Origin of the sequence: Achromobacter xylosoxidans (assembly GCF_001457475.1) — a bacterium.
In the GTDB taxonomy this organism is placed as follows: Bacteria; Pseudomonadota; Gammaproteobacteria; order Burkholderiales; family Burkholderiaceae_B; genus Achromobacter; species Achromobacter xylosoxidans.
This window is the reverse complement of sequence record NZ_LN831029.1, coordinates 167,580-1,080,554: the sequence shown is the minus strand read 5'-3', so window position 1 is coordinate 1,080,554 and position 912,975 is coordinate 167,580. Positions and strand designations below refer to the sequence as shown.

General features: G+C 67.7%; 833 protein-coding genes, 10 tRNA genes, 3 rRNA genes, 2 other RNA genes, 3 pseudogenes and 1 riboswitch (2 of these 852 running past the window's edge). Of the genes and pseudogenes, 394 read left to right on the top strand and 457 right to left on the bottom strand.

The window, feature by feature from the left end:
* The 3 genes from minC to minE all read left to right on the top strand — a co-directional run.
* A protein-coding gene (minC, locus tag AT699_RS04940; RefSeq protein WP_024067857.1) for a septum site-determining protein MinC crosses the window boundary here: on the top strand, positions 1–478 show its 3' portion. The gene continues 440 nt to the left of window position 1, outside the view; only the last 478 of its 918 coding nucleotides appear in the window; its start codon lies beyond the left edge, outside the window; it ends in the stop codon at positions 476–478.
* A 188-nt stretch (positions 479–666) separates the two neighbouring features.
* Complete coding sequence (gene minD, locus AT699_RS04935; protein WP_006388978.1) at positions 667–1,482, top strand: septum site-determining protein MinD; 816 nt, start codon at positions 667–669, stop codon at positions 1,480–1,482.
* Between the two features lie 3 nt (positions 1,483–1,485).
* Positions 1,486–1,743, top strand: a complete 258-nt coding sequence (gene minE, locus AT699_RS04930) for a cell division topological specificity factor MinE (protein ID WP_006388977.1) — start codon at positions 1,486–1,488, stop codon at positions 1,741–1,743.
* A 129-nt stretch (positions 1,744–1,872) separates the two neighbouring features.
* Here minE and AT699_RS04925 read toward each other — a convergent pair whose 3' ends face one another.
* The 5 genes from AT699_RS04925 to ettA all read right to left on the bottom strand — a co-directional run bounded on the left by AT699_RS04925 (position 1,873) and on the right by ettA (position 5,260).
* Positions 1,873–2,097: a glycine zipper 2TM domain-containing protein gene (locus AT699_RS04925; RefSeq protein WP_006388976.1), complete on the bottom strand. Its 225-nt coding sequence runs from the start codon at positions 2,095–2,097 to the stop codon at positions 1,873–1,875.
* A gap of 190 nt (positions 2,098–2,287) precedes the next feature.
* Positions 2,288–2,821, bottom strand: coding sequence for an isochorismatase family protein (locus AT699_RS04920; RefSeq protein WP_024067855.1), 534 nt, complete (start codon positions 2,819–2,821; stop codon positions 2,288–2,290).
* Positions 2,822–2,888: 67 nt separating this feature from the next.
* Positions 2,889–3,266, bottom strand: a complete 378-nt coding sequence (locus tag AT699_RS04915) for a type II toxin-antitoxin system VapC family toxin (RefSeq protein WP_058207222.1) — start codon at positions 3,264–3,266, stop codon at positions 2,889–2,891.
* The gene (locus tag AT699_RS30790) at positions 3,253–3,528 is read right to left on the bottom strand and encodes a type II toxin-antitoxin system VapB family antitoxin (RefSeq protein WP_006388973.1); all 276 of its coding nucleotides are present in this window, start codon (positions 3,526–3,528) and stop codon (positions 3,253–3,255) included. Before AT699_RS30790 ends, AT699_RS04915 begins: the two co-directional genes overlap by 14 nt.
* Before the next feature lie 58 nt (positions 3,529–3,586).
* Positions 3,587–5,260, bottom strand: a complete 1,674-nt coding sequence (gene ettA / locus AT699_RS04910) for an energy-dependent translational throttle protein EttA (RefSeq protein WP_024067854.1) — start codon at positions 5,258–5,260, stop codon at positions 3,587–3,589.
* Between the two features lie 151 nt (positions 5,261–5,411).
* On the opposite strand from ettA, the gene AT699_RS04905 reads away from it, so the two are divergent.
* Positions 5,412–6,230: an AAC(3) family N-acetyltransferase gene (locus AT699_RS04905; protein ID WP_058207221.1), complete on the top strand. Its 819-nt coding sequence runs from the start codon at positions 5,412–5,414 to the stop codon at positions 6,228–6,230.
* 12 nt (positions 6,231–6,242) lie between these two features.
* Here the strand turns inward: AT699_RS04905 and AT699_RS04900 are convergent, their stop codons facing one another.
* Complete coding sequence (locus AT699_RS04900) at positions 6,243–7,169, bottom strand: DMT family transporter (RefSeq protein WP_020924995.1); 927 nt, start codon at positions 7,167–7,169, stop codon at positions 6,243–6,245.
* Positions 7,170–7,267: 98 nt separating this feature from the next.
* On the opposite strand from AT699_RS04900, the gene AT699_RS04895 reads away from it, so the two are divergent.
* On the top strand, positions 7,268–8,056 hold the full coding sequence (locus AT699_RS04895) for an AraC family transcriptional regulator (protein WP_024067852.1): 789 nt from the start codon (positions 7,268–7,270) through the stop codon (positions 8,054–8,056).
* 110 nt (positions 8,057–8,166) lie between these two features.
* Positions 8,167–8,688 carry a hypothetical protein gene (locus tag AT699_RS04890; RefSeq protein WP_024067851.1) on the top strand — a complete coding sequence of 174 codons (522 nt, stop codon included), beginning with the start codon at positions 8,167–8,169 and terminating at the stop codon, positions 8,686–8,688.
* Positions 8,689–9,178: 490 nt separating this feature from the next.
* Here the strand turns inward: AT699_RS04890 and AT699_RS04885 are convergent, their stop codons facing one another.
* The 6 genes from AT699_RS04885 to AT699_RS04860 form a co-directional block, all read right to left on the bottom strand.
* Positions 9,179–10,174 carry an ABC transporter ATP-binding protein gene (locus tag AT699_RS04885; RefSeq protein ID WP_024067850.1) on the bottom strand — a complete coding sequence of 332 codons (996 nt, stop codon included), beginning with the start codon at positions 10,172–10,174 and terminating at the stop codon, positions 9,179–9,181.
* The gene (locus AT699_RS04880) at positions 10,171–11,151 is read right to left on the bottom strand and encodes an ABC transporter ATP-binding protein (protein ID WP_024067849.1); all 981 of its coding nucleotides are present in this window, start codon (positions 11,149–11,151) and stop codon (positions 10,171–10,173) included. Before AT699_RS04880 ends, AT699_RS04885 begins: the two co-directional genes overlap by 4 nt.
* 10 nt (positions 11,152–11,161) lie before the next feature.
* Complete coding sequence (locus AT699_RS04875; protein ID WP_006388964.1) at positions 11,162–12,076, bottom strand: ABC transporter permease; 915 nt, start codon at positions 12,074–12,076, stop codon at positions 11,162–11,164.
* A complete protein-coding gene (locus tag AT699_RS04870; RefSeq protein WP_006388963.1) occupies positions 12,076–13,065 on the bottom strand; it encodes an ABC transporter permease in 990 nt (329 codons plus the stop codon). The genes AT699_RS04875 and AT699_RS04870 overlap by 1 nt, the downstream gene beginning before the upstream one ends.
* A gap of 63 nt (positions 13,066–13,128) precedes the next feature.
* Positions 13,129–14,700 carry an ABC transporter substrate-binding protein gene (locus tag AT699_RS04865; protein ID WP_006388962.1) on the bottom strand — a complete coding sequence of 524 codons (1,572 nt, stop codon included), beginning with the start codon at positions 14,698–14,700 and terminating at the stop codon, positions 13,129–13,131.
* A 225-nt stretch (positions 14,701–14,925) separates the two neighbouring features.
* Positions 14,926–15,417 (bottom strand): MarR family winged helix-turn-helix transcriptional regulator, encoded by a 492-nt coding sequence (locus AT699_RS04860; RefSeq protein ID WP_035183977.1) that lies wholly within the window; start codon positions 15,415–15,417, stop codon positions 14,926–14,928.
* A 371-nt stretch (positions 15,418–15,788) separates the two neighbouring features.
* Between AT699_RS04860 and AT699_RS04855 the strand changes: the two genes are divergently transcribed.
* From AT699_RS04855 to AT699_RS04790, 14 genes are all read left to right on the top strand, one after another.
* A complete protein-coding gene (locus AT699_RS04855; protein WP_006388960.1) occupies positions 15,789–18,014 on the top strand; it encodes an indolepyruvate ferredoxin oxidoreductase subunit alpha in 2,226 nt (741 codons plus the stop codon).
* An 11-nt stretch (positions 18,015–18,025) separates the two neighbouring features.
* Positions 18,026–19,570 carry an indolepyruvate oxidoreductase subunit beta family protein gene (locus AT699_RS04850; RefSeq protein ID WP_024067847.1) on the top strand — a complete coding sequence of 515 codons (1,545 nt, stop codon included), beginning with the start codon at positions 18,026–18,028 and terminating at the stop codon, positions 19,568–19,570.
* 22 nt (positions 19,571–19,592) lie between these two features.
* Complete coding sequence (locus AT699_RS04845) at positions 19,593–20,570, top strand: PDR/VanB family oxidoreductase (protein ID WP_024067846.1); 978 nt, start codon at positions 19,593–19,595, stop codon at positions 20,568–20,570.
* Positions 20,571–20,596: 26 nt separating this feature from the next.
* On the top strand, positions 20,597–21,910 hold the full coding sequence (locus tag AT699_RS04840; protein WP_024067845.1) for an aromatic ring-hydroxylating dioxygenase subunit alpha: 1,314 nt from the start codon (positions 20,597–20,599) through the stop codon (positions 21,908–21,910).
* Positions 21,907–22,398 (top strand): aromatic-ring-hydroxylating dioxygenase subunit beta, encoded by a 492-nt coding sequence (locus AT699_RS04835; RefSeq protein WP_006388956.1) that lies wholly within the window; start codon positions 21,907–21,909, stop codon positions 22,396–22,398. The genes AT699_RS04840 and AT699_RS04835 overlap by 4 nt, the downstream gene beginning before the upstream one ends.
* A gap of 9 nt (positions 22,399–22,407) precedes the next feature.
* Entirely contained in the window at positions 22,408–24,039 is a 1,632-nt protein-coding gene (locus tag AT699_RS04830; RefSeq protein ID WP_024067844.1) for an AMP-binding protein, read from the top strand.
* A complete protein-coding gene (locus AT699_RS04825) occupies positions 24,036–25,211 on the top strand; it encodes a thiolase family protein (protein ID WP_024067843.1) in 1,176 nt (391 codons plus the stop codon). Before AT699_RS04830 ends, AT699_RS04825 begins: the two co-directional genes overlap by 4 nt.
* A complete protein-coding gene (locus tag AT699_RS04820) occupies positions 25,208–26,449 on the top strand; it encodes an SDR family NAD(P)-dependent oxidoreductase (protein ID WP_024067842.1) in 1,242 nt (413 codons plus the stop codon). Before AT699_RS04825 ends, AT699_RS04820 begins: the two co-directional genes overlap by 4 nt.
* A 31-nt stretch (positions 26,450–26,480) precedes the next feature.
* Positions 26,481–27,266, top strand: a complete 786-nt coding sequence (locus AT699_RS04815; RefSeq protein ID WP_006388952.1) for a cyclase family protein — start codon at positions 26,481–26,483, stop codon at positions 27,264–27,266.
* A 38-nt stretch (positions 27,267–27,304) separates the two neighbouring features.
* Positions 27,305–28,033 (top strand): SDR family NAD(P)-dependent oxidoreductase, encoded by a 729-nt coding sequence (locus AT699_RS04810; RefSeq protein WP_006388951.1) that lies wholly within the window; start codon positions 27,305–27,307, stop codon positions 28,031–28,033.
* Positions 28,034–28,196: 163 nt separating this feature from the next.
* Positions 28,197–29,345, top strand: a complete 1,149-nt coding sequence (locus AT699_RS04805; protein ID WP_024067841.1) for an ABC transporter substrate-binding protein — start codon at positions 28,197–28,199, stop codon at positions 29,343–29,345.
* A 151-nt stretch (positions 29,346–29,496) separates the two neighbouring features.
* Positions 29,497–30,537 (top strand): branched-chain amino acid ABC transporter permease, encoded by a 1,041-nt coding sequence (locus AT699_RS04800; RefSeq protein WP_024067840.1) that lies wholly within the window; start codon positions 29,497–29,499, stop codon positions 30,535–30,537.
* The gene (locus AT699_RS04795; protein ID WP_024067839.1) at positions 30,534–32,327 is read left to right on the top strand and encodes a branched-chain amino acid ABC transporter ATP-binding protein/permease; all 1,794 of its coding nucleotides are present in this window, start codon (positions 30,534–30,536) and stop codon (positions 32,325–32,327) included. Before AT699_RS04800 ends, AT699_RS04795 begins: the two co-directional genes overlap by 4 nt.
* Positions 32,327–33,070 (top strand): ABC transporter ATP-binding protein, encoded by a 744-nt coding sequence (locus tag AT699_RS04790; RefSeq protein ID WP_035183829.1) that lies wholly within the window; start codon positions 32,327–32,329, stop codon positions 33,068–33,070. The genes AT699_RS04795 and AT699_RS04790 overlap by 1 nt, the downstream gene beginning before the upstream one ends.
* A 54-nt stretch (positions 33,071–33,124) precedes the next feature.
* Here the strand turns inward: AT699_RS04790 and AT699_RS04785 are convergent, their stop codons facing one another.
* Positions 33,125–34,060, bottom strand: a complete 936-nt coding sequence (locus tag AT699_RS04785; protein WP_006388945.1) for a glycosyltransferase family 2 protein — start codon at positions 34,058–34,060, stop codon at positions 33,125–33,127.
* 228 nt (positions 34,061–34,288) lie between these two features.
* Between AT699_RS04785 and AT699_RS04780 the strand changes: the two genes are divergently transcribed.
* Both AT699_RS04780 and AT699_RS32360 read left to right on the top strand, forming a co-directional pair.
* Positions 34,289–35,248, top strand: a complete 960-nt coding sequence (locus AT699_RS04780) for a LysR family transcriptional regulator (protein WP_024067838.1) — start codon at positions 34,289–34,291, stop codon at positions 35,246–35,248.
* Between the two features lie 502 nt (positions 35,249–35,750).
* Positions 35,751–35,879: a hypothetical protein gene (locus tag AT699_RS32360; protein ID WP_006226408.1), complete on the top strand. Its 129-nt coding sequence runs from the start codon at positions 35,751–35,753 to the stop codon at positions 35,877–35,879.
* A gap of 127 nt (positions 35,880–36,006) precedes the next feature.
* Here the strand turns inward: AT699_RS32360 and AT699_RS04775 are convergent, their stop codons facing one another.
* The 3 genes from AT699_RS04775 to AT699_RS04765 are packed head-to-tail and all read right to left on the bottom strand — an operon-like array spanning position 36,007 to position 38,383.
* Entirely contained in the window at positions 36,007–36,930 is a 924-nt protein-coding gene (locus AT699_RS04775) for a sugar kinase (RefSeq protein WP_024067837.1), read from the bottom strand.
* Positions 36,923–37,567, bottom strand: a complete 645-nt coding sequence (locus tag AT699_RS04770) for a bifunctional 4-hydroxy-2-oxoglutarate aldolase/2-dehydro-3-deoxy-phosphogluconate aldolase (protein WP_024067836.1) — start codon at positions 37,565–37,567, stop codon at positions 36,923–36,925. The genes AT699_RS04775 and AT699_RS04770 overlap by 8 nt, the downstream gene beginning before the upstream one ends.
* A 24-nt stretch (positions 37,568–37,591) precedes the next feature.
* Positions 37,592–38,383: an IclR family transcriptional regulator gene (locus AT699_RS04765; RefSeq protein ID WP_053498301.1), complete on the bottom strand. Its 792-nt coding sequence runs from the start codon at positions 38,381–38,383 to the stop codon at positions 37,592–37,594.
* 238 nt (positions 38,384–38,621) lie between these two features.
* Between AT699_RS04765 and uvrA the strand changes: the two genes are divergently transcribed.
* From uvrA to AT699_RS04750, 3 genes are all read left to right on the top strand, one after another.
* Positions 38,622–44,381, top strand: a complete 5,760-nt coding sequence (uvrA, locus tag AT699_RS04760) for an excinuclease ABC subunit UvrA (protein WP_020925020.1) — start codon at positions 38,622–38,624, stop codon at positions 44,379–44,381.
* Positions 44,382–44,389: 8 nt separating this feature from the next.
* Positions 44,390–45,526: an aminodeoxychorismate synthase component I gene (locus AT699_RS04755; protein WP_024067833.1), complete on the top strand. Its 1,137-nt coding sequence runs from the start codon at positions 44,390–44,392 to the stop codon at positions 45,524–45,526.
* A 76-nt stretch (positions 45,527–45,602) separates the two neighbouring features.
* The gene (locus AT699_RS04750) at positions 45,603–46,235 is read left to right on the top strand and encodes an aminotransferase class IV family protein (RefSeq protein ID WP_024067832.1); all 633 of its coding nucleotides are present in this window, start codon (positions 45,603–45,605) and stop codon (positions 46,233–46,235) included.
* 34 nt (positions 46,236–46,269) lie between these two features.
* On the opposite strand, the gene AT699_RS04745 is transcribed toward AT699_RS04750, so the two are convergent.
* Positions 46,270–47,172, bottom strand: coding sequence for a LysR family transcriptional regulator (locus AT699_RS04745; protein ID WP_006388935.1), 903 nt, complete (start codon positions 47,170–47,172; stop codon positions 46,270–46,272).
* Here AT699_RS04745 and AT699_RS31435 point away from each other — a divergent pair.
* From AT699_RS31435 to AT699_RS04730, 4 genes are all read left to right on the top strand, one after another.
* Entirely contained in the window at positions 47,171–47,338 is a 168-nt protein-coding gene (locus AT699_RS31435) for a hypothetical protein (RefSeq protein WP_153228280.1), read from the top strand. The two genes, AT699_RS04745 and AT699_RS31435, sit on opposite strands and share 2 nt — an antisense overlap.
* A 126-nt stretch (positions 47,339–47,464) precedes the next feature.
* Positions 47,465–48,700, top strand: coding sequence for an aromatic ring-hydroxylating dioxygenase subunit alpha (locus tag AT699_RS04740; RefSeq protein ID WP_053498310.1), 1,236 nt, complete (start codon positions 47,465–47,467; stop codon positions 48,698–48,700).
* Between the two features lie 2 nt (positions 48,701–48,702).
* Positions 48,703–49,176, top strand: a complete 474-nt coding sequence (locus tag AT699_RS04735) for an aromatic-ring-hydroxylating dioxygenase subunit beta (RefSeq protein WP_049053759.1) — start codon at positions 48,703–48,705, stop codon at positions 49,174–49,176.
* Positions 49,177–49,191: 15 nt separating this feature from the next.
* The gene (locus tag AT699_RS04730; protein WP_024067829.1) at positions 49,192–49,503 is read left to right on the top strand and encodes a non-heme iron oxygenase ferredoxin subunit; all 312 of its coding nucleotides are present in this window, start codon (positions 49,192–49,194) and stop codon (positions 49,501–49,503) included.
* A gap of 43 nt (positions 49,504–49,546) precedes the next feature.
* Here AT699_RS04730 and AT699_RS04725 read toward each other — a convergent pair whose 3' ends face one another.
* From AT699_RS04725 to AT699_RS31415, 11 genes are all read right to left on the bottom strand, one after another.
* A complete protein-coding gene (locus tag AT699_RS04725; protein WP_024067828.1) occupies positions 49,547–50,383 on the bottom strand; it encodes a tRNA threonylcarbamoyladenosine dehydratase in 837 nt (278 codons plus the stop codon).
* 48 nt (positions 50,384–50,431) lie between these two features.
* A complete protein-coding gene (locus AT699_RS04720) occupies positions 50,432–51,706 on the bottom strand; it encodes an efflux RND transporter periplasmic adaptor subunit (RefSeq protein ID WP_058207220.1) in 1,275 nt (424 codons plus the stop codon).
* Positions 51,699–53,162: a TolC family protein gene (locus tag AT699_RS04715; protein ID WP_024067826.1), complete on the bottom strand. Its 1,464-nt coding sequence runs from the start codon at positions 53,160–53,162 to the stop codon at positions 51,699–51,701. Before AT699_RS04715 ends, AT699_RS04720 begins: the two co-directional genes overlap by 8 nt.
* A gap of 10 nt (positions 53,163–53,172) precedes the next feature.
* Entirely contained in the window at positions 53,173–54,363 is a 1,191-nt protein-coding gene (locus AT699_RS04710; protein WP_054499625.1) for an ABC transporter permease, read from the bottom strand.
* 18 nt (positions 54,364–54,381) lie between these two features.
* Positions 54,382–55,086: an ABC transporter ATP-binding protein gene (locus tag AT699_RS04705; RefSeq protein WP_024067824.1), complete on the bottom strand. Its 705-nt coding sequence runs from the start codon at positions 55,084–55,086 to the stop codon at positions 54,382–54,384.
* 100 nt (positions 55,087–55,186) lie between these two features.
* On the bottom strand, positions 55,187–55,597 hold the full coding sequence (locus AT699_RS31430; protein WP_127913771.1) for a hypothetical protein: 411 nt from the start codon (positions 55,595–55,597) through the stop codon (positions 55,187–55,189).
* Between the two features lie 334 nt (positions 55,598–55,931).
* Entirely contained in the window at positions 55,932–56,771 is an 840-nt protein-coding gene (locus AT699_RS31425) for a hypothetical protein (RefSeq protein WP_131728260.1), read from the bottom strand.
* A gap of 660 nt (positions 56,772–57,431) precedes the next feature.
* Positions 57,432–58,142 (bottom strand): hypothetical protein, encoded by a 711-nt coding sequence (locus AT699_RS31420; protein ID WP_145964672.1) that lies wholly within the window; start codon positions 58,140–58,142, stop codon positions 57,432–57,434.
* A 1,169-nt stretch (positions 58,143–59,311) separates the two neighbouring features.
* The gene (locus AT699_RS04700; protein WP_058207218.1) at positions 59,312–60,163 is read right to left on the bottom strand and encodes a hypothetical protein; all 852 of its coding nucleotides are present in this window, start codon (positions 60,161–60,163) and stop codon (positions 59,312–59,314) included.
* Positions 60,164–60,242: 79 nt separating this feature from the next.
* A complete protein-coding gene (locus tag AT699_RS32420) occupies positions 60,243–60,401 on the bottom strand; it encodes a hypothetical protein (protein WP_269467443.1) in 159 nt (52 codons plus the stop codon).
* A 217-nt stretch (positions 60,402–60,618) separates the two neighbouring features.
* Positions 60,619–61,029, bottom strand: coding sequence for a hypothetical protein (locus AT699_RS31415; protein ID WP_131728521.1), 411 nt, complete (start codon positions 61,027–61,029; stop codon positions 60,619–60,621).
* On the opposite strand from AT699_RS31415, the gene AT699_RS31410 reads away from it, so the two are divergent.
* Entirely contained in the window at positions 61,009–61,329 is a 321-nt protein-coding gene (locus tag AT699_RS31410; protein ID WP_131726806.1) for a hypothetical protein, read from the top strand. The two genes, AT699_RS31415 and AT699_RS31410, sit on opposite strands and share 21 nt — an antisense overlap.
* 9 nt (positions 61,330–61,338) lie before the next feature.
* Here AT699_RS31410 and AT699_RS31405 read toward each other — a convergent pair whose 3' ends face one another.
* The 5 genes from AT699_RS31405 to AT699_RS04680 all read right to left on the bottom strand — a co-directional run bounded on the left by AT699_RS31405 (position 61,339) and on the right by AT699_RS04680 (position 68,220).
* On the bottom strand, positions 61,339–62,199 hold the full coding sequence (locus tag AT699_RS31405; RefSeq protein ID WP_145964671.1) for a hypothetical protein: 861 nt from the start codon (positions 62,197–62,199) through the stop codon (positions 61,339–61,341).
* Between the two features lie 192 nt (positions 62,200–62,391).
* On the bottom strand, positions 62,392–63,300 hold the full coding sequence (locus tag AT699_RS04695) for a LysR family transcriptional regulator (RefSeq protein WP_024067823.1): 909 nt from the start codon (positions 63,298–63,300) through the stop codon (positions 62,392–62,394).
* Positions 63,301–63,642: 342 nt separating this feature from the next.
* Complete coding sequence (locus tag AT699_RS04690) at positions 63,643–65,070, bottom strand: efflux transporter outer membrane subunit (protein ID WP_024067822.1); 1,428 nt, start codon at positions 65,068–65,070, stop codon at positions 63,643–63,645.
* Between the two features lie 5 nt (positions 65,071–65,075).
* A complete protein-coding gene (locus AT699_RS04685) occupies positions 65,076–67,034 on the bottom strand; it encodes a MacB family efflux pump subunit (RefSeq protein ID WP_024067821.1) in 1,959 nt (652 codons plus the stop codon).
* 1 nt (position 67,035) lies between these two features.
* A complete protein-coding gene (locus tag AT699_RS04680) occupies positions 67,036–68,220 on the bottom strand; it encodes an efflux RND transporter periplasmic adaptor subunit (protein WP_006388928.1) in 1,185 nt (394 codons plus the stop codon).
* Positions 68,221–68,635: 415 nt separating this feature from the next.
* Between AT699_RS04680 and AT699_RS04675 the strand changes: the two genes are divergently transcribed.
* The 6 genes from AT699_RS04675 to purU all read left to right on the top strand — a co-directional run bounded on the left by AT699_RS04675 (position 68,636) and on the right by purU (position 73,796).
* On the top strand, positions 68,636–69,844 hold the full coding sequence (locus tag AT699_RS04675; protein WP_102949893.1) for an MFS transporter: 1,209 nt from the start codon (positions 68,636–68,638) through the stop codon (positions 69,842–69,844).
* A 2-nt stretch (positions 69,845–69,846) separates the two neighbouring features.
* Positions 69,847–70,500 carry a gamma-glutamylcyclotransferase gene (locus AT699_RS04670; RefSeq protein WP_006388926.1) on the top strand — a complete coding sequence of 218 codons (654 nt, stop codon included), beginning with the start codon at positions 69,847–69,849 and terminating at the stop codon, positions 70,498–70,500.
* A 106-nt stretch (positions 70,501–70,606) separates the two neighbouring features.
* On the top strand, positions 70,607–71,236 hold the full coding sequence (gene pdxH, locus AT699_RS04665; protein WP_006388925.1) for a pyridoxamine 5'-phosphate oxidase: 630 nt from the start codon (positions 70,607–70,609) through the stop codon (positions 71,234–71,236).
* Positions 71,237–71,283: 47 nt separating this feature from the next.
* Positions 71,284–71,808 carry a flavin reductase family protein gene (locus AT699_RS04660; protein ID WP_006388924.1) on the top strand — a complete coding sequence of 175 codons (525 nt, stop codon included), beginning with the start codon at positions 71,284–71,286 and terminating at the stop codon, positions 71,806–71,808.
* On the top strand, positions 71,805–72,938 hold the full coding sequence (locus AT699_RS04655) for an NAD(P)/FAD-dependent oxidoreductase (protein ID WP_024067818.1): 1,134 nt from the start codon (positions 71,805–71,807) through the stop codon (positions 72,936–72,938). The genes AT699_RS04660 and AT699_RS04655 overlap by 4 nt, the downstream gene beginning before the upstream one ends.
* Before the next feature lie 3 nt (positions 72,939–72,941).
* Positions 72,942–73,796, top strand: coding sequence for a formyltetrahydrofolate deformylase (gene purU, locus AT699_RS04650; RefSeq protein WP_006388922.1), 855 nt, complete (start codon positions 72,942–72,944; stop codon positions 73,794–73,796).
* A 28-nt stretch (positions 73,797–73,824) separates the two neighbouring features.
* Here the strand turns inward: purU and AT699_RS04645 are convergent, their stop codons facing one another.
* Positions 73,825–74,730: a LysR family transcriptional regulator gene (locus AT699_RS04645; protein WP_026384403.1), complete on the bottom strand. Its 906-nt coding sequence runs from the start codon at positions 74,728–74,730 to the stop codon at positions 73,825–73,827.
* 86 nt (positions 74,731–74,816) lie between these two features.
* Here AT699_RS04645 and AT699_RS04640 point away from each other — a divergent pair, with 86 nt between their 5' ends.
* Genes AT699_RS04640 through AT699_RS04615 form a run of 6 tightly spaced genes read left to right on the top strand, consistent with a single transcriptional unit; the run spans position 74,817 to position 80,313 of the window.
* On the top strand, positions 74,817–76,001 hold the full coding sequence (locus tag AT699_RS04640; protein ID WP_058207217.1) for an iron-containing alcohol dehydrogenase family protein: 1,185 nt from the start codon (positions 74,817–74,819) through the stop codon (positions 75,999–76,001).
* Between the two features lie 57 nt (positions 76,002–76,058).
* Positions 76,059–76,934 carry a TauD/TfdA dioxygenase family protein gene (locus AT699_RS04635; protein ID WP_024067815.1) on the top strand — a complete coding sequence of 292 codons (876 nt, stop codon included), beginning with the start codon at positions 76,059–76,061 and terminating at the stop codon, positions 76,932–76,934.
* A 23-nt stretch (positions 76,935–76,957) separates the two neighbouring features.
* Positions 76,958–77,938 carry a Bug family tripartite tricarboxylate transporter substrate binding protein gene (locus tag AT699_RS04630; protein ID WP_006388918.1) on the top strand — a complete coding sequence of 327 codons (981 nt, stop codon included), beginning with the start codon at positions 76,958–76,960 and terminating at the stop codon, positions 77,936–77,938.
* 22 nt (positions 77,939–77,960) lie between these two features.
* Positions 77,961–79,118 carry an alpha-hydroxy acid oxidase gene (locus tag AT699_RS04625; RefSeq protein WP_024067814.1) on the top strand — a complete coding sequence of 386 codons (1,158 nt, stop codon included), beginning with the start codon at positions 77,961–77,963 and terminating at the stop codon, positions 79,116–79,118.
* Positions 79,115–79,537: a nuclear transport factor 2 family protein gene (locus AT699_RS04620; protein WP_024067813.1), complete on the top strand. Its 423-nt coding sequence runs from the start codon at positions 79,115–79,117 to the stop codon at positions 79,535–79,537. The genes AT699_RS04625 and AT699_RS04620 overlap by 4 nt, the downstream gene beginning before the upstream one ends.
* An 11-nt stretch (positions 79,538–79,548) precedes the next feature.
* Positions 79,549–80,313, top strand: coding sequence for a fumarylacetoacetate hydrolase family protein (locus AT699_RS04615; RefSeq protein WP_006388912.1), 765 nt, complete (start codon positions 79,549–79,551; stop codon positions 80,311–80,313).
* Between the two features lie 41 nt (positions 80,314–80,354).
* On the opposite strand, the gene AT699_RS04610 is transcribed toward AT699_RS04615, so the two are convergent.
* A complete protein-coding gene (locus AT699_RS04610; RefSeq protein WP_006388910.1) occupies positions 80,355–81,245 on the bottom strand; it encodes a LysR family transcriptional regulator in 891 nt (296 codons plus the stop codon).
* A gap of 142 nt (positions 81,246–81,387) precedes the next feature.
* On the opposite strand from AT699_RS04610, the gene AT699_RS04605 reads away from it, so the two are divergent.
* The 4 genes from AT699_RS04605 (at position 81,388) to AT699_RS04590 (ending at position 86,989) form a co-directional block, all read left to right on the top strand.
* Positions 81,388–83,088, top strand: a complete 1,701-nt coding sequence (locus AT699_RS04605) for an acyl-CoA dehydrogenase family protein (protein ID WP_024067812.1) — start codon at positions 81,388–81,390, stop codon at positions 83,086–83,088.
* 56 nt (positions 83,089–83,144) lie between these two features.
* Complete coding sequence (locus AT699_RS04600; protein ID WP_024067811.1) at positions 83,145–84,131, top strand: Bug family tripartite tricarboxylate transporter substrate binding protein; 987 nt, start codon at positions 83,145–83,147, stop codon at positions 84,129–84,131.
* Positions 84,132–84,144: 13 nt separating this feature from the next.
* Positions 84,145–85,266, top strand: coding sequence for a CaiB/BaiF CoA transferase family protein (locus AT699_RS04595; RefSeq protein ID WP_006388905.1), 1,122 nt, complete (start codon positions 84,145–84,147; stop codon positions 85,264–85,266).
* 319 nt (positions 85,267–85,585) lie between these two features.
* Positions 85,586–86,989, top strand: coding sequence for an APC family permease (locus tag AT699_RS04590; RefSeq protein ID WP_024067809.1), 1,404 nt, complete (start codon positions 85,586–85,588; stop codon positions 86,987–86,989).
* An 80-nt stretch (positions 86,990–87,069) separates the two neighbouring features.
* Here the strand turns inward: AT699_RS04590 and ggt are convergent, their stop codons facing one another.
* On the bottom strand, positions 87,070–88,827 hold the full coding sequence (gene ggt, locus AT699_RS04585) for a gamma-glutamyltransferase (protein WP_024067808.1): 1,758 nt from the start codon (positions 88,825–88,827) through the stop codon (positions 87,070–87,072).
* Between the two features lie 126 nt (positions 88,828–88,953).
* Between ggt and AT699_RS04580 the strand changes: the two genes are divergently transcribed.
* A complete protein-coding gene (locus AT699_RS04580; protein ID WP_020925051.1) occupies positions 88,954–89,844 on the top strand; it encodes a LysR family transcriptional regulator in 891 nt (296 codons plus the stop codon).
* Positions 89,845–89,946: 102 nt separating this feature from the next.
* On the opposite strand, the gene AT699_RS04575 is transcribed toward AT699_RS04580, so the two are convergent.
* On the bottom strand, positions 89,947–90,930 hold the full coding sequence (locus AT699_RS04575; RefSeq protein ID WP_006388900.1) for a tripartite tricarboxylate transporter substrate binding protein BugE: 984 nt from the start codon (positions 90,928–90,930) through the stop codon (positions 89,947–89,949).
* Positions 90,931–91,174: 244 nt separating this feature from the next.
* Between AT699_RS04575 and AT699_RS04570 the strand changes: the two genes are divergently transcribed.
* Positions 91,175–92,074 carry an AEC family transporter gene (locus tag AT699_RS04570; RefSeq protein WP_006388899.1) on the top strand — a complete coding sequence of 300 codons (900 nt, stop codon included), beginning with the start codon at positions 91,175–91,177 and terminating at the stop codon, positions 92,072–92,074.
* Between the two features lie 81 nt (positions 92,075–92,155).
* Here the strand turns inward: AT699_RS04570 and fumC are convergent, their stop codons facing one another.
* Positions 92,156–93,547: a class II fumarate hydratase gene (gene fumC, locus AT699_RS04565; protein WP_006388898.1), complete on the bottom strand. Its 1,392-nt coding sequence runs from the start codon at positions 93,545–93,547 to the stop codon at positions 92,156–92,158.
* Positions 93,548–93,716: 169 nt separating this feature from the next.
* On the opposite strand from fumC, the gene tsaE reads away from it, so the two are divergent.
* The 3 genes from tsaE to AT699_RS04555 all read left to right on the top strand — a co-directional run bounded on the left by tsaE (position 93,717) and on the right by AT699_RS04555 (position 98,314).
* A complete protein-coding gene (gene tsaE, locus AT699_RS30780) occupies positions 93,717–94,256 on the top strand; it encodes a tRNA (adenosine(37)-N6)-threonylcarbamoyltransferase complex ATPase subunit type 1 TsaE (protein WP_026384412.1) in 540 nt (179 codons plus the stop codon).
* Positions 94,184–95,563 (top strand): N-acetylmuramoyl-L-alanine amidase, encoded by a 1,380-nt coding sequence (locus AT699_RS04560; protein WP_020925054.1) that lies wholly within the window; start codon positions 94,184–94,186, stop codon positions 95,561–95,563. Before tsaE ends, AT699_RS04560 begins: the two co-directional genes overlap by 73 nt.
* A gap of 315 nt (positions 95,564–95,878) precedes the next feature.
* Positions 95,879–98,314 carry a TonB-dependent receptor domain-containing protein gene (locus tag AT699_RS04555; protein WP_232254240.1) on the top strand — a complete coding sequence of 812 codons (2,436 nt, stop codon included), beginning with the start codon at positions 95,879–95,881 and terminating at the stop codon, positions 98,312–98,314.
* 48 nt (positions 98,315–98,362) lie between these two features.
* Here the strand turns inward: AT699_RS04555 and AT699_RS04550 are convergent, their stop codons facing one another.
* Positions 98,363–99,001 carry a VTT domain-containing protein gene (locus AT699_RS04550; RefSeq protein WP_020925056.1) on the bottom strand — a complete coding sequence of 213 codons (639 nt, stop codon included), beginning with the start codon at positions 98,999–99,001 and terminating at the stop codon, positions 98,363–98,365.
* 97 nt (positions 99,002–99,098) lie between these two features.
* On the opposite strand from AT699_RS04550, the gene mutL reads away from it, so the two are divergent.
* From mutL to AT699_RS04535, 3 genes are all read left to right on the top strand, one after another.
* Positions 99,099–101,045, top strand: a complete 1,947-nt coding sequence (mutL, locus tag AT699_RS04545) for a DNA mismatch repair endonuclease MutL (RefSeq protein ID WP_024067805.1) — start codon at positions 99,099–99,101, stop codon at positions 101,043–101,045.
* Between the two features lie 3 nt (positions 101,046–101,048).
* The gene (gene miaA / locus AT699_RS04540) at positions 101,049–102,005 is read left to right on the top strand and encodes a tRNA (adenosine(37)-N6)-dimethylallyltransferase MiaA (protein WP_024067804.1); all 957 of its coding nucleotides are present in this window, start codon (positions 101,049–101,051) and stop codon (positions 102,003–102,005) included.
* A gap of 84 nt (positions 102,006–102,089) precedes the next feature.
* Complete coding sequence (locus tag AT699_RS04535) at positions 102,090–102,584, top strand: hypothetical protein (RefSeq protein ID WP_006388891.1); 495 nt, start codon at positions 102,090–102,092, stop codon at positions 102,582–102,584.
* A 60-nt stretch (positions 102,585–102,644) separates the two neighbouring features.
* Here AT699_RS04535 and purM read toward each other — a convergent pair whose 3' ends face one another.
* Positions 102,645–103,694, bottom strand: a complete 1,050-nt coding sequence (purM, locus tag AT699_RS04530; RefSeq protein WP_020925060.1) for a phosphoribosylformylglycinamidine cyclo-ligase — start codon at positions 103,692–103,694, stop codon at positions 102,645–102,647.
* A 316-nt stretch (positions 103,695–104,010) separates the two neighbouring features.
* On the opposite strand from purM, the gene hda reads away from it, so the two are divergent.
* Genes hda through AT699_RS04510 form a run of 4 tightly spaced genes read left to right on the top strand, consistent with a single transcriptional unit; the run spans position 104,011 to position 107,280 of the window.
* A complete protein-coding gene (gene hda / locus AT699_RS04525; RefSeq protein ID WP_006388889.1) occupies positions 104,011–104,712 on the top strand; it encodes a DnaA regulatory inactivator Hda in 702 nt (233 codons plus the stop codon).
* Positions 104,709–105,407, top strand: coding sequence for an HAD family hydrolase (locus AT699_RS04520; protein WP_024067803.1), 699 nt, complete (start codon positions 104,709–104,711; stop codon positions 105,405–105,407). Before hda ends, AT699_RS04520 begins: the two co-directional genes overlap by 4 nt.
* Positions 105,408–106,793, top strand: coding sequence for a polynucleotide adenylyltransferase PcnB (gene pcnB, locus AT699_RS04515; RefSeq protein WP_020925062.1), 1,386 nt, complete (start codon positions 105,408–105,410; stop codon positions 106,791–106,793).
* A 4-nt stretch (positions 106,794–106,797) separates the two neighbouring features.
* The gene (locus tag AT699_RS04510) at positions 106,798–107,280 is read left to right on the top strand and encodes a 2-amino-4-hydroxy-6-hydroxymethyldihydropteridine diphosphokinase (RefSeq protein ID WP_020925063.1); all 483 of its coding nucleotides are present in this window, start codon (positions 106,798–106,800) and stop codon (positions 107,278–107,280) included.
* Between the two features lie 66 nt (positions 107,281–107,346).
* On the opposite strand, the gene AT699_RS04505 is transcribed toward AT699_RS04510, so the two are convergent.
* The 4 genes from AT699_RS04505 to AT699_RS04490 are packed head-to-tail and all read right to left on the bottom strand — an operon-like array spanning position 107,347 to position 111,149.
* Positions 107,347–108,243 carry a sugar kinase gene (locus AT699_RS04505; protein WP_006388885.1) on the bottom strand — a complete coding sequence of 299 codons (897 nt, stop codon included), beginning with the start codon at positions 108,241–108,243 and terminating at the stop codon, positions 107,347–107,349.
* A gap of 55 nt (positions 108,244–108,298) precedes the next feature.
* Positions 108,299–109,132, bottom strand: a complete 834-nt coding sequence (locus tag AT699_RS04500) for an HpcH/HpaI aldolase/citrate lyase family protein (protein ID WP_035183801.1) — start codon at positions 109,130–109,132, stop codon at positions 108,299–108,301.
* The gene (locus AT699_RS04495) at positions 109,129–110,322 is read right to left on the bottom strand and encodes a CaiB/BaiF CoA transferase family protein (protein WP_006388883.1); all 1,194 of its coding nucleotides are present in this window, start codon (positions 110,320–110,322) and stop codon (positions 109,129–109,131) included. Before AT699_RS04495 ends, AT699_RS04500 begins: the two co-directional genes overlap by 4 nt.
* Positions 110,319–111,149 carry an HTD2 family dehydratase gene (locus AT699_RS04490; protein ID WP_006388882.1) on the bottom strand — a complete coding sequence of 277 codons (831 nt, stop codon included), beginning with the start codon at positions 111,147–111,149 and terminating at the stop codon, positions 110,319–110,321. Before AT699_RS04490 ends, AT699_RS04495 begins: the two co-directional genes overlap by 4 nt.
* Positions 111,150–111,285: 136 nt before the next feature.
* Between AT699_RS04490 and AT699_RS04485 the strand changes: the two genes are divergently transcribed.
* Positions 111,286–112,179 carry a LysR substrate-binding domain-containing protein gene (locus AT699_RS04485; protein ID WP_006388881.1) on the top strand — a complete coding sequence of 298 codons (894 nt, stop codon included), beginning with the start codon at positions 111,286–111,288 and terminating at the stop codon, positions 112,177–112,179.
* Positions 112,180–112,274: 95 nt separating this feature from the next.
* Here the strand turns inward: AT699_RS04485 and paaG are convergent, their stop codons facing one another.
* The 3 genes from paaG to AT699_RS04470 are packed head-to-tail and all read right to left on the bottom strand — an operon-like array spanning position 112,275 to position 115,406.
* Entirely contained in the window at positions 112,275–113,075 is an 801-nt protein-coding gene (gene paaG, locus AT699_RS04480) for a 2-(1,2-epoxy-1,2-dihydrophenyl)acetyl-CoA isomerase PaaG (protein WP_024067802.1), read from the bottom strand.
* Complete coding sequence (locus AT699_RS04475) at positions 113,072–114,184, bottom strand: acyl-CoA dehydrogenase family protein (protein WP_024067801.1); 1,113 nt, start codon at positions 114,182–114,184, stop codon at positions 113,072–113,074. Before AT699_RS04475 ends, paaG begins: the two co-directional genes overlap by 4 nt.
* Before the next feature lie 31 nt (positions 114,185–114,215).
* The gene (locus tag AT699_RS04470) at positions 114,216–115,406 is read right to left on the bottom strand and encodes an acyl-CoA dehydrogenase family protein (protein ID WP_006388878.1); all 1,191 of its coding nucleotides are present in this window, start codon (positions 115,404–115,406) and stop codon (positions 114,216–114,218) included.
* A 195-nt stretch (positions 115,407–115,601) separates the two neighbouring features.
* On the opposite strand from AT699_RS04470, the gene AT699_RS04465 reads away from it, so the two are divergent.
* The 5 genes from AT699_RS04465 to AT699_RS04445 are packed head-to-tail and all read left to right on the top strand — an operon-like array spanning position 115,602 to position 120,713.
* Complete coding sequence (locus tag AT699_RS04465; protein ID WP_024067800.1) at positions 115,602–116,000, top strand: Zn-ribbon domain-containing OB-fold protein; 399 nt, start codon at positions 115,602–115,604, stop codon at positions 115,998–116,000.
* On the top strand, positions 115,997–117,169 hold the full coding sequence (locus AT699_RS04460; protein ID WP_024067799.1) for a thiolase: 1,173 nt from the start codon (positions 115,997–115,999) through the stop codon (positions 117,167–117,169). The genes AT699_RS04465 and AT699_RS04460 overlap by 4 nt, the downstream gene beginning before the upstream one ends.
* 17 nt (positions 117,170–117,186) lie before the next feature.
* Complete coding sequence (locus AT699_RS04455; protein WP_024067798.1) at positions 117,187–118,707, top strand: class I adenylate-forming enzyme family protein; 1,521 nt, start codon at positions 117,187–117,189, stop codon at positions 118,705–118,707.
* A gap of 55 nt (positions 118,708–118,762) precedes the next feature.
* Entirely contained in the window at positions 118,763–119,740 is a 978-nt protein-coding gene (locus AT699_RS04450; protein ID WP_024067797.1) for a Bug family tripartite tricarboxylate transporter substrate binding protein, read from the top strand.
* Positions 119,741–119,759: 19 nt separating this feature from the next.
* Entirely contained in the window at positions 119,760–120,713 is a 954-nt protein-coding gene (locus AT699_RS04445) for an NAD(P)H-dependent flavin oxidoreductase (protein ID WP_006388873.1), read from the top strand.
* Positions 120,714–121,084: 371 nt separating this feature from the next.
* On the opposite strand, the gene AT699_RS04440 is transcribed toward AT699_RS04445, so the two are convergent.
* Entirely contained in the window at positions 121,085–122,068 is a 984-nt protein-coding gene (locus tag AT699_RS04440) for a Bug family tripartite tricarboxylate transporter substrate binding protein (RefSeq protein ID WP_024067796.1), read from the bottom strand.
* Positions 122,069–122,386: 318 nt separating this feature from the next.
* Positions 122,387–123,286: a LysR family transcriptional regulator gene (locus AT699_RS04435; protein ID WP_026382350.1), complete on the bottom strand. Its 900-nt coding sequence runs from the start codon at positions 123,284–123,286 to the stop codon at positions 122,387–122,389.
* Between the two features lie 148 nt (positions 123,287–123,434).
* Here AT699_RS04435 and AT699_RS04430 point away from each other — a divergent pair, with 148 nt between their 5' ends.
* From AT699_RS04430 to AT699_RS04410, 5 genes are all read left to right on the top strand, one after another.
* On the top strand, positions 123,435–124,349 hold the full coding sequence (locus tag AT699_RS04430) for an SDR family NAD(P)-dependent oxidoreductase (RefSeq protein WP_006388870.1): 915 nt from the start codon (positions 123,435–123,437) through the stop codon (positions 124,347–124,349).
* A 7-nt stretch (positions 124,350–124,356) separates the two neighbouring features.
* Positions 124,357–125,217: a MaoC/PaaZ C-terminal domain-containing protein gene (locus AT699_RS04425; RefSeq protein WP_024067795.1), complete on the top strand. Its 861-nt coding sequence runs from the start codon at positions 124,357–124,359 to the stop codon at positions 125,215–125,217.
* A complete protein-coding gene (locus AT699_RS04420; protein WP_024067794.1) occupies positions 125,214–126,443 on the top strand; it encodes a CaiB/BaiF CoA transferase family protein in 1,230 nt (409 codons plus the stop codon). Before AT699_RS04425 ends, AT699_RS04420 begins: the two co-directional genes overlap by 4 nt.
* 192 nt (positions 126,444–126,635) lie before the next feature.
* Entirely contained in the window at positions 126,636–129,332 is a 2,697-nt protein-coding gene (locus tag AT699_RS32130) for an autotransporter family protein (protein WP_232254241.1), read from the top strand.
* 161 nt (positions 129,333–129,493) lie between these two features.
* A complete protein-coding gene (locus AT699_RS04410) occupies positions 129,494–130,945 on the top strand; it encodes a methyl-accepting chemotaxis protein (RefSeq protein WP_024067792.1) in 1,452 nt (483 codons plus the stop codon).
* 113 nt (positions 130,946–131,058) lie between these two features.
* Here AT699_RS04410 and AT699_RS04405 read toward each other — a convergent pair whose 3' ends face one another.
* Positions 131,059–132,582, bottom strand: coding sequence for a fumarate hydratase (locus AT699_RS04405; RefSeq protein WP_006388864.1), 1,524 nt, complete (start codon positions 132,580–132,582; stop codon positions 131,059–131,061).
* Between the two features lie 77 nt (positions 132,583–132,659).
* A complete protein-coding gene (locus AT699_RS04400) occupies positions 132,660–133,427 on the bottom strand; it encodes a crotonase/enoyl-CoA hydratase family protein (protein WP_024067791.1) in 768 nt (255 codons plus the stop codon).
* A 270-nt stretch (positions 133,428–133,697) separates the two neighbouring features.
* Here AT699_RS04400 and glyQ point away from each other — a divergent pair, with 270 nt between their 5' ends.
* Genes glyQ through def form a run of 8 tightly spaced genes read left to right on the top strand, consistent with a single transcriptional unit; the run spans position 133,698 to position 141,130 of the window.
* The gene (gene glyQ / locus AT699_RS04395; protein ID WP_006388861.1) at positions 133,698–134,609 is read left to right on the top strand and encodes a glycine--tRNA ligase subunit alpha; all 912 of its coding nucleotides are present in this window, start codon (positions 133,698–133,700) and stop codon (positions 134,607–134,609) included.
* Positions 134,610–136,748: a glycine--tRNA ligase subunit beta gene (glyS, locus tag AT699_RS04390; protein WP_024067789.1), complete on the top strand. Its 2,139-nt coding sequence runs from the start codon at positions 134,610–134,612 to the stop codon at positions 136,746–136,748.
* A complete protein-coding gene (gmhB, locus tag AT699_RS04385; RefSeq protein WP_024067788.1) occupies positions 136,745–137,284 on the top strand; it encodes a D-glycero-beta-D-manno-heptose 1,7-bisphosphate 7-phosphatase in 540 nt (179 codons plus the stop codon). Before glyS ends, gmhB begins: the two co-directional genes overlap by 4 nt.
* Positions 137,284–138,012 carry a lysophospholipid acyltransferase family protein gene (locus AT699_RS04380; RefSeq protein ID WP_006388858.1) on the top strand — a complete coding sequence of 243 codons (729 nt, stop codon included), beginning with the start codon at positions 137,284–137,286 and terminating at the stop codon, positions 138,010–138,012. Before gmhB ends, AT699_RS04380 begins: the two co-directional genes overlap by 1 nt.
* Positions 137,999–138,982: a M48 family metallopeptidase gene (locus tag AT699_RS04375; protein ID WP_024067787.1), complete on the top strand. Its 984-nt coding sequence runs from the start codon at positions 137,999–138,001 to the stop codon at positions 138,980–138,982. The genes AT699_RS04380 and AT699_RS04375 overlap by 14 nt, the downstream gene beginning before the upstream one ends.
* Before the next feature lie 52 nt (positions 138,983–139,034).
* Complete coding sequence (locus tag AT699_RS04370) at positions 139,035–140,171, top strand: 2-aminoethylphosphonate--pyruvate transaminase (RefSeq protein WP_024067786.1); 1,137 nt, start codon at positions 139,035–139,037, stop codon at positions 140,169–140,171.
* 11 nt (positions 140,172–140,182) lie between these two features.
* Positions 140,183–140,578, top strand: coding sequence for a lactoylglutathione lyase (gene gloA / locus AT699_RS04365; RefSeq protein WP_006388855.1), 396 nt, complete (start codon positions 140,183–140,185; stop codon positions 140,576–140,578).
* A gap of 18 nt (positions 140,579–140,596) precedes the next feature.
* Entirely contained in the window at positions 140,597–141,130 is a 534-nt protein-coding gene (gene def / locus AT699_RS04360; RefSeq protein WP_024067785.1) for a peptide deformylase, read from the top strand.
* Here the strand turns inward: def and AT699_RS04355 are convergent.
* Positions 141,118–143,391, bottom strand: a complete 2,274-nt coding sequence (locus AT699_RS04355) for an acyl-CoA dehydrogenase (protein ID WP_024067784.1) — start codon at positions 143,389–143,391, stop codon at positions 141,118–141,120. The two genes, def and AT699_RS04355, sit on opposite strands and share 13 nt — an antisense overlap.
* 148 nt (positions 143,392–143,539) lie before the next feature.
* Between AT699_RS04355 and AT699_RS04350 the strand changes: the two genes are divergently transcribed.
* A complete protein-coding gene (locus AT699_RS04350; RefSeq protein ID WP_024067783.1) occupies positions 143,540–144,769 on the top strand; it encodes a nucleoside recognition domain-containing protein in 1,230 nt (409 codons plus the stop codon).
* Between the two features lie 76 nt (positions 144,770–144,845).
* Here AT699_RS04350 and pyk read toward each other — a convergent pair whose 3' ends face one another.
* Positions 144,846–146,288, bottom strand: coding sequence for a pyruvate kinase (gene pyk / locus AT699_RS04345; protein WP_024067782.1), 1,443 nt, complete (start codon positions 146,286–146,288; stop codon positions 144,846–144,848).
* Positions 146,289–146,394: 106 nt separating this feature from the next.
* Here pyk and AT699_RS04340 point away from each other — a divergent pair, with 106 nt between their 5' ends.
* A complete protein-coding gene (locus tag AT699_RS04340) occupies positions 146,395–147,537 on the top strand; it encodes a glycerate kinase (protein WP_058207556.1) in 1,143 nt (380 codons plus the stop codon).
* A gap of 69 nt (positions 147,538–147,606) precedes the next feature.
* Here the strand turns inward: AT699_RS04340 and rsmA are convergent, their stop codons facing one another.
* The 3 genes from rsmA to AT699_RS04325 are packed head-to-tail and all read right to left on the bottom strand — an operon-like array spanning position 147,607 to position 152,375.
* Positions 147,607–148,398, bottom strand: coding sequence for a 16S rRNA (adenine(1518)-N(6)/adenine(1519)-N(6))-dimethyltransferase RsmA (gene rsmA, locus AT699_RS04335; protein ID WP_024067780.1), 792 nt, complete (start codon positions 148,396–148,398; stop codon positions 147,607–147,609).
* Between the two features lie 18 nt (positions 148,399–148,416).
* Positions 148,417–149,985 (bottom strand): peptidylprolyl isomerase, encoded by a 1,569-nt coding sequence (locus AT699_RS04330; RefSeq protein WP_047992622.1) that lies wholly within the window; start codon positions 149,983–149,985, stop codon positions 148,417–148,419.
* Entirely contained in the window at positions 149,982–152,375 is a 2,394-nt protein-coding gene (locus AT699_RS04325) for an LPS-assembly protein LptD (protein ID WP_058207216.1), read from the bottom strand. Before AT699_RS04325 ends, AT699_RS04330 begins: the two co-directional genes overlap by 4 nt.
* Before the next feature lie 168 nt (positions 152,376–152,543).
* On the opposite strand from AT699_RS04325, the gene AT699_RS04320 reads away from it, so the two are divergent.
* The 6 genes from AT699_RS04320 (at position 152,544) to AT699_RS04295 (ending at position 157,568) form a co-directional block, all read left to right on the top strand.
* On the top strand, positions 152,544–153,584 hold the full coding sequence (locus AT699_RS04320) for an aminoglycoside phosphotransferase family protein (protein WP_024067776.1): 1,041 nt from the start codon (positions 152,544–152,546) through the stop codon (positions 153,582–153,584).
* The gene (murU, locus tag AT699_RS04315) at positions 153,584–154,270 is read left to right on the top strand and encodes an N-acetylmuramate alpha-1-phosphate uridylyltransferase MurU (protein ID WP_024067775.1); all 687 of its coding nucleotides are present in this window, start codon (positions 153,584–153,586) and stop codon (positions 154,268–154,270) included. Before AT699_RS04320 ends, murU begins: the two co-directional genes overlap by 1 nt.
* A 159-nt stretch (positions 154,271–154,429) precedes the next feature.
* On the top strand, positions 154,430–155,128 hold the full coding sequence (locus AT699_RS04310; protein WP_006388844.1) for a DUF6776 family protein: 699 nt from the start codon (positions 154,430–154,432) through the stop codon (positions 155,126–155,128).
* A gap of 135 nt (positions 155,129–155,263) precedes the next feature.
* Positions 155,264–156,898 carry an FAD-dependent monooxygenase gene (locus AT699_RS04305; protein ID WP_006388843.1) on the top strand — a complete coding sequence of 545 codons (1,635 nt, stop codon included), beginning with the start codon at positions 155,264–155,266 and terminating at the stop codon, positions 156,896–156,898.
* Entirely contained in the window at positions 156,895–157,116 is a 222-nt protein-coding gene (locus AT699_RS04300; RefSeq protein WP_006388842.1) for a hypothetical protein, read from the top strand. Before AT699_RS04305 ends, AT699_RS04300 begins: the two co-directional genes overlap by 4 nt.
* Complete coding sequence (locus AT699_RS04295; RefSeq protein WP_006388841.1) at positions 157,113–157,568, top strand: MarR family winged helix-turn-helix transcriptional regulator; 456 nt, start codon at positions 157,113–157,115, stop codon at positions 157,566–157,568. The genes AT699_RS04300 and AT699_RS04295 overlap by 4 nt, the downstream gene beginning before the upstream one ends.
* Positions 157,569–157,624: 56 nt before the next feature.
* On the opposite strand, the gene AT699_RS04290 is transcribed toward AT699_RS04295, so the two are convergent.
* From AT699_RS04290 to AT699_RS31400, 4 genes are all read right to left on the bottom strand, one after another.
* Positions 157,625–157,951: a 4a-hydroxytetrahydrobiopterin dehydratase gene (locus AT699_RS04290; RefSeq protein WP_020925100.1), complete on the bottom strand. Its 327-nt coding sequence runs from the start codon at positions 157,949–157,951 to the stop codon at positions 157,625–157,627.
* Positions 157,952–157,962: 11 nt separating this feature from the next.
* A complete protein-coding gene (locus AT699_RS04285; protein ID WP_026382362.1) occupies positions 157,963–158,610 on the bottom strand; it encodes an OmpA family protein in 648 nt (215 codons plus the stop codon).
* 84 nt (positions 158,611–158,694) lie between these two features.
* The gene (locus AT699_RS04280) at positions 158,695–159,378 is read right to left on the bottom strand and encodes an HAD family hydrolase (RefSeq protein WP_024067772.1); all 684 of its coding nucleotides are present in this window, start codon (positions 159,376–159,378) and stop codon (positions 158,695–158,697) included.
* Between the two features lie 91 nt (positions 159,379–159,469).
* A complete protein-coding gene (locus AT699_RS31400) occupies positions 159,470–159,619 on the bottom strand; it encodes a hypothetical protein (RefSeq protein WP_024067771.1) in 150 nt (49 codons plus the stop codon).
* A 101-nt stretch (positions 159,620–159,720) separates the two neighbouring features.
* Here AT699_RS31400 and AT699_RS04275 point away from each other — a divergent pair, with 101 nt between their 5' ends.
* Positions 159,721–160,344 (top strand): FMN-dependent NADH-azoreductase, encoded by a 624-nt coding sequence (locus tag AT699_RS04275; RefSeq protein ID WP_024067770.1) that lies wholly within the window; start codon positions 159,721–159,723, stop codon positions 160,342–160,344.
* Between the two features lie 125 nt (positions 160,345–160,469).
* On the opposite strand, the gene AT699_RS04270 is transcribed toward AT699_RS04275, so the two are convergent.
* The 3 genes from AT699_RS04270 to AT699_RS04260 form a co-directional block, all read right to left on the bottom strand.
* Positions 160,470–161,414, bottom strand: coding sequence for a metallophosphoesterase (locus AT699_RS04270; protein ID WP_006388832.1), 945 nt, complete (start codon positions 161,412–161,414; stop codon positions 160,470–160,472).
* Positions 161,415–161,735: 321 nt separating this feature from the next.
* Positions 161,736–161,811, bottom strand: a tRNA-Lys gene (locus AT699_RS04265).
* Between the two features lie 173 nt (positions 161,812–161,984).
* Positions 161,985–162,731, bottom strand: a complete 747-nt coding sequence (locus AT699_RS04260; RefSeq protein WP_006388831.1) for a 3-oxoacyl-ACP reductase family protein — start codon at positions 162,729–162,731, stop codon at positions 161,985–161,987.
* Between the two features lie 117 nt (positions 162,732–162,848).
* Between AT699_RS04260 and AT699_RS04255 the strand changes: the two genes are divergently transcribed.
* The gene (locus AT699_RS04255; protein WP_006388830.1) at positions 162,849–163,493 is read left to right on the top strand and encodes a TetR/AcrR family transcriptional regulator; all 645 of its coding nucleotides are present in this window, start codon (positions 162,849–162,851) and stop codon (positions 163,491–163,493) included.
* An 11-nt stretch (positions 163,494–163,504) separates the two neighbouring features.
* Positions 163,505–165,100: a sensor domain-containing diguanylate cyclase gene (locus tag AT699_RS04250; RefSeq protein WP_006388829.1), complete on the top strand. Its 1,596-nt coding sequence runs from the start codon at positions 163,505–163,507 to the stop codon at positions 165,098–165,100.
* Positions 165,101–165,106: 6 nt separating this feature from the next.
* On the opposite strand, the gene AT699_RS04245 is transcribed toward AT699_RS04250, so the two are convergent.
* Positions 165,107–167,179: an AsmA family protein gene (locus AT699_RS04245; protein ID WP_020925109.1), complete on the bottom strand. Its 2,073-nt coding sequence runs from the start codon at positions 167,177–167,179 to the stop codon at positions 165,107–165,109.
* A gap of 295 nt (positions 167,180–167,474) precedes the next feature.
* Here AT699_RS04245 and AT699_RS04240 point away from each other — a divergent pair, with 295 nt between their 5' ends.
* Positions 167,475–169,403 (top strand): LTA synthase family protein, encoded by a 1,929-nt coding sequence (locus AT699_RS04240; protein ID WP_024067769.1) that lies wholly within the window; start codon positions 167,475–167,477, stop codon positions 169,401–169,403.
* Positions 169,404–169,419: 16 nt separating this feature from the next.
* On the opposite strand, the gene AT699_RS04235 is transcribed toward AT699_RS04240, so the two are convergent.
* A complete protein-coding gene (locus tag AT699_RS04235; RefSeq protein ID WP_006388826.1) occupies positions 169,420–170,061 on the bottom strand; it encodes a DNA-3-methyladenine glycosylase I in 642 nt (213 codons plus the stop codon).
* 218 nt (positions 170,062–170,279) lie between these two features.
* On the opposite strand from AT699_RS04235, the gene AT699_RS04230 reads away from it, so the two are divergent.
* Entirely contained in the window at positions 170,280–170,753 is a 474-nt protein-coding gene (locus AT699_RS04230) for a YkgJ family cysteine cluster protein (protein ID WP_024067768.1), read from the top strand.
* A 42-nt stretch (positions 170,754–170,795) separates the two neighbouring features.
* Here the strand turns inward: AT699_RS04230 and AT699_RS04225 are convergent, their stop codons facing one another.
* The 3 genes from AT699_RS04225 to AT699_RS04220 form a co-directional block, all read right to left on the bottom strand.
* A complete protein-coding gene (locus tag AT699_RS04225; RefSeq protein WP_006388824.1) occupies positions 170,796–171,659 on the bottom strand; it encodes an alpha/beta hydrolase in 864 nt (287 codons plus the stop codon).
* Entirely contained in the window at positions 171,656–171,814 is a 159-nt protein-coding gene (locus tag AT699_RS31395; protein ID WP_024067767.1) for a hypothetical protein, read from the bottom strand. The genes AT699_RS04225 and AT699_RS31395 overlap by 4 nt, the downstream gene beginning before the upstream one ends.
* 201 nt (positions 171,815–172,015) lie before the next feature.
* Complete coding sequence (locus AT699_RS04220; protein WP_024067766.1) at positions 172,016–172,798, bottom strand: helix-turn-helix transcriptional regulator; 783 nt, start codon at positions 172,796–172,798, stop codon at positions 172,016–172,018.
* A gap of 107 nt (positions 172,799–172,905) precedes the next feature.
* Here AT699_RS04220 and AT699_RS04215 point away from each other — a divergent pair, with 107 nt between their 5' ends.
* The 6 genes from AT699_RS04215 to AT699_RS04190 all read left to right on the top strand — a co-directional run bounded on the left by AT699_RS04215 (position 172,906) and on the right by AT699_RS04190 (position 177,826).
* Positions 172,906–173,346: a Fur family transcriptional regulator gene (locus tag AT699_RS04215; protein WP_006388822.1), complete on the top strand. Its 441-nt coding sequence runs from the start codon at positions 172,906–172,908 to the stop codon at positions 173,344–173,346.
* Complete coding sequence (locus AT699_RS04210) at positions 173,343–173,762, top strand: hypothetical protein (protein ID WP_024067764.1); 420 nt, start codon at positions 173,343–173,345, stop codon at positions 173,760–173,762. The genes AT699_RS04215 and AT699_RS04210 overlap by 4 nt, the downstream gene beginning before the upstream one ends.
* A gap of 450 nt (positions 173,763–174,212) precedes the next feature.
* The gene (locus AT699_RS04205) at positions 174,213–175,124 is read left to right on the top strand and encodes a LysR family transcriptional regulator (RefSeq protein ID WP_006388820.1); all 912 of its coding nucleotides are present in this window, start codon (positions 174,213–174,215) and stop codon (positions 175,122–175,124) included.
* 148 nt (positions 175,125–175,272) lie between these two features.
* Positions 175,273–176,889 carry a methyl-accepting chemotaxis protein gene (locus AT699_RS04200; protein WP_024067763.1) on the top strand — a complete coding sequence of 539 codons (1,617 nt, stop codon included), beginning with the start codon at positions 175,273–175,275 and terminating at the stop codon, positions 176,887–176,889.
* Between the two features lie 116 nt (positions 176,890–177,005).
* Positions 177,006–177,293 (top strand): hypothetical protein, encoded by a 288-nt coding sequence (locus AT699_RS04195; protein WP_006388818.1) that lies wholly within the window; start codon positions 177,006–177,008, stop codon positions 177,291–177,293.
* 101 nt (positions 177,294–177,394) lie between these two features.
* Positions 177,395–177,826: a RidA family protein gene (locus tag AT699_RS04190; RefSeq protein WP_006388817.1), complete on the top strand. Its 432-nt coding sequence runs from the start codon at positions 177,395–177,397 to the stop codon at positions 177,824–177,826.
* Positions 177,827–177,836: 10 nt separating this feature from the next.
* Here AT699_RS04190 and AT699_RS04185 read toward each other — a convergent pair whose 3' ends face one another.
* The 9 genes from AT699_RS04185 to mnmD all read right to left on the bottom strand — a co-directional run bounded on the left by AT699_RS04185 (position 177,837) and on the right by mnmD (position 189,433).
* Positions 177,837–180,227, bottom strand: a complete 2,391-nt coding sequence (locus AT699_RS04185) for a TonB-dependent siderophore receptor (RefSeq protein ID WP_054444386.1) — start codon at positions 180,225–180,227, stop codon at positions 177,837–177,839.
* Positions 180,228–180,330: 103 nt separating this feature from the next.
* On the bottom strand, positions 180,331–181,320 hold the full coding sequence (locus AT699_RS04180; protein WP_024067761.1) for a FecR family protein: 990 nt from the start codon (positions 181,318–181,320) through the stop codon (positions 180,331–180,333).
* Positions 181,317–181,823 carry a sigma-70 family RNA polymerase sigma factor gene (locus AT699_RS04175; protein ID WP_006388814.1) on the bottom strand — a complete coding sequence of 169 codons (507 nt, stop codon included), beginning with the start codon at positions 181,821–181,823 and terminating at the stop codon, positions 181,317–181,319. The genes AT699_RS04180 and AT699_RS04175 overlap by 4 nt, the downstream gene beginning before the upstream one ends.
* Positions 181,824–182,052: 229 nt before the next feature.
* A tRNA-Lys gene (locus AT699_RS04170) sits at positions 182,053–182,128 on the bottom strand.
* Between the two features lie 217 nt (positions 182,129–182,345).
* Complete coding sequence (locus AT699_RS04165) at positions 182,346–183,143, bottom strand: MetQ/NlpA family ABC transporter substrate-binding protein (RefSeq protein ID WP_006388813.1); 798 nt, start codon at positions 183,141–183,143, stop codon at positions 182,346–182,348.
* A 49-nt stretch (positions 183,144–183,192) separates the two neighbouring features.
* Positions 183,193–183,846 carry a methionine ABC transporter permease gene (locus AT699_RS04160; RefSeq protein ID WP_006388812.1) on the bottom strand — a complete coding sequence of 218 codons (654 nt, stop codon included), beginning with the start codon at positions 183,844–183,846 and terminating at the stop codon, positions 183,193–183,195.
* On the bottom strand, positions 183,803–184,891 hold the full coding sequence (locus tag AT699_RS04155) for a methionine ABC transporter ATP-binding protein (RefSeq protein ID WP_006388811.1): 1,089 nt from the start codon (positions 184,889–184,891) through the stop codon (positions 183,803–183,805). The genes AT699_RS04160 and AT699_RS04155 overlap by 44 nt, the downstream gene beginning before the upstream one ends.
* Positions 184,892–185,065: 174 nt before the next feature.
* Entirely contained in the window at positions 185,066–187,291 is a 2,226-nt protein-coding gene (locus AT699_RS04150) for a glycoside hydrolase family 31 protein (RefSeq protein ID WP_024067760.1), read from the bottom strand.
* 270 nt (positions 187,292–187,561) lie between these two features.
* Complete coding sequence (mnmD, locus tag AT699_RS04145; RefSeq protein ID WP_024067758.1) at positions 187,562–189,433, bottom strand: tRNA (5-methylaminomethyl-2-thiouridine)(34)-methyltransferase MnmD; 1,872 nt, start codon at positions 189,431–189,433, stop codon at positions 187,562–187,564.
* A 148-nt stretch (positions 189,434–189,581) separates the two neighbouring features.
* Here mnmD and AT699_RS04140 point away from each other — a divergent pair, with 148 nt between their 5' ends.
* Positions 189,582–190,457, top strand: coding sequence for an inositol monophosphatase family protein (locus AT699_RS04140; RefSeq protein ID WP_054499951.1), 876 nt, complete (start codon positions 189,582–189,584; stop codon positions 190,455–190,457).
* 19 nt (positions 190,458–190,476) lie between these two features.
* On the opposite strand, the gene AT699_RS04135 is transcribed toward AT699_RS04140, so the two are convergent.
* A complete protein-coding gene (locus AT699_RS04135; protein WP_006388806.1) occupies positions 190,477–192,177 on the bottom strand; it encodes an AMP-binding protein in 1,701 nt (566 codons plus the stop codon).
* Between the two features lie 76 nt (positions 192,178–192,253).
* Here AT699_RS04135 and AT699_RS04130 point away from each other — a divergent pair, with 76 nt between their 5' ends.
* On the top strand, positions 192,254–193,450 hold the full coding sequence (locus AT699_RS04130) for a M20 aminoacylase family protein (RefSeq protein ID WP_006388805.1): 1,197 nt from the start codon (positions 192,254–192,256) through the stop codon (positions 193,448–193,450).
* A 53-nt stretch (positions 193,451–193,503) separates the two neighbouring features.
* On the opposite strand, the gene AT699_RS04125 is transcribed toward AT699_RS04130, so the two are convergent.
* Positions 193,504–194,400, bottom strand: coding sequence for a LysR family transcriptional regulator (locus AT699_RS04125; protein WP_006388804.1), 897 nt, complete (start codon positions 194,398–194,400; stop codon positions 193,504–193,506).
* 139 nt (positions 194,401–194,539) lie between these two features.
* Between AT699_RS04125 and AT699_RS04120 the strand changes: the two genes are divergently transcribed.
* The 4 genes from AT699_RS04120 (at position 194,540) to pagP (ending at position 198,316) form a co-directional block, all read left to right on the top strand.
* Entirely contained in the window at positions 194,540–195,631 is a 1,092-nt protein-coding gene (locus AT699_RS04120; protein ID WP_024067755.1) for a YeiH family protein, read from the top strand.
* 103 nt (positions 195,632–195,734) lie between these two features.
* On the top strand, positions 195,735–196,145 hold the full coding sequence (locus tag AT699_RS04115) for an acyl-CoA thioesterase (protein WP_006388802.1): 411 nt from the start codon (positions 195,735–195,737) through the stop codon (positions 196,143–196,145).
* Between the two features lie 10 nt (positions 196,146–196,155).
* Complete coding sequence (mgtE, locus tag AT699_RS04110; RefSeq protein WP_006388801.1) at positions 196,156–197,628, top strand: magnesium transporter; 1,473 nt, start codon at positions 196,156–196,158, stop codon at positions 197,626–197,628.
* Between the two features lie 133 nt (positions 197,629–197,761).
* A complete protein-coding gene (pagP, locus tag AT699_RS04105; RefSeq protein ID WP_006388800.1) occupies positions 197,762–198,316 on the top strand; it encodes a lipid IV(A) palmitoyltransferase PagP in 555 nt (184 codons plus the stop codon).
* A 37-nt stretch (positions 198,317–198,353) separates the two neighbouring features.
* On the opposite strand, the gene AT699_RS04100 is transcribed toward pagP, so the two are convergent.
* The 3 genes from AT699_RS04100 to AT699_RS04090 form a co-directional block, all read right to left on the bottom strand.
* Complete coding sequence (locus AT699_RS04100; RefSeq protein ID WP_006388799.1) at positions 198,354–198,965, bottom strand: gamma-glutamylcyclotransferase; 612 nt, start codon at positions 198,963–198,965, stop codon at positions 198,354–198,356.
* Positions 198,966–199,195: 230 nt separating this feature from the next.
* Complete coding sequence (locus AT699_RS04095; RefSeq protein WP_006388798.1) at positions 199,196–199,654, bottom strand: Lrp/AsnC family transcriptional regulator; 459 nt, start codon at positions 199,652–199,654, stop codon at positions 199,196–199,198.
* A gap of 90 nt (positions 199,655–199,744) precedes the next feature.
* Positions 199,745–200,524 carry an SDR family oxidoreductase gene (locus AT699_RS04090; protein WP_006388797.1) on the bottom strand — a complete coding sequence of 260 codons (780 nt, stop codon included), beginning with the start codon at positions 200,522–200,524 and terminating at the stop codon, positions 199,745–199,747.
* A 165-nt stretch (positions 200,525–200,689) separates the two neighbouring features.
* Here AT699_RS04090 and AT699_RS04085 point away from each other — a divergent pair, with 165 nt between their 5' ends.
* Entirely contained in the window at positions 200,690–201,226 is a 537-nt protein-coding gene (locus AT699_RS04085; RefSeq protein WP_006388796.1) for a cysteine dioxygenase family protein, read from the top strand.
* A gap of 89 nt (positions 201,227–201,315) precedes the next feature.
* Here AT699_RS04085 and AT699_RS04080 read toward each other — a convergent pair whose 3' ends face one another.
* The 6 genes from AT699_RS04080 to AT699_RS04055 form a co-directional block, all read right to left on the bottom strand.
* Positions 201,316–203,010, bottom strand: coding sequence for a thiamine pyrophosphate-binding protein (locus tag AT699_RS04080; protein ID WP_020925128.1), 1,695 nt, complete (start codon positions 203,008–203,010; stop codon positions 201,316–201,318).
* A gap of 58 nt (positions 203,011–203,068) precedes the next feature.
* Positions 203,069–204,058: a tripartite tricarboxylate transporter substrate binding protein gene (locus AT699_RS04075; protein ID WP_024067753.1), complete on the bottom strand. Its 990-nt coding sequence runs from the start codon at positions 204,056–204,058 to the stop codon at positions 203,069–203,071.
* Complete coding sequence (locus tag AT699_RS04070; protein WP_035183781.1) at positions 204,055–204,798, bottom strand: GntR family transcriptional regulator; 744 nt, start codon at positions 204,796–204,798, stop codon at positions 204,055–204,057. The genes AT699_RS04075 and AT699_RS04070 overlap by 4 nt, the downstream gene beginning before the upstream one ends.
* A 184-nt stretch (positions 204,799–204,982) precedes the next feature.
* On the bottom strand, positions 204,983–205,702 hold the full coding sequence (locus AT699_RS04065) for a VOC family protein (protein ID WP_020925131.1): 720 nt from the start codon (positions 205,700–205,702) through the stop codon (positions 204,983–204,985).
* Positions 205,703–205,714: 12 nt separating this feature from the next.
* The gene (gene secA, locus AT699_RS04060; protein WP_024067752.1) at positions 205,715–208,450 is read right to left on the bottom strand and encodes a preprotein translocase subunit SecA; all 2,736 of its coding nucleotides are present in this window, start codon (positions 208,448–208,450) and stop codon (positions 205,715–205,717) included.
* 175 nt (positions 208,451–208,625) lie between these two features.
* Positions 208,626–209,609: a M23 family metallopeptidase gene (locus tag AT699_RS04055; RefSeq protein ID WP_006388789.1), complete on the bottom strand. Its 984-nt coding sequence runs from the start codon at positions 209,607–209,609 to the stop codon at positions 208,626–208,628.
* Between the two features lie 127 nt (positions 209,610–209,736).
* Here AT699_RS04055 and AT699_RS04050 point away from each other — a divergent pair, with 127 nt between their 5' ends.
* Positions 209,737–210,144: a flagellar hook-length control protein FliK gene (locus AT699_RS04050; RefSeq protein WP_006388788.1), complete on the top strand. Its 408-nt coding sequence runs from the start codon at positions 209,737–209,739 to the stop codon at positions 210,142–210,144.
* A gap of 198 nt (positions 210,145–210,342) precedes the next feature.
* On the opposite strand, the gene lpxC is transcribed toward AT699_RS04050, so the two are convergent.
* The 16 genes from lpxC to rnpB form a co-directional block, all read right to left on the bottom strand.
* Entirely contained in the window at positions 210,343–211,266 is a 924-nt protein-coding gene (gene lpxC, locus AT699_RS04045) for a UDP-3-O-acyl-N-acetylglucosamine deacetylase (protein ID WP_006388787.1), read from the bottom strand.
* Between the two features lie 239 nt (positions 211,267–211,505).
* Complete coding sequence (ftsZ, locus tag AT699_RS04040; protein WP_020925134.1) at positions 211,506–212,690, bottom strand: cell division protein FtsZ; 1,185 nt, start codon at positions 212,688–212,690, stop codon at positions 211,506–211,508.
* Between the two features lie 190 nt (positions 212,691–212,880).
* Positions 212,881–214,107, bottom strand: a complete 1,227-nt coding sequence (ftsA, locus tag AT699_RS04035; protein WP_006217473.1) for a cell division protein FtsA — start codon at positions 214,105–214,107, stop codon at positions 212,881–212,883.
* 4 nt (positions 214,108–214,111) lie between these two features.
* The gene (locus AT699_RS04030) at positions 214,112–214,936 is read right to left on the bottom strand and encodes a cell division protein FtsQ/DivIB (protein ID WP_006392957.1); all 825 of its coding nucleotides are present in this window, start codon (positions 214,934–214,936) and stop codon (positions 214,112–214,114) included.
* A gap of 12 nt (positions 214,937–214,948) precedes the next feature.
* Positions 214,949–215,899 (bottom strand): D-alanine--D-alanine ligase, encoded by a 951-nt coding sequence (locus AT699_RS04025; RefSeq protein ID WP_024067750.1) that lies wholly within the window; start codon positions 215,897–215,899, stop codon positions 214,949–214,951.
* On the bottom strand, positions 215,896–217,302 hold the full coding sequence (murC, locus tag AT699_RS04020; RefSeq protein WP_024067749.1) for a UDP-N-acetylmuramate--L-alanine ligase: 1,407 nt from the start codon (positions 217,300–217,302) through the stop codon (positions 215,896–215,898). Before murC ends, AT699_RS04025 begins: the two co-directional genes overlap by 4 nt.
* Positions 217,299–218,378: an undecaprenyldiphospho-muramoylpentapeptide beta-N-acetylglucosaminyltransferase gene (gene murG, locus AT699_RS04015; RefSeq protein ID WP_024067748.1), complete on the bottom strand. Its 1,080-nt coding sequence runs from the start codon at positions 218,376–218,378 to the stop codon at positions 217,299–217,301. Before murG ends, murC begins: the two co-directional genes overlap by 4 nt.
* On the bottom strand, positions 218,375–219,568 hold the full coding sequence (gene ftsW, locus AT699_RS04010) for a putative lipid II flippase FtsW (RefSeq protein WP_006388781.1): 1,194 nt from the start codon (positions 219,566–219,568) through the stop codon (positions 218,375–218,377). Before ftsW ends, murG begins: the two co-directional genes overlap by 4 nt.
* The gene (murD, locus tag AT699_RS04005) at positions 219,565–221,097 is read right to left on the bottom strand and encodes a UDP-N-acetylmuramoyl-L-alanine--D-glutamate ligase (RefSeq protein WP_024067747.1); all 1,533 of its coding nucleotides are present in this window, start codon (positions 221,095–221,097) and stop codon (positions 219,565–219,567) included. Before murD ends, ftsW begins: the two co-directional genes overlap by 4 nt.
* Positions 221,094–222,263 carry a phospho-N-acetylmuramoyl-pentapeptide-transferase gene (gene mraY / locus AT699_RS04000; RefSeq protein ID WP_006388779.1) on the bottom strand — a complete coding sequence of 390 codons (1,170 nt, stop codon included), beginning with the start codon at positions 222,261–222,263 and terminating at the stop codon, positions 221,094–221,096. The genes murD and mraY overlap by 4 nt, the downstream gene beginning before the upstream one ends.
* On the bottom strand, positions 222,253–225,117 hold the full coding sequence (gene murF, locus AT699_RS03995) for a bifunctional UDP-N-acetylmuramoyl-L-alanyl-D-glutamate--2,6-diaminopimelate ligase MurE/UDP-N-acetylmuramoyl-tripeptide--D-alanyl-D-alanine ligase MurF (protein WP_024067746.1): 2,865 nt from the start codon (positions 225,115–225,117) through the stop codon (positions 222,253–222,255). The genes mraY and murF overlap by 11 nt, the downstream gene beginning before the upstream one ends.
* On the bottom strand, positions 225,114–226,841 hold the full coding sequence (locus AT699_RS03990) for a peptidoglycan D,D-transpeptidase FtsI family protein (protein WP_006388777.1): 1,728 nt from the start codon (positions 226,839–226,841) through the stop codon (positions 225,114–225,116). The genes murF and AT699_RS03990 overlap by 4 nt, the downstream gene beginning before the upstream one ends.
* The gene (gene ftsL / locus AT699_RS03985) at positions 226,838–227,128 is read right to left on the bottom strand and encodes a cell division protein FtsL (protein ID WP_006388776.1); all 291 of its coding nucleotides are present in this window, start codon (positions 227,126–227,128) and stop codon (positions 226,838–226,840) included. Before ftsL ends, AT699_RS03990 begins: the two co-directional genes overlap by 4 nt.
* Positions 227,128–228,225, bottom strand: a complete 1,098-nt coding sequence (gene rsmH, locus AT699_RS03980) for a 16S rRNA (cytosine(1402)-N(4))-methyltransferase RsmH (RefSeq protein ID WP_006388775.1) — start codon at positions 228,223–228,225, stop codon at positions 227,128–227,130. Before rsmH ends, ftsL begins: the two co-directional genes overlap by 1 nt.
* Before the next feature lie 7 nt (positions 228,226–228,232).
* The gene (gene mraZ, locus AT699_RS03975) at positions 228,233–228,661 is read right to left on the bottom strand and encodes a division/cell wall cluster transcriptional repressor MraZ (protein ID WP_006392946.1); all 429 of its coding nucleotides are present in this window, start codon (positions 228,659–228,661) and stop codon (positions 228,233–228,235) included.
* A 323-nt stretch (positions 228,662–228,984) separates the two neighbouring features.
* Positions 228,985–229,390: RNase P RNA component class A (rnpB, locus tag AT699_RS30760), an RNA gene on the bottom strand.
* A gap of 108 nt (positions 229,391–229,498) precedes the next feature.
* On the opposite strand from rnpB, the gene AT699_RS03970 reads away from it, so the two are divergent.
* Entirely contained in the window at positions 229,499–231,334 is a 1,836-nt protein-coding gene (locus AT699_RS03970) for an ATP-binding cassette domain-containing protein (protein WP_006388772.1), read from the top strand.
* Positions 231,335–231,381: 47 nt separating this feature from the next.
* On the opposite strand, the gene pyrC is transcribed toward AT699_RS03970, so the two are convergent.
* Together pyrC and AT699_RS03960 are read right to left on the bottom strand one after the other, a co-directional pair.
* Entirely contained in the window at positions 231,382–232,446 is a 1,065-nt protein-coding gene (pyrC, locus tag AT699_RS03965; protein ID WP_006388771.1) for a dihydroorotase, read from the bottom strand.
* Between the two features lie 11 nt (positions 232,447–232,457).
* Positions 232,458–233,651, bottom strand: a complete 1,194-nt coding sequence (locus AT699_RS03960) for a M20 aminoacylase family protein (protein WP_006388770.1) — start codon at positions 233,649–233,651, stop codon at positions 232,458–232,460.
* Positions 233,652–233,798: 147 nt separating this feature from the next.
* On the opposite strand from AT699_RS03960, the gene AT699_RS03955 reads away from it, so the two are divergent.
* A complete protein-coding gene (locus tag AT699_RS03955; RefSeq protein ID WP_006217453.1) occupies positions 233,799–234,077 on the top strand; it encodes an SWIB/MDM2 domain-containing protein in 279 nt (92 codons plus the stop codon).
* Positions 234,078–234,390: 313 nt separating this feature from the next.
* On the opposite strand, the gene gcvA (AT699_RS03950) is transcribed toward AT699_RS03955, so the two are convergent.
* Entirely contained in the window at positions 234,391–235,296 is a 906-nt protein-coding gene (gcvA, locus tag AT699_RS03950; protein ID WP_006388769.1) for a transcriptional regulator GcvA, read from the bottom strand.
* Between the two features lie 179 nt (positions 235,297–235,475).
* On the opposite strand from gcvA (AT699_RS03950), the gene AT699_RS03945 reads away from it, so the two are divergent.
* Positions 235,476–236,033: a LysE family translocator gene (locus tag AT699_RS03945; protein ID WP_232254242.1), complete on the top strand. Its 558-nt coding sequence runs from the start codon at positions 235,476–235,478 to the stop codon at positions 236,031–236,033.
* A gap of 124 nt (positions 236,034–236,157) precedes the next feature.
* On the opposite strand, the gene AT699_RS03940 is transcribed toward AT699_RS03945, so the two are convergent.
* The 7 genes from AT699_RS03940 to AT699_RS03910 form a co-directional block, all read right to left on the bottom strand.
* Entirely contained in the window at positions 236,158–236,523 is a 366-nt protein-coding gene (locus AT699_RS03940) for a DUF4870 family protein (protein WP_006388767.1), read from the bottom strand.
* A gap of 341 nt (positions 236,524–236,864) precedes the next feature.
* Positions 236,865–236,977, bottom strand: a 5S ribosomal RNA gene (rrf, locus tag AT699_RS03935).
* 199 nt (positions 236,978–237,176) lie between these two features.
* Positions 237,177–240,057 (bottom strand): 23S ribosomal RNA (locus AT699_RS03930).
* A 296-nt stretch (positions 240,058–240,353) separates the two neighbouring features.
* A tRNA-Ala gene (locus AT699_RS03925) sits at positions 240,354–240,429 on the bottom strand.
* Between the two features lie 30 nt (positions 240,430–240,459).
* Positions 240,460–240,536, bottom strand: a tRNA-Ile gene (locus AT699_RS03920).
* Positions 240,537–240,666: 130 nt separating this feature from the next.
* A 16S ribosomal RNA gene (locus tag AT699_RS03915) occupies positions 240,667–242,197 on the bottom strand.
* Together the 16S, 23S and 5S rRNA genes with 2 tRNA genes alongside form the textbook arrangement of a ribosomal RNA operon.
* Before the next feature lie 1,301 nt (positions 242,198–243,498).
* A complete protein-coding gene (locus AT699_RS03910) occupies positions 243,499–243,975 on the bottom strand; it encodes an Lrp/AsnC family transcriptional regulator (protein ID WP_026382449.1) in 477 nt (158 codons plus the stop codon).
* A gap of 156 nt (positions 243,976–244,131) precedes the next feature.
* On the opposite strand from AT699_RS03910, the gene hppD reads away from it, so the two are divergent.
* A complete protein-coding gene (gene hppD, locus AT699_RS03905) occupies positions 244,132–245,244 on the top strand; it encodes a 4-hydroxyphenylpyruvate dioxygenase (RefSeq protein WP_024067744.1) in 1,113 nt (370 codons plus the stop codon).
* A gap of 84 nt (positions 245,245–245,328) precedes the next feature.
* Here the strand turns inward: hppD and msrA are convergent, their stop codons facing one another.
* Genes msrA through ilvD form a run of 3 tightly spaced genes read right to left on the bottom strand, consistent with a single transcriptional unit; the run spans position 245,329 to position 247,926 of the window.
* Positions 245,329–245,883 (bottom strand): peptide-methionine (S)-S-oxide reductase MsrA, encoded by a 555-nt coding sequence (gene msrA, locus AT699_RS03900; protein WP_020925148.1) that lies wholly within the window; start codon positions 245,881–245,883, stop codon positions 245,329–245,331.
* A gap of 38 nt (positions 245,884–245,921) precedes the next feature.
* Positions 245,922–246,257, bottom strand: a complete 336-nt coding sequence (locus tag AT699_RS03895; RefSeq protein ID WP_006388761.1) for a c-type cytochrome — start codon at positions 246,255–246,257, stop codon at positions 245,922–245,924.
* A complete protein-coding gene (gene ilvD, locus AT699_RS03890; RefSeq protein WP_006388760.1) occupies positions 246,241–247,926 on the bottom strand; it encodes a dihydroxy-acid dehydratase in 1,686 nt (561 codons plus the stop codon). The genes AT699_RS03895 and ilvD overlap by 17 nt, the downstream gene beginning before the upstream one ends.
* Positions 247,927–248,106: 180 nt before the next feature.
* On the opposite strand from ilvD, the gene lgt reads away from it, so the two are divergent.
* The gene (lgt, locus tag AT699_RS03885) at positions 248,107–248,895 is read left to right on the top strand and encodes a prolipoprotein diacylglyceryl transferase (RefSeq protein ID WP_006388759.1); all 789 of its coding nucleotides are present in this window, start codon (positions 248,107–248,109) and stop codon (positions 248,893–248,895) included.
* Here the strand turns inward: lgt and AT699_RS03880 are convergent.
* The 4 genes from AT699_RS03880 to AT699_RS03865 form a co-directional block, all read right to left on the bottom strand.
* Entirely contained in the window at positions 248,870–249,640 is a 771-nt protein-coding gene (locus AT699_RS03880; RefSeq protein ID WP_006388758.1) for an SIMPL domain-containing protein, read from the bottom strand. The two genes, lgt and AT699_RS03880, sit on opposite strands and share 26 nt — an antisense overlap.
* Positions 249,641–249,714: 74 nt before the next feature.
* Positions 249,715–249,899: non-coding RNA, 6S RNA (gene ssrS, locus AT699_RS30775), on the bottom strand.
* 43 nt (positions 249,900–249,942) lie between these two features.
* Positions 249,943–250,254: a cell division protein ZapA gene (locus AT699_RS03870; protein WP_006388757.1), complete on the bottom strand. Its 312-nt coding sequence runs from the start codon at positions 250,252–250,254 to the stop codon at positions 249,943–249,945.
* Complete coding sequence (locus AT699_RS03865) at positions 250,254–250,700, bottom strand: hypothetical protein (protein ID WP_020925151.1); 447 nt, start codon at positions 250,698–250,700, stop codon at positions 250,254–250,256. The genes AT699_RS03870 and AT699_RS03865 overlap by 1 nt, the downstream gene beginning before the upstream one ends.
* A gap of 484 nt (positions 250,701–251,184) precedes the next feature.
* On the opposite strand from AT699_RS03865, the gene AT699_RS03860 reads away from it, so the two are divergent.
* The 4 genes from AT699_RS03860 (at position 251,185) to AT699_RS03845 (ending at position 255,940) form a co-directional block, all read left to right on the top strand.
* On the top strand, positions 251,185–251,649 hold the full coding sequence (locus tag AT699_RS03860; RefSeq protein ID WP_006388755.1) for a tripartite tricarboxylate transporter TctB family protein: 465 nt from the start codon (positions 251,185–251,187) through the stop codon (positions 251,647–251,649).
* A 13-nt stretch (positions 251,650–251,662) separates the two neighbouring features.
* Positions 251,663–253,168 carry a tripartite tricarboxylate transporter permease gene (locus tag AT699_RS03855; protein WP_006388754.1) on the top strand — a complete coding sequence of 502 codons (1,506 nt, stop codon included), beginning with the start codon at positions 251,663–251,665 and terminating at the stop codon, positions 253,166–253,168.
* A gap of 209 nt (positions 253,169–253,377) precedes the next feature.
* Complete coding sequence (locus AT699_RS03850; RefSeq protein ID WP_006388753.1) at positions 253,378–254,982, top strand: gamma-glutamyltransferase family protein; 1,605 nt, start codon at positions 253,378–253,380, stop codon at positions 254,980–254,982.
* Positions 254,983–255,034: 52 nt separating this feature from the next.
* Entirely contained in the window at positions 255,035–255,940 is a 906-nt protein-coding gene (locus AT699_RS03845) for an NAD(P)-dependent oxidoreductase (RefSeq protein ID WP_006388752.1), read from the top strand.
* A gap of 52 nt (positions 255,941–255,992) precedes the next feature.
* On the opposite strand, the gene AT699_RS03840 is transcribed toward AT699_RS03845, so the two are convergent.
* Positions 255,993–256,625 carry an FMN-dependent NADH-azoreductase gene (locus tag AT699_RS03840; RefSeq protein WP_024067743.1) on the bottom strand — a complete coding sequence of 211 codons (633 nt, stop codon included), beginning with the start codon at positions 256,623–256,625 and terminating at the stop codon, positions 255,993–255,995.
* A gap of 124 nt (positions 256,626–256,749) precedes the next feature.
* Here AT699_RS03840 and AT699_RS03835 point away from each other — a divergent pair, with 124 nt between their 5' ends.
* Positions 256,750–257,691 carry a LysR family transcriptional regulator gene (locus tag AT699_RS03835; protein WP_006388750.1) on the top strand — a complete coding sequence of 314 codons (942 nt, stop codon included), beginning with the start codon at positions 256,750–256,752 and terminating at the stop codon, positions 257,689–257,691.
* Here the strand turns inward: AT699_RS03835 and AT699_RS03830 are convergent.
* The 6 genes from AT699_RS03830 to AT699_RS03805 form a co-directional block, all read right to left on the bottom strand.
* Positions 257,685–258,614, bottom strand: coding sequence for a 2-hydroxyacid dehydrogenase (locus AT699_RS03830; protein WP_006388749.1), 930 nt, complete (start codon positions 258,612–258,614; stop codon positions 257,685–257,687). The genes AT699_RS03835 and AT699_RS03830 overlap by 7 nt on opposite strands.
* A gap of 111 nt (positions 258,615–258,725) precedes the next feature.
* Positions 258,726–260,249 (bottom strand): tripartite tricarboxylate transporter permease, encoded by a 1,524-nt coding sequence (locus AT699_RS03825; protein WP_024067742.1) that lies wholly within the window; start codon positions 260,247–260,249, stop codon positions 258,726–258,728.
* Between the two features lie 6 nt (positions 260,250–260,255).
* Positions 260,256–260,735 carry a tripartite tricarboxylate transporter TctB family protein gene (locus tag AT699_RS03820; protein ID WP_006388747.1) on the bottom strand — a complete coding sequence of 160 codons (480 nt, stop codon included), beginning with the start codon at positions 260,733–260,735 and terminating at the stop codon, positions 260,256–260,258.
* Between the two features lie 212 nt (positions 260,736–260,947).
* Entirely contained in the window at positions 260,948–262,480 is a 1,533-nt protein-coding gene (locus AT699_RS03815; protein ID WP_026382455.1) for a sensor histidine kinase, read from the bottom strand.
* A 7-nt stretch (positions 262,481–262,487) separates the two neighbouring features.
* Positions 262,488–263,174 carry a response regulator gene (locus AT699_RS03810; protein WP_020925157.1) on the bottom strand — a complete coding sequence of 229 codons (687 nt, stop codon included), beginning with the start codon at positions 263,172–263,174 and terminating at the stop codon, positions 262,488–262,490.
* Positions 263,155–263,727, bottom strand: a complete 573-nt coding sequence (locus AT699_RS03805) for an RNA pyrophosphohydrolase (RefSeq protein WP_006217428.1) — start codon at positions 263,725–263,727, stop codon at positions 263,155–263,157. Before AT699_RS03805 ends, AT699_RS03810 begins: the two co-directional genes overlap by 20 nt.
* 65 nt (positions 263,728–263,792) lie before the next feature.
* Here AT699_RS03805 and AT699_RS03800 point away from each other — a divergent pair, with 65 nt between their 5' ends.
* The 10 genes from AT699_RS03800 to AT699_RS03755 all read left to right on the top strand — a co-directional run bounded on the left by AT699_RS03800 (position 263,793) and on the right by AT699_RS03755 (position 272,764).
* A complete protein-coding gene (locus AT699_RS03800) occupies positions 263,793–265,523 on the top strand; it encodes a proline--tRNA ligase (RefSeq protein WP_006388744.1) in 1,731 nt (576 codons plus the stop codon).
* Between the two features lie 57 nt (positions 265,524–265,580).
* Positions 265,581–266,003 carry a tol-pal system-associated acyl-CoA thioesterase gene (gene ybgC, locus AT699_RS03795; RefSeq protein WP_006388743.1) on the top strand — a complete coding sequence of 141 codons (423 nt, stop codon included), beginning with the start codon at positions 265,581–265,583 and terminating at the stop codon, positions 266,001–266,003.
* A gap of 2 nt (positions 266,004–266,005) precedes the next feature.
* The gene (gene tolQ, locus AT699_RS03790; RefSeq protein WP_006388742.1) at positions 266,006–266,686 is read left to right on the top strand and encodes a protein TolQ; all 681 of its coding nucleotides are present in this window, start codon (positions 266,006–266,008) and stop codon (positions 266,684–266,686) included.
* Positions 266,686–267,144: an ExbD/TolR family protein gene (locus AT699_RS03785; RefSeq protein ID WP_006388741.1), complete on the top strand. Its 459-nt coding sequence runs from the start codon at positions 266,686–266,688 to the stop codon at positions 267,142–267,144. Before tolQ ends, AT699_RS03785 begins: the two co-directional genes overlap by 1 nt.
* Before the next feature lie 39 nt (positions 267,145–267,183).
* On the top strand, positions 267,184–268,275 hold the full coding sequence (gene tolA, locus AT699_RS03780) for a cell envelope integrity protein TolA (RefSeq protein ID WP_024067741.1): 1,092 nt from the start codon (positions 267,184–267,186) through the stop codon (positions 268,273–268,275).
* A 16-nt stretch (positions 268,276–268,291) separates the two neighbouring features.
* On the top strand, positions 268,292–269,614 hold the full coding sequence (gene tolB / locus AT699_RS03775; protein WP_006388739.1) for a Tol-Pal system beta propeller repeat protein TolB: 1,323 nt from the start codon (positions 268,292–268,294) through the stop codon (positions 269,612–269,614).
* A 31-nt stretch (positions 269,615–269,645) separates the two neighbouring features.
* Positions 269,646–270,146 (top strand): peptidoglycan-associated lipoprotein Pal, encoded by a 501-nt coding sequence (gene pal / locus AT699_RS03770; protein WP_006388738.1) that lies wholly within the window; start codon positions 269,646–269,648, stop codon positions 270,144–270,146.
* A gap of 85 nt (positions 270,147–270,231) precedes the next feature.
* Positions 270,232–270,924: a tol-pal system protein YbgF gene (ybgF, locus tag AT699_RS03765; protein ID WP_006388737.1), complete on the top strand. Its 693-nt coding sequence runs from the start codon at positions 270,232–270,234 to the stop codon at positions 270,922–270,924.
* Positions 270,924–271,967 carry a FecCD family ABC transporter permease gene (locus AT699_RS03760; protein ID WP_006388736.1) on the top strand — a complete coding sequence of 348 codons (1,044 nt, stop codon included), beginning with the start codon at positions 270,924–270,926 and terminating at the stop codon, positions 271,965–271,967. The genes ybgF and AT699_RS03760 overlap by 1 nt, the downstream gene beginning before the upstream one ends.
* A complete protein-coding gene (locus tag AT699_RS03755) occupies positions 271,964–272,764 on the top strand; it encodes an ABC transporter ATP-binding protein (protein ID WP_024067739.1) in 801 nt (266 codons plus the stop codon). The genes AT699_RS03760 and AT699_RS03755 overlap by 4 nt, the downstream gene beginning before the upstream one ends.
* 53 nt (positions 272,765–272,817) lie before the next feature.
* Here AT699_RS03755 and AT699_RS03750 read toward each other — a convergent pair whose 3' ends face one another.
* Positions 272,818–273,315: a YbaK/EbsC family protein gene (locus tag AT699_RS03750; protein WP_024067738.1), complete on the bottom strand. Its 498-nt coding sequence runs from the start codon at positions 273,313–273,315 to the stop codon at positions 272,818–272,820.
* A 143-nt stretch (positions 273,316–273,458) separates the two neighbouring features.
* Between AT699_RS03750 and AT699_RS03745 the strand changes: the two genes are divergently transcribed.
* The gene (locus AT699_RS03745) at positions 273,459–274,268 is read left to right on the top strand and encodes an alpha/beta fold hydrolase (protein ID WP_024067737.1); all 810 of its coding nucleotides are present in this window, start codon (positions 273,459–273,461) and stop codon (positions 274,266–274,268) included.
* Positions 274,269–274,280: 12 nt separating this feature from the next.
* On the opposite strand, the gene AT699_RS03740 is transcribed toward AT699_RS03745, so the two are convergent.
* Positions 274,281–274,751, bottom strand: coding sequence for an Lrp/AsnC family transcriptional regulator (locus tag AT699_RS03740; RefSeq protein WP_006388732.1), 471 nt, complete (start codon positions 274,749–274,751; stop codon positions 274,281–274,283).
* Positions 274,752–274,994: 243 nt separating this feature from the next.
* Here AT699_RS03740 and AT699_RS03735 point away from each other — a divergent pair, with 243 nt between their 5' ends.
* A complete protein-coding gene (locus AT699_RS03735) occupies positions 274,995–275,951 on the top strand; it encodes a DMT family transporter (protein WP_026382460.1) in 957 nt (318 codons plus the stop codon).
* Positions 275,952–276,012: 61 nt separating this feature from the next.
* Here the strand turns inward: AT699_RS03735 and fusA are convergent, their stop codons facing one another.
* From fusA to AT699_RS03715, 4 genes are all read right to left on the bottom strand, one after another.
* A complete protein-coding gene (fusA, locus tag AT699_RS03730) occupies positions 276,013–278,124 on the bottom strand; it encodes an elongation factor G (RefSeq protein ID WP_024067736.1) in 2,112 nt (703 codons plus the stop codon).
* A gap of 279 nt (positions 278,125–278,403) precedes the next feature.
* Positions 278,404–278,868, bottom strand: coding sequence for a universal stress protein (locus AT699_RS03725; RefSeq protein WP_006388728.1), 465 nt, complete (start codon positions 278,866–278,868; stop codon positions 278,404–278,406).
* Between the two features lie 87 nt (positions 278,869–278,955).
* A complete protein-coding gene (locus AT699_RS03720) occupies positions 278,956–279,300 on the bottom strand; it encodes a protein tyrosine phosphatase family protein (RefSeq protein ID WP_006388727.1) in 345 nt (114 codons plus the stop codon).
* 57 nt (positions 279,301–279,357) lie between these two features.
* Positions 279,358–280,755 carry an aminotransferase-like domain-containing protein gene (locus AT699_RS03715; RefSeq protein WP_085941815.1) on the bottom strand — a complete coding sequence of 466 codons (1,398 nt, stop codon included), beginning with the start codon at positions 280,753–280,755 and terminating at the stop codon, positions 279,358–279,360.
* Between the two features lie 172 nt (positions 280,756–280,927).
* On the opposite strand from AT699_RS03715, the gene AT699_RS03710 reads away from it, so the two are divergent.
* Together AT699_RS03710 and AT699_RS03705 are read left to right on the top strand one after the other, a co-directional pair.
* Positions 280,928–281,854 (top strand): DMT family transporter, encoded by a 927-nt coding sequence (locus tag AT699_RS03710; protein ID WP_006388725.1) that lies wholly within the window; start codon positions 280,928–280,930, stop codon positions 281,852–281,854.
* Positions 281,851–282,495, top strand: a complete 645-nt coding sequence (locus tag AT699_RS03705; protein ID WP_006388724.1) for a LysE family translocator — start codon at positions 281,851–281,853, stop codon at positions 282,493–282,495. The genes AT699_RS03710 and AT699_RS03705 overlap by 4 nt, the downstream gene beginning before the upstream one ends.
* Positions 282,496–282,547: 52 nt before the next feature.
* Here the strand turns inward: AT699_RS03705 and AT699_RS03700 are convergent, their stop codons facing one another.
* Both AT699_RS03700 and AT699_RS03695 read right to left on the bottom strand, forming a co-directional pair.
* Complete coding sequence (locus tag AT699_RS03700) at positions 282,548–283,240, bottom strand: LrgB family protein (RefSeq protein ID WP_024067733.1); 693 nt, start codon at positions 283,238–283,240, stop codon at positions 282,548–282,550.
* The gene (locus tag AT699_RS03695) at positions 283,230–283,634 is read right to left on the bottom strand and encodes a CidA/LrgA family protein (RefSeq protein ID WP_024067732.1); all 405 of its coding nucleotides are present in this window, start codon (positions 283,632–283,634) and stop codon (positions 283,230–283,232) included. The genes AT699_RS03700 and AT699_RS03695 overlap by 11 nt, the downstream gene beginning before the upstream one ends.
* 96 nt (positions 283,635–283,730) lie before the next feature.
* Here AT699_RS03695 and AT699_RS03690 point away from each other — a divergent pair, with 96 nt between their 5' ends.
* The 9 genes from AT699_RS03690 to AT699_RS03650 all read left to right on the top strand — a co-directional run bounded on the left by AT699_RS03690 (position 283,731) and on the right by AT699_RS03650 (position 292,216).
* Positions 283,731–284,618: a LysR family transcriptional regulator gene (locus AT699_RS03690; RefSeq protein WP_020925169.1), complete on the top strand. Its 888-nt coding sequence runs from the start codon at positions 283,731–283,733 to the stop codon at positions 284,616–284,618.
* A 71-nt stretch (positions 284,619–284,689) separates the two neighbouring features.
* Positions 284,690–285,577: an alpha/beta hydrolase gene (locus AT699_RS03685; RefSeq protein ID WP_006388720.1), complete on the top strand. Its 888-nt coding sequence runs from the start codon at positions 284,690–284,692 to the stop codon at positions 285,575–285,577.
* Positions 285,578–285,835: 258 nt separating this feature from the next.
* Positions 285,836–286,747: a dihydrodipicolinate synthase family protein gene (locus tag AT699_RS03680; protein ID WP_024067731.1), complete on the top strand. Its 912-nt coding sequence runs from the start codon at positions 285,836–285,838 to the stop codon at positions 286,745–286,747.
* A gap of 76 nt (positions 286,748–286,823) precedes the next feature.
* Complete coding sequence (locus tag AT699_RS03675; protein ID WP_006388718.1) at positions 286,824–287,579, top strand: ABC transporter ATP-binding protein; 756 nt, start codon at positions 286,824–286,826, stop codon at positions 287,577–287,579.
* Positions 287,572–288,291 (top strand): ABC transporter ATP-binding protein, encoded by a 720-nt coding sequence (locus AT699_RS03670; RefSeq protein WP_026382462.1) that lies wholly within the window; start codon positions 287,572–287,574, stop codon positions 288,289–288,291. The genes AT699_RS03675 and AT699_RS03670 overlap by 8 nt, the downstream gene beginning before the upstream one ends.
* Before the next feature lie 87 nt (positions 288,292–288,378).
* Positions 288,379–289,584: an ABC transporter substrate-binding protein gene (locus AT699_RS03665; protein WP_006388715.1), complete on the top strand. Its 1,206-nt coding sequence runs from the start codon at positions 288,379–288,381 to the stop codon at positions 289,582–289,584.
* 112 nt (positions 289,585–289,696) lie between these two features.
* Positions 289,697–290,599 carry a branched-chain amino acid ABC transporter permease gene (locus AT699_RS03660; RefSeq protein ID WP_024067729.1) on the top strand — a complete coding sequence of 301 codons (903 nt, stop codon included), beginning with the start codon at positions 289,697–289,699 and terminating at the stop codon, positions 290,597–290,599.
* A 1-nt stretch (position 290,600) separates the two neighbouring features.
* Entirely contained in the window at positions 290,601–291,566 is a 966-nt protein-coding gene (locus AT699_RS03655; protein WP_024067728.1) for a branched-chain amino acid ABC transporter permease, read from the top strand.
* The gene (locus tag AT699_RS03650) at positions 291,566–292,216 is read left to right on the top strand and encodes a GntR family transcriptional regulator (protein WP_020925174.1); all 651 of its coding nucleotides are present in this window, start codon (positions 291,566–291,568) and stop codon (positions 292,214–292,216) included. Before AT699_RS03655 ends, AT699_RS03650 begins: the two co-directional genes overlap by 1 nt.
* On the opposite strand, the gene AT699_RS03645 is transcribed toward AT699_RS03650, so the two are convergent.
* Positions 292,191–292,682: a multidrug/biocide efflux PACE transporter gene (locus AT699_RS03645; protein ID WP_024067727.1), complete on the bottom strand. Its 492-nt coding sequence runs from the start codon at positions 292,680–292,682 to the stop codon at positions 292,191–292,193. The two genes, AT699_RS03650 and AT699_RS03645, sit on opposite strands and share 26 nt — an antisense overlap.
* Positions 292,683–292,793: 111 nt before the next feature.
* On the opposite strand from AT699_RS03645, the gene AT699_RS03640 reads away from it, so the two are divergent.
* Positions 292,794–293,657: a LysR family transcriptional regulator gene (locus AT699_RS03640; RefSeq protein WP_035183741.1), complete on the top strand. Its 864-nt coding sequence runs from the start codon at positions 292,794–292,796 to the stop codon at positions 293,655–293,657.
* A 51-nt stretch (positions 293,658–293,708) separates the two neighbouring features.
* Here the strand turns inward: AT699_RS03640 and AT699_RS03635 are convergent, their stop codons facing one another.
* The gene (locus AT699_RS03635) at positions 293,709–294,524 is read right to left on the bottom strand and encodes a ChbG/HpnK family deacetylase (RefSeq protein WP_035183705.1); all 816 of its coding nucleotides are present in this window, start codon (positions 294,522–294,524) and stop codon (positions 293,709–293,711) included.
* 36 nt (positions 294,525–294,560) lie between these two features.
* On the opposite strand from AT699_RS03635, the gene AT699_RS03630 reads away from it, so the two are divergent.
* The gene (locus AT699_RS03630; protein WP_006388703.1) at positions 294,561–294,956 is read left to right on the top strand and encodes a GtrA family protein; all 396 of its coding nucleotides are present in this window, start codon (positions 294,561–294,563) and stop codon (positions 294,954–294,956) included.
* Here the strand turns inward: AT699_RS03630 and AT699_RS03625 are convergent.
* The gene (locus tag AT699_RS03625) at positions 294,913–296,502 is read right to left on the bottom strand and encodes an ArnT family glycosyltransferase (RefSeq protein ID WP_006388702.1); all 1,590 of its coding nucleotides are present in this window, start codon (positions 296,500–296,502) and stop codon (positions 294,913–294,915) included. The genes AT699_RS03630 and AT699_RS03625 overlap by 44 nt on opposite strands.
* Positions 296,502–297,554: a glycosyltransferase family 2 protein gene (locus AT699_RS03620; protein WP_006388701.1), complete on the bottom strand. Its 1,053-nt coding sequence runs from the start codon at positions 297,552–297,554 to the stop codon at positions 296,502–296,504. Before AT699_RS03620 ends, AT699_RS03625 begins: the two co-directional genes overlap by 1 nt.
* A gap of 268 nt (positions 297,555–297,822) precedes the next feature.
* Here AT699_RS03620 and AT699_RS03615 point away from each other — a divergent pair, with 268 nt between their 5' ends.
* The 5 genes from AT699_RS03615 (at position 297,823) to AT699_RS03595 (ending at position 301,955) form a co-directional block, all read left to right on the top strand.
* A complete protein-coding gene (locus AT699_RS03615; protein ID WP_006388700.1) occupies positions 297,823–298,326 on the top strand; it encodes a GNAT family N-acetyltransferase in 504 nt (167 codons plus the stop codon).
* A gap of 148 nt (positions 298,327–298,474) precedes the next feature.
* Positions 298,475–299,683, top strand: coding sequence for a sodium/glutamate symporter (gltS, locus tag AT699_RS03610; protein WP_024067725.1), 1,209 nt, complete (start codon positions 298,475–298,477; stop codon positions 299,681–299,683).
* Entirely contained in the window at positions 299,680–301,182 is a 1,503-nt protein-coding gene (locus AT699_RS03605; RefSeq protein WP_026382468.1) for a TAXI family TRAP transporter solute-binding subunit, read from the top strand. Before gltS ends, AT699_RS03605 begins: the two co-directional genes overlap by 4 nt.
* A gap of 42 nt (positions 301,183–301,224) precedes the next feature.
* Positions 301,225–301,488 (top strand): hypothetical protein, encoded by a 264-nt coding sequence (locus tag AT699_RS03600; protein ID WP_006388697.1) that lies wholly within the window; start codon positions 301,225–301,227, stop codon positions 301,486–301,488.
* Positions 301,488–301,955, top strand: coding sequence for a YaiI/YqxD family protein (locus tag AT699_RS03595; RefSeq protein ID WP_006388696.1), 468 nt, complete (start codon positions 301,488–301,490; stop codon positions 301,953–301,955). The genes AT699_RS03600 and AT699_RS03595 overlap by 1 nt, the downstream gene beginning before the upstream one ends.
* 27 nt (positions 301,956–301,982) lie before the next feature.
* Here AT699_RS03595 and AT699_RS31390 read toward each other — a convergent pair whose 3' ends face one another.
* The 7 genes from AT699_RS31390 to AT699_RS03565 all read right to left on the bottom strand — a co-directional run bounded on the left by AT699_RS31390 (position 301,983) and on the right by AT699_RS03565 (position 309,149).
* On the bottom strand, positions 301,983–302,150 hold the full coding sequence (locus AT699_RS31390; RefSeq protein WP_006388695.1) for a hypothetical protein: 168 nt from the start codon (positions 302,148–302,150) through the stop codon (positions 301,983–301,985).
* A gap of 371 nt (positions 302,151–302,521) precedes the next feature.
* Positions 302,522–302,596 (bottom strand) — tRNA-Val (locus AT699_RS03590).
* 60 nt (positions 302,597–302,656) lie between these two features.
* Positions 302,657–303,379, bottom strand: coding sequence for a DNA polymerase III subunit epsilon (dnaQ, locus tag AT699_RS03585; RefSeq protein WP_020925183.1), 723 nt, complete (start codon positions 303,377–303,379; stop codon positions 302,657–302,659).
* Between the two features lie 4 nt (positions 303,380–303,383).
* A complete protein-coding gene (locus AT699_RS03580) occupies positions 303,384–306,500 on the bottom strand; it encodes an efflux RND transporter permease subunit (RefSeq protein WP_006388693.1) in 3,117 nt (1,038 codons plus the stop codon).
* 29 nt (positions 306,501–306,529) lie between these two features.
* The gene (locus tag AT699_RS03575; protein WP_006388692.1) at positions 306,530–307,618 is read right to left on the bottom strand and encodes an efflux RND transporter periplasmic adaptor subunit; all 1,089 of its coding nucleotides are present in this window, start codon (positions 307,616–307,618) and stop codon (positions 306,530–306,532) included.
* A 240-nt stretch (positions 307,619–307,858) separates the two neighbouring features.
* Positions 307,859–308,320 carry a ribonuclease HI gene (rnhA, locus tag AT699_RS03570; protein ID WP_020925186.1) on the bottom strand — a complete coding sequence of 154 codons (462 nt, stop codon included), beginning with the start codon at positions 308,318–308,320 and terminating at the stop codon, positions 307,859–307,861.
* 49 nt (positions 308,321–308,369) lie between these two features.
* Positions 308,370–309,149, bottom strand: coding sequence for a class I SAM-dependent methyltransferase (locus tag AT699_RS03565; protein ID WP_006388690.1), 780 nt, complete (start codon positions 309,147–309,149; stop codon positions 308,370–308,372).
* A gap of 20 nt (positions 309,150–309,169) precedes the next feature.
* Here AT699_RS03565 and gloB point away from each other — a divergent pair, with 20 nt between their 5' ends.
* From gloB to fabI, 3 genes are all read left to right on the top strand, one after another.
* Positions 309,170–309,991, top strand: coding sequence for a hydroxyacylglutathione hydrolase (gene gloB, locus AT699_RS03560; RefSeq protein WP_020925188.1), 822 nt, complete (start codon positions 309,170–309,172; stop codon positions 309,989–309,991).
* A 7-nt stretch (positions 309,992–309,998) separates the two neighbouring features.
* Positions 309,999–311,417 (top strand): transglycosylase SLT domain-containing protein, encoded by a 1,419-nt coding sequence (locus tag AT699_RS03555; RefSeq protein WP_024067723.1) that lies wholly within the window; start codon positions 309,999–310,001, stop codon positions 311,415–311,417.
* 125 nt (positions 311,418–311,542) lie between these two features.
* On the top strand, positions 311,543–312,328 hold the full coding sequence (gene fabI / locus AT699_RS03550; protein WP_006388687.1) for an enoyl-ACP reductase FabI: 786 nt from the start codon (positions 311,543–311,545) through the stop codon (positions 312,326–312,328).
* 73 nt (positions 312,329–312,401) lie between these two features.
* Here fabI and AT699_RS03545 read toward each other — a convergent pair whose 3' ends face one another.
* Positions 312,402–312,800 (bottom strand): OsmC family protein, encoded by a 399-nt coding sequence (locus AT699_RS03545; RefSeq protein ID WP_020925191.1) that lies wholly within the window; start codon positions 312,798–312,800, stop codon positions 312,402–312,404.
* Positions 312,801–312,979: 179 nt separating this feature from the next.
* Here AT699_RS03545 and AT699_RS03540 point away from each other — a divergent pair, with 179 nt between their 5' ends.
* The gene (locus AT699_RS03540; RefSeq protein ID WP_020925192.1) at positions 312,980–313,657 is read left to right on the top strand and encodes a tellurite resistance TerB family protein; all 678 of its coding nucleotides are present in this window, start codon (positions 312,980–312,982) and stop codon (positions 313,655–313,657) included.
* 75 nt (positions 313,658–313,732) lie between these two features.
* Here the strand turns inward: AT699_RS03540 and AT699_RS03535 are convergent, their stop codons facing one another.
* The 3 genes from AT699_RS03535 to AT699_RS03525 all read right to left on the bottom strand — a co-directional run bounded on the left by AT699_RS03535 (position 313,733) and on the right by AT699_RS03525 (position 316,646).
* The gene (locus AT699_RS03535; protein WP_024067722.1) at positions 313,733–314,719 is read right to left on the bottom strand and encodes a tripartite tricarboxylate transporter substrate binding protein; all 987 of its coding nucleotides are present in this window, start codon (positions 314,717–314,719) and stop codon (positions 313,733–313,735) included.
* A gap of 28 nt (positions 314,720–314,747) precedes the next feature.
* Positions 314,748–315,626 (bottom strand): carboxylating nicotinate-nucleotide diphosphorylase, encoded by an 879-nt coding sequence (gene nadC, locus AT699_RS03530; protein WP_006388683.1) that lies wholly within the window; start codon positions 315,624–315,626, stop codon positions 314,748–314,750.
* 84 nt (positions 315,627–315,710) lie between these two features.
* Positions 315,711–316,646 (bottom strand): NUDIX hydrolase, encoded by a 936-nt coding sequence (locus tag AT699_RS03525; RefSeq protein WP_006388682.1) that lies wholly within the window; start codon positions 316,644–316,646, stop codon positions 315,711–315,713.
* Between the two features lie 234 nt (positions 316,647–316,880).
* On the opposite strand from AT699_RS03525, the gene AT699_RS03520 reads away from it, so the two are divergent.
* Entirely contained in the window at positions 316,881–317,117 is a 237-nt protein-coding gene (locus AT699_RS03520; protein ID WP_024067721.1) for a hypothetical protein, read from the top strand.
* Positions 317,118–317,133: 16 nt separating this feature from the next.
* On the opposite strand, the gene AT699_RS03515 is transcribed toward AT699_RS03520, so the two are convergent.
* Positions 317,134–317,469 carry an STAS domain-containing protein gene (locus AT699_RS03515; protein ID WP_006388680.1) on the bottom strand — a complete coding sequence of 112 codons (336 nt, stop codon included), beginning with the start codon at positions 317,467–317,469 and terminating at the stop codon, positions 317,134–317,136.
* 196 nt (positions 317,470–317,665) lie between these two features.
* On the opposite strand from AT699_RS03515, the gene AT699_RS03510 reads away from it, so the two are divergent.
* Together AT699_RS03510 and alr are read left to right on the top strand one after the other, a co-directional pair.
* Positions 317,666–318,097, top strand: coding sequence for an ATP-binding protein (locus AT699_RS03510; protein ID WP_024067720.1), 432 nt, complete (start codon positions 317,666–317,668; stop codon positions 318,095–318,097).
* Positions 318,098–318,227: 130 nt separating this feature from the next.
* Entirely contained in the window at positions 318,228–319,373 is a 1,146-nt protein-coding gene (alr, locus tag AT699_RS03505; RefSeq protein WP_054516522.1) for an alanine racemase, read from the top strand.
* A gap of 78 nt (positions 319,374–319,451) precedes the next feature.
* Here the strand turns inward: alr and AT699_RS03500 are convergent, their stop codons facing one another.
* A complete protein-coding gene (locus tag AT699_RS03500) occupies positions 319,452–321,920 on the bottom strand; it encodes an MFS transporter (protein WP_058207215.1) in 2,469 nt (822 codons plus the stop codon).
* A gap of 184 nt (positions 321,921–322,104) precedes the next feature.
* Here AT699_RS03500 and AT699_RS03495 point away from each other — a divergent pair, with 184 nt between their 5' ends.
* Together AT699_RS03495 and AT699_RS03490 are read left to right on the top strand one after the other, a co-directional pair.
* Positions 322,105–324,033, top strand: a complete 1,929-nt coding sequence (locus AT699_RS03495) for a SpoIIE family protein phosphatase (RefSeq protein WP_024067716.1) — start codon at positions 322,105–322,107, stop codon at positions 324,031–324,033.
* Positions 324,030–325,223: an ABC transporter substrate-binding protein gene (locus AT699_RS03490; RefSeq protein ID WP_024067715.1), complete on the top strand. Its 1,194-nt coding sequence runs from the start codon at positions 324,030–324,032 to the stop codon at positions 325,221–325,223. Before AT699_RS03495 ends, AT699_RS03490 begins: the two co-directional genes overlap by 4 nt.
* A 189-nt stretch (positions 325,224–325,412) precedes the next feature.
* Here the strand turns inward: AT699_RS03490 and AT699_RS03485 are convergent, their stop codons facing one another.
* Together AT699_RS03485 and AT699_RS03480 are read right to left on the bottom strand one after the other, a co-directional pair.
* Positions 325,413–326,891, bottom strand: coding sequence for a glutamate-cysteine ligase family protein (locus AT699_RS03485; protein ID WP_024067714.1), 1,479 nt, complete (start codon positions 326,889–326,891; stop codon positions 325,413–325,415).
* Positions 326,892–327,036: 145 nt separating this feature from the next.
* A complete protein-coding gene (locus tag AT699_RS03480) occupies positions 327,037–327,939 on the bottom strand; it encodes a LysR substrate-binding domain-containing protein (protein WP_006388672.1) in 903 nt (300 codons plus the stop codon).
* 142 nt (positions 327,940–328,081) lie between these two features.
* Here AT699_RS03480 and AT699_RS03475 point away from each other — a divergent pair, with 142 nt between their 5' ends.
* Both AT699_RS03475 and AT699_RS03470 read left to right on the top strand, forming a co-directional pair.
* Positions 328,082–329,074: a Bug family tripartite tricarboxylate transporter substrate binding protein gene (locus AT699_RS03475; RefSeq protein ID WP_020925237.1), complete on the top strand. Its 993-nt coding sequence runs from the start codon at positions 328,082–328,084 to the stop codon at positions 329,072–329,074.
* Between the two features lie 17 nt (positions 329,075–329,091).
* Positions 329,092–330,363, top strand: a complete 1,272-nt coding sequence (locus AT699_RS03470; RefSeq protein WP_058207214.1) for a hypothetical protein — start codon at positions 329,092–329,094, stop codon at positions 330,361–330,363.
* 48 nt (positions 330,364–330,411) lie between these two features.
* Here the strand turns inward: AT699_RS03470 and AT699_RS03465 are convergent, their stop codons facing one another.
* From AT699_RS03465 to AT699_RS03455, 3 genes are all read right to left on the bottom strand, one after another.
* Positions 330,412–331,062: a DsbA family oxidoreductase gene (locus AT699_RS03465; protein WP_024067712.1), complete on the bottom strand. Its 651-nt coding sequence runs from the start codon at positions 331,060–331,062 to the stop codon at positions 330,412–330,414.
* Positions 331,063–331,231: 169 nt separating this feature from the next.
* Positions 331,232–331,990 (bottom strand): putative nucleotide-diphospho-sugar transferase, encoded by a 759-nt coding sequence (locus AT699_RS03460; protein WP_024067711.1) that lies wholly within the window; start codon positions 331,988–331,990, stop codon positions 331,232–331,234.
* A 313-nt stretch (positions 331,991–332,303) separates the two neighbouring features.
* Entirely contained in the window at positions 332,304–332,684 is a 381-nt protein-coding gene (locus AT699_RS03455; protein WP_026382496.1) for a tautomerase family protein, read from the bottom strand.
* 83 nt (positions 332,685–332,767) lie between these two features.
* Here AT699_RS03455 and AT699_RS03450 point away from each other — a divergent pair, with 83 nt between their 5' ends.
* Positions 332,768–333,625: a LysR family transcriptional regulator gene (locus tag AT699_RS03450; RefSeq protein ID WP_024067710.1), complete on the top strand. Its 858-nt coding sequence runs from the start codon at positions 332,768–332,770 to the stop codon at positions 333,623–333,625.
* Between the two features lie 99 nt (positions 333,626–333,724).
* Here AT699_RS03450 and AT699_RS03445 read toward each other — a convergent pair.
* The 4 genes from AT699_RS03445 to AT699_RS03430 all read right to left on the bottom strand — a co-directional run bounded on the left by AT699_RS03445 (position 333,725) and on the right by AT699_RS03430 (position 338,729).
* A tRNA-Ser gene (locus tag AT699_RS03445) sits at positions 333,725–333,815 on the bottom strand.
* A 178-nt stretch (positions 333,816–333,993) separates the two neighbouring features.
* The gene (locus AT699_RS03440; protein WP_020925243.1) at positions 333,994–335,544 is read right to left on the bottom strand and encodes a SpoVR family protein; all 1,551 of its coding nucleotides are present in this window, start codon (positions 335,542–335,544) and stop codon (positions 333,994–333,996) included.
* Entirely contained in the window at positions 335,541–336,800 is a 1,260-nt protein-coding gene (locus tag AT699_RS03435) for a YeaH/YhbH family protein (protein ID WP_006388664.1), read from the bottom strand. Before AT699_RS03435 ends, AT699_RS03440 begins: the two co-directional genes overlap by 4 nt.
* A 12-nt stretch (positions 336,801–336,812) precedes the next feature.
* Positions 336,813–338,729 (bottom strand): PrkA family serine protein kinase, encoded by a 1,917-nt coding sequence (locus tag AT699_RS03430; protein ID WP_373862832.1) that lies wholly within the window; start codon positions 338,727–338,729, stop codon positions 336,813–336,815.
* Between the two features lie 874 nt (positions 338,730–339,603).
* Here AT699_RS03430 and AT699_RS03425 point away from each other — a divergent pair.
* Positions 339,604–340,800, top strand: a complete 1,197-nt coding sequence (locus AT699_RS03425; protein ID WP_054499707.1) for a DUF3142 domain-containing protein — start codon at positions 339,604–339,606, stop codon at positions 340,798–340,800.
* On the top strand, positions 340,787–343,243 hold the full coding sequence (locus AT699_RS03420; protein ID WP_024067707.1) for a hypothetical protein: 2,457 nt from the start codon (positions 340,787–340,789) through the stop codon (positions 343,241–343,243). The genes AT699_RS03425 and AT699_RS03420 overlap by 14 nt, the downstream gene beginning before the upstream one ends.
* On the opposite strand, the gene ribD is transcribed toward AT699_RS03420, so the two are convergent.
* Positions 343,240–344,361 carry a bifunctional diaminohydroxyphosphoribosylaminopyrimidine deaminase/5-amino-6-(5-phosphoribosylamino)uracil reductase RibD gene (gene ribD / locus AT699_RS03415; protein WP_109421483.1) on the bottom strand — a complete coding sequence of 374 codons (1,122 nt, stop codon included), beginning with the start codon at positions 344,359–344,361 and terminating at the stop codon, positions 343,240–343,242. The genes AT699_RS03420 and ribD overlap by 4 nt on opposite strands.
* 240 nt (positions 344,362–344,601) lie before the next feature.
* Between ribD and AT699_RS03410 the strand changes: the two genes are divergently transcribed.
* Positions 344,602–345,171 carry a cysteine hydrolase family protein gene (locus AT699_RS03410; protein WP_024067704.1) on the top strand — a complete coding sequence of 190 codons (570 nt, stop codon included), beginning with the start codon at positions 344,602–344,604 and terminating at the stop codon, positions 345,169–345,171.
* A gap of 12 nt (positions 345,172–345,183) precedes the next feature.
* Entirely contained in the window at positions 345,184–346,143 is a 960-nt protein-coding gene (locus tag AT699_RS03405; protein ID WP_024067703.1) for a GlxA family transcriptional regulator, read from the top strand.
* A gap of 47 nt (positions 346,144–346,190) precedes the next feature.
* Here AT699_RS03405 and nrdR read toward each other — a convergent pair whose 3' ends face one another.
* Positions 346,191–346,670: a transcriptional regulator NrdR gene (gene nrdR, locus AT699_RS03400; protein WP_006388651.1), complete on the bottom strand. Its 480-nt coding sequence runs from the start codon at positions 346,668–346,670 to the stop codon at positions 346,191–346,193.
* A gap of 206 nt (positions 346,671–346,876) precedes the next feature.
* The gene (gene glyA / locus AT699_RS03395; protein ID WP_006388650.1) at positions 346,877–348,127 is read right to left on the bottom strand and encodes a serine hydroxymethyltransferase; all 1,251 of its coding nucleotides are present in this window, start codon (positions 348,125–348,127) and stop codon (positions 346,877–346,879) included.
* A gap of 205 nt (positions 348,128–348,332) precedes the next feature.
* Here glyA and AT699_RS03390 point away from each other — a divergent pair, with 205 nt between their 5' ends.
* Positions 348,333–348,971: a LysE family translocator gene (locus tag AT699_RS03390; protein WP_006388649.1), complete on the top strand. Its 639-nt coding sequence runs from the start codon at positions 348,333–348,335 to the stop codon at positions 348,969–348,971.
* Between the two features lie 79 nt (positions 348,972–349,050).
* On the opposite strand, the gene AT699_RS03385 is transcribed toward AT699_RS03390, so the two are convergent.
* Together AT699_RS03385 and tyrS are read right to left on the bottom strand one after the other, a co-directional pair.
* Positions 349,051–349,707, bottom strand: coding sequence for a YbhB/YbcL family Raf kinase inhibitor-like protein (locus AT699_RS03385; RefSeq protein WP_006388648.1), 657 nt, complete (start codon positions 349,705–349,707; stop codon positions 349,051–349,053).
* 72 nt (positions 349,708–349,779) lie between these two features.
* Positions 349,780–351,009, bottom strand: a complete 1,230-nt coding sequence (gene tyrS, locus AT699_RS03380) for a tyrosine--tRNA ligase (protein WP_024067702.1) — start codon at positions 351,007–351,009, stop codon at positions 349,780–349,782.
* A 257-nt stretch (positions 351,010–351,266) separates the two neighbouring features.
* On the opposite strand from tyrS, the gene AT699_RS03375 reads away from it, so the two are divergent.
* Both AT699_RS03375 and AT699_RS03370 read left to right on the top strand, forming a co-directional pair.
* Positions 351,267–352,676, top strand: a complete 1,410-nt coding sequence (locus tag AT699_RS03375; RefSeq protein ID WP_006388646.1) for a M23 family metallopeptidase — start codon at positions 351,267–351,269, stop codon at positions 352,674–352,676.
* A gap of 79 nt (positions 352,677–352,755) precedes the next feature.
* The gene (locus AT699_RS03370; protein ID WP_024067699.1) at positions 352,756–353,865 is read left to right on the top strand and encodes an anhydro-N-acetylmuramic acid kinase; all 1,110 of its coding nucleotides are present in this window, start codon (positions 352,756–352,758) and stop codon (positions 353,863–353,865) included.
* A gap of 105 nt (positions 353,866–353,970) precedes the next feature.
* Here the strand turns inward: AT699_RS03370 and erpA are convergent, their stop codons facing one another.
* The 12 genes and pseudogenes from erpA to pmbA form a co-directional block, all read right to left on the bottom strand.
* Positions 353,971–354,342 (bottom strand): iron-sulfur cluster insertion protein ErpA, encoded by a 372-nt coding sequence (erpA, locus tag AT699_RS03365; RefSeq protein WP_006388644.1) that lies wholly within the window; start codon positions 354,340–354,342, stop codon positions 353,971–353,973.
* 85 nt (positions 354,343–354,427) lie between these two features.
* Positions 354,428–355,174 carry a DUF6776 family protein gene (locus AT699_RS03360; RefSeq protein ID WP_024067698.1) on the bottom strand — a complete coding sequence of 249 codons (747 nt, stop codon included), beginning with the start codon at positions 355,172–355,174 and terminating at the stop codon, positions 354,428–354,430.
* Between the two features lie 40 nt (positions 355,175–355,214).
* Positions 355,215–356,279, bottom strand: coding sequence for an N-acetyl-gamma-glutamyl-phosphate reductase (gene argC, locus AT699_RS03355; RefSeq protein WP_006388642.1), 1,065 nt, complete (start codon positions 356,277–356,279; stop codon positions 355,215–355,217).
* A gap of 169 nt (positions 356,280–356,448) precedes the next feature.
* Positions 356,449–356,841: a 30S ribosomal protein S9 gene (rpsI, locus tag AT699_RS03350; protein ID WP_006388641.1), complete on the bottom strand. Its 393-nt coding sequence runs from the start codon at positions 356,839–356,841 to the stop codon at positions 356,449–356,451.
* A gap of 9 nt (positions 356,842–356,850) precedes the next feature.
* Positions 356,851–357,279 (bottom strand): 50S ribosomal protein L13, encoded by a 429-nt coding sequence (rplM, locus tag AT699_RS03345; RefSeq protein ID WP_006217309.1) that lies wholly within the window; start codon positions 357,277–357,279, stop codon positions 356,851–356,853.
* Positions 357,280–357,641: 362 nt separating this feature from the next.
* Positions 357,642–358,355 (bottom strand): ABC transporter ATP-binding protein, encoded by a 714-nt coding sequence (locus AT699_RS03340; protein ID WP_006388640.1) that lies wholly within the window; start codon positions 358,353–358,355, stop codon positions 357,642–357,644.
* The gene (locus tag AT699_RS03335) at positions 358,352–359,140 is read right to left on the bottom strand and encodes an ABC transporter ATP-binding protein (protein ID WP_020925256.1); all 789 of its coding nucleotides are present in this window, start codon (positions 359,138–359,140) and stop codon (positions 358,352–358,354) included. The genes AT699_RS03340 and AT699_RS03335 overlap by 4 nt, the downstream gene beginning before the upstream one ends.
* Positions 359,133–359,999: a branched-chain amino acid ABC transporter permease gene (locus AT699_RS03330; RefSeq protein ID WP_006388638.1), complete on the bottom strand. Its 867-nt coding sequence runs from the start codon at positions 359,997–359,999 to the stop codon at positions 359,133–359,135. The genes AT699_RS03335 and AT699_RS03330 overlap by 8 nt, the downstream gene beginning before the upstream one ends.
* A 2-nt stretch (positions 360,000–360,001) precedes the next feature.
* Positions 360,002–360,883: pseudogene (locus AT699_RS03325) on the bottom strand (branched-chain amino acid ABC transporter permease).
* Positions 360,884–361,132: 249 nt separating this feature from the next.
* On the bottom strand, positions 361,133–362,287 hold the full coding sequence (locus tag AT699_RS03320) for an ABC transporter substrate-binding protein (protein WP_020925257.1): 1,155 nt from the start codon (positions 362,285–362,287) through the stop codon (positions 361,133–361,135).
* 257 nt (positions 362,288–362,544) lie between these two features.
* Positions 362,545–363,759, bottom strand: a complete 1,215-nt coding sequence (locus AT699_RS03315) for a TRAP transporter substrate-binding protein (RefSeq protein ID WP_024067696.1) — start codon at positions 363,757–363,759, stop codon at positions 362,545–362,547.
* Positions 363,760–363,892: 133 nt separating this feature from the next.
* Positions 363,893–365,257, bottom strand: coding sequence for a metalloprotease PmbA (pmbA, locus tag AT699_RS03310; RefSeq protein WP_006388634.1), 1,365 nt, complete (start codon positions 365,255–365,257; stop codon positions 363,893–363,895).
* A gap of 58 nt (positions 365,258–365,315) precedes the next feature.
* Here pmbA and yjgA point away from each other — a divergent pair, with 58 nt between their 5' ends.
* The 6 genes from yjgA (at position 365,316) to AT699_RS03280 (ending at position 370,234) form a co-directional block, all read left to right on the top strand.
* Positions 365,316–365,864, top strand: a complete 549-nt coding sequence (gene yjgA, locus AT699_RS03305) for a ribosome biogenesis factor YjgA (RefSeq protein ID WP_006388633.1) — start codon at positions 365,316–365,318, stop codon at positions 365,862–365,864.
* 15 nt (positions 365,865–365,879) lie between these two features.
* Entirely contained in the window at positions 365,880–366,557 is a 678-nt protein-coding gene (locus AT699_RS03300; protein WP_006388632.1) for an alpha/beta hydrolase, read from the top strand.
* 315 nt (positions 366,558–366,872) lie between these two features.
* Positions 366,873–367,880 carry an ABC transporter substrate-binding protein gene (locus AT699_RS03295; protein ID WP_024067695.1) on the top strand — a complete coding sequence of 336 codons (1,008 nt, stop codon included), beginning with the start codon at positions 366,873–366,875 and terminating at the stop codon, positions 367,878–367,880.
* Entirely contained in the window at positions 367,880–368,692 is an 813-nt protein-coding gene (locus AT699_RS03290) for an ABC transporter ATP-binding protein (RefSeq protein WP_006388630.1), read from the top strand. Before AT699_RS03295 ends, AT699_RS03290 begins: the two co-directional genes overlap by 1 nt.
* A gap of 3 nt (positions 368,693–368,695) precedes the next feature.
* Entirely contained in the window at positions 368,696–369,532 is an 837-nt protein-coding gene (locus AT699_RS03285) for an ABC transporter permease (protein WP_024067694.1), read from the top strand.
* A gap of 9 nt (positions 369,533–369,541) precedes the next feature.
* Positions 369,542–370,234 carry a cysteine hydrolase family protein gene (locus AT699_RS03280; RefSeq protein ID WP_006388628.1) on the top strand — a complete coding sequence of 231 codons (693 nt, stop codon included), beginning with the start codon at positions 369,542–369,544 and terminating at the stop codon, positions 370,232–370,234.
* Between the two features lie 47 nt (positions 370,235–370,281).
* Here AT699_RS03280 and AT699_RS03275 read toward each other — a convergent pair whose 3' ends face one another.
* Positions 370,282–372,723 (bottom strand): bifunctional acetate--CoA ligase family protein/GNAT family N-acetyltransferase, encoded by a 2,442-nt coding sequence (locus AT699_RS03275; protein WP_054499703.1) that lies wholly within the window; start codon positions 372,721–372,723, stop codon positions 370,282–370,284.
* 120 nt (positions 372,724–372,843) lie between these two features.
* Here AT699_RS03275 and gltX point away from each other — a divergent pair, with 120 nt between their 5' ends.
* Positions 372,844–374,250 carry a glutamate--tRNA ligase gene (gene gltX / locus AT699_RS03270; protein ID WP_006388626.1) on the top strand — a complete coding sequence of 469 codons (1,407 nt, stop codon included), beginning with the start codon at positions 372,844–372,846 and terminating at the stop codon, positions 374,248–374,250.
* A gap of 73 nt (positions 374,251–374,323) precedes the next feature.
* On the opposite strand, the gene AT699_RS03265 is transcribed toward gltX, so the two are convergent.
* The 3 genes from AT699_RS03265 to AT699_RS03255 form a co-directional block, all read right to left on the bottom strand.
* Positions 374,324–375,517 (bottom strand): MFS transporter, encoded by a 1,194-nt coding sequence (locus AT699_RS03265; protein ID WP_024067692.1) that lies wholly within the window; start codon positions 375,515–375,517, stop codon positions 374,324–374,326.
* A 129-nt stretch (positions 375,518–375,646) separates the two neighbouring features.
* Entirely contained in the window at positions 375,647–376,153 is a 507-nt protein-coding gene (locus AT699_RS03260; protein WP_006388624.1) for a hypothetical protein, read from the bottom strand.
* Between the two features lie 188 nt (positions 376,154–376,341).
* Positions 376,342–377,241, bottom strand: coding sequence for a LysR family transcriptional regulator (locus tag AT699_RS03255; RefSeq protein WP_024067691.1), 900 nt, complete (start codon positions 377,239–377,241; stop codon positions 376,342–376,344).
* An 83-nt stretch (positions 377,242–377,324) separates the two neighbouring features.
* Here AT699_RS03255 and AT699_RS03250 point away from each other — a divergent pair, with 83 nt between their 5' ends.
* Both AT699_RS03250 and AT699_RS03245 read left to right on the top strand, forming a co-directional pair.
* Positions 377,325–378,167, top strand: coding sequence for an alpha/beta hydrolase (locus tag AT699_RS03250; protein WP_223203286.1), 843 nt, complete (start codon positions 377,325–377,327; stop codon positions 378,165–378,167).
* Between the two features lie 143 nt (positions 378,168–378,310).
* Entirely contained in the window at positions 378,311–379,291 is a 981-nt protein-coding gene (locus AT699_RS03245) for a Bug family tripartite tricarboxylate transporter substrate binding protein (RefSeq protein ID WP_024067689.1), read from the top strand.
* A gap of 557 nt (positions 379,292–379,848) precedes the next feature.
* On the opposite strand, the gene AT699_RS03240 is transcribed toward AT699_RS03245, so the two are convergent.
* A complete protein-coding gene (locus AT699_RS03240) occupies positions 379,849–380,298 on the bottom strand; it encodes an Lrp/AsnC family transcriptional regulator (protein WP_006388620.1) in 450 nt (149 codons plus the stop codon).
* A gap of 138 nt (positions 380,299–380,436) precedes the next feature.
* Here AT699_RS03240 and AT699_RS03235 point away from each other — a divergent pair, with 138 nt between their 5' ends.
* From AT699_RS03235 to AT699_RS03215, 5 genes are all read left to right on the top strand, one after another.
* The gene (locus AT699_RS03235; protein WP_058207555.1) at positions 380,437–383,943 is read left to right on the top strand and encodes an indolepyruvate ferredoxin oxidoreductase family protein; all 3,507 of its coding nucleotides are present in this window, start codon (positions 380,437–380,439) and stop codon (positions 383,941–383,943) included.
* Positions 383,944–384,246: 303 nt separating this feature from the next.
* A complete protein-coding gene (locus tag AT699_RS03230; RefSeq protein WP_024067687.1) occupies positions 384,247–387,177 on the top strand; it encodes a ribonucleoside-diphosphate reductase subunit alpha in 2,931 nt (976 codons plus the stop codon).
* A gap of 20 nt (positions 387,178–387,197) precedes the next feature.
* Entirely contained in the window at positions 387,198–388,397 is a 1,200-nt protein-coding gene (locus AT699_RS03225) for a ribonucleotide-diphosphate reductase subunit beta (protein WP_006388616.1), read from the top strand.
* A 345-nt stretch (positions 388,398–388,742) separates the two neighbouring features.
* On the top strand, positions 388,743–389,375 hold the full coding sequence (locus AT699_RS30770; protein WP_081247853.1) for a histone H1-like DNA-binding protein: 633 nt from the start codon (positions 388,743–388,745) through the stop codon (positions 389,373–389,375).
* A gap of 178 nt (positions 389,376–389,553) precedes the next feature.
* Positions 389,554–390,114, top strand: coding sequence for a YggT family protein (locus AT699_RS03215; RefSeq protein ID WP_006388614.1), 561 nt, complete (start codon positions 389,554–389,556; stop codon positions 390,112–390,114).
* A 64-nt stretch (positions 390,115–390,178) separates the two neighbouring features.
* On the opposite strand, the gene AT699_RS03210 is transcribed toward AT699_RS03215, so the two are convergent.
* From AT699_RS03210 to AT699_RS03150, 13 genes are all read right to left on the bottom strand, one after another.
* The gene (locus AT699_RS03210) at positions 390,179–391,627 is read right to left on the bottom strand and encodes a D-alanine--poly(phosphoribitol) ligase (RefSeq protein ID WP_024067684.1); all 1,449 of its coding nucleotides are present in this window, start codon (positions 391,625–391,627) and stop codon (positions 390,179–390,181) included.
* 16 nt (positions 391,628–391,643) lie between these two features.
* Entirely contained in the window at positions 391,644–392,771 is a 1,128-nt protein-coding gene (locus AT699_RS03205) for a membrane-bound O-acyltransferase (protein WP_006388612.1), read from the bottom strand.
* 7 nt (positions 392,772–392,778) lie between these two features.
* Complete coding sequence (locus AT699_RS31920; protein WP_006388611.1) at positions 392,779–392,985, bottom strand: hypothetical protein; 207 nt, start codon at positions 392,983–392,985, stop codon at positions 392,779–392,781.
* Positions 392,982–394,160 carry a D-alanyl-lipoteichoic acid biosynthesis protein DltD gene (locus AT699_RS03195; protein ID WP_006388610.1) on the bottom strand — a complete coding sequence of 393 codons (1,179 nt, stop codon included), beginning with the start codon at positions 394,158–394,160 and terminating at the stop codon, positions 392,982–392,984. Before AT699_RS03195 ends, AT699_RS31920 begins: the two co-directional genes overlap by 4 nt.
* Entirely contained in the window at positions 394,138–394,377 is a 240-nt protein-coding gene (locus tag AT699_RS03190; RefSeq protein WP_006388609.1) for an acyl carrier protein, read from the bottom strand. Before AT699_RS03190 ends, AT699_RS03195 begins: the two co-directional genes overlap by 23 nt.
* 415 nt (positions 394,378–394,792) lie before the next feature.
* On the bottom strand, positions 394,793–395,296 hold the full coding sequence (locus tag AT699_RS03185; protein ID WP_006388608.1) for an outer membrane lipoprotein: 504 nt from the start codon (positions 395,294–395,296) through the stop codon (positions 394,793–394,795).
* Between the two features lie 220 nt (positions 395,297–395,516).
* On the bottom strand, positions 395,517–396,458 hold the full coding sequence (locus AT699_RS03180; protein ID WP_024067683.1) for a carbohydrate kinase family protein: 942 nt from the start codon (positions 396,456–396,458) through the stop codon (positions 395,517–395,519).
* A 12-nt stretch (positions 396,459–396,470) separates the two neighbouring features.
* Positions 396,471–397,883: a DUF3426 domain-containing protein gene (locus AT699_RS03175; RefSeq protein WP_024067682.1), complete on the bottom strand. Its 1,413-nt coding sequence runs from the start codon at positions 397,881–397,883 to the stop codon at positions 396,471–396,473.
* 25 nt (positions 397,884–397,908) lie between these two features.
* Positions 397,909–398,835 (bottom strand): 50S ribosomal protein L11 methyltransferase, encoded by a 927-nt coding sequence (prmA, locus tag AT699_RS03170; protein ID WP_006388605.1) that lies wholly within the window; start codon positions 398,833–398,835, stop codon positions 397,909–397,911.
* A gap of 102 nt (positions 398,836–398,937) precedes the next feature.
* A complete protein-coding gene (gene accC, locus AT699_RS03165; protein WP_024067681.1) occupies positions 398,938–400,284 on the bottom strand; it encodes an acetyl-CoA carboxylase biotin carboxylase subunit in 1,347 nt (448 codons plus the stop codon).
* Between the two features lie 9 nt (positions 400,285–400,293).
* On the bottom strand, positions 400,294–400,755 hold the full coding sequence (gene accB / locus AT699_RS03160) for an acetyl-CoA carboxylase biotin carboxyl carrier protein (RefSeq protein WP_006388603.1): 462 nt from the start codon (positions 400,753–400,755) through the stop codon (positions 400,294–400,296).
* A gap of 88 nt (positions 400,756–400,843) precedes the next feature.
* Positions 400,844–401,278 carry a type II 3-dehydroquinate dehydratase gene (gene aroQ / locus AT699_RS03155; RefSeq protein ID WP_006388602.1) on the bottom strand — a complete coding sequence of 145 codons (435 nt, stop codon included), beginning with the start codon at positions 401,276–401,278 and terminating at the stop codon, positions 400,844–400,846.
* Positions 401,279–401,367: 89 nt separating this feature from the next.
* Entirely contained in the window at positions 401,368–401,898 is a 531-nt protein-coding gene (locus AT699_RS03150; RefSeq protein ID WP_006388601.1) for a TlpA family protein disulfide reductase, read from the bottom strand.
* A gap of 96 nt (positions 401,899–401,994) precedes the next feature.
* On the opposite strand from AT699_RS03150, the gene mpl reads away from it, so the two are divergent.
* The 13 genes from mpl (at position 401,995) to AT699_RS03085 (ending at position 418,961) form a co-directional block, all read left to right on the top strand.
* Complete coding sequence (mpl, locus tag AT699_RS03145) at positions 401,995–403,365, top strand: UDP-N-acetylmuramate:L-alanyl-gamma-D-glutamyl-meso-diaminopimelate ligase (protein ID WP_024067680.1); 1,371 nt, start codon at positions 401,995–401,997, stop codon at positions 403,363–403,365.
* Positions 403,366–403,415: 50 nt separating this feature from the next.
* Positions 403,416–404,018 carry a YqiA/YcfP family alpha/beta fold hydrolase gene (locus AT699_RS03140; RefSeq protein WP_024067679.1) on the top strand — a complete coding sequence of 201 codons (603 nt, stop codon included), beginning with the start codon at positions 403,416–403,418 and terminating at the stop codon, positions 404,016–404,018.
* Positions 404,019–404,083: 65 nt separating this feature from the next.
* The gene (locus tag AT699_RS03135; RefSeq protein WP_024067678.1) at positions 404,084–405,991 is read left to right on the top strand and encodes a ribonuclease catalytic domain-containing protein; all 1,908 of its coding nucleotides are present in this window, start codon (positions 404,084–404,086) and stop codon (positions 405,989–405,991) included.
* An 885-nt stretch (positions 405,992–406,876) separates the two neighbouring features.
* The gene (locus AT699_RS03130) at positions 406,877–407,548 is read left to right on the top strand and encodes a response regulator transcription factor (protein ID WP_006388597.1); all 672 of its coding nucleotides are present in this window, start codon (positions 406,877–406,879) and stop codon (positions 407,546–407,548) included.
* Complete coding sequence (locus AT699_RS03125) at positions 407,535–410,021, top strand: sensor histidine kinase (RefSeq protein ID WP_006388596.1); 2,487 nt, start codon at positions 407,535–407,537, stop codon at positions 410,019–410,021. The genes AT699_RS03130 and AT699_RS03125 overlap by 14 nt, the downstream gene beginning before the upstream one ends.
* Before the next feature lie 197 nt (positions 410,022–410,218).
* Positions 410,219–411,316, top strand: coding sequence for an ABC transporter substrate-binding protein (locus AT699_RS03120; RefSeq protein WP_006392747.1), 1,098 nt, complete (start codon positions 410,219–410,221; stop codon positions 411,314–411,316).
* Positions 411,317–411,464: 148 nt separating this feature from the next.
* Positions 411,465–413,243, top strand: a complete 1,779-nt coding sequence (locus tag AT699_RS03115) for an ABC transporter permease (RefSeq protein ID WP_024067677.1) — start codon at positions 411,465–411,467, stop codon at positions 413,241–413,243.
* A complete protein-coding gene (locus tag AT699_RS03110) occupies positions 413,236–414,324 on the top strand; it encodes an ABC transporter ATP-binding protein (protein ID WP_024067676.1) in 1,089 nt (362 codons plus the stop codon). The genes AT699_RS03115 and AT699_RS03110 overlap by 8 nt, the downstream gene beginning before the upstream one ends.
* Before the next feature lie 38 nt (positions 414,325–414,362).
* Positions 414,363–415,262, top strand: a complete 900-nt coding sequence (locus tag AT699_RS03105; RefSeq protein ID WP_024067675.1) for a TonB family protein — start codon at positions 414,363–414,365, stop codon at positions 415,260–415,262.
* Complete coding sequence (gene aroE, locus AT699_RS03100; RefSeq protein ID WP_006388591.1) at positions 415,259–416,122, top strand: shikimate dehydrogenase; 864 nt, start codon at positions 415,259–415,261, stop codon at positions 416,120–416,122. Before AT699_RS03105 ends, aroE begins: the two co-directional genes overlap by 4 nt.
* A 4-nt stretch (positions 416,123–416,126) precedes the next feature.
* Positions 416,127–416,861 carry a monofunctional biosynthetic peptidoglycan transglycosylase gene (mtgA, locus tag AT699_RS03095; protein ID WP_006388590.1) on the top strand — a complete coding sequence of 245 codons (735 nt, stop codon included), beginning with the start codon at positions 416,127–416,129 and terminating at the stop codon, positions 416,859–416,861.
* A gap of 91 nt (positions 416,862–416,952) precedes the next feature.
* Entirely contained in the window at positions 416,953–418,131 is a 1,179-nt protein-coding gene (lptG, locus tag AT699_RS03090) for an LPS export ABC transporter permease LptG (protein ID WP_006388589.1), read from the top strand.
* Entirely contained in the window at positions 418,128–418,961 is an 834-nt protein-coding gene (locus AT699_RS03085; protein ID WP_024067673.1) for a symmetrical bis(5'-nucleosyl)-tetraphosphatase, read from the top strand. The genes lptG and AT699_RS03085 overlap by 4 nt, the downstream gene beginning before the upstream one ends.
* Positions 418,962–419,868: 907 nt before the next feature.
* On the opposite strand, the gene AT699_RS03080 is transcribed toward AT699_RS03085, so the two are convergent.
* The 6 genes from AT699_RS03080 to AT699_RS03055 form a co-directional block, all read right to left on the bottom strand.
* On the bottom strand, positions 419,869–420,594 hold the full coding sequence (locus tag AT699_RS03080) for an amino acid ABC transporter ATP-binding protein (RefSeq protein ID WP_006388587.1): 726 nt from the start codon (positions 420,592–420,594) through the stop codon (positions 419,869–419,871).
* Entirely contained in the window at positions 420,591–421,307 is a 717-nt protein-coding gene (locus AT699_RS03075; RefSeq protein WP_020925283.1) for an amino acid ABC transporter permease, read from the bottom strand. The genes AT699_RS03080 and AT699_RS03075 overlap by 4 nt, the downstream gene beginning before the upstream one ends.
* Complete coding sequence (locus AT699_RS03070) at positions 421,308–422,009, bottom strand: amino acid ABC transporter permease (RefSeq protein ID WP_020925284.1); 702 nt, start codon at positions 422,007–422,009, stop codon at positions 421,308–421,310.
* A 28-nt stretch (positions 422,010–422,037) separates the two neighbouring features.
* Positions 422,038–422,865, bottom strand: coding sequence for an ABC transporter substrate-binding protein (locus AT699_RS03065; RefSeq protein WP_024067672.1), 828 nt, complete (start codon positions 422,863–422,865; stop codon positions 422,038–422,040).
* 68 nt (positions 422,866–422,933) lie between these two features.
* Entirely contained in the window at positions 422,934–424,151 is a 1,218-nt protein-coding gene (locus AT699_RS03060; protein ID WP_024067671.1) for an aminotransferase class I/II-fold pyridoxal phosphate-dependent enzyme, read from the bottom strand.
* Positions 424,148–424,822: an RraA family protein gene (locus tag AT699_RS03055; RefSeq protein ID WP_024067670.1), complete on the bottom strand. Its 675-nt coding sequence runs from the start codon at positions 424,820–424,822 to the stop codon at positions 424,148–424,150. Before AT699_RS03055 ends, AT699_RS03060 begins: the two co-directional genes overlap by 4 nt.
* Positions 424,823–424,988: 166 nt before the next feature.
* Between AT699_RS03055 and AT699_RS03050 the strand changes: the two genes are divergently transcribed.
* Positions 424,989–425,885 (top strand): LysR family transcriptional regulator, encoded by an 897-nt coding sequence (locus tag AT699_RS03050; protein WP_054486213.1) that lies wholly within the window; start codon positions 424,989–424,991, stop codon positions 425,883–425,885.
* 915 nt (positions 425,886–426,800) lie between these two features.
* Here the strand turns inward: AT699_RS03050 and AT699_RS03045 are convergent.
* The 6 genes from AT699_RS03045 to AT699_RS03020 form a co-directional block, all read right to left on the bottom strand.
* Entirely contained in the window at positions 426,801–427,541 is a 741-nt protein-coding gene (locus tag AT699_RS03045; RefSeq protein WP_006388579.1) for a lysophospholipid acyltransferase family protein, read from the bottom strand.
* Positions 427,538–428,842, bottom strand: a complete 1,305-nt coding sequence (locus AT699_RS03040) for a dihydroorotase (protein WP_024067667.1) — start codon at positions 428,840–428,842, stop codon at positions 427,538–427,540. Before AT699_RS03040 ends, AT699_RS03045 begins: the two co-directional genes overlap by 4 nt.
* Entirely contained in the window at positions 428,839–429,828 is a 990-nt protein-coding gene (locus tag AT699_RS03035) for an aspartate carbamoyltransferase (protein ID WP_049057315.1), read from the bottom strand. Before AT699_RS03035 ends, AT699_RS03040 begins: the two co-directional genes overlap by 4 nt.
* 19 nt (positions 429,829–429,847) lie before the next feature.
* Positions 429,848–430,249, bottom strand: a complete 402-nt coding sequence (gene ruvX, locus AT699_RS03030; RefSeq protein ID WP_006388576.1) for a Holliday junction resolvase RuvX — start codon at positions 430,247–430,249, stop codon at positions 429,848–429,850.
* Positions 430,242–430,829, bottom strand: a complete 588-nt coding sequence (locus AT699_RS03025) for a YqgE/AlgH family protein (RefSeq protein ID WP_006388575.1) — start codon at positions 430,827–430,829, stop codon at positions 430,242–430,244. The genes ruvX and AT699_RS03025 overlap by 8 nt, the downstream gene beginning before the upstream one ends.
* A 127-nt stretch (positions 430,830–430,956) precedes the next feature.
* Entirely contained in the window at positions 430,957–431,121 is a 165-nt protein-coding gene (locus tag AT699_RS03020) for a rubredoxin (protein WP_003814980.1), read from the bottom strand.
* Positions 431,122–431,240: 119 nt separating this feature from the next.
* On the opposite strand from AT699_RS03020, the gene AT699_RS03015 reads away from it, so the two are divergent.
* Genes AT699_RS03015 through hemL form a run of 3 tightly spaced genes read left to right on the top strand, consistent with a single transcriptional unit; the run spans position 431,241 to position 434,031 of the window.
* Complete coding sequence (locus AT699_RS03015; protein ID WP_349675236.1) at positions 431,241–432,086, top strand: bifunctional hydroxymethylpyrimidine kinase/phosphomethylpyrimidine kinase; 846 nt, start codon at positions 431,241–431,243, stop codon at positions 432,084–432,086.
* The gene (gene thiE, locus AT699_RS03010) at positions 432,083–432,748 is read left to right on the top strand and encodes a thiamine phosphate synthase (protein ID WP_024067664.1); all 666 of its coding nucleotides are present in this window, start codon (positions 432,083–432,085) and stop codon (positions 432,746–432,748) included. Before AT699_RS03015 ends, thiE begins: the two co-directional genes overlap by 4 nt.
* Positions 432,749–432,753: 5 nt before the next feature.
* Positions 432,754–434,031 carry a glutamate-1-semialdehyde 2,1-aminomutase gene (hemL, locus tag AT699_RS03005; RefSeq protein ID WP_006388572.1) on the top strand — a complete coding sequence of 426 codons (1,278 nt, stop codon included), beginning with the start codon at positions 432,754–432,756 and terminating at the stop codon, positions 434,029–434,031.
* A gap of 100 nt (positions 434,032–434,131) precedes the next feature.
* Here hemL and AT699_RS03000 read toward each other — a convergent pair whose 3' ends face one another.
* On the bottom strand, positions 434,132–434,875 hold the full coding sequence (locus tag AT699_RS03000) for a lytic transglycosylase domain-containing protein (RefSeq protein WP_024067663.1): 744 nt from the start codon (positions 434,873–434,875) through the stop codon (positions 434,132–434,134).
* A 305-nt stretch (positions 434,876–435,180) separates the two neighbouring features.
* Here AT699_RS03000 and AT699_RS02995 point away from each other — a divergent pair, with 305 nt between their 5' ends.
* Complete coding sequence (locus AT699_RS02995) at positions 435,181–436,908, top strand: DUF342 domain-containing protein (protein ID WP_024067662.1); 1,728 nt, start codon at positions 435,181–435,183, stop codon at positions 436,906–436,908.
* A gap of 130 nt (positions 436,909–437,038) precedes the next feature.
* Here AT699_RS02995 and AT699_RS02990 read toward each other — a convergent pair whose 3' ends face one another.
* Genes AT699_RS02990 through AT699_RS02965 form a run of 6 tightly spaced genes read right to left on the bottom strand, consistent with a single transcriptional unit; the run spans position 437,039 to position 442,818 of the window.
* Positions 437,039–437,845 (bottom strand): glucose 1-dehydrogenase, encoded by an 807-nt coding sequence (locus tag AT699_RS02990; RefSeq protein ID WP_006388569.1) that lies wholly within the window; start codon positions 437,843–437,845, stop codon positions 437,039–437,041.
* A 14-nt stretch (positions 437,846–437,859) separates the two neighbouring features.
* Positions 437,860–438,471 carry a cysteine hydrolase family protein gene (locus AT699_RS02985; protein WP_006388568.1) on the bottom strand — a complete coding sequence of 204 codons (612 nt, stop codon included), beginning with the start codon at positions 438,469–438,471 and terminating at the stop codon, positions 437,860–437,862.
* Complete coding sequence (locus tag AT699_RS02980) at positions 438,468–439,001, bottom strand: aromatic-ring-hydroxylating dioxygenase subunit beta (RefSeq protein WP_024067661.1); 534 nt, start codon at positions 438,999–439,001, stop codon at positions 438,468–438,470. The genes AT699_RS02985 and AT699_RS02980 overlap by 4 nt, the downstream gene beginning before the upstream one ends.
* Positions 438,992–440,335, bottom strand: coding sequence for an aromatic ring-hydroxylating dioxygenase subunit alpha (locus AT699_RS02975; RefSeq protein ID WP_024067660.1), 1,344 nt, complete (start codon positions 440,333–440,335; stop codon positions 438,992–438,994). Before AT699_RS02975 ends, AT699_RS02980 begins: the two co-directional genes overlap by 10 nt.
* Before the next feature lie 9 nt (positions 440,336–440,344).
* Entirely contained in the window at positions 440,345–441,589 is a 1,245-nt protein-coding gene (locus AT699_RS02970; protein WP_024067659.1) for a dienelactone hydrolase family protein, read from the bottom strand.
* 41 nt (positions 441,590–441,630) lie between these two features.
* On the bottom strand, positions 441,631–442,818 hold the full coding sequence (locus AT699_RS02965) for an ABC transporter substrate-binding protein (RefSeq protein ID WP_024067658.1): 1,188 nt from the start codon (positions 442,816–442,818) through the stop codon (positions 441,631–441,633).
* Between the two features lie 262 nt (positions 442,819–443,080).
* Between AT699_RS02965 and AT699_RS02960 the strand changes: the two genes are divergently transcribed.
* The gene (locus tag AT699_RS02960) at positions 443,081–444,067 is read left to right on the top strand and encodes an AraC family transcriptional regulator (RefSeq protein WP_024067657.1); all 987 of its coding nucleotides are present in this window, start codon (positions 443,081–443,083) and stop codon (positions 444,065–444,067) included.
* A gap of 471 nt (positions 444,068–444,538) precedes the next feature.
* Here AT699_RS02960 and AT699_RS02955 read toward each other — a convergent pair whose 3' ends face one another.
* From AT699_RS02955 to AT699_RS02875, 17 genes are all read right to left on the bottom strand, one after another.
* Positions 444,539–444,943, bottom strand: coding sequence for a RidA family protein (locus tag AT699_RS02955; protein ID WP_024067656.1), 405 nt, complete (start codon positions 444,941–444,943; stop codon positions 444,539–444,541).
* Positions 444,944–444,995: 52 nt separating this feature from the next.
* On the bottom strand, positions 444,996–445,421 hold the full coding sequence (locus AT699_RS02950; RefSeq protein ID WP_020925303.1) for an acyl-CoA thioesterase: 426 nt from the start codon (positions 445,419–445,421) through the stop codon (positions 444,996–444,998).
* Between the two features lie 20 nt (positions 445,422–445,441).
* The gene (locus tag AT699_RS02945) at positions 445,442–447,082 is read right to left on the bottom strand and encodes an AMP-binding protein (RefSeq protein WP_024067655.1); all 1,641 of its coding nucleotides are present in this window, start codon (positions 447,080–447,082) and stop codon (positions 445,442–445,444) included.
* Positions 447,083–447,142: 60 nt separating this feature from the next.
* On the bottom strand, positions 447,143–448,312 hold the full coding sequence (locus AT699_RS02940) for an acyl-CoA dehydrogenase family protein (protein ID WP_006388559.1): 1,170 nt from the start codon (positions 448,310–448,312) through the stop codon (positions 447,143–447,145).
* Positions 448,313–448,314: 2 nt separating this feature from the next.
* Positions 448,315–449,172 (bottom strand): enoyl-CoA hydratase family protein, encoded by an 858-nt coding sequence (locus AT699_RS02935; RefSeq protein WP_020925306.1) that lies wholly within the window; start codon positions 449,170–449,172, stop codon positions 448,315–448,317.
* Positions 449,173–449,210: 38 nt separating this feature from the next.
* Complete coding sequence (locus AT699_RS02930; RefSeq protein WP_054498573.1) at positions 449,211–450,002, bottom strand: SDR family NAD(P)-dependent oxidoreductase; 792 nt, start codon at positions 450,000–450,002, stop codon at positions 449,211–449,213.
* The gene (locus AT699_RS02925) at positions 449,999–452,350 is read right to left on the bottom strand and encodes a bifunctional salicylyl-CoA 5-hydroxylase/oxidoreductase (protein ID WP_024067652.1); all 2,352 of its coding nucleotides are present in this window, start codon (positions 452,348–452,350) and stop codon (positions 449,999–450,001) included. The genes AT699_RS02930 and AT699_RS02925 overlap by 4 nt, the downstream gene beginning before the upstream one ends.
* Before the next feature lie 1,170 nt (positions 452,351–453,520).
* Positions 453,521–456,097 (bottom strand): sensor domain-containing protein, encoded by a 2,577-nt coding sequence (locus AT699_RS02920; RefSeq protein WP_024067651.1) that lies wholly within the window; start codon positions 456,095–456,097, stop codon positions 453,521–453,523.
* A gap of 39 nt (positions 456,098–456,136) precedes the next feature.
* The gene (siaD, locus tag AT699_RS02915; RefSeq protein WP_006388554.1) at positions 456,137–456,934 is read right to left on the bottom strand and encodes a biofilm regulation diguanylate cyclase SiaD; all 798 of its coding nucleotides are present in this window, start codon (positions 456,932–456,934) and stop codon (positions 456,137–456,139) included.
* On the bottom strand, positions 456,931–457,308 hold the full coding sequence (siaC, locus tag AT699_RS02910) for a biofilm regulation phosphoprotein SiaC (RefSeq protein ID WP_006388553.1): 378 nt from the start codon (positions 457,306–457,308) through the stop codon (positions 456,931–456,933). The genes siaD and siaC overlap by 4 nt, the downstream gene beginning before the upstream one ends.
* A gap of 38 nt (positions 457,309–457,346) precedes the next feature.
* Complete coding sequence (gene siaB, locus AT699_RS02905; protein ID WP_006388552.1) at positions 457,347–457,886, bottom strand: biofilm regulation protein kinase SiaB; 540 nt, start codon at positions 457,884–457,886, stop codon at positions 457,347–457,349.
* A gap of 23 nt (positions 457,887–457,909) precedes the next feature.
* Entirely contained in the window at positions 457,910–459,904 is a 1,995-nt protein-coding gene (gene siaA / locus AT699_RS02900; RefSeq protein WP_024067650.1) for a biofilm regulation protein phosphatase SiaA, read from the bottom strand.
* A 217-nt stretch (positions 459,905–460,121) separates the two neighbouring features.
* Positions 460,122–460,826 carry an ABC transporter ATP-binding protein gene (locus tag AT699_RS02895; RefSeq protein WP_006388550.1) on the bottom strand — a complete coding sequence of 235 codons (705 nt, stop codon included), beginning with the start codon at positions 460,824–460,826 and terminating at the stop codon, positions 460,122–460,124.
* Positions 460,826–461,626, bottom strand: a complete 801-nt coding sequence (locus tag AT699_RS02890) for an ABC transporter ATP-binding protein (RefSeq protein WP_024067649.1) — start codon at positions 461,624–461,626, stop codon at positions 460,826–460,828. Before AT699_RS02890 ends, AT699_RS02895 begins: the two co-directional genes overlap by 1 nt.
* Positions 461,623–462,594, bottom strand: coding sequence for a branched-chain amino acid ABC transporter permease (locus tag AT699_RS02885; RefSeq protein WP_024067648.1), 972 nt, complete (start codon positions 462,592–462,594; stop codon positions 461,623–461,625). The genes AT699_RS02890 and AT699_RS02885 overlap by 4 nt, the downstream gene beginning before the upstream one ends.
* Positions 462,594–463,514: a branched-chain amino acid ABC transporter permease gene (locus tag AT699_RS02880; protein ID WP_024067647.1), complete on the bottom strand. Its 921-nt coding sequence runs from the start codon at positions 463,512–463,514 to the stop codon at positions 462,594–462,596. Before AT699_RS02880 ends, AT699_RS02885 begins: the two co-directional genes overlap by 1 nt.
* A gap of 152 nt (positions 463,515–463,666) precedes the next feature.
* The gene (locus AT699_RS02875) at positions 463,667–464,830 is read right to left on the bottom strand and encodes an ABC transporter substrate-binding protein (RefSeq protein ID WP_006388546.1); all 1,164 of its coding nucleotides are present in this window, start codon (positions 464,828–464,830) and stop codon (positions 463,667–463,669) included.
* A gap of 260 nt (positions 464,831–465,090) precedes the next feature.
* Between AT699_RS02875 and AT699_RS02870 the strand changes: the two genes are divergently transcribed.
* The 13 genes from AT699_RS02870 (at position 465,091) to AT699_RS02810 (ending at position 479,298) form a co-directional block, all read left to right on the top strand.
* Positions 465,091–465,585: a MarR family winged helix-turn-helix transcriptional regulator gene (locus tag AT699_RS02870; protein WP_006388545.1), complete on the top strand. Its 495-nt coding sequence runs from the start codon at positions 465,091–465,093 to the stop codon at positions 465,583–465,585.
* A 110-nt stretch (positions 465,586–465,695) separates the two neighbouring features.
* The gene (locus AT699_RS02865) at positions 465,696–466,736 is read left to right on the top strand and encodes a hypothetical protein (RefSeq protein ID WP_049054038.1); all 1,041 of its coding nucleotides are present in this window, start codon (positions 465,696–465,698) and stop codon (positions 466,734–466,736) included.
* Between the two features lie 121 nt (positions 466,737–466,857).
* Positions 466,858–468,084, top strand: coding sequence for a bifunctional glutamate N-acetyltransferase/amino-acid acetyltransferase ArgJ (gene argJ, locus AT699_RS02860; RefSeq protein ID WP_024067645.1), 1,227 nt, complete (start codon positions 466,858–466,860; stop codon positions 468,082–468,084).
* Positions 468,085–468,384: 300 nt separating this feature from the next.
* Entirely contained in the window at positions 468,385–469,251 is an 867-nt protein-coding gene (locus tag AT699_RS02855) for an ATP-binding protein (RefSeq protein ID WP_006388541.1), read from the top strand.
* Positions 469,244–470,206, top strand: coding sequence for a Nudix family hydrolase (locus tag AT699_RS02850; protein ID WP_024067644.1), 963 nt, complete (start codon positions 469,244–469,246; stop codon positions 470,204–470,206). The genes AT699_RS02855 and AT699_RS02850 overlap by 8 nt, the downstream gene beginning before the upstream one ends.
* 297 nt (positions 470,207–470,503) lie before the next feature.
* Positions 470,504–471,940 (top strand): ABC transporter substrate-binding protein, encoded by a 1,437-nt coding sequence (locus AT699_RS02845; RefSeq protein ID WP_024067643.1) that lies wholly within the window; start codon positions 470,504–470,506, stop codon positions 471,938–471,940.
* 4 nt (positions 471,941–471,944) lie between these two features.
* Entirely contained in the window at positions 471,945–473,066 is a 1,122-nt protein-coding gene (locus tag AT699_RS02840) for an ABC transporter ATP-binding protein (RefSeq protein WP_024067642.1), read from the top strand.
* The gene (locus AT699_RS02835; protein WP_024067641.1) at positions 473,063–474,007 is read left to right on the top strand and encodes a carbohydrate ABC transporter permease; all 945 of its coding nucleotides are present in this window, start codon (positions 473,063–473,065) and stop codon (positions 474,005–474,007) included. The genes AT699_RS02840 and AT699_RS02835 overlap by 4 nt, the downstream gene beginning before the upstream one ends.
* The gene (locus AT699_RS02830) at positions 473,997–474,896 is read left to right on the top strand and encodes a carbohydrate ABC transporter permease (protein WP_006388536.1); all 900 of its coding nucleotides are present in this window, start codon (positions 473,997–473,999) and stop codon (positions 474,894–474,896) included. Before AT699_RS02835 ends, AT699_RS02830 begins: the two co-directional genes overlap by 11 nt.
* Before the next feature lie 9 nt (positions 474,897–474,905).
* Positions 474,906–475,835 (top strand): DUF6963 family protein, encoded by a 930-nt coding sequence (locus tag AT699_RS02825; protein ID WP_024067640.1) that lies wholly within the window; start codon positions 474,906–474,908, stop codon positions 475,833–475,835.
* Entirely contained in the window at positions 475,822–476,487 is a 666-nt protein-coding gene (locus AT699_RS02820; RefSeq protein ID WP_024067639.1) for a TetR/AcrR family transcriptional regulator, read from the top strand. Before AT699_RS02825 ends, AT699_RS02820 begins: the two co-directional genes overlap by 14 nt.
* Positions 476,488–476,494: 7 nt before the next feature.
* Positions 476,495–477,994 carry an N-acyl-D-amino-acid deacylase family protein gene (locus AT699_RS02815; RefSeq protein ID WP_024067638.1) on the top strand — a complete coding sequence of 500 codons (1,500 nt, stop codon included), beginning with the start codon at positions 476,495–476,497 and terminating at the stop codon, positions 477,992–477,994.
* Between the two features lie 50 nt (positions 477,995–478,044).
* Positions 478,045–479,298 carry a D-amino acid dehydrogenase gene (locus AT699_RS02810; RefSeq protein ID WP_024067637.1) on the top strand — a complete coding sequence of 418 codons (1,254 nt, stop codon included), beginning with the start codon at positions 478,045–478,047 and terminating at the stop codon, positions 479,296–479,298.
* A gap of 73 nt (positions 479,299–479,371) precedes the next feature.
* Here the strand turns inward: AT699_RS02810 and AT699_RS02805 are convergent, their stop codons facing one another.
* The 8 genes from AT699_RS02805 to AT699_RS02770 all read right to left on the bottom strand — a co-directional run bounded on the left by AT699_RS02805 (position 479,372) and on the right by AT699_RS02770 (position 492,160).
* Complete coding sequence (locus tag AT699_RS02805; protein WP_024067636.1) at positions 479,372–480,370, bottom strand: Bug family tripartite tricarboxylate transporter substrate binding protein; 999 nt, start codon at positions 480,368–480,370, stop codon at positions 479,372–479,374.
* 209 nt (positions 480,371–480,579) lie between these two features.
* Positions 480,580–482,154 (bottom strand): efflux transporter outer membrane subunit, encoded by a 1,575-nt coding sequence (locus tag AT699_RS02800; RefSeq protein WP_024067635.1) that lies wholly within the window; start codon positions 482,152–482,154, stop codon positions 480,580–480,582.
* On the bottom strand, positions 482,151–485,261 hold the full coding sequence (locus AT699_RS02795) for a multidrug efflux RND transporter permease subunit (RefSeq protein WP_024067634.1): 3,111 nt from the start codon (positions 485,259–485,261) through the stop codon (positions 482,151–482,153). Before AT699_RS02795 ends, AT699_RS02800 begins: the two co-directional genes overlap by 4 nt.
* Positions 485,258–488,356, bottom strand: a complete 3,099-nt coding sequence (locus AT699_RS02790) for an MdtB/MuxB family multidrug efflux RND transporter permease subunit (protein ID WP_024067633.1) — start codon at positions 488,354–488,356, stop codon at positions 485,258–485,260. Before AT699_RS02790 ends, AT699_RS02795 begins: the two co-directional genes overlap by 4 nt.
* Positions 488,357–488,371: 15 nt before the next feature.
* Entirely contained in the window at positions 488,372–489,649 is a 1,278-nt protein-coding gene (locus AT699_RS02785) for an MdtA/MuxA family multidrug efflux RND transporter periplasmic adaptor subunit (protein WP_024067632.1), read from the bottom strand.
* A 137-nt stretch (positions 489,650–489,786) separates the two neighbouring features.
* Positions 489,787–490,539 carry a cell division protein ZapD gene (gene zapD / locus AT699_RS02780; protein WP_054443815.1) on the bottom strand — a complete coding sequence of 251 codons (753 nt, stop codon included), beginning with the start codon at positions 490,537–490,539 and terminating at the stop codon, positions 489,787–489,789.
* 42 nt (positions 490,540–490,581) lie between these two features.
* Complete coding sequence (gene coaE / locus AT699_RS02775) at positions 490,582–491,229, bottom strand: dephospho-CoA kinase (protein ID WP_006386940.1); 648 nt, start codon at positions 491,227–491,229, stop codon at positions 490,582–490,584.
* 73 nt (positions 491,230–491,302) lie between these two features.
* A complete protein-coding gene (locus AT699_RS02770) occupies positions 491,303–492,160 on the bottom strand; it encodes a prepilin peptidase (RefSeq protein ID WP_024067630.1) in 858 nt (285 codons plus the stop codon).
* Positions 492,161–492,342: 182 nt separating this feature from the next.
* Between AT699_RS02770 and AT699_RS02765 the strand changes: the two genes are divergently transcribed.
* Entirely contained in the window at positions 492,343–493,119 is a 777-nt protein-coding gene (locus AT699_RS02765; protein WP_024067629.1) for a copper resistance protein NlpE N-terminal domain-containing protein, read from the top strand.
* A gap of 135 nt (positions 493,120–493,254) precedes the next feature.
* Here AT699_RS02765 and AT699_RS02760 read toward each other — a convergent pair whose 3' ends face one another.
* The 4 genes from AT699_RS02760 to AT699_RS02745 form a co-directional block, all read right to left on the bottom strand.
* Entirely contained in the window at positions 493,255–493,659 is a 405-nt protein-coding gene (locus tag AT699_RS02760; protein ID WP_024067628.1) for a response regulator transcription factor, read from the bottom strand.
* Between the two features lie 118 nt (positions 493,660–493,777).
* The gene (gene panC / locus AT699_RS02755) at positions 493,778–494,632 is read right to left on the bottom strand and encodes a pantoate--beta-alanine ligase (RefSeq protein WP_006386937.1); all 855 of its coding nucleotides are present in this window, start codon (positions 494,630–494,632) and stop codon (positions 493,778–493,780) included.
* Positions 494,633–494,675: 43 nt separating this feature from the next.
* Positions 494,676–495,566 (bottom strand): segregation and condensation protein A, encoded by an 891-nt coding sequence (locus AT699_RS02750; RefSeq protein ID WP_024067627.1) that lies wholly within the window; start codon positions 495,564–495,566, stop codon positions 494,676–494,678.
* Positions 495,567–495,582: 16 nt separating this feature from the next.
* On the bottom strand, positions 495,583–495,771 hold the full coding sequence (locus AT699_RS02745; RefSeq protein WP_006386935.1) for a DUF3460 family protein: 189 nt from the start codon (positions 495,769–495,771) through the stop codon (positions 495,583–495,585).
* A gap of 98 nt (positions 495,772–495,869) precedes the next feature.
* Here AT699_RS02745 and AT699_RS02740 point away from each other — a divergent pair, with 98 nt between their 5' ends.
* Positions 495,870–497,324 (top strand): DHA2 family efflux MFS transporter permease subunit, encoded by a 1,455-nt coding sequence (locus AT699_RS02740; protein WP_006386933.1) that lies wholly within the window; start codon positions 495,870–495,872, stop codon positions 497,322–497,324.
* Entirely contained in the window at positions 497,311–498,834 is a 1,524-nt protein-coding gene (gene glpK / locus AT699_RS02735; protein WP_006386932.1) for a glycerol kinase GlpK, read from the top strand. Before AT699_RS02740 ends, glpK begins: the two co-directional genes overlap by 14 nt.
* Before the next feature lie 43 nt (positions 498,835–498,877).
* On the opposite strand, the gene AT699_RS02730 is transcribed toward glpK, so the two are convergent.
* Together AT699_RS02730 and AT699_RS02725 are read right to left on the bottom strand one after the other, a co-directional pair.
* Positions 498,878–499,435: a hypothetical protein gene (locus tag AT699_RS02730; RefSeq protein WP_006386931.1), complete on the bottom strand. Its 558-nt coding sequence runs from the start codon at positions 499,433–499,435 to the stop codon at positions 498,878–498,880.
* Positions 499,435–500,370 carry a LysR family transcriptional regulator gene (locus tag AT699_RS02725; RefSeq protein ID WP_006386930.1) on the bottom strand — a complete coding sequence of 312 codons (936 nt, stop codon included), beginning with the start codon at positions 500,368–500,370 and terminating at the stop codon, positions 499,435–499,437. Before AT699_RS02725 ends, AT699_RS02730 begins: the two co-directional genes overlap by 1 nt.
* Before the next feature lie 169 nt (positions 500,371–500,539).
* On the opposite strand from AT699_RS02725, the gene gtdA reads away from it, so the two are divergent.
* The 12 genes from gtdA to AT699_RS02665 all read left to right on the top strand — a co-directional run bounded on the left by gtdA (position 500,540) and on the right by AT699_RS02665 (position 511,618).
* Positions 500,540–501,592 (top strand): gentisate 1,2-dioxygenase, encoded by a 1,053-nt coding sequence (gene gtdA / locus AT699_RS02720; RefSeq protein WP_024067625.1) that lies wholly within the window; start codon positions 500,540–500,542, stop codon positions 501,590–501,592.
* Positions 501,593–501,651: 59 nt separating this feature from the next.
* Entirely contained in the window at positions 501,652–502,350 is a 699-nt protein-coding gene (locus AT699_RS02715) for a fumarylacetoacetate hydrolase family protein (protein WP_054506833.1), read from the top strand.
* A 12-nt stretch (positions 502,351–502,362) separates the two neighbouring features.
* Positions 502,363–503,001, top strand: a complete 639-nt coding sequence (gene maiA, locus AT699_RS02710) for a maleylacetoacetate isomerase (RefSeq protein ID WP_024067623.1) — start codon at positions 502,363–502,365, stop codon at positions 502,999–503,001.
* Entirely contained in the window at positions 502,998–503,396 is a 399-nt protein-coding gene (locus tag AT699_RS02705) for a chorismate mutase (protein WP_020925342.1), read from the top strand. The genes maiA and AT699_RS02705 overlap by 4 nt, the downstream gene beginning before the upstream one ends.
* Positions 503,389–504,393 (top strand): Bug family tripartite tricarboxylate transporter substrate binding protein, encoded by a 1,005-nt coding sequence (locus AT699_RS02700; RefSeq protein ID WP_024067622.1) that lies wholly within the window; start codon positions 503,389–503,391, stop codon positions 504,391–504,393. Before AT699_RS02705 ends, AT699_RS02700 begins: the two co-directional genes overlap by 8 nt.
* Before the next feature lie 83 nt (positions 504,394–504,476).
* Entirely contained in the window at positions 504,477–505,829 is a 1,353-nt protein-coding gene (locus tag AT699_RS02695; protein WP_006386923.1) for an FAD-dependent oxidoreductase, read from the top strand.
* Positions 505,830–505,848: 19 nt separating this feature from the next.
* Positions 505,849–507,069 carry a 3-hydroxybenzoate 6-monooxygenase gene (locus AT699_RS02690; RefSeq protein ID WP_024067621.1) on the top strand — a complete coding sequence of 407 codons (1,221 nt, stop codon included), beginning with the start codon at positions 505,849–505,851 and terminating at the stop codon, positions 507,067–507,069.
* A 27-nt stretch (positions 507,070–507,096) separates the two neighbouring features.
* On the top strand, positions 507,097–508,272 hold the full coding sequence (locus AT699_RS02685; protein WP_024067620.1) for an ABC transporter substrate-binding protein: 1,176 nt from the start codon (positions 507,097–507,099) through the stop codon (positions 508,270–508,272).
* 15 nt (positions 508,273–508,287) lie between these two features.
* Positions 508,288–509,202 (top strand): branched-chain amino acid ABC transporter permease, encoded by a 915-nt coding sequence (locus AT699_RS02680; protein ID WP_006386918.1) that lies wholly within the window; start codon positions 508,288–508,290, stop codon positions 509,200–509,202.
* Positions 509,203–509,209: 7 nt separating this feature from the next.
* Positions 509,210–510,178 carry a branched-chain amino acid ABC transporter permease gene (locus AT699_RS02675; RefSeq protein ID WP_006386917.1) on the top strand — a complete coding sequence of 323 codons (969 nt, stop codon included), beginning with the start codon at positions 509,210–509,212 and terminating at the stop codon, positions 510,176–510,178.
* On the top strand, positions 510,171–510,926 hold the full coding sequence (locus AT699_RS02670; RefSeq protein ID WP_024067619.1) for an ABC transporter ATP-binding protein: 756 nt from the start codon (positions 510,171–510,173) through the stop codon (positions 510,924–510,926). Before AT699_RS02675 ends, AT699_RS02670 begins: the two co-directional genes overlap by 8 nt.
* Complete coding sequence (locus AT699_RS02665) at positions 510,926–511,618, top strand: ABC transporter ATP-binding protein (RefSeq protein WP_006386914.1); 693 nt, start codon at positions 510,926–510,928, stop codon at positions 511,616–511,618. The genes AT699_RS02670 and AT699_RS02665 overlap by 1 nt, the downstream gene beginning before the upstream one ends.
* Positions 511,619–511,650: 32 nt before the next feature.
* Here the strand turns inward: AT699_RS02665 and AT699_RS02660 are convergent, their stop codons facing one another.
* Positions 511,651–512,013, bottom strand: a complete 363-nt coding sequence (locus tag AT699_RS02660) for a glyoxalase superfamily protein (RefSeq protein ID WP_006386913.1) — start codon at positions 512,011–512,013, stop codon at positions 511,651–511,653.
* A gap of 85 nt (positions 512,014–512,098) precedes the next feature.
* On the opposite strand from AT699_RS02660, the gene AT699_RS02655 reads away from it, so the two are divergent.
* Complete coding sequence (locus AT699_RS02655; RefSeq protein WP_006386912.1) at positions 512,099–512,458, top strand: hypothetical protein; 360 nt, start codon at positions 512,099–512,101, stop codon at positions 512,456–512,458.
* A gap of 134 nt (positions 512,459–512,592) precedes the next feature.
* Here AT699_RS02655 and AT699_RS02650 read toward each other — a convergent pair whose 3' ends face one another.
* From AT699_RS02650 to AT699_RS02630, 5 genes are all read right to left on the bottom strand, one after another.
* A complete protein-coding gene (locus AT699_RS02650; protein WP_006386911.1) occupies positions 512,593–513,609 on the bottom strand; it encodes a Bug family tripartite tricarboxylate transporter substrate binding protein in 1,017 nt (338 codons plus the stop codon).
* Positions 513,610–513,877: 268 nt separating this feature from the next.
* The gene (locus AT699_RS02645) at positions 513,878–514,618 is read right to left on the bottom strand and encodes an amino acid ABC transporter ATP-binding protein (protein ID WP_006386910.1); all 741 of its coding nucleotides are present in this window, start codon (positions 514,616–514,618) and stop codon (positions 513,878–513,880) included.
* A 60-nt stretch (positions 514,619–514,678) separates the two neighbouring features.
* Entirely contained in the window at positions 514,679–515,782 is a 1,104-nt protein-coding gene (locus AT699_RS02640) for an amino acid ABC transporter permease (RefSeq protein WP_006386909.1), read from the bottom strand.
* Position 515,783: 1 nt separating this feature from the next.
* On the bottom strand, positions 515,784–516,974 hold the full coding sequence (locus tag AT699_RS02635) for an amino acid ABC transporter permease (protein ID WP_006386907.1): 1,191 nt from the start codon (positions 516,972–516,974) through the stop codon (positions 515,784–515,786).
* Between the two features lie 127 nt (positions 516,975–517,101).
* A complete protein-coding gene (locus tag AT699_RS02630) occupies positions 517,102–518,118 on the bottom strand; it encodes an amino acid ABC transporter substrate-binding protein (protein WP_020925350.1) in 1,017 nt (338 codons plus the stop codon).
* A 315-nt stretch (positions 518,119–518,433) separates the two neighbouring features.
* Here AT699_RS02630 and AT699_RS02625 point away from each other — a divergent pair, with 315 nt between their 5' ends.
* From AT699_RS02625 to cheD, 3 genes are all read left to right on the top strand, one after another.
* Positions 518,434–519,147, top strand: coding sequence for a cell division ATP-binding protein FtsE (locus tag AT699_RS02625; protein ID WP_006386903.1), 714 nt, complete (start codon positions 518,434–518,436; stop codon positions 519,145–519,147).
* Entirely contained in the window at positions 519,144–520,052 is a 909-nt protein-coding gene (locus tag AT699_RS02620) for a cell division protein FtsX (RefSeq protein WP_024067617.1), read from the top strand. Before AT699_RS02625 ends, AT699_RS02620 begins: the two co-directional genes overlap by 4 nt.
* 415 nt (positions 520,053–520,467) lie before the next feature.
* Complete coding sequence (gene cheD, locus AT699_RS02615) at positions 520,468–521,244, top strand: chemoreceptor glutamine deamidase CheD (protein ID WP_024067616.1); 777 nt, start codon at positions 520,468–520,470, stop codon at positions 521,242–521,244.
* An 11-nt stretch (positions 521,245–521,255) separates the two neighbouring features.
* On the opposite strand, the gene AT699_RS02610 is transcribed toward cheD, so the two are convergent.
* A complete protein-coding gene (locus tag AT699_RS02610) occupies positions 521,256–522,227 on the bottom strand; it encodes a GlxA family transcriptional regulator (RefSeq protein WP_053497551.1) in 972 nt (323 codons plus the stop codon).
* Between the two features lie 293 nt (positions 522,228–522,520).
* Between AT699_RS02610 and AT699_RS02605 the strand changes: the two genes are divergently transcribed.
* Positions 522,521–523,210 carry a M24 family metallopeptidase gene (locus AT699_RS02605; protein ID WP_024067614.1) on the top strand — a complete coding sequence of 230 codons (690 nt, stop codon included), beginning with the start codon at positions 522,521–522,523 and terminating at the stop codon, positions 523,208–523,210.
* Positions 523,211–523,318: 108 nt separating this feature from the next.
* On the opposite strand, the gene AT699_RS02600 is transcribed toward AT699_RS02605, so the two are convergent.
* Positions 523,319–526,930: an indolepyruvate ferredoxin oxidoreductase family protein gene (locus AT699_RS02600; RefSeq protein ID WP_024067613.1), complete on the bottom strand. Its 3,612-nt coding sequence runs from the start codon at positions 526,928–526,930 to the stop codon at positions 523,319–523,321.
* 170 nt (positions 526,931–527,100) lie between these two features.
* Here AT699_RS02600 and mutY point away from each other — a divergent pair, with 170 nt between their 5' ends.
* Positions 527,101–528,177 carry an A/G-specific adenine glycosylase gene (gene mutY / locus AT699_RS02595; RefSeq protein WP_020925357.1) on the top strand — a complete coding sequence of 359 codons (1,077 nt, stop codon included), beginning with the start codon at positions 527,101–527,103 and terminating at the stop codon, positions 528,175–528,177.
* A 198-nt stretch (positions 528,178–528,375) separates the two neighbouring features.
* Here the strand turns inward: mutY and AT699_RS02590 are convergent, their stop codons facing one another.
* Positions 528,376–529,194 carry a helix-turn-helix transcriptional regulator gene (locus tag AT699_RS02590; RefSeq protein ID WP_020925358.1) on the bottom strand — a complete coding sequence of 273 codons (819 nt, stop codon included), beginning with the start codon at positions 529,192–529,194 and terminating at the stop codon, positions 528,376–528,378.
* A gap of 201 nt (positions 529,195–529,395) precedes the next feature.
* On the opposite strand from AT699_RS02590, the gene iaaH reads away from it, so the two are divergent.
* On the top strand, positions 529,396–530,841 hold the full coding sequence (iaaH, locus tag AT699_RS02585; RefSeq protein WP_058207213.1) for an indoleacetamide hydrolase: 1,446 nt from the start codon (positions 529,396–529,398) through the stop codon (positions 530,839–530,841).
* 31 nt (positions 530,842–530,872) lie between these two features.
* Here iaaH and AT699_RS02580 read toward each other — a convergent pair whose 3' ends face one another.
* From AT699_RS02580 to metH, 10 genes are all read right to left on the bottom strand, one after another.
* The gene (locus AT699_RS02580; RefSeq protein ID WP_024067611.1) at positions 530,873–532,435 is read right to left on the bottom strand and encodes a mannitol dehydrogenase family protein; all 1,563 of its coding nucleotides are present in this window, start codon (positions 532,433–532,435) and stop codon (positions 530,873–530,875) included.
* Entirely contained in the window at positions 532,423–533,634 is a 1,212-nt protein-coding gene (manD, locus tag AT699_RS02575; RefSeq protein ID WP_006386881.1) for a D-mannonate dehydratase ManD, read from the bottom strand. Before manD ends, AT699_RS02580 begins: the two co-directional genes overlap by 13 nt.
* A 27-nt stretch (positions 533,635–533,661) precedes the next feature.
* Positions 533,662–534,393 (bottom strand): amino acid ABC transporter ATP-binding protein, encoded by a 732-nt coding sequence (locus AT699_RS02570; protein WP_035182674.1) that lies wholly within the window; start codon positions 534,391–534,393, stop codon positions 533,662–533,664.
* Positions 534,394–534,515: 122 nt separating this feature from the next.
* On the bottom strand, positions 534,516–535,175 hold the full coding sequence (locus AT699_RS02565; protein ID WP_006392648.1) for an amino acid ABC transporter permease: 660 nt from the start codon (positions 535,173–535,175) through the stop codon (positions 534,516–534,518).
* Entirely contained in the window at positions 535,172–535,837 is a 666-nt protein-coding gene (locus AT699_RS02560) for an amino acid ABC transporter permease (protein ID WP_006392647.1), read from the bottom strand. Before AT699_RS02560 ends, AT699_RS02565 begins: the two co-directional genes overlap by 4 nt.
* 31 nt (positions 535,838–535,868) lie before the next feature.
* Positions 535,869–536,906: an L-idonate 5-dehydrogenase gene (locus tag AT699_RS02555; RefSeq protein ID WP_024067609.1), complete on the bottom strand. Its 1,038-nt coding sequence runs from the start codon at positions 536,904–536,906 to the stop codon at positions 535,869–535,871.
* Positions 536,907–536,918: 12 nt separating this feature from the next.
* On the bottom strand, positions 536,919–537,752 hold the full coding sequence (locus AT699_RS02550) for a substrate-binding periplasmic protein (RefSeq protein WP_024067608.1): 834 nt from the start codon (positions 537,750–537,752) through the stop codon (positions 536,919–536,921).
* A 130-nt stretch (positions 537,753–537,882) separates the two neighbouring features.
* On the bottom strand, positions 537,883–538,749 hold the full coding sequence (locus AT699_RS02545; RefSeq protein ID WP_058207212.1) for a substrate-binding periplasmic protein: 867 nt from the start codon (positions 538,747–538,749) through the stop codon (positions 537,883–537,885).
* Positions 538,750–538,843: 94 nt separating this feature from the next.
* On the bottom strand, positions 538,844–539,572 hold the full coding sequence (locus tag AT699_RS02540) for a FadR/GntR family transcriptional regulator (protein WP_020925365.1): 729 nt from the start codon (positions 539,570–539,572) through the stop codon (positions 538,844–538,846).
* A 180-nt stretch (positions 539,573–539,752) separates the two neighbouring features.
* A complete protein-coding gene (metH, locus tag AT699_RS02535) occupies positions 539,753–543,526 on the bottom strand; it encodes a methionine synthase (protein WP_058207552.1) in 3,774 nt (1,257 codons plus the stop codon).
* Between the two features lie 449 nt (positions 543,527–543,975).
* Between metH and AT699_RS02530 the strand changes: the two genes are divergently transcribed.
* The 6 genes from AT699_RS02530 to AT699_RS02505 all read left to right on the top strand — a co-directional run bounded on the left by AT699_RS02530 (position 543,976) and on the right by AT699_RS02505 (position 551,123).
* Entirely contained in the window at positions 543,976–546,012 is a 2,037-nt protein-coding gene (locus AT699_RS02530) for a TonB-dependent receptor (protein WP_024067605.1), read from the top strand.
* A 54-nt stretch (positions 546,013–546,066) separates the two neighbouring features.
* The gene (locus tag AT699_RS02525) at positions 546,067–546,975 is read left to right on the top strand and encodes a cobalamin-binding protein (RefSeq protein ID WP_024067604.1); all 909 of its coding nucleotides are present in this window, start codon (positions 546,067–546,069) and stop codon (positions 546,973–546,975) included.
* A gap of 247 nt (positions 546,976–547,222) precedes the next feature.
* Positions 547,223–548,032: a thiazole synthase gene (locus AT699_RS02520; protein ID WP_020925370.1), complete on the top strand. Its 810-nt coding sequence runs from the start codon at positions 547,223–547,225 to the stop codon at positions 548,030–548,032.
* Positions 548,029–548,871 (top strand): bifunctional hydroxymethylpyrimidine kinase/phosphomethylpyrimidine kinase, encoded by an 843-nt coding sequence (thiD, locus tag AT699_RS02515; protein WP_020925371.1) that lies wholly within the window; start codon positions 548,029–548,031, stop codon positions 548,869–548,871. Before AT699_RS02520 ends, thiD begins: the two co-directional genes overlap by 4 nt.
* A 141-nt stretch (positions 548,872–549,012) precedes the next feature.
* The gene (locus AT699_RS02510; RefSeq protein ID WP_024067603.1) at positions 549,013–549,693 is read left to right on the top strand and encodes a protein-L-isoaspartate O-methyltransferase family protein; all 681 of its coding nucleotides are present in this window, start codon (positions 549,013–549,015) and stop codon (positions 549,691–549,693) included.
* Between the two features lie 98 nt (positions 549,694–549,791).
* Positions 549,792–551,123 carry a TolC family outer membrane protein gene (locus tag AT699_RS02505; RefSeq protein ID WP_024067602.1) on the top strand — a complete coding sequence of 444 codons (1,332 nt, stop codon included), beginning with the start codon at positions 549,792–549,794 and terminating at the stop codon, positions 551,121–551,123.
* A gap of 15 nt (positions 551,124–551,138) precedes the next feature.
* Here the strand turns inward: AT699_RS02505 and rfaE2 are convergent, their stop codons facing one another.
* From rfaE2 to ubiE, 6 genes are all read right to left on the bottom strand, one after another.
* Entirely contained in the window at positions 551,139–551,627 is a 489-nt protein-coding gene (gene rfaE2, locus AT699_RS02500; RefSeq protein ID WP_024067601.1) for a D-glycero-beta-D-manno-heptose 1-phosphate adenylyltransferase, read from the bottom strand.
* A gap of 89 nt (positions 551,628–551,716) precedes the next feature.
* Positions 551,717–552,595: a ferritin family protein gene (locus AT699_RS02495; protein ID WP_006386867.1), complete on the bottom strand. Its 879-nt coding sequence runs from the start codon at positions 552,593–552,595 to the stop codon at positions 551,717–551,719.
* Between the two features lie 181 nt (positions 552,596–552,776).
* Complete coding sequence (gene ubiB / locus AT699_RS02490) at positions 552,777–554,330, bottom strand: ubiquinone biosynthesis regulatory protein kinase UbiB (RefSeq protein WP_020925376.1); 1,554 nt, start codon at positions 554,328–554,330, stop codon at positions 552,777–552,779.
* A 3-nt stretch (positions 554,331–554,333) separates the two neighbouring features.
* Positions 554,334–554,972, bottom strand: a complete 639-nt coding sequence (locus AT699_RS02485; RefSeq protein ID WP_024067599.1) for a ubiquinone biosynthesis accessory factor UbiJ — start codon at positions 554,970–554,972, stop codon at positions 554,334–554,336.
* Positions 554,973–555,166: 194 nt separating this feature from the next.
* Entirely contained in the window at positions 555,167–556,165 is a 999-nt protein-coding gene (locus tag AT699_RS02480) for a Tim44 domain-containing protein (RefSeq protein ID WP_020925378.1), read from the bottom strand.
* Positions 556,166–556,342: 177 nt separating this feature from the next.
* Positions 556,343–557,119 carry a bifunctional demethylmenaquinone methyltransferase/2-methoxy-6-polyprenyl-1,4-benzoquinol methylase UbiE gene (ubiE, locus tag AT699_RS02475; protein ID WP_006386863.1) on the bottom strand — a complete coding sequence of 259 codons (777 nt, stop codon included), beginning with the start codon at positions 557,117–557,119 and terminating at the stop codon, positions 556,343–556,345.
* A 161-nt stretch (positions 557,120–557,280) separates the two neighbouring features.
* On the opposite strand from ubiE, the gene phoB reads away from it, so the two are divergent.
* From phoB to serA, 9 genes are all read left to right on the top strand, one after another.
* Positions 557,281–557,979, top strand: a complete 699-nt coding sequence (gene phoB, locus AT699_RS02470; RefSeq protein ID WP_006386862.1) for a phosphate regulon transcriptional regulator PhoB — start codon at positions 557,281–557,283, stop codon at positions 557,977–557,979.
* Positions 557,980–557,991: 12 nt separating this feature from the next.
* On the top strand, positions 557,992–559,299 hold the full coding sequence (gene phoR / locus AT699_RS02465) for a phosphate regulon sensor histidine kinase PhoR (RefSeq protein ID WP_006386861.1): 1,308 nt from the start codon (positions 557,992–557,994) through the stop codon (positions 559,297–559,299).
* A gap of 64 nt (positions 559,300–559,363) precedes the next feature.
* Positions 559,364–560,050, top strand: a complete 687-nt coding sequence (locus AT699_RS02460; protein WP_006386860.1) for a heavy metal response regulator transcription factor — start codon at positions 559,364–559,366, stop codon at positions 560,048–560,050.
* The gene (locus AT699_RS02455) at positions 560,047–561,447 is read left to right on the top strand and encodes a heavy metal sensor histidine kinase (protein ID WP_024067597.1); all 1,401 of its coding nucleotides are present in this window, start codon (positions 560,047–560,049) and stop codon (positions 561,445–561,447) included. The genes AT699_RS02460 and AT699_RS02455 overlap by 4 nt, the downstream gene beginning before the upstream one ends.
* A 74-nt stretch (positions 561,448–561,521) precedes the next feature.
* A complete protein-coding gene (locus AT699_RS02450; protein WP_020925380.1) occupies positions 561,522–562,016 on the top strand; it encodes a cupredoxin domain-containing protein in 495 nt (164 codons plus the stop codon).
* An 18-nt stretch (positions 562,017–562,034) separates the two neighbouring features.
* Positions 562,035–563,828, top strand: a complete 1,794-nt coding sequence (locus AT699_RS02445) for a copper resistance system multicopper oxidase (RefSeq protein WP_024067596.1) — start codon at positions 562,035–562,037, stop codon at positions 563,826–563,828.
* A gap of 108 nt (positions 563,829–563,936) precedes the next feature.
* Positions 563,937–564,791 carry a copper resistance protein B gene (locus AT699_RS02440; RefSeq protein ID WP_169818063.1) on the top strand — a complete coding sequence of 285 codons (855 nt, stop codon included), beginning with the start codon at positions 563,937–563,939 and terminating at the stop codon, positions 564,789–564,791.
* 18 nt (positions 564,792–564,809) lie between these two features.
* Entirely contained in the window at positions 564,810–565,286 is a 477-nt protein-coding gene (locus AT699_RS02435) for a DUF411 domain-containing protein (protein WP_024067594.1), read from the top strand.
* Positions 565,287–565,432: 146 nt separating this feature from the next.
* Positions 565,433–566,632, top strand: a complete 1,200-nt coding sequence (gene serA, locus AT699_RS02430) for a phosphoglycerate dehydrogenase (RefSeq protein ID WP_006386855.1) — start codon at positions 565,433–565,435, stop codon at positions 566,630–566,632.
* Between the two features lie 123 nt (positions 566,633–566,755).
* Here serA and AT699_RS02425 read toward each other — a convergent pair whose 3' ends face one another.
* Both AT699_RS02425 and AT699_RS02420 read right to left on the bottom strand, forming a co-directional pair.
* Entirely contained in the window at positions 566,756–567,340 is a 585-nt protein-coding gene (locus AT699_RS02425) for an HD domain-containing protein (protein WP_024067592.1), read from the bottom strand.
* A gap of 72 nt (positions 567,341–567,412) precedes the next feature.
* Positions 567,413–568,288, bottom strand: a complete 876-nt coding sequence (locus tag AT699_RS02420; RefSeq protein ID WP_058207551.1) for a LysR family transcriptional regulator — start codon at positions 568,286–568,288, stop codon at positions 567,413–567,415.
* Between the two features lie 141 nt (positions 568,289–568,429).
* Between AT699_RS02420 and AT699_RS02415 the strand changes: the two genes are divergently transcribed.
* From AT699_RS02415 to AT699_RS02400, 4 genes are read left to right on the top strand one after another with little or no spacing between them, the layout of a single operon-like run.
* Positions 568,430–568,861 (top strand): VOC family protein, encoded by a 432-nt coding sequence (locus AT699_RS02415; protein ID WP_006386852.1) that lies wholly within the window; start codon positions 568,430–568,432, stop codon positions 568,859–568,861.
* A gap of 24 nt (positions 568,862–568,885) precedes the next feature.
* Positions 568,886–569,620: a 5-oxoprolinase subunit PxpB gene (gene pxpB, locus AT699_RS02410; RefSeq protein WP_049053064.1), complete on the top strand. Its 735-nt coding sequence runs from the start codon at positions 568,886–568,888 to the stop codon at positions 569,618–569,620.
* Complete coding sequence (locus AT699_RS02405; protein WP_024067589.1) at positions 569,617–570,618, top strand: 5-oxoprolinase subunit C family protein; 1,002 nt, start codon at positions 569,617–569,619, stop codon at positions 570,616–570,618. The genes pxpB and AT699_RS02405 overlap by 4 nt, the downstream gene beginning before the upstream one ends.
* Positions 570,619–570,673: 55 nt before the next feature.
* On the top strand, positions 570,674–571,444 hold the full coding sequence (locus AT699_RS02400) for a LamB/YcsF family protein (RefSeq protein WP_006386846.1): 771 nt from the start codon (positions 570,674–570,676) through the stop codon (positions 571,442–571,444).
* 88 nt (positions 571,445–571,532) lie between these two features.
* Here AT699_RS02400 and AT699_RS02395 read toward each other — a convergent pair whose 3' ends face one another.
* Entirely contained in the window at positions 571,533–572,234 is a 702-nt protein-coding gene (locus AT699_RS02395; protein WP_024067588.1) for a GntR family transcriptional regulator, read from the bottom strand.
* A gap of 110 nt (positions 572,235–572,344) precedes the next feature.
* On the bottom strand, positions 572,345–572,983 hold the full coding sequence (locus AT699_RS02390; RefSeq protein ID WP_006386844.1) for a trimeric intracellular cation channel family protein: 639 nt from the start codon (positions 572,981–572,983) through the stop codon (positions 572,345–572,347).
* A gap of 259 nt (positions 572,984–573,242) precedes the next feature.
* Here AT699_RS02390 and AT699_RS02385 point away from each other — a divergent pair, with 259 nt between their 5' ends.
* The gene (locus tag AT699_RS02385) at positions 573,243–574,112 is read left to right on the top strand and encodes a universal stress protein (protein ID WP_006386843.1); all 870 of its coding nucleotides are present in this window, start codon (positions 573,243–573,245) and stop codon (positions 574,110–574,112) included.
* A 37-nt stretch (positions 574,113–574,149) separates the two neighbouring features.
* On the opposite strand, the gene AT699_RS02380 is transcribed toward AT699_RS02385, so the two are convergent.
* The 4 genes from AT699_RS02380 to AT699_RS02365 form a co-directional block, all read right to left on the bottom strand.
* Positions 574,150–575,430: a muropeptide transporter gene (locus tag AT699_RS02380; protein WP_024067587.1), complete on the bottom strand. Its 1,281-nt coding sequence runs from the start codon at positions 575,428–575,430 to the stop codon at positions 574,150–574,152.
* Positions 575,431–575,499: 69 nt separating this feature from the next.
* Positions 575,500–576,114 carry a methionine biosynthesis protein MetW gene (gene metW / locus AT699_RS02375; protein ID WP_006386841.1) on the bottom strand — a complete coding sequence of 205 codons (615 nt, stop codon included), beginning with the start codon at positions 576,112–576,114 and terminating at the stop codon, positions 575,500–575,502.
* Positions 576,111–577,382: a homoserine O-succinyltransferase MetX gene (metX, locus tag AT699_RS02370; protein WP_020925391.1), complete on the bottom strand. Its 1,272-nt coding sequence runs from the start codon at positions 577,380–577,382 to the stop codon at positions 576,111–576,113. The genes metW and metX overlap by 4 nt, the downstream gene beginning before the upstream one ends.
* Positions 577,372–577,453: riboswitch (SAM riboswitch) on the bottom strand. Its footprint overlaps the gene before it by 11 nt.
* A gap of 157 nt (positions 577,454–577,610) precedes the next feature.
* On the bottom strand, positions 577,611–578,366 hold the full coding sequence (locus AT699_RS02365; RefSeq protein ID WP_024067586.1) for a GntR family transcriptional regulator: 756 nt from the start codon (positions 578,364–578,366) through the stop codon (positions 577,611–577,613).
* Between the two features lie 182 nt (positions 578,367–578,548).
* Here AT699_RS02365 and AT699_RS02360 point away from each other — a divergent pair, with 182 nt between their 5' ends.
* From AT699_RS02360 to AT699_RS02335, 6 genes are all read left to right on the top strand, one after another.
* Positions 578,549–578,830 carry a UxaA family hydrolase gene (locus AT699_RS02360; RefSeq protein ID WP_006386838.1) on the top strand — a complete coding sequence of 94 codons (282 nt, stop codon included), beginning with the start codon at positions 578,549–578,551 and terminating at the stop codon, positions 578,828–578,830.
* 30 nt (positions 578,831–578,860) lie between these two features.
* Positions 578,861–580,036, top strand: coding sequence for a UxaA family hydrolase (locus tag AT699_RS02355; protein ID WP_006386837.1), 1,176 nt, complete (start codon positions 578,861–578,863; stop codon positions 580,034–580,036).
* 249 nt (positions 580,037–580,285) lie between these two features.
* Positions 580,286–581,299 (top strand): Bug family tripartite tricarboxylate transporter substrate binding protein, encoded by a 1,014-nt coding sequence (locus AT699_RS02350; protein ID WP_024067585.1) that lies wholly within the window; start codon positions 580,286–580,288, stop codon positions 581,297–581,299.
* A gap of 13 nt (positions 581,300–581,312) precedes the next feature.
* Complete coding sequence (locus tag AT699_RS02345) at positions 581,313–582,248, top strand: hydroxyacid dehydrogenase (RefSeq protein WP_024067584.1); 936 nt, start codon at positions 581,313–581,315, stop codon at positions 582,246–582,248.
* A gap of 30 nt (positions 582,249–582,278) precedes the next feature.
* Positions 582,279–583,286, top strand: a complete 1,008-nt coding sequence (locus tag AT699_RS02340) for an Ldh family oxidoreductase (protein WP_006386835.1) — start codon at positions 582,279–582,281, stop codon at positions 583,284–583,286.
* 75 nt (positions 583,287–583,361) lie between these two features.
* Positions 583,362–583,970 (top strand): SUKH-4 family immunity protein, encoded by a 609-nt coding sequence (locus tag AT699_RS02335; RefSeq protein ID WP_024067583.1) that lies wholly within the window; start codon positions 583,362–583,364, stop codon positions 583,968–583,970.
* A 21-nt stretch (positions 583,971–583,991) separates the two neighbouring features.
* Here the strand turns inward: AT699_RS02335 and AT699_RS02330 are convergent, their stop codons facing one another.
* Positions 583,992–584,891 (bottom strand): AEC family transporter, encoded by a 900-nt coding sequence (locus AT699_RS02330; protein ID WP_006386833.1) that lies wholly within the window; start codon positions 584,889–584,891, stop codon positions 583,992–583,994.
* 118 nt (positions 584,892–585,009) lie between these two features.
* Here AT699_RS02330 and AT699_RS32415 point away from each other — a divergent pair, with 118 nt between their 5' ends.
* Positions 585,010–585,261 carry a helix-turn-helix domain-containing protein gene (locus AT699_RS32415; protein WP_006386832.1) on the top strand — a complete coding sequence of 84 codons (252 nt, stop codon included), beginning with the start codon at positions 585,010–585,012 and terminating at the stop codon, positions 585,259–585,261.
* On the opposite strand, the gene AT699_RS02320 is transcribed toward AT699_RS32415, so the two are convergent.
* Positions 585,251–585,790: a hypothetical protein gene (locus AT699_RS02320; protein WP_024067581.1), complete on the bottom strand. Its 540-nt coding sequence runs from the start codon at positions 585,788–585,790 to the stop codon at positions 585,251–585,253. The genes AT699_RS32415 and AT699_RS02320 overlap by 11 nt on opposite strands.
* Before the next feature lie 61 nt (positions 585,791–585,851).
* Here AT699_RS02320 and AT699_RS02315 point away from each other — a divergent pair, with 61 nt between their 5' ends.
* The 3 genes from AT699_RS02315 to AT699_RS02305 are packed head-to-tail and all read left to right on the top strand — an operon-like array spanning position 585,852 to position 588,909.
* Positions 585,852–586,745, top strand: a complete 894-nt coding sequence (locus tag AT699_RS02315; protein ID WP_045952884.1) for an alpha/beta hydrolase — start codon at positions 585,852–585,854, stop codon at positions 586,743–586,745.
* 32 nt (positions 586,746–586,777) lie between these two features.
* Positions 586,778–588,349, top strand: a complete 1,572-nt coding sequence (gene gshA / locus AT699_RS02310) for a glutamate--cysteine ligase (protein ID WP_024067580.1) — start codon at positions 586,778–586,780, stop codon at positions 588,347–588,349.
* 38 nt (positions 588,350–588,387) lie between these two features.
* Entirely contained in the window at positions 588,388–588,909 is a 522-nt protein-coding gene (locus tag AT699_RS02305; RefSeq protein ID WP_006386828.1) for a lipocalin family protein, read from the top strand.
* Positions 588,910–589,034: 125 nt separating this feature from the next.
* On the opposite strand, the gene AT699_RS02300 is transcribed toward AT699_RS02305, so the two are convergent.
* The 13 genes from AT699_RS02300 to AT699_RS02240 form a co-directional block, all read right to left on the bottom strand.
* Entirely contained in the window at positions 589,035–589,979 is a 945-nt protein-coding gene (locus AT699_RS02300) for a M14 family metallopeptidase (RefSeq protein WP_024067579.1), read from the bottom strand.
* 85 nt (positions 589,980–590,064) lie between these two features.
* Positions 590,065–591,057: a Bug family tripartite tricarboxylate transporter substrate binding protein gene (locus AT699_RS02295; protein ID WP_006386826.1), complete on the bottom strand. Its 993-nt coding sequence runs from the start codon at positions 591,055–591,057 to the stop codon at positions 590,065–590,067.
* A gap of 174 nt (positions 591,058–591,231) precedes the next feature.
* Positions 591,232–592,146 (bottom strand): LysR family transcriptional regulator, encoded by a 915-nt coding sequence (locus AT699_RS02290; protein WP_024067577.1) that lies wholly within the window; start codon positions 592,144–592,146, stop codon positions 591,232–591,234.
* Between the two features lie 25 nt (positions 592,147–592,171).
* Positions 592,172–593,056, bottom strand: coding sequence for an alpha/beta hydrolase (locus tag AT699_RS02285; protein ID WP_024067576.1), 885 nt, complete (start codon positions 593,054–593,056; stop codon positions 592,172–592,174).
* On the bottom strand, positions 593,049–593,810 hold the full coding sequence (locus AT699_RS02280) for a GntR family transcriptional regulator (RefSeq protein WP_006386821.1): 762 nt from the start codon (positions 593,808–593,810) through the stop codon (positions 593,049–593,051). Before AT699_RS02280 ends, AT699_RS02285 begins: the two co-directional genes overlap by 8 nt.
* Positions 593,811–593,894: 84 nt before the next feature.
* Entirely contained in the window at positions 593,895–594,932 is a 1,038-nt protein-coding gene (locus tag AT699_RS02275) for a carbon-nitrogen hydrolase family protein (RefSeq protein ID WP_024067575.1), read from the bottom strand.
* Positions 594,933–594,952: 20 nt separating this feature from the next.
* Positions 594,953–595,645 (bottom strand): ABC transporter ATP-binding protein, encoded by a 693-nt coding sequence (locus tag AT699_RS02270; RefSeq protein WP_006386818.1) that lies wholly within the window; start codon positions 595,643–595,645, stop codon positions 594,953–594,955.
* Positions 595,632–596,387, bottom strand: coding sequence for an ABC transporter ATP-binding protein (locus AT699_RS02265; protein ID WP_006386817.1), 756 nt, complete (start codon positions 596,385–596,387; stop codon positions 595,632–595,634). Before AT699_RS02265 ends, AT699_RS02270 begins: the two co-directional genes overlap by 14 nt.
* Before the next feature lie 94 nt (positions 596,388–596,481).
* Positions 596,482–597,468 (bottom strand): branched-chain amino acid ABC transporter permease, encoded by a 987-nt coding sequence (locus AT699_RS02260; protein ID WP_024067573.1) that lies wholly within the window; start codon positions 597,466–597,468, stop codon positions 596,482–596,484.
* Entirely contained in the window at positions 597,465–598,379 is a 915-nt protein-coding gene (locus AT699_RS02255; protein WP_006386815.1) for a branched-chain amino acid ABC transporter permease, read from the bottom strand. Before AT699_RS02255 ends, AT699_RS02260 begins: the two co-directional genes overlap by 4 nt.
* Positions 598,376–599,545 carry an ABC transporter substrate-binding protein gene (locus AT699_RS02250; RefSeq protein ID WP_024067572.1) on the bottom strand — a complete coding sequence of 390 codons (1,170 nt, stop codon included), beginning with the start codon at positions 599,543–599,545 and terminating at the stop codon, positions 598,376–598,378. Before AT699_RS02250 ends, AT699_RS02255 begins: the two co-directional genes overlap by 4 nt.
* 58 nt (positions 599,546–599,603) lie before the next feature.
* Positions 599,604–600,515 carry a fumarylacetoacetate hydrolase family protein gene (locus AT699_RS02245; RefSeq protein ID WP_024067571.1) on the bottom strand — a complete coding sequence of 304 codons (912 nt, stop codon included), beginning with the start codon at positions 600,513–600,515 and terminating at the stop codon, positions 599,604–599,606.
* Positions 600,516–600,604: 89 nt separating this feature from the next.
* Positions 600,605–601,729 carry a cupin domain-containing protein gene (locus tag AT699_RS02240; protein WP_054470839.1) on the bottom strand — a complete coding sequence of 375 codons (1,125 nt, stop codon included), beginning with the start codon at positions 601,727–601,729 and terminating at the stop codon, positions 600,605–600,607.
* A 207-nt stretch (positions 601,730–601,936) separates the two neighbouring features.
* Between AT699_RS02240 and AT699_RS02235 the strand changes: the two genes are divergently transcribed.
* The gene (locus AT699_RS02235; RefSeq protein ID WP_024067569.1) at positions 601,937–602,197 is read left to right on the top strand and encodes a hypothetical protein; all 261 of its coding nucleotides are present in this window, start codon (positions 601,937–601,939) and stop codon (positions 602,195–602,197) included.
* A gap of 242 nt (positions 602,198–602,439) precedes the next feature.
* On the opposite strand, the gene AT699_RS02230 is transcribed toward AT699_RS02235, so the two are convergent.
* A complete protein-coding gene (locus AT699_RS02230; protein WP_024067568.1) occupies positions 602,440–603,555 on the bottom strand; it encodes a porin in 1,116 nt (371 codons plus the stop codon).
* 262 nt (positions 603,556–603,817) lie between these two features.
* Positions 603,818–604,753: an MBL fold metallo-hydrolase gene (locus AT699_RS02225; RefSeq protein WP_024067567.1), complete on the bottom strand. Its 936-nt coding sequence runs from the start codon at positions 604,751–604,753 to the stop codon at positions 603,818–603,820.
* 297 nt (positions 604,754–605,050) lie between these two features.
* Here AT699_RS02225 and AT699_RS02220 point away from each other — a divergent pair, with 297 nt between their 5' ends.
* From AT699_RS02220 to AT699_RS02210, 3 genes are all read left to right on the top strand, one after another.
* Positions 605,051–605,929, top strand: a complete 879-nt coding sequence (locus AT699_RS02220; protein ID WP_024067566.1) for an RNA polymerase sigma-70 factor — start codon at positions 605,051–605,053, stop codon at positions 605,927–605,929.
* Between the two features lie 127 nt (positions 605,930–606,056).
* Positions 606,057–606,488, top strand: coding sequence for a cupin domain-containing protein (locus tag AT699_RS02215; RefSeq protein WP_049053329.1), 432 nt, complete (start codon positions 606,057–606,059; stop codon positions 606,486–606,488).
* 159 nt (positions 606,489–606,647) lie between these two features.
* Positions 606,648–607,652 (top strand): LysR family transcriptional regulator, encoded by a 1,005-nt coding sequence (locus AT699_RS02210; RefSeq protein WP_024067564.1) that lies wholly within the window; start codon positions 606,648–606,650, stop codon positions 607,650–607,652.
* Positions 607,653–607,656: 4 nt separating this feature from the next.
* Here AT699_RS02210 and AT699_RS02205 read toward each other — a convergent pair whose 3' ends face one another.
* From AT699_RS02205 to AT699_RS02195, 3 genes are read right to left on the bottom strand one after another with little or no spacing between them, the layout of a single operon-like run.
* A complete protein-coding gene (locus AT699_RS02205; protein WP_006386805.1) occupies positions 607,657–608,151 on the bottom strand; it encodes an Ohr family peroxiredoxin in 495 nt (164 codons plus the stop codon).
* Between the two features lie 20 nt (positions 608,152–608,171).
* The gene (locus AT699_RS02200) at positions 608,172–608,927 is read right to left on the bottom strand and encodes an SDR family oxidoreductase (protein ID WP_024067563.1); all 756 of its coding nucleotides are present in this window, start codon (positions 608,925–608,927) and stop codon (positions 608,172–608,174) included.
* A 10-nt stretch (positions 608,928–608,937) separates the two neighbouring features.
* Positions 608,938–609,417 (bottom strand): carboxymuconolactone decarboxylase family protein, encoded by a 480-nt coding sequence (locus AT699_RS02195; RefSeq protein WP_006386803.1) that lies wholly within the window; start codon positions 609,415–609,417, stop codon positions 608,938–608,940.
* A gap of 433 nt (positions 609,418–609,850) precedes the next feature.
* On the opposite strand from AT699_RS02195, the gene AT699_RS02190 reads away from it, so the two are divergent.
* Positions 609,851–610,987: an MFS transporter gene (locus AT699_RS02190; protein WP_232254243.1), complete on the top strand. Its 1,137-nt coding sequence runs from the start codon at positions 609,851–609,853 to the stop codon at positions 610,985–610,987.
* A gap of 33 nt (positions 610,988–611,020) precedes the next feature.
* On the opposite strand, the gene AT699_RS02185 is transcribed toward AT699_RS02190, so the two are convergent.
* Positions 611,021–611,095, bottom strand: a tRNA-Arg gene (locus AT699_RS02185).
* Between the two features lie 229 nt (positions 611,096–611,324).
* On the opposite strand from AT699_RS02185, the gene AT699_RS02180 reads away from it, so the two are divergent.
* On the top strand, positions 611,325–612,248 hold the full coding sequence (locus AT699_RS02180; protein ID WP_024067561.1) for a c-type cytochrome: 924 nt from the start codon (positions 611,325–611,327) through the stop codon (positions 612,246–612,248).
* Positions 612,249–612,346: 98 nt separating this feature from the next.
* Here the strand turns inward: AT699_RS02180 and AT699_RS02175 are convergent, their stop codons facing one another.
* From AT699_RS02175 to AT699_RS02160, 4 genes are all read right to left on the bottom strand, one after another.
* Positions 612,347–613,873: a 3-hydroxyacyl-CoA dehydrogenase gene (locus AT699_RS02175; RefSeq protein ID WP_024067560.1), complete on the bottom strand. Its 1,527-nt coding sequence runs from the start codon at positions 613,871–613,873 to the stop codon at positions 612,347–612,349.
* A gap of 54 nt (positions 613,874–613,927) precedes the next feature.
* Positions 613,928–615,157 (bottom strand): CaiB/BaiF CoA transferase family protein, encoded by a 1,230-nt coding sequence (locus tag AT699_RS02170; RefSeq protein ID WP_006386798.1) that lies wholly within the window; start codon positions 615,155–615,157, stop codon positions 613,928–613,930.
* 564 nt (positions 615,158–615,721) lie between these two features.
* Positions 615,722–616,870: an acyl-CoA dehydrogenase family protein gene (locus tag AT699_RS02165; protein WP_006386797.1), complete on the bottom strand. Its 1,149-nt coding sequence runs from the start codon at positions 616,868–616,870 to the stop codon at positions 615,722–615,724.
* 35 nt (positions 616,871–616,905) lie between these two features.
* Positions 616,906–617,529 (bottom strand): TetR/AcrR family transcriptional regulator, encoded by a 624-nt coding sequence (locus AT699_RS02160; protein ID WP_006386796.1) that lies wholly within the window; start codon positions 617,527–617,529, stop codon positions 616,906–616,908.
* Between the two features lie 199 nt (positions 617,530–617,728).
* Here AT699_RS02160 and AT699_RS02155 point away from each other — a divergent pair, with 199 nt between their 5' ends.
* Together AT699_RS02155 and AT699_RS02150 are read left to right on the top strand one after the other, a co-directional pair.
* Positions 617,729–618,700, top strand: coding sequence for an NAD(P)H-dependent flavin oxidoreductase (locus AT699_RS02155; protein WP_049055011.1), 972 nt, complete (start codon positions 617,729–617,731; stop codon positions 618,698–618,700).
* Positions 618,697–619,437, top strand: a complete 741-nt coding sequence (locus AT699_RS02150; RefSeq protein WP_024067558.1) for an enoyl-CoA hydratase-related protein — start codon at positions 618,697–618,699, stop codon at positions 619,435–619,437. Before AT699_RS02155 ends, AT699_RS02150 begins: the two co-directional genes overlap by 4 nt.
* A gap of 115 nt (positions 619,438–619,552) precedes the next feature.
* Here AT699_RS02150 and AT699_RS02145 read toward each other — a convergent pair whose 3' ends face one another.
* Entirely contained in the window at positions 619,553–620,386 is an 834-nt protein-coding gene (locus tag AT699_RS02145) for an enoyl-CoA hydratase/isomerase family protein (RefSeq protein WP_020925438.1), read from the bottom strand.
* 90 nt (positions 620,387–620,476) lie between these two features.
* Between AT699_RS02145 and AT699_RS02140 the strand changes: the two genes are divergently transcribed.
* The 3 genes from AT699_RS02140 to AT699_RS02130 all read left to right on the top strand — a co-directional run bounded on the left by AT699_RS02140 (position 620,477) and on the right by AT699_RS02130 (position 623,806).
* On the top strand, positions 620,477–621,346 hold the full coding sequence (locus AT699_RS02140; RefSeq protein ID WP_024067557.1) for an NAD(P)H-hydrate dehydratase: 870 nt from the start codon (positions 620,477–620,479) through the stop codon (positions 621,344–621,346).
* Between the two features lie 121 nt (positions 621,347–621,467).
* A complete protein-coding gene (locus AT699_RS02135; protein WP_006386792.1) occupies positions 621,468–621,701 on the top strand; it encodes a hypothetical protein in 234 nt (77 codons plus the stop codon).
* Between the two features lie 491 nt (positions 621,702–622,192).
* Positions 622,193–623,806 carry an ABC transporter substrate-binding protein gene (locus AT699_RS02130; RefSeq protein ID WP_006386791.1) on the top strand — a complete coding sequence of 538 codons (1,614 nt, stop codon included), beginning with the start codon at positions 622,193–622,195 and terminating at the stop codon, positions 623,804–623,806.
* A gap of 74 nt (positions 623,807–623,880) precedes the next feature.
* Here the strand turns inward: AT699_RS02130 and AT699_RS02125 are convergent, their stop codons facing one another.
* The gene (locus AT699_RS02125) at positions 623,881–624,795 is read right to left on the bottom strand and encodes a LysR family transcriptional regulator (protein WP_024067556.1); all 915 of its coding nucleotides are present in this window, start codon (positions 624,793–624,795) and stop codon (positions 623,881–623,883) included.
* Positions 624,796–624,960: 165 nt separating this feature from the next.
* On the opposite strand from AT699_RS02125, the gene AT699_RS02120 reads away from it, so the two are divergent.
* From AT699_RS02120 to AT699_RS02080, 9 genes are all read left to right on the top strand, one after another.
* On the top strand, positions 624,961–626,397 hold the full coding sequence (locus AT699_RS02120) for a M20 family metallopeptidase (RefSeq protein WP_024067555.1): 1,437 nt from the start codon (positions 624,961–624,963) through the stop codon (positions 626,395–626,397).
* Positions 626,398–626,450: 53 nt separating this feature from the next.
* A complete protein-coding gene (locus AT699_RS02115; protein ID WP_049054790.1) occupies positions 626,451–627,422 on the top strand; it encodes a M14 family metallopeptidase in 972 nt (323 codons plus the stop codon).
* A 64-nt stretch (positions 627,423–627,486) separates the two neighbouring features.
* Positions 627,487–629,127 carry an ABC transporter substrate-binding protein gene (locus AT699_RS02110; protein WP_024067553.1) on the top strand — a complete coding sequence of 547 codons (1,641 nt, stop codon included), beginning with the start codon at positions 627,487–627,489 and terminating at the stop codon, positions 629,125–629,127.
* Between the two features lie 50 nt (positions 629,128–629,177).
* Positions 629,178–630,155, top strand: coding sequence for an ABC transporter permease (locus AT699_RS02105; RefSeq protein WP_006392551.1), 978 nt, complete (start codon positions 629,178–629,180; stop codon positions 630,153–630,155).
* 5 nt (positions 630,156–630,160) lie between these two features.
* A complete protein-coding gene (locus AT699_RS02100) occupies positions 630,161–631,078 on the top strand; it encodes an ABC transporter permease (RefSeq protein WP_006386785.1) in 918 nt (305 codons plus the stop codon).
* Between the two features lie 129 nt (positions 631,079–631,207).
* Positions 631,208–632,191: an ABC transporter ATP-binding protein gene (locus tag AT699_RS02095; RefSeq protein ID WP_006386784.1), complete on the top strand. Its 984-nt coding sequence runs from the start codon at positions 631,208–631,210 to the stop codon at positions 632,189–632,191.
* Positions 632,188–633,198 carry an ABC transporter ATP-binding protein gene (locus AT699_RS02090; RefSeq protein ID WP_020925445.1) on the top strand — a complete coding sequence of 337 codons (1,011 nt, stop codon included), beginning with the start codon at positions 632,188–632,190 and terminating at the stop codon, positions 633,196–633,198. Before AT699_RS02095 ends, AT699_RS02090 begins: the two co-directional genes overlap by 4 nt.
* Positions 633,199–633,203: 5 nt before the next feature.
* The gene (locus tag AT699_RS02085) at positions 633,204–634,109 is read left to right on the top strand and encodes a prolyl oligopeptidase family serine peptidase (RefSeq protein WP_026385153.1); all 906 of its coding nucleotides are present in this window, start codon (positions 633,204–633,206) and stop codon (positions 634,107–634,109) included.
* 33 nt (positions 634,110–634,142) lie between these two features.
* A complete protein-coding gene (locus AT699_RS02080; protein ID WP_024067552.1) occupies positions 634,143–635,270 on the top strand; it encodes a M20 family metallopeptidase in 1,128 nt (375 codons plus the stop codon).
* Positions 635,271–635,354: 84 nt separating this feature from the next.
* Here AT699_RS02080 and ppk2 read toward each other — a convergent pair whose 3' ends face one another.
* Positions 635,355–636,275, bottom strand: a complete 921-nt coding sequence (ppk2, locus tag AT699_RS02075) for a polyphosphate kinase 2 (protein ID WP_006386780.1) — start codon at positions 636,273–636,275, stop codon at positions 635,355–635,357.
* Positions 636,276–636,432: 157 nt separating this feature from the next.
* Between ppk2 and dapD the strand changes: the two genes are divergently transcribed.
* Positions 636,433–637,413 (top strand): 2,3,4,5-tetrahydropyridine-2,6-dicarboxylate N-succinyltransferase, encoded by a 981-nt coding sequence (gene dapD / locus AT699_RS02070; protein ID WP_006386779.1) that lies wholly within the window; start codon positions 636,433–636,435, stop codon positions 637,411–637,413.
* Positions 637,414–637,442: 29 nt separating this feature from the next.
* Here dapD and AT699_RS02065 read toward each other — a convergent pair whose 3' ends face one another.
* Complete coding sequence (locus tag AT699_RS02065) at positions 637,443–638,375, bottom strand: GlxA family transcriptional regulator (protein ID WP_024067551.1); 933 nt, start codon at positions 638,373–638,375, stop codon at positions 637,443–637,445.
* 128 nt (positions 638,376–638,503) lie between these two features.
* Between AT699_RS02065 and AT699_RS02060 the strand changes: the two genes are divergently transcribed.
* Positions 638,504–639,340: an SDR family NAD(P)-dependent oxidoreductase gene (locus tag AT699_RS02060; protein ID WP_006386777.1), complete on the top strand. Its 837-nt coding sequence runs from the start codon at positions 638,504–638,506 to the stop codon at positions 639,338–639,340.
* On the opposite strand, the gene AT699_RS02055 is transcribed toward AT699_RS02060, so the two are convergent.
* Positions 639,307–640,146 (bottom strand): class II glutamine amidotransferase, encoded by an 840-nt coding sequence (locus tag AT699_RS02055; RefSeq protein ID WP_006386776.1) that lies wholly within the window; start codon positions 640,144–640,146, stop codon positions 639,307–639,309. The genes AT699_RS02060 and AT699_RS02055 overlap by 34 nt on opposite strands.
* A gap of 138 nt (positions 640,147–640,284) precedes the next feature.
* On the opposite strand from AT699_RS02055, the gene AT699_RS02050 reads away from it, so the two are divergent.
* Positions 640,285–641,343 carry a threonine aldolase family protein gene (locus AT699_RS02050; RefSeq protein ID WP_024067550.1) on the top strand — a complete coding sequence of 353 codons (1,059 nt, stop codon included), beginning with the start codon at positions 640,285–640,287 and terminating at the stop codon, positions 641,341–641,343.
* Positions 641,344–641,367: 24 nt separating this feature from the next.
* Here AT699_RS02050 and AT699_RS02045 read toward each other — a convergent pair whose 3' ends face one another.
* The 16 genes from AT699_RS02045 to AT699_RS01970 form a co-directional block, all read right to left on the bottom strand.
* Positions 641,368–642,195: an AraC family transcriptional regulator gene (locus tag AT699_RS02045; protein ID WP_024067549.1), complete on the bottom strand. Its 828-nt coding sequence runs from the start codon at positions 642,193–642,195 to the stop codon at positions 641,368–641,370.
* A gap of 72 nt (positions 642,196–642,267) precedes the next feature.
* Positions 642,268–644,331, bottom strand: a complete 2,064-nt coding sequence (locus tag AT699_RS02040) for a UvrD-helicase domain-containing protein (RefSeq protein WP_006386773.1) — start codon at positions 644,329–644,331, stop codon at positions 642,268–642,270.
* A 55-nt stretch (positions 644,332–644,386) separates the two neighbouring features.
* Complete coding sequence (locus tag AT699_RS02035; protein ID WP_024067548.1) at positions 644,387–646,492, bottom strand: primosomal protein N'; 2,106 nt, start codon at positions 646,490–646,492, stop codon at positions 644,387–644,389.
* A 362-nt stretch (positions 646,493–646,854) separates the two neighbouring features.
* Positions 646,855–647,928, bottom strand: a complete 1,074-nt coding sequence (gene hemE / locus AT699_RS02030; RefSeq protein WP_006386771.1) for a uroporphyrinogen decarboxylase — start codon at positions 647,926–647,928, stop codon at positions 646,855–646,857.
* A 169-nt stretch (positions 647,929–648,097) separates the two neighbouring features.
* The gene (locus tag AT699_RS02025) at positions 648,098–648,874 is read right to left on the bottom strand and encodes a hypothetical protein (RefSeq protein ID WP_026385149.1); all 777 of its coding nucleotides are present in this window, start codon (positions 648,872–648,874) and stop codon (positions 648,098–648,100) included.
* A 190-nt stretch (positions 648,875–649,064) separates the two neighbouring features.
* Positions 649,065–649,490 (bottom strand): F0F1 ATP synthase subunit epsilon, encoded by a 426-nt coding sequence (locus AT699_RS02020; protein WP_006386769.1) that lies wholly within the window; start codon positions 649,488–649,490, stop codon positions 649,065–649,067.
* A 9-nt stretch (positions 649,491–649,499) separates the two neighbouring features.
* A complete protein-coding gene (atpD, locus tag AT699_RS02015; protein WP_024067547.1) occupies positions 649,500–650,900 on the bottom strand; it encodes a F0F1 ATP synthase subunit beta in 1,401 nt (466 codons plus the stop codon).
* Positions 650,901–650,943: 43 nt separating this feature from the next.
* A complete protein-coding gene (gene atpG / locus AT699_RS02010; protein ID WP_006386767.1) occupies positions 650,944–651,849 on the bottom strand; it encodes a F0F1 ATP synthase subunit gamma in 906 nt (301 codons plus the stop codon).
* Positions 651,850–651,948: 99 nt separating this feature from the next.
* Complete coding sequence (gene atpA / locus AT699_RS02005; RefSeq protein WP_006386766.1) at positions 651,949–653,490, bottom strand: F0F1 ATP synthase subunit alpha; 1,542 nt, start codon at positions 653,488–653,490, stop codon at positions 651,949–651,951.
* 31 nt (positions 653,491–653,521) lie between these two features.
* The gene (locus AT699_RS02000) at positions 653,522–654,061 is read right to left on the bottom strand and encodes a F0F1 ATP synthase subunit delta (protein WP_006386765.1); all 540 of its coding nucleotides are present in this window, start codon (positions 654,059–654,061) and stop codon (positions 653,522–653,524) included.
* A gap of 12 nt (positions 654,062–654,073) precedes the next feature.
* Complete coding sequence (locus AT699_RS01995; RefSeq protein ID WP_006227275.1) at positions 654,074–654,544, bottom strand: F0F1 ATP synthase subunit B; 471 nt, start codon at positions 654,542–654,544, stop codon at positions 654,074–654,076.
* 142 nt (positions 654,545–654,686) lie between these two features.
* Positions 654,687–654,929 (bottom strand): F0F1 ATP synthase subunit C, encoded by a 243-nt coding sequence (gene atpE / locus AT699_RS01990; RefSeq protein WP_003815363.1) that lies wholly within the window; start codon positions 654,927–654,929, stop codon positions 654,687–654,689.
* Positions 654,930–655,047: 118 nt separating this feature from the next.
* Positions 655,048–655,929, bottom strand: coding sequence for a F0F1 ATP synthase subunit A (gene atpB / locus AT699_RS01985; RefSeq protein ID WP_006386764.1), 882 nt, complete (start codon positions 655,927–655,929; stop codon positions 655,048–655,050).
* 87 nt (positions 655,930–656,016) lie between these two features.
* The gene (locus AT699_RS01980; protein WP_026385148.1) at positions 656,017–656,430 is read right to left on the bottom strand and encodes an ATP synthase subunit I; all 414 of its coding nucleotides are present in this window, start codon (positions 656,428–656,430) and stop codon (positions 656,017–656,019) included.
* A gap of 571 nt (positions 656,431–657,001) precedes the next feature.
* Positions 657,002–658,555, bottom strand: a complete 1,554-nt coding sequence (locus tag AT699_RS01975) for a DUF1254 domain-containing protein (protein ID WP_058207209.1) — start codon at positions 658,553–658,555, stop codon at positions 657,002–657,004.
* Positions 658,556–658,850: 295 nt separating this feature from the next.
* Positions 658,851–659,627, bottom strand: coding sequence for an enoyl-CoA hydratase (locus AT699_RS01970; protein ID WP_006386761.1), 777 nt, complete (start codon positions 659,625–659,627; stop codon positions 658,851–658,853).
* A gap of 39 nt (positions 659,628–659,666) precedes the next feature.
* Here AT699_RS01970 and AT699_RS01965 point away from each other — a divergent pair, with 39 nt between their 5' ends.
* Positions 659,667–661,442 (top strand): M61 family metallopeptidase, encoded by a 1,776-nt coding sequence (locus AT699_RS01965; protein ID WP_024067544.1) that lies wholly within the window; start codon positions 659,667–659,669, stop codon positions 661,440–661,442.
* A 398-nt stretch (positions 661,443–661,840) separates the two neighbouring features.
* Here AT699_RS01965 and AT699_RS01960 read toward each other — a convergent pair whose 3' ends face one another.
* From AT699_RS01960 to AT699_RS01940, 5 genes are all read right to left on the bottom strand, one after another.
* The gene (locus AT699_RS01960) at positions 661,841–662,833 is read right to left on the bottom strand and encodes a tripartite tricarboxylate transporter substrate binding protein (protein ID WP_024067543.1); all 993 of its coding nucleotides are present in this window, start codon (positions 662,831–662,833) and stop codon (positions 661,841–661,843) included.
* A 37-nt stretch (positions 662,834–662,870) separates the two neighbouring features.
* Complete coding sequence (locus AT699_RS01955; RefSeq protein ID WP_024067542.1) at positions 662,871–663,575, bottom strand: 3-oxoacid CoA-transferase subunit B; 705 nt, start codon at positions 663,573–663,575, stop codon at positions 662,871–662,873.
* A gap of 1 nt (position 663,576) precedes the next feature.
* Positions 663,577–664,242 (bottom strand): 3-oxoacid CoA-transferase subunit A, encoded by a 666-nt coding sequence (locus AT699_RS01950; protein ID WP_024067541.1) that lies wholly within the window; start codon positions 664,240–664,242, stop codon positions 663,577–663,579.
* Positions 664,243–665,211: a Bug family tripartite tricarboxylate transporter substrate binding protein gene (locus tag AT699_RS01945; RefSeq protein ID WP_024067540.1), complete on the bottom strand. Its 969-nt coding sequence runs from the start codon at positions 665,209–665,211 to the stop codon at positions 664,243–664,245. It abuts the gene before it with no gap.
* A gap of 133 nt (positions 665,212–665,344) precedes the next feature.
* A complete protein-coding gene (locus AT699_RS01940; RefSeq protein WP_024067539.1) occupies positions 665,345–666,226 on the bottom strand; it encodes a LysR substrate-binding domain-containing protein in 882 nt (293 codons plus the stop codon).
* Positions 666,227–666,349: 123 nt separating this feature from the next.
* Here AT699_RS01940 and AT699_RS01935 point away from each other — a divergent pair, with 123 nt between their 5' ends.
* A complete protein-coding gene (locus tag AT699_RS01935; RefSeq protein WP_006392519.1) occupies positions 666,350–667,111 on the top strand; it encodes a maleate cis-trans isomerase family protein in 762 nt (253 codons plus the stop codon).
* Positions 667,112–667,114: 3 nt separating this feature from the next.
* On the opposite strand, the gene AT699_RS01930 is transcribed toward AT699_RS01935, so the two are convergent.
* The 11 genes from AT699_RS01930 to AT699_RS01880 all read right to left on the bottom strand — a co-directional run bounded on the left by AT699_RS01930 (position 667,115) and on the right by AT699_RS01880 (position 678,679).
* Positions 667,115–667,714: an ANTAR domain-containing response regulator gene (locus AT699_RS01930; protein WP_080564252.1), complete on the bottom strand. Its 600-nt coding sequence runs from the start codon at positions 667,712–667,714 to the stop codon at positions 667,115–667,117.
* Positions 667,715–667,743: 29 nt separating this feature from the next.
* Positions 667,744–668,898 (bottom strand): transporter substrate-binding domain-containing protein, encoded by a 1,155-nt coding sequence (locus AT699_RS01925; RefSeq protein WP_006386752.1) that lies wholly within the window; start codon positions 668,896–668,898, stop codon positions 667,744–667,746.
* A gap of 91 nt (positions 668,899–668,989) precedes the next feature.
* Positions 668,990–670,726, bottom strand: a complete 1,737-nt coding sequence (locus tag AT699_RS01920; RefSeq protein ID WP_024067536.1) for a nitric oxide reductase activation protein NorD — start codon at positions 670,724–670,726, stop codon at positions 668,990–668,992.
* 2 nt (positions 670,727–670,728) lie between these two features.
* Positions 670,729–671,535: a CbbQ/NirQ/NorQ/GpvN family protein gene (locus AT699_RS01915; RefSeq protein WP_024067535.1), complete on the bottom strand. Its 807-nt coding sequence runs from the start codon at positions 671,533–671,535 to the stop codon at positions 670,729–670,731.
* A 61-nt stretch (positions 671,536–671,596) separates the two neighbouring features.
* Complete coding sequence (locus AT699_RS01910; RefSeq protein WP_024067534.1) at positions 671,597–672,634, bottom strand: aliphatic amidase; 1,038 nt, start codon at positions 672,632–672,634, stop codon at positions 671,597–671,599.
* A gap of 25 nt (positions 672,635–672,659) precedes the next feature.
* On the bottom strand, positions 672,660–673,349 hold the full coding sequence (gene urtE, locus AT699_RS01905; protein WP_024067533.1) for an urea ABC transporter ATP-binding subunit UrtE: 690 nt from the start codon (positions 673,347–673,349) through the stop codon (positions 672,660–672,662).
* 13 nt (positions 673,350–673,362) lie between these two features.
* Entirely contained in the window at positions 673,363–674,124 is a 762-nt protein-coding gene (urtD, locus tag AT699_RS01900) for an urea ABC transporter ATP-binding protein UrtD (RefSeq protein WP_006386747.1), read from the bottom strand.
* 32 nt (positions 674,125–674,156) lie between these two features.
* A complete protein-coding gene (urtC, locus tag AT699_RS01895) occupies positions 674,157–675,203 on the bottom strand; it encodes an urea ABC transporter permease subunit UrtC (RefSeq protein ID WP_006386746.1) in 1,047 nt (348 codons plus the stop codon).
* A 4-nt stretch (positions 675,204–675,207) separates the two neighbouring features.
* The gene (gene urtB / locus AT699_RS01890; RefSeq protein ID WP_006386745.1) at positions 675,208–676,110 is read right to left on the bottom strand and encodes an urea ABC transporter permease subunit UrtB; all 903 of its coding nucleotides are present in this window, start codon (positions 676,108–676,110) and stop codon (positions 675,208–675,210) included.
* 63 nt (positions 676,111–676,173) lie between these two features.
* Positions 676,174–677,370 carry an urea ABC transporter substrate-binding protein gene (urtA, locus tag AT699_RS01885; RefSeq protein WP_024067531.1) on the bottom strand — a complete coding sequence of 399 codons (1,197 nt, stop codon included), beginning with the start codon at positions 677,368–677,370 and terminating at the stop codon, positions 676,174–676,176.
* Between the two features lie 382 nt (positions 677,371–677,752).
* Positions 677,753–678,679, bottom strand: a complete 927-nt coding sequence (locus AT699_RS01880; protein WP_006386743.1) for a LysR family transcriptional regulator — start codon at positions 678,677–678,679, stop codon at positions 677,753–677,755.
* Positions 678,680–678,832: 153 nt separating this feature from the next.
* Between AT699_RS01880 and pcaD the strand changes: the two are divergent.
* Positions 678,833–679,633 (top strand): annotated as a pseudogene (gene pcaD / locus AT699_RS01875) (3-oxoadipate enol-lactonase).
* 78 nt (positions 679,634–679,711) lie between these two features.
* On the opposite strand, the gene AT699_RS01870 reads toward pcaD, so the two are convergent.
* On the bottom strand, positions 679,712–680,614 hold the full coding sequence (locus tag AT699_RS01870; protein ID WP_006386741.1) for an NAD(P)/FAD-dependent oxidoreductase: 903 nt from the start codon (positions 680,612–680,614) through the stop codon (positions 679,712–679,714).
* A 122-nt stretch (positions 680,615–680,736) separates the two neighbouring features.
* On the opposite strand from AT699_RS01870, the gene folB reads away from it, so the two are divergent.
* Positions 680,737–681,096 carry a dihydroneopterin aldolase gene (gene folB, locus AT699_RS01865; RefSeq protein ID WP_006386740.1) on the top strand — a complete coding sequence of 120 codons (360 nt, stop codon included), beginning with the start codon at positions 680,737–680,739 and terminating at the stop codon, positions 681,094–681,096.
* Positions 681,097–681,098: 2 nt separating this feature from the next.
* On the top strand, positions 681,099–682,115 hold the full coding sequence (gene ttcA / locus AT699_RS01860) for a tRNA 2-thiocytidine(32) synthetase TtcA (RefSeq protein ID WP_058207208.1): 1,017 nt from the start codon (positions 681,099–681,101) through the stop codon (positions 682,113–682,115).
* Positions 682,116–682,313: 198 nt separating this feature from the next.
* Here the strand turns inward: ttcA and AT699_RS01855 are convergent, their stop codons facing one another.
* The 5 genes from AT699_RS01855 to apaG all read right to left on the bottom strand — a co-directional run bounded on the left by AT699_RS01855 (position 682,314) and on the right by apaG (position 687,189).
* Positions 682,314–683,270, bottom strand: a complete 957-nt coding sequence (locus tag AT699_RS01855) for a D-2-hydroxyacid dehydrogenase family protein (protein WP_006386738.1) — start codon at positions 683,268–683,270, stop codon at positions 682,314–682,316.
* A 63-nt stretch (positions 683,271–683,333) separates the two neighbouring features.
* Positions 683,334–684,098 (bottom strand): DsbC family protein, encoded by a 765-nt coding sequence (locus AT699_RS01850; RefSeq protein ID WP_370445593.1) that lies wholly within the window; start codon positions 684,096–684,098, stop codon positions 683,334–683,336.
* A 207-nt stretch (positions 684,099–684,305) separates the two neighbouring features.
* The gene (locus AT699_RS01845; protein ID WP_006386736.1) at positions 684,306–685,475 is read right to left on the bottom strand and encodes a UbiH/UbiF family hydroxylase; all 1,170 of its coding nucleotides are present in this window, start codon (positions 685,473–685,475) and stop codon (positions 684,306–684,308) included.
* Positions 685,472–686,773, bottom strand: a complete 1,302-nt coding sequence (mltA, locus tag AT699_RS01840) for a murein transglycosylase A (RefSeq protein WP_020925472.1) — start codon at positions 686,771–686,773, stop codon at positions 685,472–685,474. Before mltA ends, AT699_RS01845 begins: the two co-directional genes overlap by 4 nt.
* A gap of 41 nt (positions 686,774–686,814) precedes the next feature.
* Positions 686,815–687,189 (bottom strand): Co2+/Mg2+ efflux protein ApaG, encoded by a 375-nt coding sequence (apaG, locus tag AT699_RS01835; protein ID WP_006386734.1) that lies wholly within the window; start codon positions 687,187–687,189, stop codon positions 686,815–686,817.
* A gap of 45 nt (positions 687,190–687,234) precedes the next feature.
* Between apaG and rpe the strand changes: the two genes are divergently transcribed.
* The 6 genes from rpe (at position 687,235) to trpC (ending at position 692,925) form a co-directional block, all read left to right on the top strand.
* A complete protein-coding gene (gene rpe, locus AT699_RS01830; protein WP_006386733.1) occupies positions 687,235–687,954 on the top strand; it encodes a ribulose-phosphate 3-epimerase in 720 nt (239 codons plus the stop codon).
* Between the two features lie 12 nt (positions 687,955–687,966).
* Positions 687,967–688,674 (top strand): phosphoglycolate phosphatase, encoded by a 708-nt coding sequence (locus AT699_RS01825; RefSeq protein WP_006386732.1) that lies wholly within the window; start codon positions 687,967–687,969, stop codon positions 688,672–688,674.
* A gap of 275 nt (positions 688,675–688,949) precedes the next feature.
* The gene (gene trpE, locus AT699_RS01820) at positions 688,950–690,470 is read left to right on the top strand and encodes an anthranilate synthase component I (RefSeq protein ID WP_024067527.1); all 1,521 of its coding nucleotides are present in this window, start codon (positions 688,950–688,952) and stop codon (positions 690,468–690,470) included.
* Positions 690,471–690,529: 59 nt separating this feature from the next.
* Positions 690,530–691,096, top strand: coding sequence for an aminodeoxychorismate/anthranilate synthase component II (locus AT699_RS01815; protein WP_006392505.1), 567 nt, complete (start codon positions 690,530–690,532; stop codon positions 691,094–691,096).
* 12 nt (positions 691,097–691,108) lie between these two features.
* On the top strand, positions 691,109–692,140 hold the full coding sequence (gene trpD, locus AT699_RS01810) for an anthranilate phosphoribosyltransferase (protein WP_006386729.1): 1,032 nt from the start codon (positions 691,109–691,111) through the stop codon (positions 692,138–692,140).
* A complete protein-coding gene (gene trpC, locus AT699_RS01805; RefSeq protein ID WP_020925475.1) occupies positions 692,137–692,925 on the top strand; it encodes an indole-3-glycerol phosphate synthase TrpC in 789 nt (262 codons plus the stop codon). Before trpD ends, trpC begins: the two co-directional genes overlap by 4 nt.
* Positions 692,926–692,947: 22 nt before the next feature.
* Here the strand turns inward: trpC and AT699_RS01800 are convergent, their stop codons facing one another.
* A complete protein-coding gene (locus AT699_RS01800; protein WP_024067525.1) occupies positions 692,948–694,840 on the bottom strand; it encodes a sigma-54-dependent Fis family transcriptional regulator in 1,893 nt (630 codons plus the stop codon).
* A gap of 228 nt (positions 694,841–695,068) precedes the next feature.
* On the opposite strand from AT699_RS01800, the gene adh reads away from it, so the two are divergent.
* Positions 695,069–696,598, top strand: coding sequence for an aldehyde dehydrogenase (gene adh, locus AT699_RS01795; protein WP_006384406.1), 1,530 nt, complete (start codon positions 695,069–695,071; stop codon positions 696,596–696,598).
* An 89-nt stretch (positions 696,599–696,687) separates the two neighbouring features.
* The gene (locus AT699_RS01790) at positions 696,688–697,065 is read left to right on the top strand and encodes a DUF779 domain-containing protein (protein WP_024067524.1); all 378 of its coding nucleotides are present in this window, start codon (positions 696,688–696,690) and stop codon (positions 697,063–697,065) included.
* Positions 697,066–697,101: 36 nt separating this feature from the next.
* Here the strand turns inward: AT699_RS01790 and AT699_RS31950 are convergent, their stop codons facing one another.
* The 3 genes from AT699_RS31950 to AT699_RS01780 form a co-directional block, all read right to left on the bottom strand.
* Positions 697,102–697,266, bottom strand: coding sequence for a hypothetical protein (locus AT699_RS31950; RefSeq protein WP_162838332.1), 165 nt, complete (start codon positions 697,264–697,266; stop codon positions 697,102–697,104).
* 82 nt (positions 697,267–697,348) lie between these two features.
* The gene (locus tag AT699_RS01785; protein WP_024067522.1) at positions 697,349–697,993 is read right to left on the bottom strand and encodes a 2-hydroxychromene-2-carboxylate isomerase; all 645 of its coding nucleotides are present in this window, start codon (positions 697,991–697,993) and stop codon (positions 697,349–697,351) included.
* Complete coding sequence (locus tag AT699_RS01780; protein WP_006384403.1) at positions 697,990–698,199, bottom strand: DUF2917 domain-containing protein; 210 nt, start codon at positions 698,197–698,199, stop codon at positions 697,990–697,992. The genes AT699_RS01785 and AT699_RS01780 overlap by 4 nt, the downstream gene beginning before the upstream one ends.
* A gap of 202 nt (positions 698,200–698,401) precedes the next feature.
* Here AT699_RS01780 and AT699_RS01775 point away from each other — a divergent pair, with 202 nt between their 5' ends.
* Together AT699_RS01775 and AT699_RS01770 are read left to right on the top strand one after the other, a co-directional pair.
* Complete coding sequence (locus tag AT699_RS01775; RefSeq protein ID WP_026385134.1) at positions 698,402–699,322, top strand: LysR substrate-binding domain-containing protein; 921 nt, start codon at positions 698,402–698,404, stop codon at positions 699,320–699,322.
* Between the two features lie 303 nt (positions 699,323–699,625).
* A complete protein-coding gene (locus AT699_RS01770; protein WP_050807693.1) occupies positions 699,626–701,689 on the top strand; it encodes an LTA synthase family protein in 2,064 nt (687 codons plus the stop codon).
* A gap of 58 nt (positions 701,690–701,747) precedes the next feature.
* Here AT699_RS01770 and selD read toward each other — a convergent pair whose 3' ends face one another.
* Complete coding sequence (gene selD / locus AT699_RS01765; protein WP_020925481.1) at positions 701,748–702,809, bottom strand: selenide, water dikinase SelD; 1,062 nt, start codon at positions 702,807–702,809, stop codon at positions 701,748–701,750.
* Between the two features lie 142 nt (positions 702,810–702,951).
* On the opposite strand from selD, the gene AT699_RS01760 reads away from it, so the two are divergent.
* Together AT699_RS01760 and AT699_RS01755 are read left to right on the top strand one after the other, a co-directional pair.
* Complete coding sequence (locus tag AT699_RS01760; protein WP_024067520.1) at positions 702,952–704,055, top strand: transglutaminase-like domain-containing protein; 1,104 nt, start codon at positions 702,952–702,954, stop codon at positions 704,053–704,055.
* Positions 704,056–704,069: 14 nt separating this feature from the next.
* Positions 704,070–704,612 (top strand): TlpA disulfide reductase family protein, encoded by a 543-nt coding sequence (locus tag AT699_RS01755; protein ID WP_006384397.1) that lies wholly within the window; start codon positions 704,070–704,072, stop codon positions 704,610–704,612.
* A 17-nt stretch (positions 704,613–704,629) separates the two neighbouring features.
* On the opposite strand, the gene AT699_RS01750 is transcribed toward AT699_RS01755, so the two are convergent.
* The 8 genes from AT699_RS01750 to fdnG all read right to left on the bottom strand — a co-directional run bounded on the left by AT699_RS01750 (position 704,630) and on the right by fdnG (position 715,028).
* Complete coding sequence (locus AT699_RS01750) at positions 704,630–705,664, bottom strand: glycosyltransferase (protein ID WP_024067519.1); 1,035 nt, start codon at positions 705,662–705,664, stop codon at positions 704,630–704,632.
* 191 nt (positions 705,665–705,855) lie between these two features.
* A tRNA-Sec gene (locus AT699_RS01745) sits at positions 705,856–705,951 on the bottom strand.
* A 26-nt stretch (positions 705,952–705,977) separates the two neighbouring features.
* Positions 705,978–707,915 (bottom strand): selenocysteine-specific translation elongation factor, encoded by a 1,938-nt coding sequence (gene selB / locus AT699_RS01740; protein WP_024067518.1) that lies wholly within the window; start codon positions 707,913–707,915, stop codon positions 705,978–705,980.
* A complete protein-coding gene (gene selA, locus AT699_RS01735) occupies positions 707,912–709,345 on the bottom strand; it encodes an L-seryl-tRNA(Sec) selenium transferase (protein WP_024067517.1) in 1,434 nt (477 codons plus the stop codon). Before selA ends, selB begins: the two co-directional genes overlap by 4 nt.
* Before the next feature lie 2 nt (positions 709,346–709,347).
* Positions 709,348–710,283, bottom strand: coding sequence for a formate dehydrogenase accessory protein FdhE (fdhE, locus tag AT699_RS01730; protein WP_035182973.1), 936 nt, complete (start codon positions 710,281–710,283; stop codon positions 709,348–709,350).
* A gap of 126 nt (positions 710,284–710,409) precedes the next feature.
* Positions 710,410–711,057, bottom strand: a complete 648-nt coding sequence (locus AT699_RS01725) for a formate dehydrogenase subunit gamma (RefSeq protein WP_006387324.1) — start codon at positions 711,055–711,057, stop codon at positions 710,410–710,412.
* Positions 711,050–711,949: a formate dehydrogenase subunit beta gene (gene fdxH / locus AT699_RS01720; protein ID WP_006387323.1), complete on the bottom strand. Its 900-nt coding sequence runs from the start codon at positions 711,947–711,949 to the stop codon at positions 711,050–711,052. The genes AT699_RS01725 and fdxH overlap by 8 nt, the downstream gene beginning before the upstream one ends.
* Positions 711,950–711,959: 10 nt before the next feature.
* A complete protein-coding gene (gene fdnG / locus AT699_RS01715) occupies positions 711,960–715,028 on the bottom strand; it encodes a formate dehydrogenase-N subunit alpha (protein WP_024067516.1) in 3,069 nt (1,022 codons plus the stop codon).
* 271 nt (positions 715,029–715,299) lie between these two features.
* Between fdnG and AT699_RS01705 the strand changes: the two genes are divergently transcribed.
* Both AT699_RS01705 and AT699_RS01700 read left to right on the top strand, forming a co-directional pair.
* A complete protein-coding gene (locus tag AT699_RS01705) occupies positions 715,300–716,847 on the top strand; it encodes a DUF1254 domain-containing protein (RefSeq protein ID WP_024067515.1) in 1,548 nt (515 codons plus the stop codon).
* A gap of 77 nt (positions 716,848–716,924) precedes the next feature.
* Entirely contained in the window at positions 716,925–717,422 is a 498-nt protein-coding gene (locus AT699_RS01700) for an acyl-CoA thioesterase (RefSeq protein ID WP_024067514.1), read from the top strand.
* Between the two features lie 271 nt (positions 717,423–717,693).
* Here the strand turns inward: AT699_RS01700 and AT699_RS01695 are convergent, their stop codons facing one another.
* The 19 genes from AT699_RS01695 to AT699_RS01605 form a co-directional block, all read right to left on the bottom strand.
* Positions 717,694–718,707: a sterol desaturase family protein gene (locus AT699_RS01695; RefSeq protein ID WP_006387318.1), complete on the bottom strand. Its 1,014-nt coding sequence runs from the start codon at positions 718,705–718,707 to the stop codon at positions 717,694–717,696.
* 2 nt (positions 718,708–718,709) lie between these two features.
* A complete protein-coding gene (locus AT699_RS01690) occupies positions 718,710–719,504 on the bottom strand; it encodes a polysaccharide deacetylase family protein (protein ID WP_020925491.1) in 795 nt (264 codons plus the stop codon).
* On the bottom strand, positions 719,488–720,432 hold the full coding sequence (locus AT699_RS01685; protein WP_024067513.1) for a YVTN family beta-propeller repeat protein: 945 nt from the start codon (positions 720,430–720,432) through the stop codon (positions 719,488–719,490). The genes AT699_RS01690 and AT699_RS01685 overlap by 17 nt, the downstream gene beginning before the upstream one ends.
* A gap of 210 nt (positions 720,433–720,642) precedes the next feature.
* Positions 720,643–721,518, bottom strand: coding sequence for a DUF2950 family protein (locus AT699_RS01680; protein WP_058207207.1), 876 nt, complete (start codon positions 721,516–721,518; stop codon positions 720,643–720,645).
* Between the two features lie 23 nt (positions 721,519–721,541).
* Entirely contained in the window at positions 721,542–722,843 is a 1,302-nt protein-coding gene (locus AT699_RS01675) for a DUF3300 domain-containing protein (protein ID WP_024067511.1), read from the bottom strand.
* A 120-nt stretch (positions 722,844–722,963) separates the two neighbouring features.
* Positions 722,964–723,179, bottom strand: coding sequence for a TOBE domain-containing protein (locus AT699_RS01670; RefSeq protein WP_006227327.1), 216 nt, complete (start codon positions 723,177–723,179; stop codon positions 722,964–722,966).
* A gap of 91 nt (positions 723,180–723,270) precedes the next feature.
* Positions 723,271–724,176 (bottom strand): ATP-binding cassette domain-containing protein, encoded by a 906-nt coding sequence (locus AT699_RS01665; protein WP_024067510.1) that lies wholly within the window; start codon positions 724,174–724,176, stop codon positions 723,271–723,273.
* Positions 724,177–724,201: 25 nt separating this feature from the next.
* A complete protein-coding gene (locus AT699_RS01660; RefSeq protein ID WP_024067509.1) occupies positions 724,202–725,035 on the bottom strand; it encodes a MetQ/NlpA family ABC transporter substrate-binding protein in 834 nt (277 codons plus the stop codon).
* Positions 725,036–725,051: 16 nt separating this feature from the next.
* Complete coding sequence (locus AT699_RS01655; protein ID WP_006387310.1) at positions 725,052–725,714, bottom strand: methionine ABC transporter permease; 663 nt, start codon at positions 725,712–725,714, stop codon at positions 725,052–725,054.
* A complete protein-coding gene (locus tag AT699_RS01650; protein ID WP_006387309.1) occupies positions 725,714–726,523 on the bottom strand; it encodes a methionine ABC transporter ATP-binding protein in 810 nt (269 codons plus the stop codon). The genes AT699_RS01655 and AT699_RS01650 overlap by 1 nt, the downstream gene beginning before the upstream one ends.
* Positions 726,524–726,551: 28 nt before the next feature.
* On the bottom strand, positions 726,552–727,778 hold the full coding sequence (locus tag AT699_RS01645) for an acyl-CoA dehydrogenase family protein (protein WP_024067508.1): 1,227 nt from the start codon (positions 727,776–727,778) through the stop codon (positions 726,552–726,554).
* A gap of 24 nt (positions 727,779–727,802) precedes the next feature.
* Positions 727,803–728,585, bottom strand: a complete 783-nt coding sequence (gene ssuC, locus AT699_RS01640; protein WP_024067507.1) for an aliphatic sulfonate ABC transporter permease SsuC — start codon at positions 728,583–728,585, stop codon at positions 727,803–727,805.
* On the bottom strand, positions 728,585–729,757 hold the full coding sequence (ssuD, locus tag AT699_RS01635; protein ID WP_024067506.1) for an FMNH2-dependent alkanesulfonate monooxygenase: 1,173 nt from the start codon (positions 729,755–729,757) through the stop codon (positions 728,585–728,587). The genes ssuC and ssuD overlap by 1 nt, the downstream gene beginning before the upstream one ends.
* 17 nt (positions 729,758–729,774) lie before the next feature.
* Positions 729,775–730,740, bottom strand: coding sequence for a sulfonate ABC transporter substrate-binding protein (locus AT699_RS01630; RefSeq protein WP_058207206.1), 966 nt, complete (start codon positions 730,738–730,740; stop codon positions 729,775–729,777).
* Positions 730,741–730,757: 17 nt separating this feature from the next.
* Entirely contained in the window at positions 730,758–731,351 is a 594-nt protein-coding gene (ssuE, locus tag AT699_RS01625) for an NADPH-dependent FMN reductase (RefSeq protein WP_006387304.1), read from the bottom strand.
* Between the two features lie 49 nt (positions 731,352–731,400).
* Positions 731,401–732,207: a MetQ/NlpA family ABC transporter substrate-binding protein gene (locus AT699_RS01620; RefSeq protein ID WP_024067504.1), complete on the bottom strand. Its 807-nt coding sequence runs from the start codon at positions 732,205–732,207 to the stop codon at positions 731,401–731,403.
* 1,013 nt (positions 732,208–733,220) lie between these two features.
* Positions 733,221–734,591, bottom strand: coding sequence for an LLM class flavin-dependent oxidoreductase (locus tag AT699_RS01615; protein ID WP_024067503.1), 1,371 nt, complete (start codon positions 734,589–734,591; stop codon positions 733,221–733,223).
* Positions 734,592–734,611: 20 nt separating this feature from the next.
* Positions 734,612–735,826: an SfnB family sulfur acquisition oxidoreductase gene (locus tag AT699_RS01610; protein ID WP_024067502.1), complete on the bottom strand. Its 1,215-nt coding sequence runs from the start codon at positions 735,824–735,826 to the stop codon at positions 734,612–734,614.
* Between the two features lie 3 nt (positions 735,827–735,829).
* The gene (locus AT699_RS01605) at positions 735,830–737,071 is read right to left on the bottom strand and encodes an SfnB family sulfur acquisition oxidoreductase (RefSeq protein ID WP_006387300.1); all 1,242 of its coding nucleotides are present in this window, start codon (positions 737,069–737,071) and stop codon (positions 735,830–735,832) included.
* A 206-nt stretch (positions 737,072–737,277) separates the two neighbouring features.
* Between AT699_RS01605 and AT699_RS01600 the strand changes: the two genes are divergently transcribed.
* The 6 genes from AT699_RS01600 to AT699_RS01575 all read left to right on the top strand — a co-directional run bounded on the left by AT699_RS01600 (position 737,278) and on the right by AT699_RS01575 (position 743,983).
* The gene (locus AT699_RS01600) at positions 737,278–738,126 is read left to right on the top strand and encodes a hypothetical protein (protein ID WP_024067501.1); all 849 of its coding nucleotides are present in this window, start codon (positions 737,278–737,280) and stop codon (positions 738,124–738,126) included.
* A 34-nt stretch (positions 738,127–738,160) separates the two neighbouring features.
* Positions 738,161–739,849 (top strand): ABC transporter substrate-binding protein, encoded by a 1,689-nt coding sequence (locus AT699_RS01595; RefSeq protein ID WP_024067500.1) that lies wholly within the window; start codon positions 738,161–738,163, stop codon positions 739,847–739,849.
* 12 nt (positions 739,850–739,861) lie between these two features.
* Positions 739,862–740,839: an ABC transporter permease gene (locus AT699_RS01590; protein WP_006387297.1), complete on the top strand. Its 978-nt coding sequence runs from the start codon at positions 739,862–739,864 to the stop codon at positions 740,837–740,839.
* Positions 740,836–741,720, top strand: a complete 885-nt coding sequence (locus AT699_RS01585; RefSeq protein WP_024067499.1) for an ABC transporter permease — start codon at positions 740,836–740,838, stop codon at positions 741,718–741,720. Before AT699_RS01590 ends, AT699_RS01585 begins: the two co-directional genes overlap by 4 nt.
* Positions 741,717–743,426, top strand: a complete 1,710-nt coding sequence (locus tag AT699_RS01580) for an ABC transporter ATP-binding protein (RefSeq protein WP_024067498.1) — start codon at positions 741,717–741,719, stop codon at positions 743,424–743,426. The genes AT699_RS01585 and AT699_RS01580 overlap by 4 nt, the downstream gene beginning before the upstream one ends.
* A 119-nt stretch (positions 743,427–743,545) precedes the next feature.
* Positions 743,546–743,983: a universal stress protein gene (locus AT699_RS01575; RefSeq protein ID WP_024067497.1), complete on the top strand. Its 438-nt coding sequence runs from the start codon at positions 743,546–743,548 to the stop codon at positions 743,981–743,983.
* 21 nt (positions 743,984–744,004) lie between these two features.
* Here AT699_RS01575 and AT699_RS01570 read toward each other — a convergent pair whose 3' ends face one another.
* The 4 genes from AT699_RS01570 to AT699_RS01555 all read right to left on the bottom strand — a co-directional run bounded on the left by AT699_RS01570 (position 744,005) and on the right by AT699_RS01555 (position 748,645).
* Positions 744,005–745,021 carry a 2Fe-2S iron-sulfur cluster-binding protein gene (locus tag AT699_RS01570; protein WP_024067496.1) on the bottom strand — a complete coding sequence of 339 codons (1,017 nt, stop codon included), beginning with the start codon at positions 745,019–745,021 and terminating at the stop codon, positions 744,005–744,007.
* An 11-nt stretch (positions 745,022–745,032) separates the two neighbouring features.
* Positions 745,033–745,512: a GlcG/HbpS family heme-binding protein gene (locus AT699_RS01565; RefSeq protein ID WP_006387292.1), complete on the bottom strand. Its 480-nt coding sequence runs from the start codon at positions 745,510–745,512 to the stop codon at positions 745,033–745,035.
* Between the two features lie 21 nt (positions 745,513–745,533).
* Positions 745,534–746,994 carry an aldehyde dehydrogenase family protein gene (locus AT699_RS01560; protein ID WP_024067495.1) on the bottom strand — a complete coding sequence of 487 codons (1,461 nt, stop codon included), beginning with the start codon at positions 746,992–746,994 and terminating at the stop codon, positions 745,534–745,536.
* A 118-nt stretch (positions 746,995–747,112) separates the two neighbouring features.
* Positions 747,113–748,645: a hypothetical protein gene (locus tag AT699_RS01555; protein ID WP_024067494.1), complete on the bottom strand. Its 1,533-nt coding sequence runs from the start codon at positions 748,643–748,645 to the stop codon at positions 747,113–747,115.
* Positions 748,646–748,870: 225 nt separating this feature from the next.
* On the opposite strand from AT699_RS01555, the gene AT699_RS01550 reads away from it, so the two are divergent.
* Positions 748,871–749,608: a sulfite exporter TauE/SafE family protein gene (locus tag AT699_RS01550; RefSeq protein ID WP_020925518.1), complete on the top strand. Its 738-nt coding sequence runs from the start codon at positions 748,871–748,873 to the stop codon at positions 749,606–749,608.
* A gap of 74 nt (positions 749,609–749,682) precedes the next feature.
* Entirely contained in the window at positions 749,683–750,399 is a 717-nt protein-coding gene (locus AT699_RS01545; protein WP_035182960.1) for a GntR family transcriptional regulator, read from the top strand.
* A 23-nt stretch (positions 750,400–750,422) separates the two neighbouring features.
* Here AT699_RS01545 and AT699_RS01540 read toward each other — a convergent pair whose 3' ends face one another.
* From AT699_RS01540 to AT699_RS01525, 4 genes are all read right to left on the bottom strand, one after another.
* Complete coding sequence (locus tag AT699_RS01540; RefSeq protein WP_026383712.1) at positions 750,423–750,773, bottom strand: 2Fe-2S iron-sulfur cluster-binding protein; 351 nt, start codon at positions 750,771–750,773, stop codon at positions 750,423–750,425.
* Complete coding sequence (locus tag AT699_RS01535; RefSeq protein ID WP_006387286.1) at positions 750,770–751,111, bottom strand: hypothetical protein; 342 nt, start codon at positions 751,109–751,111, stop codon at positions 750,770–750,772. The genes AT699_RS01540 and AT699_RS01535 overlap by 4 nt, the downstream gene beginning before the upstream one ends.
* 73 nt (positions 751,112–751,184) lie before the next feature.
* Positions 751,185–751,523, bottom strand: a complete 339-nt coding sequence (locus AT699_RS01530; protein WP_006387285.1) for a 2Fe-2S iron-sulfur cluster-binding protein — start codon at positions 751,521–751,523, stop codon at positions 751,185–751,187.
* Positions 751,524–751,602: 79 nt separating this feature from the next.
* Entirely contained in the window at positions 751,603–752,334 is a 732-nt protein-coding gene (locus AT699_RS01525; RefSeq protein ID WP_006387284.1) for a TenA family transcriptional regulator, read from the bottom strand.
* Between the two features lie 222 nt (positions 752,335–752,556).
* On the opposite strand from AT699_RS01525, the gene AT699_RS01520 reads away from it, so the two are divergent.
* Positions 752,557–752,766 carry a hypothetical protein gene (locus AT699_RS01520; protein ID WP_006387283.1) on the top strand — a complete coding sequence of 70 codons (210 nt, stop codon included), beginning with the start codon at positions 752,557–752,559 and terminating at the stop codon, positions 752,764–752,766.
* 87 nt (positions 752,767–752,853) lie between these two features.
* Here the strand turns inward: AT699_RS01520 and AT699_RS01515 are convergent, their stop codons facing one another.
* On the bottom strand, positions 752,854–753,258 hold the full coding sequence (locus AT699_RS01515) for a DUF2809 domain-containing protein (protein WP_024067492.1): 405 nt from the start codon (positions 753,256–753,258) through the stop codon (positions 752,854–752,856).
* Between the two features lie 142 nt (positions 753,259–753,400).
* Between AT699_RS01515 and sorA the strand changes: the two genes are divergently transcribed.
* The 4 genes from sorA (at position 753,401) to AT699_RS01495 (ending at position 758,884) form a co-directional block, all read left to right on the top strand.
* A complete protein-coding gene (gene sorA, locus AT699_RS01510; RefSeq protein ID WP_024067491.1) occupies positions 753,401–754,636 on the top strand; it encodes a SorA family sulfite dehydrogenase catalytic subunit in 1,236 nt (411 codons plus the stop codon).
* A gap of 10 nt (positions 754,637–754,646) precedes the next feature.
* Entirely contained in the window at positions 754,647–754,970 is a 324-nt protein-coding gene (gene sorB / locus AT699_RS01505) for a SorB family sulfite dehydrogenase c-type cytochrome subunit (RefSeq protein ID WP_024067490.1), read from the top strand.
* 133 nt (positions 754,971–755,103) lie between these two features.
* Complete coding sequence (locus AT699_RS01500) at positions 755,104–756,807, top strand: MFS transporter (protein WP_024067489.1); 1,704 nt, start codon at positions 755,104–755,106, stop codon at positions 756,805–756,807.
* 16 nt (positions 756,808–756,823) lie between these two features.
* Positions 756,824–758,884, top strand: coding sequence for a site-specific recombinase (locus AT699_RS01495; protein ID WP_006387278.1), 2,061 nt, complete (start codon positions 756,824–756,826; stop codon positions 758,882–758,884).
* On the opposite strand, the gene AT699_RS01490 is transcribed toward AT699_RS01495, so the two are convergent.
* From AT699_RS01490 to AT699_RS01475, 4 genes are read right to left on the bottom strand one after another with little or no spacing between them, the layout of a single operon-like run.
* Complete coding sequence (locus AT699_RS01490) at positions 758,874–759,869, bottom strand: Csu type fimbrial protein (RefSeq protein ID WP_035182956.1); 996 nt, start codon at positions 759,867–759,869, stop codon at positions 758,874–758,876. The two genes, AT699_RS01495 and AT699_RS01490, sit on opposite strands and share 11 nt — an antisense overlap.
* A complete protein-coding gene (locus AT699_RS01485) occupies positions 759,866–762,211 on the bottom strand; it encodes a fimbria/pilus outer membrane usher protein (RefSeq protein ID WP_049057889.1) in 2,346 nt (781 codons plus the stop codon). The genes AT699_RS01490 and AT699_RS01485 overlap by 4 nt, the downstream gene beginning before the upstream one ends.
* A gap of 56 nt (positions 762,212–762,267) precedes the next feature.
* On the bottom strand, positions 762,268–762,993 hold the full coding sequence (locus tag AT699_RS01480; protein ID WP_024067487.1) for a fimbrial biogenesis chaperone: 726 nt from the start codon (positions 762,991–762,993) through the stop codon (positions 762,268–762,270).
* Positions 762,993–763,508, bottom strand: coding sequence for a Csu type fimbrial protein (locus AT699_RS01475; RefSeq protein ID WP_024067486.1), 516 nt, complete (start codon positions 763,506–763,508; stop codon positions 762,993–762,995). The genes AT699_RS01480 and AT699_RS01475 overlap by 1 nt, the downstream gene beginning before the upstream one ends.
* A gap of 472 nt (positions 763,509–763,980) precedes the next feature.
* Here AT699_RS01475 and AT699_RS01470 point away from each other — a divergent pair, with 472 nt between their 5' ends.
* Positions 763,981–765,390, top strand: coding sequence for an MFS transporter (locus AT699_RS01470; protein WP_024067485.1), 1,410 nt, complete (start codon positions 763,981–763,983; stop codon positions 765,388–765,390).
* Between the two features lie 140 nt (positions 765,391–765,530).
* Positions 765,531–767,153, top strand: a complete 1,623-nt coding sequence (locus AT699_RS01465; RefSeq protein ID WP_020925532.1) for a methyl-accepting chemotaxis protein — start codon at positions 765,531–765,533, stop codon at positions 767,151–767,153.
* 41 nt (positions 767,154–767,194) lie between these two features.
* Here the strand turns inward: AT699_RS01465 and hutI are convergent, their stop codons facing one another.
* The 6 genes from hutI to hutC form a co-directional block, all read right to left on the bottom strand.
* Positions 767,195–768,412 (bottom strand): imidazolonepropionase, encoded by a 1,218-nt coding sequence (gene hutI / locus AT699_RS01460; RefSeq protein WP_006387270.1) that lies wholly within the window; start codon positions 768,410–768,412, stop codon positions 767,195–767,197.
* A 25-nt stretch (positions 768,413–768,437) separates the two neighbouring features.
* Positions 768,438–769,967, bottom strand: a complete 1,530-nt coding sequence (gene hutH / locus AT699_RS01455) for a histidine ammonia-lyase (RefSeq protein WP_024067484.1) — start codon at positions 769,965–769,967, stop codon at positions 768,438–768,440.
* Between the two features lie 29 nt (positions 769,968–769,996).
* A complete protein-coding gene (locus AT699_RS01450) occupies positions 769,997–771,421 on the bottom strand; it encodes a purine-cytosine permease family protein (RefSeq protein WP_024067483.1) in 1,425 nt (474 codons plus the stop codon).
* Positions 771,422–771,490: 69 nt separating this feature from the next.
* The gene (gene hutU / locus AT699_RS01445) at positions 771,491–773,182 is read right to left on the bottom strand and encodes a urocanate hydratase (RefSeq protein ID WP_006387267.1); all 1,692 of its coding nucleotides are present in this window, start codon (positions 773,180–773,182) and stop codon (positions 771,491–771,493) included.
* 143 nt (positions 773,183–773,325) lie between these two features.
* On the bottom strand, positions 773,326–773,946 hold the full coding sequence (locus AT699_RS01440; protein ID WP_024067482.1) for a HutD/Ves family protein: 621 nt from the start codon (positions 773,944–773,946) through the stop codon (positions 773,326–773,328).
* On the bottom strand, positions 773,943–774,686 hold the full coding sequence (hutC, locus tag AT699_RS01435) for a histidine utilization repressor (RefSeq protein ID WP_024067481.1): 744 nt from the start codon (positions 774,684–774,686) through the stop codon (positions 773,943–773,945). The genes AT699_RS01440 and hutC overlap by 4 nt, the downstream gene beginning before the upstream one ends.
* Positions 774,687–774,817: 131 nt before the next feature.
* Between hutC and AT699_RS01430 the strand changes: the two genes are divergently transcribed.
* The 3 genes from AT699_RS01430 to AT699_RS01420 all read left to right on the top strand — a co-directional run bounded on the left by AT699_RS01430 (position 774,818) and on the right by AT699_RS01420 (position 778,338).
* The gene (locus tag AT699_RS01430) at positions 774,818–775,108 is read left to right on the top strand and encodes a metal/formaldehyde-sensitive transcriptional repressor (RefSeq protein WP_006387264.1); all 291 of its coding nucleotides are present in this window, start codon (positions 774,818–774,820) and stop codon (positions 775,106–775,108) included.
* Between the two features lie 26 nt (positions 775,109–775,134).
* Positions 775,135–776,244 (top strand): S-(hydroxymethyl)glutathione dehydrogenase/class III alcohol dehydrogenase, encoded by a 1,110-nt coding sequence (locus AT699_RS01425; protein WP_006387263.1) that lies wholly within the window; start codon positions 775,135–775,137, stop codon positions 776,242–776,244.
* A 168-nt stretch (positions 776,245–776,412) separates the two neighbouring features.
* Positions 776,413–778,338: a bifunctional metallophosphatase/5'-nucleotidase gene (locus AT699_RS01420; RefSeq protein ID WP_024067480.1), complete on the top strand. Its 1,926-nt coding sequence runs from the start codon at positions 776,413–776,415 to the stop codon at positions 778,336–778,338.
* Here AT699_RS01420 and AT699_RS01415 read toward each other — a convergent pair.
* The 6 genes from AT699_RS01415 to AT699_RS01390 form a co-directional block, all read right to left on the bottom strand.
* Entirely contained in the window at positions 778,326–779,507 is a 1,182-nt protein-coding gene (locus AT699_RS01415) for a glycosyltransferase family 4 protein (protein ID WP_024067479.1), read from the bottom strand. The genes AT699_RS01420 and AT699_RS01415 overlap by 13 nt on opposite strands.
* Complete coding sequence (locus AT699_RS01410; RefSeq protein ID WP_024067478.1) at positions 779,507–780,505, bottom strand: putative lipopolysaccharide glycosyltransferase; 999 nt, start codon at positions 780,503–780,505, stop codon at positions 779,507–779,509. The genes AT699_RS01415 and AT699_RS01410 overlap by 1 nt, the downstream gene beginning before the upstream one ends.
* Positions 780,506–780,535: 30 nt before the next feature.
* Positions 780,536–780,904: a hypothetical protein gene (locus tag AT699_RS01405; protein WP_227740117.1), complete on the bottom strand. Its 369-nt coding sequence runs from the start codon at positions 780,902–780,904 to the stop codon at positions 780,536–780,538.
* 96 nt (positions 780,905–781,000) lie between these two features.
* On the bottom strand, positions 781,001–782,341 hold the full coding sequence (locus tag AT699_RS01400; RefSeq protein WP_024067476.1) for a heavy metal sensor histidine kinase: 1,341 nt from the start codon (positions 782,339–782,341) through the stop codon (positions 781,001–781,003).
* The gene (locus AT699_RS01395) at positions 782,341–783,030 is read right to left on the bottom strand and encodes a heavy metal response regulator transcription factor (protein WP_020925543.1); all 690 of its coding nucleotides are present in this window, start codon (positions 783,028–783,030) and stop codon (positions 782,341–782,343) included. The genes AT699_RS01400 and AT699_RS01395 overlap by 1 nt, the downstream gene beginning before the upstream one ends.
* Positions 783,031–783,206: 176 nt before the next feature.
* A complete protein-coding gene (locus AT699_RS01390) occupies positions 783,207–783,548 on the bottom strand; it encodes a DUF4148 domain-containing protein (protein WP_006387256.1) in 342 nt (113 codons plus the stop codon).
* Between the two features lie 252 nt (positions 783,549–783,800).
* Between AT699_RS01390 and AT699_RS01385 the strand changes: the two genes are divergently transcribed.
* From AT699_RS01385 to AT699_RS01365, 5 genes are all read left to right on the top strand, one after another.
* Positions 783,801–785,054 carry a TolC family protein gene (locus AT699_RS01385; protein WP_054473341.1) on the top strand — a complete coding sequence of 418 codons (1,254 nt, stop codon included), beginning with the start codon at positions 783,801–783,803 and terminating at the stop codon, positions 785,052–785,054.
* Positions 785,055–785,068: 14 nt separating this feature from the next.
* Complete coding sequence (locus tag AT699_RS01380; protein ID WP_024067474.1) at positions 785,069–786,283, top strand: efflux RND transporter periplasmic adaptor subunit; 1,215 nt, start codon at positions 785,069–785,071, stop codon at positions 786,281–786,283.
* Positions 786,284–786,299: 16 nt separating this feature from the next.
* A complete protein-coding gene (locus AT699_RS01375) occupies positions 786,300–789,485 on the top strand; it encodes a CusA/CzcA family heavy metal efflux RND transporter (RefSeq protein WP_024067473.1) in 3,186 nt (1,061 codons plus the stop codon).
* Positions 789,486–789,633: 148 nt separating this feature from the next.
* Positions 789,634–790,665 carry a glycosyltransferase family 2 protein gene (locus AT699_RS01370; protein WP_006387251.1) on the top strand — a complete coding sequence of 344 codons (1,032 nt, stop codon included), beginning with the start codon at positions 789,634–789,636 and terminating at the stop codon, positions 790,663–790,665.
* Complete coding sequence (locus AT699_RS01365; protein ID WP_024067472.1) at positions 790,649–792,094, top strand: ArnT family glycosyltransferase; 1,446 nt, start codon at positions 790,649–790,651, stop codon at positions 792,092–792,094. The genes AT699_RS01370 and AT699_RS01365 overlap by 17 nt, the downstream gene beginning before the upstream one ends.
* 12 nt (positions 792,095–792,106) lie before the next feature.
* Here AT699_RS01365 and speB read toward each other — a convergent pair whose 3' ends face one another.
* Positions 792,107–793,153 (bottom strand): agmatinase, encoded by a 1,047-nt coding sequence (speB, locus tag AT699_RS01360; protein ID WP_024067471.1) that lies wholly within the window; start codon positions 793,151–793,153, stop codon positions 792,107–792,109.
* On the bottom strand, positions 793,150–794,550 hold the full coding sequence (locus AT699_RS01355) for a sodium:solute symporter family protein (RefSeq protein ID WP_020925548.1): 1,401 nt from the start codon (positions 794,548–794,550) through the stop codon (positions 793,150–793,152). Before AT699_RS01355 ends, speB begins: the two co-directional genes overlap by 4 nt.
* A 250-nt stretch (positions 794,551–794,800) precedes the next feature.
* Here AT699_RS01355 and AT699_RS01350 point away from each other — a divergent pair, with 250 nt between their 5' ends.
* From AT699_RS01350 to AT699_RS01340, 3 genes are all read left to right on the top strand, one after another.
* Complete coding sequence (locus AT699_RS01350) at positions 794,801–795,718, top strand: LysR family transcriptional regulator (protein WP_006387247.1); 918 nt, start codon at positions 794,801–794,803, stop codon at positions 795,716–795,718.
* Between the two features lie 62 nt (positions 795,719–795,780).
* A complete protein-coding gene (gene panB, locus AT699_RS01345) occupies positions 795,781–796,611 on the top strand; it encodes a 3-methyl-2-oxobutanoate hydroxymethyltransferase (RefSeq protein WP_024067469.1) in 831 nt (276 codons plus the stop codon).
* A gap of 65 nt (positions 796,612–796,676) precedes the next feature.
* Entirely contained in the window at positions 796,677–797,786 is a 1,110-nt protein-coding gene (locus AT699_RS01340; RefSeq protein WP_024067468.1) for a YcjF family protein, read from the top strand.
* Between the two features lie 30 nt (positions 797,787–797,816).
* Here the strand turns inward: AT699_RS01340 and AT699_RS01335 are convergent, their stop codons facing one another.
* The gene (locus AT699_RS01335; RefSeq protein ID WP_024067467.1) at positions 797,817–798,884 is read right to left on the bottom strand and encodes an ornithine cyclodeaminase; all 1,068 of its coding nucleotides are present in this window, start codon (positions 798,882–798,884) and stop codon (positions 797,817–797,819) included.
* 472 nt (positions 798,885–799,356) lie between these two features.
* On the opposite strand from AT699_RS01335, the gene AT699_RS01330 reads away from it, so the two are divergent.
* A complete protein-coding gene (locus AT699_RS01330; RefSeq protein WP_172561415.1) occupies positions 799,357–800,289 on the top strand; it encodes an N-carbamoyl-D-amino-acid hydrolase in 933 nt (310 codons plus the stop codon).
* 18 nt (positions 800,290–800,307) lie between these two features.
* On the opposite strand, the gene AT699_RS01325 is transcribed toward AT699_RS01330, so the two are convergent.
* Positions 800,308–801,255 carry a LysR family transcriptional regulator gene (locus tag AT699_RS01325; RefSeq protein WP_006387242.1) on the bottom strand — a complete coding sequence of 316 codons (948 nt, stop codon included), beginning with the start codon at positions 801,253–801,255 and terminating at the stop codon, positions 800,308–800,310.
* A gap of 113 nt (positions 801,256–801,368) precedes the next feature.
* Between AT699_RS01325 and AT699_RS01320 the strand changes: the two genes are divergently transcribed.
* The 3 genes from AT699_RS01320 to nadB all read left to right on the top strand — a co-directional run bounded on the left by AT699_RS01320 (position 801,369) and on the right by nadB (position 805,523).
* Positions 801,369–802,607, top strand: a complete 1,239-nt coding sequence (locus AT699_RS01320; protein ID WP_024067466.1) for an MFS transporter — start codon at positions 801,369–801,371, stop codon at positions 802,605–802,607.
* 185 nt (positions 802,608–802,792) lie between these two features.
* Entirely contained in the window at positions 802,793–803,929 is a 1,137-nt protein-coding gene (nadA, locus tag AT699_RS01315; protein WP_024067465.1) for a quinolinate synthase NadA, read from the top strand.
* A gap of 37 nt (positions 803,930–803,966) precedes the next feature.
* Entirely contained in the window at positions 803,967–805,523 is a 1,557-nt protein-coding gene (gene nadB / locus AT699_RS01310; RefSeq protein ID WP_024067464.1) for an L-aspartate oxidase, read from the top strand.
* 65 nt (positions 805,524–805,588) lie between these two features.
* On the opposite strand, the gene AT699_RS01305 is transcribed toward nadB, so the two are convergent.
* From AT699_RS01305 to AT699_RS01285, 5 genes are all read right to left on the bottom strand, one after another.
* Entirely contained in the window at positions 805,589–806,239 is a 651-nt protein-coding gene (locus AT699_RS01305; RefSeq protein WP_006388126.1) for a DUF799 domain-containing protein, read from the bottom strand.
* A gap of 1 nt (position 806,240) precedes the next feature.
* A complete protein-coding gene (locus tag AT699_RS01300) occupies positions 806,241–806,747 on the bottom strand; it encodes a DUF4810 domain-containing protein (RefSeq protein ID WP_024067463.1) in 507 nt (168 codons plus the stop codon).
* An 11-nt stretch (positions 806,748–806,758) separates the two neighbouring features.
* Complete coding sequence (locus AT699_RS01295; RefSeq protein ID WP_020925561.1) at positions 806,759–807,436, bottom strand: CsgG/HfaB family protein; 678 nt, start codon at positions 807,434–807,436, stop codon at positions 806,759–806,761.
* 290 nt (positions 807,437–807,726) lie between these two features.
* Positions 807,727–808,635 carry a DUF4261 domain-containing protein gene (locus tag AT699_RS01290; protein ID WP_024067462.1) on the bottom strand — a complete coding sequence of 303 codons (909 nt, stop codon included), beginning with the start codon at positions 808,633–808,635 and terminating at the stop codon, positions 807,727–807,729.
* A 130-nt stretch (positions 808,636–808,765) separates the two neighbouring features.
* Complete coding sequence (locus AT699_RS01285; RefSeq protein WP_024067461.1) at positions 808,766–809,563, bottom strand: fused MFS/spermidine synthase; 798 nt, start codon at positions 809,561–809,563, stop codon at positions 808,766–808,768.
* 171 nt (positions 809,564–809,734) lie between these two features.
* Here AT699_RS01285 and AT699_RS01280 point away from each other — a divergent pair, with 171 nt between their 5' ends.
* Together AT699_RS01280 and AT699_RS01275 are read left to right on the top strand one after the other, a co-directional pair.
* Positions 809,735–810,760 carry a hypothetical protein gene (locus tag AT699_RS01280; protein WP_024067460.1) on the top strand — a complete coding sequence of 342 codons (1,026 nt, stop codon included), beginning with the start codon at positions 809,735–809,737 and terminating at the stop codon, positions 810,758–810,760.
* Between the two features lie 120 nt (positions 810,761–810,880).
* Positions 810,881–811,375 carry a hypothetical protein gene (locus tag AT699_RS01275; RefSeq protein WP_024067459.1) on the top strand — a complete coding sequence of 165 codons (495 nt, stop codon included), beginning with the start codon at positions 810,881–810,883 and terminating at the stop codon, positions 811,373–811,375.
* Here the strand turns inward: AT699_RS01275 and AT699_RS01270 are convergent.
* The 10 genes from AT699_RS01270 to AT699_RS01230 all read right to left on the bottom strand — a co-directional run bounded on the left by AT699_RS01270 (position 811,372) and on the right by AT699_RS01230 (position 821,825).
* Positions 811,372–812,709 carry an NtaA/DmoA family FMN-dependent monooxygenase gene (locus tag AT699_RS01270; RefSeq protein ID WP_024067458.1) on the bottom strand — a complete coding sequence of 446 codons (1,338 nt, stop codon included), beginning with the start codon at positions 812,707–812,709 and terminating at the stop codon, positions 811,372–811,374. The two genes, AT699_RS01275 and AT699_RS01270, sit on opposite strands and share 4 nt — an antisense overlap.
* A 26-nt stretch (positions 812,710–812,735) precedes the next feature.
* The gene (locus AT699_RS01265) at positions 812,736–813,557 is read right to left on the bottom strand and encodes an ABC transporter ATP-binding protein (RefSeq protein ID WP_050807753.1); all 822 of its coding nucleotides are present in this window, start codon (positions 813,555–813,557) and stop codon (positions 812,736–812,738) included.
* Between the two features lie 23 nt (positions 813,558–813,580).
* Positions 813,581–814,624 (bottom strand): FecCD family ABC transporter permease, encoded by a 1,044-nt coding sequence (locus AT699_RS01260; protein ID WP_052719220.1) that lies wholly within the window; start codon positions 814,622–814,624, stop codon positions 813,581–813,583.
* A gap of 1 nt (position 814,625) precedes the next feature.
* On the bottom strand, positions 814,626–815,651 hold the full coding sequence (locus AT699_RS01255) for a FecCD family ABC transporter permease (protein WP_026384869.1): 1,026 nt from the start codon (positions 815,649–815,651) through the stop codon (positions 814,626–814,628).
* Positions 815,648–816,667, bottom strand: coding sequence for a Fe2+-enterobactin ABC transporter substrate-binding protein (fepB, locus tag AT699_RS01250; protein WP_197602769.1), 1,020 nt, complete (start codon positions 816,665–816,667; stop codon positions 815,648–815,650). Before fepB ends, AT699_RS01255 begins: the two co-directional genes overlap by 4 nt.
* Positions 816,595–818,751, bottom strand: coding sequence for a TonB-dependent siderophore receptor (locus tag AT699_RS01245; RefSeq protein ID WP_006388114.1), 2,157 nt, complete (start codon positions 818,749–818,751; stop codon positions 816,595–816,597). The genes fepB and AT699_RS01245 overlap by 73 nt, the downstream gene beginning before the upstream one ends.
* 187 nt (positions 818,752–818,938) lie before the next feature.
* A complete protein-coding gene (locus AT699_RS01240; protein ID WP_024067453.1) occupies positions 818,939–819,691 on the bottom strand; it encodes a helix-turn-helix domain-containing protein in 753 nt (250 codons plus the stop codon).
* A 53-nt stretch (positions 819,692–819,744) separates the two neighbouring features.
* Positions 819,745–819,984 carry a hypothetical protein gene (locus tag AT699_RS31830; protein WP_157140538.1) on the bottom strand — a complete coding sequence of 80 codons (240 nt, stop codon included), beginning with the start codon at positions 819,982–819,984 and terminating at the stop codon, positions 819,745–819,747.
* A 98-nt stretch (positions 819,985–820,082) separates the two neighbouring features.
* On the bottom strand, positions 820,083–821,276 hold the full coding sequence (locus tag AT699_RS01235; RefSeq protein ID WP_232254245.1) for an MFS transporter: 1,194 nt from the start codon (positions 821,274–821,276) through the stop codon (positions 820,083–820,085).
* A gap of 69 nt (positions 821,277–821,345) precedes the next feature.
* Entirely contained in the window at positions 821,346–821,825 is a 480-nt protein-coding gene (locus tag AT699_RS01230; RefSeq protein ID WP_024067452.1) for an RrF2 family transcriptional regulator, read from the bottom strand.
* A 199-nt stretch (positions 821,826–822,024) separates the two neighbouring features.
* Here AT699_RS01230 and AT699_RS01225 point away from each other — a divergent pair, with 199 nt between their 5' ends.
* Together AT699_RS01225 and AT699_RS01220 are read left to right on the top strand one after the other, a co-directional pair.
* Complete coding sequence (locus AT699_RS01225) at positions 822,025–822,867, top strand: class I SAM-dependent methyltransferase (protein ID WP_024067451.1); 843 nt, start codon at positions 822,025–822,027, stop codon at positions 822,865–822,867.
* 180 nt (positions 822,868–823,047) lie between these two features.
* Positions 823,048–824,067 carry a zinc-dependent alcohol dehydrogenase family protein gene (locus AT699_RS01220; protein WP_024067450.1) on the top strand — a complete coding sequence of 340 codons (1,020 nt, stop codon included), beginning with the start codon at positions 823,048–823,050 and terminating at the stop codon, positions 824,065–824,067.
* 141 nt (positions 824,068–824,208) lie between these two features.
* Here AT699_RS01220 and glmS read toward each other — a convergent pair whose 3' ends face one another.
* A complete protein-coding gene (gene glmS, locus AT699_RS01215; protein WP_020925581.1) occupies positions 824,209–826,041 on the bottom strand; it encodes a glutamine--fructose-6-phosphate transaminase (isomerizing) in 1,833 nt (610 codons plus the stop codon).
* A 151-nt stretch (positions 826,042–826,192) separates the two neighbouring features.
* Here glmS and AT699_RS01210 point away from each other — a divergent pair, with 151 nt between their 5' ends.
* Entirely contained in the window at positions 826,193–826,681 is a 489-nt protein-coding gene (locus AT699_RS01210; RefSeq protein ID WP_024067449.1) for an Lrp/AsnC family transcriptional regulator, read from the top strand.
* Positions 826,682–826,708: 27 nt separating this feature from the next.
* Here AT699_RS01210 and AT699_RS01205 read toward each other — a convergent pair whose 3' ends face one another.
* The 6 genes from AT699_RS01205 to AT699_RS01180 all read right to left on the bottom strand — a co-directional run bounded on the left by AT699_RS01205 (position 826,709) and on the right by AT699_RS01180 (position 833,541).
* Positions 826,709–827,770 carry a glycosyltransferase family 4 protein gene (locus AT699_RS01205; protein WP_006388106.1) on the bottom strand — a complete coding sequence of 354 codons (1,062 nt, stop codon included), beginning with the start codon at positions 827,768–827,770 and terminating at the stop codon, positions 826,709–826,711.
* Positions 827,767–829,089: a UDP-glucose dehydrogenase family protein gene (locus tag AT699_RS01200; RefSeq protein ID WP_006388105.1), complete on the bottom strand. Its 1,323-nt coding sequence runs from the start codon at positions 829,087–829,089 to the stop codon at positions 827,767–827,769. Before AT699_RS01200 ends, AT699_RS01205 begins: the two co-directional genes overlap by 4 nt.
* Before the next feature lie 120 nt (positions 829,090–829,209).
* Positions 829,210–830,601 (bottom strand): MFS transporter, encoded by a 1,392-nt coding sequence (locus tag AT699_RS01195; RefSeq protein WP_006388104.1) that lies wholly within the window; start codon positions 830,599–830,601, stop codon positions 829,210–829,212.
* On the bottom strand, positions 830,598–831,971 hold the full coding sequence (gene glmU / locus AT699_RS01190) for a bifunctional UDP-N-acetylglucosamine diphosphorylase/glucosamine-1-phosphate N-acetyltransferase GlmU (RefSeq protein ID WP_006388103.1): 1,374 nt from the start codon (positions 831,969–831,971) through the stop codon (positions 830,598–830,600). Before glmU ends, AT699_RS01195 begins: the two co-directional genes overlap by 4 nt.
* 63 nt (positions 831,972–832,034) lie before the next feature.
* Positions 832,035–832,826 (bottom strand): PhaM family polyhydroxyalkanoate granule multifunctional regulatory protein, encoded by a 792-nt coding sequence (locus AT699_RS01185; RefSeq protein WP_024067447.1) that lies wholly within the window; start codon positions 832,824–832,826, stop codon positions 832,035–832,037.
* 43 nt (positions 832,827–832,869) lie between these two features.
* Positions 832,870–833,541 carry an outer membrane lipoprotein gene (locus AT699_RS01180; protein WP_054442549.1) on the bottom strand — a complete coding sequence of 224 codons (672 nt, stop codon included), beginning with the start codon at positions 833,539–833,541 and terminating at the stop codon, positions 832,870–832,872.
* 131 nt (positions 833,542–833,672) lie between these two features.
* Here AT699_RS01180 and AT699_RS01175 point away from each other — a divergent pair, with 131 nt between their 5' ends.
* Positions 833,673–833,894, top strand: coding sequence for a DUF3717 domain-containing protein (locus AT699_RS01175; RefSeq protein ID WP_006388102.1), 222 nt, complete (start codon positions 833,673–833,675; stop codon positions 833,892–833,894).
* A gap of 75 nt (positions 833,895–833,969) precedes the next feature.
* Here AT699_RS01175 and AT699_RS01170 read toward each other — a convergent pair whose 3' ends face one another.
* The 5 genes from AT699_RS01170 to AT699_RS01150 are packed head-to-tail and all read right to left on the bottom strand — an operon-like array spanning position 833,970 to position 838,012.
* Positions 833,970–834,575 (bottom strand): SCO family protein, encoded by a 606-nt coding sequence (locus AT699_RS01170; protein WP_006388101.1) that lies wholly within the window; start codon positions 834,573–834,575, stop codon positions 833,970–833,972.
* 16 nt (positions 834,576–834,591) lie between these two features.
* Positions 834,592–835,482: a heme o synthase gene (cyoE, locus tag AT699_RS01165; RefSeq protein WP_026383355.1), complete on the bottom strand. Its 891-nt coding sequence runs from the start codon at positions 835,480–835,482 to the stop codon at positions 834,592–834,594.
* Positions 835,483–835,495: 13 nt separating this feature from the next.
* The gene (locus AT699_RS01160; RefSeq protein WP_006388099.1) at positions 835,496–836,530 is read right to left on the bottom strand and encodes a COX15/CtaA family protein; all 1,035 of its coding nucleotides are present in this window, start codon (positions 836,528–836,530) and stop codon (positions 835,496–835,498) included.
* A 21-nt stretch (positions 836,531–836,551) separates the two neighbouring features.
* Complete coding sequence (locus AT699_RS01155; RefSeq protein WP_223203271.1) at positions 836,552–837,166, bottom strand: SCO family protein; 615 nt, start codon at positions 837,164–837,166, stop codon at positions 836,552–836,554.
* Between the two features lie 45 nt (positions 837,167–837,211).
* The gene (locus AT699_RS01150; RefSeq protein WP_024067443.1) at positions 837,212–838,012 is read right to left on the bottom strand and encodes an SURF1 family protein; all 801 of its coding nucleotides are present in this window, start codon (positions 838,010–838,012) and stop codon (positions 837,212–837,214) included.
* Positions 838,013–838,048: 36 nt separating this feature from the next.
* Here AT699_RS01150 and AT699_RS01145 point away from each other — a divergent pair, with 36 nt between their 5' ends.
* Positions 838,049–838,249, top strand: coding sequence for a twin transmembrane helix small protein (locus tag AT699_RS01145; RefSeq protein WP_006388096.1), 201 nt, complete (start codon positions 838,049–838,051; stop codon positions 838,247–838,249).
* A 154-nt stretch (positions 838,250–838,403) separates the two neighbouring features.
* Here AT699_RS01145 and AT699_RS01140 read toward each other — a convergent pair whose 3' ends face one another.
* The 5 genes from AT699_RS01140 to coxB all read right to left on the bottom strand — a co-directional run bounded on the left by AT699_RS01140 (position 838,404) and on the right by coxB (position 842,583).
* Positions 838,404–839,279, bottom strand: coding sequence for a cytochrome c oxidase subunit 3 (locus tag AT699_RS01140; protein ID WP_024067442.1), 876 nt, complete (start codon positions 839,277–839,279; stop codon positions 838,404–838,406).
* Between the two features lie 38 nt (positions 839,280–839,317).
* The gene (locus AT699_RS01135) at positions 839,318–839,542 is read right to left on the bottom strand and encodes a DUF2970 domain-containing protein (RefSeq protein ID WP_006388094.1); all 225 of its coding nucleotides are present in this window, start codon (positions 839,540–839,542) and stop codon (positions 839,318–839,320) included.
* 11 nt (positions 839,543–839,553) lie between these two features.
* Positions 839,554–839,682, bottom strand: a complete 129-nt coding sequence (locus AT699_RS32115; protein ID WP_020925592.1) for a cytochrome oxidase small assembly protein — start codon at positions 839,680–839,682, stop codon at positions 839,554–839,556.
* Between the two features lie 35 nt (positions 839,683–839,717).
* Positions 839,718–841,325 carry a cytochrome c oxidase subunit I gene (gene ctaD, locus AT699_RS01130; RefSeq protein WP_006388093.1) on the bottom strand — a complete coding sequence of 536 codons (1,608 nt, stop codon included), beginning with the start codon at positions 841,323–841,325 and terminating at the stop codon, positions 839,718–839,720.
* A 100-nt stretch (positions 841,326–841,425) separates the two neighbouring features.
* Positions 841,426–842,583, bottom strand: a complete 1,158-nt coding sequence (gene coxB / locus AT699_RS01125; protein WP_024067440.1) for a cytochrome c oxidase subunit II — start codon at positions 842,581–842,583, stop codon at positions 841,426–841,428.
* Positions 842,584–842,875: 292 nt separating this feature from the next.
* Between coxB and AT699_RS01120 the strand changes: the two are divergent.
* Positions 842,876–843,681: pseudogene (locus AT699_RS01120) on the top strand (NUDIX hydrolase).
* Positions 843,682–843,702: 21 nt separating this feature from the next.
* On the opposite strand, the gene AT699_RS01115 reads toward AT699_RS01120, so the two are convergent.
* Positions 843,703–846,474 (bottom strand): cation:proton antiporter, encoded by a 2,772-nt coding sequence (locus AT699_RS01115; protein WP_024067439.1) that lies wholly within the window; start codon positions 846,472–846,474, stop codon positions 843,703–843,705.
* A gap of 188 nt (positions 846,475–846,662) precedes the next feature.
* Between AT699_RS01115 and AT699_RS01110 the strand changes: the two genes are divergently transcribed.
* On the top strand, positions 846,663–847,505 hold the full coding sequence (locus AT699_RS01110; protein WP_058207203.1) for a phosphodiesterase: 843 nt from the start codon (positions 846,663–846,665) through the stop codon (positions 847,503–847,505).
* 386 nt (positions 847,506–847,891) lie between these two features.
* Here the strand turns inward: AT699_RS01110 and rpoH are convergent, their stop codons facing one another.
* From rpoH to fghA, 3 genes are all read right to left on the bottom strand, one after another.
* Positions 847,892–848,776, bottom strand: coding sequence for an RNA polymerase sigma factor RpoH (gene rpoH, locus AT699_RS01105; RefSeq protein ID WP_006388088.1), 885 nt, complete (start codon positions 848,774–848,776; stop codon positions 847,892–847,894).
* A 208-nt stretch (positions 848,777–848,984) separates the two neighbouring features.
* Positions 848,985–849,674, bottom strand: a complete 690-nt coding sequence (locus AT699_RS01100; RefSeq protein ID WP_024067437.1) for a hypothetical protein — start codon at positions 849,672–849,674, stop codon at positions 848,985–848,987.
* Between the two features lie 96 nt (positions 849,675–849,770).
* On the bottom strand, positions 849,771–850,634 hold the full coding sequence (gene fghA, locus AT699_RS01095) for an S-formylglutathione hydrolase (protein ID WP_006388086.1): 864 nt from the start codon (positions 850,632–850,634) through the stop codon (positions 849,771–849,773).
* Between the two features lie 235 nt (positions 850,635–850,869).
* On the opposite strand from fghA, the gene AT699_RS01090 reads away from it, so the two are divergent.
* The 3 genes from AT699_RS01090 (at position 850,870) to AT699_RS01080 (ending at position 858,241) form a co-directional block, all read left to right on the top strand.
* The gene (locus AT699_RS01090) at positions 850,870–851,673 is read left to right on the top strand and encodes a hypothetical protein (protein ID WP_049052894.1); all 804 of its coding nucleotides are present in this window, start codon (positions 850,870–850,872) and stop codon (positions 851,671–851,673) included.
* A gap of 353 nt (positions 851,674–852,026) precedes the next feature.
* On the top strand, positions 852,027–856,766 hold the full coding sequence (locus AT699_RS01085) for a glutamate synthase-related protein (RefSeq protein ID WP_006388084.1): 4,740 nt from the start codon (positions 852,027–852,029) through the stop codon (positions 856,764–856,766).
* Between the two features lie 8 nt (positions 856,767–856,774).
* The gene (locus AT699_RS01080; protein WP_024067435.1) at positions 856,775–858,241 is read left to right on the top strand and encodes a glutamate synthase subunit beta; all 1,467 of its coding nucleotides are present in this window, start codon (positions 856,775–856,777) and stop codon (positions 858,239–858,241) included.
* Between the two features lie 114 nt (positions 858,242–858,355).
* Here the strand turns inward: AT699_RS01080 and AT699_RS01075 are convergent, their stop codons facing one another.
* The 6 genes from AT699_RS01075 to AT699_RS01050 form a co-directional block, all read right to left on the bottom strand.
* On the bottom strand, positions 858,356–859,693 hold the full coding sequence (locus tag AT699_RS01075) for a purine-cytosine permease family protein (protein ID WP_024067434.1): 1,338 nt from the start codon (positions 859,691–859,693) through the stop codon (positions 858,356–858,358).
* A gap of 153 nt (positions 859,694–859,846) precedes the next feature.
* Complete coding sequence (locus AT699_RS01070; RefSeq protein WP_024067433.1) at positions 859,847–860,836, bottom strand: 5-oxoprolinase subunit C family protein; 990 nt, start codon at positions 860,834–860,836, stop codon at positions 859,847–859,849.
* On the bottom strand, positions 860,826–861,701 hold the full coding sequence (locus tag AT699_RS01065; RefSeq protein WP_006388080.1) for a 5-oxoprolinase subunit B family protein: 876 nt from the start codon (positions 861,699–861,701) through the stop codon (positions 860,826–860,828). Before AT699_RS01065 ends, AT699_RS01070 begins: the two co-directional genes overlap by 11 nt.
* On the bottom strand, positions 861,698–863,086 hold the full coding sequence (locus tag AT699_RS01060; protein ID WP_024067432.1) for an acetyl-CoA carboxylase biotin carboxylase subunit: 1,389 nt from the start codon (positions 863,084–863,086) through the stop codon (positions 861,698–861,700). The genes AT699_RS01065 and AT699_RS01060 overlap by 4 nt, the downstream gene beginning before the upstream one ends.
* A gap of 3 nt (positions 863,087–863,089) precedes the next feature.
* On the bottom strand, positions 863,090–863,332 hold the full coding sequence (locus AT699_RS01055) for an acetyl-CoA carboxylase (protein WP_024067431.1): 243 nt from the start codon (positions 863,330–863,332) through the stop codon (positions 863,090–863,092).
* Between the two features lie 39 nt (positions 863,333–863,371).
* Positions 863,372–864,142 carry a 5-oxoprolinase subunit PxpA gene (locus AT699_RS01050; protein WP_006388077.1) on the bottom strand — a complete coding sequence of 257 codons (771 nt, stop codon included), beginning with the start codon at positions 864,140–864,142 and terminating at the stop codon, positions 863,372–863,374.
* Positions 864,143–864,400: 258 nt separating this feature from the next.
* Here AT699_RS01050 and AT699_RS01045 point away from each other — a divergent pair, with 258 nt between their 5' ends.
* On the top strand, positions 864,401–865,318 hold the full coding sequence (locus AT699_RS01045; RefSeq protein WP_006388076.1) for a LysR family transcriptional regulator: 918 nt from the start codon (positions 864,401–864,403) through the stop codon (positions 865,316–865,318).
* Positions 865,319–865,446: 128 nt separating this feature from the next.
* Entirely contained in the window at positions 865,447–866,088 is a 642-nt protein-coding gene (locus tag AT699_RS01040; protein ID WP_006388075.1) for an OmpW/AlkL family protein, read from the top strand.
* A gap of 17 nt (positions 866,089–866,105) precedes the next feature.
* On the opposite strand, the gene AT699_RS01035 is transcribed toward AT699_RS01040, so the two are convergent.
* On the bottom strand, positions 866,106–866,978 hold the full coding sequence (locus AT699_RS01035; protein ID WP_054448905.1) for a LysR family transcriptional regulator: 873 nt from the start codon (positions 866,976–866,978) through the stop codon (positions 866,106–866,108).
* 65 nt (positions 866,979–867,043) lie between these two features.
* Between AT699_RS01035 and AT699_RS01030 the strand changes: the two genes are divergently transcribed.
* The 26 genes from AT699_RS01030 (at position 867,044) to AT699_RS00905 (ending at position 887,045) form a co-directional block, all read left to right on the top strand.
* The gene (locus AT699_RS01030; protein ID WP_024067429.1) at positions 867,044–868,270 is read left to right on the top strand and encodes a YbfB/YjiJ family MFS transporter; all 1,227 of its coding nucleotides are present in this window, start codon (positions 867,044–867,046) and stop codon (positions 868,268–868,270) included.
* Between the two features lie 13 nt (positions 868,271–868,283).
* Complete coding sequence (locus AT699_RS01025) at positions 868,284–869,261, top strand: Bug family tripartite tricarboxylate transporter substrate binding protein (protein ID WP_006388071.1); 978 nt, start codon at positions 868,284–868,286, stop codon at positions 869,259–869,261.
* Positions 869,262–869,280: 19 nt separating this feature from the next.
* Complete coding sequence (locus AT699_RS01020) at positions 869,281–870,342, top strand: NAD(P)H-dependent flavin oxidoreductase (protein ID WP_024067428.1); 1,062 nt, start codon at positions 869,281–869,283, stop codon at positions 870,340–870,342.
* Between the two features lie 285 nt (positions 870,343–870,627).
* A complete protein-coding gene (locus tag AT699_RS01015) occupies positions 870,628–871,464 on the top strand; it encodes an ABC transporter ATP-binding protein (protein WP_006388069.1) in 837 nt (278 codons plus the stop codon).
* On the top strand, positions 871,461–872,249 hold the full coding sequence (mlaE, locus tag AT699_RS01010; RefSeq protein ID WP_006388068.1) for a lipid asymmetry maintenance ABC transporter permease subunit MlaE: 789 nt from the start codon (positions 871,461–871,463) through the stop codon (positions 872,247–872,249). The genes AT699_RS01015 and mlaE overlap by 4 nt, the downstream gene beginning before the upstream one ends.
* 13 nt (positions 872,250–872,262) lie before the next feature.
* On the top strand, positions 872,263–872,763 hold the full coding sequence (mlaD, locus tag AT699_RS01005) for an outer membrane lipid asymmetry maintenance protein MlaD (RefSeq protein WP_006388067.1): 501 nt from the start codon (positions 872,263–872,265) through the stop codon (positions 872,761–872,763).
* Positions 872,764–872,847: 84 nt separating this feature from the next.
* A complete protein-coding gene (locus tag AT699_RS01000; RefSeq protein WP_024067427.1) occupies positions 872,848–873,657 on the top strand; it encodes an MlaA family lipoprotein in 810 nt (269 codons plus the stop codon).
* 38 nt (positions 873,658–873,695) lie between these two features.
* On the top strand, positions 873,696–874,325 hold the full coding sequence (locus AT699_RS00995) for an MlaC/ttg2D family ABC transporter substrate-binding protein (RefSeq protein ID WP_024067426.1): 630 nt from the start codon (positions 873,696–873,698) through the stop codon (positions 874,323–874,325).
* A gap of 175 nt (positions 874,326–874,500) precedes the next feature.
* A complete protein-coding gene (locus AT699_RS00990) occupies positions 874,501–875,298 on the top strand; it encodes an ABC transporter ATP-binding protein (protein ID WP_024067425.1) in 798 nt (265 codons plus the stop codon).
* Positions 875,295–876,107, top strand: coding sequence for an ABC transporter permease (locus AT699_RS00985; RefSeq protein WP_020925614.1), 813 nt, complete (start codon positions 875,295–875,297; stop codon positions 876,105–876,107). Before AT699_RS00990 ends, AT699_RS00985 begins: the two co-directional genes overlap by 4 nt.
* 5 nt (positions 876,108–876,112) lie before the next feature.
* Entirely contained in the window at positions 876,113–876,358 is a 246-nt protein-coding gene (locus AT699_RS00980) for a BolA family protein (protein WP_006388061.1), read from the top strand.
* A gap of 2 nt (positions 876,359–876,360) precedes the next feature.
* A complete protein-coding gene (murA, locus tag AT699_RS00975; protein ID WP_024067424.1) occupies positions 876,361–877,641 on the top strand; it encodes a UDP-N-acetylglucosamine 1-carboxyvinyltransferase in 1,281 nt (426 codons plus the stop codon).
* Entirely contained in the window at positions 877,638–878,312 is a 675-nt protein-coding gene (gene hisG / locus AT699_RS00970; RefSeq protein WP_006388059.1) for an ATP phosphoribosyltransferase, read from the top strand. The genes murA and hisG overlap by 4 nt, the downstream gene beginning before the upstream one ends.
* A gap of 45 nt (positions 878,313–878,357) precedes the next feature.
* Positions 878,358–879,662 carry a histidinol dehydrogenase gene (gene hisD, locus AT699_RS00965; RefSeq protein WP_024067423.1) on the top strand — a complete coding sequence of 435 codons (1,305 nt, stop codon included), beginning with the start codon at positions 878,358–878,360 and terminating at the stop codon, positions 879,660–879,662.
* Complete coding sequence (gene hisC / locus AT699_RS00960; RefSeq protein WP_024067422.1) at positions 879,659–880,750, top strand: histidinol-phosphate transaminase; 1,092 nt, start codon at positions 879,659–879,661, stop codon at positions 880,748–880,750. The genes hisD and hisC overlap by 4 nt, the downstream gene beginning before the upstream one ends.
* A 13-nt stretch (positions 880,751–880,763) precedes the next feature.
* Positions 880,764–881,351: an imidazoleglycerol-phosphate dehydratase HisB gene (gene hisB / locus AT699_RS00955; protein ID WP_006388056.1), complete on the top strand. Its 588-nt coding sequence runs from the start codon at positions 880,764–880,766 to the stop codon at positions 881,349–881,351.
* A gap of 37 nt (positions 881,352–881,388) precedes the next feature.
* A complete protein-coding gene (gene hisH / locus AT699_RS00950; protein ID WP_024067421.1) occupies positions 881,389–882,087 on the top strand; it encodes an imidazole glycerol phosphate synthase subunit HisH in 699 nt (232 codons plus the stop codon).
* 68 nt (positions 882,088–882,155) lie between these two features.
* Positions 882,156–882,896: a 1-(5-phosphoribosyl)-5-[(5-phosphoribosylamino)methylideneamino]imidazole-4-carboxamide isomerase gene (hisA, locus tag AT699_RS00945; RefSeq protein ID WP_006388054.1), complete on the top strand. Its 741-nt coding sequence runs from the start codon at positions 882,156–882,158 to the stop codon at positions 882,894–882,896.
* A complete protein-coding gene (hisF, locus tag AT699_RS00940; RefSeq protein WP_006388053.1) occupies positions 882,893–883,711 on the top strand; it encodes an imidazole glycerol phosphate synthase subunit HisF in 819 nt (272 codons plus the stop codon). The genes hisA and hisF overlap by 4 nt, the downstream gene beginning before the upstream one ends.
* 2 nt (positions 883,712–883,713) lie before the next feature.
* Positions 883,714–884,118 (top strand): phosphoribosyl-AMP cyclohydrolase, encoded by a 405-nt coding sequence (gene hisI / locus AT699_RS00935; RefSeq protein ID WP_024067420.1) that lies wholly within the window; start codon positions 883,714–883,716, stop codon positions 884,116–884,118.
* Entirely contained in the window at positions 884,115–884,465 is a 351-nt protein-coding gene (locus AT699_RS00930) for a phosphoribosyl-ATP diphosphatase (RefSeq protein WP_006388051.1), read from the top strand. The genes hisI and AT699_RS00930 overlap by 4 nt, the downstream gene beginning before the upstream one ends.
* A gap of 15 nt (positions 884,466–884,480) precedes the next feature.
* The gene (locus tag AT699_RS00925; protein WP_006388050.1) at positions 884,481–884,849 is read left to right on the top strand and encodes a histidine triad nucleotide-binding protein; all 369 of its coding nucleotides are present in this window, start codon (positions 884,481–884,483) and stop codon (positions 884,847–884,849) included.
* A gap of 14 nt (positions 884,850–884,863) precedes the next feature.
* Positions 884,864–885,091 (top strand): Sec-independent protein translocase subunit TatA, encoded by a 228-nt coding sequence (gene tatA, locus AT699_RS00920; RefSeq protein ID WP_006388049.1) that lies wholly within the window; start codon positions 884,864–884,866, stop codon positions 885,089–885,091.
* Positions 885,092–885,163: 72 nt separating this feature from the next.
* A complete protein-coding gene (gene tatB / locus AT699_RS00915; protein ID WP_054507976.1) occupies positions 885,164–885,763 on the top strand; it encodes a Sec-independent protein translocase protein TatB in 600 nt (199 codons plus the stop codon).
* Positions 885,760–886,551: a twin-arginine translocase subunit TatC gene (gene tatC, locus AT699_RS00910; RefSeq protein WP_006388047.1), complete on the top strand. Its 792-nt coding sequence runs from the start codon at positions 885,760–885,762 to the stop codon at positions 886,549–886,551. The genes tatB and tatC overlap by 4 nt, the downstream gene beginning before the upstream one ends.
* 104 nt (positions 886,552–886,655) lie before the next feature.
* Entirely contained in the window at positions 886,656–887,045 is a 390-nt protein-coding gene (locus tag AT699_RS00905; RefSeq protein ID WP_006388046.1) for a helix-turn-helix domain-containing protein, read from the top strand.
* Positions 887,046–887,080: 35 nt separating this feature from the next.
* Here AT699_RS00905 and AT699_RS00900 read toward each other — a convergent pair whose 3' ends face one another.
* The gene (locus AT699_RS00900; protein WP_054448909.1) at positions 887,081–888,241 is read right to left on the bottom strand and encodes a trypsin-like peptidase domain-containing protein; all 1,161 of its coding nucleotides are present in this window, start codon (positions 888,239–888,241) and stop codon (positions 887,081–887,083) included.
* A gap of 19 nt (positions 888,242–888,260) precedes the next feature.
* Here AT699_RS00900 and AT699_RS00895 point away from each other — a divergent pair, with 19 nt between their 5' ends.
* Entirely contained in the window at positions 888,261–889,037 is a 777-nt protein-coding gene (locus AT699_RS00895) for a Nif3-like dinuclear metal center hexameric protein (protein ID WP_058207202.1), read from the top strand.
* 491 nt (positions 889,038–889,528) lie between these two features.
* Here the strand turns inward: AT699_RS00895 and mscL are convergent, their stop codons facing one another.
* A complete protein-coding gene (mscL, locus tag AT699_RS00890) occupies positions 889,529–889,981 on the bottom strand; it encodes a large conductance mechanosensitive channel protein MscL (RefSeq protein ID WP_006388043.1) in 453 nt (150 codons plus the stop codon).
* 140 nt (positions 889,982–890,121) lie between these two features.
* Here mscL and petA point away from each other — a divergent pair, with 140 nt between their 5' ends.
* From petA to AT699_RS00855, 7 genes are all read left to right on the top strand, one after another.
* Complete coding sequence (petA, locus tag AT699_RS00885; RefSeq protein WP_006388042.1) at positions 890,122–890,763, top strand: ubiquinol-cytochrome c reductase iron-sulfur subunit; 642 nt, start codon at positions 890,122–890,124, stop codon at positions 890,761–890,763.
* 74 nt (positions 890,764–890,837) lie between these two features.
* Positions 890,838–892,226, top strand: a complete 1,389-nt coding sequence (locus tag AT699_RS00880) for a cytochrome b (protein ID WP_006388041.1) — start codon at positions 890,838–890,840, stop codon at positions 892,224–892,226.
* Between the two features lie 24 nt (positions 892,227–892,250).
* Positions 892,251–893,105, top strand: coding sequence for a cytochrome c1 (locus AT699_RS00875; protein ID WP_006388040.1), 855 nt, complete (start codon positions 892,251–892,253; stop codon positions 893,103–893,105).
* A 153-nt stretch (positions 893,106–893,258) separates the two neighbouring features.
* Positions 893,259–893,870 carry a glutathione S-transferase N-terminal domain-containing protein gene (locus tag AT699_RS00870; protein WP_006388039.1) on the top strand — a complete coding sequence of 204 codons (612 nt, stop codon included), beginning with the start codon at positions 893,259–893,261 and terminating at the stop codon, positions 893,868–893,870.
* A 12-nt stretch (positions 893,871–893,882) separates the two neighbouring features.
* Positions 893,883–894,326, top strand: coding sequence for a ClpXP protease specificity-enhancing factor (locus AT699_RS00865; RefSeq protein ID WP_006388038.1), 444 nt, complete (start codon positions 893,883–893,885; stop codon positions 894,324–894,326).
* 311 nt (positions 894,327–894,637) lie between these two features.
* Positions 894,638–895,282: an imm11 family protein gene (locus tag AT699_RS00860; protein WP_020925628.1), complete on the top strand. Its 645-nt coding sequence runs from the start codon at positions 894,638–894,640 to the stop codon at positions 895,280–895,282.
* A 96-nt stretch (positions 895,283–895,378) separates the two neighbouring features.
* Positions 895,379–895,454: transfer RNA gene (locus AT699_RS00855), tRNA-Thr, on the top strand.
* 122 nt (positions 895,455–895,576) lie between these two features.
* Here AT699_RS00855 and AT699_RS00850 read toward each other — a convergent pair.
* The gene (locus tag AT699_RS00850) at positions 895,577–896,965 is read right to left on the bottom strand and encodes a GntP family permease (protein ID WP_006388036.1); all 1,389 of its coding nucleotides are present in this window, start codon (positions 896,963–896,965) and stop codon (positions 895,577–895,579) included.
* A 153-nt stretch (positions 896,966–897,118) separates the two neighbouring features.
* Between AT699_RS00850 and AT699_RS00845 the strand changes: the two genes are divergently transcribed.
* From AT699_RS00845 to AT699_RS00825, 5 genes are all read left to right on the top strand, one after another.
* Positions 897,119–897,194, top strand: a tRNA-Asn gene (locus AT699_RS00845).
* 181 nt (positions 897,195–897,375) lie between these two features.
* Positions 897,376–897,789: a hypothetical protein gene (locus AT699_RS00840; RefSeq protein WP_006388035.1), complete on the top strand. Its 414-nt coding sequence runs from the start codon at positions 897,376–897,378 to the stop codon at positions 897,787–897,789.
* Positions 897,790–897,849: 60 nt separating this feature from the next.
* Positions 897,850–898,752 carry a transcriptional regulator GcvA gene (gene gcvA, locus AT699_RS00835; RefSeq protein WP_024067415.1) on the top strand — a complete coding sequence of 301 codons (903 nt, stop codon included), beginning with the start codon at positions 897,850–897,852 and terminating at the stop codon, positions 898,750–898,752.
* Between the two features lie 108 nt (positions 898,753–898,860).
* Positions 898,861–899,334, top strand: coding sequence for a RidA family protein (locus AT699_RS00830; protein ID WP_020925631.1), 474 nt, complete (start codon positions 898,861–898,863; stop codon positions 899,332–899,334).
* A gap of 47 nt (positions 899,335–899,381) precedes the next feature.
* A complete protein-coding gene (locus AT699_RS00825; RefSeq protein ID WP_024067414.1) occupies positions 899,382–900,590 on the top strand; it encodes an aminotransferase class V-fold PLP-dependent enzyme in 1,209 nt (402 codons plus the stop codon).
* Between the two features lie 27 nt (positions 900,591–900,617).
* Here the strand turns inward: AT699_RS00825 and AT699_RS00820 are convergent, their stop codons facing one another.
* A complete protein-coding gene (locus AT699_RS00820) occupies positions 900,618–901,511 on the bottom strand; it encodes a DMT family transporter (RefSeq protein WP_024067413.1) in 894 nt (297 codons plus the stop codon).
* Positions 901,512–901,680: 169 nt separating this feature from the next.
* On the opposite strand from AT699_RS00820, the gene AT699_RS00815 reads away from it, so the two are divergent.
* From AT699_RS00815 to AT699_RS00780, 8 genes are all read left to right on the top strand, one after another.
* The gene (locus tag AT699_RS00815; protein ID WP_024067412.1) at positions 901,681–902,568 is read left to right on the top strand and encodes a helix-turn-helix domain-containing protein; all 888 of its coding nucleotides are present in this window, start codon (positions 901,681–901,683) and stop codon (positions 902,566–902,568) included.
* Between the two features lie 66 nt (positions 902,569–902,634).
* A complete protein-coding gene (locus AT699_RS00810) occupies positions 902,635–904,065 on the top strand; it encodes a DUF2868 domain-containing protein (protein ID WP_024067411.1) in 1,431 nt (476 codons plus the stop codon).
* A complete protein-coding gene (locus tag AT699_RS00805) occupies positions 904,058–905,428 on the top strand; it encodes a GTPase/DUF3482 domain-containing protein (protein ID WP_024067410.1) in 1,371 nt (456 codons plus the stop codon). Before AT699_RS00810 ends, AT699_RS00805 begins: the two co-directional genes overlap by 8 nt.
* A 210-nt stretch (positions 905,429–905,638) precedes the next feature.
* Positions 905,639–907,246, top strand: coding sequence for an ABC transporter substrate-binding protein (locus AT699_RS00800; protein WP_024067409.1), 1,608 nt, complete (start codon positions 905,639–905,641; stop codon positions 907,244–907,246).
* A 156-nt stretch (positions 907,247–907,402) separates the two neighbouring features.
* Positions 907,403–908,374 carry an ABC transporter permease gene (locus AT699_RS00795; protein WP_024067408.1) on the top strand — a complete coding sequence of 324 codons (972 nt, stop codon included), beginning with the start codon at positions 907,403–907,405 and terminating at the stop codon, positions 908,372–908,374.
* A gap of 12 nt (positions 908,375–908,386) precedes the next feature.
* Entirely contained in the window at positions 908,387–909,313 is a 927-nt protein-coding gene (locus tag AT699_RS00790) for an ABC transporter permease (RefSeq protein ID WP_024067407.1), read from the top strand.
* A gap of 7 nt (positions 909,314–909,320) precedes the next feature.
* On the top strand, positions 909,321–911,048 hold the full coding sequence (locus AT699_RS00785) for a dipeptide ABC transporter ATP-binding protein (protein WP_024067406.1): 1,728 nt from the start codon (positions 909,321–909,323) through the stop codon (positions 911,046–911,048).
* Positions 911,049–911,076: 28 nt separating this feature from the next.
* A complete protein-coding gene (locus AT699_RS00780; RefSeq protein WP_024067405.1) occupies positions 911,077–912,285 on the top strand; it encodes a metal-dependent hydrolase family protein in 1,209 nt (402 codons plus the stop codon).
* Positions 912,286–912,317: 32 nt separating this feature from the next.
* Here AT699_RS00780 and AT699_RS00775 read toward each other — a convergent pair whose 3' ends face one another.
* A protein-coding gene (locus AT699_RS00775; protein WP_232254246.1) for a YdgA family protein crosses the window boundary here: on the bottom strand, positions 912,318–912,975 show its 3' end. It continues 779 nt past the right edge of the window; 658 of the gene's 1,437 nt are visible here — the last part of the coding sequence; its start codon lies off the right edge, out of view — the gene reads right to left on this strand; it ends in the stop codon at positions 912,318–912,320.

Below are 912,975 nucleotides of genomic sequence, written 5' to 3'. Positions count from 1 at the left end.
GGCTGCCGACAAGACCGCCGATAAATCCGCGGACAAGGCCACCGACAAGCCCGCCGACAAGGCGGCCGCCGAGCCGCTGCCCGAGCGCGCCGCCGCCAGCACCACATCGGCGCCCAGCCCCACGCCGGCCGCGCCGCAATCGTCATCGGCCCTGGTCATCACCAAGCCGCTGCGTTCGGGCCAGCGCGTCTACGCGCGCCATACCGACCTGGTCGTGATCGGCATGGTAAGCCAGGGCGCCGAGGTCATCGCCGACGGCAACGTGCACGTGTACGGTCCGCTGCGCGGCAAGGCCATGGCCGGCGCGCGCGGCGACACGTCGGCGCGCATCTTCACCACGCACCTGGACGCGGAGCTGCTGGCCGTGGCCGGCGTGTACCGCGTGGTGGAAGACAAGCTCGACCGCTCGCTGCACAACCAGCCCGCGCTGGTCCGGCTGGACGGCGACACCCTGCGCATCGAGGCCTTGAAAGCCTGAGATGCCCTTCCGCGGTCCATGCCGTCGGGGCTGGCGCGAGACGGCGCCGGACGCGGAATGGTCCTGCAACGCAATACTCTGTCAGTCTCGAACGGGCCGTGCCCGTTCAACACATTCTGTAAGAAGCCTTACACGGGCTTTTTGCTTTACGATAACGCGATTTATTCGAACATAAGGGTTTGATCGTCATGACACGCATTGTTGTGGTGACTTCCGGCAAAGGCGGCGTGGGCAAGACCACGACGAGCGCCAGTTTTTCCGCGGGCCTCGCGATGCGGGGCCACAAGACCGCTGTCATCGACTTCGATGTCGGCCTGCGCAACCTCGACCTCATCATGGGTTGCGAGCGGCGCGTGGTGTACGACTTCGTCAATGTGATCCAGGGCGAAGCCACGCTGAACCAGGCGCTGATCAAGGACAAGCAGCTTGAAAACCTGTTCATCCTGCCCGCCTCGCAGACGCGCGACAAGGACGCGCTGACGCAGGAAGGCGTGGAAAAGGTCATCAACGACCTGAAGGAAATGGGCTTCGACTACATCGTCTGCGACTCGCCCGCCGGCATCGAGACGGGCGCGCTGATGGCGGCCTATTTCGCCGACGACGCGCTGGTCGTGACCAACCCGGAAGTCTCGTCGGTGCGCGATTCCGACCGCATCCTGGGCATCCTGGCGGCCAAGTCCAAACGCGCCGTCGAGGGCGGCGAGCCGGTCAAGGAATTCCTGCTGCTGACGCGCTACAACCCCAAGCGCGTGGTCGACGGCGAAATGCTGTCGCTGGGCGACATCGAGGACATCCTGCGCATCAAGCTGATCGGCGTCATTCCCGAGTCCGAAGCCGTGCTGCAAGCCTCCAACCAGGGCCTGCCCGCCATCCACCTGAAAGATACCGACGTCTCCGAGGCCTACAAGGACGTCGTGGCCCGCTACCTGGGCGAAGACAAGGCCCTGCGCTTTACCGACTACGAAAAGCCGGGTTTCCTGAAACGCCTGTTCGGAGGCAAGTAAGCAATGTCCTTCCTGTCGTTTCTGCTTGGTCAAAAGAAAACCTCCGCTTCCGTCGCCAAGGAACGGTTGCAGATCATCCTGGCCCACGAGCGGGGCCGTGGCGATTCGCCCGACTACCTGCCGCAATTGCAGCAGGAACTGATCGCGGTGATCTCGAAGTACGTGAAGATCAATCCCGAGGACATCAAGGTGCACCTGGAACGCCAGGACACGCTCGAAGTGCTCGAGGTCAAGATCGAGATGCCGCAAAGCGAAACCTGATGTCCGCGCGCGCCGCCCGCCGGCGCGCGCCTCGTTCTGCGCCACAAAGCAAAAACGCCCGGCAATGCCGGGCGTTTTTGCGTTTGGCACGGTACGCCAGCGCATGCTGGCGACTGCCTGGTTCGCGGCTTAGTGCTTGCCCACCTGATCACCGATGACGCCGCCGATCGCCGCGCCGCCCACCGTGCCGAGGATGCCGCCGTTGGTGATGACGGCACCCGCCACACCGCCGAGCGCCGCACCGCCCACCGTGCTTTTCTGGCGGTGGCTCATGCTGTCCCACGACGAGCAACCGGCCATGGCGGCGGCCATGGCGACAGCGACACAGATTTTGGAAAGAGATGCGATTTTCATGATGAGGCTCCTATTCTTGTACCCGGGGCCGCACCTAGATCCAGACGCGAGCGCACGATACCCCTTATGGGTTTAGAGCCTTCAGGATCGCAAAATATCCCGTCCCGCGGTGTTAGGTTTGCCCAGGAATTGTGTCAAAGGGCGAGGGAATCTTTGCGACTCCCAGGGACGATGTTGCAGGCGCGGCCGGCTATTTGACCAGACGTAACACGTCGCGGAAGCGCGGATGCTCGCAGGTCTCCATCCACTCGAAAATGGCCATTTCCGTGGTGACGATCTCGGCGCCGTGGGCGCGCGCGCGGCGCAACGCGGCATGGTGGTCGGACGATTTGCGCGAACCGGCCGCATCGGCCACCAGCACCGCCTTGTAACCCAGCCCGGTCAAACCGATGACGGTCTGCAACACGCAGATGTGGGCTTCGCAGCCGGTCACCAGCACCGTTTTTCGCGCCGCCGGCAGCCAGGCATCGAAGCCTTGTTCGCGCGCGGCCGAAAAGTGCATCTTCTGGAAAGTGGACTGCACCAGCTCGGCGAGCGGCGCCACGGTGACGCCCAGCATCTTGCTGTGATGCTCGGTGGCGACCACGGGGACATCCAGCAGCCGCGCGGCCCGCGCCAGCTTGGCGTTGGCCGCCACCACCGCGTCGCCGTCGTGGATCGCAGGCATCAGGCGGCCCTGCATGTCGACGATGAGCAGCGTGGAATCGGAGGCTTGCAACAACATGGGAGGTCTCCTGAGGTTGAAGGCGGTATCGACGATACGGTACGACCATCACGCCAAACCGCTTCATTCAATGATATCTCGGGGGATCAACCGCCAGGCTCAAGGTGGTGGCGAGTGCCTGCAGCCGTTTTTCCCTGGTCCATAGCGCCGCGCCAGGTGTCAGTCGCGTGGACGCCAACAAGTGTAAATCCACATAACCAATGCCCTTTCCAAACAATCTCTCGCTATGAAGAAAGTGCATGACTTCGTCATGACTCGCACGCACGACTTGAGGCAATAGCGACATCGTACCCAATACAACGTCACGCCGGCCCAACGAACCCAGCGCCAATTCACCCGCGATGAACGGGTGCATCAATACACTTTCTTCCTCCAGCAAGCGCACCAGACATGGCTCGCCGTCGGATAAATGATCTATCCAGATGGAAGTGTCAACCAGGATCATTGCAGGTTTCCGTCTGCCGCCGCGGGATAGGCTTCAACTTGGGCGAACTACCACCAAGCTTGGCCAGCCGCTTCGCGGCCTCTTTCTGCACGAGCTGGGTCAGCGCTCGCGTTACGAGCGCCGATGTCTCCTGGACGCCCGTATAGGTACGGGCCAATTCGAGCAGGTCGTCATCGAGCGTCACAGTCGTACGCACACTGGCCTCCTTGAAATGATTGGAGCAAAAATTCGCATCAAATGATGAACTTTTTGATTCTATCATCCGAAAAAAAATCCCGGCGCGCAATGGCCGGGATTTTCGCACCGCCTGACAGGCCGGCTTACTTCAGCGCCTTGTAGCGCAGGCGCTTGGGCTTGGCGCCCTCTTCGCCCAGGCGGCGCTTCTTGTCGGCTTCGTACTCCTGGTAGTTGCCGTCGAAGAACACCACCTGCGAATCGCCCTCGAAAGCCAGGATGTGCGTGGCGATACGGTCCAGGAACCAGCGGTCGTGGCTGATGACCATGACGCTGCCGGGGAACTCCAGCAGCGCGTCTTCCAGCGCGCGCAGCGTTTCGACGTCGAGGTCGTTGGACGGTTCGTCCAGCAGCAGCACGTTGCCGCCGGCGATCAGCGTCTTGGCCATGTGCAGGCGGCCGCGTTCACCGCCCGACAACTGGCCGACCACCTTGTTCTGGTCGCCGCCCTTGAAGTTGAAGCGGCCCAGGTAGGCGCGCGAGGACATTTCGAACTTGCCCACGGTGAGCAGGTCGGCGCCGTCGGCGACCGCGTCGAACACGGTCTTCTTGTCTTCGAGCGCGTCGCGCGACTGGTCGACGTAGGCCAGCTTGACGGTCTGGCCGATCTTCACTTCGCCCGAATCCGGCTGCTCGCGGCCCGCGATCATGCGGAACAGCGTCGATTTACCGGCGCCGTTGGCGCCGATGATGCCGACGATGGCGCCGGCCGGGATCTTGAAGCTGAGGTTGTCGATCAGCAGGCGGTCGCCGTAGGCCTTGCTGACGTTGTTGAATTCGATGACCTCGTTGCCCAGGCGCTCACCCACCGGAATGAAGATTTCCTGGGTCTCGTTGCGCTTCTGGTATTCGTAGGACGACAGTTCCTCGAAGCGGGCCAGGCGCGCCTTGGCCTTGGCCTGGCGGCCCTTCGGGTTCTGGCGCACCCACTCCAGTTCCTTCTTGATGGTCTTCTGGCGGGCCGATTCGGACGCCTCTTCCTGCTTGAGGCGATCTTCCTTCTGCTCCAGCCAGGAGCTGTAGTTGCCCTTCCAGGGAATGCCGTAGCCGCGGTCCAGTTCGAGGATCCATTCGGCGGCGTTGTCCAGGAAGTACCGATCGTGGGTCACGCCGACGACGGTGCCCGGGAACTTGTGCAGGAACTGTTCCAGCCATTCGACGCTTTCGGCATCCAGGTGGTTGGTGGGCTCATCCAGCAGCAGCATGTCGGGCTTGGACAGCAGCAGGCGGCACAGCGCCACGCGGCGCTTTTCACCGCCGGACAGGTTGCCGACGATGGCGTCCCAGGGCGGCAGGCGCAGCGCGTCGGCGGCGATTTCCATCTGGTGTTCGATGTCGTCGGCGCCGCTGGAGGCGGCGGCCGCGATGATCGCTTCCAGCTCGGCCTGCTCGGCGGCCAGCGCGTCGAAGTCGGCGTCCGGCTCGGCGTAGGCGGCGTAGACCTCGTCCAGGCGCTTCTTGGCGGTGACCACCGCGCCCAGGCCTTCCTCAACCGCCTGGCGCACCGTGTGCTCGGGGTTGAGCTGCGGTTCCTGCGGCAGGTAGCCGATGTTCAGGCCCGGCATGGGGATGGCTTCGCCTTCGATCTCGCGATCCACGCCCGCCATGATCTTCAGCAGCGTCGACTTGCCCGAGCCGTTCAGGCCCAGCACGCCGATCTTGGCGCCAGGAAAAAACGAAAGCGAGATGTCACGCAGGATCTGCCGCTTGGGCGGCACGATCTTGCCGACGCGGTTCATGGTGTAGACGTATTGGGCCATGGGCTCGTATAGGGAAAGAAAGCTGATGAATCGCTGATTGTAGGCCGGAACCCGGGCAGGCGTGCGGGCGGGGTCCGCGCGCGGGTGGCAAGGCTATATTTACGGCTTGTGTCCGTTCCATGACGCCTTTCGCGGCGCCCCGCCCACCCCGATGACCGAAGCCGACCTGCTGGCCCGTACCCCGTTTCCCGCCACCCGCGACAGCCTCGCGGCGCAATTGCGCGAGGGCGGCCTGCGCCCCGGCGCCACGGTGCTCGTGCACACCTCGCTGCGCGCCCTGGGCTGGATCGCGGGCGGTCCCGTGGCGCTGATCCACGCCTTGCTCGATTGCGTCGGTTCCGACGGCCTGGTGGCGATGCCGGCGCACTCCTCCGACCTGACCGATCCCGCGCAATGGCAGGCGCCGCCGGTGCCGGCCGCCTGGCTGGACACCCTGTACGAGCACATGCCGGCCTACGATCCCGCCATCACGCCCACGCGTGGCATGGGCGCGGTGGCCGAACTGTTCCGCACCTGGCCCGGCGCCGTGCGCAGCCTGCATCCCACCTGTTCGTTCGCGGCCGTCGGCGCCGGCGCCCAAACGCTGACCGCCGGCCACCAACTGGAGGACCCGCTGGGCGAAACCTCGCCGCTGGCCAAGCTGTTGCGCGCCGACGCCGAGATCCTGTTGCTGGGCGTCGGCTTCGATGTCTGCACCATGCTGCACCTGGCCGAACAACGCGCCTGGCCGGCGCGGCCGCGCCAGCCCGAAGCCTCGCCCATCATCGAGCACGGCCGGCGTGTCTGGAAGCGATATGATCAGCCCGCCTTGCTCGACTCCGATCATTTCCTGCCGGTCGGCCAGTCGTTGATCGACGCCGGACTGGCGCGGCGCTTCCCGCTCGGCGCGGGCCACGGCCTGCGCGTGTCAGCGCGGGTCGCCGTCGAACACGCCGCGCGCTACTGGCAAGGCCAGCCCGCGCCGGGCTGAAGCGGAAAGCCCCTACGAGGCAACCCGCGCGCGGCGCGCGCCGGCGAATGGCGCGCGCATCTGCGCCAGCATCACGCCGGCCAGCGCCATCGCGCCGCCAACGATGTGGAACAGGTGCGGTTTCTCGTCCAGGAACAACGCCGCGATCGCCACCGTGGCCACCGGCATCAGGTTCAGGAACACGCTGGCGCGGGCCGGCCCCAGGTGGCGCACGCCCTGCATCCACAGGAACGGCGCGAACAGCGACGGGAACAGGCCCGCATACAGCACCAGCGGCAGGTTCTCGGCATTGAGCGGCGAGGCCGGCGCCATCAGGAAGGTGGGCAACTGGAACAGCACGCCGAACGCCACCTGCACGTACAGCGACACCCACGGTCCGGCCGGCAGGCCCCAGCGCCGCAGCAGCACGCCGTACAACGCATAGGCCAGCGCGGCCACGCCCATCAGCACGTCGCCATGGTTCGCGCCCACCGACAGCAGGCGCGCCGGATCGCCTTCGCCGATCAGCAACGCCAGCCCCGCCAGCGACAGCAGGCCGCCCAGCAGCGCCATCAGGGAGGGACGCTCGCGCAACACCACGGCGCCGACCGCGATCGTCAGCAACGGAATCATCGCGGTGATGATGCCCATGTTGGTGGCGGTGGTGCTGCTGGCCGCCACATAGGCCAGGCCCTGGTACAGCGCCATGCCCAGGCCGCCCAGCACCGCGAACTTGGGCAGGTAAGGCCACAGCGCGCGCCGCTGGCGCCAGGCGGCCGGCAGCGCGAACGGCGTCAGCAGCAGCCCGGCCAGCGCCCAGCGGTAAAAGCCGATGGCGGCCGGCGCGATCACGCCGGCCGCCATCTTGGTCACGATCATGTTGACCGACCAGATCAAAGCCGCCAGCAGCGGGAACAACAAATAGCGAGCCGGGGTGGGCGAAGCATCTGCGCGCGTCATGGAACAACTGCCAAAACAGGATTACGGCTGGCCAGTGTAGGATTTGTCCGACTTGATGTATATAATGAAAAACCGACAAACGCCAGTGAACTTCGGACATGGACCTCGCCGTATCGCCGCCCAGCCTTGGCCCGGGCCGGCCCTATCCGCTGGCCTGCCGTATCCTGCACTTCCTGCCGCACTCGCGCGTCCAGCGCCACAGCTCGCCCTGGGGCGAACTGAATTTCGCCCTGTCCGGCATCATGGAAATCGGCATCGAGGACAGCACCTACCTGTCGCCGCCCCAATACGCCATCTGGATACCGCCGCGCGTCTCGCACTGCTGCCAGAACCAGGGGGAAGTGCACTACGCCTGCATCGACATTCCGGCCGCCGCCTGCGCCGACCTGCCCGCCAGGCCTTGCACGCTGGGGATCAGTCCCGTCATGCGCGCCATTCTGGCCGACTTCGAACGGCGCGGCATCGCCTATCCAGATACGCCGGAAGACCGGCGCCTGGCGCAAGTGGTCATCGACCAGATCCGCGTCGCCCCCGCCTACGCCAGCTACCTGCCGTCCGCGACCGAACCCGTGCTGGCCCCCATCCTGACCGCCCTGCAACGCCAGCCTGGCGACAAGCGCGGCGCCGCCTACTGGGCCGCCACCGCCGGCATCACCGAACGCACCCTGCTGCGCCACTGCCAGCAACACCTGGGCATGTCGTTCAACGAATGGCGCCAACGCTTGCGCGTGGTCAGTGCGCTGGAAATGCTCGACGCCGGCCAACCGGTACAGGCCGTATCGCGCGAACTCGGCTACAGCACGCCGTCCGCCTTCATCGCCATGTTCCAGCGCCTGACCGGCCAGTCCCCCGACAGCGCCCGCAAGCGCGCCGCCGCGCCCGCCTGAAACGCGCGTAATCCAAGCGCCCGATGCACGCCGCGCGCGATCGCGAGACAATAGCGTCTGCATTTTTTTCGTAACGCCGTCCCCGCGGCATCATCGCGCCAGGAACCCCCATGTCCGCCTCCGCCACGCCCCCGCCTTCCCTGACCCACTTCAGCGCGACCGAACTGGACATGCTCGCCAAGACCGCCGACGCCCTCAGCGCCTACCTGGGCAAGCCCGTCCTGGCCGAAGTCGTGCTGGGCGAAGAAGGCACCGAATGGGTCACCTACGGCGTGCCCATCGACGAAAACGCCGAACCCGACGAAGACCAGACCCACGTCCAGCTGGGCGGCCCCGGCGCCCGCCTGCTCGGCAACCGCGGCGGCCTGCCCCAGAGCGGCGACGACACCTACGACTGCCTCTACCTCTGGGCCATCCAGATCTCGCTGAACGAAGGCGAACGCTTCATCAAGCTCGACCACGACGGCGAGGAATCCGCCTGGTCCGACAACCTGGAAGATGTCCTGCCCTTCGCCCTGACCGAGGAACCCCTGCCCGACCCGGATGAGGAAGACGAGGAAGAAGACGACGAGGACGAGGACGACGCCCACGACCACGCTCACGACCACAACGATCCGGGTCATCGCCACTGAACCAGCAGGCGGGCGGCAGGCCCCAATGAGCCGCCCGCCACCAAGCAAAAAGGGCTTCCCAAAAGAAGCCCTTTGCCAAAACCACTCTCCCGCGACACCGCCCCGCCAAAAAAGCGGGCAAGCGAGCAAGCCAGCACCACCTCGACGCCCCACCCCTCAGACGCTGCAACGGGCCGCCCGCGCGGCCCCGTTGCAGCAGCCCCGCAAGACGCTCCTCCCTCACGACAGTGTCGGCAAAAACGCCAAGCACACCACTCTCCCAAGCGCCCGTCATGAGTCGCCGACGCGAGTCTGTCGCGGCGCGGGGCGGGGTGCGCGGGGCGTGTAGATGCGCCCGACGGAATCTGAAGGGAAGGCCGAAGGCCTGGACGAAGATGAGGAAGGGGTAGTCCGGAGCGAAGGCTCCGGACCGCAATCGTAGCCCCGCGCACCCCGCCCCGCGCCGCGGCAGACGCCTCAAGAACCCCTTACAAGGCCAGCAAGCAAAAGATCACCCCGCAATCCGCCCCTCCTCCACCGCATGGCAAGCCACCACCGCCACTCCCGCCACCCGAGCCACAGGCGCCTCCCCCCTGCACCGCTCATTCGCATGCGGACACCGAGGATGAAACGTGCACCCCGACGGCGGATTCAACGGATTCGGCACTTCCCCCGCCACCGCAGTGCGCGGCTTCCCGGTCCCATCGATATCCGGAATCGCCGCCAGCAGCATCCGCGTATACGGATGCCGCGGCCGCGCGAACAGCTCGTCGCGCGGCGCCACCTCCACCATCCGCCCCAGATACATCACCCCGACCCGATCGGCCACGTGATGCACCACCGCCAGATTGTGCGAAATGAACAGATAGGTCAGCCCCAGCTCGCGCTGCAGGTCCTTCATCAGGTTCAGCACCTGCGCCTGCACCGACACATCCAGCGCCGAGGTCGGCTCATCGCACACCAGGAACTCCGGATTCACCGCCAGCGCCCGCGCGATCGAAATGCGCTGGCGCTGCCCGCCCGAGAACTGGTGCGGATAACGGCTCTGGTCGGCCGGATCCAGCCCCACCTGCCTGAGCAGATCGCCGACCCGCGCCGTGCGCTCGGCCGGCGTCATTTTCGTATGCGTCAGCATCGGCTCGGCAATGATGCGGCCGACGCGCCAGCGCGGATTCAGGCTCGCGTACGGATCCTGGAAAATCATCTGCAGCCGCTTGCGCAGCTCGCGCCCGCCCGGCTCCGACATGCGCGACAGCGGCTGGCCGTCGAAACGGATGTCGCCACGCGTCAGCCCATACAGCCCCACCAGCATGCGCGCCACCGTCGACTTGCCGCAGCCCGACTCGCCCACCAGCGCCAGTGTCTCGCCCCGATTGATCTCGAACGACACGCCGTCCACCGCGCGCAGCATCACCCGCGGCTTGCCCGCCAGCTTGCGCTCCAGCCAGGGCGGCGACACATCGAACCAGCGCGCCGCGTCCTTCACTTCCACCAACGGCGTGCTCATGGCGTCACCTCGACTTCGTTTTCATGCAACCAACAGGCCGCGCGGGACGTGCCCGCCGGCATCAGTTCGGGCCGGTCCTGGCCGCAGCGCGGCAGGCGCCGGCCGCAACGCGGATTGAAGGCACAGCCCGGCGGAATCGCGTTCAGGCGCGGCATGCTGCCATCGATCTGCACCAGCCGCTCGGCATGCCCTTGCAGCGACGGGATCGATCCCATCAGCCCCATCGTGTACGGATGGCGCGGCTGGTGGATGACGTCGCGCACGGGGCCGATCTCGGCCACGCGTCCCGCGTACATCACCGCCACCCGGTCCGCCGTTTCCGCGATCACGCCCATGTCGTGCGTGATCAGCATCACCGCCGTGCCCTGCTCGCGGCACAGGCGCTTGAGCAGCTCGATGATCTGCGCCTGGATCGACACGTCCAGCGCCGTGGTCGGCTCGTCCGCCACCACCAATTTCGGCTCGGCCGCCAGCGCCAGCGCGATCACCACACGCTGCCGCATGCCGCCCGAGAACTGGTGCGGGTAATGATCGATACGCTCGCGCGCCGCCGGGATGCCGGTGGCCGCCAGCAGCTCGACCGCGCGGTTGCGCGCCTGCGACCAGCTCATGTCCAGATGCGTCACGATGGTCTCGGCCAGTTGCCGGCCCACCGTGTACAGCGGATTCAGGGAGGTCAGCGGATCCTGGAACACCGCGCCGATCTCGCGGCCGCGCACGCGGCGCATCTGCTCGTCGGGCAGGTTGTCGATACGCCGGCCCGCCAGCAGGATCTCGCCGGCCGCGATGCGGCCAGGCGGTTCCAGCAGGCCGATGATCGACGCGCCGGTCAGCGACTTGCCGGCGCCCGATTCCCCCACCACGCCCAGGACTTCGCCCGCCTGGATCGAAAAGGACACGTCGTCCAGGGCGCGTAGCGTGCCGCGGCGCGTCGGAAACTCGACGCGCAGATTGCGGACTTCAAGTAATGCGCTCATGGGTATATCTCTAATTCAGGCGTGGATTCAATGCGTCGCGCAGCCAGTCGCCCAGCAGGTTGACCGACAGCACCAGCAGCACCAGCGCCGCGCCCGGGAAGATGGTGATCCACCATTCGCCGGAAAACAGGAAATCGTTGCCGATGCGGATCAGCGTGCCCAGCGACGGCGCCGTCGGCGGCACCCCAACCCCCAGGAACGACAGCGTCGCCTCGGTGATGATGGCGGTCGCCAGGTGCACGGTGGCCAGCACCAGCACCGGCCCCAGCACGTTGGGCAGCACGTGGCGGAACATGATGACGGGCGAAGCCACGCCGATCACGCGCGCCGCCTGCACGTATTCGCGGTTCTTTTCCACCAGGGTCGAACCGCGCACCGTGCGCGCGTACTGCGGCCAGCCGGCCAGCGCGATGGCGCCGATCAGCACCGGGAACGCGATGATCTCGTGCAGCTCGCGCGGCACCGCCGCGCGCGCCACGCCATCGATCAGCAGCGCGATCAGGATCGCCGGGAACGACAGTTGCACGTCGGCGATGCGCATGATGAAGGCATCGATGCGTCCGCCGGCGTAGCCCGAGATCAGCCCCAGCACGATGCCGATCAGCATCGACAGCAGCACCGAGGCCAGGCCGATCAGCAGCGACACGCGGGTGCCGTACAGGATCGCCGAATACAGGTCGCGGCCCTGGCTGTCGGTGCCCAGCAGATAGGTCGACTGGCCGTTGGGCGACCAGGCCGGCGGCAACAACGCGTCCAGCAGCTCGACCTTGGTCAGGTCGAACGGATTGTGCGGCGCCACCCAGCCGGCGCCGAAGGAACCGATCAGCAGCAGCGCCAGCATGACGGTGGCGACGATAGCCACGGGCGCCCGGCGCCAGGCCCAGGCAATGTCGCTGTCCCACCAGCGTTTCAGAACGGCGCGCATCAGTGGCCACCTCCGCCGCGGGTCAGCCCGGAGCGCAGGCGCGGGTCCACGACAAAATACAGAAGATCGACGATCAGGTTGATCACCACGAACACCAGCGCGATCAGGCACAGGTACGCGGCCATCACCGGCACGTCGGCGAATTGCACCGCCTGGATGAACAGCAGCCCCATGCCGGGCCACTGGAACACCGTCTCGGTCACGATGGCGAAGGCGATGATGCCGCCCAGCTGCAGGCCGGTGATGGTGATGACGGGCACCATGGTGTTCTTGAGCGCGTGGCCGAAATGGATGGCGCGCCGCTTCAGGCCGCGGGCGCGGGCGAACTTGATGTAGTCCGAACGCAGCACCTCCAGCATTTCGGAGCGCACCAGCCGCAGCACCAGCGTCATCTGGAACAGCGACAGCGTGATCGACGGCAGGATCAGGTGCTTCCAGCCATTGGCGGTGAACAGGCCCGAGGTCCACCAGCCCAGCGCCACGGTGTCGCCACGGCCGTAACTGGGCAGCCAGCCCAGTTGCACCGAGAACACCAGGATCAGCAGGATGCCGATCAGGAAGGTCGGCAACGACACGCCCAGCAGCGAACCGGCCAGCAGCAGCTGCGACAGCAGGCTGTTGCGCTTGAGCGCGGTGTACACGCCCAGCGGCACGCCCACCACCAGCGCCAGCAGGGCCGCCACCAGGGACAGCTCCAGCGTGGCCGGCAGGCGCGACTTGAGCAGGCTCGAGACCGGTTCGCTCTGGCGCAGGGAAATGCCGAAATTGCCCTGCGCGGCGTTGGCCACGAAATGGCCGAACTGGACGATGGCGGGCTCGTTCAGCCCCAGGCGCTCACGCAGCTCGATGCGCTCGGCATCGGTGGCGTCCTGCCCCAGCATGATGGTGACAGGGTCGCCGACGTATTGGAAAAGCACGAAGGCCAGTAGCGCGACGGTGAGCATCACCGCTACGGCCTGCAACAGGCGACGCAGTATGAAAGCAAACATAGGCGGGAAAGGCAAAACGGCGAAGCCCCGCGGGGCTTCGCTGTCTGGTTAGCCGGGGCGGGGTCAGTCGACCTTGACCCAGTCGGCAACGAGGCGGTTGTCCGCGCGGTGGATCACCGACACGTTCTTGCGCATGGCCCAGGGAATGACCTGGTCGTGCAGCGGGATGTGGCCGAATTCCTTGGCATGCACTTCCAGCACCTTGTGGATGTCGGCGTCGCGCTTGGCCGCGTCGGTTTCGGTCTTGATGCGGTCGATGATCGCGTCCAGTTCCTTGTTGCTGTAGTTGCCCAGGTTGTACATGCCGTCCGCGCCCTCGCCCTTGGTGCGGATCAGGTTCTGCAGCGTGTACATGGCGTCGAACGTGGGCACGCCCCAGCCGAACAGGTAGGCGCTGGTGTCGGAGCTCTGCACCTTGGGGAAGTAGGTCGAACGCGGCATGGCGTTCATGGTCGCCTTCACGCCCACCTTGGCCCACATGCCGACCACGGCCTGGCAGATGGCTTCGTCGTTGATGTAGCGGTTGTTGGGACAGTCGAGCGTGAAGTTCAGGGTGCCGTCGTAGCCGGCTTCCTTGAGCAGGGCGCGGGCCTTTTCGGGATCGTAGGGCACGCGCTTGTGCAGCGACTCGGTCCAGCCGTGGACCTGCGGCGCGATCATGGTGCCGGTGGGCGCCGACAGGCCGCGCATCACGGCGCGCTTGATGGCGTCGACGTCGATGGCGCGGTACAGCGCCTCGCGCACGCGGATGTCCTGGAACGGGTTCTTGCCCTTGATGTTGGAATACTGCAGCTCGGGACGCTTCTGGTCCAGGCCCAGGTAGATGGTGCGGTACTCGTTGCCCTCGACCACCTTGGCCGACTGGCGCAGGCGGTCCAGATCCTGCGCGGCCGGGTCGAGCACGAAGTCGATCTCGCCGGACAGCAGCGCCGCGGTGCGCGTGGCGTTCTGCTTGATCGGCGTGAACACCACTTCGGTCACGTTGCCGACCTTGCCGGCCTTGTTCCACCAGTCCTTGTTTTCTTCGAACACGGTGCGCACGTCGACTTCGCGCGACTTCAGCTTGTACGGGCCGGTGCCGTTGGTGTTGCGCGCGCCGTAGGTCTCTTCCTTGTTGACGAAGTCCTGCGGCTTGGCGATGTTGTTCTTCTCCGACCAGGCCTTGTTCATGATGAACACGTTGGGCAGCTGGCGCAGCAGCACCGGGTTGGGCGCCGTGGTCTCGATCTCGACCGTCAGGTCGTCGATCTTGCGCGCTTCCTTGATGCCGGTGGTGTAGGCCTTGTAGTTCGAGGTGGGCGCCATGGCGCGATGCACCGAGAACACCACGTCGTCGGCCGTGAAGGCGGCGCCGTCGTGGAACTTGACGCCGGGACGCAGCTTGAAGCGGTACAGCGTGGGCGAAACCTGCTGCCATTCGGTTGCCAGGCGCGGCACCACCTTGAAGTCCTTGTCGTAGTCCACCAGCGGTTCATAGACATAGCTGTTGGCGGCGATCGTCATGCCTTCGTTCTGCGAGTGCGGATCGAAGGTGAGGATGTCGCCCTGGGCGGCCCAACGGAAGGTCTTGGCCTGCCCGATCGAGGGCACGGCCACGGCGGCGGCGATCGCGATGGCAATCAAAGTGCGGCGCATGGTTCAACTCCTGACTGTAGTCTGAATACCGGCGCGATATTGCCTAGCGCCAAGACCCGCGTCAATTAAGGGTTTATGCGTACCGGAGGGGGTTTTCCCAGGGAGAACCTATTTAGGGACGTATAAAAATATGACAAAAAAATCGCTGTTCTCTTGATGTAAACGGTGTTCACCCGACCGCAACGCGCCTCATCAAGGGCTCGGCCCCTGGCGGCCGGTGCCGCCCTACTCGTCGGCCTCCAGCGGCAGGTCGAGCGGCACATGCTCGGTCATCAGCACCCGCAGCATGTCAATCAGCAGGGCGGCCTTTTCTTCGCCGAAAGGGGCCAGCACCGCCTTCTGGTGCTGCTTCGCCTGCTCGCACAGCGCGGCAATGAGGTTACGGCCCTTGGTGGTGATGCAGACCCGGGTCTGGCGCCGGTCGGCGCGCACCCCGTTGCGCGCCACCAGCCCTTCGGCCTCCATGCGCTGCACCACCTTGCTCAGCGTCGGCTGCTTGGTGATGGCCAGCACCGCCAGGTCGCCGATGGTCTCGCCCGCGCTGCCTTCCAGGCTGGCCAGCACCCGCCATTCGGTGACCGACAGGCCGGCCGCCTTCACCTGCTGGTGGAACTCCGCCGAAATGCGCTGGCTGGCCTGCGCCAGCAGGTAGGCCAGGTAGTCGTCGACGAACCGCGCGCCGCCGGCCAGGGTATCGCCGTGCTTGTCCGACCGCATGTTGTTCTGCTCCCACGCATCAATATTGAATAGGCGACCCGAGGCCGGCAGGCGCATTGCACCACGTTGGCGCCGGCCTGCGCCATGACGCGGCGCAATGCTGTTGCGCAGCACAGGGTATACCCCGAATCGCAACCCGTTTTTGCACCATCAAAGCGCCTTTTCCCGGCCCTTCGGATAGAGAACAACCAGTATATACACCCTTGTTTTAGCGTGATATTTTTTTGATTCCATGAAATTTCATCTTTTTTGTTGACAGCTAAAACGTTGACTCCTAAAGTATTTTTCAGAGCGAAATTTCGTGACATGGGCGTGCTGCGCAGCAGCATGGCTTCGGGACCCGGATGCCGGTCCGCGTGGAGGAGTTCGAGATGGCTGAAAGGTCTTTCAAGAAAGAAGTCCAGCAGTTGCGCATCGGCGCTGGCGAAGAGTTCCGCGGCGAGGGCATCCTCGCGGTCACCAAGGCGCTGCTGCAATCCGGGGTGGGCTACGTCGCGGGCTACCAGGGCTCGCCCATCTCGCACCTGATGGACGTGCTGGCCGACGCCAACGACATCCTGCAGGAACTCGGCGTGCACTTCGAGGCCAGCGCCTCCGAGGCCACTGCCGCCGCCACGCTGGCCGCCTCGGTCATGTACCCGATCCGCGGCGCGGTCACCTGGAAATCCACCGTCGGCACCAACGTCGCCTCCGACGCGCTGGCCAACCTGGCATCGGGCGGCGTCACCGGCGGCGCGCTGGTCATCGTCGGCGAGGACTACGGCGAAGGCTCGTCCATCATGCAGGAACGCTCGCACGCGTTCGCCATGAAGTCGCAGATCTGGCTGCTCGATCCGCGTCCCAACCTGGAAAGCATGGTCAAGGCGGTGGAAGACGGCTTCGCGCTGTCGGAAGCCAGCAAGACGCCGGTGATGCTGCAACTGCGCATCCGCGGCTGCCACGTGCACGGCCGCTTCATCGCCAAGGACAACCAGCGGCCGGCGTTCTCGCTGGCCCAGGCGCTGGAAAGCCCGGCGCGCGACACCAGCCGCATCGTGCTGCCGCCGGCCTCGTTCCTGCACGAGCAGGAAAAGATCAAGGAGCGCTGGCCCGCCGCCATCCGCTATATCAAGGAACACAAGCTCAACGAGCACTTCGACGGCGACCAGGACGACATCGGCCTGATCCTGCAGGGCGGCCTGTACAACGGCGTGATCCGCGCCCTGCAACTGCTGGGCCTGGCGGACAACTTCGGCAACAGCCGCATTCCGCTGTATGTGATGAACGTGGCCTACCCTGTCATCGAAGACGAGGTCATCGACTTTTGCCGCGGCAAGCGCGCCGTGCTGCTGCTCGAGGAAGGCCAGCCCGATTACCTGGAACAGGCCCTGCACGCGGTGCTGCGCAAGGCCGGCGTCGATACGAAGCTGTCCGGCAAGGACGTGCTGCCGATGGCCGGCGAATACACCACCCAGGTGATGCGCGACGGCCTGCGCGAATTCCTCAAGCGCGAGCGCCCCGAATCGCTGCAGACCCATCCCGCCGTGGCCGCCGACAGCGCCGCGGCGGAAACGACGTTGCAGGTCACCGAGATCACGCGGCCCAAGCCCGCGCCGCGGCCGGCCGAACAGCCCATCACCTTCCACAAGCACGTCGCCGAACTCGCCGCGGTGGTGCCGCCGCGCCCGGCCGGCTTCTGTACCGGCTGTCCGGAACGGCCGATCTTCTCGGCCCTGACGCTGGCGCAGGAAACGCTGGGCCAGCACCACATTTCCTGCGACATCGGCTGCCACCTGTTCTCGATTTTGCCGCCGTTCAACCTGGGCGCGACCACCATGGGCTACGGCCTGGGCGCATCGAGCGCCGCGGCCTTCAACGTGCCGGCGGCCAAGCGGCCCATCTCGATCATGGGCGACGGCGGCTTCTGGCACAACGGCCTGGCCTCGGGCATCGGCAACGCGGTGTTCAACAAGTACGACGGCGTCATCGTCATCGTCGACAACTTCTACGCCTCGGCCACCGGCGGCCAGGACATCCTGTCCTCGCGCGCCGAGAATCCGGACCGCTCCACCAACAATCCCATCGACCAGGCCGTGCGCGGCGTGGGCGTGAAGTGGGTGCGCACGCTGGACCGCACCTATGACGTCGCCAAGGTGCGCGCCACCATCGAGGAAGCGCTGACCACCGACGTCAAGGGCCCCAAGGTCATCATCGCCCAGTCGGAATGCATGCTGAACAAGCAGCGCCGCATCAAGCCGCTGTTCAACCAGGCGGTCAAGGCGGGCAAGCGCGTGGTCAAGGAACGCTTCGGCGTCGACCCCGACGTCTGTACCGGCGACCATGCCTGTATCCGGCTGTCCGGCTGCCCGTCGCTGACGGTCAAAGACAGCGGCGATCCGCTCAAGGAAGATCCGGTGGCCCACGTGGAGAGCAGCTGCGTCGGCTGCGGCAACTGCGGCGAAGTGGCGCACGCCGCCGTGCTGTGCCCGTCGTTCTACCGCGCCGACATCGTCCACAACCCCAGCGGCCGCGACCGTTTCCTGGCGCGCCTGCGCCAGGGCGTGATCGGCTACCTGCAGCGCCGCCGCGAAGCGCGCCTGGCCAAATTCGCCCTGTGAGGACCCGCCCCATGAACCCGGTGGCATTGCAGCAAGGCACTCCCATCAAGATCGCCATCCTGGCCATGGGCGGCCAGGGCGGCGGCGTGCTGGCCGACTGGATCGTCGACATGGCCGAGCACGCCGGCTGGTGGGCCCAGACCACCTCGGTGCCAGGCGTGGCGCAGCGCACCGGCGCCACCATCTATTACCTGGAACTGCTGCCCGAGTCCGACGTGACGCGCGCCGGCCGCCCGCCGGCGCTGGCGCTGATGCCCACCCCGGGCGACGTCGACCTGGTGGTGGCGGCCGAGCTGATGGAAGGCGGCCGCGCCATCCAGCGCGGGCTGGTGACGCCCGACCGCAGCGTGCTGATCGCCTCGTCGCACCGCAGCTACGCGGTCAGCGAAAAATCGGCCCCCGGCAACGGCATCGCCGATCCCAACAAGGTGCTGGAGGCCGGCCGCGCGGCGGCCCGCCGCTTCCTCTGCTTCGACCTGCAGGACCTGGCCGACCGCGCCGGCAGCGTCATCAGCGCCAGCCTGTTCGGCGCCGTGGCCGGCAGCGGCGCGCTGCCGTTCTCGCGCGACGACTTCGAGGCCACCGTGCGCCGCGCCGGCGTCGGCGTGGACGCCAGCCTGCGCGCCTTCGCGCTGGGCTTCGAGGCCGCCGACCAGGCGCCCGCGCAACCGGCCGCGATCGATCTGGCGCGCCCGGTCCCTGTCGTGCCCGAGCGCGCCGCCAGCCCGAGAGCGCAAGCCTTGCTCGACCGCATCACCCGCGACTTTCCCGCCTGTGCGCAGCCGATGCTGACGGCCGGCGCGCGCCGCCAGATCGAATTCCAGGACCTGGCATACGCCGAGGACTACCTGGCCCGCATGGCCGCGATCCGCGAACTGGACGCGCGCCACGGTGGCGAATCGAAGCAATGGGCGCTGACCTGTGCCGCCGCGCGCTACCTGGCCACCGCCATGGCCTATGACGACGTGATCCGCGTGGCCGACCTGAAGACGCGAGGCAGCCGCTTCGAGCGGGTGCGCGCCGAAGTCGGCGCCAAGCCGGATCAGCTGGTCTACACCACCGAATTCATGCACCCGCGGCTGGAAGAGATCTGCGGCACGTTGCCGGCCGGGCTGGGCCGCTGGCTGGAACGGTCGAAGGCCTTCGGCGGCTTCGTCGAACGCCGCCTGGGCAAGGGCCGCCGCATGCAGAGCGGCACGCTGGGCGGCTTTCTGATGCTGTATGCGCTGGCCGGCATGCGCCGCTTTCGGCGCCGCACGCTGCGCCACCAGATCGAATCCGAAGGCCTGACGCAATGGCTGGACCTGATCGCCGACCTGGCGCCACGCGACTACGACCTGGCGGTCGAGACGGTGAACTGCCGCCGCCTGGTCAAGGGCTACAGCGACACCCACGCGCGCGGCGGCGGCAAGTACCGCCAGCTGATCGCGGCCGCCGCCAAGCTGGCCGGCCGGCCCGACGCGGCGGCTTCGCTGCGCGCCTTGCGCCAGGCCGCGCTGGCCGACGAGAAATGCGGCCCCATGGAACGCCAACTGGCCGAGAAACTGGCCGCCTGACATCGAGATAGAGACGAACGCCGTGCAAACCCTGAAACTCATCGTCCGTGAAGTCCGGCAGGAATCGCCGCTGATCCGCTCGCTGCGCCTGGCGCGCGAAGACGGCGGCGCCCTGCCCGCCTTCGGCCCCGGCGCCCACCTGAAGGTCAGCGTGCCGGGCCTGCGCGAACCGCGCTGCTACTCGCTGGTGCAACTGGCGCCGGAAGCCGGCCGCTTCGCCGAACCCGTCGAATACCGCCTGGGCGTGCGGCTGGAAGAAGCCAGCGCGGGCGGCTCGCGCCACATGCATGGCCTGGCAGTGGGCGACACGCTCAGCGTCGAAGGGCCAAAGAACGATTTCCCGCTGCACGAGGGCCCGGCCGGCGACGAGCCGGTGGTGCTGATCGCCGGCGGCATCGGCATCACGCCGGTGGCGTCGATGGCGGCGGCGCTCAAGTCCGCCAACCGCGCCTTCGAACTGCACTACAGCGGCCGCAGCCGCGACCAACTGGCCTTCCTGCCGGAACTGCAGGCGCTGGCCGGCGACGCGCTGGTGCTGCACGCCGACGATGATCCCTCCTGCCGCTTCGACCTGAAGGCGCTGCTGGACGCCGCCAGTCCACGCCAGCATCTGTACGTCTGCGGTCCCAAGGGCCTGATAGACGCCGTCATCCAGGAAGCGCGCGCGCGCCACTGGCCCGACGCCCACATCCATTTCGAACTGTTCACCAGCGCCGCGCCGCAGGCCGGCGACCAGCCCTTCGAGGTCGAGCTGCGCCAGTCCGGCCGGGTGCTGACCATTCCCGCCGACAAGACCATCGTCGAGGTGATGGAAGAAGAAGGCTGCGACCCGATGTACGACTGCAAGCGCGGCGAATGCGGCGTTTGCCAAGCCACCGTGCTGGAAGGCGAGCCGGACCACCGCGATTACTACCTGTCGGATACCGAGAAAGCCAGCGGCAAGATCATCCAGATCTGTATCTCGCGCGCCAAGTCGGCGCGCCTGGTGCTGGACCTGTAGGCCGGGCGCGAGAAGAGGAGACCACGATGGTCAAATACCGCGACAACCCCGATGCCATCCGCGCCTTGCTGCGCGAGACCGAGGTGCACAAGGACCTGTTCATCGACGATGAACTGTTCGACCTGGAGATGGAACGGCTGTACGCCAACACCTGGGTCTACGTCGGCCACGACAGCCAGGTGCCCAACCCCGGCGACTACATCACCACCACCGTCGGCAACCAGCCGGTGGTGATGGTGCGCCACAGCGACCGCTCGGTGCGCGTGCTGCACAACCGCTGTCCGCACAAGGGCACCATGGTGGCGGGCGACGCCTGCGGCAACACCGGCAAGTTCTTCCGCTGTCCCTATCACGCCTGGACCTTCAAGACCGACGGCAGCCTGCTGTCGATCCCGCTGAAAAAGGGCTATGAGAACACCGGCCTGGAGCAGTGCGAGGCCAGCCAGGGCATGGCGGCGGTGAAAGACGTGCGCAACCACCGCGGCTTCGTGTTCTGCCGCCTGAATCCCGTCGGCCAGTCGTTCGAGGACTTCTTCGGCGACGCGCTGTCGACGCTGGACAACATGGTCGACCGCTCGCCCGAGGGCCGGCTGGAAGTTGCCGGCGGCGTGCTGCGCTACATGCACCGCTGCAACTGGAAGATGCTGGTCGACAACCAGACCGACACCTGCCACCCGATGGTGGCGCACGAATCATCGGCCGGCACGGCGGTGAAGGTGTGGGAACAGGCCCCGGCCGGCACGCCCAAGCCGATGGCGGTGGAACTGTTCGCGCCGTTCATCTCGCCCTATGAGTTCTTCGAGAACATGGGCATCCGCGTCTGGGAAAACGGCCACGGACACACCGGCGTGTCCGATTCGATCCACGCCGCCTATTCGGGCATTCCGGGTTACTGGGAGTCGATGGTCGCCGCCTACGGCGAGGAGCGCGCCCGCCAGATCCTGGGCGACGTGCGCCACAACACCGTGTACTTCCCCAACATCATGGTCAAGGGCCCGATCCAGACCCTGCGCGTGTTCAAGCCGATCGCCGCCGACCGCACCCTGGTGGAGTCGTGGACCTTCCGCCTGGTCGGCGCGCCCGACCTGCTGCTGGAACGCACCCTCATGTACAACCGCCTGATCAACGCGCCCACCTCGGTGGTCGGCCATGACGACCTGGAGATGTACGAGCGCGCCCAGGACGGCCTGCAATCGCGCGCCCGCGACTGGGTCAACGTCGGCCGCCTGTACGACCCGGCCGAGCTCGGCCAGAAGAACGTCACCACCAACGGCACCAACGAATGGCAGATGCGCAACCAGTACCGCGCATGGGGCCGCTACATGACGGAGCAGGCATGAGCTTGAGCGACCGCGACCTGATCGATTTCGTCTACGCCGAGGCGCGCCTGCTCGACGAGCTGCGCTTCGAGGACTGGCTGGATCTGTACACCGAGGACGGCCACTACTGGATGCCGCTGGCCCACGGCCAGACCGACGCCCGCCTGCACGCCTCGCTGATGTACGAGGACAAGCTGCTGCTGCGCGTGCGGGTCGAGCGCCTGGCGGGCCAGCGCACCTTCTCGCAGCAACCCAAGAGCCGTTGCCATCACCTGCTACAGGCGCCCACGGTCGAACGCGACCATCCCGACTCGGCGCCCGGGCAGGGTCGCCATGTGGTGCGCACCGCCTTCCACTACGTCGAAACGCGCCAGGACGCGCAGACCCTGTACGCCGGCTGGGCCACGCATCATCTGGTCGAGCAGGACGGCGCGCTGCGCATCCGCCTCAAGCGCGTCGACCTGGTGAACTGCGACGCCGCATTCGGCAACATCCAATTGTTCATGTAGGAGCGGCTTGTGAGCCCCACCGTCCACCAGGCTTTTCTGGACACCGCGGCCCGGCATGGCGCCCGGCCCTTCCTGTGCATCCTGCCGGAAACCGCCGCCATCTATGGCATCGGCGCCGGCGAGCTGACCTACGCCCAGGCGGCCAGCGCCATCGAGACGCTGCGCGCGGCCTATGCCCGCGCCGGTTACGGCCACGGCCACCGCGCCGGCCTGCTGCTGGAAAACCGTCCCGCCTTCTTCCTGCACTGGTTCGCGCTCAACGCGCTGGGCGTGTCGGTGGTGCCGATCAATCCCGACCTGCGCGCGGCCGAACTGGAGTACCTGACCGGCCATTCCGAAATCGCGCTGGCGGTGGCCCTGCCCGAGCGCCACGCCGACCTGCTAGCCGCCGCCGAGCGCGCCGGCCGGCCGCTGCGCGTGATGGGGCCGGACGACGCCCCGCCCGCCGCGCCCTTCCCCGCGCCGCTGGCGGGCGAGCCGGATGAACTGACCGAGTGCGCGCTGCTGTACACGTCCGGCACGACCGGCCGTCCCAAGGGCTGCATCCTGCCGAACCGCTATTTTCTGCACGCGGGCGGCTGGTACGCCCGCATCGGCGGCCTGGCCGCGCTGCGCCCCGGCGAGGAACGCATGCTGACGCCGCTGCCGCTGGTGCACATGAACGCCATGGCCTATTCCGCCATGGCCATGGTGCTCACCGGCGGCTGCCTGATTCCGCTGGACCGCTTCCATCCCAAGACCTGGTGGGACAGCGTGCGCGACTCGGGCGCCACCGTGCTGCACTACCTGGGCGTGATGCCGGCGATCCTGATGAAGGCCGAACCCTCGGCCCGGGACAGGCAGCCGGCGATCCGCTTCGGCTTCGGCGCCGGCGTCGACCGCAAGCTGCATGAACCGTTCGAGGAACGCTTCGGCTTCCCGCTGCTGGAAGCCTGGGCCATGACCGAGACCGGCGCCGGGGCCGTCATCATCGCCAACCAGGAGCCGCGCCACATCGGCAGCAGCTGCTTCGGCCGCGAAGAGGACGACGTAGAGGTGCGCATCGTCGCCGACCACGGCGGCGAGGCCGCGGCCGGCGAGCCGGGCGAGCTGCTGGTGCGCCATGCCGGCGATGACCCGCGCTACGGCTTCTTCGCCGGGTACCTGAAGGACGCCGAGGCCACTTCGCAGGCGTGGGAGGACGGCTGGTTCCACACCGGCGACATCGTGCGCCGCGAGGCCGACGGCGCGCTGCGCTTCGTCGACCGCAAGAAGAACGTGATCCGCCGCAGCGGCGAGAACATCTCGGCCGTGGAAGTCGAAAGCGTGCTGCTGCAGCATCCGCTGGTCAAGGCCGTAGCAGTGGCCGCCGTGCCCGACCCGGTGCGCGGCGACGAGGTGCTGGCCTGCGTGGTGGCGGAAACCGCGCCCGCCGACGCCGCCGCCCGCGCCGACGCGGCCCGCGACATCGTGCAGTGGAGCCTGCAACAGCTGGCCTATTACAAGGCGCCCGGCTACGTCGCCTTCGTCGACAGCCTGCCGCTCACCACCACCAACAAGATCCAGCGCGGCGAAATGAAGGCGCTGGCGCCGACCCTGCCAGGCACGGCCAGCTGCGTCGACACCACCGCCATGAAGAAGCGCCAGGAGCCCGCCCGATGAGCACGCCGCGCGCCCGCTACGACGGCGTGGTGGCGGCCCTGCCCGTCAGCATTCCGTATGAGCGCTACTCCACCCATGCCGCGCATTGGTGGCTGGGCCGCGCGCTGGGCGCGCTGATCCGCCAGGCCGGCATCGCCAAGACCGACGTCGACGGCCTGTGCGTGTCCAGCTTCACGCTGGCGCCGGACACCGCCGTGGGCCTGACGCAGCACCTGGGCATGAGCCCGCGCTGGCTCGACCACATCCCCATGGGCGGCGCCAGCGGCGTGGCCGCGCTGCGCCGCGCCGCGCGCGCGGTGCAGGCGGGCGACGCCGGCATCGTCGCCTGCATCGCGGGCGACACCAACCAGGTCGACTCGTTCCGCAACACCGTCAGCCAGTTCTCGCGCTTCGCCCAGGATGCCGTCTACCCCTATGGCGCCGGCGGCCCCAACGCCAGCTTCGCGCTGCTGACCGCGCACTACATGCGCAGCACCGGCGCCACCCGCGAGGACTTCGGCAAGGTCTGCGTGGCGCAGCGCGCCAACGCCCTGCGCTATCCGCACGCGCTGATGAAAAAGCCGCTGACCCTCAAGCAATACCTGGACGCGCGCGTCATCACCGACCCGATCCACCTGTTCGACTGCGTCATGCCCTGCGCCGGCGCCGACGGCTTCCTGGTGATGAGCGAAGACCGGGCCCGGGCGCTGAAGCTACCCTACGCCCGCATCCTGTCCACCATCGAGCGCCACAACGCCTGGATCGAAGATCCGATCCAGACCCGCGGCGGCTGGACCATGGACGTCGACGAACTCTACGGCATGGCGGATGCGGCCCCGGCCGACATGGACTTTCTGCAAGCCTACGACGACTACCCGGTCATCAACCTGATGCAGATGGAAGACCTGGGCTTCTGCGCCAAGGGCGAGGCGCCGCAATTCGTGCGCGCCAACACCTTCACCGTCGACGGCAGCTTCCCGTTCAACACCAACGGCGGCCAGCTGTCGGTGGGCCAGGCCGGCGCCGCCGGCGGCTACCTCGGCATGGTCGAGGCGCTGCGCCAGCTGACCGGCACCGCCGGCGGCACGCAGGTGGCCGACGCGCGCCTGGGCCTGGTCAGCGGCTTCGGCATGATCAACTACGACCGTGGGCTGTGCACCGCCGCGGCCATCCTGGCCAGGAGCGACGCATGACCGAGCCGCTAGCCAAGCCGCCGCGCAAGAATCCGGTGGCGCGCACGCGCCAGCCGACCCTGCCGCCGGGCGCCCGCAGCCGCGCCGCCCTGGGCCTGACGGCCGCGGCCGCCGAAGGCCGCTTCGAACTGCAGACCTGCGCCGATTGCGGCGCGGTGCAGTACCCGCCGCGCGAAGTCTGCGGCCATTGCCTGTCGGAACGCCTGCCGTGGCGGCCGGTGGATCCCAACGGCGTGCTGCTGGTCAGCACCACGCTGCACCACAGCAACGACCTCTATTTCCGTGAACGCCTGCCGTGGCGGGTGGGCACGGTGCGCATGGACGCCGGCCCGTCGGTGGTGGCGCACGTGCACCAGGATTGCGCCGACGGCGCCCGCGTGCGGCTGGCGCTCAAGCTCGACCGCGGCGGCCAGGCCGTGATGATCGCCCTGCCCGAAAGGAATACACCCAATATGGAAGACGACAAGACCCTGCGCGAGACCTCGTGCGATCCGAAATTCCGCCGGGCGCTGGTCACCGACGGCAAGTCGGCGGTGGGCCAGGCGGTGGCGCGCGCCCTGCTCGACGCCGGCTGCCCGACCGTGTTCCTGGGCGATCCGCAGGCCTGGCGCCGCGACGCCGGCTTCGACGCGCTGGCGGCCGATCCGCGGGTGCAGGCGCTGGCGCTGGACGTGACCGACAGCGACTCGGTCGAGCGCGCCGCGGCGTCGATCGGCGGCAAGGTCGAGATCCTGGTCAACACCGCCGACCTGGAACGCGAAGGCGGCCTGCTCGGCCGCAAGGACGTCAACACCGCGCGCGACGCCCTGGACGTCAACGTGCTGGGCCTGATGCGGCTGGCGCAGGGCTTCGGCCCGGCGCTGTGCGGCCGCGCCGCCGACGGCGTCAACAACGCCACGGCCTGGGTCAACGTGCTGTCGATCTACGCCCACCTCAACCTGCCGGCGCGCGGCATGTGGTCGGCCTCCAAGGCCGCCGCGCTGTCGCTGGCGCAATGCCTGCGCGCCGAAATGCGGCCGGCCGGCGTGCGCGTGGTGAACGTGTTCCCCGGCCCGGTCGACCATGAATGGGAGCAGCGCACGCCGCCCCCGCGCGTGGCGCCCGCGGCCATCGCGAGCGCCATCGTGCGCGCGCTGAAGGATGGCGTCGAGGACGTGTACGTCGGCGACGTGGCACAGGAATTCCGCGCGCGGCTGGCGGAGAACCCCAAGGGACTGGAACGGGAACTGGGCGCCTGACGCCCCGACACGAAAACCAAAGGAGCAACAGATGAGCCAACCCATACTTGCCCAATTCATGACCGAACTGGTGTCGGGCCGCATCCGCCTGGTGGACCTGACCGAGACGCTGACGCCGGAATTCCCGACCATCGTGCTGCCGCCGGAATTCGGCCAGGCCTGGCCGTTCCGCATCGAGGAGATCTCGCGCTATGACGAGCGCGGCCCGGCCTGGTACTGGAACAACTTCTCCTGCTCCGAGCACACCGGCACCCACTTCGATGCGCCGGTGCACTGGGTCACCGGCAAGGACCAGCCCGACAACACCGTCGACACCATCCCGGTCGAGGCTTTCATCGCCGGCGCCAGCGTCATCGACTGTTCGGCCGAGGCGCGCGACAACCCCGACTTCCTGCTGACCATCGACTTCGTCAAGAAGTGGGAGGAAAAGCATGGCCGCATCCCGGCCCGTTCCTGGGTGCTGATGCGCACCGACTGGTCCAAGCGCGCCAAGCCGGCCGAATACCTGAACATGCAGGAAGACGGCGCCCACTCGCCCGGCCCCGACGCCGAGGTGGTGCCGTGGCTGATCAAGGAACGCGACGTGCACGGCTTCGGCACCGAGTCGGTAGGCACCGACGCCGGCCAGGCCCATCACCTGAATCCGCCCTACCCCTGCCACTACTTCATGCACGGCAACAACCGCTACGGCCTGCAGTGCCTGACCAACCTGGACCAGTTGCCGCCCACCGGCGCGGTGATCTTCTCGGCGCCGCTCAAGATCCGCAGCGGCTCGGGCAGCCCGCTGCGGGTGCTGGCGCTGGCGCCGCGCGCCTGAGCGGCCGCCAAGAACAACAGAACACAGGGGGATTCACCATGACGCAAACCAACGTCGCCATCGTCACCGGCGGCAGCGCCGGCATCGGCGCCGAAATCTGCCGCAGCATGCTCGACGCGGGCTACGAGGTGATCTCGATGGCGCGCCGCGCCGCCGACTTCAGCCACCCGCGCCTGCACAACGTGCAGGTGGACCTGCTGGACGCCGACGCCACCGCCCAGGCGGGCGCCGAGATCGCGGCGCGCTTTCCGGTCAGCCACGTCATCCACAACGCCGGCGTCATCTGGCCCAACCTGCTGCCGCAGGTGACCCAGGAGGAACTGCACGGCCTGACCCAGATCCACCTGGGCGCGGCCATCAGCCTGGTGCAGGCGGCCTTGCCCGGCATGCAGGAACGCCATTTCGGCCGCATCGTCATGATGTCCTCGCGCGGCGCGCTGGGCCTGCCCACCCGCACCGCCTACTCGGCCACCAAGGCCGGCATGGTCGGCATGGCGCGCACCTGGTCGCTGGAACTGGCGCCCTACGGCATCACCGTCAACGTGGTGGCGCCCGGCCCGATCCAGACCGACATGTTCTACGAAGTGATCGAACCCGGCAGCGAACGCGAAAAGCAGCTTGCCAACGGCATCCCGGTCAAGCGCCTGGGACGCTCGGACGACGTGGCGCGGGCGGTGATGTTCTTCGCCGACCCGGCCAACAGCTTTGTCACCGGCCAGACGCTGTTCGTCTGCGGCGGCGCCAGCGTCAGTTCCATCACCATCTGACCGGCGTCCCACGCATCCGCTTCGGGTTTTGACGGATAGGTAAGCACGCAGACCGCGTCTACAGTGCAGTGCCAGAAAGTTGAAACCAAAAGCAATTTCCGCGGTATCCGTTTTCTCCGTTTTCCAGCCGCACCCACTCTGCCCCCTATCCGGAGGTTTTGCCATGCTGTCGAAGAAACTCCCCCTGGCCGCCGCCGTGCTGGCCACGCTGGTCTCCCTGCCCGTCCTGGCCCAGGTCAAGGTCGGCGTGGTCACCTCGTCCACCGGCCCCACCGCGCTGGTCGGCATCCCGCAAAAGAACACCGTGCCGCTGCTGCCCAAGAAGATCGGCGACCTGACCGTGGAATACATCTCGCTGGACGACGCCAGCGATTCCACCAACTCGGTCACGGCCTTCAAGAAGCTCATCACCGAACAGAACGTGGACGCCCTGATCGGGCCGTCGGGCTCGCCCAACGCCATGGGCGTGATCCAGTTCGCCGCCGAGGCCGGCGTGCCGATGCTGGCGCCGGTCGGCACCGCCGCCGTGGTGCTGCCGATGAACGAGCAGAAAAAATGGGTCTTCAAGACCACCCAGAACGACGACATCATCGCCCGCGCGCTGGTCGACCACATGGCCAAGAGCGGCATCAAGACGGTCGGCTTCATCGGCCTGAACGATCCGTATGGCGAGAACTGGTACAAGGTGTTCTCCGGCCTGGCGGCCGAAAAGGGCATCAAACTCACCGCCAACGAGCGCTACCTGCGCTTTGACAGCTCGGTCACCGGCCAGGCGCTGAAGATCCTGGCGGCCAAGCCCGACGCCGTGCTGGTGGCCGCCCCCGGCGCCGCCAGCGTGCTGCCGCAGACGACGCTGTTCGACCAGGGCTACAAGGGCAAGTTCTACCAGACCCACGGCGCCGCGCTGCCCGACTTCCTCAAGCTCGGCGGCAAGAAGGTCGAAGGCACCGTGCTGGCCGCCAGCCTGATGCTGGTGCTGCCGGAAATGCCCGACAGCAACCCGTCCAAGAAGGTCGCCAGCGACTACATCGCCGCCTACGAAAAACTCAACGGTTCCAAGCCCGCCACCTTCGGCGCCAACGTCTACGACGCCGGCCTGCTGCTGGAAAAGGCCATTCCGCTGGCCGAGAAGGCCGGCAAGCCGGGCACCAAGGAGTTCCGCAGCGCGCTGCGCGACGCGCTGGAACAGACCCGCGAGCTGGTCGGCACCCAGGGCGTCTACAACATGAGCGCCGCCGACCACAGCGGCTTCGACGACCGCGGCCGCGAACTCATCACCGTCAAAGACGGAAACTGGACGCTAGTGAAGTAAGCCGGAGCAGGCCCCCCCCGAAGCGCTGCGCGCCTCCCCCCAGGGGGCATGCCTGCGGACCGGCAGAGCCGGCTCCGCGGCATCCCGATGGGCAACGTTCAAGCGGAGATGAAGTCGCTCCAATGTTTTTCCGTTCTATCCGGAAGTACCGATGAATGCTCAGATCGCCCTGATACTCGGGCAGGATGGCATCACCAACGGCGCCATCTACGCGCTGCTGGCCTTGTCCATCCTGCTGGTCTTTACCGTTACCCGCGTGCTGTTCATCCCCCAGGGCGAGTTCGTCGCCTTCGGCGCGCTCACCATGGCCGCGCTGCAGGCCGGCAAGCCGGTGCTGCTGGTGTGGCTGCTGCTGGCGTTCGCGCTGGCCGAGGCCGTGGCCGACCTGATGGCGCGCGCCAGGCGGCCGGGACGCCGCGCGCCGCTGTGGCGCATCGGCGCCAAGGTGGCGTATCCGCTGCTGCTGGCCGCGCTGTTCTACCGCCTGCCGCTGGCGCAGCTGCCGATGGCCGTGCAGGCGCTGCTGACGCTGCTGCTGGTGGTGCCGATGGGCCCGCAGCTGTACCGCCTGTTCTACCAGCCGATCGCCTCGGCCTCGACGCTGGTGCTGCTGATCGTGTCGATCGCCGTACACCTGGCGCTGGTCGGCCTGGGCCTGCTGGCCTTCGGCGCCGAGGGCGCGCGCACCGCGCCGTTCAGCGACGCCAGCCTGGCGCTGGGCCCGGTCAACGTCAACAGCCAGGCGCTGTGGGTGGTGGCCGTGTCGGCGCTGCTGATCGTGGTGCTGTACCAGTTCTTCGAGCGCTCGATGTACGGCAAGGCCTTGCGCGCGGCCGCCTTCAACCGGCTCGGCGCGCGCCTGATGGGCATTTCGCCGGTGTTCGCCGGCAAGGCCACGTTTTTCCTGGCGGCGCTGATCGGCACCGTCTCGGGCATCCTGATCGCGCCCATCACCACCATGTATTTCGATTCCGGCTTCATGGTCAGCCTGAAGGGCTTCGTCGGCGCCATCATCGGCGGCCTGGTGAGCTACCCGCTGGCCGCCGCCGGCGCCGTGCTGGTCGGCCTGATCGAGGCTTTCTCCTCGTTCTGGGCCAGCGCCTACAAGGAGATCATCGTCTTCACGCTGATCATTCCCGTGCTGCTCTGGCGTTCCCTGAAAAGCCACCACGTCGAGGAAGAAGAAGAATGACCCCGCGCCACCTCGTCCTCGTGTTCCTGGCGCTGCTGGCGGCCGCGCCGCTGGCGTTGCCGCCGTTCTACGTCACGCTGCTGAACTACATCGGCCTGTACGCCATGGTGGCGCTGGGGCTGGTGCTGCTGACCGGCGTGGGCGGCCTGACCAGCTTCGGCCAGGCCGCCTTCGTCGGCGTCGGCGCCTACACCACCGCGTTGCTCACCACCCGCGCCGACGCCCTGCCCGCCTGGCTGGCGTGGTTGGGCGCCTCGCCCTGGCTGACGCTGCTGGCAGGCCTGCTGCTGACCCTGGTGGTGGCCTACCTGCTGGGCGCCATCACGCTCAAGCTGTCCGGCCACTTCCTGCCGCTGGGCACCATCGCCTGGGGCCTGTCGCTGTACTTCGCCTTCGGCTCGGTCGAGGGCCTGGGCGGCCACACCGGCATCCCGGACGTGCCCGCCATCAACCTGTTCGGCTGGTCGCTGACGCAGGGCGATGAGATCTACTACCTGATCTGGGCCTTCCTGCTGGTGGCCATGTGGTCGACCAGCAACCTGCTCGATTCGCGCGAGGGCCGCGCCATCCGCGCCCTCAAGGGCGGCCGCGTCATGGCCGAGTCCATGGGTGTGGACACGGCCCGCTCGCGCATGGTGATCTTCATCATCGCCGCGCTGCAGGCCTGCGCCTCGGGCTGGCTGTACGCGCACATGCAGCGCTTCGTCAATCCCAACCCGTTCGGCCTGCAGATGGGCATCGAATACCTGTTCATGACCGTCATCGGCGGCGCCGGCCAGGTGTGGGGCGCGCTGGTGGGCGCGGGCGTGTTCACGGTGCTCAAGCAGTGGCTGCAGGACTGGCTGCCCAAGCTGCTGGGCCAGACCGGCAACTTCGAGGTGATCGTGTTCGGCTTCGGCATGGTACTGCTGCTGCACCGCTTCCGCGGCGGCCTGTGGCCGGTGCTGGCGCGCTGCGTGCCGGTGCGCAAGCGCCAGCGCCAGATCGACAGCCAGGCCGAACTGCTGCCGCGCAAGCCCATGCCGCCGCGCGGCGAGGTGGTGCTGAAGGCGGTCGACGTGACCCGCAAGTTCGGCGGCCTGGTCGCCAACAACGCCATGAACCTGGAGATCCGCGCCGGCGAGATCCTGGCGCTGATCGGCCCCAACGGCGCCGGCAAGAGCACCATGTTCAACCAGATCTCGGGCGTGGACACGCCCACCTCCGGCCAGGTCACGCTGCTGGGCCAGCCAGTGGCCGGCGCCGGCGCGCGCCGCATCGCCCGCCTGGGCCTGTCGCGCACCTTCCAGCACGTGCGGCTGCTGGGCCGCATGAGCGTGCTGGAGAACGTCGCCATCGGCGCCCACCTGCGCGGCCATCGCGGCGTGCTGCCGGCCGCCTGGCGGCTGGACCGCGCCGAGGAGGCCCGCCTGCTGGCCGAGGCCGCGCGCCAGGTCAAGCGCGTCGGCCTGGGCAAACACCTGCACGACGAGGCCGGCTCGCTGGCGCTGGGCCAGCAGCGCATCCTGGAGATCGCGCGGGCGCTGGCGTCGGATCCCTGCATCCTGCTGCTGGACGAACCGGCCGCCGGCCTGCGCTACCAGGAAAAATGCGAACTGGCCGAGCTGCTGAAAAAGCTGCGGGCCGAGGGCATGGCGATCCTGCTGGTCGAGCACGACATGGATTTCGTGATGGGCCTGGTGGATCGCGTGGTGGTGATGGACTTCGGCGAAAAGATCGCCGAGGGCCTGCCGGCGGAGATCCAGCACAACCCCGCGGTGCTGGAAGCCTATCTGGGCGGAGTGGAATGATGAGCGCGAAACTGCTGGAAGTGCGCGACCTGCGCGTGGCCTACGACAAGGTCGAGGCCGTCTCGGGCGTCAGCCTGTCGGTGGACGAAGGCAAGATCGTGACCGTGATCGGCCCCAACGGCGCCGGCAAGACCACGCTGCTGTCGGCCATCATGGGCGTGCTGCCCTCGCGCGGCGAGATCGTGTTCGGCGGCAAGCGCCAGGAGCACGCCGAGATCGAGGAAATGGTGGCGGCCGGCATGAACCTGGTGCCGGAAAAACGCGAGCTGTTCGCAGAGATGTCGGTGGAGGACAACCTGATGCTGGGCGCCTTCGACCGCTTCCGCCGCGGCCTGCGCGACCAGGACCAGACGCTGGCCGAAGTCTACGACCTGTTCCCGCGCCTGCGCGAACGCCGGGCGCAACTGTCGGGCACGCTGTCCGGCGGCGAACGCCAGATGCTGGCGGTGGGCCGCGCGCTGATGGCCAAGCCGCGCCTGCTGATGCTGGACGAGCCCAGCCTGGGCCTGGCGCCGCGCATTGTGCGCGAGGTGTTCCGCATCGTCGAGCAGTTGCGCGGCATGGGCGTGTCGATCCTGCTGATCGAACAGAACGCGCGCGCCGCGCTGCAGGTGGCCGATTACGCCTACGTGCTGGAAACCGGCGCGGTCACCCTGGAAGGCCCGGCCGCGCAGGTGGCGGAGGACCCGCGCGTGGTCGAGGTGTACCTGGGGTTGGGGCACGCCACGGCGGCGTCGGCGTAGCCGCGGCCAAGCGGACGGGCGCGGGCCCGCCCCGCGCCGGCATTTCCCGGGTGCTCAGGCAACGCCGCGCCGCCGGTCGCGGCGGTACAGCGCATAGCCCAACGGCCACATCACGCCCACCATCAACCGCGCCCACGGGTTTGTCAGGCGGTAGGCCTGCAACGCCGTCGGCACGCCCGAGTGCTTCAGGTGCAGCCGGAAGCGCGTGTAGCGCGCGGCGGCCATGATGAATTCGCGTGGCCGGAAGCGGAAGAATTCCAGGTGGTGCTGCAACATGTCCCAGGCCAGCAGGTACAGGCCCTGGGCGTTGTTGTGCACCGAGACCGCCCCCTGGCTGAGCCCGCCCGGGGTGTCGTGGTAAGTGCGCACGACCTGGTTGATGAAGCGGCTGAGATAGCCAGCCCGCGCGATCGCCCACCACACCAGGCTCTCGGGCACGAACCCGGCCACGTCTTCGGGGAACGGAAACTTGCGCAGGATGTCGGTGCGCATACAGCCGAACTTCTCGCCCTTGATGCGATAGCGGAAATACACGTCGACCGCGGTGCTGTCGAACACGTCCTGCGGATAGCGGTCGCCGACGATGCTGCCGTCCGGCCGCGCGCACAGGCCGGTGATGGCCACGTACGAATCGCGCCGCGCCGGCGGAATGGCGTCCCAGGCGGCCTTGAACGTGGCCAGCGCCTCGGGCGGCATTTCGTCGTCGCTGTCCAGCGCCACGACCAGTTCGCCGCGCGCCTCGCGCACGCCGCGATTGAAGGCGGTTTTCTTGTGCTGGTTGTTCTGCCAGACGTAACGGATGGGGAAGGCGGCGCGCTGCTGCCAGTCGAGCACGGCTTCGTGGGTGTTGTCGGTGGAACCGTCGTCCACGATCACCCACTCGAAATCCCGGTAGGTCTGGCGGGAAAGCGATTCATACACCCGATGCAGCGTGCCCGCCCGGTTGTAAGTGGGGGTGAGGACGGTGAAAAACGTCGGCGTAGCGGTCATGCGAACTGTGCCCCTTTGCGATTTCCGGCAAACCGCTGCGGTCTTGGTCTGTGTGTTGTTTTCGCCTGAAGTTTAGGGGATATGCCTGTGCCAACTGATGCCATGGCATGCAAATTTGCAATCAAATCTGACAATGTGCGGATTTCCAGACGCTTCCTAGCTTCCGCTCCGGCCGTTGGGCACCTGCCCGGAGTGGCGTAAACTCGGGCGGCCCACACCGGAACGCCTATGGAAGCTTCGACCGTCCAGCTCAATGACATCGCCTTGTTCGTAGAGGTTGCCAAGCGCAAGAGCTTCAGCCTGGCCGCCCGGGCCCTGAACATGCCCACATCGACGTTGTCACGCCGTATCAACGAGCTGGAACGGGCGATCGGGCTGCGCCTGATCAACCGCAATACCCGCCGGCTGGACCTGACCGAGGCGGGCGCGGCCTACATGAGCCGCTGCCAGGGCCTGATCGACGAGGCGCGCCTGGCGCACGAGCAATTGCAGGCGTTGTCGGGCGGCCCGTCCGGCAATCTGCGGGTGTCGATGCCCTATAGCCTGGCGATCTGGCTGCTGCCGGAGACGATCAAGGATTTCACCGACCGCTATCCGGAGGTGGAGTGCGAGTTCGACCTGAGCATGATGACGGCATCGGACGCGCAGGGTACGCCGTTCGACATCGTGCTGCGCTTCGGGCGCGACGGCGACTATCCTTCGGCCGCCGCGGACAACGGCAATGGCGCCGCGCCGGTGCCGCGCAGCGATGGCGCGGTGGTGCAGGAGCTGGTGTCGCTGGACAATTACCTGTATGCATCGGACCGCTATCTGGAGCGCTTTGGCGAGCCCAAAACGCCGAGCGACCTGATGCAGCACCAGTGCCTGCGCACCACCATCGACGACGCCCATTCCTATTGGACGCTGCACAACGGCAAGGTGACCGAGCAGGTGCCGGTGAGCGGCCATCTGGCCGCGAACAACATGAGCATCGCGGGGACTTTCGCGGGGCTGGACCTGGCGATCACGCGCATGCCGCACTGCCAGGCGCTGGATCCGATCATCAAGCGCAATTCGCTGCGGCGGGTGTTGCCCGGGTGGTCGGTGGATCCCATTTCGATCTACGTGGTGTATCCGTCGAGTATTCAGCCGGCCAAGACGCGGGCGTTCATGGATTTCATTCGGCCTAAGTTGGGGCCGGCTGAGTAGTCTTCGTTTTTGGGCGATGCGGGTTCTTGAGCCGCGCGTGGCGGGATCGGCGGGGGATGGCGTCGGGCGTTGGGGCGGTCGGCTTGCTTGGCGTGCTGGTGACCGTCAGGAGTGGAGCGGAGGATCTTGCGGGGCCCGCCTCAAACCGGCCGCGCGGGCGGCCTTTTGAGGCTTACGCGGTGTCTTGCGTCGGGATGATGGCGCTCTCGCGTGTGCGAAGGGGCCAATCAGCTGGCCTGTTGATGCATGTCCTGCACACGGAGCGGACCGAAAGAGGGCTTACCAAGCCAAATACGTCCCTATTTTTTGGCGTTCCCGGCTCTCCAGGCAAGCCCCCCAAATTGGCACCCTCGCCACTTTCAGGCTAGAATGCCGAGTTACCCAATTTCCCCGCCAGCCCGATTTCCGGTTGTGCGGCCGGGTCGAAGACGCCCGCAAGCCAAGCTTGAAGGCGGCTTCGCCCCGCTAATTCGATTTCCGCAAATTCAACAGGAGAATCAACATGGCTGAACGCAAACGCGTGCGTCGCAACACCCTGGAACGCCGTTGCCTGGGCAAGGCCTTCAAGCGCTTGTTCGTCAAGTCGCCCAAGGGTGTGTTCAAGATGCTGGAAAAGATCAAGCGCGTCTAAAATGACACGCGGGCCGCGCCAGGTTCCTGGCGTGCCGCCTGATCGAAAAAAAATCCCCGCTGGTGCGAACCGGCGGGGATTTTTGTTTGGGCCGGCGGTTGGGGCCGGCTGTTGAGACGCCCCTGCCTCAGGTCCGCAGCCTGGCCAGCACCTGCTCCGCCCGCGGCAGGGGGTCGACGGCGCCATAGCCCAGCGTCGACAGCGCCGCCGCCACGTTGGCGTAGCGCACCGCGTCGGCCCAGCCGTCGCCCTGGCAGCGGCGCGCCAGCAGGCTGCCGGCGAAGCAGTCGCCGGCGCCGGTGGCGTCCACCGCATCCACGCGCAATGCCGCGACCGGTGTGCGGGTCTTGCCGTCGTCGATGATGGAGCCGTCCTTGCCCAGTTTCAGCACCACCACGCCGGTCGCGCCGGCGTCGCGGATCCAGTCGAGGGTGCGCTCGGGGTCGTCGTTGCCGGTCAGGTGCTGCATGTCGTCCATGCTTGGCAGGAACAGGTCGGCGTGGCGCAGCGCCTCGCGCAGTACGGCGCGGGCCCGGTCCAGCGGCCACAGGCGCAGCCGCAAGTTCGAATCCAGGCTGACCTGCACGCCGGCGGCGCGGGCGCGGGCGATGGCGGCGAAGACCGTGTCGCAGGCGCTGGTGCTGATCGCCAGGCTGATGCCGGAGACGTGCAGGAAATGGGCGCGTTCGATCAGGCCGCCGTCGAGGCTGGCGGGAGTCATGAGGCTGGCGGCCGAGCCACGTCGCAGGTAGCTGAAGGCGTGGCCGTCGGGGCCGTGCTGCACGAAGTACAGGCCGGTGTGCGCATTGGCGTCGACCTCGACGCCCGAGGTGTCCACGCCCTCGTCGCGCCACAACGCCAGGAACTGCGCGCCGAAGGCGTCGTCGCCCACGCGGGTCAGGTAGGCGCAGCGCGCGCCCTGGCGGGCCGCGGCGATGACGGCGTTGGAGGTGTCGCCGCCGAAGCCTTGCAGGTATTGGCGCTGGTCCTGGCTGGTCTGGTTCAGTTCGACCAGCGGCTCGCCCAGCGCGACGATGTCGAAATCAGCCATGGGCGGCCTCGCGGGTGCGGGTGATCTGGGCCACCAGCGCGGCGGTGTCGCGCGCGGCGAAGGCGGCCTTGTCGTAAAGGTTGCTGCCGATGCCGACCAGGCCGGCGCCGGCGGCGAAATAGGAAGCCATGTTCTCGGCGGTAACGCCGCCGGTGGGGCAGAACACCGTGTCCGGGTAGACCGACTTCAACGCCGCCAGGTGCTTGGGGCCGCCCGTGTCGGCGGGGAACACCTTGACCACGTCGACGCCGGCGCGGCGCGCGGCCAGCACTTCGGTGGGCGTGAAGGCGCCCAACAGGCACAGGGCGTCGGCGGCGTGCGCCAGGTCGACGATCTCGCAGGCCAGGGCCGGCGACACCAGGAAATCGGCGCCGGCCACCAGCGCCTCGCGCGCCTGGGTTTCATCCAGCACCGTGCCCACCCCCAGCAGCAGCGCGGGGCCATGCTTGTCGCGCAGCGCGCGCACCAGATCGGTCACGCCGGGAATGGTCCAGGTCAGTTCGAGGGTGGCGCAGCCGGCGGCCACGGCCACCTCGGCGGCATAGGCCGCGGTGGCGGCGTCCTGGTAGCGCAGCACAGGCACCACCCGCGCGGCGAGCAAGGCGTCGAGTTTCGAGGCAAGAGGAGCAGCGGTCATGGCATTCCTTTCGGGGCGGATCGTTCAGGCGCCGCCGGATGGCAGCACGGCAAGTTTGGCCGTGGCCGCATCACGCAGCCGCAGCAGGGGTTCGATATAGGCGGACTGCGGATCGTCGCGGCGCCGGAACAGCAAGGTGCTGATGCTGACGCAGGCCACCGGGTGGCCCGCGGCATCGCGCAGCGCCACGCCGTAGCAGACGATGCCGGGCTCGTTTTCCTCGTTGTCCATGGCGTAGCCGCGCGCCGCCGTTTCGGCCAGGGCCGCGCGCAACGCGGGCAGGCTCGCCAGCGTGCCGGGCATGCGCGATTCCAAGGGCAGATCGCGCAGCAGGGGTTCGCGCGCGGCATCGCCCAGCGCCGCCAGATAGGCCTTGCCCACCGCGCTCGAATGCAGCGCCACCGCCGCGCCCACGCGCGAGGCCATGCGCACCGGGCCGGGGCTTTCAAGCTTGTCGATATAGACCATTTCCGTGCCGGCCGGCACCGCCAGGTGCACGGTTTCGCCGGTGGCGTCGCGCAGCGCCCGCAGGTCGGCCGCCAGCGTGGCGCGCAGGTCGAACTGCGACCAGGCGCGGCTGGCCAGCGACAGCAGGCGGGGTCCGAGGCGGTAAACGCCGTCGGTCTCGGCCACCATGCCCTGCTCGGCCAGCGCCGCCACGATGCGGTAGACCGTGGGCCGCGGGTAACCGCAGCCGCGCGCCAGCGCCGCCGCCGTAGGCGGACTGGGCGCGTCCGCCACCGCCTGCAGCACCGTCATGAATTTGGCGAACGCCGCGGCGCCCGCCACCTTGGATTCCGACACCATCACCCCCATCTCGGGAAGATGCCCAGCGTTAACAATGCCCGTGCAGAATGCGGGCCGCTCGAAGCAAATCGCGCCAATTTCAGATGAATCTGCGATACTGTTTATTTGTACAGCAGCGGAGCGCATGATTGACCACATTATGGACACATGCCTCACGATATAGGCAATTATTCCACATCGCCGCGCCCGGAACCAGCCACAGGCCGCCGTCCGGGGCCGCCTCCTCCCTCAGGCTACGATACCGTCCATGAGCTCCCAAATCCGCATCGTTGGCGCCCGCCAGAACAATCTCAAGAACCTGGACCTGACCATCGCCACCGGCGAACTGGTGGTCGTGACCGGCGTGTCGGGGTCCGGCAAAAGTTCGCTGGCCTTCGACACGCTCTACGCCGAGGGCCAGCGCCGCTACGTGGAAACCTTCTCGCCCTATGCGCGCCAGTTCCTGGACCGCATGGACAAGCCGCAGGTGGATCGCATCGAAGGCATCCTGCCTGCCATCGCCATCGACCAGACCAACCCGGTGCGCAGTTCGCGCAGCACGGTCGGCACGATGACCGAGCTCAATGACCACATCAAGCTGCTGTTCGCGCGCGGCGCGCGCCTGCACTGCCGCGGCTGTGGCAAGGTGGTGCAGCGCGACACGCCGGAATCGATCCACCGCTCGCTGGCCGAACGCTCGGCCGCGGCCGGCGATCCGCGGCTGGTGGTGACCTTCCCCATCGCCGTGCCGGCCAACTTCACCGAAGACGAAGTGCGCGGCTTCCTCGAACAGCAGGGCTATACCCGCGTGCACGCCGAGGAAACCGCCGTGCCGAACGCCACCGCGCCGGCCAAGGGCGCCAAGAAGGAAAAGGGCAAGGCCAAGGCCGCCACCGAGGAACGCCGCATCCTGCACGTCATCCAGGATCGCTTCCGCTTCGCCGGCACCGAACGCGAACGCGTGATGGAAGCGCTGGATACGGCACTGCGCATGGGCGCCGGCCACCTGGCCGTGTACGTCATGGACGCCGAGGGCGCCGACGCGCACATCTGGAAGTACAGCGACCGCCTGCACTGCGCCGACTGCAACATCGAATACACCGACCCGCTGCCCAGCAGCTTCTCGTTCAACTCGCCGCTGGGCGCCTGCGAGGCCTGCCGCGGCTTCGGTCGCGTGATCGGCATCGACTTCGGCCTGGTCATCCCCGACGAGAACAAGACCCTGCTGGAAGGCGCCATCAAGCCCTGGACCACGCCCTCGTACAAGGAATGCCAGGACGACCTGCAGAAATACGCGCCGCGCGCCGGCATCCCGCTGGGCGTGCCGTGGAAGAGCATGAGCGAGGAGCACAAGCGCTGGGTGCTGTACGGCACGCCCGACTGGAAGGGCGGCAACGACGCCTGGAAGCACCAGTGGTACGGCGTGCAGCGTTTCTTCGACTGGCTCGAGACCAAGTCGTACAAGATGCACGTGCGCGTGCTGCTGTCCAAGTACCGCAGCTACACCCCCTGCCCCACCTGCAACGGCGCGCGCCTCAAGCCCGATGCGCTGCTGTGGCGCCTGGGCACCAAGGCCGAGGCCGACAGCGTGCTGCCGCCGGAAGACGGCCGCTACAAGCGCTTCATGCCGGTCGGCGCCAACTGGAGCCGCGAGCAGCTCGACAAGCTGGACGGCCTGTCGATCCATGACGTGATGCTGCTGCCGATCGAACGGGTGCGCGCGTTCTTCGACAAGCTGTCGTTCGAAGGCGCGCTGGACGCCGCCACCGACCTGCTCATGACCGAGGTGCGCGCGCGCCTGAAATTCCTGTGCGACGTCGGCCTGGGCTACCTGACGCTGGACCGCCAGAGCCGCACGCTGTCCGGCGGCGAGGTGCAGCGCATCAACCTGACCACCGCGCTCGGCACCTCGCTGGTGAACACGCTGTTCGTGCTGGACGAGCCGTCCATCGGCCTGCACCCGCGCGACATGCACCGCGTGGTCGAGGTCATGCACCGGCTGCGCAACGCCGGCAATACGCTGGTGGTGGTGGAGCACGACCCGCAGGTCATGGTGGCCGCCGACCGCATCATCGACATCGGCCCCGGCCCCGGCGAACGCGGCGGCCAGATCGTGTTCGACGGCACGCCGGCGCAGTTGCGCGCGGCCCGCACGCTGACCGGCGACTATCTCGGCGGACGCCAGCGCGTCGAAGCGCCGCGCCCCATGCCGGTGGCGGCCAACACGCCGCGCCTGCTGCTCGAAGGCGTCAGCGCGCACAACCTCAAGAATGTCTCGGTCGAGCTGCCGCTGGGCCGACTGGTGTGCGTCACCGGCGTGTCCGGCTCGGGCAAGTCGACGCTGGTGCAGGACGTGCTGTTCCCCGCCCTGCTCAAGCAGAAGGGCAAGCCGTCGGAGGCGCCGGGCGCCTTCGAGCGCCTGCTGGGCGCCGAGCAGATCGCCGACGTCGTCATGGTCGACCAGACCCCGATCGGCAAGACCGCGCGTTCCAACCCGGCCAGTTACGTGGGCGCGTTCGACGCGATCCGCAAGCTGTTCGCGCAGGCGCCGCTGGCGCGTGAACGCGCCTACACCGCCGGCACCTTCAGCTTCAACGGCGGCGACGGCCGCTGCCCCACCTGCGGCGGCACCGGCTTCGAACACGTCGAGATGCAGTTCCTGTCCGACGTCTACCTGCGCTGCCCCGATTGCGACGGCAAGCGCTTCCGCCCCGAAGTGCTGGAAGTGCGCGTCGAGCACCTGGGCAAGAGCGCCTCGATCGACGAGGTGCTGGAAATGACCGTGAGCGAGGCGCTGGAGTTCTTCAAGGGCCTGCGCGACGTGCAGACGGGCCTGGCGCCGCTGGCCGACGTCGGCCTGGAATACGTGCGGCTGGGCCAGCCGGTGCCGACCCTGTCGGGCGGCGAGGCGCAGCGCCTGAAGCTGGCCGGTCACCTGGCCGAGGCGGCGCGCAGCGGCATCTCCACCGCCAAGGTCGCCAAGAAAGGCAGCCTGTTCCTGTTCGACGAACCCACCACCGGCCTGCACTTCGATGACGTCGCGCGCCTGATGCGCGCCTTCCGCAAGCTGCTGGCCGCGGGCCACACGTTGCTGGTCATCGAGCACAACCTGGACGTGATCCGCGCGGCCGACTGGCTGATCGACCTGGGCCCCGAAGGCGGCGACGCCGGCGGCCTGGTGATCGGCGTCGGCACGCCGCAGGACCTGATGGCCAACCCCGCCTCGCACACCGGCGCGGCGCTGCGCGACTACGAAGTCAGCATCCTGCCGGCCGACGTGGTGGTCAGCAGCGACATCGACGCGCAGGAAGCCGAGCAGGCCGGCCTGACGGCCCGCATCGCCGAGCCCACTGCCGCCTATGGCGCCGGCGAAGGCACGCCGCTGCAATCCGTCATGCGCAAGCGCCGCCAGGACAACATGGCGATCGAGATCCGCAACGCGCGCGAACACAACCTGAAGAACGTCAGCGTCGAGATCCCGCGCGACAAGTTCACGGTGATCACCGGCGTGTCCGGCTCGGGCAAGTCGACCCTGGCCTTCGACATCCTGTTCAACGAAGGCCAGCGCCGCTATCTCGAATCGCTCAACGCCTACGCCCGCGCCATCGTGCAGCCTGCCGGCAAGCCGGATGTGGACGCCATTTTCGGCATCCCGCCCACCGTGGCCATCGAGCAGCGCACCAGCCGCGGCGGCCGCAAGTCGACCGTGGCCACGATGACCGAGATCCACCACTTCCTGCGGCTGCTGTACGTGAAGCTGGGCACGCAGTACTGCCCGGACTGCAACGTCGCGGTCGAACCGCAGAACACCGACCAGATCGTGGCGCGCCTGCTGCGCGAGCGCAAGGGCGAGCACATCGGCCTGCTGGCGCCGCTGGTCACCGCGCGCAAGGGCTACTACACCGACCTGGCAAAGTGGGCCGGCTCCAAGGGCCACACGCACCTGCGGGTCGACGGCGAATTCATCCCGGTGGCGCCGTGGCCGCGCCTGGACCGCTACAAGGAACACACCATCGAACTGCCCGTGGCCGACGTGGTGGTCGACCCGGCCAACGAGGCCGACCTGCGCGCCGCGGTCAAGAGCGCGCTGGAAAACGGCCAGGGCGTGATGTCGGTGGTGTGGCCGGTGGACAAGCTGCACGAGGCGCTGAACAGCGAACTGCAGCAGCAGCACTTCTCGGTCAAGCGCGCCTGCCCCTCGTGCGGCACCAGCTTCCCCGAGCCCGATCCGCGCCTGTTCTCGTACAACTCCAAGCATGGCTGGTGCACCGGCTGCTTCGGCACCGGCCTGCAACTGCAGGGCTTCGACGAAGAACAGACCGGCGAGGAAACCGCCTGGAACGCCTGGTACGAGGGCGAGGCCAAGGTCTGCACACAGTGCGACGGCCAGCGCCTGAACCGCGTCGCGCGCGCCGTGCGCTGGCGCGACAAGTCGATCGCCGAGCTGGCCTCGCTGCCGGTATCGGACGCGCATACTTTCTTCACCGGACTGGTGGCGCGCGGCCGCGAAGGCGAGATCGCCCGCGACATCCTCACCGAGATCCGCGGCCGCCTGAACTTCATGCAGGAAGTCGGCCTGAACTACCTGGCGCTGGACCGCGCCGCCCCCACCCTGTCGGGCGGCGAGGCGCAGCGCATCCGGCTGGCGGCGCAGCTGGGCTCGAACCTGCAAGGCGTCTGCTACGTGCTGGACGAGCCCACCATCGGCCTGCACCCGCGCGACAACCGCATCCTGCTGGACGCGCTGGCGCGCCTGGAAGGCAACGGCAACACGCTGGTGGTGGTCGAGCATGACGACGACACCATCCGCCGCGCCTCGCACATCATCGACATCGGCCCCGGCGCCGGCATCCGCGGCGGCCGCGTGGTGGCGCAGGGCAGCGCGCAGGACCTGATCGACGCGCCCGAATCCGTCACCGGCCGCTACCTGGCCAAGCCGCTGCAGCACCCGCTGCAAGGCCGCCGTCCGGTCGAGGCCGACACGCCCATGATCGAGATCAAGGGCGCGCGCCTGCACAACCTGCGCAGCGTCGACGCCAAGATCCCGGTCGGCCGCCTGAGCGTGGTCACGGGCGTGTCCGGTTCCGGCAAATCGACGCTGGCGCGCGAAGTGCTGCTGGACAACCTGATGCAGGCCGTCTCGCAGGGCAAGGCGCCCGGCTGGGCCGGCTGCGAAAGCATCAAGGGCTGGGAAGCGATCGACCGCGTGCTGGAAGTGGACCAGACCCCGATCGGCAAGACGCCGCGTTCGTGCCCGGCGACCTACGTCGGCTTCTGGGACGACGTGCGCAAGCAGTTCGCCGACACGCGCGAAGCGCGCATGCGCGGCTGGACCTCGGCGCGCTTCTCGTTCAACACCGGCGACGGCCGCTGCCCGATCTGCGAAGGCCAGGGCATGCGCACCATCGAAATGAACTTCCTGCCCGACGTGAAGGTGCCGTGCGACGCCTGCAACGGCGCGCGTTTCAACAGCGACACGCTGAGCGTGCAGATGCGTGGCAAGAACGCCGGCGAGCTGCTGGCCATGGAAGTCGATGACGCCATCGAATACTTCGCCGCCCATCCCAAGATCCATCGCCCGCTGCAACTGATGCAGGACGTCGGCCTGGGCTACCTGACGCTGGGCCAGCCGTCGCCGACGCTATCCGGCGGCGAGGCGCAGCGCATCAAGCTCGTGACCGAGCTGTCCAAGGCGCGCCTGACCGACGGCCTGATCAAGACCGGCCGCGCCTCGCGCATCCCGCACACGCTGTACGTGCTGGACGAGCCGACCGTGGGCCTGTCGATGGCCGACGTGGAAAAGCTGATCCACGTGCTGCACCGCCTGGTGGAAGCCGGCAATACGGTGGTGGTGATCGAGCATAATCTCGACGTCATCGCCGAGGCCGACTGGCTGCTGGACCTGGGCCCCGAGGGCGGCACCGGCGGCGGCAAGCTGGTGGCGCAGGGGTCGCCGGAACACGTCATGACCTTGCGCGACCACTCCCACACGGGCCGGGTGCTGACGGAGTTCCTGGCACAACAATAAAGAGCGTCATGCATTGTCGTTTTGAAGACCGGCTGGCCGGCCGCGCCCTGCGGCTGGACGGCTTCCTGGCCCGTATCGAGGCGCGCGCGGCGGCCGAGGTCGGCCCCGCGCTGGCCGCCATCGACGCGGCGCGCCAGCGCGGACACTGGGTCGCACTGCTGCTGGACTACGAGCTCGGCGAATGGCTGTTGCCCGAAGCCACCCGGCCCGCGCCCGCCGGTCCCTGGACGCCGCCGCATGATGACGGCCGGGCGCGCCTGACGGCGTTGGTGTTCGAGCGCCAGATCGACGAAACGCCATGGGACGCGCCCGACGCCGACAGCCCGCCGGCCGCCCTCAGCATCCCCACGCCGCGCATGACCGAGGCCGGCTACGTGCGCCAGATCGACGCCATCCGCGAACTGATCGGCGCCGGCGAGCTGTACCAGGTCAACTACACCCAGCCGCTGGACGTGCAGTACCAGGGCGACGCGGCCACGCTGTATCGCCGCATCGCCGCCCGCAATCCGGTGGCGCACGGCGCCTACATCGAGGACGGCGCGCGCACGGTGCTGTCGTTCTCGCCCGAACTGTTCGTGGCCCGTCGCGGCCCGCGACTGACCACCCGGCCGATGAAGGGCACGGCGCCGCGCCACCCCGATCCGGCCGAGGACCAGCGCCTGGGCCAGGCGCTGCTGGCCAGCGACAAGAACCGCGCCGAGAACCTGATGATCGTCGACCTGCTGCGCAACGACCTGGGCCGGCTGGCCGAGCCCGGCTCGGTCAAGGTCGAGGCGCTGTTCTCGCTGGAACGCTATCCCACCGTCTGGACCATGACCTCGACCGTGTCCGCGCAGGCGCCGCACGCCACGCTCGAGGACGTGCTGCGCGCGCTGTTCCCGTGCGGCTCCATCACCGGCGCGCCCAAGGTCGCCGCCATGCGCCGCATCCGGCAAATGGAGGCCGCGCCGCGCGGTCTGTATTGCGGCAGCATCGGCTGGCTGGCGCCGGACGGCGACTTCTCGCTCAACGTGGCGATCCGCACGCTGGTGCTGGATGCGGCCGGCCATGGCGTTTACAGCGTCGGCGGCGGCATCGTGCACGACTCCGAACCGGCCGAGGAATGGCAGGAATGCCACTGGAAGGCCCGCATCCTGCGCGCCTGAGTGCGCAATCCGTGTCCACGGGGTAGGATAGACCCCGGCCCCGCCCTCCTTCGCCCGCCGTTTACCAGGAGCCCGCATGCAACCCGAACTGATCGAGACCATCCTGGTCGACGCCGAGCGCCGCGTGCCGCTGCTGGCGCGCCACCTGCACCGCCTGGAGCATTCCTGCAAGGCGCTGGGCTACACCTGGGGCGGCAATGCGGTGCAAAGCGACATCATGATCGCCGCGCTCAGCCTGAACACCCCCGGCTCGCACCGCCTGCGCCTGTTGGTCGCGCGCGACGGCAGCCGCCACATCCAGACTGCCATGCTGCCGCCGTTGCCGGCGGCGCAGGAAATCATGCTGGCTCCCGAGGCGCTGCGCTCCTCCGAACCGCTGCTGCGCTACAAGACCACCTACCGGCCCTGGTACACCAAGACCATCGAATGGCTGCCGGCCCATCCGCACATCTTCGACCTGGTCTACCTGAACGAACGCGGCGAGCTGTGCGAAGGCAGCCGCAGCAACGTCTACCTGCGCCTGGATGGCGACTGGTACACGCCGCCGGTCGACAGCGGCTGCCTGCCCGGCGTGCAGCGCGCCGAACTGCTCGATACCGGCAACGTCAGCGAACGCGTGCTGACCCTGGCCGACCTGCACGCGGCCGACGAGATCCGGCTGTCCAACGCCCTGCGCGGCTGGTTCAAGGTCACGCTGCGCGAAACCTGAATCCCGCCGCGCCGGGCGGTGAGTACGCGGTCCCCTAATCCGCGAACTGCTCCACCACCACCTGCCGCAGCCACTGGTTGGCCGGCTCGCGGTGGTTGCGGGCGTGCCAGAACACGTTGATGACGGACTCGGGGATCTTCACCGGACAGGGCGCGGTGGCCAGGCCGAAGGGCTTGCAGGCGCAATCGGCGAAGCGCCGCGGCACCACCGCGATCATGTCGGTGGCCTGCAGCACCGGCCCCACCGCCATGAAATGCGGCACCGTCAGGCGCAGGCGCCGGCGGATGCCGGCCTGCTCGATCACCTGGTCCACCACCCCGTGGCCGGTGCCCTCCGACACGATGGCGACATGCTCGGCGGCGCGGAACTGCCGCGCCGACACGCCGGTGCGCGCCAGCGGATGATCCTCGCGAAAGATGCACACATAGGGCTGGCGGAACAGCCGGCGCTGGAAGAAACCGTGCTTCAGGCCCGGCAAAAAGCCCATCGCCAGGTCGATGCGACCGCGCTCCATCTCGTCCTTCACGTCGATCGAGGTGGTGCGCACCGTGCGGATGGTGACGCCGGGCGCGGCATCGTCCAGCGCCCGCATCAGGCGCGGCAGGAAGTAGGTCTCGCCGACGTCGTTGACGCCGATGACGAAGGCGCGCTCGCTGCGCGCAGGATCGAAGCTGGCGCGCGCATTGAGCGTGCCGTGCAGCGCCGCCAGCGCGTCGGCGATCGGCTGCGCCAGCGCCTCGGCATAGGGCGTGGGCACCATGCCGCGCGAGGTGCGCAGGAACAGCTCGTCGCCCAGCAGTTTGCGCAACCGCCCCAGCGCGTTGCTGACCCCCGGCTGCGAGATGCCCAGGTTCTGCGCCACCGCCGACACCCGGCCGTGCTTGCACAGCTCGTTGAACACGACCAGCAGGTTCAAGTCCATGTCTTGCAGGTTCATGCTTGTCTCCACCAATATTTATTTTGGTGATTGTTGTCATCATCCAGATTCTATTTATTTATTTCACACCCTGGCCGATGATGCAACAAACGCCTGCGCCGATGTCGCGCAGGCTCCGATGGATGAAGGAGACAACCATGCGCCATCCCCCCGTCACGCCCTGTAGGCGCGGCCGCCTCGCCGGAGGCCGCCGATGAACACTCCCCTGGATAGCGCGCCGGACGCGATCGCCGGCGCCGCCGCCAACTCTGCCTGCCCCGCCAGCGCCGCCCGCGAACAGCCGCTGTCGTTCATGCCCCCCTGGCAGGGCGACGGCAGCCACCGCATTCCCTTCGGCGTCTACACCGACGCCGCCCTGCACCAGCGCGAGCTGGAGCGTTTCTTCTACCGCGGCCACTGGAGCTACGTCGGCCTGGAAGCGGAAATCCCCAATCCCGGCGACTTCAAGCGCACCGCCGTGGGCGAGCGTTCCGTCATCCTGCTGCGCGACAACGACGGTCAGGTGCGCGTGGTGGAGAACGTCTGCGCCCATCGCGGCGTGCAGTTCTGCCGCGAACGTTCCGGCAACCGCAGCGAGTTCGTCTGCCCCTACCACCAGTGGAACTACGACCTGCAGGGCAACCTGATCGGCGTGCCGTTCCGCCGCGGCGTCAAGCAGGACGGCCGCGTCAATGGCGGCATGCCGCCCGATTTCAAGCCGGAGGATCACGGCCTGACCAAGCTGGCCGTGGCCTGCCGCAACGGCGTGGTGTTCGCCTCGTTCGACCACGACGTCGAGCCGCTGGAAGACTACCTGGGCCCGGACATCCTGCACTACTTCGACCGCGTCTTCGACGGCCGCCAACTGGTCATCCACGGCTACAGCCGCCAGCGCATCCCGGGCAACTGGAAGCTGATGCAGGAGAACATCAAGGACCCGTACCACCCCGGCCTGCTTCACACCTGGTTCGTCACCTTCGGCCTGTGGCGCGCCGACAACCGCTCGGAACTGAAGATGGACCGCCATTTCCGCCACGCGGCCATGATCTCGACCCGCGGCCAGGGCGGCAAGGGCAGCGTCACCAGCGGCGTGTCCAGCTTCAAGGAACAGATGACGCTGAACGATGACCGCTTCCTGGACATCGTGCCGGAACCCTGGTGGAACGGCCCCACCGCCGTGCTGATGACGCTGTTCCCCAGCGTCATCATCCAGCAGCAGGTCAACTCGCTGTCCACGCGCCACATCCAGCCGGTCGGCCACGACGCCTTCGACTTCGTCTGGACCCACTTCGGCTTCGCCGACGACACCCCCGAGATGACACAGCGCCGCCTGCGCCAGGCCAACCTGTTCGGCCCGGCCGGCTTCGTCTCGGCGGACGATGGCGAAGTGATCGAATTCTCGCAATCGGGCTTCGCGCAGAAGCCCTGGCACCGCAGCGTGGCCGAACTGGGCGGCAAGACCGCCGAGAACACCGACCACATGGTGACCGAAACCCTGATCCGCGGGATGTACGCCTACTGGCGCCGCGTGATGGAAGCGGAGGCGTGAACATGCTGGACTTTCCCCTCTACTACCAGTTGACCCGGCTGTACGCCGACTACGCCGCCGCGCTCGACGCCGAGCAATGGGAGCAATGGCCGGAGTTCTTCCTGGAGGACTGCGTCTACAAGGTGCTGCCGCGCGAGAACCACGAGCGCGGCTATCCGCTGGCGACCATGTCGTTCGAGAGCCGCGGCATGCTCAAGGATCGCATCTACGGCGCCACCGACACCATCTTCCACGACCCCTACTACCAGCGCCACGTGGTCGGCGCGCCGCGCGTGCTGTCGGTGCAGGGCGACCGCATCGAATCGGAAGCCAACTACGCGGTGTTCCGCACCAAGCCGAACCAGCTGACCACGGTCTACAACGTCGGCCGCTACCTGGACGTGATCCGGCAGACGCCCGACGGGCTGAAGTTCGAGTCGCGCCTGTGCATCTTCGACAGCGAGCTGATCCCGAATTCGCTGATCTACCCCATCTGACCAGGACACCAAGACATGAGTACGAACTGGATCAAGGCCATCGCGCTGGCCGACGTGCCGGACGAAGACGTGATCGCCGTGCAGGCGGGCGACCGCGAGATCGCGCTGTACGGCGTGGAAGGCAACGTCTACGCCACCGACAACCTCTGTACGCACGGCAATGCGCGCCTGTGCGACGGCTTCCTGACGGGCCACGAGATCGAGTGCCCGCTGCACCAGGGCCGCTTCGACGTGCGCGACGGCCGCGCGCTCTGTTCGCCGCTGCGCGACAACCTGGCGACCTATCCGGTCAGGATCGAGGACGGCGTGGTGTTCGTGGCGCTGTGACCCGGGCGCGGCGGCGTTCCGTGACGGGCCCGTCGCCGCCCAGCTAGCCTTGCAACGCCAGCCGCAAGGCCTCGTTGGCGGCCGCCATGCCCATGGCCGCGGTCACGGTGACCACCGAGCCATAGCCTGCGCAGGACAACCCCTGCGGCGCCACGGCCTGCGCCGAGGCGCCCATATCGTCCTCGGCCTCGGCCTGCCGCGTCCATTCATCGGGCAGGATGGCGGGCTGATCGAACCACAGGGCATGAATCCCCATCTTCGGCACGCGCTTAAGCGCCTTGCCATTCTTGTCCGATGCGCGCGGAAACCCGTGTTCGCGCCGCAGCTTGTTGCGCAGCTTGGACAGCAAGGCGTCATTGACCGCGGCCGACAGGTCGCCGGCGCGCAACGCCAGCGGATCGGTCTTGCCGCCGGCGCCGCCGCACAGCAGCATCGGAGTCCCCAGGGCCCGCGCATGCAGGATCATGGCGATCTTGGCGGCGGCCTGGTCGGTGCAGTCGATGATGGCGCTGTAGGGGCCGGGCAGCACTTGCGCGACGTTTTCCGGAGAAACGAAGTCGTCCACACGGGTCAGGCGACATTCGGGATTGATGGCCAGGATGCGTTCGGCCATGGCATCCACCTTGGATTGTCCCAGGGTCTGCGTCAGGGCGTGGATCTGCCGGTTGACGTTGGATTCGGCGATGTGGTCCAGGTCGATCAGCGTCAGGGCGCCGACGCCGCAGCGGGCCAGCGCTTCGACCGTCCACGAGCCTACGCCGCCCAGGCCGGCGACGGCGATGTGGGCGTTCTGGAGGCGGGCGGGAGCGTCGGGGCCGTAGAGGCGGGACAGGCTGCCGAAGCGGCGGGCGATGTCGGCTTTTTCTTCTGGAGCGGTCATGGGGGGTATTTTATATGGGCGCGCGTCGGGCGATCCCCCCGTGTCTTTTCAGGGCGAAGGTTGCCATTCATCCCGGACATAACCCGGTGCAAGGCCCGTCACGACCACCCCGTCCGGCGTGGCCGGCCCGGCCGAGACCACGACCGACCGCTCGGGGGAGCTTGCCGATTCGCGAAACCGGACAAGGCTCTTTCCCGCGTCGGTACGAATCGCCGTGGCCGGCACCACCATCGCCTGCTCATCATGAAATATCACGATCGAGGCGCTCGCCGTCATTCCCAGCCGCACCACCGCCTGTTGCGCCGCCGTCAGCGGCGGCAATGCAATCACTACCGGATACATCGTGCCCGCCTGCGAGTCTCCTTCGAGTCCCTGCACCCCGATCGATTTCAATTCGCCGGAAAGCGCCAGGTCCCTGAATCCTTCGCCACGTATTTCCACCGGCTGGCCTGGACGCAGCTGATTCAGATCCGTCTCGTCGACCTTGGCCACGACATGGACCCGCGCGACGTTGGCGATGGCCAAGAGCCCCTGGCCCTGCCCTACCTTCGTACCCGCCTGCAATGGCGCTCCCGCGGCATCCTGCCTGCCATCGACGTTGCCCGGAACTCGGACCACAACGCCGGAAAACGGCGCCACCACCCCGCCCGAGGCCTCATCGGCCAGCGCATTGAGCCTGGCCGTGGCATTGGCCAGTTCCATTTCCGCGAGTTGCCGCGCTTGCCCCTTGCCGCGTTCCCGGGCGTTGGCGAGTTCCGCCTCTGCCGAGGCCACCGACAGGGATTGCATCTTTTCCTGCTGGATCAAAGCATCCAGCTCCATGCGGGGCACGATTCCGCGCTCATAGAGCTGCCTGGTCTCAACCAGCTTCTGATGCGTGTCGCTCACGCTGAGACGCGCGCTCGACAGGGTTTGACGAGCGCGGGCGACGTCAGGGCCCGACTCCCAGTGATCGATGTCGCTCAGGACCTTGCGCGCCTTGATCTGTTCGCTCAGCGCCTGGCGTCGCTGTATGTCGAGTTGGGTCACATCCATCTCGAGCAGGCGCTGGCCCGCCTCCACCCGCTGCCCTTCCGACACCTCAAGCGACTTGATATTGCCATCGAAAGGTGCCGTGATTGTGACGATCTGCGCCGAAACGATCTTTCCCGCCACGCCCAGACGAATCTCGACCGGCCGAGGAGAAACCAATGTCCAGGGCGAGGGTTTATCTTGCGCCCTGCCGCCAGGCGGCCGATGCCATGCAAAGGCGATCGCCGCGACGGCAAGCAGGGCCACGCCCGCCGCCATCAGGCCGGATTTATAGGCAAAGAGCTTAGTCATTCAGCGAGATACCCCAACTTTGCAATGTCATGCCAAGCTTCAGGTCCAGCTGCGCCTGTGCATCCAGATAGCCGATCAAGGCATTGAGTCGGGCGTTCTCCGCCCCGCGTAGATCGGTTTCAAAGGCCAGCACCTGAAAATTGCTCGATCGTCCTGCCTGCAGTTTCTGGTGTTCGATCTCGAGCTTCTTGCGTGAAAGATCGCGGACGCGCCCCGCGATTTCGTACTGGCGCCATCGCGAGGCCACTTCCCGCACCGCGTTGTTCACGTCCAGCGTCAACTGCTGTTCGGCGTCCTCGAGCAGCAGCGCCTGGTTGTCCGCGTCGGCTTTTGCATGGACGGCAGCCTGTCGCGCGCTCAGGTCCCCGATCGGTATCTGGACCTGGACACCCACATACCCGTCCCAATGGCGATCGGACACCGGCTCCGAATGGCTCGATCGCCTTGTCCGCCCTTGGCTGGCGCCGCCCATCAGGGAAACATCCCACAGGCGGTTGTCGCGCGCGACCACAAGATTGATATCGGCCTGTTCCCGGGCGATCACCTGCTGCAAATAGCGCGGTTGGTGCGTCAACGCGATGCGCTGGGCATCCTGCACGCCGAGCGTCGAGGGCTTTTTCCCAGGCGTGTCGCTGGCCCGGATCCGGCTGCGCAGATCCAGGGCCAGCAGTTGCAGCAACATCAATCGGCTGGCGTTGAGATCGTTATCGGCATTCTCGACATTGAACTCCTGGGCGGCCACATCGGCCTCCGTCTGCACCAGGTCGACCCGCGCCATGCGTCCGGCGGCGATCAGCGCCTGGTTGATCTCCAGAAGCGCTTGGGAACGCTGCAATGCCGCCTTGGCGAGGGTGACTTGCTCCTGCGCCCGCATCAATTGCCAGTAGGCCTGGACGATCTGCGTGACGGTCTGGGAAACCGAATCCTGCAAGGCCAGCCGATTGCTTTGCTCGATCAAGCGCGCCATGCGCAAGGGCGCGGTTGCCACCTCGCGGCCCGCGCCGCGCAGCAAGGGTTGGATGATCGCGAGCGTGACGCCGTCGTCCCGGAACCCGCCCGCCCGGTTGGCCTTGCTCAATTGGCTGGTCCAACCCAGGCTGAAACGCGTGCCGAATTCCCCCACCATCGTCGCCGCGGGCGAAAGCACCCCCTGCCGCGAACGGTCGTCCTGATTGCGGTTGCCGGTGATCTGTCCGGTAACGAGAAGCTTGGGCGAAAAGAAATCCTCGGCCACGCGCAGGTCGAACTTCTGCGCCACGCGGGTCAGGTAGGCGCTGCGTATGCCGCGATTGGCGCGCAAGCCGAGAAAGACGGCATCGGTCAAGGTCAGATCGACGACGCCCTGGCCCACCACGGCCGGCGCCTGATACGGCATGGTCGGGCGAGACGGCAACGGCTCATCACCCGCGCGTGCCACGGGTGACAGCGCCGCCAACCCAAGCGCCACGATGAGCATCCGCGCCGCACTACGCATCGCGCAAGGCCTGGACAGGCTCCAGCCGCGAAGCCGCGACGGCCGGATACCAACCGAAGAACAACCCCGTCAGCAGCGCCGTGCCCATCCCCAAGGGCAAGGATGCGGGCGCCAGCACGAAATCCCAACCGGAGTAGCGCGCAAAAGCGTAGGCCGCGCCAACGCCGAACACTGCGCCCAGCGCCGCGCCCACCATGGCCAACAGACCCGCCTCGGCGAGGAACAACAGGCGGATGTCGCGCCGGGTCGCCCCGAGCGCCAGGCGAACGCCGATCTCGCGCCGCCTTTCGGAGACACTCATCAGCATCACGTTCATCACGCCCACGCCGCCCACCAGCAATGAGATCGCGCCCAGCCCCGCGAGCAGATATGAAAAGGTTCGGGATTGGCGCTCGAGACCGTCGATCAACTGCCGGGGAATATCCACCTGGACCTCCCTGCCGGGCACCTGCGTGCCGACATACTCGCGCAGCGCGCTGGCCGTTTCCACAAGGTCGGCCATAGGCGTCGCCTTGGCCAGGATGGCGCCGAGTTCAGGCTTGGGAAACAATCGGTGCAGCCCTTCAATGGAAACGATCACCGATCGGTCCGCATCGACCGGAATCAGCGGATTCCCCTTCATGCTGCGCGCGACGCCGATGACCTGATAGAAGTAGCCGCCAATTTGCAGCGAGGCACCCAGGGCGAGCGGATGCGCCGGACTGCCCAGTTCACGCGCGATTTCCGCACCCACGACGGCAAACGTGGCATGACGATCGAACGGCGACAGGAAACGGCCGCGATCCATGCGCAGATTCATCGCGGCGGCAAGATCCGGCGTCGTGCCTACGATCCTGGGAACCATCGTACGCCCCGGGAAACGCAGCGGCACGTTGTAGACCGACAGGGGCGCCGCATGGCGGATGCCCGGCACGGCTTGCGCCAACGCGCCGGCATCCAGCGTGCGGGGCAGCGCGCGCGGCTTGGCGCCCGTCACCGGGAAAGTCACCACCAGGACGTCCGTACCCATGTCCTTGAACATGCGCATCACCTGTTCGGCGGCGCTATGCCCGATGTTCAGGAGCGCGATGATGGCGGTGCTGCCGACCACGATGCCGAGCAAAGCCAACAAGGCCCTGCGACCCATCTGGCGCAGGCTGTCAGCCGCTTGCAGCGCAGTTTGCGTCAGCGATGGACCGCGCATGCACCGGAACACCGGAAATCAACGCCTTTCGTCGCAATGGCAGGGTTCATGCAATACACCGTCGCGCACATGAATCTGGCGCGAGAAGCGAGCGGCCAGGTTGGCGTCATGCGTCACCATCACGATCGTGACCGCCCGCTCGCGGTTCAGCCCCATGAGCAAGGCCATGATGCTCTCGGCTGAAGCCTGATCCAGATTACCGGTCGGTTCGTCCGCAAGAATGACGGAGGGATTGCCAACCAAGGCACGGGCAATGGCGACCCGCTGGCGCTGCCCGCCGGAGAGATCGGCAGGGAGATGCCCGCCGCGATCGGCCAATCCAACTTGACGAAGCCAATCCGTGGCCGTGGCCCGCGCCTGGGCTCGCGGGATACCACGATAGAACAGTGGCAAGGCAACGTTATCGAGGGCGTTCATACGGGGCAACAGGTTGAAGGACTGAAAAACAAACCCGATCTCTCGATTGCGAACCCAGGCGCGGGCGTTCTCGTCGATACCCAGCATGTCGCGTCCGCGAAACAGGAACTGGCCGGCCGACGGCCGGTCGAGCAAGCCCAGGATATTGAGCAAGGTGCTCTTGCCGGAACCGGACGCCCCAAGCAGCGCGCAGGTTTCGCCAGGATGGATCCCGAGCGTCACGTCCCGTAGCACGGATACGGATTGGCTGCTCATGCGATAGGCATGGCTGACATGTGTGACGTGAATGAGCGGATGGTGCAGCATCTTGCAAGCCGCATCAGTCAAAAGGTCCAAATCGATTCAAATGTATTCGATAGCGGGTTATAGCCAAACCGGCAATGACCCACTATCGATCGGAACTTGCTTAGTCGTTGTAATACACCACCATCGAGGAAATTATGTACCTGGGGTACGGCCCGGCACCCGTACCGGTATATTTGACATAGAACGTATTATCGGCAGGACTGCCAACAAAATATTGGTAAATCCTCCCATCGTAGGATATCGGAAGGCAATTAACTGTATTACCGTAGCAAACCTGCATCGATACATCCGCCTGGGCGCTATCTCGAAGCTGCACTTGCACACCCTTTATTTTTTTACCCGAGGGTGAGACGAGAAAATTAGCCGGCCGATACATAACAATTGTTGTCGCCCCCTTCCTTGACACGGAGTCGCTACCATTATCAGCGGACCAAACATAATCCCCGGCGAATGCGCTACCGGAGAACAGCAGCGAAGCAGCCATCAACGCATTCAGCAATCCATTCTTCATAAAATCTCTTCCAAAAAAAAGTGAACTTCGTATCGATCATCGGCTGATGCTGAACTTCCCCGGCTTTTGCTGGCGAGGCCCGATCAACATACAGGACGACAGGTTGATAACCTGCAACTCAATTTGAGCACCACAATGGGATTGCATATTGTTATTTTTGGAACACGCGCGACCGAATTGGTCAGACCATGAAAAATCCCATCATTGCTTAGCGGACCGTCGCTACATCAAAGAGAAAAATCAGATTGAGTCACGATCATAAAAAAACCCGACGGAACGCATCGGGTTTTTTTCGGAAAGGCACATAAGAGCGTGCCACTCTGAAATTAATAATCTATACCGAGCGATTGGATGCCTTCGACGTATGACCCAATTTTCCATAAAGCAAATCCATCAGCAGGTATTGCCTGTCCCGTTCCATAGCATGCACTTTGTGCTGCAACACGCTTCGGGAAATTTCATCCTTTGTCTGCGTAGGCGTCCCAGCGTCTGATTCATCTGGTGGGACATACGTGATGGACGTAATACCATTAACGAACGGATTCCCGTGACCTCCCCACGGATCCATTGACTCTACCGCTTCACGATACTTGACACTCAATCCGAATCTGTAGGCGAAATCGTTCGGCTGAGACAAAATCACATGCCCCATTTTTTTATAGATATCCATTGCTGAACTGCCCTTTGCCTTCTCGGCGGCATACATGGCTTTCAATTCGGCATTGCACGCATCGGCTTGTCGTTTATCGATCATTTTACTTTCAGGAGTGATCGGAATTCTCGTAGTCGCGTAGTAATCCGGCCCCCCATAAATTGCGTCGCTGCAGTCACATGCGGCCCCATCGCCGAAGAAAGCCCAAGTCTCGAGCCGTTGATACCGTTCCTCCTCGGTATAGTTGTTAGCAAAGCGAGCCAACTCTTCAGGTGTCCAGGCCGTCAACAAGCTGAGGTCTGCATCCTTATCTTCCGACTCCTTATTTGACAGCGCCACCGCCTTATCAGACAGGGTCACGGCCTTCGATGCGGGGGAGCTTTCGATATATTTTTGCTTCGCAGAACCCATGACTTCGGTGAAGCGGGCTTCCCCATTCGCGTCAGTAGTGAACCGCGTCGACGAATAGTTGAAGCCGAGCGGGCCGCTCGGACCTGACAGCGTTGAATTGGATACTTGCACAAGTAGCTCCTGATTGATTCAAGCCATTGATGCCATTGGCTGTTCTCCAAATGGGCGCAAGGGCAAGGAATTGGATCTTTCAATCTAGAACGGCGAGTGGCCCTTGACGTTGCCTTATAAGAAACGCGCCAGACCGAAAAGGTAACGTACGGGCAACCCACCCGAAGGCGGTACTCACTGCACACATAGGGAGCAATTCGCCCGGCAATGGCTAGTCAACCTGATGAGGTTTTTCTGTTGCCGGGAGTTGCCCCCTAGCGGGGTTTCCCAGGTAGGAACCGGTCCGCCGAAAGCCGGTCGAGCAAGCCCGGGATATTGAGCAAGGTGCTCTTGCCGGAACCGGACGCCCAAGCAGCGCGCAGGTTTCGCCGGGGTGAATCTCAAATGTCACATCGCGCAGCACGCTCACTGATTGGCTGCCTTTGCGATAGGCATGGCTGACATGGGTGATTTGAATAAACGGACGGTGCGACATCTTTGCGCCCTGAACAAGAACAACCTCAATAGCCACGTCAATAGAATAGATTCAACGGCCAGATGCCAATTTCGACTTATGCCCCGCGTTTCCGTAAAGCAAATCCATCAGAAAATACTGCCTATCCCGTTCCATGTCATGGGCTTTCTGCATTATGGTTTTTTGGGATATCCCCCCTTTTATTTTTACCAACGTATCGACGCCCGATTCATCAGGGGGGGGTCATACCTGAGCGAAAAGGAATCATCACACCCTTCGAACGGATTGCCACGAGCCCCCCACTGAGGCATCGACTCCACCGTCTCTCGAAACTTGACACTAAATCCGAATCTATAAGCGAAATCATCGGGTTGAGACAAAATCAATTTACCAATCTTCTTGTAAATATCCATTGCCGAACTACCCTTCCCCACTTCTGCTCTATACATGGATTGCAACTGGGCAACGAACGCCTCGGACTGTCGCCTATCGATAACTTCACTTTCAGGCGTTACAAGTACCCTCGTGGTCGTATAATAAGTCGGCCCTCCATAGATGGCCTCTGTGCAATCATGCGCAGGAGAGTATCCGCTATTAAAAACCATAGTCTCAAGGCGCTGAAACCGCTCTTCCTCAGTATAGTTTCTATCAAATCGAGCCAACTCAGTTGGTGTCCAGCACGCTAACAAACTGAGATCAGCGTCCTCGTCCGCTTCTTTATTTGCCAGGACCAATGCTTCATCGGACAGAATCACGGCTTTCGATTCCGACGGGCTTTCAAGATGATTCTCTTTAACCGAACCCATGACTTCGGCGAAAGTAGATTCATCAGTCACATCCGTAGCGAGGCGCGTCGACGGATCTTTTACTCCGAGCAGAGCGCGAGGGCCAACTAGCGTTGAAGTAGATATCTGCATTGAAAACTCCTGCGAGAAATTTTATCTTCCAATTTAAAACAGCGAGCAGTCCTCGCGTTGCTTTATGAGAAAGGCGTGATACCAAAAGGGCAACACACGAGTGGATCTCCAGGTATTGGCGGCTTTAATGCGCGGATCATGGCTCACACAAAAGTTGACGATGCCGATCTGCCAACGTGGGTTCCGAGCAACCAGCAAATAGATGAATACCTGGGCCTAGCACCACACAGAGCACAAGGTGGGCCGCCCATGCTATAGGCACCGCTGGCATGCGTAATATGAAAGTTGGGTGCTGAGCGCGTTGCACATGCGATTTGCATCGGCTCACAATACCCATATTGCACCCAACATGCTCGATAGCGATTTATCGCGAGATCTCGATAAGTCGCTATCGCTGAGGCTTACTTAATCGTTGTAATACACCACCATCGTGGCGAGGATGTAACGGGGATATGGACCGAGGCCGGTACCGGTATATTTCACAGTAAACGGCTTATCTGCTAACTTGCCATTAAACATTGTGAAGACTCTCCCGTCATAGGCTATCGGATAGCATTCGAACGATCCGTTATAGCAAAGGCTCATCGATACATTTGCCTGCGAGCTATCTTGAAGCTGGACTTGCACACCAGTGATAGTCTTTCCCACTGGCGAAACCATGAAGTTGCTGGGTTGATACACAACCGTGGCGGTTCCTCCTCTTCTCGACACATAGTCGCCACTCTTATAGGTGGACCATACATAATCACCGGCAAACGCGCTGCCGGAGAAAAAAAGGCGAAGTAATAACCAATGCACGCAGCAATGGGGTTTTCATGATATCTCTCCAGGGCTAGGTATGAAACTACGCATCAATCAGCGATTGATGCCCCCCCTTAGATGACTTGCTTTCAGCTTGACAACATACGGGGTGGACAGGTTGACAACCTGCACATCAATTTGAACGCAGCAACGGCGTCGTTTATTGCTATTTTGGGAACACGCGTTACCGTATCGGTCAGAAAAATATGGTTTTGCCCCTAGCCATAAAAAGCTATGGTCAGCCCGTTCCCCGCGAAGCGCTACGCCTAGCGGGGTTCTGTCTGACCATCTTTATTAGGCCCGGCGAATCCAATATGCCGACGCCTTTCCGAAAAATGCGACATGCGCATTTTTCGGAGGAACCTAATTTACGCTTGGCGACCTGCGGGTTTCGACTTACGGTTCACTTTCCCATACAGCAGGTCCATCAGTTGGTGCTGCCTGTCTCGCTCCATATCATGTACCCTCTGTTGCAGCTTGTTGTGCGAAAACCCATCTTTCATTTTTTTCAACATCGCGACATTCGATTCGTCTGAAGCGGCGTGACTGAGGGTAGAAAAATCACCGCGCTGCCGTTCAACCGGGTTAGCACGTCCCCCCCATTGCATGGACTCCACCCTGTCGCGAAACGTGACACTGAATCCGAACCTATAAGCAAAATCATCCGGTTGGGACAGAATCAATTTTCCGATCTTCTTGTAGATATCCAGCGCTGAGCTGCCTTTGTTCCTTTCGGCCTTATACATGGATTTCAACTGCGCAACGAACGTATCTGACTGCCGCCTGTCGACAATTTCACTTTCTGGGGTAACCGGAATCCTCGTGGTCGCATAGTAAATCTGACCACCATCTTCAGTAAGCTCACTGCAATCGCACCCCGGTGAATATTGACTGTTAAAAACCATAATATCCAGTTCCTCGAGCCGCTCGCTTTCCGTATAGTTCCTGGTGAAGCGCGCCAGCTCAGCCGGTGTCCAGCACGCCAACAAGCTGAGATCCGCATCCTCATCTTCGGTCTCCTGGCTTGACAGCGCCACCGCCTTATCAGACAGGGTCACGGCCTTCGATGCGGGGGGGCTTTCGATATATTTTTGCTTCGCAGAACCCATGACTTCGGTAAAGCGGGCCTCCCCATTCGCGTCCGTAGTGAACCGCGTGGACGAATAGTTGAATCCGAGCGGGCCGCTCGGACCTGACAGCGTTGAATTGGATACGTGCACAAGCAGCTCCTGATTGATTCAAGCCATTGATGCCATTGGCTGTTCTCCAAATGGGCACAAGGGCAGGGAATTGGATTTTTCAATCTAGAACGGCGAGTGGCCCATGACGTTGCCTTATGAGAAACGCGCCAGACCGAAAAGGTAACGTACGGGCAAGGAACCGGTCCGCCGAAAGCTGGTCGAGCAAGCCCAGGAGGTTGAGCAACGTGCTCTCGCCGGAACCGGAAGCCCCGAGCATCGCGCATGTTTTACCGGAATGGATCTCGAATGCCACGTCACGCAGCACGGGTATGGACTGGCTACCCATGCGATAGGTATGGCCGACACGTGTGATTTGAATGAGCGGAAGGCCGGGAGTGTCAGTAATTCGCATCGATCACATAGTCCGAAATCGACGCGAATAGCTTCGACAACAACTCAACGCCAGATCTACGAGTCGCCACTCAAGGAGTTAGTTAATCGCCGTAATAGACCACCATCGTGGCGATAACGTAGCGTGGATACGGACCAAGACCAGTACCGGTATACCTTACCGTGAACGGCTTATCGGCCGGCCTGCCATTAAACATTTTATAGATTTGTCCATTGTAGGTTATGGGATAGCAATCGATCGGGCCGTTATAGCAAACCTCCATTGATACGTTTGCCTGAGAACTATCTTGAAGCTGAACTTGCACACCAGTGACGGTCTTTCCCAGTGGCGAGGCAAGAAAATTGCTGGGTTGATACACAACCGTGGCGGTTCCCCCTCTTCTCGACACATAGTCACCACTCTTATAGGTGGACCACACATAATCACCGGCAAACGCGCTGCCGGAGAACAAAAGAGAAGTAACAACCGAAACATGCAACAATCGATTTTTCATAAAATCTCTCCATGGGGTACGTTGACTATGCACCAATCATCGACTGATGCCGAACTCACCCTTGGGATGACTTATGCTTCAAAAACTTGGTCAACATGCAGGGTGAAGCAGGTTGACGACCTGCCACCTCAATTTGAACGCGGCCGCGAACTCGCATATTGCTATTTTTGGAACACGCGTGACCTTATAAATCAGGCAAAACCGGCCAGATTACGAAATAAAAAATGCCCGATGAAAATCATCGAGCACCACTTCTGCCAGGAATTTTTTCTAAAAACAGCCCGGGCGCAGGACTTTTAAATTTACAACCTACACTCGGTGGCGGGATGCAGATTTAGACCTAAAACCTGCTTTCCCATGAAGCAGGTCCATTAATATTTGTTGCCGCTGCCGCTCTAGATCACTCGCTTTTTGCAATACGGAATTATGCGCAAGGCCAGTCTTCGCTTTCACCAATGCGTCAACCTTCGACTCATTCGAGAGTGGCATACTAGATGAGGAATGATCGACATGCCTGCCAAACTGGCTATTATGCGCACTGTTATAAGCCGCGGTAAGAGCATCCATTCTTTCGCGATATTTGACACTAATCCCAAATTTATAGGCAAAATCATCCGGCTGCGCCAAAATCAGCTTCCCGATCTTCTTGTAGATATCCATAGCCGAGCTCCCCTTACTCATTTCGGTGACATACAAGGCTTCCTGTTGAGCTGCAAATGTATCGTGCTGCCGCTTTAACGCGGCCTCCCTTTCGGGCGTGACCAGAATTCTCGTGGTCCCATAATATATGGGCCCGCCCTCCGACGTGAGTTCGCTGCAATCGTGCCCTGGCGTATATGCGCTATTGAAAACCATAATCTCGAGCTTCTGATACCGTTCGGCCTCTGTATAGTTATTTGCGAAACGCGCCAGAGCTTCCGGTGTCCAGCACGCCAACAAGCTGAGATCTGCATCCTCATCTTCGGTCTCCTGGCTTGACAGCGCCACCGCCTTATCAGACAGGGTCACGGCCTTCGATGCGGGGGAACTTTCGATATATTTTTGCTTCGCAGAACCCATGACTTCGGTAAAGCGAGCTTCCCCATTCGCGTCGGTGGTGAACCGCGTGGACGAATAGTTGAATCCGAGCGGGCCGCTCGGACCTGACAGCGTTGAATTGGATACTTGCACAAGCAGCTCCTGATTGATTCCAGCAATTGACACCCCTGACTTCTTTTCCAAAAGCGCCACAAAGACAGGGAATTGGACCTTTCAATCTAGAACGGCGAAAGGCCTATCACGTTGCCTTATGGGCAACGTGATAGGCCCAAAAGGTAACGTGGGGATGTGATCGAGCCGGGCTCACGCGCCGATAGTGGCCGTTTACCGCGCGCGGGAAGGTGGAGAGGTGTCTTCGCGCATGGCAATCACCCGCTCAACGAAGCGCGCCACGTTCTGGCGTGCGACACGGGTTGAGCGCAGGAGCCAAGTCGTCAACGCCGCCGGCTCGGCCAGCGGGCGGCTGAGGATGCCGAGTTCCCAGTTTGAAAGGGCCTGGGAAGCGCCCACCAGTGCGAGGCCGACGCCAGCGGCCACCATCGAAAGCATGAGATAGGTCGACTGCACCTGCGCCGCCACGAGAGGTTGGGCCGAACCCTTACTGATCAAGCGGTCGATTTGCTGGCGGCATCCCTCGCAATACTTCGGATCGCCAAGTACCAGGGGATGCCTGAGAACCTCGCTCAAGGGAATCACTTCCATCGCCAGCAACGGGTGGCCGGTGGGGAGGACCACATGGATCGGATCTTGCCAGGCTCGTTCAGCCACGATGCCGCGGCCCACGTGGTCGGATGGCGCGAAACCCAGGTCGTAAAGGCCTTGGTCCAGGCCTGCGAGCTGCTGGGCGAACGGCACCTCCGAAAAATGGATGACCACGCGCGGCTCGTCCGCGCGGCAACCGGCCATCAACGCGGCCAATCGCGTCGGGTTCATTCCTTCTGACAGGGCAATATGTAGCGCGCCGCGATTGCCAACGGCCACGCCTAGGACGCTGTCGCGTGCATGGCCGATTGCACTGAATATGGCCGGGATGTGTTCCCGTAGCGCCTCCCCCTCCGGCGTGAGCAGGGTGCCGCGGTTGGAGCGCACAAAAAGAGACACCCCCAAGGTGGTTTCCAGCGATTGAATCGCCCGAGACAACGGCGAGATTTCAATATGCAGCCGTTCGGCGGCGCGGCGATAGTTCAACTCGTCGGCCAACACAGCGAAGTACTTCAGCAGTCGCAAGTTCATTCTGAGTATTTCGGTGACGGTGATCCTACGTTGCGGTGAACGTGATCAGTCTGGCGGGGTATTGCGCGGTCAATCGATTGTAGCGACGGCCTTCATGATTCAGCGTCGGCTGACGCTGCTTTCCGTCTTCTATTGCATCAGGTGAAACCGTCCGAATCTGACGGCATGGGCGACGATTCGGGAACAGGCCGAAGCGCTGCGGGTCAGCTTGCGAACTGCCCGAGCCAATATCGAAGTTGACGCGGCCAGGAGGATCGGACGCGATCGGATTTCAGCGCTGGCGCCGGCGATATCGCGCGCCGACGCCGGGGCTTTTTTCAACGCGCTATGGGCGCGATCCGCTCATCGGCCGTCCACCGCGCCAGCACCGGCCATGACGACGGCATCGTCTCCTCCCAGCGCCTGATAGACCTTCACCTGATTCACCAACCGATTCAGGGCATTCTCGTCCCGCGCGATCTCGGCTGCGCGCCGCTTCTCTTGCGCATCCAACCAGAACCGCAACGACACCGATCCTGCTCGGTAGCGCACCTCGTACAGGCGCTCCGCCTCGCGCGCCGCCTTCAGCGACGCGTCCAACTGCTCCGCCTGCAGGCGCAACTGCGTCCGGTTCGACAACGCGTTTTCCACATCCGCCATGGCCTGGTACAGCGCCTGGCGGAAGCTCACCACCCGTTCGTCGAAATCCGCGCGCGAGACCTTCAGGTTCAGGTTCAGGCGGTTGAATTGAAGGAACGGCAGCGTCAGCGCCCCCGTCAGCGTGCCCACGGGGTTCTGCAGCACATTCGACAGCGTCGGGCTGGAGCTGCCCAGCGCGCCGGTCAGGTTCAGCGTCGGGTAGAAACTGGCGCGGGCCGCGTCAATGTTCGACAGCGACTCCCGCAGGCGCAGTTCGGCGGCGCGCAGGTCGGGACGGCGGCCCAGCAGTTCGGCCGGCACGCCTTCGCGCGCCTGCGGCAGCGGGTACTGCGGCAGGCGTTGCGGGTCGGCCATGGTGCGGTCGGGCGGGCCGTCGAACAGGATCGCCAGCGCGTTCACGTATTCCACGCGCTGCTGCACCAGCAGCGCATGCGCCGCCTGCTGGCTGGCCACGGTCTGCTCGGCCTCGGCCACTTCCAGCGCCGAGGCGCCGCCGGCGGCATATTGCGCGCGCACCAGTTCCTGCGTCTTGCGGGCGTAGGCGATGCTCTCCAGGCTGCTGGCGATGCGCTGGTTGATGAAGGCGGTCTGCCAATACAGCGTGGCGGTAGTGCCCACCAGCGACAGCGCGGAGCTCTGGCGGTCCTGCTCGCTGGCGAGCGCCTCCCATTCGGCGGCGTCGAGCTGGCGCGACAGTTTGCCCCACAGGTCGACCTCGTAGCCGATCGACAGTTCGGCGCTGTTGGTGCGCGTGATTTCGCGTTCGCCGCGCAGGTTGCGCGCGCGCGTCACGTTGCCGGTGCCGGACAGTTGCGGGATCAGTTGGTCCTGCGCCAGCCCGGCCTGCAATTGCGCGCGGCGCACGCGGATGGCGGCGGCGGCCAGGTCGTTGTTGCGCGCCAGCGCGCCATCGACCAGGCCGTCCAGCACCGGGTCGTTGAAATTGCGCCACCAGGCGCCGCCAGCGGCCAGCGCGTTGGCGGGCGCGTCGGCGCCCGCGCCGTGGCGCCAGGCGGCCGGCGACTGCGTCCGCGGCGTTTCGTATTCGCTCTTGAGCAGGCCGCCGCAGCCGGTCAGGGCCAGCGCCAGGGCCAGGGCGGCGGGTTTGCGGATCAGGGAAACAGCTTTCATCGTTCTCATTCCCGGGCCAGGGCCTCGACGGGATCCAGGCGCGCCGCGTTGCGCGCCGGGAGATAACCAAACAGCACACCGATCAGGGTCGAGCAGGTGAATGCCGCCACCATCGACGCGGTGGAATAGATCATGCGGAAGGACCCGCCGGTCGCTTTCGAGACCAGCACGCCCAGGCCCAGCGACAGTGCGATGCCCACGGCGCCGCCGATCAGGCAGACCAGCACGGCTTCGATCAGGAACTGCTGCATGATGTCGCTGCGACGCGCGCCCACCGCCATGCGCACGCCGATCTCGCGGGTACGCTCGGTCACCGACACCAGCATGATGTTCATGACGCCGATGCCGCCGACCATCAGCGAGATCAGCGCGATCAGCGATACCAGCAGCGTCATGGTGGCCGTGGTGCGCTCGATGGTCTTGCGGATCGCATCAGTGTTGAACACGAAGAAATCCTTCACCACGTGGCGCCGCAGCAGCACCTTGGTGATGGCCTGCTCGGCCGCCGCCGGCGGCGCGGCGTCGTTGACGCGCACGGTGATGCTCTTGAGGTGCTGCTGCCCCAGCACGCGCGACAGCGCCGTGGTGTAGGGAATCCACACGTTCAAGGTCTCGTTGTTGCCGAACACCGTGTCGTTCTTCTTGGTGACGCCGATCACCCGCGCCGGCATCGATCCCAGGAACACCACCTGACCGATCGGGTCGGTGTGCGAACCGAACAGGGTCTTGCGGGTGCTCTCGTCGATCACCACTTCCTGGGCGCGCCGCGCCACGCTGGTGGCATCGAAGAACTTGCCCTGCGCCAGCTTGACCGCGCGCACCCGGAAGTACTGCTCGCCCACGCCCTGGATCGAGCCATTCACCGCCACGTTGCGATAGCGCAGCGTGTTGCTGGTGGAAACCTCGGGCGTGACGCTGTCCACGTAGGACTCGCGTGACAGGGCCTCGGCATCGGCCGGCACCAGGGTGCGGATGGTCAGGGCCTTTTCGTCGCCGAAGTCCTTGCCGGGAAACACTTCGACGGTATTGGTACCGATCTCGCTGATGTCTTCCAGGATCTTCTGGCGCGAGCCCTCGCCCAGCGCCACCACCGACACCACGGCGGCGATGCCGATGATGATGCCCAGCATGGTCAGCGAGGTGCGCAGGCGGTGCGCGTTCATGGCCAGCAGCGCCATGCGCAGCGCCTCGCCGCAGCGGTCCAGGTAAGCCTGCCAGGCCGGCCGCGGCGGCAGCGGCGTCGCCTCTTCGCGCACGGCCTCGATGCGCGGCGCGTCGGGGTTGCGCTGGTCCGAGACGATCTCGCCGTCGCTGATCTCGATGATGCGCTGCGCGTGCCGCGCCACGTTCATGTCGTGGGTGACCAGGATGATGGTGTGGCCGGCGGCGTTAAGTTCCTCCAGGATGCGCAGCACTTCCTGGCCGGTGTGCGTGTCCAGCGCGCCGGTCGGCTCGTCGGCCAGGATGATGTCGCCGCCATTCATCAGCGCGCGGGCGATGCTCACGCGCTGCTGCTGGCCGCCGGACAGCTGGCCCGGGCGGTGGCCGGTGCGTTCGCCCAGCCCCAGGCGCTCGAGCAGGTCGGCGGCGCGTTCCAGCCGGGCCTCGCGGCGCTTGCCGGCGTAGACGGCCGGCACCTCGACGTTGCCCTGCGCCGTCAGGTCGGACAGCAGGTGATAGCGCTGGAAGATGAAGCCGAAATGCTCGCGCCGCAATTCGGCCAGTTCGTCCGGATCCAGTTCGCCCGTGCTGCGGCCGCTGACACGGTAGTCGCCGCTGGTGGCGCGGTCCAGGCAGCCCAGGATGTTCATCAGGGTCGACTTGCCCGAACCGGACGCGCCGACGATGGCCACCATTTCCCCGGCCTCGATGGTCAGGTTGATGTCCTTGAGAACGGCGATGGTCTGCTCGCCAGCGGGGAATTCGCGCCGGACGCCGGACAGCGAAATCAACGGTTCGGCCATATCAGCGTCCCGCCGCGGCGGCCACCGGCGCGGCGTCGGCCGACACCACGCGCTCGCCCACCTCCAGGCCTTCCAGCACCTGCGCCTGCACGTTGTTGTTCATGCCGATCTTGACCTTGCGGGTCTCGGTCTGGTTGTCCTTGCCGACCACCCGCACCTCGTAGCGCCCGTCCTCGCCGCGCTTGCCCAGGGCCGAGGCCGGCACCACCACGGCGTCGCGCGCCTCGCCCAGCACGATGGAAACCTGCGCCGTCATGGAAATGCGCAGCTTCTCGTCCGGGTTGGGCACGTCGAACAGCCCGTTGTAATAGACGGCCGCGCTGGTGGATGTGGAGCTGGACGAGGTCAGCGACGTGGCGGCGTCGTCCTTCTGGATCGAATCCGGCGCCGGCTCCACCGCGCGCAGCGTGGCGTGATAGCGGTGGTCCGGCTCGCCCAGGATGGTGAAGTACACGGGCAGGCCCGGCTTGACGCGGGTCACGTCGGCTTCGGAGATTTGCGCCTTGATGGTCATGGTGGCCACCTGGGCCACCTTGATGATGGTGGGCGCGCTCTGGATCGCGTTGACGGTCTGGCCTTCCTTGGTCACCACCGCCACCACCACGCCGTCGATCGGCGACACGATACGGGTGTAGCCCAGGTTGACCTTGGCCTTGTCGACCTCGATTTCGGCCTGGACGATCTGGGCGTCGAGCGCGGCGATATCGGCCCGGGTCACGCCCAGCGTGGCCTCGGCCGATTCAAAGGCCTCGCGCGAACTGGCGTCGGCCGCCAGCATCTGGCGCTGCCGGCGGAAAGCCAGCTCGGCCTGCTTCAGGGTGGCGACCTTGGCGGCGCGCTCGGCGCGGCGTGTCTGCAGGGCGGCCTGGGTATTACGCAGTTCGTTCTGCTGCGTCAGGTCGTCGATCTCGGCGACCAGTTGGCCGCGCGTCACGCGGTCACCCAACGCCACCTTCAGCGACTTTAACTGACCGGTGGCCTGCGCGCCGACACTGACGCGCTCGATGGCGTCCATGGTGCCGCTGGCCAGCACACTGTCTTCGAGATTGCCGCGGACGACCTCGGCCACGGCGAAGGTGGGCGGCGGCGGCGACGAGAAAAAGGCGGCGCGGACGCCAAAGGCGATGATCAGGAGAACGACGGCGATCAGGACGTAACGCTGGACTTTGCTACGAGGCTTTTTCATTGAACCAGTTCGGAGGAGGCGGCGGAGGCATCGTCCACCACTCGAATAACTCGATACGGATCGGGCCGGCTGTACGTACCCATACTGCCCGCTCATCCTAAACGGGGGGCTGCGTCAAAGCATGGCCAATCTGTGGCGAAAGGGTGAAAAACGGTAAAGCACCCGGCATTGGGTCGTGGGCAGGCAATATTGTTCCGTTGCACGAACGATACATCTGTTGCGGCGCATTAGCGTTTCCATTCTATGGAACCTTGCCGGCAACGTGATGCCATCTTGCCGCATCCCCATCTCAGTTGGACCATAGATGGCGCCTATCTTGTCACCATTGGCAATCGAGAATTGCGGCGGCGCAAAAAATCCACGCCTCGACATAGGGCGACGATAGGGACAGAATGAATGCAGTTAAGCCGTATCCGTGTCCAATTCGCCCCCTCCCCCCTCTTCACACAGCGCCGCCCCGGAGTTTTCCGGGGCGGCGCTGTTGTGCCTGCTGGCCATGTTGAACCATGTGGCGCTGACAGGGGGACGGATCACCGTATCCCTGACGGCGCTGCAAATGGGGCTGTCGACCTTCAAGGTGGGCACCCTGGTGGCGGTGTTCGCGGTTTTGCCGATGCTGTTCTCGGTGCGCGCCGGACGCTGGGTGGACCGGGTCGGCATCGTCCGGCCGCTGGTCACCGGCACCACGCTGGTGGCGGTTGGCACGGCCTTGCCGTTCCTGTCGCAGACCCAGTTCGCGCTGCTGGTGGCGTCCTGTTGCATCGGCATCGGCTTCATGCTGCACCAAGTGGCCACGCAGGACCTGTTGGGCCACGCCGAGCCGGCCCAGCGGCTGCGCAATTTCTCGCTGATGTCGCTGGCGCTGGCGGGCTCGGGCTTCTCGGGACCGCTGATCGCCGGCCTGGCGATCGACCATCTGGGCACCCGGCTGGCCTTCGGCCTGCTGACGCTCGGTCCGCTACTGTCGGCCGGCGGCCTGTATGCGCTGCGGCACCAATTGAAGGCGGTGGATTCGCAGCTGGCCGGCACGAAGGAAGCGCAGCGCCGCCGCGTGACGGAACTGCTGGCGGTGCCGGCGCTGCGCCGCATCCTGATGGTCAACACCATCCTGTCGGGCGCCTGGGACACGCACTTGTTCGTGGTGCCGATCTTCGGTGTCGCCATCGGCCTGTCAGCCACCACCATCGGCGTCATTCTCGCGTCCTTCGCGGCGGCAACGTTCATCATCCGCCTGGTACTGCCCCTGATCCAGCGCCGGGTGCGGTCCTGGACACTGGTGCGGGTGGCCATGGCCACCGCCGCCATCGATTTCATGCTTTATCCGCTGTTCACCGACGTTGGCGTCCTGATCGTGCTGTCCTTCATCCTGGGGCTTGCGCTGGGTTGCTGCCAACCGAGTATGCTTTCATTGCTGCACCAGCATTCGCCGCCGGGCCGCGCCGCCGAAGCCGTGGGGTTGCGGATGGCGCTGATCAACGGCTCCCAGGTTTCCCTGCCGCTGACCTTCGGCGCGCTGGGTGCGGTCATTGGCGTCGCCCCGCTGTTCTGGGCCTATTCCGTGGCCCTGATGGCTGGCGGCTGGGCCAATCGCAACCCCCCGCTCGAATCTGACCGGAAACCGTAGTCGTGAACATGCAGTCTTCTCCTCCCGTGGCCGGCGCCAGCCTGCCTTTTCGCCTGTGGACCCCCGAAGAGCGGCAGGCATCGCTGCAGGCGGCCTTGCAGCATTGGCGGGACGGGGAAGACGTCTGGGTATATGGGTACGGATCACTGATCTGGCGTCCCGACTTCGACTTCGAGGAACGCCGCCTGGCCACCCTGCGCGGCCATCACCGCGCGCTGTGCCTGTGGTCGCGGGTCAACCGCGGCACGCCGGAATGCCCCGGCCTGGTGTTCGGGCTGGACCGTGGCGGCTCCTGCCGCGGCGTGGTCTACCGCCTGGCCGGCAACCAGGTGCCGACCTATTTCCCCGCCCTGTGGGACCGCGAGATGTCCACCGGCGCCTACCTGCCCCGCTGGATCAATTGCAGCACCGAGGCCGGCCCGGTCCGCGCCCTGGTCTTCATCATGAACCGGGACAACCCGGCCTACATCCGCGCCCTGCCCGAGGCCGAGCTGCTGGCCATCGTGCGCCGCGCCGCCGGCCGCTATGGCCCCTGCACCGACTACGTGGTGCAGACCGCCCAGGCCCTGCGCGCCGCCGGCATCCACGATGCCCGCCTGGACGCCATCGCCCGGCGCCTGGAACAGGACAGCCACGCGCTGCCCGAAGGCGCCTGAGGCGCCCCCGGCGCAAAAACTTGCCCGGGCCCTGCGCGGGGTCAATGAGGGGAGCGTTTCTTCGGCGGTATAAACTGCTTGTTATCAACGCTGAATCAAACGTCCCATGTCTGTCTCCGATCTGCGTCAAAGCTACGAAAAGAACGTGCTGCTGGAAAGCGACGCCGCCGCGTCCCCGTTCGAGCAGTTCACCCGCTGGTTCGACGAGGCCCTGGCCGCCAAGGTGCCCGAGCCCAACGCCATGACCCTGGCCACGGTCGACGCCAACGGCCAGCCCAGTGCCCGCATCGTCCTGATCAAGGGCTTCGACGAGCAGGGTTTCACGTTCTTCACCAATTACGAGTCGCGCAAGGGCACCGACCTGCTGGCCGAGCCGCGCGCCTGCCTGCTGTTCTTCTGGCAGCCGCTCGAGCGCCAGGTGCGCATCGAGGGCGTGGTGGAAAAAGTGCCGGCCGAAGAGTCGGACGCCTACTACCACAGCCGCCCGGCCGGTTCGCGCATCGGCGCCTGGGCCTCGCGCCAGAGCCAGCCCATCACCCGCGCCGAACTCGAAGCCCGCGAGCAGGAGTTCCGCGCCCGCTACGGCGACCAGCCGCCGCGCCCGCCGCACTGGGGCGGCTACCGCCTCAAGCCCACCGCGATGGAATTCTGGCAAGGCCGGCCCTCGCGCCTGCACGACCGCCTGCGCTACGTCGCCGACGGCCAGGGCTGGAAGATCGAACGCCTGTCGCCCTGACGCCGCCGGGCGCCGCTCCCGCGGCGCCCGCCCCATCTATCAATTGCATGCCAGCCTCCTCCCCTGATTTCGACGCAGCCTTCTTCCGCACCGCACTCGGCCGCTACGCCACCGGCGTCACGGTCGTGACCACCGCCGACCTCGATGGCGCCCCCATCGGCCTGACGGTCAGCTCGTTCAACTCGGTGTCCCTGAATCCGCCGCTGGTGCTGTGGAGCCTGTCGCGCAATTCCTCGTCGCTGGCCGCCTTCGAGCAGTGCCAGCGCTACGTGGTCAATGTATTGAGCGCCGACCAGATCGCGCTGGCGCGGCGCTTCGCTACCGGCAAGACGCCGGACCGCTATGCCGGCCTGACCGTGCACCACGCGCCCGGCGGCACGCCGATGCTGGACGGCCATTGCGCCGCCTGGTTCGAATGCCACAACCGCAGCCGCTATGTCGAGGGAGATCACGTCATCATGGTGGGAGAAGTCGAACGATGCGGACATAGCGGCGAGCCGCCGCTGGTCTTCCACGCCGGCGGTTTCGACCTGACGCCCGCCGGCGCCCGTGCAGAGGGCAGGAAGTCATGAGCGCCGACATCGATTGCGTCGTCATCGGCGCGGGCGTGGTCGGCCTAGCCATCGCCCGCGCCCTGGCCCAGTCGGGCCGCGAGGTGCTGGTGGCCGAGGCCACCGAGGCCATCGGCACCGGCACCAGCTCGCGCAATTCCGAAGTGATCCACGCCGGCATCTATTACCCCGCGGGCAGCCTCAAGGCCCGCCTGTGCGTGCGCGGCAAGCACCTGCTGTACGCCTATTGCGCCGAACGCGGCATTCCGCACAAGCGGCTGGGCAAGCTGATCGTGGCCACCAGCACCGAGCAGGCCGCGCAGCTCGAAGGCATCGCGCAGCGCGCCCGCGCCAACGGCGTGGACGATCTGCAGTTCATTTCCGGCGAAGACGCCATGCGGCTGGAACCGGCGCTGCGCTGCACGGCGGCGCTGGTGTCGCCGTCCACCGGCATCGTCGACAGCCACGCGTTGATGCTGGCCTACCAGGGCGATGCCGAGAACGCCGGCGCCCAGTGCGTGTTCCACACCCCGCTGGTGTCCGGCCGGGTGCGCCCCGAAGGCGGCTTCGACCTGCAGTTCGGCGGCGACGAGGCCATGAGCCTGAGCTGCAACGTGCTGATCAATTCCGCCGGCCTGCAGGCGCCGGCGCTGGCGCGCCGCATCGACGGCGTGCCGGCCGCCAGCATCCCCACCGATTACCTGTGCAAGGGCAGCTATTTCACGCTGTCCGGCCGCGCGCCGTTCTCGCGCCTGATTTACCCCGTGCCGCAACACGCCGGCCTGGGCGTGCACCTGACGCTCGACATGGGCGGCCAGGCCAAGTTCGGCCCCGACACCGAATGGGTCGGCACCGAGGACTACACCATCGACCCGGCCCGCGCCGAGGTCTTCTACGCCGCCGTGCGCAGCTACTGGCCGGCCCTGCCGGACAACGCCCTGGCCCCGGGCTATACCGGCATCCGCCCCAAGATCTCCGGTCCGCACGAGCCGGCCGCCGATTTCGTCATCGCCGGCCCGACCGCCCATGGCGTGCCCGGCCTGGTGAACCTGTTTGGCATAGAATCGCCCGGGCTGACTTCCAGCCTGGCGCTGGCGGAAGAAACCCTGGCGCGCCTGGCCGACGACGCTTCCTCTCCTTCCTTTCCCTGAACAATGCAGCACAACGACTACATCCTGACCCTGTCCTGCCCCGACCGCACCGGCATCGTCTTCCGCGTCAGCGGCCTGTTGTTCGAATCGGGTTGCAACATCCTCGATTCGCAGCAATTTGGCGACGAGGAGACCGGCCGCTTCTTCCTGCGGGTGCACTTCGACCTGCCGGCCGGCGCGGCTCCGGACGCGCTGCGCGCCCGCCTGGACGAGATGGCGGCCGAGTACGGCATGGAGTTGCAGCTGCATGACGCCCGCCGCAAGGAACGCCTGCTGATCATGGTCAGCAAGCAGGGCCATTGCCTGAACGACCTGCTGTTCCGCGTGCACAGCGGCCAGCTGCATGCCGAAGTGGCCGCCATCGTCTCGAACCACAACGACTACGCCAGCCTGGCCGCGTCCTATGGCATCCCGTTCCACCACCTGCCCGTCACGCCCGACACCAAGGCCGAACAGGAACGCCAGGTGCTGGCGCTGGTGGACCGCTACGAGATCGACCTGGTGGTGCTGGCGCGCTACATGCAGATCCTGTCGGCCGACATGTGCCGCGCGCTGAACGGCCGCGCCATCAACATCCACCACAGCTTCCTGCCCAGCTTCAAGGGCGCCCGCCCGTACCACCAGGCGCATGCGCGCGGCGTGAAGATCATCGGCGCCACCGCCCACTTCGTCACCTCGGACCTGGACGAAGGCCCGATCATCGACCAGGATATCGAGCGCGTCGACCACACCATGACGGCGCAGGACCTGACCCAGGTCGGCAGCGACATCGAGTCGCTGGTGCTGTCGCGCGCCGTGCGCAGCCACGTCGAGCACCGCATCCTGCTGAACCGCAACAAGACCGTGGTGTTCCGCTAGGACAGCACCGGCGTCCGCTGGCGCGCGCTCAGCGCTTCCAGTCGGCGTCCTTGAACCAGTTGCGCAGGTGTTCCACGACCAGCCTGACCTTGTCGGGCTGGTTGCGGCGGGTCTGCACGACCGCGTGGATGTCCAGCCCCTGCGGCTCGTAGCCCGGCAGCAGCACTTCCAGCGCGCCATCGGCAATGTCCTGTTCGACCATGTAGCGCGGGTGCATCGACACCCCGCCGCCGCGCTTGGTCATGTTCATCAGCGCTTCCCCGAGGTTCGAATTGAACGAGCCCGCCACCCGCACCACGTGGGTGTTCGACTGGGCGTCGGTGAAGCTCCATTGCCCGGTGGGCGCCTTCAGGTTGTGCACCAGGCAGTTGTGCCGTTCCAGGTCCTGCGGCTTCCCGGGCCGACCGTGGCGGGCCAGATAGTCGCGCGTCGCCACCACCACTTGCGGCACCAGCGTGATCTTGTAGGCGATCTGGTTGGAATCCTTCAGCCGCGGCGCGATGCGCACGGACAGGTCCAGATTTTCGGCGATCAGGTCGCCACGGCCGTCATCGATCAGCAGCGACACCTTGATCGCGGGATAGCGCGCCAGGAAGTCCTGGATCGCCGGCACCATGTGCACGGTGCCGAACGACGGCGGCGTGCCGATGCGGATGCGGCCGCTGGCGGTCAGCACCGGCCCCTGCACCAGCTCCTTCAGGTTCATCAGGCTCAGCGCCAGTGTATCGGCGTTTTCCAGCAGCAGGCGGCCGCTCTCGGTCAGGCTGACGTGCTTGGTATTGCGGTTGAGCAGTTGCACTTCGAAGTGCGCTTCGAGCCAGGCGATCTTCTTGGTGACCGCCGAGCGGCTCGACGCCAGGCTTTCCGCCGCCTTGGAGAAACTCAGGCTCTTGCCGACTTCGACGAAGACTTCCAGGCAATCGATGACGTTCATTTCCAACTCGTGTGTTTCCAAAAAGGAAAAAACGATTTCCTTGTTTGGTGATTTTTCAGGGCGATCGGTCTCTCTATACTGGCCGCATGAGCCAAGAACGTCCCCCCGCTGCCGCCGCCAGCGCCGCCGCTTTCGACTACCACCTGTTCGGCACCCATGTGTGTTTCGGTGATGGCGTATCGGCCTTGATATTAAAGGAACTGGACGCGCTAGGCTGTTTCCGGCCGGCGATTCTGGCACAGGACGCGATGGCGCGATCCGCCGCTTTCGAGACCCTGTCCGCCTGTTGGAGCGGACTCGATCACCTGCGGCTTCCGGCGGTCCCGCGGCACTCCAGTGTCGATTTTGTGGAAACAATGGCCGAAAAAGTGCGGACATTCGGCGCGGACAGCCTGATCGCCATCGGCGGCGGCAGCGTGGCCGACAGCGCCAAGGCCCTGGCGCTGCTCCTGGCCGAAGGCGGCCGGCTGGCCGACCACGTCACCACCTTCGAACCGCCCGCCACGGCGCGCATTCCGCGCCGTGTCCGGCCGCAGCTGCCGATCATCGGCATCCCCACGACCGCCTCGGGCGCGGAAACCACGTCGTCGTTCGGCGTGCGCCGGCAAGACGGCCACAAGCTGATGTTCTGGAACCGCGGGGTGGCCGCGGCGACCCTGCTGATCGATCCGCGCCTGAGCGCGGGCCAACCCGTCGCGCTGCTGCGCGACAGTGCCATGAACGGCATCGCCCACGCACTGGAGGCCCTGTATTCGCGGGGACGATCGCCCGTGTCCGATTGCATCGCCGTGCAGGCGATCCGGCTGTTCGACAGCGCCCTCGACGGCGACAGCCTCGCCGCTGGCGACGCGCGCGGCGCGATCCTGCAAGCGGCGCATCTGGCCGGGCTGGCCCTGTCGATGGCGCGCAGCTGCCTGCATCACGCCATCTGCCATGTCGTGGCGTCGCGCCAGCGGTTGTCGCACGGCGCGGTCAACAGCGTGATCCTGCCGCATGCGCTGGCGTTCAACGAAGCGGCAGCGGCCGACGCGCTGCGGCCGGCGCTCGACGCAATCAACCAGCGGGCGCGCCGGCCGCACGTCACGCTGTCGGCCTGGGTGCGGGACATCCAGCGGCGCCACGCCATGCCCGCGCGGCTGTCGGAACTTGGCGTGGCACGCGAGGCGCTCGGCGCCATGGCCCGCGACGTCCTGACCGAACGAGGGCTGGCGCTCAATCCCCGGCCGGTATCCGAAGCCGAGGCCTCAGGAATTCTGCGGGCCGCTTTCTAGCCCTGGCATCCCCGCAAGGCCGTCCCTGGCCTTGCCCATCCCGAAAACGGAGAGATCATGAAAATCGTTGCTGGCGAAGGCCCGTTGGGCGCCCGCATCCTGGATATCGACCTGGCCCGCCCCCTGGCCGACGCCGACTATCGCGCCATCGAGGCGGCGCTGGGCCAGCATGGCGTGGTCAGCTTCCCGAAACAGGCGCTGGAGGCGCGGCACCTGAAGGCGTTCGCCGAGCGCTTCGGCACGCTGGAAGTGAACGTCGCCAACATGTACTTCGAGCCCGGCCTGCCGGAAGTGATGATCCTGTCGAACATGGTGGAGAACGGCAAGCCGGTGGGCCTGAGCGACGCCGGCCAGGACTGGCACACCGACATGTCCTACAGCCGAACCATCGCCTTCAGCAACGTGCTGTACGGCATCCACATCCCGATGCGCGACGGCAAGTCGCTGGGCAACACCGAGTTCTGCAACATGCACGCCGCCTATGACGACCTGCCGCAGGCATTGAAGGACGAGCTGGACGGCATGACCATCACCCACGACTTCAACAAGTTCTGGGAAATGATGCGGCGGGAAAAAGGCAGCACCCGGCCCCCGTTGACCGAGGAGCAGAAGCGCCGCAAGCCACCGGTGTCGCACCCCGTTTTCCTGACGCATCCGATCACGGGCCGCAAGGTGCTGTACGCCAACCCCGGCTATTCCGTCAGGATCAACGAATTGCCCGAGGCGCGCAGCGCCGAGGTGCTGGACTTCCTGTTCAGGCACCAGCTGCAGGAGAAGTACCGCTATCGCCACCAGTGGCAGGAAGGCGATGTGCTGATGTGGGACAACATGGGGACCATCCATAACGCCGTGGCCGACTACCGGCCGGACGAGCCGCGCCTGATCAAGCGCTGCCAGGTCATGGCGGACCGGTACTTCCCCGACCAATACTGATACCAACACAAGGAGGAGACATCATGAACACAAAAAAATGGACCACGCTGCTGTGCGCCGCGCTGATCGGCGCGGGCGTTGCCGCGCCCGCCCTGGCCGACGACTACCCGTCGCGGCCGATCCGCATGGAAGTCGGCTACGCTGCCGGCGGGCCGACCGACGTGATCGCGCGCATTCTCGCCAAGCGCATGTCCGAGAGCCTGAATACCTCGATCGTGGTGGAGAACAAGCCGGGGGCCAGCGCGTCCATCGCCGCCAACGACGTGATGCGCGCCGAACCCGACGGCTACAAGGTGCTGGTGACCTCGCTCACGCTGAACGTGAATCCGTTGCTGTACCCCGAGCGCTACAACTATGACGCGGTCAAGGATTTCACGCCCGTCGGCAACTTCGCCAAGCTGCCCATGGTGGTGGTGACCAGCTATGGCTCGCCCTACAAGACCATGCAGGAGCTGGTGGCCGCGGCCAAGGCCAGTCCGGACAAGCTCACCTTCGGCTCGTCGGGCATCGGCGGGTCGGCGCACCTGACGGCCGAGATGCTGGCCAACATGACCGGCGCGCGCATGATGCACGTGCCCTTCAAGGGCAACGGGCCGGCCCTCCAGGAAATGCTGGCGGGCCGCATTTCGTTCATGTTCTATCCCAGCGTCGGCATCGCCAACTACGTGGCGCAGAAGCAATTGCGCGTGCTGGCCATCGGCACGCGCGAGCCGCAGCCCGACTTCCCCGGCGTGCCGACGCTCGAAAGCCTGGGCTATCCCGGCTTCGACGAAGCCGCCACCTGGGTGGGCATGCTGGCGCCGCCCGCCACGCCCAAGGCCATCGTCGACAAGCTGAACCGGGCCGCCAACGAGGCCCTGGCCGATCCGGCGGTGCGGCAACAGCTCGCCTCGCTCGGCGCCCTGGCCGACGGCGGCACGCCGCAACAGTTCAGCCAATTCCTGGTGCAGGACCGCAAGCGCTGGGCCGACGTGATCAAGAAAGGCAATGTCAAAGGCGAATGATGGTCCATCGGAGCAGCATGCAATGACCGCCCGGCTGGACGATTGCTATTCCATCGAGCGCCTGCGGCTCGCGGCCCGGGCGCGCCTGCCGCGGCCGGTGTTCGACTTCTTCGACGGCGGCGCCGAGGACGAGATCACGCTGCGCGAGAACGCCGGCGCGTTCCAGCGCCTGCGACTGGCGCCGCGGGTGCTGCGCGATGTCTCGCGGGTGGATGCCACGGCGATGCTTGTCGGCGCCCCCGCCGCCCTGCCCTGCGCCATCGCGCCCACCGGCGCGGTGGGCTTCGGCTGGCGCGGCGGCGACGTGGCGCTGGCGCGCGCCGCCGCCCAGGCCGGCATTCCCTACACCCTGTCCACGTCCGCCACCGCGTCGATCGAGGAGATCGCCGACCGGGCGCCCGGACGGCTCTGGTTCCAGGCCTACATCCTGCAGGACAAGGGCCGGCTCGCCGACCTGATCCGGCGTGCCGGGGCCGCCGGCTACGAGGCGCTGATGATCACGGTGGATCTGCCGGTAGGCGGCAAGCGCGAACGCGACCTGGCGCACGGCCTGGCGTTTCCCATGAAGATCAACCCGCGCAACTTCTTCCAGTTCGCGCGCAAGCCCGCCTGGTCGCTGGACATGCTGCTGCGGCGGCCGCCGGCCATGCCCAGCCTGGCGGGGCTGGCGCGGGTCGCAACGGACCGCAAGGCCATGAAATCCGTCGCCGGCCGCAACTACGATCCGGCGTTCAAGCTCGACGACCTGGCGCGGCTGCGCGAAGGCTGGCAGGGCAAGCTCATCGTCAAGGGCGTGGTCAATGCCCTGGACGTGGACGCCATCGTCGCTATCGGCGCCGACGCGCTGGTCGTCTCCAACCACGGCGGGCGGCAGCTCGACACCGGCATCGCGACGCTGGCCGCCTTGCCGGAAGTGATCGCCGCCGCGCGCGGCCGGGTGCCGGTGCTGCTGGACGGCGGCGTGCGGCGCGGCAGCGACATCTTCAAGGCGCTGGCGCTGGGCGCGGCCGGTGTGTTGACCGGCCGCGCCACGCTCTACGGCGTGCTGGCGGGCGGTCACCCCGGCGCCTGCAAGGCGCTGGAGATATTGCGCGACGAGCTGGCGCGCACCATGCAACTGTGCGGCGCGGACACGCTGGCCGCCATCGATGAAACCATGCTGAGGATGACATCCCCATGAGCGACACCCTGTCCCTCTGCCACAACCAGGTCATGGCGTGCTTTCGCGACCTGGATGAAAGCCGCTACGACGACCTGGTGCGGCGCCTCGCTCCCGACGGCGTCTGGCTGCGCCAGGGCCAGACGCTGGCGGGCCGCGACGCCGTGCTGGCGGCGCTGGCGCGCCGCTCCGCGACCCAGCGCATCCATCACCTGATCTGCAACCTGGCGGCGCACGCCTGGAGCGCGGACCACTGCGCGCTGCGCGGCTACATGCTGGTGGTGCGGCATGACAGCGGCAGCCCGCTGTCCGGCCCGGCGCCGCTGGCGGGCGTGGACACCATCCGCACCCTGCGCGTCGAACTGGCGCGCCGCGACGGCGAATGGCTCATCGCCCGCATGGCCAATGACGAACCCAGTTTTTCCGCCCAGGCGGCCTGAAGGAACCCACCATGAAATGGATACGCTGCACCCACGACGGCGAAACGTTCTACGGCATCCTCGATGAAGACCGCATCACGCCGGTGCGCGGCGACCCGTTCAACGGCCATGAAAAGCGCAACGAATCGCTGCGCCTGGCCGACGTGCGGATCGAAGTGCCGGTGATTCCACCGACCTTCTATTGCGTCGGCCTGAACTATGTCCAGCACATCGGCACCGAGGGCAAGAACATTCCCACCCAGCCCGACGTCGGCTACCGCGCCAACAACGCGCTGCTGGCGCATGGACAGGACGTGCTGATGCCGGCCGACGCCAACCGCGTGCACTACGAGGGCGAACTGGTGGTGGTGATCGGCAAGCGCATGAAGCACGTGCGGCCCGACGAGGTGCGCGCCGGCATCCTCGGCTACACCATCGGCAACGACGTCAGCGCGCGCGATTGGCAGGCGTCCGACCGCACTTTCTGGCGCTCCAAGAACACCGACACCTTCAAGCCGATGGGGCCCTGGATCGAGACCGACCCGGACCTGGCGCGCATGGAGACGGTGGTCAGCGTCAACGGCCGCGAGAGCACCCGCTTCGGCACCGGCGACATGCTGTTCGGCGTGGATACCTTCATCAGCACGATGAGCCGCTACCTCACCTTGCAGCCCGGCGACATCCTGTGGATGGGCACCGACGGCCATTCGCCCGACCTGCGCGACGGCGACGTAGTCGACGTGACGCTGACGGGTTTGGGCACGCTCACCAACCGCTTCGCTCGGCTGCCGGACTGATTTCAGGCGGGCCGGTCAGGTGACAACACCCGGACGCCCGTTCAGCCCGCGGGGAACTGGCGCTCGACCAGCGCCAGCGCCTTTTCCTGCAGCGGCGACCGGCCCTCTTGCGGCCAGATCACCTGGCTGACCGAGCGCGCCTGGTGCTCGAACGCGATGAACCGGGTGCCCGCCAGGCCGCTGCGCGACAGGCACGACGGCACGATCGACACGCCCAGGCCCTGCGACACCAGCGAAGCCACGCTGAGCCAGTGGCGCACCTCGTGGCGGACCACGGGCATGAAGCCCGCCCCCACGCACAGCGACAGCACAGTCTCGTAATAGCTCGGCGAGGCGGCGCGGGCGAAGAACACGAAATCATCGCCGGCCAGGTCCGCCAACGCCAACGAACGCCGCCCGGCCAGCGCATGGCTTTGCGGCAGGCACACCACGAAGGGTTCGGCCAACAGATCGCGCGCCGCCACGCCGGCCGGCACCGGGTTGGCATGGATGAAGCCCAGGTCCTGTTCGCCGCGCCGCACCGCCTCGATCTGGTCGTGCGAATTCAATTCGGTCAGCACGTGCTCGACGTCCGGCAGTTCGGCCCGCATGGACTCCAGCAGCGCCGGCAGGCCGCGGTACAGCATCGACCCCACGAAGCCGATGCGCAACCGGCCGCGCAGGCCGGCGTCGACCCGCTGCACCAGCATGCGCACGTCCTCGGCCTGGCGCAGCAGCGTCAGGGCCTCGCGGTACAGCACCTGGCCGGCGGCGGTCAGTTCGACGTGGCGGCTGGTGCGCGCCAGCAGGCGCGCGCCGACGTTGTCCTCGAGCTGGCGGATGGCGTAGCTCAAGGGCGGCTGGGAAATGTGCAGGCGCGCGGCGGCGCGGCTGAAATGGCGTTCTTCGGCCACGGCGATGAAATAGCGCAGCAGGCGCGGGTCCAGGTCCATTGGTCTCCTCCCTGGGCGGGCACGAAGGCAGCGCCCGATATCCATATTTTTTTTGGATAGGTCTACACCAAAACGGTATTTGTATAGATTAATCCATCGCCGCAACATGCCAACGATTCCCCTTCTTGCGCAGGATGCCGCCATGGATAGCCCCGCCCAGCCCGCCGTCGCCACCGCCACGCCCGTCCCGGACGCGCGCGGCCTGAACCTGTTCCGCGCCGATCCGTACGCCGCGCCCCTGGCCCGGCGCTATCTGCCCGCGGCGCTGCACGCGCACCTGCTGCCGCACCTGGACCGCCTGGGCGAACTGGCGGGCGGCGTGATGGACGAACTGGCGGCCACCGCCGACAAGCATCCGCCCACCCTGTCGGTGCGCAGCCGGGCCGGCGCCGACGAGTCACGCATCGACAAGCATCCCGCCTATGTCGAGCTGGAACGCCTGGCCTACAGCGAATTCGGCCTGGCGGCGCTGTCGCATCGCGGCGGCGTGCTGGGCTGGCCCGAGCCGATGCCCGCCGCCGCCAAGTACGCGCTCAGCCACCTGTTCGTACAGGCTGAATTCGGCCTGTGCTGCCCGGTCAGCATGACCGACTCGCTGGCGCGCACGCTGCGCAAGTTCGGCGACCCGGCGCTGGTCGAACGGGTGCTGCCGCAGGTCACCAGCCAGGATTTCGATGCCCTGCGCCAGGGCGCCATGTTCATGACCGAACAGGGCGCCGGCTCGGACGTCAGCGCCACCGAGGTCACGGCCACGCGCCAGGATGACGACAGCTGGCGCATCCACGGCGACAAATGGTTCTGCTCCAACCCCGACGCCGGCTTCGCCATGGTGCTGGCGCGCAGCGAAAGCGAGCCCGGCCTGAAGGGCGTGTCGCTGTTCCTGCTGCCGCGCGACCTGGCGGACGGCACGCACAACCACTACCGCATCCTGCGCCTGAAGGACAAGCTCGGCACCCGTTCCATGGCCAGCGGCGAAATCCGCCTGGAAGGCGCGGTGGCGTGGCTGGTGGGCGAGCGCGGCAAGGGCTTCAAGCACATGGCCGACATGATCAACAACTCGCGCCTGTCCAACGGCATGCGGGCGGCCGGCCTGATGCGCCGCGCCGTCACCGAGGCCACCTACGTCTCGCAACACCGCCGCGCGTTCGGCAAGCGCCTGATCGACATGCCGCTGATGCAGCGCCAGCTGGTGAAGATGACGGTATGGGCCGAGCAGGCCCGCAGCGTCATGTTCCAGACCGCCCGCGCCCTGGCCGACGCCGACCAGGGCCGGGGCGATCCGGCGCTGGCGCGCATCCTGACGCCGCTGATCAAGTTCCGCGCCTGCCGCGATGCGCGCAAGGTCACCGGCGACGCCATGGAAGTGCGCGGCGGCTGCGGCTACATCGAGGAATGGACCGAGCCGCGCCTGGTGCGCGACGCGCACCTGGGCTCGATCTGGGAAGGCACCAGCAACATCGTGGCGCTGGACGTGCTGCGCGCCATCAGGAAAGAGGGCTCGCTGCCCGCGCTGCGCCGGCATGTCGACCAGTTGCTGGCCGAAGGCCTGCCCTGCCCGCCGGCGCTCGCCGCCACCCAGGCCGACGCGCTGGAACGGACCTATGCGCTGGCCGAACATGCCGCGCAGGGCGACCACGCCGAACTGGCGCGGCAGGCCGCCTCGCTGCTGTACCACGCGGTATCGATGGCGGCGCTGCGCTGGGAAGCCGCCGGCGACGGGCTGGCCAGCCGCGCCCTACTGGCCGACCAGGTGCTGCAACATCGCCTGGCCCCGCGCGACCCGTGCGCGATTCCCGCCGACGAAAGCGCCGCCTGTCGCGGCATCCTGCAACACGCGCTGTAGCCTGGCGCAGCACGACGCCGGCGGCACAGCCGGCGCGTCCATCACTGGAGACAACCATGAAACGCCTGTTCACCCCTTTGCTGCTGGCGGTCGCCGCCATCGCCGCCATCGCCGCCGCGCCCGCCGCGCTGGCCGCCGACGCCTATCCGTCGCGGCCGGTCACGCTGGTGGTGCCGTTCCCGCCCGGCGGCCCGACCGACGCCCTGGCGCGCCGCCTGGCCGAAAAGCTCAAGCAGCCGCTAGGCCAGACCGTCATCGTCGAGAACCGCGCCGGCGCCGGCGGCAACATCGGCTCCGAATACGTGGCCACGGCCAAGCCGGACGGCTACACCATCCTGTTCGGCACCTCGGGACCGCTGGCCATCAACGTCAGCCTGTACAAGAACCAGGGCTACAACCCCGAGACCAGCTTCGCCCCCATCATCCGCATCGGCCACCTGCCCAACATCCTGGTGGTGAACCCTTCCGTGCCGGCCAACAATGCGCAGGAACTGATTGCCTACGCCAGGAAGAACCCGGACAAGCTCAGCTACGCCTCGTCCGGCAACGGCGCGTCGTCGCACCTGGCCGGCATCCTGTTCAACCAGATGGCCGGCACGCGCATCATGCACATTCCCTACAAGGGCACCGGGCCGGCGCTCAACGACCTGCTGGGCGGCCAGGTGTCGATGTCGTTCACCGACATCCTGACGGCGCTGCCGTACATCAAGGCCGGCAAGCTGCGCGCCATCGGCCTGGCCAGCGCGCAGCGCTCCGAGGCCCTGCCCGACCTGCCGACGCTGTCCGAACAAGGGCTGTCCGGCTACGACGTCAGCGTGTTCTTCGGCATCGTCGCGCCCAAGGCCACGCCGGCCGAGACCGTGGCCAGGCTGAACCAGGCATTCCAGGCCGCGCTGTCGGACCCCGCGATCGAACAGACCCTGCGCAACCAGGGCATCGTGCGCGCCCAGGACCAGACGCCGCAGGGGCTGTCCCGCTTCATCACGACCGAAGTGCCCAAGTGGCGCACGCTCATCAAGAGCGCCAACGTTTCCATCGACTGACCGCAGAGGCTTCATGGCTCCCAAGCTCCCCGACGCCGGCGCCCTGGCCGGCTGCAAAGTGATCGACCTGTCGCGCGTGCTGGGCGGTCCTTACTGCACCCAGATCCTGGCCGACCACGGCGCCGACGTGCTCAAGATCGAACCGCCGGGCGGCGACGAAACGCGCGGCTGGGGTCCGCCGTTCCTGGGCGATACCGCGTCGTACTTCGTCGGCGTCAACCGCAACAAGCGCGGCATGACGCTGGACCTGTCGCAAGCGGCCGGCCAGGAACTGCTGCGCCACCTGCTGGCCGATGCCGACGTGCTGGTCGAGAACTTCAAGCCCGGCACGCTGGAGAAGTGGGGGCTGGGCTACGACACCTTGAAAGAACGCTTCCCGAAACTGATCCACTGCCGCGTCAGCGGCTTCGGCGCCGACGGCCCGCTGGGCGGCCTGCCCGGCTATGACGCCTGCGCGCAAGCCATGTGCGGGCTGATGAGCGTGAACGGCGAAGCCGACGGCGACGCCACCCGCGTCGGCCTGCCGGTGGTGGACATGGTGACGGGCCTGAACGCGGCGGTGGCGATCCTGCTGGCGCTGAACGAGCGCGCGCGCAGCGGGCTGGGCCAGTTCCTCGACATCACGCTGTACGACTGCGCGCTGTCGCTGCTGCATCCGCACGCGCCCAATTACTTCTACAGCGGCAAGACGCCGGGCCGCAGCGGCAACGCGCATCCCAACATCGCGCCCTACGAGACCCTGCCCACCGCCAGCGGCCCGATCTTCCTGGCGGTCGGCAACAACCGCCAGTTCGCGCAGCTGGCGCAAGTGCTGGAAGCGCCAGCGCTGGCCGCGGACCCGCGCTATGCCGCCAACGCCGACCGGCTGGCGCATCGCCAGGCCCTGCGCGACGACCTCTCCGCCCTGCTTGCGCATCACGAGGCGGCGGCCCTGGCCGACCGCCTGCTGCGCGCCGGCGTGCCGGCCGCGGCCGTGCAGACGGTGGACCAGGCGCTGGCGCATCCGCACACGCGCCATCGCGGCATGGTGCTGGAACAGGGCGACTACCGCGGCGTCGGCTCGCCCATCAAACTGTCGCGCACGCCCGCCACGCTGCGCCGCCTGCCGCCCGATCTGGCGCCGCCCCAGCCATAGCGGCCGCGGCATCAGCGCTCGCTCCATGCGCCGCACTGCCCGCCTTGCGCGGGCTTTTTCATGCCTGCCTAACCAGAGCCGCGCCAGCGATTGCCGTCATTCCCTACACCCGCTTGCATGTCTTGCATGCACAGACAATTCGTTGCATGACTGTTGCATTGCCCGCCTCCCGGCCGATTTAGACTTTTCCCATCACACCGGCCCGCCCTTCATGGCGGGCACCGAGGGAGCGATGCGCGGCGATACCCGCGCTGCATGCCCGCTCCCTCGACGTTGCCCTGGCGCGACTCCCCATCGAACGAGAACAAGGAGAAAGACTATGGCTACGAACGCCCCCAGCGGCGATCCGCAACAGAACGCCCCGCTCAAGCGGGTGATGGGGCCCAAGCTGCTGCTGCTCTTCATCGTCGGCGACATCCTCGGCACCGGCGTCTACGCCCTGACCGGACAGGTCGCCAAGGAAGTCGGCGGCGCGGCCTGGCTGCCGTTCCTGGTGGCCTTCGCCGTGGCGCTGCTGACCGCGCTGTCCTACCTGGAACTGGTGACCAAGTATCCGAAAGCGGCGGGCGCCGCGCTCTACGTGCACAAGGCGTTCGGCCTGCACTTCCTGACCTTTATCGTCTGCTTCACGGTGATGTGCTCGGGCCTGACGTCGGCCGCGACCGCGTCGCAGGCCTTCGCGGCCAATCTGTTCGCCGCCTTCGGCATCGAGGCCAGCAAGACCTGGATCACCATGGGCGCGCTGGGATTCATGGCGCTGGTGATGCTGGTGAACCTGCGCGGCGCGTCCGAAAGCGTGCGCGCCAACGTGGTGCTGACGCTGATCGAACTGTCCGGCCTGCTGATGGTGATCCTGCTGGGCTTTTACGCCATGTCGGAAGGCCAGGCCGACTTCTCGCGCGTCATCGCCTTCGACACGCCGGAAGACAAGAGCGTGTTCCTGGCCGTCACCTCGGCCACCGCGTTGGCTTTCTTTGCCATGGTCGGCTTCGAGGACTCCGTCAACATGGCCGAGGAAACCCACAACCCCAGCCGCATCTTTCCCAAGGTGATGCTGACCGGCCTGGGGCTGACGGCGGTGATCTACGTGCTGGTGTCGATCTGCGCGGTGGCGCTGGTGCCGGTGGGCGAACTGGCCGGCAGCAGCACGCCGCTGGTGCTGGTGGTCAAGCGCGCCGCGCCCGGCCTGCCGGTGGAATACATCATGCCGGTGATCTCTATGTTCGCCGTCGCCAACTCGGCGCTCATCAACATGATGATGGCCAGCCGCCTGCTGTACGGCATGTCGCGCCAGGGCGTGCTGCCGGCCTTCCTGGCCCACGTGCATCGCCGTAACCAGACGCCGTGGACCGCCATCCTGTTCACCACCGCGCTGGCCTTCGGCCTGATCATCCTGGTGGCGCTGGCCGATTCCGAGGCCATTCGCGCGCTGGGCGGCACCACCGCCCTGCTGCTGCTGGGCGTGTTCGCCTTCGTCAACGTGGCGGTGCTGGTGCTGCGCCGCGACCAGGTCAAGCACGAGCATTTCCGCATCAACCGCATCGTGCCGTGGCTGGGCGCGGCCGCCTGCCTGTTCCTGGTGACGCCGCTGACCGGCCGCGACGTGATCCAGTACCAGGTGGCCGGCTGGCTGCTGCTGCTGGGCGTGGTGATGTGGGGCGTCACCTACCTGGCACGCAGCCGCGAGGAAAAGATGCGGCTGGATCCGTCGGCGCTGGAATAGGAAGGCGCGCCAAGCCCTGCCTGGCGCGGGGCCTGCCCCGGCCCATGCGGGAACGGCGGATGGCGCGCCGGGAATCCTCCTCAGCCGCCTTGCGCCAAACCCTCGCGGCGCGGATCGACCCCGCCCTGCAGGCCGTCGGCGTCGATCACGATGCCATGGATGCCGCTGGGGAAATCGGTGACCTTGACCGGATGCCCCATGCGCTCCAGGGCCGGCGCCAGCGCCTCCAGCGCGGTGCCCTTTTCCAGTTCGGTCTCCTTGTTGCGGCTGCCCAGGTTCGGCAAGGCCGCGGCGGCCTGGATGTCGAGCTTCCAGTCGAGCACCGCCACGATGGTCTTGGCGACGTAGTTGATGATGGCGCTGCCGCCCGGCGACCCCACCAGCAGGTAGGGCTTGCCGTCGCGCAGCACGATCATCGGCGCCATCGCGCTGCGCGGGCGCTTGCCAGGTTCGACGCGATTGGCCACCAGCCGCCCTTCGGGATCCTTGAACGAGGACGAAAAGTCCGTCATCTCGTTGTTCAGCAGGAAGCCGCGCACGAAGATCTTGCTGCCGAATTCGTTCTCGATGGTGGTGGTCATCGACAGCGCATTGCCGTCGGCGTCCACCGCCACCAGATGGCTGGTCGAAGGTTGCTCCAGGGCGTTGTCGCGGCCCAGCGACAGCAGCTTGCCTTCGGGGTCGCCGGGCAGCGCCACCTTCATGCTGCGGTCGGGCTGGATCAGCGCGCCGCGCGCGCGCAAATACGCCGGATCAAGCATCGCGCGCACCGGCACGCGGACGAAATCCGGGTCGGCCACGTAGAAGTCGCGGTCGGCAAACGCCAGCCGGCCGGCCTCGGCGAAATAATGCACCGCTTCGACGCTGCCAGGCGCGAAATCGCCGATCGGATATTGCTCCAGTTCACCCAGCATCTGCAGCACCGCGATCGGGCCGCTGCTGGGCGGCCCCATGCCGCACAGCTCGTAGCCGCGATAGGCGCCGCACACCGGTTCACGCTGGCGCGCCTGGTAGCCCGCCAGGTCGGCCAGCGTCAGGTCGCCCGGCTTGGGATGCGCATGCACTGCCGCCACGATGTCGCGGGCGATATCGCCCTGGTAGAAAGCGTCCGCGCCGCCCTGCGCCACGGCCCGCAGCGTGGCCGCGAAGGCGGGATTCTTCAGCACGTGGCCGACGGGCCAGGCGCTACCATCGGGCGCGTAGAAATAGGCCGCGGCGGCCGGCTGGCGCGGCAATTCCTTGTTGCCCGCCAGCAGCTTGTGCAAGCGCGGCGACACGGCGAAACCCTGCTCGGCCAGCCGGATCGCGGGCTGGAACAGGTCGGCCCACGGCAGCTTTCCCTGGCGCTGGTGCGCCATTTCCAGGCCGCGCAGCAGGCCCGGGACGCCCACCGCCATGCCGTTGTTGACCGCCTGCGCGAACGGCAGCGGCTTGCCGTCGGCATCCAGGAAGCGGTCGGGACGCGCCGCGGCGGGCGCCGTCTCGCGGCTATCGTAGGTCACGATGGCGCGATCCTTGGCCGAATACACCACCATGAAGGCGCCGCCGCCGATGCCCGACGATTGCGGTTCGACCAGATTGAGCACCAGCTGAGTGGCGATGGCGGCATCCACCACGCTGCCGCCGCGCCGCAGCATCTCGTCGCCGGCGGCGGTGGCCAGGGGGTTGGCCGCGACCATCATGAAATGCGGAGCGCGCACCAGCTTGCGGGCCTGGCTGCCGGTGGCGGCCTCGGGATTCAGGTCGTCGGCGGCCACCGGCGAACGGGCCCAGGCGGACGGCGCCGCGGCCAGCGCGGCGGCGAGCAAAAGAGCGGCGGTGGAACGACACACGCGCATGGAAAGGGCTCCAGGATGGCGCCGGATGGCCGGCATGGACGTCCATGATAGACAAGACCCGCGCCGCTGTCGCAGTGCCCCGTCGCGCCGTAGAATGCGGGATTGCGCCGACCCACCCTTCGCATCATGCGCCTGCGCCACATCGAGATCTTCGAAGCGATCCGCCGCACCGGCTCCCTGACCCAGGCCGCGGCGGCGCTGCACATCACCCAGCCGGCCGCCAGCAAGCTGCTGGCCAGCGCCGAGTCGCAACTGGGCTTCAAGCTGTTCGAGCGCGTCAAGGGCCGTCTGGTGGCCACGCGCGAAGCCGACATCCTCACGCCCGAAGTGGCGCGCCTGAACCAGGACCTGGACAGCGTGCGCAGGCTGGCCGCCAGCCTGCGCGACCGGCCCCACGCGCACCTGCGGCTGGGCTGCGCGCCGGCGCTGGGCCTGGGCCTGCTGCCCGGCGTGGTGCGCGACAGCCGCGAGGCGCAGCCCGGCCTGACCTTCGATATCCACACCTACCACAGCAGCGAGCTGGTGCGCGGCATGCTGACGCGCGAGCTGGACCTGGCGGTGACCTTCGACACCAGCGAGACGCCCGGCCTGACGCGCACCGAACTGGGCCAGACCGAACTGGTGCACCTGGGCCGCGGCCCCGCCGGCGGCCCGCTTGCGCTCGCCGACGTCGCGGGCGACAACCTGATCCTGCTGGACGCCAGCGACGCCGCCGGCGCCCTGCTCCAAATGGCGCTGGACGCGCAGGGCGTGGACCCGCACGCCGCGATCCGGGTGCAGACCCACTACGTCGCCTGCGCGCTGGCGCAGGCCGGGGCCGGCGACGCCATCGTCGACGCCATCACGGCCCAGGCCATGCTGCGACCCGACATGCGCCTGCGGCGATTGTCGCCCACGCTGGGCGTGCCGATCAGCGTGTTGACGCGCAGCCAGGATCCGCTGACGGCCGTGCATCGAGACCTGATCGACCGGTTGCGCGCGGCCTGCGACGCAAGCCAGGCGGCGCTGGAACGCTGACGCCCCTTGGGCGCGGGCCCCGCGCGCAAAGAAAAAAAAGCGCCCCGCGGGGCGCCTTCTCTGCCAGGCCGGCGGCGGGCCGGAGCCCGCGCCGTCAGGCCATCAATCCAGCTTGATGTTCTGCTTCTTCACGACGTCCTTCGCCCAGTCGTACTGTTCCTTGATTTCCTTGGCGAACTCTTCCGGCGTGTTGCCCGAGGGCGCCGAGCCCTGGTCGTCCAGCGCCTTGATGACCTTGGGGTCCTTCAGGGCCACGACGGCGGCGTCGCGCAGCTTGTTCACGACTTCCATCGGGGTGCCCTTGGGCGCCAGCAGGCCGTACCAGACCGGCTGGTTCAGCACGGGGAAGCCGGCTTGCTTGAAGTTCGGCACGCCCTTGAGCGAAGCGATGTCTTCCGGCCAGGCGATCGCCATGGCGTTCAACTTGCCCGCCTGGATCTGCGGCATCGAGGACGGCAGGTTGTCGAAGATGATTTCGATCTGGCCGCCGACGGCGTCGGCCACGGCCGGGCCCGAGCCCTTGTAGGGCACGTGCACGATGTCGGTGCCGGTGGCCATCTTGAACGATTCGCCCATCAGGTGCAGCACGCCGCAAGTGCCCGAGCTGCCGTACGAGTACTTGCCCGGGTTCTTCTTCAGTTCCTCGACGAAGCCCTTGAAGTCCTTGGCCGGGAACTTCGGATTCACGGCGACCACGTTGGCGGTGTTGGCGAAGTTGGTGACCGGCTGGAAGTCCTTGATCGGATCGTAGGGCAGGTCGTTGGGGCGGCACGCAGGGTTGACGGCCATGGTCGAGACCGTGGCGATCGACAGCGTGTAGCCGTCCGGCGCGGCGCGCGCGGCTTCGGCCGCGCCGATGGCCCCGCCGGCGCCGCCCTTGTTCTCGACGACCATGGGCTGGCCCAGTTCCTGGCTCATGCGCTGCGTCACCAGGCGCGCGATGATGTCGGTGGAGCCGCCGGGCGCGAACGGGACGATGACGCGGATCGGCTTGTCGGGATACTTGTCGGCGGCATGGGCAACCGAGGCGCCGACCGTGCCGGCAGCCAGCGCGATGGCGATGGCCAGGGAGCGAACTTTAATCATTGGTGTGTTTCCTCCAAATATGCGAGCCCGGGTGTGAACGGACCGTCTTGTGGCGCACTCGTCTGTGGACGAGTCAGCAGTTAGCGTTGGCGGGGCATCGCTTGTTGTGCAGGGCTGAAAGCCGTGCTGTTATGGGTTGCTTGTGGCACACGCGCCCGCCAGAATGACGGAGAATAGCAGCAAATGCTTACAGTCGCATAGCGAGCCGATCCCCCGCGCCCGCGCCAGAAAAAATAGCTTATCCATGTCGGTTGCACTGCTCGTTTTCCCTGATTTCATGCTGGTCGCGCTGGGTTGGGCGCTGCGCCATAAACTCAATTTCTCGCGCGAGTTTTTCGCCGGCACCGAGCGCCTGGTGTACTTCGTGCTGTTCCCCGCCCTGTTGTTCCAATCCATCCTGCGCACGCCGATCAGCGCCGGCAACGCCGCAATACTGTTGCAGGCGACGGCGGCGGTGATCGTCTCGGGAGTGGCCTTGTCGTGGCTGGCGGGGCTGGCGCTCAGGCCCACATCGCTGGGGCTGGCGTCATCGGCGCAATGCGGCTTCCGTTTCAACACCTATATCGGACTGGCTTTATCCGCCAGCCTGGGCGGCGCGCAGGGCCAGACGGTGATGGCGCTGATCATCGGTTTCGCCGTGCCGATGGCGAACGTGGCGGCGGTGTACGGCCTGGCGCGCCACAACGGCGGCAACCTGCTGCGCGAGCTGGCGCGCAATCCGCTGGTGGTGTCGACGCTGGCGGGGTTGGCGTGCAACCTCGCGGGACTGCACCTGCCGGGGCCGGTGGACACGGTGCTGGCCCGCCTGGGCGCGGCGGCGATCGCGTTGGGGATCCTGTGCGTGGGCGCCAGCCTGGCGTGGGAAGGCGGCAAGGGCTATGGCGGGTTGATCGCGTGGATGCTGGCGGTGAAGCTGGTGGCGTTGCCGCTGGTGGCGCTCGGCGTGGCCAGGTTGCTGGGGCTGGCGCCGCTGGAGGCGCGCATGCTGCTGCTGTTCGCGGCGTTGCCCACGGCTTCGGCGGCTTATGTGTTGGCGATGCGGATGGGGGGCGATGGGAGGATGGTGGCGGTGCTCATTTCCCTGGGGACGTTGTTTTCCGCGGTGACGATTCCGGGGTGGTTGGTGTTGACGGGGAACGCTTAGCGGGTTTCGAGGCGTGGTGCGCTGCTGGACCTGAAAAAAAAGCCGCCCTACTGGGCGGCTTCGTGTTTGGCGACGGCAGCGTTACTTGCCGGCGTTGGTCATGCTGCCGGGCACGACCCATTCGGCGAACTGGGCTTCGGTGACGTAGCCCAGGGCCAGGGCCGATTCCTTCAGCGACAGGCCTTCCTTGTGCGCCTTCTTGGCGATCTGGGCGGCCTTGTCGTAGCCGATGTGCGGGTTCAGGGCGGTGACCAGCATCAGCGAGCGGTCGACCAGTTCGGCGATGCGCTCGCGGTTGGGCTGGATGCCGGCGGCGCAGTGCTGGTCGAAGCTGGCCATGCCGTCGGTCAGCAGGCGCACCGACTGCAGGAAGTTGTGGATCACCAGGGGCTTGTAGACGTTCAACTCGAAGTTGCCGCTGGCGCCGCCGATGTTGATGGCGACGTCGTTGCCCATGACCTGGGCGGCCAGCATGGTGATGGCTTCGCACTGGGTCGGGTTGACCTTGCCCGGCATGATGGAACTGCCGGGTTCGTTTTCGGGGATGCTGATTTCACCCAGGCCGGACCGCGGGCCGCTGGACAGCCAGCGCACGTCGTTGGCGATCTTCATGAGGCCGGCGGCGAGCGACTTGAGGGCGCCGTGGGCGAACAGCAGGGCTTCGTGCGAGGCCAGGGCCTGGAACTTGTTGGGCGCGGAGACGAAGGCGGTTTCGGTGGCGTGGGCCAGTTCGGCCGAGACCTTGGCGGAAAATTGCGGATGGGCGTTCAGGCCGGTGCCGACGGCGGTGCCGCCGATGGCCAGCTGGTGCAGGCCCGGCAGCGTGGCGCGGATCTGCTGTTCGGCCAGGTCGAGCTGGGCGACGTAGCCGGACAGTTCCTGGCCCAGCGTCAGCGGGGTCGCGTCCTGCAAGTGGGTGCGGCCGATCTTGACGATATCGTAGAACTCGGCGCTCTTGGCGGCGAAGGTGGCGCGCAGGGTCTTCAGGGCCGGCAGCAGGTGGTGCTCGACCTGCACGGCGGCAGCCACGTGCATGGCGGTGGGGAAGGTATCGTTGGACGACTGGCCGCGGTTGACGTGGTCGTTGGGGTGCACCTTGCGTTCTTCGCCGCGCACGCCGCCCAGCAGTTCGGAGGCGCGGTTGGCCAGCACCTCGTTCATGTTCATGTTGCTCTGCGTGCCCGAGCCGGTCTGCCACACGGACAGCGGGAATTCGTTGGGCCACTTGCCGGCGATGACTTCATCGGCGGCGCGGATGATGCCGTCGGCGATCTTGGGATCGAGCTCACCCAGGTCGGCGTTGACCTTGGCGGCCGCACGCTTCAGGCGCGCCATCGCGATGACCAGCGGCTCGGGCATCTTTTCGGTGGAGATCGCGAAAAAATGCAGCGAACGCTGCGTCTGCGCGCCCCAGAGATGATCCTCCGGGACTTCGATGGGGCCAAAGGTGTCTTTTTCGATGCGGGTCTTCATGGCGCTTACTGCTCCGTGGCGGCGTCCGTCGCGGCCGGCGGATTCCGCCTGGCCGGACTTATTTGAGAATAGCAATCACTTATAAGATTAGCAGAAACCCGAATTCCTATAATTGCGTTCGATCCGTGTTCCCATCCAGACCTTTTACCACTCGCCCCCGACCCGCGCCATGTCCGCTCCCCTCAGCAGCCTGACCCTGCACCTGCCCGATGAAGCCGCCACGGAAGCGCTGGCACGCCAGCTCGCGCCTCTTGTCTCGGGCCGTGAAACCGGCCTGGCAGGCGCATGTATCCACCTTCAAGGAGACCTGGGGGCAGGAAAAACGGCCTTCTCCAGGGCATTGTTGCGGGAATGCGGCATCACAGGCCGAATCAAGAGTCCGAGCTACGCGCTGCTTGAATCCTATAAAGTTTCTAACTTATACTTCTATCACCTTGATTTTTATAGATTTAGTGATTCGCGCGAATGGTTGGACGCCGGATTCCGGGATTTGCTGCGTGAGGATGCGGTCGTTTTGATTGAATGGCCGGAACGGGCCGAGGGCCTTTTGCCCCCTCCCGACCTGCAGATTTCCCTGGCATACGCCGGCCAAGGACGCGATGTCACGCTGACCGCGCACACCGCTCGAGGACAAACATGGTTGAACGCGATTGTCCCCCCGCCCGACACGGCGCCCTCCCAGCGGCAGGCGCCACCCGACGTCGCCTGATCAGCGTCGCCGCCACCCTGCTCGTCCTGCCGGTGGTGCCGCGGCTGGCGCAGGCCGCCACCATCCTGGCCGTGCGCACCTGGCCGGCCGACGAATACACCCGCGTCACGCTGGAACTGGACAGCGAGCTCAAGGCCGAACAGTTCACCCTGGAAAATCCGCACCGCCTGGTGGTGGATATCGAGGGACTGACCCTCAGCGCCGCGCTCAACGACCTGGTGTCCAAGGTCCGCCCGGACGATCCCTACATCCAGAGCCTGCGCGTGGCGCAGAACCGTCCCAACGTGGTACGGCTGGTGTTCGACCTGAAGCAGGCCGTGGCGCCGCAGGTGTTCACGCTCAAGCCGGTGGCCGACTACCAGTACCGTTTGGTGCTGGACCTGTATCCCAAGATCGCGCAGGATCCGCTGGTCGCCATCCTCAACAAGACCGGTCCCGACGCCGACGATCCGCTGGCGCGCATCCTCGAAGACATCCAGCGCAACCCGGCCACTCGCGCCGACCCGCCTGAACCGCCGCGCGTGCGCGGCCAGCAGCCCGCCGCGCCGCTGCCGGTGCCGAAGTCGCCGCCCGCCTCCGCCGGCCGTGGCAAGCAACGCATGCTGACCATCGCGCTGGATCCCGGCCACGGCGGCGAGGACCCCGGCGCCATCGGCGGCAGCGGCCTGCGTGAAAAAGACGTGGTGCTGCGCATCGCGCGGCGCCTGAAGGCGCTGATCGACGCCCAACCCTACATGCGCGCCTACCTGACGCGCGACGACGACTTCTTCGTGCCGCTGCACGTGCGCGTGCAGAAGGCGCGCCGGGTGCACGCCGACCTGTTCGTGTCGATCCACGCCGACGCCTGGATCAAGCCGTCGGCCAACGGCTCGTCGGTGTTCGCGCTGTCGCAGCGCGGCGCCAGCAGCGCCCAGGCGCGCTGGATGGCCGACAAGGAAAACGCGGCCGACCTGATCGGCGGCGTCAACCTGGGCAGCCACGACCGCCAGGTGGCCAAGGTGCTGCTGGACCTGTCCACTACCGCGCAGATCAACGACTCGCTCAAGGTCGGCAATGCCTTCCTGGACGAGATCAAGAAGATCAACCGGCTGCACAAGAACAGCGTCGAGCAGGCCGGCTTTGCCGTGCTGAAGGCGCCGGACATCCCTTCGGTGCTGGTGGAAACCGCCTTCATCAGCAACCCGCAGGAAGAGGCGCTGCTCAAGACCTCGGCGCACCAGGAGAAACTGGCGCAGGCCATGCTGACCGGCATCCAGCGCTACTTCACCGCCAACCCGCCGCTGGCGCGGCTCGGCGACGTCAGCTGAGACTACGCCGGATACGAATAGGGCCATGCCTGCGCATGGCCCTTTTCTTTTGCGCCCGCGCCGTCAATGCCTTCGGACGATCTGGCTGCGGCTTGCATACGGTGCGGCTATCACAAGCGCCGGGTTACGCCATCCTATATGCCGGCAGGTGCGAGACTTGTCTCCGGATTTTCAGACGGATCCATACAGATACCGGAAGGCGACCCCGGTAGATTAGCGGCCATCTTTTGGAAAGATCCATGGCCGTCCGCCTGCTATCCGCTCCGCCTTGCGTTCCAGCGCAATCCTGTATTCATCATGCAGGGATTCTGGAACATGAAACGCACGAAAATATCGCTGGCGGCAGCCCTCCTGTTGTCCACAACCTCTTATGGCCAGACCGTCCCGAACGAGGCCACGCCCGGCGAGGCCAGGCACGACGCTCGTGATGGGCTGAAGGTTTTTTCGCCGATCACTGTTAGCGCAACCATCAAGCCGGAAGATGTCACCACGCAATCCATTTCCGCCGATGAGCTGAAAAGGACGGGTGGCAACAACTTCGGCACCATCATGCGCTACCAACCGCTGATCAGCGCATCGGGCGTGAACAGCGGGTCCCGCAACGGCAAATCGGGTTTTGACCGTGGCGGTTACAGCAGCTACAACATTCGCGGCCTGGACGGCAACCGGGTGGCGCTGGATGTCAACGGCATCCCCTTGCCGGACGCCACCGGGCGCAGTTACGCGGTCTCCAGCGGTGAAGATACTTTTGGCATTGGCCGCGATTACATCGATCCCTATCTGTACGGCCAGGTGAACATCGCTTCCGGATCACGCCAGAACACGGTCAAGAACGTGGTCGGCGGCTCCGTGTCATTCGTCAGCAAATCACCGGACGCCTATCTCACGGACGGTAAACGCAGCTACCTGGAATACACCGGCGAGTTCGACACGACCGATCATGGCTGGCACAACGGCGTGACCACCGCGTTCGGCAATGACAGCGCCCGGGCATTGTTCGCCTACAGCCGCCGTGATGGCAGGCAGACGCAAAACAACAGCGGCTACCTGGATACTTACCCGATGCGCTGGCATTCCGATGCGGCGCTGATCAACGGCGTGATCGATACCGGCGGCAGCGGCCGGATCATAGGCACGCTGGATTTCTACCGTAAATCCAGCAGGGAGAGCGCGCCCATGTATAAAAAGCTGAACAGCAGCGCCCCCCGCGAGAGCATCGTGGGCTCACACGGGCAGAAGAACTCCACGCAACGCGATTCAATCAGCCTGGCGCACGTATTCACGCCAGGAAACAACACCCTGATAGACACGATGGAAAGCAAGGTCTTCTATCAGCGCACGCGCGTTGGCGACGACACGGTGTCAGCGCAGGATATCGTCACTTCATCCAGGTGGAGGTCGACCGGCATGGAGACGGAGAACCCCTTGGAGAATGTTTCGACCTTCTCCAACATGAACACCAAGACTTATGGCCTGCAAAGCGAAATCACCAAGGACTATGGCGCCCAGGCCTTGAATTACGGCGTGAATTTCTCGATAACGGATTTTTCCCGGCCGTTTGAACAAGTCGGCGCGGACCATCCCACCTTGCAGCCACAGGGCAACAACAGAACCTATGACACGAATGTGTGGCTGAGCGACACCATCACCATCGGCGCGCTTTCGGTAATGCCGGGCCTGAAATACTCGTGGCACAAAATCAACCCGCAGGGCTTTGAGGCGCCCTCCGACGACAAGGCGCTGGGCGCATTGACGCTGGCGGAAATCAACGAGATACATGGCAAGACGTTTACGGACGGGAAGCTATTGCCTTCGTTGACCGTCATGTATGCGTCCAAGCAGGGGTTCAATACCTACCTGCAATACAAACGCGGAGTCTCCTACCCCACCAGCAGCCAGATAGCGGGAATCTGGCTGCACCCCAGGATCGGGCGCGCCTCGCCCGCCATGGTGGGCAATTCCGACCTCAAGTCCGAAACCAGCAACCAGTTTGAATTAGGGGTGGTTGGCAAGGCAGCCCGTGGCCTTACGGTGCGCGGCAATGTCTTCTACAACAGCTACGACAATTTCATCTATAACCGGAAATACGCCTTGAGGGACTACCAGACAGGCGCGCCGAAACCGGGCGTGCAAAGCCTGCTGGCCAGGCTTCCGGCCTCGATCTCCAGCCTCACCATCGCGGAGAACCGCGACAAGGCATACATCTATGGCGCCGAGGTCGTCACCCGGATCGATTATGGCGCGCTGTTCGGCGCCGCCCACGGATTGAGCAGCACTTTTGCCGTGGGATACAACCAGGGCAAATCGAAATCATCGTATTCGGGTGATGGCTGGGTGGAGCTGGACAGCGTGTTGCCTGTCAAGGCCATTGCATCATTGGCGTGGGATGACCCCCAGAACCGCTATGGCGCGAGCCTTACCGCCACCTTCGTCAAGGGCAAGCAAGCCGTCGATCCTGTCCGCCAGAATTTCCCGAACAATGGCAGCCTCTCATTCGAAGAATATTCCGGGAAGTACGAAAAGAACTACCTGCGCGTCCCCGGATACAGCATTTTCGATCTGACGGCCTACTACAACGTGAAGAAACACCTGACAGTGGCGATGGGAGTCTACAACCTCACCAACCGCAGATACTGGGAATACGCCAGCAATAGAAAAATGACGACGACCTCGGAGCAGGATCTGCGTGATATCGCCCTGGGCGCCGCGCCCGGCAGGACCTACCAGCTAAGCCTCACCGCGATGTTCTGATTCCGTCGTTATCCCATTTCCGGGGTGGCCAGGCTCGCATCGCCGCGGTCAGCCGCCCCGGCGCGCGCGCAGCAGCTTGAACAACGCCGCGCCCACCACCGGCACGATGGCCGCGGCCAGGCCGATCAGCACGATGGTGTTCAGGTGTTCCTTCACCAGCGGGATGTTGCCGAAGAAATAACCCGCCGCCACCAGGCTCACCACCCACAGCAGGGCTCCCAGGATATTGAACAGCTGGAAGCGCGACAACGGCATGTCGGCCACGCCGGCCACAAACGGCGCGAACGTGCGCACCACGGGGATGAAACGCGACATGACGATGGTCTTGCCGCCGTGCTTTTCGTAGAACGCGTGCGTGCGCATCAGGGCGCCGCGATCCAGGAAGCGCAGGTTCATCGAGAACACGCGCGGCCCGATGTAGCGGCCGATGGCGTAGTTCACGCTGTTGCCGGTGATGGCGGCCACGATCAGCAGCGCCCCCAGCAGCACCGGATCCAGGCTGCCGGTGGCGCCGAAGGCGCCGGCGATAAACAGCAGCGAATCGCCCGGCAGGAACGGCAGCACCACCAGCCCGGTTTCCGCGAAAACGATCAGGAACAGCACCAGATAGACCCACACGCCATACTGCTGGACCCAGACGCCGAGGGTCTGGTCGATGTGGAGCACCATTTGGAAAAAATCGAGCATCAATACGTCCCTGGAAGCGGAAGGGGAATAAGGCCACGACTATAGCCCAGCCCATCCAGAGGCTAAAATCCTCCCTATGGCTATACCGGAACACCCCATGACAGAACGCCGCTCCATTCTTGCGCTGCCCGATCTGCTGATCAGCCAGATCGCCGCGGGCGAAGTGATCGAGAGACCCGCCTCGGTGCTCAAGGAAATCCTCGAGAACGCCATCGACGCCGGCGGGCGCGCGATCGAGGTGCGCCTGGAGGGCGGCGGCATCCGCCGCATCGCCGTGACCGACGACGGCGGCGGCATTCCCCCCGAGGAACTGCCGCTGGCGCTGGCGCGCCACGCCACCAGCAAGATCCGCAACCTCCACGAGCTGGAATCGGTCGCGTCCATGGGGTTCCGCGGCGAGGCCCTGGCCTCGATTGCCTCGGTGGCGCAGGTTTCCATCATTTCGCGCACCCGTGACGGCGAGCATGCCTGGCAGATCCATGCCGGCAGCATGCAGGTCACCCCCGCCTCGGGTCCGCCGGGCACCACCGTGGACGTGCGCCAGCTGTTCGACGCGGTGCCGGCGCGGCGCAAGTTCCTGCGCTCGGAAGCCACCGAGTTCGGCCACTGCGTCGACGCCATGGAGCGCATCGCGCTGGCCCATCCGCAGATCGCCTTCCGCCTGTTTCACCACGACCGCGCGCAACGCCAATGGCTGCCGGCCGAACCGCCGCAGCGCATCCGCGACGTGCTGGGCGCGGAGTTCGCCGAGCACGGCCTACTGCTGTCGCACAGCGTCGGCACGGTCAGCCTGGCAGGCATGATCACCCGCCCCACCGCGGCCCGCGCCCGCGCCGACCGCCAGTACCTGTACGTCAACGGCCGCTACGTGCGCGACCGCACCGTCAGCCACGCGCTGCGCGCCGCCTACGCCGACGTGCTGCATGGCGACCGCCAGCCGGCCTATGTGCTGTTCCTGGACATCGACCCGGCCGCGGTCGACGTCAACGTGCATCCGGCCAAGCACGAGGTGCGCTTTCGCGACAGCGGCGCGGTGCACCGCTTCGTCAACCACGCGGTCAGCCAGACGCTGGCGCAGACCGGCGGATCGTCGGCGGTGGCGCCGGCCGCGGCGACGCGCGATGACGATGATGGATTCGAGACCGTGGCGCCGTCAGCGCCCGCGGCAGCCGACGGCTTGCCCGCCTCCGCGCCGGCCGACACGCCTCGCCCCGGCTATACCGGCGCCAGCCCGGGCGCCGCGCCCGCCTACGGCCTGCGGCCCACGCCGGCGCCGCAGCGCCCGCATACACAGGTGCCGTTCCGCCTGCACGCCGAGCCGGCCGGGATTCCCGCCGCCGACTGGCAATCGCTGTATCGCCCGCTGACCGAAGACACCGCCGCGCGCGTCGAGCCGCTGCGCGACGTGGCGGCGCTGGCGCCGCAGGCAGCGCCGGCGCCGACGCTGCCGGCCGACGAGGAACACCCGCTCGGCATGGCGCTGGGCCAGTTGCACGGCATCTACATCCTGGCGCAGAACCGCCGCGGCATGGTGCTGGTGGACATGCACGCCGCCCATGAACGGGTGGTCTACGAACAGCTCAAGCAGGCGCTGGACGCGCGCAGCCTGCCGCGCCAGGACCTGCTGGTGCCGGTGGTGTTCCACGCCCAGGAAAAGGATGTGGCGGTGGTCGAGGAATTCGAGGAACAGCTGGAAGATCTCGGCTTCCAGATGCGACCGTCCGGCCCCACCTCGATCGCGGTGCGCTCGGTGCCGGCGATCCTGGCGCGCGGCGACATCGAGACGCTGGCGCGCGCCGTGCTGCGCGACCTGGCCGGCGTGGGCGTGTCGCGCCTGCTGACCGAACAGCGCAACGAACTGCTCTCGACCATGGCCTGCCACGGTTCGGTGCGCGCCAACCGCAAGCTCACGATCGAAGAGATGAACGGCCTGCTGCGGCAGATGGAAGCCACCGAGCGCGCCGACCAGTGCAACCACGGCCGGCCCACCTGGGTGCAGTGGTCGGTGTCCGACCTGGACAAGCTGTTCCTGCGCGGGCAATAGGTCTTGCCGGTGTCCACCCCTCCCCTCGTCATCTGCCTGGCCGGCCCCACCGCGGCCGGCAAGAGCGCATCCACCCTGGCGCTGGCCGAACGCTGGCCGCTGGAGATCGTCAACGTCGATTCGGCCACCATCTACCGCGGCATGGACATCGGCACCGCCAAGCCGTCGCCGGCCGAACAAGCGCAGGTGCCCCAGCATCTGCTGGATATCCGGGATCCGGCGCAGTCGTATTCGGCGGCCGAATTCCGCGCCGACGCGCTGCGCCTGATCGACGAGATCCGCGCGCGCGGCCGCATTCCGCTTCTGGCCGGCGGCACCATGATGTACTACAAGGCGCTGCGCGACGGCCTGGACGACCTGCCGCAGGCCGACCCCGCGCTGCGCGCAGAACTGGAAGCGCGCGCCGCCCGCGACGGCTGGCCGGCGCTGCACGCCGAGCTGGCGCGGCTCGACCCCGTCACCGCCGCGCGCCTGGCGCCCAACGACAGCCAGCGGATCCAGCGCGCGCTGGAGATCTGCCAGTTATCGGGCCAGCCCATGTCGGCGCTGCTCGGCCGCCAGCGCGCCGCCGCCGGCGACGACGACAACCGCTACCTGACCATCAGCCTGGAACCCTCGGAGCGCGCCGCGCTGCACGCGCGCATCGAACAGCGCTTCGACGCGATGCTGGCCAACGGCCTGTTGGAAGAAGTGCGCGGCCTGCATGCGCGCGCCGACCTGCACCCGGGCCTGCCGTCGGTGCGCTGCGTGGGCTACCGCCAGATGTGGGCCCATCTCGACGGCGAGATCAGCCTGGAGGAAGCCCGCGAACAGGGCATCGCCGCCACCCGCCAGCTGGCCAAGCGCCAGATCACCTGGCTGCGGGCCCAGCCCGAGCGCGTGATCGTCGACTGCCTGGCGGCCGACGCGGTGGCGCAGACCATCGACGCGGTGGCCGCGGCACTGGCCGACGCATCCTGACGCAAGAGGCTGCCTGCTTTCGCGCCTGACCTTTTCGCCGCAGCCGGCCCTTGCGGCAGCGCCTGACCACGGGATATCGAACGGATGGAAATCAACGAAGCGAACCAGTCTTTTGCCGCTGGACTGCGCAAGCAGGGCCAGGCCCTGATCAGTGAAATCCAGCGGTTGCTGCGGGAACGTCCGTTCACGCTGGAGGAGGGAGTTTCCAGGGAAACCGTGGACGCCATCCACTTCGAGTACGACTGGGAGTCGTTCACTCCCGTCGCGATTCCCCTGAACACACGCTCCGGCTACTGTGGACGGGGCCTGCGGCTGGCATTGCAGTACCCGTTGATTGCGCCCGATGTCGACGCCGCGTTGACCGAAGCCATGGACAACGAGGACGACGATTTCGGCGACGAACTGCGCGAAATAATGACGGAGACCTACCTCGCCTGGTTCCAGGCGGCCTGGCGCGACGCGCGGGACGCCAACCGGGAGGTGCGTGGCTTTCTGTCCGTTCACGACACCATCTGGCGCACGGACCTGGATACGGGAGAAGCATTCCGCGAGGACGCGGGCCGGGTCAAGTTCTTCTAGCCGGACTGCGAAAGAAAAACCCGCCACCAGGGCGGGTTGTTGATTGCGAGGCCGGCCGGCTCAGACCACCACGGTCTGGGGCATGCCTTCGGTCTGCGCGACGATCTCGCCCAGCTTGCTGACGGTTTCGCCCTGCTCGCGCAGCGTGGCGGCGATGGCGTCGGCCTGGGCCGGATCCACCACCAACACCATGCCGATGCCGCAGTTGAAGACGCGGTACATCTCGGTGTCCTCGACGCCGCCCTGCTCCTGCAGCCACTGGAACAGCTTGGGCATTTCCCAGCTGTCGCGCCGCAGGCGGGCCGACAGGCCGTCCTGCAGGATGCGCGGCACGTTGTCGAGCAGGCCGCCGCCGGTGATGTGGGCCAGACCCTTGATGGCGGTGCCGTGCTTGGCCAGCGCGGCCAGCACCTGCTTGACATAGATGCGGGTCGGGGCCATGACCACGTCGACCAGCGGCTGGCCGTGGAAATCGTCGTCGGGCTTGGCGCCGGCGCGTTCCAGGATCTTGCGCAGCAGCGAATAGCCGTTGGAGTGCGCGCCGCTGGACGCCAGGCCCAGCACCACGTCGCCGACCTTGATCGACTTGCCGTCGATGATGGCCGACTTCTCGACCGCGCCCACCGCGAACCCGGCCAGGTCGTATTCGCCGTCGGGGTACATACCCGGCATTTCGGCGGTTTCTCCGCCGATCAGGGCGCAGCCCGACAGTTCGCAGCCCTTGGCGATGCCGCCCACCACCGACGCCGCCGTGTCCACCGAAAGCTTGCCGCAACCGAAGTAATCCAGGAAGAACAGCGGCTCGGCGCCCTGCACCAGGATGTCGTTGACGCTCATTGCCACCAGGTCGATGCCGACGGTGTCGTGGCGGTTCCAGTCGAACGCCAGGCGCAGCTTGGTGCCGACGCCGTCGGTGCCCGAGACCAGCACGGGCTCCTTGTAGTTCTTGGGCACTTCGAACAGGCCGCCAAAGCCGCCGATACCGGCCAGCACCCCGGGGCGCATGGTGCGCGCCGCAAGCGGTTTGATACGGTCGACCAGGGCGTCGCCCGCGTCGATGTCGACACCGGCGTCACGGTAGGTCAGGGGAGCTTTGGGTTGATTCGTCATGAGAAATGCCGTGGGATATGTAACAATTGCTGGGAATTGGGGTGGAACGCCCTGCATTTTACGATGTTGCGGCCCGGTCCTGGCCAGCGCCCGGCGAAAGCCGCCAGCGGCGGGCGGGACGGCTCCGGCCCGGCGCGGCGCCATTTTGGCGCAAACCCAAGCCAGGCAAAGGGCTTGGACGCGACACCGGCGCCCCGGGTGGTTTAAAGTGTAGGGTTGGCCGATAGCGATTTTGCCAGTTTCTGGCGGGCAACGCCGCCGCCGGCCATGGGCTCACCCCGGAGCCTGGCTCTACCCGCCTGATCGATAACCTCTCATGAACCGCCAGCTGCTGCTCGACGTTCTTCCCGCGCCAGCGCCCTCGCTGAACAATTTCATCGCCGGTCCCAACGGAGAGGCGCTGGCGGCCGTGCGCACGCTCGCTCCCGGTCGCGCGCTGTACATCTGGGGCTCGGCCGGCTGCGGCCGCAGCCACCTGCTGCGCGCGCTGACCGCGCGCCCCGACGCCGTCTACATCGAAGCGGCCAACAGCGCCAACATCCTGCGCGTGCTGGCCGAGGCCGACTCCAAGTCGCCCATGCCCAAGTTCGTGGCGGTGGACGACGTGCACCTCATGGACGAGCACCGCCAGGCAGGCCTCTTTGCCCTGTACAACCGCTGGCGCGAATCGGCCGCCACCGGCCGCGCCTTCGCGCTGGCCGTGGCCGGCGACCGCTCGACGCTGTCGATGCCGCTGCGCGAAGACCTGCGCACCCGGCTGGGCTGGGACCTGGTGTTCCGCCTCGATCCCCTTTCCGACGCCGACAAGCTGGCGGCGCTGGCGGCCCAGGCGGCCGAACGCGGCCTGCACCTGGCGCCCGAAATCATCAACTGGATGTTGACGCACCACGAGCGCGACATCCGCAAGCTGGCGGCGTTGCTGGACGCGCTGGACCGCTACTCCCTGGCCACCGGCCGTCCCATCACCCTGCCCCTGCTGCGCGCCATGCTCGCAGACCCCGATTCGCAACGCACATGACCTCCCGACGTCTCGCCCTGTTCGACCTGGATCACACCCTGCTGCCGCTGGACAGCGACTACCAATGGGCCGACTACCTGGCGCGCACCGGCCGCGCCGGCGATCCCGCCGAGGCCCGCCGCCAGAACGACGACCTGATGGACCGCTACAACCGCGGCGAGCTCACCGCCGAGCAGGCAGCCGAGTTCATGCTGGGGCTGCTGGCGGCGCACGCGCCGTTCGAGCTGGCCGCCTGGCACGAGGATTTCATGGCCGAGGTCATCCGCCCGTCGATCACGCCCGCCGCGCGCGCGCTGGTCGAATCGCACCTGATGGCGGGTGATCTGTGCGCCGTGGTCACCGCCACCAACAGTTTCGTCACCGCCCCCATCGCCCGCGCCTTCGGCATCCCCCACCTGGTGGCCACCGACGCCGAAGTCCAGCGCGGCCGCTACACCGGCCGCATCCTCGGCACCCCCAGCTTCAAGGAAGGCAAGGTCGTGCGCGTCCACGACTGGCTGGCGGCCATGGGCCTGGGGCTTGCGGATTTCCCCGAATCGTTTTTCTATAGTGATTCGGTCAACGATGTCCCGCTGCTCGAAAAGGTGACCCGCCCGATCGCCGCCAACCCCAGCCCCGCCCTGCGCGCCATCGCGCAGGAACGCGGCTGGCAAGTGATCGATCTGTTCGACCACGTCATGGATGCCAAGTCCTAAATGATCACCGAAACCATAAAAAAATTCGTCGGCCGACTGTTCGCGCCGGCAGCCCGGGGGCCTTTGCGCATCGGACGCGACAAGCACGGCATCGACCGCCGCAACGTCTCGCGCCACGCCATCAAGGTATGCGAGGTGCTGCGCCAGCACGGCTATGAAGCCTATATCGTCGGCGGCGCGGTACGCGACCTGATCGTCGGCCTGGAACCCAAGGACTTCGACGTCGCCACCAACGCCACGCCCGAGCAGATCCGCCCGCTGTTCCGCCGCGCCCGCATCATCGGCCGCCGCTTCCAGCTGGTGCACGTGGTGTTCGGCCAGGAAATCATCGAGACCTCCACCTTCCGCGCGCCCGCCTCGGAAGACCAGGAAACCGACGCGCACGGCCGCATCCTGCGCGACAACGTGTTCGGCACGCACGAGGAAGACGCGGCGCGCCGCGACTTCACCATGAACGCGCTGTACTACGACCCGCACAACGAGGAAGTCATCGACTTCCACAACGGCGTGGCCGACCTGAAAAAGCGCCAGATCCGCATGATCGGCGACCCGGCCAAGCGCTACCGCGAAGATCCGGTGCGCATGCTGCGCGCGGTGCGTTTCGCCGCCAAGCTGAACGGCACGATCGACCCGGCCACGCGCCAGCCGATCCGCACCATGGCCGACCTGATCGAGAACGTGCCGGCTTCGCGCCTGTTCGACGAGATGCTCAAGCTGCTGACCTGCGGCCACGCCATGGACTGCCTGCGCCAGCTGCGCGCCGACGGCCTGCACAACGGCCTGCTGCCGCTGCTGGACGTGGTGCTGGAACAGCCGGGCGGCGAGCACTTCGTGGAACTGGCGCTGGAACGCACCGACGCCCGCGTGCGCGCCGGCAAGACCATCAGCCCCAGCTTCCTGTTCGCCGCGCTGCTGTGGCAACAGGTGGAGGTGCGCTGGAAGCAGCTGCGCGCCCAGGGCGAACACACCATCCCGGCGCTGTCGCAGGCCGCCGACTCGGTGCTCGACGAGCAGACCGAGAAGCTCGCGATCCAGCGCCGCTTCTCGTCGGACATGCGCGAGATCTGGTTCATGCAGCCGCGCTTCGAGCGCCGCATGGGCAAGACCATCTTCCGCATGATCGAGCAGCCGCGCTTCCGAGCCGCCTGCGACTTCCTGCAACTGCGGGCCGCCGCCGGCGAGTTCGACAGCGTGCTGGCGCAGTGGTGGATGGACCTGGCCAACGCCGACGACGCCACCCGCGCCGACATGATCGAGGAAGTCTCGCGCCTGCCGCGCGACGCCAGCGACGGCCCGGCGCCATCGGCGCGCAAGCGCCGGCCGCGCCGCCGCTCGTCCTCGCGTGGCGCGGGCAGCGCCGCGGGCAGTGCCGGCGGCGCCGAATAAAGCCATGGCCGCCCCCGTGCGCGCCTACATCGGGCTGGGCGCCAACCTGGGCGACAGCGCGGCAACGTTGCGCAGCGTGCTGGCCGAGCTGGCCGCCACCGACGGCATCATCGCGGTGACGGCCTCGCCGTTCTACCGCACGGCGCCGGTGGACGCCACCGGCCCGGACTTCGTCAACGCGGTCGCCGCGCTCGACACCACGCTGGCGCCTCTCGACCTGCTGGATCTGCTGCAGGCGCTGGAATTGCGCCATGGCCGTGAGCGGCCCTATCGCAACGCGCCGCGTACCCTCGACCTGGACCTGCTGCTGCATGGCGACGCCGCCATGGCGCATGAGCGCCTAGTCCTGCCTCACCCGCGCATGCAGTTGCGCGCTTTCGTGCTGCGTCCGCTGCGCGACCTGGCGCCGACGCTGACGCTGGCCGGCCGCGGCCTCGACGCCTGGCTCGGCGACATCACCGACCAGCCGATCGAACGGCTGGACTGAACAGCGCCTGGCGGCACGGTTGCCGCCGCCTTCCTGATTACCTTGAAGATCGGCCCTGCGGCCGCGTCACGCCTTGGGCGCGAACGCCAGCATGGCGCGTTCGACGTCGTCCACGCCGGGCAGTCCGGCCTCGTTGCCCAGGTGCTGGATCTTGTGCGCCGAGGCGGCGCGGGCGAAGGTGAAGTGTTCCTGCCAGGCCAGCTCGGGCCGGTTGACGTACGACCAGACATAGGCGCCGTGGAACACGTCGCCTGCGCCGGAGGTATCGATGATGCGGTCGGCCGGCACGTCCAGCGACGGCAGCGTGTCGACCGCGCCGGTTTCGTCGTACCAGAGCATGCCGCGCTCGCCCAGCGTCACCGCCCCGATGCGGCAGCCTCGCTGTTTCAGCAGGTCCAGCAAGCCATGCGGCGACAGGTCCAGCTGCTCGCACATGCGTTCGGCGCAGACGGCCACGTCGATGTGGCGCAGCAGTTCGTCGGTGTTCTCGCGCACGCCGCCGCCATCGAGCGAGGTCAGGATGCCGGCCTGGCGGCAGGCGCGCGCATAGTGCAGCGCGGCGTCGGGCTGGTGGCCGTCCAGGTGCAGCGCGCGGTAGCCGCTGACGTCCAGGCGCGGGAAATCGTTCAGGTAGTCGGCATCGCGCGCCCGCACGATGGCGCGCTTGCCATGGTTGGGCATGATGAACGACAGCGACGAGCGCCGCACCTGGCGCCCGTGCAGCGTGACGCCGTGCGCGGCCGCCATGTCGGTGTACATGTGGCCGAGCCAGTCCGGCGCCAGCGAGCAGATCAGGTCGGGCTTCGTGCCCAGCCTGCCGCAGGCGAACGCCGCGGTGACGGCATTGCCGCCGAACGACACGGCGTAGTCGCGCGCCACGCTTTTCTCGTCGCCGGTGGGCCATTCGTCGGCCAGCACGGTGACGTCGATGTAGGTATGCCCGATGAAAAGCGCTGCACTCATGAGACCGTCCGCGGAAAGGGTTGCCGGATTGTAGGCCGGACAACGCCGGACGGGATCAACCGGCGCTGGCTTCGCCGGCCTGCGCCAGCACGCGGCGGGCGCGGGTGATGACGGGCGCGTCCACCATCTTGCCGTCGAGCATGAAGGTGCCGGTGGCCTTGTCGCGATGCGCGTCGACCACGCGGCGGGCCCAGGCCAACTCGGCCGGATCGGGCGCGAAGGCGGCGTGGATCACCGGCACCTGCGCGGGATGGATGCACAGCATGCCGCCGAATCCCATCTGCAGCGCGCGCGCGGCGGCGGCGGACAGGCCGTCCTGATCCTCCACGCCCGGGAACACGCCGTCCAGCGCCGGCGCCAGGCCGGCGGACCGGGTATGCAGCAGCACCTGCACGCGGGCCTGGTCCAGCACGGTCTCGGCGCCGGCCGTGTCCGGCGCCACGCCCAGGTCCAGGCCATAGTCGAGGCTGCCGAACGCCAGCCGCGCCACGCCGGGCGTGCCCGCGACCTCGGCGGCGTTGAGGATGCCGCGCGCGGTTTCCAGGATGGGAATGACCGGCAGCCCGGTCTGCGCCACGTGGCGCACCTGCGCCAGGCTTTCGGCCTTGGGCAGCAGGATGCCGGCCACCGCGGGCTTGCCGCGGCAGGCCTTCAGGTCGTCGTCGTGCCACGAGGTGGAGGCGTCGTTGATGCGCACCCAGACCCGCGCCTGCGGCTGGGTGCCCAGGAAGTCACAGAGCGCTTCGCGCGCCGAGGCCTTGGCCAGGTGCTCGACCGCGTCTTCCAGGTCGACGATGACGGCGTCGGCGCCGCTGGCCAGGGCCTTGGGGATGCGTTCGGCACGGGAGGCCGGCACGAACAGCGCGGTACGAACGACGGAATGCATCACACCACCTCCGAAGCATGGAATCGCGCCACCTGTTCGGGCGCGTATCCCAATGATGCTAGCACCGCATCCGTGTTCTCGCCCACGGCGGGCACCGCCGCCATGCGCGGCGCGAAGGCGTTGCTGCTGGCCGGCGGCAGCAGCGCCGGCAGCGTGCCGGCCGGGCTGTCGACCTGGCTCCAGCGATCGCGCGCCCGCAATTGCGGGTGGGCCCAGACCCCGGCCATGTCGTTGACGCGGGCGTTGGCGATCTGCGCGTCCTCCAGCCGGTCGGTGACCTGCTGCACGCTGAGGTCGGCGAAGGCCGCCACGATCAGCGCGCGCAGGGCCTCGCGGTTGGCGGTGCGCAGCGAATTGGTGGCAAAGCGCGGGTCCTCGGCCAGTTCGGCCTGGCGCAGCACCTGGGCGCAGAACACGCGCCATTCGCGTTCGTTCTGCAAGCCCAGCATGATGGTGTTGCCGTCGCCGGTGGGGAACGGGCCGTACGGGTAGATCGAGGCGTGGGCCGCGCCGGCGCGCACCGGCGGCTTGGCGCCCTCGAACGCGTAGTACATCGGGAAGCCCATCCACTCGACCATGCTTTCGAGCATGGAGACGTCCAGGCGGCTGCCCAGGCCGGTCTTCTGGCGCAGCAGCAGCGCGTTGAGGATGGCGGAATAGGCGTACATGCCGGCCGAGATGTCGGCGATGGAGCAGCCGGCCTTGACCGGGTCGTCGGCGGTGCCGGTGACCGACAGGAAGCCGCTTTCGCTCTGGATCAGCAGGTCGTAGGCCTTCTTGTCCTGGTAGGGACCGCCTTCGCCATAGCCGGAGATGTCGCAGACGATCAGGCGCGGATACTTGGCGTGCAGCGCCTCGAACGACAGCCCCAGGCGCGCCGCGGCGCCGGGGGCCAGGTTCTGCACCAGCACGTCGGCCTGTTGCAGCAGGCGTTCCATGATGTCGCCGGCTTCGTCGCGCTTGAGGTCCAGCGTCAGGCTTTCCTTGGAACGGTTGGTCCAGACGAAGTGCGACGACAGGCCACGCACGCGCTCGTCGTAGCCGCGGGCGAAGTCGCCCGCGCCGGGGCGTTCGATCTTGATGACGCGCGCGCCCATGTCCGCCAGCTGGCGGGTGCAGAACGGCGCGGCGATGGCGTGCTCGAGGCTGACGACGGTGATGCCGTCCAGCGGGCGGGGGGCTGGCGTGCTCATGCGGTGAACCTCAGTTCGGCCTGGTGGGCCAGCGTGCCGTCCTGCTCGGCCCAGAGCCGGGCCAGGCCCGGTTCCTCGACCCGGCCGGCCACCTGGAAAGGCGTGGGTGAAATCAGCGGCCGCAGGCCGCGGTACGACAGGTGCGTGGGACGCGCGCCGGGGTGGGCGCGCAGGAAGGCGGCGACCATCTCGGTGGCGATCAACGGGCCGTGCACCACCAGGCCCGGATAGCCTTCGGTGCCGGTGACGTAGGGATGGTCGTAGTGGATGCGATGGCCGTTGAAGGTCACGGCGGAATAGCGGAACAGCAGCACCGAGGTGGGTTCGATGGTGTCGCGCCACTGGGCCTGCGGCGCCGGCTCGGTGCCGGTGAGCTTGGGCGGCGTGGGCTGGCGGTAGACGATGTCCTGCTCTTCCAGGATGGCCACCTCGCCGTCCTGGCGGTATTCGTGGCGCACCGTCACGAACAGCAGCGCGCCGGTGCGGCCGGCCTTTTCCTTGACGTCGGCCACCACCGAGACCCGTTCGGCCGGCACGCCCACCCGAAGCGGCTGGCGGAATTCGACGCGGCCGCCGGCCCACATGCGGTTGCGGTCCTGCGCCGGCGGCAGGAAGCCGCCGCGAGCCGGGTGCCCATCCGTCCCCAATCCGTCGGCCGCGACCGTGCTGATGAAGAACGCCCACTGCCACAAGGGGGGCAAGGGATCGCCCACGGCGGGCGCGGGGCCGCCCAGCGTGGCGGCGATGCGCGCCGCATGGCCAGGGTCCAGCGCGTCCGCCTGGCGCTCGCCGCTGCCGATCCAGCCGGCCGGGTCTGTCGATGTCATGCCGATATTCCTTTGGTAAATGTCCTGGCGGCTAGCATCCCGCATGGCGCGGGCGCTGTGAATTCATTTTTACTCAAGGCCGGGTTTGGGGCGCCTGAATCGTGCGCCCGGCGCCGGCCGCCGTAATATAGGCGCCATGCACTTCGATCTCGCCGACCTCCGCCTTTTCATCCACATCGCCGAATCCCCCAGCCTGACGCAGGCCGCCAAGCGGGCGCACCTGTCGCTGGCCGCCGTCAGCGTGCGGATCAAGGCGCTGGAGAACCAGCTCAATACCCGCCTGTTGTACCGCGACAGCCGCGGCGTGGAAATCACCCCGGCCGGCCAGCGGCTGTTGCAGCACGCGCGGGTCATCATGCGCCAGGTCGATCACCTGAAGCACGACTTCCAGGAACAGGCCGACGGCGACGCCGGCCACATCCGCATTTTCGCCAATACCACGGCAGTGACGGAATTCATGCCCGACATCCTGGCGCGCTTCCTGGCGGGCCACCCCGGCGTCACGGTCGACCTGCAGGAACGCCTGACCCGTGACATCGTGCGCGGCGTGCTGGACGGCACCACCGACCTGGGCATCGTCGCCGGCCCGGTCGACGCCCCTGAATTGCAGACCATCCACTTCAGCACCGACCGGCTGGTGCTGGTGGTGCCCAACGGCCACCCCCTGCAGGACCAGGACAAGGTCAAGCTGGCCGACGCGGTGCGCTATCCGTTCATCACCATGCATGAGGGCTCGACCCTGGTGGCGTTCCTGCGCGACCAGCTCGAGCGCATCGGCCAGCGCCTGCCGCAACGCATCCAGCTTTACAGCTTCGATTCCATCTGCCGGATGGTGCAGGCGGGCGTCGGCGTCGGCGTGATCCCGGATTCGGCCGCGCGCCGCTACGGCGCGGAGATGAAGCTGCGCGTGGTGGAGCTGGACGAGCCCTGGGTGGTGCGCGAACGCAAGCTGCTGGTGCGCGATATCGACGCCCTGCCCGGCTGCGCCCGCGAACTGATCGAACAGATCCGGCAGCCGGCGGCCGCGTGACGCGCTGGCGGCGGGAGGCGCCCCAGCCGTCCCGCGCGCCGCGATGCCACGTCCAGCAGGCTGTTCACACGACAAGGAGCCTCGCGCCGCGGGCCCTAGCGTCCGGTGAACGCCGGCGCGCGCTTCTGCGCAAAGGCGCGCATGCCTTCCAGGTAATCGTCGGTGTAGCCCAGTTCGCGCTGCAAGGCGCATTCCAGATCGAACTGCTGCGCCAGCGTGTTGCCGCTGGAGGCATGCAGGGCGGCCTTGGTGGCGGCATAGGCGCGGGTGGGTCCGGCCGCCAGCGTGGCGCGCACGTCGGCCAGGGTTGCCGCCAGCGCCGCGTCCGGCACGACGCGCCAGATCAGCCCCCACGCCTCGGCCTGGCGCGCGCTGACGGCCTCGCCGAACAGAGCCGCGCCCATGGCCCGCGCCGTGCCCACCAGGCGCGGCAGGAACCAGGTGCCGCCCGCGTCCGGCAACAGGCCGATCTTGCTGAAGGCCTGGATGAAGCGAGCCGACTCCACCGCGAACACCACGTCGCACGCCAGCACCAGGCTGGCGCCTGCGCCGGCCGCGACGCCGTTCATCACGCACACCACCGGCGCCGGCAGCGCGCGCAGCCGCATGATGAGCGGCTTGTACAGCTTTTCCAGGTTCTCGCTCAGGTCGCGGCGCGAGCCGTCCTCTGCCGGCTTGCGCTCGCCCAGGTCCTGGCCGGCGCAGAAGCCGCGGCCGGCGCCGGTCAGGATCACGCCGCGCAATCCGGCGTGCGCTTGCAGCGCGTCCAGCGCCCGCGCCAGTTCGGCGTGCATGACCGCGGTGAAGCTGTTCAGGCGCTCGGGGCGGTTGAGCGTGATGACGCCCACGCCCTGCTCCAGGGTGAACGTGATATGGGTATAGTCGGCGGCGCTCATGCCAGTTCCTCCAGCACCGCCAGTTGCTCGGCGCTGTCGCCCAGCAGCAGGTCCGCGACCGTCAGGCGCTTGAAGTAATCGCCGACCTCCAGTTCGTCCGTCATGCCCATGCCGCCGTGCAGCTGCACCGCCATCTGCGCCACCAGCCGGCCGGCGCGCGCGGTTTCGAGCTTGGCCGAGGCCAGCATGCGGCGGCGCTGCGCCGTGTCCGCTTCGGTCAGCGCGGCCACGGCCACATAGGCCATGGACAGCGCCAGTTCCTTGGCCACCAGCATCTCGGCCAGGCGATGCTGCAGCGCCTGGAACGCGGCCAGCGGCTGGCCGAACTGCTTGCGCGTCTTGAGATAGTCGACGGTGATCTCCAGCAACCGTTCCATCGCGCCCGCCGCATGGGCGCACAGCGCCGCCGTGCCCCATTGCAACGCCTGCGCCAAGGCCGCGTCGGCCGCCTCGCCTTGCGCCAGCAGGGCATCGGCGCCCAGCGATACGGCATCGAAATCGAGCCGGGCGCAGCGCGCGCCGTCCAGCGTTGGCGTATCGGTGACGCGCACCCCGGCGGCGTCCGCCGGCACCGCCAGCAGCAGCGTGACGCCGTCTTCCCCGCGCGCGCTCACCAGCCAGGCGTGGGCCGCCGCGCCGTGCCACACCAGGTGCTTGGCGCCATCCAGCCGCCAGCCGTCGCCGCTGCGCGTCGCGCGGCAGCCCTCGGGATCGGCCTGATAGCGGCGCCCGGGTTCCTGGTAGGCCACGCTGACCACCTTGTCGCCCGACGCGATGTCCGGCAGCCAGCGGTCACGCGCCTTGTCGTCGCAGGCGCCGATCAGGGCCGCGCCCATCACCGCGCTGGGAATCACCGGCTCGGCCACCAGTCCGCGCCCCAGCTCCAGGTGTACCGGCAGCAGGCTGGCCGGCACTTCGCCAAAGCCGCCCGCTTCTTGCGGGATGTTCAGGCCCAGCACGCCCAGCTCGGCCAGCGCGCTCCAGGCCGCCGGATCGAGCCGGCCCGCGGCCTCGCGGGCGCGGCGCTGCGGGCGGGTCCATGCCTGGTCCACCAGGCGGCGCAGGCTGTCGGCCAGCATGCGCTGTTCTTCGGTATAGAGGAAATCCATGCGTCGTGTTCCTTGCGGATGCGGGCCGGGCCTACAGGCCCAGCACCAGGCGGGCGATGATGCCCTTCTGCACTTCGGTGGTGCCGCCGTAGATCGAGGTCTTGCGCATGTCGGCATAGCCCGCACCCGAGGCCGCCGCCATCTCCGGGCCGGGGCCGTGATAGGCGGCATCGGCCAGCATCCATTCGGGATCGTAGGGCCAGGCGTCGGGACCGGCGATTTCCATCTGCAGCATGGCCAGGTCCTGCTGGATCTCGGAACCCCGGATCTTGAGCACCGAGGCCTCCGGGCCGGGCGTGCCGCCGTTGCTTGCCGCCACGCGCAGCAGCAGCATTTCCAGCGCCATGATGTCGACCTCGATGCGCGAGATGCGGTCGCGCATGCGGCTGTCGGCCAGCAGCGGCCGGCCGCGCGAAGTGGCGCGCGCGGCCATGTCCTTGAGGATGCCGAGTTCGCGATGGCAATGGCCCAGGCCGGCGATGCCAGTGCGCTCGTGGCCCAGCAGGTACTTGGCGTACGTCCAGCCCTGGTTCTCCTCGCCCACCAGGTTGGCCACGGGCACCCGCACGTTCTCCAGCCAGACCTCGTTGACATCATGGCCGCCGTCGAGCGTGCGGATCGGGCGCACGGTCACGCCCGGCGCGCGCATGTCCAGCAGCAGCATCGAGATGCCGCGCTGGGCGCGCGCGTCGGGATCGGTGCGCGCCAGGCAGAACATCCAGTCGGCGTACTGCGCCAGCGTGGTCCAGGTCTTCTGGCCGTTGACCACGTATTCATCCCCATCGCGCACCGCGCGGGTCTTGAGCGAGGCCAGGTCCGACCCCGAGCCGGGCTCGGAATAGCCCTGGCACCACCAGTCCTGCACCCGCGGCATGCGCGGCAGGAAGCGCGCCTGCTGCTCGGCGCTGCCGTACTTCATCAGCACCGGGCCGATCATGGACAGGCCGAACGGCAGCAGGCGCGGCGCGCCGGCCTTGAAGCATTCCACTTCGAAGATCAGCCGTTCCAGCGCGTTCCAGCCGGTGCCGCCGTGTTCGACCGGCCAGTTCGGCGCGCCCCAGCCCTGGTCGGCCAGGATGTTGTGCCAGCGCACGTAGTCGTCGCGCTCCAGCCGCTGATGCCGGCGCACCTTGTCGCGGATGTCCCGCGGCAGCCGATCGGCGGCGAACGCGCGCACCATTTCGCGGAACCGGATCTCCTCCGGCGTCCAGGTCAGATTCATGGCCTACCTCCTTTGGCGGCTATCTAGCCATGCCGACCCGGCGCCGGACAATCTGCGGTTGCGGAAGACCGCCTTTTGCCTCGGTGTAGGGCACGGGCACTACGGGCCGGCAAAAGGCCTGCTTCAGCAATGAAGAATGGCTCCTGCCGGCGCCAGCCCCGACACTGGCGGCTCATCCATCCGAAACCGTATGCCATGACCGCAACCGACCCATCCGCCACCGAAGGCGTCGAGGCGCAATACCGCCAGGCGCTCGACCAGGGACGCTTCCAGATCCAGCACTGCGACGCCTGCGACCGCGCCGTGTTCTATCCCCGCATGATCTGCCCGCATTGCGGCGCGGACCAGTTGTCCTGGCGCACGCCGGACGGGCGCGGCACGGTCTATTCCACCACCACCGTGCGGCGCAAGCCCGAGGCGGGCGGCGACTACAACGTGGCGCTGGTCGACCTGGCCGAGGGCGTGCGCCTGATGAGCCGGGTCGAGGGCGTGGCGCCCGACGCCGTGCGCATCGGCATGGCGGTGCGGGCCCAGGTGGCCGTGACGGAAGGCCGCGGCCTGCTGGTCTTTGTTCCCAACAAGGAGGCGCAATGACGCTGAACGATCTGCGCGGCGCCGTCGCGGTGGCGGGCGTCGGCCATGCCGGCCTGGGCCAGGCCAACGGCTACACCGAAATGGAAATCCTGGTGCAGGCAGCGCAGCGCGCCGTGGCCGACGCCGGCCTGTCGATGCGCGACATCGACGGCATCTGCACCGCCAGCGTGGCCGCGCCGATGTGGGCGATGCCGGTCATCGAGCACCTGGGCATCCGCCCCAGCTTCATCGACAGCACCATGCTGGGCGGTTCCAGCTTCGTGGCGCACCTGCTGCCGGCGCTGCACGCGCTGGCCTCGGGCCAATGCAACGCGGTGCTGGTCTGCTATGGCAGCACCCAGCGCACCTCGACGCTGAGCCGCGCCGAGATCGGCCGCGTGCGCAAGCAGTTCGATCCGCAGCCCTACGAGACGCCGTACGAACCGTTGAGCCCGCTGTCGTCGTATGCGCTGGCCGCGGCGCGCCACATGCACCAGTACGGCACCCGCCGCGAACACCTGGCGCAGGTCGCGCTGGCCGCCAACCAGTGGGCCCAGCTCAATCCCGAGGCGCAGTTGCGCGAGCCGGCCACGCTGGAGCAGATCCTGGCCGCGCGCATGGTGTCCGATCCCTTGAGCGTGCGCGATTGCTGCCTGGTCACCGACGGCGCCGGCGCCTACGTGCTGGTGCGCGCCGACCGCGCCCGCGACCTGCCGCGCCCGCCGGTCTACGTGCTGGGCAACGCCACCGCCGTCTGGAACCGGCAGATCTCGTCGATGGAAGACCTGACCGTCACCGCCGCCAGCGTATCGGGCCGCCGCGCCTATGCCATGGCGGGCGTCTCGGCCCAGGACATCGACGTGGTCGAGCTGTACGACGCCTTCACCATCAACACCCTGCTGTTCCTGGAGGACCTGGGCTTCTGCGCCAAGGGCGAGAGCAAGGACTTCATCGCCGGCGGCGCCATCGCGCCCGGCGGGCGGCTGCCGGTCAACACCAACGGCGGCGGCCTGTGCTGCGTGCATCCGGGCATGTACGGCGTCTTCATCATGATCGAGGCCGTGCGGCAGCTGCGTGGCGAGGCCGGCGCGCGCCAGGTGGCCAACGCCGAACTGGCGCTGGTGCACGGCAACGGCGGCACGCTGTCCAGCCAGGCCACCGCCATCCTCGGCACCGCCGCCACGCTTTGATTCCGACCGCAGCAACCATGTCGCACGCCGAACCGCTCACCCGCATCCACCAACTGCTGGCCCGCCAGGCCGGCAGCCAGCCCGACGCCATCTGCCTGTACGAGGAAGGCGGCGGCATCCTGACCTATGCGCAACTGTGGCAGCGCGCCCGCGATGCGGCCGACTGGCTGGCAGCGGCGGGCGTACGGCCGGGGCATCGCGTGCTGATGGTCGGCGAGAACTGCGCCGCCATGATCGCCGCGTTGTTCGGCTGCGGCATCATCGGGGCCTGGCCGGTTGGCGTGAACGCGCGCTTGTCGGCGCGGGAAATCGCCGCCATCAGCGCCCACGCCCAACCCGAGATCACGCTCTACACCAGCGGGGTTTCCGGCGCCGCCGCCGCCCATGCCGACGCGGCCGGAGCGCAACCCGCCGATGCCGCCGCCTGGGGGCCTGGCATACGGGCACGGCGCGCGGATTCTCCGACCCAACCCGAAACCGGCGCCCCGGCCGCCGAGGTCGCCACCGTGATCTACACATCCGGCACCACCGGCGCGCCCAAGGGCGTCATGGTGCCGCACCGCGGCCTGCTGCACTTCGCCGGCGTCTCCGCGGCGTCGCGCCGCCTGACGCCCCGGGACATCGGCTACGCCGCCCTGCCGCTGTCGCACATCTTCGGCATCGCCACCGTGCTGATGGCGACGCTGCATGCCGGCGCCAGCCTGGTGCTGCGCAGCCGTTTCGATCCCGAGGATGCCTTCAAGGCGCTGGCCCACCCCGGCGTCAGCATCCTGCAGGGCGTGCCGACCATGTTCAACCGCATGCTGGCGGCCGCGCCGCCTCGCGCTGAATTGCGCGCCCCGGCGCTGCGCTATCTCTACACCGGCGGCGCGGCGCTCGACCCCACGCTCAAGCGCGACGCCGAACGCTACTTCGGTATCGCCATGCACCACGGCTATGGCATCACCGAGTACGCCGGCTCCATGTTCATCACCGACATCGATGCGCCGCCGACCGATTGCAGCGCCGGCTACGCGGTGGATGGCGTGCAATTGCGCATCGGCCGTCCCGACGCCGACGCGCCGCGCCCGGGCGAACGCGGCGACATCCTGATCCGCGGCCCCGGCGTGATGCTGGGCTACTACCGCGACCCGGCGCAGACCGCGCAGGCGCTGCTGCCTGGCGGCTGGCTCAACACCGGCGACATCGGCTACCTGGACGACCGCGGCGCGCTCTACATCGCCGGCCGCTCCAAGGACCTGATCATCCGTTCCGGCTTCAACGTCTACCCGATCGAGGTGGAGGCGGTCATCAACGCCTTTCCCGGCGTGCGCCTGTCGGCGGTGGTGGGCCGCCCCACCGAGGACCACAACGAGGAAGTCATCGCCTTCGTCGAACCCCTGGCCGGCGCGCGCCTGGACACCCATCTGCTGATGCTGCACCTGCGCGCCCAGCTGGCGCCGTACAAGCGGCCGGCGCAGATCCACTGCATCGACACGATTCCCACCACCGTCAGCGGCAAGATCCTCAAGCAGCCGCTGAAAGAAAGGCTGGCGTAGGCGCGGCCCCGCTGTTCCGCTCCGCGACCGGCTCATTCCACAAGGAGACATGAGCGTGAACATCAAGACCCTGCTCGCCGCGGCCGCCGCCGTGGCGGCCATGGCGACCGGCGCCAGCGCCGCCGCCGACAGCGCCTACCCCGACCGTCCCATCCGCCTGCTGGTGGGCTACGCCCCCGGCGGCCCCGTGGACACCACCGCGCGCGTCTTCGCCAAGTACCTGGGCGACAAGCTGGGCCAGGCGGTCGTGGTCGAGAACCGCGCCGGCGCCAGCGGCATGATCGCTTCCGACGCCACCGCCAAGGCGCCGCCCGACGGCTACCTGCTGGGCTTTGCCGCCAGCCCCACGCTGACCATGTCGCCACTGGTCCAGCGCAGCACCCTGTTCGATCCACGCAAGGATTTCTCGCTGATCGGCCTGGTGGTCGACTACGCCAACGTGCTGCTGATCGGCCCGCAGGCCCCGGCAAAGAGCGTGGGCGAGCTGGTCGACTACGCCCGCGCCCATCCCGATGCCGTGTCGTTCGGCTCGGCCGGCATCGGGGCGTCGAACCACCTTTCGGCCGAACTGCTGAAGAAGCAGGCCGGCGTGCCGATGCTGCACGTGCCCTATCGCGGCAACTCGCCGGCGATGATGGACGTGGTCAGCGGCAAGATCACCTTCATGTTCGACATCACCAGCACCGCGATTCCGTTCATCAAGAGCGGCAAGGCGCGCGCGCTGGCGGTCACCTCGCGCACCCGCAACCCCGAGCTGCCCGACGTGCCCACCATGATCGAGGCCGGCATGAAGGACTACGAGGTGGTCGGCTGGTATGCGCTGGTCGGCCCGCGCAAGCTGCCCGACGCGGTGCAGGCGCGCCTGAAACTCGCGCTATCCGAGGTATCGAAGGACCCCGCCTTCCGCCGCGCCATGACCGACGGCGGCTACACCATCAACAGCGGCGACGCCGCCGCCCTGCAACAGCGCATCGACCGCGAATATGCCCTGTGGGCCGATGTGATCAAGAGCGCCAACATCCAGGCCAACTGACCCCGACCGGAACCCGCCCATGACGCCATCCGCACTGCGCGCGCAGACCCGACTGCCCATCATCGGCGCTCCCATGTTCCTGGTCTCCGGCCCGGACCTGGTGGCGGCGCAATGCGGCGCCGGCATCATCGGCACCTTCCCCTCGCTCAACGCCAGGCCGCAGGAACAATTGCACGACTGGATCAACCGCATCGAAGAACGCCTGGCCGCCGCCCGCCGCGCGGATCCGCGCGCGCGGGTGGCGCCCTACGGCGTCAACCTCATCGTCCACCCCAGCAACGCCCGCTGGCAGGGCGACCTTGCCATCTGCGCCGAGCGCCGCGTGCCCCTGGTGATCACCTCGCTGCATCCGCCCGAAGCCGTGGTGCGCGCCGTCCATGCCTACGGCGGCCAGGTCTACCACGACGTCACCACGGTACGCCACGCCCGCCGCGCCCTGGATGCCGGCGTCGACGGCCTGATCCTGGTCTCCGCCGGCGCCGGCGGCCATGCCGGCCGGCTCAACCCGATCGCCCTGGTCAACGAAATCCGTGCCTTTTACGACGGCCCCCTGGCCCTGTCCGGCTGCATCAGCCACGGCAAGGACGTCCTCGCAGCCCAGGCCCTGGGCTGCGACTTCGCCTACATGGGCACCCGCTTCATCGCCACCCGCGAATCCCTGGCCAACGACGCCTACCGCGAAATGATCCTGCGCGCCCAGGCCGCCGACGTCACCTACACCCCGTACTTCTCGGGCGTGCCCGCCAACTACCTGAGCGAGAGCATCCGCGCCGTGGGCCTCGACCCCGCCCGACTTCCCGATTACGATGCCCCCCCGCCCAACCTCGACAAGAACACCCGGCCCAAAGCCTGGAAAGACGTCTGGAGCGCCGGCCAAGGCGTGGGCGCCGCGCAGGAAGTCCTGTCGGTGGCCGAACTAGTGAACCAACTGGAAACGGAATACCAGGAAGCCAAGACCGCGCTGCTGCGCTGACGCGCTGACGCGCACTCACCCCCCAGCGCGCCGCGTCATCCCAAACCGCAAGACACCACGTAGGCCTCAAAAGGCCGCCCGCGCGGCCGCCTTGACGCGGGCCCCGCAAGCTACTCCAACCCCACGCCGAAGATGGCCAAAATGCCAAGAACACCCCCCTCCCCAACCCGCGTCGCTGAGTCACATCGCGAGCGTGTGCGGGGGCAGGCGGGGGACGGCGGGGCGTGTAGATGCGCCCGGCGGAAACCGTAGGGAGCCGAAGGCGTACGAGGTTGAGCCCGGGGCAGTCCGGAGCGAACGCTCCGGACCGCAATCGTAGCCCCGCCGTCCCCCGCCTGCCCCCGCACACGCGTCTAAAGAACCCAAAAGCCCTACTCCAATTTGACCCCCGCCTTCTTGATCACATCCCGCCACTTGGCCACCTCGCCGCGCACGAACGCCCCAAACGCCTCCGGGCTGCCGGGCTTGGGTTCCGCCCCCGCCGCCACCATCGCCTTGGCCGTCGCGGGATCCGACAACACCTTCACCATGTCCGCATTGACCCGCGCCACGATGTCGGCGGGCGTCCCCTTCGGCGCCAGCACCCCGCTCCACGAGTACGCCTCGTAGCCTGGCAACCCAGACTCGGCGATCGTAGGCACGTCCGGCAACATGCTCGACCGCGTCGGATTCCCCACCCCCAACGCGCGCACCTTGCCCGTCTTCAGATGCGGCACCGCCGACGGCCCGTCCGCGAACATCACCTGCACCTGCCCTCCCAGCAGATCCTGCATCGCCGGCGCGCTGCCCCGGTAAGGAATGTGCTGGATCTTCACGCCCGCCATCGCATTGAACAGCTCGCCCGCCAGATGCGTGCCGCCGCCCGTTCCGGAGGAACTGAACGACAGCTTGCCCGGATTCGCCTTGGCATAGGCGATCAGTTCGCTCACCGAAGTCACCGGCAACGACGGGTTCACCACCAGCACGATCGGAAACACCGCCGCCATGCCCACCGGCACGAAATCACGGTTGATGTCGTAGGTCAGGTTGTCCCGCAGGCTCGGCAGCACCGCGTGATGGATGGAGGCGAAGAAGAAGTTGTAGCCGTCCGGCTCGGCCTTGGCGGCGAACTGCGCGCCAACGATGCCGCCGGCGCCCGAGCGGTTGTCCACCACAGTAGGCACCGACCACAGGTGGCCCAGCGGCTGCGCGGTGAACCGCGCGGTGGTGTCGACCGGACCGCCGGCCGGAAACGGCACGATGAAGGTGACGGCGTGGCCGGGCCAGGCAGCGGCGCGGGCGAAAGTGGGCAGCAGAGTCGTGGCGCACGCAGCGCCCAGCCCCGCGATGACGCGGCGGCGTTGGGGATTTAGCAAGGCAGTCTCCTGAGTCGTTCTTGTCGGTGGCGCGGCCGCAAACCACACCGGAACAACGCGGTGCTTGCCGCCTGCCGGCCCCATTTTTCTACTGTCCGCGCATCAGGCGCGGCCGGGGCTTTTTTTATTATTTGCCGCGCGGCCGCTTTTGCCGCTACATATTTTCAAAAGCCCCTCTTTCGCCGCGATGCCGTGTTCGCTGATCGGACACTATCGCAGGTCCGATGTGGCGCCACGGCGACGGCCATGCGGACCGTCAAGCCGTCAGGACGGGCGGAACACCGCGTTCGCCGCGGCATGACACCGCGCCCGCCGCGGCTACTGTCCCCGCGCCGCGCGCTGCACGTGCTCGATGAAGCACTCGGCGAAGCTCGGCAGGTCGCGGCCGCGCTGGCGGCACAGCAGGCGGTCGCGCAGGGCCCAGGGATCTTCCAGTTTCAACACGTGCAAGGCATCGGGCCGGCTGTAGCGCGCCGCGCAGGCGCGCGGCACCACGGCGATGCCGGCGCCGGCCTCGACCATGCGGCACACGGCCTCGAAACTGCCCACGTGCACGCGCTGGCAGATGCGCTTGCCCAGGCCGCTGGCGATGTCCTCCAGGAAGGTCTGGATGGCGCTGTCGGGATGGATGCCGACGAACTGGTAGGCATCGATCAGGTCGGCGAAATGGGCCGACTTCGACGCCGCCAGCGGATGGTCCAGCGCCGTGACCACGGTGAGCTCATCGCGGAACAGCGGCGTCACATCCAGGCCCTCGACGTCGATGTTGCCGGCCACCAGCCCCAGGTCGCCGGCGCCCGCGCGGATCGCGATGACGATGTCGCCCGAGATCTTCTCTTCCAGCTCGACGTCCACGTCGGGATTCTCGGCCAGGAAGGTCGACAGCGCGTCCGCCAGGAAGGAATTGGTGGCGGTGGTGTTGGCCAGCAGGCGCAGCCGCCCCTTCAGGCCGCTGGCGTAGGGCTGCAGGTCGGCGTTCAGGCATTCGAGCTGGCGGAACACCGCGTTGGCGTGCTTGAGCAGCACCTCGCCGGCCGGGGTCAGCGCCACGCCCGTGGCCATGCGCACCAGCAGCCGCGCCTTGAAGGCCTCTTCCATGTGCTTGACGCGCGCGCTGGCGGCGGGCAGCGACAGGAAGGTGCGTTCGGCCGCGCGGGTCAGATTGAGCGTTTCCCCCACGTTCACGAATAGCCGCAGGTCAGTCAGATCATGTCTCATGTTCCACCACACAGAAGGGGGGCATTTCTAATTTTGAATTCTTCGAATGCCGTGACGACCATACCATGGGGCAACCCCGTAAACCATACGGTTTGACGCGGAACTGTTTCCCACGCGGCGCGCGCCGCGGCATCTGGAGTAAGCCCCAATGAGCGGTATTGTTTCCGGCAAGGTAGTGGTCGTTACAGGCGCGGGCGGCGGCATCGGCCGCGGCATCGCGCTGGCCATGGCGCAGGCGGGCGCCAAGGTGGTGGTCAACGACATCGGCGTCTCGCTCACCGGCGAGGGCGGCGGCGAAGGCCCCGCGCAGGCCGTGGTGCGCGAGATCGTGGCGGCGGGCGGGCAGGCCGTCGCCAACACCGACAGCGTGGCAGCCTACGACAGCGCCAGCCGCGTCATCCAGACCGCCATCGACGCCTTCGGCCGCATCGACGCGGTGGTCAACAACGCCGGCAACCTGCGCGACCGCGTGTTCCACAAGATGAGCGAGGAGGAATGGCGCCAGGTCATCGACGTGCACCTGAACGGCTCGTTCTTCATGAGCCGCGCCGCCGCGCCGTATTTCCGTGAACAGGAGTCGGGCGCCTTCGTGCACATGACTTCCACGTCCGGCCTGATCGGCAATTTCGGCCAGGCCAACTACGCCGCCGCCAAGCTCGGCATCGTGGCGCTGTCCAAGTCGATCGCGCTGGACATGGCGCGCTACAACGTGCGCTCGAACTGCATCGCGCCGTTCGCCTGGAGCCGCATGACCAGCTCCATTCCCGCCGAGACCGACGAGGAGAAGGCGCGCGTCGAGAAGCTCAAGAAAATGGAGGCCAACAAGGTCGCGCCGATGGCCGTGTACCTGGCCAGCGACGCGGCCAGCGCCATCACCGCGCAGGTGTTCGCGGTGCGCGCCAACGAGATCATGCTGATGAGCCAGCCGCGGCCGCTACGCACCGTGCACTACAGCGAGGGCTGGACGCCCGAACTGATCGGCGAGATCGCCGTGCCCGCCATGCGCAAGCACTTCTACGCGCTGGAGCGTTCGCCCGACGTGATCGACTGGGACCCCATCTGAGACCGCCATGCCGCTCGACTACGCAACCGTGAAGCACTGGCGCTTCGACGACGTGCGCCAGCACTACGACGACAAGGACACCATGCTGTATGCGCTGGGCATCGGCCTGGGACAGGATCCCGAGGACACCCGGCAACTGCGCTACGTGTACGAAAAGGACCTGCGCGCCTTTCCCACCATGAGCGTGGTGCTGGGCTATCCGGGCTTCTGGATGAGCGACCCGCGCGCCGGCATCGACTGGGTCCGGCTGGTGCATGGCGAACAGCGACTGGCGGTGCACGCGCCGCTGCCCACGTCCGGCACCGTGATCGGCAGGAGCCGCGTTACCCACGTGATCGACAAGGGCGCGGACAAGGGCGCCATCGTGGTCACCGAACGCACGCTGCACGACAGCGCCGGCACGCGCCTGGCCACCTTGCGGCAAAGCACCTTCTGCCGCGGCGATGGCGGCTTCGGCCAGGGCGACGCCAGCCCCGAGCCGCTGCCCGCCGCGCCGCAGGGCGAGCCGGAGCACCGCTGCGAACTGCGCATTCCGCCGCAGGCGGCGCTCCTGTATCGCCTGAACGCCGACCGCAATCCGCTGCACGCCGACCCCGAGGTCGCGCACCAGGCCGGCTATCCCAAGCCGATCCTGCATGGACTGTGTTCCTACGGCGTGGCCGCGCACGCGCTGGTGAAGACCTGGTGCGACTACGACGCCTCCCGCCTGACCCGGCTGGATGCGCGATTCTCCGCGCCGGTCTACCCGGGCGAAACCTTGCAATGCGATATGTGGCGCATGCCGGACGGCCAGATCCGCTTCATCGCCCGCGCCGTCGAACGCGACATCATCGTCATGAGCCATGGCGCCGCCGAGGTGCAATCATGACGCGCCCGCCCGCATTGGACGGCATCCGCGTGCTGGACCTGTCGCGCATCCTGGCAGGCCCGTGGTGCACGCAGAACCTGGCCGACCTGGGCGCCGACGTCATCAAGATCGAGCGCCCCGGCGTCGGCGACGACACCCGCGCCTGGGGCCCGCCCTTCCTGAAGGACGGCAATGGCGTCGACACCAACGAATCCGCCTATTACCTCAGCGCCAACCGCAACAAGCGCTCGGTCGAGGCCGACATGGCCACGCCGCATGGCGCGGCGCTGATCCGCGAACTGGCGGCGGTCAGCGATATCCTGGTCGAGAACTTCAAGGTCGGCGGGCTGGCCAAGTACGGCCTGGACTATGCCAGCCTGAAGGCCATCAATCCGCGCCTGATCTACTGCTCGGTCACCGGCTTCGGCCAGGACGGGCCGTTCGCGCGCCGCCCCGGCTACGACTTCATGATCCAGGGCATGGGCGGCCTGATGAGCATCACCGGCGAACGCGACGACCTGCCCGGCGGTGGACCGCAGAAGGCCGGCGTGGCGGTGACCGACATCGTCACCGGCATGTACGCCACCGTGGCGATCCTGGCGGCCTTGCAGGAACGCCACCGCAGCGGCCTCGGCCAGCACCTGGACATCGCGCTGCTCGACAGCCACGTGGCGCTGCTGGCCAACCAGAATTCCAACTACTTCAATTCCGGCGTGGCGCCGACGCGCGCCGGCAACGCGCACCAGAACGTGGTGCCCTACCAGGTCTTCGCCGCCAGCGACGGCCACCTGATCGTGGCCACCGGCAATGAATCGCAGTACCGCGCCTATTGCGCGGCGATCGGCGCGCCGGAGCTGGGCGACGATCCGCGCTTTGCCACCAACCGGCTGCGCGTGACCAACCGCGACGAACTGGTGGGGATGCTGGCCGCCATCATGCGCCAGGGCCGGCGCGACGACTGGATCGCCAAGCTGGAAGCCGTGGGCGTGCCCTGCGGCCCGATCAACAACATCGCCCAGGCTTTCGCTCACCCACAGGCGCAGGCGCGGCAGCTGCGCCGCGACCTGCCGCATCCGGGCGGCGGCGTGGCGCCGGTGACGGCCAGTCCGTTGCGCTTTTCGGATTCGCCGGTGGTGTACCGGCGCGCGCCGCCGCTGCTGGGGCAGCATACGGAGGAAGTGCTGCGCGAGGTGCTGGGGAAGTCGCCGCAGGCGATTGCCGCGTTTTTCAAAAATCAGGCCGGCTAGCTGTCTGATTTTCTCCAGACCGATTTTTACTTTTCCTCCGGCAATCCTTAGAGTCCTCCCAATCAATAGGGATCTTCATATGCGTTGACCAATCTTCTTTTCATTGACTGCCGGTTGGCGATGAAGCGTCGCCTTCGGCTACCTACACTTACCGCCGAGTTCTTCAACCTCCCGGTAATTGTGGATGTAGCCATGCAAGTCCTCCCGTCCAGACAAACCGTCTTCTCACACCGCCTGACTTACGCCGCATGCCTTGTGCTTGCCTTGCACATGGGCGTGACCCTGCCGGCTACCGCCGTTGCGGCCGCCGGCAAGGGAGGCGGTGGCGCCGGAGGCCTTGGCCAGAACTTCTGGACGGCCAATCCTGCCACTCAGGGCGGCGACGGCGGCGGACTGGACCCGATCACTTCCGATGGCAAGGCCGGCGCGGGCGCCAATGCCGCCCATAGCCCCGGCACCGGCGGCGCCGCTCCCAAGGCCGCCAGTTCCAATGACGTCGTGACGACCGACGTGTCGGGCAGCCGCGGGACTTGCGCCGCGCCTTGCGATAACAATCACGGCGGGGGTGGCGGCGGAGTCGCCATTCTCGGCGGCGAGAACATCAACCTGGTCATCGCCACCAACGTGAGCGTGACGGGTGGGAACGGGGCGGCGGGAAGCCCCGGCGGAGCGGATGCCCTGCAAAATATGGCTTACGTGGGCGGCGGCGGTGGCGGCGGCGCGGGAATCGCCGCCGTATCCGGTGTCCTGACGTTGAATGGCCCTGTCTCCGGAGGCATGGGAGGCGCATCGAGGGGGCACCCCGGCGCTGGTGGCGACGCCGTCGTGCTTACGCGGGGCGACATCATCATCAACGCCCTGGTCTCCGGCGGCCAGGGCGGCACCCGCGATCTCTATCTGGCCCCCCGCACGTTCTCGGGAGATGGCGGCGTCGGCATCTCCATCGGCTCGGGCACGGTGGTCAACAACAACGTCGTGCTGGGCGGTTTTCCCGGCACCGTGCAGTACCCAAACAAAGGAAGTGTCGGCAAGAGAGGCACCGCGCTACGAGCGGGCAGCGATACGACCGTCACCAACAAAGGCAGCTTCAACAGCAACGGCGCGACTGCCGTTCTCTTCGAAGGCGACAACAACACATTCATCATGTGGTCGGGTTCCGACATCATCGGTGACCTGTATTTCAAGGGCAAGGACAACCAGCTGGCCTTTGGCAGCGACGATGGCGCGCCGATCACCCAGTACATCTGGGGCGATGGGGACCTCGATTTCGGCATCGCAGGCACCTACACCGTGCGCGTCACGCCAACCGCCGCCGACCGGCTCGATGTGGCCAAGACGGCCAGGCTCACCGGTGCGGTGCTGCGGGTCAACGCGATGGCGTCGGACCTGTATGCGGAAACGCAGCGCTACACCGTCCTGCATGCCGGAGAGAAATTCAACGGCACGCGCTTTGCCGGCGTCACGTCCAACCTGGCCTATCTCACGCCCACGTTGAGCTACTCGGACGACGACCAGGACGCCTTCCTGACGCTGGTGCGCAAAGCCGCCCCCGCTCCCGTTCCCGTACCCCCTGTGATCGAGCCGGTTCCCCCGGCGACAAATCCGGCTCCGCCGGTGACTGACCCGGTGCCGCCCACAACCGAGCCCGTTCCCCCTGCCTCCGACCCGGCGTCACCGCCAGCAACCGATGCAGCAACACCCGGTGACGACGGCGCGGCGCCGTCGTCACCCATCCGATTCGCGGACCTCCTCAGCAACCGCAACACCATCGCGACCGCCAATGCGATCGAAAGCCTGCCCGCCGACCACGAACTCTATCGTCGAGCATTGAGCCTGCCCGAAGGCGCCCCCCAGGCCTACTTTTCAGCGCTCGCCGGAGAAATCCACGCCAGCGTCCGCCATGCGTTGCCCGGCCTGGACACGACCATTCGCGATGTGCCGCTGAAACATCTGCGCGCCAACTTGAATGCGGGCCGGCATGCTGGCTCGCCCACGGCGGCCGCGGGAGTGAGCGATGCGCCGCCCGCCGCCTCGACCCTGCCCGGGTCCGACGCCCACCCCGTCTGGGCGCAGTTGGTCGGAAGCTGGCAAGACCAGGGTGCGACAGACGACAGCAACGCCGTCCGCCTGCGCACCGGAGGTATCTTCATCGGTGTGGATCACGCCATCGGAGCCGGCTGGCGCCTGGGCGGCGCGCTGGGCTACACCGACAGCCAGCTGCGCACCGATGGCGCGAACGCCAAGAGCAATATCTCGAGCTATAGCGCGATCGCCTACGGCGGCAAGGCATTCGAGACGCGCGGCGGCAGGCTCAACGTCCTGCTGGGAACGGCCTACACCTGGCACAACGTCGGCACTCGCCGTGGCGTCGTGGCCGGCGCACTGGACCAGACCTTGCGCGCCGACTATCGCGCCAGCGCCACCCAGCTATTCGCCGAACTGGGTTACGCCCTGGCCGCAAGCGGTGCGTTGTCAGTGGAACCCTACGCCGGCCTGGCATGGGCCAGCCAACGCAGCTCCGCGTTCCAGGAACGCGGCGGCAGCGGCGCGCTCTCGGGCGTCGGCCAGTCTGCGCGGACAACGACAACAACGTTGGGCGCCCGCCTCCGCCACGCGCTGCAATCGGACAGTTTCGACGGCGCCCTCACAGTCGGCGCGGGTTGGCGTCGCGCCTTCGGCGACCTGTCCACGACGTCGACGCAGTCGTTCGATGCCGGCGACGCCTTCACCATCGTCGGCGCGCCCATCGCCCGCGACACCTTGCTGCTGGAAACCGGATTACAGGCACGCACAGGCCGCAACGCAATGGCCGGCTTTCACTATGCCGGACAGTTCAGCTCGCGCAATCGGAACCACGGCGCCACGCTGACTTGGCGCTGGGCGTTCTGATCGTGTTCGCCCCGATTCATTCGGGGCGTCCAAGACCTTTATCAGACTGCCTAACAGAGCCCATCCGGCAATTCACGGCCTTCCGAACCTTATGATCCAGGTCACCCACACATAGAGACTTTGTTGACCGATACCGGCCGGCATCTTCGTTCGAGTTCAACATGCATTGGTTTCCCTTCAAGCGCCTGTTCCGTCGCAAGCGCGACACACGGAATGCGGATCTGTACGGCCAGATCGCGGCCATCCACAAGGCGCAGGCGGTCATCGAGTTCGACCTGGACGGCCATGTGCTCATGGCCAACCAGAATTTCCTCGATGCCATGGGCTACACGCTCGACGAACTGCGGGGGCAGCACCACCGCATCTTCGTGGCGCCCGACCGGCGCGGCTCTCCTGAATACCAGGCGTTCTGGGACAAGCTCAAGCGCGGCGAGTACGACGCGGGCCGCTATCGCCGCATCCACAAGGACGGCAGCGACGTCTGGCTGCAGGCCAGCTACAACCCGATCCTCGACGAGTGCGGCCAGCCCTTCAAGGTGGTCAAGTACGCCACCGACGTCACCGAGCAGCAGCGCCGCCAGGCCGACACCGAGGGCCAGCTTGCCGCCATCTCCAAGGTGCAGGGCATCATCGAGTTCGAACTGGACGGCACCATCATTCGCGCCAACGACCTGTTCCTGGACGCCATGGGCTACCGCGAAGACGAACTGCGCGGCCGCCACCACAGCATGCTGGTGCTGCCCGAGGAAGTCCGCAGCCCCGCCTACAAGGAATTCTGGCGCAAGCTGCGCGGCGGCGAATACGACACCGGCCAATACCTGCGCATCGGCAAGAACGGGCGCCGCGTCTGGATCGAGGCCAGCTACAACCCGATCTTCGATGCCGAGGGCCGGCCATTCAAGGTGGTGAAGTTCGCCACCGACATCACCCGCCGCTTCACCGCCGCGCAGACGCTACGGGTGGCGGTGCAGGGCCTGACCGAGAACGCCGAACGCGCCAGCCAGGCCAATACGCTGGCCCGCGACGCCTGCCAGGTGGCCGAGGAAGGCGGCAAGACCGTGGCCGGCGTGGTAGCCACCATGGGCACCATCACCGAAAGCTCGCGGCGCATCTCGGAGATCATCGGCGTGATGGATGGCATCGCGTTCCAGACAAACATCCTGGCGCTCAATGCCGCGGTCGAGGCGGCGCGCGCGGGCCCGCACGGCAAAGGCTTCGCGGTGGTGGCGGCCGAGGTGCGCAGCCTGGCCCAGAACAGCGCATCCGCGGCCAAGGAGATCAAGGACCTGATCACCACCTCGGTCCAGCAGATCGGCAGCGGCGCCGAGCAGGTGCAATCCGCCGGCGCCACCATGGAGAACATCGTCACTTCGTCGCGCCGGGTCACGGAGATCATGGGCGAGGTGGTCGAAGTGTCGTTGGCGCAGTCGGCCAAGCTGGGCGAGGTCACCGAGGACATCACCCAGATGACGGCCGAGGCGGCGCACGAACTGCAGAGCGCCTATGAGGCCCAGGACCGCCCCGAGGCGGCGCGGGAGACAGCATCGGCGCGAGCCGTGGCGCCCCGCGCGCCGGCGTCCTCGCAATCGGCGCTGGAGTACGTGCGCTACTGACCGGCCCTGATCGGGCGGCCACGGGCGCCCGTGCCGACGGCAGGCCGCGAAACGTCCCGGGGATAAAAAAAGGGCGCCGTCACCGGCGCCCTTCTCGCGTTCATGTCGCCCGTTTACGCGGTGGCGACCGGGATCTTGCCGATCCTGGCCTGCCATTCCTTCGGGCCGGTGGTGTGGACCGAAGTGCCCTGGGCGTCAACCGCCACAGTCACCGGCATGTCCTTCACGTCGAACTCGTAGATGGCTTCCATGCCCAGGTCGGCGAAACCCAGCACCTTGGCGCCGCGGATTGCCTTGGACACCAGGTAGGCCGCGCCGCCCACGGCCATCAGGTAGGCCGAGCCGTGCTTCTTGATCGACTCGATCGCGACCGGGCCGCGCTCGGACTTGCCGATCATGGCGATCAGGCCGGTCTGCTCCAGCATCATGTCGGTGAACTTGTCCATGCGGGTGGCGGTGGTCGGGCCAGCCGGGCCCACCACTTCGTCGCGCACCGGATCGACCGGGCCGACGTAGTAGATGACGCGGTTGGTGAAGTCCACGGGCAGCGGCTCGCCCTTGGCCAGCATGTCCTGGATGCGCTTGTGCGCGGCGTCGCGGCCGGTCAGCATCTTGCCCGACAGCAGCAGGGTCTGGCCCGGCTTCCAGCTGGCGACTTCTTCCTTGGTCAGCGTGTTCAGGTCGACCTGCTTGGACTTGTTGTAGTCCGGCGCCCAGTGCACTTCCGGCCATTCCGACAGCGACGGCGGGTCCAGGCGCGCCGGGCCCGAGCCGTCCAGCTCGAAGTGGGCATGGCGGGTGGCCGCGCAGTTCGGGATCATGGCGACGGGCTTGGAGGCCGCGTGCGTCGGGAAGGTGTTGATCTTGACGTCCAGCACGGTGGTCAGGCCGCCCAGGCCCTGGGCGCCGATGCCCAGCGCGTTGACCTTTTCGTACAGCTCGATGCGCAGTTCTTCGAGCTTGTTCTGCGGGCCGCGGGCCAGCAGTTCGTACATGTCGATGTCTTCCATCAGCGACTGCTTGGCCATCAGCATGGCCTTTTCGGCGGTGCCGCCGACGCCGATGCCCAGCATGCCCGGCGGACACCAGCCGGCGCCCATGGTCGGGACCGTCTTGAGCACCCAGTCCACCAGCGAATCGCTAGGGTTGAGCATGGCGAACTTGGACTTGTTTTCCGAACCGCCGCCCTTCGAAGCCAGCTGCACGTCGACCTTGTCACCCGGGACAAGCTCGACGTGCAGGATACAGGGCGTGTTGTCGCGGGTGTTCTTGCGGGCGAACAGCGGATCGTCCAGCACCGAGGCGCGCAGGGGATTGTCCGGGTTCAGGTAGCCGCGGCGCACGCCTTCGTCGCACAGTTCCTGCAGGGTGCGCTTGGTGTCGAAACGCACGCCCATGCCGACCTTCAGGAACACGTTGACGATGCCGGTGTCCTGGCACAGCGGGCGCTTGCCCTCGGCGCACATGCGCGAGTTGGTCAGGATCTGCGCCATCGCGTCGCGCGCGGCCGGGCTTTCCTCGCGCTCGTAGGCGCGGGCCAGGTGGCGGATGTAGTCGACGGGGTGGTAATAGCTGATGAACTGGATGCCATCGGCTATCGACTGGATGAAGTCTTCTTCTTTGATGAGGACGGACATGGCGATATGCGGGTTACGGAGGGAAACGTGAAAACGCGGCCGGCGAACCGGCCGCGCGCGATGGGGTGCAGCTTATTTTATTTTCCTTGCCAGACAGGCTTGCGCTTTTCGGCGAAAGCCGTGGCGCCTTCCTTGGCGTCGGCCGACGAGAAGATGTGGGCGATCAGCGGACGCTGGCGGTTGAACATCTCTTCCTGGGTCCAGTCGCCGGACTGCGCCACGATGCTCTTGGCGGCCTGCACCGACAGCGGGCCGTTCTCGACGATGGCGCGGGCCAGTTCCAGCGCGCCGGCCAGGGCGCCGCCCGGCTCGGTCAGGCGGTTCACCAGGCCGAAGCCGTAGGCGCGCTCAGCGCCCAGCATGTCGCCGGTCAGGATCACTTCCATGGCGATGTGGTACGGCAGGCGGCGCGGCAGGCGCAGCATGCCGCCGGCGCCGGCCACCAGGCCGCGCTTGACTTCGGGCAGGCCGAACTTGGCATTGCTGGCGGCCACGATCAGGTCGGACGCCAGGGCCATCTCGCAACCGCCGGCCAGCGCATAACCTTCGACCGCGGCGATCAGCGGCTTTTTCGGTGGCGCTTCGTTCAGGCCGGCGAAACCGCGGCCTTCCACGTACGGACGCTGGCCCGACTTGGCGAAGGCTTTCAGGTCCATGCCCGACGAGAACGTGCCACCCGCGCCCGTCAGGATGCCGATGCGCACGTCGTCGCGGCTGTCCAGCTGGTCCAGCGCGGCGGCCATGGCCTGGGCGGTTTCCAGGTTGATGGCGTTCTTGGCCTCGGGACGGTTGATGGTGATGATCTGGATGCCGTCGGCGACTTCCACCTTGATCAGGTCAGACATGCGGATGCTCCTTCCGGGGTTTTGGATATTGGTTTTATATAAGACTGGTCAACCTGGAATGATACGACCAATGCCCGGCCGCCGCAGGGCGCCGGCGGAGCAACGTCCGCCTGGAGCACGCCTCGCCCGATATGTAACCGCGAGGATGTAACCGCCTGGATGCGACCCCAATCCCGGGGTCCGGCCCCGGGGCCGCCCCGGGCCAGTTAAAATGCCCGGTTTCCCACGCCCACGGCAGACGTCGCCCGGCGACCGAATTCCAAGAATCCTATGCTCACCTTTCAGCAAATCATCCTTACGCTCCAGGAATACTGGGACAAGCAGGGTTGCGCCCTGCTGCAGCCCTACGACATGGAAGTCGGCGCCGGCACCTCGCACACCGCCACTTTCCTGCGGGCGATCGGCCCGGAGCCCTGGCGCGCGGCCTACGTGCAGCCCTCGCGCCGCCCCAAGGATGGCCGCTACGGCGAGAACCCCAACCGCCTGCAGCACTACTACCAGTACCAGGTGGTGCTGAAACCCGCGCCCCCGGAAATCCTGGACCTGTACATCGGCTCGCTCAAGGCGCTGGGCATCGACCCCACGCAGCACGACATCCGTTTCGTCGAGGACGACTGGGAAAACCCGACGCTGGGCGCCTGGGGCCTGGGCTGGGAAGTGTGGCTGAACGGCATGGAAGTGACCCAGTTCACCTACTTCCAGCAGGTCGGCGGCCTGGATTGCACCCCGACCACGGGCGAGATCACCTACGGCCTGGAGCGCCTGGCCATGTACCTGCAGGACGTGCAGAGCGTGTACGACCTGGTCTGGACCGAAGGCGCCAACGGCCGCCGCGTGCTGTACCGCGACGTGTTCCACCAGAACGAAGTGGAACAGTCCACCTACAACTTCGAATATTCGTCGGCCGAGATGCTGTTCGCGCACTTCAACGACTACGAAGCCGAGGCCAAGCGCCTGATGGACGTGCCGCTGGCCCTGCCGGCCTATGAAGCCACGCTCAAGGCCGCGCACACCTTCAACATGCTGGACGCGCGCGGCGCGATCAGCGTCACCGAGCGCGCCGCCTACATCGGCCGCATCCGCAACCTGTCGCGCGCCGTCGCGCAGGCCTACTACGATTCCCGCGAACGACTGGGCTTTCCCATGCTGGGCCGCGACAAGGCCGCCGGGGAGGCTGCATAAATGACGACGAACATCCGCCCCCTGCTGGTCGAGCTGCTGACCGAAGAACTCCCGCCCAAGGCCCTGCAGAAGCTGGGCCAGGCTTTCGCCGAAGGCGTGCGCGCCACGCTGGCGCGCCACGGCCTGCTGGCCGACGGCTGCGCCGTCGAGCCGTACGCCACGCCGCGCCGCCTGGCGGTGCGCCTGTCGGCCGTGCTGGCGCAGGCGCCCGATCAGGCCTACGCCGAAAAGCTGATGCCGGTGAAGATCGGCCTGACCGAAGACGGCAAGGCCACCCCGGCGCTGCAGAAGAAGCTGGCCGCCAAGGGCCTGGAAAACATCGACCTGGCCACCCTGGAACGTGAATCCGACGGCAAGCAGGATTACCTGGTCGCCCGCGGCACCGCCCCCGGCGCCGCGCTGGCCGTCGGCCTGCAGGAAGGCATCGACGCGGCCATCGACGGCCTGCCGATCCCCAAGGTCATGCGCTACCAGCTGGCCGACGGCGAGACCACCGTCAAGTTCGTGCGCCCGGCGCACGGCCTGATCGCGCTGTTCGGCGCCGACGTGGTTCCCGTCAGCGCCCTCGGCCTGACCGCCGGCCGCGACACGCTGGGCCACCGCTACATGAGCAGCGGCGCCATCGCCATCGCCGATGCCGACGCCTACGCCGCCACCCTGGCCGAGAAGGGCCGCGTGGTGGCCTCGTTCGAAGGCCGCCGCGACGAGATCCAGCGCCAGCTGCTGGACCACGCCGGTCGTCTGTCGGCCACGCTGGGCGACGACCCCGAAGTGGCCGCCCTGCTCGATGAAGTCACCGCCCTGGTCGAACACCCCACCGTCTACGTCGGCGAGTTCGAGGAACAGTTCCTGCAAGTGCCGCAGGAATGCCTGATCCTGACGATGCGCCTGAACCAGAAGTACTTCCCGCTGTTCGACCCGGCCAGCGGACGCCTGACGCACCGCTTCCTGATCGTGAGCAACATGCGCACGGACAACCCGGTGAACATCGTCGAAGGCAATCAGCGCGTGGTGCGTCCGCGCCTGGCCGACGCCCAGTTCTTCTTCGAGACCGACCGCAAGACGCCGCTGGCCGCGCGCGTCGAGCAACTGGGCTCGATCGTCTACCACAACAAGCTGGGCACCCAGCTCGAACGCGTCGAGCGCGTGCGCGCCATCGCCCGCGACGTGGCTGGCAAGCTGGGCGGCGATGTCGCCGCCGCCGACCGCGCCGCGCTGCTGGCCAAGGCCGACCTGGGCTCGAACATGGTGGGCGAGTTCCCCGAGCTGCAAGGCATCATGGGCGCCTACTACGCCGCCGGCGACGGCGAGCCGGACAGCGTCGTGCAGGCGCTGCGCACCCAGTACCGCAACCGTTACGACACGCCGGTTTCGCAGGACGACCTGACCGCCGCCACGCTGTTCATCGCCGAACGCGCCGAGACCCTGGTCGGCATCTGGGCCATCGGCCTGGCGCCCACCGGCGAACGCGACCCCTTCGGCCTGCGCCGCGCCGCGCTGGGCCTGATCAGCGCCTTCGAGCAACTGGCCGCCGGCGGCTGGCTCAAGCTCAACCAGGACGGCCCGCTGTCGCTGGACGGCCTGCTGGCCGCCACCGCCGCCACCTTCCCGGCCGGCAAGATCCCCGCCGACACGCTGGCGGAAGTGCGCGCCTTCATCTACGAACGCTACCGCAACCAGCTGATCAACGAACACGACCGCAACGCGGTCGAGGCCGTCATCGCCCTGACGCCGCCGCTGCACCAGGTGGCCGAGCGCGTGCGCGCCGCCGCCGCCTTCGCGCAGATGCCCGAGGCCGCCAGCCTGGCGGCCGCCAACAAGCGCATCGGCAACCTGCTCAAGAAGGCCGAAGGCGAGATCGGCGCGGTCAATGACGCCGCGCTGGTCGAGCCCGCCGAAAAGGCGCTGGCCGCCGCCATCGCCGCGCTGCGCCCGCAGGCCGAGGCGCAACTGGCCGCCGGCGACTTCGCCGCCAACCTGCGCACGCTGGCCCAGGCCCGCGAACCGGTGGACGCCTTCTTCGCCGACGTCATGGTCATGGCCGAGGACCCGGCGGTGCGCGCCAACCGGCTGGCGCTGCTGGGCCAGCTGCACACCCTGATGAACCAGGTCGCTGACATTTCCAGGCTGGCACAGTGAAGCTCATCATCCTCGACCGCGACGGCGTCATCAACCAGGACAGCGATGCGTTCGTCAAGAATCCCGACGAATGGATCGCCCTGCCCGGCAGCCTGCAGGCCATCGCCCGCCTGACGCAGGCGGACTGGACGGTGGTGGTCGCCACCAACCAGTCCGGCCTGGCGCGCGGCCTGTTCGACATGGACACGCTGACCGCCATCCACGCCAAGATGCGGCGCGAGCTGGCCGCCGTCGGCGGCAGCGTGGACGCCGTCTTCATGTGCCCGCACGGCCCGGACGACGACTGCACCTGCCGCAAGCCGCGTCCCGGCATGTTCGAGCAGATCGGCCATCGCTACGACGTCAACCTGGCCGGCGTGCCGGCCGTGGGCGACTCGCTGCGCGACCTGCAGGCCTCCAGCGCCGCGGGCTGCTCGCCCTGGCTGGTGCTGACCGGCAACGGCAAGAAGACGCTGGCCAAGGGCGGCCTGCCCGAGAACACCCGGGTCTGCGACGACCTGTCGGCCGTGGCCGACGCCCTGCTGCAGGACAACTGATGGCCCGGCTGCGCTCGCTCCTGTATTTCCTGTTCCTGGCCATCACGGTCATCCCCTATGCCTTCGCTTGCGTGCTGTGGGCGCCGCTGCCGCTGCACCTGCGCTACAAGCTCACGGTGGGCTGGCCGCGCCTGGCCATCTGGGGCGCCAAGGTGTTCTGCGGCATCCGCTGGCAGGTCAAGGGCTGGGAAAACCTGCCCGACGGCCCGGCGGTGCTGCTGTCCAAGCACCAGTCGGCCTGGGAAACGCTGTTCTTCCCGGCCTACATGCCGCGCGAAGTGTGCTTCGTCTACAAGAAGGAACTGCACATGGTGCCGTTCTTCGGCTGGGGCCTGGCGTTGCTGCGCATGATCGCCATCGACCGCTCCAAGGGCCGCGACGCCTTCGAACAGGTGGTCAAGCAGGGACAGGTCCGGCTGGACGAAGGCCGCTGGCCGCTGCTGTTCCCGGAAGGCACCCGCGTGCCGCCCGGCAAGACCGCGCGCTTCAAGATGGGCGGCGCGTTGCTGGCCTCGCGCACCGGCGCGGTGGTCATCCCGGTGGCGCACAACGCCGGCGAATGCTGGCGCCGCAATGCCTTCGTCAAATATCCAGGCCTGGTTACGCTGTCCATCGGTCCCGCGATAGAATCGAAGGGAATCTCCCCCGAGGAACTGAACCAGAAAGTGCAGGACTGGATCGAAGGGGAAATGCGGCGTCTCAATCCAGAAAGGTATGCCCAGCACTGACCAGCTCGAACTCCTGTTCGACGTGCAAGACTCCGACGCGTCCACGGACGCGTCGCCGCTGACCGCGTCCCCCGCGGCGCGCCCGGCACCCGTGGCCACGCCGCCCGCCCCGCTGTTCCCTCCCCCCGCGCCATCCGCGCCCAAGCCGGCCGGCGAACCGCTGCTGACGCTGTCGCCCAATGCGGCGGCGCGCGTGCCCACCCCCTGCCCCGATCCGCTGCCACCCGGCGCGCGCTGGCGCGAGGTGGACACCGATCCGCAGCCCATCGGCTTCGTGCTGCTGCGCTCGCGCCGCCGCAGCATCGGCTTCGTCATCACCGACGACGGCCTGCGCGTCACGGCGCCCAACTGGGTCACGCTGGCACAGATCGACGACGCGGTGCGCGAGAAATCCCGCTGGATCGTCGCCAAGCTGCGCGAATGGCACACCCGCAAGCAGCAGCTGGCCATGGCGCACACGCGTTGGCAGGCCGGCGGCGAACTGCCTTACCTGGGCAGGCGCATCGTCCTGGGCGTGGGCGGCGACAGCCGCCAGACCCGCCTGTCCGGCGATGCCGAAGCCCCGGCCGACGGCGACACGCTGTGGCTGGCGCTGCCGGCCGACGCCGACCAGGGCCGCATCCGCGACGCCGCCCAGGCCTGGCTGCAACAGCGCGCCGGCGCCTGGTTCGGCGCCCGGCTGGCGCACTTCCTGCAGATCAGCGGCCTGAAGATCCGCCGCTGGCGCCTGTCGTCCGCCGCCACGCGCTGGGGCTCGTGCACCAGCGACGGCAACATCATGCTGAACTGGCGCCTGATCCATTTCGCGCCGGCCATCATCGACTACGTCATCGCGCACGAACTGGCGCACCTGCGCGAAATGAACCACAGCCAGGATTTCTGGCGCGAGGTCGGCCAGATCCTGCCCGATTTCGAGGAAGCCAAGAACGTGCTGCGGCGCCACGACCCGGCCTCGCTGCCGCAATTCTAGGGTCGGTGCGAGACGCTCCCGCAATCGGCCCAGCCCCCACGGAGACAACCCCATGCTTCTGCTGATTCCCGGCCCGGTCACGACCGATGCGCGGGTCAAGGCCGCCATGGCGCAGGACTACGCGCCCTGGGACAACGAATTCCGCGCGCTGTACCGCCAGGTCTGCGCCGACGTGCTGCGCGTGGCCGAGGCCGATGCGGCTGAGCACGTGGCGCTGGCGCTGCCGGGCTGCGGCCATTTCGCGGTGGAAGCCGCCATCCGCACCCTGGTGCCGCCCGGCGGCCGCCTGCTGGTGCCCTCCACCGGCGCCTACGCCGGCCGCCTGCAGAAACTGGCCGCCGAGGCCGGCCGCGTCGCCGTGCCGCTGTACGTGGGCGCGCGCGACCGCGTCGATCCCCTGGCCGTGGCGCAGGCGCTGGAGCAGAACCCGAGCCTGACGCACGTGGCGCTGGTCTACAGCGAGACCGGCAGCGGCATCTGCCATGACGTGCCGGAACTGGCCCGCATCGCCCATTCTCTGGGCCGCCGCGTCATCGTTGACGCGGTCTCGGCGTTCGGCGCATTGCCGCTCGACATGCGCGCCCTGCCCGCCGTGGACGCCGTGGTGCTGACCGCCAACAAATGCCTGGAGGGCTTGCCCGGCGCCGCCTTCGTGGTGGGCCGCCGCGACAGCCTGGAAGCGGCGCGCGGCAACGCCGGCAGCTGGTCGCTGGACCTGGCCGACATCTACCAGCACACCCTGGCGCCCAACGCCGGCCCGCGCTTCACGCCGCCGGCGCCGACACTGGCGGCGCTGGCCGTGGCGCTGGAGCTGTATCATCAGGAAGGCCGCGAAGCCCGCCTGGCGCGCTACACCGCCAACATGCGCGCCCTCTACGACGGCGTGGCCGGCCTGGGGCTCAGCCCCTACCTGCCGCCCGCGCTGCAAGGCCCCATCGTCGTCAACGTGCACGCGCCCGACGCGCCGACCTGGAACCTGCAGCTGTTCGTGGACGCGGTCAAGCAACGTGGCTTCGTGCTCAGCAATTTCACCAACACCGAACCGCCCACTTTCCGGGTCGGTTGCATCGGCGCCTTCGGGCCCGACCAGATGCGGCTTGCGGTCGACGCCATGGGCGGCGCGCTGCAAGACCTCGGCATAACCGGGGAACCCCACGTGCAGGGTTTCCCGCCACCTCTCATCGCTTAAGGAATTCCACCATGCGTATGCTCCACACCATGCTGCGAGTCGGCAACCTCGACAAGTCCATCGACTTCTACACCAACGTGCTCGGCATGCGCGTCCTGCGCCGCAACGACTACCCCGATGGCAAGTTCACGCTGGCGTTCGTCGGCTACCAGGATGAATCCGAAGGCGCCGTGATCGAGCTGACCCACAACTGGGACACCGACAAGTACGACCTGGGCACCGGCTACGGCCACATCGCCCTGGAAGTCGACAACGCCTACGAAGCCTGTGACAAGGTCAAGGAACGCGGCGGCAAGGTCACCCGCGAGGCCGGCCCGATGAAGCACGGCACCACCGTGATCGCCTTCGTCGAGGACCCGGACGGCTACAAGATCGAATTCATCCAGAAAAAAGGACGAGTGGACTGAACCCCACCCGCCATCGCCATGATCCACTCCATCCTCAAAATGGGCGATCCCCGGCTGCTGCGCGTCGCGCCGCCGGTCGAGCGCTTCGATACCCCCGAGCTGCACGCCCTGATCGAAGACATGTTCGAGACCATGGCGGCGGCGCAAGGGGTGGGCCTGGCCGCGCCGCAGATCGGCGTGGACCTGCAACTGGTCATCTTCGGCTTTGACCGCAACGAGCGCTATCCCGACGCGCCGGCGGTGCCGCAGACCATCCTGTGCAACCCGGTCATCACGCCGCTGTCCGACGACATGGAAGACGGCTGGGAAGGCTGCCTGTCGGTGCCGGGGCTGCGCGGCCTGGTGCGGCGCTACCGCCACATCCGCTACCAGGGCAAGGATCCCTACGGTCGCGACATCGACCGCGAGGCCGAGGGCTTCCACGCCCGCGTGGTGCAGCACGAATGCGACCACCTGATCGGCCGGCTCTATCCTTCCCGGATCCAGGATTTCTCGAAATTCGGCTTCACCGAAATCCTGTTCCCCGGCATGGACCCGAATCAGGACGACTGATCGTCCTTCGGGACGGGAGCCGGGCTCGGCTCCTGCCCCGGAGCCAGTTCCTCCGGCGCGAAATCGTCCACCTGCAGCACCCGCGAGACGATCGCCTCGGCCTCCTCCAACTGCGCCGCCTGCGTCGCCGTGATGGCGCCGTGCCGGTGCGCCTCGCGCCAATCGCGCACGCCCGACTGCCGCAGCCGGTCACGGATCGGCTGCACCGCATCGACCACGGCGAAGGCGCGGGTCAACAGCGCCAACGGATCGTCATCGCCCTGGCCACCGCCCGCTGAACGTTGCAGGTCGGCCGCCAGCCGCGCATGGGTGGGCGACGGCTTGAGCAGCAGTTCCGCGCATTCGCGGGTCAGCGCATCGCCCGGCCCCCGCGCCAGTCGCAGCGGCAGGATGGCCGCGCGCAGCGCCCAGGCCAACGGCCGGCCAGGCAGGTTCGACAACACCTGGTCCATGCGTTTTTCGATCTCGGCGTAGCCCTGCTCCATGCACCAGCGCACCAGCGGCAGGTCGTCGTGCTTGCGCCCTTCGTCCTCCCAGCGCTTGAGCACGGCCGACAGCAGGTACAGTTCGGCCAGGATGTCGCCCAACCGAGCCGAGAGCAGCTCGCGGCGCTTGAGACCGCCGCCCAGCCGCGCCAGCGCGGCGTCGGCCAGCAGCGCGAAGCCGGCCGCATAGCGTCCCAGCCGGCGGTAGTGGCCGGCGGTGGGGCCGGACACCGGTGACGGCGCCAGCAGGCCGCCGGTCCAGGCGCGGCCGATGGCGCGCAGCGTGTTCATGCCGGTGTGGCGCAGGTGGCGCCAGAACACGTCGTGGAACACCTCCATGCCGCGCTCTTCGTCGGGATTGCCCAGCGCCAGGATCTCCGGCATCAGGTAGGGGTGGGCGCGGATCGCGCCCTGGCCGAAGATGATCAGGTTGCGCGTCAGGATGTTGGCGCCCTCGACCGTGATGGCGATGGGCACCGCCCGGTACAGCGCGCCCAGGTAGTTGCTGGGACCGTCGATCACGGCGCGGCCGGCATGCACGTCCATGGCGTCGTTGACCGATATCCGCATGCGCTCGGTGGCGTGGTATTTCATGATGCCGGACACCACCGCCGGCTTCACGCCCTGGTTCAGCGCCGCGCAGGTCAGGCGCCGGGCCGCTTCCACCAGGTACGCGTTGCCCGCCAGGCTGGCGAGCTTTTCCTGCACGCCCTCGAACTTGCCGACCGGGATGCCGAACTGTTCCCGCACCCGCGCGTACATGCCGGTGGCGTGCGCGCTCATCACGCACGCCGCCGCCGACAGCGACGGCAAGGAAATGCCACGCCCCGCCGCCAGCGCGCTCATCAGCATCTGCCAGCCATGGCCGGCGCGCTCGACGCCGCCGATCAGCGCGTCCAGCGGCACGAACACGTCACGGCCGCGGTTGGGGCCGTTCTGGAACACCTGCATCGCCGGCAGGTGGCGGCGGCCGATCTCGACGCCGGGCGCGTCGGTCGGCACCAGCGCCACCGAAATGCCGATGTCGCGCGGACCGCCGCCCAGGATGCCGTCGGGATCCGACATCTTGAACGCCAACCCCAGCACCGTGGCCACCGGCCCCAGCGTGATGTAGCGCTTGTGCCAGTTCAAGCGCACGCCGATCAGCTCGCGGCCGTCCACCACCTGGCGGCAGACCACGCCGGTATCGACCATGGAGGCAGCGTCGGAGCCGGCCTCGGGGCTGGTCAGGCCGAAGCACGGCACCTCGCGGCCGTCGGCCAGGCGCGGCAGCCAGTAGTCGCGCTGGGCTTGCGTGCCGAACTGCATCAACAGTTCGCCCGGCCCGAGCGAGTTGGGCACCATGACCGTGACGCCGGCGGTGATCGAATAGGCGGAGATGCGCCGCACCACCTCGGAATGGGCGTAGGGCGAGAAGCCCAGGCCGCCGTGGCGCTTGGGGATGATCATCCCGAAGAAGCGCTGCGCCTTCAGGAAACTCCAGACTTCCCGCGGCAGGTCGCGCCGGTGCCAGGTGATATCCCATTCGTCCAGCATGGCGCACAGCTGCGCCACCGGGCCGTCGATGAAGCGTTGCTCATCCGGCGTCAGGGCCGCGGCGGGCACGTCCAGCAGCTTGCGCCAATCGGGGTTGCCGGTGAACAGGTCGGCCTCCCACCAGGTGTCGCCGGCCTCGATGGCCTCGCGTTCGGTGGCCGACAGCGGCGGCATCGCGTTGCGGGCCCAACGGTACGCGGGTTCGGAGATGCGGCGCCGGCGCCATGCGTTGAAATCCATGTGACCCCCTGTCGTTCGATGCCACTGGGCATATCGGGGCAAAGTACCAGAATTGCGCCATCGGGGCCAAACCGCGATGGTCCGACTCTGCGACAATGGGCCTCCCCGCGCTGGTGCGCAATCCAATCGTTATCCGGGCACACACCGCATGCTGAACAAACTCTGGCTGGGCTTCTTCCTGACCGCCGCCGCGGCCGCGCTGTACCGCTGGCTCGCCATCGGCGACCCGGACGTGTTCCGCGCCATGGTCGCCAGCCTGTTCGACATGGCGCGCGTATCCGTCGAGGTGATGGTGCTGCTGTTCGGCACGCTGACGCTGTGGCTGGGGTTCCTGCGCATCGCCGAAGGCGCCGGGCTGGTGGAAAAACTGGCGCGGCTGCTGGGGCCGCTGTTCGCGCGCCTGATGCCCGAGGTGCCGCGCAACCACCCCGCGATCGGCTTGATCACGCTCAACTTCGCCGCCAATGGCCTGGGGCTGGACAACGCCGCCACGCCAATCGGCCTGCGCGCCATGCGCGAACTGCAATCGCTCAATCCCAAACCCGACACCGCCAGCAACGCCCAGATCCTGTTCCTGGTGCTCAACGCCTCGTCGCTGACGCTGCTGCCGGTGACGCTGTTCATGTTCCGCGCGCAGCAGGGCGCGCCCGATCCCACTCTGGTGTTCCTGCCGATCCTGCTGGCCACCAGCGCGTCGACGCTGGCGGGTTTCCTGGCGGTGGCGGCGTGCCAGCGCCTGCGGCTGGTCGATCCCGTCGTGATGCTGTGGCTGGGCGGCGCGGCGCTGCTGCTGGGCGGCTTCATGGCGCTGCTGGCCAGCATGTCGGCCAGCGCCATCGCCGCGCTGTCGTCGCTGATGGGCAACCTGGCGCTGTTCGGCATCCTGCTGGCCTTTCTCATCGTCGGCGCCTGCAAGAAGGTGCCGGTGTACGAGGCCTTCATCGAAGGCGCCAAGGAAGGCTTCGACATCGCCAAGAGCCTGCTGCCGTACCTGGTGGCAATGCTGTGCGCGGTCGGCGTGCTGCGGGCCTCGGGCGCGCTGGATTTCCTGCTCGACGGCATCCGCTGGCTGGCCGCCAATGCCGGCTGGGACACGCGCTTCGTCGACGCGCTGCCCACCGCGCTGGTCAAGCCGTTCTCGGGCAGCGCGGCCCGCGCCATGATGCTCGAAACCATGACGCACTTCGGCGTCGATAGCTTCCCCGCGCTGCTGGCGGCGGTGGTGCAAGGCAGCACCGAGACCACCTTCTACGTGCTGGCGGTGTATTTCGGCTCGGTCGGCATCCTGCGCGCGCGCCATGCGGTGGGTTGCGCGCTGGTCGCCGACCTGGCCGGGGTGCTGGCGGCCATCGGCGTGTGCTACTGGTTCTTCGGTTGAACGGCGCCGGCCGCCAGCCACGCTGCCTCGACGGCGCGCCAGGCCTGCCTACAGGCACCGCGCGCCGCGAAACCGCTCAATCCACCAGCAGGATCTTCATGCCGTTGGTGCCGCCGCTGTCGCGGTAGAAGTCGCCCTTGGTCAGGATGACCCAGTCGCCCTCTTTCACCAGATTGCGCTTCTTCAGCTCGTCGATGGCGGCGTTGCTGAGATCCGCCGGCTCGTAGTCCGACGGCGCGAACGGGATGGTGTAGACGCCGCGGAACATGGTCACGCGGTTCTGCGTGACGCTGTGCGGGCTGTAGCAGTAGATCGGCACGCCCGAGCGGATGCGCGACATGATCAGCGGCGTGTGGCCGCTTTCGGTCAGCGCGATGATGGCCTTGACGCCGGGGAAGTGGTTGGCCGCGTACATGGCCGCGAGCGCGATGGTTTCGTCGCAGCGCGTGAAGGTCTCGCCCAGGCGGTGATGCGACTGCGTGCTGGTGGGATGCTTTTCCGCGCCCAGGCAGACGCGCGCCATGGCCTGCACCGTCTCGACCGGATACGAACCCGAGGCGCTCTCGGCCGACAACATTACCGCGTCGGTGTAGTCCAGCACCGCGTTGGCCACGTCCGAGACTTCGGCCCGGGTGGGCATCGGGCTGGAGATCATCGACTCCATCATCTGGGTCGCGGTGATCACCACCTTGTTCAGGGTTCGGGCATGCTGGATGATGCGCTTCTGGATGCCGACCAGTTCGGCGTCGCCCACTTCCACGCCCAGGTCGCCGCGCGCCACCATCACGCCGTCGCTGGCGCGGATCAGCGCGTCCAGCGCCTCGTCGTCGGCCACGGCCTCGGCGCGCTCGATCTTGGCGATGATCCAGGCCTCGCTGCCGGCGGCGCGCAGCAGTTCGCGCGCCTCGTCGATATCGCTGCCGTAGCGCGGGAACGACACCGCCACGTAGTCCAGCTGCATTTCGGCGGCCAGCTTGATGTCGACGCGGTCCTTGTCGGTCAGGCTCGGCGCCGACAGGCCGCCGCCGCGGCGGTTGATGCCCTTGTTGTTGGACAGCGGGCCGCCCACCGTGACGGTGGTGTGGACCTCGTCGCCCGCGACGCTGTCGACCACCAGCACCACGCGGCCGTCATCGAGCAGCAGCTCGTCGCCGACGCGGCAGTCCGTCACCAGCTCGGGATAGTCGATGCCGACGATGCTGGCCGTGCCGGCGTCCTTCGGATGCACCCGCGACAGCGTGAACGGCTGCCCGACCTGCATCTGCACCAGCTTGTCGGTGAAGCGCGCGATGCGGATCTTGGGGCCCTGCAGGTCGCCCATGATGGCGACGAAGCGGCCCTGCCGCGCGGCGCTCTCGCGCACCAGGCGGGCGCGTTCGCGGTGGTCGTCGGCGCTGCCGTGCGAGAAGTTCAGCCGCGCCACGTCCAGGCCGGCCTTGATCATGGCGTCGATGCGTTCCGGCGTCGACGTCGAGGGGCCCAGGGTGGCGACAATTTTGGTGCGGCGCAATACAGGCATGGCGATCCACTCTCACGTGAACAACGAAAGCGCTATGGTACGACGGCGGCGGACACGCGGGTATCATGATCGACATCCCGTCCCTCAACGCACCGTGGCCGACCTCGTGAAAATCGTCATCGCACCCGACTCCTTCAAGGAAAGCGTCTCCGCCCCCGACGCGGCCGCGGCCATCGCGCGCGGCGTCAAGGCCGCCTGTCCCGGCGCGCACACGGTCTGCATCCCGATGGCGGACGGCGGCGAAGGCACGGTCGAGGCGGTGCTCGCGGCGGCGGGAGGCCAGGCGCGCCAACACACGGTCAACGATGCGCTGGGCCACAAGGTCGATGCCGTGTGGGGTTTGCTGGAAGATGGCACCGCCGTCATCGAAATGGCGGCGGCCGCCGGCCTGGAACTGATCGCGCCGTCCAGGCGCGACCCGCTGCGCGCCAGCAGTCACGGCGTGGGCGAATTGATCCTGGCGGCGCTGGACGCCGGCGCCGTGCGCATCATCCTCGGCCTGGGCGGCTCCGCCACCAACGACGGCGGCGCCGGCATGCTGACCGCGCTGGGCCTGCGCCTGCTCGACAAGGACGGCCGCAGCCTGCCTCCCGGCGGCGGCGCGCTGGGCCAGTTGGCCAGCATCGACCCACGCGGCCTCGACTCCCGGTTGGCGAACACGCGCATCATCATCGCATCCGACGTCGACAATCCACTGTGCGGCCCACAAGGCGCCTCGCATGTCTTTGGCCCGCAGAAGGGGGCCACGCCCGAACAGGTGCAGACGCTGGACGCCATGCTCGGCCACTTTGCCGACATCTGCGCGCGCCAGCTGGGCAGCGACCGCCGCCATGACGCTGGCGCGGGCGCGGCCGGCGGCCTGGGTTTCGCCGCCAAGACCTTCCTGAACGCCGACTTCCGGCCCGGTGTCGAGATCGTCGCCGAGCTGGGCGGGCTGGCCCAGGCCATGGAAGGCGCCACGCTGGCCTTCACCGGCGAGGGCCGCATGGACGCGCAGACCCTGCGCGGCAAGACGCCCGCGGGCGTGGCCCGCATCGCGCAACAAGCCGGCGTGCCGGTGGTGGCGCTGGCCGGCTCGCTGGGCGAGGGCTACGAGGCCCTGCATGCAGGCGGCATCAGCGCCGCCTTCAGCCTGGCGCCCGGTCCGATCACCCTGCAACAGGCCCTGGCCGATGCCGAACGCCTGCTGCATGACCGCGCGCGCGACGTCATGCAATTGTGGATGGCGGCGCAGAAGCGCATGCTGTAGTGGTCACCGCGTCATGACGAAAAAAAGCCCGCTGATCGCGGGCTTTTGCTTGCCTGTGGCGGCGCGGCATCAACCGCCCTGCAACACGCCGGCCTCGACCAGCGCATCCGACAGGCGGATGTAGCGGTCCACCGAGATATCCTCGGCGCGCGCGGTGGGCGCGATGTCCAGCGCCTCCCAGGGCACCTGCGGCGCCCAGTCGGCCAGCACCCGGCGCAGCATCTTGCGGCGCTGCGAGAAGGCGCGCGCCACCACGGTCTCGAAGGCGCGCGCGCTGACCGGGCGCAGGCGCTCGGCCGGCAGCGGCACCATCCGCACGATGGCCGACACCACCTTGGGCGGCGGATCGAACGCCTCCGGCGGCACGTCGAACAGCTTGTGCATGCGATAGCGCGATTGCAGCATCACGGACAGGCGGCTGAAATCGCCGCTGCCGGGCTGCGCGACCATGCGGTCGATCACTTCCCGCTGCAGCATGAAATGCTGGTCGCGCACGTGATCGGCCCAGGCCATCAGGTGGAACAGCAGCGGGCTGGAGATGTTGTAAGGCAGGTTGCCGACCACCCGCAGGCCCGCGCCGAACTGCGAGAAATCCACCGTCAGCGCGTCGGCCTCGACCACCGTCAGGCGGCCTTCCTCGAACTGCTTGCGCAGGCGCGCCGCCAGGTCGCGGTCGATCTCGACCGCGGTCAGGTGATCGAGCCGCTCGAGCAAGGGCCGCGTCAGCGCCGACAGGCCGGGGCCGATCTCGACCACGGTATCGCCGCGGGCGGGATTGACCGCCCGCACGATCGACTCGACCACGCTTTCGTCGGTCAGGAAGTTCTGGCCAAAGCGCTTGCGCGCCTGGTGTTGAGACATGAAAAACTCGGGCTGCGATCAGCGGTTGTTCTGGTTGATACGGTCCTGCTTTTCAAGCCGGTTGTCGATGTACGCCTGGGCGCGCAACTGATCCAGCCAGTCTTCGAAAGCGGGTTGGGCGCGGCGCTCGAACAAGGTCTGGCGCGCCTTCATGCGGGCCAGGTCATCGGTGGCGTCGTGCTGGCGGCGCTCTTCGACCTGGATCAGGTGCCAGCCAAACGGCGTCTGGATGGGCTGGCTGATCTCGCCGGGCTTGAGCGCGTTCATGGCGGCCTCGAAGGGCGGCACGGTCTCGCCGGGGTTGAGCCAGCCCAGGTCGCCGCCCTGCGGCGCGGTCGCGTCCTGCGAATACTGGCGCGCCATGTCGTCGAACTTGGCATCGCCGGCCACCAGGCGCTGGCGCACTTGCTCCAGGCGTTGGCGCGCCTGCTCGTCGCTCATGACCGTCGAGGTCTTGATCAGGATGTGGCGCGCATGCGTCTGCATCACTTCCACCGGGCCTTGCGGCGCCTGGGCCTGCGGCTGCGGACGGGGCTGCGGCGCCGGCGTGGGAACCGGGGCGCGGGCGGTGCGGCTGGGCGCCGGCTGGGCCGTGCCACGATCCATCACCTTGAGGATATGGAAGCCGTTGCCGCTCTGGAGCAGGCCGCTGACCTGGCCCTTCTGCAGATTGGCGATGGCCTTGGCGAACAGGTCGGGCCAACCGTCCAGCGGACGTACGCCCATGACGCCGCCCTGCAGCGCTTCGGGACCGTCCGAACTGGCGGCGGCCAGGCTGGCGAAGTCGTCGCCGCGCTTGACGCGCGCCAGCAGGTCTTCGGCCTTCTTGCGCAGCGCGGCCAGTTGCTCTGGTGACGAGCCTTCCGGCACCCGCACCAGGATCTGGGCCACGGCATAGAGCATCGGGCCGGCCGGCGCGGCGGCCTGCTCGGGCGCGGCTTCCGGTTGCGGCTGCGGCTGGGCCTGCTGCGGCGCGGCCGCGAAGGCCGGATTGCGGCGCTGGTCCTTCAGGAAGGCGTCGACCTCGGCATCGGAAATGACGATGGTGGAATCCACCGCGCGCTGACGCAGGCGGTCCGACCGGATCTCGTCCATCAACGACTTGCGGTAGCTGTCCCAGGAGACGCCGGATTTCTCGATCTCAGCGCGCAATTGCGCCACGCTGATCTTGTTGCGACCCGCGATCGTGGTGATGGCCTGATCGACCTGGGCGTCAGTGACGCGGATGCCGAGCCGGTCGGCTTCATGACGTTGCACGCGTTCCATGATCAGGCGCTGCAACACCTGATGCTGCAACGCCTTGTCGTCGGGCACCTGGATGCCACGGGTCTTCAATTCAGCGGCAATGCGCAGCGAGGCGTCGCGTAGTTCACGCAGGGTGATCACGTCTTTGTCGACCACGGCCGCGATGCCGTCGACGAACTGCTCCCCGGCGGGCGCCGGTGCGCTTTTCTGCGTGGCGGCGGGCGCGTTCTTGGTCCCCTTGCCATTCGGCTCCGCCGCATGCGCGGCGGAAAAGGCGGCGCAAACAGCCAGCAACAGCGCATTGCCGGAGAAGCGGCGCAAAGAGTGCAACCTACGCATCATTCATACCTTTCAAATGTGGTCCCGGTCGGCGCGGGCGGGGTGATGCGCGAGTAACCGGGGATACTTCTGTTCAGCAGGTTCATCGGATCGGTTCCCAGGGAACCCAGGCCGGTCAACTCGAGCTGGAAGAACAGTGCCGTATTGGCGTCGGTGGCCGACACGGCGTAGCGCTGGAAGACCATGCGGCCGACCCAGCAGCAGTCGCCCTTGTATTCGAGGCCGGCGATGGCCTGCGTGACACGGGGCGAATCGGTGGTGCCATTGACCGTGCTGGACGGGCCGTCGCGCAAGGAATAGTCGACCCGACCCACACCGTACCAGCGCTTGGTGAACGGCCATTGCACCGCCAGACTGATCTGGTTCTGCCCTTGCGGCTGGTAGAGCACGCCGGGCTGCGGATCGCGCTGATAACGATAGGCCAGCGCCACCGTCGTCAAGCGCTGCGGCGACCAGCGGGCGCTAAGCAGCCCGCGCGACCATTGGTTGTCATAGGGGTTGTACTGCGCGGCCACGTCGGTGGTGAGGGTATCGGTCAGCGCCGCGCTGGCGCCCACGAGGAAGTCCGACCGGACATTCTCGCGCGGCGTTTCTCCCGGCAAGGTGACCTTCTGGTCGGCGAAGTACAGGCGCTGCGCCACGGCCACCGAGGCGCGCTCGAAACCGGTCGACGCATCGAGCCAGCGCGTGGTCAAGGCGGCAGTGAGCTGATTGGCGTTGGAAATGCGGTCCCAGCCGCCCGAGTAGATGTTCTCGTCGAAGGCCTGCGAAAAGCTGAAATCGGACAGCGACGTGTCGTAGACCGGAATCTTGGATTGGTCGCGGTACGGCACACGCAGGTAGTACAACCGCGGCTCCAGGGTCTGGATCGAATCCTTGCCGAACAGCGTGGTGTCGCGCTCGAAAATCAGGCCGGCATCCAGCGACATGATGGGCACGGTACGCGACTGCGAGCGCGGGTAGCCGAACGAGGTGCCGGCATTGGCCGTGCCCGAGTTCAAGCCGAGCCAGTCGCCGTGATACCAATCGGTCTGGTACTGGGTGTAATTGACCCCGGCCTTGGGAATCACGAACCAGCCCGGACGGACGATCGGATACGATACCGTCGGGTAGGTCTGCAGCCGGTCGCCGTTGGGACCGTTGCGATTGCCCAGGAACAGTGGCTTGCTGAAGCGCACCGCGGTCGAGGTCCAGTCCACGTCGAAGCCGCCCCAGTCGTAGCGGGCGCCGCGCAGGTACAGCTCGGGCTGCTTGTCATAGGGCGGCGTCAACAGCGCATCCGGATCCTGCAGGGTCTGGTACTTGTAGACCTGCGCATAGGCGCTCCAGTACGTCGAGGACCAGCCCACCCGCGCGCGCTGCGGCAGGTAGGTGGTGGACGCCTGGTTCAAACCCAGCTGCGAAATATCGCGGAAGTAATCGTTGTCCGAGACCTTGGCCACGTCCCAGTCGGCGTAGAAGCCGTTGCCGAGCAATTGCTGGTGACGCCACCAGTACATCCAGCGGTCTTCGCCACTTACGTTGTCATGCGGCAGATAGGCGCCGTAGACACTGCCCGCGTAGCTCGCCCCCAGGTAACGGAATTCCCCCCCCAGTTGCAACCCGCGCTTGGAGAAGTAGCGCGGCTGGAGGGTTGCGTCGTAATTCGGCGCGATGTTCAGGTAATACGGCAGCGAGAAGTCGAAACCGCCTTTGCTGGTGGTGCCGTAGGTCGGCATCAGGAAACCCGACTTGCGCTCCTTCTTGACCGGGAAGGTCATGTAGGGCGAAGCCAGGATCGGCACGTCCTTGAAGTACAGCACGCCATTGCGCGCCACGCCTTCGTTTTCGTCGAAGTCGATGTCGACCATGTTGGCCTTGATGTACCACGACGGCGTCTCGCACGAGCAGCCGCTGTAGGTCACCGTATGCAGCCGCATCTGCGACTTGCTGAAGATGTCGGCTTTGTCGGCCACGGCGAAGCCGCCGGTGGCGCCGAGCCAGAAATTCGGCTTTTCGACTTCGCCCGAATACTTGTCGACGTTGAACTTGGCGTTGGGCCCGGTGACCAGCGTGCCATCGCGCATCATGCGGGCGTTGCCCTGCACGTCGACCTCGCCGGTGTCCTTGCGGTAGTTGATGCGGTCGCCCTTGATCACGCCGTCGATGCGGCGCACCTGCGCCGCGCCGGTCAGGGTCAGGTCGGAGTCCGGATCACCCTCGATGGTGTCCGCTTCCATATAGGCGGGGATGTTGCCGTCCGGCAGGCGGTGCATCCGCAGTCCGGGGGACGTGCGCAGCTCGGGGGCCGCGGTGATCGACGTCGCCGAGGAAGCCGAACCTTGGCTGCCCTGGGCCTGAACGGCCCCGGCGACGCTGATAGCAGATAGGATCAACCACCGAACCTTGCGCACGAGTGAAAACAGCCCTTTTTTACGATGGGGGAACCAGGCAAAGGCGCCCGGGAAGGGCCAATGCTAACGGAAACGAGCCGGTATTATAGAGAAGCCGCGCCAGACGCCCAGCCTTATGTGCGCGCAACCCATTTTTCCGCAATATTGCACTTCTGACACGGATCTTCCTTGAAAAACGATCATGACCCCCGCCTGGAGCAGATCCGCGCCTGGCTGCAGGGCCTGCCCGCCGCGTTGGGACTGGCGGTGGATACCCTGCGCCCCGCCTCCGCCGACGCCAGCTTCCGCCGCTATTTCCGCCTGGACGCCGCCGGTCGTACCCTGATTGTGATGGACGCCCCGCCCCAGCATGAAGATTGCCGCCCCTTCCTGCATGTGGACCAGCTTCTGAGCGACGCCGGCCTGAACGTGCCCGCCGTCATCGAACAGGACCTCGCCCAGGGACTGCTGCTGTTGTCCGACCTGGGCGAGCAGACCTATTACCAGCGCATCCAGGACGGCGTGGACGACGCCAGCCTGCAATCGATGTACCGCGACGCCCTGGCGGCGCTGGTGCGCCTGCAGCAGGCCAGGACCACCGGCCTGGCCCACTACGACAGCGCGCGACTGGCCGATGAACTCAAGCTGTTTCCCGAGTGGTACGTACAGAAGCACCACGGCGCCACGCTCGACGACAAGACCGCCCAGGCCCTGGAAAAGATCTTCGCCCTGCTCTCGGCCAGCAATGGCAACCAGCCCACGGTGCTGGTGCATCGCGACTACCATTCGCCCAACCTGATGGTCTGCGACCAGCCGCAATACGGCCCCAACCCCGGCGTCATCGACTTCCAGGACGCCCTGGCCGGCCCCATCACCTATGACCTGGCGTCGCTGGTGACGGATGCCCGGACCACCTGGGAAGAGCCCCAGCAGCTCGACTGGGCCATCCGCTACTGGGAAATGGCGCGCGCGGCCGGGCTGCCGGTCGACGCCGATTTCGCCGAGTTCCACCGCGCCTACGAATGGATGGGCCTGCAGCGCAACCTGCGCATCCTGGGCGTGTTCGCGCGCCTGAACCACCGCGACGGCAAGGCCCACTACCTGGCCCATATGCCGCGGGTGAACGGCTACGTGCGCCAGGTGGCGCAGCGCTACGGCGTTTTCACGCCCCTGCTGCGCCTGCTGGACAGGCTCGACGACCGCCAGGTCAGCGTCGGATACACCTTCTGATGCGCGCCATGATCCTCGCCGCGGGCCGCGGCGAACGCATGCGTCCGCTGACCGACCGGCTGCCCAAGCCGCTGCTGCCGGTCGGCGGCAAGCCGCTGATCGCCTGGCACCTGGAACGGCTGGCCGCGGCCGGCTTCCGGGACGTTGTCATCAACCACGCCTGGCTCGGCCACGAGATCGAGCGCGCCCTGGCCGACGGCGCCGCCTTCGGCCTGCGGATCCGGTATTCCCCCGAGGCCGCCGCCCTGGAAACCGCCGGCGGCATTGCCCAGGCGCTGCCGCTGCTGGGACCGGATCCGTTCCTCGTCATCAACGGCGACATCTGGTGCGACTGGAACCCGGCCGCCGCCCCCGCCCTGGCAACCGCGCTGCCCACGGGCGGCGCCTGGCTGCTGATGGTCGACAATCCGCCGCAACATCCCCTCGGCGATTTCGCGCTGGACCGCGACGGCCGCGTCCGCGCTGACGGCGAACCCCGTTTGACCTTCTCCGGCATCGGCGTCTACCATCCCATGCTATTCGCGGGCGTGGCCCGCGGCACGGCCGCGCGGCTCGCACCGCTGCTGCGGCAGGCCATGGAGCACGATCACGTCCGCGGCGCGCGCCACACCGGCCGCTGGGTCGACGTCGGCACCCCCCAACGACTGGCAGACCTCGATGCCGAGCTCGGTTCCAGTCCGGTCTGAGGTCCGCTCGATGCCCACATATTTCACAATATCAAGGTGCGCAACCAGGCTTGTCCGCGTACCCATCGCGCCCGGTTAACCGGGTATTCTCTGACGCTTTGGCCAGTGCGCGCGGCGCGCGGCCAGGCACAACACACAGGACGTTTTCTAGGAATGGGGATGTTTGGAAGATCGCAACGGGCCGTATTCAAGCCCTCCGTATACCAACCCGGCCAACGCACGCGCCGCATGCCGCGCTGGCTGGTCCTGCTGCTGGTGGGCATCGCCCTCGGCGCGGGCGGCGTGCTCTTCCTGCAGACCAACTACGGCCCGCAGCGGCTGACCGTCGAGCAATCCGAACAACTGCACACCGAACTCAGCGCCTCCAAGCTGGAAAACCAGCGCCTGCAAAGCCAGCTCGAAGAAGCCACGCAGCAGCGTGACGCCAACAAATCCGGCCATGAAAAGCTCACCGCGGACCTGGCCGACGCCCGCGCCAAGCTGGACACGCTGAACAAGGAACTGGTGCTGTTCCAGGACGCCATGCCGCCCGATCCGCGCGGCGGCAACCTGGGCATCCGCTCGGCCACCTTCAAGCGCCAGCCCGGCCTGCTCGACTACCAGGTGCTGGTGATGCGCGAAGAGCGCACCGGCGCGCCCTTCAAGGGCACGCTCACCTTCTCGATCGATGGCAGCTACTCCAATGGCCGCGCCGCCACCGTCACGCCGGAAGGCCCCGCCCTCAACGTCGACCGTTACGACTACGCCCTGGGCCAGTTGAAGTTGCCGGACGGCTTCACGCCCAAGGTCGTGGTGCTGCGCGTCATGGACGGCAACCAGAAACAGCAGGCGATGCGCATCTATTACGTGCGCAACTGAAGTGCGCAACTGAACGCCATCGCGCCACACGGAACCCGCCCTCGCCGGCGGGTTTTTTTTGGTCCAGTCGAAATGGTTGCGCACTCAACTATTTCGATTATATAGTTGCGCAAACAACCAACTATCGGAGACCTGATGACACTGCCTGCCCACGTGCCCGTCCTGATCGTCGGCGGCGGTCCGGTGGGGCTCACCCTGGCCGCCCTGCTCGCGCACTACGGCATCGCCTCGCTCACGCTGGAAGCCGACGACGGCTATTGCGACGGCAGCCGCGCCATCTGCATCTCGCGCCGCTCGCAGGAAATACTCGGCTGGATCGGCGCCGACGCGGCGCTCAATGCCACCGGACTGCCGTGGACCGGCGGCCGCAGCTACTACCGCGACCGCGAAGTGCTGCACTTCGAAATGCCGCACGACCCGCTGCAGCGCTTCGCGCCCATGGTCAACATCCAGCAGTACTTCGTCGAGGAATACGCCCATCAGGCCTTGCAGCGCCAGCCAGGCCCGGCGGCACTGCATTGGTCCGCCCGCGCCGTCGGCGTGCGCTCGACGGCGGACGGCGTGCAGGTCGATGTGGACATCGCCGGACACCGCCATGCCTTGCGGGCCGACTGGCTGGTGGCCTGCGATGGCGGGCGCAGCAGCGTGCGCGAAGCGCTCGGCCTGAAGCTGGAGGGCATGCAATACGAAGGCCGCTACGTCATCGTCGATATCGAACAGGCGTCCCACCGGCCGGTGGAACGCCTGGCCTGGTTCGATCCGCCCTCCAATCCCGGCTCGACGCTGTTGATGCACCGCCAACCCGGCAATGTCTGGCGGGTGGACTACCAGATCCGCGACGACGAAGACGCGGCCGACGCCGTCGCCCCCGGCAACGTGCTGCCCCGCGTGCAGAGCCATCTGGACATGATTGGCGAAACAGCGCCATGGAAGCCGCTCTGGATCTCGCTCTACAACGCCAAATGCCTGACGCTGGAGCGCTACCGCCATGGCCGCGTGCTGTTCGCGGGCGACGCCGCCCACCTGGTGCCGATCTTCGGCGTGCGCGGCCTGAATTCGGGCCTGGACGATGCCGGCAACCTGGCCTGGAAGCTGGCCTGGGTCCTGCGCGGCCAGGCGCCCGACAGCCTGCTCGACAGCTACAGCGACGAACGCGTCCACGCCACCCGCCAGAACCTGGCCTACGGCGCCAAGAGCACCGAATTCATGGCGCCCCCCGACTTCGGCTTTCGGCTGATGCGCGAGGCCGCGCTGCGGCTGGCCTTGAGCGACGAGCGGGCGCGGCCGCTGATCAATCCGCGCCAGTCCGCCCCCATCTCCTACGAGGGCTCGCCGCTGAACCTGGCGGACGATGCCGCCGCGCAGCCCCTGGCCGCCGCGCCCGGCCAGCCGGCTCCCGACCTGCTGCTGGCCGATGCCGACGCCGTGCCACGCTACCTCAGCGCTTGTTTCGGCCAGGGCTTCGTGCTGCTGGCCTGCGCGCCGGATGCGGCGATGGCCGCTGGCCTGCAAAGACTGGCCGCCGCCACCCGCCAGGCGCCCTGCCCGCTGGTCACGATCGTGGTGGGCGGGCCCGCGCCGGGCGCCTGGAGCGATCCGCACGGGCATCTGCACGAGCGGTTTGGCGCGCAACCCGGCACGGTCTGGCTGCTGCGCCCGGACGGCTACGTGATGGGCCGCTGGGCCATGCTCGACGCAACGGCCCTGCGCGCCGCACTGGCGCCCTACTACCCCATGCTCGAATCGTCCCGCCAGGAGACACAACCATGAACGACGACCAACTGGACCAGGTCTACACCCGGATGGCGCAGGCCCTGACACGGGTGGGCGAAGCGCGGGCGCCGCTGTTCCTGTCGATCCTGGGCCTGTCGGCGCTGGCGCGCCTGCCCGACGCCCAGGCGGCCTGCGCCTTGCTGGCGCAGGCCGAGGCCGCCTGCGCCGCCCCTGTGGCAAACTATCCCGCCGCCACCGCCGACAGCCCGACGTGACCACGCCCGCCCTCGAACGATTCCTGACCTATCGCCTCCACGTGATCAACAAGATCACCGACCGGGACACGAATCGCGCCTACCTGGAAGATTGCGGCATCCCGCTGGGGGAAGCGCGCTGCCTGGCGGCCATCGGCCGCTACGCGCCGCTATCGGTCAACGACCTGGCCCGGGCCGCCAACCTGAACAAGGGCCAGGCCAGCCGTTCGGCCCAGGCCCTGGCCGGGCGCGGGCTGATCGAGAAAAAGGATTCGGCCGCGGACGGCCGCGGCGTCGTGCTGTCCCTGACCCCCACCGGCCAGGCGCAGTATCGGCGCATCATCGACCTGATCGCGCGCCGCAACCAGGATATCTTCGGCTGCCTGAGCGCCGAAGAGCAGCGCCAATTGGGCGACATGCTCGACCGCCTGATCGCGCACCAGCGCGAGCGCCCCGAGGCGCCGCAAGACTGAGCGCCGCCGGCTCGTCCGCCCGCCGGTGGGCGGGCGGACTGCCTTCCCGCCGCCTCCTAGAGGCCCGCTTTCGGCGCGGTCGCGCCCATCTGCGCGGCGGCCTCGTCCATGAATTGCGCCATGCGCACATCCAGCTCGGTCACGCCGCCCGCGTCATGCGTGGTCAACATGACGTCCACCCGGTTGTAGACGTTGGTCCATTCGGGGTGGTGATTGAGCTTCTCGGCGAACATGGCCACGCGCGCCATGAAGCCGAAAGCGGCGTTGAAATTGGGGAACCGGAAGCGCTTTTCGATGGCGTCGCGCATCGCGACCGCCTGCCAACCGGACAGGGCGGCGACCGCGGTGTCGGTGCCAATGCGAGCTGGGGGGAACATGCTCATGGTGAACTCCGCTACGACTTGACCGCGTACAGATAGACTTCGACCCGGCGATTCAGCGCCCGGCCTTCGGCGGTGGCATTGTCGCCGATCGGATCGCTGGGTCCGCGTCCCTCGACCGAAAGCCGTGTCGCCGCCACGCCCTGGCGCGACAGATAATCCGTCACGCTGCGCGCCCGGTTCACCGACAGGGTCTGGTTGTGCGCCAACGCACCCGTGCTGTCGGTATGGCCCACCACCTTGGCGCGCAACTCGGGATGCTGGTTGAGCGAACGCGCCACGCTGTCCAGCACCGGCAGCAACGCCGGCTTGAGATCGGTCTTGTCGGTGTCGAAGGACACATTGCTGGGAATATTGACCTTCAGGCTGCCATCCGGCATTTCGACCACATCGATGCCCAGCGAAGTCGCGCCCGACCGCTGCACATCGTCCTTCACCACCTTCCAGTTGTAGCCGATCAGGCCGCCGGCCACCGCGCCGATGCCGGCGCCCACGGCCGCGCCGGTGCCATGGCCGATCAGGGCGCCGATGCCGGCCCCCACGGCGGCGCCGGCCCCGGTCCCCACGGCGGTATTGGTTTGCTGCTGGGTGGCGCAACCCGCCAGCAGGGCGCCCGATGCCGCGACTACAGCGATACGCTTGAGCATTGTTCTTGAGTGCATGACAACCTCCACGATCCTGTCGGTGCGCCGGCACCATGCCGGCAGGATCATGTTAAGCCCAGGTCCGTCCCCCGTGTCAGCCGGCTACGCGCAACAGTTTGTACCGTCGCGGCCGGCCCCGCCGAACCGGGCCAGCCACGGCAACGCATCTTCCAGTCGCGCCGACTGCGCGGCGGGCGCCGGCGCGCCCGCCGGCAATGCCAGACCGACACGATTGTGCCAGTAGGTGGCCAGCCCCACCTTGCTGGTGCCGAACAGGTCATATCCGGAACCCGCCACGAACGCCGCCTGCGATGCCGGCGTTTCCAGGCGCGCCAGCGCCAGCTGGTAGGGCCGCGGGTCCGGCTTGTAGTAGCCCGCCTCTTCCGAGGTCACCACCACGTCCCAATCCACGCCCAGCAGGGCGGCCGCGCGGTGTCCCAGGCGCCGCGAACAATTGGTCACCACGCCCAGCCGGCAGTGCGGCCGCAAGGCAGCCAGCAACTCCCGCGCTCCATCCCACGCCGCAAGCTGATCCCAACCCGCCTCCAACGCCGCCGGCGCGCTGGCCGGCAATCCGACCGCCACGGCCGCCGCCTCGACCAGTTGCTCATACGGCTGGTAGGCGCCGCAGCCATAGGTCAGGCGCAGATATTCCGCGCGCCAGGCCCGGCCCCGCGCCTCGGACCCCGCGGCGGCATTCCACACCGTCCAGGAATCCAGCAACGCGGTCAACAGATCGAACAGCACGACACGGGGATAGGCGGCGGGCGCGGCAACGGCGGACATGGCAATACTCCTTGGAATTCGATGGCACCACTATAGAGACATGGCCGCTGGCCGTGATTTAGCCTGGATGCAAGCACCTTTAAGTTGAACCTTAATGCTGGCAGGCCTGCGCGAAGTCGGCACGGCAGGCGTGCGCGGCGCGATCCAGGGCAGTGCGGGCGATCGCCACGATCACGAAAACGTGCCGTCCGGCGGCGCGCGAACGCGTGGAGCGGCCGGGCTTGCAATTGAATCGGGTCACGATAAAATTGCCTTCTAAACAATTGCAATTGCAATTATATTGCCCGGCGTGGCGTGATTGGCCGCGGCCGGCCCTTCCCGCCCTTCTCCGGATCACGCAGCATGCGTCTCTTGAACATCGAATCCTCCCCGCGCGGCCGCCGCTCCGCGTCGATCTCCATCGCCAACGCCTTCATCGATGCCTACGGCAAGGCCTGCCCCGCGCTGCAGGTCGATACGCTGAATGTCTGGGAGGAAGACCTGCCGGAATTCGACGGCAAGGCGATAGGCGCCAAGTACAAAGGCGTGTCGAAAGAACCGCTGGACCCTGCCGAAGCGTCGATCTGGACACGCATCGGCGCGCTCGCGCGGCGCTTCCAGCAAGCGGACCGGATCGTCCTGGGGGTGCCGATGTGGAATTTCGACTACCCCTACAAGCTCAAGCAGCTGATCGACCTGGTCAGCCAGCGCGGAATGTTGTTCGGCTTCGACGGCAAGGCCTACGAACCGCTGCTCGGCATCCCGCGCGCCTTGGTCATCCACGTGCGCGGACAGAGCCACGATCCATCCACGTACGCGGCCAGCCCCGGCTTCGCGCACCAGGCCGACTATCTCGACTTCTGGCTCCGCTTCATCGGCGTCAAGGAGATCCGGCGCCTGATGGTGGAACACACCTGGGATGGCAGGGCGACGGAGACCATTGCGCGCGGCCGGGCTGACGCCGCGACGATGGCGGCGGATTTCTAGCCGGGTCCGCCCCGCGCCCGCTGGTTCCGGCGGCAGTGTCGTCCGGCGGAGTACTGCCAGGCGTCCATGGCTACCCTGCCTGTCGGTACTTCCTGCTGGCGAGTGCCGGTGACTCCGTGGCGGCGCTATGCCCGTTCCCAGACCAGCTTTTCATTGGACAGCGTGTCTTCTCCGTCCCAACGGTACGCCACGAGGGGACCGCCCGCCGCGGCCGACCAATCCAGGCATGCGAGCTTCCCGCTCTCGATCCTGGGCTGCCCCTTGAACCAATGATGGCCGATGAAAATGGGCGCGCCGGTGGTGGGAGTCCGGTTGAAGCCCTCGGGCAATGCCAAACCGTGAATCTGTGCTTCCTGGCCAGCCGGCACCAAGGCGACCTCATGCAAAGCGCTCGCCCAATCGCGCCAATTGGCCAGCCGCACCTCGTAATGACGGTGCCCCTCCTTGTCCTCTATGTAGCGGCCGTCAGGCAAAGCCAACTCCGCGCCTGAAGTGAGCAGCTTTCTCGCTCGCTCCAGATCCGAGCCCTTTTCATGAGTGGCCACCAGCATGGCGTCATCCAGCGGCTGGCCAGGCAGCCAGCCCGCATCGGCCAACGCCTTGACGGCGCCGTCGTCCCAGCATGCATGGGCAACGCGAATGCCGCCCAAGTCCATGTAGGGCGGCAACTGGCGGAACCAGGCAACCCAGGCGGCATGCTCCGGGCTGCCTTCACCTATCTGATTGATGAAGGCACTGTGCTGCTTGCGGTTCTTTCGGCTCTTCTCCGAATCGCCACGATTGGGACGCAGGAACTCGCCCGGATTGTGCGGGTCTGCGGTGACATAGCCGATGGCGTTGAATTCATGGTTACCCATGATGCACAAAGCCTGGCCGTCATCCATCATGGCGCGGACGATTTCCAGGACACGGCGCTGCCCCGCGCCTCGATCCACCAGATCACCAAGGAATATCGCCTGATGGCCTTGGGGGGCCTTGTAGCCCCTGCCCGCCGGCACGTATCCGAGGCAGCGCAGCAACCCCTCGAGTTTCAGGTCCTCTCCGTGGATGTCGCCAATGATGTCGTACATGCATCCTCCTGTATGGCTTCCCCCTCTGCCGATCTGCGGGAAGCGCCTGACAGGCTGGGGAGATGACGCCAATCCAACAGCCGCTGCAGCCTTGTCGAGGACGATGATACACACGCGAAAAGGTCGGCGTTGTTCCAGACAACCAGGGGGTGCAAGGCCAAAACATGTGAGGCCAGAAGATGTATAGCCAAAACTGCGCGGTCGAAATACGCGCGGCGAAACTCCCGCGGCCAAAATTCCCGAAAAGCAAAAAGCAAAAAGCAAAAAGCAAAAAGCCCACCGTTTCCGGTGGGCTAAGCGCTTGGTACTACTAGAGAATTCTGGTGGGCTGTGAGTGGCTCGAACACTCGACCTACGGATTAAGAGTCCGCTGCTCTACCAACTGAGCTAACAGCCCTGCATGCTCATCCACATCTGCTTGGGACCCGGCGCTTTCGCGTCGTTGCCGCTGCGTTTCGTTGTGTTTGAACTGCGAAGAAGCGAGATTATAGGGAGCTTTTTTTAAATGTGCAAGTCGGTTGTCGATCCGCCGCAAAAAGTTGCCAGCCGGGGACAACTGAAGCGCCGCGATCAGGCCGCGTAGCCGCCATCCACCGCCAGGCTGGCTCCCGTCACGTAGCGCCCGTCCGGCCCGGCCAGGAAGGCGACCATGCCCGCGATGTCGCGCGTCTCACCGTAATGTGGCAGTGACAGCACCGCCACCAGGTCGCCGGCGCGTTCGCCGTCGGCCGGGTTCATGTCGGTGTCGATGGGCCCCGGGTGCACCACGTTGGCGGTGATGCCGCGCGCGCCAAGGTCGCGCGCCAGTCCACGCGTCATTCCCAGCAACGCCGACTTGCTGGCCGAGTACAGCGTCACGCCCGCGCGGCCCGAGCGTTCCGCCAGGCAACTGCCGATATTGATGATGCGCCCGCCATCCGGCATCGACGCCTGCGCCGCCTGGATGGCCACGAATGGCGCGCGCACGTTGATGTTCATGGTGCGCTCGTAGTCGTCCAGCGTGACCTCGCCCAGCGGGCCGGCGAGGAAGATGCCCGCGTTGTTCACCAGCACGTCCACCGGCCCCAGTTCGTCGATGGCCTGCTCCACCGCCTGGCGCACCTGCGCCGGATCGGCCGAATCCGCCTGGATGGCCCGCGCGCGGCGGCCGCCGGCTTCCAGTTCGCGTGCCAGCGCGGCGGCGCTGTCGCGCGACGACGCGCTGACATAGGTGAAGGCGACGTCGGCGCCATCCGCCGCCAGGCGCCGCACGATCGCCGCGCCGATGCCGCGGCTGCCGCCGGTTACGAAAGCCACTTTTCCGTTCAGATTCTGCATGGTTCAACCTTAATTTGTAGTGATCAGTACAAATATGATCCGACGCCCACGAACGGACGTCAATGATTTTTTTATCGATCAACACAAAATATCTGTCCCGAGTAAAATCATGCGCATATGGCAGAACGTGGGCGCCCCCGGAACTTCGACCGAGCCCAGGCCTTGCGCAAGGCCATGGAAGTCTTCTGGTCGAAGGGATACGAAGGAGCATCGCTAACCGATCTGACGGCCGCGATGGGCATCAACTCGCCCAGCCTCTACGGCGCATTCGGCTCAAAAGAAGGACTATTTCGCGAGGCCGTGCAGCTTTATCGCGACACCGATGGCGCCGCTTCGCGCCGCGCGCTGGCCGCGGGCGCCACCGCCCGCGAAGGGGTCTGCGGCATGCTGCTGGCGGCGGCCGAGCGCTTCACCGCCCCCGGCGCCCCGCCCGGTTGCCTGATCGTGCTGGGCGCGCCGTCCGGCGCGGAAAGCCACGACGGCGTGGGCGTCTTCCTGGGCGACAACCGCCGCGAAATGCAAAGCCGCATCCTCGCCCGCCTGACCGCTGCCGCCAGCGCCGGCGAGCTGCCCGCGGGGGCCGACCTGAAAGGCCTCGCGGCGTTCTACACCACGATCCTTCACGGAATGTCGATCCAGGCGCGCGACGGCGCCAGCCGCAAGACCCTGCAAGCCGTGGCGCGCCAGGCAATGTGCGCCTGGGATGCGCTCACGGGCAGCGCGCCCCAATCCGACCCGCCCTCCGGCCGGGCCCACGCCTGACGCCCCCTTCCATGCTCCGCATCGACCTACGGCGCCTCATCCTCTGGATCAGCCTGCTGTCGATCTTCCTGGTACTGGCGGCGGGCCTGCATGCCAGCTACCTGGTGCAGCGCGACCTGCTGCTGCATAACGCGCTCGAGAGCAACCGGGTCTACGCGGCCAAGCTGGCGGCCACCACCGAATATTTCCTGGGCGACCTGCGCCGGCACCTGGCCTATAGCGCCGATGTGCTGGCGGACATGGAGACCCATCCCGGACTCATGGCGTCGGAAACCCGCCGCCAGGAAGAGCAGCTGGGCCATTTCAACTCCAGCTTCGTGGTATCGGCGCAAGGCGAGGTGCTGGCGGTGTCGACCTCGTATCCGCAGCTGCGGGGCCAGCACATGACCAGCGATGCCGCCAAGACGGCGCTGACCACGCGGCGGCCATTCATCAGCGAACCGTTTCGCGCCAGCAACGGGCGCTGGCTGATCCTGTACACCCATCCCATCTTCTCGCGCGACTACCGCTATCTCGGCTATATCGCCGGCACGCTCTACCTGCACGAGGACAACGTGCTGGACCGCCTGCTGGGCCAGCATTTCAACCGCGACGATTCCCTGTTGTACGTGCTGTCGCGCGATGGCACCCTGATCTACCATCCGGACCGCAGCCGCCTCGGCCAGGCGTCCGCCGACAAGGCCGCGCTGGCCGCGGCGTTGCGCGGCGAGACCGGCGAAATCCGTTTCACCGACGCCTCCCGCAACGCGATCCTGGCAGGCTATGCGCCCGTGCCCAGCACCGGCTGGACCATCATCGCGCAACGGCCGGTCGCCAGCACCTTGCTGCCGCTGAACGATCTGCTGATGGCGACGGCGCGCAACACCCTGCCGTTGCTGGTGATGTCGATCGTGCTGATCTGGTTGCTGTCGCGCTGGATCGCCCGCCCGCTCGGCGAGCTGGCCGGCATTGCCAAGCGCATGCAGGACCCCGATTCCGCCGAGCGCATCCGCAAGGTGCGCTCCTGGTATTTCGAGGCCTCGCAGCTCAAGCGCGCGCTGTTGATGGGACTGACGTCGATCCAGCACAAGATCCGCGACCTGCGCCGCGCGTCCACCACCGACACCCTGACCAGCCTGCTGAACCGGCGTGGCCTGAACGAGGCCATGGCGTTGCTGCAGGCGGCCGAGACGCCGCTGGCCATCGTGGCGCTGGACATCGATCACTTCAAGAACATCAACGACCGCTACGGCCACGCCGCCGGCGACCGCGCCCTGCAGATTCTGGCGGCGTTGCTGACCGAAGGTTCACGCGGCGGCGACACCGTCGCCCGCAGCGGCGGCGAGGAATTCGTGATGCTGATGCCCGGCGCGTCGCTGGCGGCCGCGGTGGGCGCCGCCGAGCGCCTGCGCCTGAAACTCGAACGGCTGGGGACCGACACGGGCCTGCCCGCGCCCATCACCCTGTCGGCTGGCGTGGCCTGCTACCCCGCCCATGGCGCGACGCTGGACGAAGTCATGCAACGCGCCGACCGCGCCCTCTACTACGCCAAGAACCACGGCCGCAACGCGGTCTGCGTGGCGGACAACCATGCCGCGGACGGCGCGCGCATGGCGCTGCCGCGCTGACCGCGCCTACTTGCCCTTGGGCGCGGGCGCCTTGGGCGGTGTCCGCATCTGCTTGAGCAGCGTGCCGCAAGAATTGTCGTCGGTCGTGCTGGGCGCGATCAGGGCCAGCAGGCCGGCGGCGGGCGTCAGGATCACGCCCAACGCCACCATGCCCGCGCCGCGCGCCGCCAGCGGTCCCACGTGCACGCCCACGTCCGGCGATCCGAAGGTGCCGCGCACGTACAGCGGCGAACGCAGCGAGAAGATGCGAAAACCCTTGCTGTCCGGCGTGATGTCCAGATCCAGTTTCTCGTTCTTGAAATCGGTGGTGCCTGTGATGTTGATCAGCGCGTTCTCGGTGTCGAACACGAATACGCGCGGTGTCATCACGCCGTTCTTCATCGACAGATCGGCGGCGCCGCAGTTGATCTTCACCTCGTCGTCACCGAACAGTTTGGAGACCACATAATTGCCGACATTGAGTCCGGCGATCTCCATCAGGCTGCGACTGATCACGCCATCGTTGACCAGCATCTTCACATCACCGCTGGCCGATCCCAGCAGCGCGGCCACCGAATTGCCGGTGCCGGACAACGCCAGGTCGCCATTGAGTTCGCCCAGCGTCTTCTGCATGGCCTGCGCGGAGGGAAACAACTGCTTCAGGCGCAGCCGCCGCGCATGCATGTCGACGCGTCCCGTAAGCGTCTGCTGGGAACCGTCCAGCCGCACCGTCGCGGCCATGCTGCCGCCCGCCATGCCGAAGCGCAGCGGGTCCAGCGTCAGCTGGCCGTCCTGCAGCACCAGATGGACCGACAGATCGGACAGGGGCAGCTTGGCGTCATGCACGATGCGGCCGGCCTCCAGCGCCACGTCGGCGTCCATGTCGCGCCAGCGATCGGTACGAAACGCCTGGGTCGGCAGGACCTTGCCGCCGGCCCGCTTGGCCGGCGCATCCTTGGGCTTGTCCTGGGCCGGCGCCTGCTTGCCCGAGGGCACGCCGATCAGCGGCCCCAGGTCTTCCATGCGCAACTGCCTGGACGTCAGCTTGCCGGTCAGCTTGGGACGCGGCGCGCTCAACGCGAACGACACGTCGCCGTGCAGGTCGCTGCCGCCGACCCGGCCGTTGAAGTCGCGGTAATCGAAGACGGCGCCGCCGGCGTTGCGCAGCTTGGCCACCAGATGGCCGTCGGTCGAATACGGCGGCGTGTCCGGCAGGGTCACGCCAGTCAGCGGGTACAGTTGCGCCATCGACCCCCCGGAGAGTTTCAGCCGCAGGTCCAGCGCGCCCAGGTTCACCGGGTCGGTCAGCGTGCCGGCGACCGCTGCCTTGGTGCCGCCGATTGTCACATCGGCCTGCACCGGGAAGGGCTGCCTGGGGTCCTGCAAGGCGAGCATGCCGCCCACCTTGCCTTCGCCCTTGGTCGCCAGGCCCTTGTATTTGCCCTCGGCCTTCCAGCCGAAAACGTAGTCGCGCGGCGCCGTGGCGGCCGCATCCTCCGGCACGAAGGAAGCGCCCGCGACATCGGCGAAAGGCACCGGTTTGCCCAAGGGGTCGACCACCACGGTCAGGTCGGCCTGCAGGATCGCGTCCGACAGGCCGACCCGCCCCTTGTCGAAGCCGATTTCATTGATATCCAGCACCCAGGGCGACGGCTCGCCCGACTCGGGCAGCGTGAAAACCCAATTGGCGCGGCCATCCGCCAGCCGCTCCAGGTCGGCGGCGGGCTCGGTCAGCTGGATCCGGCGTATCACCACCCGCTGGCTCAGCAACGGCAGCGGCGACAGGCTGAACTCGCCGCGTTTCAGGGTGGCGAACTGCGGCGCCTTGCCCCATTCGGTGTTGGCGACGCTGATGTCATTGGCCACGACGCGCGGCCATGGCACCCAGGCACGCCAGCCGCCTTCGTCCGATTCCCGCGACCATTCCACGCTGAGATCGCCATTGATGGCGAAGGGACGGCCGATGGCCGCGCTGACCCGCTCGTTGATCATCGGCCGGGCACGGTTCCAGTCGAAGGTCGCGACCACCACCACCAGCACCGCCACCAGGAGGACAATGCCCCCCACGATTCCGCCCGCTATTTTTGTTTTGCGTGTCATCGTTATGATCCTTGCCGTTGCCGCCGGAACGCCGATACCGGCCCTATTTACCCTCAAGGGTAGCGCGCCCGGCCAGGCGGGTTAAGCTTGCCGGCCCCATAATGTGTACGGATTTTTCCATGTCATAGAGAGCCCGGTCGGCAAAAGTTACAAAGCGGCCGGGCGAAAGCGGAGGTTTCGCTGGCATGGCAGGAATAATCCATACCGAATTTTTGACGCCGGCCCTGTTCAAATGCGCGGGGCGATCGACCCGCCGCGCGTTCGGCGCGGAACCGCGGCACTACCTGGAGGCCCGATGCGGCATTCAAGCTTGATTTTCGTGGTGGCGGCCTTTGCGCTGCTCACCCTCAGCCGCCTGGCCCTGGCCGCATGGCAATGGCAGCGCGTACGCAACGCGGGCGGCCTGCTGCCGCTGCTGCTGGGCGGCCTGCGCATCGACGCCCACCAGATCGGCGTCATGGCGGCGCTGCCGGCGGTGTTGTCGCCATGGTTCGGGCATTTGCCATTTGCCGCCACGGCCGCCGGCATCTGGTATCTGGTGGCTTTCATCCTGATGGCGTTCCTCGAGGTGGCCACGCCGCCTTTCATCCTGGAATACGACACCCGTCCCAACCGGCTGTTCGTCGAATACCTGAAGCACCCGCGCGAAGTCTCCGGCATGCTGTGGCGTGGCTACAAGGGTGCGCTGCTGGGCGGCTTCGGCGCCCTGGGGTTGATCGGCTGGGGCGCGTATGAGCTGTTCGGCCACGCCGTGCCCGATGCGCCGCTGGCCTGGTGGCAGATGCCGCTGGCCAGCCTGGCGATCCTGGCCGTGGTGATCCTGGCGATCCGCGGCACGCTGGGCCACCGTCCCATCAATCCGTCATCGGTCGCCTACAGTTCGGACGGCATGCTCAACACCCTGGCGCTGAACTCGCTGTACAACGTGTTCTACGCCGTCTACAGCATGAAGAACGAGAAGTCGGCCTCGGCCGTGTATGGCGGCATGGACGACGACGACATGCATCGCCGCGTGCTGGCGCAAGCCGGCCTGCCTTACCCGCCGGCCAATGCCGACCACCCCAGCCTGCATCGCCAGCCCGCCAGCCGTAAAACCGCCCGCCCCCTCAACCTGGTCATCATCCTGGAAGAGAGCCTGGGCGCCCAATACAGCGCCGGCCTGGGCGGCATGGACCTGACGCCCGAACTGGACGCGCTGGCGCGCCAGGCCTGGACCTTCACCCGCGCCTACGCCACCGGCACGCGCTCCGTGCGCGGCCTGGAGGCCGTGGTGACGGGTTTCCTGCCGACTCCGGCGCAGGCGGTGCTGAAGCTGCCGCGATCGCAGCGCGGCTTCTTCTCGCTGGCCGACCTGCTGGGCCGCCACGGCTACCACTCGCGCTTCATCTACGGCGGCGAATCGCACTTCGACAACATGAAAGGCTTCTTCCTGGGCAACGGTTTCAAGCAGATCGTCGACCGCGAGGACTTCGTCGATCCCGCCTTCGTCGGCACCTGGGGCGCGTCGGACGAGGACATGTTCAACCAGCTCGACCGCCTGCTGCGCGAAGATGGCGACCAGCCCACCTTCACCCTGGCCTTCAGCGTGTCGAACCATTCGCCGTGGGAATATCCGGCGGGCCGCATCCAGACCGACGGCAATCCGGCCACGGTGGAAAACACCGTGCGCTATGCCGACTGGGCGCTGGGCCGCTTCTTCGAGCGCGCCAAGGACGCGCCGTATTGGGAAAACACCGTATTCCTGATTGCCGCCGACCATGACTCGCGCGTGTTCGGCGCCAGCCTGGTGCCGGTGCGCCATTTCCATATACCGGCGGTGATCCTGGGCGCGGGTATCGAAGCGCGGCGCGACGATCGCCTGATCAGCCAGATCGACCTGGCGCCGACGCTGCTGTCGCTGATCGGCGTCGACACCGAGCACCCCATGCTGGGCCACGACCTGACCCGCAGCACCCCGGGCCGCGCCATCATGCAGTACGACAACACCTATGGCTACCTGAAGGAAAACGACCTGCTGGTGATGGCGCCAAACAAGACGCCCGTGCAATACCGCTACACCGCGCCCGAAGACTACGCGCCGGTGGCGCTGGACCCGGAACTGGCCGAGGAAGCGCTGGCACACGCGCTGTGGCCCAGCTGGGCCTACCGCGAGGGCCGCTACTGCATCCCCGCCGCGGCCGCGCCCGCGCAAACCGCGTCCGCGCCGCTGACTGCCACGCGCTGAGCCACGCGGCGGCCGATCACGGGCCGGCGGCCCCGCCCTTGTCCGCGGCAGCCTGGGCCGGCCGCCGGAACACCTTGCGGGCCCGCTCACTCGGAGCGTGGCAATGGCAGTCGGGATGGTGGTCGTTGACCATGCCCACCGACTGCATGAACGCATAGACGGTGGTCGGCCCCACGAACTTCCAGCCCAGCTTCTTGAGCGCCTTGGACAAGGCCTCGGATTGCGCCGAGGTCGATGCGCCGCGCGTGGACGAGGCCCCGGCCGGGGCCTCGAAGCGCCACAGGAACGCCCCCAGCGAGCCCTCGCGCTCGATCATTTCGAGCGCGCGTTGCGCGTTGTTGATGACGGCCTCGATCTTGCCGCGATGGCGCACGATGCCGGCATCGGCCAGCAGCGCCTGGATCTGCGCTTCGCCGAAGCGCGCGACCTTGGCCGGATCGAAGCCGGCAAAGCCGCGGCGGAACGCCTCGCGCTTGCTCAGGATGGTGCGCCAGCTCAGGCCCGACTGGAAGCCTTCTAGGCACAATTGCTCGAACAGGGCGCGGTCGTCGCCTTGCGGGAAGCCCCATTCGGTATCGTGGTACGCCATGTATTCGGCGGATGTGTCGACCCAGCCGCAGCGGGCAAGGCCGTCGGAGAAGTCGGAATTGGCGTTCATGGAAGCGTCCTGGCGGCTGTCGGGTTTCCGATGCTACCGCAGCAACGTCCCCGAAAAAAGTCGTAGCGGCCGCAAGCCGAATCCAGCTACTATTTCCCACCCTGATCCCGCGCCGGCCGTGTCCGCGCGCCGTCCCGGATCGGCCTGGCGGGCTTGCGGCATGCAAGCCCGTTTTGCGTCCATGCCGGGGCCCGGACGGGGCTTTCGGATCCTCCGCCATGTCCCTGCTCGAGACAGCCGCCCTGACCCTGATGTCGCCCGCCCTGCTGGCCGGCGACAACAACCCCGCCACCAATCCCTGCCTGGACTGCGGCGCCTGTTGCTCGCATTTCCGGGTGTCGTTCTATATCGGCGAACTGGCCGGTGAAAATGGCGGCCAGGTGCCTCTGGATCTGGTCACCCAGATGAGCCCGCTGCGCGCCTGCATGAAAGGCACCGAAATGGGCGGCGGCCGCTGCATCTCGCTGCGCGGCGAACTGGGCCGGCCGGGCATCCATTGCGCCATCTACGAAAACCGCCCGACACCCTGCCGCGAATTCGACATCTGGCAGCCCGACGGCTCGCCCAACCCCGATTGCCAGCGCCTGAGGCTGGCCCTGGGCCTGCCGGCAGTGCCGCCGCGCCCCGATGCCGAAAACGACCCGCAGGGCCCTTCGCATCCCAATCAGCCCGACCAGCCCGCGGCCGCCTGAGCCCCCGCGCAAGGCGTCCCGGCCCTGCGCAGACAAGCGCCGCTAGCGGGCGGCCACCAGCAGGCCTTGCGCCTCGTCCGGCGCGGTTGCGCCGCGGGTTCGCCGCGATTCTGCGGCGCGCCGCCGCACACGCACGATGCCCGGATCCTTGCCCAGGAATGCCAGCACGTTCTGCATCACGCGCTCGCGCTCGTGATCCACGCAGATCATGTGGTAACTGTCCTGCAGCAACACCACCGACGCGCCGGGAATCCGCGCGCCCAGCAGGCGCGCCGAACGCGGGCTGGTCAGCTCGTCCTCGACCGCGTGCATCACCAGCGTCGGGCAGCGCATCTGCTCCAGCCCGCGCTTGACCATGCCGCGCAACCGGTCGACCTGGCGCACGCAGGCCAGCGGCACCCATTGGTAATGGAAGCCGTCGCCCCGCGCGAAGCCGGCCTTGATGAAGGCCCGCACCAGTTCGCTCTTGACGCCGTAGGGGTCTTCTTCCTCGACCCGGATGCGGCGCGGCACCCCCGGCACGTGGTAAAGCAGGTAGCGCAGGCCGCGATACCACGGCGTGCTCCAGCCATCCAGGAACACGGGCGCGGACAGCGACACCAGCGCGCCCCGGGTATGCGATTCGCGTTTGCACAGCTCCACGGCCAGCAGCGCGCCCAGGCACATGCCGATGACGTGCACGACTTCGTACTGCTCGCACAACTCGCGGTAGCGGCGCGTCACCACGTCCATCCAGTCCTCGACCCGCACGTCCAGCAGGTCCTCGGGCCGGCCGGCGTGGCCGGGCAACGTCACGCCATGGGTTTCCACTCCCGCGCGCGCCAGCACCTTGTGCAGCGAGCCCATGTCGAATTCGGTGCCGCCCAGGCCATGGATCAGCAGCGCTCCGGTGCGAGGCGTCGTCACGGCGCGCTCCCGGCCACGGCGTCGAGCTGCCAGGCGTTGCGCGTGGCGGCCAGCAGGCGCGCCAGGACGGGGGCGAAGGCGATAACCGGGGCCGGCGCCGCGGCGCCGCCGGCGCTCCCGGCCGGCGGGAAAGCGAAGATTGGTTGGCAAGTCATGGAACACCCTTGATGCATGGAGGGCGGGACGAGAAGACCTGTCCTACCCTGGCGCCATGGTAGGCAAGGGGCGCGCGGGAAGATCCGCAAATCTGTCGGGAAAAAGTGAAGATGCGTAAAGGCTGGACGGCCACCGCGTCCGGGCGTGGCCGGGGCAACCGGCTCGGCGGCCGGACGCGGCCGGCGGGAAATGCAGGCGGCCTATTCCCGGCCGGCCAGGTAGCGCGTGGGCGTCATGCCAAAAGCGCTGCGGAAACTGCCGATGAAGGCGCTGGTGCTTTCGTAGCCCACAGACAGCGCCGCCTCGGTCACCGACCCGCCGCGGCAGAGCATTTCCAGCGCGCGCAACAGCCGCGCCTGCTGGCGCCATTGGCCCAGCGTGACGCCGGTCTCCTGGCGGAAACGGCGCATCAGGGTGCGCGACGACATGTTCAACCGTTGCGCCCATTCGTCGATGCCGGAGGTGTCGTCGGGCGTGCCCAGCAGGGAATTGGCCAGGTCCTGCAGGCGCGGATCATGCGGCATCGGCAGCAACACCGGCGCGTGCTCGCGTTGCGTGATCTCGGCCAGCAGCACGTCGAACAGCTGTTCCAGGTAGACGTCGGACAGCTCGCCCGACTGGCTGGTGGTGAAGCGCTCGATCAACGCGTCGATCAGTCGCGACGACGGCCAGGAGCGGCAATGATCCGGCAGCCGGGCGCAGGCATCGGCCCGCACGTACAGGAACGAACCGCGCGCCTCGCCGAACCAGCGCGCGGCATGCTGCACCCCAGGTGGAATCCAGCCCAGGCTGCCGGGCAGCACCGTCCAGACCTGGGTGCCGGCCTGCACCAGCACCAGACCCGCATGCACGAGCACCAGCATGCCCTCGTTGTGGGAATGGTCGGGCACGGAGATGCCCTTGGACGCCCGGGGGTGCTGGATGCTGAAGGGCGTCAACAAGACATCGGGGATGGCGTGGTGGACCACGACCAGGTCGGACATGGTTGGCAGATTTGAGCTACAGGTTGACGGGTTCCCGTTAGCGGGACTTTTTGAAAATGTACATCATTCTCATCATTCGGGCAGCAACCCCGGAATGGAGAATCATCATGGACCATACCCGCCTGCGGGTGGCCGGCATCAAAGCCACCTTCCCGCGCCTGAAGATCCTGGACATCTTCCACCAGCACGCGGACCAGCACCTGAGCGCGGCGGACATCTACCGCAGCCTCATCTCGGAACACAGCAGCATCGGCCTGGCCACGGTTTATCGCGTCATCACGCAACTCGAGGACGCCGGACTGCTCAAACGTACTCAGCTCGACTCGCACTCCACCGTGTACGAACTGAACGACAAGGGACACCACGACCACCTCGTCTGCCGCCATTGCGGCCGGATCCAGGAGTCCAGCGACAGCGCAATGACGCAACTGGTGCGCAAGATCGCCAGGCAAAGCGGCTTCGCGCTGGACTCCTACAGCCTGGTGCTTTACGGCGGCTGCGGCTGCCACAAGGGCGGTCCCGCCCTTTCCATCGGAGAATTCGAATGAACCGCGACCAGTTTTTCTTCCACGACCTATCCCAGTTCCCCATCGTCACCGCCAAGCACGGCAGCGCCCCGGCGGGCTATTCCGCCAGCTGGATCCGCGAGATGGAGATGCTGGTGAACAACCCGCAGACCTTCGTCATGGTGGTGCCCGACATGCGCAACGAAGCCAGCCACGACGATCGCAAGGCCATGATCGAATGGCAGACCAGCAACATGTCGCGGCTGAAGGCGCGCTGCCGCGCCTTCATCGCCGTCGAACGCGACGCCGGCGCGCTGGACAAGATCCGCAAACGCGGCGAGAAAATGGCGCGCGCCTTCGGCATGCCGTTCCTGGCCGTGGCGACGGCCCACGAGGCGGTGCAATGCGCCCGTGAACTGCTGGGCCAGGCCGGCTCCGGCGGCTTCGTGCTGGACTGATCCTCCCTCCGCCACGGTCCACTTTGCAGGCGCGCCCTCCGGCGCGCTTTTTTTCGTCTTCCGCCCGCGCCCGGCCGCAACTCCAGCCACAGCGTCTTATTGCCGAAATTAGAATGCAATATTGATAAATTTGCGATTGTGGCAAAAGGTGTTGCTGGAATAAATTCCACCTCTGGCCCAATCGCCTGTCCCGCAGGCCCCGGGACTGGCATCCCCGCGCACCGGGCTCCCCGGACGGCGCACCCGTCCCGCCGGCCGCGCAACCCGCCATCGCTTCCGTGGTCCGACGCCGTTGGCCGCGGCGTTCACAAGACGCCACGGCGCGCGGCCGCCCCCGACGGGTATCGGTACGCTTTGCTTACCGGTATGTCAGGGGCCACCGTCTCGCGCGCTGCTTTTACGGTTGCCAGCCGCCCGGACTCGACACTGCGATTTACGGCACTCATATCAATGAAGCGATTCCAATTCGACAGCACCGCGCTTCGTTACTTTCTCGCCGTCGTCGACACAGGATCCGTCAATGGCGCCGCCGCGCGGCTCAATGTCGTCAGTTCGGCGGTCAGCCGCCAGATCGCCGGCCTGGAACAACGCCTGCACAACCAGTTGTTCGAACGCCATCCCAAGGGCATGCGGGTGACCGAAGCCGGCCGCATCCTGGCGGATCATGCGCGCCGGGTGGAAGCCGACGCCGCCCGCACCTATGCGGAGATCGACGGCCAGAACGGCCGCTATACCCAGACCGTGAAAGTCGCCGGCGCTCCCGGCTTTGCCACCTATGCGCTGCCACGCAAATTCGCCGCTTTCCAGGCCGAGCACCCCTCGGTCCGCTTCAACCTGCATATCCTGGACGCCGGCCAGGTCTCCGAGAGCGTCCGCTCGGCACAGGCCGACATTGGCGTCACCTATAGCCACATCGCGGAAAAGGACATTGCCGTCTTCTACGCGCATCCGGCGGAGATCGTCGCCGTGATGCGGCCCGACCACCCGCTGGCCGCCTGCGAATCCCTGCACCTCACCCAGCTCTCCGCGTATCCGCTGGCATTGCCCGACGGCGGCAGCGCCCTGCGCCAGATCCTGGACACGGCCTGCAGCCTGTACAACATCACGCTGTCGGCGGCATTCACCTCCAATCTGCCGGAAGCGGCCTATCACTATGTCCTGACGGGCGACGCGATCACCCTGTGCGCCCGCCTGACGGCCGCCGATCACCTGGCAAGCGGCCGGCTCATCTGCCGCCCGCTCAACGATGCCCTGCTCAACGCCGGCCAGCTGCAGTTCCAGACGCATGCCTCGCGTCCCTTGTCCGATGCCGCGCACCGGTTCCTGCGCTTCATCCGCAACGACACGCACCGGTTTTTCTAGCCGGCCGGCTGGCATTGCCGAAACCAGAATGCCCCGATGAAAAATGATCAATTGTTAAATATGTAATTCAAATTTACAGTCAGTCCGGATTTTTCCGACACCGCGCTTTGACGGGTCAGCACCAAGACATACATAGGAGCCTGCGAGCATGCTGAAGAACCTGAAGATACGCACCGGCCTGCTGGCCGTCCTGGCCATCTTCGTCCTGGCGCTGGCGGTCGCCACCGGCATGGGCTGGCTGTATGCGCTCGACGCCGACACGGCGGTGGACGACCTGAACTCGGTCGCCACCGAACAGACCCGCCCGCTCTATGACACCCAGACGTTGCTGCTGCGCAGCCGGCTGACGCTGGTGGCCGCCTACCTGGACATCGTGTCCGGCAAGGGCAGCCAGGCGCAAGGCAGCATCGACCAGGCCACGCAATACCTGCGCGAGGCGCGCAAGCGCTTCGCCGTGTACCAGCAGGTGCCCAAGAACACCGAGGCCGGCGCCAAGCTTGCCAGCGAACTGGACAGCGTCTTCAACGGCTACGTGCGCAGCATCGAAACCCTGGAGCAGGCGCTGCAGAAGCAGTCGGCGGAAGGCTACGCGGCCGCGGTCGCCGACACGCGCGGCGCCGACGCCCGCTTCGTCGAGCGGGTCAATGGCTTCCTGGAGCACACCGAACGCCGCAGTGCCGCCATCAACACGGCTTCCGACCAGCGTTACGACCGGGCGGAACTGTCCACCATCATCATGTTGGCCCTGGCCGCCGTCCTGGCGCTGGGCTGCTGGCGCTTCATCAGCCGCCAGGTGCTGCAACCGCTGAAAGACGCCGCCCTGCATTTCGACCGCATCGCGTCGGGCGACCTGACCCAGCGCGTCGCGGTGAACTCGGACAACGAAATCGGCGTCCTGTTCATGGCGCTCAAGCGCATGCAGGAGAGCCTGACCCGTACTGTCGCCGAGGTGCGCCGCAGCGTCACCGAAATCAATACCGGCGCCGCCGAGATCGCCTCGGGCAACACCAATCTGTCGTCCCGCACCGAGGAACAGGCCGCCTCGCTGGAGGAAACCGCCGCCTCCATGGAAGAGCTCGCCACCGCGGTCAAGCAGAACACCGAGCATGCGCACCAGGCCAACGGTCTCGCGGCCGAAAGCCGCGGGGTCGCGCTGCGCGGCGGAGTAGCGGTCGGCCAGGTGGTGGAAACCATGGCCCGGATCTCGGAAAGCTCGCGCCGCATCGCCGAGATCGTCTCGGTGATCGACGGCATCGCCTTCCAGACCAATATCCTGGCCTTGAACGCCGCGGTCGAGGCGGCCCGCGCCGGCGAGCAGGGCAAGGGTTTCGCCGTGGTCGCCGGCGAAGTGCGCACGCTGGCCCAGCGCAGCGCCCAGGCCGCCCGGGAAGTGAAAGACCTGATCGAGCAATCCTCCAGCAATGTCGACAACGGCGCGCAGCAAGTGCGCGTGGCGGGCGACACCATGCAGGAAATCGTCGCCTCGGTGCAGCGCGTCACCCACATCATGGCGGAGATCACCGAAGCCTCGACCGAACAGTCCCTCGGCATCGACCAGATCAACCGCGCCGTCACCCAGATGGACGACGTCACCCAGCAGAATGCGGCGCTGGTCGAGGAAGCCGCGGCCGCGGCCGCATCGCTGGAAGAGCAGGCCAAGCGCCTGGCGGCCACCGCGGCGTTCTTCAAGCTGCCGGCCGAGACCGTCATCGACGTGACGCCGCAGGCCATCGCCGCGCCGCTGCGCGCGGCCTACGTCGCCTGAAACACGCCTGGGGAGACGGCGATTTAAGACTTCGCCGAATCGGCCGTTGTCCTGTAGGTCAGGCCCGCCGCAGCCCTTGCCGCGGCGGGCCTCCACCCGACCACGAGCCCCGACGCATGAACCGCGCCCTCGCCTGCCATTTCTGCCTATCGACGCTGGCCCAAGGCGCGCCGCTGCTGGAAAGAAATGGCTCGTCCATCTGCAAATCCTGTGTCGACGCCTTCTCGGCCGAATTCGCCGAGCGGGCCTGGGCCATGGCGTCGTCGCTGGACGAGCAGCTCGACGTACTGCTGATCGAAAGCAAACGGGCGCTGGAACAAAGCGCCACCCTGGCCGAACGCGCGCGCGGCTGTGGCCTGAGCCTGGCCGACCTGTCGGCCATGCCGCCCCGCACCCTGTCCTGATCCTTGGGGCCCGCCGACGATTGCGGGCGATCGCTTGACCTCAACCGCGGTTTAGGTTCGATACTCCGGCTTCACCAATACGGTTGTTCCCGGAGTCCCGCATGTCGTCCCGCATCACCCCCGCCTTGTCCTCGCTCGCCTTCATCAACCCACCGGGCCTGTACGACCCCCGCCCCAATGGCTACTCGCATGTGGCCGTGGCCGACACGCCCGCCCGGCTGGTGTTCGCGGCCGGCCAGGGTGGCGAAAACAGCCGGGGCGAACTATCCCCTGACTTCCTCGTCCAGGTGCGCCAGGCGCTGGACAACGTGCAGACCGCCCTGCACGCGGCCGGCGCCACCCTGTTCGATGTGGCCAAGCTGACGGTGCTGGTGGTCGACCACACCCAGGAACGCCTGGCGCTGTTCTCCAACGAGATCAAGTCGCGCTGGGGCATCCACCTGGCGCCCGCCTGCACCCTGATCCCGGTGCCGCGGCTGGCGCTCGACGGCATGCTGGTCGAGATCGAGGCGACGGCGCTGCTGCCGCTCTGATCCCCCTGCCTCAGAAAGTGTATTTGGCGGTCAGCAGGAACGACCGCGGCGCGCCGAAATGGTTGTTGTCCTGGGTGCTGCCGATCGCCTGGTAGTAGTACTTGTCGAAGATGTTGTACACGTTCAGGCGCAGATCCAGGTTGCGGCTCGCCTGGTACGACACGACCGTATCGACAATGCCATAGCCCGCCTGCCGCACGTTGTAGCGCGGCAGGCTGATCGGACTTTGCAGGCGGACCGCGCCGCCCACGCGCCATGCGTTCAGCGCGCCGGGCAGCGTGACCATGGTGGACAGCTTGAACAGGTGGCGCGGCGTCTGCGTGTCATAGCGCGTGCCGGCCGGACCGTTCTCCGAATCCTTGAGGTACGTGGACTGGTTGTAGGTGTAGCCGGCCATGACCTGCCAACCCGGCGTCAAGGTGCCGGCCAGTTCCAGCTCCACCCCCCGGCTCCGCACCTCGCCCGCTTGCGAATAGCACGACTGGGTCGGATTCGCGCAGGTGGACTGCAACTGCGTGATCGGCAGGTTGCGCTGGTTGATCTGGAAAATCGCGGCGCTGGCATTGAGCCTGCCATCGAAGTACTCACCCTTGACCCCGGCCTCCAGATTGGTGCCCGTCACCGGATCCAGCAACGCGCCCGTCGCCGTCTGGTAGTTCTGTGGTTGGAAAATCGAGGTCCAGCTGGCATACACCGAGTGGTGGGCGTCCAGGTCGTAGACCAGCCCGGCGTAGGGCGTGATCTCATTGCTCACCTTGTAGCCGGCCGGATCGACGTAGTCGCCGGACTTCAGCGTCATGCGGTATTCATACGAATCGACCCGCGCCCCCAGCATCAGCGTCAGGGGATCGGCCAGGCTGAGCCGGGTGGTGGCGTACGCGCTGGACAAGCGCTGGTGGCCCTTGCGCGACCACGGGTAGGTGAACGCGGGCTTGGGCACCGCGCTGGAATCCCAGTTCATGGGATCGACGATCACGTTGTAATCCGTGGGCCAGCCGCCCGGGCCGTCATCGTCCTTGTTGCGGCGAAAGCTGCCGCCCAGCACCAGTTCGTGGGTGCGGCCCAGCAGCTGGAACGGACCGCTCAGGTAGCCGTCGATGCTGTGCTGCGTCTTGTCGTAGGCGTATTGGCCCGCGCCCTGGCCGAAGTCCTCGGAATCCTCCAGGGGATAGAGATATGTGCCCAGCATGTCCAGCTTCGAGCGCAGCACGCGGGCCGTCACCCGGCCTTTCCAGCCGTTCGCGAAACGGTGGTCCAGCTCGGCGAACAGGCTGGAGTTCTCCTTGTTCCAGTAGGCCCAGTCGGGGGTCAGGCGGGTCGACCGATTGAAGTCATAGAACGAGCCATCACGCCGCGTCGGCAGGCCGTTCCAGTCGGCGCCCGGGTTGTCCTCGCGGTTGTAGTAGCCGCCCACGCTCAGCGTGGTGTTCGCGCCCAGGTCGGCCTCGATCGTGCCGTAGTACAGCTGCCGCTGATGCTCGTACGCCTTCTTGAAGGTGCGCGAATCCTGGTAGGCGACCACGCCACGCGCGCGCACGCTGCCGCTGGCGTTCAGGGGCCCCGACCCATCGACCTCGCCACGGTAGTTGTCCCAGCTGCCCGCGCTGGTCGTCACCGAGAATTGCGGCGTGGAGGTCGGCCGCTTGCGCACCAGATTGATCGTGCCCGACGGATTGCCCACGCCGGTCATCAGCCCGGACGCGCCTCGCAGCACCTCCACGTGGTCATACATCGCCAGGGTGGCGACGCCCTGCGTGTCGTAGTCATAGGCCAGCGGCACGCCATCGGCCAGGAAGGAGCTGATCTCGAACCCGCGCGAGAAGAACTGGGTCCGCTCGCCGCCGCCGATCTGGCGCGTGGTCAGGCCCGTGGTATCGCGCGCCACCTCATCCAATGACTGGAAGCCCCGGTCATCCATCTGCTGCCGCGTCACCACGCTGATCGACTGCGGCGTCTCGCGCTGGGACAACTGGAACTTGGTCGCGGTGCTCATCGAACCGATCGTGTACGCGCCCGAGCCCTCGGTGACCGGCCCCAGCGTGGCGCCTTCGACATTCACCGGCGCCAGCGTGGCAACGCCTGCCGCGCTCCGCCGCAGCGTCAGGGTGCCATCCGCCGCCGTGGACAGCTCCAGGCCCGAGTCGGCCAGCGCGCGCCCGGCGGCCTGCCGCAGCGTCAGGTCGCCAGCGACCGCTGGCGCCATCTTGCCGGCCACCAGTTCGGGCGAATACGAGATCACCGCGCCCGCGGTCCGCGCGATCTGGGTCAGCGCGACGTCGAGCGGGCCGGCCGCGATGCGATACGACCGGACCTCCTGGGCGACTTGCGCCTGGACCGGGACGGCGCTGGCGAAGGCGAGCGCGGCCAGCGCGCGGGAAGCCGGGGACCTGAAGCAGAACATGGAACACTCCGTGATTGCGTGAAGACGCGTTCCATGTATGTGCAATGGCATCGCCAAAAAAACACCCGGCGCGAAAAATTTTCTGTGGCGCGGCAATCGCGCCTCAGGCCTGCCGCGCCGCGACGTCGATCATCACCAGCCAGGCGCCGAAGCGGCGCAGGGTGATCGGCTGCGTGTGGCGCAGGGCCTCGAGGGCGCGCTCGGTATCGTCCAGCGGGAACAGGCCGGACACCCGCAGGCGGCTGGCGGCGGCGGACACCCGGATCCAGCCGGGGCGATAGCGCGCCAGCGCATCGACCACCCGTTGCAGCGGCTCGTCGTGGACCTCGATCCGCCCTTCCTGCCAGGCGGCCGCATGGGTCTGCGCCGCCTGGACCGGGTCGATCCTGTGCGCGTCGAACCACGCGCCCTCCCCCTCGGCCAGCAGGCGCTGCTGGCCGCCCACGGTGACGATCCCGGCCTGTCCGGTCAGCGCCACGCACTGGCTGCGATCCTCGGCGCATCGCACCAGCACGCTGCCGCTGCGCGGCAGCACCGTGCCTTGCGCGGTCTGGATGCGCAGCGGTGACGCTCCGCCAACCGCGTCGGCGCCGTCGGCCAACCTCACGACGATGGCGCCCGCTTCCAGTCGCACCCGCCGCCGCCCGCCCGAAAAATCGACGCTGGCCGCGGTGCGCGCGTCCAGTTCCATGATGGCGCCATCGGGCAAGGCCACGGTACGGCGCTGTCCGGTGGCGGTCAGGTAGTCCGCCGCCACGTGGGTCAGCGGCAGGAACCGGTCCAGGCAGACGGCGCCGCCGACCAGTCCGCCAGCGGTCAGGAGCAGCTTGTTCAGCCGACGCCGCTGGGCCTCCTGCGGCCGCAGCAAGGAGCGCCGCAACGCGCCGGAAGCGCTCAACAGACGGGGATCGATGGCGTGCAGCGCGCTGCCGAGCGCCGCCTCCAGGTGGTGCCAGGCCGCTTGGTGCGACGGACTGGCGGCCAACCAGGCCTCGAATGCGCGCTGGTCGGCCTCCGTGGCCGCGCCCCCGGACAGACAGAGCCGCCAGGCAATGGCGGCTTCGCGCGCCGCGGCGGCGGGCGTGGCGCTCATGCGTCGAACACCGCGCAGCAGCGCTGCAAGGCCTGGGCGATGTACTTGCGCACCATCGTGGGAGACACATCCAGGCGGCCGGCGATATCGACGTGCGTCATGCCGTCGAGCTGGCTGTAGAGAAACGCCATGCGGGCCTTGGAGGACAGGCCATCGAGCACGGCGTCCAGGGCCTGCAATGCCTGCAAGGTCTGGTAGCGGCTCTCCGCCGAGGGTTCCACCAGTTCGGGCTGGATGCGCAGCATGTCGAGCCAGGCCCGCTCCAGTTCACGCCTGCGCCAGAGCCGCCAGGTGATGCGCCGCGCGATCGTGACCAGCATCGCGCGCGGCTCGTGCAACTGGTGCAGCGCCGGCGCCTGCAGCAGCTGGGTGAAGGTCTCGCTGGCGACGTCCTGCGCATCTTCCCGGTTGCGCAGGCCATCGCGCAAGCGCCGCTCGAGCCACGGATGATCGTCTTTGTAGATGCTGGCGAAGCGGGCGTTTCTGGCCAGATGGGAGTCCACGGCGCACAAAATAGGGAAATAGGAATCGTTATTGATTATGACACGATTCCCCCGCCGGGATGCGATGCTGGCCCTGCCAGAAGAAAACCGCGGCAAGGCCTGCGTCGCAAAAAAAAAACGCCGCTATGAAAGCGGCGTCTTTTCGATGCGGCGGCGCCAGAGGCAATCTGGCCGCCAGGAACAAAGACCTGAACAACCTCGCAGGCACTTGGCTCCAACAAATTTGGGGTGGTGGGCTGAGCGAGACTCGAACTCGCGACCAACGGATTAAAAGTCCGCTGCTCTACCGACTGAGCTATCAGCCCGACCGAAGCCAGAAATTATGGCTGATTTCGCAGACCTTGTCAAAAAATGGAGACGAGGCGCCTCAATGACGCAACATCCGTTCGCGCCCCGCCCAACGCGCCAGTGCACACGTCCCCGCGGTCGCGCCGGTGGGACCATGAAAAATGGCCGTCCCGCGCGCGCCAACGAAAAACGGCCGCTTGCGCGGCCGTTCTGCATCGGAGAGGCGATCCTGGCTTACCAGGCGGCGACCACCGCGCCCTTGAACTTGGTCTCGATGAACTGCTTCACGGCCGGGCTGTGATAGATGCTGACCAGCTTGGCGAACTCGGGACGGTCCTTGTCCTTTTCACGCACCACCAGCACGTTGGCGTACGGCGAGTTGGGCGATTCCTGGGCGATGGCGTCGGTGGCCGGGTTCAGGCCCGCTTCCAACGCGAAGTTGGTGTTCACGGCCGAGGCGTCGGTATCGTCCAGCGAACGCGGCAGCTGGGCGGCGTCCAGTTCGATGAAGCGCAGCTTCTTCGGGTTCTCGATGACGTCGATCGGGGTGGCCTTCAGGCCCGCTTCCGGACGCAGCTTGATCAGGCCATTGGCCTGCAGCAGCAACAGGGCGCGGCCGCCGTTGGTCGGGTCGTTCGGCAGCGCGATGCGGGCGCCGTCCTTCAGCTCGGACAGCGACTTGATCTTCTTACTGTAGATGCCGATCGGGAAGATCACGGTCTTGGCGATGCTGACCAGCTTGTAGCCGCGATCGGCGTTGGCGTTGTCCAGGTACGGCTGGTGCTGGTAGCTGTTCAGATCCAGGTCGCCCGAGGCCAGCGCGACGTTCGGCTGCACGTAGTCGGTGAACTCGATCACCTGGATGTTCAGGCCCTGCTTGGCGGCTTCCTGCTTGACCACGTCGAAGATCTGGGCGTGCGGGCCGGCCGTGACGCCGACCTTCAGCGGCTTGTCCTGGGCCAGCGCGGGCTGGGCGAATACGGCGGCGCCGAGGGCGAACGCGGCCAGCGACTTCAAAACCTTGATGCTCATGTTGCGAATTTCCCGAATGTCGGAAGGAGGAGAAGAATGTTCGGTGTGCTCAACGGTGCGAGATGCGGCGCACGTAGCGATCGCCCAGGCTCTGGATCAGCTGCACCAGCACGATCAGCACGATGACCACGGCGGCCATCACGTCGGACTGGAAGCGCTGGTAGCCGTAGCGGATCGCCAGGTCGCCGAGGCCACCGCCGCCGATGGCGCCCGCCATGGCCGAGTAGCCGATCAGGCTGACCACGGTGACGATGGTGGCGGCGATCAGGCCGGGCAGCGCCTCGGGCAACAGCACCTTCATGATGATCTGCATCGGCGAGGCGCCCATGGCGCGCGCGGCGGTGATCAGGCCCGGATCGACTTCGCGCATGGCGTTCTCGGCGATGCGCGCCATGAACGGGATCGCGGCCACCGACAGCGGCACGATGGCGGCGGTGGTGCCGATCGAGGTCTGCGCCACCAGGCGCGTGAACGGGATGATGGCGACCATCAGGATCACGAACGGCACCGAGCGGGTGGCGTTGATGACCGCGCCCAGCGCGTGGTTGACGGCCTGGTTCTCCAGCATGTTGCCGCGCGCGGTGACGGTCAGGATCACGCCCAGCGGAATGCCGACCAGCACCGCGATGGCGCTGGCCACGCCCACCATCAGCAGGGTGTCAAGCAGCGACGTAATAAGCAGGTCGATCAGTTGCGGACTCATGGGCAATTTCTTCAACGGTGATGTCACGGGCGGTCAACGCGGCGATGGCGTCCCTGACCGCGGCGGGCGTGCCTTGGGCCAGCACGAACATCGTGCCGACGGCCACGCCCTGGATGTCTTCGACGCGCGCCTGCACCAGGCCCACGTCCAGCGAATACTGCGTCGACAGGTCGGACAGGAACGAACCCGACGCGTCGGTGCCGGTCAGCGACAGGCGCAGCAGGCGCACGGCCTGGCCCGGCTTGGCGGCGGCCAGCGTCTCGATGCGTTGCTTGACGGCGGCCAGCGTGGCGTCGGTCAGGTCCGACGCGGTCGCGGCCGACACCATGGCGCGGGTCACTTCGTGGCGCGGCTGCGCGAACACTTCGCGCGTGCTGCCCATCTCGACCACTTCGCCCTGGGACAGCACGGCCACGCGGTCGCAGACCTCGCGCACCACTTCCATCTGGTGCGTGATCATGACCACGGTGACACCGGTCTTGCGATTGATGTCGCGCAGCAGCGCCAGGATGTTGTGCGTGGTCTCGGGGTCGAGCGCGGAGGTGGCTTCGTCGCTGAGCAGCACGTCCGGATTGTTGGCCAGGGCGCGCGCGATGCCGACACGCTGCTTCTGGCCGCCGCTGATCTGGCTGGGATAACGGTCGCGCAGGTGCTCCAGGCCCACCAGCGCCAAGAGGCGCTCGACGCGGGCCGGGATCTCGCTCTTGGCGACGCCGGCGATTTCCAGCGGCAACGCCACGTTGCCATACACCGTGCGGCGCGACAGCAGGTTGAAGCCCTGGAACACCATGCCGATGCGGCGGCGCTGGGCGCGCAACTGCGCCTCGCTCAGCCCGGTCAGGGCCTGGCCGCCGATGGCGATGGAACCTTCGTTCGGGCGCTCCAGCAGGTTGATGCACTGGACCAGCGTGCTTTTACCGGCCCCGCTGGGGCCGATGATGCCGAAGACCTCGCCCTGCTGGATATGCAGGTTGATGCCACGCAGCGCCTGGAACTGGCCGTGCGGCGTGGCGTAGGTCTTGGATAGGTTCTCGATCTGAATCATGGCAAGCGATTTTGTATCTTTTCTCTTCTAAAGAGAACGACCGTTTTTTCCATTTTTAATAACTGACAGTAATATAAAAGACGTCCGCGCAAAGACGTAAAGGGCAGTCGGGAAGGAAAGCCTTCCTGACTGCCCTTTTTTTATCGGCGGCCGGCGCGCCGGCCTCGCCTGGCTTCAGCGAGCGCGCGAGATGCGGACTTCCGCGCCGCGGCGCTTGACCTCCAGCCCCTCGGACGGCGAAATGCGCAGGCCTTCCAGCCCCTTGATGTAGCTGGAGCCCTGCATCTGCATGACGCGGATCTTGTTGCGCATGACCACCGGGTTGTGCACCGGCATGCCGAACATCCAGACTTCGTCCAGGATGCGGGCCGAATTGAATTCGCCGGTATGCTGCGCCGCCGGGCCGAGACAGAGCATGTGCCCTTCGCGCCCGAACACCGGGTATTGTCCCGGCTCGCAGTCGATGGTCCAGGTGGTGCCGCCTTCATAGCGATGGCCGGTGTTCAGGTCCCACCACGCTTCGCCCTTGGGCAGATACACCCGCACCTGCTTGCCCGGCGCGGTGATCGGCGCCACCAGCAAGGCCGGCCCCAGCAGGTATTGCAGGTCCCATTCGTGGGCATGCGGATCATTCGGGAACGACAGCGCCATGGAACGCTGCACCGGCAGGCCGGTGCGCGCGGCATCCTCGATGGCGCCCAGCACGTAGGGCACCAGGCGGTAACGCCACTGCATCCAGGTCTTGACGTGGGCCAGGGTCTCGTCACCGAAGTCCCACGGCAGCAGGCCGGCCACGCCCTGGAACGAGAAATTCGCCGAGAACACGCCGGCGGTCAGCCAGCGCAGGTACAACTCGGGCGTCATGTCGGCGGTGCCGCGCCCGCCCGTGCCGATGCCGTGCACCTGGACCGGCAGGCCCGAGGCGCCGATCGACAGCGCGGTACGCAGGGTGTGGCGCAGGCCTTCCCAGGTGTTGTCGACCTGCGGCCCCACCTGCCACGGCAGGCGCTGCGCGGCCGGGAACAGGTCGGTGCTGGGCACCACGCCTTCGGGCGGCACCTTCAGGCCGGCGACGGCGTCGAACAGCGCGCGGCGCACCAGCAGCGGATACATGCTGCGCAGCGCCGGGCCGGTCTCGCCATTGCGGGCGGATACGCCGTCGGGGATGGCGATCTGGGCGTCGCAGGCCGGCGCGTCCAGGCCGTCCTCGACCAGTTGGCGATGGCGCTCGACCCACAGATTGTAGATGTCGCGATAGGTCAGGTCCAGCAGGCCATAGGGCTGGCCCGAGGTGGCGGCATTGCCGTCGAACACCTGCGCCGAACCGTCTTCGCGCGTCAGCAGCCAGCCACGGTCCTCGAGTTCCTCGAACAGCGGACTGGTCTTGATGACACCCGGGAAACCCGAGGCCGCCACGTGCACGTTGTGCTTGTGGAACAGCGCCAGCATCTGCTTGGCGTCGGGGAAGCGCTGGGCGTCCCATTCGAACACGGTCTTGTCGGCCTGGAAGCCCCAGGCCGCCGGCTGCGCCAGCGTCACGGCGTCGACCGGGATCTGGTTCTCGCGCATGCGGCCCAGCAGCGCCACGGTCTGCGTCGGCATCTCGCCGCTGGCCTGCTGCAGCCAGGCGCCCATGGCCCACAGCACCGGCTGGCCGGCGCGGCCGGTCAGCGCGGTGTACTGGTTCAGGATTTCGGCGGGTTCGCCGGCGAACAGGAACACGTCCAGCACCACGTCGTCGACACTGACGACATAGGCAGAATCGGCCGGCGCCACGCCGACCGAGTGTTCGACCCGGCGCATCGTGTTGACGTACAGGCCCCAGCCGCGCGGACTCCATGCCAGCGGCAGGGCGCGATGCTCGGGGTCGTCGGACACGACGGATTCTTCGCGGCGATTCAGGTCGCCCGGGGTTTCGCCCAGGCCGTAGACGCGTTCGTCCGGCAGCAGGGTGAAACCGGCGGTCCAGGCCGCGGCGTCGGCCTGGTCCAGCGCGTTGTGCCCGAATGCGGGCGTATGCGCGGAAACCTCGGACTCGAACACCCGCTCTTCGTTGCGGTAGAGCGCGAAGCGGACGGGATTGGATTGGATTTCCAGGGCCACGTCGCCCTGGGTGATGCGCCAACCGTCGCCGCCGTCGCGCGGGGCGATGGCGGCCTCGCCCACCGCCTCCTGGCGCGCGAGCAACATCTCGGCCACGGCGCGCGCGCGCGCGCCGGGTTTGTCATCGGTAAGGTGGTTCGCCTCGCCGCAGCGCAGGCGGAACACACCAGGCGCATGCGCCTCGACTACCAGGTGCAACCCATCGCCCGCGTCGAAATCGATGCGACTGGGGCGGGACGTCAGCAGCTCGATGTTGTCGAGCTGGGTAGTATGGGCAAAGTCGAACTTGGGCGGCACAGAGCATCCCCCGGCTTAAGCCAAAAACCATCAAAAGACGCTATTTTGACGGATTTGAGCTTTGAAATAAACTCGGTCCCTCTTTTGGACGGCGATATCATCCAAAAAAGGGGTCACAAAGCCCCGGCGGGCCGGCATCCAGAGCGTTGCCGACGCGCCGCCGAAACGCCTGGTTTGTCCGCAACGCGAACCCATTTGGCGCCAAATCCTGGCATTTGCCACAATTCTACGCTAGCGGACGCAGCGCCCCGCGCCAGCCCGAAGTTTTTTTCAGCGGGGCGCGATCAGGCCAGCCAGATCCGTTTCAAGAGGTGACGGCTCGCCGCAGAGGCGGGCCGCGATCAGGTCGCCCATCAGCGCCGACCACGACAGGCCGCGCGAGGCATAGCCGACGGCCAGCCACAGGCCTGGCGCATGCGGCAATTCGCCCACCGCCGGCAGGCGCCCCGGCAACACCGCGCGCCACCCCGCCCAGCCCGGCAGGCTGCCCGGCGCCAGGGCATGGAAGGCGGCAAAACCTTCGCCCAGCAGGCCGGCCGCCTTATCCAAGGTAACGCGCTGGCCCTCGGCGCCGATGCGCGCCTCGCTGGCGCCATGCACGTAGGTGCTGCCCGCCACACAGCCGCGACCGGTGTCCGGCAGCAGATAGCCTTCGCCTCCCACCACGCAACGCGGGCCGCCGCCCAGCGCGGCCGCCGGCACCAGCGTGACTTCACCCGCCAGCGCATGCATCTGCGCCACCCGCGGCAAGGGCGCCAGCAGATTGCTGGCGGCCAGCACCTGTTGCGCGCCAAAAGCGTTGGCGAGGATCACATGATCGGCCCGCGCCAGCGTTGCCCCCACCGCATCCAGCGCGCGCCAGCCATCGGCGCCGCGCTCCACCCGGGCCACACTGCCCGGCACCGCCCGCACGCCCGGCGTTGCCAGCAAGGCCGGAATCAATTCGCTGGGCTGCACCAACATGCCCTGCCCAAAAAACACGCCGCCGCGCGCCAGCGGCAGGCCCGCCAGCGCGCTGGCTTCGTCGCGGCTCACCGCGCGCGCCCAGTCGGCGGGGAAGGCCAGGGTTGCCAAGGTGTCCGCCAATGCCGCCGCGCGGCCCGCATCACGCTCGAGCTGGACCGTGCCGCAGACCCGCGGCGCCGCGCCACCCGGCAGGCCGGCCCAACGCGCCAGGGCGCGGCCGCTGCCGGCGCGCGACAATCGCGCGCGGGCATTGTCGTCACGCGCCAGCACCGGCGTCAGCGCCGCCGCCACATGGCCGGCATGGGCCGGCACGCCCCGCGCCAAGCCGGCGTCCAGCACGGTCACGCCCCAGCCGCGCAGGGCCAGCGCTTGCGCGATGCCCGCGCCTGCCAATCCGCCGCCCACCACCAGCGCATGCCGGGCGTTTTCGCCGACCGCGGCCGGCGCGGCGTCCGCGCCCGCTGTCGCCGTGCCCACCGTCATGTGCCATTTGCCGCCGTAGCCCGGCGCGCGCCGCACCGCGAAACCCGCCTCCTGCAAGGCCCGCCGCAGCTCTCCAGTGCAGGCCCAGGTGGCGACCGTGGCGTCCGGCGCAGCCAGCCGCGCCAGGTCTTTGAGCAAGGGCGCTTCCCACATGCGCGGGTTGCGCTCGGGCGCAAAGCCGTCCAGGAAATACGCGTCCACGCGCGCCGACAGGCGCGGCGCCAGCGCCTGCGCGTCGCCGAACCCGAGCGTCAGCGTCACCGCGCCCCCCTCGAATTCGAGCCGGTGCAGCCCGGGCAGCAAGGGCGGCCATTGCGCCGCCAGCTGCGCCGCCAGCGGCGCCAGGGCCTCGCGCGCATGCCGCGCCAGCAGCGCCGCCAGGTCTTCACGACCGAAAGGATGCGCCTCCAGCGATACGACGTGCAGGCGATGCGCGCGTTGCGGGTCGTCGCGCCACGCGCGCCACAGCGCCAGGAAGTTCAGGCCCAGGCCAAAGCCGGTTTCGCACACCGTGAACGCATCGCGCCCGCGCCATCGCTCCGGCAGGCCGTTGCCGCGCAGGAATACATGCTCGGCCTGCCCCAGGGCGCCGGACGGCGAATGGTAGACATCGCCATACGCGGGACTGTAGAGCCGGCCCTGCTCGTCGAATCCGGCAACGGCGGGGGTCAGGGGCACATAGGACGAGGACATGGGACGGCGGCTCAAGTAAAAATCGGGAATATCGGCAAGGCGGGATTATCTGACGACGTGGCCGCGTGCGTTGGATGCGCACCACGCGCGGCGCGGCTTTTGCCCCGCCGCAACGGTCCTGACGCATACCTGGGCTTACACTGGTTTCATGGAAACCTACGACACGCCCCGCTCGCTGACCTCGCCCATCGACCTGTGCGCGGCACTGGACGCCGCGGTCACAGCGGCCCATGCCGGCGCGGCCATCCTGCAATCCTACGCGCACCACCGCGCCGACCTCGTGATCGATCGCAAGGCGCGCAACGATCTCGTCTCGCAAGCCGATCGCGAGGCCGAGGCGGCCATCATCGACGAACTGCGGGCGCGCACGCCCCGGTTCGGCATCGTCGCCGAGGAAACCGGCGGCCAGGCGCAGGGCGCCGCCACCTGGTACATCGACCCGCTCGACGGCACCACCAACTTCCTGCACGACATTCCCCACTACGCGGTCTCGATTGCCCTGATCGCGCACGCCGGCACCGCCATCTCGGCCAATGAACGCCTGGCGCAGGACATGCCGGTGGCCGGCGTGGTCTACGATCCCAGCCGCGAGGAACTCTTCACCGCGGTGTATGGCCTGGGCGCCTGGCTCAATGGCCGCCGCATCAGCTGCTCGCGCACCCGCACGATCGAAGACTCGGTGCTGGCCACGGGCTTCCCTTTCCGCGATTTCTCCTTCGCCAGCCAGTACATGCCCATGCTGCACGACGCCATCAACCGCGCCCGCGGCGTGCGGCGCATGGGCGCGGCGGCGCTCGACCTGGCCTGGACCGCCTGCGGCCGCTACGACGGCTATTGGGAAATGGGCCTGGCGCCGTGGGACGTGGCCGCCGGCACCCTGATCGTGCGCGAGGCGGGCGGCGCCTGCAGCGATATGCACCAGCGGGATTCCTGGCCCATCGGCGGACGCGTCGTGGCCGGCAACCCTGACATCGAACGCGCCCTGCACGCGATGATCGCCCCGCACCTGGACCCGCCGGACTGACGCCCGGCAGCCCACAGGGTCAAGCCGCCTGGCCCTGTCCGGCAGCGGCTTCGGCATCCGGACGCAACTCGCGCCGCAGGATCTTGCCGACATTGCTCTTGGGCAGCTCGTCACGGAACTCCACGAAGCGCGGCCGCTTGTAGCCGGTCAGCTTGTCCTTGCACCACTGCTGCACCTGGGCCTCGGTCAGCGCGGGATCCTTCTTCACCACGAACACCTTGACCGCCTCGCCCGAGTGCTCGTCCGGCACGCCGATGGCCGCGCATTCGAGCACGCCGGGCATCTGCGACACCGCCGCCTCCACCTCGTTCGGATAGACCTTGAAGCCCGACACGGTGATCATGTCCTTCTTGCGATCGACGATGCGCGTGTAGCCCTTGTCGTCCATGATGCCGATATCGCCGGTGCGGAAATAGCCGTCCGCCGTCATGACATGACGGGTCTCTTCGGGCTTCTGCCAGTAGCCGGCCATGACCTGCGGCCCGCGGATGCAGACTTCGCCGCGCTCGCCCAGCGGCACCTCGTTGCCCGCATCGTCCAGGATGGCGACATAGGTGGACGGCAACGGCAGGCCGATGGAACCGGAATACGCCGTGGCATCGCAGGGATTGACCGTGGCCACCGGCGAGGTTTCCGACAGGCCATAGCCTTCGATCAGGGGCCGCCCGGTGATCTTCAGCCAGCGTTCGGCCACCGCCTGCTGCACCGCCATGCCGCCCCCCAGCGCCAGGCGCAATCCCGAAAAATCCAGCCTGGCGAAATCCTCGTTGTGCACCAGCGCGTTGAACAGCGTATTGACGCCGGGGAACACGTTGATGGGCGTCTTGCGCCAGGCGTTGATCAGCGACGGCTGGTCGCGCGGATTGATGATGAGCACGTTGCGCATGCCCGCGTACATGCCATACAGGCCGCAGACCGTCATGGCGAACACGTGGTAAAGCGGCAGCGCGCTCAGCACGGTGATCTGCCGATCCGCCATGTCGCGCAGCGCCGGCGCCGCCACCGCCTCCATCTGCTTCACGTTGGCGGTCAGGTTGCGATGCGTCAGCATGGCGCCCTTGGGCACCCCGGTGGTGCCGCCGGTATATTGCAGCACCGCCAGGTCGTCCATCGAGATGGTCGGCGCGGTGAACGGCAGGCCGGCTCCCTTGGCCAGCACCTTCGGCAGCGTCAGCGCGCCATCGATCCGCCAGGGCGGCACCATCTTCTTGATGTAGCGCGCCGCCAGGTTCACCAGCGGCGCCTTCAGCCCGCCCAGCAGATCGCCCGGTCCGGTCACCACGATGTGCCTGAGCTGGCCGCGGTCGGCCACGCTCTGCAGCGTGTGGGCGAAATTCTCGAGAATGACGATGACCGCCGCGCCGCTGTCGAGCAACTGCCGCTGCAATTCGTCGGCCGTGTACAGCGGGTTGACGTTGACCACCGCATGACCGGTGCGCAAGGTGCCCAGCAGGGCCACCAGGTAGGCCGGCACGTTGGGCATCATCAGCGCGACCCGCGACCCCTTCGGCAGCCCCAGGCCCTGCAACCAGCCTGCGAATCCGCGGGCGTGCGCATCCAGCTGCGCATAGGTGATGTCGCTGCCCATGGCGGTGCAGGCGACGCGTCCCGCGTACTGCTTGCAGGCCCGGTCCAGCAGGTCGGTCAGCGATGCATAGCCGTCGATGGAGATGTCGGCGGGAACCCCTTGCGGGTAATGGGCAAGCCACGGGCGAGTCATGGTGTTTGTCTCCATTAAATTGGTTTTTGAATGATGATAACCTTGTTGCGTTCCCAAATTCCGCCTGGTTCTTCCCATGAAACTGCTCGATCCCATCGTTGCCTGGCGCGACGATATCTCCCAGATCCGGCGCGACATCCACGCGCATCCCGAATTGGCGTTCGAGGAATTCCGCACCGCCGACGTGGTGGCGGCCAAGCTCGAGGAATGGGGCATTGAAATCCATCGCGGCCTCGGCGGCACCGGCGTGGTCGGCATCATCCGCGGCGACCGTCCCGGCGAGCGCGCCGTCGGCCTGCGCGCCGACATGGACGCCCTGCCCATGCAGGAAGCCAACACCTTCGCCCACGCCAGCAAGCACGCCGGCAAGATGCACGCCTGCGGCCACGACGGCCACACCGCCATGCTGCTGGCCGCCGCGCGCTACCTGGCGCAGCACCGCGACTTCGCCGGCACGGTCTACGTCATCTTCCAACCCGCCGAGGAAGGCGGCGGCGGCGCCAAGCGCATGATCGACGACGGCCTGTTCACGCGCTTCCCCATGGAAGCGGTGTTCGGCATGCACAACTGGCCCGGCATGGCGCCCGGCCAGTTCGGCGTGACCGCCGGCCCCATCATGGCTTCCAGCAACGAGTTCTCCATCGTCATCAAGGGCAAGGGCACCCACGCCGGCATGCCCAACCTGGGCATCGACCCGGTCATGGCGGCGGTGCAGCTGGCGCAATCGCTGCAGACCATCATCACGCGCAACCGCAACCCGCTCGACGCGGCGGTGCTGAGCATCACGCAGATCCACGCCGGCAGCGCCGACAACGTGGTGCCCAACCACGCCGAACTGCGCGGCACGGTGCGCACCTTCACGCTGGAGGTGCTGGACCTGATCGAACGCCGTATGGAAGAGATCGCGCGCCACACCTGCGCGGCGATGGACTGCGAAGTGGAATTCACCTTCCAGCGCAACTACCCGCCCACCATCAACCATCCGGAAGAAGCGGCTTTCTGTGCCGAAGTCATGCGCGACATCGTCGGCGACGACAAGGTCAACGACCACGTGCAGCCCACCATGGGCGCCGAGGACTTCGCCTTCATGCTGCAGGAATTGCCGGGCTGCTACGTCTGGATCGGCAACGGCGTTGGCGATCACCGCGCCGCCGGCCATGGCCTGGGCCCGTGCATGCTGCACAACGGCAGCTATGACTTCAACGACGAACTGCTGCCACTGGGCGGCACCTACTGGGTACAGCTGGCGCTCAAGCGCCTGGCCAAGGCCTGACGCGGCGCCGGGAAAGGCGCCTGCCTCACGAAGAAGGCAACGGCTTCCCCACGCTAGATGACTCCCTGCCCCGCCCGCACTGCCTGGCACATCGCCAGGAAGCGCTGGGCGGCGCGCGCGGCCGCGTCGGCATGCGGCACCAGGATGCTCAAGGTGCGCGTCAATGGCCGCGGCAACAGCCGCAGCGCCGCCAGCGCGCCATCCTCGTGCCGCATCGACATGGCCGACACGAACCCCACGCCGAGGCCGGCGCGCACGGCCTGCTTCACGCCTTCCACCCCGGCCAGCTCCAAGCCGACCGAGGGCGCCAGGCCGGCATCGGTGAAAGCGCGCTCGACCAGCCGCCGCACGCCCGAACCGGGTTCGCGCATCACCAGCGGCGAAGCCGCCAGATCCCGCAGCGTGACCGCGCCCTTGCCCGCCAGGGCATGGTCGGCGCGCACGATGGCCACCACCTCGTCCTGCCGCCAGGCATGCACGGCGGTGTCGGCCGGGAGGCCCGCGGGCACGTCGCCTTCGATGAAGGCCAGGTCCAGCGCCGGCAGGCGTTCGACGATTTCCCGGGTATTGCCATCGGACAGGTGCAGGCTGACGGCCGGAAAGGCATGGCGGAAATCGGCCACCAGGCCTGGCAGCAGGTAGCTGGCCGGCGTGGTACTGGCCCCCAACCGCAGCACGCCGGTTTCCAGGCCGCGCCACGATTCGCGCACGGCCTGCGCCTGGCGGTACACCTGGCGCAGCTGGCGCGCCTGCTCGGCCAGGCGCTCGCCTGCCTCGGTCAAGGCGATGCCGTGGCCGCTGCGGCGATACAGCGGTTCGCCGAACCATTCCTGCAAGGCCCGCAACTGGCCCGAAACCGCCGGCTGCGACAGATGCAGCTGCTGGGCGGCGCGGCTGATATTGCCGGCGTCGGCCACGGTGGCGAAGGTGAGCAATTGATCGGGAGTCATGAGTTCCTGGCGAGCCGGCGGCCATGGCGGCATTGATATCAAAATTCCTGATATTTCATATCAAAAATGAAAATTTTCCAAATAACAGCGTCGAAATTAATATTTCGCCTAGTTATTTAGATATGCAGAAAGGCCCGCCATGAGCACCGCCACCACGACCGCCCCGCCACCCGCCGCCGCGCCTGCCGCAACTCCCGGCGCGTCGGCCGCCACCGCCACGCCCTGGCGCGACAAGCTCAACGGCGTCCTGTTCGTCGGCCTCATGTCGGCCGCGGTCATGCAGCTGGCGGACTTCCCCGCCATCCGCCAGCTGGGCTTTTCGCCGCTGGTGGTCGGCATCGTCTGCGGCATGCTGTACGGCAACTTCCTGCGCGGCACCATGCCGGTCGACTGGGGCGTGGGCGTCAACTTCACCGCGCGCCGCCTGCTGCGCATCGCGGTGGCCTTCTACGGCCTGAACATCAGCATCCAGCAGATCGCCGCCGTCGGCCTGCCCGGCCTGGCGGTGTCGGTGGCGGTGGTGGTGGGCACGCTGCTGCTGGGCACCTGGGTCGGCCAGCGCATGCTGGGGCTGGACCGCGACACCGCCATGCTGACCGCCGCCGGCAGCGCCATCTGCGGCGCGGCCGCCGTGCTGGCCTTCGAGCCGACCCTGCGCGCGCAGCCGCACAAGAGCGCCGTCGCGGTGGCCACCGTGGTGCTGTTCGGCACGCTGTCGATGTTCCTGTATCCGGTGCTTTACCACGCCGGCTGGCTGCCTTTCGACACCCAGGCGCTGGGCATCTACATCGGCGGCACCATCCACGAAGTGGCGCAGGTGGTCGGCGCGGCCAGCAACATCGACCCCGCCACCACGGAAGTGGCCACCATCGTCAAGATGACCCGCGTCGCCCTGCTGGTGCCGGTGCTGCTGATCCTCGGCCTGTACCTGCGCAGCGCCGCCAGCCACGCCGGCGGCAACGCCAAGGGCGCCAAGCTGCCGATCCCCTGGTTCGCGGTCGGCTTCCTGGTCCTGGCCATCGTCAACTCGCTCAACATCATCCCGGCCGACGTCGTCGCCGCCATCCGCCGCCTGGACGTCTTCGCCCTGACCATGGCCATGACGGCGCTGGGCATCGAGACCCGCTTCGCCAACATCCGCAAGGCCGGTCCGCGCGTGATGGCGCTGGGCCTGATCCTGTACGCCTGGCTGCTGGTCGGCGGCTACGGCATCGTCAAGCTTGCGTCCTGATCCGCGCCGGCTTCGATAAAGCGCCTCGGCGGGGCGCCGGCCCGCGCCGGCGCCCCGTTTTTCCTGCATAATCGGCTGGTTGCCTTGCATTGGAGCCGGCCGCATGACCTCCAGCACCAAAACTCCCTTCACGACCTTGCCCGCCAATCGCGACGCCGTATTGCGCGTCATGCCGATGCCGGCGGATGCCAACATCCACGGGGACGTTTTCGGCGGCTGGATCATGTCCCAGGTCGACATCGCCGGGTCCATCCCCGCCGCCCGCCGCGCGGCGGGCCGCGTGGCCACCGTCGCCGTCAACGCCTTCCAGTTCAAGCAACCCGTGTTCGTGGGCGACCTGCTCAGTTTCTACGCGTCCATCGTCAAGACCGGCAAGACCTCCATCACCGTGTCGGTCGAGGTCTACGCGGAACGCCAGCGCCTGGACGCCGAAGTCGTCAAGGTCACCGAGGCCACGCTGACCTACGTCGCCACCGACGAAGCGCGGCGCAGCCGCCCTCTTCCCATTCTTTGAGTCGTAACGCATGACGCAGTCCGCCGCCGCGCAGAAACCGCCCGCGACGCCCCGCCGCCTCGACCCGGAAGACGCGCAGCACGCCCTGGCCGAAGTCCAGGAACGCCTGCGCCGCCAGCAATTGGTCGCCGACCTGGTGCATCGCCAGGAAGAAGGCGACGCCAAGGCCAACCTGGTCGAGGACCTGGTGCACCGCCAGCACGAGGCGGAACTCAAGACCCTGCTGGACGGCCTGCATCCCGCGGATATCGCGTTCATCCTGGAGTCGCTGCCCAAGGACGAACGCCAGTCCATCTGGAAGCTGGTGAGCCCCGAGCACGACGCCGACGTGCTGCTCGAGGTCGAGGACTGGGTCCGTGAATCGCTGATCGAAGCGATGGACCGCCAGGACCTGGTGGCCGCCACCGGCAACATGGATGCCGACGAGCTGGCCGACCTGGCGCCCGACCTGCCGCCGGACGTGGTGGCCGAAGTGCAGAAGGGCCTGACCGAGGAAGAACGGGCCCAGTTGCTGGAAGCCATGGGCTATCCGGAAGACAGCGTCGGCGCCATCATGGACTTCGAAATGGTCCGGGTGCGCGAGGATGTCACGCTCGAAGTGGTGCTGCGCTACCTGCGCCGCCTGCACGAACTGCCCGACCACACCGACCAGATCTTCGTGGTCGACCGCCAGGACAAGCTGCAAGGCATCCTGCCGCTGTCGCGCCTGCTGGTCAGCGAACCCGAGACCGAAGTGCGCGCGGTCATGAACTCGGACTTCCTGACGCTCAACCCGCTCGACTCCGACGCCGACGCCGCCGGCGCATTCGAGCGCTACGACCTGGTTTCGGCCCCCGTGATGGACGACCAGGGCCGCCTGATCGGCCGCGTCACCATCGCCGACGTGGTCGACGTGATGCGCGAAGACTCCCAGGAACAGGCGCTGTCGCGCGCCGGCCTGCAGGAAGAGGACATCTTCGCGCCGGTCAGCACGGCGCTGCGCAACCGCGCGCCCTGGCTGCTGTTCAACCTCTGTACCGCCGCCACGGCCTCGTTCGTGGCCTCGCAATTCGAGGGCACGGTCAGCCAGATCGTGATCCTGGCGTTCCTGATGTCCATCGTCGCCGGCATCGGCGGCAATTCGGGCAACCAGACCATGACGCTGATCATCCGCGCCCTGGCCATGGGCCGCATCACCGGCCGCAACCTGTGGCAATTGGTCAAGCGCGAACTGTTCGTGACCCTGATGGTGGGCCTGTGCGGCAGCCTGGTGGCGGCCTTGTTCGCCTGGGCGATCTCGCACTCGATCTCGATCGCGCTGGTGATGATGGCCGCCATGGTCTGCAACATGCTGGTGGGCGCCTCGGTCGGCGTGCTGGTGCCGATGGTGCGGGCCCGCTTCGGCAAGGATCCCGCCATGGGTTCGTCGGTGCTGTTGACCTTCGCCACGGACTCGCTGGGCTTTTTCATCTTCCTGGGACTGGCCACCATTTTCCTGCTGTAGCGCGTCCACAACGGACCTGCACGTGATTGTTTCACGGCATGTCCCAGGCCCGCATTTGACAGCTGCGTGACAGTAAAGATGACAGGCGCTCCGTTACAGTAACGGGGTTGTCATCATCTTTCGTGTTTCCGCAATGACCGCCAGACTCCGGGCAGTGCTTTTTTGCCTGCTGCTCTCGACCTTCAGCGCCGCCGCGCATGCCTGCGAAAACCTGCCCTCGTGGGCCCAATCCGCCTGCAACCGCCTGGACCAGATCTGGACGGAAGGCGGCAATGACCTCTATTTCAGCGGCTACGCCTGGCACAACCGCGCCATGTACAGCCGCGACAAGATCAACAGCTTCAACGAACTGGCGTGGGGCGGCGGCTACGGACGCAGCATCTACGACGAAGACGGCGACTGGCAGGGCCTGTACGCCATGGCGTTCCTGGATTCGCACAGCAAGGTCGAACCGATCGCCGGCTACGGCTTCCTGAAGATCGGACGGGTCAGCGAGAATTTCCGGCTCGGCGCCGGCTACACCGTGTTCCTGACGGCACGCCACGACATCATGAGCTACGTGCCGTTCCCCGGCGTGCTGCCACTGGTCTCGGCCGGCTACAAGGACACCATGCTGTACGCCACCTACATCCCCGGCTCGCGTGGCGCCGGCAACGTGCTGTTCATGTTCGGCCGCTGGTCCTTCTGACGGCCAGGCACCGCCGCGCCGGCGGCGGCCCGCGCGTTCAGCAGGGCTGCATGCCCAGGCGGCGCACCAGCTCGCCCAGGCGCCAATCGTCGATGCCGTGTGCGCGCAGCGCCTTCTCGGTCTCCACCACGTAGTCCAGGCACGGACCCGAATGTCCCACCGCATTGCGCACCGACGCCAGCAGGCGGTCATCGGTGAGGTCGGCGGCGTATTCCTGGCAGGCGCGATTGAGCAGGAACACCAGCCCGCGCACTGGCGCCTGGTCGGTATGGCAGGTCAGCCAGCGAGGCGTGTAGGCGCCGGTCACCATCTCGCGGCGCCACAGCGCCGCGAACACCGTGGGGACATCGCAGGCCGCGATCTGGAAGGCCACGCCGCGGCAGCAGCCGCCGCGGTCCAGCCCGAACACCAGGCCGGGATTGTCGGGCGAGCCGCGATGGTCGTGCGACCACAGGCAGAGCGAACGATGGTAGCCACGCACGGTGGCCAGGCGGCGTTCGCGCCACGCGAAGCCGGGATGCCAGATCAGGGAACCATAGGCGAACACCCACAGGTCGTCGGTGCCATTCCATCCAACCAAAAGATCTTCCACCGACGCGGGTAGCGTCTTCGCCAGTCCGGCGCAGCCGGCGGGTACTGCCAACGACATAGGGTCCTCTGATATCCCGGGTTCATTCCCATGGCGGGAACGATGGATATGCTACGCCGCCTGCCGCGCAAAAGAATTGCGAGATGGGGCGCCTGCAACACGCGGAAAGAAATTTGTATTCGCGGCGGCCGCGCGCCGGAGAAAAAAATTGCGTCCGGGCGCCAGGCCGCCGCCACGGGCCCGCGCGGCGCCGCGGCGCGGGGACACGCCGCCCGCGGGCCGGCAGCCGGTCAGAGCGCGTCCAGCGGCAGCTCGGTGGTGCTCTTGATCACTTCCATGGAAAAGCTGGCGCTCACGTCCAGCAGGTCCACGGCGGCGATCAGGCGGCGGTAGAAGCGGTCATAGGCCGCCATGTCCTCGACCACCACCTTGAGCAGGTAATCGATATCCCCGGCCATGCGATGGAATTCGACCACGTTGGGCAGCGCCATGACCGCGTTGATCAGGCTCTGGGTCCACTTCTCGTTGTGCTGGCTGGTCTTGATGGACACGAACACGGTCAGGTTCAGGCCCAGCGCGCGGGGATCCAGCAGGATCGCATTGCGCGCAATGACCCCGTCGTCCTTGAGTTTCTGGATGCGGCGCCAGCACGGCGTGACGGACAGGTTGACCTGCTCGGCGATTTCGGCGACCGAACAGGTGGCATCCTTCTGCAACAACGCCAGGATCTTGATGTCGGTCTGGTCCATGGAGGCTCCTCAAGCGGTATCGGCGCATCTTGCCTTGGCGCCTGCGCGCCGTCCACCCGAGGAACACCCTAGGCGGCCCTTGGCGCGGCGTCAGTACGTGCCCGGGTAGCCGCCGCCATCGAGCAGGATGTTCTGCGCTGTCATGTAGCCGGCCTGCGCCGAACAGACGTAGGCGCACAGCGCGCCCAGCTCCTCGGGCTGGCCATAGCGGCCGGCCGGGCTGGCGCGGCCGCGCTCGTCCCACAGCTGCTCGAAGGTCTTGCCGCCCTCTTCCAGCATGCCGCGGATGTGGCGAGCCTGCGCATCAGTGGCGAAGGCGCCCGGCAACAGGTTGTTGATGGTGACGTTGTGCCTGACGGTCTGCCGCGCCAGGCCGCTGACAAAGCCGATCAGCCCCGCCCGCGCGCCATTGGAGAGCCCCAGTTCGGCATGCGGCGCCTTGACGCTGCGCGACACGATGTTGACGATGCGGCCGAAGCGCCGCTCGATCATGCCGTCGACCACGCGGCGGATCATGTCGATCGGGCCCAGCATCATCGCGTCCAGCGCCGCGATCCAGTCGTCGTGCGACCAATCGCGGAAATCGCCCGGCATGGGACCGTCGGCGTTGTTCACCAGGATGTCCGGACGCGGGCAGGCGGCCAACGCGGCATCGCGCCCTTCGGGACGGGTCAGGTCGGCCGAGACCCAGCCCACGCCGATGCCCGCCACGCGCGAGATCTCGGCCGCCGCCTGCTCCAGCGTCTGCGGATTGCGGGCGGCGATCGTCACCGCCACGCCCTCGCGCGCCAATTGCAGGGCGCAGGCGCGGCCCATGCCGCGGCTGCCGCCGAATACCAGTGCCGTCTTGCCGCTGATCCCGAGATCCATGCCAACCCCCTCCAGAGTGGTACCAAGAAGCGAACCAGTATAGGAGCCGGGGCGGCGCGCGGGGGTGGAATTTTTTTCTAAACATCGGTTCGACACGGGCCAATTTGGCAAAGGCATTCCAACCCGAATCCCTAAGATGAAGGCTTGTCCTTCAGGCGTGCCACCATGCCCAACCTTCCACTCGCCACCGCCGACCTGCGTACGCTGTGTGAATCGGTGCAGGCCGCCCAGATGAACGCGGCGCGCGCCTTCCTGCGCGAGCTTGCCGCCAGCGTCGCCAATGCGGGCGACATGCTGCGCGCGCTGCCACCAGACCTGCGCGACGGCCGGCCCGAGCACTACACCCGCCACATCGCCTATGCCGATCCGCACGGCGCCTTCACCGTCGCCTACCTGATCTGGCGCCCGGGGCAATTCAGCCCGGTGCACGGCCACAAGACCTGGTGCACCTACCAGGTGCTGCAAGGCGAGCTGGTCGAAACCCATTACCGCTGGGATCCGGCGGCGGGCGCGGCCCGGCCCTGCGGCCAGGTCAGCCGCCGCCCGGGCGACATCGTCACCGCCACCCAGGGCCTGCATCAGATCCACCGCCTCGGCAACGCCGGCCCGGGCGTCGCCGTGTCGCTGCACATCTACGGAGTCGACCAGGCCGACCTCTGCACCGGCGTCAACCATCTGGTGCCCACGCCGGCGCCCCACTGAACGCGCGCCACGGCGCCCGTCCCACGGCATCGAGCCCATGAAAAAAGCGGGGCCAACCCTGGCCCCGCTTCGCATTCCCTGCCTGGCCTTCAGCCCATCCACTGGCTGACCGGCGCCGCCGCATCCTGCAACGGCTGCGCCACCACGTCGATCAACGCCGGACCGTCATGCTCCATGGCCGCCTTGATCGCCGCGTCCAGCTTGGCCGGGTCCTCGACCCGCCAGGCCTTCACGCCATAGGCCTCGGCGATGCGGGCGTGGTCGGTGCGGTCGAAGTCCACGCTGTAATAGCGCTTGTCGTAGCCGGCCTTCTGGCTGGCCTTGATCCAGCCATAGACCGAGTTCGAAAACACCACCATCAGCAGCGGCGCCTTGTGGCGCACGATGGTCTCGAGCTCGCCGACCGTGAAGCCGAAGCTGCCGTCGCCCATCACCGACACGCACTTGGCATTCGGCCGCCCGACCCAGGCGCCCAGCGCCGCCGACATCGAGAACCCCAATGCGCCATGGGCGCGGTTGGTGATGAAATGGCGGCCGGGCCGCGACACATCGTAGTAGGCCGAGAAGTACGGGCATGGCGTGCCGGGGTCGGCGCACACCACCGCGTCGTCGGGCAGCAGGCGATTGAGCGATTGCACCACGCGTTCCGGACGGATCGGCGCGTCCAGGCTGCTCGCCAGCGGCTCCAGCTGCGCGCGCCGCGCGGCCTTGGCGCGACCCGCCAGCACCGCGCCATCGGCCGCGTCGGATGGCCGGTGCGCGAGGCGCTCGCGCACCTCGGCGCCCAGCGCCTGCAAGGCCAGCCTGGCATCGCCCACCATGCCGACCTCGGTCAGGTAGTTGGCGCCGATCACCATCGGGTCGATATCGATGTGCAGGATCGGCACGTCGCGGTTCGGGAAGCGCCAGTGCTCGGTCGAGGTCGAACCCGCGCGGCAACCGACGAACAGCACCACGTCGGCGGCGGCCACCACGTCGCGCGTGGCCATCACGCCTCCGTTCGACCCCACCACGCCCGCATTCAGCGGATGCGTGTCGGCCAGGCTGCCCTGGCCGCTGACGGTCACGCACACCGCCGCCTTCAGGCTCTCGGCCAGTTCCTGCAGCGCGCCGCTGGCGCCGGCGATCACCACGCCGCCGCCGCAGATGATGACAGGCGAACGCGCGCCCACCAGGCGCTGCGCCGCGCGCGCCACGTCCGCCGGATCCGGCGCGTAGCGCAGCGACGGGAATTGCGCGTGTTCCGGTTGGGCCCAGACGTCGGCGGCATCGACCTGCTGCTTCATCACGTCATAGGGAAAGCACAGGTGCGCCGAGCCGGGCTTGCCGGTGGTCATGGCGCGGAACGCGGCGCGCACCATGCCGGGAATCTGATCGGCGCGATCGATGGTGCGGTTCCATTTGGTCAGCGGTCGGTACAACGCCTCCTGGTCCAGCTCGGTCAGCGGGTACTTGCCGCGCGAGCCCACCGCCACATCGGACGTAATGCCCAGCACCGGAATGGACGACTCGTTGGCCTCCACCAGCCCCGGCAGCAGATAGGTCGCGCCGCCGCCGCTCGGCCCTTCGCACACGCCGACCTTGCCGGTCACGCGAGCGTAGGCGTCGGCCATGTAGCCGGCGCTGCGTTCGTCGCGGGTCAGAATGTGCTGCATGCCGTGATCGAGCCGGTAGAGCGCGTCGTAGAACGGCAGGCTGGTATCGCCGCACAGGCCGAAAATATGTTTGACGCCGTTGTGTTGCAGCATCCGCACCATTGCTTCGGCGCCAGTCAATGTATCCATGTCTTCTCCACGCGATGCGCGGACCGGGCGGCGCGCCATCGCGCCCCGCCCCGGCCGCTCAGTTATCCAGATTGATGTTGCTGCTCTTGATGAACTTGCTCCAGCGGTCGTACTCCGCCTTCACGTAGGCATCCAGCGCCGGGCCGTTCGACGCCACGATCTCGAAGCCCGCCTCTTCCAGCTTCTTCTTGACGTCCGCATCGGCCAACACCGTGTTGAATGCCTGCGTCAGCTTCTTGATGGTCGCCTCGGGCGTGCCCTTGGGCGCGAACATGCCGCTCCACGAATAGGCCACGAACCCTGGGAAGCCAGACTCGGCCACCGTCGGCACGTTGGGCAGGTCCGGCAGGCGCTTTTCGCCGGCCACCGCCAGCGGCTTGATCTTGCCGGCCTGGATCTGGCCGCGCAGCGCGGCAAAGCTCAGCCAGGTCATGTTGGCCTGGCCGCCCACCACGGCCTGGATGGCCGGCCCGCCGCCGCCATACGGCACGTGCAGCAGCTCCACCTTGGACAGGCGCTTGAGTTCTTCGGGCGCCAGGTGGTTCAGCGACCCCACGCCGGTGGAGGCATAGTTGAACTTGTTGGGCGGCTGCTTGGCCGCGGCCGCCAGGAATTCCTTCAGGTTGTCGCCCGGCACGCCCGGGTTGGCGCCCAGCACCAGCGGAAAGCGCACGGTCTGGGTGATGGCGACGAAGTCCTTGAAGGTGTCGTACGGCAGCTTGGGTTTCACCGCCGGATTGATGCCGTGGTTGTCGAAGCTGACCAGCAGCGTGCTGCCGTCAGACTCGGCCCGCGCCACGAAGGCGGTGGCGATCTGGCTGGCCGCGCCCGGGCGGTTTTCCACCACCACGGCGCGGCCGCCCAGCTCCTTGGACAGCCGTGGCTGCAGGATGCGCGCCAGGATGTCGGTGCTGCCGCCCGGCGGATACGGCACCACCAGGATCAGCGGCTTTTCTTCCGCCCGGGCGGGCGCGGCGGCCAGGCCGCCCCCCAGCGCGGCGAGCGCGCAGACGGCCGCCAAGGCGCGCCGCATGGTTGTGTAGGTCATGTGTTTTCCCCTGCTGTTGTGGTGTTGGCCGGCGCTGCGATAGCGGGTTCGGCCTGGTCCCGCATGTAAATCGTGGAAAAGCCGGTGCGGATGACATCGGTGATCTGGTCCAGCCGCCGGCCGATGTGGCTGCGCATCATGTCCGGCAAGGCGTCGACGTCGCGCCGCTCCAGCGCCTGGACGATGCGCATGTGTTCGGCCTGGGTATGGCTGCGGCGCCCCTGCTGCATGTCGATCCAGCGCACGAAATGGATGCGGGCATTGACGCTTTCCAGCGCCCGCACGAATTCGTCGTTGCGCGAGTAGCGCGCCAGGGTCAGGTGAAACGCCTCGTCCAGTTCCAGCAGGCGGGTCGCATCGCTGTCTTCGGGCACGTCGCGGGACCGTTCGACAAAGGCGCGCAAGGCTGCCAGTTCCTCGTCGGTGGCGCGCTCGCAGGCAGCGCGCACGATGCCGGCTTCGAGCACCGCGCGGTATTCATAGAGACTGTGAATCTGCTTGGCATCCAGCAGGCGGGCGATGAACCCCCGGTTGACCGAGCGGGTCAGGAACCCCTCCACCATCAACTGGTTGAGCACCTCGCGCAGGGGCGTGCGGCTCACGTTGAGCCGCCGGGCCAGTTCGACTTCGTTGATGCGTTCGCCCGGCTTGAACTCGAAACTCACCGCCATCGCCTTGACGGCGTTGTACAGCTCGGCCTGGCCGGCCATGGTGCGGGCTGCGGGTCGGGATGAGGTCATGAGCGTGCGGGCCGCCAGGGCGCTCCGGGGTGGGGATGAAGTGCATACTAAAGTGCATACACTTCGCCTCACAACCCGGGTTTGCCCGCAACGCGCACGGCCGCGATCCGTCCCCCAGGAAGGGTGAGCGGGAAGATTTCAGGAAGGGGAAGGCGCCCGCCCGGCGATCGCGGGCGGGACAGGATCAGACGCCGGTATCGAGCGTGTAATGGGCGCCGTCGCGATTTTCCAGCGTCAGCGTGGACAACACCGGCGTCGCCGCCATGGCGTCTTCCCGCACGTGGATGCGCAGGTTGGCCAGCGGCACGTCCCAGCCGCCCGCGGCGGCCTCGGCCGTCACGCCTGCCACCAGGGCCAGCCGCTCGGCCACCTGGCGTGGCTGCGCGGCGCGGGCGTCGATGCGAAGCAGACTACGGGCGCCGTTGGGATGCGCCATCAGTTCGGGCGACCAGACGCACTCGGGCGTCAGGTGGCGGCAGAAATACATGCGGATGCCGGGCAGCGGCTGCTCGGCGAAACGCACGGTATGGAAACGGGCCTCGACTTCCTGGCCGTCCAGCATCGCCGGACGGGACAGTTCCTGCATCGGATTGACGGCGAAACCGGCCGCGAGCAGGCGCTCGCGGGTGGCCTCGGCGTCGTAGGTGCGGAACACCAGCGCTTCGAGCCCGAAGGGCGAATCGGCGATTTCCTTGCGCGCCGGCGGCGCGCCGGGCGGCCAGCCCAGCAGTTCGACGTAGGTGCCTTCGAGCACGATCAGGCGGTTGCACGAACCCAGGTTGTGCACCGCCTTTTCGCTCAGGTGAAAGCCCTGGCGCTCGAAGTGCGGCGCCAGCGCATCCAGCCGGTCGCGCACCATGACCACGGCGTGGTCGAACTCGGTCTGGCCGACGGCATGCAGCATGGCGTTATCCGCTCAGACCAGCTTGCCGTGGCACTGCTTGTACTTCTTGCCGCTGCCGCACGGGCACGGATCGTTGCGGCCCACCTTGGGCAGCGCGTTGCGCACCGGCTGGGCGCCCGTGTCGTCGGCCGACTGGGCCAGCGCCTCGTCGTAGTCGGAGTGGTGGTACTGCACGTTCTGCACGTGCGACTGGGCCGCTTCGGCCTCGGCCTGCTCGACCTGCTCGGACGACTGCACGCGCACCGTCATCAGCACGCGCACCACGTCGTCGCGGATGCGGTCCAGCATGCCCGAAAACAGTTCGAAGGCCTCGCGCTTGTATTCCTGCTTGGGGTTCTTCTGCGCATAGCCGCGCAGATGGATGCCCTGGCGCAGGTAGTCCAGCGCCGACAGGTGCTCGCGCCAGTGCGTGTCGATCGCCTGCAGCATGATCGAACGCTCGAACTGCGACCACGATTCGGTGCCGACCTGGTCGACCTTGGCCTGGTAGACGTCGCGGGCCGCGGCGACCACGCGTTCGCGCAGGTCTTCGTCGGTCAGGGAAGCTTCTTTCTCGAGCATCTCGGTCAACGGCAGATGGATCTGCCAGTCGGCCTCCAGCGCCTTCTGCAGCGCCGGGATGTCCCACTGCTCTTCCACCGATTCCGGCGGCACGTAGGTATTGAACAGGTCGACCACGGCGGCATCGCGCAGGTTCTCGACCATTGCGCCGACGCTGGCCGCTTCCAGCACTTCATTGCGCTGCGAGTACAGCACCTTGCGCTGGTCGTTGGCGACGTCGTCGTATTCCAGCAGCTGCTTGCGGATGTCGAAGTTGCGGCCCTCGACCTTGCGCTGCGCGGTCTCGATGGAGCGCGTCACCATGCCGGCCTCGATCGGCTCGCCCTCGGGCAGCTTGAGGCGTTCCATGATGGCGCGCACGCGGTCGCCCGCGAAGATGCGCATCAGCGAATCTTCCAGCGACAGGTAGAAGCGCGACGAACCCGGGTCGCCCTGGCGGCCGGCGCGGCCGCGCAGCTGGTTGTCGATACGGCGCGATTCGTGGCGTTCGGTGCCGATGATGCGCAGGCCGCCGGCGGCCTTGACCTGCTCGTTCTGCGGCTTCCAGTCGGCGCGCACCTTTTCGATGCGGGCGGTCTTTTCGGCTTCGGACAGCGATTCGTCGGCGCGGATCAGGTCGACCTGCTTGTCGACGCTGCCGCCCAGCACGATGTCGGTGCCGCGGCCCGCCATGTTGGTGGCGATGGTGATGTGGCCCGGCTTGCCGGCTTCGGCGACGATCTCGGCTTCACGCGCGTGCTGCTTGGCGTTCAGCACTTCGTGGGGCAGCTTGGCCTTTTTCAGCAGGCCCGACAGCAGCTCGGAGTTCTCGATGCTGGTGGTGCCCACCAGCACCGGCTGGCCGCGCTCGTGGCAATCGCGGATGTCTTCGAGAATGGCGTTGTACTTTTCCGTGTCCGTCTTGAAGACCTGGTCGTTCTGGTCCTTGCGGATCATGGGCTTGTTGGTCGGGATGATGACCGTCTCGAGCCCGTAGATTTCCTGGAATTCGTACGCTTCCGTGTCGGCCGTGCCGGTCATGCCGGACAGCTTCTCGTACATGCGGAAGTAGTTCTGGAAGGTGATCGAGGCCAGCGTCTGGTTCTCGTGCTGGATCTTCACCCCTTCCTTGGCCTCGACCGCTTGGTGCAGGCCGTCGGACCAGCGGCGGCCCACCATCAGGCGGCCCGTGAATTCGTCGACGATGATGACTTCGCCGTCCTGCACCACGTACTGCTGGTCGCGGAAGAACAGCGTGTTGGCGCGCAGCGCCACCATCAGGTGGTGCATCAGCGCGATGTGGCGCGGGTCGTACAGCGATTCGCCTTCGGGCAGGATGCCCAGGCGCGCCAGGATGCCTTCGGCGTTGACGTGGCCGGCTTCCGACAGGTAGACCTGCTGGCTCTTTTCGTCGACCCAGTAGTCGCCCTCGGGTTCCGGCTCCTGCGGCTTGGGCTCGCTGGCCATGCGGGTCAGCAGCGGCGGCACCGCGTTCATGCGGATGTAGAGTTCGGTGTGGTCTTCGGCCTGGCCGGAGATGATCAGCGGCGTGCGCGCCTCGTCGATCAGGATCGAGTCCACTTCGTCGACGATCGCATAGAACAGCGCGCGCTGGCGCCGGTCCTCAACACGGTATTCCATGTTGTCGCGCAGGTAGTCGAAACCGAATTCGTTATTGGTGCCGTAAGTGATGTCGGCGGCGTAGGCGGCCTTCTTTTCCTCGTTCGGCTGCTGCGGCACCACCACGCCCGTGGTCAGGCCCAGGAACTGGTACAGGCGCCCCATCCACTCGGCGTCGCGGCGGGCCAGGTAGTCGTTCACCGTCACCACGTGCACGCCCTTGCCCGCGATCGCGTTCAGGTAGACCGGCAGCGTCGCCATCAGCGTCTTGCCTTCACCGGTGCGCATTTCGGCGATCTTGCCGCTGTGCAGGGCAATGCCGCCCAACAGCTGCGCATCGAAGTGGCGCATGCCGAACACCCGCTTGCCCGCCTCGCGCACGACGGCGAAGGCTTCGGGCAGCAGGTCGTCGAGCGACGTGCCCTGCGCATGACGGGAGCGGAACTCCTCGGTCTTGGCCGCCAGCTCCGCATCGGAGAGCGCGGAGATCTTGGGCTCCAGCCCATTGATCTGGGTTACCAGCTTGCGATACTGCTTAAGCAGCCGGTCGTTGCGGCTGCCTATGAGTTTTTTGAGCAGAGAAACCATGCGTATGTCGGCCGCACGGGCCCCGCCGCGCCCGCGATGGGCAGAGGGCGGCGTCGCCCGTGACTTGATGTTATTGGTTGAGCGGGGGTCCGCTGGGAAACGAACCAGTTTAACGCACCTGGCGCGTAATAGCCTGGCACTATGGCCAGGCAGGCACTGTAGCCCGTATCGGGATTCAGCGCGCGGCCGTGCCGGCGCCGGCCTGGGCCACCGTCGGCGGCGCGTTCTGCTGCGGCCCCAGGAACAGGCGCGGATCCAGCGGCTGCCCCGCCAGCCGGACCTCGAAATGCAGGTGCGGCCCGGTGGAACGGCCCGAGGATCCGACGCGCGCCACTTGCTGGCCGCGCTCGACCAACTGGCCCTGCTTGACCATCAGCGACGAGGCGTGGGCGTAACGCGTAATCAGACCATCGCCATGGTCGATTTCGACCATATTGCCGTAGCCGGGATGGAATTTGGCTTCCAGCACCACCCCTCCCGAGGCGGCCAGGATGGGCGTGCCCGGCGGCGCGGCGAAATCCAGCCCTTCATGCATGGCGGAACGTCCGGTCACCGGATTGCGGCGCCAACCGTAGGAAGAACTCAGGTAGGGATAGTCGGTGATCGGCATCGCCGTCGGCATGCGGGCCTGATCGGCCGAGCGCCGGGTCAGCGCCGCATCCAGCAGCTTGAGGTTGTCGGTCTGCAGGGCCAGCCGTTCCTGGATCTCGTCCAGCTGGCGTCCCAGCTCCTCGGCCGAGGCCGCGGAAGGCGGCGTGCCCTCGGTGAAAAGATCATCCATGACCTGGGTGGCTTCGGGCGCATGGGGCGCCTCGGCTGGCGCGGAGGCCAGTTGCTTGGCCACCTCAGGATCGGTGTAGGCCACCCCGGCGACCTGGGCCACCCGCTGGCCCAGCCCGTCGATGCTGGCCAGCTTGGCCTGCAGCGCGCCCACCTTGGCGGCCAGCAGGTTCATGTTGCCGCGCAGGAAATCGGCGTCGCGCCCCGGCTGTTCGGACAAAGGCCATCCCACCGTATGTACGGCGGGCAGGATGGGAGTAATGTAGCGCTGTAGCGCGGCGCCGAAGATGGCGGCCGTCACCAGGGCGCCCCCCAGAAACAACGCCAAGCGCGCGCCTCCCAGGGTGAAATGCCCGTCCTGCCCGTCGCGGGCGTGCATAATCACGATTTTCAAGGTTTGCTTCCTAATTCTCAGAGCCGGGATGAATAGACCCACTTCATACCGTCAACGTTCCAGTTCCAGCCGGCGAGGGGAAAATACCGCCCTGGGATGGCTGGGTCATGACATGCGGGGCGCCGGGGTACTGGCGACCGCCCGCAAGCACTTGCAAATCCAATATGCGGTGGCGGCGATCCTGCCCGCCCCGTTGGGCTCCGTCTGCCAGGTAGGCAAGCTGGAAAACCAGCGCCTTCAACTGGTGGTGCCCAGTGCCGCGCACGCGGCGAAGATGCGTCAATTGGCCCCGCGCATCGCGCAGGCCTTGGCCGACCAAGGCTGGAACCTTAACGAAATTGCCGTGAAGGTACAAGCCGGCCTGCCCAAGCCCGGCGCCCGCAAGCCGCTGCCTCCCAAAGAGGCGCAACCGCTGGGAGACGCGGCGCTGGGCGCCTTTGAAACCCTGCATGACAACCTGCGTCCCGGCCCGCTGGCCGACGCGGTCGCCAGGCTATTGAAGCACCACAAGAGTAGCTGAGATAGCCGGGCTTGTCCGGATGCCAGTCTTTCGGATGGCCGCAATGGCCGGATGGCGCGACAGGATGAGCCCACGGCCTGCACCCGCAGGGTGTGGGCGCGACGGTCGGATGGCAACCATCGGCGCCATCCAAATGAAAATGGCCGGTAGTCAGCCGGGGACGACCCCGGCGCACCGACCATCAGCGGCAAGCCGGCCTCAGGCCAGCTGCCATTCGTGCCGGAACGCCTGGGGCGCCTCGGCCTGCGATTCGTAGCTCACCAGTTCCCAGGCATCGCGCTGCGCCAGCAGCGCGCGCGCCAGCTGGTTGTTCAGGCCGTGGCCCGACTTGCAGGCCACGTAGCGCGCCACCAGGGGCTTGCCCAGCAGATACAGGTCGCCGATGGCGTCCAGGATCTTGTGCTTGACGAATTCGTCGTCGTAGCGCAGCCCATCACTGTTCAGCACCCGGTACTCGTCCATCACGATGGCGTTGTCCAGGCTGCCGCCGCGGGCCAGGCCCATGGAGCGCAGCGCCTCGACTTCGTTGACGAAGCCGAAGGTGCGGGCGCGCGCGATCTCGCGCACGTACGAATGGGTGGCGAAGTCGATTTCGGCGAAATTGGCGGTTGAGTCGATGGCGGGGTGGCGGAAGTCGATCGAGAAGGCCAGCGCGTACCCTTCATGGGGTTCGAGCCGGGCCCATTTCTCGTTGCGGCCTTCGCCCTCGCGCACTTCCACCGTTTTCAACACACGGATGAACTGCTTCGGCGCGTTCTGCTCGACGATGCCCGCCGAGCGCAACAGGTACACGAAGGTTGCCGCACTGCCGTCCATGATGGGGACTTCTTCGGCAGTGAGGTCGATATGCAGGTTGTCGATGCCCAGGCCGGCCAGCGCCGACATGAGATGTTCCACCGTGGACACGCGCACGTTGCCCTGCTGCAGCACCGAGGCCATGCGCGTATCGCCCACGCCAGTGGCCTGCGCGGGCAGGTCGACGACTTCGGGCAGATCGACGCGGTGGAACACGATGCCCGTATTGGGCGCCGCCGGACGCAGAGTGAGCTCGACCCGCCGTCCGGAGTGGACGCCGACGCCTGTCGTGCGGACGAGATTCTGAATGCTGCGCTGTCGGAACATGAGACTAAGGTATTTTGAGCCAGGAAGCCGGCAAGATGACAAGAGATTGCCGGCGTAACTGACGTATTGTAACTCTGTCCGGTTCTCAACGCCATCAAAGCGTCAGGACCGACCGATAAAACCGTCCCCGATTCACATCATACAAACGAAAAACGGACCGCTCCGCCTCCGGCCTGCCCGCGGGGACAGGCAGGCCGGAGATGAGGGAGTGCATAGGAGCCTGAAACCAGGCTCCAGGTTCAATCCGCCTGCTTGCGCAGGAATGCCGGGATGTCGAAATGATCCATGCCCGAGCTTTCCAGCGCGCGCACCTGGGCCGACGCCTGGCTGCGCGGGTTGCGCATGACAGACGGCATGTCCAGATTGCGGTAGTCGCCCTGACCGGCGGCCGGCATCGTGCCCATGGGCAGGTTGTCGGTACCGGTGCGCAGCGCCTCGGCGGTGTTCTGCACCAGCTGCGGACGCGCCTGCGCACGGCCCAGGCCGGTCGCAACCACGGTCACGCGCAGGTTTTCACCCATCGATTCGTCGTAGGCGGTGCCGAAGATCACGGTGGCGTCGTCCGAAGCGTAGCTGCGGATCGTTTCCATGATTTCGCGCGTTTCGCGCATCTTCAGCGAGCGGCTGGCGGTGATGTTGACCAGCACGCCGCGGGCGCCGTTCAGGTCCACGCCTTCCAGCAGCGGGCAGGCGATGGCGTGCTCGGCGGCGACGCGGGCGCGGTCAGCGCCCGAAGCCGATGCCGTGCCCATCATGGCCTGGCCCTGCTCGCCCATGATCGTCTTGACGTCTTCGAAGTCGACGTTGACGTTGCCTTCGACGTTGATGATTTCGGCGATACCCGCGCAGGCGTTGTGCAGGATGTCGTCGGCCGAACGGAAGCAGTCTTCCTGCGTCGCGTCCTCGTCCATCAGTTCATACAGGTTCTCGTTGAGCACCACGATGAGCGAATGCACGTGCTTGGCCAGTTCGGCGATGCCGTCCTCGGCCATCTTCAGGCGCTTGTTGCCTTCGAACGAGAAGGGCTTGGTGACCACGCCCACCGTCAGAATGCCCAGCTCCTTGGCGACTTCGGCCACGACCGGGCCTGCGCCCGTGCCAGTGCCGCCGCCCATGCCCGCGGTGATGAAGACCATGTGCGCGCCGTTCAGGGCGGCACGGATCTCTTCACGCGCGGTTTCGGCCGACGCGCGGCCTTGCTCGGGCTTGGCGCCCGCGCCCAGGCCGGTGCGGCCCAGGCGGATCTGCACCGGGGCGTTGGTCGCCGCCAGTGCCTGCGCATCGGTGTTGGCGCAGATGAAGTCCACGCCGTGCACGCCGCTGCGAATCATGTGCGCGACGGCATTGCCGCCCGCACCGCCCACACCAACGACCTTGATTACGGTCCCTTTGGTGTTGTTCTCAAGCATCTCAAAGTTCATCATGATGACTCCCTCACAAGTCCGATTTTGCAAATCACAAAAATTCCCCAACAACCTATATTTTGTGAATCGCCTCAAAGCCGAAGCCGACTGCTTTGGTCCGCAACGGGTTTGAGACGCCTCCCCTTTCTGGCCCGGCCCGCCCTACCGCCGCGGATCGTGCCAAGGAGCAGGCCCCAACCTGCCCCCCTCTTCAATTCATGAACCATTCCTTCATGCGCGCCAGCAGGCTCTTGAAATTGCCGGTCTGCGCGGCCACCTTGCGGCCGCGCACGCGCTGCATGCGCGCTTCCTGCAGCAAGCCCATCACCGTCGAGAAGCGCGGATTGCGCATCACGTCGGCCAGGCTGCCTTCGTATTCGGGCACCGCCACGCGCACCGGCTTGAGGAACACGTCCTCGGCCAGTTCGATCATGCCGGGCAATTGCGCCGAGCCGCCGGTCAGCACCACGCCGGAAGCCAGCAGGTCCTCGTAGCCGGAGTCGCGCACCACCTGCTGCACCAGCGTGAACAGTTCTTCAACGCGCGGCTCGATCACGGCGCCCAGCGCCTGGCGCTTGACCTGGCGCGGGCCGCGGTCGCCCAGGCCCGGCACTTCCACGGACTCGTCGGGGCTGGCCAGCACCTGCTTGGCCACGCCGTAGCGCAGCTTGATTTCCTCGGCATCGGGCGTCGGCGTGCGCAGCATGGCCGCGATGTCGTTGGTGATCTGGTCGCCGGCGATCGGCAGCACGGCGGTGTGGCGGATCGCGCCGCCAGTGAAGATCGCCACGTCGGTGGTGCCGCCGCCGATGTCCACCAGGACGACGCCCAGCTCCTTTTCGTCGGCGGTCAGCACGGCCAGGCTGGAGGCCAGCGGCTGCAGGATCAGGTCCTGCACTTCCAGGCCGCAGCGGCGCACGCACTTGACGATGTTCTGCGCGGCGCTGACGGCGCCGGTCACGATGTGCACGCGCACTTCCAGGCGCAGGCCGCTCATGCCGATCGGCTCGCGGATGTCTTCCTGGCCGTCGACGATGAACTCCTGGGTCAGCACGTGCAGCACCTGCTGATCGGTCGGGATGTTCACCGCCTTGGCGGTCTCGATGACGCGGGCGACGTCGGTGGCGGTGACTTCCTTGTCCTTGACGGCGACCATGCCGCTGGAATTGAAGCTGCGGATATGGCTGCCGGCGATGCCGGTGTAGACGTCTCGGATCTTGCAATCTGCCATCAGCTCGGCTTCTTCAAGCGCGCGCTGAATCGAATTCACAGTGGTCTCGATATTGACGACCACGCCCTTGCGCATGCCGCGCGACTCGTGCTGGCCCAGGCCGAGCACTTCGAATCGCCCTTCGGGCAGGATTTCAGCCACCACAGCCACCACCTTGCTGGTGCCGATATCGAGGGCGACGATGAGGTCCTTGATGTCACGGGTCATGGCGTTAGCGTTTCTTGGGAGGTTTCGGTGTGGATTTGGGTTTGTTTGCCGACGCGGGCAACGGGGCCAGCGCCAGGGCGAAACCATTGGGATAGCGCAGGTCGGCCTGCGTGATGGTGCGCCCTTCCAGGCGCCCCGCCACGGCGGGCCAAGCCTGCACAAAACGTTGAATGCGCGCCGCGAAAGGCAGCGCGCCGGGCAGGCCGTGCGGGTCCGGCGCATCGGCGCCCGGATCGCGGCCCAGGTCCAGCAGCATGCCGTTGGACAGCACCACGCGCCAGGCGTAGCGCGGACTCAGCTCCAGCTGCTTGACGTGCATATCGAGTGGCGCGAACCAGCGCGCCAGCTCGGCGTAGCGTTGCACCACCAGCGACTCGGTGCCCTCGGGCCCGGAGAACTGCGGCAGCACCGTCTCGTCGTCCACTTCGCCCGTGTTGGCCGTGAACGCCTCGCCCCAGGTGTTGATCATCTGGTTCTCGTTCCACAGCGCCAGCGGCTGCTGCTCCTCGATGCGCACGCGCAGCACATTGGGCCAGATCCGCCGCACCGTGGCGTGGCGCACCCATGGCACCGACTCGAAGATCTCGCGCGCGTCGTCCAGGTCCACCGTGAAGAAGTTGCCCTTGAAGCGCCCCGCGATCGCCGCGCGCACCGCGCCCGGCGAGACATAGTGCAGCTCGGTGTCCGGCGTGGACTCCAGCTCGATGGCCGACAGCGTGAAGTACGGACGCTGCGCCACCCACACCACGCCCGCCAGGAGCATGGCGCAGACCGCCAGCACGGCAAGCGTGTTGGCGATCAGGTTGGTAGTGCGAGCGTCGTTCCACACAGAATGTCCGGGTCAAGTATTGCGAGCGGCGCTGTGCAACTTGCACGAGGCGTCGGCCAGGATCGTCACGCACAGCTCGGCATAGCTCATGCCGGTGGCGCGGGCCGCCATCGGCACCAGCGAATGGCTGGTCATGCCGGGCGAGGTATTCATTTCAAGCAGCCAGGGGCGGTTGTCGGCGTCCAGCATGAAGTCGGCGCGACCCCAGCCTTCGCAGCCCAGCGCGCGATAGGCGCGCACCGCGATGTCGGCGACCTCCTCGGCAACGGCAGGCGGCAGCGCCGCCGGGCAGAAGTACTGCGTGTCGTCGGAGAAGTACTTGTGTTCGTAGTCGTAGTTGCCGCCGGGCGCGGCGATCTCGATCACCGGCAGCGCGCGCGCGCTCTTGCCGCCGCCCAGGATCGCCACGGTCAGCTCGCGGCCCTGGATGAACTGCTCGGCCAGCACCTCGGCGTCGAACTTGGCAGCCAGGGCATAGGCTTCCTTCATGTCGGAATAGCCCACCACCTTGGTGATGCCCACGGTCGAACCTTCGTGCGGCGGCTTGATGATCAGCGGCAGGCTCAGGCGGTCCGGCACCAGGCGCAGTTCGGTGTCGGCATCCAGCAACTCGAATTCCGGCGTGGGCAGGCCATGCTGCAGCCACACGCGCTTGGTCATGGTCTTGTCCATGGCCAGGGCCGAGGCCAGCGGGCCGCTGCCGGTATAGGGGATGCCCAGCAGTTCCAGCGCGCCCTGGATCGAGCCGTCCTCGCCGAAGCGGCCATGCAGCGCGATGAACACGCGCTCAAAGCCCTCGGCGGCCAATTCAGCCAGGCTGCGTTCACCGGTGTCGAACAGGTGCGCGTCGACGCCGGCGCTCAGCAGCGCCTGGTGCACGCCGGCCCCGGACATCAGCGACACCTCGCGTTCGGCGGAACGGCCGCCGTACAACACACCTACTTTGCCGAATTTCGCGCTCATGCCAATTCTCCAACTTGGGCCGGGACCTTGCTGATCGAGCCCGCCCCCATGACGATCACCACGTCGCCATCGCGCACGAAATCGACCACCGCCTGCGGCAGGTCGGCCACGTCCTCGACGAACACCGGCTCGACCTTGCCGGCCACGCGCAGGGCGCGCGACAGGGCGCGGCCGTCGGCGGCCACCAGCGGCGGCTCGCCGGCGGCATAGACCTCGGTCAGCAGCACCGCGTCGGCCGTGCCCAGCACGCGCACGAAATCCTCGAAGCAGTCGCGGGTACGCGTGTAGCGGTGCGGCTGGAACGCCAGCACGATGCGGCGGTCGGGCCAGGCGCCGCGGGCCGCGGCCAGCGTGGCGGCCATTTCCACCGGATGGTGGCCGTAGTCGTCGATCACCGTGAAGGTGCCGCCGCCATGCGCGGCCGGCACCGGGAATTCGCCCGTCTGCGTAAAGCGGCGGCCCACGCCCTTGAACGACGCCAGCGCGTCGCGAATGGCTTCATCGGACACGCCCAGCTCGGTCGCCACGGCGATCGCCGCCAGCGCGTTGCGCACGTTGTGCAGGCCCGGCAGGTTCAGCTCCACCTGCAGCGGCGGCAGCAGCGTGTCGCGGTGGCTGCGCTGCACGTTGAAGCGCATGCGCGTGCCGTCCGCCTGCACTTCGTAGCCGCGCACCATCGCGTCTTCGTTCAGGCCATACGAGGTAATGGGGCGCGACACGAACGGCATGATCTCGCGCACGTTGGCGTCATCGGTGCACAGCACCGCGCTGCCGTAGAACGGCAGGCGCTGGGTGAATTCGATGAACGCGCTCTTGAGGCGGGCCACGTCGTGGCCATAGGTGTCCATGTGATCCGCGTCGATGTTGGTCACGATGGCCATCACCGGCAGCAGGTTCAGGAACGAGGCGTCGGATTCGTCGGCCTCGACCACGATGTAGTCGCCCTGTCCCAGCCGCGCATTGGCGCCGGCGGAATTCAGGCGCCCGCCGATCACGAAGGTCGGGTCCAGGTCGCCGGCGGCCAGGATGCTGGCCACCAGGCTGGTGGTGGTGGTCTTGCCGTGCGTGCCCGCCACCGCGATGCCGCGCTTCAGGCGCATCAGCTCGGCCAGCATGATGGCGCGCGGCACCACCGGAATGCGCGCGGCGCGGGCCGCGATGACCTCGGGGTTGTCGCCCGCCACCGCGGTCGACGTGACGATGGCGTCGGCGCCGGTGACATTGCTGGCGACGTGGCCGATGGCGATGTTCACGCCCAGCGCGGCCAGGCGACGCGTCACGGCCGACTCGTTCAGGTCGGAGCCGCTGACGGTGTAGCCCAGGTTGAGCAATACCTCGGCAATGCCGCTCATGCCGGAGCCGCCGATGCCTACGAAATGGATATGTTGGATTCTGTGTTTCATGATGAACGCCCCGCTGCTTGTTCACAGACGTCGGCGATATGCGCCGCCGCTTGCGGGTGCGCATGCGCGCGGGCCCGTTCTGCGACGGCTTGCAGTTCTTGTCGATTGCGCTGGCCCAGCCAGTCCGCCAGCCACTCGGGGCTCAAGGCGCTCTGCGGCTGCAGCCAGGCGGCCTGCGCGTCGCTCAGGAAGCGCGCGTTGGCGGTCTGGTGATCGTCGATGGCATGGGGGAACGGCACGAACAGCGCCGCCACGCCCGCCGCGGCCACTTCGGACACCGTCATGGCGCCCGCGCGGCAGATCAGCAGGTCGGCGTCGCCCATGGCGCCGGCCATGTCGTCGATGAAGGCGCGGCAGTCGGCCGCCACACCCGCCTGGGCGTAGGCCTGCTGCAGCGCCGGCAGATGTTGTTCGCCGGCCTGGTGCACCACCACCGGACGACGCTCCTGCGGCAGCCGCGCCAGCGCCTGCGGCACGGCGGTGTTCAGCGCCTGGGCGCCCAGGCTGCCGCCCACCACCAACAGCCGCAGCGGGCCGTCGCGGCCGGCGTAGCGCCGCGCCGGATCGGGCAAGGCGCACAGGTCGGCGCGCACCGGGTTACCCATGGCCTCGCCCTTGGGCAGCACGCCGGGAAAACCACTCAAGACGCGACGGGCCATGCGCGCCAGCCACTTGTTGGCGGTGCCGGCCACGGCGTTCTGTTCGTGCACCACCAGCGGCGTGCCGCGTAGCGCCGCGATGACGCCGCCGGGAAAGGCGACATAGCCGCCCATGCCCAGCACTACGTCCGGCCGCACCGCCGACAACCGCGACCAGGCCTGCGCAAAGGCGCGCACCAGCAGGAACGGCAGCTTCAGCAGTGCAGCCGCGCCCTTGCCGCGCACGCCGGCGAAACGCAGCGGCACCAGCTCGATGCCGCGCGGCGGCACCAGCTTGCCTTCCATCTTGTCGGGATTGCCCAGCCACAGCACGCGCCAGCCGCGCTGGCGCAGCACATCGGCCACGGCCAGGCCGGGCATGATGTGGCCGCCGGTGCCGCCGGCCATGATGAGGATGGTGCGCGACGACGCGGTCATACCCGTCCCCCGCGCATCATGATGCGGTTTTCCACATCCACCCGTATCAGCATGGCCAGGGCGCACAGGTTCATCACCACGCCCGAACCGCCATAGCTCATCAGCGGCAACGTCAGGCCCTTGGTTGGCAGCAGCCCCAGGCACACGCCCATGTTGATGAAGGCCTGCACGCCGAACCACATCGCCACGCCATGCGCCACCAGGCCCGCGAAAGTGCGTTCCATGGCGATGGCCTGGCGGCCGATGTCGAAGCCGCGGTAGACGATGATGGCGAACAGCGAGATCACCAGCATCACGCCGGCGAAGCCGAGTTCCTCGCCCACCACCGCCATCAGGAAGTCGGTATGGGCTTCCGGCAGGTAGTGCAATTTCTCGACGCTGGCGCCCAGGCCCACGCCCAGCCACTCCCCGCGCCCCAGGGCGATGAGCGAATGCGACAGCTGGTAGGCGCTGCCGTAGGCGTTGTCTTCGTTCCAGGGATCCAGATAGGCGAACAGGCGCGCGCGGCGCCACGGCGACAGCCAGATCAGCATCAGGAAAGTGCCCACCAGCACCGCCAGCAGGCTGCTGAAATACTTGCCGTTGATACCACCCAGGAACAGGATGCCGATGGCGATCGCCACGATCACCATGAATGCGCCCAGGTCGGGCTCGAGCAGCAGCAGCATGCCGACGCCGGCCAGCGCGAACGCCATCGGCAGGAAGCCGCGGGCGAAGGCCTGCATGTGTTCCTGCTTGCGCACGGTGTAGTCGGCGGCATAGAGCAGCGCGGCCAGCTTCATCAGTTCCGACGGCTGGAAATTCAGCGGACCCAGCGGGATCCAGCGATGCGCGCCGTTGACCTCGCGGCCGATGCCCGGAATCAGCACGGCCACCAGCAGCACCATCGCCACCACGAACAGCGGCACCGCCAGGCGCTGCCAGACACGGATCGGCACCGCCAGCACAACCGCGGCCGCCACCAGGCCGGCGCTGATGAACAGGCCGTGGCGGATCACGAAGTAGTAGCGGCCATAGGAGGCATAGCGCGGACCGTCGGCCAGCGCGATCGATGCCGAATACACCATCAGCAGGCCGAGCAGCAGCAAGGTCGACGCCGCAATCGCGAGCGGCATGTCGAAATTGCGCATGCGGGTACGGCCGGGCCGTACGGCATTGACGCTGGCGGTGAGATCGGCGATCAGGCTCATGCCACCTCTCCCCGGTCGCGGGCCAGGTCTTCGACCTCTTCCACGAACACTTGCCCGCGGTGCGGGTAATTGCGGAACATGTCCAGGCTGGCGCAGGCGGGCGAGAGCAGCACCACGTCGCCGGCCTGGGCCAGTTCGGCGGCGCGGCGCACGGCGTCGCGCAGCGATTCCACGGCGATGCAGTCGACGCCGGTGGCGGCCAGCACGCGGCCGATCTCGGGGCCATCCTGGCCGATCAGCAGCACGGCGCGCGCATGGCGCGACACGACGGGGATCAGCGGCGAAAAATCCTGGCCCTTGCCCTGGCCGCCGGCGATAAGCACCACCGGCTGGCCCATGCCTTCGAGCGCGGCCACGGTGGCGCCGACGTTGGTGCCCTTGCTGTCGTTGATGTAGTCCACGCCGCCGATACTGCGCACGAAGGCGGCGCGATGCGGCTCGCCCGCGTATTCGCGCAGGGCGCGCAGCATGGGGCCCCAACCGAGGTCGAGGCAGCGCGCCAGCTGCAATGCGGCCAGCGCGTTCAAGGCATTGTGGATGCCGCGGATGCGCAAGGCATCGACCGGCATCAGGCGGCTCATGCGGCCCTTGGCGCGGGTCGGCTCCGGCGCGTCCTTCTTGCGGCGCACCGGCGCCACCGGTTCGTCGAAATCGAGCGGCTCGGCCGCCACCAGCCAGGCCACGCCCTGGCCCAATTCCAGCCCCATGTCGCCGACCAGCTCAGGCACCTCGCGGCCAAAGCTGCGCACCGGCATGGCGCCCAGCGACGGCACCATGTCGACGGTGTACGGATCGTCGCGGTTGACGATGGCGATGCGCGTCATCTTCAGCAGGCGCGCCTTGGTCCGCGCGTAGGCGTCCATGCCGCCGTGCCAGTCCAGGTGATCCTGCGTCACGTTGAGCACGACGGCCGCGTCGGCCATCAGCGTGTGCGTGGTCTCGAGCTGGAAGCTCGACAGTTCCAGCACCCACACCTGCGGCAGGTCGTCGGCATCCAGCGCCTGCATCAAGGCGGTCAGCGCGGCCGGGCTGATGTTGCCGGCGGCCAGCACCGACAGGCCGCTGGCTGCCACCAGGTCGCGCGTCAGCGCGGTGACGGTGGTCTTGCCATTGGTGCCGGTCACGGCCAGCACGCGCGGGCGGTACTCGCGGGTCTCGGCCAGTTCGGCCAGCGCCCGCGCAAACAACTCGATCTCGCCGATGACCTCGATGCCACGGGCCTTGGCCTCGCGCAGCAGGTCGCCGGCCGGCGCGCCGTCCGGAGCGAGGCCCGGGCTGACGACGACCTGGCTCACGCCTTCCAGCAACGCGACATCGAAAGACGTATCGCAACCCAGGCGGTATTCGACCTCGGCCTGCGCCAGCGCGTCACGCAATGCGGACAGCCCACCCGGCTCCGCGCGCGTGTCGGCCACGCGCAGGCGGGCGCCCTGGCGGGCGCTCCAGCGTGCGGCGGCCACGCCCGACTCGCCCAATCCGAGGATCAGGACGAGCGGCGCATCGGCGCGGGAGGTTTCCATCGTGTTCATCGCAACTTCAGGGTAGAGAGGCCAATCAGCACCAGCATCATGCTGATGATCCAGAAACGCACGACCACCTGGGTTTCCTTCCAGCCGCCAACTTCGAAGTGATGATGCAGCGGAGCCATGCGGAATATGCGTCTACCTGTTCCATAACGTCGCTTGGTGTACTTGAACCACGTCACCTGGATCATCACCGACAGGGTCTCGACCACGAACACGCCGCCCATGATGAACAGCACGATCTCCTGGCGCACGATGACCGCGATGGTGCCCAGCGCGCCACCCAGCGCCAGCGCGCCGACGTCACCCATGAAGACCTGCGCCGGATACGCGTTGAACCACAAAAATGCCAGCCCCGCGCCGCCGATCGCCGCGCACAGCACCATCAATTCCGATGCCCCGGGGATGTACGGGAACAGCAGGTACTTCGAATAGTCGACACGGCCGACCACGTAGGCAAAGATGCCGAGCGCGCTGCCGACCATCACGGTGGGCATGATCGCCAGGCCATCCAGGCCGTCGGTCAGGTTGACGGCGTTGCTGGTGCCGACGATCACGGCCCACGTCAACGCCACGAAACCAAGCACGCCCAGCGGGTAGCTGACGGTCTTGAAGAACGGCACGATCAGGTCGGCGCGCGTCGGCAGCGACATCGTGAAGCCGCTGCCCACCCAGGCCTTGAACAGCGGCCACAGCTCGGTGTTGGCGGGCGCCGACACGGCGAACGCCAGATAGACCGCGGCCACCAGGCCGATGGACGCCTGCCAGAAGAACTTCTGGCGCGCCGGCATGCCTTCCGGATCGCGATAGACCACCTTGCGGTAATCGTCCATCCAGCCGATCCAGCCAAAGCCGAACGTCACCAGCAGCACCACCCAGACGAAGCGGTTGGTCCAGTCGGCCCAGAGCAGCGTGCTGATGGCGATGGAAATCAGGATCAGCACGCCGCCCATGGTCGGGGTGCCGGTCTTGACCAGGTGGCTTTCCGGGCCATACGAACGCACGGCCTGGCCGATCTTCATCTCGGTCAGCTTGCGGATCACGCGCGGGCCGGCCACCAGGCCGATCAGCAGCGCGGTGGCGCACGCCAGCACCGCGCGCAGCGTGATGTACTCGAACACGCCCAAGGCGCGCACATCATCGGAAAGCAGGCGGGCGATCTCAAGCAGCATGGTTGTCCCCCTGCCCCTTGGACGCCTGTCCGTCATTCGAAATAAAAGCCGTCACTACCCGCTCCATGCGCATAAAGCGCGATCCCTTTATCAATACGCAGGACGCGCGCAGGCCGCGCAATGCGGCAACGACTTCGTCTACCGATGCGCAGGCGTGCGCGCCCGTGCCGAACGCGGCCGCGGCCGCCCGGCTGGCATCGCCTAGCGTGATGAGCGCGTCGAGGCCAAGCTCGCGCGCGTAATTGCCCACCTCTTCATGCATGGCGGGGCCGTTGTCCCCGACCTCGCCCATGTCGCCCAGTACCAGGACGCGGGTTCCGGCGATACGTGCCAGCACGTCGATGGCCGCGCGAACCGAGTCGGGGTTGGCATTGTAGGTGTCATCGATGAGCAACGTTCCGTCACTCAATTTCTTGTATTGCATGCGGCCCGCCACGGGGCTGAAACCGGCCAGCGCCCGTACCGCCACGTCCAACGGCGCCCCCGCGGCGATGGCACTGGCGATCGCCGCCAGCGCATTGCGCAGGTTATGCACGCCGGGCACCGGCAGCGTCAGGTCGGCGCTGCCCACCGGCGTCACCACGCGGCAGCGCGTCGAATCGACGTCCGCCAGGATCTGCTCGGCGTAGACATCCAGGCCGGGCTGCAGGCCGAAACGCAGCGCGCGGCGCGGCGCGGCCAGCCTGTCCCAGATGGCCGCGTAAGGCTCGTCGCCCGGATAGACCGCCACGCCGTCCGCCGGCAGCGCCGCGATGGCGGCGCCATTTTCCAGCGCCACCGCTTCCACGGTATGCATGAACTCCTGGTGCTCGCGCTGGGCATTGGTCACCAGCGCCACGCTCGGCGCCGCGATGGCCGCCAATTGGGCGATCTCGCCCGGATGATTCATGCCCAGCTCGAAAACGGCGGCGCGATGTTCCGGGCGCAGGCGCAGCACGGTCAACGGCACGCCGATGTCGTTGTTCAGGTTGCCGGCCGTGGCCAGGCGGCCGGCCTCGCCGCGCCAGCCGGCCAACATGGCCGAGATCATTTCCTTGGTGGTGGTCTTGCCGTTGCTGCCCGTCACCGCCACCACCGGCAGCTTGAAACGGGCGCGCCAGGCCGCGCCGATGCGCATCAGCGCCACGCGCGTATCGCCCAGCACCAGCTGCGGCAGGCTCGATTCCGGCACCGCGTGCGCCACCACCGCGGCGCAAGCGCCGCGCTCTGCGGCCTGGTCCAGATAGTTGTGCGCGTCGAAGTTCTCGCCCACCAGCGCCACGAACAACTCGCCGGCGCCAATGCGTCGCGTATCCGTGGAAACGCCCTTGACCAGCGGCAGCAGCAGCGCCAGGCGCGCCCACTCGCGATCGTCGAAGGGCAGCTTCTCGCCGGCGATTTCCTGATAGGTCTCGTGGCCCTTGCCTGCCAGCAGCACCACGTCCTCGGGCGCGCTGGCCCAGATGGCCTGCATGATGGCGCGGGCGCGGTCGACCTGCACTTCGACCGCCACCGACGCCGGAATGCCGGCCAGGATCTGCGCCACGATGGCGTCGGGCGACTCGCTGCGCGGGTTGTCGTTGGACACCACCACGTGATCCGCCAATTCGGCGGCGATGCGGCCCATCTCCGGGCGCTTGCCGGCATCGCGATCACCGCCGCAACCGAACACGCACACCAGGCGGCCCGCCCGCGCGTGGGCCACGGGGCGCAATGCCATCAGCGCGCGCGCCAGCGAATCGGGGGTATGGGAGTAGTCCACCACCACCAGCGCGCCCCGGCCCGCATGGGCCTGCGTGCTGGCGGCAACCGGCTCCACGGTCTGCAGGCGGCCGTCGACCGGATCGGTCGCGGCCAGTTCGCGCGCGATCTGCGCGAACGGCAGGCCCAGTTTGTACAGCACGCCCGCCACCAGCAACAGGTTGGAGACGTTGTGCGCCCCCAGCAGGCGCGTCACGATCTGGGCCTCGCCATGCGGCGACACCAGCGTGAAGATCTGGCCTTGCGCGGTGGCCTGCAAGTCGCGCGCGCGCATCGCCGCGGGAATCGCGGGATCCGCGCTCAGGCTGTAGCCCATCACCGACAGGTCCGCCGGCAGCGAAGCGATCAGGCGGCGCCCGGCTTCGTCATCGGCATTGACCACCGCAGCGCTCAGGCCGGGCCAGCGGAACAGGCTGGCCTTGGCCGCCTCGTAGCGTTCCATGGTGCCGTGATAGTCGAGGTGATCGCGGGTCAGGTTGGTGTAGGCAGCCAGCGCCACCCGCACGCCGTCCATGCGACCCTGCTCGATGCCGATCGACGATGCCTCCATCGCCACCGCCTTGGCGCCGGCATCGCGCATGGCGGCCAGCAGGCGATGCACGGTCAGCACATCCGGGGTCGTAAGATGGCCGCCCAGCGTCTGCCCGTCGGGCAGCACGGCGCCCAGGGTGCCGATGGTGCCGCAGGGCTTGTCGTTGCGGCCCAGCGCGTGGGCGATCCATTGCACCGACGAGGTCTTGCCGTTGGTGCCGGTCACGGCCACCACGGCCAGCGTGGACGACGGCCGGCCGTACCAGGTGTCGCCCAGCTCGCCCAGCAGGGCGCGCAGGCCGGTCACCGGCAGCATCGGCGTATCGCCGGCGGCGGCCGCGGCCTCGATGGCCGCGGTCGCGGGCGCTTCGAACAGCACCGCGCTGGCGCCCAGCGCCAGCGCCTTCTCTATATATAGACGGCCGTCGCTGGACAAGCCCGGGCAGGCGACGAACACGTCGCCCGGCTCGATCTCGCGCGAGTCCAGCTTCAGGTGCGCGGTCAACGACACGCGCGAATGCAACCACGCCACGGCTTGTTCGACCGTGGCGGCGGGGGATGAGAGGAAGCCCTTGGCGCTCATCTGCCTGGCTCCTTGATACCAGCAACAATTGTCGATTCGAAGGGCGCGTCCGGCCGCACCCCCATCAACCGCAGACTCCCACCGACGATATGGGAGAACACGGGCGCGGCGATCGCGCCGCCGTAATAACCGCCGACCGTGGGCTCGTCGATCGAGACGGCCACCACGATCTTGGGGTCGGACACCGGCGCAAAGCCGACGTACGAGCTGCGATAGCGCTGCATGCTGTACTTGCCGTCGACGATCTTGCGCGCGGTGCCGCTCTTGCCAGCCACGCGGTAGCCCTGGACCTGGGCGGCCTTGGTGCCTTCCGGGCCGGCAGCCGCTTCCAGCATGCCGCGCACCAGCGCGGTGGTCTTGGGCGTGTAGATCTTGACGCTGGTCGGATCGCTGTCGCGCTTGACCAGGGTCAGCGACACCATGTCGCCGTTGCGGGCGAACACCGTGTAGGCGCGCGCCACCTGCAGCAGCGACACCGACAGGCCGTAGCCGTAGGCCATGGTGGCCTTCTCGATCAGGCGCCAGCGATCCCACGGACGCAGGCGGCCGGGCGCCGCGCCGGGGAATCCCACCTGGGGCGCCTGGCCCAGGCCCAGTTCTGTGAAGCGATCCCACATTTCACGGGATTCCAGCTTCTCGGAGATCATCGTCATGCCGATGTTGCTGGACTTGCGCAGCACGCCGGCCACGTCCAGCGTGCCATTGCGGCTGACGTCGCTGATGGTGCTGCCCTGGTAGGTGAAGCGGCCATTGCCGGTCTCGAACAGGGTCGAGGTGGTGATGCGGCCCAGGTCCAGCGCCAGCGCGGCGGTGAACGGCTTCATGATCGAGCCGGGCTCGAACGTGTCGGTGATGGCCTGGTTGCGCAGGTTGGCGCCGTGAAAGGTCTCGCGCTTGTTCGGATCGAAGGTCGGCACGTTGGCCAGCGCCAGGATCTCGCCGGTATGCACGTCGACGACCACGGCGGTGGCGCCCTTGGCCTGGTGCTTGTCCATGGCGTCCTTCAGTTCCTTGAACACCAGGTACTGAAGACGCGTATCGATCGACAGGCGCAGGTCGCGGCCGTCCACCGGCAGCGTCACCGCCTGCACGTCCTCGATGACGCGGCCCAACCGGTCCTTGATGACGCGGCGGCTGCCCGGCCGGCCCGACAGCTGCTGGTTGAAGGTCAGCTCGACGCCTTCCTGTCCCTGGTCCTCGACGCTGTTGAAACCCACCACGTGGGCCATCACGTCGCCGTCCGGGTAATAGCGGCGGGTCTCGGGCTGCTGGTGCACGCCCGGCAGGCCGAGCTGCTTGATCTTGTCGGCCACGTCCATCGCCACCTGACGCTTCAGGTAGACGAAATTCTTGTCTTCTTCCACCCGGCGGCGCAGGTCTGCCACCGGGGTTTCCAGCAGTTTGGCCAACGTATCCAGCTGGGCGGGCGTGGCCTGCTTGAGGTCTTCCGGGATCGCCCAGATGGCTCGCGCCGGCACGCTGGAAGCCAGCACGGCGCCGTTGCGATCCATGATCTTGCCGCGCGTCGCGGCCAGCGTCAGCGTGCGCTCGTAGCGGCGCTCGCCCTGCTGCTGCAGGAATTCCGTGGACAGCCCTTGCAGGAACAGCGCGCGGCCGGCCAGCACGGTGAATCCGCCGAACAGCAGGATCAGCACCAGGCGCGCGCGCCAGGTCGGCAGCTGCCCGCGCAGCACCGGATTGTCGAAGAACGGAACGCGCTTCATTGGGCACCTCCGCTGGCCGGGACCGGCGCCTGATTCAGATACAGCGTGCGGTCAGGCACGATGGGAATCATCTTCAGGTTGTCGCGGGCGATCACGTCGACCCGGGCATTGCGCGCCAGTTCGGCGCGTTCCAGCTGCAACCGCCGCCAGTTGGTTTCCAGATCGCGCTCCTGCGCCTGATCGCGGCCCAGCTCCACGAAAAGCTGGCGCGACTGATACCGGCTGGTGACCAGGGAAATGGCCGACAGCATCAGCAAAGCCGCAACGATCAGGTTGACGCGACCCATCAGCGGCGCCCTCCCTTGCCGCCGCGGCGCGGCGGCGGAGCCAGGTCGCTGCCGGGCAGCGAACCGATTTTCACGAAGGCCATGCCGCCCTCGGCGGACAAGGGCGTGGCGGTGCGTTCGGCAACGCGCAGCACCGCCGAGCGGGCGCGCGCATTGGCCGCAACCTCTTCGTCCTCGGCCAGCACGCGCCCCAGGGAACGCAATACGGGTTGGGGCATTTCGCTTTCGCGCAGGGGCAGGCGCGCATGCGCGGCAGCCGGACGAGCCGCCGCCGCGATGCACTGCTTGACCATGCGGTCTTCAAGCGAATGAAAGCTGATCACCGCCAACCTCCCCCCCGGGGCGAGCAGGTCTAGAGCTGACGCGAGGGTGCGCGCGAGCTCTTCGAGTTCCCGATTGATGTAAATCCGTAGAGCTTGAAAGGTGCGTGTGGCCGGATGCTGCCCCTTTTCGCGCGTGCGGACGGCGCTGGCGACGCACTCGGCAAGCTCGAGCGTGGTGCGCAGCGGCCTTGTTGCGCGGCGAGCAGCAATCGCCTTTGCAACCTGAAAAGCAAACCGTTCTTCGCCATAATCCGCTATGACCTCCCGCATCTCATCCACACTGGCTTGCGCCAGCCAATCCGCCACCGTGGGTCCACGAGTGGTGTCCATCCGCATGTCGAGCGGGCCATCCCGCATGAACGAGAAGCCGCGCTCGGCATCATCGATCTGAGGCGACGACACGCCCAGATCCAGCATCACGCCATCGACCTTGTCGATGCCGAGCTGCCGCAACTCTTCGGCCATGGTGGCAAAGCCGCCATGCACCACCGTCACCCGGGAATCCGCCGCCGCCAACGCATTGGCCACCGCGATCGCCTCGGGATCCTTGTCGAACACCACCAGGCGGGCCGTCGGTCCCAGGCGGCCGAGCAGCTCGCGGCTGTGGCCGCCGCGACCGAAGGTGCCGTCGACGAAGACACCCCGTTCCGCTCGCGTAGCCGCAGCCGGCTCGTCGCCGGGCTGCGACCGTGCCGCGCCCTTGCCGCCGAAATCGGCCAGCAACAGCGCGTCCACCGTCGGCTCCAGCAGGACGGGCCGATGTTCGAATTCCATAACTCTTTCAGAACGAAAACTGATTCAACACATCCGGCATACCCTTGGCCAGGTCCTCAGCCTCGCGGCTCGCCAGGGTAGCGGCATCCCACAGCTCGAAATGAGCGCCCAGACCGAGCAGCATCACATCGCGCGTCATACCGGAAGCGTTGCGCAGTTCAGGCGCGATCAGGACGCGGCCGGAGCCGTCCAGTTCCACGTCCTGAGCGTTGCCCAGCAACAGCCGCTGCAACGCGCGCGCCGTCATGGGAAAGGCGGCAATCTGCTCGCGCTTCTTTTCCCACTCGGGCCGCGGGTACACCAGCAGGCAGCCGTCTGGATGGCGGGTCAGGGTCAGGCGGCCTTCGGCCTGCGCCATCAGCGCGTCACGATGCCGGGTCGGAATCGAGATCCGTCCCTTGGCATCCAGCGTGAGCGCGCTGCTTCCCTGAAACACCACTTTTACCCCACTTAATTGCACAATTTCCTACTATTTCCCACTCTACGGTATGGCAATGGGGCGGTCAAGCGCGCGGTTGCAATTTTTTCAATCACAACAAGGACTTAGAGCAACTTGTAAATACGCAAAAAGAAAAACCTCCCAATAAATCAGGAGGTTGCGTCACTATCTAAAAGTGCTTCTTAAGAAGTGGCGGCTAACAATGCCTTTGCATTGTTTTACCCAGCCCGCTTGCCGAAGACTGGCGGGCGTTGCGCGCCAGGTGGCGGATGTCGGGGCGAAAAAAAAGCCCCGTGGCGCCGCGCGCCGGTTGAAATCCAATGCAGGACGGATCTATAGGCCGGATTCTGTACACCAGGTTTCCCTGGCGGACGATCATTCCTCTGCGCGGATCATTGCTGAGCCGCTGTAGCCACCTACCCGCATGCTCGGACGGAGCCGCCCTTCGCGGCCCGAAAGCCGCACGCATGCCTATTTGATGTTGCTCCGGGTAGAGGTTGCCGCGTTTCACCCTGCGATGCCGCCGACCGTTGCCGGCCGGCGCGATACGGAGATGGCCGTATCTGTGCGCGACTGGCGCGCCCGCCCCGCAGACTCGTCTCTGTGGCCCTATTCCTCGGCCGCGCCCGAAAACGCGGCCGGACGGCCGTTAGCCGCTACCCTGCCCTGTGGAGTCCGGACCTTCCTCGATGGACTTGCATCCACCGCGATCGCCCGATCCGCCCTGCGGTGCGTATTCTAGTACAGCTCTCCGCTCCGTCCCCGAACACCATCCCGGGTTCCTGCGACAATACGGCCTGATCCGCTTATCCGCCGCAAGAACGACCTCACTACATGGCCCTCGCAACGCTCATCACCCTGACCGACATCCAGCTGGCCTATGGCCACCATCCGCTGCTGGACCACGCCGACTTCGCCATCCAGGCCGGCGAGCGCATCGGCCTCATCGGCCGCAACGGCGCCGGCAAGTCCTCGCTGCTGCGGCTGCTGGATGGCCGCACCGTTCCCGACGACGGCGACATCGCCCGCAGTTCGGGGCTGCGCGTGGCCACGGTCGAACAGGAGCCGGAGCTGGACGAAAACGCCACTGTCTTCGACGTGGTCTGCAACGTCGAAGGCGACCACGAAGACTGGCAACGCCCGTCGCGCGTACGCGCCATGCTGGAAAAGCTCGGCCTGCCCGCGGACGCCCAGATCGCCGGCCTGTCGGGCGGTACGCGCAAGCGCGTCGCGCTGGCCCGCGCCCTGGTCGAGGAGCCCGACCTGCTGCTGCTCGACGAGCCCACCAACCACCTCGACTTCGACGGCATTGCCTGGCTCGAAGAAATGCTGCGCGCCTGGAAGGGCGCCGCGGTCATCATCACCCACGACCGCCGCTTCCTTGATTCGGTGGCCACTCGCATCGTCGAACTCGACCGCGGCCGGCTGCTCAGCTTCCCCGGCAACTTCTCGCAGTGGCAGGAGCGCAAGGCCCAGTGGCTGGAATCCGAGCGCCTCGAACAGGCGCGCTTCGACAAGCTGCTGGCCCAGGAAGAAGTCTGGATCCGCAAGGGCGTGGAAGCCCGCCGCACCCGCAACGAAGGCCGCGTGCGGCGCCTGGAACGCCTGCGGGTGGAACGCGCCGAGCGCCGCGAACGCGTCGGCGACGTATCGCTGGCCTTGGCCGAAGGCCAGCGCTCCGGCAAGCTGGTGGCCGAACTGGAGCACGTCGGCAAACGCTTCGGCGACAAGATCGTGGTGGACGACTACTCCACCACCATCCTGCGCGGCGACCGCATCGGCATCATCGGCCCCAACGGCGCCGGCAAGACCACGCTGCTCAAGCTGATCCTGGGCGAAATGCAGCCCGACAGCGGCAAGACCCGCACCGGCACCAACGTGTCGGTGGCCTATTTCGACCAGATGCGCGCCCAGCTCGATGAGAACGCAACGCTGGTCGACATCATCAGCCCGGGCAGCGAATGGGTCGAGATCGGCGGCACCCGCAAGCACGTCATGAGCTACCTGGGCGACTTCCTGTTCTCGCCCGCCCGCGCCGGCTCTCCGGTGCGCAGCCTGTCAGGCGGCGAACGCGCCCGCCTGCTGCTGGCCCGCCTGTTCGCGCGTCCCGCCAACGTGCTGGTGCTGGACGAGCCCACCAACGACCTCGATATCGAAACGCTGGAACTGCTCGAGGAACTGCTGCAGGAATATTCGGGCACCGTCCTGCTGGTCAGCCACGATCGCGCATTCCTGAACAACGTCGTCACCCAGACCATCGCCTACGAAGGCAACGGCCACTGGCGCGACTATGTCGGCGGATACGACGAATGGGTTGCCCAGCGCCCCGCCCCGGCGCCCGCCTCCAGCGCGGACGACGATGCCGCCAAGGCGGCGCGCGCGGCGGACGAAGCCGCGGCCCGCGCCAAGGCCGCCAAGCCGAAACCGGCGCGCGCGGCGAAGATGAATTCGTGGGAATTGCGCGAACTCGAAGGCCTGCCCGATGCCATCGCCGCACTTGAGGCGCAGCAGGCCGAACTGGCCGGCAAACTGGCGGACGGCAGCCTGTACCGCGATGCGCCCGCCGAAGTCGAACGCATCAACGCCGAGCTGTCCAAGCTGGAAAGCGAACTCGAGGAAAGATTCGCGCGCTGGGAATTGCTCGAGGCGCGCCGCGAAGGCGCCCTCTGAGATGACTCGGCCGCCCTCTTATATATAGAGGGCGGCGGCCGGCGCGATCAGATGGCCGCGCGCCAGGTCAGCGTCTCGCCCGCCGCCAAGGGCACCAGCGCGGTATTGCCGAACGGCAGCTCTTCGGGAATCTGGAAGCTTTCGCGCACCAGCGTCAGGGTTCCGGTATTGCGCGGCAGGCCGTAGAAATCCGGACCATGGAAGCTGGCGAAACCCTCCAGCTTGTCGAGCTTGCCGACGGCGTCGAACGCGGTGGCGTAAAGTTCCATCGCGTGCAGCGCGGTATAGCAGCCCGCACAGCCGCATGCATGCTCCTTCAGGCCGCGCGCATGCGGCGCGCTGTCCGTGCCCAGGAAGAAGCGCGGACTGCCGCTGGTCGCCGCTTCCACCAGCGCCAGCCGATGGGTTTCGCGCTTGAGGATCGGCAGGCAATACCAATGAGGCCGCACGCCGCCCTGGAAAATCGCGTTGCGGTTGTACAGCATGTGCTGCGGCGTGATCGTGGCCGCGATCGGGCCTTCGGCATCGCGCACGTACTCGGCGCCTTCCTTGGTGGTGATGTGTTCGAACACCACCTTCAGGGCCGGGAACGCACGGCGCAGCGGCTTCATCACGCGCTCGACGAAGATCGCTTCGCGGTCGAACACATCGATCGACGGGTCGGTCACTTCGCCATGGACCAGCAGCGGCATGCCGCATTTTTCCAGCGCTTCCAGGGCCTTGGCGCACTTGCCCAGCAGGTCGGTCACGCCGGCGTCGGAGTTGGTGGTGGCGCCGGCCGGATACAGCTTGACCGCATAGACCTGGCCCGATTCGTGCGCACGAAAGATTTCTTCAGCCGAGGTATTGTCCGTCAGGTACAGCGTCATCAGCGGCGTGAAGGCGTCGACCTTGCCACCGGCCTTGGCCAGCGCCGCCAGGATGCGGCCGCGGTAGGCCAGCGCCTGCTCGGTGGTGGTCACCGGCGGCTTCAGGTTGGGCATGATGATGGCGCGCGCGAATTGCCGCGCCGTATCCGCCACCACCGCTTCCAGCGCCGCGCCGTCGCGCAGGTGCAGGTGCCAGTCGTCGGGGCGGGTAATCGTCAGTTGGGTCGTGTTTTGCGTAGACATATGGAAGCTTCTTAATCTGCCAGCGGCATGCCCCGTTCGGCCAGCGCGCAGAACATCGCGCTCCCCAGGGGAATGACGGCATCGTTGAAATCGAAATGCGAGTTGTGCAGTACGCAGCCGGACTCGGCTCCGCCCTGGCCCAGCCGGAAGTAGGCGCCAGGCTTGCTTTGCAGCATGAAGGAAAAATCCTCCGATCCCATCGAAGGCACCAGATCGCGCACCACGTTTTCCTTGCCGATCATCTCGGTCGCGATATCCGCGACCAGATTGGCATGCTGCGGCGTATTCAGCGTGGCGGGATAGATGCGTTCGTAGGTGAGTTCGGCGGTGCCGCCGAACGCGCCGGCGATGGCCGTGACCAACTCGCGCATGCGTGTCTCGACCATCTCCTGCACCGACTTGCGGAAAGTGCGTACCGTGCCCACCAGGCGGGCCTCGCGCGGGATCACGCTCATCGCGCCCGGGTGCCCGGCCTGCAGCGATCCGATGGACACCACCGCGGAATCCAGCGGATTGACGTTGCGCGACACGATCGTCTGCAATGCCGTGATGACCTGGCCGGCGATGGTGACCGGGTCAATGGTCTGATAAGGATGCGCGCCGTGTCCGCCGCGACCGGTGATCAGGATCTCGAACCGGTCGGCCGCCGCCATCATGGGGCCTGGATTGATGCCGATGGTGCCGGGCCGCAGGCCCGGCCAATTGTGCAACGCATAGATCGCGTCACAGGGGAAGGTATCGAATAACCCGTCCTCCATCATGGCTTTCGCCCCGCCTCGACCTTCCTCGGCCGGCTGGAAGATGAGCACGGCTGTCCCATCGAAATTGCGGGTCTGCGCCAGGTACTTGGCCGCGCCGATCAGGACCGCCGTGTGGCCGTCATGACCACAGCCATGCATCAGACCCGGCTTGGTCGACTTGTGGCCGAACTCGTTGTCTTCGGTCATCGGCAAGGCATCCATGTCGGCACGCAGGCCGATCATGCGCCCGCTATCACAGCGTCTGCCGCGGATCACGCCCACCACGCCGGTCTTGCCAATGCCCCGGTGCACCTCGATTCCCAGCGCTTCCAGCGCTCCCGCGACGATCCCGGAGGTCCGGACTTCTTCGAAGCCCAATTCAGGATGGGCATGCAAGTCGCGCCTCAGCGCCGTCAATTCGTCATGAAACAGGCGAATTGATTCCAAAGGAGAACGTGCGTACATAGGAGGTTACAGAATGACGTGGGAAGGGGGACGGTTGGGATATTTTAGTTGCTACAGAGGATAAATGCCTTTGTCTTTACGGGAGAGACACGTTATGCTCCGGCCGCAGGACAATTTTTCCAACAGCCAGAGAAGGAGCGCCGCATTATGGCCACAACCTCCAAACCCGCGACCGCGCGCAAGCCGAACGCTGCATTCATGAAGCCCCTGACTCCCAGCGCCGAACTGGCTGCTGTGATCGGTTCGGAAGCCGTGCCGCGCACCGAGGTCACCAAGAAGATCTGGGAATACATCAAGAAGCACAACCTGCAAGATGCGAGCAACAAGCGCAACATCAACGCCGATGCCAAGCTGCGCCCGATCTTCGGCAAGGATCAGGTCACGATGTTCGAACTGACCAAGCTGGTCAACGCACATCTGAAGTAAGCAGGCAAAGGGCGTACCCCGTACGTCCCTGCCTCGATACTGTCGCGACGCCCTGGCTTGAACGCCGGGCGGAACCGACTTCCTGTGGCACCTCCACGCCACAGCCAGGCAAGCATCCCCGCTTTGCCGCGCCAGTGCCATACACGCAATGGGTACATGGCCAAACTCCCCAACTTTTCCGCCCACCACGCATCATCATGCGTAATTGCAGCGCGCGAGCCGTGTCATCAGTGCGCCATTGCACACCCGCAATGACTTCGCCACGCTCCGCAAGCAATCGCACGAATTGCCGCAAAGCCGCGCCACGCCTGGCTCATGCAACTTTCCCTGGATGTGGCGGCAAACGCGCTTGCTGCGCCTCTTGCAGCAACCAGTTCCGGAATGCCATGGCTTGCGGCCGTTGCAAGGCCGCGCGCGGATAGACCAGCCAGTAGCTGTAGTCATTGGCCAGCACCGTGTCGAACAACTGGACCAGGCGGCCCGCGCGCAGATCGTCGGCAGCCAGCAGCAGGCGTCCCAGCGCCACGCCTGCGCCATCGGCGGCGGCCTGCAACACCAGCGCGGCATCGCTGAATTGCACTCCCTGCTCCAGATCGAGCGACACGCCAGCCAGTTCGCACCATAGACGCCAGGCTGCACGCGGTTCGTCATGCAGCAGCATGACCTTCGCAAGATCGGCCGGTTCGGTCAAAGCAGGCGGTCCTTGCGCCAGGTCCGGATGACATACCGGACTGAGATATTCCCGTGCGACCAAATCGGCTTTCAAACCTGGCCAGCGCCCCAGGCCGGACCGTATCCCCAGATCGAATTCATCGTTGCCCTCCCACAATCGCGTCGCACTGGAAACACGGAATTCAATCTCGGGGTGACGTTCGCGAAACGCCGGCAACCGCGGCAGCAACCAGCGCGACGCAAAAGATGGCAACACCGTGATCCGCAAAGGCCCGTCACGGCGCTCCCGCACCCGCTCGGTCGCCGCCGCCATCCGATCAAACGCGAGCGATAGCTCATCCAGGTAGGTCTCGCCCTTGCGGGTCAGTGCCAATACATGGCCACGCCTTTCGAACAGCGGCCTGCCCAGCCATTGTTCGAGCTGTCGGACCTGGTGGCTGATGGCGGCCTGGGTCACGCAGAGTTCCATTGCCGCGCGCGTGAAACTCAGGTGCCGCGCAGCGGCTTCAAAAGCGCGTAACGCACCCAACGGAGGCAGGCGTCGCATGGTCGATTAGCTGGAGTTATCGAAGGCATGAGAATAGATCGTTTGGCCACGCCGGATAAGCCTCTTCTAATAACGGCTCCGCCGGCAATCGAATCCCCGCGTGCCGGCTCATACACGAAAAAGGAGCGGCAATGGCGGGTTGGGAAACATGGGCGGCATTCCTGGGTTACGCGGTACCCATGATCATCAGCCCGGGACCCGGCAATACCTTGCTGGCCACTGCGGGAGGCCGCCACGGCGTCGGCGGCTCGGTGCCATTCTGGGCTGGTTTCGAGGCAGCCAACCTGGCGTTGTGCCTGATTTACGGCCTGGGCCTGGGTGGCGCCCTGCATGAGCATCCGGAGATACACGCGGCCCTGAAATGGGCCGGCATCGTCTACCTTCTCTACCTGGCGTGGGGGTTCTTCCGCGCCTCCGCCAAACCGTCCAGCCAGGCAGCCGGCGGCAAGCGGCTCGGCTTCATCGACGGCTTCATCTGCGTGATCTTCAACCCGAAGATCCATTCGATGATCGCGGTCATGTTCGCGCAGTTCCTGGCGCCCGACGCCAACCTGTCATCGCAGGTCGGCCAGCTCAGCGCCGCTTTCGTCGTACTGGGCCTGTTCTGCCATTTCCCGTGGATCTACGGCGGCAAGGTGATACTTGGACGCTTTGAATCGCCCCGCGCATTACGGATTCAGGCTGCGGTGTTTGGCACCTCCATGCTGCTGGTGGCGCTGTATGTCGTCTTGAACTGAGCCAGGCGTTCCTGCCGGGACGGCGGGCGACATGCCCTGGCTTGCGCAAACATGATTCCCCGGGCTCGCTGTAAATGAAAAGGCCGACGGTGACGTCGGCCTTTCTAACGGAAATCGCCCGGGATCAGGCGTAGCTGGTCGGCGCGGTACCTTCCAGCAGGGCCAGCCAACCCTTGATCAGGCGATACAGGCCCCAGACCACCGTCGCGACCACGCCGATCCATCCAATATAGATGACCAGGGCCAGGCCGCTGATGGCGAGCCACAACAGCGCCCACCAGAAAGTGCGCAGCAGCCAGTCGAAATGGGCGGCGTAGACGGTGCCGGCGGCATCCGAGCGCTTCAGATACATCAGCACGACGGCCGCCAGCGTGGCAATGCCCAGGAAACCACTGGTCAGAAAGCCCAGGGCAAACAAGCCATAGGCCACATGGGTCAGCGTGCGCAGGTCTAATGCCGTACCGGGCGCGGGGGTCTGGGTATCACTCACGATTACGCTCCAACAATTGACTCGGTCAATCTTACCGCACAAAGCCAGCCGGCCCACGAGCGTTGTTATTTAGGCACATTCAATGCTGGCGCGGCTTGCAGGCTTGCTCGAGGAGATTTTGGCTGTCCATTTTCAGCGCCGGGAAGATCACCGGAACGTCGATTGCGCGAGCTGTCGGGCCGCCTTGAAGGGAGCATCGCCGAGGTGAAACCGGCTCCGCAAGTCATCGACCCAACAAACAAGAACCCCCATGCGGCGCCAGCCGCACGGGGGTTCTTTTTTCACACGCCACAAAAACAAAACCCCACAGGCGCGAGCCTGTGGGGTTTTGAGCAATAAAAGCCTGACGATGACCTACTTTCACAGACGTCCGTCCACTATCATCGGCGCAAAGGCGTTTCACTGTCCTGTTCGGGATGGGAAGGAGTGGTACCACCTTGCTATGGTCGTCAGGCGTAACGGGTTGAGAGATTGTCTTTGGGGACAACCGCTCCAATCTTGGAAGAAGCGCAACGTGTGGGGATCAGAGAGTGTCTCGATGATCCCGCACAGTGGGTGTAATTGGTGTTGGCTGGCTGCTGACGGGGCAGCCAGATTTTGTATTGAACGACACTTGGAACGCTATACCACCAGGTCATAACCATCAGTGTTATAGGATCAAGCCTCACGAGCAATTAGTATCGGTTAGCTTAACGCATTACTGCGCTTCCACACCCGACCTATCAACGTCCTGGTCTCGAACGACTCTTCAGGGGGATCAAGTCCCCGGGATACCTAATCTTCAGACGAGTTTCCCGCTTAGATGCCTTCAGCGGTTATCTCTTCCGTACTTAGCTACCCGGCAATGCCATTGGCATGACAACCGGTACACCAGAGGTACGTCCACTCCGGTCCTCTCGTACTAGGAGCAGGCTCCGTCAAGTATCCAACGCCCACGGCAGATAGGGACCAAACTGTCTCACGACGTTTTAAACCCAGCTCACGTACCTCTTTAAATGGCGAACAGCCATACCCTTGGGACCGGCTACAGCCCCAGGATGAGATGAGCCGACATCGAGGTGCCAAACACCGCCGTCGATATGAACTCTTGGGCGGTATCAGCCTGTTATCCCCAGAGTACCTTTTATCCGTTGAGCGATGGCCCTTCCATTCAGAACCACCGGATCACTATGTCCTGCTTTCGCACCTGTTCGACTTGTCAGTCTCACAGTCAAGCACGCTTATGCCATTGCACTATCAGCACGATTTCCGACCGTACCTAGCGTACCTTCGAACTCCTCCGTTACACTTTGGGAGGAGACCGCCCCAGTCAAACTGCCCACCATGCACTGTCCCCGATCCGGATAACGGACCAAGGTTAGAACCGCAAACAAACCAGGGTGGTATTTCAAGGATGGCTCCACGTGATCTAGCGACCACGCTTCAAAGCCTCCCACCTATCCTACACAGGCCGGTTCACAGTCCAATGCAAAGCTACAGTAAAGGTTCATGGGGTCTTTCCGTCTAGCCGCGGGTAGATTGCATCATCACAAACACTTCAACTTCGCTGAGTCTCAGGAGGAGACAGTGTGGCCATCGTTACGCCATTCGTGCAGGTCGGAACTTACCCGACAAGGAATTTCGCTACCTTAGGACCGTTATAGTTACGGCCGCCGTTTACCGGGGCTTCGATCAAGAGCTTGCACCCCATCACTTAACCTTCCGGCACCGGGCAGGCGTCACACCCTATACGTCGACTTTCGTCTTTGCAGAGTGCTGTGTTTTTAATAAACAGTCGCAGCCACCGATTCTCTGCGACCCCATCATGCTAAGCGCGCAGGCGCTTCACACTACCGGGGTATACCTTCTCCCGAAGTTACGGTATCAATTTGCCGAGTTCCTTCTCCTGAGTTCTCTCAAGCGCCTTGGAATATTCATCCCGTCCACCTGTGTCGGTTTGCGGTACGGTCTCGTACAGCTGAAGCTTAGAGGCTTTTCTTGGAACCACTTCCAATCACTTCGCAAGCAATGCTCGCTCGTGCCGTACCCTTGATTTACGCGCCCGGATTTGCCTAAGCGCCATCTTCGATACGTCAACAGGGACATCCAACACCCTGATGATCTTCCGCGATCCGTCCCCCCATCGCACTGTACGACGGTGCTGGAATATTAACCAGCTTCCCATCAGCTACGCATCTCTGCCTCGCCTTAGGGGCCGACTCACCCTGCGCCGATGAACGTTGCGCAGGAAACCTTGGACTTACGGCGAGGGGGCTTTTCACCCCCTTTATCGCTACTCATGTCAGCATTCGCACTTCTGATACCTCCAGCAGCCTTTACAAGCCACCTTCGCAGGCTTACAGAACGCTCTCCTACCGCGTGTACAAAGTACACACCCGCAGCTTCGGTTTATCGCTTAGCCCCGTTACATCTTCCGCGCAGGACGACTCGATCAGTGAGCTATTACGCTTTCTTTAAAGGATGGCTGCTTCTAAGCCAACCTCCTGACTGTCTATGCCTTCCCACTTCGTTTCCCACTTAGCGATAATTTGGGACCTTAGCTGGCGGTCTGGGTTGTTTCCCTCTTGAGTCCGGACGTTAGCACCCGGTGCTCTGTCTCCCAAGCTGTACTTGCGGGTATTCGGAGTTTGCCATAGTTTGGTAAGTCGCCATGACCCCCTAGCTATAACAGTGCTCTACCCCCCGCAGTAATACTTGAGGCACTACCTAAATAGTTTTCGGAGAGAACCAGCTATTTCCAGATTTGTTTAGCCTTTCACCCCTATCCACAGCTCATCCCCTAATTTTTCAACATTAGTGGGTTCGGTCCTCCAGCACGTGTTACCGTGCCTTCAACCTGGCCATGGATAGATCATCTGGTTTCGGGTCTACACCCAGCGACTGAATCGCCCTATTCGGACTCGCTTTCGCTACGGCTTCCCTATTCGGTTAACCTTGCCACTGAATGTAAGTCGCTGACCCATTATACAAAAGGTACGCAGTCACCCCACAAGGAGGCTCCTACTGTTTGTATGCATACGGTTTCAGGATCTATTTCACTCCCCTTCCGGGGTTCTTTTCGCCTTTCCCTCACGGTACTGGTTCACTATCGGTCGATCACGAGTATTTAGCCTTGGAGGATGGTCCCCCCATCTTCAAACAGGATTTCACGTGTCCCGCCCTACTTTTCTCACGCTTAGTTCCACACACAAAATTTCGTCTACAGGGCTATCACCTGCTACGGCCGGACTTTCCATTCCGTTCGACTATCTTGCATGCTAAAACGTGAAGGCTCTTCCGATTTCGCTCGCCACTACTTTCGGAATCTCGGTTGATTTCTTTTCCTCGAGCTACTGAGATGTTTCAGTTCACCCGGTTCGCTTCCACTGACCTATGTATTCAGTCAGGGATACTCCTTACGGAGTGGGTTTCCCCATTCGGATATCTGCGGATCAAAGCTTGTTTGCCAGCTCCCCGCAGCTTTTCGCAGGCTACTACGTCCTTCATCGCCTGTGATCGCCAAGGCATCCACCATATGCACTTAGTCGCTTGATCCTATAACGCTGTAGGCTATAGGACCTGAGTATTAGCGTTTGTGCCGTTCATAAGTTTCAAAGCAGTCTGAGGTTATTCACCCCAGTCTTGAGAACTTGGAACAAAATTAATGCAATCACAACCCGTACCCATCTTCATCAGCAAGCTGATTACTCGATGAGCACATTTCGTTGTGCTTCTTCCAGATTGTTAAAGAACGAATATAGCTGTTGAGTAAAACCCAACTCATAAGACCGGGCAGATATTATCCGCACGACACTATGAGTTAGCCTCTACATCCCACCAGGCACAGGTCTTGGTGGAGGTGAACGGGATCGAACCGATGACATCCTGCTTGCAAAGCAGGCGCTCTCCCAGCTGAGCTACACCCCCATATCCACGGCATCTCTACCTGCGAATACTTGGTGGGTCTGGTTGGATTCGAACCAACGACCCCCGCCTTATCAAGACGGTGCTCTAACCGACTGAGCTACAGACCCAAAACCTTCTCGGATCAGTAGTCAGAAGTCATGGACACAGGGAGGAGTCCCTCTACCCAAGCCCACAACCGATCCCAGCTATATCAAACAACCGATAAGAGTGGACGCTTAACACGAGCACTAAGCTCTGAAAGGAGGTGATCCAGCCGCACCTTCCGATACGGCTACCTTGTTACGACTTCACCCCAGTCATGAATCCTACCGTGGTAATCGCCCCCCTTGCGGTTAGGCTAACTACTTCTGGTAAAACCCACTCCCATGGTGTGACGGGCGGTGTGTACAAGACCCGGGAACGTATTCACCGCGACATGCTGATCCGCGATTACTAGCGATTCCGACTTCACGCAGTCGAGTTGCAGACTGCGATCCGGACTACGATCGGGTTTCTGGGATTGGCTCCCCCTCGCGGGTTGGCGACCCTCTGTCCCGACCATTGTATGACGTGTGAAGCCCTACCCATAAGGGCCATGAGGACTTGACGTCATCCCCACCTTCCTCCGGTTTGTCACCGGCAGTCTCATTAGAGTGCCCTTTCGTAGCAACTAATGACAAGGGTTGCGCTCGTTGCGGGACTTAACCCAACATCTCACGACACGAGCTGACGACAGCCATGCAGCACCTGTGTTCCGGTTCTCTTGCGAGCACTGCCAAATCTCTTCGGCATTCCAGACATGTCAAGGGTAGGTAAGGTTTTTCGCGTTGCATCGAATTAATCCACATCATCCACCGCTTGTGCGGGTCCCCGTCAATTCCTTTGAGTTTTAATCTTGCGACCGTACTCCCCAGGCGGTCAACTTCACGCGTTAGCTGCGCTACCAAGGCCCGAAGGCCCCAACAGCTAGTTGACATCGTTTAGGGCGTGGACTACCAGGGTATCTAATCCTGTTTGCTCCCCACGCTTTCGTGCATGAGCGTCAGTGTTATCCCAGGAGGCTGCCTTCGCCATCGGTGTTCCTCCGCATATCTACGCATTTCACTGCTACACGCGGAATTCCACCTCCCTCTGACACACTCTAGCCCGGTAGTTAAAAATGCAGTTCCAAAGTTAAGCTCTGGGATTTCACATCTTTCTTTCCGAACCGCCTGCGCACGCTTTACGCCCAGTAATTCCGATTAACGCTTGCACCCTACGTATTACCGCGGCTGCTGGCACGTAGTTAGCCGGTGCTTATTCTGCAGGTACCGTCAGTTTCGCGAGGTATTAACCCGCGACGTTTCTTTCCTGCCAAAAGTGCTTTACAACCCGAAGGCCTTCATCGCACACGCGGGATGGCTGGATCAGGGTTTCCCCCATTGTCCAAAATTCCCCACTGCTGCCTCCCGTAGGAGTCTGGGCCGTGTCTCAGTCCCAGTGTGGCTGGTCGTCCTCTCAAACCAGCTACGGATCGTCGCCTTGGTGAGCCGTTACCCCACCAACTAGCTAATCCGATATCGGCCGCTCCAATAGTGCAAGGTCTTGCGATCCCCTGCTTTCCCCCGTAGGGCGTATGCGGTATTAGCTACGCTTTCGCGTAGTTATCCCCCGCTACTGGGCACGTTCCGATACATTACTCACCCGTTCGCCACTCGCCACCAGACCGAAGTCCGTGCTGCCGTTCGACTTGCATGTGTAAGGCATCCCGCTAGCGTTCAATCTGAGCCAGGATCAAACTCTTCAGTTTAATCTCTGTATTTGTTTCGTATTTCTTAGTTCCGAAGAACCGAGTCATACGTCGCTACTCAAAGGAAGTGAGGTATGTGCTTAGACTTGACATCTAAGGTACTTCACTTCTAGTGAGCACTTGATTTCATTGTGCTTGTGAAAGGGTTTAAAACCCAGTCACTGTGCACCCGCATCAAGCGCCCACACTTATCGGTTGTTTAATTGTTAAAGAGCGGTACTGCCAAATTCTGTACTACCAAACTACTTACTGCATCTTCCGCTTTCTTCGGCGATTTCGCTTTCGCGTCGATCGCTGTGTCAGCAGCAGAGAAACGAGATTATGAAGAAGTTTTTATCGTTTGTCAAGTCAGCGTCGCTTGCTTCACTTCGCTGCCTTGCCTACGACCTCTTCAGGTCTCACCAGGCTCGCACCCGGCTTTCTCTTTAGCAGCTATCGAAATATCAGGGTTAACCCTAAGTTTTCGGTAACTGCCAAGCCTGAAACTATAACACAACTTTTGCAGATTATGCAACCGGCTTTTGCCTAACTTGCACCCTATCTTGCAACCCCGCCGCTTCGTGAATCGCTTCACTTCGCAGTAGCCCCGAATCGCTTCGGAGGTTGGTTACCGCTCCAGCTGGCTTGCAACGCTGACCAGACCACCCTATCGGGTAAACCCTGATTCGCTGTCACCAGCCAAGCCCAAGACTATAGCACAATTTTTGCAGACTGTGCAACTGGCTTCTGCCTGATTCGCACCATCCTATGCAAAATTCGCTGACCGCCGGTTCGAGAGAATCATCGCTGATTCACCGCCTTGCTGCCCTGCGGCAGATCCGCTTGCCGTAGCACTTCGGATCCGTTGCACTTGCCTGGCCCCGCCCGCTCAACAAAACTGCTTGAACTGCGAAGGAGCGAGACTATAGCACAGAATTTTGGCCTGTCACGCCGGCATGACAACCATTTTGCAGAAAGATGATGTTTTCCGGGGACGCACCCCGCATTTGCCATGGGAAAGTCATCCGTTCTGCGCCATTCGCTCTATATAGAGTACGTATCCATATGGCTGCTCCCTCTGGATTGCCCCTTGGCTGAAGCGCGCCGAGATGGATATACGTCCCTATATAGATAGTAGATAGGCGTTCCCGTTTTCGGCCCCACTTATGTTTCGGTGGAAATCCACCGAGCCCCCTCTTCCTGATGACACCCTATATATACAGAGCATCACGGACGGGAAGCTTCCAGCCGACCGCGGCGCTCTCCGATCTCTATATAGACACCATATGGAAGACCAAGCAGGCAGGGGCTCATCCCGCTCGCTACAGCCGCAGCTCCGTCGTTTCCTTGATCTGCTGGAGTGCGAAGAATGACCGCATGTCGACCACGGCGGGATGGCGCATGAGGGTGTCCATGGCGAACTTGGAGAAATGCGCCAGGTCCGCGACCTGGATACGCAGCAAGTAGTCCATGTCGCCGGACATGGCATAGCACTCGACCACCTCGGGCCAGAGCTGGACGTCGCGGGCGAAGTCGCTCATGGGCGCGTGGCTGGAACCGCTGTGCTTGTTCAGGCGAATGTTGACGTAGGCCAGCAGGCCCAGCCCGACCTTGTCGGCGTCGATCAACGCCACGTACTTCTTGATGAAGCCCTTCTCTTCCAGCCGCCGCACCCGGCGCAGGCAGGGACTGGGCGACAGCGATACGCGGTCCGCCAGTTCCTGGTTGCTGAGGCGGCCGTCCCGTTGCAATTCGGCCAGGATCCTTATATCTGTCCTATCCAGCTCCATGTCAGACATTTTCAGCCCCATATTTTTTATCGTGGGCAATATTATTGCTCAACCTTGCCACTTTCGCGACATGTTTGCAATTGTCTGCCTGCCTTTCCTCCCTACAATCTTCATCCTAGACTTGAACGACAAGTCGCCTCTACAACGACTCAAGGGAGCAGACTCATGAGCAGCGCTTTCCAACCCTGGGACAACCCGATGGGCACCGCCGGGTTCGAATTCATCGAATATGCCGCGCCGGACCCTGCCGCGCTGCGCAAGGTGTTCGAACTGCTGGGCTTCAAGGCAATCGCCAAGCACCGCCACAAGGACGTGACGCTGTACCGCCAGGGCGGCGTGAATTTCCTGATCAACGCCGAACCCGATTCTTTCGCGCAGCGTTTCGCCCGCCTGCACGGCCCGTCGATCTGTGCGATCGGTTTCCGTGTCCAGGATGCGGCCGCTGCGTACAAGCGCGCGCTGGAGCTGGGCGCCTGGGGCTTCGACTCGCACAGCGGCCCGATGGAACTGAACATTCCCGCCATCAAGGGCATCGGCGATTCGCTGATCTACCTGGTGGACCGCTGGAACGGCAAGGAAGGCCACGGCGGCATCGGCGACATCAGCATCTATGACGTCGACTTCGTACCGGTGGATCCGCAGAACGCGCAGGCCGACCTGAACCACCGCGGCGCCGGGCTGACGCTGGTCGACCACCTGACGCACAACGTGCACAAGGGCCGCATGGCCGAGTGGTCGGAGTTCTACGAGCGCCTGTTCAACTTCCGCGAAGTGCGTTACTTCGACATCGAAGGCAAGGTGACCGGCGTGAAGTCCAAGGCGATGACCTCGCCCTGCGGCAACATCCGCATTCCGATCAACGAGGAAGGCACCGAGGAGAAGGGCCAGATCCAGGAATACCTGGACCTGTACCGTGGCGAAGGCATCCAGCACATCGCCATGGCTACCGAGGACATCTACGGCACCATCGAGGCGCTGCGCGCCAACGGCGTGGTATTCCTGGATACGCCGGAAACCTACTACGAACTGCTGGACCGCCGCCTGCCCAACCATGGCGAAGACGTGCCGCGCCTGCAGAAGAACCGTATCCTGCTGGACGGCGCCCCCGATGGCGGCCTGCTGCTGCAGATCTTCACCGAGAACCAGATCGGCCCGATCTTCTTCGAGATCATCCAGCGCAAGGGCAACGACGGTTTCGGCGAAGGCAATTTCAAGGCGCTGTTCGAATCCATCGAACTGGACCAGATGCGCCGCGGCGTGGTGAAGGCCGTCGACTGACCGCTTCCCCCTCCAGCGCCGGTACCCATGTGCCCGGCGCTGGCCTTGAAACCTCGCCTTGCGCGAGGTTTTTTTTCGTCCCGCCTATTTCTTCAGGCGATCCTGGAACTGCTTGCGGAACTTGGCGACCTTGGGCGCGATCACGAACTGGCAATAGCCCTGCTCGGGATGCAGCGCGAAATAATCGCGGTGATAGTCTTCGGCCGGCCAGAATCGCGCGGGCGCCAGGAGCTTGGTCACGATGGGCGCGTCGTAGACCTTCTGCGCCTCGACCTCGGCGATCACGGCCTCGGCCTGCTCGCGCTGGGTTTCGTTCTGCCAGAAGATGGCCGATTCATACTGCGGGCCGATGTCGTTGCCCTGGCGGCCCGGGGTGGTCGGGTCGTGGGTGGCGAAGAACACGCGCAGCAGGTCGCTGTAGGACAGTTCGGCGGGATCGAACTCGACGCGCGCGACCTCGATATGCCCGGTGTCCTTGCCGCAGACCTGCTCGTAGCTGGGATTGTCGACGTGTCCGCCGCTGTAGCCGGGCAGCACGCTCTTGACGCCGCGCAGGTCGGTGAAGACCGCCTCGACGCACCAGAAACAGCCGCCGCCGAGAACGGCGACCTCATTGCCCGGGGAGGGTAGTTCTGCCATGACGATTCCTTTGCTGAAACTATCCAGAAACGATACGACTACTTCTTGGCCGGCGCCAGTGACAGGATCCATTCGGCCAGCAGGCGGGCGTCTTCCGGGCTGACATGGGTTTGCGCCGGCATGGGCACGGCGCCCCAGGCGCCACGGCCACCGCTGCGGATCTTGCCGGCCAGGTAATCCACCATGGCGTCGCCCTGCCCGGCGTAGCGTTCGGCCACGCTGGCCAGCGGCGGCCCGACGCGCTTGACGTCGACCTGGTGACAGGCCATGCAGGCCTTGCTCTTGGCCAGATCCAGGCCGGTGGTTTGCCCTTGGGCCGCGCCGGCGACCAGCAGGCCGGCGGCGACCGCCAACAGACTACGTATCAAATGCATCGGTTACTGCCCCACGGCTCGCGGTGCTGGCGAGCTTGCCGAACTTGGCAAGCACACCGCGTGTATAACGCGGCTTGGGCTGGACCCAGGCCTGGCGACGAGCCGCCATCTCTTCGTCGCTGATATTGAGCTGCAACAGCAGCTTGTGGGCATCGATGGTAACCGAATCGCCCTCGCGGATCAGCGCGATCGGGCCGCCGACGAAGGCCTCGGGCGCCACGTGGCCCACCACCATGCCCCACGTGCCTCCCGAAAAGCGGCCGTCGGTGATGAGGCCGACGGTTTCTCCCAGGCCCTGCCCCACCAGCGCGGAAGTCGGCGCCAGCATTTCACGCATGCCGGGTCCGCCCTTCGGCCCTTCGTAGCGGATCACCACCACGTCGCCATCGCGGATCTGGCGCGCCATGATGGCGGCCATGGCGTCGTCTTCGGAGTCGAAGACCCGCGCCGGGCCCGTGATCACCGGATTCTTCAGGCCGGTGATCTTGGCCACGCAGCCTTCCGGCGACAGATTGCCCTTGAGAATGGCCAGATGGCCCTGGGGGTAGAGGGCGCGGTCCAGCGGCATGATCACGTCCTGGTCGGCGCGCGGCGTATCAGGCACGTCGGCCAACGATTGCGCCACGGTCTGGCCGGTGATGGTGATGCAATCGCCATGCAGCAGGCCCGCGTTGAGCAACAGCTTCATGACCTGCGGAATGCCGCCGGCCCGGTGCAGGTCGGTCGCCACGTATTTGCCGGAAGGCTTGAGATCGCACAGCACCGGCACGCGCTGGCGGATGCGTTCGAAATCGTCGATGGTCCAGGGCACTTCGGCGGCGTGGGCGATGGCCAGGAAATGCAGCACGGCGTTGGTCGAACCGCCCGTCGCCATGATGACCGACACCGCGTTCTCGATGGATTCGCGCGTGATGATGTCGCGCGGCCGCAGGCCGCGCCTGACCGCATCCACGAGCACCCGGGCCGATTCCGCGGCCGAGGCGACTTTCTCGTCGTCTTCGTTGGCCATCGTGCTGGAATAGGGCAGGCTCATGCCCATGGCCTCGAAGGCCGAACTCATGGTGTTGGCGGTATACATGCCGCCACAGGAACCCGAGCCGGGAATGGCGCATTTTTCGATCTGCTTGAAATCGGCCTCGTCCATGCGGCCCATGGTGTATTCGCCGACGGCCTCGAACACCGACACGATGGTCAGGTCCTTGCCCTGGTAATGGCCCGGCTTGATGGTGCCGCCATAGACGTAGATGCCCGGCACATTGGTGCGCGCCAGCGCGATCATGCCGCCCGGCATGTTCTTGTCGCAGCCGCCGATGACCACCACGCCGTCCATCCACTGGCCCTGCGCCGCGGTCTCGATACAGTCGGCGATGACCTCGCGCGACACCAGGGAGTACTTCATGCCCTCGGTGCCCATGGACATGCCGTCGGAAATGGTGGGCGTGCCAAACACCTGCGGATTGGCCCTGGCGCCCCGGATGGCCTCGATGGCGGCATCGGCCAGGCGCTGCAGGCCGCTGTTGCACGGCGTGATGGTCGAATGGCCGTTGGCCACGCCGATCATGGGGTTCTCGAAGTCGGCTTCCTGGTAGCCGAGCGCGTAATACATGGCGCGATTGGGCGCGCGGGCGACGCCGTGGGTGATGTGGCGGGAACGTTCGTTGTGCGACATGGTCTGTTGTCTCCTGTCGGCCGTCAGGGCGCGGACATGGCGATCGCGCCCGGGAGGGTGCCAGCTCGCTCGCGGGCGAGTCTCGGGATACATCGGCATTCGAGGGCAACCGCCTGGCATGTCGATCTACCGCAGGGCTCGCCGGTTATTATCATTCAACTTCATTGTGTCGGGCGGAACATGCTGCAATATCCAAAATTCGACCCCGTTGCCCTGCAGATCGGGCCGCTGTCCATCCATTGGTACGGGCTGATGTACCTGGTGGGCTTTGCGCTGGTCTATCTGCTGGGCCGGCGCCGCATCACCAGCGGCCACACCACGTCCCTGAACGTGCGCGACCTGGAAGACCTGATCTTCTATAGCGTGCTGGGGGTGGTGCTGGGCGGGCGGCTGGGCTACGTGCTGTTCTACAAGCCGAATTACTACCTGGCCCATCCGCTGGAAGTGGCCTACCTGTGGGAAGGCGGCATGTCGTTCCACGGCGGGCTGATCGGCGTGATCGTGGTGATGCTGCTGTTCGCGCGCAAGAAAGGCCTGCCCTTCTTCGCCGTCAGCGACTTCATCGCGCCGCTGATTCCCCTGGGGCTGGGCTTCGGCCGCCTGGGCAATTTCATCAACGGTGAACTATGGGGCCGCCCGACCGACGTGCCGTGGGCGATGGTGTTCCCGAGCAGCGGCGACGGCATCGCGCGCCATCCGTCCCAGTTGTATGAACTGGGGCTGGAAGGCATCGTGCTGTTCGCGCTGATGTGGTGGTTCTCTAGCAAGCCGCGCCCGCTGGGGCAGGTGAGCGCGGTCTTCCTGATGGGCTACGGAACGTTCCGTTTCCTGGTGGAGTTCACCCGCGAGCCGGACAACTTCCTGGGCCTGCTCGCGGGCGGACTGAGCATGGGACAGTGGCTGTCCCTGCCGATGGTCGCCCTGGGCGCCATCATGTTCGCGCTTACTGCAAAACGATCGTCCCGTTGACGGCGACGCTGACCGTGACGTCTCCCGCTTCCAGGGGGACGTCCGCGCTGAAGCCCGCGCCACCCGAGGCGTCCTTGGCCATGGCGCCCATCATGCGCGGCATCGGCGTGACGCCGCCGGAGCCGCCCAGTTCGAGCTTGCTCAGGCGGTAGCCCGAAAAGCCGAAGGCGTTGGCGGCAGCCAGCGCGCGATCCTTGAAGGCCTGCGCGGCTTCCTTGAGCAGCTTGCGTTCCTCGGCCTCGCGCACGGCGCGCGACAGCGAGAAGCTGATGTTGGAAATGGCGGTCTTGTCGGACAGCTTGGACGCAAGCGCGGCGGCGGCCGCGAAATCCTTGGATTCGAGGATGATCTCGCCCTGGCCGCGCCAGGTGGTGCTGGTCTTGCCTTTGCTGCTGCTGGTGGAATTGGGCCAGACGTTGAAGCTGCCCGTGCGCACCTCGACACCCTTGGTGTCACGCGCGCGCTTGGCCACGTCGTCCAGCATCTCCGTCAGCTTCTTGCCGGCGGTGGGCTGGTCGGCGGCCTCGGTCTCGGCCGACAGCGAGATGCGCACCGTGTCCTGCTTGACCTCGGACGACGCGGTGGCTTGCAGGGTCAGCTCCGGCGACCGGTTGGCCGTGGCTTCCGCCGTGGAGGGAGCCGGCGCCTGGGCCTGCGCGAAGACGGGCTGCGCCATGGACAAAGCGGCCACGGCTGCGCACGCCGCGCCAAGTTTGGTCAGCGAAAAAACGGGGGATTTCGACATGGACTGGTCCTATGAGGGAGGACGATGGGGAGGCGCCCGACGCGGACCTGCGCTCGTGGCAGGCCCGCTGGGATAGATGCCCCGCCTGTGCCGTCAAGGCCGGCATCTCGAACCCTGAGGTTCAAGGTGGTCGCGTTCCGAAGAGCGTCGGGTTCGTCTACGAGAGACAATCGCTCCAGCTCTGCACTCCCGCAACCAATATGCCATAAGACATAGGTTCAGAGAATGTATGGCCAGGTCACGGACACGGCAGGGACAAACTGAAAATACTGAAAAACCTTGGTGAAAACCGCGTATGAACGTCAGAGCAGCTTTTCTTGCCCTGACAGGGCGTCGTCCAGGACTGCGTTCATGTCCTCGATTCTACGCTTGAAGTCGCCGACCGCCAAACCACCCAGCGGACCATCCGGCGCTTTCATGGCGAGCAGCTCGCCAGCCACCTGCAGCGCGGCCATCACGGCGATGCGCTCGTTGCTGGAGACCTTGCCGGTGCCCTGGATGCGCAGCATGAGCTGGTCGACGTGGCGCACCGCGGCCAGCAGCGTGGGCTTTTCCTCGGCCGAGCACGCCAGCGAGTAGTCGCGCCCGAGTATCGTTACATCTACGCGTTCCATCAGTGTTGCTCTCCGGACGGCGCACCCGGCAGACGGGCCAGGACGGCGTCGATGCGCTCGCGGGCGGCGGCGGCGGCCACGCGCAGGCGCTGTAGTTCGGTGTCGCTGCGTTGCAGGTTGCCCTGCAGTTCGGTTTCCCGGGCGGAGAAACGCGCCTCGAGCGACTGGCGCTCGGCGGTTTCGCGTGCGAGCTGTTCGCGCAAGGCGGCTTCGGCCTGTTGCGCCTGCTCAAGCATCGCGGTGACGGCGCCGTCGTTGTCCTGCAATTTGGCCTGCAGCGCGGCGATGTCGGCATCACGCTCGGCGGCGCGTTGCTTGAGCACACGCTGCTCGGTTTCGGAGTCGTTCAGGCGCGCGCGCAGCGCGTCACGCTCGGCGTGGAGTTGCCGGGTGCGTTGCACCAGTTGCCCGATACGGGCGGCGAGTTGGTCTAGGTCTTGCAGCATGGGCGCTATCGTAAACCATCCAGTGGGGAATCGGGCCTCTTCACGCAAGGTGAGAAACACGGCAATATTCAGTAGGAAATGCGGCGGTCATGCCGGCGGCGGGCAACATAACCGATCGAGCCCGACTAGAAAAGTCCCCCGCGCGACAGGAACGCGACGATCACACCACGACCGCTTTCGCATTTCTTTCTATCAACTTTCACTTAGCTTTCAAAAAACCCTCAATTGGCCCGTCCCGTTACAACTGGGGATCGGGAGTTCCCCAATTTTAGGGAAAACCCCAGGCTTTCACCTAGCTTACAGGGTTTGCATCGCCGCGGGCGTCCATTACCATTCGCCCTTTCAAGAAGCCTCGCCGACGCTTTCAGAAGAACCCAAGGGCACCCCAGACGTGCCTTTTTTGTGCCTGTCACTCGCCTTTCGGGCGGCGTGGCGGACCACAAGCCCTTTTTATCTACATGCTGTAAACAGGAGCCAACCAATCATGCAGCTACGCAATCGACAGGACTTCTGGTCGGGGGTGATGTTCATCGCCCTTGGACTGGGATTCGCCTGGCAAGCCAGCAGCTACCAAATGGGTACTGCCGCCCGGATGGGCCCCGGGTATTTTCCTTTCTGGCTGGGCATTGTTCTCGCATTGCTGGGTGCCATCGTGCTGCTTGGCTCGCTGTCCAAGAAGGCCCATGAAACCCACGTCGACAAGTTCGACTGGCGCATCGTGTTCCTGGTGGTGGGGTCCGTGGTTTTCTATGGCCTGGTCCTGAAACTGCTGGGTATCTATATCTCGGTGTTCCTGCTGGTGGTGCTCAGCAGCCTGGCCAGCCACGAGTTCAGCCTCAAGGTCGCCGTCGCCAACGGCATCTTCCTGGTGGTGTTCTCGTATCTGGCGTTCGTCAAGGGGCTGGGGCTGATTTTCCCGCTGTGGCCGTCGTTTCTGGGCATGAATTAAGGAGCAAGCGGCCATGGAATTGATTGATCACCTGATGTTGGGTTTCTCGGTGGCGTTCACGCCCGAGAACCTGCTGTACGCCCTGCTGGGCTGCATTCTGGGCACGCTGATCGGCGTGCTGCCGGGTATCGGCCCGGTCCCGACCATCGCGATGCTGCTGCCGATCACGTACGTGCTGCCCCCGGTGGCCGGCCTGATCATGCTGGCGGGTATCTATTACGGCGCCCAGTACGGCGGCTCGACCACGGCCATTCTGGTGGCGCTGCCCGGTGAGACGTCCGCGGTGGTGACCGTGCTCGACGGTCACCAGATGGCGCGCAATGGCCGTGCCGGCGCCGCCCTGGCGATCGCCGCGCTGGGCTCGTTCTTCGCGGGCTGCGTGGCCACGCTGCTGCTGGCCGCCTTCGCACCCCCGCTGGCTGAAGTCGCGTTCAAGTTCGGCCCCGCCGAGTACTTCTCGCTGATGTGCCTGGGCCTGGTCGGCGCCGTGGTGCTGGCCTCGGGCTCGCTGCCCAAGGCGATCGCGATGATCATCCTGGGCCTGTTGCTGGGCATGGTCGGCACCGACGTCAACTCGGGCGTGGCCCGCTTCGACTTCGGCATCCCCGAACTGCAGGACGGCATCGACTTCGCCATCGTGGCCATGGGCGTGTTCGGCTTCGCCGAAATCATGACCAACCTGGAGCAGAAGGAAAACCGCGTCGACATCACCGACAAGATCGGTACCCTGTACCCGAACAAGCAGGAGTTCAAGGAATCCGCTCCCGCCGTGCTGCGCGGCACGGCCCTGGGTTCGGCCCTGGGCATCCTGCCGGGTGGCGGCGCGGTGCTGTCGTCGTTCGCGTCGTACACGCTGGAAAAGAAGATCTCGAAGAATCCGGAACGCTTCGGCAAGGGCCACCCGGCCGGCCTGGCGGGCCCGGAATCGGCCAACAACGCGGCCGCGCAGACCTCGTTCATCCCGCTGCTGACCCTGGGCATCCCGGGCAACGCCGTGATGGCGCTGATGGTCGGCGCGATGACGATCCACAACATCCAGCCCGGCCCGCAAGTGATGACGAGCCACCCCGAGCTGTTCTGGGGCCTGATCGCCTCGATGTGGATCGGCAACCTGATGCTGGTGGTGCTGAACCTGCCGCTGATCGGCCTGTGGGTCAAGCTGCTCAAGGTGCCCTACCGCATCCTGTTCCCGGCGATCCTGGTGTTCTGCACGATCGGGGTGTATTCGTTGAACTACAACACGTTCGACATCTTCACCACCGCCATCTTCGGCATCATCGGCTACGTCTGGTCGAAGCTGAAGTGCGAAGGCGCCCCGCTGCTGCTGGGCCTGGTGCTCGGCCCCATGATGGAAGAGAACTTCCGCCGTGCCCTGCTGCTGTCGCGCGGCGACTTCAGCACCTTCGTGACGCGCCCCCTGTCGGCCTCGCTGCTGGCCGTGGCGCTGTTCCTGGTAGTGCTGGTGGCCCTGCCGGCGATCCGCAAGAAGCGCGAAGAGACCTTCGTCGAAGAAGATTGAGGACAATGCCGCCGCGCGCGGCGGCATCGCGTCCCCTACCGACCCCCGGCTTGCCGGGGGTTTTTCTTTGCGCGCGCGGCTTGGCGGGCCGGCGCCGGCGCCGGCGCGAGCCAGCATACGAAACAAAGCACTACAACCCAATACAAGGTGTGCGCGCAAACACCGGCATCTACGTTAAGCTACGGGTTTACCCCACGCGATGATTCGACATGAATTTCGACTGGAACAACCCCTATCCCACGACGCGCACGCCGGTCTTCGCCCGCAATATCGTCGCCACCTCGCAGCCATTGGCGGCGCAGGCGGGGCTACGCGTATTGGCCAGCGGCGGCAACGCGGTGGACGCGGCCATCGCCGCGGCGGCGACGCTGACGCTGACCGAGCCGGTCAGCAACGGCCTGGGATCGGATTGCTTCGCCATCGTCTGGGACGGCTCGAAACTGCACGGCCTGAACGCATCGGGTCCCGCGCCCATGGCCTGGAACCCGGATTATTTCCGCCGCAGGCATCAGGGCGCGATACCGACCCGAGGCTGGGACAGCGTCACGGTGCCGGGCTGCGTCGCGGGCTGGGCGGCGCTGCATGAAAAACTGGGCCGGCTGTCGTTCGCCGACGTCCTCGCGCCCGCCATCGATTACGCCGAGCGCGGCTTCGCCGTCAGTCCGATGGTGCATCGGAAATGGGCGGCGCAGGCCGACGTGCTGCAACCGCAGCCTGGCTTTTCGGAACACTTCCTGCCGCGTGGACGGGCTCCGCTGATCGGCGAGCACTTCATCCTGAAAGGCGCCGCGGCAACGCTCAAGCGCATCGCCGCAAGCGGCGGCCGTGATTTCTACGAGGGCGAAACCGCCCACAAGCTGGTGGCCCACGCACAGGCCCATGAGGCCGCCATGACGCTGGCCGACCTGCGCGATTTCGCGCCGGAATGGGTGACGCCGATCAGCCAGTCGTACCGCGGCCACACCCTGCACCAGATTCCGCCGAACGGCCAGGGCATCGCCGCCCTGATCGCGCTGGGCATCCTGCAGAACTTCGACCTGGCCGCACGGCCCATCGACCATCCCGACACGCAGCACCTGCTGCTCGAGGCCATGAAGCTGGCCTTTGCCGACGTCTATGCCCACGTCGCCGACGCCCGCCACATGCGCCTGGCGCCCGAGCAGATGCTGCGCGCCGACTACCTGGCCGAACGCGCCCGGCTGATCGATCCCAACGTCGCCCAGGCATTCGCCTGCGGCCACGCCCCGCAGGGCGGCACGGTCTACCTGACCGCGGCCGACCGCAGCGGCATGATGGTCAGCTTCATCCAATCGAACTACATGGGCTTCGGTTCGGGCGTGGTGGTGCCGGGCACCGGCGTCAGCCTGCAGAACCGCGGCCACTGCTTCAGCAACCAGGCCGATCATCCCAATGCGGTGGCCGGCGGCAAGCGCCCGTTCCACACCATCATTCCCGGTTTCCTGATGCGCGACGGCGCGCCGGTGATGAGCTTTGGCGTGATGGGCGGCAACATGCAACCGCAGGGCCAGGTGCAGACGCTGGTGCGCATGCTCGACTACGGCCAGCAACCCCAGGCGGCCTGCGACGCCCCGCGCTGGAAGTGGAACCAGGGGCTGGCGGTCGACGTGGAGACCTCGATGCCCGCCGCCGTGGCGCAGGGCCTGCGCGCGCGCGGCCACGTGCTTGAAGGCATCGACGACCCGTACATGGATTTCGGCTCCGGCCAGTTCATCTGGCGCCTGGGCGATCCCGCCGTCGACGGCTACGTCAGCGCCAGCGACAGCCGTCGCGATGGACTCGCCGCCGGCTATTGATTGCGTTAAGGTTACTGCCTCAGGTTTTCCTTTCCACAGCGGAGTCCCCTGCATGGCATCGATCGGTACCAAGAGCTACGACGCGGTCGTGGCCCAGAAAGTCGCATTCCTCGGCCTGGGCGTGATGGGCCTGCCCATGGCCGGCCACCTGGCCCGCGCCGGGCACGACGTCACCGTCTACAACCGCACGTCTTCCAAGGCCCAGGCCTGGGCCGCTGAATTCGGCGGCCGCAGCGCCATGACGCCGCGCGAGGCGGTCGCGGGCGCGCAGATCGTGTTCGCCTGCGTCGGCAACGACGATGACCTGCGCAGCGTCACCCTGGGACCCGACGGCGCCTTCGCCGGCATGGCCCCGGGCGCGGTGTTCGTCGACCACACCACCGCCTCGGCGGACGTGGCGCGCGAACTTTACGCGCAAGCCAAGGATCTTGGCCTGAACTTCATCGACGCCCCCGTGTCAGGCGGCCAGGCCGGCGCGGTCAACGGCGTTCTCACCATCATGTGCGGCGGAGAACAGGCCGTGTTCGACGCCATCAAGCCGGTGGCTCAGGCCTTTGGCCGCGCCGTGACGCGCGTGGGTCCGCCCGGAGCCGGCCAACTGGCCAAGATGGTCAACCAGATCTGTATCGCCGGCATCGTGCAGGGCCTGTCCGAGGCCGTGGCGTTCGGCCAGGCCGCCGACCTGGACATGAAGCTGGTGCTGGACGTGATCAGCAAGGGCGCGGCGCAGAGCTGGCAGATGGAAAACCGCGGCGGCACCATGGTCGACGACAAGTTCGACTTCGGCTTCGCGGTGGACTGGATGCGCAAGGATCTCGGCCTGGTGCTGGCCGAGGCCCGCCACAATGGCGCGCGCCTGCCGCTGACGGCGCTGGTGGACCAGTTCTACGGCGACGTGCAGAAAATGGGCGGCGGCCGCTGGGATACTTCCAGCCTGATCAAGCGCCTGCGGGATTGAACGCCCGCCGACATGAAAAAAGCGGACCAGCCGGGTCCGCTTTTTCGTGGCGTTAGGCGGCCTGCCGCGAGACTTGCGACGGCGCCAGGTCGAGCGCGTCGATGCGCTGGCGTGCCAGCGCCACGCCTTCGAGCGCCGCGACTTCGCCCATCGCCATGCCTTCGGCGGCGATGAACGTGACTTCATCCATGCCCAGGAAGCCCAGCATCTGCCGCAGGTACGGCGTCATGGTATCGGCGGGCGTGCCTTCCGCCTTGCCGCCGCGCGCGGTCAGCACGAACACCTGCTTACCCTTCACCAGGCCCTCGGCCACGCCTTCCGGCGTATAACGGAACGTGACGCCGGCACGGGCCACGTGGTCCAGGTAGCTCTTGAATTGGGCGGGCAGGTTGAAGTTGTAGACCGGCACCGCGAACACGATGCGATCGGCCTGCAGCAGTTCCGCAACCAGCGCGTCGCTGCGTTCGACGATGCGTTGCTGCTCCAGCGTACGCGCATCGGCGGGCGTGAACAGGGCGCCGGCGGTCGCGCCGTCGAAGTACGGCAAGGGCTCGGCGCCGATGTCGCGGATGGTGATGACGGCAGCGGGATTGGCCTGCTTGATGCGGGCCACCATGTGATCGGCCAGTTCCTTGCTGTGCGAGCGGTTGCCGAGAATCGAGGAAAGGATGACGAGGGTCTTCATGACGTGATCTCCAGTGCGGACCGCGAAGGGCGCGGGTCCTGAATGCATGGCGTCACTGTAGACCGCTTAATTGATCACATAAACCCGGGTATGATGAACTATTCGTTCCAGGTATAGAACAATCATGCAAGATCTAAACGACCTCTACTATTTTTCCCAAGTCGTCGAACAAGGCGGTTTCAGCGCGGCGGCGCGAGCCCTGGACATTCCCAAATCACGCCTGTCGCGCCGCATCTCGCACCTGGAGGAAAGCCTGGGCGTGCGGCTCCTGCAACGCACCACCCGCCGCCTGCGCCTGACGGCCGCCGGCGAACGCTATCTGCATTACTGCCGTGAAATGGCCGCCTCGGCGCGCGCGGCCGACGACGCCATGCGCCAGTTGCAGTCAGAACCCACCGGCCCGGTGGTGGTCAGCTGCCCGGTCTCTATCGCGCAGGACGTGCTGGCGCCGCTATTGCCGGAATTCCTGGACGCCTGGCCGGCCATTTCGGTGCAGTTGCTGGTGACCAATCGCCGCGTGGACCTGATCCGCGAAGGGGTGGACCTGGCACTGCGGGTGCGCACCAAGCTCGATACCGACGCGGAACTGGTGGTGCGGCACCTGGGCACGGCGCGCGGCACGCTGGTGGCCAGCCCGGGCTACCTGCAGCGCCACGGCGCGCCCGACACGCCCCAGGACCTGGCCTCGCACACCACCCTGAGCTTCAGCGATCCGCAGAACGAGGTGCGCTGGCCGCTGCGCAACGACAAGGGCGAAGAGGTGCACATCGAACTCAAGCCGCAGCTCTCGTGCAACGACTTCATCGTGCTGGTGGAAGCCGCCGTGCGCGGCCGCGGCATCGCGTTGCTGCCCTCGATCGCGACCCAGGAAGAACTGCGCCGCGGCCAACTGGTGCCGGTGCTGCCGCAATGGCAATCGCCCGAAGGCATCGTGCACTGCATCTATCCGTCGCGGCGCGGCATGATGCCGGCGGTGCGCACGCTGCTGGATTTCCTGTCGCAGCGCCTGCCCCCCACCTATCAGCGGCTGGAGAAGCAAGGCGCCACGGCGCCCGCCGCTCAGTAGCCGCGCTCGCGCTCGACCACGCCGGTGATGGGTTCGCCGCGCATCAGCCGGGCGACCTTGCCGGCGATCTGCTCGATGCTTTCGTCGCGCAGCGTGCGGGCGGCGATGTGCGGCGTGACATGCACGCGCGGATCGCGCCAGAACGGATGATCCTTGGGCAACGGTTCGGTGTGGAACACGTCGAGCGTGGCGCCGGCGATTTCGCCCTCTTCCAGCATCTGCACCAGGTCTTCCTCGACCAGGTGTTCACCACGGCCGACGTTGACCAGGTGCGCCTCGGGCAGCAGTTGGCCGAGCGTGTCGCGGTTGAGGATGCCACGGGTGTCGGGCGTGAGCGGCAGCACGTTCACCAGGAAGCGGGTGCGCGCCAGGAAGGCCGGCAAGGCGTCCTGCCCGGAGAAGGACTCCACGCCGGGAATCTCGCGCGGCGTGCGCGACCAGCCCGCCACCGGATAACCGAACTCGGCCAGCGTCTGCGCCACGCGCGCGCCGACCTGGCCCAGGCCCAGAACGCCCACCGGCCAATCGGCCTGGCGCGTGCCTTCGCGGGTATCCCAGTGCTGGCGCGCCTGCGATTCGTCGAAGGCCTGGAAATCGCGCGACACGCGCAGCAGCGCGTAAAGCGCGTACTCGGCCATCTGCACCGACATGCCGGCGTCCTCCAGCCGCACGATGCGCACATGCGGCGGAATCTCCTTCATCTTGAGCAAAGCGTCCACGCCCGCTCCCAGGTTGAACAGCGTCTCGATGCCGGTCTCGTGCTGGAACAGCTCGACCGGCGGCTTCCATACCAGGGCGACCTCGGCGCCGGATGGCGGGCCGTCGGGATTCCAGACGGAAATGCGACAGCCGGGCATGGCGGCTTGCAGGCGCGGGACCCAGACGTCGGGGTCGTGCAGGGGGCAGGCGAAGAGGATATGCATGGCGTAGATCCGGACGGGCTCGGGAAATCGCAAGCATGGGGGAAGACGGCGCACAAATCAAACGGCCCGGCGTGAAGGCCGGGCCGTTTGCGCTGCGGACAATGCCGGGTGTCAGGCCGCTTGCGGCACCTGCGGCTTGTTCTTGCCGCGGCTGCGGCGCGCGAAGGCCCACAACTGCAGCAGGATCAGCAAGGCGCTGGCGGCAATGAACCAGGCGCTGATCGGGCGTTGCACGAACACCGCCAGGTCACCGCGCGACAACAGCAAGGCGCGGCGGAAGTTCTCTTCGACCATGGGGCCCAGCACAAAGCCGAGCAGGATGGGCGCGACCGAGAATTCCAGCGTCATGAGGATGGCGCCGATCACACCGAAGGCCAGCACTTCCCAGATCTGGAAGAGGCTGTTCTGGGTACTGAACACGCCCACCGCGATGAAGAACAGCGCCGACGGGAACAGGTAGCGGTATGGCACCTGCAGCAGCTTGACCCAGACGCCGATCAGCGGCACATTGAGCACCATCAGCAGCACGTTGCCGACCCAGAAGCTGGCGATCAGGCCCCAGAAGATGTCCGGATGCTCGGTGATCAGCTGCGGGCCGGGCTGGATGCCCTGGATCAGCAGCGCGCCCAGGATCAGCGCCATCACCGCGTCGCCGGGGATGCCCAGGCTCATCGTGGGGATGAAGTCGACCTGCGTCTTGGAGTGCGACGAGGCTTCGGGCGAGGCCACGCCCGCGATCATGCCGGTGCCGAACTGCTCGGGCGTCTTGGAGATCTTGCGTTCCAGCGCGTAGGCCACGAAGGTGGTGATGGTGGGACCGGTGCCGGGCATGGCGCCAAACAGCGTGCCCACCGCGGTGCCGCGCACCATCGGCCAGAAGGCCGTCTTCATTTCCTGCTTGCTGGGGCGCATGTCGCGCAGGCGCAGCTTGGCGCCGCTGCCGATGATGGTCATGCGGTTGACGCTCATCAGGAAGTCGGCAACGCCGAACAGGCCCATCGAGATCGCCACCAGTTCCAGGCCATCGGACAGGTCCAGCAGGCCGAACGAGAAGCGGATGGTGCCGGTGTTCACGTCGGTGCCGACCACGCCGCACATCAGGCCGAACAGCGTCATGGCCACGCCCTTGAGCGGCGAGCCGCGCGACATCGTGGCGCCGGCCAGCAGGCCCAGCAGCATGATCGAGAAGATCTCGGTCGGGCCGAACTTGAAGGCCACCTCGACCAGCAGCGGCGAGGCGAAGATCATGACGATGATGCCGACCGAGGCCGCGAAGAACGAGCAGATCATCGTGATGCCGAGCGCCGTCCCTCCCTTGCCCTGTTTGGTCAGTGGATACCCGTCAAGACACGTCACCGCGTGCGGCGGATGCGAAGGCAGGTTGAGCAGGATCGCGCCGATGGCGCCGCCGTACTGCGAGCCGTAGAAGATGCCGGCCAGCATCAGGATGGCGGGCACCGGCTGCATCACGTAGGTCAGCGGCAGCAGGATCGAGATGGCCGACAGCGCGCCCATGCCGGGCAGCACGCCGATGAGGTTGCCCACCAGCACGCCGAAGAACGACCACATCAGGTTATGGAGCTGGAACGCGACGCCGAAGCCGTACCAGAGATCGGTCAAAGCTTGAGAAATCATGGCGTATCAACCCCAGCGAAACAGCGGCAGCTGCAGTTGCAGCGCCCACCAGAAAACCACCACCGCGATCACGGACATGCCGATCGACAGCACGAATGCCTGCTTGACCGTGTTCTTGCGGTCGCCCAGGGCGGAGATGAACACGATGGCGAACGTGGCGGGCAGCAGGCCGCCGTAGTGGCCCAACAGCAGGAACGCCAGCGTCCCGAGCAGGATGCAGACGCTGCCGCGCAGGTCCGGCAGGCCGTGCGCGTGGCCATCGCCCGGCGCGGGCGGCGTGGATTCGCCGGAGCGCGCCGAGATCGCGATCAGGATCCCCGTCAGCGCCAGCAGGCCGCCCAGTGCCGCGGGGAAGAACCCCGGCCCCATGTGACTGAGCGTTCCGATGTGATAGTCCGTACCACCGTAGATCGCCCCCAACCCGACAAGGACCATCAGCGCGCCGCCGTAGTAGTCCTTTCTATTAATTGTTTTTTGCACTTCCATCCTCCTGGAGCAGGGCCGTGCGGGCCCTCGGGATGGCGCCAAGAGCGTGCGCCATCCGGCTCTTTACAACAAGCCGGCTGGCAGATTACGGAAGGAAGCTGCTAATCCGCTTTCTATGCGCTGTCGCGATCCTGAATCCGGGGGTTATCCCTGATGGAGAAAGATGCGTCGCGCCACGCGGCTCGGGGCGATGGAATGAAAGCTTGGCGGAATTATTGTTCGCCGGTGAACTCGACGTCGGCGGGACGCGGATACTGCGAGACGGTTGTCGCCAACGGCAGCCACAGCACGGAGGCCAGGCCGACCCCGCCCTGCGCGTTGGGCTCGCCGTCGCGCAATTCGATGTCGCCATCGTTGCGGCGGGCATAGGCCCGGGCGATGGCCAGTCCCAGGCCCGAGCCGGAGGATGCCACCGGTTTGTCGGTCCCGACACGCTCGAAGCGGGCGAAGGCGCGGGCCCGCAGGAGCGGCTGCAGGCCGGGGCCGTTGTCGGACACGGCCACCTCGGCGCGGTTTTCGACCCGGCTGACCGATACCGTGATGCGCGCCCCGACGGGCGCGTAATGGATGGCGTTGTGGACCAGGTTGGACAAGGCCTCATGCAATTCGGCTTCGCTGCCGGACACGGGCGCGCCGATTTCCTGGCCCTGCGCGTTGACGGCCTGCACCCAGCCCAGATCCTGTTGCTTTTCGTGCGCCAGCGGCAGGTACTGCAACACCACCTCGCGCGAGACGGCGTTCATGTCGAGCAGTTGGCGCGGCAACTGGTCCGCCTGGTTGGCATGCGCCAGCGACAGCAATTGCTCGGTCAGGCGGCGGGTGCGGCCCAGTTGGTCGACGATGGCGCGCAAGCCTTCCTGGGCCCGCGCCGGATCGCGTTCGCGCAAGGCGTATTGCGCCTGCGTCAGCATGATGGCCAACGGCGTGCGCAATTGGTGCGAGGCGTCGGCCAGGAAATGCGACTGCTCTTCCAGCACGCGGCGGTAACGGGCGATGTGGTGATTGACGGCGTCGACCAGCGGCGCAACTTCGCTGGGCACGCGAGAGGCATCGAGCGGGGTCAGGTCGTCGGGCCTGCGGTTGCGGATGTCGGCGCGCAGGCGGCGCAGCGGTTTCAAGGCCCAGGACACCCCCCACCAGACCAGCAGCACCACGAGCGCCAGCATGCGCGCGTCGCGCAGGATTTCCTGGCGCCGGGCGCTGTTCTCGGCCTCGATGCGCTTGCCCGTGCTTTCGGCCACCAGCACCAACACCTGGCGATGCACGCCCTGGTAATACAGGTCGCGCACCAGCGATACCACCCGCACCGGGTCGTTGCGGTAGACCCCGTCGTAGAACACCGGCGGCCCGTTGGAGCGCGGCCAGCTTGGCGGGCGCGGCAGTTCGGGCATGCCCAGCAGCGTCTTGCCCTGCTCCAGAGGCACCGGCGCGCCGTCCGGCAAGGGCGGATCGATCTGTTCGATGCGGAAATACTTGCGCAGCCCGGCGCGCGATTCCAGCATGACCTGGGCGTACAGTGGCGTCGCCACCTGGAGCGAGCCGTCGGGCGTGAATTCCAGGCTGCTTTCGAGGACCCGGGCAGGCTCGACCAGCGCGCTGTCGTAGGCCTCGTTGGTGATCTCGGACAGGGTGCGGTAGTCGTTCAGGCTGTCGATGACCAGCAGCGCCACCACGCCGGGCAGCAACAGGATGATCAGCAGCGCGCGGATGCCGACCCGCGGCAACCCAGGGATCCGGAGGCTCACGAGGGCGTCAGGAGTCGGCGGCTTCGCTGGCGACGCTTTCCAGCATGTAGCCGAGCCCGCGCACCGTGACGATGCGCACGTCGCTGCCGGCCAGCTTCTTGCGCAGGCGGTGCAGCACCACCTCGATGGCGTCCGGATTGGCCTCGCTGTCGTGGGTGAAGACCTTGCCGAACAGTTGCGACTTGTCCACCGGGTAGCCGCTGCGCGTCAGCAGCGCCGCCAGGGCGGCATGCTCGCGCGGGGTCAGGAACAGCAGGGAGCCGTCGAGCGTGAAGGCGCGGCTTTCACTGTCGTACGACAGCGATCCGCACTGCAGGCGCGGATGCTGGCGGCCGCGGCTGCGGCGCACCAGTGCGGTCAGGCGGGCTTCCAGTTCTTCCAGGGCGAACGGCTTGGTCAGGAAATCGTCAGCGCCCAGGTTCAGGCCGCGGACCCGGTCCTGCAGGGCGCCCTGGGCGGTCAGCAGCAGCACCGGGGTGCGGTCATCGCGGTTGCGCATCTCACGCAGCACCACCAGGCCGTGCTTGTCGGGCAGGCGCAGGTCCATGACGATGGCGTCGTACTCGGTGCCCGCCATGAAGGCCTCGGCCGTGCGGGCGTCGGCCGCGTGGTCCGGCACGAAGCCACTTTGCGCGAGCGCGCGCATCAGCCAGGACGCCATGTCCCGTTCATCTTCAACCAACAATATGCGCATGACCGTCCGTTCCTTCGGGCAAGTTCTCCGCCGCCCGCTGCCCATGCACGCGCTGACGCAGGTAGCGGGTTTCGTGATGACGCCGAAAGAGGATTGCCGACAACTCGTTCAACGCCTGGGTATAGACGTCCCGCTTGAACTCGATCACGGCATCCAGCGGCACCCAGTACTGGCTCCAGCGCCAGGCGTCGAATTCCGGATGCTGCGTCGCGCGCAGGCATACGTCGCTGTCACGTCCCACCAGGCGCAACAAGAACCAAATCTGCTTTTGTCCTTTATAGTGGCCACGCCACTCACGCCGGACGAAGTGATCGGGCACGTTATAACGTAACCAATCGCGTGTACGCCCCAAAATACGGACATGCTCGGGCTTCAGGCCCACCTCTTCATGGAGCTCGCGATACATGGCCTGCACCGGGCTTTCGCCGTACTTGATGCCGCCCTGCGGGAACTGCCAGGCATGTTCCCTGATACGCTTGCCCCAAAAGACCTCGTTTCTGCTATTGACGAGAATGATGCCGACATTGGGGCGGTAGCCTTCGCGGTCAAGCATGGGCCACCCCCACCGAATTCAATACAATTACAGTCGATTATACGTATCTGCTGCCACCTTTAAACATGCGCGCATCCAACTACCATATCAACACCCTGAAAGAAGCCCCTTCCGAAGCCGAAGTCGCCAGCCACCAGCTGATGACCCGGGCCGGCATGATCCGCAAGCTCGCGGGCGGGATCTACACCTACATGCCGCTGGGCCTGAAGATCATCCGCAAGGTCGAGGCCATTGTCCGCGAGGAAATGAACGCCTCGGGCGCGATCGAACTGCTGATGCCGGTAGTCCAGCCGGCCGAACTCTGGATGGAATCGGGCCGCTGGGAGCAGTACGGCGCCGAGCTGCTGCGCATCAAGGACCGGCACCAGCGCGATTTCGTGCTGCAGCCGACCTCGGAAGAGGTGATCACCGACATCGCCCGCAACGAGATCCACAGCTATCGCCAGCTGCCGCTGAATTTCTATCACATCCAGACCAAGTTCCGGGACGAGCGCCGCCCCCGCTTCGGCCTGATGCGCGGCCGTGAATTCACCATGAAGGACGCCTACTCCTTCGACCGCGACGAAGCCGGCGCCCAGAAGAGCTACGACAACATGTACGCCGCGTACATGCGCATCTTTGGCCGCCTGGGCCTGGAGTTCCGCGCCGTCGCGGCCGACACCGGCTCCATCGGCGGCACCCGCAGCCATGAATTCCAGGTGATCGCCGACACCGGCGAAGACCTGCTGGTCTACAACGCCGATTCCGACTACGCCGCCAACATCGAGCTGGCCGAGGCGCCCGGCCTGTACGCCGAGCGCGGCGCGCCCACCCAGCCCATGGCCGACGTGGCCACCCCGGGCGCCGCCAAGTGCGAAGACGTGGCCCGCCTGCTGGACCTGCCGCTGGAGCGCACGGTGAAGTCCATCGTCCTGGCCACCGATGGCGACAAGGGCAAGGTCGAGATCTGGCTGCTGCTGCTGCGCGGCGACCACGAACTGAACGAGATCAAGGCCAGCAAGCTGCCCGGCCTGGCCGGCTTCCGTTTCGCCACCGAAAGCGAAATCGTCGAGCATTTCGGCTGCAAGCCCGGCTACCTGGGCCCGGTGCGCACCGCGCGCCCGGTGCACGTCATCGCCGACCGCACCGTGGCCAACATGGCCGATTTCGTCTGCGGCGCCAACCGCGAAGACTTCCACATCCAGGGAGTGAACTGGGGCCGTGACCTGCCCGAACCCGAGCAGGTGGCCGACTTGCGCAACGTGGTCGCCGGCGACCCCTCGCCGGACGGCAAGGGCACGCTGTCGATCCAGCGCGGCATCGAGGTCGGACACGTTTTCTATCTGGGTAAAAAGTACTCCGAAGCCCTCAAGGCCACCTTCCTGGACGAAACCGGCAAGCCGGCCGTGCTGGAAATGGGCTGCTACGGCATCGGCATCACCCGTATCGTCGGCGCCGCCATCGAGCAGAACCACGACGACCGCGGCATCATCTGGCCGCGCGCCATCGCGCCGTTCGAAGTCGTCATCTGCCCGGTGGGCTGGGGCAAAAGCGAAACCGTGCGTAACACCTCCCTGAAGCTGTACGAATCGCTGCTGGCGCGCGGCGTGGACGTCATCCTGGACGACCGCGACGCCCGCCCCGGCGTCATGTTTGCCGAATGGGAATTGATCGGCGCGCCGCTCCGTGTAACAGTTGGAGAACGCGGATTGAACGACGGTGTGGTGGAATTGCAGGCCCGTCGGGAAACCGAAGCGGCCAAGATTCCGGTAGAGTCCGCGCTTGAAACCGTGCTGACGAAACTCGACACGCTGTAAACCTTAAAGTAACTACGGACTTTTCGCGTCCCGACCCGCATCATCGAATCTCCCATCGTGACCGATCCGAAGTCCACCGAATCCCTCCTGCAGGTCCGTGTCTACTACGAAGACACGGACGCGGGCGGGGTGGTTTTCTACGCCAACTATTTGAAATTCCTGGAGCGCGCCCGCACCGAATGGCTGCGCGACCTGGGAGTCAATCAATCCGACCTGGCCGTCGGCGAGCAGCGCCTGTTCGTTGTCCGCGCCCTGGACATGTCTTATCGCAAACCGGCCAAGCTGGACGATTTGCTTACGATACGCAGCCGGGTCACACGACTGGGCCGCGCTTCGATACACTTCGCGCAGCGCGCAGAACGGGACGGGGAACTGCTTGCCGAAGGCAATATCCAAGTCTGCTGCGTCGATGCCGTCAACATGCGGCCGGTGGAACTACCGGCCGACGTCCGCGCCAAACTGGAATCAATTCAGGAATAACCATGCAAGCCACCAACGACATGTCGTTGCTTTCGTTGATTTCGCACGCCAGCGTGCCGGTCCAGCTGATCATGCTGATGCTCCTGGGCATCTCGATCATGTCCTGGACGTACATCTTCGCCAAGCGGCTGGCCATCAAGCGCGCCCACGCCCAGACCCGCCGTTTCGAAGACGATTTCTGGTCGGGCGGCGACCTGTCGATGCTGCAGCAGGCGGTGGCCTCGCGCCGCGACGAGCAAGGCGCGCTGGCCCGCATCTTCGATGCCGGCATGACCGAGTTCCTGAAGGCCCGCCGCGGCAACGCCAGCAATGACGCCACCGCCGTGCTCGACGGCCCGCGCCGCGCCATGCGCGCCGCCTACCAGCGCGAAATGGACGCGCTGGAATCCCACTTGAACTTCCTGGCCTCGGCCGGCTCGGTTTCGCCCTACATCGGCCTGCTCGGCACGGTCTGGGGCATCATGCACGCCTTCATCGGTCTGTCGAACATGCAACAGGCCACGCTGGCCTCGGTGGCCCCGGGTATCGCCGAAGCGCTGATCGCCACCGCCATCGGCCTGTTCGCCGCCATCCCCGCGGTGGTCGCGTACAACCGCTTCACCAACGACATCGATCGCATCTCGATCCGTTTCGACAGCTTCGTCGATGAATTCCTGAACATTCTGCAACGGCAGGTGCGCTAATGCCCTCGGTAAGCTCGCGCGGCAGGTCCGGCCGCCGCATGAAGGCCGACATCAACGTGGTGCCCTACATCGACGTGATGCTGGTGCTGCTGGTCATCTTCATGGTGACCGCACCGCTGATCACGCCGGGCCTGATCCAGCTGCCCTCGGTGGGCGCCGCGTCCGACGTTCCCGTCAAGCCGCTGGAAGTCCAGATTTCGGAAGACGGCAAGATCGCGCTGCGCATGCGCGAACCCGGCGCCACCATGCAGGACATTGCCCGTCCCGAACTGGTGGCGCAGGTGCGTTCGCGCATCACGGCGGAAACGCCGGTGGTGATCGCGGCCGACGGCAAGGTGCCCTACGAGACGGTCGTGAAGGTCATGGACGAACTGCGTACCAATGGCATCACCCGCCTGGGCCTGCTGGTGGACCAGTCCGCCGGCGGCAACCAGCCCGCCCCCGCGAAAAAACGCTAACGCGACGTCCTCCGCCGGCGCCGCCGGCCTGCAACGCTCATGACGCCACCCATCATTCGACACCACAGCGGCCCCCCGGCCACGCCGCCCAACAACGACAACCGGATCGCGCTGGTCCTGGCGTTGCTGGTGCACGCGCTGCTGCTGGCCGTGTTGATCTTCAACCTGAACTGGCGCACTGAAAACCCGGGACCGGTGGAAGTGCAGCTGTGGGCCGACGGCAATTCGCCGGTCTCGCCCCCGCCCCAACCGCAACCCGAACCGCCCAAGCCCCAGCCCAAGCCGCAACCCGAGCCCGAGCCGGAAAAGCAGCCCGAGCCCCCGCCGCCGCCGCCGCCCAAGCCGGAGCCCCAGGCCCAGCCCAAGGCCGACGAGGTCGATCCCGAGATCGCGCTGCAGGAAGCCAAGAAGAAGAAAGAGAAGGAAGAACAGGCCCGCCAGGCCGCCGAGGCCGCCAAGGAAAAGGCGCGCCTGGAGGAAGAGCGCAAGCAGGCCGAGCTGAAGGAAAAGAAGCGCCTCGAACAGGAACGCCAGGCGGCCGAGAAGGCCGCCGCCGACAAGGCTGCGGCGGAGAAGGCGGCTGCGGACAAGGCCGCTGCCGAAAAGAAGGCCAAGGAAGACGCCGCCAAGAAGGCAGCGGCTGAAAAGGCGGCTGCCGAGAAGGCCGCCGCTGAAAAGGCCGCGGCCGACAAAGCCGCCGCTGAAAAAGCCGCCGCCGAAAAGAAGGCCAAGGAAGAAGCCGCCAAGAAGGCCGCGGCCGACAAGGCCCTGAAGGATGCGTTCCGCAACGACGCCCTGGGCGCGGCCGGCATTCCCGGCGGCACCGCCGACCGCAACCAGGCCGGTGGCGGGCGCGACAGCGGCTATGGCGCCAAGGTGCGCGCCTGCGTGCAACCCGGCGTGGCCTACCCGCCGCCGCCGCGCAGCGGCTCGGACAATCCGACGGCCCAATACCGGGTACAGTTAGGTTCTGACGGGAAGGTTAACGGGGTCACGTTGACCAGTTCCTCCGGCAACGCGGGCTTCGACCGCGCGGTCGAGACCGGCATCCGCCGCTGCAACCCCTTCCCCAAGCCTTCGACCGGCCGCTACGAGCCCATCATTGACGTTGTGTACAGAATGTATGATTGACAGGAGATTGCTGATTATGACTCCCGCCCATAGCCGACGAGCTTCCCCCCTCGTTCTCTGGCGATCGTATGGATTCGGCCTGTTGCTGCTGGCGCTGGCCTGCCTGATGGCCCTCAAGCCCGCCCAGGCCCAGCTGCGTGTCGACATTTCCGGCACCGGCGCCACCCAATACCCCGTTGCCATCGCCGATTTCGCGGTGGACGACGCCCATGGCCGCGCCCTGGCCGAAGTGATTCGCGCCGACCTGACCCGCACCGGCCAGTTCCGCCTGATCAGCGCCGCCGGTTCGGGCCTGAACGTCGATTCGCCCATCGCCCATGACGACTGGCGCGCCAAGGGCGCCGACTTCATCGCCTACGGCAGCATCGTGCGCGGCAACGACGGCCGCTACGACGTGCGCTACCGCCTGGCCGACACGGTCAAGAAGGGCCAGCTGGATGGCGTCGCGTTCTCCGGCACCGAGCAGGAACTGCGCCGCGTCGCCCACCAGATCGCCGACCGCATCTATGAAAAGATCACCGGCGTGCGCGGCGTGTTCTCGACCCGCATCGCCTACGTGCTCAAGCAAGGCGCCACCTACGAACTGCAGGTGGCTGACGCCGACGGCCAGAATCCGCAGGTCGCCCTGCGTTCGCGCGAGCCGATCATCTCGCCGTCCTGGTCGCCCGATGGTTCCAAGCTGGCGTACGTGAGCTTCGAATCCGGCAAGCCGGTGGTGTACGTGCACACCCTGGCCACCAGCGCCCGCGTGCCGGTCGCCAACTTCAAGGGCAACAACAGCGCCCCGGGCTGGTCGCCCGATGGCACCCAGCTTGCCGTGGCCCTGACGCGTGACGGTCTGTCGCAAATTTACATCGTTAGCGCGGCCGGCGGCTCGAATATGAAGCGAGTTACGCGTTCTCCCGGGATTGACACCGAGCCGAGCTTTACGCCGGACGGCCGTTCCATTATCTTTACCAGTGACCGCAGCGGCGGGCCGCAAATTTACCAAACCGGCCTGGACGGTGGCGATGCTCGCCGCCTCACGTTTAATGGTGGTTACAACATCTCACCCCGAATTTCCCCCGATGGATCGACGCTGCTGTACGTTGCCAGACGCGACGGCGCGTTTCGAATCGCATCGTTGAACCTGTCCTCCGGCTCGGAGAACTTGTTGACCGATGGTCGTGACGATCAGTCGCCAAGCTTCGCGCCGAACGGCATGCAAGTCCTCTACGCCGCGATCCAAAACGGACGTAGCGTGCTTGCAGGTGTTTCGAGCGATGGTCGCGTACGGCAGACGCTTTCGGTACTGAACGGGGAAATACGTGAACCGACTTGGGGCCCATTTACCCGATAACACGTGTGACTCTCTTTGCAAAGGAACTATCATGAAGTCGCGCATTGCCAAAAGCCTAACCATCGCCGCTCTGGCCGCCACCCTGGCAGCTTGCAGCTCCGTCCCTCTCGACGATAAAGCGGGTCAGGGCGGAGGCGCTGGCCAAGGATCCTCGGCCTCCGGCCAGATCCTTGATCCCTTCAACCCCCAAAGCATCCTGGCGCAACAGCGCTCGGTATACTTTGACTTCGACAGCTACACGGTGTCCGACCAGTACCGCGGCTTGGTGGAAACCCACGCCCGTTACCTGGCTTCGCACCAGCAGCAGAAAATCAAGATCGAAGGCAACACCGACGAACGCGGCGGCGCCGAATACAACCTGGCCCTGGGCCAGCGCCGTGCCGACGCCGTGCGTCGCATGATGACCCTGCTGGGCGTCAGCGACAACCAGATCGAAACCATCAGCTTCGGTAAAGAAAAGCCGAAGGCGACTGGCTCGTCGGAAGCCGACTTTGCGGAAAACCGCCGCGCCGATATCGTTTATCAGCGTTAAGCTTTTCGTATAGTTAAGTGCCCCACCACGCGTCGGGACGGTCAGCCGGCCGTCCCGACGTTTGTTTTTATCCCCGGGAATTTTCATGCGCGATTACGTTCTGTCCCTGCGTCCCTTGATGGCGGCCACTGGCCTGGTGCTGGCGGCCCTGGCGGCCCCCGCCCACGCTTTCTCCGATGACGAGGCCCGCAAGGCCATCCTGGATTTGCGCCAGCAGGTGCAGCAGCAGAACGAGCAGAGCCAACGCGCCAAGCTGCAATTGGCCGACCAGATCCAGGCCCTGCAGCAGGAAGTCGCCCAGTTGCGCGACCAGCTCGAACTGGTGTCGCGCCAACAGCCCAGCGCCAACAAGCCGGGCGGCGCCGCCGGCGGCGCCAACCCGCCGGGCGCGACGGCCGGCGATCCGCAGGAGCAGGCCGCCTACGACGGCGCCATCGACCTGTTCCGCAAGGGCCAGTACAAGGAAGCGTCCGAATCGCTGGCCGCCTTCACCGCGCTCTACCCCGCCAGCCAGCTCGCGCCCAGCGCCCAGTTCTACCTGGGCAGCAGCCGCTACGCGCTGAAGGACTTCAAGGGCGCCATCGAACAACTGAACGCCATGGTGCAGAAGGCGCCCGACAACGCCCGCGCCCCTGACGCCCTGCTGGTCATCGCCGGCAGCCAGATCGAGATGAACAACCGCGCCGGCGCCAAGACCACGTTGCAGCGCATCGTCCGCGACTACCCGACCACGCCGGCCGCCAACACGGCCAAGAGCCGCCTGCAACTGCTGCAGTAATGGCGGAAGCCGCAACCGCGGTCGCCGCCTACCGGCACATCCTGCGCCGCCGGGCAGGGCTCATCGCCCTGCTGCTGGCGGCGATTTGCATTGGGCTGCTGCTCGATTTCACGCTCGGTCCCTCGGGCCTGGGCTGGGGCGAGCTGTGGCGCACGCTGAGCGCGCCGGCGTCGGCCGATCCGACGCTGCGCGTCATCGTCTGGGATATCCGGCTGCCCTACGCGCTAATGGCCGCGCTGGTCGGCATGGCGCTGGGCCTGGCGGGCGCGGAAATGCAGACCATCCTGAACAATCCCCTGGCCAGCCCATTCACGTTGGGCGTGTCGTCGGCGGCCGCCTTCGGCGCGTCGCTGGCCATCGTGCTGCACCTGGGCGTGCCCGGCATCCCCGACGGCTGGCTGATCGCCGGCAATGCCTTCCTGTTCGCCCTGCTTGCCGCCCTGATGCTGGACGGCGTGGCGCGGCGCGGCGGCATGAACACGTCGGGCGTGGTGCTGTTCGGCATCGCCATGGTGTTCACTTTCAACGCGCTGGTGTCGCTGGTGCAGTTCACCGCCAGCGCCGAGGCGCTGCAAAACCTGGTGTTCTGGACCATGGGCAGCCTGGCGCGCTCGAGCTGGACCACCGTGGCCACGCTTGGACTGGCCTTCGCCGTGGCATTGCCGTTGGCGTTGCGCCAGTCCTGGAAGCTGACCGCCCTGCGGCTGGGCGAGGAACGCGCCGCCAGCTTCGGCGTGGACGTGCGCCGCGTGCGCGTGACGGCACTGGCGCGCGTCAGCCTGCTGTCGGCGCTGGCGGTGGCGTTCGTCGGCACCATCGGCTTCATTGGCCTGATCGCGCCGCACATCGCCCGCCGCCTGGTGGGCGAGGATCATCGCTTCTTCCTGCCGGGCAGCGCGCTGGTCGGCGGCGTGATCCTGTCGCTGGCCTCGGTCGCCTCCAAGAACCTGGCGCCAGGCGTGATCGTGCCGGTGGGCATCGTCACTTCGCTGATCGGCATTCCGTTCTTCGTGGCGGTAGTGCTGCGCCGGAGGCTGCCATGACGGCGGCCCCGCAGCCGGCGCTGGCGATCGAAGGCATCACCTCCGGCTATGGCGGCACGGACGTGCTGCACGATCTGTCGCTGCCCCGGCTGGACGCGGGTGAAGTCACGGCCCTGCTGGGTCCCAACGGTAGCGGCAAATCGACGCTGCTCAAGGCGCTGGCTGGCCTGGTGAAGGCGCGCGCCGGCCAGGCGCGGCTGGACCATCTCGATCTGACGCGGATGGATTTCGCGACCCGCGCGCGCCATCTTGTCTACCTGCCGCAAAGCCTGCCTGCCGCCGTGCACCTGCGGGTGTTCGAATCGGTGCTGGTGGCCGCCCGCGCCAGCCAGGCCGAAGGACCGCCGGCGGATCTGCACGAGATCGACCGGCTGCTGGAGCGGCTGGGCATCGCTCACCTGGCGCTGTGCTACATGGACGCCCTGTCGGGCGGACAGAAGCAGCTGGTGGGGCTGGCGCAGGCGCTGGTGCGCCGTCCGCGCGTGCTGCTGTTGGACGAGCCGCTGTCGGCGCTGGACCTGAACTACCAGTTCCATGTGATGCGGCTGCTGCGGCAGGAAACCGCGCAGCACGGGCTGATCACGGTGATCGTGCTGCACGACCTGAACGTGGCCCTGCAGCATGCCGACCGCGCGGTGATGATCCATGGCGGCAGGCTGGCTGCCGCCGGCGCGCCTGCCGAGGTAATCACGCCAGCGTCGCTGGCGGCTGTATATGGAGTGCAGGGCCGGGTCGAAGCCTGCTCGCGCGGACGGCTCCAGGTGCTGATCGACGACCTGGAAGCGCGTCCGCACTGACCGCTACGTCCCGCGCGGGACCCTGAGGCCGGCGGTCCGGCGGACAGGCAACGCTAGGCGCGCTGCGCGACGTCCGCAACCGGCGCGCCGGTCATGGCGGCCAACTGCTGCGGCGTCAGGTTGAACACGGCGTGCGGGTGCCCCGCCGCCGCCCACAGGCTGTCGTACTGGAACAGGTCCTGGTCGAGCAGCATGACCGGCTTGACCGCGTGGCCGATGGGGCAGACGCCGCCGATGGCGTAGCCGGTCATGTCGCGCACGAACTTGGCGTCGGCCTTGGCCAGGGCGCCGACCTGCTGCGCGACCTTGGCCTCATCGACGCGATTGACGCCGCTGGCGATGACCAGCACCGGCGCATCGTCCGCGGCCCGGCGGAAGATGATCGACTTGGCGATCTGGGCCACTTCGCAGCCCAGCCCCGCGGCCGCTTCCGCCGAGGTTTTGCCGGTCTGCGGTAGCACCACCACCGGCTTGTCATGACCCATTTCGGCGAGCAGTCGGGCGACGCGTTGGGCGGACTCGGGAATATCGGCGGGGGTGGCGGGGGACATCTGGCGAACTCCGTTCAAGGGAAAAAAGATCGGGAAACGAGTTTATCAGCCCCCGCCAATGCCCCCGCCGCGGGCGCGGGCGTGCCGTGGACGGGGGAGCGAACCGGCTAGAATGCCCGCCTGGCTTTCCCAACCCCGATCCGATGCGTTCAGAACCCGTCCTGCCCCTGCAAACCGCCGACATCGGCGGCTATGCCATGTCCTACACCGAATACGGCGAGGGCGAGCCCCTGGTGCTGGTGCATGGCTCGCTGTCGGACTGTCGCTACTGGAAGTCGCAGATAGCGCCGCTGGGTCGCTCGTTCCGGGTGCTGGCGGTGTGCCTGCGGCGCTACTGGCCCGAAACCTGGGATGGCGAAGGCGAGGGGTTTTCGGTGGCGCAGCATGGCGCCGACGTGCTGGCCTTCATCGACCAGGTCGCGGGCCAGCCGGCCCACCTGGTAGGCCATTCGCGCGGCGGCCGCGTGGCGCTGGAGGCGGCGCTGGCGCGCCCGGACGCGCTGCGCAGCCTGACGCTGGCCGACCCGGGCCTGCCGCTGCCCGGAGACAACGATCTGCGCGGCGGCTTCCGTCAGCGCGCGCTGGAATTGATCCGCGACGGCGCGCTCGAAGAGGGCCTGGCGCTGTTCGTCGACACCGTGACAGGGCCGGACACCTGGCAGCGCATGGTGCCCTGGTTCAAGGAGATGGTGCGCGACAACGCCGGCACGCTGTTCGGCCAGGCCCGCGAAACGCCCGCCACCCTGAGCCCGGAACAGATCGGTTCGCTGGCCCTGCCGACGCTGCTGATCGGCGGCGCGCTCAGCCCCGCGCCCTACCCGGCGGTACTCGACGCGCTGGCGCAGTGGCTGCCCCAGGCGCGGCGCGTCGACATCGCCGGCTCGTCGCACGGCATGAACCTGGGCAACCCGCGCGCCTTCAATGGCGCCATCGAATCGTTCCTGCGCGGCTGACCCCGCGCGCCGTCAGGGTTCGACCGACGGCGTGTGCTTGAGGCGCTTGAGCACGAAGGTCGAGCGGCTGTGGCGCACGCCGGGCAGCTTGTAGAGCCGCTTGCGCAGGAATTCCTCATAGCCTTCGGTGCCCGCCACCGCGACCTTGATCAGGTAGTCGTATTCGCCCGTCACCAGGAACGCCTCCACTACCTGCGGCAGGCGCGTGATCGCCTCGCCGAAGCGCGCCAGCGTGTCGTCGTCGTGGTGTTCGAGCGTGACCTCGATCATCACCGTGTCGGGCAGGCCCAGCGCCTTCTGGTTCAACAGCGCCGCGTAGCCCTCGATCACGCCCGCGTCCTCCAAGGCCTTGACCCGGTTCCAGCAGGGCGTGGGCGACAGGCCCACCTGCTCGGCCAGTTTCAGGTTGGTGAGGCGGCCATCGGTGCGCAGCGCGCGCAGGATCTTGCGGTCGGTTTCGTCGATTTTGGGCGGGGTGGACACGGCTGAGAATCCGCAGAAGAGAATATCCCTGTAAAACTTAATTTTATAGGATATATATTCCTCTATCTCTACGGAAATGGCGGGAATCAGGAAACCTATTTTCCCGACCCGGTCGTAGACTTTCCAGCAAGACGGGCATTACCCCGCCCGTCGGATCCAGCGCCTGCGCCGCGGCACAACCCGGCCTTGGCGCCGGTGTAGTCCACCGCAGTTGCCGCGCGCCGATCCGCGCGGCGGGAAATCATGTCTCACGCAGCAGCAGTACCCGCAAGAACCGGCCTGGGCCTGTCCGGCACCGCCATGCTCCTGGCCGCGCCGGCGCTATTCGCCTCCAACATGGTGGCCGCCCGCTGGGCCCACGACGCCGCCCTCCCCCCCGTTTTCCTGGCCTTCGGCCGCTGGCTGATCGCCTTCCTGATCCTGTTGCCGCTGGCCGCGCCGGCCTTGCTGCGGCATCGCCAGGCGCTGTGGCGCGGCCTGCCCACGCTGCTGCCGCTGGCGGTGCTGGGCATGGGCGTGGCGGTGGCGCCGCAGTACATCGGCGCCCAAAGCACCAGCGCCACCAACATCGCCCTGATCTTCTCGTGCAGCCCGATCCTGGTGGCGCTGCTGGAAGCGATCATCTGGCGCAAGCCTCTCTCGCCGCTGCGCGCCGCCGGGCTGGCGCTGGCGCTGGGCGGCGTGCTGGTGGTGCTGACGCGCGGCGACGCCTGGGCGCTGGCGCGGCTGGCGTTCGGCCAGGGCGACCTGTGGGTGCTGCTGGCCGCCACCGGCTGGGCGTTCTATACGGTGCTGCAGAAGCGCCTGACGCTGCCGGCCGTGCCGGACGGCGCGCGGCTGGCGGCGATGATGCTGGGCGGCGCGATCGCGCTGGCGCCCTTCGCCGGGATCGAGGCCGCCGCCGGCGCCACTCCCCCCTGGAGCGATCCGCGCCTGGCGGCGGTGCTGCTGTTCCTGGCGGTCGTGCCGAGCCTGGGCGCGTACTACGTCTACGGCCGGCTGATCAGCCGCGCCGGCCCCGCCACCGCGGGCCTGTCGATGTTCCTGGTGCCGGTGTATGCCGCGTTGCTGGCCTGGCCGCTGCTGGGCGAGGCGCCGCAGCTATTCCATGCCTATGGCTTCGTGATGATCCTGTCGGGCGTGAAACTGGCGTCCTTGCGCATGCGGACGACGACGGCCGGCGCCGCCGCGCCGGCCTGAGGCGCGAGAAAGAAAAAAGGGCCACCCGCGCGGGTGGCCCTCGTTACGGGCAGCTCCGGATTCAGCGGCCCGAGCCCTGGGCCGCGATCACTTCCTGCGCCACCTGGCGCGGCGCTTCGGCGTAGTGCTTGAACTCCATCGTGTAGGTGGCGCGGCCCTGCGTCAGCGAGCGCAGCGAGGTGGAGTAGCCGAACATCTCGGCCAGCGGCACCTCGGCGCGCACCACCTTGCCGCCGCCCCCGGCGATGTCTTCCATGCCCTGCACCATGCCGCGGCGTGACGACAGATCGCCCATGACGTTGCCGGTGAAGTCCTCGGGCGTTTCCACCTCGACCTGCATCATCGGCTCCAGCAGCACCGGATCGGCGCGCCGCATGCCTTCCTTGAAGGCCATCGAACCGGCCATCTTGAAGGCGTTCTCGTTCGAATCCACGTCGTGATACGAGCCGAAGAACAGTGTCGCCTTGACGTCGACCACCGGGTAGCCCGCCAGCACACCGGCGTTGAGCGCCTCGCGGATGCCCTTGTCGACCGCCGGGATGAACTCGCGCGGCACCACGCCGCCCTTGATGGCGTCGACGAATTCGTAGCCCTTGCCCGGCTCCTGCGGCTCGAGCTTGAGCACCACGTGGCCGTACTGGCCGCGGCCGCCCGACTGCTTGACGAACTTGCCTTCGACCTCGTCACAGGTCTTGCGGATGGTCTCGCGATAGGCCACCTGCGGCTTGCCCACCGTGGCCTCGACGCCGAACTCGCGCTTCATGCGGTCGACCAGGATTTCCAGGTGCAGCTCGCCCATGCCGGAAATGATGGTCTGGCCGGACTCCTCGTCGGTGCGCACGCGGAACGAGGGATCTTCCTGCGCCAGCCGGCCCAGGGCGATGCCCATCTTTTCCTGGTCGGCCTTGGTCTTGGGCTCGACCGCCTGCGAGATAACCGGCTCGGGGAACACCATGCGCTCCAGCACGATGACGTGCGCCGGGTCGGTCAGCGTGTCGCCCGTGGTGACGTCCTTGACGCCCACCGCGGCGGCGATGTCGCCGGCGTAGACCTCGGTGATTTCGCGCCGCTCGTTGGCATGCATCTGCAGGATGCGGCCCAGGCGCTCCTTCTTTTCCTTGACCGGGTTGTAGACCGAGTCGCCGGACTTGACCACCCCGGAGTAGACGCGGAAGAACACCAGCTGACCCACGAACGGGTCGGTCATGATCTTGAAGGCCAGCGCCGAGAACGGTTCCTTGTCGGTGGGATGGCGCTCGATCTCGTGGTCGCGCTCGTCGTGGCCCTTGATGGCGGGCACGTCGACCGGCGACGGCAGGTAGTCGATGACCGCGTCCAGCATGGCCTGCACGCCCTTGTTCTTGAAGGCGCTGCCGCACAGCATCGGCACGATCTCGTTGGCGACCGTGCGCTGGCGCAGGCCCTGCTTGATCTCGGCTTCGGTCAGCGCCTCGCCGCCCAGGTATTTCTCCAGCAGCGCCTCGTTGGCCTCGGCGGCCTTCTCGACCATCTTGTCGTGCCACTCCTGCGCCTGCGCCTGCAGCGCCGCCGGAATGTCGCGATACTCGAAGCGCACGCCCTGGCTGGCGTCGTCCCAGATGATGGCCTTCATCTTGACCAGGTCGATCACGCCCTCGAAGCCGTCTTCGGCGCCCACCGGCAACTGCACCGGCACGGCGTCGCCCTTGAGGCGTTCGCTGATCTGGCGCTGCACGCGCAGGAAGTCCGCGCCGACACGGTCCATCTTGTTGACGAAGGCCAGCCGCGGCACGCGGTACTTGTTGGCCTGGCGCCAGACGGTCTCGGATTGCGGCTGCACGCCGCCGACCGCGTCATAGACCATGACCGCGCCATCCAGCACGCGCATGGAGCGCTCGACCTCGATGGTGAAGTCGACGTGGCCCGGCGTGTCGATGATGTTGATGCGGTGTTCGGGATAGTTGCCGGCCATGCCTTTCCAGAAGGCGGTGGTGGCAGCGGACGTGATCGTAATGCCACGTTCCTGTTCCTGTTCCATCCAGTCCATCACGGCGGCGCCATTGTGCACTTCGCCGATCTTGTGGGTGATACCGGTATAGAAGAGGATGCGCTCGGTGGTCGTCGTCTTGCCCGCGTCGATGTGGGCGCTGATGCCGATGTTCCGGTATAGCTCGATAGGCGTCTTGCGAGTCATGGCCTCGTTCCTTGCAGTAATCACCAGGAATGGGCGGCAGGTCCGACCGGATACTGCCGCGGCGGGCGCCATGCCGCGTTGAGAGGTGTGCTCGGGGATTGCGAAACCGCGCCCGCACTATCCGTGAATATTACGCGCCGCGAGCCGGTTTACAAGCTTTAGCCATAAGCGCCATAGGGAATGGCGCGGACATGAAAAAGCCCCTCGGCGGGAGGGGCCTGGCATGCGTCGGCGCCGGCGGGCCTGACGGCGGCCTGACACCGGCGGCGGGCAGCGGTGTTACTTCTTTTCTTCCTTGACGCGGTACACCAGCACGGCGGTGCTGGCCAGCGACAGCACCTTGGCGGTGACGCTGCCCAGCAGCAGGCGCGACAGGCCGCTGCGGCCGTGGCTGCCGATGAAGATCAGGTCGCAACCGGCGTCGGCGGCGGCCTGGACGATGCCGTCGGCCACGTTGAAGTTGGACACGGCGCGCGCCTCGGACTTCACCCCGGCGGTGTCGGCGCGATCGGTGATCTGCTTGAGGTACTTGTCGGCCTGTTCGGCCGAGGCTTTCTCGTAGTCTTCGTCGGTGATGGCGTAGGCCGCGGCCATGCCGTCGAAACCGATGGTGGCGGCGAACGGCTGCGTCACGTAGAGCGCGACGACGTCAGCGCCCACCGAGCGCGCGAAGGAAATGCCGGCGTTGGCGGCTTGGGCCGACAGCGGCGAGCCGTCGGTGGGAATCAGGATCTTCTTGAACATCTTGCCTGCTCCTGTTTGAGAGGAAGTTCCATGCTACCGGAAACCCGCCAGGTTCACATCAAGCGAACCCGGGGTCCTTGATGCGCGTCAACCCAGTTGCTGGGCGGCAGCGAACAGGTTGGTGCAACGCGTCCCGGTGCGGCAGTACGCCAGCACCGGGCCCGGCAGCGTGCGCAGCAGTTCGGCGAAGCGGACCACGTCGGCGGCGGTCATGGCGCTGCCGACGACCGGCTGGTATTCGATTTTCAGACCGGCGGCAGCGGCGGCCTTGGACACATCGGCGGCGGTCGGCTGGTCGGGGCCGCCCTCGAAATCGGGACGGTTGATGATGACGCTCTTGTAGCCGGCGGCCGCCACGTCGGCCATGTCGTCGGGCCCCAGTTGCGGGGCGACGGCGAAATTGTCGGTCAGGGGCTTGATCGGTGCGGACATGGCGATTCCTTGATGGCGAGGTAGAGAGGGCTGGATCCTATTATTGCAGGTGCCGTTTCAGCCGAACAGTTTTTCCAATACGCTCCAGGCCCCGCGTTCGTCCGCCATCGACACCGAAAAACGCAACATGGTGGATGGCGCCTGCGATGGCGAGAACAGCGTGCCCGGCGCCAGCAGCATGCCGCGGTCGGCGGCGGCGCGGGCCAGCACCTCGCTGTCGCGGCCGCAGTCGGCCCAGACGAACATGCCTGCCTGCGGCTCGTGAGGGACCGTCAGGCCCAGCTTCAACAGGCCTTTCAGGCAGCGCTGGCGGGCTTCGTCCACCCGCTGGCGCACACGCTCGATATGACGCCGGTACTGGCCTTCCATCAGTACCCGGTGCACCACCCGTTCGCCCAGTTCGGGCGAGGTCAGGCCCGCCAGCATTTTCAGGTCGGCCAGTTTCTGCAGGATGTCGGGATTGGCGGCCAGGTAGCCGACCCGCAGGCTGGCGGCCAGCATCTTTGAATAGCCGCTGACCAGGATCACGCGGTTCAGGCGATCGAGCACCGCCAGCTTCATGGCGCCGCCGGGGTGCAGATCGCCATACGTGTCGTCTTCCACCACCATGAAATCGTGGCGCTCGGCGATGCGCAGGATGTCGTAGGCGGCGCCGGCCGACAGGGTATGGCCGGTGGGGTTGTGCACCGCGCTGTTGACAATGAAGAGCCTGGGCTTGTGCTGCGCCGCCAGTTGCTCCAGCTGCGCGATGTCGGGACCATCGGGACCGCGCGGCACGCCGATCAGCCGCGCGCCGAACGCGGCCAGCCGGCCGAAGATGACGAACCACGCCGGATCCTCGACCAGCACGGTGTCGCCGGGCTGCACCAGCAGGCGGGCAATCAGGTCCAGGCCGTGCGTGACGCCGTTGGTGGTGAGCAGGTTGCGATCGGGATGGGCCGGCACGCCTTCGCTCTGCAGCGACGCCGCGATCTGCTGGCGCAGCGGCGAAAATCCCTGCGGATGCCCGTAGGACACCAGATGGCCACGCACCGACCGCCCGACGGCGCGCACCGCGCTCGCCACCATGTCCGGATCCAGCCAGTCGGCCGGCAACAGGCCGGCGCCGCCCGGCATGCCGGGGCCGCCACCTTCACGGAACATGCTGCGCAAGAGCCAGGCGATATCCACCCGCGCGGGCGGCGTGAAACCCTGGCTTTCGGGAACCGCGGCGGCCGCGGCCAGCGGGCCGTTGCGGGCCCGCACGAAGAAACCGGCGCCGCGGCGCGACTGCACCAGGCCGCGCGCCACCAGCCGGTCGTAAGCCTCCACCACCGTAAACCGGCTGACGCCGGATTGCTCGGCCATCTTGCGGATGGAGGGCAGGCGGGTGCCGGGACGCAGGCCCTGCTCGTCGATACGGCGGGCCAGGCCGTCGGCCAGTTGCGCCACCAAGGTGGCGTCGGCCTGGCGCACCGGCTGCCAGGGCATGGAGGGGGAGGCAACTGTCATGGGGATTTCACCAGGCCAGTGGTTAAAGTGACATGCAAAAGTGTACCGGTACTGTACCGATGACTATGCGTAGAGTGACAGCAATGGCGCCAACCCGCAAGCCCTGTGGACCGCCCCTTCTTCCGGATGTCCACCGATGAGCCGTTCCGTGCTGTATCCCTCGCCCCAGGTCGCTCCCGCCGCGTCCGCGGCCTCCTCCTGGGAAGGCTATGGCTACGGCCTGCTGGGGGTGGTGGTGTTCTCGCTGACTCTGCCGATGACCCGCGTCGCCGTCGCCGAGCTGCCGCCGTTGCTGGTGGGCCTGGGCCGGGCCCTGCTGGCGGCCGTGCCGGCCCTGGCGCTGTTGTGGCTGACACGCAGCCGGCGGCCCGATCGCCGCGAATGGCCCGGCGTCATCCTGGCCGCGATCGGCATCGTGGTGGGCTGGCCGCTGGCGTCGTCGCTGGCGATGCAGACCGTGGCGTCTTCGCACGGCGCGGTGTTCAACGGCCTGCTGCCCCTGTCCACGGCGGTTTTCGCGGCCTGGCGCAGCGGCGAACGGCCATCGCCGGCGTTCTGGGGCTGGGCCATGGTGGGCGCCGCCCTGGTCTGCGCATTTGCGCTGCGCGAGGGCCAGGGCAGCCTGGTGATGGGCGATTTCTGGCTGTTGCTGGCCGTGCTGCTGGGCGGCATGGGTTATGCCGAAGGCGCGCGCGCCTCGCGCACGCTGGGCGGCTGGCGCACCATCTGCTGGGCGCTGGTGATCAGCGCCCCGGTGCTGGTCGCACCGGTGGGCTGGATGGCTGCGCAACAGGCGGCCTGGCCAGCGGCCGACGTCATCTGGGCCAGCGCCTACCTGGCATTTGGCTCGATGTTCCTGGGGTTTTTCGCCTGGTATCGCGGCCTGGCCGCGGGTGGCATTGCCCGTGTCGGGCAGATTCAGCTGTTGCAACCGTTCCTGACGGTACTGGCCGCCACCCTGTTCTTTGGCGAATCGGCGGACATGGTCACCTTCCTGTTCGCCGCCGCCGTTATCGTTGTGATCGCCGGTGGACGCCGCGCGATCGTTGGAGTCAAGAAATGACGCTGTTCCCTTCCAGCCTGGCCGATGTGCCGCTCGCTTCCCTGTCCCTGCTGGGGCCCCTGGCGCTGTTCGCGCTGGTCAGCTCGATCACGCCCGGGCCGAACAATGTCATGCTGGCCGCATCCGGCCTGAACTTCGGCTTCCGCCGCAGCATGCCGCACCTGCTGGGCGTGAACCTGGGATTCACGCTGATGATCTTCCTGGTGGGCATCGGGCTCGGCTCGGTTTTCCAGCAGGCGCCGGTGCTGTACACCGTGCTGAAGTACGTGGGCGCCGCCTACCTGCTGTACCTGGCCTGGAAGATCGCCAACTCCGGCGGCGTGGAGGAAGGCGCGGTGCGCGGCAAGCCGATGACCTTCCTGCAGGCAGCGGCCTTCCAGTGGGTCAACCCCAAGGCCTGGGTGATGGCGGTGGGCATCATCGCCACCTACACGCCGCAGGCCGGCTTCTTCGCCAACCTGGTGATCGCCACACTGGTCTGCGGCCTCGTCAACCTGCCCAGCATCGGCATCTGGGTCACCTTCGGCACGGCGCTGCGCCGGGTGCTGCACAAACCCTGGGCGATCCGGGCCTTCAACATCACCATGGCCCTGCTGCTGGTGGCCTCGCTGTATCCGGTGGCGCTGGAAGCGCTGCACTGACATGGCCGGGGGGCCGGCGCGCCGCGATGCTCGTGACGCACTGACCCTGGCCTCAGGCCAGCAGGGCGACCACCACGACGGGCGTGACGAGCACGTTGAACAGGCCCGCCATCACCATCACCAGGCCCGCCACCGCGCCCTCTTCGGCCGCCAGCTCGCGCGCCTTGGCGGTGCCGGCGCCATGCGCGCCCATGCCGAACAGCGCGCCGCGCGCCAGGGCCGAGCGTAGCGGCAGCCAGCGTCGCATGAACTGGCCGATGGCCGCGCCGAACACCCCCGTGACAATGACGAACACCGCCGTCAGATCCGGCACGCCGCCAACGTGCGACGACACCGCCACCGCGAACGGCGTGGCCACCGAACGCGGCAACAGGCTCAACCGCAGGCCCGGCGGCAGGTCCAGCAGACTGCCCAGCAGCCAGGCGCTGGCGCCCGCGATGGCGCTGCCCACCGCCACGCCGGCCAACAGCACCGGCCAATAGCGCCGGATCAGCGCGCGCTGCTCATACAGCGGCAACGCGAACGCAACGATGACCGGCCCCAGCATCATCATCAGCCAGTGGGAGCCGGACATGTAGTCGCGATAGCCGGTGTGCAGCAGCAACGCCAGCATCAGCAGCAGGGCTGGCGCCACCACCAGCGTGGACGTCCACCAATAGGCATAGCGGCGATAGAAGAGGCGCGCGCAGACATAGGCCAGCACCGTGGCCAACGGCCAGAACAGCAGATTGAATTCAGCCCGCATGGCGGTTCATCCAGCGGTAGCAAAGGTCGATCGTCAGCGCGGTGCCAACCATGACCAGGGCCGTGCCCAGCAGGATCACGGCCAGCAGTTTTGCGCCCAGCACGCCGAGGAATTCGCGATGGTCCAGCAGCGACATCACCGCGGGCACGAAGAACAGCAGCATCTCGCCCAGCAGCCAGCTGGCGCCTCGGTGCACATTGCGCACCCGCAACAGGCCGGCGGCCAGCAGGGCCAGCACCAGCACCATGCCGATGACGCCGCCCGGTATGGGCAGGCCGGCGGCGTTGGCCAGTACCTGGCCGAGCAGGGAAAACAGAATCAGCAGGACGATCTGCAGCACGCGGCTGCGGCGCAGCAGGCTGCGCAGGACGATGGGATAGCGAGGGCGAGACATGGGAATTTCCAGCGGACAGGAAACGTTTTACGCTCGGCGCGACCATAGATAAAATGAATTTGTCGAATTCATCCCATTCCAAACAGGCATACCCCCATGGATCTGCGCCCCTTGCGCGCGCTGGTGGAAGTGGTCCGCCAGGGCGGATTCTCCCAGGCCGCGAAAGCGGTTTTCGCCACTCAGCCCACGGTCAGCAAGGCCGTGCGCCAGCTGGAAGACGAGATCGGCATGCCGTTGCTCGACCGCCAGGCGCAGCCGCCCCGGCTGACCGAGGCCGGTGAAATCGTCTACCGGCGCGCCGTCAAGATGTTGGCCGAGCGCGACGATCTGTACGCCGAACTGGACGAGCTGCGCGGCCTCAAGCGCGGCGTGCTGCGGCTGGGCCTGCCGCCGCTGGGCAGCAGCACGCTGTTCGCGCCGATGTTCGCGCGCTTTCGCAGCCGCTATCCGCACATCGAGATCAGCCTGCTGGAACACGGCGGCCACCGGCTCGAAGAAATGGTGATGGCCGGCGGGATCGAGCTGGCGGCGTCGCTGCGGCCGGACTCCGACAATTTCGACTGGCAACCGGTGGCGCGCGAGCCGCTGGTGGCGTTGCTGCCGGCCGATCACCCGCACGCCCGGGCCGCCACCGTCGGCCTCGACCAATTGCGCGACTCCCCCTTCATCCTGTTCGAGACCGGCTTCGCCCTGAACCGCATCATCCAGGAGGCTTGCCGGCGCGCCGGCTTTGCGCCGGCCATCGCCGCGAGGAGCGGCCAGATCGACTTCATCGTGGCGCTGGTCAGCGCCGGGCTGGGCGTGGCCTTCCTGCCGCGCGTCAAGGCGGAGGAAGAACGGCACGCGGGCGTGGCGCTGGTGCCGTTGCGCGATGCCCATACGGATTGGGAGATGGGACTGGTGTGGCGGCGTGGCGGTTACCTGTCGCCCGCGGCGCAGGCCTGGCTGGCGCTGGCGCGCGAGATGCATCCGGACACGGCTTGAAGCGATGCGCCAACAATCCGCGTTGTATGCTGGCGGCGCGACCGCGCCCGTCGGCGCGGGTTTCATTGATCATGCCCGCCCTGCCCCGCTTCACCGTCCGCCGCCTGTTCGGCGCCGCCGTGCTCGCCGCCGCCAGCGTGGTCGGCTGTTCGCAGCTTGACTCCTGGCAGCGCCAGACCATTTTTTCGCCGCAATCCGAACCTCAGACCTGGTGGCGCGAGCCAGCCAAGGGCACGCAGGTCTACGACCTGGCGCTGGCCAATGGCGACAAGGTGCGGGCCTGGTACTGGCAAAGCCCGCAAGCCAACGCGCCCACAGTCCTGTACCTGCATGGCGCGCGCTGGAACCTGAACGGCAGCGCCTTCCGCATCGACGGCTGGACGCGCAAGGGCTATTCGGTGCTGGCCATCGACTATCGCGGGTTCGGCGCGTCGACGCCGCGCCTGCCGTCCGAAGCCAGCGCGCTGGAGGACGCCATGGCGGGCTTGAAGGAATTGGCCCGCCTGCAACCGGACCCGGCGCGCCGCTTCATCTACGGACACAGCCTGGGCGGCGCCATCGCCATCAACCTGGCGGCGCGCCCGGAGCAACCGGACTTCGCCGGGCTGATCGTCGAATCCAGTTTCACCAGCATCAGCGCGATGCTGGCCACCATGAAGTGGGGCCGCGTGCCCGGCGCCAGCCTGTTGGTCACGCAACCGTTCGACTCGGTGCAGACGCTGGCGCAACTGCACACGCCGATGCTGTTCATGCATGGCACCGCGGATCGCGTGGTGCCGCACACGATGAGCGACGAACTCTACGCCGCCGCCCGGGGGGTGGCGCCCGAACTGAAGCGGCTGGTCAAGATCGAGGGCGCGACGCATTCGGGCGCGTTCCGCAGCGGCGAACAGTACGACGACGCCGTGAAGACCTTCATGCGCGACGCCAGTCGCGCCTATCAACGCAAGGCCGGCTGACCCTCGCGCCCCGCGACCAGGGGCGGGGCCATCCGTCGAATCCTTCCCGGATCGGGCATGCGTGCCCGGCGTTCGCCGGTTCCCTTCCCGGCCCGCTCCCCCTGGGCCTGATAAGGCGCCCGCACCGTTCTCCCCGGGGAAACCCGCTCTCGGGAAACTCCCATATCAAAATATCTTCTAAATATATTTAACGGATATTAGACTTTCTCCCACCCGCCGCCCTTCCTTCGCGGCGCCGGCCATCCGAGGAGAATCCAGTTGAGTAACGTGCGTTGGCAGGGCGTCTTTCCTGCCGTAACCAGTAAGTTCCATGCCGACGAAACCCTCGACTTCGAAGCGATGCGCAAGCACTTCGGCTTCCTGATCGACAACGGCGTGCATGGCCTCGTCACCTGCGGTTCGCTGGGTGAAGCCAGCACCCTGACGCTGGAGGAAAAGCTGGCGGTGACGCGTTGCGCCGTGGAAGTCAGCGGCGGCCGCATCCCCGTGCTGGCCAACGTGTCGGAGACCAGCACCCGCGAGGCGCTGCGCTTCATCAAGGCCGCGGTCGAGCTGGGCGTGGACGGCTTCATGCTGATGCCGTCGCTCATCTACGTGGCCGATGCGCGCGAGGCGATGCAGAGCATCCGCACCATGGCCGAGGCCGCCGCCAAGCCCTGCATGATCTACAACAACCCGGTCGCCTACCGCGTCGACCTCAAGCCCGAGCACATGGCCGAGCTGGCCGATTGCCAATGGCTGGTGGCGATCAAGGAAAGCAGCGACGACATCCGCCGCGTGACCGACCTGCGCAACAAGCTGGGCGACCGCTATCAACTGTTCATCGGCGTCGACGACCTGTCGTTCGAAGCCCTGGCGCTGGGCGCCGACGGCCTGCTGGCCGGCCTGGTGACCGCCTTCCCGCGCGAGACCGTGGCGCTGTACGACCTGATGAAGGCCGGCAAGTGGCAGGAAGCGCTGGCGCTGTACCAGTGGTTCACGCCGCTGCTGCACCTGGATGTGTCGACCAAGCTGGTGCAGAACATCAAGCTGGCCGAGACCCTGGCCGGCGTCGGCAACGAGCACGTGCGTCGTCCGCGCCTGCCGCTGGTGGGCGCCGAGCGCGAGCGCTGCGCCGGCATCATCGCAGCGGCGCTGGCCAAGCGGCCGCGGCAATACCAGTCGAAGTAAACGACCCAGCCCGAAGCAGGACAGGCGCGCCCGCATGGCCGGGGCGCGCCATCCTCCCGCCAGCCTCTCGGACACCATGCACAGCGACATCATCCTTCAGACCCGGGGCCTCACCAAGGAATTCCGCGGCTTCGTGGCGGTCAACGACGTCAACCTGAGCGTCAGGCGCGGCGCGATCCATGCGCTGATCGGTCCCAACGGGGCCGGCAAGACCACGGTCTTCAACCTGCTCACCAAGTTCCACATCCCGACCCGCGGCGAGATCGTCTACGACGGCGTCGACATCACCGGCGAACGGCCGGCGCAGACGGCGCGGCGCGGCATCGTGCGCTCGTTCCAGATTTCGGCGGTGTTCCCGCAGCTGTCGGTGCGCGAGAACGTGCGCGTGGCCTTGCAGCGCAAGCTGGGCGTGGACTATTGCTTCTGGCGTTCGGAGCGCTCGCTGGAGCGCCTGCATGCACGGGTCGAGGAACTGCTCGACCAGGTCGGCCTGCGCGCGCAGCTGGACGTGGCTGCCGGCGACCTGCCCTACGGCCGCAAGCGCACGCTGGAGATCGCCACCACGCTGGCGCTGGAGCCCGAACTGCTGTTGCTGGATGAGCCGACGCAAGGCATGGGCCACGAGGACGTGGACCGCGTCAAGCACCTGATCAAGCAGGTCTCGGCCGGCCGCAGCATCCTGATGGTGGAACACAACATGAAGGTGGTGGCCGACATCTGCGACACCATCACCGTCCTGCAACGCGGCGAGATCCTGGCCGAGGGTCCGTACGCCGAGGTGTCCGCGAACCCCGCGGTGCGCGAAGCGTACATGGGAGCGGAAGATGAATGACAAGACCCCGGCGCGGTCCATGCTGGAGATCCGCGACCTGCACGCCTGGTATGGCGAATCGCACATCCTGCACGGCATCGACCTGGACGTGAAGGCGGGCGAGTGCATCACGCTGCTGGGCCGCAATGGCGCCGGCCGCAGTTCGACCCTGAAGTCGGTGCTGGGCCTGGTGGGCCGGCGCAGCGGCTCCATCAAGGTGCAAGGCCAGGAAACCATCGGCCTGCCGCCGCACAAGATCGCGCGCCAGGGCATCGGCTACTGCCCCGAAGAGCGCGGCATCTATGCCTCGCTGACCGCCGAGGAAAACCTCATGCTGCTGCCCACGGTGGGGCCGGACGGCATGTCGGTGGACGAGATCTACACGATGTTCCCCAACCTGAAGGAACGCGCCCACAGCCCCGGCACCCGGCTGTCGGGCGGCGAGCAGCAGATGCTGGCGATGGCGCGCATCCTGCGCACCGGCGCCCGCCTGCTGCTGCTCGATGAAATCACCGAAGGCCTGGCGCCCGTCATCGTGCAGGCGCTGGGCCGGGTGATCCGGCAATTGCAGGAGCGCGGCTACACCACCGTGCTGGTCGAGCAGAACTTCCGCTTCGCCCGGCACCTGGCCGACCGCCATTACGTCATCGAGCATGGCCAGGTGGCCGCCGTGATCGAGCGGGCCGAGGTCGAGCGGTCGCAGGACCGGCTCAACGCCCTGCTCGGCATCTGAGGGCCGTCGCGCGCAGTTCCCCGTCGTTGCAGTTTCCTGTGGTGCTTCCGACCGCAGTCCCCCCATTCCCATACGGAGCGTAGTCAGATGAAATTGAATCGAATCGCAGCGGCGCTGTGCGCCATTGGCCTGGCGGGCGTCGCCCACGCCGAGGCCGGCATCAGCGACGGCATCGTCAAGGTGGGCGTGCTGACCGACCTGTCGGGCGTCTATTCCGACCTGGCCGGCAACGGCTCGGTGGTCGCGGCGCGCATGGCGGCCGAGGAAATGGGCAACAAGGTGCTGGGCAAGCCGGTCGAGGTGGTGGCCGCCGACCACCAGAACAAGCCCGACGTCGCCGCCAACCTGGCGCGCGAATGGTTCGACCAGGGCAAGGTCGACATGATCACCGACTTCCCCACCGCGTCGACCGCGCTGGCCGTGATGGAAATCGCGCGCCAGAAGAACCGCGTGACCATGCCGTCCGCCGGCCTGTCGACCGCGATCCTGGGCGAGAAGTGCTCGCCGCTGAACGCACAGTGGACCACCAACACCTATGCGCTGGCAGCCGGCACGGCGCGCGCGCTGGTCAAGGAGGGCAAGAAGACCTGGTACTTCATCACCGCCGACTACACCTTCGGCCACTCGCTGGAAAAGGACGCCACCGAAGTGATCCAGGAAAACGGCGGCAGCGTGGCTGGTGTCTCGCGCCACCCCTTCCCCGGCAACGACTTCTCGTCGTTCCTGCTGAAGGCGCAGGCCTCCAAGGCCGACGTGATCGCCCTGGCCAACGCCGGCAACGACACCGTCAACGCGGTCAAGCAGGCCAATGAGTTCGGCATCACCAAGAAGCAGATCGTGGCGCCGCTGCTGACCTACATCTCGGACGTGCACAGCATGGGCCTGGCCAAGGCGCAGGGCATGTACCTGACCGAAGCGTTCTACTGGGACTACGACGACGCCTCGCGCGCCTGGGCCAGGAAGTTCTTCGAGAAGACCAAAAAGATGCCGACGGCATCGCAGGCCGGCGTCTACTCGGCCACGCTGTCGTACCTGAAGGCGATCGAGGCGGCCGGCACCGACGAGGCGCCGGCGGTCATGGCCAAGCTGCGCGAGATGACCATCAACGACGCCGTGATCCGCAACGGCAAGCTACGCGCGGACGGCGCGCTGGTGCACGACATGCTGCTGTTGCAGGTGAAGGCGCCGGCCGAGTCCAAGGCGCCGTGGGACTACTACCACGTGAAGTCGGTGCTCAAGGGCGACGAGGTCTTCCCCAAGCCGCAGGCCGCCTGCGCGCTGAACAAGTCCTGACGCCCGCTGGCGCCGGGCGGCTTGCGCCCGGCGCCGGTTCGAGCCGCCCGCGGCGCGCGGCAACGCGCGCCTCCCGCAAACCGACGCGTCCCGTGTCCGATCGCCGCCCACTATGTTCGACATCTCGCTTCCCGCCCTGCTCGCCCAACTGCTGGTGGGGCTGATCAACGGCTGCTTCTACGCCATCCTCAGCATGGGGCTGGCCATCATCTTCGGCCTGCTCAACATCGTCAATTTCACCCACGGCGCCCAGTTCATGATGGCGGCGTTCCTGGCGTGGATCGGCTTCACCCAGCTGCCGCAACTGCTGGGCCCGGGCGCGCAGATCAACTTCTGGGCGGCCCTGGTGCTGGCGCCGTTGATTGTCGGCGCGGTCGGAGTGGTCATCGAGAAGACACTGCTCAAGCGGCTCTACCACCTGGACCACCTGTACGGCCTGCTGCTGACCTTTGGCATCGCGCTGATGATGGAAGGCGGATTCCGCTACTTCTACGGCATTTCCGGCGTGGGCTACGAGCCGCCCGAGATCCTGCAGGGCGGCTTCGACCTGGGCTTCATGTTCCTGCCGGCGTACCGCGCCTTCGTGGTGGTGGCGTCGCTGCTGCTGTGCCTGCTGACCTGGTACCTGTTCGAGCGCACCCGCCTGGGCGCGCTGCTGCGCGCCGGCACCGAGAACGCCCGGCTGCTGCAGGCCTTCGGCGTCAGCGTGCCGGTGATGATCACGCTGACCTACGGCTTCGGCGTGGCGCTGGCCGGCGTGGCCGGCGTGCTGGCCGCGCCCGTCATGCAGATCAATCCGCTGATGGGCTCCAACCTGCTCAATATCGTGTTCGCGGTGGTGGTGATCGGCGGCCTCGGCTCGATCATGGGCGCCATCGTCACCGGCCTGGCGCTGGGCCTGCTGGAGGGCCTGGCCAAGGTGTTCTACCCCGAAGCGTCCACCGTGGTCGTGTTCATCGTGATGGCGGTGGTGCTGCTGACGCGCCCCGCGGGCCTGTTCGGCAAGGAGAAATAAGGTGTCGCGCTTTCCTCTTTCCATCCGCATCCTGGCGCTGCTGCTGGTGCCGGCGCTGCTGGTTCCGTGGTTCCCGCAGATTGTCTATCCGGTCTTCGTCATGAAGGTGCTGTGCTTCGCGCTGTTCGCGCTGGCCTTCAACCTGCTGACCGGCTTCACCGGCCTGGTGTCGTTCGGCCACGCCGCCTTCTTCGGCTGGGCCGGCTATGCCGCTGGCGAGATGATGATCCTGTACGGCGCGGCCGGCCTGCCGCCGGAACTGGCCATGCTGTGCGGCGTGGCCATGGCCGCCGCCATCGGTTACGCGATTGGCTGGCTGGCGATCCGCCGCACCGGCATCTATTTCGCCATGATCACGCTGGCGCTGTCGCAGGTGGCCTACTTCATGGCGGTGCAGGTCCGCTGGACGCGCGGCGAGGACGGCATGCAGGGCATTCCGCGCGGCAAGTTCCTGGGCCTGGTCGACCTGAGCGCCGACACCAACATGTATTACTTCACGCTGGGCGTGTTCGTGCTGGGGTTCCTGTTCGTCTACCGGGTCATCCATTCGCCCTTCGGCCAGGTGCTCAAGACCATCCGCGACAACGCGCCGCGGGCGATTTCGCTGGGGTACGATACGGATCGGTGCAAGCTGCTGGCGTTCGTGCTGTCGGCCTCGGTGGCCGGCCTGGCCGGTTCGCTCAAGGCGCTGGTGCTGCAGCTGGTGGCGCTGAACGACGTGTCGCTGGCCACCTCCACCGAAGTCCTGCTGATGACGCTGCTGGGCGGTATCGGCACCGTGTGGGGTCCCGTGGTGGGCGCCACGCTGGTCGTCAGCCTGCAGAATTACCTGGCCACCCTGGGCGATGTCGTCACCATCGTCATCGGGTTGATTTTCGTGTTGTGCGTGTCGTTCTTCCGGCGCGGGTTCGTCGGCGAATGGCTGGCCTACACGCAGTGGCGCAAAACGAAGGAAAACAACCGTTGATGGCAGGAGCAGAACCCAAAAGGCGCGCGGCAGACGTCGCCTATGACCAGATCGAAAGCATGATCGCCACCCTGCAATTGCAGCCGGGCAGCGCGGTGGTGGAAGCCGATCTGGTCGAAAAGACCGGCCTGGGCCGCACCCCGCTGCGCGAAGCCCTGCTGCGCATGGTGGCGGCCGGGCTGATCCGCCAGGAGCCGCGGCGCGGCCTGCGGGTGTCGATGATCCAGTTGGCCGACCACATGGACCTGATCCAGACCCGCCGGGCGCTGGAGCAACTGATCGCCGCCAGCGCCGCGCGTCGCGCCACGCCGGCGCAACGCGCCCAGATCGTCGAATGCGCGACGCAGATGGTGCGCGCGGCCGAGGGCGGCAACCTGGACGACTACATGCAGGCCGACCAGTTGCTCGACCACGTCTGCCACAGCGCCTGCCGCAACGTGTCGGCGGTGAACGCGGTGGAACCGCTGATCATCCAGTGCCGGCGCTTCTGGTACGCCTACCAGCACGAAGGCGACATCGCCGAGGGCGCGCGCCGCCACATGGCCATGGCCGCCGGCATCGCCACGGGCGACGAAGCGGCGGCCATCCGGGGCGCGGATTCGCTGATGGACTACCTTGAGATGTTTACGCGCAAGGTGATTGACGCGTAGCGCTCGCGGCCGGAGCGTCGGCGTCCTTGGCGCCGCGCGCCAGCCAGGCCAGGACGCGCGGGCGGGCGCGGTCGTAGCCCAGGTTGTAGAAGAAGGCGTACGGCAGGTAGAACAGCACCAGCGCGATGTCCAGCACGAAGGCCTGCCACAGGCTGATGCTGAGCCACCAGGCGGCCAGCTGGATCACGATCAGGATCAGCCCCAGTTCGAAGCCGAACGCGTGGATCACGCGCACGCGCAGGTTGCGGGTGATGCCCAGGCGGTTCTCCAGGCGGTCGAAGCCGGCGTTGTAGATCATGTTCCAGACCAGCGCGACCCAGGCGATCACGGCGGTCAGCACGCCCATTTCGAACAGCGACTTGCCCATGGCCCAGGCGGCCACCGGCGCGCACAGGCCGATGGCGAGGATTTCGAACAGGAAAGCGTGGATGAAGCGCTCTTTGATGGTTTTCTTGGCTTGCGTCATGACCCACCTCTGAGGTCGTTTGTTTCAGTGACCGAGGGATTTTCGACGATATTTCCGGTACGATAAAGATGATATCCATCGGAAAAACCGATAATGAAAACGCCCGCCGCCATGCGCCACTCCCTGGAGTCCCTGGCCACCTTCGCCCAGGTGGCCGCCGAGGGCACGTTTTCGGCGGCGGCCCGCAAGCTGGGCAAGAGCCAGTCCACTGTCAGCGAGACCATCGCCAATTTGGAGGTCGACCTGAACGTGACGCTGTTCGACCGCAGCCAGCGCCAGCCGGCCTTGACCGAGGCCGGCCAGGTGCTGCTGGGCCAGGCCCTGCAGGTGCTGGCGGCCAACGACCGCCTGAACCGCAGCGCCAGCCAGCTGTCGGCGGGGCTGGAGCCGCGCCTGACCGTGGTGCTGTCGGATACGTTTCAGTCCGAAACCTTTGAGAACATGCTCAGCCAGATCGACCAGCGCTATCCGGCGTTGCGCTTCGAATGCCTGATCGCGGAATACGAGGACGTGGTGGCGCTGGTGCAGCAGGGCCGCGCCCACCTGGGGCTGATGGCGGCGCAGGAAAACTACCCGCCCGACATGGCTCACGCGACGCTGCGCGAGGCCTCGGAAATCGTGCTGTGCGTGGGCCGCGGCCATCCACTGGCGACCTTGTCCGGGGTGACCAAGGACCACCTGAAGACCGAACGTGAATTGCGCCTGAGCACCTACGAGCTGGACGACAAGGCCCCCGCGCCATCGCAGTCCACCTGGTCGGCGCCGGGCTATCTGATGTTGCTGGAAATGGCCACGCTGGGATTCGGCTGGGCGGAGTTGCCGCGCTGGATGCTGCACCGTTTCGGGCGCGGACAGCTGGTGGAACTGGCGGTGCCGGGCTGGCCGCGCCAGATCCGGGTCGACGCGGTGTGGTCGACGCGCCGTCCGCTGGGGCCGGCCGGCGCGTGGCTGCTGCAAAGCCTGACGCGGGCCTAGGGCCTGTTTACGCTGAAAGGCGCCTCGCAGGCGCAGCCAACTACCAGGGCGCTAGCGCGCCCCCGAGGGCAGGCGCGAGATGCGCACGCCGTTGGCGAGCATCCAGTCGCCCAGCTTGGGGCAGGCCAGCACGTCGTATTCGGCACGGCGCTGGCGCGCCATGGCGCTGCCGCCCCGGGCATCCTTGGCCGGGTGGCACATCAACAGGTCGCCATCGCGCGCGTTGAACAGCCAGTTCTGCAGCAGGTCGGCGTAGCGCCGGCGGCCTCCGTCGAAGCCATACACTCCCAGCAACCGGCGGTTGGTGCGCAGACCCTCGCGGTCAGCCCGGCGGCCCAGTTCCGCCGCGCCCAGCGCGCCGATGATGCGAGCCTTGATCGATTCCTTGAGGGGAATGCCGCAAAGCATGCCCGGCGCGGTCTGGCGCAGCCAGGGCCGGTGCGCGCCATAGCGCTGCTTGAGCGCCAGCAGCAGGCGATCACGCACCACCGGCAACTGGTGCACGTGCTGATGCCCGTCCACGTAATCCGGCGCGCGTCCGAATGCGGCCTCGAAGGCGTCGAACTGGCGCGCCAGGTGCAGGTCGACCCAGGCGGCGTCCAGCCGGCCGGTGTAGGCCCGCAGGATCAGCCGGGACAAAGACGGCAGGTCCGCATCGCCATCGCCCAGGCGTTCGGTCAGATTCACATGCAGGCCGAGATCGGCGTCCATCAACGCCAGCCGCGGCGCGTTGGCGACGAAGGTCGGGCCCAACGACAGGCAGCTGATGGCGCTCAGCCGACGCATGCCCGCCAACGCGATCATGCCTTCATCGATATCGGCATTCATGCCAAAATCATCACCGCAAACCACGATGCGCTTGGTCAAGTTCTCACCTCGCTTTCTTTCTTCGACACGCCCCACATGCGCGCCCTGCTTCAACAAGTCAGCCTGTTCATCGCCGTCGGATGCGCAGCGGCCGCCACCCACTGGGGCGTCGCGGTCGCCTGCGTCGAAGGCCTGGGCGCCGCTCCGCTCTTGGCCAACCTGCTCGGCTGGCTGGTGGCGTTCGTCGTTTCCTTCAGCGGACACTACCGGCTTACGTTCAGACATTCGAAAACACCCTGGACCATAGCAGTACGCCGTTTCTTCTTCATTTCAGCCGTCGGCTTCATCATCAATGAATCCGCTTACGCCTGGTTGCTGCGGGTAACGTCGGTTCCCTATGACGTGCTGCTGGCCCTGATCCTGATTGCGCTGGCGGTGGCCACCTTCATCACGAGCCGGCTGTGGGCGTTCCGCCACAGACCCGCTGCTTGAAGGCGGCATCCGACACGACCTGCCAGATCACGTATTTCACGCTGTTCGCGACCGGCTCCAGGCCCGCCAACGCCCGATAGGCGCCCGCGTCCGACCGTGTGCCCCAGACCCAGTAGCGCGCGCCTTCGGGCGCCGCGCACAGGCGGGACTGGAATTCCTGCGGACTGATCAACACTTGCCTGCCCACCTCGGGCTCGAACCTGGCCGCGTCGTAGAGTTCCTTGCGCCAGTTGTCGCGCACCGGCACTTCCGGATTGAGCCAGTCGTCCACCACCCAGGTTGGCCTGGGCGCCTGGGCGTACAGCGCCAGGTCGAACGGATAGGTGTGCAGCGACACATAGGTATCGCCGGGCTTGGCCAGCGGACGGATCGTCGCGGCCAGCGGGCCCGCGCTGCCGCGGGCCGAATGGGCGGCGATGCCGATGGCCAACACGCAGATCGCGGCGCCAACCCCGGCGCAGACGCGCACCAGGCGCGGCGCCAGGGCGTCGGCCTTGTCGCGGCTCGCGGCCACGATCACTTCGACCAGCAGGAAGGCAAGCGGCGGCACCGCCGGCAACACATAGCCCACCAGCTTGGAATTCGGCAGTGAAAAGAACCCCACCACCACCACGAACCATACCAGCGCCAGGCGCCGCAGATCGCGCTGCGGCCCCGCCGCCCAGAACGCCTTGCGCAGGATGCCGCCGCCCCACAGCGACCAGGGCAGGCTCAGTCCCACCACCACCGGCAGGTAGAACCAGAACGGCTGGGCGTTGTTGAAACCGGTGGCGGCGAAGCGCTGAAAATGCTGGTAGACGAAGAAATAGTCGTAGAAGCCCGGATAGCGGACCTGCATCAGGACGAACCACGGCATGGCGACCGCCGCGAACACCAGCAGCGCGGGCGGCCACAACAGCGCCCCGAGCGCGCGCCAGCGGCGCCCCCAGACCAGCCAGATGAAGAGGATGGCGCCGGGCAGAACCAGACCGATCAGCCCCTTGGCCAGCACCGCCAGGGCCGCCAGCGCGGCGGCGGCGAGCGACATCCACCGATAGGCCTGGCCGCGCTCCAGGCGCAGCACGGTGTCGGCCGCGGCCAGCACGCACAGGGTGATCATGCCGGCCACCAGCATGTCGAGATTGGCGAACTGCGCGCCGCCGTAGAAGAAAGGCAGGGTCGCCAGCGCCAGCACGGTCAGCGTCGCGGTGGCGGCATCGCGATAGCGCCGCAGGAAACCATACAGCGCGGCGGCGGCGGTCCATGCCGCCAGCAGCGACGGCAGGCGCGCGGCAAAGGGATGCACGCCGAACACCGTGAACGACAGTTCGGTCAACCAGTAATACAGCGGCGGCTTGTGGAAATAAGGCATGCCGTCGAGCAACGGCACGGCGTGCGAACCGCTGCGCAGCATGTCCCAGGCGACACCGGCATATCGGCCTTCGTCAGGCAGCGTCAGCGGCCGCACCCAGGCCAGGAACGCCAGCCAGACGCCGACCGCGAGCAGGAACCATCCCGCCGGCGGGATCCAATCGGAACGCGCCGGCCGTTGCATCGCGGCGGCCATCAGGATGCGACCTTGTCAGAATGGGAGGCTCGCCCCTGGCGGCGGCGCACCACGAACAACGGCCGTCCCTTGACCTCGTCGAAGATGCGCGACACGTACTCGCCCACCACGCCAAGCGAGATCAGGTTGACGCCGGCGAAGAACAGCACGGCCGTCACGATGGTGGTCCAGCCCGACACGGCATTGCCGGAGACCAGGTAATCGATCACGAGATAGCTCGCATAGGCCATTGCCAGCACCGCGAACAGCACGCCCACCAGGCTGACCAGGCGCAGCGGCCAGGTCGTGAACGCCGTCAATCCATCCAGCGCGAGGCGCGCCAGTCGCATGCCCCCGAAACGGCTGTCGCCATGCATGCGCTCGTCGGGCGTATAGGGCAGCGCTTCACCCTTGAAACCGACCCAGGCGTACAGGCCTTTCATGAAACGGGTGCGCTCGGGCAGCGCGTTCAGCGCGTCCACCACGTTGCGGCTCATGAGACGGAAGTCGCCGGCGTGGGCCGGCACCTCGACACCGCGGGCGCCGCTGAGCAACTTGTAGAACCAGCGGGCGCCGGTGCGCTTGAGCCAGGATTCGTCGGCGCGGGTCTCGCGCACGGCATAGACCATTTCGGCGCCGGCGGCCCAGCGCGCCAGCATCTGCTCGATCAGGGCCGGCGGATGCTGCATGTCGGCGTCCAGGCAGATGATGGCGTCGCCCGTGGCGCTTTCCAGGCCGGCGCTGAGCGCGGCCTCCTTGCCGAAATTGCGCGACAGCTGCACGTAGCGGAAGCCATCGTATTGGGTCCATTCAGCCATCAGGGCCTCGGTGCCGTCGGTGCTGCCGTCGTCGGCCACGATGATTTCCCAGCCGGTGCACAGGGCCGCCAGCCGGCTGCGCAGCAACGGCAACAGCACGCGCAGGTTCTCGCATTCATTCAGGCAGGGAATGACGCAGGTGACGCAGGCGTCGTAAGGCACGTTGGCAGCGGCCGTGCGCCAGATCGCTTCCACGGGAAGCGCTTTGGCCAGGACTTGCTGCCCCATGGGCTCGGACCGGAATTGAATGTGCATAAGGTTCTGGAACTGGAATGCGGGACGTTATGCCGGGCAGTATGCGCAAGCCCTCGTCGAATTTTCATGAAATGCTTCCGGTATCGGACTCGTCGCAATCGAGGCGATTCTAGGCAGGCATGCAGCCAAATGTATGAAGCGCCGTTTAGGCTCCGTAAACCTCTGTCCCCGATTTGTGAAAGGGCGTAAAGCGGCCCCGGCCGCGGCATCGGTAAAATGCGCGAAGCTCTTGTTTTCAAAGGTGGTTATGCAATATCGAGTCCGCCCCATGCTGGCCGGCGACATGGACGGCATCCTGGCAATCCAGGCCGGCGCCTATCCGGGTTTCCTGCTGGAGAGCGCTGATTTCTTCCTGAACCGGCTGACGCTGGCGCCAGCCCATTGCTGGGTGGCGCAGGCCGACACGATGCCGGATTCCCCGCACCTGCTCGGCTATCTGGTGTCGTACCCGTGGGACGCCGGCCTGCCGCCCACGCTGGACGCTCCGCTTGCCGCCCTGCCCGAGCGTCCGGACCACTGGTTCCTGCACGATTGCGCGGTGGCGCCCTCGGCCCAGGGGCTGGGCGTGGGACAGGCGCTGTTGCGCACGGCCGCCGGCCATGCCGCGCAAACCGGGTTGCAACGCGCCAGCCTGGTGTCGCTGGGTTCGGCGGTCGGTTATTGGACGCGGCATGGCTACGCGCCCGTCCCGGCCGGCGGCCGCGAACTGGCCGACAAACTCGAGGGCTACGGGCCCCAGGCCAGCTACATGGCGCGCGCCTTTCCGCTCTGACCGGCGCGGCACGCCCCGCCTTCGTTCGTTGCCGCGCGCATGCCGCGCCGCCGGCGTCCCGTTAAGATGGGAACGCAATCCCGGAAAGACATGGCGGCAACGGTTTCCACAGCCTGACTTCGCTGCGCCCGCGGGCGCGAAGGTTTCCATGATTTCACTCTCGCCCGTCCAATCCCTGCTGGCCTGCTGCCTGGTGCTGGCCATCGGCCGCGTCCTGACCACCCGCATCGGCGTGCTGGCGCGCTACAGCATTCCGGACCCGATCGTCGGCGGCCTGCTGTTCGCGATCGGCGCCTATGCGCTGTCGACCCGGGGCGGCCATGCCGTTTCCCTGGAAACCAGCATCAAGCCGACCCTGTTGCTGCTGTTCTTCGGTTGCATCGGCCTGACGGCGAACCTGAAACTGCTGGCCAAGGGCGGCCCGCGGCTGATCGCCTTCCTGCTGGCGCTGATCCCGTTCCTGGTGCTGCAGAACGCAGTCGGGCTGGGCATGGCCTGGCTGCTGGACATGCATCCGCTGATGGGGCTGCTGGGCGGCACCATCACGCTGGTCGGCGGCCACGGCACGGGCGCGGCCTACGCCACCCGCTTTGCGGACGTCAACAATATCCAGGACGTGATGGCGCTGGCCATGACCGCGGCGACGATAGGATTGGTGCTGGGCGGCGTGGTCGGCGGCCCCGTGGCGGAATGGCTGATGCGCCGCCACAAGCTGGCCGGCAGCCTGGATCGCCAATCGGCGGCGGGCCACGAGGCGCCGGACCTGAGCGAAGCGCAGGCGCCGTCGACGGCCGCCTCGTTCATCACCTCGATGACCGCCGCCTTCGTCTGCCTGGTGGCGGGCGGCTACCTGGCCACGCTGGTGGAAGGCGCGCCGGTGAGCCTGCCCAACTTCCTCTGGTGCCTGGCGACCGGCGTGCTGATCCGCAATGGCGGCGAACGTCTGGGCCTGAAACTGGACGACCGCGCCACCGAGATCATCGGCACCATCACCCTGTCGCTGTTCCTGGCCATGACCATGATGACGCTGGACCTGACCAGCGTGGCGCGCCTGGCCGGGCCCCTGGCGCTGATCCTGGCGGTGCAGACGCTGTTCTGCGCGCTGTATTCGGCCTGGGTGGTGTTCCGCCTGCTCAAGAGCGACTACGAGGCCGCCATCATGTCGGCCGCCTTCTGCGGCTTCTCGCTGGGCGCCACCGCCACCGCCATCGCCAACATGCAGGCGCTGACGCGGCGCCATGGCCCCGCGCCGCAAGCCTTCATCGTGGTGCCGGTGACCGGCGCATTCCTGGTGGACATCCTCAACGTGATCGTGCTGACCTCGTTGATCTCGCTGCCGTTCGTGGGAGGAATGTGACCATGCTCAAGCGCATCCTCCTTATGGCCCTGTGCCTGCTCGTGGCAGCCTGCGGCCGCGCGCCCGATACCGACGCGCTGCGCGCCGACGTCGAACGCGGCCTGGCCGCCACCTACGGCGCGGGCCTGTTCCGCATCGACCAGCTCAAGAGAATGGGCTCCGCCACCGACAGCAGCGCTCCGGCAGGCGAAACCCGCCGCGTGGTCTATTACGACCTGCGGCTGGAAGTGACCCGCGACATCGCGCTCGGCGCCTGGGACCAACCCGGCGCCGCCGCCCTGGTAACGCTGCTGGGCGCGGGCCCGCGCAGCATCAGCGGCGTGAAATCCAGCGGCAACCAGGCTGGCGACCAGATCGTGGCGCATGCCAGCGCCATCTACCGCAAGGAAGGCGAAGGCTGGACGCTGGTGACCCCCGCCGGCTTCAAGGCCGCCGAGGCGCCCTCATTGGACACCGGCGCGCCGCCGCCCGTGACGCAGCGGCTGCTGGACACGCTCGACCAGATCACCCATTCGGTTGCCTACAGCGCCTCCAGCACCGCGCAGCACGTGGTGCAACAGGAACTGGAACGCTCGGTCGCCCGCATCAATGGCCGGCTGGCGCGCATGCAGCAGGGCTATCCGCTGGCCGGCGGACCGGACCGGGGCGAGTACGTCACCTTCGCGCGCGCGCTGGGCGCGGTGGGCCAGGCGCGCCAGATCCGCGTCACGCCGCTGATCACCGGCGGCGGCGCCGAGAACATCGCCCTGCTGCGCAGCGGCGACGCCGTGGTCGGGCTGGCCCAGGGCGATACCGCCAAGCTGGCGTACGAGGGCCGCGGTCCGTTCGCGTCGCAAGGGCCGTTCGCCGGCCTGCGGGCGCTGGGCAGCCTCTATCCCGAAATGGTGCATATCGTCGTGCGCGACGACGCCAAGCTGCGCGGCGTGCGCGACCTCAAGGGCAAGAAGATCGCGCTCGGCGCGCAGGGTTCGGCGGTGCGGGCCACGCTGGAAGCGGTGCTGGCGGCGCATGGGCTGCAGCCTGGACGCGACTACGAGGCGGTTCCCACGCCCTTCACGGCTTCGCTGCCGGCGCTCAATGCCGGCCTGATCGACGCCGCGGCGCAGGTGATCGGCATTCCCGCCACGCCCCTGCGCGACGCCCTGACGCAGGCCCACCTGAAACTGCTGCCGCTCGATCCGGCCGCGGTCAAGACGCTGGCCGCCCAGGACAACGCGCTGATGCCCCTGGAAATCGCGGCGGGCACCTATCCGAACCAATCGGAACCGGTCGCCACCATCGGCACCGCGGCGCTGCTGCTGACCACGTCCGACCTGACGCGCGATGAGGCCCTGCAGGTGGTGCGGGCGGTCTACCAGACCGGCCAGGACCTGCTGGCCGCCGGCTCGGCCCAGGGCGCCCAGGTCAACATCGCCAACGCCCGGCGTGGCCTGACCGTGCCGTTGCACGACGGCGCCGAGGAAGGCCTGGCCGCGCTGGAGAACGCAAAACCCCGCTGACCGCGCTTGCGCTTATGATGGCGCTCCCAATCAGGAATATTCATGAACAAATTCGATCTGCAGAAGAACCAGGCGCTGAAACTGGCCGGCCAACTCAAGCAAGCCGGCACGCCCGACCGCTTCGGCGCCGCCTCGCAAGTGCCCGACCGCCGCGAGCAGCGCAAGCTCGACCAGGCCGCCGGCCTGGTGCCGTTTCCGCTGAAGCTGTCGCAGGCGCAGGCGGACCAGCTGCGCGCGGCCGCCGCCGAACGCGGCCTGAGCACCAACGACATCATCGCCGAAGCCTTGCAGAAGGCCCTCGGCTGATGCATATCTGGGTCGACGCCGACGCCTGCCCCGGGGTCATCAAGGACATCCTGTTCCGCGCCGCGCAGCGCTGGCAGGTGCCGGTGACCCTGGTGGCGAACCAGGCGCTGCATACGCCGCCTTCGCCACTGATCCGGGCGGTGCAGGTGCCGCGCGGCTTCGACGTGGCCGACGCTCACATCGCCGAACGCGCGGTGGCCGGCGACCTGGTGATCACCGGCGACATCCCGCTGGCGGCGCAGGTGCTGGAAAAAGGCGCCATGGCGCTGAACCCGCGCGGCGAACGCTATTCGCCCGAGACCATCCGTGAACGGCTGGCGCTGCGGGACATGATGGAGGAATTGCGCGCGAGCGGCGTGGACACGGGCGGACCGTCTTCGTTCAGCCAATCCGACCGCAAGGCCTTCGCCAACCAGCTCGACACCCTGCTGGCGCGCGCGGCGCGGCTGGCCGCGCCCAAGGCCTGAACGACGCGGGCAATGCGCCCGGCCGCGTCAATAGAACGTGATGTACGCCTTATAGATGATGGTGCCGATGGCCGTGATAAGGCCGATGCCCATCAGCCCCATGCCGATGTTGCGATCCCGCAGCCCAAACCCGAGCAGCATGAGCGCCACGCCCGTGACGATGATGATCAACATGGTGTTGGTGCTGGGGTGCATGAAGGTCTCCCGGTAAACGACGCGTTTCGCGTCTCAGTCTGCGTTTGCCTTTGCTCTTGCTTTTGCATCCACATCCGGTTGCCGCGGCCCGGCCACGCGCTTTGGGTCGAGCTTAGGGTCGAGCTTTGGACCGAGCTTTGGGCCGAAATTGCGACTTCAGATTTCATCATAGACAACCCGGGGCACGATGGCGCGCAAATCCGGCGGTCGCGCTTGCGGCATATCAAGGCCGCGCGCAAAACAAAAAAGCCAACCGGCTAAGGTTGGCTTCATTGTCGCTCGGGTTTGCGTCTTTGCTTGCGCAAAGCGCTTGCACCGGCTCGAGTCGCGACTGCCGGCTTTTCAGCCTGACGGCGCTCTTCGAGGGTCTTTGGTGGGTAGTACTGGGTTCGAACCAGTGACCCCTGCCGTGTGAAGGCAGTGCTCTACCACTGAGCTAACCACCCCGAAAGAGGCGAAATATTAGCACGCTTTTTTGAAAGTGTGCAAGTCGCCTCGAAAAAACTTCAAGCGGCCGCCACCGGCGCGTCCAGCTTGCGCCACACGCATTCGCCGCCAACCGACTTGTCCAGCGCCGCCAGGTAGGTTTCGTGCTCGGCCAGTTCGGCTTCGCTGGCCTTCACCACCGGCAGGCCGGAGGCGTCGAACCTGGCCAGCACCACGCCGCCGCCCGCGCCCGAGTCGTTGTCGTCGACGTCGATCAGCAGCGCATCCTGGCCGCGGGTCATGGCCAGCCAGACTTCCGCCAGCAGTTGCGAGTCGAGCAACGCGCCGTGCAGCGTGCGGTGCGCGTTGGAGATGCCGAAGCGGTCGCACAGCGCGTCCAGCGAGTTGCGCTTGCCCGGGAACAGCGAACGCGCGTGCAACAGCGAATCGGTGACCGTCGCGCAGTATTCGGTGATCGGGCCGCGGCCGGTCTTGGCCAGCTCGGCGTTGAAGAACTTCACGTCGAACGCCGCGTTGTGCGCGATCAGTTCGGCGCCCTGGATGAACTTGACGAACTCGTCGGCCACTTCCGCAAAGCGCGGCTTGTCGGACAGGAACTCGGTGGTCAGGCCGTGCACCGCCAGCGCCTCGGGGTCGCTGTCGCGGTCCGGGTTCAGGTAGATGTGCAGGTTGTTGCCGGTGGCCATCCGGTTGACCAGTTCGACGCAGCCGATTTCGACGATGCGGTGTCCCTGGGCGGGATCCAGCCCGGTGGTTTCAGTGTCAAAGATGATCTGGCGCATAAAGCTATTCCGACGCTTGGGCCGCTGGCGCCGACGGCGCCTGGCCATCCGCCGGGCCGGCCGGGGGATGCGTTGCGCTGCCGGCCGGGCCGGGTTTCCTGCGTGCGGTGGCGATCAGGGTGTAGGCCACCGGCACGACGAACAAGGTCAATAGTGTACCCAGCATCAGCCCGCCCACCAGGACCCAGCCGATCTGCTGGCGCGATTCGGCGCCCGCGCCCGACGACAGCGCCAGCGGCACGGTGCCCAGCACCATGGCGCCGGTGGTCATCAGGATCGGCCGCAGGCGCAGCACACTGGCCTCGGTGACGGCCTCGAACAGGGCCTTGCCCTCGTCTCGCAGCTGGTTGGTGAATTCGACGATCAGGATGCCGTGCTTGGTGATCAGGCCCACCAGCGTGATCAGGCCGATCTGGCTGTAGATCGACAGCGTGCCGCCCGTCAGCCACAGCGCCAGCAGCGCGCCGGTCATCGACAGCGGCACCGACAGCATGATGATGAAGGGGTTGCGCCAGCTTTCGAACTGGGCAGCCAGCACCAGGTAGATGAAGGCCAGCGCCATGGCGAACACCAGGTAGATGCTGCCTGACGAATCGCGGAACTCGCGCGACTGGCCGTCCAGGTCCGTCACCACCGTATTGGGCAGCACGTCGCGCGCCACCTGGTGCATGTGGGTCAGCACCTCGCCCAACGCATAGCCCGGCGCCACGGCGGCGTCGATCTTGACCGCGCGCAGGCGGTTGAAGTGGTTCAGCGACTGCGGCGACACGCCTTCGTGCACAGCCACCAGGTTGTCCAGCTGCACCATGCTGCCGTCACGCGCCCGCACGTGGATGCCGGAAATGTCGGTGGGGGTGGCGCGGTCGCGCGGCGTGACCTGCACGATCACGTCGTACTGCTCGCCCTGGTCCTTGTAGCGGGTCACCTGGCGTCCGCCCAGCATCGATTCGAGGGTGCGACCCACGGTGTCGACGTTGGTGCCGACGTCGGCCATCTTGTCTCGGTCCACCCGCACTCGCAACTCGGGCGTGTTCAGGCGCAGGTCGGTGTCCAGGTTGAGCAGGCCGGGATACTTGCGCAGTTCCGTCAGGAACACCTCGGTCAGGCGCGCCAGTTCCTCGTAGGAGGCCTGGCTCATGATGATGAATTCCACCGGTTTGGAACGCGCCGACTGGCCCAGCGACGGCGGATTGGTCGGGAACGCCCGCACCCCCGGCAGCGACGAGAACAACGGTTGCAGTTCCTGGGTGATGGCCTGCTGGCGGCGGCCGCGCTCCTCCCAGGGCTTGAGGCGCAGGATCGCGGTGCCGTCGGTGACCGTGGGAAAACCGACGGTGACCTGGCTGCCGCTGGCCTCGGGAATGGCGGCGTAGAACTTCTCGATGCCGAGCATGCTGTCGAGCGTGTAGTTCAGCGTCGCGCCTTCCGGCGAACTGACGATGCCGAACACGACGCCGCGGTCCTCGACCGGCGCCAGCTCGCTCTTGACCACCTTGAACAGCACGCCGCTGGCCGCCGCCACCGCGATGCCGATCGCCACCACCAGCCAGCGATGGCGCAGCGCCAGCGCCAGTGTCCGCCGGTAGCCATTGCTCATGGCGTCGAGCCAGCCTTCGATCAGGTTGTACCAGCGGCTGTGGCTGCTCTGGTGGCGCAGCAGCACCGAGCACATCATGGGCGTCAGCGTCAGCGCCACGAAGCCGGACACCAGCACCGCGCCGGCCAGCGCCAGCGCGAACTCGATGAACAGCCGCCCGGTGCGGCCGGTGGCAAAGGCCAGCGGCGCGTACACCGTCACCAGGGTCATGGTCATGGCCACCACGGCGAAGCCGATCTCGCGCGAGCCGCGCAGCGCCGCTTCCTTGCGCGGCATGCCGTCCTCGATGTGGCGGAAGATGTTCTCCAGCACCACGATGGCATCGTCCACCACCAAACCGATGGCCAGCACCATGGCCAGCAGCGTCAGCGTGTTGATCGAGAAGCCGAACAGGTACATCAGCGCGCATGCGCCCACCAGCGACACCGGGATGGTGACGATGGGAATGATGCTGGCGCGCAGATTGCGCAGGAAGAAGAAGATCACCAGCACCACCAGGACGATGGCTTCGCCGATGGTGTGGAACACCGAGTCGATGGAGCGCTCGATGAACACCGACGAGTCGTAGGCGATGGTCAGCTTCATGCCCGCGGGCAGGTTCTCGTTCAGCCGCGCCACTTCCTCGCGCGCCGCCTTGGACAGCTCCAGCGGGTTGGCGGTGGACTGGCGCGTGACCCCGATGTTGATGGCCGGCTTGCCGTTGAAGCGCGACAGGATGCGGTCGTTGGCGGCCCCGATCTCCACCTTGGACACGTCCCGCAGCCGCACCGGATAACCCTTCACGTTGGCGACGATGACGTTCTCGAACTGCGCCGGGGTCTGCAAGTCGGTGGACGACACCACCGAAAACTCGCGCGCCCGCGACTCGATGCGGCCGGCCGGGATCTCCACGTTCTGGCTGCGCAGCGCCGACTCGACGTCCTGCACCGTGAGGCCGTAGGCCGCGAGCTTGTCGCGGTCGACGTAGATGCGCATGGACGGCAGCCGTTCGCCGAACACGCGCACCTCGGCCGCGCCGGGCAGCACCGACAGGCGGGTCTTGATGTAGCGGTTGATGTAGTCGGAAGTCTGGATGGCCGAATACGAACCGGACTCGACCGCGATGTAGATGATGGGCTGCGAATCCGCCTCGACCTTGCCGATGATGGGCTCGTCGATCTCGTCGGGCAGGAAACGGCGCGCGCGCGAGACCTTGTCGCGCACTTCGGCCGCCGCCGCGTCCGGATTGCGCGACAGGTTGAACTTGATGTTGATCAGGCTGCGCTCGGAGCGGCTGCGCGAGGTCATCACGTCCACGCCCTCGATGCCGGCCAGCTGGTCTTCCAGCGGCTTGGTCACCTGCGACTCGATCACCTCGGGCGAGGCGCCCTTGTAGGTCGTGTCCACCGACACGATGGGCTCGTCGATCTTGGGATATTCCCGCACCGTCAGGCGCGAATACGAGATCAGGCCGATCAGCACGATGACCAGTGACAGCACCGATGCGAACACCGGCCGCTGGATACAGGTTTCCGAAATGCGCATGAAGGCCGCCGCTCGCTGGGATAGTGGCGTCAGGCGCCGTTGTTGACGACCTGCACCGGGCCGCCGTCGGTGACGCGCTGCAGTCCGGAGACCACCAGTTGGTCGCCCGCCGCCACGCCCGTCAGGATCTCGACCTTGCCTTCACGGCGCTCGCCGATGGTGACTTCGCGGCGCTCGGCCACGCCGTCCTTGACGCGGTATACGTACTGCGTCTCGCCGGACGGCGACAGCGCCGCCTCGGGCGCGACCAGCGCCTTGTCCTGGTTGAACAGCAACTGCACGCGCGCGAACATGCCCGGGCGCAGCAGCGAATCGGCGTTGGCCACGGTGGCGCGCAGCAGGATGGAGCGCCCGCCCGCATCGACCAGCGGGCTGACCGCGTACACCAGGCCGGGGCGTTCCTGGCCTGGCAAGGCATCCAGGCGCAGCGTCAGCTGCTGCCCCACGCCGACCTTGCTGAGATACATCTCGGGCACGCGGAAATCCACCTTGAGCGGGTCGATCGCTTCCAGCGGCGCCAGGTCCTGGCCCTGGTTGACGTAGTCGCCCACCGACACGCTGCGCAGGCCGGCGAAACCGGCGAACGGCGCGCTGATGGTCATCTTGTCCAGGCGCGCCTGCGCCAGCGCCACCGCGGCCTCCTGCACCTTGAGCGTGCTGGCCGACTCGTCGCGCGCCTGCTGGCTGACGAAGCCCTTGGCCTGCAGCGCCACGGCGCGGCGATAGTGGCTCTGCGCCAGCGCCAGGTTGGCACGGGCCTGCGCCAGTTCGGCGCGCGGCACGGAATCATCCAGGCGGATCAGCGCCTGGCCACGCTTGACCGGCTGGCCTTCCTTGAATTCGATCGACTGGATCCGGCCGGCCACTTCGGGCCGCAGCATCACGGCCTCATCCGAGCGCAGGCTACCCACCGCCGACAGGCCGCGGGCGAACGGAATTTCCGTGACGGCGGAGACTTCGACCCGCACTGGAGCCGCCTTGGAGACGGGTTGGGCGGGCGCGGCGGCGCTGGCCGCCTGCGTGGCGACCGGCGCGAGCCAGCGCGGCACGAATACGCCCAGAGCGGCCCCCGCGGCCACTCCCGCCGCGATAGCGGCCAGCAATGCTGCTTTTTTCATGCGAATGTGGCGGTATCGCGGCGCGTGCCAGGCATCCCCCGCTGGGACGGCGCCGCAGGAACAGGATCAAGGGTTGGCACTTTAGCACCGGATTTACAACCTGGAACAATCCTGAAGCGCACTGAAAGCACTAAACCGGCCGACCCAGGGTATTTCCCGATGCGGCAGGCCGCCGCAGCGCGCCCGCATCGGTGAAAACACGGAGCCGTTGACGGACGCCGCGGCGCCCCGGCGGGTCGTTCAGCCGCGTCGGACCGACTCGACGCCCTGGTTGGCCAATTGGTCGGCGCGCTCGTTGCCGGGATCGCCGGCATGGCCACGCACCCAGCGCCACGACACGGTGTGACGGCGCACCTGCTCATCCAGGGACTGCCACAGCTCGGCATTCTTGACCGGCTTCTTGTCGGCCGTCATCCAGCCGCGCCGCTTCCAGTTGGCGAGCCATTCGGTCATGCCTTTCATGACGTACTGGGAGTCGGTGTGGATGGTGACCGCGCAGGGACGCTTGAGCGCGCGCAGCCCCTCGATCACGGCCAGCAGTTCCATGCGGTTGTTGGTGGTCTGGGCCTCGCCGCCGTGCATGGTCTTTTCGTGCACGCCGGCGCGCATCAGCACGCCCCAGCCGCCCGGACCGGGATTGCCCTTGCAGGCGCCGTCGGTCCACATTTCCACTTTCTGGTCGTTCGCGTTGTTGTCCTGCATGGTGCTGCTTGTATGTCCTTGTACTCTCGATGTGAATGCGGCGGGCCGCTCAGGAGCGGTCGAAGCCGTCGTCGGCCTGGCGGTTGACCACCACCGACGCGGCCCGGGCCCGCTTGGGCTTGGTCTTCCAGGCCGGGCCGATGATACGCATGCCGGCCACGCGCTTGACCGCCGACACCAGGTAGACCGCGCCGCCCACGCTCCACCAACGCGCGCCGGCCGATTCGAGGAACCCCCAGCGCTGCAGCCATTTTTCGCTGCGGCAAGCCGGCGCGTAGCAGCCAAAGTGGCTTTGCTCGACCTCGAGCGACAGCAGCTTGAACCAGTCTTTCAGGCGCGGCAGCGACACCTGCGACGACGGCGGTTGCGGCAGCCAGGGCTCCATGCCCGGCATGCGGGTGCGCGCGCCCCACATGCTCCAGGGGTTGAAGCCGGAGATCACCACGCGCCCTTCCGGCACCAGCACGCGCTCGACCTCGCGCAGCACGTTGTGCGGCTCGCTGGTGCATTCGAAGGCATGCGGCAGGATCAGCAGGTCCACGCTCTGCGATTCGAACGGCAGCGCCTCGGGCTGCGCCAGCACCACCCGCGACTGCCAGCCGGCGACGCTTTCGGCGGTCGGGGTTTCGGTGCCGACGTACCCCTTGAAGGGCATGCGGTTGGCGCGCAGCAGGTTCAGGTCGGCCAGGCCGACCTGCCAGGCGTAATATCCAAAGACGTCCGCCACCGCCGCGTCGAACTGCGCGCGCTCCCAGGCCAGGGCGTATTGCCCTGGCGGAGTCTGGAACCATTCGGCCAGTTCTACAATCGGCGGAGTCTCTTCTGCCACGTCTTATTCCTTCGAATCCCATGCAAGCCTTGACCGCCCCCGCAGGCGGCCGCGAACGCAATGCCGCGGTCTTGCCCCTGCCCGCCTTCACCGACAACTATATCTGGGCCATCGTCCGCGACGGCCAGGCCGCCGTGGTCGACCCGGGCGAAGCCGGCCCGGTGCTGCAATGGCTGGCCCGCGAAGGCCTGCGACTGCGCGCCATTCTACTCACGCACCATCATGGCGACCATGTGGGCGGTGTTCTCGAATTGTCCCGCATCGGCGACATCACGGTGTACGGCCCGGCGCGCGAAAAATTGCCGCGCTGCGACGTGCCGCTGGTCGAAGGCGACCGCGTGGTGCTGCCCGAACTGGACCTGGACCTGGCCGTGCTGGACGTGCCGGGACATACCGCCGGCCACATCGCCTACACCGGGCGGGCTGCGGGAAAACAGCCTGTGCTGTTCTGTGGCGACACCCTGTTTGCCGGGGGCTGTGGCCGGCTTTTCGAGGGCACTCCCGCGCAAATGTCTGATTCTTTGGAAAAATTTTCTGTTTTACCGCCAGATACACAGGTTTTTTGCGCACACGAGTACACTCTAGCGAACTTGCGCTGGGCCATGGCGGTCGAACCCGCCAACCGCACCCTGCAACAGTGGTATCAGCGGGCCCGGCAATTACGCGCAGAAGGTCTCCCCACGCTTCCGTCGACCATCGGCCAGGAACGCGCGACCAATCCGTTTTTGCGTACGCAGCAAGCTGACGTCGTCCGCGCCGCAGACAACTGGGCCGGCCACGACCACCCGACGCCGGTAGAGGTTTTTGCCTCCCTTCGTGAATGGAAGAACGATTTCAAGTGACCGCCCGATGAATTTCTCCCGACTCCTTCTGCCACTTCTGCTGGCAGTCCTCGCCGGTTGCGCAGGAACCAAATCCCACGACAGCAAGAACCTCACCACCAATTCCCAAGGGCGCTACATCGCCCGCGACACGTCCCGCACGGTGGACCTGACCAATCCGCCGGTCGACGCCTGGGACCGCATCCGCCGCGGCTTCGCCATCCCCAACCTGAACACCGACCTCTCGCAGCAGTGGACCGACTACTACGCGTCCCACCCCGAGGCGGTGCAGCGCATGGCCGAGCGCGCCGGCAAGTACCTGTATTTCATCGTCGACGAGATCAACCGGCGCGGCCTGCCGACCGAGCTGGCCCTGCTGCCGTTCGTCGAAAGCGCCTACAACCCCACCGCGCTGTCGCGCGCCCAGGCCTCGGGCCTGTGGCAGTTCGTGCCGGCCACCGGCCAGCACTTCAACCTGAAGCAGGACTGGTGGCGCGATGAGCGCCGCGACCCCATCGCCTCGACCAACGCGGCGCTGGACTACCTGGAAAAACTGTTCGAGATGCAGGGCGACTGGTACCTGGCGCTGGCCTCGTACAACTGGGGCGAAGGCTCGGTGCAGCGCGCCATGGCCAAGAACGAGGCCGCCGGCCAGCCCACGGACTACCTGTCCCTGAACATGCCGGACGAGACCCGCAACTACGTGCCCAAGCTGCAGGCCATCAAGAACATCATCGCCGACCCGCAGCGCTATGCGGTGGCGTTGCCGCCGGTCGGCAACACGCCCTACTTCGTGACGGTGCAGAAGAACAGCGACATCGACCTGGAAATCGCCGCCAAGCTGGCCGAGATGCCGCTGGACGAATTCAAGGCGCTGAACCCGTCGTTCAACCGCCCGGTGATCCGCGGCGACCACGCCCCCACCCTGCTGCTGCCGGCCGACCGCGTCGAGATCTTCAACGCCAACCTGACCAACTACAAGGGCGACCTGAGCGCCTGGAAGGTCTACCACTCGCGCCGCGGCGAATCCTACGCCTCGATCGCCAAGCGTTTTGGCGTGACCGAAGCCAAGCTGCGCGAAACCAACGACATAGGCTCGCGCCAGAAGGTAGCCTCGGGCCAGTCGCTGCTGGTGCCGGGCGACCCGGGCACCGGCGGCGTGCAACTGGCCTCGCTGGCCGCGCCGGTGGGCGCGCTGGATTCGGCTCCCGTCAGCAGCGGCAAGACGCCGGCGCCGCGCGGCAAGGCCGCCGCGCCCGCCGCCCGCGGGGCCAATGCCCGTCCCAACGTGCGCACCCACAAGGTGCGCCAGGGCGACACGCTGTTCTCGCTGGCCAAGCAATACGGCACCTCGGTGGACGCGCTGCGCGCCCTGAACAACCTCAAGGGCAGCGCGCTCAAGATCGGCACCCAGCTGCGCGTGCCGGGCACCAACGCCCGCGGCTAGACCCCGCGATCGATACGCTTCATGCAGCGGCGCCCGCAAGGGCGCCGCTCTGTTTTGTCCGCGAAACCGCCAAACTCCTTAAAATAGGCGGTCTCCAGCAGGAAAAAATCAAAGGAATCACACACATGGGCTTTCTCGCCGGCAAACGCATCCTGGTCACCGGGGTGCTTTCCAACCGCTCCATCGCCTACGGCATCGCGCGCGCCTGCCATCAGCAGGGCGCCGAACTGGCCTTCACCTACGTCGGCGACCGCTTCAAGGACCGCGTGGCCGAATTCGCCGCCGAGTTCGGCAGCGACATCGTGCTGCCCTGCGACGTCGCCGAAGACAGCCAGATCGAAGCCACCTTCACCGAGCTGGCCAAGCGCTGGGACGGCCTGGACGGCCTGGTGCACTCGATCGGTTTCGCGCCGCGCGAAGCCATCGCCGGCAATTTCCTGGACGGCCTGTCGCGCGAAGGCTTCCGCATCGCCCATGACATTTCCGCCTACAGCTTCGCCGCGATGGCCAAGGCCGCGCTGCCGCTGATGGAAGGCCGCAACGGCTCGGTGCTGACGCTGACCTACCTGGGCGCCGAACGCGTGGTGCCCAACTACAACACCATGGGCCTGGCCAAGGCCTCGCTCGAAGCCAGCGTGCGCTACCTGGCCACGGCGCTGGGTCCGCGCGGCATCCGCGCCAACGGCATTTCGGCCGGCCCGATCAAGACGCTGGCTGCCAGCGGCATCAAGGACTTCTCGGCCATCCTGAAGTTCGTCGAGGCCCAGGCGCCGCTGCGCCGCAACGTCACCATCGATGACGTCGGCAACGTCGCCGCGTTCATGCTGTCGGACCTGGCCGCCGGCGTCACCGGCGAAATCACCCACGTGGACGCCGGTTTCTCGACCATCGTCCCGGGCATGGAAGAGTAATTCCGTTGGCGGGCCGGGCGCGCCGCCCGGCCGTTGCGCCCCGGGCGGGTCTTCCGCCCGGGCTGCCGGCGCCTCAGGCCGGCCGCACCACCAGCGTGGACACCTGCACGTCCACCGCGGTCATCAGTTTGTGGATCGGGCATTTCTCGGCCACCGCCAGCAATTCGTCGATCTGCGCGTCCGACAGTTCGCCATGCAAGGTGAGCTTGGCGGTCAGGCGATAGACGCCCTTGCGTTCCTCGCTGGCATCGCGCACCACGTCAACGCCCACCGACTCCAGCGGCAGCCCCTTGCGCTGCGCGTAGACCATCAGCGTCATGGCCTTGCAGCCGCCCAGCGCCGTATCGAAGTAATCGTGGGGATCGGGGCCCGCGCCTTGCGGCTGCGGCATGTCCAGCGGCAGGTCGTGGCCTTCGGCCGTGGCGGTGAACTGCAGGGTCTTGGGCGCGTTCTGGCGCACGTGGATGGTCATGGGCGGGGTTCCTCGCGTTGCGGGCGGCACGACGTGCCGCTCCTGCCCCGTTTGTAGCATCCGCGGCCGGCTATCGGGCTTCCGCAACATCCATTTCTGACTGTAAGCTGAACTTCCGGCCTCGGCGCTGGTCGGATATTGCTGTCCGCAAGATCGTTTGCATTCAACAGGAAGACCGCATGAGCGCCAGACAACTTCTAGACCAATTACTGCAATCCGGCCAGGGCCTGCTGGCCGACGCCGGTTCCAAGGTGCAGGGAGCCACGGGCGGCAAAGGATCGTCCTTCCTGACCGGGTTGGGCGGCGGCGCCCTGGGCGCCGGCGCGCTGGGCCTGCTGCTGGGCAGCAAGAAGGCCCGCAAGATCGGCGGCAAGGTCGCCATGTACGGCGGCATGGCCGCGCTTGGCGCCCTGGCCTACCGCGCCTATGGCGACTGGCAGCGCAAGCAGGCCGGGGCGCCCGCCGCCCCGCCGCAGACGCTGGACCGCCTGCCCGCGCCCGAGGCCGAACAGCACAGCACGGCGGTGCTGACCGCGATGATCGGGGCGGCCAAGGCCGACGGTCACATCGGGCCTGAAGAACGCGCCCTGCTGGAAACCGAGTTGGCCAAGCTGTCCAGCGATGCGCAGGACCGTCGCTGGCTCGAAACCGAGTTGTCGCGCCCGCTCGATCCCGCCGTGATCGCGCAGTCGGCCAAGACACCGGAAATGGCCGCCGAAATGTACCTGGCCAGCCTGCTGGTGGTCGACGAGGAAAGCTACATGGAGCGCGCCTACCTGGACGAACTGGCGCGCCAGCTCAAGCTGCAACCGGGGCTGAAGGAACAGCTGGAACAGCACGCGCGCGCGGCGGCCTGACGGCGGGCGCGTCGCGCCAGCCCGCAGCGGCGGGGCCAGCGGCACAACCGCCGGCCCCGCCGTTTTCATGTCCTGTCAATCGGCATGCAGGCCGATTGCGGCAGTCAGCGCCGTGTAGCGGTCGATATCGGCGTTGATCATGTCCTGGAACGCGCCTGGCGAGCTCGTCGTCGGCGTGAAGCCCTGCTCGCGCAATGCCGCCTGCACGTCGGGCCGCAGCATGATGCGCGCCAGCGTGGCGTTCAGCCTCGCCACGACCGCCGGCGGCGTGGCGGCCGGGGCCAGCAGGCCGTGCCATTGGTCCAGCGCGTAGCCGCTGATGCCTTGCTCGGCCACGGCCGGCACGGCCGGCAGCAAGGGAGAACGCTGCGGCGACGTCACCGCCAGCGCGCGCAGGCGGCCCGCCGCGATCAAGGGCGCGGCGCTGGACGCCGTGACCACGCCCATGCCGACCTGGCCGGACATCACATCGGTCAGGGCCGGACCGCAGCCCTTGTAGGGCACCTGCTGCAAGGGCGCGCCCGTGGCCCGCGCCAGCATTTCACCCGCCAGGTGCTGCGGCGTGCCGTTGCCGCAGGAGGCAAACGGCAGCGGACGCTCGGGTCGGGCCGCGTTGAGCGCGTCATCCAGGGTGCGCAGCGGCGAGGCCGCCGGCACCACGAACACGGATGGCACGAACGCCACATTCATCACCGCCGTGAAGTCGCGCCTGGGCGAAAATCCCAGGCTGCGGTACACACCGGGGTTGATCGCGAACGAACTGTTGACCATCAACAAGGTGTAGCCGTCGGGCGGCGATTCGGCGACCACGCGGGCGCCGATGTTGCCGCTGGCACCCGGCCTGTTCTCGACCACCACCGGCTGGCCGAACTGTTCCTGCAGGTCGGCGCCCAGCCGCCGCGCCAACAGGTCGGTGCCCCCGCCAGGCGGGAAGGTCACCACGATGGTGATGGGGCGGGTCGGATAGGTCGCGTCCGCCACGGGATCGCCGGATGGCGGATTGCCGCAGGCACCCAGCGCCAGGGCCAGCGGCAGCAAGCAAAATCGAAGGGCGCGTTTCATGATGCGTATCCCTGGCAAAAGGCCGGACTCAGGCGTCCAGTCCGATATCGAGCACCTTGGCGCTGTGCGTCACCCAACCGACGGCGATCTGGTCGACACCGGTGGCGGCCACCGCGGCGGCGGTGTCGGGCGTGATGCGGCCGGAGGCTTCGGTAATGGCGCGGCCGCGCGCCATGGCAACCGCCTGGCGCAATTCGTCCAGGCTCATGTTGTCCAGCAGCACCACGTCCACGCCCAGCGCCAGCGCGGTTTCCAGTTGCGCCAGCGTGTCCACTTCCAGCTCGATCTTGACCATGTGGCCGACGCTGGCGCGGGCCCGTTGCACCGCGGTCTCGACGCTGCCGGCCAACGCGATGTGGTTGTCCTTGATCAGCACGGCGTCGTCCAGGCCGTAGCGGTGGTTGCTGCCGCCGCCCACCCGCACCGCGTACTTCTGCACCGCGCGCAGGCCCGGCATGGTCTTGCGGGTGCAAGTGACGCGGGCGCCGTGGCCGGCGATGGCGCGAGCGATCGAAGCCGTTGCGGTAGCCACGCCGCTCAGGTGGCACAGGAAGTTCAGCGCCACCCGCTCGGCGCTGAGCATGGCGCGGGCGTTGCCGCGGATGGTCGCGATTTCGGTGCCGGGCGCCAGCTCGGCGCCATCGCGTTGCGCCACGCGAAACTCCATGGCGGGGTCCAATGCGCGAAACGCCAGGCGCGCCAGGTCAAGACCGGCCAGCACGCCATCCTGGCGCGCCACCAGGCGCGTCTGCGCCACGGCATCGGCCGGCACGATGGCGTCGGTGGTCAGGTCTCCGGCCCGTCCCAGGTCTTCGAGCAGGGCCGCGCGCACCAGCGGCTCCAGCATGACATCCGGCAGGGAGGGAATGGTCAATCGGGCGAACGGGGCTTCAGCATTAATGCTCATTTTGAGTATTTGTTGATTAAAAAAAGGCGCGCTCCAATTGCGCATGCACTTATGCTAAAGATGAGTATATGAGCTTGTCAAGCGTCAGAGCCCGCGCGACACGGGCAACTTGCTGCCGGCGATGGCGCGCTCGAGCAGCACGTCGCGGCGGAAGCGGAACAGTTTGGCCGGACGACCGGCCGTGCCGGTTGCCATTTCGCCGGTCTCTTCCACCAGCGCCTGCTGCTCGATCAGGCGCCGGAAGTTCTGCTTGTGCAGGCCGCGCCCGGCCAGGGCCTCGACGGCCTGCTGCAACTGCAGCAGCGTGAACTGCGCCGGCATGAGTTCGAACACCACCGGCCGGTACTTGATCTTGGCGCGCAGCCGCGCGATCCCGGTGGCCAGGATGCGGCGGTGGTCATGGCGCATCGGCTCGCCCGGCAGCGCGGCGGCCTGCCCCGCCGCGTGGCGTCTCCCCGCCTCGGGCACCAGGCCAGCCTCGAACAGCAGCTCGTAGCGCTGCAGCACCATGTCTTCGTTCCAGGCAGCGCCATCGAGCCCGAAGGTGATGGCAACGCGCTGGCCACGGCGGTTGCGCATGGCGGTGTCGGAAGCGCCTTCACACCACGCCCGCAGGCGTGGCACGATCAGTTCGTCCAGCACCGAGGGCGTGCCCGCGCGCCGGTCTTCCCACGGGAAATAACGGTACCAGTCCTGCCAACCGACCTGCGCCACGCCGGTCTCGCCCGCCTCGCGAGTCAGGCCGAGATAACTGACGGACATGACCCGCGCGCCCGACTCGTCGGAACGATCGCCGTCGGCGAAGGTATAGAGCTGCTCGACGTAGCCCAGGGGATGATGCGTCTGCGCCTCCACCCACGCCCGCAAGCCCGCTTGCAGCGAACGGTGCGAGAGTTCGAAAGGCCCCGCAGGCAAGGCGCGCGCGTCATCGGTGGTCAGGACGCGCGGCTCGCCGTTGGTGACGGCGACCAGGACGGCGACGAGTTCGGCATGGACGGAGCGTTCGACGGATTCGGTCAAGGTGGATGGCTGGAAATGAAGGAAACCGGGCGCTGTGGAAGGAGGTCGCGAGGCCAGGACATTCGTGGTCTGGCAACGTCGCACCGCGCTCGGCATTATAAGGGCCAGGACGCTGCAACAGCCCCTTGCAAACGTGACAACGCAAATGGCGCCGCGGGCCGATGGCGGCCCTAAGATGAAGGGAAATCCCCGGCGCGTCGCCATCCTGGGACGCCCACAACCGGAGACGTCATCATGCTGAAAACCGCCATCGATTCTTCCGCCGCCGCGACCAAACCGGAACCGGCCAAGGACAAGGCTGCCACCCTCGACCCGCGCAAGGGCACCGGCGTGCTGCCGATGCCCGACCAGAGTCCCACGGTCGCCGGCATGCCACGGCAGGGCCGCGCCATCGAGCCCCCCGGAGATCCCGGCATCATCACGCCGGAGGATGATCTGCTCGATACCTCGTACGAAAACCGCAAGCCCTGAGGCGCCGCGCGGGTCGTCAGCCGACCTTGGCCACCGCTTCCTGGCGCGTGTCGACCACCGTCAGGATGGCCAGGAATCCGCTGATGTCGAACACCTCGCGCACGTGCGGCTGCATCGCGCACAGTGCGAGCGCGCCGGCGCTCTGCTTCAGGCGCTTGGCCAGCACCAGCACCACGCGCAGCCCGGCGCTGGAGATGTAGTTCAGGTTCGACATGTCGAGCACGAAGCGGTGCTCGCCCTTTTCCACGTGCGACAACAGGTCCGCTTCGATGCCCGCGGCGTTGCCGCTGTTGATCTGCCCTTCGGGCGAGACAACCAGCACTTCCCCGACTTTCTCGATTGCGAGATTCATAGAGGTTCCCGGAAATTGACCGGCGCCCCGGATCCCGGCGCTTGCGGGCGGCGGCGCGATGCCGAGATGATACGCGAGGCGCCCGCGCAGCCAAACGCAAACTTCAAAACGCGCGCGGCATAGCCTGCCGGTACGCCGTCGGCGCGCGTTCGGGCATACTTCCACCTGCACGTGTACCACTGAACGCAAGGCGACCATGCCCTCTCAGCCCGATACGCTTGACCTCGTCCCCGACGCCCACGCCGTCGCTTCCGCCATCGAATGGCTGGAGGCCATCGCCGAGCGCGACGGCTGGTCACCCAAGCTGAGCTTCGGTCTGTCCTTGAGCCTGGACGAAGCGCTGACGAACATCGTTTCGTATGCCTTCGACGATCCCCTGCTCGCGCCCGATCCTGCCCGTGTCAACCTGGCCTGCCGCCAGGATGACGAATGGATATCGCTGGAGATAATCGACAATGGCCGACCGTACGATCCCACCAAGACAGCGCCTCCCCCATTGGCCGCCACGCTCGACGACGCCGAGATCGGCGGCCATGGCGTGCGGCTGATGCAGCACTATCTGCACGACCTGCGCTACACGCGCGACGGCGACCGCAATCGCCTGACCCTCGTGATGCGCGCCGCGTGACTCACCGGCGCGTCCCATCAAGACGCGCTATCGACAACTTGCAATGCACAGACAGAAAGTACCGAACGAAACCCGGTGATCTGTCACTCATGCATAGACTGCGCGCCGGTTGCGCGTGGCCCCCGCTCAGATGCCGCCCGTGAACGCTCCCTATCGTCCAGAAGGATTGCTTGCCCGCCCCCTGCATGCCCGCGTCGACGCGAGCGCCGTGGCCCACAACCTCGCGCGCTTGCGCGCCGCGTTGCCGGACAGCGACGCGCCACGGCTGTGGGCCACGGTGAAAGCCGACGCCTACGGCCACGGCCTGGCGCGCGTGCTGCCGGCCCTGCGCGACGCCGACGGCCTGGCCGTGCTGCACCTGGACGAAGCCCGAGCCTGCCGACAACTCGGATGGAACGGAGCGGTGCTGGTCTATGGCGGCCTGTACTCTCCCGCCGACACCTTGTTGCTGGACACGCCGGACCTGCACCTGGTCATCACCCACGCCGCGCAACTGCAATGGCTGGCGCAATCGCCGGCGCGCGAGCGGCCGGCGATCTGGCTGCGTTTCGCCGGAGACATCCATCACACCGGCTTCTGCGCGGACGACTATCGCGCCGCCTTCGAACAGGCCCGGCAGCTGGCCGCGCGCGGCCTGGTCGGCGAAATCGGCCACTTGAACCACTACGCCCGCGCCGATGAAGCCGACGGCGTCGGCCAGGCCGACGCGCACTTCCGCGAGGTGGTCCGCGGATTGCCGGGCCCGGTGTCCACCAGCAATTCCGCCGCCGTGCTGGGACATGCCGGCCTGGCCGCCGGCACGCAATGGGTGCGCCCCGGCCTGGCACTGTATGGCGCCAGCCCCTTCGCCGACCGCAGCGCGGCACAGTTGGCATTGCGGCCCGCAATGTCGCTGCACTCGCAAGTGGTCGGCATTCAGCGCGTGCGGGCCGGCGCCGGCGTCGGCTACAGCGGCGCCTTCGTGGCGCCGGCGACCATGGACGTCGGCATCGTTACCTGCGGCTATGCCGACGGCTATCCGCGCCATGCGCCCACCGGCACGCCGGTGATGGTGGCCGGCGTGCGCACCCGCCTGCTTGGACGCGTGTCCATGGACATGATGGCGGTGGACCTGGATCCCATCCCGCAAGCCGCCATCGGTTCCCCCGTGACGCTGTGGGGCGCGGACGGCCCGCCGGTCGAAGAAGTGGCGATGGCCGCGGGCACCATCGCCGCGCAATTGCTGACTGGCTTGAGCGCGCGCGTGCCGGTGGCGCTGGCCGGCGCCGCGCGCTGAATGACGGCACCCAGGACACGCGGCGCCTTCCCGACGCAAACCGCGGCGCGGCGCCCCACGGCGGTACCGTCGCTGGCGTCAGGCCCTTTCTTCGCGCGGCCTGGCCGGCGCGAACAACAGGAACACCAGCGTCGCACCCAGGTAGATCACGCCGGTCGCGGCCAGGCCCGCGCCCATGCCGGCGGCGCCGAACATCGCGCCGACCACCAGCGGACCGGCCATCTGGCCCAGCTTGTCGGCAGCCCGCATGACGCTGGTGGCGCCCGCGGCGCCGTAGCGCTGCACATCCGGCAGGGCCAGCATGTAGGGCGATTGCGACGCGCCGGCGAAGCAGCTCGCCAGCGCCAGCAGCAGCACCGCGGCGGCGGCGGCCAGCAGGCCGCTGTTGAAGTACAGGCCCAGCATGCCGGCGCTGCCCACCAGGCCGCCCAGCACGATCCAGCTTTTCTTGATGCTGCTGCGATCCACCACCCGCCCCATCAGCGGCCCGACGTAGATGACGCACAGGCCATAGATCATCAGCACCCGGCCGATGCTGGACGCGGCCACGCCTTCGGCTTCGAGATAGAGCGGCAAGGCGAAGGACAGCAGGCCGACCTGGGCGATAGAGAACGGAATCACGCTGCCCAGCAGCAACAGGCCGAAGTCGCGCGTGCAAAGCAGGCGCAAGGTATCGGTGAAATGCGCGTGGACGCGTCCCGCCGCCTGCGCGGCCAGCTTGCGCCCGCGATCCATGTAGGGGCGCATCAGCACCAGCACGCCCGTCAGCGGCATCGCCAGCATCACCGCGCCCACCGCGAAGACGGCGCGAAAGCCCACCTGCTCCATCAGCATCGCGCCCACCGCGGCGCCAGACAGGTGCCCGGCGAACAGACCGGCGATCACGCCGGTCATGTTGCGGCCACGATACTGCGGCGGGCTGCGTGTCACGATGAAACCCTGCAGCCCCATCCACGTCAGGCCGTAGCCCAGGCCCACCAGGCCGCGCGCGGCGCTGAACATCAGCAGATTGGCGGCGGCGGCGCAGGCCAGCATGCCCGCGGCGGACACGCCCAGGCCCGCCAGCACCGGCACCTGCCAGCCCCTGCGGTCGGTCAGCCGGCCGGCCAGCAGCGAGGTCAGCAGGCCACAGCCCATTTCCACGGAGATCGGCAGGGCCAGCAACAGATTGGCCGGCAGGTCCAGGCCGCCGGCCGGCAGGCTGCGCGCATACAACGGCAGGAAGCCCAGCGGCAACGCCCACGCGAACAGGAAGCCGAACATCACCGGCCGCGCGATGCGTCCCACTTCGGATTCATCGTCGGGACCGACGCGGCTGCCGTCGGCCAGGGTGGCGCGCGCGGCGAAGGCGCGGTTCATCAGCAGCGCCAGCAGCAACAGCATCTCGATCGCGGCCACCAGCGCCACCGCCACCACCGTCACGGCATCCAGCGCGCGACCGCGCACGCCCGCGGCGATGACATCGCCGGACAGGCGCAGCACCAGGTCGCCATGCGCCTTGGGATCGGCCAGTGCCGCGCCGAGGGGCAGCACCAGCGTCAGGTCGTCGGCCTGCGGCCGGCTCACGGGCAACTGCGACACGTCCAGCGCCCCGCGCGCATCGGCGCCGTAGAGGACGCGGCCGTTGCGGTCGGCCAGTTCGATCTGCGCCACCGCCGGGAAAGTGCCGGCCAGGCGGCTGAACGGCGCCTCGACGCCACGCAGCCGGTCCACTTCCAGCCCATAGCCGAGCACCCGGTTCAGGTCGCGCTGCAGGCCCTCGGCCAACAGGCCGACGTTATTGCGCGTCACGTCGAGCCAGCCGCTGCGGAAAGTGGAAATGGTGTAGGCCGCGTACACGCCCTGTGCCAGCACCAGCGCCAGCAACGGCACCACGAAACGGGCCCGGCCGCCGGCGGCCAGCGAGGTCAGCGGCACAACGTATTTGAAGACCGCCGCCAATCCCAATCCGACCAGCACCGTAACCAGCAACAGCACCTGCAGGTTGGCGATGATGAGCCGGCGACTGGCCTCGCCGTCCTTGGCAGCGGACAGCACCACGGCGCCCACCACCTTGCCGCCCGCGGCGATCAGCGGCACGGCCACCGTCACCCCGTCGTCGGCAACGCCGACCAGGGCGCCGGAGCCACGGCGCGCCAGGCCCGCCGCGAGCGGGCCGCCCGCATCCAGCGTGCGCGCCAACCGCGCCGCGCCTTCGGGCAGCTCGCCCTGCGTGGCCAGCGCCTGGCCATCGGCCAGCAGCACCGCGGCGCCCTGCACGCCGCGCGAGCCCGCGGCCCCATCGCGCAACGTGTCGCGCAGACCGAAGTACTGTTCAAGCGGCTTGCCAAGGCGCAGGCCGTTTTCGATATTGCCGGCGACGCGGCGCGCCACCACCTCGACGCGGTCGGCGGTGGTATCCACCACCAGCCGGTTCAGCGCGGACAGGCTGAGCGCGCCGATCAATGCCTGCGCCAGCAGCAGCACGGCCAGACAGGCCAACGTGACTTCAAGCACGGGGCGACGACGCAACCCATCGAGCACTATTTGTATTGGTTCGCTACGCATGGGGCCCCGCCGCCGCAAAGTATTTACACACGGGCACCAATGGTATTTACAATTAATGCAAATTGCATCTTATTTCACGCCTTCACCTCATCCGCCGCCTATCGCCCCCATGTCGTTGCGCTCGCTCCGTAGCAAGATTTTTCTACTGGTCGTAGCGCTGCTCCTGGCGGTCGCGGCATTCGTGATGCTGACCACCCAGCGCAATGTCACGCGCACGGTGGTCAACAGCGAGCGCCACGCCGTCAGCAACGTGATGGAACTGGTGCTGCGGGATGCCGAGGCGCGCTGGGGCGCCCTGCTGGCGGACAAGATTTCCACGGTGCGCAGCGGCCGGCGGCAGTTGATGCAGAGCGGCACGGTGGTGGCCGCGGCCCTGAACGCCTATGCCGACATGGCCGAGCGCGGCATCATGACGCCCGGCGCGGCCAAGGGCATGGCGCGCGCCTGGATCAATCGCCTGAAACTCGACGACCGCCGCTACGCCTTCGTCTATGACGCCGACTTCCAGGTGCTGGCCAGCGGCAACCCGGACATGATCGACCGCGATCTGTCGTCGCTGTCCGACTTCAAGAACCGGCCGCTGGCCCAGGCCCTGCTCGAGGAAAGCCGCAGCTCGGGCTATGGCTTTGCCATCTACCGCTGGCCGCCGTCGGCCCAGCGTGGCGATGGCGAAACGCGCTACGCCTATTTCGGCTACTTCCGTCCCTGGAACTGGGTCTTCGCCATCTCCGACAGCGCCCAGGATGTGATCGAGCAGATCGAGACGCGCCGCGCGCAATTGGAAAACTCGGTGCGCGACACGCTGTCGAAACTGACGCTGGCGCAATCGGGCTTCATCTTCATCGCGGCCGATGACGGCCGCATGGTCGTGGCGCCTCCCGAGGCGCGCGCCGGCCTGCTCGACGCCAGGGATGGCCAGGGCGAAACGCTGCGCGCGCTGCTGGCGCGCCAGGACCGCGGCGGCAAGCTGCAAAGCCTGCGCTTCGAGGGCGGCGACGGGCCCTGGCAAATCGATAGCGCCCGCTTCGCGCCGCTGGGCTGGACCGTGGTGGCGGTGGTTCCCGAAAGCGACCTGACGGCGCCGGCGCGCGAGCTGCTGAATCGGCAGGCGCTGATCTTCGTCGGCATGATGCTGGTGGCGCTGGTATGCGCCTGGCTGGTGGCGGCGCGCATCGTGCGCCCGCTGGAGACGCTGACCCACTATGCCCGCTTGCTGCCCGAGCAGGACCTGACCGCGGCATCCAGCGTGCCCGCCTACATCGCCGCGCTGCCGGACAGGCACAAGGATGAGGTCGGCCGGCTGGCGGCATCGTTCCTGTTCATGGACCGCAAGCTGCGCGAGAACATCTCCCGGCTGATGCGCGAGACCACGGCCCGCGAACGCTTCGAAAGCGAGCTCAATATCGCGCGCGCCATCCAGCTCGGCCTGTTACCGGTGCCGCTGTCGCCGCTTACGCGGGAGCAGATCGACCTGAATGCCGTGATGCTGCCGGCCAAGGAAGTCGGCGGCGACCTGTACGACTACTTCACCCTGCCCGACGGCCGGCTGTGCCTGGCCATCGGCGACGTTTCGGACAAGGGGGTGCCGGCGGCACTCTTCATGGCGGTGACGCGCACCTTGATCCGCGCCACCGCCGAGGACGAGACCGACCCGGCGTTGATGATGCAGAAGATCAACAATCGCCTGTCCGAAAACAATCCCAACATGATGTTCGTCACGCTGCTGGTCGGTGTGCTGGACATGACCACCGGCGAACTCAAATGGGCCAACGCCGGCCACCTGCCGCCGGCGGTGGTGGGCGCGGACGGCGTGGTGCGGTTGCTGGAAGGCCGCAGCGGCCCCGCCTGCGGCGTCCAGGAGAACCTGGAGTACCGCTGCCTGTCGACCGTGCTGGGGCCCGGCGAGATGTTCGTGGGCTACACCGACGGCATCACCGAGGCCGTCAATCCGCAGAATGCGCAGTACGGCGACCCGCGCCTGCTGGCCGTGCTGTCCAATCCCCCCGTGCCGGCGGCCAGCCTCGCCAAGCGTCTGCTGGAAGACGTGCAGGCCTTCGCCGACGGCGCGGAGCAATCCGATGACATCACATTGATCGTGATCCGCCGCCCATGAAGACATCGCTGTCCACCCTATTGCTGAGCCTGGCCCTGCTGGCGCCCGCCGCGAGCCTGGCCCAGGCCGCGGCGGCCCCCACCGCCGGTCCTGCCGCGGCCGCGCCGCCCGTCGCCACGCCACAGGTGTTCCCCACCAAGCCGGTGACGCGCCCCGACGGCAGGAAATGGCGCATCGGCTATTTCGAGAGCGGCGACTACAGCGAATATCCGCGCACGCTGCGCGTCACCGTCGATGGCCTGCAGAAACTGGGCTGGATCACCGTTCCCGTCATCCCCGACGGCCTCAATGGCAGGCAGATGTGGGAATACCTGGCCGACAACGTCCGCAGCGACACGCTGGAATTCGTGCGCGACGCCTGGTGGCAGCCGGGCAACTTCGACGCCGCGCAGCGGCCCGCCGTGCGCGAATCGATCAAGCAGCGCCTGGAGGGCAGGAAGGACATCGACCTGATCATCGCCATGGGCACCTGGGCCGGCCAGGACATGGCGGGCCTGGGCGCGCCGGTGCCTACGATCGTGGCCTCGACCAGCGATGCGGTCGGCGCCCGCATCACCCGCTCGGCGCAGGACAGCGGCCTGGACAATCTGCACGCGCGCGTCCAGCCAGAGCGCTATCAGCGGCAAGTGCGCCTGTTCCATGAGATCGTGCCGTTCAAGCGGCTCGGCCTGGTATACGAGGATAGCCCCGAAGGCCGCACTTACAGCGCGGTCGAGGCGGTCGAGCAGGTGGCGCGCGAACAGGGTTTCAAGGTGCTGACCTGCAACGCGCCCTCCAACGGCATCGCGCCCGAAGTGGCCACCCGCAATGCGCTGGAATGCTATGCCAGGCTGGCGCCGCAGATCGACGCGGCCTACGTCACGGTGCATCGCGGCGTTACCCCGACGTCAATCGACACGGTGGCCGAGATCCTGCGGCAGGCGCGGGTGCCCAGCTTCTCGATGCTGGGTTCCGAAGAGGTCAAGCATGGCCTGTTGCTGAGCCTGGCGCAGGCCGACTATTCGTACGTCGGCCTGTTCTATGCCGAGACCATGGCGCGCATCTTCAACGGCGCCAAGGCGCGCGAATTGAGCCAGGTCTGGATCGATCCGGCCAAGATCGCCTTGAATCTGCAGACCGCCCGCGTCATCGGCTTCGATCCGCCCGTGGATATCCTGCTGGCGGCCGACGAAGTCTACGAGGCGCGGTAACCCGCAGCGTCCGCACTGACGAGTCGGCCATAAAGGCAAGCGTTTCGCGTGGCTGCAGTGGTCGATGGCTTGCATCGGCAGTGCCGACAGATCCTGGGCCAGACCCCATGTTGCCGCGCATTTGAGGAACGTGGGCCGCGGAGGCCGACGAGCCTGACCGGGGTCCGCCCCGTTGCCTGCTGCTCCCGCTCACAGCTGGACGAGAGCCCGGGCGCGGCAGATCGCGGCCAGCCGATCGGAATCATCGCCGTGCTGCCGCCACAGTTGCAGCAGCCTGTCGGCACCGGTGCTGCGCGTGTCGATGGCGTATCGCGCATACGCCAACCAATCGCGTTCGGCCGGCGCCAGGCCGCCCGCGGCCACCGTCAGCACCTCATCGGCAAGCGCGCGCACCGCAGGATCATGGAGCGCGTCGCGTATTGCGTCGGCGCGCATCGCCCTCAACCGCAACCACCCCCACGCCCGCAACAGGTCTTCGGCCTGCGACAGATTGCGCATCAGGCCCAGTTGCAGCGCGGACGGCGCCATCACCAGCGTCGCCGCCACCGCGGGGCCGGCCTCCTGCAGCAACTGCCCATCGGCAAAGCCCGCGCCCGGCGCGCGGCCTTCGATATAGCCGCTGGCGCCCAGGCGCGCGAACAAATCCTCGATGCCGCCAGGCTGCCGCCAGGCGCTCCGCAACGCATCCAGCGTCGGTGGCGCCGCCAGTCGGTAGCGCCAACGCGCATCCAGGAAATGCGCGAACTGCGAATACTCGAAGTGGCTGCCTTGCGGCGTGATGGTCACCACCTCACCAGTATCCGTGCGCAGGCCGCTCCAGCCTTCGGACGCCAGGAACGCCGAAAGCGACGGCGAACCACGCAAGTAGACACCCGCGGCCGATTTGTAGCCTTCGTCAACCGCCAGCGGCAGGCACCGGCTGACGGTGCCCGGCGCGAACATCCAGCGGAAATAATCGCCCAGATCCACGAACGGACGCTCGGGCAGACGCTGCAGATAATGATCGCCGGCAAAGCGCGAATGGCGGAACATGCGGTCCCACACGGTCAGCCGGTTTTCCTTCAGGCCGGTGACGCGGCCGTTTTCCAGCGGGCTGTTGGCGAAGATCGCGATGCTGGCTGGCGCCAACGCCAGTACCACGTTCAGCGCGCGCGCCGCCTGCGACACGTCCACCGACGTGCACGGGCTGTTCTGCGCCTTGGCGTCGATGCCCACACGGTGCAGCCATTCCCGATGCCCGACCAGTTCGCGATAGATCGGTCGTGGCACATGCACCGACGCATACCAGGCGGGGTCCAGTGTGCACTGCGGATGTTCGGACGCGTTCAAGATCACCGCATCCTCGCCGTGCAAGGCGGCGCTCGCATCCGCCAGTTCGCGTCCCACACGCCGCGCCAGTTCGGCCAGCCCCCCCTCTTCCTCGGACACCGGCGCGAGCGCGGTCTCCAGCAGGTTGAAGCCGTTGTCCAGGCCGCTTTCGCCGGCCGCCACCGATACGCCGACGGTTTTCCCGTCGATGCGCACCAGGTCTGGCGCCTCGCCGCGCGCGGTCTTGATGGCCGCCAGCGCATCGAAGTAGCCCACCACGGGATGGCTGGTGCCGCTCTCCCTGCGCGCCACCACCATCTCCATTTCCAGTCCCAGCGTCTGTCCCGCTCGCGGCGTCATCGCCCAGCTCCGGCAGGGCGGGCACGATTGCAGGGGATGGCAGCACTCCTCAAAACGGTCTCCTTGTCCTTCCACACACGGCGTACAGCAAGTTGAGTGACAGCAACCACCCCGGCGTTCCTCGGTGGTCGGGCCGAGCGCTTCATTAGCGCTGCGGCATACCCGCGAACCGGCGTGTCAGGATGTCGACAAACGCTTCCGTCACCACCGACGGCGCCGTCTGCGCGGGATAAGCCATGCAGACGCGCACCGGCAGGCTCGGCGTGAACGGCCTTATCGCCAGTTGCTGCGCGAACACGTCGGCAATGTACGGATTGACGATGCCCAGGCCGGTGCCGGCAGCGGCCAGCGCGCAGATCGTCGAGGAATAGGTGGTCTCGATTTCGGACACCGGCTGCACCTGGTGCGCCAGCATGGCGCCGCGCAGCTGCAGGTAGACGTCGTCGTCCGCGTTCAACACCAGCAACCGGCGCTCGTTCAGGTCGGCGATGCCGATGGCGGGCAGCGCGGCCAACGGATGGTCGGGCCGCATCACGCAGACCGCCGCGCTCTCGTGCAGGCTGTGCAGCGCCAGGTGCGCGCCGTCCAGCGGCACCGTCGTCACCACCACGTCGTAGGTGCCATGCAGCAGGCCTTCGCGCAGGTACTGGCTGCCAACGGTCTGCATGTTGATGTGCACGTCGGGATAGCGCTGCGCGAATTCCTCGACCGCGCCCGGCAGCATGCCCAGGCCCAGCGCCGGCGTGCAGGCCAGCCGCAGCACGCCGCTGCCGCTGCGGCGCATGGCTGCCACGCGGTCCTCGATGCGCTCCAGGCCCACGAAGTGCCGCTTGACGGTGTCGAACAGGTCCTTGGCCTCGCGTGTCGGACGCAGGCGGCCACGCTCCATGTCGAACAGCTTCAGGCCGCTGGCCTGCTGCGCCTGCGCCAGCAGGCGGCTGATCGACGGCTGGGTGGTGCGCAGCATCTGCGCGGCACCCGTGGTGGTGCCGGCCAGCATTACCGCGTGGAAGGCTTCGATCTGACGGAAATTCAGCGGTCGGCTCATGGCGTCACAGGGTATTGCAAACCTGCATAGCCTATGCCGAAAAAAGAATTTTTTCAAATACCCTCACCACTCCTACACTCGTGGCTCCCAGGGTGTGGTCACTCGCGCCCCTCTTGAAATCCAACTGCTGTGGGGAATTACCATGTTTTCATGCCGTCCCTGGCGCCGCCGCGTCCTGCAAGCCCTTTGCCTGACCCTCGCCGGCGCGGCCCTGCCGTTCACCGTGCAGGCCCAAGCCAATTATCCCGACCGACCGTTACGGATCATCGTACCGTTCACGGCCGGCGGCAGTTCGGACATCCAGGGGCGCCTGCTCGCCGAACACCTGGGCAAGCTCTATGGCCAGTCCGTCGTGGTCGAGAACCGGCCCGGCGCCGGCGGCCATATCGGCGGCAAATACGTGGCCGATTCCGGGCCCGATGGCTACACCCTGCTGCTCGGCTCCATCGGCCTGCACGCCACCTATGGCGTCTACAAGACCTTGAACTACCGCCCCGCCGACGACCTGAAGCTCATCACCATCGTCGCCGAGATGCCGCACGTCGTGGTAGCCAATCCAGCGCTGGAGGCCACCACCCTTGCCGAGCTTACCGCGCAGGCCAAGGCCAAGCCGGAAACGCTGCACTTCGGCTCGGCCGGCGTGGGCTCTTCGGTACACATGGTAGGCGAACTCTACAAGACCGCCTCCCAGGCCCCGATCGTACACATACCGTACCGCGGCAGCTCGGCCGCCCTCAACGACCTGCTCGGCGGCCAGATCCAGCTGCTGTTCGAGAACGTGCCCACCACCATCGGCTACATCCAGTCCGGCAAGCTCAAGGCGCTGGCCATCACCGGCGCCACGCGTTCGGCCGCGCTGCCCGACGTTCCCACCGCCGCCGAGGCCGGCCTGCCAGGCCTGACGGTCACCTCCTGGACCACGCTGGCCGCCGGCAAGGACGTGCCCGACGCGCTGATCGAGAAGATCAGCGCCGACCTGCGCCGCGTCTACGCCGACCCCGCGTTCCGCGCCGGGCTCGAACGCCTGGGCATGACCCCGGTGGGCAACACCCCGGCCGAGGCGCGCGCCTTCGTCGAACGCGAACGCGCCCGCTGGAACAAGGTCATCGAGGCCGAACACATCAGCGCCGGTTGAACCTTTTTTCCTGACCCATGACTCGCATGACCACACCCATCGCCTGCCGCCGCCTGGGCGCCGCGCCGCATCACCATTTCTTCGGCTACTACAACAAGACCGTCTGGCACCGTGACGGCCGCTATCTGCTGGCCAATCGCACCGCGTTCAAGGATGCGGTGCTCACCCCGCAACTGCAGGCCGAAGTGGGCTACTTCGACCTGCGCGACGGCGGACGCTACCACGCCGTCGGCGCCACCACCGCCTGGAACTGGCAGATGGGCTGCCAACTGCAATGGCTGGACGGCAAGGCCGAACCGCAGCTGATCTACAACTGCCGCCGCGACGACGAAAGCGGTTTCTATCCCGGCCTGCGCTCGGCGGTGCACGATCTCGGCACCGGCGAAACCCGCTACCTGCCGCTGCCGATCTACGTCGCCGCGCCCAACAGCCGCTACGCGCTGTGCGTGGACTACCGGCGGCTCTACATCACGCACCAGACCATCGGCTACAGCGAACACGCGCCGGGCCCGGTGGCCAACGCCCCGGCGGACGACGGCATCCACGCCCTGGACCTGGACAGCGGCGACCACCGCCTGCTGGTCAGCTATGCCGAACTGCGCAACTTCCACCCGCGCGCCTCGATGGAGCACGCCATCCACTGGGTCAGCCACATCGAGGTCAACCCGTCATCGACCCGCATCCTGTTCCTGCATCGCTGGACCGAACGGGTCGAGGACGAAACCTGCTTCCTGCACCGCCTCATCACGATGAATCCGGACGGCAGCGACATGCGCCTGCTGGAATGCTCCGACCATCCCTTGCCGCAGCTGGCCGCCGACTTCGATCCGAACGCGGTCGGCACCTTCGACTACGAGAAGTCGGAATACCAGATCTCGCACCCGCTGTGGCGCGACGACCGCTCGATCATCGTGTGGGGGCCGCACGCCGGCAGCATCCACTACCACCTGTACGAGGATGCCGACGGCGGCCAGGTGCAAGTGGTCGGCAACGGCATCCTCACCGAGAACGGCCACATGACTTTTTCGCCGGTGGACACCCGCTGGCTGCTGAGCGATACCTATCCCGATCCCGTCACGCACGAACGCATCCTGTTCCTGTACGACATGCGCACGGGACAACGCCACGATCTCGGCAGTTTCTACGCCGATCCCGCGCTGTCCAAGGAAAACCGCTGCGACCTGCATCCGCGCTGGAGCCGCGACGGCACCCAGGTCTGCATCGATTCCGTGCACGAAGGCGAGCGGCAGATGTACGTGCTGGACGTGGGCCCGATCGTGCGGGCTTGAAGGCGGTCGACAGAATGCGGCGGCCGGGCTGCCCGCGAGGGCGCCGCCTCAGCCCTCGCGCGCCACCTGGCGCAGCGCCTGTTCGAACACGTCGGCCGGCTGGCCGCCGGACACCAGGTACTTGCCGTTGAGGATCACCGACGGCACGGACGTGATGCCCCGGTCGCGCCAGTCGGCCTCTTCCTTGCGCACCTCGTCGGCATAGCGCCCGGACGCCAGCACCTCGCGCGCCTGCGCTTCATCCAGTCCGGCGTCGGCCGCGGCCCGCGCCAGCACCTGGGCATCGCTGGTGTCGTGGTTCTCGTAGTGATAGACCTCCAGCAGACGCTTCTTCAGCGCGGTCTGGCCGGCCTGGCCCTGCAATCCGGCCCAATGCAACAGGCGATGGGCATCGAAGGTATTGAACGAGCGATTGTCATCCTCCATGCGCATGCGCATGCCGACGGCTGCCGCGCGTTCGCTGATCGCCTTGCGATTGGCCTGCACCTGCTCGCGGCTGTAGCCGTATTTCGCCATCAGCCGTTCGATGGTGTTCTGCCCGCCCTTGGGCATGTCGGGATTGAGTTCGAACGGCCGGAAATGCAGTTCGACGTCGGCCTCGCCCGCCACCCGCTCCATCGCGGCCAGCAGGCCGCCCAGGCCCACCGCGCACCAGGGGCAGGCAACATCGGACACGAAATCGATAGTGATCTTGGACATGGCAATCTCCGGGAACAGGCGATTAGCGTAGAACATTGCCGCGCGCCGCCATGCAAAAGCCCTGGGCCTGCCAGGGATTCAGGGCAAATCCGGCTGCCGGCGCCAGGCGGACAGGCAGGTCGAATGCTTGCTGGACCACATCATCTATGCCGTGGCCTGACGCGCCCTTTCATTCGAACAGGATCCGCTCGATCGCGCGCACCCGGTCCCGCCGGCGCCTGACCGCGCGGACCGGCCTGCCGAACACGCGCTTGCGTTGCGTGGCTTCCCGGCTGGCCTGCAGATGCTCGACGTAGATCTCGTCGCACGGCGCATTGTCGGTCTTGTCGAAGATCCAGCAATAGGCAACGGGCAACCGCGCCAGCCGATAGCGCGGTTCGGCGCGGGCGGCGTCGCTGTCAAGCAGCCGCTCGAGCACCAATTGATCCCATTCATCCGGATTCTCCGCGCAAGCCTGCGCCCAGGCTTGCAACAACGCGGTGGCGGCCGGCGTATGGTTGATGAACAGCGTGCCGCTCAGCAGATGCCCCTGCGGCTCGTAGTAGGCGGCGATATCGCAGTCCATCGCGGCCAGCGCCGGCCACGGGTCGCGATGAAATACCGCGTCCACGTCGACGTACAACATGGGGCCCGCGTGCTTGCGGCGCATGGCAACCAGCACCGACGGCTTCATGGACGCATTGCGCACCCAGGACCCGGTGGATTCGATCGGCTCGGCGTCGACGGCCAGTCCCAATCTTTGCGCCGATCGCAGCAGACGGTTCTTTTCCGTCTCGTAGATGCTGTCGCGCGTGAAGAACGCGACCACCACGCCGGTGGCGGCACCGCCACGCCGGTCCGGCGCTCCCGTATCCCGCGGAAAGCTCGGCACCACGCGCGTCTGCTCCGCGGACCACCCGAACCACTTGCGTCGAAACCAATCGAACATGCTGCGCCACGCTTTTCAAGATGAGGTAAAGCGGGCGTACCGGCAACGTCGGATCGACAGCGCGGCGGCAGGCTCGCACAACGCGGCATCCCGCCGCCGCGCGGCGCGTTTGCCGGGCCGCGCAAGCGGGCGCGGGATGACGCGCAGGCGGAGTGTATGAATCGCCGCATTTGGCGTCCATGCATTTGCAATCAGTCGAAATGCAAAGCGCCATGCTGAAACACGCGCCCTGCGGACTTCCCTGGGAAACCCGGCCACCGGGTCAACACAACTTTCAACTGGCTTTCCAGATTACGGCCTGTCGCGGGCCAGATCAGGCGTACTGCGCCAGGCCGCGTCCCAGCGACCAGTTTTCTTTCACGACCTCGACGAGACTGACGAACACGTCCTCGGACCGGATGCCGGGATTGTCGCCAAGCAATGCCGCGATCCGCTGGAACAACGCCTTCTTCTGCTCCACGCCGCGCGTGTTGTTCGCGGTGATCTGAATGAACACGAGATCGTCGCTGCGGGCGACATCGAGGTAAGTCGCACCGTAGCGAAAGTTCGCGGCCTCGTGCTCGGTCAGGAACATGAACTGGTCGTCTTCGGGAACATCGAATGTCTCGCGCATCGCGCGATAAACGCCATCGAAGATCGCCTGCCTGTAAGCCTCCGTCTTTCCGGTACGCAACGAGATATGAGCGAGCGGCATCGTGGATTCCTCCATGGTTGTCAGCCTTCATGTTATCTATTCTGATAACGTATGGATCTTTATTTCAAAGATAAACTATTGAAATGACTGACCGCGCCCTCGACCTGGAAGCCGTCCGAGCCTTCATCCGCATTGCGGAACTCGGGAGTTTCACCCGCGCCGCCGAAGCCTTGCAGACCACGCAGGCGGCGGTCAGCCTGCGGCTCAAGCGGCTCGAAGACAGGCTGGGATTCAGGCTTGTCGAACGCACGCCTCGCAGCGTGGAACTTTCTGCACAGGGCGCGACCTTTCTCGAACATGCGCGCGAACTCATGCAGGCCCATGACCGGGCGGTCTCGGTTGTCGCGCAAACGCGGCGGCGTCTCGCCATCGGCATCAGCGACCATGTCGCCGGCCCGGAACTGCCCGCCTTGATTGCCCGCATGAACGCGCAGGACCCGCAACTGCTGATCGAAATCCGGATTGGATCGTCAGCGGAGCTGCTTCAGAGTTTCGACCGCAGGGAACTCGACACGGTGATCGTCCGCTTCCACGCGGGCCGCGGCGATGGAGACCTCCTCGCCGAAGAGAAGTTTGGCTGGTTCGCCATGCCGGGCTGGCAACATCGCGCGGGAACGCCCCTGCCGCTGGCCACGATGGCCGAACCTTGCGGCGTGCGCGCCATGGCTGGACAGCTGCTCGACGAGGCAGGCATACCCTGGACGGAAGTATTCGTGGGCGGCGGCGTGATGGCGGTCGCGGCCGCCGTGATGGCCGGGCTCGGCGTTGCCGCGCTCTCCGCGCGCATGGTGCCGTTCGGGGCGGTCGACGTCGGCCCCAGGCTGGGGTTGCCGGAATTGCCGCGCCTGCCCATTCTGCTTCATACCAGAGCCAGGGACAGCCGGGCGCGCGACGCGCTTGCCGCGCTCTCGGCCGCCTTTCGCAGTGTGGCGCGAAACTGAGGCAGGCAAACAACAGCGGGCAACAAAAAACCCGCAGAACCAATGTTCATGCGGGTTTGTGACATTGCCGGCAAGGCCGGGCAAGGCTTGGGGAAATCTTGGCGGACAGAGGGGGATTCGAACCCCCGATACGCTTTTGACGTATACACGCTTTCCAGGCGTGCGCCTTCAACCACTCGGCCACCTGTCCTGATCTGGATACGCATTCCTGAAAATGCGAATCCGCGATTCTAGCAGATCGGCAGGAAAGCTGCATTGGCGGGACGGGGTAAAGAAAAAGGGGACGTTATTGCGTCCCCTTTTGCCGCAGGCTCCGCTGCGTGCCCCGCGGCCGCCATCCCGCGCTCGTCCGGGGCGGCCATGCTCGCTCAGGCGTTCGGCGGATCCTGTTCGCGATACGAGCTGACCGTGCCGTCCGGCTCGGTTTCCTCCAGCCGCACCCGGAAGCCCCACAGCCGCGCCAGGTGCTTCATGACCTGCTCCGCGTCCTCGGCCGCCAGCGGCCGGCCGCGGCTCCTCAGGTGCCGCAGCACCAGCGAGCGATCGGTGTCGCGGTTGAAGCGCGTGACCTGGATGTCCGGCACCTGGTTGTCGCGGTTGTGCTGCGCGGCCAGCAGGCGGCGGATGTCGCGGTAGCCTTCGTCGTCGTGGATCGCGGCCACTTCCAGCTTGGGATTGGCCTGGTGGTCCGAGATCGCGAAGAAGCGGAACTCGCGGATCAGGCGCGGCGACAGGTACTGTGAGATGAACGACTCGTCCTTGAAGTTGCGCATGGCGAAGTCCAGCGTCTTGAGCCAGTCGCCGCCGGCGATGTCGGGGAACCAGCGGCGATCCTCGTCGGTGGGCTTTTCGCAGATGCGGCGGATATCCGACATCATCGCAAAGCCCAGCGCGTACGGGTTGATGCCGCCGTAGCCGCGCTCGTCGAAACCGCGCTGGCTGACGACGTTGGTGTGGCTCTGCAGGAACTCCATCATGAAGCCATCGTTGACCAGCCCCTTCTCGTGCAGCCGGTTCAGGATGGTGTAGTGCCAGAACGTGGCCCAGCCCTCGTTCATGACCTTGGTCTGGGTCTGCGGATAGAAATACTGGGCGATCTTGCGCACGATGCGCACCAGCTCCTTCTGCCACGGCGCCAGCTTGGGCGAATACTTCTCGATGAAGTACAGCAGGTTCTCTTCCGGCTCGGGCGGGAACACCGACGCGGCGACCCGCTCGTCCTTGTCGGCCTCCAGCCGCGGCAGTGTGCGCCACAGGTCGTTGTATTGCAGGCGCGCGTGTTCCTGGCGTTCGGCCTGGCGCGCGGCCTCTTCCTTGTACGAGATCGGCGTCGGCCGCTTGTAGCGGTCCACGCCATGGTGCGACAGCGCATGGCAGGAATCCAGCAGCGCCTCCACCGCATCGATGCCGTAGCGGTCCTCGCAATCCATCACGTACTTGCGGGCGAACACCAGGTAGTCCAGCACGCCGTCGGCGTCGGTCCACTGGCGGAACAGGTAGTTGCCCTTGAAGAAGGAGTTGTGGCCATAGCAGGCGTGCGCGATCACCAGCGCCTGCATGGTCATGGAGTTCTCTTCCATGAGATACGCGATGCAGGGGTTGGAATTGATCACGATCTCGTAGGCCAGGCCCTGCATGCCGCGCCGGTAGAACTGCTCGTTGCGGATGAACTCCTTGCCGTACGACCAGTGCGGATAACCGATGGGCAGGCCCGCCGACGCATACGCGTCCAGCATCTGCTCCGAGGTGATGACCTCGATCTGGTTCGGATAGGTGTCCAGCCCGTACTCGCGCGCGACCCGCGAGATCGCTTCGTCATAGGACTGGATCAGTTCGAACGTCCATTCGGAACCTTGCGACAACGGCCGGGGGCTGTCGGCCGATTCCGGCTCCACCAGTGCGCCCAGGATGGCATTCATGCGGTTTCCTTCTTGAACAGGTCATGGAACACGGGATAGATCTCCCCGCGCTCGCAAATCCGCCGCATCACGAAATGCGGCTCCAGCTTCTGTTCATACTCCGCCCACAGGCTGCTCTTGCGCGCCTCCTGCGAGTCGGGAACCTCGATATAGGCAAAGTAGCGCGTGGCTGGCAACAGGTGCTCGGCCAGGAAGCGCGCGCTCTTGCCGGCGTCGGCGCCGAACGAGTCGCCGTCGCTGGCCTGCGCCGCGTACACATTCCAGGCGGTGGGCGGATAGCGCTTCTCGACGATCTCGCGCATCAGTTCCAGCGCCGACAGCACGATGGTGCCGCCGCTCTTGGGATCGTAGAAAAACGTCTGCTCGTCCACTTCCTCGGCGTTGTCGGTGTGGCGGATGAAGACCAGGTCCACGTGCTCGTACTTGCGCGACAGGAACAGATACAGCAGCGTGAAAAAGCGCTTGGCCAGGTCCTTCTTGCCCTCGTCCATCGAGCCGGACACGTCCATCAGGCAGAACATGACCGCGCGCGCCATCGGGATCGATACCGACACGCGATTGCGGTAGCGCAGGTCCAGGTCGTCCAGGAACGGCACGCGGGCCAGGCGCTCGCGGCAGTCCTCGACATCCTGTTCCAGGGCCTTGATCTGGTCCGCGGGCGCGCCCGCCGCCTTGGCCTTGGCCAGGCGCTCCTCCGCGTCCTCGAGGTCGGCCCGCGCCTTCACGCTCAACGCCACCCGCCGCGCCAGCGACGACTTCAGCGTGCGGCTGATGCTGAGCATGCTGGGCGAGCCGGTGGTGGTGTAGCCGGCGCGTTGCCATTTCTTCTGGCTGACCTCGCCCAGCGTGTTGCGGGCCAGGTGAGGCAGTTCCAGGTCTTCGAAGAACAGGTTGAGGAATTCCGCCCGCGACAGGCTGAAGGTGAACTGATCGACAGACTCGCCTTCGCCGGGCTCGGAACCGCCCTGGCCTTCTCCTCCCTGGGGCCGGTCGAACGTATCGCCCTTGGCGAACTCGCGGTTGCCCGGATGCACCATTTCCCGGTCGCCGCCCGCGCCGTGCCGGAACGTCGGCTCGGAAATATCGCGGGCGGGCAGGTTGATCTCGCCGCCCTGATCCATGTCCTGGATCGAGCGGTCGCGGATCATCCCGTGGACCGCCTTGCGGATCTGGTCCTTGTAACGCCGCAGAAAGCGCTCCCGGTTAACGGCGCTCTTGTTGCGCCCGTTAAGACGGCGATCGATCAGTGAATTCATGATTCACCTCGCTCAGGAAGACTTCCTCACACGGAGATACCACTCGCACAGCAGCCTGACCTGCTTTTCCGTGTAGCCCTTCTCCACCATCCGGTCGACGAAGCTCTGGTGCTTGGTCTTGTCCTCGGCCGACGCCTTGGCGTTGAACGAGATCACCGGCAGCAGGTCTTCCGTGTTCGAGAACATCTTCTTCTCGATCACTTCGCGCAGCTTTTCATAGCTGGTCCAGGTCGGGTTGCGGCCGTTGTTGTTGGCGCGCGCCCGCAGCACGAAGTTCACGATCTCGTTGCGGAAGTCCTTCGGATTGGCGATGCCGGCCGGCTTCTCGATCTTCTCCAGTTCGTCGTTCAGGGCGCTGCGGTCGAAGCTCTCGCCGGTTTCCGGGTCACGGAATTCCTCGTCCTGGATCCAGCAGTCGGCGAACGTGACGTAGCGGTCGAAGATGTTTTGGCCATACTCCGAGTACGACTCGAGGTACGCCGTCTGGATCTCCTTGCCGATGAACTCGGCATAGCGCGGCGCCAGGAAGCCCTTGATGAACTCCAGGTAGCGCCGGCGGATTTCCTCCGGATAGTCCTCGCGCCCGATGCGCTGCTCCAGCACGTACATCAGGTGCACCGGATTGGCCGCCACCTCGGTCTGGTCGTAGTTGAAGACGCTGGACAGGATCTTGTACGCGAAGCGTGTCGAGACCCCGTTCATGCCCTCGTCGGTGCCGGCGTAGTCCTTGTACTCCTGCAACGCCTTGGCCTTCGGGTCGACGTCCTTCAGGCTTTCGCCGTCATAGACGCGCAGCTTCGAGTAGATGCTGGAATTCTCCGGCTCCTTCAGCCGGGTCAGCACCGAGAACTGCGCCATCATGTCCAGCGTTCCCGGCGCGCACGGCGCCGTCGACAGCGAGCTGTGATGCAGCAGCTTCTCGTAGATGCGGACTTCTTCCGAGACCTGCAGGCAGTAAGGCACCTTGACGATATAGATACGGTCGAGGAACGCCTCGTTGTGCTTGTTGTTGCGGAAGGTCTGCCATTCAGACTCGTTCGAGTGCGCCAGGATGCAACCGTTGAACGGGATCGCCGAGAAACCCTCGGTGCCCTTGAAGTTGCCTTCCTGGGTCGCCGTCAAGAGCGGATGCAGCATCTTGATCGGCGCCTTGAACATTTCCACGAACTCGAGCAGGCCCTGGTTGGCCAGGCACAGGCCGCCGGAATAGCTGTAGGCGTCCGGGTCGTCCTGCGAATGGCGATCGAGCTTGCGGATGTCGACCTTGCCGACCAGCGACGAGATGTCCTGGTTGTTCTCGTCGCCCGGTTCGGTCTTGGCGATCGCCACCTGGCGCAGCACCGACGGGTTCAGGCGCACCACGCGGAACTGCGAGATGTCGCCGTCGAACTCCTTCAGCCGCTTGACCGCCCACGGCGACATGATGCCCGTGAGGTAGCGGCGCGGAATGCCGTATTCCTTTTCGAGCGTGTCGCCGAAGCGTTCCGGATGGAACAGGCCCAGCGGCGACTCGTTCACCGGCGAGCCCTTGAGCGCGTAGATGGGGAAGCGCTCCATCAGCACCTTGAGGCGTTCGGCGATGGACGACTTGCCGCCGCCGACGGGCCCTAGCAGATAGAGGATTTGCTTGCGCTCTTCCAGTCCCTGCGCGGCGTGCTTGAAGAACGCCACGATCTGCCCGATGACGTCCTCCATGCCGTAGAACTCCTGGAACGCCGGATAGCGTCGGATGGTCCGGTTGGAAAACAAACGGGAAAGACGTGGGTCGTTGCGCGTATCCACGATTTCAGGTTCGCCAATCGCCGCCAGCATGCGCTCAGCGGGGCTGGCATATGCCATCGGGTCACGCTTGGCGAGGTTCAGATATTCCTCGAGGGAAAGTTCCGACTCCTGCTCTCTTGCATACTGCGACTTGAAGCCTTCGACGATGTTTTGCACGGAAACCTCCTACAACACGCGAAAAAGCCATGACGTCCCTACGTGTCCCCATTGTGTGCCTCAGTGCTTCAGCGTGACTAGGGTCAACGCGCTATAAGCAATTTCGGCACGGTCGTATGTTGCTTTCGCCACACATCAACCAAGAGCACGATCGGGCCCTTTCCGTTTAGGCTGCACCGTTCGGACACAAGTTCCGTCAGGGATTGCAACCAACGTGAATAAGTTCACTCGTACGCCTTCAGCATATTGCTGTAGAACGGGCGCAGGATGCAGCCACGCATGAAATGGTCAGCAATGATTTGAAGGGATGAGATATCCCGGTGGATTCTTATGATCCGGACAACAGGTCCGGTGCGTTCGCTATGCGATGGCAGCGAACGGTCTGAACGGCGCAAAGCGACTACGTTCAGCAAGTATCGGTCCGGTGTGTGAAAGCGCCGGTACGCGACACTGGAATCCGTGGTGACGAGGGCGCGTGGCGGGTTATGGATCGGGCCATGAGCGCGTAGCGCCAAGTCATGGCCTAGCTTAAGCCCAATTGACGGTTTTGTGGCAATTCATTTGGGGCGTCACGGTAAAAAAATACCAATCGACAACCCTTGGAGCGGCGTCGGGGAATCGCTCTCAAACTTGCTGCGATCACGCCGCAAGCCGCGCGGGCAAACGCTATCGACTCGATCGCGCTGCGCTATCGCGGCATCGATTGGCAGCCAAGACATGAGAGTGCTAATACCCCTGGCGCCGTCAAGGATAGAATCACGCAACCGCCGCAGCCGCCGCGCGCCGCTTTTTCAAACACCGTCCGCACATCATGTTGCCACGCCCGCGCCCTGTCCCGGACCGGCCGCGCATCGCCCGCGCGTCGATGCGCTGTTGGCGTCTGGCGGTTCTGTGCGGACTGCTGCTGCTGGCAGCCTGCGAACGCAACGCCCCTCCCTTGCCCAACGATGCCTACGTCTGGCAGCGGCGCTGGACGCCCGCGCTGAACCACGCACTGGCTGACAGCGCCGACATGCTGCGCGCGTGGCGCGTGCTGGCGGCCGAACTGCGCGCCGACGGCGCCTGGTTCGAGGCAACGCCCGACCTGGCCGCGCTGGCGGCAACCGGGCGTCCCGTCGTGCTGGTGCTGCGGCTCGACGGTCGCTTCGGCGCCCTGAGCGAGGCCGACATCGACGCGCGCGCGGCCGCCCTGCTCTCGGCCTGGCGCGGCGCCGGCATCACGCTGGCCGGCCTGGAGATCGACTACGACTGCCCCACGGCGCGATTACCGGCCTACACCGCGCTGCTGGCCAAGCTCAAGGCCCGCCTGCCGCAGGACTTGCGGCTGTCCATCACCGCCCTGCCCACCTGGCTGGAAAGCGCCGCGCTGACCGAATTGCTGGCGGTGCCGGACGAAACCGTGCTGCAGGTCCACGCCGTATTGAATCCGGCGCAAGGGTCGCTGTTCGACGCCAGGCGCGCGCGCGCCTGGCTCGCTGCCTACGCCGACCGCACCGCAAAGCCCTGGCGGGTGGCGCTGCCAGCCTACGGCAGCCGCGTCGCGTGGGACGAACAAGGCCAGATCGTCGCCGTCGAAAGCGAACGGCCTGCGTTGATACCGGGCGGCCGTTCGGCGGAACTGCTGGTCGCGCCCGACACCATCGCGGCCTTTGTCGCCACGCTCGACCGCGATCGGCCGGCCGGGCTGGCGGGCATCGCCTGGTTCCGCCTGCCGACCCAGGCGGACACGCGCGCCTGGAGCCTGCCGACCTGGCGCGCGGTGCTGGCGCGCCACCCCCTGACGCCGGCGCTCGCGGTCGCGGCCGCTGCGCCAGGGCCGGGCGGCGCGCGCGACGTGTTGCTGTCCAACCGTGGCAACACCGATGCGCCGCTGCCCTTCATCGTCAGGCTGGACGCCCGCTGCCGCGCCGCCGACGGCATCAACGGCTACACCCTTGAATATGATCGGCAGGGCGGGTATCTTCGGCGCGCGCGGGATGGCCTGCTGCGCGCCGGCGCCGAACGCGCCATAGGATGGATCCGCTGTGACGCCGCAACCCCGAGCTTCCATGTACAACCGTAAATCGCTGATCGCCGCCTTGCTGCTGGCCGGCGCGGGCATCGTCATTGCCTGCGGTCCCGACTTCCCGCCACAGCTGCTGGACGACCGCGCCGGCACGCTGCAGGGCACGCCCGCCAATTCGTTCGCCTACGAGGCGATGCGCCTGGTCCCCGCCACGGACTCGCTGCGCGCCAATGAATCACCACTGCTGCCGGACGGCAGCTACCGCTCCGACGCCATCCCGGAAGCCTACGACCCCGCGCTCACCCCGGCACAGCTCGACCAGCTGCGGTTGATGCGCACCCGTCCGGACGGCGAGCAGGCGTACGCCGCGGGCGCCGGCCTGCCTGAAGCGGTCCGCCTCTATGCCGCGGCCGCGGTCGACTACCACACAGCGCCGCAGGCCCCGCACGAGCAGCGCTGGGAACGGGCGCGCCAGCGCCTGCGGGCAATCCTGGCGCTGCCCGCCGAGCAGGCGGCGACGCGCAGCGTCTGGGCCGCCTACATGCTGGCCGAAACCGGGAACCCGGGCACGGCGGCGCAGGACTATGCGCGCGTGCGCGAGATGGCGCTGCAAGGCGCGCCCGATCCGCTCGGCCTGGCCGTTGCCAGCTACGGCCAGCAGGCGCGGCTGTCGCTGACCGGCAGCCTGGGACAATGCGCGTATGAAGACGTGGTCAATGCAACGCCCTGCCTGGACGCCATCGCCCCGGCCAACCTGCATCAGGCGGTGCGCCTGTACGCCGCCCAGGCCGCCCGCGACTCGATCAGCGGGCGCGAATCGCTGCGCCTGATCGCCGACTGGGCGCTGGCCTCGGCGGCGCGAGCCGGCCGCCTGATCGACGACCCGGTGGGCCAACGCCTGCTGGTGGCGTATGGCCTGGCCCGTATCGGCGATATCGTCGACGGCAAGCCGGACAGCGCCCGCGACCCGTTCGCCAACTTCGAACAGACCGGCCGCCTGAGCCTGGCCGATGCCGCCGGCGGCGCGCCCAACGTCGCGCCCAACCCGGCGCTGCAATCGCTCGTGGCCGCGTTGCAGACCCAGGACCCGCAACGCATCGCCGATGCCGATCGGGTCGCGGCGCTGGCCTATCGCGTGGGCCGCTACGATCTCGCCCAGACCCTGGCCGAGCGGCTCGACACGGCATTGGCCTGGTGGGTGCGCGCCAAACTGGCCATCCGCCGCGGTGACAACGAACTCGCCGCCCAGGCCTATGCCCGCGCGATCGCGGCATTCCCGCGGGCCGATGGCAGTCTCGAACCTGGATCGGCCTCCCTGCTCAAGGCCGAACAAGGCGTGCTGTCGCTGTCACGCGGCCAGTACGTGGAAGCGCTGGACCAGCTGTACCGCGCCGCCGCGACCCGCGACGGCGCCAACCCGGACGATGAAGGCTGGCCCCTGTCGCCCTACTGGAACGACGCCGCCTACGTGGCCGAACGCGTGCTCACGACCGAGGAGCTCAAGGCCTATGTCGACCGCCTGCCGCCGCCCGCGCCGGCGCCTGCGCGTCCGGCCGGCTTCAGCCGCTATACGCCCGAACAGTTCTATCAATGGAGCCGCCTGAACCCCCCGCCCGCGCATGACCGCCTGCGCCAGCTGCTGGCGCGGCGCCTGGTGCGCGAGGGCCGCGTGGCCGAGGCCCTGCCCTACTTTCCGGCCGATTCCGATCCGCGCTTTGCCAGCGGGGGCTACGACGACGACGCATGGAAGATCCAGGAGTCCGACGTGCGCCAGCGCGCCGCCCGGTACGGCGACGCCCTGCGGACGGCGGGCAGCGCCTGGGGCCGCACCGCCCGTGCCCAGGCCTGGTACCAGGCGGCAACGCTGGCGCGCCGCGACGGCATCCGCATCATGGGCTATGAACAGGGCCCGGACTACGCCGTCTATGACGGCAACTATTCAGCCGGCGCGGGTCGCGACGCCAACCCGTGGTGGCGCGAAGCCCGCGCCGACGCCGGCATGCCGCTGGATACCCCGTTGCAGCGCGCCGAGGCCGACCTGCCGGGCCCCTATGTGACACAGGAAGAACGCAAGCGCTATGCCGCCAGCGAGGCGCGCCCCAACGTGCGCTACCACTACCGCCAGATCGCCGCCGACTACGCGATGAAGGCGGCCGACGAACTGCCCAGCCGCTCGCAGGCCTTCGCCGCCGTGCTGTGCCGCGGCGCGCGTTACGTCATCGACGACACGCCGGAACGCGCCTCCGCCATCTATCTGCGCTACGTGGACCAGGGCGCCCGGGTGCCCTTCAGCGACACCTTCGGCCGCGAATGCCCTGAACCGGACTTCCAATCGGCCGCGCGCTTTCACTACATCCAGGCATGGAAAGCCTGGGAGCGCGCGCGCCAGCAGCATCCCGGCCTGTTGCTGGCCGGCGGCCTGCTTGCGCTGGCGGCGCTCGGCGCCGCGCTGTGGGCCTGGCGCAGCGCCACCCCGGCGGCCCGCGGCGGCAAGCGCTAGGGCGTCTGAACGGCGGGCAATTCGACCCGCCGCAACAGTCCGCGCCAATGCTCCGGCACCCGGGCGCGCACGCGCAGGTCTGCCGCCACCCGCTGCGCCTCGATGAATTCGTAGCGCGGGGCGGCGTCCAGCCGCTCCAGCAGCGGCAGCCTGACCACGCCGGCGGCGTCGCCCAGCAACATCGGCGCCATATATATCAGCAGCTCGTCGACGCAGCCGGCCGCCACCAGCGCGCCGCTCAAACCGGCGCCGGCCTCGACGTGGACTTCATTGAACTGCTGCGCGGCCAGCCAGCGCATCATCGCCGGCAGGTCCACGCGGTCGGGCTCGGCGGCGGGCATCGACACCACGCGGACGTTCCTGGCTTCCAGCCGCGCCTGCTTGGCGGCGTCGACCCGCGCCGTGAACACGATGACCTCGCCGCCGTCGAACAGGCGCGCGTCCTCGGGAATCTCGAAGCGCCCGTCGACCACCGCCCGGCGCGGCTGGCGCGGCGTCTGCACGCTGCGCACGGTCAGTTGCGGATCGTCCTTGAGCACGGTACCGATGCCGGTCAGCACCACGCAGCTGCGCGCGCGCCAGAGATGCCCGTCGGCGCGCGCCTCGGGGCCGGTGATCCATTGCGACAGGCCGTTATGCAGGGCGCTGCGGCCATCCAGCGATGTCGCCATCTTGAGCCAGGTCCACGGCAGCCCCCGGCTCATGCGCGAAATGAAACCGGCGTTCAGGGCCAGCGCCTCTTCGCGGCAGATGCCGGTGGTGACGGCGATACCAGCCTCGCGCAGGCGCGCCAGCCCCTTGCCATTGACCAGCGGGTTGGGATCGCCGATCGCCACCACCACCCGCGCCGGCGCGGCCGCCAGCAAGGCGTCCACGCAGGGCGGCGTGCGGCCGAAATGACTGCACGGCTCCAGCGTGACGTAGACGGTGGCGCCCGCCACCGATTCGCCGCGCGCCTGCGCGTCGCGCAGCGCGCACACTTCGGCATGCGGGCCGCCGGGAGGCTGGGTGGCGCCCTCGCCCAGCACGCGGCCATCGCGCACGATGACGCAGCCCACCCGGGGGTTGGGCGCGGTCGAGTACATGACGGTCTGCGCCAGGGCCAGGGCGCGCCGCATCCAGGACAGGTCGTCGGATTCGCTGGGGTTCTTCATCATGCACGGATTGTATGTCCGCGGCGGATCGCCGGCACGCCGCGCTTGCCGTTCCGCGCCGGCGCGCTATGATCGTTCAAGCGGCCCGGCAGTCATGTCCGTTTTGGGCCGATGCTGGTCTCGGGACGGCCTCGCCCCGCCGCCGGGGCAGGCCCACAATACGCCACGTATCTCTCGAAATTCCAAGGCACGGAGCCCGCCGCCATGAAACAAGCATTGATCGTCATCGACGTCCAGGATTCCTTCCGCCAGCGTCCGTTTTGGGACGAGTCGGAATATCCGGCATTCGTCTCGCAACTCCAGGGCCTGATCGACGCCGCCCGTGCCCGCGACATCCCGGTGCTGCAGGTGTTTCACACCAGCGCCGCCAACGATCCAGCCAACCCATTCTCGCTGGCCTCCGGCCATGTCAAGACATTGAAGGAACTGCGCATCGAGCCCGACGCCGTGTTCCACAAGACCGTGCATTCCTCCCTCTACGCCAAGGACGCCGACGGCGCCACGCTGCGGGACTGGCTGCGCAAGCACGGCATCGAGGGCGTCATCGTCAGCGGCATCCGCACCGAACAGTGCTGCGAGACCACCACCCGCCATGCCAGCGACGACGGCTTCAAGGTGGTGTTCCCGACCGACGCCACGCTGACTTTCGCCATGCAGAGTCCGTCGGGCAAGCACTACACGCCGGCCGAGATCCGCGACGCCACCGAACTTGTGCTGCAGGGCCGCTTTGCCCGCATCGCCCGCGCTGCCGACGTCTTCGCCGACGCGCAATAAGGACACGCCGCCATGATTCCCGTGTACTTCGTGTTGCCGCGGGGAATCGTGCTGCTCGACGTGGCCGGGCCGGCCGAGGCGTTCCGGGTTGCCAACAAGCTGTGCCCGGACGCCTTCGCGCAGCATTTCTGCGGCCCCTCGACCGAAGTGGAAAGCGGCATTCCCGGCCTGCACCTGGCGCGGATCCAGCCCCTGCCCCAGAAGCTGCCGCCCGAGGCGCTGGTGATCGTGTCCGGGGTGGTGGGCAAGCACATCCGCCTGGACGAGCCCGAGGCCCGCGTCATCATCGACTGGCTGGCGGCGCGCCATCCGGTCGACGGCTTCACGCTGATGACCGTCTGCGCCGGCGCCCTGTTCGCCGCCGCGGCCGGCCTGACGCGCCAGCGCGAATGCACCACGCACCACAGCTGCCTGGCGCAATTGGCCGACATGGATCCGTCCGCCCGGCTGCACGACAACCGCATCTTCGTCGAAGACGGCAACCTGGTCAGCAGCGCCGGCATCACCGCCGGCATCGACCTGGCGCTGCACATGGTGTCGCGCCACTGCGGCCCGCGCGTGGCCAGTGAAGTGGCGCGCGACATGGTGGTCTACCAGCGCCGCGCCGGCACCGACTCGGCCCTGTCGCCCTGGCTGGAACACCGCAACCACATGCATCCCGGTGTGCACCGGGTCCAGGACGCGGTGGTGCGCAACCCGGCGGCGCCGTGGTCGGCGCAGTCGCTGGCCGAGCAGGCCCACACCAGTTCGCGCCACCTGACGCGGCTGTTCCGCGAGCACGCCGGCTGCACGCCGATGGACTACCTGTATCAGATACGCGTGGCGCTGGCGCGCGACATGCTGCGCGAAACCCGCTTGAACCTGGAGATGGTAGCGGAGAAATCCGGATTCGGCTCGGCCCAGCACCTGCGCCGCGTGTGGCGCCGATTCCAGCCGCAGACGCCCAGCATGGCGCGGACACCCGCGCTGTAGCGCGCCTTGCGAGTCAATCCGCGCCCCTCAGGCGCCGCGCGGCGCCCTCATTCCTTGCGCAGCTTGGCGGGCAGCACCGGCCCCTGCATCTCGCGGATCGCCTCGACGAATTCGCCGATGTCCTCGAAGCTCTTGTACACCGACGCAAAGCGCACGTAGGCCACCTTGTCGAGCTTGCGCAGCTCGTTCATGACCAGTTCGCCGATATGCCCGGAAGCCACTTCGCGCAGCCCGCTGGCCAGGAGTTGTTCCTCGATGCGGGCGACGGCGGCGTCCACGTCCTCGGTGCTGACCGGGCGCTTGCGCAGCGCCAGGCTCAGGCTGGCGCGCAGCTTGGCGGGATCGTAGTCGCTGCGGCTGCCGTTGCGCTTGACCACGGACGGCATCGCCAGCTCCACCCGCTCGTAGGTGGTGAAGCGCTTGTCACAGGACTGGCAGCGGCGCCGGCGACGGATGGCGTCGCCCTCTTCCGAGACACGGCTGTCGACGACCTGCGTTTCGGAGTTGCCGCAAAATGGACACCGCATGTGTGATCCCTGAAAACACGGAAAGCAATAATTCGCCCACATTGTAACGAGGCGACAGTCGATCCGTGGCGACTATGACAAATTCGTCCCTATTATTTTTGCCACGATGACCGCCGGCGCGCAAGCGCCATTGGCCCGAAAACAAAAGGACGGCCCCTTGCGGAGCCGTCCTCGTCATGTGCCGGCGGGAAAGATCCGCCGCCGCATCACTTCTTGCCGTACACCGGCAGGCGCGAGGTCAGCTCATTGACCTTGGCGCGCACGGCGGCGATGTTGGCTTCGTCACGCGGGTTGTCCAGCACGTCGGCGATCAGGTTGGCCGTCAGCTCGGCCTCGGCTTCGGTGAAGCCGCGGGTCGTCATGGCCGGCGTGCCCAGGCGGATGCCGCTGGTCACGAAGGGCTTTTCCGGATCGTTCGGGATGGCGTTCTTGTTGACGGTGATATGAGCCTGGCCCAGCACGGCTTCGGCTTCCTTGCCCGTGATGCCCTTGGCACGCAGGTCCACCAGCATGACGTGGCTTTCGGTGCGGCCCGAAACGATGCGCAGGCCGCGCTTGACCAGCGTGTCGGCCAGCACCTTGGCGTTCTTGACCACTTGTTGCGCGTAGGTCTTGAATTCGGGTTCCAGCGCTTCCTTGAAGGCCACGGCCTTGCCGGCGATGACGTGCATCAGCGGACCGCCCTGGATGCCGGGGAAGATGGCCGAGTTGATGATCTTCTCGTATTCGGCCTTCATCATGATGACGCCGCCGCGCGGGCCGCGCAGCGACTTGTGCGTGGTCGAGGTGACGAAGTCGGCGTGCGGCACCGGGTTGGGGTACGCGCCGCCGGCGACCAGGCCGGCGTAGTGGGCGATGTCGACCATGAACAGCGCGCCGTTGTCGTGGGCGATGCGGGCCATGCGCTCGAAGTCGATGTGCAGGGCGTAGGCCGAGGCGCCGGCGACGATCAGCTTGGGCTTGTGTTCCTTGGCCAGCTGCTCGACCTGGGCGTAGTTCAGGACTTCGTTTTCGTCCAGGCCGTACGAGATGAAGTTGTACAGCTTGCCCGAGGCGTTGACCGACGCGCCGTGCGTCAGGTGGCCGCCTTCGGCCAGGCTCATGCCCAGCACGGTGTCGCCCGGCTTCAGGACGGCCATGTACACGCCCTGGTTGGCTTGCGAACCCGAGTTGGGCTGCACGTTGGCGGCTTCGGCGCCGAAGATCTGCTTCAGGCGGTCGATGGCCAGCTGCTCGACCACGTCGACGTATTCGCAACCGCCGTAGTAGCGCTTGCCCGGGTAGCCTTCGGCGTACTTGTTCGTGAGCTGCGTGCCCTGGGCTTCCATGACGGCCGGGCTGGCGTAGTTCTCCGAAGCGATCAGCTCGATGTGCTGCTCTTGGCGAACGTCTTCCTTCTGGACGGCGGCCCAGACGTCCGGGTCAGCCTTGGAGAGGGTGAGGTTGCGGTCAAACATGACGGGGGGTTCCTGAGGCGGTAAGAGAGGAGAAAACTGCGCCCGGGTGGGTAAACCCGGATAATGACGAATAGTTTACCGCGTACCGCCGCTTCCCCTGTCGCCAAAATGCCCCGAATGGCGGCAAAATTCCCGCCAAGGGCGCGAAATTTCCGCGATCCGTCCGTGGCAGGAAAACCCTCTCAATCCGACTTGAGAAACTTTCATGCAAACCCAGACTTTGCTCGCCTACACCCTGGTCGCCGCCGTCAGCGTCGTCACCCCTGGCCCCGCCAGCATCCTTGCCATGCGCAATGGCGCCGCCGGCGGCCTGCGCGCCGTGCTGCCGTCGTCGCTGGGCAATATCACCGGCCTGTTCCTGCTGTCCGGCGCCGCCATGCTGGGCCTGGGCGTGGTGCTGCAATCGTCCGCCCTGCTGTTCGCCCTCCTCAAGATCGCCGGCGCCGCCTACCTGATCTACCTGGGCCTGCGCCACCTGCTGGGCCGCAGCAGCGTGGCCGCGCTGCCGCCGGACAGCCAGGGCCGCCCGCCGCGCGGCGCGCTGGCGCTGTACCTGGAGGCCACCCTCGTGGCCGGCCTGAATCCCAAGCCCATCCTGTTCTTCACCGCACTGTTCCCGCAGTTCCTGAACGCGGCCGAGCCGCTGCTGCCGCAGTTCTTCATCCTGACCGGCATCTTCATGGGCCTGTCGCTGCCATCGCTGCTGGCCTACGGCCTGCTGGCGCGCCGCGCCCGCCGCCTGTTCCAGCAGCCACGCGCGCTGCGCTGGATCAACCGGGCAGTGGGCTCGGTGTTCGTCGCCTTCGGCGTGGCGCTGCTGCGCCTGAAACGCGCCGGCGCCTGAAGGCGCCGCGCATCCGGCGGATGGCCGGGAAATAAAAAAGGGCCGCATTGATGCGGCCCTTTTTGCTGATCGCGAGGAATCAGGACGCCGAGGTCGCCCCGATCTGCTTGGGCGCCAGCTTCGGGTTGAGCGTGTAGGTGCCGGTCAGCGACGCCTGCGCCAGCACGTGCTTCTGGATGGCGCGCAGCGCGTCCTCGCCGGTGAACGAACCCTGCAGGTTCAGCGTATGGACGTCCAGCGCGTACAGCGTGAACACGTAGCGGTGCACCAGTGCGTCGTTCCAGGGCGGGCATGGGCCGTCATAGCCGAAATAGTCGCCGCTCATGTCGTGGTCGTTGGCGAACCAGGACGAGTACGAGTTGATGCCCTGGCGGGCATCCAGCGGCGCCAGCGGGCCGCCCTTGCCACGCGGCGTGATGCCGCTGGAAAAGGCGCCTTCGTCGATCTCGCGCATGTCGGCCGCCAGGTCGACCAGCACCCAATGGAAGAAATCGACCCGCGGCAGGTCGGCCGGCACTTCACGGCCCTCCTGGTTGACGTCGTCGGGCTTGGAGGGAACGTCCGGGTCGTGGCAGATCAAGGCGAACGACTGCGTACCCGCCGGGACGTCGTCCCAGGAAAACTGCGGGTTGTAGTTGTCAGCCAGCGCGACGTGCGATTGCGCATCGATCTTGCCGAAGGCGTAGCGCTCCGGAATCGACTCGTTATCGGAAAAAGACAAACTCGAAAGTTTCATGTCGTGCTCCTTGAAGTGCTGCGAAGGCATCCCAGCCTTGAACGTCCCTCCAGCGTATCAAAATCTTCGCGATTATGGGTTCAACTTAACACGCGCGAACTTGCGCTTGCCCACCTGGACCACGTAAGTCCCCGCAGGCAGTTGCAACGATTTGTCTTCGACCCGGTCGCCATTGACGCGCACCCCGCCCTGCTCGACGTTGCGCTGCGCCTCGGAACCCGAAGCCACCAGGCCAGCCTCGCGCAACAGTTTGAGGATGCCGACCGGCGCGCCGCCGATGCTGACCTCGGGCATGTCCTCCGGAATCGCGCCGTCGCGGAAACGCGCCTCGAACGCGGCCAGGGCGTCCTCGGCCGCCTTGGCCGAGTGGAAACGGGTGATGATTTCCTGGGCCAGCATGACCTTGGCGTCGCGCGGATTGCGGCCGCCGTCGATCTCCTGGCGCAGCGCGGCGATGTCTTCCAGCGAGCGGAACGACAGCAGCTCGAAGTAGCGCCACATCAGCGTGTCGGAAATCGACATCAGCTTGCCGAACATCGAATCGGGCGACTCCGAAATGCCGATGTAGTTGCCCTTGGACTTGGACATCTTCTCGACGCCGTCGGTGCCGACCAGCAGCGGCATCGTCAGGATGCACTGCGGCTCCTGCCCATACTCCTTCTGCAGCTCGCGGCCGACCAGCAGGTTGAACTTCTGATCGGTGCCCCCCAGCTCCAGATCGGACTTCAGCGCCACCGAGTCGTAACCCTGCATCAGCGGGTACAGGAATTCATGCACCGAGATCGGGATGCCGCCCTTGAAGCGCTTGGTGAAATCCTCGCGTTCCATCATGCGCGCCACGGTGTAGCGCGACGCCAGCTGGATCATGCCGCGCGCGCCCAGCGGGTCGCACCACTCCGAGTTGTAACGGATCTCGGTGCGAGCCGGATCCAGCACCAGGCTGGCCTGCGCATAGTAGGTCTTGGCGTTGGCCTCGATCTGCTCGCGCGTGAGCGGCGGGCGGGTGCTGTTGCGGCCGCTGGGGTCGCCGATGGTCGAGGTGAAGTCGCCGATCAGGAAAATGACCTCATGGCCCAGGTCCTGCAACTGGCGCATCTTGTTGAGCACCACGGTATGGCCCAGGTGGATGTCCGGCGCGGTCGGGTCCAGCCCCAGCTTGATGCGCAGCGGCACGCCGGTGGCGCGGCTGCGGGCCAGCTTGCGGGCGAATTCGGCTTCGACCAGCAACTCATCGCATCCGCGCTTGGCAATACGCAGATCGGCTTCGACTTCGGGGGTGATGGGGGCTTCGGAGGGTGACATTTTTGGGGGGCCGCAACGGCTTCAGCCGATAAAAAGGTGTAAAAAGTGACGAAAACTATCGAAAATTCTAGCCGAATCAGCTAGGATACCGCCCTAATCATACGCAACTGTCATATATACGCAGTTGTGCTCCGGTTACCACCCGTTGTTCACAAGATGCGCCCCGCGCCAGCCCTTGCCCCGGAAAACGTGGCGCGCGGGGGCCGTTCGTGTCACGCACCCTGCGAGCTCATGCCACCTGAGAGGGTATCTTCACGATGAATCGTGGCCTCCACGACCTGGCGAGTAGCATCAAACGCAAAGTTGCCGCCGTATTTGCGCCCGTCGAGCCCAAGCCGCATCGCTCGGGACTTTTCCGCCGCACTCTCCTCGTCACCGCCATGGGTCTGTTTGCCGGCGCCGCCGCCTTGGGCATGGTGCAGCAACCCGACCGCAGCGAACTCCCCCCGTCCCGCGTCATCCAGAGCATCCTGCCGCTGACCACCGAACAGGTCGAAGTCAGCACGCCCAGCGCCGCGCCCTACATCAGCGAAACCCGCATCCGCGCGGGCGACACGCTGGCCGCCGTGCTGCAGCGCCTGGAGCTGGACTCCCCGGACCTGCAGACCTTCCTGACCCACGACGCCAGCGCGCGCAGCATCTACAAGCTGTACCCGGGCCGGTCGGTGCAGGCCGCGACCGACGCCGAAGGCAACCTGATCTGGCTGCGCTACATCCACACGCCGGGCAACGAGGCCGACGGCCAGGTCGTCACCCGCATGCTGCACGTGGCGCGCACCGACGCCGGCTACAAGGCCGAGGAAATCACCGAAAGCACCGATCGCCAGACCCGCGTCGCCGTGGGCACGATCCGGTCCTCGCTGTTCGGCGCCACCGATGCCGCCGGCATCCCCGATTCGGTCACCATGCAGATGGCCGACATCCTCAGCGCCAAGATCGACTTCCTGCGCGACCTGCGCCAGGGCGACCAGTTCCGCGTGGTCTACGAAGTGCGCTCGCACGACGGCCGCTACGCCGGCGCCGGCCGCGTGCTGGCCCTGGAATTCATCAACGGCGGCAAGACTTACTCCGCCGTCTGGTTCAGCGCCGACAACAAGACCGGCTCGTACTACGACTTCGACGGCACCAGCCTGCGCGGCGCGTTCCTGCGCACCGCCCTGAAGTTCAGCCGCATCAGCTCCACCTTCGGCATGCGCATGCACCCCATCCACAAGACCTGGACGGGGCACAAGGGCGTGGACTATGCCGCGCCGTCGGGCACGCCGATCCACTCCACGGCCGACGGCACGGTGGAATTCGCCGGCTGGCAGAACGGCTACGGCAACGTGGTCATCGTCAAGCACCACGGCAAGTACTCGACGCTCTACGCGCACCAGAGCCGCATCGCCGAAGGCATCACCAAGGGCAGCAAAATCTCGCAAGGGCAACTGATCGGCTACGTCGGCGCCACCGGCTGGGCCACCGGTCCGCACCTGCACTACGAGTTCCGCGTCGACAACCAGCCGATCGACCCGTTGTCGGTCGACCTGCCCGTCGCCCGCGCCCTGGAACCGGCCGAAATCCGCGCCTTCAATCAGGCCGTGGCGCCGTACAAGCAGCAGATCCAGCTGCTCACCGAATTCCAGCAGACCCTGCCCGACGCGCTGACCAACGTGGCCAGCCGCTGAGCCGGACCTGCATCACGCATCCGCAAGGCGGCCCGCGCATCTCGATGCCGGGCCGCTTTTTTTACAGGCGGCTCCTGACATGACGACACCCCAGCATTTCATCGGCCTGATGTCCGGCACCAGCGTGGACGGCGTCGACGGTGTCCTGGCGCGACTGCGCGACGGCCAGCCGCCGCAGGTGCTGGCCAGCGCCAGCCTGTCGATGCCCGCCGCGCTGCGGGCCGAGTTCCTGGCCCTGAACCTTGCCGGCGACGACGAACTGGCCCGCGCCGCGCTCGCCGCCAACGAACTGGCCCGCCTGTATGCGCAGGTGGTGGCGGACCTGCTGGCCGGCGCCAAGCTGCAAGCGCGGGACGTTGCCGCCATCGGCGCCCATGGCCAGACGGTACGCCACCGCCCCGACAGCGGCTATACCGTGCAATTGAACGCGCCCGCCCTGCTGGCGGAGCTGACCGGCATCGACGTGGTGGCGGACTTCCGCAGCCGCGACGTGGCCGCCGGCGGCCAGGGCGCGCCGCTGGTGCCGCCCTTCCACGCCGCCGTGTTCGGCGCGCCGCAAGGCCGCGCGGTGCTGAACCTGGGCGGCATCGCCAACGTCACGCTGCTGGCGCCGGACCAGCCGCCACGCGGCTTTGACACGGGCCCGGCCAATGTCTTCCTGGACGGCTGGTGCCAGCGGCACCTGGGCCAATCCTATGACGCCGACGGCCGCTGGGCCGCCAGCGGCCAGGTGCTGGCGCCGCTCCTGGAGCAACTGATCGCGAGCGAACCGTGGTTCGCGCTGCCGCCGCCCAAATCGACCGGCCGCGACCTGTTCAACATGCGCTGGCTGGACGACCGGCTGGCCGCCTACGATGGTCCCAGGCCGGCGCCGCAGGACGTGCAGGCCACCCTGCAACGCCTGACGGCCCGCACCGTCGCCAACGCCATCGACGCCGCCGGCACGGACGTGCGCGAGCTCTATGTCTGCGGCGGCGGCGCCTGCAACCCCGGACTGATGCGTGAGTTGGCGTATTGCCTGCAGCGCCCGGTGCATGCCACCGACGCGCTGGGCGTCCCGGCGCAACAGGTGGAGGCGCTGGCGTTCGCCTGGCTGGCCCAGGCCTTCCTGGCGCGCCGCCCCGCCGGCCTGCCCGGCGTCACCGGTGCGCGTGGCGCGCGCATCCTGGGCGCCTTGTATCCCGCCTGACGCGCGCCGCCCGCACGACAAAAAGCCCTTCGGAAAACCGAAGGGCTTTTTTTGTGGCCGAGCGGGCGTGGCCCGCCGCCATCGCGGCGCAACGCCGCTACCGGCTTACACCGAGAACGACGAGCCGCAGCCGCAGGTGGTGCTGGCGTTGGGATTGCGGATGACGAACTGGGCGCCTTCCAGGTCTTCCTTGTAGTCGATCTCGGCGCCGACCAGGTACTGGAAGCTCATGGGGTCGACCAGCAGCTGCACGCCGGCCTTGTCCAGCACGGTGTCGTCTTCGTTGACGACTTCGTCGAACGTGAAACCGTACTGGAAACCCGAACAGCCGCCGCCCTGCACGAACACGCGCAGCTTCAGCTCGGGGTTGCCTTCCTCGGCCAGCAGGTCCTTGACCTTGGCGGCAGCCGAGTCGGTGAACACCAGGGGAGCAGGCGGGGCAGCCTGCAGGTCGACGGTTTCGGTCACTGCATTCATGATTCACTCCTGGCCGCTGGGGCCGTATTCCGATGAGCGGCTGCGCCGCTCGCATGTAGTCACTATAGCGCAGCGCCGCCCGGACTCAAAGTTCGAGCTTGACGCTGCGGGAGGCGCGGACCACATCGCCCTCCAGGACACTGATGGTGACGCTTTCGGGGACAAATCCCTCGGGCACGGCCAGGACGCCCTGGCTGCGCTGGTACTGGTCGAACTGCAAGGCCAGCGACGCCGCGGTGGTGGTTTCGCCGGTGGCGGGCACGGGACCGCTTTCGGCCTTGACCTGCATCGGCGCCAGGTCCACGGTGACGGTTTCGCCCTTGAGCGTGCCGACGGCCTGGAACCGCAGCGTGCCGGCGAACGGGGCGGCGCCATTGCGGCCGCTGCGCATCAGCAGCACCTTGTAGCGCAGCCCGCCGCCTTCGCGGTCGATCTGGGCGCCGCGGATGTCCACGGTGCCTTCGGGCCCCGGGGGCAGCAGTTGTTCATAGAACGCCAGCTGGTCGCGCACGCGGCCGATCTCGGCCTGCGCGGCGTGCAGCTGGGTTTCGAGTTCCTGGCGCGCCGAGCGCTCGATCACCAGCTCGCCGTCGGCGGTATCGAGCTGGCCGCGCAGGTAGCGCAATTGCACCGCCTGCTGGCGCATGGCTTCGTCGCGCGTCTCGACCTGCGCCGCGCTGAGCACGACGGCGTCCTTGGGTTGGTAGACGCCGCGCGCGTAGTAATAGCCCGCCGCCGCGCCCACCAGCACACCGGCCAGCACGCCGGCGGCGACCCGCAGGCCGAGGCCGGCACGGGAAGTTCGAGGCGTCGCGGAGGAATCGTTGGACATGGGGAGCGGGCCGGCGGCACACCGCCGGCCCGGCCGGACGTCAGGGCAGGATCGCGACCTGGTCCAGGCCGACGGTCTCGGGGAAACCGAACATCAGGTTCATGTTCTGCACCGCCTGGCCGGCCGCGCCCTTCACCAGGTTGTCCTGCACCACCATGATGATGAGCTGGTCGCCGCCGCCCGGGCGCGACAGTGCGATGCGCAGGTTGTTGGAAGCGCGCACCGAGCGCGTCTCGGGCAGGCTGCCGGCGGGCATGACGTCGACGAACGCTTCATCGGCGTAGCGCTGCTCGAACAGGGCCTGGAAGTCGGTGTCGCGCGCCTCGGGCTTGATGCGGGCGTAGATGGTCGAGTACATGCCACGGATCATCGGCACCAGGTGCGGCACGAAGGTCAGGCCAACCTTGCCGCCGGCGATCTTCTCGAGCTGGGCGACGATTTCGGGATGGTGACGGTGGCCGGCCACGCCGTAGGCCTTGAAGTTGTCGGATGCCTCGGAGAACAGCGAGCCGACTTCGGCCTTGCGGCCGGCGCCGGACACGCCCGACTTGCAGTCGGCGATCAGGGTCTGCGCATCCACCAGTTGCTTGCCGCCCTCGAGCAGCGGGGCCAGACCCAGCAGCACGGTGGTCGGGTAGCAGCCCGGGTTGCCGATCACGCGCGCCTTGGCAATGGCTTCGCGGTTCAGCTCGACCAGGCCGTACTGGGATTCAGCCAGGATGTCCGGGCAGGTATGGGGAATCTTGTACCAGCGTTCGAAGGTGGGCACGTCCTGCAGGCGGAAGTCCGCGGCCAGGTCGATGACCTTGGTGCCGGCGGCGATCAGTTCCTGAGCCTGGGCCATGGCCACGCCGTGGGGCGTGGCGAAGAACACCACGTCGCAGTCGGTCAGCGTGGCCTTTTCCGGCGAGGAAAAGGCGATCTGCACGCGGCCGCGCAGGTTCGGGTACATGTCGGCCACCGGCAGCCCGTCTTCCTTGCGGGACGTGATGGCGGTCAATTCCACGTGGGGATGCTGCGACAGCAAGCGCAGCAGTTCGACGCCGGTGTAACCGGTGCCGCCGACGATGCCAACCTTGATACGGGAGTTCGATGCTTGGGCCATGATGTGTGCTCTTCGTAGAACGAGGCTCGATTGTATCGCTCGGACAACCGGCCTTGCCGCCGCGCATGAAAGCGCGGCAACCGATGTCCGACCGGACGATGCCCGCGGAGTTCCGCGAGCTGGGGCATGTAAAAAAAAGCCCGCACGAGGCGGGCTTTTTTCGCAGCGATTAACGCTTGCTGAACTGCTTGCGACGGCGCGCCTTGCGGAAGCCGACCTTCTTGCGTTCGACTTCGCGGGCATCGCGGGTCACGAAACCAGCTTGCGACAGCGCGGGCTTCAGGGTCGCGTCGTAGTCGATCAGGGCACGCGTGATGCCGTGACGGACTGCGCCGGCCTGGCCGGTTTCACCGCCGCCGTGCACGTTGACCTTGATGTCGAACGATTCCAGGTGGCCGGTCAGTTCCAGCGGCTGGCGCACGACCATGCGGCCGGTTTCACGGGCGAAGAATTCGTCGACGGGCTTGCCGTTGACGACGATCTTGCCGGTGCCCTTCTTGATGAAAACGCGAGCCACCGAAGTTTTGCGACGGCCGGTTCCGTAGTTCCAGTTACCGATCATGGCGTTTCCTTAGATATCCAGCGTCTTGGGCTGCTGGGCGGTGTGCGGGTGCTCGGCACCGGCATAGACCTTCAGCTTCTTGATCATGGCGTAGCCCAGAGGACCCTTGGGCAGCATGCCCTTGACGGCCTTCTGGATGGCGCGACCGGGAAAACGCTCTTGCATCTTCTCGAAGTTCGTTTCGCGGATACCGCCCGGGTACGTGGTGTGGCGGAAGTACTTCTTGTCCTTCGCCTTGGTACCGGTAACGACGATATCGGAAGCGTTGATGATGACGATGTAATCGCCGGTATCAACGTGCGGCGTGAATTCAGGTTTGTGCTTGCCACGCAGACGACGTGCGACTTCGCTGGCCACACGACCGAGGACTTTGCCCTTGGCGTCGATCACAAACCAGTCACGTTGGACTTCATGCGGCTTGGCCACAAAGGTCTTCATGATGGTTCCTAGATATGAAAAATGGTCTCTGACTGGACGATCCAGCCAGGCTTTTTCCCTCAACTAGACAATGGAGCCGGCATCTTTCCAGCAACTGGGTTTCAGTGCCGGGTTTCAGCCAACCCACGGTCCCTATCGACGTCCCGCCTAAGCGTTATTACCCGCCCGTGCAATGGTCAAAATGAGGGAAAGCCTGAAATTCTACCACGGATGCTCAAAAAATGGGCAGCCGCGATCGAATCCAGGTGGATGGACAGCCGTTCCGAGGGAAACGACTGTCGCATTTTTAAAGGGGACGCAAGTGCACGCCGCCGGGAACCCCGCCAGCGCTCCAGCGCCCCTTCCCCGTTCCACCGCGCGGATCAGGCGCCCAGGTAGGCTTCCAGCACCCGCGGATGGCCCAACAGCCCGCGGCCGGTGCCCGACAGCGCCATGGCGCCGTTCTCCAGCACGTAGCCGTGCTGGGCGATCTTGAGCGCCTGGCGCACGTTCTGCTCCACCAGGAACAGGGTCAGGCCGTCGGCGTTGATCGCCCGCAGCGAGCGGAAGATTTCCTGCACCACGATCGGCGCCAGGCCCATCGACGGTTCGTCCAGCAGCAACAGGCGCGGCTTGGCCATCAGGGCGCGGCCGATCGCCAGCATCTGCTGTTCGCCGCCGGAGAGATTGCCGGCGATGCCGGTGATCCGCTCTTTCAGGCGCGGGAACAGGTTGAAGACGTATTCCAGGTCCGAATCGATGTTCTTCAGGCCGCGGCGGTAAGCGCCCAGCTCGAGGTTTTCCAACACGGTCATGGTGGTGAGGATGGCCCGGCCTTCCGGCACCTGGACGATGCCGCGCGCCACCAGCTGGTGCGGCGCCAGGTTGGTGACGTCCTCGCCTTCGAACAGGATCTTGCCGCGCGCCTTGGGCAGCAGGCCCGACAGCGCCAGCAGCGTGGTCGATTTGCCGGCGCCGTTGGCGCCGACCAGGGCGGTGATTTCCTTGGCTTCCAGGTCCAGGTCGATGCCGCGGACGGCTTCGATATGGCCGTAGTTGACCTCGAGTCCGCGGACTTCCAGCATTGCGCTGCTCATTGTGCGGCCTCCGCGTTGTCGATGTCGTCGTCGTCCTCGCGGCCCAGGTAGGCCTCGATGACCTGCTCGTTGTTGCGGATCTCTTCAGGCCCGCCGCAAGCGATGATCTTGCCGAAGTTCAGCACCGCGATGCGCTCGCACAGCCCCATCACGAAGCGCATGTCGTGCTCGATCATGAGGATGGTGTAGCCGCGGTCGCGGATCGCCAGGATCTCGCGCATCAGCTCGGCGCGCTCGCCGGTGTTCATGCCTGCGACCGGTTCGTCCAGCAGCAGCAGCTTGGGCTCGGTGGCCAGCGCGCGCGCCAGCTCCAGGCGGCGCTGCTCGCCGTACGACAGGTTGTCGGCCAGGTCGTTGGCCTTGTGGTCCAGGCGCATCCACGTCAGCAGCTCGTGGGCGCGCTCGCGGGCGCGCTTTTCGTGCTCGCGGTAGCCCGGCAGGCCCAGCAGCAGGCTGGGGAAGCCGTAGTTCATGTGGCGGTAGGCGCCCACCACCACGTTCTCCAGCAGCGTCATCTCCTTGAAGAGACGGATGTTCTGGAAGGTGCGGGCGATGCCCATGCGGGTGATGGCGTGCGGCTTGCGACGCAGCAGGCTTTCGCCATTGAAGGCGATGCCGCCGCCGCTGGGCGGCAGCAGGCCGGTGATCAGGTTGAACACCGTGGTCTTGCCGGCGCCGTTGGGACCGATCAGGCCGAAGATCGCGCCTTCGGGCACCGACAGGCTGACGTCATGCAGCACGTGCAGGCCGCCGAAGCTCTTGGAAACGGAGGTCAGCTCAAGCATGGCGCTTGCCTCCTTGACGCATCCAGCGCTTGAAGCGCGCCGGATCCCAGATGCCTTGCGGCAGGAAAAGCACAATCACCACCAGGATCACTCCGTTGATGACCAGGCGGAAATCCGCGAACCCGCGCAGCAGCTCGGGCAGCACGGTGATGATGAAGCTGCCCAGCACCGGACCGGCCAGACCGCCGATACCGCCCAGGATGGCCATCGTCAGGATTTCAACGCCACGGTCGAAGCCGTATTCGTTGGGGCCGATGAAGAAGGTCAGGTGCGCATTCAGCGCGCCGGCCAGGCCGGCGATCATCGCGCCCGCCACGAAGGCCAGCATCTTGTTGGCGCGCACGTCGATGCCCATCAGGCCGGCCGCGGTCTCGTCGCCGCGGATGGCCTCGAAGGCGCGTCCGATCTTCGAGGCGCGCACGCGCCACAGGACGAACAGCACGATGACGACCGCCAGGATGACGTGCCACCACTGCGTCAGCTGCGGAATGCCGTTAAGGCCCAGCGCGCCGCCGGTGATCGACTCGGTGTTCAGCACCGTCACCCGCACCACTTCGCCGAAACCCAGCGTGGCCATGGCGAGATAGACCCCTGACAGCCGCAAGGTCGGCAAGCCGATCAGCGCCGCCACCAGGGCCGGCGCCGCCATGCCGCCGGCCAGCGCGACCGGGAACGAGACGTCGTAGTTCATGGTGAGCAACGCCGCCGCGTAGGCGCCGATGCCCATGAAGGCCGCATTGGCCATGGCCAGCATGCCGCAGGCAAGCGTCAGCCAGATGGAGAGGGCCAGCAGGGCGTTGGTGCCGAGCGTCAGCACCAGGTTGCCATAGATGGCCCAGAAGTTTTCGAATCCGCTCATACTCAAGCCTTGCGTTGAACCACTTTGCCGAACAGACCTTGCGGGCGCACCAGCAGGATCAGGAACAGCAGGCCGAATGCCACCGCGTCGCGCATGGTGGAGCCGATATAGGCCACCGACAGCACTTCAGCGAAGCCCAGGAACAGCCCGCCCAGCATGGCGCCACGAATGTCGCCCATGCCGCCCAGGATGATGACCGCGATGCCCTAGTGCAGCATCGGCTGGCCCATCAGCGGGAACAGCGCGTTCGAGTACAGGCCGATCAGCACGCCCGCGACCCCGCCCAGGGCAGCGGCGGCGAACGAGGTGGTGATGAAGAGCTTTTCGACGTTGATGCCCAGCAGCCAGGCGGCCTTGGGCGATTCGGCAATGGCGCGCAGGGCGCGGCCGAACTGCGTGCGACGCATCACGAACATCAGCAGGGCCATCAGCGCGAACGACAGGAAGATGATGCCCAGTTCGATCACGGTCAGGTGCAGGCCGGCGATCTCGATCACTTCCTCGGGCACGGTGCCGTGCGGGAAGCGCAGGTTGCTGGCGCCGAAGATGCCTTGCGCGCCATTGTTCAGGATGATGCCCACGCCGATCGTGGCGATCATGGGGATCAGGTGGGGAGCATTACGCTTGCGCAGCGGCTTGAGCACCAGGTAGTCGATGATGACCCCGGTGAAGCCGGCGACGAAAAATGCCACCATCAGCGCCGCCCACAGGGGCAGGCCGAAATGCTGCACCACGGAGAGCGCCGCGTAGGCCCCCACCATGAAGACGGCGCCATGCGCGAGGTTGATCACCCCGAGCACGCCGAATACCAGCGTGAAGCCCAGCGCGAACAGTGCGTACACACAGCCCAGCGACAAGGCGTTAACGAATTGTTGTTCCAACATGATGGGACATATTCCAAATCAAAAAAGAGCCCCCACGCCGCGCCCCCTGCGTGGACTTGCCGCTCGCCAGGCACGGCTTCGGGACCCGGGGCAGGCCTGTGTAAGGCCTTCCACGCCGCGCATTGCGTGGACCTGCCGCCCTGAGAGAGCCGTTCTATTCCTGGGGAGTCCTACGATAAAAAGCGCCTTGCGGACGACAGCTGGCCGCCGTCCGCAAGGCGCATCCCCCCGCGCGGGGATGCTGACTGCTTACTTCTCGATGACGTACTTGCCGTCCTTGGTCACGCTGACGATCGGCGCCTGGTCGGCGTCGTAGCCGGCGGGCTTGCCGGCGCGGTCGGTGGCCTGGCGGAACTTGAAGGCGCCGGTGGCGCCGGTCCATTGCACCGAGGGCAGCGCGTCGCGCAGGGCGGCGCGGTCCTTGGCCAGTTCGCCGGAGATCTTGGTGTTCTTCAGGGCCTGGGCGACGATGTACATGGCGTCGTACGACTGCGCGGCGAACTGGTCGGGCGCGCCGTTGAACTTGGCCTTGTAGGCGTCGATGAACTTGACGTTCTCGGGGGCCTTGTTCTCGATCGACCACGGGCTGCCGATCCACAGGTTGTTCGACGCGCCGCCGGGGGCCAGGTCGAAGATCTTGACCGAGTTCATGCCGTTGCCGCCGATGACGGGCACGTTCAGGCCCAGCTGGCGGGCCTGCACCATGATCGGGGCGCCTTCGGCCAACAGCGCCGACAGCACGATGGCGTCGGGGTTGGTGCCCTTGATCTTGGTCAGCTGGGCCTTGAAGTCGACGTCGCCCTTGGCGAACGTTTCGGTCGTGGTGACCGGGATCTTCTGGTCTTCCAGGGCCTTCTTGAAATTGTCGTAGCCGCTCTTGGTGAAGACGTCGTCGTTGCCGTACAGCACCGCCACGTTCTTCAGGCCGGTCTTGGCCTTGACGGTGGAGATGGTGGCGGGCAGCACGTCGGCTTCGGTGACCGAGTTGCGGAACACGTAGTTGCCGATGGAGGTGATGCCGTCGGCGGTGTTGGAGGTGCCGAAGGCGACCGTCTTGGCGGCCTGGGCGATCGGGTCGGCGGCCTGGGCCGAGTTCGACAGCGTCGGGCCAAACACCATCAGGACGTTGTCCTTGAAGATCAGCTTCTTGAAGACGTTGATGGCTTCTTCTTTCTTGCCTTGCTCGTCCTCGACCACCAGCACGATCTTGTTGCCATTGATCCCGCCCGCGGCGTTGATCTCGTCAGCGGCCAGTTGGAAACCGTTGCGGATCGACACGCCGTACTGAGCGGCGCCGCCCGACAGGGCCTCGGCCACGCCCAGCTTGATGTCGGCCGCATGGGCAGCCGGGACGATACCGGCGGCGATCAGCGCGGCCAGCAGCTTCTTGGTCTTGGATTGCATGGTTGATACCACCTTAAAGTCTGTCTCGGAATGTTGGTTATCCAGGCCGGGATGTTCCCGCCGGATTGACGTCCAATGGCGCCTGAAGGCGTCACGTTTGCGCGTCAAGACCCGGGATATTACTCCTTTGTATCAGGCCGAAACTCGAATGCCGTTCAACAAAAGGAGCAAAACCGCCCATTTTTTTGTAAAAAACACGGGGTTATCAGCGAAAACCCCACCTCCAACCGAATGCCATTCGGCATCCGGACCTGCCATCAACTGCGAGCGGACAGCGCCACGCCCAGGTACTGGTCGTAGGCGCCCTCGGTCAAGCGGAGCCAGGGCATCGCGTTGTCGCGAAAACCCATGTAGTTGTCGTGGATCGCCTTGAATTTCGGGTCCTTCTCGCCCAGGTCCTTGTAGACCTGCCGGGTCGCCTCGAACGCGGCATCCATGACAGAGCGCGGCAAGGCGCGCACCTGCGCGCCGGCCGCGACCAGTTGGGCCAGCGCGGCCGGATTGCGGGCGGCGTAGGCCGCCGTGGTGCGCGCATGCGCGGCCAGGGCGGCGGCTTCGACCACCGCCTGGTAGTGCTTGGGCAGCTTGGCCCAGGCCTCTTCATTGATATAGAGCGACAACTGTTCGCTGGCGGCCCACCAGCTGGGGCCGTAATAGAACCTGGCAGCCTTGTTCAGGCCGAGCTTGCCGTCGTCGTAGGCGCCGGCGCCGGCCACGGCGTCCGGGCCCGCCTTGGCGGCGGCGTCGGCGGGCTTGGCGGCCTCGGTCGGCTTGCTGCCCTCCGCCGGCTTGGCGTCCTTGGGATCCTTGGCGGCTTCTGCCGGCTTGGCCTCCTGGGCGGCCTCGGCGCCCTTCCCGTCATTGGCCTGCGCGGCCGCGCCGGTCTGCTGCGGCAGCACGCCCAGATGCGCCAGCACCTGCGCCGCCAGGCCGTCGACGCGCATCCTCAGGTCTTTCAAATCGGTGGCGCGCTTGATCTCGCGGTTGGACCACAGGCCCATCTGCGAACCGGTGTTGCCGAGCGGAAAGTTGATGATCTTCTGCGCCTTGAACAGTTCGCGCATCAGGCGCAGGCCGTCGCCTTCGAGCATCCAGGCATTCATCTGGCCCGCGTCCAGCCCGAACGGCACCGCCGAATCGAAGCAGAAGGCGGGGTTTTTGGCGAAGTAGATGCCTGATGACACGTGGGCGCATTCGACCGTGGCGGCGCCGACCGCGTCCATCAGTTGCGCCGCGGGCGCGACCTCGCCTTCGGCCAGTTGCTTGATGCTGAACTTGCCGCCGGTGGCATCGGAGACGAATTTGCGGAAAATCTCGCCAGCGCCGAAGCGCAGGTCCAGCGCCGCCGGAAAGCCGGACGCCAGGTGCCAGCTGATCGAGGGGGAATCCTGCGCCAGGGCGGGAGCGCTGACCGCCGCCCCCGCCGCCACGGCGCCCAGGCCGGCCTGCTTCAAGAATGAACGTCGTTGCATCTCTTTGCTCCTCTACAGCGATACCAGTTTGAGCAATACCCGCCGGATATTACACGTTGCCATCGCCGCTGACGGCTAGAGGAATTCCCGAGCGGTCAAGGATTGCAAAGAGCGTTGTGACGCGGTTCCCGGGTCAGGTGCCGGCGATCGCCATCTGTTCGATCAGGATCGAACCGGTGGTCTTGGTGCCGCGCGAGATGGTGTCGGCGCCCACCGCGACGATCTGGCGGAACATGTCCGACAGGTTGCCGGCGATGGTGACTTCCTGCACCGCATGCTGGATCTGGCCGTTCTCGACCCAATAGCCGAACGCGCCGCGCGAATAGTCGCCGGTGACGTAGTTCACGCCCTGTCCGATCAGCTCGGTGACCAGGAAGCCCGTGCCCATCTTCTTGAGCATCGCCTCGAAATCGTCGCCACGGCGCGTCAGCGTGGAGCTGAAGACCAGGTTGTGCGAACCGCCCGCGTTGCCGGTGGTCTGCATGCCGAGCTTGCGCGCGGTGTAGGAGGACAGGAAATAGCCTTCCAGCACGCCGGCCGAGACCACGTTGCGCTTGCGGGTGCGCACGCCTTCGTCGTCGAACGGCGAACTGCCCATGGCGCCGCGGATGTGCGGGTCTTCGGTCAGGTTGATGTGTTCGGGGAAGATCGGCTTGCCCAGGGCGTCGAGCAGGAAGCTGGCCTTGCGGTACAGCGCGCCGCCGTTGGCGGCCTGCGTCAAGGCGCCGACCAGGCCGAGCGCCAGCGGCGCCTCGAACAGGACCGGGAACTTGCCGGTGCGGATGCGGCGCGCCGACAGGCGCGACAGCGTGCGCTCGGCGGCGTAGCGGCCGACCGCCTCGGGCGTGGCCAGCTTGGCCGGATCGCGCTCGGAGGTGTACCAGTAGTCGCGCTGCATGCCGTTGCCGCGGCCGGCGATGGGCGCCACCGACAGACTGTGGCGCGAATACGGGTAGCCGCCCAGGAAGCCACGGGTGTTGCCCATGACGAACTGGCCTTCGTAGGTGCCGACCGTGGCGCCGTCGGTATTGGTGATGCGGGCATCGACCTCGCGCGCGGCGCGTTCGGCGCGCAGCGCCAGCTCGGCGGCTTCCTCGGTGGAAACCGTCCAGGCGCGGTGCAGGTCGAGGTCGGGGAATTCGGTGGCCAACTGGTCGGCGTCGGGAAGGCCGGCGGCCGGATCGGCGGCGGTGTGGCGGGCGATGTGCCAGGCGGCCTCGACCGTCTGGCGCAGCGCGGCTTCGGAGAAGTCGGAGGTCGAGGCGGAACCGCGGCTCTGGCCGGCGTAGACCGTCAGGTCGAGCGAGCGGTCACGGGTCTGTTCGACGGTCTCGATGTCGTTCTTGCGCACCGATACCGACAGGCCCAGGCTTTCGGAGACTTCGGCCGCGGCGTCCGAGGCGCCGATCTGGCGCGCGTAGGCCAGGGTTTGCTCGACGAGTTCGGAAAAACGCGCGTGATTGGCCGCCAGCGGCAAGGAGGAGGAGGATTTGACCATTGCTGTCCAATTTGCAGAGACGGTTATCATAGCCAAGTCTGTCATTGCGCAGTTTTCCATGAATTCCCACATCGAAGAAGAATCCTCCGACGGCTACGACGAGAACGGCTACGATCGTCCCAGCAAGTCCCAGGTCAAGCGTGAAATGCACGCGCTGCTGGACCTGGGCAAGCAGCTGATCGAACTGTCCCCCGAACGCCTAAAGCAGTTGCCCCTGGCCGAACGCCTCTACGAGGCGATCCGCGAGGCGCAGCGCACCACCAGCCGCGAAGGCCGGCGCCGCCAGACCCACTTCGTGGGCAAGCTGATGCGCGACGCCCCCGCCGACGAGATCCGCGCCCAGCTCGACGTGTGGGAAAACGGCTCGCGCGAGGAAACCGCGGCCATGCACCGCCTGGAAACCCTGCGCGACCGCCTGCTCGACGACGACGACGCGCTGACCAAGCTGCTGAACGACAATCCGCAAGCGGATGTGCAGCAGCTACGCGCGGTGATTCGCGCCGCCCGCAAGGAAAAGCTGGCCAACGCCTCGCTGCTGCAAGGCCAGGAACCGCAGAAGAAGCACTATCGCGCCCTGTTCCAGGCCCTCAAGACCCTCACCCACTGATTGCGCCCGCCGTCCATGAACGCCCCCACCGACCTGCTCGATTGCATCGAGATCGAAACCGCCTCCAATCCCACGCACGCCGTGATCTGGCTGCACGGCCTGGGCGCCGACGGCAACGACTTCGCGCCCATCGTGCCGGAACTGGACCTGCCGGCCGGCCTGGGCGTGCGCTTCGTATTTCCCAACGCTCCCGTGCAGCGCGTCACCATCAACAATGGCATGGCGATGCGTTCCTGGTACGACATCCTGGTGATGGATCTGGTGCGGGTGGAAGACGCCAAGGGCATCCGCGCCTCGGAGGCCGCGATCCACAAGCTGATCGCGCGCGAGAACGCGCGCGGCATCCCGACCTCGAACATCGTGCTGGCGGGCTTCTCGCAGGGCTGCGCCATGACCCTGCACACCGGCCTGCGTCTGCAGGACAAGCTGGCCGGCATGATGGGCCTGTCGGGCTACCTGCCGCTGCTGGACAGCGCCGAGGCCGAGCGCGCTCCCGCCAACCAGCGCACTCCCATCTTCCTGGCCCACGGCCTGTATGACCCGGTGGTGTCGCTGCCGCGCGCCGAGGCCTCGCGGGCCGAACTGGAACGGCTGGGCTACGACGTGCGCTGGCACACCTACCCCATGCCGCATTCGGTCTGCGCCGAGGAAGTGGCCGACATCTCGCGCTTTCTGAACCAGGTGCTGGTGTAACTCCGGCGGCGCGCGCCGCGCCGCCACCCTCCCCCGGGTCCGGATTCTCCGGGCCGTTCGCACGGGGATTCCCCGCTTTGTATACCAAGTGGTATTCCAGCCCCGAATTTTCCGGGGCGCGGCTTCGCTCGTCCATAGAGAAAAACGACAATACCAAAACGCTTGCTGCTCGCCTAGGTTGAATATAGTATTCAATCCAAGCCGTATCGGCCCGATCGCAATCGCCTCGGGCTTCCCTGTTGTTGCAGTCGATCCATCCCATTGGCCGTGTCGCGCCGGGTTTCGGCGAGGCATTCAGACGCAGGAGAAAGTCCCGTGAAGCCCTTGCCATTGCCTCGCCTGGCAGCGGCGGCGCTGCTTGCCGCCGTCCTCGCCCCGTTCGCCAGCCACGGCGAAGCCCTCAATCCCCCGGTAAAGGTGCGCTACGAAGAGGTGGTGCGCTCGATCCTGTACGTGCCCAAGTACGTCGCCCTGTCGCAGGGCTACTTCAAGGACGCCGGGCTGGACGTGTCCATGAAGACCTCGCAGGGCACCGACAAGGGCATGACCGCCCTGCTCTCGGGCAGCGCCGACATCGTGCTGATCGGCCCCGAGGCCTCGATCTACGTGCAAAACAGCGAATCGCCGGTCAAGCCGAAGATCTTCGCCGGGTTGACCGCCACCGACGGCTTCTTCCTGCTGGCGCGCAAGCCGGTCGAGAAGTTCGACTGGAGCATGCTCAAGGGCAAGGAGGTGATCGGCTTTCGGCCCGGGTCGAACCCCATCGTGTTCCTGGAGACCGCGCTGCGCAAGCACGGCCTGGACCCGCAGAAGGACGTCAAGCTGCTCAACAACATCGGCATCCCCGCCCGCGCCGGCGCCTGGATGGCGGGCCAGGGCGAGTACGGCATCTTCCTGGAACCCGAGGCCGGCGAGCTGGTGCGCAACGGCAAGGGCTACATCGTGGCCTCGGTCGGCCATGAGGTCGGCCAGGTGGACTACACGGTCTTCACCGCCACCGACAAGTACATCCGCGACAACCCCAAGGTGATCCAGGCCTGGACCAACGTGGTGGCGCGCGCGGAAAAGTACGTGAAGGACACGCCCGCGGCCACGCTGGCGCCGCAGATCATGAGCTACTTCCCCGGCATGGATGCGGCCGCGGTGACCGACGCGATCGAGCGCTACAAGCAGTACCAGATCTGGAAGACCACGCCGCTGGTGACGGCCGAGGCCATGAACCAGCTGCAGGACATGCTGGTCGCCAGCGCGGTGATGAAGGACGGCGCCCGGGTCAAATACGAGGATGTGGTGGTGGCGGACTTCGCCAGGAAGGTGCCGTGATGAGCGCCGTCGTCCACAACCTCAAGCCGGACCCGGCCACCGCCAAGATCGAACTGCGCGATGTCTGCCTGAGCTACTTCACGCCTGAAGGCGAGACCGAAGCGCTGTCGCAGGTGTCGTTCGCGCTGGCGCCGGGCGAATTCGTCAGCCTGATCGGCCAGAGCGGCTGTGGCAAGAGCACGCTGCTGTCGCTGATCGCCGGCCTGCACGCGCCGACCTCGGGCACGGTGATGATCGACGGCCAGGCGGTCACCGAACCCAATCCGCGCATCGGCTACATGCTGCAGCAGGATTATCTTTTCGAGTGGCGCACCATTCTGGACAACGTCATGCTGGGCGCCGAGATCCAGGGCCGGCGCGATGCGCGCAGCGAGGCGCGGGCCGTGCACCTGCTGGAAAAGTGCGGACTGGGCGCGTTCCTGTCGCATACGCCACGCCAGTTGTCGGGCGGCATGCGCCAGCGCGCCGCGCTGGCGCGCACGCTGGTGACCGAGCCCGACGTGATCCTGCTGGACGAGCCATTCTCGGCGCTCGATTCGCAGACCCGGCTGGCGATCTCCGACGAGGTCGTCGACATCCTGCGGCGCGAGGGCAAGACGGTGGTACTGGTGACGCACGACATCGGCGAGGCCATCGCCATGACCGACCGCGTCATCGTGCTGTCGCGCCGGCCCGGCCGGCTCAAGAGCCAGTACCGCATCCACTATGGCGACGGCGCGCGCCCCACGCCGTTCCAGGCCCGCTCGCGGCCGGAATTCAATGCCTACTTCAAACAGCTCTGGGACGAGCTGGACGTCCATGTGGAGGGTTGAGCCGTGAACGCACCGATCGCCAACACCGTGCCGCTGCGCGCCGTGCCCGCGCCCAGCCAGAAGTACCTGGACTATCTGCGGCGCGACCGCGCCCGCCGGCGCCACATCCGCATCGCCCAGGCGCTGCTGCTGGTGGTGTTCCTGTGCGCCTGGGAAATCCTGCCGCGCATGCACATCCTGAACCCGCTGCTGACCAGCTATCCAAGCGCGCTGTGGCCGACCTTCCTGGAACTGTGGAGCCAGGGCAACCTGGCGCGCCACATCGTCACCACGCTGTCGGCCACGCTGGTGGGCTTCACGCTCAGCATGGTGATCGGCATCATCGTTGCCGCCGCGCTGTGGTGGTCGGACTTCCTGTACAAGGTGCTGGATCCGTTCCTGGTGGTGGCCAATGCCATGCCCAAGATCGCCTTCGTGCCGATCTTCTACCTGTGGCTGGGGTCGGACTACGCGGTCTACGGCATGGCCGTGGCGATCGCCGTGTTCGTGACCATCATGGTGGTGTACGCCGGTTTTCGCGCCATCGACCTGAACAAGGTCAAGCTGGCCCGCACCTTCGGGGCCAGCCGCTGGCAGGTGCTGACCAAGGTGGTGCTGCCCGGCAGCGTGCCGACCCTGATCGCCGCGGTGAAGATGAACATCGGCCTGGCGCTGGTGGGCGTCATCGTCGGCGAATTCCAGTCGGCCGACTCGGGCCTGGGCTTTCTCATCATGAACGGCAGCCAGGTCTTCAAGCTGAACATCGTCATGACCGCCATCGCCATGCTGGCGCTGATCTCCAGCGTCATGTACCTGGTGGTGTACCGCATCGAAGCCGCCGTGGCGCGGCGCTACGGATAAGGAGCCGCCATGCAGATTCCGCAATGGGTGCAGGACCGCGTCATCGCCCGCCAGGGCTGCCTGCATCCCTACGACAACCTGCCCGGCGCCCGCACCGCGGTGGTGGTGATCGACATGCAGCAGTACTTCACGCTGCCCGGTTACCAGGGCGAATGCGCGGCGGCGCGCGGCATCATCGCGCCGGTCAACCGCCTGTGCGACGCGGTGCGCGCGGCCGGCGGCACGGTGGTCTGGGTGCAGACCGCCTCCGACAATGCCGATGCCTTCTGGTCGCACCACCATGGCGTGATGCTGACGCCGGAGCGCAGCGCCCGGCGCCTGGAGACCCTGCGCCGCGACTCACCGGGCTTCGCCCTGCATCCGGACCTGCGGCCGGCCGACAGCGACCTGCGCGTCACCAAGCGCTTCTACAGCGCCATGGCCACGGGATCGTCGGAACTGGAGCCGCTGCTGCGCGGACGCGGCGTGGACACGCTGCTGATCGCCGGCACGGTCACCAACGTCTGCTGCGAATCGACCGCGCGCGACGCCATGATGCGCGACTTCCGCACCATCATGGTGGACGACGCGCTGGCGGCGGTCACGCCGGCCGAACACGAAAACGCCCTGCACGGCTGGCTGCTGTTCTTCGGCGACGTGCTGTCGGTGGACGAGGTGTCGACGCGGCTGCGGCCGGCGCAGGCCGCGCGCAAGACGGCCTGAAGCCGGCATGGCCGCGGCCGGGCGCCGGCACGCGCCGGCCGCGGCGCTCAGCGCAGGTTGAGCCAGACCCGCCGCATGGTCGGGTCTTCCGGATCCGGATCGTTGGTGAACCCCAGGCTGGTCATCAGCGCCAGCATCGGCCGGTTGGTCGACAGCACCAGGCCGTCGATGTATTCCAGCCCCTGCTCGCGCGCCGCGTCGATCAGCGCCGTCATCAGCTGGCGGCCCAGGCCGCGCCGCTGCCAGTCGTCGCCGATCACCAGCGCGTATTCCGCGCCGCGCCCGTCGGGGTTGCGCAGGTAGTGCGCGAAGCCGACCAGCACTTCGTGCGGATGGCCGCGGTTGGCCGGGTTGGGCACCTGGGTGGCGGCCACCAGCGCCAGCTCGCGGTGGTAGTCCACCTGGGTGTAGCGCGACACCATGCGCGGCGTCAGCTCGCGCATCATCGACACGAAGCGCATGTAGCGCGAGCGTTCCGACAGGCCGCGGATGAAATCCTGCAGCGGCTGGCCGTCCTCGGGGCGGATCGGCCGCAGCACCCACGGAATGCCATCGGCGAAGCGGCGCACCTGCACCAGGCGCGCCGGGTACGGGTGGATGGCCATGTGCGGATAGCCGGCGGTCTGGGGCGTTTCGCAGCCCGGCTTCTCGGCCAGCGTCATGCGCAGGCCGCCGGCGCGCAGATGGGTCTCGCCGACATACAGCGGGTCGATGTCGAGCGTTTCGATGTCCGGCAGCTCCGACACCATCTCCGAGACCAGCACCAGCGCCTGCTGCAAGGCCTCGGCGGCCAGGTGGCCGACGCGCGGCGCCAGCACCCGGCGCCACAGCCGGCTGCGCTCGATCATCTGGCGCGCCAGGAAGCCGTTGAGCGGCGGCAGGTCGATGCCGCGGTCCGATTGCGACAACACCGCGTCCGGGCCGCCGGCGCCGAAGCGGATGACCGGCCCGAACTGCGGATCGCGCCGCACCCGGATCGCCATGGGGCGGGATTCCGGTTCGGCCGCCGCCACGTCCAGCGGCATGTCGCGCAAGGGGACATAGAACAGGGACAGCAGCGCGCGGACCTCGGAGGTATTCAGTTCGCGCCGGCAATCGGCCCGCACCCGCGCCAGGATCTCGCGCGCGGCGGCCAGGTCGGGCACGTGGGTGGCCGGCTCGGGCGGCTGGGTCTGCAACAGCAGTTGCTGGTTGTAGTGGTGCGTGGCCAGCACGCCGAAGGCGTCGGCGGCGGACTCGGGCGTGCGGAAGGCCGAGGTGCCGGCGTCGTCCAGCATGCGCCGCAGCGGCCGCATGCCGGCGTCGCCCATGAAGCAGGTGACCACGGGCTTTCTGGCCTTGGGCGCGATCTGCGCCAGCTCGCGCGCCACCGCCGGCATGTCGGCCAGCGCGTCGGGCGCCAGCAGCACCAGCACGCCGTCCACGCCGGCGTCGTCCAGCACCACGTCGAGGATGGCGCGGATGCGTTCCGGCGTCAGCGGCACGTAGGTGATGACAGGATTGGCGCTGGCCGCGTCCGGCTCCAGCATCGCCGCCAGCGCGCGCTGCGTGGCCGGCGCCAGCTCGGCGCGCAGCACCGCCGCGTCCGGGCCGATCAGGTCCATGGCCAGTTGCGGAGGCCCGCTGCCGTTGGAGATCAGCGCCACCCGCCGCCCCTTGGGCCGGCGCGTGTAGCCCAGCACCTTGACCGCCGAGAACAGCTGCACGAAGTAGCGCACCCGCACCGCGCCGGCGCGCCGCAGGGCGGCGTCGAAGATGGCGTCGGCGCTGTCGGTGTCGGCGCGGCCGGCCTTGAGCACGATGACCGGCTTGACGCTGGCCGCGGCCCGCAGCGTGCTCATGAACTCGCGCGCCGGCCCGACGTCTTCCAGGTACAGCACGATGCTGTCGGTGCGAGGATCGCTGGCCAGGTAGTCCAGCACCTTGGACAGGCCCACCACCGCCTCGTCGCCCAGCGACACGGCGGTGGAAAAGCCGATATGCACGTCCTCGGCCCAGTCCATGACGGCGGCCATGATGGAGCGCGACTGCGCCAGCAGCGCCACGCGGCCGGCGCGCGCCAGCACCGGATGCTGGCTCAGGTTCAGGCCGGCATGCGGGCGCTGGGCGCCGAACGAGCGCGGCCCCAGCAGTTCACAGCGGTTCTCCTCGGCCCAGGCGCGGCACAGCGCCAGGGTGCCGCGCGGATACGGGTCGGGCAGCTCGTGCGGCAACAGGATGACCGAGCGCGGGGCCAGCGGGGACAGCCGGCGCAGGGTCTCGGGCAGCACGGCGGGCGAAACGCAAACCAGGGCCAGGTCGGGCCGCTCGCCCGCGGCCAGGCCCTGGAGCGTGTCCGGCAGATCGGGCGCGGCGCCGGTTTCGCAGGCCACCACCGTGGTTTTCGCCTTGAGCGCAGGCGACAGGGAAGCCGCCGCCGGCAGCGGCCGATCGGCGACGATCACCAGCGAACCGGGTTCGAACATCGGGGCAAGAGCGTGTCGCAGCATGGCGGGAACAGGCACTAATCTAAAATAGCGTCCATCGTAACAAGACAACCCCGCCGTCCGCTTGATCCGGGCCAGTCCGACGCCGCATTCGCGGCGCCGCAGCCGCTATCATTGCCACCTATGACTTCCAACGCCTCCTCCCCCATCCGTACCCGCTTCGCGCCTTCGCCCACGGGCTTCCTGCACCTGGGCGGCGCCCGCACCGCGCTGTTCTCCTGGGCCTTCGCGCGCCACCACAAGGGCACCTTCGTGCTGCGCATCGAAGACACGGACGTCGAACGCTCCACGCCGGAAGCGGTGCAGGCCATCCTGGACAGCATGGACTGGCTCGGCATGCAGCCGGACGAAGGCCCGTTCTACCAGATGCAGCGCATGGACCGCTACCGCGAAGTGGTGGCGCAGATGCTGGCCGCCGGCACCGCCTACCACTGCTACAGCTCGCCCGAGGAAGTCGAGGCCATGCGCGAGGCCGCCCGCGCCCGCGGCGACAAGCCGCGTTATGACGGCACCTGGCGCCCCGAGCCCGGCAAGACCCTGCCGCCGGTGCCCGAAGGCCGCAAGCCGGTGGTGCGCTTCAAGAATCCCCAGGACGGCGCCACCGCCTGGAACGACATGGTCAAGGGCCCCATCAGCTTCGACAACACCGAGCTGGACGACCTGATCATCGCGCGCCCGGACGGCACCCCCACCTACAACTTCTGCGTGGTGGTGGACGACTGGGACATGGGCATCACCCACGTGCTGCGCGGCGATGACCACGTCAACAACACCCCGCGCCAGATCAACATCCTGCGCGCGCTGGGCGCCACCCTGCCCGAATACGGCCACGTGCCCATGATCCTCGGCCCGGACGGCGAAAAGCTGTCCAAGCGCCACGGCGCGGTCAATGTCATGGAGTACGACAACGAGGGCTACCTGCCCGAGGCCATGATCAACTACCTGGCGCGCCTGGGCTGGAGCCACGGCGACGACGAACTCTTCAGCCGCGACCAGCTGGTGGAATGGTTCGACACCCGCCACCTGTCCAAGTCGGCCTCGCAGTGGGACCCGAAGAAGCTGAACTGGGTCAACGCCCACTACATCAAGCAGATGGACAACGCCGAACTGGCCGAACGCGTGGCGCCGCGCGTCGCCCATCGCGGCGGCCATCCGGAAAAGATCGACCTGCCGGGCGTGATGGGCCTGCTCAAGGACCGCGCCGAGACCCTGGAACAGCTGGCCGACGGCGCCATGCTGTTCTGCGGCGCCTTCAAGCCGGCCGCGCCGGAACTGGTCGAGCAGCACCTGACCGCCGCCGCGCGCGAGGCGTTGGCCGATTTCGCCCGGCGCGCCCAGGGCACCGACTGGACCCGCGAGGCCATCTCGGCGCTGATCAAGGCCGTGCTGGCCGATCGCGGCCTGAAAATGCCGCAACTGGCGATTCCGCTGCGCGTGGCCGTCACCGGCCAGACCCAGACGCCCGCGGTGGACGCGGTGCTGGCCCTGTTGGGCAAGGACGTCGTGCTCCAGCGCCTGGCCGCGATCTGAGCGGTCATCCGCCCACGAAAAAGCCCCGTCCGGCCTGGCCGTTCGGGGCTTTTTTCATCGCGCAGAGGGTGTATCAGGCGGCCTTGGGACGCGCCTTCAAGGCCCGCGAGAAGAACGCGCCCAGCAGCGGCAGCAACACGGCCGAGCCGCCGAACAGCGCCGCCGCGCCGGCCTCGTCCACCACCGAGCCGGCCAGCGCCACACCGGCCGCCTGCCCCATGAAGAGGCAGGACGCGAACCAGGCCACCGCCGTGCCGCGCGCCGACGGCACCATCTGGGTGGCGTTGGTCTGCAGCGTCGCGTGCAGCAGGTAGTAGCCGAAGCCCGCCAGCACGCTGGCCAGCAGGCTCCACAACCACACCGGCCCCAGCAGGTACGACAGGAACGCCAGGCCCAGCACCAGCCCGCCCGCGACCGCCAGGCCACGTTCACCCAGGCGCTTGAGGACGCGGCCCGCCACCACCGTGTACAGCAGCCCGCCCACGGCGTACACCGCCACCAGGGCGCCGGCCGCGGTCAGCGAGATATCGAAGCGTTCGTGCAGGTACGACGGCGCGAACGCCAGGGCGCCGAACACCAGCAGGCCCTCGATGAACACCGTGGCCAGCACCACCCGCGCCCAGGGCGTGCCCAGCACCAGCCGCGCCTGCGCCACGAAGCCCTGGCGCGGCGCGTTGGGGTCGACCACGCCCAATCCCAGCGCGCGCTGGCGCCGCACCTCCAGCTGCAGCAGCGTGCCCACCACGAGGTAGCCGACCACCAGCGCCGCGAAGGCCCAGCGCCAGCCCAGGGTGTCGGCGAACAGGCCGCCGGCCAGTTGTCCGGCCGCCATGCCCAGGATGGTCCCGGTCAGGAAGCGCGCCAGCGTCGCCTGGCGCCTTTCGTACGGCACGGTGTCGCCGATCCAGGCCATCGACAGCGGCACGATGCCGGCCCCCGCCGCGCCCGACAGGGCGCGGCAGAACACCAGCACGTCCAGCGACTCGGCCACGAACGCGCCGGCGCTGCCCAGCGCGCAGGCAAACGTCGCCACGCTGACCACGCGATACTTGCCGTAGCGGTCGCCCACCGGGCCGAAGAACATCTGCAATACGCCGTAGGCCACGGCGAACGCGGTCACCGCGCGCGCGGCCTGGCCAGTGGTGGCGCCGAACTCGGCGGCCAACTGCGGCAACATGGGATCACAGATACGAAAGGCGCTGGCGCTGACGAAAGCGGCCAGGGCGAGCAGCGCGATGGCGCGCGCTTCGGAAGAGAGGGCGGGCATGGAAGGCCGGCGGGGATGGAGGACGAAGTCCGCACCTTACCGCAGGCGCGCCCGCTTGGCGACGCCGGCCGGCGGATTCCGTCCGTCCGGCGCAACGTCGGGTTGCCGGCCGGGCCGGCCGGACCGGGATCAATACGGCAGGCGGTAGCCCTGCGGCATGCGGCGCGCGGTAACGACCTGGCCGCCGCTCTTGAGTTCCCGCAGCGTCAGCTTGGCCTGCTCGACTTTCTCGACACGGTAGCGGTTGACGTAGATCGGATCGGCGGCGTCGACGATCTCGCCGTTCGATTGCGTGGTCTGCATCGTGTAGACGCCGTCCACCACGCTCCAGCAACCGGTCTCGCGCAGCGCCGGGCGCGTCTTGCGGCCGATCTTCAGCTGGGTTTCGTAGGCCATGCGGCCGTCGGCGTACAGCACCGTGAGCGCCTGGAAGTCACCGCTGACGCCCTTCGGCCTGGAGTTCGAATACCAGGTGCCTATCATGGGATCGCCGCTTTTCGCCGGTACGCACGCGGCCGGCTTGGGCGGGCCCTCCGGCTGGGCCTCGGTGATGGAGGCGGGTTTCCGGGCGGCGCAGCCGGCCAGGATCAGAAGGGCGCAGGCCACGCCCGCCGAACGCAAATACACACTGCTCATGACTTCCTCAACACGTCTGTCGACGCGCCGCGCCGCTCAAACCGGCACGCCCCCGCGCAGCAAACATCACGCACTCTAAAGATGCGCTGGTGAAGAATCAACGACGATCGGCGGCGTGTGCAATTGCGCAACAGTCCTTGCCGAAAACCCCGTGTTTTAAGGCCTCCACGCGCAAAAATGCGTTGGTTTCAAGCGACACTGCGACCACCGCGCGCGGCCTTGGCGCGCAGCATTTCCTCCATGCGCGCGGCGGCCGGCGACAGGTGGCGGCCAGCCAGCCGGGTGATGCCCAGCTCGCGCTCGATGCGCGGCCGGGCCAGCGGCACGAAAACCAGGCCAGGCGAATCCGGCGGCACCCCCAACCGCGCCAGCACCGTCACGCCCACGCCGCGCTCCAGCATCGCCAACAGCGACATCATGTTGGACACGAACACCTGGCGCTCCATCATGAATGCGGCCTGCGGATGGTCCGCCAATTGGCGATGGGCCACCGTGCCCACCAGCGGCAGCCCGGCGATCTCGCGCCAGGTCACGGACTTGCGCCCCGCCAGGGGATGGCCGCGATGGCAGACCAGCCCGAATGCGTCGCGCAGCAGCGGCTCGAACGCCAGCCGCCGGTCGCGCAGCACCGGGCTGCACACCCCCAGTTCCACCTCGCCCGCCAGCACCATGCGTTCCACGCCCTCCGAGTTGTCGTCGAACAGGCGCAGCGCCACCGCCGGATAGCGCTCGCGATAGGCCGCCACCAGCTCGGGCAACCAGTGCATCGCGACCGTCGCCACCGAGGCCATGGTCAGGGTGCCGGCCTCGTTGCCGGCCAGCCCCGCCAACGTGCCGGCCACGCGATCATGGTGCTCGACCAGCTCGCGCGCCAGCGGCAGGCAGTCCTGGCCGAAACGCGTCAGCGCGTTGCCATTGCGGCGCTCGAACAGCGGCTGGCCCAGGCGTTGCTCCATTTCGCGGATCGACAGCGACAGCGCCGGCTGCGAGCGGAACGCGCGCGCGGCGGCGGCGCGAAAGCTGCGCAATTCGGCCACCAGCAGGAAGTGGCGGTAGTGCGCAATGGAAAGTTCGGGCAAGGCGGGCATCGGAACACCTGATTTGATGAACTTATCAAATCATAGGAAAAATAAAGTTTTCTCATCATAGGGCGGCACTTAACATGGCCGCAATGACTACCGCGACTCTCTCCCCCGCCCGCGCCCAGGCCGTCGATCCGCTCGACTTCAGCCTCGCCGACCGGCTGCCCGCCCGCGCTGCCGGCCAGGGCCGGCTGCTGACCGCCGCCGCGCCCAACGGCAGGCCCGGCCTGCTGCTCGTGCCCGGCGCCTATCACGGCGCCTGGTGCTACGCGCACTATCTGGACCATTTCGCCCGCGCCGGCCTGGCCTGCGCCGCCATCGACCTGCGCGGCCACGGCCCCTTGCCGCAGCCGCCCGGCTTCGTCGACACGGGCATCGCCGACCTGGCCGCCGACGTCGTCAGCGCGCTCGACCTGCTGGACGCGCCCACCGTCGTGGTGGGCCACAGCATGGGCGCCCTGCCCGCGCTGCTGGCCGCCAGCCAACGCCGCGTTGCCGGCGTGGTGCTGATGGCGCCGTCGCCGCCCGCCAACCTGCCCGGCGCGATGGGCCTGCCGCCGGTGCCCGCCGACGCCGTGCGCGCCGCGCCCGCCGCCAGCGAGATCCGCGCCCGCTTCCTGGCCACCACGCCAACACGCGACGTCAGCGCCGTCACCCAACGCCTGAATCCCGAAAGCCCGCGCGTGCTCAACGACCGCTACCTGCTGCGCGTGCCCGTCGACCCCGCCGCCATTGCCGCTCCCGGACTGTGCCTGGAGGCAGGCCTGGACACCCACGACCGCCATCCCCCCGGCCAGGACCACGCCATCGCGCGCCTGTTCGGCTTTTCCCACGCCGTCCTCGCCGGACAACCCCATTGCATGATGTACGGCGACCAATGGCAGGTTGGCGCGGACGCGATCCTCGACTGGTATCGCCAGCAGTTCGGCTGACCCGCGACGCCCGCCCACGCCGGACACCATCGACATCCGCCAACGAACCCCAAGCAGATCCACCCGGCCCGCGCTCAGCGCGCCATGACACACCCCGCAAGCCATAGAACATGACGGCGCCACCGCCGCCCCAGGAGACAAGCATGACCCTCACCGCCCTCGCGCCCCGCGCCTTCCTGCGCCATGCGCTCGCCGCCGCCAGCCTGCTGCTGGCCGCCACCACGCACGCCGCCGGCTGGCCCGAAAAACCCATCACGCTGATCGTGCCATCCGCCGCCGGCGGCGCCGCCGACCTCACCGCCCGCACCTTCGCCCAGTTCCTGGGCAAGCAGACCGGCCAGACCGTCATCGTCGAAGACCGCCCCGGCGCCGGCGGCATCGTCGGCACCAACGCCGCCAGGAACGCCGCCGCCGACGGCTACACCTTCCTCTTGTCCACCAACTCGACCCACGCCGCCAACCAGTTCCTCTACAAGCGCCTGCCCTACGACGCGCAAAAGGACTTCGCGCAGGTCGGCATGCTCGGCACCTTCGGCACCGTCGGCATCGTCGCCCCCGACAGCCCCTATCGCACCGTGCCGGAACTGGTGGAGTACGCCAGGAATCATCCCGGCGAAGTCTTCTTCGGCTACTACAGCTCGTCCTCGCAAGTGCCGTCCGAACTCTTCAAGCAACGCGCCGGCATCAACATCGGCGCCGCCGGCTACAAGAACATCACCCAGATCATCACCGACCTGCGCGGCAAGCAGATCGGCTTCGCCTTCGTCGACTACCTGACTGCCATGGGCCAGATCGACGGCAAGGGCCTCACCCCCCTGGCCGTCACCGCCGCCCAGCGCCACCCCGCCTGGCCCGACGTCCCCACCATGTCGACCTACTACCCCGACTTCGTCGTCGCCGGCTGGCTCGGCATCTCCGCCCCCGCCGGCACCCCGCCCGACATCGTCGCCAAGATGAACGCCGCCACCCAGGCCGCCGTCAACGACCCCGCCACCGCCGACAAACTCCGCGCCCTCGGCCTGACCCCCGAAGCCATGGACACCGCCCGCTTCGACACCTTCGTCAAGGAAGACACCGCCCGCTGGAAGGAATGGATCAAGATCTCCGGCATCCAGCCGCAGTAACCGCCCACAGCAAATAAAGAAACGCCCTCTATATATAGAGGGCGTCGCAATATAGAGACCACCAAAAGATCGCGCCCATCGAATCAAGCGCGATGACGCAGGATTCACCAGCCCCTCCCATCACGATCGCGCCGCGCCATTGCCCCCTCGAGCAACGCCTCTCTCCAGCAGCGCGCAGCGTCCGCCGCCACGACGCAAGACACCCAAATGCCAAAAGGCGGCCGCCCGCGCGGCCACTTTTTGGCGACCCCGCAAGATCCTCCCTCCACCCCAGATTGACGGCAAAAACGCCAAGTACACAACTCGCCCCAAAGCCCGGCCGTTAAGTCTCATCAAAAGCGGGAGTCGGGGCAGGCGGGGGATGGCGGGGCGTGTAGATGCGCCCGACGGAATCTGAAGGAACAGCCGAAGGCTGTGACGAAGATGAGGAAGGGGGGGGCCGCCGAGGCAAGTCCGGAGCGAAGGCTCCGGACCGCAATCGTAGCCCCGCCATCCCCCGCCTGCCCCGGCTCCCGCGACTAAAGACCCCCACCCCCCGCAAGCAAATAAAGAAGCCCCTACAAAGGCAACTTCAACTCATGCTTGATCTCCCGCAACGCCACAATCGTCCGCGTCTGCCGAATCCCCGGCATATTGAACAAGAACCGATGCAAGAACCGGTCATAAGCCTCCGGACTCTCCACAAGAATCTTGAGCAGAAAATCCGAATCCCCCGTCACCGCATAGCATTCGAGAATCTCCGGCGCATCCCGCACCGACCGCTCGAAGTTCTCCACCGTATTCGCCGAATGCCGCTCCAGGCTGATCTGCGCGAACATACAGCCCAGCCCCACCTTGCTGCGATCCACCTGCGCGCTGTAACCCTGGATCACGCCGCTGGCCTCCAGCGCCTTCACCCGCCGCCACACCGGCGCCGCCGATAGCCCCACCTTGTCCGACAGCTGCTGTGCCGAGGCCCGGCCATCCTCCTGCAGGGCCTTGAGGATGCCGATATCGGTCTTGTCCATCGTCTTGTCTCCTTTTTGGGTCGAAATTCCGCGAACACGAAATATTCATTGCGAATTATAGGGATAGCACGATCCGAAAACGCAATAAACCCGATGCCTCGCGAACCTATCATGGTGCCGACTACAGGAGCATTCATGATGGACGGCACCCCCGCCCCCGAGCCCGCGCTGGACCTCGACTACCAGCTCGCCGACAACCTCACCCGCCAGACCGGCCGCATCTTCCTGACCGGCACCCAGGCCCTGGTGCGCATCATGCTGACCCAGCGCCGCGTCGATCGCGAGCGCGGGCTGAACACCGCCGGCTTCGTCTCCGGCTACCGCGGCTCGCCCCTGGGCGGCGTCGACATGGCGATGTGGAAGGCGCAGAAGGCGCTCGACGCCAACCAGATCTCCTTCCTGCCCGGCATCAACGAAGACATGGCCGCCACCGCCGTCATGGGCACGCAGCAGGCCGGCATGCGCGCCGACCGCAACGTCGATGGCGTCTTCGCCATGTGGTACGGCAAGGGCCCCGGCGTGGATCGCGCCGGCGATGCCCTGCACCACGGCAACGCCGCCGGCGCCTCGCGCCATGGCGGCGTGCTGGTGGTGGTGGGCGACGACCACACCGCCGTCTCCTCCTCCATCCCGCACGCCAGCGAGGCCTCGCTGATCGGCTGGCAGATGCCCATCGTGCACCCGGCCTCGATCGACGAATACGAAACCTTCGCCCTGTGGGGTTGGGCCCTGTCGCGCCACTCCGGCACCTGGGTCGCCTTCAAGGCCGTGTCCGAGACCATCGAGAGCGGCCACTCCTTCACGCCCGCGCCGGTGCGCAGCTACGACATGCCGGCCGATCCGGACCTGCCGCCGGAAGCGCTGGAATACTCCGCCCGCGACTTCCTGTCGCTGGCGGTCGAAACCCGCATGAACCTGCGCATGAAGGCGGTCGCCGCCTTCGCCCGCCGCCACAGCATCGACCGCCTCACCTGTCCGGCGCCCAAGGCCACCGTCGGCATCGTCACCGTCGGCAAGGCCCACCTGGACGCCATGGAAGCGCTGGCGCGCCTGGGCGTGGACACCGTCACCGCCAACGCGCCGGTGCGCATCTACAAGCCCGGCCTGACCTGGCCGCTGGACGCCGAACGCATGCTCGAGTTCGCGCGCGGCCTGTCGCACATCCTCGTGATCGAGGAAAAAGGCGCCGTGGTCGAGACCCAGCTCAAGGACCTGCTGTTCAACCTGCCCGAGCGCGCCACCGTGGTCGGCAAGAAGGGTTTCGACGGCGAGACGCTGGTGCCGTCCGCCGGCCAGCTGCGCCCGTCGCTGCTGGCGCGGCCGCTGGCCCAATGGCTGTCGCGCAGCGCCGGCCTGCAGCCCGGCGTCGACCTGGCCACCTTCGACTGCCAGGACATGCTGTCCAACGACGCCGACGGCATGCGCCGCCGGCCCTACTTCTGTTCCGGCTGTCCGCACAGCACCTCGACCAAGGTGCCCGAAGGCAGCCAGGCGCTGTCGGGCGTGGGCTGCCACTACATGGCCGCCTGGATGGACCGCGACACTGGCGGCCTGACCCAGATGGGCGGCGAAGGGGTCGACTGGATCGGCCTGTCGCGCTACACCAGGATGCCGCACATCTTCCAGAACATGGGGGAAGGCACCTATTACCACTCCGGCTACCTGGCGATCCGCCAGGCCGTGGCCGCCAAGGCCAACATCACCTACAAGATCCTGTTCAACGACGCCGTCGCCATGACCGGCGGCCAGCCGGTGGATGGGCCGATCTCGGTGCCGCAGATCTGCCAGCAGCTGCGCGGCGAGAACGTCGCCCGCATCGTCGTCACCAGCGACGAACCCGAGAAATACCAGGGCGTGGACCTGGGCGCCGGCATCAAGGTGCACCACCGCCGCGACCTCGACGCGCTGCAACGCGAGCTGCGCGAGATCCCCGGCGTCACCGTGCTGATCCACGACCAGACCTGCGCCGCCGAAAAGCGCCGCCGCAGGAAGAAGAACCAGTTCCCCGACCCGGCCCGCCGCATGCTGATCAACAGCGCCGTGTGCGAGGGCTGCGGCGACTGCGGCGTGAAATCGAACTGCCTGTCGGTGGTGCCGCTGGAAACGCCCTACGGCCGCAAGCGCGCCATCGACCAGTCCAGCTGCAACAAGGACTACTCCTGCGCCGAAGGCTTCTGCCCCAGCTTCGTCTCGGTCATGGGCGGCAAGCCCAGAAAGAGCGCGGCGCCCAAGGCCGACCAGGAACGCCTGCAGCACCTGATCCAGCAACTGCCGCTGCCGCAGCCGCCGGCGCTGGAACGCCCTTACCGCCTGCTGGTGGCGGGCATGGGCGGCACCGGCGTCATCACCATCGGCGCCATCGTCTCGATGGCTGCGCACCTGGAAGGCCTGTCGGCCGCGGTGCTGGACCTGACCGGCCTGGCGCAGAAGGGCGGCACGGTCGTCAGCCACATCCGCCTGGCGCCCGCGGGCGCGGCCGCCGGCCCGGTGCGCCTGGACTGGCAGCAGGCCGACGCCGCCATCCTGTGCGATCCGGTCGCCGCCGTGGCGCCCGACTCGCTCGGCGCGCTGCGCCGCGGCCACACGCAGGTCACCGTCAACACCTACGTCGCCCCGGTGTCCGATTTCACCCGCAACCCGGACGCCGCCATGCGGCCGGAAGCGCTGCTGGCCAAGATCCGCCACGCCGCCGGCGACGAGCACACCGCCGCCATCGATGCGCACGAGGCCGCGCTGGCGCTGTTCGGCGACAGCATCCTGTCGAACATGTTCATGCTGGGCTACGCCTGGCAGCGCGGCGGCGTGCCGCTGTCGCAGGCCGCCATCAACCGCGCCATCGAACTGAATGGCGTCGCCGTGGCCGCCAACCGCGCGGCCTTCGACAGCGGCCGCCTGGCCGCGCACCAACCCGAAGCGCTGGAAGGCGCGCTGCGCCCGCGCGCCCAGGTGGTGCAACTGCATGTGCCGGAAACCTTCGAGCGCGCCGTGGCGCGCCGCGTCGAAGACCTGACCGCCTACCAGGACGCCGCCTACGCGCAGGCCTACCGCGAGGTGGTCGAACGCGTCGCCGCGCGCGAGCGCGAGCTGGCGCCCGACGCCAGGCCGCCGCGCCTGGCCATGGCGGTGGCGCGCGGACTGTTCAAGCTGATGGCCTACAAGGACGAATACGAAGTCGCCCGCCTCTATACGGGCGAGGCCTTCCAGGCCCAGCTCAAGGGCCAGTTCGAAGGCGACTACAGCCTGCGCTTCCACATGGCGCCGCCGATCTTCGCGCGCAAGGACCCGCGCACCGGCGTGCCGCGCAAGGTGACGCTGGGCCCGCGCACCATGACCGCGCTCAAGCTGCTGACCCGCTTCAAGCGCCTGCGCGGCACCTGGTTCGATCCGTTCGGCCACACCGCCGAGCGCAAGATGGAACGGGCATTGGTGGGCGAGTATCGCCAGACCATAGACCGGTTGCTCGCAGGGTTGAATCGCGACAACCTGGCGCAAGCAGCTACAATCGCCGCCCTTGCAGAAACCATCCGCGGCTTCGGCCACGTGAAGGCTGCGAACGTCGAGAAGTACAGGACGGAGCTGGCCCGCTTGATGCAAAGCTATACGGCGCCTGCCCCGCGCGATGTACCCCTGCGGAAAACCGCATAAACACTCGCGCTGAGCGGCATTCTCCTGGGCGCGCCTTGCTAGGCGCGCCCAGTGCATTTAGTAACAATGTTTTGGGAACCTGATCCTATCTTCTTCTTGTAGCTGTCGTACTCGATCACTAGAATTAGTGTCCAACGAGGGGTGCTACACTACATCTTGTGGTCGCCTAACCGCTGATACTCGTCGGCCACGCCATGCGGATTCGTCCGTCCAAGCGTTGCGACCCCCTCAATAAGATCCAATTTCGTACCTGACATGACGTCGTCATGTCGCTATCTACGCGCTTTTCGCACAGGAGCTTCCATGCAGACTACGATCGCCTCTGTGACCCGGCCCTCGGCCGTGCCGCCCTCGCAAACCGATTCCCCTGCCGACGCCAACGGCGGGCAATGGGCCAGCTACAACATCATCCGCCGCAATGGCTCGGTGGTCGGGTTCGAACCCGGCAAGATCGCCATCGCCATGACCAAGGCCTTCCTGGCCGTCAACGGCGGCCAGGGCGCGGCCTCGGCCCGCGTGCGCGAGCTGGTTGAACAACTGACGACCCAGGCCGTCAACGCGCTGGTGCGCAACCGCCCCGGTGGCGGCACCTTCCATATCGAAGACATCCAGGACCAGGTCGAACTGGCCCTGATGCGCTCGGGCCAGCACGACGTCGCCCGCGCCTACGTGCTCTACCGCGAGAAGCGCACCCAGGAACGCGCCGCCGCCGCGGCCGCCGAAGGCCAGCAGAAGGTCGACGCCGTGCCGCAGGAAAACGTGCTGCACGTCACGGATGCGGGTGTCCGCCGTCCGCTGGACATCGCCGAACTGCGCGCCACCATCGTCGCCGCCGGTGAAGGCCTGGCCGAATTCATCGACTCCGAAGCCATCCTGAAGGAAACGGTCAAGAACCTGTACGACGGCATCCCCGTCGACGAAGTGTTCAAGTCCGCCATCCTGTCGGCGCGCGCGCTGGTCGAGAAGGACCCGGCCTACAGCCAGGTCACCGCCCGCCTGCTGCTGCACACGATCCGCAAGGAAGTGCTGGGCGAGGAAGTCTCGCAGGACGGCATGGCCGCCCGCTACGCCGAGTACTTCCCCACCTTCATCGCCCGCGGCATCGAAGGCGGCCTGCTGTCGCCCGACCTGGCCGGCTACGACCTGACCAAGCTGGGCAAGGCGCTGAACGCCAAGCGCGACCTGCAGTTCGGCTACCTCGGCCTGCAGACCCTGTACGACCGCTACTTCCTGCACATCCGCGGCACCCGCATCGAACTGCCGCAGGTGTTCTTCATGCGCGTGGCCATGGGCCTGGCGCTGCGCGAGACCGATCGCGAAGCCCGCGCCATCGAGTTCTACGAGATCCTGTCGTCGTTCGACTTCATGAGCTCGACCCCGACGCTGTTCAACTCGGGCACCCTGCACTCGCAGCTGTCGTCGTGCTACCTGACCACCGTCTCCGACGACCTGGAAGGCATCTACGACGCCATCAAGGAAAACGCCCTGCTGGCCAAGTACGCCGGCGGCCTGGGCAACGACTGGACCCCGGTGCGCGCGCTGCGCAGCCACATCAAGGGCACCAACGGCGAAAGCCAGGGCGTGGTCCCGTTCCTGAAGGTCGTCAACGACACCGCCGTGGCGGTGAACCAGGGCGGCAAGCGCAAGGGCGCGGTCTGCACCTACCTGGAATCGTGGCACCTGGACATCGAGGAATTCCTCGAACTGCGCAAGAACACCGGCGACGAGCGTCGTCGCACCCACGACATGAACACGGCGAACTGGATTCCCGACCTGTTCATGAAGCGCGTCATGGAAGGCGGCGAATGGACCCTGTTCTCGCCGTCCGACTGCCCCGACCTGCACGACAAGTACGGCAAGGCCTTCGAAGAAGCCTACGTCGGCTATGAAGCGCGCGTCGCCAGCGGCGACCTGAAGCTGTTCAAGAAGATGCCGGCGCTGACCCTGTGGCGCAAGATGCTGTCGATGCTGTTCGAAACCGGCCACCCGTGGATCACGTTCAAGGATCCGTGCAACATCCGTTCGCCGCAGCAGCACGTCGGTGTGGTCCACAGCTCGAACCTGTGCACCGAGATCACGCTGAACACCAACGAATCGGAAATCGCGGTTTGCAACCTGGGGTCGGTGAACCTGGTCGCGCACATGAAGCCGGCCGCTGGCGGCGGTTTCGAACTCGACCACGAGAAGATCAAGCGCACCGTCAGCATCGCCATGCGCATGCTCGACAACGTCATCGACATCAACTATTACGCCGTCGACAAGGCCCGCAACTCCAACGCGCGCCATCGCCCGGTGGGCATGGGCATCATGGGCTTCCAGGACTGCCTGCAGATGATGCGCGTGCCGTACGCGTCGCAAGCCGCCGTTGAATTCGCCGACCGCTCGATGGAAGCGGTGTGCTATCACGCCTACTGGGCCTCGAGCCTGCTGGCCGAAGAACGTGGCCGCTATCAATCGTACGAAGGCTCGCTGTGGTCGCGTGGCATCCTGCCGCAAGACACGTTGAAGATGCTGCGTGACGAACGCGGTGGTCATGTCGAGGTCGATGAATCGAGCACGCTCGATTGGGATGCGTTGCGCGCGCGCATCAAACAACATGGCATGCGCAACTCCAATTGCATCGCAATCGCCCCAACCGCGACTATTTCCAATATCATTGGTGTATCTGCGTGCATCGAACCCACTTTCCAGAACTTGTACGTCAAATCGAATCTCTCCGGCGAGTTCACGGTCGTTAACGATTACCTCGTGCGTGACCTGAAGAAACTCGGTCTCTGGGACGAAGTCATGGTCGCCGACCTCAAGTACTTCGACGGCAGCCTGTCCCGCATCGATCGCGTACCTTCCGAACTCCGCGAACTCTACGCCACCGCGTTCGAAGTCGAACCGAGCTGGCTGGTGGAATGCGCCTCGCGTCGCCAGAAGTGGATCGATCAAGCCCAGTCGCTGAACATCTACATGGCCGGCGCCTCCGGCAAGAAGCTGGACGACACCTACAAGCTGGCCTGGAAGCGTGGCCTGAAGACGACCTATTACCTGCGTACCCTTGGCGCCACCAGCGCCGAGAAGTCGACGGGACGCGGCGGCGAACTGAACGCCGTCAGCGCCGGTGGCACTTCCGCCGCCGCCCCCGTGTCCGCTGCACCTGTTTTGCCGGAACCCGAAGTTCTCGGGGCGGTTTGCACCATGCGGCCGGGCGACCCCGGCTTCGAAGAGTGCGAAGCCTGCCAATAACCGCCTCCGGAGAATGAATCATGATTAATTGGGAAGACGACACCCTCGCCACGCAACCTGCACAAGCCCCCGCGCCCGCGGCGGGCGGGCAGGCTGCGCCCGAAGTCCGGGCGGCGACCGGCGTGTTCGGCGACACCGCCATGCCGACCCCGGCCGCGCCGCAGCATGCGGCCGGCCTGACGGCCAGCGGCAACGCCACCTCGCAACGCGTGAAGGTCGCCGACAAGCGCATCATCAACGGCCAGACCGACGTCAACCAGCTGGTGCCGTTCAAGTACAAGTGGGCATGGGAGAAATACCTGGCCACGTGCGCGAACCACTGGATGCCGCAAGAAATCAACATGTCGCGCGACATCGCCCTCTGGAAGAACCCGAACGGGCTCACCGAGGACGAACGCCGCATCGTCAAGCGCAACCTGGGTTTCTTCGTCACGGCCGACTCGCTGGCCGCGAACAACATCGTGCTGGGCACCTACCGCCACATCACGGCCCCCGAATGCCGCCAGTTCCTGCTGCGCCAGGCCTTCGAAGAAGCCATCCACACGCACGCCTATCAATACATCGTCGAAAGCCTGGACCTGGACGAAGCGGAGATCTTCAACGCTTACAACGAAGTGCCGTCCATCCGCGCCAAGGACGAGTTCCTGATTCCGTTCATCGACGCGATCGCGGACCCCAACTTCAAGACGGGCACGCCCGAAGCCGACCAGACGCTGCTGAAGTCGCTGATCGTCTTCGCTTGCCTGATGGAAGGCCTGTTCTTCTACGTTGGCTTCACGCAGATCCTGGCGCTGGGTCGCCAGAACAAGATGACCGGCGCGGCCGAGCAGTACATGTACATCCTGCGCGATGAATCCATGCACTGCAATTTCGGCATCGACCTGATCAACACCGTCAAACTGGAAAATCCGCATCTATGGACGCCGGAATTCCGCGAAGAAATTCGAGAACTCTTCCGCAAAGCGGTCGAACTCGAATACGCTTACGCCGAAGACACGATGCCGCGCGGTGTGTTGGGCTTGAACGCTCCCATGTTCAAATCCTACCTGCGCTTTATCGCCAACCGTCGTTGCCAGCAAATCGGTATCGAACCGCTGTACCCGCAGGAAGAAAATCCCTTCCCGTGGATGGCGGAAATGATCGACCTTAAGAAGGAACGCAACTTTTTTGAAACTCGCGTGATCGAATACCAAACCGGTGGCACGCTGAGCTGGGAGTAACGCAGTTCGCCTTCGGGCCCGGCGCGGGCACGCTCTTGCAAGAGCGTCGCGTTCGCGCCAGGCCTTGAGGGCGATCTCCCAGGTCAGGGTGTTTTCGAACACGTAGAACAAGCGGTAGGCGGTCTGTGATCAGGCTGCCCACCGGCGCCATTTGAAATGGCTCGCGCCAAAGGAGCGGGGGCCATATCAAATGGCTGTGCCGAATTCATTAGCGCAAACCGTAGTAGCTGTTGCTCGCACAGAACAGCGGCATGCGCCGATGAATAGCCCGGGCACGGTTCGCCTTGTTGGCGGATCGGGGCACGGGTTTAAGTTCTGGGACCCCTGAACCTAAGGAGCATGACCATGGCAACAGCCAAGAAAGCCGTAAAGAAAGCGGTGAAGAAGCCCGCCGCCAAGAAGGCAGTAGCTAAGAAGGCCGCTCCGGCCAAGAAAGCTGCCGTCAAGAAGGTAGCCGTCAAGAAGGTCGCCGCCAAGAAGCCGGCGGTGAAGAAGGTTGCCGCCAAGAAGCCGGCCGCCAAGAAGGTCGCGAAGAAAGCGGTAGCCAAGAAGGCCGTCGCCAAGAAAGTCGCGGCCAAGAAGCCGGTAGCCAAGAAGGCAGCGGCCAAGAAGGTCGTCGCCAAGAAGGCGGTTGCCAAGAAGGCCGTCGCCAAGAAGGCCGTCGCCAAGAAAGCGGTAGCCAAGAAGGCCCCCGCCAAGAAAGCGGTTGCCAAGAAGGTCGTCGCCAAGAAAGCGGTAGCCAAGAAGGCCGTCGCCAAGAAGGCGGTTGCCAAGAAAGTCGTAGCCAAGAAGGCCCCGGCCGCCAAGAAGCCCGCTGCCAAGCCGGCTGCGAAGCCCGCCGCTGCCAAGAAGCCGGCTGCGAAGAAAGCCGCTCCGAAGAAGCCCGTCACGCCGCCGTCCACGGCAGCCGCTCCGGGCGCGAAGACCGCGCTGAACCCCGCCGCGTCGTGGCCGTTCCCGACGGGTGGCCGTCCGTAATCGGACCGGTCACAACGGCAGCAGTGCCTCAAACCGCCTGGCCTTGGCCAGGCGGTTTTTATTTCGGGCCGCCTGGCGCGCCTACCTCAAGAAAGAACGCCGCTCGAGGGGCAGGACGCCACCGTTGCCGCATTGCCGTGAGACAATAAAAGCCGTCTTCATTAGGTAGATAGCGTCCATGCTCGGTGAAATCCTCCGCTTCCTGCTCGAAATCGCATTCACGCTGTTCGGCGCGGCCCTGATCGCCCGCGCCTGGATGCACGCGATACGGCTGCATCCCTTCAACCCGCTGGCGCGCGTCATCTACCAGGCCACCAATTGGCTGGTGCTGCCCCTGCGCAAGATCATTCCCGCGGGCAACAAGATCGACTGGACCAGCCTGGTGGCAACCTGGCTGTCGGCGCTGGTCTATCTGGTGTTGATCTGGCTGGTCGCCATCGGCGCGCTGATCCCGGCCGCATTGCTGCCTTCGGCCATGCTGTCGGCGCTGCTCATGGCGCTCAAGTGGGCCTTGAACCTGATCGTGTGGCTGACCCTGATCCAGGCAGTGCTGTCGTGGGTCAACCCGATGGCGCCCATGATGCCGCTGCTGCAGGCGCTGACCGCGCCGATGCTGGATCCCATCCGCCGGCTGCTGCCGCGCACCTCGATCGACTTTTCGCCCTTGGTACTGCTGATCGTGGCGCAGGTCCTCCTGATGGTCCTGGCGCGCCTGAGCTACGGCCTGATGGGCGTCTGAAAAAACGGAAACGGCCCGGCAATACCGCCCGGGCCATTTTCCGCCATGCGCCGCAACCGGCGCGCTACGCCGGAATCGCGGCGTAGATATCGATCAGCTTCTTGCGGTCGATCTTGTGGTTGTTCGACATGGGCAGCGCCACGCAGGCCACCAGCTCGGACGGAACCATGTAGGGCGGCAGGCGCTGCGCCAGCCGCTCCTTCCAACCCGACAGCGCATCCTGCTCAAGCAGGCAGGCATCATCCCGCCCCGCGGCCGTGCCGGCAACGAATCCAATCAGGCGCACCGCCGTGCCATCGGGCCGGCGCAGCACCGCGCAGGCGCCGCCCGCCACGCCCGGCAGACCATGCAAGGCCTCGTCGATCTCGGCCAGCTCGATGCGATAGCCGTTCAACTTGATCTGGTCATCCATGCGGCCACGGCAGAACAGCAGCCCGTCCGCGCCCAACTCACCCAGGTCACCGGTGCGAAAGCCGCGGCGGCCATCCTCGGCCACGAACAGCTTGGTCTCGTTCAGGTCCTGGCGGTTCAGGTAGCCGCGCATGACGTGGGCGCCGATGATGCAGATCTCGCCGTCCTGGATGCGCAGCTCGCAATCCGGCTTGGCATGACCGACCGGCAACGGGTCGTGCATCGCCAGCACGGCATCGGTGATGGCGATCCAGGTGGTGGCAACGGTGGCCTCGGTCGGGCCATAGGTATTCAGGATGACCGCGTCCGGGAAACGCTGGCGCAGCTTCTTCGCCAGCGCGGCCGGCAGCGGCTCGCCGCAGAACAGGAAGGTGCGCAGCGTCGGCAGCGTGGCCGGCGAGAAGTCGCGGTTGGCCAGTTGCTGGTGCGCGAACGACGGCGTCGACACCCACACGCTTACGCCGTTCTGCGCCAGCCGGCCCATCCAGGTGGCGGCCGCGCCGATCTGTTCGCGGGAGTTCAGCACGCAAGTGCCGCCGGCGGCGAGCGTGGCGAACACCTCGTACATCGACAGGTCGAAGCTGAACGGCGCCTGGTTCATGAACACCGGCGCCTCGCCCAGGCCGAAGCTGCCCAGCATCCAGTCGCCCAGCAGGCCGACGCTTTCGCGGCCGATCTGCACGCCCTTGGGGTCGCCGGTGCTGCCGGACGTGAACATGACGTAGGCCAGGCCGCGCTCGGCCAGCTCGGCGCCCTCGCCCGGCTCGAAGCCCCCGGCCGCGGCGTCGTAGACGGCGGCGGCGCGCACGATCTCGACGATGCGGCGCAGGCGTTCCGGCGGGTAGATGGTATCGACCGGCACGAATGGCGCGCCGATCAGCAGCGCGCCAACCATGGCAACGAAGAACGACGCTTCCTTGTGGCCATAGATGGCCACCGGCACGTCCGGCGCGGCGCCGTGTTCGCGCGCCTGGGCGGCCCAGGCCTCGGCCTCCTCGCGCAGTTGCGCCCAGGTCAGGCTGCGGTCGGCGCCGACCACCGCGAGCGCGTCGGGCGCGCGCGCGGAGTCAATGAACTGGAAAGTCTTCAGGTCGAAACGCATGCCGAAACTCCCGGCGTCAGATGGGGCTGCGGCCGCTGAACACGTAGAGCGCCAGGGCGGCCAGGATCAGGGTGAGCACGCGTCCGAGGAAACGCATGACGGGCCGCGCCAGCGTGGCCTGCAGCGCCGGCCGGGTGCGGGCGGCGTTGATCAGCAGGTTGTGACCGACCGAATAGGCGCCGAACATCAGGCCGCTGACGATGTAGTGCACCGACAACCCGTTCCATACGCCCATGGCCAACAGCGTGGCGAAGATGCCGATGTTCTGCGCCGCCAGGCGGTGGCGCGAGAAGAACGAGGTCTTGCTCAGCGCCTTGTAGATCGGCATGAACACGACGTCGCGCAGCCATTCGGACAGGCTGATATGCCAGCGGCGCCAGAAGTCCTGGGGATTCAGCGTCGCCAGCGGGTTGCGGAAGTTGATCGGCAAGGTGAAGCCGAACAGCATGCCGATGCCGATGGCCATGGTGGAATAGCCGGCGAAATCGAAGAACAGGTAGGCGCTGTAGAGCGAGGCGTTCAGCGCCACGCCGGTGAACGAATAATCGTGGGCGTCCAGGGTCGACAAGCCGTAGCGCCAGATCAGCTCGGCCAGGCCGAACTTCTGGATCACGCCCAGCATGATCAGTTCCAGGCCGGTCAGCCAGGTGTTCAGGTTGACGCCTTCATAGCCGCGCTTGAGGTCGGCCTGGAAATTGCGCCAGCGGTACATCGGGCCGGCCAGCAGCGTCAGGGGGAAGAACAGGTAGATGAAGTAGTCCAGCGGCGACACGCGCTCGTTGCGCGGCGCGAACAGCAGCACGTCGATGGCGCGGAAGGTGGCGAACGACAGGCCCAGCATCGCGCCCAGGTGCGACACGCCCGTCTTGACCAGCAGCAGCGGCGTCATGGTGATGACAACGGCCAGCCAGGTCGGGATGTAGTTGCGGCGCATGGCCCACAGCGCGCTGCCCGAGATGGCCAGCAGCGCGATGGGCTGGTAGGGACGCGCCCAGAACACCGCCATCCACACGCCCAGGCAGATCACGCCGATGATGTGGCGATAACCGATGCGCAGCGGCATGCCGACCGAACGGTATGCCAACAGGCCCAGCCCGCCGAACAAGGCGCCGCCGAAAAAGCTCAAACTTGCGAACAATTCCATGCTGCGGTCAGAACTGTTGATATTGGAATTCGACCTTGATAGGTCCGCCGCTGCCCGTGGTGGGCTGCGCCTGCAGCACGAACACCAGGATCACCCCGATATACAGGCACAGGTGCCAGAAGAAGCGCCGCCCCCAGGCCTTGGCCGCCTTGCGGGCGTCCTGCTTCTGGCCGGCTTCGCCTTGCGCCGCATCGGCGCCTGGAATGAGATTCATCGGGAAAAGTACTCCGCAATGCCCTGGTCCGCCATCGCCCAACCGAGCTCGGCCAGATGCATGTCATCGCGCACCATGCCCGGCTCGAAGGGAATGCTGTACATATCCAGGCAACCCATCTGGTAGCGCTGGCACATGCCGGTAATGGCGGCCACCACCGGATCGAAGCGTTCGACGTCGAGGATGAGCTTGGGATTGAACGGCTGGATCACGAAGTAGGCCTTGACCTTGCGCCGTTGCAACAGGGCCATGACACGCGACAGGTCGCCCAGCTCGGTGCGCGTGAGCGGATCGACGTCGGCGAACTCGTTTCGCGCCGGCGAATACAAGGGCGCCAGGTATTGCTTGTAGTAGTCGTCGCGCACGTCGTAGGGGTTGTTGCCGCCCAGCTGGTGTTCGACTTCGCGCGCTTCGTGCGTAAGGCGCGACCATTGGCCCGGGTTGAGCCGCGCCGACGAGGGCCATGTCACGAAGCGATGCGCGGGCACCGACAGCTTGCTGCGCGGACGATCTGGCGCGGGTTCCTTGCGCGCGTTCCACCACAGCGACAGCTTGTCCTTGAGCTCGGCAACCTGGCCGTTGGCGATCAGCCAGAGCAAGCCCCAGTTGGCGTTGTCGCTGATCCAGTTCTGCATCTGTTCGCGCGTGCTGGGCTTGTCCCAGAGACGATCCCAGACCGGGCCGGTGACGTGTTCGGCGAACGCGCTGCGAGGCAGCTGGCCGCCCGAGGCGAACCAGGCCGGCGACACCATGATCACCAGGCGCGTGTTGGGGGTCAGTGAATCCGCGACGGATTCCAGCACGCTGACGATGCCGTAGGACTGGAACATCGCGTGCCCATAGGCCAGCGTCGGTACCTTCAGTTCTTCGGGGAAGAAACGGTAGGGAACGAAGCGCAAGTCGTGGCTGGACAGCTCGGACGAACCCAGCACCACCAACGTGCCGTCGCTGAGCGCATTGCCCAGGCGATTCAGGTTGACGTGCTGCGTGCCCCAATCCGGCCCCAGGTTGGGCAGATAGTTGTTCTTGTCCGACGCCACCGTGGAAACGGGGCGGACAATCCGGGACAGTACGTCATCCGCGCCGCAAAAAGCCCCGTACGCCAGCGCCGCCGCCGTGATGGCGGCCGCGGCGTGGGACAGCAGGCGGGGATTACGAAAGATTGGCAGCGACATAGCCGGCGAGCGTGCGTACCGACTGCAGATGTTCGGCGATCTCGGGAGCCGGGATGCTGCAGCCGTACTCCGCCTCGACCGCCAGCGTGATATCCACGGCGGCGAGCGAATCGACCAGGCCGGTGGCAATCAGTTGCGTATCGGGAGTGACTTTCTTCATGACGATCGACTCGACGATCGCGCCGATCTTGGTGTGGAGTTCTTGCTCGGTGTGCATAGCTAGTACGGCGTTACATTGCCTCGTTGGCAAAAATCATCCCCGCCCCGAGTTTCTGGACGGCGAGTATATAGAAATCAGCTGAAAGTCGTCTGACAGATTTCAGCCTTCCGGAAGGAGTCGCCGATGCACTTGGTTACATCAAATTCACGCGGCGACTTCGTTCACGGGTGCCATCATGGCACTTCAACCGTTGAATCGCCATGAAACTTACAGACCAAATCGCTATAAATGGCTCGAAAAGGTAACGTCTTGGGGTAAATCCCGGGTGTTGCGTTGCAGCGGAGCGACAGAATCCCCTCCTCGCCTCGCTGACTGCCCTGTCCCCAGCCACCAAGGCGATTGTCCAGCCGCCCGCCGGAACGAAAAAAAGCCCGCATGCGCGGGCTTCGGGGGGTGGCAGGCGCCAGAAGGATTACATCGGCGTGACGCGGGTCGGACCGGCGCCGCTGATGACCTGCACACGCTGGCCGACGCTGATCGGCACATCGGCTTCCTGGGCCACGACGCGGGTTTCGCCGTTATCCAGGCGCACCGTGATTTCGTAGCCGGAATTCTTGCCAACCTGGTTTTCCACGGCATTGCCGGCCAGTGCGCCCAGGATGGCGCCGCCGACCGTGGCGATGGTACGGCCCGTGCCGCCACCGATGGCGTTACCTGCCACGCCACCCAGCGCGCCGCCAGCCAGCATGCCGACGCCGCTGGACTTGTCGTTCTGGATGACGATGGGGCGCACGCCCGTCACCGTGCCCGTGCGGACGATCTGTTCGCGCTGGGCTTGATCATAGCTATACACACCGCTGGACGCGCTGCGATTGGCGCAACCGCCCAGGACTGCCATCGAGGTCACGACGGCAGCCACGGCCAGCCACCGGCCGGTACGCGGCGTCAACAAGGAAAAGGTTTTGCTTTGGTTCATTTGGACTCCTCGATCGGGCACAGCCGACGATCTGATAATACTCCGCCCTACGGGGACGGCAGCCTAACGTGCAACACACTGAAACGCACCGCCACGGGCGGAAAACCAGCTTGCGAACCGGCCGCGGCGCTAAACCGCCACGGCCTGTTTTTGCCGGCTATTCGACCATTGCCACGCGGCCGGGTTCCCGCCGCAGCCGGATCGTCAACCCGAAACGGGCTCAGGCCGGCAGGTGGATGCCGTAGGTGGCGTGCAGCACGGCGTCGATCTCGGCGCGCGACGGGGCATGGTTCTGCGGACCGCGCGAGGCGATCTTGATGGCGCCCATGACGTTGCCCAGGCGGCAGCTGTCTTCCCAATTCCAGCCGCTGGTCAAGCCGTAGAGCAGGCCGCCCCGCTGGGCGTCGCCGCAGCCGGTGGGATCGACCACCTGGGTGGCGCGCACCGGTTCGATCTGGAAGCTCTTGCCTTCGGTCAGCAGCGTGGCGCCTTCGGCGCCGCGGGTGACGACCACCGCCTGCAAACCGGTGGCGATGTCCGCCATGCTGCGGCCCGTGCGCTGCTCGACCACGCCGGCCTCGTAATCGTTGACGGTCAGGGCCTGGGCCAGGCCGAGCATGCGTTCCAGGTCGGCGCCGTCGAACAGCGGCATGGCCTGGCCCAGGTCGAAGATGAAGGGGATGCCGCTGCGGTGCAGGCGTTCGGCGTGGGCGAACATGCCTTCCTTGGCATCCGGGGCGACGATGCCCCAGCTCGCCTTGGCATCGCTCAGGTCATTGCTGGCCGAGAACGACATGGCGCCCGGGTGGAACGCGGTGATCTGGTTGTCGTCCAGGTCCGTGGTGATGAAGCATTGCGCGGTGAACGTGCCCGGCACCACCTTGACGCGGCTCACGTCGATGCCCAGGCCGGTCAGGCGCTCGAGGTATTCACCGGCGTCCTCGCCCACGGTGGCCACCGGCACCGGCTTGCCGCCCAGCAGATTCATGTTGTAGGCAATGTTGCCGGAGCAACCGCCGTATTCCTTGCGCATGCTGGGCACCAGGAACGACACGCTCAGGGATTGGATGCGGTCGGCCAGGATGTGCTCTTTGAAGCGGCCTTCGAACACCGCGATGGTGTCGAACGCCATCGAACCGCAGACCAGAACGGGGGTCGCCATGAATGTCATCCTTCAAGGAAAGAACTTGTCGAGTTGATAGCCGTTGACTTGAACACCGGTCACTTCAATCGGCACGGAAATCTTCAGTTCGCCCGCCGGCCCGAAGGGGCCGCGCAGTTGTTCGGGCGTCAGGTAATTCTCGGGCATCAGCACGCGGCGCACCACCACCGTGTCCGACAAATCAGTCAGGTCCAGCACCAGCGCCGGCCAATGTTGCGGCTTGTCGTAGCGATTGCGCAGCACCAGGTTCAGCACCAGCCGCGTGCGGCCGTCATCGATGGCGGCCGCGCCCGTGGGCGGCTGTAACGACGACGAAGAGATGGCGATGCGCTCCAGGCGGCGCGCGTAACCGACCGTGCAGCCCAGCGGCTTGCAGGCGGCTTCGAGCGCCGGCCGCAGCACCGGCACGGAATTGGCAATGTCGATGCGGTACACGTACAGCAGCTGCAAGCCCAGCGCGAGCAGGCCGATCAGGCAGGCGTAGCCCCACAGCTTGCGCAGCAGGCCATGGCGCTCCTGGCGATCCTGGTCCAGGAATTCGGGCGGCGCGCGACCGACGTCGGTGGCGCTGGAATAGCGCGTGCGCGTGTCTCCCAGGATCGGTTCGGCGGCGCCGTCGAGGTCGCGCCTGTCGTCGGCGTCCTGGTCATCGTCATCGGGATGACGCAGGCCGATCTCATCGTCATCGCCGGGCGGCGTGGGCCGCGCGTCGTCACGCACCACGAATACCGGTTCGGCGGGCCGGGCATGGCGCGGCGCCTCGTGGTTCGCGCTGTCGCGCACCGCCACGATGGGCTCGTCGCGCGGCGCGGCCGGCGCCGGCCAGCGCGGCGGCGCATGGCTCAGGCGCGGTTCGTCGTCGTAGCGATCCAGGTCTTCATTTTCGTCTTCGTCATCGTCGCCCTCTTCCGCCAGCGCGGCGTCGGGTTCGATGCGGCGGCGGATGTCGTCGCGGCCGCGCAGCACGGCGGGCGGCACGGCGGACGCGAGAGGCCGGGGGGCCGGTTCATCGGTCGGCGCGACAGACGGGGCGGCGGCCGGGGACGCGCCGCTGGCTCCCGGATGAATGCCCGGCGAGGCGGGCTCATCGGGCAGGTCGTCCCAGGGCGCGACCTCGCGCGGTTCGACAGACGGACGCCGCACCGGCGGCGGCGCCCCGTCGGCGACAGGCGGCGCCGGCGGCGTCCCCAGGACCGGCGCGGCGATCGCCTGCGACGCGGCGGGCGCAGGCGCCGCGATTGGCGTGTTCGAAGCGGGAATGGCCGCGGCCGGCATGCCCGCGCCCGTCTCGGGCAGCAGGCAGGCGCGGCCGTCGAACACGGTGGCGCAGGCGCCGCAGCGCACCAGGCCGTTGCGGACCCGAAGCTGGTCGGGCACCACCTTGAACGATGTACCGCATTGCGGGCAGCGGGTGGTCAGGGCCATGGCGCGGGATCCTGCGGAACCGGGCTCAGGCCTTCTGGCCGTGCAGGCAGACCCAGCCATCACGGGCGCGCCAGACCGACATGGCGATCCAGGGCGCGTAGGCGGCGGCCACTTCCTCGGCCTGCCGTTCCAGCACGCCGGACAGCACCAGGTGGCCGCCGGCGGCCACGCGGCCGGCCAGCATGGGCGCCAGCACCTTGAGCGGGTTGGACAGGATGTTGGCCACCACGACCTCGAAGGTGCCGTCGGCCAGGCCGTCGGGCAGCATGGCCTGCAGCTCGACGTGGTTGACCTCGGCGTTGAAGACCGTGCTCTGCACCGCCTGGGCGTCGATATCGACGGCCTGGGTCGGGCCCGCGCCCAGCTTGCGCGCGGCAATCGCCAGGATGCCCGAGCCGCAGCCGTAGTCCAGCAGGGTCGCGCCCTTGGGCAGTTCGGCTTCCAGCCAGGCCAGGCACAGGTGCGTGGTCGGATGGCTGCCGGTGCCGAAGGCCAGGCCCGGATCGAGTTCGATGTGGATGGCGCCGTCCTCGGCGGCGGGCGTTTCCAGGCCCGGCACGTCCGGGCTGTCGCGGTGCCAGCTGGGTACGATCCAGAGGCGTTCGGCGATGTGGATGGGGCCGAACTGCGATTGCGTCAGGCGCACCCAGTCGGCGTCGGGCACGTCGCGCAGGCTCCAGCCGGCAAACAGCGCGGGATCGAGTTCGCCCGCCGCGGCGGCTTCTTCCATGATCTGCGCGGGATCGGCGCCGTCCGGCAGCAGGGCCACGACGCGGTTGCGTTCCCAGGCCTGCACGTCGGGTTCGGTGCCCGGCTCGCCGAACAGCGGACGCTCATCATCGGTGCCCAGGTCGGCATCCTCGACGGACACCGACAGCACGCCCGCCTCCAGCAACGCATCGGACAGGGCTTCGGCTTGCGCCTCCTGGCAGTGGAGCACGAGTTCACGCATGATGATTCTTCCATCTGGCCAACGGGCCGCGGCAAACGCCGCGGCCCGGTCAGCCGGTTAAGGCAGTAAAAGGGGGGCCTGAGCCCCCCTGCTATCGGCTGGTCAGGGACGCTGGGCCAGCTTGTTTTCCAGATAGTGGATGCTGGTGCCGCCTTCGACGAAGCGGGCATCCTGCAGCAGTTCGCGATGCAGCGGGATGTTGGTGGAAATGCCTTCCACCACCATTTCCGACAGCGCGGTGCGCATGCGCGCCAGCGCCTGGTCGCGCGTGTCGCCGTAGGTGATGACCTTGGCGATCATCGAATCATAGTTCGGCGGCACGAAATAGCCGTTGAACGCGTGCGAATCGATGCGCACGCCCGGGCCGCCCGGCGTGTGCCAGTTGGTGATGCGGCCAGGGCTGGGCACGAAGCGGAACGGATCCTCGGCGTTGATGCGGCACTCGATCGCGTGGCCCTTGAAGGTGATGTCGCGCTGGCGCAGCGTGAACTTCTCGCCGGCGGCGATCAGGATCTGCTGCTGCACCAGGTCGACGCCGGTGATCAGCTCGGTGACCGGGTGTTCGACCTGGATGCGGGTGTTCATTTCAATGAAATAGAACTCGCCGTTTTCATACAGGAACTCGAACGTGCCCGCGCCACGGTAGCCCATCTTGCGGCAGGCGTCGGCGCAGCGGTCGCCGATGCGCTCGATCAGGCGGCGCGCGATGCCGGGGGCCGGCGCTTCCTCGATGACCTTCTGGTGGCGGCGCTGCATGGAGCAGTCGCGTTCGCCCAGCCACACGGCGTTGCGACCGCCGTCGGCCAGCACCTGGATTTCCACATGGCGCGGGTTCTCGAGGAACTTCTCCATATAGACTTCCGGGTTGTTGAACGCGGCGCCCGCTTCCGAACGCGTCATGGTGACGGCGTTCAGCAGCGCGGCCTCGGTGTACACCACGCGCATGCCACGGCCACCGCCGCCGCCGGCGGCCTTGATGATGACCGGATAACCGACTTCGCGCGCAACGCGGATGATTTCCTGCGGATCGTCGGGCAACGCGCCTTCGGAACCCGCCACCACCGGCACGCCGGCTTCGATCATGGCGCGCTTGGCGCTGACCTTGTCGCCCATCAGGCGGATCGTGTCGGGACGCGGGCCGATGAAGACGAAGCCGCTCTTTTCGACGCGATCGGCGAAGTCGGCATTTTCGGACAAGAACCCGTAACCCGGGTGGATTGCCTCGGAATCCGTGACTTCGGCCGCCGAAATGATGGCCGGCATGTTGAGGTAGCTTTCGCGCGACGGCGCGGGCCCGATGCACACGGATTCATCGGCCAGGCGCACGTACTTGGCTTCGCGGTCGGCCTCGGAGTGCACCACCACGGTCTTGATGCCCAGCTCGCGGCAGGCGCGCTGAATGCGCAGGGCGATTTCGCCCCGGTTGGCGATCAGGATTTTTTCGAACATTTTCAGCTATCAGCCAATGACGAACAGGGGTTGACCGTACTCGACGGGCTCGCCGTTTTCGACCAGGATTTCTTTGATGACGCCGGACTTGTCGGCTTCGATTTCATTGAGCAGCTTCATGGCTTCAATGATGCACAGCGGATCGCCTTCCTTGACCGACTGGCCCACGTCGATGAACGGCGCGGCGCCCGGGTTCGGCGAGCGGTAGAAGGTGCCGACCATCGGCGCCTTGACCACGTGGCCCTGGATCACCGGAGCGGCTTCGGCCGCGGCGGCGGCGGGCGCGGCCGGGGCGGCGGGCGCAACCGGGGCGACGGCGACGCCGGCTTCCGGCTGGTGGTAGGCCACCGGCTGCAGGGTCTGCGAGAACTTGACGATGCGAACCTTGCCTTCGCCTTCGGTGATTTCCAGCTCGGCGATGCCCGATTCAGCCACCAGGTCGATCAGGGTTTTGAGTTTTCGAAGGTCCATAGAAGCTGCTTCCCGAGATAGTGTCGGCAACGTCCCGGTCGTCGGGTCCGCGCCATATAAGATGTAAAAGCTGAGAGTTGGTGCGAGATCAATGCCGCACTGCGTAACGCAGAGCCGCTTCGTAACCGTCCGCGCCCAGGCCGCTGATGAGGCCTACCGCCAAGTCGGACAGGTATGAGTGATGCCTGAAGGGCTCTCGCTTATACAGGTTGGACAAATGTACTTCAATAAATGGGATCGCGACCCCGGCCAGCGCATCGCGGATCGCGACGCTGGTGTGCGTATATGCCGCCGCGTTGATGATGATGAAATCGGTGCCGTCTTGCCGGGCCGCCTGAATGCGGTCAACCAGCGCGCCTTCGTGATTGCCTTGCCACGCGCTCAGCGTGGCGCCCAAATCACCGGCCAGCCGCTCCAGGCCCTCGTTGATCTGGGACAGCGTGAGGCTGCCGTAGATGTGAGGTTCCCGGGTGCCGAGCAGGTTCAGATTCGGGCCATGCAATACCAGTATGTTTTGCGCCATGCGCTTGCCAATGAGTGGATTGCCAATTGTTGGCAAAACAGCCGATAAACCAGCTTTTTACGCCAATTCCTACTATTTGTCCAACAGACTTACGCCTTCAAACCAGAGAGCGTCCGGTCGAGGTCATCGGGCTGGATTTCACCCAATATCTTCCGGTTAATGCTGCCATCTGCGTTGAAAACAATGGTAAACGGCAGGCCGCCGCTCGGATTTCCCAGCTTGCGCAAGGTATCGATGGCGCCGGCGCCGATGACCCACAACGGATAGGAAACCTGTACTTTCTCGACAAATTTTTGCATGTTGGCGGCAGAATCCACGCCGATGCCGACAAACTTGATTTGCGGATATTTTTTCTGCAACGCGTCGAGTTCGGGCATTTCCTTGACGCAAGGCGCGCACCAGGTTGCCCAGAAATTGACCACGATGGGCTGGCCCTTCCAGGCGGCCAGCGACTGGGTCGCGCCGTTCAGGTCGGGCAATTGCAACTGCATCAGGGCGGCGACGGGATCCTCGGCGGCGGGCGCCGCGGGCTGGGGCTTGTTGCGGCCCAGCAGGGTGTAGCCACCCGCGACCGTGGCGGCCACGGCCACGGCGGCGGAAAGGAGTAGGCGTCGATTCATGGCGCGATCATAACCGTTGCGGCCGGTTTGCGCCGCCGCGGCCTGGACGACGCTTGACCGCTGCCTATATATACAATGCAGGCAGGAGATTTTTCAATGCATCTGCATATTCTTGGCATCTGCGGTACGTTCATGGGCGGCCTGGCGCTGATCGCGCGCGCCGCCGGCCACAAGGTCACGGGTTGCGACGCGGGCGTTTATCCGCCCATGAGCACCCAGTTGTCCGAACAGGGCATCGAGCTGATCGAGGGCTTCGGCCCCGAACAGATGGCCCTCAAGCCGGACCTGTACGTGATCGGCAACGTGGTCAGCCGCGGCAATCCGCTGATGGAAGCCATCCTGGAATCCGGCGCCCGCTACGTGTCGGGCCCGCAATGGCTGGGCGACAACATCCTGCCCGGCGCCCATGTGCTGGCGGTGGCCGGCACCCACGGCAAGACCACCACCAGTTCGATGCTGGCCTGGATCCTGGAAGCCGCGGGTCTCGCCCCCAACTTCCTGATCGGCGGCGTCGCGCCGGACCTGCACGTATCGGCGCGCTACGACGCCGCGCGCCGCCCCTTCGTGATCGAGGCGGATGAATACGACACGGCCTTCTTCGACAAGCGTTCGAAGTTCGTCCACTACCGCCCGCGCACCGCCGTCCTGAACAACCTGGAATACGATCACGCGGACATCTTCCCGGATCTGGCGGCCATCGAAACCCAATTCCACCACCTGGTACGCACCATCCCGGCTTCCGGCCGCATCATCCGCCCCGCCCACTCCGACGCGCTGGACCGGGTGATTGCGCGCGGATGCTGGTCCGAAACCGTCACGTTCGGCGCCGACGGCGCCTGGCAGGCCGACGCGCCCGATGCCGACGGCGCCTTCGAGGTGCGCTGCAATGGCGCCGCCGTGGGAACCGTGCGCTGGGCCCTGGGCGGCGAGCACAATCGCATGAACGCCCTGGCCGCGCTGGCCGCCGCCGAACACGCCGGCGTGCCGGCGGCCGAAGGCGTGGCGGCCCTGAGCCGTTTCGGCGGCGTGAAACGCCGCATGGAACTGCGCGGCACGGTCAACGGCGTCAAGGTCTACGACGACTTCGCCCACCACCCCACCGCCATCGCCACCACGGTGCAAGGCCTGCGTCGCCAGGTCGGCCCGGCCCGTATCCTGGCCGTGCTGGAACCGCGTTCCAACACCATGAAGCTGGGCGCCATGGCGGCCCGGCTGCCCGATTCCCTGCGCGACGCCGACCTGGTGTTCTGCTTCGGCGCCCGCGCCGGCAAGCACGCGCTGGGCTGGAACCCGGCCGAAGTGCTGGCGCCGCTGGGCGACCGCGCCTCCAGTTACGATGACATCGACGCCCTGGTGGCGGCCGTCGTGCAGGCCGCCCGGCCTGGCGACCAGGTGCTGGTGATGAGCAACGGCGGCTTCGGCGGCATCCACGGCAAGCTGTTGACGGCCCTGGAGGCGCGCGGCTGAAGGGCCGCGCCCCCGCCGCGCATCAGGCAGATCCCTCGGAAAGGCACGAAATGATCCTTTACCTGCACGGCTTTCGTTCCTCGCCGACGTCGTTCAAGGCCCGCATGATGGCCGACGCCATGGCCGCGCGCGGGAGGGAAGGCGATTGGGCCTGCCCGCAATTGCCGGCCAGCCCGCGCGAGGCCATCGATCTGGCGCTGGGCATCGCCCGCCAGCAACTGGCGCGTGCCACCGAGCCGCGCGCGCTGACCGTGGTCGGCTCGTCGCTGGGCGGTTTCTACGCGACCTGGCTGGCCGAGCAACTGGGTTGCAAGGCGGTGCTGCTCAACCCGGCGGTCGAGGCGGCGCGGGACCTGGCGACCCAGGTGGGCGAACACCGCATGTATCATTCCGACGCGCCATTCCAGTTCCTGCCCGAATACGTGGAGGAACTGGCCGCCCTGCACGTCAGCCGGATCAGCCAGCCGGACCGGTATTTCCTGGTGGCGGCGACCGGAGACGAGGTGCTGGACTGGCGCGAAATGCGTGACCGCTATGCGGGCTGCCGGCAGCGCATCGTGGCCGGCAGCGACCATGGCCTGTCGGATTTCGCCGACTGGATGCCCGAGGTGCTCGAATTCGCCCTTGGCTGCGCTCCAACCGACCCCAGATAACTCTCAACACTCTTTATATTGCTGCGCAAGGCGGCGCGTGCGCGCCGCCCAGGACGACCCTCACCATGTATGTGTTTTACGAAGACGACGGCAGCTTCAAGGCCGGCCATATCCTGTCCGAAACCGACGCCAGCCTCCAGGTGGAGTCGGAGTCGGGCAAGCGCAGCAAGATCAAGCGCGCCAATACGCTGTTCAATTTCGCCGCGCCCGAACCCGCCGCGCTGATGGCCCAGGCGGCCGCGCTGGCCGAAACCCTGGACCTGCAATTCCTGTGGGAATGCGCGCCCCAGGAGGAATTCGAGTCCCCGGCCCTGGCGGCCGACTATTTCGGCCACGCCCCCACCCCGGTCGAGCAGGCCGCCCTGTTGATGCGCCTGCATGGCGCGCCCGCCTATTTCCACCGCCGCGGCAAGGGCAGTTACCGCCCTGCCCCGCCCGACATCCTGGCCGCCGCCCTGGCCGCGCTGGAAAAGAAACAGCGCCAGGCCGAGCAGCAGCAGGAATGGGTGGACGAGATGGCCGCCGGCCGCCTGCCCGAGCCCATCGCCCAGGTCGCCGAATCGCTGTTGATCCGGCCCGACAAGAATTCGCAGCAATGGAAGGCGCTGGACGCCGCCTGCGCCAGGCTCGGCAAGAGCCCCGACCGCCTGTTGCTGGAACTGGGCGCCTGGCCGCACGCCCTGGCGCTGCACAAGCGCCGCTTCCTGGCGGTGAACTTTCCCCGGGGCCTGGCCTTTCCCGAGCTGGAACTGCCGCCGATCGACCGCGAACTGCCGCTGTCGGACGCCGAGATCTATTCGGTCGACGACGTCACCACCACCGAGATCGACGACGCCCTGTCGGTTTCCACCCTGCCCGACGGCAACCTGCGCGTCGGCATCCACGTGGCCGCGCCCGGCCTGACGGTGACGCGCGACAGCGAATTCGACAAGCTGGCGCGCGCGCGTCTGTCCACGGTCTACATGCCGGGCGACAAGATCCCGATGCAGCCCGACAACGTCATCAAGGCCTTCTCGCTGGACGCGGGCCGCGAGGTGCCGGTGCTGTCGCTGTACGTGGTGGCCAACCCGGAGACCGGCGAGGTCATCGAATCCGACACGCGCCTGGAGCGCGTGGTGGTGCGCGAAAACCTGCGCCACAACATGCTGGACGCCCAGGTCACCGAAGACAGCCTGAACGACACTTCCACTGACCTGCCCTACGGCCACTGGCTGCGCCCGCTGTGGAAGCTGGCGCAGGCCTTGTCGGCGCAGCGCGAGAACGTGCGCGGCAAGCCCGAGAACAATTCGCGGGTGGAGTACAGCTTCTACCTGGACGGCGACCCCGACGATCCCGACACCCCGGTGCGCCTGGTGCCGCGCCAGCGCAACGCGCCGCTGGACCGGATGGTGGCCGAGTACATGATCCTGGCCAATAACCTGTGGGGCGGCCTGCTGAACCAGCACGGCGTGCCGGGCATCTACCGCTCGCAACAGGCCGGCCGTGTGCGCATGAGCACCCAGGCGCTGCCGCACGAGGCCATCGGCGTGCCGCAGTACGCCTGGAGCACGTCGCCGCTGCGCCGCTACGTCGACCTGGTGAACCAGTGGCAGCTGATCGCCGCCGTCGAGCACGGCGTCTCGGCGCGCCTGGTGGCTCCCTTCAAACCGCGCGACGCGGATCTGTTCGCGATCATCGGCGCGTTCGACGCGCAGTACGCGGCCTGGGCCGAGTTCCAGAGCGCGATGGAGCGCTACTGGTGCCTGCGCTGGCTCAAGCAGCACAACATCACCCGCACCGTGGCGCACGTGCTGCGCGAAGACCTGGTGCGCTTCGCCAACTGCCCGCTCGTCACCCGGATCGGGGGGATGCCCGAGCTGGAGCGCGGGACGGCGGTGGAGGTGGAGATTCTGGGGATGGATGAGTTGTCGCTGGAGCTGGATTGCCGGTATGTGGGGCAGGTGGGGCCGGCGGCTGAAGAGGCTGCTGCTTAGGGCGGCATTTGGCTTGTCGCTGGGTTGTTTCTGCTGGCGGCGGGGGGCTTTCTTAGGCCGCCCGTCTGGCAGGCGGCCCGGGCGGCGGGCGCCCACGATTGCGGTCCGGAGCGTTCGCTCCGGACTGGCCTCGGCGGCCCCCCCCTGCCTCATCCTCGTTGCCGCCTGCCGGCGGCTGCCTTCGGATTCCGTCGGGCGCATCGAGGTTGCCCGCCGCCCGGGCGGCCGCCCGCAACTTACGCGGTGTCTTGGCTTGGCGCGTTGGCGCTGCGCGCGGGTGACGGGTTGCTTGCTTGGGGTGCCGTCCAGTCGGGGGGAGGAGAGTGGCGGCGCGCGATGGGGGCTGGCGTGTGCGTGACGGGCTTGGCGCGCGCCTGATCTGAGGAAGAACGGCTGACGGGGAAGATGCTTGGCGATGCATCCCGGATTCCTCCAAGCGGAACACCTCTGGCATTGCCTCACCGATTCCTCCGCATCTCGCCCGACCTCCCCCTAAATGCCAAAACCGGCCGCCCGCGCGGCCGGTTTTGGCGGCCCCGCAAAATCTTCCGTCCCGACTAGATCTTCCACCAAAACGCCAAGCACACGATTCGCCCCCGCGCCGGTGAAGTGATCACGCTGTAGCCCGTGGCGTCGGCGGCCGGTGGGGCGCGGGGCGTGTAGATGCGCCCGAGGGAATCCGAAGGCAGCCGCCGGCAGGCGGCAACGAGGATGACGAAGGGGCAGTCCGGAGCGAAGGCTCCGGACCGCAATCGTAGCCCCGCGCCCCACCGGCCGCCGACGCCACGGGCGGCCAAAAGAACACCACACCCCCTCCGACAGCGACAGCACCAAAGCCTCCCGTTAAACTCCCGAAAAAATCACAATCGATATCGGAGGACGGACATGCGCATTCTGCTGGTCGAGGACAACCTCGACCTGGGCGATGCCGTGGAGAGCAAACTGCGTTCGGCGGGCCATAGCGTGCAATGGGTGCGCGACGGCGTCGCCGCGTTGCGCTGGGGGCTGGACGAAACATGGGATGCGCTGGTGCTGGACATCAACCTGCCCGGCAAGGACGGCTTCAGCGTCATCCGCGAGTTGCGCGCCGCCGGGCTGGAAGCGCCCGTGCTGGTCATGACCGCCCGTTCCGAAATCGAAGACAAGATCGACATGCTCGACCTGGGCGCCGACGACTATCTCGTCAAGCCCTTCGACCTGCGCGAACTCGAAGCGCGGCTGCGCGCCCTGCTGCGGCGCCCGGCCGGGCAGACCAGCAGCGTCACCGCCTACGGCAACCTGAGCCTGGACCTGGCCAATCGCCACGTCACGCTGGCCGGCGCGCCGCTGGAACTGGGCCGGCGCGAGTTCCGGCTGCTGGAGATCCTGCTGGGCAAGCTGGGCCAGACCGTGGCCAAGGAACGGCTCATGAACCAGCTGTTCGACCTGGACGACGGTTCCCTCAACGCGCTGGAACTGCTGATCTCGCGCCTGCGCAAGAAACTGGCCGGCGCCTCCATCGATATCGTCACCGTGCGCGGCGTCGGCTACCAGGCCCGCAGCCATGACCCTGCCTGACAGCTTCTCGATCCGCCGCCGCGTCTTCACGCTGGGCGCGGCATTGCTCGCCTGCGCGCTGATCGGGCTGGTGTTCTTCCTGCGCGACTATGCCCAACGCGCCGCCGAACAGGCCTTCGACCGGCTGCTGGCGGCGTCGGCACTGACGATTGCCGGTTCCGTGCAGATCGAGGACAACGGCGTCACGGTCGAACCGCCGGTATCGTCGCTGGCCATGCTGTCGGGCAGCGAACGGGTGTTCTACGAAGCCCGCGCGTCCAACGGCCGGCTCATCACCGGCTATGCCGACCTGGCGCCCGGCCTGCCGCTGGCGCAGTCGGCCACGCCGGTGTTCGCCTATCTGCGCTATCACGATGAGCCGGTGCGCGTGGCCACGGTGGGACGGCTGGTGTCGGCCAGCCAGCACGCCGGCTGGGTCACCGTGCGCGTGGCCGAGACACTGGGCTCGCGCGAGGAGCTGGCCGACGAGATCCTGGGCCGCAGCGTGCTGCCGCTGATCGTGGTGTCGCTGGTCGCGCTGGGCCTGCTGTGGTTCGGCGTGCAGCGCGCCTTCGCGCCGCTGGCCGTGGTCGAAGGCGAATTGCGGCACCGGGCGCCGGACGACCTGGCGCCGCTGGTCACGCCGGTGCCGACCGAGGTGCGGCGCCTGGTCGAGGCCCTGAACGCCTTCATGCAACGCCTGTCCGGCATCATGGACACCCTCAACACCCTGGTTGCCGATGCCGCGCACCAGGTGCGCACGCCGTTGGCCTCGCTGCGCGCCCAGGCCGAAGTGGCGCTGGACGAAACCGACCCCAAGCGCCTGCACGAGCGCCTGGGCCGCATCCACCAGAATGCCACCCACGCCAGCCAGCTCATCAACCAGCTGCTGATGGACGCCACCATCACGCACCGGCTGGGCAAGGGCGCGCGCGCGCCGGTGGGCGTGGCCGAGACCATCAACGAAACCCGGCGCCGCATCGGACCGCTGGAGGCGCAGCGCCTGCGCATCGAGATCGCCCCCGAGGTGCGCCGTGCCCGCATCGCGGGCGATCGCGTGGCGCTGCGCGAGATGCTGCGCAACCTGGTGGACAATGCCCTGCGTTATGCGCCGCAGGGCAACGTCGACATCCAGGCGACGCCGGTGGCGGGGTATCGCGTGGCGCTGACGGTGTCCGACCGCGGCCCAGGCATCGCCGACGATGAAAAGGAAGCCGTGCAGCAACGCTTCACGCGCGGGCGCACCGGTGAATCGCAGCCCGGCTCGGGCCTCGGGCTGGCCATCGTGCGATCGGTCGCGGTAGCGCACGGCGGCTCGCTGTGGCTGCAGGATCGGTCCGGCGGCGGCCTGTCGGCGCGCGTCATCCTGCCGCTGGCGCGCCCGCGGACGGGACGCGGGCTGGCGGGATGGATAGGCGTAGTCGGCGCGGCGTTCCTGCTGCTGTCCGCCGCGCCGGCAGACGTGCGCGCCGCCGAGGTCCCTGAGATCGTCACCCGCTATCCCGCGCCGCAGCCGTCATCGCGCGTGCTGACCATTGCCGGCCCCACCGACACACCGGTGGTGGCGCCGCTGATCCTCGGCTTCCAGGCGCAGCGGCCCGACGTCACCGTGGTCTATCGCGAGATGGGCAGCCGCGAACTGTACGAAGCGGCGATCGAGGACCGCCTCAAGGACGTGGACGTGCTGATGAGTTCGGCCTCGGACCTGCAGATCCGCCTGGCCAACGACGGCTACGCGCAGCGCTACACCTCTCCCTATGCCGCGCGGCTGCCATCGTGGGCGGTGTGGCGCAACGAGGTCTACGGCTTCACTTTCGAGCCGGCGGTGATCGTCTACAACCCCAAGCGCTACAGCGAAGCCACCGTGCCGCGCTCGCGCCAGGACCTGCTGCGCACGCTGGAGCAGGACCGCGCGCGCCTGCATGGCCGCGTCGGCACCTACGATATCTCGCGCAGCAGCGTGGGCTACCTGATGGCCGAGCAGGACGAGCTGGTGTCGTCGAACTTCTGGGGCCTGGCCAACGCCTTCGGCCAGGTCGGCGTGCGGCTGTCGGCCACCACCGCCGAACTGCTGGACGCCATCGAGAACGACGAGATGGACCTGGGCTACAACATCCTCGGGTCGTACGCCCTGTCGCGCCAGGCGGCGGGCGCGAAAATCGGCGTGGTGTTCCCGCAGGACTACGTGCTGGTGCTGGCGCGCTCGGTGCTGATCGCGCGGCGCGCGCCCAACCCCGACCTGGGGCGCGCGCTGGTCGACTGGCTGCTGTCGCCCGCCGGCCAGCAGGTGGCGTCCAGCCACGCGGCGCTCGGCTCGATCATGGAGGACACGCCCGGCCGCTGGACCTCCGAGGCGGTGCTGGCGCGCTCGCAGGGCATCGTGCAGCCGGTGGTGCTGTCGCCGGCGTTGCTGGTGGGGCTGGACCAGCGGCGCCATTCGCGCTTCGTGCAGAACTGGATCCGGCTGGTCACCGACACGCCCGAACGGCCGTAGGGCGCGGCTGCCCCGGACTCGCGCGCGGCAAGGCAGGCGAACGGCCGCCCCCAAAAGATCGGCCCCTTGCGCGAACACCGGGATTACCCCTATCCCGGCTGTCGCCCCATGACAGGACGACGACAGACGCCGAATCCTAAGATGGGCGCCAACAGGTCCATGCGCCTGTCGATACCAATTCCAAACGGAGACAAGACATGCTTGCCAAGTCCAGACTGGCGGCCGCCTGCGCCGCAGCATTCGCCATCGCCGCCGGCAGCGCCTACGCCCAGCAAGTGCCCGCGGGCTACCCGGCCGACTACCAGAAGATCCTCGACGGCGCCAAGAAGGAAGGCAAGGTCGTGATCTACTCGACCACCGACACCAAGGCGGCCGGCCCCATCATCAAGGGCTTCGAAGCGCTGTATCCCGGCGTCAAGGTCGAATACAACGACATGAACAGCACCGAGCTGTACAACCGCTACATCAGCGAGCAGGCGGCGGGCGGCAGCAGCGGCGACATCGTCTGGAGCTCGTCGATGGACTCGGCCCTCAAGCTGGCCACCGACTACGCGCTGCAGTACAAGTCGCCCGAGATCGGCAAGCTGCCGGCCTGGGCGGTGTGGAAGGATTCGGCCTACGGCACCACCTACGAACCGGCTGTGTTCATCTACAACAAGCGCCTGATCCCGGCCAACGAAGTGCCGACCACGCACGGCGCCCTGGCCAAGCTGATCGCCAGCCAGCCGGACAAGTTCAAGAACAAGGTCACCACCTACGACATCGAGAAGTCGGCCGTGGGCTTCATGCTGGCGGTGCAGGACAAGGCCAACGATCCCAAGTACTTCGAGACGCTCAAGGACATCGCCAAGGGCGGCCTGATCGTGCAGTCGTCCACCGGCACCATGATGGAACGCGTCTCGTCGGGCGAGAACCTAGTCGGCTACAACATCCTGGGTTCGTACGCCGAGACCCGCGCCAAGACCGACCCGTCGCTGGGCGTGGCCTATCCGACCGACTACGCGCTGGTGCTGTCGCGCGTGGCGTTCATCAGCAAGAAGGCCAAGAACCGCAACGCCGCCAAGCTGTGGATGGACTACCTGCTGTCGCAGAAGGGCCAGGAAATCATGGCCAACCAGGCCGACCTGGCCTCGGTCCGCGACGACATCGAAGGCGACAACGACGTCGACGGCATGACCAAGAAGCTGGGCGCCTCGCTCAAGCCGATCCCGGTCAACGAGACCCTGCTCGACTACCTGGAGCAGAACAAGCGCCTGCAGTTCATCAAGGACTGGCGCGCCGCCGCCGGCAAGTAAGGCTGTCGCCGGTACAGCCGGGGGCCGCGCGCCCCCGGCCGCAAGCACGCGGGCGGGCGTAGCACCGCCGCCCGCCAGGCCGCCCGCGGGCCGGGTGTTCATGGCCCACGGGCGCGGCCCGCGTCTATCGAGATAACAGGATTTCCCCATGCAGTCATTGCGCAGAAAATGGCAGTCCCTGCCACGCGGCGTGGTGGTGCTGATCACAGCCTTGGCCATCTACGTGCCGCTGTCGTTCATCATCATCCAGAGCTTTCTATCCGCGCCCTTCTTCACGCCGTCCAAGGTCTTCAGCCTGGATGCGTTCCGCTTCATCTTCGCGGACCCCGATTTCTACAAGGCGCTGAAAAGCGGCTTCATCCTGGCGTTCGGGCTGGCCATCATCGCCATTCCGCTGGGCGGCATGCTGGCGTTCCTGATGATCCGCACCGACCTGCCGGGCCGGCGCTGGATCGAACCGCTGATCCTGGTGCCGATCTTCGTGTCGCCAATGGTGCTGGGCTTCGGCTACGTGGTGGCGGCGGGCCCGGTCGGCTTCTTCTCGACCTGGGCGCAGAACATCCTGGGCTTCGTGCCCTGGAACGTCTATTCGCTGACCAGCATCGTCATCATCGCCGGCCTGACGCACGTGCCGCACGCCTACCTGTACATTTCGTCGGCGCTGCGCAGCATGGGCTCGGACGTCGAGGAGGCGGCGCGCGTCAGCGGCGCCTCGCCGCTGCGCGTGATGGTGTCGGTGAGCCTGCCGATGGTGCGGCCGGCCATGCTGTACGCCACCGTGCTGCTGTTCTTCCTGGGCCTGGAAGTGTTCGGCCTGGTGCTGGTGCTGGGTGACCCCGAAGGCAACCTGGTGCTGGCCACCTACCTGTACAAGTTGACCAACAAGCTCGGCATCCCCTCGTACCACCTGATGGCCGCGGTGGCCGTGGTGCTGATCTGCATGACGATTCCGCTGGTCATGCTGCAGCGCCGCCTGATGCGCACCGCCAACCGCTTCGTCACCGTCAAGGGCAAGGCCTCGCGCGCCCGTCCGCTGCCGCTGGGCAAGTGGCGCTGGGTGGCCGGCGGCGTGGTGGCGTTCTGGCTGCTGGTCACCATCGTGGTGCCGCTGCTGGGCGTGCTGCTGCGCGCCTTCGTGTCCAACTGGGGCATGGGCGTGTCGCTGTTCGACGTGCTGTCGCTGGACGCGTTCCGCACCGTGTTCTCGCAACCCAACCTGATGCGCGCGATCGTCAACTCGGTGGCCATCGGCGTGTTCGGCGGCGCGCTGGCGGTGATCTGCTACACCTTCGTCGGCCTGGCCATGCACCGCAAGCCGGACAACGTCACGCGCTTCATGGACTACAGCGTGCTGGTGCCGCGCGCCGTGCCCGGCCTGCTGGCGGGCCTGGCCTTCCTGTGGGTGTTCCTGTTCGTGCCGATGTGGCTGGACAACGCGCTCGACGCCGACCTGGGCGGCTGGCTGTCGGGACTGCCGTTCGCCGAGTGGGCGCGCGAGAACTTCGTCGAATGGCTGCGCGCCATGCGCAGCACCATTTTCAGCGTGTGGCTGGCCTACACGGTGGTGTGGATGGCCTACGGCCTGCGGCTGATCTCGTCGACGCTGCTGCAGGTCGGCCCCGAACTGGAAGAAGCCGCCCGCAGCGCCGGCGCGCGCCGCGGCCAGGTCACGCGCCACGTCACCGTGCCGCTGGCCAAGTACGGCCTGATCGGTTCGTGGCTGCTGATGTTCCTGATCTTCGAGCGTGAATACTCCACCGGCGTCTACCTGCTATCGCCCGGCACCGAGACGATCGGCTCCATGCTGGTGTCGCTGTGGGCCTCGGGCGCCATCGACATCGTGGCCGCGCTTTCCTTCATCAATATCGTTCTGGTCGTGATCGGCCTGGGCATCGCCCTGCGATTCGGAGTCAAACTTCATGATTGAGCTTTCTGTAGAAGACCTGCACCTGGATTACGGCGACAACCCGGTGCTCAAGGGCGTGTCGATGCAACTGCGCCAGGGCGAAGTGGTGTCGCTGCTGGGCCCCTCGGGCAGCGGCAAGACCACCCTGCTGCGCGCCGTGGCCGGCCTGGAAGGCCCCAAGCGCGGCCGCATCACCATCGGCGATCGCACCGTCTACGACGGCGCCGCGCGCCAGGAGATCCCGGCCGAGGAGCGCAATCTCGGCCTGGTGTTTCAGTCGTATGCCCTGTGGCCGCACAAGACCGTGTTCGACAACGTCGCCTACCCGCTCAAGCTGCGCAAGGTGCCGTCGGGCGAAGTGCGCGAACGCGTGCAGGCGGTGCTGGACCAGCTCGGCCTGGGCAAGCTGGGCCAGCGCCATCCGCACGCGCTGTCCGGCGGCCAGCAGCAGCGCGTGGCCATCGGCCGCGCCCTGGTTTACAGCCCGCCCGTGATCCTGCTGGACGAGCCGCTGTCCAACCTGGACGCCAAGCTGCGCGAGGAGGCCCGCGCCTTCCTGCGCGAGCTGATCATCCGCCTGGGCCTGTCGGCGTTGATGGTGACGCATGACCAGAGCGAAGCCATGGCCATTTCCGACCGCATCCTGCTGCTGAACAACGGCAAGATCGAACAGCAGGGCACGCCGCAGGAGATGTACGGCGCGCCCAAGACCTTGTTCACCGCCGAGTTCATGGGCAGCAACAACCGCCTGGACGGCAAGGTCACCGAAGTGCGCGATGGCCGCGCCCGCATCGAGGGCCGCGGCTGGGCGCTGTGGGGCCAGGCCGGCGAAGGCGTGGCCGCGGGCCAGGACGCCACCGCCGTGATCCGGGTCGAACAGGTCCGCCTGGCGGACGACCCCGACGGCAACCACATCGACATGCCGCTGCTGACCAGCATGTACCTGGGCGACCGCTGGGAATACCTGTTCCGCACCCCCGACGCGGATCCGGCCAATACCCTGGCGCTGCGCGCCTACGGCCCCGAGGGCCGCGAACCCGGCCCCTGCCGCCTGGCGCTGCCGGCCGGCAAGGTGTGGGTGTTCCCGCGCCCGGCCAAGTAGGGTGACGGCGGCGGGCGGAGTGGCTCTACAATGCGTGCGTGCAACGCCTCGCTGACTCCCCCTCCCCGCTGAGCCGGCCGCTGCGGTGGCTGGGCGCGCCCGCCCAGCACTACCTGCGCATCGGCATCGCGATTTCGCTGTTGGTGCACGCCGGCGCGCTGGCGTGGCGCTTCGGCGCGCCCGCCCTGTCGCGCCCGCCGGCCACCAGCCTGGAAGTCGTGCTGCTCAATGCGCGCAGCGAAACCCCGCCCGACACACCGCGCGCCCAGGCGCAGAACCAGATGAGCGGCGGCGGCAACGCCGAACGCGGCCTGGCCACCACCCCGCTGCCCCAGACCGGCGCCTCGGCCGAGACCATCGTGCTCGAGGCCATGCGCAAGCGCCAGGTCCAGCTGGAGGCCGAACAGACCCGCCTGATGACCCAGCTGCGGGCCGCCGACAAGGCCGGCGCCGAGCGCCAGGCCGTCAACCCCTGGCCAGACGGCAACGAGCGGGGCAAGGACGCCGAGGACCAGGCCAGCGTCATCCAGAACGCCCAGGTCGCCGCCCTGGCGGCCAAGGTCCAGCAATACAACGCCGAACCGCGCAAGCAGTTCGTGGCGCCCTCCGCCCAGGCCTCGCGCTACGCCGCCTACCTGGACGCCTGGCGCGCGCGCATCGAGGCGGTCGGCACCCGGCACTATCCCGACGAAGCCCGCGGCCGCATCTACGGTTCGCTGCGCATCACCGTATCGGTGCGGGCCGACGGCAGCATCGCCAATGTCGAGATCGACCAGCCGTCGCCGCACGCGGTGCTGAACCAGGCCGCCCGCCGCATCGTGCAACTGGCCGCGCCGTTTCCGCCGTTCCCGCCCGACATCGCGCGCGACACCGATGTGCTGGTCATCACCCGCACCTGGCATTTCGTCAACGACACCCTGGAAACCGAAGCCCCATGACCGAGGCGCCCCCTCTTGCCCGCTATGCCGTGATCGGCAACCCCATCGCGCACAGCCGTTCGCCCCAGATCCACGCCCTGTTTTCCCGCCAGACCGGCAAGCCGCTGCGCTATGAGCGCCTGCTGGCGCCGGTGGACGGCTTCACGGCGGCCGTGGCCGGGTTCGCCGCCGAGGGCGGCCTGGGGCTGAATGTAACGGTGCCGTTCAAGCAGGAAGCCTATGCCTTGGCCTCGGGGCATCTGTCCAGCCGCGCGCGGCTGGCGGGCGCGGTCAATACCCTGTCCTGGCGCGACGGCGCCTGGCACGGCTGCAACACCGACGGCGTCGGCCTGGTTTCCGACCTGCTGCGCCTGGGCGTGCGCCTGAGCGGCGCCTCGGTGCTGCTGGTGGGCGCGGGCGGGGCCGCCCGCGGCGTGCTGCAACCGCTGGCGCAATCCGGTTGCGCCCGCATCCATATCGTCAACCGCACCGCTGCCCGCGCCCTGGAGCTGGCCGAAAGCTGGCGCGAGACGGGCGCCGAGCCGCAGACCCGCGTTACTGCCGGCGGCCTGCCCGACGCCGCCCTGCCCGGCGGCTGGAACCTGGTCGTCAACGCCACCGCCAGCGGGCTGCAGGACGCCGCCCCCGAGCTGCCCGCCGGCCTGTACGCCGAAGGCGCCGCCGCCTACGACATGATGTACGGCGCCCAGCCGACGGCGTTCATGCGCCAGGCGCGCCAGGATGGCGCCGCGCTGACGGCCGACGGCCTCGGCATGCTGGTCGGCCAGGCGGCCGAGAGTTTCTTCATCTGGCACGGGGTGCGGCCCGACCCCGCCCCGGTGCTGACGGCGCTGCGCGAGGCGCTCATGGCCGGGACCTGAGGGCATGGCCGCCCGCGGCAAGAGCGGCAAGCGCCGCTCCTGGTTCCGTATCATCACCGGCACGCTGATGGCGCTGGTGTGCGCGGTGCTGCTCTACCAGTTCTGGCTGTTCGGACTGGTGGTCTGGTACAACTACCAGAACCCCGGCAGCAGCGCCATCATGCGCGAGGAACTGGCGCGCCTGCGCGACGGCAACCCCGATTTCCAGCTGAAGTACGAGTGGGTGCCCTATGACAAGATCAACCGCAACCTGAAGCGGGCGGTGGTGGCGTCCGAGGATTCCAACTTCACGGAACACGACGGCGTCGAATGGGATGCCATCCGCAAGGCCTGGGAATACAACCAGAAACAGGAAGCGGCCGGACGCAGCAAGATGCGCGGCGGCTCGACCATCACCCAGCAGCTGGCCAAGAACCTGTTCCTGTCCAGCTCCCGCAGCTACCTGCGCAAGGGCCAGGAACTGGTGCTGACCTACATGATCGAACACGTCATGACCAAGGAACGCATCCTGGAGCTGTACCTGAATGTGGCCGAATGGGGCACCGGCGTGTTCGGCGCCCAGGCGGCCGCCAGGCATTATTTCAACGTGCCGGCGGCCAACCTGGGAGCCAGCCAGTCGGCCCGTCTGGCGGCCATGCTGCCCAATCCGCGCTTCTATGACAGCCACCGCAATTCCAACTACCTGAATTCGCGCGTGTACACCCTGACCCGGCGGATGCAGATGGTCGACATCCCCTGATACGGAAACCCGCCATCCGGACCGGTTCCCGCCCACCTTGGGCGGCCGGATTTGTTAAGCTTTCACGTTTACGCGCTCCTTCGTCCCTTACATGCGTACCGCCCGTCGCTACCTGGCCCGCGAGATCTATCGCTCTTGCGCAGTGGTCCTTATGGCCCTGTTGGGTCTTTTCACGTTCTTCGCACTGGTGGACGACCTGGACAACGTGGGTGACAAGTTCTCCATGATGGCCCTGCTGTACATGCAGGCGCTGGCCATCCCGACCCGACTTTACGACCTGCTGCCCATCGGCCTGCTGATCGGCGCCATCCTGGCCCTGGCCGGCCTGGCCCAGCGCAACGAGCTGGTGATCCTGCGGGTCTCGGGCGTCAGCGGCATGCGCCTGCTGCGCATGCTCTGGATCGTCACCATCCCGCTGATGATCGGGGCCGCCCTGCTGTCCGAGTACGTCACCCCCTGGGCCGAGATGAAATCCGGCGAGGCCAACCTGATGTTCCGCGGCAAGGCCGGCGGCGACCGCCTGAACAGCGGCTACTGGTTCAAGGAACCCACGGCCAACGGCGGCACCCGCATCATCAACATCGCCGCGCTGCAGGGCGACGGCCAGGTCACCGGCGTCACCCTCTACGAATTCAAGAAGGACCTGACGCTGTCGGTGCTGTCGACCGCGCCCAATGGCCTGTTCGCCCACGGCGACCTGGTCCTCAAGGACGTCTCGGAAACCCGCCTGGACGACAACGCCGCCGAGACGCTGGCCGACGCCCGTCCGCCCAAGAATCCCCCGGCGGTGGTGGTCAAGGTGCCCGAGCGCACTGTCGACACCACCCTGAGCGCGGAACGCCTGCTGGCGCGGGTCCTGACCCCCGAGCGCATGTCGATCGTGACGCTGCTGGACTATGTGGATTATTTGCGCAACAACCAGCTGCAATATGGTCGACAGGTGGTCGCCTTGTGGCGCAAACTGGCGTATCCGTTCACGTTGCTGGTGATGATCACCATCGCCGCCCCCATCGGCCTGATGCAGACGCGCCGTGGCGGCGTGGGCGCCAAGGTGTTCATCGGCATCCTGCTGGGCGTGGGCTTCTTCATGCTCAACCAGCTGGCGCTGAACGTAGGCATGCTGGGCAAGTGGCCGCCCTGGCTCACCGCCCTGGGGCCGAACATCGGCGCCATGGCCCTGGCGCTGGGCGCCATGAGCTACATGGAGTACCGCCACACCATCACCCGTATCGTCCAACAACGTTGGCCCTGGAGCAAGAGTCCCGCATGAACGGCAGTATCTGGATGATCGGCGACGTGCAAGGTTGCTGCTCGCCGCTGGATCGCTTGCTGTCCCACCCCGAACTGGTCGGCGATCCGAAGTCGCGCTTCTGGTTCGCCGGGGATCTGGTCAACCGTGGCCCGCAATCGCTGGCGACCCTGCGCCGCATCATCGACCTGGGCGACCGCGCCACGGTGGTGCTGGGCAACCATGACCTGCACCTGCTGGCGGCCGCCGCGGGCGTGCGCAAGCCGTCCAAGTCGGACACGCTGGACGAGATCCTGCGGGCGCCGGATTCGGCCGACCTGATCGACTGGCTGCGCTCGCGGCCGCTGGCGCATTTCGAGCAGGACCACCTGATGGTGCACGCGGGCACGCTGGCCAAGTGGGACGTGGCCAAGACGCTGTCGCTGGCGGCCGAGGTGCAGGATGCGCTGCGCGGCCCGAACTGGCAGAAGGCGCTGCAGAAGATGTACGGCAACGAGCCGGCCACGTGGAAGGAAGACCACAAGGGCGGCAAGCGGATGCGGGTGATCATCAATGCGCTGACGCGCATCCGCCTGTGCACGCCGAATGGCCATATGGAGTTCGCGACCAAGGTGACGCCGGGCGCCTGGCCGGCGGGCCTGGTGCCGTGGTTCGACGTGCCGAACCGCGCGACGCGCAACGTGACGACGGTGTTCGGCCATTGGTCGACGCTGGGGCTGATGGTGCGGCCGGATGTGATCTGCCTGGATACGGGATGCGTATGGGGCGGGGCGTTGACGGCGTTGCGGTTGCAGGATCGGAAGCTGGTGCAGGTGAAGTGTTCGCAGTTTCAGGATCCGTTGGCTGAGTGATTGTGCTTGGTGGCGGGTTTTTTCTGCTGCTGCTTTTGGGGTTTGGTGTTTTTTTGGCGTCGTCGTTGATCTTCGTAGGTCGCCCCTCGGGCGGGCGGACCCGATGGCGGGCGCCCACGATTGCGGTCCGGAGCGTTCGCTCCGGACTGCCCCATCCTCATCCTCGTCCTCGCCTTCGGCGACTCCTTCGGATTCCGTCGGGCGCATCGAGGTTGCCCGCCATCGGGTCCGCCCGCCCGAGGGGCTACGCGTATCTAGGCTTGTCGCGCTGCTAGACCTGTGTGCAGGGAATGGAATCTGCGGGGCTGCCAGTTGCGGCCGCGCGGGCGGCCACAACTGGCGTCTGTGCATTTGACTGTGTTGCGGGTGCGCTGCGCGCTGGCGGCGAGCGGTTTTCTAATGATTCCGCACGTCAGGGGGAGGGGCGGTGGTGGTCGGCGCGGCATAAGACATGTTGCGCGTGACGACCTCTCGCGCCGACCACAAACAGGCGGGGTGCCAACAGGCTTTCAATAGCAAGCGATTCGGCCTCTCCCACACGCGAGAGCGCCATCACCCCGACGCAAGACGCCGTGTAAGCCGCAAAAGGCCGCCCGCGCGGCCGGCTTGCGGCGGGCCCCGCAAGACCCTCCTCTCCAGCCCCGATGTGCGCCAAAACGCCAAGCACACAGACCGCCCCAACGCCCGAGGCTAAGTCTCATCGCGAGCGCGTGGCGGGGTCGGTGGGGGATGGCGGGGCGTGTAGATGCGCCCGAGGGAATCCGAAGGCAGCCGCCGGCAGGCGGCAACGAGGATGACGAAGGGGCAGTCCGGAGCGAACGCTCCGGACCGCAATCGTAGCCCCGCCATCCCCCACCGACCCCGACACGCGCGACTCAAGAACCCAACCCCAAGCGCAACACCCCATTCACCTCCGAATCTCAGCCAGAAACTTCCGCGCCCGCTCCGTCTCCGGCCGACCGAAAAACGCCTCCGGCCCAGCCACCTCCACAATCCGCCCCGCATCCATGAACCAGACCGTATCGGCCACCTCCCGCGCAAACCCCATCTCGTGCGTCACGCACACCATGGTCATGCCGTCGCGAGCCAGGCCCTTCATCACCTGCAGCACCTCGCCCACCATCTCGGGATCCAGCGCGCTGGTCGGCTCGTCGAACAGCATCACCGGCGGATTCATCGCCAGCGCCCGCGCGATCGCCACGCGTTGCTGCTGCCCGCCGGACAACTGCGCCGGATAGGCCTCGGCCTTGTGCGCCAGGCCAACGCGGTCGAGCAATTGCATCGCCCGTTCGCGCGCCTCTGGACGGCGGGCGCGTTTCAGTTGCAGCGGCGCCAGCATCAGGTTCTCCAGCACCGACAGGTGCGGAAACAGGTTGAACTGCTGGAATACGAAACCGATGTGGCTGCGCAGCGTGTCCAGGTGCACCTTGCCGCCGTAGATGTCCTGGCCATCGACCTCGATCACGCCCTTCTGGATAGGCTCCAATCGGTTCACGGTGCGAATCAGTGTCGACTTGCCCGATCCGGACGGGCCGCACACCACCACCACCTCGCCGCGGCGCACCTGCGCGGTCACGTCGGCCAGCGCCTGATAGTCGCCGTACCACTTCTGCACTTCGGAAAATCGGATCATGTCGGGACCACCTTGGGAACGGGTGCGCGGCCGGCGCGGCGGCTGCCGATGCGCTTTTCGGTCAGGTGCACCAGGGCGCTCAGGCCGAAATTCAGGATGAAATAAGTCAGCGCCAGCAACGCGAACACCTCGAACGGTTTGGTCAGCAGCACGCTGTTGATCTGGTTGGCGGCGTACGTCAGTTCCTGCACGCTGATCACGTAGGCCAGCGAGGTTTCCTTCACGGTCGAGACGAACTGGCTCAGCATGCTGGGCAGCATGTTGTAGAGCGCCTGCGGCAGAATCACCCGGCGCATGGTCTGCATGTACGACAGGCCGAGCGCGCGGCCGGCCTCCTGCTGGCCGGGGGGCAGCGCCTGGATGCCGGCGCGGATGATCTCGGCCAGGTAGGCGCTTTCGTAGCACACCAGCGCCACCACCATCGTCGTGGTGCCCGCCACCGGCCGGCCGATGATGAGCGGCACGAAGAAGTAGGCCCAGAAGATGAACATCAGCAGCGGCAGGCCGCGCACCAGGTACACCATGGCCGAGGCCGGCCAGCGCAGCGCCCGGTATGGGCTGATGCGGCCCAGCGCCAGCAGCACGCCGCAAGGCAGGGCCAGCGCCAGGCTGACGGCGGCCAGGCCCAGCGTGGCGGCCAGGCCGCCGATCGGGCCATGCGGATACTGGCCGATGAGCAGCAGCAGCCAGTTGTCTTTGAGGATATCCCACATTCAATGGCCTCCCAGCGGACGGTAGCGCCGCTGCAGCAGCGCGCCGCCGCCCATGATCAGGAACGACAGCAGCAGGTAGATCGCCGTCACCACCGCGTAAGCCTCGAAGGTGCGGAACGTGTAGTTCTCGATCTCGCGGCCGGCGGCGGTCAGCTCGGCCACGCCGATGGCCATGGCCAGGCTGGTGTTCTTGACCAGCAGCAGCGTCTGGTTCAAGAGCGGCGGGATGGCGATGCGGAAGGCCTGCGGCAGCACCACGCAGCGCATGGTGCGCAGAAAACCGAGGCCCAGCGCGCGCGCCGCCTCGACCTGGCCCGGCGGGATGCCGCGCACCGCGCTGCGCAGGTCTTCGCAGACATAGGCCGACATCACCAGGCCGATGGCGATGCACGACAGGATGAACTCGCTGCCATGCGTGTTGAGCCAGTCGGTGGCGGCCTGTGGCAGCAGGGCCGGCACGCCGAAATACCAGAACAGGATGTGCACCAGCATCGGCACGTTGCGATGGAAGGCCACGTACAGCGCGATCAACGCGTTGGCCACGGGCGAGCCCGTCAGGCGGATGACCGCCAGCAGGCTGCCCACCAGGAACGCCAGGATCCAGGCCAGTCCGGCCAGCGCCAGGGTGGTGACGAGCCCCCTGAGCAGCCAGGCCGGGTACTCCCCCTGGAAGATGGCGGAGAAGTCGAAGACGTAATGCATCGGCGAAGGCTCCGGCGCGCGCGGCGCGTCAACCCTTGATCGCTTCGATGCGGAAGTCGCGCTTCATGTTGAACGGGGTGCCGGCGCCGAACCACTTGTCGAAGATCTGCGTCGCCTTGCCCGAGGCTTCCAGGCCGTCCAGCACCTTGTTCACCTGGTTCAGCATCGCGGTATCGCCGCGGCGCACGCCCATGCCCCACGGCTCCACGAACAGCGCGGGTTCGAGGATCTTGGCCGGCACTGCGCTGCTCGCGGCCTGCTGCTTGAGCTTGACCAGCATCAGCTCGGAGCCGACAAAGCCGCTGACCTTGCCCTGCTGCAACGCCAGGAAGGCGCCGCTGGGGTCCTTGAAGGTCACCGGCTCGACGTTGGGGATGAACTTGCGCGCGCCTTGTTCCGACGACGAGCCGCGCACCGCGCTGACGCGCTTGCCGGCCAGGTCGGCGGGCGCCTTCAGGTCCTTGTCCGATTCACGCGCCAGCACCTTCTGCAGGCTCACGAAATGCTGGTGCGAATAGTCGATCTGCTGCGCCCGCTCGGGGCTCCAGCCCAGGTTGGCCGCGACCACGTCGACGCGGCCGGCGATCAGTTCGGGAATGCGGGCCTCGACCGCGATCAGCTTGAGTTCCAGCGGCACGCCCAGGCTGTCGGCCACCGCCTGGCACATGTCGACCTCGTAGCCGACGATGGCGCGGGTCTTGAGGTCCTGGAAGCTGAATGGTTCGGCCGTGCCCATGGTGCCGCAGATGAATTTGCCGCGCGCCTTGATGTCCTGCAGCGTGTCCGCGTGGGCCGCGGGCGCCAGGGTGGCGGCCAGGCCGATGGCGGCCGCGCAGGTGATGATCCAGTGCTTCATGTCGATTCCCTTGAAATATAGGTATGGGTACTGCCAACAATGGCGGCCCCTGCGCGGGGCCGTCGGATTCAGGTCAGCCGGCCGCAGGCCTGGGCGATGCGGCGACAGCCTTCCTCGATGTTGTCCATCGAAGTGGCGAAGCTCAGGCGCAGGTAGGGCGACAGGCCGTAGGCCGTGCCGTCCAGCACCGCGACGCCGGCCTCGTCCAGCAGGAACATGACCACGTCCAGGTCGGTGCGCATCAACGCGCCGGCCGGCGTGCGTCGTCCCAACAGGCCCTCGACGTTGGGGTAGACGTAGAACGCGCCCTGCGGCCGCGGACAGCGGATGCCCGGCACCGCGTCCAGCAGCGTCACGATGCGGTCGCGGCGCGCGTGGAACACGGCGGCTGCCTCGCCGACGCAGGCCTGGTCGGCGCTCAATGCCACGCGCGCGGCGGCCTGGCTGATGGCGCTGACGCAGCTGGTGCTCTGCGAGATCAGCGTGGCCATGGCCTTGACCAGCGTCTTGGGGCCGCCGGCATAGCCCAGGCGCCAGCCGGTCATCGCGTAGGCCTTGGAGACCCCATTGATGGTCAGCGTGCGCCCGGCCAATTCCGGCGCGACGGCGGCCGGCGACGCATGGCGCGCGTCGCCATAGGCCAGATGCTCGTAGATCTCGTCGGTCATCAGCCAGACCTGGGGATGGCGCGCCAGCACGTCGGCCAGCGCGCGCAGTTCCGCCGCGCTGTACATCGCGCCGGTCGGATTGGATGGCGTATTCAACAGCAGCCACTTGGTGCGCGGCGTGATGGCGCGTTCCAGCGCCTCGGGCGTGAGTTTGAAGCCGTCGGCCTCCGGGCACGCCACCACCACCGGCGTGCCGTCATTGACCAACACCATGTCGGGATACGAGACCCAGTACGGCGCGGGAATGATGACCTCGTCGCCGGCCTGCACGGTGGCGGCCAGCGCGGTATAGAGCAGTTGCTTGGCGCCCACGCCGACGATCAGTTCGTCAAGCGCGTAATCCAGCCCGTTCTCGCGCTGGAACTTGGCGCGTGCCGCTTCCAGCAGCGGCCGCGAGCCGGCCGACGCGGTGTAGCGGATGTCGCCGCTGTTCAGCGCGTCGATGCCGGCCTGCACGATGTGCGGCGGTGTCGGCAGGTCGGGCTCGCCCACGGTGAAGTCGATGATGTCGCGCCCCTGCGCCCGCAATTGGTCCACCCGGGTCTTGGCCGCCATGCTGGGCGAAGGCTTGATGGCGCGGGCGCGCGCCGCCAGGAACTCCGTATCGGCGCCGTTCATGCCAGCCCCTTGGCGGCGAAGGCAGCCTGCATCCAGCTTTGCGTACGCGCGCCGGCGTCGATCTCGGCCATGATGCGCGCCTCCTTGTCGGCATGCGCGCGCGCCGCCGCGATCAGCGCAGGCGCCTCGTCGGCCGCGAAACTCACCAGGCCGTCCTCGTCGCCCACGACGATGTCGCCGGGGTGGATCACCTGGCCGCCGATGGACACGGGCACGTTGACCTCGCCCGGGCCGTCCTTGTAGGGGCCGCGGTGGATGTGGCCGCGCGCATAGCAGGGAAACGCGTCGGCCTCGAACGCACCGACATCGCGAATGGCGCCGTCCACCACCACGCCGGCGCAGCCGTGCGCCTGCAGGTAGCGTTTCATGATCTCGCCCAGCACGGCGTTGGACAGGTCGCCGCCGGCGTCCACCACCAGCACGTGGCCGGGCTGCACCTGCATCATGGCCTTGTAGATCATCAGGTTATCGCCCGGCCGGGTCTTGACGGTGAGGGCGGTGCCGGCCAGCTTGCCGGCGCGGTTGTAGCGATGCAGCCCGGCGATGCCTTCGCGGCGCGCCAGGTTGTCGCTGAGATGCGGCGTGACGATGCCGGCCAGCGCCTGCAGGATGGAGTCGGGGGCAACGGGAGCGGCCGGCAATATGCGCGTGCCGGTGATGAGGGTGGCCATGGCGGTCTGCGTAGTCCTGAATCGAATGAGTCAGACCGAATGGTCGGCGCTTTCGGCAATCCGAAAAAGGGATTAAATTTCCACGAACTTCATCCCTTTTAGGAATATAGGGGTTAGCCCTTATCGGAAATTTCGGAATGAATCAGACTGTCTCGCGGAACCCCGCATGCTGACCTTCAAACAGATCGAGGCGCTCTACTGGACCGTGCGCCTGGGCACGTTCTCGGCGTCGGCGCAGAAGCTGCACACCACCCAGTCGGCCATCACCAAGCGCATCCAGGAGCTGGAGGCGGACTTCGACGTGGCCCTGTTCGACCGCTCCGGGCACCGCGCCGAACTGACCGCGCGCGGCCACGAGGTCTATGCGCTGGCCGAGGAAATGCTGGGCCACCGCGACCGGCTGCTGGTGCGCCTGAAGGGCCAGCACACGCTGACCGGCACGTTCCGCTTCGGCATCACCGAGATCACCGCGATGACCTGGCTGCCGGCCCTGATCCGCCTGCTGCGCGCGCACTATCCGCGCATCACGCTGGAGCCGCATATCGACCTGGGCGCGGACCTGCAGAAGCGATTGCAGGCCGGGCAATTGGACATGGCATTCCTGCACGGCGAATTCGCCGAGCCCGGGCTGGAGGTCGTGGCGCTGCAGCGGCTGGAGTTCGCCTGGATGGGCAGCCCCGACATGATCGACCCGAGCCGGGTCTACACCCCCGCCGACATCGCCGCCCTGCCGCTGTTGCGGCAAAGCCGCGAGTCGGGCCTGAACATGATCTACGACGGCTGGCTCAAGCCCCATACGCCGGCCAGCAACATGTTCACCATCAACAGCCTGATCGCCATGGCGGGCCTGACCGCGGCCGGCTTCGGGGTGAGCTGCCTGCCGCGGGATTATTTCGCGGAGATGGTGAGCGCCAGGCAACTGGTGATAGCGCGGACCAGCACCGCGGCGCCGCAATCGGTGTACTGCGCGATGTACCGGAAGGGGGCTGATGACGCGTTTTGTGAGAGTGTGGCGGAGGTGGCGCGTAGTTGTTGTGATTTTTCTTCTAATGGGCGGCATTGAGGCGGGGGTTTTTTGTGTCGCGGGGTTGGGTTCTTGAGGCGCGCGTGGCGGGGTCGGTGGGGGATGGCGGGGCTACGATTGCGGTCCGGAGCGTTCGCTCCGGACTGCCCCGGGCTCAACCTCGTCCGCCTTCGGCTCCCTACGGTTTCCGCCGGGCGCATCTACACGCCCCGCCATCCCCCACCGACCCCGCCACGCGCTCGCGATGAGACTTAGCCTCGGGCGTTGGGGCGGTCTGTGTGCTTGGCGTTTTGGCGCACATCGGGGCTGGAGAGGAGGGTCTTGCGGGGCCCGCCGCAAGCCGGCCGCGCGGGCGGCCTTTTGCGGCTTACGCGGCGTCTTGCGTCGGGCTGGTGACGCTCTCGCGTGTGGGCGCGGCGGAATGTTTGCTATTGAAAGTCTGCTGGCACCACGCCTGTTTGTGGTCGGCGCGAGAGGTCGTCCCGCGCAACATGTCTGATGCCGCGCCGACCACCACCGCCCCTCCCTCTGACGTGCGGAATCATTAGAAAACCGCTCGCCGCCAGCGCGCAGCGCACCCGCAACACGTTCAAATGAACAGACGCCAGTTGTGGCCGCCCGCGCGGCCGCAACTGGCAGCCCCGCAGATTCCATTCCCCGCACACAGGTCTAGCAGCGCGACAAGCCTAGACACACGTAGCCCCTCGGGCGGGCGGACCCGGTGGCGGGCAACCTCGATGCGCCCGAGGGAATCCGAAGGCAGCCGCCGCCAGGCGGCAACGAGGATGACGAAGGGGAAGTCCGGAGCGAACGCTCCGGACCGCAATCGTGGGCGCCCGCCACCGGGTCCGCCCGCCCGAGGGGCGACCTACGAAGCACAACGCCGACGCCAAGAAAAACACACAACCCGCCACAAGCAAGAGTCACCCCCCCAAGCCCGCAGCAACAAAAACCTCAAAGCACCGCCTGAATCGCATCCCGAGCCTGATGCGACAGTTCCAACCGCGTCGGCAACGTCCCATCGGCATGCTTCGCCGCCAATACCGGCAAGAACACCACCTCCACCGACAGCCCCGTCGTCCCCATCACCCGCCACAGATTCGCCACCAGCGTTTCCTCCCCCACGAACGCCGCGAAACCGCTGCGTTCGCCGTGTTGCAGGAAGCGCAGCGCCACCGGCTGGATCTCGACCGCCGCCGCGCGGGCCGGTTCGAACAGGCTGGCGTGGAACGGGCGCAGCGTGAAACCCTCGCTGGTCGTGCCTTCCGGGAACAGGCCCACCGCGTCGCCCAGCTTGAAGCGCGCCTGCATCGACTCGCCCATCGCGTGCACCGCGTGGCGTTGGCCGCGTTCGATGAACAGCGTGCCCGCGCCCGCCACCAGCCAGCCGATCACCGGCCAGCTGCGGATCTCGCTCTTGGCCACGAACGACGTTGCCCGCGCCGAATTCAGCACGAAGATGTCGATCCAGGAAACGTGGTTCGCCACCAGCAGTACTGGACCCGTCATGCGCGGCTCGCCCTTGAAGACGACCCGCAGGCCACAGGCCGCCATCAGGCAGCGCGACCAGGTTCGATTGAGCCAGGCCCGCGACTTCGGGCGCAGCAGCGGATACACCAGGCCCACGCACAGCAGGCCGAAGACGATCAACGGCACCACCAGCATCAGGCGAAGGACAAAGCGCAGCAGCTTCAAGCAGGGGTCTCCCAGGCCGGGTTGCCACCCACCAGGGTGGCGCGGACACGGCCGGGCAGCATCATACCCGCGAACGGCGTATGGCGGCTGTGGCTTTGCAGGGCGCCGGGCGCCACCAGCCATTCGGCCTCCAGGTCCACCAGGCACAGATCCGCGGGCGCGCCCACGCCCAGCTCGCCCAGGCCGGACAAGCCCGGCGACAGGCCACGCAGCACCGCCGCCGGCCCCGCGGTCACCCGGGCCAGCGCCTGCGTCAGCGGCAGGCGGCAGTCGCGGGCCCATTTCAGCGCCAGCGACAGCAGCAATTCCAGGCCCGTGGCGCCGGGTTGCGAATAGGGAAACGGCAGGGCCTTGCCCGCATCGTCCACCAGCGCGTGATCCGAGCACAGCGCCTCCACCAGCCCCTCGCGCAACGCCGCCTGGATCGCATCGCGGTCGCGCTGGCCGCGCAGCGGCGGGCGCAGGTGGAAATCGGTATTGAAATAACCGATGTCCACATCGGTCAGGTGCAGGCTGTTGGCCGAAACGTCCGCGCTGACCGGCAGTCCTTCGCGGCGCGCGGCGCGCAACAGTTCCAGGCCGCCGGCGGTCGACAGGCGCGACAGATGCACACGCGCGCCCGTGGCGCGTTGCAGCTCGAAAATCGTTTGCAGGGCCAGCACCTCGGCCTGCGGCGGCAGGCCCGGCAGGCCGAGACGGTCGGCGTAGGCGCCGGCGGCGACCACGGCGCCCTGCGCCAGCCATGGGTCCTGCGGCCGCAGCCACAATGCCAGGCCCAGCCCCGCGGCGTAGCGCATGGCGCCCCACAGCACCCGCGTATCGGCGATGCCGCACTCGCCCGGCGAGAACGCCAGGCAGCCCGCCTGCGCCAGGAGGCCCATTTCCGCCAGGGTTTCGCCGCGCAGGCCGACTGTCAACGCGCCGATCGGCAGCACCCGGCCGTGGCCGGACGGCGCTTCGCGCAGCAGCGCCTCGATCTTGGCCGGCTCGTCTAGCGGCGCGTCGGCATCCGGAGGCATGGCCAGTGTGGTTACGCCACCAGCCAGGGCGGCGCGCAACTCGGCGCTGGACAGGCGCGAGTCCGCCGGCGCGCCGGCGTCCTGGCGCAGCAGGCGCGCCGACAGGTCCACCAGGCCGGGCAACACGGCCAGGCCAGCCGCGTCGATCCGCTGGTCGGCCTGGAAGCCGTCCGGCGCCTGGCCGCTCGCGACCACGCGGCCGTGGGCAATGAACAGGTCTTGCTGGCCGTCGCGGCCGTGGGCCGGATCGATCAGGCGGCCGTTGGCGATGTGCAGCCTCATGCGGCGCCTCCTGCCAGCACGCTCAGGGCGGCCAGGCGCAGATCGCGTTCGGATCGCGCCAGGCTGGCCTCGGTGTCGGGCAGGCCGGCGCCGATGTCGCCGTCGATCTCGATGCCGGGCGTCAAGCCGCCGGCGGGCAACAGCAGGACGTCCGCTTTCGCCCCGGCCAGGCGGGCCGGCGTCAGTCCGCAGGCGGCCGTGTAGTCCCGGGCCGACGGCAGCAGCGCGCCGCTCATGCGTTCGGCGCGCAGCGGCAGCACGATCACGACATCGGCGTCGGCCAGGCATTCGCGCAGCGTGCCGCAGGCCCGTACGCCCAGTTGCGGCAGGCCATCGGGCAGCAGGGTGCGCGGCGCGGTGGCGCGCACTTCCGGCACGCCCAGCGTGGTCATGGCATGGATCAGGCTGCGAGCCACGGCGCTATGGCGAATGTCGCCCACCAGCGCCACGGCCAGGTTGGTCAGGTCGCGCTTGGCGCGCAGCATTACCTGCACCCGGGCAAGGGCCGGCAGCGGGTCGGCATGGGCGCCGTCGCCAGCGTTGATGATGCGCAGGCCCGGCGCCTGGGCGCCGGCGGCACAGACTGCCGCGCCGCTGGCGGGATGCCGCAGCACCAGGATGCCGGCCGGCAGGCCGGCGGCAACGGCGGCGGGCGACGGCGTGGCGGGAGCATGCGTCGAGGGCGGGTCCCCGGCGCCCACGCCATGGCCTCGATCCACGCCCGCATCGACGCCCGCGCTGCCCGCGAGCGGCACCGGCCGCAGGCCCAACTGGCCGGCGGCGGCCTCGAAACCCTGGCGCAGGTCGATGTCGCCGGCCGGCAGGCTCAAGAACAATGGCAAGTCGGCGGCGGGCGCGGCGGGCTGCGAGCCATCGGCAAAACGCGCCGCCATGTCGAGCAGCCGCTCGACATGGCGGCGCGGCAACCCTTCCGTGGTCAGCAGATGAATCAGTTCGCCACGGCGGTCGAGTTGCGGATTGAGCATGGGCGGGCCGGCGCCGGCGTCAAGGCGCCGGCGGCTTGTCCAGGTAGCGTTGCAGGATGACGGCCGCGGCCATGGCGTCGTCGGCCGCGTGCGTGCCAAGCAGGCGTTGCGCCTCCATGCTGGAGCCGCGCTCGTCGACCAGTTCCACCGCGACGCCGAAGCGGCCGTGCAGCTGATTGGCGAAGCGGCGGCAGCGCGCGGTGGCGGGCTGCTCGCCGCCATCGGCATCGAGCGCCAGGCCGACCACCACGCGATGCGGTTGCCATTCCCGCAGCAGCGCCTCGATGCGCGCGAAACGCACATCACGCACTTCGCTGAAGATGATTTCCAGCGGCCGCGCGTGGCGCGTCAGCGTATTGCCGATGGCCACGCCGATCTTCTTCTCGCCGAAGTCGAACGCCAGCAGGGTTTCTTCAGGCATGGCCCGCGTCGCCGGCCAGCATCACGGGATCGATGCCCAGCAGCTTGAGCGCGGCGGGGTAGCGATCCTCGGGCGGCACGTCGAAGATGATGTGGTCGTCGGCGCCGACCGACAGCCAGGCGTTCTGGCCCATCTCGCTTTCGAGCTGGCCGGCGCCCCAGCCGGCGTAGCCCAGCGTGACCAGCATGCGGGCCGGGCCGTTGCCGTCGGCCACGGCCTGCAGCACGTCGCGCGAGGTGGTCAGGGCCATGGCGCCCAGCTTGATGCTGGAGCTGTAGTCGCCGGCCGGCGCGTGCAGCACGAAGCCGCGGTCGGTCTGCACCGGGCCGCCGAAGAACACCAGCGTGTCCTTGACCGGGCCGATTTCCAGCGCCAGGTCGATGCGCTCGAACAGCGTGCCGAGCGTCAGGTCCGTGGGCCGGTTGATGACCAGGCCCAACGCGCCGCGTTCGGAGTGTTCGCAGATATAGATGACCGAGCCGGCCAGGCTGCCCTCGACCATGCCGGGCATGGCGATCAGGAACTGGTTGGCGAAGTTGGCGGCCTGCGTGGTGGTTTCTTCGTGGTGTTTTTCCGTCATGGCAACCCCTCTGTGGGTAGTCTGATAGAACCGGGGGCCCGCCGCACTGGCGTGGCCCGTCGGGAGCGCGGGGTGGACATGGCCTCCCCTCGTTGCAAGCCTTGGCGGAATACGTCGGCGCTGCGGATCAGATTTCCATCAGTTCGAAGTCCTCTTTGCGGGCGCCGCATTCAGGACAGACCCAGTTCGGCGGCACGTCTTCCCAGCGGGTGCCGGGCGCGATGCCTTCGTCGGGCAGGCCTGCCTCTTCGTCGTAGACCCAGCCACAAATCAGACACATCCAAGTACGCATAGTTCTCTCTTACATCAAATCCCTGCCGTCGTCCCCCCTACGGGGCAAAGGCGGGAGGCATCCATTAGAATGGGGACAATCTTACCGAAACCCAATAGGGGTTCCCCTGATTCTTCGCAATTGAGTCCGGGCACCCTTACTCTAGCGCTGTCCACGTGGCCCCCGTTACTCCCCCTCTCGTTTTGGTCTTCGGCCCGCTCGATCCTTCGGGCGCCGACGGCTTGCCCGCGGATGCCGTCACCTGCGCCCGCCTGGGCTGTCATGGCTTGGCGGCCGTCACGGCGCTGACCGTGCAGGATACCGCCGGCATCGAAGAAATCCATCCCGTGTCGCCCGACCTGCTCGACGACCAGGCCCGCTGCCTGCTCGAAGACATGTCGGTACAGGCGATCAAGGTGGGCGGACTATACACCGCCGAAACGGCAAGCGTGGCCGCCCAGGTAGCGGCCGATTACAGCCAGGTGCCGCTGGTGCTGCACCTGGGCCAGCGCGCCCAGGTGCCGGCCGACGCCGCCGACGAGGACGAGGCCGACGATCTGCTGGCGGCCGTTCTTGAGCTGGTGCTGCCGCAGACCGACCTGCTGATCGTCGAACACCTGCGCCTGGCGCAATGGCATGCCGACGGCGACATCGATATCGGGGACGCACCGTCGCCGATGCACGCCCTGGTGGCGGCCGGCGCCGAATGGGTGCTGGTGCTGGGCAGCCCGCAGCGGCCCGGCCACCATGCCAACGTGCTGCTCGGCCCCAACGGCCAGACCACCACCCTGCCGTGGCAGGCGCCCCCGGACCGCAACGGCGATGCCGGCGGCCTGGCGGCCACCGCCATCACCGCCCTGCTGGCGCGCGGCCTGGAAATGCCCGAGGCGGTGCGCCAGGGCCTGGCCCACGCCGACGCGGCGGTCGCCGCCAGCTTCCTGCCGGGCATGGGCCGGCGCATTCCCAACCGGATCCAACCGCAATGAAAGCCCTGCGTTTTCCCGCCGGCCTGTACGGCGTCACCCCCGAATGGGACGACACCGAGCGCCTGATGCGCGCGGTGCGCCAGGCCGCCGAGGGCGGCATGCGCGCGCTGCAGCTGCGCCGCAAGGACGTGCCCGACACGGTGCGCGCCGAGCAGGCGCGCGCCCTGGCGCCGCTGTGCCGCGAACTGGGCGTGGTGTTCCTCATCAATGACGACTGGCGCCTGGCGCTCGAGGTCGGCGCCGACGGCGCCCACGTTGGCCGCGACGACGACAGCCTGGCCCGCATCCGCGCCGAAGCCGGCCCCGACCTGATCCTGGGCGGCTCCAGCTACGATGACCTGGCCCGCGCCCGCGAACTGCTGGACGCCGGCGCCGACTACATCGCCTTCGGCGCCATGTTCGCCTCGCGCGTCAAGCCGGACACCGTGCGCGCGCCGCTGTCGGTCCTGACCGAGGCCCGCGCGCTGGTCGAGGAACGCGACGCGCCGCGCCCCGCGGTGGTCGCCATCGGCGGCATCACGCCCGAGAACGCGGCGCAGGTGGCCGCGGCCGGCGCCGACTCGATCGCCGTCATCACCGGCCTGTTCGAGGCGCCCGCCATCCGCGCCGCCGCCGCGGCCTGCGCCGCGCCCTACTCCATCAACCGCAACCTGAAGCCTTGATCGCCATGTCCCGTAACGCTCAGCTTTTCGAACGCGCCAGCCGCAGCATCCCCGGCGGCGTCAACTCGCCCGTGCGCGCCTTCCGCTCCGTGGGCGGCACGCCGCGCTTCATCAAGCGCGCGCAAGGCCCGTACGTGTGGGACGCGGAAGACAAGCAGTACATCGACTACGTCGGCTCGTGGGGCCCGGCCATCCTGGGCCATTCGCATCCGGACGTGGTGCGCGCGGTGCAGGAAGCGGCCGTCAATGGCCTGTCGTTCGGCGCCCCCACCGAGGCCGAGATCGAGCTGGCCGAGGTGCTGATCGCGCGCCTGCCGTCGCTGGAACAGGTGCGCCTGGTCAGCTCCGGCACCGAGGCCACCATGACGGCCATCCGCCTGGCGCGCGGCGCCACCGGCCGCAACAAGATCGTCAAATTCGAAGGCTGCTACCACGGCCACTCCGACAGCCTGCTGGTCAAGGCCGGCTCGGGCCTGCTGACCTTCGGCAACCCCAGCTCGGCGGGCGTGCCGCCCGAGTTCGTCTCGCACACGCTGACCCTGGAATACAACAACCTCGAAGCGGTGCGCGAGGCCTTCGCCCAGCACGGCGCCGACATCGCCTGCATCATCGTCGAGCCGATCGCCGGCAACATGAACCTGATCAAGCCGGCCGCCGGCTTCCTGGAAGGGCTGCGCGAGGTCTGCACGCAGCACGGCGCGCTGCTGATCTTCGACGAAGTCATGACCGGTTTCCGCGTCGGCCCGCAGGGCGTGCAGGGCCTGTCGGGCGTCAAGCCCGACCTGACCACGCTGGCCAAGGTGATCGGCGGCGGCATGCCGGTGGGCGCCTTCGGCGGCAGCGCCGAGATCATGAAACACATCGCGCCGCTGGGCGGCGTCTACCAGGCGGGCACGCTGTCGGGCAACCCGGTGGCCGTGGCCGCCGGCCTGGCCACGCTGCGCCTGATCGCCGCGCCCGGCTTCTACGACAAGCTGGCGGCGCAGACCGCCAAGCTGGCCCAGGGACTGCAGGAACGCGCCCGCGCCGCCGGCCTGGCTTTTTCGGCCGATTCGGTCGGCGGCATGTTCGGCATCTACTTCAGCGACAAGGTGCCGGCCACGTTCGCCGAGGTCTCGGCCTGCGATACGGCGCGCTTCAACCGCTTTTTCCACGCCATGCTGGACCACGGCGTGCATTTCGCGCCGTCGGCGTTCGAGGCCGGCTTCGTCTCGGCCACCCACGACGACGCCGTCATCCAGGCCACCCTGGATATCGCCGAGAAGGTCTTCGCGACGGTCTGAGCGCGGCGCGAAGCGCGCCGGCGGGTCCCGGCCTGCCGAACGCGCTGCAACACGCCCTGGCGGCCCTGGAAGGGCTTGCGGGGCGTTTTTGTATCCAGCCCTAGGGTGTCTTGTATTGCTGGTACAGCGCCGTGACGTTGCGCACGTACTGCTGGGTCTCGGCATAGGGCGGCACCGCGTCGTACTTGCGCACCGCGCCCTCGCCCGCGTTGTAGGCCGCCAGCGCCAGGTCCAGGCGGTTGGGATACTGGTCGATCAGGCGCCGCAGCAGGCTTGAACCCGCCTTCACGTTGGTGGCCGGATCCACCAGCGCCCGCTCGATGTCGTCCGACACCAGCAGGGTCGCCGCCGTCGCCGGCATCAGTTGCATCAGGCCCAGCGCCCCCTTGGGCGAGCGCGCATCGCTGCGGAACCCGGATTCCACCGCGATGACGGCGGTCAGCAAAGCCCGGTCCACGCCTGAATCCCTGGCTGCCTGCGCGATCAATTCGTCATGCGCGGTGGACGGCGGCGCCGCCCGCCAACGGGCGGCGCGATCGCCCAGGGTCAGCAGGCTCGCGCCGTCACCCGCACGCGGTTCGCAGTCCAGGCAGACTTTGAGGCGGGAGCCGCGCGGCGCGGTGCGGACCTGGGCGCGCTTGTAATACTTGGCATAGCCATTGGGCACCTTCATGGCGCGCCAGACGCCGAACGGATCTTTGTAACGATAAATTTCTGCGGCGCTGGCGCCGCCGGCGGGCGCCAGCGCCGCCACCCCGGCCACCAGGGCCGCGATCACCAGGCCGGCCACGCGCCCACGACAGCGGCGCGGCCTGGCCGACGGGAAGGAAAAGGGGGATGACATGGCATCGAGGCTCCGGCGGCGTCCGGGGACGCGGGATCGAACGCCTATGCTGAGCCGCTGCGCGCGCTTTGTCGCTCCTGCCTATGGACTAGGACGCGCTGGCGTTGCGGTTCGAGCGCGCCCCGCCCCCCCAGCGACTCGGGCGGCAATCCGTCTGAAATAAGGGCCGGACCTACATCTTTTTATGCCCTCCAGCCCCCTTCTACTGCGCAGTAGCCCCGGATTCATGGGTTAACATGTCGCAATATTTCGTTTAATTACTAAATGAATGGAACCCGGCGCAGACCGCCGGGCGGGAGGCGGAGATGGGCGCAGACAACACGCTCCAGCTGGTGCTGGATGCCACTACCAACGTCCTGACGGCGATCTACACGCCGCCATCCGCCCCGGAGGGCGCCAACGCGCCCCCGGCCGCGCCGTCCGAAGGCGAATCGGCCGAAGCCTCGGACACCGTCATCGCCGCTCCGCTGGCCGCCACCCTGCCCAGCTGGGATACCCTGGCCGCCCTGGCCACTGCCCAGGGCTGGTCGACGGAGGCGCTGGACAACCACGCCGTCATCGCCTTCATCGACCTGTGCCGCCACGCCGCCGAACCGGTCCAGGTGCCGGTGGGCAAGCTGATCGACGGTTCGTTCGACCTGGAAGTGGACGCGACCTGCATGTCCGCCCTGGTCACGCTGCATCCGCCCAAGGGCGGCAAGCCGGTGGCCCTGGCCGTGCTGCGCCAGGCCATCGCCGACCAGGGCATCGTCCACGGCGTGCTGGAAAAGGAACTGGCCGAAGCCGTCGAGCGCGGCGGCGCGCAGACCGTGCTGATCGCGCAAGGCACGCCGCCCACGCGCGGCACCCCGACCCGCTTCGAGAGCCTGCTGGACCGCCTGAAGCCGCGCGCGCAGGAAATCGACGAACTGGCCCAGATCGACTACCGCGACCTCGGCAGCCTGTTGCTGGTGACCCCGGGCATGCCGCTGATGCGCCGCATTCCGCCGCTGCCCGGCATCGACGGCTGCAACGTGCTGGGCCAGCCGGTGCTGCCGGATGAACTGCCCGACACGCCGTTCAATGCCGAGATGTCCGGCGTCGAGATCGATCCGGAAGACCCCAACCTGCTGCGCGCCGCCATCGCCGGCTCGCCCAAGCTGATCCACCAGGGCGCGCAGGTCAATCCGGTGGTCGAGGTCGACGCGGTCGACCTGTCCACCGGCAACATCAACTTCCAGGGTTCGCTGCAGGTGCGCGGCGACATCAGCGCCACCATGGAAGTGCGGGTGACCGGCGACGTGGTCGTCAACGGCACCATGGAGGCCGCGCTGGTCGAGGCCGGCGGCAACGTCACGGTCAAAGGCGGCATCATCGGCATGGCCGAGGCCGTGGCGGACGGCGCCGGTGGCGGAGCCGCCAACACCGCCGCGCGCACTGCCCACATCGTCTGTGGCGGCGAAGTGCGGGCCCGCTTCATCACCAACGCCATCATCAGCGCCGGCCAGAACGTGGAAGTGGAACGCGAGATCCGCCAGAGCAGCATCGCCGCCGGCGGCAGCGTCAACGTCGGCCCGCCCAATACCCAGCAGACCGCCATCACCGGCGGCCAGACCCGCGCCCTGCAATCGGTGCGCGCCGGCACCATCGGTTCGCCGGCGGGCGTGCCCACGCTGGTGCAGGCCGGCCTGGATCCGCATGCCGACATCAAGCGTTCGGCGCTGACGCGCAAGCGCCTGAAGATGAACGAGGAAAAGGCCAAGCTCGAACAGCTGCTGCTGTTCCTGCACGCCAACCCCGGGCGCGCCGCCGGCGACGTGGTCGAGCGCGCCCGCAACACCCACACCAAGCTGGGCCGCGACCTGATCGAACTGGACGAGGAAGAAGCCCAGCTGATCCGCGACCTGCAGCCGCTGCATACGGCCACCATCATCGCCGCGCGGCGCTTTTGCGGCGGCACCAAGATCCAGGTGGGCAACCGCATGCAGGAATTCCTGGAAGACCAGGTGGGAGGCAAGGCCGCCCTGGAAGAAGGCGAGATCGTCATCCGCTGACGCGCGCCCCGCGGCCTGGCCGGCCCCCGGCATCACGCCCCGGCGCCCCCCGGCCCGCGCCGGGATCGCGGCGCGATGCCGGCCATGCCCGCGCGGTCCGATCCCGCGTCCCTCCGGCCGGCAGCCCGCCTCAGGGCGCCAACTGCTTGAACCAGGCGCGCGGCGAAATGCCGCGGTCCGGCCCCAGGATCGAGAAACCGCCGTCCACCGGGATATCCACGCCCGTCATCCACGAGGCCGCGTCGGAGCAGGCGAAACACACCGCCGCCGCGATCTCCTCGCCCGAGCCGACCCGGCCCAGCGGATGGAAGTGCGCGCCGACCGCGTCGGCGGCTTCGCGCGAGCCGCCGGCCAGTTGTTCGACCGACGGAGACCAGGTCCAGGCCGGCGACACCGCCAGCACGCGGATGCCGGCCGGCGCCAGTTCCACGGCGAAGTTCTTGGTGATCTGCAGCAAGGCCGCCTTGGAGGCCGGATACAGCGCGCGCCCGGCCGCGCCGAACTTGCCGCCGGTGCTGCCCAGGTTGACCACCACGCCGCCGCGCGGCAGCAGCGGCGCCGCCATCTGCGTGAAGATGGCGGCCGACACCAGGTTGGTGTCGAGCGTGGCGTGCCATTCCTCGCGGCTGGAGGCCAGCCCGCGATCGTTGTACTGGCAGGCGTTGTTCACCAGGATGTCGACGCGGCCGAAGCGCGCCAGCGCGGCATTCAGGCAGTGGCGGATCTGGTCGTCCTGGCCGATGTCGGTCTCGTGGAACAACGCGCGGTCGCCCAGGGCGGCGGCCAACGCCTGCCCCGCCTGCGCGTTGCGCCCCACCAGCACCACGTTGGCGCCGGCCGCCGCCAGCCCGCGCGCGATGTCCGCGCCCAGGCCCTGCGTGCTGCCGGTGACGATGGCGGTCTTGCCGGCCAGGCCGGGAAAGCCGGAAAAATCCATGATGTGTCCTTCGTTCAGTGCGCGGTGGCCGCCCAGCGCACCGCCTGCGCCACCGAGCCGGTCTGCGCGATCAGGCGCATGCTGGCCAGCGAAGCGTCATGCACCGCCGGATCGGCCGAGGCGCAGGCGTCTTCGGCCACCATGACATTGAAACCGATATCCGCCGCATGCCGCACGGTGCCCTCGACCACCGAGTGGGTGGCCACGCCCGCCACCACCAGCCGGCGCGCGCCCAGCAGCCGCAGCGTCTCTTCCAGCGGCGTGCCGTAGAAGGCGCTGATGCGGGTGTGCTTGACCACGAACTCGCGCGGGCTGCCGGCCAGCGGTTGCAGGCCGTCGTAGAAGGCGCTGCCCCATTGCCCCTCGGCCACGGCGCCGATGCTGGCGACGTTGCGGAAGATGTCGCAGTTGGGCAGCAGGTCGGCATAGTCGGGCCTGAAGGCGATGCGCACGTGCACGATCGGCAGGCCATGGCTACGGGCGCCGTCGAGCAGGTCGGCGGCGCCACGCAGCAGGCGCTGGCGCACCGCGCCATCGGCGTCCAGCCCGACGCGGATCTTGCCTTCGGGATGCAGCACGTCGTTCTGGTAGTGCAGCGCCAGCACCGCGGCGTCGATCGCGCTCACACGAACACCTCGAACACGTCGTGCGCGTCGTCGCAGTTCACCAGGTCAACGCGCTTCATGCGGATGCGCCAGCTGTCGCCGTCGGCGGCCAGCTTATGGGTGTAGCGTCCCGCCAGCTGGCGCGGCTGGCGCTTGCGCCATTCGGTCATCTGGAATGCCGAGTGCACCACCAGGTTGCCGCCGGCGTCCACGCCCTCGACCTGCACCGCGCCCACCAGCCGCGCGCTGCGCGTGGGCGGCTGCTGCGACCAGTTGCGCGGGTGTTGCAGCCGGCGGATGCGCACGTCGCGCAGCATGCGGTCTTCCCAGAACAGCGAGATGTGGTCGTAGGGGCTGGACTGGCCCGGTTCGCGCGGCATCCAGTACATGCCGTCGTCAGTCCACAGCGACTGCCAGTCGTCGTAGCGGCGCTCGTCTAGCAGCCGCGCCTCGCGGTACAGGAACTGGGCGATGCGGTGATAGGCCTCGGCCGGCACGTCGGCCGGCGCCAGGTTGGCGGTGGATACGTCGAATTCCAGGTCTAGCAGCATGCGCCTTCTCCTTGGCCGTGTGCGGGCGCCACGGGACCGGCCTCCATGTAGTTTTTCCAGGCGCGGAACTGGTTGCGCATCGGCAGCTCGCTGGTGCCGTTGACCGACACCATGCCGTCGGCGTCGCTGCGGTCGGTGCCATGGTAGCGGTGCATGCTGACCCACTCGCCGCCACGGGTGGCGTTGCCTTCCTGGCAGCGGTTGTAGAGCTCGATGTCGTCCGGCATGACGTTGGACGACGGCGAATTGATGACGTTGGCGTACAGCATGGCGCGTTTGAACACGCCGTCCGGCGCGCCCTTGCAGCGGAACGTCTGGATCTCGATCAGGGTGCGGTCGACAGCGATCGGCCGGATCACGCGGAACTGCTGGAACACCGTGTGCGGCGAGCCGCTGCCGTAGATGACGGTGTTGTGGCGGTTCATGCCGAGGATCTCGCGGGCGCGGTCTGCGCCGTAGGCCGCGGTCAGCGCCTCGAAATGGGCGCGCGACACCGGGTCGCGTTCGGCCGCGCCCGGGTTGAAGATGCCTTCCATGTAGCCGTGGCCGTTGTCGTAGGCGCGCAGCTCCAGCTTTTCCCAGAACTCGTAGGGCTCGCCGTTGCCGTCCATGATGTGCAGCTCGAACGGCATCTCGCCGATCTCCTTGGCTTCGTCGCGGGCGGCGGCGAAGGACGATTCGTGCGTCACGCGGGCGTGCATGGTGTCGTGCAGGTTCTCGTAGAACACCTTCCAGTTCGAGCGCTGCATCACACGGAAGATGCCGCCGGCCACTTCCACTTCGCCCACCGGCGAGCGGTCGCACAGGTTGTCGATCGACGAGCGCACGCCGCCCAGGAATTCCGCCAGGCCCTGGCCGTCGCGCGCCTGGCTGGCGAAGACGAAGCCGCGATAGCTTTCCACGCGCGGCAGGCGGCGCATGGAGAAGCCGGGGTCGGTGGGATCGTAGGCGGTGCCTTCCAGCCCCTGCTTGAGCGGCACGCCGAGATGGCTGCCATCGAGCTTGAAGGTCCAGGCGTGGTACGGGCAGCGGAAGAACTTGCCGACGCAGCCGTCGCCGTCGGCCACCACCTTGGCGCCCTTGTGCGGGCAGCGGTTGTACAGGACGTGCACGCGGCCGTCGCTGGCGCGCACCATCAGCACGTCCTGGTCGCCCAGGCGCGTGGTGTGATAGTCGCCCGTCTTGGGCACCTGGCTTTCGTGGCCGACGTAGACCCAGGCGCGGCCGTAGATGCGCTGCATCTCCAGTTCGAAGATCGCCGGGTCGGTGTACAGGGCGCGGTGCACGCTGTCGCCGCGCACCATCTCGCCCAATTGTTGATCGCTATACGGCATGGCGGTCTCCTACTTGTTCTCGCTGTCTTTCCAGCGCGCCATCAGGGTGTTGGAAGGCAGGGTCTCGTCCAGCAGCTTCTGCGCGGTCTCGCGGCCGGCCACCGGCAGGCCCTTGGGATCGAGCACGCCAATCTGCACCAGCACGCTGGCCTGGTCCCAGTAGATGTGTTCGTGGCAGAGCTTGTCGCCGCGGAACTTGACGATGGCCACCAGCGGGATCTCGACGTACTTGCCGGTGGGCGCGACGCCGGGCAGCAGCCAGTCTATCTCGGTGGTGTGAGTGAAGCAGAACAGCAGTTCGTCGACGATCTGCGTCGCGCCCACGGTGCGCGACAACGGCACCAGTCTGGTGTCGGGCGGATTGCTGTTGACGAAGTGGTGCTGATAGAAGCGCGACAGTTCGCGGTAGCCCACGCCGCCGGTCATGGTGGGGATGTGGTTGACGTACGGCTCGGCCACCATGGTGGCCATGGTCGCGGCCACGTCACGGGTGCCGAACTCGTATTCGCAGTGCTTGTCCCACAGATACGAATAATCGAACTGCGGCCCGATCACGCGTTGCAGCGCGGCCATGCTGCGCTGGTGCGCCATCAGCGCCGACGGCTTGTCATAGTGCGCGCCGCCGGTGCGGGCGAAGGCGTGGTCCATGCCGGGGTATACATACAGCTCGACGTTGGCCTTGCCGCCCAGCGCCTCCAGGATGCGCTGGCGCGCCGGCGGCGGACAGAAGCCGTCCTTTTCGGCGATGTGCAGCACCAGCCGGCCGCGCAGGTTGGCGGCTTCTTCCAGGCTGTCCTCGATGCCCACGCCGTAGTAGCCGATGGCCACGTCGGCATCGGTGCGGCAGGCGGCCAGGTAGGCCAGCTTGCCGCCCAGGCAATAGCCCAGCACGCCGGCGCCGCCCTGCTGCTCGGGCAGGACGCGCAGCGCCGCCAGGGTCGCGGCGATGTCCTTGACGCCCAGCTCGACGTCGAAACGCTGATACAGCTCGAAGGCGCGCGGCATGTCGGCCGGGCCGTCGGTCAGCTGGATGCCGGGCTGCTGGCGCCAGAACAGGTCCGGCGCCAGCACCACGTAGCCCTCCTCGGCCAGCGACTGCGCGGTGCGGCGCATGAAGTCGTTGATGCCGAATATCTCCTGGCACAGCACCAGCCCGGGTCCGTGGCCCGAGGCCGGCACGGCCAGGTAGGCGCTGAATGATTTGCCGTCGTGCGAGGCGATGGACACCTCGCGCGTCGTGATGGTTGCGGTCATGCGTCTCTCCTTGATGCGTGCTGATGCGTGCGTCGCCTGCCTTACTTCATCTGGCAGGCGGCGGCGAACGGGTCGTGATACTGCGTCAGCACCGTGCCCGACAGCTTGTTGGCCAGCTTGCCGTCCGCGCCCTTGACGATGGTGCGCAGGTAGTAGTTCTGGATCGGGTACTGATTGCGATTGAACTTGAATTCGCCGCGCACCGACTTGAAATCAGCGCGGCGCAGGGCCGGGCGCAGCGCATCGGCGCCCAGCTTGCCGCCGGTCTGCCTGACCGCGCTGTCCAGCAGCATGGCGGCGTCGTAGCCTTGCGAGGCGTACAGCGTGGGGATGCGGTTGTAGGTTTTCCTGAAGTCCTCGACGAACTTGCGGTTGGCCGGGTTGTCCAGGTCGGCCGCCCATTGCGACGAGTTATGCAGGCCTTCGATCGGCGCGCCCACCGCCGCGATCGTATCCTCGTCGCCCGAGAAGCCCGGCGCCAGCAGCACGATCTCCTTGCCCAGGCCGGCGCCGTTGAACTGCTTGATGAAATTCACGCCCATGCCGCCCGGCAGGAAGAAGAACACCGCGTCGGGCTTGCTGGCGCGCAGCCGCGTGATCTCGACGCCGTAGTCGAGCTGGCCCAGCTGGGTATAGATCTCTTCCGACAGACCGCCCTTGTACAGGCGCTTGAAGCCATTGAGCGACTCTCGCCCGCCCGGATAATCCGGCGCGATCAGCGCCACCCGCTTGAAACCCTGGTCGGCGGCGTACTTGCCCATCGCCGCCGGGATGTCCTCGTTCTGCCAGGCCACCGCGAAGAAATTCGGATTGCAACCCGCGCCGGCATAGTTCTCGGGCCCGGTGTTGGTGCTGAGGTAGATCGTGCCCGACTGCAGGATGGCCGGCATCACCGGCAGCAGCACATTGGAAAACACGATCCCCGTCATGACGTCGACCTTGTCGCGCTTGAGCAGGCGCTCGACCGCCTGGCGCCCGGCATCGGCCTTCTGCTGGTCATCGGCCACTACCACCTCGGCCGGCAGGCCGCCCAGCTTGCCGCCGGTATGCTGCAGCGCAAGATTGAAGCCGTCGCGGATCTCATTGCCCAGCGCCGCGCCCGGTCCAGACAGCGTGGTCAGCAGGCCGACCTTGATCTTGTCCGCCGCCGACGCGCCGCCGGCCGCCGTCATACAGCCCACCGCGACCAGCGCCGCCAGCGCGCGCCGGCGCCATAGTTTTCCGTTCATGAGCCACCCCGCAGGTATCCGCCGGCGCCGCCGGCGCAATGCTGACAGAATCCGTCTGCCGTCGGTACACCCAGCCACCGATGAAAACTGCCAGCTTACGCGCCACGGCGCCGCCTTCCAACAACCCCCAGCTTAGGACGGCCGGGCGCGCGGCTCTATCCGAATCGGCGCACGCATATCCGGGATTCACTTAATTCCAAACGCTTGACGATTGCATTACGCTCGACGGCGATACGGGAGCGTTCCCGTCCCGGAGGCATCCATGCACGGCTGGTCCCGCATCGAGCTGGCGCCATTGCTCAAACGACGCGTCTTCAGTTCCACCCAGCCCGCCGAAACGCGCGAACGCGTCTCCGAAGCGCTCAAGGAACACCGCCTGACCTGGAAAGGCGGCCGCGTCGACGCCGAACTGAACCGCGCCCGCTTCGGCGCCCTGAGCGTCTGTACGTTGCGCTACGGCGCCGAAGTCCACATCGAACCCGACCGCCTGCAGGACTTCATGCTGGTGCAGGTGCCGCTGCGCGGCCGCGCCCGCATCGAATGCGGCACCGACTGCGTCGACGCCCACCCCGACTGCGCCGCCGTCATCGCCCCCAACCGCGCCCTGAAACTGCACTGGGAAGCCGGCTGCGAGCAACTGCTGCTGAAGATCCCGCGCGGCAAGCTCGAAGCCATCGGCCACCGCATCTTCGGCGACGCCGCCGCCCGCCCCCTGGACTTCAGCCCCTCGCTACGCCTGGACACCCCCGTCGGCGCCGCCTGGCGCAGCATGATGACCAGCCTGATCCACCTGCTGCCCACCCTGGACGACGGCGCCCCAAGGCCCCCCGCCGCCTGGCTCGAACACCTGGAAGACACGCTCGTCCTGCACCTGCTCTACAACCAGCCCAACACCTGGCAACGCCACGCCGGCCTGGCCCCCGCCCTGCCCCGCCGCATCACCCAGGCCGAAGCCTACATGCGCGCCCACCTGGCCGCCCCCCTGACCCTGACAGACATCGCCCGCGGCGCCGGCGCCAGCCCCAGCGCCCTCACCCGCCTGTTCCAGCAACACCGCGAGACCACCCCCATGCAGGCGCTACGCGTCCTGCGCCTGGACGCCGCCCGCGAAAAACTGCAACAAGGCGCCTGCGAAAGCGTGACCGAGGTGGCGGTATCCGTAGGCATCAGCCACCTGGGCCGCTTCTCCGAGTACTACCGCGACCGCTTCGGCGAACTCCCCCGCGAAACTTTCCAAGCCGGCAAATAGCCAGCCACCTGGCGCCATGCGCCAACCCCGCAGCCAAGGGCACAGAATCACTAACGTAGTTGAATCACTACATATGTGATAAATCACCCCGCAAGCGCGCAGCGTCATCCGCCCCCGCAAGACACCACGTAAGCTTCAAAAGGCCGCCCGCGCGGCCGCCTTGAAGCGGGCCCCGCAAATCGCTCTGAACAAGAATTACCGCCGCTAAGATCGCCAAGAAACGCGTCCTCCCCGGCATCCGCCATTAATTCTTATCGTGAGCGGGTGACGGGGCAGGCGGGGGATGGCGGGGCGTGTAGATGCGCCCGACGGAATCTGAAGGAACAGCCGAAGGCTGTGACGAAGATGAGGAAGGGGCAGTCCGGAGCGAAGGCTCCGGACCGCAATCGTAGCCCCGCCATCCCCCGCCTGCCCCGTCACCCGCGGCTAAAGAACCCAACCCAGCGCATCACACGCCAGGCCGGCCCATACTCAAGCCGGCACAACAGCCGTAACTTCAATCTCCACCTTGGCCCGATCCTCCACCAGATCCGCCACCTCCACCGCCGTCATCGCCGGGAAATGCCTCCCGATCAATTCACGATAGTGCTTCCCGATCTCCGGATAAGCCGCCACATACGCATCCTTGTCCGTCACATACCACGTCATCCGAACGATATGCTCCGGCCTGGCCCCGCCCTCGGCGAGAATCGCCACGATGTTCGCCAACGTCTGCCGCACCTGATCGGCCAGTTCATCCGACTCGAACTGCTGCTGCCCGTTCCAGCCCACCTGCCCGCCCACGAACACCAGCTTGCTCCCCACCGTCATCTCGGTCAGGATCCCATTCGAATAGCCCCGCGGCGCCATCCAATCCGGCGGTTGCAGAATCTTCATAACGTCTCATCCTATTTTCAAAAAACAAACACCAGGGCGGCCCCCGCCGAACTCACTCGGCGGCAACCAGATAATCCTGCATGCGCTCGCGCAGATCCGCCGGCAACGGCATCGACTTCATCGTGCGCAGATCCACCGTCACGATCGTCAACGTCGCCGACAGCCGCAACTGCCCGTCCGGCCCCTCGAAGCGCACCAACGCCTTGAACGACGCGCCGCCGATGCGCTGCACCTGCAGCGTCTGCCGCAGCTTCTCGTGCCAGCGGCTCGGCGCGCTGAAATCGCACGTCACCGACGCCATCGGCGTGCCGATATGGCGCTCCACGTGCAGCGCGTGGAATGGCAAGCCCATGCCCTTGTCGAACCACTCCTCGACAAAGTCATTGATCATCTCGAAATAGCGCGGGTAGAAAACGATGCCCGCCGGATCGCAATGACGGAAGCGGACTTCAACCTGGCTGACGAACGGAGCTGCCATGGAATTTCCTTGATGCGGAATCAGGCCATCTTGCGCAGCGCGAAACGCTGCAGCTTGCCCGTCTCGGTGCGCGGCAGCGCGGAGACGAACTCGATGGCACGGGGATACTTGTAGGGCGCGATGTTGGCCTTGACGAACTGCTGCAGCGCCGCCACCAGCGCCTCGCTCGGCTCGAAGCCGGGCTTGAGCACCACGAACGCCTTGACCAGCTGGCCGCGCTCGTCGTCGGGCGCGCCCACCACGCCGCATTCGGCCACCGCCTCGTGGCGCAGCAGCGCGTCCTCGACCTCCGGCCCGGCGATGTTGTAGCCGGCCGAGACAATCATGTCGTCGTTGCGCGCCTGGTAGAACAGATAGCCGTCATCGTCCTGCACGAACGTATCGCCCGGCAGGTTCCAACCCTTCTGCACGAAACGCCGCTGGCGCTCGTCGGCCAGGTAGCGGCAGCCGGTCGGCCCCTTGATCGCCAGGCGGCCCGCCGTGCCATTGGGCACCGGGTTCATGTCGTCGTCCACGATCTGCGCGATGTAACCGGGCACCACGCGGCCGATGGCGCCGCGGCGCACCGACTCCGGCGGGCTGGACACGAACACGTGGATCATCTCGGTGCCGCCGATGCCGTCGATCATCTCGATGCCGCTGGCCTCCTTCCACAACTGGCGCGTCGCGTCGGGCAGGGCCTCGCCGGCCGACACGCTCTTCTTGAGCGAGGACAGGTCGAACTTGCCCACCAGCGCCGCCATCTGGCGGTAGAAAGTCGGAGCGGTGAAGACGATGGTGGCGCGAAAGTCCTGGATCAGCTGCAGCAGGCTTTCCGGCGTCAGGCGCTCGGCCAGCACGGTGCTGGCGCCGACCCGCAGCGGAAAGCACAGCAGGCCACCCAGGCCGAAGGTGAACGCCAGCGGCGGCGTGCCGCAGAAAATGTCATCCGGACCCGGCTTGATGACATGCTTGGGAAACAGGTCGCACATCGCCAGCACATCGCGATGGAAATGCATGCAGCCCTTGGGCGCGCCGGTGGTGCCGCTGGTGAAGGCGATCAGGCAGACGTCATCGGCGGCGGTATCGCAGGCCGTGAAATCATCCGGCTTGGCCGCTGCCAGCGTGTCCAGCGCCTCGGGCGCCGTGTCGTTGAAATACACGATCTGCGCCAGCCCCGGACAATGATGTTCGTGGTCCGGCTGAGCGCAGAACTGCGCCTCGTCCTTCAGGCGCACGTCGCACAGCACCGCCTGGATCTGCGCCTTGTCGATGATCTGCTTGAGCTCCTTGGCGCGCAGCAGCGGCATGGTCGGCACCGTCACCAGGCCCGCCTTGATGGCGGCCAGCCACGAAGCGGCCATCATCGGATTGTTGGGGCCGCGCAGCAGCAGGCGGTTGCCCGGCACCAGCTTCATGTCCTCGACCAGCACGCGGGCAATGCGGTTGGTCAGCGCGGCCAGCTCGCGGTAGGTCATGGTGGCCGGCTTGCCGTCCTGCGCCCAGCGCAGCGCGACGCGCTCGCCGTGGCCACGGTCGACCATGGCGTCCACCAGCTCAACCGCGCAATTGAAGCGCTTGGGATAGGCCACGTCGGGGCCGTCCAGCAGGAACTCGGGCCATTGTTCGCCCGGGGGCAGATTGTCCCGGGCGAAAGTGTCGATGTGGGCGGATACTTCCATGAAATTCCCCTTGCTGATGCGGTGTAGTTGACTGCCGAAAGCGGAAACTCGATGGTTTCTTCAGGCCTTCAGCAGTTCCCGGGCGATGATCAACTTCTGCACTTCGGTGGCGCCTTCGTAGATACGCAGCGCTCTGATTTCCCTGTAAAGCTTCTCCACCGGCATCCCCGACACCACGCCCGCGCCGCCGAACATCTGCAGCGCGCGGTCGATCACGCTCTGCGCCGATTCGGTGGCCGTCATCTTGGCCATGGCCGCTTCGCGCGTGGTGCGTTGTTTCTGCACGTCGCGCATCCACGCGGCGCGATACGTCAGCAGCGCCGAGGCGTCGATGGCCGTGGCCATGTCGCCCAGCGCCGCCTGCGTCAGTTGCAGGTCGGCCAGGGTCTGGCCGAACATGCGGCGCGACCTGGCGCGCGCCAGGCCTTCGTCCAGCGCGCGGCGCGCAAAGCCCAGCGCGGCGGCCGCCACCGAGGCGCGGAAGATGTCCAGCGTCATCATCGCCAGCTTGAAGCCCTGCCCCGCCTCGCCCAGCCGCTGCGACACCGGGATGCGGCAGTTGTCGAAGGTGATGGTGGCCAGCGGGTGCGGCGCGATCAGCTCGATGCGCTCCGAGATCTCGAAGCCCGGGGTGTCGGCATCCACCACGAAGGCGCTGATGCCGCGCGCGCCCGGCGCCTCGCCGGTGCGGGCGAACACGCAATAGAAGTCGGCGATGCCGCCGTTGGAAATCCAGGTCTTGGCGCCGTTGAGCACGTAGTGATCGCCCTCCAGCCGGGCCTCGCAGGCCAGCGCGGCCACGTCCGAGCCGGCATCCGGTTCGGACAGCGCGAAGGCGGCGATGGCCTCGCCGCGGGCCACGCGCGGCAGGTAGCGCTGGCGCAGCGCGTCCGAACCCATCAGCGAGATCGCGCCGCTGCCCAGGCCTTGCATGGCGAAGGCGAAGTCGGCCAGGCCCTCGTGGCGCGCGAAGGTCTCGCGCAGGATGCAGACCGAACGCGAATCGACCTCGGGCAGCGCGCCGCCCCAGGCGCCGCCGGGGCCGCCGGCGACCGCGTAGCGCAGCCAGCCGGCCTGGCCCATGGCCTTGACCAGCTTGCGGCAGGCGGCGTCGGCGTCGTGGTGGTCGACGTCTCCCAGGGCGCTTTCGCACCAGCCGTCGACCTCATGCGCCAGCTTGCGGTGGGCGTCGTCGAAAAAGGGCCAGTCCAGCCAGCTTGCGTCGCGCATCATCAGTTCCCCTCGAAGACCGGCTTCTGTTTGGCCACGAAGGCCTCGTAGGCGCGATGGAAATCGCGCGTCTGCATGCAGATGGCCTGGGCCTCGGCTTCGGCCTCGATGGCCTCGTCCACGCCCATGTTCCATTCCTGGTGCAGCAGTTTCTTGGTCACGCCGTGGGCGAAGGTGGGGCCCGCGGCCAGTTGCGCGGCCAGCTTGGCGGCGGCCTCCATCAGCGCGTCGGACTCGTGCAGGGCGTTGAAGAAGCCCCAGCTGGCGCCTTCCTCGGCCGTCATGGCGCGGCCGGTGTACAGCAGTTCGGAGGCGCGGCCCTGGCCGATCATGCGCGGCAGCAGCGTGCAGGCGCCCATATCGGCGCCCGCCAGGCCCACCCGGGTGAACAGGAAGGCGGTGCGCGCGGCCGGCGTGCCCAGGCGCATGTCGGAGGCCAGCGCCACCATCGCGCCAGCGCCGGCGCAGACGCCGTCCACCGCCGCCACGATCGGCTGCGGGCAGGCGCGCATGGCCTTGACCAGGTCGCCCGTCATGCGGGTGAAGTCCAGCAGCTCGGGCATGCTCATCTTGGTCAGCGGCCCGATGATTTCATGCACGTCGCCGCCGGAGCAGAAGTTGCCGCCGGCGCCCGTCACCACCACTACCTTGATGTCGGTCGCGTACACCAGCGCGCGGAACAGGTCGCGCAGCTCGGCATAGGAATCGAAGGTCAGCGGGTTCTTGCGCTCGGGCCGGTTGAGCGTGATGGTGGCGACCTTGCCGTCGGCCGACACCTGCCACAGGAACGTCCGGGCCTGGTAGCCGGCCAGCGGGCGCTTGTGGTGCTTCATGGTGTGCTCTTCGGGCTGCGTGCTCATGGTGTCTCCGTTCTGGAATCTTAGGGGTGGGCGGGGGCTCAGCCGGTCATCACTTCGCCGCCGTCGACGGCGATGGCCTGGCCGTTGATGGACGACGAGGCCGGCAGCGCCAGCCAGGCGACCGTCTCGGCCACTTCCTCGGGCTGCACCAGGCGGCCCTGCGGATTGCGCTCGGCCAGCTTGGCGCGGGCGGCGTCCGGCGTCATGCCGGTCTTCTCGACGATATTGGCGACCGCGCCGCGCACGATGTCGGTCTCGGTATAGCCGGGGCAGACGGCGTTGACGGTGACGCCCTTCTGCGCCGTCTCCAGCGCCAGCGAGCGGGTCAGGCCGATCACGCCGTGCTTGGCCGCGCAGTAGGCGCTGACGTAGGCGTAGCCGATCAGGCCGGCGGTGCTGGCCACGTTGATGACGCGGCCCCACTTGGCGGCCAGCATGCCGGGCAAGGCCGCCTGGATGCAGTGGAAGGTGCCGGTCAGGTTGACCGCCAGCATCGACTGCCACAGCGCCGCGTCGGTGCGGTCGAAGCGCTGGCTGACGGCCTGGCCGGCGTTATTGACCAGCACCAGCACCGGACCCAGTTCGGCCTCGGCCTGGACAAAGGCCTGGCGCACCGAGGCCTCGTCGGCGATGTCGGCGCTGACCGCCTGCACCTGGCCCAGGCTGGCCAGGCTGTCGACGGCCGCCTCCAGCGCGCCGCCGTCGCGGCCCAGCAGCGTGACGCGGGCGCCGCGCGCCAGCAGCGCGCGGGCGCTGGCCAGGCCGATGCCGCGGGCGCCGCCCGTCACCAGCGCGTGGCGTCCGGCCAAGGGAAGGGAGGACGTGCTCATTTGATGTCCAGTTGCGCCATGGCGGCGGCGCGTTCGAAATTGGTTTCCAGCTGGCGCTTGCCGGCGAAGTACTGGCTCGGCCAGCTCACGTCACGATAGCCCACGCGGGCCGATTCGCGCAGCGTCCAGGAGGCGTCGGCCAGATGGGGACGCGCCAGCGCGCAGAGGTCGGCGCGGCCCGAGGCGATGATGCCGTTGGCGTGGTCGGCCTCGAAGATGGCGCCCACCGCGATGGTGGGGATGCCGGCCTCGTTGCGCACGCGGTCGGCGAACGGCGTCTGGAACATGCGGCCGTAGACCGGCTTTTCTTCCTTGCTGACCTGGCCCGACGAGCAGTCGATCATGTCGGCGCCGGCGGCCTTGAAGTGGCGCGCGATCTCGACGGCGTCATCGGGCGTGATGCCGCCCTCGACCCAGTCGCTGGCCGAGATCCGCACCGACATCGGCTTGTCCTCGGGCCACACGGCGCGCACCGCGCGGAACACTTCCAGCGGGAAGCGCAGGCGGTTTTCCAGGCTGCCGCCGTATTCGTCGTCGCGCCGGTTGGTCAGCGGCGAGATGAAGCTGGACAGCAGGTAGCCGTGGGCGCAGTGCAGTTCGAGCCAGTCGAAACCGGCGGCCTGGGCGCGGCGCGCGGCGGCCACGAAGTTGTCGCGCACGTCGTCCATGTCGGCGCGCGTCATGGCGCGCGGCGTCTGCGACACGCCTTCGATGTACGGCAGGGCCGAGGCCGACAGCAGCGGCCAGTTGCCTTCGGCCAGCGGATGGTCGATCTTCTGCCAGCCCAGCTGGGTCGAGCCCTTGCGGCCGGCATGGCCCAGCTGCACGCCGATGCGGGCGTCGCTGTTGCCGTGGACGAAGCCGACGATGCGGGCAAAGGCCTGCTGCTGCTCGTCGTTCCACAGGCCCGGGCATCCCGGGGTGATGCGGCCATCGGGCGAGACGCAGGTCATTTCCACCATCACCAGCCCGGCGCCGCCCATGGCGCGGGCGCCCAGGTGCACCAGGTGGAAGTCGCCCGGCACGCCGTCGGTGCAGGAATACATGGCCATCGGCGACACCAGGATGCGGTTCTTGAGCTTGACGCCGCGCGCCTGGTACGGCGTCAGCATGGGCAGCGGCGGCCGCTGGCCGGCCGGCGCCTGAGCGCCGGCATGCTCGGCGATCCAGCGCTCGAAGCCTTCCAGCCAGGCCGGATCGCGCAGCCGCAGGTTCTCGTGCGAGATGCGCTGCGAACGGGTCAACAGCGAATAGGCGAATTGTTCGGGTTCGAGTTCGGCGTAGCGCGCCACGTTCTCGAACCACTCGGTGGAGTTGCGGGCGGCATTCTGGATCTTCAGCACTTCGACGCTGCGCACTTCCTCGTAATGCTTCAGGCCGCGCTCGACGCTGCCTTCGGCGCCGCTCAGGCAGCGCGCCAGTTCGATGGCGTCTTCCAGCGCCAGCTTGGTGCCCGAGCCGATGGAGAAGTGCGCGGTATGCGCCGCGTCGCCCATCAGCACCACGGGCACGGCGCGCTTGCCGCGGCTGGTTTCCAGCTGGTTCCAATGGACCCAGGTGTTGCAGATGACGCGCGGGAAGCGGATCCAGATGGCCGAGCCGCGCAGATGCGAGGCGTTGCTGACCAGGGGATTGCCGTCCAGCCAGGGCGCAAACAGTTTTTCGCAGTAGGCGATGCCTTCTTCCTGGCTCATCTGCTCGATGCCGGCGGCCTGCCAGGTTTCCTCGGGCGTTTCGACGATGAAGGTCGACATGCCGTCTTCGTAGCGGTAGGCATGCGCCTGGAACCAGCCGTGTTCGGTCTGCACGAAGGCGAAGGTGAAGGCATCGAACACCTTCTTGGTGCCGAGCCAGACGAAGCGGCAGCGGCGCTGGTCGATATCGGGATGGAAGGTGTCGGTGTAGCGGGTGCGGACCTGGCTGTTGATGCCGTCGGAGGCGATGACGAGGTCGGCGTCGTATTCGCGGGCGATGGCCTGGTCGTCCTGGACGAAGTTCTCGAATACCAGTTTGACGCCAACGTCTTCGCAACGCGCCTGCAGGATGTTGAGCAGCTTCTTGCGGCCGATGCCGATGAAGCCATGGCCGCCGCTGCGGATACTGCGGCCTTTGAAATGGATGTCGATGTCGTCCCAGTGGTTGAAGGCGTCACCGATGGTCTGGGCCGAAACCGGATCGGCTTCGCGCAGGTTCTGCATGGTGGCATCCGAGAACACCACGCCCCAGCCAAAGGTGTCATAGGGCCGGTTGCGCTCGATCACGGTGACTTCGTTGGCCGGGTCTTGCAGCTTCATGAGCAGACCGAAATACAGGCCGGCGGGACCACCACCAATGCATACGATTTTCATTGCCGTAACGCTCCAAGAAGTGCGGCCCGGAAGCTTGGGGCGGGTCGCTGCTATTTTTAGGCCTTGATAGTTTAGGCTTGAAATATATACCTGGAATGGGAGGATCGCAAATGGGGGAAACGTGGGGGGGATTTTGGGGACGGGTTTGGGGTGCTGGGGGGATTGGCAGTGGGGGTGCAGTGGAGGTTTGGGGCGTCGTTTGATCTTCGTAGGTCGCCCCTCGGGCGGGCGGACCCGGTGGCGGGCGCCCACGATTGCGGTCCGGAGCGTTCGCTCCGGACTTGCCTAGGCGGCCCCCCCTTCGTCATCCTCGTTGCCGCCTGCCGGCGGCTGCCTACGGATTCCCTCGGGCGCATCGAGGTTGCCCGCCACCGGGTCCGCCCGCCCGAGGGGCTACGTGCGTCTAGGCTTGTCGCGCTGCTAGACCTGTGTGCGGGGAATGGAATCTGCGGGGCTGCCCATCGCGGCCGCGCGGGCGGCCACGATGGGCGTCTGTGCATTTGAACGTGTTGCGGGTGCGCTGCGCGCTGGCGGCGAGCGGTTTTTTTAATGATTCCGCACGTCAGGGGGAGGGGCGGTGGTGGTCGGCGCGGCATAAGACATGTTGCGCGTGACGACCTCTCGCGCCGACCAAAAACAGGCGTGGTGCGGGCGGTGTTTCATTGGCGCATGATTGCGATGTGCCCACGCAGCCAGGCTGCTCGTGCTGACTCGGCGGCATGTTACGCATGACGCGCCCTCCCGCCGACCACAAGCCGTCGGGATGCCAACAGACTATCAATAGCAAACGGTTCCGCCGTCCCCACACGCGAGAGCGCCATCACCCCGACGCAAGACGCCGCGTAAGCCGCAAAAGGCCGCCCGCGCGGCCGGCTTGCGGCGGGCCCCGCAAGACCCTCTCCCCGCCCCGTGACGGTCACCAGCATGCCAAGCACACCGCCCGCCCCAACGCCCGGGGCTAAGTCTCATCGCGAGCGCGTGGCGGGGTCGGTGGGGGATGGCGGGGCGTGTAGATGCGCCCGGCGGAAACCGTAGGGAGCCGAAGGCGGACGAGGTTGAGCCCGGGGAAGTCCGGAGCGAACGCTCCGGACCGCAATCGTAGCCCCGCCATCCCCCACCGACCCCGACACGCGCGCCTTAAGAACCCCCCCGCGAAAAAAAGCAAACCGCTCACCCCCTAGCCCGCAGCCACTCCTCAAGATCCCCCGCCGGCAACGGCGGCGAAAACAGAAACCCCTGCCCCGCCGCGCACCCCTGCTCGATCAGGAAGCGCCGCTGCTCCTCATTCTCGATCCCCTCTGCCACCACCGGCAGGCTGAGGCTCTCCCCGATCCGGATCACCGCGCTCGTCAGCGCCCGGGCCGCGTCATCGCTCTCCAGCCCCTGGACGAAACTGCGGTCCAGCTTCAGTTCGTCCACGATCAAGCGCCGCAAATGCCCCAGGCTGGAATAGCCCGTGCCGAAATCGTCCATCGACAGGCGCACCCCCAGGCGGTGCAGCTCCGCGATCGTGCGCAGCGTGCCCGCCGTGGCGTCGAGCACCACGCCCTCGGTGATCTCCAGCATCAGGTCCGACGCCGCCAGCCCGAACTCGGCCAGCGTCGCCGCGATCATCCGCGGCAGGTTCAGGTTGTGGAAATTGGTCGCCGACAGGTTCACCGACACCGATGGCACCCGCAGCCCGTTGTTGCGCCAGATCGACAGCTGCGAGCAGGCCTCGCGCACCGCCCAGTCGCCCAGGTCGCCGATCAGCCCGCACTCCTCGGCCAGCGGCACGAACCGGGCCGGCGAGATATCGCCCAGCGTCGGATGGCGCCATCGGGCCAGCGCCTCCACGCCATACAGGCTGCCATTCTTCAGCCCCACCTGCGGCTGGTAGTGCAGCCGCAACGCGCGGCCCTCCAGCGCATCGCGCAACGCCGCTTCCAGTGCCAGGCGTTCCTGGGCCTGCCGGTTCATCTCGGCGCTGAAGAACGAAATGCGGTTGCGCCCGGCTGTCTTGGCCTGGTACATCGCCATGTCGGCGTGGCGCAGCAGCGTGTCCATGTCGCGGCCGTTCTCCGGGAACACGCTGATGCCGATGCTCACCGACGGGTTGAGCGTGACGCCGCCCGCCACGAAGGGATGCGACAGCGACACCAGGATGTGCTCGGCCGCGGCCGTCAGGCGGCCATGCTCGAAATCGGGCATCAGCATCACGAACTCGTCGCCCGACAGGCGGCCGACAATATCCGTGGCGCGCGCCAGGCGGCGCAGGCGCTGGGCGATGTCGCGCAGCAGCGCGTCGCCGATGGGATGGCCGAGCGTGTCGTTGACCTGCTTGAAGCGGTCCAGGTCCAGGAACAGCACCGCCACGCGCTTGCGCTCGGGCTCGGCGCGGGCGATGGCCTGTTCGGCCTGGGCCAGCAGCAGGTTGCGGTTCGGCAGGCCGGTCAGTTCGTCGTAGAACGCCAGCTGGCGGATGCGGGCGCGGGCCTCTTCGCGCTCCAGCGCCAGCGCGCACAGGTACACGCATACGTCGACCAGGCGATGATGGAAATCGTCCGGCAGGCGGCGTTCGCGGAAGTAGAAGCCGAACGTGCCGATCACGCGACCGTCGCTCGACTTGATCGGCGAGGACCAGCAGGCCTTGATGTCCTCCGGCAGCGGCAAGTGGCGGTAGTTGTCCCACAGCGGGTCGGTGGCGATGTCGGGCACGATCACCGGGCGCCCCAGGAAGGCCGACGTGCCGCAGGCGCCCGCCTGCGGCCCGATGGCCTCGCCGTCCAGGGCGTCGGCGTAGGCGGGCGGCATGCTGGGCGCGGCCAGCGGGCGCAGCTTGCCGGCCTCGTCGACCCGCAGCACCGTGGCCGCGACCTCGGGCGCCAGGCGCTCGACCTCGCGACAGACCATGTTCATCACTTCCACCACCGAGGCCTCGTTGACCATGGCCTGCAGCACCCGCCGTTGCAGCACCTCGTGCACCTTGGTGGGCGTGATGTCGGTCAACACGTCGACGATGTTGACCAGCGATCCGCGTTCGTCGAACACGGAATTGGCCATGACCGACACCCATAGCGGCTTGCCGCCCCGGTCATACACCAGCACGTCCTTGTGATAGCCGTCGCGGCAGGCGATGCGGCGGTCCAGTTCCTCGCGCGTGCCGCCGTCGGGCCGGCCGCCGGCCAGCAGTTCGCCCAGCTCCTGCTCCAGCGCGTCGGCGCGCGAGAAGCCCAGCATGCGCTGGAAGCCGTCGTTGACGTAGACAATGCGGCCATCGCGGCCCGACACGGCCACGGCGTTGCCGGTTTCGTTGATGCCCAGCAGCAGCAGGCGGATTTCCTCCTGGCGCTCGGCGTCGGCGATGGACTTGCGCGAGATGACCGCGATGCGGCGGACCTCGCCGCTTTCGTCGCGCATCGGCAGATAAGTGGCCTCGATCCACACCGAGGTCCCGCTGCGCTTGCGATAGCGGCAGGTGCCCGAGAAGAACTCGCCACGACGCAGCCGCGCCCAGATCTGCTCGGCGCTGGCGATGCCCTTGCCTTCGTCCATGCTGTCGCACAGCAGGTCGTGGCGCAATCCGGCCACATCGGCGCGGGAATAGTCGAGCGCGGCCAGGAAGTTGTCGTTCGCGTTCAGGAGGGAGCCGGCGGCATCGAAGTCGAACAGCAGCAGTGCCCGGTCCATCGTCGCCAGATAGTTGCCCACCTGCCACGCGGCGCCCTGCGGGGCCACGCTCGAACCGCCTGGATGAGAATCAAGCATAAGGGGCTCCATACCGGAAGACAGCGGCTCCGGGTTCATTCAGCGCCGGGGGAATCCAAGTGCGACGCGGTCGCGTCCGTCCTGCTTGGCCAGGTACAAGGCCTGGTCCGCCCGGCTGAGCGTTTCTGAAAAGGTTTCTCCGAGCTGGTGATAGGCCATGCCGATGCTGACCGTCAGGCGCAGCACGTCGGCGCCGACATCGATGGCCAGGGCGCGCACCGCGCCGACCAGCCGGTCCATCACGCCCTGCGCCGTTTCCGGCGGCGTGGCCGGCAGCAGCACCAGGAATTCCTCGCCGCCCCAACGGCCGCACAGGTCGTATTCACGCACGCTGTGGCGCATCGCGCCGGCCAGCTCGACCAGGGCGCGGTCGCCGACTTCGTGGCCGTAGCGGTCGTTGACCGCCTTGAAGTGGTCGACGTCGAGCATGGCGACCACGAAAGCCTGGCCGCCGCGGGCCGCGCGCTGCACTTCCTGCTTGATCAGCTCCATCAGGGCGCGGCGGTTCAGCAATCCGGTCAGCGGATCGCGGCGCGACGTTTCTTCCAGCGTCGCGTTCAGGTCGCGCATCATGTTCTGGTAGTGGTCGGAGATGCGCGCAATCCGCGCCAGTCGCCGCAGCTGGCGGTCGAACTGCTCGCACAGCCCCATTTCGCGCTGGTGCGCCATGGACTGGTAGGCGTCCGACAGGTGCGTGATGCGTTCGATCCGCGACATCTGCTCGGCGGTGTGGCGCCACAGGTCCTGCAAGGCCTCGCGCAACGGATGCCCGGCGTAGGCAGGATCCGCCAGCAAGGCGGCGATGCGTTCGTCCAGCTCGGCGTTGCCGGGCTTCATTGGCGGCCGACGACCGAGAATGGGAAGGTGCAGTCTTCCTTGAATTCCTCGGCCAGCTCGCCGACGCGCTCGTTGCGCATGTCGTAGAACCAGGTCACGCTGACGCCGCGGCCCTTGGCGTGGGCGGCTTCCAGCAGGTCGAAGATGTCCATCACGGACTTGATGCTGCTGGTGTTCAGGTACAGCAGCTCCAGTTCCAGGTTGAGCGGCGCCGTGCCGTTGAGCAGGTAGGCTTCCACCCACTCGATGACGGGGCCGAACAGTTCGAAGGAATTCTCCGGGTAGGAGTCGCCGCGCATCGCCAGCACGCCGGCGGCGGCGTCGGCGGTGATGGCGGGCGTGGACTGGGTCCCGGGAATGTTCAGGTCTTTCATCAATAACTCCGAAAAGGGTCTATGGCTCGCGGGCGCGGTCAGATCACGACGCTCAGGCTGAAGAAGGCCCGGCCCTCGCCCGCCGCGGGCGTCAGGCTGGCTTCCAGCGGCGCGCCGGCGCGGCGGGCGATATCGATCAGGCCCAGCCCCGCGCCCGAGGCCACGCCGGGCGTGCGCGGCTTGTGCAGCTGGGCCTTGTATTCGGCCTTCAGGGCGGCCTTGTCCAGCGCGGCCAGCTGCTGGATGCGGGCCACCAGGTTGTGGCCGTCCTCGGCCTTGACCAGGTTGCCGGCGGAGACCACGTAGCGGCTCTCGTCGCGGCGGCCGATGACCACGGTGGCGGCGGCGTCGGCGTCGCCGTTCTGCGCGGCGTACTGGCGGATGTTCTGGATCATCTCGATATACACCGAGAACACGTCCATGGCTTCGGCCGGCCGCGCATGCTCGGCGTTCAGGTAGTTCTTCAGCGCATTGCCGATTTCCTCGATCAGGCTGCGGGAGATCGGCCCGTTGAAGCACAACAGCGTGCGATTCTGGTCGAACCGCTCGCCCAATGCGTAGAGATCGGAGGCATTCATGGGAGTTACCGCCCTGATAACGATTATTCGAAACGGAAAGACAGCAAGGTAATGTCGTCGCGCTGCGGCATCTCGCCCTGGTACCGGGCCAGGGCCTCGGTAAAGGCCGCCGCCTGGTCGGTTAACGGCTGCCGCGCGTGTCTCTTGAGCATTTCGGCGAAACGCGTGTTGCCGAAACCGAAGCCATGCTCGCCGCCGGCCTGATCCAGGAAGCCGTCGGTCGCCAGGTAATAGGTCCAACCCGGCTCCATGCGCAATTCGATGTTCTGGTAAGTCCCGATCCGCTTGTCGCCCAGCGCGCGCTTGCCCCCGGGCACTTCGCGCAGGGTCTCGCCGTCGCTGGCGTACAGGCTGATCTTGGCGCCGGCATACCGCAAGCTGCCGGATTGGCGGTCAATATATACCAGCCCCGCGTCCGTGTTGGTGGCCAGCGCCCGCGGCAGCTGGGCGTCGGCCAGCATGGCGCGGATGGCGCTGTCGGTGCGCGTCAGGATGCCGGCCGGATCGGCCGGGCCGGCCTCGGTGATCGCCAGGTCGATGGCGGCGCGCGCCAGCATGGTCATCAGCGCGCCCGGCACGCCGTGGCCGGCGCAGTCCATGATGCCCAGCAGGCAGTTGGCGCCGTCCGAGCGGAACACGTAGAAATCGCCGCCGACCACGTCGCGCGGCTTCCACAGCACGAAGTGGTGGGCGCCCAGCGACTGCGTCAGCTGGCGGTCGGGCAGGATGGCGCGCTGGATCAGGCTGGCGTAGTCGATGGAATCGCCGATCTTCTTGTGCGCGGCGGCCATGGCGCGGTTGGCGTCCTCCAGCTCGGAGGTGCGCTCGCGCACCTTGCTCTCGAGCTCGGCGGTGTGCTGGCGCACCTTGTCGGCCATGACGCCGAAGGCGCGGCTCAGGTCGCCGATCTCGTCCTGTCCGCCCGGCGGCAGGCGCACGTCGTAGCTGCCGTTGGCGATGGCGCGGGCCGATTGCTGCAGGCGGCGCAGCGGCCGCAGCATCAGGCGCTCGATGGCATAGCCGAAGCACAGCAGCAGGGCCGCGAACAGCAGCACCAGGCCGATGGCGGCCGGCCACAGCCAATCGGTGTCCAGCACCCGGGCCGCGCCCAGGTCGACCACCGTCAGCACGTGCCAGTGCAGCTCGGGCATGTAGGCCACCGACACCAGCTGGCGCACGCCGTCGATCGAGACCCAGGCCGACTGCACCGATTGCGGGTCGGCCTGGGCCGCATGCAATGCCGAGCGCAGTTCGTCGCGGCCGCTGCCGGGGTCGAGCAGGTTGAACACCATGCCGCGGCCGCTGGCCCCTTGCGTGCCGCTGGCGCCCGAGTTGTAGGCGATCAGCGTCGGATCCATGTGCGCCTGGATCGCGCCATCCTCGTCGACGATGATGGGCGTCACGCCGGGCTGGCCGCTGTTGACGAAGTCGCGCAGGAAGCCGCCCACGTCCAGGCCGGCGCCGGTCAGGCCGATGACCTTGTCGCCGTCGCGCACCTGCACGTTGATCCAGACCCGCGTGGTCTTGAGCTTGAGGTCCGGATTGACGTTGATGTTGTAGCGCGCGCCCGCCTTGAGCGAGTTGTAGAACCAGCCGTCGTCGGCCGCCTGGCGGCTGAGCGTGTAGCGCGGCGCTTCCGACAGCGGCTGGTCGTCGTTGAAGTAGTAATGGCCGGTGGCGGCGCTGGCGATGAAATAGGCGCGGCCCAGCAGGTCGCGGCGGTAGCCGTCGGCCTCGCGGAAGAACAGTTCGCGCGCGGCCGGGTCGCTTTCATTGCGCAGCCAGCGGCGCGTGACCTCGCTGTCGGCCAGCCGCTGCGACAGCGCCAGCTCGCGCGACACCGGCGCCAGGATGCGCTGGCGGTTCAGCTGCGTGAAGTTGTCGGCGAAGGCGCGGCCGAAGTGATCGCGCACGCCGTCCAGCACCTGCCAGCCGATCAGCGCGGCCGGCGCCAGCGCGACCAGGCAGGCCAGCAACAGCGCCATCAATGATTTTTTGCGCAAACCCCATTTCGCCATGCGAAGTCTTCCCTGACAGCTTGTTAAGACGTGACGCATCCACGCGGTACGCACGGCGCGCTAAGTGTAGAGAACCACGGGATGAATGGAAACAGGCGTAAACACGCGGATTTGCCAAAGGTCAGCCTATTTCCGGCCGATCCGGACGAACCTCGCGTTTATTGCGTTTTATATCGAAAGAAACACCGCGGCCCGCGCCGCATTTGCGGCTTTCGCGCTACACGCCCAGGTAGCGTTCCCACAGGCCGCGGTCGGCATCGAGCGCCGCGGAGTCGCCCGTCCAGACCACCTTGCCGCGTTCCAGGATGACGTGGCGGTCGGCCAGGCTCAACAGGCGCTCGACGTACTTGTCGATCACCAGGATGGTCTGGCCGGCCTGGCGCAGGCGCGCCAGGCAGTTCCAGATCTCTTCGCGGATCTTGGGCGCCAGGCCCTCGGTGGCCTCGTCCAGGATCAGAAGGCGCGGGTTGGTGACCAGCGCGCGGCCGATGGCCAGCATCTGCTGCTCGCCGCCCGAGAGCTGGTTGCCCATGTTGCGGGCGCGCTCGCCCAGTCGCGGGAACAGTTCGAACACGCGCTCGGGCGTCCACGGCTCGCCGATGGCGGGATTGCGCGCGGCCACGAAGGCCGTCAGGTGCTCGCGCACCGTCAGGTTGGGAAAGCACTGGCGCCCCTCGGGCACGATGGCCATGCCGGTGCGGGCGATGCGGTCCGGGCTCCAGCCGCTGATGTCCTGGTCGGCGAAATGGATCCTGCCGCCGCGCAGCGGCAGCTGGCCGAACAGGGTGCGCAGCAGCGTGGTCTTGCCCATGCCGTTGCGGCCCAGCAGCGTCACCACCTGGCCCGCGCCGATCTGCAGGTCCACGCCGAAGAGCACCTGGCTGGCGCCGTAGCCGCTCTGGGCCGATTCAATGCTGAGCATCAGGCAGTCTCCTGGCGCGCGGGCGCCGTCTCGTCGTCACCCAGATAGGCCTGGCGCACGTCCGGGTTGGCGCGGATCTCGTCCGGCGTGCCGGTGGCGATCACGCGGCCGTAGACCAGCACCGAGATGCGGTCGGCCAGCCGGAACACCGCCTGCATGTCGTGCTCAACCAGCAGCATGGCGGCGCGGCCGCGCAGGGATTCGATCAGGTCGGTCAGGCGCAGGGTCTCGTCGGGCCCCATGCCGGCCATGGGTTCGTCCAGCAGCAGCACGCGCGGCCGCGCGGCCAGGGCCAGCGCGAACTCGACCTTGCGCTGTTCGCCATGCGGCAGGGTGCCGGCGGCGCGACCCAGCAGGCTGGCGTCGATGGCGCATTCGCGCGCCAGTTCGCGGGCCTGCTCGTACAGGGCCGACTCGGCGGCGCGCGGCTTCCAGAAGCGGAAACTGCTGCCGGCATGGGCCTGCGCCGCCAGCACCAGGTTGTCGAGCACGCTGGACTGCTTGAAGATGTTGGTGATCTGGTACGAGCGCGACAGGCCCGCCGCCACGCGCTGGTGCGCGTTCATGGCGGTGACGTCGCGGCCGTCCACGGCCAGCGAACCGGAATCGGCCGCCAGCGTGCCGGACAGCAGGTGGATCAGGGTCGACTTGCCGGCGCCGTTGGGGCCGATCAGGGCGTGGATCTCGCCCGGGTTCAACGAAATCGAGACGTTGTCGGTGGCCACCAGCGCGCCGAAGCGGCGCACCAGGTTGCTGGCCTGCAGGGCGGGCGCCTGCGTGGGGGTATGCGTCCGGTTCATGATCCCGCCTTGCCGGTTTGCGTGGCGGCGCGGCCGCCGAACAGCGGGCCGAGCAGGCCCACCAGGCCGCGCGGCGCGCCGAACACCACGCACAGCAGCAGCACGCCCAGGGGCAGGTGCCAGTATTCGGTCCACTGGCGCAGCACTTCCTCCAGCACCAGCATCACCACCGCGCCGGCCACGCCGCCGTAGCGCAGGCCGATGCCGCCCACCAGCACCATGATCAGCAGATTGGCCGACTGGGTCCAGTGCATCAGGCTGGGCGAGATGAACAGGTTGTGGTTTGCCAGCAGCGCGCCGGCCAGCCCGGCCACCGCGCCGCTGAGCGTGAAGGCCGTGAGCTTGATGCGGTAGACCGGATAGCCCATGGATTCCATGCGCGACTCGTTTTCACGGATGCCCTGCAGCGCGGTGCCGAAGCGCGACAGCGTCACCCGCCCGAACAGCCACATCATCACGGCGAAGATCACCAGCACCAGGTAGTAGAACGCCACGTCGTTGGCCAGGTCGATGCCCGGCAGCGACGAGTAGCCCGGCAGGTTCAGGCCGTCCTCGCCGCCGTACTGGCGCAGCGAGATGAAGATGTAGAACAGCATCTGCGCGAACGCCAGCGTGATCATGATGAAGTACACGCCACGGGTGCGCAGCGAGATCGCGCCGGTGATGAAGGCCAGCAGCGCCGCCAGCAGCATCGCCACCGGCCACGACACCAGCGCCGAGCTCACGCCCGACATCGCCAGGATGCCGACCGCATAGGCGCCGGCGCCGAAGAAGGCCGCGTGGCCCAGCGCCACCATGCCGCCGTAGCCCAGGATCAGGTTCAGGCTGGTGGCGGCCAGCGCGTAGATCAGCACGCGCCGCACGAAGGAGATATAGAAATCCAGGCCAAGCGCCGGCGCCACCAGCGGGAACAGCGCCAGCGCGGCCAGCAGGGCCAGGGTCCAGAGGATCGAAGAGGTCCGCATCATCAGCCTCGCGCCGGAAACAGGCCGGAAGGCCGGAACACCAGGACCGCCGCCATCAGCACGTAGATGGCGATGGCCGCCAGCGTCGGGCCGACGCTGGAAGCGACCGCGGGCGAGAACACCTGGCGCAGCAGCATCGGCAGGAAAGCGCGCCCGGCGGTGTCGACCATGCCCACCAGCAGCGCGCCGACGAAGGCACCGCGGATCGAGCCGATGCCGCCGATGACGATGCACACCAGCACCAGGATCAGGATTTCCTCGCCCATGCCGACCTGCACCGAGGTGATCGGGCCCAGCAGCGCGCCGGCCACGGCCGCCAGCATGGCGCCCAGCACGAACACGCCCAGGAACAGCAGCGGCACGCGCACGCCCATCAGGGTGGCCATCTGGCGGTTCGAGGCGCCGGCACGCACCAGCACGCCGGCGCGGGTGCGCGTCACGAACCAGTACAGCCCGACGGCCGAGGCCACGCCGAAGACGATGATCATCAGGCGGTAGGCCGGATACAGCAGGTCGGGCAGCAGGCGCACCGGCCCGGACAGCAGTGCCGGCATGTTCAGCATGACCGGGGTCGGGCCCCAGATCATCTTGACCAGGTCATTGGCGATGAGGATGACGGCGTAGGTGCCCAGCACCTGCGCCAGGTGGTCACGCAGCGCCAGGCGGCGGATCAGCGTCAGTTCCAGCGCCACCCCGACCAGGCCGGTGGCGACGGCGGCCACCAGCACGGCGGCGGTGAAGGACCCCGTGCGCTGCATGGTTTCGGCGGCGACATAGGCGCCTGCCATATAGAGCGAGCCGTGCGCCAGATTCATGATGTCCATGATGCCGAACACCAGGGTCAGCCCGGCCGCGATCAGAAACAACATCAACCCAAACTGCAGACCGTTCAGCAATTGCTCGACGATGAGCGTGAACGTCATGAAAAATCCCCTCTGCTGTAGACCCGCCCCCGCAGCGCTGCGCGCTTGCCCCTCAAGGGGCGTCGCGACGGACCGGTGAAGCCGGATCCGCGCGACCCCGCAGGGTCGGGCTACATCGTGTAGCCGCGACGCTTTACGCGTCCCGCCGCCTTTTATAGTTTGCAGTCGCCGACGTAGACGTCCTGGTACTTGTCGAACACCTTGCCGACCAGCTTGTTGGTGATGCGGCCGCTGGCGTCCTTGTCGACCACGCGCAGGTAGTAGGCCTGGATCGGGTAGTGGTTCTTGCCGTAGGTGTAGCTGCCGCGCACCGAGGGGTAGTCGGCCTTGGCCAGCGCCTTGACGATGGCGTCGCGGTCGGAGGCCTTGCCGCCGGCCTGCTTGACGGCGGCGTCCATGGCCATGATGACGTCATACGCCTGGGCGGCGTACACCGACGGGTAGCGGCCGTTGTATTCCTTGCGGAAGGCCTCGACGAACGCCTTGTTCTGCGGCACGTCCAGGTCATGCGCCCACTGCGCCGTGTTGTACATGCCCAGCATCGGCTCGCCCACGGCCTGGATCACGTCCTCGTCGGCCGAGAAGCCCGGGCCGATCAGCTTGACGCTCTGCGACAGGCCGGCCGACACGAACTGCTTGACGAAGTTGATGCCCATGCCGCCCGGCAGGAAGATGTAGACCGCGTCCGGCTTGGCGGCGCGGATCTGGGCGATTTCGGCGGCGTAGTCGATCTGGCCCAGCTTGGTGTAGACCTCGTCGCCCGGGGCGGTCTTGTAGCCGCGCTTGAAGCCGGCCAGCGCGTCCTTGCCGGCCGGGTAGTCCGGGGCCATGATGAACATCTTCTTGAAGCCGCGGTCGGCCGCGACCTTGCCGGCCGCTTCGTGGAAGGCGTCGTTCTGGTAGGACGAACCGAACCAGTAGTTGTTGCACTGGGCGCCGGCGAACTGGCTGGGGCCCGGGTTGTTGGACAGGTACGGCACCTTGGCGGCGAACAGCGCGGGGCCGACGGCCAGCGCCACGTTCGAGCCGATCGGGCCGGTGAAGAAATCGACCTTGTCGCGCTGGATGTAGCGCGTGACCAATTGGCGCGCCTGGTCCGGGTTGCCGCCCATGTCGGTCTGCAGGAATTCGGCGGGCTGGCCGCCCAGCTTGCTGCCCAGTTGCTTGATGGCCAGGTTGAAGCCGTCGCGGGCTTCGGCGCCCAGGGCCGAGAACGGGCCGGAAATGTCATTCGCGATGCCGACCTTGACCGGATCGGCATGCGCCAGTGCCGGAACCAACGCGGCGGCGGCAACGAGGGAAGTGATGAAACGCATGGTGGTGTGCTCCGTGCGCGAGCCGCGCAGAGGGTGTTTTTCTGGGATTGCGATTCGAAGGACTTCTATGCCCGGCCTGCCGGCCCGTTCAGGCGGCGCGTCAGACCGGCGCCCGCAGCAGCCGATCCCGTGGTACGGCAAGGGGAGAACTGGCGTGGTTCATAGTTTAGGTTTAAAGTATCCGGCAAAACAAGTCTAGGGTTTTTACCAGTGACTCACGAATACAGACCTCTCCACGCATTCCCGGTAACCTCCCGACCATGACAGACGCCCCCGACCTGGAATCCCGCGCCGCCCCCGACGATCACCACGCGCTGCGCCTGTGGCTGCGCATGCTGACCTGCGCCAATCTCATCGAAGGCGAGATCCGCAGCCGGCTGCGCAACGAATTCGACACCACCCTGCCCCGTTTCGACCTGATGGCGCAATTGCAGCGCGCCCCCAAGGGCATGAAGATGGGCGAATTGTCGCGCCACATGATGGTCACCAACGGCAATATTACCGGTATCACCGACCAACTCGAAAAAGAAGGCCTGGTGGTGCGCACCAAGGTCGAGTCCGATCGCCGCAGTTCGCTCATCAAGCTGACGCCGCAGGGCAGGAAGAGCTTCGCCAGGATGGCCCGGGCGCACGAGTCGTGGGTCAAGTCCATGTTCGGCGAACTGCCCGAAGGCAGCCGCAACGCGCTGTTCCAGGCGCTTGGCGAACTGAAGCTGCAGGTCATCGCCACCCGCTCGGCCAACGCCAAGGACTGAGCGGGTCCGAGCCGCGCCCGGCGCCGCCCGCCGACCGACGGCGCACCAGCGTCGCCCGGACGCGGCGCCAGCCTCAAAAAACGGCAACGCTTTGGCGCATAATTGCCGCCATGATTCCGGTATCTCTCCCTGGCGGTAATTATTACGTGCTGATGGCGGTCTCGCTGGCCTGCCTGTCCACGCTGCTGACCTGGCTGGCCGTCCTGGCCACCAGCCGCGGCGCCCGCCTCTGGCTGGGCGACCATCGCCGCGGCGGCACGATCCTGATGGCGCTGCTGGCCCTGGTCGGCGGCATCTTTCCCTACCAGCAACTGGGCCAGTGGCTGGCCGCCCAGCGCGACGCGCGCCTGGGCGCCAGCCTGAACCTGGTGCTGGCCCAGCCCACCCGGCTGGCCGGCGTCGACATGCCGACCGGCACGGCGCTGCGGCTGGCCACGCCCGGCGACCCGGCCTCGTTCGACCGCGCCACCTTCCCGGACGGCCAGCCGGCGACCGTGCAGGGCGTGCGCGCCACCCGCCTGTTCCATTACCCGGCCACCAGCCGCCAGCCCGAGAGCCTGTCCGTCGAGCTCGACCGCGACCAGGCCCTGGACGGCTGGCTCTGCGCCCACGGCCACCGGGTCGAATTCGTCATGCAAGGCGGCCAGCCGCGCTTTTCCAGCTGCCACCTGGCCATCGGCAACAGCTTGAACCAGCAGCCGGTTCCGCCCGGCGCCTGGCTCAAGGTCGACGAGGCGGCGCGCGGCAGCGCCCCCGATCCCGCCAGCCCCGCGCCCCGCTGGCTGCTGCGCGCCGAAGGCAGCGAACCGCTGACGGTGGCCGGCATGCCGCTATTGAAAGTCGACATGACGCTGGATGCCCAGCGCCGCCTGCTGGCGTTCGAGGGCCTGCTGGGCCGCGAAAGCGCGTTGGGCGGCATCACCTACCCCACCGGCACCCGCATGCTGACGGCCGGCCCGCGGGTGCCCGGCGTGCAGCCCGGCGACCTGCTGTTCTCGCCCTCGCGCGGGCGCTCGGCGCGCCAGGCCGACGGCAAGGAAATCGCGGCCGGCATGTCGGTGCTGCAGGCGCCGGACGGCCGCGTGCGCGCCATCCTGTCCAACCGCGAGGCCGGCGTGCTGGACGTGGCCGCCATGCGCACCGCCCCCTGACAGCCGGCTTTCGGGCGGCCGCGGCCGGCTGTCGCAAAGCAGTGGGATAATACGAAGCTTTCCCCCGCGCGCCGCCTTGCCCTGGCGGCGATTCCGTCCTGCTCATTCATGAGACGAAGTCATGGCCGTTAACCTGCAGATCCCCTCCGAGTCCGAAATTTTCCCTGTTGCCGGCGTTGAAATCGGCGTCACCGAGGCCGGCATCCGCAAAGCCAACCGACGCGACCTGACCGTATTCCGCCTGGCCGAAGGCAGCAGCGTGGCCGGCGTGTTCACCCGCAACCGCTTCTGCGCCGCCCCCGTGCAGGTCTGCCAGGCCCACCTGGCCGACGGCGGCCCGATCCGCGCGCTGGTCATCAACACCGGCAACGCCAACGCCGGCACCGGCGCCGAGGGCCTGAAGAAGGCCCAGGACACCTGCGCCGAACTCGGTCGCCTGCTGGGCGTGCCCGCCGCCCAGGTGCTGCCGTTCTCGACCGGCGTGATCCTGGAGCCGCTGCCGCTGGACCGCCTGTTCGCCGGCCTGCCGGGCGCCATCGCCAACCTGGGCGCCGACCATTGGTCCAGCGCCGCGCACGGCATCATGACCACCGACACGCTGCCCAAGATCTCGTCGCGCCGCGTCCAGATCGGCGGCAAGACCGTCACCTTCACCGGCATCAGCAAGGGCGCCGGCATGATCCGCCCCAACATGGCGACCATGCTGAGCTTCCTGGCCACCGACGCCGGCATCGCCCAGCCGCTCTTGCGCAAGCTGGCGGTCGAGATCGCCGACGCCTCGTTCAACCGCATCACCGTGGACGGCGACACCTCCACCAATGACTCGTTCATCATCGTCGCCACCGGCAAGTCGGGCGTCGAGGTCAATGCCGAATCCGACGCCGCCTACGCCGCCGTGCGCGAGGCCCTGACCGCCGCCGCGCTGGAACTGGCGCAGAAGATCGTGCGCGACGCCGAAGGCGCCACCAAGTTCATGACCATCCGCGTGGAAGAGGCCGGCAACACCGAGGAAGCCCTCAAGGTGGCCTACGCCGTGGCCCATTCGCCGCTGGTCAAGACCGCCTTCTTCGCCTCGGACCCCAACCTGGGCCGCATCCTGGCCGCCGTGGGCTATGCCGGCATCGACGACCTGGACGTGTCGAAGATCCGCCTGTGGCTCGACGACGTGCTGGTGGCCAAGGACGGCGGCCGCAACCCGGCCTACCAGGAGGCCGATGGCCAGCGCGTGATGAAGCAGGCCGAGATCACCGTGCGCATCGCGCTGGGCCGCGGCCAGGTCAGCGACACCGTCTACACCTGCGATTTCTCGCACGAGTACGTGTCGATCAACGCCGACTACCGTTCCTGATCAAGACCCGCCATCCGCCCGGCTGACCCCGGGCGCGAAGCGACGGCGTTCAGTTGCGCGCCGGGCCTCGCGGGATGGCGGCAGCAATGAAATCCAGTGGCTGCGCCTTACCCATCGCCGGTCACTGCCCCCGGGGAATCCGTGGCACCACCGCGGTCCCCGGCAGGTGACAACCGTTGAGCGGCGCGCGTCCCCACGACGCCTTGCGGCGGGATACGCGCCCTCTTCTTCCGACGATGCCCGCGAATGCGACGCGGGCCCGGTGCCGGGCCCGCCCGTTCGCTCTTCCAGGATCACACCGTGACCGCGACCGAATTCACCACCCTCATCCAGCGCGCCGAGCGCGTCCTGGCCCAGCTCGAAGCCTGGCTGCCGCCCGCCCCTCCCGACATCGACTGGAACGCCCACGCGTTCCGCTGGCGCAAGCGCGGTTCGCGCGGCTGGCTCGACGCCGTGCGCCACGTGGCCCGCATCGAACTCGAAGACCTGCAGCACATCGAGCGCCAGAAGGGCATCATCGACCGCAACACCGTGCAGTTCATCGAGAAGAAGCCCGCCAACAACGTGCTCATGACCGGCGCCCGCGGCACCGGCAAGAGCTCGCTGGTCAAGGCCATGCTGGCGGCCTACGGCGACCGCGGCCTGCGCCTGATCGAGGTCGACAAGTCCGACCTGGGCGACCTGGCCGACATCGTCGAACTGGTGGCCGCGCGCCCCGAGCGCTTCATCGTGTTCTGCGACGACCTGTCGTTCGAGGAAGGCGAGGCCGGCTACAAGGCGCTCAAGTCCGTGCTGGACGGCTCGGTGGCCGCCTCGGGCGACAACGTGCTGATCTACGCCACCTCCAACCGGCGCCACCTGATGCCGGAATACATGAGCGAGAACCTGCAGGCCAAGCACCAGCCCGACGGCGAGATCCACCCCGGCGAAACCGTCGAGGAGAAGATCTCGCTGTCCGAGCGCTTCGGCCTGTGGCTGTCGTTCTATCCCTTCAAGCAGGACGACTACCTCGACATCGTCTACCACTGGCTGCGCGAGCTGGGCTGCCCGGAAGCGCAGATCGAGCCCTCGCGCACCGAGGCCTTGCAGTGGACGATCGAGCGCGGTTCGCGCTCGGGACGCGTCGCCTATCAATTCGCCCGTGACTGGGCTGCCCGCCATGTCTGACAAAATCATCGATGTCGCCGCCGGCCTGATCCTGCGTCCGGACGGCATGCTGTTGCTGGGGCAACGCCCCGAAGGCAAGCCCTGGTCGGGCTGGTGGGAGCTGCCCGGCGGCAAGCTCGAACCCGGCGAGACCGTGCTGCAGGCGCTGGCGCGCGAGCTGCAGGAAGAGATCGGCATCCGCGTGACGCAATCTCGCCCGTGGGTGACCTACGTGCACGCCTACCCGCACACCACGGTGCGCCTGGCGTTCTGCCACGTCACCGGCTGGGAAGGCGAGCCGCGCAGCCTGGAGAACCAGCGCCTGGAATGGGTCGACCCGGCCAACGCCGCGTCCGTCGGCGACCTGCTGCCCGCCACCCTGCCGCCGCTGCGCTGGCTGCAGCTGCCGACCGCCTATGGCATCAGTTCGATCGGCTCGCGCGCCGGCCTGTCGGCGTTCCTGGGCCGGCTGGACGCGGCGCTGGCGCGCGGCGTCAGGCTGGTGCAACTGCGTGAACCGCAGTGGCCCGACGGCCCGGCCTCGGCCTCGCTGCACGAGGCGCTGCAGCAGATCGTCAAGCGCTGCCGTGCCGCCGGCGCCCGCGTGCTGGTCAACAGCGCCCATCCAGCCGCCTGGTGGCGCGAGGCCGACGGCGTGCACCTGCGCAGCGCCGACGCCGCAAGGCTGACCTCGCGCCCCGAATTGCGGGCAGGCGCCCTGGTCGGCGTCTCGGCGCACGACAACGCCCAGGTGGTGCATGCGCGCGAGCTGGGCGCGGACTTCGCCGTGCTCGGCCCCGTGCTGGACACGCCCTCGCACCCCGGCGCGCCGACGCTGGGCTGGGACGGCTTCGTCGCCGGCAACCGCGACGCCGGCATCCCGGTCTTCGCGCTCGGCGGGCAATCCACCCAGACGGTCTCGCAGGCCCTGCGCCACGGCGCGCACGGCATCGCCGGCATTCGCGGCCTGATCTGACACGGGCGGCGCAGGCGGGATCGCCGGCCCGCCGCCCTGTCCATGACCGGCGCGCCGCGCCGGTTTTTTTTGCGTCCTAGGGAAACTCCCCCCTTGCCGCGAAAGGTGGCCAGGTCCTATCTTCGCTACTGATGTGACCACATGGTCACTTCGGATGGCCAGCTCGTCGAACGCGAGGCGGAGCAACGGGTTCAACATCCCGACGCCCGCTCGCTGGCGCCATCGCGCCGCCATCCCGCTTCATCGCTTTTGCTGCACCGTTTCTTTGTCGTCGATCCCACCACAAGGAAGTCCAGCATGCCCCAGCCCCTCCATCCCGATGGCCGCCCCAACCCGGTTCCGGCCGACGCCCAGCGTCGCGACTTCATCCTGCGCGGCGCCGCGGGCCTGGCCGGCGCGGCCGGGCTGGCGGCCGGCGGCTGGCCCCTGCGGGCGCTGGCACAGGCCGCCTCGCCGCTGACCTTCGCCTTCTGGCCCTGGGGCAGCGAGATCGTGCAACAGGGCGCCGCCCGCTTCACGCAGGAAAGCGGCGTGCCGGTGAATCTGTCGCCGATCCCCGGCGACTACGCCGCCGTGCTGGAAACCCAACTGGCCGCAAAGGCGCCACTGGACATGTTCTATGCGCAGCGCGGCCAGGCCTCGCGCTGGTACGCGGCCGGCTGGATCCGCCCGATCGACGACATGCCCGGGCTGGCGGACATCCAGAAGCAGATGTTCCCCGGCATCGTCGAGGACGCCAAGGCCACCGACGGCCGCTACCTCGGCCTGACCTATTACAACGGCGGCCCCTACGCGCTGTTCCGCAACGAGAAGATGCTGGGCGAGGCAGGCTACGGCGGCACCGCCAACGCCGCCGACTACCCGCGGGACTGGGCCACGGTCGAAAAACAGGCGCGCGAAATCAAGCAAAAAGGGTTGGCGCAGCACCCGATGCTGATGCCCTGGTACAACGCCTGGACCGGCCTGCCATGGGCCCTCATCGCGCAATGCTTCGCCGAGGGCGAGCGCTTCGTCGACGGCGAGCTGCGCGCCACCTTCGGCCCCGACACGCCGCTGACCAAGGTGCTGAGCGACTGGAAGCGCTGGTGGGACGATGAACTGGTGCAGCGCGCCGTGCTGACGTGGTCGGGCACCGAAACCTCCAGCTCCTGGATGAAGGGCCAGCACGCCTTCCACCTGAACATCGATTACTACAGCTTCAACTACAACGATCCCGCCAAGAGCCAGATCGCCGAATACTCCAGCTACAACCCGGTGGTGCCGGGCGCCACCCACGACACCGTGCTGGTGGGGCATGCGCTGTTGTGCATGTCGACGCGCAAGCGCAGCGACGCCGAGCAGGCCGCGCTGTGGGAACTGGTGAAGTACTTCGGCTACCGCGACCGCGCCGGGCAACTGACCACGCACAAGAACTGGATCGCCAAGGCCAACCTGGAAGTGCCCTTTCCCGAGCTTTACCGCGATCCCGAAAGCCGCGCCGCCATCATGAAATGGATGTACCCGGCGCATCGGGAGCAGGTCTACCAATGGCTGTTCGAGGGGCGCGAGAAGGCCGTGGCCGCCAATATCCTGAAGGCCCCCTGGTACCAGGAATGGGATACCGGCATGCATGAGATGATCGCGCAGGACATGCTGATCAAGGGCACCCGCACGCCCGCGCAAGTGGCCACCGAGCTGCGCGCGCGCTGGGACGGCCTGTACAAGAAGTACGCCAAGATCCTCAAGCGGAGCTGATGACATGGCCAGCGTCTCCCTGCAAGGCATCGAGAAGTCATACACCCACTTCCAGGCAGTGCGCTCGCTCGACCTGGACATCCGCGACGGCGAATTCGTGGTGCTGCTGGGGCCGTCGGGCTGCGGCAAGACCACCACGCTGAACATGATCGCCGGCCTGGACACGCCCACCGGCGGCCAGATCCGCATCGACGACCGGCGCGTGGACCAGGTGCCGCCGCACCGGCGCAACGTGGCCATGGTGTTCCAGAGCATCGCGCTGTATCCGCACATGACGGTGCGCGAGAACATCGGCTTTCCGCTGCGCATGCAGAAGCTGCCGGCCGCCGAAGTGCGCGGCAAGGTCGAGCGGGCGGCCGCGCTGCTGCGGGTCGAATCGATGCTGGACCGCAAGCCCTACCAGCTGTCGGGCGGGCAGCGCCAGCGCGTGGCCATCGGCCGCGCGGTGGTGCGCGACCCCGACCTGTTCCTGTTCGACGAGCCGCTGTCCAGCCTGGACGCCAAGCTGCGCACCGACATGCGGGTCGAGCTCAAGCGCCTGCATCGCAGCCTGAACGCGACCTTCATCTACGTCACCCACGACCAGGTCGAGGCCATGACGCTGGCGGACCGCATCGCCGTCATGTCGGGCGGCAACCTGCTGCAGTTCGCCGACCCGGACACCATCTACCGTCGCCCCGCGACCATGGAAGTGGCGGACTTCATCGGCAACCCCGGCATGAACTTCCTGCGCGGCACGCTGGAGACGCACGACGGCGCGCCGGCGCTGCGCACCGCGGGCGGCGCCTATCCGCTGCCCGCCGCGCTGGCGGCCGCCGCGCGCGGGCTGCCGGCGGGCAGCGAGGCGGCGATCGGCATCCGCCCCGAAGCCATGGCGCCGGCGCCGCTGGCCGGCGACGGCCTGCTGCTGCAAGGCCAGGTGTGGGCGGTGGAACCGGTCGGATCGGACCAGTTCGTCGACATCATCACCGCCGGCGAGGACGGCCCGCGCCTGCGCGCCCGCCTGTCGCCGGAACGGCGCTACGAAGTCGGCGCGCCGATCGCGCTGGCGCTGCCCGCGGCCCGCCTGTACCTGTTCGACGCCGCCGGCCTGCGGGTCCATGGCGGCGAGGAGCCGCGCGCATGAGCGCCGCCAGCCTGCCGCGCGCGTCCCTGCCGCTGCCCGCGCGCGGCGGCAAGGAGATGTCGGACCTGGGCTTCGCGCTCACGGTGATCATCGCGGTGTACGCGCTCAACACCCTCATCATCGGCGTGCCGCTGGGCTATTCATTCTGGCTCAGCCTGCACGACACCAACGCGATACTGCGGACCCAGGAATTCGTCGGCGCCGACCTGTATGCCGAGGTGCTGTCCGACAGCGCCGTCACCGACGCCATCTGGCGCAGCCTGGGCTTCGTGGCGATGTGCGTGGCCGGCTCGTTCGTGGCGGCGCTGGGCATCGCCCTGGTGCTGAACGAGGACATGCCGCTGCGCGGCCTGGTGCGCGGCCTGGCATTGCTGCCGTGGGCCATGTCGCAGGTGGTGACGGCGACGGTGTTCTCGTTCCTGCTCAACCCCAGCTTCGGCGCGCTCACGGGACTGCTGGCGCCGCTCGGACTGGCCGGGCCGGGGACGGTGTGGCTGAGCAGCGACTGGGCCCTGTTCTGGGTGGCGCTGGCCTTCGTCTGGCACGTCGCGCCGCTGGGCAGCTTCTTCTACCTGGCGGCGCTGCAGACCATTCCGCGCGACCTGTACCGCGCCGCGCGGGTGGACGGCGCCGGTCCGCTGGCGCGCTTTCGCCACATCACGCTGCCGCACCTGAAGCACACCACGCTGATCGTGCTGGTGGTGATGACGGTGGAGGCCGTGCGCCAGTTCGACCTGCTGTTCTCGCTGACGCGCGGCGGGCCCGGCACGTCCACGCAGATCCTGCCGCTGCTGATCTTCCGCTACAACTTCGAGTTCTCGAAGTACGGCCTGGCCTCGGCCGCCGCGTTCCTGCTGACGGTGCTGTCGCTGCTGCTGGCCACCGCCTACTTCATGCTGATCCGCAAGAAGCGCCCGCAAGGAGGCAACCATGCGCAATGACGCGGCCCGCGTGGCCGGCGAAGGCTGGCGCCCCTGGCTGGTGGGCGCGGGCGTGGCCCTGGTGGCGTTCTGGTGCCTATTCCCGCTGTACTGGACGCTGAAGGCCTCGTTCATGGACGAGTCGGCCATCATCATGGGCGTGGCGCACCATGCGGGCGGCTACACCTTCGAGAACTACCTGCGGGTGCTGGGCCTGTCCAGTTCCGATTCGATCTTCGGCGGCCAGACCCGCGCCATCATGGCCGGCTTCGTCAACAGCGCGCTGGTGGCGCTGCCGGCCGCGGCCGCCGGCACCGCCATCGCCACGCTGGCCGGCTATGTGCTGGGGCGCTTCGAGTTTCCGTTCAAGGGACCGCTGCTGTACGTGCTGCTGGCCTCGCGCACGCTGCCGCCGATCGCGCTGCTGATTCCTTACTACGTGTTCTTCGCCGCCATCGGCCTGGCCGGCAGCCTGTTCGGGCTGTGGATCGTCTACCTGACCGCCGTGATCCCGCTGCTGTCGTGGGTGCTGATGGGCTATTTCGCCTCGCTGCCGGTCGAGATCGAACGGGCCGCGCGCATGGACGGCTGCACCCGCTGGCAGATGCTGCGGCACGTGACGCTGCCGATGGCGCTGCCGGGCATCGCGGCGGCCTTCATCATCGCCTTCCTGGTGGGCTGGAACGACCTGCTGTTCGCCATCGTGCTGACCGGCGGCACCTCGGCGCAGACGCTGTCGGCGGCGCTGCTGGGCCTGTCGCCGCTGATGCCGGGCTTTCGCGCCGACCTGGGGCTGTTCGCCGCCGCCAGCATGCTGGCCGCCCTGCCGCCGCTGGCGCTGGCCATGCTGTTCCAGCGCTTCATCACCAACCTGAACATCGTCGATCCCGTGACGAGCAACACGGACTAGGAACCAGGCATGACCATCGGCATCGCGGCTTACGGACCGAACGCCGGCGCGGCGGTACGCGCCGCCGCCCTGGGCGCCGAGCTGCTGGGGCACGGCGCCCAGGGCGGCTTCGCCGTGTTCGCGGTGCTGGACGAGCAGGGCCGCGCGCGGCACGCGACCGTCCAGCGCGGCGGCGTGACCGCGCTGGACCTGCCGCCGGATTGGCTGCGGGCGCGCCATGCCGCCCTGATCGAAAGCGGCCCCGACCGCCCCGAACCGCTGGCGCAGTTCCTGCCCGGCGCCGACGGGGTCGGCCTGGTGACCGGCCACCGCCTGCCCAACCGGCCCGGCGCCGACGGCGTGCCGCTGAACCAGGCCGTGCTGCGACGCCTGGCGGCGGGCGAGGCCGCGGGGGTCGCCGTGGCCGAGGTGCTGCGGGCCCATCCGGAAGTCGACGCCGGCCTGATCGCGCTGTCCGCGGCGGGCCAACTGGCCTGGGGCAACAGCGCCCGCGTGGCGCGCCGGCCCGACCAGGGACAGGCCTGGCGCGACGACGGCGCCTGCCGGCTGGCGGTCCTGCACAATTCGATCTTCCCCTGCCCGCCCCTGGCCGAGGCCATGGCCGATCTGGCCTGGCACCTGCTGACCGGCGGCGTCGGCGCCTACCGCGCCCTGAGCCTGCGCGCGCCCGTGGCCATCAGCGCCGGCCCGCGCGACCGGGTGCTGGTGGACGACCGCCTGCGCGTCACCGGCATCGAACAGGCCGACCCGTCGCTGCCGGCGACGCGGCGGCGCGCCAATGCCGTCTACCTGGGCAGCGAAGTCTGGCAAGATGGCAGGCATATCGGCCATACCGTCAGCGAACTGGTTGTGGACATGGCCGACGGTCGGGTGTCCGGTCTGCCGGACCCCGCCCGCTCCCTCCTCATCATGAAGGAACCGGCCAATGTCCCGACGTGAGAATACCGAGCGCCAGATACTGCAGGCCCTGGAAGACCAGATCAAGGAAACCGGCATGGGCGGCGTGGGCATCAACGCCATCGCCAAGCGCGCCGGCGTCAGCAAGGAACTGATCTACCGCTATTTCGACGGCATGCCTGGCCTGATGCTGGCCTGGATGCAGGAACAGGATTTCTGGACCCGCAACCCCGGCCTGCTGGCGGCCGACGAATCCAGCCAGCGCAGCCCCGGCGAACTGGTGCTGTCGATGCTGCGCGCGCAGATCGACGCGCTGGCCGGCAACGAGACGCTGCGCGAGGTGCGGCGCTGGGAACTGATCGAACGCAACGAGGTATCCGCGCCGCTGGCCGAACGCCGCGAACGCGCCGCGCGCGGCTTCATCGACCGCGTCGACGGCCTGACCGACGACATGGACGCGCCCGCCGTGGTCAGCGTGATGCTGGCGGGCGTGCTGTACCTGATGCTGCGCGCCAAGACCGAAAGCCACTTCCTGGGCGTGCCGCTGCGCACGCAGGAAGGCTGGGACCGCATCAATGGCGCGCTCGAACACCTGGTCAAGCACGGCTTTCCCGACTCGCTCAACCAAGAATCCCTGGCCAACCTGGAAGCGCGCCGCAAGAAACCCCGGCCGCCCGCCGACACCGAGACCTGACACCCCCATGCCCGCGCAACCCGACCCGCAGGAATACGACCTCATCATCAGCGGCGGCCTGATCGCCGACGGCCTGGGCGGCCCCGCGCGCCGCGCCGACGTGGCGATCAACGGCGAACGCATCGCCGCCATCGGCGACGGCTCGGGCTGGCGGGCGCGGCGCCGCATCGACGCGAGCGGCCGGGTGGTGGCGCCGGGCTTCATCGACTGCCACACCCACGATGACCGCGCCCTGCTCGGCTCGCCGCTGATGCGGCCCAAGGTCAGCCAGGGCGTCACCACCGTGATCACCGGCAACTGCGGCATCAGCCTGGCGCCGGTGCACGCGCCCGGCGATACGGTGCCGCCCCCATTGAACCTGCTGGCGCAGCACACCGGCGAACTGTACGCCCGCATGCAGGACTACGCCGCGGCCCTCGACGCCAGCCCGGCGGCGGTCAACAGCCTGGCGCTGGTGGGCCATTCCAGCCTGCGGGTGTCGGCCATGGAGCGCCTGGACCGCCCCGCCGACAAGCGCGAGATCGCCGCCATGCGCCATGCGCTGGACCAGGCCATGGCCGCCGGCGCGGCGGGCCTGTCCACCGGCCTGTACTACCCCACCGCGATGCACGCCAGCACCGAAGAGGTGATCGGGGTGGCCGAGCCGCTGGCGTCCTGGCAGGGCCTGTACACCACCCACCTGCGCGACGAGGCCGACCACGTCTGCGATGCCATGGAAGAAGCCTTCCTGATCGGCCGCGCCGCCGACGTGCCGGCGATCCTGTCGCACCACAAGGTCACCGGCAAGCACAACCACGGCCGCACCGCCGAAACGCTGGCGCTGTTCGACCGCGCCCGCGCCGACCAGCCGCTGGGCATGGACGTCTACCCCTACGCCGCCTCGTCCACCATCCTGGAGCCGCGCCGCGTGCCGGCCGGCGAAAAGATCATCGTCACCTGGTCGCAGACGCGGCCCGAGATCCAGGGCGTGGACCTGCGCGAACTGGCGGCGCGCGAGGGCAAGGATCCGCAGCGCCTGGCCGAGGAACTGTCGCCCGGCGGCGCCATCTACTTCTCGATGGACGAGGACGACGTCAAGCGCGTCATCGGCCATGGCAGCGTGATGATCGGCTCCGACGGCCTGCCCCACGACCAGCGGCCGCATCCGCGCCTGTGGGGCGCGTTCTCGCGGGTGTTGGGGCGCTACGTGCGCGAGATGCGGGTGCTGGGCATGGAAGAGGCGATCCGCCGCATGACCAGCCTGACGGCGGCCCAGTTCGGCCTGCGCGACCGCGGCGTGCTGCGCGCCGGCTGTTATGCCGACGTGGTGGTGTTCGACCCGGCCGTGGTGGCCGACCTGGCCACCTTCGCCGAACCGCTGCAACCGTCCGCCGGCATCCAGGCGGTGCTGGTCAACGGCCAATTGGTGGAAGAAGGCGGCGCGCCCACCGGCGCCCGGCCCGGCCGCCTGCTGCGCGGCGCGGAACGCGCCGCGCCCGGTTTCGAGACGCCCGCCTGGGCTGCCTGAACCCCGCCATCCGGCGTCGTCGGCGCACGCCGCCCCTTTTCCGGAGCATCATGCACACAATCGTCATCGGCGCGGGCGTGGTCGGCATGGCCACCGCCTACTACCTGCATCGCGAAGGCCATCGGGTCAGCGTGGTCGACGCCAGCCCGGGCCCGGGCCTGGCCACCAGCCGGGCCAACGGCGCCCAGCTCAGCTACAGCTTCGTCGCGCCGCTGGCCGACCCCGCCGTGCTGCCCAAGCTGCCGGCCTGGCTGCTGGGGCGCGACACGCCGCTGCGCTGGCGGCCGCGGCTGGATCCGGCGCAATGGCGCTGGTGCCTGGACTTCCTGCGCGCCTGCACCCGCGGCAAGAGCCGCGCCACCACGCGCGAACTGCTGGCGCTGGGCCTCTACAGCCGTCAGTGCGTGCACGAGCTGGTCGGCCGCGAGCGGCCCGATTTCGATTTCAGTTCGCGCGGCAAGCTGCTGGTGTACCAGGACGCCGCCGCCTATGGCCGCGCGCTGGCGCAGATGGACTACCAGGCCACGCTCGGTTGCGAGCAGCGCGCGCTGGACCGCCAGGCCTGCCTGGACCTGGAGCCGGCGCTGGCCGACATCGGCGCCAGCATCGCCGGCGCCATCTACACGCCGACCGAGGATGCCGGCGACTGCCTGCGCCTGTGCACGGAACTGGAGCGGCTGCTGCGCGCCACGCCCGGCCCGGTGGACTTTCACTTCGACACGCCGGTCACGGCGCTGCGCGGCGAGAACGGCCGCATCGTCGCGCTGGACACGCCGCGGGGCGAGCTGCGGGCCGACAACTACGTGCTGGCCGGCGGCATCGGCGCCCAGGCGCTGGCGCGCCGCATCGGACTGGACCTGCGCATCTATCCGCTCAAGGGCTACAGCCTGACCTACACCCTGACGGCCGACAGCGTCGCGCCGATGTCGAGCATCAGCGATATCGGCCGCAAGGTCGTCTATGCGCGGCTGGGGCAGCGGCTGCGGGTCGCGGGCATGGTCGATATCGGCGCCGCCGATGCGGCCATCGACCGGCTGCGCACCGACAGCCTGGAGGCGGACGTGGCGCGCTTCTTCCCGCGCCTGAATCCCGCTGGCGCGCCGCAGCCCTGGGCCGGCCTGCGCCCCGCGCGTCCCGATGGCAAACCGCTGATCGGCGCCACGCCGTGGCGCAATCTGTGGCTGAACGCCGGGCATGGCGGCCTGGGTTTCACGCTGGCAGCGGGCAGCGCTCGGATGCTGGTGGACCTGATGCGCGGGCGCCGCCCCGCCGTCGATCCGGCGGCATTCGCGCTGGCCGCCTGAAGGCCCGTCCCGGCCTCGCACCGCCGGCGCTTCAGGCCGGCGCTTGCGGAAGATCGCGGCCGGCCTGGCCGCCTCAGTCCGCCTTGATGCCGCGGCTCTGGATCAGCTTGCCCCACTTGTCACGCTCCTTCACCTCGAAGGCCGCCAGATCCGCGCCGAACAGGTTGCCCGGGGTGGCGCCGCCTTGCGCCAGCGACTGCTTCAGGGCCGGCGATTGCAGCGCCTGCTTCATCGCCGCGATCAGCTTGTCGACCACCGGCGCCGGCGTGCCGCGCGGCGCATACAGGCCCGACCATGCGGTGACTTCGAAACCGGGCAGGCCGGCTTCGGCCATGGTGGGCAGGGCGGGCGCGGCGGGGCTGCGCTCGGCCGACGTGACCGCGATGCCCCGCAGGCGGTCACCGGCCTTGAGCGCGGCCATCGAACTGGGCAGGTTGTCCATCAGGATGTCGACCTGGCCGCCGATCACCGCGGGGATCGCCGCCGACGAGCCCTTGAACGGCACGTGCAGCATCTGCAGACCCGCCATCGATTCGAAGTAGGCGCCCGTCAAATGCACCGACGAACCGATGCCCGGCGAGGCGTAGGAATACTTGCCCGGGTCTTTCTTCACCGCGGCCATGACATCCTGCAACGTGCGCCACGGCGAGCCGGCCGCGACCGCCATCACGTTGGGCGTGGACGCGATCATGCCCAGCGGCACCAGGTCGGTGGCGGGATTGAAGCCGATGTTGCTGTAGAGGAACTGGTTGACGCTCTGGGTGCCGACCGAACCCAGCACGATGGTGTAGCCGTCCGGCTGGGCGCGGGCCGCGGCGGCCACGCCCAGGTTGCCGGCGGCGCCCGGCTTGTTCTCGACCACGATGGACTGGCCCAGCGCCGGCCGCATGTGCTCGGCGATGGTGCGCGCGAAGATATCGGTGGTGCCGCCGGGCGGGAACGGCACGATCAGCGTAATGGGCCGCTGCGGCCACGTTGCCGCGGCCGCCGGCGCGGCCATGCCTGCCGCCATCGCGATCACGCCGGCGCACGCCGCGGCGGCGCCGGTCCCTGCACGAAACAACCTGCCCATCCTCTTTCCCCTTCGTGTGAAGTGTTCGATTGATCAAACGGAATCGGGTGCATCGGTACTTCGCGGTTCGACGCGGCCGGCCTCGCCATGGGCGGGATGTCGCATCGTGGGCTGACGCCCGACGTGACCGAACGGTCACTTTTTCCGCATTAGGAACCCGGGGCCCCGGCTTGTCAATCGGGAGAAGGAGGAGTCGGGCGTTATCCCTACTAAGGTTGGCTGGCCGGCTGCGCGCCGGCCGGCGCCACGCTCTGGCCCGCGCCCGGCCGATCGCCGGCCATCGGCGCGCCAGCGGCCTGGCCGCCGGCCGCGGCGCCGCCCTGCGCCGGCGCCAGCCCCTGCCAGCCTCCGCCCAGCGCGACGATCAGGTTGACGCTGGCAATCAGGCGGTTGCCGTACAGGCTGAGCGCGCTGCGCTCATTGCTGAGCGCGGTGGCGTCGACCACCGCCACGCTCAGGTAATCGACCAGCCCGGCCTTGTACTGGTTCTGCATCAGCCGCAGCGATTCGCGCGCCGATTCCAATGCGCGGCGCTGCACCGTCTGTTCGTTTTCCATCACCCGCAGCTGGATCAGATAGTCCTCGACCTCGCGCAATCCTGTCAGCGCCGCCTGCCGGTAAGCGGCCGCCTGCGCATCGTAGGATGCGCGCGCCTGCTCGACCTGCGCCTGGCGCGCGCCGCCATCGAAAATCGTCAACGCCAGCGCCGGCCCCAGCGACCAGAAGCGCGCCGGCGCGGTCAGCAGTTCGGCGAACTGGCCGTTGCGAAAGCCCCCGTCGGCGGACAGGGTCAGGCTGGGGAACCAGGCCGCCTGCGCCACGCCGATCTGCGCATTGGCGGCGGCGGCGCGGCGCTCGGCGGCAGCCACGTCGGGACGGCGCTCCAGCAGCTCGGACGGCAGGCCCACCGGAATCTGCGGCAGTTGCAGCGAGAACGGCGCCGGCGGCAGGCTGAAGCGCGACGGCGCCTGTCCCATCAGCACCGCGATGGCATGTTCGTACTGGCCGCGCTGCCAGTCCAGGTCGATCGACTGCGCGCGCGTGCTTTCGACCTGGGTGCGCGCCACCGCCACGTCCGACTGCCCCGCCACGCCAACGTTGTAGCGGTTCTGCGTCAGCTGCAGCGACTTCTCGTAGGCCGCCACGGTGGCGTCCAGCAGGCGCTTCTGCTCATCCAGCACGCGCAATTGCAGATAGGCCTGCACCAGGGCGGCCTGCGCGCTCAGGCGCGTGGCGGCCAGATCAGCCAGGCTGGCCGCGGCGCTGGCCTCGGAAGACTCGACGCTGCGGCGTACCCGCCCCCACACATCCAGTTCCCAACTGACGTTGCCGGTCAGCGAGTACTGGTTGGACACATTGCCGCCGCCGGCCGACGAGGACGACGAACCGTTGCCGCCGCTGCCCGAGCGCGTCAGGCCGGCGCCCGCGCCCACCGTGGGGAAGAACCCGGCGCGCGCGCCACGCACCAGCCCCAACGCCTGCCGGTAGTTGGCCTCGGCCTGGGCGATGGTCTGGTTGGACGCATTCAGGTTGTCCACCAGTCCGTTGAGCGTGGCGTCGTCGTAGACGCGCCACCATTGTCCGCGGTCGACGTCGTCGCGCGGTTCGGCCCGCTTCCAGCCTGGCACCTCGACCTGTCCTTCCTTGTAGGCCGCGCCCACGTCCAGCGCCGGGCGCTGGTAGTCGGGGCCGACGGCGCAGGCGGCCAGCGCCGCGCACAGCGCCAGCGTCAGGCCGGCGCGCGGCAGGAATGCGTAGGGGAAAAGCTTGGCGTTGCGGATCATGGTTGTTCTATCGAAGCGGCCCCGCCGCGCCGGGCGCGCCCGCGCGCGGCCCAGAGGCGGAAGCGGTCAAGGTAAAGATAGACCACGGGCGTGGTGTACAGCGTGAGAATCTGGCTCAGCACCAGCCCGCCCACGATGGTGATGCCCAGCGGCTGGCGCATCTCGACGCCGGCGCCGGTGGCCAGCACCAGCGGCAAGGCGCCGAATATGGCGGCCATGGTGGTCATCATGATGGGGCGGAACCGTGTCAGGCAGGCCTGGAAGATGGCTTCGCGCGGCGCCATGTGCTGGTTGCGCTCGGCCTCCAGCGCGAAGTCCACCATCATGATGGCGTTTTTCTTGACGATGCCGATCAGCAGGAACACCCCGATCAGCGCGATCAGCGTGAAATCGGTGCGCACCAGCAGCAGGGCCAGCAGCGCGCCCAGCCCGGCCGACGGCAGCGTCGACAGGATCGTCAGCGGATGCACGAAGCTCTCGTACAGGATGCCCAGCACGATGTACATCGTGACCAGCGCCGCCAGGATCAGCCAGGGCTGCTGCGCCAGCGTCTGCTGCAGCACCGCCGCCGTGCCCTGGAAGCCGGCCTGGATCTGATCCGACGGCAGGCCGATGCGCGCCACCGCCGCGTCGATGGCGGCGGTGGCCTGGCCCAGCGACACGCCCGGCGCCAGGCTGAACGACACCGTGTCGGCCACGAACAGGCCCTGATGCTGCACGCTCAGCGGCGCGTTGGCGTTCTCGAAGCGGGCGAAGGCCGCCATCGGCACCCGCGCGCCGGTCGAGGTGATGACCTCGACCTGCTTGAGCGACTCGATGTCCTGCGCGAACCTCTGGTCCACCCCCAGCACCACGTGGTACTGGTTCAGCGGTCCGTACATCACCGACACCTGCCGCTGGCTGAAGGAATTGTTCAGCACCGTGGAAATGGTGGCCATGCTCACGCCCAGCCGCGTGGCGGCGTCGCGGTCGATCACCAGGTTGATCTCGCGGCCCTTGTCCTCGACGTCGGTATCGACGTCGGTGATCTCGGGAACCTTCGCCATGGCCTGCTGCACCTTGGGCATCCAGGCGCGCAGCAATTGCAGGTCGCCGGACATCAGGGTGTAGTCATACGAGCCCTGGCTCTGGCGGCCGCCGACCCGGATGTCCTGTTGCGCCACCAGGAACATGCGCGCGCCCGGCATGTTCTGCAATCGCGCCCGCAGCCGGTTGATGACCTGGTCGGCCGATACCTTGCGTTCCCCCAGCGGCTTGAGCTGGATCTGCATGAAGCTGCTGTTGCTGCCGCCGCGCCCGCCCGCGTAGCCGGTCATGCTCTGCACCGCCGGATCGGCCAGCACCACCTTGCGCAGCGCTTCCAGCTTGGGCACCGTGGCCTGGAACGAGGTGCCCTGGTCCACCCGGAAAAAGCCCAGCAGCTGGCCGGTGTCCTGCTGCGGGAAGAAGCCCTTGGGCACGACGGTGTACAGGTACACGTTCAGGCCGACCGCCGCCGCCAGCACCAGCATCATCAGCCGGCCATGGGCCAGCGCCCACGCCAGGCTGCGGCGGTAGCCGTCCTGCATCCAGTCGAAGCCGCGTTCCGCCCAGCGCGCCAGCCGGCCGGGCGGCTTCGGTTCCTTGGGCTCGGCCTTGAGCAGGCGCGCGCACATCATCGGCGTCAGCGTCAGCGACACCACCAGCGACACCATGATGGAGGCCGACAGCGTCACCGCGAATTCCCGGAACAGCCGTCCCGCCACCCCGCCCATCAGCAGGATCGGGATGAATACCGCCACCAGCGACAGGCTCATCGACAGCACCGTGAAGCCCACCTCGCGCGAGCCGCGCAGCGCCGCCCGCATCGGCGACATGCCGTTCTCGACGTGCCGCATGATGTTCTCCAGCACCACGATGGCATCGTCCACCACGAAGCCGGTGGCCACGATCAGCGCCATCAGCGAAATGGTGTTGAGCGTGAACCCGCACAGATACATGATGCAGAAGGTGCCGATCAGCGACACCGGCACCGCGACGCTGGGAATGATGGCCGCGCGCCAGCGCCGCAGGAACAGCAACACCACCAGCACCACCAGGCCCACCGCGATGATCAGCGTCAGCTCGGCCTCGTGCAGCGAGGCGCGGATGCTGGGGGTGCGGTCCTGCGCCACGGTCAGCTGCACGTCGGCCGGCATCAGCGCCAGCAGCGTCGGCAGTTGCGCGCGCACCGCGTCCACGGTCTCGATGATGTTGGCGTCGGCCTGGCGCCGCACGATCATCAGGATCGCGTTGCGCTGGTTGTAGAAACCGGTCTGGAACAGGTCCTCGACGGAGTCCTCGACCTTGGCCACGTCCGACACCCGCACCGGCGCGCCGTCGCGCCAGGCCACGATCAGCGGCCGGTATTGTTCGGCGCGGCTGAGCTGGTCGTTGACCATGATCTGCCAGTGGTACTGGTCATTCTCCAGCACGCCCTTGGGCCGGTTGGCGTTGGCATTGGCCAGCGCCGTGCGCACCTCGTCCAGCGACACGCCGCGATTGGCCAGCGCGCCCGGCAGCACGGTCACGCGCACCGCCGGCAGCGAACTGCCGCCCACCGTGACCTCGCCAACCCCGTCCACCTGCGACAGTTTCTGCGCCACGATGGTCGAGGCCAGGTCGTACATCTGGCCCTGGCTGAGCGTATCGGACGTCATCGCCAGCGTCATGATCGGCGCGTCCGACGGATTGGACTTGTGGTACGTGGGATTGCTGCGCAGGCTGGTGGGCAGCAGCGAGCGGGCGGCGTTGATGGCCGCCTGCACGTCGCGCGCGGCGCCGTTGATGTCGCGCGACAGGTCGAACTGCAGCGTCACGCGGGTCGAGCCCTGCGAGCTGCTGGAGGTCATCTCGGTCACGCCGGCGATGCTGCCCAGCGAACGCTCCAGCGGCGTGGCGACGCTGGACGCCATGGTCTCGGGGCTGGCGCCCGGCAGGCTGGCCGACACCGAGATGGTGGGAATGTCCATCTGCGGCAGCGGCGCCACCGGCAACAGGAAGAACGACAGCATGCCCGCCAGCACGACCGCCAGCGACAACAGCGTGGTCGCCACCGGCCGGACGATGAAGGGCGCCGACAGGATCACGGCGCGCTCCCGGCGCGCGCCTCGCGCATGCCGCGCCAGCGCCGCGACATGCGGTCGAACATCAGGTAGATCACGGGCGTGGTGAACAGCGTCAGCACCTGGCTCAGCAGCAGGCCGCCCACCATCACCAGGCCCAGCGGCTGGCGCAGCTCGGCGCCGGTGCCCGTGGACAGCATCAGCGGCAGCGCGCCGAACAACGCCGCCAGCGTGGTCATCAGGATCGGCCGGAAGCGCAGCAGCGCCGCCTCATGGATCGCCGCGCGCGGCGACAGGCCGCGCTTGCGCTCGGCGTCGAGCGCGAAGTCGATCATCATGATGGCGTTCTTCTTGACGATGCCGATCAGCAGGATGATGCCGATGATGCCGATCATGTCCAGCTCGGTGCCGCTGATCAGCAGCGCCAGCAGCGCCCCCACCCCGGCCGACGGCAGCGTCGACAGGATGGTGATCGGGTGGATATAGCTTTCGTACAGCACGCCCAGCACGATGTACATGGTGACGATGGCCGCCAGGATCAGCCACAGCGTGCTCGACAGCGAGTTCTGGAACGCCAGCGCCGCCCCCTGGAAGCGCGTCTCGACGCTGGCCGGCATGCCGATCTCGGCCTCGGCCGCGGTGATTGCCTCGACCGCGGCCGACAGCGACGCGCCCGGCGCCAGGTTGAACGACACCGTCACCATCGGGAACTGGTCCAGCCGGTTCACCGCCAGCACCGTCTTGCCCTCGGTGATGCGGGCGATGGACGACAGCGGCACCTGCGCGCCGGTCGAGGTCGGCACGTGGATCTGCCCCAGCGCGGCCGGGTTCATCTGGAACTGCGGCTGCACCTCCAGCACCACGCGGTACTGGCTCGACTGGGTGAAGATGGTCGAAATCAGGCGCTGGCCGAAAGCGTCGTACAGCGCCTCGTCCACCACGGAGGCGGTGATGCCCAGGCGCGAGGCGGCGTCGCGGTCGATCTCGACCCAGGTCTGCAGGCCGTCGTCCTGCAGGTCATCGGTCACGTCCTTCAGGCCCGGCACCTGGCGCAGCCGGTCGATCAGCTTGGGCGTCCATTCGCTCAGCACCTTCAGGTCCGGGTTGGACAGCGTCATCTGGTACTGCGTGCGGCTGACGCGGTCCTCGATGGTCAGGTCCTGCACCGGCTGCATGTAGACGGTCAGGCCGTCCTGCTTGCCGAAGGCTTGCTGCAGCCGCGCCATGACCGTGCGCAGGTCGCCGTTGCGCTCGGCCTGCGGCTTGAGCGCGATCTGCATGCGGCCGGCGCTGAGGGTGGCGTTGCTGCCGTCCACGCCGATGAAGGACGACACCGCCTGCACGTCCGGATCCTCCAGCGCCAGCCGCGCCGCCGCCTGCTGGCGCTCGGCCATGGCGGTGAACGAAATGGACTGCGGCGCCTGCGTGATGGCCTGGATCAGCCCGGTATCCTGCTGCGGGAAAAAGCCCTTGGGAACCAGGATGTACAACAGCACCGTCAGCGCGAAAGTGGCCAGGGCCACCAGCAACGTCAGCGGCTGGTGGCGCAGCACCTTCTGCAGCATGCGGTCGTAGGCGGCGATGGTGCGGTCGATGAAGGCGCCGGTGACCTGGTGAAAGCGCCCGTGCTTCTGCTCGGATTCGGCGCGCAGCAGGCGCGCGCACATCATCGGCGTCAGCGTCAGCGACACCACCAGCGAAATCAGGATCGACACCGCCAGCGTGATGGCGAATTCGCGGAACAGCCGCCCCACCACCTCGGTCATGAACAGCAGCGGGATCAGCACCGCGATCAGCGAGAAGGTCAGCGAGATCAGCGTGAAACCGATCTGCTGCGCGCCCTTGAGCGCGGCCTGCAGCGGCGTCTCGCCCTCTTCGATGTGACGGGCGATGTTCTCGATCATGACGATGGCGTCGTCCACCACGAAGCCGGTGGCGATGGTCAGCGCCATCAGCGTCAGGTTGTTGATGGAGAAGCCGGCCAGGTACATGATGCCGAAGGTGCCCACCAGCGACAGCGGCACCACCACGCTGGGAATCAGCGTCGCGGTCAGGCTGCGCAGGAACACGAAGGTCACCATCACCACCAGCGCCACGGCCAGCAGCATCTCGAACTGCACGTCGGCCACCGAATCGCGGATGGTCTGCGTGCGGTCGGACACCACCGCCACGTCCAGCGTGGCCGGCAGCGCCGCGCGCAGCTGCGGCAGCAGCGCCTGGATGCGGTTGACCACGTCGATGACGTTGGCGCCGGGCTGGCGCTGGATGTTCAGCAGGATGGCCGGCTTGTCGCCGGCCCAGGCGGCCTGGCGCGTGTCCTCGGCGCCCTCGACCGCGCGCGCCACGTCCGACAGGCGCAGCGGCGCGTTGTTCTTGTAGGCGATGATCAGGTCGTTGTAGTCGGTGGGCGACTTGAGCTGGTCATTGGCGTTGATGGTGGTCGAGCGCAGCGGCCCGTCCAGGTTGCCCTTGGGCTGGTTGACGTTGGCGCCCACCACGGCGGCGCGCAGGTCGGTCAGCCCCAGGCCATTGGCCGCCAGCGCCTGCGGATTGACCTGCACCCGCACGGCCGGACGCTGCCCGCCCGCCACGCTCACCAGGCCCACGCCGGGGATCTGCGACAGCTTCTGCGCCACCCGCGTATCGACCAGGTCGCGCACCTGCGGCAGCGGCATGGTGGGCGAGGTGATGGCCAGCGTCAGCACCGCCGCGTCGGCCGGGTTGACCTTGTTGTAGGTCGGCGGCACCGGCAGGTCGCTGGGCAGCAGGTTGGATGCCGCGTTGATGGCGGCCTGCACCTGCTGCTCGGCCACGTCCAGCGGCAGCGTCAGGTTGAACTGCATGGTGATGACCGAGGCGCCGCCCGAACTGGTCGACGACATCTGGTTCAGGCCCGGCATCTGGCCGAACTGCCGTTCCAGCGGCGAGGTCACCAGCGACGTCATCACGTCCGGGCTGGCGCCCGGATACAGCGTGGTCACCTGGATGGTGGGGTAGTCGACTTCGGGCAGCGCCGACACCGGCAGCATGCGGTAAGCAATGAAGCCCGCGATCAGGATGGCCACCATCGACAGCGTGGTGGCCACGGGCCGCAGGATGAACAGGCGCGACGGGCTCACGGGGCGGCCCCTCGATCAGCGCGTGGCGGGCGTGGTGCCCGCCGGCGCGCCCCCGCCCAGCGACTTGTCCTTGGCGGCGGGGATCACCTCGTCGCCGCCCACCACCTCGACCTTGGCGCCGGCGCGCAGGCGGTCGGTGCCCTCGGTGACGACGCGGTCGCCCGGCTGCAGGCCTTCGTTGACGGCCACCATGCCATTGTTGATGGCGCCCAGCTTGACCTGCCTGACCTGCACCGTGTTGTCCGGCTGCACCTGGAACACGAAGGCCCCGGCCGAACCCTGCTGCACCGCCGCCGTCGGGATCGCGGTCACGCCCTTGCGCTTCAGCACGTGCAGGCGCACGTTGACGAACTGGTTGGGAAACAGGGCGTCGTCCTGGTTGTCGAACCTGGCCTTGAGCTTGAGGGTGCCGGTGGTGACATCGATCTGGTTGTCCAGCGTCTCCAGCATGCCGGATGCGATGCGGCGGGTGTCGGCGCGGTCATAGGCTTCCACCGCCAGCGTGCGGCCCTCTGCCAGTTCGGCGCGCACTTCGGGCAATTGCGTCTCGGGCAGCGTGAACACCACCGAGATCGGCTGGGTCTGCGTGATCACCACCAGGCCGTTGGTGTCCGAACTGGACACCAGGTTGCCGCGGTCGACCTGGCGCAGGCCGAGGCGGCCGCTGATCGGCGCGGTGATGCGGGCGTAGTCCAGCTGCAGGCGGGCATTGTCGACATTGGCCTGGTCGCTCTTGATGGTGCCCTCGTACTGGCGCACCAGCGCGGCCTGGGTGTCGACCTGCTGCTTGGCGATCGAGTCCTGCTTGAACAGGGCCTGGTAGCGCTGCAGGTCGCGGCGCGCGTTTTCCAGCAGCGCCAAGTTCTGCATCTGGGTGCCGCGGGCCTGGTCCAGCGCCACCTGGAAGGCGCGCGGGTCGACCTGGGCCAGCAGGTCGCCGGCCTTGACCCGCTGCCCTTCCTGGAACGGCACGTCCACCAGTTCGCCGCTGACGCGGCTGCGCACCGTGACGGTGTTGTAGGCGGTAACGGTGCCGAGCGACTTGAGATAGATGTCGATGTCCTGCGTGACGGCGCTGGCCACCCGCACCGGCACCGCCATATTGGCCATCGCCGCGGCCATGTTGGGCCGCCCGCCCGCGCCCGGCCGTCCGCCGCCGGCGTTGCCTGGCGCGGTCGCGGGCCGCAGCGCCCACCAGGCGATGCCGGCCGCCACCAGCAAAAGCACCGCCAGCCCGATGATTCTGCGGCGGGTCCAGCGGGAAGGCGACGAAACGGGGCGGCTATCGGACATGGGAAACGGTTCCGGCACTGACGGAGAAAGCCGTATTGTGACCTAGACGGCCGACATTTCCGTCATTGTCCGTTGCCGCTGAAATAGGCCGCAACAGGAATCGGGGCGGTATCGCCCCCCCTGGCATTGCGCCAGGGTCAGGAGTTGCAGAGGGTCATCTGGAACGGGATGCTGCGGGCCACCTGCTGGGGCTTGAACTCGCCGTCCTGGGTCGAAAAGCGGATCCAGATCATGTACTTGTTGGCGCTGATCTCGGGGAACACGCCCTGGTCGGGGTCGATCCAGACGCGCAGCAGCTGGTATTGCTTGCCGCCCAGCATCTGCTGGTAGGCGCCCTGCTCGGCCACGATGTCGGCCTTGCGGCCGGATTCGCGCAACAGGCGCAGGGCCAGGGTCAGGCCGTCGTGCAGGGCAATGAAGGGCGCCAGCCAGGCCTGCAGGTCGGCGCAGCGCGCGGCTTCCGGCTTGTGCTGCCAGGCGTAGTACGACGGCATGTCGACCTGGGTGGCGCCGCCCGGCACCGACAGGCGGCCCCGCAGGCTGGTGAGCCATTCGTTCTCGCGCAGCGACTGGCCGGTCTTGCCGGGCGCGGCCAGGGCCGACACCACTTTCTCGAGTTCGCGCAGCATGCCTTCGAGCGCGTCCTGCGCCACCCCGGGATGATCGCGCAACCCCACCAGCGCCACGCGCTGGCGTTCGAGGTCCTGCAGCACCGCGCCTTTCACGTCGGTGCGTTCACACACGTCGAGCAGATCGAACAGCGAACTGACCGCGACCTGGTGCTGCCGTGAATCCCCCTCGCGGGCAAAGAAGAACAACCTGTCGAACAGGTATTCAAGCCGCAGGTAAGCGCGAATGCGCTCATTGAAGGGATATTCGAAAACGATCACGCTGGTAAACAGGCCCATCGGAGGTCGGCCCGCGGGCCGAGATTATTCAGGGGTGCCGGCCAAGCCCGGGGCTTGCCGGCCCGTCGTGGCCGCCAGCGCCAGCCAGCGGTCATGCAGGGTCTTCGCCTGCGCGCGCAATTGTTCGGGTGATGTCGCGCCGCCATTGTCGATGACGTCGTCCGCGACTTCGAGCCGACTCGCCCGCGCAGCCTGTGCCGCCATGATACGCCGGATGGCTGAGTCCGTCAGCCCGCTGCGCGAACGCACGCGCGCCACCTGGGTTTCCGGATCGCAGTCGACCACGCAGATGCGGTCGACCCGGTCGCGCCAACGCGCGATCGACTCCACCAGCAGCGGCACCACGAATACCAGGTAGTGCCCGTGGGCGGCCTCGGCCTGGCGCTCGGTTTCCTGGCCGATGACCGGGTGCAGCACGGCTTCGAGGCGCTGGCGCACCCGTGGATCGGCAAAGGCGCGTTCACGCATCCAGTCGCGGTCGAGCGCGCCGGCAGGCGTCAGGGCGCCGGGCCCGAATTCGCGCTCGATGGCCGGCATCGCGGCGCCGCCGGCCGCCGTCAGCGCGCGCGCAATCTCGTCGGTGTCGACGACCGCCGCGCCCCATTCGCCCAGCATGTCGGCCACGCGCGACTTGCCGGAGCCGATGCCGCCGGTCAAACCAATCTTGAACATAGTCTTCATCCCTTCGCGGCCCTGCCTCGGCCGGTTCCGCGCATCGCCTCCTGCCGGGCGGCGCTTTGCGCGCTCAGTGCAGCAACCATCCCAGGCCCTGCTCCCCGCCCAGCAGCAGCACGGCCACGCCCGCCAGCGCCAGATAGGGGCCGAACGGCAGCGCCTGTCCCCGGCTGGCGCGGCCAGTGAGCGTCAATGCGCCGCCGACCACCACCCCCGCCACCGACGCGGCGAGCAGCAGCATCGGCAAGGCGCCGACGCCGAACCACGCGCCCAGCGCCGCCAGCAGCTTGAAATCGCCAAAGCCCATGCCCTCGCGTCCGGTCAGCAGGCGGAATGCATGAAAGATAACCCACAGGAACACGTAGCCAGCCACCGCGCCCACCACCGCCATCGACAACGGCGTGAACGCGTCGAACAGATTCACCAGCAGCCCGGCCCAGGCCAGCGGCAGGGTGATCGCGTCGGGCAGCAGGGTCGTCTCCAGGTCTATCCAGGCCAGCGCCACCAGCGCCGCCGACAAGCCCATGGCGCACAGCGCGATCGGCGTGGCGCCGAAGCGCCAGGCGCAGGCGGCGAACAGGATGCAGGTCATCGATTCGATGGCCGGATAGCGCCAGCCGATCGGCGCGTGGCAGGCGGCGCAACGGCCCCGCAGCGCCAGCCAGCCCAGCAACGGCAGGCGCCGCCAACCGGTGACCGGCGCCTGGCAGGCGGGGCAGTGGGCCGCCGGCGCCAGCAGGCCGTAAGCGGCGGCGGACCGCGGCTTGCCGGCCGCCTCCTGGCATTGCGCCTGCCACTCGTGCTCCATCATGCGCGGCAGACGATGGGTCAGGCGCGTCAGCCAGCCCCCCGCGAACAGGCCGGCCAGCGCGGCCAGCGCGACGAACGGCGCCAGCGGCACGGGAAAGACGTGCCACAAGGTCGTCATCGGCGGTCCCTCGGCGGCCGTTGTCCGGCCTCGACGCCGGGGCGGCGGGCATGAGGCCCGGGGCCGTGTCGTAATTTGTGCATAAAGTGCCGGCAACGCCTTTCTGGGTGAGGGGGGATCGTATCGAATCTTCGCATAAGTGCGTAAAATCGGAGACAGACTCAACTTACGGATCAGCTGCCATGGCCGCGCGCGTCGAAATCCTTACCCGCCCCCGCAAACTCAGCATCATGGGGCTGCTGCTAGCGGGCACGGCGCTGGGGGCCGCGGGGTGTGCCCAGCAGCGCACCGAAGGCTATTACGATCCTCCCGTCGAAAGCACGGTCACGGACGCCCAGTACCAGGGGTCCGGCGCCGGCTACCGCACGGTGCTGCGGGCGCCGTCGCAGGTGCAGATCGCGCTCAAGCCCGACCAGAAAAAGACGCCGAGCCAGGCGGCCGCCGCGGCCCAGGGCGCCGCCACCACCGAAGACGGCCAGGCCGTGCCGGAAGGCGCCGACAGCGGCTCGGGTTCCTCCGGCGCGGCGCCGGCCCCCGTGGCGCCGGCCTCTGCCCAGAGCGCCGCGGCCAACAGCCTGGTGCCGCAACCGCAGACCTACATGGGCACCCTGCCGTGTTTCTCCCCCGCCATGCAGTGCACGGCGCAGCGCGTCACGCTGACGCTGGCACCCAATGGCCGCTGGCGCGGTCGCACGGCCTACCTGGAAAACGACCCCAAGAAGGCCGCGCCGGTGGTCGAGCAAGGTTGCTGGGACGCCACCGACGAACGCCCGCCCCGCGTCATCCTGCTCGACGGCCAGGGCAACGTGCGGGTCGAATTCGTCGTCGCCGCCAATAACGTGCTGCGCGTGCGCTCCGTCGCCGGCCAGACGCCGAACCTGAACTACAACCTGACCCGCCAGCCGGACCTCGATCCCATCGACGAGCTGGCCAAGGCCAAGGCGCCCCAGTGCCCCTGAACCCGGCAGGGCGGATCCGCCCGGCCTGAACCGAAGACCTGCCACCACAGGGCCCGCCGGACACTCCGTCCGCCGGGCCCTGTGCTTTTCGGTTGGCAGGAACGCCGCGCGCATGCTCCAGTCGAATGTAAGCGCCTACTTACTCCAAAACCCTTTGTTTATGAGATTCGCCGAGCAATCGGAGATGATCACATCGATCGGCACGGCCGCCACCGCGTAGCCCGCGCCGGTTCGCGCCGGCTCCGCCGACGCCGCCGGCCCGGCCGGCGCCTGCCCCTCGCCCGGCGCGCCGCAGCCCGCCACCGGGGACAGGCCCTGCCGCGCGTAGGCGCACAGGCGGCACGCCAGCTGCATGGCGTTGCGCACCCCCAGCTTGGCGAAGATGCGGGCGCGATGCGCTTCGACGGTGCGCAATGAAATGGCCAGGTCGATCGCGATGACCTTGTTGGGCTCCCCGGCCGCGACGTAGGCGACGATCTCGCGCTCACGCGGCGTCAGGGTGGCCAGGATGACAGGGAGATCGGGATGGGGGACGGGCATGGGACTCTATGTTCTGCAATGAAGACTTGCAGAGAGTCTGCCGTGCCGAGGCGGGCGGCGTAAGCTGGCAATTTTGCCAGGGGGCCGGGCGCAGCCGGGCCAGCGACACGGCGCGGCCTCAGGCCGTGTAGGACAGCTCCAGGTTGTCGATCAGGCGCGTCGCGCCCAGCTTGGCGGCGGCCAGCACCACCACCGGCTCGCCGGCCTGCAGGTCGGCGGCTTCCGGGCGCTTGAGGTCGCGCTGGCGGCGCAGGGCGATGTAATCCACCTTCCAGCCGCGATCGGCCAGGTGCCGGGCGGCATCGCGCTCCAGCGCGATGGCGTCGCGCTCGCCGGCCGCCAGGCGCTGGCCCACGTTCCGCAGCGCGGCATAGAGAGCCGGGGCCTCGGCGCGCTCGGCGTCGCTCAGGTAGCGGTTGCGCGAGGACAGCGCCAGGCCGTCGTCGGCGCGCACGGTCTCGTGCGCCAGCACTTCCACCGGCAGCTGGAACTGGCGGCACATGTTGCGCACCACCATCAGCTGCTGGTAGTCCTTCTTGCCGAACACCGCCACCTTGGGCTGGACACAGGAGAACAGCTTGAGCACCACGGTGCTGACGCCGGCGAAGAAGCCGGGGCGGAACTCGCCTTCGAGGATGTCGCCCAGGTCGTCCGGCGGCTGCACGCGGTAATTCTGCGGCTCGGGGTACATCTCGCGTTCGTTGGGCGCGAACAGCACATAGACGTCGCGCTCGCGCTCGAGCTTCTCGATGTCGGCGGCCAGGGTGCGCGGGTATTGGTCGAAATCCTCGTTCGGCCCGAACTGCAGGCGGTTCACGAAGATGCTGGCGACCACCGGATCGCCGTGCTGGCGCGCCAGCTTCATCAGCGCCAGGTGGCCTTCGTGCAGGTTGCCCATGGTGGGCACGAACGAGACGCGGTTCTGGCCGCGCAGGTGATCGCGCAGTTCCTGGATGGTGTGGACGACTTTCAAGGGGAATCTCCGGGGTTGGGCGCACAGCCCGGGGGGAATCGGATCAGGCCGCGACCGCCGCGACGCTGGTATAGGCCAGGCGCACGTAGATGGGCGCGTAGGGCTCGGCCTGGGTGATTTCCAGCAGCGACTCGCGCGCCAGTTCCAGCATGGCGATGAAGTGCACCACCACCACCGCGGCCGGCGCGCCTTCGCGCACCCGTTCCATGAACAGGTCGCCGAACTCCATGAAGCGCACGTCGTTCAGGCGCCGCAGGATATGCGTCATGTGATCGCGCACCGACAGCTGTTCGCGGGTGATGTGATGGTGCTGGTTGAGCTTGGCCCGCTTCATGATGTCGGCCCACGCGGCGCGCAGGTCGTCCACGCTGACGTCGGGCAGCATGCGCTCGACGCTCAGGTCGGCGACCGCGTGGCTGCTGACGAAGTCGCGGCCCAGCTGCGGCATGGCGTCGAGCTTCTGCGCGGCCAGCTTCATCTGTTCGTACTCGAGCAGGCGGCGCACCAGTTCGGCGCGCGGATCCTCGGGCTCTTCGCCGGTGTCGGTCTTCTTGACCGGCAGCAGCATGCGCGACTTGATCTCGATCAGCATGGCCGCCATCAGCAGGTATTCGGCGGCCAGTTCCAGGTTGTGGATGCGGATCTGCTCCACGTACGACAGGTACTGCCGGGTGACATCCGCCATGGGGATGTCCAGCACGTTGAAGTTCTGCTTGCGGATCAGGTACAGCAGCAGGTCCAGCGGCCCCTCGAAGGCCTCCAGGAACACCTCGAGCGCGTCCGGCGGGATGTACAGGTCCGTCGGCATCTGGAACAGCGGCTCGCCGTACAGGCGCGCGAAGGCGACGCTGTCAACGGTATCGGGCGTGCTGTCGACGGGCGGTTCCACTAGCGCGGCCAGGGCGTCGCCCGGGACGGAGGGGTTGTGGGCCATGGCTGCCGCAACGGTATCAGTCGGCCTGATACACGTACGGCTTTTGCGGCACGCGGGCCGCGCGGAAGCCTTCCAGCAGTTCCGCGTCCTGCGGCTTGTCCCAGAGACGGGCGCGGCCTTCACGCTGGCGCTCTTCGGTGCCAGGATGCGACTGCTTGTAGTCTTTCAGGAACTTGGTGATCTCGGATTCGTAGTTGGTCGCCATGGCACCAATTTCAGTGGGTTTCGGATGCCGCCAGTTTACTGCACCCGGGGCCGAGACCCGGCGTTACAATCTTCCAGGTCCCTCCGCCCTCCTCCGCCATGTCCGCAGAATCAGCAGCCGCAGCCAATCCCGCTCCTCCCTCGACCCCGGACGCGGCACGCGCGGCGCGCATGATTCCCTTCATCGTCGGCTGCGCGCTGTTCATGCAGATGCTGGACGCGACCGTGGTGGCGACCGCCCTGCCGGCCATGGCCCGGGCCCTGGGATCGACCCCGGTGCGGCTGAACGTGGCCATCACCTCCTACCTGCTGTCGGTGGCCGTGTTCGTGCCCGTCAGCGGCTGGGCCGCCGACCGCTACGGCGCGCGCCGCGTCTTCATCGCCGCCATCGGCCTGTTCACACTCAGTTCCGTGGCCTGCGCCCTGTCGCAGGACCTGCCGCAACTGGTCATCTCCCGCGTGGTGCAGGGCATGGCCGGGGCCATGATGGTGCCGGTGGGCCGCATCATCCTGCTGCGCACCGTGCCCAAGCAGGACCTGCTCAAAGCCATGTCGTTCCTGTCGATCCCGGCGCTGCTGGGGCCGGTGATCGGGCCGCCGCTGGGCGGTTTCATGGTCACCTACATGTCGTGGCACTGGATCTTCCTGATCAACATCCCCATCGGCGTGCTCGGCATCGCGCTGGTGCTGCGCTACGTGGCCGAGATCAAGGAAGAATCGGCGCCGCGCCTGGACTGGCTCGGCTTCCTGCTCAGCGCCGTGTGCCTGGCGACCCTGGTCAGCGGCTTCGAGGCCATCGGCCGCGACGTGATGCCGCTGCCGCTGCTGCTGGGCCTGATCGCGGTCGGCATCGCCTGCGGCCTGCTCTATGGCTGGCACGCGCGCCGCACCGAGCATCCCATCATCGACCTGGCGCTGATGCGCATCCCGACCTTCGCCATCTCGACGCTGGGCGGCAACCTGTGCCGCTTCGCGGTCGGCGCCACGCCCTTCCTGCTGGCCATGCTGCTGCAGGTGGGCTTCGGCCTGTCGCCGTTCTCGGCCGGCCTGATCACCTTCGCCAGCGCCGCCGGCGCGCTGCTGATGAAATTCGTCGCCACGCCCATCGTCAGGCATTTCGGCTTTCGCCGCGTGCTGACGGTGAACGCGGTGCTGACCGGCGCCTTCATCGTGGTCTGCGCCACGTTCACGCCGTCCACCCCGGTCTGGCTGATGATCGCCATCCTGCTGATCGGCGGCTTCTTCCGCTCGCTGCAGTTCACCGGCGTAAATACGCTAACCTATGCCGACATACCCCCGGCCAGGATGAGCCGCGCCAGCAGCTTCGCCGCCATGGCGCAGCAACTGGGCATCAGCCTGGGCGTGGGCGTGGCCGCGGTGACCCTGAACATCAGCATGACCCTGCGCGGGGCCGAAACGCTGGCGGTCGGCGACGTGATCGCCGGCTTCATCGTCATCGGCCTGATGTGCGCGGCTTCGGTCTTCTCCTTTAGACGCCTCGACCCGCTGGCCGGGGCACACCTGAACGGCGCCAAGAACAGTGACGACGAATGAATTTATCCTGGCCCTGGACCAGGGCACGACCAGCTCCCGCGCCATCGTGTTCGATCGCGACGGCGTGGTGCGCGGCATCGGCCAACGTGAATTCCGCCAGCACTACCCGCGGCCGGGCTGGGTCGAGCACGACCCCGGCGAAATCTGGCACAGCCAGCTGGACGTGGCGCGCGAGGCCTTGCGCAACGCCGCCGCCAGCGCCGCCGACGTAGCCGCCATCGGCATCACCAACCAGCGCGAAACCACCCTGATCTGGGAGCGCGCCAGCGGCCGCCCGCTGGCCCGCGCCATCGTCTGGCAGGACCGCCGCACCGCGCCCATGTGCGACCAGCTGCGCCAGGACGGCCACGCCGACTTCCTGCAATCGCGCACCGGGCTGGTGCTGGACGCCTATTTCTCGGGCACCAAGCTGGCCTGGCTGCTGGATCACGTGCCCGGCGCGCGCCAGAAGGCCGAGCGCGGCGAACTGGCCTTCGGCACCGTCGACACCTGGCTGATCTGGCAGTTGACCGGCGGCGCGGTGCACAGCACCGACCCCAGCAACGCCTCGCGCACCATGCTGTTCGACCTGCATACGCAGGACTGGAACGACGAGATCCTGGCGCTGCTGAACATCCCGCGCAGCGTGCTGCCATCCATCGCGCCCAGCAGCGCGGTGGTGGGCGAAGCCCTGCCCGAATGGCTGGGCGGCTCCATTCCCATCGCCGGCGTGGCCGGCGACCAGCAGGCCGCCACCTTCGGCCAGGCCTGCTTTGCGCCCGGCATGGCCAAGAACACCTACGGCACCGGCTGCTTCATGCTGATGAACGTGGGCGACAAGCCGGTGCAGTCGCGCAATCACCTGCTGTCCACCGTCGGCTGGGGCTTGCCCACCGCGGGCCAGGACGGCTGGCGTGCGGCCTACATGCTGGAAGGCGGCGTATTTGTCGCCGGCGCCGCGGTGCAATGGCTGCGCGACGGCCTGGGCATCATCCAGCGCTCCGAGGAAATCGAATCGCTGGCCGCCAGCGTGGCCGACACCGACGACGTCTTCATGGTGCCGGCCTTCGCCGGCCTGGGCGCGCCGCACTGGGACCCCTACGCCCGCGGCACATTGGTCGGCCTGACGCGCGGCACCACCCGCGCCCACATCGCCCGCGCCACGCTCGAATCCATCGCGCTGCAGAGCGCCGAACTGCTGACCTGCATGAACGGCGACAGCGGCATCGCGCTGACCGAGCTGCGGGTGGACGGCGGCGCCGCCCGCAACGACCTGCTGATGCAGATGCAGGCCGACCTGCTGGGCGTGCCGGTGGTGCGCCCGCGGGTGCCGGAATCGACCGCGCTGGGCGCGGCCGGGCTGGCCGGCCTGGCGGTCGGCTTCTGGTCGGGGCAGGACGAGTTCGCCTCCAAGTGGCAGGCCGAGCGCACCTTCGAACCGGCCTGGCCGGACTCGGTGCGCGAGGCCCGCATGCGGCGCTGGCGCCAGGCGGTGGAACTGTCCAAGGGCTGGTCCAACACGGCCAAGTGATGGCCGGCCGGGCGGTCCTCGCCTCGCCCGCGCCAACGGCGGCTCACGGCCGCCGCGCCTGCGCCTGCATCACCCGCAACGCCATGCGATAGCCGGCGAACAGATAGAACGCATTGCTGTTCATCAGCAGCCACGCGCCGGCGCCGCCCAGCAGCGCGACCACCGGGCCGACCGCGCGCATGTCGCCCTGCGACCAGGCGATCAGGCCCAGCGCGCCGGCAGTGGCCAACGCCAGCGCGGTGCGCTTGAGCAGCACCAGCCCCAGGCTGTAGCCGCCCATGAACGCCACCACGCCGATCGCCAGCGCCAAGGCCGTGACGGCGCAGGCCAGCACCAGCGCGAAGGCGGCCAGGGCCGGCCCGGCCGGCCGCAGCAGCAGGCTCAACAGGCCGATGCCGACACCGATGCCGCCGACCATCGTCAATACGGCCAGCGCCAGCGGCGACCACAGCCCCGGCGGCGCGGCGCGCGCATCCATCTCGGCGACGAAGCGGTGCATGGCCGCTGACGTGTCCGGCGCGCCCGCCTCGTCCCGCAGCGCCGCCTCCAGCCGGCGGCATTGCGCGATCAGCGCATTCAGTCCGGGCCCGGATGGCGCCATTACAGCCTCGTCACGCCCGGCGCGTGTTCCGCCACCGTGTTGCGCAGCGCGGCCATCGCCTCCTGCACGGCGGTCGGCCTGAATGCGTCCTCGCGCCAGTACATGGCCACCGAGCCGAAGCCCGACAGGCGCACCGGGATGATGCGCATCGCCTTCATCTGCGTGAAGCGCAGCGCGGCGCGATGCGAGGCCACGCCGATCATGTCGCTGTTGTTGATCAGGGTGAGGTTGATGGTGACCGAATTGGATTCGACGTGATCGGCCGGCGGCGCCTGGCCGGCCGCCGCCAGCGCGGCGTCGACCGCGTTGCGGATCGGCGTGCCCTTGGGCCACAGGATCCAGCGGTACGACAGCAGTTCGGGCCAGCCAGGCTGCTCCAGCGCGAACAGGGGATGGCGCGGCCGCGCCACCAGGTGGATCGGCTCCAGGTACAGGGCCTCGAAGCGGATGGCCGGATCATGATGCTCGGGCGCCGAGCGGCCCACCACGATGTCCAGGTCGCCCTGCGCCAGTTGCGCCAGCAGGCGGTCGGTGGTGCCCTCCACCAGCTTCACGCGGGCCTGCGGCATGCGTTCGAGCAGCTTCATCACCGCCAGCGGCACCGTGTCCGACGCGGACGCGCCCGAGGCGCCGATCACCACCCGTCCGCCGCCGCCCTCGCGCAGCGCGGCCATGTCGGCGCTGGCGCGGTCCAGTTGCGCCTCGACCCGCTGCGCGTGCGCGATCAGCACGTCGCCATGCGGCGTGGGCCGCAGGCCGCGCGCATGGCGCTCGAACAGCGGCAGGCCGATGTCGTCCTCCAGATCCTTCAGCCATTTCGACAACCCCGGCTGGGTCGTGTTGAGCATCGCGGCCGAGTGGCTGATGTTGCGGGTCTGGGCCAGGCTGAGCAGCATTTTCAGGTTGCGCAGGCGCAACCGGTGAGTCCAGTCCATGGAGTCCCCTTTGGTCTCTTATCCATATAGTTATTGGTATGGATAATAAGATAATTTCATTTCAAAACACATAGCTCGTTACGCATAATCGTCTCCATATCAGGCCCCGCCGCGCCCGCCGCGTCGGGCCCACAGAAGCCGGCCCCGACGCTGGCCCCAGGAGACAGACATGCCCGACGGTCATCCCCCCGGCGCGGATCGCGCCGCCTATTACGCGCGCATCGCCCAGAAGCACATGGCCCCGCTGTGGGAGTCGCTGCACAACCTGGTGCCGCGCCAGCCCGCGCCGCGCTGCGTGCCAGCGATCTGGAAATACGACGAGGTGCGCGACGACGTGCTGGCCTCGGGCTCGCTCATCACCGCCGAGGAAGCCGTGCGGCGCGTGCTGATCCTGGAGAACCCGGGCCTGCCCGGCCAGGCCAGCATCACGCAGAGCCTGTACGCCGGCCTGCAACTGATCCTGCCGGGCGAGATCGCGCCCAGCCACCGCCACACCCAGTCAGCCCTGCGTTTCATCGTCGAAGGCCGCGGCGCCTACACCGCCGTCAATGGCGAGCGCACCACCATGCATCCGGGCGACTTCATCATCACGCCGTCCTGGACCTGGCACGACCACGGCAACGCCGAGACCGTCGACGGTGGCGAACCGGTGGTCTGGCTGGATGGCCTGGACATCCCGCTGCTGCGCTTCCTGGACGCCGGCTTCGCCGAGAACTATCCGTCCGCCACCCAGCCGGTCACGCGTCCCGAAGGCGACAGCATGGCGCGCTACGGCCACAACATGGCGCCGGTGCGCCACCGCGCCACCAGCGGCACCTCGCCGATCTTCAACTATCCCTACGAGCGCAGCCGCGAGGCGCTGGACGCGCTCTACCGCCATGGCGAGCTGGACCCCTGGGACGGCGTCAAGCTGCGCTACCTGAACCCGGCCACGGGCGGCTACCCCATGCCCACCATGGCCACCTTCATGCAGCTGCTGCCGGCCGGCTTCCAGGGCAAGGTCTATCGCAGCACCGATTCCACCGTCTACAGCGTGGTGGAAGGCCGCGGCATCGCCCGCGTCGGCGACGCCGAATTCCATTTCGGCCCGCGCGACGTGTTCGTGGCGCCGTCGTGGCAGCCGGTGCAGCTGGCGGCGCTGGAAGACGCCACTCTGTTCAGCTATTCCGACCGCCCGGTGCAGGACGCGCTGGGCCTGTGGCGCGAAGAACGCACCGCCTGAAGCGGGCGGGCCGCGGCGCCCGCCCTCCCCCTTTCCGTTCCGCCTTCAAAGGTTGATTCATGTCTTACGTGTTTGCTCCCGCCGACCCCGTCGCCGTGCCCGTCGCCGGCAGCCCGGATCGCTTCCCCGTGCGCCGCATCTATTGCGTCGGCCGCAACTACGCCGCCCACGCCCGCGAGATGGGCTTCGATCCCGACCGCGAACCGCCCTTCTTCTTCTGCAAGCCGGCCGACGCCGTGGTGCCGGTGGCGCCGGACGCCACGCTGACGCTGCCTTATCCGTCCGAGACCGCCAACTTCCACTATGAAATCGAACTGGTGGCGGCCATCGGCAAGGGCGGCGCCAACATCGCGGTCGACGCCGCGCTGGAACACGTGTGGGGCTACGCCGTCGGCCTGGACATGACGCGCCGCGACCTGCAGATGAAGATGCGCGAAGCCGGCCGCCCGTGGGAACTGGGCAAGGCCTTCGACCAGAGCGCGCCGATCGGCCCGCTGGTGCCCGCCGCGCAGGCCGGCGACATCCACCGCGCCGGCATCTGGCTGCAGGTCAACGGCGCCGACAAGCAGCGCAGCGACATCGGCAAGCTGATCTGGTCGGTGGCCGAGACCATCGCCTACCTGTCGCGCTACTTCCGCCTGGAAGCCGGCGACCTGATCTACACCGGCACGCCCGAAGGCGTGGGCCCGGTGACGCGCGGCGACCGGATGGTCGGCGGCGTCGACGGCCTGGGCACGCTCAGCGTGCAGATCGCCTGAGGACCGCCACCCATGCAACTGCACAGCTTCTTCAACAGCTCCACCTCGTACCGCGTGCGCATCGCGCTGGCGCTCAAGGGTCTGCCGGTCGACATCGTGCCGGTGAACCTGCGCAAACAGGAGCAGCGCGCCGCCGACTACGTGGCGCGGAACCCGTCGGCCGGCGTGCCGCTGCTGACGGAAGGCGATTTCCAGCTGTCGCAATCGCTCGCCATCATCGACTACCTGGACGCCACGCACCCCGAGCCGCGCCTGATCCCGGCCGCGCCGCGCGAACGCGCGCGGGTGCTGGAACTGGCCAACGCCATCGCCTGCGACATCCACCCGGTCAACAACATGCGCATCCTGCGCTACCTGCAGGAAGAACTGGGCGCCACCGAGGCGCAGAAGAACGCCTGGTACCACCACTGGATCCGCGAAGGCCTGACCGCGGTCGAGGCGCTGCTGGCGCGCCATGGCGGCGGCGCCTATTGCTTCGGCGACGCGCCGACGCTGGCGGACTGCTGCGTGGTGCCGCAGGTGGCAAATGCCCAGCGCATGGGCTGCGACCTGTCGGCCTATCCGCGCCTGCTCGGCGTGTACGACCACTGCCTTGCGCAGCCGGCCTTCCAGCAGGCCGCGCCCAGCAACCAACCGGACTACATCAAGTGACCTCGCAAGCATCCCCGGGCCAGGAGCCCGACACCCAGGGCGCGCCGCTGCGCGAATACACCGATCCGGCCTACCGCCCGCTGTGCGCCAACCTGGCCGAGGTGCGCGCCAACATCGACCGGCTGGACGACCAGATCGTGCGCCTGATGGCCGAACGCGCCATGTACGTGAAGGATGCCGCGCGCTTCAAGCGCGACGCCTTCCAGGTCAGCGCGCCGGCGCGCCAGGCCGAGGTATTCGAGAAAGTGCGGCGCCTGGCCGAGCGCCACAACCAGGGCTTCGAGAACCTGGACCAGGTGGTGGACGCGGCCTACCGCGCCATGGTGGCGGCCTTCATCGCCAACGAACAGACCTATTTCAACAATATGAAGATCGCGGGAGACAAGCATGCATAAGTCCTCGACCCTGGCGCGGGCGCGCACCGTCGCGGCGCGCGCGCTGGCGCTGGGGCTGATCGCGCTGGCGCCGTTGGGCGCGGCGCGGGCCGCCGACGCCTGGCCGTCGCAGCCGCTCAAGGCGCTGGTGCCGTTCGGTCCGGGCTCCAGCCCCGACCAGGTGGCGCGCATCGTCGGCGAGAAGGCCGGCGCCATCCTCGGCCAGACCGTGGTGGTGGAGAACAAGCCGGGCGCCAGCGGCAACATCGGCACCTTCGCCATCGCCAACGCCAAGCCCGACGGCTACACCTTCGGCGTCTCGATCACCGGCCCGCTGGTGAACAACACGCTGCTGTTCGACAAGCTGCCCTACGCCCCCGCCACCGACCTGGCGCCGCTGACGCTGGCGGTGCACCAGCCCAACGTGCTGGTGGTGCCGGCCAACTCCGGCATCGACAACGTCGGCCAGTTGCTGGAGGCGCTCAAGAAAAACCCCGACAAGTACAACTTCCCCTCGCCCGGCGCCGGCACCGTTTCGCACCTGGCGGTGGAACTGCTGCTGCAGCGGATCGGCGCGCGCGCCACGCACGTGCCCTATCCGTCATCGCCGGCCGCGCTGACCTCGCTGCTGTCGGGCGACACGCAGTTCGCCGCGCTGCCGCCGATCGCGGTCATGAGCATGGTCAAGGACGGCCGCCTGAAGGCGCTGGCCGTGACCTCGTCCAGGCGCTCCACGCTGCTGCCCGAGATCCCCACGCTGGCCGAAGTCGGCGTGCCCGGCATCGAGGGCTCGGCCTGGATCGGCTTCGTGATCTCGTCCAAGGTGCCCGCCGACATCCAGAAGAAGCTGTCGGACGCCTTGATCCAGGCGATCCGCGACCCCGAGGTGGTCAAGCGCCTGCAGGCACAGTTCATGGACCCGGTCGGCGGCACGCCGGCCGAGTTCCGCGCCTACATGGACGATGAGCTCAAGCGCTGGGAACCGCTGATCACCAAGCTCGGCATCAAGGGCCAATAAGAAGGCCTGTGAACGGGCGGCCTCGCCGCCCGGCATTTCGCAACACAGCACGCAGTCAAGCAGGACAAGCAAGGAGACAAGGCATGACCCTCACCGAACCCGCCCGCCAGGTGCCGCTCTACGGCGAATACGACGTCGTCGTGCTGGGCGGCGGCCCCGCCGGCATCCTGGCGGCCGCCAGCGCCGCCCGCAACGGCGCCAGCGTGCTGCTGGTGGAACGCTATGGCTTTCTCGGCGGCATGGGCACGGCGGCGGGCGTCTCCAACTTCTGCGGCCTGCACGCCAATGTGCGCGGCGCCATCCGCCAGGTGGTGCATGGCATGACCGATGAACTGCTGGACCGCATGCGCGCGCTGGACGGCCTGAACGACCCGCACCTGATCCTGGGCAAGATCCACGCCCAGGCCTACGACATCGCCGCCTTCAAGTGCGCGGCCGACGGCATGGTGCAGGACAGCGGCGCACAAATCCTGTTCCACGCATTGGCCACCGGCCTGGCGCGCGACGCCGCCGGCAATGTCGACGCACTGTTCCTGGAGACCAAGTCCGGCCGCTGCGCGGTGCGCGGCAAGGTCTTCATCGACTGCTCGGGCGACGCCGACATCGCGCAATGGGGCGGCCTGCCGTTCGAAAAGGGCGACGCGCAGGGCCACATGCTCTACCCCACGCTGATGTTCAAGGTCGGCAACGTCGACGGCGCCCGCGCCCAGGAGGCCTGGAAGACCATCCCGCAGCTGATGGACCAGGCCGCCGCCAGCGGCGAATTCACCTTCCCGCGGCGCGGCGCCATCGTGCGGCCGCAAAAGCATGACTACGAGTGGCGCGTCAACGTCACCCAGCTGGCCAACGCCGACGGCAGCGCGGCCGACGGCACCGACGCCGCCTCGCTCTCGGCCGGCGAGCTGGAAGGCCGCCGCCAGATCACCGAATACCTGAAGTTCCTGCGCGCCAAGGTGCCGGGCTTCGAAAACGCCTATGTGCTCGACATCGCGCCGCAACTGGGCATCCGCGAAACCCGCCGCATCGTCGGCGAGGCCATGCTGACCAAGGAAGACGTGCTGGGCTGCGCCGACTTCGAGGACAGCATCGGCGTGAACGGCTGGCCGCTGGAAATGCACACCGCCGGCGACGTGCAATGGCTGTGGCCGCCGATTCCCGGATCGCGCGGCTACAACCAGTTGCCGTTCCGCATGATGGTGCCGCGCCGCGGCCCGGGCGTGGCCGCCAACGTGCTGGTGGCCGGACGCTGCGCCTCGATGACGCACGAAGGCCAGTCGGCCGCACGCGTCAGCGGCAGCTGCTTCGTCATGGGCGAGGCCGCCGGCACCGCGGCCGCCATGGCGCTGCGCGACGGCAACGCGCCTGCCGACGTGCCCGTGGCGGCGCTGCAGGCGCAACTGCAACGGCAAGGCGCCTTCCTCGGCCGCCAAGAGTGAACACGCAAGGAACCACGCAATGAACGCAACCCCCGCAAAGAACCCGCCCCAATCCGTCATCGTCGTGGGCGGCGGCATCGGCGGCCTGGCCGCGGCACTGGCGCTGACGCGCCAGGGCATCGCGGTGCAGTTGCTGGAGCAGGCCGCGCACATCGGCGAGATCGGCGCCGGCATCCAGCTCGGCCCCAACGCCTTCGCCGCGCTCGACGCGCTGGGCGTGGGCGCCACGGCGCGCCAGCGCGCGGTCTTCACCGACCACATCATCATGATGGACGCGGTCGACGCGCGCGAAGTGGTGCGCATCGACACCGGCGCCGCCTTCCGCGAGCGTTTCGGCGGCCCCTACGCCGTGATCCACCGCGCCGACATCCATCTGTCCATCCTGGAAGCGGTGCAGCAGAACCCGCTGATCCGCTTTCGCACCTCGACCCAGATCGCCAGCGTCAAGCAGGACGAAAAACGCGTCGAAGTCACCGACACCGAAGGCAACCACTACCAGGCCGACGCGGTGATCGGCGCCGACGGCGTCAAGTCGGTGATCCGCGAGCACCTGATCGGCGATCCGCCGCGCGTGACCGGCCACGTGGTCTACCGCGCCGTGGTCGAGCGCGACAACATGCCCGAGGAACTGCGCATCAACGCGCCGGTGCTGTGGGCCGGCCCGCACTGCCACCTGGTGCACTACCCGTTGCGCGGCGGCCAGCAATACAACCTGGTGGTGACCTTCCACAGCCGCGAACAGGAACAATGGGGCGTGCGCGAAGGCAGCAAGGAAGAGGTGCTGTCGTACTTCCAGGGCATCCACCCGCGCCCGCACCAGATGCTGGACCGCCCCACCTCCTGGAAGCGCTGGGCCACCGCCGACCGCGAGCCGGTCGAACAGTGGGGCCAGGGGCGCGTCACGATCCTGGGCGACGCCGCCCATCCCATGACGCAGTACATGGCCCAGGGCGCCTGCATGGCGCTGGAAGACGCGGTGACGCTGGGCGAGGCCGTCAAGCGCTGCGACCACGACCTGCAAGCCGCCTTCCGCCTGTACGAATCGGTGCGCATCCCGCGCAGCGCGCGCGTGGTCTGGTCGACCCGCGAAATGGGCAGGCTCTATCACGCGCGCGGTGTCGAACGCACCGTGCGCAACATGCTGTGGACCGGCCGCGGCCAGTCCCAGTTCTACGACGCGTTGCAGTGGCTCTACGGCTGGAAGGTGGAGAACTGTCTCGCGGGACCCATCCAGCCATAAAAAAAGCAGGCACAGGAGGAGACAACCATGACGACACGCATCACCCGCGGCGGCGCCGCGCTGCTGCTGGCACTGGCCGCCGGCGGCGTCCAGGCGCAGCAGAAACCCGTGGACATCGGCTTCATCGGCACGCTGTCCACCCCCGCCGGCTACATCGGCGAGGACGAACGCGACGCCTTCATGCTGGCGGTCAAGGAAGGCGGCGGCAAGCTGGGCGGGGTGCCGGTCAACGTGCGGGTCGAGGACGACGCGCTCAAGCCCGCCAACGCCAAGCAGATCGCCGACAAGATGGTGCAGGGCGGCGTGCGCCTCTTTACCGGCATCAATTTCTCCAACGTCATGGCCGCGGTCGGGCCGACCGTGCTCAACGCCGGCGGCTTCTACGTCAGCCTGAACGCCGGCCCCTCCAACTATGCCGGCAAGGCCTGCAACCCCAACTATTTCTCGGTGGCGTTCCAGAACGACTCGTACGCCGACACCGCCGGCATCGCCGCCAACGAACTGGGCGCCAAGCGCATCGTCGTCATGGCGCCCAACTACCAGGCCGGGCGCGACGCCGTGGCCGGCTTCAAGCGCACCTACAAGGGCGAGATCGCCGACGAGATCTACACCAAGCTCGAACAGGCCGACTTCTCGGTCGAGCTGGCGCGCATCCGCTCGCTCAACCCGGACGCCATCTTCCAGTTCCATCCGGGCGGCGCCGGCATCAACCTGACCAAGCAGTTCGCCAACTCCGGCCTGGCCGACAAGATCAAGATGATCACGCCCATCTACTCGATGGACGAACGCATGCTGGCCGCCACCGGCAACGCCGGCAAGGGCTTCTACCTGAGTTCGCTGTGGAGCGCCGACCTGGACAATCCGCAGAACAAGCACTTCGTCGAAGCCTTCACCAAGGCCTACAACCGCGCGCCCACCGCCTATGCGGCCCAGGCCTACGACACCGCCAACCTGATCGGCTCGGGCCTGAAGGCCGTGGGCGGCGATATCGCCGGCAAGGCCGACGCCTTCCGCGAGGCGCTGCGCCGCGCCGATTTCCCCAGCGTGCGCGGCAAATTCAAGTTCGGCCCCAATCAGCACCCGGTCCAGGACTGGTACCTGCTGCACATCGAGTCCGGGCCCGATGGCAAGCTGGTCTACAAGAACCTCAAGGTGATCGCCCGCGACCATACCGACGTGCACGCCGCCGACTGCAAGATGTAGCCTCCGGAGCCCGCCATGCTGATGTTCCTGGAACAGGTCCTGAACGGCCTGCAGTACAGCGCGCTGCTGTTCCTGTTGTCGGCCGGCCTGACGCTGGTATTCGGCATCATGAACGTCATCAACCTGACGCACGGCTCGTTCTACATGGTGGGCGCGTTCTGCGCCGCCAGCGCGGCGGCGGCCACCGGCTCGTTCTTCGCGGCGTTGCTGGCGGCGCTGGCCGGCGCCGCGCTGTACGGGCTGGTGGTGGAGCTGCTGGTGATCCGCCATCTCTACCGCCGCGACCACCTGGACCAGGTGCTGGCCACGCTCGGGCTGACGCTGTTCACCAACGAGCTGGTCACGGTGCTGTTCGGCCGCAGCCCGCCGTTCATGGACATCCCGCCGTTCCTGGCCGGCTCGGTGGCGCTGCTGCCCGGCCTGAACTATCCGGTGATGCGGCTGGCCTTCATCGGCGCCGGCGTGCTGGTGGCGCTGGGCCTGTGGCTGCTGATCTCGCGCACCCGCGTCGGCATGCTGGTGCGCGCCGGCGCCGACGACGGCGAGATGGTGGACGCGCTGGGCGTGAACATCCAGCGTCTGTTCACCCTGATCTTCACGCTCGGCGCGCTGCTGTGCGGCTTCGCCGGCGTCATGGCGGCGCCGCTGCTGGCGGTGGAGATCGGCATGGGCGAACGCATCCTCATCACCACTTTCGTCGTCATCGTGGTCGGCGGCGTGGGCTCGGTGCGCGGCGCGCTGGCCGGTTCGCTGATGATCGGCATGACCGACGCGCTGGGCCGCGCCTACATCCCCTTCTGGATGTCGCGCCTGCTGCCGCCGCAGCTGTCGGACTCGGCCAGTTCCAGCCTGGTCTCGGCAAGCATCTACATCCTGATGGCCATCGTGCTGCTGTTCAAGCCGCGCGGCCTCGTGCCGGCGACTCGCTAGGAAACCCATGAGCCGAAAAACCCTCGTAAACCTGGCCGGGCTGGCGCTGTTCGCGCTGGTGCCGGCGCTGGCCTCGGCCACCGGCGAAGCCTTCCTGGTCAACCTGATGACCCGCTTCCTGATCTACGCCATCGCCGCCGTCAGCCTCGACCTGATCCTGGGCTACGGCGCCATGGTCAGCTTCGGCCACGCGGCCTTCTTCGGCCTGGGCGGCTACGTGATCGGCATCGCCGGCTACCACTTCGCGCAGGGCGACACGCTGTTCGGCTGGAGCGGCAGCCAGGCCGCGCTGGTCATGTGGCCGCTGGCCGTGGCCTGCGCCGCGCTGGCCGGGCTGGTGGTGGGCTTCCTGTCGCTGCGCACCGCGGGCGTGCAGTTCATCATGATCACGCTGGCCTTCGGCCAGATGCTGTACTTCATCCTGGTGGGGCTGGTGGTCTACGGCGGCGACGACGGCCTGTCGATCGACGCGCGCAACACGCTGCCCGGCCTGGACCTGAACGGACCGGTCACGTTCTACTACGTCTGCCTGGCGCTGCTGGCGGCATGGGTATTCCTGTGCCGGCGCATCGTCAACTCGCCCTTCGGCATGGCGCTGCAGAGCCTGCGGCAGAATCCGCGCCGCAGCACCGGGCTGGGCCTGGCGCCGCTGCGCTACCGCCTGACCGCCTTCGTGCTGTCGGCCGCCGGCGCCGGCCTGGCCGGCGCGCTGTGGGCCAACTACGCGCTGTTCGTCAGCCCCGACATGGCCGGCTGGCAGAAGTCCGGCGAGCTGATGGCCATGGTGATCCTGGGCGGCATGGGCTCGATCTTCGGGCCGGTGCTGGGCGTGGCCGTCTACCTGGGGCTGGAGCAACTGGCCACCGCCTGGACCGAGCACTGGATGCTGATCCTCGGCCCCGTGCTGGTGCTGGTGGTGCTGTTCGGCAAGCGCGGGGTCTATGGCTGGCTGACGGGAGGCGCGCACCATGACTGAACCGGCCAAGCTCGCCATCGAGGGCCTGCGGAAAGCCTTTGGCGCGGTCCGCGCCACCCAGGGCGTCGACCTGCAACTGCGGCCCGGCGAACTGCATGCATTGATCGGCCCCAACGGCGCCGGCAAGACCACGCTGCTGTCGCAGATCAGCGGCGAGATCCTGCCCGACGCCGGCCGCATCCTGCTCGACGGCCGCGACATCACCCGCCTGCCCGCGCACAAGCGGCCGGCGGCCGGGCTGGCGCGCTCGTTCCAGATCAGCCAGCTGTACCCGCAGTTCACCGCCGAGGACAACGTCGCCATGGCGGTGCAGGCGCGCAGCCCCGGCGGCTTCAACCTGTGGCGCAATGCGCGCCGCATGGCGCGCCTGCGCGAGCCGGCGCGCGCGGCCTTGGCTCGCGTGGGCCTGGCCCACCGCGCCGGCGTGCGCGTGTCGGCCCTGGCCCATGGCGAAAAACGGCAGCTGGAACTGGCCATGGCGCTATCGCTGGACGCCTCCGTGCTTTTGCTGGACGAACCCATGGCGGGCATGGGCGCCGAGGAATCGCAGCGCATGACCGACCTGCTGCGCGAACTGAAAGGCCAATACGCCATCCTGCTGGTCGAACACGACATGGACGCGGTGTTCGCGCTGGCCGACCGCATCACCGTGCTGGTCTACGGCAAGACCATCTTCACCGGCACGCCCGACGAGGTGCGCCGCCACCCCGACGTGCGCGCCGCCTATCTGGGCGAGGAGGAAGACTGATGCTGCAAGTCGCGCAACTGCAGGCCGGCTACGGCGCCAGCAAGGTGCTGTTCGGCGTCGACCTGGACATCGCGCCGCGCCAGGTGGTGTCGCTGATCGGCCGCAACGGCATGGGCAAGACCACCACCGTCAAGACGTTGATGGGCATGCTGCCGGCGCAGGGCGGCCAGGTGCTGCTGGACGGCCAGCCCATCACGGGCCTGGCGCCGCACCGCATCGCCCGGCTCGGCATCGGCCTGGTGCCCGAGGGCCGGCGCGTGTTCGGTTCGCTGTCGGTCGAGGAGAACCTGGTCGCCACCGCGCGCCAGGCCCGTCCCGGCTGGCACATCGATCGCGTGTTCGAGCTGTTTCCGCGCCTGAAGGAACGGCGCGGCCAGTCGGCCCGCACCCTGTCGGGCGGCGAACAGCAGATGCTGGCGGTGGGGCGCGCGCTGTTGATCAACCCACGCCTGCTGATCCTGGACGAAGCCACCGAGGGCCTGGCGCCGCTGATCCGCCACGAGATCTGGAACTGCCTGCGGCGCCTGAAGGACGAAGGCCAGACCATCCTGGTGATCGACAAGAATCTGAAGGAAATGGCCACGCTGGTCGACCGCCACCACGTGCTGGAAAAAGGCCGGGTGGCCTGGCAGGGCACGCCCGCCGAACTGGCCGCGCAACCCGAACTGGCCCAGCGCTACCTGGGCGTGTGAGGCGCGCGGCCCTGGCCGCGGGGTTGACGGGCTCAGTCGCTCGATTCGCAGAAGGTCAGGCGGTTGCCGAACGGGTCGGTCACCTTCAGCAGCCGGCCCCAGGGCGCGTCCTCGACGCCGGGCCGCGCGTAGCCGTATTGCTTGCCGATCAGCTCGGCCTGGTAATCGTCGACGCCGGTGGCGCGCACGAAGATGGCCGCGCCCGGCGTGGCATCGCCGTAGTGCTCGCTCAGGTGCAGCACCAGCTCGCCGCGATGCACCTGCGCGTACAGCGGCAGGCCCGGTTCGAAGCGGTGTTCCCAGTCCCACTCGAAGCCGAGGAAATCCAGGTAGAACTCGCGCGCCTTGTCGACCGAAAAGATGCGCAGGATGGGAATGGCGGGGGACAAATGCATGATTCTGGCCTTAGTATGCGAGGGGTCGCGCCCGCGGACTTCCGAGCGTGCGCGCATCCCGCCAGCATAGATCAAACCGGTTGCCATGCCCGACGCCCAAGCCGCATCCTGGAAACACCTGCCTGCGCCGAAGAAGCGCGCCGCGCTGCCCTTTGAGGCCACCTACACGGCCGACCAGTACGCCCGTCTGCGGCAGGGCCGCATCCCGCGGGAAATGGAAGACAAGTGGTTCATCTATCTCGACGATGGCGTGCTGCGCTTTCATCGCAGCTGGACCGGCATCTGGATCTACGCGCTGCGGCTGGACGCCGCGGGCGACCAATGGCGCGCGCATGACGCCTGGGTCAACCGCGAGGCCGACCAGTACGGCTGCACCGACCTGGAAACCGACCGCAAGCTGCTGGCGCGGCTGGTGGACGGCCTGCTGGCCGCGCCGCGCGAATGATCGAACCGCGCGAATGAAGCGCGGATGCCGCCATCGCGCCGCCCAAAGGATACGCAGGGGGATGCGCCGCCCGACGGACAGGGGCGGCGTCAGGCCTGGCGCGTGCCCGACGGGACGCGCCAGGCACGCCCGCCTCAGTTCAGGCTGGCGCCGGAGATCTTCACGATCTCCTGGTACTTGGCCTTTTCGTTCTTGACGAACTCGGCGAAGGCTTCGGGCGTCATGGGAGGCGCTTCCGAACCCATCGTCAGCAGACGCTGCTTGACGTCGGGCTGCTGCATCGCTTCCGAGTAGGCCTTGTTCAGCTTGGCCACCACCGGCGCCGGCGTGCCGCCGGTCGTGAAGACGCCGAACCAGGTGCCCAGGTCGAAGCCCTTGATGCCCGACTCTTCCACCGTCGGCACGTCGGCCAGCAGCGACGAACGCTTGGCGGTGGTCACGGCCAGCGCCTTGACCTTGCCGTCCTTGATCAGCGGCGCCGAGGCCGCCAGGTTGTCGAACATGAAGTCCGACTGGCCCGACAGCAGCGCCAATTGCGCCGGGGCCGCGCCCTGGTAGGGAATGTGCTCGACGTTGATGCCGGCGCGCGCCTTGAGCAGCTCGCCCGACAGGTGGCCAGCGCTGCCGTTGCCGCCCGAACCGTAGTTCAGCTTGCCCGGATTCTTCTTGGCGTACTCGATCAGGTCCGACAGCTTCTCGATCTTGTTCTTGGCGGCAAATTCGACGTTCATCACCAGCACGTTCGGCACCGACGCCACGATGGTGACCGGGGCGAAATCCTTCACCGGGTCATAGGGCAGGTTGGCGAACAGCCAGGGGTTGATGGCGTGGGTCGCGACGGCGCCCATCACCAGCGTGTAGCCGTCGGCCGGGGCCTTGGCCACCAGGTCGGCGCCAATGTTGCCGCCGGCGCCCGAGCGGTTTTCCACCACGACGGGTTGGCCGAGCGAGCCGCGCACCTTCTCGGCCAGCATGCGGGCCATGGTGTCGAGCGGGCCGCCGGGCGGGTAAGGCACCACGAAGCGCAGCGGCTTGGTGGGGAAATCGGTGGTCTGGGCCAGCGCGGGCGCGCCCAGGGTCAGCGTGGCGGCCAGGGCCGCGGCGCCGCCCAGCAGGACGCGGCGCATGGCGCCGCGGGGGGTCTGTTTCATCTGGTTTGCTCCTCTCATTGCATCGATGGCGGTCGGTAGCATACCGCAGCGGGGTGAACGGCGTAACAAAGGGATACCGGGAGAACCCCGCGCTTTTCCTGCGAACGGCGCGCCCCGGCCGGTTGGAAACAACGTGCGCCGGCCACCCCGGCGCTCTCGGCGCCTTCCCTTTCGCGCCGCCTCGCCAACGGCCGGCGCCCAAAGAAAAGCCGCCTTCCAGGGAAGGCGGCTTCGGATGCGGGCGCGGCGGGCCGGAGCCCGCCCAGCCTCAATGCAGGATCTGGCTCAGGAACAGCTTGGTGCGCTCGTTCTGCGGGTTGTCGAAGAACTCGTCCGGGCTGTTCTGTTCGATGATCTCGCCGCGGTCCATGAAGATGACGCGGTTGGCGACCTTGCGCGCGAAGCCCATTTCGTGGGTCACGCACAGCATCGTCATGCCGCTTTCCTGGGCCAGGTTGACCATCACGTCCAGCACTTCCTTGACCATTTCCGGGTCCAGCGCCGAGGTCGGCTCATCGAACAGCATGATCTTGGGGCTCATGCACAGCGAACGGGCGATGGCCACGCGCTGCTGCTGGCCGCCCGAGAGCTGGCCGGGGAATTTCTTGGCCTGGTCCGGGATGCGCACGCGCTCCAGGTATTTCATGGCCGTGGCCTCGGCTTCGGCGCGCGGCTTCTTCAAGACCCACATCGGGCCCAGCGTCAGGTTCTCCAGCACCGTCAGGTGCGGGAACAGGTTGAAGTGCTGGAACACCATGCCGACGTCCTTGCGGATGGTCTCGATGTGCTTGAGGTCATTGGTGAGCTCCGTGCCGTCCACGATGATGTGGCCTTTCTGGTGCTCTTCGAGCCGGTTGATGCAGCGGATCATGGTGGACTTGCCCGAACCGGACGGCCCGCACACCACGATGCGCTCGCCCGGCGCCACGTCCAGGTTGATGTTGCGCAGCACGTGGAACTGGCCGTACCACTTGTTCACGTCCTGCAGTCGAATGATGGCATCAGACATGCCTGTACTCCCGTAAATATCGCGTTGCGGGTCCGCCGGTGGCGGACCCGCGGCAAGGTTCTAGCGTGCGTGGCCCGTGGCCAGGCGTTTTTCCAGCGCCTGGCTGTATTTGGACATGGAGAAGCAGAAGACGAAGTAGATCAGCGAGATGAACAGATACGCCTCCACCCCGAATCCGCGCCATGCCGCGTCGGACAGGGCCGCCTTGGCCGCCAGCGTCAGGTCGAAGATGCCGATGATCACCACCAGCGACGTGTCCTTGAACAGCGCGATGAAGATGCTGACCAGCGGCGGGATCACGATCTTGAGCGCCTGCGGCAGGATGATCTTGCGCATCTGCTGCCAGTAGTTCAGGCCGAGCGAGTCGGCGCCTTCGTACTGGCCCTTGGGGATCGCCTGCAGGCCGCCGCGCACCGTTTCGGCGATGTACGCGGCCGCGAACATGATGATCGCGATCTGCGCGCGCAGCAGCTTGTCGATGGAGAACCCTTCCGGCAGGAACAGCGGCAGCATCACCGACGACATGAACAGCAGGCTGATCAGCGGCACGCCGCGGATCAGCTCGATGTACACGACGCACAGCGCCTTGATGGCCGGCATCTTCGAGCGCCGGCCCAGGGCCAGCAGCACACCGATCGGGAAGGCGAAGGCGATGCCGAACGTCGACAGGATCAACGTCAGCGGCAGGCCGCCCCAGCGCGCGTTCTCGACGTAGGTCAGGCCCAGCACGCCGCCCCACATCAGGATCGCCACGGCGGTCAGGCCGACCGTCCAGATGATGGCGAGCTTCCAGTTCCAGAAACGGCGGATGCCGCTGCACACGATCACCGCGACCAGGATGATGGTCGCGATCAGCGGCCGCCATTGCTCGTCGTACGGATAGGTGCCGAACAGGATCAGCCGGTGCTTCTCGATGATGAAGGCCCAGCAGGCCCCGCCCACCGAGGCGCGGCATTCCTGCGCGTTGGCGGCGGTGAAGTTGGCCTTGATGAAGGCCCACTCGACCAGCGCCGGCACCGACATCAACAGGAACCACGCCAGCAGCACCGTGATCAGGATGTTCAGCGGCGAGGAAAACAGGCGCGAGCGCAGCCACGCCCACGCGCCGACATGGGTCTTGGGCGGCGGCAGCCCTTCGCTGGGGGTATGCGTAGTGCTGCTCATATCAACGCTCCACCAGCGCAATGCGCTTGTTGTACCAGTTCATGAAGATCGAGATCGACAGGCTGACCGTGAGGTACGCGCCCATGATGATGAGAATGCCCTCGATGGCCTGCCCGGTCTGGTTCAGCGTGGTGTTGACCACCGACACGATGTCCGGGTAACCGATGGCCACGGCCAGCGAGCTGTTCTTGGTGAGGTTGAGGAACTGGCTGGTCATCGGCGGGATGATCACGCGCAGCGCCTGCGGCAGCACCACCAGGCGCAGCACCTGCTTGCGGCGCAGGCCCAGGGCCCCGGCGGCTTCCCATTGGCCATTGTTGACCGCCTGGATGCCCGAGCGCACCACTTCGGCAATGAAGGCCGAGGTGTAGATCACCAGGCCCGCCAGCAGCGCGGCGAACTCCGGCGACAGCGTCAGGCCGCCGCTGAAGTTGAAGCCCTTCAGTTCCGGCATGTCCAGCGTCAGCGAAGCGCCGCTGACCAGCCAACCGACGATCGGCAAGCCGATCAGCAGGCCGACGGCGGCGCGGCCCAGCGGGAACACGTGGCCGGTGGCTTCCTGGCGCTTCTTGCCCCAGTGGCCCAGGAACAGGATGGCGACGATGGCCAGGCCCAGGCCGGCCAGCATCCAGTCGAGCGAGTTGCCCTCCAGCGCCGGCACCTTCAGGCCGCGGTTGGAGATGAACACGCCCGGCAGCGGGTTGTGCGCCTGGCGCGGGCCGGGCATGTTCTCGGTGATCAGCGCATACCAGAAGAACAGCTGCAGCAGCAGCGGCACGTTGCGCATCACTTCGACGTAGACCGAGGTGATTTTGGCGACGAGCCAGTTCTTGGACAGCCGGCCGACGCCGATCAGCGTGCCGAGGATGGTCGCCAGCACGATGCCGAGCACGGCCACGCGCAGCGTGTTGAGCAGGCCCACCCAGATGGCGCGGCCATACGTGTCGGCGGGGGTATACGCGATGGGCGTTTCGCCGATGGCGAAGCCGGCCTCGCGTTGCAGGAAACCGAAGCCCGTGGCGATGTTGCGCACGGACAGGTTGTGAAGCGTGTTTGAAACCAGGAACCACACCGCCAGGGCGACGGCGGCCAGTGCGATCACTTGATAGACCACGGCGCGCACGCCGGGATCGTTCCAGTTCAGACGCCGGGGGGGTGCCGAAATCGGGGCGTTTTTATTTGAAGTCGTCATGAATGAATCTACAGAAGTCGGACACCGGGCAGCGGGGGCCTTGCGGCCCGCGCCGTCCACTCCTGCCGCCCGCTCGAAGGCGGGCTAGGCATGGCACGCGTCGCGCGCCATGCCGGGCAGCCGTGTGTTAGCGCACCGGCCAGCCGTACATCAAGCCACCTTGCTTGTAGCTGGCGTTCAGGCCGCGGTCCAGCTTCATCGCGCTGCTCTTGCCGAGCGTGGCTTCGAAGCTTTCGCCGTAGTTGCCGACCTGCTTGATGATGTTATAGCCCCACTTGTCATCCACGCCCAGGTTCTTGCCCATGCCCGGGGTCACGCCCAGGATGCGCTGGATGTTGGGGTTGGTGCTCTTGGTCATTTCATCGACGTTCTTGGACGTGATGCCGTATTCCTCGGCTTCCAGCATCGCGTTCAGCGACCAGCGGACCACGTTGAACCACTGCTCGTCGCCCTGGCGCACCATGGGGCCCAGCGGCTCCTTGGAGAAGTCTTCCGGCAGGATGATGTACTTGTCCGGATTCTCCAGCGTGGTGCGGGTCGAGGCCAGCTGCGACTTGTCGGTCGTGAAGGCATCGCAACGGCCGGCCGAGAAGGCGCGGATGATTTCGTCGTACTTGTCGATCACGACGGGCTTGAATTCGATCTTCTGGCCACGGAACCAGTCGGCCAGGTTCAGCTCGGTGGTGGTGCCCGGCTGCACGCAGATGGTGGCGCCGTTCAGTTCCTTGGCGCTCTTGACGTTCAGGTCCTTGGAGACCATGACGCCCTGGCTGTCGTAGTAGTTCACGCCCACGCCGATCAGGCCCAGGGTGGTGTCGCGCGTCAGCGTGACGGTGGTGTTGCGGGTCAGCACGTCCACTTCGCCCGATTGCAGGGCGGTGAAGCGCTGCTGCGTGTTCAGCGGCGTGACCTTGAACTTGCTGGCGTCGCCGAACATGGTGGCGGCGATGGCGCGGCACAGGTCCACGTCCAGGCCCTTGTATTCACCCTTGCTGTCCGCGATCGAGAAGCCCGGAATACCGGTCGAAACGCCGCATTGGACAAACCCTTTTTTCTTGACGTTATCGAAGGTCGCACCCGCATTGGCAGCCGCGGATGCAGCGAACAGGGCGGCGCCAATGGCAGCGAGTTTCAGTACTTTCATCGTGATCTCCGTAGGGGTGTAGCGAAGCCGAACGCAAGGCCGGGTTGGGCTTTACGCATGGGGCGGATGGTAGCGTCCGCAAAGCGGCCTCCGCATCCGGGAATTCCCTTGAAATATAGGGACACTGGATGAAATCAAACGGGGTTTTGAGATAAAAACGGGGACACTATTCCTGCCCTATAAACGTGTCCGGGCGGTCACTTCGTCCGATTCATTTCCGTCACATCGGGACACTTTTTCCGTCGCCGGCGCCACGCCGTTTTAGGCCAGCTTACTGTCCCCGAGTTACTATTGCGGCTTCATCCGACAGCCGCCATGATCGAATTCCAGCACGTCTTCAAATCGTATGGCCGCGGCCGCAATATCCTGGCCGACATCAACTTCCGCGTGAGCGCGGGAGAGTTCGTTTTCGTGTCGGGGCCGTCCGGCGCCGGCAAGTCCACTCTGCTCAAGCTGATCGGCGGCCTCGAGCCCGCCAGCCGCGGTTCGATCCAGGTCAACGGCCAGCGGCTCGACAAGCTGCCCGCCCGCGCCCGGCCCTACCTGCGCCGCGCCGTCGGCGTGATCCTGCAGGACACCCACCTGCTGTTCGACCGCAGCGCCTTTGAAAACGTGATGCTGCCGCTGGCGGTCACCGGCCATCCCTGGAATTCGGCCGCCGCGCGCGCCCGCGCGGCGCTGGACAAGGTCGGCCTGTCGGGCAAGGAAGACCTCAATCCCATCGAATTGTCGGGCGGCGAGCAGCAGCGCCTGGCGATCGCGCGCGCCATCGTCAACCGGCCCGCCATCCTGATCGCCGACGAACCCACCGCCAACCTCGACCACGACAACGCGCAGCGCATCATGAACGTGTTCCGCGACTTCAACCGCGTCGGCGTCACCACGCTGATCGCCTCGCACGACCAGGAACTCATGGCGCGCTACGCCACCCGCACCCTGCGCATCGACCCGGGCCGGTTCGCCGACTCGCACGGCGCCGCCACGCCCCCGGCCGACGCCGGCCACGGCATCGCGGGAGAACCGGCATGAACGCCTGGCTGCGGCAGCATCGCTATGCCCTCATGGTCACCCTGCGCCGGCTGGTCAAGCAGCCGTTCTCGTCGCTCGCCAACCTGCTGGTGATGGCGCTGGCGCTGGCCCTGCCGCTGTTGGGCAGCGCCATCCTGGTGTCGGTGCAGCCGGTGGCGCGGCAGATGTCCGTCACCCCCGAGGTCACCGTCTTCATGCGGGTCGATGCGCCCGCCGGCGCCGCCGCCGACATCGCCAAGCGCATCCAGGGCGAATACGCCAGCGACGTGCGCGCGGTGCGCGTGATCGGCCGCGACGACGCCCTGGCCGACCTGCGCGCCAATCCTGCCTGGCAACAGGCGCTGGCCGTGCTGCCCGGCAATCCGCTGCCCGACGCGGTGGTGGTGACGCTGGCCGACGGCGAAGACCTGGCCGGCCGCGCCGACAGGCTGGCGCAGGCCTGGAAACAATGGGACCAGGTCGACCTTGTGCAGCTGGACAGCGCCTGGGTCCAACGGCTCGAAGCCATCCTGCGCTTCGCCCGCATCGGCCTGGGCTTCCTGGCCGCCTGCGTGGCGGTGGTGGTGCTGGCCACGGTGTTCAACACGGTGCGCATGCAGGCCCTGTCGCAGCGCGAGGAAATCGCCGTGGCGCGCCTGGTGGGCGCCACCGAGTCGTTCGTGCGGCGGCCCTTCCTGTACCTGGGCGCGCTGTCCGGCGCCCTGGCCTCGCTGTTGGCCATCGGCGTGGCGGCGGTGGCGCTGTCGCCGCTGAACAACGCCCTGCTCGGCCTGGCGCGCAGCTACGGGGCGGAATTCGCCCTGCATCTGCCCGGCGCGCCGGTGCTGCTGGCGGCCATCGTCGCCTCGGCCGCCCTGGGCGCGCTGTCGGCGCGCTGGTCCGTCACGCGCAGCACGCGATTCTGAAAAGGGCACCGGTCTTCGTCCGATTTTCCTGAAGGCCGGCCTGCCTAAAGCCACGTATAGCCCCCCTTCGTCCCCGTGATCCGGGGAACGGCCGCGCCCGCCGTGGGTACGATGGCAGCACCTGCTCGCCGCGGCCTTCTCTGGCCAGTGTGCGCATGGCGTCTGTCCCGTGTCACGGGCCGCCCTGCGCTCCCCGGGGGCCGCGCCAGGAATGGCGCCGAAACGCCAGGCCGGCGGACAAACGGCCATATTTTTCAGGGACATAACAAAGTTGCGGTTACACAGGTTTTCCCCCCATTACAGGCCAGATGTGCAAGAATAAAGCGACATTTTTCTACATATTTTGAAACGTTTATTGTTCCACCGAGCCCTGCCTTCGTGTCCCAATCGTTGTTCCTGCCCTTGATTACGCCCCATGGTCGCCCGTCTTGAAGCCCGCGCGACGCGCCATTATTTCGATAGCGCGTTCCAGTCCCAGGCGGTGAAAGTACTCCCCAACGAGTACTACGTCACCGACGAAGACATCATGATCTCGACCGTGCTGGGGTCGTGTGTGGCCGCCTGCATCCACGACCCCGTCACCGGGGTCGGCGGCATGAACCATTTCATGCTGCCTGAAGGCGACATGCAGTCGCCGGCCTCGGCCACCATGCGCTACGGCGCCTTCGCCATGGAAGTGCTGATCAACGAACTGCTCAAGGCCGGCGCGGTACGCGACCGCCTCGAGGCCAAGGTGTTCGGCGGCGGCGCGGTGCTGTCGGCCATGCAGCAGATGAACATCGGCGAGCGTAACGGCCAGTTCGTGCTGAACTACCTGCGCACCGAAGGCATCCCGGTCAAGGCGCAGGACCTGGGCGACGTGCATGCGCGCCGCATCAACTATTTCCCGCGCGACGGCCGCGTGATGGTGCGCAAGATGGCGCCGCACCATCAGCGCGCCGAAGAAATCATCGCCAAGCGCGAACAGGCCGCCGCCGAGAGCGTGCAGGCCAAGACCCACAGCCCGCCGCGCGTCGAACGCTTCGCGCGGCCCGGCGTCGAACGCTTCGACCGGCCCGCGGCGCGCCCGGGCGTGGAGCGTTTCGATCGTCCCGGCGTCGAGCGTTTCGATCGTCCCGCCGCGCGTCCCGGCGTGGAACGGTTCGACACCGGCGTCACCCGCCGCCGCAAGCCGGAAACCGCCGGCAGCTGACGCGCGCCGCCTCAGCCCGCGCCGCCCGGGCGGCCGAAGCTGGCGCGGTATTGGCTGGGCGACACGCCCAGCCGCCGCTGGAACACCTCGCGCAGGTGGCGGGCATCGCGAAAGCCGCAATGAAAGGCCACGGTTTTGAGGGGCGCCGACTCGCGCTCCAGCCGCGCGCGGGCCGCATCCAGCCGCGCGCTCTCGACGAATTCCGCGGGCGTGATGCCGGCATCGCGCAGGAACACGCGCGCGAAATTGCGGCGGCTCATGTTGGCCACCGCCGCCAGCGCCGCCACCCCCAGGTCGTCGGCCAGATGGCCCAACACGTGCTGCTGCACCAGCGCCACCGCCGACGTCTCTTCGACGAACGGCGTGAGGAAGGGGCTGAACTGCGACTGGCCGCCGGCGCGCTGCATGAACACCACCAGCCGCTTGGCCACGTTCAGCGCCACGTCGGGCCCGTGGTCCTGCGCCACCAGGGACAGCGCCAGATCGATGCCGGCGGTCACCCCCGCCGAGGTGTGCAGCCGGCCATCCCGCACGTAGAGCCGGTCGGACTCGACCCGCAGCTCCGGATAGCGCGCCGCCAGCGCCTGCGCATCGTTCCAGTGCGTGGTCACGATGGCGCCGGCAGGCAGGCCTGCCCGAGCCAACAGGAAGATACCGTTGCAGATCGCGCCGTAACGGCCGGCGCGCGCACAGGCCCCGCGCAGCCAGGCCAGGCCTTCGTCCGGTTCGCGCGCCGCCGGCAGGTCCGGCCCGCCCGCGACCAGCAGCAGGTCGGGCGCCTCGTCGACCTCCGCGTAGTGACGCTGCGGGACCAGCAGCATGCCGTTGGAGCAGGGCACCGCGCCACGCGTCAGGCCGATCAGTTCCATCCGGTACTGGCTGGCGGGCAACAGGAAGCGGTTGGCCTCGGCGAACACGTCCAGCGGCCCGCTGACGTCCAGCGACTGCACGCCGGGAAAAACGAGAATGGCGACGGATTTCATGGGATCGGATAACCGGGAAGCCTGCGCCGCGCGGCCGCGCGGCGCAGGCATGGCGACGGCGCGCCGCCAACACACGCTACCTTAGCGCAACGACAGCGGTGTCCACCGCGCTGTCCTTGCCTTGGCCGCAATCCGCGCCAGCGCGGCCGCCATCCGCCGCCACCGCCCGGGTTGGCCGCCGCGCGCGCCACCCTGGCCGCAATCCGCCCCATCCGCCGCTGGTCCGTGACCGCGGGCGCGCCCAGACTTTCCGTACCGCCCTTCCCGGGCTTGCCACGCAAGGAAACCGCCTCATGCACCCCCCTCATTCCGATCCCAGCGAACGCGTCGGCCCGGCTTTCTCGGTCGACGGCATGCTGCTGGCCCGCAACAAGACGCGCCAGGCCATCGAGGACATCGCCGCCCGCATCCGCCCCGGCATGATCGAGGAAGACGCCGTCGCCCTCGCCAAACAGACCTTGATCGACGCCGGAATGGCGCTCAGCTGGCATCCCACGCGGGTGCGCTTCGGCGCCAACACCATGAAGGCCATGCGCCAGGCCTCCACGCCCGGCGCGGTGCTGGGCGAACACGACATCTTCTTCCTCGACATCGCGCCGCGCCTGGACGCCTGGGAAGGCGATGGCGGCAAGAGCTACGTAGTGGGCGACGACCCCGGCCAGGCGCGTTGCGCCCGCGACGCCGAGGCGCTGTTCCATGACGTGCGCGGCGTCTGGCTGCGTCAGCGGCTGAGCGGCCAGGCGCTGTACGACTACGCCGACCGCCAGGCGCGCGCCATGGGCTGGGAGCTGAACTTCGACCTGCCAGGCCACCGCGTATCCGACTTCCCGCACGCGGCAATCCATACCGGCTCGCTCGCCGACCTGGCCATCAGTCCGTCGGGAATGCGCTGGATCCTGGAGATCCACCTGCGCGATCCGCAGGGCCGCTATGGCGCGTTCTTCGAGGACATGCTGCTGGACGACGCCCACTATCCCGCGTGAAGGCCGCGCGGGGCACCGGCGCGCATGCGCCCGGCACCCGCGCGGCGGGCCCGACCGGCCGTCATGCGCCGCGCCGACCGCCGTCCCGCCCCCCGCCGTCCCGGCCCGTTAGGCCGCCCGCGCGCCGCCGATCGACACCACGCTGGCGGTGAAATCCTTGAGCAGGGCCTCGCGCCGCGCCGCGGCCTTCTCCATCGCCGCCTCTTTCACATGGCCATAGCCGCGGATCTCCTCCGGCACGCTGGCCAGGGCGACCGCCCGATCCAGGTTGCCGCGATTGAGCTTGGACAGGATCGCGCTCAGCGTCTCGCGATACTCGCGCGCCAGCTCGCGCTCGGCGCGGCGCTCGCGGGTGTAGCCGAACAGATCGAAGCGCGTGCCGCGCAGGCGCTTCATGCGCGCCAGCAGGCGGAACACCCGCAGCATGCCGGGGCCGTAGGCCTTCTTGACCAGATGGCCGTCGGCGCCGCGGCGCGCGAACAGCGGCGGCGCCAGATGGAAGCGCAGCTTCCAGTCGCCCTCGAACTGCTCGTCGATGCGCTTGAGGAACTCCCCGTCCGTATAGAGCCGCGCCACCTCGTACTCGTCCTTGTAGGCCAGCAGCTTGAAGTAGTAGCGCGCCACCGCCAGCGCCAGGCGCTGGGTGCCGGTGGCCTCGTGCTCGGCGTGCGCCACTTTGTCCACCAGGTCGGTGTACTGCCTGGCGTAAGCCGCGTCCTGGTACTGCGTCAGGAACGCGCGGCGCGTTTCGACGACGCGCGCCAGCTCGCCGGCCGGCTTCTTCAGTTCCACCACCGGTTGGACCACGCGCGGCCGGCGAATCTCGATGATGCCCTCCGGATGCGCGGGCGCGCCGCCGCTTGCCAGCAGGCGCGTCACGCCGGCCAGGTCATGGGCCGCGCGGCGGCCCCAGGCGAACGCCGCCAGGTTGTTGGGCACCTGCTGGCCGTTCAGTTCGATGGCGCGCAGCAACGACTCGCGCGACAGCGGCAGCCAGCCCTTCTGGTAGGCGTAGCCCATCATCAGGGGATTGGAATAGATGGCGTCGCCCAGCAGCCCCACCGCCAGCGCCGACGCATCCACCGTGTGCAGGTTGTCCTTGCCGCAGGCGGCCTGCAGGTCGGCCGTCAGGTTGGCGCCCGGCAGCGTCCAGTCGGGGTTGGTCACGAACGCCGCGGTAGGCGCGGTGTCGCTATTGAGCAGCGCGCGCGAGCGGCCCGGCCGCAGCCGCGCCATGGCGTCGGCGCTGGTGGCCACCACCAGGTCGCCGGCCAGCATCAGGTCGGCCTCGCCCATCGCCACGCGGGTGTTCATCAGGTGGTCCGGCGTCTGCGCCAGCACCACGTGCGAATACACCGCGCCGCCCTTCTGCGCCAGGCCGGCCATGTCCAGCACCGAACAGCCCTTGCCTTCCAGGTGCGCGGCCATGCCCAGCAACTGGCCGATGGTGACCACGCCGGTGCCGCCCACGCCGGCGATGAAGACGCCATAGGCCTGCGCCAGCGCCGGCAACGCCGGTTGCGGCACGTCGTCGTCGACCGCGCCTTCCGGCGCCAGCGCGCGCGGCTTGCGCAGCTTGCCACCCTCCACCGTGACGAAGCTGGGGCAGAAGCCCTTCAGACAGGAGAAGTCCTTGTTGCAGCTGGACTGGTTGATGGCGCGCTTGCGCCCGAACTCGGTCTCCAGCGGCTCCACCGACAGGCAATGCGATTTCTGCGAACAGTCGCCACAGCCTTCGCACACGCGTTCGTTGATGACCACGCGCCGCGCCGGGTCGGGATAGGCGCCGCGCTTGCGGCGGCGGCGCTTCTCGGTGGCACAGGTCTGGTCGTAGATCAGTACCGACACGCCGGGGTGTTCGCGCAGTTCGCGCATCACCGCTTCCAGCTCGTCGCGATGCCTGACCGGCACGCCCGGCGCCATGCCGGTCATGCCCTGGTATTTCTCCGGCTCGTCGGTCACCACCACGATCTTGTCGATGCCCTCGGCCGCCACCTGGCGGCTGATCATCGGCACGCTGATGGGGCCGTCGACCGGCTGCCCGCCGGTCATGGCCACCGCGTCGTTGAACAGGATCTTGTAGGTGATCGGCGCCTTGGCCGCCACCGCCGCGCGGATCGCCAGCAGGCCCGAATGGAAGTAGGTGCCGTCGCCGAGGTTGGCGAACACGTGCTTTTCCTCGGTGAACGGCGCCTGCCCCAGCCACGGCACGCCCTCTCCGCCCATCTGCGTGTACACCTGCGTGTTGCGGCCCATCCAGGTCACCATGTAGTGGCAGCCGATGCCGGCCATGCCGCGCGAGCCTTCCGGCACCCGCGTCGAGGTATTGTGCGGACAGCCCGAACAGAACCACGGCTTGCGGTCTTCCACCACGCGCGGGCGCGCCAGCGCCTGTTCGCGATCGGCGATGAAGGCCAGCCGCGCCTCGATGCCGGCGCGCACGTCGGCCGGCAATTCGAAGCGCAACAGGCGCGCGGCGATGGCCTTGGCCACCATCGCCGGCGAAAACTCGTAGTGCGCCGGCAGCAGCCAGTTGCCCTGCGGCACCGCCCATTCGCCGCCATCCTTGTCGTCGAACTTGCCGACCACGCGCGGGATCTTCTTGCCGCTGCCGATCCAGCTGAACAGTTCCTCCTTCAACTGGTATTCGAGCACCTGGCGCTTTTCCTCGACCACCAGGATCTCGTCCAGGCCATCGGCGAAGCGCGCCATGCCGGTGGACTCCAGCGGCCACACCATGCCGACCTTGAACAGCCGCAGGCCGATGCGCTGGCACACCGCCTCGCTCAGCCCCAGGTCGGACAGCGCCTGGCGCGTGTCCAGATAGGCCTTGCCCGAGGTCATGATGCCGAAGCGCGCGTCGCGCGCCGGCACCTGCCAGAGTTCGCGGTTCAGATTGTTGGCGCGGGCGTAGGCCAGCGCCGCGTACAGCTTGTAGTCCAGCAGCCGCGCCTCCTGCTGCAGGGGCGTGTCCGGGATGCGGATGTTAAGGCCGTCCGGCGGCAGCCGGAAATCCTCGGGCAGCACGATCTGCACGCGGTAGGGATCCACGTCCACCGAGGCCGACACCTCGACGATGTCGGTGATGCACTTCATGCCGACCCAGACGCCGGCATAGCGGCTCATGGCCCAGCCATGCAGGCCGTAGTCCAGCACCTCCTGCACGCTGGAGGGGAACAGCGCCGGGATCATGCAGGCCTTGAGAATGTGGTCGCTCTGGTGCGGCAGCGTCGACGACTTGGCCGGATGGTCGTCGCCGGCCACCACCAGCACGCCGCCGTGCGGCGAGGTGCCGGCGGCGTTGGCGTGCTTGAACACGTCGCCGCAGCGGTCCACGCCCGGCCCCTTGCCGTACCACATGCCGAACACACCGTCGTACTTGGCGCCGGGGAACAGGTTGACCTGCTGGGTGCCCCACACCGCGGTGGCCGCCAGGTCCTCGTTGATACCCGGCTGGAACTCGACATGGTGCGCCTTCAGGTACTTGGCCGCCTTCCACATGTTCTGGTCGACCCCGCCCAGCGGCGAGCCCCGGTAGCCCGACACGAACCCGGCCGTGTTCAGCCCCGCGCGCAGGTCGCGCAGCCGCTGCATCATCGGCAGGCGCACCAGGGCATGGATGCCGCTCATCCAGGCGCGGCCGCTTTCCAGGGTGTATTTGTCGTCCAGCTGGACAGATTCGAGCGCCGCGCGCAGCGCGGGCGTGAGGGGGGCATTCATGTCTACTCCGAGGGTCGTGGAACGCCCGCGGCGGCCAACGCACCACGCCCTCTTGAAGCGCATGCGGGCAAGCGGCGGGAGGTGAATTCCGGGCGCTCGATGCGCCTCTGTCCTACGGTTGTAACCGCTCGCCCCACCCCCGGCAATAGGGCGATGCGATAATTGCGGGCATGGACTTCGCCCCTCGCATCGTCGCCTGGCAGCGCCAGCACGGCCGCCACGATCTCCCCTGGCAGAACACCCGGGATCCCTACCGCATCTGGCTCTCCGAGATCATGCTGCAGCAGACGCAGGTGGCCACGGTGATCCCCTACTACGAACGCTTCCTGCAGCGCTTCCCCGACGTGGCCGCGCTGGCCGCCGCCGCCCAGGAAGATGTGATGCCCTACTGGGCCGGCCTGGGCTACTACGCCCGCGCCCGCAACCTGCACCGCTGCGCCCAGGAGATCGCGCGCGACTGGAACGGCCGCTTCCCGCCCAGCGCCGAAGCCATCGCCACCCTGCCCGGCATCGGCCGCTCGACCGCCGCCGCCATCGCCGCCTTCGCCTATGGCGAGCGCTCGCCCATCCTGGACGGCAACGTCAAGCGCGTCTTCACCCGTCACTTCGGCATCGCCGGCGACCCCGCCAGGCGCGAGATCGAGCAGCGCCTGTGGGCCCTGGCCGACGCCCAGGTCGAGGCCGCGCCCGGCCTGGACATGGCCGCCTACACGCAGGGCCTGATGGACCTGGGCGCCACCCTCTGTACGCGCGGCAAGCCGGCCTGCGAGCGCTGCCCGGTCGCCGATACCTGTGTTGCCCGGCGCGAAGGCCGCCAGGCCGAACTGCCCACGCCCAAGGCGCGCAAGGCGATTCCGGAACGCGAGACCGCGATGCTGGTGCTGCAGCACCAGGGCGCGTTCCTGCTGCAGCAACGCCCCGAACCCGGTATCTGGGGCGGCCTCTGGAGCCTGCCCGAATTCGACGCCGCCGGCGACCCCCTGGCCGCCTCCCGCGCCCTCGGCCTGGACCCCGAACAGCGCTTCGAACTCGCCGCCTTCGCCCACACCTTCACCCACTACCGCCTGCACATCCGCCCCTGGTACGTGCCCGTGCGCAGCGCCTCGCTGCGCCAACCCACGCAACCCGAACGCTGGGTCACCCAGGCCGAACTCCCCGACACCGCCCTGCCCGCCCCCGTCAAGAAACTCCTGCTGGGCCTGATCGAAGCCGGCCTCCCCGGCGACCTGCTGGCCAACAGCAAGTAGCGCCCTCCGACCGCCCCCCACGCGCAGCGTCACCGCCCCGACGCCAGACACCCAAACGCCAAAGAAGGCCGCCCGCGCGGCCGCCTTTGGCGACCCCGCAAACCCTTTCCGCCTCAAAGATTGCTGGCAAGAACGCCAAGCACACGGCCCGCCCCAACAACCGCCTGCCCCGTCACTCGCGCCTCAAGAACCCACCCGTCACGCATCCCCCAGCAGCATCACCAGCTTCAGGTCCAGGTGCGTCGCCAGGCGAAACGTGATCTGCTGGAACGCCATCCGCCCGCGCCGCGGATGCGCGAACTCGCGCAGGCCGCCCTCGCGCTCGACCACCGCGTGCCGGTTCCACCAATGCGCGAACACGGGACTCTGCCGGTTCAGGGCATCGATCAGCGCCAGCACCGCCGGCTCGTCCAGATGCGCGCCCGCGTCGGCCCGGAACTCAGCCACCACGCGCCGCGCGCGCTGCTCCCAGTCCACCACCAGTTCGCGCGCCGCCGGATCGAGAAAGATGTAGCGCAGCAGGTTCGGCTCCGGATCCCGGGTCGGCCAATCGTCGAACAGCTCGCGCAGCGGTTCATTACAGGCCAGCACGTTCCAGGCCCGGTCCAGCACGTAGGCCGGCGCGGTGATGGCGTCCACGCACTCGCGCAGCGAACCCGGCGCCCCCAGCGCGTCATCGCGCGCATGCTGCGGGTCGGCACAGTCGGCCAGGTCGAACAGATAGGCTCGCTCGGCCCGCGCCAGCTGCAGCACCCCCGCGATGCGCGACCAGACCGACGGCGATACCGACACCTCGCGCCCCTGCTCGATCCAGGTGTACCAGGTGACGCTGATGCCGCACAGCTGCGCCACCTCTTCGCGCCTCAGCCCGGGCGTGCGGCGACGCATGCCTTCGGGCAGGCCGGCCATCTGCGGCGTGATGCGCGAGCGGGCGCTGCGCACGAACTCGCCCAGCGCCTGGCGGCGCAGGCGGGAGCCTTCGTGGCCGGCGGCGCCGGCTTGGGGGGAAGTGTTCATACCAGGATAAGAGAGGCACTTGTACGTGTATAAGCTGCGCCTATCTTACGCCTGTCCGCAGCGATGGCGTTCCGCTGCGCCGATAGGCGACCATGGGTCGGACCGGCATATCGACGAACGGCCCGGGCCGCGCTACGGTCGACCCTGTACAGAACGGCATCGAACCGACGACACCGCATCAACACGAAGGAGACACCCCCCATGCCCGTCCCCCAGACGTCCCCGAGCTGCCCGACCGTGACCGAAGCCGCGGCGCTTTTTCGCGATGGCCTGGTCACCAGCGAAGCCCTCACCCGGGCCTGCCTGGACCGCATCGCGGCCCGCCAGGACCTCAATGCCTTCATCACGGTGGACGCGGACGGCGCGCTGGCGCAGGCGCGGGCCGCCGATGCCGCGCGCGCCGGCGGACACACCGCCCGGCCGCTGGAAGGCGTGCCCGTGGCGATCAAGGACAACATCCACGTCGCGGGGCTGCCCAACACCGCCGGCACCCCGGCCCTGCGTGACTTCATCCCGGCCGAGGACGCCCCGATCGTGCGGCGCCTGCGCGAAGCCGGCGCCATCATCGTCGGCAAGACCCACATGCATGAACTGGCGTTCGGCGTTTCCGGCTACAACACGGCCTATCCCGGCCCGCGGGGCGCGGGTACGCGCAACGCCTATGACCCCGAACGCATCGCCGGGGGCTCGTCCTCGGGCAGCGGCGCGGCGGTGGGCGCGCGCCTGGTGCCGGCCGCGCTCGGCACCGACACGGGCGCCTCCGTTCGCCTGCCTGCCGCGCTCAATGGCGCCGTGGGCTTTCGGCCTTCGGTGGGCCGCTATGACGGTTCGGGCATCACGCCGATTTCGCATACCCGCGACACGCCCGGGCCCATCGCCAACGGCATGGCCGACATCGCGCTTCTGGATGCCGTGCTGACTGGCGACGACAGGCCGTTGCCAGCGCTGGACGCCGCCAGCCTGCGGCTGGGACTGCCCGGCTATTTCTGGCAGGACCTGGACCCGCAGGTGCAAGCCGTCGCCCAGGCCGCACTTGAGCGCCTGCGCGCGGCCGGCGTGACGCTGCTGCCGTTGGACATGCCCGGCCTGGAGGCCAGTAACGCCGCGACCGGCATGCCGCTGTGCCTGTACGAACAGAAGCCAGATCTCACCGCCTACCTGGCGCGCCACGAGGTCGGCGTCAGCTTCGAGGAATTGGTGGCGCGGATCTCCAGCCCCGACGTCAAGGCCATCTTCAACGACCTGGTCGTGCCGGGCGTGCTGCCCACGCCATCGGGCAAACTGCTGCCGCTGCAGCCACTGTACGACAGCGCCATCGCGGTCCATCGCGGCGCGCTCATCGACGTCTACCGCCGCGCGTTCGAGCAGCATGCGCTGCACGGGCTGCTGTTCCCCACGGTGCCGGTGCCGCCGCCGCTCGCCGCGCCCGAGGCCAGCAGCCTGGAGTCGTTCCTGCGGCTGGCGCGCAACGTCGACCCCGGCAGCAACGCGGGCCTGCCCGGCCTGAGCCTGCCCGCCGGCCTGTCGGACGACGGCCTGCCGATCGGATTGGAGGTGGATGGCCTGCCGGGCGAGGACCGCAAGATCCTCGCGGTCGGCGTGGCGCTGGAACCGTTGCTGGGCCGCCTGGCGCCGCCGCCAGCCTGATGCGCCTTTCGGCGCGGACGGCGGCCGCGTATCAGTCCTGGCCCGCGAGCATCGCGGCCAGGGTCGCCTCCAGCGCGCCGGCCACGCCCAGCGTGCGCAACGACTGCGCCGCCTGCGCCACCTCGCGCACGAAACGCTCGTCGCGGCCCAGGTCGCCGAACACGGCGGCCAGGGCTGTCATCTCGCGCGCCCAGGCCAGCGCGGCGGCCGGCCCCGGCGGCGCCTCGCGCGCCGCCTGCTCCGCCTGCGCCAACCGCTGCGCCAGCGTCTCGGCCAGCGGGTCATCGATGGGATAACGCCGTCCTGCCTGATCCACCCCGCGCAGGAAATGCAGCCAGCCGGCCAGCGCCAGCGCCAGCCCGGCGATCGGCCGGTCCGCCGCCAGCCGCGCCCGCACCGTGCCCAGCAGGCGCTGCGGCATCTTCTGCGACCCGTCCATGGCGATCTGCCGCGTCTGGTGCCTTAGCGCCGGATTGGCGTAGCGTTGCAACAGCCGCTCCTGGTAAGCCGCCAGGTCCAGGCCCGGCAGCACCGGCAGGGTCGGCGCGATCTCGGTGCGCATCAGGTCGGCCAGATAGCGCCGCAACGCCGGCTGCGCCACGGCCTGGTCCACCGTGGCCCAGCCCGCCATCACCGACAGGTAGGCCAGCGCCGAATGCGCGCCGTTCACCATGCGCAGCTTGAGCGTCTCGAAAGGCGCCGCCTCCGTGGCGAAGCGCGCCCCGCCCGCGGCCCAGTCCGGCCGGCCGGCGGCGAAATGATCTTCCACCACCCATTCCAGGAACGGTTCGGCCTGCACCGGCCAGGCGTCCATCATGCCCAGCGCCTGCGCCACGGCCGCGCGGTCCTCGTCGGTGGTGCGCGGCACGATGCGGTCCACCATCGAGCAGGGAAAGGCGCAGGCCTGGTCGATCCATTCCGCCAGCCTCGCGTCCACCTGCGCGGCGAAGGCCAGCACCAGGCCGCGCAGCAGGTGACCGTTGCCGGGCAGGTTGTCCAGCGACAGCAGCGTCACCGGTCCCAGGCCCGCCGCGCGCCGGCGTTGCAACCCCCACACCAGGAATCCGATGGTGCTGCGCGGCGCCAGCGGCTGCGCCAGATCGTGCGCGATGTCGGGGTGCGCCAGGTTCAGCGCGCCGCTGGCCGGATCGTGGCAATAGCCTTTTTCGGTCACGGTCAGGCTGACGATGCGCGTATACGGACTGGCGATGCGCGCCAGCACCGCCTGCGGATCCTCGGGCGCCACCAGCGTTTCCAGCAGGCAGCCGATCACCGCCAACCGCGCTTGCGGCCGGCCCTCGGCGTCGGCGCTGCGCAGCGCCAGCGTGTACAGCCCGTCCTGGGGCGCCAGCGCGTCGCGGGTGTCGGCCTGCCGCAGCGACACGCCGCAGATGCCCCAGCGCGGGTCGCCGCTGGCATGCAGGGCCGCTTCATTCACCGCCGCCAGGTGGCCGCGCGCGAACGCGCCCAGCCCCAGGTGCACGATGCCGGCGCGCAGGGCGCCGCGGTCGTAGGCCGGCCGCGCCACGCCGGGCGCCAGCGCCTGCAGGCGCGCCGGATGCAGCCGGACGGCCGCCGGGGCTACCAGTTCCATAACGTGCCGTCCTGCTGCAGCCGGTTCACCGGCAGGTAAGCGCGCTTGTACGGATACTTGGCGGCCAGCTTCTCGTCGATGTCCACGCCGTGACCCGGCACATCGCCCGGATACAGCATGCCCTGCGAGAAGGTGTAGGCGTGCGGGAACACCGCGTCCGTCTCCTCGGTGTGGCGCATGTATTCCTGGATGCCGAAGTTCGGCACCCACAGGTCGAAATGCAGCGCCGCGCCCATGCACACCGGCGACAGGTCGGTGGCGCCATGGCAGCCGGTGCGCACCTGGTACAGCGAGGCCAGGTCGGCGATGCGGCGCAGGTGCGTGATGCCGCCGGCGTGCACCACGGTGGTCCGGATGTAGTCGATCAGCTGGTTCTGCACCAGGTCCTTGCAGTCCCAGATCGAGTTGAAGATCTCGCCCACCGCCAGCGGCGTGGTGGTGTGCTGGCGGATCAGGCGGAAGGCCTCCTGGTTCTCGGCCGGCGTGGCGTCCTCCATCCAGAACAGGTTGTACGGCTCCAGCGACTTGCCCAGGCGGCCGGCCTCGATCGGCGTCAGGCGGTGGTGCACGTCGTGCAGCAGGTGATGCTCGAAGCCGAGCTTTTCGCGGATGCGCTCGAACAGCTTGGGCGCATGTCGCAGGTACTTCTCGGTGGACCAGTCGTGCTCGCTGGGCAGATCGGCGTCGGCGGGTTCGTAGAACAGGTTGCCGCGGCCCACGCCGTAGACCTTGTCCAGCCCCGGCACGCCGCTCTGCGCGCGGATCGCGCGGTAGCCCATGTCGGCGTAGCGCAGCACTTCGTCGACGGTGTGCTCGATGTCGCTGCCGTTGGCGTGGCCGTAGACCATCACCCCGGTGCGGCTCTTGCCGCCCAGCAGCTGGTACAGCGGCAGGCCGGCGGCCTTGGCCTTCAGGTCCCACAGCGCGGTGTCGACCGCGGCGATGGCGGTCATGGTGACCGGGCCCCGGCGCCAGTAGGCGCCCTTGTACAGGTATTGCCAGATGTCCTCGATCTGGTGCGCGTCGCGGCCGATCAGGCAGGGCACCACGTGTTCGGTCAGGTAGGCCGCCACGGCCAGCTCGCGCCCGTTCAGGGTGGCATCGCCGATGCCGGTCAGGCCCTGGTCGGTCTCGATCTTCAGGGTCACGAAATTGCGGCCCGGCGAACAAACAATGACGCGTGCGTTCGTAATTTTCATCATGGATTCCGTGAAACGGGAGGGTGTTCAGCCTTCCCAGCCCAGGTGGCTGAGGAAGTCGCGGGTACGGGCGACCTGCGGGTTGTCGAAAATCTGCGCGGGCGGGCCCTGTTCCAGGATGGCGCCGTTCTCGAACACCACCACCCAGTTGGCCACGCGCCGCGCGAAACTCATTTCATGCGTGACCACGATCATGGTCATGCCTTCCTGCGCCAGCTTCTTCATGACGTTCAGCACCTCGCCCACGGTCTCGGGGTCGAGCGCCGAGGTCGGCTCGTCGAACAGCATCACTTCCGGCTCCATCGCCAGGGCGCGGGCGATCGCCACGCGCTGCTGCTGGCCGCCGGACAGGTTGGCGGGGAAGTTGCCGGCCTTGTTGGCCAGGCCCACCTTCTCCAGCAGCGCCATGGCGCGGGCCCGCGCCTGCTCCGGCGCCATGCCGAGCACGGTGATCGGCCCCATGGCGACGTTGTCCAGCGCCGACTTGTGCGGGAACAGCTCGAAGCTCTGGAACACCATGCCCATGCGCTGGCGCACCTTGCGCACCTCGGACTCGGCCTCCGGCACCGCCACGCCGTCCAGCAGCACGCGGCCGCCGTCGATCTTCTCCAATGCGTTGGTGCAGCGCAGGAGCGTGGACTTGCCCGAGCCGGACGGGCCGATCAGGCACATCACCTCGCCCTTGTTGACCTGCAGCGAGACGTCGTTCAACGCCACGAAGTCGCCAAAGACCTTGCGCACGTGCTCGTACACCAGCACCGGCGGCTGGTCGGCGCCCTTGCGGGTGGCAGCCGTCGCTGCGGCGACCGTTGCCGCGCTGGTCGTTGCTGCGGCCGCCGCCGCGCCGGCCGTGCCGGCCACTTGTTCCAGGATCATCTCGTTCACTCCTTGACTCCGTATTTGCGGTGGATCCAGTCGACCAGCTTGGCCTGCGGATAGCCCATCAGCCAATAGATCACCGCCATCGCGGTCAGCATTTCCAGTACGCGGAAGCTCTGCGCGCGCACCTGCATCGAGGCATAGGCCAGCTCGCTGACGGCGATCACCGACACCAGCGAGGTGTCCTTGAACAGCGAGATCCAGGTGCTGGCCAGCACCGGCAGGATGCGCCGCGCCGCCTGCGGCACCAGCACCTTGAACATGGCCTGGCGGCGCGACATGCCCATCGCCAGCGCCGCCTCCATCTGGCCCTTGCGGATCGAATTGATGCCGGCGCGGAAGGTCTCGGAGTTGTAGGCCGACACGTTCAGCACCAGCGCCACCAGCGCCGTGGTCACCGCCGAGAACTGCACGTCCAGCGCCATCGGCATGACGTAGAACGCCCAATAGATCACCAGGATCAGCGGCAGGTTGCGGAAGAACTCGACGATCGCCACCGCGACGCCGTTGGCCACGCGGTTCGACGACAGCCGCATCAGTGCCAGCACCATGCCGCCGGGTACCGCCAGCGCCATCGTCACCACCGTCAGCATCACGGTCATGGCCGCGCCCTGCAGCAGCACCTGGCGCGAGTCCCAGATAATTCCCCAGTCCAGATTCATGAGCGCCCCAGGTGTGCGTAGCGTTGGTACAGCCGGTCCACGCCGCGCGTCACCGGAAACAGGATCACGAAGTACGCCACGATCACCGCGGTGAACACCTCGATCGGCCGGTAGCTCTGCCCGGCGATGGTCTCGGCCTTGTGCATCAGCTCGGGCACCGCGATCACCGTGGCGATGGCGGTGTCCTTGATCGCCACCGTCAGCACCGAGCCGAAGGCCGGCAGCATGCGGATGGTGGCCTGCGGCAGGATGATCTTGCGCAGCGCCTGGGCCCGCGACATGCCGAGCGCCAGGCCGGCGCGCATCTGCCCCGGCCGCACCGACTCGATGCCGGCGCGGATCACCTCGGCCGAATAGGCCGCGATGTGCAGCGTCAACGCCACCAGCGCCGCCCAGAACGGCGCGAAGGTCACCCCGGCCAGCAGCGGGAAGGCGAAGTAGATCCACACCAGCACCACCAGCACCGGGATGGCGCGCATGCTGTCGATGTAGAACACCAGCAGCACCCGCAGCCAGCGCGGCCCGTACAGGCGCAGCAGCGCGATCACCAGGCCCAGCAGGATGCTGGAGACGGCCGTGACGGCGCTCAGCGCCACCGTGATGCCCAGGCCGCTGGCGAAGAAGCGCCAGTTATCGACGATGGGGGAAAAATCGAAGTCCATGCAATCTCCGTGCGATTCGCGAGCGCCGGGCTCAGAACGTCACCATCACTTTCATGGCCTGGCGCCGGTCCGCCGCCAGCGCGAAGGCCTCGTGCGCCTGGCGCGCCGGCACGGCGGCCGTCAGCAGCGGCGCCACGTCCACCAGGCCGCGGCCCAGGTAGTCGACCGCCCAGGCGTATTCATCGACGAAGCGGAAGCTGCCGATGACGTTCAGGCTCTTGACCATGATCTGGTTGAACGGGCACTGCTCGCTGCTGCCATTGAGCGTGCCCACCGTGACGATGGTGCCGCGCGGCCGCGTGGCGCGGATGCAGTTGGCCAGCCCGGCGTAGTTGCCGGAGGCCTCGAAGCACACATCGACCGTGCCCTTGCCCGCCGCCAGCTCGTCCAGCGCGCCCGGCTCGGCGGCGGCGTTGATGGTGCGCGTGGCGCCGACCCTGGCGCAGGTCGCCAGGGTCTGGTCCACGATGTCGACCACGATGACCTGGCTGGCGCCGGCCAGGCGCGCCGCCATCAGCACCAGCGCGCCGATCGGCCCGGCGCCCACCACCATCACCGTCTTGCCCAGCAGCGTGCCGGCGCTGCGCACCGCGTGCAGCGCCACCGCCAGCGGCTCGCCAAAGGCGGCCAGCTCGAACGACAGGCTGTCCGGCACAGGCACGCACTGTTTTTCCTGCACCACCACCTGCTCGCGCATCGCGCCCTGCATGTGCGGATAACGGCTGGCGCTGCCGAAGAAGAACACCGCCTCGCAGTGGTTGGAATCGCCCTGGCGGCAATAGCGGCACACGCCGCAGGTGCGCGCCGGATCCAGCGCCACGCGGTCGCCGGGCTTGACGGCGGTGACGGCCGAACCGACCTCCAGCACCTGGCCCGAGGCCTCGTGGCCCGGCGTCAGCGGTTCGCGGATGACGAAATCGCCGACCCGGCCGTGGCGGTAGTAATGCAGGTCCGAACCGCAGATGCCGACCGCCTTGACGCCGACGCGCACCTGCGTCGGGCCCAGCGGTTCGGGCGCCTGTTCCACCAGCCGCAGGTCCTCGGCCCCATGAATCGCGCAATTGAGCATGGTGTGTCCGCCTTACTTCAGGTTCTGCGTCATGCGGCGCTCTTCGGCCACCAGTTCGGGATGCATGCGCGCTTCCACCTTGCGCAGCCACTCCAGGTACACCGGCTGGTTCTTGGCCACGCCCATGCCCGCGTCGATCGCGAAGATCTTGCTGTCCTGGCAGTCGTTTTCCTTGGGGAACACGGCCAGGCCCTTGACCTTCCTGCTGATGTTGGGCCACAGCATGCGGTTCAGCGGCGCCACGTCGGAGCGGCCCGCCAGCACTTCCTCTATCGGCGCCACCGAACCCGAGTTGGTCACGCCGCGCAGCTTGGCCTTGGGGAAGTTCTCCAGCACCAGCGGCTCTTCGCCGGCGCCCGAGAAGTACGCCATGGTGATGCCGGGCTGGTTGAAGTCCTCGACCTTGGTGGCGCTGGTGAACTTGGGGTTGGACGCCAGGCCGAACATGCAGACGCTGGTGTTCGAGAAGGTGACGAAGTCGATGATCTTGGCGCGCTCGGCGTTCTGGTTCAGCGGCCCGATCATGATGTCCATCTGGTTGGCGATCAGCGCCGGCACCTTGGTTTCGTGGCTGACCTGCACCGGCACGATCTTCACGTCCAGCAGGCGCGCGAATTCCTTGCCCAGCAGCCACGACGAGCCCATCCAGGGCTCGCCCGAGCCGGTGGTGTTCTGCACCAGCCACGGCGGGTTGTTGACCACGCCCACGCGCAGCACGCCGGCCTTGCGGATGGCGTCGATGCGCGGGCTCTCGCCGGGCGCCGGCGGCGTCTGCGCCTGGGCGGTGGCGGCGCCGGCCAGCAGCAGAGCGGTGGCGGCGAAACGGGTGAGAAAGGACGGTTGCATTGCGGTCTCCTTGGAGGCAAGCCCGGCGGCGGACGCCGGATGCGGGCGCGCGAGGCCGCGGGCAGTCGCCCGGGCCGCGCGCCTTGCGCGGGTCGGTGAATCCAGTGGGGTGGGGAAAGGCCGGAGCGGCCTACGGGGTCTGTTCGATGATGCGCATTTCGTCGGCGTCCAGACGCGTCTTCATGCCGGCGGCCACCTGCCGCAGCCAGGCCAGGTATTCAGGCTGGTTCTTGTCAATGGCCAGGCCCACGGGCGAGGCCTTTTCGGTGCTCTGCTGGCAGTTGGCCTCGGCCGGCAGCACGGCCAGGCCGCGCACCTTGCGGTTCAGGCCGACCCACGGCACGCGATTGATCGGCGCCGCGTCGGCGCGCCTGGCCATGATTTCCTCGATCGGCGCGGTGGCGCCCGAGTTGGCCACGGCGCGCAGCGTGGCGTTGGGGAAGCGCTGCTTGACCCAGGCTTCCTCGGCGCCGCCGGTGAAATAGGCGATGGTGACGCCGGACCGGTTCAGGTCATCGACCGACCTGGCCGCGGCCAGTTTGGGATTGGACGCCAGGCCGAACAGGCAGACGCTGGTGGAGGAATACAGCACGAAGTCCACCACCTTCAAGCGTTCCGGCGTTTCGGCCAGCGGGCTGATGGTCATGTCGACCTGGTTGGCCGCCAGCACCGGCACCTTGGTTTCATGCGAGACCTGCACCGGCGTCAGCTTCACCCCCAGCAGGCGGGCGTATTCCTTGGCCAGCAGCCAGGCCGGGCCGCTCCAGCCCTCGCCGCCCTTGCCGGATACGTCCTGCAGCAGCCAGGGTGCGTTCTGCAGCACGCCGACGCGCAGCTCGCCGGCCTTGCGGATGGCATCGATACGCGCGCTCTGGCCCGCCGCGGGCGCTTCCTGCGCCATCGCCGGCGCGGTCAGCGCATAGGCCGCCAGCGCGCACGCCGACAGCATCGCCGCCGCCCTGTGCCAGGCGCGGCTCCCCTTGTTCCTTTGCTGCATCCTGTTGTCTCCTGATGTGTGTCGCCCGGTTCCGGGGCGCGGTATCTTCCGCGCTCAGCCGGGGGCCGCCTGCCGGTCCTGCCTTAAAGCCTGTTCACCGCCACCCCTGCGCGAACTCGCCGATCACGCGTTCGAGGTGATTGCGCATCGCCTGCCGCGCCCCATCCGCATCGCGCGCCACCAGCGCGCTGAAGATGCGCTGGTGATCTTCCTGCGAGGCCTGGCGCAATTCCTGCGTGTGGAAATGCTGTTCGATCTTTTCCCAGATGGGGCCTTGCGCCTGGTCCCACATCGCCGTCACCGTGCCCAGCAGCACGCTGTTGCCGGTGGACTGCGCGATGTACAGGTGGAAACGGCGGTCGGCCTCCTGGTTTTCTTCCTTGTGCATCATCTGCTCGCGCATGGTGGTCAGCGCCTCGAAGATGCGATCCAGGTCGGCATCGTTGCGGGTGCTGGCCGCCAGCGCGGCGATTTCCGATTCGACCAGGCAGCGCGCGCGCAGCAGTTCGAACGGCCCCGCGCCCGGCTCCTGCGCGGCCGGCAGCCGCGCCACGCCCGGACGCGGTTCACAGACATAGATGCCCGAGCCGCCGCGCACTTCCACCACGCCCTGCAGTTCCAGCGCGATGATGGCCTCGCGCAGCGAGGTGCGGCTGACGTCGAAGCGCTCGGCCAGCGCGCGCTCGGCCGGCAGGCGCTTGCCCACCGCGAACTCGCCCTGCGCGACCAGGGCCTGGATCTGCGCGGCCAGCCGCAGGTAGGCGCGGTCGGCCACCGGCTTGCTGGCGGGTTCCTCGGGCTTGGGGATCAGTTGTAGTGTCATGGCGTTGAAAGTGGTTGGACCAAATATTATGTGGTTTACCAATTTGGCACATCATGGTTTACCACTATCCATTTGGTAAACCGTCCGAATAAAACAAAGCGCCGCGCCGGACGAGCCGGGGCGGCGCTGGGGTGGCGCTGAGATGCCGGGCGCGGGCCCGGCGCGGCGGCGAAACCCGCCTCAGCCCAGGTTCGGCGCCAGCGTGCGCTTCAGATCCTCGATGCTGCGGCCGCTGCGCGCGGCGTAGTCCTGCAACTGGTCTTCGCCGATGATGCCGACGTTGAAATACTGCGACTGCGGATGGCTGAAGTAGAAGCCCGACACGCTCGAGGCCGGGAACATGGCGTAGCTGTCGGTCAGCATCATGCCAATGTCGGCGCCGTCCAGCACGCGGAACATGTCGGTCTTGACCACGTGCTCCGGGCAGGCCGGATAGCCCGGCGCCGGGCGGATGCCGACGTACTTCTCGGCGATCATGTCGTCGTTGGACAGCGCCTCGTCCGGCGCGTAGCCCCACAGGTCCTGGCGCACGCGGGCGTGCAGGCATTCGGCGAAGGCCTCGGCCAGGCGGTCGGCCAGCGACTTGAGCATGATGCCGGAGTAGTCGTCCAGCGCCTTCTCGAACTCGGCTTCCTTTTTCTCGATGCCGATGCCGGCTGTCACCGCGAACATGCCGATGTAGTCGAGCTTGCCGCTGGATTTGGGCGCGATGAAGTCCGACAGCGACTTGTTGCTGACGCCCTCGCGCTTGGCGCCCTGCTGGCGCAGGTTGCGGTAGGTGAACAGCACCTCGCTGCGGCTCTCGTCCTTGTAGACCTCGATGTCCTCGTCGTTGACGCTGTTGGCCGGGTAGAAACCGACCACGCCGTTCGCGGTCAGCCAGCGGCCCTCGACGATGCGCTTCATCATGGCCTGGCCGTCAGCGTAGACCTTGCGCGCCTGTTCGCCCACCACCTTGTCCTCCAGGATGGCCGGATACGGGCCGAACAGGCTCCAGGTCTGGAAGAACGGGCCCCAGTCCACGTACTTGGCGATCTCGGCCAGGTCGTAGCTCTTGAAGGTGCGGCGGCCGATGAACTTGGGGCGCGGCGGCGTGTAGCTGTCCCAGTCGATCCGCGGGCGCGAGGCCCGCGCCTCGGCCAGCGGCAGGATCGGCGTGGCCTTGCGGTTGGCGTGGCGGCGGCGCACGTCCTCGTATTCCTCGGCCAGTTCCGCCAGGTAGGCGTCCGCCTGGTCGGACATCAGGCTGGTGGCCACGCCCACCGAACGGCTGGCGTCCGGCACGTAGATCACCGGGCCTTCGTAGTTGGGCGCGATCTTCACGGCCGTGTGCACGCGGCTGGTAGTGGCGCCGCCGATCATCAGCGGCACCTTGCGGCTGCGGAAATACTCGTCGCGCTGCATTTCCGAGGCGACGTAGGCCATCTCTTCCAGGCTGGGCGTGATCAGGCCGGACAGGCCGACGATGTCGGCGTTCTCTTCCTTGGCCTTCTCCAGGATCTGGGCGCAGGGCACCATCACGCCCATGTTCACCACTTCGAAGTTGTTGCACTGCAGGACCACCGAGACGATGTTCTTGCCGATGTCGTGCACGTCGCCCTTGACGGTGGCGATAACGATCTTGCCCTTGGCGCGCACGTCGCCGCCGGCGGCCGCGATCTGGCGCTTTTCCTCTTCGATGAAGGGGATCAGGTGGGCCACGGCCTGCTTCATCACGCGCGCCGACTTCACCACCTGCGGCAGGAACATCTTGCCGGCGCCGAACAGGTCGCCGACCACGTTCATGCCGTCCATCAGCGGGCCCTCGATCACCTCGATCGGACGGCCGCCGCGCGCGGCGATCTTCTGGCGCACCTCTTCGGTGTCCTCGACGATGAAGGCGGTGATACCGTGCACCAGCGCGTGCGACAGGCGCGCCTCGACTTCGGCATTGCGCCAGGCCAGGTCTTCTTCCTTCTTGGCGCCCGAGCCTTTCACGCTGTCGGCGAACTGCACCAGGCGCTCGGTCGGCGTGCGTTCGTCGGCCGGGTCGGTCTTGCCGACCGGCTCGGCGCGATCCAGCACCACGTCCTCGACCAAGTCGCGCAGCTTGGGATCCAGGTCGGCGTACACGCCCAGCTGGCCGGCGTTGACGATGCCCATCGTCATGCCTTCCTTGACCGCGTAATACAGGAACACGGTGTGGATGGCCTCGCGCATCGGCTCGTTGCCGCGGAACGAGAAGCTCACGTTCGACACCCCGCCCGAGATGCGGGCGTGGGGCAGGTTCTCGCGGATCCAGCGCGTGCCCTCGATGAAGTCGACGGCGTAGTGGTTGTGCTCGTCGATGCCGGTGGCGACCGCGAACACGTTGGGATCGAAAATGATGTCTTCCGGCGGGAAACCCTCTTCCTCGACCAGGATCTTGTAGGCGCGGCCGCAGATTTCCTTGCGGCGCTCCAGCGTGTCGGCCTGGCCCAATTCGTCGAACGCCATCACCACCACCGCCGCGCCGTAGCGGCGGCACAGGCGCGCATGGTGGCGGAACGGCTCCAGGCCTTCCTTCATCGAGATCGAGTTGACCACCGGCTTGCCCTGCACGCACTTCAGGCCGGTCTCGATGACGTCCCACTTGGAGCTGTCGATCATCACCGGCACGCGCGCGATGTCGGGCTCGGAGGCGATCAGGTTCAGGAAGCGGTGCATGCACGCCACCGAATCCAGCATGGCCTCGTCCATGTTGATGTCGATGATCTGCGCGCCGTTCTCGACCTGCTGGCGGGCCACCGCCAGCGCCTCGTCGTATTTCTCTTCGCGGATCAGGCGCGCGAACATCTTGCTGCCGGTGACGTTGGTGCGTTCGCCCACGTTCACGAACAGCGTGTCCTCGTCGATGTTCAGCGGCTCCAGGCCCGACAGGCGGGTCTTGACCGGGATCTCCGGCACCACCCGCGGCGTCAGCGCCGCGACCTTGTCGGCGATGGCGCGGATGTGGTCGGGCGTGGTGCCGCAGCAGCCGCCCGACATGTTCACCAGCCCGGCGCGGGCGAATTCCTCCAGCAGCGCGGAAGTGTCGGCCGGGGTCTCGTCGAAGCCGGTCTCGGCCATCGGGTTGGGCAGGCCGGCGTTGGGGTAGACGCAGACGTAGGTGTCGCAGATCTTGGACAGCTCGGCCACGTACGGGCGCATCAGCGCCGCGCCCAGCGCGCAGTTCAGGCCGATGGTGACCGGGCGCGCGTGGCGCACCGAGTTCCAGAAGGCCTCGACGGTCTGGCCCGACAGGATGCGGCCGGAGGCGTCGGTGACCGTGCCCGATATCATCACCGGCAGGCGGATGCCGCGCTGCTCGAACACTTCCTCGGTGGCGAAGATCGCCGCCTTGGCGTTGAGCGTGTCGAAGATGGTCTCGATCAGGACGATGTCGATGCCGCCGTCCAGCAGGCCATTGAGCTGTTCAACGTAGGCCACGCGCAGCTCTTCGAAGGTGACGTTGCGCGCGCCCGGGTCGTTCACGTCGGGCGAGATAGACGCCGTCTTGGGCTGCGGGCCGAGCGCGCCGGCCACGAAGCGCGGTTTGTCCGGCGTGCTGTACTGGTCACAGGCCTCGCGCGCCAGTTGCGCGGACACCAGGTTCAGTTCGTAGGCCAGTTCCGGCAGGTCGTAGTCGCCCTGCGCGATCGAGGTGGCGCCGAAGGTGTTGGTCTCGATGACGTCGGCGCCGGCCTCCAGGTACTGGCGGTGGATCTCCGAGATCACGTCCGGCCGCACCAGCGACAGCAGCTCGTTGTCGCCCTTGAGGTCCTTGCCATGGCCGGCGAAGCGCTCGCCGCGGAAATCGGCCTCGCCCAGCTTGTAGCGCTGGATCATCGTGCCCATGGCGCCGTCCAGGATCAGGATGCGCTGACCCAGCTGGCGGGCGAATTCGCCGCCGCGGGTGAAGCTCTCGGGCGGGTAAGGCAGGCGGGGATACGACACGTTCAGGTCCGAAAGGAGGAGGTTGGGCAACGAAGGCGGCCGGGCAAATGTCGCTAAAAAGCGATAAAGGCCTAAAAATCAACCCCTGATCGTAACAAAACGGGCCCTGTCTCGCCCTCCGGTGATACAGTTTCGGCCCCGAACCGGTGCTTTCGGCGCATCGGGACAGGCAAGAACGCAACACTTGCCGGTCCGCGTGCGAAAGGTAAACGGGAAACAGGAAGACGCCCACCGCGCCGCCCACGAGGCTGGCCGGCCGGGGCATCCAGCCTGTGCTGCCCCCGCAACGGTCCCCATGCGCGCGATGCGCCCATGGCAGCCCGATACCGGCCAGTTCGATCGCCAGGACACCCGTCCGGCGCCCGCTCCCCAGGGACGCGGCGTGGCCCCGGGCATCCTCCCCATCGTGATTGACCTGCGGGGTCGCGGGTCGCATCGAGGTCTTGTAGATGAAATCCCGCTCCATCCGGCGCTACGCCGGCGCCCTGCTCTGCTCCGCCCCGGCCCTGTCGGCCGCCCAGCAAGCCGCCACCCCCGCTCCCGAACTCGACACCGTCACCGTCACCGCCCAGCGCGTGCCCAGCGACGGCCGCACCTTGCCGGTGTCGATCTCCGTCATCACCGCCGAAGACATCGCCGCCAGCAGCGCCCGCACCATGCAGGACCTGCTGTCGACGCAGGCCGGCATCCACCTGATCAACAGCTCCGGCTCGGCGGACGGCGCCATGGTCGACCTGCGCGGCTTCGGCGTGACCGGCGCCAGCAACACGCTGATCATGATCGACGGCGTCAAGCAGAACCCCAACGACCTGTCCGCCCCCAACCTGGGCGTGGTGCCGCTGGACCAGGTCGAGCGCGTCGAGATCGTGCGCGGCAGCGGTTCGGTGCAATACGGCGGCGGCACCACCGGCGGCGTGATCAACATCATCACCCGCAAGGACTTCGCCAAGGAGCCGGTCACGGCTCGCGCCACCGCCACCTTCGGCAGCTACGGCCTGCGCCAGTACGACGCCGCCGTGGCCCTGAACAACCAGAAGGTCGGCGTCGACGCCTACATGCAGTCGCTGCACAGCGATGGCTACCGCGACAACAACGCCGAAACCCGCGAGGGCGGCGGCGGCGGCATCACCTTCCGCCATGCCGACGGTTCGATCCGCCTGTACGGCAACACCACCACGCAGCGCCTGGAACTGCCCGGCCCGCGCCAGATCAATCCGCTCACCGGCCTGAACCAGTACCAGGACGACCGCCGCGGCTCCAAGAACGACGCCGACTTCATCAAGTCCACGTCCACCACCATCGGTCTGCAACTCGAACAGGCGCTGGGCGTCGGCACACTCTACGCCGACCTGGCCAGCCGCAACAAAAAGCTGCACGGCCTGACCTATGCCTCGCCGAGCATGTTCGACAGCGGCGGCGACACGCTGCGCGACCAGAAGCTGGTGGAAAACAGCGCCAGCCTGCGCTACCGCCTGCCGATCAGCGGCGGCCACAGCGTCGTCTTCGGCGCCGACGCGCTGGAGTCCCGGACCACGGTCACGCAGGACGCGTACTACGACCCGATCCAATCCAGGATGCAGTCGCGCCAGCATCAGTACGGACTGTTCGCCGAAGGCCAGATCCGCGCCACCGAGAGCACCAACGTCACCATGGGCGTGCGGCGCCAGTATGCCTCGGACAAGCTGGAAATCCTGGCCGGCTCGGGCGGCAACCCCTCGGACAGCGGCCACCACCTGACTGCCTGGCAGTTGGGCGTGCGCCAGGATCTGAGCGACGGCTTCGGCGTGTACGGCAAGGTCGGCCGCAGCTTCCGCCTGGCCAACAGCGACGAATTGCTGTGGGTGCAGAACCCGCTGGCGCCGCAGACCTCCACCGACAAGGAACTGGGCGTGACCTGGCAATCGGAGCGCAGCAGCGCCCGCCTGTCGTGGTTCCGCTATGACCTGACCAACGAAATCCAGTACAACCCGCTGGCCGACATGTTCGGCGCCAACGTCAACCTGGACCCGACCCGGCGCCAGGGCATCGAACTGGAAGGCCATCACGAAATCGTCCGCGGCGTGACGCTGGACGCCAACGTGACCTGGATGGAGGCGCAATTCCGCTCGGGCACCTACAACGGCGTCGACCTGGCCGGCAAGACCGTGCCGATGGCGCCGAAGTGGCTGGCCAATGCCGGCGTGACCTGGCGTCCCACCGATGCGTTCCTGTGGAACGTGGCCGCGCAATACGTCGGCAAGTCGCGCCTGGACAACGACCAGGCCAACGAGTTCGACAAACAGCTGGACGCCTACGTGCTGTTCAACACCAAGGTCGCGTACAAATTCACCCGCAATATCGAAGGCGCGGTGGGCGTGAACAACATCCTGGACCGCAAGTACGCCACCTACGGCATCCGCAGCGGCAGCATGGGCGAAACGGGTCCGTACAACCTGTACCCCGCGCCCGGCCGCAACTTCTACGCCTCCCTCACGCTGCGCTACTGAGCGGCGATCCGATATAGTCGGCGTTGTTCCACGCCGACCGTATCGATCCCTCGCATGACCTTCGTCCGCGCCCTTCCGTTCGCCGTCCTGGGGCTGCTGTCCGGCCCCGGTCCGGCGGCGGCCGACACCCCTGCCGGCCCCACTGCGGCGATCCACGCGCGCGACGATCGCGGCCGCGACCTGACCCTGGCGGCCCCGGCGCGGCGTGCGGTGACCCTCGCGCCGCACGCCACCGAGCTGGTCTACGCGGCCGGCGCCGGCGCCTACCTGGTCGCCACCATCCGGGGCAGCGACTATCCGCCCGCGGCTCGCGCCCTGCCGGTCATCGGCGACGGCACCCAGCCCGATCCCGAGCGCGTGGCCGCCGCCCGTCCCGACCTGGTCATCGCCTGGCAACCATCGGCCGCCGCGCCGCTGGCGCGCGTGATGGACAAGCTGGGCGTGCCGCTCTACTACAGCGACCCGCAGACGCTGGCGGCCATCCCCGACGCGGTCGAACGCCTGGGCGTGCTGTTCGGCACCGAGGCGCGGGCGGCGCCCGCCGCCCAGGCCCTGCGCGCGCGGCTCGACGCGCTGGCCGCGCGCTACGCCGGCCGCGCGCCGGTGCGCGTCTTCGTGCAGGCGGGCCTGGACCCGATCTACACCCTGAACCACGCCAGCATCGTCAGCGACGCGCTGCGGCTGTGCGGCGGCGTCAACGTCTTCGAGCAGGCGCCGGTCGTGGCCCCGCAGGTCGGCCTGGAAAGCGTGTTGGCGGCGCGGCCCGACGCGGTGCTGGCCGGCGTCTCCGCGCCCGCGGACACCGCCCGCAACCTGGCGGCCTGGCGCGCCATGGGCCTGCCGGCGGCGCTGGCCGGCCACGTCTACGGCATCGACGCCGACGCGCTGTACCGCCCCGGCCCGCGCCTGATCGACGCGGCCGAGCAGTTGTGCGCGGACCTGGACGGCCTGCGGGCGCGCTAGGGCCGGCGGCTCGAAAGCCCCCGCCCGGCGCGGGGCCGGCGGCATACCCCTGTCCGCGACCCGGTCATTCGCGCCCGCCCATCGTGCGCGGCAAGCGCGATTTGTGGAACGCGCCAGCGTGGCCTTGGTCGCAGCCGCGCCGCGCCGTGCTTTATGATTCGCCTAACCGTGATCAACCCGTTGATCCCCGATGATCAGCCAGCCCCCGCGGGTCCCGCTGCGCGCGCCCGCTCTTTGAAGCACCGCCATGACCACTCAAGACACTCTCACCATCGCCGGCCGCGCCTATTCGTCGCGCCTGCTCGTCGGCACCGGCAAGTACAAGGATTTCGAACAGACCCGCGCGGCGCTGGACGCCAGCGGCACCGAGATCGTCACGGTCGCCATCCGCCGCACCAACATCGGCCAGAACCCGGGCGAGCCCAACCTGCTCGACTACGTGCCGATGTCCAGGTTCACGCTGCTGCCCAACACCGCCGGCTGCTACTCGGCCGACGACGCCGTGCGCACGCTGCGCCTGGCGCGCGAACTGCTGGACGGCCACGCCCTGGTCAAGCTGGAAGTGCTGGGCGACCCGCACACGCTGTTCCCCAACATGCCCGAGACCCTGAAGGCCACCAAGACCCTGGTCGACGAAGGCTTCCAGGTCATGGTCTATTGCACCGACGATCCCATCCAGTGCCGCATGCTCGAAGACATGGGCGCCGTGGCCGTGATGCCGCTGGCCTCGCTGATCGGCTCCGGCATGGGCATCCTGAATCCCTGGAACCTGCGCCTGATCATCGACCAGGCGCGCGTGCCGGTGGTGGTGGACGCGGGCGTGGGCACCGCCTCGGACGCCGCCATCGCCATGGAACTGGGTTGCGACGCCGTGCTGATGAACACCGCCATCGCCGCCGCGCGCGACCCGGTGCTGATGGCCAGCGCCATGAAGAAGGGCGTCGAGTCCGGCCGCGAGGCCTTCCTGGCCGGCCGCATGCCGAAAAAGCTCTACAGCGGCGCGCCCAGCTCGCCCACCGAGGGCCTGATCACCGCCGCGCCCGGCGCCGCCAAATGAGCAGCCGCCAGCCGGCCGCCAACGGCCGCCCGATCCCCAACGCGCTGACCATCGCCGGCGTCGACCCGTCCGGCGGCGCCGGCATCCTGGCCGACGTCAAGGCCATGAGCGCCCTGGGCGCCTATGGCTGCGCCGTCATCGCCGCGCTCACCGCGCAGAACACCCAGGGCGTCAGCGGCATCTCGCCGGTGCCGCCGGCCTTCGTCGGCCAGCAGATCGACACCCTGTTCGCCGACGTGCGCATCGACGCGGTCAAGATCGGCATGCTGGGCCAGCAGCCGGTGATCCAGGTGGTGGCCGAGAAGCTGGCCAAGTGGACCCCGGCGCATGTGGTGCTGGACCCGGTCATGGTGGCCAAGAGCGGCGACCTGCTGCTGGAACGCGACGCCGTCGGCGCCATGCGCGAAGCGCTGCTGCCGCAGGCCACGCTGCTCACCCCCAACCTGCCCGAGGCCGGCGTGCTGCTGGAAGAGCGCCCGGTGGAAACGGTCAAGGAAATGCGGCGGGTGGCCGAACGCCTGCGCAACAAGCTGGCGCATTCGGGCCAGCGCTGGGTCATGGTCAAGGGCGGCCACCTGCCCGGCAACGACACCATCGACCTGCTGCACGACGGCGACCGCATGATCGAGCTGCCCGGCCACCGCATCGAGACCGCCAACACCCATGGCACCGGCTGCACCCTGTCGGCCGCCCTGGCCGCGCTGCTGCCCCAGGTCGAGGACGTGCCCGAGGCCGCGCGCCGCGCCAAGGCCTACCTGACCGAAGCCATCCGCCACGCCGAGCGCCTGTCGGTCGGTTCCGGCCATGGCCCGGTGCACCACTTCCACGCCTGGTGGTGATACCGGCCGTCATTGCGTCCGAAAGCGCCGCCCCGGCTGACGGTTTCCCCGGTCTGTAACCAGGCCGCGGCCCCGGCGGCGTCACAGGACGCTACGAATCGGTACAATGGTCAGTTGATTCCTCTGTTTTTTCTGACCGTCATGAACGCTTCGACCCTGCCCGACGTAGAACAAGCCCGCTTCAACATGGTGGAACAGCAGATCCGCCCCTGGGACGTCCTGGACGCCAACGTGCTGCAGGCGCTGTTCGATGTGCGCCGCGAACAGTTCGTTCCGCCGGCCCTGCGCGCCCTGGCGTTTTCCGACCTGGAACTGCCGCTGGAAATCAACGCGGTCAACACCCGCCAGACCATGCTCGCGCCCAAGGTCGAAGCCCGCCTGGCCCAGGACCTGCAACTGAGCAAGTCCGACTGCGTGCTGGAAATCGGCACCGGCTCCGGCTACCAGGCCGCGCTGCTGGGCTACCTGGCGCAACAGGTCACCTCGGTCGAGATCGACAGCCGCCTGGTCACGTTCGCGCAGCAGAACCTGCAGATGAACAACGTCACCAACGTCAAGGTCGAGACCGGCGACGGCCGCAACGGCTGGGGTTCCACCGAATACGACGCGATCCTGGTGACGGGTTCCGTGCCGGTCGTGCCAGACGCGCTCAAGTACCAACTGCGCGTGGGCGGCCGCCTGGTCGTCGTCGTCGGCCAGGCTCCGGTCATGACGGCCTGTCGCATCACCCGCACCACCGCCGCCAGCTTCGAGACCGTCAATCTGTTCGAAACGGTCATCAAGCCCCTGCGCGGCGCCACGGTGTCGCAGTTCAAGTTCTGAGTCCCTGGCGGGGCCTTGCGGCCCCGCCGCGCCGGTCCGGCCCGCCACGGGCCCCCGCCCCGGATTCCCTGGAGCAGCACCCCTCCTCCTGACACATCATGCGCGTCCGATTGCTTACGGCTTTACTGGTTTTTACCTCCGCCGCAAGTGTCGGCCCGTCTGCCGCGTGCGCGCAGAACCTGCTGCAGGTATGGCAATCCGCCCTGGGCAATGACCCGATCTACGCCGCGGCGCGCGCCAGCTACCGCGCCGGCCTCGAAAAAGAGCCGCAGGCGCGCGCCCTGCTGCTGCCCGAGGTCTCGGCCGGCGTCGGCGGCGCCTACCAGGAAACCCGCAGCACCCGCGGCCTGAGCATGGCCTACAGCGGCGGCCGCGGCGTCTGGGACCTGGCGCTGACCCAGCCGCTGTTCGACTGGGGCCGCTGGCAGAACTACGAGCAGTCCAAGCTCATCGTCGCCGACGTCGAAGTGCAATTGCAGCAGGCCTACCAGGACCTGCTGCTGCGCGTGGCCGACGCCTATTTCAACGTGCTGTACGCCCAGGACGCCCTGACCGCGACCGAGGCCGAGAAGGCCGCCGTGGCCGGCCAGCTGGAGTCGGCCAAGCGCAATTTCGAGCTGGGCAACGCCACCATCACCGACACCTACGAAGCGCAGGCGCGCTACGACCTGGTGGTGGCGCAGGAACTGCGCCTGCAGAACGACCTGGACGTGCGCCGCGAGGAACTGGCCAAGATCATCGGCACGGCCCCTGGCGCGCTGGCCGAACTGCCGCCCGGGGTGCAATTGCCCGCGCCGCAGCCGGCTCGCGTGGCGGACTGGAGCAACCAGGCCGAATCCTCCAGCCTGGAGGTGCTGCGGGCGCAATTGCTGACCCGCATCGCCGGACGCGAAATCCAGATCGCCAGGAGCGGCCACTACCCCACCCTGAACCTGCGCGCCACCAGCGGCAGCGCCAGCGATGCGGTGATGCGCAACGCCGCGCCGGGCAAGCCGATCGACAGCACCATCGGCGTGGTGCTGTCGATTCCGCTGTATTCGGGGGGTGGCGTATCCTCGCAGGTCACGGAAAAAGTGCAGCTGGAACAGAAGGCGCGCCACGATTTCGAGGCGGCGCGGCGCCAGGCGGTGCAGGCCGCGCGCCAGTACTACACCGGCGTCACCAGCGGCCTGGCGCGCATCCAGGCGCTGGAGGCGGGCGAGAAATCCAGCCGCGCCGCGGTCGAGGCCAACCGCACGGGCTACGAAGTGGGCGTGCGCATCAACCTGGACGTGCTCAACGCCCAGCAGCAGCTCTATGCCACCCAGCGCGACCTGGCGCTGGCGCGCTACAGCACGGTGCTGTCGGGGCTGCGCCTGAAGGCCACCAGCGGCATCCTGGGCGAGTCCGACCTGGACGCCATCAACCGCCTGCTGCGCGAGCCGCGCTGAGCGCGTGGCGCCGCCTCAGGCGCCCTGGATCTTCCTGACCAGGGCCGTGGTGGACCGCTCGAACTCGAACGGAATGGCCACCGCGCGGCCGCCCCAGGACTTGACCAGGGCGGTCTCGGGCAGTTTTTCCATGTCGTAGTCGCCGCCCTTGACGATCAGGTCCGGCTTGAGCTGGCCGATCAGGGCCTCGGGCGTGTCCTCTTGGAACGAGGTGACCACCGTGACGAAGCCCAGCGCCGCCAGCAGCGCGGCGCGGTCTTCCATGCGGTTCAGCGGGCGCTCGGCGCCCTTGCCCAGGCGGCGCACCGACTCATCGGTATTGACCGCCACGACCAGCGTCGCGCCCAGCTGGGCGGCCTGGTCCAGGTAGGTGGCGTGGCCCCGGTGCAGGATGTCGAAGACGCCATTGGTGAACACCAGCGGCCGCGGCAGGCGGCCGGCGGCAACGGCGGCGACGCAGTCGTCGCGGGACAGGACTTTGGATTCGAAACGGGCGGCTGGCATGGCGCGATTGTACGACGGCGGCCGCGGCCGCCGTCATCGGTCATCGAACGCGCCCGGCCGGGGCCGGCGCGCGCCGCCGTGGCGCCCGATCAGGCGCCGGCCAGCACGATTTCCTTTTCCTTGGGCACCACCAGCGCCGTCATTTCCTTGCGGTAGCGGTTCAGGTCCTTGACCGTCTCGAAGCTGCGGTCCATCAGCTTGGACAGGATGTGCAGGATACGGGTGGCGACCTTCTGTTCCCAGATGCCGTCGAAGCGGATCTGGCTGTCCAGCCAATGCTCCAGCCAGCCCGGCTCGGGCAGGCGCGACTGCACCGTGTCGTTGGGGAACAGGTCCTTGTTGACGTGCAGGTTGGTCGGATGCAGGGCCTGCTGGGTGCGGCCGGCCGAGGCCATCAGCACACCGATCTTGGAGAACGCCAGGCGCGCCTGGACGCTGGTGTCCTCGCCGCGGTTGTGCAGCGCGCGGCGCATGTATTGCAGGTAGGCGCCGGCGTGACGGGCCTCGTCCTGCGCCACGGTCTTGTAGATGGCCTTGATGACCGGCTCGGTGTGCCATTCGGCGGCGCGGCGATACCAGTGGTTCAGGCGCACTTCGCCGCAGAAGTGCAGCATCAGCGTTTCCAGCTCGGGCGCGACGTCGAATTCGAAGCGCACGTTGTGCAGCTCTTCTTCCGTGGGCACCAGATCGGGACGGAAGCGGCGCAGGTATTCGATCAGCACCAGGGAATGCTTTTGTTCTTCGAAGAACCACACCGACATGAAGGCGCAGAAATCGCTGTCGCCGCGATTGTCGCGCAGGAACATCTCGGTGGCCGGCAGCGCGGCCCACTCGGTGATGGCGTTCATCTTGATCGTGTGCGCCTGCTCGTCCGAGAGCTTGCTGCGATCGAAGTCGCCCCAGGGAATATCGTGCGCCATGTTCCAGCGCACCGCTTCCATGGTCTTGAAGAGTTCAGGATAAAGCATGTTCTGCCCTTGTTTTCGTCCCGCCAGTGGGGCTATAGAAATTGATGAATGGCGCACGCACTTGCCGGCGTGACGCTGCACAAGTCTGCCCAGCGCTATTTTTCGCCGTCTCCCGCGAAGCTATGATGACCGTTTCATGAATGAAACATGACAGGGGATCGCACTTACACCATCGCGCCGCCTATCGGGTCAATGCCCACAACGCCACCCCGATCCCGAGGGCCAGCACGCCAACCAGCGCCGCGACCAGCCGGTTGTTCTGCTCCTGGGCCCGCCGCAACTGCGCCATCTCGGCCAGCAGGGCCGGCGAGAGATTCGGGCGGTTCAGGTGGTCGTGGACCAGCCTGGGAAGCGCGGGCAGCATCTGCGACCACTGCGCGGCTTCTTTCTCCAGGCTCTGCCGCAAGCCCTTGATTCCGACACGCTGGCGCATCCAGCGTTCCAGGTAGGGCTTGGCGGTCTTCCAGAGATCCAGGTTGGGGTCGAGCTGCCGCCCCAGGCCTTCGACGTTCAGCAACGTCTTCTGCAGCAGCACGAGCTGCGGCTGGATCTCCACATTGAACCGGCGCGAGGTCTGGAACAGGCGCAACAGCACCTGGCCCAGCGAAATCTCGGACAACGGCCGGTCAAAATAGGGTTCGCAGACGGCGCGCACCGCGCCCTCCAGTTCTTCCTCGCGCGTATCGGGCGGCACCCAGCCCGACTCGATGTGCAACTGCGCCACGCGGCGGTAGTCGCGATGGAAGAAGGCCAGGAAGTTCTGCGCCAGGTAGTTCTTGTCGAATTCCGACAGCGAGCCGACGATGCCGAAGTCCAGGGCAATGTAGCTGCCCAGCGTCTCGGGCCGGTCGGACACGTAGATGTTGCCCGGGTGCATGTCGGCATGGAAGAAGCCGTCGGTGAACACCTGGGTGAAGAAGATCTCGACGCCGGTGCGCGCCAGGGTCGGAATGTCGATGCCGGCGGCGCGCATGCGCTCGACCTGGCCCACCGGCACGCCATACATGCGCTGCATGGTGAACACGGTGGACGCGGTGTATTCCCAGATCACCTCGGGCACCATCAGCATGTCGCCGCGGCCGGATTCCGGGCCGAAATTGCGGCGCAACTGGCTGCAGTTGGAGGCCTCGCGCACCAGGTCGAGTTCGTCGTGCAGGTACTTGTCGAACTCGGCCACCACCTCGCGCGGCTTGAGCCGGCGGCCATCGGCGCCCAGGCGCTCGATAATGCGGGCCACGATCTTGAGCAGCGACAGGTCTTTCTCGATGATGCTGAGCATGCCCGGGCGCAGCACCTTGACCGCCACCTCGCGGCCGTCGTGCAGCACCGCGAAGTGCACCTGGGCGATGGAGGCCGACGCCACCGGGTCGACCTGGAACTGCGCGAACAGCTTTTCGGGCGGCGCGCCCAGCGCGGCCTCGATGCAGGCGGCGGCCTGGGCCGACGGGAACGGCGGCACGCGGTCCTGCAGCAGCGCCAGCTCGTTGGCGATGTCGGCCGGGATCAGGTCGCGGCGGGTCGACAGCACCTGGCCGAACTTCACGAAGATCGGCCCCAGCGATTCCAGCGCCAGGCGCAGCCGCAGGCCGCGCGGCTTGCGCGGCCGGGTGCCCAGGCGGATGACGCGCAGCAGGCAGGTGGCCAGCGGATGGTTCAGGCTGGAGAGCACCAGCTCGTCCAGGCCATAGCGCAGCGAAACCAGGATGATGCGGAACAGGCGCAGCAACGGGAACATGGGTCAGGCGCCCCGCTTGCCGGCGGCCGTGGCCAACCGCGATTGCAGGGCGGCGGCCGAGCGCGCCAGCGCGTCGGCGCGGGCGTTCAGCTCGGCCAGGTCCAGGCGCCATTGCTCCAGCGCCGGCCGGCCCAGCAACATGCCGTTTTCCTCGGCCAGGTATTCGGACACATTCTCGGCCAGGCGCTGGCCGGCCTGGCGCGCGCCGCCGGTCGCCGCGCGCAGGCCGCCGACGATGCGCAGCGCCGGAATGTCGCCGACCAGGCGGGCCAGGCTGTCCTCGGGGTCCCAGCGCAACTGCTTGGACAGGTCCGCCACCACCTGCGCCAGGGCCGCGTCACCGGAGATGTGCGTGGCCTCGGCGAAATCGGGGGTTTCGCCCCCCGCGCCCAGGCGCGGCAGCGGCAGCCTCTCGGGCGCCACCGTCAGGGTCACGTCGGGCACCACCGCCGCGTCGGCCTGGGCCGCCAGGCCCTCGCTGTCGATGGTCAGGCCCAGGGTGAATCCGCCCAGCGCGAAACGCACCGTCTTGCCGGCATGGCGGGCCAGGCGTTCGCGCGCCCAGTCTTCGCGCTTCAACAGGGCGTTGAGCGCGCCGACGGCCAGCCGTGCAGGAGTAGGCAGAAACGAAAAAGGCGACATGACGGTCCGCGGCCCCGCGGGCGGGGGTGACGAAGTTGATGGGTAAATCGGGAGTGTACCGGGTTGGATGGGGGTCTGTTACGGGAAGTCCGGGCGCCGTTTGCGCCGACGCATGGAAAAACCGGCCCTGAAGGGCCGGTTGTGGCGGACGGCCGCCTGGCCGCCCCGCTATCGGAAGAGAGACGCCGCCGCGATCAGCTGGCGTATTCGACCGGGATCTGCTGGATGCCGGCCAGCAGCCAGCCGCCGTTGGCGGGCTTGAACAGGTTCCAGACTTCCTCGAAGCGGAAGGCTTCGGCGCCCGGGGTCTCGCGCAGCATGCCCGAGAAGCGCACGCTGGCCAGGTGGCCGTCGGACACCGTTTCGATGCCCAGCAGCTCGGCGTTCAGCAGCACCACTTCGGTCTTGTTGGGCGCGGCGCCGCGCTCGGCCAACTGCGGCTTGAGCTCGGTGATCAGGTCGTCGGTCAGGTAGTCGCGCAGGCGATCGGTGCTGCCGCTGTCCCACACAGCCTGGATGCGCACGAACTGTTCCTTGGCCTGCTTCAGGAAGTTGGGCGTATCGAAGTCGCCGGGCACGAACCAGTTGTTGTCGTCGCCTGCCTTGGGCAGCACGGCGGCCGGCGCCGCGGCGGCAGCGGCCGGGGCCGCGGCCGGGGCGGTCGGCTTCAGCGCTTCACGCCACATGGGCTGTTGCTGCGGCTGGCCGGGCGCGTTGTTGGCGCCACCGAAGGCACCCTGGGTGGCCGGACGCGGCGCGGCGCCGCGCAGGCGGCGGATGATGAACATCACGGCAAACACGACCAGGGCGATCAGCAGCGCGGACGACAGGAATTCGGCGAAAGCGCCCGACAGGCCCATGCTCGACAGCAAGGCGGCGATGCCCAGGCCGGCGGCGATGCCGGCGATGGGGCCCAGCCAGCGCGATGCGCCGCTCTTGGCGGCGGCGCCCGCGGCACCGGCCGTGGCCGCGCCGGCGGCCGCCGGCGCCGCGGTGGCGCCTGCGGTGTTGCTGGCGGCGGTCGGCGGCGTGGTGGCCTGGCGCTGCTGGGTCACATTGGAGGATTGGCGGCCGACGCTGCTGCCGCCGCCGGCGCGGCGGGCTTCGGCGTCGAACGACGCCGTTACCAGCGCGGCGCCGGAAATGGCGATGAGCGCCGCGGCGACAAACCGCGAGAAACAGAATTTGGTCATGGATGTGCTCCCTCGTACCCGCGCCCCGCTGCCCCCGAGCAGCGGAAGGCCGCACGGATCGTGCGGTCCTTCAGCGCGACTTCCTTACAGTAATCTGAATGACGTAAGAATAACGGACAAGCCGCCGCCCCACAAGTTCCCCCGGGGCAACGGCAAGCCGAATCGGACCCAGCGCAATCAGGCCAAGCGCACGCCCTCGTGCAGGGCCGCGATGCCGGCCGTCAGGTTGAAGTACTGCACCCGCTCCAGGCCGGCGGTGCGCAGCATGTCGGCCAGGGTTTCCTGGTCGGGATGCATGCGGATGGATTCGGCCAGGTAGCGGTAGCTGGCCTCGTCCTTGGCCACCGTCTTGCCCAGCCAGGGCAGCACGTTGAAGGAATACCAGTCGTAGGCCGGCGCCAGCGGCTTGGCGATGCGGGAGAACTCCAGCACCAGCAGCTTGCCGCCCGGCTTGAGCACGCGGGTCATCTCGGCCAGGGCGCGATCCTTGTGGGTCATGTTGCGCAGCCCGAAAGCCACGCTGACGCGGTCGAAATAGCCCGTCGGGAACGGCAGGCGCTCGGCGTCACAGACGGCGGTGGGCACCAGCTGGCCGGCGTCGGCCAGGCGGTCGCGGCCGACGCGCAGCATGGAATCGTTGATATCGGTCAGCCAGACCTCGCCGGTGGGGCCGGCGCGCTTGGCGAAAGCCTTGGCCAGGTCGCCGGTGCCGCCCGCGATGTCCAGCACCTTCATGCCGGGGCGGATGGCGGCGCGGCCGATGGTGAAGGCCTTCCAGACGCGGTGCAGGCCGGCCGACATGAAATCGTTCATGATGTCGTAGCGCTGCGCCACCGAGTGGAAGACTTCGGCGACCTTGCGGGCTTTTTCGCTTTCCGGCACCGATTGGAAGCCGAAATGCGTCGATTGGGACGCGGAATCCGCGGAATGTTGCGATTCGGAGGGGTTTTGCATGGTGAATTCCCGATATATCGTCCAATGGTAGCCTATCGGGGCCCGCCGGATGCCGCCCGCGGGCGCGGGAAGGCGCCGTGCGGTCACATACCTGAAATATTGCGGCCATACTATCGCAATGTTCGCGCCGCGCCGGCGCTCCGAAGCGTGCCCTATTCGCCATGTCCAGCACCATCCTCGTCGTCGAAGACGAACCCGCAATCCAGGAACTGATCGCCGTCAACCTGTCCTTCGCCGGCCACAAGGTGCTGCGCGCCTTCGACGCCGACCAGGCCCAGACCCTGATCCGCGCCGAACTGCCCGACCTGATCCTGCTGGACTGGATGCTGCCCGGCACCTCCGGCCTGGCCATGGCGCGCAAGCTGCGCAACGACGAGCGCACCCGCGCCGTCCCGGTCATCATGCTGACCGCCAAGGGTTCCGAGCAGGACAAGGTCGATGGCCTCGAAGCCGGGGCCGACGACTACATCACCAAGCCCTTCTCGCCCAAGGAGCTGATGGCCCGCATCAAGGCCGTGCTGCGCCGCCGCGCGCCGCAGCTGACCGACGACGTGATCGACGTCGGCGGCCTCAAGCTCGATCCGGTGACGCACCGCCTGTCGGGCAACAGCCAGTCGCTGCAGATCGGCCCCACCGAATTCCGCCTGCTGCATTTCTTCATGACCCATCCGGAACGCGTGTTCTCGCGTTCGCAACTGCTGGACCAGGTCTGGGGCGATCACGTCTTCGTCGAGGAACGCACCGTCGACGTGCACATCCGCCGCCTGCGCAAGGCCCTGGAGCCCAGCGGCCACGATGCGCACGTGGAAACGGTGCGCGGCAGCGGCTACCGGTTTACGGCACAGGTCCCGGCGCGGTAAAACTCCCGCACGATGATCTGGCTGCGCACCCTTATCCTGGTCGCCCTGTGGGCGGCGATCGCGCTATTGGCGCAATGGCTCATTGGAGATCCCGCCGGCTGGGTGCTGTTCAGCGCCGCCCTGGTCGTCATGCTGCTGTGGCGCAGCTGGCGCCTGCACCTGGTGTCGCACTGGGCCAGGCATCCCGACACCTCGCCGCCCGCCTCGGTCGGCCCCTGGGACGATATCCTCGCCCCCCTCTACCGCTACACCCGCGCCCGGGCCCGCGAGCTGGCCGAAACCCGCGACACCATGCAGGGCATGCTGGCGGCGGCGCAGGCCCTGCCTGACGGCGCGGTCACGCTCAATGAAGACTTCCAGATCGACTGGTGCAACCGCATGGCGCGCCAGCACCTGGGCCTGCGCCTGCCGGCCGACCGCGGCCACAACCTGCTGAACCTGCTGCGCGCGCCGGAATTCGTCGAATACGCGCACCGCGCCTCCTGGCCCGATCCCATCCTGGTGCGCCTGGGCCAGAACGGCCAGGAGCGGCTGATGATGATGCAGCTGACGGCCTACGCCAGCAACCAGCGCCTGCTCATCACCCGCGACGTGACCCAGATCGAGCGCCTGGAGACCACCCGCCGCGATTTCGTCGCCAACGTCTCGCACGAACTGCGCACGCCGCTGACGGTGCTGGCGGGTTTCCTGGAAACGCTGCGCGACATGCCCGCCGACGCCCTGCCGCCCGAGCAGCGCGCGCAGTACCTGGACATGATGCACGAGCAGGCCCAGCGCATGCAGGCCATCGTCGAGGACCTGCTGACGCTGTCGACGCTGGAATCGTCGCCGGGCAGCGACCCGCGCGCGGTCAACATGGGCGCGCTGCTGCAAAAGGCGCGCCAGCAGATCGAGGCGCTGTCGGGCGGACGCCATGTGATCGAATGGCACATCGACGAAACCGTCGACGTGCTCGGCGCCGAGACCGAACTGACCTCGGCCCTGTCGAACCTGCTGACCAACGCCGTGCGCTACACGCCCGACGGCGGCACCATCACCGTGCGCTGGGAACGCGAGGCCGACGGCGGCGGGCGCTACAGCGTGCAGGACACCGGCATCGGCATCCCCGCGCGCCACATCCCGCGCCTGACCGAACGCTTCTACCGCGTCGACCGCGGCCGCTCGCGCGCGGTCGGCGGCACCGGCCTGGGCCTGGCCATCACCAAGCACATCGCCATGCGCCACGATGCCGAGCTGCTCATCAGCAGCGAGCCCGGCAAGGGCAGCCTGTTCGCGCTGCGCTTCCCGCCGGATCGCATCGCGGTCGACCCATCCGCCTGACACGCCGGCGCGCCACGCGCATGATCCGCGCCGCAACCGCGGCGCGGATGGTAAATTCCCGGCCATGCGCATCCTGGTCATCGAAGACGAACCCAAGCTGGCCGACTACCTCAAGAAAGGCCTGTCGGAGCAGAGCCATGTGGTCGACCTGGCGCGCGACGGCGTCAACGGCCTGCACCTGGCGCTGGAAGGCGCCTACGACCTGATCGTGCTGGACGTGATGCTGCCCGGCGTGGACGGCTTCGGCATCCTGGCCGCGGTGCGCGCCAACAAGGACACGCCGATCCTGATGCTGACCGCGCGCGACGCCGTCGAGGACCGCGTGCGCGGGCTGGAAGGCGGCGCCGACGATTACCTGATCAAGCCCTTCGCCTTCTCCGAGCTGCTGGCCCGCGTGCAGGCGCTGCTGCGGCGCGGCCGCTCGCAGGAACCCACCGTGTTCCGCCTGGCCGACCTGGAACTCGACCTGGCGCGGCGCAAGGTCGCGCGCGGCGGCCGCCGCCTGGACCTGACCGCCAAGGAATTCAACCTGCTGGCCCTGCTGCTGCGGCGCCAGGGCCAGGTGCTGTCGCGCACCACCCTGGCCGAACAGGTCTGGGACATGAATTTCGACAGCGACACCAACGTCATCGACGTGGCCGTGCGGCGCCTGCGCAGCAAGCTGGACGACCCGTTCGAGGCCAAGCTGCTGCACACCGTGCGCGGCATGGGCTACGTGCTCGAATCGCGGCCGGAGCCCGCGCGCGGATGAAGCCGCCGCGCGTGCGCTCGATGCAGGCGCGCCTGACCCTGCTGCTGGGCGCGATCGCGCTGCTGGTTTCCAGCCTGGCCGGCGCCACCCTGTTCTGGGCCCTCAAGCGCGAAGTCGAACGCCAGGAGATCACCGAGGTCAGCGGCAAGCTGGAACTGATCAACCACCTGATCGACATGCAGAACAACGCGCGCGGCCTGCACGACCTGGCCGCCACCTTCGACGACATGCGCGCCGGCCAGAGCCAGCTCGGCATCTGGATCGTCGACGCGCAGGGCCATCCAGTCTATGGCGGCGCCATCCCCGAAACCCTGCAGGTCCTGCCGGACCGGCAGGTGCTGTTGCAGCAGGCCGACGGCAGCCGCCTGCGCGGTCTGCGCGTCGCGGTCGACGACCGCATCCTGCCAGGCGCGCAGTTGACGGTGGCGGTCAGCACCCGCACCAGTTCGCAGTTCCTTTACGCCTACGGCACCGCGCTGGCGCTGATCTGCGCGCTGTGGGTGGGCGCCACCGTGGTGCTGGCGGCCTGGGCCGTGCGCCGCAGCATGGCGCCCACGCGGCGGCTGTCGGAACAGGCGGCCCGCATCCAGCCCGACAACCTGGCCGTGCGCCTGCCGCTGCGCGACACCGACCGCGAGCTGCATGAGCTGGTGCTGTCGTTCAACCGCACGCTGGAACGGCTGCAGGCCGCCTACCAGCAGATGGAAGGATTCAACGCCGACGTGGCGCACGAACTGCGCACGCCGCTGGCCACGCTGATCAACGGCACCCAGGTGACCCTGTCCAGCGGCCGCGACGCGGCCGAGTTGCGCGACGCGCTCGAATCCAACCTGGAAACGCTGGAAGACCTGAAGACGCTGGTCAACGACATGCTGTTCCTGGCCCGCGCCGACCGCGGCGAGCGCGCCGCCGACCTGGCACCGGTGTCGCTGGCCGCCGAGGCCCGGCGCGTCGCCGACTTCTACGAGGCGGCGCTGGAAGACCGCGGCGTCACGCTGCGCTGCGACGGCGACGCCATCGTCGCCGCCAACCCCGGACTGGTGCGCCGCGCGCTGGCGAACCTGATCTCCAACGCCATCAAGGCCACGCCGCGCGGCGGCGAGATCGTGCTGGCCTGCCAGCCTCGCCCGGCCGGCGCGCGGGTCGAAGTGCGCAACCCCGGCGCGCCGATCCCGGCGGCCGACCTGCCGCGCATCTTCGACCGCTTCTTCCGCTCCGGCCAGGCGCGCGCGCCGCGCAGCGAGGGCCACGGCCTGGGCCTGGCGATCGTGCGCGCCATCGCCCGCATGCATGGCGGCGAGGTCGACGCGGCCTCCGGCGCCGAGGGCACGGTGGTCGGCATCACCCTGCGCGGGTCGGGCCCGGACACCGCCGGCGGCCACATTACAAAGAAGTAATCTTCGCGACAGAACCGGGTCACCCCGGTTTTCCTAAAGTGCCTCCCATGGTCAACCCCCATCAAGGGAACAGCATGAAAGGCACTTTGCTCCGCATCACCCAGATCACGGCCCTGGCCGCGCTGCTCGGCACCGGCACCGCCTTCGCTGCCGGCGCCCATGGCGAACACGCCGGCCACGCCATGCCGGCGGCCTCCGCCCCCATCGGCACGCCCGGCGACGCCGCCCGCGTCACCCGCAGCATCGACATCGACATGACCGACGCCATGCGCTTCACGCCGGCGCAGGTGCAGGTCAAGGCCGGCGAGACCGTGCGCTTCAACGTGCGCAACTCGGGCCGCATCCGCCATGAAATGGTGCTGGGCACCGACGCCGACCTGCAGGCCCACTACGCCATGATGATGAAGGACCCCGGCATGCGCCACGAAGAGGCCAACGCGATCTCGCTGGAGGGGGGCAAGAGCGGCCAGATCGTCTGGAAGTTCGACCGCGCCGGCACCGTTTCTTTCGGCTGCCTGGAACCTGGCCACTACACCGCCGGCATGAAGGGCGCGGTGTCGGTGCAATAACGCCGCCGCGGATCCCTCATGAAAACCTTCCCTATTCCCACCCGCCGCCGCTTCGTGCAGGGACTGGCCGCCGGCGGCGCGTTGGCGGCGCTGGGCGGCTGGCGCGCCGCCAGCGCGGGCCCGCGCGCGGCGCAGGCCGCGGCCGCACCCGCCGAACTGCGCGGCACCGAATTCCACCTGGAGATCGGCGAAACGCCGGTCAACTACACCGGCGCCGCCCGCATCGCCACCACCGTCAATGGCCAGGTGCCGGCCCCGCTGCTGCGCTGGCGCGAGGGCGACACGGTCACGCTGCGCGTGACCAACCGCCTGCGCGAACAGACCTCGATCCACTGGCACGGTATCCTGCTGCCCACGGAAATGGACGGCGTGCCGGGCCTGAGTTTCCCGGGCATCGATCCGGGCCAGACCTTCACCTACCGCTTCGACGTGCGCCAGAGCGGCACCTACTGGTATCACAGCCACTCGGGGTTCCAGGAGCAGACCGGCCTGTACGGCGCCATCGTCATCGACCCGCAGCGGCCCGATCCCATCGCCGCGGACCGTGACTACACCGTGCTGCTGTCGGACTGGACGGACGAAGACCCGATGCGGGTCTTCGACAAGCTCAAGGCCATGCCCGACTACTACAACCGCAACCAGCCCAGCGTCGAGAGCCTGATCCGCGAGGCCGGCGAGAAGGGATGGCGGGCGGCGCTGTCCGAGCGCCTGATGTGGGAACAGATGCGCATGAACCCGTCCGACCTGGCGGACGTCTCCGGCGCCACGTACACCTTCCTGACCAACGGCGCGACGCCGGCCGGCAACTGGACCGGCCTGTTCAAGCCGGGCGAACGCGTGCGGCTGCGCTTCATCAACGGCTCGGCCATGACGTACTTCGACGTGCGCATCCCCGGCCTGAAGATGACGGTGGTGGCGGCCGACGGCCAGGACGTGCGGCCGGTCGACGTGGAGGAATTCCGCATCGCCGTGGCCGAGACCTACGACGTGATCGTCGAGCCCGCCGAAGACCGCGCCTACACCATCTTCTCGCAGGCCATGGACCGTTCCGGCTACGCCCGCGCCACCCTGGCGCCGCGCCCCGGCATGCAGGCCGAGGTGCCCGCGGTCGACCGGGTGCAGCTGCTCGGCATGATGGACATGGGCATGAAGCACGACATGGGCGGCATGGATCATGGCGCCGCGCCCGAGGCGACCGCCGGCGCGATGGCCGGCATGAACCATGGCGCCATGCCCGGCATGGACCACGGCAGCTCCCACGGCGGCGGCGCGGACCAGGGCGGCATCGTCGAGGTCAGGCATCCCTATCCCGAGGAACGCGGCCCCGGCAATTCGATGCTGCCCGACGTGGTCTCCACCCGCCTGGACGACCCCGGCATCGGCCTGCGCGACAACGGCCGCCGCGTGCTGACCTACGCCGACCTGCGCTCGATCCGCGAACCCGACGACAACCGCGCGCCAACCCGCGAGATCGAGCTGCACCTGACCGGCAACATGGAACGCTACATGTGGTCGTTCAACGGCGTGAAGTTCTCCGACGCCAAGCCCATCGTGCTGCGCTACGGCGAGCGCGTGCGCTTCGTGCTGGTCAACGACACCATGATGACCCACCCCATCCACCTGCACGGCCTGTGGAGCGACCTGGAATCGCCCGACGGCGCCTTCCAGGTCCGCAAGCACACCCTGTCGCTCAATCCGGCGCAGCGCCTGAGCTACCGCGTCAGCGCTGATGCCCGCGGCAACTGGGCCTACCACTGCCACCTGCTGTACCACATGGAGGCCGGCATGTTCAGGGCGGTCGTGGTGGAGTAGGCGATGAGAAACCGGAATATGCGCACTTCCTTTCCCCCGTTCCGCCACGCCGCGCTGACCGCCGCCCTGCTGGCGGCCCTGGCCGGCCAGCCGGCCCTCGGCCAGGCCATGAACGACCATTCCGGCATGGATCATGGTTCGATGCCGGGCATGAACCACGGCGCCGCCAAGCCACAGCCCGCGATGCCGCCCGCCATGGATCATTCCTCCATGCCCGGCATGGACCACGGCGCGCCGGCCGCCGCGCCGCCCGTCGGCAGCCTGCCGTCCAGCGACGGCGCCGGCAAGCGTGGCTATGACAGCTACGGCCTGCACCCGCACATGATGGACAGGGACGCCTCGTCGCGGCTGCTGTTCGACAAGTTCGGCTGGTCGCGCAACCGCGACGGCCAGAACGCGCTGGAATGGGACGGCCGCTTCTGGTGGGGCACCGCCACCGACCGGCTGGTGATCAAGAGCGAAGGCGAACGCGAAAGCGGCGGCGGTTCCGGCGCCAAGGTCGAGGCCCTCTGGAGTCACGCCTTCTCGCCTTTCTGGGACCTGCAACTGGGCGCGCGGCGCGACTTCGGCACCGGTCCCAAGCGCAACTGGGCCGCGCTCGGCCTCGAGGGCGTGCTGCCCTACAACATCGAGTTCGAGACCACCGCCTACGCCGGCCCATCGGGCCGCACCGCGCTGGCCCTGAAGGCCGAGTACGATCTGCTGCTTACCCAGCGTCTGATTTTCACGCCGGAGATCGAGGCCAGCGCCTACGGCCGCAACGACCCGGAGCGCGGCATCGGCTCGGGCCTGTCCGACGCTTCGCTGTCGCTGCGCCTGCGCTACGAGATCACGCGCCAGTTCGCGCCCTACGTCGGGGTATCCTTCGAACGTAAGTTCGGCCGCACCGCGGACTATGCGTCCGCCGCCGGCCAAGGTCGCTCGCAGGCCGCCGTGCTGGCCGGCGTGAGCTTCTGGTTCTGATCTTTCTCGCGGAGACCCATGAAAACACCTCTCATCCCCGCCCGTCGCCTGCTGCTGGCGGCCGCGCTGTCCCTGCCCCTGTACGCCGCGCCGATCCTCGCGCAGGCCCAATCCGCCCCCAAGGTCCAGGTGTGGAAGACGCCCACCTGCGGCTGCTGCGAGGACTGGGTCAAGCACATGCGCGACAACGGCTTCGAGGTCACCACCCACGACGTCCAGGACACCGGCCCGGTGCGCCGCAACGCCGGCATGGCCGACTATGGCTCGTGCCATACGGCCGTGGTGGACGGCTATGCCATCGAAGGCCACGTGCCGGCCAGCGACGTGCGCCGCCTGCTGCTCGAAAAGCCCGATGCCGCCGGCCTTTCCGCGCCTGGCATGCCGCTGGGTTCGCCCGGCATGGACGGCCCCGAATACGGGGGCCGCAAGACGCCACATGATGTCCTGCTGGTGGACAAGCGCGGCGGCGCCAAGGTGTTCCAGGCGTATCGTTAGGAGATGCCCCGGGGATGCTCCCGGCCGGGCGGCGCCCGGCCGTTCTGAAACAATTCATCCCCACCCGGGCAATGGGTACCTCTTGCACCGCAGCAAAAATGCGCCACAATAAATAAAACGCATTTCTCACCCGACCCCTGGCAGTCATGGCACACATCGTCCTGTTCGAGAACATCCACCCGAGCGCCCGCGCCGTCTTCGAAGCCGCCGGCTACACCGACATCGTCACGCACGCCGCGGCCCTGCCGCCGGCGCAGCTGCAGGACGCCCTGCGCGGCGCCCAGGTCGCGGGCATCCGTTCTCGTACCCACCTGGATGCCGCCCTGCTGTCCGGCAACCCCGACCTGCGCGTGGTCGGCTGCTTCTGCATCGGCACCAACCAGGTCGACCTCGACACCGCCATGCAGCGCGGCATCCCGGTGTTCAATGCGCCCTTCTCCAACACCCGCTCGGTCGCCGAGCTGGTGCTGGGCGAAGCCATCCTGCTGTTGCGCCGCATCCCCGAGAAGAACGCCCGCGTCCATCTCGGCCACTGGGACAAGAGCGCCGCCGGCGCCTTCGAGACCCGTGGCAAGACGCTCGGCATCGTCGGCTACGGCAACATCGGCTCGCAGATCAGCACCCTGGCCGAAGGCCTCGGCATGCGCGTCATCTACCACGACGTCGAAGCCAAGCTGCCGCTGGGCAACGCCCGCCCGGCCGGCTCGCTCAACGACCTGCTGGAGCAGGCCGACGTGGTCACCCTGCACGTGCCCGGCGGCAAGTCCACCGAGAACATCATGAATGCGGAGACCATTGCCCGCATGCGCCGCGGCGCCATCCTCATCAACGCCTCGCGCGGCACCGTGGTCGACATCGACGCCCTGCACGCCGCGCTCAAGTCCGGCCACCTGGCGGGCGCCGCGCTCGACGTGTTCCCCACCGAGCCCAAGGGCGCCGACGAACCGCTGGCCAGCCCGCTGATCGGCCTGCCCAACGTCATCCTCACCCCGCACATCGGCGGCAGCACGCAGGAATCGCAAGAGAACATCGGCCGCGAAGTGGCCGAGAAGCTGGTGCGCTTCCTGCAGGCCGGCACCACCAAGGGCGCGGTCAACTTCCCCGAACTGCCCTACCTGGAACAGGCCGGCGCCACCCGCATCCTGCACGTGCACCGCAACGCCCCCGGCGCGCTGGGCACGCTGGACAACCTGATGGCGCAGCACGGCCTGAACATCGTCAGCCAGACCCTGCAGACCAAGGGCCAGATCGGCTACGTGATCACCGACGTCGATGGCGAGGTCGATGATTTGGTCATGACGACGCTGCGCGATCATCCGATCACGGTTCGCTGCGACCGGCTGTAAAGGAAAGGCGCTCAAGAGAAAGGCCCGCTCGCGCGGGCCTTTTCCATGCGCGTGGCACGGGCGGATGCGGACGCAGGACGGCCGCGGCTGGACGGGAACGTGAGCCCCCAGACGCGGATCACATCATGCCCGGCCCGCGAAATGCGCCGCCACCCAGCGCTCACAGACGTCCCACAATTTCGGCGCCCCGCGCTGGATCACCGGCCCGTAGCGGGCCAGCACCTGCTCGCGCGACACGCCATTCTCGGTCCAGGTGCCGCCGCCCGTGAACACGTTGATCAGCAGCGGCTGGAAGCGGTCCAGCGCCTTGGCGAAGCGCGCGTCCTCGCTCTCGGCCTGCTCGAATTCCCGCCACAGCGCCAGGAACTCATCGCCCTGCGGCGAGGGCAGCAAGCCGAACAGCCGCTGCGCCGCCTTGTCCTCGTGCTCGGCCTGCCAGGCCGCCGACGATCCGCCGTGGACCGGGAAATCGCCGACGTCGATCTCGACCACGTCGTGCAGCAGCAGCATCCGCATGACCCGCTGGGTATCCACCGGACCGCTGGCGTATTCGCTCAGCACCAGCGCGTACAGCGCCAGGTGCCAGGAATGCTCGGCGGAATTCTCCTTGCGGCTGCGGTCCAGCAGCGGCGATTGCCGGACGACGGTCTTGAGCCGGTCGATTTCGCGGAGGAATTGCAGCTGTTTTTCCAGTGAGGTCGATGCCATGGTGTCCTGCGTGGGTGGCGGTCTTGGCGCGAATGCCGATCGCATCCCCGACACTGTACCGCCCTGGCTGGCTCAGGGCGCCAACGCGGCCCCCGCCGCCCGCGCCAGGCACTCGGCCATCTTGCCGCGGACGCTGCCGGCGTCGAACGGCAACCGCCCGATGAGGCCGATCTCGCGATGAAACGCCGCATCGCCCAGCGACACCAGCCGCAGGCCATCCGTATCCAGGCCGCGCAAGCGCGGCAGCAGCGCCACGCCCAGTCCGTGGCGCACCATGTTGGCGATGGCCTCGATCTCGTCCAGCTCCACGGCCTCGTGCACCGTGATGCGCTGCTTCTTCAGGAACAGGTCCACCACGCGCCCGCCGAACGACGCGCGGTCGTAGCGGATGAAGGGCTGCGCCGCCAGCACCTCGCGCCACGGCGCCAACGCCATCGCGGCCGGTATGGCCAGCACCACTTCCTCGCGCAGCAACGGCTGCCAGCCCAATTCCGGCGGCAGCGCGAACGGCGGCCGGATCAGCAGCGCCATGTCGACCTCGCCGGCGTCCACCTGCCCCAGCAGCGACAGCGACACCCCCGGCACGATCCGCACCCGCACGTCGGGATAGCCGGCGCGGAACTCGCCCAGCGCCCGCACCAGCAGGTCCTGCTGCACCGAGGCGATGGCGCCGATGCGCAGCGATCCGCTGACGTGGCCGGCGCCGGCCGTGGACGCCATGCGCTCGGCCATGGCCACCAGTTCCTCGGCCTGCGGCAGCATCTCGCGGCCATGGTCGTTGAGCACGGCGGCGCGCGCGCTGCGGTCGAACAGCGCCACGCCCAGATAGTCTTCCAGGCGCTTGATCTGCGCGCTGACGGCCGACTGGGTCAGGCCCAGCTGGGCGCCCGCCCCGGTGAAGGTGCCGTCGCGCGCCACGGCGATGAAGGTCTTGAATTCTTTGATCACAATCAATATTTTCGATGCTAAGACACAAAAAATATCGTTTTTCAATCAAAAAAACAATTCATAAACTAGCAGCTCAGGACACGACCCGATAGCGATCGTCCGCATTCTGAATTACCTTTTCCGCCTCATCCGGAGCTTTTCATGACCGCTCAAACCAACCTGCCGCCGTTCCACCTGGCCTTCCCGGTCCGCGACCTGGCCGAAGCCCGCGCCTTCTACGGCGAAAAGCTGGGCTGTCCGGAGGGCCGCAGCTCGCCCGAATGGATCGACTTCAACTTCTACGGCCACCAGATCGTCGCCCACCTGGCCCCCAGCGAGTGCGGCCACAAGGCCACCAGCGCGGTCGATTCGCACAATGTGCCCGTGCGCCATTTCGGCGCGGTGCTTTCCATGGAACAATGGGAAGCCATGGCCAAGCGCCTGACCGATGCCGGCACCGAGTTCGTCATCGAGCCCTACATCCGCTTCAAGGGCGAAGTCGGCGAACAGGCCACCATGTTCTTCCTGGATCCGTCGGGCAACGCGCTGGAATTCAAGGCGTTCAAGAACCTGGATTCGTTGTTCGCCAAGTAATCCGTCTCTACAGGTTTCGTGCCGTTGAACGCAACACCAGACCCATCTTCTTCGGCCGAAGCCACCTGGCGCATCCAGCCCCAGGGTGACCGCTGCCTCATCGTTTCTTTCGGCGACCGGATCGACGCCGCCGTGGGCCGCACCTGTCTGGCGGCGGCGCGCAAGCTGCGCGACGCCGGCCTGCCGGGGGTGACCGACGTGGTGCCGTCGTTCGTGGCGGTGGCCGTGCATTACCGACCCGACGGGCTGGGCCACGGCCCCACCTACGCCGACCTGGCCGAGCGCATCGAAGCGCTGCTGGCCGACGGCATCGCGGCCGACAATGCCGCCGGCCGCGAGGTCGACGTACCGGTCTGCTACGGCGGCGAGCACGGGCCCGACCTCGACGAGGTCGCCCGCGCCGCCGGCCTGACGCCCGACGAAGTCATCGCCCTGCACAGCGGACCGCGCAGCATGGTGTTCATGCTGGGCTTCGCCCCCGGCCACGCCTACCTGGGCGTGCACGACGAAAAACTGAACCTGCCGCGGCGCCCCTCGCCGCGCACCGCCGTGCCGGCCGGCGCGGTGGCCATCGCCAACCGCCAGACGGTGATCTACCCCAACCGCCTGCCCGGCGGCTGGCACATCATCGGCACCACGCCGCTGACCATGTTCGACCCCGCGCGCGAGCCGGCCGCCTACCTGCAGCCGGGCGACTCGGTGCGCTTCGTGCCGATCAGCGCCGACGAATTCGCGCGCCTGCGGGGGAACCGGCCGTGAGCATCACCATCATCAAGCCGGGCATGCTGTCCAGCTTCCAGGACCGCGGCCGCGAGGGCTACCAACACCAGGGCATCCCGGCCGCCGGCGCCATGGACGAACGCGCCCACCGCCTGGCCAACGCGCTCGCCGGCAACAGCGGCGACCCTGCCACGCTCGAAATGACCCTGACCGGCCCGACGCTGCGCTTCGACGCGCCGGCCTGCTTCGCGCTGGCCGGGGCCGACCTGGGCGCCACGCTCAACGGCCAGGAGATCCCGCAGCACCGGCCGCTGGTGGCCCGCGCCGGCGACACGCTGGCCTTCGGCGCGCGGCCCGCCAACGGCGTGCGCGGCTACCTGGCGGTGCACGGCGGCTTCGCGCTGGCGCCGGTGATGGGCAGCGAAACCACCTACCTGCGCAGCGGCTTCGGCGGCTTCGAGGGCCGCGCGCTGGCCAAGGGCGACCAGGTCGGCTTGCGCCAGGCGCTCGATGGCCACGGCCTGGACGCGCTGCAAAAGGCCCTGTGGGACCTGCGCATCTACCTGCCTGGCACGCTCGGCCACAAGCAGCGCGACGCCATCCGCTTCCTGCCCGGCATGCAGTGGCAGGAATTCTCCGAAGCCAGCCGCCACGCCTTCGGCGGCTCGGAATTCCGCATCAGCCCGCAGTCCGACCGCATGGGCTACCGCCTGCAGGGTCCGGCGCTGTCCATGAGCCAGCCGCGCCAGATGCTGTCCGAGGCGGCCTGCTTCGGCACCGTGCAGGTGCCGTCGGGCGGCGAGGCCATCATCCTCATGGCCGACCGGCAGACCACCGGCGGCTATCCCAAGATCGCGCAGATCGCCAGCGTCGACCTGCCCTTGCTGGCGCAGTACGCGCCGGGACGCGCGCTGCGGTTCGCCATGATCGAACTCGACGAGGCGCAACGCCTGGACGGCGAGCGCGAACGCGCCTTCGCCCAGTTGCTGGACGCGCTGGCGCCGCTGCGCGCGCTGCTGGGGCCTGGCCGCCCTTGAAGCCAGCTCGCAAGCGCCCCCGAATAACCGCCCGAACCTCCACAGGAACCTCATCATGAGCACAAGCATCGACCTGAACTGCGACATGGGCGAAAGCTACGGCGCCTGGAGCATGGGCAACGACGCCGCGGTGCTGGCCTTCGTCAGCTCGGCCAACATCGCCTGCGGTTTCCACGGCGGCGATCCCGCCACCATGCGCAAGACCGTGGCCGCCGCCCTCAAGCAGGGCGTGGCGCTGGGCGCGCATCCCAGCCTGCAGGACCTGGTGGGCTTCGGCCGCCGCGCGATCCCGATCACGCCGGACGAAGCCTACGACATCACGGTCTACCAGATCGGCGCGCTGGCCGGCGTGGCCGCCTCGCAAGGCGCGCGGCTGCACCACGTCAAGGCGCACGGCGCGCTCTACAACATGGCCGCCAAGGACGAAGGCCTGGCGCGCGCCATCTGCCAGGCGGTCAAGGATGTGGATGCCACGCTGCTGCTTTACGGGCTGGCGGGCAGCAAGTTGATCGACGCCGCGCGCGCCATCGGGCTGGCCGCGGCCAACGAGGTCTTCGCCGACCGCTCCTACCAGGACGACGGCTCGCTCACGCCACGCACCCGCGCCGGCGCCATGATCGAGGACGTCGACCAGGCCGTGGCGCAGGTGGTGCGCATGGTCCGGGAGGGCAAGGTGCGCTCGGTCGACGGCAAGGACGTGCCGGTGCAGGCCGACACGCTCTGTATCCACGGCGACCAGCCCAACGCGCTGGTGTTCGCGCGCGCCATCCGCGAGGCGCTGGAACGGGCCGGCATCGCCGTGCGCACGCCGTCCGCGCGCGCCTGACGCCGCCATTCGCGGGCGACGGGCGGCACTGTTTCGATGACGCAGCAAGGACGCGCCGGCGCCTCGGGCGCCGGACGCTGTCTCGCCGTTACGCGCGGCCGTAGCGCGGCGCGGGTTCCTCGGCGTCCTGCAGCGAGGCCTCGTGGTAGGCCCGCAGGATACCCGGCAGCACATCCAGCACGTAGCCGCGGGTCAGTTCCGCGGCGCGGTCGAAATCGCGGCTGGCGAGCGCCTGCGTGATGCCCTGCGTATAGGTCTGCAGCCGGTTCGATTCCATGGTCTGCCGCGCCAGCAGGTAGCGCAGCGGCTCGACCTGCTCGTACAGCTTGGTCAGCACCTCGGCCAGCGGGGCGTTGCCGGTGAAGCGGGCGCCGGCCAGGTAGAACTCGCGCAACGCCGCGATATAGGCGCGCACGTCGCGCTTGGCCATGGCGGCGGCGATCGCCTCGTCATAGGCGCGCAGTTCGGCCACCAGCGGCGAAATGTCGTCTATCTCGGCGACCTGGCGGATGCAATAGGCTTCCAGCTCCGCGCGCAGCTTGTACAGGTGGCGGATCTGGGTTTCGGAATACAGGGTGACCCGGAAGCCTTTGCGCTGGACATGCGTCACCAGGCCGCTCAGTTCCAGCAGACGCAGCGCTTCCCGGATGGGACTGCGGCTGGTGCCGAAACGCTGCTCCAGTTCCTGTTCCCGCAATGGCTGCCCGGGCCTGATAGTGCCATCCACTATCAACTCACGAATCTGTTCCTGTAGGAAGTACGGAATCGTGGCGGGCGCTTTGACGTCCAATCGGCTCCCCTTGTACTGCTGATGCAAGTATTGCGACAGCGACAAGATACTAGAAATTTATTGAAACACAAATAGGAAAATTGTTGCAGGAATGAGGTCCAGCGCGAACCTCAATGCCAGTCGTCGCGGTACACGAACTTCGGCATCTGCCAATTGAAGCGCAGGGCCAGCAGGCGCAGCGCCAAGCCGACCGCCAGCGCGATGGGCACGGCAGCGTTGGCCGGCAGGCCCAGGGCCTGCGCGCCCAGGTACAGCGCCCCGGTCACCACCGACACGCTGGCGTACAGCTCCTTGCGGAACAGCAGCGGCACCTCGTTGCAGAGCACGTCGCGCAGCACCCCGCCGGCGCAGCCGGTGATCATGCCGCTGATCAGCACCACCGTGATCGGCAGTTGCATCAGTTGCGCAACCTGGCAGCCGATGACCGTGAACGCCACCAGGCCGAGCGCGTCCGCCAGCAGGAAGACGCTGCGCAGGCGCCGCATGACCGGCGCGATCAGGGCGGTCAGCAGCGCCGCGCCCGCCGTCATCCACAGGTATTCGGGATGGACCACCCAGGTCAGCGGATAGTGCCCCAGCAGCACGTCGCGCAGCGAGCCGCCGCCCAGCGCGGTGACGCAGGCGATGATGCAGACGCCCATCCAGTCCATGTCGCGCCGGCCGGCCGACAGCGCCGCGGTCATGGCTTCGGCCACGATGGCGACCAGGTAGAGCGTGTGCAGCAGGGCGGGCGAAAGGTCGTAGAACATGGAACGGCAAGGGATGGGGACGAAACCCGCGGGCGCGACGGCTTCCCGGCACGGGCGACAGGCCCCATTGTATTGACACGGCATCGCCCCCCGCCATTGCCGCCGCCCCCCATCCTCCCTTACGCTGGAAGTGCGTTGATATCGGTCAAGCCCCTGTCCGCGCCCTGGCGGGACAATGGGGGTGTGCCCGCAAGGGCGATATCGGCCGGCCGGCGGGCTAGCGGGAGCCACCGGCCCGGCCCCATCTCGGGAGAAACGTATGTCGCAACAACCTGGCCCCATCCTACTGGCCACGGATCTCAGCGCGCGGGGTGATCGCGCCCTGGATCGCGCGCTGCAACTGGCCAAGGAACTCGATACCAAGCTGGTCGTGCTGCACGTCATGGAAAACCACGGCGTGTCGGCGCGCCTGACCACGCCGGTCTGGCGCCGGCTGGCCGCCGACCACAAGGCGGTGGCCGAGCGCGAACTGGCCGAGGACCTGGCCAACGCCGGCGTGGCCACCGAAGTGGTGGTGGTCACGGGCGATCCCCTGGTCCGCATCATGGAAACCGCCGACAGCTTCGGCTGCTCGCTGATCATCGCCGGCATCGCGCGCGACGAGACGCTGGGCCGCCTGCTGCTGGGCACCACGGTGGAAAAACTGGTGCGCCAGGCGCGCCAGCCGGTGCTGGTGGTCAAGAACCGTCCGCGCAAGCCGTACCGCGACGTGCTGGTCGCCACCGACTTCTCGGCCGGTTCGCGCCAGGCGCTGCGCGCCGCGCTGCAACTGGTGCCCAACGCCGACCTGACGCTGTTCCATGCCTATGACGTGCCGTTCCAGGGCAAGAACGTGCCGGACGACGCCGTGACCCGCAGCTTCTACCACGCGGCCGAGCAGAGTTCGCGCGAGTTCATCGCCGAAACGCCGGAACTGGCCAACGTGGCGCCGCCCAAGGTCGTGATGGAATGCGGCCAGCCGGAAACGGTGCTGTCGGAATATTCCTTCAACCATCGTTCCGACCTGGTCGTCACCGGCACCCATGGCCGCACCGGCCTGTTGCGCACGGCCATCGGCAGCGTTGCCGAACGGCTGCTCGAAGCGCTGCCCAGCGACGTGCTGATCGTGCGCCTGGCCGGCGAGGAGTGACGCGCCGCGCTGACGCCGGGGCCCCCGGGCCCCGGCGTCAGGCGTCGCCGTCCTGCATCATGGCTTCGATGCGGCCGCGCAGCAGGTGCAGCAGCACCAGGCCCGGCAGCGCGATCACCACCGTCACCAGGAAGAACCCGGGCCACCCCAGGTGCTCGACCAGCGGCGGCGTCAAGGGTCCGGCCAGGTAGGTGCGACCCACCGCCGACAGCGCGGACAGCAGCGCGAACTGCGTGGCCGAGAAGCGCTGGCGGCACAGGGCCATCAAGAGCCCGACGAACGCCGCCGTGCCCAGGCCGCCGCACAGGTTTTCCAGCCCGACCGCGGCGCCCATGAGCCAAATGCTCTTGGGGCTGACCGCGATCACCCAGTAGCCCAGGTTGGACACCGCCTGCAGCAGCCCGAACACCATCAGCGACCGGTACAGCGTCCAGCGCGACATGACGAGGCCGCCGGCAAGGGCGCCGACGACGGTCGCGGCCATGCCCATGACCTTGTTGACCGCGCCCACCTCGGTAGGGGTATAGCCCGCGCCGCGGATCAGGAACGTGGTCGAAAGCGCGCCGGCAAAGGCGTCGCCCAGCTTGTACAGCACGATCAGCAACAGCACCGCCAACGCGCCGCGCCGGGTGAAGAATTCCTGCAGGGGCGCCGACACGGCCTCGCCCAGGCTGCGCGGCGGCTTGGCCACGTGCTCCGGCTCGGGCGCCCACAGTGTCGCCAGCGCGCACAGCAGCATCAGGCCGCCCATCACCACATAGGTATTGCCCCAGCCGATCCACTGGTCGGCCAGGATCAGCGCCAGCCCGCCCGAGACGATCATCGCCACCCGGTAGCCCATGACCTTGATGGCCGCGCCCGCGCCGCGCTCTTCCTTGCGCAGCACGTCGGTGCAGTAGGCGTCGAAGGCGATGTCCTGGGTGGCCGACAGGAAGGCCACCAGCACCGCCAGCAGGGCCAGCGCCTGCAAGGCCGACGACGGCGACAGCGTGCCCATGACCATGATCGCCAGCCCCAGCAGCACCTGCGTCACCAGCATCCAGCCGCGGCGCCGGCCCAGCAGCGGCGGCGCATAGCGGTCCACCAGCGGCGCCCACAGGAACTTGAGCGTGTAGGCCGTGCCCACCAGGGTCAGGAAACCGATCTGCTGCAAGGGCACGCCGGCCACCGTGGCCCACGCCTGCAGGGTGCCGCTGGTCAGGGCCAGCGGCAATCCGCTGGCGAACCCCAGGACCAGCAGGGGCGCGACGCGGGGACTGGTGTAGACGTTGGATACAGCGGTAATGACGGTCTCCTGAAACGGGCCGGCCGGGCGCACGGACGGGCGCGGCGGGCTTGCGGCATTTTAGGCGCTGGCGCCCGGGCCGTCAGCCGGCGTTTCAGAATGTCAGGGCGAGGCGAAGCGGTACACCGCCAGGGTGCTGCGCCAGCTGGGGAAGGTCTTGATCTCGCGCCCTTCGTTGAAAGTGGCGCGCTCCAGGATGCGCAGGCCCAGCTCGCCGGCCAGCTGTTCGAAGTCGCGCAGCGTGCACAGGTGGATGTTGGGCGTGTTGTACCACTGGTAGGGCATCTGGCCCGTCACCGGCATGCGCCCGCGCAGGATGGCCCAGCCGTGCGGCCAGTAGCCGAAGTTGGGAAACGACACCACGCCGTGGCGCGCCACCCGCGCCATCTCGCGCAGGATGTGCTCGGTGCGGTGCATGGACTGCAGCGTCTGCGACAGCACCACGGTGTCGAACTGCTTGTCGTCGAACAGGGCCAGGCCGTCTTCCAGGTTCTGCTGGATCACCTCGACCCCGCGCCGCACGCAGGCGATGACGCAGGTGTCGTCCAGCTCGACGCCCGCGCCGCGCACCTGGCGGTGATCGCGCAGGTGCGCCAGCAGCGCGCCGTCGCCGCAACCCAGGTCCAGCACCCGGCTGCCGGGTTCGATCCAGCTGGCGATGCGCGCCAGGTCGGGGCGCAGCGTATTGACGGCGGGACGGGGAGTCACGGGATTCATGCGGAGCGTCCTTCGGTCTGAGCGGCGTCGGTCAGTCCCAATTCGCGGGCGATGCGCTCGTAATAGCCGCGAACCACGGCATGGTAGCGCGCGTCGTCCAGCAGGAAGGCATCGTGCCCGTGCGGCGCGTCGATCTCGGCGTAGGTGACGGGGCTGGAATTCTTGAGCAGGGCCCGCACGATCTCGCGCGAGCGTTCCGGCGGGAAGCGCCAGTCGGTGGTGAACGACACCAGCAGGAAATCCGCCTGGGCCGGCGCCAGCGCGCGCGCCAGGTCGCCGCCGGTCTTGCGCGCCGGATCGAAATAATCCAGCGCGCGCGTGATCAGCAGGTAGGTATTGGCGTCGAAATAGCGGGTGAACTTCTCGCCCTGGTAACGCAGGTACGACTCGACCTCGAACTCGACGTCGTAGCCGTAGCGGTAGGCGCCGTTGGCGGCCGGTTCGCGCTGGGCGCGGCCGAATTTCTCGGCCATGTCGTCGTCGGACAGGTAGGTGATGTGGCCGATCATGCGCGCCACCGACAGGCCGCGGCGCGGCACGGTTTCCTGCGCGTAGTAGTCGCCGCCATGGAAATCCGGATCGGTGATGATGGCGCGCCGCGCCACTTCGTTGAAGCCGATGTTCTGCGCCGACAGGCGCGGCGTGCTGGCGATGACCACGCAGTGGGCCACGCGCTCGGGCAGCGTGATGGCCCAGCTCAGGGCCTGCATGCCGCCCAGCGAACCGCCCATCACGGCGGCGAAGCGCTCGATGCCGAAGTGGTCCGCGACCCGCGCCTGCGCCTGCACCCAGTCCTCCACCGTCAGCACCGGGAAGGCGGCGCCCCAGGGCTTGCCGGTCTCGGGGTTGATGCTGGCCGGGCCGGTCGAACCGAAGCACGAGCCCAGGTTGTTGACGCCAATGACGAAGAACACGTTGGTGTCGACCGGCTTGCCGGGGCCCACCATGTTGTCCCACCAGCCGACGTCGCTGGGGCTGTCCGCGGCCTGGCCCGCCACGTGGTGCGAGGCGTTCAGGGCGTGGCAGATCAGCACCGCATTGCTGCGCGTGGCGTTGAGCGTGCCATAGGTCTCGACCGCCAGCTCGTAGCTGGCCAGCGACTGGCCGCTGAGCAACGGCAGCGGCTCGTCGAAACGCAGGAAAACGGGAGCAACCAGTCCGACGGAACCGGGATCAGCGGCATCGGACTGCGTGAGGGTGGCGGCGGGCAGGGTCGCGAGCGCGGCACTGGCCGAATCACCGGCCAAATTCTGGGCAGGAGTGGTCATACGGACCTCTTTAGCTGGATTTATTGGAAGGCGCCCGCAAGCGGATCAGGCAAATCGGCGCCGAAAATTGGATAGTGCGGCAGGAATTCTAGCACTGCTGGTGGCGGGGACGGCAAGCGGCCGGGAACGGCCATGGCCGTCAGCGCCGTGATCGCGGGAAGGCCCGCATCGGAATGCCAGCCCCCTTCCCCGCCGGCCGCATCCTCCCGCTCCGAGGCGGCAGGCGCCTCAGGCCCCCGCCTCCCAGGGCTCGTGCCCCAGGTATTCGTAGCGTTCGGTATTGACGCGCGAGATGCGCCATTCCACCGGCTGGCGGTTGTACGAATAAGCCACGCGCCGGATCTCCAGCAGCGCCGCGCCCTCGGCCACGCCCAGCCAGCGCGCATGGGCGCGGTCCGCCAGGCAGGTGCGCAGGCGTTCGTCGGTGGCGATGACGTTGACGCCGAACACGTCCTGGTACAGCGCATACAGCGTGCTGGCGCGCTCGCGCAGGTGCGCCTCGGTCATGCCCGGAAAGCGCGATTCCGGCAGGCAGATGTCATCGACCATGACCACGTCGCCGTTCAGCGACAGCATGTTGAGGAACTCGAACACGTAGGCGCCGGCCGCCAGCCCCAGCTTCTCGCGCGCCTCGGCCGAGGCCTTGACGCGGCGAAAGCGCAGCAGCTCGGTGGCCGGATACGACTTGTGGCCGTCCTGGCGCAGGATGCGGAAGAACTTGAAGAAGTGGTGGTTGCGGGTGTGCACCGCGACGTAGGTGCCGCGGCCCTGGTGGCGCACCAGGATGTTTTCGGCCGCCAGTTCGTCGATCGCCTTGCGCAAGGTGCCGATCGACACGCCGAAGCGCTCGGCCAGGTTCTTTTCCGGCGGAATCGCCTCGCCCTGCTTCCATTCGCCTTGGGCCAGCGCGGCAAGCACGGCCTGCTTGACCTGCTCGTACAAGGGACTGCCCAAAGGCACAGTCGATGACAGGCTGGTGTTCATGGGTGCATCGCAATAAATCCGGGGCTCCAGTGTAGCGGCGCGAGGCGCCTCTCCTCAAGTCATACAATTCATATATATGATTTAGTTGACATGCTGAAAAACGAGCCATAAGATTTGCCGGACGTTGTGATCCGAAGCGCCCGCGGCACTCCGCCGTGGCGCTCACCCAGGAGGGAAAGACGATGATTCACGCCGTATTGCACGATGCCAAGGACACGGTGGCGGTCGCCGTGGTGGAAGGCCTGACCGCCGGAACGGAACTCAATGCCTGGATCATGGACGAGGACAAGATCATCCATGTGCGGGCCGCGCAGGACATTCCCATCGGCCACAAGGTCGCGATGAAGGACATGGCCGTGGGCGACACGGTCTACAAGTACGGCGTGGACATCGGCCGCGTGGTCGCGCCGATCCAGGCCGGCCAGCACGCCCACGTGCACAACATCAAGACCAAGCGCTGGTAAGCCGATCCTTCGCCCACACAGGAAACCATCATGTCCGTCATCAATGCTCAGACCACCTTCCAGGGCTACCGCCGCGACAACGGCCGGGTCGGCGTGCGCAACCACGTCATCGTGCTGCCCGTGGACGACATCTCCAACGCCGCGGCCGAGGCCGTCGCCAACAACATCAAGGGCACGCTGGCCCTGCCCCACCCCTACGGCCGCCTGCAATTCGGCGAAGACCTGGAACTGCACTTCCGCACCCTCATCGGCACCGGCTGCAACCCCAACGTCGCGGCGGTGGTGGTGATCGGCATCGAGGAAGGCTGGACCAAGCGCGTGGTCGACGGCATCGCCGCCACCGGCAAGCCGGTCATGGGCTTCAGCATCGAACTGCACGGCGACCACGACACCATCATGCGGGCCTCGCGCTGCGCCAAGGAATTCGTGCATTACGCCACCGCGCTCACCCGCAGCACGTGTCCCATCTCCGACCTGTGGGTCTCGACCAAGTGCGGCGAGTCCGACACCACCTCGGGCTGTGGCGCCAACCCCACCGTGGGCAACGCCTTCGACAAGCTCTATGCGCTGGGCTCGACGCTGGTGTTCGGCGAGACCTCGGAACTGACCGGCGGCGAGCACATCGTGGCCGAGCGCTGCGCCAACGACGCCGTGCGCGAACGCTTCATGTTCATGTTCGACCGCTACCAGGCCATGATCGACCGCTGGAAGACCAGCGACCTGTCCGAATCGCAGCCCACCAAGGGCAACATCGCCGGCGGCCTGACCACCATCGAGGAAAAGGCGCTGGGCAACATCCAGAAGATCGGCAAGCAGTGCCGGGTCGACGGCGTGATCGACAAGGCCGAGATCCCCGACGGCCCGGGCCTGTGGTTCATGGACTCGTCCTCGGCCGCGGCCGAGATGGTGACGCTATGCGCGGCCTCGGGCTACGCGGTGCATTTCTTTCCCACCGGCCAGGGCAACGTCATCGGCAACCCGATCCTGCCGGTCATCAAGATCTGCGCCAATCCGCGCACGGTGCGCACCATGTCGGAACACATCGACGTCGACACCAGCGGCCTGCTGCAGCGCGAGATCGACCTGAACCAGGCCGGCGACAAGCTGCTCGAATGCATGCTGGCCACCGCCAACGGCCGCTGGACCGCGGCCGAGGCCCTGGGCCACCGCGAGTTCGTCCTGACCCGTATCTTCGAAAGCGCCTGACGGCGCCCCGATGCGGCGCGCCGGCCGTCCGCGCCATCGCGCGGGCGGGAGCGACGCGGCGGCGGCCCTGTCGCCGCCGCGTCGCCGCCCCACCGCAAACCGCAGTCCTTGCAACACCTCGCTCTCGCGCAGCACCCGCAGTCCCTCGCAGCACACGCAGAAAATGCATGCAGACCCGGGCGCAAGCCGCCACGGCAGCACAGGCGCAAGCATTCCTACCCGGGCGCCAACCCCCAAGGAGGAAGACCGATGAACCGCGAGCAACACCCCCCCATCGACGACGCGCAACGCCGGCGCGTGCTCGGCGCGCTGGGCGCCGCCGGCCTCTGTGCGCTGGCGCCGTGGCAGCAGGCGCTGGCGCAGAAGGGCAACTGGCCCGATCGCCCCATCAACTACGTCGTGCCCTTCCCGCCCGGCGGCCTGACCGACGTGGCCGCCCGCCAGGTGGGCAAGGCACTTGGCGACGCCGAACGCTGGAACGTGGTCGTGGAAAACAAGCCCGGCGGCAGCGCCAACATCGGCGCGGCGCATGTTTCGCACGCCGCGCCGGATGGCTACACGTGGCTGGCCATCACCCTGTCGCATGCCGCCAACGCCACCTTGTTCGCCGGCAAGGCCGGCTACGACCTGACCCGCGACCTGGCGCCAGTGGCCGGCCTGGCGTCCTCGCCCATCATGGTGGTGGTCAATGCCAAGAGTCCTATCAAGAGCATGGCCGACCTGGCCCGGGCGGCCGCCGCCAAGCCGCTGGCGGCCGGCTCCAGCGGCAACGGCACGCCGCCGCACCTGACGCTGGCGCTGTACCAGAAGCTGACCGGCACGCCGCTGATGCACGTGCCCTACAAGGGCGGCGCGCCGTCGCTGACCGACCTCATCGGCGGCCACCTGGACGTGGTGTTCTCGAACTATCCCGAGTCGCTGTCGCACGTGAAGAACGGCTCGCTACGGGCGCTGGCCATCACGACCCGGGATCGCAGCCGGGACCTGCCCGACGTGCCCACCGTGGCGCAGGCCGGCCTGCCGGACCTGATCGTGGAGAATTTCACCGGCGTCATGGCGCCCGCCAACACGCCGCCGGCGCTGGTGCAGCGCATCGGCGATGCCATCGTCAAGCAGATTTCGCAGCCCGCCATGCAGCAGGCCCTGCAACAACTGGGCTTCGTGCCGCAGCCGCGCGGGCCGGCGGAATTCGGCAGCTATCTGCGATCCGAGGTCGACCGCTGGGCCAGGATCATCCGCGACGCCAACATCCAGATCGCCTGACGCCGGAGCCGCCATGCACGTGCTTATCTCGGAATTCATGGACGCGCCCGCGGTCGACGCGCTGCGCCAGCGCTTCGACGTGCGCTACGCCCCCGACCTGGTGGAGCAGCGCGACGCCCTGCTGCGCGCCGCCGGCCAGGCCGATGCCCTGATCGTGCGCAACCGCAGCCAGGTGGACGCGGCGCTGCTGGCGGCCGCGCCGCGGCTGCGGGCGGTCGGCCGGCTGGGCGTGGGGCTGGACAACATCGACCTGCCCGGCTGCGCGGCGCGCGGCATCCAGGTGGTGCCGGCCACCGGCGCCAATGCGCGCGCGGTGGCCGAATACGTCGTCGGCACGCTGCTGGCGCTGCTGCGCGGCGCCTATGCCGCCAGCGCCGAGGTGGCGGGCGGAGAGTGGCCGCGCGCGGCCTTATCGCAAGGCCTGGAGGCGCATGGCCGCACCCTGGGCGTGGTCGGCTTCGGCGGCATCGGCCAGTTGACCGCGCGGCTCGCGGCCGGGCTGGGCATGCGCGTCGTGGCGTGCGACGCGGCCTTGCCCGCCGACCACCCCGCCTGGGCCGATGCCGGGGCGACGCGGCTGGAACTGGACGACCTGCTGGCCCAGGCCGACGCCGTCACCCTGCACGTGCCGCTGACCACCGGCACCCGCCACCTGCTGGACGCCGCCCGCATCGCCCGCATGCGGCCGGGCGCTGTGCTGATCAACACGTCGCGCGGCGGCATCGTCGACGAAACCGCGCTGGCGGCGGCGTTGCGTGGCGGCCACCTGGGCGGCGCGGCGCTGGACGTGTTCGAACAGGAACCGTTGTCCGCCGGCGGCCCGCTGGCCGGCGCGCCCAACCTGATCCTGACCCCGCACATCGCCGGCCTGACGCGGGAAGCCAACACCCGCGTTTCCGACATGGTGGCCGCCGGTGTGACAATAGCGCTTACCGGCGGTGCCCGATGAAGCGCGGCGCGCCTCCCTGACAGGAAGGATATGGCTCACATCTATCTGGACGAACTCCAACACCTGGCCGCGGCCAGCCTGGCCGCCGCGGGCGCCAACCCGGCCATGGCCGACAGCACCGCCCGCGCGCTGGTCTTCGCCGAAAGCCAGGGGCTCAGTTCCCACGGCCTGTCGCGCGTGCCGTTCTACGCCGGCCACCTGCGCACCGGCCGCGCCCTCGGCGCCGCCGTGCCGCGTATCCTGCACGAGCGCGGCGGCGCGGCGCTGATCGATGCCGGTTCGGGCCTGGCATTTCCCGCCTGCGCGCTGGCGGTCGAGGAAGCCACCCGCCGCGCCCGTGAACATGGCGTGGCCTTTATCGGCGTGGCCAACAGCCACCACTTCGGCGAGGCCGGCTATCACCTGGAAGCCCTGGCCGACGCCGGCCTGGTGGCCCTGGCGCTGAGCAACTCGCCGGCCGCCATGCCGGCCTGGGGCGGCAAGCGCCCCTTGTTCGGCACCAACCCCATCGCCGCCGTGTTCCCGCGCCGCGGCGGCGGCCGCATCGTCATCGACCTGTCCTTGTCGCAGGTGGCGCGCGGCAAGCTCATGATCGCCGCGCGCGACAACCAGCCGATCCCGCTGGGCTGGGCGCTGGATGCCGACGGCCAGCCCACCACCGATCCCAAGGCCGGCCTGGCCGGCAGCATGCTGCCGGCAGGCGGCGTCAAGGGCGCGATGCTGGCGCTGATCATCGAACTGCTTGCCTGCGCCCTGACCGGTTCGCACTTCGGCTTCGAGACCGAATCGTTCTTCGTCGACGAGGGCGGCCCGGCGCGCCTGGGCCAGGCCTTCATGGCGATAGACCCGGGCGCGCTGGCGGGCAACGAGGCCTATCTGGAGCGCGTCGAAACGCTGGTGGAGGCCATGCTGGAAGACGACGGCGTGCGCCTGCCCGGCGACCGCCGCCGCAAACTGCGCGACGAAGCGCTCAAGCACGGCGTGGAGATCCCCGAGGCGCTGATGGCGCAGTTGCGCGCCATGTCGGGCGTGGCCTGAATCCGCCGCGCCTTGCCCGCTCAACCACCGAAACCCGCCGCGCCCGCCCCGACGACGGGCGCGCGCCCCGATCACATGAACCACGACGAGCTGGCCGGCCTCTATGCCGGCGGCGCCACCCGCCTGGCGCCCGACACATTGGCCGGCGCCGGGCTGGACGCCCACGCCTGCGCCTGGCTGCTCGACCCCGGTCTGCCGATGCGTCCCGACCCCGCCGTGGCATTGGTCGAGTTCGTGCCGCCGGCCATACACCGCTCGCCGGGCGGCGCGATGCTGGTGTTCGCGCGCGAACCCTGGGCCGATGCGCTATGGCTTGCAATCGCGGCCGATGGCCGGGTGGTGACGGCTGGCGAGGATGCGGCCCCGCTGTTCGTCAACACGCGGGTCGAACACTTCCTGCATTTCCTCGCGGCCCTGCAACGGTTCCAGGCCGAGGCGAGCCGCCACCATGCCGGCCCGCGCGTCTACAGCCAGTCCGAAATGCAGGCCCGGCTCGACGCCCTGCGACGCGGTGAATTCGTGCGACGGCATCAGCCTGCGGCGGGATCCGAGCCGCCGTCGTTCGATCGCCCCGCCGCGCTGCGCCAGCTCGATCGGACCTGGCATCAGCACGATGCCAAGGCGCTGCGGCGCGGCGGCTGGTGGTGCCGGATCCGCGAACAACTGCGCGACGGACTGCTGTAGCGCCGGACGCCGGCCCGCCCGCTACGTCCCCGCGTGGCTGAACCACAGCATCAACGGCGCCAGCAGCAGGAACACCACGGTCGACACCAGCACCGCGCCGGCGGCGGTATCGCCCATGTCGGTATAGCGCTTGGCATACATGTAGCTGACCACCGCGCAGGGCATGGCCATCTGCAATGTCAGCGCACCGGCCAGCACCGGCTCCAGGTCGAGCGCCCAGACGATCGCCAGGCCCGCGGCCAGGCCGGTCGCCAGCCGCATCGCCGCCACCTTGGCGCCATCGCGCAGGCCGTTGGCCGGGATCAGCGCCAGCGCGTGGCCCAGGCTCAGCAGCATCAGCGGCACCGTCACGGCGCCCAGCATGCGGGTGGTCTCGATCAGCCAGGCCGGCACCGGAACGTTCAGCAGCCGCATCGCGACGGCCAGCACCGAAGCCAGCAGGATGGGGCTTTTCCAGCTGCCCCGGGTGTTGACGCCCGGCAGCAGCCGCACCGCGATGGTGTGCATGACAAAGGAATTGACGGCGAAGAACGCCACCGCCACCGACAGCCCGGCATCGCCGAAGGCCAGCTGCGAAATCGGCAGACCGAGGTTGCCGGCGTTGGGCAGAAAGGCGGTCGGCAGCAGCGTGCGCACCGGCAGCCGGCCCAGCTTGAGCAGCAAGGCGCAGGCCAGCGCGCACAGCAGCAGCGCCAGCAGCGTGGCGGCGGCCACGTCGGCCAGCGCCCGATCGTCCAGGCGGGTGGTGACGAAGGTGTGGAACACCAGCGCGGGGGTGGTCACCGAGGTGACCAGGGTGGTGATGAAGGCGCCGCCGAACGGCAGGTCGCGCTTGCCCCAGAAGATGCCGATGCCCACGCACGACAACAGGGGCAACATCAGCACGATGGCCGACAAATAGAACTGCGCGATGGCCAGCATGCGTTTATTCCGTCAGAGATTCAAAGTGAGATACGTGGCGGCATCGCCGCTTGTCCGGGGGCCATCGGGGGTCGGAGCATGGGTTGTCTTTTTCCAGGCTATCTGCGCCCTATCCGTCATGTCCGCCAAACCCGCTTCCGCCATCCCGCGGGCGCCCGCCCCCGTCCGGCTTTCGCCTCGAGAATCCGCCTCGCTGCACTGGAGCGCCATCGGCAAGACCAGCTGGGAAACCGCCCGCATCCTCGACATCAGCGAAAGCACCGTCAATTTCCATCTGCGCAACGCCTGCCGCAAGCTGCAGGTGCGCGGCCGGCGCGCCGCGGTGGCCACGGCCATCCGGCGCGGACTGCTGAACACGGTCACGGCTTGACCACGACCGACCTCAGGAATTCGCGCGCCCGCTCCTCGGGCAGGCTGGCTTCGGTGCCCGCCGCCACGGCCTCGATCAGCATGGAGTCGGTCACCCACACCCGCGCGCGCAGCCAGCCGGGCTTGCCCATGGCCTTGCCCTGCACGTCGATGTCCTGCCCATAGGGCGGCCACTCGGTGGGCGGCGGCGCCTGCATGTTGACATACAGCGAGCGCATCAGCGCCATGCCCAGCGCCTGCCGCGCCACGGGATCGGCCGCGATCTCCCGCGGCAGCGGCGCCGAGCCGATGGCGAACACCGCCTCGCCCACGGTGGCGCTGGCCAGCGTGAAATCCAGCGTATGGGTATCCAGCCGCAACTGGCGGGTCTCGGTCTGCACGCGGTTCGGGAAAGCCGCCCGCACGCGGCCGTCGGCCACGTCGACCTCGCGCCAGTTGTAACGGGGCGAACAGGCGCTGGCCAGCAGGGCCACCACAAGAATCAGGCCGGCTTTCTTGAACATGAAACGAAACAGCGATGAAATCGTCATTACCGTAAAGACCCCACGGTCTTTTCATTTCGAGGACAGCCCCAAATTGTCGCCGATTTCCATGACCCCAGCGCCCGACGGCACGCTCCTGGCCAATCATGCCTGGCCCGCCGCCCCGAATGTGCCTTCGCCGATCGTCGGCCCGGGCACGCCCAGCATCTATCTGCTGCATGGGCTGAGCGAGCACGCCGGGCGCTATGACCGGCTGGCGCGCTGGCTGGCGGCCCGCGGCTGGACGGTGGGCGCCCATGACCACCGCGGCCATGGCCGCTCGGGCGGACGCCCCGCCACCCTGGCGCACCAGCAAGACCTGGTGACCGATGCCGTGGCCCGCCTGGCCGACTGGACCGCCGCCCAGGGCCGCCCGCCGATCCTGCTGGGCCACAGCCTGGGCGCCCTGGTGGCGGTGCGGATCGCGCTGCAACGGCTGGCGCCGATCGACGCCCTGGTGCTCAGTTCGCCGCCCTTCGTGGTCAACGTGCCGCTGTGGGTGCGCCGCACCCTGACCTGGATGTCGCTGCACGCGCCCGACCTGCGGGTGCCCCATGGGCTGGCGCCGGCGCGGATCTCGCACGACCGGGCGGTGGTCAAGGCCTATCGGTCCGACCCGCTGGTGCGGCGCAGCATGACCGGCCGGCTGGCGCGCTTCGTCGATGACGGCGGACGCGATTCGCTGCGCGAAGCCCATCTGCTGCCATGCCGCACCCTGCTGATGGTGGCGGGCGACGACTCCATCGTGGCCGCCGAGGGCAGCCGCCAGTTCGCCCAGCGGGCGCCCGCCGAGCTGCTGACCTTGCGCTGGTACGACAGCGCCTGGCACGAGATTTTCAACGAAACCGCCCCCATCGCCGACCCGGTCTATGCCGACCTGGACGAGTGGCTGGCGCGCACCGCCGCGCAATTGTCCCTGTCCCCGGTATTGACTCCCTCGGCAGAGGAGGCCAGCACCCCGTAAAATCCGGCGACAGACCCCACCGAGAAGATTCCGTGACTGATACCGCCGCCCAACGCCTCTCCCGCCTGGAAGCCAACCGCTCGCTACTGGCCCAGACCCTGCGAGGCATCGAAAAAGAAGGCCTGCGCGTCGACGAGCAGGGCATCCTGGCCCGCACGCCGCACCCGGCCGGGCTCGGCTCCGCGCTGACCAACGAACACGTCACCACCGACTATTCGGAATCGCTGCTCGAACTGATCACCGGCACCCACGCCAATGTCGACGCCCTGCTGGCCGAACTGACCGCCACGCACCGCCATGTCTACAGCGTGCTGGATCATGAGCTGATCTGGAACCAGTCGATGCCGGCCACCCTGCCCGCCGAGGCCGACATTCCCATCGCCTGGTACGGCACGTCCAATACCGGCATGCTCAAACACGTCTACCGCCGCGGCCTGGCCGAGCGCTACGGCAAGACCATGCAGTGCATCGCCGGTGTCCACTACAACTTCTCGCTGCCCGAAGCGCTGTGGTCGGTGCTCGACACCCAGCCCGGCACCGACCAGGACCGGCGTTCGCGCGGCTACATCGGCCTGATCCGCAACTTCACGCGCTATTCCTGGCTGCTGATGTACCTGTTCGGCGCCGCGCCGGCGCTGGCGCGTGATTTCCTGCGCGATGGCGAGCACGGCCTGCAGCGCCTGGGCGACCATACCCTGTACCTGCCCTACGCCACCAGCCTGCGCATGAGCGACTTGGGCTACCAGAACAAGGCGCAGTCGCAGCTCAAGCTCTGCTACAACGATCTCGACACCTTCCTTGGCCGCCTGTACGACGCGGTCACCCAGCCCTGGCCCGACTACCAGAAGCTCGGCACGCATCGCAACGGCGAATGGATCCAGCTCAACACCAACGTGCTGCAGATCGAAAACGAGTACTACTCCAGCATCCGCCCCAAGCGCGCCACCGGCCGCTGCGAACGCCCCATCACCGCGCTCGCCGAACGCGGCGTGCAGTACGTGGAAGTGCGCTGCCTGGACATCAACCCCGAATCGCCGGTGGGCATCGACGCCGACACCAGCCGTTTCGTGGATGCCTTCCTGCTGTTCTGCGCCGCCTCGGACAGCCCCTTCTTCCCCGCCAACGGCTACTGTCAGCGCAGCGCCGACAACTTCGCCACCGTGGTCAAGGAAGGCCGCAAGCCCGGCCTGCAGCTGGACCGCGAAGGCAAGGCGGTCGAGCTGGCGCAGTGGGGCCGGGAACTGCTGGACCAGATCGCGCCCTACGCCGCGCTGTACGACGCCGCGCTGGGCGGCAGCGCCTACGCCGACAGCCTGGCCGCGCAACGGGCCAAGCTGGGCCGCCCTGACGACACGCCCTCCGCGCGCCTGCTCGCGGCGCTCACCGACAGCGGCGAATCGTTCCACGACTATTCTCTGCGCCAGAGCCGCGAACATGCCCAGGCCCTGCGCGCCGAGCCCCTGCCGGCGGACGTCGCCGCCGAATACCGCCAGGCCGCGCTCGACTCCAGCGCCGAACAGCGCCGTATCGAGCAATCCGATGACGTCGATTTCGACACCTACGTCGCCCGCTACCACGCCGCGCTGAAAGCGCCTCGCAAATAAGGCGTATCGTTAAGGTTTTGGATCAGGAGGCTTGCCCCATGCGCCGCATTGCAACATTACTGCTGGCCCTGGCCGCCGGCGCGGCCGGGATCTCCTACGCCGCGCCGCCGCCCATGCAGACCGTGGAATCGGTCGACCTCAAGCGCTATGCCGGCATGTGGTACGAGATCGCCAATTTCCCGATGTTCTTCCAGCGCAACTGCGTTGGCGACACCACCGCGGAGTACACGCTGCACCCCGACGGCACCGTCGGCGTCAACAACCGCTGCCGCACCAAGGATGGCGACATCGACTCGGCCTCGGGCACCGCCACGGTGGTCGAAGGCAGCAACAACGCCAAGCTCGAGGTCTCGTTCTTCAAGCCGATCAAGGGCGACTACTGGGTCATCGGGCTGGACCCGGACTACCGCTGGGCCGTGGTCGGCACGCCCGACCGCAAATACCTGTGGATCCTGTCGCGCTCGCCGCAACTGCCCAAGGAAGACCTGGACCGCGCGCTGGCGGCCGCCACGGCGCAGGGCTACCAGCTCGACGAACTGCGCTACACGCCGCAGAAGTAACGGCGGCCTGGACCGCCCCGGGGCGTGACGCCTCGCCCGCCATGGCCCTGGGGCGGAGGGCGGACTCGGCGCGCGCCACGTCCGCCCTCCTCGTCATTCGACCGCCGTCATCGCGCCGGAGCCATTCAATCCGCGTAATCGCGCGCCAATCGCACCACCGTCACGCCCGGCTTGAGCTGGCGCAGCGACGGCATCACCAGCGTGCAGCGGTCATAGGGCGACACGATCGCGCGACCGTCGGCCCAGCCGATCACCGATCCCGCCTTCTCCAGTGTCTCCAGGCCCTGCCAGGGCTGCGCGAAGCTCACGTCCATCGACGGCGCCACCACCGCGTCGGTCACTTCCAGCACGCGCTGCGGTACGGCATCCGGTTGCAGCCAGTCGGCCGGGACGTCAGCCGCGTCCATCACTTCCGACGCGACCAGCATGCGCGCCACCATGTCGCGCGCAACATCGCGCGCCGCCGGGTCGCCGTGAAAGCCGCACTCGATCAGCAGCGCGCAGGCCGTGTCGCGCGCCGGATCGCCGAACTGCGCGAAGTCGCGCATGCGCACGCCGTCCTTGTGGCCGGCATCCACGATGACATGCTGCGGCGCCTTCAAGCGTCGCGCCAGCGCGATATTGCGCGGCAGCACGCCTGTCAGCAGCAGCGGCGCGCCCGGCTCGTGCATCGAATGCAGGTCCAGCAGCCAGTCGGCGCGCTCGACCCACGGCCGCAACTGGGCGGCGCGCCGGCGGTCGCTGCTGATGGGATTGTCCAGGCGCTCGGCACTCCAGACCCGGTTCATGTCCTCGTCGACGAAACGCGAGGCGTCGTGCCGCGCCAGGTCGAAACGGTCGAAGGCCGGCAGGTTGCAGAACGCCAGCGTCAGGCTGCCGCGGCGCGGCCGCAGGCCCGCCGCCAGCAGATCCTTCAGCGCCCAGGCGCCGCACAGTTCGTTGCCGTGCACCAGCGCGGACAGCATGAGGGCGCGGCCGGGCAGGCCCGAGTCGAAATGCCAGACGCCCGGCGTATCGGTATTGCCCAGGCGCTCGGCGGCGAGGTCGGGAACGGGAAGGGTGAAATCCATGAAGTGGCCTGCGTTGATGCGGTGTGGGGATCTGGATGCGCCGACGGCCGCGCTGGGCGGCCGCCGGCATGGAAACGGGTCGCGCTTATTGCGCCTCGATCTTGGCCGCCTTGACCAGCTCGCCATACTTGCGCGTCTCGGCGGCCTGCGAGGCCACCGGATCCACGCCCGGCTGCGCCAGCACGCCACCGGCTTCCAGCATCTTGGCGCGGAACTGTTCCGACTTGAGCGTATCGGCCAGCGCCTCGCGCAGCTTGGCGGCCACCGGCTCGGGCAGGCCGGCCGGGCCGTACAGCGAGAACGTGATGCCGAGGTCGACCGCCTCGAATCCCGGCGTCTCGGCCAGCGCGGGGATCTCCGGCGCCACCGGCGAGCGCTTGGGCTGCGTCACCCCCAGCGCCACGATCTTGTCGGCGCGGACCTGCGGCAGGCCCGAGGACAGCACCAGAATGCCGAAATCCAGCTGGCCGCTCATCAGGTCGGTCACCAGCGGCGAGACGCCGCGGTAGGGGACATGCTCGGCGCGCGTCTTGGTCTCCTGGTTGATCATCTCGCCGGCCAGGTGCAGCGTGGTGCCGACGCCCGACGAGCCGTAGTTGAAACTGCCTGGCGCGGTGGCGCGCAGCTTCTGCAGGTATTCGGAAGCGGTCTTCACGCCGGAATTCTTGCTGGCCGCCAACACCATGGGCTGCGAGGCGATCACGCCGAGCGCGGTGAAGTCCTTGGCGCCGTCGTACTTGACGGCGCTGTTGATCATGCGGGCGACCACCATTTCGTTGGTCGATCCCAGCAGCAGCGTGTAGCCGTCCGGCGTGGCGCGGGCCACGCGTTGCGCGCCGATGGTGCCGCCGGCCCCGCCCGCATTCTCGACCACCACGCTCTGGCCGATGCGCTTGGCCAGCTCCTCGCCGAACAGGCGCGCGGTCAGGTCGACGCTGCCGCCGGCGGGATAGCCGACGACCAGCGAAATGGGATGATCGGGGTAGCCGGCGGCAATGGCCGGGGCGGCCACGGCCAGCGTGGACGCTGCACAGAGCGCGGCCAGCGCGCCGCGCAGCGGATGCGTGATCGAAATCATGGGTTTCTCCCTGGGGTGCTGTGGTGGACGGCGGCGCCGCCTCGTTTGGAATATCGGGAGACATTCTGCGGCGCGCATCGCGCCCACTTCGTGCCAAATCAGCACATTTAAGTGCTGATTTGGTTGCAAGCGGCCGGCTCGCCGGTGCCGGACACCCTTGGCGGGCGACGCCCCCTAGGCCTTGCGATTCGCCGTGGCTTCCCAGGCGGCCTCGGCCAGGTCCGCCAGGCGCGCGCGGGAGCGGTACAGCCGCACCTCGAATGCGATCTCGTCGCTGCGCCCGCCCAGCGACACCAGCGTGCCACGGCGGCAATCGGCCGCCACCATCGACCACGGCAGCCAGGCCACGCCGAGCCCCTTGAGCGCGGCCCCATGCGCGGCATCGAGCGAATCGATGCGCACGAACGGTGTCAGCGCGTAGGGCGTGGAATCAAGCCGGTCGCCCAGGATGCGTTCCATCGACAGGCCGCCGGCGTAGGTGATCAGCGGTGCCGCCGGGCCGCCCTCGCCCAGCACATAGCGGGCGCGGCCGCGGCCGTCGGCCTGGCTGACCGGCACCAGCTTGTCGGTGCCCAGCGTCATGTAGCGGTAGCGCACCGGATTCAGTTGCATCGACAGCGCCGGATGTTCGTAGCAGCACAGCAGGTCGACCTTGCCCTGCTCCAGCCGCATCGCCATGTCTTCCATCTTGCCGGTGGAGATTTCCAGCTGCGTGCCTTCGACCAGGACCTTTGGCGCGCGGTGGCGCAGCCGCGCGATCCAGTCGCCCACCACGGTGCGCGACAGGCTGCGGCCGGTGGCGATGCGCAGCACCGCCTCGCCGCCCGCGCCCGAACTGCGGATGCGATGGCGCACCAGGCCCATCTGCTCGACCACCTGGGTGGCGGTCTTGAGCAGCGCCTCGCCCTCGGCGGTCAGCGTCACCGGCACGCGCTGGCGATCCACCAGCGGCGCGCCGGCCCAGGCTTCCAGGGTACGGATGCGGCGCCCGAAGGCCGGATGCGTGACGTGCCGCGCCTCGGCGGCGCGCACGAAACTGCCGCTCTGCGCAAGCGCGATCAGGTCTTCGAGCAGTTTCAGGTCGGCCATCGCGCGCCCGTCTCCGTCAACCCGCTCAGGCTTGCGCCAGGCCCATCATCGCCAGGGTGGCGCGGGTCAGCTCGCTGGCCGGGTCTTCCAGCTCGTTCACCAGGTCGAAGTGGTTGCAATGCGGCGTCGGGATGCGCGTGGCCTGCAGGCCGGCGCCGGTCCAGGCGCGCTCGAAGGCTTCGGTCTGGTTCTTGAAACCCTGCGTCTCCAGGCCGCCGACGGCCAGCAACATGGGGCCGGCGCGCTCGGGCAGGTTGAAGATCGGGCTGTGGCGCGCCGCCTGCTCCGGCGTCAGTTGCAGCCAGGTATTGGGCAGGACGTCGCACAGCGGCCGCAGGTCGAACAGGCCGCTCAGCGCCAGCGTGCCCTTGATCACGTCGTCCGGCACGCCGTAGCGCGCCGGCCAGGCGGGCGCGGCCAGCATCGCCGCCAGATGCCCCCCGGCCGAACTGCCTCCGACGTAGATACGCTCGGGATCGACGCCGTACGTCGCCGCGTTGTGGTACAGCCAGGCCAGCGCCGAGCGCATCTCGCGCACGATTTCCGGCAGCGTCGCTTCGGGCGCCAGGGTGTATTCCGGCACCGCCACCGCCGCGCCGGCCGCGTTGAAGGCCTCGGCCATCACCGGCGCGTCTTCCTTGCGCTGCGCGCGCCAGTAGCCGCCGTGGATGAACACGAACAGCGGCGCCGGGCCGCGGTTCGCCGCCGGCAGGAACAGGTCCAGCCGCTCGTCCTGACCCATGCCGTAACGCAGGTTCAGCAGACCGGGGCGGCGCGACTTCACCGCGGCGGCCGACTCGGCATAGCGGCGCACGCAGGCGTCGAAGTCGGCCACCGACTCGCGGGCGTTGTATTGCACCTCGCGCTCGGCGATGGTGGGGAAAAAGAGATCGATGTCCGCGTCACGCATGAATGGCCTGCCTGTCTTCCTGGGAAATGATGTGTTCGATGAACTGCGCCGTCTTGCGGTAATGCGCCGCCAGCATTTCCACCGACCGCTCGACGTCGCGCGACAGCGCCGCCTCCAGCAGCTGGCGGTGTTCGTCGTCGACATTGCGTTCGGGGCCGTAGGCGGTGGCGCCGGCGCGCGCCGGGCGCCGGTAGCGCTCGGTCTGCGCGTACAGCTGCGTGGACAGGTCCAGCAGCCAGTGCGAGCGGCAGGCGCCGATCAGCGCATGGTGGAAGTCCAGATGGCGCGCCTCGAGCGATTCCTCCAGTTCCTGGCTGGGCGGCACGGCCTCGCCGGCGCGCTGCGCGGCCCGCGTCAACGCGTGGTAGGCGCCGACCAGCCGCGCCTCCCAGGCGTCGTCGGCATTGGCCAGCGAGCGCCGCAGCGCGTCGCAGTCGATCAGGATGCGGGTTTCGCAGGCGTCCCACATTTCCTCGACCGACAGCGGCGCGATGCGAAAGCCGCGCGAGGTGGTGGTGATCACCATGCGTTCGCTGCGCAGCCGGTTCAGGGCCTCGCGAATCGGGGAAAAGCTGCTGCCGTAGCGTTGCTTGAGCAATTCCAGGCGCAGCGACTGGCCCGGCGCGAACGCGCCGCTCATGATGTCGCGCCGGAGCAGGCGGTAGACCTGCTCGGACAGCGTGATTTCCTCTACCTCGGCGCTCCCGTCGGCGCCGGGCTCGTCCTGGCGGGACGCTTTGATTCTTGGCTTCAACGTGCTCTCCAGATGTCAGCTGGCGTTCGGCGGCGCGGCCGGTGGGCGCTCAGGCGGCCCATTCTACCCGCGGCGCGGCCGCCCTCACCCCCGTGCCTCGCGCGGCGAGTCGGGCAGCGGTTCGAAGTCGCCATCCAGGTCGGCGGCGCCCGCTTCGGCCAGGTCGTCGTAGCGCGCCGCCTGCAGCGGGCGCCGGTTCACCCGCAGGTCGAACACGTCGAAACGGTTGTAGTGACCCACGATGTCGTGCATCTGGCGCGGCTGGATGCAGCGCGACAGGTCGATGTCGGCGTAGACGATGCCTTCGTCGTCGACCAGCGGCTCGCCGATCACGCGCCCGTCCGGCCCCAATATTCCCGAAAACGCGCTGTTGCGGCGCGCCAGCATCTCGCGCGCCTCCGGATGGCTGGCGCTGATGGCGTCCTGGATCTCGGTGGAAATGGTCGAGCACGACACCACCGTGAACACCTTGCCCTCGAACGAATGCGCCGCCGCCCGCAGCCGGATGGCTTCGGCCATGTCGTAATCGGGCGGCGCCACCGGCAGCGAGATATAGCTGGCGACGTGCACCATCTCGCCCTGCGCCAGCAGCGAGAAGCGCGCCAGCGTGTTGGTGTTCTCGCCGCAGGCCAGGCCGCCGAGCTTGCCGACGGATGTGTCGTACACGCGCAGCGATTCGCCATCGCCATGGGCCCAGGTCAGCTTTTCGGCCCAGGTCGGCACCAGCTTGCGATGGCGGCCCAGGATGCGGCCTTCGTCGTTGATGAAGACCATGGTGTTGTAGATCGTGCCGACGCCGTGGCGGCTGCGCTCGTTCACGCCCACCACCACGTTGACGCGGTGCTGGCGCGCGGCTTGCGCAATGCGGCGGATCTCGGGCCCGGGCAGCTCGATCGCGCTCTTGCACAGCTTTTCGAACCACGGACTGCCCTGCACCGGGTTCATCACCCAGCTCCAGTAGGGATAGGCCGAGACGAACACCTCGGGAAAGGCCACCAGGCTGGCGCCGTTGCCGGCGGCCTCGGCGATCAGCGCGCAGGTCTTGTCGACGGTGGCGTCGGTGTCCAGGAACACGGGGGCCGCCTGGACGGCGGCGGCCTTGAAGACGGGCAGGTTCAACATGCGTGTGGCTCCTTTAGCGGTCAGATGCCGAGATAGCGTTGCGCCAGTTCGGGCTGCGCGGACAGTTCCGCGGGCGCGCCCGACCAGGCCACGCGGCCCTTGTCGACGATGTAGTGGCGGTCCACCAGCGTCGCCATCTCGGGCAGGTTCTTGTCGATCACCAGGATGGTCTGGCCCTCGGCCTTCAGCGCCCGCAGGCAACGCCAGATTTCCTGGCGGATCAGCGGGGCAAGCCCTTCGGTGGCCTCGTCCAGGATCAGCAGCTTGGGATTGGTCATGAGCGCGCGGCCGACCACCAGCATCTGCTGCTCGCCGCCCGACAGCGTGCGCGACGACTGCGCGCGGCGCTCCTTCAGGCGCGGGAACAGCGCGTAGACGCGCGCCAGGTCCCAGCCACCCGGCGCGGCGCGCGAGGTCGCCACCAGGTTTTCTTCCACCGTCAGCGAGCCGAACACGCGCCGCCCTTCCGGCACCAGCCCCACGCCCAGCCGCGCCACCGCGCTGGGCGCGGGCCGCGCCAGCGTCTGGCCGCGGAACTGGACCTGTCCGCCGGTGGCCGGCAGCATGCCCATCAGCGTCTTGATGGTGGTGGTCTTGCCCATGCCGTTGCGGCCGATCAGCGAGATCACCTCGCCCTCGGCGGCCTCGAAGGCCATGCCGAAAAGCACCTTGCTCGACCCGTAGCCGCCGGTCAGGCCCTCAACCTTCAACATGTTCTTCTCCCAGGTAGGCGGCGCGCACTTCCGGATGGCGCCGCACCTCGTCGGGCGCGCCGCTGAACACCACCTTGCCGTAGACCAGCACGCTGATGCGGTCGGCCAGCGCGAACACCGCATCCATGTCGTGTTCCACCAGCAGGATGCCGTAGTCGCCCTTCATGCCCAGCAGCAGGCGCGTCATGCGCGCGGATTCTTCCGGCCCCATGCCGGCCATGGGCTCGTCCAGCAGCAACAGGCGCGGCGAACGCGCCAGCGCCACCGCCAGTTCGAGCTGGCGCTTCTCGCCGTGCGCCAGGTCGGCGGTGCGCACGTGGCGGCGCTCCGCCAGCCCGACGTGCGTCAGCCATTGCATCGCCTGCGCCTTCAGGCCGGCATCGCGGCGCGGATCGGACCATGCGCCAAAGGCGCGGCCGCCCTTGAGCATGCTGGACAGGATCACGTTTTCCAGCGCGGTGTATTCCTGGCACAGCTCGGTGATCTGGAACGAGCGGCCCAGCCCCAGGCGGGCCCGCTCGAAGGCGCGCAGCGCCGTCACATCGCGCCCGTCCAGCTCGATGGTGCCCGAGTCCGGCCGGATCTCGCCGCAGATCTGCGCGATCAGCGTCGACTTGCCGGCGCCGTTCGGGCCGATGATGGCGTGGATCTCGCCGGCGCGCACGTCCAGATCCACGCCGTTGGTGGCGACGACCGCGTCGAAGGCCTTGCGCAGCCCGGATAGCCGCAACAGTGTCTGCATGTTCGATGCCTCATCGGGATGCCACGGAGCCGGCTCCGCCGGGCCGTCGGCATGCCCCCTTGAGGGGGGAGCGCGCAGCGCTTCGGGGGTGGGTTCAATCCGCATGGCGCGTCTCCAGCAAGCGACCGAACAGCCCTTTCTGCCCCCACAGCACGACCAGCACCAGCACCGGCCCCATGTACAGCAGCCAATGCTCGGTCAGCGACGACAGCATCTGCTCCAGCCCCAGGAACACCGCCGCGCCCGCGATCGGACCCAGCAGCGTGCCCACGCCGCCGAGGATGACGATGGCCATCAGCTCGCCCGACTTGGTCCAGGCCGCCATGTCCGGCGTCACCAGCCCGGCATAGTTGGCCCACAGCACGCCCGCCAGCCCCGTGCCCACCGCCGACAGCACGAAGGCGCTCAGGCGATACGGCGTGGGCGCCACGCCCAGGTTGATGGCGCGCCGCTCGCTCTGGCGCAGCGCCTGCAGCACCATGCCGAAGCGCGAGTTGGTGACGCGGATGCACAGCAGCGTCCACACCGTCAGCAGCGCCAGGCAGACGTAGTAGAACGTCAGCGGATTCTCCAGGTTCAGGCCCGGCAGCACATTGCGCTGCGAGATCATCAGCCCGTCGTCGCCGCCATAGAACTGCAGCGACACCAGGATGAAATACACCATCTGCCCGAACGCCAGCGTGATCATGATGAACTGCACGCCGCGCGTGCGCAGCGCCAGATAACCGAACAGCCAGCCCGCCAGCGCGCACACCGCCAGCGCGATCGGCCACACCACCAGCGCGGCGTTGCTGCCGGCCCAGCCGAACAGCGGTCCGGCTTCGGTGGTGTGGAAGGCGATGATGCCCACCGCATAGCCGCCCAGCCCGAAGAACATCGCGTGGCCGAAGCTGACCATGGCGCCGTAGCCGATCACCAGGTCCAGGCTGACCGCGGCCAGGCCGTAGATCAGGAAGCGCGTCACCACGCCGATCAGGAACGGCGTGTCGGTGGCCGCCGCCGCGCCCGGCAACGCCAGCAGCAGGATCAGCCCGGCCAGCCCCCAGCGCGCGCGATTCGAAAGTGTCTTTGCCATCATCATCCTCGCGCCGGGAACAGCCCGCCCGGCTTGGCGATCAGCACGATCGCCATCAACACATAGATACTGGCCGACGCCAGGCCCGCGGCCAGCGGATCCGCCGTGGCCGGCGAGAACACCGCGCCCAGCAGCTGCGGCAGGAAGGCCCGCCCCATGCTGTCGACCATGCCCACCAGCAGCGCCCCCGCCAGCGCGCCGCGCACCGAGCCCACGCCACCGATCACGATGACCACGAAGGTAGTGATGAGGATGCGCTCGCCCATGCCGATCTCCACCGCCAGCAGCGGCGCCGCCATCACGCCCGCCAGCCCGCACAGCAGCGCGCCCAAACCAAACACCAGGGTGTAGAGCTTCTTGATGTCGATCCCCAGCGCGTCGACCATTTCGCGGTCATCGGCGCCGGCGCGGATCAGCATGCCGATGCGGGTGCGGTTCACCAGCCACCACAGCCCCACCGCCACCAGCGCGCCGACGGCGATGAACGACAGCCGGATCAGTGGATACTGGAACCCCGGCGCCAGCGTCACCGCGCCTTCCAGGAAGGACGGAATGCCCACCAGCGGCGGGCGCCGGCCGAAGATCAGGCTGACGGCCTCGTTCGAGAACAGCAGCAGGCCGAAGGTGGCCAGCACCTGGTAGAGGTGGTCGCGCTTGTACAGCTTGCGGATCACCACCACCTCGACCGACAGCCCGTACAGCCCCGCCCCCAGCAGCGCCGCCAGCACGCCCGCCAGGAACGAGCCGGTGCTGCCGATGGCGTAGGCCGCGCAGTACGCGCCCACCATGTAGAACGAGCCGTGGGTCAGGTTCACCACGCCCATGATCCCGAAGATCAGGGTCAGTCCGGCGGCCAGCAGGAACAGCATCGCGCCGAACTGCAGCCCGTTGAGCAACTGTTCGAAGAGCAAGGTCATGACGGCATCTTGCAGAATTGGGCATAGGCGTCCTTGTCATCGGACACCAGCTTGCGTACCAGGTGCGGCGACAGGCCGCCGTCGGCGTCCTTGTCGATGCGCATCAGGTACAGGTCCTGCACCGGATGCTGGTTGGTGTTCATGCTGAACTTGCCGCGCAGCGAGGCAAACTCCGGCTTGCGCAGCGCGGCGCGGAACTCGGCCTGGCGCGACAGGTCGCCGCCGGTGGCCTTCAGGCCCGCGCCGATCAGTTGCGCCGTGTCGTAGGCCTGCATGGCATAGTCGGTGGGCACGCGGCCGTAGGCCTCCTTGAAGGCCTGCACGAAGGCCTTGGACTGCGGGTTGTCGAAATCCTGCGACCAGATGCCGGTGGTGTACGCGCCCAGCGCCGCGTCGCCGGTGGCCTTGATCATGCGCGCGTCCATCGAGAAGCTCGGCATCAGCATCGGCACGGTCTTGTTCAGGCCCGCCGCGGCGTACTGCTTGACGAAGTTGATGCCGGTGCCGCCCGGATGGAACTGGTAGACGGCGTCGGGCGCCAGCGACCGCACCCGCGCCAGTTCGACCGAGAAGTCCGACTGGTCCAGCTTGGTGTAGATCTCGGCGACCACCTCGCCCTTGTAGGTGCGCTTGAAGCCCTCGATGGCGTCGCGCCCGGCCTGGTAGTTGGGCGCCAGCAGCGCCACCCGCTTGTAGCCCAGTTCATTGGCGGCCACGCCGCCCGCCGTATGGAAGGCGTCGTTCTGGTACGAGGCGACGAAATAATTCTGGTCGCACTTCTCGCCGGCGAAGCTCGACGGGCCCGGGTTCAGGCTGACGTAGAACGCGCCCGACTTGACCACGCCCGGCGCCACCGCCGCCAGCACATTCGAAAAGTTCACGCCGGTGAACAGCTTGATGCCCGACTGCAGCATCCGGTCGGCCGCCTGCTTGGCGTTGGCCGGTTTCAGGCCATCGTCCTCGATCACCAGTTGCACCGGCACCCCGCCCAGCTTGCCGCCGCCCTGCTTGATCGCCAGGTTGAACGCGTCGCGCTCATCCTCGCCGATGTAGCCGGCCGGCGTCGACAGCGTGGCGATGAAGCCGATCCTGACCGGCTCGGCCGCATGCGCCACGCCACCCAGCGTCCAGGCCAGGCCCGCCGCCAACATTGTTTGCTTGATCATTGTTTTCCCCTTGGAGACCGCCGCGCGCGCCGCCCCGCGACGCGCGCCGGAATTTCGCCTAGACCGCCACCACCGGATGGCGCAGCGTGCCGATGCCTTCCACGCACGCCACCACCACGTCGCCCGGCCACAGCCACTCCTGCGGCTTGCGGCCCGCGCCCACGCCCTCGGGCGTGCCGGTGGCGATGATGTCGCCCGGCTCCAGCGTGATGCCGGCGCTGATGTCCGAAATCAGGAACGGCACCTTGAACAGCATGTGGCGCGTGTTCGAGCCCTGCTTCTTCTCGCCGTTGACCGTCAGCCACAGGTCCAGTACCTGCGGATCGGGGATCTCGTCGGCCGTGACGATGCAAGGGCCGAACGGCGCGTAGGTGTCCTGGCCCTTGGAATAGATCCACTGGCCGGCGCGGCGGCAGTCGCGCGCGCTCATGTCCAGCATCACGCTGTAGCCGAACACGTACGACAGCGCGTCGGCCTCGGCCACGCGCGCGGCGCGGCGGCCCATGATCACCGCCAGTTCGACTTCCCAGTCCAGTTGTTGGGTGATCTTGGCGTTGTGCTCGATGGCATCGCCCGGGCCGATCACGGTGGTGGGCGGCTTGGAGAAGATCACCGGCTGCTTGGGCAGGTCGGCCGAGGTATCGAGCGTGCGGCTCGATTCGGCAACGTGCTCGACGTAGTTCAGGCCGATACCGAAGATGTTCTTGCGCGGACGCGGAATCGGCGCCAGCAGCTTGACGTTCTCCTGCGGCAGCGCGGTGCCCACGGGCCAGGCGCCACGGTACGACTCCATCAGCTTCGAGGCCTGCGCCACGGCTACCGGGCCCAGGTCGATGAAGGCCAGCATGTCGTCCGGCAGCGCGACGCCGCCGGCTTGCCCCAGCAGGGCCAGGTCGATCACATAGCCTTCGGCCAGCGCGCCCAGGCGGGCGGCGGCGGTGGGATGGGCGCGAAAAGTTACCAAGCGCATAGGAACTCCAGGAAATTCAAGACGAGTTGAGACGGGCGCCCGGCTTGCGCCGGGCGGCGGATGAAAATTCAGTGGGGTTGGCGCAGCCGCTAGATCAGTTTCTGGTGGCCGTCGTTGTCCTTGACCGCTTCCTCGCGGTACAGCGCCAGCGCGCGCATCACCGGCAGGTCGTTGAAGCAGAACAGGCACGCGTCGTCGTTGGACGACAGGTTGGCGTGCTCGTGCACGGCCCAGGACGGCACACAGAAGATGTCGCGCTCGGTCCAGTCGTAGCGCTTGCCGTCGATGACCGAAAAGCCGCTGCCCTTGGCCACCTGGTAAAGGAAGCTGCCGGTGTGGCGGTGGGCCTTGGTGTGCTCGCCCGGACGCAGCAGCTGCATGCTGGCGCCGATGGTCGGCATGACCGGACCGCCGGTGGCCGGGTTGGTGTATTCCATCAGGATGCCGTCGTAGGGGCTGCCCGCCGATACCCGCGCGTGGCGGCGCAGCGCTTCGTAGGTGGGCTCCCATTCGTACTTGAAGAGCGGCGAATACGGCTTGGTCCAGCCCGCCGTCTGCGGCCGCAGCGCCGCGCTGCCCCACAGCGCGCTGGTGTCGTCCACCGGGTGCGTCACGGTCTGGTTCAGGTCTGGATGCACGGCGTAGAAGCCGGCCTCGAAGGCGTTGACCAGCGGGATGTCCAGGCCGTCCTGCCAGATGCAGGTGGTGCCGTCATCGGCCACGCCGTGCTCGTGCCAGGTGCCGTTGGGCGTGAGCACGAAGTCGTTCGCGCCCAGCGTCATCTTGTGGCCGTCCACCACCGTGAAGGCGCCCTTGCCTTCCATGATGAAGCGCAGCGCCGAATGCGAATGCTTGTGCGCCGATGCCAGTTCGCCCGGCCGCATCACCTGCAGGCCCGAATACAGCCAGCCGACCGCGGCGGCAACGTCGCGCCGGCCCGGGTTGTTCAGGTAGATCACGCGGCGGCCGGCCTCTTCCGGAGAAACCAGCTCGGCCGAGCGCAGCACGTGGCCGCGCAGTTCCTGGTAGCGCCAGACCACCGGCACCGACGCCGAGCGCGGCGCCCACGGCTCGATCTTGTTGGCCACCGTCCAGAGCGCGCCGGTCTCGAGTCGCGCCAGGTCCTGGTAATAGGCGATGCGCTCCGGCGAGTCCGCCACGTTGGCGCGGCCGGCGGTGTCTTCCCGATAGGCGTCGTACCTGTTCGCTTCCATCCCTTGCCTCTTTTTTATAAAAATCAAAAGATTTTCGAAAATATTAGATGCATCAAAGGAATCGGGCAATGATTGCGCGCTAGGGGTTTTCCTGGGGCCATCGCCCGCCTCAAAAAAAACCGGCGACGAATCCGAAAATACTGTACAAAAACACAGTGTGACGTGCTACATTGCGCTCGCCCGAAAAACGTCTTCCAGGAGACTCCTGTGTCCGAAGCCGCTCAAATCGCCCAGACTCACGTCGTCCAGTACATCGTCGTTCCCTACCGCACCGCCGCCAATGGCGTGGCCCCCGGCGAAATCCGGCCCGCCAGCAGCGAGTTCGGCGCCATCCGCATCGCCAACTCCATGGCCGGCAAGTTCGCCGGCGTCGCCGCCTACGAGGTCATGATCGACAAGGAAACCGGCGACATGGAATCGCCGCGCATCCTGACGCAGATCGGCACCGTGCCGTCGCTCGACGACTGACCTGGCCGCAACCGCCGCGCCAATGCAAACGCCGCCGGCGCCGCATCGCGGTGCCGGCGGCGCATGGACCGCTGAGCATGTGCCCATCCCGCCGAAGTTGGGGTGAGCGGACTGAGAGTGGAGCTAGGGAGGTGGCCGCTTTTTTCGCGTCTGTGGCCGGGTAAGACGCCCAGTCCGCTCAATGCAACCGCGGCGTCCGGCGACGCGCAACCCGCGCGCGCCGCCGGATCGCTGGCCGCCGCTTAGAAGCGGTGACGCACGCCCACCATGCCGACGGTGCTCTTGAGGCCGTCGATGAACGCGAAGTTCGTGGCATACGAACCCAGCGCGTACAGGTTGGTGCGCTTGGACAGGTTGTAGGTGTAGCCCAGGCTGTAGATGTTCATCGTGTCGTCGCCGCCGGTCAACGAGGTGTTGTTGGCGTCGGCGCGCTGCCACGAGAACAGGACATTGCCGGCGCCGCCGACCGGGGCCGACAGGCCGACCAGGTACGAGTTCGACTTGAAGTCCTTGGCCACGACGTTGGAGCTGAAGCTCTTGCCCGACGGATTGACGGCGCTGCTGAAGGCGTTGAGCGACTGGCCGGTGAACCAGCCGTTGCGCGTCTGGCCGTAGGCCAGCGCCAGCTTGATCACTTCGAAGTCGTACGAACCGCCGATGATCCACTGCTTCGGCTTCTCGTCGGTGCCGAGCTGGTTGGCCATGTTCAGCTGGTCGTACGTCAGGGCCACGTTCAGCGGGCCGTTGACGTAACGCAGGCCGGTGGTGATGGCACGGGTGTTGTCGGCCGTCTTGAAGCCGGTTTGCGCGGCGGTCGTGTCGGCCACGTTGAACGAGTAGCCCAGGCCGAACTGGAAGCCGCTGAACGACGGGGTCTGGTACATGACCATGTTGTCGTGGCGGACCGTGTTGGCGGCGCCGAAGGCGGCGCCAACGTTGGCCTGGCCGTAGCTGGCGCCGAACGGATCGATCGCGCCGAGGTACTTCGAGGCGATGTTGGTCTGGCGGCCAAATTCCAGCAGGCCCCACGAATCGCCCTTCAGGCCGACGGTGGCCTGACGGCCGAACAGGCGGCTGCTCTGGCCCGACTGGCCGTTGGCCGAGTTGAAGCCGCTTTCCAGCGTGAACACGGCGCTCAGGCCGTCGCCCAGGTCTTCGGCGCCGCGCAGGCCCCAGCGCGAACCGCTGGACACGCCGTTGGACATGCCGACCTTCGATTCCTTGTAGCCGTCGTTGCCCTTGATGCGCTGGAAGCCCACGCCGGTGTCGATCAGGCCGTACAGGGTCACCGAGGTTTCAGCATGCGCCACGCCGGACAGCGCGGCGAACAGAGCGGTGACGAACAGAGTCTTTTTCATTACAGATTCCCGTTGATTGAACAGACATGCGCATGCGGGTCGGCACGCAACACGAGCGGCGATTCCGCGCATGACCGGAACGACTTCTAGGAACGCTGTATGTCAGTTTTTGGGACCTCGGCAAACGCGAATCATCATCGATGAAAATCGGACGAATTTGTGGCGCGAGCCCGACACCCAAGCCACATCGGGGCTCGCGCCCCGGTGTGTCACAACGGTGTGCTATTTGAAGAGCAGCGCCTAAAGGGCAGCGCCGGCGCGGTCAGTAGTCCCAGATGACCGGCACCCAGCGAAAGGCGTCGCCATCGATCGCCACCCGGCCGACGGAGGGGAACGGCAGATGGGCGGCCACCAGCAGCCCGCGGTTCTGCGCCAGTTCCTGGAAAAGACGGAGCCGCACGCGGGCGGATTCCTCGGGGTCGTGCTCGAAGCCGTTGTGCCAGTCGGGATGATCGAAGCCCACGGGGAATATCGCGTCGCCGGCAAAGGTCAGCCGCTCATCGCCGCCGATCAGGTCGACCACGCTGTGTCCCGGGGTATGTCCGCCGGTGATGCGCACGACCACGCCGGGCGCCACTTCGTGCCGGTCCTGGAAGATCCGCAGCCGGTCGCGGTATTCGTTGTAGAAACTGGCCGCGGTCGACCTGAGCACGGCAGGCACCGGCTTGGGCATGACCGTATGGGAGAAGTCCGGCGACGTCCAGAACGCGACCTCGGTCGCGGACACGTGGATGCGCACGTCGGGCCGCAGGCGTTCCTTCACGCCATCGACCAGCAGGCCGCCGACATGGTCCATGTGCATGTGCGTGATGATCACGTCCGTCACCGACTCCAGCGCGATGCCGGCGTCCTCCAGGCGCTGGGGCAATTGGCCGGCGCGCGGAAAGCCCGGGAACTGCCCGCCGAGGCCGGCGTCGATCAGGATCGTCTGGTCGCCGCTGCGGGCCACCATCACGTTCAGCGGCCAATCGAAGGCGTCCGGCGGCATGAACATGTATTGCAGCCACCGCGCCAGATCGGCGGGATCGGCATTGGTGGCCATGGTCGCGGTGGGCAACGGCAGCACGCCATCGCTGATCACCAGCGCATCGATCTCGCCCACCCGCAGCGCATAACGCGAGGGCACCAGATCGTGGGGAGGCCGGACGCACGGATCGGACAGGCTGCTGAACGGCAGGGTTTGGGTTGCGGATGGCATGACGGGATCTCCAGAGAGGCGGTTGGATCAGGCTCGCGACAGCGCGGGCAGGTCGGCATTGACGCGATCCTGCGGGGTGGCGGCAAGGCCTTGCGGCGTGCCGGAAAGGCGATGGAGGCATCCTAGGGGTGGCGCGTCCCTGGCGGTAGGCTCGCGGCGGGAAGCATGCTGTTGTGCGCGACGCACCACTGCGCATCGCCAGGCGTTCGCATCGGCGTTTTCCGCTTGTCGCGGCGCGTCTCGCTGCGGCAAAATAGCCGCCTGCCACATCCCCTTCCCTTCGCGTCCACCCCTGCCATGACCGACTCGGTGACCCTGTTCGACAGTCATCGCCCGCGCCTGTATGCGATCGCGTACCGCATGCTGGGCGAAGTGGCCGAGGCCGAAGACGTGGTGCAGGACGCATGGCTGCGTTGGCATGGCGCCGACCGCGGCGCCATCGAAAATCCCGAAGCATGGCTGGTCACCGTCGCCACCCGCCTGTCCATCGACCGCCTGCGCCTGGCCAAGGCCGAGCGCGCCCATTACGTGGGAGTCTGGCTGCCCGAACCCATGTTGACGGCCGCGCCGTCCACGCCGGAGCAGCTGCACGAACTGGCCGACGACGTGTCGGTGGCGTTTCTGTTCATGCTGGAGCGCCTGTCGCCGGACGCCCGCGCGGCCTTCCTGATGCGCGACGTGTTCGACGCCGACTATGAAGACATCGCGCAGACGCTAGACAAGAGCCAGGCGGCGGTGCGCCAGCTCGTCCGAAGGGCGCGGCAGCAGTTGCGCCAGGGCACCCCGCGCGAAGCCGTGCCAAGGGCGACGCTGCAGCGCCTGCTGCAAGCCTTCGCCGACGCGATGCAGCGCAGCGATTTCCATGGCCTGCATGCGCTGCTCAGCGACGATGCCGAACTCATTGGCGACGGCGGCGGCAAGGTCGGCAGCTTTGCCAGCCTGGTGGGAGGCAAGCGCCTGGCACAGCTGTTCTACGCGGGCAAGCGCCGGTTCCGCGATGCGTTGCGCACCGAGGTGGTCCTGGTGAACGGGCAATGGGCCCTGCTGCGCTTCATCGATGGCCAACTGGAATCCGTGCAGTCCTATGAGACCGATGGCGAACGCCTGACGCGGGTGCTGGTGCAACGCAACCCGGACAAGCTGGCGCGCATCGCGGCGGCGCTGGCCCGGGGCTGACCACTGCCCGCCGCCCGCCGCCCGCGTTGGTGCGCGGCGGGCAACACGGTGATCCCCTGCGCGGACCTACCGCCGGGCCTGCCGCACTTCTACGATCGACCTGTCACCTTTCAACCAAGGACAGGCCATGTCGAGAATCGCGAAGTTCGCACTCCCCCTTATAGCCGCCGGCGCATTGCTGGCCTCGCCGGCCCACGCCGCCTCCCACCACGCAGCCACCGCCGGGCCGGCCAATCCGGTGGTCACGGAATTGACGACCAGGAACCTGCCGGACATTCCCGGCAAGGACGCCCTGATGCTGCTCGTCGACTACCCTCCTGGCGGCGCCGACCCGGTCCATCGCCACGACGCCCATGCTTTCGTCTATGTGCTCGAGGGCAGCATCGTCATGCAGGTCAAGGGAGGCAGGGAAGTGACGCTGACCGCCGGCCAGACGTTCTACGAAGGGCCGGACGATATTCACACCGTAGGCCGCAACGCCAGCCAGACCAGGCCGGCCAGGTTCCTGGTGGTCCTGATCAAGAAGCAGGGCGCCCCCGCCCTGACACCCGTCGAATAGGCGGTCGGCGGCTCGGAGCGGACCCACGCGCACGCGGGCCTTGCCTCTAGGGAAAGCCCGTATTTTTTGCGGACGATGTCACAAAGTTGCCCGGTGTGCCGTCTTGAGGGGTAGGACCCACCCAAGGGGTAGGACCCACCCACTCACCGAGCCACCACCATGTCGACACTCTCATCCGCCTCGTCGGCCGCGCCCCGCTCCACCGCGCCGGACTCCCTGGCCGACAGCTTTGCAACCAGCTACGCGGGCGTCGTGGCCTTCATCGCCGTCGCCGCGGAAGGCAACTTCGCCAAGGCCGGCGACCGCCTGGGCATCGGTCGCTCGGCGGTCAGCCGCAGCGTGCAAAAACTGGAAGACCAGTTGGGCACCCGCCTGTTCGTCCGCACCACGCGCAGCACCTCGCTGACCCTCGAGGGCGAGCGCTTCTACGAACAATGCCATCCCGGTGTGGAACGCATCGTCCAGGCCCTGGACGACATGCGGGAACTGCGCGAGGGCCCGCCCGCGGGTCAATTGCGCGTGTGTTCCACCGTGGGTTTCGGCCGCAAGGTCGTCGCGCCGCTGCTGCAAGGGTTCCGCCACGCCAATCCTGATATTTCGGTGGAACTGTTGCTGGACGACGGCCCCACCGACTTCACCACCGACCGCGTCGACCTCTCGTTCCGCAACGGCCGCATGGAAGACAGCCAGGTGATCGCCAAGAAAGTGATACCCATGCAGATGATGCTGTGCGCCGCCCCCGCCTACGTCGCCCGCCATGGCCTGCCGGACAGCGTCGACGACATCGCCGGCCACCGCTGCGTGAACTTCCGGCTCGCCTCCGGACGCGTATATGAGTGGGAATTCAAGGTCGGCGGCCAGCTGCGCAAAGTCGCTCCGCCCGCCATGCTCACCTTCAATGACGCCGACCTGGTCTTGCAAGCGGTGCTGGACGGCCATGGCATCGCGCAGATGGCCGGCTATCAGGTCTGTGACCACCTGCGCGCCGGCACGCTGGTGGCGTGCCTGCCGCAGTACGCGCCCGACGACCGCGGACACTACCTGTGTTTCCTGAGCCGCCAACACCTGCCGGCGCGCATGCGGGTCTTCATCGACTACATGACCGAGCGCATCCGCGCGCTGGACCTGCAGATCCTCGACAGCCTGCTGTCGGCGCCGGCCTGAATCGCTATTGCGTCAACGCCACCACGCATTCGATGCCGCCCTGCGCCATCTTGGCGTAAGGACACAGGCGTTCCGTATTGCGCACCAGCTCCTCGGCCACCGCCCTGGCCACGCCGGGCAGGTGGATGTTGATGTCCGCGGACAGCGCGAACAGGCCGTCGACGGGATCGCGGCCAAAGGCGATGATGGCCGTCACCGAGGCATCGGCAATGGCCAGGCCGGCGCGCTCTGCCAGCATGCTGAGCGCACCGTGAAAACAAGCCGCATAGCCCGCGGCGAACAGTTGCTCGGGGTTGGTTCCTCCGCCCGGGCCGCCCAGTTCGACAGGCAGGCGCAGCTCGACCTGCAACGCGCCGTCATCCGACATGGCGATGCCGGAGGCGCGGCCATGCGCGGCCTCGCCGCCCCGCACCGTCACGCTGGTGGCGTACAGGGGTTGGAAATCACCGCCCCGGTACTTGTCCAGGAGCGCCTGTGCAGGCGGCCGCGGTCTGCTCATGGAAGTCCCCGCGCGCGCCGCTACGTGCCCGAACCGGAACGGCTGAACCAGGTTTCGAAATCGATCGCGCCCAGGCGCGGGCCGGGGCCGGGCACCAGCGTCGTATCGTCGAGCAGCGCCCCGAAATAGCGCGCGCCCGCGTCCGCCCGCAGCGTGCGTGAGTCGCCGATCCTGTCCATGTAGCGCCGCGCCAGTTCGGCCAGGCGCAGGCGCTCGGGCCCGGCGATTTCCACGATGCCGTTCACCGGCGGCGCCAGCGTGGCGTCGGCCATGGCCAGCGCCACGTCGTCGGACGCGATCGGCTGGACGTAGGCGGGCGACAGGCGCACTTCGCCATCCTGGGTGCCCGACTGCACGATACCGCCCAGGAATTCGAAGAACTGCGTACTGTGAACGATGGTGTAGGGAATGCCGGCCGCCTGGATCAATTGTTCCTGCGCGATCTTGCCGCGGAAGTAACCGCTTTCGGCCAGGCGGTGCGTGCCCACCACCGACAGCGCGACATGGTGGCGCACGCCGGCGCGAGCCTCGGCGGCCAGCAGGTTGCGCCCCGAGGTCTGGAAGAATTCCAGCACGGCCCTGTCTTCGAACGACGGCGAGTTGGCCACGTCGACCACCGTCTCGACCCCGGCCAGCGCCGCGTCCAGGCCCGCGCCGGTGATCGTGTCGACGCCGGTCGCGGGCGACGCGGCGACAGCGTCATGGCCCCGTTCGATGAGCAATTTGACGAGCTTGGAGCCGATCAGGCCCGTGCCGCCGATGACCAGGATTTTCATGGCGCGCTCCTCAGTTGAACTTGGCCTTGTCCAGGCCATAGGCCTTGTCGGCCGAGCCGGGCACGGTCCGGAAGCCGACGTTCAGGCGATTCCAGCCGTTGATGGACATGATGGCGAAGCTGAGGTCGCTGATCTCCTTTTCGGACAGTTGCGTGCGCACGCGCTCGTAGACCTCGTCGGGCACGCCCTGCGCGCCCAGCGTGGTCAGCGCCTCGGTCCAGGCCAGGCAGGCGCGCTCCCGCGGCGAGAACTCGGTGGATTCGCGCCAGATCGCCACATGGTGCAGGCGCAGCTCGCGCTCGCCACGGATCTTGGCTTCCTTCACGTGCATGTCCAGGCAGAAGCCGCAGCCATTGAGCTGCGATGCCCGGATCTCCACCAGCGACAGGATGGACTGCTCGATCGCGCCGGACTTCAAGAGCATGCCGAACTCGACGAATTTCTTGAACAGTTCGGGCGATTGGGCGAAAGCGTTCAGGCGTTGACTCATGGTGACTCCTTCAGGGGGTTGGGCAGGTCCAGGCAGCGTGGCGCGGGAAGGTGCGCGCGCTGGAACGACACCCGGATCGTAGGTCGGCCTGAACCGCGGCAGAAGGCCCGGCCAGGGGATCATGGTGTTGCCTCGGCGGCAACAATCAGCGGATGGACGCCATGGCCTCGCTTGGTCGGTTGAACGCGCACAACCAAGCCGGTATCATGACGTCGGTTGCCTGATCCACGGATCAGCGCCGCTTGTAGCCCGGCTCCCGCGGCTGCTCCCCCGCCTCGCGCACTCCGACGCCCCGCCTCCTCGCGGCATTCCCCAGCGTCGCCACTTTTCCCCGTTTTTCCCCTTTTTCCTTCCATTTCCCTCCACTCGCATTTGCACGGGAGAAGGCATGTCCTGTTCCAGAACCATTGCCGACGTCGGCAACGGACGCCACTTGCTGTCCGCACTTTCCCTGTCCGTGTTTTTCGTCGGCGCGAGCGAGTTCATGCTCGCGCCGATGTTGAACCCGCTGGCCGACGCCTTTCGCGCCAGTCCGGCCCAGGCCGCGTGGCTGGTTTCCAGCTACGCGTTCGCCTACGCCATCGCGGCGCCGATCCTTGGCCACCTATCGGATCGCGTCGATCGGCGCCGGCTGTTGCTGGCCGGCCTGCTGTCATTCGCGATCGACGGCGTCGGCGTCGCGTTGGCGCCAACCCTGGAGGTCGCGATGGCGCTGCGGATTTTCGGCGGCCTCGCCTCCGCCGTCATCATTCCGAATGCGTTCGCGCTGGTCGCCGACATCATGCCGCGCGACCGCCAGGCCGCGGCCATGGGCGTCGTCATGCTGGGCATGACGGCGGGCATCGCGATGGGGCCCGCGCTGGCCGGCCTGCTGACCGACTGGATCGGCTGGCGCGCACCGTTCCTGCTGACGTCGGCGGGCTGCCTTGTCGCCTGCGTTGTCAGCGGCATGTCGATACCGCGCCGGCACGCCGCGCGCGCGCCGCGCCAGCGCAGCGCAATACATTGGCTGCGCGCGCGGACCATCGTGCGTCCGCTGTTGGCCAAAGGGCTCTGGAACGGCGCGGGCGTGGCCGCCTTCCTGCTTTCGGGGGAAATCCTGCGCGCGCGCTATCAGCTGGACGTGGCGCAGGTCGGCCTGAGCGCAACGGCGTTCGGCATCGGGCTGGGGGTCGGCAACCTTTCCACCGGCGCGCTGCGCCGGCTGGGCTGCGGAGAAGAAGGCGCTTTGGTCATCACCACCACGCTGCTCGGGGGTTGCGTGGCGGCGTTCTATCTTCTGCCGTTGCCACTGCCCGGCGCGCTGGCTTGCCTGGCGGCGTGGGGCGCCGCGCTGGGCGCGGGCGCGCCGCTATCCACAGCCGTATTGGCGAAACGATCGGATCGGGACAAGGGCGCGGTGCTGGCCGCGGCGGAGACGCTGAACAACGTGTCCATTCTGTCGCTGGTGCCGCTGGCGGCGCCGCTGCTTGCGTCCGGAACGGCCCATCAGGCCGCCGGCGTGCTGTTGGCCGGCCTGGGCATCGGCATCGCATTGGCCATCCGCGACGCCGTTGCGGCAACGCGATGATGGGCCAGCGGCGATGATTGGCCATTTGGTCGATGGCGCGCCCGACAGGAATCGAACCTGTATCAAGAGCTTCGGAAACTCTCATTCTATCCATTGAACTACGGGCGCAGCGCAAGGAGGCGGTATTGTACCCAGTTTTGCGCAATCTGCATGAAGTGGATCAATTCGCCGGGCAAACTGCGTGAAAACCCCGTCCGGACGTTGGACGCGTGTCCGTGACACCGTTATATAATCCAGCGTTTGCTTGCAAGGCGGTCTGCTTTTGCCGCCCTTTGTGCAGTACTGATTTTCTGTTGCCGCCGCCAGGCGCCCCGGTACCCGTTAGCAGGATTTGGTCATGAGCAACGAGCAGGAACACATAGAAGAGCACTCCTCCCCCATCAAGACCCCGAAGCAACTGATCGTCACGGTCATACTGGCCTTCGTGGTGCCTATCGCCATCATCATCCTACTGGTGAACATGGTCGCCTCGGGCTCCAAGGTCGGCGCCGGCTCGGATACGCTATCCACCGAAGCCGTCACCAAACGCATTGCCCCCGTCGCCGGGTTCGCGCTGGTCGACGCCAACGCGCCCAAGGTCTTCAAGACCGGCGAACAAGTCTTCCAAGCCGTCTGTACGGCCTGTCATACCGCCGGCGTGGCCGGCGCTCCCAAGGTGGGCGACAACGCCGCCTGGGCGCCCTTCATCAAGTCCGGTTTCGACGCAATGATGAACGTCGCGCTGCATGGCAAGGGTGGCATGCCCGCCAAGGGCGGCAACCCGACGCTGTCCGACTTCGAGGTCGCGCGCGCCGTGGTCTACATGGCCAACAAGTCGGGCGGTTCGCTGCCGGAACCGGCCGCGCCGGCTGAGGAAGGCGCCAAGAAGGAAGGCGACGCCGCGCCGGCCGCTGCGGCTCCGGCTGCCGCGCCCGCCCCGGCCGCCGCCGCCCCCGCTGCTGCTGCCCCGGCCCCCGCTGCTGCCGCGCCTGCCGCCGCACCGGCACCGGCCGCCGCGCCGCAACAGGCCGCCACGGTCAATCCCGCTGGTGAAAAGCTCTATAAGAGCGTCTGTTTCGCCTGTCACGCCACCGGCGTGGCCAACGCCCCCAAGTTCGGCGACAAGGCCGCCTGGGAGCCCTACATCAAGACCGGCATGGACGCCATGGTCAAGGTCGCGATGCAGGGCAAGCCGCCCATGCCGCCCAAGGGCGGCGCGGCCAACGCTTCGGAAGACGACATCCGCGCGGCGGTCCAGTACATGGTGGATGCGGCCAAGTAAGCGCTACCCTTCGCGCCGCGCGACCGCGAGTCCCGCGGGCCCGAAAAAAAGCCCCTCGATGCATCGAGGGGCTTTTTTGTTTCCGGCGGCGCTTCGCGTCAGTCGGCGGCCGAGGTCTTGAGCAGCGACATGCCCAACTGCACGCGGCGTTGCAGCCACAGGCTGGGACGGTAGCGCGGGTCGCCCGTGACGCGCTGCATGCTCTTCAGGATCTCCAGGATGCGCTCCGCGCCCAGCGCATCGCCCAGGGCCAGCGGGCCCACCGGATATCCCAGGCCCAGGGTCACGGCGCGGTCGATGTCTTCCGGCGTGGCGATCTGCTGTTGCGCGATGTCGGCGGCGATGTTGACGATCATGGCCACGATGCGCTGCGCGACGAAGCCCGGCGAATCCTCGACCACCGACACCGGCACGCCGTCGCCGGCCAGCACCGCGTGCGCGGCATCGCGCCATTTGGCCTCGGTTGCCGGCGACACCATCAGGGTGCGGCGCTTGGCCTTGTCGAACGCGTGCAGGGTATCGAGGCCGACGCAGCGCGCCGGATCCAGCCCTTGGGCCGACACCGTGGTGGACACGTCTTCACCGAACGGCGTGACGATGATGAGCGCATCGGCCGCCGGCGTGGAACCGGACACCAGCGGCGCGCCCAGCTTTTCCAGCAGCGCGGTGGCGCGCGCGTAACCTTCCGCGTGGCGCGGGCTGACCCAGACCTTCAGGCCTTGCGGCAGCGCCGGCACGGGCGGCTCGGCGGGCACTTGCTTCTGGCCGTCGACGTACTTGTAGAAGCCCTCGCCGGCCTTGCGGCCGATCAGGCCGCCGGCCAGGCGCACGGTGGTGATGGGCGACGGGCGAAAGCGCGGCTCGTCGAAGAACTGGCGGTAGATGGATTCCATCACCGGATGCGAAACGTCCAGCGCGGTCAGGTCCAGCAGCTCGAACGGGCCCATGCGGAAGCCGGCCTGCTCGCGCATGATGGCATCCACCTGCGCGAAGCTCGCCACCGATTCCTGCGCCACGCGCAGGCCTTCGGTGTTCATGCCGCGACCGGCGTGGTTGACGATGAAGCCGGGCATGTCCTTGGCGCGCACCGGCGTGTGGCCCATGCGGCGCGCCAGTTCGGCCAGCGCGTCGCCGGTCTCGCGCGCGCTGCGCAGGCCGTCGATGACCTCGACCACCTTCATCAGCGCCACCGGGTTGAAGAAGTGATAGCCGGCGACGCGTTGCGGCAGCTTGCAGGCGGCGGCGATGGCGGTGATCGACAGCGACGAGGTGTTGGAGGCCAGGATGCAGTCGTCGGCCACCACGCCTTCCAGCGCCGCGAACAGGTCGCGCTTGACGTCCAGGCGCTCGACGATGGCTTCGACCACCAGCTGGCATTGCGACATGTCGGTCAGCGCGGTGGCGGACTCGACCCGCTCCAGCGCGGCCTGCGCGTCGGCGGCGGTCAGCTTGCCCTTCTGGGCCAGCTTGTCCCAGGTCTGGCGCAGCGACTCGCGCGCGGCGGCCACGGCGTCGGCGCTGGTGTCGTACAAGCGCACCCGCAAGCCGGCCTGCGCCGCGATCTGGGCGATGCCACGCCCCATGGCCCCGGCGCCCACGACGCCGATGGTTTGAATCTCCGTCATCAACTTCTCCTGCCTGTCATTGGAATGGTGTGTGCGCCGCGCGCTGCGGGGGTATCAGGACGGGCTTTGCGCCAGCGCCTGGATCTCCGCGTCCGACAGCCCGAGCTTTTCGGACAGCACCTGCGCGGTGTGCTCGCCCAGCATGGGCGGGGCGCGACGGTATTCGACCGGGCTGCCCGAGAACTTCAGCGGACTGGCGGCCATGGGCACGGTGCCCGCGGTCGGATGCGGCAGTTCGCGCTTCATGCCGCGCGCCAGCACCTGCGGGTCTTCGTAGACCTGGTCGAGCGTATTGATCGGGCCGGCCGGCACGCCCACGGCCTCGAGCGAGGCGAGCCAGTGGTCGCGCGCGCCGGTGGCCATGCGTTCGGCCAGCAGCGGCACCAGCGCCTCGCGGTTCTTGACGCGCTGCGGGTTGGTGGAAAAACGCGGGTCGGCCGAGAGTTCGGGCAGGCCGATGGCGCCGCAATAGTTGCGGAACTGGCTGTCGTTGCCCACGGCGACGATCAGGTGGCCGTCGCTGGCGGCGAAGACCTGGTACGGCACCAGATTCTGGTGCGCGTTGCCGGCGCGGCGCGGGGCGTTGCCGGAGGTCATGAAGTTCAGGTTCTGGTTCGCCAGCATGGCGACCTGGCAATCCAGCAGCGCCATGTCGATGTGCTGGCCCAGGCCGCTGACCGAGCGCTCGTGCAGCGCGGCCAGGATGCCGACGGTGGAGTACATGCCGGTCATCAGGTCGGCCACGGCCACGCCCGCCTTCTGCGGACCGCCGCCGGGCAGGTCGTCGCGCTCGCCGGTGATGCTCATCAGGCCGCCCATGCCCTGGATCATGAAGTCGTAGCCGGGGCGGCTGGCGTAGGGACCGGTCTGGCCGAAGCCGGTGATCGAGCAGTAGATCAGGCGCGGGTTCGCTTCCTTCAGGCTGGCGTAGTCCAGGCCGTACTTGGCCAGGCCGCCGACCTTGAAGTTCTCGACCAGGATGTCGCTCTGCAGGGCCAGTTCGCGCACCAGTTCGGCGCCGCGCGGCGAGGCGATGTCGAGGGCGACGGAGAACTTGTTGCGGTTGGCCGAGAGGTAGTAGGCGGCCTCGGTGGTGTCGTTGCCAGCCGCGTCCTTCAGGTACGGGGGGCCCCAGGCGCGGGTGTCGTCACCGGCGCCGGGGCGCTCGATCTTGATGACTTCGGCGCCGAGGTCGGCCAGGTTCTGGGTGCACCAGGGGCCGGCGAGCACGCGGGTCAGGTCCAGGACGCGGATGCCTGTCAGGGGAGCGGGACGTTGCGACATCTTTTATCTTTTCGCCAGAGAGGATTGGGTCAGTGGGGATATTAGCCGGTGGGGGCTTGGGTGTGTTGGGGTGGTCGTTTTGGGGGGACGCGGGTGGTTCTTTAGACGCCCTTTGCGGTGTGGCGTGGGGAATGGGGGGCTACGATTGCGGTCCGGAGCGTTCGCTCCGGACTGCCCCTTACTCATCCTCGTCCTCGCCTGCGGCGACTCCTTCGGATTCCGTCGGGCGCATCTACACGCCCCCCATTCCCCACGCCACACCGCAAAGGGCTGCGCTGAAGGCTCATCGCGGGTGCTGGGACGGACGGTGTGCTTGGCATTCTGGTGACGACCACGGGGGGATGAGGGGTGGGGCGGGGCCCGCCAAAGGCGGCTGCGCGGGCAGCCTTTTTTGGCTTACATGCTGTTTTGCGGTTGGAGGATGACGCTGCGCGGGGGTGGAGGACCTTCACGTTGCATGGGCGCCTCGCGGCACACGATGCATGGCGCCCTGCCCTGTTGCTCCAGTGTTGAGGTGTCGGCATCGGGGGTGGCGGGTGGATGCCCGCCACGCCTTCGCACGGCTTAACTGTTGGCCTTGATGACCTCGCGGGCGATGACCAGTTGCTGGATTTGCGAGGTGCCTTCGAAGATGCGGAAGAGGCGCACGTCACGGTAGAAGCGTTCCACGGCGTATTCGGACATGTAGCCGGCGCCGCCGTGGATCTGGACGGCGCGGTCGGCGACGCGGCCGACCATTTCGGTGGCGTAGAGCTTGCAGCAGGCGGCCTGCATGGTGGTGTTCTCGCCGCGGTCGCGCAGGCGGGCGGCGTCCAGCACCATGCAGCGGGCGGCGTAGAGTTCGGCCTGGCTGTCGGCGATCATGGCCTGGATCAGCTGGAACTCGGCGATGGGCTGGCCGAACTGCTTGCGTTCGGTGGCGTATTTGACGGCGTCACGCAGCAGGCGGTCGGCGATGCCGACGCACAGGGCCGAGATGTGCAGGCGGCCCTTGTCCAGCACGCGCATCGAGGTGCGGAAACCGTTGCCTTCCTCGCCGCCCAGCAGGGCCGAGGCGGGGACGCGGCAGTTGTCGAAGACCACGTCGCTGGTGAGCGCGCCGGCCTGGCCCATTTTCTTGTCGGGCTTGCCGATGATGAGGCCAGGCGTGCCGGCTTCGACCAGAAAGCACGAAATGGAATTGGCGCGGCGTTCGGGCGCGGTGCGCGCCATCACCGAGAACAGGCCGGCGATGGGCGCGTTGGTGATGTAGCGCTTGGTGCCGTTGAGCACGTAGTGGTCGCCGTCGCGTTCGGCCGACAGGCGCAGCGCCATGGCGTCGGAGCCGGCGTCGGGTTCGGTCAACGCGAACGAGCCGATCAGTTCGCCGCTGGCCAGGCGCGGCAGGTAACGGGCGCGCTGTTCGTCGGTGCCGGCCAGCACGATGGCCTGCGAGCCGATGCCGATGTTGGTGCCGGCCAGCGAACGGAACGCGGGCGAGGTCTGGCCCAGTTCGAACACCACCTTCACTTCTTCTTCCATCGTCAGGCCCAGGCCGCCGTGGTCGGGCGAGATCGACAGGCCGAACAGGCCCAGCTCGCGCATTTCGGCGACGATGTCCGGCGGCACCTGGCCGCTGGCGGCCAGTTCGTCCTCGGCGGGAATCAGGCGTTCGTGCACGAAGCGGCGCACGGCGTCCAGCAACAGGGTCAGGGTTTCGGTGTCCAGGGCCATGATGTCAGTCTCTCGGGAGTGCGGGGCGGCGGCGCTCAGGGGCGCATGCCGCCAACCAGTAAATCGAAATAGCCGGCGGCGATGGTCTCGGCGCTGTCGCCCTGGCCGGGCTTGTACCAGCGCACCATCCAGTTCAGCATCGACAGCACGGCGCGGCCGGTGGCGGGCACGTCCAGCGGCCGGAACGCGCCTTCGGCCACGCCCTGCGCGATCAAGTCGCGCAGGCGCTTCTCGTAGCCGTCGCGCAGCCGGGCGGCGTCCTCGCGCTCGGGCAGCGCCATGCCGGAATAGCCGATCAGCATGGTGACGAACTCGGCGTGGTGCTGCTCGAAATAGCGGGCGTGGCCGACCATGAAGGCGCGCAGGCGGGCGGCGCCGCCCTCGGCGCGCGCCACGTCCTGGCCGACGCTCTGGTTCAGGCCGCTCAACACCGCCAGGATGATGGCGTCGTAGATGTCCTGCTTGGTGGTGAAGTAGTGATAGATGGCGGCCTTGGACACGCCAATGGCGGCGGCCAGGTCCGACACCGAACTGCCGTCGTAGCCGCTGCGCGCGAACAGCTTGGCGGCTTCGGCCAGGATGCGTTCGCGCGGCGCCGCCAGGGTCGGCGGGCGGCCGGCGCGGGCGCGTTTGGTGGCGGGGGCTGCGGAAGTCGCCATGAGGGAACCTGGTGAGGCGGCGTCGAGGCAGGCAATGCCGGACCGCGGGCGGTCCCGTTCCATTGACAGCGGTTCGGCGCTTGCCGTTAAATAAAGATTAATTAATTACCGGACGGTCGGTAGGTAATTGTAGGCACATCCCTTTCCGCCATGCAAGCGCGGCTTGGGCGCTCAACCCGAAACCACACGTGACGCCGTTATGCCCCACTCCCTCGTGACAGATCTGTATGGCCAGATGTCCCTGCCGGTCATCAGCGCCCCCATGTTCATCGTGTCCAACCCGAAGCTGGTCGTCGCGCAATGCACGAGCGGCATCGTCGGTTCGTTTCCGGCGCTCAACGCGCGTCCGCAGAGCCTGCTGACCGACTGGCTGGACGAGATCCAGGCGGGGCTGGCCTCGTACCGCGAGGCCAATCCGGGCGCCACCGTCGCGCCCTACGCCGTCAACCAGATCATCCACCAGTCCAACGACCGGCTCGAACAGGACCTGGCGGTGTGCGCCAGCCACCGCGTGCCGCTGATCATCACCAGCCTGCGCGCCCCCGGCGACCTGGTCAAGGGCATCCACGACTGGGGCGGCAAGGTGTTCCACGACGTCACCACCATCCGCCACGCCGAAAAGGCGCTGGAAGCGGGCGTGGACGGGCTGATCCTGGTGTGCGCGGGCGCGGGCGGCCATGCCGGCACGCTCAGCCCGTTCGCGCTGGTGTCCGAAGTGCGCCGCTTCTACGACGGCCCGCTGATCCTGTCGGGCGCCATCACCTCGGGCGCCCAGGTGCTGGCCGCGCTCGCCATGGGCGTGGACTTCGCCTACATGGGCACGCGCTTCATCGCCAGCGAGGAAGCCAACGCCAGCGAAGGCTACAAGTCCGCCATCGTCGAGGCCAGCGCCTCGGACATTCTCTACACCCCGTTCTTCACCGGCATCCCCGGCAACTACCTGAAGGCCAGCATCGCCGCCGCCGGCCTCGATCCGGCCAACCTGCCGCAGCCGGACAGCGGCGCCTCCAACTTCGGCTCCAGCCGCGTCAAGCCGTGGAAGGACATCTGGGGCGCGGGCCAGGGCGTGGGCAACATCGGCAGCGTGCAGCCGACGCGCCAGATCGTCGACACGCTGCGCCGCGAGTACGCCGAGGCCAAGACCCAGCTGGCCGCCAGGACCTTCGCATGAGCGCCGGGCTGCGGGTCACGCGCGACGGCGCGGTGCTGACGCTGGTGATCGACCGCCAGGACCGCCGCAACGCGCTCGACACGGCCACCTACGCCGCGCTGACCGAACAGCTCGCGCTGGCCAGCGCCGACACCAGCGTGTCGGCGGTGATCCTGGCCGGCGCCGGCGAACACTTCACCGCCGGCAATGACCTGCGCGACTTCCAGGCCGAGCGCGGCGCCGGCGACAGCGCCGGACTGACCTTCCTGCGCGCCCTGACGCAGGCCGACGTGCCGGTCATCGCCGCCGTCGAGGGCTATGCCATCGGCATCGGCGTGACGCTGCTGCAGCATTGCGACTTCGTCTACATCGGCGAAGGCGCCACGCTGCGCATGCCGTTCGTGGCGCTGGGGCTGTGCCCGGAGGGCGCGTCCAGCCTGCTGATGCCGCGCCTGGCCGGTGCCCGCCGCGCCGCCGAATGGCTGTTGCAGGGCAAGGCGTTCTCGGCGCGGGAAGCCTGCGAGGCCGGCCTCGCTACCGCGGTCACCGCCAAGGGCGGCGCCCTGGCGGCCGCGCAGGCCACCGCCGCCAGCCTGGCCAAGCAACCGCCGGCCGCCTTGCGGCTGACCAAGGCCATGCTCAAGCGCCCGGAGCGGCAGGCGATCCAGGACACGCTCGATTACGAGGCGCAGCAGTTCCGCGCCCGTTTGCAGACGGAAGAGGCGCAGGCCGCGTTCGCGGCGTTCTTCAAGAAGTGAATCCGGCACGGCCGGACGCCTTGCGCGCCCGCCGCGCCGCATGCGATGCCTGGGCCGGCGCGCTTGGCCAGATGCCGCCCGGCGCGGGGCCGGACGCGGCCGGCAGCCGCCCTTGTCAGAACGGCGAGTCGGGCCGGAAGTTCGGCGCCCGCCGCTCGCGCAACGACTGCACGCCTTCGCGCACGTCCGGGCCGCCGAACCCCATGAATTCCAGCGCCAGCGACGTATCGAAGGTCGGGCCGGCCATGCGCAGCCAGTTGTTCAGCGAATACTTGGTCCAGCGGATCGCGGTCTGCGAGCCGGCCGCCAGGCGGTTGGCGACCTCGAAGGCGCGGCCGATCAACTCGGCCTCGTCCACGCACAGCGACACCAGGCCGATACGCTCGGCCTCTTCGCCGCTCACGGTTTCGCACAGCATCAGGTAGTACTTGGCGCGCGCCATGCCGCACAGCAGCGGCCAGACGATGGCGGCATGGTCGCCAGCGGTGACGCCCAGGCGGGTGTGGCCGTCGATGATGCGGGCATCGCGCGCGGCGATCGAGATGTCGGCCAGCAAGCCGGCCACCAGCCCCGCGCCCACGGCGGCGCCGTGCATCGCCGACACGATCGGCTTGCTGCAGTTGATGATGTTGTAGACCAGATCGCGCGCCTCGCGCCAGACGCGGGTGCGCACGTCGAAGTCCTCGGCCATCTGCTGCACCAGGTCCAGGTCGCCACCGCCCGAGAAGCCCTTGCCCTCTCCGCGGATCACCACCACCCGGGTGTCCGGGTCGGTATCGATATCGCGCCAGATGTCGGCCAGCTCGCGGTGCATGCGGTCGTCGGCGGTGGACAGCTTGCCCGGCTTGCCGTCCTTGGAGCCCATGATCAGCTCCAGCACGCCGTTGGGATGGCGGCGCAGCTTGAGGGACTCGTAGGCGGAATAGTGTTCCAGCGTGATATCGGTCATCGTCGTCTCCGGTGGCGCGGGCGGAAGGCCGCGCGTTTTGGGGCACTATAGTGGATAGCCCCTGCCCCGACGATCCCGGAGCCTCAGCCCATGAACACCCCCGACTCCTCCTTTGCCGGCGAGATCCGCCGCGACGATCTGCCCGCCCTGTTCACCGCGCGCGGCCCGGACACCCACAAAGGCAGTTTCGGCACCGTCGGCGTGGTAGGAGGCGGGCGCGGCATGGAAGGCGCGGCGCTGCTGGCCGCGCGCGCCGCGCTCAAGACCGGCGCCGGCAAGGTGCTGGTGGGCTTCGCCCAGGACGCCGCGCCGCTGCCCTGCGATCCGCTGCAACCCGAACTGATGCTGCGCGACGCCCGCTCGCTGCTGGACACGGACTGGGGCGTGACCGCCTGGGTCGCCGGGTGCGGCATCGGCACCGGCGCGACGGCCGCCAACGCCCTGTCGGAACTGTTCGTGCTGCGCCACGGCGCGCCGCTGGTGCTGGATGCCGACGGCCTGAACCTGCTGGCCAACGGCGGCATCCGGCCCAACTGGGGCGACGGCCCGGTCGTCCTGACCCCGCACCCGGCCGAGGCTGGCCGCCTGCTGGGCCAGGACACCGCCCGCGTCCAGGCCGACCGCGGCGCCGCCGCCCAGGCGCTGGCGCGGCGCTTCGGCGCCTGGGTGGTCCTGAAGGGCGCCGGCACGCTGATCTGCGCCCCCGACGGCACGTGGCGCCGCAACACCAGCGGCAACCCGGGGCTGGCCACGGCCGGAACCGGGGACGTATTGGCCGGCATGCTGGGCTCGTTGTTGGCTCAGCGCCTGCCCCTCGAGCAGGCCGTGGCCGGCGCGGTCTGGCTGCATGGCGCGGCCGCCGACGCCCTGGTGGCCCGGGGCATCGGGCCGATCGGGCTGACCGCGGGCGAGCTGGCGGATGCCGCCCGGGGCCTGCGCAACGGTGGACCGACAGCCTAAGTCCCCGGCGGCAAATACATTTTTACAACATACTAGGGTTTTCCCCTAAAAACGCGTTGCTTTTGATTTAGGGTTATCCCTATAATGGTTTACCCCAAGACGAAACGGACTGGAGAAAACCATGAGCGAACTGACCCTGAACCACACTGCCCGCCTGACCGACGCGCTGGAGCGCGACCTGCTCCGCGGCGCCCTCGAGAACCAACCGAATTCCCACCCGCTGACCAACCTGAAGAAGGCCGGCAAGTCGATCGCCGCCGCTGTCGCCGCCGTGTTCGCCTTCATCGACGAGGTGAACGAGTCGATGAACAAGGCCCGCGCCGCCAGCTCGCGCTTCTCCGGTTCGCAGTGGTAAGAACAGCCGTGCCGGACTGAGTCGCGACCGATCTCCCGCGATTCAGCCTGGCGCGCTGCCGCTGTGACGCCCGCCGCCGATGCGGCGCCCGTTGCATCGGACCCGGCGTCCGGGGCCTTTGGCCTTTCCCCTCACCGGGCGCCATCGCGCCGCGCCGGCCCCACTTGCGGGGCCCCGCGACGCCCTCCACGACGCAATTCCCCCGTCGCCCCAGTGCGAAGCCGTCCCGAAGCGGGACCGCCTCGAACTGGGGCGATTGGCATTTTTCGCGCGGCTTCGCCGGCTATTCCCCCTCTCGGCGTTTACCCTGACGTCGGCCCGGCGCGCATTGACAGCGCGCGAAGCCCCTACCGATAATCGGCCCCTTGCCGTCGTGCCTGGCGCCAAAAACACCGCAAGCCCCCCGGCCGACGTTGCGTTTCCCCGGTAGGCCCGCCCCTGTTCCGCGCCGCCAGCACGATCCGGTTCGTTCCCCATCCGGAGTTGTCACCATGAAGTTGCGCACCACCCTGGCCCTCGTGGCCGCCGCCATTCCCTTGGCCGCTGCCCAGGCCCAGACGCTGAAGATCGGCCTGTCCGCCGAACCCACCTCGGCCGACCCCCACTACCACAAGATGACGCAGAACGACGCGTTCTCCGCGCACGTCTACAGTTCGCTGGTAGGCCGCAGTGCCGACATGAAGCTGGTGCCCGCGCTGGCCACGTCCTGGAAGAACCTGGACGACCTGACCTGGGAATTCAAGCTGCGCGACGACGTCAAGTTCTCCAACGGCAAGCCGTTCACGTCCGAAGACGTGCTGTTCACGATCTGCCGCACGCTGAACAACGAGACCAACGTGTCGCAGTCCTACATGGACACGACCAAGCTGATCACCGACGTGCAGACGCCGGACGCCCACACCGTCATAATCAAGACCGGCGCCCCCTTCCCGCTGATGCCCGCCGAAATGGCGCGCTCGCTGCCGATCATCTGGAACGGCATCGTCGAGCACGGCAAGCTGACCTTCGACCCGAAGAAGGGTTGCGGCGTGACCGGCCCGTGGCCCACGGTGGCCGACTTCAACAACGGCAAGGACGCCATCGGCACCGGCCCGTACACCCTGAAGTCGTACGTCAAGGGCACCGGCATCGAACTGGTGCGCAACGAGAACTACTGGGGCCCGAAGCCCTACTGGAAGGAAGTGAAGTTCGTGCCCGTGCCGGCCGCCGGCCCGCGCCTGACCGGCCTGCTGTCGGGCGACTTCGACATGATCGAAAACCCCGCCGCGCGCGACCTGCAACGCCTGAAGGACAACCCCAAGTTCGGTTTCGTGGCCACGCCTTCGACCCGCCTGGTGTTCTTCCAGCCCGACGTGGCGCGCAACCCGAGCCCGTTCGTCAAGAGCGCCGACGGCAAGAACCCGCTGCAGGACCTGCGAGTGCGCAAGGCGATCTCGATGGCCATCGACCGCAAGACCATCACCGCCCGCATCATGGACGGCATGGCCACCCCGGCCTACCAGTTCATGCCCGACGGCATGTTCGGCGCGCTGCCCAAGGCCCCGGAAATCAAGTACGACCCGGAAGGCGCCAAGAAGCTGCTGGCCGAAGCCGGCTACCCCAACGGCTTCGAACTGACCCTCTCGTCCACCAACGACCGCTACGTCAATGACGGCCAGGTGGCGCAGGCCGTGGCCCAGTACCTGGCCCGCGTCGGCATCAAGACCAACGTCGACGCCATGACCGCCTCGATCTACTTCCCCAAGCGCGCCAAGCGCGAGTTCAGCTTCTCGATGGGCGGCTGGCCGGCGGAAACGGGCGAAGCCTCGGCGCTGTTCCAGCTGTGGGTCGCCTCGCTCGACTCGCCCAAGAGCCTGGGCACCAGCAACTACGGCGGCTTCACCAACGCCGATTTCGACAAGGTCTACAAGCAGGCCATCGTCACGGTCGACGCGCCCAAGCGCGAGAAGCTGCTGCAGGAAGCCACCCAGATCGCGCTGGACAACGTGCCGCTGATCCCGCTGCACTTCGAGAGCAGCATCTGGGCCTTCCGCAAGGGCATCTCCTACGAAGGCCGCCGCGACCAGTTCACGCTGGCCACCTCGGTCAAGCCCGACGCCAAGTAATCCGGCGCGGGACATGAAAACGGCTGCCCTCGGGGCAGCCGTTTTTGTTTGTGCCAGCGTCCGCGCGTCTTGCCTCAAGCGCCCGGGCCGTCCTCCAGCAGCACGTCCAGCTCGCGCGACAGCAGGGCAATGAAGGCCTCCGTCTTGGACGGCAGCTGGCGCCCCTGCATGACGTGCAGCTGCAAGGTGCGCGACTGCAACTGCGCGTTGGAGATCGGCACCGCCACCAGTTCGTCGCGCTTCAGGCTCCAGGCCACCGAGATGTAGCCGCTGAGCATGATGGCGTCGGAGCCGAACACGAAGCCGTGCAGCGGCGACGAGTCGTTGCAGGTGAAGGTCGGTTCAAGCTGCACCGACTCCAGCAGACAGCCCATCTCGAACAGATGCCGGGTGGTGGTGCCCGGGCCGGTCAGCGCCAGCGGGTAGCGGCCCAGTTCCTGCAGGCTGACGCTTTTGCGGCCGGCCAGCGGATGGCCCGCGGCCATGACGGCGTGTACCGGCGCGCGCCGCGAATAACGCACGCTGACGCCGCTGAGCCGCTCGACGTTGAAGGTCATGCCCAGCTCGACGCTGCCCTCGGCAACGCGGCGCGCGACGTCGGCCGGCGTGCCCACGTGCAGGTCGAAACGCACATCGGGCCAATCACGGCGGAACCGCGCCATGGCCGACGGCAGGAAAATGCGCGCCACGCCCTCCACCGCCGCCATGCGGATCTCGTTGCGCGCCATGCCCTTGAGCGCGGCGATCTCCTGCAGCACCGAGTCCGATTCAAGCAATGTGCGGCGCGCGTGGGCCAGCAGCAGTCGGCCGGCCTCGCTCAGCACCATGCCGCGCGCGGCGCGCTCGAACAAGGGCGCGCCCGCCTCTTCCTCCAGCTTGGCGATCTGCCGGCTGATGGCCGACACCGCCACGTGCAGGCGTTCGGACGCGCCGCTCAGGCTGCCCGCCTGGGCCACTTCGACAAAGTACCGCAGGGCGATGCCGTGCATGTTCGCGCCTCGTTGGGGGTGAATCCATGAAGGAGAAAGCTTTGCTTTTTTTGCAAGGCTTCCGATAAATATTCTAATTGTAGAGAAAGCTTCCCTGATCCTAGAATTTGCGCAACGATCCAGCCGGACGCCCCCTGACGCGTCCGGCCAGAAAAGGGGAAGTCCGTGTCAGCAGCAATCCCGAGCGCCAGCCGCGCCGCGGCCGTCGGCCGCGCGACCGCCTATGCCGAGAGCGGCGCCTTGCAGCGCGACCTGGCAACGCTGGTCGCCCATCGCACCGAAAGCCAGAACCCCGACCAGCGCGAGGCGCTGTACGACTACCTGCGCGCGGCGATCGCGCCGCGCCTGGAAAGCCTGGGCTGTGCCTGGCGCGTCGAGGACAACCCGGTCGCAGGCGGCCCGCCGTTCCTGCTGGCGGAACGCATCGAGAACCCGGCCCTGCCCACCGTGCTGATGTACGCCCATGGCGACGTGGTGCGCGGCTACGACGAACAGTGGCGCGCCGGCCTGGCGCCGTGGCGCCTGACGGCCGAGGGCGATCGCTGGTACGGCCGCGGCACCGCCGACAACAAAGGACAGTACTGCGTCAACATGACCGCGCTGGAACAGGTGCGGGCCGAACGCGGCGGGCGCCTGGGCTTCAACCTGCGCATGCTGGTGGAATGCGGCGAGGAAGTCGGCTCGCCCGGTCTGCACCAGGCCTGCGCCGCCTGGCGCGAAGCGCTGGCGGCGGACGTCTTCATCGCCTCCGACGGACCGCGGCTGGCGGCAGACCTGCCGACGCTGTTCCTGGGATCTCGCGGCACGCTGCTGTTCGACCTGACGGTTGACCTGCGCGGCCACGCCCACCACTCTGGCAACTGGGGCGGCGTGCTGCCCAATCCCGGCATCATCCTGGCGAACGCGCTGGCCAGCCTGGTGGATTCGCGCGGCCGCTTGCTGGTTGATGGCCTGCGCCCCCCGGCCATTCCGGCCGCGGTGCGCCAGGCGCTGGCGGACATCCAGGTGGGCCAGGACGACGACGCGCCCGACGTCGACCCGGACTGGGGCGAGCCCGGCCTGTCGCTGGCCGAACGCCTGTTCGGCTGGAACACGCTGGAAGTGCTGGCCTACAAGACCGGCAACCCCGACAACCCGGTGGGCGCGATCCCGCCACGCGCCAGCGCCACCTGCAACCTGCGCTTCGTGGTCGGCACCGACTGGCGCCAGGCCGAGGGCATCCTGCGGCGGCACCTGGACGCGCGGGGCTTGCAGCAGGTCAATGTCCGCGTGCGGCGCGGCACGCCGGCCACCCGGCTGGACCCGGATGATCCGTGGGCGCGCTGGGCCGTGGCCTCGCTGGCCGCCACCACCGGCAAGACTCCGGCGCTGCTGCCCAACCTGGGCGGCACGGTGCCCAACGACGCTTTCTCGGAAGTGCTGGGGCTGCCCACCATCTGGGTGCCGCATTCCTATCCCGCCTGTTGCCAGCACGGCCCCGACGAACACCTGCTCGCCTCCGTGGCGCGCGAAGGCGCGGCGGTGATGGCCGGCCTGTTCTGGGACCTGGGCGAACAGGGCGCGGCCGTGGCCGCGCAACGCGAGCGCCTGACCGCCACCTGACCGCCTTCGGGCGCCATCCCTTATACAATCCCCCTCGCTTGATCGGAGTTCCCATGTCCTCGTCCCCTACCGCGTCCCGTCCGCGCCCCTTTTTGCTCGCCTGTCCGGATCTGGCGGCCGAGCGCGTGGGCAACACGGATACCCCCGGCGTCTGGCATTTCGACTCCGGCGTGCCGGGCAAGCGCGTGATGCTCAGCGCCCTGGTCCACGGCAACGAGCTGTGCGGCGCCTGGGCCCTGAAGGACGCGCTGGCCGCCGGCCTGCGCCCGCGCCGTGGTTCGCTGACGCTGGCATTCTGCAACCTGGCCGCGTTCGACCGCTTCGATCCGGCCAACTACGCGCCGGCGCGCTTCGTCGACGAAGACATGAACCGGGTCTGGAGCGACGACAAGCTGGCCCAGCCCATCAGCCAGGAACGCCGCCGCGCCGCCGCCATCCAGCCCTGGGTGGCGCAGGCCGACTGGCTGCTGGACTTCCACTCGATGAGCAATTCCGACGTGCCGCTGCAACTGACCGGCATGGAACAGCGCAACATCGACCTGGCCCTGTCGCTGGGCAACCCCGCCACCATCATCGCCGACGCCGGCCATGCCGCCGGCGTGCGCATGCGTGACTACGGCCGCTTCGGCGAGGCCGGCGACAACGGCACCCGCTCGCTGCTGATCGAATGCGGCTTCCATGGCGCGCCCGAGGCGCGCGGCGTGGCGCTCGACCAGATGGCGCGTTTCCTGGTGGCGGCCGGCACGGTGGACGAGGCCGACCTGCCCGCCGCCTGGTTCGCCCCCCAGGCCAGCGCCCAGCGCGCGCTGCGCGTGACCCACGCGATCGCCGCCAAGAGCGCCGACTTCCGTTTCGCCGAGCCCTGGAAGGGCCTGGAGACGCTGGCGCGCGCCGGCAGCGTAATCGGCTGGTCCGAGGGCGAGGCCGTGACCACGCCCTACGATGATTGCGTGCTGATCATGCCGTCGACCGCCAACCTGCGGGCCGGCGTCACCGTGGTCCGGCTGGCCCAGCCCATCGTCTGATTCTTCGCGCGGCGCGCCCTCGATGGCGCGGCGCCTCATATAAAAAAACACCAAGGGAAGCAGCATGTCCGCAAACGTTTTCATCCGCAGCGCGTTATCGACCTGTACGCTGGCGGCCGCCCTGGCCGCTGGCGCCATGGCCCAGGCCCAGTCGGCCCCGCAGACGCTGCGCATCGGCCTGTCGTCCGAACCCACGGCGATGGACCCGCACTACCACCAGGTCACGCCGAACGACGCGATGACCTCGCATATCTTCGAGACCCTGGTCGGCCAGGACGCCAAGATGAACCTGGTGCCGCGGCTGGCGACCGCCTGGAAGGCGGTGGACGACACCACCTGGGAATTCACCCTGCGCGACGGCGTGAAGTTCTCCAACGGCCAGCCGTTCACGCCCGATGACGTGATCTTCACGCTGTGCCGCGCGCTGCACAACGAACAATCGATCGGCGGCTCGTATGCCAGCGTGGTGCAGAAGCTGGCCAGCATCGACGTGCGCGACGGCAACGTGCTGGTCATCAAGACCCACCTGCCCTACCCGCTGCTGCCCAACGACCTGACCCGCAACGCCATGCTGTGGAGCGGCATCGTCGAGCACGGCCCGATCCGCTTCGAGCCCAAGAACAATTGCGGCGTGACCGGCCCCTGGCCGACCATCAGCGACTTCAACAGCGGCAAGTCCGCCATCGGCACCGGCCCGTACACGCTCAAGTCGTACGTCAAGGGCAGCGCCATCGAGCTGGCGCGCAACGACGCCTACTGGGGCGACAAGCCGGCCTGGCCGAACGTGCGGCTGATTCCGGTGCCGGCCGCCGGCCCGCGCCTGACCGGCCTCCTGGCCGGCGACTTCGACCTGATCGAGAACCCCGCCGCGCGCGACGTCAAGCGCATCTCGGAAACGCCGGGCTTCGGCTACGTCATCACGCCGTCGGTGCGGGTGGTGTACTTCCAGTTCGACGTGGCGCGCAGCCCCAGCCCGATGGTGCGCGCCGCCGACGGCAAGAACCCGCTGCAGGACGTGCGCGTGCGCCGCGCCATCTCGATGGCGATCGACCGCAAGGCCATCGCCGCCCGCATCATGGACGGCGCCGCCACGCCGGCCAACCAGTTCCTGCCCGATGGCATGTTCGGCACGCTGCAACCGCCGCCAGAACTGAAGTACGATCCGGCCGCCGCCAAGAAGCTGCTGGCCGAGGCCGGCTACCCGGACGGCTTCGAGCTGACCATCTCGTCCACCAACGACCGCTACATCAACGACGCGCAGATCTCGCAGGCCGTGGCCCAGTACCTGTCGCGCGTGGGCATCAAGACGACCGTGGACGCCATGACGCGCTCGGTCTACTTCCCCAAGCGCGCCAAGCGCGAGTTCAGCTTCGCCATGGGCGGCTGGTCGTCGGAAACCGGCGAAGCCTCGTCGTTCCTGCAGTACTGGGTCAGCGCCTTCGACAAGGAGCACGGCCTGGGCACCAGCAACTACGGCGGCTATGACAATCCGGCCTTCGACAAGGTCTTCAAGCGCGCGCTGACCACCGTCGATCCGGCGGTGCGTGAGAAGCTGCTGCAGGAATCCCTGACGCTGGCGCTGGCCGACCTGCCCAGCATTCCGCTGCATTTCGAAAGCAGCATCTGGGCATTCCGCAAGGGCCTGGCGTACGAAGGCCGCGCCGACCAATACACCCTGGCCATGTCGGCCAAGCCCGCCAATTAAGATCGCCGTTTGCGGCGCCTGCAACCCCGAGCCCACCAAGGAAATATCACGTGGCCCTTTTCATCCTACGCAGACTGATCCAGAGTCTGTTCGTGCTGCTGGCCGTCTCGGTCGTGGTCTTCTTCGCGGTATATGCCGTGGGCGACCCGATCGAGCTGCTGGTCAGCCCCGAAGCCAGCCAGGCGGCGCGCGAGGCGATGATCGCCCGCCTCGGCCTGGACCTGCCCGTGTGGCAGCAATACACAGGGTTCCTGTGGCGCGCGCTGCACGGCGACCTGGGCACCTCGTTCGTGCACGGCATCCCGGCCATCGAGCTGATCGTGCAGCGCATCCCCGCCACCTTCGAACTGGTGATCGTGGCCATCGGCCTGACCTGTGTGATCGGCATTCCGCTGGGCCTGGTGGCCGGCCTGTACCGCGATGAGCCCCTGGGCCGCGGCATCATGGCCTCGTCGGTACTGGGCTTCTCGCTGCCCAACTTCTGGCAGGGCATGATGCTGATCCTGCTGTTCGCGGTGTGGCTCGGCTGGCTGCCCGCCACCGGCCGCGGCGACACCGTGACGGTGCTGGGCGTGCGCCTGTCGATCCTGACGGCCGACGGCTGGTCGCACCTGATCATGCCGGCCATCAACCTGGCGCTGGCCAACATCGCGCTGGTGCTGCGCCTGACCGCCTCGGGCGTGGTCGAGGCCCGCAGCCAGGACTACGTGAAGTTCGCGCGCGCCAAGGGCATCAAGCCCGGCCGCATCGTGCGCCGCCACATCCTGCGCAACATCCTGATCCCGGTGGTCACCGTCATCGGCATGGAATTCGGCAGCCTGATCGCCTATTCCACCATCACCGAAACCGTGTTCGCGTGGCCCGGCATGGGCAAGCTGCTCATCGACAGCGTCTACCAGCTCGACCGGCCCGTGGTGGTCGCGTACGTGATGCTGGTCACCCTGATCTTCGTGGTCATCAACCTGGTTGTGGACATCCTGTACGCGGCGCTCGATCCGCGCGTGCAGCTCGTGACCCCCGCTCAATAATCGCCATGGCTCAATCTCCCAATACCGGCCGCACCCGTACCGTCCAGCCCCTGGCCGATACGCCCAAGCGCGCCTCGATCCTGAAGAAACTGCGGGCCCGCCCGACCGTGCGCGGCTCGGTCATCGCGCTGGCCATCCTGGTGCTGCTGGTGGTGTTCGCGCCCTACTTCGCGCCGCAGAACCCCTATGACCTGGCCAACCTGTCGCTGATGGACGGCCGCCTGGCGCCGCGCCAGGCGCTGATGGACGGCAGCATCGCCTGGCTCGGCACCGACGACCAGGGCCGCGACATGCTCAGCGCCATCCTGTACGGCCTGCGCATCAGCCTGATGGTGGGCCTGTCGGCCGTGATGCTGGCCACCGCCGTGGGCGGCGCGGTAGGCCTGGTGGCTGCCTACGTCGGCGGCCTGGTCGACACCGTGCTGATGCGCATCGTCGACTTCATCCTGGGTTTCCCGACCATCCTGGTGGCGCTGGTGCTGCTGGTGGTGCTGGGGCGCGGGGTCGACAAGGTGATCCTGGCGCTGGTGCTGGTGCAGTGGGGCCACTATGCCCGCATCATGCGCAGCCGCGCGCTGCAGGAACGGCGCAAGGAATACGTCGAGGCCGCCGCCAACCTGGGCTTCCCGGCCTGGCGCATCATGGTGTTCCACCTGCTGCCCAACTGCCTGGGCCCCGTCATGGTGTTCGCGACCATCCAGATCGCCACCGCCATCGCGCTGGAAGCGACGCTGTCGTTCCTGGGCGTCGGCGTGCCGATCACCGAACCCTCGCTGGGCCTGCTGATCTCCAACGGCTTCCAGTACCTGCTGTCGGGCGACTATTGGATCAGCCTGTTCCCGGGCATTGCGCTGCTGTTGCTCATTCTTTCAATCAATATCGTCGGCGACCGCCTGCGCGAAAGCCTGGATCCGAGGAAATGACCTACCCCCGAAGCGCTTCGCGCTCCCCCCTCAAGGGGGCATGCCAGCGGACCGGCGGAGCCGGCTCCGCGGCATCCCGATTGGGCAAGGCCTCCGCATGCTTGGCGGCTGGCGCAATGGACAAATGATATGAATGACACGCTTCTAGAAGTGCGCGGCCTGCGCACCGCATTCCATACCGAGGCCGGCGCCTGGCTGGCGGTCGACGGCGTCGACCTGACCGTGCGCCGCGGCGAGATCGTGGGCCTGGTCGGCGAGTCCGGCTCGGGCAAGTCGGTCACCGGCTTTTCACTGCTGGGGCTGATCGATCCGCCCGGGGAAGTCGTCGACGGCGAAGTGAAGTTCAAGGGCAACGACCTACGCAAGCTCTCCGAAGAGCAGATGCGCCAGTTGCGCGGCAACCGCATCGCCATGATCTTCCAGGACCCGCTGATGACGCTCAATCCGGTGCTGCGCATCGGCGAGCAGATGATGGAGGCCATCCTGACGCACGAGGACGTGCCGCGCGCCGAAGCGCTGGAGCGCTGCCGCGAGGCGCTGGCCATGGTCGGCATTCCGTCGCCGGAAAAGCGCCTGAAGAGCTACCCGCACGAATTCTCGGGCGGCATGCGCCAGCGCGTGGCGATCGCCATCGCCATGCTCAACAAGCCCGACCTGATCATCTGCGACGAACCGACCACGGCGCTGGACGTGACCATCCAGGGCCAGATCCTGTACCGCATGCAGGAGATCTGCCGCGAGCACAATACGGCGCTGATCTGGATCACCCACGACCTGGGCGTGGTGGCCGAGCTGGCCGACCGAGTCGCGGTCATGTACGCCGGCCGCATCGTCGAGAGCGGCCCGGTCGAACAGGTGCTGGACGCGCCGCGCCATCCTTATACCCGCGGCCTGCTGGACTCGATGCCTGGCGCCACCACGCCGGGCGCGCGCCTGCACCAGATCAACGGCATGGCGCCCAGCCTGGCCGGCCGCCCGTCGGGCTGTGCCTTCCGGCCGCGCTGCACCCACGCGGTCACGCGCTGCACCGAGCAAGCCCCCACCGTTACCACCGAAGGTTCGCGCAGCTATCGCTGTTACGTCCCGATCGCCCGCGAGGCCGAGCAAGCATGAGTCAAGCCGATACCCCTGTCATCGAGCTCAGGAACGTCCACAAGCGCTTCGAACAGCGTCCCGACCTGGCCCAGCGCATCCTGGCCCTGGGCGGCCGCCCGATCGACCGCCGCACCGTGTATGCCGTCAACGGCGTCGACCTGCGCATCGGCCGCGGCGAAGTCGTCGGCCTGGTGGGCGAGTCCGGCTGCGGCAAGTCCACCCTGGGCCGCGTCGTCGCCGGCCTGCACCGCCAGACCGAAGGCGACCTGCTCTACCAGGGCCAGGACGCCCGCCGCCTGCGCGGCGCCGACAAGCTGGCCTACACGCTGGGCGTGCAGATGATCTTCCAGGATCCGCAGGCCTCGCTCAATCCGCGCCAGCGCCTGCGCCAGATCCTGGGCGAATCGCTCAAGGTGCACAAGCTGGCGCCGCCGGCCGAGATTCCCGCGCGCATCGACCAGGCCCTGAAGGAAGTGGGCCTGGACACGGAATACCGCGATCGCTTCCCGCACCAGATTTCGGGCGGCCAGCGCCAGCGCATCGGCATCGCCCGCGCGCTGATGGTGGCGCCCAAGTTCCTGGTGTGCGACGAACCGGTGGCGGCGCTGGACGTGTCGATCCAGGCGCAGGTGATCAACCTATTCATGGACCTGCGCGAGCAGCACGGTTTCACCTACCTCTTCATCAGCCACGACCTGGGCGTGGTGCGCCACATCTCGGATCGCGTGGCTATCATGTACCTGGGCAAGATCGTCGAGATCTCGACCTCGGCCGAGATCTTCGCGCGCGCCAACCATCCGTACACCCAGGCCCTGATGGCCGAGGTGCCGGACGTGGCCCGCCGCGGCCGCAAGTTCACGCCGATCAAGGGCGAGATCCCGTCGCCGCTGAACCCGCCGTCGGGCTGTACCTTCAACCCGCGCTGCCCGCACGCCATGCCGCGCTGCCGCGAGCAGGCGCCGACGCTGAAGGAAATCTCTCCGGGCCACTGGTCGGCCTGCCACCTGAACGAAGCCACCGCCTGAACGCCATGAAACCCTCTGACATGTCCAACGTGGACCGCATCGCCATCGAAATGGGCCATGCCGGCCGCAACGCCATCACCTATATCGACGAGGATCGCAATTCCGATCGCCCGTTCAAGCTGCAGACCTACCGCCCCTACGGCTACACCCCGGACCGCCCGGTGGTGATCGTGCAGCACGGCGTGCTGCGCAACGGCGACGAATACCGCGACTTCTGGGTCGAGGCCGCCGACAAGCACAAGCTGCTGATCGTGGCGCTGACCTTCTCCAACGAGATCTGGCCGGGCGTGGAAAGCTACAACAACGGCCGCGTGTTCTCGGCCGGCGGCAACCCGCGCCACATCGACGGCTGGACCTATGCGCTGGTCGGCAACGTGATCCGCGACATGATCGCGGCCGAGATCACCGATGGCGAGAACGTCTACCTGTTCGGCCACTCGGCCGGCGGCCAGTTCGTGCACCGCCTGATGAGCAGCCAGTCGCACGCGCCGTTCAAGGCGGTGACCGCGGGCAACCCCGGCTGGTACACCCTGCCGACATTCGATTATCCGTTCCCCGAAGGCATGGACGGCGTCGGCCTGACCGAAGACCACCTGGTCAAGCTGCTGGCCTATCCGATGACCATCCTGGCCGGCGACCAGGACATCGCCACCGACGACCCCAACCTGCCGTCGGAACCGGCCGCCATGCGCCAAGGCCCGCACCGCTTCGCCCGCGCCCACAACTACTTCGAGGCCGGCCGCAAGGAAGCCGAGCGCCGCGGCGTGCCGTTCAACTGGACGCTGCAGGTGGTGCCCGGCATCGGCCACGACGGCCGCGCCATGTCCGCGGTCTGCGCCAGCCTGTGGTTCGAGGGCGGCATGCCGAGCGACGCCGAGCTGGCGCGCCTGGCCGGCCAGCAGGTCGCTTGAACGTTCCCTTTCATTCCCGCTAGCAGAATCGCCATGTCCACTTCCCGCACTGAACAACTCGTCGCCGGCATCCAGAGCTGGCTGCAATGCGAATCGCCCTCGAACTTCCCCGACGGCATCGCCGCCATGGCCCGCATCATCGCCGACTACGCCGCCGCGGCCGGCCTGACGGTGGAACTGTCGTCGCTCGGCCCCGCCACCGGCCCGCTGCTGTACGCCACCAACCGCGCCGCTGGCGACACCCGCCCCGGCATCCTGATCCTGGCGCACATGGACACGGTGCACCCGGTCGGCACGCTGCTGGAGAACCCGGTGCGCATCGACGGCGACCGCCTCTACGGCCCCGGCAGCTATGACATGAAGGCCGGCATCTACCTGGCGCTGACCGCCCTGGCCGGGGTCGCCCGCCCCGGCGCGACGCAACTGCCGGTGGACTTCCTGGTGGTGCCCGACGAGGAAACCGGCAGCCACGCATCGCGCGCGCACATCGAGCGTTTCGCCGCCAACGCCAAGTACGCGCTGGTATGCGAACCGGCCCGCCCGAACGGCGGCAAGTGCGTCACCGCGCGCAAGGGCACCGGCATGCTGAACCTGAACGTCAAGGGCCGCCCGGCCCACGCCGGCATGCAGCACGAGAAGGGCCGCAGCGCGATCCGCGAAATGGCGCACCAGGTGCTGGCGCTGGAAGCGATGACGGACTACGAGCGCGGCATCACCGTGAGCGTGGGCACCATCGCCGGCGGCACCGTGACCAACACCGTGCCGGCGCTGTGCCGCTGCGTGGTAGACTTCCGCGTGCCCGACATGGGCGCGGCCGAAGACGTGCTGCGCCGCATGCGCGAGCTGTGCGCGGTGGGCCCGGACGTGGAACTGGACATCGACGTGGAACTGAACCGCCCGCCGATGGTGAAGACCGAGGAAGCCGCCGCGCTGCTGGCGCTGGTGCAGGGCTACGCGGAACGCGCCGGTTTCCTGCTGGAAGACGCGCCGATGACCGGCGGCGGCAGCGACGCCAACTTCACTTCGGCCTTGGGGATTCCGACGCTGGACGGCCTGGGCGCCGATGGCGACGGCGCGCACACGCTGAACGAGTACATCCTGGTATCGACGCTGGAACAGCGCCTGAAGTTCTGGGAGCTGCTGTTGAAGGAACTGGCGTAACGCCGGTCCGATGAAGCGGCGGGCCGTGGCCACGGCCCGCCCGCATCACGCGCCCGCGCGGTGCGCAGCGCGGGCGGCGCCCGCCTAGTACTTCTCCGGCACGAACATCTCTTCGGGCACCGGATGGCGCAGGTAGTCCTCGTGATGGACGCGTTCGGGCAGCACCACGTCGGCATGTGACACCGCCTGGTAGGGCACCTGTTCCAGCAGGTGGCTGATGCAGTTCAGCCGCGCCTTCTTCTTGTCGTCGGCGCGCACTACCCACCAGGGCGATTCCGGAATGTGCGAGCGCTCCAGCATGACTTCCTTGGCCTGCGTGTAGGCCTCCCAGCGGCGCCGGCTTTCAAGGTCCATCGGGCTGAGCTTCCATTGCTTGAGCGGATCGTCGATACGGCTCTGGAAGCGCGATTCCTGTTCATTGTCCGACACCGAGAACCAGTACTTGATGATCTGGATCCCGCTGCGCACCAGCATCTTCTCGAATTCGGGCACCGAACGGAAGAATTCCTCGTACTCGGCATCGCTGCAGAACCCCATCACGCGCTCCACCCCGGCCCGGTTGTACCAGCTGCGGTCGAACAGGACGATCTCGCCGGCGGCGGGCAGGTGCGCGGCATAGCGCTGGAAATACCATTGCGTGCGTTCGCGCGAGGTCGGCGCGGGCAGCGCGGCCACCCGGCACACCCGGGGGTTCAGGCGCTGCGTGATGCGCTTGATGACGCCGCCCTTGCCGGCCGCGTCGCGCCCTTCGAACAGCACCACCAGGCGGTGGCCGCCATGCATCACCCAATCCTGCAGCTTGACCAGCTCGCCCTGCAGCCGCAACAGCTCGCGAAAGTACAGCCGCCGCTGCGCGTGCCAGCTGTCGCCGCCGGCGGCGCCATTGCCCACCCGCCAGTCGTCCAGTTCCATCTCCAGCTCTTCGTCCAGGCTATCGATCAGGTCTTCCTGCAGGCGCATTTGGCGCTGCAACGCATCCGTATCGCGTTCGAGCCCATTCTCCATGGCGGCCTCCCATTGTCGTTTCAGTCGTCGGCGCACGCGCCGTGCGCCCGGATCTGCGCTAGGGTGGCTGGCGAATGTGACAGGCGATCAAGGCCCCTGCCCGCGGTCAACTGGCCCTAAAATGTTCGCCGAGAGAGGCCCAGCAGAAAAACACGCCATGCAAGAAAACCCCGCAAGCAGCGCCATCGCCTACGGCCTGGCCACGATCGCCGCCGACGGCGCCATCCTGGACACCTGGTATCCGCGCCCGTCCCTGGCCGACCACACGCCGGCGGGCGGAACCCGGCACCTGACGCCGGAGGAAGCCCGCGCGGCGCTGGGCGAGTACGTGCCCACCTCGCTCGGGCGCGACACGCGGCGCAAGGTCGACATCGTCGCCGTGCGCACCGCCATCGCCTCGCTCGACGCCCCGCCCGCCGACGCGCATGACGCCTACCTGCGGCTGCACCTGCTCAGCCATCGGCTGGTCCGGCCGCATGGCGTCAACCTGGACGGGCTGTTCAACGTGCTCGCCAACGTCGCGTGGACTTCGGCCGGGCCGTGCGCCGTCGACCAGGTCGAGGCGCTGCGCTGGCAACTGCGCGCCACCGGGCAGGTCCTGGAGATTCGCGGCGTCGACAAGATCCCGCGCATGACCGACTACGTCGTGCCCGCCGGCGTGCGCATCGCCGACACCGCCCGCGTGCGGCTCGGCGCGCACCTGGCGGCCGGCACCACCGTGCTGCACGAAGGCTTCTGCAACTTCAACGCCGGCACCCTGGGCGCGTCGATGGTCGAGGGCCGCATCAGCGCCGGCGTCATCGTCGACGACGGCACCGACATCGGCGGCGGCGCCTCCATCATGGGCACCATGTCCGGCGGCGGCAAACAGGTCGTGGCGATCGGCAAGCGCTGCCTGCTGGGCGCCAACTCCGGCATCGGCATTTCGCTGGGCGACGACTGCGTGGTTGAGGCCGGCTGCTACATCACCGCCGGCACGCGCGTGCTGACGCCGGAAGGCGCGGTGGTGAAGGCCGTGGAGCTGGCCGGCCAGCACGGGCTGCTGTTCCGCCGCAACTCGCAGACCGGCGCGGTCGAGACGCTGGTGCGCACGGCGGCCTGGGGCACCTTGAACCCGGCGCTGCACACGGGGCACTGATCGGGCGGGCCCGCGGCGCGGCGCCGTCGTCAGGCGTGCAGCAACCGCCGCATCGCCTGCGGCGACTGGCCGAACGCGCGCAGAAAAGCCTTGCGCATGCGGTCGCGGTCGCCAAAGCCGGTTTCGCGCGCCACCACCTCGGCCGCGTGGCGGCCGGACTGCATCATGTCCTGCGCCGCTTCCAGCCGCAGGTGCTCCACCGCCTTGGCCGGCGACTGGCCCGTTTCCTGGCGGAACACACGGCTGAACTGGCGCGGGCTCAGGTGCGCGGCGCGGGCCAGTTCCTCCACCGACAATTCCGCCTTCAGGTTGGCCTTGGCGTAGGCCAGCGCCGTCTGCACCCGGTCGGACTTGGCATCCAGCTCCAGCAACGCCGAATACTGCGACTGCCCGCCCGCGCGGCGTTGCGTCAGCACCAGCTTGCGCGCCACGGCGCGCGCCATTTCCGCCTCCAGGTCCGCTTCCACCATGGCCAGCGCCAGGTCGATGCCCGCGCTCATGCCCGCTGACGTCCAGATCGGGCCGTCGGCCACGAAAATGCGGTCCTCGTCCACCTTGACGCGCGGGTGCTCGCGTTGCAGGCGGCGCGCATAGAACCAGTGGGTGGTGGCGCGCCGGCCATCGAGCAGGCCGGCCTGCGCCAGCACGAATGCGCCGGTGCACATCGAGGCGCAGCGGCGCACCCGCCGGCTGGCGCCGCGCAGCGCGCGCAACAGGCTGTCGGAAGCGCCTTCGGCAGTGTTGTCGCCTGCGACGATCAAGGTGTCGAAGGTGCGTCGCCCCAGCCCGATGGTGTCCTGTGCGAACCCCAGCGAACTGGCCACGGGGCCGCCATGCTCGGACACCAGGACGACCCGATAGGCCGGCTCGCCGGTCTGCCGGTTGGCCATCTCGAAGACGGCGCTGGCCGCCAGGCTCATGAGCTGGAACCCAGGGTGCAACAGGATCGCGATGGTTTTCATGGCGGCGCCGTCCGTTCTTGCCGTATGTCCGAAAAAGACGTTTCTATGTCATTGAGGATATTCCATCCCGACTCTACTCTGCAAGCGTACCGGCACAACCCGCCGTCCCTCTTTTCGGAGCACATCTCATGAGCAACACCCCGCTTGGCAACATTCCCGGCCGCGCCCTGGTCACCGGCGCCTCATCCGGCATCGGCGCGCGCTACGCCCATCATCTGGCCCTGCGCGGCCACGATCTGACGCTGGTGGCGCGCAACGTCGAACGCCTGGAAACCCTGGCCGCGCGCCTGCGCGCCGAGACCGGCCGCGACGTGCGCGTGCTGCCGGCCGACCTGTCCCGGGCCGACGGCGTGCAACGCGTGGCGCAGGCGCTGCGCGAGGACGACACGCTGACCCTGCTGGTGAACAACGCCGGCATCGGCGCGGTGGCGCCGCTGCTGCAATCCGAGCCCGGCCAGATGCAGGCCATGATCGACCTGAACATCAGCGCCCTCACCCACCTGACCATGGCCGCGGCGCCCGCCTTCGTGGCGCGCGGTGGCGGCACCATCATCAACATTGCGTCGATCGTCGGTCTGCACCCCGAGCTGCTGAACGGCGTCTACGGCGCCAGCAAGGCCTATGTGCTGGCCTACTCGCAGTCGCTGCGCCACGAACTGGCGGACAAGGGCCTGCGCGTCCAGGCGGTGCTGCCCGGCGCCACCGGCACCGAGTTCTGGGACCTGGCAGGCAGGCCGGCCAGCGAGTTGCCGGCCGCCATCGTGATGAGCGCGGACGACATGGTGCGCAGCGCCCTGGCGGGCCTGGACCAAGGTGAGTTCATCACCATTCCTTCGCTGACCGATCCGGCCCTGCTGGAACGCCTGGAAGCCGCGCGCCAGGCCCTGGGGCCGGAGCTGTCACGCAACACGCCAGCGCCACGCTACGGGCTTCAGGCGCCCGGCGGCACCGGCACGAACGGATAGTGATCCACCCGGCCGCGGCCGGCGATGATGGCGGTGGATTCGGGCACCTCTTCCCAGGCGCCCGGCATCTCGCTCAGCGGCTCGGACAGCAGCAGGAAGGCGTCGTCGTCCAGCGCCGCGACCTTCGGATCGTCGGGATAGAGTTCGCGCAGGTGCCGCACGCAGGTGTTGTGGAACAGCGTGCGCGAATCGCGCTCGCTGGAATAGCGCACCGCGATCAGGCGCTCGCCGTCCAGGGCGCAGACCGTCATGTTGATCGGCCGCGCCACGCCGTGGCGCCGGCCGGTTTCCTCGACCGCCCCCACCATGCGCGCCAGCGCCGGCAGCGGATCTTCTTCCAGGCCGAAGGTCAGCGCCAGCAGGAACATCACCTCGGAATCGGTCGACCCCTCCAATGAACCGAAATACGCGGGCGCGATCATCAGCATCAGATCGCGCCGCAGCAGCGGATAGTCGCGGATCACGCCGTTGTGCACGAACAGCCAGTTGCCATGGCGGAACGGATGGCAATTGGTTTCCTGCGCCGGCGTGTCGGTGGCGGCGCGGATGTGGGCCACGAACAGCGGCGAATGGATGGCGCGCGCCGCCTCGCGCAGGTTGCGGTCGTTCCAGGCCGGATGCACGCTGCGGTAGCGGAACGGCGGTTCGGGCGGCCGGCCGTACCAGCCCAGGCCGAAACCGTCGCCGTTGGTGGTGGTGGCGCCCATGCGCGCATGCAGGCTCTGGTCGATCAGCGAGTGCGTGGCCTTGAACAGCACGCTCTCCATTTGCAGGGGACTCCCGGTATAAGCCAGCCAGCGGCACATGATGCGCTCCTTGGAAACCGGCCCGGCCAGTGGCGGCGGGCCGGTCCCAGTGTAGGAGCGGGGCGCAATTTTCTACAAGTCGGCGCCGTCCGGGCCGGGCATAGTCCGAGGCTTGTCTGTATCGCCGGAGCATCCGCCTTGGACACCCCCGCCTCATCTTCGCCACAGCTGGGCTTCGCCAGTGACAACACCGCCGGCGCCAGCCCGCAGATACTGGCCGCGCTGCTGCACGCCAATGAGGGACAGGCCCCCGCCTACGGCGCCGACGACATCACCCTGCGGGTCGAACGCCGCCTGGCCGAGATCTTCGAGCACGAGGTCGACGTGCTGCTGGTGCCCACCGGCACCGCCGCCAATTCGCTGTCGCTGGCGGCGCTGACGCCGCCCTGGGGCAGCGTGCTGTGCCATGCGCACAGCCACATCGCCAACGATGAATGCGGCGCGCCCCAGTTCTACAGCGGCGGCGCGCGCCTGGCGCTGCTCGATGGCGCCGCCTCCAAGCTCGACCCCGGGCAGCTGGCGCATGAAGCGCACCGCAAGGCCGGCGACGTGCATTCGATGCCGCCCGCCTGCGTCAGCATCACCCAGGCCACCGAGACCGGCAGCGTCTACTCGCTGGACGAGATCCAGGCCATCGGCGCCATCTGCCGCGGCGCCGGGCTGCCCCTGCACATGGATGGCGCGCGCTTCGCCAATGCGCTGGTCAGCCTGGGCTGCACGCCCGCGGAAATGACCTGGAAGGCAGGCGTCGCGGCGCTGTCGTTCGGCGCCACCAAGAACGGCGTGCTGGGCGCCGAGGCCATCGTGCTGTTCGAGCCGGGGCGCGCCACGGAACTGGCCTACCGGCGCAAGCGCGGCGGCCACCTGTTCTCGAAGATGCGGCTGCTGTCGGCGCAGATGGAAGCGTATCTGGCGGACGACCTGTGGCTGGACAATGCGCGCCAGGCCAACGCCATGGCGGCGCGGTTGGCGGCCGGCATGGACGGCCTGCCCGGCGTGGCCTTGCAGGGACCTGTCCAGGCCAACATCCTGTTCTGCCAGTTGCCGGCCGCGGCCATCGACGGCCTGCTGGCGCAGGGCTTTCGCTTCTACCATGACCGCTGGGGCCCGGGCGTGGCGCGGCTGGTCACCTCGTTCAGCACCCGCGAGCAGGATGTCGATCATTTCCTGGCGGCATTGCGGGCGCTGGCGCGGTAGGAATTCCCCGGGGCTGCGCCCCGCTCAAGCCGCGCGCCGGTAGGCCGAGGGAGGCACCCCGTAGGCGGCGCGGAAGGCCCGATTGAAATGGCTTTGGTCGTAGAAGCCGACATCGGCCGCGACCTGCGCGATCGTGGCTGGCGCGCGCGCCAGCGCGGCGCAGGCCCGTTCCAGGCGCAACCGCGTCAGCCAGGCGTGCGGCGTCAGGCCCACCGACAGCGCGAAGCGGCGCAGGAACTGGTAGCGGCTCAGCCCGCACAGCCGGGCCAGGTCTTCCAGCCCGATCTTGTCGCCCAGATGGCCCTGGCAGTAGTCCAGCACCGTCCGCTGGTGCGCGGGCGACAGGCCGCCGCGCACCGCCTGCGGCGCCACCGTGCCGGTGCGCGCGAACAGCGCGCCCATCAACGCCAGCGACGCGGCCTCGTGCGCCAGCGGTCCGGCGGCCGCGTCCGCCATCCAGGATGCGTGCAGCGCCACGAAGCGGGCCGCCAGCGCGCGATCCTCGATCAGGGTGCCCAGGAAGCGTTCGTCCGGCGCGCCGCCCGATACCTCGGCGATGAAATCGCGCATCAACTCGGGCGCGATGCGGAAGGTCTTCAGGGTATACGACTGGCCATAGTCGGCCACGCCAGCACCGTCATGCACCTCGCCGGGAGGCATCAGGGCGATACCGCCCGGCCCCAGCAGCGTGCTGCGGCCACGGAAGGTCTGGCGCTGCACGCCCTGGGTCACCAGGCCGACGTGATAGTCGACGTGGTAGTGCCGGTCAAACTGGAAGTCGACCAGGCGCGCCACGCCCAGCACCAGGCCGGGCGTGCCGGACACCGCTTGGTAACGCACATCGTCCTTCATCGTTGGCGCCATGATGCAAAGCGGCAGGTATAGGTCCTGGACGCGCCTCCCGTCATGTAATTTATTGCGGCGCTATTTCTTCAGCAAGGCCTTGAGCATGGCCATGCGCTCCTTGGGATTCATGGCGGCGGTGGCCTCGTCTTCCTGGATGCCCGGGGCGTCCAGGCCCATTTCCTCGATGAAACGCGAGGGCTCGCGCACCAGGTCCTCGCGCGCCCGGCGCCGGCGCTTGCACCAGCTCAGGTTCAGGCTGCGCTGGGCGCGGGTGATGCCGACGTACATCAGCCGCCGTTCTTCCTGGATGCGGGTGGCCAGGTTCTCGGCGGCGCGCGCCGGGTCGCCGACTTCGTCGTCCTTGCCCAGGTGCGGCAGCAGGCCTTCTTCGACGCCCGCCAGGTACACGTGCGGATACTCCAGGCCCTTGGAGGCATGCAGCGTCGACATCTTGACCGCGTCCGGTTCCTCTTCCTCGCCCCGCTCGAGCATGGTCACCAGCGCCACGTGCTGCACCAGCTCGAACAGCGACATGTTGTCCTCTTCGGCCTTGCGCTTGAGCCAACCGGTCAGTTCCAGCACGTTCTGCCAGCGGGTCTGCGCCGGCCGCTCATCGAACAGTTCGAACAGATGGCGTTCGTACTGGATCGCCTGCACCAGGTCGTCCAGGATCACGCCGGCGGGTTCGGCCGGCGCGCCATCGGCGCCGGCGGTGGCGCCACGGCCGGCGCGCCACTGCATGCGGCGGATGAATTCGGTGAAGGTGCGCAGCGGTTCGAGCTGGCGCGGCGCCAGCAGGCTTTCCAGCCCGGTCTCGTCGACCGCCGCCAGCAGCGACAGCTCGCGGCTGGCGGCATACTGGCCCAGCGTCTGCAGCGTGGCCTGGCCGATGCCGCGCTTGGGCGTGGTGGCGGCGCGGATGAAGGCCGGATCGTCCTCGTCGTTGGCCAGCAGCCGCAGATAGGCCAGGATGTCGCGCACCTCGGCCTTGTCGAAAAAGCTCTGGCCGCCCGCGATCGTGTACGGGATCTTCAGGTTGCGCAGCGCCTGCTCCAGGATGCGCGACTGGTGGTTGCCGCGATACAGGATGGCGAAGTCCTTCCACTGCGCCTGGCGCTCGAAGCGCGAGGCCGAGATTTTCATGGCGATGGACTCGGCCTCGTGTTCCTCGCCGTCCATCGCCGACACCAGGATCGGCTCGCCCACGCCCAGGTCCGACCACAGCTTCTTCTCGAACAGCTTGGGGTTCTTCTCGATCACCTGGTTGGCCGCGGCCAGGATGCGCTGCACCGAACGGTAGTTCTGCTCCAGCTTGATGAGCTTGAGGTTCGGATAGTCGGTGGTCAGCTTGGCCAGGTTCTCGATGGTGGCGCCGCGCCAGGCGTAGATGGCCTGGTCATCGTCTCCCACCGCGGTGAACATGGCGCGCGGGCCGGTCAACAGCTGCACCAGGCGGTACTGGCAGACGTTGGTGTCCTGGTACTCGTCGACCAGCAGGTAGCGCACGCGGTTCTGCCAGCGCGTGCGCACTTCTTCGTTGTTGGCCAGCAGGATGGCCGGGATGCGGATCAGGTCGTCGAAGTCCACCGCCTGGTAGGCGGCCAGCGTGGCGGCGTAGCTGCGGTAGACGTTGGCTGCCTCGACGTCGCCCGGCGTGATGGCTTCACGCGCGGCATCGTCGGGCTCCATCAGCGCGTTCTTCCACAGCGAGATGATGCCCTGCACGTGGCGCAGGCGGCCCTTGTCGGTGGTGGCCAGCAATTCCTGGATGATCGCCATGGCGTCATCGGCGTCGAGGATCGAGAACGTCGGCTTGAGACCCGCGTTGCGCGCCTCTTCGCGCAGGAGCTTCACGCCCAGCGAGTGGAAGGTACTGATGGTCAGGCCCTTGCCCAGCTTGCGGTCCACCAGCGTCCTGACGCGCTCGTCCATTTCGCGCGCGGCCTTGTTGGTGAAGGTCAGCGCCACCACGTTGCGGCCCATGTAGCCGCATTCGCGCAGCAGGTAGGCGATCTTCTGCGTGATGACGCGCGTCTTGCCACTGCCGGCGCCGGCCAGCACCAGGCAGGGACCGTCCAGGTACAGCACCGCCTCTTTCTGCGCGGGGTTCAGGCCGTGGCCGATGGGTTCGTGTGCGGACATGGGATTCGGGGAAAGGGGAACGACATAGAGTAATCGGACGGGCGCGGCGCGCGGGTCAGATTTCCAGCGGGTCGACCTCCAGCTGCCAGCGCACCCGGGCCTCGTTGGCCAGGTACGGCAGGTGGTGCGACCACGACGCCAGGAAGGCCTGCAACGCCGGGCGGCTGGTGCTCTCCACCAGCAGCTGGGCGCGCTCGATATTGGCCACCCGCACCACGCGCAACGGCACCGGGTCGTACAGCATGATCGCGTCCAGCCCCGGAAAATCGGCGGCCCACTCGCCTTCGGGCAGGGCGCGCGCCTGTTGCAGGAAAGCCTGCGCCACCGCCAGCTCGCGCGCCTCGGCCGTCAGCAGGGCCTGGTAGGCGAACGGCGGCAGGCCGGTGCTTTCGCGCTCTTGCAGCGCATGGCGCGCAAAGCCCGCGTAGTCGTGGCGCAGCAGCGCCTGGTACACCGGCTGCTCGGGATAGCCGGTCTGGATGATGACCTGGCCGTTGCCCTGGTGGCGGCCGGCGCGGCCCGCCACCTGCATCAACTGGGCGAACAGGCGTTCGGGCGCGCGGAAATCATGCGCGAACAATGCCGAATCGGGGTTGAGCACGCCGACCAGCCCGAGCCGCGCGAAGTCGTGGCCCTTGGACACCATCTGCGTGCCGACCAGGATGTCGACCTCGCCCGCATGCACCGATGCGAACAACGCCTCGGCGCTGCCTTTCTTGCGGGTGCTGTCGGCGTCGATGCGCAGGATGCGCGCCTCGGGGAACAGTTCGGCCAGGTGTTCCTCGACCCGCTGCGTGCCGCGCCCCATCGGCGCCAGGTCCTGGTCGCCGCATTCGGGGCAGGCATGCGGCACCGGCGCCTGGTAGCCGCAGTGGTGGCATTGCAGGCGGTGGCCGCGGCCGGCGGCGCGGTGCAGCACCGTGAAGGCGGTGCAGCGCGGGCAATTGCTGACCCAGCCGCAGGACTGGCAATGCAGCACCGGCGCGTAACCGCGGCGGTTCAGGAAGATCAGCGACTGTTCCTTGCGCGCCAGCCGTTCGCCCAGGGCCTCCAGCAACTGCGGCGACATGCCGTGCTTCATCTGCAGGCGGCGGGTGTCGACCAGCTTCATGGCCGGCAGCGAACTGGCGCGGGCGCGCGCCGGCAGCGCCAGCCGCAGGTAGCGGCCGCGCTCGGCATGCTGCCAGGTTTCCAGCGACGGCGTGGCCGAGCCCAGCACCACCGGAATGTCGAGATCATGGGCGCGCCACACCGCCAGGTCGCGCGCGGAATAGCGCAGGCCGTCCTGCTGCTTGTACGAGGCGTCGTGCTCTTCGTCGACCACGATCAGGCCCAGCTCGCTCATGGGCGCGAAGATCGCCATGCGCGTGCCCAGCAGCATGCGCGCCTGGCCACGCTGCGCGCGCGCCCAGGCCTGCAGTCGTTCGCCATCGGACAGGCCGCTGTGCAGCACCGCCAGGCCGTCCGGCCCCAGCAGGCCTTCCAGCCGGGCGCGCAACGCGCCTTCCAGCTGCGGCGTCAGGTTGATTTCCGGCACCAGCAGCAGCACCTGGCGGCCCGTGGCCAGCACTTTTTCGGCGGCGCGCAGGTAGACCTCGGTCTTGCCGCTGCCAGTCACGCCATACAACAGCACGGGCTTGAACCTGGCGAGCCCCGCGATGGTGTCCACCGCTTGGCGCTGCGCATCGTTCAGCTCGGGCGGCTGGTCGGCCGTGGCCGGGTCGCGGACCGCCTTGCGCTTGCGTCCGTCCAGCCGCGCCACCGGGCCGCCGGCCGAGCGCTTGCCCTGGTAGGCGGTCGGCTTGCGCAGCGGCGGCGGCAGCGTCGGCAGCATCACCTCGCCCAGCGGCCGCTGGTAGTACTCGGCGGCAAAGCGCGCCAGGCGCAGCCAGCCTTCGTCAAAGGGCGGCAGGTCGCGCAGCACTTCCTCGATCGGCTTGATCTGCCTGGGCTCGTAGGACGGCTCGGCCGGGTTGTCCACCACCACGCCGATCAGCTTGCGGCGGCCGAACGGCACGATCACCCGCAGGCCGGCGGCGATCGGCTCGTGGTGGCGGTAATCGAATGGGCCGGGCAAGGGCACGTCCAGCGCGACGCGCACCCAGCAGACCGCCGCGGGCGCGGCCGGCGTGGATTCGACCAGCGCGAAGACTTCAGACATGGAGGAGAAAACGGAACATGGACGGTGCGGGCCCGCAAGTCGGGAAAACGGTGTCGGGAAAATGGGCCGGGCCGGCCAGAGGGGATTGTCGCCTCAACCCCTTCCAGAACGCCAGGGGAAGCCTGTGGATAACTTTGGGGAAAAGGCCGGGGCAACGTTAAATATTGGAATAAGGCAAGATTGCATCAAGTCTTGCAATCCTGTTGAAAACTTATTTTATTCCATTAAAAACAATGACTTGTACAAACTTCCAAGATTGTAAAATAGCTTATAAAGGGTTTTCCCCGAGCGCAATCTTGCTGTGCACAACTGCGCTCGGGAGGCCTCGACGCCCGGCCCTGCGGGCCGAAGCGTTCACTCACTTACCCTCTGAGCGAACGGCTGTGACGGTGGACTTCATCCACCAATTCCGCTACCGCGTCTGGGGGAGTGAAGCGCGAAATGCCATGCCCCAGGTTGAACACATGCCCACCTTTGCCCACCGGCCCGAAAGCGTCCAGCACGCGGCGAGCCTCGGCGCGGATGGCGTCGGCGCCGCCGAACAGGGCCATCGGGTCGAGGTTGCCCTGGAACGCGACGCAGTCGCCGGTGCGGCGCCGCGCCGCCGCCAGGTCGACGGTCCAGTCCAGGCCCACGGCGTCGCAGCCGCAGGCGGCGATGTCTTCCAGCCACTGGCCTCCGCCCTTGGTGAAGACAATGGCCGGCACGCGGCGGCCTTCGTGTTCGCGCGTCAGGCCGGCCACCACCTTGCGGGTGTAGGCCAGCGAAAACTGCTGGAACAGACCGTCGGCCAGCACACCGCCCCAGCTGTCGAACAGCATGACGGCCTGCGCGCCCGCCGCGATCTGGGCGTTCAGGTATTGCAGCGTGGCTTCGGCGTTGATTTCCAGGATGCGGTGCAGCAGGTCCGGACGCGAATACAGCATGGTCTTGATCAGCCGGTAATCGTCGCTGCCCTGCCCTTCGACCATGTAGCAGGCGATGGTCCAGGGACTGCCGGCAAAGCCGATCAGCGGCACCTTGCCGTCCAGGTCGCGGCGGATGGTGCCGACGGCATCGAACACATAGCGCAGCTTGTCCATGTCGGGCACCGCCAGGCGCGCCACGTCGTCCTCGGTACGCACCGGACGGGCAAAGCGCGGCCCCTCGCCTTCGGCGAAGTCCAGGCCCAGGCCCATGGCGTGCGGCACGGTCAGGATGTCGGAAAACAGGATGGCCGCGTCCAGGTCGAAACGCTCCAGCGGCTGCAGCGTGACTTCCGAGGCGTAGTCCGGATTCTGAGCCAGGCCCATGAAGGAACCGGCCCGGGCCCGCGTCTCGCGGTATTCGGGCAGGTAGCGGCCCGCCTGGCGCATCAGCCAGATCGGGGTGTAGGGCACGGGCTCGCGCAGCAGCGCGCGCAAGAACACATCGTTCTTCAAGACGGAAGCGGACACGACTATCCTCGATGATCGGAAGCCGTGATTTTACTGCCCCAAGCTGACAGGGTGCGGCGCGCACGCGATCCGGGCTTGCCGTGACGCAAGCCGCCGCGCTTTCGTCACGGGTTGGCGACACGCGGCGCCGCGACCGCCGCACAACCGCTGCCGGGCAGGGCCGCCGGCGCTAGTCTCGCGCCTGCTCGGCCTGCCGGCGGTAGGGTCCGGCATCGATGCCATGCTTGCGCATCAGCGCCCAGAAAGCCCGCCGATGCTTGCTGGAGGCGCGCGCGGCGCGCGCCACGTTGCCCTGGTGGCGGGACAGCGCCAGGCGGATATAGTCGGATTCGAAACCATCGACCACGCGCGCCTTGGCCTGCCGGAAGGGTTCCTGGGCTTCGCGGCCCGGCTGGTAGCGCATCCCCGCCAGCCCCTGTTGCAACACCTGCCGAGGCACCCGCGGCCGGACGTCGGCCGCGCCAACGGCGCGTGGCGCGGCGGCGGCGTATATCACGCCGGGTTCTTCCACCAGGCCGCCCGGCAAGGGCGCGCGCCGCGCCAGCCGGCCGAGCCGCACGCGCAGGCTTTCCAGGCAGTACGGCGACGCGATGAAATCGGCGGCGCCCAGGCGCAGCAGGTCTTCGATGGCGGGCGCGGTCATGTCGTGCACCAGCAGCAGGATGGGCGTGGCAAGCGTGCCGCGGGCCTGCTGCAAGGACATGCGGGTCCACGCCAGCGAAGCCGGCGCGACCGGCAGGACGCAGTGATCGTAGCGGCGCAACCCCACCGCCAGCCCCGCCAGCGCGTGCGTATCCGGACCACCCGGACCGCTGCCCGGCAGCCGCAGGTGCACCAGATGCAAACGCACCCGCGCCAGCCGCGGCTGGTCGCGCGCGACCCAGTCGCCCATGGCGGTTTCGTGGCCGGGCGCCAGCAGCACTCCGCAATCCATGGTTTCTCGCACGCCACCCTCCAGCTTCGAATTGCAATGCCTGAAGGCTACCGGCGCGCCAGCCGGGCCGCCATTCGTAGCGAACGCAGGCCGGCCTGCGGCTGACCGAGGGGTTGCGCAGCCGTGGCCGCGCAAATGAAAAAAGCGGCCCATGGCCGCTTTTCCCGGATCCGGGGCGAACCCCGGCAGGTCATGCTTGCGCTCAGTGCGAGCGGCCGCCTTGGCGCAGCTTGCGCGCCGCGATGGCTTGCGCCGCCAGCATGGCCAGCTCGGCCTCGACAACCGCGATGTCCGCCTTGTCCTTGGCGTTGGCCAGGGCCTCTTCGGCGCGCTTGCGCGCTTCCAGGGCACGGGCCTCGTCCAGGTCGGCGGCGCGGATGGCGGTGTCGGCCAGGACCGTCACGCTGCCCGGCTGCACTTCCAGAATGCCCCCGGCGACGAAGATGTTCTCCTCGCCTTGGTCGGCACGGACGATCTTGACCGTCCCGGGGCGTACGCGCGAGATCAGCGGGGTATGGCCGGGCAGGATGCCCAGCTCACCCGCCTCGCCAGGCAGCACCACGAACTTCGCCTCACCGGAGAAGATCGCTTCCTCTGCGCTGACGACATCCACATGCAGGGTAGCCATATCGGTTCCTTATTGCAGTTTCTTGGCCTTCTCGAAGGCCTCGTCGATCGAGCCGACCATGTAGAAGGCCTGTTCCGGCAGCGCATCGCACTCGCCGTTCACGATCATCTTGAAACCACGGATGGTTTCGGCCAGCGGCACGTACTTGCCGGGCGAACCGGTGAACACTTCGGCCACGTGGAACGGCTGCGACAGGAAACGCTGGATCTTGCGGGCGCGGGCCACGGCCTGCTTGTCTTCCGGCGACAGTTCGTCCATGCCCAGAATCGCGATGATGTCGCGCAGTTCCTTGTAGCGCTGCAGCGTCTGCTGCACGCCACGGGCCACGGCGTAGTGCTCTTCGCCGACGACTTGCGGGTCGAGCTGGCGGCTGGACGAGTCCAGCGGGTCCACGGCCGGGTAGATACCCAGGGCGGCGATATCACGCGACAGCACGACGGTCGAGTCCAAGTGCTGGAAGGTGGTGGCGGGCGACGGGTCGGTCAAGTCGTCAGCGGGCACGTACACGGCCTGGATCGAGGTGATCGAGCCGGTCTTGGTGGACGTGATGCGCTCTTGCAGCTTGCCCATTTCCTCGGCCAGCGTGGGCTGGTAGCCCACCGCCGACGGCATACGGCCCAGCAGCGCCGACACTTCGGTACCGGCCAGGGTGTAGCGGTAGATGTTGTCCACGAAGAACAGGATGTCGCGGCCTTCGTCGCGGAACTTCTCGGCCATCGTCAGGCCGGTCAGCGCCACGCGCAGACGGTTGCCCGGGGGTTCGTTCATCTGACCGAACACCATGGCGACCTTGTCCAGAACGTTCGACTCTTCCATTTCGTGGTAGAAGTCGTTGCCTTCACGGGTACGCTCACCCACGCCGGCGAACACCGACAAGCCGCTGTGCTGCTTGGCGATGTTGTTGATCAGTTCCATCATGTTGACGGTCTTGCCCACGCCGGCGCCGCCGAACAGGCCGACCTTGCCGCCCTTGGCGAACGGGCACACCAGGTCGATAACCTTGATGCCGGTTTCCAGCAGTTCCACCGACGGCGACAGCTCGTCGAAACGGGGAGCCGGTTGGTGAATGCCACGCTTTTCGTCGTGCTGGATTTCGCCAGCTTCGTCGATCGGGCGGCCCAGCACGTCCATGATGCGGCCGAGCGTGCCGGTGCCGACCGGCACCGAGATCGGGGCGCCGGTGCCGGCGACCTTCATGCCGCGGCGCAGGCCGTCGCTGGAGCCCAGGGCGATGGTACGCACCACGCCGTCACCCAGCTGTTGCTGCACTTCCAGCGTCAGACCCTTTTCGGCGAACGAGGAACCCTCGTCGACCAGAGTAAGCGCTTCGTAGATCTTGGGCATTTGATCGCGGGGGAACTGAATATCCACCACGGCGCCGATGCACTGAACGATGGTTCCGTTGCTCATGTCGATTCCTTGCTTGATAGCTTTTGACGGGATGCTGCCTGCCTCAGACGGCGGCAGCGCCCCCTACGATTTCCGAAATTTCCTTGGTGATCGCGGCCTGGCGGGTCTTGTTGTAGACCAGCTGCAGATCGCCGATGACCTTCTTGGCGTTGTCCGACGCCGCCTTCATGGCGACCATCCGGGCCGACTGCTCCGAAGCCATGTTCTCGGCCACGGCTTGGTACAGCAGGCCTTCCACGTAACGCTGCAGCAGGTCGTCGATCACGCTACGAGCGTCGGGTTCGTAGATGTAATCCCAGCTGTAATCCGATTTCACTTCCGAAGTCTTGGCCAGGCTTTCGGCGCCCGTCTGGTACGGATCTTCCAAACCGCTGGCCAGGGGCAGCAGACGCAGGAACAGCGGCTCCTGCTTCATCGTGTTGACGAAGCGGGTCGAAGCCACGTACAGCGCGTCGATGCGGCCTTCCAGGTAGGCGTCCAGCTGCACCTTGATCGCGCCCAGCAGGCGATCCAGTTGCGGCTTGTCGCCCAGTTGCACTTCCTGGGAAACCAGCTTGGCGCCGATACGGGACAGCACGCCCACGCCCTTGTTGCCGAAAGCGGTCGCTTGAACGGCGATGCCGTTTTTCTCGAACTCTTTCAGCTTCGACAGCACCACGCGGGTGATGTTGGTGTTCAAGCCGCCGCACAGACCCTTGTCCGTCGTCACCATGACCACGCCGACCGCCTTGACTTCGCGCTCGACCAGGTACGGGTGGCTGTACTCGGGGTTGGCCTGCATCAGGTGCGCGGCGATCTCGCGCACCTTGGTGGCGTACGGACGGCCCGCGCGCATCCGCTCCTGCGCCTTGCGCATCTTGGATGCGGCGACCATTTCCATCGCCTTGGTGATCTTGCGCGTGTTTTGCACGCTCTTGATCTTGGTTCGGATTTCCTTAATTCCGGGCATTGCGCTTTCCTGTGAAGACTGGCCGATGGGTTGGCGCTTGCGCCTCAACCATCCGATAAGGATGGGTGAGGCGCAGCTGACGCCTAACCCATCACTTTCTTAAAAAGCACCGTGCTTCTTGAATTCCTGGATGGCGGCGGCGAGTTCGCCTTCGTCGTCCTTGGACAGTTCCTTGGTGTCTTCGACGCGCTGGATCAGGGCGGCGTGCTTGGCCTTGAGCTGGTCCTTGAGCGCCTTTTCGAACGACAGCACCTGGGCCACGTCCACGTCATCCAGGTAGCCGTTGTTGACCGTGTACAGCGTGACGGCCAGTTCCCACACCTGCAGCGGCTGGTATTGCGGCTGCTTGAGCAGTTCGACCACGCGCTTGCCGCGCTCGAGCTGGCGACGGGTGGCGTCGTCCAGGTCCGAGGCGAACTGCGCGAAGGCGGCCAGTTCACGGTACTGCGCCAAGTCGGTACGGATACCGCCGGACAGCTTCTTGACGACCTTGGTCTGGGCGGCGCCGCCCACGCGCGACACCGAGATACCGGCGTTGATGGCGGGACGCACACCAGCGTTGAACAGGTCGGTTTCCAGGAAGATCTGGCCGTCGGTGATCGAGATCACGTTGGTCGGAACGAAGGCCGACACGTCGCCCGCCTGGGTTTCGATGATCGGCAGCGCGGTCAGCGAGCCGGTCTTGCCCTTGACGGCGCCATCGGTGAACTTCTCGACGTAGTCTTCGTTCACGCGGGCGGCACGTTCCAGCAGGCGCGAGTGCAGGTAGAACACGTCGCCCGGGTAGGCTTCGCGGCCCGGCGGACGGCGCAGCAGCAGCGAGACCTGGCGGTAGGCCCAGGCTTGCTTGGTCAGGTCGTCATAGACGATCAGGGCGTCTTCGCCGCGATCGCGGAAGTATTCGCCCATCGTGCAGCCGGCGTAGGCGGCCAGGTACTGCATGGCGGCGGAGTCCGAAGCCGAGGCGGCCACGACGATGGTGTATTCCATCGCGCCGTGCTCTTCCAGCTTGCGCACCACGTTGTTGATCGTCGAAGCCTTCTGGCCGATGGCGACGTACACGCAGGTGACGCCCTTGCCCTTCTGGCTGATGATGGTGTCGACGGCCACGGCGGTCTTGCCGGTCTGGCGGTCGCCAATGATCAGTTCGCGCTGGCCACGGCCGATGGGAACCATCGAGTCGATAGCCTTGATGCCGGTTTGCAGCGGCTGCGACACCGAGCGGCGGGCGATAACGCCGGGGGCCACTTTTTCGATGATGTCGGTGGCCTTGGCGTTCACGGGGCCCTTGCCGTCGATCGGCTCGCCCAGCGTGTTGACCACGCGGCCTTTCAGCTCGGGGCCGACCGGCACTTCCAGAATGCGGCCGGTCGTCTTGACCGCGTCGCCTTCGGACACGCCGGTGTAGTCACCGAGAATAACGGCGCCGACGGAATCACGCTCGAGGTTGAGCGCCAGACCGAAGACGTTGTTGGGGAATTCGAGCATTTCGCCCTGCATCACGTCGGACAGGCCGTGGATGCGGGTAATACCGTCGGTCACGGACACGACGGTGCCCTGAGTACGGACATCAGCCGAAGCGCCCAGGCCCTCGATGCGGCTCTTGAGCAGTTCGCTGATCTCGGAGGGATTGAGTTGCATATTGACTCCTGGAATCCTGTTAGTGCTGCCTTTAAGCGGCGAGCGTATCGCGCATGCGGGCCAATTGGGCTTGTACGGAAGTATCGAGCACCTGGTCCCCGACGGCCACGCGCACGCCGCCGATCAACGACTGGTCGACGGTGACGACGGGCTTGAGCTTCAGGCCGAATTTCTTCTCGAGGGCGGCGACCAGTTCTTGGACCTGGGCGTCGCTCAGCTCGAACGCGCTGGTGATTTCCGCCTGCGCCGTGCCGTCGTGACGGTTCCGCAGCACCACGAATTGCGTGGCGATCTCGGGCAGCAGCAGCAACCGGTCGTTTTCGACCAGCAGCTCGATGAAATTGCGGGCGGCCTGGGGCAGTTCGGCCTTCACCAGGCCGGTGAACAGCTCGACGCGCTGCTTGTCACCCAGACGCGGATCGGCCATGGCCTCGCGCACGTCGGGGTTGGAGGCGACCTGCGACAGCTCGCTGACCAGGTCGGCCCAAGCCTGCAGGCCCGCCTTGTCGTCGCGCGCGGCGGCGAACAGGGCTTCGGCGTACGGCCTGGCAACAGTGGAAAGTTCAGCCATGACGGTCCCGGATTAAAGCTGCGCGCGAAGCTGGTTCAGCAGCTCGGCGTGGGCGCGGGCGTCAACCTCGCGCTTGAGGATCTGCTCAGCACCCTTGACGGCCAGCGCGGCGACGTCGTCGCGCAGCGAATCACGGGCGCGCTGGACTTCCTGCGCGGCATCCTGTGCAGCTTGCGCCACGATGCGGGCACGCTCGGCTTCCGCTTCACGGCGGGCCTGCTCGATCAGGGAGGCGGCTTGCTTCTCGGCCTCGATGATGCGGGCGTGGTTTTCGGACTTGGCAGAAGCCTCGATCAGACTGACACGCGCCTGGGCCTGGGCCAGATCGGCCTTGCCCTTCTCCGCGGCGGCAAGGCCGTCGGCGATTTTTTGGCGGCGCTCGTCCATCGCCTTCGTCAGAGGAGGCCACACGAATTTCATCGTGAACCAGCCCAGAACGAAGAACACGAGCATCTGGAAAATGATCGTCGCGTTCAGATTCACGGTCGTTCCTTTAACACCTTGCGGCTCCGACGGCGCCCGGGACGGGCAACGCGGAGCACTCGATACTTTGCCGGCCGGCGACGGGGCTCAAGCCCGCATCGCCGCCAGCGTCATGACCCGCCTTTTCGCCGGCGGGCGTGCCTTAGCCGACGAACGGGTTGGCGAAGGCGAACAGCATGGCGATACCCACGCCGATCAGGAATGCCGCGTCGATCAGGCCAGCCAGCAGGAACATCTTGGTTTGCAGAGCGTTCATCAGTTCAGGCTGACGAGCCGAAGCTTCCAGGTATTTGCCGCCCATCAGTGCGATGCCGATGCAAGCGCCGATAGCGCCCAGACCGATGATAAGACCGCAAGCGAGAGCAACGAAAGCGACGTTGGTCATGACAACTCCTTGGTTAGAAATCTGAAGTCAAAAAATAAAAAGATTGGGGTACTGCTCAATGCAAGATGATCTTGCTATCCAGCGCCGGCCGGGTGGCCTGCGCCGGAAATTCGGGGGATCAGTGGCCTTCGTGCGCCTGGCCGAGGTACACCAGGGTCAGCATCATGAAGATGAAGGCCTGGAGCAACACGATCAGGATGTGGAAGATGGCCCAGATCGAGCCGGCCAGCACGTGGCCGATTCCCAAGCCGATGCTGGCGCCGTTGAAACCGGTCCAGGCACCGCCCAGCAGGGCGATCAGCATGAAAATCAATTCGCCGGCGAACATGTTGCCGAACAACCGCATGCCCAGCGACACGGACTTGGCGGCGTATTCGATCAGGTTCAGCAGCAGGTTGAACGGAGCCAGGACGAGCGCGCCCAGGCCATGCGCATGGAACGGCGCGGTGAACAGTTCCTTGACGAAGCCGCCCGGGTGCTTGATCTTGATGCCGTAGTAGAACATCAGCAGCAGCACGCCCAGCGACATGCCCATCGGCACGTTCAGGTCGGCGGTCGGCAGCACGCGGTGGTAGTAGAGGGGGTCGCCATGGTGCGCGCCCAGGCCGGTCAGGCGCCAGATCGACGGCATCAGGTCGACGGGCAGCAGGTCCAGCGCGTTCATCAGGATGATCCAGAGGAACACGGTGAGGGCGAGCGGAGCGATGAAGAGGCGGCTCTTGGCATTGTGGACGATGCCCTTGGCCTGGTCGTCGACCATGTCGACGATCATTTCCACGAAGGCCTGGAAGCGGCCCGGAACGCCGGCGGTCGCACGGCGGGCGGCGCGCCACAGGAAGAAGATGACGATCAGGCCCGTCAGGCCGGACCAGAACAACGAGTCGTAGTTGATGATGTCAAACTGAGCAATTGCAGTCTGTTTTTCGCCCGTATTGTTCAGGTGCACCAGGTGGTGCTGAATATAAGCGGACTGAGGCGACACGTCGCTGGCAGCAGCCATTTGAATCCTACCCTATTTGCTGTATGCCCGAGCCCTTGCGAGCCGGACGATTCCACGATTCCGTTTGCCGTAACCTACCCGGCAGCGCTATGACAACTTGCGGAACATCAAAAGCAGGAGATATCCCTTCAGGGTGAGTATCAGACCCAGCAGCGCGGCGGGCCAGACGAGGCTGTCCTGCGCCACACGCGAAAGCAGCCACAACAGCAATGCCGTTGCGAACAGCTTGATCAACTCACCAGAGAGAAAGGTAAAGGGACTGGCTTTACCGGCCCGAACACTGACAGCCAGGCGCAATGCGAACAACGCATTGGGTATGAAATACGCTCCTGCCCCCGCCAGCGCCGACCAACCTGCCGCCGCCCCTCCGACAACCCCCGCTATTACTGCTGCTGCGAGCCCCATGGCGCCTTGCGCCGCCAGTGCCAACAGGAGACCGCGGCCCGCCTGAGCATTCAGCGCCGCGCGATCCGCGTCACTGAGAACCAGCACCCGGTCCACCGGATCCTGACCCGCCAGAACCTGGCGTGCCTCGCCCCGTTGCGCAACGGACTGGTTCATTCCACAGGACTCGTCCCGGGCCTTTCCACCCCAACCGCGCGCAGGTTCGTGCCGCACTGTGTTCTGCTGCATCAAACTTCCCCGCCTAAAGCCGTCGTACTAAAAGCCGTATCAGTAGCCGCGATCACTAACCACGCATTGCCGCTAGCCACGCATGCATTACCAGCCGCGCATTACCAGCCGCGCACACTAGCCGTCCTACAGCCGTTCATACGACCTTTGCCCCTGTCAGAACCGGCGAAATCATCGCCCTGTGTTCTTATCCCGCAAGCGTCAAACCCGCAGAGTATAGCGTGTTTTTTTTTACCCGAGCAAATGAACTTTAGGGGGTTTGTAAGGCGACAACAGGCCCGGCCGGACCGCGCGTCGCGACGGAAATTGGGGACGTGAATGACGCCGGCCAACGCGCCAAAGCGCGGGCGCTCGGGACAAGAAAAAGCGGCTCCCGCAGGAGCCGCGCGGAGCTGCCCGGCCAGTGGCGCCCACACGCCGCCCGGCCGCGCGCAGCGCGTCAGTCTTCCTTGACCGGCGGCGGCGCCCACAGCCCGTCCAGCGCCACGTCCTGCGGCCAGTACAGGCGCATGCTGAGCAGGAACGGGCCATCGGCGGCCGGCGTGGCCAGCCAGTTGGAACGCTTGCGCTCGCCCGGATCGCGGCGCTGGATGTAGATGTCGAGCGAACCGTCGGCGTTGTACTTCAGGTCGTCGGTACTGCGCAGCGCGTAGCGATTGGCGGGGTTGTCCGGGAAGCCGTGCTTGTCGTTATAGACATGCAGCGACCAGAAGGCATTGGCCGGCGGCAGCTGGCCCTTCTCGAAGTGCAGCACGTAGTCTTCGTTCGAGTTGAGCGCGCGGCCCTTGTTGTCGGCCACCGTGACCGGATAGAGCACGTCTTCCGGCGTCGGCGCGCCCAGGCCGGCGTAGGCGATGGCGGCGCGGCGCGTGTAGTCGGTGCCGTAGGTGCCGATGCCGGTGAGCACGGTGTTCCAGCCATTGATCGGCGTGGCCAGGCGCGACACGCCGTCGGCGATGCGGCGGCCGGCCAGCGGCTGCGCGTCGGCCAGGGCCTGCTGCACGGTGGGGCTCAGGCGCCCATACGAAAACGGCTGGCGGCCATCCAGGCCGATGCGGCGCATGCGATCGAGCATGGGCGTGTCATTGGCATGCGGCGGGTTGTTGCGCAGCACGTCGAAGAACAAGGTGAAGAACGACGCGGCGTCCATGCTGGCGGCCTGCTCGGCCGGCGTACCTTCTGGCAGGTTCACCGGCATCGGCATGGGCACGTCGCTGCCGATCGGGGCCGAGCCGACGCCCGGGCCGGTCTGCGGATAAGGCGAGGCGCTGCCGGCGCCACGATGACGGCCGGGCGCCGCCGCCGCCGCCACCATCGAACTGGCCGTCATGTTGGCCTGGATCTGGTTGACCCCGGCGTAGTCCTGCGGACCGCTGGTCTGGGTCCAGCCGATCAGCCAGCCGGTCGAGGTCGGGCTGTGGATCACGTCCATGCCCGGCGGCAGCGCGCCCTGCCAGTTCGGGCCGACGATGGCGAACGACTGGGCGCCGGGGCCGTTGGTGCGCGTGCCACGCGAGGCGAACACGTCGCTCCACATGTCCAGCGCCGACAGCACCGTGTAGCGCTTGCCGGTATCCGGCAAGCGCACGATCAGCGGCGCGCGCGACACGTCGAACCACAGGCTGGAATACAGCGCGTCGGCGCTGGGCCACGGCGTATCGGCGGCGCGCGGGTCGGGGAACGCGGCCTTGTGCCCGAACTGGTTCATCGGCGCCTTGCCATCCAGCGGCGACTGCACGGCGGTGGCCTTGCGGCGCGCCAGTTCCATCAGCACCATGGGATAGGCGTAGACGTACGCATCGATCGCGGTGTCGCGCAATTCCTGCGCGCTCATCTGCGGCGCGGGCGCGGCGGCGGCGGGATACGGCGTTTCGGACACCAGCCGCAGCGTCGACCGCGGCGATTGGGCTTGCGTAGCGGTCACGAAGCAGACGCTCACCGCGCCCGCGAGCGCGGCGGCGGACCACCGGCGATTGAAGGGGGAAGTACGCATGCAAGGCTCCTTGTTGCTATTGTTTGCAGACGAGCCGCCGCGCATGAGGCTTACCAGTTCGGGCAAGCCTCTCTGGCGCGGCACCTCGTTTTCAGAGTGACGCCTTTTCAGGATAGGGCCGATCCCTGCAACAAGGTGCTGTCCAAAAGTTTCAAGGCGCAACGCCCGCGCGGAATCGCGCAGCCATGAAAAACGCGCCCGGGGTGGGCGCGTGTCGGAAACAGGGCGTCGAACGCGGATGCCCTGGTCCTGGCATGCCCGGCCCGGGGGGGGGCCGGAACGGGCGTAACAAGAATTAACGGTGTTTGAAGTCGGGTTTGCGCTTCTCGGTGAAGGCGGCCATGCCCTCCTTCTGGTCCTCGGTGGCGAACAGGGAATGGAACACGCGGCGCTCGAACAGCAGGCCTTCGTTGAGCGAACCCTCGAAGGCGCGGTTGACGCATTCCTTGGCCATCATGACCGACGGCAGCGACATCGACGCGATCACGGTGGCCGCGTCCATGGCTTCTTCCATCAACTTGTCGGCCGCAACGACGCGCGACACCAGGCCGGCGCGCTCGGCTTCCTCGGCGCCCATCATGCGGGCGGTCAGGGCCAGGTCCATGGCCTTGGCCTTGCCCACCGCGCGCGGCAGGCGCTGCGTGCCGCCGGCGCCGGGGATGACGCCCAGCTTGATTTCCGGCTGGCCGAACTTGGCGGTGTCGGCGGCGATGATGATGTCGCACATCATGGCCAGTTCGCAGCCGCCGCCCAGGGCGTAGCCGGCGACCGCGGCGATCACGGGCTTGCGGATGCGCTTGAGGGTTTCCCAGTTGCGGGTGATGTATTCGCTGCCGTACACGTCCATGTACGACCAGTCTTTCATGGCGCCGATGTCGGCGCCCGCGGCAAAGGCCTTTTCACTGCCGGTGATGACCACGGCGCCGATGTCCGCGTCCGCCTCGAAAGCCAGCAGCGCCGCCCCGAGTTCGTTCATCAGTTGATCGTTGAGCGCGTTGAGCGCCTTGGGGCGGTTCAGCGTCAGCAGACCGACGCGGCCGCGGGTTTCGACCAGCACAAACGACTCGCTCATTACCTGTCTCCAGAGGATGGGATGAAATAAGATATACGCATGGAAAAAACCGATGCTTTCCCCATACTTTACCGCCTCGCGCCCCACGACCCCGCGGGGCACCGCTACCGGATAACCCTAACCGTCCAGGCGCCCTCGCCGGATGGCCAGCGCCTGTCGCTGCCGGCCTGGATTCCGGGCAGCTACCTGATCCGCGATTTTTCGCGCCAGATCGAGTCGCTGACGGCCCATGCGGGCAGCCGCCGCGTGCCTGTCGACAAAATAGACAATCACACCTGGCAGGCCGCGCCTTGCGACGGTCCGTTGCGGGTGGAGTACACGGTGTATGCCTGGGACCTGTCGGTGCGCGGCGCGCACCTGGACGAAACGCACGGCTTCTTCAACGGCACCAGCGTGTTCCTGCGGGTGCATGGGCAGGACCACCTGCCCTGCCTGGTGGACCTGGCGCCGCCGCGCGGCATCGACGGCTGGAAGGTCTACACCAGCCTGCCCGAGGCCCGCGGCCACAAGGGCGCGGCGCGCCGCCATGGCTTCGGCCTGTACCTGGCGCCGGACTACGACGCGCTGATCGATCATCCCGTTGAAATGGGCACGCCGCAGGTGGCGAGCTTCACGGCGCATGGCGCCGAGCACGAACTGGTGTTCACGGGCGTGGCGCCCAACCTGGACCTGGCCCGCATCACCGACGACGTGCGCAGGATCTGCGAAACGCAGATCGCCTTCTTCGAACCGCGCGGCAAGCGCGCGCCATTCCTGGACAGCAGCGATCGCTATGTCTTCATGACCATGGTGACGGGCGACGGCTACGGCGGCCTGGAGCACCGCGCCAGCACGGCGCTGATGACGGCGCGCAAGGACCTGCCGGTGCTGGGCCAGCAGGGCCAGGGCGAAGGCTATCGCGGCTTCCTGGGGCTGGTCAGCCACGAGTATTTCCACACCTGGAACGTCAAGCGCATCAAGCCGCAGGCGTTCGTGCCGTACGACCTGGCGCAGCCGGACCTGACGCGGCTGTTGTGGGTGTTCGAAGGCTTCACGTCCTACTACGACGATCTGCTGCTGCTGCGTTCCAACGTGATCACGCAGAACGATTACCTGCGCCTGCTGGCCAAGACCATCACCAGCGTGGCGCGCACGCCGGGGCGGCACAAGCAGTCGGTGGCGGAAAGTTCGTTCGACGCGTGGACGCGCTATTACAAGCAGGACGAGAATTCGCCCAATGCGCTGGTCAGCTATTACACCAAGGGCGCGCTGGTGGCGCTGGGGCTGGACCTGCTGATCCGCCAGGAGTCGGCGGGCGCGCATTCGCTGGACGATGTGATGCGGCTGTTGTGGCAACGGTATGGGCGCGATTTCTATCGCGGCAAGGCGCAGGGGTTGGCGGAGGATGGCTTGCCGGCGCTGATCAAGGAGGCGACCGGGGTGGATGCGCGGCGCTTCATTGCGCGACATGCCTACGGGACGGCGGATGTGCCGCTGGCGGAGCTGCTGGCCGCTCAAGGCGTCAAGCTGCAATGGAAAGCCTCGGTCAATATTCCTTCGCTGGATGTGCGCACGCGCAAGCAGGGGGATTCACTGGTGCTGGCAACGGTGCTGGAGGGCGGCGCGGGACATAGGGGCGGATTGTCTGCCGGGGATGTGCTGGTGGCGATCGATGGCTTGAAGGTCGAGGGGGCCTCCGGTGTGGAGGTGCTGCTGGGACAGTACCGGGTGGGGGATCGCGTGGACGTGCACGTGTTCAGGCGGGATGAGTTGCGGGTGTTTCAGGTTCGGTTGAGTGGGCCTGAGGCGCTGGATTGTGTGTTGTCGGTTGGGTGAGTATTTTTTTTAGGGCCTTCTTTATTGGAAGGCCCGTTTTGCATTGGGGCGGTGGGGTTCTTCAGGCGCGTGTGGCGGGGCAGGCGGGGGAGGACGGGGCTACGATTGCGGTCCGGAGCGTTCGCTCCGGACTGCCCCTGCGTCAACCTTGTACGCCTTCGGCTCCCTTCGGTTTCCCTTGGGCGCATCTACACGCCCCGCCCTCCCCCGCCTGCCCCGCCACACGCTCGCGTTGAGACTTAACGGCCGTTGCTGGGGCGGGCTGTTTGCTTGGCGTTTTTGCCGTCTAGGTGTGGGGTGGGGAGGATCTTGCGGGGCCCGCCGCAAGCGGCCGCGCGGGCGGCCTTTTGCGGCTTACGTTGTGTCTTGCGATTTGGGATGACGCTCTCGCGGATGCGTCAGTTCAACTTCGCGCCGGAGACTTCGACGGCTTGTTTCCAGGTGTCGAGTTCCTTGTTGATGTGGTCGACGAAGGCGGCGGGAGTGGAGCCTACGGTTTCGTAGCCGTAGCTGTTCAGCTGGGCCTTCAGGTCGGGGGTGTTGATGGCGGCGGCGATGGCGCTGCTGAGGGTGTCGAGGATGGCGGGTGGCGTGTTGGCGGGGGCCAGGATGCCGTACCAGCCGTTGATGACGAAGCCGGGGACGGCTTCGGCGACGGTGGGGACGTTGGGCAGCAAGGGGGAGCGGTGTTCGCCGGTGACGGCCAGGGCCTTGAGCTTGCCGGACTGCACTTGGGGGAGCGAGGTGGAGATGCTGTCGAACATCAGCGAGACCTCGCCGCCCAACAGGGCGACGACGGCGGGGCCACTGCCTTTGTAGGGGACGTGCAGCATGTCGGCGCCGGTGCGATGCTTGAAGATCTCGGCGGCCAGGTGGCTGGTGTTGCCGTTGCCGGCGGAGGCGAAGCTGAGCTTGCCGGGGTGCTGCCTGGCGTAGGCGATGAGTTCGGGGATGTTGTTCGCCGGCGTGGACAGCGGCGCCGAGACCAGCATGGGCAGGGTCGCGACCAGCGAGACCGGGGCGAAGTCGCGCCGGGTGTCGTAGGGCAGCGAGGGATAGAGGCTGGGGTTGATGGTGTGGGCGGCCAGGACCATCAGCAGGGTGTAGCCGTCGGGCCTGGCGCGGGCCAACTGGGCCGAGGCGATGGCGCCGCCGGCGCCCGGCTTGTACTCCAGCACCACGGGCTGGTTCCACTTCTTTTGCAAGGCCGCGCCCAGCGGGCGGGCCAGCATGTCGGCGCTGCCGCCGGGCGGGTACGGGATCAGCAGCGTAATCGGCTTGTCGGGATAGGCGCCGGCGGGTGCCGCCGCCGCGGGCTGTGCGCGGACGGTGGTCGCCGCGGCAAACAACAGGCTGGCGGTTGCCAGGACGGCTAGGACGGGACGGTGCATGGCGGACTCCGGGATGGCTCGGACAGGGCGGGTTGCCTCAGCCCCTGACGTAGCGCGGCGCGCCGGCGGCATCGAGCGCGATGACCGATGGCGTGTCGGTAAACCGCAGGGGCGCTTCGGTGGCGGCCTGCAGCGCCTCGGCGCTGACGCCTTGCAGCATGGCGTGCACGCGCAGGCCCGCGGACGTGACGTCGATCACGGCCAGGTCGGTGTAGATGCGCGTGACCACGCCGGCGCCGGTAAGCGGGTAGCGGCATTGGCGCAGGATCTTGGGCGCGCCGTCGCGGCCGCGGTGTTCCATCATGGCCAGCACCTGGCGCGCGCCGACGGCCAGGTCCATGGCGCCGCCCACGGCGGGGATGGCGTCGGCGTCATCAGTCTTCCAGTTGGCCAGGTCGCCGCGTTCCGACACCTGGAAGGCGCCGAGCACGGCGTAGTCCAGGTGGCCGCCGCGCATCATGGCGAACGACACGGTGTGTTCGGTGATGGAGGCGCCGGGCAGCAGCGTGATGGGCTGGCGGCTGGCGTTGATGAGGTCCGGATCGACGGCGTCGCCGGCCGCGGCGGGCCCCATGCCGGTGATGCCGTTCTCGCTGTGCAAGAGGATGTCCTTGTCGGGCGGCAGGTAGTCGCCGACCAGGGTCGGCATGCCGATGCCGAGGTTGACCACCGAGCCATCCGGGATGTCGCCGGCCAGCAATTGCGCGACCTGCTGGCGGGTCATGGGCGTGATCGTCGGCATTTCAGGTCTCCACCCGCACCACGGTTTTCACGAACAGGCCGGGCGTCATGATGTGCTCGGGCGCGAAGGCGCCCAGCGGCACGACCTCGTCGACCTGGGCGATGGCGTGGCCGGCGGCCATGCACATCACGGGGTTGAAATTGCGCGCGGCGTGGCGGTACATCAGGTTGCCCCAGCGGTCGCCCTGGTGCGCGCGGATCAGCGCGTAGTCGCCGCGCAGCGGCTGTTCCAGCACGTAGCCGACGCCGTCGATCACTTCCTGGCGGCGTCCTTGCGCCAGCTCGGTGCCGTAGCCGGTGGGCGTGTAGAACGGCCCCAGGCCCGCGCCGGCCGCGCGCAGGCGTTCGGCCAGGGTGCCTTGCGGCACGCATTCCAGTTCCACCTCGCCGGCGCGGAAGGCGCGGGCGAAGGCCTCGGAATTGGGCGGGCGCGGATGCGAGCAGATGATCTTGCGCACCTGGCGGCGATCGAGCAGCGCGGCGATGCCGCGGTCAAAGGTGCCGGCGTTGTTGGCAATAATGGTCAGGTCGCGCCGGCTCAGTTCCGCCAGGCAGTGCAGCAGCTCGTATGGCACGCCGGCTTCGCCGAAGCCGCCCACCAGCACGCTGGCGCCATCGGGAATGATGGCCACGGCGTCCATCATGCAGGCCTGAATCTTGTCGATCACTTATTGCTCCTGGACGATGCCGGCGGCGTCCACGATCCGCTTCCAGCGGACGCGTTCCTGGTCGATGAAGGTGGCGAACTCGGCCGGCGTGTCGCCGCCGGCCTGCCCGCCCATGGCGCGAAAACGCTCGGCGACGTCGGGGCTGCGCACCACGTCGCGGGTGGCGGCATAAAGCGCGTCGATGACGGCGGCGGGCGTGCCGGCCGGCGCCACCAGGCCGAACCAGGCGGTGACCACCATGTCGGGCACGCCAGCTTCGGCCATGGTGGGCACGTCGGGCAATTCCGCCAGGCGCCGGTCGCTGGTGACGGCCAATGCGCGCAGCTTGCCCGACTGGATGTAGGGCATGGAGCTGGGCAGGTTGTCGATCATGAAAGTGAACTGCTGCCCAAGCAGCGCGGCCACCGCGGGGCCCGCGCCCTTGTAGGGCACGTGAGTGCCGCCGATGCCGGCGCGCTGCTTGAACAGTTCCGCCGACAGGTGCGGCGACTGGCCGCTGCCCGAGCTGCCGAACGACACCTGGCCCGGATCCTTCTTCGCCAGCGCCAGCAGGTCGGCCACGCTGCGCGCGGGCGAGGCTTCGTTGACCACCAGCACGTTGGGCACGGAAATCACCCGCGTCACCGGCGCGAAGTCGGCCGGCTTGTAGGGCAAGGTCTTGTAGAGCGCGTAGTTGATGGCATTGGGACCGATGTTGCCCATCAGGAGCGTGTAGCCGTCGGGCCTGGCGCGCGCCAGGGTCTGCGCGCCGATGATGCCGGCGGCGCCGGCGCGGTTCTCGACGATGACCTGCTGGCCCAGCTTCGCGGCCAGCTTGTCGGCGATCAGGCGCGCCGCGATGTCGGTGGTGCCGCCGGGAGAGGCCGGCACGATGAGGGTGAGAGGCCGTTCGGGCCACGCCGCCACGGCGGGCCCCGCCATGGCGAACAACAGCGCGCCGGCGGCCAGCCAGCGTTGCGGGTGCGGCATGCTTGTCTCCCTGCGAGATCCTGGTGCGGATCGTCTTGTGCGAAAGAGTGTGGCCGCGACGCCGCGAAATGCCTATTCCGGAATCTGGAGGAGCGGCTTCGCCTGCGCAAAAGAGCGCGCCGCGCCCGCCGTGTCAGCGGGCCGCCATCTGCGCCGCCGTGCGCAGGAACGCCCGCAGCGCGCGGTTGCCGTCGTCGCGCCGCGTGACCGCGTAGACCGTGCCGCTGCCCACCGCGGCCGGCAGCGCGCACACCGCGATGCGCGCGCCGAAGTGACCGCAGGTCGACTGCGGCACCAGCGCCACGCCCAGCCCTGCCGCCACCAGCGCCAGTTGCGCCGGCACTTCGGCCACGCGCTGCGCCACCGACTGCGCCAGGCCGGCGCGGGCGCAGGTGTCGGCCAGCTCGCGGGCGAACGCCGAGGTGTCCGTGCGCAGCATCACGAATGCGTCGCGCGCCAGGTCGGCCAGGGCCAGGCGCTTGCGCCCCGCCAGGCGATGGCCGGCGGGCAGCGCCGCCACCACCGGATCGGACCACAGCGCCAACGATTGCAGTTCGTCATCGTCGACCGCGGTGCGCGAGATGCTGACGTCGATGCGGTGGCCGCGCAGCGCCTCCAGCTGCGCCGCCGGGTTCATCTCGTTGAGCAGCACCGAGACCTGTGGATGGCTAGCGGCATGGCGCGCGATCAGCGCCGGCACCGGCCCCATGAAATGCGAACCGGACAGGCCGATCTCGACCCGCCCCGCCCTGCCCTGGTCCACCGCGCGCACCCGCACCGTGGCGTCCTTCAGGCCCGCGAGCGTGGCGCGCACGTCATTCAGGAACGCCGCGCCGGCCTCGGTCAAGGCCACCCGGCGGTTGGTGCGGTCGAACAGCTTGACCTCCAGCTCGCGCTCGAGCTGGGCGATCTGCAGGCTCAGCGGCGGCTGCGAGATATGCAGCCGGGCGGCAGCGCGGGTGAAGTTGAGTTCTTCGGCCAGCACGGCGAAATAACGGAGTTGGCGGATTTCCATGGCGGCCAATGATTTGTAAAATATATGAAACCAGACAAAAACTATATTGGAAACTATCGTTCGCGGCGAGCAGAATTGTTTGCGCGCCAATCGGGCGCAGACAACGCCTACCGGAGACCCGCCATGACCCAGTCGCCCCGCGTCCTGCGCATCGGCCAGATCGTTCCCAGTTCCAACACCACCATGGAAACGGAGATCCCCGCCATGCTGCGCCGGCGCGAGACCATCGCGCCCGAACGCTTCACCTTCCACTCCAGCCGCATGCGCATGAAGCAGGTGACGGCGGCCGAGCTCGCCTCGATGGACCGCGAATCCGACCGCTGCGCGCAGGAACTGTCGGACGCCCGCGTCGACGTGCTGGGTTATGCCTGCCTGGTGGCCATCATGGCGCAGGGCCTGGGCTACCACCGCGCCTCGCAGGAACGGCTGCATCAGGCCACCGTGGACAACGGCGCGCCCGCGCCCATCGTTTCCAGCGCCGGCGCGCTGGTCGAAGGCCTGCATGCCATCGGCGCGCGCAAGGTCGCCATCCTGACCCCCTACATGAAGCCGCTGACCAAGCTGGTGGTGGACTACATCGAGCACGAAGGCATCGAAGTGCACGACAGCCTGTCGCTGGAGATCGCCGACAACCTGAAGGTGGGCGCGCAGGATCCGATGGCGCCCGCCAGCCATGTCGAGCGCCTGGATACGCGCGGCGTCGACGCCGTGGTGCTGTCGGCCTGCGTGCAGATGCCGTCGCTGGCGTCGATCCAGCCGGTGCAGGACCGCCTGGGCCTGCCGGTGGTGACGGCCGCCGCGGCCACGGTCTACCGCATGCTCAAGGTGCTGGACCTGGAGACGCGCGTGCCCGACGCCGGCGAACTGCTGACCGGCAAGTACTGAACGCTATTTCCCGAGCGAGAGGATCTCGTTGGCGTTGACGATGGCGCCGGCGATTTCCTCGGTGGTGACGCGTTTGTTCATGGCCTGTTCGCGGATCAGGTCATAGGCCTGGCCCTCGGTCACGTTGCGCGTGCGCATCAGGATGCCCTTGGCTTCGGCGATGCGGCGCGCGCCCAGCAGCTTGCCTTCGAGCTTGCGCAGGCGGCGCGCGTGCGACTTGATGTCGTCGTAGACCTGCCGCGCCACCACCAGCGTCGACAACAGGCCGAACGATCGCACCGGCGACGGCAGCACCGCCTTGGCGCCGATGCGCAGCACCGCTTCGACGATGGTCGGGTTCTCGTAGGTGACGATGGCGATGACCATCGGCGCCTCGTCGCTCTTGGCCCATTCGAAACCCAGGTCGATGACGTCCGGCCGCACCGCCAGGAACACCACGTCCAGCCCTTCGGGCAGCGTCGGCGCCGGCGGCCAGAAGGTCTGCACCTGGCAACCGATGCGTTGCAGTTGCTGCGTCAGCTGCCTGCCATCGGCGTCGTCCGGATGGTAGACGGCGATGCGCAGGGTGCGCAGGTCCTTCAGCAACGAGGGCGTCGCGCGCATCACGCGCAGGCGGCTTGCCGGCTCCACCGTCAGATCTCCAGCGAGCTCAGGGTCGCCGTCCAGTCGCCCAGCGAATGGGTGACCAGGTACGGATCGGGGTGCACCGGCCGCGTGGCTTCGCGCACGATGGTGAACTGCCCCTTGCCGTTGACCCGCCCCACCCGCGGATAAAGGCAGGTGTGGTGGTTGGTGGGATCGATGCGCACGCGGCCCTGCGGCGCCTGGAATTCGCTTTGCAGCACGCGCGGCAGGATCTGCGCGATTTCGTCGGTGCCGGTGTCGCGGTAGGCGTTGGCGAAGATGTGCATCTGGAAGTAGGCGGCTTCCCAGCACAGGTTGGGCACGCAGCCCTGGCCGAAACGCCGCCGCAGCCGTTCCAGGCAGCGGTGGTTGACCTCGGAATCGATCGATTGGAAATACGGCGCCGACGTGAAATGCCCCGCCGCCACCTCGGGCTCCATCTGCGAAATCTCGGCCTCGGAGGTGGTCAGGCTGGCGATCGGCATGGTCTTGGGATCGAAGCCGGCGTCGGCGTAGGCGCGATACAGACAGGCGGTGGAATTGCCCACCACGGTGGAAAAAATGAAGTCCGGCCGCTTGTTGCGGATGTCGTCGAGGATTTCGCGGTAGTCGCGCTCGGTCGCGTTCAGCGGCACGTAGCGCTCGCCCAGCTTGGCGCTGTCCTGGCGTTGCAGCACCAGCTCGCGCATGATGCGGTTGGATTCGTAGGGATAGATGTAGTCCGAGCCGATCAGGTAGACGCGGGCGCCGAAGTTGGCGGTCATGAATTCCGCCAGCTGCACGCTGTTCTGGTTGGGCGCGGCGCCGGTATAGATGATGTTGTTGGAGAACTCGAAGCCTTCGTACAGCGTCGGGTAGAACAGCAGCCGGTTCCATTTCTCGACCACCGGCAGCACCGCCTTGCGGCTGCTGGACATGTAGCAGCCGAAGATGACGTTGACGCGGTCCTGGGTAATCAGCCGTTCGGCCAGCACGCTGTAGGTGGCCGGGTCGGAGCGCGGGTCGTAGCGCACCGGCACGATCTCGCGCCCGTCGACGCCGCCGGCCTCGTTGATCTCGTCGATCGCCAGGAGCGTGCCTTGCAACTGGGAACGGCCTATGGTCGATGTGGCCCCCGTTTCAGAGAACAACACGCCCACGCGGATAGGATCTTTGTTTGCCATGATCGGAGGAACCGCCGCACAGAGGTCAATCGGTCGAGGTGATCAGTTTCAGCATAGGCGCGCGCGGCGTCAACACGTGGATTCCTGGGGGTCAGCCGAGCGTGGCGCGGCCGTAGCCATGGGCCAGCGCCGCTGGCAGCGCGGCCGCGTTCAGCACGATGCGGTAGCCATGGAATCCGAACATCGCCCGCAGCTGGGGTTCGGCTTTCGCGTCCAGCGCCACGCATTGCACCCGCAGGCCGCGGCGGCGCAGCGCCAGCACCGCTTCGCGGGCGTCTTCCACCAGATAGCGCGGATCGTGCACGTCGATATCCGACGGCGCGCCGTCGGTGACGACGATCAGGGCGCGGCGTTCGCCGGGCGCGCGCAGCGCCAGCTCGCCCGCATGGCGCAGCGCCGCGCCCAGGCGGGTGGAATAGCGGGCCCGGGCCGCCGCGATGCGGCCCAGCGCCGCTGCGGTCGGCGCGACGCCGGCGTCCAACAGGCGGTAGTAGTGCACCGCCGCCCGCGTGTCGGAGCAGAAGCCGTGCACCGCGATGCGGTCGCCGTTTCCGGCCACCGCGCCCACCAGCAGCGCGGCGGCGCGTTTTTCCAGGTCGAGCACGGTGGCGCCGTCCCGTGGCGCGGGGTCGTTGGCCGAGGCTGACAGGTCCAGCAGCACCAGCGTGCTACAGACGCCGGGCTGGCTGCCCGGCCGCTGAAAAAAGCGCGCATCCGGCGCCAGGTCGAGACGGCGGTCGATCATGACTTCGATGGCCGCGTTCAGGTCGATGTCATCGCCTTCCCATTGGCGCCGCAGGCGCCGCGCGCGGTCAAGGCGCCGCGAACGCGGCAGCACCAGCCGCGGCTGGCGCAACCCCGCCAGCAACGGCGCGTCGGCGCGCCAGCCGGGCAGGCGTTCGATCACGGTGCACCAGTCCGGTCGGCTGCGCGTCAGCCGGTAGTCCCATTCGGGATAGTCGTAGCGGCCCAGTTCGGCGTCCTCGTCCGACGCCGCCTGGGCATCGTCGGGCGCCGCCTCGCGCGATTGTGGCGCCGCGCCCTGGCTGCCCAGGGCCAGCTCGGGCGGCGGCTCGACCGCCTCGCCGTAGTCCCACAGGTAGCTGTTGTCGTCGCGGTAGGCCACCGGCACCACGTACTGCAGCGGATTGAAGCGCACCCGCATCTGCCCCAGGTCGTTGGCCAGCAGCGAGGCCAACCGGCGGAACGCGGCGACATCCGCCAGGTCGGCGGCGGCCTGCGCCTCGAACAGGTCGCGCGCCTTGTTGACCCAATGGTTGTCATCGCGCAGCGCGGGGTCCATCAGCAGGCGGCACATGCGCCGCGCCAGCGCGGTGAAGCCCAGGTCGGTCGGATCGGGCGGCGGCGGGATGAACGGGCGGAACCAGCGCCGCACGCCGGGATACAGCGCCGCCAGCACGCGTTCAACGCGGGTGTCCTCGATGGCGGACACCACCGCCAGGCCCATCGGCTTGAGACTGGCGACCGGCTGGGAGGCGGGCGAATACAGCAGGTGCGCGGCCGCGTGCGCCACGGCGGCGCGGCGCAGCGTGCCCGCGGCATCGGCGTTCGCCCTGGCGGCGGCGGATGCCGCGCCGTCCGCCTTCTGCCCGGCGCGCGCCGCCGGCAGCAATAGATGCGTGGCCGTCAGCACGGGCCGCGGCGGCGTGCCGGCGGCCTCCGGGTCCATCAGCTCGACCGTCATGGCATGACCGGCCAGGCTGCTGAGCAGCCACGACAATGCGGGTTGGGCGGGATCCGGCGCCGCCGAACGCACGCGGGCGACCGCCGCGCCCTCTCCTTCCCCCGGCGAATGCAGGCCGCGCATCGTCATTCCAGGTTGGCGTCGATCAGCGCCCGCAACGCCGCCGCCATGTCGGGATCATCGGTCAGGGCGCGCGTCATGGTCATGTCGCAGCTCTCGGCCGGACTGACGCCATCGCGGATCAGCACACCGGCATAAATCAGCATGCGGGTCGACACGCCTTCGTCCAGGCCATGGTGCTTGAGTTCACGCGAGCCGTGGGCGATGCGCACCAGCTGGCGCGCCAGGCCGGCGTCGATGCCGGCCTCGTGCGCCACGATGGCGGCTTCGTGCTCGGCATCGGGATAGTCGAAGTCCAGCGCGACGAAGCGCTGGCGCGTGGACGGCTTGAGATCCTTGGCGCTGCTCTGGTAGCCGGGGTTGTACGACACCACCAGCTGGAAATCGGGATGCGCGTGGACCACCTCGCCCTTCTTGTCCAGCGGCAGGATGCGGCGCGCGTCGGTCAGCGGGTGGATCACCACCGTGGTGTCCTGACGCGCCTCGACCACTTCATCCAGGTAGCAGATGCCGCCGTGGCGCACCGCCAGCGTCAGCGGGCCGTCGTGCCAGGCGGTGCCGTCGGCGTCCAGCAGGTAGCGGCCGACCAGGTCGGAGGCGGTCATGTCCTCATTGCAGGCCAGCGTCACCAGCGGCCGGCCGAGCTTCCAGGCCATGTATTCCACGAAGCGCGTCTTGCCGCAGCCGGTGGGGCCTTTCAGGATCAGCGGCAGCCGGTGCGCATAGGCATGCGCGTACAGCTCGGCCTCGCGGCCGCTGGGGCGGTAGTACGGTTCTTGCGCAATCCGGTAGGAGTCGAGCGGAGCGGCCACGGTGCGGATCCTGTGCAGCGGTCCGGCCGGCGCGCGGCCGGACCTGGAGAACGAAAGGGAACTAGCGGTGCTGCGGCGCCTCGTTGGGAATGCCGTCCATCGGGCATTCCGGCGTGCCCACGGTCGAGCGCGTGAACGACTCGACCTGCTTGCGCGTGCCCTCCGGGTCGTTGATCCAGTTGGCGTAGAAGTTGTAGGGGCAGGCGGCGACGCCGGTGGCTTCCTCGCCGGAGTTGATCTTGCCGGTGTAGCCGCGGTGCACCAGCTTGAACAGGTGGTTCTGCGACTGCATGTTCTTGCGCGCGTCGCGGATCAGGCTGGTCGACAGCTCGGCGTACTGGATGCCCATTTCCTCTTCGCCGCATTCGCCCAGCGTGCGGCCGTCGAAGCCGATGATGGCGGAGTGGCCGAAATAGGAATAGACGCCGTCGAACCCCGCCGCGTTGGCCACCGCCACGTAGACGTTGTTCATCCACGCCATGGCCTTGGACACCATCACCTGCTGGTCCTTGGCCGGATACATGTAGCCCTGGCAGCGCACGATCAGTTCGGCCCCGCGCATGGCGCAGTCGCGCCAGATCTCCGGATAGTTGCCGTCGTCGCAGATGATGAGGCTGATCTTCAGGCCCTTGGGGCCTTCGGACACGTAGGTGCAATCGCCCGGATACCAGCCCTCGATCGGCACCCACGGCATGATCTTGCGGTACTTCTGCACGATCTCGCCCTGGTTGTTCATCAGGATCAGCGTGTTGTAGGGCGCCTTGTTGGGATGTTCCTCGTGGCGCTCGCCGGTCAGCGAGAACACGCCCCAGACGTTGGCGCGGCGGCAGGCCTCGGCGAACACCGCGGTCTCCTCGCCCGGAATGGCCGCGGCGGTGTCGTACATCTCCTTGGCGTCGTACATGATGCCGTGGGTCGAGTACTCGGGGAAGATGACCAGGTCCATGCCGGGCAGGCCGCGCTTCATGCCCACCACCATGTCGGCGATCTTGCGGGCGTTGTCCATCACCTCGGCCTTGGTGTGCAGGCGCGGCATCTTGTAGTTCACGACGGCCACGCCCACGCAATCGTTGCTGCTGGAGATATCTCCGTGTCTCATGACAATGCTCCTCGTTGGTTGACGGTCATACCGTCAGGAAAGACCTGATCTTGTCCTGGTCCACGCCGGCCCGGCCGGCCTCGTGCACGATGCGGCCCCGGTCGATCACCAGGAAGCGATCGGCCAGGTCCAGCGCGAAACCCAGCATCTGTTCGGAGACGACGATGGCGAAGCCGCGCTCCTCGCGCAGCGCGTTCAGCGCCCGCGCGATGTCCTTGATGATGGAAGGCTGGATGCCCTCGGTGGGCTCGTCCAGGATCAGCACCCGCGGGTTGGAGATCAGCGCGCGGGCGATCGCCAGCTGCTGCTGCTGCCCGCCCGACAGGTTGCCGCCCTTGCGCCGGCGCATCTCCTGCAGCACCGGGAAGAAGCGGTACAGGTAGTCCGGCACCGCCTTCAGCCCGCTGCGCTCGGCGCCGGCCATGATGTTCTGTTCGACGGTCAGGAACGGGAAGATCATGCGCCCCTGCGGCACGAAGGCCAGGCCGTTGCGCACCCGCTGGTAGCTCTCCATCCCCGCCAACTCGGCGTCGTCGAGCCGGATGCTGCCCGAACCGGAGCGCAGCATGCCGATCAGCGCCTTGAGCAAGGTGGTCTTGCCCATGCCGTTGCGGCCCATGATGGCCACCGATTCGCCCGGCGCCACCTCGAAGCTCACGTCATGGATGACGTGCGACTCGCCATAGCTCACATTCAGTTTGTCGATGCGGAACACGGAGTTCTCCCTGTCAATGGCCGAGGTACACGTCGAGCACGCGCGGATCGGCCTGCACCTCGGCCACGCTGCCCTCGCTCAGCAGGCGGCCCTGGTGCAGCACGGTGACCTTGTGGGCGATGCGCTTGACGAAATCCATGTCGTGCTCGATCACCACCACCGACTTGCCGCGCGCGATGCGCGCCAGCAGCTCGGCGGTCTGTTCGCGCTCGCGCGGGCTCATGCCGGCCACCGGTTCGTCCAGCAGCAGCAGGCGCGGCGCCTGCATCAGCAGCATGCCGATCTCCAGCCACTGCTTCTGGCCGTGGCTCAGGCGACCGGCCTTTTCCAACAGCCGGTCGGCCAGGAACACCTGTGCCGCCATCGCCTCGATGCGGGCGCGCACCTCGCCGCTGCGCCGAAAACGCAGCGAGCGGATAACGCCATGCGCGTTCGGCAGCGAAATCTCGAAGTTCTCCAGCACCGTCAGGTCCTCGTACACCGACGGCGTCTGGAACTTGCGGCCAACGCCGGCGCGCACGATGTCGAACTCGGCCATGCGCACCAGGTCGCGGCCTTCGAACATGACGCGGCCGGCGGACGGCCGCGTCTTGCCGCAGATGATGTCCAGCAGGGTGGTCTTGCCCGCGCCATTGGGGCCGATGATGACGCGCAGCTCGTCCTGCGCCACGCTCAGGCTCAGGCCGTCGACGGCGCGAAAGCCGTCGAATGACACGGTCAGGTCCTCGACGCTCAGGATGGCGCCGGCGCTGGGGCGGTCGATGCGCATGTCCATGGCGGGCGACTCCGTCATATCCAGGGCGGTGCTCATCGCGCACCTCCGGCGGTGCGGCGCGCCTGCAACTGGCTGACCACCCCGGCCAGGCCGTTGGGCATCGCCACCACCACCACGATGAAGATGGCGCCCAGGAAGTACAGCCAGATCTCGGGAAAGGTCTCGGACAGATAGGATTTGAGAAAGCCGATCAGCAGCGCGCCGACCACCGCGCCCGGGATCGACAGCCGGCCGCCGACCGCGGCATAGATCACCATCTCGATCGACGCCACCACGCCGATGGCCCCCGGCGAGATCAGCCCCACCTGCAAGGTGAAGAACGCGCCGCCGATGGACGACAGCACCGCCGCCACGCAGAACACGCAGGCTTTCACGTGCGCCGTGTCGTAGCCCGAGAAGCGCACGCGGTCCTCGCGGTCGCGGATGGCGATGAGAATCTTGCCGAGCCGACTGCGCACGATCGCCAGCGCCGCCAGCATGGCCAGCGTCAGCGCGGCCGCCTCGATCAGGTACAGCGCCAGCTTGCCGTCGTCGCCGACGATGTCCCAGCCCAGCAGCGTGCGGAAATCGGTGATGCCGTTGGCCCCGCCCGTGTCGCCCTGCTGGCCGATGATCAGCACCGTCAGCGTCATCGCCAGCGCCAGGGTCACGATGGCGAAGTACACGCCGCTGACCCGCTTGCGGAAGATCGCCAGCGAGAACAGGTAGGCGGCAAGGCCCGGCAAGGCCACGATCAGCAGCAGCGTCCAGCCCAGCGAATGGAACGGCAGCCACCAGACCGGCAGGCTGTCGACGCTGCTCCACACCATGAAATCGGGCAGGTCGGGCGCGGACGCCTCCAGCTTCAGGAACATGGCCATCATGTAGCCGCCCAGGCCGAAGAAGATGCCCTGCCCCAGGCTCAGCACCCCGCTGTAGCCCCAGGTCAGCACGATGCCGATGGCGACGAAGGCGAACGCCATGTATTTACCGACCAGGTTGAGCCGGAACGGGTCCAGCGCCAGCGGCAACACGGCCAGGATCAATAGCGCCACCAGCGCCAGCGCGATCTCTTCGGTCCTGCGGTGCAATGCCTTCATCGCGTCATCCTCGCGTCTTGGTGGCGAACAGCCCGTTGGGGCGGAAATACAGCACCGCGATCACCAGCACCAGGATGGTGACCTTGGCCATCGAGCCGCTCATCAGGTATTCCAGCGTGGTCTGCGACTGCGCGATCGCCAGGCCGGAGAACGCCGTGCCCAGCAGGCTCTGCACGCCGCCGAACACCACCACGATGAACGAGTCGACGATGTACAGCTGGCCGGTGCCGGGATTGGTCGAGCCGATCATGGTGAAGACGCAGCCGGCGATGCCCGCCAGGCCCGAGCCCAACGCGAACGTCAGCGCGTCGACCCGCCGCGTGTTGATGCCGACGGCCCCCGCCATGGCGCGGTTCTGCGTCACCGCGCGTACCCGCAGCCCCCAGGCGCTGCGGTACAGCAGCAGATAGACCCCCAGCGCCACCAGCAGCGTCAGTCCCAGGATGAAGATGCGGTTCAGCGGGAACTGCAGGTCGGGCGTCGGCTCCCAGGCGCCGCTCAGCCACGACGCCAGCGGCACGCTGACCTCCTGCGCGCCGAAGATCGAGCGGTAGGCCTGCTGCAGGATCAGGCTCAGGCCCCAGGTCGCCAGCAACGTATCCAGCGGCCGGTTGTAGAACCAGCGGATGAAGCCGCGTTCCAGCAGGTAGCCGAACGCCGAGGTCACCAGGAACGCCAACGGAATCGCTACGAACAGGTACACGTCCATCCACCCCGGCGCCCAGTGCTGGAACGCCACCGACACCAGGTAGGTGGTGTAGGCGCCCATGGCCATCAGCTCGCCGTGCGCCATGTTGATGACGCCCATCAGGCCGAACACCACGGCCAGGCCTATGGCCATCAGCAGGAGGATGCTGAACAGGCTGATGCCGTTGAATAGCTGCATTGCGGCGATGTCGATGTTCATGATCGCGTTCCATGTCGCATGGCAAGCCCCGGCGACGACGCCGCCAGGGCCGGGCGGGTCCGTTTACAGCTTGGGAAAGGGATTGGGTTCGATCAGGTCGGCCGATTCCCACACCACGTCGAACTGGCCGTCGGGCCGGGCGCGGCCGACCCGCACCTTCTTCCACACGTGGTGGTTCTTCTCGTGCACCCGCACCGTGCCCTCGGGCGCCTCCAGCGTCAGGCCGGCCGAGGCCGCGATGACCTTGTCGGGATCGAACGAGCCGGCCTTCTCCACGCCCAGCTTCCACAGGTAGACGCTGTTGTAGGCCACCTCCATCGGATCGCCGATGACGCGGTCCTGCCCGTACCTGGCCTTGAAGGCCTTGACGAATTTCTCGTTGGCCGGATTCTTCAGGCTCTGGAAATAGCCCATGCAGGCGTAGTAGCCGGCGGCGTTGTCCTTGCCGATGCCCTCGATCTCGTTCTCGGACACCACGGTGGACAGCAGCACCACCCGCGTGCCGTCCAGCCCGGCCGCGCGCAACTGCTTGTAGAAGGCCACGTTGGAGCCACCCACCACCGTGCTGTAGATGCATTCCGGCTTGGCGGCCTTGATCTTGTTGATGATGGACGAGAACTCGGTGTGGCCGAGCGGCGCGTATTCCTCGCCCACCACCTTGGCGCCCATGTGCGCGATGGCCGGCTTGGCGATCTTGTTGCAGGTGCGCGGATAGATGTAGTCCGAGCCCACCAGGAAGAAGGTCTTGCCCTTCTCGCGCGCCATCCACTCGACCGCCGCGATCACCGACTGCGTGGCTTCCTGCGACGGATAGAACACGCGCGCGTCCTGCTCCTGCCCTTCGTAGTAGGTCGGGTAGTAAAGCAGGCCCTTGCTGCGCGCCAGCACCGGCAGCAGCGCCTTGCGCGAGGCCGAGGTGTAGCAGCCGACGATGGCCGCGACCTTGTCGCGGTCCAGCAGCTTACGGGCCTTCTCGGCGAACACGGCGTTCTCGCTGGCGCCGTCCTCGACCACCGGCTCGATCTTGCGGCCCATCACGCCGCCCGCGGCGTTGATCTCCACGATGGCCAGTTTCTCGGCGTCCACCAGCGACGCCTCGGCGATGGCGATGGTGCCGGACAGGGAATGCAGCAGGCCGAGTTTCACGGTGGCGTCCTGCGCGAACGCGGCGCGGGGCAATGCGGCCATCCCCGACGTGGCGCCCAGCAGGACCATGGAACCACTGTGCTGCAAAAAGCGGCGGCGGTTGTATGCGCTCATCGATACGCTCCTGTGCGTTTGCGAAGGCAAGCCTGCGGCCTGGCCGCCCGGGATTGGGCGGCCACCAGAGGCAGCCACATCACGACGACAACCGTCCGACCGTCATGCACGTTTCTCCGGGCAAGGCTCCGCCCACGACGCGTCATTGCGCCATTCGAAAGAAGACGATGTGCAAACGGAAAACGAAAAGGCCCGAGCCGGAAATTCCGGCTCGGGCCCTTTTGCCCTACGCCTGACTGGCAACACTGGCAGTCGGCGAAAATTGGAAGACGATCTTGCGTCTGGAAGGCATTCTGAAGAAGCGCACGGCCTCGTGCCATGCGTATTTTCCCTTAGCGGGCGCGGCTTTGCGGCCGCGGATGGCGCGCGCTGGCAAGCGACCTCACTGATTGCGCTTGCGCGCGGATGAGACCGTTTGACGTATCACCGGCGCATGCCGACGCAACGCCTGCCATAAGCCCGTCATGACCGGCCCCTGCGGCCGGTCGGCACGCCGACCGGCCGCCAGCGCCTCGACGCTGCCGGGCAGATGGCGATTGGCCAGAGACAGCAGGCGGCCGTCTCTCAATTCGTCTTCCACCAGGAAGCGCGGCATGTGCCCCCATGCCAGTCCTTGCAGAATGATTTCTTTCTTCATCACCTGGTCCGCGACCGTGCACTGGCGCGCCCCCTCGATCATGAAGAAGTCGCGCGCCGGCGCATGGCGGGCGGTGTCGCGCATCACGCACTGGGTGTAGTCGCGCAGGTCCTCGGGCCGCAGGGCGCGCCTGGCCGGCGCCAGGTAGCCGGGCGCGGCAACGGGCACGAACGGCACCCTGCCCAGGTCGAGCCATTCGACGCGCGCGTCTCCCGCTTCCATACGATGCAGAATCAGGTCGGCATCGCCTTCCAGCAATCGTTCCCAAGGCCCGGTCACGGCTTCGAAATGCAGGTTCAGTCGCGTGGCCGGCCACTGCGCAAAGAACTTTCCCAACAGGCCCAGCAGCAGCGGGCGCGGGCAGAAGTCGCCGATCACCACGTTCAGTTCGCTTTCCTGGCCCATGGACAACTGCTCGGCATGCGCGCGCAGGCCGGCCAGTTCGCGCAGCAAGGCCTGGGCGCGCCGATGAAACGATTGGCCCGCCGGGGTCGCCTTCACCCTGTAGCCGCCCCGGTCGAGCAGTTGCAGGTCGAGCTGGCGCTCCAGCTTGGCGACCGCCGCGAAGACCGCGGGATGCGAGCGATGCAGTGTTTCCGCCGCCGCCTGGAAGCCGCCCTCGCGCACCACCGCGTCAAAGCACTGCAGGTCGTGCAAGGTAAATTCGCTCATGTCGGAAATTCCTACAATGTCTGTGCGAACTTTGTAATTTCTTTGGCGCCTGGCCGCAACTACGATCCCGTTCACGTTGTTCCAACGTAGCCGGCCCGGCAGATGAGCGCGACATCCGCCCCGGGGCCCTCTCCCTCACACAGGACGCTCATCATGCAAGACGACATTCCCTTCATCACCACGGGCGACGGCGCCCGCATCGCCTACCGCTGGGACGGCGACGCCGGTCTGCCGGTGCTGGCCTTGTCCAATTCCATCGGCACCACGCTGCACATGTGGGACGACCTGGCGCCGGCGCTCGCGCGCCACTTCCGTGTACTGCGCTTCGACACCCGCGGCCACGGTGCTTCCAGCGTGCCGACAGGCCCCTACTCGCTGGACCGACTCGGCCGCGACGTGCTCGAACTGTTCGACGCGCTGGGCGTGGCGCGGGCCCACTTCCTCGGCCTGTCGCTGGGCGGCATCATGGGCCAATGGCTGGGCGTGCATGCGCCAGAACGCATCGACCGCCTGATCCTGGCCAACACGTCGCCCTATCTCGGCCCCGCGCCGTAATGGGACGAGCGTATCGCCACCACGCTGCGGGCGCCGGACATGAAGGACACCGCCGAGACGTTTCTGGCGAACTGGTTCCCGGCCGAGATGCTGCGCGCCGGCGGGCCGGTGATCGACACCTTCCGCGACATGCTGCTCAATACCGACCGGCAGGGCCTGGCGGGCGCGTTCGCGGCCGTGCGCGACACCGACCTGCGCCGCGCCATTGCGCTGATCCCGCGACCGACGCTGGTGATCGCGGGCCGCGACGACACCGTCACCGCCGCCAGCCATGGCGAGCAGATCGCCGCGACCGTGCCGGGCGCGCAATGGCTGCTGCTGGACGCCGTGCACCTGTCCAACATCGAGCGGCCCGATGAATTCCGCGAGGCGGTGCTGGGCTTCCTGCTGTCGCGCTGAAGAAAAGACAGGTCGGTGCCGGGGACGAAACGCGCCGGGGACCGAGGGCTGGCCAGCAAGGGCCGGGGGAACGCGAAGCTACTCCCCCGCCCGCTCCCAGCGCCGCTGGATCGCCTTGGCCGCCACCACGCCGTCCGCCATCGACGTGACCACGCAGGGATGCATGCGATGGGCCACCTCGCCGATGGCGTAGATGTCCGGCACGCTGGTCTCGGCGGTGGCGAAATCGGTGCGGATGTAGCCGCGCTCGTCGCGCGCCAGTTGCAGGCTGTCGGCGAACGCGGCCTGCGGCTCCCAGCCGTAGAACACCAGGATCAGGTCGTAGCGCTGGCCGTCCACGCTGCGGGTGGCCGGATCCACCTGGTACGGGCCGATGCGCACGCCTTCCTTGCCGGCGCGCAGCACCCATTGCTGCTGCGCCCGCACGCTGCGGGCGTACAGGTGCACGGCGCGGGCGCCGCGGTTGCGCACGTAGACGTAGTTTTCGAAGGCGTTGTCGCCCCCGCCCAGCACCGCCACCGACAGGCCGGAGTAATCCTGCGCCACGATGGGCGAACCCGGCCCGATCAACACGCCGGGCCAGCTGGCGCCCGGCGGATGTTCCGGGAAGCCCTTGGCGCGCACGCCCGAGGCGATCACCAGGGTGCGGCCGCGCGTCTGCGATACGTCCCCATTTGCGTCGACCAGGGTCGCCTCGATGCCGCCCTTGCAGGGCCGCACCGCCGTCACGCGGGTGTCCAGGCGCAGCGGCACGCCGGCGGCGCGCACGCTGGTATCGATATTGGCGGCCACCTGCTGGCCGGTCATGCCGGGCAACACCGCGATCCAGTCGTCGGCGAAGGGGTTGTCCACGCTCAGGCCGCCCAGGCGGCCGCTGGCCTCGACCAGCAGCGGCGCCAGGCCCAGCCGGGCCAGCCAGAGGGCGCAGGAGGCGCCGGCCGGGCCGCCCCCTACAATGACCGCATCGTGCATCTGTTGCATTTCATCCCTTGTTTGCCGTCGCCGCCCCCGCGCGGGCGCCCGGCCATGGCCGGATTGTAGCCAGCGCGCCGGCCCGGTCCGCCGCCGCCTTACAATTCCGGGATTCCATCCAGGTTTTCATCATGCCCACACGCCGCATCATCCTTTCCGGGCTCGCGCTCGACGCCCGCATCGGCATCCTCGAACACGAACGCCGCGCCACCCAGCCGCTGCACGTCGACGCCGAGTTCGACGTCGACATCCAGCGCGCGGTCGACGACCACGATATCCACAGCGTGCTGGACTATCGCCGCCTGCGCGAGGCCATCGTCGAGGAATGCACCCAGGCGCACGTGAACCTGATCGAAACCCTGGTGGAACAAGTCGCCGCGCGCCTGTTGGCCGACTTCCATGAAATCCGCTCGCTGCGCCTGCGCATCAGCAAGCCCATGGCCTTCTCCGACTGTGCGGCGGTGGGCGTGGAAATCCAGATCTCGCGTTGACCATGAACGATATCGCCTCCCCCGACACCCGCGCCGTGGCGGACTCCATTGATGCGGTGGCGCCGACCGGCGCCGTCTCCGTGGCCGGCCCCGACGACAAGAAGGCCCGCCACGAAGGCAACAAGCTCACCAAGCGCCTGGCGCGCGAGACCACCCGCGCCATTTCCGACTACAACATGATCGAGTCGGGCGACCGCGTCATGGTGTGCCTGTCGGGCGGCAAGGACTCGTACGCCATGCTGGACATTCTGCTCCAGCTGCAAAAGCGCGCGCCGTTCCCGTTCGAGCTGGTCGCGGTCAACCTCGACCAGAAGCAGCCCGGCTTCCCGGCCGACATCCTGCCGCGCTACCTGACCGAGCTGGGCGTGAAGTTCCACATCGAGACGCAGGACACCTATTCGATCGTCACCCGCGTGCTCGAAGAGGGCAAGACGATGTGCTCGCTCTGTTCGCGCCTGCGCCGCGGCATCCTGTACCGCGTGGCCTCGGAACTGGGCGCCACCAAGATCGCGCTCGGCCACCACCGCGACGACATCCTGGGCACCTTCTTCCTGAACCTGTTCTACGGCGGCAAGGCCAAGGGCATGCCGCCCAAGCTGGTGTCCGACGACGGCCGCCACACGGTCATCCGCCCGCTCGCCTACGTGCCGGAAACCGACCTGATCGCCTACGCCGAACTCAAGCAGTTCCCGATCATTCCCTGCAACCTGTGCGGCTCCCAGGAAAACCTGAAGCGCAAGGAAGTCGGCCGCATGATCAAGGAATGGGACAGGCAGCACCCGGGCCGCTCGTGGAACGTCTTCAACGCCCTGTCGCGCGTGGTGCCGTCGCACCTGATGGACCGCGACCTGTTCGACTTCGTCGGCCTCAAGCCGACCGGCGTGCCGGACGCCAACGGCGACACCGCCTTTGACGCGGTCGATCCGTCGGATGACGCGGACGAGGCCTGTGGCGACACGCCCGCCACGCCCGACGCGGCCGGCATCGTCGAGAAGAAAGTGACCTTCACGCGCGGCTGAGCGCCGCCCCGTCCGCGCGCGGCGTGGGGGCCCTTTTCATCGCCGAGCCGCCTCAAGATGAAAACGCCCCCTTGGGGGGCAGCAAGCCGAAGGCGCGGCGTGGGGGCCCTTTTTCATCGCCGAGCCGCCTCAAGATGAAAACGCCCCCTTGGGGGGCAGCAAGCCGAAGGCGCGGCGTGGGGGCCTCCCCCCTGGCGCTCAGCCGTTCAGCACCCGCACCGGCTGGCCATCGCGCCAGGCCTTCACGGCCTCCAGCGCGTTGCGGTAGAAGGCCTCGAAGTTCTCGCGGCTGACGTAGCCCAGGTGCGGCGTCAGGATGACGTTGTCCAGGTCGCGCACGCTGTCGGTGGGCGACAGCGGCTCGTCGGGAAACACGTCCAGCCCGGCGCCGGCGATGCGGAACTTCACCAGCGCGTCCATCAGCGCCGCCTGGTCCACCAGGCCGGCGCGCGAGGTGTTCACCAGATAGGCCGTCGGCTTCATCGCGGCCAGCGCCGCGGCGTCGACGATGTGGCGGCTGCGATCGGACAGGATCAGGTGCAGGCTGACGACGTCGGACGTCGCGAACAACTCGTGCTTGTCGACCCGTGTGACGCCCGCCTCGGCGGCGCGCTCGTCGGTCAGGTTGGGGCTCCAGGCCACCACGTCCATGCCGAACGCCAGGCCCACCTTGGCCACCGCCGCGCCCAGCTTGCCCAGTCCCAGCACGCCCAGCCGCTTGCCGGCCAGGGGCTCGGGCATGCCGGTCTGCCACATGCCCCGACGCATGGCGGCGTCTTCGGCGGGCAGGTGCTTGAACAGCCCCAGGATGTGGGCCCAGGCCAGTTCGGCGGTGGCGGTGTTGGCGTCGGCGCTGCCGGGCGCGCCGCTGACCACGATGCCCTGCGCGGCGCAGGCCTGCATGTCGATGGCGTTGTTGCGCATGCCGGTGGTGACCAGCAGGCGCAGGTTCGGCAGCGCGCGGATGCGGCCGGCGGGGAACGGCGTGCGTTCGCGCATGGCCACGATCACCTCGAACGGTGCGAGCGTGGCCTCGACCTGCTCGTCGGGAATGAAGTTGTTGAAGATCCGCACTTCGGCGTCGCCGCCGAGGGATCCCCAGTCCGCGTAGCGCTTGGCGACGTCGTGGTAATCGTCGAGTATTGCGATTTTCAAGTTAGTCTCCGGGTGGCGTGGCGCTCGCTGCGCCAGCCGCCCGGCCGGCGCGACCCGCGCCGGTCAGTTCAGTCGTGCCTTGAGTTGGTCCAGCGGCAACGCGCCGCTGGTGCGCGAGCCGTCGGCGAAGAACATCGTGGGCGTGCCGCGCACCATCAGTTGCTTGCCCAGCGCCAGCAACTTGTCCTCGGGCACGCTGCAATTGGCGGTGGCCGGCTTCTGGCCGCGCAGCATCCAGTCGTCCCACGCCTTGCCCGGGTCCGCCGAGCACCAGACGTCACGCACCTTGACGTTGGAGTCGGGCGACAGGATCGGGTACAGGAAGGTGTAGACGGTGATGTTGTCGACGTCTTCGAGCGTCTTGCGCAACTGCTTGCAGTAACCGCAGTTGGGGTCCTCGAAGATCGCGACCTTGCGCGAGCCGTCGCCCTTGACCTGCTTGATGGCCAGGTCCAGCGGCAACTGGTCGAACGGGATGGAACCGAGCTTTTCCTGCGCCTCGCGGGTGACGTCGCGGCGCGTCATGGCGTCGATCAGCGGACCTTCCATCACCCAGGTCACTTTTTCATCGGTGTAGATCAGGTCCATGCCCAATTGCACCTCGAACAGCCCGTAGGGCGTGCGGCGCACGGCGGTCACGTCCATGCCGGTGAAGCGCTGCCTGAAACGTTCCTTGACCGCATCCGCCACGGGATCGGCGGGCGCCACCTGGGTGGTGGAATAGCTCTTGCTGCCCTTGCCCGCCTGGCCGACCGTGCTGGTGGAAACGGCCTTGTCGCCCGTTGCCTGCGCTTGAGCGCTGGCGGACAGGCCCAGGCCCGCGGCCATGAAGCAGGCGGCCAGCGTGGCGGAAAAACGGAAATTCATGGGGACTCCTGTATTTAGCGTGACGTATCGCCCTCGTTGGCCGAAAGCGTAACCGATCCGACGAAAGGGGCTGGCCGGGGGCTTGCCGGAATCAGACCCCCCGGCGCCCTGCGGGTTCCGTGCCGGGCCGGCGGCGTCGGTGCATCGACCGGCGCGGGCCGGTGCGATTCAGTTCGTCGAGGCCCCGGCGATCAGGCGCCGCTTGACCAGCGGGACCCGCTCGACCCAATGCATGCCGGCATTGCGCAACCACACCAGCGGCGTGGCATGCGAACCGAACAGCTTGTGCAGCCCGTCGGTGGCCAGCCGCAAGGCCAGCACCGGCTCGGCGCGGGCGCGCTGGTAGCGATGCAGCACCCGCAGGTCGCCCGCCTGGCGGTAGGGTTCGCGTCCGGCCACGGTGCGGGCCAGCGCCTCGACGTCGCCCAGCCCCAGGTTCAGGCCCTGCCCGGCCAGCGGGTGCAGGCGGTGGGCGGCGTCGCCGGCCAGCGCGATGCCGGGCGCCACCATCTGGGCACGCTCCAGCGTCAGCGGAAAGCCATGCAGCTTGCTGCGCACCTTCAGGCGTCCCAGGCGGCCCTGGGCCGCATGTTCCAACAGCGATTCCAGGCGGGCCGCCTGCGCATCCGCGGGCAAGGCCAGCAATTCCCGCGCCTGCGCGTCGCGCATCGACCAGACCATCGATACCTGCGGGCCGTCGGCCGTGTCCGGCAGCGGCAGCAGCGCCAGCACGCCGTCGTCGCGGAACCACTGGAAGGCGGTGCCCTGGTGGGCGCGCTCGGCGTCCAGGTTCACCACCAGCCCGGTGTCGTTGTAGGAAACGGCGTCATGCTTGAGGCCGGCGGCGGTGCGCAGCGGCGACGCGGCGCCGTCGGCGCCGACGAACAGCTCGGCCTGGATGCGGGCGCCGCTCTCGGTTTCGATGGCGCCGGCCTGGTAGCCGGTGCAGCGGTCTTCCAACCAGGGGATGCCGAACATGCGCACCGCCTGGATCAGCACCCGCTCGATCTCGCCGGACTCGACGATCCAGGCCAGTTGCGGCAGGGCCGCCTGCCAGGCGTTCAGGTGCACCAGGCCGTCGGCGTCGCCATGGATCTCCATGGCCTGCACCGGCGTCAGCCGCGCGGACGGCATCGCGTCCCACACGCCCAGCTCGGCCAGGAAACGCTGGCTGGCGGGCGAGATGGCGTAGACGCGCGCGTGGTAATGGTTGGGATCGGCCGGTGGCACGGTCGTGCGCGGCGCCAGCAGAGCCACGCGCTGGCCGCGGCGGGCCAGCGCCAGGGCCGAGGACAGGCCGACGATGCCGGCCCCGCAAACCACGATCTGGTGTGTCATCTTGCGCTCGGCTCCCCGGCCTGCTTCGGCCACAGCAGCCACATCTGGCCGCGTTGCTTCATGCGCCCGGCCTGCTGGCCGGCCTCGTCGCCGTAGCCCCAGTAGAAGTCTGCGCGCGCCGCGCCGCGGATGGCGGTGCCGGTGTCCTGGGCGAACACCAGGCGTTGCAACGGCCGGTCGGAGGCCGGGAAGGTGGTGGCCAGGAACACCGGCGTGCCCAGCGGCACGAAACCGGCATCCACCGCGATCGCCCGCCGCGGGGCCAGGTTGACGCCATAGGCGCCCTTGGGGCCGAGCTCGGGATCGATCACCGGCTCTTCGCGGAAGAACACCACGGCCGGGTTGGCGTTGAGCATCTCGGGCACGCGCTTGGGATTGCGCTGCGCCCACGCGCGGATGTTCTGCATCGAGGCCTGGTCGGCCGACAGCTCGCCGCGGTCCGCCAGCCAGCGGCCGATGGACACGTAGGGCTGGCCGTTGTGGTCGGCGTAGGCCACCCGGATGGTCTTGCCGCTGTCGGGGCCGTCGGTCAGCAGCACGCGGCCCGAGCCCTGCACCTGCAGGAAGAAGTTGTCGACCGGGTCGTCGACCCACACCACCACCGGCGGGCGGCGGCCGGTCGACTCGATGGCCGCGCGGGTGTCGTAGGGCACCACGCGCTTGCCGTCGAGCTTGCCGCGCACGCGCTTGCCGGCCAGTTCCGGATAGACCGAGCCCAGGTCGATGGTCAGCAGGTCGGCCGGCACCGCGTACAGCGGCCATTGGTAGTTGCCGCCCTGGCGGCGCGAGCCGCGCACCAGCGGCTCGTAATAGCCGGTGACGGTATTGGCGGCCGGCTTGCCGTCGGCCGCGTTCAGGCGCCAGGGTTGCAGGTAGGTCTGCAGGAAGCGGCGCACGCCCTCGGGATCGTTGGCGGCGGGCGCCCGGGCCGGATCGGCCGCGGCGGCACAGACGGGCTGCCAGGCGCGCGGGGTGGCGCGGGCGGGCGCGGCCAGGTTGCCGCTGGTCGGGCGCATCAGCCCCTTGCAGTTGCGCAGGAACAGGGGCCAGAACTGGGCCAGGTCGTCGCTGCTCCAGCCCGGCATCTCGGCCCAGGTGCCGGCTTTGTATTTGCCGGCCAGGGCGCGCGGCGGCGTATCGGGCAGGGCCGACAGCGCCGGCACCACCAGCGGACCGTCGACGGCCGCGGGGCGGGCGCCGGAAACGCCGGATTCACCGGATTCGGGCGGGATCTCTGAGGTGGTGGTACATGCCGCCAGCAGGGCCGACAGCACGGACAAGCTAAGAATGCGCTTCATGAGCAGATGGAAAACCGTACAACGTATGGCCGCGCCCCGCGTCAGTGCAGGGTGCGCGGCATGGCCAGGACGAATTCGGAAATCGGCACTTCGAACGGAATGCCGTTCTCGCCGACGCAATGATAGGTGCCGCGCATCGTGCCGACCGGCGTGGGCAGGGGGCAGCCGCTGGTGTATTCGAAGGTCTCGCCGGGCGCCAGCAGGGGCTGCTGGCCCACGACGCCCAGCCCGCGCACTTCCTGCACGCGCTGGTTGCCATCGGTGATAATCCAGTGGCGGCTGATCACCTGGGCCGGATGCTCCCCGGTATTGGTGATGCGCACGGTATAGGCGAACACGTATTGCTGTTCGCCGGGATCGGACTGTTCAGGCACGAAGCGCGGAGTGACAGAGACGCTCAGGTCGTAGGGTTTCACAGTCCTTTCCTGTGTGGCACGAGCAAGCTGCAATAATGGCACATTATGCCTTCACCCACCCCGAACGCCATGTCTACCACCACCCGCATCACCCCCAGCATCCTGTCCGCCGACTTCGCCCGCCTGGGCGAGGAAGTGCGTGACGTCGTCGCCGCCGGCGCCGACTGGATCCATTTCGATGTGATGGACAACCACTACGTGCCCAACCTGACCATCGGCCCGATGGTCTGCGCGGCGATCCGTCCCCATGTTTCCGTGCCGATCGACGTGCACCTGATGGTGGAGCCGGTGGACGCCCTGGTGCCGATGTTCGCCAAGGCTGGCGCCAACTACATCAGCTTCCACCCCGAAGCCAGCCGCCACGTCGACCGCACCCTGTCGCTGATCCGCGAGAACGGCTGTAAGGCCGGCCTGGTGTTCAACCCCGCCACGCCCCTGTCGTACCTGGACCACGTCATGGACAAGGTCGACCTGGTGCTGATCATGTCGGTCAACCCCGGCTTCGGCGGCCAGAGCTTCATCCCGGGCGCGCTGGCCAAGCTGCGCGAGGCCCGCGCCCGCATCGACGCCTGGACCCAGGCCGGCGGCCACGAAATCGTGCTGCAGGTGGACGGCGGCGTGAAGATCGACAACATCGCCGAAATCCGCCGCGCCGGCGCCGACACCTTCGTGGCCGGCTCGGCCATCTTCGGCAAGCCCGACTACCCCGGCATCATCAAGTCCATGCGCGAGCAGATCGCCATCGGCGAAACCACCGCCGTCTGAGGAATACCCGCCATGACTCCCTTTCGCGCCGCGCTGCTGGACCTGGACGGCACCCTGCTCGACTCCATCCCCGACCTGGCCTTCGCGGCCAACGCCATGCGCGTGGAACTCGGCATGATCGCGCTGCGCGAGGATGTCGTGGCCACCTTCGTCGGCAAGGGGGTGGACAACCTGGTGCGCCGCAGCCTGGCTGGCAGCCTGGACGCCGCCGACCCGTCGCCCGAGGACTTTGCCCGGGCGCGCGAGGCCTTCTACCGCCACTACCACCTGGTCAACGGCGAACGCGCCCAGGTCTACCCGGGCGTCATCGAGGGCCTCAAGCACATGCGCGAGCAGGGCCTGAAACTGGCCGTGGTCACCAACAAGCCCACCGAATTCACCCTGCCGCTGCTGCAACGCACCGGCCTGGCCGGGTTTTTCGACGCGGTGGTGTGCGGCGACACCTGCTCGCGCCGCAAGCCCGACCCCGACCAGGTGCTGCACGCCTGCGAACTGCTGGGCGTGACGGTGGCCGAGGCCGTCACCATCGGCGATTCCATCAACGACGCCCAGGCCGGCCGCAGCGCCGGCACCCAGGTGCTGGTGGTGCCGTATGGTTACAACGAAGGCCGTGACGTGCGCGAGCTCGATGTCGATGGTATAGTGGACACGCTCGTCAACGCCGCCCAGTGGGTGGAGCTCTGGAATCAAAACCAGAACGCCGCGAAAGCCCAGGCCTGAAGCCGGGGTCCGCGCCCTTGACGGCACACTTGAACATCGAACCGCTATCACCTGATGAACGTTTCCATCCAGAACCAAATGCTCGGCGCCTCGTGGCGCTGGTGGCGTTTGTCTTCCGGGTGGCGATGATTCCCTTCCCGGCCCTGGACGCGTCCCCGCCTCCCAGCGCCGATACTGTGTAGAACACAGAGCCAAGCCCGGAACCAGTAACCTGGACCGGGCTTTTTGTTGTGTGCCTGGTCCCAAGCAGATACCCATCGCCCACGAGACCCGCCATGACCGAAATCGAATTCAAAGCCCTCGCCGCCCAAGGCTACAACCGCATCCCGCTGGTGGCCGAGACCTACGCCGACCTGGACACCCCGCTGGGCATCTACCTGAAGCTGGCCCATGCCGGCCCGCAGGCCGGCCGCATGACCTGCCTGATGGAATCGGTGGTGGGCGGCGAGCGCTTCGGCCGCTATTCCTTCATCGGCCTGCCGGCCCGTACCGTGATCCGCGCCAGCGGCACCCGCACCGAGGTGCTGCACGACGGCAAGGTGGTGGAAACCCACGACGGCGACCCGCTGGCCTTCATCGAGCAGTACCAGGCCCGTTTCAAGGTGGCCCTGCGCCCCGGCATGCCGCGCTTCTGCGGCGGCCTGGCCGGCTACTTCGGCTACGACACCGTGCGCCACATCGAACCGTGCCTGGGCCCCGCCGTCAAGCCGTTCCCCGCCGGCATGGAAGGCGGCACGCCCGACCTGATGCTGATGCACGTGGACGAACTGGTCATCGTCGACAACCTGGCAGGCCGCATCTACCTGATGGTCTACGCCGATCCGGGCCAGCCCGAAAGCTACAGCCGCGCCCAGCAGCGCCTGCACGACCTGCGCGCGCGCCTGCGACGCCCGGTGGAAATCCCCTACAGCCACGCCAGCATGCAGACCGAAGAGCGGCGTGACTTCAAGAAGGAAGACTACCTGGCGGCCGTGCACCGCGCCAAGGAACACATCGCCGCCGGCGACCTGATGCAGGTGCAGATCGGCCAGGTCATCGCCAAGCCCTTCCGCGACTCCCCCCTCTCCCTCTACCGCGCCCTGCGGTCGCTCAATCCCTCCCCCTACATGTACTTCTGGAACTTCGGTGACTTCCAGGTGGTGGGCGCCTCGCCCGAGATCCTGGTGCGCCAGGAGCGCGTGGTGGTGGACGGGGCGCCCAAGTCGCAGGTCACCATCCGCCCGCTGGCCGGCACCCGCAAGCGCGGCGCCACGCCCGAGGAGGACGCCGCCCTGGCCGCCGAGCTCAAGGCCGACCCCAAGGAAGTGGCCGAGCACGTGATGCTGATCGACCTGGCCCGCAACGACGTCGGCCGCGTCGCCGAGGTGGGGTCGGTCAAGGTCAGCGACACCATGGTGATCGAGCGCTATTCGCACGTCATGCACCTGGTGTCCAACGTCACCGGCAACCTCAACCCGGGCATGAGCAGCATGGACGTGCTGCGCGCCTCGTTCCCGGCCGGCACACTGACCGGCGCGCCCAAGGTCGAGGCCATGAAGATCATCGACGAGCTCGAGCCCGTGCGCCGCGGCATCTACGGCGGCGCGGCCGGCTACCTCAGCTACGGCGGCGAAATGGACGTGGCCATCGCCATCCGCACCGGCGTCATCAAGGACGGCACGCTGTACGTGCAGGCCGCCGCCGGCATCGTCGCCGACTCCAACCCCGAAGCCGAATGGGCCGAGACCGAGGCCAAGGCCCGCGCCGTGCTGCGCGCCGCCGAGCAGGTCCAGCACGGCCTGGACGAGCCCATCTGAGACGCCCGCCGCCCCCCATGACCGCCCCGGGCCGCGAATCGGCCCGCCTGGAGAAAAAAATGCTGTTGATGATCGACAACTACGACTCGTTTACCTACAACCTGGTCCAGTACTTCGGTGAACTGGGCGAGGATGTGCGCGTGGCGCGCAACGACCAGATCACCCTGGAAGAGATCGCCGCGCTCAACCCCGACCGCATCTGCGTGTCGCCCGGCCCGTGCTCGCCGGCCGAGGCCGGCATCTCGGTGCCCGTCATCCAGGCCTTCGCCGGCAAGAAGCCGATCCTGGGCGTGTGCCTGGGCCACCAGGCCATCGGCGCCGCCTATGGCGGCAACATCGTCCGCGCCCAGCAGATCATGCACGGCAAGACCGTGCGCATCTCGCATACCGGGACGGACATCTTCACCGGCCTGCCGACGCCGTACACTGTCATCCGCTACAACTCGCTGACCATCGACCCGGCGACGCTGCCCGAGTGCCTGGCCGTGACCGCCACGGCGCCGGACGGCGACATCATGGGCGTGCGCCACAAGACACTGCCCCTGTACGGAGTACAGTTCCACCCCGAATCCGTGCTCAGCGAACACGGCCACGCCCTGCTGCGCAATTTCCTGAACCTCGCCTAAGAAGGACGCACCGTGACGATCTCCCCCTCCGAAGCGCTGACGCGCTGTATCGAACACCGCGAAATTTTCCACGACGAAATGCTGCACCTGATGCGCATGCTGATGCGCGGCGAAATGTCGCCGCAGATCGCAAGCGCCCTGCTGATGGGCCTGCGCGTGAAAAAGGAAACGGTCGGCGAAATCACCGCGGCCGCGCAGGTCATGCGCGAATTCGCCACACCGGTGGTCACCCCCAACCCCGAAGACCTGCTGGACATGTGCGGCACCGGCGGCGACGGCAGCCACACCTTCAACATCTCCACCACCGCCATGTTCGTGGCGGCGGCGGCCGGCGTGCCGATCGCCAAGCACGGCAACCGCAGCGCGTCCTCGTCGAGCGGCAGCGCCGACGTGCTGGAAGCGCTGGGCGCCAACCTGGTGCTGACCCCCGAACAGGTGGCGGAATGCATCCAGGCCACCGGCATCGGCTTCATGTTCGCGCCGGCGCACCACGGCGCCATGAAGAACGTGGCCGCGGTGCGCAAGGAACTGGCCGTGCGCACCATCTTCAACATCCTCGGCCCGCTGACCAACCCGGCCGGCGCCGCCAACCAGCTGATGGGCGTGTTCCACCCCGACCTGGTCGGCATCCAGGTGCGCGTGCTGGAACGCCTGGGCTCGCGCCACGTGCTGGTGGTGCATGGCAAGGACGGCATGGACGAAGCCTCGCTGGGCGGCGCCACCATGGTGGGCGAGCTCAAGGACGGCAAGGTCAGCGAGTACGAAATCCACCCCGAGGACTACGGGCTATCCATGATGTCCAACCGCGGCATCAAGGTGTCCAATCGCGAACAGTCGCGCGAGCTTGTCATAGAGGCGCTGGACAATGTCGAGGGCACCGCCCGCGACATCGTCGCGCTCAATGCGGGCCTCGCCATCTACGCAGGCAATAAAGCCGATTCCATTCCCGCAGCGTTAGCGCTAGCATTTGAACTGATTTCCACCGGCGCGGCGCGAGCCAAGCTGGAAGATTTCTGCGCATATACCCGGAAATTCCAGAAATGAACGATATTCTCGCGAAGATCCTCGCCGTCAAGGTCGAGGAAGTCGCCGCCGCCCGCCAGATGCGCAGCGAAGCCGAAGTCCTGCGCGAGGCGCAGGCGCGCCAGGACGTGCGCGGCTTCGCCCAGGCCATCGAAGACAAGATCTCCCAGGGCAAGGCCGGCGTGATCGCCGAAATCAAGAAAGCCTCGCCGTCCAAGGGCGTGTTGCGCGAGACCTTTCAGCCCGCTGAAATCGCCTCCACGTATGCCGTGCATGGCGCGGCCTGCCTGTCGGTGCTGACCGACGTGCAGTTCTTCCAGGGCTCGCACGACCACCTGCGCCAGGCGCGCGCCGCGTGCTCGCTGCCGGTGCTGCGCAAGGACTTCGTGATCGACCCCTACCAGATCATCGCCGCCCGCGCGATGGGCGCCGACTGCGTGCTGCTGATCGTGGCCGCGTTGACGCCGACGCAATTGCGCGAGATGGAAACGCTGGCGATGGAACTCGGCATGGACGTGCTGGTGGAAGTGCATGACGCCCAGGAACTGGACGTGGCGCTGACGCTCAAGACGCCGCTGCTGGGCATCAACAACCGCAACCTGCGCACCTTCGAGACCAGCCTGCAGAACACGCTGGACCTGTTGCCGCGCATCCCGGCCGGCAAGCGCGTCGTCACCGAAAGCGGCATCCTCACGCCGCAGGACGTCCGGCGCATGCGCGAACACAAGGTCGATGCCTTCCTGGTGGGCGAGGCCTTCATGCGCGCCCCGGACCCGGGCGCCGAACTGGCGCGCCTGGTCGGCTGAGCCGCACCGCCGCGCGGCGTGTTCAGTGTGGACGCGCCAGCCCCAGCGCCGCCGCGCGCCGGTACAAGGTGCTGCGATGCACGCCGAGCGCGCGCGCCGCGGCGCTGACATTGCCCCCGTGCGCGGCCAGCGCCGCGCGGATCGCGTCGTCGGCCATCGCCTGCAGGCTGGCCACCGGCGGCGCGGACGGCTGTGCGGGTGCGCCACGGATGTCCGCCGGCAGCATGTCGTGTTCGACCACGCCTGACGCGCCCGCCAGCACATGCAAGGTGCGCAGCACCGCCGCCAGCTGCCGATAGTTGCCCGGCCAGGCATAGCGCACCAGCGTTTCCTCGATCCCGGCCGGCAACACCGGGCCCGCGCCCTGCGCGGCCCATTGCGCGCGCAGCAATTCGCGCAGGTCGGCGCGTTGGCGCAGCGGCGCCAGGGTCACGGTGTATTCGGCAATGCGGAAATACAGGTCGGCGCGTACCGGGGCATCCACGCCTTCATGCGCCAGCGGCCGATGGGTGGCGCACACCAAGGTGAAATCCACCGGCACCGGCCGGGCCGCGCCCAGCGGCGACACCTCGCGCGATTGCAGCACGCGCAGCAGGCGCGACTGCAGCGCCAGCGGCATGTCGCCGATCTCGTCCAGGAACAGCACGCCGCCGTGCGCCTGCCGCAGCAGGCCCTTGCTGCCCTGGCGGCGCGCGCCGGTGAAGGCGCCGTCCTCGTAGCCGAACAATTCCGATTCGATCAGGCTTTCGGGCAGCGCGGCGCAATTGACCGCCACGAACGGGCCGGCGGCGCGGCGGCTGCGCGCATGCAGCTGGCGCGCGAAGACCTCCTTGCCGGCGCCGGTCTCGCCCTGCAACAGGATCGACACGCCCGCATCCGACAGGTGCACCGCCCGCGCCAGCGCGCCCAAGGTGGCGGCGTCGAAGCTGGCGGTATCACCGCGCGCGATCAGCGCCGGTAACGCCGACGGGGCCGGCGGGGCCGGCAGGCGCAGCGACGGCGGCGGCGCGACCGGCGCGTGAGAACGGGGCAGGCGCAGCCGCGCGTGGTAGGCAGCGCCGCCACGGGCATGCACGCGCCCCGCCGCGTCGGGCGCATGTTCCAGGTCGCCGTCGAACAGGTCGGCGTAGCGGTAGACGCCCAGCGCCGTGGCCGCCAGGCCCAGCGCCTGCATGGCGCGACGGTTGGCGCCCACCAGCAGGTCGCCATGAAAGGCCAGCAGGGCTTCGGCCGGCGTGCCCAGCCCGGACCGGTCGGCGTGCAGGCGCAGCACGGCGCAGGGTTCATGGGCGGCATCGAACAGCTGGTGTTCAATCAGGTCGACCGCCGCGCGCACCAGCGCCAGCACGTCCGCCCGCACTTCGCGCGCGGGGCTGGACAGGTCCAGCACGCCCAGCATGCGGCCTTCGCTGTCGGTGATGGGCACCGCCGCGCAGGTCAGGATGCGGTTCGGCTCGAAGTAGTGCTCGGCGCCGTCGACGACGATGGGCCGGCCTTCCACCAGCGCGGTGCCGATGGCGTTGGTGCCGGCGGCCGCCTCGTCCCACGGCGCGCCGGGCATCAGGGCGACCCGCGAGGCGCGCTGCGCGAAATCGATGTCGCCGTCGCTGTCCAGCACCAGGCCTTGCGCATCCGACAGGATCACCAGCCCGTCGCTGCCGCCTTCGCGGCGCAGCAAGGACATGGCCGGCTCGGACATCCGCCGCAAGGCTTCATTGCGCTGGCGCGCCTCGCGCAATTCGGCGGCGGTCATGGGTTCCGCGCGGCGCGCGCCGCGCATGTCGATACCCAGGTCGGCGCAGCGGCGCCAGGAGCGCAGGATGGGCTCGGCGACCAGCCCGCCAGGCACGACGCCTTGCTGGTTGAACAGCTGGCGCGCGTGCGTCAGCGACTGCCAACGGGATTGAGTGGCCATGCGTGTCTCCTTGGACGGTGTTCTGCGACACCTGTTCCGCGACAGTGTCGCGAAACGCGACACCCGGTAGCGGCGAACCGCCGCCCACGGCCCTTGCCGGCGCGTGGAAAGGTACTTTCGCACGCGGCAAGCGCGCTTGTCCAGCCGCGTCCCCACACATGGCACGCGGTTTGCTTGATGTGGAACAGGCACCCGACTGCCGTTACACCGACCTATACGGAGACAAGCATGGACATCGCGACCCGCGTCACCCCCGAATCCTATGGCACGCGCCTGGACCTCAGGACGCAGTACGACAACTTCATCGACGGCAAATGGCAGGCGCCCGCCGACGGCGAATACTTCGACAACGTCACGCCGGTCACCGGCCAGGTGCTGACCCGCAACGCCCGCTCGAAAGAGCGCGACATCGAGCTGGCGCTGGACGCCGCGCACCGCGCCGCGCCCAAATGGGGGGCGACCCCCGCCGCCGAACGCGCGCAGATCCTGATGCGCATCGCCGACGTGATGGAAGCCAATCTCGAACGCCTGGCCACCGCGGAAACCTGGGACAACGGCAAACCGATCCGCGAGGCCCGCGCCGCCGACATCCCGCTGGCGATCGACCACTTCCGCTACTTCGCCTCGTGCATCCGCAGCCAGGAAGGCGGGCTGTCGGAGATCGACCACGACACCGTGGCGTATCACTTCAATGAACCGCTGGGCGTGGTCGGCCAGATCATCCCGTGGAACTTCCCCATCCTGATGGCGGCATGGAAACTGGCGCCGGCGCTGGCGGCGGGCAACTGCGTGGTGCTCAAGCCGGCCGAGCAGACGCCGCTGGGCATCCTGCTGCTGATGGAACTGATCGGCGACCTGCTGCCGCCGGGCGTGGTCAACGTGGTCACCGGCTTCGGCCTGGAAGCGGGCAAGCCGCTGGCCTCCAGCAAGCGCATCGCCAAGATCGCCTTCACCGGCGAGACCACCACCGGCCGCCTGATCATGCAGTACGCCTCGCAGAACATCATCCCGGTGACGCTGGAGCTGGGCGGCAAGTCGCCCAACATCTTCTTTGCCGACGTGGCGGCGCAGGACGACGACTTCCTCGACAAGGCCATCGAAGGCTTCGTCATGTTCGCGCTGAACCAGGGCGAAGTCTGCACCTGCCCCAGCCGCGCGCTGATCCAGGAATCGCTCTACGACAGGTTCATGGAACGCGCGCTCAAGCGCGTGGCCGAGATCAAGCAGGGCAACCCGCTGGACGGCGACACCATGCTGGGCGCGCAGGCGTCCACCGAGCAGTTGGAAAAGATCCTGTCGTACCTGGACATCGGCAAGCAGGAGGGCGCGGCGGTGTTGGCCGGCGGCGCGCGCGCGCAGTTGCCGGGCGCGCTCGAAGGCGGCTATTACGTGCAGCCCACCGTCTTCAAGGGCCACAACAAGATGCGCGTGTTCCAGGAAGAGATCTTCGGCCCGGTGGTGGCGGTGACCACGTTCAAGGACGCCGACGACGCGCTGGCGCTGGCCAACGACACGCTCTATGGCCTGGGCGCGGGCGTCTGGTCGCGCGACGCCAACACCTGCTATCGCATGGGCCGCGCCATCAAGGCCGGCCGGGTCTGGACCAACTGCTACCACGCCTATCCCGCGCATGCGGCGTTCGGCGGCTACAAGCAGTCGGGCATCGGCCGCGAGAACCACAAGATGATGCTCAACCACTACCAGCAGACCAAGAACCTGCTGGTGAGCTACTCGCCCAAGAAACTGGGTTTCTTCTGACCCATGGGCGACGCCCGCCGGTCCGTGTCGCGCCGGCCCATACCGGGCCGGCCCGTCGCGGGCCAGGGTGGCGTCGCGGGAGCTGCATCATGCCAGGACCCACCCCGCGCGTGGTCGCCACCGACGCGGCGCGCGCGCTGATCGACACCCTGCGCGCCAAGCATGGCCCGCTGATGTTCCACCAGTCGGGCGGCTGCTGCGACGGCAGTTCCCCCATGTGCTACGCGCAGGGAGAGTTCATGGTCGGCGGCTCGGACGTGCTGCTGGGCGAACTGGAGGGCTGCCCGTTCTACATGGGCGAAGACCAGTTCGCGTATTGGGAGCACACCCAGCTCATCATCGACGCCGTGCCCGGACGCGGCGGCGCGTTCTCCCTCGACAGCGCCGAGGGCAAGCGCTTCCTGCTGCGCTCGCGGCTGTATTCGGACGAGGAATGGGCCGCCGTAGCGCCGGTCACGCGCGGTTGAGACCGGCGCTTCGCGCGGCCTGCCGCGGGCGGGGCGTCAGGAACGCCGCGGCCCGCCGCCCTTGGCGGCCGGCTCGGCGCCAGCGGTCTCCTGTTGTCGCCACTGGAACGACACGCGGCGGATGCGCGCGGCGCGGAATTGCGTGAACGAACGGCCACCCGGCATGGGTGCGCCGCGTAGCGGACTGCTGCTGTTTTTCATTGCGGGAAAAGCGTTGGCGGAAAAAACTCTGCGGTGCCGGCGCGCGGCGCCGGCAACCATGATCGAAAGGTGGGCGCCGGGTTCAGCCGGCCGCGGCGGCCCAGGCGCCGACAGGGGCGCGGCGGGTCCAGTCCAGGGCGTCCTCGAGGCGGTCGTTGCCCCAGAACATCTCGCCGTCCACCAGGAAGGTCGGGGCGCCAAACAGTCCCAGGTGGCGGGCCTCGTCGACCCGGCGCCGCAGCGCCTCCTTGGCGGCCTCGGACTTGCCGCGCGCGATCAGCGCGTCGGCGTCGAGCGACAGGTCGGTCAGCAGCGTGTGCACCACGTCCTCGGCCTGGATGTCCTGGTCGTGCTGGAAATTGGCGCGGAACACCGACAGGCAGAAATCACGGCCCCAGGGCTCGTCCTGCCCCAGCAGCGCGATCCGGGCGGGCAGCACGCTCATGCGCGGAAACAGGCGCGGCCGGTTGTAGGGCACGCCGTATTTTTCGGCCAGGCGGGCGATGTCGCGCATCATGTAGGCGCCCTTGCCGGGGAACAGGCGGAACGGCGTGTCGTTCCAGCCCTGGGCCTGGAAGATGGGGCCGAGCAGGAACGGCCGCAGGTCGACCCGCACGTCCGCCTGCGCCGCCAGGGCGCCGATGCGCTCGATCGCCAGGTAGCTGTAGGGGCTGGCGAAATCGAACCACATCTCGAGGCGGGGCGAGGCGGGCAGGGACGCATTCATGACAAAAGCTCCAACGGCTGGGGAACCTGGGAAACCAGGGCGACCTGCGCATCCGGCAGGCCGCTGAGGACGACATCGCGATCGCTGCCCACGATGATGGACTGGCCGGCTTGCAATACGCTGTCGTCCGGACGGCGGTACTCGGATAGCCAGAGCGCGCCGGCGTGGCACTCGATGCGCAGGCCCGAGGCCCGTCTGAGCAGCATAGTCGAACCCCGGGCCAGGCGAAATGACATTCCCGCAGTGCAACATAACCGGATCATGGCGCATCCCCCCGCCGCAACGGCGGCCATCATGGCGGGCGTGGGCGGCTGGCCACCGCATCACCCGTCGTCTGAGTCATATTGGACGCCGCAGGCGTTATATTGCACAAGCGACATTTCCGCCGCACACGCATGAGTTTTACGAATGTCATACCCGCTGGCAAAACTTCCCCCGCTTGATCTGGTCCGAGGCTTCGTCGCCGTGGGCCGCCGCATGAGCATCACGCTGGCGGCGCAGGACCTGCACGTGACGCAGTCGGCGGTCAGCCGCCAGATCCGGGCGCTGGAGGCCCACCTGGGGGTGCCGCTGCTGGTGCGTGGTTTTCGCAGCGTGTCGTTCACGTCGGAAGGCGCGCAGCTGTTCCGCATGGCCGACACCTGGCTGAGCCAGTTGGGCGACCTGACCGAGCAATTGCGCGCCCCGGAACGCCGCACGCCAGTCACCGTCACCACCACCATCGGCGTGGCCTCGCTGTGGCTGCTGCCGCGCCTGGGCGACTTCCAGGCCGCCCATCCGCAGATCGACGTGCGGGTGGCGGCCGACAACCGGGTCATCGACATCGACCGCGAAAGCGTCGACATCGCCATCCGCTACAGCCTGCGCGACACCGTGCCGGACGGAGCCGTCTGGCTGTTCGGCGAGTCGGTGGTGCCAGTGGCCCATCCCTCCCTGCAGGCGCGCGCCCTGGATGCGCGCGAACTGCAGCGCCATGTGCTGCTGGAGTTCGACGACCCCACCCGGCCCTGGCTGCAATGGTCGGAGTGGCTCAACGCGCGCGGCCTGGGGCGAGTGCGGCCCAAGGGCATGCTGCGCTTCAACCAGTACGACCAGATCGTGCACGCGGCGCTGGCTGGCCATGGCATCGCACTGGGGAGGCTGGCGCTGATCGCGCCCATGCTGGCGGACAAGCGCCTGGCGACGGTCGGCGGCCAGCCGGCGGACGCCACCGAGCACGCCTACTGGCTGGTGCGCAACGCGCGCCGCAGCACCCCCGACGCCGAGATCGTGACGCGCTGGCTGGTGCAGCAGGCCGCCACCACGGCGCGCCTGCTGGCTCCGGAATAAGGCCTCCCCCGCGAGGCCGAATCCCCGCCATGCCGGCGCCTGGCGATCGCCAGGCGCTCTTGCGGCTTGGGCGACCGGCTTGGGCGACCGGTTTGTGCGACCCGCTTGGGCGACTCACTACAAGTTCTATACAAACCTTCATAGATTTGCGTTCCCCCTCCTGTAGATTGCGGCCTGCATAGCACGCACGGACCCGAGCTCCCCCCCTGCGAATGAACCCGCGCGCCCCGTTCCCCCGGCGGTCGCGCGGGCCCGTTGCCGCCGTTTCACGGCGCAATGCCCCGCCCTCCTTTCATGGCGCAGATGAAGCTCTTCCGTTCCACCGACGCCTGGCAATCCTGGTTCATCAACTTCCAGCGTTCCTTCCTGATCCTGCTGGCGCCATGGCTGGTGTCCGTGCTGGCGCAGGGCGCCGGCCGCGCCTATCTGCTGGCCGCCTACGCGCCCCCCGGCGCCTACGCGGCGCTGCCGCAGGACGTCAAACGCATGCTGGCGACCGGCCTGCTGTTTGACATCAAGGTCGCGGCGATCGCGTTCTCGGTGCCGCTGCTGGCCGCGCTGGTGCTGGCCGCGCGGCCGGCGGCGCACGCCCTGTGGCTGCGCTGCCTGCCAGGCCTGGGCGCAGTGCTGGCCACCCTGTTCGCCGCCAGCACGGTGGTGAGCGTGTACTACTTCGCCACGTTCTCGCGCTCGATCGACATCTTCGTATTCGGCCTGATGGACGACGACACCCGCGCCATCCTGGCGACGCTATGGCACGGCTATCCGGTGCTGCGGACGCTGGCGCTGCTGGCGGCGGTGCTGGGCGCCACGTACTGGCTGGCGCGGCGCTGGGGCTCGGGCATCATGCGGGCGCGGCTGGCGCGGCGCGCGCTGGTTCCCAGCGCGCTGCGGCTGTTCCTGATCATCGGCGTCACGGTGCTGGCCTGTCGCGGCTCGCTGGGCACCTTTCCGCTCAACAAGGACGACACCGGCATCTCGTCGCTGCGCCTGCTCAACGACATCACGCCCAACGGCATTTCGGCGTTCTTCTGGGCGTTGTCCGAGCGCGACAACGACAAGCGCTTCAGCCCCGTCACCGCTGACGAAGGCGCGCGGCTGTATCGGCGTTTCCTGGGACGACCCGGCCGCGATCTGCAACCCTTCATGGCCAGCACCGGCGCCAATCCGCCAGCCCGCGCCCGGCCGCCGCACGTCGTGCTGCAGATCATGGAAAGCATGGGGCACCACATGAACACCCACGACCGCCCCGGCCGCGACCTGTTGGGCGCGCTGCGGCCGCACTGGCGGCAGGACTGGCGCTTCGACCGCTTCCTGTCCGAAGGCAATGGCACCATCGATTCGCTCAGCCGGCTGCTGGTGCGCAGTCCGGTGCTGGCCATCAGCCAATCGTCGGCGGCCAATGCCACCTTCGCCAGCAATGCCTTCACGCCATTCCTGGCGCGCGGCTATCGGGTGGTGTTCGTCACCTCGGGCACAGCCACCTGGCGCAACCTGGGCCGATTCGCCACGCATCTGGGCGCGCATGAGTTCGCCGACCAGCTGACGCTCAAGCACCGCTATCCCGAGGCGCAGGCGGGCGCCTGGGGCGTGCCCGACGAATACATGTTCCGCTACATCGCCGAGCGCCTGGCGCGGGCCGACCGTGACGGTGAACACCTTTTCATCGTCGGCCTGTCCACCACCCACCACCCGCCGTTCCTGGTTCCCGAAGGCGGCCAGCGCGGCGGCCTGGACCTGGGCGATGTCGAACGCCTGCCCTACTACGAAAACTGGACAGGCCTGGAAGACGCCTTCGACACGCTGCGCTACGCCAACGACCAGCTTGGGCGCTTCCTGAGCGGCCTGAAAGGCTCCGCCCAAGGCGCTCGCACCATCGTCGCGGCCACCGGCGACCACAACATCCTGGGGGTCGCCTATTCCGCCGACACCGACGCCGTCCTGGCGCGCGCGGTGCCGTTCTACCTGTATGTGCCACCGGCCTATCGTGGGCAATCGACCTACGATCCGTCACGCCCGGGCAGCCACAAGGACATCCTGCCCACGCTGTACCACCTGAGCCTGCCGGACACTCCCTATTTCCGCAGCGGCTGCGATCTGCTGGCCGCGCGGCCCGATCCGCAATGGTGCTTTGGCTTCAACAACCCGCGCCTGCTGATCACGCGCGACGGCGCCTACCGGCGCGATCATCCCGGACGCATCCTGCCCTGGGCCGGCGCCAGCGGCCTGGCGCTGGCGCCCGAGCGGGTCGCGTCGGCGGCGCAGGCGGCCGAGCAGGAACGGCTGGAAGCGTATGCCCCGCTGCTGCAATGGCAGATCAATCACCAGGTGCAGCACCAGGTGCCATTGCGGCCGGATCGCCCCTGAACCGGCCCGCCGCGCATGCGCGGCGCGCGGCGCCCGGACCCGAGGCGGCCCGCGCCCGCTAGTCGACGCGCACCAGCGCGTCGCCCGCGACCATGTCGCCGACCACCGCGGCGTCCGCGAAGCCCTGCTCGCGGAACAGCTCCAGCACCGCCTGGGCCGCCTGGGGATCGCAGGCGACCAACAGGCCGCCAGCGGTCTGCGGGTCGGTCAGCAACGCCCGTTCGACATCGGATACGTCCGCGCCCAGCCGCACCGATTCGCCATACGACGCCCAGTTGCGGCCCGACGCGCCGGTGACCACGCCTTCGGCGGCGAAGGCCTGCACGCCTGGCAGCCAGGGCAAGGCCTCGCGCCGCAGCCTGGCGGTCAGCCCCGCGCCGCGAGCCATCTCCAGCGTATGTCCCAGCAGGCCGAAACCGGTGACGTCGGTGATCGCATGGACCCCGTCCATCGCGGCCAGCGCCGCGCCGGGGCGGTTCAGGCGGGTGGTGGTGTCGATCATCACCCGGTACCCGTCGGCGTCCAGCCGGTTCTTCTTCAGCGCCGCCGACAGGATGCCCACGCCCAGCCCCTTGCCCAGCACCAGCACGTCGCCGGCACGCGCATCGGCGTTGCGCTTGATGCGGTCCGGATGCACCAGCCCCATGGCCGCCAGGCCGTAGATCGGTTCGACCGAGTCGATGCTGTGGCCGCCCGCCACCGGAATGCCGGCCTCCTTGCAGACCGACTCGCCGCCGCGCAGGATGTCGGCGATGACGCCGTGCGGCAGCACGTTGATCGGCATGCCGACGATGGCCAGCGCCATGATCGGCGTGCCGCCCATGGCGTACACGTCCGACAGCGCATTGGTGGCCGCGATGCGGCCGAAGTCGTAGGGATCGTCGACGATCGGCATGAAGAAGTCGGTGGTCGCGATCAGCGCCTGCTCGTCGTTGAGCCGGTAGACGGCGGCATCGTCGGCCGTCTCGGTGCCCACCAGCAGGTTGGGGTAGCTGGCGGCCGGCCCGAAGCGCGCCAGCAGCTGCGACAGCACGCCGGGCGCGATCTTGCAGCCACAGCCGCCGCCGTGCGACAGCGAGGTCAAGCGCGGCACCGCCGCGGACGCTGCATCCTGGGTCATGTGAATCTCTCCGTAGGTGATGGGGAAAAGGATAGCATCGCGGCCCCGAATGGCCCTATGATGATCCGGCAGCAGGCAGCAACGGACGGCCGCCCGCCATCGGGCGCACCGACAGCCAAACTTCACCGTGCGTGAGGGCTATATGGATCGCCGACACTTCCTCCGTTTCTCGAGCGCCCTGTGCGCCACCCAGGCCGCGGCCCTGCCCCTGGCCGCGCGCGCCGGCCAGGCGCCCGTCAGCGCCGACTGGCGCAGCTTCGAACTGACCACCCACATCCAGGTCCGCGACCCCGGCGCCCATGCGCGCCTCTGGATCCCCCTGCCCTACGCCACCGACACCGGGTACCAGCGCGGCGCGCAGAGCGCCTGGCTGGTCAGCGGCGGCGGCAGCGCGCGGCTGGCGCAGGCGCCCGGCTACGACGTGCGCATGCTGGCGGTGCAATGGCCCGACGCCCAGGCGCCGCGCGAAGTCACCGTGACCAGCCGCTTCCAGACCCGCAACCGCCGCGTCGACCTGACCCAGCCGCCGCCACCAGGCGCCTCGCGCGAAAGCGCCGCCTCCCTGCGCGAATACCTCCAGCCCACCGAGCTTTTGCCCACCGACGGCATCGTCAAGACCACCGCGGACCGCATCACCCGCGGCCACCAGGGCACGCTGGCGCGGGCCCGGGCCCTCTACGACTGGGTGGTCGACAACACCTGCCGCACCGCCTCGACCCGCGGCTGCGGCACCGGCGACGTGCGCTACATGCTTGCCGCCAACGACCTGAACGGCAAATGCGCCGACATCAACGCGCTGTTCGTCGCCCTGGCGCGCGCCGCCGGCATTCCCGCCCGCGACGCCTACGGGCTGCGCGTGGCCGATTCGCAGCTCGGTTTCAAGAGCCTGGGCAAGGCCGGCGACGTCACCCGCGCGCAACATTGCCGCGCCGAGTTCTACGCCGACGGCTACGGCTGGGTCCCGGTCGACCCCGCCGACGTGCGCAAGGTCATGCTGGAGGAGCCGCCCGGCGATCTGCCCACCACGGACGCCCGCGTGCGCAGCGCCCGTGTCATGCTGTTCGGCGCGTGGGAAATGAACTGGGTTGCCTACAACCATGGCCACGACGTCGTCCTGCCCGGCTCCGCCCACGGCGCCGTGCCGTTCCTGATGTACCCCAACGGCGAAACCGCCGACGGCCGCCTGGACAGCCTCGACCCCGACAGTTTCCGCTACACCCTGACCGCCCGTTCGCTGTCCACCTGAACCGGCGCGCGTCCATGGTCAGCCGCCGCCACCTGCTGCAATCCGCCCTGTCGCTGGCGGCGCTGCCCGGCTGGGCCCGCGCCGCCGCCAGTGACAGCGCCCTCAAGGCCGCCACGGGTCCCGACTGGGCCGCCTGGACCGCCGCGACGCCGCCGCTGGTCCTGCCCGACCTTGCGGGCCGCGAGCAGAAACTTGCCGCCTGGCGCGGCAGCGTGGTCATTGTCAGCTTCTGGGCCACCTGGTGCGACCCCTGCCGCGACGAAATCCCGCTGATGTCCGCCATGGCCAGGCGCCACCGCGAAGAAGGCCTGCGCCTGGTCGCCGTGAACGTCGGCGAAGCGCTGGGCAAGATCACCACCTTCCTGGCCAAGTGGCCGGTCGCCGGCACCGTCCTGCACGATCGCAACAGCAGCGCGGCCAGGCAATGGGATGCCGTCGGCCTGCCCGCCAACTACCTCGTCGACCGCGGCGGCCGCATCCGCCACTGGCACCTGGGCGCGCTGGACTGGCAGGCCGCGAACGTCAACGGCGTCGTCACCAGGATGCTGCGCGCGTGATTGTGCTTGCGGGGCTGCTACCGCGTGACGGCCATGTCCGGCGTGAAAGCGCCCTTGCCTCGCGCCATTCGTCTCAGGCGCCGGTATGCCTTGAACACCCGCCGCAGGTCGGTGACGCCGCGCGCATGGCGGACCAGCCCCGGCCAGGCGCGCAGGTCGAGCATCGACCGCGCCAGCTGGGCGCGCGCTTGCGGGTTTTCGACGTCCTTGCGAAGCAGGTCGACAAAGCACAGGAGTTCATGCAGGACGTGGCGCACGATCGAGACGCGGGTTCTCTGGCCGAGGTCCTGCCGCCTGGACAGCGCCAGCAGCGTCTCGATGATGTGAACGTAGCTGACGCCGCGCCACTGGCGTATCCGGGCTGACGGCGAAAGGGTTATCGAGTCGGGGTTGCGGCGATAGCCGTACACCGGCTCGGACGCGAAGCCCATGCGCCTGGCGACCAGCGCAAGTTGGGTGGTCCACAGGATGTCCTCGTGAAATATCGAGGGATCGAACGCCAGGCCGTGTCGGGTGATGAGTTCGCGCTTGACCAATTGCAGGCAAACATAGTGCGGCCATTCGCCGATGGCGACGCAGTGCGCGATCCAATCCTCGCCCGTCATGGCGCCGGCGGTCGGTTGTCGGGTGAGGACGGGGGGCCGGGGCAGGGGCGCAGGCGCGTGCGTGAACCGGTACGCGTTTCCGACCAGCACCTCCAGCCCCTGCGAAACGGCCTGTTCGTGCCACCGGACGAGTCCGGCCGAGGGCAGGAGATCGTCGGCGTCGGCGAAGGCGACCCAGGCGCCACGCGCGGCCCGCAGGCCCGCATTGCGCGCGGCGCCGAGTCCCTGATGGGGTTGCCTGAGGATGCGAAGGCGCGCGTCCGTGGCGCCGCGCGCCTGCAGGATCGCCACGCTGCCATCGGTGGAACCGTCGTCGACCGCGATCACTTCCAGGCTCAAGGCGGCGTCGGCCAATAGCGCGTCCAGTTGGTCGGACAGATACCGTTCGCAGTTATATACCGGCACGATCAGGCTGACCTGCGGCGCAGTGGGTTCGACGTGGCTCATGTTCTGTTCAGGCGTGGGCTTACGGGAGCGCCGCGCCTTGAACCCCATGCGGTGGCATGGGTTTACGAGCAGGGATGTCTTGTCCGATGGGCGCGGGCGGATCGGTAAGCTACGCCGGATTCAGCGGGCCGGGGAACAAGACGGACAAATGCAGGACCGATCCGGATACTTGCGATCCGGCAGCCACGAATTGGCGGAAGGCAGCAGGAGTCGAACCTACCTGGGAACGTCTGACGTCCCCAACCGGGTTTGAAGCCCGGCCGTGCCACCGGGCACGGATGCCTTCCAGAGAAAACCGCCGATGAAAGACCGCCTATGATACCGCCTGGCCCGCCCCGAGATACGCGCTGTCGTTGCGCAGCACGTGGGTATCGCGCAGCCGCCGCGTCAAGCCGGTCCGATCGAAGAACTCCAGGATCTGGATCGCGCGCTTGCGGCCCAGCCCCGTCGCATCCCTGAAGGCCGCCGCGTTCAATCCTTCGGGCCTTGCCGCGAGATCGATCGCCAGCGCCACCAGCTCGGCCACCCGCTCGCGATGGTAGAACAGATCCTTCACCACCTGCGCCACCTCGCCGCGCCGCAGCAGCTTGCGCAGCACCTGCCGCACCCGCTCTTCCGGCTCGCCCTGCGCGCGCGCCAGGTCGCGCACCCAGGGGGGATCGTAGGCCCCGGCGGCCAGCAGCGGCAGCAGGCGCAGCGCGAGTTCCGCCTCGGCCTCGGCCAGCGCCGCGGTGTGGCCCGGCAGATGCAGCCAGGGTCCGTTGCGCAGCACCCGGCCCTGCTGCCGCAGGTCTTCCAGCAACCCCTGCCACAACGCCTCGGAGGCGGCCGGCAAGGCCATGCGGCGCAGGCGGGAGCCGTCGGGGCCCGGTTCGTCCGGCGCGCCCTGGTGGAAGGTCGCCAGCGCCTGCTCCACCCGTGTCCGCAGCGCTTCCCAGTGCGTGGCCAGGATCAGCGTGCGCGCGCCCTGCGGCGTGCGCGGCTCGATCCAGATCGCCCCCTCGGGCGCCGCCAGGTCGCGCACCGGCCAGCCTGCCAGGCGTTGCAGCGTCGTTTCGTCCAGGCCCAGCGCGGCCTGCGCCAGCAGCGGTCGCAGCCCGCCGCCGTCCAGCATGTCCGCCACGCCTTGCAGCCACTGCATCCGCGCCGGCGCGCGGCGCTTGCGGTCCGGCGCGTTCGGATCGAGCACCCGGCCGCCGCCCACGGTGCGCGTGGCCTGGGCGTTGCGCACGATGTAGCGGTCGCCCGGCATCGCGCACACCGGCTCATCGAACACCAGCTGCACCCAGCCCGACTGGCCCGGGGCCAGCGCGTCGGCCGACAGCGGCACCACGTGCGCCACCTGCCGCGCCGCGCCGATGTGCACGTGCAGCGGCGTCCAGGCCCGCAGCGGCGCATCGGCCGAAGGCAGCAGCGTCAAGGCCACATCGACGTGGCGCGACGGGAGGAAGCAGCGCGCATCGGCGATCCAGTCGCCGCGCGTGATCGCGCTCTTGTCGATCCCCGCCAGGTTCAGGGCGCAGCGCTGGCCGGCCGCGCCGGTCTCGCTGGGCTGGTTCTGCGCGTGGATGCCGCGCACCCGCACCCGCGTGCCCGCCGGCATCAGGCGCAGGTCGGCATCGTCGTCGCCGGCGCGCGCGCGGCCGCCATGCGCGGTGCCGGTCACCACGGTGCCGTGGCCGGCCAGCGTGAAGACGCGGTCCACCGCCAGCCGGAACAGGCCGGCGCCATCGCGCGCGCCCAGCGCCTGCGCGGCCTCGTCCAGATGCTGCTTGAGCCGCGCCACGCCTGCGTCGCCGGCGCGCGCCGCGCATACCTCGAACAGGGGCGCGTCCTGCAGGAACGTATCCGCCGCCAGTGCCGCGATCTCGCCGCGCACCGCCGCCAGCCGGGCGGCGTCGGCGCGATCGGCCTTGGTCAATGCCACCGCCCCGCGCGCCACGCCCAGCAGCGCCAGGATCGCCAGGTGTTCGCGGGTCTGTGGCATGACGCCGTCATCGGCCGCCACCACCAGCAGGCCGAAGTCGATGCCGCTGGCGCCGGCAGCCATGGTGTGCACCAGCTTTTCGTGGCCCGGCACGTCGATGAAGCCCAGCACGTCGCCGTTGGGCAGGGGCGTGTAGGCGTAGCCCAGCTCGATCGAGATGCCGCGCGCCTTTTCTTCCTTGAGGCGGTCGGTATCGACGCCCGTCAGTGCCCGCACCAGCGTGGTCTTGCCATGGTCGATATGGCCGGCGGTGCCGACGATCATGCCCGCGGCTCCGTGGATTGCGCCGCGAGTCCGGCGAGCTGCTCGGTGAAGGCGGCCTCGTCGCGCGCCTCCAGGCAGCGCAGGTCGAGCCACAGCGCGTCATCGGCGATGCGGCCGATCACCGGCACCGGCAGGTGGCGCAAGCGGGTTTCCAGCCGGTCCAGATGGCGCCCGGGACGGCCCTTGCCACGGTAGCGCACCGCCAGCCCGTGGCTGGGCAACTGATCCACCGGCAACGCGCCGCTGCCGATCTGGCTGTACATCGGCACCGCCTCGACCTCGTAGTCGGCGCCCGCCGCGTGCGCCAGCACGCCGCGCAGGCGCTCGGCCATGGGCTGGATCTCGCGCTGCGGCCGGGTCAGCAGGCGCAGCGTGGTCAGGCGCTGCGCCAGGAATTCCGGCGCGCGGTACAGCTGCAATACCGGTTCCAGGGCCGCCAGCGTCAGCTTGCCCACGCGCAGGGCGCGCTTGAGCGGGTTCTTCTTGATCTTGCGGATCAGGTCGGCGCGCCCCACCAGCAGGCCGGCCTGGGGACCGCCCAACAGCTTGTCGCCGCTGAAGGTGACCAGATCGGCGCCGGCGGCGATGGTCTCGCGCACCGTGTCCTCGCGCGGCAGGCCGAACTGGGTCAGGTCCACCAGCGTGCCGCTGCCCAGGTCCACCGTGGCCGGCAGGCCGCGCGCATGCGCCAGCGCCGCCACCTCGGCCACGCCGACGCTCTTGGTGAAGCCGGTGACGGCGTAGTTGCTGCAATGGACCTTCATCAGCATCGCGGTGCGCGGGCCGATGGCGTTCTCGTAGTCGGCGGCATGGGTGCGGTTGGTGGTGCCCACCTCGACCAGCCTGGCGCCGGCGCGCTTCATGATGTCGGGAATGCGGAAGGCGCCGCCGATCTCGACCAGTTCGCCACGCGACACCACCACCTCGCGGCGATCGGCCAGCGCGTTCAGCATCAGCAGCACGGCGGCGGCGTTGTTGTTGACCACGGTGGCGGCCTCGGCCCCGGTCAGTTCGCACAGCAGGTCGTCGATCAGGTCGTCGCGGTCGCCGCGGCCGCCGCTGTCCAGGTCGAACTCCAAATTGGCCGGCGTGGTCAATGCGCGCAGCACCGAGGCCACCGCCTCGTCGGGCAGCAGCGCGCGGCCCAGGTTGGTGTGCAGCACGGTGCCGGTCAGGTTGTAGACGGCGCGCAGGCGCGGCGCGGCGGCGCGCGCCAGGGCGCCGTCGACGGCGGCGGCCACGGCGGCTTGCGCCAGTTCCGCGCGCGGCAGTTCACCCGCCAGGGCGCGCTGGCGCAGGGCATCCAGGTGCCGGCGCAGCGCCGCCACCACCTGCGTGCGGCCATGCGTGTCCAGCGCCGCGGCCAGCGCCGGCGCGTTCAGCAGCCGGTCGAGCGCGGGGATGTCGGCGGCGGCGGCAAGCCCGGTCATGGCTATTCCTCCTCGGCGCCGTGCCACAGCAGCGGGTTGCCGCTGGCGCGCGAATAGCCGGCCTCGCCCACCAGCACGTCCAGCATCAGGCTGGCGAGGTCGTCGGCCACCGGCTCCACGTGCAGGTCCTTGTCCTGATAGAAGATCTTGCGGTAGGTGTGGCAGCGGTCGCAGGTCTCGGCCTTGATGGCGGGCGCGCGGCCCTCGATGGCCTGGTAGGCCACGGACTCGACGTCCTCGCAGTGCGAACACTTGACCCGCACCATGTGCCACTGGGTCGCGCACAGGCTGCAACACAGGTAGCGGTAGCCTTCGAACTGCCCCCCCACCCGCACCACGCTGGCCACCGGCAGGCTGGCGCAGACGGGGCAGACGCCGAAGGGCGAGGCCACCGGCAGCTGCTTTTCGTCGAAGCGGCTGGCCAGGTCGGTCCAATACACCTGCAAGGCGGCCATGACGAACGGCGCGGCGGCGCCGTCGACGCCGCGATGCTGCTCCGACAGCACCGCCTCGGCCAGGTCTTCGAGCGATTCGGTGTCTTCATCGAGCGCTCGGCGCAGCGCCGAGCAGACTTCCAGCGCCTCGGCCGGCACGTCCTGGCCGCCCGCGACCTCGTCGACCAGCTGGCGCAGGATATCCCGCCACAGCGGGTCGCGCGGCCATCCCACCGCCTGCAGCGGCGGCATGCCATGGGCCTGCGCCAGGGCGATGCGGTCTTCCGAGGCCGGCGGCGCGTTGCAGCCGCGCAGGGCGTTCTGCTGGGCGTCGACCAGCCGCGCCATCAGCAGCAGGTAGTCGGCCACCGGGCTATCCACGGCCAGTTGCCGCAGCCGCGCCGCGCGCGTCGCGAAAACCGAATCGCGCGCCGGCAGCTGGATGCGGGGGATGGTGTTGTGGTCTAGCGCTTCGATCTCGCCGCGCGGAAGAATTCGCTGCAATTGCGTCTCCAGATAAACAAACACGGCTGCCGCCCCGACAGGGGGAGGCAGCCGTGCGGTGGGATCGGGCGGGATCCACCCGGCGGCGCCGCCACCGCCAGGTGGCGCCCGCCGCGCGGGGCCCGCTTACTTCGTCGTGGACTGCTTGCCGATTTGTTCCCGGAACCAGGCGCGGTGGTGCTTCCATGCCCAGCCCGCGGTCACGTAGCCACGCAGCATCGCCGTGAGCGAGCCCTTGACCCAGATCGCCGCATAAATATGCACAATGATCGCGCAAATCAGCACCAATGCACAAACGGCATGCAGCACAGAGGCGGCGCGCACCACCCAGATCGGGAAATAGAAGGCGAAGAACTCGCGCCAGATCACGATGCCGCTGGCGAACAGCCCCAGCATGCACAGGATCAGCACGTAGAACAGCAGCTTCTGGCCGGCGTTGTACTTGCCGACCTCGGGCAGCTTGTCCTCGCGGTTCTCGACCACGTCGTTGAGCTGGCTCAGCCACTGGCGGTCGGCCTTGGTCATCAGGTTGTGGCGCCACATGTGGCCGGCGAACACCACGAAGCAGAAGAACATCACCAGTCCGATGAACGGATGCAGGATGCGGGTCCAGGGACCGCCGCCGAACAGGTTGGTGAGCCAGAACATCGACGGGTGGAACAGCGCCAGCCCGGACAGCGCCAGCAGGATGAAGGTGAAGGCGATGATCCAGTGGTTGGTGCGCTCGCCGGGCGAATAGCGCTTGATCCGGCGGTGATGGCGGTCGTCACTCATGGCGGATCTCCTGTTCGGCACGGCGTTCGTCTTCCTCGTCGACCTCGTTGCGGCCGACGCGGGCGTAGTGGAAGAAGCCGGCCAGCGCCGTCAGCGCCATGGCGGCCACCCCCAGCGGCTTGGCGATGCCCTTCCACAGCGAGACCATCGGGCTGATCTGCGGCTCCTTGGGCAGCCCGTGGTACAGCCCGGGCTGGTCGGCGTGATGCAGCACGTACATCACATGGGTGCCGCCCACGCCTTGCGGATCGTACAGGCCGGCCTGCTCGAAGCCGCGCGACTTCAGGTCCTCGATGCGCTCGGCGGCGTGCTGCTTCATGTCGTCCTTGGTGCCGAACACGATGGCGCCGGTGGGGCAGGCCTTGACGCAGGCCGGCTCCTGGCCGACGGCCACGCGATCGGAACACAGGGTGCACTTGTACGCCTTGTGGTCCTTCTTGCTGATGCGCGGCACGTTGAACGGGCAGCCGGTGATGCAGTAGCCGCAACCGATGCAGTTCTCTTCGTGGAAATCGACGATGCCGTTGTTGTACTGGATGATGGCGCCCGGCGAGGGACAGGCCTTCAGGCAGCCCGGATCCTCGCAGTGCATGCAGCCGTCCTTGCGGATCAGCCACTCCAGGTCGCCTTGCGGGTTCTCGTACTCCGAGAAGCGCATGACGGTCCAGGAATGCTCGGTCAGGTCGGCCGGGTTGTCGTAGACGCCGACATTGGTGCCAATCTCGTCGCGCAGATCGTTCCACTCCATGCACGCGCTCTGGCAGGCCTTGCAGCCGATGCACTTGGAGACGTCGATCAGCTTGGCCACGGACCCGGTGACGGGCTCGCGGATGCCGGGCGGCGGCGTGGTGGTGGCCGAGCGCCGTTTGATGTCGAGGGATTGCATAGACATGAGCGCTCTCCTAGATCTTCTCGACCTGCACCAGGAACGACTTGAATTCCGGTGTCTGCGAATTGCCGTCGCCCACGAACGGGGTCAGGGTGTTGGTCAGGAAGCCCGGTTTGGCAATGCCGACGAAGCCCCAGTGGATCGGGATGCCGACGTGATAGACGGTCTTGCCCTCGATGGTCAGCGGCCGCAGGCGCTTGGTGACCAGCGCCACCGCCTTGATGTAGCCGCGGTTGGACGACACCTTCACGCGCGAACCGTTGGCGATGCCCAGTTCCTTGGCCATGACTTCGCTGATCTCGACGAACTGCTCGGGTTGCAGGATCGCGTTGATGCGGACGTTCTTGGTCCAGTAGTGGAAGTGCTCGGTCAGGCGGTAGGTGGTGGCCACGTAGGGGAACTTGTCCACCGTGCCCATCGCCGCCAGGTCGTCCTTGAACACGCGCGCCGCCGGGTTGCTGGTGACGCCCTTGGCCTTCGGATACAGCGGGTTGTAGCCCAGCGGCGTCTCGAACGGCTCGTAGTGTTCCGGGAACGGCCCTTCGGCCATGCCGGCGCGCGCGAAGAAGCGCGCCACGCCCTCGGGGTTCATGATGAACGGGCCCATGCCGCCGTCGGGGTTTTCATCGCCCTTGAAGTCGGGGATGTCGGCGCCGACCCAGGCCTTGCCGTTCCACGCGATCAGGCTGCGGCGCGGGTTGAAGGGCTTGCCCGCGACGTCACAGGAGGCGCGGTTGTACAGGATGCGGCGGTTGGCCGGCCAGGCCCAGGCCCAGTTCAGGGTCTGGCCGATGCCGGTCGGATCGCTGTTGTCGCGGCGCGCCATCAGGTTGCCGCCGGGCCCCCAGGCGCCGGCGAAGATCCAGCAGCCGCTGGCGGTGGAACCGTCGTCGCGCAGTTCGGCAAAGCCGGCCAGCTGCTCGCCGCCCTTGCGCGTGACCTTGGTCGGGTCCTTGGGGTCGACCAGGTCCACCAGCGCCTTGCCCGAGTATTCCTTGGCCAGTTCTTCCGCGGTCGGGCTCTGCGGGTTGGAGTACGGCCAGGACAGGTTGACGATGGGGTCGGGGTACTTGCCGCCCTCTTCCTGGTACATCTTGCGCAGGCGCGTGAAGATCAGCGACATGATCTCGATGTCGCTCTTGGCCTCGCCCGGAGGCTCGGCGCCCTTCCAGTGCCATTGCAGCCAGCGCCCGGAGTTCACCAGCGCGCCGTCTTCCTCGGCAAAGCAGGTGGTAGGCAGGCGGAACACCTCGGTCTGGATCTGCTTGGGATCGACGTCGTTGGCCTCGCCGGCATTGCGCCAGAATTCCGAGGTCTCGGTGACCAGCGGGTCCATGATGACCAGGAACTTGAGCTTGGCGAAGCCCGCGTTCAGCTTGGCCTTGTTGGGCGCGGCCGCCAGCGGGTTGAAGCCCTGCGCCAGGTAGCCGTTCATCTTGCCCTGGTTCATCAGCTCGTAGACCTGCAGCATGTCGTAGAGCTTGTCGAGCTTGGGCAGGTAGTCGAACGCCCAGTTGTTCTCGGCGGTCGCGGCCTTGCCCCACCAGGCCTTCATCAGGCTCACATGGAACTTGCCGTAGTTCTGCCAGTAGCTGAGCTGGTTCGGCCGCAGCGGCTTGAGCGCGCGCGTGGCGATGTACTTGCCGTAGTCCTGCTCGGGCTCGTTGGGCAGCGTCATGTAGCCGGGCAGCAGGTTCGACATCAGGCCCAGGTCGGTCAGGCCCTGGATGTTCGAGTGCCCGCGCAGCGCGTTCATGCCGCCGCCGGCGATGCCGATATTGCCCAGCAGCAACTGCACCATGGCGCCGGTGCGGATGATCTGCGAACCGATCGAGTGCTGCGTCCAGCCCAGCGCGTACAGGATGGTCGCGGCCCGGTCGGTGGTGGCGGTGGACGCCAGCATCTCGCAGACCTTCAGGAACTTGTCGCGCGGCGTGCCGCAGACGCGTTCGACCATCTCTTCGGTATAGCGCGAGTAGTGCTTCTTGAGCAGCTGGTAGACCGAACGCGGATGCTCCAGCGTCGGGTCGGTCTTGACGTAGCCGTCATCGCCGCGCTCGTAGTCCCAACTGGCCTTGTCGTAGGTCCGCTTGTCGGCGTTGTAGCCGGAGTACAGGCCCGCGTCGAACGCGAAGTCCTCGCGCACGATGTAGGAAAAGTCGGTGTAGTTGCGCACGTACTCGTGCTGGATCTTGTCGTGATCCAACAGGTACTTGATGACGCCACCCAGGAAGATGATGTCGGTGCCGGTGCGTATGGGCGCGTAGAAGTCCGCCACGGATGCCGAGCGCGTGAAGCGCGGATCCACGACGATCAGCTTCGCCTTGTTATGGGCTTTCGCTTCCGTGACCCATTTGAACCCGCACGGGTGGGCCTCGGCGGCATTGCCGCCCATGATCAGTACTACGTCCGCGTTCTTGATGTCGACCCAATGGTTCGTCATCGCTCCACGGCCAAACGTCGGGGCAAGACCTGCCACCGTCGGGCCATGTCAGACACGGGCTTGGTTGTCGAACGCCAGCATCCCCATGCTACGCACGGTCTTGTGCGTGATGTAGCCCACCTCGTTGCTGCTTGCCGAGGCGGCCAGCATGCCGGTGGTCAGCCACCGGTTGACCGTCTTGCCGTCTTCGGTCTTTTCGACGAAGTTGGCGTCACGGTCGGCCTTCATGAGCTTGGTGATGCGCGTGAGCGCGTCGTCCCAGGAAATACGTTCCCACTTGTCCGAACCGGGCGCCCGGTATTCCGGGTACTTCAGGCGGTTGGGACTGTGGATGAAGTCGATCAGGGCCGCGCCCTTGGGACAGAGCGTGCCGCGGTTGACCGGGTGGTCGGGGTCGCCCTCGATGTGCATGATGCTGGCGCGGGCATTCTTGGCGCCATCGCCCAGGCCATACATCAGCAGACCACAGGCGACCGAACAGTAGGGACAGGTGTTGCGCGTTTCCGTCATGCGCGCAAGCTTGTACTGGCGCACTTCGGCCATGGCCGTGCCGGGGGCTGCCCCCAGCAATGCCAGGCTCGAGCCAGCCAGCGTGGTACCGGTCACCTTGAAGAACTGGCGGCGGTTCATGTTGACCATGAAGCACTCCTCTCCGGGTGAATAAGGGGAAAGCGCGGGCCGGTCCGGGGAAAAGCCCTACGAATTCCAAGGATTTGCAAGCAAGTATAGGCGCAGCGCGGGCGAGTTGCCATGCCTTGCGTCCCCCGAACGCGAAACCCGGCAATGAGAACGATTTACGGCCAGGATCGGGCTTTTTCGTGGATTTTGGATCATCGCGAGGCTGCTACCATTGCCGGCGGCGGGTTCCGACCCGTTTTTCCGCCCGTCCCGCATGCCTGTTGGAGCGCCGATGCGCCGTTTTGCCCCCCTGGCCCTGTCCCTGTCGCTGGCCGCGCCCGGCCTGGCGCCGGCGCCGGCCATCGCCGCGCCGGCGCTGACCCCGGCGGCGGCGGCCACCGAGTCCGCCCGCGAAGCGGCAATGGAAGGCTACCTGTACTTCTACCCGCTGCTCACGCTGGACCTGACCCGGCGCCAGTTCACGCATCCGTCGCAAAGCGAGCAGGGCGCGCCCGCCAATGCCTTCCTGCACACCCGCACCCTGCCCAGCCCCGGGTCGGCCACGCCCTGGGCCAATCCCGACATGCTGCGCAGCAGCGCCTGGCTCGACCTGAGCGCCGGCCCGGTGGTGCTGTCGGTGCCGGACAGCCAGGGACGCCTGTACACGCTGACCCTGCTGGACCTGTGGAACGAGGCCTTCGCCACGATCGGCACGCGCAGCACCGGCACCGCCCGCGGCAATACCGCGATCGTGCCGCCGGGCTGGACCGGCACCCTGCCCTCGGGCATGCCGCGCATCGACGCCCCCACGGCGTACGTCTGGGCCCGCTCCCTGATCCAGGGCGACGGTGCGGCCGACTATCCGGCGGTGCACGCCTTGCAGGACGGCTTCACCCTGACGCCGCTGGCCCAGTGGAACCTGCCGGCGCAGTCGCAACGGGTCAAGGCCGACCCCTCGCTGGACCTGAAGACGCCGGTGCGCGAACAGGTCGAGTCGATGCCGACCGACGCCTTCTTCACCTACGCCGCCGAGCTGCTGCGCCGCAACCCGCCTCACGCCACCGACCAACCGGTGCTGGCCAAGCTGCGCCGGGTAGGGCTGATCCCCGGTCGGCCGTTCGACTTCGACAAGCTCGACCATCCGGTCAAGCAGGGCCTGCGGCGCGGCCTGCGCGAAGCGCGCGAACGCATGCAGGCCGCCGCCGGCGTCAGCCTGAGCAGCGTCAATGGCTGGCAGCGGGAGACGGCCAGCGTCGGCGTCTACGGCAACGCCTACCTGCGGCGCGCGCTGTCGGCCCAGGCCCAGCCGGGCGCGGGGCTGCCCGAGGACCTGTCGGCGCTGCTGCTGGCCGCCGACAGCCAGGGCCGGCCGCTGGATGGCGCCCACCGCTATACGCTGCATTTCGACGGCGGCCAGTTGCCGCCGGCCGGCGCGCTGTGGTCGCTGGCCGCCTACGACGCGCAGGGCCTGCCGGTGGCCAACCCGATCGAGCGCTACACGCTGGGCGAGCGTGATCCGCTGCAATACAACGCCGACGGCTCGCTCGACCTGCTGATCAGCCACACCGCCCCCGAGCCCGGCGCCCAGGCCAACTGGCTGCCGGTGGCGGCCGGCGGGCCGGTGTACGTGCTGCTGCGCGTCTACGCCCCGGGCCCGGCCTTGCTGGACGGGCTGTGGACGCCGCCGCCCGCGGTGCGCGACGACCCGCAGCCCGAGCCGGAACCCGCGCCCGAGCCGGAACCCCGGGCGCAGGCCGCGACGGCGCCCGCCGCAACTCCCCCCGCCAAGGCGCCTCCCGGCGCTCCGGCCACGGCCCCCGGCCCCGCGAAGAAACCCTGACAAAGGCGCCGGCGACGGCGCCATGACAGGGTTTCGCCACTACCATAGGCGTTTTGTCGCCGAGTAGAACGCCCGCCATGGACGAAGCCTTTAGCCACCAACTGTCGATGACCATCCTGATGACGCCCGATATGGCGAACTTTTCAGGCAATGTGCACGGCGGAACCATCCTCAAGTACCTGGACCAGGTCGCCTACGCCTGTGCCAGCCGCTACGCCGGCCAGTACGTCGTGACCCTGTCGGTCGACCAGGTCGTGTTCCGCGAACCGATCCACGTCGGCGAGCTGGTGACCTTCCTGGCGGCGGTGAACTACACCGGCCGCACCTCGATGGAAATCGGCATCAAGGTGGTCACCGAGGACATCCGCAAGAAGCTGGTGCGCCACACCAATAGCTGTTATTTCACGATGGTGGCGGTGGATGACAACGGCGCGCCCACCGCCGTGCCGCCGCTGGCGCCGCGCAACCTCGAGGAAACACAGCGCTTCGAGGCCGCCCGCCTGCGCCGCGAGCTGCGCCAGGAAATGGAACGGCGCCACGACGAAATCAAGCGCGAGACCACCCATGAAGGGTGAGAGCCCCCACGCCGCGCGCGCTTCGCGCGCTAGCTGCCCCCCGAGGGGGCTGCCCGCCCTTGGGGCGGCCCGGCGGGCGGTAGGAAAGGACCCCCACGCCGCGCGCGCTTCGCGCGCTAGCTGCCCCCCAAGGGGGCTGCCCGCCCTTGGGGCGGCCCGGCGGGCGGGCGGATATTCTTGCGACGAACGGCGTCCAGGTCACAGGTGACCGGACATGAAAAAACCGGGCCTCAAGGCCCGGTTCTTTTTGGCGACGGCGCAACGCTGCGCGTCACGCGCCTTCGGCCGCGCCCGGCGGGCGCGATGGCGGCGCCGTCACGGCCGGCTCGCGGTCGCGGCCGACCATGCGCTTGAGGCCCAGCCACTGTTGCGACCAGAAGCCCTGGCCGTAGTCGCGGCCGCCCAGTTCCGGCTGCTGGTCATGGATGCCGGTGGGGCCGTAGCCGACGCCGAAGCGGGCCGAGCGGAACAGCACGTCCCAGACCGGGAACAGCGCGGCAAAGTTGTAGCCGCCGGCCGGCCCCGGCGTCGACGCGTCATAGGCGATGGAATGGTGATGGCGGTGGAAACGCGGGCTGACCAGCAGGCGTTCGCCGATGGCGCCGAAGTGCATGCGCAGGTTGGCGTGCGAGAAGCTCTGCGCCAGCTGCGTGATGGCCACGATCGCCACGAATTGCGCGGGCGGCACGCCCACCAGCTGCGACACGAATACCACCACGACGTCGCGCAGCATGTCGTCCAGCAGGTGGTTGCGATCATCGCTCCACATGGTCATCTGGCGCTGGCTGTGGTGCACCGCGTGCAGCGCCCAGAGCCAGGCAAAGCGGTGCTGGGCGCGGTGGTACAGGTAGTCCACCAGGTCGAACAGCAGCAGGTAGATGATCAGGCTGACCCAGGCCTGGTCGGTGACGCCGGGCCAGTACTGGTCGAGCTGGAACGGCGCGAAGCCCCAGATGTGCAGCTGCCCGAAGACGCTGTCCCAGAACGGGTCGATGGTGAAGAACAGCGCCAGGCGGAACACGCCCAGGCGGTGGATCAGTGTGTAGAGCACGTCGATGCCGATCTGGCGGCGGTCGGTGACCGGCTCGACCGGGCGCAGGCGCTGCAGCGGGCCGAACACCAGCAGCAGCACGGCCACCTGCAACAGGCCGACCAGCAGCCACATGGTGGCGTCGTAGCCGTCCTCGATGAAATTGCTCAGGCCCAGGTGGAACAGCGCCGGCTGCACCAGGGTTTCGAACAGCCATTGCTGGCAGTTCCCGAACCATTGACTAAGCGTATCCATGATCAGTGATGCGTGGCGATCCAGTCGCGGTAGGCGGGATGCGTATCCAAGGTAGCAAAACAATAGCCCTTGCGCTGCAGGCCTTCAATCAGCGGCTCCAGCACGGCGGGGGCCCAGGGGTCCTGGCGCGACCAGATGCCCAGGTGCGCCAGCAGGATGTCGCCGGGCTTGATGGTGCGCAGCGCCTGGTCCAGCAGCTTGGCGTTGGGGTACTTGTCGCTGGGCAGTTCGTCGCCCAGGAAGCCAGCCGGCGCCCAGCCCACGTGCTCGAAGCCGCAGGCCTTGGCCGCGCGCAGCAGGGCCGGCGAGGTCTTGCCGCCCGGCGCGCGGTACAGCGGCAGCATCGGCTTGCCGGTCATCTGCGTGAAGCGGGTGGCGGAGCGCTTGATCTCGGCGCAGTACTGCTCGGCGGTCCAGGTCTGGCGCTTGCCCGTGTCGGGGCCGGCGCTGGGCTTGACGCGGAACTTGCCGTCCGGCAGGTCGCCCTGCCAATAGACGTGGTCGTAGGTGTGCGAGCCGAACACATGGCCCTCGGCGGCGCGCGCCTTCCACCACGGCGCCCACTGGTCGTCCAGGCTGCTGCCGTCGGTCAGGGTGCGCTCGTTGGCCAGGAAGAACGTGACCTTGACGTGGTGGCGCGCCAGCACGTCGGCGATCAGCGGCGCCACGCCCATGTGGCCGGTGTCGAAGGTCAGGTAGACCGGCTTGTCACAGGTCGCGGGGGCCGCGCCGGCGGCCTGCGCCGCCAGCGCCAGGCAGATGGCGGCGGCCAGTTGCCGTTTAGCGGGTCGGCGCATGGTTCAGCGTCCAGACGCCGTGCGGCGACTTGCCGACGGTCACCTGCTTGACGACTTTCTTCTGCTCCAGGTCCACCACGGTGAGCTTGCGGGCCCAGCGCGAGGTGACCAGCAGCGTCTTGCCGTCGGCCAGCACGTCCATGCAGTCGGGGCCGCCCGGCACCGGGAAGGTGTCGACCACGGCCAGCGTCTGCAGGTCGATGCGGCTGATGGAGTTGGCGGTGCGGTTGCTGACGAACAAGTGGCGCTGGTCGCCCTGGGCGCGGAAGGCGTGCGCGCCGGCGGCGGTCTTGATGCGCGAGATCAGCTTGGCCGGGCCCTTGCTGACGTCATAGGCCTCGACGTAGGAATCGCCGGTCAGCGCCACCAGCAGCGTTTTCTGGTCGGGCGTGAGGAACACGTCGGCCGGGGTCTTGCCGACCGAGACGGTCCACTTGGGCGTCTGCGTGGCCAGGTCGATGGCGATGAGCTGGTCGCTGTCCTGCAGCGTGACGTACGCCGTGGTGCTCTTGGCGTCGATCATGATGTGGCTGGGCGTCTTGCCGGCCGGGATGCGCTTGACCAGCGTCAGGTCAAAGCCCTTTTCCAGCGGCTTCCAGGCGTAGATGTCGATGTGGTCCAGGCGGTTGGCGGCCGTGACGAACCACTTCATGTCCGGCGAGAACTGCAACTGGTAGGGATCGACGATGCCGGTCAGGGTGCGCTGCACCTCGCCGGTCTTGGGATCCATCAGCGTGATCGAGTCGCCCGTGGCGTTGGCCACCATCAGCGACTTCTTGTCAGGCGTGAGGTACAGGTGGTGCGGTTCCTTGCCCGTGGGGACGCGCCGCAGTTCCGTGTACGTGGCGGGATCGACGATGCTGACGTTGGCGTCCAGGGAGTTCAGGACGAAGATCGGGGCCGACGCCGCGGCGGCGCTGAGCGCCATCCCTGCGCCCAGGAGGGCGCAGCGGACAAAATGCAAGGGATTCAATTTCCAGGTCCGACAAAAGGGGATCGGGCACCGATCCCAGCGCTCGCCATTTTGGCATAGCCGCCTGTCAAAAAACCGTAAATCCGACCGTCCGGGCCATGCGACAGCCAGGTTGCGGCACGGCTACAACGCTCGCGCCGCCACACCTGCAACAATCGTAAAAAATCATTTGGCGCCAATGGGTTGCGGCGTGATGTTGTTCCAGGTTCCGAACGACACATCGGTGCCCTGGAGCGTGGCCGCGCGGCGCGCCGTGGCCGGCCCCAGGTCAGCCTCGCGCAGCTCGCCACGCGCGTCGATGACGAAGCTGCCGATGCCGGTATGGCCGTAGCGGGCCGGCCAGGCCAGGATCCAGTAGCCGTCGCCGCCGTGCGCCGGCAGCACCTTGTAACGGTAGCCGTAATAGGCATCCGCCACCGGCACCTCCGGCCCCATTGCCAGCGCGTCCGGGCCATAGGCCTGCGCCGGGTAACCGGGCAGTTCGGGCCAGTACAGTCCGTCCAGCGCGCCGGGCCGGCTCACCAGCCGGTCGGCGTAGCGGCCCTGGCCCACCCCGTCGCGGTAGCGGATCTGGGCCGCGTGCAGTTCGCGCAGGGTATCGATGGCGTTGAGCTCGTTGCGCCCGATGGCGCGGCGCGCGATTTCCGCCTTGCCGGCGGCCGGGTCGAACCGCCAGCCCTGCGCCACGCGCACGATCGGCACCGGCATGGTCCAGCCGGAATCGCCCACGCTCAGCCAGGCGCGGCGTTCGCCGTCGGCCAGCACCTCGTGCTTGCGGGACCATGCCGCCAGGAAACGATAGACATCGTCCTGCCCGACCCCGCCCGGCACGATCTGGCGATGGTCCGGCCCCAGCACCTTGGCCAGGGCCACGGGGTCGCTGGTGGCCAGCGCCTCGCCGAAGGCATTGGCCGCGGCCTCGGGCGTGGGATAGACGCTTTGCGCCGCGGCGGGCGTAGCCAGCAGCGCCAACGCCAGCCAAGCGACGCTGGCGGCCCGGCGCGACCACCGGCCGGGGGCACGGACGAGCGCATTCATCATCGAGACTCCGCTGATCATGGTGCCTACCTCCGTCCGCCGAAATGTCCGCCACCGCCGCCGATGTGGCCGCCGCCTCCGCCATGCCAGCCTCCGCCCCCGCCGCGTGGCGCGACCCGGGACTCGCCGCCGCGCTGCACCTGTTGCCGCATGCGTTCGCCATTGCCGGCGTCGCGCAGGGCGCTGCCGCCGTTGTTGGCGCGGGCGCGGTCGCGGGCGGCGGCCGCGTCGGCGCGCTGCCGCTGCGCCGCCGCCTGCCGGTCCTGCGCCGGAAGGTGGCCCGGCCCCTGGGCCCGCGTGCCCGCGCCGCCCTGCCCCAGGTTGCCGCCGCGCGGTCCGGTGTGTCCTTCGATGGACTGGCCGGTGCGGCCCTGGAAGGATTGCGCGGCGCGCTCGCGGGCCGCGTCGCGCGAGCCCGGCGCGGGCGGGGTCCGCCCTTGCGCCCGGTTCTGCAACCCGGCCTGGCGCTGGCCGTCGAACTTCTGCCGGCTGGCCGCATCGGCATAGGGCGCGTTGCCGCGGTTGGCCGGGTTGTGCTGCCAGGCGACGTGGTTGCCGTTGATGTTGGCGGCGTTGATGCGCTGGTTGACGTTGATGTTGTTGTAGCGGTTGACGTTGATGTCCACGTCGTTGTGGCCCCAGTTGAAGCCACCCCACATGGAATCGACCGCGGCCACGCCCAGGCCGAAGCCGATGCCGGCCACCAGCGAGGTGGCGAACACCGAGCCCGGCGGCGGCGGGTAATAGGCGGGGGGATAGGCGGGATAGGGCCAGGCGCCGTAGACCACGGCGGGGTTGTAGCTGGGCACGTAGACCACCTGCGGATCGGCCGGCTCGATCACCACCACGGTCTTGCCGCCAGTGTCGGTCGAGGTGACCTTCTGCTGTGGCGTGCTCTTGAGGTTGCCGGCCTGCCTGGCCTGCGCCCGCAGCCGCTGCACCGAGTCCATGACGGCATCGGGCTGCGCCAGGAAAGCGTCGCCCACCGATTTCACCCACGCGGGCTGGCGCCCCATCATGTCCATGACCGATGGAAAGGCCACCAGGGACTTGACGCTGGGATCCCAGGATTCGCTCTCGACGGCCTTGACGGCGGCGTCGCCCGACTGGCCGGCATGCGCGGCCGACCATTGCGCCGCGGCGGCAATGTCGTCGGGATAGGTGGCCCCCATGAGGACCTGTGACAGAAGGGAGTCGGGGTAGAGCGCCACCGGCGCCAGCAGCTGGTCCAGCTGCCCCTTGTCCAGCTTGGTCTGCGCCGCGGCGGGCAGGCAGATCGCCAACCCGAGGCACAGGCAGCCGAGGAACCACGCTTGCAGTCGACGCATTTCCCGTTCTCCGTGATCGCAACGCAAAAGCCACAAACCTGGAGTGAACCGCCGGATACCGCGCAGACAATATATACCGAAACCGGCGCCGGACAAGCGCCGGTTTCGGGCGACGGACGCCTAGAGCTTGGCGACCGAGACCTCGGTGGCCTTGACGAAGGCCAGCACCTCGGTGCCCACCTGCAGGTCCAGCTCCTTGACCGAGCGGGTGGTGATGACCGACGTGACGATGCCGGCGGGCGTGTCCACGTCGACTTCCGAGACCACCGGGCCCAGGATGATTTCCTTGATCTTGCCGCGGAACTGGTTGCGGGCGTTGATGGATTGAATGCTCATGGTCCTGCTCCTGAAAAAAGAAAGGATTTCCGTTGGATCCCGCTCGCGCCGGGATGGCGCTTGCCGGGAAAACCGCCCCCGCGGCCGCGGACTAAACCGCGAGCCGCAGGTGCCGTATCTGTATGACCGGCGCAAGGGGCCTGTCCCCCGCCGCCGGCGCTTCCTGCTTCATCACCACCCGCAGCACCCGCGCCTCCAGCGCCGCGAAGGCGGCCGAGCCCCGCCAACGCGGCCGCGCCAGTTCGACACGCTCATCCAGCACCACGCGGCCCTCGTCGATCACCAGGATGCGGTCGGCCAGGGCGACAGCCTCGCTGACGTCGTGCGTCACCAGCACCGCGGTGAAGCCGTCGCGGCGCCAGATGTCCTCGATCAGCTGCTGCATGCCGATGCGGGTCAGCGCGTCCAGCGCGCCCAGCGGCTCGTCCAGCAACAGCAGGCCCGGCCGGTGCACCAGCGCCCGGGCCAGCGCCACGCGCTGACGCTGGCCGCCCGACAGGCGCGCCGGCCAGTCGCCACCACGGTCGCCCAGGCCCACCTGCCGCAGCACTTCGGCCGCCTGCGCCCGCGCCTGGCCGGGCAGGCCCAGGGCCACGTTCTGCACCACGCTTTTCCACGGCAGCAGGCGCGCGTCCTGGAACATCATCCGCACCCGGCTGTCGGCCGACCATTGCGGAAAATTGTCGAACAGCACCGGCGAACGCGCCGGCGCGCCGCCCTGCGCGCCGCTCGGCGTCTCCAGCCCGGCCAGCAGGCGCAGCAGCGTGCTCTTGCCGCAGCCGCTCTGCCCCACCACCGCCACGAACTCGCCGGGCGCGATGTCCAGGTCCAGCCCCTTGAGCACCAGGCGCTCGCCATAGCGCTTGGACAACTGGCGCAGGGTCACGCGCAGCGCCGCCCGGGCCGGCACCGCCTCGTCGGCGGCCGGTTCGCGATCGGCGCGCCCGGGAACGTCCAGGTGCTGCAACAACTCGAACTCGTTGGGGTTGATGAACATGGCGTGGCCTCCGCGCGCCGCGTCCTCAGCGGGACGCCGCCAGCTTCTGCTGATAGTCGGTCTTGACGAAGCCGGCGAACGATTTCTCGGTCACCGCCAGGAACTCGGGCGAGGCGTAGGCGGCGGCGATGTCCTTGACGAAAGGCTTGTCCAGGTCGGCCGTGCGCACCGCCACCAGGTTCTGGTAGGTGGGCGTGGTCTCTTCCAGCGCCAGCGCCTCGGTCAGCTTCAGGCCCGAGGCCAGCGCGAAATTGCCGTTCACGAACGAGTAGTCGGTGTCTTCCAGCGAACGCGGCAACTGCGCGGCCTCCAGCGGGATCAGCTTGATCTTCTTCACGTTCACGGCCACGTCCTTCTCCGATACCCGCAACGGGTCGTAGCCTTCGCGCAGCTTGATCCAGCCCAGCTCCTGCAGCACCACCAGCGCGCGCGCCTGGTTGGTCGGATCGTTGGGCACCGCCACGCTCACGCCCTCGGGCGCGGCGTCCACGCTCTTGTACTTGCGGCTGTAGATGGCGATGGGCGCGGTCGGCACCTTGACCAGTTCCGACAGCTCCAGCTTGTTCTTGGCGGCGAAGTTCTGCAGGTACACGATGTGCTGGAACGCATTGGCGTCCAGCGCGCCTTGCGCCAGGGCGAAGTTCGGCTGCACGTAGTCGTTGAACTCGACGATGCGCACGGTATAGCCCTGCTTCTCCAGGATCGGCTTGATGCCGAGCTTGATCTGGTCGCTGTAGGGGCCGGCGGTGGCGCCGAAGACGATTTCCTTTTTGGCTGGATCGGCGGCCAGCGCGGCGCCGGACAGCGACAGGACGGCGGCGGCCAGCGCCAGGCTCAGGAGATTGCGTTTGACGGACATGGGATTCCTCTCGGGATCAGCGTTTGTCGATGCGTCGCGCGACGGTATTGCCGGCGAACTGGATGATCTGCACCAGCACCACGAGCAGCGCCACGGTCAGCACCATCACGTCGGTCTGGAAGCGGTAATAGCCATAGCGGATGGCCAGGTCGCCGATGCCGCCGCCGCCCACCACGCCGGCCACCGCGGAATACGACAGGAAGCTCACCGCCAGCACGGTCAGGGCCAGCACCAGCCCGGACCGCGCTTCCACCAGCAGCACCCGGCGCACAATCTGCAGTTCGGATGCGCCGGCGGCGTGCGCGGCCTCGATGACGCCGCGCGGCACTTCGCGCAGGCATTGCTCGACCAGCCGGGCGAAGTACGGAATCGCCGCGAATGACAGCGGCACCGCCGCCGCCACCGGGCCGATCGAGGTGCCGGCGATGACGCGGGTGAACGGCACCAGCGCCACCAGCAGGATGATGAAGGGGAATGAGCGCACGGTATTGACCGTCCAGCTCAGCAACCGGTGCGCCAGCGGACGGTCCAGCGACTGGCCCGGACCGGTCAGGAACACCAGCACGCCGAGCGGCCCGCCCAGCAGGATCGACGCGGCCAGCGCGATGCCCAGCATCAGGAAGGTCTGGCCGACCGCCACGCCCAGTTCGGGCAGCAATTGCACAAAGGTGTCCAGCATCAGGCGACCTCTTCATAGGGATGGGTGGCTTCGCGGATCAGCTCGCGGCCGAGCGCCGAGGTCAGGTGCACGCCGGCGCCGGAAATCTCGGCCTGCTCCAGCACCTGGCCGTTCTCCATCACCGCCACGTGGCGGCACAGCGCCCGCACCACCGCCAATTCGTGCGTGACGATGACGATGGTCACGCCCAGGCGTTTGTTGATGTCGCGCAGCACGCTCAGCACCGAGCGCGTGGTCTCGGGGTCGAGCGCCGAGGTCGGCTCGTCGCACAGCAGCACCGCCGGCTCGCTGGCCAGCGCGCGCGCGATCGCCACGCGCTGCTTCTGGCCGCCGGACAACTGCGCCGGATGGCTGGCGGTCTTGTCGGTCAGGCCGACGATCTCCAGGCATTCACGCACCCGCGCCGCGATCTGCTCGCGGCCGCGGCCGCCATGCACGCGCAGCGGGAAGGCCACGTTCTCGAACACGGTCTCGTTCTGCAGCAGGTTGAACTGCTGGAAGATCATGCCGATGTTCTGGCGCGCGGCGCGCAGCGCGGGCTTGCCGAGCGCGGTCAGCTCGGTGCCGCCGACCCGCACCGTGCCTTCGTCGGGACGTTCGAGCAGGTTGATCAGGCGCAGCAGGGTCGATTTTCCCGCGCCGCTCTTGCCGATGATGCCGAAGGTGTCGCCGGCGCGGATCGACAGCGACACGTTGCGCACCGCGTCGAAGCGGCCGGCGCGCGTGGCGAACGACTTGCTCACCGCGTCCAGCCGGATCAGCGGCTGCGGCAGCGAGGCCAGGTCGGGAAGGGAAGAAAGATCGGTCATCGGCGAATCTAGGTGAAGGTCATGCGCATCAGGAATACGCGGTGGGTTCGGGAATCTGGTCCAGCAGCGCGTAGCGGCCCAGGTCGCGGATCTTGTAGGCCACGGGGTCGTGCAGCGTGTGCACGCGCGCGTTGCGCCAGTAGCGGTCGTAGCCGTAGCGCGCCGCGGTGGACGAGGCACCGGTGACGTCGAACAGGCCGTTGCCTACCTCCAGCGCGGCGCGGTGCGCCAGCACCTTGGCCTGGGCGCCGGCCACCGCCACCTCGCCACGTTCGTCGGCGGTCAACGACGGGCCGCGCGCCAGCGCCGCGTCGAGCCGCTGGCCCGCCAGGTCGGCCAGCGCCTGCGCCGCCTGCACCCGCAGCCAGAACTCGCCGAAGCGCTCCTGCACGTAGGGATCGTCGGCATGGCGCTGCACGCCCGACGCGAACCAGGGCCGGGCGTCCTCGCGCACATAGCGGCGCGCTTCCTGGAAGGCGCCGCGGGCGATGCCCAGGTACAGGTTGGTCATGATCAGCTGCGCCACCTGAGAGCGCAGCGTGGCGCGCGGCGTGGGCGCGACGCCAGGCGCCTGCAGCACCTGCACCGGCTCCAGCCACACGTGATCGAAGCGCACCGTGCCGCTGTCGGTCTGGCGCTGGCCGAAGGCATCCCAGTCGGGATTGACGGTGATGCCATCGGCGCGCGTGGGCAGCGCGGCGATCAGCGCCGTGCCCGAAGGCTTGTGCCAGGCGGAGAAGGTCAGCAGGTCGGATCCGACCGAGCCGGAGCTGAAGTTCTTGACGCCGTCGATGCGGTAGCCGTCCAATTCGGCGCGCGCCACCACCCGGCGGTCGAGCGGATTGAGCGCATTGCCCCAGAACAGATTGCGTTCGACCGTGGGCGTCAGGAAATACGCGTGCTGTTCAGGCGTGCCATAGAGCAGCACGCCCGCCACTTGCAGATGATGGAAGCCGAACACGTGCGCCAGCGCGCTGTCGGCCTCGGCCAGCGTGCGCACCGCCGCCAGAACAGTCGACCAGCTTGCGCCGGCGCCGCCGTACTGCGTCGGCACCGACAGGCGCAGCAGGCCGCTGGCGCGGATCCGTTCGCGTTCGGCGGCGGCGTGGCCGCCCTGGCGGTCGCGTTCGACGGCGGTCGCCGCCAGTTGCTCGGCCAGGGCCTGGACAGCGCTGGCGGTATCGGCCGCGCGCGCCGGCGCGGCGCCGGTGGCGGGTGCACGGTCGGTATCGGGATGGGGATGGATCTTGGCCATGGCGTCTCGTCGCGAGGATGGCGTTCAGGCCGGCCGGTAGGCCGGGTTCCAGCGCAGCAGGCGATGCTCCAGCGCCCGCGCCAGGGTGTCGGCGGCCTTGCCCAGCAGCGCATACAGCAGGATGCCCAGCAACACCACGTCGGTCTGCAGGAACTCACGCGCGTTCATGGTCATGTAGCCGATGCCGGATTGCGCCGATATCGTCTCGGTCACGATCAGGATCACCCACACCAACCCCAGCGCGAAACGCAGGCCCACTAGGATCGAAGGCAGCGCGCCCGGCAGGATGACGTCGCGATACAGCGGCCATCCGGACAGGCCATAGGAACGCCCCATCTCGATCAACGCGGGATCGACCGAGCGGATGCCATGGAAGGTGTTGAGATACACGGGGAAGAACACGCCCAGCGACAGTAGCGCCAGCTTGGCGGTCTCCTCGATGCCGAACCACAGGATGACCAGCGGGATCAGCGCCAGCACCGGGATGTTGCGGATCATCGGCAAGGTGGTGTCCAGTAGGGTCTCGGCGGTGCGCGAGGAACCGTTCAACAGGCCCAGCGCCAGGCCCAGCCCGCCGCCCAGCAGCAGGCCCCACAAGGCCCGCAGGGCGCTGATGCGCACGTGCTGCCAAAGCTCGCCGGACACCGCCAGCGACCAGGCTGCCGCCGCCACCGCCGACGGCGCCGGCAGGATGCGCGAAGACAGCCAGCCGGCCTGCGCGGCCAGTTGCCACAGGCCCAGGATCAGGGCCGGGACCAGCCAGGGCGCCAGCGCCGCGCGCCAGCCGGGCTTGCGGACGGCATCCATCAGCTGGCCGCTTCCTTGGGCACCAGTTCGGTGGCCATGACTTCGCCGAAGGGTCCCGTCAGCACGGTGTTGCCGACCTGCCTGCCGCCCTTGCCGGGCAGCAGCGGGAACACCAGCTCGGCAAAGCGGTACGACTCCTCCAGGTGCGGATAGCCGGAGAAGATGAAGGTCTCGATGCCCAGGTCGGCATATTCCTGGATGCGCGCGGCCACGGTCTCGGGGTCGCCCACCAGGGCGGTGCCGGCGCCGCCGCGCACCAGGCCCACGCCGGCCCACAGGTTGGGCGAGATCTCCAGGTGCTTGCGGCCACCGTGCTCGTCGTTGAGCTTGCCGCCGTGCAAGGCCGCCATGCGGCGCTGGCCTTCGGAATCCATTTTCGAGAACGCCGTCTGCGCGGCGCGCACGGCGTCCTCGCTCAGGTGGCTGATAAGGGCGTCGGCGGCGGCCCAGGCGGCCGCTTCGGTCTCGCGCACGATGACATGCAGGCGGATGCCGAAGCGCACCGTGCGGCCATGCCGCGCGGCGCGCGCCTTGATGTCGGCGATCTTCTTCGCCACGGCCTCGGGCGGTTCGCCCCAGGTCAGGTACACGTCGAGCTGTTCGGCGGCCAGCTCGTGCGCGGCCTCCGACGAACCGCCGAAATACAGCGGCGGATACGGCTTCTGCACCGGCGGGTAGATCACCTTGCCGCCCTTGGACACCAGTTGCTCGCCCTCGAAGCTGTAGCCCTCGGCCTCGTGGCTGTTTGCCAGGATGCCGCGCCAGATGCGCAGGTAGTCGGCGGTGATGGCGTAGCGTTCGTCGTGGCTGACGAAGACGCCATCGCCCTCCAGCTCGCCGGGGTCGCCGCCGGTCACCACGTTGACCAGCAGCCGCCCTTCGGACAGGCGGTCGAAGGTGGCGGCCATGCGCGCCGAGAATTGCGGCGAGCTGACGCCGGGGCGGATCGCCACCAGGAACTTGAGCCGGCGCGTGGCGCCGATCAGGCTGGAGGCCACCACCCACGCATCCTCGCAGGAGCGCCCGGTGGGCAGCAGCACGCCGTCGTAGCCCAGCGTGTCGGCGGCCACCGCCACCTGGCGGAAGTAGTCATAGCCCGCGGCGCGCGCGCCGCGGCTGGTGCCGAGATAGCGCGAATCGCCGTGGGTGGGAATGAACCAGAAGACGTCCATGGAATGCCTGCCCTTGTCTATTTCAGGCCCGACGGCGCGGCGTCGAACACGTTGAGGGGTTTGGGAATCAGCTTGAGCGCGTGGAACGCATCGGCCACCTGCTGCTGTTCCAGCAGCACTTCCCGCGTGATCGGCTGCACGCCGTAGGCCAGCCGCTCGGCGGCCAGTTCGACCACCGCCTTGTCCAGTCCCAGCACCGGCTGCAGCAGCGCCACGGCCTCGGCGCGATGATCGCGCGCCCACAGGTCGCCCTTGCGGATCTCTTCCAGCACGGTCTGGATCACTTCGGGATGCGCTTGCTGGTACGGCCGCGCGGCCAGGAAGAACTGGTAGTTCTTGACCACGCCCGTGCCATCGGCCAGCACGCGCGCGCCCAATTGCTTCTCGGCCGCGGCCTGGAACGGATCCCAGATCACCCAGGCGTCGACCGACCCGCGCTCGAAGGCGGCGCGGGCGTCGGCCGGTGTCAGGTAGGCAACGTTCACGTCGGCATAGGGCACGCCGGCGCGCTCGAGCTGCTTGAACAGCAGGTAGTGCACGTTGGAGCCCTTGTTCAGCGCGACCTTCTTGCCCTTCAGGTCGGCCACGCGCTTGATCGGCGAATCCTTGGGCACCAGGATCGCCTCGCTGGTGGGCGACGGCGGTTCGTTGCCGACGTACACCAACGCAGCGCCGGCGGCCTGCGCGAACACCGGCGGCGCCTCGCCCACCGTGCCGAAGTCGATCGAGCCGACGTTCAGTCCTTCCAGCAACTGCGGGCCGGCGGGAAACTCCGTCCATTTCACCGTGATGCCCTGCGCCGCCAGGCGCTTGTCCAGGTCGCCCAGGGCGCGCACGATGGTCAGCGTGCCGTACTTCTGGAAGCCGATGCGCAGCGTCTTGGCATCCTGCGCCTGCGCGGCGGGCCACAGCAACGCCGCGCACAGCAGCGCCGCCAGCCAGCGGAAGACGGAAAGACGCGATATCCAGATCATGCTGCGCATGGAAACCCCTTTTTGGTTCAGACGCTGAAGCCGCCCGCGAGCGCGAGCCGGCCGAGATCGAAGGCTTCATTGACGACCACCCCGCGCGGCCGCAGCTGCTCGGCCAGGCGCTCCACCGAGTCCTCCAGCCGCGTGCGCACGTCGTCATCGATATGGCTGGCGCCGTCATCATCGACGCGCACCTGCTTGTCCGTGGCGTAGACGCCGGCCAGGATGTGGCGCGCGCCCAGCGCCGACAGCACCGGCTTGAGCCCGTACTCCAGCGCCAGCAGATGGGCCGGGCTGCCGCCGGTGGCGATGGGCAGCACCACCTTGCCCGCCAGCGCCTTTTCATCCAGCAGGTCCAGCACCGCCTTCAGGCCTCCGGAAAACGACGCCTTGTAGACCGGCGTCGAGATCAGCACCGCGTCGACCGCCGCCACGCGGGCCCGCAGGGCGTTCGCGGCCGGACCGGCGTAATGACCTTCGATCAGGTCTTCGGCGGGCAGGTCGCGCAGTCCCAGTTCGGCGATGGCCAGCCCGCGCGCGCGCAACAGGTGCGCGGCATGGCGCAGCAAGGCGGAGGAACGGGAACGCTGCGACGGACTGCCCGCCAGGGTAAGGATGCTCATGTTGGATGCCGGTGTTGCGTTGGAGAGTCGTGCGCGGCGCCTGCGCGGATCAGAAGGCGGGAATCAGCGAACCCTTGAATTCGCTTTCGATGAAGCTGCGCACTTCGGGCGATTGATAGGCGGCGACCAGCTTCCTGACCCAGGGCTGGTCCCGGTCCTTGGTGCGCACCGCGATCACGTTGGCATAAGGGCCGTCGGCGGCCTCGCGGCCGATGGCATCGCGCGCCGGCACCAGGCCGGCCTGGGTGGCGTAGTCGTTGTTGATCGAGGCGGCCGTCAGGTCATCGAGCGAACGCGGTAGCTGCGCCGCATCCAGCGCCACCAGCTTGAGCTTGCGCGGATTGGACACCACGTCCAGCGGGGTGGCGTTGTTCTTCTGCTCGGCCTCCGGCTTGAGGGTGATGAGTTTGTAGGCGGCCAGCAGGCGCAGGGCGCGGTTGCCGTTGGACGGATCGTTCTGGATGCCGACCGACGCGCCTTCGGGCAGGTCGTTGAGCGACTTGATCTTGCGCGAGTAGAAGCCCAGCGGCGCGGTGACGGTCAGGCCGACGGGAACGATGTCGAAGCCGCGCGCCTTGATCTGGTTGTCGAGGAACGGCTTGTGCTGGAAGGCATTGGCGTCGAGGTCGCCGGCGTTGAGGGAGGCATTCGGGAGTTGGTAGTCGTTGAACTTGACCAGCTTGATCTCCAGGCCTTCACGGGCGGCGACCTGCTTGACGACGTCGAAGATCTTTTCGGTGGTGCCGACGGAGATGCCGACGGTGATGGTCTTTTTCTCTTGCGCGTCGGCGTGGGCCGTACTGGTCAGGGCCAGGGCGAGGGTGGCGGCGGTGAGCAGGTGGCGGGTGAAGGACATCGTGTTTTTCCGACGGGATTCGAATGGGATGACTGGATTCTGTCATTGCGAAATCCTTGGGAAAAATACTTAGTGGGTATGAGGATATGTGTTGTGGGTTGATGGTTTGGGTTGCTTTGTCGTTTTGGAAATATGACGTTATTGCTGGGGGTTTTGGTTTTTTGGGGAGCGGGGGGATTTGAGTTCTTAAGGCGCGCGTGTCGGGGTCGGTGGGGGATGGCGGGGCTACGATTGCGGTCCGGAGCGTTCGCTCCGGACTGCCCCGGGCTCAACCTCGTCCGCCTTCGGCTCCCTACGGTTTCCGCCGGGCGCATCTACACGCCCCGCCATCCCCCACCGCCCCCGACACGCGCTCGCGATGAGGCTTAGCCTCGGGCGTTGGGACGGGTGGTGTGCTTGGCGTTTTGGCGCACATCGGGGCTGGAGAGGAGGGTCTTGCGGGGCCCGCCGCAAGCCGGCCGCGCGGGCGGCCTTTTGCGGCTTACGCGACGTCTTGCGTCGGGATAATGGCGCTCTCGCGTGTGGGAGAGGCCGAATCGCTTGCTATTGAAAGCCTGTTGGCACCCCGCCTGTTTGTGGTCGGCGCGAGAGGTCGTCACGCGCAACATGCCTTATGCCGCGCCGACCACCACCGCCCCTCCCCTGACGTGCGGAACCATTAGAAAACCGCCCACCGCCAGCGCGCAGCGCACCCGCAACACTTTCAAATACACAGACGCTCATCGTGGCCGCCCGCGCGGCCGCGATGGGCTGCCCCGTAGATTCCATTCCCTGCACACAGGTCTAGCAGCGCGACAAGCCTAAACGCACGTAGCCCCTCGGTCGGGCGGACCCGATGGCGGGCAACCTCGATGCGCCCGAGGGAATCCGTAGGGAGCCGAAGGCGTACGAGGATGACGATGGGGCAGTCCGGAGCGAACGCTCCGGACCGCAATCGTGGGCGCCCGCCATCGGGTCCGCCCGACCGAGGGGCGACCTACGAAGCAAAAACTCACCCGCCAACAAAAAACAACCTAAGCCCCCACCCGCCGATACTCCCCAGCAGCATGCCCCCCCGCCAGCAACGCCCGCCCCGCCCCAAACAACTTCTCCCGCAACGTCCCCTCCGCATAAGCCGTCTTGTACACGCCTCGCTCCTGCAACTCCGGCACCACCAGATCCACGAAATCCGCATAGCACTCCGGCGTCACCGTCCTCGCCAGGTTGAAACCATCGATGTCCGTCTCTTCGACCCACGACGCCAGCTCATCGGCCACCTGCGACGCGCTGCCCACCAGCGCCGGATAGCGTCCGCCCAGCGCCATGTCGGCCAACAGATCCCGCACCGTGCGGTCGGTGCGCGCCACCGTCAGGTTCTTTACCGCCGACTCGATCGCGTTGTTCTTCACGTAGCGGATCGGTTCGTCCGCCGCGTAGCGCGAGAAGTCGATGCCGGTGGAGCTGGCGTAGTGGGCCAGGCCCGCTTCCGGATTGGCGTAGCGCAGGTACTCCGCGTGCTTCTCGCGCGCCTCGGCCTCCGTGCGTCCCACCACCGCCGTCACGCCCATGAAGAACTTGATGTCGCGCGGGTCGCGGCCCTCGCGCGCCACCGATTCGCGCACGCCCGCCACCAGTTTGCGCAGGCCTTCCTTGGTCTGGCTCGACACGAACACGCATTCGGCGTGGCGCGCCGCGAAGGCCTGGCCGCGGCCCGAGGAGCCGGCCTGGTACAGCACCGGCGTGCGCTGGCGCGACGGCTCCGAAAGATGGTAGCCCTGGACCTTGTAGTACTTGCCTTCGTGATCGATGCGCCGCACGGCGGCCGGGTCCGCGTAGACACGCGCGCGCCGGTCGGCGCGCACCGCGTCGTCGTCCCAACTACCTTCCCACAGCTTGTAGGCCACCTCCAGGAACTCGTCGGCGCGGTCGTAGCGCTCGTCGTGCGCGATCTGTTCCGACAGGCCCATGGCGCGCGCCGCGCTTTCCAGGTAGCCGGTGACGATGTTCCAGCCGATGCGGCCGTCGGTCAGGTGGTCCAGCGTCGAGAAGCGGCGCGCCAGCAGGTACGGCGCCTCGTAGGTCAGGTTCACCGTCACGCCAAAGCCCAGGTGGCGCGTGACGGCGGCCATGGCGGACACCGCCAGCAGCGGGTCGTTGACCGGCAGCTGGATCGACTCGCGCAGCGTCAGGTCGGCCGAGTCCTGGTACACGTCGTAGACGCCGACGATATCGGCCAGGAACAGGCCGTCGAACAGGCCCCGCTCCAGCAGGCGCGCCAGGTCGGTCCAGTAGTCCAGCGTCTTGTACTGCGTCGAGGTATCGCGCGGGTGGGTCCACAGGCCGTGGTTGATGTGGCCGACGCAGTTCATGTTGAACGCGTTCAGGAGGATCTGCTTCTTCGCCATGGCGTGCCGTTCCGAGGGAATCAGGTGGTGCCGACGCGGCCGGGCGCGGCGTCGTTCAGGTAGTAGTTGCCGACCGCGTGGCGCTTCCAGCGCACCGGATCGTGCAGCGTATGGGTGCGCGCATTGCGCCAGTGGCGGTCCAGGTTCAGCTGATCGAGCGTGGCTTGCGTGCCGGCCAGTTCGAACAGCTTGGTGCTGGCGGCCAGCGCCGATTCGGTGGTCAGGGCGCGGGCCTCGGCCACGGCGATGGCGGCGGCGGCCACCAGGTGAGGTTGCGGGTCGGCGGTGGCGGCGTCGAGGATGCGGCCGGCGCGCGCCACCAGCGCGCGGGCCGCGTCCAGGCGGATCGACAAGCGGCCGAACTCGCTGATGGTCAAGGGATCATCGGCGGCGCGCTCGACGCCGGCGTCGATCCACGGCCGCGAGCGGTTGCGCACGAAATCCAGCGCGTCCGCCAGCGCGGCCTGGCCGATGCCCAGGTCGATGGCGGCGTGGATGATCTGCGCCAGCGGCTTGATGGTGTTGGGCGGCGCGGAAGGGTCGACCAGCACCATCACGTCCTCGGCCGGCACGGCCACGTCCTGGAACAGCACGGTGCCGCTGCCGGTCACGCGCTGGCCGAACCCCGACCAGTCGTCGATCACCTCCACGCCGGGGCTGTCGCGGCGCACGAAGGCCAGCCGCTGCAGGCCGTCCTCGCCCACGGTCGCGGTGGGAATCCATTGCGCATAGAGCGCGCCGGTGCAATAGAACTTGCTGCCGTTGATGCGCCAGCCGCCGCCGTCGGCCGACAGGCGGGTGCGGCGTTCGGCCGCCGTGCGCGTGCCGATTTCGGCCAGCGCGTTGCCAAAGCGTTCGCCGGCCAGGGCGCGGGCGTAGAAGCGGCGCTGCTGGCCGGCGTTGCCGTTCACCCGCAGCACTTCCAGCGCGTAGTAATGGTTCTGCGGGATCTGCCCGAGCGAGCCGTCGGCGCCGGAGATGATGGCCGTCACTTCGGCCAGCGTCACGCGCGACACGCCGGCGCCGCCGTGCTCGCGCGGCACGGTGATGCCCCACAGACCCGATTGCGAATAGCGCTCCAGCTCCGGCAGCGGCAGGCGGCGCTCGCGGTCGCGCTGCGCGGCTTCGCGGGCGAAGTCGGCGGCTAGCTCGCGCGCCACCGCGATTGCCTCGCCGTCGCTGCCGATGATGGCGGCGCGTCGCGGCGCCAGAGTGGAAATGGCTGTGTCGGTCATCGCTCAGATCCAGGAATGACGGTTGGGACGGCGGCCGTTCAGCAGATAGTCGCCGACCGCGTGGTACTTCCAGCGCACCGGATCGTGCAGGGTATGCGTGCGGGCGTTGCGCCAATGGCGGTCCAGGTTGAACTCCGCCAACGACGCACGGGCGCCGGACAGCTCGAACAGCGTTTCGCTGGCCGCCAGCGCGATCTCGGTGGTCAGCGCCTTGGCCCGCGCCACCGCGATCGAGGCGGCGGCGACGTCGTCGGCACCGAGCGCGCGCGGCGTGGCTTCATCCAGGTGCGCCGCGGCCTCGGCCAGCACCGCCTGCGCCGCGTGCAGGTCGATGAACAGCCGGCCGACGTCGCCGATCACATAGGGGTCCTGCGTGGCGCGTTCGACGCCGGCCTCGGCCCAGGGACGGGCACGCTCGCGCAGGAATTTCACGGTGTCGTTCAGGGCCGCCTCGGCAATGCCGGCGTCGATGGCGGCCTGCATCAGTTGCGCGAACGGCCCCTGCAAGGCGGGAGTCTCCTGCAGTTTCCAGGCCGGCAACACACTGTCCGCCTCGACCCGCACGTTGTCCAACAGCACGGTGCCGCTGGCGGTGGTGCGCTGGCCGAAGCTGGACCAGTCGTCCACCACCGTCAGGCCGGCGGCGCCGCGTTCCAGCAGCACCGTCACCAGCCGGTCCTCGGTATCCAGCGCCTTGGTCGGGATCCAGTGCGCGTACAGCGCGCCGGTGGAATAGAACTTGCGGCCTGACAAGCGATAGCCGTCGCCATCGGCCACCAGCCGCGCCTGCACGTCACGCGCATGGCGGGTGTGGCGCTCGGGCCCGGCGTTGCCCAGCCTGCGGCCGGCCAGCACGCCCTCGTAGTAGCGCCGCTTCTGCGCCGGAGTGCCGACCTGCCGCAGCAGGTTGAGCGAACCGAAGTGGTTCTGCGGGATCTGGCCCAGCGACGGGTCGGCCGCGCTGAGGATGCGGAACACGTCCGCCAGTGTCACATGGGATACCTGGGCGCCGCCGTACTCGCGCGGCACCGTGATGCCGCCCAGCCCGCTGGCCGAGTAGCGCTCGATCTCGCGCCACGGCAGGCTGCGCGTCTGGTCGCGGTGCGCCGCGCCCTGGGCGAAATCCGCCGCCAGCGCCTGCGCGGCTTCGATAGCCTCGCCGTCGCTGCGGATGCGGGCGGCGGGCACCACGCGCGGAGCCTCGTCGTCATCGATCGGGAGGGAGGAACTCGCGGCTTGCGGCATGGGTGGGTGCGGACAGTTGGGAAAGAAGCAGCCTATCGGCCCGCCACGCCGCTTGGAAGGACGGATTTCTCATGCGGATATTTGGAATCGGTATATGCGCCGCCCCCCCTTCGTCCCTACTGTTAGCAGCCCCGGCGCCGGCATATCCAAATCACGAAAGAGTGTTTGCGGCGCGCTTTGGCGCTTGCTTAGAGTCGAGCTTTTCCGTGACTACCCGCGCCGCCTTCATGCCCGTACTGGATCTGCCCATTGCCCTGGATTACGACGGCGCGCTGGAAACGCGCCTGTTCGACGACATCCGCCTTGCGGTCGCGCCGCACATTCCCGCCGCGCGCCTCGATCCGCCTCGCGACCTGGCCGCCGCCGCCGAGCGCCAGGCGGCCGGCGAATACGCGATCTGGAACACCGTGCACGATCTGTTCATCACCCAGGTGGCGGCACATGCCATCGCCGGCCTGTTCCGCGACGACACCGATTTCCAGTTCGCGCTGGCGCGCCAACTGGGCGATGACGCGGCCCACGCCGAATTCTCGCTGGCGCGCGCCAGCCTGCTGCTGGAGCGCGATGCCAGGCCCGAGGTCGAGCAGGGCGTGCGCGACGCCTGGGACCTGGTCGGCGGCTTCGCCCTGCGCAACTGGCAGAACTTCCTGGCCTGGCAGTTCCACTACGAGCACTACATCCTGGCGCGGCTGTTCGTGAATCGCCGCACCGCGAAGGTGCTGGACTTCGGCCACCGCGAGTTCGGCGAGAACCGCATCCTGCCCGACGAGGAAGCCCACCGCATCCGCATCACGCAATGGTGGCTGCGCAAGCTGGCCGGCGCCGACGAAAGCGAGCGCCACGAGTGGACCCAGGGCCTGATCCAGGCCGACGAGGACGTGCAGCGTCTGCTCGGCCCCTACCTGCGCGACTCCTGGCAACTGAACCTGCGCGCCACCGGCCTGGACACGCGCAACCACGTGGCGCTGTACGACGCCTGGCGGCGCGAACTGCTCGCCACCCTGCTGCGCGTGGCGCCCGACGACCTGCCTTCCCTGACCAGCCTGGCCGCCTGACGCGGCCGCTCCCCTTACGACCGAAGGAATCCGCATGACCCAGCCCTTGCCCCCGGCGCACGAGAACGACGCGCCGCAGGATACCGTCAACCCCCTGCGCCGCTGGCTGATGGGCGCCGGCGCGCTGATGGGCGTCGGCGCCCTCTTTCCCAACGTGATCATGGCGCCCGCCCATGCCGACACGCAGAGCCTGCCGAACACGCTGGACGGCGCGGTCAAGGGCGGCGTGCTGAACGCGGTGGTGCACCCCGAGCCGCCCACGCTGGCTTTCTACCTGAACTCCTCCACCCCTACCGGCGCGGTCGCGAGCAAGATCTTCGACGGCCTGGTGGAATACGGCCCCGACCTGAAGCCGCGGCCGGTCCTGGCGGAAAGCTGGAGCGTGTCGGAAGACGGCAAGGCCCTCACCTTCAAGCTGCGCCAGGGCGTGCTATGGCACGACGGCAAGCCCTTCACCGCCGCCGACGTGAAATGGTCGGCCGAAGAGGTCTGGCTCAAGCACGCGCCCAGCGCGCGCCGCGTGTTCCAGTACCTGCAGCGGATCGAAACGCCCGACGACCACACCGTGGTGCTGCACCTGTCGCAGCCCACGCCAGTGGCGCTGAACGCCATCGACTCGCTGGGCGCGCCGATCCTGCCGCGCCACCTGTTCGAAGGCACCGACATCCAGAACAATCCGTACAACAACAAACCGGTGGGCACCGGGCCGTTCGTCTTCAAGGAATGGAACCGCGGCAACTACATCGTGCTCGAACGCAATGAGCACTACTGGCAGCCCGAGCGCCCGTTCCTGGACCGCATCGTCTGGAAGATCGTGCCCGACGTCTCCGGTCGCGCCACCGCGCTGGAGACGGGCGCGGTCTCGTATGGCGAGCGCAATCCGGTCGCCTTCACCGACGCCACCCGGCTCGCAAAACTGCCCAAGCTGGCGGTGGACACCGCCGGCTACAACGGCTTCGCGGCCTGGCTATGGCTGGAAACCAACCTGCGCGACCCGATCCTGTCGAACCTCAAGGTGCGCCAGGCCATTGCGCACGCCGTCAACAAGCAGGCGCTGGTCAAGACCGTGTGGAACGGCTATGCCGAGCCCTTCGTCAGCCCGGTGCCGTCGCTGGTCAAGCCCTATCACAACCCCAACGTGCAGCAGTATCCCTACGACCCGGCGCTGGCCGAGAAACTGCTGGACGAGGCCGGCTACCCGCGCGGCGCCGGCGGCTGGCGCTTCGCGCTGACGCACGACTACATTCCGTTCGGCGACGACTACCGCCGCACCGGCGAGTTCGTGCGGCAGGCGCTGCGCAAGATCGGCATCGACGTGACGCTGCGCGGCCTGGACCTGGCCACCTGGACGCGCAACGTCTTCACCGACTACAACTTCCAGCTCATCAGTTCGTGGGGCACGGTGCTGATCGACCCGCAGCTGGGCGTGGAGACGCGCTACTGGAGCAAGGCGGAAGCGCGTGGCACGCCCTGGTACAACGTGTCCGGCTACAACAATCCTGAAATGGACCGCGTCATCGAGGCGGCCCAGGTCGAGACCGATCCGCAAAAACGCATCGAGCAGTACAACGAGCTGCAGCGGCTGGCGCAGCGCGACCTGCCGCTGATCGGCCTGTTCGAGTTCCGCTGGTTCGGCGTGTGGGACAAGCAGTTGCGCAACGTGACCGACGCGTCGTCGCACTCGCGCAACAACTTCGCCCACGTCTGGCTCGGCAAGGCCTGAGGGGCCGGCGATATGCTTGCGCGCCTGCCCCGTCCCGTCCGCTACCTGCTGCAGATCCTGTTCGTGGTGGCCGCCACGGGGGTCGCCAATTTCTTCCTGCTCAAGCTGGTGCCGGGCGACCTGGTGGACGTGATCGCCGCCGAGAACAGCGGCATCACTCCCGCCCACGTGGCCGAGCTGCGCCAGGCCTACGGCCTGGACCGGGGCCTGCTGGCGCAGCTCGGCTATTACCTCAAGAGCCTGGCTTCACTGGACCTGGGCTATTCGTTCCGCTATGGCGAACCGGTGGCCGACCTGATCTTCGGCCGCCTGCCGGCCACCCTGGCGCTGATCGGCACCGGCCTGGCCTTGTCGGTGGCATTGGGCGTGCTGCTGGGCGTGCTGGCGGCGCGGCGGCCGCACGGGCTGCTGGACACGCTGCTGTCCGGCCTGGCCACGGCGGGTTATTCGGCGCCGATGTTCTGGACGGCGTTGATGCTGATCGTCGGCTTTGGCGTGCACCTGGACTGGCTGCCGGTCGGCGGCATCCGCGACGTCGGCGCCGCCCATACCGGCGGCGCGCTGTGGCTGGACTACGCGCGGCACCTGGTGCTGCCGGTGGCCACGGTGGCGATCTATTACGTCGCCATCTACGCGCGGCTGTCGCGCGCGTCCATGATCGAGACGCTGCAGGAAGACTACATCCGCACCGCCCGCGCCCGCGGCAACAGGGAGGGCCGGGTGGTCTGGCGCCACGCGCTGCGCAACGCCATCCTGCCGGTGGTCACCATGCTCGGCCTGCAGAGCAGCGCGCTGCTGGGCGGCAGCATCGTGGTCGAGACCGTGTTCGCCTGGCCCGGCCTGGGGCAACTGTCGTTCGAGGCCATCGCCAGCCGCGACGTCAACCTGCTGCTGGGCATCCTGCTGATGAGCGCGGCGCTGGTGGCGGTGATGAACATCGCCGTGGATGCCTGCTATGGCCTGCTCGACCCGCGCGTGAGGAAAGCATGAAGCACGCCTTGAAGTTTCTGGCGCGCCTGTTGCGGGCGCCTTCCGCCGCCATCGGCGCGGCTGTGCTGGTGTTGCTGGTGGCCGCCGCCGCCACGGCCGGCTGGCTGTATCCGGGCGACCCGCTGGAAATGGTCGGCGCGCCCTTCACCTGGCCCGGCACCGACGCGGAATTTCCGGCCGGCACCGACCTGATGGGCCGCGACATCCTGGCCGGCCTGTTCCACGGCGCCCGAGTCTCGCTGCTGGTGGGCGGCGCCTCCGCCGCCATCGCGCTGGCGCTCGGGCTGCTGGTGGGCGCCATTGCCGGCTACGCCGGGCCGCGCGTGGACGCGGTGCTGATGCGCCTGACCGAACTGTTCCAGACGGTGCCGTCTTTCCTGCTGGCGATCGTGCTGGTGGCGATCCTGGGGCCGTCGCTGTCGACCATCATCTTCGCGCTGGGCGTGACCTCCTGGACCGGCATCGCGCGCCTGACCCGCGGCGAGTTCATCACCCTGCGCCAACGCGAATTCGTGCGCGCCGCGCAGGCGCTGGGTGCCGGCCACGCCCGCATCATGTTCCGCGAAATCCTGCCCAACGCCCTGCCGCCCATCATCGTGACCACCGCCGTTCTGGTGGCCAACGCCATTCTGTCCGAAGCCGGCCTGTCGTTCCTCGACCTGGGCGACCCCAACGTGGTCAGCTGGGGCAGCATGGTCGGGGCCGGGCGCGAGGCGCTGCGCACCGCCTGGTACATGACCGCCCTGCCGGGCCTGACCATCATGGCGGCCGTGCTGGCCCTGAACCTGTTGAGCGACGCCGTCAACGACGCGCTCAATCCCAAGCTGCGGCGGCGCGCCGCCGTGGCGCCCGCCGCCCCGCTACCGACTGCCTCCCCATGAGCACACTGATCGACATCCAAGGGCTGAACGTGGCCTTCCCCGGCCATCAGGCCGTCAACGGACTGGACCTGCGCATCGCCGCCGGCGAGACCCTGGCGCTGGTGGGCGAATCCGGTTGCGGCAAGTCCACCACCGCGTTGGCGCTGCTGGGCCTGCTGCCGCGCCACGCCCGCGCCAGCGGCCGCATCCTGTTCGAGGGCCGCGACCTGCTGGCGCTATCCGAGCGTCAACGCTGCGCCCTGCGCGGCGACCGCATCGCCATGATCTTCCAGGAACCCATGACCAGCCTGAACCCGGTGCTAACGCTGGGCCAGCAGATCGGCGAGGCCCTGCGCCTGCATCGCGGCGCCTCGGCCCGGGCCGCGCGCCAACGCGCGATAGAACTGCTGGACCTGGTGCGCGTGCCCGAGCCGCAGCGGCGCGTCGACGACTACCCCCACCTGCTGTCGGGCGGCCAGCGCCAGCGCGCCATGATCGCCGCCGCCATCGCCTGCGAACCCGCGCTGCTGGTGGCCGACGAGCCCACCACCGCGCTCGACGTGACGGTGCAGGCGCAGATATTGCGGCTGCTGGACGACCTGCGATCGGAACTCGGCATGGGCCTGCTGCTGATTACTCACGACCTGGCGGTGGTGGGCGACTGGGCCGACCGCGTGGCGGTGATGGTGGGCGGCGAGAAAGTCGAGGAAGGCGCTGCCGCCACGCTGCTGTCGCGACCGCGCCATCCCTACACCCAGGGTCTGCTGGGCGCTTCGCTGCGGCTGGATGACGCCACCCACTATCGCCAGCGACGCCTGCCGGAAATCCGCTCGCGGCTCGATCCGGCCTCGGGCCGGCCCATATTCGGCCTGGTGACGCCCCCGCGCGTGGCCGCGGCCAATGACCCGACCGCCGGCGATCCTCATCCCCTGCCCTTGATGCAGGTGCGCGACCTGCGTGTCGACTACGCCACGTCCCAGGGCGCCAAGCACGCGGTGGACGGCGTGTCGTTCCAGATCGCGCCTGGCGAAACGCTGGGCCTGGTGGGGGAATCGGGCTGTGGCAAATCCACCCTGTCACGCACCCTGGTGCGGCTGCTGACGCCCGCCGCCGGACAGATCCTGCTGCGCGGCCAGGACACGTCGCGCCTGGACCGGCGCGGCCTGGCCGCCTACCGCCAGAGCGTGCAGATGATCTTCCAGGACCCCTACGCCTCGCTCAACCCGCGCCACACGGTCAACGACATCCTGGAATCGGCGCTGCGCATCCACCGCGTGGCCGATCGCCAGGAACGGCGCCGCCGCATCGCCCACATGCTGGACGCGGTCTGCCTGCCGCAGAGCGCCCTGGCGCGCTACCCCAGCGAGTTCTCGGGCGGCCAGCGCCAGCGCATCGGGATCGCTCGCGCCCTGGTGCTGCGGCCGTCGCTGGTGATCTGCGATGAACCGGTGTCGGCGCTGGACGTATCGGTGCAGGCGCAGATCCTGAACCTGCTGGTCGACCTGAAGGCCGAGTTCAACCTGTCGTACCTGTTCATCTCGCACGACCTGTCGGTGGTGCACTACCTGGCCGACCGGGTGCTGGTGATGCACGCCGGCCGCATCGTCGAGGAAGGCCCCAACGCCACCCTGTGGCGCGAGGCCCGCCACCCCTACACGCGCAGCCTGATCGAAGCGCTGCCGCGCGGCCTGGACGGGGAAGGGGAAACCCTGCGTCGCCGCGCCTGACAGGGCGGGCGCGGGCGGCGCCAGACAGTCATCCGAACGCGGTACTGGATTGCGGGCAGGGGCGGGCCTATACTGGATTCGCCCTTGCTGGACGTTCCTTTTCTCAAAGGAGACGCAACATGTACAGGCATCTGCTCATCGCCGTGGACGGCTCCCTGCTGTCCGAATCGGCCTTCAAAAAGGCGCTCGTTTTCGCCAAGGAAATGAACGCCGCCATCACCCTGCTGCGCGCCATCCCGGAAGACCACCTGACGGTCTACCAGGCGGAAATGCTGGGCGCCCACCAACCCCAGCACACCGACCAGGCGCGCAAGAACGCCACCGGCTACCTGGAAGGCCTGGAGACCGAGGCGCGCCACGCGTTGGTGCCGTGCGAGACGGCCGTGGTGGTCAACGACCACCCGCACGAAGCCATCGTCGACACGGCGCAGCAACGCGGCTGCGACCTGATCGTGATGGGGTCGCACGGCCGCCACGGCATGACGGGCTTCCTGCTCGGCAGCGAGACCCAGCGCGTGCTGGCGCGCACCAGGCTGCCGGTGTTGGTGTTCCGCTAGGGATCGCCGCGCCAGCCCGCCCTACGGCATCGCCGCCGTGGCCGGCGCGTGCTGGAAGGTGAAGCTGTCGGCGTAGACGTGATCGAGGCTGGCGCCACGCCCCGCCAGCAGCGTGGTCGCCTCGCTGACCATCGCCGGCGCGCCGCACAGGTAGAAGGCGTGTTCGGACAGGTCGCCGTGGTCCGCCAGCACAGCCTGTTGCACATGGCCGCGCCGGCCCCGCCAATCGGCGCCCGCGCGCGACAGCACCGGCACGAAATTGAACTCGTACAGCCGGCCAGCCCAGCCTTCGATCTGCTCGCGCAGATACAGGTCGGCCTCGGTTCGCATGCCCCAGTAGAGCGTCACCGGCGGGCAGTCGTCATTGTCCAGCAGCGATTCCAGGATCGCCTTGATCGGCGCAATGCCGGTGCCCGTGGCCATCATGATCATCGGCCGCCAATCTTCCTCGTGATAGCCGAACACGCCCAGCGGCGCCTCGATCTCCAGCGCCGCGCCCGGCCGCGCCTGTCCCAGCCACTGGTCGGTGTAGCGGCCGCCCGGAATGCGGCGCACGTGGAAATCCACCAGGTTGCCGGCGGGCGCCGAGGCCATCGAGAAGCTGCGGGTGGCGCCGTCGGGCAACACCACGTTCATGTACTGGCCCGGCGCGTAGTCCAGCGGCGTGTCCGGCGGCAGCGCCAGCGTCAGGTGGATGACGTCGTCGCACAGCGCGGCGATGCGGTGCACGGTGGCGTCCAGGCGCCGCGGCTCGGCGAATTGGCGCGGGTTGGCGACGCTGATGCACAGATCGCTGCGCGGCCGCGCCTGGCAGGCCAGCGCATAGCCCTGGGCCGCCTCTTCCGGCGTCAGCGCCATGGGGAATTCTTCGTAGTCGACCACCCCTTCGGCCAGCTTGATACGGCAGGTGCCGCAGCCTCCGAAGGTACATTCGTGCGGCAGCCGCACCGAGACGCGCTCGGCCGCCTGCAATACGGATTCATCCGGCGCGACCATGAAAGCCTGCCCGGTCTCGAGGATCTGGACACGGTATGCCATGACGACAGCGCCTATTTCTTGATGTCCGCCTGCACCAGCACCTTCAGGCCGCGCGGCTCCAGCATTTCGGCCAGCGCCCCCAACGCGGCCAGGCCGGCCTGGGTGTCCTGCTCGCCGTTGCCGCCGCTCAGGCCGACGCCGCCGATGACCTCGTCGTTGACCACGATGGGAAAGCCGCCCACGAATGCGGCGAACTTGCCCTCGAAGCTCCACTGGATGCCGAAGGCCTCATTGCCGGGCAGCGCCGGCCCATTGGGCGGCGTGGTGAACAGGTGCGTCGAGCGCTTGTGCCCGGATGCGGTGAAGGCCTTGTTCCAGGCGATCTGCGGGCCGGTGATGCGGGCGCCGTCCATGCGCTCCAGCGCGATCGGATAGCCGCCGTCGTCGACGATGCACACCGATTCCAGCACGCCGATCTGCTCCGAGCGGGCGATGGCCGCGCGCACCATGGCGCGGGCTTCTTCCAGTTCCAGGCGATAAATCTGCTTCATGTCTGTTCTCCGAAGGCGCCGTCAGCCGGCGCGGTAGACGGTCTTGATCTGCGTGTAGAACTCCAGCCCGACCCGGCCCGATTCACGGAACGTCGACGTGCTGGAGCTTTTCAGGCCGCCGAACGGCGCGTTGATGAGATTGCCCGTGGTGGTGCGGTTGATCTTGACGGTGCCGGCCTGGATGTCGCGGGCGAAGCGGTGGGCGTAGCGCGCGTCGCTGGTGGCGATGGCCGCGGACAGGCCGTATTCGGTGTCGTTGGCGCAAGCGATGGCCTCGTCGTAGCCGTCCACCGCGATCAGCGCCAGCACGGGGCCGAAGATTTCCTCGCGCGCGATCCGCATCTGCTGCGTCACGTCCGTGAACAGGGCCGGCGTCACGTAATAGCCGCGCTCGAAGCCCGGACCGTCCAGGCGCTCGCCGCCGATCAGGTGGGTGGCTTCCTGCTTGCCCACCGCGATGTAGCTCAGCACCGTGTCGAGTTGTTTACGCGTGGCCAGCGGTCCCAGGTCGAAATTGCCCTCCAGGCCGTTGCCGATGGTCAGCTTGCGCATGCGCGCCAGCAGTTTGTCGGTGAACGCCGCCAGCACCTTGCGATCGACCAGCAGGCGGCTGGTGCCGGTGCAGGCCTGGCCGCTGAGCGAAAAGCCGCCCTTGACCGCCAGGTCCACCGCGCGATCCAGGTCGGCGTCGGCCAGCACGATCAGCGGGTTCTTGCCGCCCAGCTCCATCTGCGTGCGCGTGGTCAGGTCGGCGCCACGATGGATCTGCTCGCCGGCCGCGGTCGAGCCGGTGAAGGAAATGGCGCGCACCGCCGCCGCCGTGGTGATGGCCTGGCCCACCTTCGAGGCCGGCCCGGTCACGAAATTCAGCACGCCCGGCGGCAGGCCCGCCTCGACGAAGGCCTCGGTGAGCCGGTAGCCGGTCAGCGGCGCATCGGACGAGGGCTTGAACACCACCGTGTTGCCCGTGATGAGCGCCGGCGCGATCTTGCGGGCCGGGATCGAGATCGGGAAATTCCACGGCGAGATCACCGTCACCACCCCCAGCGGCTCGCGCTGGCTGTAGACCACCATGTCGGGATCGTCGTTGACGAAGGTCTCGCCGGTGAACGACTGGCCCTCCACCGCGTAAAAGCGGATGGTCTGGGCCGAACGCAGGACCTCGTCGCGCGCCAGCGCCAGGCCCTTGCCTTCCTCGCGGGTCAGCTCGCGCGCCACCTCGTCGGCGTGGTCTTCCAGGTGCTGGGCGGCACGGAACAGGATGGCGGCACGCTTGGAGATCGGCGTGTCGCGCCAGGCGGCGAAGGCATCCGCAGCGGCCTTCACGGCGCGGGCGGCGTCGTCCGCGTCCGATTGCTGGAAGCGCCCCACCACGTCGGACGTGTCGGCCGGGTTCAGGTTGGGCGCCGTGACGCCCGAAGCGCAGGCCACCCATTCCCCGCCGATGTAGTTGAGAAAAACCTGCTGCGAGAGATCGTCCACGGAAGTCCTTCCTCTGCCGGGCTGGCCGGGATGCCCGGGAATCGGCCGTCTTAGGTAATTTCTGAACATTGTATACTTTAATCTATATGGCGTGATGCGCGTAAACCCCAAGCCGGGCTCACCGCCAGATCAGGACGGCGCAGATGGTGGAGACGAACAGCGCCAGCACCACCGGCAGCAGCAGCGCCCGCACCAGCGACAGCACGTGCACCCGCGCGAACCCGGCCACCGCGATCAGCGAGGACCAGGCGATCAGCGTGCCGCCGCCGGTCCACACCGCGCCCATCTGGCCCACTGCCGCCAGCGTCGCCGGATCCACGCCCACCACCGGCCCCAGCGCGCCCGACAGCGTGCCGGTCAGCGGCAGGCCGGCGAAGCCCGAGCCGTCGATGCCGGTGATCATCCCCACCAGCAGCACGCCGAAGGCCACCAGGAAGTGGTTCTCGGGGATCAGGTGCTGGCCCGCCGAGATCACTTCGAACAGCAGGCCCGGCGCCTGCGCCTGCGGCACGCCCAGGATCTGCGCCGCGGTCTCGTTGGCGCCGACGAAGAAGAAGCCCGCGATCGGCAGCACCGAACCCATTGCCTTGAAAGCGAACACGAAGCCGTCGGTCACGTGCTCGGGGCACACGTCCAGCATCCTGCTCGGCCCTTCGGCGGCCAGCGTCACCAGCATCATCACCACGAAGGCCACGCCGCCCACCAGCGCGGCCGCGTCGCCGCCGCGCAGCGCGGGCAGCGCCGGGAACAGGCGCGGCAGCACCATCACCGCGATCACGCCCAGGAACGCCAGCGGCGTCACCACCGCGAACACCCGCGACCAGCGCACCCGGCGCCGCTCCTCCTCGTCCAGCCCCGGCCCGCGCGGCAGCGCCGGATTGGCGCCCATGGTGCCGCGCGCCAGCTCGGCCTTGTCGAACGAGCCGGAATGCTCGATCTCGGCCAGGCTGCCGTCCTGCGCCCGCGCCTGCCAGGCCGACAGCAGCGCCGCATCGGCCGGCACGATGTGCTTGCGGATCAGCAGGTAGGCAGCGGTCAGCGCCACCGCGCCGGTGATCAGCGACAGCACCAGCGCCCGGTCCGCCACCACCGCGGCGCTGACGGCGGCGCCGGCGGCCTTGGCGCTGATGCCCGGCGCCACGCCGATCACGTAATCCGAAGACAGCGCCATGCCCTGGCCGGCGATGGCGATCGCCATGGCGCCGGCCAGCGGCGGCAGTCCGGCCGCGATGGCCGCGGGCAGCAGGATCGCCGACACCAGCGGCACTGCCGGCGTTGGCCAGAAGAACAGCGAGATCACGTAGGTACAGAGGGCGATGATGAGAAACGACGAGTGCCCGCCGCGCATCACCCGCCGGAACGGCTGCACCATGCGCACGTCCGCCTGCAGCGTCTTGAGCGCGTTGAGCAGGGCCGTCATGAAGGTGATGACCAGGAAGATGTTGAAAAGCTCTTTGGCGGCTACGAAGCTGGCCGAGAAGATGCCGATCAGCGCGCTGATCGGGTTGCCGGTGATGGCCAGCACCACCAGGAAAGTGCCGATCACCGACGGCACCACCACGTTGGCGCGCAGGATCATCGTCAGGATGATCGCGGCGACGCTGATCAGGTACATCCAGTGAGCGGCGTTGAGCACGACGTCCGATTGCATGCGCTATTCCCCTTGTCGACGTGGCTGTTGGGTCGCCACTTCGGTATACTATATTTCGTTTGCTGCCATACCAACCGAAATATGCAGCGCCTAGGGAAAGCGATAATCCTGAAATTTCCATGAATATTCGAGAAAAATCAGTGCATTAAGTTGGGGTGCAAGCCCCGGTTTGGTGCATCGCCGATATTTCAATAGACTATCGTATACAAAAAGAACGGATTCGGCATGATGGCTTCCCTACCCGATCTCTGGCATTACGCCGCCATGGCGGCGGTGGTGTTCGGCGCCGCGCTGGCGCAGGGCGTGGGCGGCATCGGCTTCGCCATGTTCGCCGCGCCGGTGGCGGCGCTGTGCTTTCCCCAGCTCGCCCCCGGCCCCCTGCTGACGCTGGGCGGCTTCATCTCGCTGCTGACCGCGCTGCGCGAACGCGCCGCCATCGACTGGCGGGCCGTCGCCTATGCGCTGACCGGGCGCGCCGCCGGCACCCTGATCGCCATCTACGCCATGGCCCGCTTCGCGCCGCAGACGCTGGGCCTGCTGTTCGCCGCGCTGATCCTGGCCGCGGTCGCGCTCAGCGCGGCCGGGCTGCGCTTTGCGGCCACGCCCGGCCGGGTCTCGGGCGCCGGCGTGGCGTCCGGCATCATGGGCACCATGACCTCGGTCGGCGCCCCGCCCATCGCCCTGGTGCTGCAACACGCCGAACCGCCGCGGCTACGCGCCACGCTGGGCATGGTGCTGTTCCTGGGGTCGCTCTTTTCGCTGGCCATGCTGGCCTGGGCGCGGCGCTACACCGGTTACCACGCCGGCCTGGCGCTCAGCCTGGCGCCGTTCCTGCTGGCCGGCTTCGCCGTGTCGGGCCGCCTGCGCCACCGGTTGCCGCCACGCGCGGTGCGCGCCGTGCTGCTGGGCGCCTGCGCCGTGGGCGCGCTGGGAGTGATCGGCAAGGCGCTGTGGGCCGGTTGAACCCGCTTGCGTCCGCCACCGCCCATCCCGGTAATACAATGCAGACTGTATCCATTCCGCCAGACCTGCTCGCCATGACCACCACGCCCGTCAGCTCGCAAGCCGTAGACACGCCGCAAACTGCCCCGCTGAAGATCGGCGAGCAGCATCCGCAGTTGTTCGCGGTCATCCGCGACAAGCTGCGCGAGCGCATCCTCAGCGGCGAATTCACCCCCGGCGACCGCCTGGTCGAAGGACGCCTGTCGGAAGAGATGGGCGTGTCGCGCATCCCGGTGCGCGAAGCGCTGCGGGCGCTGGCCGCCGAAGGGCTGGTCACCATCGAGCCGCGCCGCGGCGCCTCGGTGTCGGTGCTGTCGGACGCGGTCGCCTACGACATGGTCGAGGTCCGCGCCACGCTGGAAGGCCTGAACGCCAAGCTGGCGGCGCAGCGGCGCGACGACAAGACCGTCGAGCGCCTGCAGGCCTTTCTGCGCGAAGGCACCGAGGCCGCGCGCGGCGAGCAGCTGGACAAGTTCCTGGCGCTGAATTCGCAGTTCCACGAGATGCTGGCCACCATCGGCGGCAACGTGGTGCTGACCGACCTGATGCGCTCGCTGCGCGACCGCACGGCGCTGCTGTTCGCGCCCAGCAACATGCACCGCGCCAAGCAGAACTGGGACGAGCACTCGCAGATCCTGAACGCCGTCATCGCCGGCAATGGCGACCTGGCCGCGCTGCTGGCCAGCCAGCACGTGCACAACGCCGCCAAGGCCTACACCGAGACGCGCCAGGCGCATTCGTCGGCCGCCTGAGCGCGGCCCCGGCCGCAACCCGCTCAGGGCGCCACGGGCGTCGCCTGGCCGGCATCGTCCACCACCACGCCCTTGCCGTCGCGCACCACCCACGACACCGCCACGTCGCCCAGCACGAAAGTCTGGCAGGCCATGCGGTAGCCGGCCTCGAAATCCTCGGGCCGCAGATGCTTGCGTTCCTTGGGCTTGATGGCGTCGGTGTTCTCCAGCCCCTGTTCGATGCGGCATTTGCAGGTGCCGCACAGGCCGCCGCCGCACTTGAACGGAATGCCGCCCTGTTCCTTCAGCGACACCCGCAGCAGATTGCTGTTCTCGGGCGCGCTGGCCACCTTGCCGCCATTCGATAGAAACGTGATGTTGACCATGCTGCTCAGTGCTCCGCGGCGACGGGGCCGGGACGCCGCGTCAGGGTGGTTTGCATGCTGCCGAAGCGGCTCAGGTGCGCCAGCTCGCGGCGCGCCGCCGCCAGTGAGGCGAACGACTCCAGGAACTTGGACGGCACGCGGTTGACGATGTAGGGCGGGGTTTCCTCGGTGACCAGCAGTCGCGCCGGCCCTCGCAGGCGGGCAATGCTGAACACCGCGCGGGTCCTGCCGTCGCAGGCATAGTCGTAGGTCTCGACGATCTCGGCCTGCGCGTCCACCTCGGTGCGGTACACGCCGGGCTTGGACGTCAGGATCACGAACACGGCGTCATTCGCGTCGCGGGTCATGCACGGTTCCTTTGCATCGGGTTGGGCGCCGGGGCCAGGGCGTGTCGGCGCCGCGGGACGCCCGGCGCGGGCGTCAGGGTTGCTCGAGCGCGGCCGCGGGCTCGCGCGCTGGCGCCACCTCGACGTCCTGCGCCAGCTCGATATCGTGGCCGAGCCACAACTGGCAGGCCAGGCGGTAGCCGGCGTCGATGCGCTCGCCCAGCTGCTTCTTTTCCTTCCAGTTCACCGGCGGCAGGTGCTCGGCCCCCGCCAGCACGCGGCAGGCGCACTTGGCGCACTTGCCCATGCCGCACTCGTAGCGCAGGTGCGGGAACGGAAACTGCCGGATGCCGGCGCGCACCACCAGGTTGGCGTTGTCCGGCACCTCGCCGGTGTAGGTCTGGCCGCCTTTGTGGAATGTGACGGTAGGCATGTATCGGTCATCCAGTGAAGCGCCGCGGCAGCCGGCCCGCGCCATGCGCGGGTGGCGCCGCAAGCGCGGGCTCGGGCGTTCAGGCCGCCAGACCCAGCTCGGGCAGGGCGATTTCCTGCTGCACGTAGTCGGTATAGAGCGCGGTGGTGTACAGCAGCCGCATCTGCGCGCCGATCTCGCAGATCTTCAGGCAGCGCTGCTGCAGCTCGACCGTGTTGGCGTGCTCCAGCACGATCTGGTAGCCGCGTTCGCCATGGATTTCGTCGGACACGATGTGCAGGTCGAAGAACTCGACCTCCTCGTCGGTGAAGCCGTATTTCTCGCGCAGGGTCGGGGTCTGCTTGCGATAGATCGACGGCACCTGCGATTCCAGGCCCACCACCAGGCCGGCCACCGCCACGATGGGGTCTTCGCGCATGGCCACCGCGTAGCACCAGCTTTGCAGGGCGCGGGTGGTGGGCGACATGTTGTCGGGGTTGGTGACCCGCTCGCGGGTGGTGCCGCAGGCCTCGGCGAAGCGGATCAGCAGGTCGGTATGGCGGTCGCCGCCGATCTCCTCTTCGTACATGTTGGCCAGCAGGAAGTCCTTGGCCTCGGTGTAGGTGTCGGGCGTGCGGGCGTACAGATAGCCCAGGTAGTCGGCGAACGGGCCGACGTAGTGATAGTGGTTCTCGGCCCAGCGCGACAGGTGCTCCCGGCTGAGCTTGCCTTCGGCCCAGGCAATGGAAAAAGGCGAGGCATTGGCGCTCTTGCCCTTGATCGCGTTTTCCAACGCGGTGCGGAATTCATCTCGGTTCATCAGTTCTGCCATGACGCGCTCCAGGTCTGTGAGGGAGGGGCCGGCCGAAAACCTCGACCGATGCAGAACATTGTATACCGTCTACCATTTTGATCGACTAGGGTATTCCCGTTGCCATCGAAGCCAAAAGGGACCGTCCCCCTGATATCAATGACTTGGATCGACCCGGACGGATTGGAGATCAGGGTTTACCCTGGTACAATGAATACACTTTCAATGCAATCCGGAAATACCATGAACACCCGCCATCCCCTGGGAGACGCCCCGATCGGCCAGCAGCTGCTGGCGCACTACGCCCGCCGCGATGCGGTGCGCCATGCCACCCCCTTGTTCCCTTCGTCATGGGCCGAATGCCTGGCCCCGTTCCGCAATGCGCGTCTGCGCCCGCAGGCCAAGCCCGCCGGGCAGGGCGGCGACAGCGCCCCGGTCGGCCAGGCTGGCTGAATCGGCATGCGCCGCGTTGCGGCGCGCCGTGCCGGGCGCGCGACAGAGCCGCGGCGCTCGCAATGATGGGCCGGGCGCCGCGCGTTTTCAGGTGTTTTGAATGGGGCCCGCGCCCGGGCTCCGCATGCGGCGCGCGCCGGCCAGCAACAGCACCAGCAGGAAACCCAGCGTGTAGGCCAGCATGTCCCACCAGTCGGGCACGCTGCCCAGGATCACGCGCAGCACCGGCTGCTCCAGGCGCCAGCCGTAGTGGCGCGCCAGATACTGGCCCAGTTCGACCGCGTAGCCGGTCAACAGCGCCGCGACGGCCAATGGCAGTACGCCGGCGCGGATGAAGCTGCGGTACACCAGATAGGCCCAGCCCACCGCCACCACGTCGCCCACGAAGCCGCGCAACAGCGGGCAGGGCTTGCCCAGGGTGGCGATCAGCGCCTCCACGGCGGTCACGGCCAGCAGCGCGGCGAAGGCCGGCCGGTTGAAAGTCAGTCTCATCGCGATGCCATGCGCCCGTGGCGCGGAAAACACGGTTATTGGAACGGTCGACGCAACTGTTAACGCATTTGTCAGGTCGACGGGCGTAGCCTGATTCGACCACGCGGCAAGCGAGGGTACTAGAAAACAAGAGGAGACAAGCATGAGCGCATTCGATCCGGATGGGCGCCGACGCTTCCTGCGCCAGGCCTGTACCCTGGGCGCGACCGGCACGCTGGCCGGCCACGCCCTCACCAGCCTGGCGGCCCCGGCCACCGTCACCCTGCCTTTCGCCAACGGCGAGCGCGACCTGATCGCCTATCCGCAGAAACGCCCGCTGATCCGCCAGACCTCGCGGCCGCCGCAGCTGGAAACCCCGTTCGCGGTCTTCAACGAAGACCTGATCACGCCCAACGACGCCTTCTTCGTGCGCTACCACCTGGGCAACATCCCCACGGCCATCGACCCCGCCGCCTACCGGCTGCGCGTGGGCGGGCTGGTCTCCAAGCCGCTGGAATTGTCGCTGGCCGACCTGAAGCAGCAATTCGGCGCGCCGGTCGAACTGGTGGCGGTGACCCAATGTTCCGGCAACAGCCGCGGCTTCTTCGAGCCGCGGGTGGGCGGTGGCCAGCTGGGCAACGGCGCCATGGGCAACGCGCGCTGGCTCGGCATCCCGCTCAAGCGCGTGCTGGAAAAGGCCGGCATCCAGGCCGGCGCGCGCCAGGTGACGTTCGAGGGGCTGGACCGGCCGGTGCTGCAGGGCACGCCGGAGTTCGTCAAGGCGCTGGACGCGGCCCACGCGCTCGATGGCGAGGTGATGCTGGCGTACGCCATGAACGGCGCCGACCTGCCCATGCTCAACGGTTATCCGGTGCGGCTGGTGGTGCCCGGCTACTACGGCACCTACTGGGTCAAGCACCTGGCCGACATCAAGGTGCTGGACAAGGAGTTCGACGGCTTCTGGATGCAGAAGGCCTACCGCATTCCCGACAACGACTGCGCCTGCACGCCGGCGGGCAAGGCGCCGGAAAAGACCCGTCCGATCGGACGCTACAACGTGCGCAGCTTCATCACCAGCCTGGCCGACGGCGCCCGCGTGGCCAAGGGCCGGCGAGTGCAGGTGCGCGGCATCGCCTTCGATGGCGGCCGCGGCATCCGCGACGTGCAATTCTCGGCCGACGGCGGCAAGACCTGGCGTGCCGCCACGCTGGGCCGCGACCTGGGCCGCTATTCCTTCCGCGAATGGCACGCCGACTTCACCCCCGCGCAGGCCGGCGTCTATCAGTTGAAGGCGCGCGCCACCAACATGGCCGGCGACACCCAACCGCTGGAGGCGCTGTGGAATCCGGCCGGCTACATGCGCAACGTGGTCGAAACCGTGCGCGTCGACGCCGCCTGAGGAGAGCGCCATGATCCGACTCGCCCGCCTCGTCCTGGCCCTGGCCGCCGCCGGCGCCTGCGTTCCCGCGCTGGCCCTGGACATCCAGCTGCCGCAGGAAACCGCCACCCTGCACCCCGGCGCCGGTCCCGGCGCCCAGGGCGCCACCCTGTGCCTGATGTGCCACTCGGTCGACTACATTTCGTCGCAACCGCCCATGCCGCCGGGCTTCTGGGACGCCGAGGTCAAGAAGATGGTCGGCACCTACGGCGCGCCGATCCCGGCCGAACAGGTGCCGCTGATCGTCGAGTACCTGAACCAGGCCTACCCGCCCCCGGCCCGGCCCAAGCCCTAGTTCCCGCCGCGGCGCGCAGGCCGCGCGCCGCGGCTGCCTCGTCCCGCGGCTGCCTCGTCTTAACCCGGACCCCTAATAGGCGTACCATTGGACGGCCCCCGCCCGCCATGTCCGGGTGATCACAGAGGCCTCCATGCTCCAGCCCGTTTCGGCCAACAACGATCTTCCCCCCACATCGCCGGGCACGTCCGCCGCGCCCCCTCAACCCGTCCTGCGGGTCAGCACGCTCTCCCCCTTCGCGTTCCCGGCGTTCCGCATCATCTGGATCGCCAACCTGTTCGCCAACCTCGGCACCTGGGCGCAATCGGTGGCCGCCGCCTGGGTCATCACCACCGAACAGAGCAGCCCGCTGATGGTCGCCATGATCCAGGTGGCCGCGGCCTTTCCGCTGGTGGCGCTGTCGATCCTGACCGGCGTGCTGGCGGACAACTACGACCGCCGCAAGGTCATGCTGGTCGGCATGCTGCTGGAACTGGCCGGCGGCATCTTCATCACGATACTGGCGTATATCGGCCTGCTGCATCCGATCACCCTGATCATCTCGGTCTTCTGCATCGCCATCGGCAGCGCCATCGTCACGCCCGCCTGGCAGGCGGCGGTAGGCGAGCAGGTGCCGCGCGAGCACATCGGCAGCGCGGTGCTGCTCAACAGCGTCAACTACAACGTGGCGCGCGCAGTCGGGCCGGCGATCGGCGGCCTGCTGCTGGGCGCCGCCGGCGCGCCCACCGTGTTTCTGCTGAACTGTGTCTGCTACGGCAGCCTGATCTGGGCCATCTGGCGCTGGCGCCGCGACGTGCCGGCGCGGCGGCTGCCGCCGGAGCGGCTGTTCGAGGGCGTGGTGGCGGCGCTGCGCTATACCCAGCATTCCACCGTGACGCGGGTGGTGATGCTGCGCGCCTTCGCCTTCGGCCTGTCGGCCAGCGCCCTGTGGGCGCTGCTGCCGCTGCTGGCCTACGCCCACGAGCAGGGCGACGCGCTGCTGTACGGCTACATGCTGGGCGCGCTGGGCGTGGGCGCCATCCTGGGTAGCGCCGTGGTGCGGCGGCTGCAAGCAGCCTGGGGCGCCAGCGGCCTGGTGAGCGTCGCGGCCGGCCTGCTGGCCGCCTGCCTGCTGGTGCTGGGGCTGACCGACACGCTGTGGCTGGCGTTTCCGGCGCTGCTGCTGTCCGGCGCCTGCTGGATCGGCGTGCTGGCCACCTACAACACCACGGTGCAGATGCTGGTGCCCGACTGGGTCAAGGCGCGTTCGCTGGCGCTGTACCAGACCGCGATCTTCGGCGGCCTGGCGGCCGGTTCGTTCATGTGGGGTCATTTCGCCGGCACCATGGGCGTGTCCGGCGCGCTGTCGGCGGCCGGCGTGATGCTGGCCATCACCGTCGCGCTGCTGTACCGCTCGCGCCTGCCCGAACAGGTCAACACCCAATCGCTGGCGCGCGCCGACGCCACCGAACCGGCGCTGTCGGCGGCCGGCTTCAACACCCAGCACGGCGCGGTGCTGGTGGCGGTGGAATACCTGATCCCCAAGGAAAAGCTGACCGCCCTGATCGATGCGGCGCGGCCATTGCGCCTGCTGCGGCTGCGCAATGGCGCGCAGCAATGGCAGCTGTTCCGCGACCTGGAGCGCGAGGGCGTCTGGCGCGAAGTCTTCCTGGTGGAAAGCTGGATGCAGTACCTGCGCATGATCGACCGCATGACCCTGGCCGACAAGATGGTGCTGGACGAATTGCGCGCCCTGCATGCCGGCGACAAGCCGCCGGTGGTGTCGCGCAATGTCAGCTACCTGGCCATGAACGAAGCGCAGGGATTTTCGCTGCGCCGCGAACCCGAATCGCTCTGATCCGCGAGGTACGATCATGCTGCCCTCTCTCTGGCGTAAATGGCGCGCGTCGCGGCATGGCGGGCCCCAGCTGGACACGATCCTCGCCAGCGCCGACCCCGAGGCGCCGCTGGCGCAGCGCAACCTGTGGATGGTGGACCTGTGCCGCTGGATCGACCGCCCCGGGCGCGATCCGGCCGAGGACGGCCGCCACCCGCAGCACGCGCGGCTGCGCTATGTGCTGCAGGTGCTGGAGAACAACCCCGCCCTGGCCGCTCCCGTGGCCGCCACGCTGCGCTCGCTGGTCACCGACAACGACCCGACCTCGCTGCTGTGTGACACCGGCGTGGCCTCGCACCCCGGATTCTGGGGCGAGTTCTGGGAGCGCGCGCAGGCGCGGCTGCTGCCGCCTCCGCCCAACCGCGGCGACATGTTCGGACTTTTCGCGCTGATCTTCCGCAGGGCGCATGATGCCGCCTGGATCCAGGCGCTTGACGAGGAAACCCGCGCCCGCTTGCGGCGCCTCATGCGCCATGGCGACGGCATCGCCCACGCCGATCCCCTGGCGCCCGAGCCGCCCCCGCGACACCTGGTCGACGCCCTGACCACCAGCATCCAGGTGCTGGCCAGCCAGGTGCGCGCCACGGGCCTGAGCCAGGACATCCGCTCACGCCTGCCCGGGCGGGTGCGGGAGAGCCCATTCTTTGCCCTGGCCGCCGCCGCGGCGGAACTCTGCGACAGCGCCCCCGACACCCCGCGCGACGTCTTCGTCAGACGCCTCAATGTGTTTCGCGCCTTGCTGGACGGCTGCCGCGATGGCGCCCGTGACGTCTATGCCGAACTGGAACAGAACGGCGTATCGGTCGAAGTGGTGTTCCAGATCGAACGCATGAAACTGCGGCTGGCGCGCATCGAACTGCTGCTGGGCGTATGGGTCGACCCGACCCAGCGCAACAAGTACGCGCACCTGATCGCCGAACTGGTGCGTTCGACGCAGGCGCGCAGCAGCATCCGCCATCTGGCCGCCACCTCGTTTGCGCAATTGGCGCGCCGCGTCATGGATCGTACCGCCGAGACGGGGGAACACTACATCGCGCGCGACGCCACGGAATACCTGTCGATGCTCAAGGCCTCGGCGGGCGGCGGCCTGGTGATGGTGCTGACGGTCTACCTGAAATTCTTCATCGTCTCGCTGCATCTGGACAAGTTCATCGAGGGGCTGCTGGCCTCGCTCAATTACGCGGGCGGATTTCTGGCGATCCACTTCGCCCACTTCACGCTCGCCACCAAGCAGCCGGCGATGACTGGCCCGGCCCTGGCGCACCGCCTTGACCAAGCCAACACGCCCGAGGGCCGCGAGGCCTTCCTGGACGACACCCTGTCTATGATCCGCTCGAACGCGGCCGCCATCCTCGGCAACCTTGCGGTGGTGTTCCCGCTGGCCTGGGCGGTGCAATGGACGGCGCAACACTGGCTGCAACGGCCGATGATTGACGCGCAGAAGGCGCAGGCGACGCTGGACTCGTTCTCGGCATGGGGACCGACACCCATCTACGCCGCCGCAACCGGTGTGCTGCTGTGGCTGTCCAGCCTGGTTGCCGGCTGGGCCGACAACTGGTTCGCGCTGCACCGCGTCCATGACGTGATGGCCTACGACCGACGCATCCGCCACCTGTTCGGCGCGCGAGGCGCGGCGCGCTGGGCCGGTTTCTGGCAACGCAATATATCCGGCATCGCGGGCAACGTCTCGCTGGGATTGATGCTGGGTCTGGGACCGGCCATCGTCAGTTTCTTCGGTCCGCACGTCGAGGTCCGCCACGTCACCCTGAGCGCCGGCCAGATTGGCGCGGCCATCGGCGCGCTGGGCTGGCAGGTCGTGCATACACACGCGTTCTGGATGGCCGTGGCGGGCACTGCGTTGACCGGCATCCTCAACGTGGGCGTGAGCTTCGCGCTGGCGTTCAACGTGGCGCTGCGTTCGCGCAACCTGCGCCGCGGCGACCGCAAGGCGCTGGCGCTGGGCGTGCGCCGGCGCATCTGGCAACGACCGGCCACATTGTTCTGGCCTGTCAAGCCGCGAGAACCGCTCAAAACGTGATCGTGACCAGGACGGTATCGCTGTAGTTGCCCGGGCGCGGCGTGGCCTGCGCGGGCACGCGCCCATAGACCGTGAATGTTTGGTTGGCGCCCGTGCCGGTGCCATTGAGCGTCGTGCCGCCGGTCACCCCATCGCCCCAGACGGTCGCATAGTTGGCATCCTGGTACAGCTGGTAGCCGACCGTGTCGGCGGCGGTCGCATGTTTCATCTTGCGCGCCATCACGTTGTTGGCCACCGAACCGCCGTTGAGCGCCACGGCAAAGGCGTTGTTGTTGGTACAGCGCACCGTGACCTGCGCATTGGCTGTCACCGCCTGCTTCAACAGGCCCTGCGGTGGAAACGCGAGATTGGTCGCATTGATGGTGCAGTTCTTCTGCACCGTCGCCTGCACGGTCAGCGGGATGAACAACCGTTGCGTGAGCAGCGCGGCCGAGATCGGGCAGTTCACCAGCAGGGTGGACAACAGGCCGATCGAAATGTCCACATAGCCGCCGGTGGTATAGGTTTCGCTGTATAGCGTGTTGGCGTTGCCGATCGTGGAAACGCCGCTCTGGCCACCCGGCAACTTGGCGTAGTAGGAGAACCTGGCGGAGGCGTCGCCGCCCAGCGCGGGGCCAACCAGCAGTATCGACGTCGGCCCGGTGGTGGCGGCCGTGCTCCACACCTGCGTTCGGCTACTGTCGGTGTACAGGTTGTAGTTCATGCGGAACGAAGCCGCGCCCATGGCACGGGCGCCCGTGGACGGGCTGGTGTTGCCCACGCCCATGTTGAAACACAGGCGCGCCCCGAGCGCCAGTGCGGTGAAATTGCAGGAGACCTCAACGGTGTTGGAATCGGCGAACGTATCGGCAGGCAACAGGGGGTTGACCGTGCCGAAGTTGATTGTCGAGGTCGTACCTGCCGCCAGCGAGCAGGAGCTGGCCTGTGCGGGCGCCACCGCGTCCAGGCCCAGCAACAGTCCCACCACGCACAATGCGTACCTCATGAGTCGGGCCCCCTCAATGGCTGGCAGACGAATGGCCCCAGCGTGGGCAACGGACGCGCGGGGTCGTGCCGGTACGGGAAATCGACCACGCATGACACTGCGCCGCCCGAGACCCGCAAATGGTTTTCGGCCTGCAGGTCTTCCACGAAGGCGATGCCGTCGTAGCCCACCACTGACTGCTTGCCGCTTTCGACATGCGCCACGCGCGCACCCACGGGCAGCATGCCGCCGTCTGGCAGATGCAGGATGACCGACGCCGCCGCATAGCGCTGCAACGCGAACTTGACCAGCACGCCGGAACCGGCCTGCGGCACCGCCACGGCCTTGGTCGTCTCCAGCTTCATGTCCACCGGCAGCTCGTCGGGGTCGATCGAAAGACGGTTGGTCTGGTAGGAATTCAGGTCTGGCACCAGCAGGTGACCGGCGCTGTTGGTGCGGCCCAGCTTGCGGTTCTCGTGCAGCACCGCCACGTCCGGCGTGCCGTCGGTGCTGACCAGCGCAAAGCCGTCGTTGATACGGCGCGATGGCGTCAGCGCACCGTCCATCAACACCAGCGCGCCGACCGCCTGCACCGCCGCCTGGCCGCGCCCGCCGTAGTCCTGGCCCAACGCGGTCAGCTGGCCGTAGCGGCCCAGGAATTGCAGCTTGCCCTGGTTGTACTGCGCACCGCCGCTGCGCCCATTCTCGACACCCCAGCCCCAGCCGCCGTCGTAGTCGACATTGCGCTGCGCGCCGACGCTGTAGATGCCCTGTTCGCCCTGCCGGCCGACCGAGGCGTTGACCTGGGTGGAGTCGCCCAGCAGGATGGACAAACCGATATAGACGCCATGCGAACCGGTCTGCGCGAAGTCGTTGTACGCACTGATGTTCATGGAAACGCGGCTGTGCAAGTTGGCGGTATAGGACGCCGACCCGATCCGGGCGGCCGGCGCCTGCGGCAGGCGGACACCGACATAGCTCAGCGCGACGCTTTGCGACTGCGTCAACGGCAGCGAGAAGGTGGCTCGGTCGGTCTGGCGCGGCACCGGCACGTCCTCACGCGAGCCCAGATCGCCGTAGTCGCCGAGCGCGCGCACGGCTTGCAGCTCGATACTGAATGCCGGCTCGATGTACTGGTAGCCCAGGCTGACCTGGGCGCCGTTGTACTGACCGGCGCTGCCGGACAGGGCGCCGTTGACAACGCCCGCCTGGCCCAGCCGCACCAGTGCGCCGGCGCCGGCGTTGTAGACGCCCGCGCTCAACTCGGCATGGCCTTCCAACGTCAACGCGTCGCTCATGCCGTAGCGCCCCGACGCCGTCACGGCGGGCCGCTTGTCATAGTCGAACGAACGCACACTGAACTGGCGCCTTGCGACGCCGGCCTCGATCGAGTAGCTGGACAGGCCGGTGGCCAGCATGCGCGTGTCGATATACAGCGGCACCGAGGTACTGACGCTGCGTCCCAGCGCGTCGCGCGTGACCAGCGTGGCCTGGCCCGAACCGGTGATACCGGGGATTTGATTGACCACGAACGGCCCGGCCGGCACATTGCCGGAATACTGCTGCACGCCATTGACGTACAGCGACACCGACGTCGGCACCACTGACGAGGCGCTCAACGACGACACGGGAAACGTCACCAAGTCGGGCCGCAGCGCGAAGTTGCGGCCCCACTGGATGCCCGCCACGCGCACAGAGCGCGACCAGTTCAGCGACGAGGTGATGGTATCGCCGATCCGCAGCGTGCGCAGGGTATCCTGGTCGGAGTGGGTCCAATAGGTGTCGTAGCGGACATAGCGGTCCGCGCGCCCGCCCAGGTATGCGGTCCCGGTATTGTTCAGCGTGCCTTGGGGATCGAAGTAGCGCTGCTCGCTGTACATCGATACCTTGTTGAATGCGTCGGTCTGAGCATACGCCTCATAGTTCAGGATCAGCCCTCGCCCCGAGGTGGCGCGCGGGGTCTGGGGCACGCCCCGCGTATCCACTTCGAAGGGGCGGCGCAACGCGTCCGGCACCACCAGGTTCACCGTCTGCATCGCGGCGTTGTAGGTGTAGCGCAGCCCTGCAATGTCGTCGAGCGCAATCTCGCTGGCGCGGGGCGCGCCAAGGCTGCTCACATCCACGCCGACCGAGCCCAGCGCGCCGGCGCTGGCGGACAACCGGCCCTGCGCGTCCCGGAAGCGCAACAGTTGCGTGGTGTTCACGCCGTTGATACTCACCTCCAAATAGACGTCGCGTTCGGTGATGTCACCGAACGACACCAGTTGGATGGGCAGGTCCGCCGCCGCCGCCGCCGCGCCGGACAACGCGAGCACGAGGCGGCAGGCACAGCGCCCGCCAGCACGGATCGCACGTACTGCCATGGGCTGCCTTCTCTTACCCCGCCGGCCACCGGCACGGCGGCGCGGGACGCAATCGGTCAGTCGACTCGCGGTGTGATGGTGACGAAGCTGCCGTTCACCAGGGCTCGTATCCTGATCGGACCGGCCGCGTCATGCCTGGCGGGAAAGCGCCACAAGCGCTCGCGACCGGCCAGCGCATATCCCAACAGGCCGTCCACCTTCGCCAGCGGCGTGTCACCGCTCGACAGCAACTGCAGCGACGCCACCTGCGCATAGCGGCTGCCGCTGTTGCCCAATCGAAGCACCCATTCCTTGCCCTGCCGGGCCAGGTGCCAGGCCAGTTCAGGCGCCGGCTCCGGCGTGGCGCCCGCGACGAACACCGGCACGGAATAGCGCATGCGCAGCACCACGCCATTGACGCGCGATGTCGCGGGGTCGGGGATTTCGTCGATCACCAGCCGGTAGCTTTGCTCCATCGGAGCCAGTTCCTTGCTCACGCGCACCAGGCGCACCAGTTGCTCGCCGTTGGGCGGCACCTGGATGATCGGCGGACTGGCCTGGATCTCTTGCGTGGGAGTCAACACGTCATCGCCCTGCGCCTGGTCCCAGGCATACACGCGTACCTGGCCGTAGATCGGGGTTGCGCCCGGGTTGCGCAGCAGGATGCCGGTGGCGCCCTGCTGCGGCGCCAGGTCCACCAGCACCGGCGAAATCTGCAGGGTGGCGGCCTGGACCGGCATTGCCGCCAGGCTGATCCAGCCGGCCCATATCGCCACGGCCAGCCCGCGCAGGACGCGGGCCACTAGAAGTACACCGTCGCGGTGACAGTGGACGAATACGTGTCGGGCGCGGGCGTGGTCTGCGCCGGCACGGTGCCGTTCACGGTCAGCGCTTGCGACGAGCCGTTGCCGGTGCCGCCGACACGATCGGCGGTGCCGGTGTCGCCCCAGACCACCGTCTGGTTGGGCGCGGGCTGGTACAACTGGTAGGACACCACGGACGTCGTGTTGCCGGTAGTGGTGCCCTGCATGTAGCGCGTGGCGAAGGTGGAGCCGGTGCCGGTGCCAGCGCTCAGGCCCACCGTGTAGGGCGTGGTGTTGGTGCAGGTCACGTTGACCGTGGTGGTGTTGTTCAGCGCGGTATTGAGCACGCCGTGGCTGCCGAAACTGAGATTATTCGCGCCGATGGTGCAGTTCGCGGTGATGGTCAGCGTCACCGCCATGTTGGCCGTGGTCTGGGCCCGCGCCGCTTCGGGCCAGGCCGCGACCGTCGCCAGGGTGAAAGTCAGAGTCGTCGCGCACAAGGACAAGCGTTTCATGAATCACTCCCACGAAATACCGCTGCACTGTCAGACCTGCGTGAAGAATAATGGTACGGCCAATAAACCGGTTTCGCACAATTTGTTTAATTCAACGTCCCCGATACTTACCACTTCTCACCAACCGGATTAAAAAATCGGGGAAAAGAAATTGAATTGCCCCTATGAAAACACGATTGGATCGATGCCGGATAAATTGTTGTAATTCAGCACACTAGAGAATTTCAATTAGTAACCACCATTCAAATACAGGAGGATTTCCCGGACCGGAAATTACGCACGGGAGATTATCTGGCCGCATGCGAAAGTCACTGCCCGGTCGCATTATCCGGACGCGGCCAGATAATCGGCCGTCAGCGCTGCCGAGGCGCGCCGGCGCCTGACGAAGCGTTGAATCGACATGTCGCACTAGAATCGACGCTTCCCCACAGCCGGCGCCCCCCCTTGCCCCGGCGCCAGGCCACGGCATCCCATGTTCTCCTTCTCACGCAACACCATCCACCCCGCAGGCCAGGGCCTGCCGGCCTCCGAACGCCTGGGCGCCTTGCTGGCCGTTATGCTGGCGGTCTGCATGGCCAGCCTGGACACCGCCATCGCCAACACCGCGCTGCCCACCATCGCGCGCGACCTGCGGGCCAGCGACGCGGGCTCGATCTGGGTCATCAGCGGCTACCAGCTGGCGATGGTCGCCGGCCTGCTGCCGGCAGCCGCGCTCGGCGAGATCCTCGGGCACCGCCGCGTCTACATGGTCGGCATCGTGGTGTTCACGCTGGCGTCGCTGGCCTGTGGACTGGCGCCCACCCTGCCTGTGCTGGTGGCCGCGCGCATCCTGCAGGGGCTGGGCGCGGCCGGCGTCATGAGCGTGAACGCGGCGCTGCTGCGCTTCATCTATCCCGCGCCGGTGCTGGGACGGGGCATGGGCCTGAACGCCATGGTGGTGGGACTGTCCTTCGCGGCCGGCCCGACGGCGGCCTCCACCATCCTGCTGCTGGGATCATGGCATTGGCTGTTCCTGGTCAACGTGCCTATCGGCCTGCTGGCCATGGCGCTGGGCCTGCGCGGCCTGCCCCCCACGACGCGCGCGCCGCACGGTTTCGACGGGCTGGCCGCCGCGCTGTGCGCGTTGACGCTGGGACTGTTCGTGCTGGGGTCGAACGAACTGGCGCACGGCGCGCCGTGGCAGCGCGTCACGCTGGAATGGGGCCTGGCGGCCGCCAGCCTGTGGCTGCTGATGCGGCGCCAGGCCGGCCATCCCGCGCCCATCCTGGCGGTGGACCTATTGCGCCGGCCGCTGTTCGCGCTGTCGGCGGCCACCGCCGTATGCGCGTTCGCGGCGCAGGCGCTGGCCTTCGTGTCGCTGCCATTCCTGTTCCAGACCGTGCTCGGCTACACGCAGGTGCACACAGGCTTTCTCATCACGCCCTGGCCGGTCGTGGTGGCCTTCATGGCGCCCATCGCCGGCCGCCTGTCGGACCGCTATCCGGCCGGCATGCTGGGCGGCGTCGGCCTGGCGTTGCTGGCCCTGGGCATGGCATCGCTGGCCTTGCTGCCGGCCGCGCCATCCGCATGGGACATCTCGTGGCGCATGGCATTGTGCGGCGCCGGCTTCGGTTTTTTCCAGTCGCCCAACCTGCGCGCCATCATGACCTCGGCGCCGCCATCGCGCGCGGGCGGCGCCAGCGGCATGATCGGAACGGTGCGCCTGCTGGGGCAGGCCAGCGGCGCCGCGCTGGTGGCCGCCTGCTTCAATGTCTCGAGCACCCATGGCGCGGTGATGGCGCTGTGGCTGGGCGGCCTGTGCGCCGCGCTGGCCAGCCTGGCCAGCTTCGCGCGGCTGCGTTTCGGCGCGGTCGAGTCCGCCGATGCGCCGGCGGCGCGTTGAAATCGCCGTTTTATTGCGTTTAATGTCGTTATATATCGGTGATCGCCAGACACATACGTAAGATGTGCAACACGCGCTAAATATTCGTTCAGGGCGGGCCGTTGTCCGGGTGTAGTCCCGTACCTCCCTGAATGACGCGTATGACACAGTTCCTGAAAGACATCACCATCCGCCGCATGATCCTGTGCACGCTGCTCACGATCAGTGTCCTGCTAGCCGGCCAGTCGGCCATCAGCGTAAAAGGGTTGCAAAGCTCCGGTGAAGCGCTCGCCGCCAGCTATGAACTCCTGAACGAAGTCTCATCCCTCTCCCGCGTCAACGACCAGATCATGCGCGCCCGCCTGCGGTTGGCGCGCCAGATGGAATACGTCCGCGACGGTCTGGCCGCCCCCGCCGCGGAAGAAGGCCGCGCGATCGACGCCGCGTTGGAGGCCGCCCGCAAGAATCAGGCCGCTTTCCTCGAATCGGCCAAGGACAGCGCGCCCGCCTCGATACTCGAACCGCTGCAGGGCGGCTTCAACGCCCTGGTCAACGATGGCATCGCGATCCAGCGCGGCTTCCTGGCGGCCGAGGACCTCGAAAAGGCCCGCGCGCACGCCGCCGGCCCGGTCATCGCCGCCAGCCGCGCCTTCGGCAAGGCCATCGAAAACTACGAAGCCTATGCGCAGGAACGCCAGGACGCCCTGCGCAACAGCGCGCAGCGGGAACGCCAGCAGGCCTACACGGGCATTGGCGTGCTGCTCGGCGTCTGCCTGCTGTTGCTGGTTCTGGGCGACCGCTACGTGGTGCGCTTCGTGCGCCAGCCGCTGGACCAGGTCAAGCGCCACTTCCAGCACATCGCCGCCGGCGACCTGACCGCGCCCATCGCGCCCTATGGCAGGAACTGCGTCGGCCAGCTGATTCCCTATCTGCAGGAAATGCAGGCCAGCCTGGTGCGCACGGTGCACGCGGTGCGCGACGGCGTGGCCGAGATCAACACCGGCTCCAGTGAAATCGCCGCTGGCAACCAGGACCTTTCCAGCCGCACCGAACAGCAGGCCGCCTCCCTCGAAGAGACCGCCGCCAGCATGGAGGAACTGCTGTCCACCGTCACCAGCAACGCCGACAACGCGCGCCAGGCCAACGCCATGGCCGCCGAGGCCTCGGAAGTGGCTCGTCGCGGCGGCGCGGCGGTGCAGAGCGCGGTCGCCACAATGCGCGAGATCGCCCAGGACTCGGGACGTATCGAGGATATCGTCGGCGTCATCGACGGAATCGCGTTCCAGACCAACATACTGGCGCTGAATGCCGCGGTCGAAGCCGCCCGCGCCGGCGAGCAGGGCAAGGGCTTCGCCGTGGTTGCCGGCGAAGTGCGTTCGCTGGCACAGCGCAGCGCCAGCGCCGCCAAGGAAATCAAACAGCTGCTCGGCGCGTCCGGCGCAACCGTGCAGGCCGGCGCGGCGCAGGTGGAAACCGCCGGCCGGACCATGCAAGAGATCCAGCTCGCCATCGAGCGCCTGACCGTGCTGGTGGGCGACATCGCCGCCGCCTCGCGTGAACAGGTCACCGGCATCGGGCAGGTCAATACCGCGGTCACGCAGATGGACCACGTCACGCAGCAGAACGCGGCGCTGGTCGAACAGGCCGCCGCCGCGGCCGCCTCGCTGGAATCACAGGCCCAGCGCCTGCAGCACTCGGTCAGCACCTTCCGCCTGCCCGCCGGCCAGCAGGACCCGGCGCCGCTGGCGTTGCCGGTGCGCGACACGCTGGCCCTGCCGGCCTGACCGGCCGCGGGCCGTTGATCTCCGGCGACCGCGCGGCCGCGCTATTGCAGCGTGGCCGCGTGGACGTCGACGCCGTGGCGGATGACCCGCTTGGGCAGGTCGCCGCCAATCCAATAGGCCAATTCGGCCGGATGAGCAACGTCCCAGGCGACGAAATCCGCCATCATGCCGGCGGCCAGCACGCCGTGCGTCGCCTGCAGGCCCAGGGCGCGGGCCGCATGCACGGTGGCGCCGGCCAGCGCCTCCTGCGGCGTCAGGCGGAACAATGTGCAGGCCATGCTCAGCATCAGCCGCAACGACAGCGCCGGCGAGGTGCCGGGGTTGAGATCGCTGGAAATCGCGATCGGCACCCCGTGGCGGCGCAACAGTTCGACCGGCGGCAATTGCGTTTCGCGCAGCGCGTAGAACGCGCCGGGCAGCAGCACCGCCACCGTGCCGGCTGCCGCCATGGCGCGCGCGTCCGCCTCGGTCAGGTATTCAAGGTGATCGGCCGACAGCGCGCCGTAGCGCGCGGCCAGGCTGGCGCCATGCAGCGACGACAACTGTTCTGCGTGCAGCTTCACCGGCAGGCCCAGCTGGACCGCGGCCTGGAATACGCGTTCGACTTGCGCGGGCGAGAATGCCAAGTGTTCGCAGAACGCATCGACCGCGTCCACCAACCCCTCGGCCGCCAGCACCGGCAGCATGCGGCGCGCGACCTCGTCGATGTAGTCGTCGGCGCGTCCGGCGAACTCCGGCGGCAGGGCATGCGCGGCCAGGCAGGTGGCGCGCACGGTCAACGGCAGCGTCTGTCCCAGGTGCCGCGCCACGCGCAGCATCTTGCGCTCGTTGGGCAGATCCAGGCCATAGCCCGACTTGATCTCCAGCGTGGTCACGCCATCGCGCAGCAGATGCAGCGCGCGGCGCCGCGCGCTGGCGTACAACTGCTGCTCCGAAGCGGCGCGGGTCGCCCGCACGGTGCTGGCGATGCCGCCGCCCTGCGCCGCGATCACGGCGTAGTCCACGCCCTGCAGGCGCTGCTCGAATTCCTGGCTGCGGTCGCCGCCGAACACCAGGTGGGTATGGCAATCGATCAGGCCGGGCGTCACCCAGGCGCCAGCCAGGTCGTGCACGGGCGCGTCCCCGTCCGGCGGCAGCGCCGCCTCGGGACCGATCCATTCGATACGATCGCCGCGGGTCACCAGCGCGGCCCGTTCGATCGTCGCGTATTCCCCGCCCGCCATGGTCGCGGCGTGGCAATTGCGCCAGACCTGTTTCATCGCGTCACTCCCGTCATCGACATGGTCAAAGGCTGGGCAACAGGCCCGGCGGCATCAGCGCGTTCAGGTGGCGGTCCGCGATCAATTGGCTGGCCGCCTCGATGTCGGGCGCGAAGAAGCGGTCCTTCTCGTAGTGCGCCACCTTCCCGCGCAGCAGGCCGCGCGCGCGTTCCAGCTTGGGCGATGTCTTCAAGCCGGCGCGGAAATCCAGGCCCTGGCACGCGCCCAGCCATTCGATCGCCAGGATGTCGCGCACATTGTCGGCCATCGGCCAGAGCCGCTTGCCGGCGTTGGGCGCCATCGATACGTGGTCTTCCTGGTTGGCCGAGGTCGGCAGGCTGTCGACGCTGGCCGGATGGGCCAGGGCCTTGTTGTCGCTGGCCAGCGCGGCCGCGGTGACCTGCGCGATCATGAAGCCCGAGTTGACGCCGCCATTGCTCACCAGGAATGGCGGCAACTGCGACATGTGCTTGTCCATCATCAGTGAAATGCGGCGCTCGGACAGCGCCCCGATCTCGGCCAGCGCCAGGGCCAGGTTGTCGGCCACCAGCGCCACGGGCTCGGCATGGAAATTTCCGCCCGACAGCACATCGCCCTGTTCGGCGAACACCAGGGGGTTGTCGGAGACGGCGTTGGCCTCGATCTGCAACACCTGCGCCACATGGCGGATCTGCGTCAGGCAGGCGCCCATCACCTGCGGTTGGCAACGCAGCGAGTAGGGGTCCTGGACCTTGCCGCAATCGACGTGCGAATGGCCGACTTCGCTGTCTTCGGTCAGCAGGTCGCGGTATACCGCGGCCACGTCGATCTGGCCGGGCTGGCCGCGCGCTTCGTGGATGCGGGCGTCGAAGGGAACGCGCGAGCCGAGCATGGCCTCGACGCTGAGGCTGCCGCATACCAGGCCGGCCGCCAACAGGTCTTCGGCTTCGAACAGGCCGCGCAGCGCGTAGGCGGTCGACACCTGGGTGCCGTTCAGCAGCGCCAGGCCTTCCTTGGCCGCCAGCGTCAGGGGTTCCAGGCCGGCGCGCGCCAGCGCCGCCTTCGCGGGCAGCCATTCGCCGTCACAGCGCGCCCGGCTTTCGCCCAGCAACAACAGCGACATGTGCGCCAGCGGCGCCAGGTCGCCCGACGCCCCCACCGACCCCTTGAGCGGAATGTGCGGATAGACGCCCGCGTTGACCAGCGCGATCAGGCTGTCGATGACCCGGCGCCGGATGCCGGAACGGCCACGCGCCAGGCTGTTTATCTTGAGCACCATGATCAACCGCACCATGTCGTCGCCCAGCGGCTCGCCCACGCCCGCCGCGTGCGACAGCACCAGCGAGCTTTGCAGCGCCTCCAGATCCTCGCGCGCGATCCGGGTGGAGGCCAGCAGGCCAAAGCCGGTGTTGATGCCATAGGCGGTGCGGCCGTCGGCGACGATGCACTCGACGCAGGCGACGCTGGCGTCGATCGGCCCGTAGGCGGCCGGGTCCAGCGTCACGCGGCCCGGATGCTGGTAAACCTGGCGCAGTTGCGCCAGCGTCAGGTGGCCGGGTTTGAGGTGCAGATCCATGTTGTTGTTCTCCAGGACGGGATGCGGTGTCAGGCGATGTCGGCGCCACGCCGCGCCGGGGCCGGACAGGGCGCGGGCCGGGGATCGCGGCGCGCGAAAACGTAATAGAGCAGCCCGGGCACGATCAGGCCGATGATCCACGAGATATCGACGCCGCCCAGGCGCGCGACCAGCGGACCCGTATAGAGCTTGGTCGAGATGAACGGCATCTGCACCAGCACGCCGAACACATACACCAGGATGCCGGGCCAGTTCCAGCGGCCGTAGCGGCCATCGGGATCGGACAGCGCCGCCACATCGTAGCGCTCGCGGTTGATGAAGTAATAGTCGACCAGGTTCACGGCGCTCCAGGGCGTGAAGAACGCCAGCAGGAACAGGATGAACGACTTGAAGGCATTCAGGAACGAATGCTGGCCCAGCCAGGCGACCAGCGTGGCCGCGCCCACGATCAACAGCACGAACACCAGCCGCTGGCGCCGCGAGATATCCACATGGCCCCGAAAGCCGCTGATGATGGTGGCGATGCACATGAAGCTGCCGTACGAGTTCAGCGTCGAGATGGTGACCTTGCCGAACGCGATGCTGAAGTACAGCGCCGCCGCGGTGGCGCCGGCGCCGCCCAGGCCGACGATGTAGGCCACCTCGCGGCCGGCGAACTGGCCCGCCGCCATGGCCGCCGCCAGCACCCCGAGCGTCATCGCGATCTGCGCTCCTAGCACGGAACCCAGGCCGACCGCCAGGAAAGTCCCGAACGAAGATGTCCGGCTGGGGAGGTAGCGCGAGTAGTCCGCCACATACGGGCCATAGGCGATCTGCCAGGACGCCGCCAGCGACACCGCGAGCAGGAACGAGGCCCAGCTGAAATGACGGATCTGCAGCAATTGCCCCACGTCGCCCAACGCGATCACGCGGCTGAACAGGTAGACGAAGGCGATCAGGCCCAGCACGCTGGCCACGCGGCCAATGATGTGGATCATGCGGTAGCCGAACACCGTCACCAGCACGATGACCGCGGCGAATATCAGAATGCCGGCGCTGTCGCTCACCCCCAGCAACTGGCCGATGGCCTGCCCCGACAGCACCGTGCCGGTGGCGGTGAAGCCCAGGTACATCAGGCACACCAGCACGATCGGGATGGCGGCGCCATAGACACCGAACTGCACCCGGCTCGAGATCATCTGCGGCACGCCCAGTTTGGGGCCCTGCGCCGCGTGCAGCGCCATCACCGCGCCGCCGAACACCTGGCCGACGAACAGGCCGACCAGCGACCAGAATACGTCGCCGCCCAGCACCACCGCCAAGGCGCCCGTGACGATGGCGGTGATCTGCAGATTGGCGCCCAGCCACAGCGTGAACTGGCTATAGAGCCGCCCGTGGCGCTCCGTTTCCGGGATGAAGTCGATCGAGCGCCGCTCGACCAGCGTTCCCTTTGGCACCGCGCTGTCCTGCTCCATGCATTGTCTCCTTGCGGACGCCGCCATGCGGCGCCCTGGCTCTTCTGGATGAGGCTGCCTGCCGGCGGCTCAGCGCGCGGCATCGACCATGGGCAGGTCCAGCCCTTGCTCGCGGGCGCAGTCGATGGCGATGTCATAGCCGGCGTCGGCATGGCGCATCACGCCGGTGCCCGGATCGTTGGTCAGCACCCGCGCGATGCGCTCGGCCGCCGCGTCGGTGCCGTCGCACACGATCACCATGCCCGCGTGCTGCGAGAAGCCCATGCCCACGCCGCCACCGTGATGCAGCGACACCCAGGTGGCGCCGCCGGCGGTATTCAAGAGCGCATTGAGCAGCGGCCAGTCGGACACCGCATCGGAACCGTCGCGCATGGCCTCCGTCTCGCGGTTGGGGCTGGCCACCGAGCCGGAATCCAGGTGATCGCGGCCGATCACCACGGGCGCCGACAGTTCGCCGCTGCGCACCATCTCGTTGAACGCCAGCCCGAGGCGGGCGCGCTGGCCCAGGCCAACCCAGCAGATCCGCGCCGGCAGGCCCTGGAAGCGGATGCGCTCGCGCGCCATGTCGAGCCAGCGATGCAGGTGCGCGTCGTCGGGAATCAGTTCCTTGACCTTGGCGTCGGTCTTGTAGATGTCCTGCGGATCGCCCGACAGCGCGGCCCAGCGGAACGGGCCCACGCCGCGGCAGAACAGCGGGCGGATGTAGGCAGGCACGAACCCCGGAAAATCGAAGGCATTGGCCACGCCCTCGTCCTTGGCCATCTGGCGGATGTTGTTGCCGTAGTCGAAGGTCGGGATACCCTGCTTCTGGAACGCGAGCATGGCCTTGACGTGCACGGCCATGGACTGCTTGGCGGCCTTCACCACCGCGGCCGGTTCGCTGCGGGCGCGCTCGCGGTACTCGGCCCAGGTCCAGCCGGCGGGCAGATAGCCATTGAGCGGGTCATGGGCGCTGGTCTGGTCGGTGACCATGTCCGGACGCACCCCGCGGCGCACCAGCTCGGGCAGCACTTCGGCGGCGTTGCCGCACAGCGCGATCGATACCGCGCGGCCTTCCCTGGTGTAGCGGGCGATGCGCGCCAGGGCGTCATCCAGGTCGGTGGCCTGCTCGTCCACATAGCGGGTGCGCAGGCGAAAGTCGATGCTGGCCTGCTGGCACTCGATGTTCAGCGAGCAGGCGCCGGCCAGCGTCGCGGCCAGCGGTTGCGCGCCGCCCATGCCGCCCAGGCCGGCGGTGAGCACCCAGCGGCCGCCGAGATCGCCGCCGTAGTGCTGGCGGCCGGCCTCGACGAAGGTCTCGTACGTGCCCTGCACGATGCCCTGGCTGCCAATGTAGATCCAGCTGCCGGCGGTCATCTGACCATACATGGCCAGGCCCTTGGCGTCGAGTTCGTTGAAGTGTTCCCAGGTGGCCCAGTGCGGCACCAGGTTGGAGTTGGCGATCAGCACGCGCGGCGCATTGGCGTGGGTCTTGAACACGCCCACCGGCTTGCCCGACTGCACCAGCAGGGTTTCGTCCGCCTCCAGGCGCTTGAGCGTTTCGACGATGCGGTCATAGCAGTCCCAGTCGCGCGCGGCGCGGCCGATGCCGCCATACACCACCAATTCCTTCGGATTCTCGGCCACCTCGGGGTCGAGATTGTTCATCAGCATGCGCAGCGGCGCCTCGGTCAGCCAGCTCTTGGCCGTCAGCTGGTTGCCGCGCGGAGCGCGGATCTCGACATCGCGGTATCGGTTCGATTTTTCCAAGGCAGTCTCCATGATCCGGGGCCTGGCGCGTCGTGCATTGACGCGCGGCCTGTTGCCGGAATCATAGGATGCCTATGCTTGTATATACAAGCTCGCAAGACCAATTCACCGATCAGGGATTTCCCGCATTCCCGGCCGAAACCGGGCCGCAGCGTTCAGCCCCGGCGCGGCTGCAGTTCGATCAGGCAGGCGTCCAGCGCGCCGGGGGCTTCCAGCCGGAATTCGGCCAGGCCGTCGCGCTGCACATCGAGCGCGGTACGCTCGATGTGCAGGCAGTCATAGCGCGCCGGCGCTGGCAGCGGCTGGCCGTCTCGCCACACCGTCAGCGGCCCGCCCGCGTTCAGCAGCAGCACGGTGCTGGCCGCGCTGTGGAAACGCCAGTGCCGCGCGGCGCCGATCCATTGCAGGCGGGCGCGGTAATGGCGCGGGGAGTAGATCAGGTTGAAATCGCGGATGGGGCCGTCCAGCAGCCGGCAATCGACGGCGGCATCGCCGGAAAAGGCGTAGGCCTCGCGCGGCCGCAGCGGCGGCTGCGCGCGGCCGTCGACGGTCAGCGCGATGCCGGCGCCTTCCAGCACCGTGATGATGCGCTGCAGGCCGCTGAACAGCGAAAAGCCGCCGTCCTGCGCCACGTCGGCGATCGACAGGCGCCATTCGAACGCGCTCGTGCTGCCGCCATCGTTGCAGGCCACTTCCTGGGTGGTGCCGCCGCCATTGCGCCAGGGCATGCGGGGATAGTCTTGTGCCCGGTACAGGCGCACGTCATGCGAAATCATGTGGTGAATTTTCCTTCGAGGCGGTGGCGCGATCCGGGATGGATCAGGCGCGCCAGCGTGACCGCGCGCTCGCCCGACCAGGTGCGGCGGCGGATCAGCAGGCAGGGTTCGCTGCGGTCGATCTGCAGCAGCTGGCACTCGCGCGGCTTGGCGAGGATGGCTTCCACCACGTGCTCGCCCTCGGTCAACGGCGCCACCCGCGTCAGATATTCATAGGGGGTGTGCTGGGTGAAGTCCTGCTTGAGATAGTCGGGCGCCAGCCGCACGTTGACGTAACGGTCTTCGAGCTGGATCGGCACATCGTCTTCGAAGTGCACGATGAGCGAATGGAACACCGGCTGGCCTTCGCGGATGTCGAGCGCCGCCGCCTGCTCGCTGCCCGCCGGCTCCTCGACCAGGCGCACCACGCGGCTGTGGTGCCGATGGCCGCGCGCCGTGATCTCGTCGGCGATGTTGTTGACGGAGAACAGCGCCGACCGGGCCTTGGGCTGGGCCACGAACGTGCCCACGCCCTGCATCCGCACCAGCAGGCCTTCGGCCGTCAGCTCGCGCAACGCCCGGTTGACCGTCATGCGGGAATAACCCAGTTCCTGCACCAGCTCGCTTTCCGACGGCACGCGGTAATGCGCCGGCCACGCGCCGGTACGGATCTGCTGCGCGATCATCTGCTTGAGCTGCGCATAAAGTGGCGCCGGCAGGGCGCTGGCCTGGGGCGGCAAGCGAGGCGGGTGAGAGGCCACGTGTAATCCTGTGTCGTGCCGTTGGACGAATGGCGATTATAGGGCCCTAGACATGTACAGACAGGCGGCCCGCGCTGGACGTCCTGGCGATGTCCGCGTATACTCCCCCCCTGTATATACCGGAGCCCGCCGTGCCCCATTCCCCCGCAGAGAAAAAGCGCGTCACCACGCGCCTGCGCCGCATCCAGGGCCAGGCGCTGGCGCTGGAGCGCGCCGTCAACGAAGGCACGGAATGCGGCGCGCTGCTGCAACAGCTGGCCGCCCTGCGCGGCGCGGCCACGGGACTGATGGCCGAAGTGCTCGAAAGCCATCTGCGCGAGACCTTCCTGCAATCCGCCCAGGGCGGACGATCCGGCGCCACGCTCGAACCCGAAGCGGAAATCGACCAGGTCATGCGCATCGTCCGCTCTTACCTCAAATAACCCCATCCGACCTTCTGGAGCCTCCCATGAAATCACGCGCCGCCGTCGCATTCGGCCCTGGCAAGCCGCTGGAAATCGTTGAAATCGACGTCGCGCCGCCCCAACGCGGCGAAGTGCTGGTACAGATCACCCACACGGGCGTCTGTCACACCGACGCCTTCACCCTGAGCGGCGACGACCCCGAAGGCCTGTTCCCCGCCGTGCTGGGCCATGAAGGCGCCGGCGTGGTGGTCGAGGTCGGCGAAGGCGTGACCTCGCTCAAGCCGGGCGATCACGTCATTCCGCTCTACACGGCCGAGTGCCGTGAGTGCAAGTTCTGCCTGTCGGGCAAGACCAACCTGTGCCAGAAGGTGCGCGCCACCCAGGGCAAGGGCGTGATGCCCGACGGCACCTCGCGCTTCAGCTACGAGGGCAAGCCGCTCTACCACTACATGGGCTGCTCGACCTTCAGCGAATACACCGTGGTCAACGAGATCTCGCTGGCCAAGATCAACCCGGCCGCGCCGCACGAGAAGGTCTGCCTGCTGGGCTGCGGCGTCACCACCGGCCTGGGCGCGGTGCACAACACCGCCAAGGTCAAGGAAGGCGACACCGTGGCCGTGTTCGGCCTGGGCGGCATCGGCCTGGCGGTGATCCAGGGCGCGGTGCAGGCCAAGGCCGGCCGCATCATCGCGGTCGACACCAACCCCAACAAGTTCGTGCTGGCCAGCGCCATGGGCGCCACCGACTGCATCAACCCCAAGGACCACGACAAGCCGATCCAGGAGGTCATCGTCGAACTCACCGACGGCGGCGTGGACTTCTCGTTCGAATGCATCGGCAACGTGCACGTGATGCGCGCCGCGCTCGAATGCTGCCACAAGGGCTGGGGCGAGAGCATCATCATCGGCGTGGCCGGCGCCGGCCAGGAAATCAGCACTCGCCCCTTCCAGCTGGTCACCGGCCGCGTCTGGCGCGGTTCGGCCTTCGGCGGCGTCAAGGGCCGCACCCAGCTGCCCGGCATGGTCGAGGACGCGATGAGCGGCAAGATCGACCTGGACCCGTTCGTCACGCACACGCTGCCGCTGGACCGCATCAACGAGGCCTTCGACCTGATGCATGAAGGCAAGTCGATCCGTACCGTGATCCATTACTGACGCGCCGACCGACGTCCCCGCGGGCCCGGCGTTTGCGCGCCGGGCCCGCTTCTTTTGCATGACAGATCCGCGACAGCCGCCACGATCGATGTGACAGGCCTGTCATTCATCTTCACGTCATCTCGGCCCGCGACCATGCGCCCTCCGAAGACAGAGGGATGCTCGCGAATGATCACGTGGAAGAGGACGGCCGGCGCGGCCGCATTGAGCCTGGTGGCGCTGCTGGCCGGTTGCGGGGGCAGCGACGATGACGACACGCCGGCCAGCCCGGCGCCGAATCCCGCGCCGGTCGCCAGCCGGCCGATGGAACTGACGATCCTGCACATCAACGATCATCATTCCAACCTGGACAGCAAGAAAAAAGACCTGAAGCTGCTGAACGCCGCGGGTTCGCGCGTCACGGTCAATGCCGAGATCGGCGGCTTCCCGCGCGTGACGGCCGCCTTCCAGGCGCTGTCCGCGCAGGCGCCCAACGTGCTCAAGCTGCATGCCGGCGACGCCACCACCGGCACGCTTTACTTCAATCGCGCTGGCGAACCGGGCGAGGCCGACGCCGCCCTGATGAACACGGTCTGCTTCGATGCCATGACGCTGGGCAACCATGAGTTCGACAAGGGCGACAGCGGCCTGAAGCGCTTCGTCGAACTGCTGCACTCCGGCACATGCCAGACGCCGGTGCTCAGCGCCAACGTCACCTTCGGCGCCAACTCGGCCTTGAATCCGTCGCGCGCGCCCGGCATGGTCAAGCCATCCATCGTGCTGCAACGCGACGGCCAGCCCATCGGCCTGGTCGGCCTGACCATCGCCAACAAGACGCAGCAGTCGTCCAGCCCCGACCCCGGCACGTTGTTCTCCGACGAAACCGCCGCCGCGCAGCAGCAGATCGACGCCCTGCGCGCGCAAGGCGTCAACAAGATCGTGGTGATGAGCCACATCGGCTATGACTACGACAAGCGGATCATTCCCAACCTGAGCGGCGTGGATGTGGTGGTCGGCGGCGACTCGCACACCCTGCTGGGCCCGGCCGCGCTGTCCACCTATGGCGTCGGCTCGCCCGCCGGCGCGTACCCCACCGAACTGCGCAACAAGGACGGCAAGCTCGTCTGCCTGGTGCAGGCCTGGGAATACTCACAGGTGGTCGGCGAACTGAAGGTGAGCTTCGACGCGAATGGCGATGTGACCGCCTGCGCCGGCACGCCCCACGTGCTGATGGGCGACACCTTCAAGATCGGCGGGGCCGCGCCCGCCTCGGCCGACCAGGCCGCCATCGTGGCCGACGCGGCCGCCAGCGGCTTCCTGCGCGTGCAGGCCCCGGACGCGCAGGCCACGGCCGTGCTGCAACCCTTCAAGGCCAAGGTCGACGCGTTCAGCGCCAGCCTGGTGGCGACGGTGCCGCAGGAGCTGTGCTCGCGGCGCGTCCCCGGCGGCCCCGGCTCGCGCGACTACGGCCGCTCCAGCGTCGCCTGCAACACGCTCGGCAACGTCAGCCTGCACGGTGGCGACATCCAGCAACTCGTCGCGCAGGCCTACCTGGAAGTGGCCAATGCCAACTATGGCGGCGCCGATATCTCGCTGCAAAGCGGCGGCGGGGTGCGCGTGCCGCTGCTGGGCAACGTGACCGCGGCCAACGTGATCGAGGTGGTTCCGTTCGGCAACATGCTGTGGCGCCTGGATGTCACCGGCGCCGAGGTCAAGAGCATGCTGGAAGACGGGATGCAGGCGGTCTACGGCCCCGGCGGCTCCACCGGCCCCTACCCGTACGCGGGCGGCCTGCGCTGGGATGTGAATGCGGCCCTGGCCCAGGGCAGCCGCGTGTCGAACATCGAGGTGCGCGACAACGCCAGCGGCAACTGGCTGCCGCTGGACCTGAACCGCACCTACAAGCTGTTCGTCCTGAGCTTCAACGCCACCGGCGGCGACGGCTACAAGACTCTCGCCAACGTGCCGGCGGCGCGGCGCCAGGACATCGGCGTGCTGGATGCCGACGTGCTGCAGGCCTACATCGACAGGCAGGCCAAGGACCCCGTGTCCGGCCTGCCGGTGCTGAACCTGCTGCCGATCGACCTCTACAGCACCAAGACCTACAGCGAATGAGCCTGCGGACCTGGCCCCCTCCAAGCGGGGGCCAGGTCCTGGCGCGGCAGCGCGGCGCGCCCGCTTTCTGCGTAGACCTGCTCGGTGCCGCGCACGAAGGTCTCCAGCGAGAAATCCCTGACCGCCTTGCGCCGCGCCGCCGCCGCCATCCAGTCCAGCAGAATCCGGTTTTCCAGGACATCGGCCAGTATCTCCGCCACGCGCGCCACCGCGCCGGCCGGAACGATCCAGCCGCTGCTGCCGTTGACGACATTCTCGGCCAGCCCGCCCGTGTCGCTGACGATGACGGGCTTGCCGGCCGCCATCATTTCGCGGCAGGCAAACGAGATCGTCTCCAGACTGGATGACAGCACGAAGCCCAGGTCCGTCGCCGCCAGCAGCGGCCGCACGTCCTGCAGCAAACCCGTGAAGACCACCGCGTCGCGCATGCCCATCTCGTCGACCCGCTGCAGGTCGGCCGCGCTGGGCGGCTGGCCGGCAATCAGGACGGCGATCTGGCGCCGCTGCGCCTCGGGCAGCATTGCCACGGCCGCGACCATATCCAGCCAATTCTTGTAGGCCGCGGTGCCCGCCTGGCTTCCCACCACCAGCCGGCCCCTCAGCGCCGCCGGCAACAACTGCTCGCGCGCCAGGGCCGCCTCATGCGGCGACGCGGGACGAAAGCGCCGGGTATCCACGCCGTTGCGCACCAGCCGCAGGTCCGCCGGCCGGAACGCCGAACGACGCATGCCGTCGAAGGTATGCTGGCTGACGCAGATGACCCGGTCGGTCGCCAGCCCGGCCCGCAGCCGCGTGCCAAGACTGCGCGGATGGCGGCCGTTGTGCTGGGTATAGACCATGAACGGACGCAACGGCCCCATGCCCATCGACGCCAGCATGCACAGACGGTGGTCCGCCGAACCATTGACGTGGACCACGTCGAATGCCTCGGCCCGCAGCAGCGCGCGCAACTGCCGCAGCGCGCGCCATTGCCGGGCGGGCGCGCCCTTGAACTGCAGCGCGATCGCGCGCACGCCGGGCAGGGCGCCGGCTTCATCCAGCAGGCGGCTGCCGCATGGCGCGGCAATGGTGATGTCGGCCTTTCCGCTGAGCATGCGCGCCAGCGAAATGACGTAGGTCGTATGGCCGCCGCCGTCGCCCTGGTGGAAATTGGTATAGAGGATCTTCATCAATCGGATTCCGCAAACGTTCCCGTGGCCGTCCCGGGTGGCAGCAGGCAGCGCCAGTGCCGCTTCTCGAATACGTCCGGCCCCAGGCGGCTGGCCTCGGACAGGTTGTAGACCTTGACGCCGCGCGCCGCGAGCAGGGCGGCCGCGCGGCGAAATGCCGGCTCGATGTGCCCGTCGAATTGCCGGTCCAGCGCCGTCGCCAGCGCCGCGCCGCCATGCTCATAGAAGCGCGGCCCCGCCGCGCTCGTCAGGTCCAGGCCATGCAGATACACCGTGGGCGCGCCCAGCCAGGCAAGCAGCTGCAGCGCGGTGTACGCCACCGTGCCTCCGCCGAACAGCCCGCGAGGCGGGTCGAGGCTGAAGCCGTGCGCATGTTCCGGATGGTGGGCATCGAACAGCACCAACCCGGCATCGCCTTCCAGTTCACGCGCCAGCGCATCCGGGTCGGCGCGCGGTTGTTGGGCCCGCTGGTGCACCTCCTCGAACAGCGCGATGGAACACCGTATCCGCCGCGCATCGAACAGGAACGCGATCCAGCGATAGACCTCGGGGGTGACGAACAACAGCAGGTCCTGCGACAGCACCTGCGCCACCAGGTCGCGGCGGCGGCGCACGAATCCCGCATCCAGCATGGCGTAGTAGTCGAAGCGCAAGCCGGGGTGCCTCTGGCGCAGCGCAATCGAGCCATTCACGCCCATCACCGTCTCCAGCACGCATTGGTCGTAGTCGATGCGGGCCACCGACGGGCCGCTGAGGATCAGGTGCGCCGCGGCCGTGATGCGCCGCGCCACCATGGCCAGCGGCAACAGGCCCGGACCTGTCGCGCCCCGCAACGCGCAGCCCGACAGGCGGCCGGCCGGATCGCGTTGCACCCGCACAAAGGGCCACAGCACGGCGTTGTGGCGCTGGGCCGGTGGCCGCGTGTGGCGATAGAGCATCCGCAACCCCTTGGCCAGGGGCCGGCTCGACAACAGTCGCGATAGCAGTGGGCGCTTCATGGTCGGCGCGCGCCGTGACAAGGGCCGCGCTCACTCATTGCCCAGCTCCTGGCACAACGCCTGCGCGTAGGCCGGACCGTTTCGCATCTGCGCATAGGCCGCATAGTGCTGCCGATAGCGTTCGCTGTAGACGTCGGGCAACGGCCGCGCGCGAGACAGCTGCGCCATGCCGGATGCGCGCCACACCTCGACCTGCGCCCGCACCTGGGCGCGCGTGACCTCGCCCCGCGCCTGGCGCGCGGCGTATGCCTCGCGCGTCGAGTCCGGCAGTTCGCATTCGCCCGCCAGCGCCGTCGGCGCGCGTGGGCTGGCCGCTGGCTGCGCCGCCGCCACCGGCATCGCGACCGCCAGGCCGGCCACCAATATGGCGGCCCACGCCGCCCGATTCGATCGCTGCATGAGCGCTCCCAGGCGTCCACCCCGCGCCGCCAACCGGCGCGGCGGGGAACAGGAGCAGTCTAGGCAACGCGTTGCGACAGAATCCGCACGGGAAGATTAGTTTTCTGTAATGTTGCGGTCCGCGATCCAGAATCCGATGGTGATGACGCCACCCTCGGAACACGCGAACGGCCTGCCGCCATGCATGCGCGCGATGGCCGCAACGATGGCCAGGCCCAACCCATGGTGGTTGGCATCGAACACGCGCGCGGTTTCCATGCGATAGAAGCGGTAGAACAGCCGCGGCAGATGCTCCTGGCCGATGGGATCACCGTGATTGCGCACCGCGATGCGGATGCCTTCATCACCACGATCGATCAGCAGGTCGATGCGCGTGCCGCGGTGCGCATAGCGCACGGCGTTGGACACCAGGTTGGATACCGCTCGCTGCAGCAGCGGCCGGTCGACATGCGCCGCGGCTTCGCCCGATACCGCGAACGACAGATCGGCATCCATGGCCTCGGCCTCGTGGTAGTCCGCCACCTCCGACAGCACCTGCGCCAGGCTTGCCGTCCAGCTGCCGCGCGCCTGCGCGCCGCGGTCCGCCTGCGACAGGAACAGCATGTCGTTGACGATGCCCGACAGGCGCTGCAATTCCTCCAGGTTCGATCCCAGGATATCGCGCAGCACCGCCTCCGGCCGCTTGCCGCTGAGCGCCAGCTCGGTCTCGCCGATCAGCGTGGCCAGCGGCGTGCGCAATTCGTGCGCGACGTCGGCGTTGAACCCCTCCATCTGCACGTAGGCCCGCTCCAGCCGCTGCAGCACGGCGTTGAACTGGTGCACCAATGGCCGGATCTCTTCGGCCTGTTGGCTTTCGTCGAGCCGCTCGCCGATGCGGTCGGGCGAAAGGCGGGCAGCCTGCCGGCCCAGTTCGTCGATCGGCGCCAGCGCCCGCCGCACCAATCGCGTGCCAATCGCCGACACGACGATGGCGCCGGCCAAGGCGCAGGCGAGCAGCGTCCACGCCAGGGCCGCGCGCAGATGCAGGTCCGACGTGATGTCCAGCACCAGTTCGGCATTCGTCGAACCGCCCGGCGATCCGGGCACCGGCAACGCGAAATTGATATGGCGGCCATGGCCGGCCTCGCCATCGCCCGGCCCGCCATAGACCACCCTGGCGCCATCGATCTCCAGCGCCAGCGAAAAATCGGGCCGGCCGTAGAAGAAGTCCTCGAGCTTGTGGCGCAGCGAGGCCGAATCGCCCTTGGCCGCGTTCTCCTCGACCAGGTGCCTGATCACCTCCATCTTCTGCGCCAGCAGCGCTTCCTGGCGGATCGACAGATTGCGGTTGGTGGCCCAATAGACCGCGACGCACACCAGCCCCAGGCCGGCGAACGTCAGGATCGCCAGCCAGCGCGTGAGCCAGCGGCGCAATGATCTGGGGCGCGGCGCCGGCATCAGTCGTCCCGCGTTTCCAGCACGTAGCCCATGCCGCGCACGGTGTGCAGCAGCTTCTTCTCGAAGGGGTCGTCGACCTTGCCGCGCAGGCGCCGCACCGCCACTTCCACCACATTGGTATTGCTGTTGAAATTGATGTCCCAGACCTGCTCGGCCAGTTCCAGCCGCGACAGCACTTCGCCCTGCTTGCGCATCAGCAGCGCCAGCAAGGTGAATTCCTTGGCCGTCAGGTCCAGCCGCGTGCCGGCGCGGTAGGCGCGCCGGCGCAGCAGGTCGAGTTCCAGGTCGCCGATGCGCAGCACGTTCTGGCCGCCGGCCTCGGCCACGTTGTGGCCGCTGCGGCGTCCCAGCGCCAGCACCCGCGCCAGCAGTTCGGACAGGGCGAACGGCTTGGCCAGGTAATCGTCGGCGCCGTCACGCAGGCCCTTGACGCGGTCCTCCAGCTTGTCGCGCGCGGTCAGCATCAGCACCGGCACGCGGTCGGTCTTGCGCAGTTCGTGCAGGACGGAAAAGCCATCCATGCCCGGCAGCATCACGTCCAGCAGGATCAGGTCGTACTGGCTTTCGCGCGCCAGGTGCAGGCCGCTGACGCCGTCCATCGCCACATCGACCACATAGCTGTGTTCGGTCAGCGCGCGGCGCAGGTACTCAGCGAGTTTTTTTTCGTCTTCAATGACCAGTATTTTCATGGGGCCCCGAATGGAAAGAGGGACGAACCGCGACGCGTCGCCACCCTATTCTACGTGCGCGACGGCGGGCAACGGCGTCCGCCGTCCTGGCGCCAGGGCGCGGGACGGCGGGTCGCGGTCGGCGGTCGCCTGGCCGGCTCTGCCGCCGATGGCGGCAGGCAAGGGCAAGGGTCCGATCAACCCGGCGTGTAGATCGCGTCCAGGCGGGCGCGCTCGGCTGGCGTCATCGCCTCGACTTCCGCCAGCGCATCGGCGCGGGTGCGCGACGTGCCCTGCTTGGCCCAGCCCGGCTTGGCCAGGTTGTTGTAGGTCAGGAAGAACCACTGCCGCTTGTCGGCCTTGGCGGCGGCCAGTTCGTTGGCCACCTGTTCGCCGGTCTTGCCACCGGTGGCGTGATCCGGCGCGATGCTGTAGCCGATCTCGGTATTGGTCTGGTGCCAGGTGCTGTTGGCGCTGGCCAGGGCCGGCACGGCCAGGGCGCCGCACAGGGCGAGGGTGGTGACAATGCGTTGCTTCATGAGGGTCTCCCAGTTTCAGTGACTTGCCGGGGCGGCTGGAGCGCCGCGCCTGCACGCTTCTGTCAAGCGGTGAAGACACTTTAAGGACGCGACCGCGTCAATTCGCCAACACGCCGATTACGAATTCGTAAGGCGCGCGAACCTTACGGAAATGTCATTTTTCTGTCGAGGATCTGACGAGGACCGTTGGATAGAGTGCCCACCAATGCCTGCCTCAGCCCGAGTCCGTGGCGCTCTCCCTTGGTTGACCTCATGCGTTTATCCCCGATACCGCTCGCCCTGGCGGCGGCCCTGTGCCTCACGCCGGCCTGGGCCCAGCCCGGCCCCGCCAGTCCCACGCCTTCCCCGCGCGCCATGCCGGCGGGCCAGGTTTTGACGCTGGAACAGGCGCTGGCGACCGCCTATGAACGCAGCCCGCTGCTGGCGGCCGCCCGCAACGAAGCCGCGTCCAGCGAAGGCCAGCTCACACAGGCCGGCGTCATTCCGAATCCCAGCATCGAGGTCGGCATCGACGACAACCGCCGCACCACGCGCACCACCACCACGACCTTGAGCATGCCGGTGGAACTGGGCGGCAAGCGCGCCGCGCGCGTCAAGGCCGCCGGCCTGGCGCGCGACATTGCCCAGCGCGACCTGTCGAGCGCGCGCGCCGACCTGCGCGCCGCCGTCATCGCCGCCTTCTTCGACGTGGCGGTGGCGCAGGAAACCGTGCGCGTGTCGCAGGGCGCCGTGGAGATCGCGCAGAGCGCCCTGCGCCTGGCCGAACGGCGCGTCGCGGCCGGCAAGGCGCCGCCGCTGGAAAGCAGCAAGGCCCGCGTCGAACTGGCCAACTCGCGCATCGAGGCGCGCGCGGCCGACAGCGCGCTGCAGGCCGCGCGCCGCAAGCTGGGGCAACTGTGGGGCGCGCCGCAGCCGGATTTCGCGCAGGTCGGCGCCGACCTGGGCACGCTGCCGCGGCGCGAAGCCATCGACGACCTGCGGGCCGCGCTGGCCACGTCGCCGCGCATGGAGGCGGGGCGCCTCTCGGTCGAAATGGGCCGGGCGCAGCTGGAAGTCGAGAAAAGCAAGCGCTATCCGGACATCACCCTGAGCGCCGGCGTCGCCCGCGACAACGAGCAGGGCCGCAACAAGGCGCAGTTCGGCGTGGCGATCCCGCTGCCGCTGTTCGACCGCAACCAGGGCAACGTCTACTCGGCCACGATGCAGTCGTACAAGGCGCAGGACATGTACCGCGAGCTGGAATCGCGCCTGACCGCCGACCTGCTGCAATCCGTATCGCAATTCGACCTGGCCGCCAACTCGGCGCGCGAGTACCGCGCCACCGTGCTGCCCGGCGCCGCCGAAGCCTACGACAGCGCCCGCAAAGGCTTCGAGGCCGGCAAGGTGAGCTTCCTGGAAGTGCTGGACGCGCAACGCACCCTGTCGCAAGGAAACATCGGCTACCTGAACGTCCTGGCCAGCGCCTATCAGGCTTCGGCGGACATCGATCGCATTCTCGGACGTTGAACCCTACCTTCCCCATGACCATGCATACCGCGCTTTCCGCCTTTACCCGTCCGGCGCTGGCCGTCGCCCTGTCCGCCGCCTGCCTGCTGGCGCTGGCCCTGCCAGGGCCGGCCCTGGCCGATGCCGGGCACGGCCAGGCCCCCGCCGGCTCCGATACGCGCGTTGCCGCCGACAGCACGGCCACGCCGCAAGACCATGATGAAGACAAGATCACGCTGAGTCCCGAGCAGATCCAGGCCGCCGATCTCGGGATCGAAACGGCCGGTCCCGCGCGCCTGGAGACGGCGGCGCAATTTCCCGGCGAGATCAAATTCAACGCCGACCGCACCGCGCACGTGGTGCCGCGGCTGGCCGGTGTGGTGCAGGAGGTGTCGGCGGACCTGGGCCAGCAGGTCCGGAAGGGCGATCTGCTGGCGGCGCTGTCGAGCACCGCGCTGTCGGAACTGCGCAGCGAATGGCTGGCCGCCAGCAAGCGCCGCGACCTGGCCGCCGCCACGCACCAGCGCGAACTCAAGCTGTGGCGCGAAAAGGTATCCGCCGAGCAGGACTACCAGCAGGCCCGCACCGCGCTGCAGGAGGCGCAGATCGCGGTGCAGAACGCCGCGCAGAAGCTGGCGGCCATTGGCGCGCCGCCGCAGTCCAAGGACCTGAGCCGGCTGGAGATCCGCGCGCCGTTCGATGGCGTGGTGGTCGAAAAACACATCGCCCTGGGCGAGGCGCTGGCCGACACCGCCAGCATCTTCACGCTGTCGGACCTGCGCACCGTCTGGGCCGAGTTCGTGATCGCGCCCAAGGACCTGCAGGACGTGCGCGTGGGCGAAACCGCCAGCGTCGCCTCGGCGGCCTTCTCCGGCCAGGCCCGCGGCAAGGTGTCGTACATCGGCTCGCTGCTTGGCCAGCAGACCCGCACGGCCACGGCCCGGGTCACGCTCGACAACCCCGACATGGCCTGGCGTCCGGGGCTGTTCGTCTCCGTCAACGTGGTCACCAGCAGCGCCGACGTGCCGGTGGCGGTGGCGGCCGACGCGGTCCAGACGGTCGAGAACGAATCGGTGGTGTACGTCGAAGCGCCGGGCGGCTTCCTGGCGCAGCCGGTCAAGCTCGGCCGCGCCTCCGGCGAGCAGGTCGAAGTGCTGTCGGGCCTGGCCGCCGGCACCCGCTATGTCGCGCGCAACGCCTTCGTGCTGAAGGCCGAGCAGGGCAAGGCCAGCGCCAGCCACGCGCACTGAGCCGGAGCATCCAGACATGTTCGAACGCCTGATCCGCTTCGCCATCGAGCAACGGTGGCTGGTCCTTTTCGTCACCCTGAGCGTTGCCGCCATCGGGGTCTACAACTACACCCGGCTGGCCATCGACGCCGTGCCGGACATCACCAATGTGCAGGTGCAGATCAACGTCGGCGCGCCCGGCTATTCGCCGCTCGAAACCGAACAGCGGATCACCTATCCGATCGAGACCGTCATGGCCGGCCTGCCCGGGTTGCAGCAGACGCGCTCGCTGTCGCGCTACGGCCTGTCGCAGGTGACGGTGATCTTCAAGGACGGCACCGACATCTATTTCGCGCGCCAGCTGGTCAACCAGCGGCTGCAGGAGGCCAAGGAAAGCCTGCCCGAGGGCATCACGCCGACCATGGGCCCGATCTCCACCGGCCTGGGCGAGATCTACCTGTGGACAGTGGAGGCCGAGCCAGGCGCGAAGAAGGACGACGGCAGCCCCTACACTCCCACGGACCTGCGCGAAATCCAGGACTGGGTCATCAAGCCGCAGCTGCGCAACATCACCGGCGTCACCGAGATCAACTCGATCGGCGGCTTCGCCAAGGAATACCAGGTGGCGCCCAACACCGAGCGGCTCGCGTCCTATGGCCTGTCCCTGACCGACATCATGGCGGCGCTGGACCGCAACAACGCCAACGTCGGCGCCGGCTACATCGAGCGCAAGGGCGAGCAGTACCTGATCCGCGCGCCGGGCCAGGTGCGCTCCATCGACGACATCTGCGACGTGGTGCTGACCGCCGTCGACGGCCAGGCCATCCGCATCCGCGACGTGGCCGACGTCAGCATCGGCCGCGAACTGCGCACCGGCGCCGCCACCGACAACGGCCAGGAAGTGGTGCTGGGCACGGTGTTCATGCTGATCGGCGAAAACAGCCGCTCGGTGTCGCAGGCGGTGTCGGCGCGCATCGACGCCATCAACAAGACCCTGCCGCCCGGCATCAAGGCCGTCACCGTGTACGACCGCAGCAACCTGATCGACAAGGCCATCGCCACGGTCAAGAAAAACCTGCTGGAAGGCGCGACCCTGGTGATCGTGATTCTGTTCCTGTTCCTGGGCAACATCCGCGCCGCGCTGATCACCGCCATGGTGATCCCGCTGTCGATGCTGTTCACCTTCACCGGCATGGTCACGTACAAGGTCAGCGCCAACCTGATGAGCCTGGGCGCGCTGGACTTCGGCATCATCGTCGACGGCGCCGTGGTGATCGTCGAGAACTGCGTGCGGCGCCTGAGCCACGCGCAGGAACACCAGGGCCGGCCCCTGAGCCGCAGCGAGCGCTTTCACGAGGTGTTCGCCGCCGCGCGCGAAGCTCGCCGGCCGCTGCTATTCGGCCAGCTCATCATCATGGTGGTGTACCTGCCGATCTTCGCGTTGACGGGGGTCGAAGGACGCATGTTCCACCCCATGGCGCTGACCGTGGTGCTGGCGCTGCTGGGCGCGATGATCCTGTCCGTCACCTTCGTGCCGGCGGCGGTGGCGCTGTTCATCGGCAAGAAGGTGTCGGAAAAGGAGAACCGCCTGATGCTGTGGGCCAAGCGCCGCTACGCGCCGCTGCTGGACCTGGCGCTGCGCCGCACGCCGCTGGTGCTGGCCGGCGCCACCCTGTTCGTGGCGCTGTGCGGCGTGATCGCCTCGCGCATGGGCAGCGAGTTCATCCCCAACCTGAACGAAGGCGACATCGCCATCCAGGCGCTGCGCATTCCCGGCACCAGCCTGAGCCAGTCGCTGGAGATGCAGAAGCAGCTGGAAACCCGGCTGAAGCAGAAATTCCCCGAGATCGAGCGCGTCTTCGCCCGCACCGGCACCGCCGAGATCGCCTCCGACCCGATGCCGCCCAACATCTCCGACGGCTACATCATGCTCAAGCCCAAGGATCAATGGCCCGCCCCGCGCAAGACCCAGGCCGAGCTGCTGCGCGCGATCCAGGAAGAGGCGGCGCAGATGCCGGGCAACAACTATGAGTTCTCGCAACCGATCCAGCTGCGCTTCAACGAATTGATCTCCGGCGTGCGCAGCGACGTGGCCGTCAAGATCTTCGGCGACGACAACGACGTGCTGAACCGCTCCGCCGCCGAGGTCGCGCAGGTACTGCAGGCCATTCCCGGCGCCTCCGAAGTCAAAATCGAGCAGACCACCGGCCTGCCGGTGCTGACGGTCAACATCGACCGCGCCCGCGCCGCCCGCTACGGCTTGAGCCTGGCCGACGTGCAGGACACCCTGGGCATTGCCATCGGCGGCCGCGAAGCCGGCACCTTCTTCCAGGGCGACCGCCGCTTCGACATCGTGGTGCGTCTTCCGGAAGCCGTGCGCGAGAGCATCCCGGCGCTGCGCAAGCTGCCCATCGCCCTGCCCAGGAGCGAGGGACAGGCGCAGACCGCCTACATCCCGCTGTCCGAGGTGGCCAGCTTCGACCTGGCGCCCGGCCCCAACCAGATCTCGCGCGAGGACGGCAAGCGCCGCATCGTCGTCAGCGCCAACGTGCGCGGCCGCGACCTGGGCTCCTTCGTGGCCGACGCCGAGGCGGCGCTGGCCGAGAAGATCAAGGTCCCGGCCGGCTACTGGACCGCCTGGGGCGGCACCTTCGAACAGCTGCAGTCCGCGGCCCAGCGCCTGCGAATCGTGGTGCCGGCGGCGCTGCTGCTGGTGTTCGGCTTGCTGTTCGCCATGTTCGGCAACATCAAGGACGGCCTGATCGTGTTCACCGGCATTCCCTTCGCGCTGACCGGCGGCGTCATCTCGCTGTGGCTGCGCGGCATTCCGCTGTCGATCACCGCGGCGGTGGGCTTCATCGCGCTGTGCGGCGTGGCGGTGCTGAACGGCCTGGTGCTGCTGTCGTTCATCAGCTCGCTGCGCGAGTCCGGCAAGCCGCTCGACCAGGCGGTGCGCGAAGGCGCCCTGACGCGCCTGCGGCCGGTGCTGATGACCGCGCTGGTGGCCTCGCTCGGCTTCGTCCCCATGGCGATCGCCACCGGCACCGGCGCCGAGGTGCAGCGGCCGCTGGCCACGGTGGTCATCGGCGGCATCATCTCCTCGACCATCCTGACGCTGCTGGTGCTGCCGGCGCTGTACCGGCTGATGCACCGCAAGGATGCCGAGGAGGCGGAGCTGGCGGAAAGCGAAGCGCAACGCCAGGAACGGCCCGCCGCCGGATGAACCGACGGGGTCATGCCCACGGCCTCGACCCTTGCGCAAATGTAATGTCGCCGTCCGGAAGCTGTCGAAGACGGCCCAATAAAGTGGCGAAACGCCGGCGCTTCACGGCCTGCGTGGCCCGTCAGCTCCACCTGAAAGTACCCAGACAATGCGTCCCTATCCTGATCTGCCGACCTTGCCACGGACCCCGCCGCGTCCGGTGCAGGTCTCCATCATCATTCCCTTCCTGAACGAACGCGAGGTACTGCCCCTGTGCCACGCGCGGCTGCGGCAGGTGCTGGACGCCCTGGGCGAACCCTGGGAAATCGTGTTCGTCGACGACGGCAGCCAGGACGGCAGCGCCGAATACCTGGCGGGCCTCATGGCGCGCGAGCCCGGGCTGAAGCTGGTGCGCCTGAGCCGCAACTTCGGCAAAGAGGCCGCCATGACGGCGGGCCTGGAGCATGCCACGGGCGCGGCCGTTATCCTGCTGGACGCCGACCTGCAGGACCCGCCGGAACTGATCCCGGACATGGTGCGGGCCTGGCGCGAGGGCGCCGACGTGGTCTGCATGCGGCGCCGCAGCCGCGCGGGCGAAAGCTGGCTCAAGCGCGCCTCGGCCTATGCCTACTACCGGCTGCTCAGCCGCCTGAGCCGGGCCGCGATCCCGCCGGACACCGGCGATTTCCGCCTGATGAGCCGGCGCGCGGTCGACGCGCTGCTGCGGCTGCCCGAGAGATGCCGCTACATGAAGGGCCTGTACGCCTGGATCGGCATGCCCACCCGCGTCATCGACTACGACCGCGCTCCCCGCGCCGCCGGCGCCACCAAGTGGAACTATTTCGCGCTGCTGCGGCTGGCAATGGAAGGCATCACCTCGTTCTCCACCGCGCCGCTGCGCTGGGCCACGGCCGCCGGCGTGACGGCCGCCTTGCTCGGCGCGCTGTTTGGCCTGGCCATCATCTTCAAGACACTCATCTTCGGCGATCCCGTCGAGGGCTATCCCTCGCTGATGGCCATGATCACTTTCCTGAGCGGCATTCAGCTGATCACCATCGGCCTGCTGGGCGAATACATGGGCAAGACCTACATGGAAGCCAAGCAGCGGCCCGTCTACCTTGTGAGCGAGGTGCAGCACAGCGCCGCGGCGGTCCTGCCGCTGGCCGACACCGGCAAGGGTCCGCATGCGGTTAACTTCTAGGGGCCTGCTGCTGGGTCTGGGCGTCATCCTGGCGTTGCGGCTGCTGGCAATGACGCTGATGCCGCTGGCCGACACCTCCGAGCCGCGCTATGCCGAAATCGCCCGCCTGATGGCGGCAAGCGGCGACTGGATCACGCCCTGGTTCGAGCCGGGCGTGCCATTCTGGGGCAAGCCGCCGCTCGCGTTCTGGGCGCCGGCGCTGTCGATCCGGCTGCTCGGCCTGTCGGAACTGGCGGTGCGCCTGCCATCGTGGCTGGCCATGCTGGGCGTGCTGGCGCTGGTGCATGCGTGCGGCCGCCGCCTGCACGGCGAACAGGCGGCGCGCTGGGCCACGCTGCTGTTCGCCACCATGCTGCTGCCGTTCGCCAGCGCCGGCGCGGTGCTGACCGACGCGTTCCTGGCGCTGGGCATCACGCTGTCGATGGTCTCCTTCCTGCTGGCGCCACGCGAGCCCCGCCCATGGTGGCGTTATGGATTCTTTGCAGGCCTGACGATCGGCCTGCTGTCCAAGGGGCCGCTGGCGGTGGTGCTGACGGCCGCCGCGATCGTGCCGTGGATGCTGTGGCACCGCAATGGACGCGCACAGCTGCAAGCCCTGCCCTGGGCCAGCGGCATCGCCCTGACGCTGATGCTGGCGCTGCCCTGGTACATCGCCGCCGAACTCAAGACGCCAGGCTTCCTGCGCTACTTCATCATCGGTGAACACTTCCTGCGCTTCGTCGATCCGGGCTGGCAGGGCGACCGCTACGGCTCGGCCCACCAACGGCCTTACGGCGCCATCTGGCTGGACTGGCTGCTGGCGACCCTGCCATGGGGCTTGGTCTGGCTTGGCCTGTTGCTGTGGCCGCGTCGCCAAGCGCCGCTACGCCGGCGCGTGCCGACGGCCTTGCGCGACCCAGCCACGACCTACCTGCTGGCCTGGGCGCTGGCCACGCCGGCCTTCTTCACGCTGTCGGGCAACATCCTGTGGACCTATGTGCTGCCGGCGCTGCCGCCGGTGGCGCTGGCGCTCGGCAACCAGGCCAGCCAGTGGCGCGCGGCGCGCCCGGGCAGGCTGCTGCTGGCGGGCATGGCGCTGGCGCCGGCCGCCGCGCTGGCGCTGGCGCTGCTGGCATGGGCCCGGCCGGTTCACTACAAGACGGAGAAGCAGCTGGTGCAACAGGCCGAAGCCGCCATGCGGGAAGGCGACAGGCTTTACTTCGTCGACAGCCGCCCGTTCTCGGCCCGCTACTATTCGCGCGATACCGCCGGTCTGATCGAGCCCGCCGACCTGGCCGCCGTGCTGCCGGAACCCGGCCAGCGGGTTTTCCTGGCGGTCCCCAAGGACGAGGCTGGCAGCTTGCTGGCGGGCTGGCACGGCACGGTAACGCCCCTGTACTCGAGCCGGCGCTACACCTTGCTGCGGGTGGCGGGCGCCACTGTGCGCTGAAGCGCCAGCGTCTCAGCGCGGGCCGCGCAGCCGCATCAGGCTGAGGATCTCGAACAGGATCTGCGCCCCCGCATGCGCCGTGTTGGCGGTGGCGTCATACGACGGCGCCACTTCCACCAGGTCGCCGCCAACGATGTCCAGGCCCGCCAGCCCGCGCAGCATGGCCTGGGCCTCGCGCACCGTCACGCCGCCAACCTCGGGCGTGCCGGTGCCGGGCGCGAAAGCGGGATCCAGGCAATCGATGTCGAACGACACATACACGGGCGCGTCGCCGACGATGGCTCGCGCCTGGGCGATGATGGCGTCCACCCCAAGCCGCGGAATGTCCTCCGCATGGATCACGGTCATGCCGGATTCATACGAGAACTCCCACAGGTATTCGGCCGATCCACGGATGCCGATCTGGATCGTGCGCGTCGGGTCGAGCACGCCTTCCAGCACCGCCTGGCGGAATGGCCCGCCGTGATGGAAGCGGCTGCCGTCGAAGGGGCCGCCGGTGTCGCAATGCGCATCGAAATGCACCAGCGCCACGGGTTGCCGGGCGCCCAGCGCCCGCAGGATGGGCAGTGTCACGGAATGGTCGCCGCCCACCGAGAGCGGCGCGACGCCGGCTGCCACGAGTTTCTCGTAGGCCGCGTGGATGTCCTCGTGCGACTGTTCCAGGCTGTAGCGACTGCGCATCGGCACGTCGCCGATGTCGGCCACGCGCAGCTCGCGCACCGGCGCGCACTTGAGCACATGGTTGTAGGGGCCGACCCGCTCGATGGCGCGCAACGCGCGCGGCCCGAAGCGACAGCCGCTGCGGTTGCTGGCGCCCAGATCCATCGGCACGCCGAGCAGCGCCACCTGCAGGTCGCCGAAATCCGGTTGGGTCCAGTCGACCTGCCGCGCCGGCGCGTCGAGCAATGTCGGCATGCCGGCATAGGGCGCGCTGCGGGTGCCGCTGTCGTCGATGACGTTGGCCGCCACCGCGCGAAAGTGCGGATCGTGGATGACGGCCTCGTTGGCTCCGCCAAACCGGGCACGCAGCGCGGCCAGTTTCTCGGGGGTGAAACTCATGGGGTGCTCCTGGAAGATGAATCGCCGTGAACCGGCGCCGCCGCCTGTCCGATCAGGCTGACGATGATGAAACTGACGGCGCTGACGGCCAGGCTGGCGTAGATCGGCGTGTTGGCCGCCAGGCCGTCGCGGATCATGAAGCCGATCGCCGTGGCGCAGCCCAGCAGCATGCTGGCGATCGCGCCGGCGGTCGTTCCACGGCGCCACCAGATGGCGCCCAGGATCGGCACCAGCATGCCGCCGACCAGCAGGTTGTAGGCGCAGGTCAACGCGTCCAGCACGTCGTCGACCACCAGCGCGATGCCGAGCGTGGCCAGGCCGACCAGCAGCGTCATCAGGCGATGGCTGCGCACGTGGGTAAAGCCGCGGCCGCCGCGCAAGGCCGGCAGCAGGTCCTCGGCCAGCACGGTGGAAGACGCCAGCATCGCCGCGCTGGCGGTGGACATCATCGCCGCCAGCGCCGCCGCGATCACCAGGCCGCGAATGCCAGCCGGCAATTCGGCCTGGACGATGGCGGCAAAGGCGTTGTTGACGTTGTCCAGGTCGGGCAGCAAGACCCTGGCGGTCATGCCGATCAGCGCGCCCACCAGGCCATAGACTATGCAATACAGCCCCGCCGCCGCCCCCGCCAGCCTCGCCACCCGCTCGCTGCGGGCGGTAAAGACGCGTTGCCAGATGTCCTGGCCGATCAGGATGCCGAAGAAATAGATCAGGAAGTACGTCACGATGGTGGGCCAGCCGATCGCGGTCGGCTCGAAGCTGGCCGCCGGCAGTTTCGCCACCAGTTGGTCCCAGCCGCCGACCCGCGACAGGCAGATCGGCAGCAGCACGGCCATCAGGCCAACGGTCTTGATCAGGAACTGCACGATGTCGGTCAGGGTCAGCGACCACATGCCGCCCACCGCCGAATACACCACCACCACGCCGCCGCCCACCAGGATCGCCAGCCAGAAGGGCATGTCGAACAGCACCTGCATCACCGTGCCGGTCGCGATCACCGAGGTCGCGGCCAGCATCAGCGCGTAGGCCATCATCACCAGCGCGCTGACATGCCGGGTGCGCGCGCTGTAGCGGAACTCCAGGATCTGCGTCACGGTGAAGATGCGCAGCTTCAGCAGCGGCCGGGCCAGGAACACGTTGAGCACGATGATGCCCAGGCCCAGCATGGCGCACAGCCAGAACCCCGAGATGCCATGCACATACCCCAGCCGCACCGTGCCGACGGTGCTGGCGCCGCCCAGCACCGTGGCCGCCATGGTGCCCATGTAGAAGGCCGGTCCGAGATTGCGCCCCGCCACCAGGAAATCCTCGTGCGTCCTGGCGCGCCGCATCCCATACCACCCCAGCAACAGCATCGCGGCCAGGTAGGCCACGACTACACCGATGTCCAGAACCATGTTCTTCCCCTTGTTTCGTCACGTGCGGCATGGGCCATCGAGCGCCGCCGGCAAAACAGCTATTGAAATAGAAGTGAATCTGGAAAACGCATCCTTCCAGACCCCGGTTCGCGCGCTTGCCGGCGCCAGCGCCGGCCTTGCATCGAATCGACAACCCGGGTGGAATAATAGAAATCCGGGCTTTTTCCATCCATGCCTAGTTCGGAAAATTCACATCGATGCTCATCGATGTTTTGTCGGTGATTACCCTATGCTCTCGAACGTTTCCGACCTCGACCTGCGACTGATCCGCGTCTTCCTCACCATCGTCGACGCCGGCGGCGTCTCCGCCGCGCAGGCGCTGCTGGGGGTGGGCCAGTCCACCATCAGCAGCCAACTGGCCACGCTGGAGACCCGCCTGGGTTTCACCCTGTGCGAACGCGGCCGCGGCGGCTTTCGCCTGAGCGCCAAGGGGCAGCGCTTCGACAAGCTGGCGCGGCGCGCGCTAGCCTCGCTGGACGACTTCAGCGCGCAGGCGCGCAACATGCACCGGCAACTGGTCGGCAACCTCACGCTGGGCCTGATCGGCAACGCCACCATGGCGCAGAACGCGCGCATCGGCCACGCCATCGAGAAATTCCGCCGGCGCGACGAAGCGGTGCGCCTGTCGGTGCTGATCCGCAGCCCGCGCGAACTGGAGGAACTGATCCTGAAAGACGAAATGCAGGTGGCCATCGGCTATTTCCTGCACCGCGTGCCGATGCTGGACTACACGCCGCTGTTCCAGGAAAGGCAGGTCGCCTACTGCGGCGCCAGCCATCCGCTGGCGGCGCGCGCCGGCCGCGTCACCGAAGCGGACATCGCCGACGCCGACTGGACCTGGCGCACCTATCCGCTGCCGGAATCGTCGTTCGCCGGCCGCCCGCGTCACATCACCTCGGAAGCCGACAACATGGAGGCCGCGCTGATCCTGATCCTGTCGGGCGCGCACCTGGGCTACCTGCCCGAGCACTACGCCGCGCCCTACGTGACGGCCGGCCTGCTGCACGCGCTGGACGCCGACGCCTATCACTACGACGTCGAGATCAGCATGGTGGCCAAGCGGCGCAGCCACCTGGATGACATCGCCGCGGCCTTCCTCGAAGACATGCGCGCGGCGCTGCTGGCTGCGCCGGACGCCACGCCGTGATATACCTGTGCCGCGCGCGGCGCCCGTCCACGGGCCTTGCGCGCCGCATACCAGGAGCCCGCATGTCCACTACCGCCACCCTGAATTCCGCCGCCGGCGCGCCGCGCCGCATGACCGTCCCGGCGTTTCGCGCCCGCAAGCGCGCCGAACCCCTGGTCATGCTCACCGCCTACACCGCGCGCATGGCCGAACTGCTGGATCCGCACTGCGACGCGCTGCTGGTGGGCGACAGCCTGGCGCAGACCATCTACGGCCTGCCGTCCACCGTGCCCGTCACGCTGGACATGATGATCGCGCACGGCGCCGCGGTGGTGCGCGGCGCGCGCCAGGCCCTGGTGGTGGTCGACATGCCGTTCGGCAGCTACGAGGAAAGCCCGGAGCAGGCCTTCCGTTCGGCCGCCCGCGTCCTGAAGGAAACCGGCGCCAGCGCCGTCAAGCTGGAAGGCGGCCAGGCCATGGCGCCGGCGATCGCCTATCTGTCGACGCGTGGCATTCCGGTCATGGCGCACATCGGCCTGACGCCGCAGGCGGTCAACATCCTTGGCGGCTATGGCGCCCGCGGCCGGGGCGATGCCGAATACGCCCGCATCGCCGCCGACGCCACGGCGGTTGCCGAGGCCGGCGCCTTCGCCGTGGTGATCGAAGGCGTGGTCGAGCCGCTGGCGCTGGCCATCACCGAGGCGATCGCCTGCCCCACGATCGGCATCGGCGCCTCCGCCGGCTGCGACGGCCAGGTGCTGGTGGTGGACGACATGCTCGGCATGTTCGAGCGCACCGCCCGCTTCGTCAAACGCTACGACACCCTGGCCGACCGCATCCAGGCGGCCGCGCGCGATTACGCCGCCGACGTGCGCGCGCGCCGCTTTCCCGAGTCGCGGCACCTGTACGGCTGAATCCGGCCCGCGCGCTTTTATCGCTAGAATCAAGCCATGCCTGTTTCCCGCGCCCGCCGCCTGCCATGAATCCGCCCCGCCACGACACGCCCCAATTGCAGGACGCCATCGCCGATGCGATCAGCACCGCCACGCGCGGCGCGGGACGCGTCAACATCCTGGTGGCCGGCAAGACCGGCGTGGGCAAGAGCACGCTCATCAACGCCGTGTTCCGCGGCGAGCTGGCCAAGACAGGCGCCGGCAGGCCGGTCACCCAGACCACGCAGGAATTCTCGCGGCCCGGCCACCCCCTGACCATCATCGACACCCGTGGCCTGGAAGTGGGCGACTACGCCCGCTCACGCCAGCAATTGGCCGACCTGATCCGCGAACGCTCCGCCGCGGATGACCAGGACCGGCACCTGCACGCCGCCTGGCTGTGCATCCAGGACAGCGGCCACCGCGTCGAAGACGCCGAAATCGAGCTGAGCGCCCTGCTGGCCGACGCCGGCATCCCGGTTATCGTCGTGCTCACCAAGGCGCGCAAGAACAGTCCTTTCCTGGAACAGGCCCGCGCCCTGTTGCCGCGCGCGCGCCAGGTGGTGGCGGTACGCGCGCTGCCCGAACGCATCGAGGAACTGGACGCGGACCTGCCGCCGATGGGACTGGACGCGCTGATCGAAGCCACCGCCCAGTACATCCCCGAATCACAGCAACGCGCTTATGCCAATGCGCTATCGACCCGCAACCAGAAAGCCCTGGAAGTAAAAAAAAAGCGGGCTGAAATAGAAGTGAACATCGCGGCTGGACTGGCCGCGTCCGCCGCCGCCGCGCCGATTCCGTTTTCCGATGCGGTGGCGCTGGTGCCGATCCAGGTCGGCATGATCGCCAAGATCGGCATCACCTTCGGCATGGAGTTGAACACCGCCGCCATCAGCACGCTCGTCACTTCCTCGCTGGGCGCGTCGGCGGCCACGCTGGTCGGGCGTTCGGTGGTGTCGGGCCTGCTCAAGTTCATCCCCGGCGCCGGCAGCGCCGTGGGCGGCACCATCGCCGCCACCACCGCCGGCGCCATCACCAAGCTGCTGGGCAACGCCTATGTCGCGGTGCTGTACGACTTCTGCCAGAAGCATCCGGGCCAGGATCTCGACATCCCGATGATCACCCAGGCCTTGAAGCAGCGCATGAAACCGTGACAGCCCGCGCGCGGCGCGACACGTCCCGCGTCAGTCCCTGAGCAGCGCCTGCGTGTCGCGGGCCGCCCGGACGGTGGTCTGGCGGGCACGCACCAATCCGAACAGATCCTTCGGATCGGCCAGTTGCGGCGCCACTTCGACGCGCGTGCCGATGCCGTGCTTGAGCGCGCTGTCGCGCAGCCAGCGCAGCGCCGAAAAATCCTCCAGCGCAAAGCCGACCGAGTCGAACAGGGTGACGTCGCGGGCATCGCCACGCCCGGCGCACCGGCCCGTCAGCACGCGCCACAGTTCGGTCACGGTGAAGTCCGCCGGCATCTGCTGCAGATCGCCTTCGATGCGGGTCTGCGGCTCGTACTCGACGAACACCGGTCCGGCGCGCAGCACGTCCGCGTGCAGCTCGGTCTTGCCGGGGCAGTCGCCACCCACCGCATTGATGTGCATGCCCGGCTCGATCATATCGGCCGTCAGGATGGTGGCGTAGGCCTTGTCGGCCGTGACGGTGGTCACGATATCGGTTCCCGCGACCGCCGCGGCAATGCTGTCGAAACGACGCAGGCGCAGCCCCGCCACACCCGCCAGGTTGCGCGCCAGCTTGTCGGTGGCGGCGCCGTCAACGTCATACAGATGCAGGGTGTCGATGCCCAGGATGTGATGGAATGCCAGGGCCTGGAACTCGCTTTGCGCGCCATTGCCGATCAAGGCCATGCGGCGCGATCCCGGACGCGCCAGGGCGCGCGCGGCCAGGGCGGAGGTGGCGGCGGTCCGCAGCGCGGTGGTCAACGTCAGTTCGCTGATCAGCAGCGGTTCGCCGGTGCTGACCCGCGCCAGCGCGCCAAAGGCCATCACCGTGCTCAGCCCGGCCAGCGGATTGCCCGGATGGCCATTGACGTACTTGAAACTGTAGAGCTCGTGGTCGGCGGTGGGCATCAGTTCGATCACGCCGGTCGCCGAGTGGCTGGCGACGCGCGCGCTCTTGTCGAACTCCTGCCAGCGCAGGAAATCGGCCAGCAGATAATCCAGCAGGTCTTCGAATACCTTGCGCGGGCCCTGCGCGGCCACGATTTTCGCGACGTCGGTGGTGGTGAGCAGTGTCGTCATTATTTTCCCCTGATGTATCGGTAGGGAAATTCTGGCCGATGGGCCGGTCAATGCCTAGCGTCCACTTTCCACACAAAACGCGGCGAACTTGCCATTCTGGCAACGGCCGATGCCACTTGTCGCAATCCGGCCGCGGCGCCGCCGGATCCAGGCTGCCCGGATATAGAAATATGCATGGCGCCCATGCCTGCGCGTTATGCATGGCGGACGCGATTTCCTGCCGCAATGCGGCAAATGCGTCGACATATCAAGCGCTTGGCGCGATGCCGCGGCACCCGCGAGCCGCTTCGCGGCCGCCGCCGCCGGGTTTGTAGTTTCCCGCCCGCACATGCATGCTTGAGCCTGCGACGACGCGTCGGGACGGCTTCCGGCGCGCCCGCGCGCCCCCATAACGCACACACCGCCCGCATGCAGCATGCCCTGAGCGGACCTGGAGATCGATATCGTGAGCAATGCATCCCCCGCCCGCAAGATGGGCCTGGCCGTCGCCCAGATGGGCGCCGTCAATCTTGCCGACAGCCGCCAGGCCGTGGTCAAGCGCCTGGTCGAGATGCTGCGGGAGGCCGCCGGCCGCAAGGCCGAATTCGTGGTGTTCCCCGAACTGGCGCTGACCACGTTCTTTCCGCGCTATTGGATGGACGACGCCGAGGCGGTCGAGCGTTTCTTCGAGAAATCCATGCCCAACGCCGACGTGCAGCCGCTGTTCGACACGGCCCGGGAACTGGGCGTGGGCTTTTACCTTGGCTATGCCGAACTCACCCCCGAAGGCCGTCAGTTCAACAGCGCCATCCTGGTCGACCGCAACGCGCGCATCATCGGCAAATACCGCAAGATCCACCTGCCAGGCCATTCCGACCACAAGCCCGACGCCCCCTTCCAACATCTGGAGAAGAAGTTCTTCGAAGTCGGCGACCTGGGATTCGGTGTCTGGGAAATGGACCGCACCCGGATCGGCATGTGCCTGTGCAACGACCGCCGCTGGCCCGAAACCTACCGCGTCATGTCGCTGCAGAGCGCCGAGCTGATCGTGCTGGGCTACAACACGCCGTCACTCAATATCCATTGGGACGAGCCCGCGCACCTGCGCACCACCACGCACGAGATCGTGCTGCAGGCCAGCGCTTACCAGAACGCGGTCTGGATCGGCGCCGCGGCCAAGTGCGGCCACGAGGACGGCCATCACATGATCGGCAGTTCCATGATCGTGGCGCCGTCCGGTGAAATCGTGGCCCGCGCCAGCAGCGAGGAAGACGAAGTCATTACCGCCCGCATCGACCTCGGCCTGGGCCAGGCCTTCCGCGACCACGTCTTCAATTTCGCCAAGCACCGCAGCCCGCAGCATTACCGGCTGATCGTCGAACGCACCGGCGCCGGCGATCCCCTGCCCACGGCCCGGCCGGATTGACCGCCGTAGCGGCCGGCCCTAATCCTGCCCGGTCCCGGACCGCAGTTCGGCCGGCAGGTATTCGCGCATGACCTCGATGAAGCGGCGCAGGCGGGCCGGCTGCAATCGCGAAGGCGCATAGATCAGGTAGACGGGCAGGGGCGCGGCGCGCCAGGCCGGCGCCAGCTGCACCAGCCGCCCGCTGGCCAGTTCATCCCGCAATGCCCACGCCGACGCGATGCCCACGCCCAGGCCCAGCAGCGCCGCGCGGCGCAAGGCATACAGCCCATCGGTGGACAGGCGCGGCTGGATCTCGAAGCGGGACACCTCGCCGGTCTCCACGTGGGTCAGGCTCACCTCGTCGCGGTAGAACGTGCGCAGCGCCAGCCATGGCAGGCGCGCCAGTTCCGACGGATGCTCGGGCACGGGTCCGCCGTCCAGCAATGACGGCGCCGCCATCACGCTGCGCGGCACCTCGCCCAGCTTGAGCGCGACCACGGAAGGGTCCTGCACCGCCCCGACCTTGATCGCGCAATCGATATTCTCCGCGATGAAATCCGGCACGCGGTCATGCAGCAGCCATTCGACCCGCATGCGGGGATACTGGCGCAGGTATTGCGCCAAGGGCTCGACGAACTGGTTCTGGCCGAACGCGTGCGGCGCCACCACGCGCAGCGTGCCCGCCAGTTCCTCGCCAGCCCCGCGCACGTCATTCTCGAACGACTGCCAGGTCGCCAGCAGCTCCCGGGCACGCTCGTAGCAGCGCTGGCCATCCTCCGTCAGGCGGATGGCGTGGGTCGAGCGCTGCAACAGCCGCACCCCAAGGGTGCGCTCCAGCAGCTGCAACCGACGGCTGACGGTCGGTTGCGTGCCGCCGAGCTGCAGCGCGGCGGCCGACAGACTGCCGGCCTCCACGATGCGCACGAAGGTTTCGATCAACAACATGCGGTCGGTGCCGGTCGCGACGGCAAGGGCAGGGGTGCTCATACGCGTATCGTATAACGGATCTACCCCCAAGCCGGCTACCCAAGGCCGCTCGGTGCGCTCAGAATCTGCGCCATACGCACATGACGGTGCGCCATTCTGAACGGATTCCCCCCATGACCTTCGATACCCGGGCGCACGCTGCCCCCGCTTTCCACGAGCTTTCCGCGCGGCTGGTGCTGCTGCTGGCGATAGGCGCCGGCCTCGCGGTCGCGTCCCTCTATTACAACCAGCCGATGCTTGGCATCCTCGGCGCGGACCTGCGCGCCGGCGCCGGCGAACTGGGCTGGATTCCCACGCTGACTCAGCTCGGTTATGCGTTTGGCATATTGACGCTGGCGCCGCTGGGAGACCGCTATGACCGCAAGCGCATCGTCCTCATCAAGGCGGGCGCCCTCAGCGCCGCCTTGATGCTGGCCGCGCTGGCGCAGGACATCGGCGTACTGCTGGCCGCCAGCTTCGCCATCGGGCTGTCCGCCACCCTGGCGCAGGACATCGTCCCCGCGGCCGCCACGCTGGCGCCGGCCGCCCACCGCGGCCGCATCGTGGGCACGGTGATGACGGGACTGCTGCTGGGCATCCTGCTGTCGCGCGTCGTCAGCGGGTTCGTCGCCGAACAGTTCGGTTGGCGCGCCATGTTCCTGGTCGCGGCGCTCTCGATTCTGGCGCTGGGCGCGGCCTTGTGGCGCGGCCTGCCGACGTTCGCGCCGACCACCGCGCTGCCTTACGTCGAATTGCTGCGCTCGCTGCCCCGACTCTGGCGCCAGCATGGCGAACTGCGCCGCGCCGCGCTCGCGCAGGGACTGCTGTCGCTCGGCTTCAGCGCCTTCTGGTCGACCCTGGCGGTGATGCTGCACGGCGCGCCGTTCCACCTGGGCGCCGCCGCCGCCGGAGCCTTCGGCCTGGCGGGCGCGGCGGGCGCATTGGCCGCGCCGCTGGCAGGCCGCTACGCCGACCGGCGCGGCCCCAACGCCGTCAGCCGCCTGGGCGCCGCGCTCACCGCGGTTTCGTTCGCGGCCATGGCACTGCTGCCGCTGCTGTCGACGCAATCCGCGCTGTGGCTGATCGCCGCCAGCGCCATCGGCTTCGACCTCGGCATCCAGGTGGCGCTGATCGCGCACCAGAGCATCGTCTACGGCATCGATCCCGGCGCCCGCAGCCGGCTCAACGCGGTGCTGATGGTCAGCGTGTTCATCGGCATGGCCGCCGGCGGGGCGCTGGGCAGCCTGGCGCTGGCACACTGGGGCTGGATCGGTGTCACGGTGGTCGCCACGACCGCGGCGGTCGGCGCGTTGCTGCTACGCGTGTGGCCCGCCCGGCGCCCGCGCCGTGACCGTGCCGGTTGCCCGGCCTGAGGTTGCCGCTGCGCGGTGGGTCGTCCGGCCCGCCGCGCTCGCGCCCCCCGCCGTGCGAAGGCCGCCTCGGGAAAACACGGGTGAAAATCCTGGCGATCTGATTTATGCTCAAAAAAAACATAAGTCGCCTTTTTTTTAACCCATAAATGCTCATATTGAGCATTTATACGCTATGGACCTTCGCCATGACCGCCGATCCCACGCATTTCGTCGAATTCGACCTGCCCGGCGCCGGCCAGCCCGGCATCGTCGGCCAGGCCTGGACCCGGGTGCCCGCCCCCCTTTCCGCCGCCGAACGCGCCGAGGCGGCAAGCCGCATCGGTGCGCTGCTGGCCCGCGAGAACGCCGTGGTGGTGGCGCATTACTACGTCGATGCCGACATCCAGGAACTGGCCGAAGCCACCGGCGGCTGCGTCGGCGACTCGCTGGAAATGGCCCGTTTCGGCCGCGACCACCCCGCCGGGACACTGGTCGTGGCGGGCGTGCGCTTCATGGGCGACACCGCCAAGATCCTCAGCCCCGGCAAGCGCGTGCTGATGCCGGATCTCGCGGCCAGTTGCTCGCTCGACCTGGGCTGTCCCGCGCCGGACTTCGCGGCCTGGTGCGACGCGCATCCCGACCGTACCGTGGTGGTCTACGCCAACACCAGCGCCGCGGTGAAAGCGCGCGCCGATTGGGTCGTCACCTCGTCGATCGCGCTGGACCTGATCGCCGACCTGCATGCGCGCGGCGAGAAGATCCTGTGGGCGCCCGACAGGCACCTGGGCCACTATGTGCAGCAACAGACCGGCGCCGACATGTTGCTGTGGCAGGGCGCATGCCTGGTGCACGACGAATTCAAGGGCGCCGAGCTGGCGCTGATGCGCGCCCAGTACCCCGATGCGCGCGTGCTGGCGCATCCCGAATCGCCTTCTCCGGTATTGGCGCAGGCCGACGTGATCGGCTCCACCACCCAGCTGATCGAGGCCGCGCGGACACTGGATACGCGGCGCCTGATCGTCGCCACCGAACAGGGCATCCTGCACAAGATGCGCCAACGGGCGCCCGGCAAGCATTTCCTGGCGGCGCCCACCGCGGGAGACAGCGCCACCTGCAAGAGCTGCGCCCAGTGTCCCTGGATGGCGATGAACGGACTGGCCGGTGTCGCGCACGTCCTGGAGCACGGCATCAACGAGATCGAACTGGACCCTGCGCTGGCCCGGCGCGCCAAAGCGCCGATCGATCGCATGCTGGACTTTGCCCAGGCGCGCAAGCGTCCGGTGCGGGCCAGCGGCGACCTGGCGCGCGATGGCGCGCTGTTCCAGCGGGTCGGCCCGGCCTGAAGCGCGTGGCCATCGGCTTTTCCTGCGAGGTCCCGTCATGCATTTCGACGTCATCATCGTCGGCAGCGGTCTGGCCGGCAGGGCCGCCGCGCTCGAACTGGCGCCGCACCGGCACGTTGCGCTGGTCAGCAAGGGTGCGCTGCATGCCGGCGCCAGCCCGCACGCGCAGGGCGGCATTGCCGCGCCGCTGGGGCCGGGCGACAGCGTGGCCGCGCACCTGCGCGACACGCTGGATGCCGGCGCCGGCCTGTGCGACGCGGCGGCGGCGCGCGCCATCCTCGACCAGGCGCGCGCTGCCATCGCCTGGTTGCAGGCGCAAGGCGTGGCGTTCACGACCGAGGGCCAGGCGCTGCACCTGACCCGCGAGGGCGGCCACGGCCAACGCCGCATCGCGCATGCGGCCGACGCCACCGGCCGCGCCATCATGACGGCGCTGGGCGAGCAGGTGACCCGGCTTGCCGCCATCACGGTGCTGGAGCGCCACTGCGCCGTCGATCTGCTGCTGGACGCGCCCGGCGGCCGCTGCCGCGGCGTGCGCCTGCTGGACCTGGACCGGCGCCTGCGCCGCGAGGTCTCCGCCGACCAGGTGGTGATCGCCAGCGGCGGCGCCGGCCAGGTCTACGCCACCACCACCGCGCCATCCGGCGCCACCGGCGACGGCATCGCCATCGCCGCGCGCGCCGGCGCCCGCACCGCCAACCTGGCGTTCATGCAGTTCCATCCCACCGGCCTGCATCACCCGCGCGCCGACGGCTTCCTGGTCTCCGAAGCCGTGCGCGGCGAGGGCGGACGGCTGTGCCTGCCAGACGGCAGCCGCTTCATGCCGGCCTACGATCCCCGCGCCGAACTGGCCCCGCGCGACATCGTCGCGCGCGCCATCCATGCCGAAATGCGGCGCCACGCGCTCGATTGCGTCTACCTGGATATCAGCCACCGCCCGCGCGCTTTCCTGCTGGCGCACTTTCCCGCCATCCACGCGCATTGCCTGGCGTTGGGGCTGGACATCGCCACCACGCCCATTCCCGTGGCGCCGACCGCCCACTACACCTGCGGCGGCATCGCCACCGACACCCGCGGCCGCAGCAGCGTGGCCGGCCTGTACGCGGTGGGCGAAGCGGCCTGCACCGGCCTGCACGGCGCCAATCGACTGGCCAGCAATTCACTGCTGGAATGCGTCGTCACGGGCCGCGCCGCGGCCCGCGACATCCTGGCGCGCCCCGCAAGGATACGGGTCGACACCCCGGCCTGCGCGGTGCCGGCCCGCGACACATCGGCGGCAGCCTTCGCCACCCCGCTGCGGCAATCGCTGCGCGCCTTGATGACCCTCGAAGCGGGGATCGTGCGCAGCGATGCCTCGCTGCGGCGCGCCGCCGACCACATCACCGCCTTGCGCCGCGTGCTCGATGCCCGCGACCATCTCGACGACAGCCTGGAAGGACTGGAACTGCGCAATCTGGCCCTGGTCGCCGATTTGACGGTGCGCGACGCGCGCGATCGCCGCGAAAGCCGCGGCGCGCATTTCAACCAGGACTGGCCTGACCGTTCGGCCCTACCCGCAAGCCCTGCAATGCCGCCCCGCAATCATCGGCCGTGACGATTGCGACACTGCCCTCGCGCCGTGGTCAACGGGGCGAGGGCAGCGTGGCCGGCAAGGCCCGGTCAAGGTTGGGCGGCGTAGCGCGGCGAGCGAGGGCCGTACAGAATGCCGCCGGAAGTACCGGCACTGAGCAGCATGTTGTTCGTCATGCCGGCGACGCCATAGCTGCGATCGGAGAGCGTATTGACGACCTGATCCACCACCGCCTGCACCAGCATGCCGATCAGGCCGCCGCTGCTGTTGCTGGCTTGCACGACCTCCTTGCTGCCATCCCACAGCTTGGCGCCCGTGCGCAGGTCCACCAGCGCGGCGTCGATCGAGACGGTGATCGAGCTGGACAGGACCGCATAGCTCGACCCGTACTGTTTGACGGTCATGTACAAGGCGGCATCCGCGCCAAAGATCTCGCGCAGGCGCGCGGCCGGCAACTCGTGGATTTCGTCCGCGTTGGTCAGGCCATTCTGCTTGAAGGTCTCTTCCATGACGGCAACGGGCACGACGTAGTAGCCCGATTCCGCCAGCGGCATGGTCGCCTGCGCCAGCACCGCCGCGCCCGCCGCCACGTCCACGGACGTGTTCAGCGGCGGCAGCACCAGGATCGATGCCGGCTTGCTTTCGCGAAAGGCGGCATAGTCCACATTGCGCTGCGGCGCGGCGCAACCCGCCAACAGCGCGACCAGCGCCAACACGGCAATACGCATGATCGTGTTCATCTCAGGCTCCTTTCTTGGCCGGCTGTGCGCTGGCGGGCGCGGCGGCGGGCGCGGCGGGCGCCGCCGACGGCGCGGCCGACGCGGGCTCGGACGGCGCGGCCGACGCGGCGTTGTCCGCCATCTTGCTGGCATTGCGCAGCAGGAAATCCATGAACGGCTTGGATTCGGGGAAGGCCGCCTTCTCGCCTTCCAGCTGTTCCAGGCCCTTGGCGCCATCACCCAGCTTCAGGTACAGCATGCCCAGATGCGCGCGGAAGCCCGGCGGCAATTGCGCGTTGCTCGCCCGCGCGGTTTCGATGTTCTTTTCCATCGCCAGGCTCTGCGCCGCGTAGTCGGCGCCATCGTCCTTGAGATAGGCGTAGACCGAAGGTTGGTACGACTGCCAGCTGTACATGCTCTTGGGTTGCTGCGCGCACGCGCCCAGCACCCCCGCCAAGGCAACCACCGCCATGGCGCGCCCCATGCGCGCGAGCGCCCGCGGGCGCGCCTTCGCCAGATTGTTCGACATTGGGATACCTATCAGGGTTGGACCGGTTGCCAGGCGCCTTGCTCGATGCCATCGACCAGGCGATCGACGGCCTCGCGGATCGCCAGGTCCAGCACCTTGCCGTTCAGCGTGGAGTCATAGCCGGCGGTGCCGCCGAAGCCGATGACTTCGCGGTTGGACAGGCTGTATTCGCCCGCCCCCGACGCGGAATAGACCACCTCGGAGGTCGTCACGTCGACCACGTTGAGGTCGACCTTGGCGTAAGCCACCTGTTCCTTGCCGCGGCCGAGGATGCCGAACAGCTGATGGTCGCCCGTCACCTTGCGGCCGAACGCCGTCACGTCGCCCGTCACGACGTAACGCGCGCCCTTGATCTGGCTGGCCTTTTTGTTGAACGCCGCTTCCTGCGCGATTTCGGACAGGTTGTCGCGGTCCATCACCTGGAACCGACCGCTGCGCTGCAGATGGCTGACCAGGATGGTCTTGGCCTGGCCGCCGAGGCGGTCCACGCCGTCGGAGAAGACGCCACGCAGGTAGTTGGTGCGGTTGTCGAACTTGCCAACCGAGATCGGACTGCGCACGCCCTGGTAGGGCTTGCTGGCCGCGGCGACCGCGGGTACCGCGACCGACTGGGAACGTTCGGTGGCGCAACCGGCCACCAGCAGTGACAGGACCGTCACCGCGCCAAGCGTTACTGCCTTGCTCAACATGCCTTACTCCTGCAGACCCGGCACTCGATGCGTGGCGGGCGAAGCGTGAAATGATGGAATCGGGCAGTGAGTATATACAATTACATACAGTCGTAATAATTAGAATTGATGTAGAAAAGCCGGTTATTTCGTCCTAAAAATCACCAATCTCGGCCATCTGCAACACTCCGCGTACGGACGAGTCAGATTTTTCGGGCATTGGCACCGTGCCGGCACTCTTTTTGCCGGGGCGCGCTCCCTCGTGAGCGCCCCCTCTCGAACCGTTGCCCAAGAGCCGGCCGGTAGGTCCGTCAGTCGTCCTGGGCGTCGGCCGGCTTGTTGATCTGCGAGGCGTCGATGATCTCCGTCACCAGCACCGCCTGCGGGCCGTGCAGGAAATACTCGGCCTCCAGCGGTTCACGCAGCTTCATGTAACGGTCCTCGCCGATCTGCATGGTGTGGCCGGCGGCCAGCTCGGCGCCGCTGTCGAGCAGGTACGCCATGATGTTGTTGAACATGTTCGAATACTGCTCGCCCTGGTGATGGCCCTCGGCCAGCACGGCGAAGTCCGGCAGCCCGAAGCGGCCGGCGCCATAGGTGCGCATCCACACGCCTTGCACGCCTTCCACCTCGTACTTCACGAAGCCGCAGTACAGCATGTTCAAGGGCAGCGAACGCAGCAGTTCCAGGCTCTCGTCGCCCATCGACTCGCGCGAGAACACCCCCGCCGGCAGTGACGTGTGGGCATCCTCGTTCAACACCGCGACGGCCTGCAATCCAGTCAGCGCCCCGGCCACCGCCGCCAGCGCCACGTACTGCTCCAGCGGATCCTCCTCGAAGCCGGCGTAGTAGAGCAGCACATGGCTGACGTGGCCGCGCACCTGCTCCTTGACCTCGGCGGGATAGTGCGCCGGCGCCACGCACGCCTCCAGCGCATCCTGGGGGAAGGGCGCGTTGAAACCCACCAGGCGAACCACGTGCTTGCCCCAGCCGACCAGGGCCAGCAATTCCGGCATGTCCGGTTCGATCTCCGCGCGCGCCTCGCGCATCTCGGGGTGATAGGCGCGCAGCGCCGCCGCCAGCGCATCGGCCTGCGGCGCCAGCGGCGCGGCGAACACGACCTGCAGGCTCGGGCCATCCTTCATGTCGGGATTGGCCGTCAGGGCGACGGTGTCGGCGGACGATTCGGCGCGACCGAAAAAACGGGAGAAGATGCTCATGGAAAGGATCCTGGCGGTGCGGGAAAAGCGTGGATGCTAGCAAGGCGGCTACGGACGCAGGCTCGCCATGTGCAACAAAACCCCGCCGCGCGCTACCGGACGTTAGCGGACGCCGGAAAACCGCGCCGCGTCACTTCAGTTCGCGCGTCGCGCCGATGACGCGCAGGGTGGGCATCAACTGGCGCCAGGCGTCCTTGGGAATGACCGCCGGCCGCTTCAGGTCGGCCGCCGCCGGATCGTCCAGCAGGTCGCCCTTGCAGGCGAACACGATGCTGTTGGTCATGTCATCGTCCACCACCTCGAACATGGCGCCGCCGAACGCGGCGCGCACCCGGTCCAGGTAGGCGTGGTGCAGCGGATGGTTCACATGGAAGTTGATCACCAGGATGCCGTTGTCGCGCAGGGCGCGATGGCAATCCGCGTAGAAGTCCGCCGAGCACAGGGCGGGAGGGATGCCGGCGTCGTCGAAGCCGTCCAGCAGCAGCACGTCGGCGGCGTCCCGCAGCCCGCGCAGATGCTCGGCCGCGTCCGCCTGGACCACCCTGAAACGCTCGCCATCGGGCGGCACCATGAATGCATCGCGCAAGGCGATGACGCCCGCATCGATCTCGACCACCTCGATGCGCGAATGCGCCAGGTAGCGATGGCAGAACTTGGCCAGCGACCCGCCTCCCAGCCCCACCATCAGGATGTCCGCGGGCGCCGGCGCGAACAGGACGAAACCCATCATCATCCGCGTGTACTCGAGGTCGAGCGCATCGGGGCTGAGGGTCGACATGCGGCTCTGGATGACCTTGTCGGAAAAATGCAGGGTGCGCGTCGTGCCCGCCACGTGCACATAGGGTTGGGCCGCGGGCAGGGCGGCGCTGGCGGCATCCGGCGCCACCGGCGCGCTGGACAGGGACAGGGAGGAATCACGGACGGACATGGGGCAGAAGATACCACCGCCGCAGGGCAGCGCGGCAGTGTCGGACGGATTCCTGCCGGCGCGGTTAAAGAATGCGCATCGGCCTGCCGTACATGTCGTGTCACCTCGCCGTCGCAGCGCCGGCCATCGGCCGGCCGCGACGCCATGTGTCCCGCCTTACCGGAATCCTCCATGCAGCCCCTGCTCACCGACACCCTCCTTCCGACCACAGCCACCGCCAGCAACGACGCCCATGCCGCCGCCAGGCGCGACGCGGATGCGGCGCGGGACCGGGACGCCGCGCAGCCCGCGGACAAACCCGTCTCGATCCGCGTGATCCTCAGCGACGATGCGCTCGAGCGCGCCGCCAAGGCGCGCAAGGCCGCCTTCCAGATGGCCACCGACGCGGCCCAGTCGCGCCACGACCTGGCACGCGCCCGCGTCGCGCAGATCAAGCAGCGCATCGACACGCTCAAGAAGATGCTGATGTTCCTGGGCAAGGCCGCGGCCAAGGCCATCCTGCGTGAACTGCGCCAGCTGGCCGGCGAGCTCGGCCAGGCCGCCAGCGCCCTCAAGGACAGCGGCGGCGTGCAGGCCGCCGGCGCGTCGCCGGGTGCGGCGGCCGCGCCCGTGGTGCATGGCGCGAGCGGCGTCCCGGCCACGGGTGACGCCAACGGCACGCCGGCCGGCACGGCCGAAGGCGCCGATGCCACGGGCGCCGGCGCGCCCACGCCGACGACCGCCGCCTCCCGCGCCCTGGCGGCCTATGCCGCCGCCAGCGACACGGCGCTGGACAGCGACGCCGATACGGCCGACACACCCGCGGCCGACACCGCGGCACAAGGCGCCGCCGCCGCGGCCCGGGCGGACGCCGCCAAGGCCGCATCCGCGTCCGTCGACACCGACACCGACACGGCCGGCGACCGGAACGACAAGGCCGGCGCCCCCACCGAATCCCGCCACGAGCCGCAGGCCGCCCAGAAGCGCCGCGAGGGCGACGCCCAGGCCGTGCGCGATGCCATCCGGGCCATGAAGGAACTGCTCGCCATGCTCAAGAGCAAGCTGCGGCAGCACGACAAGGAAGCCCAGAAGCAGGTCGCCGAAGTCCGCGACGCCCTGGCCGAGGCCGAAAAAACGGCCCAGGCCATCGACGGCGGCGGCGCGGCAGTGGGCGTCGGCGGCATGGAAGGCGGCGACGCCACGACCGCCGCGGCCTGAACCAGACGGCGGCGCGGGCATGCCGAGCGGCATCGCCCGCGCCCCTGCGCGGCCGGGCGCAGCCGGCTTATGATGGCCCCTTTCCTCCCAGCCGCCGCGCCGGATGACGCGGCTACCGCAATGCCTCGCCTTCACCCGCTCTGCTTCGCTTTTCTGCTGTTGCCGCTCCTGGCCGCCGCGCAAACCCACGTCGACCCCGACGCCGAGCAAGCCCGGCAGACCTTGAAACAACGCGCCATCGAACCCGAGTGGATCGACGACTGCTTCGTGGCCGGCAACCCGTTTCGCTACTGCATCTACCTTGACAAACAAGCGGGTGGATTTCGCGTGGTCGACCAGCATTTGCAGGAGCCTTACCAGGTCTACCTGTTCGACAACGGGCCCGACTACCCCAAGGAAGGCCGCTATCGCATCCGCCTGAACGGCAAGATCGGCTTTGCGGACGAGGAAACCGGCGCCATCGTCGTCGCCCCGGTCTATGACTGCGCCTTTCCCTATGAAGACGGCAAGGCCAGCGTCGGTTTCGGCTGCAAGGAAGAAAGCGACGGTGAACATCGCTGGTGGTCAGGCGGCAAGTGGCAGGACATCGACCGGCAGGGCAAGGTCATCGACTAGGGAACCGCGCGGCCTGGCTCGCAGCAACTCCCGGCCAGCCCCAGGTTGCTCGCGAACGTGGTGCCGGCGTAGGCGCGCCGCGCCAATCCCATCGCCGCCAGCCGCGGCATCACCCCGTCCAGCAGCAGATCCAGCGACTGCATCGCCCCACCCGGCAGCGCAATGAACCCGTCCGCCGCGCCGGCCTCGGCCCGGCGCTGGATCTCGGCCACCGCGTCGTCGACCGTTCCCACCACGGTCCAATGCGCCGATGCCGCGGCCTCCGGCCGCGCCAGCAGCTCGCGCAGACAGGGTTGCTCGCGCTCGACCAGCCGACGCAGCAATTGCACGTGCGTGGGGCTGCGCATGTCGGGCCCGGGTTGCCCCAGCATGCGCACGGTGATGGGCTGGTCCGGATCAAGCCGTTCAAGATCCAGGCCCAGCGCCCTTCCCACGTACAGGCGCTGGCGTGCCCGGTCCTGGTCCGCGTGGGCCGCGCGATGCAAATCCCGGGCCTGGGCCCGCGACGCCGCCAGATACAGGCTCAACCCCGGCAGCACCCGTATGGCCGCGGGCTCGCGGCCATGGTCGAGCGCCCGCTGCCGCAGGTCCCGGCGCAACGCCACGCCGCATTCGATATCGGGCGTAGCGGCGAACACCGCATCCGCCACGCGGGCGGCGAAGTCGCGCCCCCAATCGGACGCGCCCGCCTGGAACAGGGGAATGCGGCCGTGGGCGCGACCAGGCACATTCAGGGGTCCCTGGACGCTGAAATACTCGCCGCGATGCGCGATCGGCGCGATACGCGTGACATCCGCGTACTGCCCGGACTCGCGGTCCGCCAGCACCGCCTCCTGCGGATAACTGCGCCATAACGCGCGCACGACTTCGGTGAACTCGAGCGCCTTGCGATAACGCTGCGCCGAAGGCGGCATTGGCGCATCGCCGAAATTCCGGCTGCCGTCCAACGCGGTGACGATGTTCCAACCCGCGCGCCCTTCGCTGATCCAGTCCAGCGATTGCAGCTGGCGCGCCACCACGTAGGGCGGATTGAACGAGGTCGCGGCTGTCGTCACCAGGCCGATATGCCGCGTATCCTGCGCCAGCGCCGCCATCAGCAGCGCCGGATCCAGGCTGCTGAAGCCCGGCCCGCGCGCCAGCGCCGGCACGTCCAGGAACAAGGCATCCGGCCGGAACACGAAGTCCAGGCACGCCTGCTCGGCGCGGCGTGCCACATCGCGGTAGAACGGCGCGCCGTGCAGTTGCTCGACCCGACTGTCCGGGCGTCGCCAGCCGGAGGCGGACAACCACGTGGCGGCCAGCGACAGGCCGATGCACAAAGGGGAAGATGACATGAGGCTAGATTCCTTGGAGTATCGGTTCAGTCGGTTTCGGCGCTGGAAACGGGCACCACCAGCGGCGTCCCGGACACGGGATCTGCCATCACGACGCAGCGGATGCCGAACAGGCGCCGCACCCGCTCCGGCGTGATGACCTCGGCCGGCGGGCCGCTGGCCTGCACCTTTCCGTCGCGCAGCGCCACGATGTGATCGGCATAGCGGGCGGCCTGGTTCAGGTCGTGCAGCACCATCACCAGGGTCTTGCCCTGCCGCTGGTTCAAACTGCGGCACAGATCCAGCACTTCCAGCTGGTGAGCGATATCCAGGTAGGTGGTGGGTTCGTCGAGCAGCATCACAGGCGCGTTCTGCGCCAGCGCGAATGCCAGCCAGGCGCGCTGGCGCTGGCCTCCGGACAAGGTGTCGACGGGCCGATCGGCCAGGGCCGTCAAGCGCGTCTGTTCCAGCGCGCGTTGTACCGCCTCGTCATCCTCCGCGCGCCACGGCTGCCAGAACGCCTGGTGCGGATAGCGGCCACGCGCCACCAGCTCCGCCACCCGTATGCCGTCGGGGGCTTGCGGCGCCTGCGGCAGGCAGCCCAGGCGAACGGCCAGCTCGCGCGCTCCAAAGCGCCGCAGGTCCTTGCCGTCGAGCAGCACCGTGCCGGCCTGCGGCGCCAACAGACGCGCCAATCCCCGCAACAGCGTCGACTTGCCGCACCCATTCGGCCCGAGGATGACCGTAATGCGTCCGGCCGGAATATCGAGGTCCAACTGCTGGCACACCGCGCCCAGGTCATGCGCCAGTGTCAGCCCACGCGCGCGCAGCGCCATCGCGCAAGGCGGGGATGCAGAGCAATCTTGCATGGGTAATCGTCCGCGAGAGGAAATCATCGGGCGCCCCGACGCAGCAGCAGCCAGATCAGGTAGAGGCCGCCCAGCAAACCGGTCAGCTTGCCGATGGGCAGGTGCAACGGCCAGAACGTCTGCTGGCCGAGCAGGTCGGCCGCCACCACCAGACAGGCGCCCATGGCGGCCGCCCCGCCCACCGACGGTCCGGTGCTGCGCAGCAGGCGCCGGGCGAGCTGCGGCGCGGCCAACGCGATAAAGGCGATCGGCCCGGCTGCGCCGGTGGCCAGGGATGCCAGCATCACCGCGCAGAACAGCATCGCCAGCCGTACCCGGGTTACCGGCAGGCCCAGCTGCCCGGCGACGTCGTCGCCCATTTCAAGCAGCGCCAGGCGGCGCACCGACAACCAGACGGGCGGCAGGAACAGGACGATGGCCACGCCGGCAAGCCAGGCATGCGCCCATGCGCGCGCATTGAGCGAACCGGACAACCACAGGTTCGCCAGCAATGCGTGATCGAGATCGCCCTTGACCAGCAACAGGCCATTGACGGCGTGCAGGATCGCGCCCACGCCAACGCCGACCAACACCAGGCGTCGCGTGCCCATGGCGCCCTGGCGCCGCGCAAGCAGCCAGACGGCGACCGCGGTCAAGGCGCCGCCAGCGACCGCGCCCATTGCCGCGCCGACGGTGGACGGGCCGTAAACCACGATATGCAACAGCGCGCCGGTGGCCGCGCCCGTCGTGAACCCGATCAGATCCGGCGAGCCCAGCGGATTGCGCGACAATGACTGGAATACGGCCCCCGACACCCCCAGCGCGGCCCCCACGGACAGGCCGGTCAGCACCCGCGGCAGACGAAAGCCCAGGATCAGGCGCTCACCGGGCGTGGCGGACGATCGTCCGATCGCGATGTCGAGAATGCGGCCCAGCGACAGTTCCGCGCTGCCGATCCCCAGGGCAATCAATGCCAGGATGACGGCGCACAGGGCGAGCGCCAGGCCACCGAGTAAAACCCGCCGCCGGGCCAGGAAGCCGAAGCGATGCACGTACCGCCGCGGCGGCATGGGAACGGAATCGCGCATGTCAGCAAGCACCGGCACGGCGCGCCAGCGCGACAAAAAGAGGTCCTCCGAGCAGCGCCGCCATGATTCCGGCGCTGATCTCGTCGGGCGGGACGATCATCCGGCCCAGCGTATCGGCAGCCAGCAGCAGGCAGGCTCCGACCAGCGCGGCGCAGGGGATCAGGCGCCGATGCGCGGACCCGCAGGCGTGGCGGGCCAGGTGCGGCGCGGCCAACCCGATGAAGGCGAGCGGCCCGGCGGCGGCGGTGGCCGCGCCGGCCAGCAACACGATAGCCGCCGCGGTGCCTGACCAGGCCAGGTACGGCCGCGTGCCCAGGGTCGTGCCAAGCTCACGTCCCAACGCCAATGCGTCCAGGGTTCGGCCCCATGCCAGCGCCAGGGCGACGCCCGTCACGGTTGCCGGCAGCACCACGGCCAGCACGGCGCCAGAGCGTCCTTGCAGCGAGCCGACCACCCAATGGCGGAATTGGTCGAAGACGCGATCGTCGCTGTTGACAGTGATGATCTGCGTAGCGGCAAACAGGATCGCCGACATGGCCGCGCCCGCCAGCACCAGCCGCAGGGGATCGCGCCCGCGATGCAGTCCGCCAATGGCATGGACCAGCGCGCCCGCCAGCGCCGCTCCGCCCAGGCCGGCCAGCAGTTGCGCGACCGGGCCGTGCACGACGCCCAGTGCCGTGGCCGCGGCGATGGCAAGCGCCGCGCCCGCATTGACGCCCAGCAGCCCTGGATCGGCCAGCGGGTTACGGGTCAAGGTCTGCATCAACGCCCCGGCGGCGCCCAGCGCCGCTCCGGCCGCCAGCGCCAGTAGCGTGCGCGGCAAGCGCAGGTGACGCACCATGAGGTGCGCGCTGTCGAGCGGATCGAAGGCGGCCAAGGCCTGCCTCACCGTCGTCAGCGACAGCGGACGCGCCCCCATCATCAGGCTCAGCGGCGCCAGCAAGGCAATCGCGAGGGCACAGGCCAGCAACAAGCACCAGGTATGGCGACGCGCAAGCGGCGTGCGCGCCCTTGGCATCGGCGTCATGTCCCGAACCGTTCGAGCAGCGCGTCGAGGATCTGGCCCGCGCTGTACGCATCTATGCGAAAAGCGTCCCGGCCCAGGCCATAGACCTGGCGCGCGCGTACCGAAGGCAGGTTGGCCAGCACCGGATCGCGCAACATCGCCTCGGCATCGTCGGCATCCGCGCGCAACACGAAGGTGGTTTGCGCGGTCAAGCGGGTCAGCGCTTCATACGGCGCCCAGACGAAGTCTCCGGGGCGGCCCAGCGCGACGTGCCAGGCGGGATCCGGCGCCTCGATCCGAAACCCCAGGGCCGCCAGCAGCCGCGCATGCGGGCTGGCCGGCGTGGCGATGGGATTGTTGGTGCCCGGGCCGTTATAGCTGATGATGTTCACCTTGCCCTGCGGTACGCGCAAGCGGGCACGCGCCGCGGCAACCCGGGCATCGAAACCGGCGACGGCGCGCGTCGCGGCGGCCTCCGTGCCCAGCGCCCGGCCCAGCTGCAGGGCCAGTTCCTGCCAGGTCTGGTGGCTGTAGTCCACCACGATGACCGGCGCGATCGCGCGCAAGGCGTCGAGTTGCTCGCGCGCTGAATCCGCGCCCGTGGCGGAAACAACGATCAGATCGGGCCGCGCCGCGTAGGCGGCCTCCAGGTCCACCTGCCCGGCCGGCCATGACGGCTTGAGACCGCGTGCGCGCGCCACTGCCGCCCATTGGTCGAAAAAACGGCCGTTGGCATTGCCGGCACTGGCGATCACCGGCGCTTCGATGGCCAGCAGCGTGCCGGTCACCGTGACCGACGTCGACAGGACGCGCCGCGGGGCGGCAGCCAGCATTGTCCGCGTGCCGTCGGCATTGTCGAAACGGCGCGGCCATCCATCATCGGCCAGCGCGGACGCCGGCAGGAAGACCGCCACCGTCAGCGACAACACCAGCAGCAGCCACGCAGTTATGGGCCGGCCCGCACTCACCACGTGAGCCTCGCGGTCGCCATGACCGTGCGGCCCGTGCCGTAATAGCACGAGGTGGCGGCCGAGCACGTGGCCACATACCGCTTGTCGGCCAGGTTGCTGCCATTGAGCGCCAGTTGCAGGTTCATGCCGCCGATCTTGCCGGCGTCATAGCGCAGCGCGGCGTCGAACAGCGTGTAGCCGGGAATATGCAGGTAGTTGGCCAGGTCGCCATAAGTCGGGCCGACGTAGCGCACGCCCGCGCCCATGCCCAGGCCGGCCAGCGGACCGCCATGGAAGGTGTAATCGACCCACATCGAACCCATCCAGTCGGGCACGCGGATCATGCGGTTGCCGGTATTGCCATCGTTGCTGCGCACCACCTTGGAGTCCATGCGGGTGACGGCGCCGATGAGGCTCAGCCCGCGCAGCGGCGTGACACGGCCTTCCAGCTCGATGCCGCGCACCCGCACCTTGCCGGTCTGCACCTGGTAGGCCTCGTCGGCTTCGTTGAGCGGGTCGGCCGTCAGCACGTTCTGCTGCGACAGCTCGTAGGCCGACAACGTGATCATGCCGTCAATGGCGCGCGGTTCGTACTTGATGCCCGCCTCCCACTGCTTGCCGGTGGTGGGCTTGAAGGCGCTGCCCGAACGCGTCGTTCCGCCGGTCGGCTGGAACGACTCCGAATAGCTGAAGTAGGGCGCCAGCCCATTGTCGAACAGATACGTGACGCCGGCGCGGCCGGTGAAGGCCTCGTCGCGGGTCACCTGGCGCGTCCCCGTCAGGCGATTGAGCGAATCCATGCGCGTCCAGTCCTGTCGGCCGCCCAGCGTGAAGCGCCAGCGGTCCAGCGCGATCTGGTCCTGCAGATACACGCCATACTGCGAATCGGTCTCGCGGGTGGACATCTGCGGCGCCAGTGTCGGTTCGAAATCGTAGTGGGTGTAGACGGGGTCGTACACATTGATGGCGATGGCGGCGGGCGACACCGCCGCCGCTTGGCGCAGGAAGGTCCACTGCGTCTTCTGCCAGTCGAAACCGGCGACCATGGTATGGGCGACCGGCCCGGTCGCGAACTTGCCCTCCACGCGCGTATCGATGGTCTGCGCATCGGAGTCGCCCTCGCCCTGCACCGCGCGACGATTCAGGATGCGGCCGCCGATGAGCGTGCTCAGGTTGGTAAGCGCGGCGCCGCGCACGCCATTGCCAACCGTGGCGCGGTACAACGAGTCCACGTGCGTGTAGCGCGCGTTCTGGCTGACTTTCCAGGCGTCGTTGAACTGGTGTTCGAGCTGCCAGCCGGCGGTCCAGATATTGCGGTCGTAAGTGTTCCAGTCGGGTTCGCCCAGGAACGTCGTGTTCTTGATGTAGCCCTCGGCGGCCGGCACGACGGTGCCCTCGTAGGGCAGGAACTGGAAGGTGCTGCCGCCGCGATCCTGTTGGTACATCCCCAGCAGCGTCAGGCGCGTGGCATGGTCATTGAAGTACATGGTGGCGCTGGGCGCGATGAACCACTGCTCGTGGTCGGTGTGCTTGATCTGGGTGGACCCATCGCCATACAGGCCCACCAGCCGCCACAGCACGTTTTCGTCCCCATTGGCCCCGCCCAGGTCGAACGCCGTCTGCGCGCGCCCATGACTATCCAGCTGCAACTGCACCACCTGATCCTGCTCCGGCGTCGGCAGCTTGCTGACCTGGTTCACCATGCCGCCAGGGGCCAGTTGGCCGTACAACACGCTGGACGGGCCTTTCAGCACCTCGACGCGCTCCAGGTTCCAGGTGTTGAAGGACGTCCGGTTCCAGCTCAGGCTGGTGTCCGACGGCGCGCGCAAGCCGTCCAGCATCACGTTCGCGCCAAAGCTGCCGGCATCGAAACCGCGGATGTAGAGATCATCCACGCGGTTGTCGATGCCCTGGCTCTCGGGCAGCACGCCCGCGGTGTAGCGCGTGGCTTCGTTGAGATTCCTGACGCCGCGCAGATCCATCTCGCGCCGCTCGATCACCGACACCGACTGCGGCACTTCACGCAACGGCGTATCGGTCTTGGTCGACCCTCCGATCGTCTCCGCCGGGCGGTAGGCATTCACCGTCACCGCTTCCAGGCTCACCGCATCGTCGGCCGCCAGCGCGGTTCCCGCCTGGACGAGCAGCGCCGCCAACAAGGGATAAGCCAAGCGCCCGGTCGGACGCGCGACACGGCGGGAATGAGGACGCATCGGGACGACGGCGGGCACGGGACTTCTCCTGAAAGCAAATAAGATTCGTTCTCAGGCAAGTAGAGCATGGGAGCGCGGCACACGTCGTTTGTGGAAACGGCGGAATCGTTCGCGCAAACGGCAATCGCCGCAGCCGCGCGGGGATTTACAGGCGGGCGCGCACCTGGTTCGGCGTCAGCCCGAAGTGGCGGCGGAATGCCGTGGAGAAACTGCCCGGATTGGCGTAGCCGGCCATGGCCGCGGCCTGCGTCACGCTCACCCCCTCGGATTCCAGGGCGTGGCGGGCCAGGCGCAGGCGCTCGTGCTGCAGGAAGTCGAACACCGTGATCCCCAGCGCCTGCCGGAAATGGCGTTGCAGCGTGGTGGCCGTGGTATTCATGTGGCGCGCGATCTGGTCGATGCTCAAGGGCTGGTCGGCGTGGCGGCGCAGCCAATGCGTAAGATCGACCATACGACGATGAACCGCCGCGGGCAACGGCATGGGATCGGTGCCATGGCAATCGCCCGCCCTGCCATGCGACAGCGCCTCGATGACCAGTTCGATGGCACGGCATTCAAGGTAGAGGCTGCCCAGCTGTCGCGGCATAGGCGGAGGACTCAGCAACTGCTCGGCCAGCAGCCGGATCCGCGTGGATGCGTTCCAGCAGCGCGTCGCCAGATGCGGGGCAATCACCGCGGTCTCGCCGAGCGACTGTTCCAGCCACTGCCGGCTCACGCCGATGCTGACACGCCGCGACGATTCTCCCCCTCGCACCACACGCCGGCATTCCTCGGGTTCGCGCAGCATCACCAGACCCGCGTCGGCCCCCTGACCACGAACCAGATTCAGCGCGGCCCGGCCGTAGCTGACGTCGATCCTGCCGTCGAGCACCAGTACGATCCGCAGGGAATCGTCCACAGTCGCCAACCCCGTCGACGACTCGCCACCGGCCTCGCAAGCAAGCTGCAAGCTCAGGCCGGGTCGCAGGCGATGGAATTTCCGCAAGGGCGGCGCGCTGGCCAAGCCAGGCGCACCGGACTGGGTGCTTGCCATAAAAAAAAGCGGCCGCCGTTCGGGACGAGGATGGCCACGACACGTTTATGAAAACGATTCTCATTATATTTTTTGCAGTCCTGTGTGGCAAGAACCAGTTTCAGCGTGAGAATGTTGTCGCTGTGCTGACCGCGATGGAAGCGCGCGGCCTGGCTCACGGCATCCCCGGCCAGCCCCAGGTTATGTTCTCAAGGTGCCCGATTCCGGCGCGGCTACGTGCCCGGGGCCCGACCCGGCGCCGCTCGACTGCCCAGCGCTATCCGCGATCGGAGCCTTGGCGCCCTGTACTTCCAGACATCATGATGTAGCACATCGCAATTGCAGCCAGTGCCGCCCCGGCCCATAACGGATACGACCCGCCCAGGCCAATCAGCTGGCCGCCTATCATTGTCCCGATAGCGATCCCGATATAGATTCCCGAAGAGTTCAGCGCAATGACCAGGTTGGCTTCCTGTGGAGCCAGGCTGATCAGCCTTTGCTGCTGTGCGGGTGACTGGGCCCAGCTGCTGCCCCCCCAGCACGCTATCAGGAAAGAAATCGGATAGATCGCTTCAGGTCCTTTCCCGCCGGACATGAGGCCCAGGCCGCCAAGGGCCAAGGTCATGACAAGGTATGCGCAGGCAAGCGTCATGATCGGCCCGTGCCTGTCCGTAGCCCACCCGGAAAGATAGTTGCCGCAAAAGGCGCCAAGCCCATACATGAACAGCATCATGGTGAAATTGGCGGGCGGGATCTGAAAGCCTTCCAGGATGGAGATGACGAAGGCGTACGCCGAGTAAGCCGCTGCCATCCCGAAAACCGTGAGCATCAGTATGCCCACGACACCTGGTCTTGCAAGCACCGACAATCGTTGCCGCAAACCGATGGCGGCGCCTCCGGGCATGGGCTTCATCACGAGAAAGACCGTTGCCGCCGCCGCGAACGCAAGAACGCCGACAAAAGCCAATGAGGCGCGCCAGTTCATGAACACGCTGATCGCATGGCCAAGCGGAACGCCCAATGCAGTGGCGACGGTGAGCCCTCCGATCACGACGGAAAGCGCTCGCGCCCGCTGACCGGGATGCACCATGGCGGCAGCCGTCGCCCCCGCGTTCGGGGTGTAGGCCGCCGCCGATGCGGCGGCGGCTATCCGCGTCAGTATGAGAAGCCCCAATGTCGTACATGCCGCGGAAGCGATGTTGGCAAGGCCGAGCAAAACCAGCGACGACACAAGCAGCCTGCGCCGGGCCACCGTGGAAGTCATCGTCGCGATGATCGGGGCAAGCAATGCATAGGCAAGGGCGAACGCAGTGACCGACCACCCGGCCATCGATGCGCTCACAGACAGGTCTTCCGCCATCTCCGGCAAAAATGCGGAAACGATGAATGCATCCATACCGACCGCAAACGTACCCAAGGCCAAGACCAGGGTTGAGCCCAGGGAGCGCTGTGATTGTTCGACGTTTTCCATTTTCATATCAGGATATTTAATATCTAGATTAACGAACCAAAAAAAGAGGGAAACCCTCTTTTCCGACGGCTAGCTTGAATAGCCCGCATACCATTGCTTCATTCGCTGGCTCCCTGATGGCGGAGATGCCTTTATCAGATCGGCAATGGTCTGCGCGGCCAGTTCCTTTCTCCATGCGGTCTCGGCTCGCTGCATGGCGGCGGCGATTCCACAGGGACGCGCGAAGTCGTTTGGCTTGGCAAGACATCCCGCGCCACGCTGCCTGATTTCGGTGCACCGGAATGCCCACTCATCTCCCTCGATGGCCATCACGACATCCAACAGGGAGATCGCCTCGGGAGACTTCGCGAGTTGAAAGCCCCCCTTGGCGCCCGCCGAAGAAGTGAAAATTCCGGCACGCACCAGACTCTGGAGAAACTTGTTCAGATAGTGCGAAGGCAGTTCGAATGCGGCGGCGAGCCTGGATGTCGGCACCGGCCCGTCATTGCCGACCCACGCCAGGGTCAGGCAACAGTGCAATGCCCATTCAACACCTTCGCTCATCTTCATGCTATTTACAATTTCCAGTGATCGACATGAAATTACGCAACGCATGCAGCGCTGTTGCCATCGATAGGCCAACATCCGCAACGACGGGCTGTTTCGCGCACCATCCAGCAGGTAGCTTCGCCGCTTTAATTTGGATAAATTATATCTAGATAAATTGCACCGTCAACCAACGACGCGGCACATCAATGAGGGTAGCGCAATGAAACCAGAGAAAGTGCACCTGACGCAGGAGAAGGAGACCCTGCTGATCACGCTGTTCGCGAAGGCCGGCGAATCCGAACTGGGCGACTCGCTCCTGAACGACCGCTATGCCGCGGAAGCGGTGAAACGCATCGATTATGACTTCGCCAGGCTCAAGGTCGGCCGCGACATGATGATCGGTCTGGCGATGCGCGCCCACCATCTTGACGAATGGGCGCGCCGCTTCATCGAACGCCATCCTCGATGCGTCGTACTTCACCTGGGTTGCGGGCTGGATACGCGCTACTTCCGCATCGCCCCAGCGCCAGGCGTGCGCTGGTACGACGTCGACTACCCCGAGGTGGTCGACCTTCGGCGTCGGCTTTTCGCGATGCAGGAAGGCTATTTCCTGATCGCATCCGCTGTCCAGGATGTCGCGTGGCTTGAGCAGGTTCCCGCCGACCTGCCGGTGCTCGTAATCGCGGAGGGCCTGCTGATGTACCTGTCGCGAGACGACGTCAGGGCGCTACTCGGGGGTATCGTTTCCAGGTTTCAACACGGGGAATTCATCTGTGACGCGCTCAGTTCCCTGGGCGTTCGCTTCGTCCAGCGCATTCCGTCGGTGCGCGCCACCGGCGCGCAGTTGAAGTGGGGGATCGACGACCCGCGTGAGCTGGAGGCACTCGCGCCGCCGCTGAAACTGGCCGAAGAGGCCGACTGCTATCGCCGCGATGACGTCGCGCGGTTTTCCCTGCTGTCGAGAATATCCATCGGCATCATGCTCGCGATCCCCGCCCTCCGGCGCATGAACCATCTCCTTCGCTACACCATTCAATGCGATCCACGCCCGACGCCGCGGTAGCGGATGGAGGCAATGTAAGTGGCAATGGCCTGGCGGGAGTTGGCGTAGCGACCTCACTGGTTCCTTGCAGGCAACATTGAAGGGAATTCATGACGTCACTGGATAGCGCGGGTCCCGGATATCTTACGGGCACTGGGCCGCGCCGTGCGGCTCTCTGGAACCAAGACAGAGGACATCACCATGCAGGCATATCGGATCACCGCCGGCCAGGGTATCGGCTCGTTGCAACGCGGGGCGCTGGCAGCGCGCGCCCCCGGTCCCCATGAGGTGCGCGTGCGCGTCAAGGCCGTTTCGCTGAACTTCCGCGACCTGATGGTCGCGCGTGGCGGCTACCTGAAACCGGCGGACGCCCCCGTCATTCCAGCGTCCGACGCCGCTGGTGAAGTCGTGGACGTCGGCGCCGGGGTCACACGCTACCGGCCGGGCGACCGGGTGATGGGCGCCTTCTTTCCGGACTGGATCGATGGCGAGTCCGACCCCGTCAACACCGCGCGGGTGCCGGGCGCCGCCAGCGACGGCGTGCTGGCCAGCGAGGTCATTTTCTCCGAGCACTCCCTGGTCGCCATTCCCGATTCGCTCTCGGATGAACAGGCCGCGACCTTGCCATGCGCCGCCGTCACCGCCTGGAGCGCCCTGTTCGTCGCGGGACGCGCCAAAGCCGGCCAGACCGCCTTGCTGCTGGGCACCGGCGGGGTATCGATCTGGGGCCTGCAACTGGCCAAGGCTGCGGGCCTGCGCGCCATCATCACCTCGTCCAGCAACGAGAAACTGGCGCGGGCGCGCGAGTTGGGCGCGCACCACGTGATCAACTACCGCGACGCCCCCGAATGGCAGGACGAAGTGCTGCGCGTCACCGGCGGCGAAGGCGCCCACGTGGTGCTGGAAGTCGGCGGCGAGGGCACGCTGGAACGCTCGGTCGCGGCGGTCCGGCATGGCGGCGCGGTCGGCATCATCGGCGGTGTCAGCGGTTTCGACTCGGTGCCGGTCTCGCCCTTGGCGTTGATCGCCGGCCACAAGCGCCTGGAGGGCATTCTGGTGGGCAGCCGCAAGATGCTGGAAGATGTGACGCGGCTGGTCGACAGCGCCGGCATCGCGCCGGTGATAGACCGGGTCTACGGTTTCGACGAGGCGCCGGCCGCGTTCGAGCGCCTGGCCTCGGGCCGTCACTTCGGCAAGATCGTGATCCGCGTCGACCGCTGAACGGCACAAAGAAAAAGGCCGCCTTGATGGCGGCCCAGGTGTCGAGAGACAACGCTCTTCAAATGCGGAAAGTCGCGTCGGGCGTTGTCGAGACACCGACCTTATTTCTCGTTTTCAACATCGGGGCCACGCCCCGAGGCATCACTCCACCGTCACGCTCTTGGCCAGATTGCGCGGCTTGTCCACGTCGGTGCCACGGGCGCAGGCCGTGTGGTACGACAGCAGCTGCAGCGGCACCGTGTGCAGGATCGGCGACAGCTTGCCGTAGTGCTCGGGCATGCGGATCACGTGCATGCCTTCGGCGCTCTGGATCTTGCTGTCGGCGTCGGCGAACACGTACAGCTCGCCGCCGCGCGCGCGCACTTCCTGCATGTTCGACTTCAGCTTTTCCAGCAGCTCGTCCTTGGGCGCGATGGTGACCACGGGCATGTGCTCGGTCACCAGGGCCAGCGGGCCATGCTTGAGTTCGCCGGCCGGATAGGCTTCGGCGTGGATGTAGCTGATTTCCTTGAGCTTGAGCGCGCCTTCCAGCGCGATCGGGTAGTGCATGCCGCGGCCCAGGAACAGCGCGTTTTCCTTCGAGGCGAAGCGATCGGCCCAGGCCATGATCTGCGGTTCCAGCGCCAGCACCGAGCCGATGGCCACGGGCAGGTGGCGCAGCGCCTTCAGGTGCTCGGCCTCCTGCTCGTCGGTCAGGCGGCCGCGCACTTGCGCCAGCGCCAGCGTCAAGAGGAACAGCGCGGTCAGCTGCGTGGTGAAGGCCTTGGTCGAGGCCACGCCGATTTCGACGCCGGCGCGCGTGATGTACGACAGCTTGCATTCGCGCACCATGGCGCTGGTGGACACGTTGCAGATGGTCAGCGTGTTTTCCATGCCCAGCGAGCGGGCATGCTTGAGCGCGGCCAGCGTGTCGGCGGTTTCGCCCGACTGCGAGATCGTGACGACCAGCGAGCGCGGGTTCGGCACGCTGTCGCGGTAGCGGTATTCGCTGGCGATTTCGACCGCCACGGGGATCTTGGCGATCGATTCGATCCAGTACTTGGCGGTCAGGCCGGCGTAGTAGCTGGTGCCGCAGGCCAGGATCAGCAGCGAGTCGATGTCCTTGAAGATCTTGTAGGCGTCGTCGCCGAACAGTTCGGGCGTGATGGCCTCGATGTCCTGCAGCGTGTCGCCGACGGCGCGCGGCTGCTCGAAGATCTCCTTCTGCATGTAGTGGCGGTAGGGGCCGAGTTCAGCCGCGCCGGTGTGCACCTGCACGGTATGCACCTGGCGTTCCACATTCTTGCCGTTGGCGTCCACGATCCAGACGCGCGCCAACTGCAGGTCGACGACGTCGCCGTCTTCCAGGTAGATGATCTGGTCGGTGGTGCCGGCCAGCGCCAGCGCGTCCGAGGCCAGGAAGTTCTCGTTCTGGCCCACGCCCACCACCAGCGGCGAACCCTGGCGCGCGCCGACCACGCGGTGCGGTTCGTCGCGGCAGAACACGGCGATGGCGTAGGCGCCATGCAGGCGGCGCACGGCGTTCTGCACGGCCTCGAACAGGTCGCCGGCATACAGGTGGTTGACCAGGTGCGCGATCACTTCGGTGTCGGTCTGGCTTTCGAAGACGTAGCCCACGGCCTGCAGCTCGGCGCGCAGTTCGTCGTGGTTCTCGATGATGCCGTTGTGTACCAGCGCGATGCGCGGCTCGTCGTTGCCCAGGTGCGAGAAATGCGGGTGGGCATTGTGCGTGGCCGGCACGCCGTGCGTGGCCCAGCGGGTGTGGGCGATGCCGGTGAAACCTTGCACCTTGTCCTGCGCGACCTGTTCGGCCAGCTCGGCCACGCGCTGTGTGCTGCGCGTGCGGCGCAGGTGGCCGTCGGCGTAGACGGCGACGCCGCAGGAGTCATAGCCGCGGTATTCCAGCCGCTTCAGGCCTTCGACCAGGATCGGGGTGATGTCGCGCTGGGCGACGGCGCCAACAATGCCGCACATAGGAGAGACTCCTGAAAGTTCGAGTACGGAACGCATTGTGCGCGTCCCGCCAAGAAATTTGATTTCTTTATCTGGTCATATTTGACAGTTTATTCACTTACATATTTGTGATTAAATAATATTTCACTAATCATGCATTCATGAATTAATCATGCAAAACCAGCCGGTCACCCTGCCTGAGTTGGACGATCTGGACCTGCGCATCCTGGAACAGTTGCAAGACGACAACTCGCTGACCAACCAGGAACTGGCCGCGCGCGTGCACGCCTCGCCGCCGACCTGCCTGCGACGGGTGCGGCGCCTGGTGGAAGAAGGCGTGATTGCGCGCCAGGTGGCCATCCTGGCGCCAGACAAGCTGGGCAGCACGCTGACGGCCATCGTCGAGATCACGCTGGACGTGCAGGCGGCCGAAAGCCTGGGCGCCTTCGAACGGATCATGCTGGCCGAACCGGCGGTGCTGCAGTGCTACCGCGTGTCGCCGGGACCGGATTTCGTGGTGATCGCGCAGGTCAAGGACATGCCGGCCTATCACGCGCTGGCGCACCGCGCCTTCACCGCGCACGCCAACGTGCGCAACGTGCGCACGTTCTTCTCGGTGCATCGCGCCAAGTTCGAGACCCGTATCGATCCGCGCGGATAGGAGCCGGTCGGTCGGGCCGCGACGCCGCTAGCGCGCCGCCAGCAGCCGCTCGAACTGCGCCAGATAGCGATTGCCCATCTTCTGCACGTCGTGCTCGTCGCGCACGTACTGATACGCGCGCTCGGTGATTTCCTGGCGGAACGCGGCGTCATCCAGGCAGCGCGCCATGCCCTGGGCCATGGCGTGGAAGTCGGCCACCGCGCACAGCACGCCGCGCCCGTCGGCCAGGCTTTCCTTCAGGCCGCCGGCATCGGTGGACACCACCGGCACCCGCTGCAGGAAGGCGTCCAGCACGCTGCTGCCCAGCGCCTCTTCCTCGGAGCTCATGACGAACACGTCGAGGATGCTGTAGAAATCCTCGACGCCCTTGCGAAAGCCCGCGAAACGGTAGACGTCCTCGACCCCCAGCGCCCGCGCCTCGTCGCGCGCCTGCTGCTCGCGATCGCCGCCGGCGCCGAAGTGCAGGAAGACGAAATCGCGCCGCGTCTTCGCCAGTTCGGCCACCGCCCGCACCAGCGTCACCGGATCCTTGTCGCGGATCAGCGCGGCCGACGTGGCCATGACCTTCTTGCCTTCCAGGCCAAATTCGCGCACCAGCGCGGCGACGTTTTCCTGGTTGATCCGGTGCGGCTCGACCGCGCTGCGGATGATGACCGGATCCAGCCCCAGGCGACGCGGTTCGCTCGCGGCCATGTCGCTGATGGCCACGAACAGGTCGGTGTGGCGCCACTTGTAGCCGGTCTTCCATTCCTCGTTGGGCTTGACCACGAACGAAGTGCGGCGCGAGAACGCCACCGGGCGGCGGTGCAGCCACTTGGTCAGCACCGCCCAGGTGACGGTGTTGGCGGTCTGGGCGTGGATGATGTCGTAGCCGCTGCCCGCGCGCGCCAGGAATGCCAGCTGCGCCGGCACGTTGCGGACGGGGTGCGCCACGAAGCCCTCCTGGCGCACGCGCTCGGCCAGCGGGCCGCCCTCGCGGCACAGCACTTCGACCTGGTGGCCGGCATTGCGGAACGCCCGCATGCAGTACAGCGTCTGGCGTTCGCCGCCGCGCCACCCCTTCTCGAAGTTGAGCTGCAGGATCTTCATGCGCGGCCGATGCCCGAATACTCGAAGCCCTGGGCGCGCACGTCGGCCGGCGTGTAGAGATTGCGGCCGTCGATGATCAGCGGCGTCTTCAGCAAGGCCTTGACGCGGTCGAAGTCGGGCGCGCGGAAGACCTTCCATTCGGTGGCGATCAGCAGCGCGTCGGCGCCGTCGAGCGCATCGTACATGTCGGTGGCGAAGCTCACGCCGGGCTTGCCATCCAGAATCCGGCCGGCCTCGTGCATGGCCACCGGATCGTAGGCGCGCACGGTGGCGCCGCGGCGCGTCAGCTCGTCGATCACGGTCAGGCTGGGGGCCTCGCGCATGTCGTCGGTATTGGGCTTGAACGACAGGCCCCACAGCGCGATCTTGCGGCCGCTCAGGTCCTCGCCGTAGCGCGCCACCAGCTTTTCCGACAGGCGGAACTTCTGCGCATGGTTGGCGGCCTCGGCGGCCTCGATGACACGCATCGGCAGCGCATTCTCGGCGGCGGTGTTGACCAGCGCCTGCACGTCCTTGGGGAAGCACGAGCCGCCGTAGCCGGCGCCCGGATACAGGAAGTGGTAGCCGATGCGCGGATCGGCGCCGATGCCGCGGCGCACCTGCTCGATGTCGGCGCCCAGCGCTTCGGCCAGGTTGGCCATCTCGTTCATGAACGAGATGCGGGTCGCCAGCATGGCGTTGGCGGCGTATTTGGTCAGCTCGGCCGAGCGCACGTCCATCACCATCAGGCGGTCGTGGGTGCGCTGGAACGGCTCGTAGATGCGGCGCATGACGCCGATGGTGTAGTCGTCGTCGGCGCCGACGATGACGCGGTCCGGGCTCATGAAATCGTTGATCGCGGCGCCTTCCTTCAGGAATTCCGGATTCGAGGCGACGCTGAACGGCACCTCGACACCGCGCTTGGCCAATTCCTCGGCCACCGCGGCCCGCACCTTGTCGGCGGTGCCGACCGGGACGGTGGACTTGTCCACGATCAGCTTGCGGCTGGTCATATGCCGGGCAATGTTGCGGGCGGCGGCCAGCACGTATTTCAGGTCGGCCGAGCCGTCCTCGCCGGGCGGCGTGCCCACCGCGATGAACTGCACGTCGCCGAACGCCACGCTCTGGGCCACGTCGTCGGTGAAATGCAGGCGGCCGGCCTGCACGTTGCGCCGCACCAGGTCTTCCAGGCCCGGCTCGTAGATGGGGATACCCCCCTGGCGCAGCAGGGCGATCTTCGCCGCATCCACGTCCAGGCACATAACGTCGTTGCCCATGTCGGCCAGGCATGCCCCCGACACCAACCCTACGTAACCGGTACCCACGACCGTGATCTTCATGCCTGAACGCCTTAAAAATAGGTAATCGTCGCGCCCGGGCATCCTGCCCCAGCGCCGGTCGCCATTATAGAAGGGCCGCCAGCCCGCCCGGAACGCGGCGCCCGCGGCGATCGGCTGGCGCTAGGGCGCCCGCAGCTTGCTGAAGCGCACCGTGTTCACGACCACCGCCAGCGCCGCGCAGATCGTGCCCAGCACCAGGGCCAGCCCCGGTCCGTGCGCCGCGCTGACACTGAAAGCGATCGCCACCAGCGCCGTGCCGAAGCTCTGCCCGAACACCCGGGTGGTCGCCTGCAGGCCGCCGGCCGCGCCGCTGCGCACGCGCGGCGCGGCCGACAGCATGGCGCGGTTGTTCGGCGTCTGGAAGAAACCAAAGCCCACGCCCGCCACGAACATGCCGGCGATGATGGGCACGTTGCCGACGGAGGCGGGCAGCGCCGCCAGCCACAGCATGCCGATCACCATGGTCGCCGCGCCCACGCCGCTCAGGGTGGCGGCGGAGTAGCGGTCCGACAGGCGGCCGGCCAGCGGCGCGATCAACGCCGTGCCCACCGGCCAGGCGCCCATCAGCATGCCCACCTCGAGATACGGCCGTCCCAGCACCTGCTGGAAATAGAAAGGCAGCGACACATACGAGGCCATCTGCGCCGCAAAGGTGCAGGCCGACGCCCCCACCGCGAACGCCAGCGGCCGGATGCGCAGCAGGTCCACCGGCACCAGCGGCGCGGGCTGGCGGCTGGCGCGGCGCACCAGTACCAGGCCCGCCACGGCGGCAATCGCCACCAGGCCGATCCCGCGCAGCAGGTCCTCGCCCATCATGTCGATGCCGGAAATGAACACGCCCAGCGTCGCCATGCACAGCAGCGCGCTGATCCAGTCCAGCCGCACGTCGTTGCGCGGCACTTCCGGCAGGTGGCGCAGGCCGAACATGGCCAACACGCAGATGGGCAGGTTGACGGCGAAGATCCACGGCCAGGGCGCCACCGACAGGATCGCCGAGCCGATCGTCGGCCCCAGCACCGACATCACCGCCACCGTGGTGGCGTTGATGCTGATGCCGCGCCCCAGCATCTTGAGCGGATAGATGTTGCGCACCAGGCCGCCGAACAGGCACATCAGCGTCGCCGCGCCCACGCCCTGGAACACGCGCGCCGCCGTCAGTTGCGCCAGCGTGCCGGCCAGCGCGCAGCCCAGCGAGGCCAGGGTGAAAAGCACCAGCCCGAAGGTGAACATGCGCCGGAAACCGATGCGCTCGGCCAGGGCCGACAACGGCAGCAGCATCATCACCACCGCCAGGTTGTAGGCATTGACCACCCACACCGCCTGCGCCGGCGAGGCATTCAAGTCGGCCGCGATGGTCGGCAGCGCGACGTTGGCGATGGTGGTATCCAGCACCGACAGGCTGATGCCCGTCATCACGGTCGCCGCCGCCCAGTAGCGGCGCGGCGCCGGCAAACCGTCCGGCGCGGCAGGCTTGGACTTGCCCGCCGGCGCCGGGGACGCCGGCGCGGTCACGACTTCTTGACCGGCCGTTGCCAACCGTCGACGGTGACCTGCTTGCCGCGCGATACCGTCAGCTTGTCGGCCGGCGCATCACGGGTCAGGGTGGTGCCGGCGCCCAGCGTGGCGCCGCGACCGACGCGCACCGGCGCCACCAGTTGCGTGTCCGAGCCGATGAAGGCGTCGTCCTCGATGACGGTGCGGTGTTTGTTGACGCCGTCGTAGTTGCAGGTGATGGTGCCCGCGCCCACGTTCACGCGCGCGCCGATGTCGGCATCGCCGATGTAGGCCAGGTGGTTGGCCTTGCTGTCGGCGCCCAGCACGCTCTTCTTGATCTCGACGAAGTTGCCGACATGGGTGCGATCGCCGAGTTCGGCGCCCGGACGCAGGCGGGCGTACGGACCAATGCGCGCGTCGCCGCCGACCTGGGCCTGCTGCAGATGGCTGAAAGCCTCGATCTGCGTGCCCGCGCCGATGCTGACGTCGCGCAGCACGCAGTGCGGGCCCACGCGCACGCCGTCGGCCAGCGTCACCTGGCCCTCGAACACGCAGCCCACGTCGATGAACACATCACGGCCGCAAGTCAGCGTGCCGCGCACGTCGAAACGGGCGGGGTCGGCCAGCGTCACGCCGGCCTCGAGCTGGCGACGCGCCTGCTCGCCCTGATAGCGGCGCTCCAGTTCGGCCTGCTGCACGCGGCTGTTCACGCCCAGCGTCTCCCACGATGCGTCCGGCTGGGCCGCGCCCACCGGCACGCCGTCGGCCACGGCCAGCCCGACCACATCGGTCAGGTAGTACTCGCCCTGGGCGTTGTTGTTGTCGATGCGCGAGAGCCAGTCCTTGAGCTGCGCGGTGGGCGCGGCCAGGATGCCGGTGTTGACTTCCTTGATGGCGCGCTCGGCCTCGGAGGCATCCTTGTGCTCGACGATGCGGCAGACGTTGCCGGCGGCGTCACGCACGATGCGGCCGTAGCCGGTCGAGTCGGCCAGCACTTCGGTCAGCACCGCGGCGCCGTTGCCGCGCGCCTGCAGCAGGCGGCGCAGCGTCTCGGGCTGCACCAACGGCACGTCGCCGTACAGCACCAGGGTCACGTCGTCCTTGCCGTCGCCTTCGCGCAGCAGCGGCACGGCCTGCTGGACCGCGTGGCCGGTGCCTTGCTGCGGCTGCTGCAGCGCGAATTGCAGATCGTCCTGCCCCGCGAAAGCCTGCTTGACGCGGTCGGCGCCATGGCCGACCACCACGATGACGCGGGCCGGCTCGAGCTGGCGGGCGCTATCCAGCACGTGGGCCAGCATCGGTTTGCCGGCCAGGGTGTGCAGCACCTTGGGCAGGTCGGACTGCATGCGCTTGCCGAGTCCGGCGGCGAGAATCACTACATTGAGCATAAGTTCCGGTATTTGAATGCGCCCGCTACCGCCATGCGGCGGTCCGGGACGGGATTGAAAAAATCAGGGCTTGCCGTCGGCAGGCCCGCTGTTCTTGGTGGCCGCCTTGGCGGCCGGTTTGCGCGCGGTCTTGCGGGCGGGCTTGGCGACCGTCTTGGCAGCCTTGGCCGCCGGGGCGGCCGCGGCCTGCGGGCCGCCCGGCTTGGCCTTGGACTTGTCGGCCTCGGGCGCCGGCTGGCTGCCGGGCATCGATGCGGCCGTGGCCGCCGCGATCTGGTTGAATTGCTGTTGCAGCAGGTCCCACCAGGCCTTGGAGGCCGACTGCGCCGCCGCGCCCATCTGCTCGCTCATGGCGGGCTGGGCGCCGGCCGCGCCGCCGTCGGACTCGGGAGCCTTGGCCTCAGCCTTCGCGGCGCCCGCGGCCTCTTGCGACGCGCCTTGCGGCGCGCGCTTGGCGGCAGGGGCCGGCTTCAGGCCCAGCACCACTTCCAGCGGCGACGCCGCGCCGCTTTCGCGCACCGCGCCCAGGTCCAGGTTGGCGGCCGAATCGACAAAGGCGCGCAGCGTGCTGATGGTGGAGCGCTGCACTTCCATGCCCTGGATCGTGCTGGACAGCATCGACAGGTTCATGCGCAGCCAATTTTCCACCGAACGCAGTTCGGCGATACGGCGGTCCAGGTCTTCCAGGTTCATGGGCGGCGCCATCGGCAGGCTGCTCGCCAACCCGCCTGGGCCGGTCAGGCCAGCCCAGGCCTGGCGCATCATTTCCATGCTGGCCAGCAGGGGGTTGCCCGACAGGTCGGAATTCTGGCCCATGCCGGGCAGGACGAACGGGTTGCTGTGTTGGTCGCTCATTCCTGTCTTCCCATAGATCGCAAAACGCTGCCGGCCGGCGTGGTCATCCCGGCAGCAGCTGATTATTCTCCACCCGCACGTGGTCGCCGGACGCGAAGGCGAACGGCTGCGCGCTGCGGAATTGGCGCGAGCTGCCGTCGTTCATGCGTACCGTGAGCTCATAGTGCGTCACCGTTTGTTGCTGCCTGATATTACGCTCAACTTCACGGCCTGCCAAAGCGCCGCCCACCGCGCCCAGCACGGTCAGCGCGGTCTTGCCGCTGCCGCCGCCGAACTGGTTGCCGACCACGCCGCCGGCCACGCCGCCAGCAATGGTGCCGACCAGGTGGTCGCTATTGTCCTTGACCGGCACCTGCACCTGGCGGATCGATTCAACCACGCCGCAATTGCGGCAGGCCTGCGCCGCCGGGGCTGGGGCCGGCGCAGGGCGGCCTTGCGCCTGGGGCTGCTGGGCCTGCGCCTGGGCTGGCGGCCGCGCGGCCGGCGCTTGCGGCTGGCCAGGCGTCGCGGGCTGGGCCGGCGCCAGATTGGCGGCCTCGGGCCCGGGCTGGGCCAGCGCCGGGTCCTCGGCGTGCGGGGTGGCCGACGGCGTCGGCAGCCAGCCCATCACGGCGGCCACGCCGACCGAGCACATGACGATCACCGCGATGGCGGCGGCCGCGACCAGCGGATGCAGGCCGCGGCGGGGAGATTCGGTTGGGGCGGGATAATTCATGACGATGCTCCATCGTTACTAACCGGCAGTGGTATAGCACCCGGATGCGGTTTCGGCATGTTGCGATGGTGACGCTTCATTGCTGCGCCGAAGCGGTTGGACAGCCCGCGGCATTCGTGGAAAATAGGACCATGAATGCCATCACCTTGCCTCAGATCGAAGCGGCCATCAACTATTGGCGCAATGTCTCGCCGTCCACCGGCGACGAATCGCGCCTGTGCCCGGAGGCGGCCGCGCTGGCCACCCCCTATGCCCTGATGATCATGTCGCACCGCCGCGAACTGCCCATGGCGGATATCGGCGACAAGGCGCGCGATGCGCTGGCCCGCTGGCGGGCCGCGGGCGGCGAATGACGCCATAGGCCGCACACCCGATCGCGCGGCAGCGCCTGCCGATGCCTGCCCGGCTGGCCGACCGCGGCGGCGGCATCAACCCTTGAGCAGGGCCTGGATGTCGTGCACCAGGGCATCGACCCCGATGTTGTTGTTGGCCAGCACGCGCGATTCACCCTTGCCGTCGAGCAGGTAGAAGGCCGCGGTGTGGTCCATGGTGTAGTTGCCGTCCTTGGTCGGCGCCTTGGCGTAATAGGCCTTGAACGAGGCCGCCGCCTTCTTCACCTGGTCGGGCGTGCCGGTCAAACCCAGAAAACGCGGGTCGAACGCGGTTACGTATTGCTTGAGCACTTCCGGCGTGTCGCGCTCGGGATCCACCGTGATCAGCAGCACCTGGACGCGCTCGGCGTCCGGGCCCAGCTTTTTCATGACCTCCGTCAGCTCGGCCAGCGAGGTCGGGCAGACATCCGGGCACTGCGTGAAGCCGAAGAACACCACCACCGCCTTGCCAGCGAAGTCCTGCAGCGTGCGCGTCTTGCCGTTGTAGTCCGACAGCTCCAACCCGCGGCCCAGCTGGGTGCCGCTGATGTCGCTGCCCTTGAACTGCGGCGCGTTGTCGCCGCAGGCGGCCAGGGCGACGGTGAAAGCGGCGGCCGTGGCCAGGCGCAGGGCCAGGCGCCGACTGGCGGAAAATACGGACATCGACATCTCCAGGGGGTCAGATCAGCGCGACCCAGTGGTCCACCAGCAGGGCGCCGAACAACAGCGCCAGGTAGAGAATGGAAAAACGGAACATGCTGCGCGCCAGCTCGTCGCTGTAGTTGCGGTACAGGCGCCAGGCATACGACACGAACATGCCGCCCAGCACCAGCGCCGACGCCAGGTACAGCGCGCCGCTCATGCGGATCGCGGTGGGCAGCAGCGTGGTGGCGACCAGCGCGATGCTGTAGAGCAGGATCTGCAGACGCGTGAACTGCTGGCCGTGCGTCACCGGCAGCATGGGCAGGCCGGCCTTGACGTAGTCATGGTTGCGATACAGCGCCAGCGCCCAGAAATGCGGCGGCGTCCAGATGAAGATGATCAGCACCAGCAGCCAGGCCTCGGCCGGCACCGAATCGGCCACCGCCGCCCAGCCCAGCGCCGGCGGCATGGCGCCCGACAGGCCGCCGATGACGATATTCTGCGGCGTGCGCGGCTTGAGGATGACGGTGTAGATCACCGCGTAGCCGACGAAGGTGGCAAAGGTCAGCCACATGGTCAACGGGTTGACCAGCGTGTACAGCACGAACATGCCGGCCCCGCCCAGCAGGCCCGACAGGCCCAGCACCTGGTACGCGGAAATGGTGCCGCGCGCGGTGGCGCGCCGCGCCGTGCGCAGCATGCGGGCGTCGACTTCCTGCTCGATCAGGCAATTGATGGCGAAGGCGGCCGCGGCCAGCAACCAGATGCCCAGGGTGCCGAACAGCACGCGGCGCATGTCGGGTACGCCCGGCACGGCCAGGAACATGCCGATCACCGCGCAGAACACCGCCAACTGGGTGACGCGCGGCTTGGTGAGCACGAAATATTGGCGGAGCAATCCGGATTGGGGAGCGGCAAGACTGGTCATCATGCACCCTATTTTAAACGCGCACCGAATTGGGGCCGTAGCCCCCGGCCGGCGCGCCGCCCGCCGTGGACAGGCGCACCATGAGGACGACGGCGGCCAGCGTCAGGCCGGCCGCCCCGCCATTGTGCAGCACGGCGATCAATAATGGCCACTGGAAGAAAATGGTCGTCAGCCCGGTCAGCAGCTGGGCGCCCAGCAGCGCCAGCATCAGCGTGGCGGGGCCGCGCAGCCCCCGGTCGGCCCGCAGGCGCCAGGCCAGCACGCCCAGGTACGCGAACACGACGAAGGCGAAATTGCGGTGCACCCAGTGGATCGCCGTCAGCGCCGGTTGCGAGATCATTTCGCCGGACGGCAGCTCGCCCAGCGCGCGGATGATCGAATAGCCGCCATGGAAATCCATGTCAGGCACCCATTTGCCGTGGCACATGGGGAAATCCATGCAGGCAAGAGCCGCGTAATTGGTGCTGACCCAGCCGCCCAGCGTCACCTGGATCAGCAGCAGGATGAAGCCGCCGACCACCCAGGGCCTGAAACGCCGCGCCGCGGCGGCCACCGCATGGTGCGGGCGTTCACGCGCCGACAACCAGGTCATCAGCGCCAGCACCGACAGGCCGAACACCAGGTGCGCCGTGACCACGGCGGGCATCAGCTTGTGCGTCACGGTCCAGGCGCCGAACGCGCCCTGCACGCACACCGCCACCAGCGTGGTCACCGCCAGGGCCGGCGAGCGGCCCAGTTCGCGGCGGTAGCGCCAGGCCATGTAGACGATGCCGATGATCAGCATGCCCAGGATCGAGCCGACATAGCGGTGGATCATCTCGATCCAGGCCTTGGACAAGGTCACCGGGCCGAACGGCATGGCCTGCGAGGCCTCGTGGATGTCGCCCATCGCGCCCAGCGGCGTGACGCTGCCGTAGCAGCCGGGCCAGTCCGGGCAGCCCAGGCCCGAGTCCGTCAGGCGCACGAAGGCGCCGAACATGATCAGGTCCAGCGTCAGGAACCAGGTGAAGAAGACGAGTTTGCGATACCGCGCTTTGATGCGTTCCATGGAAACCAACTGAATACCGATTCAACCGATGCGCGAGTTATAGACCAGCTTGCTGATGTCCTTGCGCACCTTCACGCCGTCGGCGTCGGCGGGATACTGCATCATCAGGTTGCCCAGGGGATCGATCACCCAGATCGGCTGCGCCAGGCCGGGCTGGCCGGCCGCGGCCTCGCGCGCCAGCAGGAAGCGCGCCAACTGGTCCGGATCGGCGCGCAGCATGATCGTGCCCTGGTAGGCCTGCAGCACCTTGTCCGGCACCGGGCCGTCGTCGGTGATGAACCAGACGCGCGCCAGGCGGTCGACGTTCTTGCCCTGGCTGGCATGGGTGTTGCGGGTGATGTAGAGCTTGCGGGCGCAGCTTTCCGGGCAGGCCGCGCCGTCGGCCGCCACCAGCAGCCACTTGCCCTTCAGGCTCTGCAGGTCGAACGGCTTGCCATCCAGCGTGGTCAGCTTGAGCGCCTCCGGCGCGGGCATCGGCCGCTGCGGCTCGACCAACTGGCCATAGTTGCTGGCGTCCGCCGGCCACCACTGCGGATTCATGTAGACCACGAAGGCCGCCACGATCGGCGCCAGCGTGCACAGGAACACCAGCACCATCGGTGTCAGCGAGCGCCGTACGGGTTTGGAAGCAGTCATGTCGCGAGCCGCGTGGGTCATGGATTCTGTTGTCGGAAAGGGCGGTCAGGCCGCCGGGTCGTTGGCCGCGGCGCGTTGGCGCATGCGCTTGATGGCGCCCCCCAGCACCACCAGCCACGCAATGGCGGCAAACAAGGCGAAGGAAAACCATTCGACGGCATAGACCGTGTTCTGCTGGAAATTCACCGACGGCTGCGGCCAGTCGTGCACCAGGCCGTCGTCCTCGCCGGTGCCGAACTGGCTCACCACGGTGGGCAGCAGCGTCAGTCCGGTGGCCTTGGCGTAGGCCTCCAGCGGCAGGTTCTGCACCTGTGGCACGGCGCCGCCGGCGAGCGGCAGGCGCTCCGGCAGGCTGGAGGCGTCCTGGCCCCCCAGCGACCACAGCTCGAACATGCGCGGCACGCGCGGCGACAGCTCGCCCTTGATGGTCTGCGCGCCGTCGGGCGTGGCCGGCAGCGCCGGCGCGCCCTGGCCCTGGATCACCCGCGGCAGCCAGCCGCGCAGCACCAGCACCGCGTGGCGGCTGCCGGCATCCAGCAGCAGCGGCGTGGCCAGCCAGTAGCCCGGCTTGCCTTCATGGTTGCGGTTGTCCAGCAGTACACTGAATTCGGGCAGCCAAGTGCCGCTGGCCTGCGCCACGCGCCACGGCTTCATGTCGGCCGGCGCGGTCGACGGCGCCAGCACCAGCGGCGCTTGCTTGCGGCCGGCCTCGATAGCCGCCAGAATGTCGCGTCGCTCGTCGGCCCGCCGCAATTGCCATTGGCCCAGCGACGCCAGGATCACCACGGCGATCCCCAGCAGGAGCAAGGCGGCTACCGTGTAGCGGGTTGAATGCGGTCGAGCCATCTGTATTGAATCAATCGATTTTGTCCGGAGACCATCATGCGCGTTTTCGTCGTTCTGGCCTTCATCGGTATCCTGGCCAGTCTGGCATCCGCCCTGGTCTACCTGATGCGGGACAAAGGCAGCACCAACCGCACGGTCAACGCGCTGACGGTGCGCATCGGCCTGTCGGTTGCCCTGTTCCTGTTCGTGCTGTTCGCCCATCACATGGGCTGGATCGAAAGCACCGGTTTTAGATAAACCCGCGTCCGGCCGGTTCCCCGGCCACGCGACCAGCCCTATTGGAACACGGACCGCCATCAAGCGAAGGGCGAGGCCGGCGGCGCCGGTTTCCCGGCGGCCCGCCAGCCTCGCCCCGTCCAGCCGATCGGCCCGGCAGCGCCGGGCCCACGCCTCAGAACCAGTAGACGAACAGGTACAGGCCCAGCCACACCACGTCCACGAAGTGCCAGTACCAGGCGGCGCCCTCGAAGCCGAAGTGGTGGTCGGGCCGGAAATGGCCGCGCATCAGGCGGATCAGGATGACCGTCAGCATGGTGGCGCCCAGGATCACGTGGAAGCCGTGAAAGCCCGTCAGCATGTAGAACAGCGAACCGTAGGCGCCCGAATTGAACTTGAGGTTCAGCTCGGTGTACGCGTGGTGGTATTCAGCGGCCTGGCAGGCCACGAAGATGAACCCGAGGATGACCGTGGCGGCCAGCCAGAACATGGTCTTGCCGCGATGGTTCTCGCGCAGCGCATGGTGGGCGATGGTCAGCGTCACGCCCGAGCTCAGCAGCAACGCGGTGTTGATGGTCGGCAGCCAGAAGGGGCCCACGGTCTGGAAGTGCTCGACCACGCCGGCCGGGCCGAAGTTGGGCCACACCGCCTGGAAGTCGGGCCACAGCATCAGGCGGTGGTCCATGTCGCCCAGCCACGGTGTGGTGATGGTGCGCACATACCAGAGCGCGCCGAAGAACGCCGCGAAGAACATCACTTCCGAGAAGATGAACCAGCTCATGCCCCAACGGTACGACCCGTCGATGCGCTTGCTGTTCATGCCGGCCTCGGATTCCTGGATGGCGTCGCCGAACCAGTAATACAGCACCACGATCAGCGCGATGAAGCCGGCCAGCACCGACCACTTGGCCCAGCTCACGCCGTTGATCCAGCCCGCGGCGCCCAGGCCCATGAGCAGCAGCGCCACGGCCGTGCGCACGGGATGCCCCGAATCGGCGGGCACGTAGTAATAGGGTGCCTCTTTACCTTGAACCGAGTGGCTTGCACTCATGGCTTTCTCCCTGGTACTGATTTATAGAATTAAGTGATTCAAGTCAGGCTGGATACCGCCCAACGCACAATTAACACCAGCACGGCCACGAAGATCGCCGCCGCCAGCAGCCCCGCCACGATCACATGGACGGGATTGAGCCTGGCGCTGTCCTCGCGATAGCCCGCGCCCTTGCGGACGCCGAAAAATCCCCACGCCACCGCCTTCATCGTCTGGAAGAAGCTCAGCTTGCGCTGGGCGGATTCGCGCAGGTCGTCGCTCATCTCGTGGCCCGCTAGCCGCCGATGGCCTTGCCCGCCAGCAGCGCCGAACCGCGGAACACGGTCCAGGCGAACACGGCGATGACGAATACCAGCAGAACCAGTCCTGCGATCTTGTTGCGTCGGCGCTGCTCGGGGGTCATGGCCATGCTGCCTGTTGCGGGTTTCGGATCGGCGCTCACTTGACTTCGGGCGGCGTCTCGAAGGTATGGAACGGGGCGGGCGACGGCACGGTCCATTCCAGTCCTTCGGCGCCTTCCCACGGCTTGGCCGCGGCCTGCTCGCCCTTGCCCATGTAGCAACGCAGCACGGCCCACAGGAAGATCAGCTGCGACAGGCCGAACCAGAAGGCGCCGATGGTGGCGATCTGGTGGAACGTCGTGAACTGCGCGGCGTAGTCGGCATAGCGGCGCGGCATGCCGGCCAGGCCCAGGAAGTGCATCGGGAAGAAGGTCACGTTGAACGAGATCAGCGTCGACCAGAAGTGCAGCTTGCCCAGCTTTTCGCTGTACATGCGGCCGGTCCACTTGGGCAGCCAGTAGTAGGTGCCGGCGAACAGCGCGAACAGCGAGCCGGCCACCAGCACGTAGTGGAAGTGGGCCACCACGTAATACGTGTCATGCACCTGGATGTCGATCGGCGCCACCGACAGGATCAGGCCGGTGAAGCCGCCCATCGTGAACACGAAGATGAAGCCGATCGAGAACAGCATCGGCGTCTCGAACGTCATCGACCCGCGCCACATGGTGGCGACCCAGTTGAACACCTTCACCCCGGTCGGGATGGAGATGAGCATGGTGGCGTACATGAAGTACAGCTGGCCGGTCACCGGCATGCCCGTGGTGAACATGTGGTGCGCCCACACGATGAACGACAGCACGGCGATCGAGGCGGTCGCGTACACCATCGAGGCGTAGCCGAACAGCTTCTTGCGGGCGAACGCGGGCACGATGGCCGACACGATACCGAACGCCGGCAGGATCATGATGTAGACCTCGGGGTGCCCGAAGAACCAGAACACGTGCTGGTACAGCACCGGGTCGCCGCCGGCGGCGGCGTTGAAGAAGCCGGTGCCGAAGTGGCGGTCGGTCAGCACCATGGTGATGGCGGCGGCCAGCACCGGCATCACGGCCAGCAGCAGGAACGCGGTGATCAGCCAGGTCCAGCAGAACAGCGGCATCTTCATCAGCGTCATGCCGGGCGCGCGCATGTTCAGCACGGTCACGATGATGTTGATGGCGCCCATGATCGAGGACGCGCCCATGATGTGCATCGCGAAGATGGCCAGGTCCATGCCCGGGCCCATCTGCAGCGACAGCGGCGCATACAGCGTCCAGCCGGCGGCGGTGGCGCCGCCCGGCACGAAGAACGAGGCCGTCAGCATGATCGCGGCCACCGGCAGCAGCCAGAAGCTGAAGTTGTTCATGCGGGCGAAGGCCATGTCGGACGCGCCGATCTGCATCGGGATCATCCAGTTCGCGAAACCCACGAACGCCGGCATGATGGCGCCGAACACCATGATCAGGCCGTGCATGGTGGTGAACTGGTTGAACAGTTCGGGGCGGAAGAACTGCAGGCCCGGCTCGAACAGCTCGGTACGCAGCAGCAGCGCCAGCGTGCCGCCTTCGAGCAGCATGACGAACGAGAAGATGAGATACATCGTCCCGATGTCTTTGTGGTTGGTGGCGAAAAGCCAGCGGCGCCAGCCGGTGGGGGTGGCGTGGTGGTGGTCATCGTGACCGTGGCCGTGGCCCGGCGACACGTGGTCTACAGTGACGCTGCTCATGATGGACTCCTTCCTGCTGAGTGCCGGCTCCGTTCCACGGAACCGGCAGGGTATCTCTGACTAAACGGAACCAGCTCTGCGATGGGAAAGCGGGGCGCGATCAACGCGCGGCCGCGACATCCTTCGGCATCACTGTCGGGTCCTGCCCCTTGCCGGCGTTGCTCCAGGCATGGCGCGTATAGCTGATGACCGCGGCGATCTCGACATCATTGAGCTGCGGGCCGAATGCCGCCATGGCGGTGTTCGGCTTGCCCTTGAGCACGGTGTTGATCTGTTCCGCTTTCGGGCCCAGAACAACCTTGTCTCCATCGAGGGCCGGGAAGCTGCCCGGGATGCCCTTGCCGTTGGCCTGGTGACAGGCCACGCAATTGGCGGCGAAGACCTTCTCGCCACGGGCAACCAGTTCGGCTTCCGTCCACTCTTTATTGGGATCGTCGGCGTTTGCCGCCATCCTCTTCTTTTGGTCTTCAACCCACTTATCGTAGTCCGCTTGCGCCAGGACTTCCACGACGATGGGCATGAAGGCGTGGTCCTTGCCGCACAATTCGGCGCACTGGCCACGGTAGATACCGGGTTTTTCGGCGCGGAACCAGGCGTCGCGCAGGAAACCGGGGATCGCATCCTGCTTGACGCCGAAGTCGGGAATCATCCACGAGTGGATGACGTCGGCGGCGGTCAGGACGACGCGTACCTTCTTGTCCACGGGCACCACCATGTGGTTGTCCGTTTCCATCAGGTAGAACTGGCCCTTGGCCTCGCGGCCTTCGATCTGGGCGCGCGGGGTCGACAGGGTGGAGAGGAATTTGACGCCGGCGGCGGGGCCGTCGAGATACTCGTAGCCCCACTTCCATTGATAGCCGGTGACCTTGATGGTCAGGTCCGCGCTGGAAGTGTCTTTCATGGCCACGACCGTCTTGGTGGCCGGCAGCGCCATGGCGATGACGATGATGAAGGGGATGACCGTCCAGGCCACTTCCACGCCGAGGTGTTCGTGGAAGGTCGCGGCCTTGTGTCCGCGGGATTTCCGGTGCGCCCAGATGGAGTAGAACATCACTCCGAAGACGCCCACGAAAATCACAATACAGATCGTGAGCAGCAGCCAGTGCAGCCACATGACATCACGCGTGATCTGTGTGACGCCTTCATGCAGGTTCAGCTGATTGACCTTCGGGCCGCCGGGCATGTCTTGCACCTGAGCGATGGCCGCGCTGCCAATCAGCAGCGCACAAGCGCCCAGTATCCCTCTCCACTTCTTCATGCTTACCTCGAAACACGGCGCGAAGGCCCTTGTCGCCTAGTGGCACGGATGTCACTGCAACAGGACTACGCGCAATTATTAGATGGCAGGGCTAGGCAGGGGGAGATAGAGCGGCCCCCGCATTCCCACTCGAAATCACAAAGAAACTGGCGGATTATAGCGGACGCGCAAACAGATGTAAGTTTGTGCCCTTGAATTCATGCGGCCCGCCCCCATCTGCCCGCGCCCCCTTGACGCGCCGGATAAACCGGGTGGCATAAAATCCCGGCAGTCCCATCACAACGGCCTCCCAATGCCCAAGCAGCTGTCCGATCTGTATGCCGCCTTGCGCGCTCGCGCCCAGGAGCCCGCCCCCGCGGGCGCGCACGCTCTCTATATAGCGGGACGACGCTGCGGCTGGGCCACGCATGCCGCCTGTGACGCCCTCCAGGGAGCCGCGCACATCGACGTGGATACCGACGCGCTGCGCATCGGCGCGGCGTTGCCCCCGGCCCGGCGCTCGATGGCGTGCTCGAACAGACCGCGCAACTGTTGCGCCAAGCCAACTGCCTGAGGGGCTGGCGCGATGAATTGCTCGACGTCCTGGACGGCGACATTGCGCTGGGCGTGATCGAACGCGCGGCGGTGCGGCCGCTGGGTCTGTTGACCAAGGCGGTGCACCTGAACGCCTGGACCCCGGATGGCCGCATCTGGATCGCCCGCCGCGCGCTCAGCAAGTCCACCGACCCCGGCATGTGGGACACCCTGGTTGGCGGCCTGGCCGGCAGCGGCGAACCGCTTGAATCGGCGCTGGTGCGCGAATGCGGCGAAGAAGCCGGGCTGGACGCGCCCGACCTGACGCGGCGCTCGCCGCTACGCACCATCCTGCGCATCCATCGCCGCCTGCCCGAGGGCTACCAGGTCGAGGACGTGCTCACCAGCACCTGTGTGCTGGCGGCCGACGCCAGGCCCGCCAACCGTGACGGAGAAGTGATGGAAATTGCCGCGGCCGACGTCGACACGGTGGTCCGCCGCGTGGCGGAGGGCGAATTCACGTTGGAAGCCGCGCTGGTGATCATCGAAGACATCATGCAGCGCCGCGCCGCCGGCGAGATCTGAGCCGGCGACGCGGGCTGGGGGTCAGGCGCTGGCGCCGCCCGGCGCCGCGCCCGATTCACGCGCCTGGATTTCATCCGTTTCGACCGGCGGGTTTTCGACCCGGCGCGTCTCCACCTGTTGCGGCGCCACCGGCGTAGCCGTGGGCGCGGCCGGCGCGCCCGGCTCGGCCGCCCGCAGCGCCTGCACCGCGCGCGCGTCGAGTTCGTCGCCGGCAGCCACCCCGGCAGCTTCGGCCGCCGCCGCAGCCTGGGCCGGCGAAGGCACGGGCGCCTGCGCGGGCGCGGGAGCCGCCGTCGCGTTGGCCTGCGAGAACTGCTTCCAGACCTCGATGGCGCGCAGGCGCTGCTTGGCCACCACCTGGATGCGTTCGCGCAGGTGCTCGTCACGCGCCAGCAGGGCATGGAAATCGCGCGACGACAGCATCAGCAGCTTGCTGTAGCCCAGTGACGTCACCTCGGGCGCGATCTGCTGCTCACCCAGCAGGCCAAGTTCGCCGAAGAACTCGCCGCTGCCCAGTTCGATCATGGTGTTGTCCGGCAGGTGCACCGCCACCGCCCCCGACGCCACGAAGCACATCTCCTCGCCATGCCGGCCCTTGGTCAGCACCCGCTGGTCGGGCAGCGACAGGCGCGGCTTGAGCAGCTTGCTGATCGCGCGCAGCGAATCGGCCGACAGCCCCTCGAACAACGGCACGCGCTTGATCAGGTCGGCCGCGCTCATTTCGATGTCCAGCGGCGGGTGCGTATCGATGTGCGCCCAGCGGCTCTTCAATTGCGCCATCAGGTCGGCATAGACCTCGCCGCTGATCAGGAACTGCTCCAGCATGTCGCGATAGCGGATCCGTTCCAGTTCGCGCGCCACCCGGCCCAGATAGCTTTCCTGCAGCCATTGCGCGTACGACGGGTATTGCAGGTTCAGCGCCTGCATGGCGTTCTCTATCAGGTCCAGGCGGCGCTGGTGCAGCGCCACGATGCGCTGCGTGGCGGTCTCGCCCAGCAGCGGCGTGATCTGCTCGCGCGCGAACATGATCAGCCGCTGCGCCACCGACCGCTTGCTCATGAGATTGGCGAAACGCTGGCCCAGCTCGCGCGCCAGCCAGCCCTGGAAGCCGAACAGGTAGTGCAGCCGCAGGGCCAGCCGGAAACCGGTGGAATAGCGCACGTCGGCGATGATGGCGCGCTCGAAGCCCGGCACCCCGCCCATGCGGATCGCGTCCTCCAGCCGTTCGGCCCGCGCCAGCAGCGTTTCGGCCATGCGCCAGTCGACGATCTGCGCCTTGAGGATGTCGAAGAACATTTCCTCCTCGCGCTGCGCCACGATCGCCAGGCCCACCGCCACCCGCTGCTCGTCGCTCATCTGGCTGACCTGGCCGTCGTGCACGCTGGTCAGGCTGGCGTCGAACACGGCGCGGATGCGGTCGCGCACTTCCGTGCCGATATGCTCGGTCTTGGCAACCTCGTCGGTCTTGCCCTGCAGGTCCTCCAACGCCACCGCCAGCGCCTGGTTGCGGATGGTGCGCTCGACCGGCGACAGCTGGTTCAGTCCCAGCATGCGGATCAGCGGCCGCAGGCTGATGCCGTTGACGAACAGCGTCAACAGCACGAAACCGGTGGTGGCCACGGCGATGAACTGGCGCGCCTCCTCGGGCACGCCGGTCTGCTCGGTCACGGCCAGGGCCAGGGCCAGCGACACCGCGCCGCGCAGTCCGCCCCACAGCATCACCACCTTATAGGGATTGCTGACCTTGGTGCCCAGTTTGGTCAGCCCCAGCAACGGCAGCAGGCCGAACACCACGATGGCCCGCGCCACCAGCGTCGCCACGAACACCACCGCCACCAGCACCAGTTCCTGCCAGTCGGCCGCCGCCATCAGCTTGGGAATCAGCATGGCGGCGAACAGGAAGATGAGGGAATTGGCCCAGAAGCCGAATTGTTCCCACGCGCTCGACAGGTATTCGAAGGTCGTCGGCGACATGCGGGTGCGGCCGGTCGACCCCACCACCAGGCCGGCGATCACCGTGGCGACCACGCCCGACACGTTCAGGTAATGTTCGGAGATGAAGAAGGACAGGTAGGCCAGCGTCAGCGTCAGCGTGATCTCGGCCGTGGGAAAGCCGCGCAGCCAGGCAAACAGGAAACAGGCCAGGCGCCCCATGGCGAAACCGGCGATGCCGCCACCGATGAAGTGCACGATGAAGTCATTGAAGATGCCGCTGGCGGTCAGCTCGCCGTGCCCGCCCAGCACGGCCAGCAGCACCGAGTACAAGGCAATGGACGCGGCGTCGTTGAACAGGCTTTCGCCTTCCACCAGCGTGGTCAGGCGCTTGGGCGCGCCCACTTCGCGGAAGATGCCCACCACCGCCACCGGATCGGTGGTCGCCACGATGGCCCCCAGCAGCAGGCACACCACCAGGCCATAGGGCGAGATCGCGTCCAGCGTCACGCCCACCACCACGGTACACACCACCACCGCCACGATCGCCATCATCAGGATCGGGCCGATATCGTCCATCAGGCGCCGCACGTTCATCGACAGGGCAGTCTCGAACAGCAGCACCGGCAGGAACACCATCAGGAAAGTCTCGGAGGAAATCTCGAAGCGTTCCAGCGAATCCAGGAAGTCGCCGATCCAGCTCGGCGCCCAGCCATGGACGTGCACGATGATGCCCAGCAGGCAGCCGACGATTGCCAGCAGCACCGAATAGGGCAGCTTGAGGCGCCCGGCCAGCGGCGGCATGAAGCACACCAGGGTCAACAGCCCGGCCAGGCCGAATACGAGAAAACCTACATCCATGGATAGCGCCGCGTTCCGATCGTGAAGCTTGTGAGAAGTTTCACAAGAATAGCGGGTTTTCCTGTCGATTCCGGCGAACAGATCGTTCGGCCGCACGTTTCGTTACCCTGGCCGGCGCGGGCGATACGCGCCCGGGCGTGTTTTTTCGGTAAGGTAGGGGCCGTGCAGAAACTTCGCAGGAGCCGTACTTGGTACGCGTCCACTCCCTGGCACGGCGCAATGACGCGCCCGCCATGCTGGTCCAATTGACGGATTGCCATCTTTTCGGCGAGCCGGAAACCGTGATGCTTGGCGTCAATACCGACGCCAGCCTGCGCGCCGTGCTGCGGCAGATCGAGGCCGACGGCAAACGCCCCGACCTGCTGCTGGCCACCGGCGATTTGTCCCAGGACGGCGAGCCCGCCGCCTATCGACGCCTGGCCGCCATGCTCGGCGCCGCCCCGGCGCTGGACGGCGCCCGCATCCGTTGCCTGCCCGGCAACCACGACCTGCCATCCGCGCTGCGCCAGGAACTGCCCGAATGGTCGACGCCGGTGACCGACGTCGGCGCATGGCGCGTGATCTCGCTGGACACCACCGTGCCGGGCTCGAACGCCGGCCACCTGCCCGACAGCCAACTGGATCTGCTGGAGGCCGCGCTGGCCGAGGCGCCCGGGCGCCACACACTGCTGGCCATGCACCACAACCCGATGCAGATCGACAACCACTGGCACGACTCGATGATGATCGACAATCCCCAGGGGCTGTTCAAGTTGCTGACGCGCTGGCCGCAGGTGCGGGTACTGCTGTGGGGCCACGTGCATCACGAGTTCGACCGCCGCCGCCACAACCTGCGCATGCTGGCCACGCCTTCCACCTGCTTCCAGTTCAGCATCCGCGATGGCAAGCACGTGGTCGACAACCTCGCGCCCGGCTACCGCTGGATCAAGCTCTACCAGGACGGCTCCATGGCCACCGGCGTGCGGCGCGTGCAGGACGCGCTGTGGCACACGGGCGCCCAGCCCGGTCCGGACAGCGCGCGGGCGGCCTGAGAGCCGGCGGCCTGACAACCCCACAACGCTTTGGCAGCGCGGCCGCCTGCTACGTCACGCGTTTGGCGCGCGCAATAAAAAACGGGGCACCATATGCGTGGTGCCCCGCAAGCATCCGTCTCATAGGGGAGGGGAAAGAGGAGAAGCCGAGACGGATGACAAGACTGCCAACCAAAGTTCGCGGTCTACGTGAAGTTAGGCGGGGCGAGCTTCATTAAGTTTCTGAAATCGCCCGTTATTTCGCAGCGAATTTGTATCAATTTATTGGTGCGCCGCGACCATCGCCGCGGCGCCCCCCTCCCGCCGGCGCGCACGGCCGTCGACGCAAAGCAAAAGGGCCGCGAATCGCGGCCCTTTGCATGGGTACGGCGGGAAGCAGGCAGCAATCAGGCAGCCAGGTTGCCGCGCATCTTCTTCAACGCCGCGGCCTCGATCTGGCGGATGCGTTCGGCCGACACGCCGAATTCCTGCGCCAGTTCGTGCAACGTGGCGCCGCCGTCGTCCTGCAGCCAGCGGGCTTCGACGATGCGACGCGAACGCGGATCCAGCGCTTCCAGCGCGCTGGACAGCCCCGAGCTCTGCAACTGGTCGCGGGCGGCGCGTTCCAGCACGCGGGTCGGCTCCTGGCGGCCCTCGTCGGACAGGTAGGCGATGGGCGCGTAGCTGTCGTCATCGTCGTCCTGGTTCTCGAGCGACATGTCGCGGCCCGACAGGCGCACTTCCATTTCGCTGACGTCTTCGCGGCGCACGTTCAGTTCGCGGGCGATGTGATCGACCTGCTCGGGATCCAGCGTCTGTCCGTCCGGGCGCATGCTGCGCAGGTTGAAGAACAGCTTGCGCTGGGCCTTGGTGGTGGCCACCTTTACCAGGCGCCAGTTGCGGATGATGTATTCGTGGATCTCGGCCTTGATCCAGTGCACGGCGAACGACACCAGGCGCACGCCGCGCTCGGGGTCGAAACGCTTGACGGCCTTCATCAGGCCGACATTGCCTTCCTGGATCAGGTCGGCGTGGGGCAAGCCATAACCCAGGTACTGGCGCGCCACCGACACCACCAGGCGCAGGTGCGACAGCACCAGCTCGCGCGCGGCGCCCAGGTCTTCGCTGTCGCGCAGGCGACGGCCGAGTTCGGTTTCGCGTTCGGCCGACAGGACCGGCAGGCGGTTCACGGCCGAGATGTAGGCATCGATCGTGCCGAGTGCGCCCGGATTGGCGATGGCCAACGCCAGGGCGTTGCCGGACGTGGCCAACGAGGTACTGGGTTGCTTCATTGCGGCGGTCTCCGGAATGCAAAGGGGTAAAGACATGGATTCGATGTTAGCACTCTAGTAAAGGGAGTGCTAATTCGACTATTGCGGCGCGTCAAAGTTTCCCTTTTATAGGGCGTCCCCAATTTTAATTTGCCTGTCTTGCCCCCGGCGGCGGCCGGCTTTGTGTCATGGGGGCCGGGGCGCGCGTCGCGACCGGCGGGCCGGACGCCTACCAGCCCAGGCGCTTCAAGCCGGCGGCGGTGGCCTCGCCGTCCGGCCGCACGAACAAGGCGCCGCGCGGATCCATGTAGACCTGGTAGGTGGCGCCGTCGAACAACGGCATGTAGGCCGCGCTGCCGAATTGGACATCGACGAAGGGAAACCAGTTCGGGAAGCTCTGCTTGAGCGAACCCAGGTCCGGCGCAGGCCAGTCGTCCAGGGCGTGGACCGAGCGGGTGGCCGAGGCCTCGCGCGCCGCATCGCTGTATCGGCCGGACAAGCGTTCCAGGCGATACAACGGCGGCAGGCCAGCTATCAGCGCCGGCAGTTTCCAGCGCACCACGCGGGCGTCGATCTGCCACTGGTCGCCATAGAGCACATACCGCTTGGCGCCCACGCCCGGCGCGGTGGCGCTGACCTGGAACTGGCCCTCGGCCTGCTGGCGCACCTCGATGCGCGCCACCGGCTCGTCGGTGGTCAGGCGGAAGAACTGCACCAGCGACAGGGCCAGCAGCCCCGAGACGCCACCCAGCAACAGCAGCATCAGGCCAAACAGGCGGCGCACGGGCCGGAACTGGAAGGCGCGCCGGCCGCGCTCATCGCGCGGACCGCCCCGGCCCAGCAGCATCGCCATGCCCGGCAGGAAAAGGACCACCGCGGCCAGCAGGATCCAGACGAAGGGAGCGATTCCGTTGATCAAATCAGGCGATCCTATGCATAGAGCGCCGCGGCCGGGCGTCGGATGCCGGGCGCCCCGGGCCTGTCTCGGCAGGCCGCCCAGTATAGAAGCGGGGCGTCAGGCCGCCGGTTTTCCAAGCCGCTCGACGTGAAACCGGATGTGATCCTCGATGAACGTGGAGATGAAGTAATAGCCGTGGTCGTAACCTTCCTGGCGGCGCAGTTCCAGCGGCTGCCCGGCGGTGGCGCAGGCGGCCTCGAATACCTCGGGATACAACTGCTCGGCCAGGAACTGGTCGGCCGTGCCCTGATCGATCAGGATGCCCGCGGGAAACGGCTGGCGCAAGCCGCGCATCAGCGCCGAGGCATCGTAGGCGGCCCAGTCGTCGGGATTCTCGCCCAGGTAGGCGCCGAACGCCTTCTTGCCCCAGGGGCACAGGCTGGGCGCCGCGATCGGGGCAAAGGCCGAGACCGAACGGAACTGACCAGGGTTGCGCAGCGCCAGCACCAGGGCGCCATGGCCGCCCATCGAGTGCCCGAAGATGCCGACGCGCGCGGCGTCGCCGGGCAGCGCGCTGGTGACGATGGCGTGCAATTCACGCGTCACGTAGCTGTCCATGCGGTAATGGGCGCGCCAGGGGCCGGTGGTGGCGTCCAGATAGAAGCCGGCGCCGGTGCCCAGGTCCCAGCTTTCGTCCTCGCCGGGCACGTTGGCGCCCCGCGGGCTGGTATCCGGTGCCACCAGCATCACGCCCAGCTCGGCGGCCAGGCGCTGGGCGCCGGCCTTGATCATGAAGGTTTCCTCGGTGCAGGTCAGGCCGGCCAGGTAGAACAGCACCGGCACCGGCCCCTGCTCGGCCTGGGGCGGGACGAAGACGGAAAAACGCATCGGCAGGCCGATCTCGGCCGACTCATGGCGGTAATAGCGCTGCGAACCGCCAAAACAGCGATGCTGGGAAATGAGTTCCAGGGCGGCGGGCATGGCAGCGGTCTCCGGGTCTGAGGCTGAACAAAATTCGGGCGGGATTAGGGTATATCCACGGTACGACGATCCGTCGCCGAATGTTAACCTGCCCGAAACACGGAGTCCTTTCCACAAAAAGTATCGATTCCGTGCCCATATTGTGATCGCGGGACTTGACCGGCGACCACCGTGGCACTATTTATATACGTGAGAGAAGACAACCCGTTCTTCTGGAAGCGCAAGCCCTGACACTATGGCCCGTCTGCCCCGTCTGTACGCCCCTGGGCTGCCCCAACTGGTGCAGGCCAACTTCATTCAGCCATTGGCGGCGCCGTCCCAGCCCGCCCCGGCCGATATCCTCAACCAGCTTGCCGCGTGGCTGGGCGAATCCGCCCAGCGTCATCGTGTGTCGGTGCACGGCTGGCTGCTTGCCAACGATCGCATCCTGCTGCTGGCCACGCCCGCCGACGAGGAAGGCCTGCCGCGCCTGATGCAGACGCTGGGCCGCAACCTGGCCGCGCGCCTGCGCGGCGGCCGGGTGTTCGCCGGCCGCTACCGCTCGGCCCTGCTCGAGCCCGGCGCCTGGGTGCTGCCGGCGCTGGTGTGGCTGGAAACCTATCCGGTGCGCAGCGGCGCCTCGCAAGATCCCGATTCCTGGCCGTGGTCGTCGGCTTCCAGCCATACCGGCAACACCACCGCCGCCCCGGCGCAGTGGCAGTCCGATCACGCCGACTACTGGGCCTGCGGCAACACGCCGTTCGACCGCCAGGCCAATTACCGCAAACGTCTGCAGGACGGCCTGTCGCGCGAGGAAACCCAGCGCATCGACCAGGCGGTCTCCGGCCAATGGGCGCTGGGCGGCCCGAGTTTCATCGCCAGCCTGGCGCATACCGCCAGCCGCCGCGTGGCGCCAGGCCAGCGCGGACGCCCGCGCAAGAAGCCGGCCGCGCCGGCCGCCGTCGATGCCGACCCGGCCGCGGCCACGCCACCGGCCTCGCCGCCGGCTCCCACCGGCCACGGACCGGGTTCCGGCAACGGCGGCGGTTCCACTTCCTGACACAGCGCCTTCGGGCGCTTTTTCATGGCCGTTTCGGGACGCACCGACCGACGGCGGCCTGCGCTTGCTCGCCACCGGTCAGTGCGCGGCCAAAAAACATCACAATAAACAGGGACGTACCATCGCGGAAACAGGGGATAATCCACCCTGGCGCCACCCCTTGCGAAAGGTGCACCCTGGGAAGCCTTGTTTGACGCGCCTCTTTATGTGTCACCATATTAATGCTCTACGACGGTGCATTGCTTTAATTAGGGTCACACCCCTTATATTCTTATTGCACCCTACTACGCACGGGGGTATTGTCCGTTCCTGCACTGCAACATTGGAACGCAGTCTTTACTGCGGAGCGCGCCATGCCCCACACCACCCCGAACGATTCCTGTCCCACCCCCAAGGCGACCCCGATCGATGCCAGCCGCATCGGTCTGCCGCCCGCCCAGGGCCTGTACCACCCCAAGAACGAACATGACGCCTGTGGCGTGGGCTTCGTGGCGCACATCAAGGGCAAGAAAAGCCACGCCATCATCCAGCAGGGCCTGAAGATCCTGGAGAACCTCGATCACCGCGGCGCGGTGGGCGCGGACAAGCTGATGGGCGACGGCGCCGGCATCCTGATCCAGATTCCCGACACGCTCTACCGCGACGAGTTCGCCCAGCATGGCATCACCCTGCCGCCGCCCGGCGAATACGGCGTGGCCATGGTGTTCCTGCCCAAGGAAACCGCCTCGCGCCTGGCCTGCGAACAGGAACTGGAGCGCTCGGTGCGCGCCGAAGGCCAGGTCGTGCTGGGCTGGCGCAACGTGCCCGTGGACGTCGACATGCCGATGTCGCCCACCGTGCGCGACTGCGAACCCGTGATCCGCCAGTTGTTCATCGGCCGCGGCGCCGACGTGATGGTGCCCGACGCGCTGGAACGCAAGCTGTACGTGATCCGCAAGACCGCCAGCCACGCCATCCAGAACATGCACCTGGCGCATGGCAAGGAATATTTCGTGCCCTCGGCCTCGGTGCGCACCGTGGTCTACAAGGGCCTGCTGCTGGCCGACCAGGTCGGCCGCTACTACCGCGACCTGGCCGACCCGCGCACCGTGTCGGCGCTGGCGCTGGTGCACCAACGCTTCTCGACCAACACCTTCCCCGCCTGGCCGCTGGCCCACCCCTACCGCATGATCGCCCACAACGGCGAAATCAACACGGTCAAGGGCAACTTCAACTGGCTGCGCGCCCGCGAAGGCATGATGCAGTCGGCCGTGCTGGGCGACGACCTGAAAAAGCTCTACCCCATCGTCTACGAAGGCCAGTCGGACACCGCCACGTTCGACAACTGCCTGGAACTGCTGGTGAACTCGGGTTACTCGCTGGCCCACGCCATGATGATGATGATCCCGGAAGCCTGGGAACAGCACACGCAGATGGACGAAAGCCGCCGCGCTTTCTATGAGTACCACGCCGCCATGATGGAGCCGTGGGACGGCCCCGCCGCGGTCGCCTTCACCGACGGCCGCCAGATCGGCGCCACGCTCGACCGCAACGGCCTGCGCCCGGCGCGCTACCTGGTGACCGACGACGATATGGTCATCCTGGCCTCGGAAGCCGGCACCCTGTCGATCCCGGAAAACCGCATCATCAAGAAGTGGCGCCTGCAGCCGGGCAAGATGTTCCTGATCGACCTGGAGCAAGGTCGCATCATCGACGACGCCGAGATCAAGCTGCAACTGGCCAACAGCCGTCCGTACCGCCAGTGGATCGAGCGGCTGCAGATCAAGCTGGAATCGCTGCCGGCCCCGCGCCAGGCCGGCGTGCCGGCGCAATCGTCGGTGTCGCTGCTGGATCGCCAGCAGGCCTTCGGCTGGACCCAGGAAGACTACAAGTTCATCCTCGAGCCCATGGCCTCGACCGGCGAGGAAGTGATCGGCTCGATGGGCAACGACGCCCCGCTGGCCGTGCTGTCCGACCGCGCCAAGCCGTTCTACAACTATTTCCGCCAGCTGTTCGCCCAGGTCACCAACCCGCCGATCGACCCGATCCGCGAGCAGATGGTGATGTCGCTGGTGTCGTTCATCGGCCCCAAGCCCAATCTGCTGGACATCAACAACGTCAATCCGCCGCTGCGCCTGGAAGTGTCGCAGCCGGTGCTGGACTTCGCCGCCATGGCGCAGATCCGCGACATCGAGCAGGTCACCGGCAAGAAGTTCCGCAGCTTCGAGCTGGACATCACCTACCCGGCCGCCTGGGGTCCCGAGGGCATCGAAGCCCGCGTGGCCGCGCTGTGCGCGCGCGCCGTGGACGCGGTGCAGAGCGGCTACAACATCCTGATCGTGTCGGACCGCCTGGTCGACAGCGAACGCGTGGCCATCCCCGCCCTGCTGGCCACCTCGGCGGTGCACCAGCACCTGATCCGCGCCGGCCTGCGCACCAACACCGGCCTGGTGGTGGAAACCGGCTCGGCCCGCGAAGTGCATCACTTCGCGCTGCTGGGCGGCTACGGCGCCGAAGCCATCCATCCCTACCTGGCGCTGGAATCGCTGGGCAAGATGAGCGACCCGGAAAAGGCCGTCAAGAACTTCATCAAGGCAATCGGCAAGGGCCTGAACAAGGTGATGTCCAAGATGGGCATCTCCACCTACATGTCCTACACCGGCGCCCAGATCTTCGAAGCCGTGGGCCTGCAGAGCAGCCTGGTGAACAAGTACTTCACCGGCACCGCCTCCAACATCGAAGGCATCGGCATCTTCCAGGTGGCCGAAGAGGCGCTGCGCCAGCACCGGGCCGCGTTCAGCACCGATCCGGTCCTGGCCAACGACCTCGACGCGGGCGGCGAGTACGCCTATCGCGTGCGCGGCGAAGAGCACATGTGGACGCCCGATTCCATCGCCAAGCTGCAGCACGCCTCGCGCGCCAACAACTACCGCACGTACAAGGAATACGCGCAGATCATCAACGACCAGAGCCGCCGCCACATGACGCTGCGCGGCCTGTTCGAGTTCCGCTTCGACCCGTCGCGCGCCATTCCGCTCGATGACGTCGAGCCGGCCAAGGAAATCGTCAAGCGCTTCGCCACCGGCGCCATGTCGCTCGGCTCGATCTCCACCGAGGCCCACTCGGTGCTGGCCGTGGCCATGAACCGCATCGGCGGCAAGTCCAACACCGGCGAAGGCGGCGAGGACGAGCTGCGCTATCGCGCCGAAATGCGCCAGGGCAAGAGCACCATCAAGGACGGCGACACGCTGGCCTCGCTGCTCGGCTCCGACCGCATCGAAGCCGACGTCGCGCTCAAGAAGGGCGATTCGCTGCGTTCGAAGATCAAGCAGGTCGCCTCCGGCCGCTTCGGCGTCACCGCCGAGTACCTGTCATCGGCCGACCAGATCCAGATCAAGATGGCGCAGGGCGCCAAGCCCGGCGAAGGCGGCCAGCTGCCCGGCCACAAGGTGTCCGAGTACATCGCCAAGCTGCGCTACTCGGTGCCGGGCGTGGGCCTGATCTCGCCGCCGCCGCACCACGACATCTACTCGATCGAGGACCTGGCGCAGCTGATCCACGACCTGAAGAACGTCAACACCAAGGCCTCGATCTCGGTCAAGCTGGTGTCGGAAGTCGGCGTCGGCACGGTCGCCGCCGGCGTGGCCAAGGCCAAGGCCGACCACGTCGTGATCGCCGGCCATGACGGCGGCACGGGCGCCTCGCCGGTGTCGTCCATCAAGCACGTCGGCACGCCGTGGGAACTCGGCCTGGCCGAAACCCAGCAGACGCTGGTCCTGAATCGCCTGCGCAGCCGCATCCGCGTGCAGGCCGACGGCCAGATGAAGACCGGCCGCGACGTCGTCATCGGCGCGCTGCTGGGCGCCGATGAATTCGGCTTCGCCACGGCTCCGCTGGTCGTGGAAGGCTGCATCATGATGCGCAAGTGCCACCTGAACACCTGCCCGGTGGGCGTGGCCACGCAGGATCCGGAGCTGCGCAAGAAGTTCCAGGGCAAACCCGAGCACGTCGTCAACTTCTTCTTCTTCATCGCCGAGGAAGTGCGCGAGATCATGGCCCAGCTGGGCATCCGCAAGTTCGACGACCTGATCGGCCGCGCCGACCTGCTGGACATGCGCTCGGGTGTCGAGCACTGGAAGGCGCAGGGCCTGGACTTCGCCCGCGTGTTCCACCAGACCCAATCCGACGCCGACGTGCGCCAGACCGAAGAGCAGGACCACGGCCTGGCCGGCGCGCTGGACCACCAGCTGATCGAGCGCAGCAAGCCGGCGCTGGAGCGCGGCGAGAAGGTCTCGTTCATCGTGCCGGTGCGCAACCGCAACCGCACCATCGGCGCCATGCTGTCCGGCGCGGTGGCGGCGCGCTACGGCCACGACGGCCTGCCGGACGACACCATCCACATCCAGTGCAACGGCACCGCCGGCCAGAGCTTCGGCGCCTTCCTGGCCCATGGCATCACCATGGACCTGGTGGGCGAAGGCAACGACTACGTCGGCAAGGGCCTGTCGGGCGGCCGCATCATCGTGCGCTCGCCCAATGACTTCCGCGGCTTCGGCCCCGACCACATCATCGCCGGCAACACCGTCCTGTACGGCGCGCTGGCCGGCGAAGCCTTCTTCAACGGCGTGGCCGGCGAACGCTTCGCGGTGCGCAACTCGGGCGCCGCCACGGTCGTGGAAGGCACCGGCGACCACGGCTGCGAATACATGACGGGCGGCACCGTGGTGGTGCTGGGCGCCACCGGCCGCAACTTCGCCGCCGGCATGTCGGGCGGCGTGGCGTACGTGTGGGATCCGGAGCGCACGCTCAAGCATCGCGCCAACCTGTCGATGGTCGAACTGGAAGCCGTGCTGCCGCATGCCGAGCAGCAGGCCCAGAACAACATCGACGTCTGGCACAGCGCGCAGCGCGGCGGCGAACGCGAAACGGATGAAGCCATCCTGCGCCGCCTGGTGGAAGACCACTTCCGCTACACCGGCAGCTTCCGCGCCCGCGAGATCCTGGGCGACTGGGAAGCCTCGCGCGGCAAATTCGTAAAGGTCATGCCGACGGACTACCGCCGCGCATTGGGTGAAATGTGGCGTGCAGCCAACCCGCAACAACTGGCTGCGTGAGGGATACCATGGGAAAGATTACCGGCTTTATGGAATACCAGCGCCTGCAGGAGGCCTCCGAGGCCCCGCAGAAGCGGCTGAAGAACTGGCGCGAATTCGTGCTGCACCTGACCGACGACCAGGCCAAGCAGCAGGCGGCGCGCTGCATGGACTGCGGCATCCCGTTCTGCAACAACGGGTGCCCGGTCAACAACATCATCCCCGACTGGAATGACCTGGTGTACAAGCAGGACTGGCGCCGCGCGCTGGATGTGCTGCATTCCACCAACAACTTCCCGGAATTCACCGGCCGCATCTGCCCGGCGCCGTGCGAGGCCGCCTGTACCTTGAACATCAACAGCGACGCCGTGGGCATCAAGTCCATCGAGCACGCCATCATCGACAAGGGCTGGGCCGAGGGCTGGGTCGCGCCGCAAGTGCCGGCGCGCAAGACCGGCAAGAAGGTCGCCGTGGTGGGCTCCGGCCCGGCCGGCCTGGCCTGCTCGCAGCAGTTGGCGCGCGCGGGTCACTCGGTCACGCTGTTCGAGAAGAGCGACCGCATCGGCGGCCTGCTGCGCTACGGCATTCCCGACTTCAAGCTGGAAAAGCACCAGATCGACCGCCGCATTTCCCAGATGGAAGCCGAAGGCGTGGAGTTCGCGCCCTCGACCTACATCGGCAACCCGTCCGACCCGGTGGCCGACGGCCTGACCGTGCGCACGCCGGAATCGCTGCTGGCCGAATTCGACGCCGTGGTGATGAGCGGCGGCTCGGAAACCCCGCGCGACCTGCCGGTGCCGGGCCGCGAGCTGTCGGGCGTGTACTTCGCCATGGACTTCCTGCGCCAGCAGAACAAGGCCGTGGCCGGCGACCGCCTGACCAACCAGACGCTGGCCAAGGGCAAGCACGTGGTGGTGATCGGCGGCGGCGACACCGGTTCCGACTGCGTGGGCACCAGCAACCGCCACGGCGCCGCCTCGGTCACGCAGTTCGAGCTGCTGCCGCAGCCGCCCGAGTCCGAGAACAAGGCCATGACCTGGCCCTACTGGCCGCTGAAGATGCGCACCTCGTCCTCGCACGAGGAAGGCTGCCAACGCGACTGGTCGGTGACCACCAAGCTGCTCAAGGGCAGCAACGGCAAGGTCGAAAAACTGGTCGGCTCGCGTGTCGAGTGGTTCAAGGACGAGTCGACGGGCCAGATGAAAATGCGTGAGGTCGAAGGCTCGGAATTCGAGATCAAGGCCGACCTGGTGCTGCTGGCCATGGGCTTCGTGTCGCCGGTGCAGACCGTGCTGGACGCCTTCGGCGTGGACCGCGACGCGCGCGGCAACGTGCGCGCCAACACCGACGACTACCGCACCAACGTTGAAAAGGTCTTCACCGCCGGCGACATGCGCCGCGGCCAGTCGCTGGTGGTCTGGGCCATCCGCGAAGGCCGCCAGTGCGCCCGCTCGGTCGATGCCTACCTGATGGGCAGTTCCGAACTGCCGCGCTGACCGGCGCCCGCCAGACGGCAATGGCCGGCTTCCTTGCGGGAGCCGGCCGTTTTGCTTCTTGTCGCGCCGGGTCGCCGACGACCCGGGGCCACGCGCCTTTGAACGCGGTACGCCCTAGGCACCGCCGCGCTGCATGCGCGGGCCCGATACCGCCGCCTGTCCCAGCCAGTAGGTCGCGGCCGCCACCACGAAACTGGCCGGCGCGGCGAAGCTCGCGGCCAGGCCGCTCATGTGCATCAGCACCAGCCCGCTGGCCGCGCCCGCGAACCAGGCGCCCAGCCCGCGCCGGTTGTAGGCGCTGCCGCCGCCCGGCGCCGGCGCGGTCTCGCCCACCGCCAGGATGTGCACCAGCGCCACCGCGACCCACGCCACCACGAAGATGCCCTGGTAGGCCAGCGCCTGCAGCAGATAGGCGAACACGTCGAACAGCATCAGCGCGTACGACACCAGGCCCACCACCACCGCCCATGCCGCCTTCGGCCAGCGGCCCAGGCCGAAGCGCGCGAAGAAGGCCTGCATGTTGATGGTGGCCAGGTAGTAGTTGGCGGTGTTGATGCGGGTCTGCGTCACCCACACGAAGAACAGGCCGCCCAGGCCCATCAGCTTGAGCAGCGCCAGCACCACCGACACCTCGCTCAAGGCGCCGTCGCCGGGAATGATCGCAACCAGGTAGATTCCGGCCACGCCGTTGAGCAGGAAGGTGACCAGGTAGAACGGCATGCCGAAGTTGTAGCGGCCGTGGTAGCGCGCGTCCTCGCGGCGGCCGAAGCGCGCGTAGTCGAAGGTGAACATCATCAGGATCCAGACGCCCATGTAGTACACATAGGCATCCCACCAGCCGCCCGCGACCGGCCCGCCGGCCGGGCCGAACGCCAGCCAGGCGTCGCTGTAGCCGTATTCGCGCGTGGCCAGCGCCACGGCCAGCAGCAGGCCGCCCAGGTAGAACGGCAACAGCACGCCGTTGAACTTGTCGAGCCAGCGCTGCACGCTGCCGAAGATCAGCAGCACGCTGTAGACGACCACCAGCAGCGCGAAGGCCCAATAGGGCACGGACGGGAACATGTGGTGCGCGGCGACCGCCATCACCGAGCCCTCGAACACGGCGTAGTAGATGGCGGTGGCGAAGAAGATCAGGGTAGCCAACGCCGCGCCCGAGGTGCCGAACACCGCGCGCGAGAACAGCGCCACCGATTGGCCGGTGCGGATGGCGTAGCGCGAGATCACGGCGTTGATCAGGCCATAGGAAATCACCGACAGCACCATGCCGATGATGGCGTTGCGGGCGCCGTAGTTGAGCGCCAGCGTGGCGCCGACCACGATGTAGAAAATTGCGCTGCACACGGCCCACCAGGCCATGGTGAGCGGGAATCGGCCCATGCGGTCGGCATCGGCCACGGTGGCGAGGGAAGTGTCCCGGTCGGAGGACGTGGAGCTGGAAGCAAGGTTGGCCATGGAGGCTCTCCTGACGTGCTGAAGAACCGCGGAATGCGGACGGGTACGGCATGCAGCGTGTGAAACTCGAATGCACAGGCGCGAACGCGCCCGTCCGGCCCGTCGGAACGGGCCGGAGGGAAAGCAGCAATCAAGGGGAAAGCGCGGCGCGGATCAGCCCAGGGCGGCGCGCAGCCGCTCGAGGCGGGCGCGGTAGTCCTTGCGGGCCTGCAAGGCCGTCTCCAGCGTGACCCGCTCGAAGCGCGCCTGCTGGTTGGGCTGCATCTGGCCGACCTTGTCGAGGTCGGCGCTGATCACGGTGCCGATCATGGCGTAGCCGCCGCCGGACACGGCGTCGCGGTGCAGGATGATGGGCTCGACCCCGGCCGGCACCTGGATCGATCCGATCGGGTAGCAGGCGTCGACGATGTTGGACGGATCGGCGCCCGCGCCGAACGGTTGCTCGCGCGGCTGGAACTTCAGGGCGCGGCCTTTCTTGTAGCGGTAGCCGATGCGGTCGGCCTCCGAGGTCACGCTCCAGGCGTCCTCGTAGAACGAGGCGGCCGATTCCGGCATCAGGCGATGGTCGTACAGGCCCGGCACCACGCGCAGCACCTGCTCCTTCGGGCATTGGCTGGCGAGTTCCGGCGGCAGCGCACGGCCGACCCGCGTCCCCGGGCGCGGCGCGCCCACGCGCAGGCGGTCGCCGGCCTGCAGGCGGCGGCCGTCGAAGCCGCCAATGGCGCCCAGCGTGTAGGTCGAGCGGCTGCCCAGCACCTCGGGCACGTCGATGCCGCCGGCGATCGCCAGGCAGGCGCGCGCGCCGGCCTGCACGAAATCGAACGACAGCCGGGCGCCGGCCGGCACCGCCAGCGCGGTGTTGCAGGCCTGCGCCTGGCCATCGATCTTGGGCGTCATGGCGGCGCCGGTGACGGCGATCACCGCGGCGCGGGTGAAGCGCAATTCGGGGCCCATCAGCGTGCATTCCAGCACCGCCGCGTCCTCGGGATTGCCCACCAGCAGATTGGCGGCGGCCAGCGCGTACTGGTCCAGCGCGCCCGAGGGCGGAATGCCCAGGTGGTAGTAGCCCTGGCGGCCACGATCCTGGACCGACGTCGCCAGCCCGGGCTTGATTACTTCGATGAGCGGTTCGTCATGCGACATGGAGCGTCTCCAGAAGGCGGGCGTTGTACTGTTCGGGCGCCGCCATGAATTCGGACAGCGAGAACGACACGGGACGGATGTCGAGCTGGAAGGTGCCGGCCTCGACCTCGGCCACCGCGGCGTCGTACTCGGCGCGGCTGATCGGCTTGAACTTGACGATGTCCCCGGGACGGAAGAACACCATCGAGTCGCGCAGGTGCGCCTGGCGCTGCGCGGGCTCGAAGATCGGCGCGGGCGTCACGCCAAACATCTGGTAGCCGCCCGCGCCGCGCACGGAATAGATGCAGGCGAAGCAACCGCCATGTCCCACCGTGTGCTTGGGCGTGTCGGTGCGCGGCCGCAGGTACTTGGGCACTTCGAGCTGGCGTTCGCGCTCGACCATCTGGAACATGAACGGCAGCCCGGCCACGAAGCCGACCATCGACACGAACCACGGCGCGCTGGAATGCGCGGCGATGAATGCATCGGTATCGGCAAAGCCGTTGATGCGCGCGGCGTATTCCAGGTCGGTCGATTCCGGGTCCTGGTGGCGCTCGCGAAAGCGCATCAGCGTCTCGTGGGTCCAGGGATCGTTGTAGAGCACCGGCACCTCGATGACGCGGGTGTCGAGCCGCAGGTTGTCCAGGTCGATGCCGGCCTCGATCTCGCGCAGGATGGCCAGCATGGATTCGGGCGCGACCTGCTCGGGGTCGTAGCGGATCTGGTACGAGGCGTTGGCCGGGCAGATCTCGGTGACGCCGGGCACGGCGCGTTCGCGCAGCGCACGCGTGATCGCCATGCCCTTGAAGAACGCGGCCAGCGACATCGATTCGCTGATCTCGGCGAAGATGAATTCATCGCCGCCATGGGTGTAGCGCACCGTCATTGGGTCCCCTCCCGCCGCTGCATCCAGCTTTCCAGATAGTTGGTGTGATAGTCGCCCGCCAGCACGCCCGCGTCGGCCACCAGGGCGCGATGCAGGGCCAGCGTCGACGGCACGCCTTCGAATTCGGTTTCGTCCAGCGCGCGCGCCATGCGCGCCAGCGCGGCGTCGCGGCCCTCGTCCCACACGATCAGCTTGGCCAGCAGCGAATCGTAGTAGGGCGGCACCACGCTGCCGGCATACACCATCGAGTCGATGCGCACGCCTGGCCCGGCCGGCCAGCGTACGTGCGACACGGTGCCGGGACCGGGCGCGAAGTTGCGCGCCGGATCTTCGGCGTTCAGGCGGCACTCGATCGCGGCGCCGCGCATGACGATGTCGGATTGCTTCAAGCGCAGCGGTTCGCCGTCGGCGATGCGCAGCATCTCGCGCACCAGGTCGATGCCGGTGATCGCCTCGGTGATCGGATGTTCGACCTGGATGCGCGTGTTCATCTCGATGAAGTAGAACTCGCCGCGGGTCTCGTCGTACAGGTATTCCAGCGTGCCGGCGCCGCGATAGCCCACCGATTCGGTCAGGCGCAGCGCGGATTCGCACAGCGCCTGGCGTAGCGCGGGGCTCAGCGCCGGTGACGGCGCTTCCTCGAACACCTTCTGGCGGCGGCGCTGCAGCGAGCACTCGCGCTCGAACAAATGCACCGCGCGTTCGCCGTCGCCCAATACCTGCACCTCGATATGGCGGGCGCGCGGCAGGTAGCGTTCCAGGTAGACGCCGCCGTCGCCGAATGCGGCGCGCGCCTCGGCCTGCGCCATCGGGATGGCCTCGCGCAACTGCGCTTCGTCGGCCGCCACGCGGATGCCACGGCCGCCGCCGCCGGCGGACGCCTTGATCATCAACGGATAGCCGATCTGCGCCGCGTGGCTCAGGGCCTCGTCCAGCGACCCGACCACGCCCTCGCTGCCCGGCACGGTGGGCACGCCCGCCGCCTTGGCGCAGGCGCGCGCCGCGGCCTTGTCGCCCATGCTGCGGATGGTGTGGGCGTCGGGTCCGACGAACACCAGGCCGGCGTCGGTCACGGCCTGCGAGAAGTCGGCGTTCTCGGCCAGGAAGCCATAGCCGGGATGGATCGCGTCGGCGCCGCTGTCGCGCGCCGCCGCCAACAGGGCGTCGGCATTGAGATAGCTGCGGGTGGCGTGGGCCGGACCGATATGCACCGCCGAGTCCGCCAGGCGCACCGCCAGGGCGTCGCGATCGGCGTCGCTGTAGACCGCCACCGTGCGCATGCCCAGCTCGCGCGCGGCGCGGATCACGCGCAGCGCGATCTCGCCGCGGTTGGCGACCAGCAGGGTGTGGATGCGGCGCGGCCGGTAGAAGGAATGCACGCCCATGCCTCAGCCCTCGATCCGCAGCAGGGCCTGGCCGGGTTCGACCGGGTCGCCATCGGCCACCAGGATCTCGGCGACCACGCCGCCGACCTCGGCCTCGATCTGGTTGAACTGCTTCATCACTTCAACGATGCCGACCACGTCGCCGGGCTGGATGGTGGCGCCCACTTCGACGAACGGCGCCGCATCAGGACTGGGACGACGGTAGAAGGTGCCGGGCAGGGGGCTCTGGATCTCTTGCTGCGACATGGGGTTTTCTCCTTGGAATGTATGGGAATGATGGGCGGATCAGGACAACTGCGGCGGCGCGATGCGGATGCCGTGCGCCTCCAGGCGGGCGCGGGTGGCCTGCACCAGGCCGAGCGCGCCGGGCGTATCGCTGTGGATGCAGACGGAATCGAAGCCGATCGGGATGTCGCGGCCGTCGACGGTGCGCACCTTGCCGTCGGTACACGCCCGCAGCACCTTGTCGGCCACCTGCTCCGGATCCAGCGCCTGGGTGTAGCGCGTGAACACGATCGAGCCGCTGGCGTCGTAGTCGCGGTCGGCGTAGAACTCGCGCACCACCGGCAGACCCAACTCGCGCGCCACCTTGCAGGTCAGCGAGTTCTCCATGCAGTACAGCATCAGCGTCGGCTCCAGGTCGCGCAACGTCTGCACCAGCCGGCGCGACAGGGTTTCGTCGCGCGCGGCGCGCATGTACAGCGCGCCATGCGGCTTGACGTGCTGCAGCCGCAGGCCATAGAGGCGGGCGAATTCGCGCAGCGCGCCGACCTGGTAGACGATGTCGTTGACCAGGCCTTCGGCGTTCTCGTTCAGGTCGCGGCGGCCGAAGCCGACCAGGTCGCGAAAGCCGGGATGGGCGCCGATGCCGATGCCGTGCTCGCGCGCCATGACCACGGTGCGGTTCATGATGTTGGGGTCGCCGGCATGAAAGCCGGTGGCGATGTTGGCCGAGCTGATCAGCGGCATGATGGCGTCGTCCACGTCATCGCCGATTTTCCAGGAACCAAAGCCTTCGCCCATGTCGGAGTTCAGGTCTATCGTCGCCTTGCTCATGAAACAGGATCTCCTTCCATTCGCGGGCCGGTGGCCCGCGCAATGCCTGCACAGTAGCGAAGCGTCCAAGGGATAAAAAGTTCTTTTTTTGGATCAATGGTTATCTGAATTTTTGATGCCCCGCATTGCGCACCAAATCAGGGCGGTTGCTGAATTCCCATGAAATTTCAGGGATTTCCCTGAGATTTCGCGCACCCCGATGGCGCGGATAAACAGATATTCTGGTGGCTTACTATCAATTAATCAGATATTGCCGCCATGTCGCTCACCCTCCGGCAGCTCAAATATTTCGTCGCGGCCGCCGAACTCGGACAGATCTCGCAGGCGGCGATCCAGTTGGCGATCTCGCAGTCGGCGGTCACCACCGCCATCCGTGAACTCGAAGAGATCGTCGGCTCGCCGCTGTTCCAGCGCAGCGCCAGCGGCGTGGCGCTGACCGAAACCGGACGCGGCTTTCTCAACCATGCCTACAACATTCTGTCGTCGGTCGACGAGGCGCTGCGCATGCCCAGCGCCGACGGGCGAGAGAGCGGCCGCCTGCTGCTGGCGGCGTCGTACACCGTGATCGGCTACTTCCTGCCCTACCACCTGCAGCGCCTGTCGCAGCTCTATCCCAACCTGGACATCCAGCTGCACGAGCTCAACCGCAACGCCATCGAGGAAGGCCTGATCGCGCACCGCTACGACATGGCGGTGCTGCTGACCTCGAACGTGGTGAACCCGGAACTGGCGGTCGAACACTTCTTCGGTTCGCCGCGGCGCCTGTGGGTGCCGGCGCGTCATCCGCTGCTGGCGCGCGATACCGTCACGCTGGAAGACGTGGCGCACGAGCCGTTCATCATGCTCACGGTCGACGAGGCCGCGCACACCGCGCTGCGCTACTGGAGCGAAACGCCATTCCGCCCCGACGTGCGCCTGCGCACCTCGTCGGTGGAGGCGGTGCGCAGCATGGTGGCCAATGGCGGCGGCGTGGCGGTGCTGTCGGACATGGTCTATCGCCCGTGGTCGCTGGAAGGGCGCCGCATCGAGACCATCCAGTTGAAGGATCCGATCCCGCCGATGAACGTGGGGTTGGCGTGGCGCAAGGGCGCGGACATCACGGGTCCGATGCGCGCGGTGCGCGACTATTTCCGCCACGCCTATGCGGTGCCGCGTGGCACCGATACCTTGCGTTGAGTCCGATTGACGCGTAACTGTGGCGCTGCAACCACGCGCCGTGTCGCGGCTTGATACACGTCAAGACCGGCTTTTCCCGCCTCTGCGAACCTGAATGCCTACATTCACGCAATACACGGAGAGAGGAAATGTTCGCGATGTATCGGCGCACCCGCGCTCTTGCCCTGGCCTCGGCCTGCGGCGCCACCCTGATGCTTGCCGCCCCCGCGCAGGCCCACGAAGCCGGCGACATCCTGTTCCGCGTCGGCGCGACGCAGGTTCGCCCCTCGTCCAACAACGGCTCCGTGCTCGATGGCAGCGTCAAGCTCGACGTCAACAACAACGTGCGTCCCAGCTTCACGCTGGCGTACATGGCCACGCGCAACATCGGCATCGAACTGCTGGGCGCCTGGCCCTTCGAGCACGACGTGCGCGGCAGCGGCCTGGGCAAGATCGGCTCCAGCAAGCAATTGCCGCCCACGCTCAGCCTGCAATGGCACATCCTGCCCGACAGCATGGTCCAGCCCTACATCGGCGTCGGCATCAACTACACCAAGTTCTTCGACACCAAGGCCGAAGGCGCGCTCAAGGGTTCCGACCTGAAGCTGGGCGATTCCTGGGGCGTGGCCGCGCAACTGGGCGCGGACATCAAGATCAGCGAACGCTGGTTCATGAACGCCGACATCCGCTACATCGACATCAAGTCCAAGGTGAAGCTGAACGGCGAACACATCGGCACCGCGCGCATCAATCCCTGGGTCGCCACGCTGGGCGTCGGCTACCGCTTCTGATCTTGCCGCGCCACCGGCTACTGGCGCCGCTGCGCCAGTAGCTGCTGCAACGCCTGCAATGCAGGCGTTTCGTCGTCCGCGCGCCAGACCAACCGCGTCTGCGCCCGGCCATGCTTGCCGGACAGCGGCGTCACGCGCAACGACGGCTCCGCCCCCAGCAGCGCCAGCACCGAACGCGGCACGATCGCCACGCCCGACCCCGCGGCCACGCACGCGACGATGGCGTGGTACGACGCGAATTCCATCACCTTGTCCGGGGCCACGCCTTCCTGGCCGAACCAGGCCTCCAGGATGCGGCGGTACGAACAGCCCGCCGCGAACGCAATGACGCTGCGATCGCCGACGTCCTTGGGGCCGTGGATTTCCGGCCAGGCCAGCGGCGAGATCAGCGCCAGCTCTTCGTCGAACGCCGGCTGCTGCGCCAGCCCCTGGGCCTCGAAAGGCTGCGCCACGAAAGCGGCCTCGATCTCATAGTTGCGCACTTTGGCGGCCAGCGCGCCGGACGTGCCCGTCACCAGTTCGATGCGCACCTGCGGCCAGGCCGCGTGATACGCCGCCAGGATCGGCGGCAGCCGCGCCGCGGCCGTGCTTTCCATGGTGCCGATGCGCAGCAGGCCTTGCGGCGCGCCATCGCGCACGGCCGCCTGGGCCTCGGCCGACAGGCGCAGCAACCGGTCCGCATACGACAACAGCACGCGTCCCTGCTCGGACAGCACCAGGCGGCGGTTCTGGCGCCGGAACAACGGCGCCTCCAGCGTGGCTTCCAGCTGCTTCAGGCGCGTCGAGACATTGGACTGCACCCGGTTCAGGTGGACCGCCGCGCGCGCCACGCCGCCATGGTCCGCCACCGCCTTGAAGATCTGCAGCGCGTCGAGATCCAAGTTTCTCATTTCAAGAACTCATATTCTTAATAATTCACTATTCAAGATATTAGTACAGCCGTAGAGTGGGAGCCATGTCAATAGCCACCCACCCCGATACCGCCCGTCCCCGCGGCGCCCTCGGCCTGGCCCTGCCGGCCGCGCTGGCGCTGGCCGCGGCGATGGGCATCGGCCGCTTCGCCTTCACGCCCGTGTGGCCGTTGATGGCGCAGGAGGCCGGGCTGTCGCTGGCGCAGGGCAGTTGGCTGGCCTCGGCCAATTACGCCGGCTACCTGCTTGGCGCGTTGGCCGCGGCCCTGCGGCCACCGCGCCATCCGCGCGCCATGCTGGCCGTGAGCCTGCTCGCCGTGGCGCTGCTGACGCTGGCGATGCCGTGGTTCCACGGCGTCCTGGCCTGGAGCCTGCTGCGGCTGGCGGCGGGGTACGGCAGCGCCAGCGCCTTCATCTGCGTGGCCGCTTCACGCGCCGTCGGACCGGGCGATCCCCGCGCGCCGGCGGTGTCGGCCATTACCTACGCGGGCGTCGGCGCCGGCATCGCGCTGACCGGGCTGGCGTGCCTGGTATTGATGGCCGCGGGCGCGGACGCCAATGCCAACTGGACCGCGCTGGGCGCGCTGACCCTGGCGCTGGCGGTACTGGCCTGGCCGGGGCTGAATCGCCCCGGGCCGGCCCGCCACCTGGCCTCGGCGCCCGCGCCCGGCCGCCTGCCGCCCGGCATCGGCCGGCTGGCGCTGCACTATGGCATTTTCGGCGCGGGCTACATCATCCCGGCCACGTTCCTGCCCGCCATGGCGCGCGAGATCATCCCCGATCCGGCGGTGTTCGGCTGGGCCTGGCCGCTATTCGGCCTGGCGGCGGCGCTGTCGTGCCTGCTGGCCCCGCGCGTGGCGCAGGCACGCGACGACAAGACGGTGTGGCGCGGCGCGCAGGCGCTGATGGCGCTGGGCATGCTGGCGGTGGCGCTGTGGCACGACATCGCCGCGGTCATCGTCGCCGCGCTGCTGGTCGGTGGCACGTTCATGGTCATCACGCAGTCGGGCATGCTGGTGGCGCAGCGGCTGGCCGGCAGTGCCGCGCCACGCGCCGCGGCCGTCATGACCTCGGCCTTCGCCGCAGGCCAGATCGTGGGGCCGCTGCTGGCTTCCGGCGCCGCGCGCTGGGGCGCGACGCTGCCGCAGGTGCTGGCGGCAGGCGCGGCGCTGCTGGCGCTGTCGGCCTGGCGCTTGGGAAAAATCAGCACCGCGGGCACGAACGCTGGGCATAATGCGATCGGTTCCCAGGAACCGTCACATCAAGAATGAGGAGTCACCCAGCATGAAATCGCTACGTCCCCTGGTCGCCGCCCTGGCCGCCTTTGCCTCCCTGGGCGGTACCGCCCACGCCCAGGCCACCGACTGGCCCGCCAAGCCCATCACCATGATCGTGCCCTACGCGCCGGGCGGCTTTGCCGATACCCGCGTGCGCCTGCTGGCGCGCAAGCTGGGCGAATCGCTGGGCCAGCCGATCGTGGTCGAGAACAAGGCGGGCGCGGGCGGCGTGGTCGGCACCAACCTGATCGCCAAGGCGGCGCCCGACGGCTACACCATCGGCACGGGCAACCTGGCGCCGATGGCGGTCAACCCGTCGCTGATGAAGGACATGCCGTACAACCCGCAGAAGGACCTGGCGCCGGTCATCCTGATCGAGAACAGCCCGCTGGTGCTGAGCGTGAACAACGAACTGCCGGTCAAGACCCTGGCCGACCTGATCGCCATGGCCAAGAAGCAGCCGGGCAAGCTGTCGTTCGGCTCGTCGGGCGTGGGCGGCGCGCACCACCTGTCCGGCGAGATGTTCCGCGAGCAGGCCAAGATCGACATCGTGCACGTGCCCTACAAGGGCGGCAGCCTGGCCGCGACCGACCTGATGGGCGGCCATATCTCGATGATGTTCGAGATGGGCTACTCGGCGCTGCCGGCCATCCAGGGCCAGAAGATCCACCCGATCGCGGTGACCTCCGCCCAGCGCCTCGCGGTGCTGCCGGACGTGCCGACCATGGCCGAATCCGGCCTGCCGGGCTTCGAGTCGTACAACTGGCAGGGCATCGTCGCCCCCGCCGGCACCCCCGCGCCCATCATCGCCAAGCTCAATGCCGAGTTCAACCGCATCCTGAAGGAACCCGACGTGCAGAAGGCCATTGCCGACACCGGCAGCCAGGCCGGCGGCGGCACGCCCGAGGAATTCGGCGCGTTCATCAAGAGCGAAACGGCCAAGTGGGCGCAAGTCATCAAGGCTGGAAACATCCAGCTCCAGTAAGCCAACCAGGAGTATTCCCATGACATCCCGCCTTCTCGACCTGCTCAAGCTCGACCACCCCGTCATCCAGGCGCCCATGGCCGGCGGCGCGACGACGGTGGAGCTGGTGTCGGAGGCCTCGAAGGCGGGCGTCCTGGGGTCGCTCGGGGCGGCCTACCTGAGCCCGGAACAGATCGAGGCGGCCGCCGGCGCCATCCGCGAACGCACCGACCGGCCATTCGCCATCAACCTGTTCGCCTCCGTGCCCGAGCAACCCTTCGATGGCGATGCCAGCCGCATGCTGGACCTGCTGGCGCGCTACCACGCCCAACTGGGCCTGCCGGCGCCCGTGGCGCCCGGGCCGCAGCCCGATCCGCTGCCCGGCCAGATCGAGGCGGTGCTGCGCCTGCGGCCCGCGGTCTTCAGCTTCACCTTCGGCCGCATGCCGGCCGACGCCCTGGCGCGCTGCCGCGAACTGGGCATCCTGACGGTCGGCACCGCCACCACCGTGCGCGAGGCCGTGGCCCTGGAACAGGACGGGGTGGATGCCGTCGTGGCCCAGGGCGCCGAGGCGGGCGGGCACCGCGGCACCTTCCTGGACGATTTCGAGCATTCGCTGATCGGCACCATGGCGCTGGTGCCGCAGGTGGCCGACGCGGTGTCGATCCCGGTGATCGCCTCCGGCGGCATCATGGACGGGCGCGGCATCGCCGCCGCGCTGGCCCTGGGCGCCAGCGCCGCACAAATGGGGACAGCCTTCCTGACCACCGACGAAGCGGGGATCGGCGACGCCTACAAGGCGGTGCTGCCGGCCTCCCGGTCGGAACAGTCGCGCGTCACCCGGGCGTTTTCCGGACGGCCGGCGCGCGGCATCGTCAATTCCTTCATGCGCGACGCCGACGAACTATCGGACGACATCCTGCCGTACCCGTTGCAGAACGCGCTGACGCGTCCCATGCGCACGGCCGGCGGCAAGGCCGGCAATATCGCCGTGCTGTCGCTGTGGGCGGGCCAGGGCGCGCCCCTCGCCCGGCGCGAAAGCACGGCCGCGCTGGTGGCGCGGCTGGCGCGCGAGACCGCCGCCGCCCGCGGTCGCGGCTGACGCCGTCCGAACGCCGGGCGCAATCCGAGGACGCGCCAAAGCGTCCCCGGATTGTTCCCGTGGGCGAAAACACTGTTCCACGGACAGTCATATCCCACTGCGGTGACAATTCGTCGGGCTACAATGGCCCCTCGCCGCCGGGTGCGACCGGACTTTCCCCGTCCCCGGCATATGAGTAACAGGGCGCTTCCCGACGCAGCCCGCCTCGCTCGCGCCGGCCGGCTCCCCGCCCGCGCATGAGCGCGGCGGCAGGGCATCCGCCACCGAAACACCCGCTTGTTGCCCATGCCCGATCAAACCCGCAGCACCCCGGAATTCGCCCTGCGCCTGCAGGATGTGGCGCTAGGCTACGGTGATTTCACCGTCTTGCGCGGCATTTCCATGGAAGTGCGCTCGGGCCAGGTGGTCGCCATCATGGGCGGCTCCGGCTCCGGCAAAACCACGCTGCTGCGGGCGGCCACCGGCCAGCTCGTCGCGCAACAAGGCACCGTGCTGGCGTTCGGCCAGGACATCGCCCGGGCCACTCGGGCCGAACTGCAGTCGCTGCGCAAGCGCATGGGCGTGCTGTTCCAGCAGGGCGCGCTGTTCACCGACCTGAACGTGTTCGAGAACGTCGCCTTCCCGCTGCGCGAGCACACCCGGCTGGCCGAACCCGAGATCACCGCCCGCGTGCTGGACAAGCTCGACGCCGTCGGCCTGCGCGCCGCCGCCCACCTGAAGGTGGCCGAAATCTCCGGCGGCATGGCCCGCCGGGTGGCGCTGGCCCGCGCGGTGGTGCTGGAACCCGAACTGATCCTGTACGACGAACCCTTCGCCGGCCTCGACCCGATCTCGCTGGGCATCACCGCCCGCCTGATCCGCAGCCTGGCCGACCGCCTGGGCTGCGCCTCGGTGCTGATCACCCACGACGTGCACGAATCGTTCGCGATCGCCGACCAGGTGTACCTGGTCGGCCAGGGCCAGCTCAAGGCGGCCGGCAGCCCCGACAGCCTGTCGGCCTCGCCGGACCCCTACGTGCAGCAATTCCTGAAGGGCGAACCCGACGGCCCGGTCGCGTTCCAGTACCCCGAAACGCCGGCTTTCCAGAAGTGGCTTTCGCAACAACAAGGGCGCAAGGCATGAGCGGATCCAACAACGCCATCGGCGCGCTGGGCGGCTGGGTGCGCACCCGCATCGCCGGCGTCGGCTTCTTCACCCGTTTCTTCGGCGCCATGCTGGCGCGCAGCGGCATCGCGCTGTCGCGGCCGCGGCTGGTGTCGCAGCAAATTCATTTCATCGGCAACTACTCGCTGCTGATCATCGCCGTGTCCGGCATGTTCGTGGGCTTCGTGCTGGGCCTGCAGGGCTACTACACGCTGAACCGCTACGGCGCCGAGGAATCGCTCGGCCTGCTGGTGGCGCTGTCGCTGGTGCGTGAGCTGGGCCCGGTGGTGACCGCGCTGCTGTTCGCCGGCCGCGCCGGCACCTCGCTGACCGCCGAGATCGGCCTGATGAAGGCCGGCGAACAACTGTCGGCCATGGAAGTGATGGCGGTCGACCCGATGCGCCGGGTGCTGGTGCCGCGCCTGTGGGGCGGCATCATCGCCATGCCGATCCTGGCCGCCGTGTTCTCCATGGTGGGCATCCTGGGCGGCTGGGTGGTCGGGGTGCTGATGATCGGCGTCGACGCCGGCGCCTTCTGGTCGCAGATGCAGGGCGGCGTGGACGTCTGGAACGACGTCGTCAACGGCGTCATCAAGAGCCTGGTATTCGGCGTCACGGTGACGCTGGTGGCGCTTTACGAAGGCTGGCAGGCCAAGCCCACCCCGGAAGGCGTCGCCCGCGCCACCACCCGCACGGTCGTGGTGGGGTCGCTGGCGGTGCTGGGGCTGGACTTCCTGCTGACCGCCTTGATGTTTGGAAACTGATTACGGATCGATCATGTCTCGCGAAAAAACCGATTTCTGGGTAGGCCTGTTCGTCTTGCTGGGCGCGGCCGCGCTGGCGTTCCTGGCGTTGCGCGCCGGCAACTTGAGCACCTTTTCTTTTGCCCCCACCTATACGCTGACGGCCAATTTCGATAACGTAGGCGGCCTCAAGGTGCGCGCCCCCGTGAAAAGCGCCGGTGTGGTGGTGGGCCGGGTCGCCGGAATCTCCTTTGACGATAAGACTTTCCAGGCCGTCGTGTCGATGAACCTGGAAACCGCCTACCAGTTCCCCAAGGACTCGTCCGCGGCCATCCTGACGTCCGGCCTGCTGGGTGAACAGTACCTGGGCCTGACCCCGGGCAGCGAAGAGGACAACTTTGCCGACGGCGGGAAAATCCGCTATACCCAAAGCGCCGTCGTGCTGGAACAGCTGATCAGCAAGTTCCTGTACGGCACGGCCGAGAAGGAAGGCTCGAACGCGGGTGGCTCGCCGGAAGCGAAAGCCCCGAATTAAAGAGGATCCGTCACGCGCGGCCACATCCGCGCGCGGCGCACGCTGCAATAAGAATAGATATCTGTTGATAGGGATGCCCTGATCATGAACAAGAAAGCTCTTTCCCGAATCGCCACCGTCGCCGCCGCCGGCGCACTGATGGCCGGTTGCGCCGCGCCGCAGCAGCCGGATCCGCGCGATCCCTGGGAAGGCTTCAACCGCGGCGTCTACAAGTTCAACGACACCGTCGACCGCGCCGTCTTCAAGCCGGTGGCGCAGGCCTACACCTACGTCACGCCGGAGCCGGTGCGCAGCTGCGTGCACAACATCTTCAGCAACGTCGGCGACCTCTGGTCGGGCACCAACAGCTTCCTGCAGGGCCGCGGCCACGACTTCGTCAACACGCTCGGCCGCTTCCTGTTCAACACCACCATGGGCGTGGGCGGCTGCTTCGACGTCGCCTCGGCCAACGGCGCGCGCAAGATCCCCAACGACTTCGGCACCACGCTGGGCGTGTGGGGCTTCGGCCAGGGTCCGTACCTGGTGCTGCCGTTCTTCGGTTCGGCCAGCGTGCGCGACGGCGTCGGCCTGGTCGGCGACTGGCAGGGCCGCATGCACGGCTACATGGGCGTGAGCGCCATCGACAACGTGGCGCTGCGCAATTCGCTGTGGGGCCTGGAAGTGGTCGATACGCGCGCCAGCCTGCTCAACGCCACCGACACGGTCGACCGCGTGGCGCTCGATCCGTACAGCTTCGTGCGCGACGCCTACCTGCAGCGGCGCGCCGCCATGGTGGCCGGCCAGCGCGTGGACGACGAATCCAGCCTGCCGAACTACGAAGACGACGAGGACGAAGGCGCCGCCAGCAAGGACAAGGGCGCCGCGGCGCCAGCGCCGGTTCCCGCAACCAAGTAAGCTGTTGGATTGCGTTATCAGTACAGCAAGGAGTTTTCATGCGGTTTTCCTTTTTTTCCCTGCTCCGGCGCGTCGCCTTCTCCGGCCTGCTGGGCCTGGCGGCATCAGCCGCCGCCCAGGCGCAACCGGACGCGCACGGCGCGCCTGACCAGTTCGTGCTGGGCGCGGCCAACGAAGCGCTGGACGTCCTGAAGGCCGACGGCGCCGTCAAGGCCGGCAACACCGCGCGCATCAACCAGGTCGTCAACGAGCACATCCTGCCGTACGTCAACTTCCAGAAGACCACGCGCCTGGCCGCCGGCCGCTACTGGCGCCAGGCCACGGAGCAACAGAAGACCGCCCTGGCCGACGCCTTCCGCGGCACCCTGGTGCGCACCTACAGCGGCGCGCTGACCCGCGTCACGTCCGGCACCAAGGTCACGGCGCTGCCGTTCCGCGGCGACCCCAAGGCCGACGACGTGGTCGTGCGCACGCTCATCAGCCAGGCCAACGGCCAACCCACGGGTGTCGACTACCGCCTGGAAAAAACGCCCCAGGGCTGGAAGATCTACGACATGAACGTCGAAGGCATCTGGCTGATCGAGAACTACCGCAACCAGTTCGCCCAGCAGATCAACCAGAACGGCATCGACGGCCTGATCAAGGCGCTGAACCAGCGCAATCAGTAGGATTCCGTCCGATCCGCCTCGGCCCGGCGCGCCCTTGCGGCCCGCCGGGCCGATTGTTTTGGGGACAAATCGGGCCGCAGCGCCCCCACGCGCCCCGGGGCTATCGGCGCCTTGCGTAGCGGGGCGCTTATATAATGATCAATTCGCTCTTTTCCGGGCACCCCTCGCCGCCGTCATGTCTGCCGTCAGTCTTGAGAACGTCTCCAAAATCTACTCGCCGCGCCGCAGCGGCTGGAGCAAGCTCACCGGGCGCGCGTCCGGCGCCGGTTTCCAGGCGCTCAACGATGTCAGCCTGAATATCGAGCACGGCGAGTTCTTCGGCCTGCTCGGTCCCAATGGCGCCGGCAAGACCACCCTGATTTCCATCCTGGCCGGGCTGGCGCACGCCACCAGCGGCCGCGCCACCGTCTGTGGCTACGACGTCGTGGCCGACTACAAGTCGGCGCGGCGGGCGCTGGGCGTGGTGCCGCAGGAACTGGTCTACGACCCGTTCTTCACCGTGCGCGAAACGCTGCGCATCCAGTCCGGCTATTTCGGCCTGCGCAAGAACGACGACTGGATCGACGAGATCCTGTTCAACCTGGGGCTGGCCGACAAGGCCAACTCGAACATGCGCGCGCTGTCCGGCGGCATGAAGCGCCGGGTGCTGGTGGCGCAGGCGCTGGTGCACCGCCCGCCCGTGATCGTGCTGGACGAGCCCACCGCGGGCGTGGACGTGGACCTGCGCCGCACCCTGTGGGAGTTCATCTCGCGCCTGAACAAGGCCGGCCACACCATCATGCTGACCACCCACTACCTGGAAGAAGCGGAGGCCCTGTGCGGCCGCATCGCCATGCTCAAGGGCGGCCGCATCGTGGCGCTGGACACCACCCAGGCACTGTTGGCGCGCGTCGGCGGCGTTGACCTCGAAGACGCCTTCGTGCGCATCATGCACCAGGACGACGCCTTGCAACCCGACGAGATTTCGCAATGACGCAGCCCGCCGCCAATGCCAGCCAGCCGCTGGTGCAGCCCCGCCTGGACGCGGGTTCGGGCTTTCCGACCCTGCTGCGCAAGGAATTGCTGCGCTTCTGGAAGGTCAGCTTCCAGACCATCGCCGCGCCGGTCATCACCGCGCTGCTGTACCTGCTGGTGTTCGCCCACGTGCTGGAAGGGCGCGTCATGGTCTACGGCAGCGTGCCGTACACCGCGTTCCTGATCCCCGGGCTCATGATGATGAGCATGCTGCAGAACGCCTTCGCCAACCCGTCGTCGTCGTTGATCCAGAGCCGCATCACCGGCAACCTGGTGTTCATGCTGCTGCCGCCGCTGTCGCACCGCGACATCTTCGCCGCCTACGTGCTGGCGGCCGTGGTGCGCGGCCTGGCCGTGGGCCTGTGCGTATGGGTGGTGGCGCTGTTCTTCGTCTCGCTGGTGCCGTCCAACCCGCTGTGGCTGCTGGTGTTCGCGGTGCTGGCCTGCGGCATCATGGGCACGCTGGGCCTGATCGCCGGTCTGTGGTCGGAGAAATTCGACCAGCTGGCGGCGTTCCAGAATTTCCTCATCATGCCGGCCACCTTCCTGTCCGGCGTGTTCTATTCCATCCATACGCTCCCGCCCTTCTGGCAGGGCGTGTCGCACTGGAACCCCATCTTCTACACCATCGACGGTTTCCGCTACGGATTCTTCTCGGTGTCGGACGTCTCCCCCTGGCGCAGCCTGGCGGTGGTGACGGGGGTGTTCCTCGCGCTTTCGATCTATGCGCTGCGGCTCCTGGCCAGCGGCTACAAACTCAGGAACTGACGTCCATGCTTCCCACTCCCGCGCAAGTCCGCCAATACATCGCGGACGGCCTGCCCTGTGAACACCTCGACGTACAGGGCGACGGCTCGCATTTCGACGCGGTCATCGTCAGCGCCGCCTTCGAAGGCAAGCGCCTGATCCAGCGCCATCAACTGGTCTACGCGGCGCTGGGCGACCGCATGAAGGCCGAGATCCACGCCTTGTCGATGCGCACCCTGACCCCCGCCGAATACGCCCAGGCGGGCAAGTAACCATGGACAAACTCCGCATTACCGGCGGCGCGCGCCTGCACGGCGAAGTCACCATTTCCGGCGCCAAGAACTCGGCCCTGCCGATCCTGTGCGCCGGCCTGCTGACGGCCGATCCGCTGACCATCGCCAACGTGCCGCACCTGAACGACACCGCCACCATGCTGCGCCTGCTGGGCCGCATGGGCGTGCGCGCCGAGCGCGGCAGCGACGGCATCGTGACCCTGCAGGCCGACCGCGTCGACAGCCTCGAAGCGCCGTACGACCTGGTCAAGACCATGCGCGCCTCCATCCTGGTGCTCGGCCCGCTGGTGGCGCGCTTCGGCGAGGCCCGCGTCAGCCTGCCCGGCGGCTGCACCATCGGCCAGCGGCCGGTGGACCAGCACATCAAGGGCCTGGCGGCGCTTGGCGCCGAAATCAGCATCAAGCACGGCTTCGTGGTGGCGCGCGCCAAGCGCCTGAAGGGCGCCTCGATCCGCACCGATATGGTCACCGTCACCGGCACCGAGAACCTGCTGATGGCGGCAGTGCTGGCCGAAGGCCAGACGGTGCTGGAGAACGCCGCGCGCGAACCCGAAGTGGTGGACCTGGCCGAGCTGCTCATCAAGATGGGCGCCCGCATCCAGGGCCATGGCACCGACCGCATCGTGATCGACGGCGTCGAGCGCCTGCACGGCGCCGAGCACCGCGTGATCTCCGACCGCATCGAGGCCGGCACGTTCCTGTGCGCCGTCGGCGCGGCCGGCGGCGACATCGTGCTGCGCAACACCGACGCCGGCATCCTCGGCGCCACGCTAGACAAACTGGCCGAGGCCGGCCTGGCTATCGAGACCGGCCCCGACTGGATTCGCGGCGCCATGTCCGCGCGCCCCAAGGCGGTGGGCTTTCGCACCCATGAGTACCCCGGCTTCGCCACCGACATGCAGGCCCAGTTGATGACGCTGAACACGGTGGCCGAAGGCACGTCGGTGATCGTCGAGAACATCTTCGAGAACCGCTACATGCACGTGCAGGAACTGCGCCGCATGGGCGCGGACATCGACATCGACGGCCACACCGCGGTGGTGCGCGGCATTGCCCGCCTGTCGGGCGCGACGGTCATGGCCACCGACCTGCGGGCCTCGGCCAGCCTGGTCATCGCCGGCCTGGCCGCCGATGGCGACACGCTGGTCGACCGCATTTACCACCTGGACCGCGGCTACGACCGGATGGAAGTCAAGCTGCGCGCCCTGGGCGCCAATATCCAACGCGTTGTTGAACGCACTAGCGGCAAGGAATCGGCATGAGCGATGCCCCTCTCGCGCCCCTGACCCTGGCTCTGTCCAAGGGGCGGATCTTCGAAGAAACCATGCCTTTGCTGGCGGAAGCCGGCATCGAGGTGCCCGAGAACCCCGAAAGCTCGCGCAAGCTGATCCTGCCGACCAGCGACCCCGGCCTGCGCCTGATCATCGTGCGCGCCTCGGACGTGCCGACCTACGTGCAGTACGGCGCGGCCGACCTCGGCATCGCCGGCAAGGACGTGCTGATCGAGCACGCCGCGCAGCAGCCCGGCGGCCTGTACCAGCCGATCGACCTGAACATCGCCAAATGCCGCCTGGCCGTGGCGGTGCGCAACGGCTTCGACTACGAAGCCGCGGTGCACCAGGGCGCGCGCCTGCGCGTGGCCACCAAGTACGTGCAGTCAGCCCGTGAACACTTTGCGTCCAAGGGTGTGTACGTGGACATCATCAAGCTGTATGGTTCGATGGAACTGGCACCGCTGGTGGGCCTGGCCGACTGCATCGTGGACCTGGTGTCCACCGGCGGCACGCTGCGCGCCAACGACCTGGTCGCGGTCGAGGACATCATGCCGATCTCCTCGCGCCTGATCGTCAACCAGGCCGCGCTCAAGACCCGCGGCGAACGCCTGCAACCGCTGCTGGACGCCTTCGAGCGCGCCGCTTCCCGCAACGCCTGACCCAGGCCGCCGCCCCACGCGGCGGCCGCCACCCGCCTGAACGCCATGGCCCTGATCAATCGTCTCGACTCCCGCGATCCCGGATTCGCGTCCGCCCTGTCCAAGCTGCTGGCCTTCGAGGCCACCGAGGACGAGTCCATCGACCGCGCCGCCGCCGGCATCCTGGCCGACGTGCGCGCCCGCGGCGACGCCGCGCTGGTGGAATACACCCAGCGCTTCGACCGCATGCCGCACGCGTCCGCGGACACGCTCGAAATCCCCAAGGCCGACTGGCATGCGGCCCTGGCCGCGCTGCCCGCCGCCCAGCGCGACGCGCTGCAGGCGGCCGCCGAGCGCGTGCGCCGCTACCACGAGCGCCAGCGCGCCGAGACCTGGACCTACACCGAGGCCGACGGCACGGTGCTGGGCCAGCAGGTCACGCCGCTGGACCGCGTCGGCCTGTACGTGCCGGGCGGCAAGGCCGCGTATCCGTCGTCGGTGCTGATGAACGCCATCCCGGCCAAGGTCGCGGGCGTGCAGGAACTGGTCATGGTCACGCCCACGCCGGACGGCGCGCGCAACCCCATCGTGCTGGCCGCCGCCGCCATCAGCGGCGTCGACCGCGTGTTCGCCATCGGCGGCGCGCAGGCCGTGGGCGCGCTGGCCTACGGCACCGCCACCGTGCCGGCCGTGGACAAGATCGTCGGCCCGGGCAACGCCTACGTGGCCGCCGCCAAGCGTCGCGTGTTCGGCGTGGTCGGCATCGACATGATCGCCGGCCCCAGCGAAATCCTGGTGATCTGCGACGGCAAGACACCGGCCGACTGGATCGCCATGGACCTGTTCTCGCAGGCCGAACACGACGAACTGGCCCAATCCATCCTGCTGTGCCCGGACGCCGCCTTCATCGCCGAGGTCGAGGCCGCCATCGCCCGCCTGCTGCCAACCATGCCGCGCGCCGACATCCTGCGCACCAGCCTGGCCAACCGTGGCGCGCTGATCCAGGTGCGCGACCTGGACGAAGCCTGCCGCATCGCCAACGACATCGCCCCGGAACACCTCGAGATCTCCACCGAGCAACCGGAAATCTGGACCGCGAAGATCCGCCACGCCGGCGCCATCTTCATGGGCCGCTTCAGCTCGGAAGCCCTGGGCGACTACTGCGCCGGCCCGAACCACGTGCTGCCCACTTCCCGCACGGCGCGCTTCTCGTCGCCGCTGGGCGTGTACGACTTCCAGAAGCGTTCCAGTCTGATCCAGGTCTCGCACCAGGGCGCCCAGACGCTCGGCCGCATCGCCGCCGAACTGGCGCTGGGCGAAGGCCTGCAGGCCCACGCCGCCAGCGCCCAGTACCGGATCGACCAGCCATGAGCGAGGTCGCCGGCCGCATCGCCGGCACCATCCGGCCCGATATCCGTGAACTGAGCGCGTATCCGGTGGCGCACGCCGAAGGCTGCATCAAGCTGGACGCGATGGAATCGCCCTACGAACTGCCCGAGGCGGTGCGCGACGACCTCGCCCGGGTGCTGCGCGACACGCCGCTGAACCGCTACCCGGCCGCCGACCTGTCCGAACTGCGCCAGGCCGTGAAGACGGCCTTCGGCGTGCCTGCCGACGCCGGCGTGCTGTTCGGCAACGGCTCGGACGAACTGATCCACATCGTGGTGCAGGCCTGCTGCAATCCCGGCGAGGTGGTGCTGGCGCCGTGGCCGTCGTTCGTCTATTTCGACATGGCGGCCCGCTTCGACCACGCCCGCTTCGTCGGCGTGCCGCTGACCGACGATCTGTCCCTTGATCTTCCCGCCATGCTGGCCGCGATCCGCGAACACCAGCCCAAGGTGGTGTTCCTGGCCGTGCCCAACAATCCCACCGGCGGCGTCTGGTCGGACGCGGACATGGCCGCCATCATCGCCGCCGCCCCCGGCCTGGTGGTGGTGGACGAGGCCTACCAGCCCTTCACCGACCGCAGCTGGATGCCGCGCCTGCTGGACGCGCCCAACGTGGTGGTGATGCGTACCGTGTCCAAGATCGGCCTGGCGGGCCTGCGTTTTGGCTATCTGGCCGGCCACCCCGACTGGATCGCCGAGTTCGACAAGGTGCGCCCGCCCTACAACCTGGACGTGCTGACCCAGGCAGCGCTGCTGACAGTGCTGCGCCACAAGCCGGTGCTGGACCAACAGGCCGCCCGCCTGCGCGCCGACCGCGAACCACTGGCCGCGGCGCTGGCGGCGCTGCCCGGCGTCAGGGTATTCCCTTCCGCGGCCAACTTCGTACTCGCGCGCTTTTCCGGCAAGCTGGATGGCAACGCCGTGCATCTTGCCCTGAAACAGCGCAAAATATTGGTTCGTAACTTCTCCAACGCCCATCCGCTCCTGGCCGGCTGCCTCCGCATCTCGGTGGGCGCGCCGTCCGAGAACGCCGCTTTGCTATCGGCACTGCAAGAAATACTGAGTGCCTAATCGAGTCCCTGACATGCGTACCGCAGAGATCACCCGCAACACCAACGAAACCCGCATCCGCGTGGCCATCAACCTGGATGGCACCGGCAAGCAGACGATCGACACGGGCGTGCCCTTCCTGGACCACATGCTGGACCAGATCGCGCGCCACGGCCTGATCGACCTCGACATCAAGGCCGAGGGCGACCTGCACATCGATGCGCATCACACGGTGGAAGACGTGGGCATCACGCTGGGCATGGCCATCGCCAAGGCGGTCGGCACCAAGGCCGGGCTGCGCCGCTACGGTCACGCCTACGTGCCGCTGGACGAGGCGCTGTCGCGCGTGGTGGTCGATTTCTCGGGCCGTCCCGGCCTGGAATACCACATCCCCTTCACCCGCTCGCACATCGGCGCCTTCGACGTCGACCTGACACGCGAATTCTTCCAGGGCCTGGTCAACCACGCGCTGATCACCCTGCACATCGACAACCTGCGCGGCACCAACGCCCACCACCAATGCGAGACGGTCTTCAAGGCCTGTGGCCGCGCGCTGCGCATGGCCATCGAAGTCGACCCGCGCATGGGCGACGTCGTGCCCTCGACCAAGGGCGTGCTGTAACCTCCGTGACCTTCCGCCACGCACCAGGTAAACCGAAGTGACCACTATCGCCATCGTCGACTACGGAATGGGCAACTTCCATTCCGTCGCGCGCGCGCTCAAGTACGCCGCCCCCGACGCGGACATCCGCATCTGCAACCAGCCCCATGAAATCGACGCGGCCGACCGCGTGGTGTTTCCCGGCCAGGGCGCCATGGCGGACTGCATGCGCACCCTGAATGAATCCGGCCTGCGCGAAGCGGTCGTCAAGGCCGCCCGCGCCAAGCCGCTGCTGGGCGTCTGCGTCGGCGAACAGATGCTATTCGAGTCCAGCGAAGAGGGCGCGACCCCGTGCCTGGGGCTGTTCCCCGGCGTGGTGCGGCGCTTTGCCGGCCCGCGCTTCGCCGACCCGGTCGCGGCCGACGACGCGGCCTGCGAGGCCGACACCGGCACGGCCGGCCCGGTCGATGTCCGCCCGGAGCGGTTGAAAGTCCCGCACATGGGATGGAACAAAGTGCGCCAGACGCGCTCTCACCCTATCTGGGGCGGCATTCCGGACGACACGCATTTCTATTTCGTCCATAGTTATTACGCCGACCCGGCCGATACGAGCCTGACCGTTGGTGAAACCGATTATGGCGTTGCCTTTACCTGCGCGGTGGCGGCAGCTAACATTTTCGCGGTGCAGTTCCACCCCGAGAAGAGCGCCGAGCACGGTTTGCGCCTGTATCGCAATTTTGTAGACTGGCAGCCGTAAGCCACGGGCACACCGCCCTGGCTCACGCGCTCCAGCCCATTCAACCCCATATTTTCCCGCTGCCCACCATGCTGCTGATCCCCGCCATCGATCTCAAAGACGGACGCTGCGTGCGTCTGCGCCAGGGCGACCTGGACGATGCAACGGTGTTCTCCGAAGACCCCGCCTCCATGGCCTCGCAATGGCTCGACCAGGGCGCCCGCCGCCTGCATCTGGTCGACCTGAACGGCGCCGTCGCCGGCAAACCGAAGAACGAAGCACCCATCAAGGCCATCCTGGACGCCGTCGGCGACGATATCCCGGTCCAGATCGGCGGCGGCATCCGCGATCTCGACACCATCGAACGCTATCTCGACGCTGGCATCTCCTACGTCATCATCGGCACCGCCGCGGTCAAGAACCCCGGCTTCCTGCAGGACGCCTGCGGCGCCTTCCCCGGCCAGATCATCGTCGGCCTGGATGCCCGTGACGGCAAGATCGCCACCGACGGCTGGAGCAAGCTGACCCGCCACGACGTGCTCGACCTGGCCAAGAAGTTCGAGGACTACGGCTGCGAGGCCATCATCTACACCGACATCGGCCGCGACGGCATGCTGTCGGGCGTGAACGTCGAGGCTACCGTGCGCCTGGCGCAACACGTGCGCATTCCCGTGTTCGCCTCGGGTGGCATCGCCGGCATCCAGGACATCGAGGCGCTGTGCGCCGTCGAGGAAGAGGGCGTCGAAGGCGCCATCCTGGGCCGCAGCATCTACGAAGGCACGCTCAACTTCCAAGCGGCACAGGCCCGCGCCGACGAATTGGCCAAATGACCACCTCCAGCAGTACCTCCGGGGCGGGCGCGCCCGCCCAGAGCGCGCTGACCCGCCGCATCATTCCCTGCCTTGACGTCACCGCTGGCCGAGTCGTCAAGGGCGTGAACTTCGTCAACCTCGCCGACGCCGGCGACCCCGTCGAGATCGCCCGCCGCTACAACGAGCAGGGCGCCGACGAACTCACCTTCCTGGACATCACCGCCACCAGCGATGGCCGCGACCTGATCCTGCCCATCATCGAGCAGGTCGCCTCGCAGGTCTTCATTCCGCTGACGGTGGGCGGCGGCGTGCGCCAGGTGTCCGACATCCAGCGCCTGCTCAACGCCGGCGCCGACAAGATCAGCATCAACAGCGCCGCCGTGGCCAATCCGGAACTGGTGCGCGCGGCCTCCGACTACCACGGCTCGCAGTGCGTGGTGGTGGCGATCGACGCGCGCCGGGTCTCGGCCGCGGGCGAAGCGCCGCGCTGGGAAGTCTTCACCCACGGCGGCCGCAAGGCCACCGGCCTGGACGCCGTGGCCTGGGCCCGCCGCATGGCCGCCTACGGCGCCGGCGAGATCCTGCTGACCAGCATGGACCGCGATGGCACCAAGTCGGGCTTCGACCTGGAGCTGACCCGCACCGTGTCGGATGCCGTGCCGGTACCGGTCATCGCCTCCGGCGGCGTCGGCACCCTGCAGCACCTGGCCGACGGCGTCACCACCGGCCGCGCCAGCGCCGTGCTGGCCGCCAGCATCTTCCACTTCGGCCAGCACACGGTCGGTGAATGCAAGCGCTTCATGGCCGAACAAGGCATTGAAGTGAGGATATGACGATGAGCAACGAACCCAGCTGGATGGCCGACGTCGTCTTCGACGAGAACGGCCTGATCCCGGCCATCGCGCAGGACGCCGACAACGGCCAGATCATGATGGTGGCCTGGATGAACCGCGAATCGCTGGCCGAAACCGCCGCCACCGGCCGCGCCGTGTACTGGTCGCGCTCGCGCCAGTGCCTGTGGCGCAAGGGCGAGGAATCCGGCCACGTGCAGCAGGTGCACGAGCTGCGCCTGGACTGCGACGGCGACGTGGTGCTGCTCAAGGTGCACCAGGAAGGCGGCATCGCCTGCCACACGGGCCGCGCCAGCTGTTTCTACCGCCGCCTGGAAGGCCAGACCGACCAGGCCAGCTGGGTCACGGTGGACCCGGTGCTGAAAGACCCCGAACTGATCTACAAATGACCGATTCGCCCCTGAGCGCCCACGACGTGCTGGCCCGCATTGCCGCCACCCTGGAAACCCGCCGCCCCGAGAACGGCGGCGATCCCAAGGCTTCCTACGCGGCCAAGCTGCTGTCCAAGGGCCCCGACGCCTTCCTGAAGAAGATTGGCGAGGAAGCCACCGAACTGGTCATGGCGGCCAAGGACGGCGTGCCCGAGCGCATCGTCAGCGAAACCGCCGACCTGTGGTTTCATTGCCTGGTCGCGCTGACGCACTTCAATCTGCGGCCCGACGACGTGCTGGCCGAACTGGCCCGCCGCGAAGGGCTCTCGGGCCTGGCCGAGAAGGCCAGCCGTCCCCAGGACTGACACGGAACCGCAAAAATGAGCGCCAACTGTATTTTCTGCAAGATCGCCGCCGGCGATATCCCGTCCAAGAAGGTCTACGAGGACGAGGACTTTGTTGCATTCCACGATATCAACCCGGCCGCGCCGGTGCATTTATTGCTGATCCCTCGACGTCATGTCATATCCATGCAGGATATTACGGCCGAGGACGCAGGTTGGTTGGGTAGAATGATGGCATTGGCGCCGCGGCTTGCCGCTGAAAACGGTTGCACCCCGGGCCCTGATGGCGGGTTTCGCATCATGATCAATTCTGGCGTCGAAGGCGGCCAGGAAGTCCCGCATCTGCATTTCCACATCATCGGCGGTCAGCGCCCCTGGAAAGGGCGCGTGGCCCCCACTGCGTAATACGGAGAACCATCATGGGTAGCTTTAGCATTTGGCATTGGTTGGTCGTTCTGGTCATCGTGGCGCTGATCTTCGGCACCAAGAAACTGCGTAACATCGGCTCGGACCTGGGCGGCGCCGTCAAGGGCTTCAAGGAAGGCATGAAGGACGCCAACGGCGACAAGCCGGCCGAACCCATCGCCCAGCAACGCGTGGCCGGCGACACCATCGACGTGCAGGCCAAGGAAAAGTCCAACTCCTGAGCGCCTGCGCGCCCCCCGGGCCCGGCCTGATCCGGCCGGCCCTCATTGCCTCAATTCCCGAGCGGCCGTCGAATGTTTGATGTCAGCCTCACTGAACTGATGGTGATCGGCGTCGTCGCGCTGATCGTCATCGGCCCCGAACGCCTGCCCAAGGTCGCCCGCACGGTCGGTCACCTGCTGGGCCGCGCGCAGCGTTACGTCAATGACGTGAAATCCGATATCCAGCGCGAAATCGAGCTGGACGAGCTGCGCAAGTTCAAGAGCGAAATGGAAACCGCGGCGCAGGACGTGCAGCAATCGCTGAACGACACCCACAACGCGCTGCAGGAGCCGGTGCAGCAATTCCGCGCCGAGCTCGACGAAGTGGCCCGCGAAGCCAGCGGCAAGCCCGCCATCACGGCCGGCGCCGAGACCGCCACGGCTTCCGTCGACCCGCGCGCCGCCGCGCCGGCCGACCCGCTGATGACGCCGCAGGCCGGCCAGCCGGCCGAAGCGCCGCGCAGCATCGCGCCGCCCAACCCGAACCTGAGCCTGGATCTGGATTCGCCCGCCGCCGCGCCGGCCGCCCAGCCCGCCCCCGCCCCGCAACCCGCGCCGGCGCCCCACGCCCCGGCCGCCAGCGAGCCCCCGCCGGCCACCAAGCCCGCCACGCCCTCCGGAACGACAACGTGACCCAGGACGCCTCCCAAGAAGACGGCCAGCAGGAAAGCTTCATCTCCCACCTGGTCGAACTGCGCACCCGCCTGCTGCGCGCCGTCGGCGCGGTGGTGGGCGTGTTCATCATCCTGTTCATCTATCCCGGCGCGTCCGCCATCTACGACGTGCTGGCCCAGCCCATGCTGGCCTCGCTGCCCGAAGGCACCCGCATGATCGCCACCGGCGTCATCACGCCCTTCATGGTGCCAGTCAAGGTCACCATGATGGCCGCCTTCATCGTGGCGCTGCCAGTGGTGCTGTACCAGGCCTGGGCCTTCGTCGCGCCGGGCCTCTACAAGCACGAAAAGCGCCTGGCGCTGCCGCTGATCATCTCCAGCACGCTGCTGTTCATCGCGGGCATGGCGTTCTGCTATTTCGTGGTGTTCCGCACCGTCTTCCATTTCATCGCCACCTTCGCGCCGCAGTCGATCACGCCGGCGCCGGACATCGAGGCCTACCTGAGCTTCGTCATGACCATGTTCATGGCATTCGGCATCACGTTCGAAGTGCCCGTGGCCGTGGTGCTGCTGGTGCGCATGGGCGTGGTGGAGCTGTCCAAGCTCAAGAGCGCGCGCGGCTACGTGGTGGTCGGCGCCTTCATCATCGCCGCCGTGGTGACGCCGCCCGACGTGGTCAGCCAGTTCATGCTGGCGGTGCCGCTGTGCCTGCTGTACGAACTGGGGTTGATCTGCGCGCGCATGGTCACGCCCAAGCCCGGCGCCGACGAAGCCGTCAACGACGGCTCGCTGACCGAACGCCACTGAGCCAGTGCCCGGACATGAAGGGGCCCCGATGCGGGCCCCTTTGTCATTCCATAAACGGACGGTTTCCGCTTGTCGCGCATCCGCTGCAAACATACATTGCAGCCATGTCGCTCGCCCTACGCCTGCGCACCCTGATGCGGTGGCGCGGCATCAAAAGCCAGAACCAGCTCGCCCGCATCTCCGGCGTGCCGCAGTCCTGCATCCACCGCATCCTCACCCGCGAAGAACGCTATGCGCCCACCCGCGCCACGCTGCAGCGGCTGGCCCGGGCCCTGGATACGCAGGTGCCGTGGCTGGCCGACGGCATGGTCGCGCAGGCCGCCGCCGCCCAGCCGCGCGAAGAAGAACAATCCGACGCCTACTGCGCCGAGATCTGCGCGCTGTTGCGCCACCAGCCCGAGGCCACGCGCAAGCGTGTGCTGCAGGTCGTGCGCCTGGTGCTCGACACGCCATGCCGGCCGCGGCGGGCATCCGGCCGCCCGCCGCCCGTCTAGGGCCTGTTCACACTGAAAGGAGCCTCGCACAGGCCCTAGCGCGGCAATCCGGGCCGGGTCCCGACCACCACCGTCACCTCGGCCACCTTGCCGCCACGCAACACGCCCAGCGTCGCGCGCTGGCCCGGCGTCAACTGCGCAATGGCAGCCAGCAACCCCGACGTATCCATCATCGGCTTGCCGTTCACCGTCTGCACGATGTCGCCCACCCGCAGGCCGCCCTTGGCGGCCGGGCCGTCGCGCAACACGCCGGCGATGATCACGCCGCGGGCGTCGCGTTCCATCTGGAACGCCCGCGCCAGTTCGGGCGTCAGGTCCTGCGGCTCGACCCCCAGCCAGCCGCGCTTGACGCCGCCGGTCTTGACGATCTCGTCCATCACCTTGCGCGCAATGTCGATCGGCGTGGCGAAGCCGATGCCCATCGATCCGCCCGACTCCGAATAGATCGCGGTATTGATGCCCACCAGGTTGCCCTGCGCGTCCACCAGGGCGCCCCCCGAATTGCCCGGATTGATCGCGGCATCGGTCTGGATGAAATTCTCGTAGGTGTTCAGGCCCAGCCCGTTGCGGCCCAGCGCCGACACGATCCCCTGCGTGGTGGTCTGCCCCACGCCGAACGGATTGCCGATCGCCAGCACCACGTCGCCCACCCGCAGGCCGCGATCCGGCGCCAGCGTGGCCGCCGGCAGATTGCGCAGGGTGGCCAGCTTCAGCACCGCCAGGTCGGTGTCCGGATCCGCGCCCACCACCTTGGCCGTGTCCTTGCGCCCATCGGCCAGCGCCACCTCGATCGCGTCGGCCGCCTGCACCACGTGGTAGTTGGTCAGCACGTAGCCGTCGTGGTTGACCACCACGCCCGACCCCAGGCTGGTGCTGGCCTGGCGGCGGCTCACCCCCGGCACCTGTCCGAACAGCTGGCGCAGGATGGGATCATCGGGCAACGGCACCAGCGGCACATTCACGTGCTTGGTGGTGTAGACATTCACCACCGAGGGCGCGGCCCGCGCGACCCCGTCGGCATAGGACACGGGCCCCATGGTCGGCCGCCCCGGTGCCATGACCGGTTGCGGCACGGCCGCGGGCATCGCCTCCGACCCGGCCAGGCGCAACAGATCCGGCCGCAAGGTGGTGACGACGAATAGAATACCCAGGCAGACCGTGACGGCCTGAGCGAAGATCAGCCAATATCGGCGCATGATTCTGATAGGACTAGCAATGAGTAAAGTGGACTCCCACGTCCTGGCCGCGTGGCTGGACGACACCCTGCAAGCCGCCCGCTTCAAGGACTACTGCCCCAACGGTCTGCAGGTGGAAGGCCGATCCGAAGTCAGGCACATTATCACCGGTATCACCGCCAGCGAAGCCCTGTTGCGCATCGCCGTCGAGCGCGGCGCCGACGCGGTGCTGGTCCACCACGGCTGGATGTGGCGCAACGAAGACCGCCGCGTCATCGGCACCCGCCGCACCCGCATGGCGCTGGCCCTGAAGAACGACCTCAACCTCTACGCCTACCACCTGCCCCTGGACGCCCACCCCACCCTGGGCAACAACGCCCAACTGGCCCGGGTCCTCGGCCTGGAACCCGAACGGCGCGACGACGGCAGCCCACGCACCTGTGGCCCCGACAACCTGGTCTGGCTCGGCGCCGCCCCCGATCTCCCCACCCTGGACCAGCTCGCCGCCCGCATCCAGCAACGCCTGGGCCGCCAGCCGCTGGTCGTCGGCGACCCCGACCAGCCCGTCGCCCGCATCGCCTGGTGCACCGGCGGCGCCCAGGGCATGCTCGCCGACGCCATCGACGCCGGCGCCACCGCCTACATCACCGGCGAAGCCTCCGAATCCACCTTCCACCTGGCCCAGGAAACCGGCGTCGCCTTCCTGGGCGCCGGCCACCACGCCACCGAACGCTACGGCATCCAGGCCCTGGGCCAGGCCGTGGCCGAGCGCTTCGGCATCAAGGTCGAATTCGTGGACCTGGACAACCCGGTGTGACAGCAACGAAAGGGCATGGCTGCAACGCTGATCCCAGCGCGTACCCGTCCACCCGTAGCCACGCAGAGTCTGAACGCCGCCGGGCCACCCGCAACACTCACCGCCAGCGCGCAGCGCACACCCCCTCGCTCCCCAGAAGCACGTATGCCAAAACCGGCTGCCCGCGCAGCCGGTTTTGGCGGGCAACACAAGCCCCTCCCATGCCCCCTCGGTCCAGCAGCGCATGAAACCTCGAAACCGGTAGCCCGGCGCGGGTGGTCGCGGGCGGGGCGCGCCGTCAGATGCGCCCGGCGGAAACCGAAGGCAGCCGCCGACAGGCGGCCACGAGGTTGAGCTCGGGGCAGTCCGGAGCGAACGCTCCGGACCGCAATCGCAGGCGCGCCCCGCCCGCGACCACCCGCGCCGGGCGGCCTACGAAGCCCACACCCCCCGCAAGCAAACAACCACTGAACCAATAAAAAAGCGCCCCACAGGGCGCTCTTCCATTCACTTCAAGGCTGCTTCTTCAACAAATCCCGAATTTCACGCAACAACGCCACATCCTCGGGCGTCGCGGCAGGCGCCGCCGGCGCTTCCTCGGCCTTGGTGCGCGCCTTGTAGATCGCCTTCACCATCCAGAAGATCACAAACGCCAGCAACACGAAGTTGATGATGATCGTGATGAAGTTCCCCCAGGCGAAAACGTTGGCTCCCGCCTTGGTCAGGTCCGCATATGTCATCGGCCCGTTGTAACCGGCTGGCATCGACAGCACCAGGAACTTGTTCGAGAAATCGACGGATCCGCCCAGCACGAAGTTCACCAGCGGCATGACGATATCCTTGACCAGTGAGTCGACGATTCTGCCGAAAGCCGCCCCGATGATCACACCAACCGCCAAATCGACCGCATTGCCTTTGACAGCGAAATCTCGGAATTCTTTGACGAAACCAGTCGCTTTGCTCATAAAAGCACTCCCTTCGTGATACGCCCACCAGTAGGCTGGCGCTATAATACGCGGTTGCTATGTTGTTACATATTCCCGCGAAGCCGATGCCGCAGAAGTGATGCTACTCGTAGAGCGGGCGCATCAACAAGGATAGGAAGATGAGTCAGGATACGCTGGTGCATGATGATGACGGTGCGGTTGATCCAAATCTGCCGCCCGATCCTTCGCGACGTTTCTGGGTAACCACCGCCTGTGCTGTGGGTGGCGTAGCAGGTGTCGCAACGGCAATACCGCTTGTGAGCACGTTTTCCCCTTCTGAAAAAGCCCGCGCCGCCGGCGCCCCCGTGGAGGTCGACATCGGCGACATTCCCGTGGGCACCATGAAAACGGTGGAATGGCGGGGCAAGCCGGTCTGGATCATCCACCGGTCTCCTGAACAGATCGCCGGCCTCAAGACCCAGGACGCCCTCCTGGCGGACCCCCAGTCCAAGCGGCCCGGTTTCACGCCCAAATACGCGGAAAACGAAGGTCGCTCGCGCAAGCCCGAGATCTTCGTCTGTGTTGGCATCTGTACCCATCTGGGCTGCTCGCCCACCTCGCACTTCGAAACGGGCGGCGGTGGCGGCATGGGCGCCTCCTGGCAAGGCGGATTCCTCTGTCCGTGCCATGGCTCCACGTTCGACCTGGCAGGCCGGGTCTACAAGAACAAGCCCGCTCCCGACAATCTCGAAGTTCCGCCGTACCAGTATCTCACCGACTCCCGCATCATCGTGGGCGTCGATGAAGACAACAAGGCCTGACGCTCGCGTCGCGCTTTTTTCCCGAATTACGTAAGTAAAACAAATACGCCACGTATTAGAGAAGGAGCCGTTACATGGCTGGCGAGAAAACCGTCGAGACGACAGGCCTGTTGGGCTGGCTGGACCGGCGCTTCCCGGTGACCTCCACCTGGAAAGCGCATCTGTCCGAATACTACGCACCGAAAAACTTCAACTTCTGGTATTTCTTCGGCTCGCTGGCACTCCTGGTGCTGGTGCTGCAGATCGTGACCGGCATCTTCCTGGTCATGCACTACAAGCCGGACGCCGAGCGCGCGTTCCAATCCGTCGAATACATCATGCGCGAAGTCCCGTGGGGCTGGCTGGTGCGCTACATGCACTCGACCGGCGCCTCGATGTTCTTCGTCGTCGTCTACCTGCACATGCTGCGCGGCCTGCTCTATGGCTCGTACCGCAAGCCGCGTGAGCTGGTCTGGATCTTCGGCGTCGCGATCTTCCTCTGTCTGATGGCCGAAGCATTCTTCGGCTACCTCCTGCCGTGGGGCCAGATGTCCTACTGGGGCGCACAGGTGATCGTGAACCTGTTCGCGGCCATCCCGTTCATCGGCCCCGAGCTGTCGATCTGGATCCGCGGCGACTACGTCGTGTCCGACGCCACGCTGAACCGCTTCTTCGCCTTCCACGTCATCGCCATTCCGCTGGTGCTGGTGGGCCTGGTGGCGGCGCACCTGGTGGCGCTGCACGAAGTCGGCTCGAACAACCCGGACGGCATCGAGATCAAGCAGGGCCCGAAGGACAAGTACGGTCGCCCGAAGGACGGCATCCCGTTCCACCCGTTCTACACGGTGCACGACCTGGTCGGCGTCGCGGGCTTCCTGCTGGTGTTCGCCTTCATCGTGTTCTTCGCGCCGGAGATGGGCGGCTACTTCCTGGAGTTCAACAACTTCATCCCGGCCGACTCGCTCAAGACGCCGCCGCACATCGCCCCGGTGTGGTACTTCACGCCGTTCTACTCGATGCTGCGCGCCACCACCGACGAGTTCACGTGGGTGCTGGCCGGCGCTTCGGTGCTGGGCGCCATCGCGCTGCTCGTCAAGAGCAACCTGAAGGGCTTCATGCGCATCGCCGTGCCCGGCATCCTGATCGTCGTGGCCGTGCTGCTGCGCGTGATCGACGCCAAGTTCTGGGGCGTGGTCGCCATGGGCGGCACCGTGGTCATCCTGTTCTTCCTGCCGTGGCTGGACCATTCGCCGGTCAAGTCGATCCGCTACCGCCCCACCTGGCACAAGTGGATCTACGGCATCTTCATGGTCAACTTCCTGGTGCTCGGCTACATCGGTACGCAGCCGCCCAGTCCGCCGTTGAACATCACGTCGCAGATCGGCACGCTGCTGTACCTGGCATTCTTCTTCCTGATGCCGGTCTGGAGCCGCCTGGGCACCTTCAAGCAAGTGCCTGACCGCGTGACGTTCCACGCCCACTGAGCCAACGAGAATAACGGACTGACCATGATCAAGAAGCTGATTGGTGCCGTGGCCTTGATGCTCACGTGTACCGCCGCCACTTTCGCCGCCGAAGGCGGCTTTCCGCTGGACAAGGCGCCTTACCGCGTCAACGACATGGCGTCGCTGCAAAACGGCGCCAAGCTGTTCGTCAACTACTGTCTGAACTGCCATAGCGCATCGTCGATGCGCTACAACAAGCTCAAGGACATTGGCCTGACCGACCAGCAAATCAAGGAAAGCCTGCTGTTCACCGGCGAGAAGGTCGGCGACATGATGAATGTCGCCATGACGCCCAAGGACGCCAAGAAGTGGTTTGGCACCACGCCCCCGGACCTGTCCGTGATCGCCCGCGCCAAATCCGTCAACGCCGGCCCCTCGGGTTCCGACTACATCTACACCTACCTGCGCACGTTCTACCGCGACACCTCGCGTGCCACGGGCTGGAACAACCTGGTCTTCCCGGCCGTCGGCATGCCGCACGCGCTGTGGGAACGCCAGGGTCCGCGCGAGCTGACGACGGTGGCGATGCACGAGGTCGAAGGCAAGGACGGCGCGCCGAAGTCGTGGGAACGGGTCACGACGGTGTACGATGCGCAAGGTTTTGCCACGGTCAAGGCCGAGCCGGTAGCCAGCTACCACGGCCATGCCACCTTCGAGGCCAAATTCAAGGCCGCCAATCCGGCCCAAACCGCAACATACGACAACGACGTCGCCGACCTGACCGCGTTCATGTCCTGGATGGCCGAGCCCGTCCAGACTTTCCGCGTGCAACTGGGCGTCGGTGTCATGTTGTTCCTGCTCTTGTTCTTCCTGGTGATGTGGCGCCTGAACGCCTCTTACTGGAAACACGTGCGCTAACCGCAACGCCCCGCCAGGCTTATCCGCCCCCATTTTCTCCAGGGTGGATAATGGCGGGTTAGGGCTGTATGCCTACCCCCCGCCTGGCAATCGGGGCCAGCGCCTGCTAGATTAGGGCGCTGGCCTTTCGTTTTTCATAAAGGATTTTTCGCCATGATGGTGCTCTATTCCGGAACCACGTGTCCGTTTTCGCAACGCTGCCGCTTCGTGTTGTTCGAAAAGGGCATGGATTTCGAGATCCGCGACATCGACCTGTACAACAAGCCCGAAGACATCTCGGTGATGAACCCGTACGGTCAAGTGCCCATTCTGGTCGAGCGCGACCTGGTCCTGTACGAATCGAACATCATCAACGAGTACATCGACGAGCGCTTCCCGCATCCGCAGCTCATGCCGGCCGATCCGGTCATGCGCGCGCGCACCCGCCTGTTCCTGTACAACTTCGAGAAAGAGCTGTTCGTCCACGTCTCGACGCTGGAAGACCGCAGCGCCAAGCCCGACGAGAAGAAGCTGGCCAACGCCCGCCAGAACATCCGCGACCGCCTGGCCCAGCTGGCCCCGATGCTGCTCAAGAACAAGTACATGCTGGGCGAGGAATTCTCCATGCTCGACGTGGCCGTGGCCCCGCTGCTGTGGCGCCTGGACCACTACGGCATCGAGCTGCCCAAGAACGCGGCTCCGCTGCAGAAGTACGCCGAACGCATCTTCTCGCGCCCGGCCTACATCGAAGCGCTGACGCCTTCGGAAAAAGTGATGCGTCGCTAAGGCTGTTGCGTGATGGGTGAAACTTCGACCAAACCGTATCTGATCCGCGCGCTGCACGAATGGTGCACCGATAACGGCTACACGCCGTACATCACCGTGCAGGTCGACGAGCACACCATGGTGCCCGTCGCCCACGTGCGCGATGGACAGATCACCCTGAACGTCGGCACGCTGGCCACCAACCGCCTGGTGCTGGGCAACGAATTCATCGAATTCCAGGCCCGCTTCAGCGGCGTGACCGAAAACGTCTACGTGCCGGTGGGCGCCGTCAGCGCCATCTATGCGCGCGAAACCGGCGCCGGCATGGGCTTCGAAGTGCAGCCCTACGAACCGCCGGCGCCCGGCACGCCGGGCGCGTCCGACACCGCCTCTCCCGAAGCCGACGCCGATACCGCGCCCGGCGACGATGGCGGCGACGACGAACCCAAGCGCCCGCGCCTGACGATCGTCAAGTAACGCGCCACACAGGCGGGGGGCTGGCTTGGACCGCCCCCCTGCCGTGGCGCCCCGCCCGCCGATCCGGTGCGGAAGCCGATTCGCATTACCCCCTTATGCGCCGCATCCCGCAAGAAGTTGACGCGGCGCGTGCGCTGCCTTGCGCGGACGCGCCGGCACGCGGCCAGCCACGTCAATCGACGCTGAAACCTGGAACGATAGTGCGTATCATTTGCAAACATCGCCGGAATCGCGTCTCATACGCCTGAACCGGGCCTTTTCCTGCGCGTTGCGCAATGCGCGGCCCGGCCCGCCAGGAGCCGCCACAGACCATGCCGTACCTGATCGGAATGCCGCCCGCCGGCGGACCGTCGACGCAATTCGTGCCGCAGATCGATCGCCAGTTGCTTGCCAAGCTGTGCCTGTTCGACGACGTGTCCGACGACGACCTCGCGCAGGTGCCGCGACAGATCCGCCTGACGCTGCGCGGCCCCGGCCGCGTGCCGGCGATCCTGGGATGGGAAGGCGGGCCGTTCGTGGTCAGCGCGCGGGTGCGCGACCTGATGCAAACGCTGGAGCCCGACACGCACCGCTTCCTGCCGATCGACGTCGAGACCATGATGCCCGGCCGCAAGAGCCGGCCTTTCCGCACTTACCACCTGCTGCTGTGTCCGCCCCGGGTCGATGCCGTGATCATCGAAAAGACCGAATTCTCCAAAGGCATGGGCCAGGCCGGCTACGAAGCCAGCTGCGGCTTTTCTTTCCTGAAAGGCACGCCGCTGGTGCTGGACCAGGCCGCCATCGCGAACCGCTGCTTCTGGCGCCTGCCGCGCCAATTCGGTGTCCGGCCGGCGTATCCGCACAGTGGCATCAGCGGCTATTTCTGCTCCGACGAACTCTGGCGGGCCCTGCGCGCCGAACGGCTGCAAGGCTGGGAAGCCAGGCGGCGCTGCGCAACGGCCCCGCGGCCGGCATGACCCACCCGCGCCCCGTCCTGCAAGCGCGCCGGATGCCGGAAAGAATCTCCTTTTTTCATTACAATGCAGTCCCTGCGCGTGCCCCAGGCACGCCGCGCCGGTGTAGCTCAGTTGGTAGAGCAGCTCACTTGTAATGAGAAGGTCGAGGGTTCGATTCCTTTCACCGGCACCAATAGCACCCAATGAAAAAGCCCGGCCGAACAGCCGGGCTTTTGTCTTCTGGCGCCAAAGGTTCGCGGCATTTCCTGGGGGCTGACGCGTCTTGCCGCAAACACCCCCCGCGCCGTTTCGTTGTCACCCCAGCGCGGGCAACATATCGAACAGCAACACCATCACCAGGCCGACCACCGACACGATGGACTGCACCACCGAAATCGTCTTGGTCGCCTCGCCCATCGTCATGCCGAAGGATTCCTTCACCATCCAGAACCCGGCGTGATTGGCGTAGTTGAAGAACAGCGAACCGCAGCCGATCGACAGCGCCAGCAACGGCAGGTTCAGCGAGGGGTCGGCGCCGGCCAGCGGCGCCAGCAGGCCGGCCGCGCCGACGATGCCGACCGTGGCCGAGCCGGTGGACACCGACAGCAGCATGGCGATCAGCCAGCCCAGCACCAGCGGCGGAAACGCGAACTGGTGGGTCAGGTGGACGATGGCGTCGCCGACCTTGGCGCTGGTCAGCACCTGCTGGAAGGCGCCGCCGCCAGCGATGATCAGCATGATGCCCGCGATGGGCTTGAGGCTCTTGCCCAGCGCGTCGCGCAGTTTCTCGGCGTCGCCGCCGCGCGCCAGCACCAGCGTCACGGCCGCAAACAGCACGCCCAGCAGCATGGCGACCAGCGGATTTCCCAGGAAAGCCGCCGCATGCATCAGGGGCGAGGTCTTGGGCAGCAGCATTTCGGCCACGGCGTGCAGCAGCATCAACAGGGCGGGCAGCAACGCGGCCACCACGCCCAGGCCGACGCCGGGCTGGCCATGGCCGGCATCGGCCGCCCGGGTGGCGGTGAACTGCTCAAGCAAGGCCTCGTCGGGGCGCGTGCTCATGCGCGGCGCGATGAAGGCGCCATACAGCGGGCCACCCAGGATCATGGCGGGCAGCGCCGCGAGAAAGCCATAGATCATGGTCGGGCCGACCGTGGTCTTGAGGCTGGCGATCGCCGTCAGCGGGCCGGGATGCGGCGGCACCATGCCGTGCATGGCCGCCAGCGCCGCGATCACCGGCACGCCCACGTAGACGTAGGCCGAGCCCTTGAAGCGCTCCTGGCCTTCCAGCTTGCGGGCCACGCTGAAGATCAGCGGCAGCATCACCACCAGGCCCACTTCGAAGAACATCGGGATGCCGATGATGAACGCCACCAGCGTCATGGTCCAGGGGATCATGCGCGGCGAGGTGCGGTTCAGGATGGCGTTGGCCAGGCGCTCGGTGGTGCCCGAATCCGCCAGGATCTTGCCCAGCATGGCGCCCAGCGCGATCACCACGCCCACTGCGCCCAGGGTCTTGCCGGCGCCGTCGGTCAGGCTCTTGACGATGGCGGTCGGTTGCATGCCGGTGGCGAACCCGACCCCGATCGACACGATCAGGAGCGCCAGCAGCGGATGCATGCGGATGCGCGAAACGATGAGAGCGACCAGCACCAGGACGCTCACCAGGGCGGTGAGCAACAATTGGATGTCGAACGAAGACATGTATGAAATCCGGAAAAAACGTGGGAGGTCGCGAACCTTCTGGTTGCCATGATAAGGGATCGCCCTGACGCCCAACCGTCATCGCCAGCGCGCCCGGAGGGGCCGTTTTGCATTCCCCGCAAAATTTGTGCATAATTCGCCCCCTCTACCTGTTCCCCGATAGCTCAGTCGGTAGAGCGACGGACTGTTAATCCGCAGGTCGCTGGTTCGAGCCCAGCTCGGGGAGCCAAAGAATGCAGTACTGAAAGGCCCGCAACCTGGTTGCGGGCCTTTTGCATGGGCGCTTGTCCGGCCCCCGCCCAAACTCGGACGCTATCCCCCTTCAAAGTGGCGCTGCGCGCCGGGCGGCGGGCCGGAATGGTTTTACGATTGACGTCGAGTCATCCGTAACATCCTGGCCCTACCTCCCCATGCCCACCCAGACAAAATCCGTCGATTCAAAGGCCGCCTTTGAACTCGTGTTCGACCTGTTGCAGAAGATTCCCTGGATCGTTCGCGACGCATCCGCCGCGCTGCCGGACATCGCGGTCATGAAGGCGCACCAGGCCGAAGCCGTGAATGTGATTCTCTGGATCTGTGAAACCGGCGACCTGGCGGGCTGGCCCGCGAAAACGCACCAGGACACCCAGGCGACGGCCTCCTACCTGTTGACGGACCTGACCTTCAGGCTTCTCGATCCAGCCTCGCCGCTTTCCGGGAGCCGCTGGGAAGTCCCGGCGGACCAGCCGGCGCGCCTGCAAGCGTTGCAGATCGTGCGCCATGAAGTGCTGCGCAGCAAGCCGATCACCGCGGCCAACCTGACCCGATTCCGCGCCCGCCGTTGATCTGCGAGAATGAGGCGTGAACCGGGTACTCCCTCTCCGGCCCACCCTCTCCGCCGTCCCATGCGCTCCAACCGTTCCCTGCCCGCCCTGGTCTCGCTGCGCGCCTTCGAGGCGGCCGCCCGGCGCCTGAGCTTCAGCCTGGCGGGCGAAGAACTGTTCGTCACGCAAAGCGCCATCAGCCACCACATCCAGCGGCTGGAGGCGGAACTGGGCGTGACGCTGTTCGAGCGTCGCACCCGCGCCGTGGCCCTCACGCCGGCGGGACAGGCCTATTACGAGCGGGTCCACGCGGCGTTCGAACTGCTGCGCCAAGGCACCGACGAAGCGCGCGCGCCCGCCGCCGCCCGCCACACGCTCAAGGTCGGGCTGCTGGCCTCGTTCGCCACCCGCTGGCTGGCGCCGCGCCTGCCGGGCTTCGCCAGCGCCCATCCGGACATTGACCTGCAATTGCTGCCCGCCATCGGCCTGGCCGACGTGGCGGCCGGTGAAGTGGACGTCGCGATCCGCTATGGCCGCGGCACCTGGCCCGGCCTGCGGGCGCGACGCCTGATGCCGGAACGGCTGTCGGTGGTGTGCGCGCCGTCATTGGTGGCGGGACGGCGACGGCCACGCTCGCCGGCCGACCTGCTGCGCTATCCCCTGCTGGTCTCGCACGCGCAATTGCCGTTCGAGTGGGATGCCTGGGCCCGGCAACATGACCTGGACCTGGGCCGCGCCCAGACCGTGCATCTGCATGACTACAACATCGTGGTGGAAGCGGCGCTGGCCGGACAGGGCATGGCCATGGGCCGGCATCGCCTGATCGCCGCGCAACTGGCCAGCGGCGCGCTGGTCGAGGCGCTGCCGGGCACCGCGCTGGACGATCCGCGTATCGGCTGGTGGTTCGTCAGTCCGCGCGGCCCGGCCGCACCCGCCGCCGTGGCATTCCAGGCGTGGCTGGCGCAGGCGGCGGCCGACGGTTGATGCATTACTTTTACTCATACGTGGTTCGCAATAATTGATTGGTCAGGCACGGCGCGCGCCGATAGCATGGGGATCGTTTTTTCCCTTTTCCGTCTCACAGGTGATTCCATGACCCGTACGATCTCCGGCCGCGTGGCCGAACTCGGCCTTGTGCTCGAAGCCGCCGCCGCGCCCGCCGCCAATTACGTGCCCTTCGTGCAGGAGGGCAATCTGCTGTACATCTCCGGCCAGATCTCGCGCGAAGGCGGCAAGGCGGCGTTCCTGGGCCAGTTGGGCAACCAGATTTCCGAAGCGGACGGCGTCAGCGCGGCGCGCCTGTCGGCCCTGGGGATCCTGGCGCAGATCGCGGCCGCCACCGGCGACCGGCTCGATCGCGTGGCGCGCGTGGTGCGCCTGGGCGTGTTCGTCGCCAGCACGCCGGACTTCAATCGCCAGAGCGCGGTCGCCAACGGCGCCTCGGACCTGATGGTGGAAGTGTTCGGCGATGCCGGCCGCCACGCGCGCAGCGCGGTGGGCGTGGCCTCGCTGCCGCAGGGCGTGGCGGTCGAGGTGGAAGCCGTCGTCGCACTGACGCCCGCCTGATGCCCCGGCGCCGGACGCAAGCCCGGCGCGTTTTTCCTGGAACCCTCATGCCCGCCGCCGTCCTCACCGCCGCCACCCTCGAAGCGCTGCGCGCCGCCACGCCCGGCACGCGCACCACCGTCCACTTCAACCATGCCGGCGCATCGTTGCCGTCGGCGGCCACGCTCGATGCCATCCAGGCCCACCTGCGGCGCGAAGCCGAACACGGGCCGATGGAGGCGGGCGTGGCCGCGCGCGCCCACACCGAGCAGGCGCGCCAGTTGGCCGCGCAACTGCTCAATGCCCAGCCAGGCGAGATCGCCCTGACCGGCGGCAATTCCCCAGGGTGGGGCGCCGCATTCGCCGCGCTGGGACCCTGGCGCCCCGGCGACCGCATCCTGGTGGGCCGCCATGAATGGGGCGGCAACCTTGCCGCCATGCGGCTGGCGGCACAACGCGCGGGCGCGAGCATCGAGACGATTCCATCCGATGACAGCGGCTGTGTCGACGCCGATGCGCTGCGCGCCATGCTGGACGAACGGGTGCGCCTGGTCGCGCTGACCTGGTTGCCGGCCAACGGCGGCCTGATCAACCCGGCGGCCGCCATCGGCCGCGTCACACGCGCCGCGGGCGTGCCGTACTTCATCGATGCGGCGCAGGCGGTGGGACAGGTGCCGATCGACGTGGCCGAGGTCGGTTGCGACGTCCTCAGCGGCGCCGGCCGCAAGGCCCTGCGCGGCCCGCGCGGCACCGGCCTGCTGTATGTGCGGCGCGAATTCCTGCCGCGCCTGGCGCCCGCGTTCGTCGACACCCATTCGGCGCCGCTGGGCGCCGACGGCGAGCCGCAACTGCGCGACGATGCCACGCGCTTCGAATCCGCCGAAGCTTCGATGGCGTTGCGCGCAGGCCTGGCCAATGCGTTGCAGGAAGCGCTCGATATCGGCCTGGAAGCCATCCGCGCCCGCATCGACCTGGTCGCCCAGGCCTTGCGGGCGGAGCTGCGCGCCATTGCCGGCATCGAGGTGCTGGACCAGGGCCGCGAACTGTCCGGCCTGGTGTCGTTCAATCTCGCCGGGCACGACCCTGCCGCCGTGCAGCGGACGCTGGCCGCGCAAGGCATCACCATCGGCAGCAACGGCGCGCCGTACACGCCGCTGGACATGAACGCGCGCGGCCTGGCGCACATCGCGCGCGCCTCGGTCAGCTACCTGACCCGCGACGAGGAGATCGACCGCCTGCTCGACGCGCTGCGCGCGTTGTCGCGCCAGGGCGCCTAGCACACTTGCGCCGCGCGCCCATGTCGATCAAGCCGCCACGCGGCGCGAGAACGGCGACCACCTGGTGAAGACCAGCAGGTTGCCGAACATCACCAGCGCCAGCCCGAGCAGGGCGGCGGGCGTCCACTGGTAGCCCTCGACGAAGGTCGACACGCTCAGCGCCACCACCGGGAACAACACGGTGCAATAGGCGGCGCGCGCCGGGCCCATGCGTCCCACCAGCGTCAGGTAGGCGGTGAAGCCGATCACCGACCCCGGAATCGCCAGGTAGAGCAGGGCGCCGACATAGGCCGCGGAGGTGTCGAAACGGAACGGCACGCCCGCGGCCAGGCAGCCGGCCAGCAACACGGCGGCGCCGTACAGCATGCTGTAGGCGTTGCCGGTGAGCGGACGGATGCCGGCGCGCTGCTGCAGCGACGACAGCATGTTGCCGGTGGAAAAGCAGAACGTGCCCAGCAGCGCGAAGCCCAGTCCGAGCAGCGTCTCGCGGCTGGCCTCCTGGCCCGCGAGCTCGGGCCAGAACAGCAGCACCAGGCCGGTGAAGCCGATCACCCCCGCCACCATCACGCGCGGCGCGATGCGGGTGCCGAACCACAGCCGCGCATTCAATGCGTTCCACAGCGTGGCGGCCGAGAACACCACCGACACCAGGCCGCTCGGAATCCACTGCGTGGCCGTGTAGAAGCACAGGAAGTTCAGGCAGAACAGGCACAGCCCCTGGCCCAGGCACAACGCGTGCCCGCGGCGATCCAGGCGTTGCAATTTGCGGGTCAGCAGCAACGCGGCGAACAGCACCAGGCCGGCCAGCGCAAAGCGGTAGAAGATGGACACGGGAATCGCCACCACCCCAAGCTGCAGCTTGATGGCGATCCAGGTGGTGCCCCAGATGACGACGGTCAGGAAATACAGGAATAGATTCACTTTGGGACGCTCGGCAGGGCCAAAAAGGACATGACATCCGGCACCGCGAAAATCGCGGGCTCCGACGCCCAGTCTGCGCCCGCGGCGGACGAAAAAATTGCCGGTTCTTGCGGTTTTTCCGCACCCGCGCGTGCCACGCGCGCGGCGATCGCAGTAGCATTTCAGTTCCATGGGTACCACCGCTTCGGCACCGTCCGACTTCTCCGTCTTTCGCACGCTGTCCGCCTCCAGCGCGACACTGGCGCGTGCCGCCTCGCTGGGCGAGGGCATCGCCATTTCGCAATGGGGCCGCAGCGCCCACGAAACGCTGGGCTACGACATGCCTGGACACCACACGCTGTCGCTGTACCTGCACGGCGGCGAGAAGTCGTTCCGGGTCGGCAATCCGCTGCACGGCGGCGCGGGCAAATTCTGCGTGCTGCCGGCCGAGCACTATTCGCGCTGGTGCATGAACGACACGGTGCATTTCCTGCACCTGTACATCGCGCCGGAACGGCTGGCGCGCGAGGCCGTGATGCGGCTCGACTGCGAACCGCGCGCGCTGGAACTGCGCGACCGCACCTACATCCACGACGAGTCGCTGACCGACGTATGCCGGGCGCTGCTCGATAGCGACTGGACCGCGCCCGCCGAGCGCCTGGCTGCCAGCAGCGCGGCCGAGACCGTGCTGCATCACCTGCTGAACCAGGGCGTGTCGCGCAAGGCCGTGGCGCCGGCGCGCGGCGGGCTGGCGCCGGCGGTGCGGCGGCGGGTCATGGACTATGTCGACGCGCACCTCGCCGAGCCGCTGACGCTGGACCAACTGGCCGGCGTGGCCGCGCTGTCCACCTATCACTTCGCGCGCATGTTCCACACCTCGTTCGGCGAGCCGCCGCATTCCTGGGTGCGCGCCCGCCGCCTGGCTCACGCGCGCCGCCTGCTGGCGGCCGGCAAGGGCGACCTGGCCGGCATCGCGCAGGCGGCCGGTTTCGGCAACGCCAGCCATCTGTCGCGCGTGTTCCGCGACGCCGTCGGCGTCACCCCGGGCCAATACCGCGCCGCCCACCGCAAGCACTGAGCCGGCCGCCGCGCGGTCTACAATGGCGCATCGCCCTTCGCGGCCTGATCGCCTGCCCCGCCCGCGATGCCATCGCCGACTTCCCGCGACGTTTCCACCTCCCCCGAGGCCTTCGACCCGGCGCCGCTGCGCGCCCATTGGCTGGCCGAACTGATCCGGCTGCGCGAAGCGCACTGGGGCCCGCTGGAAGACGCCACCGTGGTGCGCCGGGTACGACAACTCGACATCCCGCTGCCGGCCCGCATCCTGGCGCGCGCGCAAGCACTGGCGCAGCGCGAAAACCTGGTTCCGCTGGTGGACGGCTGGCGCCGCAGCGCATTCGCGGTGCTGGCGCTGCTGTTGCTGCTGGCGTTGCTGTCCGGCGCCGGCGTGGCGGCGGGCGCCCTCGGCGATGGCGGCCGCGCCGTCAACGTGCTGTGGGCGCTGGCCGCCTTGCTCGGCCTGCACCTGCTGACCTTCGTCCTGTGGCTGGCCAGCTTCCTGCTGCGGCCCGCGGCCATGACGCCGCTCGGGCGGTTGTGGCTCTGGGCCACCCGCAAGCTGGCGCGCGGCCCCGACAGCGCGCTGGTGCCGCAGGCCTTCCTCAACCTGCTGGCCCGCGCCGGCGCCCTGCGCGGCCTGTTCGGCGCGGTCAGCCACGGGCTCTGGCTGGCGGGCCTGGGCGCGGCGCTGGCGACCCTGCTGGCGCTGTTGTCCACCGCCAGCTACCGCTTCATCTGGGCCACCACCTTGCTGGCGCCGGACACTTTCGTGTGGTTGACCCAGGTCGTCGGCTGGCTGCCGTCGCAACTGGGCTTTCCGCTGCCGGACGCCGCCATGGTGCGCGCCAGCGACGGCGTCCAGGCGTTGGGCGCCGATGCCCAGGTGCAATGGTCGTGGTGGCTGATCGGCGTGTTCGTGACCTACGGCATCGTGCCGCGCCTGCTGGCCTGGCTGGCCTGCCTGCTGGTCACCCGGCGCGCCCTGCGCGGCCTGGCCATCGACCCCGCGCTGGCGGGCTACGCCGCGCTGCGCGACCGGCTCGAACCGCCGGCCCAGTCCACTGGCATCGACCGGCCGGTCGACCCCTTGCACCAGCCGCGCGTGGCGGCGCCGCTGCCCGCCGCGCTGGGCGGCCAGCCGGTGCTGATGGGACTGGAACTGCCCGCCGACCTGCACTGGCCCCCCGCCGTCCCGGCCGCGTCCATCCGCCAGGCGGGCAACCTGGACACGCGCGAGCAGCGCAACCACCTGCTGGATGCCTTGTCTCAGGCCGCCGCCTCGCGCCTGCTGATCGCCTGCGATGCGCGCCAGACGCCCGACCGCGGCACGCTGGCCTTGATCGCCGAGCTGGCGGCGCACGCCGGCCAGACCCGCGTCTGGCTGCTGGCGCCGGCCGCGGCCGACACCCGCGAAGCGCTGTGGCGCGAACGCTTGGCCGCCCTGGGGCTGGCGGCCGGCGCCGTCTTCGGGCCCGGCGCCGCGGCGCTGGCCTGGCTGGAGCAGGGCCATGACTGAGCGCGTCATCAACGTCGCGGTGGTGGGACACACCAACACCGGCAAGACCTCGCTGCTGCGCACGCTGACCCGCGACACCACCTTCGGCGACGTCGCCGACCAGCCCGGCACCACCCGCCACGTGGAAGGCGCGCGCCTGCGCCTGGATGGACGCGCGGTGCTGGAGTGGTTCGACACGCCCGGCATGGAAGACAGCATCGCCCTGCTCGAATACCTGGAGCGCCTGGGCCAGCCCGGCGAACGGCTGGACGGGCCGGCGCGCGTGCGGCGCTTTCTCGACACGCCGGAAGCGCACGGGCGCTACGAGCAGGAAGCGCGCGTGCTCAAGAAGATGCTGGACTGCGATGCGGCGCTGTATGTGATCGATGCGCGCGACCCGGTGCTGGGCAAGCATCGCGACGAACTCGCCATCCTGGCCGCCTGCGGCCGGCCCCTGCTGCCGGTGCTCAATTTCGTCAATGCGCCCGCGCATCGCGCCGCCGAATGGCGCGACGCGCTGGCGCGGCTGGGCCTGCACGCGACGGTGGAATTCGACACCGTGGCGCCGCCGCTCGATGGCGAGCAACAGCTGTACGCCAAGCTGGGCGTGCTGCTGGATCGCCACGCCGACACCCTGGCGCGCCTGGCCGATACGCTGGCGCGCCAACGGCGCGAACGCCACGCCGCGGCCTTCGAACTGCTGGCCGACCTGCTGATCGACGTGGCCGCGTTGCGCATCACCAGTCCCAGCGACGAAGCCGCATTGACGGCCGCCGCCCGGCAGTTGCGCCAGCAGGTACGCCAGCGCGAACAGGCCTGCGTCACCGCCTTGCTGGCGCTCTACAACTTCCGTGCGTCCGATTTCGATGACGACGCGCTGCCGCTGCAAGGTGAGCGCTGGGGCATGGACCTGTTCCACCCGCAGGCGCTCAAGGACATGGGCGTGCAGGTCGGCATGGGCGCCGCCGCGGGCGCCATGGCCGGCGCGGCGGTGGACCTGCTCAGCGCGGGGCTGAGCCTGGGCACGGGCATGCTGATCGGCGCCGCCGCCGGCGGACTGTGGCAGGGCGTGGAGAAGCTCGGAAAGCGCGTTGCCGGCAAGCTGCGCGGCTGGCGCGAGATCAGCGTCGACGACGCGGTGCTGCGCCTGCTGGCGCTGCGCCAAAGACAACTGATCGACGCGCTCGAACGTCGTGGCCACGCAGCCCGCGCGCCGCTGCGGCTGGACCACCCCGACGATGAGACGCTGCGCCGTGGCCCCTTGCCGGAGGCGCTGAAGGAAGCCCGCAGCCGGCCGGAGTGGTCGGCCCTGGCCAAGGGCCATGAAGACAGCGAACGGCGCAAGCAGGCGGTGCGTGAATTGGCGAAAGCAAGCAAGTACTAACCCCAATCCAAACCGATTGACGCTTAAACGAATCGCTCTATAAGATTCGTTCTGCATCGGTGCGGTCCATCCCGCCATGACAATCACAAGGGGTTGGATCTACCGTGAACCGCCTTTCCTCGTAGCAGCAACGCCATGCCCCGGCTCCCCGTGGGGCCAGGGCCCTATCACTTCTGTCGCGCTATCCGCGCATTACGGAGCATGAGGGCTATGCGTACTTTCCCCCACCTGAAACAAGCGGCGCTGGCGGCTGCACTGACAGCCTCGTTGGCGTTCAGCGCCGGCGCGGCCGCCAAGACCTTCCACTGGTCTTATCAAGGCGACGCCACGTCGATGGACCCGATGGCGTTGAACGAGACTTTCACGCTGGGCTTCCAGGGCAACATCTACGAAACGCTGGCCGGTTATGACGGCAACCTGAAACTGACGCCGCTGCTGGCCGAGAGCTGGGAAAACCCGGAGCCCACCAAATGGGTCTTCAAGCTGCGCAAGGGCGTGAAGTTCCACGACGGCTCGCCCTTCACCGCCGATGACGTGATCTTCTCCTGGAAGCGCAGCCTCACGCCGGGCTCCGACATGAAGGGCTACGGCGCCAAGGCCTCCGACATCAAGAAGGTCGACGACTACACCATCGAGGTCACCACCCCCACGCCCAACCCGATCCTGCCGCGCGAATGGGTGTTCCTCTACATCATGAGCAAGACGTGGTCGGAGAAGAACAAGACCACCGAGGCCACCAACGTCAAGGGCGACAACCAGGGCAACTACGCCAACCTCAACGCCAACGGCACCGGCCCCTTCATGCTGGTGTCGCGCCAGCCCGACGTGAAGACCGTGCTCAAACGCTACGACGGCTACTGGAATAAGAACATCAAGACCAACGTCGACGAGGTCATCTTCCAGCCGATCACGCAGGAAGCCACGCGCGTGGCCGCGCTGATCTCCGGCGAGATGGACCTGGTGCAGCCGGTGCCGGTGCAGGACTGGAAGCGCCTGGAAGACGCCAAGGGCGTCAAGCCGCTGACCGCGCCCGAAGCCCGCGCCATCTTCATCGGCATGGACCAGGATCGCGACGAACTGCTGTTCTCGGACGTGAAGGGCAAGAACCCCTTCAAGGACCCGAAGGTGCGCGAAGCGGTGGTGCTGGCCGTGGACACCAAGGCCATCAACGAGAAGATCATGCGCAACGCGGCCAAGCCGCTCGGTTCGCTGATCGCCACCGCCATCAACGGCTACGACGAATCGTTCGGCGCGCCCTACAAGCCGGATCCGGAACGCGCCAAGAAGCTGCTGGCCGAGGCCGGCTATCCGAAGGGCTTCACCGTCACCATGGACTGCCCCAACGACCGCTACGTCAATGACGAGAAGGTCTGCCAGGCGGTGGCCGGCATGCTGGCGCGCGTCGGCATCAAGATCAACCTGCTGGCGCAGACCAAGTCCAAGTACTTCGGCAAGATCCTGCTGCAGGCCGGCAACCAGACCAGCATGTACATGCTGGGCTGGACGCCCAGCTCCACCGACGCGCACAACACGCTGCTGAACCTGGCCGCGTGCCGCGACGCCAAGACGGCGGCGGGCCAGTTCAACCTGGGTGGCTACTGCAACAAGAAGGTCGACGAACTCACCGCCAAGATCGGCGTCGAGACCGACCAGGCCAAGCGCAACGCGATGATCAAGGAAGCCTTCGGCATCGTGCGCAGCGATTTCGGCTACCTGCCGCTGCACCAGCAGCCGATGTCGTGGGGCGTGAAGGACAACATCAAGGTCATCCAGCGCGCCGACGACGTGCTCGACCTGCGCGACGTGGTCCTGCCGTAGTCCCCGGGCGCCGCGCCACGCCGCAGGGCGTGCGCGGCGCCGTGTTGATGCGACCCCCGCGACGGCGCCAGCCGTCCGGGCGCGCCCGGCCCAGCCCCGCTTGCCGCGACCGGCAACGCGCGGCCCGGCGTTATCCGACCAAGAGGGCATCCAACCATGCTTTCCTTTATTGCGCAGCGGCTGATCCAGTCGGTGCTGGTGATGTTGACGGTGGCGCTGATCGCGTTCTCCATGTTCCGCTATGTCGGCGATCCGATCGCCAGCATGGTCGGGCAGGACACCACGCCCGAACAGCGCGAGCAGCTGCGCGAACAGTTGGGATTGAACGATCCGTTCGTGGTGCAGTACGCGCATTTCGTCGCCAACGCGGTGCGTGGCGACTTCGGCATTTCCTACCGCCACCGGCGGCCGGTCAGCGAGCTGCTCGAAGAGCGCCTGCCAGCCACGCTGGAGCTGTCGTTCGTCTCCGCCGTGATGGCGCTGGCGCTCGGCATCCCCATGGGCATCTACACCGCGCTCAAGCGCCACGGCGTGCTGTCCAAGACCTTCATGGCGATCTCGCTGGCCGGCATCTCGCTGCCCACCTTCCTGATCGGCATCCTGCTGATCCTGTTCTTCGGCGTGCAGTTGCGATGGCTGCCCAGCTTCGGGCGCGGCGACGTGGTCGGGCTGGGCTGGTGGACCACGGGCTTTTTGACCAAATCCGGCCTGCTGGCGCTGATCATGCCGGCCATCACGCTGGCGCTGTTCCAGATGACCCTGATCATGCGGCTGGTGCGCGCCGAGATGCTGGAAGTGCTGCGCGCCGACTTCATCAAGTTCGCCCGGGCCCGCGGCCTGCCGGAACGCCTGATCAATTTCCGCCATGCGCTCAAGAACACCATGGTGCCGGTCATCACCATCACCGGCCTGCAGCTCGGCTCCATCATCGCCTTCGCCATCATCACCGAAACGGTGTTCCAGTGGCCCGGCATGGGACTGCTGTTCATCCAGGCCATCAGCATGGTGGACATCCCGGTGATGGCCGCCTACCTGGTGCTGATCGCCTTCATGTTCGTCGTCATCAACCTCGTCGTCGACCTGCTGTACTTCGCCGTCGATCCGCGCCTGCGCGTGCAGAGCAAATAAGGGAACCGCCTCATGAACGCCCGCATCGCTCCCTTCTTCTCGCGCGCCGCCGACAGTGACCTGTGGCACAGCTTCAAGCGCTCGCCCGGCGCCATCATCGCCGCCGTGGTCACGCTGGCCATCCTGCTGGGCGCGCTGTTCGCGCCAGTGGTCGCGCCGCACAACCCGTTTGACCTGGCGTCGCTGAACATCATGGACGCCAACACCCCACCCGCGTGGCAGGAGGGCGGCAGCCCCGACTTCCTGCTCGGCACCGACGACCAGGGCCGCGACATCCTCTCGGCCGTGCTGTATGGCTCGCGCGTGTCGCTGCTGGTGGGCTTCGCCTCGGTGCTGTTCTCGATGGTGCTGGGCGTGACGCTGGGCCTCATCAGCGGCTACGCCGGCGGCCGCGTCGACAGCTTCATCATGCGCATCGCCGACGTGCAGCTGTCGTTTCCCGCCATTCTGGTGGCGCTGCTGATCGACGGCGTGGCGCGCGGACTGCTGCCGCGCGACATGCACGACCAGCTGGCGCTGTACGTGCTGATCTTCGCCATCGGCATATCGGGCTGGGTGCAGTACGCGCGCACGGTGCGCGGCTCGACGCTGGTGGAACGCAACAAGGAATACGTGCAGGCGGCGCGCCTGATCGGCATCGGCCCGGTCACCATCCTGCGCCGCCACATCCTGCCCAACGTGATGGGACCGGTGCTGGTGATCGCCACCATCCACCTGGCCATCGCCATCATCACCGAAGCCACGCTGTCGTTCCTGGGCGTGGGCGTGCCGCCGACCGCGCCGTCGCTGGGCACGCTGATCCGCATCGGCAACAGCTACCTGTTCTCGGGCATGTGGTGGATCTCGATCTTCCCCGGCATCGCGCTGGTCGCGCTGGTGCTGTCGGTCAACCTGCTGGGCGACTGGCTGCGCGACGCGCTCAACCCCAAGCTGCGCTGAGGATGCCATGGCCCTCTTGAACATCGAAGACATCCGCATTGAATTCCCCAGCCGCCGCGGCACGCTGGTGGCGGTGGACGGCGTGTCGCTGTCGCTGGAGAAAGGCGAGATCCTGGGTGTGGTCGGCGAGTCCGGCGCCGGCAAGTCGACCATCGGCAACGCCGTGATCGGCCTGCTCGAAGCGCCCGGCCGCCTGGCCGGCGGCGCGGTGCTGCTCGACGGCGAACGCATCGACACCCTTACCCCGGCGCAGAAGCGCAAGGTGCGCGGACGCCGCATCGGCATGATCTTCCAGGATCCGCTGACCTCGCTCGACCCGTTGCAGACCGTGGAAAGCCAGCTGGTCGAGACCATGCTGGTGCACCTGGACCTGACCCACGACCAGGCCAGGAAGCGCGCGGTGCAATTGCTGGCCCAGGTCGGCATCGACCAGCCCGAGCTGCGCGTGCAGCAGTATCCGCACCAGTTCTCGGGCGGCATGCGGCAGCGCGTGGTGATCGCGCTGGCGCTGTGCTGCGAGCCCGAAGTCATCATCGCCGATGAACCCACCACCGCGCTCGACGTGTCGATCCAGGCGCAGATCCTGGAACTGCTGAAAAAGCTCTGCCGCCAGGAACAGGTCGGCATGATCATCATCACCCACGACATGGGCGTGATCGCCGACGTCACCGACCGCGTCGCGGTGCTGTACCACGGCAAGCTGGTCGAGCAGGGGCCCACCGCCAAGATCCTGGGCGACCCCGACCATCCCTACACCCGCAGCCTGATCTCGGCCGTGCCGCGCCCGGACATCAAGCTCAAGCGCTTTCCGCTGGTCACCTACATCGAGGACGTCAGGACCCCCACCAAACCACTCGACCTGGCCACCCACTGGCTGGGCCAGCGGCGCGACTTCGGGGCGCGCGGCGAAGGGCCGTTGGTGCAGGTCCGGGACCTGAGCATGCGCTTCGTGCTCAAGAGCGCCTTCCTCAAGCGCAACCAGCGCACGCTGGACGCGGTCAAGCGCGTCAATTTCACGATCGGCGAGGGCGAGGTGTTCGGCCTGGTGGGCGAATCCGGTTCGGGCAAGTCCACTGTCGCGCGGCTGATCTCGGGCCTGTATACGCCCAGCGCCGGCTCGGTCACGTTCGGCGGCACCGACCTGACCGCGCTCAAGGGCGAGAAGCAGCTCAACCCGTTCCGGCGCCAGATCCAGATGATCTTCCAGGATCCGTTCTCGTCGCTCAACCCGCGAATGCGGGTGCTGGACATCGTGGCCGAGCCGATCCGTTTCCACAAACTGGCGGCCAGCGAGGCCGAAACGCGCCGCGTGGTGGCCGACCTGCTCGACGTGGTCGGACTGGGCGAGCGCGCCGCCGAGCGCTTCCCGCACGAGTTCTCCGGCGGCCAGCGCCAGCGCATCTGCATCGCCCGGGCGTTGGCCACGCGGCCGCGCTTCCTGATCTGCGACGAACCCACTTCGGCGCTGGACGTGTCGATCCAGGCCCAGATCCTGAACCTGCTCAAGGACCTGCAGGAACAACTCGGCCTGACCATGCTGTTCATCAGCCACGACCTGCCCGTGATCCGCCAGATGTGCGACCGCGTCGGCGTGATGCGCTACGGCGAACTGCTGGAGGTGGCGGACACCGAAGCGCTGTTCGAGCATCCGCAGCATCCCTACAGCCAGCACCTGCTGGGGCTGATGCCCCGCTTGCAATCCATGTCCCGCGAGGGCCTGGAGGTGGAGGGCTGAACCCCACCCACACGACAAGGAGCGAGACATGAGTGCGTTGCCACAGACCCTGTACATCGGCGGCAAGGTGTTCGATGGACGTGGCGGGATCCTGCCGGGCCACGGCGTGCTGGTCGAGGGCAAGCAGGTCACGTGGGTGGCGCCGGCGGCCGAATTCAACGGCTTTGCCGGACGGCGCGTCGACACCGGCGGCATGACGCTGATGCCCGGCATGGCCGACTGCCACGTGCACCTGGTCTACACCGGCGGCGCCGACCCGCAGACGCAGATGTCGAAACAGGGCCCAGCCCAGATTACGCTGACCGCGCTGGAGAACGCGCAGGCCGCGCTGCGCGGCGGCTTCACGGCCCTGCGCGATTGCGGCGGCAAGGACTACCTGGAATTCGGCGTGCGCGACGCCATCGCGCGCGGCGTGTTCCCTGGCCCGACCATCAAGGCCTCGGGCCGCATCATCTGCATGACGGGCGGCCACGGCAATCGCATCGGCCGCGTCGCCGACGGCTGCGAAGAAGTGGTCAAGGCGGTGCGCGAGCAAGTCCACGCCGGCTGCGACCTGGTCAAGATCATGGCCACCGGCGGCGTCATGACGCCGGGCGTGAGCCCGATGGACGCGCACTACAGCTTCGACGAGATGAAGGCGGGCGTGCACGAGGCCAAGCGCTTTCGCAAGAGCACCGCCAGCCACGCCCAGGGCACGCAGGGCATCCTGAACGCGGTGCGCGCCGGCATCGACTCGATCGAGCACGGCATCTTCATGGACGCGCAGTGCCTGGAAGAAATGCTGGCGGCCGAGACCTACCTGGTGCCGACCATCGCCGCGGTGCGCAACATCGTCGCCAACGCCGACAATGGCATTCCCGCCTATGCCGTGGAGAAGGCGCGCGCGGTGGAACAGCGCCATCGCGAATCCATCCAGATGTACTACAAGGCGGGCGGGCGCATCGCGCTGGGCACGGATGCCGGCACGCCCTTCAACCTGCATGGCGACAACGCGATGGAACTGGCCTACATGGTGGAGTTCGGCATGACGCCGGTGGACGCCCTGGTCGCGGCCACCTCGCGCGGCCATGACCTGATGGGCATGGCCGGCCACGGCGTGGTGGAACCGGGCTGCGCGGCCGACCTGCTGCTGGTGCGCGGCGACCCGACCGAGGACATCATGCAAGCCGCGGACAAGCGCTTCCACGTGGCGGTGCTGCGCAACGGCGAAGTCATGTCGGGCGCCTTGCCGGCCTGACAGGCAAGGCGGGAAGGCGGCGCTGGCGCGCCTTACTTCACGCCGCGCGCCATCAGCCAGCTCAGGAAACTCTCGACCGGCATGCGTTCGCCATTGACGTCCACCTGGCCGCCCTCGTAGTTCAGGCTCGCGACCAGCTTGCCGTCCTCCAGGCGCCCCCACTGGCCGCGCAGGAAGCGGTCGCGCATCTCCTCGGCCCGACGGCCAGCCGCCTCGCGCGCGGCGGCCTCGGGCATGCCTTCGGCCCGCATCCGCACCGCGATCAGGTCGGCCAGGCTGACGACCGGCACCGACATCCGCGCATCGAGCTTGCGCACGGTTTCCTTGACCACTGCGCCCGGCGAGTGGTTCCACAGCGTGGGCGCGCTCAGATCCAGGTCCAGCCGCAGCGTCGCAGAACCGTTGGCGGTATCGACCTGCAGCGGCGACAGCGAAAAGCCCGGCTGGGCCAGCAGGAACTTCATCAGGTGGCCCGCGCCCACCATCTTGTCGCCCAGGCTGGCGCCGCCCCGGGCGGCCTCCACCGACGCCTGGAATGCGCGGAACGACGCCATGTCGAAGTTGCGCGCCTCGGCGGCCAGGCGCAGATTGGCCGCCTGTCCGGCTCGCGTGTCGATGCCCGCGACCTGCACGGCCAGCTTGGCGTTCATCGCGCTCTCGGCGCCCTTGGCATCGGTGCTCACGACGACG

Excerpts from the sequence above, each read along its gene's own strand:
- petA (WP_006388042.1), top strand. The coding sequence starts at position 890,122 with ATGAGTCAGGATACGCTGGTGCATGATGATGACGGTGCGGTTGATCCA.
- AT699_RS32360 (WP_006226408.1), top strand. The coding sequence starts at position 35,751 with ATGGCTGAACGCAAACGCGTGCGTCGCAACACCCTGGAACGCCGTTGC.
- AT699_RS03320 (WP_020925257.1), bottom strand. The coding sequence starts at position 362,287 with ATGCAATCCAAGACCAAGAAGCTGCTGGCCGCGCTGATCGCCGCCGGT.
- AT699_RS00825 (WP_024067414.1), top strand. The coding sequence starts at position 899,382 with ATGCCCGCCGCCGTCCTCACCGCCGCCACCCTCGAAGCGCTGCGCGCC.
- AT699_RS04790 (WP_035183829.1), top strand. The coding sequence starts at position 32,327 with ATGAGCGCGAAACTGCTGGAAGTGCGCGACCTGCGCGTGGCCTACGAC.
- AT699_RS03180 (WP_024067683.1), bottom strand. The coding sequence starts at position 396,458 with ATGGCGACCCCCGTTCTGGTCTGCGGTTCGATGGCGTTCGACACCATC.
- AT699_RS02060 (WP_006386777.1), top strand. The coding sequence starts at position 638,504 with ATGAGCAACACCCCGCTTGGCAACATTCCCGGCCGCGCCCTGGTCACC.
- AT699_RS01090 (WP_049052894.1), top strand. The coding sequence starts at position 850,870 with ATGGCCCGTCTGCCCCGTCTGTACGCCCCTGGGCTGCCCCAACTGGTG.
- AT699_RS03420 (WP_024067707.1), top strand. The coding sequence starts at position 340,787 with ATGTACAACCGTAAATCGCTGATCGCCGCCTTGCTGCTGGCCGGCGCG.
- AT699_RS01060 (WP_024067432.1), bottom strand. The coding sequence starts at position 863,086 with ATGGGCGTGCATTCCTTCTACCGGCCGCGCCGCATCCACACCCTGCTG.
- AT699_RS01185 (WP_024067447.1), bottom strand. The coding sequence starts at position 832,826 with ATGAGCGACCAACACAGCAACCCGTTCGTCCTGCCCGGCATGGGCCAG.
- argC (WP_006388642.1), bottom strand. The coding sequence starts at position 356,279 with ATGGCCCAAGCATCGAACTCCCGTATCAAGGTTGGCATCGTCGGCGGC.
- AT699_RS31950 (WP_162838332.1), bottom strand. The coding sequence starts at position 697,266 with ATGAAAAACAGCAGCAGTCCGCTACGCGGCGCACCCATGCCGGGTGGC.
- AT699_RS04805 (WP_024067841.1), top strand. The coding sequence starts at position 28,197 with ATGCTGTCGAAGAAACTCCCCCTGGCCGCCGCCGTGCTGGCCACGCTG.
- AT699_RS01970 (WP_006386761.1), bottom strand. The coding sequence starts at position 659,627 with ATGAGCGAGTCGTTTGTGCTGGTCGAAACCCGCGGCCGCGTCGGTCTG.
- AT699_RS01925 (WP_006386752.1), bottom strand. The coding sequence starts at position 668,898 with ATGGCAAACAAAGATCCTATCCGCGTGGGCGTGTTGTTCTCTGAAACG.
- AT699_RS03640 (WP_035183741.1), top strand. The coding sequence starts at position 292,794 with ATGCGCCACTCCCTGGAGTCCCTGGCCACCTTCGCCCAGGTGGCCGCC.
- AT699_RS02965 (WP_024067658.1), bottom strand. The coding sequence starts at position 442,818 with ATGAACGGAAAACTATGGCGCCGGCGCGCGCTGGCGGCGCTGGTCGCG.
- iaaH (WP_058207213.1), top strand. The coding sequence starts at position 529,396 with ATGCCCGTCCCCCAGACGTCCCCGAGCTGCCCGACCGTGACCGAAGCC.
- AT699_RS01075 (WP_024067434.1), bottom strand. The coding sequence starts at position 859,693 with ATGGCCAACCTTGCTTCCAGCTCCACGTCCTCCGACCGGGACACTTCC.
- AT699_RS02805 (WP_024067636.1), bottom strand. The coding sequence starts at position 480,370 with ATGGGCAGGTTGTTTCGTGCAGGGACCGGCGCCGCCGCGGCGTGCGCC.
- AT699_RS04190 (WP_006388817.1), top strand. The coding sequence starts at position 177,395 with ATGTCGTCCCGCATCACCCCCGCCTTGTCCTCGCTCGCCTTCATCAAC.
- AT699_RS02205 (WP_006386805.1), bottom strand. The coding sequence starts at position 608,151 with ATGAGCAGACCGCGGCCGCCTGCACAGGCGCTCCTGGACAAGTACCGG.
- hda (WP_006388889.1), top strand. The coding sequence starts at position 104,011 with ATGAACCGCCAGCTGCTGCTCGACGTTCTTCCCGCGCCAGCGCCCTCG.
- AT699_RS02725 (WP_006386930.1), bottom strand. The coding sequence starts at position 500,370 with ATGGACTGGACTCACCGGTTGCGCCTGCGCAACCTGAAAATGCTGCTC.
- AT699_RS01650 (WP_006387309.1), bottom strand. The coding sequence starts at position 726,523 with ATGACCGATCTTTCTTCCCTTCCCGACCTGGCCTCGCTGCCGCAGCCG.
- pal (WP_006388738.1), top strand. The coding sequence starts at position 269,646 with ATGAAGTCGCGCATTGCCAAAAGCCTAACCATCGCCGCTCTGGCCGCC.
- AT699_RS04125 (WP_006388804.1), bottom strand. The coding sequence starts at position 194,400 with ATGACTCCCGATCAATTGCTCACCTTCGCCACCGTGGCCGACGCCGGC.
- AT699_RS02255 (WP_006386815.1), bottom strand. The coding sequence starts at position 598,379 with ATGACCTTGCTCTTCGAACAGTTGCTCAACGGGCTGCAGTTCGGCGCG.
- ppk2 (WP_006386780.1), bottom strand. The coding sequence starts at position 636,275 with ATGGAGAATGGGCTCGAACGCGATACGGATGCGTTGCAGCGCCAAATG.
- tolB (WP_006388739.1), top strand. The coding sequence starts at position 268,292 with ATGACTCCCGCCCATAGCCGACGAGCTTCCCCCCTCGTTCTCTGGCGA.
- AT699_RS03455 (WP_026382496.1), bottom strand. The coding sequence starts at position 332,684 with ATGCCGCTCGCTCATATCTCGTTGCGTACCGGAAAGACGGAGGCTTAC.
- AT699_RS04850 (WP_024067847.1), top strand. The coding sequence starts at position 18,026 with ATGAACCCGGTGGCATTGCAGCAAGGCACTCCCATCAAGATCGCCATC.
- AT699_RS03495 (WP_024067716.1), top strand. The coding sequence starts at position 322,105 with ATGCTGACCACCCAGCGCAATGTCACGCGCACGGTGGTCAACAGCGAG.
- AT699_RS02195 (WP_006386803.1), bottom strand. The coding sequence starts at position 609,417 with ATGAGTCAACGCCTGAACGCTTTCGCCCAATCGCCCGAACTGTTCAAG.
- ttcA (WP_058207208.1), top strand. The coding sequence starts at position 681,099 with ATGAACGATATCGCCTCCCCCGACACCCGCGCCGTGGCGGACTCCATT.
- AT699_RS01335 (WP_024067467.1), bottom strand. The coding sequence starts at position 798,884 with ATGACGACACTGCTCACCACCACCGACGTCGCGAAAATCGTGGCCGCG.
- AT699_RS03485 (WP_024067714.1), bottom strand. The coding sequence starts at position 326,891 with ATGACGCCGCGAGCGGGACAGACGCTGGGACTGGAAATGGAGATGGTG.
- ftsW (WP_006388781.1), bottom strand. The coding sequence starts at position 219,568 with ATGAGCCTGATCGCCGATCTCACCGCCAGCGTCAATGCCGTACGGCCC.
- AT699_RS04050 (WP_006388788.1), top strand. The coding sequence starts at position 209,737 with ATGCGGGGCGCCGGGGTACTGGCGACCGCCCGCAAGCACTTGCAAATC.
- AT699_RS03150 (WP_006388601.1), bottom strand. The coding sequence starts at position 401,898 with ATGAATCGACGCCTACTCCTTTCCGCCGCCGTGGCCGTGGCCGCCACG.
- AT699_RS04560 (WP_020925054.1), top strand. The coding sequence starts at position 94,184 with ATGGTTGAACGCGATTGTCCCCCCGCCCGACACGGCGCCCTCCCAGCG.
- mraY (WP_006388779.1), bottom strand. The coding sequence starts at position 222,263 with ATGCTGCTTGAGATCGCCCGCCTGCTTTCCGATGATGTGCGCGCCTTG.
- AT699_RS01815 (WP_006392505.1), top strand. The coding sequence starts at position 690,530 with ATGCTGTTGATGATCGACAACTACGACTCGTTTACCTACAACCTGGTC.
- AT699_RS01235 (WP_232254245.1), bottom strand. The coding sequence starts at position 821,276 with ATGGAAAACGTCGAACAATCACAGCGCTCCCTGGGCTCAACCCTGGTC.
- accC (WP_024067681.1), bottom strand. The coding sequence starts at position 400,284 with ATGTTCGAAAAAATCCTGATCGCCAACCGGGGCGAAATCGCCCTGCGC.
- AT699_RS04495 (WP_006388883.1), bottom strand. The coding sequence starts at position 110,322 with ATGAGCACGCCAGCCCCCCGCCCGCTGGACGGCATCACCGTCGTCAGC.
- panB (WP_024067469.1), top strand. The coding sequence starts at position 795,781 with ATGTCCACTACCGCCACCCTGAATTCCGCCGCCGGCGCGCCGCGCCGC.
- murU (WP_024067775.1), top strand. The coding sequence starts at position 153,584 with ATGCGCGCCATGATCCTCGCCGCGGGCCGCGGCGAACGCATGCGTCCG.
- AT699_RS04835 (WP_006388956.1), top strand. The coding sequence starts at position 21,907 with ATGAGCTTGAGCGACCGCGACCTGATCGATTTCGTCTACGCCGAGGCG.
- AT699_RS02270 (WP_006386818.1), bottom strand. The coding sequence starts at position 595,645 with ATGTTGAAGGTTGAGGGCCTGACCGGCGGCTACGGGTCGAGCAAGGTG.
- AT699_RS01440 (WP_024067482.1), bottom strand. The coding sequence starts at position 773,946 with ATGATTTCGCATGACGTGCGCCTGTACCGGGCACAAGACTATCCCCGC.
- pcnB (WP_020925062.1), top strand. The coding sequence starts at position 105,408 with ATGATCACCGAAACCATAAAAAAATTCGTCGGCCGACTGTTCGCGCCG.
- AT699_RS00795 (WP_024067408.1), top strand. The coding sequence starts at position 907,403 with ATGCTTTCCTTTATTGCGCAGCGGCTGATCCAGTCGGTGCTGGTGATG.
- AT699_RS02830 (WP_006388536.1), top strand. The coding sequence starts at position 473,997 with ATGCGCAATGACGCGGCCCGCGTGGCCGGCGAAGGCTGGCGCCCCTGG.
- AT699_RS04575 (WP_006388900.1), bottom strand. The coding sequence starts at position 90,930 with ATGATTAAAGTTCGCTCCCTGGCCATCGCCATCGCGCTGGCTGCCGGC.
- AT699_RS02090 (WP_020925445.1), top strand. The coding sequence starts at position 632,188 with ATGAGTCAAGCCGATACCCCTGTCATCGAGCTCAGGAACGTCCACAAG.
- AT699_RS30770 (WP_081247853.1), top strand. The coding sequence starts at position 388,743 with ATGGCAACAGCCAAGAAAGCCGTAAAGAAAGCGGTGAAGAAGCCCGCC.
- metW (WP_006386841.1), bottom strand. The coding sequence starts at position 576,114 with ATGAATCCCGTGACTCCCCGTCCCGCCGTCAATACGCTGCGCCCCGAC.
- AT699_RS00840 (WP_006388035.1), top strand. The coding sequence starts at position 897,376 with ATGCCCACCCAGACAAAATCCGTCGATTCAAAGGCCGCCTTTGAACTC.
- AT699_RS03085 (WP_024067673.1), top strand. The coding sequence starts at position 418,128 with ATGAACGGCAGTATCTGGATGATCGGCGACGTGCAAGGTTGCTGCTCG.
- AT699_RS04380 (WP_006388858.1), top strand. The coding sequence starts at position 137,284 with ATGGCCCGGCTGCGCTCGCTCCTGTATTTCCTGTTCCTGGCCATCACG.
- prmA (WP_006388605.1), bottom strand. The coding sequence starts at position 398,835 with ATGCGTGAACTCGTGCTCCACTGCCAGGAGGCGCAAGCCGAAGCCCTG.
- AT699_RS01490 (WP_035182956.1), bottom strand. The coding sequence starts at position 759,869 with ATGAGGTACGCATTGTGCGTGGTGGGACTGTTGCTGGGCCTGGACGCG.
- AT699_RS04280 (WP_024067772.1), bottom strand. The coding sequence starts at position 159,378 with ATGTCCGCCGTTGCCGCGCCCGCCGCCTATCCCCGTGTCGTGCTGTTC.
- AT699_RS02320 (WP_024067581.1), bottom strand. The coding sequence starts at position 585,790 with ATGACGATTTCATCGCTGTTTCGTTTCATGTTCAAGAAAGCCGGCCTG.
- AT699_RS03710 (WP_006388725.1), top strand. The coding sequence starts at position 280,928 with ATGAGCCGTTCCGTGCTGTATCCCTCGCCCCAGGTCGCTCCCGCCGCG.
- AT699_RS04425 (WP_024067795.1), top strand. The coding sequence starts at position 124,357 with ATGCCGCTCGACTACGCAACCGTGAAGCACTGGCGCTTCGACGACGTG.
- speB (WP_024067471.1), bottom strand. The coding sequence starts at position 793,153 with ATGAGTTTCACCCCCGAGAAACTGGCCGCGCTGCGTGCCCGGTTTGGC.
- murC (WP_024067749.1), bottom strand. The coding sequence starts at position 217,302 with ATGAAACACAGAATCCAACATATCCATTTCGTAGGCATCGGCGGCTCC.
- AT699_RS04795 (WP_024067839.1), top strand. The coding sequence starts at position 30,534 with ATGACCCCGCGCCACCTCGTCCTCGTGTTCCTGGCGCTGCTGGCGGCC.
- AT699_RS04905 (WP_058207221.1), top strand. The coding sequence starts at position 5,412 with ATGACCGAAGCCGACCTGCTGGCCCGTACCCCGTTTCCCGCCACCCGC.
- coxB (WP_024067440.1), bottom strand. The coding sequence starts at position 842,583 with ATGAAGAAGTGGAGAGGGATACTGGGCGCTTGTGCGCTGCTGATTGGC.
- AT699_RS00930 (WP_006388051.1), top strand. The coding sequence starts at position 884,115 with ATGACCGATTCGCCCCTGAGCGCCCACGACGTGCTGGCCCGCATTGCC.
- AT699_RS02560 (WP_006392647.1), bottom strand. The coding sequence starts at position 535,837 with ATGGACTTCGATTTTTCCCCCATCGTCGATAACTGGCGCTTCTTCGCC.
- AT699_RS02035 (WP_024067548.1), bottom strand. The coding sequence starts at position 646,492 with ATGTCTGAAGTCTTCGCGCTGGTCGAATCCACGCCGGCCGCGCCCGCG.
- AT699_RS02020 (WP_006386769.1), bottom strand. The coding sequence starts at position 649,490 with ATGGCTACCCTGCATGTGGATGTCGTCAGCGCAGAGGAAGCGATCTTC.
- AT699_RS01825 (WP_006386732.1), top strand. The coding sequence starts at position 687,967 with ATGACTCCCTTTCGCGCCGCGCTGCTGGACCTGGACGGCACCCTGCTC.
- AT699_RS04400 (WP_024067791.1), bottom strand. The coding sequence starts at position 133,427 with ATGTCTGACCTGATCAAGGTGGAAGTCGCCGACGGCATCCAGATCATC.
- AT699_RS04730 (WP_024067829.1), top strand. The coding sequence starts at position 49,192 with ATGAGTACGAACTGGATCAAGGCCATCGCGCTGGCCGACGTGCCGGAC.
- def (WP_024067785.1), top strand. The coding sequence starts at position 140,597 with ATGATCCACTCCATCCTCAAAATGGGCGATCCCCGGCTGCTGCGCGTC.
- AT699_RS02355 (WP_006386837.1), top strand. The coding sequence starts at position 578,861 with ATGTCCGTCATCAATGCTCAGACCACCTTCCAGGGCTACCGCCGCGAC.
- AT699_RS03850 (WP_006388753.1), top strand. The coding sequence starts at position 253,378 with ATGAATTTCGACTGGAACAACCCCTATCCCACGACGCGCACGCCGGTC.
- hisF (WP_006388053.1), top strand. The coding sequence starts at position 882,893 with ATGACCACCTCCAGCAGTACCTCCGGGGCGGGCGCGCCCGCCCAGAGC.
- AT699_RS01575 (WP_024067497.1), top strand. The coding sequence starts at position 743,546 with ATGTACAGGCATCTGCTCATCGCCGTGGACGGCTCCCTGCTGTCCGAA.
- AT699_RS00925 (WP_006388050.1), top strand. The coding sequence starts at position 884,481 with ATGAGCGCCAACTGTATTTTCTGCAAGATCGCCGCCGGCGATATCCCG.
- AT699_RS03250 (WP_223203286.1), top strand. The coding sequence starts at position 377,325 with ATGACTACCGCGACTCTCTCCCCCGCCCGCGCCCAGGCCGTCGATCCG.
- AT699_RS02485 (WP_024067599.1), bottom strand. The coding sequence starts at position 554,972 with ATGTCGCCTTTTTCGTTTCTGCCTACTCCTGCACGGCTGGCCGTCGGC.
- AT699_RS02125 (WP_024067556.1), bottom strand. The coding sequence starts at position 624,795 with ATGCACGGCATCGCCCTGCGGTACTTTGTCGAAGTGGCCCAGGCGGGC.
- AT699_RS03330 (WP_006388638.1), bottom strand. The coding sequence starts at position 359,999 with ATGAGCGGATTCGAAAACTTCTGGGCCATCTATGGCAACCTGGTGCTG.
- AT699_RS03520 (WP_024067721.1), top strand. The coding sequence starts at position 316,881 with ATGCTGAAAACCGCCATCGATTCTTCCGCCGCCGCGACCAAACCGGAA.
- AT699_RS04235 (WP_006388826.1), bottom strand. The coding sequence starts at position 170,061 with ATGAACGCCAATTCCGACTTCTCCGACGGCCTTGCCCGCTGCGGCTGG.
- AT699_RS00805 (WP_024067410.1), top strand. The coding sequence starts at position 904,058 with ATGACTGAGCGCGTCATCAACGTCGCGGTGGTGGGACACACCAACACC.
- murF (WP_024067746.1), bottom strand. The coding sequence starts at position 225,117 with ATGAGCGCCAAGGGCTTCCTCTCATCCCCCGCCGCCACGGTCGAACAA.
- AT699_RS01395 (WP_020925543.1), bottom strand. The coding sequence starts at position 783,030 with ATGAAAATACTGGTCATTGAAGACGAAAAAAAACTCGCTGAGTACCTG.
- AT699_RS04460 (WP_024067799.1), top strand. The coding sequence starts at position 115,997 with ATGACGCTGAACGATCTGCGCGGCGCCGTCGCGGTGGCGGGCGTCGGC.
- AT699_RS01140 (WP_024067442.1), bottom strand. The coding sequence starts at position 839,279 with ATGAGTGCAAGCCACTCGGTTCAAGGTAAAGAGGCACCCTATTACTAC.
- erpA (WP_006388644.1), bottom strand. The coding sequence starts at position 354,342 with ATGAATGCAGTGACCGAAACCGTCGACCTGCAGGCTGCCCCGCCTGCT.
- AT699_RS04155 (WP_006388811.1), bottom strand. The coding sequence starts at position 184,891 with ATGATTCAGATCGAGAACCTATCCAAGACCTACGCCACGCCGCACGGC.
- AT699_RS04685 (WP_024067821.1), bottom strand. The coding sequence starts at position 67,034 with ATGGCCGAACCGTTGATTTCGCTGTCCGGCGTCCGGCGCGAATTCCCC.
- hutU (WP_006387267.1), bottom strand. The coding sequence starts at position 773,182 with ATGGAGACTGCCTTGGAAAAATCGAACCGATACCGCGATGTCGAGATC.
- AT699_RS03315 (WP_024067696.1), bottom strand. The coding sequence starts at position 363,759 with ATGCAACGACGTTCATTCTTGAAGCAGGCCGGCCTGGGCGCCGTGGCG.
- AT699_RS01620 (WP_024067504.1), bottom strand. The coding sequence starts at position 732,207 with ATGTCCTTCACCCGCCACCTGCTCACCGCCGCCACCCTCGCCCTGGCC.
- tsaE (WP_026384412.1), top strand. The coding sequence starts at position 93,717 with ATGTCCGCTCCCCTCAGCAGCCTGACCCTGCACCTGCCCGATGAAGCC.
- AT699_RS03465 (WP_024067712.1), bottom strand. The coding sequence starts at position 331,062 with ATGTCCAAGATCACTATCGATTTCGTGTCCGATGTTGCCTGCCCCTGG.
- AT699_RS03835 (WP_006388750.1), top strand. The coding sequence starts at position 256,750 with ATGCAAGATCTAAACGACCTCTACTATTTTTCCCAAGTCGTCGAACAA.
- AT699_RS04180 (WP_024067761.1), bottom strand. The coding sequence starts at position 181,320 with ATGAGCGCCACGCCCGCCGCCGCGGCGCGCGAAGCCGCCATTGCCTGG.
- pyk (WP_024067782.1), bottom strand. The coding sequence starts at position 146,288 with ATGCCTGTATTGCGCCGCACCAAAATTGTCGCCACCCTGGGCCCCTCG.
- AT699_RS02210 (WP_024067564.1), top strand. The coding sequence starts at position 606,648 with ATGTCGACACTCTCATCCGCCTCGTCGGCCGCGCCCCGCTCCACCGCG.
- AT699_RS03665 (WP_006388715.1), top strand. The coding sequence starts at position 288,379 with ATGAAATTGAATCGAATCGCAGCGGCGCTGTGCGCCATTGGCCTGGCG.
- siaB (WP_006388552.1), bottom strand. The coding sequence starts at position 457,886 with ATGAATGCCTCCGATCTCTACGCATTGGGCGAGCGGTTCGACCAGAAT.
- AT699_RS03260 (WP_006388624.1), bottom strand. The coding sequence starts at position 376,153 with ATGAGCAGTGTGTATTTGCGTTCGGCGGGCGTGGCCTGCGCCCTTCTG.
- AT699_RS04215 (WP_006388822.1), top strand. The coding sequence starts at position 172,906 with ATGGACCATACCCGCCTGCGGGTGGCCGGCATCAAAGCCACCTTCCCG.
- AT699_RS02000 (WP_006386765.1), bottom strand. The coding sequence starts at position 654,061 with ATGGCTGAACTTTCCACTGTTGCCAGGCCGTACGCCGAAGCCCTGTTC.
- AT699_RS04420 (WP_024067794.1), top strand. The coding sequence starts at position 125,214 with ATGACGCGCCCGCCCGCATTGGACGGCATCCGCGTGCTGGACCTGTCG.
- AT699_RS01040 (WP_006388075.1), top strand. The coding sequence starts at position 865,447 with ATGTTCGCGATGTATCGGCGCACCCGCGCTCTTGCCCTGGCCTCGGCC.
- AT699_RS03300 (WP_006388632.1), top strand. The coding sequence starts at position 365,880 with ATGAACGCCCCCACCGACCTGCTCGATTGCATCGAGATCGAAACCGCC.
- dapD (WP_006386779.1), top strand. The coding sequence starts at position 636,433 with ATGCAAGAAAACCCCGCAAGCAGCGCCATCGCCTACGGCCTGGCCACG.
- AT699_RS01065 (WP_006388080.1), bottom strand. The coding sequence starts at position 861,701 with ATGACGGTGCGCTACACCCATGGCGGCGATGAATTCATCTTCGCCGAG.
- AT699_RS02610 (WP_053497551.1), bottom strand. The coding sequence starts at position 522,227 with ATGAAATCCGTCGCCATTCTCGTTTTTCCCGGCGTGCAGTCGCTGGAC.
- AT699_RS01205 (WP_006388106.1), bottom strand. The coding sequence starts at position 827,770 with ATGAAGATCCTGCAGCTCAACTTCGAGAAGGGGTGGCGCGGCGGCGAA.
- AT699_RS03615 (WP_006388700.1), top strand. The coding sequence starts at position 297,823 with ATGCTGGCCGGCGACATGGACGGCATCCTGGCAATCCAGGCCGGCGCC.
- AT699_RS03735 (WP_026382460.1), top strand. The coding sequence starts at position 274,995 with ATGTCTCACGCAGCAGCAGTACCCGCAAGAACCGGCCTGGGCCTGTCC.
- AT699_RS03500 (WP_058207215.1), bottom strand. The coding sequence starts at position 321,920 with ATGCGTAGCGAACCAATACAAATAGTGCTCGATGGGTTGCGTCGTCGC.
- AT699_RS02545 (WP_058207212.1), bottom strand. The coding sequence starts at position 538,749 with ATGCAGCAAAGGAACAAGGGGAGCCGCGCCTGGCACAGGGCGGCGGCG.
- AT699_RS01965 (WP_024067544.1), top strand. The coding sequence starts at position 659,667 with ATGGAAAAAACCGATGCTTTCCCCATACTTTACCGCCTCGCGCCCCAC.
- maiA (WP_024067623.1), top strand. The coding sequence starts at position 502,363 with ATGCAACTGCACAGCTTCTTCAACAGCTCCACCTCGTACCGCGTGCGC.
- AT699_RS01975 (WP_058207209.1), bottom strand. The coding sequence starts at position 658,555 with ATGCGTACTTCCCCCTTCAATCGCCGGTGGTCCGCCGCCGCGCTCGCG.
- trpC (WP_020925475.1), top strand. The coding sequence starts at position 692,137 with ATGAACGATATTCTCGCGAAGATCCTCGCCGTCAAGGTCGAGGAAGTC.
- rpe (WP_006386733.1), top strand. The coding sequence starts at position 687,235 with ATGCCTTCACCCACCCCGAACGCCATGTCTACCACCACCCGCATCACC.
- AT699_RS02970 (WP_024067659.1), bottom strand. The coding sequence starts at position 441,589 with ATGACCGCAACCATCACGACGCGCGAGGTGTCCATCGCCTCGCACGAC.
- AT699_RS00860 (WP_020925628.1), top strand. The coding sequence starts at position 894,638 with ATGCCGTACCTGATCGGAATGCCGCCCGCCGGCGGACCGTCGACGCAA.
- AT699_RS01295 (WP_020925561.1), bottom strand. The coding sequence starts at position 807,436 with ATGTTGAGCAAGGCAGTAACGCTTGGCGCGGTGACGGTCCTGTCACTG.
- uvrA (WP_020925020.1), top strand. The coding sequence starts at position 38,622 with ATGAGCTCCCAAATCCGCATCGTTGGCGCCCGCCAGAACAATCTCAAG.
- AT699_RS31395 (WP_024067767.1), bottom strand. The coding sequence starts at position 171,814 with ATGACTTGCCAACCAATCTTCGCTTTCCCGCCGGCCGGGAGCGCCGGC.
- AT699_RS02095 (WP_006386784.1), top strand. The coding sequence starts at position 631,208 with ATGAATGACACGCTTCTAGAAGTGCGCGGCCTGCGCACCGCATTCCAT.
- AT699_RS04080 (WP_020925128.1), bottom strand. The coding sequence starts at position 203,010 with ATGGATACATTGACTGGCGCCGAAGCAATGGTGCGGATGCTGCAACAC.
- AT699_RS04470 (WP_006388878.1), bottom strand. The coding sequence starts at position 115,406 with ATGAATCTGACCTGGACGCCGGAGGAGATCCGGTTCCGCGAAATGGTG.
- AT699_RS04625 (WP_024067814.1), top strand. The coding sequence starts at position 77,961 with ATGACCGCCCGGCTGGACGATTGCTATTCCATCGAGCGCCTGCGGCTC.
- AT699_RS01570 (WP_024067496.1), bottom strand. The coding sequence starts at position 745,021 with ATGGCATACCGTGTCCAGATCCTCGAGACCGGGCAGGCTTTCATGGTC.
- AT699_RS01045 (WP_006388076.1), top strand. The coding sequence starts at position 864,401 with ATGTCGCTCACCCTCCGGCAGCTCAAATATTTCGTCGCGGCCGCCGAA.
- AT699_RS03065 (WP_024067672.1), bottom strand. The coding sequence starts at position 422,865 with ATGAAGCACTGGATCATCACCTGCGCGGCCGCCATCGGCCTGGCCGCC.
- hppD (WP_024067744.1), top strand. The coding sequence starts at position 244,132 with ATGAGCAGCGCTTTCCAACCCTGGGACAACCCGATGGGCACCGCCGGG.
- AT699_RS01535 (WP_006387286.1), bottom strand. The coding sequence starts at position 751,111 with ATGACCCGCGACGCGAATGACGCCGTGTTCGTGATCCTGACGTCCAAG.
- AT699_RS03385 (WP_006388648.1), bottom strand. The coding sequence starts at position 349,707 with ATGAAACTTTCGAGTTTGTCTTTTTCCGATAACGAGTCGATTCCGGAG.
- AT699_RS04775 (WP_024067837.1), bottom strand. The coding sequence starts at position 36,930 with ATGGCTGATTTCGACATCGTCGCGCTGGGCGAGCCGCTGGTCGAACTG.
- fghA (WP_006388086.1), bottom strand. The coding sequence starts at position 850,634 with ATGCCCGCCGCCCTGGAACTCATTTCCCAGCATCGCTGTTTTGGCGGT.
- manD (WP_006386881.1), bottom strand. The coding sequence starts at position 533,634 with ATGAAAATTACGAACGCACGCGTCATTGTTTGTTCGCCGGGCCGCAAT.
- AT699_RS01550 (WP_020925518.1), top strand. The coding sequence starts at position 748,871 with ATGATGGCTTCCCTACCCGATCTCTGGCATTACGCCGCCATGGCGGCG.
- AT699_RS02510 (WP_024067603.1), top strand. The coding sequence starts at position 549,013 with ATGAACGCTTCGACCCTGCCCGACGTAGAACAAGCCCGCTTCAACATG.
- AT699_RS03035 (WP_049057315.1), bottom strand. The coding sequence starts at position 429,828 with ATGCTCAATCCGCAACTCGACCGCCGTGGCGAACTGATTCATCTGCTG.
- tatA (WP_006388049.1), top strand. The coding sequence starts at position 884,864 with ATGGGTAGCTTTAGCATTTGGCATTGGTTGGTCGTTCTGGTCATCGTG.
- AT699_RS03630 (WP_006388703.1), top strand. The coding sequence starts at position 294,561 with ATGCGCGCCCTGCTTCAACAAGTCAGCCTGTTCATCGCCGTCGGATGC.
- AT699_RS01520 (WP_006387283.1), top strand. The coding sequence starts at position 752,557 with ATGAACACCCGCCATCCCCTGGGAGACGCCCCGATCGGCCAGCAGCTG.
- mnmD (WP_024067758.1), bottom strand. The coding sequence starts at position 189,433 with ATGTCCTCGTCCTATGTGCCCCTGACCCCCGCCGTTGCCGGATTCGAC.
- AT699_RS02275 (WP_024067575.1), bottom strand. The coding sequence starts at position 594,932 with ATGTTGAACCTGCCCGTCTTCAAGGCCGCCGCCGTCCAGGCGGCCCCC.
- mpl (WP_024067680.1), top strand. The coding sequence starts at position 401,995 with ATGCATCTGCATATTCTTGGCATCTGCGGTACGTTCATGGGCGGCCTG.
- AT699_RS32115 (WP_020925592.1), bottom strand. The coding sequence starts at position 839,682 with ATGACCCCCGAGCAGCGCCGACGCAACAAGATCGCAGGACTGGTTCTG.
- AT699_RS04290 (WP_020925100.1), bottom strand. The coding sequence starts at position 157,951 with ATGAGCATGTTCCCCCCAGCTCGCATTGGCACCGACACCGCGGTCGCC.
- AT699_RS01070 (WP_024067433.1), bottom strand. The coding sequence starts at position 860,836 with ATGTCGCATGACGAACCGCTCATCGAAGTAATCAAGCCCGGGCTGGCG.
- AT699_RS02100 (WP_006386785.1), top strand. The coding sequence starts at position 630,161 with ATGGCTCAATCTCCCAATACCGGCCGCACCCGTACCGTCCAGCCCCTG.
- AT699_RS01450 (WP_024067483.1), bottom strand. The coding sequence starts at position 771,421 with ATGGAGCAGGACAGCGCGGTGCCAAAGGGAACGCTGGTCGAGCGGCGC.
- AT699_RS04200 (WP_024067763.1), top strand. The coding sequence starts at position 175,273 with ATGCTGAAGAACCTGAAGATACGCACCGGCCTGCTGGCCGTCCTGGCC.
- AT699_RS03510 (WP_024067720.1), top strand. The coding sequence starts at position 317,666 with ATGCCCTCTCAGCCCGATACGCTTGACCTCGTCCCCGACGCCCACGCC.
- AT699_RS02295 (WP_006386826.1), bottom strand. The coding sequence starts at position 591,057 with ATGATTTCGATCACGCATCCGCTGCGCGGCGCGCTGGCCGCGCTCTGT.
- AT699_RS01675 (WP_024067511.1), bottom strand. The coding sequence starts at position 722,843 with ATGCGTCGACTGCAAGCGTGGTTCCTCGGCTGCCTGTGCCTCGGGTTG.
- AT699_RS01530 (WP_006387285.1), bottom strand. The coding sequence starts at position 751,523 with ATGCCTACCGTCACATTCCACAAAGGCGGCCAGACCTACACCGGCGAG.
- AT699_RS04220 (WP_024067766.1), bottom strand. The coding sequence starts at position 172,798 with ATGTCCGACCTGGTCGTGGTCCACCACGCCATCCCCGATGTCTTGTTG.
- AT699_RS04330 (WP_047992622.1), bottom strand. The coding sequence starts at position 149,985 with ATGATGCGTAGGTTGCACTCTTTGCGCCGCTTCTCCGGCAATGCGCTG.
- AT699_RS01330 (WP_172561415.1), top strand. The coding sequence starts at position 799,357 with ATGGGCCTGGCCGTCGCCCAGATGGGCGCCGTCAATCTTGCCGACAGC.
- AT699_RS03825 (WP_024067742.1), bottom strand. The coding sequence starts at position 260,249 with ATGATTTCTCAAGCTTTGACCGATCTCTGGTACGGCTTCGGCGTCGCG.
- AT699_RS03215 (WP_006388614.1), top strand. The coding sequence starts at position 389,554 with ATGCTCGGTGAAATCCTCCGCTTCCTGCTCGAAATCGCATTCACGCTG.
- mscL (WP_006388043.1), bottom strand. The coding sequence starts at position 889,981 with ATGAGCAAAGCGACTGGTTTCGTCAAAGAATTCCGAGATTTCGCTGTC.
- cheD (WP_024067616.1), top strand. The coding sequence starts at position 520,468 with ATGGTCGCCCGTCTTGAAGCCCGCGCGACGCGCCATTATTTCGATAGC.
- siaD (WP_006388554.1), bottom strand. The coding sequence starts at position 456,934 with ATGAAGCCCGGCAACGCCGAGCTGGACGAACGCATCGCCGCCTTGCTG.
- AT699_RS04925 (WP_006388976.1), bottom strand. The coding sequence starts at position 2,097 with ATGAAAATCGCATCTCTTTCCAAAATCTGTGTCGCTGTCGCCATGGCC.
- AT699_RS03750 (WP_024067738.1), bottom strand. The coding sequence starts at position 273,315 with ATGTCCCCCGCCACCCCCGCCGATATTCCCGAGTCCGCCCAACGCGTC.
- glmU (WP_006388103.1), bottom strand. The coding sequence starts at position 831,971 with ATGCTCAATGTAGTGATTCTCGCCGCCGGACTCGGCAAGCGCATGCAG.
- hisC (WP_024067422.1), top strand. The coding sequence starts at position 879,659 with ATGAGCGAGGTCGCCGGCCGCATCGCCGGCACCATCCGGCCCGATATC.
- rpsI (WP_006388641.1), bottom strand. The coding sequence starts at position 356,841 with ATGATCGGTAACTGGAACTACGGAACCGGCCGTCGCAAAACTTCGGTG.
- AT699_RS04370 (WP_024067786.1), top strand. The coding sequence starts at position 139,035 with ATGCTTCTGCTGATTCCCGGCCCGGTCACGACCGATGCGCGGGTCAAG.
- AT699_RS03025 (WP_006388575.1), bottom strand. The coding sequence starts at position 430,829 with ATGACGGAAAAACACCACGAAGAAACCACCACGCAGGCCGCCAACTTC.
- AT699_RS02700 (WP_024067622.1), top strand. The coding sequence starts at position 503,389 with ATGCATAAGTCCTCGACCCTGGCGCGGGCGCGCACCGTCGCGGCGCGC.
- AT699_RS02845 (WP_024067643.1), top strand. The coding sequence starts at position 470,504 with ATGCCCCAGCCCCTCCATCCCGATGGCCGCCCCAACCCGGTTCCGGCC.
- AT699_RS01845 (WP_006386736.1), bottom strand. The coding sequence starts at position 685,475 with ATGACACACCAGATCGTGGTTTGCGGGGCCGGCATCGTCGGCCTGTCC.
- AT699_RS04770 (WP_024067836.1), bottom strand. The coding sequence starts at position 37,567 with ATGACCGCTGCTCCTCTTGCCTCGAAACTCGACGCCTTGCTCGCCGCG.
- AT699_RS04505 (WP_006388885.1), bottom strand. The coding sequence starts at position 108,243 with ATGAGTGCAGCGCTTTTCATCGGGCATACCTACATCGACGTCACCGTG.
- AT699_RS03810 (WP_020925157.1), bottom strand. The coding sequence starts at position 263,174 with ATGCGCATATTGTTGGTTGAAGATGAACGGGACATGGCGTCCTGGCTG.
- AT699_RS02085 (WP_026385153.1), top strand. The coding sequence starts at position 633,204 with ATGAAACCCTCTGACATGTCCAACGTGGACCGCATCGCCATCGAAATG.
- AT699_RS02950 (WP_020925303.1), bottom strand. The coding sequence starts at position 445,421 with ATGGCAGCTCCGTTCGTCAGCCAGGTTGAAGTCCGCTTCCGTCATTGC.
- AT699_RS03280 (WP_006388628.1), top strand. The coding sequence starts at position 369,542 with ATGCAGATTCCGCAATGGGTGCAGGACCGCGTCATCGCCCGCCAGGGC.
- AT699_RS03645 (WP_024067727.1), bottom strand. The coding sequence starts at position 292,682 with ATGACGCAAGCCAAGAAAACCATCAAAGAGCGCTTCATCCACGCTTTC.
- ftsA (WP_006217473.1), bottom strand. The coding sequence starts at position 214,107 with ATGACCCGTGACATCAAGGACCTCATCGTCGCCCTCGATATCGGCACC.
- tolQ (WP_006388742.1), top strand. The coding sequence starts at position 266,006 with ATGCAAGCCACCAACGACATGTCGTTGCTTTCGTTGATTTCGCACGCC.
- AT699_RS01920 (WP_024067536.1), bottom strand. The coding sequence starts at position 670,726 with ATGCGCGGCCTGCATTCGCCGGGGGAAGGAGAGGGCGCGGCGGTCGCC.
- AT699_RS02870 (WP_006388545.1), top strand. The coding sequence starts at position 465,091 with ATGACAGACGCCCCCGACCTGGAATCCCGCGCCGCCCCCGACGATCAC.
- AT699_RS02655 (WP_006386912.1), top strand. The coding sequence starts at position 512,099 with ATGCCCGACGCCCAAGCCGCATCCTGGAAACACCTGCCTGCGCCGAAG.
- AT699_RS04590 (WP_024067809.1), top strand. The coding sequence starts at position 85,586 with ATGGCTACGAACGCCCCCAGCGGCGATCCGCAACAGAACGCCCCGCTC.
- AT699_RS01475 (WP_024067486.1), bottom strand. The coding sequence starts at position 763,508 with ATGAAACGCTTGTCCTTGTGCGCGACGACTCTGACTTTCACCCTGGCG.
- AT699_RS00905 (WP_006388046.1), top strand. The coding sequence starts at position 886,656 with ATGTCGCTCGCCCTACGCCTGCGCACCCTGATGCGGTGGCGCGGCATC.
- AT699_RS03870 (WP_006388757.1), bottom strand. The coding sequence starts at position 250,254 with ATGGAACGCGTAGATGTAACGATACTCGGGCGCGACTACTCGCTGGCG.
- AT699_RS01695 (WP_006387318.1), bottom strand. The coding sequence starts at position 718,707 with ATGGATACGCTTAGTCAATGGTTCGGGAACTGCCAGCAATGGCTGTTC.
- AT699_RS04720 (WP_058207220.1), bottom strand. The coding sequence starts at position 51,706 with ATGACTAAGCTCTTTGCCTATAAATCCGGCCTGATGGCGGCGGGCGTG.
- AT699_RS03020 (WP_003814980.1), bottom strand. The coding sequence starts at position 431,121 with ATGCGTACTTGGATGTGTCTGATTTGTGGCTGGGTCTACGACGAAGAG.
- coaE (WP_006386940.1), bottom strand. The coding sequence starts at position 491,229 with ATGTTCAAGATTGGTTTGACCGGCGGCATCGGCTCCGGCAAGTCGCGC.
- AT699_RS00870 (WP_006388039.1), top strand. The coding sequence starts at position 893,259 with ATGATGGTGCTCTATTCCGGAACCACGTGTCCGTTTTCGCAACGCTGC.
- lpxC (WP_006388787.1), bottom strand. The coding sequence starts at position 211,266 with ATGTTCCGACAGCGCAGCATTCAGAATCTCGTCCGCACGACAGGCGTC.
- AT699_RS04435 (WP_026382350.1), bottom strand. The coding sequence starts at position 123,286 with ATGAGACATGATCTGACTGACCTGCGGCTATTCGTGAACGTGGGGGAA.
- AT699_RS01080 (WP_024067435.1), top strand. The coding sequence starts at position 856,775 with ATGGGAAAGATTACCGGCTTTATGGAATACCAGCGCCTGCAGGAGGCC.
- hutI (WP_006387270.1), bottom strand. The coding sequence starts at position 768,412 with ATGAAACAGGTCTGGCGCAATTGCCACGCCGCGACCATGGCGGGCGGG.
- AT699_RS03340 (WP_006388640.1), bottom strand. The coding sequence starts at position 358,355 with ATGAGCAGCGCAATGCTGGAAGTCCGCGGACTCGAGGTCAACTACGGC.
- pagP (WP_006388800.1), top strand. The coding sequence starts at position 197,762 with ATGACCGCCAGACTCCGGGCAGTGCTTTTTTGCCTGCTGCTCTCGACC.
- AT699_RS03410 (WP_024067704.1), top strand. The coding sequence starts at position 344,602 with ATGAAACAAGCATTGATCGTCATCGACGTCCAGGATTCCTTCCGCCAG.
- AT699_RS03755 (WP_024067739.1), top strand. The coding sequence starts at position 271,964 with ATGACGGCGGCCCCGCAGCCGGCGCTGGCGATCGAAGGCATCACCTCC.
- AT699_RS03450 (WP_024067710.1), top strand. The coding sequence starts at position 332,768 with ATGACTGACCGCGCCCTCGACCTGGAAGCCGTCCGAGCCTTCATCCGC.
- AT699_RS02400 (WP_006386846.1), top strand. The coding sequence starts at position 570,674 with ATGAGCACAAGCATCGACCTGAACTGCGACATGGGCGAAAGCTACGGC.
- AT699_RS03820 (WP_006388747.1), bottom strand. The coding sequence starts at position 260,735 with ATGGAAGTGCAAAAAACAATTAATAGAAAGGACTACTACGGCGGCGCG.
- metX (WP_020925391.1), bottom strand. The coding sequence starts at position 577,382 with ATGACCACTCCTGCCCAGAATTTGGCCGGTGATTCGGCCAGTGCCGCG.
- rplM (WP_006217309.1), bottom strand. The coding sequence starts at position 357,279 with ATGAAGACCTTTGTGGCCAAGCCGCATGAAGTCCAACGTGACTGGTTT.
- purM (WP_020925060.1), bottom strand. The coding sequence starts at position 103,694 with ATGACGAATCAACCCAAAGCTCCCCTGACCTACCGTGACGCCGGTGTC.
- AT699_RS04825 (WP_024067843.1), top strand. The coding sequence starts at position 24,036 with ATGAGCACGCCGCGCGCCCGCTACGACGGCGTGGTGGCGGCCCTGCCC.
- AT699_RS03120 (WP_006392747.1), top strand. The coding sequence starts at position 410,219 with ATGCTTGCCAAGTCCAGACTGGCGGCCGCCTGCGCCGCAGCATTCGCC.
- glyQ (WP_006388861.1), top strand. The coding sequence starts at position 133,698 with ATGCTCACCTTTCAGCAAATCATCCTTACGCTCCAGGAATACTGGGAC.
- AT699_RS04270 (WP_006388832.1), bottom strand. The coding sequence starts at position 161,414 with ATGTACGACATCATTGGCGACATCCACGGAGAGGACCTGAAACTCGAG.
- AT699_RS02670 (WP_024067619.1), top strand. The coding sequence starts at position 510,171 with ATGACTGAACCGGCCAAGCTCGCCATCGAGGGCCTGCGGAAAGCCTTT.
- AT699_RS01665 (WP_024067510.1), bottom strand. The coding sequence starts at position 724,176 with ATGTTCATCAACCCCAACGAGTTCGAGTTGTTGCAGCACCTGGACGTT.
- AT699_RS02065 (WP_024067551.1), bottom strand. The coding sequence starts at position 638,375 with ATGAAAACCATCGCGATCCTGTTGCACCCTGGGTTCCAGCTCATGAGC.
- AT699_RS04275 (WP_024067770.1), top strand. The coding sequence starts at position 159,721 with ATGCGTCTCTTGAACATCGAATCCTCCCCGCGCGGCCGCCGCTCCGCG.
- AT699_RS02540 (WP_020925365.1), bottom strand. The coding sequence starts at position 539,572 with ATGACACTACAACTGATCCCCAAGCCCGAGGAACCCGCCAGCAAGCCG.
- AT699_RS04725 (WP_024067828.1), bottom strand. The coding sequence starts at position 50,383 with ATGACCGCTCCAGAAGAAAAAGCCGACATCGCCCGCCGCTTCGGCAGC.
- AT699_RS01050 (WP_006388077.1), bottom strand. The coding sequence starts at position 864,142 with ATGAGCAAGGCGACGATAGACCTGAACTCCGACATGGGCGAAGGCTTT.
- AT699_RS01485 (WP_049057889.1), bottom strand. The coding sequence starts at position 762,211 with ATGGCAGTACGTGCGATCCGTGCTGGCGGGCGCTGTGCCTGCCGCCTC.
- AT699_RS03720 (WP_006388727.1), bottom strand. The coding sequence starts at position 279,300 with ATGTCCGCACCGATCAAGCCCCTGACCGACAATTTCGCCGTCGCCCCG.
- phoB (WP_006386862.1), top strand. The coding sequence starts at position 557,281 with ATGTCCAGCACCATCCTCGTCGTCGAAGACGAACCCGCAATCCAGGAA.
- AT699_RS03685 (WP_006388720.1), top strand. The coding sequence starts at position 284,690 with ATGCCCGCCCTGCCCCGCTTCACCGTCCGCCGCCTGTTCGGCGCCGCC.
- AT699_RS04605 (WP_024067812.1), top strand. The coding sequence starts at position 81,388 with ATGGATAGCCCCGCCCAGCCCGCCGTCGCCACCGCCACGCCCGTCCCG.
- AT699_RS02145 (WP_020925438.1), bottom strand. The coding sequence starts at position 620,386 with ATGACCGATATCACGCTGGAACACTATTCCGCCTACGAGTCCCTCAAG.
- AT699_RS01525 (WP_006387284.1), bottom strand. The coding sequence starts at position 752,334 with ATGGCAGAACTGATGAACCGAGATGAATTCCGCACCGCGTTGGAAAAC.
- AT699_RS04230 (WP_024067768.1), top strand. The coding sequence starts at position 170,280 with ATGTCCCTGCTCGAGACAGCCGCCCTGACCCTGATGTCGCCCGCCCTG.
- mgtE (WP_006388801.1), top strand. The coding sequence starts at position 196,156 with ATGACGCAGTCCGCCGCCGCGCAGAAACCGCCCGCGACGCCCCGCCGC.
- AT699_RS02300 (WP_024067579.1), bottom strand. The coding sequence starts at position 589,979 with ATGGATTTCACCCTTCCCGTTCCCGACCTCGCCGCCGAGCGCCTGGGC.
- AT699_RS01935 (WP_006392519.1), top strand. The coding sequence starts at position 666,350 with ATGACCCAGTCGCCCCGCGTCCTGCGCATCGGCCAGATCGTTCCCAGT.
- AT699_RS04455 (WP_024067798.1), top strand. The coding sequence starts at position 117,187 with ATGTCGCACGCCGAACCGCTCACCCGCATCCACCAACTGCTGGCCCGC.
- minD (WP_006388978.1), top strand. The coding sequence starts at position 667 with ATGACACGCATTGTTGTGGTGACTTCCGGCAAAGGCGGCGTGGGCAAG.
- atpD (WP_024067547.1), bottom strand. The coding sequence starts at position 650,900 with ATGAGCAACGGAACCATCGTTCAGTGCATCGGCGCCGTGGTGGATATT.
- AT699_RS02350 (WP_024067585.1), top strand. The coding sequence starts at position 580,286 with ATGAACCGCGAGCAACACCCCCCCATCGACGACGCGCAACGCCGGCGC.
- AT699_RS01290 (WP_024067462.1), bottom strand. The coding sequence starts at position 808,635 with ATGAGCATCTTCTCCCGTTTTTTCGGTCGCGCCGAATCGTCCGCCGAC.
- AT699_RS32420 (WP_269467443.1), bottom strand. The coding sequence starts at position 60,401 with ATGCTCGGGGCTTCCGGTTCCGGCGAGAGCACGTTGCTCAACCTCCTG.
- AT699_RS01585 (WP_024067499.1), top strand. The coding sequence starts at position 740,836 with ATGAAGCACGCCTTGAAGTTTCTGGCGCGCCTGTTGCGGGCGCCTTCC.
- AT699_RS02850 (WP_024067644.1), top strand. The coding sequence starts at position 469,244 with ATGTCTGACAAAATCATCGATGTCGCCGCCGGCCTGATCCTGCGTCCG.
- AT699_RS03190 (WP_006388609.1), bottom strand. The coding sequence starts at position 394,377 with ATGCACACCGAGCAAGAACTCCACACCAAGATCGGCGCGATCGTCGAG.
- AT699_RS04430 (WP_006388870.1), top strand. The coding sequence starts at position 123,435 with ATGAGCGGTATTGTTTCCGGCAAGGTAGTGGTCGTTACAGGCGCGGGC.
- gloB (WP_020925188.1), top strand. The coding sequence starts at position 309,170 with ATGCAAGCCTTGACCGCCCCCGCAGGCGGCCGCGAACGCAATGCCGCG.
- AT699_RS01350 (WP_006387247.1), top strand. The coding sequence starts at position 794,801 with ATGCTCTCGAACGTTTCCGACCTCGACCTGCGACTGATCCGCGTCTTC.
- fdxH (WP_006387323.1), bottom strand. The coding sequence starts at position 711,949 with ATGTCTATGCAATCCCTCGACATCAAACGGCGCTCGGCCACCACCACG.
- accB (WP_006388603.1), bottom strand. The coding sequence starts at position 400,755 with ATGGACCTTCGAAAACTCAAAACCCTGATCGACCTGGTGGCTGAATCG.
- AT699_RS04855 (WP_006388960.1), top strand. The coding sequence starts at position 15,789 with ATGGCTGAAAGGTCTTTCAAGAAAGAAGTCCAGCAGTTGCGCATCGGC.
- AT699_RS04765 (WP_053498301.1), bottom strand. The coding sequence starts at position 38,383 with ATGGGGGTGATGGTGTCGGAATCCAAGGTGGCGGGCGCCGCGGCGTTC.
- AT699_RS02345 (WP_024067584.1), top strand. The coding sequence starts at position 581,313 with ATGCACGTGCTTATCTCGGAATTCATGGACGCGCCCGCGGTCGACGCG.
- AT699_RS02650 (WP_006386911.1), bottom strand. The coding sequence starts at position 513,609 with ATGAAACAGACCCCCCGCGGCGCCATGCGCCGCGTCCTGCTGGGCGGC.
- AT699_RS03205 (WP_006388612.1), bottom strand. The coding sequence starts at position 392,771 with ATGGAATTGTTCGCAAGTTTGAGCTTTTTCGGCGGCGCCTTGTTCGGC.
- AT699_RS03855 (WP_006388754.1), top strand. The coding sequence starts at position 251,663 with ATGGAATTGATTGATCACCTGATGTTGGGTTTCTCGGTGGCGTTCACG.
- AT699_RS04405 (WP_006388864.1), bottom strand. The coding sequence starts at position 132,582 with ATGTCCGTCCTCATCAAAGAAGAAGACTTCATCCAGTCGATAGCCGAT.
- AT699_RS02340 (WP_006386835.1), top strand. The coding sequence starts at position 582,279 with ATGGCTCACATCTATCTGGACGAACTCCAACACCTGGCCGCGGCCAGC.
- AT699_RS04095 (WP_006388798.1), bottom strand. The coding sequence starts at position 199,654 with ATGGACCAGACCGACATCAAGATCCTGGCGTTGTTGCAGAAGGATGCC.
- AT699_RS04820 (WP_024067842.1), top strand. The coding sequence starts at position 25,208 with ATGACCGAGCCGCTAGCCAAGCCGCCGCGCAAGAATCCGGTGGCGCGC.
- AT699_RS03405 (WP_024067703.1), top strand. The coding sequence starts at position 345,184 with ATGATTCCCGTGTACTTCGTGTTGCCGCGGGGAATCGTGCTGCTCGAC.
- AT699_RS02660 (WP_006386913.1), bottom strand. The coding sequence starts at position 512,013 with ATGCATTTGTCCCCCGCCATTCCCATCCTGCGCATCTTTTCGGTCGAC.
- cyoE (WP_026383355.1), bottom strand. The coding sequence starts at position 835,482 with ATGACCAGTCTTGCCGCTCCCCAATCCGGATTGCTCCGCCAATATTTC.
- AT699_RS01580 (WP_024067498.1), top strand. The coding sequence starts at position 741,717 with ATGAGCACACTGATCGACATCCAAGGGCTGAACGTGGCCTTCCCCGGC.
- AT699_RS01000 (WP_024067427.1), top strand. The coding sequence starts at position 872,848 with ATGAACAAGAAAGCTCTTTCCCGAATCGCCACCGTCGCCGCCGCCGGC.
- AT699_RS02890 (WP_024067649.1), bottom strand. The coding sequence starts at position 461,626 with ATGAACCGGACGCATACCCCCACGCAGGCGCCCGCCCTGCAGGCCAGC.
- AT699_RS04300 (WP_006388842.1), top strand. The coding sequence starts at position 156,895 with ATGAACGACGACCAACTGGACCAGGTCTACACCCGGATGGCGCAGGCC.
- AT699_RS04660 (WP_006388924.1), top strand. The coding sequence starts at position 71,284 with ATGCCAGCCTCCTCCCCTGATTTCGACGCAGCCTTCTTCCGCACCGCA.
- AT699_RS04750 (WP_024067832.1), top strand. The coding sequence starts at position 45,603 with ATGCAACCCGAACTGATCGAGACCATCCTGGTCGACGCCGAGCGCCGC.
- AT699_RS02200 (WP_024067563.1), bottom strand. The coding sequence starts at position 608,927 with ATGAAAATCCTGGTCATCGGCGGCACGGGCCTGATCGGCTCCAAGCTC.
- AT699_RS02505 (WP_024067602.1), top strand. The coding sequence starts at position 549,792 with ATGCGCGTCCGATTGCTTACGGCTTTACTGGTTTTTACCTCCGCCGCA.
- AT699_RS02230 (WP_024067568.1), bottom strand. The coding sequence starts at position 603,555 with ATGAAAAAGACTCTGTTCGTCACCGCTCTGTTCGCCGCGCTGTCCGGC.
- phoR (WP_006386861.1), top strand. The coding sequence starts at position 557,992 with ATGATCTGGCTGCGCACCCTTATCCTGGTCGCCCTGTGGGCGGCGATC.
- AT699_RS04840 (WP_024067845.1), top strand. The coding sequence starts at position 20,597 with ATGGTCAAATACCGCGACAACCCCGATGCCATCCGCGCCTTGCTGCGC.
- AT699_RS01590 (WP_006387297.1), top strand. The coding sequence starts at position 739,862 with ATGCTTGCGCGCCTGCCCCGTCCCGTCCGCTACCTGCTGCAGATCCTG.
- AT699_RS04550 (WP_020925056.1), bottom strand. The coding sequence starts at position 99,001 with ATGCTCGATTTTTTCCAAATGGTGCTCCACATCGACCAGACCCTCGGC.
- AT699_RS04520 (WP_024067803.1), top strand. The coding sequence starts at position 104,709 with ATGACCTCCCGACGTCTCGCCCTGTTCGACCTGGATCACACCCTGCTG.
- ribD (WP_109421483.1), bottom strand. The coding sequence starts at position 344,361 with ATGCGGCGCGCCCTGGCCCTGGCGCAGACCGTCATGTACTCGACCGCG.
- mutL (WP_024067805.1), top strand. The coding sequence starts at position 99,099 with ATGACAGAACGCCGCTCCATTCTTGCGCTGCCCGATCTGCTGATCAGC.
- AT699_RS31920 (WP_006388611.1), bottom strand. The coding sequence starts at position 392,985 with ATGAATCTCATTCCAGGCGCCGATGCGGCGCAAGGCGAAGCCGGCCAG.
- AT699_RS00815 (WP_024067412.1), top strand. The coding sequence starts at position 901,681 with ATGGGTACCACCGCTTCGGCACCGTCCGACTTCTCCGTCTTTCGCACG.
- AT699_RS03695 (WP_024067732.1), bottom strand. The coding sequence starts at position 283,634 with ATGTCTCGCCCTCGCTATCCCATCGTCCTGCGCAGCCTGCTGCGCCGC.
- AT699_RS03545 (WP_020925191.1), bottom strand. The coding sequence starts at position 312,800 with ATGACCATCCACGTGCGCCAGAACGCGCCCAAGACCCTGCAGTTCACC.
- AT699_RS02565 (WP_006392648.1), bottom strand. The coding sequence starts at position 535,175 with ATGAATCTGGACTGGGGAATTATCTGGGACTCGCGCCAGGTGCTGCTG.
- AT699_RS01545 (WP_035182960.1), top strand. The coding sequence starts at position 749,683 with ATGACCACCACGCCCGTCAGCTCGCAAGCCGTAGACACGCCGCAAACT.
- AT699_RS03135 (WP_024067678.1), top strand. The coding sequence starts at position 404,084 with ATGTATGTGTTTTACGAAGACGACGGCAGCTTCAAGGCCGGCCATATC.
- AT699_RS04695 (WP_024067823.1), bottom strand. The coding sequence starts at position 63,300 with ATGAACTTGCGACTGCTGAAGTACTTCGCTGTGTTGGCCGACGAGTTG.
- AT699_RS01175 (WP_006388102.1), top strand. The coding sequence starts at position 833,673 with ATGAATGCCATCACCTTGCCTCAGATCGAAGCGGCCATCAACTATTGG.
- sorA (WP_024067491.1), top strand. The coding sequence starts at position 753,401 with ATGAGCGCATTCGATCCGGATGGGCGCCGACGCTTCCTGCGCCAGGCC.
- tolA (WP_024067741.1), top strand. The coding sequence starts at position 267,184 with ATGACGCCACCCATCATTCGACACCACAGCGGCCCCCCGGCCACGCCG.
- AT699_RS02450 (WP_020925380.1), top strand. The coding sequence starts at position 561,522 with ATGAAAGGCACTTTGCTCCGCATCACCCAGATCACGGCCCTGGCCGCG.
- selD (WP_020925481.1), bottom strand. The coding sequence starts at position 702,809 with ATGACCCAGGATGCAGCGTCCGCGGCGGTGCCGCGCTTGACCTCGCTG.
- AT699_RS02135 (WP_006386792.1), top strand. The coding sequence starts at position 621,468 with ATGAGCGAACTGACCCTGAACCACACTGCCCGCCTGACCGACGCGCTG.
- AT699_RS32415 (WP_006386832.1), top strand. The coding sequence starts at position 585,010 with ATGTCCGCCAAACCCGCTTCCGCCATCCCGCGGGCGCCCGCCCCCGTC.
- AT699_RS03690 (WP_020925169.1), top strand. The coding sequence starts at position 283,731 with ATGGATCTGCGCCCCTTGCGCGCGCTGGTGGAAGTGGTCCGCCAGGGC.
- ftsL (WP_006388776.1), bottom strand. The coding sequence starts at position 227,128 with ATGGGTCGCGTCAACCTGATCGTTGCGGCTTTGCTGATGCTGTCGGCC.
- gloA (WP_006388855.1), top strand. The coding sequence starts at position 140,183 with ATGCGTATGCTCCACACCATGCTGCGAGTCGGCAACCTCGACAAGTCC.
- AT699_RS01390 (WP_006387256.1), bottom strand. The coding sequence starts at position 783,548 with ATGAAGCAACGCATTGTCACCACCCTCGCCCTGTGCGGCGCCCTGGCC.
- AT699_RS31435 (WP_153228280.1), top strand. The coding sequence starts at position 47,171 with ATGCTTGTCTCCACCAATATTTATTTTGGTGATTGTTGTCATCATCCA.
- AT699_RS04735 (WP_049053759.1), top strand. The coding sequence starts at position 48,703 with ATGCTGGACTTTCCCCTCTACTACCAGTTGACCCGGCTGTACGCCGAC.
- AT699_RS03425 (WP_054499707.1), top strand. The coding sequence starts at position 339,604 with ATGCGCTGTTGGCGTCTGGCGGTTCTGTGCGGACTGCTGCTGCTGGCA.
- AT699_RS04350 (WP_024067783.1), top strand. The coding sequence starts at position 143,540 with ATGCTGAACAAACTCTGGCTGGGCTTCTTCCTGACCGCCGCCGCGGCC.
- AT699_RS03620 (WP_006388701.1), bottom strand. The coding sequence starts at position 297,554 with ATGCACATTCAATTCCGGTCCGAGCCCATGGGGCAGCAAGTCCTGGCC.
- AT699_RS02765 (WP_024067629.1), top strand. The coding sequence starts at position 492,343 with ATGGCCGCGCGCGTCGAAATCCTTACCCGCCCCCGCAAACTCAGCATC.
- AT699_RS01210 (WP_024067449.1), top strand. The coding sequence starts at position 826,193 with ATGCAAAACCAGCCGGTCACCCTGCCTGAGTTGGACGATCTGGACCTG.
- AT699_RS03460 (WP_024067711.1), bottom strand. The coding sequence starts at position 331,990 with ATGTTCGATTGGTTTCGACGCAAGTGGTTCGGGTGGTCCGCGGAGCAG.
- AT699_RS03540 (WP_020925192.1), top strand. The coding sequence starts at position 312,980 with ATGAGCGCCAGACAACTTCTAGACCAATTACTGCAATCCGGCCAGGGC.
- AT699_RS01955 (WP_024067542.1), bottom strand. The coding sequence starts at position 663,575 with ATGCCGACGATCACGCCCATGACCCGCCAGCAGGTCGCGCAATTGCTG.
- AT699_RS03050 (WP_054486213.1), top strand. The coding sequence starts at position 424,989 with ATGCTGACCTTCAAACAGATCGAGGCGCTCTACTGGACCGTGCGCCTG.
- AT699_RS04885 (WP_024067850.1), bottom strand. The coding sequence starts at position 10,174 with ATGAGCACGCCGTTGGTGGAAGTGAAGGACGCGGCGCGCTGGTTCGAT.
- hisB (WP_006388056.1), top strand. The coding sequence starts at position 880,764 with ATGCGTACCGCAGAGATCACCCGCAACACCAACGAAACCCGCATCCGC.
- AT699_RS01910 (WP_024067534.1), bottom strand. The coding sequence starts at position 672,634 with ATGAGACACGGAGATATCTCCAGCAGCAACGATTGCGTGGGCGTGGCC.
- AT699_RS04130 (WP_006388805.1), top strand. The coding sequence starts at position 192,254 with ATGAAACTGCTCGATCCCATCGTTGCCTGGCGCGACGATATCTCCCAG.
- lgt (WP_006388759.1), top strand. The coding sequence starts at position 248,107 with ATGCTGCAATATCCAAAATTCGACCCCGTTGCCCTGCAGATCGGGCCG.
- AT699_RS02835 (WP_024067641.1), top strand. The coding sequence starts at position 473,063 with ATGAGCGCCGCCAGCCTGCCGCGCGCGTCCCTGCCGCTGCCCGCGCGC.
- AT699_RS01400 (WP_024067476.1), bottom strand. The coding sequence starts at position 782,341 with ATGCCGGCGCCGCGCCCCAGATCATTGCGCCGCTGGCTCACGCGCTGG.
- AT699_RS03210 (WP_024067684.1), bottom strand. The coding sequence starts at position 391,627 with ATGCGTTTCGACCTGAAGACTTTCCAGTTCATTGACTCCGCGCGCGCG.
- AT699_RS02425 (WP_024067592.1), bottom strand. The coding sequence starts at position 567,340 with ATGGCATCGACCTCACTGGAAAAACAGCTGCAATTCCTCCGCGAAATC.
- AT699_RS04875 (WP_006388964.1), bottom strand. The coding sequence starts at position 12,076 with ATGCGCGCCGTTCTGAAACGCTGGTGGGACAGCGACATTGCCTGGGCC.
- AT699_RS02225 (WP_024067567.1), bottom strand. The coding sequence starts at position 604,753 with ATGCCATCCGCAACCCAAACCCTGCCGTTCAGCAGCCTGTCCGATCCG.
- AT699_RS03055 (WP_024067670.1), bottom strand. The coding sequence starts at position 424,822 with ATGGCCACCCTCATCACCGGCACGCGCATATTGCCGGCCGCTCCCGTT.
- AT699_RS02590 (WP_020925358.1), bottom strand. The coding sequence starts at position 529,194 with ATGAACACTTCCCCCCAAGCCGGCGCCGCCGGCCACGAAGGCTCCCGC.
- AT699_RS01660 (WP_024067509.1), bottom strand. The coding sequence starts at position 725,035 with ATGTCCGTCAAACGCAATCTCCTGAGCCTGGCGCTGGCCGCCGCCGTC.
- AT699_RS02730 (WP_006386931.1), bottom strand. The coding sequence starts at position 499,435 with ATGGCGCCATCCGGGCCCGGACTGAATGCGCTGATCGCGCAATGCCGC.
- AT699_RS04090 (WP_006388797.1), bottom strand. The coding sequence starts at position 200,524 with ATGGATCTCGGGATCAGCGGCAAGACGGCACTGGTATTCGGCGGCAGC.
- AT699_RS02895 (WP_006388550.1), bottom strand. The coding sequence starts at position 460,826 with ATGCTCAGCATTGAATCGGCCCAGAGCGGCTACGGCGCCAGCCAGGTG.
- AT699_RS03840 (WP_024067743.1), bottom strand. The coding sequence starts at position 256,625 with ATGAAGACCCTCGTCATCCTTTCCTCGATTCTCGGCAACCGCTCGCAC.
- AT699_RS04070 (WP_035183781.1), bottom strand. The coding sequence starts at position 204,798 with ATGACCTCATCCCGACCCGCAGCCCGCACCATGGCCGGCCAGGCCGAG.
- AT699_RS03745 (WP_024067737.1), top strand. The coding sequence starts at position 273,459 with ATGCGTTCAGAACCCGTCCTGCCCCTGCAAACCGCCGACATCGGCGGC.
- AT699_RS02680 (WP_006386918.1), top strand. The coding sequence starts at position 508,288 with ATGCTGATGTTCCTGGAACAGGTCCTGAACGGCCTGCAGTACAGCGCG.
- AT699_RS01265 (WP_050807753.1), bottom strand. The coding sequence starts at position 813,557 with ATGCAAGATTGCTCTGCATCCCCGCCTTGCGCGATGGCGCTGCGCGCG.
- AT699_RS04250 (WP_006388829.1), top strand. The coding sequence starts at position 163,505 with ATGCTCCGCATCGACCTACGGCGCCTCATCCTCTGGATCAGCCTGCTG.
- AT699_RS01555 (WP_024067494.1), bottom strand. The coding sequence starts at position 748,645 with ATGCAATCGGACGTCGTGCTCAACGCCGCTCACTGGATGTACCTGATC.
- AT699_RS01035 (WP_054448905.1), bottom strand. The coding sequence starts at position 866,978 with ATGAGAAACTTGGATCTCGACGCGCTGCAGATCTTCAAGGCGGTGGCG.
- AT699_RS04085 (WP_006388796.1), top strand. The coding sequence starts at position 200,690 with ATGCCCAACCTTCCACTCGCCACCGCCGACCTGCGTACGCTGTGTGAA.
- AT699_RS02140 (WP_024067557.1), top strand. The coding sequence starts at position 620,477 with ATGAACACCCCCGACTCCTCCTTTGCCGGCGAGATCCGCCGCGACGAT.
- AT699_RS00830 (WP_020925631.1), top strand. The coding sequence starts at position 898,861 with ATGACCCGTACGATCTCCGGCCGCGTGGCCGAACTCGGCCTTGTGCTC.
- AT699_RS02550 (WP_024067608.1), bottom strand. The coding sequence starts at position 537,752 with ATGCAACCGTCCTTTCTCACCCGTTTCGCCGCCACCGCTCTGCTGCTG.
- AT699_RS01770 (WP_050807693.1), top strand. The coding sequence starts at position 699,626 with ATGAAGCTCTTCCGTTCCACCGACGCCTGGCAATCCTGGTTCATCAAC.
- AT699_RS03335 (WP_020925256.1), bottom strand. The coding sequence starts at position 359,140 with ATGCTTGAGCTGACCTCCGTTTCCAAGAGCTTCGGCGGCCTGCACGTG.
- AT699_RS01285 (WP_024067461.1), bottom strand. The coding sequence starts at position 809,563 with ATGTCCGTCCGTGATTCCTCCCTGTCCCTGTCCAGCGCGCCGGTGGCG.
- ybgF (WP_006388737.1), top strand. The coding sequence starts at position 270,232 with ATGCGCGATTACGTTCTGTCCCTGCGTCCCTTGATGGCGGCCACTGGC.
- AT699_RS02290 (WP_024067577.1), bottom strand. The coding sequence starts at position 592,146 with ATGGCCGACCTGAAACTGCTCGAAGACCTGATCGCGCTTGCGCAGAGC.
- AT699_RS03075 (WP_020925283.1), bottom strand. The coding sequence starts at position 421,307 with ATGTGGGATATCCTCAAAGACAACTGGCTGCTGCTGCTCATCGGCCAG.
- AT699_RS02385 (WP_006386843.1), top strand. The coding sequence starts at position 573,243 with ATGTCGCAACAACCTGGCCCCATCCTACTGGCCACGGATCTCAGCGCG.
- mlaE (WP_006388068.1), top strand. The coding sequence starts at position 871,461 with ATGAGCGGATCCAACAACGCCATCGGCGCGCTGGGCGGCTGGGTGCGC.
- AT699_RS03880 (WP_006388758.1), bottom strand. The coding sequence starts at position 249,640 with ATGTCGAAATCCCCCGTTTTTTCGCTGACCAAACTTGGCGCGGCGTGC.
- AT699_RS02785 (WP_024067632.1), bottom strand. The coding sequence starts at position 489,649 with ATGTCCGATAGCCGCCCCGTTTCGTCGCCTTCCCGCTGGACCCGCCGC.
- tyrS (WP_024067702.1), bottom strand. The coding sequence starts at position 351,009 with ATGTCACCCTCCGAAGCCCCCATCACCCCCGAAGTCGAAGCCGATCTG.
- AT699_RS02840 (WP_024067642.1), top strand. The coding sequence starts at position 471,945 with ATGGCCAGCGTCTCCCTGCAAGGCATCGAGAAGTCATACACCCACTTC.
- hisA (WP_006388054.1), top strand. The coding sequence starts at position 882,156 with ATGCTGCTGATCCCCGCCATCGATCTCAAAGACGGACGCTGCGTGCGT.
- AT699_RS03060 (WP_024067671.1), bottom strand. The coding sequence starts at position 424,151 with ATGAACGGCGCCGATACGGAGTTCCTGGCGGCGCGCGCCCGCGCCATC.
- AT699_RS04255 (WP_006388830.1), top strand. The coding sequence starts at position 162,849 with ATGGCAGAACGTGGGCGCCCCCGGAACTTCGACCGAGCCCAGGCCTTG.
- AT699_RS04135 (WP_006388806.1), bottom strand. The coding sequence starts at position 192,177 with ATGACTCGCCCGTGGCTTGCCCATTACCCGCAAGGGGTTCCCGCCGAC.
- AT699_RS02760 (WP_024067628.1), bottom strand. The coding sequence starts at position 493,659 with ATGCCCGTCCCCCATCCCGATCTCCCTGTCATCCTGGCCACCCTGACG.
- AT699_RS02220 (WP_024067566.1), top strand. The coding sequence starts at position 605,051 with ATGACCGACTCGGTGACCCTGTTCGACAGTCATCGCCCGCGCCTGTAT.
- AT699_RS04240 (WP_024067769.1), top strand. The coding sequence starts at position 167,475 with ATGCGGCATTCAAGCTTGATTTTCGTGGTGGCGGCCTTTGCGCTGCTC.
- AT699_RS02445 (WP_024067596.1), top strand. The coding sequence starts at position 562,035 with ATGAAAACCTTCCCTATTCCCACCCGCCGCCGCTTCGTGCAGGGACTG.
- AT699_RS03960 (WP_006388770.1), bottom strand. The coding sequence starts at position 233,651 with ATGTACGCACGTTCTCCTTTGGAATCAATTCGCCTGTTTCATGACGAA.
- AT699_RS02925 (WP_024067652.1), bottom strand. The coding sequence starts at position 452,350 with ATGAAAATCGTATGCATTGGTGGTGGTCCCGCCGGCCTGTATTTCGGT.
- gcvA (WP_006388769.1), bottom strand. The coding sequence starts at position 235,296 with ATGCGACGCCTGCCTCCGTTGGGTGCGTTACGCGCTTTTGAAGCCGCT.
- AT699_RS01595 (WP_024067500.1), top strand. The coding sequence starts at position 738,161 with ATGACCCAGCCCTTGCCCCCGGCGCACGAGAACGACGCGCCGCAGGAT.
- AT699_RS03785 (WP_006388741.1), top strand. The coding sequence starts at position 266,686 with ATGCCCTCGGTAAGCTCGCGCGGCAGGTCCGGCCGCCGCATGAAGGCC.
- AT699_RS02520 (WP_020925370.1), top strand. The coding sequence starts at position 547,223 with ATGACCACTCAAGACACTCTCACCATCGCCGGCCGCGCCTATTCGTCG.
- AT699_RS02115 (WP_049054790.1), top strand. The coding sequence starts at position 626,451 with ATGTCCTCGTCCCCTACCGCGTCCCGTCCGCGCCCCTTTTTGCTCGCC.
- AT699_RS02265 (WP_006386817.1), bottom strand. The coding sequence starts at position 596,387 with ATGCAGACACTGTTGCGGCTATCCGGGCTGCGCAAGGCCTTCGACGCG.
- AT699_RS04555 (WP_232254240.1), top strand. The coding sequence starts at position 95,879 with ATGAAACGCACGAAAATATCGCTGGCGGCAGCCCTCCTGTTGTCCACA.
- fabI (WP_006388687.1), top strand. The coding sequence starts at position 311,543 with ATGGGCTTTCTCGCCGGCAAACGCATCCTGGTCACCGGGGTGCTTTCC.
- urtC (WP_006386746.1), bottom strand. The coding sequence starts at position 675,203 with ATGAAGGCATTGCACCGCAGGACCGAAGAGATCGCGCTGGCGCTGGTG.
- AT699_RS01425 (WP_006387263.1), top strand. The coding sequence starts at position 775,135 with ATGAAATCACGCGCCGCCGTCGCATTCGGCCCTGGCAAGCCGCTGGAA.
- AT699_RS04205 (WP_006388820.1), top strand. The coding sequence starts at position 174,213 with ATGAAGCGATTCCAATTCGACAGCACCGCGCTTCGTTACTTTCTCGCC.
- AT699_RS00785 (WP_024067406.1), top strand. The coding sequence starts at position 909,321 with ATGGCCCTCTTGAACATCGAAGACATCCGCATTGAATTCCCCAGCCGC.
- AT699_RS01945 (WP_024067540.1), bottom strand. The coding sequence starts at position 665,211 with ATGCCGCACCCGCAACGCTGGCTGGCCGCCGGCGCGCTGTTGTTCGCC.
- AT699_RS01155 (WP_223203271.1), bottom strand. The coding sequence starts at position 837,166 with ATGACTGCTTCCAAACCCGTACGGCGCTCGCTGACACCGATGGTGCTG.
- AT699_RS04210 (WP_024067764.1), top strand. The coding sequence starts at position 173,343 with ATGAACCGCGACCAGTTTTTCTTCCACGACCTATCCCAGTTCCCCATC.
- AT699_RS04120 (WP_024067755.1), top strand. The coding sequence starts at position 194,540 with ATGAGCACCGCCACCACGACCGCCCCGCCACCCGCCGCCGCGCCTGCC.
- nadC (WP_006388683.1), bottom strand. The coding sequence starts at position 315,626 with ATGAGCATTAATGCTGAAGCCCCGTTCGCCCGATTGACCATTCCCTCC.
- AT699_RS00900 (WP_054448909.1), bottom strand. The coding sequence starts at position 888,241 with ATGCGCCGATATTGGCTGATCTTCGCTCAGGCCGTCACGGTCTGCCTG.
- AT699_RS01135 (WP_006388094.1), bottom strand. The coding sequence starts at position 839,542 with ATGAGCGACGACCTGCGCGAATCCGCCCAGCGCAAGCTGAGCTTCTTC.
- AT699_RS04920 (WP_024067855.1), bottom strand. The coding sequence starts at position 2,821 with ATGTTGTTGCAAGCCTCCGATTCCACGCTGCTCATCGTCGACATGCAG.
- AT699_RS03535 (WP_024067722.1), bottom strand. The coding sequence starts at position 314,719 with ATGAAACGCGCCCTTCGATTTTGCTTGCTGCCGCTGGCCCTGGCGCTG.
- AT699_RS02305 (WP_006386828.1), top strand. The coding sequence starts at position 588,388 with ATGCGCCGCATTGCAACATTACTGCTGGCCCTGGCCGCCGGCGCGGCC.
- nrdR (WP_006388651.1), bottom strand. The coding sequence starts at position 346,670 with ATGCGGTGTCCATTTTGCGGCAACTCCGAAACGCAGGTCGTCGACAGC.
- glyS (WP_024067789.1), top strand. The coding sequence starts at position 134,610 with ATGACGACGAACATCCGCCCCCTGCTGGTCGAGCTGCTGACCGAAGAA.
- AT699_RS04715 (WP_024067826.1), bottom strand. The coding sequence starts at position 53,162 with ATGCTCATCGTGGCGCTTGGGTTGGCGGCGCTGTCACCCGTGGCACGC.
- AT699_RS04690 (WP_024067822.1), bottom strand. The coding sequence starts at position 65,070 with ATGAAAGCTGTTTCCCTGATCCGCAAACCCGCCGCCCTGGCCCTGGCG.
- AT699_RS04485 (WP_006388881.1), top strand. The coding sequence starts at position 111,286 with ATGCACTTCGATCTCGCCGACCTCCGCCTTTTCATCCACATCGCCGAA.
- AT699_RS02435 (WP_024067594.1), top strand. The coding sequence starts at position 564,810 with ATGAAAACACCTCTCATCCCCGCCCGTCGCCTGCTGCTGGCGGCCGCG.
- urtA (WP_024067531.1), bottom strand. The coding sequence starts at position 677,370 with ATGAGCGCATACAACCGCCGCCGCTTTTTGCAGCACAGTGGTTCCATG.
- AT699_RS02940 (WP_006388559.1), bottom strand. The coding sequence starts at position 448,312 with ATGCGCGACGCAAGCTGGCTGGACTGGCCCTTTTTCGACGACGCCCAC.
- purU (WP_006388922.1), top strand. The coding sequence starts at position 72,942 with ATGCAGCACAACGACTACATCCTGACCCTGTCCTGCCCCGACCGCACC.
- AT699_RS03255 (WP_024067691.1), bottom strand. The coding sequence starts at position 377,241 with ATGCCCGCCTTGCCCGAACTTTCCATTGCGCACTACCGCCACTTCCTG.
- AT699_RS02930 (WP_054498573.1), bottom strand. The coding sequence starts at position 450,002 with ATGAGCACGTCCTCCCTTCCCTTGGCCGGACGCCACGCGCTGGTGACG.
- AT699_RS03140 (WP_024067679.1), top strand. The coding sequence starts at position 403,416 with ATGATCCTTTACCTGCACGGCTTTCGTTCCTCGCCGACGTCGTTCAAG.
- AT699_RS03860 (WP_006388755.1), top strand. The coding sequence starts at position 251,185 with ATGCAGCTACGCAATCGACAGGACTTCTGGTCGGGGGTGATGTTCATC.
- AT699_RS01030 (WP_024067429.1), top strand. The coding sequence starts at position 867,044 with ATGTCAATAGCCACCCACCCCGATACCGCCCGTCCCCGCGGCGCCCTC.
- paaG (WP_024067802.1), bottom strand. The coding sequence starts at position 113,075 with ATGAGCGCCGCCGACTATACCCATATCACGTTCACCCTGGAGCAGGGC.
- AT699_RS02955 (WP_024067656.1), bottom strand. The coding sequence starts at position 444,943 with ATGAAGATTCTGCAACCGCCGGATTGGATGGCGCCGCGGGGCTATTCG.
- AT699_RS03115 (WP_024067677.1), top strand. The coding sequence starts at position 411,465 with ATGCAGTCATTGCGCAGAAAATGGCAGTCCCTGCCACGCGGCGTGGTG.
- AT699_RS01015 (WP_006388069.1), top strand. The coding sequence starts at position 870,628 with ATGCCCGATCAAACCCGCAGCACCCCGGAATTCGCCCTGCGCCTGCAG.
- AT699_RS01420 (WP_024067480.1), top strand. The coding sequence starts at position 776,413 with ATGATCACGTGGAAGAGGACGGCCGGCGCGGCCGCATTGAGCCTGGTG.
- AT699_RS01630 (WP_058207206.1), bottom strand. The coding sequence starts at position 730,740 with ATGCGCAGCATGATCTGGATATCGCGTCTTTCCGTCTTCCGCTGGCTG.
- ubiE (WP_006386863.1), bottom strand. The coding sequence starts at position 557,119 with ATGCAAAACCCCTCCGAATCGCAACATTCCGCGGATTCCGCGTCCCAA.
- AT699_RS04305 (WP_006388843.1), top strand. The coding sequence starts at position 155,264 with ATGACACTGCCTGCCCACGTGCCCGTCCTGATCGTCGGCGGCGGTCCG.
- AT699_RS01685 (WP_024067513.1), bottom strand. The coding sequence starts at position 720,432 with ATGGCGCTCAGCGCCGCCGCGGCGTCGGCCCCGATCTTCGTCCTGAAC.
- AT699_RS04640 (WP_058207217.1), top strand. The coding sequence starts at position 74,817 with ATGAGCCAAGAACGTCCCCCCGCTGCCGCCGCCAGCGCCGCCGCTTTC.
- AT699_RS01085 (WP_006388084.1), top strand. The coding sequence starts at position 852,027 with ATGCCCCACACCACCCCGAACGATTCCTGTCCCACCCCCAAGGCGACC.
- AT699_RS02975 (WP_024067660.1), bottom strand. The coding sequence starts at position 440,335 with ATGCCGTATAGCGATCAACAATTGGGCGAGATGGTGCGCGGCGACAGC.
- dnaQ (WP_020925183.1), bottom strand. The coding sequence starts at position 303,379 with ATGCGCCAGATCATCTTTGACACTGAAACCACCGGGCTGGATCCCGCC.
- urtB (WP_006386745.1), bottom strand. The coding sequence starts at position 676,110 with ATGAACATCGACATCGCCGCAATGCAGCTATTCAACGGCATCAGCCTG.
- AT699_RS01760 (WP_024067520.1), top strand. The coding sequence starts at position 702,952 with ATGGATCGCCGACACTTCCTCCGTTTCTCGAGCGCCCTGTGCGCCACC.
- AT699_RS01305 (WP_006388126.1), bottom strand. The coding sequence starts at position 806,239 with ATGAACACGATCATGCGTATTGCCGTGTTGGCGCTGGTCGCGCTGTTG.
- AT699_RS01850 (WP_370445593.1), bottom strand. The coding sequence starts at position 684,098 with ATGGCCGCGGGCCTGGGCCTGTCCGCCAGCGCTCAAGCGCAGGCAACG.
- AT699_RS03805 (WP_006217428.1), bottom strand. The coding sequence starts at position 263,727 with ATGCTTGACCGCGAAGGCTACCGCCCCAATGTCGGCATCATTCTCGTC.
- AT699_RS02665 (WP_006386914.1), top strand. The coding sequence starts at position 510,926 with ATGCTGCAAGTCGCGCAACTGCAGGCCGGCTACGGCGCCAGCAAGGTG.
- AT699_RS03675 (WP_006388718.1), top strand. The coding sequence starts at position 286,824 with ATGCACAGCGACATCATCCTTCAGACCCGGGGCCTCACCAAGGAATTC.
- AT699_RS03435 (WP_006388664.1), bottom strand. The coding sequence starts at position 336,800 with ATGAATTCACTGATCGATCGCCGTCTTAACGGGCGCAACAAGAGCGCC.
- AT699_RS02110 (WP_024067553.1), top strand. The coding sequence starts at position 627,487 with ATGTCCGCAAACGTTTTCATCCGCAGCGCGTTATCGACCTGTACGCTG.
- AT699_RS02335 (WP_024067583.1), top strand. The coding sequence starts at position 583,362 with ATGAACCACGACGAGCTGGCCGGCCTCTATGCCGGCGGCGCCACCCGC.
- AT699_RS03580 (WP_006388693.1), bottom strand. The coding sequence starts at position 306,500 with ATGCGCATTTCGGAAACCTGTATCCAGCGGCCGGTGTTCGCATCGGTG.
- AT699_RS03080 (WP_006388587.1), bottom strand. The coding sequence starts at position 420,594 with ATGATCCGATTTTCCGAAGTGCAGAAGTGGTACGGCGACTATCAGGCG.
- AT699_RS02945 (WP_024067655.1), bottom strand. The coding sequence starts at position 447,082 with ATGGAAGTATCCGCCCACATCGACACTTTCGCCCGGGACAATCTGCCC.
- AT699_RS02715 (WP_054506833.1), top strand. The coding sequence starts at position 501,652 with ATGTCTTACGTGTTTGCTCCCGCCGACCCCGTCGCCGTGCCCGTCGCC.
- AT699_RS04375 (WP_024067787.1), top strand. The coding sequence starts at position 137,999 with ATGCCCAGCACTGACCAGCTCGAACTCCTGTTCGACGTGCAAGACTCC.
- AT699_RS02960 (WP_024067657.1), top strand. The coding sequence starts at position 443,081 with ATGCACGGCTGGTCCCGCATCGAGCTGGCGCCATTGCTCAAACGACGC.
- AT699_RS03195 (WP_006388610.1), bottom strand. The coding sequence starts at position 394,160 with ATGTCGCTGCCAATCTTTCGTAATCCCCGCCTGCTGTCCCACGCCGCG.
- AT699_RS03130 (WP_006388597.1), top strand. The coding sequence starts at position 406,877 with ATGCGCATTCTGCTGGTCGAGGACAACCTCGACCTGGGCGATGCCGTG.
- AT699_RS03845 (WP_006388752.1), top strand. The coding sequence starts at position 255,035 with ATGGCATCGATCGGTACCAAGAGCTACGACGCGGTCGTGGCCCAGAAA.
- AT699_RS02820 (WP_024067639.1), top strand. The coding sequence starts at position 475,822 with ATGTCCCGACGTGAGAATACCGAGCGCCAGATACTGCAGGCCCTGGAA.
- AT699_RS03470 (WP_058207214.1), top strand. The coding sequence starts at position 329,092 with ATGACTCGCATGACCACACCCATCGCCTGCCGCCGCCTGGGCGCCGCG.
- AT699_RS02215 (WP_049053329.1), top strand. The coding sequence starts at position 606,057 with ATGTCGAGAATCGCGAAGTTCGCACTCCCCCTTATAGCCGCCGGCGCA.
- adh (WP_006384406.1), top strand. The coding sequence starts at position 695,069 with ATGGACATCGCGACCCGCGTCACCCCCGAATCCTATGGCACGCGCCTG.
- murA (WP_024067424.1), top strand. The coding sequence starts at position 876,361 with ATGGACAAACTCCGCATTACCGGCGGCGCGCGCCTGCACGGCGAAGTC.
- AT699_RS02440 (WP_169818063.1), top strand. The coding sequence starts at position 563,937 with ATGAACGACCATTCCGGCATGGATCATGGTTCGATGCCGGGCATGAAC.
- AT699_RS01790 (WP_024067524.1), top strand. The coding sequence starts at position 696,688 with ATGCCAGGACCCACCCCGCGCGTGGTCGCCACCGACGCGGCGCGCGCG.
- minE (WP_006388977.1), top strand. The coding sequence starts at position 1,486 with ATGTCCTTCCTGTCGTTTCTGCTTGGTCAAAAGAAAACCTCCGCTTCC.
- AT699_RS04595 (WP_006388905.1), top strand. The coding sequence starts at position 84,145 with ATGGCTCCCAAGCTCCCCGACGCCGGCGCCCTGGCCGGCTGCAAAGTG.
- AT699_RS01705 (WP_024067515.1), top strand. The coding sequence starts at position 715,300 with ATGCGCCGTTTTGCCCCCCTGGCCCTGTCCCTGTCGCTGGCCGCGCCC.
- AT699_RS02600 (WP_024067613.1), bottom strand. The coding sequence starts at position 526,930 with ATGAATGCCCCCCTCACGCCCGCGCTGCGCGCGGCGCTCGAATCTGTC.
- AT699_RS01300 (WP_024067463.1), bottom strand. The coding sequence starts at position 806,747 with ATGTCGAACAATCTGGCGAAGGCGCGCCCGCGGGCGCTCGCGCGCATG.
- AT699_RS03275 (WP_054499703.1), bottom strand. The coding sequence starts at position 372,723 with ATGCTGCGACACGCTCTTGCCCCGATGTTCGAACCCGGTTCGCTGGTG.
- lptG (WP_006388589.1), top strand. The coding sequence starts at position 416,953 with ATGCGTACCGCCCGTCGCTACCTGGCCCGCGAGATCTATCGCTCTTGC.
- gltX (WP_006388626.1), top strand. The coding sequence starts at position 372,844 with ATGACTTCCAACGCCTCCTCCCCCATCCGTACCCGCTTCGCGCCTTCG.
- AT699_RS00990 (WP_024067425.1), top strand. The coding sequence starts at position 874,501 with ATGTCTGCCGTCAGTCTTGAGAACGTCTCCAAAATCTACTCGCCGCGC.
- AT699_RS04285 (WP_026382362.1), bottom strand. The coding sequence starts at position 158,610 with ATGCACTCAAGAACAATGCTCAAGCGTATCGCTGTAGTCGCGGCATCG.
- hisI (WP_024067420.1), top strand. The coding sequence starts at position 883,714 with ATGAGCAACGAACCCAGCTGGATGGCCGACGTCGTCTTCGACGAGAAC.
- AT699_RS04100 (WP_006388799.1), bottom strand. The coding sequence starts at position 198,965 with ATGTCGTTGGCAGTACCCGCCGGCTGCGCCGGACTGGCGAAGACGCTA.
- AT699_RS02250 (WP_024067572.1), bottom strand. The coding sequence starts at position 599,545 with ATGATCAAGCAAACAATGTTGGCGGCGGGCCTGGCCTGGACGCTGGGT.
- ettA (WP_024067854.1), bottom strand. The coding sequence starts at position 5,260 with ATGGCCCAATACGTCTACACCATGAACCGCGTCGGCAAGATCGTGCCG.
- AT699_RS03070 (WP_020925284.1), bottom strand. The coding sequence starts at position 422,009 with ATGCATTACGTCTTCGACTTCTCCGCCATCTTCCAGGGGGAGTACCCG.
- atpE (WP_003815363.1), bottom strand. The coding sequence starts at position 654,929 with ATGACCAACGTCGCTTTCGTTGCTCTCGCTTGCGGTCTTATCATCGGT.
- hutH (WP_024067484.1), bottom strand. The coding sequence starts at position 769,967 with ATGGATCTGCACCTCAAACCCGGCCACCTGACGCTGGCGCAACTGCGC.
- ftsZ (WP_020925134.1), bottom strand. The coding sequence starts at position 212,690 with ATGATGAACTTTGAGATGCTTGAGAACAACACCAAAGGGACCGTAATC.
- glyA (WP_006388650.1), bottom strand. The coding sequence starts at position 348,127 with ATGTTTGACCGCAACCTCACCCTCTCCAAGGCTGACCCGGACGTCTGG.
- AT699_RS03360 (WP_024067698.1), bottom strand. The coding sequence starts at position 355,174 with ATGTCCAACGATTCCTCCGCGACGCCTCGAACTTCCCGTGCCGGCCTC.
- AT699_RS00800 (WP_024067409.1), top strand. The coding sequence starts at position 905,639 with ATGCGTACTTTCCCCCACCTGAAACAAGCGGCGCTGGCGGCTGCACTG.
- AT699_RS00810 (WP_024067411.1), top strand. The coding sequence starts at position 902,635 with ATGCCATCGCCGACTTCCCGCGACGTTTCCACCTCCCCCGAGGCCTTC.
- AT699_RS02080 (WP_024067552.1), top strand. The coding sequence starts at position 634,143 with ATGTCCACTTCCCGCACTGAACAACTCGTCGCCGGCATCCAGAGCTGG.
- AT699_RS02810 (WP_024067637.1), top strand. The coding sequence starts at position 478,045 with ATGCACACAATCGTCATCGGCGCGGGCGTGGTCGGCATGGCCACCGCC.
- nadB (WP_024067464.1), top strand. The coding sequence starts at position 803,967 with ATGCATTTCGACGTCATCATCGTCGGCAGCGGTCTGGCCGGCAGGGCC.
- yjgA (WP_006388633.1), top strand. The coding sequence starts at position 365,316 with ATGAATTCCCACATCGAAGAAGAATCCTCCGACGGCTACGACGAGAAC.
- serA (WP_006386855.1), top strand. The coding sequence starts at position 565,433 with ATGGCACACATCGTCCTGTTCGAGAACATCCACCCGAGCGCCCGCGCC.
- AT699_RS01880 (WP_006386743.1), bottom strand. The coding sequence starts at position 678,679 with ATGAGCGAATTTACCTTGCACGACCTGCAGTGCTTTGACGCGGTGGTG.
- AT699_RS03265 (WP_024067692.1), bottom strand. The coding sequence starts at position 375,517 with ATGCCCGCCCTCTCTTCCGAAGCGCGCGCCATCGCGCTGCTCGCCCTG.
- AT699_RS03110 (WP_024067676.1), top strand. The coding sequence starts at position 413,236 with ATGATTGAGCTTTCTGTAGAAGACCTGCACCTGGATTACGGCGACAAC.
- pdxH (WP_006388925.1), top strand. The coding sequence starts at position 70,607 with ATGTCTGTCTCCGATCTGCGTCAAAGCTACGAAAAGAACGTGCTGCTG.
- AT699_RS02170 (WP_006386798.1), bottom strand. The coding sequence starts at position 615,157 with ATGTCGCAACGTCCCGCTCCCCTGACAGGCATCCGCGTCCTGGACCTG.
- AT699_RS02635 (WP_006386907.1), bottom strand. The coding sequence starts at position 516,974 with ATGACGACTTCAAATAAAAACGCCCCGATTTCGGCACCCCCCCGGCGT.
- AT699_RS02390 (WP_006386844.1), bottom strand. The coding sequence starts at position 572,983 with ATGTTCTACGACCTTTCGCCCGCCCTGCTGCACACGCTCTACCTGGTC.
- AT699_RS00875 (WP_006388040.1), top strand. The coding sequence starts at position 892,251 with ATGATCAAGAAGCTGATTGGTGCCGTGGCCTTGATGCTCACGTGTACC.
- aroQ (WP_006388602.1), bottom strand. The coding sequence starts at position 401,278 with ATGGCGCAAAACATACTGGTATTGCATGGCCCGAATCTGAACCTGCTC.
- trpE (WP_024067527.1), top strand. The coding sequence starts at position 688,950 with ATGACCGAAATCGAATTCAAAGCCCTCGCCGCCCAAGGCTACAACCGC.
- rsmH (WP_006388775.1), bottom strand. The coding sequence starts at position 228,225 with ATGGAATTCGAACATCGGCCCGTCCTGCTGGAGCCGACGGTGGACGCG.
- AT699_RS00995 (WP_024067426.1), top strand. The coding sequence starts at position 873,696 with ATGCGGTTTTCCTTTTTTTCCCTGCTCCGGCGCGTCGCCTTCTCCGGC.
- AT699_RS02365 (WP_024067586.1), bottom strand. The coding sequence starts at position 578,366 with ATGAACACCAGCCTGTCATCGACTGTGCCTTTGGGCAGTCCCTTGTAC.
- AT699_RS01020 (WP_024067428.1), top strand. The coding sequence starts at position 869,281 with ATGACATCCCGCCTTCTCGACCTGCTCAAGCTCGACCACCCCGTCATC.
- AT699_RS03440 (WP_020925243.1), bottom strand. The coding sequence starts at position 335,544 with ATGAATGCCATCCTGGGCGCACTGGTGGAGCCGGAATCGGCCGACAGC.
- AT699_RS01225 (WP_024067451.1), top strand. The coding sequence starts at position 822,025 with ATGAAACCAGAGAAAGTGCACCTGACGCAGGAGAAGGAGACCCTGCTG.
- rsmA (WP_024067780.1), bottom strand. The coding sequence starts at position 148,398 with ATGTCTCAACACCAGGCGCGCAAGCGCTTTGGCCAGAACTTCCTGACC.
- sorB (WP_024067490.1), top strand. The coding sequence starts at position 754,647 with ATGATCCGACTCGCCCGCCTCGTCCTGGCCCTGGCCGCCGCCGGCGCC.
- AT699_RS04115 (WP_006388802.1), top strand. The coding sequence starts at position 195,735 with ATGACCTCCAGCACCAAAACTCCCTTCACGACCTTGCCCGCCAATCGC.
- AT699_RS04310 (WP_006388844.1), top strand. The coding sequence starts at position 154,430 with ATGTTTGGAAGATCGCAACGGGCCGTATTCAAGCCCTCCGTATACCAA.
- AT699_RS01160 (WP_006388099.1), bottom strand. The coding sequence starts at position 836,530 with ATGGAACGCATCAAAGCGCGGTATCGCAAACTCGTCTTCTTCACCTGG.
- AT699_RS04570 (WP_006388899.1), top strand. The coding sequence starts at position 91,175 with ATGTCGGTTGCACTGCTCGTTTTCCCTGATTTCATGCTGGTCGCGCTG.
- AT699_RS01500 (WP_024067489.1), top strand. The coding sequence starts at position 755,104 with ATGCTCCAGCCCGTTTCGGCCAACAACGATCTTCCCCCCACATCGCCG.
- AT699_RS02165 (WP_006386797.1), bottom strand. The coding sequence starts at position 616,870 with ATGGCCCTGGACACCGAAACCCTGACCCTGTTGCTGGACGCCGTGCGC.
- AT699_RS02770 (WP_024067630.1), bottom strand. The coding sequence starts at position 492,160 with ATGACGACCTTGTGGCACGTCTTTCCCGTGCCGCTGGCGCCGTTCGTC.
- AT699_RS03725 (WP_006388728.1), bottom strand. The coding sequence starts at position 278,868 with ATGTTCAAGAAGATCCTGATTCCCACCGACGGCTCGCCGCTGTCGGCC.
- AT699_RS02460 (WP_006386860.1), top strand. The coding sequence starts at position 559,364 with ATGCGCATCCTGGTCATCGAAGACGAACCCAAGCTGGCCGACTACCTC.
- AT699_RS00790 (WP_024067407.1), top strand. The coding sequence starts at position 908,387 with ATGAACGCCCGCATCGCTCCCTTCTTCTCGCGCGCCGCCGACAGTGAC.
- AT699_RS01260 (WP_052719220.1), bottom strand. The coding sequence starts at position 814,624 with ATGCGCGATTCCGTTCCCATGCCGCCGCGGCGGTACGTGCATCGCTTC.
- AT699_RS02740 (WP_006386933.1), top strand. The coding sequence starts at position 495,870 with ATGTCCGCAGAATCAGCAGCCGCAGCCAATCCCGCTCCTCCCTCGACC.
- selB (WP_024067518.1), bottom strand. The coding sequence starts at position 707,915 with ATGATCGTCGGCACCGCCGGCCATATCGACCATGGCAAGACCACGCTG.
- rfaE2 (WP_024067601.1), bottom strand. The coding sequence starts at position 551,627 with ATGCCAGCCGCCCGTTTCGAATCCAAAGTCCTGTCCCGCGACGACTGC.
- atpA (WP_006386766.1), bottom strand. The coding sequence starts at position 653,490 with ATGCAACTCAATCCCTCCGAGATCAGCGAACTGCTCAAGAGCCGCATC.
- rnhA (WP_020925186.1), bottom strand. The coding sequence starts at position 308,320 with ATGCAGGACAACAACGCGAACGACCAGAAAGTGGAAATGTGGACCGAC.
- AT699_RS04810 (WP_006388951.1), top strand. The coding sequence starts at position 27,305 with ATGACGCAAACCAACGTCGCCATCGTCACCGGCGGCAGCGCCGGCATC.
- AT699_RS02150 (WP_024067558.1), top strand. The coding sequence starts at position 618,697 with ATGAGCGCCGGGCTGCGGGTCACGCGCGACGGCGCGGTGCTGACGCTG.
- AT699_RS03245 (WP_024067689.1), top strand. The coding sequence starts at position 378,311 with ATGACCCTCACCGCCCTCGCGCCCCGCGCCTTCCTGCGCCATGCGCTC.
- AT699_RS00850 (WP_006388036.1), bottom strand. The coding sequence starts at position 896,965 with ATGTCTTCGTTCGACATCCAATTGTTGCTCACCGCCCTGGTGAGCGTC.
- AT699_RS01940 (WP_024067539.1), bottom strand. The coding sequence starts at position 666,226 with ATGGAAATCCGCCAACTCCGTTATTTCGCCGTGCTGGCCGAAGAACTC.
- AT699_RS02315 (WP_045952884.1), top strand. The coding sequence starts at position 585,852 with ATGACCCCAGCGCCCGACGGCACGCTCCTGGCCAATCATGCCTGGCCC.
- AT699_RS31430 (WP_127913771.1), bottom strand. The coding sequence starts at position 55,597 with ATGAAGAATGGATTGCTGAATGCGTTGATGGCTGCTTCGCTGCTGTTC.
- aroE (WP_006388591.1), top strand. The coding sequence starts at position 415,259 with ATGACCGAGGCGCCCCCTCTTGCCCGCTATGCCGTGATCGGCAACCCC.
- AT699_RS31390 (WP_006388695.1), bottom strand. The coding sequence starts at position 302,150 with ATGCACCCCAGCACCAACACCATGTTGATCATCATCGTCACGGGCGTG.
- AT699_RS04260 (WP_006388831.1), bottom strand. The coding sequence starts at position 162,731 with ATGCAGAATCTGAACGGAAAAGTGGCTTTCGTAACCGGCGGCAGCCGC.
- AT699_RS02690 (WP_024067621.1), top strand. The coding sequence starts at position 505,849 with ATGAACGCAACCCCCGCAAAGAACCCGCCCCAATCCGTCATCGTCGTG.
- AT699_RS02800 (WP_024067635.1), bottom strand. The coding sequence starts at position 482,154 with ATGATCCGCAACGCCAAGCTTTTCCCCTACGCATTCCTGCCGCGCGCC.
- AT699_RS01800 (WP_024067525.1), bottom strand. The coding sequence starts at position 694,840 with ATGGCCACTCAATCCCGTTGGCAGTCGCTGACGCACGCGCGCCAGCTG.
- AT699_RS03625 (WP_006388702.1), bottom strand. The coding sequence starts at position 296,502 with ATGGCCGCCGCGATGCAACGGCCGGCGCGTTCCGATTGGATCCCGCCG.
- AT699_RS04900 (WP_020924995.1), bottom strand. The coding sequence starts at position 7,169 with ATGACGCGCGCAGATGCTTCGCCCACCCCGGCTCGCTATTTGTTGTTC.
- AT699_RS04620 (WP_024067813.1), top strand. The coding sequence starts at position 79,115 with ATGAGCGACACCCTGTCCCTCTGCCACAACCAGGTCATGGCGTGCTTT.
- AT699_RS32130 (WP_232254241.1), top strand. The coding sequence starts at position 126,636 with ATGCAAGTCCTCCCGTCCAGACAAACCGTCTTCTCACACCGCCTGACT.
- AT699_RS02130 (WP_006386791.1), top strand. The coding sequence starts at position 622,193 with ATGAAGTTGCGCACCACCCTGGCCCTCGTGGCCGCCGCCATTCCCTTG.
- AT699_RS04185 (WP_054444386.1), bottom strand. The coding sequence starts at position 180,227 with ATGTTCTGCTTCAGGTCCCCGGCTTCCCGCGCGCTGGCCGCGCTCGCC.
- AT699_RS04705 (WP_024067824.1), bottom strand. The coding sequence starts at position 55,086 with ATGCTGCACCATCCGCTCATTCACGTCACACATGTCAGCCATGCCTAT.
- AT699_RS02645 (WP_006386910.1), bottom strand. The coding sequence starts at position 514,618 with ATGTCTGATGCCATCATTCGACTGCAGGACGTGAACAAGTGGTACGGC.
- AT699_RS03375 (WP_006388646.1), top strand. The coding sequence starts at position 351,267 with ATGAATCGTGGCCTCCACGACCTGGCGAGTAGCATCAAACGCAAAGTT.
- AT699_RS02415 (WP_006386852.1), top strand. The coding sequence starts at position 568,430 with ATGACCGCTCAAACCAACCTGCCGCCGTTCCACCTGGCCTTCCCGGTC.
- AT699_RS02285 (WP_024067576.1), bottom strand. The coding sequence starts at position 593,056 with ATGCGTGACGCGGACATCGATCTCTTTTTCCCCACCATCGCCGAGCGC.
- AT699_RS04870 (WP_006388963.1), bottom strand. The coding sequence starts at position 13,065 with ATGTTTGCTTTCATACTGCGTCGCCTGTTGCAGGCCGTAGCGGTGATG.
- tatB (WP_054507976.1), top strand. The coding sequence starts at position 885,164 with ATGTTTGATGTCAGCCTCACTGAACTGATGGTGATCGGCGTCGTCGCG.
- AT699_RS02675 (WP_006386917.1), top strand. The coding sequence starts at position 509,210 with ATGAGCCGAAAAACCCTCGTAAACCTGGCCGGGCTGGCGCTGTTCGCG.
- AT699_RS02360 (WP_006386838.1), top strand. The coding sequence starts at position 578,549 with ATGATTCACGCCGTATTGCACGATGCCAAGGACACGGTGGCGGTCGCC.
- AT699_RS03515 (WP_006388680.1), bottom strand. The coding sequence starts at position 317,469 with ATGAATCTCGCAATCGAGAAAGTCGGGGAAGTGCTGGTTGTCTCGCCC.
- rpoH (WP_006388088.1), bottom strand. The coding sequence starts at position 848,776 with ATGAAGCAACCCAGTACCTCGTTGGCCACGTCCGGCAACGCCCTGGCG.
- AT699_RS03125 (WP_006388596.1), top strand. The coding sequence starts at position 407,535 with ATGACCCTGCCTGACAGCTTCTCGATCCGCCGCCGCGTCTTCACGCTG.
- AT699_RS03660 (WP_024067729.1), top strand. The coding sequence starts at position 289,697 with ATGTTCGACATCTCGCTTCCCGCCCTGCTCGCCCAACTGCTGGTGGGG.
- AT699_RS01960 (WP_024067543.1), bottom strand. The coding sequence starts at position 662,833 with ATGCACCGTCCCGTCCTAGCCGTCCTGGCAACCGCCAGCCTGTTGTTT.
- AT699_RS00985 (WP_020925614.1), top strand. The coding sequence starts at position 875,295 with ATGACGCAGCCCGCCGCCAATGCCAGCCAGCCGCTGGTGCAGCCCCGC.
- AT699_RS03865 (WP_020925151.1), bottom strand. The coding sequence starts at position 250,700 with ATGCTGCAAGACCTAGACCAACTCGCCGCCCGTATCGGGCAACTGGTG.
- mutY (WP_020925357.1), top strand. The coding sequence starts at position 527,101 with ATGGACTTCGCCCCTCGCATCGTCGCCTGGCAGCGCCAGCACGGCCGC.
- ilvD (WP_006388760.1), bottom strand. The coding sequence starts at position 247,926 with ATGTCGCACAACGAACGTTCCCGCCACATCACCCACGGCGTCGCCCGC.
- AT699_RS01495 (WP_006387278.1), top strand. The coding sequence starts at position 756,824 with ATGCTGCCCTCTCTCTGGCGTAAATGGCGCGCGTCGCGGCATGGCGGG.
- AT699_RS01750 (WP_024067519.1), bottom strand. The coding sequence starts at position 705,664 with ATGAGCCACGTCGAACCCACTGCGCCGCAGGTCAGCCTGATCGTGCCG.
- nadA (WP_024067465.1), top strand. The coding sequence starts at position 802,793 with ATGACCGCCGATCCCACGCATTTCGTCGAATTCGACCTGCCCGGCGCC.
- AT699_RS01325 (WP_006387242.1), bottom strand. The coding sequence starts at position 801,255 with ATGAGCACCCCTGCCCTTGCCGTCGCGACCGGCACCGACCGCATGTTG.
- AT699_RS01200 (WP_006388105.1), bottom strand. The coding sequence starts at position 829,089 with ATGAAGATCACGGTCGTGGGTACCGGTTACGTAGGGTTGGTGTCGGGG.
- AT699_RS02175 (WP_024067560.1), bottom strand. The coding sequence starts at position 613,873 with ATGACGGAGATTCAAACCATCGGCGTCGTGGGCGCCGGGGCCATGGGG.
- AT699_RS01605 (WP_006387300.1), bottom strand. The coding sequence starts at position 737,071 with ATGCCGCAAGCCGCGAGTTCCTCCCTCCCGATCGATGACGACGAGGCT.
- AT699_RS04490 (WP_006388882.1), bottom strand. The coding sequence starts at position 111,149 with ATGACATCGACAGACCCGGCCGGCTGGATCGGCAGCGGCGAGCGCCAG.
- AT699_RS04065 (WP_020925131.1), bottom strand. The coding sequence starts at position 205,702 with ATGCTGCATGCCGTCGGCCAGACCGAGTTCGACCACGCCGTGGTCATG.
- AT699_RS01280 (WP_024067460.1), top strand. The coding sequence starts at position 809,735 with ATGCAGCCCCTGCTCACCGACACCCTCCTTCCGACCACAGCCACCGCC.
- AT699_RS04055 (WP_006388789.1), bottom strand. The coding sequence starts at position 209,609 with ATGCACGCCCGCGACGGGCAGGACGGGCATTTCACCCTGGGAGGCGCG.
- AT699_RS04680 (WP_006388928.1), bottom strand. The coding sequence starts at position 68,220 with ATGAAAAAGCCTCGTAGCAAAGTCCAGCGTTACGTCCTGATCGCCGTC.
- AT699_RS01055 (WP_024067431.1), bottom strand. The coding sequence starts at position 863,332 with ATGTCGCAGCAAGAGATCCAGAGCCCCCTGCCCGGCACCTTCTACCGT.
- AT699_RS02990 (WP_006388569.1), bottom strand. The coding sequence starts at position 437,845 with ATGGATTTTTCCGGCTTTCCCGGCCTGGCCGGCAAGACCGCCATCGTC.
- AT699_RS02625 (WP_006386903.1), top strand. The coding sequence starts at position 518,434 with ATGATCGAATTCCAGCACGTCTTCAAATCGTATGGCCGCGGCCGCAAT.
- AT699_RS04635 (WP_024067815.1), top strand. The coding sequence starts at position 76,059 with ATGAAAATCGTTGCTGGCGAAGGCCCGTTGGGCGCCCGCATCCTGGAT.
- AT699_RS04075 (WP_024067753.1), bottom strand. The coding sequence starts at position 204,058 with ATGACCTACACAACCATGCGGCGCGCCTTGGCGGCCGTCTGCGCGCTC.
- AT699_RS01025 (WP_006388071.1), top strand. The coding sequence starts at position 868,284 with ATGAAATCGCTACGTCCCCTGGTCGCCGCCCTGGCCGCCTTTGCCTCC.
- AT699_RS03555 (WP_024067723.1), top strand. The coding sequence starts at position 309,999 with ATGAATTTCTCCCGACTCCTTCTGCCACTTCTGCTGGCAGTCCTCGCC.
- AT699_RS03480 (WP_006388672.1), bottom strand. The coding sequence starts at position 327,939 with ATGAGCCGACCGCTGAATTTCCGTCAGATCGAAGCCTTCCACGCGGTA.
- AT699_RS01465 (WP_020925532.1), top strand. The coding sequence starts at position 765,531 with ATGACACAGTTCCTGAAAGACATCACCATCCGCCGCATGATCCTGTGC.
- msrA (WP_020925148.1), bottom strand. The coding sequence starts at position 245,883 with ATGGCAGAACTACCCTCCCCGGGCAATGAGGTCGCCGTTCTCGGCGGC.
- AT699_RS02330 (WP_006386833.1), bottom strand. The coding sequence starts at position 584,891 with ATGCTGGCCATCGCGCAGTTCTATTTGTCGGCCATCGTGCTGATGTTG.
- atpB (WP_006386764.1), bottom strand. The coding sequence starts at position 655,929 with ATGGCTGCTGCCAGCGACGTGTCGCCTCAGTCCGCTTATATTCAGCAC.
- AT699_RS04865 (WP_006388962.1), bottom strand. The coding sequence starts at position 14,700 with ATGCGCCGCACTTTGATTGCCATCGCGATCGCCGCCGCCGTGGCCGTG.
- AT699_RS02055 (WP_006386776.1), bottom strand. The coding sequence starts at position 640,146 with ATGTGCCGCTGGCTGGCTTATACCGGGAGTCCCCTGCAAATGGAGAGC.
- AT699_RS04755 (WP_024067833.1), top strand. The coding sequence starts at position 44,390 with ATGCATTGTCGTTTTGAAGACCGGCTGGCCGGCCGCGCCCTGCGGCTG.
- AT699_RS03000 (WP_024067663.1), bottom strand. The coding sequence starts at position 434,875 with ATGTCATCCCCCTTTTCCTTCCCGTCGGCCAGGCCGCGCCGCTGTCGT.
- AT699_RS01375 (WP_024067473.1), top strand. The coding sequence starts at position 786,300 with ATGTTCGAACGCCTGATCCGCTTCGCCATCGAGCAACGGTGGCTGGTC.
- AT699_RS04535 (WP_006388891.1), top strand. The coding sequence starts at position 102,090 with ATGGAAATCAACGAAGCGAACCAGTCTTTTGCCGCTGGACTGCGCAAG.
- AT699_RS03595 (WP_006388696.1), top strand. The coding sequence starts at position 301,488 with ATGCATATCTGGGTCGACGCCGACGCCTGCCCCGGGGTCATCAAGGAC.
- AT699_RS02885 (WP_024067648.1), bottom strand. The coding sequence starts at position 462,594 with ATGATGCGGACCTCTTCGATCCTCTGGACCCTGGCCCTGCTGGCCGCG.
- AT699_RS30790 (WP_006388973.1), bottom strand. The coding sequence starts at position 3,528 with ATGATAGAATCAAAAAGTTCATCATTTGATGCGAATTTTTGCTCCAAT.
- AT699_RS04740 (WP_053498310.1), top strand. The coding sequence starts at position 47,465 with ATGCCCCCCTGGCAGGGCGACGGCAGCCACCGCATTCCCTTCGGCGTC.
- AT699_RS02630 (WP_020925350.1), bottom strand. The coding sequence starts at position 518,118 with ATGAAAGTACTGAAACTCGCTGCCATTGGCGCCGCCCTGTTCGCTGCA.
- AT699_RS04510 (WP_020925063.1), top strand. The coding sequence starts at position 106,798 with ATGGCCGCCCCCGTGCGCGCCTACATCGGGCTGGGCGCCAACCTGGGC.
- AT699_RS03705 (WP_006388724.1), top strand. The coding sequence starts at position 281,851 with ATGACGCTGTTCCCTTCCAGCCTGGCCGATGTGCCGCTCGCTTCCCTG.
- AT699_RS04165 (WP_006388813.1), bottom strand. The coding sequence starts at position 183,143 with ATGAGCATCAAGGTTTTGAAGTCGCTGGCCGCGTTCGCCCTCGGCGCC.
- AT699_RS01115 (WP_024067439.1), bottom strand. The coding sequence starts at position 846,474 with ATGGATGTAGGTTTTCTCGTATTCGGCCTGGCCGGGCTGTTGACCCTG.
- AT699_RS02260 (WP_024067573.1), bottom strand. The coding sequence starts at position 597,468 with ATGATGATGGCAAAGACACTTTCGAATCGCGCGCGCTGGGGGCTGGCC.
- AT699_RS04195 (WP_006388818.1), top strand. The coding sequence starts at position 177,006 with ATGAACCGCGCCCTCGCCTGCCATTTCTGCCTATCGACGCTGGCCCAA.
- hisD (WP_024067423.1), top strand. The coding sequence starts at position 878,358 with ATGGCCCTGATCAATCGTCTCGACTCCCGCGATCCCGGATTCGCGTCC.
- AT699_RS01565 (WP_006387292.1), bottom strand. The coding sequence starts at position 745,512 with ATGAAGCAGATTTATCGCCTGGAACTGGAAGAAGCCCGCGCCATGGTG.
- murD (WP_024067747.1), bottom strand. The coding sequence starts at position 221,097 with ATGAACACGATGGAAACCTCCCGCGCCGATGCGCCGCTCGTCCTGATC.
- AT699_RS02530 (WP_024067605.1), top strand. The coding sequence starts at position 543,976 with ATGAAATCCCGCTCCATCCGGCGCTACGCCGGCGCCCTGCTCTGCTCC.
- AT699_RS31420 (WP_145964672.1), bottom strand. The coding sequence starts at position 58,142 with ATGCAGATATCTACTTCAACGCTAGTTGGCCCTCGCGCTCTGCTCGGA.
- AT699_RS03185 (WP_006388608.1), bottom strand. The coding sequence starts at position 395,296 with ATGAACCAAAGCAAAACCTTTTCCTTGTTGACGCCGCGTACCGGCCGG.
- AT699_RS04860 (WP_035183977.1), bottom strand. The coding sequence starts at position 15,417 with ATGCGGTCGGACAAGCACGGCGATACCCTGGCCGGCGGCGCGCGGTTC.
- AT699_RS01755 (WP_006384397.1), top strand. The coding sequence starts at position 704,070 with ATGGTCAGCCGCCGCCACCTGCTGCAATCCGCCCTGTCGCTGGCGGCG.
- AT699_RS03910 (WP_026382449.1), bottom strand. The coding sequence starts at position 243,975 with ATGTCTGACATGGAGCTGGATAGGACAGATATAAGGATCCTGGCCGAA.
- gltS (WP_024067725.1), top strand. The coding sequence starts at position 298,475 with ATGATTTCACTCTCGCCCGTCCAATCCCTGCTGGCCTGCTGCCTGGTG.
- AT699_RS04645 (WP_026384403.1), bottom strand. The coding sequence starts at position 74,730 with ATGAACGTCATCGATTGCCTGGAAGTCTTCGTCGAAGTCGGCAAGAGC.
- AT699_RS03990 (WP_006388777.1), bottom strand. The coding sequence starts at position 226,841 with ATGAAGCGCGTTCCGTTCTTCGACAATCCGGTGCTGCGCGGGCAGCTG.
- gtdA (WP_024067625.1), top strand. The coding sequence starts at position 500,540 with ATGCCCGACGGTCATCCCCCCGGCGCGGATCGCGCCGCCTATTACGCG.
- AT699_RS01180 (WP_054442549.1), bottom strand. The coding sequence starts at position 833,541 with ATGAATTATCCCGCCCCAACCGAATCTCCCCGCCGCGGCCTGCATCCG.
- AT699_RS04890 (WP_024067851.1), top strand. The coding sequence starts at position 8,167 with ATGTCCGCCTCCGCCACGCCCCCGCCTTCCCTGACCCACTTCAGCGCG.
- AT699_RS02920 (WP_024067651.1), bottom strand. The coding sequence starts at position 456,097 with ATGCTTGATTCTCATCCAGGCGGTTCGAGCGTGGCCCCGCAGGGCGCC.
- AT699_RS03945 (WP_232254242.1), top strand. The coding sequence starts at position 235,476 with ATGATCATCAGCCCGGGACCCGGCAATACCTTGCTGGCCACTGCGGGA.
- AT699_RS04140 (WP_054499951.1), top strand. The coding sequence starts at position 189,582 with ATGGAAACCTACGACACGCCCCGCTCGCTGACCTCGCCCATCGACCTG.
- AT699_RS02040 (WP_006386773.1), bottom strand. The coding sequence starts at position 644,331 with ATGTCCGCACACGAACCCATCGGCCACGGCCTGAACCCCGCGCAGAAA.
- AT699_RS02480 (WP_020925378.1), bottom strand. The coding sequence starts at position 556,165 with ATGACCAAATTCTGTTTCTCGCGGTTTGTCGCCGCGGCGCTCATCGCC.
- murG (WP_024067748.1), bottom strand. The coding sequence starts at position 218,378 with ATGACCGCGTCGTCGCGCACCATCCTCATCATGGCCGGCGGCACCGGC.
- ssuD (WP_024067506.1), bottom strand. The coding sequence starts at position 729,757 with ATGGACGTCTTCTGGTTCATTCCCACCCACGGCGATTCGCGCTATCTC.
- atpG (WP_006386767.1), bottom strand. The coding sequence starts at position 651,849 with ATGCCCGGAATTAAGGAAATCCGAACCAAGATCAAGAGCGTGCAAAAC.
- AT699_RS01930 (WP_080564252.1), bottom strand. The coding sequence starts at position 667,714 with ATGCGCGCGACGCCCTCGTTGCTGAAGGACCTGCGCACCCTGCGCATC.
- hisG (WP_006388059.1), top strand. The coding sequence starts at position 877,638 with ATGAGCGATGCCCCTCTCGCGCCCCTGACCCTGGCTCTGTCCAAGGGG.
- hemL (WP_006388572.1), top strand. The coding sequence starts at position 432,754 with ATGTCCCGTAACGCTCAGCTTTTCGAACGCGCCAGCCGCAGCATCCCC.
- AT699_RS02695 (WP_006386923.1), top strand. The coding sequence starts at position 504,477 with ATGACCCTCACCGAACCCGCCCGCCAGGTGCCGCTCTACGGCGAATAC.
- AT699_RS03830 (WP_006388749.1), bottom strand. The coding sequence starts at position 258,614 with ATGCATATCCTCTTCGCCTGCCCCCTGCACGACCCCGACGTCTGGGTC.
- AT699_RS04465 (WP_024067800.1), top strand. The coding sequence starts at position 115,602 with ATGACCGCAACCGACCCATCCGCCACCGAAGGCGTCGAGGCGCAATAC.
- AT699_RS03475 (WP_020925237.1), top strand. The coding sequence starts at position 328,082 with ATGTTTTCATGCCGTCCCTGGCGCCGCCGCGTCCTGCAAGCCCTTTGC.
- AT699_RS01725 (WP_006387324.1), bottom strand. The coding sequence starts at position 711,057 with ATGAGTGACGACCGCCATCACCGCCGGATCAAGCGCTATTCGCCCGGC.
- AT699_RS03670 (WP_026382462.1), top strand. The coding sequence starts at position 287,572 with ATGAATGACAAGACCCCGGCGCGGTCCATGCTGGAGATCCGCGACCTG.
- glmS (WP_020925581.1), bottom strand. The coding sequence starts at position 826,041 with ATGTGCGGCATTGTTGGCGCCGTCGCCCAGCGCGACATCACCCCGATC.
- AT699_RS01355 (WP_020925548.1), bottom strand. The coding sequence starts at position 794,550 with ATGGTTCTGGACATCGGTGTAGTCGTGGCCTACCTGGCCGCGATGCTG.
- AT699_RS01230 (WP_024067452.1), bottom strand. The coding sequence starts at position 821,825 with ATGAAGATGAGCGAAGGTGTTGAATGGGCATTGCACTGTTGCCTGACC.
- AT699_RS03895 (WP_006388761.1), bottom strand. The coding sequence starts at position 246,257 with ATGCATTTGATACGTAGTCTGTTGGCGGTCGCCGCCGGCCTGCTGGTC.
- AT699_RS00880 (WP_006388041.1), top strand. The coding sequence starts at position 890,838 with ATGGCTGGCGAGAAAACCGTCGAGACGACAGGCCTGTTGGGCTGGCTG.
- AT699_RS04615 (WP_006388912.1), top strand. The coding sequence starts at position 79,549 with ATGAAATGGATACGCTGCACCCACGACGGCGAAACGTTCTACGGCATC.
- AT699_RS01610 (WP_024067502.1), bottom strand. The coding sequence starts at position 735,826 with ATGACCGACACAGCCATTTCCACTCTGGCGCCGCGACGCGCCGCCATC.
- AT699_RS01220 (WP_024067450.1), top strand. The coding sequence starts at position 823,048 with ATGCAGGCATATCGGATCACCGCCGGCCAGGGTATCGGCTCGTTGCAA.
- AT699_RS01385 (WP_054473341.1), top strand. The coding sequence starts at position 783,801 with ATGCGTTTATCCCCGATACCGCTCGCCCTGGCGGCGGCCCTGTGCCTC.
- AT699_RS00895 (WP_058207202.1), top strand. The coding sequence starts at position 888,261 with ATGAGTAAAGTGGACTCCCACGTCCTGGCCGCGTGGCTGGACGACACC.
- AT699_RS03235 (WP_058207555.1), top strand. The coding sequence starts at position 380,437 with ATGGACGGCACCCCCGCCCCCGAGCCCGCGCTGGACCTCGACTACCAG.
- AT699_RS02555 (WP_024067609.1), bottom strand. The coding sequence starts at position 536,906 with ATGCTCAATTGCGCGATTCATGGGGCCGAGGACCTGCGGCTGGTGGAA.
- AT699_RS01145 (WP_006388096.1), top strand. The coding sequence starts at position 838,049 with ATGCGCGTTTTCGTCGTTCTGGCCTTCATCGGTATCCTGGCCAGTCTG.
- AT699_RS03575 (WP_006388692.1), bottom strand. The coding sequence starts at position 307,618 with ATGAAAAAAGCAGCATTGCTGGCCGCTATCGCGGCGGGAGTGGCCGCG.
- AT699_RS02745 (WP_006386935.1), bottom strand. The coding sequence starts at position 495,771 with ATGGCGACCAACTACGAATCCGAGATCACCAAGTTCCTGAAAGACTAC.
- AT699_RS02980 (WP_024067661.1), bottom strand. The coding sequence starts at position 439,001 with ATGCTGCTAGACCTGGAATTCGACGTATCCACCGCCAACCTGGCGCCG.
- AT699_RS04580 (WP_020925051.1), top strand. The coding sequence starts at position 88,954 with ATGCGCCTGCGCCACATCGAGATCTTCGAAGCGATCCGCCGCACCGGC.
- siaA (WP_024067650.1), bottom strand. The coding sequence starts at position 459,904 with ATGGCGAAATGGGGTTTGCGCAAAAAATCATTGATGGCGCTGTTGCTG.
- AT699_RS01775 (WP_026385134.1), top strand. The coding sequence starts at position 698,402 with ATGTCATACCCGCTGGCAAAACTTCCCCCGCTTGATCTGGTCCGAGGC.
- folB (WP_006386740.1), top strand. The coding sequence starts at position 680,737 with ATGCCCACACGCCGCATCATCCTTTCCGGGCTCGCGCTCGACGCCCGC.
- AT699_RS01615 (WP_024067503.1), bottom strand. The coding sequence starts at position 734,591 with ATGGCGAAGAAGCAGATCCTCCTGAACGCGTTCAACATGAACTGCGTC.
- AT699_RS02525 (WP_024067604.1), top strand. The coding sequence starts at position 546,067 with ATGACCTTCGTCCGCGCCCTTCCGTTCGCCGTCCTGGGGCTGCTGTCC.
- AT699_RS01150 (WP_024067443.1), bottom strand. The coding sequence starts at position 838,012 with ATGGCTCGACCGCATTCAACCCGCTACACGGTAGCCGCCTTGCTCCTG.
- mltA (WP_020925472.1), bottom strand. The coding sequence starts at position 686,773 with ATGAAGCGCATTCTTAGCTTGTCCGTGCTGTCGGCCCTGCTGGCGGCA.
- pyrC (WP_006388771.1), bottom strand. The coding sequence starts at position 232,446 with ATGTCTACGCAAAACACGACCCAACTGACGATTACCCGCCCCGACGAC.
- AT699_RS02160 (WP_006386796.1), bottom strand. The coding sequence starts at position 617,529 with ATGGCGACTTCCGCAGCCCCCGCCACCAAACGCGCCCGCGCCGGCCGC.
- AT699_RS02640 (WP_006386909.1), bottom strand. The coding sequence starts at position 515,782 with ATGAGCAGCACTACGCATACCCCCAGCGAAGGGCTGCCGCCGCCCAAG.
- AT699_RS02875 (WP_006388546.1), bottom strand. The coding sequence starts at position 464,830 with ATGCGTTTCATCACTTCCCTCGTTGCCGCCGCCGCGTTGGTTCCGGCA.
- AT699_RS01370 (WP_006387251.1), top strand. The coding sequence starts at position 789,634 with ATGCGTCCCTATCCTGATCTGCCGACCTTGCCACGGACCCCGCCGCGT.
- AT699_RS02865 (WP_049054038.1), top strand. The coding sequence starts at position 465,696 with ATGATTCCGGTATCTCTCCCTGGCGGTAATTATTACGTGCTGATGGCG.
- AT699_RS02880 (WP_024067647.1), bottom strand. The coding sequence starts at position 463,514 with ATGACGTTCACGCTCATCGTCGAGCAATTGCTGAACGGTCTGCAGTTT.
- siaC (WP_006388553.1), bottom strand. The coding sequence starts at position 457,308 with ATGAAAGACCTGAACATTCCCGGGACCCAGTCCACGCCCGCCATCACC.
- AT699_RS02685 (WP_024067620.1), top strand. The coding sequence starts at position 507,097 with ATGACGACACGCATCACCCGCGGCGGCGCCGCGCTGCTGCTGGCACTG.
- AT699_RS01340 (WP_024067468.1), top strand. The coding sequence starts at position 796,677 with ATGAATCCGCCCCGCCACGACACGCCCCAATTGCAGGACGCCATCGCC.
- AT699_RS03600 (WP_006388697.1), top strand. The coding sequence starts at position 301,225 with ATGAACAAATTCGATCTGCAGAAGAACCAGGCGCTGAAACTGGCCGGC.
- AT699_RS04800 (WP_024067840.1), top strand. The coding sequence starts at position 29,497 with ATGAATGCTCAGATCGCCCTGATACTCGGGCAGGATGGCATCACCAAC.
- AT699_RS02495 (WP_006386867.1), bottom strand. The coding sequence starts at position 552,595 with ATGCTTTATCCTGAACTCTTCAAGACCATGGAAGCGGTGCGCTGGAAC.
- secA (WP_024067752.1), bottom strand. The coding sequence starts at position 208,450 with ATGGTTTCTCTGCTCAAAAAACTCATAGGCAGCCGCAACGACCGGCTG.
- AT699_RS01415 (WP_024067479.1), bottom strand. The coding sequence starts at position 779,507 with ATGAAGATCCTCTATACCAATTTCCACCAGGGCGACGGCGGCGGCCAT.
- AT699_RS01365 (WP_024067472.1), top strand. The coding sequence starts at position 790,649 with ATGCGGTTAACTTCTAGGGGCCTGCTGCTGGGTCTGGGCGTCATCCTG.
- AT699_RS03230 (WP_024067687.1), top strand. The coding sequence starts at position 384,247 with ATGCAGACTACGATCGCCTCTGTGACCCGGCCCTCGGCCGTGCCGCCC.
- AT699_RS01270 (WP_024067458.1), bottom strand. The coding sequence starts at position 812,709 with ATGTCATCTTCCCCTTTGTGCATCGGCCTGTCGCTGGCCGCCACGTGG.
- AT699_RS04025 (WP_024067750.1), bottom strand. The coding sequence starts at position 215,899 with ATGAGCGCGAAATTCGGCAAAGTAGGTGTGTTGTACGGCGGCCGTTCC.
- AT699_RS00865 (WP_006388038.1), top strand. The coding sequence starts at position 893,883 with ATGGGTGAAACTTCGACCAAACCGTATCTGATCCGCGCGCTGCACGAA.
- AT699_RS01255 (WP_026384869.1), bottom strand. The coding sequence starts at position 815,651 with ATGACGCCGATGCCAAGGGCGCGCACGCCGCTTGCGCGTCGCCATACC.
- AT699_RS03175 (WP_024067682.1), bottom strand. The coding sequence starts at position 397,883 with ATGGCCCTGACCACCCGCTGCCCGCAATGCGGTACATCGTTCAAGGTG.
- AT699_RS03700 (WP_024067733.1), bottom strand. The coding sequence starts at position 283,240 with ATGCGGGCTGAATTCAATCTGCTGTTCTGGCCGTTGGCCACGGTGCTG.
- AT699_RS01410 (WP_024067478.1), bottom strand. The coding sequence starts at position 780,505 with ATGAAGCGCCCACTGCTATCGCGACTGTTGTCGAGCCGGCCCCTGGCC.
- AT699_RS01645 (WP_024067508.1), bottom strand. The coding sequence starts at position 727,778 with ATGGCCAAGATCCATCCCCATCCCGATACCGACCGTGCACCCGCCACC.
- fusA (WP_024067736.1), bottom strand. The coding sequence starts at position 278,124 with ATGACTCGCAAGACGCCTATCGAGCTATACCGGAACATCGGCATCAGC.
- AT699_RS04410 (WP_024067792.1), top strand. The coding sequence starts at position 129,494 with ATGCATTGGTTTCCCTTCAAGCGCCTGTTCCGTCGCAAGCGCGACACA.
- AT699_RS02045 (WP_024067549.1), bottom strand. The coding sequence starts at position 642,195 with ATGAAGGACGATGTGCGTTACCAAGCGGTGTCCGGCACGCCCGGCCTG.
- AT699_RS04895 (WP_024067852.1), top strand. The coding sequence starts at position 7,268 with ATGGACCTCGCCGTATCGCCGCCCAGCCTTGGCCCGGGCCGGCCCTAT.
- AT699_RS02180 (WP_024067561.1), top strand. The coding sequence starts at position 611,325 with ATGAGCAACGAGCAGGAACACATAGAAGAGCACTCCTCCCCCATCAAG.
- AT699_RS03955 (WP_006217453.1), top strand. The coding sequence starts at position 233,799 with ATGGCCACAACCTCCAAACCCGCGACCGCGCGCAAGCCGAACGCTGCA.
- AT699_RS31415 (WP_131728521.1), bottom strand. The coding sequence starts at position 61,029 with ATGAAAAATCGATTGTTGCATGTTTCGGTTGTTACTTCTCTTTTGTTC.
- ctaD (WP_006388093.1), bottom strand. The coding sequence starts at position 841,325 with ATGAGCAGCGTCACTGTAGACCACGTGTCGCCGGGCCACGGCCACGGT.
- AT699_RS04600 (WP_024067811.1), top strand. The coding sequence starts at position 83,145 with ATGAAACGCCTGTTCACCCCTTTGCTGCTGGCGGTCGCCGCCATCGCC.
- AT699_RS02620 (WP_024067617.1), top strand. The coding sequence starts at position 519,144 with ATGAACGCCTGGCTGCGGCAGCATCGCTATGCCCTCATGGTCACCCTG.
- AT699_RS02815 (WP_024067638.1), top strand. The coding sequence starts at position 476,495 with ATGCCCGCGCAACCCGACCCGCAGGAATACGACCTCATCATCAGCGGC.
- AT699_RS01670 (WP_006227327.1), bottom strand. The coding sequence starts at position 723,179 with ATGAGCATTCAATCCATCAACGCCCGCAACCAGTTCCGCGGCAAGATC.
- AT699_RS03800 (WP_006388744.1), top strand. The coding sequence starts at position 263,793 with ATGCGCGCATCCAACTACCATATCAACACCCTGAAAGAAGCCCCTTCC.
- gcvA (WP_024067415.1), top strand. The coding sequence starts at position 897,850 with ATGCGCTCCAACCGTTCCCTGCCCGCCCTGGTCTCGCTGCGCGCCTTC.
- AT699_RS03760 (WP_006388736.1), top strand. The coding sequence starts at position 270,924 with ATGGCGGAAGCCGCAACCGCGGTCGCCGCCTACCGGCACATCCTGCGC.
- AT699_RS02935 (WP_020925306.1), bottom strand. The coding sequence starts at position 449,172 with ATGAGCACGCAGCCCGAAGAGCACACCATGAAGCACCACAAGCGCCCG.
- AT699_RS02825 (WP_024067640.1), top strand. The coding sequence starts at position 474,906 with ATGACCATCGGCATCGCGGCTTACGGACCGAACGCCGGCGCGGCGGTA.
- AT699_RS03040 (WP_024067667.1), bottom strand. The coding sequence starts at position 428,842 with ATGAGGCTGCACATCGCCAACGGCCGCCTGATCGATCCGGCCCACGGC.
- AT699_RS03970 (WP_006388772.1), top strand. The coding sequence starts at position 229,499 with ATGGCCCTCGCAACGCTCATCACCCTGACCGACATCCAGCTGGCCTAT.
- AT699_RS03390 (WP_006388649.1), top strand. The coding sequence starts at position 348,333 with ATGCAAACCCAGACTTTGCTCGCCTACACCCTGGTCGCCGCCGTCAGC.
- AT699_RS01690 (WP_020925491.1), bottom strand. The coding sequence starts at position 719,504 with ATGCGCCGACCCGCTAAACGGCAACTGGCCGCCGCCATCTGCCTGGCG.
- thiD (WP_020925371.1), top strand. The coding sequence starts at position 548,029 with ATGAGCAGCCGCCAGCCGGCCGCCAACGGCCGCCCGATCCCCAACGCG.
- AT699_RS01470 (WP_024067485.1), top strand. The coding sequence starts at position 763,981 with ATGTTCTCCTTCTCACGCAACACCATCCACCCCGCAGGCCAGGGCCTG.
- AT699_RS04785 (WP_006388945.1), bottom strand. The coding sequence starts at position 34,060 with ATGACCGCTACGCCGACGTTTTTCACCGTCCTCACCCCCACTTACAAC.
- AT699_RS01380 (WP_024067474.1), top strand. The coding sequence starts at position 785,069 with ATGACCATGCATACCGCGCTTTCCGCCTTTACCCGTCCGGCGCTGGCC.
- AT699_RS04355 (WP_024067784.1), bottom strand. The coding sequence starts at position 143,391 with ATGGATTTCAACGCATGGCGCCGGCGCCGCATCTCCGAACCCGCGTAC.
- AT699_RS02995 (WP_024067662.1), top strand. The coding sequence starts at position 435,181 with ATGGGCGCAGACAACACGCTCCAGCTGGTGCTGGATGCCACTACCAAC.
- urtD (WP_006386747.1), bottom strand. The coding sequence starts at position 674,124 with ATGGACATGCGCATCGACCGCCCCAGCGCCGGCGCCATCCTGAGCGTC.
- ruvX (WP_006388576.1), bottom strand. The coding sequence starts at position 430,249 with ATGCCTGAAGAAACCCTGCTGGCGTTCGACTTCGGCGAGAAGAAGATC.
- AT699_RS01655 (WP_006387310.1), bottom strand. The coding sequence starts at position 725,714 with ATGCTGGACACCTTTGTGCAATTGCTGCCCGAACTGGGCGTGGCGGTC.
- pmbA (WP_006388634.1), bottom strand. The coding sequence starts at position 365,257 with ATGGTCAAATCCTCCTCCTCCTTGCCGCTGGCGGCCAATCACGCGCGT.
- AT699_RS01780 (WP_006384403.1), bottom strand. The coding sequence starts at position 698,199 with ATGCTGCTCAGACGGGCCTCGGGCCTGCGCATCGAGTGCCACGCCGGC.
- ggt (WP_024067808.1), bottom strand. The coding sequence starts at position 88,827 with ATGCGCGTGTGTCGTTCCACCGCCGCTCTTTTGCTCGCCGCCGCGCTG.
- AT699_RS01170 (WP_006388101.1), bottom strand. The coding sequence starts at position 834,575 with ATGTCCGTATTTTCCGCCAGTCGGCGCCTGGCCCTGCGCCTGGCCACG.
- mtgA (WP_006388590.1), top strand. The coding sequence starts at position 416,127 with ATGGCCGCCCGCGGCAAGAGCGGCAAGCGCCGCTCCTGGTTCCGTATC.
- ssuE (WP_006387304.1), bottom strand. The coding sequence starts at position 731,351 with ATGAGCATCCTTACCCTGGCGGGCAGTCCGTCGCAGCGTTCCCGTTCC.
- AT699_RS04915 (WP_058207222.1), bottom strand. The coding sequence starts at position 3,266 with ATGATCCTGGTTGACACTTCCATCTGGATAGATCATTTATCCGACGGC.
- AT699_RS01680 (WP_058207207.1), bottom strand. The coding sequence starts at position 721,518 with ATGATGAATGCGCTCGTCCGTGCCCCCGGCCGGTGGTCGCGCCGGGCC.
- AT699_RS01405 (WP_227740117.1), bottom strand. The coding sequence starts at position 780,904 with ATGCAGCGATCGAATCGGGCGGCGTGGGCCGCCATATTGGTGGCCGGC.
- AT699_RS04710 (WP_054499625.1), bottom strand. The coding sequence starts at position 54,363 with ATGCGCGGTCCATCGCTGACGCAAACTGCGCTGCAAGCGGCTGACAGC.
- AT699_RS04780 (WP_024067838.1), top strand. The coding sequence starts at position 34,289 with ATGGAAGCTTCGACCGTCCAGCTCAATGACATCGCCTTGTTCGTAGAG.
- AT699_RS02240 (WP_054470839.1), bottom strand. The coding sequence starts at position 601,729 with ATGGAAGCGAACAGGTACGACGCCTATCGGGAAGACACCGCCGGCCGC.
- AT699_RS01515 (WP_024067492.1), bottom strand. The coding sequence starts at position 753,258 with ATGAGACTGACTTTCAACCGGCCGGCCTTCGCCGCGCTGCTGGCCGTG.
- AT699_RS04245 (WP_020925109.1), bottom strand. The coding sequence starts at position 167,179 with ATGACACGCAAAACAAAAATAGCGGGCGGAATCGTGGGGGGCATTGTC.
- AT699_RS04815 (WP_006388952.1), top strand. The coding sequence starts at position 26,481 with ATGAGCCAACCCATACTTGCCCAATTCATGACCGAACTGGTGTCGGGC.
- AT699_RS04880 (WP_024067849.1), bottom strand. The coding sequence starts at position 11,151 with ATGAGCGCATTACTTGAAGTCCGCAATCTGCGCGTCGAGTTTCCGACG.
- argJ (WP_024067645.1), top strand. The coding sequence starts at position 466,858 with ATGGCCGTTAACCTGCAGATCCCCTCCGAGTCCGAAATTTTCCCTGTT.
- AT699_RS03225 (WP_006388616.1), top strand. The coding sequence starts at position 387,198 with ATGATTAATTGGGAAGACGACACCCTCGCCACGCAACCTGCACAAGCC.
- AT699_RS03650 (WP_020925174.1), top strand. The coding sequence starts at position 291,566 with ATGGCAGGAGCAGAACCCAAAAGGCGCGCGGCAGACGTCGCCTATGAC.
- AT699_RS03290 (WP_006388630.1), top strand. The coding sequence starts at position 367,880 with ATGAGCGCCGTCGTCCACAACCTCAAGCCGGACCCGGCCACCGCCAAG.
- mlaD (WP_006388067.1), top strand. The coding sequence starts at position 872,263 with ATGTCTCGCGAAAAAACCGATTTCTGGGTAGGCCTGTTCGTCTTGCTG.
- AT699_RS04610 (WP_006388910.1), bottom strand. The coding sequence starts at position 81,245 with ATGGACCTGGACCCGCGCCTGCTGCGCTATTTCATCGCCGTGGCCGAA.
- AT699_RS01320 (WP_024067466.1), top strand. The coding sequence starts at position 801,369 with ATGACCTTCGATACCCGGGCGCACGCTGCCCCCGCTTTCCACGAGCTT.
- ubiB (WP_020925376.1), bottom strand. The coding sequence starts at position 554,330 with ATGTTCCCGTTGCTGCGCCTGTTCCGCATCATCCTGGTTTCGCTGCGC.
- AT699_RS02580 (WP_024067611.1), bottom strand. The coding sequence starts at position 532,435 with ATGGAACTGGTAGCCCCGGCGGCCGTCCGGCTGCATCCGGCGCGCCTG.
- AT699_RS01700 (WP_024067514.1), top strand. The coding sequence starts at position 716,925 with ATGGACGAAGCCTTTAGCCACCAACTGTCGATGACCATCCTGATGACG.
- AT699_RS31410 (WP_131726806.1), top strand. The coding sequence starts at position 61,009 with ATGCAACAATCGATTTTTCATAAAATCTCTCCATGGGGTACGTTGACT.
- AT699_RS01275 (WP_024067459.1), top strand. The coding sequence starts at position 810,881 with ATGCCTCGCCTTCACCCGCTCTGCTTCGCTTTTCTGCTGTTGCCGCTC.
- ssuC (WP_024067507.1), bottom strand. The coding sequence starts at position 728,585 with ATGGATGCCGTCCGCAAGCCCGGCTGGCGCGCGGCGCTGGCGCCCTGG.
- fumC (WP_006388898.1), bottom strand. The coding sequence starts at position 93,547 with ATGAAGACCCGCATCGAAAAAGACACCTTTGGCCCCATCGAAGTCCCG.
- AT699_RS03240 (WP_006388620.1), bottom strand. The coding sequence starts at position 380,298 with ATGGACAAGACCGATATCGGCATCCTCAAGGCCCTGCAGGAGGATGGC.
- AT699_RS04445 (WP_006388873.1), top strand. The coding sequence starts at position 119,760 with ATGACGCCATCCGCACTGCGCGCGCAGACCCGACTGCCCATCATCGGC.
- selA (WP_024067517.1), bottom strand. The coding sequence starts at position 709,345 with ATGACCGGGCTTGCCGCCGCCGCCGACATCCCCGCGCTCGACCGGCTG.
- AT699_RS02455 (WP_024067597.1), top strand. The coding sequence starts at position 560,047 with ATGAAGCCGCCGCGCGTGCGCTCGATGCAGGCGCGCCTGACCCTGCTG.
- thiE (WP_024067664.1), top strand. The coding sequence starts at position 432,083 with ATGAAAGCCCTGCGTTTTCCCGCCGGCCTGTACGGCGTCACCCCCGAA.
- AT699_RS04160 (WP_006388812.1), bottom strand. The coding sequence starts at position 183,846 with ATGAGTCCGCAACTGATCGACCTGCTTATTACGTCGCTGCTTGACACC.
- AT699_RS00980 (WP_006388061.1), top strand. The coding sequence starts at position 876,113 with ATGCTTCCCACTCCCGCGCAAGTCCGCCAATACATCGCGGACGGCCTG.
- AT699_RS02605 (WP_024067614.1), top strand. The coding sequence starts at position 522,521 with ATGCACCCCCCTCATTCCGATCCCAGCGAACGCGTCGGCCCGGCTTTC.
- AT699_RS01785 (WP_024067522.1), bottom strand. The coding sequence starts at position 697,993 with ATGAATGCGTCCCTGCCCGCCTCGCCCCGCCTCGAGATGTGGTTCGAT.
- AT699_RS04745 (WP_006388935.1), bottom strand. The coding sequence starts at position 47,172 with ATGAACCTGCAAGACATGGACTTGAACCTGCTGGTCGTGTTCAACGAG.
- AT699_RS02750 (WP_024067627.1), bottom strand. The coding sequence starts at position 495,566 with ATGGCCCACAACCCCTCCGTCCCGGGCGACGCCCTGGCCGCGCTAGTG.
- AT699_RS04630 (WP_006388918.1), top strand. The coding sequence starts at position 76,958 with ATGAACACAAAAAAATGGACCACGCTGCTGTGCGCCGCGCTGATCGGC.
- AT699_RS03490 (WP_024067715.1), top strand. The coding sequence starts at position 324,030 with ATGAAGACATCGCTGTCCACCCTATTGCTGAGCCTGGCCCTGCTGGCG.
- AT699_RS04655 (WP_024067818.1), top strand. The coding sequence starts at position 71,805 with ATGAGCGCCGACATCGATTGCGTCGTCATCGGCGCGGGCGTGGTCGGC.
- AT699_RS04475 (WP_024067801.1), bottom strand. The coding sequence starts at position 114,184 with ATGGATTTCCTCTATACCGAAGAACAGCGCATGCTGGCCGACAGCCTG.
- AT699_RS02155 (WP_049055011.1), top strand. The coding sequence starts at position 617,729 with ATGCCCCACTCCCTCGTGACAGATCTGTATGGCCAGATGTCCCTGCCG.
- alr (WP_054516522.1), top strand. The coding sequence starts at position 318,228 with ATGCCGCCCGTGAACGCTCCCTATCGTCCAGAAGGATTGCTTGCCCGC.
- AT699_RS03370 (WP_024067699.1), top strand. The coding sequence starts at position 352,756 with ATGACGACACCCCAGCATTTCATCGGCCTGATGTCCGGCACCAGCGTG.
- AT699_RS02245 (WP_024067571.1), bottom strand. The coding sequence starts at position 600,515 with ATGCGCTTGGTAACTTTTCGCGCCCATCCCACCGCCGCCGCCCGCCTG.
- AT699_RS00780 (WP_024067405.1), top strand. The coding sequence starts at position 911,077 with ATGAGTGCGTTGCCACAGACCCTGTACATCGGCGGCAAGGTGTTCGAT.
- AT699_RS01870 (WP_006386741.1), bottom strand. The coding sequence starts at position 680,614 with ATGCAACAGATGCACGATGCGGTCATTGTAGGGGGCGGCCCGGCCGGC.